Annotated in this window: 838 protein-coding genes, 12 tRNA genes, 2 other RNA genes, 7 pseudogenes, 2 riboswitches and 1 other annotated feature (2 of these 862 only partly in view); of the genes and pseudogenes, 400 read left to right on the top strand and 459 right to left on the bottom strand. The window is 42.4% G+C overall.

What is annotated here, in order from left to right; all coding sequences use genetic code 11:
* On the bottom strand, positions 1-561 hold the 5' portion of the coding sequence (locus tag QS795_RS08410) for a TetR/AcrR family transcriptional regulator (protein WP_286270770.1). It extends 27 nt beyond the left edge of the window; 561 of the gene's 588 nt are visible here — the first part of the coding sequence; its start codon is at positions 559-561; the stop codon falls past the left edge of the window.
* Between the two features lie 111 nt (positions 562-672).
* On the opposite strand from QS795_RS08410, the gene QS795_RS08415 reads away from it, so the two are divergent.
* From QS795_RS08415 to QS795_RS08430, 4 genes are all read left to right on the top strand, one after another.
* A complete protein-coding gene (locus tag QS795_RS08415; protein WP_286270769.1) occupies positions 673-1878 on the top strand; it encodes an MFS transporter in 1206 nt (401 codons plus the stop codon).
* 69 nt (positions 1879-1947) lie between these two features.
* The gene (locus QS795_RS08420) at positions 1948-2406 is read left to right on the top strand and encodes a YaiI/YqxD family protein (RefSeq protein ID WP_154603793.1); all 459 of its coding nucleotides are present in this window, start codon (positions 1948-1950) and stop codon (positions 2404-2406) included.
* A 109-nt stretch (positions 2407-2515) separates the two neighbouring features.
* Positions 2516-3163, top strand: coding sequence for a homoserine/threonine efflux transporter (locus QS795_RS08425; RefSeq protein WP_286270766.1), 648 nt, complete (start codon positions 2516-2518; stop codon positions 3161-3163).
* A 21-nt stretch (positions 3164-3184) separates the two neighbouring features.
* Complete coding sequence (locus QS795_RS08430) at positions 3185-3595, top strand: hypothetical protein (RefSeq protein WP_286270764.1); 411 nt, start codon at positions 3185-3187, stop codon at positions 3593-3595.
* Positions 3596-3669: 74 nt separating this feature from the next.
* Here the strand turns inward: QS795_RS08430 and QS795_RS08435 are convergent, their stop codons facing one another.
* Together QS795_RS08435 and mnmH are read right to left on the bottom strand one after the other, a co-directional pair.
* Positions 3670-4779, bottom strand: coding sequence for an ADP-ribosyltransferase domain-containing protein (locus QS795_RS08435; protein WP_318627150.1), 1110 nt, complete (start codon positions 4777-4779; stop codon positions 3670-3672).
* A 265-nt stretch (positions 4780-5044) separates the two neighbouring features.
* On the bottom strand, positions 5045-6139 hold the full coding sequence (mnmH, locus tag QS795_RS08440; RefSeq protein ID WP_286270760.1) for a tRNA 2-selenouridine(34) synthase MnmH: 1095 nt from the start codon (positions 6137-6139) through the stop codon (positions 5045-5047).
* Between the two features lie 144 nt (positions 6140-6283).
* Here mnmH and QS795_RS08445 point away from each other — a divergent pair, with 144 nt between their 5' ends.
* Both QS795_RS08445 and gss read left to right on the top strand, forming a co-directional pair.
* Positions 6284-6547, top strand: coding sequence for a YjbD family protein (locus QS795_RS08445; protein ID WP_132495964.1), 264 nt, complete (start codon positions 6284-6286; stop codon positions 6545-6547).
* A gap of 173 nt (positions 6548-6720) precedes the next feature.
* A complete protein-coding gene (gene gss, locus QS795_RS08450) occupies positions 6721-8595 on the top strand; it encodes a bifunctional glutathionylspermidine amidase/synthase (RefSeq protein ID WP_286270759.1) in 1875 nt (624 codons plus the stop codon).
* Positions 8596-8662: 67 nt separating this feature from the next.
* Here gss and QS795_RS08455 read toward each other — a convergent pair whose 3' ends face one another.
* Positions 8663-9757, bottom strand: coding sequence for a porin (locus tag QS795_RS08455; protein WP_286270756.1), 1095 nt, complete (start codon positions 9755-9757; stop codon positions 8663-8665).
* Positions 9758-10049: 292 nt separating this feature from the next.
* Between QS795_RS08455 and QS795_RS08460 the strand changes: the two genes are divergently transcribed.
* Positions 10050-10799 (top strand): DUF4184 family protein, encoded by a 750-nt coding sequence (locus QS795_RS08460; protein WP_286270754.1) that lies wholly within the window; start codon positions 10050-10052, stop codon positions 10797-10799.
* A gap of 90 nt (positions 10800-10889) precedes the next feature.
* Complete coding sequence (locus QS795_RS08465; RefSeq protein WP_286270752.1) at positions 10890-11588, top strand: DUF3592 domain-containing protein; 699 nt, start codon at positions 10890-10892, stop codon at positions 11586-11588.
* 50 nt (positions 11589-11638) lie between these two features.
* Here the strand turns inward: QS795_RS08465 and QS795_RS08470 are convergent, their stop codons facing one another.
* Complete coding sequence (locus QS795_RS08470; protein ID WP_154638457.1) at positions 11639-12829, bottom strand: MFS transporter; 1191 nt, start codon at positions 12827-12829, stop codon at positions 11639-11641.
* A gap of 87 nt (positions 12830-12916) precedes the next feature.
* On the bottom strand, positions 12917-13339 hold the full coding sequence (locus tag QS795_RS08475; RefSeq protein ID WP_318627151.1) for a MerR family transcriptional regulator: 423 nt from the start codon (positions 13337-13339) through the stop codon (positions 12917-12919).
* A gap of 149 nt (positions 13340-13488) precedes the next feature.
* On the opposite strand from QS795_RS08475, the gene QS795_RS08480 reads away from it, so the two are divergent.
* The 3 genes and pseudogenes from QS795_RS08480 to QS795_RS08490 all read left to right on the top strand — a co-directional run bounded on the left by QS795_RS08480 (position 13489) and on the right by QS795_RS08490 (position 15551).
* A complete protein-coding gene (locus tag QS795_RS08480; RefSeq protein ID WP_318627152.1) occupies positions 13489-14034 on the top strand; it encodes an AAA family ATPase in 546 nt (181 codons plus the stop codon).
* 1 nt (position 14035) lies between these two features.
* Positions 14036-14529 (top strand): annotated as a pseudogene (locus QS795_RS08485) (2-thiouracil desulfurase family protein).
* A gap of 134 nt (positions 14530-14663) precedes the next feature.
* A complete protein-coding gene (locus QS795_RS08490) occupies positions 14664-15551 on the top strand; it encodes a LysR substrate-binding domain-containing protein (RefSeq protein ID WP_286270746.1) in 888 nt (295 codons plus the stop codon).
* On the opposite strand, the gene QS795_RS08495 is transcribed toward QS795_RS08490, so the two are convergent.
* Positions 15540-16256: a sulfite exporter TauE/SafE family protein gene (locus tag QS795_RS08495; RefSeq protein WP_286270744.1), complete on the bottom strand. Its 717-nt coding sequence runs from the start codon at positions 16254-16256 to the stop codon at positions 15540-15542. The two genes, QS795_RS08490 and QS795_RS08495, sit on opposite strands and share 12 nt — an antisense overlap.
* 221 nt (positions 16257-16477) lie before the next feature.
* On the opposite strand from QS795_RS08495, the gene QS795_RS08500 reads away from it, so the two are divergent.
* Positions 16478-16738 carry an antibiotic biosynthesis monooxygenase family protein gene (locus QS795_RS08500; RefSeq protein ID WP_286270742.1) on the top strand — a complete coding sequence of 87 codons (261 nt, stop codon included), beginning with the start codon at positions 16478-16480 and terminating at the stop codon, positions 16736-16738.
* Between the two features lie 236 nt (positions 16739-16974).
* Entirely contained in the window at positions 16975-17187 is a 213-nt protein-coding gene (locus QS795_RS08505; RefSeq protein WP_286270741.1) for a serine hydrolase, read from the top strand.
* Between the two features lie 35 nt (positions 17188-17222).
* On the opposite strand, the gene QS795_RS08510 is transcribed toward QS795_RS08505, so the two are convergent.
* Together QS795_RS08510 and QS795_RS08515 are read right to left on the bottom strand one after the other, a co-directional pair.
* Positions 17223-17672, bottom strand: coding sequence for a type II toxin-antitoxin system YhaV family toxin (locus QS795_RS08510; RefSeq protein ID WP_286270740.1), 450 nt, complete (start codon positions 17670-17672; stop codon positions 17223-17225).
* Between the two features lie 5 nt (positions 17673-17677).
* Positions 17678-18013, bottom strand: coding sequence for a type II toxin-antitoxin system PrlF family antitoxin (locus tag QS795_RS08515; RefSeq protein ID WP_154603774.1), 336 nt, complete (start codon positions 18011-18013; stop codon positions 17678-17680).
* Positions 18014-18680: 667 nt separating this feature from the next.
* Here QS795_RS08515 and QS795_RS08520 point away from each other — a divergent pair.
* Positions 18681-19802: a ribosomal protein uL16 3-hydroxylase gene (locus QS795_RS08520; RefSeq protein WP_286270738.1), complete on the top strand. Its 1122-nt coding sequence runs from the start codon at positions 18681-18683 to the stop codon at positions 19800-19802.
* Positions 19803-19860: 58 nt separating this feature from the next.
* Here QS795_RS08520 and QS795_RS08525 read toward each other — a convergent pair whose 3' ends face one another.
* Entirely contained in the window at positions 19861-20769 is a 909-nt protein-coding gene (locus tag QS795_RS08525) for a LysR family transcriptional regulator (protein WP_286270736.1), read from the bottom strand.
* A gap of 151 nt (positions 20770-20920) precedes the next feature.
* On the opposite strand from QS795_RS08525, the gene QS795_RS08530 reads away from it, so the two are divergent.
* From QS795_RS08530 to QS795_RS08550, 5 genes are all read left to right on the top strand, one after another.
* Positions 20921-21148, top strand: coding sequence for a tautomerase family protein (locus tag QS795_RS08530; RefSeq protein ID WP_154603771.1), 228 nt, complete (start codon positions 20921-20923; stop codon positions 21146-21148).
* Positions 21145-22170: a quinone oxidoreductase family protein gene (locus tag QS795_RS08535; RefSeq protein WP_318627157.1), complete on the top strand. Its 1026-nt coding sequence runs from the start codon at positions 21145-21147 to the stop codon at positions 22168-22170. The genes QS795_RS08530 and QS795_RS08535 overlap by 4 nt, the downstream gene beginning before the upstream one ends.
* A gap of 246 nt (positions 22171-22416) precedes the next feature.
* Positions 22417-24045 (top strand): DUF4139 domain-containing protein, encoded by a 1629-nt coding sequence (locus QS795_RS08540; protein ID WP_286270732.1) that lies wholly within the window; start codon positions 22417-22419, stop codon positions 24043-24045.
* A 119-nt stretch (positions 24046-24164) separates the two neighbouring features.
* A complete protein-coding gene (ydfG, locus tag QS795_RS08545; RefSeq protein ID WP_154603768.1) occupies positions 24165-24911 on the top strand; it encodes a bifunctional NADP-dependent 3-hydroxy acid dehydrogenase/3-hydroxypropionate dehydrogenase YdfG in 747 nt (248 codons plus the stop codon).
* Positions 24912-25001: 90 nt separating this feature from the next.
* Positions 25002-25373, top strand: a complete 372-nt coding sequence (locus QS795_RS08550; protein ID WP_006659792.1) for a DUF1283 family protein — start codon at positions 25002-25004, stop codon at positions 25371-25373.
* Between the two features lie 82 nt (positions 25374-25455).
* Here the strand turns inward: QS795_RS08550 and bioD are convergent, their stop codons facing one another.
* From bioD to QS795_RS08565, 3 genes are all read right to left on the bottom strand, one after another.
* Entirely contained in the window at positions 25456-26133 is a 678-nt protein-coding gene (gene bioD / locus QS795_RS08555) for a dethiobiotin synthase (protein WP_036947919.1), read from the bottom strand.
* Positions 26134-26274: 141 nt separating this feature from the next.
* On the bottom strand, positions 26275-27486 hold the full coding sequence (locus QS795_RS08560; RefSeq protein ID WP_286270730.1) for an ROK family protein: 1212 nt from the start codon (positions 27484-27486) through the stop codon (positions 26275-26277).
* A 136-nt stretch (positions 27487-27622) separates the two neighbouring features.
* Positions 27623-28528, bottom strand: coding sequence for a LysR family transcriptional regulator (locus tag QS795_RS08565; RefSeq protein WP_286270729.1), 906 nt, complete (start codon positions 28526-28528; stop codon positions 27623-27625).
* A 112-nt stretch (positions 28529-28640) separates the two neighbouring features.
* On the opposite strand from QS795_RS08565, the gene QS795_RS08570 reads away from it, so the two are divergent.
* The 3 genes from QS795_RS08570 to tus all read left to right on the top strand — a co-directional run bounded on the left by QS795_RS08570 (position 28641) and on the right by tus (position 31145).
* Positions 28641-29903, top strand: coding sequence for an MFS transporter (locus tag QS795_RS08570; RefSeq protein WP_286270728.1), 1263 nt, complete (start codon positions 28641-28643; stop codon positions 29901-29903).
* 114 nt (positions 29904-30017) lie between these two features.
* Entirely contained in the window at positions 30018-30149 is a 132-nt protein-coding gene (locus QS795_RS08575; RefSeq protein ID WP_318627161.1) for a hypothetical protein, read from the top strand.
* 90 nt (positions 30150-30239) lie between these two features.
* The gene (tus, locus tag QS795_RS08580; RefSeq protein ID WP_286270727.1) at positions 30240-31145 is read left to right on the top strand and encodes a DNA replication terminus site-binding protein; all 906 of its coding nucleotides are present in this window, start codon (positions 30240-30242) and stop codon (positions 31143-31145) included.
* A gap of 59 nt (positions 31146-31204) precedes the next feature.
* Here the strand turns inward: tus and fumC are convergent, their stop codons facing one another.
* Positions 31205-32602 (bottom strand): class II fumarate hydratase, encoded by a 1398-nt coding sequence (gene fumC / locus QS795_RS08585; protein WP_036947899.1) that lies wholly within the window; start codon positions 32600-32602, stop codon positions 31205-31207.
* Between the two features lie 178 nt (positions 32603-32780).
* Here fumC and manA point away from each other — a divergent pair, with 178 nt between their 5' ends.
* The 3 genes from manA to add all read left to right on the top strand — a co-directional run bounded on the left by manA (position 32781) and on the right by add (position 36857).
* Positions 32781-33956, top strand: coding sequence for a mannose-6-phosphate isomerase (gene manA / locus QS795_RS08590; protein WP_286270833.1), 1176 nt, complete (start codon positions 32781-32783; stop codon positions 33954-33956).
* Between the two features lie 109 nt (positions 33957-34065).
* Positions 34066-35706 carry a YdgA family protein gene (locus tag QS795_RS08595; protein WP_154603762.1) on the top strand — a complete coding sequence of 547 codons (1641 nt, stop codon included), beginning with the start codon at positions 34066-34068 and terminating at the stop codon, positions 35704-35706.
* A gap of 149 nt (positions 35707-35855) precedes the next feature.
* Complete coding sequence (add, locus tag QS795_RS08600; RefSeq protein ID WP_286270726.1) at positions 35856-36857, top strand: adenosine deaminase; 1002 nt, start codon at positions 35856-35858, stop codon at positions 36855-36857.
* A 185-nt stretch (positions 36858-37042) separates the two neighbouring features.
* Here the strand turns inward: add and QS795_RS08605 are convergent, their stop codons facing one another.
* A complete protein-coding gene (locus tag QS795_RS08605) occupies positions 37043-38020 on the bottom strand; it encodes a bile acid:sodium symporter family protein (RefSeq protein ID WP_154599237.1) in 978 nt (325 codons plus the stop codon).
* 59 nt (positions 38021-38079) lie between these two features.
* Positions 38080-39123, bottom strand: a complete 1044-nt coding sequence (locus QS795_RS08610; protein ID WP_154603761.1) for an oxidoreductase — start codon at positions 39121-39123, stop codon at positions 38080-38082.
* A gap of 129 nt (positions 39124-39252) precedes the next feature.
* On the opposite strand from QS795_RS08610, the gene QS795_RS08615 reads away from it, so the two are divergent.
* The 10 genes from QS795_RS08615 (at position 39253) to osmB (ending at position 49062) form a co-directional block, all read left to right on the top strand.
* A complete protein-coding gene (locus QS795_RS08615; RefSeq protein ID WP_286270722.1) occupies positions 39253-39693 on the top strand; it encodes a DUF2569 domain-containing protein in 441 nt (146 codons plus the stop codon).
* Between the two features lie 87 nt (positions 39694-39780).
* Positions 39781-40362 carry an electron transport complex subunit RsxA gene (rsxA, locus tag QS795_RS08620; protein WP_154603759.1) on the top strand — a complete coding sequence of 194 codons (582 nt, stop codon included), beginning with the start codon at positions 39781-39783 and terminating at the stop codon, positions 40360-40362.
* Positions 40362-40964: an electron transport complex subunit RsxB gene (gene rsxB / locus QS795_RS08625; RefSeq protein WP_154603758.1), complete on the top strand. Its 603-nt coding sequence runs from the start codon at positions 40362-40364 to the stop codon at positions 40962-40964. The genes rsxA and rsxB overlap by 1 nt, the downstream gene beginning before the upstream one ends.
* Positions 40957-43455: an electron transport complex subunit RsxC gene (gene rsxC, locus QS795_RS08630; protein WP_318627162.1), complete on the top strand. Its 2499-nt coding sequence runs from the start codon at positions 40957-40959 to the stop codon at positions 43453-43455. Before rsxB ends, rsxC begins: the two co-directional genes overlap by 8 nt.
* 11 nt (positions 43456-43466) lie before the next feature.
* Positions 43467-44546 (top strand): electron transport complex subunit RsxD, encoded by a 1080-nt coding sequence (gene rsxD, locus QS795_RS08635; protein ID WP_154603756.1) that lies wholly within the window; start codon positions 43467-43469, stop codon positions 44544-44546.
* Between the two features lie 9 nt (positions 44547-44555).
* Positions 44556-45185 carry an electron transport complex subunit RsxG gene (gene rsxG / locus QS795_RS08640; RefSeq protein WP_036956566.1) on the top strand — a complete coding sequence of 210 codons (630 nt, stop codon included), beginning with the start codon at positions 44556-44558 and terminating at the stop codon, positions 45183-45185.
* On the top strand, positions 45185-45901 hold the full coding sequence (locus QS795_RS08645) for an electron transport complex subunit E (protein WP_224057640.1): 717 nt from the start codon (positions 45185-45187) through the stop codon (positions 45899-45901). Before rsxG ends, QS795_RS08645 begins: the two co-directional genes overlap by 1 nt.
* 19 nt (positions 45902-45920) lie before the next feature.
* Positions 45921-46562 (top strand): endonuclease III, encoded by a 642-nt coding sequence (gene nth / locus QS795_RS08650; RefSeq protein ID WP_286270713.1) that lies wholly within the window; start codon positions 45921-45923, stop codon positions 46560-46562.
* 121 nt (positions 46563-46683) lie between these two features.
* Positions 46684-48627, top strand: a complete 1944-nt coding sequence (locus tag QS795_RS08655; protein ID WP_286270711.1) for an exoribonuclease II — start codon at positions 46684-46686, stop codon at positions 48625-48627.
* A gap of 228 nt (positions 48628-48855) precedes the next feature.
* Positions 48856-49062, top strand: a complete 207-nt coding sequence (osmB, locus tag QS795_RS08660) for an osmotically-inducible lipoprotein OsmB (protein ID WP_006659769.1) — start codon at positions 48856-48858, stop codon at positions 49060-49062.
* Between the two features lie 81 nt (positions 49063-49143).
* Here the strand turns inward: osmB and yciH are convergent, their stop codons facing one another.
* The 5 genes from yciH to QS795_RS08685 all read right to left on the bottom strand — a co-directional run bounded on the left by yciH (position 49144) and on the right by QS795_RS08685 (position 52611).
* Positions 49144-49470 (bottom strand): stress response translation initiation inhibitor YciH, encoded by a 327-nt coding sequence (yciH, locus tag QS795_RS08665; RefSeq protein WP_154603753.1) that lies wholly within the window; start codon positions 49468-49470, stop codon positions 49144-49146.
* Positions 49467-50204: an orotidine-5'-phosphate decarboxylase gene (pyrF, locus tag QS795_RS08670; RefSeq protein WP_318627163.1), complete on the bottom strand. Its 738-nt coding sequence runs from the start codon at positions 50202-50204 to the stop codon at positions 49467-49469. Before pyrF ends, yciH begins: the two co-directional genes overlap by 4 nt.
* A 45-nt stretch (positions 50205-50249) precedes the next feature.
* Positions 50250-51422 (bottom strand): lipopolysaccharide assembly protein LapB, encoded by a 1173-nt coding sequence (gene lapB / locus QS795_RS08675; protein ID WP_154603752.1) that lies wholly within the window; start codon positions 51420-51422, stop codon positions 50250-50252.
* 6 nt (positions 51423-51428) lie between these two features.
* Positions 51429-51746, bottom strand: a complete 318-nt coding sequence (locus tag QS795_RS08680) for a LapA family protein (protein WP_006659765.1) — start codon at positions 51744-51746, stop codon at positions 51429-51431.
* A 154-nt stretch (positions 51747-51900) separates the two neighbouring features.
* The gene (locus tag QS795_RS08685; protein WP_318627166.1) at positions 51901-52611 is read right to left on the bottom strand and encodes a phosphatase PAP2 family protein; all 711 of its coding nucleotides are present in this window, start codon (positions 52609-52611) and stop codon (positions 51901-51903) included.
* A 246-nt stretch (positions 52612-52857) separates the two neighbouring features.
* Between QS795_RS08685 and ribA the strand changes: the two genes are divergently transcribed.
* Entirely contained in the window at positions 52858-53454 is a 597-nt protein-coding gene (gene ribA / locus QS795_RS08690) for a GTP cyclohydrolase II (RefSeq protein ID WP_036956569.1), read from the top strand.
* A 247-nt stretch (positions 53455-53701) separates the two neighbouring features.
* Positions 53702-54679 (top strand): porphobilinogen synthase, encoded by a 978-nt coding sequence (hemB, locus tag QS795_RS08695; RefSeq protein ID WP_132495992.1) that lies wholly within the window; start codon positions 53702-53704, stop codon positions 54677-54679.
* A 93-nt stretch (positions 54680-54772) separates the two neighbouring features.
* Here the strand turns inward: hemB and QS795_RS08700 are convergent, their stop codons facing one another.
* The 3 genes from QS795_RS08700 to cysB form a co-directional block, all read right to left on the bottom strand.
* Complete coding sequence (locus QS795_RS08700; protein WP_286270693.1) at positions 54773-55222, bottom strand: hypothetical protein; 450 nt, start codon at positions 55220-55222, stop codon at positions 54773-54775.
* 203 nt (positions 55223-55425) lie between these two features.
* Complete coding sequence (gene acnA / locus QS795_RS08705) at positions 55426-58098, bottom strand: aconitate hydratase AcnA (protein ID WP_286270691.1); 2673 nt, start codon at positions 58096-58098, stop codon at positions 55426-55428.
* Between the two features lie 93 nt (positions 58099-58191).
* Positions 58192-59166 carry an HTH-type transcriptional regulator CysB gene (gene cysB / locus QS795_RS08710; protein WP_154603748.1) on the bottom strand — a complete coding sequence of 325 codons (975 nt, stop codon included), beginning with the start codon at positions 59164-59166 and terminating at the stop codon, positions 58192-58194.
* A gap of 289 nt (positions 59167-59455) precedes the next feature.
* Between cysB and QS795_RS08715 the strand changes: the two genes are divergently transcribed.
* Together QS795_RS08715 and QS795_RS08720 are read left to right on the top strand one after the other, a co-directional pair.
* The gene (locus tag QS795_RS08715) at positions 59456-61489 is read left to right on the top strand and encodes a M13 family metallopeptidase (RefSeq protein ID WP_318626426.1); all 2034 of its coding nucleotides are present in this window, start codon (positions 59456-59458) and stop codon (positions 61487-61489) included.
* 234 nt (positions 61490-61723) lie between these two features.
* On the top strand, positions 61724-63235 hold the full coding sequence (locus QS795_RS08720; RefSeq protein WP_286270688.1) for a phosphoethanolamine transferase: 1512 nt from the start codon (positions 61724-61726) through the stop codon (positions 63233-63235).
* A 263-nt stretch (positions 63236-63498) separates the two neighbouring features.
* On the opposite strand, the gene sodC is transcribed toward QS795_RS08720, so the two are convergent.
* Complete coding sequence (gene sodC / locus QS795_RS08725) at positions 63499-64032, bottom strand: superoxide dismutase [Cu-Zn] SodC (RefSeq protein WP_286270686.1); 534 nt, start codon at positions 64030-64032, stop codon at positions 63499-63501.
* Between the two features lie 337 nt (positions 64033-64369).
* Entirely contained in the window at positions 64370-66988 is a 2619-nt protein-coding gene (topA, locus tag QS795_RS08730; RefSeq protein WP_154603745.1) for a type I DNA topoisomerase, read from the bottom strand.
* A gap of 287 nt (positions 66989-67275) precedes the next feature.
* Here topA and QS795_RS08735 point away from each other — a divergent pair, with 287 nt between their 5' ends.
* Complete coding sequence (locus QS795_RS08735; RefSeq protein WP_154603744.1) at positions 67276-67533, top strand: DUF2498 family protein; 258 nt, start codon at positions 67276-67278, stop codon at positions 67531-67533.
* Between the two features lie 94 nt (positions 67534-67627).
* On the opposite strand, the gene sohB is transcribed toward QS795_RS08735, so the two are convergent.
* Positions 67628-68674, bottom strand: a complete 1047-nt coding sequence (gene sohB / locus QS795_RS08740; protein WP_036956548.1) for a protease SohB — start codon at positions 68672-68674, stop codon at positions 67628-67630.
* Positions 68675-68852: 178 nt separating this feature from the next.
* Between sohB and QS795_RS08745 the strand changes: the two genes are divergently transcribed.
* Both QS795_RS08745 and cobO read left to right on the top strand, forming a co-directional pair.
* On the top strand, positions 68853-69614 hold the full coding sequence (locus QS795_RS08745; RefSeq protein ID WP_286270683.1) for a YciK family oxidoreductase: 762 nt from the start codon (positions 68853-68855) through the stop codon (positions 69612-69614).
* A 23-nt stretch (positions 69615-69637) separates the two neighbouring features.
* Positions 69638-70228: a cob(I)yrinic acid a,c-diamide adenosyltransferase gene (gene cobO, locus QS795_RS08750; protein ID WP_154603742.1), complete on the top strand. Its 591-nt coding sequence runs from the start codon at positions 69638-69640 to the stop codon at positions 70226-70228.
* 32 nt (positions 70229-70260) lie between these two features.
* Here the strand turns inward: cobO and QS795_RS08755 are convergent, their stop codons facing one another.
* The 4 genes from QS795_RS08755 to rnm all read right to left on the bottom strand — a co-directional run bounded on the left by QS795_RS08755 (position 70261) and on the right by rnm (position 74472).
* Positions 70261-71175, bottom strand: coding sequence for a hypothetical protein (locus QS795_RS08755; RefSeq protein ID WP_154604402.1), 915 nt, complete (start codon positions 71173-71175; stop codon positions 70261-70263).
* A 458-nt stretch (positions 71176-71633) separates the two neighbouring features.
* Complete coding sequence (rluB, locus tag QS795_RS08760) at positions 71634-72551, bottom strand: 23S rRNA pseudouridine(2605) synthase RluB (RefSeq protein ID WP_036956541.1); 918 nt, start codon at positions 72549-72551, stop codon at positions 71634-71636.
* 196 nt (positions 72552-72747) lie between these two features.
* Positions 72748-73368, bottom strand: coding sequence for an L-threonylcarbamoyladenylate synthase (locus tag QS795_RS08765; RefSeq protein WP_154638435.1), 621 nt, complete (start codon positions 73366-73368; stop codon positions 72748-72750).
* Positions 73369-73599: 231 nt separating this feature from the next.
* On the bottom strand, positions 73600-74472 hold the full coding sequence (rnm, locus tag QS795_RS08770; RefSeq protein WP_286270677.1) for an RNase RNM: 873 nt from the start codon (positions 74470-74472) through the stop codon (positions 73600-73602).
* 188 nt (positions 74473-74660) lie between these two features.
* Positions 74661-74762, top strand: a sequence feature (Trp leader region).
* A 26-nt stretch (positions 74763-74788) separates the two neighbouring features.
* Here rnm and QS795_RS08775 point away from each other — a divergent pair.
* From QS795_RS08775 to trpA, 5 genes and pseudogenes are all read left to right on the top strand, one after another.
* Positions 74789-76363 (top strand): anthranilate synthase component 1, encoded by a 1575-nt coding sequence (locus QS795_RS08775; protein ID WP_286270675.1) that lies wholly within the window; start codon positions 74789-74791, stop codon positions 76361-76363.
* A pseudogene (gene trpD, locus QS795_RS08780) lies at positions 76363-77993 on the top strand (bifunctional anthranilate synthase glutamate amidotransferase component TrpG/anthranilate phosphoribosyltransferase TrpD). The gene QS795_RS08775 and the pseudogene trpD overlap by 1 nt, the downstream one beginning before the upstream one ends.
* A 1-nt stretch (position 77994) precedes the next feature.
* The gene (trpCF, locus tag QS795_RS08785; protein WP_286270672.1) at positions 77995-79371 is read left to right on the top strand and encodes a bifunctional indole-3-glycerol-phosphate synthase TrpC/phosphoribosylanthranilate isomerase TrpF; all 1377 of its coding nucleotides are present in this window, start codon (positions 77995-77997) and stop codon (positions 79369-79371) included.
* A gap of 54 nt (positions 79372-79425) precedes the next feature.
* The gene (gene trpB / locus QS795_RS08790) at positions 79426-80616 is read left to right on the top strand and encodes a tryptophan synthase subunit beta (RefSeq protein WP_286270671.1); all 1191 of its coding nucleotides are present in this window, start codon (positions 79426-79428) and stop codon (positions 80614-80616) included.
* Positions 80616-81422, top strand: a complete 807-nt coding sequence (trpA, locus tag QS795_RS08795) for a tryptophan synthase subunit alpha (protein ID WP_286270670.1) — start codon at positions 80616-80618, stop codon at positions 81420-81422. Before trpB ends, trpA begins: the two co-directional genes overlap by 1 nt.
* A gap of 398 nt (positions 81423-81820) precedes the next feature.
* On the opposite strand, the gene ompW is transcribed toward trpA, so the two are convergent.
* Entirely contained in the window at positions 81821-82468 is a 648-nt protein-coding gene (ompW, locus tag QS795_RS08800; protein WP_036956531.1) for an outer membrane protein OmpW, read from the bottom strand.
* Between the two features lie 406 nt (positions 82469-82874).
* Between ompW and QS795_RS08805 the strand changes: the two genes are divergently transcribed.
* Positions 82875-83651, top strand: a complete 777-nt coding sequence (locus QS795_RS08805) for a YciC family protein (RefSeq protein ID WP_286270666.1) — start codon at positions 82875-82877, stop codon at positions 83649-83651.
* Here QS795_RS08805 and QS795_RS08810 read toward each other — a convergent pair.
* Entirely contained in the window at positions 83630-84838 is a 1209-nt protein-coding gene (locus QS795_RS08810) for an IS4-like element ISVsa5 family transposase (protein ID WP_001339197.1), read from the bottom strand. The two genes, QS795_RS08805 and QS795_RS08810, sit on opposite strands and share 22 nt — an antisense overlap.
* A 214-nt stretch (positions 84839-85052) precedes the next feature.
* Positions 85053-86807: a SulP family inorganic anion transporter gene (locus QS795_RS08815; protein WP_286271158.1), complete on the bottom strand. Its 1755-nt coding sequence runs from the start codon at positions 86805-86807 to the stop codon at positions 85053-85055.
* Between the two features lie 266 nt (positions 86808-87073).
* Here QS795_RS08815 and QS795_RS08820 point away from each other — a divergent pair, with 266 nt between their 5' ends.
* Together QS795_RS08820 and yciA are read left to right on the top strand one after the other, a co-directional pair.
* Positions 87074-87634: a septation protein A gene (locus tag QS795_RS08820; RefSeq protein WP_154603731.1), complete on the top strand. Its 561-nt coding sequence runs from the start codon at positions 87074-87076 to the stop codon at positions 87632-87634.
* A 189-nt stretch (positions 87635-87823) separates the two neighbouring features.
* Complete coding sequence (gene yciA, locus QS795_RS08825; protein ID WP_006658727.1) at positions 87824-88249, top strand: acyl-CoA thioester hydrolase YciA; 426 nt, start codon at positions 87824-87826, stop codon at positions 88247-88249.
* A 63-nt stretch (positions 88250-88312) separates the two neighbouring features.
* Here the strand turns inward: yciA and QS795_RS08830 are convergent, their stop codons facing one another.
* Positions 88313-89050: a TonB family protein gene (locus QS795_RS08830; RefSeq protein ID WP_286271161.1), complete on the bottom strand. Its 738-nt coding sequence runs from the start codon at positions 89048-89050 to the stop codon at positions 88313-88315.
* A 124-nt stretch (positions 89051-89174) separates the two neighbouring features.
* The gene (locus QS795_RS08835; RefSeq protein WP_132496008.1) at positions 89175-89348 is read right to left on the bottom strand and encodes a YciY family protein; all 174 of its coding nucleotides are present in this window, start codon (positions 89346-89348) and stop codon (positions 89175-89177) included.
* Between the two features lie 281 nt (positions 89349-89629).
* Here QS795_RS08835 and cls point away from each other — a divergent pair, with 281 nt between their 5' ends.
* Positions 89630-91090, top strand: a complete 1461-nt coding sequence (gene cls / locus QS795_RS08840) for a cardiolipin synthase (protein ID WP_036956524.1) — start codon at positions 89630-89632, stop codon at positions 91088-91090.
* Between the two features lie 45 nt (positions 91091-91135).
* On the top strand, positions 91136-91468 hold the full coding sequence (locus QS795_RS08845; protein ID WP_154603729.1) for an HI1450 family dsDNA-mimic protein: 333 nt from the start codon (positions 91136-91138) through the stop codon (positions 91466-91468).
* A gap of 47 nt (positions 91469-91515) precedes the next feature.
* Here the strand turns inward: QS795_RS08845 and QS795_RS08850 are convergent, their stop codons facing one another.
* From QS795_RS08850 to QS795_RS08885, 8 genes are all read right to left on the bottom strand, one after another.
* A complete protein-coding gene (locus QS795_RS08850) occupies positions 91516-92892 on the bottom strand; it encodes an SMI1/KNR4 family protein (RefSeq protein ID WP_286271165.1) in 1377 nt (458 codons plus the stop codon).
* A 203-nt stretch (positions 92893-93095) separates the two neighbouring features.
* Entirely contained in the window at positions 93096-94094 is a 999-nt protein-coding gene (oppF, locus tag QS795_RS08855; protein WP_154603727.1) for a murein tripeptide/oligopeptide ABC transporter ATP binding protein OppF, read from the bottom strand.
* Positions 94091-95080 (bottom strand): ABC transporter ATP-binding protein, encoded by a 990-nt coding sequence (oppD, locus tag QS795_RS08860; RefSeq protein WP_154603726.1) that lies wholly within the window; start codon positions 95078-95080, stop codon positions 94091-94093. The genes oppF and oppD overlap by 4 nt, the downstream gene beginning before the upstream one ends.
* A gap of 11 nt (positions 95081-95091) precedes the next feature.
* Positions 95092-96000 carry an oligopeptide ABC transporter permease OppC gene (oppC, locus tag QS795_RS08865; RefSeq protein WP_154603725.1) on the bottom strand — a complete coding sequence of 303 codons (909 nt, stop codon included), beginning with the start codon at positions 95998-96000 and terminating at the stop codon, positions 95092-95094.
* A gap of 15 nt (positions 96001-96015) precedes the next feature.
* Positions 96016-96936: an oligopeptide ABC transporter permease OppB gene (gene oppB / locus QS795_RS08870; RefSeq protein WP_154603724.1), complete on the bottom strand. Its 921-nt coding sequence runs from the start codon at positions 96934-96936 to the stop codon at positions 96016-96018.
* A gap of 82 nt (positions 96937-97018) precedes the next feature.
* Positions 97019-98605, bottom strand: coding sequence for an oligopeptide ABC transporter substrate-binding protein OppA (gene oppA / locus QS795_RS08875; RefSeq protein WP_418055378.1), 1587 nt, complete (start codon positions 98603-98605; stop codon positions 97019-97021).
* Positions 98606-98753: 148 nt separating this feature from the next.
* The gene (locus tag QS795_RS08880) at positions 98754-100385 is read right to left on the bottom strand and encodes an ABC transporter substrate-binding protein (RefSeq protein ID WP_286271170.1); all 1632 of its coding nucleotides are present in this window, start codon (positions 100383-100385) and stop codon (positions 98754-98756) included.
* 605 nt (positions 100386-100990) lie between these two features.
* A complete protein-coding gene (locus tag QS795_RS08885; protein WP_036956506.1) occupies positions 100991-101635 on the bottom strand; it encodes a YchE family NAAT transporter in 645 nt (214 codons plus the stop codon).
* Positions 101636-102158: 523 nt separating this feature from the next.
* Between QS795_RS08885 and adhE the strand changes: the two genes are divergently transcribed.
* Positions 102159-104819 carry a bifunctional acetaldehyde-CoA/alcohol dehydrogenase gene (gene adhE / locus QS795_RS08890; RefSeq protein ID WP_154603722.1) on the top strand — a complete coding sequence of 887 codons (2661 nt, stop codon included), beginning with the start codon at positions 102159-102161 and terminating at the stop codon, positions 104817-104819.
* Positions 104820-105567: 748 nt separating this feature from the next.
* Here adhE and QS795_RS08895 read toward each other — a convergent pair.
* The gene (locus tag QS795_RS08895) at positions 105568-106197 is read right to left on the bottom strand and encodes a thymidine kinase (protein ID WP_154603714.1); all 630 of its coding nucleotides are present in this window, start codon (positions 106195-106197) and stop codon (positions 105568-105570) included.
* Between the two features lie 524 nt (positions 106198-106721).
* Here QS795_RS08895 and hns point away from each other — a divergent pair.
* Complete coding sequence (hns, locus tag QS795_RS08900) at positions 106722-107132, top strand: histone-like nucleoid-structuring protein H-NS (protein WP_006661675.1); 411 nt, start codon at positions 106722-106724, stop codon at positions 107130-107132.
* A gap of 377 nt (positions 107133-107509) precedes the next feature.
* Here the strand turns inward: hns and galU are convergent, their stop codons facing one another.
* Both galU and rssB read right to left on the bottom strand, forming a co-directional pair.
* Entirely contained in the window at positions 107510-108439 is a 930-nt protein-coding gene (gene galU, locus QS795_RS08905) for a UTP--glucose-1-phosphate uridylyltransferase GalU (protein WP_286271175.1), read from the bottom strand.
* 157 nt (positions 108440-108596) lie between these two features.
* Positions 108597-109613: a two-component system response regulator RssB gene (gene rssB / locus QS795_RS08910; RefSeq protein ID WP_286271177.1), complete on the bottom strand. Its 1017-nt coding sequence runs from the start codon at positions 109611-109613 to the stop codon at positions 108597-108599.
* Between the two features lie 116 nt (positions 109614-109729).
* Between rssB and QS795_RS08915 the strand changes: the two genes are divergently transcribed.
* The 3 genes from QS795_RS08915 (at position 109730) to QS795_RS08925 (ending at position 111391) form a co-directional block, all read left to right on the top strand.
* Positions 109730-110209, top strand: coding sequence for a YchJ family protein (locus QS795_RS08915; RefSeq protein WP_154603711.1), 480 nt, complete (start codon positions 109730-109732; stop codon positions 110207-110209).
* A gap of 89 nt (positions 110210-110298) precedes the next feature.
* Positions 110299-111147, top strand: coding sequence for a formyltetrahydrofolate deformylase (gene purU / locus QS795_RS08920; protein WP_036956491.1), 849 nt, complete (start codon positions 110299-110301; stop codon positions 111145-111147).
* 159 nt (positions 111148-111306) lie between these two features.
* Positions 111307-111391 (top strand) — tRNA-Tyr (locus tag QS795_RS08925).
* Position 111392: 1 nt separating this feature from the next.
* On the opposite strand, the gene QS795_RS08930 is transcribed toward QS795_RS08925, so the two are convergent.
* Positions 111393-112268: a LysR family transcriptional regulator gene (locus QS795_RS08930; RefSeq protein WP_154603709.1), complete on the bottom strand. Its 876-nt coding sequence runs from the start codon at positions 112266-112268 to the stop codon at positions 111393-111395.
* A 455-nt stretch (positions 112269-112723) separates the two neighbouring features.
* On the opposite strand from QS795_RS08930, the gene xthA reads away from it, so the two are divergent.
* Positions 112724-113536: an exodeoxyribonuclease III gene (gene xthA / locus QS795_RS08935; protein WP_154603708.1), complete on the top strand. Its 813-nt coding sequence runs from the start codon at positions 112724-112726 to the stop codon at positions 113534-113536.
* Positions 113537-113596: 60 nt separating this feature from the next.
* On the opposite strand, the gene QS795_RS08940 is transcribed toward xthA, so the two are convergent.
* From QS795_RS08940 to QS795_RS08955, 4 genes are read right to left on the bottom strand one after another with little or no spacing between them, the layout of a single operon-like run.
* Entirely contained in the window at positions 113597-113869 is a 273-nt protein-coding gene (locus tag QS795_RS08940; protein ID WP_286271181.1) for a type 1 glutamine amidotransferase family protein, read from the bottom strand.
* Between the two features lie 50 nt (positions 113870-113919).
* Positions 113920-115860, bottom strand: coding sequence for a DNA topoisomerase III (locus QS795_RS08945; protein WP_286271182.1), 1941 nt, complete (start codon positions 115858-115860; stop codon positions 113920-113922).
* 3 nt (positions 115861-115863) lie between these two features.
* The gene (gene selD / locus QS795_RS08950; protein WP_154603703.1) at positions 115864-116907 is read right to left on the bottom strand and encodes a selenide, water dikinase SelD; all 1044 of its coding nucleotides are present in this window, start codon (positions 116905-116907) and stop codon (positions 115864-115866) included.
* A 30-nt stretch (positions 116908-116937) separates the two neighbouring features.
* The gene (locus tag QS795_RS08955; protein WP_154638422.1) at positions 116938-117489 is read right to left on the bottom strand and encodes an NAD(P)H nitroreductase; all 552 of its coding nucleotides are present in this window, start codon (positions 117487-117489) and stop codon (positions 116938-116940) included.
* 262 nt (positions 117490-117751) lie between these two features.
* Here QS795_RS08955 and sppA point away from each other — a divergent pair, with 262 nt between their 5' ends.
* From sppA to pncA, 3 genes are all read left to right on the top strand, one after another.
* Entirely contained in the window at positions 117752-119605 is a 1854-nt protein-coding gene (gene sppA, locus QS795_RS08960; RefSeq protein WP_286271183.1) for a signal peptide peptidase SppA, read from the top strand.
* A 229-nt stretch (positions 119606-119834) separates the two neighbouring features.
* The gene (gene ansA / locus QS795_RS08965; RefSeq protein WP_154603699.1) at positions 119835-120854 is read left to right on the top strand and encodes an asparaginase; all 1020 of its coding nucleotides are present in this window, start codon (positions 119835-119837) and stop codon (positions 120852-120854) included.
* Positions 120855-120877: 23 nt separating this feature from the next.
* The gene (gene pncA / locus QS795_RS08970; RefSeq protein WP_286271318.1) at positions 120878-121498 is read left to right on the top strand and encodes a bifunctional nicotinamidase/pyrazinamidase; all 621 of its coding nucleotides are present in this window, start codon (positions 120878-120880) and stop codon (positions 121496-121498) included.
* Positions 121499-121561: 63 nt separating this feature from the next.
* On the opposite strand, the gene QS795_RS08975 is transcribed toward pncA, so the two are convergent.
* The gene (locus tag QS795_RS08975) at positions 121562-121855 is read right to left on the bottom strand and encodes a YeaC family protein (RefSeq protein ID WP_181478744.1); all 294 of its coding nucleotides are present in this window, start codon (positions 121853-121855) and stop codon (positions 121562-121564) included.
* Positions 121856-122003: 148 nt separating this feature from the next.
* Positions 122004-122417 (bottom strand): peptide-methionine (R)-S-oxide reductase MsrB, encoded by a 414-nt coding sequence (gene msrB, locus QS795_RS08980; RefSeq protein WP_286271184.1) that lies wholly within the window; start codon positions 122415-122417, stop codon positions 122004-122006.
* Positions 122418-122773: 356 nt separating this feature from the next.
* On the opposite strand from msrB, the gene gapA reads away from it, so the two are divergent.
* Together gapA and QS795_RS08990 are read left to right on the top strand one after the other, a co-directional pair.
* Positions 122774-123769 (top strand): glyceraldehyde-3-phosphate dehydrogenase, encoded by a 996-nt coding sequence (gapA, locus tag QS795_RS08985; protein WP_006658762.1) that lies wholly within the window; start codon positions 122774-122776, stop codon positions 123767-123769.
* Positions 123770-124016: 247 nt separating this feature from the next.
* Positions 124017-124907, top strand: a complete 891-nt coding sequence (locus QS795_RS08990; RefSeq protein ID WP_286271185.1) for a D-hexose-6-phosphate mutarotase — start codon at positions 124017-124019, stop codon at positions 124905-124907.
* A gap of 93 nt (positions 124908-125000) precedes the next feature.
* On the opposite strand, the gene QS795_RS08995 is transcribed toward QS795_RS08990, so the two are convergent.
* From QS795_RS08995 to fadR, 4 genes are all read right to left on the bottom strand, one after another.
* Positions 125001-125753: a MipA/OmpV family protein gene (locus QS795_RS08995; protein WP_286271186.1), complete on the bottom strand. Its 753-nt coding sequence runs from the start codon at positions 125751-125753 to the stop codon at positions 125001-125003.
* Positions 125754-125919: 166 nt separating this feature from the next.
* On the bottom strand, positions 125920-126987 hold the full coding sequence (gene alr / locus QS795_RS09000; protein ID WP_286271187.1) for an alanine racemase: 1068 nt from the start codon (positions 126985-126987) through the stop codon (positions 125920-125922).
* Positions 126988-127026: 39 nt separating this feature from the next.
* On the bottom strand, positions 127027-128328 hold the full coding sequence (locus tag QS795_RS09005; RefSeq protein ID WP_286271189.1) for a D-amino acid dehydrogenase: 1302 nt from the start codon (positions 128326-128328) through the stop codon (positions 127027-127029).
* Between the two features lie 429 nt (positions 128329-128757).
* Positions 128758-129474, bottom strand: coding sequence for a fatty acid metabolism transcriptional regulator FadR (fadR, locus tag QS795_RS09010; protein ID WP_036956460.1), 717 nt, complete (start codon positions 129472-129474; stop codon positions 128758-128760).
* Positions 129475-129694: 220 nt separating this feature from the next.
* Between fadR and nhaB the strand changes: the two genes are divergently transcribed.
* Both nhaB and dsbB read left to right on the top strand, forming a co-directional pair.
* Positions 129695-131245, top strand: coding sequence for a sodium/proton antiporter NhaB (nhaB, locus tag QS795_RS09015; protein WP_318626427.1), 1551 nt, complete (start codon positions 129695-129697; stop codon positions 131243-131245).
* Positions 131246-131622: 377 nt separating this feature from the next.
* Positions 131623-132087, top strand: coding sequence for a disulfide bond formation protein DsbB (gene dsbB, locus QS795_RS09020; protein WP_230082526.1), 465 nt, complete (start codon positions 131623-131625; stop codon positions 132085-132087).
* A 65-nt stretch (positions 132088-132152) separates the two neighbouring features.
* On the opposite strand, the gene QS795_RS09025 is transcribed toward dsbB, so the two are convergent.
* The 3 genes from QS795_RS09025 to QS795_RS09035 all read right to left on the bottom strand — a co-directional run bounded on the left by QS795_RS09025 (position 132153) and on the right by QS795_RS09035 (position 134153).
* A complete protein-coding gene (locus QS795_RS09025; protein WP_286271192.1) occupies positions 132153-132458 on the bottom strand; it encodes a DUF333 domain-containing protein in 306 nt (101 codons plus the stop codon).
* Positions 132459-132514: 56 nt separating this feature from the next.
* The gene (locus QS795_RS09030; protein WP_286271193.1) at positions 132515-132847 is read right to left on the bottom strand and encodes an SMR family transporter; all 333 of its coding nucleotides are present in this window, start codon (positions 132845-132847) and stop codon (positions 132515-132517) included.
* 106 nt (positions 132848-132953) lie between these two features.
* On the bottom strand, positions 132954-134153 hold the full coding sequence (locus QS795_RS09035; RefSeq protein WP_286271194.1) for a sugar transporter: 1200 nt from the start codon (positions 134151-134153) through the stop codon (positions 132954-132956).
* Positions 134154-134391: 238 nt separating this feature from the next.
* Here QS795_RS09035 and QS795_RS09040 point away from each other — a divergent pair, with 238 nt between their 5' ends.
* Positions 134392-134613: a DUF2594 family protein gene (locus QS795_RS09040; RefSeq protein WP_036954881.1), complete on the top strand. Its 222-nt coding sequence runs from the start codon at positions 134392-134394 to the stop codon at positions 134611-134613.
* Between the two features lie 272 nt (positions 134614-134885).
* Here QS795_RS09040 and QS795_RS09045 read toward each other — a convergent pair whose 3' ends face one another.
* The 7 genes from QS795_RS09045 to QS795_RS09075 form a co-directional block, all read right to left on the bottom strand.
* On the bottom strand, positions 134886-136340 hold the full coding sequence (locus QS795_RS09045) for a YfcC family protein (RefSeq protein WP_286271198.1): 1455 nt from the start codon (positions 136338-136340) through the stop codon (positions 134886-134888).
* A gap of 42 nt (positions 136341-136382) precedes the next feature.
* Positions 136383-137513: a M20 family metallopeptidase gene (locus QS795_RS09050; RefSeq protein WP_286271199.1), complete on the bottom strand. Its 1131-nt coding sequence runs from the start codon at positions 137511-137513 to the stop codon at positions 136383-136385.
* An 877-nt stretch (positions 137514-138390) separates the two neighbouring features.
* Entirely contained in the window at positions 138391-139275 is an 885-nt protein-coding gene (gene htpX, locus QS795_RS09055; protein WP_036954871.1) for a protease HtpX, read from the bottom strand.
* Positions 139276-139465: 190 nt separating this feature from the next.
* Positions 139466-140236 carry a YdcA family protein gene (locus QS795_RS09060; protein ID WP_318626428.1) on the bottom strand — a complete coding sequence of 257 codons (771 nt, stop codon included), beginning with the start codon at positions 140234-140236 and terminating at the stop codon, positions 139466-139468.
* 223 nt (positions 140237-140459) lie between these two features.
* Positions 140460-142505: a carboxy terminal-processing peptidase gene (prc, locus tag QS795_RS09065; RefSeq protein ID WP_154603685.1), complete on the bottom strand. Its 2046-nt coding sequence runs from the start codon at positions 142503-142505 to the stop codon at positions 140460-140462.
* A gap of 19 nt (positions 142506-142524) precedes the next feature.
* Positions 142525-143211 (bottom strand): RNA chaperone ProQ, encoded by a 687-nt coding sequence (gene proQ, locus QS795_RS09070; protein ID WP_154638412.1) that lies wholly within the window; start codon positions 143209-143211, stop codon positions 142525-142527.
* A gap of 110 nt (positions 143212-143321) precedes the next feature.
* Positions 143322-143804, bottom strand: coding sequence for a GAF domain-containing protein (locus QS795_RS09075; RefSeq protein ID WP_286271202.1), 483 nt, complete (start codon positions 143802-143804; stop codon positions 143322-143324).
* A 131-nt stretch (positions 143805-143935) separates the two neighbouring features.
* Between QS795_RS09075 and yebS the strand changes: the two genes are divergently transcribed.
* From yebS to QS795_RS09090, 3 genes are all read left to right on the top strand, one after another.
* The gene (gene yebS, locus QS795_RS09080; protein ID WP_318626429.1) at positions 143936-145162 is read left to right on the top strand and encodes a membrane integrity lipid transport subunit YebS; all 1227 of its coding nucleotides are present in this window, start codon (positions 143936-143938) and stop codon (positions 145160-145162) included.
* Positions 145137-147476, top strand: coding sequence for an MlaD family protein (locus QS795_RS09085; protein WP_286271205.1), 2340 nt, complete (start codon positions 145137-145139; stop codon positions 147474-147476). Before yebS ends, QS795_RS09085 begins: the two co-directional genes overlap by 26 nt.
* A 150-nt stretch (positions 147477-147626) precedes the next feature.
* Positions 147627-147860 (top strand): DUF1480 family protein, encoded by a 234-nt coding sequence (locus tag QS795_RS09090; RefSeq protein WP_036954855.1) that lies wholly within the window; start codon positions 147627-147629, stop codon positions 147858-147860.
* A gap of 333 nt (positions 147861-148193) precedes the next feature.
* Here the strand turns inward: QS795_RS09090 and QS795_RS09095 are convergent, their stop codons facing one another.
* The 4 genes from QS795_RS09095 to ftnA form a co-directional block, all read right to left on the bottom strand.
* Complete coding sequence (locus QS795_RS09095) at positions 148194-148541, bottom strand: DUF2511 domain-containing protein (RefSeq protein WP_286271209.1); 348 nt, start codon at positions 148539-148541, stop codon at positions 148194-148196.
* A gap of 45 nt (positions 148542-148586) precedes the next feature.
* Entirely contained in the window at positions 148587-149483 is an 897-nt protein-coding gene (gene copD, locus QS795_RS09100) for a copper homeostasis membrane protein CopD (protein ID WP_286271211.1), read from the bottom strand.
* Position 149484: 1 nt separating this feature from the next.
* Positions 149485-149871 (bottom strand): copper homeostasis periplasmic binding protein CopC, encoded by a 387-nt coding sequence (copC, locus tag QS795_RS09105; RefSeq protein ID WP_154627064.1) that lies wholly within the window; start codon positions 149869-149871, stop codon positions 149485-149487.
* Positions 149872-150088: 217 nt separating this feature from the next.
* On the bottom strand, positions 150089-150592 hold the full coding sequence (gene ftnA / locus QS795_RS09110; RefSeq protein ID WP_286271216.1) for a non-heme ferritin: 504 nt from the start codon (positions 150590-150592) through the stop codon (positions 150089-150091).
* Between the two features lie 291 nt (positions 150593-150883).
* Here ftnA and QS795_RS09115 point away from each other — a divergent pair, with 291 nt between their 5' ends.
* Positions 150884-151114, top strand: a complete 231-nt coding sequence (locus QS795_RS09115) for a DNA polymerase III subunit theta (protein ID WP_154603677.1) — start codon at positions 150884-150886, stop codon at positions 151112-151114.
* Positions 151115-151337: 223 nt separating this feature from the next.
* On the opposite strand, the gene yebF is transcribed toward QS795_RS09115, so the two are convergent.
* On the bottom strand, positions 151338-151703 hold the full coding sequence (gene yebF / locus QS795_RS09120) for a protein YebF (protein ID WP_036954829.1): 366 nt from the start codon (positions 151701-151703) through the stop codon (positions 151338-151340).
* A gap of 202 nt (positions 151704-151905) precedes the next feature.
* The gene (locus tag QS795_RS09125) at positions 151906-152085 is read right to left on the bottom strand and encodes a YoaH family protein (protein ID WP_036954826.1); all 180 of its coding nucleotides are present in this window, start codon (positions 152083-152085) and stop codon (positions 151906-151908) included.
* A 138-nt stretch (positions 152086-152223) separates the two neighbouring features.
* Between QS795_RS09125 and pabB the strand changes: the two genes are divergently transcribed.
* From pabB to mntP, 8 genes are all read left to right on the top strand, one after another.
* Positions 152224-153594, top strand: a complete 1371-nt coding sequence (gene pabB / locus QS795_RS09130; protein ID WP_318626430.1) for an aminodeoxychorismate synthase component 1 — start codon at positions 152224-152226, stop codon at positions 153592-153594.
* On the top strand, positions 153587-154147 hold the full coding sequence (locus tag QS795_RS09135) for a CoA pyrophosphatase (protein ID WP_224057746.1): 561 nt from the start codon (positions 153587-153589) through the stop codon (positions 154145-154147). Before pabB ends, QS795_RS09135 begins: the two co-directional genes overlap by 8 nt.
* A gap of 204 nt (positions 154148-154351) precedes the next feature.
* Positions 154352-155716, top strand: a complete 1365-nt coding sequence (locus QS795_RS09140; protein ID WP_036953382.1) for an L-serine ammonia-lyase — start codon at positions 154352-154354, stop codon at positions 155714-155716.
* Positions 155717-156393: 677 nt separating this feature from the next.
* On the top strand, positions 156394-157359 hold the full coding sequence (gene manX / locus QS795_RS09145; protein WP_286271225.1) for a PTS mannose transporter subunit IIAB: 966 nt from the start codon (positions 156394-156396) through the stop codon (positions 157357-157359).
* Between the two features lie 77 nt (positions 157360-157436).
* Complete coding sequence (locus tag QS795_RS09150) at positions 157437-158237, top strand: PTS mannose/fructose/sorbose transporter subunit IIC (RefSeq protein ID WP_154627068.1); 801 nt, start codon at positions 157437-157439, stop codon at positions 158235-158237.
* A gap of 13 nt (positions 158238-158250) precedes the next feature.
* Positions 158251-159102, top strand: a complete 852-nt coding sequence (locus QS795_RS09155) for a PTS mannose transporter subunit IID (RefSeq protein ID WP_036953376.1) — start codon at positions 158251-158253, stop codon at positions 159100-159102.
* A gap of 89 nt (positions 159103-159191) precedes the next feature.
* Entirely contained in the window at positions 159192-159650 is a 459-nt protein-coding gene (locus tag QS795_RS09160; protein ID WP_154603673.1) for a DUF986 family protein, read from the top strand.
* Between the two features lie 153 nt (positions 159651-159803).
* Positions 159804-159987: riboswitch (yybP-ykoY riboswitch) on the top strand.
* Positions 159988-159993: 6 nt separating this feature from the next.
* Complete coding sequence (mntP, locus tag QS795_RS09165) at positions 159994-160575, top strand: manganese efflux pump MntP (RefSeq protein ID WP_154638513.1); 582 nt, start codon at positions 159994-159996, stop codon at positions 160573-160575.
* Positions 160576-160632: 57 nt separating this feature from the next.
* Here mntP and rlmA read toward each other — a convergent pair whose 3' ends face one another.
* The 5 genes from rlmA to alr (QS795_RS09190) all read right to left on the bottom strand — a co-directional run bounded on the left by rlmA (position 160633) and on the right by alr (QS795_RS09190) (position 164698).
* Positions 160633-161454: a 23S rRNA (guanine(745)-N(1))-methyltransferase gene (gene rlmA, locus QS795_RS09170; RefSeq protein ID WP_286271231.1), complete on the bottom strand. Its 822-nt coding sequence runs from the start codon at positions 161452-161454 to the stop codon at positions 160633-160635.
* A gap of 111 nt (positions 161455-161565) precedes the next feature.
* Positions 161566-161778: an acid-shock protein gene (locus QS795_RS09175; protein WP_154599210.1), complete on the bottom strand. Its 213-nt coding sequence runs from the start codon at positions 161776-161778 to the stop codon at positions 161566-161568.
* Between the two features lie 72 nt (positions 161779-161850).
* The gene (locus QS795_RS09180; RefSeq protein ID WP_286271233.1) at positions 161851-162048 is read right to left on the bottom strand and encodes an acid-shock protein; all 198 of its coding nucleotides are present in this window, start codon (positions 162046-162048) and stop codon (positions 161851-161853) included.
* A 475-nt stretch (positions 162049-162523) separates the two neighbouring features.
* Positions 162524-163261 (bottom strand): phosphatase, encoded by a 738-nt coding sequence (locus QS795_RS09185; protein WP_286271234.1) that lies wholly within the window; start codon positions 163259-163261, stop codon positions 162524-162526.
* Between the two features lie 213 nt (positions 163262-163474).
* Complete coding sequence (gene alr / locus QS795_RS09190) at positions 163475-164698, bottom strand: alanine racemase (protein WP_286271321.1); 1224 nt, start codon at positions 164696-164698, stop codon at positions 163475-163477.
* Positions 164699-165312: 614 nt separating this feature from the next.
* Between alr (QS795_RS09190) and QS795_RS09195 the strand changes: the two genes are divergently transcribed.
* The 4 genes from QS795_RS09195 (at position 165313) to QS795_RS09210 (ending at position 167770) form a co-directional block, all read left to right on the top strand.
* Positions 165313-165645, top strand: a complete 333-nt coding sequence (locus QS795_RS09195; RefSeq protein WP_286271236.1) for a hypothetical protein — start codon at positions 165313-165315, stop codon at positions 165643-165645.
* A gap of 153 nt (positions 165646-165798) precedes the next feature.
* Positions 165799-166134: a helix-turn-helix transcriptional regulator gene (locus QS795_RS09200; protein ID WP_154603668.1), complete on the top strand. Its 336-nt coding sequence runs from the start codon at positions 165799-165801 to the stop codon at positions 166132-166134.
* A complete protein-coding gene (locus QS795_RS09205; protein WP_286271238.1) occupies positions 166128-167444 on the top strand; it encodes a type II toxin-antitoxin system HipA family toxin in 1317 nt (438 codons plus the stop codon). The genes QS795_RS09200 and QS795_RS09205 overlap by 7 nt, the downstream gene beginning before the upstream one ends.
* A gap of 101 nt (positions 167445-167545) precedes the next feature.
* The gene (locus tag QS795_RS09210; RefSeq protein WP_286271239.1) at positions 167546-167770 is read left to right on the top strand and encodes a hypothetical protein; all 225 of its coding nucleotides are present in this window, start codon (positions 167546-167548) and stop codon (positions 167768-167770) included.
* A 293-nt stretch (positions 167771-168063) separates the two neighbouring features.
* Here QS795_RS09210 and QS795_RS09215 read toward each other — a convergent pair whose 3' ends face one another.
* From QS795_RS09215 to QS795_RS09230, 4 genes are read right to left on the bottom strand one after another with little or no spacing between them, the layout of a single operon-like run.
* Positions 168064-168558, bottom strand: a complete 495-nt coding sequence (locus tag QS795_RS09215) for a hypothetical protein (RefSeq protein WP_286271240.1) — start codon at positions 168556-168558, stop codon at positions 168064-168066.
* A complete protein-coding gene (locus tag QS795_RS09220; protein ID WP_286271242.1) occupies positions 168558-168899 on the bottom strand; it encodes a M15 family metallopeptidase in 342 nt (113 codons plus the stop codon). The genes QS795_RS09215 and QS795_RS09220 overlap by 1 nt, the downstream gene beginning before the upstream one ends.
* Before the next feature lie 5 nt (positions 168900-168904).
* Positions 168905-169183, bottom strand: coding sequence for a phage holin family protein (locus QS795_RS09225; protein ID WP_006658813.1), 279 nt, complete (start codon positions 169181-169183; stop codon positions 168905-168907).
* Positions 169170-169550: a putative holin gene (locus QS795_RS09230; RefSeq protein WP_286271245.1), complete on the bottom strand. Its 381-nt coding sequence runs from the start codon at positions 169548-169550 to the stop codon at positions 169170-169172. Before QS795_RS09230 ends, QS795_RS09225 begins: the two co-directional genes overlap by 14 nt.
* 160 nt (positions 169551-169710) lie before the next feature.
* Between QS795_RS09230 and QS795_RS09235 the strand changes: the two genes are divergently transcribed.
* Positions 169711-171657 (top strand): acyltransferase family protein, encoded by a 1947-nt coding sequence (locus QS795_RS09235; RefSeq protein WP_286271247.1) that lies wholly within the window; start codon positions 169711-169713, stop codon positions 171655-171657.
* A 3-nt stretch (positions 171658-171660) separates the two neighbouring features.
* On the opposite strand, the gene QS795_RS09240 is transcribed toward QS795_RS09235, so the two are convergent.
* Complete coding sequence (locus tag QS795_RS09240; protein ID WP_286271249.1) at positions 171661-174198, bottom strand: hypothetical protein; 2538 nt, start codon at positions 174196-174198, stop codon at positions 171661-171663.
* A 144-nt stretch (positions 174199-174342) separates the two neighbouring features.
* On the opposite strand from QS795_RS09240, the gene QS795_RS09245 reads away from it, so the two are divergent.
* Positions 174343-174594: a hypothetical protein gene (locus QS795_RS09245; RefSeq protein WP_286271251.1), complete on the top strand. Its 252-nt coding sequence runs from the start codon at positions 174343-174345 to the stop codon at positions 174592-174594.
* Between the two features lie 45 nt (positions 174595-174639).
* Here the strand turns inward: QS795_RS09245 and QS795_RS09250 are convergent, their stop codons facing one another.
* Genes QS795_RS09250 through QS795_RS09315 form a run of 14 tightly spaced genes read right to left on the bottom strand, consistent with a single transcriptional unit; the run spans position 174640 to position 190639 of the window.
* Complete coding sequence (locus QS795_RS09250) at positions 174640-175329, bottom strand: hypothetical protein (protein WP_286271253.1); 690 nt, start codon at positions 175327-175329, stop codon at positions 174640-174642.
* A gap of 6 nt (positions 175330-175335) precedes the next feature.
* Complete coding sequence (locus QS795_RS09255; protein ID WP_286271254.1) at positions 175336-178704, bottom strand: hypothetical protein; 3369 nt, start codon at positions 178702-178704, stop codon at positions 175336-175338.
* Between the two features lie 2 nt (positions 178705-178706).
* A complete protein-coding gene (locus tag QS795_RS09260) occupies positions 178707-181754 on the bottom strand; it encodes a hypothetical protein (RefSeq protein ID WP_286271256.1) in 3048 nt (1015 codons plus the stop codon).
* A gap of 10 nt (positions 181755-181764) precedes the next feature.
* Positions 181765-182343, bottom strand: coding sequence for a virion core protein, T7 gp14 family (locus QS795_RS09265; protein ID WP_286271257.1), 579 nt, complete (start codon positions 182341-182343; stop codon positions 181765-181767).
* Complete coding sequence (locus tag QS795_RS09270; protein WP_286271259.1) at positions 182343-182831, bottom strand: hypothetical protein; 489 nt, start codon at positions 182829-182831, stop codon at positions 182343-182345. The genes QS795_RS09265 and QS795_RS09270 overlap by 1 nt, the downstream gene beginning before the upstream one ends.
* Positions 182815-185271 (bottom strand): phage tail protein, encoded by a 2457-nt coding sequence (locus QS795_RS09275; protein ID WP_286271261.1) that lies wholly within the window; start codon positions 185269-185271, stop codon positions 182815-182817. Before QS795_RS09275 ends, QS795_RS09270 begins: the two co-directional genes overlap by 17 nt.
* Entirely contained in the window at positions 185271-185876 is a 606-nt protein-coding gene (locus QS795_RS09280; RefSeq protein ID WP_006658824.1) for a phage connector family protein, read from the bottom strand. Before QS795_RS09280 ends, QS795_RS09275 begins: the two co-directional genes overlap by 1 nt.
* A gap of 50 nt (positions 185877-185926) precedes the next feature.
* Positions 185927-186268: a hypothetical protein gene (locus tag QS795_RS09285; protein ID WP_286271266.1), complete on the bottom strand. Its 342-nt coding sequence runs from the start codon at positions 186266-186268 to the stop codon at positions 185927-185929.
* A gap of 8 nt (positions 186269-186276) precedes the next feature.
* Positions 186277-186708: a Bbp16 family capsid cement protein gene (locus QS795_RS09290; RefSeq protein ID WP_286271267.1), complete on the bottom strand. Its 432-nt coding sequence runs from the start codon at positions 186706-186708 to the stop codon at positions 186277-186279.
* A 57-nt stretch (positions 186709-186765) separates the two neighbouring features.
* Positions 186766-187749 carry a major capsid protein gene (locus tag QS795_RS09295; protein WP_006658828.1) on the bottom strand — a complete coding sequence of 328 codons (984 nt, stop codon included), beginning with the start codon at positions 187747-187749 and terminating at the stop codon, positions 186766-186768.
* A 17-nt stretch (positions 187750-187766) separates the two neighbouring features.
* Positions 187767-188438: a peptidase gene (locus tag QS795_RS09300; protein ID WP_286271269.1), complete on the bottom strand. Its 672-nt coding sequence runs from the start codon at positions 188436-188438 to the stop codon at positions 187767-187769.
* Complete coding sequence (locus QS795_RS09305) at positions 188435-188758, bottom strand: Bbp19 family protein (protein ID WP_318626431.1); 324 nt, start codon at positions 188756-188758, stop codon at positions 188435-188437. The genes QS795_RS09300 and QS795_RS09305 overlap by 4 nt, the downstream gene beginning before the upstream one ends.
* Entirely contained in the window at positions 188755-190407 is a 1653-nt protein-coding gene (locus QS795_RS09310) for a portal protein (RefSeq protein ID WP_318626432.1), read from the bottom strand. The genes QS795_RS09305 and QS795_RS09310 overlap by 4 nt, the downstream gene beginning before the upstream one ends.
* Before the next feature lie 16 nt (positions 190408-190423).
* Entirely contained in the window at positions 190424-190639 is a 216-nt protein-coding gene (locus QS795_RS09315; RefSeq protein WP_036964062.1) for a hypothetical protein, read from the bottom strand.
* 280 nt (positions 190640-190919) lie between these two features.
* On the opposite strand from QS795_RS09315, the gene QS795_RS09320 reads away from it, so the two are divergent.
* On the top strand, positions 190920-191087 hold the full coding sequence (locus QS795_RS09320; RefSeq protein ID WP_181489747.1) for a hypothetical protein: 168 nt from the start codon (positions 190920-190922) through the stop codon (positions 191085-191087).
* A 46-nt stretch (positions 191088-191133) separates the two neighbouring features.
* Here the strand turns inward: QS795_RS09320 and QS795_RS09325 are convergent, their stop codons facing one another.
* From QS795_RS09325 to QS795_RS09385, 13 genes and pseudogenes are all read right to left on the bottom strand, one after another.
* Entirely contained in the window at positions 191134-192615 is a 1482-nt protein-coding gene (locus QS795_RS09325) for a terminase (RefSeq protein ID WP_286271278.1), read from the bottom strand.
* Positions 192612-193172: a terminase small subunit gene (locus QS795_RS09330; protein ID WP_318626433.1), complete on the bottom strand. Its 561-nt coding sequence runs from the start codon at positions 193170-193172 to the stop codon at positions 192612-192614. Before QS795_RS09330 ends, QS795_RS09325 begins: the two co-directional genes overlap by 4 nt.
* Positions 193173-193307: 135 nt before the next feature.
* A complete protein-coding gene (locus QS795_RS09335; protein WP_286271282.1) occupies positions 193308-193502 on the bottom strand; it encodes a hypothetical protein in 195 nt (64 codons plus the stop codon).
* Between the two features lie 43 nt (positions 193503-193545).
* Positions 193546-193899, bottom strand: a pseudogene (locus QS795_RS09340) (hypothetical protein).
* A gap of 66 nt (positions 193900-193965) precedes the next feature.
* The gene (locus tag QS795_RS09345) at positions 193966-194226 is read right to left on the bottom strand and encodes a hypothetical protein (RefSeq protein ID WP_318626434.1); all 261 of its coding nucleotides are present in this window, start codon (positions 194224-194226) and stop codon (positions 193966-193968) included.
* A 19-nt stretch (positions 194227-194245) separates the two neighbouring features.
* Positions 194246-194518, bottom strand: coding sequence for a hypothetical protein (locus QS795_RS09350; protein WP_210853125.1), 273 nt, complete (start codon positions 194516-194518; stop codon positions 194246-194248).
* A gap of 2 nt (positions 194519-194520) precedes the next feature.
* Positions 194521-195066 carry a beta clamp domain-containing protein gene (locus tag QS795_RS09355; RefSeq protein ID WP_036953298.1) on the bottom strand — a complete coding sequence of 182 codons (546 nt, stop codon included), beginning with the start codon at positions 195064-195066 and terminating at the stop codon, positions 194521-194523.
* 80 nt (positions 195067-195146) lie between these two features.
* The gene (locus tag QS795_RS09360; RefSeq protein WP_286271288.1) at positions 195147-195509 is read right to left on the bottom strand and encodes a RusA family crossover junction endodeoxyribonuclease; all 363 of its coding nucleotides are present in this window, start codon (positions 195507-195509) and stop codon (positions 195147-195149) included.
* Entirely contained in the window at positions 195506-195925 is a 420-nt protein-coding gene (locus tag QS795_RS09365) for a hypothetical protein (RefSeq protein WP_318626435.1), read from the bottom strand. Before QS795_RS09365 ends, QS795_RS09360 begins: the two co-directional genes overlap by 4 nt.
* Before the next feature lie 222 nt (positions 195926-196147).
* Positions 196148-196621, bottom strand: coding sequence for a replication protein P (locus QS795_RS09370; protein ID WP_318626436.1), 474 nt, complete (start codon positions 196619-196621; stop codon positions 196148-196150).
* Positions 196590-197546, bottom strand: a complete 957-nt coding sequence (locus QS795_RS09375) for a DnaT-like ssDNA-binding domain-containing protein (protein WP_318626437.1) — start codon at positions 197544-197546, stop codon at positions 196590-196592. The genes QS795_RS09370 and QS795_RS09375 overlap by 32 nt, the downstream gene beginning before the upstream one ends.
* Positions 197524-198291, bottom strand: a complete 768-nt coding sequence (locus QS795_RS09380) for an HNH endonuclease (RefSeq protein WP_318626438.1) — start codon at positions 198289-198291, stop codon at positions 197524-197526. Before QS795_RS09380 ends, QS795_RS09375 begins: the two co-directional genes overlap by 23 nt.
* Positions 198288-198491 (bottom strand): hypothetical protein, encoded by a 204-nt coding sequence (locus QS795_RS09385; protein ID WP_061063966.1) that lies wholly within the window; start codon positions 198489-198491, stop codon positions 198288-198290. The genes QS795_RS09380 and QS795_RS09385 overlap by 4 nt, the downstream gene beginning before the upstream one ends.
* A gap of 494 nt (positions 198492-198985) precedes the next feature.
* Between QS795_RS09385 and QS795_RS09390 the strand changes: the two genes are divergently transcribed.
* From QS795_RS09390 to QS795_RS09425, 8 genes are all read left to right on the top strand, one after another.
* Positions 198986-199585, top strand: coding sequence for a helix-turn-helix domain-containing protein (locus QS795_RS09390; protein WP_187129231.1), 600 nt, complete (start codon positions 198986-198988; stop codon positions 199583-199585).
* A gap of 329 nt (positions 199586-199914) precedes the next feature.
* On the top strand, positions 199915-200058 hold the full coding sequence (locus QS795_RS09395) for a hypothetical protein (RefSeq protein ID WP_286271305.1): 144 nt from the start codon (positions 199915-199917) through the stop codon (positions 200056-200058).
* Entirely contained in the window at positions 200051-201478 is a 1428-nt protein-coding gene (locus QS795_RS09400) for a PD-(D/E)XK nuclease-like domain-containing protein (RefSeq protein ID WP_286271309.1), read from the top strand. Before QS795_RS09395 ends, QS795_RS09400 begins: the two co-directional genes overlap by 8 nt.
* A gap of 55 nt (positions 201479-201533) precedes the next feature.
* Positions 201534-202595 carry a RecT family recombinase gene (locus QS795_RS09405; RefSeq protein ID WP_286271311.1) on the top strand — a complete coding sequence of 354 codons (1062 nt, stop codon included), beginning with the start codon at positions 201534-201536 and terminating at the stop codon, positions 202593-202595.
* Positions 202596-202632: 37 nt separating this feature from the next.
* On the top strand, positions 202633-202917 hold the full coding sequence (locus QS795_RS09410) for a hypothetical protein (RefSeq protein WP_286271312.1): 285 nt from the start codon (positions 202633-202635) through the stop codon (positions 202915-202917).
* A gap of 38 nt (positions 202918-202955) precedes the next feature.
* Positions 202956-203552, top strand: a complete 597-nt coding sequence (locus QS795_RS09415; RefSeq protein ID WP_286271313.1) for a hypothetical protein — start codon at positions 202956-202958, stop codon at positions 203550-203552.
* Complete coding sequence (locus QS795_RS09420; protein ID WP_286271315.1) at positions 203553-203762, top strand: hypothetical protein; 210 nt, start codon at positions 203553-203555, stop codon at positions 203760-203762.
* A 41-nt stretch (positions 203763-203803) separates the two neighbouring features.
* Positions 203804-204040: a hypothetical protein gene (locus QS795_RS09425; protein WP_286271317.1), complete on the top strand. Its 237-nt coding sequence runs from the start codon at positions 203804-203806 to the stop codon at positions 204038-204040.
* Here QS795_RS09425 and QS795_RS09430 read toward each other — a convergent pair.
* A protein-coding gene (locus QS795_RS09430; protein ID WP_166685554.1) for an IS3 family transposase occupies positions 204033-205201 on the bottom strand; the annotation gives its coding sequence in 2 pieces (ribosomal slippage) (positions 204033-204952 and positions 204952-205201; 1170 coding nt in all). The two genes, QS795_RS09425 and QS795_RS09430, sit on opposite strands and share 8 nt — an antisense overlap.
* 155 nt (positions 205202-205356) lie before the next feature.
* On the opposite strand from QS795_RS09430, the gene QS795_RS09435 reads away from it, so the two are divergent.
* From QS795_RS09435 to QS795_RS09450, 4 genes are all read left to right on the top strand, one after another.
* The gene (locus QS795_RS09435) at positions 205357-205872 is read left to right on the top strand and encodes a hypothetical protein (protein WP_418055379.1); all 516 of its coding nucleotides are present in this window, start codon (positions 205357-205359) and stop codon (positions 205870-205872) included.
* A 65-nt stretch (positions 205873-205937) separates the two neighbouring features.
* On the top strand, positions 205938-206495 hold the full coding sequence (locus QS795_RS09440; RefSeq protein ID WP_286270280.1) for a hypothetical protein: 558 nt from the start codon (positions 205938-205940) through the stop codon (positions 206493-206495).
* A 51-nt stretch (positions 206496-206546) separates the two neighbouring features.
* On the top strand, positions 206547-207200 hold the full coding sequence (locus tag QS795_RS09445; RefSeq protein ID WP_318626439.1) for an MT-A70 family methyltransferase: 654 nt from the start codon (positions 206547-206549) through the stop codon (positions 207198-207200).
* Entirely contained in the window at positions 207193-207378 is a 186-nt protein-coding gene (locus QS795_RS09450; protein WP_318626440.1) for a hypothetical protein, read from the top strand. The genes QS795_RS09445 and QS795_RS09450 overlap by 8 nt, the downstream gene beginning before the upstream one ends.
* A 5-nt stretch (positions 207379-207383) precedes the next feature.
* On the opposite strand, the gene QS795_RS09455 is transcribed toward QS795_RS09450, so the two are convergent.
* The 3 genes from QS795_RS09455 to guaB form a co-directional block, all read right to left on the bottom strand.
* Positions 207384-208589: a tyrosine-type recombinase/integrase gene (locus QS795_RS09455; protein WP_286270284.1), complete on the bottom strand. Its 1206-nt coding sequence runs from the start codon at positions 208587-208589 to the stop codon at positions 207384-207386.
* A 218-nt stretch (positions 208590-208807) separates the two neighbouring features.
* The gene (guaA, locus tag QS795_RS09460) at positions 208808-210385 is read right to left on the bottom strand and encodes a glutamine-hydrolyzing GMP synthase (RefSeq protein ID WP_036953431.1); all 1578 of its coding nucleotides are present in this window, start codon (positions 210383-210385) and stop codon (positions 208808-208810) included.
* Between the two features lie 136 nt (positions 210386-210521).
* The gene (guaB, locus tag QS795_RS09465) at positions 210522-211988 is read right to left on the bottom strand and encodes an IMP dehydrogenase (RefSeq protein WP_286270286.1); all 1467 of its coding nucleotides are present in this window, start codon (positions 211986-211988) and stop codon (positions 210522-210524) included.
* A gap of 170 nt (positions 211989-212158) precedes the next feature.
* On the opposite strand from guaB, the gene xseA reads away from it, so the two are divergent.
* On the top strand, positions 212159-213526 hold the full coding sequence (gene xseA / locus QS795_RS09470) for an exodeoxyribonuclease VII large subunit (RefSeq protein ID WP_286270288.1): 1368 nt from the start codon (positions 212159-212161) through the stop codon (positions 213524-213526).
* Here xseA and aes read toward each other — a convergent pair.
* From aes to maeB, 6 genes are all read right to left on the bottom strand, one after another.
* Complete coding sequence (aes, locus tag QS795_RS09475) at positions 213515-214483, bottom strand: acetyl esterase (RefSeq protein WP_318626441.1); 969 nt, start codon at positions 214481-214483, stop codon at positions 213515-213517. The genes xseA and aes overlap by 12 nt on opposite strands.
* A 159-nt stretch (positions 214484-214642) precedes the next feature.
* Entirely contained in the window at positions 214643-216904 is a 2262-nt protein-coding gene (locus QS795_RS09480) for a TonB-dependent receptor domain-containing protein (RefSeq protein ID WP_318626442.1), read from the bottom strand.
* Between the two features lie 152 nt (positions 216905-217056).
* Positions 217057-219189 (bottom strand): S9 family peptidase, encoded by a 2133-nt coding sequence (locus tag QS795_RS09485; RefSeq protein WP_286270485.1) that lies wholly within the window; start codon positions 219187-219189, stop codon positions 217057-217059.
* A gap of 42 nt (positions 219190-219231) precedes the next feature.
* Complete coding sequence (locus QS795_RS09490) at positions 219232-220035, bottom strand: energy transducer TonB (protein ID WP_286270293.1); 804 nt, start codon at positions 220033-220035, stop codon at positions 219232-219234.
* A 136-nt stretch (positions 220036-220171) separates the two neighbouring features.
* Positions 220172-221065: a ChaN family lipoprotein gene (locus QS795_RS09495; protein WP_286270294.1), complete on the bottom strand. Its 894-nt coding sequence runs from the start codon at positions 221063-221065 to the stop codon at positions 220172-220174.
* Positions 221066-221218: 153 nt separating this feature from the next.
* Positions 221219-223498, bottom strand: a complete 2280-nt coding sequence (maeB, locus tag QS795_RS09500; protein ID WP_036953259.1) for an NADP-dependent oxaloacetate-decarboxylating malate dehydrogenase — start codon at positions 223496-223498, stop codon at positions 221219-221221.
* Between the two features lie 449 nt (positions 223499-223947).
* Here maeB and QS795_RS09505 point away from each other — a divergent pair, with 449 nt between their 5' ends.
* The 4 genes from QS795_RS09505 to QS795_RS09520 all read left to right on the top strand — a co-directional run bounded on the left by QS795_RS09505 (position 223948) and on the right by QS795_RS09520 (position 226955).
* On the top strand, positions 223948-224568 hold the full coding sequence (locus tag QS795_RS09505; RefSeq protein ID WP_154603657.1) for a LuxR C-terminal-related transcriptional regulator: 621 nt from the start codon (positions 223948-223950) through the stop codon (positions 224566-224568).
* A 205-nt stretch (positions 224569-224773) separates the two neighbouring features.
* Positions 224774-225145: an ArsC family reductase gene (locus QS795_RS09510; RefSeq protein WP_286270296.1), complete on the top strand. Its 372-nt coding sequence runs from the start codon at positions 224774-224776 to the stop codon at positions 225143-225145.
* Positions 225146-225156: 11 nt separating this feature from the next.
* Positions 225157-226287 (top strand): succinyl-diaminopimelate desuccinylase, encoded by a 1131-nt coding sequence (gene dapE, locus QS795_RS09515; protein ID WP_318626443.1) that lies wholly within the window; start codon positions 225157-225159, stop codon positions 226285-226287.
* Complete coding sequence (locus tag QS795_RS09520; RefSeq protein WP_318626444.1) at positions 226284-226955, top strand: M15 family metallopeptidase; 672 nt, start codon at positions 226284-226286, stop codon at positions 226953-226955. Before dapE ends, QS795_RS09520 begins: the two co-directional genes overlap by 4 nt.
* 43 nt (positions 226956-226998) lie before the next feature.
* On the opposite strand, the gene QS795_RS09525 is transcribed toward QS795_RS09520, so the two are convergent.
* On the bottom strand, positions 226999-227391 hold the full coding sequence (locus QS795_RS09525) for a DUF454 family protein (RefSeq protein WP_272521776.1): 393 nt from the start codon (positions 227389-227391) through the stop codon (positions 226999-227001).
* Between the two features lie 118 nt (positions 227392-227509).
* Here QS795_RS09525 and QS795_RS09530 point away from each other — a divergent pair, with 118 nt between their 5' ends.
* Positions 227510-227704, top strand: a complete 195-nt coding sequence (locus tag QS795_RS09530; protein ID WP_154603654.1) for a YpfN family protein — start codon at positions 227510-227512, stop codon at positions 227702-227704.
* On the opposite strand, the gene QS795_RS09535 is transcribed toward QS795_RS09530, so the two are convergent.
* A complete protein-coding gene (locus QS795_RS09535) occupies positions 227685-229733 on the bottom strand; it encodes a tRNA(Met) cytidine acetyltransferase TmcA (RefSeq protein ID WP_286270301.1) in 2049 nt (682 codons plus the stop codon). The two genes, QS795_RS09530 and QS795_RS09535, sit on opposite strands and share 20 nt — an antisense overlap.
* A gap of 11 nt (positions 229734-229744) precedes the next feature.
* Positions 229745-230194, bottom strand: a complete 450-nt coding sequence (locus QS795_RS09540; RefSeq protein ID WP_154603652.1) for a DUF441 domain-containing protein — start codon at positions 230192-230194, stop codon at positions 229745-229747.
* Between the two features lie 389 nt (positions 230195-230583).
* On the opposite strand from QS795_RS09540, the gene QS795_RS09545 reads away from it, so the two are divergent.
* The 5 genes from QS795_RS09545 to QS795_RS09565 all read left to right on the top strand — a co-directional run bounded on the left by QS795_RS09545 (position 230584) and on the right by QS795_RS09565 (position 234011).
* A complete protein-coding gene (locus tag QS795_RS09545; protein WP_286270304.1) occupies positions 230584-231009 on the top strand; it encodes a PPC domain-containing DNA-binding protein in 426 nt (141 codons plus the stop codon).
* Positions 231010-231072: 63 nt separating this feature from the next.
* Entirely contained in the window at positions 231073-231654 is a 582-nt protein-coding gene (locus tag QS795_RS09550) for an ECF transporter S component (protein ID WP_154603650.1), read from the top strand.
* 8 nt (positions 231655-231662) lie between these two features.
* Entirely contained in the window at positions 231663-232367 is a 705-nt protein-coding gene (locus QS795_RS09555; RefSeq protein ID WP_286270306.1) for an energy-coupling factor transporter transmembrane component T, read from the top strand.
* Entirely contained in the window at positions 232358-233224 is an 867-nt protein-coding gene (locus tag QS795_RS09560; protein ID WP_286270307.1) for an energy-coupling factor ABC transporter ATP-binding protein, read from the top strand. The genes QS795_RS09555 and QS795_RS09560 overlap by 10 nt, the downstream gene beginning before the upstream one ends.
* Positions 233211-234011 carry an energy-coupling factor ABC transporter ATP-binding protein gene (locus tag QS795_RS09565; protein WP_318626445.1) on the top strand — a complete coding sequence of 267 codons (801 nt, stop codon included), beginning with the start codon at positions 233211-233213 and terminating at the stop codon, positions 234009-234011. The genes QS795_RS09560 and QS795_RS09565 overlap by 14 nt, the downstream gene beginning before the upstream one ends.
* Before the next feature lie 68 nt (positions 234012-234079).
* On the opposite strand, the gene purC is transcribed toward QS795_RS09565, so the two are convergent.
* From purC to dapA, 4 genes are all read right to left on the bottom strand, one after another.
* Entirely contained in the window at positions 234080-234793 is a 714-nt protein-coding gene (purC, locus tag QS795_RS09570; protein WP_036953240.1) for a phosphoribosylaminoimidazolesuccinocarboxamide synthase, read from the bottom strand.
* 425 nt (positions 234794-235218) lie between these two features.
* Positions 235219-235752: a hypothetical protein gene (locus tag QS795_RS09575; protein ID WP_286270312.1), complete on the bottom strand. Its 534-nt coding sequence runs from the start codon at positions 235750-235752 to the stop codon at positions 235219-235221.
* Positions 235753-235862: 110 nt separating this feature from the next.
* A complete protein-coding gene (gene bamC, locus QS795_RS09580; RefSeq protein WP_154603646.1) occupies positions 235863-236915 on the bottom strand; it encodes an outer membrane protein assembly factor BamC in 1053 nt (350 codons plus the stop codon).
* A gap of 16 nt (positions 236916-236931) precedes the next feature.
* On the bottom strand, positions 236932-237840 hold the full coding sequence (gene dapA, locus QS795_RS09585) for a 4-hydroxy-tetrahydrodipicolinate synthase (protein WP_286270315.1): 909 nt from the start codon (positions 237838-237840) through the stop codon (positions 236932-236934).
* A 248-nt stretch (positions 237841-238088) separates the two neighbouring features.
* Here dapA and QS795_RS09590 point away from each other — a divergent pair, with 248 nt between their 5' ends.
* Both QS795_RS09590 and bcp read left to right on the top strand, forming a co-directional pair.
* A complete protein-coding gene (locus tag QS795_RS09590; RefSeq protein WP_036953236.1) occupies positions 238089-238646 on the top strand; it encodes a glycine cleavage system transcriptional repressor in 558 nt (185 codons plus the stop codon).
* Between the two features lie 14 nt (positions 238647-238660).
* Complete coding sequence (gene bcp, locus QS795_RS09595; protein ID WP_036953234.1) at positions 238661-239131, top strand: thioredoxin-dependent thiol peroxidase; 471 nt, start codon at positions 238661-238663, stop codon at positions 239129-239131.
* A gap of 80 nt (positions 239132-239211) precedes the next feature.
* On the opposite strand, the gene QS795_RS09600 is transcribed toward bcp, so the two are convergent.
* Complete coding sequence (locus tag QS795_RS09600) at positions 239212-240294, bottom strand: AI-2E family transporter (protein ID WP_154603645.1); 1083 nt, start codon at positions 240292-240294, stop codon at positions 239212-239214.
* Positions 240295-240437: 143 nt separating this feature from the next.
* Here QS795_RS09600 and bepA point away from each other — a divergent pair, with 143 nt between their 5' ends.
* Positions 240438-241904, top strand: a complete 1467-nt coding sequence (gene bepA, locus QS795_RS09605) for a beta-barrel assembly-enhancing protease (RefSeq protein ID WP_286270488.1) — start codon at positions 240438-240440, stop codon at positions 241902-241904.
* A gap of 12 nt (positions 241905-241916) precedes the next feature.
* On the top strand, positions 241917-242273 hold the full coding sequence (gene arsC, locus QS795_RS09610; RefSeq protein WP_286270325.1) for an arsenate reductase (glutaredoxin): 357 nt from the start codon (positions 241917-241919) through the stop codon (positions 242271-242273).
* Between the two features lie 50 nt (positions 242274-242323).
* Here arsC and hda read toward each other — a convergent pair whose 3' ends face one another.
* The 3 genes from hda to upp form a co-directional block, all read right to left on the bottom strand.
* Positions 242324-243025 carry a DnaA inactivator Hda gene (gene hda, locus QS795_RS09615; protein ID WP_036953226.1) on the bottom strand — a complete coding sequence of 234 codons (702 nt, stop codon included), beginning with the start codon at positions 243023-243025 and terminating at the stop codon, positions 242324-242326.
* Between the two features lie 130 nt (positions 243026-243155).
* On the bottom strand, positions 243156-244451 hold the full coding sequence (gene uraA / locus QS795_RS09620) for a uracil permease (protein ID WP_154603643.1): 1296 nt from the start codon (positions 244449-244451) through the stop codon (positions 243156-243158).
* A gap of 76 nt (positions 244452-244527) precedes the next feature.
* Entirely contained in the window at positions 244528-245154 is a 627-nt protein-coding gene (gene upp / locus QS795_RS09625; RefSeq protein WP_006658899.1) for a uracil phosphoribosyltransferase, read from the bottom strand.
* A gap of 317 nt (positions 245155-245471) precedes the next feature.
* On the opposite strand from upp, the gene purM reads away from it, so the two are divergent.
* Both purM and purN read left to right on the top strand, forming a co-directional pair.
* Positions 245472-246512: a phosphoribosylformylglycinamidine cyclo-ligase gene (gene purM / locus QS795_RS09630; protein ID WP_181477229.1), complete on the top strand. Its 1041-nt coding sequence runs from the start codon at positions 245472-245474 to the stop codon at positions 246510-246512.
* Positions 246512-247150 (top strand): phosphoribosylglycinamide formyltransferase, encoded by a 639-nt coding sequence (purN, locus tag QS795_RS09635; RefSeq protein ID WP_286270333.1) that lies wholly within the window; start codon positions 246512-246514, stop codon positions 247148-247150. The genes purM and purN overlap by 1 nt, the downstream gene beginning before the upstream one ends.
* 91 nt (positions 247151-247241) lie before the next feature.
* Here purN and QS795_RS09640 read toward each other — a convergent pair whose 3' ends face one another.
* The 3 genes from QS795_RS09640 to QS795_RS09650 form a co-directional block, all read right to left on the bottom strand.
* Positions 247242-247991 carry an SDR family oxidoreductase gene (locus tag QS795_RS09640; protein ID WP_286270334.1) on the bottom strand — a complete coding sequence of 250 codons (750 nt, stop codon included), beginning with the start codon at positions 247989-247991 and terminating at the stop codon, positions 247242-247244.
* Positions 247992-248046: 55 nt separating this feature from the next.
* On the bottom strand, positions 248047-248523 hold the full coding sequence (locus QS795_RS09645) for a GNAT family N-acetyltransferase (protein ID WP_286270335.1): 477 nt from the start codon (positions 248521-248523) through the stop codon (positions 248047-248049).
* Positions 248524-248767: 244 nt separating this feature from the next.
* The gene (locus QS795_RS09650) at positions 248768-249061 is read right to left on the bottom strand and encodes a branched-chain amino acid transport system II carrier protein (protein ID WP_318626446.1); all 294 of its coding nucleotides are present in this window, start codon (positions 249059-249061) and stop codon (positions 248768-248770) included.
* A gap of 368 nt (positions 249062-249429) precedes the next feature.
* Here QS795_RS09650 and gstA point away from each other — a divergent pair, with 368 nt between their 5' ends.
* A complete protein-coding gene (gene gstA / locus QS795_RS09655) occupies positions 249430-250056 on the top strand; it encodes a glutathione transferase GstA (RefSeq protein ID WP_286270338.1) in 627 nt (208 codons plus the stop codon).
* 203 nt (positions 250057-250259) lie between these two features.
* On the opposite strand, the pseudogene QS795_RS09660 reads toward gstA, so the two are convergent.
* A pseudogene (locus QS795_RS09660) lies at positions 250260-250489 on the bottom strand (integrase core domain-containing protein); the annotation flags it as partial.
* Between the two features lie 619 nt (positions 250490-251108).
* Here QS795_RS09660 and speG point away from each other — a divergent pair.
* The 11 genes and pseudogenes from speG to trhP all read left to right on the top strand — a co-directional run bounded on the left by speG (position 251109) and on the right by trhP (position 270288).
* Positions 251109-251654, top strand: a complete 546-nt coding sequence (gene speG / locus QS795_RS09665) for a spermidine N1-acetyltransferase (protein WP_286270340.1) — start codon at positions 251109-251111, stop codon at positions 251652-251654.
* 82 nt (positions 251655-251736) lie between these two features.
* Positions 251737-253806 (top strand): polyphosphate kinase 1, encoded by a 2070-nt coding sequence (gene ppk1 / locus QS795_RS09670; protein ID WP_154603637.1) that lies wholly within the window; start codon positions 251737-251739, stop codon positions 253804-253806.
* 4 nt (positions 253807-253810) lie between these two features.
* On the top strand, positions 253811-255343 hold the full coding sequence (gene ppx, locus QS795_RS09675) for an exopolyphosphatase (protein WP_286270342.1): 1533 nt from the start codon (positions 253811-253813) through the stop codon (positions 255341-255343).
* A gap of 395 nt (positions 255344-255738) precedes the next feature.
* Positions 255739-257010, top strand: a pseudogene (gene mgtE, locus QS795_RS09680) (magnesium transporter); the annotation flags it as partial.
* Between the two features lie 584 nt (positions 257011-257594).
* Complete coding sequence (locus QS795_RS09685; protein ID WP_154603635.1) at positions 257595-258950, top strand: MFS transporter; 1356 nt, start codon at positions 257595-257597, stop codon at positions 258948-258950.
* Positions 258951-259206: 256 nt separating this feature from the next.
* Positions 259207-260457, top strand: a complete 1251-nt coding sequence (locus QS795_RS09690) for an MdtA/MuxA family multidrug efflux RND transporter periplasmic adaptor subunit (protein WP_286270347.1) — start codon at positions 259207-259209, stop codon at positions 260455-260457.
* On the top strand, positions 260457-263573 hold the full coding sequence (locus QS795_RS09695; protein ID WP_286270348.1) for an MdtB/MuxB family multidrug efflux RND transporter permease subunit: 3117 nt from the start codon (positions 260457-260459) through the stop codon (positions 263571-263573). The genes QS795_RS09690 and QS795_RS09695 overlap by 1 nt, the downstream gene beginning before the upstream one ends.
* The gene (mdtC, locus tag QS795_RS09700) at positions 263573-266662 is read left to right on the top strand and encodes a multidrug efflux RND transporter permease subunit MdtC (RefSeq protein ID WP_181477234.1); all 3090 of its coding nucleotides are present in this window, start codon (positions 263573-263575) and stop codon (positions 266660-266662) included. Before QS795_RS09695 ends, mdtC begins: the two co-directional genes overlap by 1 nt.
* Positions 266652-268046, top strand: coding sequence for an envelope stress sensor histidine kinase BaeS (gene baeS, locus QS795_RS09705; RefSeq protein ID WP_286270349.1), 1395 nt, complete (start codon positions 266652-266654; stop codon positions 268044-268046). Before mdtC ends, baeS begins: the two co-directional genes overlap by 11 nt.
* Positions 268046-268759 (top strand): envelope stress response regulator BaeR, encoded by a 714-nt coding sequence (baeR, locus tag QS795_RS09710; protein WP_418055350.1) that lies wholly within the window; start codon positions 268046-268048, stop codon positions 268757-268759. The genes baeS and baeR overlap by 1 nt, the downstream gene beginning before the upstream one ends.
* 152 nt (positions 268760-268911) lie before the next feature.
* On the top strand, positions 268912-270288 hold the full coding sequence (gene trhP / locus QS795_RS09715) for a prephenate-dependent tRNA uridine(34) hydroxylase TrhP (protein WP_154603630.1): 1377 nt from the start codon (positions 268912-268914) through the stop codon (positions 270286-270288).
* Between the two features lie 345 nt (positions 270289-270633).
* Here trhP and thiD read toward each other — a convergent pair whose 3' ends face one another.
* Positions 270634-271431: a bifunctional hydroxymethylpyrimidine kinase/phosphomethylpyrimidine kinase gene (gene thiD / locus QS795_RS09720; RefSeq protein ID WP_154604392.1), complete on the bottom strand. Its 798-nt coding sequence runs from the start codon at positions 271429-271431 to the stop codon at positions 270634-270636.
* Positions 271432-271931: 500 nt separating this feature from the next.
* Between thiD and pagP the strand changes: the two genes are divergently transcribed.
* Positions 271932-272507 (top strand): lipid IV(A) palmitoyltransferase PagP, encoded by a 576-nt coding sequence (gene pagP, locus QS795_RS09725; protein ID WP_154603629.1) that lies wholly within the window; start codon positions 271932-271934, stop codon positions 272505-272507.
* Between the two features lie 133 nt (positions 272508-272640).
* Here pagP and QS795_RS09730 read toward each other — a convergent pair whose 3' ends face one another.
* Both QS795_RS09730 and mgrB read right to left on the bottom strand, forming a co-directional pair.
* Complete coding sequence (locus QS795_RS09730) at positions 272641-274005, bottom strand: amino acid permease (RefSeq protein ID WP_154637740.1); 1365 nt, start codon at positions 274003-274005, stop codon at positions 272641-272643.
* A 186-nt stretch (positions 274006-274191) separates the two neighbouring features.
* Complete coding sequence (gene mgrB / locus QS795_RS09735) at positions 274192-274332, bottom strand: PhoP/PhoQ regulatory lipoprotein MgrB (protein ID WP_071992159.1); 141 nt, start codon at positions 274330-274332, stop codon at positions 274192-274194.
* A 248-nt stretch (positions 274333-274580) separates the two neighbouring features.
* Between mgrB and QS795_RS09740 the strand changes: the two genes are divergently transcribed.
* The 3 genes from QS795_RS09740 (at position 274581) to brnQ (ending at position 277491) form a co-directional block, all read left to right on the top strand.
* Entirely contained in the window at positions 274581-274964 is a 384-nt protein-coding gene (locus tag QS795_RS09740; protein WP_224057804.1) for a helix-turn-helix domain-containing protein, read from the top strand.
* 165 nt (positions 274965-275129) lie between these two features.
* A complete protein-coding gene (gene yidA, locus QS795_RS09745; protein ID WP_286270353.1) occupies positions 275130-275939 on the top strand; it encodes a sugar-phosphatase in 810 nt (269 codons plus the stop codon).
* A gap of 220 nt (positions 275940-276159) precedes the next feature.
* On the top strand, positions 276160-277491 hold the full coding sequence (gene brnQ, locus QS795_RS09750; protein ID WP_286270354.1) for a branched-chain amino acid transport system II carrier protein: 1332 nt from the start codon (positions 276160-276162) through the stop codon (positions 277489-277491).
* A gap of 87 nt (positions 277492-277578) precedes the next feature.
* On the opposite strand, the gene yddG is transcribed toward brnQ, so the two are convergent.
* The gene (gene yddG / locus QS795_RS09755; RefSeq protein ID WP_318626447.1) at positions 277579-278463 is read right to left on the bottom strand and encodes an aromatic amino acid DMT transporter YddG; all 885 of its coding nucleotides are present in this window, start codon (positions 278461-278463) and stop codon (positions 277579-277581) included.
* Positions 278464-278668: 205 nt separating this feature from the next.
* On the bottom strand, positions 278669-280126 hold the full coding sequence (locus tag QS795_RS09760; RefSeq protein WP_154627114.1) for an alanine/glycine:cation symporter family protein: 1458 nt from the start codon (positions 280124-280126) through the stop codon (positions 278669-278671).
* 662 nt (positions 280127-280788) lie between these two features.
* On the opposite strand from QS795_RS09760, the gene QS795_RS09765 reads away from it, so the two are divergent.
* A complete protein-coding gene (locus QS795_RS09765; protein WP_154603622.1) occupies positions 280789-281037 on the top strand; it encodes a DinI-like family protein in 249 nt (82 codons plus the stop codon).
* A gap of 298 nt (positions 281038-281335) precedes the next feature.
* Here QS795_RS09765 and QS795_RS09770 read toward each other — a convergent pair whose 3' ends face one another.
* Positions 281336-281707, bottom strand: a complete 372-nt coding sequence (locus QS795_RS09770) for a hypothetical protein (RefSeq protein ID WP_286270360.1) — start codon at positions 281705-281707, stop codon at positions 281336-281338.
* 338 nt (positions 281708-282045) lie between these two features.
* Here QS795_RS09770 and QS795_RS09775 point away from each other — a divergent pair, with 338 nt between their 5' ends.
* Positions 282046-282393, top strand: coding sequence for a hypothetical protein (locus QS795_RS09775; RefSeq protein WP_286270362.1), 348 nt, complete (start codon positions 282046-282048; stop codon positions 282391-282393).
* A gap of 68 nt (positions 282394-282461) precedes the next feature.
* On the opposite strand, the gene QS795_RS09780 is transcribed toward QS795_RS09775, so the two are convergent.
* On the bottom strand, positions 282462-282971 hold the full coding sequence (locus tag QS795_RS09780) for a DUF1543 domain-containing protein (RefSeq protein ID WP_154603619.1): 510 nt from the start codon (positions 282969-282971) through the stop codon (positions 282462-282464).
* Positions 282972-283248: 277 nt separating this feature from the next.
* Here QS795_RS09780 and QS795_RS09785 point away from each other — a divergent pair, with 277 nt between their 5' ends.
* On the top strand, positions 283249-284400 hold the full coding sequence (locus QS795_RS09785; protein WP_286270364.1) for a pyridoxal phosphate-dependent aminotransferase: 1152 nt from the start codon (positions 283249-283251) through the stop codon (positions 284398-284400).
* A 69-nt stretch (positions 284401-284469) separates the two neighbouring features.
* Here QS795_RS09785 and QS795_RS09790 read toward each other — a convergent pair whose 3' ends face one another.
* A complete protein-coding gene (locus QS795_RS09790; protein ID WP_036953148.1) occupies positions 284470-284814 on the bottom strand; it encodes a DMT family protein in 345 nt (114 codons plus the stop codon).
* Positions 284815-285041: 227 nt separating this feature from the next.
* Between QS795_RS09790 and QS795_RS09795 the strand changes: the two genes are divergently transcribed.
* The gene (locus QS795_RS09795; protein ID WP_286270367.1) at positions 285042-285821 is read left to right on the top strand and encodes a class I SAM-dependent methyltransferase; all 780 of its coding nucleotides are present in this window, start codon (positions 285042-285044) and stop codon (positions 285819-285821) included.
* 62 nt (positions 285822-285883) lie between these two features.
* Here QS795_RS09795 and QS795_RS09800 read toward each other — a convergent pair whose 3' ends face one another.
* Together QS795_RS09800 and QS795_RS09805 are read right to left on the bottom strand one after the other, a co-directional pair.
* Entirely contained in the window at positions 285884-286219 is a 336-nt protein-coding gene (locus QS795_RS09800; protein WP_318626448.1) for a hypothetical protein, read from the bottom strand.
* Between the two features lie 225 nt (positions 286220-286444).
* The gene (locus tag QS795_RS09805) at positions 286445-286783 is read right to left on the bottom strand and encodes a GlpM family protein (RefSeq protein WP_318626449.1); all 339 of its coding nucleotides are present in this window, start codon (positions 286781-286783) and stop codon (positions 286445-286447) included.
* 208 nt (positions 286784-286991) lie between these two features.
* Between QS795_RS09805 and QS795_RS09810 the strand changes: the two genes are divergently transcribed.
* Positions 286992-287834 carry an MBL fold metallo-hydrolase gene (locus QS795_RS09810; RefSeq protein WP_286270371.1) on the top strand — a complete coding sequence of 281 codons (843 nt, stop codon included), beginning with the start codon at positions 286992-286994 and terminating at the stop codon, positions 287832-287834.
* Positions 287835-287916: 82 nt separating this feature from the next.
* On the opposite strand, the gene QS795_RS09815 is transcribed toward QS795_RS09810, so the two are convergent.
* Entirely contained in the window at positions 287917-288306 is a 390-nt protein-coding gene (locus QS795_RS09815) for a nuclear transport factor 2 family protein (RefSeq protein WP_286270373.1), read from the bottom strand.
* Positions 288307-288529: 223 nt separating this feature from the next.
* Here QS795_RS09815 and QS795_RS09820 point away from each other — a divergent pair, with 223 nt between their 5' ends.
* The gene (locus tag QS795_RS09820) at positions 288530-289099 is read left to right on the top strand and encodes a cytochrome b/b6 domain-containing protein (RefSeq protein WP_286270375.1); all 570 of its coding nucleotides are present in this window, start codon (positions 288530-288532) and stop codon (positions 289097-289099) included.
* A gap of 387 nt (positions 289100-289486) precedes the next feature.
* Entirely contained in the window at positions 289487-289867 is a 381-nt protein-coding gene (locus tag QS795_RS09825) for a DUF805 domain-containing protein (RefSeq protein WP_286270376.1), read from the top strand.
* A 95-nt stretch (positions 289868-289962) separates the two neighbouring features.
* On the opposite strand, the gene QS795_RS09830 is transcribed toward QS795_RS09825, so the two are convergent.
* Positions 289963-290721 (bottom strand): YnfC family lipoprotein, encoded by a 759-nt coding sequence (locus QS795_RS09830; RefSeq protein WP_286270378.1) that lies wholly within the window; start codon positions 290719-290721, stop codon positions 289963-289965.
* Between the two features lie 470 nt (positions 290722-291191).
* On the bottom strand, positions 291192-292445 hold the full coding sequence (gene icd, locus QS795_RS09835; protein WP_154603607.1) for an NADP-dependent isocitrate dehydrogenase: 1254 nt from the start codon (positions 292443-292445) through the stop codon (positions 291192-291194).
* A 545-nt stretch (positions 292446-292990) separates the two neighbouring features.
* Here icd and QS795_RS09840 point away from each other — a divergent pair.
* The 9 genes from QS795_RS09840 to QS795_RS09880 all read left to right on the top strand — a co-directional run bounded on the left by QS795_RS09840 (position 292991) and on the right by QS795_RS09880 (position 301713).
* Complete coding sequence (locus tag QS795_RS09840) at positions 292991-293644, top strand: hypothetical protein (RefSeq protein ID WP_286270380.1); 654 nt, start codon at positions 292991-292993, stop codon at positions 293642-293644.
* Positions 293645-293795: 151 nt separating this feature from the next.
* Positions 293796-294446: a 23S rRNA pseudouridine(2457) synthase RluE gene (gene rluE / locus QS795_RS09845; protein ID WP_286270498.1), complete on the top strand. Its 651-nt coding sequence runs from the start codon at positions 293796-293798 to the stop codon at positions 294444-294446.
* Entirely contained in the window at positions 294439-294888 is a 450-nt protein-coding gene (locus QS795_RS09850; RefSeq protein ID WP_286270381.1) for an NUDIX hydrolase, read from the top strand. The genes rluE and QS795_RS09850 overlap by 8 nt, the downstream gene beginning before the upstream one ends.
* A gap of 83 nt (positions 294889-294971) precedes the next feature.
* Positions 294972-296093, top strand: a complete 1122-nt coding sequence (gene mnmA, locus QS795_RS09855; RefSeq protein WP_286270382.1) for a tRNA 2-thiouridine(34) synthase MnmA — start codon at positions 294972-294974, stop codon at positions 296091-296093.
* A gap of 2 nt (positions 296094-296095) precedes the next feature.
* Positions 296096-296722: a high frequency lysogenization protein HflD gene (hflD, locus tag QS795_RS09860; protein ID WP_181477243.1), complete on the top strand. Its 627-nt coding sequence runs from the start codon at positions 296096-296098 to the stop codon at positions 296720-296722.
* Positions 296723-296739: 17 nt separating this feature from the next.
* Complete coding sequence (gene purB, locus QS795_RS09865) at positions 296740-298110, top strand: adenylosuccinate lyase (RefSeq protein WP_154603603.1); 1371 nt, start codon at positions 296740-296742, stop codon at positions 298108-298110.
* A 189-nt stretch (positions 298111-298299) separates the two neighbouring features.
* Positions 298300-298974 (top strand): two-component system response regulator PhoP, encoded by a 675-nt coding sequence (gene phoP / locus QS795_RS09870; protein ID WP_036953130.1) that lies wholly within the window; start codon positions 298300-298302, stop codon positions 298972-298974.
* 1 nt (position 298975) lies between these two features.
* Positions 298976-300433, top strand: coding sequence for a two-component system sensor histidine kinase PhoQ (gene phoQ, locus QS795_RS09875; protein WP_286270384.1), 1458 nt, complete (start codon positions 298976-298978; stop codon positions 300431-300433).
* A 155-nt stretch (positions 300434-300588) separates the two neighbouring features.
* On the top strand, positions 300589-301713 hold the full coding sequence (locus QS795_RS09880) for a ribosomal protein uL16 3-hydroxylase (protein ID WP_286270385.1): 1125 nt from the start codon (positions 300589-300591) through the stop codon (positions 301711-301713).
* A 105-nt stretch (positions 301714-301818) separates the two neighbouring features.
* Here QS795_RS09880 and pepT read toward each other — a convergent pair whose 3' ends face one another.
* Complete coding sequence (pepT, locus tag QS795_RS09885; protein WP_154603599.1) at positions 301819-303063, bottom strand: peptidase T; 1245 nt, start codon at positions 303061-303063, stop codon at positions 301819-301821.
* A gap of 230 nt (positions 303064-303293) precedes the next feature.
* On the opposite strand from pepT, the gene QS795_RS09890 reads away from it, so the two are divergent.
* On the top strand, positions 303294-304004 hold the full coding sequence (locus tag QS795_RS09890; RefSeq protein ID WP_181477244.1) for an SDR family oxidoreductase: 711 nt from the start codon (positions 303294-303296) through the stop codon (positions 304002-304004).
* A gap of 55 nt (positions 304005-304059) precedes the next feature.
* On the opposite strand, the gene cobB is transcribed toward QS795_RS09890, so the two are convergent.
* Positions 304060-304884, bottom strand: a complete 825-nt coding sequence (cobB, locus tag QS795_RS09895; protein ID WP_154604390.1) for a Sir2 family NAD+-dependent deacetylase — start codon at positions 304882-304884, stop codon at positions 304060-304062.
* Positions 304885-305173: 289 nt separating this feature from the next.
* On the opposite strand from cobB, the gene QS795_RS09900 reads away from it, so the two are divergent.
* Positions 305174-305671 carry a TIGR00645 family protein gene (locus tag QS795_RS09900; protein WP_154603597.1) on the top strand — a complete coding sequence of 166 codons (498 nt, stop codon included), beginning with the start codon at positions 305174-305176 and terminating at the stop codon, positions 305669-305671.
* 70 nt (positions 305672-305741) lie between these two features.
* On the opposite strand, the gene QS795_RS09905 is transcribed toward QS795_RS09900, so the two are convergent.
* Entirely contained in the window at positions 305742-306719 is a 978-nt protein-coding gene (locus QS795_RS09905) for an alpha/beta fold hydrolase (RefSeq protein WP_286270389.1), read from the bottom strand.
* 209 nt (positions 306720-306928) lie between these two features.
* Here QS795_RS09905 and QS795_RS09910 point away from each other — a divergent pair, with 209 nt between their 5' ends.
* The 3 genes from QS795_RS09910 (at position 306929) to QS795_RS09920 (ending at position 309481) form a co-directional block, all read left to right on the top strand.
* Entirely contained in the window at positions 306929-307537 is a 609-nt protein-coding gene (locus QS795_RS09910; protein WP_318626450.1) for a TetR/AcrR family transcriptional regulator, read from the top strand.
* 31 nt (positions 307538-307568) lie between these two features.
* On the top strand, positions 307569-308750 hold the full coding sequence (locus QS795_RS09915) for an SGNH/GDSL hydrolase family protein (RefSeq protein ID WP_318626451.1): 1182 nt from the start codon (positions 307569-307571) through the stop codon (positions 308748-308750).
* 179 nt (positions 308751-308929) lie between these two features.
* On the top strand, positions 308930-309481 hold the full coding sequence (locus QS795_RS09920; RefSeq protein ID WP_286270392.1) for a class IV adenylate cyclase: 552 nt from the start codon (positions 308930-308932) through the stop codon (positions 309479-309481).
* A 54-nt stretch (positions 309482-309535) separates the two neighbouring features.
* On the opposite strand, the gene lolE is transcribed toward QS795_RS09920, so the two are convergent.
* The 3 genes from lolE to lolC are packed head-to-tail and all read right to left on the bottom strand — an operon-like array spanning position 309536 to position 312679.
* Positions 309536-310783, bottom strand: coding sequence for a lipoprotein-releasing ABC transporter permease subunit LolE (gene lolE, locus QS795_RS09925; protein ID WP_154627139.1), 1248 nt, complete (start codon positions 310781-310783; stop codon positions 309536-309538).
* Positions 310783-311484, bottom strand: coding sequence for a lipoprotein-releasing ABC transporter ATP-binding protein LolD (gene lolD, locus QS795_RS09930; protein ID WP_036953112.1), 702 nt, complete (start codon positions 311482-311484; stop codon positions 310783-310785). Before lolD ends, lolE begins: the two co-directional genes overlap by 1 nt.
* Positions 311477-312679 (bottom strand): lipoprotein-releasing ABC transporter permease subunit LolC, encoded by a 1203-nt coding sequence (gene lolC, locus QS795_RS09935; protein ID WP_154603591.1) that lies wholly within the window; start codon positions 312677-312679, stop codon positions 311477-311479. Before lolC ends, lolD begins: the two co-directional genes overlap by 8 nt.
* Positions 312680-312906: 227 nt before the next feature.
* Between lolC and mfd the strand changes: the two genes are divergently transcribed.
* Positions 312907-316353: a transcription-repair coupling factor gene (mfd, locus tag QS795_RS09940; RefSeq protein WP_286270395.1), complete on the top strand. Its 3447-nt coding sequence runs from the start codon at positions 312907-312909 to the stop codon at positions 316351-316353.
* 80 nt (positions 316354-316433) lie between these two features.
* Here the strand turns inward: mfd and QS795_RS09945 are convergent, their stop codons facing one another.
* The 23 genes from QS795_RS09945 to yceD all read right to left on the bottom strand — a co-directional run bounded on the left by QS795_RS09945 (position 316434) and on the right by yceD (position 337444).
* Positions 316434-316796 (bottom strand): tetratricopeptide repeat protein, encoded by a 363-nt coding sequence (locus QS795_RS09945; protein WP_286270397.1) that lies wholly within the window; start codon positions 316794-316796, stop codon positions 316434-316436.
* 11 nt (positions 316797-316807) lie between these two features.
* Positions 316808-317410 (bottom strand): UmoD family flagellar biogenesis regulator, encoded by a 603-nt coding sequence (gene umoD, locus QS795_RS09950; protein ID WP_154603588.1) that lies wholly within the window; start codon positions 317408-317410, stop codon positions 316808-316810.
* Between the two features lie 510 nt (positions 317411-317920).
* On the bottom strand, positions 317921-319225 hold the full coding sequence (locus tag QS795_RS09955; protein ID WP_286270398.1) for an NAD(P)/FAD-dependent oxidoreductase: 1305 nt from the start codon (positions 319223-319225) through the stop codon (positions 317921-317923).
* Between the two features lie 297 nt (positions 319226-319522).
* A complete protein-coding gene (locus QS795_RS09960) occupies positions 319523-321142 on the bottom strand; it encodes a bifunctional metallophosphatase/5'-nucleotidase (RefSeq protein WP_154603586.1) in 1620 nt (539 codons plus the stop codon).
* Positions 321143-321159: 17 nt separating this feature from the next.
* The gene (locus QS795_RS09965; protein ID WP_036953100.1) at positions 321160-322509 is read right to left on the bottom strand and encodes an OprD family outer membrane porin; all 1350 of its coding nucleotides are present in this window, start codon (positions 322507-322509) and stop codon (positions 321160-321162) included.
* A gap of 930 nt (positions 322510-323439) precedes the next feature.
* A complete protein-coding gene (gene nagZ / locus QS795_RS09970; RefSeq protein WP_154603585.1) occupies positions 323440-324465 on the bottom strand; it encodes a beta-N-acetylhexosaminidase in 1026 nt (341 codons plus the stop codon).
* 65 nt (positions 324466-324530) lie between these two features.
* Positions 324531-325415, bottom strand: coding sequence for a phosphotransferase (locus tag QS795_RS09975; protein ID WP_318626452.1), 885 nt, complete (start codon positions 325413-325415; stop codon positions 324531-324533).
* Entirely contained in the window at positions 325408-326001 is a 594-nt protein-coding gene (gene lpoB, locus QS795_RS09980; protein WP_318626453.1) for a penicillin-binding protein activator LpoB, read from the bottom strand. Before lpoB ends, QS795_RS09975 begins: the two co-directional genes overlap by 8 nt.
* Positions 325998-326417 carry a YcfL family putative periplasmic lipoprotein gene (locus tag QS795_RS09985; protein WP_154603582.1) on the bottom strand — a complete coding sequence of 140 codons (420 nt, stop codon included), beginning with the start codon at positions 326415-326417 and terminating at the stop codon, positions 325998-326000. The genes lpoB and QS795_RS09985 overlap by 4 nt, the downstream gene beginning before the upstream one ends.
* A 6-nt stretch (positions 326418-326423) precedes the next feature.
* Positions 326424-326774, bottom strand: a complete 351-nt coding sequence (gene hinT / locus QS795_RS09990) for a purine nucleoside phosphoramidase (protein WP_006660814.1) — start codon at positions 326772-326774, stop codon at positions 326424-326426.
* A gap of 33 nt (positions 326775-326807) precedes the next feature.
* Positions 326808-327590 (bottom strand): metal-dependent hydrolase, encoded by a 783-nt coding sequence (locus QS795_RS09995; RefSeq protein WP_286270405.1) that lies wholly within the window; start codon positions 327588-327590, stop codon positions 326808-326810.
* A gap of 12 nt (positions 327591-327602) precedes the next feature.
* The gene (gene holB / locus QS795_RS10000) at positions 327603-328595 is read right to left on the bottom strand and encodes a DNA polymerase III subunit delta' (RefSeq protein WP_286270500.1); all 993 of its coding nucleotides are present in this window, start codon (positions 328593-328595) and stop codon (positions 327603-327605) included.
* Between the two features lie 10 nt (positions 328596-328605).
* A complete protein-coding gene (gene tmk, locus QS795_RS10005) occupies positions 328606-329232 on the bottom strand; it encodes a dTMP kinase (RefSeq protein ID WP_154603580.1) in 627 nt (208 codons plus the stop codon).
* A gap of 8 nt (positions 329233-329240) precedes the next feature.
* Positions 329241-330263: an endolytic transglycosylase MltG gene (gene mltG, locus QS795_RS10010; RefSeq protein WP_318626454.1), complete on the bottom strand. Its 1023-nt coding sequence runs from the start codon at positions 330261-330263 to the stop codon at positions 329241-329243.
* Between the two features lie 78 nt (positions 330264-330341).
* Positions 330342-331169, bottom strand: coding sequence for an aminodeoxychorismate lyase (gene pabC / locus QS795_RS10015; protein WP_286270409.1), 828 nt, complete (start codon positions 331167-331169; stop codon positions 330342-330344).
* A gap of 148 nt (positions 331170-331317) precedes the next feature.
* Positions 331318-332568 carry a beta-ketoacyl-ACP synthase II gene (gene fabF / locus QS795_RS10020; protein ID WP_286270411.1) on the bottom strand — a complete coding sequence of 417 codons (1251 nt, stop codon included), beginning with the start codon at positions 332566-332568 and terminating at the stop codon, positions 331318-331320.
* Positions 332569-332646: 78 nt separating this feature from the next.
* Positions 332647-332880 carry an acyl carrier protein gene (gene acpP, locus QS795_RS10025; protein WP_006660807.1) on the bottom strand — a complete coding sequence of 78 codons (234 nt, stop codon included), beginning with the start codon at positions 332878-332880 and terminating at the stop codon, positions 332647-332649.
* Between the two features lie 156 nt (positions 332881-333036).
* Complete coding sequence (fabG, locus tag QS795_RS10030) at positions 333037-333771, bottom strand: 3-oxoacyl-ACP reductase FabG (protein WP_154603577.1); 735 nt, start codon at positions 333769-333771, stop codon at positions 333037-333039.
* 8 nt (positions 333772-333779) lie between these two features.
* Positions 333780-334712: an ACP S-malonyltransferase gene (fabD, locus tag QS795_RS10035; protein WP_154639314.1), complete on the bottom strand. Its 933-nt coding sequence runs from the start codon at positions 334710-334712 to the stop codon at positions 333780-333782.
* 18 nt (positions 334713-334730) lie between these two features.
* A complete protein-coding gene (locus QS795_RS10040) occupies positions 334731-335681 on the bottom strand; it encodes a beta-ketoacyl-ACP synthase III (protein ID WP_286270418.1) in 951 nt (316 codons plus the stop codon).
* 3 nt (positions 335682-335684) lie between these two features.
* Positions 335685-336725: a phosphate acyltransferase PlsX gene (plsX, locus tag QS795_RS10045; protein WP_286270419.1), complete on the bottom strand. Its 1041-nt coding sequence runs from the start codon at positions 336723-336725 to the stop codon at positions 335685-335687.
* Between the two features lie 11 nt (positions 336726-336736).
* Positions 336737-336907: a 50S ribosomal protein L32 gene (gene rpmF / locus QS795_RS10050; RefSeq protein WP_006660802.1), complete on the bottom strand. Its 171-nt coding sequence runs from the start codon at positions 336905-336907 to the stop codon at positions 336737-336739.
* Positions 336908-336919: 12 nt separating this feature from the next.
* Positions 336920-337444: a 23S rRNA accumulation protein YceD gene (yceD, locus tag QS795_RS10055; protein ID WP_036953067.1), complete on the bottom strand. Its 525-nt coding sequence runs from the start codon at positions 337442-337444 to the stop codon at positions 336920-336922.
* Positions 337445-337586: 142 nt separating this feature from the next.
* Here yceD and QS795_RS10060 point away from each other — a divergent pair, with 142 nt between their 5' ends.
* Entirely contained in the window at positions 337587-338171 is a 585-nt protein-coding gene (locus QS795_RS10060; protein WP_154603575.1) for a Maf family protein, read from the top strand.
* Between the two features lie 50 nt (positions 338172-338221).
* Here the strand turns inward: QS795_RS10060 and rluC are convergent, their stop codons facing one another.
* Entirely contained in the window at positions 338222-339178 is a 957-nt protein-coding gene (gene rluC, locus QS795_RS10065; RefSeq protein WP_286270426.1) for a 23S rRNA pseudouridine(955/2504/2580) synthase RluC, read from the bottom strand.
* A 616-nt stretch (positions 339179-339794) separates the two neighbouring features.
* On the opposite strand from rluC, the gene rne reads away from it, so the two are divergent.
* The 3 genes from rne to QS795_RS10080 all read left to right on the top strand — a co-directional run bounded on the left by rne (position 339795) and on the right by QS795_RS10080 (position 344099).
* Positions 339795-343019 (top strand): ribonuclease E, encoded by a 3225-nt coding sequence (rne, locus tag QS795_RS10070; protein ID WP_318626455.1) that lies wholly within the window; start codon positions 339795-339797, stop codon positions 343017-343019.
* Positions 343020-343224: 205 nt separating this feature from the next.
* The gene (locus QS795_RS10075; protein ID WP_286270428.1) at positions 343225-343653 is read left to right on the top strand and encodes a hypothetical protein; all 429 of its coding nucleotides are present in this window, start codon (positions 343225-343227) and stop codon (positions 343651-343653) included.
* A gap of 23 nt (positions 343654-343676) precedes the next feature.
* A complete protein-coding gene (locus QS795_RS10080) occupies positions 343677-344099 on the top strand; it encodes a colicin-like pore-forming protein (RefSeq protein WP_286270501.1) in 423 nt (140 codons plus the stop codon).
* A gap of 27 nt (positions 344100-344126) precedes the next feature.
* Here the strand turns inward: QS795_RS10080 and QS795_RS10085 are convergent, their stop codons facing one another.
* From QS795_RS10085 to QS795_RS10095, 3 genes are all read right to left on the bottom strand, one after another.
* The gene (locus tag QS795_RS10085) at positions 344127-344456 is read right to left on the bottom strand and encodes a colicin E1 family microcin immunity protein (protein ID WP_154603571.1); all 330 of its coding nucleotides are present in this window, start codon (positions 344454-344456) and stop codon (positions 344127-344129) included.
* 195 nt (positions 344457-344651) lie between these two features.
* A complete protein-coding gene (tmaR, locus tag QS795_RS10090; RefSeq protein WP_036953053.1) occupies positions 344652-344984 on the bottom strand; it encodes a PTS system regulator TmaR in 333 nt (110 codons plus the stop codon).
* Positions 344985-345125: 141 nt separating this feature from the next.
* A complete protein-coding gene (locus QS795_RS10095; RefSeq protein WP_318626456.1) occupies positions 345126-345368 on the bottom strand; it encodes a type II toxin-antitoxin system ParD family antitoxin in 243 nt (80 codons plus the stop codon).
* Between the two features lie 353 nt (positions 345369-345721).
* Here QS795_RS10095 and sbcB point away from each other — a divergent pair, with 353 nt between their 5' ends.
* A complete protein-coding gene (gene sbcB, locus QS795_RS10100) occupies positions 345722-347161 on the top strand; it encodes an exodeoxyribonuclease I (protein WP_286270435.1) in 1440 nt (479 codons plus the stop codon).
* 69 nt (positions 347162-347230) lie between these two features.
* Here sbcB and dld read toward each other — a convergent pair whose 3' ends face one another.
* The 5 genes from dld to QS795_RS10130 form a co-directional block, all read right to left on the bottom strand.
* Positions 347231-348958 carry a D-lactate dehydrogenase gene (dld, locus tag QS795_RS10105; protein ID WP_286270436.1) on the bottom strand — a complete coding sequence of 576 codons (1728 nt, stop codon included), beginning with the start codon at positions 348956-348958 and terminating at the stop codon, positions 347231-347233.
* Positions 348959-349325: 367 nt separating this feature from the next.
* Positions 349326-350708, bottom strand: a complete 1383-nt coding sequence (locus QS795_RS10110) for an APC family permease (RefSeq protein WP_286270438.1) — start codon at positions 350706-350708, stop codon at positions 349326-349328.
* Positions 350709-351233: 525 nt separating this feature from the next.
* The gene (locus QS795_RS10120) at positions 351234-351791 is read right to left on the bottom strand and encodes a hypothetical protein (RefSeq protein ID WP_154639310.1); all 558 of its coding nucleotides are present in this window, start codon (positions 351789-351791) and stop codon (positions 351234-351236) included.
* A 186-nt stretch (positions 351792-351977) separates the two neighbouring features.
* Positions 351978-353957: a ligand-gated channel protein gene (locus tag QS795_RS10125; protein WP_286270443.1), complete on the bottom strand. Its 1980-nt coding sequence runs from the start codon at positions 353955-353957 to the stop codon at positions 351978-351980.
* Positions 353958-354340: 383 nt separating this feature from the next.
* Entirely contained in the window at positions 354341-355126 is a 786-nt protein-coding gene (locus tag QS795_RS10130) for a DJ-1/PfpI family protein (protein ID WP_286270445.1), read from the bottom strand.
* A gap of 101 nt (positions 355127-355227) precedes the next feature.
* On the opposite strand from QS795_RS10130, the gene QS795_RS10135 reads away from it, so the two are divergent.
* Positions 355228-355863: a TetR/AcrR family transcriptional regulator gene (locus tag QS795_RS10135; protein ID WP_286270447.1), complete on the top strand. Its 636-nt coding sequence runs from the start codon at positions 355228-355230 to the stop codon at positions 355861-355863.
* Between the two features lie 76 nt (positions 355864-355939).
* Here the strand turns inward: QS795_RS10135 and QS795_RS10140 are convergent, their stop codons facing one another.
* Both QS795_RS10140 and yieE read right to left on the bottom strand, forming a co-directional pair.
* Positions 355940-357427 (bottom strand): amino acid permease, encoded by a 1488-nt coding sequence (locus tag QS795_RS10140; protein ID WP_154603563.1) that lies wholly within the window; start codon positions 357425-357427, stop codon positions 355940-355942.
* A 145-nt stretch (positions 357428-357572) separates the two neighbouring features.
* Positions 357573-358436: a DNA-binding transcriptional regulator YeiE gene (yieE, locus tag QS795_RS10145; protein WP_154603562.1), complete on the bottom strand. Its 864-nt coding sequence runs from the start codon at positions 358434-358436 to the stop codon at positions 357573-357575.
* Positions 358437-358626: 190 nt separating this feature from the next.
* On the opposite strand from yieE, the gene QS795_RS10150 reads away from it, so the two are divergent.
* A complete protein-coding gene (locus QS795_RS10150; protein ID WP_036953023.1) occupies positions 358627-359706 on the top strand; it encodes a YeiH family protein in 1080 nt (359 codons plus the stop codon).
* Positions 359707-359839: 133 nt separating this feature from the next.
* Positions 359840-360685, top strand: a complete 846-nt coding sequence (nfo, locus tag QS795_RS10155) for a deoxyribonuclease IV (RefSeq protein WP_154603561.1) — start codon at positions 359840-359842, stop codon at positions 360683-360685.
* A 98-nt stretch (positions 360686-360783) separates the two neighbouring features.
* On the opposite strand, the gene fruK is transcribed toward nfo, so the two are convergent.
* Positions 360784-361719 carry a 1-phosphofructokinase gene (gene fruK / locus QS795_RS10160; RefSeq protein ID WP_036953017.1) on the bottom strand — a complete coding sequence of 312 codons (936 nt, stop codon included), beginning with the start codon at positions 361717-361719 and terminating at the stop codon, positions 360784-360786.
* Between the two features lie 182 nt (positions 361720-361901).
* Here fruK and QS795_RS10165 point away from each other — a divergent pair, with 182 nt between their 5' ends.
* From QS795_RS10165 to yeiP, 3 genes are all read left to right on the top strand, one after another.
* The gene (locus QS795_RS10165) at positions 361902-362342 is read left to right on the top strand and encodes a nucleotide triphosphate diphosphatase NUDT15 (protein ID WP_154639305.1); all 441 of its coding nucleotides are present in this window, start codon (positions 361902-361904) and stop codon (positions 362340-362342) included.
* 147 nt (positions 362343-362489) lie between these two features.
* Entirely contained in the window at positions 362490-363734 is a 1245-nt protein-coding gene (gene mtr, locus QS795_RS10170) for a tryptophan permease (RefSeq protein WP_154639304.1), read from the top strand.
* Positions 363735-363875: 141 nt separating this feature from the next.
* Entirely contained in the window at positions 363876-364448 is a 573-nt protein-coding gene (yeiP, locus tag QS795_RS10175) for an elongation factor P-like protein YeiP (protein ID WP_154603558.1), read from the top strand.
* A gap of 154 nt (positions 364449-364602) precedes the next feature.
* On the opposite strand, the gene QS795_RS10180 is transcribed toward yeiP, so the two are convergent.
* Positions 364603-364947 carry a hypothetical protein gene (locus tag QS795_RS10180; RefSeq protein ID WP_286270458.1) on the bottom strand — a complete coding sequence of 115 codons (345 nt, stop codon included), beginning with the start codon at positions 364945-364947 and terminating at the stop codon, positions 364603-364605.
* Positions 364948-366000: 1053 nt separating this feature from the next.
* On the opposite strand from QS795_RS10180, the gene mepS reads away from it, so the two are divergent.
* Positions 366001-366588: a bifunctional murein DD-endopeptidase/murein LD-carboxypeptidase gene (gene mepS / locus QS795_RS10185; protein ID WP_154603557.1), complete on the top strand. Its 588-nt coding sequence runs from the start codon at positions 366001-366003 to the stop codon at positions 366586-366588.
* Positions 366589-366720: 132 nt separating this feature from the next.
* Here mepS and QS795_RS10190 read toward each other — a convergent pair whose 3' ends face one another.
* The 3 genes from QS795_RS10190 to rsuA all read right to left on the bottom strand — a co-directional run bounded on the left by QS795_RS10190 (position 366721) and on the right by rsuA (position 369699).
* Positions 366721-367062: a YejG family protein gene (locus QS795_RS10190; RefSeq protein WP_181477266.1), complete on the bottom strand. Its 342-nt coding sequence runs from the start codon at positions 367060-367062 to the stop codon at positions 366721-366723.
* Between the two features lie 723 nt (positions 367063-367785).
* On the bottom strand, positions 367786-368970 hold the full coding sequence (locus QS795_RS10195; protein WP_036953002.1) for a Bcr/CflA family multidrug efflux MFS transporter: 1185 nt from the start codon (positions 368968-368970) through the stop codon (positions 367786-367788).
* Positions 368971-368994: 24 nt separating this feature from the next.
* Positions 368995-369699 (bottom strand): 16S rRNA pseudouridine(516) synthase RsuA, encoded by a 705-nt coding sequence (rsuA, locus tag QS795_RS10200; protein WP_154603556.1) that lies wholly within the window; start codon positions 369697-369699, stop codon positions 368995-368997.
* 222 nt (positions 369700-369921) lie between these two features.
* On the opposite strand from rsuA, the gene radD reads away from it, so the two are divergent.
* The gene (gene radD, locus QS795_RS10205; protein ID WP_286270503.1) at positions 369922-371694 is read left to right on the top strand and encodes a DNA repair helicase RadD; all 1773 of its coding nucleotides are present in this window, start codon (positions 369922-369924) and stop codon (positions 371692-371694) included.
* Positions 371695-371903: 209 nt separating this feature from the next.
* Positions 371904-372185 carry a 50S ribosomal protein L25 gene (rplY, locus tag QS795_RS10210; protein WP_286270462.1) on the top strand — a complete coding sequence of 94 codons (282 nt, stop codon included), beginning with the start codon at positions 371904-371906 and terminating at the stop codon, positions 372183-372185.
* Positions 372186-372310: 125 nt separating this feature from the next.
* Here the strand turns inward: rplY and yejK are convergent, their stop codons facing one another.
* Positions 372311-373312, bottom strand: a complete 1002-nt coding sequence (yejK, locus tag QS795_RS10215) for a nucleoid-associated protein YejK (RefSeq protein WP_108477940.1) — start codon at positions 373310-373312, stop codon at positions 372311-372313.
* A 238-nt stretch (positions 373313-373550) separates the two neighbouring features.
* Between yejK and QS795_RS10220 the strand changes: the two genes are divergently transcribed.
* The 13 genes from QS795_RS10220 to QS795_RS10280 all read left to right on the top strand — a co-directional run bounded on the left by QS795_RS10220 (position 373551) and on the right by QS795_RS10280 (position 389161).
* Positions 373551-373778, top strand: a complete 228-nt coding sequence (locus QS795_RS10220) for a YejL family protein (RefSeq protein WP_108477939.1) — start codon at positions 373551-373553, stop codon at positions 373776-373778.
* A 21-nt stretch (positions 373779-373799) separates the two neighbouring features.
* Positions 373800-375515 carry an LPS biosynthesis-modulating metalloenzyme YejM gene (gene yejM / locus QS795_RS10225; RefSeq protein WP_154603554.1) on the top strand — a complete coding sequence of 572 codons (1716 nt, stop codon included), beginning with the start codon at positions 373800-373802 and terminating at the stop codon, positions 375513-375515.
* Between the two features lie 107 nt (positions 375516-375622).
* A tRNA-Pro gene (locus QS795_RS10230) sits at positions 375623-375699 on the top strand.
* A 140-nt stretch (positions 375700-375839) separates the two neighbouring features.
* On the top strand, positions 375840-376382 hold the full coding sequence (locus tag QS795_RS10235) for a YcxB family protein (RefSeq protein WP_286270469.1): 543 nt from the start codon (positions 375840-375842) through the stop codon (positions 376380-376382).
* Positions 376383-376904: 522 nt separating this feature from the next.
* Positions 376905-377402, top strand: coding sequence for a type VI secretion system contractile sheath small subunit (gene tssB / locus QS795_RS10240; protein ID WP_154603552.1), 498 nt, complete (start codon positions 376905-376907; stop codon positions 377400-377402).
* Positions 377403-377421: 19 nt separating this feature from the next.
* Positions 377422-378966 carry a type VI secretion system contractile sheath large subunit gene (gene tssC / locus QS795_RS10245; RefSeq protein ID WP_154603551.1) on the top strand — a complete coding sequence of 515 codons (1545 nt, stop codon included), beginning with the start codon at positions 377422-377424 and terminating at the stop codon, positions 378964-378966.
* A gap of 22 nt (positions 378967-378988) precedes the next feature.
* Positions 378989-380326 carry a type VI secretion system baseplate subunit TssK gene (gene tssK, locus QS795_RS10250; RefSeq protein ID WP_318626457.1) on the top strand — a complete coding sequence of 446 codons (1338 nt, stop codon included), beginning with the start codon at positions 378989-378991 and terminating at the stop codon, positions 380324-380326.
* Positions 380323-380979, top strand: a complete 657-nt coding sequence (tssL, locus tag QS795_RS10255) for a type VI secretion system protein TssL, short form (RefSeq protein ID WP_318626458.1) — start codon at positions 380323-380325, stop codon at positions 380977-380979. Before tssK ends, tssL begins: the two co-directional genes overlap by 4 nt.
* Positions 380980-381031: 52 nt before the next feature.
* Entirely contained in the window at positions 381032-382720 is a 1689-nt protein-coding gene (locus QS795_RS10260; RefSeq protein ID WP_286270474.1) for an OmpA family protein, read from the top strand.
* Positions 382721-382722: 2 nt separating this feature from the next.
* Positions 382723-383214, top strand: coding sequence for an Hcp family type VI secretion system effector (locus QS795_RS10265; protein WP_006660409.1), 492 nt, complete (start codon positions 382723-382725; stop codon positions 383212-383214).
* A gap of 212 nt (positions 383215-383426) precedes the next feature.
* Positions 383427-386090 carry a type VI secretion system ATPase TssH gene (gene tssH / locus QS795_RS10270; protein ID WP_318626459.1) on the top strand — a complete coding sequence of 888 codons (2664 nt, stop codon included), beginning with the start codon at positions 383427-383429 and terminating at the stop codon, positions 386088-386090.
* Entirely contained in the window at positions 386087-388627 is a 2541-nt protein-coding gene (locus QS795_RS10275) for a type VI secretion system Vgr family protein (RefSeq protein WP_286270481.1), read from the top strand. Before tssH ends, QS795_RS10275 begins: the two co-directional genes overlap by 4 nt.
* Positions 388628-388639: 12 nt before the next feature.
* Positions 388640-389161: a hypothetical protein gene (locus QS795_RS10280; protein WP_286270483.1), complete on the top strand. Its 522-nt coding sequence runs from the start codon at positions 388640-388642 to the stop codon at positions 389159-389161.
* Here QS795_RS10280 and QS795_RS10285 read toward each other — a convergent pair.
* A protein-coding gene (locus QS795_RS10285; RefSeq protein WP_166685554.1) for an IS3 family transposase occupies positions 389154-390322 on the bottom strand; the annotation gives its coding sequence in 2 pieces (ribosomal slippage) (positions 389154-390073 and positions 390073-390322; 1170 coding nt in all). The two genes, QS795_RS10280 and QS795_RS10285, sit on opposite strands and share 8 nt — an antisense overlap.
* Before the next feature lie 46 nt (positions 390323-390368).
* Between QS795_RS10285 and QS795_RS10290 the strand changes: the two genes are divergently transcribed.
* From QS795_RS10290 to QS795_RS10375, 18 genes are all read left to right on the top strand, one after another.
* Positions 390369-392207 (top strand): hypothetical protein, encoded by a 1839-nt coding sequence (locus QS795_RS10290; protein ID WP_318626460.1) that lies wholly within the window; start codon positions 390369-390371, stop codon positions 392205-392207.
* A gap of 75 nt (positions 392208-392282) precedes the next feature.
* Positions 392283-393164 carry a formylglycine-generating enzyme family protein gene (locus QS795_RS10295; RefSeq protein WP_286268586.1) on the top strand — a complete coding sequence of 294 codons (882 nt, stop codon included), beginning with the start codon at positions 392283-392285 and terminating at the stop codon, positions 393162-393164.
* A gap of 59 nt (positions 393165-393223) precedes the next feature.
* Positions 393224-394057 carry a formylglycine-generating enzyme family protein gene (locus QS795_RS10300; protein WP_318626461.1) on the top strand — a complete coding sequence of 278 codons (834 nt, stop codon included), beginning with the start codon at positions 393224-393226 and terminating at the stop codon, positions 394055-394057.
* 2 nt (positions 394058-394059) lie between these two features.
* Positions 394060-394899, top strand: coding sequence for a formylglycine-generating enzyme family protein (locus tag QS795_RS10305; protein ID WP_286268591.1), 840 nt, complete (start codon positions 394060-394062; stop codon positions 394897-394899).
* A gap of 279 nt (positions 394900-395178) precedes the next feature.
* Positions 395179-396009, top strand: a complete 831-nt coding sequence (locus tag QS795_RS10310) for a formylglycine-generating enzyme family protein (RefSeq protein ID WP_286268593.1) — start codon at positions 395179-395181, stop codon at positions 396007-396009.
* A gap of 39 nt (positions 396010-396048) precedes the next feature.
* The gene (locus tag QS795_RS10315; protein ID WP_286268595.1) at positions 396049-396270 is read left to right on the top strand and encodes a hypothetical protein; all 222 of its coding nucleotides are present in this window, start codon (positions 396049-396051) and stop codon (positions 396268-396270) included.
* On the top strand, positions 396270-397160 hold the full coding sequence (locus QS795_RS10320; RefSeq protein ID WP_318626462.1) for a formylglycine-generating enzyme family protein: 891 nt from the start codon (positions 396270-396272) through the stop codon (positions 397158-397160). Before QS795_RS10315 ends, QS795_RS10320 begins: the two co-directional genes overlap by 1 nt.
* 67 nt (positions 397161-397227) lie before the next feature.
* Positions 397228-397494: a PAAR domain-containing protein gene (locus QS795_RS10325; RefSeq protein WP_286268598.1), complete on the top strand. Its 267-nt coding sequence runs from the start codon at positions 397228-397230 to the stop codon at positions 397492-397494.
* A gap of 2 nt (positions 397495-397496) precedes the next feature.
* Positions 397497-398639, top strand: a complete 1143-nt coding sequence (locus tag QS795_RS10330; RefSeq protein WP_318626463.1) for a hypothetical protein — start codon at positions 397497-397499, stop codon at positions 398637-398639.
* A 23-nt stretch (positions 398640-398662) separates the two neighbouring features.
* Positions 398663-401983 carry an ImcF-related family protein gene (locus tag QS795_RS10335; RefSeq protein WP_318626464.1) on the top strand — a complete coding sequence of 1107 codons (3321 nt, stop codon included), beginning with the start codon at positions 398663-398665 and terminating at the stop codon, positions 401981-401983.
* Between the two features lie 20 nt (positions 401984-402003).
* On the top strand, positions 402004-403614 hold the full coding sequence (gene tssA, locus QS795_RS10340) for a type VI secretion system protein TssA (protein WP_286268603.1): 1611 nt from the start codon (positions 402004-402006) through the stop codon (positions 403612-403614).
* A 23-nt stretch (positions 403615-403637) separates the two neighbouring features.
* Positions 403638-405389, top strand: a complete 1752-nt coding sequence (gene tssF / locus QS795_RS10345; RefSeq protein ID WP_154639286.1) for a type VI secretion system baseplate subunit TssF — start codon at positions 403638-403640, stop codon at positions 405387-405389.
* Complete coding sequence (gene tssG, locus QS795_RS10350; protein WP_286268607.1) at positions 405365-406456, top strand: type VI secretion system baseplate subunit TssG; 1092 nt, start codon at positions 405365-405367, stop codon at positions 406454-406456. Before tssF ends, tssG begins: the two co-directional genes overlap by 25 nt.
* Positions 406457-406471: 15 nt before the next feature.
* Positions 406472-407011, top strand: coding sequence for a type VI secretion system lipoprotein TssJ (tssJ, locus tag QS795_RS10355; protein WP_181477283.1), 540 nt, complete (start codon positions 406472-406474; stop codon positions 407009-407011).
* A gap of 1 nt (position 407012) precedes the next feature.
* Complete coding sequence (tssE, locus tag QS795_RS10360; RefSeq protein ID WP_004912512.1) at positions 407013-407441, top strand: type VI secretion system baseplate subunit TssE; 429 nt, start codon at positions 407013-407015, stop codon at positions 407439-407441.
* A 23-nt stretch (positions 407442-407464) separates the two neighbouring features.
* Positions 407465-408811 carry a VasL domain-containing protein gene (locus QS795_RS10365; RefSeq protein WP_286268608.1) on the top strand — a complete coding sequence of 449 codons (1347 nt, stop codon included), beginning with the start codon at positions 407465-407467 and terminating at the stop codon, positions 408809-408811.
* A gap of 113 nt (positions 408812-408924) precedes the next feature.
* Complete coding sequence (locus QS795_RS10370) at positions 408925-409602, top strand: DUF1345 domain-containing protein (protein ID WP_036952946.1); 678 nt, start codon at positions 408925-408927, stop codon at positions 409600-409602.
* 150 nt (positions 409603-409752) lie between these two features.
* Complete coding sequence (locus tag QS795_RS10375) at positions 409753-410013, top strand: DinI-like family protein (RefSeq protein WP_036952942.1); 261 nt, start codon at positions 409753-409755, stop codon at positions 410011-410013.
* A gap of 170 nt (positions 410014-410183) precedes the next feature.
* Here QS795_RS10375 and QS795_RS10380 read toward each other — a convergent pair whose 3' ends face one another.
* The gene (locus QS795_RS10380; protein WP_286268609.1) at positions 410184-410453 is read right to left on the bottom strand and encodes a hypothetical protein; all 270 of its coding nucleotides are present in this window, start codon (positions 410451-410453) and stop codon (positions 410184-410186) included.
* 161 nt (positions 410454-410614) lie between these two features.
* Here QS795_RS10380 and QS795_RS10385 point away from each other — a divergent pair, with 161 nt between their 5' ends.
* From QS795_RS10385 to QS795_RS10395, 3 genes are all read left to right on the top strand, one after another.
* Positions 410615-411289: a response regulator gene (locus QS795_RS10385; RefSeq protein WP_154639281.1), complete on the top strand. Its 675-nt coding sequence runs from the start codon at positions 410615-410617 to the stop codon at positions 411287-411289.
* On the top strand, positions 411279-412646 hold the full coding sequence (locus tag QS795_RS10390) for a sensor histidine kinase (protein WP_181477285.1): 1368 nt from the start codon (positions 411279-411281) through the stop codon (positions 412644-412646). Before QS795_RS10385 ends, QS795_RS10390 begins: the two co-directional genes overlap by 11 nt.
* 125 nt (positions 412647-412771) lie before the next feature.
* The gene (locus QS795_RS10395) at positions 412772-413347 is read left to right on the top strand and encodes a cysteine hydrolase family protein (RefSeq protein ID WP_286268611.1); all 576 of its coding nucleotides are present in this window, start codon (positions 412772-412774) and stop codon (positions 413345-413347) included.
* Between the two features lie 336 nt (positions 413348-413683).
* Here QS795_RS10395 and QS795_RS10400 read toward each other — a convergent pair whose 3' ends face one another.
* Positions 413684-414199: an anti-virulence regulator CigR family protein gene (locus QS795_RS10400; RefSeq protein ID WP_154639279.1), complete on the bottom strand. Its 516-nt coding sequence runs from the start codon at positions 414197-414199 to the stop codon at positions 413684-413686.
* 175 nt (positions 414200-414374) lie between these two features.
* Here QS795_RS10400 and QS795_RS10405 point away from each other — a divergent pair, with 175 nt between their 5' ends.
* The 5 genes and pseudogenes from QS795_RS10405 to QS795_RS10425 all read left to right on the top strand — a co-directional run bounded on the left by QS795_RS10405 (position 414375) and on the right by QS795_RS10425 (position 420493).
* Positions 414375-415625, top strand: a complete 1251-nt coding sequence (locus QS795_RS10405) for a mechanosensitive ion channel family protein (RefSeq protein ID WP_286268612.1) — start codon at positions 414375-414377, stop codon at positions 415623-415625.
* 308 nt (positions 415626-415933) lie between these two features.
* Positions 415934-418362 (top strand): annotated as a pseudogene (locus QS795_RS10410) (DMSO/selenate family reductase complex A subunit).
* 11 nt (positions 418363-418373) lie between these two features.
* Positions 418374-418991 (top strand): DMSO/selenate family reductase complex B subunit, encoded by a 618-nt coding sequence (locus QS795_RS10415; RefSeq protein ID WP_036952921.1) that lies wholly within the window; start codon positions 418374-418376, stop codon positions 418989-418991.
* 1 nt (position 418992) lies between these two features.
* The gene (locus QS795_RS10420) at positions 418993-419769 is read left to right on the top strand and encodes a dimethyl sulfoxide reductase anchor subunit family protein (RefSeq protein ID WP_286268613.1); all 777 of its coding nucleotides are present in this window, start codon (positions 418993-418995) and stop codon (positions 419767-419769) included.
* A 124-nt stretch (positions 419770-419893) separates the two neighbouring features.
* Positions 419894-420493, top strand: a complete 600-nt coding sequence (locus QS795_RS10425) for a molecular chaperone TorD family protein (RefSeq protein ID WP_286268614.1) — start codon at positions 419894-419896, stop codon at positions 420491-420493.
* Positions 420494-420554: 61 nt separating this feature from the next.
* Here QS795_RS10425 and QS795_RS10430 read toward each other — a convergent pair whose 3' ends face one another.
* Positions 420555-421097, bottom strand: coding sequence for a DUF924 family protein (locus tag QS795_RS10430; protein WP_154602851.1), 543 nt, complete (start codon positions 421095-421097; stop codon positions 420555-420557).
* A gap of 464 nt (positions 421098-421561) precedes the next feature.
* Between QS795_RS10430 and QS795_RS10435 the strand changes: the two genes are divergently transcribed.
* Entirely contained in the window at positions 421562-421837 is a 276-nt protein-coding gene (locus QS795_RS10435) for a hypothetical protein (RefSeq protein WP_154602852.1), read from the top strand.
* A 75-nt stretch (positions 421838-421912) separates the two neighbouring features.
* Here the strand turns inward: QS795_RS10435 and QS795_RS10440 are convergent, their stop codons facing one another.
* From QS795_RS10440 to QS795_RS10460, 5 genes are read right to left on the bottom strand one after another with little or no spacing between them, the layout of a single operon-like run.
* Complete coding sequence (locus tag QS795_RS10440) at positions 421913-423655, bottom strand: acetyl/propionyl/methylcrotonyl-CoA carboxylase subunit alpha (protein ID WP_286268616.1); 1743 nt, start codon at positions 423653-423655, stop codon at positions 421913-421915.
* Entirely contained in the window at positions 423642-425246 is a 1605-nt protein-coding gene (locus QS795_RS10445) for a 5-oxoprolinase subunit B/C family protein (protein ID WP_286268617.1), read from the bottom strand. The genes QS795_RS10440 and QS795_RS10445 overlap by 14 nt, the downstream gene beginning before the upstream one ends.
* A 9-nt stretch (positions 425247-425255) precedes the next feature.
* Positions 425256-426062 carry a putative hydro-lyase gene (locus QS795_RS10450; protein WP_286268618.1) on the bottom strand — a complete coding sequence of 269 codons (807 nt, stop codon included), beginning with the start codon at positions 426060-426062 and terminating at the stop codon, positions 425256-425258.
* Entirely contained in the window at positions 426059-426838 is a 780-nt protein-coding gene (locus QS795_RS10455) for a LamB/YcsF family protein (RefSeq protein ID WP_181477290.1), read from the bottom strand. The genes QS795_RS10450 and QS795_RS10455 overlap by 4 nt, the downstream gene beginning before the upstream one ends.
* Before the next feature lie 27 nt (positions 426839-426865).
* Complete coding sequence (locus QS795_RS10460) at positions 426866-428104, bottom strand: NRAMP family divalent metal transporter (RefSeq protein WP_132495390.1); 1239 nt, start codon at positions 428102-428104, stop codon at positions 426866-426868.
* A gap of 429 nt (positions 428105-428533) precedes the next feature.
* Here QS795_RS10460 and QS795_RS10465 point away from each other — a divergent pair, with 429 nt between their 5' ends.
* Together QS795_RS10465 and gltP are read left to right on the top strand one after the other, a co-directional pair.
* Positions 428534-429196 carry a GntR family transcriptional regulator gene (locus QS795_RS10465; RefSeq protein ID WP_154602857.1) on the top strand — a complete coding sequence of 221 codons (663 nt, stop codon included), beginning with the start codon at positions 428534-428536 and terminating at the stop codon, positions 429194-429196.
* Positions 429197-429591: 395 nt separating this feature from the next.
* On the top strand, positions 429592-430899 hold the full coding sequence (gene gltP, locus QS795_RS10470; protein ID WP_154602858.1) for a glutamate/aspartate:proton symporter GltP: 1308 nt from the start codon (positions 429592-429594) through the stop codon (positions 430897-430899).
* Between the two features lie 439 nt (positions 430900-431338).
* On the opposite strand, the gene QS795_RS10475 is transcribed toward gltP, so the two are convergent.
* The 4 genes from QS795_RS10475 to QS795_RS10490 all read right to left on the bottom strand — a co-directional run bounded on the left by QS795_RS10475 (position 431339) and on the right by QS795_RS10490 (position 432239).
* On the bottom strand, positions 431339-431626 hold the full coding sequence (locus tag QS795_RS10475; protein WP_154599427.1) for a putative quinol monooxygenase: 288 nt from the start codon (positions 431624-431626) through the stop codon (positions 431339-431341).
* 70 nt (positions 431627-431696) lie between these two features.
* The gene (locus QS795_RS10480; protein WP_286268620.1) at positions 431697-431861 is read right to left on the bottom strand and encodes a hypothetical protein; all 165 of its coding nucleotides are present in this window, start codon (positions 431859-431861) and stop codon (positions 431697-431699) included.
* A gap of 209 nt (positions 431862-432070) precedes the next feature.
* Positions 432071-432146 (bottom strand) — tRNA-Thr (locus QS795_RS10485).
* 5 nt (positions 432147-432151) lie between these two features.
* A tRNA-Ser gene (locus QS795_RS10490) sits at positions 432152-432239 on the bottom strand.
* Between the two features lie 215 nt (positions 432240-432454).
* Here QS795_RS10490 and rcsD point away from each other — a divergent pair.
* Both rcsD and rcsB read left to right on the top strand, forming a co-directional pair.
* A complete protein-coding gene (rcsD, locus tag QS795_RS10495) occupies positions 432455-435154 on the top strand; it encodes a phosphotransferase RcsD (RefSeq protein ID WP_286268621.1) in 2700 nt (899 codons plus the stop codon).
* Position 435155: 1 nt separating this feature from the next.
* Positions 435156-435806, top strand: a complete 651-nt coding sequence (rcsB, locus tag QS795_RS10500; RefSeq protein ID WP_154628155.1) for a response regulator transcription factor RcsB — start codon at positions 435156-435158, stop codon at positions 435804-435806.
* A gap of 81 nt (positions 435807-435887) precedes the next feature.
* Here the strand turns inward: rcsB and rcsC are convergent, their stop codons facing one another.
* Both rcsC and gyrA read right to left on the bottom strand, forming a co-directional pair.
* A complete protein-coding gene (gene rcsC / locus QS795_RS10505; protein ID WP_318626466.1) occupies positions 435888-438740 on the bottom strand; it encodes a two-component system sensor histidine kinase RcsC in 2853 nt (950 codons plus the stop codon).
* Positions 438741-438887: 147 nt separating this feature from the next.
* Positions 438888-441491, bottom strand: a complete 2604-nt coding sequence (gene gyrA / locus QS795_RS10510) for a DNA topoisomerase (ATP-hydrolyzing) subunit A (RefSeq protein WP_036952806.1) — start codon at positions 441489-441491, stop codon at positions 438888-438890.
* A 329-nt stretch (positions 441492-441820) separates the two neighbouring features.
* Between gyrA and ubiG the strand changes: the two genes are divergently transcribed.
* From ubiG to yfaE, 4 genes are all read left to right on the top strand, one after another.
* Positions 441821-442543, top strand: a complete 723-nt coding sequence (gene ubiG, locus QS795_RS10515; protein ID WP_036952802.1) for a bifunctional 2-polyprenyl-6-hydroxyphenol methylase/3-demethylubiquinol 3-O-methyltransferase UbiG — start codon at positions 441821-441823, stop codon at positions 442541-442543.
* A 335-nt stretch (positions 442544-442878) separates the two neighbouring features.
* Complete coding sequence (gene nrdA / locus QS795_RS10520; protein WP_286268623.1) at positions 442879-445170, top strand: class 1a ribonucleoside-diphosphate reductase subunit alpha; 2292 nt, start codon at positions 442879-442881, stop codon at positions 445168-445170.
* A gap of 11 nt (positions 445171-445181) precedes the next feature.
* On the top strand, positions 445182-446318 hold the full coding sequence (gene nrdB / locus QS795_RS10525; protein WP_036952796.1) for a class Ia ribonucleoside-diphosphate reductase subunit beta: 1137 nt from the start codon (positions 445182-445184) through the stop codon (positions 446316-446318).
* 2 nt (positions 446319-446320) lie between these two features.
* Positions 446321-446584 (top strand): class I ribonucleotide reductase maintenance protein YfaE, encoded by a 264-nt coding sequence (yfaE, locus tag QS795_RS10530; protein WP_286268625.1) that lies wholly within the window; start codon positions 446321-446323, stop codon positions 446582-446584.
* 162 nt (positions 446585-446746) lie between these two features.
* Here the strand turns inward: yfaE and QS795_RS10535 are convergent, their stop codons facing one another.
* Entirely contained in the window at positions 446747-448087 is a 1341-nt protein-coding gene (locus QS795_RS10535) for an anaerobic C4-dicarboxylate transporter (protein WP_154602864.1), read from the bottom strand.
* Positions 448088-448570: 483 nt separating this feature from the next.
* On the opposite strand from QS795_RS10535, the gene tyrP reads away from it, so the two are divergent.
* On the top strand, positions 448571-449719 hold the full coding sequence (gene tyrP / locus QS795_RS10540; RefSeq protein WP_418055351.1) for a tyrosine transporter TyrP: 1149 nt from the start codon (positions 448571-448573) through the stop codon (positions 449717-449719).
* Between the two features lie 251 nt (positions 449720-449970).
* On the opposite strand, the gene QS795_RS10545 is transcribed toward tyrP, so the two are convergent.
* A complete protein-coding gene (locus tag QS795_RS10545) occupies positions 449971-450513 on the bottom strand; it encodes a YfaZ family outer membrane protein (protein ID WP_286268630.1) in 543 nt (180 codons plus the stop codon).
* Positions 450514-450848: 335 nt separating this feature from the next.
* Here QS795_RS10545 and QS795_RS10550 point away from each other — a divergent pair, with 335 nt between their 5' ends.
* On the top strand, positions 450849-452288 hold the full coding sequence (locus tag QS795_RS10550; RefSeq protein WP_154602866.1) for a catalase: 1440 nt from the start codon (positions 450849-450851) through the stop codon (positions 452286-452288).
* 98 nt (positions 452289-452386) lie between these two features.
* Here QS795_RS10550 and menE read toward each other — a convergent pair whose 3' ends face one another.
* The 6 genes from menE to QS795_RS10580 form a co-directional block, all read right to left on the bottom strand.
* Positions 452387-453805, bottom strand: coding sequence for an o-succinylbenzoate--CoA ligase (menE, locus tag QS795_RS10555; protein WP_318626467.1), 1419 nt, complete (start codon positions 453803-453805; stop codon positions 452387-452389).
* A complete protein-coding gene (gene menC, locus QS795_RS10560; RefSeq protein ID WP_286268634.1) occupies positions 453793-454764 on the bottom strand; it encodes an o-succinylbenzoate synthase in 972 nt (323 codons plus the stop codon). The genes menE and menC overlap by 13 nt, the downstream gene beginning before the upstream one ends.
* Positions 454764-455621 carry a 1,4-dihydroxy-2-naphthoyl-CoA synthase gene (gene menB, locus QS795_RS10565; protein WP_154602869.1) on the bottom strand — a complete coding sequence of 286 codons (858 nt, stop codon included), beginning with the start codon at positions 455619-455621 and terminating at the stop codon, positions 454764-454766. The genes menC and menB overlap by 1 nt, the downstream gene beginning before the upstream one ends.
* A gap of 12 nt (positions 455622-455633) precedes the next feature.
* Positions 455634-456416 (bottom strand): 2-succinyl-6-hydroxy-2,4-cyclohexadiene-1-carboxylate synthase, encoded by a 783-nt coding sequence (gene menH, locus QS795_RS10570; protein WP_286268637.1) that lies wholly within the window; start codon positions 456414-456416, stop codon positions 455634-455636.
* Positions 456410-458089, bottom strand: a complete 1680-nt coding sequence (gene menD / locus QS795_RS10575) for a 2-succinyl-5-enolpyruvyl-6-hydroxy-3-cyclohexene-1-carboxylic-acid synthase (protein WP_286268639.1) — start codon at positions 458087-458089, stop codon at positions 456410-456412. The genes menH and menD overlap by 7 nt, the downstream gene beginning before the upstream one ends.
* 156 nt (positions 458090-458245) lie before the next feature.
* Entirely contained in the window at positions 458246-459571 is a 1326-nt protein-coding gene (locus QS795_RS10580) for an isochorismate synthase (RefSeq protein WP_181477301.1), read from the bottom strand.
* A 716-nt stretch (positions 459572-460287) separates the two neighbouring features.
* On the opposite strand from QS795_RS10580, the gene QS795_RS10585 reads away from it, so the two are divergent.
* Both QS795_RS10585 and QS795_RS10590 read left to right on the top strand, forming a co-directional pair.
* Positions 460288-461499 (top strand): alpha-xenorhabdolysin family binary toxin subunit A, encoded by a 1212-nt coding sequence (locus tag QS795_RS10585; RefSeq protein WP_286268642.1) that lies wholly within the window; start codon positions 460288-460290, stop codon positions 461497-461499.
* Between the two features lie 11 nt (positions 461500-461510).
* Positions 461511-462518, top strand: a complete 1008-nt coding sequence (locus tag QS795_RS10590) for an alpha-xenorhabdolysin family binary toxin subunit B (RefSeq protein WP_154602872.1) — start codon at positions 461511-461513, stop codon at positions 462516-462518.
* 115 nt (positions 462519-462633) lie between these two features.
* Here the strand turns inward: QS795_RS10590 and nuoN are convergent, their stop codons facing one another.
* The 14 genes from nuoN to QS795_RS10660 all read right to left on the bottom strand — a co-directional run bounded on the left by nuoN (position 462634) and on the right by QS795_RS10660 (position 479583).
* A complete protein-coding gene (gene nuoN / locus QS795_RS10595) occupies positions 462634-464145 on the bottom strand; it encodes an NADH-quinone oxidoreductase subunit NuoN (RefSeq protein WP_286268644.1) in 1512 nt (503 codons plus the stop codon).
* A gap of 9 nt (positions 464146-464154) precedes the next feature.
* Complete coding sequence (gene nuoM / locus QS795_RS10600) at positions 464155-465678, bottom strand: NADH-quinone oxidoreductase subunit M (protein WP_154602874.1); 1524 nt, start codon at positions 465676-465678, stop codon at positions 464155-464157.
* A 19-nt stretch (positions 465679-465697) separates the two neighbouring features.
* Positions 465698-467539 carry an NADH-quinone oxidoreductase subunit L gene (gene nuoL / locus QS795_RS10605; protein ID WP_154602875.1) on the bottom strand — a complete coding sequence of 614 codons (1842 nt, stop codon included), beginning with the start codon at positions 467537-467539 and terminating at the stop codon, positions 465698-465700.
* Positions 467536-467838 (bottom strand): NADH-quinone oxidoreductase subunit NuoK, encoded by a 303-nt coding sequence (nuoK, locus tag QS795_RS10610; RefSeq protein WP_006660292.1) that lies wholly within the window; start codon positions 467836-467838, stop codon positions 467536-467538. The genes nuoL and nuoK overlap by 4 nt, the downstream gene beginning before the upstream one ends.
* Positions 467835-468380, bottom strand: coding sequence for an NADH-quinone oxidoreductase subunit J (gene nuoJ / locus QS795_RS10615; protein WP_224057948.1), 546 nt, complete (start codon positions 468378-468380; stop codon positions 467835-467837). The genes nuoK and nuoJ overlap by 4 nt, the downstream gene beginning before the upstream one ends.
* 12 nt (positions 468381-468392) lie before the next feature.
* Positions 468393-468935: an NADH-quinone oxidoreductase subunit NuoI gene (gene nuoI / locus QS795_RS10620; protein WP_004259834.1), complete on the bottom strand. Its 543-nt coding sequence runs from the start codon at positions 468933-468935 to the stop codon at positions 468393-468395.
* 14 nt (positions 468936-468949) lie between these two features.
* A complete protein-coding gene (gene nuoH / locus QS795_RS10625; RefSeq protein WP_036952747.1) occupies positions 468950-469927 on the bottom strand; it encodes an NADH-quinone oxidoreductase subunit NuoH in 978 nt (325 codons plus the stop codon).
* Positions 469927-472659, bottom strand: coding sequence for an NADH-quinone oxidoreductase subunit NuoG (nuoG, locus tag QS795_RS10630; protein WP_318626468.1), 2733 nt, complete (start codon positions 472657-472659; stop codon positions 469927-469929). The genes nuoH and nuoG overlap by 1 nt, the downstream gene beginning before the upstream one ends.
* A gap of 88 nt (positions 472660-472747) precedes the next feature.
* A complete protein-coding gene (gene nuoF / locus QS795_RS10635) occupies positions 472748-474109 on the bottom strand; it encodes an NADH-quinone oxidoreductase subunit NuoF (RefSeq protein WP_036952742.1) in 1362 nt (453 codons plus the stop codon).
* Positions 474106-474678, bottom strand: coding sequence for an NADH-quinone oxidoreductase subunit NuoE (nuoE, locus tag QS795_RS10640; RefSeq protein ID WP_225575697.1), 573 nt, complete (start codon positions 474676-474678; stop codon positions 474106-474108). The genes nuoF and nuoE overlap by 4 nt, the downstream gene beginning before the upstream one ends.
* Before the next feature lie 2 nt (positions 474679-474680).
* Complete coding sequence (nuoC, locus tag QS795_RS10645; protein ID WP_286268654.1) at positions 474681-476483, bottom strand: NADH-quinone oxidoreductase subunit C/D; 1803 nt, start codon at positions 476481-476483, stop codon at positions 474681-474683.
* Positions 476484-476557: 74 nt separating this feature from the next.
* Positions 476558-477232 (bottom strand): NuoB/complex I 20 kDa subunit family protein, encoded by a 675-nt coding sequence (locus tag QS795_RS10650; RefSeq protein WP_004912254.1) that lies wholly within the window; start codon positions 477230-477232, stop codon positions 476558-476560.
* A gap of 18 nt (positions 477233-477250) precedes the next feature.
* On the bottom strand, positions 477251-477694 hold the full coding sequence (locus QS795_RS10655) for an NADH-quinone oxidoreductase subunit A (protein ID WP_036952734.1): 444 nt from the start codon (positions 477692-477694) through the stop codon (positions 477251-477253).
* Between the two features lie 980 nt (positions 477695-478674).
* Positions 478675-479583, bottom strand: coding sequence for a LysR family transcriptional regulator (locus QS795_RS10660; RefSeq protein WP_154602877.1), 909 nt, complete (start codon positions 479581-479583; stop codon positions 478675-478677).
* Positions 479584-480393: 810 nt separating this feature from the next.
* On the opposite strand from QS795_RS10660, the gene QS795_RS10665 reads away from it, so the two are divergent.
* Positions 480394-481608: a pyridoxal phosphate-dependent aminotransferase gene (locus QS795_RS10665; RefSeq protein WP_154602878.1), complete on the top strand. Its 1215-nt coding sequence runs from the start codon at positions 480394-480396 to the stop codon at positions 481606-481608.
* 484 nt (positions 481609-482092) lie between these two features.
* Positions 482093-482674 (top strand): 5'-deoxynucleotidase, encoded by a 582-nt coding sequence (yfbR, locus tag QS795_RS10670; protein ID WP_181477306.1) that lies wholly within the window; start codon positions 482093-482095, stop codon positions 482672-482674.
* 619 nt (positions 482675-483293) lie between these two features.
* Here yfbR and QS795_RS10675 read toward each other — a convergent pair.
* The 4 genes from QS795_RS10675 to yfbV form a co-directional block, all read right to left on the bottom strand.
* Positions 483294-485123, bottom strand: a complete 1830-nt coding sequence (locus tag QS795_RS10675; protein WP_154602880.1) for an SLC13 family permease — start codon at positions 485121-485123, stop codon at positions 483294-483296.
* 87 nt (positions 485124-485210) lie between these two features.
* Entirely contained in the window at positions 485211-485885 is a 675-nt protein-coding gene (locus QS795_RS10680; RefSeq protein WP_286268662.1) for a sugar phosphatase, read from the bottom strand.
* A gap of 68 nt (positions 485886-485953) precedes the next feature.
* A complete protein-coding gene (locus tag QS795_RS10685) occupies positions 485954-486448 on the bottom strand; it encodes a YfbU family protein (RefSeq protein ID WP_036952716.1) in 495 nt (164 codons plus the stop codon).
* 161 nt (positions 486449-486609) lie between these two features.
* The gene (gene yfbV / locus QS795_RS10690) at positions 486610-487065 is read right to left on the bottom strand and encodes a terminus macrodomain insulation protein YfbV (RefSeq protein ID WP_036952713.1); all 456 of its coding nucleotides are present in this window, start codon (positions 487063-487065) and stop codon (positions 486610-486612) included.
* A 638-nt stretch (positions 487066-487703) separates the two neighbouring features.
* On the opposite strand from yfbV, the gene ackA reads away from it, so the two are divergent.
* The 3 genes from ackA to QS795_RS10705 all read left to right on the top strand — a co-directional run bounded on the left by ackA (position 487704) and on the right by QS795_RS10705 (position 492383).
* Positions 487704-488906: an acetate kinase gene (ackA, locus tag QS795_RS10695; RefSeq protein WP_286268663.1), complete on the top strand. Its 1203-nt coding sequence runs from the start codon at positions 487704-487706 to the stop codon at positions 488904-488906.
* Positions 488907-488987: 81 nt separating this feature from the next.
* Positions 488988-491117 (top strand): phosphate acetyltransferase, encoded by a 2130-nt coding sequence (pta, locus tag QS795_RS10700; protein WP_154600249.1) that lies wholly within the window; start codon positions 488988-488990, stop codon positions 491115-491117.
* A 138-nt stretch (positions 491118-491255) separates the two neighbouring features.
* Complete coding sequence (locus QS795_RS10705) at positions 491256-492383, top strand: hypothetical protein (RefSeq protein ID WP_286268664.1); 1128 nt, start codon at positions 491256-491258, stop codon at positions 492381-492383.
* 46 nt (positions 492384-492429) lie between these two features.
* Here the strand turns inward: QS795_RS10705 and yfcD are convergent, their stop codons facing one another.
* A complete protein-coding gene (gene yfcD, locus QS795_RS10710; RefSeq protein ID WP_286268665.1) occupies positions 492430-492972 on the bottom strand; it encodes an NUDIX hydrolase YfcD in 543 nt (180 codons plus the stop codon).
* Positions 492973-493243: 271 nt separating this feature from the next.
* On the opposite strand from yfcD, the gene QS795_RS10715 reads away from it, so the two are divergent.
* A complete protein-coding gene (locus tag QS795_RS10715; protein ID WP_286268667.1) occupies positions 493244-494149 on the top strand; it encodes a TIGR01777 family oxidoreductase in 906 nt (301 codons plus the stop codon).
* Positions 494150-494166: 17 nt separating this feature from the next.
* On the opposite strand, the gene QS795_RS10720 is transcribed toward QS795_RS10715, so the two are convergent.
* From QS795_RS10720 to pdxB, 11 genes are all read right to left on the bottom strand, one after another.
* Positions 494167-494739: a UbiX family flavin prenyltransferase gene (locus QS795_RS10720; protein WP_154639258.1), complete on the bottom strand. Its 573-nt coding sequence runs from the start codon at positions 494737-494739 to the stop codon at positions 494167-494169.
* 382 nt (positions 494740-495121) lie between these two features.
* Positions 495122-495661 (bottom strand): hypothetical protein, encoded by a 540-nt coding sequence (locus QS795_RS10725; protein ID WP_154602885.1) that lies wholly within the window; start codon positions 495659-495661, stop codon positions 495122-495124.
* Between the two features lie 271 nt (positions 495662-495932).
* Positions 495933-497450: an amidophosphoribosyltransferase gene (purF, locus tag QS795_RS10730; protein ID WP_154602886.1), complete on the bottom strand. Its 1518-nt coding sequence runs from the start codon at positions 497448-497450 to the stop codon at positions 495933-495935.
* A gap of 14 nt (positions 497451-497464) precedes the next feature.
* A complete protein-coding gene (gene cvpA, locus QS795_RS10735) occupies positions 497465-497968 on the bottom strand; it encodes a colicin V production protein (RefSeq protein ID WP_132495458.1) in 504 nt (167 codons plus the stop codon).
* Positions 497969-498145: 177 nt separating this feature from the next.
* Entirely contained in the window at positions 498146-498868 is a 723-nt protein-coding gene (dedD, locus tag QS795_RS10740) for a cell division protein DedD (RefSeq protein WP_286268674.1), read from the bottom strand.
* Positions 498869-498873: 5 nt separating this feature from the next.
* A complete protein-coding gene (gene folC / locus QS795_RS10745; protein WP_286268676.1) occupies positions 498874-500163 on the bottom strand; it encodes a bifunctional tetrahydrofolate synthase/dihydrofolate synthase in 1290 nt (429 codons plus the stop codon).
* Positions 500153-501121, bottom strand: a complete 969-nt coding sequence (gene accD, locus QS795_RS10750; RefSeq protein ID WP_108478580.1) for an acetyl-CoA carboxylase, carboxyltransferase subunit beta — start codon at positions 501119-501121, stop codon at positions 500153-500155. Before accD ends, folC begins: the two co-directional genes overlap by 11 nt.
* Before the next feature lie 160 nt (positions 501122-501281).
* Entirely contained in the window at positions 501282-501989 is a 708-nt protein-coding gene (locus QS795_RS10755; protein WP_154602888.1) for a DedA family protein, read from the bottom strand.
* Positions 501990-502024: 35 nt separating this feature from the next.
* Complete coding sequence (gene truA, locus QS795_RS10760) at positions 502025-502840, bottom strand: tRNA pseudouridine(38-40) synthase TruA (RefSeq protein ID WP_286268680.1); 816 nt, start codon at positions 502838-502840, stop codon at positions 502025-502027.
* Complete coding sequence (locus QS795_RS10765) at positions 502840-503850, bottom strand: aspartate-semialdehyde dehydrogenase (protein WP_154602890.1); 1011 nt, start codon at positions 503848-503850, stop codon at positions 502840-502842. The genes truA and QS795_RS10765 overlap by 1 nt, the downstream gene beginning before the upstream one ends.
* Positions 503851-503924: 74 nt before the next feature.
* A complete protein-coding gene (gene pdxB / locus QS795_RS10770; RefSeq protein ID WP_286268682.1) occupies positions 503925-505049 on the bottom strand; it encodes a 4-phosphoerythronate dehydrogenase PdxB in 1125 nt (374 codons plus the stop codon).
* Between the two features lie 266 nt (positions 505050-505315).
* Here pdxB and QS795_RS10775 point away from each other — a divergent pair, with 266 nt between their 5' ends.
* Positions 505316-506176: a hypothetical protein gene (locus tag QS795_RS10775; RefSeq protein ID WP_318626469.1), complete on the top strand. Its 861-nt coding sequence runs from the start codon at positions 505316-505318 to the stop codon at positions 506174-506176.
* Positions 506177-506187: 11 nt separating this feature from the next.
* Here the strand turns inward: QS795_RS10775 and QS795_RS10780 are convergent, their stop codons facing one another.
* Positions 506188-506985 carry an AraC family transcriptional regulator gene (locus QS795_RS10780; RefSeq protein ID WP_154602892.1) on the bottom strand — a complete coding sequence of 266 codons (798 nt, stop codon included), beginning with the start codon at positions 506983-506985 and terminating at the stop codon, positions 506188-506190.
* Positions 506986-507083: 98 nt separating this feature from the next.
* Between QS795_RS10780 and QS795_RS10785 the strand changes: the two genes are divergently transcribed.
* Positions 507084-508004: a DMT family transporter gene (locus QS795_RS10785; RefSeq protein WP_154602893.1), complete on the top strand. Its 921-nt coding sequence runs from the start codon at positions 507084-507086 to the stop codon at positions 508002-508004.
* A gap of 168 nt (positions 508005-508172) precedes the next feature.
* On the opposite strand, the gene QS795_RS10790 is transcribed toward QS795_RS10785, so the two are convergent.
* The gene (locus QS795_RS10790) at positions 508173-509609 is read right to left on the bottom strand and encodes a sensor histidine kinase (RefSeq protein ID WP_286268684.1); all 1437 of its coding nucleotides are present in this window, start codon (positions 509607-509609) and stop codon (positions 508173-508175) included.
* The gene (gene tctD / locus QS795_RS10795) at positions 509606-510274 is read right to left on the bottom strand and encodes a transcriptional regulator TctD (RefSeq protein ID WP_318626470.1); all 669 of its coding nucleotides are present in this window, start codon (positions 510272-510274) and stop codon (positions 509606-509608) included. Before tctD ends, QS795_RS10790 begins: the two co-directional genes overlap by 4 nt.
* A 342-nt stretch (positions 510275-510616) precedes the next feature.
* On the opposite strand from tctD, the gene QS795_RS10800 reads away from it, so the two are divergent.
* From QS795_RS10800 to QS795_RS10830, 7 genes are all read left to right on the top strand, one after another.
* Positions 510617-511591, top strand: a complete 975-nt coding sequence (locus tag QS795_RS10800) for a Bug family tripartite tricarboxylate transporter substrate binding protein (protein ID WP_154639253.1) — start codon at positions 510617-510619, stop codon at positions 511589-511591.
* Positions 511592-511601: 10 nt separating this feature from the next.
* On the top strand, positions 511602-512033 hold the full coding sequence (locus QS795_RS10805; protein WP_286268690.1) for a tripartite tricarboxylate transporter TctB family protein: 432 nt from the start codon (positions 511602-511604) through the stop codon (positions 512031-512033).
* Positions 512034-512043: 10 nt separating this feature from the next.
* A complete protein-coding gene (locus QS795_RS10810) occupies positions 512044-513552 on the top strand; it encodes a tripartite tricarboxylate transporter permease (RefSeq protein WP_286268692.1) in 1509 nt (502 codons plus the stop codon).
* Between the two features lie 584 nt (positions 513553-514136).
* Positions 514137-515096: an ATP-binding protein gene (locus QS795_RS10815; protein ID WP_286268694.1), complete on the top strand. Its 960-nt coding sequence runs from the start codon at positions 514137-514139 to the stop codon at positions 515094-515096.
* A 15-nt stretch (positions 515097-515111) separates the two neighbouring features.
* Positions 515112-516386 carry a hypothetical protein gene (locus QS795_RS10820; protein ID WP_318626472.1) on the top strand — a complete coding sequence of 425 codons (1275 nt, stop codon included), beginning with the start codon at positions 515112-515114 and terminating at the stop codon, positions 516384-516386.
* Positions 516383-518215, top strand: a complete 1833-nt coding sequence (locus QS795_RS10825) for a hypothetical protein (RefSeq protein ID WP_286268696.1) — start codon at positions 516383-516385, stop codon at positions 518213-518215. The genes QS795_RS10820 and QS795_RS10825 overlap by 4 nt, the downstream gene beginning before the upstream one ends.
* A complete protein-coding gene (locus QS795_RS10830; RefSeq protein WP_286268697.1) occupies positions 518215-518868 on the top strand; it encodes an OmpA/MotB family protein in 654 nt (217 codons plus the stop codon). The genes QS795_RS10825 and QS795_RS10830 overlap by 1 nt, the downstream gene beginning before the upstream one ends.
* Before the next feature lie 80 nt (positions 518869-518948).
* Here QS795_RS10830 and QS795_RS10835 read toward each other — a convergent pair whose 3' ends face one another.
* The gene (locus tag QS795_RS10835) at positions 518949-519419 is read right to left on the bottom strand and encodes a DMT family transporter (protein WP_154602899.1); all 471 of its coding nucleotides are present in this window, start codon (positions 519417-519419) and stop codon (positions 518949-518951) included.
* Positions 519420-519521: 102 nt separating this feature from the next.
* On the opposite strand from QS795_RS10835, the gene QS795_RS10840 reads away from it, so the two are divergent.
* The gene (locus tag QS795_RS10840; RefSeq protein WP_286268700.1) at positions 519522-520448 is read left to right on the top strand and encodes a LysR substrate-binding domain-containing protein; all 927 of its coding nucleotides are present in this window, start codon (positions 519522-519524) and stop codon (positions 520446-520448) included.
* A gap of 84 nt (positions 520449-520532) precedes the next feature.
* Here QS795_RS10840 and QS795_RS10845 read toward each other — a convergent pair whose 3' ends face one another.
* Both QS795_RS10845 and fabB read right to left on the bottom strand, forming a co-directional pair.
* On the bottom strand, positions 520533-520856 hold the full coding sequence (locus QS795_RS10845; RefSeq protein ID WP_154602901.1) for a hypothetical protein: 324 nt from the start codon (positions 520854-520856) through the stop codon (positions 520533-520535).
* Positions 520857-521451: 595 nt separating this feature from the next.
* The gene (gene fabB, locus QS795_RS10850) at positions 521452-522663 is read right to left on the bottom strand and encodes a beta-ketoacyl-ACP synthase I (RefSeq protein WP_286268701.1); all 1212 of its coding nucleotides are present in this window, start codon (positions 522661-522663) and stop codon (positions 521452-521454) included.
* Positions 522664-522864: 201 nt separating this feature from the next.
* Between fabB and mnmC the strand changes: the two genes are divergently transcribed.
* Complete coding sequence (mnmC, locus tag QS795_RS10855; RefSeq protein WP_286268703.1) at positions 522865-524895, top strand: bifunctional tRNA (5-methylaminomethyl-2-thiouridine)(34)-methyltransferase MnmC2/FAD-dependent 5-carboxymethylaminomethyl-2-thiouridine(34) oxidoreductase MnmC1; 2031 nt, start codon at positions 522865-522867, stop codon at positions 524893-524895.
* Positions 524896-525122: 227 nt separating this feature from the next.
* Here the strand turns inward: mnmC and QS795_RS10860 are convergent, their stop codons facing one another.
* The 11 genes from QS795_RS10860 to hutI form a co-directional block, all read right to left on the bottom strand.
* Complete coding sequence (locus QS795_RS10860; RefSeq protein WP_286268705.1) at positions 525123-525638, bottom strand: GNAT family N-acetyltransferase; 516 nt, start codon at positions 525636-525638, stop codon at positions 525123-525125.
* A 22-nt stretch (positions 525639-525660) separates the two neighbouring features.
* Positions 525661-525933 carry a YfcL family protein gene (locus tag QS795_RS10865; protein WP_154602906.1) on the bottom strand — a complete coding sequence of 91 codons (273 nt, stop codon included), beginning with the start codon at positions 525931-525933 and terminating at the stop codon, positions 525661-525663.
* A gap of 30 nt (positions 525934-525963) precedes the next feature.
* Positions 525964-526512, bottom strand: a complete 549-nt coding sequence (locus QS795_RS10870; protein WP_154602907.1) for an elongation factor P hydroxylase — start codon at positions 526510-526512, stop codon at positions 525964-525966.
* A 17-nt stretch (positions 526513-526529) separates the two neighbouring features.
* Positions 526530-527333, bottom strand: a complete 804-nt coding sequence (locus QS795_RS10875; protein WP_286268709.1) for a TSUP family transporter — start codon at positions 527331-527333, stop codon at positions 526530-526532.
* A 176-nt stretch (positions 527334-527509) separates the two neighbouring features.
* Positions 527510-528598 carry a chorismate synthase gene (gene aroC / locus QS795_RS10880; protein ID WP_108478568.1) on the bottom strand — a complete coding sequence of 363 codons (1089 nt, stop codon included), beginning with the start codon at positions 528596-528598 and terminating at the stop codon, positions 527510-527512.
* Positions 528599-528714: 116 nt separating this feature from the next.
* Complete coding sequence (gene prmB / locus QS795_RS10885) at positions 528715-529647, bottom strand: 50S ribosomal protein L3 N(5)-glutamine methyltransferase (protein WP_154602909.1); 933 nt, start codon at positions 529645-529647, stop codon at positions 528715-528717.
* Positions 529648-529840: 193 nt separating this feature from the next.
* Positions 529841-531229 carry an amino acid permease gene (locus QS795_RS10890; RefSeq protein ID WP_286268715.1) on the bottom strand — a complete coding sequence of 463 codons (1389 nt, stop codon included), beginning with the start codon at positions 531227-531229 and terminating at the stop codon, positions 529841-529843.
* A 100-nt stretch (positions 531230-531329) separates the two neighbouring features.
* Positions 531330-532862 (bottom strand): histidine ammonia-lyase, encoded by a 1533-nt coding sequence (hutH, locus tag QS795_RS10895; RefSeq protein WP_286268717.1) that lies wholly within the window; start codon positions 532860-532862, stop codon positions 531330-531332.
* Positions 532863-532874: 12 nt separating this feature from the next.
* Entirely contained in the window at positions 532875-534554 is a 1680-nt protein-coding gene (hutU, locus tag QS795_RS10900) for a urocanate hydratase (protein WP_036949358.1), read from the bottom strand.
* A 327-nt stretch (positions 534555-534881) separates the two neighbouring features.
* Positions 534882-535613 (bottom strand): histidine utilization repressor, encoded by a 732-nt coding sequence (gene hutC / locus QS795_RS10905; protein WP_286268722.1) that lies wholly within the window; start codon positions 535611-535613, stop codon positions 534882-534884.
* Between the two features lie 296 nt (positions 535614-535909).
* Positions 535910-537145 carry an imidazolonepropionase gene (gene hutI / locus QS795_RS10910; protein ID WP_286268723.1) on the bottom strand — a complete coding sequence of 412 codons (1236 nt, stop codon included), beginning with the start codon at positions 537143-537145 and terminating at the stop codon, positions 535910-535912.
* A 252-nt stretch (positions 537146-537397) separates the two neighbouring features.
* Here hutI and smrB point away from each other — a divergent pair, with 252 nt between their 5' ends.
* A complete protein-coding gene (gene smrB / locus QS795_RS10915; RefSeq protein ID WP_036949350.1) occupies positions 537398-537943 on the top strand; it encodes an endonuclease SmrB in 546 nt (181 codons plus the stop codon).
* Positions 537944-537985: 42 nt separating this feature from the next.
* Here smrB and sixA read toward each other — a convergent pair whose 3' ends face one another.
* The 4 genes from sixA to QS795_RS10935 all read right to left on the bottom strand — a co-directional run bounded on the left by sixA (position 537986) and on the right by QS795_RS10935 (position 542796).
* Positions 537986-538471: a phosphohistidine phosphatase SixA gene (gene sixA, locus QS795_RS10920; protein WP_286268724.1), complete on the bottom strand. Its 486-nt coding sequence runs from the start codon at positions 538469-538471 to the stop codon at positions 537986-537988.
* Positions 538472-538702: 231 nt separating this feature from the next.
* Complete coding sequence (fadJ, locus tag QS795_RS10925) at positions 538703-540916, bottom strand: fatty acid oxidation complex subunit alpha FadJ (protein ID WP_286268726.1); 2214 nt, start codon at positions 540914-540916, stop codon at positions 538703-538705.
* Positions 540916-542235 carry an acetyl-CoA C-acyltransferase FadI gene (gene fadI / locus QS795_RS10930; protein ID WP_272521586.1) on the bottom strand — a complete coding sequence of 440 codons (1320 nt, stop codon included), beginning with the start codon at positions 542233-542235 and terminating at the stop codon, positions 540916-540918. The genes fadJ and fadI overlap by 1 nt, the downstream gene beginning before the upstream one ends.
* Before the next feature lie 264 nt (positions 542236-542499).
* A complete protein-coding gene (locus tag QS795_RS10935) occupies positions 542500-542796 on the bottom strand; it encodes a YfcZ/YiiS family protein (RefSeq protein WP_132495504.1) in 297 nt (98 codons plus the stop codon).
* A gap of 352 nt (positions 542797-543148) precedes the next feature.
* Here QS795_RS10935 and fadL point away from each other — a divergent pair, with 352 nt between their 5' ends.
* Complete coding sequence (gene fadL / locus QS795_RS10940) at positions 543149-544435, top strand: long-chain fatty acid transporter FadL (RefSeq protein WP_286268734.1); 1287 nt, start codon at positions 543149-543151, stop codon at positions 544433-544435.
* Between the two features lie 528 nt (positions 544436-544963).
* On the opposite strand, the gene mlaA is transcribed toward fadL, so the two are convergent.
* The gene (gene mlaA / locus QS795_RS10945) at positions 544964-545713 is read right to left on the bottom strand and encodes a phospholipid-binding lipoprotein MlaA (RefSeq protein ID WP_286269156.1); all 750 of its coding nucleotides are present in this window, start codon (positions 545711-545713) and stop codon (positions 544964-544966) included.
* A 392-nt stretch (positions 545714-546105) separates the two neighbouring features.
* Here mlaA and QS795_RS10950 point away from each other — a divergent pair.
* Together QS795_RS10950 and QS795_RS10955 are read left to right on the top strand one after the other, a co-directional pair.
* A tRNA-Arg gene (locus tag QS795_RS10950) sits at positions 546106-546177 on the top strand.
* A gap of 103 nt (positions 546178-546280) precedes the next feature.
* A complete protein-coding gene (locus QS795_RS10955; protein WP_286268736.1) occupies positions 546281-546652 on the top strand; it encodes a hypothetical protein in 372 nt (123 codons plus the stop codon).
* Positions 546653-546715: 63 nt separating this feature from the next.
* Here the strand turns inward: QS795_RS10955 and QS795_RS10960 are convergent, their stop codons facing one another.
* Entirely contained in the window at positions 546716-547132 is a 417-nt protein-coding gene (locus QS795_RS10960) for a GNAT family N-acetyltransferase (RefSeq protein ID WP_154602927.1), read from the bottom strand.
* A 208-nt stretch (positions 547133-547340) separates the two neighbouring features.
* Between QS795_RS10960 and QS795_RS10965 the strand changes: the two genes are divergently transcribed.
* A complete protein-coding gene (locus QS795_RS10965; protein WP_286268737.1) occupies positions 547341-548576 on the top strand; it encodes an ArsB/NhaD family transporter in 1236 nt (411 codons plus the stop codon).
* Between the two features lie 49 nt (positions 548577-548625).
* On the opposite strand, the gene QS795_RS10970 is transcribed toward QS795_RS10965, so the two are convergent.
* Positions 548626-549363: a cyclase family protein gene (locus tag QS795_RS10970; RefSeq protein WP_318626480.1), complete on the bottom strand. Its 738-nt coding sequence runs from the start codon at positions 549361-549363 to the stop codon at positions 548626-548628.
* A 158-nt stretch (positions 549364-549521) separates the two neighbouring features.
* The gene (locus QS795_RS10975) at positions 549522-550364 is read right to left on the bottom strand and encodes a MetQ/NlpA family ABC transporter substrate-binding protein (RefSeq protein WP_154602930.1); all 843 of its coding nucleotides are present in this window, start codon (positions 550362-550364) and stop codon (positions 549522-549524) included.
* 231 nt (positions 550365-550595) lie between these two features.
* Here QS795_RS10975 and QS795_RS10980 point away from each other — a divergent pair, with 231 nt between their 5' ends.
* The 6 genes from QS795_RS10980 (at position 550596) to QS795_RS11005 (ending at position 556974) form a co-directional block, all read left to right on the top strand.
* The gene (locus QS795_RS10980; protein ID WP_286268741.1) at positions 550596-551729 is read left to right on the top strand and encodes a CMD domain-containing protein; all 1134 of its coding nucleotides are present in this window, start codon (positions 550596-550598) and stop codon (positions 551727-551729) included.
* A 4-nt stretch (positions 551730-551733) separates the two neighbouring features.
* The gene (locus QS795_RS10985; RefSeq protein WP_286268742.1) at positions 551734-553194 is read left to right on the top strand and encodes an FAD/NAD(P)-binding protein; all 1461 of its coding nucleotides are present in this window, start codon (positions 551734-551736) and stop codon (positions 553192-553194) included.
* A 3-nt stretch (positions 553195-553197) separates the two neighbouring features.
* Complete coding sequence (locus tag QS795_RS10990) at positions 553198-554211, top strand: methionine ABC transporter ATP-binding protein (protein ID WP_318626481.1); 1014 nt, start codon at positions 553198-553200, stop codon at positions 554209-554211.
* Positions 554208-554876: a methionine ABC transporter permease gene (locus tag QS795_RS10995; RefSeq protein WP_154602934.1), complete on the top strand. Its 669-nt coding sequence runs from the start codon at positions 554208-554210 to the stop codon at positions 554874-554876. The genes QS795_RS10990 and QS795_RS10995 overlap by 4 nt, the downstream gene beginning before the upstream one ends.
* A gap of 370 nt (positions 554877-555246) precedes the next feature.
* Positions 555247-556767, top strand: coding sequence for a potassium/proton antiporter (locus QS795_RS11000; protein WP_318626482.1), 1521 nt, complete (start codon positions 555247-555249; stop codon positions 556765-556767).
* Between the two features lie 30 nt (positions 556768-556797).
* A complete protein-coding gene (locus QS795_RS11005) occupies positions 556798-556974 on the top strand; it encodes a transporter associated domain-containing protein (RefSeq protein ID WP_318626483.1) in 177 nt (58 codons plus the stop codon).
* Positions 556975-557218: 244 nt separating this feature from the next.
* Here QS795_RS11005 and QS795_RS11010 read toward each other — a convergent pair whose 3' ends face one another.
* Positions 557219-557512: a helix-turn-helix domain-containing protein gene (locus tag QS795_RS11010; RefSeq protein ID WP_036949379.1), complete on the bottom strand. Its 294-nt coding sequence runs from the start codon at positions 557510-557512 to the stop codon at positions 557219-557221.
* Between the two features lie 301 nt (positions 557513-557813).
* Positions 557814-558413, bottom strand: coding sequence for a helix-turn-helix domain-containing protein (locus QS795_RS11015; protein WP_318626484.1), 600 nt, complete (start codon positions 558411-558413; stop codon positions 557814-557816).
* A gap of 183 nt (positions 558414-558596) precedes the next feature.
* On the opposite strand from QS795_RS11015, the gene QS795_RS11020 reads away from it, so the two are divergent.
* The 47 genes from QS795_RS11020 (at position 558597) to QS795_RS11245 (ending at position 590909) form a co-directional block, all read left to right on the top strand.
* Positions 558597-558851 carry a helix-turn-helix domain-containing protein gene (locus QS795_RS11020; protein ID WP_318626485.1) on the top strand — a complete coding sequence of 85 codons (255 nt, stop codon included), beginning with the start codon at positions 558597-558599 and terminating at the stop codon, positions 558849-558851.
* Positions 558832-560874, top strand: a complete 2043-nt coding sequence (locus QS795_RS11025; protein WP_286268751.1) for a Mu transposase C-terminal domain-containing protein — start codon at positions 558832-558834, stop codon at positions 560872-560874. The genes QS795_RS11020 and QS795_RS11025 overlap by 20 nt, the downstream gene beginning before the upstream one ends.
* 12 nt (positions 560875-560886) lie before the next feature.
* Entirely contained in the window at positions 560887-561780 is an 894-nt protein-coding gene (locus QS795_RS11030; RefSeq protein WP_286268752.1) for an AAA family ATPase, read from the top strand.
* Between the two features lie 8 nt (positions 561781-561788).
* Positions 561789-561959: a hypothetical protein gene (locus tag QS795_RS11035; protein WP_154632779.1), complete on the top strand. Its 171-nt coding sequence runs from the start codon at positions 561789-561791 to the stop codon at positions 561957-561959.
* A gap of 11 nt (positions 561960-561970) precedes the next feature.
* The gene (locus tag QS795_RS11040; protein WP_112307088.1) at positions 561971-562246 is read left to right on the top strand and encodes a hypothetical protein; all 276 of its coding nucleotides are present in this window, start codon (positions 561971-561973) and stop codon (positions 562244-562246) included.
* An 8-nt stretch (positions 562247-562254) separates the two neighbouring features.
* Entirely contained in the window at positions 562255-562446 is a 192-nt protein-coding gene (locus tag QS795_RS11045; RefSeq protein WP_154632781.1) for a hypothetical protein, read from the top strand.
* A complete protein-coding gene (locus QS795_RS11050) occupies positions 562436-563074 on the top strand; it encodes a DUF3164 family protein (RefSeq protein WP_154632782.1) in 639 nt (212 codons plus the stop codon). The genes QS795_RS11045 and QS795_RS11050 overlap by 11 nt, the downstream gene beginning before the upstream one ends.
* Before the next feature lies 1 nt (position 563075).
* Complete coding sequence (locus QS795_RS17510) at positions 563076-563273, top strand: ANR family transcriptional regulator (protein ID WP_195848572.1); 198 nt, start codon at positions 563076-563078, stop codon at positions 563271-563273.
* Positions 563245-563439: a hypothetical protein gene (locus tag QS795_RS11055; protein WP_248445148.1), complete on the top strand. Its 195-nt coding sequence runs from the start codon at positions 563245-563247 to the stop codon at positions 563437-563439. The genes QS795_RS17510 and QS795_RS11055 overlap by 29 nt, the downstream gene beginning before the upstream one ends.
* A gap of 92 nt (positions 563440-563531) precedes the next feature.
* Positions 563532-563987 carry a hypothetical protein gene (locus tag QS795_RS11060; RefSeq protein WP_286268760.1) on the top strand — a complete coding sequence of 152 codons (456 nt, stop codon included), beginning with the start codon at positions 563532-563534 and terminating at the stop codon, positions 563985-563987.
* Entirely contained in the window at positions 563980-564294 is a 315-nt protein-coding gene (locus tag QS795_RS11065; protein ID WP_154632788.1) for a hypothetical protein, read from the top strand. The genes QS795_RS11060 and QS795_RS11065 overlap by 8 nt, the downstream gene beginning before the upstream one ends.
* Positions 564281-564712: a hypothetical protein gene (locus QS795_RS11070; RefSeq protein WP_318626486.1), complete on the top strand. Its 432-nt coding sequence runs from the start codon at positions 564281-564283 to the stop codon at positions 564710-564712. Before QS795_RS11065 ends, QS795_RS11070 begins: the two co-directional genes overlap by 14 nt.
* Positions 564709-565092 (top strand): hypothetical protein, encoded by a 384-nt coding sequence (locus QS795_RS11075; RefSeq protein ID WP_154632790.1) that lies wholly within the window; start codon positions 564709-564711, stop codon positions 565090-565092. Before QS795_RS11070 ends, QS795_RS11075 begins: the two co-directional genes overlap by 4 nt.
* The gene (locus QS795_RS11080; protein ID WP_318626487.1) at positions 565092-565520 is read left to right on the top strand and encodes a gp16 family protein; all 429 of its coding nucleotides are present in this window, start codon (positions 565092-565094) and stop codon (positions 565518-565520) included. The genes QS795_RS11075 and QS795_RS11080 overlap by 1 nt, the downstream gene beginning before the upstream one ends.
* Positions 565501-565932 (top strand): Mor transcription activator family protein, encoded by a 432-nt coding sequence (locus tag QS795_RS11085; protein WP_318626488.1) that lies wholly within the window; start codon positions 565501-565503, stop codon positions 565930-565932. Before QS795_RS11080 ends, QS795_RS11085 begins: the two co-directional genes overlap by 20 nt.
* Before the next feature lie 7 nt (positions 565933-565939).
* Complete coding sequence (locus QS795_RS11090; protein WP_286268767.1) at positions 565940-566464, top strand: hypothetical protein; 525 nt, start codon at positions 565940-565942, stop codon at positions 566462-566464.
* A gap of 91 nt (positions 566465-566555) precedes the next feature.
* On the top strand, positions 566556-567014 hold the full coding sequence (locus tag QS795_RS11095) for a mor transcription activator family protein (RefSeq protein ID WP_318626489.1): 459 nt from the start codon (positions 566556-566558) through the stop codon (positions 567012-567014).
* Positions 567015-567231: 217 nt separating this feature from the next.
* Positions 567232-567504: a potassium channel protein gene (locus QS795_RS11100; protein WP_195848575.1), complete on the top strand. Its 273-nt coding sequence runs from the start codon at positions 567232-567234 to the stop codon at positions 567502-567504.
* A 1-nt stretch (position 567505) separates the two neighbouring features.
* Positions 567506-568069, top strand: a complete 564-nt coding sequence (locus QS795_RS11105; RefSeq protein WP_154632795.1) for a lysozyme — start codon at positions 567506-567508, stop codon at positions 568067-568069.
* Positions 568024-568623, top strand: a complete 600-nt coding sequence (locus QS795_RS11110) for a lysis system i-spanin subunit Rz (RefSeq protein ID WP_318626490.1) — start codon at positions 568024-568026, stop codon at positions 568621-568623. Before QS795_RS11105 ends, QS795_RS11110 begins: the two co-directional genes overlap by 46 nt.
* Positions 568620-568829: a hypothetical protein gene (locus QS795_RS11115; RefSeq protein WP_318626491.1), complete on the top strand. Its 210-nt coding sequence runs from the start codon at positions 568620-568622 to the stop codon at positions 568827-568829. Before QS795_RS11110 ends, QS795_RS11115 begins: the two co-directional genes overlap by 4 nt.
* A complete protein-coding gene (locus QS795_RS11120; protein ID WP_282971796.1) occupies positions 568826-569074 on the top strand; it encodes a hypothetical protein in 249 nt (82 codons plus the stop codon). The genes QS795_RS11115 and QS795_RS11120 overlap by 4 nt, the downstream gene beginning before the upstream one ends.
* A 2-nt stretch (positions 569075-569076) precedes the next feature.
* Positions 569077-569577, top strand: coding sequence for a DUF1804 family protein (locus QS795_RS11125; protein ID WP_318626492.1), 501 nt, complete (start codon positions 569077-569079; stop codon positions 569575-569577).
* The gene (locus QS795_RS11130) at positions 569570-569788 is read left to right on the top strand and encodes a hypothetical protein (protein ID WP_286268780.1); all 219 of its coding nucleotides are present in this window, start codon (positions 569570-569572) and stop codon (positions 569786-569788) included. Before QS795_RS11125 ends, QS795_RS11130 begins: the two co-directional genes overlap by 8 nt.
* Positions 569788-571419, top strand: coding sequence for a phage terminase large subunit (terL, locus tag QS795_RS11135; RefSeq protein WP_286268782.1), 1632 nt, complete (start codon positions 569788-569790; stop codon positions 571417-571419). Before QS795_RS11130 ends, terL begins: the two co-directional genes overlap by 1 nt.
* Before the next feature lie 9 nt (positions 571420-571428).
* Complete coding sequence (locus QS795_RS11140) at positions 571429-573012, top strand: DUF935 domain-containing protein (RefSeq protein ID WP_282971800.1); 1584 nt, start codon at positions 571429-571431, stop codon at positions 573010-573012.
* Positions 572999-574156: a phage head morphogenesis protein gene (locus tag QS795_RS11145; protein ID WP_318626493.1), complete on the top strand. Its 1158-nt coding sequence runs from the start codon at positions 572999-573001 to the stop codon at positions 574154-574156. Before QS795_RS11140 ends, QS795_RS11145 begins: the two co-directional genes overlap by 14 nt.
* Positions 574157-574163: 7 nt before the next feature.
* Positions 574164-574703: a phage virion morphogenesis protein gene (locus QS795_RS11150; protein ID WP_286268786.1), complete on the top strand. Its 540-nt coding sequence runs from the start codon at positions 574164-574166 to the stop codon at positions 574701-574703.
* Between the two features lie 216 nt (positions 574704-574919).
* Positions 574920-576020: a phage protease gene (locus QS795_RS11155; RefSeq protein ID WP_286268787.1), complete on the top strand. Its 1101-nt coding sequence runs from the start codon at positions 574920-574922 to the stop codon at positions 576018-576020.
* A gap of 3 nt (positions 576021-576023) precedes the next feature.
* Positions 576024-576416 (top strand): hypothetical protein, encoded by a 393-nt coding sequence (locus QS795_RS11160; protein WP_286268791.1) that lies wholly within the window; start codon positions 576024-576026, stop codon positions 576414-576416.
* Between the two features lie 13 nt (positions 576417-576429).
* Positions 576430-577338 carry a Mu-like prophage major head subunit gpT family protein gene (locus tag QS795_RS11165; RefSeq protein WP_286268793.1) on the top strand — a complete coding sequence of 303 codons (909 nt, stop codon included), beginning with the start codon at positions 576430-576432 and terminating at the stop codon, positions 577336-577338.
* Positions 577338-577679, top strand: coding sequence for an HI1506-related protein (locus QS795_RS11170; RefSeq protein WP_286268794.1), 342 nt, complete (start codon positions 577338-577340; stop codon positions 577677-577679). Before QS795_RS11165 ends, QS795_RS11170 begins: the two co-directional genes overlap by 1 nt.
* A gap of 11 nt (positions 577680-577690) precedes the next feature.
* Positions 577691-578119, top strand: a complete 429-nt coding sequence (locus QS795_RS11175; RefSeq protein WP_318626494.1) for a gp436 family protein — start codon at positions 577691-577693, stop codon at positions 578117-578119.
* A complete protein-coding gene (locus QS795_RS11180; RefSeq protein WP_318626495.1) occupies positions 578116-578769 on the top strand; it encodes a DUF1834 family protein in 654 nt (217 codons plus the stop codon). The genes QS795_RS11175 and QS795_RS11180 overlap by 4 nt, the downstream gene beginning before the upstream one ends.
* On the top strand, positions 578766-578951 hold the full coding sequence (locus tag QS795_RS11185; RefSeq protein ID WP_272688883.1) for a hypothetical protein: 186 nt from the start codon (positions 578766-578768) through the stop codon (positions 578949-578951). The genes QS795_RS11180 and QS795_RS11185 overlap by 4 nt, the downstream gene beginning before the upstream one ends.
* Positions 578945-580369, top strand: a complete 1425-nt coding sequence (locus QS795_RS11190) for a phage tail sheath C-terminal domain-containing protein (protein ID WP_286269157.1) — start codon at positions 578945-578947, stop codon at positions 580367-580369. The genes QS795_RS11185 and QS795_RS11190 overlap by 7 nt, the downstream gene beginning before the upstream one ends.
* An 11-nt stretch (positions 580370-580380) precedes the next feature.
* Entirely contained in the window at positions 580381-580755 is a 375-nt protein-coding gene (locus QS795_RS11195; protein WP_286268798.1) for a phage tail protein, read from the top strand.
* Positions 580755-581111: a hypothetical protein gene (locus QS795_RS11200; RefSeq protein ID WP_272688885.1), complete on the top strand. Its 357-nt coding sequence runs from the start codon at positions 580755-580757 to the stop codon at positions 581109-581111. The genes QS795_RS11195 and QS795_RS11200 overlap by 1 nt, the downstream gene beginning before the upstream one ends.
* Positions 581112-581289: 178 nt before the next feature.
* Positions 581290-583578, top strand: a complete 2289-nt coding sequence (locus QS795_RS11205; protein ID WP_318626496.1) for a phage tail tape measure protein — start codon at positions 581290-581292, stop codon at positions 583576-583578.
* Complete coding sequence (locus tag QS795_RS11210; RefSeq protein ID WP_286268802.1) at positions 583575-584999, top strand: DNA circularization protein; 1425 nt, start codon at positions 583575-583577, stop codon at positions 584997-584999. Before QS795_RS11205 ends, QS795_RS11210 begins: the two co-directional genes overlap by 4 nt.
* Positions 584983-586233 (top strand): phage baseplate assembly protein, encoded by a 1251-nt coding sequence (locus QS795_RS11215; RefSeq protein WP_286268803.1) that lies wholly within the window; start codon positions 584983-584985, stop codon positions 586231-586233. Before QS795_RS11210 ends, QS795_RS11215 begins: the two co-directional genes overlap by 17 nt.
* A gap of 2 nt (positions 586234-586235) precedes the next feature.
* The gene (locus tag QS795_RS11220) at positions 586236-586889 is read left to right on the top strand and encodes a phage baseplate assembly protein V (RefSeq protein ID WP_286268805.1); all 654 of its coding nucleotides are present in this window, start codon (positions 586236-586238) and stop codon (positions 586887-586889) included.
* Between the two features lie 68 nt (positions 586890-586957).
* The gene (locus QS795_RS11225) at positions 586958-587308 is read left to right on the top strand and encodes a phage GP46 family protein (protein WP_318626497.1); all 351 of its coding nucleotides are present in this window, start codon (positions 586958-586960) and stop codon (positions 587306-587308) included.
* Positions 587305-588369 carry a baseplate J/gp47 family protein gene (locus tag QS795_RS11230; protein WP_418055380.1) on the top strand — a complete coding sequence of 355 codons (1065 nt, stop codon included), beginning with the start codon at positions 587305-587307 and terminating at the stop codon, positions 588367-588369. The genes QS795_RS11225 and QS795_RS11230 overlap by 4 nt, the downstream gene beginning before the upstream one ends.
* Complete coding sequence (locus QS795_RS11235) at positions 588366-588929, top strand: YmfQ family protein (RefSeq protein ID WP_318626499.1); 564 nt, start codon at positions 588366-588368, stop codon at positions 588927-588929. Before QS795_RS11230 ends, QS795_RS11235 begins: the two co-directional genes overlap by 4 nt.
* 1 nt (position 588930) lies before the next feature.
* Positions 588931-590292, top strand: coding sequence for a phage tail protein (locus tag QS795_RS11240; RefSeq protein WP_286268809.1), 1362 nt, complete (start codon positions 588931-588933; stop codon positions 590290-590292).
* On the top strand, positions 590292-590909 hold the full coding sequence (locus QS795_RS11245) for a tail fiber assembly protein (protein ID WP_286268811.1): 618 nt from the start codon (positions 590292-590294) through the stop codon (positions 590907-590909). The genes QS795_RS11240 and QS795_RS11245 overlap by 1 nt, the downstream gene beginning before the upstream one ends.
* 1449 nt (positions 590910-592358) lie before the next feature.
* Here QS795_RS11245 and QS795_RS11250 read toward each other — a convergent pair.
* The 6 genes from QS795_RS11250 to QS795_RS11275 form a co-directional block, all read right to left on the bottom strand.
* Positions 592359-592434 (bottom strand) — tRNA-Val (locus QS795_RS11250).
* A 21-nt stretch (positions 592435-592455) separates the two neighbouring features.
* Positions 592456-592531 (bottom strand) — tRNA-Lys (locus QS795_RS11255).
* Positions 592532-592575: 44 nt separating this feature from the next.
* Positions 592576-592651, bottom strand: a tRNA-Lys gene (locus tag QS795_RS11260).
* A 41-nt stretch (positions 592652-592692) separates the two neighbouring features.
* A tRNA-Val gene (locus QS795_RS11265) sits at positions 592693-592768 on the bottom strand.
* A 31-nt stretch (positions 592769-592799) separates the two neighbouring features.
* Positions 592800-592875: transfer RNA gene (locus QS795_RS11270), tRNA-Val, on the bottom strand.
* Between the two features lie 27 nt (positions 592876-592902).
* Positions 592903-592978: transfer RNA gene (locus QS795_RS11275), tRNA-Val, on the bottom strand.
* Between the two features lie 356 nt (positions 592979-593334).
* Here QS795_RS11275 and gltX point away from each other — a divergent pair.
* The 3 genes from gltX to QS795_RS11290 all read left to right on the top strand — a co-directional run bounded on the left by gltX (position 593335) and on the right by QS795_RS11290 (position 596612).
* Positions 593335-594756, top strand: a complete 1422-nt coding sequence (gltX, locus tag QS795_RS11280) for a glutamate--tRNA ligase (protein ID WP_154628940.1) — start codon at positions 593335-593337, stop codon at positions 594754-594756.
* A 221-nt stretch (positions 594757-594977) separates the two neighbouring features.
* Positions 594978-595053, top strand: a tRNA-Ala gene (locus QS795_RS11285).
* A 212-nt stretch (positions 595054-595265) separates the two neighbouring features.
* Positions 595266-596612, top strand: coding sequence for a flavin monoamine oxidase family protein (locus QS795_RS11290; RefSeq protein WP_286268812.1), 1347 nt, complete (start codon positions 595266-595268; stop codon positions 596610-596612).
* Between the two features lie 22 nt (positions 596613-596634).
* Here QS795_RS11290 and QS795_RS11295 read toward each other — a convergent pair whose 3' ends face one another.
* The 4 genes from QS795_RS11295 to zipA form a co-directional block, all read right to left on the bottom strand.
* Positions 596635-596850 carry a DUF3820 family protein gene (locus QS795_RS11295; RefSeq protein ID WP_132495526.1) on the bottom strand — a complete coding sequence of 72 codons (216 nt, stop codon included), beginning with the start codon at positions 596848-596850 and terminating at the stop codon, positions 596635-596637.
* 242 nt (positions 596851-597092) lie between these two features.
* Entirely contained in the window at positions 597093-598277 is a 1185-nt protein-coding gene (locus QS795_RS11300; RefSeq protein WP_036949543.1) for a NupC/NupG family nucleoside CNT transporter, read from the bottom strand.
* 241 nt (positions 598278-598518) lie between these two features.
* Entirely contained in the window at positions 598519-600555 is a 2037-nt protein-coding gene (gene ligA, locus QS795_RS11305) for an NAD-dependent DNA ligase LigA (RefSeq protein WP_154602693.1), read from the bottom strand.
* A 45-nt stretch (positions 600556-600600) separates the two neighbouring features.
* On the bottom strand, positions 600601-601644 hold the full coding sequence (zipA, locus tag QS795_RS11310) for a cell division protein ZipA (RefSeq protein WP_286268821.1): 1044 nt from the start codon (positions 601642-601644) through the stop codon (positions 600601-600603).
* Between the two features lie 219 nt (positions 601645-601863).
* Between zipA and cysZ the strand changes: the two genes are divergently transcribed.
* The 5 genes from cysZ to crr all read left to right on the top strand — a co-directional run bounded on the left by cysZ (position 601864) and on the right by crr (position 606875).
* Positions 601864-602628, top strand: coding sequence for a sulfate transporter CysZ (gene cysZ, locus QS795_RS11315; RefSeq protein WP_154639236.1), 765 nt, complete (start codon positions 601864-601866; stop codon positions 602626-602628).
* A gap of 255 nt (positions 602629-602883) precedes the next feature.
* On the top strand, positions 602884-603840 hold the full coding sequence (gene cysK, locus QS795_RS11320) for a cysteine synthase A (protein ID WP_286268826.1): 957 nt from the start codon (positions 602884-602886) through the stop codon (positions 603838-603840).
* Positions 603841-604195: 355 nt separating this feature from the next.
* Positions 604196-604453 (top strand): phosphocarrier protein Hpr, encoded by a 258-nt coding sequence (ptsH, locus tag QS795_RS11325; protein WP_006658608.1) that lies wholly within the window; start codon positions 604196-604198, stop codon positions 604451-604453.
* Positions 604454-604589: 136 nt separating this feature from the next.
* Positions 604590-606317 (top strand): phosphoenolpyruvate-protein phosphotransferase PtsI, encoded by a 1728-nt coding sequence (gene ptsI, locus QS795_RS11330; RefSeq protein WP_286268830.1) that lies wholly within the window; start codon positions 604590-604592, stop codon positions 606315-606317.
* 48 nt (positions 606318-606365) lie between these two features.
* Positions 606366-606875 carry a PTS glucose transporter subunit IIA gene (gene crr, locus QS795_RS11335; protein ID WP_154602688.1) on the top strand — a complete coding sequence of 170 codons (510 nt, stop codon included), beginning with the start codon at positions 606366-606368 and terminating at the stop codon, positions 606873-606875.
* Positions 606876-606984: 109 nt separating this feature from the next.
* On the opposite strand, the gene cysM is transcribed toward crr, so the two are convergent.
* The 8 genes from cysM to QS795_RS11375 form a co-directional block, all read right to left on the bottom strand.
* On the bottom strand, positions 606985-607869 hold the full coding sequence (gene cysM / locus QS795_RS11340) for a cysteine synthase CysM (protein WP_286268832.1): 885 nt from the start codon (positions 607867-607869) through the stop codon (positions 606985-606987).
* Between the two features lie 81 nt (positions 607870-607950).
* Positions 607951-609039 (bottom strand): sulfate/thiosulfate ABC transporter ATP-binding protein CysA, encoded by a 1089-nt coding sequence (cysA, locus tag QS795_RS11345; protein WP_286268833.1) that lies wholly within the window; start codon positions 609037-609039, stop codon positions 607951-607953.
* A gap of 2 nt (positions 609040-609041) precedes the next feature.
* Entirely contained in the window at positions 609042-609902 is an 861-nt protein-coding gene (cysW, locus tag QS795_RS11350; RefSeq protein WP_036949527.1) for a sulfate/thiosulfate ABC transporter permease CysW, read from the bottom strand.
* Positions 609902-610732 carry a sulfate/thiosulfate ABC transporter permease CysT gene (gene cysT / locus QS795_RS11355; RefSeq protein WP_036949525.1) on the bottom strand — a complete coding sequence of 277 codons (831 nt, stop codon included), beginning with the start codon at positions 610730-610732 and terminating at the stop codon, positions 609902-609904. The genes cysW and cysT overlap by 1 nt, the downstream gene beginning before the upstream one ends.
* On the bottom strand, positions 610732-611754 hold the full coding sequence (gene cysP, locus QS795_RS11360) for a thiosulfate ABC transporter substrate-binding protein CysP (RefSeq protein WP_286268835.1): 1023 nt from the start codon (positions 611752-611754) through the stop codon (positions 610732-610734). The genes cysT and cysP overlap by 1 nt, the downstream gene beginning before the upstream one ends.
* A 225-nt stretch (positions 611755-611979) precedes the next feature.
* Positions 611980-612876: a Dyp-type peroxidase gene (locus QS795_RS11365; protein WP_036949519.1), complete on the bottom strand. Its 897-nt coding sequence runs from the start codon at positions 612874-612876 to the stop codon at positions 611980-611982.
* 235 nt (positions 612877-613111) lie between these two features.
* Complete coding sequence (locus QS795_RS11370; protein WP_286268836.1) at positions 613112-613696, bottom strand: RpoE-regulated lipoprotein; 585 nt, start codon at positions 613694-613696, stop codon at positions 613112-613114.
* A gap of 101 nt (positions 613697-613797) precedes the next feature.
* On the bottom strand, positions 613798-614229 hold the full coding sequence (locus tag QS795_RS11375) for a GNAT family acetyltransferase (protein WP_154602716.1): 432 nt from the start codon (positions 614227-614229) through the stop codon (positions 613798-613800).
* A gap of 136 nt (positions 614230-614365) precedes the next feature.
* Here QS795_RS11375 and hemF point away from each other — a divergent pair, with 136 nt between their 5' ends.
* Together hemF and QS795_RS11385 are read left to right on the top strand one after the other, a co-directional pair.
* Positions 614366-615289, top strand: coding sequence for an oxygen-dependent coproporphyrinogen oxidase (gene hemF, locus QS795_RS11380; RefSeq protein ID WP_181477330.1), 924 nt, complete (start codon positions 614366-614368; stop codon positions 615287-615289).
* Between the two features lie 149 nt (positions 615290-615438).
* The gene (locus tag QS795_RS11385) at positions 615439-616569 is read left to right on the top strand and encodes a M4 family metallopeptidase (RefSeq protein ID WP_154602682.1); all 1131 of its coding nucleotides are present in this window, start codon (positions 615439-615441) and stop codon (positions 616567-616569) included.
* A gap of 173 nt (positions 616570-616742) precedes the next feature.
* Here the strand turns inward: QS795_RS11385 and rluF are convergent, their stop codons facing one another.
* The 24 genes from rluF to trmJ form a co-directional block, all read right to left on the bottom strand.
* Positions 616743-617621: a 23S rRNA pseudouridine(2604) synthase RluF gene (rluF, locus tag QS795_RS11390; protein WP_286268837.1), complete on the bottom strand. Its 879-nt coding sequence runs from the start codon at positions 617619-617621 to the stop codon at positions 616743-616745.
* A gap of 127 nt (positions 617622-617748) precedes the next feature.
* Positions 617749-619227 carry a ribosome biogenesis GTPase Der gene (gene der, locus QS795_RS11395; RefSeq protein WP_154602680.1) on the bottom strand — a complete coding sequence of 493 codons (1479 nt, stop codon included), beginning with the start codon at positions 619225-619227 and terminating at the stop codon, positions 617749-617751.
* A 129-nt stretch (positions 619228-619356) separates the two neighbouring features.
* Complete coding sequence (bamB, locus tag QS795_RS11400) at positions 619357-620529, bottom strand: outer membrane protein assembly factor BamB (RefSeq protein WP_154602679.1); 1173 nt, start codon at positions 620527-620529, stop codon at positions 619357-619359.
* A gap of 21 nt (positions 620530-620550) precedes the next feature.
* Positions 620551-621174, bottom strand: a complete 624-nt coding sequence (locus QS795_RS11405) for a YfgM family protein (protein WP_181477332.1) — start codon at positions 621172-621174, stop codon at positions 620551-620553.
* A 10-nt stretch (positions 621175-621184) separates the two neighbouring features.
* On the bottom strand, positions 621185-622462 hold the full coding sequence (hisS, locus tag QS795_RS11410; RefSeq protein ID WP_286268838.1) for a histidine--tRNA ligase: 1278 nt from the start codon (positions 622460-622462) through the stop codon (positions 621185-621187).
* A gap of 213 nt (positions 622463-622675) precedes the next feature.
* The gene (gene ispG, locus QS795_RS11415) at positions 622676-623797 is read right to left on the bottom strand and encodes a flavodoxin-dependent (E)-4-hydroxy-3-methylbut-2-enyl-diphosphate synthase (RefSeq protein WP_286268839.1); all 1122 of its coding nucleotides are present in this window, start codon (positions 623795-623797) and stop codon (positions 622676-622678) included.
* A 178-nt stretch (positions 623798-623975) separates the two neighbouring features.
* Complete coding sequence (gene rodZ, locus QS795_RS11420) at positions 623976-624926, bottom strand: cytoskeleton protein RodZ (protein ID WP_286268840.1); 951 nt, start codon at positions 624924-624926, stop codon at positions 623976-623978.
* 229 nt (positions 624927-625155) lie between these two features.
* Entirely contained in the window at positions 625156-626301 is a 1146-nt protein-coding gene (rlmN, locus tag QS795_RS11425) for a dual-specificity RNA methyltransferase RlmN (protein ID WP_418055381.1), read from the bottom strand.
* Between the two features lie 225 nt (positions 626302-626526).
* Positions 626527-626952: a nucleoside-diphosphate kinase gene (gene ndk / locus QS795_RS11430; protein WP_006658631.1), complete on the bottom strand. Its 426-nt coding sequence runs from the start codon at positions 626950-626952 to the stop codon at positions 626527-626529.
* A gap of 288 nt (positions 626953-627240) precedes the next feature.
* Entirely contained in the window at positions 627241-629562 is a 2322-nt protein-coding gene (gene pbpC / locus QS795_RS11435) for a peptidoglycan glycosyltransferase PbpC (RefSeq protein ID WP_286268842.1), read from the bottom strand.
* A 112-nt stretch (positions 629563-629674) separates the two neighbouring features.
* Entirely contained in the window at positions 629675-634714 is a 5040-nt protein-coding gene (locus QS795_RS11440; RefSeq protein ID WP_286268843.1) for an alpha-2-macroglobulin family protein, read from the bottom strand.
* Positions 634715-634954: 240 nt separating this feature from the next.
* Positions 634955-635407, bottom strand: coding sequence for an enhanced serine sensitivity protein SseB C-terminal domain-containing protein (locus QS795_RS11445; protein WP_154602674.1), 453 nt, complete (start codon positions 635405-635407; stop codon positions 634955-634957).
* Between the two features lie 113 nt (positions 635408-635520).
* Positions 635521-636816 carry an aminopeptidase PepB gene (pepB, locus tag QS795_RS11450; protein WP_286268847.1) on the bottom strand — a complete coding sequence of 432 codons (1296 nt, stop codon included), beginning with the start codon at positions 636814-636816 and terminating at the stop codon, positions 635521-635523.
* A 242-nt stretch (positions 636817-637058) separates the two neighbouring features.
* Positions 637059-637259, bottom strand: a complete 201-nt coding sequence (gene iscX / locus QS795_RS11455) for a Fe-S cluster assembly protein IscX (protein ID WP_154602672.1) — start codon at positions 637257-637259, stop codon at positions 637059-637061.
* Between the two features lie 79 nt (positions 637260-637338).
* The gene (locus QS795_RS11460) at positions 637339-638133 is read right to left on the bottom strand and encodes a hypothetical protein (protein WP_286268851.1); all 795 of its coding nucleotides are present in this window, start codon (positions 638131-638133) and stop codon (positions 637339-637341) included.
* A gap of 19 nt (positions 638134-638152) precedes the next feature.
* Positions 638153-639352, bottom strand: a complete 1200-nt coding sequence (locus QS795_RS11465; RefSeq protein ID WP_318626501.1) for an MFS transporter — start codon at positions 639350-639352, stop codon at positions 638153-638155.
* Between the two features lie 281 nt (positions 639353-639633).
* Complete coding sequence (fdx, locus tag QS795_RS11470; protein WP_154628967.1) at positions 639634-639969, bottom strand: ISC system 2Fe-2S type ferredoxin; 336 nt, start codon at positions 639967-639969, stop codon at positions 639634-639636.
* A gap of 2 nt (positions 639970-639971) precedes the next feature.
* Positions 639972-641822 (bottom strand): Fe-S protein assembly chaperone HscA, encoded by a 1851-nt coding sequence (gene hscA / locus QS795_RS11475; protein WP_154602671.1) that lies wholly within the window; start codon positions 641820-641822, stop codon positions 639972-639974.
* 12 nt (positions 641823-641834) lie between these two features.
* On the bottom strand, positions 641835-642356 hold the full coding sequence (gene hscB / locus QS795_RS11480; RefSeq protein WP_036949485.1) for a co-chaperone HscB: 522 nt from the start codon (positions 642354-642356) through the stop codon (positions 641835-641837).
* A 112-nt stretch (positions 642357-642468) separates the two neighbouring features.
* Positions 642469-642792 carry an iron-sulfur cluster assembly protein IscA gene (gene iscA / locus QS795_RS11485; protein ID WP_036949483.1) on the bottom strand — a complete coding sequence of 108 codons (324 nt, stop codon included), beginning with the start codon at positions 642790-642792 and terminating at the stop codon, positions 642469-642471.
* Between the two features lie 204 nt (positions 642793-642996).
* A complete protein-coding gene (gene iscU / locus QS795_RS11490) occupies positions 642997-643383 on the bottom strand; it encodes a Fe-S cluster assembly scaffold IscU (protein ID WP_036949481.1) in 387 nt (128 codons plus the stop codon).
* Between the two features lie 24 nt (positions 643384-643407).
* On the bottom strand, positions 643408-644622 hold the full coding sequence (locus QS795_RS11495; RefSeq protein ID WP_132495564.1) for an IscS subfamily cysteine desulfurase: 1215 nt from the start codon (positions 644620-644622) through the stop codon (positions 643408-643410).
* Positions 644623-644750: 128 nt separating this feature from the next.
* Positions 644751-645248, bottom strand: a complete 498-nt coding sequence (gene iscR, locus QS795_RS11500; RefSeq protein WP_036949477.1) for a Fe-S cluster assembly transcriptional regulator IscR — start codon at positions 645246-645248, stop codon at positions 644751-644753.
* A 117-nt stretch (positions 645249-645365) separates the two neighbouring features.
* Positions 645366-646097 (bottom strand): tRNA (cytosine(32)/uridine(32)-2'-O)-methyltransferase TrmJ, encoded by a 732-nt coding sequence (gene trmJ / locus QS795_RS11505; RefSeq protein ID WP_036949475.1) that lies wholly within the window; start codon positions 646095-646097, stop codon positions 645366-645368.
* 124 nt (positions 646098-646221) lie between these two features.
* On the opposite strand from trmJ, the gene suhB reads away from it, so the two are divergent.
* Positions 646222-647025, top strand: a complete 804-nt coding sequence (gene suhB / locus QS795_RS11510; protein ID WP_154602670.1) for an inositol-1-monophosphatase — start codon at positions 646222-646224, stop codon at positions 647023-647025.
* 81 nt (positions 647026-647106) lie between these two features.
* Here the strand turns inward: suhB and QS795_RS11515 are convergent, their stop codons facing one another.
* Both QS795_RS11515 and glyA read right to left on the bottom strand, forming a co-directional pair.
* Positions 647107-648258, bottom strand: a complete 1152-nt coding sequence (locus tag QS795_RS11515; protein ID WP_286268864.1) for a 3-phenylpropionate MFS transporter — start codon at positions 648256-648258, stop codon at positions 647107-647109.
* A gap of 129 nt (positions 648259-648387) precedes the next feature.
* Positions 648388-649641: a serine hydroxymethyltransferase gene (gene glyA, locus QS795_RS11520; RefSeq protein WP_036949469.1), complete on the bottom strand. Its 1254-nt coding sequence runs from the start codon at positions 649639-649641 to the stop codon at positions 648388-648390.
* A gap of 350 nt (positions 649642-649991) precedes the next feature.
* Between glyA and hmpA the strand changes: the two genes are divergently transcribed.
* Positions 649992-651191: an NO-inducible flavohemoprotein gene (gene hmpA / locus QS795_RS11525; RefSeq protein WP_286268868.1), complete on the top strand. Its 1200-nt coding sequence runs from the start codon at positions 649992-649994 to the stop codon at positions 651189-651191.
* A 142-nt stretch (positions 651192-651333) separates the two neighbouring features.
* Here the strand turns inward: hmpA and glnB are convergent, their stop codons facing one another.
* The 5 genes from glnB to QS795_RS11550 all read right to left on the bottom strand — a co-directional run bounded on the left by glnB (position 651334) and on the right by QS795_RS11550 (position 656961).
* Positions 651334-651672: a nitrogen regulatory protein P-II gene (glnB, locus tag QS795_RS11530; RefSeq protein WP_004921424.1), complete on the bottom strand. Its 339-nt coding sequence runs from the start codon at positions 651670-651672 to the stop codon at positions 651334-651336.
* Between the two features lie 12 nt (positions 651673-651684).
* Positions 651685-653307 (bottom strand): NAD+ synthase, encoded by a 1623-nt coding sequence (locus QS795_RS11535; protein ID WP_286268890.1) that lies wholly within the window; start codon positions 653305-653307, stop codon positions 651685-651687.
* Between the two features lie 41 nt (positions 653308-653348).
* Entirely contained in the window at positions 653349-654689 is a 1341-nt protein-coding gene (glrR, locus tag QS795_RS11540) for a two-component system response regulator GlrR (protein ID WP_154602666.1), read from the bottom strand.
* A complete protein-coding gene (qseG, locus tag QS795_RS11545; protein WP_318626502.1) occupies positions 654686-655375 on the bottom strand; it encodes a two-component system QseEF-associated lipoprotein QseG in 690 nt (229 codons plus the stop codon). The genes glrR and qseG overlap by 4 nt, the downstream gene beginning before the upstream one ends.
* A gap of 146 nt (positions 655376-655521) precedes the next feature.
* Positions 655522-656961, bottom strand: a complete 1440-nt coding sequence (locus QS795_RS11550) for a sensor histidine kinase (protein WP_154602664.1) — start codon at positions 656959-656961, stop codon at positions 655522-655524.
* Between the two features lie 942 nt (positions 656962-657903).
* Between QS795_RS11550 and QS795_RS11555 the strand changes: the two genes are divergently transcribed.
* The 9 genes from QS795_RS11555 (at position 657904) to QS795_RS11595 (ending at position 668183) form a co-directional block, all read left to right on the top strand.
* Entirely contained in the window at positions 657904-658929 is a 1026-nt protein-coding gene (locus QS795_RS11555) for a methyltransferase (RefSeq protein ID WP_154602663.1), read from the top strand.
* 248 nt (positions 658930-659177) lie between these two features.
* Positions 659178-659804, top strand: coding sequence for a response regulator (locus QS795_RS11560; RefSeq protein ID WP_286268895.1), 627 nt, complete (start codon positions 659178-659180; stop codon positions 659802-659804).
* A gap of 47 nt (positions 659805-659851) precedes the next feature.
* The gene (locus QS795_RS11565) at positions 659852-661378 is read left to right on the top strand and encodes an MASE1 domain-containing sensor histidine kinase (RefSeq protein WP_154639215.1); all 1527 of its coding nucleotides are present in this window, start codon (positions 659852-659854) and stop codon (positions 661376-661378) included.
* Between the two features lie 106 nt (positions 661379-661484).
* Positions 661485-662810, top strand: a complete 1326-nt coding sequence (gene uhpC, locus QS795_RS11570; protein ID WP_154602660.1) for an MFS transporter family glucose-6-phosphate receptor UhpC — start codon at positions 661485-661487, stop codon at positions 662808-662810.
* 27 nt (positions 662811-662837) lie between these two features.
* The gene (locus QS795_RS11575; RefSeq protein ID WP_154628982.1) at positions 662838-663869 is read left to right on the top strand and encodes an ABC transporter substrate-binding protein; all 1032 of its coding nucleotides are present in this window, start codon (positions 662838-662840) and stop codon (positions 663867-663869) included.
* 256 nt (positions 663870-664125) lie between these two features.
* On the top strand, positions 664126-666204 hold the full coding sequence (locus QS795_RS11580; protein WP_211886162.1) for an ABC transporter permease: 2079 nt from the start codon (positions 664126-664128) through the stop codon (positions 666202-666204).
* A gap of 16 nt (positions 666205-666220) precedes the next feature.
* A complete protein-coding gene (fbpC, locus tag QS795_RS11585) occupies positions 666221-667261 on the top strand; it encodes a ferric ABC transporter ATP-binding protein (protein ID WP_286268906.1) in 1041 nt (346 codons plus the stop codon).
* Positions 667262-667551: 290 nt separating this feature from the next.
* The gene (locus QS795_RS11590; RefSeq protein ID WP_286268907.1) at positions 667552-667815 is read left to right on the top strand and encodes an AbrB/MazE/SpoVT family DNA-binding domain-containing protein; all 264 of its coding nucleotides are present in this window, start codon (positions 667552-667554) and stop codon (positions 667813-667815) included.
* On the top strand, positions 667815-668183 hold the full coding sequence (locus tag QS795_RS11595) for a type II toxin-antitoxin system PemK/MazF family toxin (protein ID WP_318626503.1): 369 nt from the start codon (positions 667815-667817) through the stop codon (positions 668181-668183). The genes QS795_RS11590 and QS795_RS11595 overlap by 1 nt, the downstream gene beginning before the upstream one ends.
* A gap of 98 nt (positions 668184-668281) precedes the next feature.
* On the opposite strand, the gene purL is transcribed toward QS795_RS11595, so the two are convergent.
* Positions 668282-672169 carry a phosphoribosylformylglycinamidine synthase gene (purL, locus tag QS795_RS11600; RefSeq protein ID WP_318626504.1) on the bottom strand — a complete coding sequence of 1296 codons (3888 nt, stop codon included), beginning with the start codon at positions 672167-672169 and terminating at the stop codon, positions 668282-668284.
* A gap of 268 nt (positions 672170-672437) precedes the next feature.
* Between purL and mltF the strand changes: the two genes are divergently transcribed.
* Complete coding sequence (mltF, locus tag QS795_RS11605) at positions 672438-674096, top strand: membrane-bound lytic murein transglycosylase MltF (RefSeq protein ID WP_286268911.1); 1659 nt, start codon at positions 672438-672440, stop codon at positions 674094-674096.
* On the opposite strand, the gene tadA is transcribed toward mltF, so the two are convergent.
* Together tadA and leuE are read right to left on the bottom strand one after the other, a co-directional pair.
* On the bottom strand, positions 674093-674605 hold the full coding sequence (tadA, locus tag QS795_RS11610) for a tRNA adenosine(34) deaminase TadA (protein ID WP_181477343.1): 513 nt from the start codon (positions 674603-674605) through the stop codon (positions 674093-674095). The genes mltF and tadA overlap by 4 nt on opposite strands.
* Before the next feature lie 87 nt (positions 674606-674692).
* Positions 674693-675340 carry a leucine efflux protein LeuE gene (gene leuE, locus QS795_RS11615; protein WP_036949445.1) on the bottom strand — a complete coding sequence of 216 codons (648 nt, stop codon included), beginning with the start codon at positions 675338-675340 and terminating at the stop codon, positions 674693-674695.
* A gap of 191 nt (positions 675341-675531) precedes the next feature.
* Here leuE and QS795_RS11620 point away from each other — a divergent pair, with 191 nt between their 5' ends.
* Positions 675532-675981, top strand: coding sequence for an XRE family transcriptional regulator (locus QS795_RS11620; RefSeq protein WP_286268915.1), 450 nt, complete (start codon positions 675532-675534; stop codon positions 675979-675981).
* A gap of 293 nt (positions 675982-676274) precedes the next feature.
* The gene (locus tag QS795_RS11625; RefSeq protein WP_154602652.1) at positions 676275-676535 is read left to right on the top strand and encodes a YfhL family 4Fe-4S dicluster ferredoxin; all 261 of its coding nucleotides are present in this window, start codon (positions 676275-676277) and stop codon (positions 676533-676535) included.
* Positions 676536-676734: 199 nt separating this feature from the next.
* On the opposite strand, the gene acpS is transcribed toward QS795_RS11625, so the two are convergent.
* The 11 genes from acpS to rpoE all read right to left on the bottom strand — a co-directional run bounded on the left by acpS (position 676735) and on the right by rpoE (position 686516).
* A complete protein-coding gene (gene acpS, locus QS795_RS11630) occupies positions 676735-677118 on the bottom strand; it encodes a holo-ACP synthase (protein ID WP_154602651.1) in 384 nt (127 codons plus the stop codon).
* Entirely contained in the window at positions 677118-677849 is a 732-nt protein-coding gene (gene pdxJ / locus QS795_RS11635; RefSeq protein ID WP_286268919.1) for a pyridoxine 5'-phosphate synthase, read from the bottom strand. Before pdxJ ends, acpS begins: the two co-directional genes overlap by 1 nt.
* Positions 677850-678153: 304 nt before the next feature.
* Complete coding sequence (gene recO / locus QS795_RS11640; RefSeq protein ID WP_181477344.1) at positions 678154-678879, bottom strand: DNA repair protein RecO; 726 nt, start codon at positions 678877-678879, stop codon at positions 678154-678156.
* Between the two features lie 11 nt (positions 678880-678890).
* Complete coding sequence (gene era / locus QS795_RS11645; RefSeq protein WP_036949437.1) at positions 678891-679799, bottom strand: GTPase Era; 909 nt, start codon at positions 679797-679799, stop codon at positions 678891-678893.
* The gene (gene rnc / locus QS795_RS11650) at positions 679796-680476 is read right to left on the bottom strand and encodes a ribonuclease III (RefSeq protein ID WP_154602649.1); all 681 of its coding nucleotides are present in this window, start codon (positions 680474-680476) and stop codon (positions 679796-679798) included. The genes era and rnc overlap by 4 nt, the downstream gene beginning before the upstream one ends.
* A gap of 282 nt (positions 680477-680758) precedes the next feature.
* Entirely contained in the window at positions 680759-681724 is a 966-nt protein-coding gene (gene lepB / locus QS795_RS11655) for a signal peptidase I (protein ID WP_154628993.1), read from the bottom strand.
* Between the two features lie 17 nt (positions 681725-681741).
* The gene (gene lepA / locus QS795_RS11660) at positions 681742-683538 is read right to left on the bottom strand and encodes a translation elongation factor 4 (RefSeq protein ID WP_181478773.1); all 1797 of its coding nucleotides are present in this window, start codon (positions 683536-683538) and stop codon (positions 681742-681744) included.
* A gap of 300 nt (positions 683539-683838) precedes the next feature.
* Complete coding sequence (gene rseC / locus QS795_RS11665) at positions 683839-684303, bottom strand: SoxR-reducing system protein RseC (RefSeq protein ID WP_154602646.1); 465 nt, start codon at positions 684301-684303, stop codon at positions 683839-683841.
* Between the two features lie 3 nt (positions 684304-684306).
* A complete protein-coding gene (gene rseB / locus QS795_RS11670) occupies positions 684307-685257 on the bottom strand; it encodes a sigma-E factor regulatory protein RseB (RefSeq protein WP_286268926.1) in 951 nt (316 codons plus the stop codon).
* A complete protein-coding gene (gene rseA, locus QS795_RS11675) occupies positions 685257-685880 on the bottom strand; it encodes an anti-sigma-E factor RseA (RefSeq protein ID WP_154602644.1) in 624 nt (207 codons plus the stop codon). The genes rseB and rseA overlap by 1 nt, the downstream gene beginning before the upstream one ends.
* A 57-nt stretch (positions 685881-685937) precedes the next feature.
* A complete protein-coding gene (rpoE, locus tag QS795_RS11680) occupies positions 685938-686516 on the bottom strand; it encodes an RNA polymerase sigma factor RpoE (RefSeq protein ID WP_006661282.1) in 579 nt (192 codons plus the stop codon).
* 429 nt (positions 686517-686945) lie between these two features.
* Here rpoE and nadB point away from each other — a divergent pair, with 429 nt between their 5' ends.
* Positions 686946-688547, top strand: a complete 1602-nt coding sequence (gene nadB, locus QS795_RS11685; protein WP_286268928.1) for an L-aspartate oxidase — start codon at positions 686946-686948, stop codon at positions 688545-688547.
* A 39-nt stretch (positions 688548-688586) separates the two neighbouring features.
* On the opposite strand, the gene trmN is transcribed toward nadB, so the two are convergent.
* On the bottom strand, positions 688587-689321 hold the full coding sequence (gene trmN, locus QS795_RS11690; protein WP_286268930.1) for a tRNA(1)(Val) (adenine(37)-N(6))-methyltransferase TrmN: 735 nt from the start codon (positions 689319-689321) through the stop codon (positions 688587-688589).
* Positions 689322-689480: 159 nt separating this feature from the next.
* Here trmN and QS795_RS11695 point away from each other — a divergent pair, with 159 nt between their 5' ends.
* From QS795_RS11695 to srmB, 4 genes are all read left to right on the top strand, one after another.
* Positions 689481-690212: an IclR family transcriptional regulator gene (locus QS795_RS11695; RefSeq protein ID WP_286268932.1), complete on the top strand. Its 732-nt coding sequence runs from the start codon at positions 689481-689483 to the stop codon at positions 690210-690212.
* Between the two features lie 2 nt (positions 690213-690214).
* The gene (gene hutG / locus QS795_RS11700) at positions 690215-691132 is read left to right on the top strand and encodes a formimidoylglutamase (protein ID WP_286268933.1); all 918 of its coding nucleotides are present in this window, start codon (positions 690215-690217) and stop codon (positions 691130-691132) included.
* A 375-nt stretch (positions 691133-691507) separates the two neighbouring features.
* Entirely contained in the window at positions 691508-692713 is a 1206-nt protein-coding gene (gltS, locus tag QS795_RS11705; protein ID WP_286268936.1) for a sodium/glutamate symporter, read from the top strand.
* Between the two features lie 181 nt (positions 692714-692894).
* A complete protein-coding gene (srmB, locus tag QS795_RS11710; RefSeq protein ID WP_154639208.1) occupies positions 692895-694250 on the top strand; it encodes an ATP-dependent RNA helicase SrmB in 1356 nt (451 codons plus the stop codon).
* A gap of 52 nt (positions 694251-694302) precedes the next feature.
* Here the strand turns inward: srmB and QS795_RS11715 are convergent, their stop codons facing one another.
* A complete protein-coding gene (locus tag QS795_RS11715; RefSeq protein WP_286268941.1) occupies positions 694303-695757 on the bottom strand; it encodes a Tle-like phospholipase domain-containing protein in 1455 nt (484 codons plus the stop codon).
* Positions 695758-695917: 160 nt separating this feature from the next.
* A complete protein-coding gene (gene grcA / locus QS795_RS11720; RefSeq protein WP_286268943.1) occupies positions 695918-696301 on the bottom strand; it encodes an autonomous glycyl radical cofactor GrcA in 384 nt (127 codons plus the stop codon).
* A 339-nt stretch (positions 696302-696640) separates the two neighbouring features.
* Here grcA and ung point away from each other — a divergent pair, with 339 nt between their 5' ends.
* A complete protein-coding gene (gene ung, locus QS795_RS11725) occupies positions 696641-697321 on the top strand; it encodes a uracil-DNA glycosylase (RefSeq protein WP_286268945.1) in 681 nt (226 codons plus the stop codon).
* Positions 697322-697414: 93 nt separating this feature from the next.
* On the opposite strand, the gene grpE is transcribed toward ung, so the two are convergent.
* The gene (grpE, locus tag QS795_RS11730) at positions 697415-698005 is read right to left on the bottom strand and encodes a nucleotide exchange factor GrpE (RefSeq protein ID WP_286268947.1); all 591 of its coding nucleotides are present in this window, start codon (positions 698003-698005) and stop codon (positions 697415-697417) included.
* Between the two features lie 116 nt (positions 698006-698121).
* On the opposite strand from grpE, the gene nadK reads away from it, so the two are divergent.
* The 3 genes from nadK (at position 698122) to bamE (ending at position 701258) form a co-directional block, all read left to right on the top strand.
* Positions 698122-699006: an NAD(+) kinase gene (gene nadK / locus QS795_RS11735; protein WP_181478775.1), complete on the top strand. Its 885-nt coding sequence runs from the start codon at positions 698122-698124 to the stop codon at positions 699004-699006.
* Between the two features lie 85 nt (positions 699007-699091).
* Positions 699092-700753, top strand: a complete 1662-nt coding sequence (recN, locus tag QS795_RS11740; RefSeq protein WP_286268950.1) for a DNA repair protein RecN — start codon at positions 699092-699094, stop codon at positions 700751-700753.
* A gap of 112 nt (positions 700754-700865) precedes the next feature.
* Positions 700866-701258, top strand: a complete 393-nt coding sequence (gene bamE, locus QS795_RS11745) for an outer membrane protein assembly factor BamE (RefSeq protein WP_036949409.1) — start codon at positions 700866-700868, stop codon at positions 701256-701258.
* Positions 701259-701537: 279 nt separating this feature from the next.
* Here the strand turns inward: bamE and QS795_RS11750 are convergent, their stop codons facing one another.
* Positions 701538-701831, bottom strand: a complete 294-nt coding sequence (locus tag QS795_RS11750; RefSeq protein ID WP_211886192.1) for an RnfH family protein — start codon at positions 701829-701831, stop codon at positions 701538-701540.
* Positions 701824-702258 (bottom strand): type II toxin-antitoxin system RatA family toxin, encoded by a 435-nt coding sequence (locus tag QS795_RS11755; RefSeq protein WP_195848268.1) that lies wholly within the window; start codon positions 702256-702258, stop codon positions 701824-701826. Before QS795_RS11755 ends, QS795_RS11750 begins: the two co-directional genes overlap by 8 nt.
* A gap of 153 nt (positions 702259-702411) precedes the next feature.
* Between QS795_RS11755 and smpB the strand changes: the two genes are divergently transcribed.
* The 3 genes from smpB to QS795_RS11770 all read left to right on the top strand — a co-directional run bounded on the left by smpB (position 702412) and on the right by QS795_RS11770 (position 704730).
* A complete protein-coding gene (gene smpB, locus QS795_RS11760; RefSeq protein WP_006814817.1) occupies positions 702412-702894 on the top strand; it encodes an SsrA-binding protein SmpB in 483 nt (160 codons plus the stop codon).
* Positions 702895-702941: 47 nt separating this feature from the next.
* Positions 702942-703305: a transfer-messenger RNA gene (gene ssrA, locus QS795_RS11765) on the top strand.
* 183 nt (positions 703306-703488) lie between these two features.
* Positions 703489-704730, top strand: coding sequence for an integrase domain-containing protein (locus QS795_RS11770; protein ID WP_286268957.1), 1242 nt, complete (start codon positions 703489-703491; stop codon positions 704728-704730).
* A gap of 475 nt (positions 704731-705205) precedes the next feature.
* On the opposite strand, the gene QS795_RS11775 is transcribed toward QS795_RS11770, so the two are convergent.
* From QS795_RS11775 to QS795_RS11815, 9 genes are all read right to left on the bottom strand, one after another.
* A complete protein-coding gene (locus tag QS795_RS11775) occupies positions 705206-707386 on the bottom strand; it encodes an AAA family ATPase (RefSeq protein WP_286268958.1) in 2181 nt (726 codons plus the stop codon).
* Between the two features lie 292 nt (positions 707387-707678).
* On the bottom strand, positions 707679-710882 hold the full coding sequence (locus tag QS795_RS11780; RefSeq protein WP_286268959.1) for a type I restriction endonuclease subunit R: 3204 nt from the start codon (positions 710880-710882) through the stop codon (positions 707679-707681).
* Entirely contained in the window at positions 710875-711288 is a 414-nt protein-coding gene (locus QS795_RS11785) for a hypothetical protein (RefSeq protein WP_318626505.1), read from the bottom strand. Before QS795_RS11785 ends, QS795_RS11780 begins: the two co-directional genes overlap by 8 nt.
* A complete protein-coding gene (locus QS795_RS11790; protein ID WP_286268961.1) occupies positions 711288-713135 on the bottom strand; it encodes a DUF262 domain-containing protein in 1848 nt (615 codons plus the stop codon). The genes QS795_RS11785 and QS795_RS11790 overlap by 1 nt, the downstream gene beginning before the upstream one ends.
* Positions 713135-714481: a restriction endonuclease subunit S gene (locus QS795_RS11795; protein WP_286268963.1), complete on the bottom strand. Its 1347-nt coding sequence runs from the start codon at positions 714479-714481 to the stop codon at positions 713135-713137. The genes QS795_RS11790 and QS795_RS11795 overlap by 1 nt, the downstream gene beginning before the upstream one ends.
* Positions 714481-716520 (bottom strand): type I restriction-modification system subunit M, encoded by a 2040-nt coding sequence (locus tag QS795_RS11800; protein WP_286268966.1) that lies wholly within the window; start codon positions 716518-716520, stop codon positions 714481-714483. The genes QS795_RS11795 and QS795_RS11800 overlap by 1 nt, the downstream gene beginning before the upstream one ends.
* A gap of 518 nt (positions 716521-717038) precedes the next feature.
* Positions 717039-717623, bottom strand: coding sequence for an inovirus Gp2 family protein (locus tag QS795_RS11805; protein WP_272513335.1), 585 nt, complete (start codon positions 717621-717623; stop codon positions 717039-717041).
* 394 nt (positions 717624-718017) lie between these two features.
* Positions 718018-719454, bottom strand: coding sequence for a YfjI family protein (locus tag QS795_RS11810; protein WP_286268969.1), 1437 nt, complete (start codon positions 719452-719454; stop codon positions 718018-718020).
* Positions 719455-719695: 241 nt separating this feature from the next.
* Entirely contained in the window at positions 719696-720400 is a 705-nt protein-coding gene (locus tag QS795_RS11815) for a hypothetical protein (protein ID WP_272513333.1), read from the bottom strand.
* A gap of 132 nt (positions 720401-720532) precedes the next feature.
* Here QS795_RS11815 and QS795_RS11820 point away from each other — a divergent pair, with 132 nt between their 5' ends.
* The 6 genes from QS795_RS11820 (at position 720533) to QS795_RS11845 (ending at position 724610) form a co-directional block, all read left to right on the top strand.
* Positions 720533-720745 carry a helix-turn-helix transcriptional regulator gene (locus QS795_RS11820; protein ID WP_094963223.1) on the top strand — a complete coding sequence of 71 codons (213 nt, stop codon included), beginning with the start codon at positions 720533-720535 and terminating at the stop codon, positions 720743-720745.
* A gap of 234 nt (positions 720746-720979) precedes the next feature.
* On the top strand, positions 720980-721867 hold the full coding sequence (locus QS795_RS11825; RefSeq protein ID WP_286268972.1) for a GTPase family protein: 888 nt from the start codon (positions 720980-720982) through the stop codon (positions 721865-721867).
* A gap of 303 nt (positions 721868-722170) precedes the next feature.
* Positions 722171-722635, top strand: coding sequence for a hypothetical protein (locus QS795_RS11830; RefSeq protein ID WP_286268974.1), 465 nt, complete (start codon positions 722171-722173; stop codon positions 722633-722635).
* Between the two features lie 106 nt (positions 722636-722741).
* Positions 722742-723080 carry a hypothetical protein gene (locus tag QS795_RS11835; protein WP_286268976.1) on the top strand — a complete coding sequence of 113 codons (339 nt, stop codon included), beginning with the start codon at positions 722742-722744 and terminating at the stop codon, positions 723078-723080.
* A 230-nt stretch (positions 723081-723310) separates the two neighbouring features.
* Complete coding sequence (locus tag QS795_RS11840; protein WP_286269166.1) at positions 723311-723712, top strand: antirestriction protein; 402 nt, start codon at positions 723311-723313, stop codon at positions 723710-723712.
* A gap of 61 nt (positions 723713-723773) precedes the next feature.
* Positions 723774-724610, top strand: a complete 837-nt coding sequence (locus QS795_RS11845) for a DUF932 domain-containing protein (protein ID WP_286268978.1) — start codon at positions 723774-723776, stop codon at positions 724608-724610.
* 161 nt (positions 724611-724771) lie between these two features.
* On the opposite strand, the gene QS795_RS11850 is transcribed toward QS795_RS11845, so the two are convergent.
* The 4 genes from QS795_RS11850 to QS795_RS11865 form a co-directional block, all read right to left on the bottom strand.
* Positions 724772-725536, bottom strand: coding sequence for a lecithin retinol acyltransferase family protein (locus tag QS795_RS11850; RefSeq protein ID WP_286268980.1), 765 nt, complete (start codon positions 725534-725536; stop codon positions 724772-724774).
* 608 nt (positions 725537-726144) lie between these two features.
* Positions 726145-727515, bottom strand: a complete 1371-nt coding sequence (locus QS795_RS11855) for a hypothetical protein (RefSeq protein WP_286268982.1) — start codon at positions 727513-727515, stop codon at positions 726145-726147.
* A 585-nt stretch (positions 727516-728100) separates the two neighbouring features.
* Positions 728101-728742, bottom strand: a complete 642-nt coding sequence (gene zinT, locus QS795_RS11860) for a metal-binding protein ZinT (RefSeq protein ID WP_418055352.1) — start codon at positions 728740-728742, stop codon at positions 728101-728103.
* Entirely contained in the window at positions 728742-729005 is a 264-nt protein-coding gene (locus QS795_RS11865) for a type B 50S ribosomal protein L31 (protein WP_318626507.1), read from the bottom strand. Before QS795_RS11865 ends, zinT begins: the two co-directional genes overlap by 1 nt.
* A 619-nt stretch (positions 729006-729624) precedes the next feature.
* On the opposite strand from QS795_RS11865, the gene QS795_RS11870 reads away from it, so the two are divergent.
* The 6 genes from QS795_RS11870 (at position 729625) to QS795_RS11895 (ending at position 735804) form a co-directional block, all read left to right on the top strand.
* Complete coding sequence (locus QS795_RS11870) at positions 729625-729891, top strand: helix-turn-helix domain-containing protein (protein WP_286268988.1); 267 nt, start codon at positions 729625-729627, stop codon at positions 729889-729891.
* A 238-nt stretch (positions 729892-730129) separates the two neighbouring features.
* Entirely contained in the window at positions 730130-730663 is a 534-nt protein-coding gene (locus QS795_RS11875) for a fimbrial protein (RefSeq protein ID WP_036951059.1), read from the top strand.
* A 148-nt stretch (positions 730664-730811) separates the two neighbouring features.
* Complete coding sequence (locus QS795_RS11880) at positions 730812-733286, top strand: fimbria/pilus outer membrane usher protein (protein WP_286268992.1); 2475 nt, start codon at positions 730812-730814, stop codon at positions 733284-733286.
* Between the two features lie 6 nt (positions 733287-733292).
* Positions 733293-734012 (top strand): fimbrial biogenesis chaperone, encoded by a 720-nt coding sequence (locus tag QS795_RS11885; protein WP_286268995.1) that lies wholly within the window; start codon positions 733293-733295, stop codon positions 734010-734012.
* 9 nt (positions 734013-734021) lie between these two features.
* Positions 734022-735008, top strand: coding sequence for a fimbrial protein (locus QS795_RS11890; protein ID WP_286268997.1), 987 nt, complete (start codon positions 734022-734024; stop codon positions 735006-735008).
* Positions 735009-735150: 142 nt separating this feature from the next.
* Positions 735151-735804 carry a response regulator gene (locus tag QS795_RS11895; RefSeq protein WP_036951066.1) on the top strand — a complete coding sequence of 218 codons (654 nt, stop codon included), beginning with the start codon at positions 735151-735153 and terminating at the stop codon, positions 735802-735804.
* Here the strand turns inward: QS795_RS11895 and QS795_RS11900 are convergent.
* Both QS795_RS11900 and QS795_RS11905 read right to left on the bottom strand, forming a co-directional pair.
* Positions 735782-738994, bottom strand: a complete 3213-nt coding sequence (locus QS795_RS11900; protein ID WP_286269000.1) for an ATP-binding protein — start codon at positions 738992-738994, stop codon at positions 735782-735784. The genes QS795_RS11895 and QS795_RS11900 overlap by 23 nt on opposite strands.
* Before the next feature lie 91 nt (positions 738995-739085).
* Entirely contained in the window at positions 739086-739421 is a 336-nt protein-coding gene (locus QS795_RS11905) for a helix-turn-helix domain-containing protein (protein WP_286269003.1), read from the bottom strand.
* Positions 739422-740469: 1048 nt separating this feature from the next.
* On the opposite strand from QS795_RS11905, the gene QS795_RS11910 reads away from it, so the two are divergent.
* The 3 genes from QS795_RS11910 to QS795_RS11920 all read left to right on the top strand — a co-directional run bounded on the left by QS795_RS11910 (position 740470) and on the right by QS795_RS11920 (position 743792).
* Positions 740470-741447 (top strand): DUF1852 domain-containing protein, encoded by a 978-nt coding sequence (locus tag QS795_RS11910; RefSeq protein ID WP_286269004.1) that lies wholly within the window; start codon positions 740470-740472, stop codon positions 741445-741447.
* 63 nt (positions 741448-741510) lie between these two features.
* Positions 741511-742539, top strand: coding sequence for a methionine synthase (locus QS795_RS11915; RefSeq protein WP_286269005.1), 1029 nt, complete (start codon positions 741511-741513; stop codon positions 742537-742539).
* 224 nt (positions 742540-742763) lie between these two features.
* Positions 742764-743792, top strand: coding sequence for an isoaspartyl peptidase/L-asparaginase family protein (locus QS795_RS11920; RefSeq protein ID WP_154602592.1), 1029 nt, complete (start codon positions 742764-742766; stop codon positions 743790-743792).
* Between the two features lie 131 nt (positions 743793-743923).
* Here the strand turns inward: QS795_RS11920 and QS795_RS11925 are convergent, their stop codons facing one another.
* The 7 genes from QS795_RS11925 to QS795_RS11955 all read right to left on the bottom strand — a co-directional run bounded on the left by QS795_RS11925 (position 743924) and on the right by QS795_RS11955 (position 752640).
* Positions 743924-745306, bottom strand: coding sequence for an amidohydrolase family protein (locus QS795_RS11925; protein ID WP_318626508.1), 1383 nt, complete (start codon positions 745304-745306; stop codon positions 743924-743926).
* 56 nt (positions 745307-745362) lie between these two features.
* Complete coding sequence (locus QS795_RS11930) at positions 745363-746313, bottom strand: carbamate kinase family protein (RefSeq protein WP_154602590.1); 951 nt, start codon at positions 746311-746313, stop codon at positions 745363-745365.
* A 112-nt stretch (positions 746314-746425) separates the two neighbouring features.
* Complete coding sequence (locus QS795_RS11935) at positions 746426-747982, bottom strand: xanthine permease (RefSeq protein WP_318626509.1); 1557 nt, start codon at positions 747980-747982, stop codon at positions 746426-746428.
* Between the two features lie 155 nt (positions 747983-748137).
* On the bottom strand, positions 748138-749553 hold the full coding sequence (locus tag QS795_RS11940; protein ID WP_181477387.1) for a YlbE family protein: 1416 nt from the start codon (positions 749551-749553) through the stop codon (positions 748138-748140).
* Positions 749553-751103, bottom strand: coding sequence for an acyl-CoA synthetase FdrA (gene fdrA, locus QS795_RS11945; protein ID WP_286269012.1), 1551 nt, complete (start codon positions 751101-751103; stop codon positions 749553-749555). Before fdrA ends, QS795_RS11940 begins: the two co-directional genes overlap by 1 nt.
* Positions 751093-752016, bottom strand: a complete 924-nt coding sequence (locus QS795_RS11950) for an oxamate carbamoyltransferase subunit AllH family protein (RefSeq protein WP_286269013.1) — start codon at positions 752014-752016, stop codon at positions 751093-751095. Before QS795_RS11950 ends, fdrA begins: the two co-directional genes overlap by 11 nt.
* An 18-nt stretch (positions 752017-752034) precedes the next feature.
* Complete coding sequence (locus tag QS795_RS11955) at positions 752035-752640, bottom strand: ankyrin repeat domain-containing protein (RefSeq protein ID WP_286269014.1); 606 nt, start codon at positions 752638-752640, stop codon at positions 752035-752037.
* A 600-nt stretch (positions 752641-753240) separates the two neighbouring features.
* Between QS795_RS11955 and QS795_RS11960 the strand changes: the two genes are divergently transcribed.
* Positions 753241-754176 (top strand): LysR substrate-binding domain-containing protein, encoded by a 936-nt coding sequence (locus QS795_RS11960; protein WP_154600026.1) that lies wholly within the window; start codon positions 753241-753243, stop codon positions 754174-754176.
* Here QS795_RS11960 and QS795_RS11965 read toward each other — a convergent pair.
* On the bottom strand, positions 754173-755027 hold the full coding sequence (locus QS795_RS11965) for a LysR substrate-binding domain-containing protein (RefSeq protein WP_286269015.1): 855 nt from the start codon (positions 755025-755027) through the stop codon (positions 754173-754175). The two genes, QS795_RS11960 and QS795_RS11965, sit on opposite strands and share 4 nt — an antisense overlap.
* Before the next feature lie 157 nt (positions 755028-755184).
* Between QS795_RS11965 and QS795_RS11970 the strand changes: the two genes are divergently transcribed.
* Positions 755185-755652 (top strand): nucleoside deaminase, encoded by a 468-nt coding sequence (locus QS795_RS11970; protein ID WP_154638145.1) that lies wholly within the window; start codon positions 755185-755187, stop codon positions 755650-755652.
* 2 nt (positions 755653-755654) lie between these two features.
* A complete protein-coding gene (locus QS795_RS11975) occupies positions 755655-756839 on the top strand; it encodes a cyanate transporter (RefSeq protein ID WP_286269019.1) in 1185 nt (394 codons plus the stop codon).
* 43 nt (positions 756840-756882) lie between these two features.
* Here the strand turns inward: QS795_RS11975 and QS795_RS11980 are convergent, their stop codons facing one another.
* On the bottom strand, positions 756883-757323 hold the full coding sequence (locus tag QS795_RS11980) for a PACE efflux transporter (RefSeq protein WP_154602585.1): 441 nt from the start codon (positions 757321-757323) through the stop codon (positions 756883-756885).
* Between the two features lie 97 nt (positions 757324-757420).
* Here QS795_RS11980 and QS795_RS11985 point away from each other — a divergent pair, with 97 nt between their 5' ends.
* The 7 genes from QS795_RS11985 to QS795_RS12015 all read left to right on the top strand — a co-directional run bounded on the left by QS795_RS11985 (position 757421) and on the right by QS795_RS12015 (position 764844).
* Positions 757421-758305 carry a LysR family transcriptional regulator gene (locus QS795_RS11985; protein WP_286269021.1) on the top strand — a complete coding sequence of 295 codons (885 nt, stop codon included), beginning with the start codon at positions 757421-757423 and terminating at the stop codon, positions 758303-758305.
* Between the two features lie 220 nt (positions 758306-758525).
* A complete protein-coding gene (hemP, locus tag QS795_RS11990) occupies positions 758526-758717 on the top strand; it encodes a hemin uptake protein HemP (protein WP_154602583.1) in 192 nt (63 codons plus the stop codon).
* Positions 758718-759111: 394 nt separating this feature from the next.
* Positions 759112-761133, top strand: a complete 2022-nt coding sequence (locus tag QS795_RS11995) for a TonB-dependent hemoglobin/transferrin/lactoferrin family receptor (RefSeq protein ID WP_286269023.1) — start codon at positions 759112-759114, stop codon at positions 761131-761133.
* A 43-nt stretch (positions 761134-761176) separates the two neighbouring features.
* On the top strand, positions 761177-762226 hold the full coding sequence (locus QS795_RS12000) for a hemin-degrading factor (protein WP_286269024.1): 1050 nt from the start codon (positions 761177-761179) through the stop codon (positions 762224-762226).
* Positions 762227-762241: 15 nt separating this feature from the next.
* Positions 762242-763063 carry a heme/hemin ABC transporter substrate-binding protein gene (locus QS795_RS12005; protein ID WP_318626510.1) on the top strand — a complete coding sequence of 274 codons (822 nt, stop codon included), beginning with the start codon at positions 762242-762244 and terminating at the stop codon, positions 763061-763063.
* A complete protein-coding gene (locus tag QS795_RS12010) occupies positions 763060-764061 on the top strand; it encodes a FecCD family ABC transporter permease (RefSeq protein WP_154627387.1) in 1002 nt (333 codons plus the stop codon). The genes QS795_RS12005 and QS795_RS12010 overlap by 4 nt, the downstream gene beginning before the upstream one ends.
* A 3-nt stretch (positions 764062-764064) precedes the next feature.
* Positions 764065-764844 (top strand): heme ABC transporter ATP-binding protein, encoded by a 780-nt coding sequence (locus QS795_RS12015; protein WP_154602579.1) that lies wholly within the window; start codon positions 764065-764067, stop codon positions 764842-764844.
* A gap of 56 nt (positions 764845-764900) precedes the next feature.
* Here the strand turns inward: QS795_RS12015 and QS795_RS12020 are convergent, their stop codons facing one another.
* Positions 764901-765818, bottom strand: coding sequence for a bestrophin family protein (locus QS795_RS12020; RefSeq protein WP_154602578.1), 918 nt, complete (start codon positions 765816-765818; stop codon positions 764901-764903).
* Between the two features lie 504 nt (positions 765819-766322).
* Between QS795_RS12020 and QS795_RS12025 the strand changes: the two genes are divergently transcribed.
* A complete protein-coding gene (locus tag QS795_RS12025) occupies positions 766323-767264 on the top strand; it encodes an ATP-grasp fold amidoligase family protein (RefSeq protein ID WP_286269028.1) in 942 nt (313 codons plus the stop codon).
* A gap of 98 nt (positions 767265-767362) precedes the next feature.
* On the opposite strand, the gene QS795_RS12030 is transcribed toward QS795_RS12025, so the two are convergent.
* The gene (locus tag QS795_RS12030) at positions 767363-768505 is read right to left on the bottom strand and encodes an MFS transporter (RefSeq protein WP_181478785.1); all 1143 of its coding nucleotides are present in this window, start codon (positions 768503-768505) and stop codon (positions 767363-767365) included.
* Positions 768506-769197: 692 nt separating this feature from the next.
* Positions 769198-770775 (bottom strand): propionate catabolism operon regulatory protein PrpR, encoded by a 1578-nt coding sequence (gene prpR, locus QS795_RS12035; RefSeq protein WP_286269170.1) that lies wholly within the window; start codon positions 770773-770775, stop codon positions 769198-769200.
* 291 nt (positions 770776-771066) lie between these two features.
* Here prpR and prpB point away from each other — a divergent pair, with 291 nt between their 5' ends.
* From prpB to QS795_RS12050, 3 genes are all read left to right on the top strand, one after another.
* Positions 771067-771957 carry a methylisocitrate lyase gene (gene prpB, locus QS795_RS12040; protein WP_286269029.1) on the top strand — a complete coding sequence of 297 codons (891 nt, stop codon included), beginning with the start codon at positions 771067-771069 and terminating at the stop codon, positions 771955-771957.
* Between the two features lie 71 nt (positions 771958-772028).
* Entirely contained in the window at positions 772029-773186 is a 1158-nt protein-coding gene (gene prpC / locus QS795_RS12045; protein WP_286269030.1) for a bifunctional 2-methylcitrate synthase/citrate synthase, read from the top strand.
* Between the two features lie 14 nt (positions 773187-773200).
* Positions 773201-774655 (top strand): bifunctional 2-methylcitrate dehydratase/aconitate hydratase, encoded by a 1455-nt coding sequence (locus QS795_RS12050; protein ID WP_286269031.1) that lies wholly within the window; start codon positions 773201-773203, stop codon positions 774653-774655.
* 86 nt (positions 774656-774741) lie between these two features.
* On the opposite strand, the gene QS795_RS12055 is transcribed toward QS795_RS12050, so the two are convergent.
* From QS795_RS12055 to QS795_RS12075, 5 genes are all read right to left on the bottom strand, one after another.
* On the bottom strand, positions 774742-774909 hold the full coding sequence (locus tag QS795_RS12055) for a hypothetical protein (RefSeq protein WP_154602573.1): 168 nt from the start codon (positions 774907-774909) through the stop codon (positions 774742-774744).
* Positions 774897-775178: a type II toxin-antitoxin system RelE/ParE family toxin gene (locus tag QS795_RS12060; protein WP_318626511.1), complete on the bottom strand. Its 282-nt coding sequence runs from the start codon at positions 775176-775178 to the stop codon at positions 774897-774899. Before QS795_RS12060 ends, QS795_RS12055 begins: the two co-directional genes overlap by 13 nt.
* Positions 775179-775581: 403 nt before the next feature.
* Positions 775582-776955: an ATP-dependent RNA helicase DbpA gene (gene dbpA, locus QS795_RS12065; RefSeq protein WP_286269172.1), complete on the bottom strand. Its 1374-nt coding sequence runs from the start codon at positions 776953-776955 to the stop codon at positions 775582-775584.
* Positions 776956-777019: 64 nt separating this feature from the next.
* Complete coding sequence (locus tag QS795_RS12070) at positions 777020-778060, bottom strand: galactose-1-epimerase (RefSeq protein WP_286269032.1); 1041 nt, start codon at positions 778058-778060, stop codon at positions 777020-777022.
* 147 nt (positions 778061-778207) lie between these two features.
* Positions 778208-779137 carry a cation diffusion facilitator family transporter gene (locus tag QS795_RS12075; protein WP_154602571.1) on the bottom strand — a complete coding sequence of 310 codons (930 nt, stop codon included), beginning with the start codon at positions 779135-779137 and terminating at the stop codon, positions 778208-778210.
* Positions 779138-779496: 359 nt separating this feature from the next.
* On the opposite strand from QS795_RS12075, the gene QS795_RS12080 reads away from it, so the two are divergent.
* The gene (locus QS795_RS12080; RefSeq protein ID WP_286269034.1) at positions 779497-779934 is read left to right on the top strand and encodes a universal stress protein; all 438 of its coding nucleotides are present in this window, start codon (positions 779497-779499) and stop codon (positions 779932-779934) included.
* 61 nt (positions 779935-779995) lie between these two features.
* Here QS795_RS12080 and eco read toward each other — a convergent pair whose 3' ends face one another.
* Positions 779996-780472: a serine protease inhibitor ecotin gene (gene eco / locus QS795_RS12085; protein ID WP_286269173.1), complete on the bottom strand. Its 477-nt coding sequence runs from the start codon at positions 780470-780472 to the stop codon at positions 779996-779998.
* Between the two features lie 265 nt (positions 780473-780737).
* Here eco and QS795_RS12090 point away from each other — a divergent pair, with 265 nt between their 5' ends.
* The 3 genes from QS795_RS12090 to QS795_RS12100 all read left to right on the top strand — a co-directional run bounded on the left by QS795_RS12090 (position 780738) and on the right by QS795_RS12100 (position 783261).
* Positions 780738-780950: a DUF465 domain-containing protein gene (locus tag QS795_RS12090; RefSeq protein ID WP_036951125.1), complete on the top strand. Its 213-nt coding sequence runs from the start codon at positions 780738-780740 to the stop codon at positions 780948-780950.
* Between the two features lie 249 nt (positions 780951-781199).
* Positions 781200-781556 (top strand): nitrous oxide-stimulated promoter family protein, encoded by a 357-nt coding sequence (locus tag QS795_RS12095; RefSeq protein WP_286269036.1) that lies wholly within the window; start codon positions 781200-781202, stop codon positions 781554-781556.
* Between the two features lie 889 nt (positions 781557-782445).
* A complete protein-coding gene (locus QS795_RS12100; RefSeq protein WP_286269037.1) occupies positions 782446-783261 on the top strand; it encodes a helix-turn-helix transcriptional regulator in 816 nt (271 codons plus the stop codon).
* Positions 783262-783405: 144 nt separating this feature from the next.
* Here the strand turns inward: QS795_RS12100 and QS795_RS12105 are convergent, their stop codons facing one another.
* The 7 genes from QS795_RS12105 to xerD form a co-directional block, all read right to left on the bottom strand.
* Complete coding sequence (locus tag QS795_RS12105; protein ID WP_318626512.1) at positions 783406-786603, bottom strand: hypothetical protein; 3198 nt, start codon at positions 786601-786603, stop codon at positions 783406-783408.
* A 281-nt stretch (positions 786604-786884) separates the two neighbouring features.
* Complete coding sequence (locus QS795_RS12110) at positions 786885-787385, bottom strand: hypothetical protein (protein WP_318626513.1); 501 nt, start codon at positions 787383-787385, stop codon at positions 786885-786887.
* Between the two features lie 691 nt (positions 787386-788076).
* Positions 788077-789594: a lysine--tRNA ligase gene (gene lysS, locus QS795_RS12115; RefSeq protein WP_036951129.1), complete on the bottom strand. Its 1518-nt coding sequence runs from the start codon at positions 789592-789594 to the stop codon at positions 788077-788079.
* A gap of 7 nt (positions 789595-789601) precedes the next feature.
* A protein-coding gene (gene prfB, locus QS795_RS12120) for a peptide chain release factor 2 (protein ID WP_132495760.1) occupies positions 789602-790703 on the bottom strand; the annotation gives its coding sequence in 2 pieces (ribosomal slippage) (positions 789602-790624 and positions 790626-790703; 1101 coding nt in all).
* Between the two features lie 127 nt (positions 790704-790830).
* Complete coding sequence (gene recJ, locus QS795_RS12125) at positions 790831-792564, bottom strand: single-stranded-DNA-specific exonuclease RecJ (RefSeq protein ID WP_286269048.1); 1734 nt, start codon at positions 792562-792564, stop codon at positions 790831-790833.
* An 8-nt stretch (positions 792565-792572) separates the two neighbouring features.
* Positions 792573-793274, bottom strand: a complete 702-nt coding sequence (gene dsbC, locus QS795_RS12130; protein ID WP_154602567.1) for a bifunctional protein-disulfide isomerase/oxidoreductase DsbC — start codon at positions 793272-793274, stop codon at positions 792573-792575.
* Between the two features lie 17 nt (positions 793275-793291).
* The gene (xerD, locus tag QS795_RS12135) at positions 793292-794194 is read right to left on the bottom strand and encodes a site-specific tyrosine recombinase XerD (protein WP_181477399.1); all 903 of its coding nucleotides are present in this window, start codon (positions 794192-794194) and stop codon (positions 793292-793294) included.
* Between the two features lie 117 nt (positions 794195-794311).
* On the opposite strand from xerD, the gene fldB reads away from it, so the two are divergent.
* Entirely contained in the window at positions 794312-794830 is a 519-nt protein-coding gene (gene fldB / locus QS795_RS12140) for a flavodoxin FldB (protein ID WP_154602566.1), read from the top strand.
* A gap of 25 nt (positions 794831-794855) precedes the next feature.
* On the opposite strand, the gene QS795_RS12145 is transcribed toward fldB, so the two are convergent.
* Both QS795_RS12145 and sdhE read right to left on the bottom strand, forming a co-directional pair.
* The gene (locus tag QS795_RS12145) at positions 794856-795266 is read right to left on the bottom strand and encodes a protein YgfX (protein ID WP_181477400.1); all 411 of its coding nucleotides are present in this window, start codon (positions 795264-795266) and stop codon (positions 794856-794858) included.
* Entirely contained in the window at positions 795247-795513 is a 267-nt protein-coding gene (sdhE, locus tag QS795_RS12150) for an FAD assembly factor SdhE (protein WP_036951240.1), read from the bottom strand. The genes QS795_RS12145 and sdhE overlap by 20 nt, the downstream gene beginning before the upstream one ends.
* Before the next feature lie 291 nt (positions 795514-795804).
* On the opposite strand from sdhE, the gene ygfZ reads away from it, so the two are divergent.
* A complete protein-coding gene (gene ygfZ, locus QS795_RS12155; protein ID WP_286269059.1) occupies positions 795805-796791 on the top strand; it encodes a tRNA-modifying protein YgfZ in 987 nt (328 codons plus the stop codon).
* Between the two features lie 11 nt (positions 796792-796802).
* Positions 796803-797423 (top strand): HD domain-containing protein, encoded by a 621-nt coding sequence (locus QS795_RS12160; RefSeq protein ID WP_286269061.1) that lies wholly within the window; start codon positions 796803-796805, stop codon positions 797421-797423.
* Positions 797424-797493: 70 nt separating this feature from the next.
* Here QS795_RS12160 and gcvP read toward each other — a convergent pair whose 3' ends face one another.
* From gcvP to QS795_RS12195, 7 genes are all read right to left on the bottom strand, one after another.
* Complete coding sequence (gene gcvP, locus QS795_RS12165) at positions 797494-800370, bottom strand: aminomethyl-transferring glycine dehydrogenase (protein ID WP_286269063.1); 2877 nt, start codon at positions 800368-800370, stop codon at positions 797494-797496.
* Between the two features lie 191 nt (positions 800371-800561).
* Positions 800562-800954, bottom strand: coding sequence for a glycine cleavage system protein GcvH (gcvH, locus tag QS795_RS12170; protein WP_036951141.1), 393 nt, complete (start codon positions 800952-800954; stop codon positions 800562-800564).
* 93 nt (positions 800955-801047) lie between these two features.
* A complete protein-coding gene (gcvT, locus tag QS795_RS12175; protein WP_154602559.1) occupies positions 801048-802142 on the bottom strand; it encodes a glycine cleavage system aminomethyltransferase GcvT in 1095 nt (364 codons plus the stop codon).
* Between the two features lie 475 nt (positions 802143-802617).
* Entirely contained in the window at positions 802618-803844 is a 1227-nt protein-coding gene (ubiI, locus tag QS795_RS12180; RefSeq protein WP_154602558.1) for an FAD-dependent 2-octaprenylphenol hydroxylase, read from the bottom strand.
* A gap of 25 nt (positions 803845-803869) precedes the next feature.
* Positions 803870-805048: a 2-octaprenyl-6-methoxyphenyl hydroxylase gene (gene ubiH / locus QS795_RS12185; RefSeq protein ID WP_154602557.1), complete on the bottom strand. Its 1179-nt coding sequence runs from the start codon at positions 805046-805048 to the stop codon at positions 803870-803872.
* 37 nt (positions 805049-805085) lie between these two features.
* Positions 805086-806408: a Xaa-Pro aminopeptidase gene (gene pepP / locus QS795_RS12190; RefSeq protein ID WP_286269071.1), complete on the bottom strand. Its 1323-nt coding sequence runs from the start codon at positions 806406-806408 to the stop codon at positions 805086-805088.
* Positions 806409-806572: 164 nt separating this feature from the next.
* The gene (locus QS795_RS12195; protein ID WP_154602554.1) at positions 806573-807151 is read right to left on the bottom strand and encodes a YecA/YgfB family protein; all 579 of its coding nucleotides are present in this window, start codon (positions 807149-807151) and stop codon (positions 806573-806575) included.
* A gap of 221 nt (positions 807152-807372) precedes the next feature.
* Between QS795_RS12195 and zapA the strand changes: the two genes are divergently transcribed.
* The 3 genes from zapA (at position 807373) to QS795_RS12210 (ending at position 808733) form a co-directional block, all read left to right on the top strand.
* Entirely contained in the window at positions 807373-807702 is a 330-nt protein-coding gene (gene zapA / locus QS795_RS12200) for a cell division protein ZapA (RefSeq protein ID WP_036951152.1), read from the top strand.
* Between the two features lie 110 nt (positions 807703-807812).
* A non-coding RNA gene (gene ssrS, locus QS795_RS12205) (6S RNA) lies at positions 807813-807995 on the top strand.
* A 135-nt stretch (positions 807996-808130) separates the two neighbouring features.
* Positions 808131-808733 (top strand): 5-formyltetrahydrofolate cyclo-ligase, encoded by a 603-nt coding sequence (locus tag QS795_RS12210; RefSeq protein ID WP_286269072.1) that lies wholly within the window; start codon positions 808131-808133, stop codon positions 808731-808733.
* 36 nt (positions 808734-808769) lie between these two features.
* Here the strand turns inward: QS795_RS12210 and serA are convergent, their stop codons facing one another.
* On the bottom strand, positions 808770-810020 hold the full coding sequence (gene serA, locus QS795_RS12215; protein ID WP_154627364.1) for a phosphoglycerate dehydrogenase: 1251 nt from the start codon (positions 810018-810020) through the stop codon (positions 808770-808772).
* A gap of 451 nt (positions 810021-810471) precedes the next feature.
* Entirely contained in the window at positions 810472-811131 is a 660-nt protein-coding gene (rpiA, locus tag QS795_RS12220) for a ribose-5-phosphate isomerase RpiA (RefSeq protein WP_286269075.1), read from the bottom strand.
* Positions 811132-811328: 197 nt separating this feature from the next.
* Between rpiA and QS795_RS12225 the strand changes: the two genes are divergently transcribed.
* Positions 811329-812249: a LysR family transcriptional regulator ArgP gene (locus tag QS795_RS12225; RefSeq protein ID WP_036951157.1), complete on the top strand. Its 921-nt coding sequence runs from the start codon at positions 811329-811331 to the stop codon at positions 812247-812249.
* On the opposite strand, the gene QS795_RS12230 is transcribed toward QS795_RS12225, so the two are convergent.
* From QS795_RS12230 to QS795_RS12245, 4 genes are all read right to left on the bottom strand, one after another.
* On the bottom strand, positions 812239-812967 hold the full coding sequence (locus QS795_RS12230) for an oxidative stress defense protein (protein WP_181477403.1): 729 nt from the start codon (positions 812965-812967) through the stop codon (positions 812239-812241). The genes QS795_RS12225 and QS795_RS12230 overlap by 11 nt on opposite strands.
* Positions 812968-813082: 115 nt before the next feature.
* Positions 813083-813700, bottom strand: a complete 618-nt coding sequence (gene argO, locus QS795_RS12235; protein ID WP_286269078.1) for an arginine exporter ArgO — start codon at positions 813698-813700, stop codon at positions 813083-813085.
* Between the two features lie 217 nt (positions 813701-813917).
* Complete coding sequence (gene mscS, locus QS795_RS12240) at positions 813918-814790, bottom strand: small-conductance mechanosensitive channel MscS (protein ID WP_154602550.1); 873 nt, start codon at positions 814788-814790, stop codon at positions 813918-813920.
* A 152-nt stretch (positions 814791-814942) separates the two neighbouring features.
* Entirely contained in the window at positions 814943-815308 is a 366-nt protein-coding gene (locus tag QS795_RS12245; RefSeq protein WP_036951163.1) for a YacL family protein, read from the bottom strand.
* 176 nt (positions 815309-815484) lie between these two features.
* Between QS795_RS12245 and QS795_RS12250 the strand changes: the two genes are divergently transcribed.
* Positions 815485-815862 carry a VOC family protein gene (locus QS795_RS12250; RefSeq protein WP_154638127.1) on the top strand — a complete coding sequence of 126 codons (378 nt, stop codon included), beginning with the start codon at positions 815485-815487 and terminating at the stop codon, positions 815860-815862.
* 110 nt (positions 815863-815972) lie between these two features.
* Here QS795_RS12250 and acnB read toward each other — a convergent pair whose 3' ends face one another.
* The 8 genes from acnB to nadC all read right to left on the bottom strand — a co-directional run bounded on the left by acnB (position 815973) and on the right by nadC (position 829724).
* Entirely contained in the window at positions 815973-818570 is a 2598-nt protein-coding gene (gene acnB / locus QS795_RS12255) for a bifunctional aconitate hydratase 2/2-methylisocitrate dehydratase (protein WP_036951167.1), read from the bottom strand.
* Between the two features lie 562 nt (positions 818571-819132).
* Positions 819133-819495, bottom strand: a complete 363-nt coding sequence (locus QS795_RS12260) for a hypothetical protein (protein WP_286269084.1) — start codon at positions 819493-819495, stop codon at positions 819133-819135.
* Between the two features lie 7 nt (positions 819496-819502).
* Positions 819503-820879, bottom strand: a complete 1377-nt coding sequence (locus QS795_RS12265) for an adhesin (protein ID WP_318626514.1) — start codon at positions 820877-820879, stop codon at positions 819503-819505.
* A 211-nt stretch (positions 820880-821090) separates the two neighbouring features.
* Positions 821091-822518, bottom strand: a complete 1428-nt coding sequence (lpdA, locus tag QS795_RS12270) for a dihydrolipoyl dehydrogenase (RefSeq protein WP_036951171.1) — start codon at positions 822516-822518, stop codon at positions 821091-821093.
* A gap of 205 nt (positions 822519-822723) precedes the next feature.
* Entirely contained in the window at positions 822724-824586 is a 1863-nt protein-coding gene (gene aceF / locus QS795_RS12275) for a pyruvate dehydrogenase complex dihydrolipoyllysine-residue acetyltransferase (RefSeq protein ID WP_286269088.1), read from the bottom strand.
* 13 nt (positions 824587-824599) lie between these two features.
* Positions 824600-827266 (bottom strand): pyruvate dehydrogenase (acetyl-transferring), homodimeric type, encoded by a 2667-nt coding sequence (aceE, locus tag QS795_RS12280; RefSeq protein WP_286269090.1) that lies wholly within the window; start codon positions 827264-827266, stop codon positions 824600-824602.
* A gap of 178 nt (positions 827267-827444) precedes the next feature.
* On the bottom strand, positions 827445-828221 hold the full coding sequence (pdhR, locus tag QS795_RS12285) for a pyruvate dehydrogenase complex transcriptional repressor PdhR (RefSeq protein WP_154602546.1): 777 nt from the start codon (positions 828219-828221) through the stop codon (positions 827445-827447).
* A gap of 600 nt (positions 828222-828821) precedes the next feature.
* A complete protein-coding gene (gene nadC, locus QS795_RS12290) occupies positions 828822-829724 on the bottom strand; it encodes a carboxylating nicotinate-nucleotide diphosphorylase (RefSeq protein ID WP_286269093.1) in 903 nt (300 codons plus the stop codon).
* A gap of 100 nt (positions 829725-829824) precedes the next feature.
* Between nadC and ampD the strand changes: the two genes are divergently transcribed.
* The 7 genes from ampD to yacG all read left to right on the top strand — a co-directional run bounded on the left by ampD (position 829825) and on the right by yacG (position 835422).
* A complete protein-coding gene (gene ampD / locus QS795_RS12295; RefSeq protein WP_286269095.1) occupies positions 829825-830361 on the top strand; it encodes a 1,6-anhydro-N-acetylmuramyl-L-alanine amidase AmpD in 537 nt (178 codons plus the stop codon).
* A gap of 297 nt (positions 830362-830658) precedes the next feature.
* Complete coding sequence (ppdD, locus tag QS795_RS12300) at positions 830659-831084, top strand: prepilin peptidase-dependent pilin (RefSeq protein ID WP_154638124.1); 426 nt, start codon at positions 830659-830661, stop codon at positions 831082-831084.
* A 13-nt stretch (positions 831085-831097) separates the two neighbouring features.
* Complete coding sequence (locus QS795_RS12305; protein ID WP_286269098.1) at positions 831098-832492, top strand: GspE/PulE family protein; 1395 nt, start codon at positions 831098-831100, stop codon at positions 832490-832492.
* Positions 832493-832496: 4 nt separating this feature from the next.
* On the top strand, positions 832497-833681 hold the full coding sequence (locus QS795_RS12310) for a type II secretion system F family protein (protein ID WP_286269100.1): 1185 nt from the start codon (positions 832497-832499) through the stop codon (positions 833679-833681).
* A 155-nt stretch (positions 833682-833836) separates the two neighbouring features.
* The gene (coaE, locus tag QS795_RS12315) at positions 833837-834442 is read left to right on the top strand and encodes a dephospho-CoA kinase (protein WP_154638121.1); all 606 of its coding nucleotides are present in this window, start codon (positions 833837-833839) and stop codon (positions 834440-834442) included.
* A gap of 8 nt (positions 834443-834450) precedes the next feature.
* Positions 834451-835209 carry a cell division protein ZapD gene (gene zapD / locus QS795_RS12320; protein WP_154602539.1) on the top strand — a complete coding sequence of 253 codons (759 nt, stop codon included), beginning with the start codon at positions 834451-834453 and terminating at the stop codon, positions 835207-835209.
* 15 nt (positions 835210-835224) lie between these two features.
* Positions 835225-835422: a DNA gyrase inhibitor YacG gene (gene yacG / locus QS795_RS12325; RefSeq protein ID WP_132495795.1), complete on the top strand. Its 198-nt coding sequence runs from the start codon at positions 835225-835227 to the stop codon at positions 835420-835422.
* An 83-nt stretch (positions 835423-835505) separates the two neighbouring features.
* On the opposite strand, the gene mutT is transcribed toward yacG, so the two are convergent.
* From mutT to secM, 3 genes are all read right to left on the bottom strand, one after another.
* The gene (mutT, locus tag QS795_RS12330) at positions 835506-835904 is read right to left on the bottom strand and encodes an 8-oxo-dGTP diphosphatase MutT (protein WP_154602538.1); all 399 of its coding nucleotides are present in this window, start codon (positions 835902-835904) and stop codon (positions 835506-835508) included.
* 60 nt (positions 835905-835964) lie between these two features.
* Entirely contained in the window at positions 835965-838676 is a 2712-nt protein-coding gene (gene secA, locus QS795_RS12335; RefSeq protein ID WP_036951189.1) for a preprotein translocase subunit SecA, read from the bottom strand.
* Between the two features lie 95 nt (positions 838677-838771).
* A complete protein-coding gene (secM, locus tag QS795_RS12340; RefSeq protein WP_154602537.1) occupies positions 838772-839299 on the bottom strand; it encodes a secA translation cis-regulator SecM in 528 nt (175 codons plus the stop codon).
* An 86-nt stretch (positions 839300-839385) separates the two neighbouring features.
* Here secM and QS795_RS12345 point away from each other — a divergent pair, with 86 nt between their 5' ends.
* Entirely contained in the window at positions 839386-839907 is a 522-nt protein-coding gene (locus QS795_RS12345) for a DUF721 domain-containing protein (RefSeq protein ID WP_154602536.1), read from the top strand.
* Positions 839908-839943: 36 nt separating this feature from the next.
* Here QS795_RS12345 and lpxC read toward each other — a convergent pair whose 3' ends face one another.
* The 21 genes from lpxC to leuO form a co-directional block, all read right to left on the bottom strand.
* Positions 839944-840861 carry a UDP-3-O-acyl-N-acetylglucosamine deacetylase gene (gene lpxC / locus QS795_RS12350; RefSeq protein WP_006660764.1) on the bottom strand — a complete coding sequence of 306 codons (918 nt, stop codon included), beginning with the start codon at positions 840859-840861 and terminating at the stop codon, positions 839944-839946.
* Positions 840862-840960: 99 nt separating this feature from the next.
* Positions 840961-842118 carry a cell division protein FtsZ gene (gene ftsZ / locus QS795_RS12355; protein ID WP_036951193.1) on the bottom strand — a complete coding sequence of 386 codons (1158 nt, stop codon included), beginning with the start codon at positions 842116-842118 and terminating at the stop codon, positions 840961-840963.
* 57 nt (positions 842119-842175) lie between these two features.
* Positions 842176-843432, bottom strand: coding sequence for a cell division protein FtsA (gene ftsA, locus QS795_RS12360; protein ID WP_036951194.1), 1257 nt, complete (start codon positions 843430-843432; stop codon positions 842176-842178).
* Between the two features lie 44 nt (positions 843433-843476).
* Complete coding sequence (gene ftsQ, locus QS795_RS12365) at positions 843477-844289, bottom strand: cell division protein FtsQ (RefSeq protein WP_154602535.1); 813 nt, start codon at positions 844287-844289, stop codon at positions 843477-843479.
* A 1-nt stretch (position 844290) separates the two neighbouring features.
* Complete coding sequence (locus tag QS795_RS12370; RefSeq protein WP_154602534.1) at positions 844291-845211, bottom strand: D-alanine--D-alanine ligase; 921 nt, start codon at positions 845209-845211, stop codon at positions 844291-844293.
* Positions 845212-845213: 2 nt separating this feature from the next.
* Complete coding sequence (gene murC / locus QS795_RS12375) at positions 845214-846632, bottom strand: UDP-N-acetylmuramate--L-alanine ligase (protein WP_154602698.1); 1419 nt, start codon at positions 846630-846632, stop codon at positions 845214-845216.
* 116 nt (positions 846633-846748) lie between these two features.
* Positions 846749-847822, bottom strand: a complete 1074-nt coding sequence (gene murG, locus QS795_RS12380) for an undecaprenyldiphospho-muramoylpentapeptide beta-N-acetylglucosaminyltransferase (RefSeq protein WP_154602533.1) — start codon at positions 847820-847822, stop codon at positions 846749-846751.
* Positions 847819-849012: a cell division protein FtsW gene (gene ftsW / locus QS795_RS12385; RefSeq protein ID WP_154602532.1), complete on the bottom strand. Its 1194-nt coding sequence runs from the start codon at positions 849010-849012 to the stop codon at positions 847819-847821. The genes murG and ftsW overlap by 4 nt, the downstream gene beginning before the upstream one ends.
* Positions 849012-850337 carry a UDP-N-acetylmuramoyl-L-alanine--D-glutamate ligase gene (gene murD / locus QS795_RS12390; RefSeq protein ID WP_286269119.1) on the bottom strand — a complete coding sequence of 442 codons (1326 nt, stop codon included), beginning with the start codon at positions 850335-850337 and terminating at the stop codon, positions 849012-849014. Before murD ends, ftsW begins: the two co-directional genes overlap by 1 nt.
* 1 nt (position 850338) lies before the next feature.
* A complete protein-coding gene (gene mraY, locus QS795_RS12395) occupies positions 850339-851421 on the bottom strand; it encodes a phospho-N-acetylmuramoyl-pentapeptide-transferase (protein WP_154602530.1) in 1083 nt (360 codons plus the stop codon).
* Positions 851415-852773, bottom strand: a complete 1359-nt coding sequence (gene murF, locus QS795_RS12400; RefSeq protein WP_181477412.1) for a UDP-N-acetylmuramoyl-tripeptide--D-alanyl-D-alanine ligase — start codon at positions 852771-852773, stop codon at positions 851415-851417. The genes mraY and murF overlap by 7 nt, the downstream gene beginning before the upstream one ends.
* On the bottom strand, positions 852770-854257 hold the full coding sequence (gene murE / locus QS795_RS12405) for a UDP-N-acetylmuramoyl-L-alanyl-D-glutamate--2,6-diaminopimelate ligase (RefSeq protein ID WP_181477413.1): 1488 nt from the start codon (positions 854255-854257) through the stop codon (positions 852770-852772). The genes murF and murE overlap by 4 nt, the downstream gene beginning before the upstream one ends.
* Positions 854244-856010: a peptidoglycan glycosyltransferase FtsI gene (gene ftsI / locus QS795_RS12410; RefSeq protein ID WP_154602528.1), complete on the bottom strand. Its 1767-nt coding sequence runs from the start codon at positions 856008-856010 to the stop codon at positions 854244-854246. Before ftsI ends, murE begins: the two co-directional genes overlap by 14 nt.
* Positions 856011-856022: 12 nt before the next feature.
* Positions 856023-856343: a cell division protein FtsL gene (gene ftsL, locus QS795_RS12415; RefSeq protein ID WP_036951205.1), complete on the bottom strand. Its 321-nt coding sequence runs from the start codon at positions 856341-856343 to the stop codon at positions 856023-856025.
* Entirely contained in the window at positions 856343-857296 is a 954-nt protein-coding gene (rsmH, locus tag QS795_RS12420; protein WP_286269126.1) for a 16S rRNA (cytosine(1402)-N(4))-methyltransferase RsmH, read from the bottom strand. Before rsmH ends, ftsL begins: the two co-directional genes overlap by 1 nt.
* 2 nt (positions 857297-857298) lie before the next feature.
* The gene (gene mraZ / locus QS795_RS12425; protein ID WP_154602526.1) at positions 857299-857757 is read right to left on the bottom strand and encodes a division/cell wall cluster transcriptional repressor MraZ; all 459 of its coding nucleotides are present in this window, start codon (positions 857755-857757) and stop codon (positions 857299-857301) included.
* Positions 857758-858477: 720 nt separating this feature from the next.
* Positions 858478-859488 (bottom strand): catabolite repressor/activator, encoded by a 1011-nt coding sequence (gene cra / locus QS795_RS12430; RefSeq protein ID WP_181477415.1) that lies wholly within the window; start codon positions 859486-859488, stop codon positions 858478-858480.
* A gap of 84 nt (positions 859489-859572) precedes the next feature.
* The gene (gene ilvN, locus QS795_RS12435) at positions 859573-860064 is read right to left on the bottom strand and encodes an acetolactate synthase small subunit (RefSeq protein WP_154602524.1); all 492 of its coding nucleotides are present in this window, start codon (positions 860062-860064) and stop codon (positions 859573-859575) included.
* Positions 860065-860066: 2 nt separating this feature from the next.
* Positions 860067-861794, bottom strand: a complete 1728-nt coding sequence (ilvI, locus tag QS795_RS12440; protein WP_318626515.1) for an acetolactate synthase 3 large subunit — start codon at positions 861792-861794, stop codon at positions 860067-860069.
* Positions 861795-862123: 329 nt separating this feature from the next.
* A complete protein-coding gene (locus tag QS795_RS12445) occupies positions 862124-863881 on the bottom strand; it encodes an AMP-dependent synthetase/ligase (protein ID WP_286269135.1) in 1758 nt (585 codons plus the stop codon).
* 321 nt (positions 863882-864202) lie between these two features.
* The gene (gene leuO, locus QS795_RS12450; RefSeq protein WP_286269138.1) at positions 864203-865150 is read right to left on the bottom strand and encodes a transcriptional regulator LeuO; all 948 of its coding nucleotides are present in this window, start codon (positions 865148-865150) and stop codon (positions 864203-864205) included.
* Between the two features lie 906 nt (positions 865151-866056).
* On the opposite strand from leuO, the gene leuA reads away from it, so the two are divergent.
* The 7 genes from leuA to QS795_RS12485 all read left to right on the top strand — a co-directional run bounded on the left by leuA (position 866057) and on the right by QS795_RS12485 (position 874998).
* A complete protein-coding gene (leuA, locus tag QS795_RS12455) occupies positions 866057-867637 on the top strand; it encodes a 2-isopropylmalate synthase (RefSeq protein WP_286269142.1) in 1581 nt (526 codons plus the stop codon).
* Between the two features lie 2 nt (positions 867638-867639).
* Entirely contained in the window at positions 867640-868731 is a 1092-nt protein-coding gene (gene leuB, locus QS795_RS12460) for a 3-isopropylmalate dehydrogenase (RefSeq protein WP_181477419.1), read from the top strand.
* Position 868732: 1 nt separating this feature from the next.
* Positions 868733-870136, top strand: a complete 1404-nt coding sequence (gene leuC, locus QS795_RS12465; protein WP_154602517.1) for a 3-isopropylmalate dehydratase large subunit — start codon at positions 868733-868735, stop codon at positions 870134-870136.
* Positions 870137-870147: 11 nt separating this feature from the next.
* A complete protein-coding gene (leuD, locus tag QS795_RS12470) occupies positions 870148-870750 on the top strand; it encodes a 3-isopropylmalate dehydratase small subunit (RefSeq protein ID WP_286269148.1) in 603 nt (200 codons plus the stop codon).
* A gap of 528 nt (positions 870751-871278) precedes the next feature.
* Positions 871279-872955 carry an HTH-type transcriptional regulator SgrR gene (gene sgrR, locus QS795_RS12475; protein WP_154602515.1) on the top strand — a complete coding sequence of 559 codons (1677 nt, stop codon included), beginning with the start codon at positions 871279-871281 and terminating at the stop codon, positions 872953-872955.
* 569 nt (positions 872956-873524) lie between these two features.
* Positions 873525-874208 (top strand): DNA mismatch repair endonuclease MutH, encoded by a 684-nt coding sequence (gene mutH, locus QS795_RS12480; RefSeq protein ID WP_418055353.1) that lies wholly within the window; start codon positions 873525-873527, stop codon positions 874206-874208.
* Positions 874209-874269: 61 nt separating this feature from the next.
* Positions 874270-874998: a TerC family protein gene (locus tag QS795_RS12485; protein WP_154638110.1), complete on the top strand. Its 729-nt coding sequence runs from the start codon at positions 874270-874272 to the stop codon at positions 874996-874998.
* Positions 874999-875024: 26 nt separating this feature from the next.
* Here the strand turns inward: QS795_RS12485 and QS795_RS12490 are convergent, their stop codons facing one another.
* On the bottom strand, positions 875025-875264 hold the full coding sequence (locus tag QS795_RS12490) for a helix-hairpin-helix domain-containing protein (RefSeq protein WP_154602513.1): 240 nt from the start codon (positions 875262-875264) through the stop codon (positions 875025-875027).
* A 216-nt stretch (positions 875265-875480) separates the two neighbouring features.
* Here QS795_RS12490 and QS795_RS12495 point away from each other — a divergent pair, with 216 nt between their 5' ends.
* The gene (locus QS795_RS12495; RefSeq protein WP_286269153.1) at positions 875481-876356 is read left to right on the top strand and encodes an alpha/beta fold hydrolase; all 876 of its coding nucleotides are present in this window, start codon (positions 875481-875483) and stop codon (positions 876354-876356) included.
* Positions 876357-876411: 55 nt separating this feature from the next.
* Here QS795_RS12495 and speB read toward each other — a convergent pair whose 3' ends face one another.
* Positions 876412-877332, bottom strand: a complete 921-nt coding sequence (gene speB, locus QS795_RS12500; protein WP_154602511.1) for an agmatinase — start codon at positions 877330-877332, stop codon at positions 876412-876414.
* A gap of 1244 nt (positions 877333-878576) precedes the next feature.
* On the opposite strand from speB, the gene QS795_RS12505 reads away from it, so the two are divergent.
* The 4 genes from QS795_RS12505 to QS795_RS12520 all read left to right on the top strand — a co-directional run bounded on the left by QS795_RS12505 (position 878577) and on the right by QS795_RS12520 (position 883108).
* Complete coding sequence (locus QS795_RS12505; protein ID WP_286272850.1) at positions 878577-878954, top strand: hypothetical protein; 378 nt, start codon at positions 878577-878579, stop codon at positions 878952-878954.
* A 263-nt stretch (positions 878955-879217) separates the two neighbouring features.
* On the top strand, positions 879218-882037 hold the full coding sequence (locus QS795_RS12510; protein WP_318626516.1) for a DEAD/DEAH box helicase family protein: 2820 nt from the start codon (positions 879218-879220) through the stop codon (positions 882035-882037).
* A gap of 313 nt (positions 882038-882350) precedes the next feature.
* Entirely contained in the window at positions 882351-882512 is a 162-nt protein-coding gene (locus QS795_RS12515; protein ID WP_286272847.1) for a helix-turn-helix domain-containing protein, read from the top strand.
* A 23-nt stretch (positions 882513-882535) separates the two neighbouring features.
* Positions 882536-883108, top strand: a complete 573-nt coding sequence (locus QS795_RS12520; protein WP_286272845.1) for a hypothetical protein — start codon at positions 882536-882538, stop codon at positions 883106-883108.
* Between the two features lie 55 nt (positions 883109-883163).
* Here the strand turns inward: QS795_RS12520 and QS795_RS12525 are convergent, their stop codons facing one another.
* A complete protein-coding gene (locus tag QS795_RS12525; RefSeq protein ID WP_318626517.1) occupies positions 883164-883724 on the bottom strand; it encodes a recombinase family protein in 561 nt (186 codons plus the stop codon).
* 250 nt (positions 883725-883974) lie between these two features.
* On the opposite strand from QS795_RS12525, the gene QS795_RS12530 reads away from it, so the two are divergent.
* Positions 883975-886299 carry an NB-ARC domain-containing protein gene (locus QS795_RS12530; RefSeq protein ID WP_286272839.1) on the top strand — a complete coding sequence of 775 codons (2325 nt, stop codon included), beginning with the start codon at positions 883975-883977 and terminating at the stop codon, positions 886297-886299.
* Positions 886300-887171: 872 nt separating this feature from the next.
* Here the strand turns inward: QS795_RS12530 and QS795_RS12535 are convergent.
* Both QS795_RS12535 and speA read right to left on the bottom strand, forming a co-directional pair.
* Entirely contained in the window at positions 887172-888338 is a 1167-nt protein-coding gene (locus QS795_RS12535) for a phage integrase SAM-like domain-containing protein (RefSeq protein ID WP_286272834.1), read from the bottom strand.
* Between the two features lie 98 nt (positions 888339-888436).
* Complete coding sequence (gene speA / locus QS795_RS12540) at positions 888437-890341, bottom strand: biosynthetic arginine decarboxylase (RefSeq protein ID WP_154602510.1); 1905 nt, start codon at positions 890339-890341, stop codon at positions 888437-888439.
* Positions 890342-891032: 691 nt separating this feature from the next.
* On the opposite strand from speA, the gene metK reads away from it, so the two are divergent.
* Both metK and QS795_RS12550 read left to right on the top strand, forming a co-directional pair.
* Positions 891033-892184, top strand: coding sequence for a methionine adenosyltransferase (metK, locus tag QS795_RS12545; RefSeq protein WP_006661136.1), 1152 nt, complete (start codon positions 891033-891035; stop codon positions 892182-892184).
* Between the two features lie 174 nt (positions 892185-892358).
* Positions 892359-893477 carry a Fic family protein gene (locus tag QS795_RS12550; RefSeq protein ID WP_286272833.1) on the top strand — a complete coding sequence of 373 codons (1119 nt, stop codon included), beginning with the start codon at positions 892359-892361 and terminating at the stop codon, positions 893475-893477.
* Between the two features lie 113 nt (positions 893478-893590).
* Here QS795_RS12550 and QS795_RS12555 read toward each other — a convergent pair whose 3' ends face one another.
* From QS795_RS12555 to QS795_RS12565, 3 genes are read right to left on the bottom strand one after another with little or no spacing between them, the layout of a single operon-like run.
* Positions 893591-894007, bottom strand: coding sequence for a DUF6691 family protein (locus tag QS795_RS12555; protein WP_286272832.1), 417 nt, complete (start codon positions 894005-894007; stop codon positions 893591-893593).
* A 4-nt stretch (positions 894008-894011) separates the two neighbouring features.
* Positions 894012-894449 carry a YeeE/YedE family protein gene (locus tag QS795_RS12560; protein ID WP_286272831.1) on the bottom strand — a complete coding sequence of 146 codons (438 nt, stop codon included), beginning with the start codon at positions 894447-894449 and terminating at the stop codon, positions 894012-894014.
* 1 nt (position 894450) lies between these two features.
* Positions 894451-894786, bottom strand: a complete 336-nt coding sequence (locus QS795_RS12565; RefSeq protein WP_154602506.1) for an ArsR/SmtB family transcription factor — start codon at positions 894784-894786, stop codon at positions 894451-894453.
* Between the two features lie 117 nt (positions 894787-894903).
* Here QS795_RS12565 and QS795_RS12570 point away from each other — a divergent pair, with 117 nt between their 5' ends.
* Positions 894904-895431, top strand: coding sequence for a SprT family zinc-dependent metalloprotease (locus QS795_RS12570; protein WP_154602505.1), 528 nt, complete (start codon positions 894904-894906; stop codon positions 895429-895431).
* Positions 895432-895462: 31 nt separating this feature from the next.
* Here QS795_RS12570 and QS795_RS12575 read toward each other — a convergent pair.
* A pseudogene (locus QS795_RS12575) lies at positions 895463-896428 on the bottom strand (magnesium transporter); the annotation flags it as partial.
* Between the two features lie 71 nt (positions 896429-896499).
* On the opposite strand from QS795_RS12575, the gene QS795_RS12580 reads away from it, so the two are divergent.
* Positions 896500-897668, top strand: a protein-coding gene (locus QS795_RS12580) for an IS3 family transposase (protein WP_166685554.1) whose coding sequence is annotated in 2 segments (ribosomal slippage) — positions 896500-896749 and positions 896749-897668 — 1170 coding nt in all. Because the reading frame shifts where the segments join, the coding sequence is not laid out codon by codon here.
* A 190-nt stretch (positions 897669-897858) separates the two neighbouring features.
* A riboswitch (M-box (ykoK) riboswitch) is annotated at positions 897859-898031 on the bottom strand.
* 328 nt (positions 898032-898359) lie between these two features.
* Here the strand turns inward: QS795_RS12580 and hcr are convergent.
* Positions 898360-899364: an NADH oxidoreductase gene (gene hcr / locus QS795_RS12585; RefSeq protein WP_286271421.1), complete on the bottom strand. Its 1005-nt coding sequence runs from the start codon at positions 899362-899364 to the stop codon at positions 898360-898362.
* Positions 899365-899415: 51 nt separating this feature from the next.
* On the bottom strand, positions 899416-901068 hold the full coding sequence (gene hcp, locus QS795_RS12590; RefSeq protein ID WP_225576007.1) for a hydroxylamine reductase: 1653 nt from the start codon (positions 901066-901068) through the stop codon (positions 899416-899418).
* Between the two features lie 272 nt (positions 901069-901340).
* On the opposite strand from hcp, the gene clcA reads away from it, so the two are divergent.
* Entirely contained in the window at positions 901341-902729 is a 1389-nt protein-coding gene (clcA, locus tag QS795_RS12595; RefSeq protein WP_154602502.1) for a H(+)/Cl(-) exchange transporter ClcA, read from the top strand.
* Between the two features lie 170 nt (positions 902730-902899).
* Here the strand turns inward: clcA and tehB are convergent, their stop codons facing one another.
* The 5 genes from tehB to QS795_RS12620 form a co-directional block, all read right to left on the bottom strand.
* Positions 902900-903787 (bottom strand): SAM-dependent methyltransferase TehB, encoded by an 888-nt coding sequence (gene tehB / locus QS795_RS12600; protein WP_154602501.1) that lies wholly within the window; start codon positions 903785-903787, stop codon positions 902900-902902.
* A gap of 117 nt (positions 903788-903904) precedes the next feature.
* Positions 903905-904984, bottom strand: coding sequence for a linear amide C-N hydrolase (locus QS795_RS12605; RefSeq protein WP_286271418.1), 1080 nt, complete (start codon positions 904982-904984; stop codon positions 903905-903907).
* 203 nt (positions 904985-905187) lie between these two features.
* On the bottom strand, positions 905188-905961 hold the full coding sequence (locus tag QS795_RS12610) for a topoisomerase IV (protein ID WP_154602499.1): 774 nt from the start codon (positions 905959-905961) through the stop codon (positions 905188-905190).
* Positions 905962-906221: 260 nt separating this feature from the next.
* Positions 906222-906800 (bottom strand): YceI family protein, encoded by a 579-nt coding sequence (locus QS795_RS12615; RefSeq protein ID WP_036952050.1) that lies wholly within the window; start codon positions 906798-906800, stop codon positions 906222-906224.
* A gap of 13 nt (positions 906801-906813) precedes the next feature.
* The gene (locus QS795_RS12620) at positions 906814-907371 is read right to left on the bottom strand and encodes a cytochrome b (RefSeq protein ID WP_286271416.1); all 558 of its coding nucleotides are present in this window, start codon (positions 907369-907371) and stop codon (positions 906814-906816) included.
* Between the two features lie 433 nt (positions 907372-907804).
* Between QS795_RS12620 and QS795_RS12625 the strand changes: the two genes are divergently transcribed.
* On the top strand, positions 907805-908434 hold the full coding sequence (locus QS795_RS12625; protein ID WP_154602498.1) for a glutathione S-transferase family protein: 630 nt from the start codon (positions 907805-907807) through the stop codon (positions 908432-908434).
* Positions 908435-908521: 87 nt separating this feature from the next.
* Here QS795_RS12625 and QS795_RS12630 read toward each other — a convergent pair whose 3' ends face one another.
* Entirely contained in the window at positions 908522-909142 is a 621-nt protein-coding gene (locus QS795_RS12630) for a malonate decarboxylase holo-ACP synthase (protein WP_286271413.1), read from the bottom strand.
* Positions 909143-909366: 224 nt separating this feature from the next.
* On the opposite strand from QS795_RS12630, the gene QS795_RS12635 reads away from it, so the two are divergent.
* Positions 909367-910344 carry an FUSC family protein gene (locus tag QS795_RS12635; RefSeq protein ID WP_286271412.1) on the top strand — a complete coding sequence of 326 codons (978 nt, stop codon included), beginning with the start codon at positions 909367-909369 and terminating at the stop codon, positions 910342-910344.
* A gap of 274 nt (positions 910345-910618) precedes the next feature.
* A complete protein-coding gene (locus QS795_RS12640; RefSeq protein WP_286271411.1) occupies positions 910619-911260 on the top strand; it encodes an NAD(P)-dependent oxidoreductase in 642 nt (213 codons plus the stop codon).
* A 506-nt stretch (positions 911261-911766) separates the two neighbouring features.
* Here the strand turns inward: QS795_RS12640 and QS795_RS12645 are convergent.
* On the bottom strand, positions 911767-912021 hold the full coding sequence (locus QS795_RS12645) for a helix-turn-helix domain-containing protein (protein ID WP_154602492.1): 255 nt from the start codon (positions 912019-912021) through the stop codon (positions 911767-911769).
* A 962-nt stretch (positions 912022-912983) separates the two neighbouring features.
* Between QS795_RS12645 and QS795_RS12650 the strand changes: the two genes are divergently transcribed.
* Positions 912984-913868: a helix-turn-helix domain-containing protein gene (locus QS795_RS12650; protein WP_154602491.1), complete on the top strand. Its 885-nt coding sequence runs from the start codon at positions 912984-912986 to the stop codon at positions 913866-913868.
* 71 nt (positions 913869-913939) lie between these two features.
* Here the strand turns inward: QS795_RS12650 and QS795_RS12655 are convergent, their stop codons facing one another.
* The 10 genes from QS795_RS12655 to napB form a co-directional block, all read right to left on the bottom strand.
* Entirely contained in the window at positions 913940-915982 is a 2043-nt protein-coding gene (locus tag QS795_RS12655; protein ID WP_286271407.1) for a TonB-dependent copper receptor, read from the bottom strand.
* A gap of 181 nt (positions 915983-916163) precedes the next feature.
* Positions 916164-916592 carry a DUF2946 domain-containing protein gene (locus tag QS795_RS12660; protein WP_154638103.1) on the bottom strand — a complete coding sequence of 143 codons (429 nt, stop codon included), beginning with the start codon at positions 916590-916592 and terminating at the stop codon, positions 916164-916166.
* A 250-nt stretch (positions 916593-916842) separates the two neighbouring features.
* Positions 916843-917916, bottom strand: coding sequence for a cytochrome c-type biogenesis protein CcmH (locus QS795_RS12665; protein WP_286271405.1), 1074 nt, complete (start codon positions 917914-917916; stop codon positions 916843-916845).
* Positions 917913-918470 (bottom strand): thiol:disulfide interchange protein DsbE, encoded by a 558-nt coding sequence (gene dsbE / locus QS795_RS12670; RefSeq protein ID WP_036952089.1) that lies wholly within the window; start codon positions 918468-918470, stop codon positions 917913-917915. The genes QS795_RS12665 and dsbE overlap by 4 nt, the downstream gene beginning before the upstream one ends.
* The gene (locus QS795_RS12675) at positions 918467-920398 is read right to left on the bottom strand and encodes a heme lyase CcmF/NrfE family subunit (protein ID WP_318626518.1); all 1932 of its coding nucleotides are present in this window, start codon (positions 920396-920398) and stop codon (positions 918467-918469) included. Before QS795_RS12675 ends, dsbE begins: the two co-directional genes overlap by 4 nt.
* Positions 920395-920874, bottom strand: coding sequence for a cytochrome c maturation protein CcmE (gene ccmE / locus QS795_RS12680; RefSeq protein ID WP_318626519.1), 480 nt, complete (start codon positions 920872-920874; stop codon positions 920395-920397). The genes QS795_RS12675 and ccmE overlap by 4 nt, the downstream gene beginning before the upstream one ends.
* Positions 920871-921083, bottom strand: coding sequence for a heme exporter protein CcmD (gene ccmD / locus QS795_RS12685; RefSeq protein ID WP_318626520.1), 213 nt, complete (start codon positions 921081-921083; stop codon positions 920871-920873). Before ccmD ends, ccmE begins: the two co-directional genes overlap by 4 nt.
* Positions 921083-921835: a heme ABC transporter permease gene (locus QS795_RS12690; RefSeq protein WP_286271399.1), complete on the bottom strand. Its 753-nt coding sequence runs from the start codon at positions 921833-921835 to the stop codon at positions 921083-921085. Before QS795_RS12690 ends, ccmD begins: the two co-directional genes overlap by 1 nt.
* Positions 921836-921971: 136 nt before the next feature.
* The gene (gene napC, locus QS795_RS12695; RefSeq protein WP_154602484.1) at positions 921972-922574 is read right to left on the bottom strand and encodes a cytochrome c-type protein NapC; all 603 of its coding nucleotides are present in this window, start codon (positions 922572-922574) and stop codon (positions 921972-921974) included.
* A gap of 9 nt (positions 922575-922583) precedes the next feature.
* Positions 922584-922746, bottom strand: partial view of a nitrate reductase cytochrome c-type subunit gene (gene napB / locus QS795_RS12700; RefSeq protein WP_036952098.1) — the 3' portion only. Its footprint extends 287 nt past the window's final position; 163 of the gene's 450 nt are visible here — the last part of the coding sequence; its start codon lies off the right edge, out of view — the gene reads right to left on this strand; its stop codon occupies positions 922584-922586.

Raw genomic sequence — 922746 nt, forward strand, 5'->3', positions numbered from 1 at the left:
CAGAAGTATATCGATACTGGCAATACTCTGTTTTAGCCGTATTTCACTCTTATCTTGCGCTATCCAGTACGCCGCTTCGGATAAGCCCCCATTCAGTAACGCAGCGAGGGCGCGAGGCTCTACGTTGGCAATGGTTTTATCTTCCACCAGTTTGGTGATGATCTTTTCAATGGCATCCGCACACTGTAAGTTAGATTTCGCGATGGCTTCCCCTAATACCGCTTTAGCATCCCGTAAAATTACTTGCTGATATTCAGGCTCGAGCGCCATTTCTAAATAGGCATGACAGCGGCGTTGAAAGCTTGACCACAGGTCATCGCTGTTGTCCGTGATTGTCTGTAAACGTTGGTTCATTTCAGCATCTATTTGTTCGACAACCGCCAAGAATAATCCCTGTTTGTCTCCAAAATGGTGATATAGCGCGCCGCGAGTCAGTTCAACACTGGCCGTTAAATCATCCATTGATGTTTCTGCATAGCCTAAACGGCAGAAGAAATCTCGTGCCGTCGCCAGTAATAGGGCGCGAGTTTGTTCCATTTGGGCTTGTGTTCGTCTTGCCATAAAACCTCTTACATACATTGCGTATGATTATTTACATTCATCTCGTATCAATATATCATTTTTATACATACACACCGTATATATGTTGAATTTTTATTATGGAGATACTGCATGCTGAGCCGTTACCAACAACTTTTCCACGCTTCAGGAAGCTTCCAATTTGCTTTGGCAGGGCTTTTGGCTCGCTTAGCGTTACCCATGATGGGGATTGGGATTATTACCATGCTGTCAATGTTGCAAGGAAGTTATGCACTGGCAGGTGGCGTTTCAGCTACTTTTGTGCTGACTTACGCCTTATTATCGCCGCAAATTTCTCGCCAAGTGGATAGCCATGGTCAGTTTCGCGTATTGCCGTTAGTGACTTTTATTAGTGTTCTGGGTATGGGGCTAATAGTGGCGTCTACGTGGTTAGGGCTTTCTTATATTTGGCTATTTTTAGGGGCATTTCTGTCGGGCTTTATGCCGAGCATGTCCGCTATGATCCGTGCAAGATGGACGCAGATCTACAAAGGGGATCCGCTGCTGCAAACGGCTTATTCATTGGAAACTGTCTTCGATGATTTGACGTTTATTGCGGGGCCTCCGCTATCCGTCGGGCTGACTGTGGCTCTGTTTCCCCAAGCGGGAATTATGATTGCGGGTATTTTATTATTGTTGGGCGTTTTACTCTTAGTTTCTCAACGTAAAACGGAACCTACCTTAATCGATAATCACCAGATGATGAGCGAAAAGACGTCTATTTTGCGTCTACCTAGCTTGCAGTTGCTGATTATTCTCATGATTTCGTTGGGCGTAATTGTGGGAACGGTGGATATTTTGAGTGTGACGTTGGCGCAGATTCAAGGACAGCCCGCGATGGCGAGTTTAGTGTTATCTCTGTATGCCATTGGTTCTTGTGTGATGGGGGTGGTATTTGGAGGAATGCGTATATCAATGCCTTTGCCGCGTATGTTGCTAATCAGCGGGGTTCTGACATTGCTATCGATTATTCCTTTGCTTTGGGTTACGGGTATTTGGTCGCTGGCGATTGTGATGTTTATTTCAGGATTATTTTTTGCACCAACGATGATTATCGGTATGTCGCTGGTGGAGAATATTGTTCCCGATCACCGTTTAACGGAAGGGATGACATGGCTGCTGGCGGGACTGAATATTGGAGTGGCATTTGGTGCGATGCTTTCAGGTAAAATGGTGGATGAGCTCGGAATATATGCAGGATATTGGGTTGCTATTGTTGGCGGTATTTTGGTGGTGCTGTGTTCGCTACTGAGCTATGGAATATTGATGCGCCAAGAAACGGCAGTTTGTTCCTCCTAAGGGATGGATGACATGCTATGATGTGCTGCAATTCATTCCTAGAAATAAAATCGATAGGTTAACGTCAATATGGTGATTTGGGTGGATGCGGATGCGTGTCCGAAAGTGATTAAAGAAGTGTTATATCGCGCGGCCGATAGAGAAAAAGTGCAAATTACATTTGTGGCGAACCAGCGTTTGTCGGTTCCTCCTTCTTTATTTTTAAAGACACTGCAAGTTCCTGCAGGGTTTGATGTCGCAGATAATGAAATTGTTTTACGTGCACAGGCCGGTGATTTAGTGATTACAGCTGATATTCCATTGGCGGCGGAAGTGATGGAAAAGGGCGCGGTGGCATTGAACCCTCGAGGTGAACGTTACAGTGAAGCGACCATTCGTGAAAGACTGACAATTAGAGACTTTATGGACACGATGCGAGCTAGCGGTGTACAAACTGGGGGGCCTGCTAGCTTAAATCAACGTGATCGCCAACAATTTGCTAATGAGTTAGATAAGTGGTTGCTGCAACGTCGAAAATCATTGGGATAGTTTTTTAGTTCGTTCACATACGGTGGATTTTCAATAACCTGACGTAGGTTGCATCCCGAAGGGTTATCCCTGTCTATAATAAAAAAATCCTCCGATAATGTGAGACACCATGATGGATCCACTACACAGTATTCTGATCACCTTGTTTTTGTTTGTTTTGACCTTTTTTAACCCCGGTGCCAACCTATTTACGGTAGTTCAAACGACATTAAGTTCAGGTAAAAAAGCCGGATTAACTTGTGGTTATGGGGTTGTTCTGGGGGATGCGATTTATTCAGGGTTAGGGCTATTTGGGCTGGTGGCATTAATGACGCAGTTTGAATCGCTATTTTCCCTGATTAAGATTCTAGGTGGATTATATTTATTGTATTACGCGATCAGTGTCTTTCGAAATAAAACGCAACTGTCCCTTGCTACCGAAAAAAATACAGAAAATTTCCCAACAGGTGTTTATTTTCGTCGAGGGTTAATTGCTGACTTATCTAACCCTCAAACTGTTCTATTTTTCATGAGTATTTTCTCTACTACTATTTCACCTTCGACACCATTGTGGACTAAGCTGGTGATTTGGTTAGGAATTGTGGTGGCTTCTTTAGTTTGGCGTATTATCTTATGCCAGACATTTTCACTCTCTTCTGTAAGACGAACATATTCCCGTATCCATAAAGTGATAGGCAAAGTGGTCGGATTGATTTTAGGCGGGTTAGCTTCTAAATTAATTTACCAAGGTATTACTGAGCTTGCCTTTAAAAAATAAACCTCACTGAAAGGACCATAAATGGGAATAACTGCATTGTATTTGGCGGCTGTGCTGACATGGATTGTTGCACTATTGCATTTTGCGTGTCTAGTTTGGGGTGCGGCTGGATTTAAGTGGCTCGGAGCAGGGGAACGGATCGTTAAACAGGCTCAAGAAGGGCATTGGTATCCACCATTTACGGCGATTTTTGTCGGAACGGTATTAACCATTTGGGGGTTGTACGCATTCAGTGCAGCTCAAGGTTCTTTTTCTTTACCTTTTACTCAACCAATCTTAATTGCCATTGCTGCTGTATTTTTAATTAGAGCGGCGATATTTCCACTGATCAAAAGCCGCTTTAAAGGCAATAGCGACCTATTTTGGTATGTCAGTTCCGGGTGCTGTTTGATATTGGGCACATTATTTTTAGTCGGTGCACTATTTTACTAAATGTGACTGTGTTTAGCATGATTCAGGAAAGGTGACAGTGTCACCCTTCCTGAATTAAATGATCATCAACAGGATTAATAAGGCAGTAATTTAGCACCTTGTTGTGGTTTTACTTCTTCGAGAGTCACATTGTAAGTATTGTTCTTTGAACTGTGGGTAAGCTTGGTGACAGTAAAGTTTGCATGAGGTGAATACAGTACTTCGCTTTCATCATTATTAAAACGTAGCCCACCGGAAACAGCAATTCCACTACCACTATTTCCTTTTACCATAAACATTATTTTATGCTCATCTTGGCTTTGGGTAGCAAAGTTTTGAGCAACCTTTGGGTTAGAAGAGGTTGAGAAGAATTGACCTAGCTGATAAGTCGCTACATTACTGCTATTTTTATCTGCATTAAATTGTTCAACCAATGCCTCTAACCCTTTCTGTGTCATCCCTTGACCACGATAAGTGGTTGTGCTTTTTTCGGATGGTGTATACCAGTTTTTAGCAGCCGTTTTGACTAATTCGCTTAAATCTTCACTTTTAGATTTTAAGGTGAATTTAAGCTCCTTGTTACCTTTAGAGAAAATATCTGAACCATGAACACGTTCATATTCAGCAATCACTTTATTGCTACTTAAACTTGCCGCTTGAGTGGATGCTCCAAATAGGTAACGAGCTTGAGAGTTTATCGCTTTACAGCCAGCATTGCTTTGATAAATAGCGGAAAAATCATTACGCTGATTGGTGAGTTTCTCGGCTGCTTTTTTGTCAGCGGTTTCTTGCAACTCAATTTTTTTCAATTGGGCAGTAATTGGTTCCAACTCTTTTTTAATATTTTGAATGTTCTGTTTTTCAGTGTTCAATTCTTTGTTTAATGAGACAAGCTTCTGCGCTGCTTCATTTTTTTTGCCTTCCAGTATCTTGATTGAATCCGATACGGAAATACTGCCTTTTGTGATGCCTAAGTTTTGGGCCGCTTCTTTTCTCTCTGATTGATAACGACCACCTGAAAAGATGTTTTTCAAGAAATTGCTACCTTGCCCAACTTTAAAATGCCCATTTTTCAGTCGAACGTGGCTATCTTTTCCATGTTGATCAGAAATGCCACCTAATTCATTTAGGAATGAATCCTTTTGATTAATAGAGCGTGTTAACTGCTTAATACCAGAGTTGTAATTATCAATAGATGAGGTCACTTTACTGAGTTGTGCAGATAACGTATTTTCTTTCGCAATCAGCGATTTTTTCGTCGATATGGGAGTAGTCTGTGCTGAGGCAGAGATATTCTGTGTAGATATGTTAGACATTGATTTATTCCAGAGTTAATTATGTAGGGTAATTTATCTTTGGATAACATATCAAATGTCTATTGATTAACTTGTAGAAAGCGATGCTATGATGATTGAGCCTCAGTTATCTAAAAAAACAACTGAGGTTATTGATAATATTTTAAGAAACAGATTAACGAGAGGCAGATTTTACCCACTCAGTGACTTCCTCAAATGTCCCTTTGAAAACAATTCGCTCCTGTTTTTTGCTTAACTGATAGCGGTACATCGGATCATAATATTCATGAAGAAGTGGTGTAAGCCATGAGAAATGAACGTCTGTTTTTTCCGTTTTACGTTGAGCAATCAGCGCATCATCAAGGAGTTTAGTTAGTTCTATCGCTCGCTGGGAACCTAAACGTTTACGAATAGCATGTAGACCATGGTGTAGGTATTCGCTGTAGGCATTCCAACCTTGCTCTTCACCAAATGCGGTAAGAAAATCGTGGGTCATTCGGTCAAAATATTCCTCTTTTAACCTTTCCATGCGGCGCTCAATGGGGTCTTCGACCACTGCAATTGTTGCTGTTTCCATTGCTTGGCGTAGTGAATCGGGAAGGCTGTTCACGCCAATGGCTCGCCCTTCATCTTCAAGCACCCACCGGTTGTGATTGGGGGCTTTTTTTAACATAGAAACCGCTAAATGATTTTCAAACGTCGCCTGTGAAAATTGGGCTTCTAAAGTACGACCAAAGGAGGAACCGCGATGATGGGCAATACCTTCGAGGTCAATACTATCTTCAAGGTTTCGGACTAATAGTGTTTTCCCATTACCAGTACAACCGCCAATCAAGATAGTTGGGCGTTGAGCGAGTTCATTAATTGCATCAATTGCAGTTTGGCGTAAATTTTTATACCCCCCATTAATAAGCGGATATTCAATGCCAGCATTTTTTAACCATTGTTGAGCAATATGGGAACGCATTCCACCGCGAGCGCAGCAGAGATAGCCTTCAGGGTGTTGTTGACAAGCCGTTTTCCACGCATTAATTCGATTTTCACGTAATTCACCCGAGACTAATTGATGCCCTAACTCGACCGCTTTGTCGGAGCCTTTTTGTTTATAACAGATCCCGACGGCAGTGCGTTCATCGTCATTCATTAAGGGTAAATTACGTGCCGACGGCATAGCACCTTGTTGAAATTCAACGGGAGCACGAACATCAATGATTGGGGTGTCAGAAGCGAGGATCTGGCGAATTTCAGGTGTGGAGAGCGCTAATTCCATAATAAATAAAATGATTCATATCAATTCGGATTTCGATAAAGGCTACTATACTCCTAAATAGGGATGATGGCACCTTATCTGGGACGAAAAGAGAACGGAGTGCTATATTGGAAGTCGTCTTTCAACTTTCGAAGGAGTAATGACATGAAAACCCTAACACTGCAAGAGATGACTGAAACGCAAAGAATGCGGGTGAGGCAACGACTGGCTCAAGAGCGTAAAAGTTTAGGGCGCGAGTTGACCAATTCAGAAGAAAGCAAAGTCAAAAAATTGATCATTACCGAAATCTCGGCTGAAGTTGAAAAAGAAGCCAAAGCCTTAAGAACCCAGAAGAAAAAAGAGCGTGTAACTGGAAGCAATGCGACCTACAACTGGTCATCTAATAACCATACTCGCGGTTATCGCTAGCAAGTTTTTTGTCGTAAATTCAACATCAACACCACAAAGCACCTATTAAGTAGGTGCTTTTTTTATGTCATGAAAAAACACAGTGTTTTGATTATTACAAGCGTATACTGATTATTAGCATTCTTATAATTGCAATTTAAATAATATCAGTGAGCTGTAATAGGAGTCTGATCATGGCAGAAGAACACGAACCGTTTGGCACTTTACTTGGCTACGCCCCCGGTGGTGTTGCAATTTACTCTTCCAATTACAGTTCCATTCCCGATTTAGGTGAACGGGACGATATCTCGTTTCGCAGTTATATCAATAATGAATATATGGGATATAAATGGCAATGCGTTGAATTCGCTCGCCGTTTTCTCTATCTCAATTATGGCGTGGTATTCACCGATGTTGGCATGGCATATGAGATTTTTTCATTACGTTTCTTACGTCATGTAGTGGATGACGGTATCTTGCCATTGCGCGCGTATCAAAATGGCAGTCAAATGAAACCCACTGCAGGAAGTTTACTGATTTGGGCGGAAGGTGGTGAATTTGAGCACACTGGGCATGTTGCTGTAATCACTCATGTGCTTGAGAATAAAGTGCGAATTGTGGAGCAAAATGTTTTACACCATAAACTTCCTGCCGGACAGCAGTGGACCCGAGAACTCCCTCTAAGCGTCAATAATGGAAGTTATACATTGTCTGATACATTCACCGATACGACGATCCTCGGTTGGATGATACAAACGGATAATAACCAGTATGCTTATAAAGAACCTGAAATTAATCCACAATTAATGGAGCTGCACGCGGCTCAGTTGGGTAGCCAAATCAACTTCAATCAAAGCTGGTTAGATGAATCTAACCCGATTGAATTAGCTTATATAAAGGCTAACCATGGGCATAAATTGAATGCCAATCCTCATGAATATTTCACGATTTCCAGTACTGCCGAAAATCAGCTCATGCAGGCAACAAATGAAGTTCATTTGATGTATTTGCATGCGACTGAAAAAGTCCTCAAAGATGACAACTTACTGAAACTTTTCAATATCCCCGAAATTCTCTGGCCACGTTTGCGTTTATCATGGCAAAACCGCCGTCATGATATGGTGACGGGTCGCCTTGATTTTTGTATGGACCATCGTGGATTGAAAGTTTATGAATACAATGCGGATTCAGCTTCTTGCCATACTGAAACCGGGTTAATTATTCATAAATGGTCAAAAATAGGGGGGCTCAGCACTGGCTGGAATCCAGGTGGGCGTCTGCAAGAGTTACTTACGGATACATGGAAACACACTACTGCAAAACCGTTTATTCACATCATGCAAGATAAAGATAGTGAAGAGGACTATCACGCGCTATTTATGGCTCAATCCATCACGGCAGCAGGTTTTGAATGCAAAATCATCCATGGTTTGGATGAGTTGGTTTGGAATGAAACGGGCCAAGTGGTGGATGGTGAAGGGCGAGTGCTTCAATGTGTATGGAAAACATGGGCATGGGAAACCGCTCTGGAGCAGTTACGCCAAGAGAGCGAAAGTGACCTTTCTGGTCTACCTATCTTAACCGGTCACCCTCATCATAATGATGTCCGGCTGATTGATGTGCTGTTGCGTCCAGAAATTCGTGTTTTTGAACCGTTATGGACGGTGATCCCTGGAAATAAATCAATCCTGCCGATTCTATGGTCACTGTTCCCGCATCATCCATATTTATTGGATACGGATTTTGAAATTAACGATGAGCTACGCCAAACAGGGTATGCCGTGAAGCCTATCGCAGGGCGTTGTGGTAATAATATTGGGCTGGTTGATCATCAAGACGATATTCTGGATGAAACTTGTGGGCAATTTGCCCATCAAGAGAATGTTTATCAGCAATTATGGTGTTTACCGAAAGTGGTAGAACGTTATATTCAGGTCTGCACATTCACTGTGGGAGGGCATTATGGTGGTGCATGTTTACGTTCTGATCCTTCTTTAGTCATTAAGAAGGACAGCGACATAGAACCGCTTTGGGTGCTTGAAGACGATGACTATCTGAAGCAAAACTAATAAGAATAAAAGCAAAAAAATGGCGCTATCTTTAATACTGAAGATAGCGCCACTTTCGAGATATAGATTAGAACTGGTACACTAAACCCAGACCTAAGACATTATCAGTATTGATGTTGTGATCACGAGTGAACTCATTTTTATTCAATAAGTTAATTTTGTAATCAACGACAGCGGACATGTTGTTGTTGAACTCATAAGCTGCGCCAACAGCCAGGTATTTTACTAAATCTTTGCTGCCATATTCGCCAAGATCTTTCCCTTTAGATTGGTTATAACCAATTGAAGGGGTTAAACCGAAATCTAAGGTATAAGTCGCAACAACTTCTAAGTTTTCTGTTTTATTAGCAACGGCTTCGGCATCATCTTCTCCGTAGCGAGTTGCATTCAGTGCTTGACCATACATAGCTGCGATGTAAAGGTCTTCCCACTCAAATTTACCCCCGACGTTCCACACTTGCGCGCGTTCGCCTTTTGCTCCAATAGCACCATCACGCTGGCTTGGTGTACGACTTGAGTTTGCATAGCTTCCCCCTAAGGTGACGCCGTAACCTAATTCATAAGCAGTTGATAAACCATAACCATCACCGTTATTTTTTAGTGCATCTTCACCAGAGGATTTATTCTGATCGCCATTTTTGCCTTGGTATTGCAAGGCAAAGCTTAAACCATCAACATAGCCGAACATGTTATTGTTACGATAAGTCAACAAGTTACGGTTGCGTCCCATCATGAAATTATCTTCTTGATCCATGGTATCCGCGCCCCAAAGTGGGAGAACATCAGTCCATGCATTGACATCGTAGTTCACACCGTAATTACGACCGTAATCCAAAGAACCAAAATCAGCGAATTTTAAACCGGCATAAGCTAAACGGTTTTGATTTTCATGGTCACTTTCTGATTTGTTGGTTGGAGTTTCCCATTCAAAACGGCCATAACCTGTGAGTTGGTCGTTGATTTGAGTATCACCACGGAATCCTAAACGAACGCGTGAATCATCACCATCTTCACCACTTTTTGAGTCGGCGATATAGTGGCGAACATCAACTTGTCCATAGATATCAAACTTGTTGCCGTCTTTGTTATAAACTTCTGCCGCGTTAGCTACGCCTGCGACTGCCAGAGTTGTGATAAGTGTTGCTAATTTACTGTATTTCATATAAAAACCCTTTAAACCACGTATAAAACAGTTGATTTTGTGTATGCATAGGAAATAAACCGCGCTTATTATCAATGGAAGGTATCAATTCAGGCAATATATAATTAAATGAGAATCATTCAATAAGTCGATTCCACTGAACTAAATGTAATTACTCGCAAATTATTTCGTAAAACCGCTATTTGGAGAGTGCGGATGAAGGAGGGGGATTTCAGGATTATCGTATAGTGAACTGGAACGGCAACATTTAGAATGTGATGCATACCAGATGGTCATAGAAGGATAATAATTGATGCCATGGACGTTTTCTCATCCTGCTGTTGTTTTTCCTATTAAACATTCTTTCTTGGGAAAATGGCTAAGTTTACCTGCGATGATCCTTGGGAGTTTGAGCCCAGATTTATTATATTCGTTTGGATTGTATCGATTAGCTTCAGAAACCCATCATATTGTAGGATGGCTATCTATTGGATTACCTCTTTGTTTTATTATTTATGTCATTATTCTGAAGCTGGCTTTACCATTATCAACCGTTATACCTTTTGTGATTAAAAAAACACAGGGCTGGTCTATCCTCAGTATTTGTATTCTCGCTATATCTTTCTTTATTGGTGCATTAACGCACATTGTTTGGGATTCTTTTACTCATGATACGGGCACGATGGTGCGGTCATGGTCATTTTTGCAATTCAATTTATCCATGTCCGATAAACAAGAAATTGCTATCTATAAAATTTTACAACATTCAGGTTCATTATTAGGTTTGCTCTATTTAAGTTATCAATATTGGCGATATTATCGAAAGCAGACAAAAGTACAGCAAAACATTGATAACCAAAAACTCAAAAAGATAATAGGGATTGGGACTGCTTCCTTACTATTCGCACTGCCGATTGCCTATTACCTCACACCCAAATTACCCAATTTTCACTTTAACCGCTTCGTTTATTTAGAACTTACCATGGCGGTGCCATTTTTCTTTGGTGGTTTAGTTATTTATGGGATGTGGGTAAATTTCCATCAGTACGGTAAACAGTCTTAAATATCACCATTAATTCACACTTATCTGAAATTAATTATTGATTTGTTCCATAATAGAAGCCAATGAAAACTCAACTAAAGGAATACAAGGGTGAAGATTAAAAATATTATATTTACGGTTTTTTTAGTGATTGGGATCCTATTTCTGCTTGGTACCGCATTCTCGCTCTATTCCAGCATGAATATGACAAAAAATGGGGTAGAAACAACAGGGATTGTGACTGATCTGGATGTCAGTGTTTCAGAGGATAAATCAAAAAGCTATTTCCCGATTATTGAATTTACGACGCAAGATAATCAAAAAATTGAATTTCGCTCTTCCATGGGTAGCAGTAGCTATCGTGGCAGCATAGGGCAATCTATTGATGTGTTGTATGATCCAACTAACCCCCATGATGCGGTGATTAATTCTTTCTTTGGAATTTACGCGTTAAGTATTTTTTGTGGTATTTTCGGCGTTGTATTTACATTAATTGGCGGTGTTCCGTTTGCTTTTAGCATGGTAGGTAAAAAGAAAAATACGCGCTTATTACGTGAAGGCACTCCAATCCAAGTAAAAATTACTGGGGTTGAAGAAAATACGATGATCCAGATAAACAAGCAGTCGCCATACCAAATTTTGGCGGATGTGCATGATAAAAGCACGAATACAATCAAGCGTTATAAGAGTGAAAATATTTATTTTGACCCATCGCCATATATTGATAGAGAAACAGTCACAATTTACCTCGATAAGAATAATGCCAATAAATATTATATGGATATAAGCTTCCTACCAAAAATGAAATAGTGAAGGTTAGCGGCCTCGATGAATTTAGGTTCGAGGCGGTTATTTTTACACTAAGATTTAGCCAATTCGGGTGTTTCACTCATACTACGACGAAGCAATAGCATCACGGAAAAAATAGCCAGGCCAACAATAAATCCAATCATATTGGTCACTTGCCAGCCGACAAAATAAAAGGCGACTCCCGCTAATAAGCTGCCAATAGCACCAAAACCAAAGATAAGAAAATCGGTCATTCCCTGTATTTTACCTCGTTCATGATCGCGGTATGTTCGCGGTAATAAGTGTGTGGTGCCAATTAAAATACAGTTCCAGGCAAGTCCTACTAGTGTCATTGATATTAAAAAGTGCGTATAACTGGCCCCCGTTAAATTTAATAAATTCGCCACCATAAGGCAGGCTATTCCCAACCACAAGAAAGGTTTTACGCCAAAGCGACTGATCAAATGTCCTGTAAAAAAGGAAGGGGCAAACATACCTAAAATATGGCATTGGAAAACAAAGGCGATGGAAGTGAATGTAAAGTCTTGAGCTTTCATTGCCAATGGAAATGCGCCGACCATGTAAACGACCAAGGCATAACTTATTGCGCTAACGAAAGCGATTAAAATAAGTAATGGTTGAGAGTAGAGTTTTGAATATGAACGCGCTTGTGGAACATCTGCAGAAAATGTCGTTTTACGCTGAGCTGTTAACGGGATCATTAATAAAAGTATAAATGCCAAAATATAAATGATCGTCAGTGCCGCGAAGGTGCCCATAAATGGATATTGGGCAATAAGTGTGCGTGTTGACATCGCTAATGTAGGCCCTAGTAATACCGCGACAATACCACCACTCATGACTAATCCGATGGCTTTTGCACGCAGAGCAATTGGTGCTTCTTCTAAAGCGGCGAAGCGATATTGTTGAGCTGTACCAATCGCGATACCTGTAAAAAAAGTTCCCAGAGAAAATAGCCAAAAACTTTGAGTGTAAATACCTGAAATAGCGAAAATTGCGCCCATTAATCCACCAATATTTCCCAACATAAAGCCAGCTCGACGGCCAAATCGCATCATGAAATGCGCCATGGGAATGGAGGCTAAAATCAAGCCAATATATTGTGACAATAGAGGGATGGTTGCATAGGCTGGGTCATCCGCTAATTGCGAACCAATCAGCACAGCAACAGAAAGAACGAGGGCATTACCCGTTGTAAATAATGCGAGAGCGGCGGCGAGCCAAAAAACTGAGCGAGGCATAATCATTCCTTATTGTTCATAAAAATCAACAATAGTAGAGGGAGAAAACGAATATGCCGGATGATACAACTTCAAGTTAACTTTAAGTCAAGCGAGGTTTTTGGCCAATTTTGCGATATTTTGTTTTAAGCTGGTAGAGAGAATTTTTTGGAACTTAGGGCACTGTAAATGGTTATCTGCTGAGCACTGTTCGATATGCTGTAACCCTTGTTTAAGCTTTTGGAGTTCTTGGATTTTCTGATCAATTTCATCTATTTTTTCTCGCAAAATAGGGCGTTCAATTCCATTTTCTGGCAGGCGATTTAGCATGTTTGCTATTTCATCCAGTGAAAATTGAGCCTGTTTAGCAAGAATAATAAGGGAAAGATGAGTAAGAACTTCAGGGGCATACAACCGAGTTAAACCTTTTCGGCCAATCGGTTGAATCAAACCTTTGCTTTCATAGAAGCGAATAGTTGCAGAGGTAAGGCCCGTAAGTTTGGATACCTGGTTGATAGAGAGTGTTTTCATCGTAATTTTGTGCTCTATATAAATAACGTTTATTCGCTAACTTATCACCTAACTATGCTGAATTGAATTATGGTTGATGACTTATTTATATCAAGAATGATTAACTCAGCTCATTCCAAGGCAAATTGTGTTAAAAATGAAGGAAATATATGATTAATAATGGACTAAAGATTATTATCACTGGCGGTCCCGGCGCAGGTAAAAGTGCAATTATTGAAAATTTAATGGCTAAAAAATACACTTGTTTACCGGAATCGGGTAGGGCCATTATTCAAGATCAAGTCTGTATTGGTGGTAACGCATTGCCATGGCTCGATAGACAATCATTTGCTGAGATGATGCTTTGCTGGGAATTACGATCATGGCATTTGGCTAATCATCATAATGAAATCTGTTTTTTTGACCGAGGGCTGCCCGATATTGAGGGTTATTTGAATTTATGTTCAATTCCAATTCCCAAGTATATAGAACGAGCAATAAGTACGTTTCAGTATAATAAAAACGTATTCATCGCACCGCCATGGCAAGAAATATATGCGCAAGATAAGGAAAGAAAACAAACATTTGATGAAGCAGTGATGACCTACCATGCGATGGTGGCGACCTATAAAAAATATAATTATGAATTAATCGAAATTCCTTGTTTACCCGTTGATGACCGGGTTAATTTCATTCTTTCTTATGTGAATCAATGATATGAATAAAAAAATTCTTGTTAGTGCTTGTTTAATGGGGCATAGCGTTCGTTACAATGGAACAGCAAAGGCGCATTTACAAACAGTTTTAGCCCGTTTGCACGAGGAGCAACGGTTAGTGATTTTTTGTCCTGAACTAGCAGAGGGCTGCCAACTCCGCGTTTGCCCGTAGAGATTATTTCAGCCACAGGTTATGAAGTTATGCAAGGCAAGGCCAAAATGGTCGAAAAGACTGGAAATGATGTGACGCAACAATATCAATTGGCGGCATGGCTTGCTTTACGAAGAGCTGAAGAAGAAGGATGTGTTGCTGCGTTATTAACGGGTGGCAGTCCTACTTGTGGTGTAAATCAGATTTATGATGGCACATTTAGTGGAAAAACCATTCAAGGAATGGGGGTTGCTACTACGTTATTATCTCAGTCAGGGGTCTCTGTATTTTCTCACTCCGAGATCGATGAGTTAGTGCAGTGGTTAAATAGCTCTGAAAGATGACAAGACCAGAAATAGTTACTAAATTATCTAGTTATACATCTATTCATTTATTCACTAGCAAGTTCCCGGACATCGCGCCTTGTTGATGAATTTTGATGCTAAAACATAGGGTTATAAACATTTTCGGAGCGATTATGCGTTTTGATATGGTTGATTTACGGTTATTTGTAAATACCCACAAAGCTGGGAGTATTACAGCGGGGGCTAATCTATCTAATTTAAGTTTGCAATCAGCCAGTGAACGTATTCGAGGTATGGAAAATGAGCTTGGTGTTTTATTATTGACGCGCTCTTCGTCGGGGATAAAACTGACAAATGCAGGGTTGACACTATTAAATCATGCGAATCAGGTGCTATTGCAAATCGACCATATGCGCAGTGAATTGCGACAATACAGCCAAGGTCTACGTGGGTATATTGATTTATTATGCAATTCTTCAGCACAAGCTGGTTTTCTTCCAAAAAAATTAGCGGACTATCTGCAAAAATACGCGAATATTAGCGTTGGGATCCGTGAAATGCCGAGTGAAAAAATCATCAGTAGCCTCAATAATCAAATGGCAAACTTAGGGATTGTTGCAAATCCGTCGTCATTATATGACTTGGAATTTAAGTTCTTGTGTGATGACCACTTGGTTATTTTCGCGCCATTATCTAAATCTAACGATTTAAATGATCAAAGCATCTTTTCACTCAGCCAAATTGACCATCATGATTTTATTGGGCTTTCTCAAGGCAATGCTTTGCAGGATTATATTGACCATCATGCACAGAACTTGGGGACTACATTAAATTATCGTATGCGTTTAGCAACAATGGATGCGGTGATGCAATTAGTGAGTGAAGGGCTTGGCTATGCCATTTTACCGAGACAAGTAATATCTCGGTTTATCGGAATATATCCAGGAAATATCATCCCTTTATCTGATGAATGGGCAAAGCGCAAATTGTATATTTGCGTCCGAAGACTTGATGAATTACCGAGTTATATGGATGAGTTTGTTAAGTTTTTACTTGAATAACATATAAACGCCCAATACGATTAATCCAAAGAAAAAACAGCGTCTAAATATTTTTTCACTAATCAAATTTCTACAATATTGCCCCACATACATGCCAATAATCGACGGAATAAGTGCAATTGAAGAGGTGTAATAATCTATAGTCTCACTACTATTTTCCCTTATTAATAAGATGGCTAACGCAATTGTTGACGCGGTAAACGCGAGACCTAATGTTTGTATTAATTCATTTTTATTAAGATTTAATGATTGTAAATAAGGAACGGCAGGGATAACAAAAACCCCCGTGGCTGCGGTAATAACCCCAGTGATATAACCAACTAGTGGGGATAGCCATCGTTCATTTTTACTCGATATTGACGATTTAGGGAGTAACATGGCCACCAGTCCATAAATGATTAATATCAGACCCAGTACAGGAAATACCCATTCTGATGCTGAGCTCAATTTTGGTAATGGGCTATAAACAGTGCCAATAAAAATCGCGATAATAAATAAGTAAAATCGTCGAGCTAAGTTTAAAAACTTACCACCAATCATAAGCTGCCATATATTGGTGACGAAAGAGGGAATAATCAGAATACTTGCTGCAACAGCAGGTTCCATGACCGTTGTTAGCAGGCCCATTGATAGTGTAGGCAAGCCAAGTCCAATGACACCTTTAACAAATCCCGCCAAAAAGAAGATCACTAAAATTAATGCCATATAGGGTTTACCTTTAAATTGTTGAGTATTGTTCAAAGGGTAATCAATTAAATAACAATAACCTATACGGATTATTTTTAGGGGAGCTCCGGAAAATACAGAGCAAGGCTTTCAGCAAATTATGGCTATTATTGCGCTCAATGTTTGTCATTTCGATGGTTATCGAAGTGATATTAATACGAGATTGATAACCTATTTAACGGTTAACAAGGAGACATAAAATGATCGCAGTGATATTTGAAGCACGTATTGCACCGAATAAACAGGAACGTTATTTATCTTTAGCAGAAAAATTAAAGCCGTTACTGAGCGATATTGAAGGGTTTATTTCAATCGAGCGTTTTCAAAGCTTATCGAACGAGGGCAAGATGATTTGTAACCCCATTGCGTGCAATAAATTTGAATTAATCTGTATAGAATATGAACCGGCTTTTTTGGTTGGTCAAGATTTTTATTATTTTATAATGACTTGTAAAAGTTAGCGTTTTAGTTGCAAAGATTAACTCGCGATTGATTTCTATCTAAATATTAAAGTGGAGTAGGCTGGTTTCTTAAATCAAGCTATAAGTTTTTCTATCAGCTACTAAAAATTATCATCATTTGTGAACTATACGAAAGGAAATATAATTTTTAATAAAAATAAGGCCCTAAAAAAATTAAATTTCAACTTATGCTGAAATAAACTCATTATATAAATATCGACCATCAAAGGTTTACTATGACTTTACGATTTAAAATATTCGCCGCATTGGTTTTAAGCATGCCTATTGTGTCCTCTGCATTTGCTTTGACTTTACAGGAACAAGTTAAACAATACGAAAAAGAGGGTTGGAAGGTTGGTTTGTCAATTCTATTTTCAAATGATAAAGAGATTTCAATCAATGGGGAACAACGTTTTCCGTTAGATAGTACTGTAAATAATAAGCAATAAAAGGCTGGGGTTCTATGAAAGAACCCCGATATTATTTACTTCGCGGCTTTAAGCAGCGCATCCCAGTCATCCGGTGGATGACCTTTTTTCAGCATTTTACCGAATACTTTATAGGCGTCCGTTTTACTGCCGTAAGTGCGCAGTGTGCTGTCATCATTAACCCATGCCAGAATAATGATTTTTTGGCTGAAATTATATCGGAAGAATAACCGGTACCGGCCATTACCAAATTTGGCTCTGGACCAGTTCGTGTATTTCTCACTGATGGCATTACCAGGCCTGAATTCCGGGGTGCGGGGATCACTTGTGATGTTCGCTATTGATCTCAGCAGATGAGCTAAAATCTTTGTGTCAGCTTTTTTCTGATAAGTATCCGGAAGCTTTACTTTTAGGTCTTTAACGCTTTGAACTAATTCATCATATTGTTCTTTGAAACACGGGTGGGCGTAGATTGCCCACCCGTTCAGGCATTCAGGAAAATCCATATTATTTATTCTTCGTCGATGATGTCATCGTCAAGGTTGACGTCCATATCAGCAACCAGTTCGAAACCACGGGACATATCGAGGTGTTGAACAGTCTGAGGATTATTTGTCATATCCTGCGCCAGAAAGTTGAGGAATGATGCCATAACCGGATCTTCCTTTTCATTCTGATGGCGTGATATCAGCACATCACCGGTGCTGAGCAATTTGTAATGGATACGGTCGCCGCCATGCAGGTGAAGTGCATCCCTGATGGGAGCGGGAATAGTGGTCTGATGGCGCTCTGTTAATTTAGAGTCTGCTTCAAGCGCAATATCTTCAGTACAGACGTAAGCAAGCATAAATTGCCTCCCTTTTTATGTACAACTTACTGTCTGATTATACGATTTTTTCAAAACAATGCAAATGCATTGCAATGCAACTGCATTGTGAAATGACATATCCAGTAAAATCACAGTTCTTTACATTGCTACGGCGGCGCCCAGAGATATTAGTATTCAGCGTTATGTAAGAACACTCAAATTGAAAGGGGCCATCTCATGAAGTTATTGGTTATTGTGTCCCATTAATTCAATTTAACATAATATGCATTATGCGAATCCAAGTGTAAAATGAAGGAATCCAGCGTTTTGGCTGGTTAATCATGTTGGTTCGTTTATCGCTTAAACTGCCTTTTATCTATGACCAATTAAGCTTTTAGCCGTCGCTTCATGTTCGCCAGTTAAAGTTCCATGAGATTTAAAATGTGAGCTTGGGGATCATACTGGCGTTGTTAACTTTGACGATTGAACTTCCTTACCCATTTTGTCATCGGTACTTTTAAATGACAGATCACCTCAATGCATTATGAATAAGTTAAGATTTTATTTAATAGCAAATGAAGCATCCAAAATACTAAAGCACAGACCACTCTCAAAAGTTATCACCCTACGTTTGACGCCAAACAAAAATATAGTGGCATATTACTTTTATAATGACTGGCTTACTTACTCATATAGATGTGGTCACATGGCTAACAAACTGAATCTTAACTGGCCTGAATTTTTAGAAAAATACTGGCAGAAAAAACCCGTTGTATTGAAAAATGCATTTCCTGATTTTGTCGATCCTATCACTCCAGATGAACTGGCTGGTTTGGCGATGGAACCGGAAGTCGACAGCCGCCTAGTCAGTTTTATTGATAACAAATGGGAAGCGAGCCATGGCCCGTTTGAGGACTACAGCGAATTAGGCGAAAAAGGATGGTCGCTGCTAGTGCAAGCCGTCAACCATTGGCATATGCCTGCCGCTGAACTGGTGAAACCGTTCCGCGTGCTGCCTGAATGGCGTCTTGATGACTTGATGATCTCCTATTCAGTGCCTGGCGGTGGTGTTGGGCCACACATTGATAACTATGATGTTTTCATCATTCAAGGAATGGGACGCCGCCGCTGGCGAGTGGGTGACGCCCTTCCCATGCGTCAGTTTTGCGCACATCCAGCATTATTGCATGTCGACCCGTTTGAGCCGATTATTGATGTAGAAATGGCGCCGGGCGATATTCTGTATATTCCGCCGGGATTCCCTCACGATGGTTTCACCTTTGAAGATACCATGAACTATTCTGTCGGCTTTCGTGGCCCGACCGGACGCGATCTGTTGAGCAGTTTTGCAGACTATGCGCTGGAACAGGATTTGGGCGGAATAAATTATGGCGATCCTGACCTGAAAGTCAGTAAAAATGCAGGAACCATAGAACCTCATGAGGTTGAACGCCTACGAGCAATGATGATTGAAATGGTCAACAAGCCCGGTGATTTTGAACAGTGGTTAGGCCGTTTTGCAACCACCCCTCGCCATGAGCTGGATATTGCCCCTGCAGAACCGCCGTATCAGCCGGAAGAAGTACTGAGCGCTTTGAATGCCGGTGAAAAATTGATACGACTAAGTGGGTTGCGTGTTATGCGCATCGGCGATTATTTCTTCGTAAATTCAGATGGTTGGAATACCTCAGAAATAAAGGGTGCCGACGCATTGTGCCAGCTTACGGAAGTCGGAATGAATGAACTCGGTGAAGCATTGGAGAACCCAATTTTTGTCGCTGAGTTGACCGAATTTATCAATCAGGGATATTGGTATTTCGAAGAGTAAATAACATCAGCCTAATAAGATAAAACACCTGCAAACGGGTGTTTTATCTTATCTTTCATTACGATGCATTACTCGTCATAAACTCAATAAACTTTCTTGTTTTCAACGGAATATAACGGGCATAGGGATAAATTAAAATAAACGGACGCGTTGTTCCTGCGTACTCTTGCAGAACTTCTACTAACTCACCGCGTTGCAATTCTTGCTCGACAGTAAATCGATATACCTGCATAAGGCCAGCCCCATTTTTCACTAATGTCAGAGTGGCCAAAAAATCCTGCTGGCATAACAAACGCCCTGTCGTCTCTACTTTTACAACATTCCCTTGTGAACGAAATGTCCACGGTATTTTTCTACCGCTACTGGGTAAGGAATACTGAATACATTCATGATGCATGAGGTCAGAAAGAGCATGGGGTGTGGAATGCTGCTGCAAATATGAAGGTGCCGCCACAATGATGAGTTCAGCATCCTCAAGGCGACGGGCAATTAATCCTGAATCATGTAACTCACTTCCTCTGATAGCAACATCATAGTTATCCTCTGAAAAATCAATATTTTCATTACTGACCTCCAGATTTATTTTCAATTGAGGATACAGAGAACAGAACTGATTTAATCGAGGGAGCAATCGATAATGCGCATAGAGTGTTGGAACACTAATTCGAAGTACCCCTACTGGAACCTGATGTTCCCCAGAGATTTTGTTTTCGGCCTCAATAAGCTGATTCAGCGCATTTCTGCAATCCAAATAATATTGTTGCCCTGTGTCGGTTGTTCGCATACTGCGTGTCGTTCTAACAAATAATCGGGTTTGCAATCTTTTTTCAAGTCGGCCAACAGAACGACTGACAGCCGCTGGTGTAACGCCAGCTGCATTAGCCGCCGCTGTAAAACTACCAGTTTCTACGGTAAGGCAGAACAATTCGATACTGCCCATTTGCATATCATCAAAATAGCGTTGCATAGCGACCTGAAAAATTAGTTACATAATGTATAAACTATAATAACACTGAGATTATTTTTCAATTTTAAGTAATGAATTATTGTTATGGGCAACATCAATACAACAACGCCAACTTCTGTAATCAGTCGATGGCACGACAGAGAACAATAAAATGCCCTATATCAATATCAAAGTGACAGATGAAGGTGTCACCGACGATCAAAAAAAACGCCTCATTGAAGGTGCAACCACCCTGCTCAATCAGGTTCTTGGCAAGCCGAGATCGTCTGTTTTTGTCGTAATTGATGAAATCAAAACTGATAACTGGGGAGTTGGCGGGGAGACCGTAACCGATCTTAGAAAAACGAAAATTCACGATAAGTTGGAGATAAAAGTATGAAAGCTGCAGTCATTCATCAATTTGGTGGCCCTGAAGAAATAAAATATGAAGAGTTAAAAATGCCTCAACCGGGTCCAGGCGAAGTGCTCGTTAAAACACTGGCAATTGGCACTAACCGACTTGACCATTATGTACGTTTAGGTGAAATTTCACCCGATATCACCTTTCCCCATGTTTTAGGTTCTGATGCAGTTGGCCAAGTTATAAATTGGGGCAAGGACGTCACTGGATTTAATGTCGGTGACCGCGTTATCTCAATGCCTGGTTATCCATTAGATCCGTCAGAAGTACATGTTCGCCCAGTGACAGTTGCCAGTAGTTACGCTATTCCGGGAGTTCACACTCAAGGGACCTATGCGGAATATATTGTCGTACCTGCGCAGTGGTTACTGATTGATAATACGGATTTACCTGTTGAACAAATCGCTGCACTTCCAGTCCCACTACTTATTGCTATTCGTTCTGTTGAAATTGTTGGTGAAGTTAAAGCCGGAGATACCGTTCTGGTGCAGGCTGGTGCGTCAAGTACAGGGATGATGAGTATTCAAGTGGCGAAAGCACTCGGTGCTCGCGTGGTAACAACAGTACAAAATTCAAGCTCTGTCGAAATAGCACAAGAGTTTGGCGCTGATTTTATTATTAACACCTCTGAACAGGACTTTGTTTCCGCCATCCATGAATGGACCGAAGGAAAAGGCGTTGACGTTGCAATTGATAACTTAGGTGGCGACATTCTTCAAAAAACAATCAATGTAGTGCGCCCAGAAGGCATTATTGTCTCAATGGGTTTTATGGCAGGTACGCAAGCGACAATCGATGTGCGTAACTTTTTCTTCACTCAAAAACAGCTGCGAGGAACATTGGTTGGCGATATAGAAGATTTTTCAAGATGGCTTCCTGCTATTAAAAAAGGGTTAATCAGACCATTGGTTGACAGTACGATGCTGTTATCTCAGGCTGCTAATGCTCATGAGCGAATTGCAAACAACCAGGCACGTGGCGCGATTATACTTATCCCTTGATATTATTCCGCCTCAGCCACCGACCTCTATAATAGCCGGTGGCTTGTGTGCATTGAAATTCTTCTCTATCCTCATAAATCAAAACATCTTTTTTTAAAAGTTAATTAAAAAATCAGCCAACCATTCTGACTGTTCTTTATGAATAGAATCTTACTTTAAGCTTATTCTGTTATCTCAACTGATTAAATTCCAATATGATTAAAAACTATCAATAAAACTAATTTATCCAGCTAATGGAGTATCAATATGTTTGTCACTCGCAAATTCACCAAAGGAATTTTATTTGTATCGGCGCTAGCGTCATGGCAAGCATTTGCTGAATCAGCGCCGCTTCTACACCCTCTTAAGCTCAATCAAGCCACGATTTTTTTACGCGGTGCCGAGTTAACAAATAGCGCCACTGTTAATTTACCGCAAGGCGAAAGTAAACTGGTTTTTACCAACGTTGCAGACCATCTTGATCAAAAAAGCCTTTCTATTAGCTTAGATAATGAAGATGTTTTGATCCGCTCAATTGACGTGCAAACCGTGGCAGTAGAACCTGTCTACACGGGTGAAGTGGTAAATTTAAAAACACAAATAGATGCGATAACCAAACAAATTTCAGAGCTTAATATCAAGATAAAAGTGGGTGATGACCAACTCGCTTTACTGAAAGATCAGCGTTTTTTTGGTGAAACAACAACATTATCCCTTGAGCAGTCCGCATCTAAATTGGAGTTTATTCGCAAGCAAATGTCTGCGATATTGAGTGAAAACTTAGCGTATCAGCAGCAGATTGATGAATTGACAGAGAAACAAGCATTATTGCAGGCAAAATTTGAAGGAATTCTTCCCGATAATATTGGTGAGCAGACGCAAATTGTGTTGACGGTTGATACACCCAAAAATTTGAGCACTAACATGCAAATCTCGTATGTCACCCCCGATGCCGGTTGGTCTCCAAGTTATGATATTCGAGCGAAAGATATTGATAAACCAGTCAAGATTACCTATAAAGCTGACGTTATTCAAAATACCGGCATGGACTGGGACAAAGTTAAACTCACCCTTTCCTCTGCCAATCCAACGCGCAATATCACCCCACCATTTTTAGCGCCATGGCTATTGTCAGTTTACGATCAATATAATCAAGGCTATATGAGCGGAAAAATGTCCGCGACCATGGACATGGAAGTAGCAGCACCTGCGCCAGTAGCGGAACTCTCTACAGTAAAAAAACGCAGCCCGGGTATGGCAAACTATGTGTCAACCAATACCAATGGCGTGAATCTCAGCTACAACATCGAATTACCTTTTAGCTTAGCCTCTACCCCTAAAGCAAAATCTATTACCATTAAGCAAGCGGATATTGACGCAAAATATCGTTATACATCAACACCAAAAATGGCTGAAGAAGTCTATTTGCAAGCACAAATTGATGACTGGGATACACTGAATTTACTGAATGGCCCTGCAAATATTTACTTTATGAACAGTTATGTCGGTGATTTTTACGTAAATTCAGGGCAATTAACTGAGACTCTCGATATTCCATTCGGCGTGGATGATAACATTCAAATTTCTCGTGTGAATAATGCGGCTATGCGTAAAAAACCGTCCTTTATGGGCTCCACAGTTGAGCAAAAAGAAAGTTTCTTAATTAAGGTGCGTAATACACGGAAAAATGACATTAAACTATCTGTTTACGACCAACTCCCGACGAGCAGAGATACTGATATTAAAGTACTCAACCCTGAATATAAGGGCGGAAAATTGGATGAAACAGAGAATAAGATTGAATGGGATTTAACGCTTAAACCTCAAGAAACCGTCGAGTTGCCGTTAAGTTATACGCTGAAATACCCTAAAAATAAGCAGATTAATGGATTATAACTCGCTAAATAAGTTAATTGTTTTATCGGTGTAAAAGAACTAAATAGGGGCTTGGAAGCCCCTTAATAATAAGGTTAGAATGATTCAAAACAAACAACGATAACAACCTGAGGTACCTAATGATTATTCTAGTAACCGGCGCAACATCAGGATTTGGTGAAGCTATTGCTCGCAAATTTATTCAACATAACTTCACTGTGATTGGGACAGGACGCAGAACTGAAAGATTAAATGCATTACATCAAGAATTGGGTGATAAATTTTATCCATTAACTCTGGATGTACAAGACCGAAAAGCCATTCAACACGCTGTCGCCAATTTGCCTTCCCACTTAAAAAACATCGATCTTTTAGTCAATAATGCGGGGCTTGCTTTAGGATTAGAGCCCGCATTTGATGCAAATCCGGATGACTGGGAAACCATGATCAACACAAATACCAAAGGCTTAGTCAATATGACTTATGAAGTGCTGCAAGGTATGGTGGAAAAAAATCACGGGCACATTATCAATATTGGTTCAACAGCTGCATCTTGGCCATATAAAGGCGGCAACGTTTACGGCGCAACCAAGGCGTTTGTGAAACAATTTTCCTTAGGATTACGTGCAGATTTAGTGGGCAAAAAAATCCGTGTGACCGATATTGAGCCTGGGTTAGTCGGTGGAACTGAGTTTTCAAATGTCCGTTTCAAAGGTGATGATGAAAAAGTCACAAATACCTATAAAGGCGCGGATGCCCTTACTGCTGAAGATATTGCGGAAACAGTTTATTGGGTGGCAACACTTCCGGCTCATATGAACGTTAATACACTGGAATTAATGCCAGTGTGCCAAACATTTGCTGGATTAACCGTACATAAACAATAATAAATTTTCGTACTATTCTATAAAGACGGCATTATTGTTTATTAGTTATACTCTGGCTATAGATCGAGTATTGAAACGAAAGGAAATTACATGAGCACGTCACAAAAATTTATCAAAAATGGTCTGGCTGCAATCTGCTTCTGCCTCCCTTTGATGTGGGTTAATGCGGCGCAAGCAGCTAATACATCATGCGCTGCGGGTAGCACTTGTGTTTCTGTCGGTAATGGTAGTAATGACCCGTTGAATAAAGAACAGGCGCGACAAGATAAAGAACAGTGGGATGAAACTAAAATGCTGCGTTCTAAAGTTAACCGCCGCACCGAAAAAGAGTTTGATAAGATTGATGCCGCATTTGATGCGAAAGATAAATGTGAGAAAAGTTTGAATCTTAATGCGTATTGGGAGCCAAATACTCAACGTTGCCTTGATGTTAACTCAGGCCGTCCAATTATCAATCCATAGTTGAAAATAGAATATCTCGGTAAAATAAAGGGCGCTATTTGCGCCCTTTTGCTTAGATATTAAATTAAAATTTATATAAAGATTAAAATGCAGGAACCGAAACAAACTCTTGCAGTTTTTCACCATCTAAATAATGTCCCAATTCTTTTTCTTCAGGACGCAATAAATAAGGAATTTCACCCAGTAATGGCGCATTAATATGTTGTTGCATACGCTGAATAATTTGAGCGTAATGTGCCAAGCCTGGGTTGATTCTATTGGCTAACCAACCGACTAACGGTAAACCATCCGCTCGAATAGCTTCAGCTGTCAATAATGCATGATTGACACACCCATGCTGAATTCCGACGACTAAGATCACGCCAACAGATTGTTTTTTCAGCCAATCGGCATAAAAAGTATTATCATCAAGAAGATAACGCCATCCGCCATTACCTTCGATAACGACTATGTCGCTTTGCTCATGAAGGTGGTCTAACCCTTTGTTGATTTTATTAAAATCGATACTGTTTTCATGGCTGTAATTATCGCCAAGTCTGACAGGGTTAACTTCATCATACGAGACAAGGTCTTGCGAAACACGGTGAATAAGAAGTGCATCCTTATTGCGCTTCCCTTCAGGTGTATCGATACATTGATCTGCAATAGGTTTGTACCCTACTGCTTTAATACCTTGATTATTAAGTGCTTGTAATATTGCTAGTGTCGATACCGTCTTCCCGACATCTGTATCTGTCCCGGTAATAAATAGATTGTTCATGGTTGTTCTATCCTGAAGTGACAGACTAAGGTCAGCAAAATGCTATAAAAATGATATGAATTCAGTTTATGGGAATGGGGAAATGATAAGTTTGCGTTAGCTCAATTTTGTGTAAGATAGTGTGAAGTTTATCAAATTGTATTAGCCTTGCAGTAATTGCAACAACAGTGAGCCATCATAAAGTGCATTCTGAATTAATGCCGTTTCACTTTCTCTAATTGAAATTATTGATTTATCAAACATTAATTTATTACTGTAAAGAGGGTTCCTATATAAAGAGATAAAATATTGTAGACGAGTAAGCCAGTAATTGTGCTCATCCGTTAAAGCCGAATTAACTAAAATCAATTCAGTTCCAAATAAATTAATCATCATTGCTAATGGATAAGCAAGGCGCTTGGCTGTTATATCGAGTAACAAAATACATAATGGATCATTTTCTATTGCGCCTCGACTAATTGTATTAATATCGATGCTCTCTTTATGCAAGATGGATGCGGGATAATCTGCAAGTAATTCCCTTGCTTGCTGAATAATTGCAGGAATAGCTATCTTAGTTTCTAAGCAGCCCTTTCCTCCACAATAGCAAGATTGTGGTCTTTCTGAATCAGTTTGAGTATGCGCAAATAATATAGGCTGATGTGTTATTGAATCCAAAGAATAACCGTGATTCAGCACCGCGACATTAACCACATCTTGAATTTGTAGATAAATAATATTTTTTTGTGGACGAGACTCTGAATATTTGAGGTGGTCGCCGATAGCCAGGGCATTAACAGTTGGGTGAAGATAGACGGGCAGACCTGTTTTTTCTGTTAGCAATTCACCAATATCCAGTTGGTGAACATGGTAGTCAGGCAACCTATGAATAACCCCAGAATAAGAGTCTAAGAGACCATCTAATAAGATACTGATCGCCGTGACTCTTTCTAAGTGAGATGCGTTTTCTTCGAAAAACAGACCAATCAGTTCCGATAACCGATCACTAAATTGTTGATTGCCTTTTACATCAAAAGGATAGCTTTTTTCTGTGAGGGTTTTAGCATTAATTTCTTTTAACGAAATGATGGCGTGTTGTTGTTCAATTCGAATGGCTAAAAATTGCCAACCTTCACTTTCAATGACTAACCCAACAGCTGGACGCCCTCTTAGCCCTAATACTGGAAATTCACGTTCCTGTATCAAGTGAGCATCCATCAGTTCACGGGTAATTTTGGTGATACTCGCTGGGGCCAATTGAGACTGTTTTGATAACGCAATACGGGAAATAGGACCATGCTGTGCAATAATTCGGTACACAAGCCCAGTATTTAACTGCTTTATTTGGTCGGTATTCCCCGTTTGGTTTATCATCTTAACACTCAGAAATCGTTATAAATTATGATTGATTATGCCTGATACAAATGAAAATGCGGCTACATTTACATATAAAACGTGATGCAAATCTCGTTAATCATTTCAAATTCTACGCCTTATATGCCCACAATACCTATATACCGACAATATTGTGCAGCAGTAACTCAGTCAGTTTTTTAGCTGCAGCAGGTGGCGTTCGTCGCGTATTGTAGACTAACCAGACCTCTGAAGTAGCTTGAATATTCGCGAGTTTTAGATATCTCACGCCGTCAATCTTCATTCGAGTAAAGGATTCAGTGATGATAGAAATTCCCATTCCAGCAGACACTAAGCCTAGAATGGTCATAGCTTCCCCCGCTTCTTGGGAAATAGTAGGAACCACCCCTTCAGAGGCTAATAATTGGTTAATCTCATCATACAGCGCCGTACCCACTTCCCGCTCAAAGAAAACTAACGGGTAAGCCGCAAGCTGCTTAATATCGACCCCACTTTCTTCGAAAGCCAGTAAAGGATGCCCTTCATAAACAGCAACCATGAAAGGCTCTCTGAATAATAATTGATAGTCCAATTGTTCAGGCAATATTGTATTGCGCATGATGCCAATGTCTATGCGCCCAGTCACTAAAGGCGGGATTTGCTGCTTCGTATTCATTTGATGCATATGAATGGAAACATCAGGGGATGCTTCTCGGTATTGGCGCAGGCTCATAGTGACTTTATGCATAAATGGCGTTGTGGACGTAAAGCCAATAGACAGTTCGCCAAGCTCCCCTTTTTCCATCCGAGCCGCTTTGGTCGCTGCCGCATCGACCTGTCCTAAAATTTGGTAGGCTTCTTTGAGAAACATGGCACCGGCTGGCGTTAAGGCGACATTGCGGTTATTGCGCTCTAATAATTTGGCATTTACCATCTCTTCAAGAGCTTGGATCTGCTGGCTTAATGGTGGCTGAGACATGTGCAAGCGCTCAGCCGCACGTCCAAAATGTAGCTCTTCGGCAACAGCAATAAAATAACGTAGGTGGCGTAATTCGATGTTCATCTGATTGATATTTTAAATGTATCATTATGTATTATTAATATATTAGACAAAAAAATAGAAAGTTTCTATTCTTTGATCGAAATCAAGTCCGTCTAGTCGTCAAGGAATTTACATGGAACAGCAGTCAAATAGCCTCTCAACGAGCCAATCTCTCCAAGGAAAACAAACCAAAACCTTGACCAATGCAGCCCCGAAAAAACACTATATTCAACGGGATGATGCGCTGTATCTGCGTGTAACGCTGTCATTTTTTACTGTGGGTTTTGCAACATTTGCGTTGCTGTACTTTGTACAACCTATTCTGCCAATGTTGTCCGCGGACTTTAATATTTCCCCGGCGACTGCCAGTTTATCACTCTCCTTAAGTACGGGATTAATGGCATTGGGGTTATTGATCACCGGCCCTATTTCCGATGCAATTGGTCGTAAAAATGTGATGGTCATTTCCCTGACGTGTGCTGCACTCTTTACGTTAATGAGCTCAATAATGGAAAGCTGGCAAGGGATTTTGATCGCTCGCGCATTAGTGGGGTTATCGCTTAGCGGTGTAGCTGCAGTCGCCATGACCTATTTAAGCGAAGAAATACATCCGAGCTATGTTGCACTGTCGATGGGTTTATATATCAGTGGTAACTCTATCGGAGGAATGAGTGGACGCTTAATGACTGGGGTAATTGCCGACTTTTATTCATGGCGAGTCGCGGTTGTTATTTTAGGCTCATTGGCGTTGTTGGCGGCGATTGGATTCTGGCGTTTATTACCACCATCCCAACACTTTCGTGCAAGCTCTCTCAAACCTAAAACCCTTTGGGTTAACTTACATTTACATCTACGTGATACGGGTTTGCCCTGGTTATTTGTTGAGGGCTTTATCTTGATGGGCGGTTTCGTCACCATGTATAACTACATTGGATACCGCTTACTTGAATCACCTTATAATTTTAGTCAGTCTGTTGTGGGACTCTTATCTGTTATTTATTTAACAGGAACTTACAGTGCGACGAAAACAGGGAGCTTGACCCAGAAACATGGTTTTGGGCGAATTTTAATTGCAGCCATTGCGATGATGTTAATCGGCGTAATTTTGACGTTACACAGTAATATTTGGGTCATTTTATTAGGCATGACAGTATTGACTACCGGATTCTTCGCAGGGCATTCCGTTGCAAGTAGCTGGGTGGGACGTCGCGCTAAACGGGCAAGAGGACAAGCATCGTCCCTCTATTTGTTTAGCTATTATGCGGGTTCCAGTATAGCCGGTACATTGGGCGGTTTTTTCTGGTCGGCATATGGCTGGAATGGCGTCGCGTTATTTATTGCGGCGCTTCTGCTGGCCGGCGTAGGTATCGCATATAAGTTAAAAACAAAATGTTAGTGACTTATAAATTACCGAATAATCCAATAAGTTAACTGCTGCTAAAGGTTAGAATTCACATCCTCATCATGGTTAATAGAAAATATATAAATTAATCAATGATGAGGATCTTCAATGAAAAAATTATTATTATTTCCTTTATTACTCTGCTATAGCTACTTTGCCCTGCCTCATGGCTATATCGAGTATCCCGCAAGCCTAGCCTACCTGTGTAATATCCTACCTCGCTATCCCTTAATTTCTTGATTAAGCTAGTTGATAAACACGGATGTTAATGCTACTTTTGTTTTATAAACCAAAGAATGTTGTAACTAAACATAGAGTTGAATACATCAAATGTCCAAACAACAGTTAATTAGCTCATTTAATCTATTAGAGTCGAATATTAATCTGCTATGCCAATTGCTTCAGGCGCAAAAAGATATCAATGCGGCCGTATTTAGTTTACCGGAAACCCTTAAAGGGGATGAAAACAATGAAATCAATTCTATCTTTGTGGATAAACATACGGGACACGATGCGATCACCCAAACAATAGAGCTATTTAAGCTATTGTTTATTCATAAAAAATCAGAATTAGTTAGCAATAAAACCGCGATACGTTTGCCTGGTGCGATTTGTTTAGCTCCCTCTTATACCGAATATAAACAATTTCAGCAGTTAATTTCTGATATCAACCAATTAAAAATAGACATAAAGCAGATAGTGACCCATGTTGATGAGGCCCATCGTTTTGAATTTATAAGAGAAAGCTTGCATGGGCTACTTACGCTGAATACTTATCGAACCCTCACCGCTGTTGTCGACCCCGATACCATTCGTTTTGGATGGGCAAATAAGAAAGTGATCAATAAAGTAACTCAAGAAGAGATGCTCAACCGTTTGCAAGCCAGTTTAGAAAGCGGAAGAACACCGGCTCATTTACAGCGCGAACATTGGCAGTTACAGTTAGAAACTGAGATCCAGTTAGTTCGCTCCCTTCCCCATGATTGCATTCTAAAAACACAGCGTCCGGTAAAAGTTCAACCTATCGCCCGAGTTTGGGACAAAGAAACGCAGAAACAGACTCAATATCCTTGTGCCACGCCGATATTGGTTTTTGCTGTTGATAAAGCATTGAGTGACATAAAACTGGGGGAGCTGGCGGATTATCATCAAGACAGTATCGCACTGCGTAATCGCCCAAAAGCTAAGCCAGTTGAATTACTGATACCACGCTTAAATCTGTATATAGAGCGATAAAAAAGCCCCTGCTCTATTTCTAGTTCAGGGGCCGAAAACCTTATCTTAGATAAAGATAATTACGATTTCATGCTGCCAACCATATCTTCTGGACGAACCCATTCATCAAATTGAGCTTCAGTTAAGTAGTTCAATTTCAGAGCAGATTCTTTAAGAGTCAGGCCTTCTTTGTGCGCTTTTTTCGCGATTTCAGCTGCTTTGTCGTAGCCGATATGGGTATTTAGCGCAGTCACCAGCATCAGAGATTCATGCAGTAATTTCTCGATACGCTCACGATTTGGTTCGATACCTTCCGCACAGTGTTCGTTGAAGCTACGCATACCATCAGCTAATAAACGGATAGATTGTAAGAAATTATCGATAACCATTGGACGGAATACGTTCAATTCAAAGTTACCAGAAGCACCACCAATGTTAACTGCAACATCGTTACCCATAACTTGAGCACACAGCATGGTTAATGCTTCGCACTGTGTTGGGTTAACTTTGCCTGGCATGATTGAGCTGCCTGGCTCGTTTTCAGGAATCGAAATTTCGCCGATACCACAACGAGGACCCGATGCTAACCATCTAACATCGTTAGCAATCTTCATTAAAGAAGCTGCTAAGCCTTTTAATGCACCGTGTGCGTGAACTAATGCATCACAGGTTGCTAATGCTTCAAATTTGTTGGGTGACGTCACAAACGGTTGGCCAGTTAATTCGGCGATTTTTTTCGCAACACGAACCGCATATTCAGGGTGAGTATTCAGCCCTGTACCAACAGCCGTACCACCTAATGCAAGCTCACAAACATGTGGAACTGCATTTTCAATATGTTTTTCATTGTGGGCTAACATCGCCGCCCAGCCTGAAATTTCCTGACCCAATGTTAATGGCGTTGCATCTTGTAAATGCGTACGACCGATCTTAACAATGTCTTTGAATTCTTTTGCTTTCGCATCGAGGGTTTTATGCAGAACTTTCAGTTCTGGCAGCAAATGCTCACGCATCGCGACAACGGCCGCTACGTGCATTGCTGTTGGGAAGACGTCGTTAGAGCTTTGGCTCTTGTTAACATCGTCATTTGGGTGGATCAGACGGTCGTTACCGCGCTGTCCGCCGAGGATTTCGCTACCACGGTTAGCAAGTACCTCATTCATGTTCATGTTACTTTGAGTACCAGAACCAGTTTGCCAGATAGCGAGAGGGAATTCTGTTGGATGCTTGCCAGCAAGGACTTCGTCTGCCGCAGCGATAATCGCATCACCACGATCTTTTGGCAGTAAACCTAAATCCATGTTCACGCTTGCGGCCGCTTTTTTAGTAACGGCTAATGCGTGGATCAGAGCAACAGGCATTTTCTCTACAGAGATACGGAAATGTTCTAAAGAACGCTGCGTTTGCGCGCCCCACAAGTGGTCAGCAGGTACTTCAATTGGTCCCATTGAGTCTTTTTCAATGCGAGTGGCTGCCATTACTAGCTCCTTAGGTACATATTCAGAATAATTAATTTTAGAATCATCTGCTTGCAGGTAAGCAAATAACCGAGCAGTATAATGCCACAAATTGAATTTCAATTATGAGACTTGGTCGAGCTTATTGTGCTGTAGTAAAAAGGAAATTAGTTGATTTTTGCAAAAAGAGAGATTTGATATGCTAAAAATGATTAACCAAATCCAACACTATGATTGGGGAAGTAAAACGGCCCTCAATGAACTGTATGGTTATCCTAATCCGGATAATTTACCTATGGCTGAACTTTGGATGGGCGCTCACCCCAAAGCCAGTTCTGAGGTCATATCCCCCTTAACACATCAGAAAATCTCGTTGAACGCATTCATTAACGAAAACCCAGAGAAAATACTGAGTAAACATATTGCCGAGCACTTTGGCCGCCTGCCTTATTTATTTAAAGTACTGTGTGCTGCGCAACCGCTATCTGTTCAGGTTCATCCTAATAAACATGATGCAGAAATAGGATTCGCTAAAGAAAATGCACAAGGGATCCCGCTAGATTCGCCTATCCGTAATTATAAAGATAATAATCATAAACCAGAGCTGATTTATGCCTTAACGTCTTTTAAAGCAATGAATGCATTTCGTCCTATAGATGAAATTGTCGAGTTATTCAGCTTTATTGCAGCCGCTCACCCTGAAATTCAACTATTTGTCCAAACACCAAGTGAAGAACGACTTAAAAAACTATTTGCACAGATTCTTAATCTGACAGGCGAGCAAAAAGATCTTGCTATAGGGGTATTAAAAGCCGCACTGAATAGCAAACAAGGAGAGCCTTGGAATTCAATTAAACAAATGGTGAACTTATATCCAGACGATAATGGTTTATTTACACCTTTAATGCTAAATATCGTTGAATTACAACCAGGTGACGCCATGTTTTTAGCCGCTAGAACCCCTCACGCCTATTTAGAAGGTGTTGGGTTAGAAGTAATGGCTAATTCAGATAACGTCTTACGAGCGGGATTGACCAGTAAACATATCGATGTTCAAGAATTGATTGATAATATTGATTTTAAATCAATTAAAGCTGAGGATTTGTTCAATATCCCCGAAAAATCTGGAAATGTCTGGAAATATAAGATCCCAGTAGAAGATTTTTCATTTAATATATATTCTATTGACTGCTCGGGGGTATCCATAACTAACCATGTTGCTTCAATTTTGTTTTGTATTGAAGGTAAGTTAGTATTGCGATCAGGTAATCAAGAAATAAACATGAATTCTGGTGAATCTGTTTTCTTACCTGCTTATGAAGATAACATTTCTATTAAAGGAAATGGTCAATTAGCCCGAGTATTTAATTTTTAGGTCGTATTCTGTATTTAGCCGTTGGTACACACAGCCAAACGGGTAATAAAAACTTATATTATTTTTACATAAGTACGTTTTGTACGTACTGAAAGGATGGATGTTGATAATGAAAAAGTCATTAGTTGCGGTAGGTGTTATCGTTGCTCTGGGCGCAGTATGGACTGGCGCATCATGGTACACAGGTTCAAAAGTTGAAGCTGAACTGAATAAAGTGATTACGAATTCCAATGCGTTTATCACCGCTAACGATCCAAGTGCTGATGTTGTCTTTAAATTAGAGAACTACAAACGTGGTGTGTTCTCTTCTCAAGCTGACATCGTCATTACTTCAACCACTTCTGCTGACGAAAACATCGTCTTTAAAGCGGATATCTCACACGGTCCGCTGCCATTATCTCAAGTGGCTAAATTCAACCTGATGCCAAAATTGGGTGCAGTAAATGTTGAATTAGCGAACACTAAAGTGACTAAAGAGCTGTTTGAAGCGACTAAAGGCAAGCCATTCATGCATGGTTCTGCAGTTATCGGCTACAGCAAAAACGTGGATTCTAGCATTGAGCTGATCCCACTTGAGTACACTAAAGATGACGGTAAGTTCTCTTTCAGTGGCGCTAAATTTGATATCGCAACCGGTTCTGACTTAAGCACCGTTGATGCATCTTTAGTGACTGATAGCTTAGTCATTAGCAGCACCAAGGAAGAAGGCTCTATCACTATGAAAGGCCTGAAGCTGGTTTCTAACGTAACGAAATCTCAGCACGGCTTCTATACTGGTACTCAATCTTTCGTGATCGCAGATACTGATGTTAGCATCCCTGAAACTAAGTTCTCGTTCAAAAACTTAGACGTTTCAAGTGATACTTCTATCAACGGTGATGATGTTAAAGGTAACATTTCTTACAAAATCAGCGATGTAAAAGCATTAGAGCAAAACTTAGGTTCTGGTGAACTGACTGTTGCTATCGAGAAATTAGATGCGAAAGCATTAGGCAAGTTTGTTGAACAATACAACCAAGCACTGGCTGATGGCTTAGCAACAGGCAACCCAGGTGAAGTTAGCGAAAAAATCGCAATGCAGATGATGACCACCACTCTGCCAGAGCTGATGAAGAGCAAGCCTGTATTCACTATGAGCCCGTTCTACTGGAAAAACGATGCTGGTCAAAGTTCTATCGACCTGAGCATCACATTCAACAAGTGGAATCAAGACGAAATCACTGCGTTAGCGATGCAAAACAAAGTGGATGAAGCATTCAAGCAATTGATCACTTCTTTTGACTTCAGCATGAAACTGAACAAGCCAATGATCATTGAGTCAATGACTCAAGCGATGATCTTAGATGGCGGCGTAGCAGTATCAGCAGAAGATAAGAAAGCGGTTCAAGAACAAGTTTCTGAAGAGTTCGCAGGCGTTCAACAAATGCTGACAGCAGATATGTTCTCTAACCCGTTCGAAGAAATGTTCATGACTGATGAACAACGCGCAGAAAAAGCAAAAGAGAAAAAACACCCTTGGATGATCGACAGCGAAAACGATTTAACCATGACTGTTAAATTCTCTGGTAACGACCTGACCTTCAACGACGACAAATATACCTTAGCTGAATTCTTAACTAAGATGAAAATGATGCCGGGCGCAGAAGATGAAATGGGTTACGAAGAAGAAGCTCAACCAGCTGATGGTGCAGAAGTTGCAGAACCTGCAATTGAAGCAGAACAACCAGCAGAAGCGCCAGCTGCACAGTAATTGATTCTTAAGATAATTTTTTCTTAAGGTAAATCAAGTAAACGCCAGTCACACAGACTGGCGTTTTTCTTTTTATCACCCTCTTTTTCATTGATTTTTACTCAATTACAGACAAAATGGAGGCAATATATCTATAAGGATCATTTATTGTGATAAACAAACAACTCCCACTCACGGATTTACATCGCCACCTTGATGGCAATATTCGTCCTGAAACCATTCTTTCCCTTGCACAACAACATCATATTCAGCTTCCAGCCGATGAAATTGAAGCATTACGCCCTCACGTTCAAATTATGGGACAAGAAGCCGATTTAGTGGGCTTTTTGACTAAACTGGACTGGGGTGTTGCTGTCCTCGCGGATTTAGATGCTTGTAAGCGCGTCGCATTTGAAAACGTGGAAGATGCGTTCAACGCAGGCATCGATTATGCTGAATTGCGTTTCTCCCCTTACTATATGGCCATGAAGCACCAGCTACCTGTTGAGGGTGTTGTCGGCGCAGTGATTGATGGTATTGCCGCTGGTTGTCGCCAATATGATATCCAAGTCAATCTGATTGGTATTTTAAGCCGTACATTTGGACAGCAAGCTTGTGCTATTGAATTAGACGGCCTTCTCGCTCATCGAGATAAACTGTGCGCTCTCGATTTAGCGGGTGATGAGTTAGGATTCCCAGGCGCCCTATTTGAAGAGCATTTTACCAAAGCACGTAATACTGGACTCAATATTACCGTTCATGCTGGTGAAGCCGCGGGCGCAGCCAGTATTTGGCATGCGATCAAGCATTTAGGCGCTCAACGTATTGGTCATGGCGTAAAAGCCATTGAAGATCCTGAACTGATTGAGTTTTTAGCCAAGAATAATATTGGGATTGAAAGCTGTTTAACTTCAAACATTCAAACCAGCACCGTTCCTTCACTAGCTCAGCACCCGTTGAAAGCATTTTTATCCCACGGTGTATTAGCATCCATTAATACCGATGACCCTGCTGTTCAAGGTATCGAGCTACCTTACGAATATAATGTGGCTGCACCGCAAGCGGGTCTAACACAGGCTGAAATTGAACAGGCTCAACGTAATGGTTTAACCATGGCATTCCTTTCTGACAGCGAAAAAGCTGCGTTAATGCGTAAAGCAGCCAGCCGATAATCCCCGTTATAACCAACCCTCCGTTATAACTACCAACAGGGCAGATCCCGTTTCTGCCCTATTTGACCCTTCGATATTTCAAGTAATCTCTGCTGTTAATCTATTTTATAGTATTAAACCCTTTAGTATGTTGTAACTAAATTGGCGCATTGATAAAGGCAGCCATCGCTGCCTTATCGTGTTAATTACTGTTTTTCTAACCGTTTGGCATATTTCTGGGCTATCACCGCACACACCATCAATTGAATTTGATGGAAAATCATTAATGGCAGCAAAATAATCCCCACTGTTGCCGCTGGGAATAAAACGTTCGCCATCGGCACGCCGTTCGCTAAACTCTTTTTCGAGCCACAGAACAAGATGGTAATTTCATCTTCCTTGCTAAATCCAAGCAGGCGCGCTGACATCACGTTAATCACCATTACCACCACTAACACCACGCAAGAAACTAATGTAATGATAAACAATGAATAAGCATCGATAGTTTGCCAGATCCCCTCCACTACCGCTTCACTGAACGCCACGTAAACCACCAGAAGAATCGATGAGCGGTCAGTGGTATTCACCAATCGTTTATGGCGATTAATCCAGTTAGCAATTAACGGACGACACAAATGGCCAACAATAAACGGCACCATTAATTGCAACATAATAGAGCCAATTGCGTTCAGAGTGTCCATGGCTTGGCTACCATCGGTATCCATGAGTACTCCCACCAAAACAGGTGAGAGGAAAACCCCTAAAATACTGGATGCCGAAGCACTACAAATCGCAGCAGCAACGTTGCCCCCTGCTACCGAGGTAAATGCAATCGCTGACTGCACGGTTGCTGGCAACGCACATAAATAAAGGAATCCCATGTATACCGTCGGTGACATCCAATGAGGCACCATGAAACGTAACGCAATACCAATAATAGGAAAGAGAATAAAAGTACTGGCAAATACCAGTAAATGAAGCCGCCAGTGCCCCATCCCTGCAACAATAGATTCTCTGGATAATTTAGCGCCATGCATAAAAAACAGTAGCGCGATTGCCGCTGTGGTCAAGTGCTGAAAAACGGTTTTAACTTCCCCTTCACATGGGAAAATACTGGCGATAACAACCACGCCAATCATGATCAACAGAAAAGAGTCTATTTTGAGTTTTGCTAATAAATTCATTCGATTTTCCACAAATAAAAAGCCAGGTTTCACTCTGGCTTTATCTTCAACGTTGAACCTTAGAAAATATTTTCGATGGTACGTTTTTCTTTTGCTGATTGGATACCTGCCTCAATCAGTTTCATAATATCGATAGCTTCACTTGGCGTCACAGGATTTGGCTTACCGAGGCGGATAGCATCATAAATGGCTTCATAATAGCCGCCATAGTTGCCTTTTTCATTGTTCCACGGCTTCGTCACCATTTCATCGCCTTGTGACAGGGTCACAATACCATGGTTCGGATCTTCCCCCCAATGCTCTCCTTGCGGAATCGCGCCACTTTTTAACGCATCTTCTTGAGTATCCAGACCATATTTCACGTAACTGCCCTTCATTCCATGAATGGTATAGATTGGCATTGGCGCAGCGGCAAGTGTCGTTGAGTGTAGAACCACTTTTTTATCTGCGTAATCCAGCATTGCATGGAAATAATCCACCGCTTCCGCCCCCGGACGAATAATACCGAGATCCACCGTAATCGCTTTTGGCTTGCCAAAATATTGCAGGACTTGGTCAATAACGTGCGGCCCTAAATCGTACCAAATTCCTGCCCCTGGAATATTGGCTTCGCGCCAGCGTTGTCTAACCACGGGACGAAAACGGTCAAAATGAGATTCATAATATTTAATCTCACCTAAACAACCATCTTGCAGGATTTTTTTCACGGTACGATAACCCGAGTCCCAGCGGCGATTATGGTAAACCGACAACAATTTGCCTGCTTTTTCAGCTCGTTGTTGAAGGTCTTCGGCTTCTTTGACATCGAGTGTAAAGGGTTTATCGACCACCACATGCTTACCCGCTGCTAGCGCTTTACAGGCTAATGGGTAGTGAGTGTCATTAGGGGTTGGGATCACCACCAGTTCAATTTCAGCATCTGCGAACAACTCTTCTGGTGTGCCCACTACCTTAACATTAGGATGGTCGGCATGAACTTTGCTCGCATCGCTACTGGAGATTGTGGTTAGTTCAAACTCCTCTAACATGGCTAAAAATGGGGCATGGAAAGTTTTGCTGGCATAACCGTACCCGACAATCCCAACTTTAATTGGCTTGGACATGTTGACCTCACATTAGTGGCATATTTTGCTATTTTAAAAAAGTACCATCAGAATGAATCAATTAGCAAATAAATCTATGATAGGATTATTATTTATCTGTATTATTTAGTGATAACGGATCCCTTATTTATGACTTCTGTTTATAACGCAGACCGCATTACTGGCTGGCTATTAGTCCCTGCTAGCTATTTACTGCTGACATTATTTGCTGCTTGCAGCATGACCGTGATGTACTGCATTAAGTTTTATGAGATTGTAACCACCGTTGAAAGCTGGAGTAGTTTCATTACTCCTCAGTGGTATTTGTCATTCGCTATCAGCCTAGCTATGTCACTATTTAGCGTACATATGGCGCAATTGATGTTTAAACGTTCTCACTACTTCCCCCGTCGTTTTACTATCTGGCTATTAGTATTAATGTTAATTGGGCTAAAAACCTTCGCCTTCTCCCCGATTGATGACCAGGCAGCCTTGCAAATCCTTGCATGGCCACTCTTAGGAGCTGCATTTTTCGTCCCGTATATGAAAATTTCTAAACGCGTGAAAATGACTTTCACACAAGATCGATAAGCATCACAAAAATAGCTTTGATATCATAGCCTCCGTTAAACTGACTGCGGTCAGTTTTTGGGCTTTTTTCTCTCTTCAGGCTATGAAATGACCGACTATCTTCTACTTTTTATTGGGACAGTGTTAGTCAACAACTTTGTCCTCGTTAAATTCTTGGGATTATGCCCATTTATGGGCGTATCAAAAAAACTAGAAACTGCCATTGGGATGGGGTTTGCGACAACGTTCGTTATGACCCTCGCCTCTATTTGTTCGTGGCTAATCGATACGTTGATCTTAATCCCTCTAGATTTAGTCTATTTGCGCACACTGAGCTTTATCCTTGTGATTGCTGTCGTTGTGCAATTTACCGAAATGGTTGTGAGAAAAACCAGCCCAACGTTATACCGCTTATTGGGGATCTTTTTACCGCTGATCACCACTAACTGCGCAGTTCTTGGGGTGGCTTTATTAAACATCAATCAATCCCATAATTTCTTGCAATCTGCGGTCTATGGCTTTAGCGCCGCCGTCGGATTCTCTTTTGTGATGGTGCTTTTCGCTGCGATCCGCGAGCGTTTGGCTGTTGCAAATGTCCCAGCGCCTTTTAAAGGTTCGTCAATTGGCCTGATCACGGCAGGGTTAATGTCCCTTGCATTTATGGGCTTTAGTGGTTTGGTGAAATTCTAATGATGTCTTTGTGGATTGCGATTGGCATATTAGCCGTTTTCGGGCTGATTTTTGGTCTGATCTTAGGCTATGCCTCATTACGTTTTAAAGTTGAAGAAGACCCGATTGTTGAAAAACTGGATGCGATTTTACCGCAAAGCCAGTGTGGTCAATGCAGTTATCCGGGGTGCCGCCCCTACGCAGAAGCCGTTGCCAATAACGGTGAGATGATTAACAAATGCGCCCCTGGCGGCGAGCAAGTAATGCTCAAAATAGCCGAATTGATGAACGTGGATCCTCAGCCTATTGATGGTGATGAAGAGGCACAAAACCCCGTTCGTAAAGTGGCGGTCATCGATGAAGAAAACTGTATTGGTTGCACCAAATGTATTCAAGCTTGCCCTGTGGATGCCATTGTGGGCGCCACTCGCGCTATGCATACCGTGATTGAAGATTTGTGTACAGGCTGTGACCTGTGTGTAGCCCCTTGCCCTACGGATTGTATTGAAATGGTACCGGTTAAAACCACAACCGCTAACTGGAAATGGGATTTAAACACCATCCCCGTTAAAAACATTACGGATGCACCTCTTTCTTCTGCTAAAGAGGGTTCCCATGCTTAATTTATTTAAGTGGTTGAAAAAAGATAATGTTTGGGACTTCGATGGCGGTATTCACCCGCCAGAGATGAAATTGCAATCCAGCCAAACGCCTATGCGAGTCGCTTCCGTCCCTGATGAATTGATTATTCCGCTGCAACAGCATTTAGGGCCTGAAGGTGAACTGATTGTTAAAGTTGGTGATACTGTACTTAAAGGGCAGCCGCTCACCAAAGGTACGGGGCGCACAGTCCCCGTCCACGCCTCAACATCGGGAACCATTGTTGCCATTGAGCCGATGGTTACCGCTCACCCTTCTGGGTTGAAAGAACTGTGCGTCAAAATTAAATCTGATGGTTTAGATACTTGGGCACCTTTGCAGCCCGAGCCTAATTTCCAACAACTTTCACGCGCCGATTTACTCAATAAGATTGAGCAATCAGGGATCGCAGGTTTAGGGGGCGCAGGTTTCCCAACGGCCTCTAAACTAGCAGGCGGTAAAGACGCCATTAAAACATTGATTATCAATGCTGCTGAGTGTGAGCCCTACATCACCGCAGATGACCGCTTAATGCAAGAGCATTCCCAAGAGGTCATTGAAGGTTGCCGCGTTTTACAACATTTACTCAATCCAGACCAAGTGCTGATTGGTATTGAAGATAATAAACCCGAAGCTATTAAGGCATTAAAACGTGCACTGACGCCTACAGACTCGCAGATTTTTGTGCGCGTGATCCCAACCAAATATCCATCGGGTGGCGCAAAACAGCTCACAAAAATCTTAACCGGAAAAGAAGTCCCTTCTGGCGCACGTTCTTCCCAAATTGGCGTGCTAATGCAGAACGTCGGTACCGTCGTTGCTATTAAACGCGCGGTGATTGATGGTCAACCACTGATTGAGCGTGTCGTGACAGTGACGGGCGAAGCGATTAAACAACCTGGTAACTTCTGGGCGCGTTTAGGCACTCCAGTTAAGCATCTGCTTCAACAATCCGGTTTTGAACCGGAAAATGAGCAAATGGTGATTATGGGAGGCCCATTGATGGGCTTTACACTGCCGGATCTGAATGTGCCGGTGGTGAAAATCTGTAACTGTTTATTGGTTCCTACCCAAGAAGAAATGGGTGAAAAGCCCGTCGAAGAAGCCTGTATTCGTTGCGGTTTATGTGTTGATGCCTGCCCTGCGGGATTACTGCCCCAGCAATTATATTGGTTCAGTAAAGGCAACGAACACGAAAAAGCGCAAAAACATAACCTCTTCGACTGTATTGAGTGTGGCGCTTGCGCTTATGTTTGCCCAAGTAATATTCCGTTGGTGCAATACTATCGTCAAGAAAAAGCTGAAATTCGCGAGATAGATCAAGAAGAACGTCGTTCTGCAGAGGCGAAACTACGTTTTGAAGCCAAACAGCAACGAATGGAACGCGAAAAACTTGCCCGTGAAGAACGCCATAAAAAAGCAGCGGTTCAAGTGGATACTGCGGATAAAGATGCGGTTAATGCGGCGCTGGCTCGTGTTAAAGCGAAGAAAGCATCAACCTCTGAACCAATAAAAATTATTTCGGGCGAATTGCCGGATAATAGTGCCGTTATTGCAGCAAGAGAAGCGCGTAAAGCCCAAGCTCGTACTAAACAGGCGCAAAAAGTTGCAGAGCAAACCCAATCTGACACCCCAGTAATTGCAGACGGCGAAGAGGGAGATGACCCGCGCAAAGCTGCCGTTACTGCGGCGATTGCCCGCGCAAAAGCCAAGAAAGCGGCTGCGCAACAGACGTCAGAGCCTGATGTTGAAACTCCGGTTGAATCCGCAGAGGAAGTCGACCCGCGCAAAGCTGCCGTTGCTGCGGCGATTGCCCGCGCAAAAGCCAAGAAAGCGGCTGCACAACAGACTTCAGAGCCTGCTGTTGAAGCGCCAGTTGAAGCCGCTGAAGAAGTTGATCCGCGTAAAGCTGCCGTTACTGCGGCGATTGCCCGTGCGAAAGCGAAGAAAGCCGCTGCACAACAAGCTTCAGAGCCTGTTGTAGAAGCATCAGTTGAAGCCGCTGAAGAAGTTGACCCGCGCAAAGCTGCCGTTGCTGCGGCGATTGCCCGTGCGAAAGCCAAGAAAGCGGCTGCGCAACAGACGTCAGAGCCTGTTGTTGAAGCTCCGGTTGAATCTGCTGAAGAAGTTGACCCGCGCAAAGCTGCCGTTGCTGCTGCCATTGCCCGTGCGAAAGCCAAGAAAGCCGCTGCGCAACAGACTTCAGAGCCTGTTGTAGAAGCGTCAGTTGAAACCGCTGAAGAAGTTGATCCGCGCAAAGCCGCCGTCGCTGCGGCGATTGCCCGTGCGAAAGCCAAGAAAGCGGCTGCGCAACAGACGTCAGAGCCTGTTGTTGAAGCTCCGGTTGAATCTGCTGAAGAAGTTGATCCGCGTAAAGCTGCCGTTGCTGCTGCCATTGCCCGAGTTAAGGCAAAGAAAGCCGCTGCCCAGCGATCTACAGAACCGCAGTCAAATGAACAAACCACTACAGAGTAAGTGATAAACAGATGAAATTTAGACCGCTTGATAGCAAAGCACGCCGTTTAAAAATTGCTAGCGCCCCATTTACTCATGATAACCAAAGCACCAGCCAGGTCATGTTTTGGGTTCTGCTTGCCGCTATCCCCGGCATTGCAGTGCAAACCTATTTTTTTGGTGTTGGAACCTTATACCAAATCGCCATTGCGATGGCCACGGCCGCAGTAACGGAAGCTATCTCCATCCGCTTACGCCAGCAACCTGTGCTGCCTGTTTTGAAAGATAATTCCGCAATTGTGACGGCATTATTACTTGGCGTAAGTTTGCCCCCATTATCTCCTTGGTGGCTGATTGTATTGGGCACTGTATTTGCCATTATTATTGCTAAGCAATGCTACGGCGGCTTGGGGCAGAACCCATTTAACCCTGCCATGGTCGGTTATGTAGTGTTGCTGATTTCATTCCCAGTGCAAATGACTAACTGGTTGCCACCTCAAGAATTGCAACAGCTGCATATTTCTGGCTTTGATAGCTTGATGGTGATCTTTAGCGGGCATACCTCGACAGGGATAACTCTGGATCAATTACGTACCGGTATTGATGGTATGAGCCAAGCGACTCCGTTAGATAGCTTTAAAACGGGCTTACTCACTCATTCTATTTCCGATGTACTACAGCAACCAATCCTGCAAGGTTCTTTAGCCGGTATCGGTTGGCAATGGGTGAACCTTGCCTATCTAGCAGGCGGATTAATTATGTTAAGTCGTCGCATTATTAGCTGGCATATTCCCGTAGCATTTATTGGTACCTTAGCCCTGCTCGCTGTGGTTAGCTGGTTAATTGACGATAGCCGCTATTCTCCGCCATTAATCCAATTATTGTCAGGGGCGACTATGTTAGGTGCATTCTTTATTGCAACCGACCCAGTCACTGCATCAACAACACCAAAAGGACGAATTATTTTTGGTGTGTTAATCGGCTTCTTAGTGTGGGTGATCCGCGTTTATGGCGGGTATCCTGATGCTGTGGCCTTTGCTGTCTTACTTGCCAATATCACTGTACCATTAATCGACCACTATACGCAGCCTCGCGCGTATGGGCATAAGTAAGGAGCCAGCATGTTAAATACAATGCGCCGTCATGGCACAATCTTGGCTCTGTTCGCGGCGGGTACAACTGCACTGAGCGCTGCTGTATATACGCTAACGAAAGATATCATTGCCGAGCAAGCCGCCATTGTGCAGAAAAAATTGCTCGACCAAGTGGTACCTGAATCCTTATATGACAATGAGCTCGCCAAAGAGTGCTATCTGGTCACCAATGAAGCTATACTGGGAAATAAACTCCCTCGACATCTGTATATTGCCCGTAAGGATGGTCAGCCTGTTGCTGCGGCTTTAGAAAGCACGGCTCCCGATGGGTATTCCGGTGCGATCCACTTGTTAGTCGGTGCGGATTTTAAAGGCAATGTTTTGGGTGTACGAGTCACTGAACACCATGAAACACCGGGGCTTGGGGATAAAATCGAAACCCGTATTTCCGATTGGATCACCCATTTTACAGGCAAAAAGTTAGAATCTGCACAAGACCCTCATTGGGCTGTGAAAAAAGATGGTGGTGATTTTGACCAATTTACAGGCGCCACGATCACGCCTCGTGCGGTCGTCAATGCCACAAAGCGTACCGCTGCATTTATCCAAACGGTACCGGAAGAATTAGCGAATTACCCAATTTGTGGGGATGAATAATGAGTAGCGAAACTAAAGAATTATTTGCACAAGGGTTATGGAAAAATAACTCTGCATTGGTACAACTACTGGGTTTATGCCCATTATTAGCAGTATCATCTACAGCGACTAACGCATTAGGTCTGGGGCTAGCAACGACCCTCGTTCTCGTTTGCACTAACGTCGCGGTATCCGCATTTCGTCGCTGGGTTCCTGCTGAAATCCGTATTCCTATTTACGTGATGATTATTGCCTCTGTTGTAAGTGCCGTACAAATGCTGATCAACGCCTATGCGTTTGGTTTGTATGAATCGCTGGGGATCTTTATTCCGCTGATTGTCACAAACTGTATCGTCATTGGACGTGCTGAAGCTTATGCCTCTCGCAACCCCGTTCCTTTATCTGCCGTCGATGGTTTGGCGATGGGATTGGGAGCAACAGCCGCACTGTTTGTACTGGGTGCAATGCGTGAAATTCTCGGTAATGGCACTTTGTTCGATGGCGCGGATCTACTGTTAGGTTCATGGGCAAAATCGTTACGTGTGGAAGTCTTACACCTTGACTCACCTTTTTTACTCGCTATGCTGCCACCGGGCGCGTTTATTGGCTTAGCCTTAATGCTAGCTGGTAAATACCTTATCGATGAAAAAATGAAAAAGCGCGCAGCGCTAAAATCAGGTCAACAACCAGCTCGTGAATACCAAAAAGAACAAGGTTGTGGCACTCATATTTCTTAAATTTGAAGCTTTGTGAGCAATGAATAAAACTAAACGAATCGAAATTCTCACTCGCCTGCGCGATAACAATCCTCATCCTACAACGGAGCTAGAATTTAGCTCCCCTTTTGAATTACTAATTTCGGTGCTGCTGTCTGCACAAGCCACCGATGTCAGCGTCAACAAAGCGACGGCAAAACTTTATCCGGTCGCCAATACGCCAGAGCAGATGGTCGCCCTCGGCGTTGATGGCATCAAAGAGTATATTAAAACCATTGGGTTATTTAATACTAAAGCCGAAAGTGTCTATAAAACCTGTCAGATTCTGATTGAAAAACATCATAGCCAAGTCCCTGAAAACCGCGAGGAATTAGAAGCCTTGCCGGGTGTTGGGCGTAAAACGGCAAACGTTGTACTCAATACCGCCTTTGGCTGGCCGACCATTGCCGTCGATACCCATATCTTCCGCGTGTGTAATCGCACCAAGTTTGCTCCCGGCAAAGATGTTGTGGAAGTCGAAGAAAAACTATTGAAAGTGGTTCCTGCTGAATTTAAAGTCGACTGCCACCACTGGTTTATTCTCCATGGTCGTTATACATGTATCGCCCGCAAACCACGCTGTGGATCTTGCATCATTGAAGATCTTTGCGAGTTTAAAGATAAAATTTACCCTGAAAATTAATCAACTTAGCCCAAGATGCGAATTTCCACACAGTTATAAAGTCATTCGCATTTTTTTCTTGCTCTAAGACTTTGTCTTACGCAACAATAGAGCCAAACTCAACATCAAATAAACGGTAAGTATGTTTCAAGACAACCCATTATTAGCGCAACTCAAACAAACGTTGCACGCCAAAACACCTCGCGTCGAAGGTCTGGTGAAAAGCACTGAAAAAGGCTTTGGCTTTTTAGAAGTCGATGGACAAAAAAGCTATTTCATTCCACCTCCGCAAATGAAAAAAGTGATGCACGGGGATAGAATTTCTGCTGCTGTTCATACGGATAAAGACCGTGAATTTGCTGAGCCTGAAGAGCTTATCGAGCCATTCCTTAACCGTTTTGTTGGTAAAATTCAGAAGAAAGATAACGACAATCGCCTGTTCGTTATTCCCGATCATCCACTGCTAAAAGATGCCATTTCTTGTCGCCCACTCAATGGTATCACTCATGAATTTAAGCAAGGTGACTGGGTTGTCGCAGAAATGCGTCGCCATCCATTAAAAGGCGACAAAGGTTTCTACGCAGAAATTACGGAATATATTACCTTCGGTGATGACCATTTCGCACCGTGGTGGGTAACGTTACGCCGTCACCAATTAGATCGCGCTGAACCTGCTATGGTGGAAAGTGAGCGTGATGATGAAGGCTTAGAGCGTATTGATTTAACTGACCTTCACTTTGTCACCATCGACAGTGCAAGCACTGAAGATATGGATGATGCGCTGTATATCGAGAAAACAACTGAAGGCAACCTGAAACTGTATATCGCGATTGCCGACCCAACCAGTTATATCAAAGAAGGCAGTGAGTTGGATAAACTGGCATTAGCCCGTTCATTCACTAACTACCTTCCAGGCTTCAACATTCCAATGTTGCCTCGCCAGCTGTCTGATGATTTATGTTCACTGCGTCCAAATGCTCGTCGCCCTGCTCTGGTTTGCGTTACGCAGATCCTGCGAGACGGCTCAATTGATAGCAATATTGAATTCTTCAGTGCGTGGGTCGAGTCCAAAACGAAACTGGTTTATGACGAAGTTTCTGATTGGTTAGAAGAAACGGGTTCTTGGAAACCACAGTCTGATGCCGACACTCAGCAAATCCTGCTATTAAAAGAGATGGCAGATAAGCGCTTACAATGGCGCCATGATAATGCCTTAGTCTTCAAAGACAGACCGGATTACCGCTTTGTTTTAGACGAAAATGGCAACGTGGTGAATATCGTCTCAGAAAGCCGTCGTACCGCAAACCGCATTGTTGAAGAAGCGATGATCACCGCTAACTTATGTGCGGCTAACGTACTGAAAAACAAATTAGGTTTCGGTGTATTTAACGTCCATATGGGCTTTGAACCGCTGCAAATCGAACAAGTGGTTCAGACCTTGAAAGATAATGGCATCGAAGCAAAAGGCGAAGAGCTATTAACCCTTGAAGGTTTCCGTCAATTACGCCGCCTCTTGGATTCACAGCCAACTCAATTCTTAGACAGCCGTATTCGCCGCTTCCAAACCTTTGCGGAAGTCAAAGCGGATCCGGGCCCTCACTTTGGTTTAGGTTTTGATGCGTATGCCACATGGACATCGCCAATTCGTAAATACACCGATATCGTCAACCACCGTTTGCTGAAATCGATTATTGCGGGTGCTCCAACGCCAGAAAAACCAAGCGAAGAATTATCTCTTAAGCTGGCAGAACGCCGCCGTGCTAACCGTATGGCTGAGCGTGATGTGGGTGATTGGCTATATTCCCGCTACCTAAAACCGTTTGAAGGTACTGACACCAAGTTCCCTGCGGAAATTATCGATATTACTCGCGGTGGTGTGCGTGTGCGTTTAGTGGATAATGGCGCCGTTGCCTTTATTCCTGCCCCATTCCTGCACAGTGTTCGTGATGAAATTCAGTGCAGCCAAGAGACTGGTAGCGTGCTGATTAAAGGCGAAAAAGCCTATCAATTAAACGATATTATTGATGTTAATATCGCCGAAGTGCGTATGGAAACCCGTAATATCGTGGCTCGCCCAGCCGCGTAGTCATTCTCCATTTCGTATTAAAAAGACTATCACTCAAATGATGGTCTTTTTTTATATGGTCAAAATACATTCAATATGAATGAGTTAGCATTTAATGTTAAACATCTAACGTTTCTTGACATTTCTTTCTGATTATTCCGATCCGCCTATTCTTTTTTCATGATATTTTAATTCGGCTATATGCTGATACGTAATTATCATTATAAAAAATAAGTTGGAGTAAACATCATGAAACGCATCCTCTCTTTTGTCATTATCGCAACGGTGGCACTGGGTCTCAGTGCTTGTTCAAATATGTCAAAACAGAATAAAAACACAGCGATTGGAGCGACTGTCGGTGCTGTTGGAGGCGCAATATTAACGGATGGAAGCGCACTGGGCACAGTAGGTGGCGCGGCTATCGGCGGGATTATTGGACATCAAGTGAAGAAGTAAATTTAACACACACTTTAATGACAAATGGGGGAATAATTTCCCCCATTTTTATTAGGATGGCTATTTCTTAAATACTACGAATCAACCACCGGCCAATTTAACTTGAAAACCTTTGGCTTCCAATAATTGCTTCAGCAAGTCACGCTTATCGCCTTGGATCTCGATATCACCATCTTTTACTGCACCGCCGCAACCACATTTTTTCTTTAATTCAGCGGCCAGTTTTGCCAGTTCAGCATCATCCAGATCTAAGCCTGTCACAACACAGACACCCTTGCCTTTACGACCAGATGTTTCACGACGAATACGCACGATACCATCGCCTTTCGGGCGCTCGGCTTTCGGTTTTTCTTCCTCAATGCGGCCAATATCTGTGCTATAGACTAGACGGCTGTTAGCGTCACTCATGCGATATCCTTAATGGACTGGTTAATTTGTTGTAAGGTCAGCGCTGGGTCTTCACTACGGGTGATCGGACGCCCAATTACCATATAATCGACACCCGCTTCAATCGCTTGTTGTGGGGTCATAATACGACGCTGGTCACCCACTTCACTGCCTACAGGACGAATACCAGGAGTCACTAACTTGAATTCTTGCCCGCATACTGCTTTTAGCGCTTTTGCTTCGTGTGCTGAGCACACGACACCATCAAGACCACACTGCTTAGTTAACAGCGCTAAACGTTCAGCATGCTCTGCCGGCGTTAAGTTAATACCAACACCCGCTAAATCTGAGGCATCCATACTGGTTAATACGGTGACAGCCGTTAATAAAGGAGCGTCTTTACCGTAGCTTTCAAGAGCTTGGCGTGCCGCTTCCATCATTCGTGCACCACCGCTAGCATGAACGTTGACCATCCAAACGCCCATTTCTGCCGCTGCAGAAACAGCGCGAGCAACCGTATTTGGAATATCATGGAATTTAAGATCCAGAAAAACATCAAAACCACGGTCATGGAGTGACTTAACAAATTGAGGACCATTAAATGTGAACATTTCTTTGCCCACTTTTAATCGGCAGTCGCGCGGGTCAATCCTATCAACAAATGCGAGTGCGGCATCCGCAGATTCATAGTCTAGAGCCACAATGATAGGCGAGTCAGTGTTTACGCGAACGAGGTTCTCAGTTGAGGAGATCATTTCATAGCCTTTATTGAGTATTGTCAGAAATTAAAAGTGACACTGTCACTGACCATCCAGCCCGCGAATTGGCTTGATGGTGTCCCAAGAGCGACAAGATGGACAGTGCCAATAGAGCGAACGGGAGGTAAAACCACATTTGTGGCAACGGTAATCCGGCTTAGTACGAATTTGCTCACCCACCATTTTACGTAGCAAAATCAAGCTCTCTTTGGCTCGGCCTTCTTCTGCCTCCGCCAGATGGTAATCCATCAAACGGTAGAATAAACGCATGGTTGGATGACGCTGAATTTGGTCATTGATATAGCTAGCAGCCGCTTCGTGATTCTGCTTTTCAACGATAATATCGGCGAGATAAAGCTCAGCAATGGCGCCTGTATTTCCATCAACACATTGACGTAAATAGGTTTCCCAGCCTTCCGCCAGCCCAGTGTGTCGATAACATTCATACAGCATTGGCAGCGTTTCAGACACCAGTTCTCTATCTTGATGATAAACCTGTACTAAGGCAGAAATCGCTTTATCATAATTGCCTTGCTCGATAAAAATACGCCCTTTCATAATCGAAACGCGTGCGCAGTTTTTATCCGCTTGCTCGCCTTTGTTTAATAGGCTTAAGGCTTCGTCGATATCATCACTCGCCAATTCTTGAGTCGCTAATTCACAGTAGAAATGGGCGATTTGTTCCCGTAGCTCTTCCGCGCCTAATTTCACCAGCTTGGTTGCCGTTTCAATGGCTTTGCCCCAATCACTGGTTAACTGATAAATCGATAACAAAGATTGCAGTGCACTCTGTTTAAAATCCACTTCATCGGTTAATTGCTGGAACATGTTTTCGGCGCGGTCATACACACCTGCGGTCATATAATCACGACCAAGTTGTTGAGTGGCTAATAAACGTTGTTCAAAAGAGAGCGCCGCACTTTCCACCAGCGACTGGTGAATTCGAATCGCGCGTTCAACCTCGCCACGAGAACGGAATAAGTTACCTAGCGTTAGGTGAGCTTCAAAAGCGGAGCTGTCTTCCGTTTTGAGCATTTCGAGGAATAAATCAACGGCTTTATCTTGTTGATTAGATAATAGGAAGTTCACGCCTGTCACGTAATCACGGGACAAGCGATTTGCATGCTGCTGCTTATCTTGCTGAGCACTTCTGCGCCCCATGTACCAGCCGTAGGCAGCGGCAACAGGTAGCAACAGAAAAAGCAACTCGAACATTGAGGATTATTCCTTGTTCTGAGCTGTCACTAATTCGGTTGAGTCAGAAATAGTTTTCTCTCCAGCACCCAATTGTGATTCTAAACGTCTAATTTTACGACGTGCATTTTTAAGGCTAACAATGGTACGCAAATAGAACACCGCACACACCAGCCACCCCAGCACAAAACCGACACCAAACAAGGTTGCAAGTAAGGAAGATAAAGAAAAATCCCCTTTTGCAATCAGGTAGTTAAATGTAATAACCTGATCATTGCTTGAACCTAGCGTAATCGACACAATAAAAACGGCGACCGCTAGTAATAAAATCAGAAAATATTTCACATTTTTTCCCGTTATCAGTTCTTATCGTTCCAAAACATATCTCTGATAAGGTAGCATTTTCAGCGCATTCAGACAAAGTAAATTATTCGCCTACCAAGTGTATTCGCTCTAAAGACCGCCCTTTTTCATCATGATAATCCGATTAGCGTTAAATTCATTTCTCTAAAAATCGAGATTGATATATCCAGTAACCTAACAGTGCGAAAAGTCCACTAATCAGCGTGGAGGCAATAATATCAATTGGCCAATGCATTCCGAGTAGCATCCGACTTAAGCCGATCCCCTGTGCCCAACATAATATAACGAGACCCAAGGCATATTGACGTTGTTGCCAAAACAGCACCATTAACAGCAATGCCCATCCCGCCGCAAAGAACATGTGACCAGATGGAAAAGAATAGCCCGTTTCTGCCTGCCAATGTTTACGCTGCCATTTAGGGATCAGCGAGTTCGACTTCACGGTATTTTTAATTAAATCCGCTCGCTCCCCGCGTTTTAAATCATAAAACTCCTGATGGGAAATTTGATACGTTTTCTCCAGCCATACCACATAAGGACGCGGTTCTTGGAAGGTGCTTTTCATGAAGGATTTCACCCCTTGCGCACCGAGGATACATAACGTGATAACCACCAGCAACTTCAGCCATTGATTCCGCTTATGATGAAAAACGATTAACGTTAAAAGAGTTAAAAATACAAACGTCACATAGCTATAGGGCAATCCTGCGCTATCCGTCAGCCAAAGTAACCATTTCATCGAGGGCTGATGCTCAGGAGACCACTGCCAGCCTGTGGCTATCATAACTATCGGCGGTAATAACAAAAAAATGACACTTATTGCGATAAGGTAGGCACTCTTTCTCATCTAGAATATTCCTTACGTTTTAATTATTTCCTAATTAACAATTTTTACATGGCCTGCAAATATCTCTGTTATAGTAGTATAGCGTCGGCTGTGTGCAAAGAATGCCGGACTCTATATGCAAACGTCATATAGCATCGATATATTTAACTTTAGTGACTATATGGTTTTGATGGCTATATAGCTTTAGTACCATATCGATTTACGTGTTTAATTCAGCAAGAGTTACTTTAACTAATGAAAGAAAATATGCAGCTAAAACGTATTGCCGAAGCCAAACTACCTACCCCTTTCGGTGAATTCCTAATGGTAGGCTTTGAAGAAATCGCAACAGGTCGTGACCATGTCGCACTGATTTTTGGTGATATTACAGGCGCAACGCCAGTACTCAGTCGTATTCATTCCGAATGCTTAACCGGCGATGCATTATTTAGTTTACGTTGTGACTGTGGTTTTCAATTAGAAGCTGCGCTCAAGCAAATTAGTGAAGAAGGCCGAGGGGTACTGCTGTATCACCGTCAAGAAGGTCGTAATATTGGGTTACTGAACAAAATCCGTGCTTATGCATTGCAAGACCAAGGATTAGATACCGTTGAAGCTAACCTAAAATTAGGGTTTAAAGCCGACGAACGTGATTTTACCCTGTGTTCTGATATGTATAAATTATTAGGCATTAATGAAGTTCGCTTACTGACTAATAACCCGAAAAAAATTGATATTATGCGTGAAGCAGGTATCAACGTTGTTGAACGTGTGCCGTTAATTGTTGGACGAAATCCTAGCAATGAACATTATTTAGATGTGAAAGCACAAAAAATGGGTCATATGTTATTTAAGCACCAATAATTACCCTTCTCAATCAGGAAGAGCATCCCTTGCTCTTCCTATTATTCTCGCCTTAATTCCCATTTTCATCATAACAATCGAATCTATAACAATTGACGAGTGATATATTCACATTCTTTTTATAAGGTTTATACTGTTCGCAACTTAATCCCATTCATTATTAAATACATCGAAAAATAAGAGTTGAACATTCCCACATAATAATCCGAATGGGAAATGTCTATTTTTCGTCTACCAAGGAGATAGTGTGAATAACCTGCATTCCATCCAGCGCATGAGAAGACTGCGTAAAAGTGAACAATTCCGCGACCTATTCCAAGAAACCCACCTCTCCATCAATGACTTGTGTTTGCCTATTTTCGTCGAAGAAGGCTTAGATGATTACGCACCGATTGCGAGTATGCCAGGCGTTGTGCGTATTCCAGAAAAACGCTTAGCCTATGAAATTGAGCGTATTGCAAAAGCGGGCATTAAGTCGGTCATGACCTTCGGTGTGTCTCATCACTTAGATGAAAATGGTAGCGATGCATGGCAAGACAATGGTCTGGTAGCGCGTATGTCTCGTATCTGTAAAGAGACCGTCCCAGAAATGATTGTGATGTCAGATACCTGTTTCTGCGAATACACATCTCACGGTCATTGCGGTGTGATGCACGGTGACGTGGTTGATAACGACCAAACTATCCATAATTTAGGTCTGCAAGCCGTTGCTGCTGCACGTGCGGGTGCTGACTTTATCGCTCCTTCAGCTGCAATGGATGGGCAAGTTGCCGCAATTCGCCATGCACTTGATGAAGCCGGATTTACCGATACGGCGATTATGTCTTACTCCACGAAGTTCGCTTCCGCGCTGTATGGCCCATTCCGTGATGCAGCAGGTTCATGTTTAAAAGGTGACCGTAAAACTTACCAAATGAACCCAATGAACCGCCGTGAAGCGTTGCACGAATCACTAATTGATATGCAAGAAGGCGCAGATGCGCTGATGGTCAAACCGGCGGGTGCATATTTAGATATTATCCGTGACCTACGTGAATGCACCCAATTACCGATTGGGGCTTATCAAGTCAGTGGTGAATACGCCATGATCAAATTTGCCGCGCAAGCAGGCGCCATTGATGAAACTCGCGTCACATTAGAAAGCTTAGGGGCCATTAAACGCGCTGGAGCCGATTTAATCTTTACTTATTTCGCCCTGCAATTAGCTGAAAATAAGATCCTGTAATCTCTATTTAAGATAGCAAAACGCCAATACTGGATATAAATACAGTATTGGCGTTTTTGTTCATTTCCGCTTATTTATTCAACGACATGAGCGTTAACTCGCCTTTTTTTGTTGAAATTCTAGTTGCTCGGATAGACGGTCTGCATACATTTGAGCTGTTTCTGGGGTCAGTAGCCCTGCAATCAGAAGATCTTTTTTACCATTTGCAAGGTTAGCAACGACGCCCCACGTTTCGATATCCATGGCTTCACAATCAAGTTCGTGATCAGTGACAGGCAAAATATCAAAGAAATCTTTTAGAGGTGCAATAGAAATTGCGATGTACTCGGCATTCAAGCCTAATGGGAACTCTTTATCTGCATATAATCTTAAATCATGGACTTCGGTTTCTGGGGTTCTCATGACAACCGAATAGAGATTCGGAATATGTTCTAAAATGTCACGAACTTCGTCATTCGCACCCGCACAATGTGAAGTGCTTAATAGAATGTCCGCCGCCCATAATGCACCCTTGAAAAAATCAGTTTCATTGATATTTGCCATATTGATTTCCTTTACGCTATTTTCGATAAATGCGGTCACTTCATTCCATCAAACTACTGAGCTTTTTCTGAATACTGACTATCACAATAACTGAGAAACTGACTAAAAAACTTGAGAAATAACAATATTAAGCGTTAATAAAGAAAAAACGCCCACAAGAGCTTTGAATATACTCAAAATTCTGCAGGCGCCATAAACATAGATTAATTGAGCATTTGGCGGATCACATAATGCAAGATCCCACCGTGTCGGTAATATTCCATTTCAGTTGCCGTATCGATGCGGCAACGAGTATTCACCTCTTTCACTTTACCATCACCATATGTAATTTTGACGGTGATATTTTGACTTGGTGTCAGAGACTGCAAACCGGCAACATCAATACACTCATCACCTTTTAAACCAAGGGTTTTGCGGGTTTCGCCACCTGTAAATTCTAATGGAATCACCCCCATACCAATTAAGTTAGAACGGTGAATACGTTCATAGGATTCAGCGATCACCACACGAACACCCAATAAATTAGTGCCTTTTGCTGCCCAGTCGCGGCTAGAGCCTGAACCATATTCTTTACCTGCAATAATGGCTAACGGGCGTTTTTGTTGCTGATACAGCATCGCCGCATCAAAGATAGCCATCTGTTTACCTGTTGGAATATGTAAGGTATATCCGCCTTCCACGCCCGGTACCATTTCATTACGAATACGAATATTGGCAAACGTACCACGCATCATGACTTCATGGTTACCACGACGAGAACCGTAAGAGTTAAAATCCGCAACCGCCACACCGTGTTCTTGGAGATAACGCCCCGCTGGACTTTCCTTCTTAATATTTCCCGCCGGAGAAATATGGTCAGTCGTCACCGAATCCCCGAGAATAGCGAGAATGTTTGCCCCGTGAATATCAGCGACAGGCTTAGGTTGCGCAGGCATGTTTCCAAAGAATGGTGGATGGCGAATATAGGTTGAATCCCCTTGCCAATGGTAGGTTGACGAGCTTTCAACATCCAACGCACGCCAAGCTTCATCACCTTCAAAAACCGCGTTATATTCCTTATGGAACATATCGGTTTTGACTTTCTCAACCGCGCTGGCAATTTCCGCGCTGGATGGCCAGATATCTTTCAAGTAGACAGGCTGCCCCTGTTTATCCACACCTAAAGGGTCGGTTTTTAAATTAACGTGCATATTGCCCGCTAGTGCATAGGCAACGACGAGTGGCGGTGATGCCAGCCAGTTGGTTTTTACCAACGGATGAATGCGCCCTTCGAAGTTACGGTTACCTGAAAGCACAGCTCCAACCGTCAGATCAGATTGCTTAATCGCCTCTTCAATTGGTGCAGGTAACGGACCGGAGTTACCAATACAGGTCGTACAACCATACCCCACAAGGTTAAAGCCCAGTTGATCAAGATAAGGGGTTAATCCCGCTAGCGCGAGGTAATCAGTCACGACCTTCGAACCCGGCGCGAGAGAAGACTTAACCCATGGCTGACGAGAAAGCCCTTTTTCTATCGCTTTTTTCGCCAGTAAGCCTGCCGCCATTAATACGCTAGGGTTAGAGGTGTTGGTACAGGATGTGATAGCGGCGATCACTACCGCACCATCGGTAAGGTCAAATTCCTGCCCTTGAAAATTCACGCGAGGATGCGCATGTTTGTTTTGCTTATTCAGCTCTAAATCCACAGCACCTTGGAATGCTTTCGGAACTTGGCTCAGTTCAACGCGGTCTTGTGGACGTTTAGGCCCCGCAAGGCTCGATTCTACCGTCCCCATATCCAGTGCTAAGGTACTGGTGAAAATCGGTTCATCCCCTGGATGGCGCCATAAACCTTGTTGTTTGCTATATGCTTCCACCAGCGCGATTTCATCATCTTCACGCCCTGTCAGTTTCATATACGCAAGGGTAATTTCATCTATAGGGAAGAAGCCGCAGGTTGCCCCATATTCTGGTGACATATTGGCAATGGTCGCGCGATCGGCTAATGGCAGGTCGGCTAATCCATCCCCATAGAATTCAACAAATTTACCCACCACACCATGCTTACGTAGCATCTGAGTGACGGTTAATACCAAGTCTGTCGCGGTGATCCCTTCTGCTAATTTACCGGTTAGCTTGAAGCCCACCACATCGGGGATCAGCATGGAAACAGGTTGCCCCAGCATCGCGGCTTCTGCTTCAATTCCGCCAACGCCCCAGCCTAATACCCCCAAACCGTTGATCATGGTGGTGTGAGAGTCAGTTCCAACCAAAGTATCGGGATAAGCAACTAATTTTCCGTCGACCTCTTCATGCCAAATCGCTTTACCGAGGTATTCAAGGTTAACTTGGTGGCAAATCCCCGTTCCCGGCGGTACCACCCTAAAGCGGTTAAACGCTTTTTGTCCCCAACGTAAAAATAGGTAGCGTTCGTGATTACGCTTCATTTCAATTTCGACGTTATCATCAAACGCTTGGGAATTACCAAACTCATCGACCATCACTGAGTGGTCAATGACTAAGTCAACGGGAGATAATGGGTTAACTTGGTTGACGTTGCCACCAAGGGATTTAACCGCTTCACGCATAGCGGCGAGGTCGACAACCGCGGGAACACCGGTAAAGTCTTGCATCAGCACCCGCGCAGGACGATAAGCAATTTCTCTATCTGCATGGGCGTTTTTTTGCCAATCGATAATGGCTTGGAGATCGGCGTCTACGACGGATTTACCGTCGATATGACGCAGTAGGTTTTCGAGTAGAACTTTGAGGGATTTAGGAAGTCTCGCCCCTCTGCCTAATTGTTTCTCTGCAAGGGCAAGACTGAAGTAATTATACTGTTTGTTACCGACATTCAGTGTTGCTGCACTGTTTGTTTTTAAACTCAACGACATAACTCCTCCTTGGCGTTTTTATCACCTTATTTTTTTACGCAGTATTATTAATCATAGTCCTCATAATCATTTCCTCTATAGATTTTGTGCCAATTAAAGAATAGGAAGCTCAATTTCTTTGAAAAATTCTTCAATATCTTCGTTGTTACGCAAGGCAATGGCTTTATCCACCACATCACGCGTGAGATGCGGGGCAAAACGCCAAATAAAATCATACATATAGCTGCGTAGGAAACTGGTACGTTTAAAACCGATTTTCGTGGTGCTGTAACTAAACTTATCACGCATATCGATAACCACGAGATCTTTATCCACCTCAGGATCCACCGCCATACTGGCGATAATACCAATCCCTAAACCGAGCTTCACATAGGTCTTGATCACATCCGCATCTGTGGCAGTGAAAATAATTTTGGGTTCTAAGCCCACTTTTTGAAATGCGACATCCAGCTCTGAACGCCCAGTAAACCCGTGGGTGTACGTCACAATTTGGTATTCTGCAATATCTTCAATCGTAACATTCTTTTTCTCGGTCAGAGGGTGCCCTTTAGGGACAATCACACAACGGTTCCAGTGGTAGCATGGCAACATAATAAGGTCGCTGTACAGATGGAGCGCTTCTGTTGCGATAGCGAAATCACTATTTCCTTTGCAAACTTCTTCAGCGATTTGGGTTGGCGAGCCTTGCTGCATATGCAAGGAAACATGAGGATAACGTTCAATAAAGGTTTTAATCACCGGTGGTAAGGCATAACGGGCTTGGGTATGCGTCGTGGCGATTTTTAAACTACCGCGATCAGGAATGGTATGCTCACCGGCGACAGAGCGGATGGCCTCAATTTTGGAGAGTACTTCACGGGAAATACGTACGACTTCCTCACCGGCTGGAGTCACATGCGTCAAATGCTTACCACTACGCGCAAAAATTTGAATACCTAGCTCATCTTCCAACATTCTGACTTGTTTACTGATCCCCGGTTGGGAAGTAAATAACCCTTCTGCTGTCGATGAAACATTCAGGTCGTGATTCACCACTTCAACAATATATCGCAGTTGCTGTAACTTCATACTCGCTCCACCTCTTACAGGAAATCATTTCTGCTATAGCTAAAAAACATTACATATAACAAAAAGTAATATTGTTTAATTTATATATAACCAATATAACATCAAACTAATGAGAATAAACAGTATGATGATATTATTTCATCTTGCTGTGAAAAAAAGACGGCACCCAAGTAAGGTATTGCAAAGTCAGATTATTTTTTTCTTCAACTATGCTTGAATAATTAGCATACGAATTTTATTTCCATTTTTGCGGTGAGCATCCTATTTAGACTACAGAGAGGTTATCTAGATGCGTATAAAAGTTTTAGCCCTGATGGTCGGTTTATCAACCCTATCCTTTGCGCCTCACTTATTAGCAAAAGAGCTATCTTACGGCCAGCAAAAAATCGTGTTATCTGACACCATCGTACCGGGTAATGATTTTTACCAGTACGTTAACCATGATTGGATTAATAAAGCGAAAATCCCAACGGGCATGCCACGAATTAACTCTTTCGTGGATTTGTATTTAAGTACCGAAAAGCAAACTCAATCGATTATCGATGAATTAAAGCAAGCCCCTGAGAGCAGCTTGGATCATAATCAGAAAAATATTCGTAACTTATATTTGAGTTATTTAGATGAGGCCAGCATTGAAAAAGCGGGTTTAACGCCAATCAAATCCGACTTAGCGGCCATTGCTAAAGCCAAAGATCATAATGATATTAGCCGTCTGATGACGCTGCCGGGTTATACTTCCGTGCTCTCTTATTGGGTAGATTTAGACGCCAAGGCGCCAGATACGTATATTCTGTATCTTGGTCAAGGTGGGCTGGGGTTACCTAATCGTAATTACTACCTTGACGATACCCCGCAAATGAAAGAGATCCGCAAAAACTACATTGCGTATATTGCGACAATCTTGAAATTAGCCGGCGAAAAAGACGTTAAGAAAAAAGCGCAGCAGCTCTTCGACCTTGAAAAATCCATTGCTGAAGTACATTGGAGCCCAGAAGCTCGCCGTGACACCATCAAAAATTATCACCCTATGACCCTCGCTGAAATGAAGAAATTTACCGATGGTTTTGCGTGGGATAGTTTTATTCAGCACTGGAAATTAACGGATCAGCAACTGGCGAAAGTGGTGGTTGAGAATGATACGGCGGTAGAAAAAACGGCGCAGATTTTTACCAAAACCCCGGTTTCAGTCTTGAAAGATTATCTAACGTTCCAGTACGTGAACGACCATGCCAGTTATCTGAACAAAACCTTATCTGATGCACGCTTTGATTTTTATTCGAAAAAACTCAATGGCGTTGAAAAACAGCGGACTCGTCAAGAACGTGCACTTCAAACGGTCAATTCCCTGCAAGGTGAGCCTCTCGGACAGATTTATGTAGAGAAATATTTCAATCCACAATCTAAAGAAAAAATCCAAGATTTAGTCAGTTATGTGCGCGGTACCTTTAATGCACGCCTGAAAGATAATGATTGGATGGATGAACCCACCCGCCAAGAAGCGCTGAAAAAATTAGAGCAGTTTACGGTTAAAGTCGGCTACCCTGATAAATGGAATGATTTTAGTAGCGTTAATTTGAAACCAAATACGTTGATGGATAACTATAAGCAAATGGAAGCGTGGTCATACAACGATGCCATGAGCAAAATTGGTCAACCTGTCCGCAAATGGGAATGGGGTATGACACCGCAAACCATCAATGCGTATTTCAATCCAGTGCAAAATGAAATTGTGTTCCCTGCGGCTATTTTACAAGCACCATTCTTCGACCCAAATGTGGATCCTGCTTATAACTACGGTGCCATCGGGGCAGTAATCGGTCATGAAATGGGCCACGGTTTTGATGACCAAGGCAGCTTATATGATGGTACAGGTCAACTACGCAATTGGTGGAGCGACAGCGCCAAAGAGCATTTTAAAGAGAAAACGGCCAAGTTGGTGGACCAATATAATGGCTTTGCCGTTGATGGCCAGAAAGTGAATGGCGAGTTAACCCTCGGCGAGAATATTGGGGATTTAGGCGGTTTAAATATCGCACTAAGCGCCTATAAGCAATTTGCTAAAGAGAACTACCCAAATGGTGAGCCTCCGATTATTGATGGTATGACTGGCTTGCAGCGTTTCTTTATTTCCTGGGCCAGAACCTGGCAGGAGTTGTCGAATAAGGAATCTGAGCGCAACAAGATCCTCACCGATCCACACAGTCCAAATCAGTTCCGCGCTAATGGTGTTGTCCGTAATATCGATGATTGGTACACTACCTTCGGCGTTGATAAGGATAATGCCCTATACCTCGCACCGGAGAAACGAATTAAGATTTGGTGATTGGTTGAGTCGGTAAGATAATGTTGAAAAGCCTCTTGGATAAGAGGCTTTTATTTTTAGAGTGACCCGTCCTAAATAAGATTAAAAATACTTTGTAAGATGGAGTTTAGCTCGGCCAATAATAGATTTTTCTGGTTATGTTAAAAATTCGACTCAATCGTTATACTTCATTTAATTTGTTTATGCTAATCTACGTCGCACAAAATTAAGAGTGATAAGTATTCAAGTTTAGTTATGAAACAGAAAATAAAAAATACATTTTTAAGCAAAATGATGCTTAAGTTTATTTCCGTCTTTATTCTTTTTTCAATATTACATGAGGTAATGGGCTATCCATTTAAGCCTCTTTACGTCTTGTTACTAAGCATCGCATTACTTTATTTAAACAATGGATTATATCGATTTTTTGTTTTATTTTTCACCATACTAGCGAGTTCATATTTGCCTATTGGTTTAATTTATGGCCCTCCAACATATAATACGGTTGCTTCCTTTTATTATACTGACATACAAGAATCACGAGAATTCATATCAAATATAGATAATAAGTATTATATTTATTCTATCATTACACTAGTTTTTGGAGTCTTTGTTAGCTTTATTAAAGCCGATAAAGTAAATTATCTCAAAAAGACAATGCTAAGTATCGTGATGATTGTTTTCCTTTTCACTCCATCAAAATATGCGTTAAGTGGTAAATATGAGAAAGCGGCTAATTCGGGCGCTCCAGAAACGCGCTTTTTTACAGAACTAATTTACTCAATTCATTCATTAATCGATGAGATTGATTTGTATACAAGTGATGACACGTTTAAAATTGCAGGGATTAATAACCAATATGATACTTATGTTATTGTTATTGGAGAAAGTGTCCGAAAAGATTTTATGCAGGAATATGGATTTAAAATACAGAACACTCCCTTTATGAGCTCCATCGATGGGATTTTCTTTACTAACTACATTTCGGCTGCTAGTTCGACACAGCCATCTTTAACACATAGTTTATCTCTATACCCTAGAATCGGGAATAATATCATGACACTAGCTAATAAAGCAGGTTTTGATACTTATTGGTTATCTAATCAAGGGTTTGTTGGGGAGTATGATGGCTCAGTTGCCGCTATTGGACGTAGAGCAAATAATAGCTTCTTTATTAAAAGAGGAAGCTCAGATGATAAGTTAATCTCTCCAGATGTGGCATTATTGCCAGAATTTAAGCTGGCTTTAAAATCAAAAGGTTCCAAAAAGCTCATTGTTGTTCATCTTATGGGTAGCCATACTCCATTTTGTACTAGAACAGAGGGGCAATATGACTATTTTTATCAGAACCAAAAATTCTCTTGCTATGTACAAAGTATAAAAAATACAGATAAATTGCTGTCAGAAATTTATTCTGACTTAAGTAAAACTCACTCTAAGTGGTCCATGATGTATTTTTCCGACCATGCGTTGTCTTTAACGTATGACAGAAATGAGTTAGCACATAGTGATAAATACAAACAAAATTATGAAGTGCCATTTTTTATTACATCTTATAATTCTAATCAAAAAGAAACGATAAATAACCGCCGCAGTGGTCTAAACTTTATGTCTTTGTTTTCTCAATGGTTAGGAGTAAATGAAAGTAGCATTGAAGGCAATTGCGATATGCTATCTAAAAATGATTGCACCGATCAGAATTTCATCATCGATTTTAATAAAAACCGTCGAATTTATGATGATTTACCTGATGATTATTCTAAGTAATAACAAGTCTGCGTGCTATGTAATAAACGTAATTATTAACGTTTAAACAAAGCAGCTAGCGCGGATATCTCGGGTCACATACAAAAGTATGTGACCCGAGATATCCAAGTGACGCCAACGCAGTTATCACGCGAATTATACTCCAAAAACTTCCTTCTAAATAATTCGTGCTGTAGCAAGGCGGCAAATGAGCTAATCCCTAGGAACATACACAAGTTTGTAACTAGGGTTAGTGAGTGTAGCCAACACAGCTACGGTGCGAATTATGACGAAGGAATGATGCCGCAAGCCATTCTTGCCCCACCACCGCCCAACGCTTCTGGATGATCGGAATAATTATCCCCACCCGCATGCACCATCAGTGCGCGGTTTTGGACATCTTTCAAGGATTTTAATTTTGGCGCTAACACGCTGTAGGTAGCATTACCTTGGCTATCAACCACTAAGCCCGGTAAATCTCCGAGGTGGCCTGTTTTGTCATAAGGTCCTTTGTGAACCCCTGTTTTGGCTGGATCTAAATGTCCGCCCGCTTTTAATGCTGGTACGGTTTTACCGTCTTTTTCACCCGGTTCGCAACTTGGGTTTTCATGTACATGGAAACCATGCACGCCACCCGCTTGCAAGCCTGAGAGTTTAGGCGTGAAGAGTAATCCGTATTCAGTTTCAGAAATCACCACTTCACCAATAGCTTTACCCTCACCTTTGGCTGTCGCTTCTTTCAACTCTACCGTAGTTTGTGCCGCATACGCTGCGCTAGTTGTGAATAGTGCCGCTAATAAACATAATTTGAACTTCATACTGCCTCCAGTCATTCACTGTGATTATTATCCTTAAGCTAAACGTTAGCATAATAAATGAATGAAAATGGGCGATTACTGCTTTTGTTATGTGAGAGCTATCGAATTATGAATAAAAAAAGAGCCCAGAGGGCTCTTCTATATGATTTCAGATTTGGCTTTGGCTTTGGCTTTGGCTTTTATTTTGAACTTCATTACAGAATTCCAAACTATTATTCTAAATAGTTCGCGTTAGAACAAGGCGGCTAGCGCGGATATCTCGGGGAGCATACATGAGTATGTGACCCGAGTAGCCAAGTGACGCCAACGCCGTTATCACGCGAAATATGACGAATAATTACTCTTTGGGTTTCCATTGCCCATCAACATAAAACGCACTCCACCCCGTCGCCTTGCCATCTTTCTCGGACGAAACATATTGCTGTTTTGTCTTGCGGCTAAAACGAACTACTGTTGGGTTGCCTTCTTCGTCTTGTGCTGGTGCTTCCGCTAAGTACGCCAGTTTTTCCGGTAGTCTGTCTTTAAATCGTTGCAGCTCTGCCACTAATGGCGCACGTGTTTCCCTCGATTTCGGGAAGGTGTTTGCGGCAAGGAATACACCAGCAGCACCATCACGTAACACAAAATAAGCATCCGATTTTTCACACGGTAATTCTGGTAACGGTACTGGGTCTTCTTTCGGTGGTGCAATTTCACCGCTTTTTAAGATCTTGCGGGTATTTTTACACTCTTCGTTGGTGCAACCCATGTATTTCCCAAAACGTCCCATTTTTAGGTGCATTTCAGAACCACATTTATCACACTCAATCACCGGACCATCGTAACCTTTGATGCGGAACTCGCCTTCTTCGATTTCATAGCCTTCACATGCTGGGTTGTTACCACATACATGCAATTTACGACCATTATCAATCAGGTAGCTGTCCATCGCAGTGCCACATTTTGGACAACGACGTTTTGCTCTTAAGGCGTTAGTTTCTGCATCGTCGCCTTCGAGGATGTTTAATACTTCATCTTCAGGGATCAGATTGATGGTTTTCTTGCAGCGCTCTTTTGGTGGCAATGCATAGCCAGAGCAGCCTAAGAATACCCCTGTGGATGCGGTACGAATTCCCATATGACGTTCACAGTCAGGACAGATAATCGAAGTGATCACCATTGGGTTGGTACGCATGCCGCCTTCTTCTGGATCTTTTTCTGCGACATCAAGCTGCTTGCTGAAGTCAGAGAAAAATTCATCCAACACCGCTTTCCACTCTGCTTCATGATTCGCAACGTGATCCAGCTGGTTTTCCATGCGAGCGGTAAAGTCGTAGTTCATCAGGTCGTTGAAGTTTTCTTCTAAACGGTCTGTAACGATTTCACCCATTTTTTCCGCATAGAAACGGCGGTTTTCCACTTTTACGTAGCCACGATCTTGGATCGTTGAAATGATTGCCGCATACGTTGATGGGCGACCAATGCCACGTTTTTCTAATTCTTTAACCAAAGAAGCTTCACTAAAGCGCGCTGGTGGCTTAGTAAAGTGCTGGCTTGGTAGTAATTCCAGCAGTGATAATTCAGCACCTACTTGAATCGCAGGTAATGTTTTATCTTCGTCATTTTTACGTAGTGCTGGCATGACTCTTGTCCAACCATCAAAACGTAACGTACGGCCTTTGGCTTTTAATTCGAAATCTCCCGCTTTCACCGTTAATGTGGTGGAGTCGTATTTTGCTGGGGTCATTTGACATGCAACAAATTGATTCCAAATTAACTGGTAGAGGCGCTTCGCATCATTTTCCATGTCTTTCAGTGAATCAGGTAATACATCAACACTGGATGGGCGGATAGCTTCGTGCGCTTCTTGGGAGTTATCTTTACTGGTGTAAACGTTGGCGTCTTTTGGCAGATACTGAGCGCCAAAGTTATCGGAAATATAACCACGTACCATGTTCACTGCATCTTGGCTCAAGTTCGTTGAGTCCGTACGCATATAAGTGATGTAACCCGCTTCATATAAGCGCTGAGCCATCATCATAGTTTTCTTCACACCAAAGCTTAAGCGAGTACTCGCCGCTTGTTGGAGTGTCGACGTGATAAACGGTGCACTTGGTTTACTGGACGTTGGTTTATCTTCACGATCAATTACTTGATAACGAGCTTTTTCCAGTAATTTAACCGCTGCTTCCGTTTGGACTTTATTAACAGGTTTAAAGGCTTTCCCCGCTTGGGAAGTCACTTCTAAACGTAAGTTAACGGCGTTTTTATCCGCTAAATCCGCATGGAGCTCCCAATATTCTTCAGGAACAAACGCTTTAATTTCACGTTCACGCTCAACAATAAGTCTTACTGCGACGGACTGTACGCGTCCAGCAGATAATCCGCGCGCCACTTTTTTCCATAATAATGGAGAGACCATATACCCAACAACACGGTCCATAAAGCGACGAGCTTGCTGAGCATTAACACGGTCGATATTCAATTCGCCCGGACTTTCAAATGCTTGAGTAATTGCATTTTTAGTGATTTCGTTAAACACCACTCGGCTAAAACGAGAATCATCACCACCGATCACTTCACGTAAATGCCACGCAATAGCTTCCCCTTCACGGTCAAGGTCCGTCGCGAGGTAGACGTGGTCAGCATCTTCGGCTAACGCTTTTAATTCAGAAACCACTTTTTCCTTACCCGGCAGAATTTGATAATTCGCCTTCCAACCATGATAAGGGTCGATCCCCATGCGTTTAACTAACGCTTCTTGCGGATCCTTTTTAACTTTCTTTGTTTTGTCGGTCTTTGCTTTATCGGTAGATGAGCCTGTACTCTTTGGTGAGCCGGATTGTGAACCAGAGCCGCTTTTCGGCAGATCACGAATGTGGCCAACGCTGCTTTTTACAACGTAGCCACTGCCAAGATACTTATTGATCGTTTTGGCTTTTGCCGGGGACTCCACTATAACAAGAGCTTTACCCATATTTACCTTTACCTACTATCAACGAAGGCGCATTTTTCTATTCAAATGCGCAAAATGAGAATCTCTTTTTTATATTGCGACAGAATCACAATATATCAATATTTTTTCGCACAATAATTTGTAACGAAACGAATTTTATCCATCAGTCACATTATTTTGTAAAGCATACAAATTGCTCTAGTTGACTGATTTTAACCACATAATGCAGTTTAGCCGCATTGAAAAACACACACTGTACCTGATAAAATGCTAGAAGCAACCAATTATTTTTTCAAGAGAGGCATTCTATGAACAATGAGATTCAAACTATTTCAAAGCAAGAACTGCTTGAAAAAGCCAACGAAATCATCAAAAACCACGATGAGTACCTTGATGGCATGTTCGTGGATAATGTCGAGCAACATCGCGATGTTTTAGTTTTCAAAGGCGAATTCTTCCTTGATGAAAACGGGATCCCATCCCTAAAAAGTCCAGCAGCTTTTAATATGTATAAGCATTTGGCGCACCTATTTTCTGATAAGTACCGACTGCAAGAATCAGAATAGTCATAAAAAAATACCGGCTTTTATAGCCGGTATTTTTAAGGGTAGTTCAACATAAATATTGTGTCATGAATATTCAGTGAACATTATGGCTTTTTTATAAAAGCGGCTTTTGCCCACGCTGCCACCAGCGTAATAATAGCTTATCCGCACTCTCTGCAGCGCTACTGGTAAAGCGCTCTACCATTTTCTTGCTCATCACAAAACGGATGCTGATAATTTCTTTGGTTTCGATTGCATTGATGATCAAATCATCACTAACACCAATTTGGTCAACGAGCCCTTTCTCTAGCGCTTGCGTTCCATACCAATATTCGCCTGTTGCCACCGCTGCAATATCAAGAGATGGACGATTTTGATGAACAAAGTCTTTAAACAGTTCGTGAGTTGAATTCAGATCTTCAACAAATTTCTTACGCCCCTGCTCTGTATTTTCGCCAAGCATCGTCAGAGTACGTTTATATTCCCCTGCAGTGTGCAGTTCCACATCCACATCGTGTTTTTTCAATAATCGGTGAATATTTGGAACCTGAGCGACAACACCAATAGAGCCTATAATAGAAAACGGTGCCGCAACGATTTTATTCGCGATACACGCCATCATATAGCCACCACTTGCCGCAACTTTATCAACTGCAATTGTTAGCGGGATATTTTTTTCTTTCAATCGCATCAACTGAGAAGCTGCTAAGCCATAGCCATGGACTAAACCACCTGGGCTTTCTAAACGTAGTAAAACTTCATCTTGTTGATCCGCAACTGCCAGAATTGCACTGATTTCTTCACGTAAAGAGCTAACTTCACGAGCATCCATACTGCCTTTAAAGTCTAAGACATATAAGCAAGGCTTTTTGACGGCTGTTTGCCCCATTTTCGCCCCGGCTTTCTCATTTTTAGACTTGGCTTTTTCCTGCTTTTTAAATGCCTTTGACCACGCTTTTTGCTCAGAATCATTCATTTTGATCTGCTGCATTTGACGTTGGCGTTCACGGTAACTTTCACCTAGGTCAGTAATTTTTAACGCGCCTTTACTTCCTTGACGTCTCATACCTACGCCAAATACAAATACTGCAATCACAGCAATGGCGACCACAATGGTGACCACTTTTGCTAAAAACAGTCCGTACAAAGAGAAATACTCCACAAGTTGATCCTTCTAATATTTAACGCTAATAAAAAAATGATCGCATGATTGTTCATAAACAACCAGTAAAAAAACTGTTATCAATAACCACAGACATGAAACAAATGTGGTAAATTGCCCTCCCGTGCAATCTACGCGATGATAACCTTCAACGCGACTCATGACGATAGGAAAAATTATGCTTCATTATCAGCCTAGACAAGATCTTTTAAATGGTAAAACTATCTTAATTACTGGCGCTACCGACGGAATTGGTCAAGAAACAGCATTAACGTATGCACGCTTTGGCGCCTCTGTCATTTTATTAGGCCGTAACCCGCAAAAATTAGACGCGGTTAAACAGCAAATTATTGACTCTACCGGCACATCCGTAGAAACCTATGTGATTGATTTACTGACTGCAACTGACGAAACTTGCCAAGTTATCGCTGACGATGTTGCCAAACAACACCCTTATTTAGATGGTGTATTACATAGCGCTGGCTTGCTAGGAAATATCGCACCAATCAGCGAGCAACCCACTCAACTCTGGCATGACGTCATGCAAGTTAACGTCAATGCGGGCTTTATGCTCACACAAGCATTACTTCCTTTACTAGAAAAAGCTCCTCGGGCATCGTTGATTTTCACCAGTTCAAGTGTCGGTAAACAAGGGCGCGCTAATTGGGGCGTTTATGCCGTTTCAAAATTTGCAACTGAGGGTTTAATGCAAGTCTTAGCCGATGAGTACCAAGGCACTGGATTACGCATTAACTGCATTAACCCTGGACGCACCCGTACCGCTATGCGTGCAGGCGCTGCACCCGGTGAAGATCCAATGACCTTAAAAACACCTGCCGATATTATGCCGACTTATCTATACTTAATGGGTGATGATAGCGCCGAGCAAACAGGAACCAGCGTGGACGCTCAGCCCAATTTAAAACCGATTAAAGCTTAAAATCGACTGAAACGGAGCAAACCATGAGCCAAGACCGACACGAAGAACGCCAACAACGTTTAAAGCAAAAAGTGGATGAGCGAATTGAAGCCGCCCAGTTGGAGCGAGGGATCCTGATTGTCTTCACTGGCAATGGAAAAGGAAAAACGACGGCAGCATTTGGCACCGCTTGTCGCGCTGTCGGTCATGGCAAAAAAGTGGCAGTTGTCCAGTTTATTAAAGGGGGTTGGGACAATGGCGAACGCAATCTTTTAGAGCCTCACGGCGTCCCCTTTTATGTGATGTCCACAGGGTTTACTTGGGAAACGCAAAACAAGCAGACTGACACACAAGCTTGCCTTGAAACTTGGCAGCATGCAGTGGAATTATTGCAAGACCCTCAATATGACTTGGTGATCCTAGACGAGCTAACCTACATGGTCAGTTACCATTATCTTCCTCTTGCTGAAGTAATGAATGCATTAAGTTGCCGCCCTGAAAATCAATCCGTCATTATTACGGGTCGAGGATGCCACCGTGATCTATTAGATTTTGCCGATACGGTGACAGAAATGCGCCCTGTTAAACATGCCTTTGATGCGGGGATCAAAGCGCAAAAAGGGATTGATTGGTAGCCACTGGCAACATACTCGTTAGCTGCCACAGGCTATTTCGGTGCTACATCCAGTTTTAAAACCCCAGCACTAAAAATAGCGGCGGTTTGCGACAAGAATTGCAAATATTTTTGTCGCTCTTCAAGGCAATTATCCCCAGTTTCCCATTGGCTATAGAGCTCCGCCATATTCGATACGGCTACATGATATTGATTATAAAAGTTCTGTTTTTTTTCTGGGTCAGAGGATGCTCGGTAATCTTGAATCAGTGTGTTCACTTTCATCGCGTACTGCTGGATTTGCTGATCTTCAAAAACAGGGAGTGTGACAAGATAGTCAAATGTTAAACTCACCGTATTGTTTTGTACGGGTTCATTTTGACGCACAACCAGTTGCGTCATTTGCTTATCATCCGAAGAAATCGCCGTAATTAATTCTGAATAAGAGAAACACTTTGTTTTTATTTTACTAACTGTCGTTAGCGAATTTAATTCATCAGGGATCCGTGTTCCGATCGGGTAATCACAGTTGAATACGTTATTATCAATAATGAAATCATCACTACTCTCAACTCTCCCTTTTACTCGATAATCACCCACAGTTAATTCCTGTATGGTTTTATTATGAATAGAGGGAATTCCATTATTACCGTATACAAAGCCATAAGAATAATAAAGATGCTTTTGGGGATTTAATATCCCCCCTTTATTACCAGGGTAAACCATAAAATAAATGTGCTGGCCTTCTCCGGTTGTCATGGAATGCAAGCCTTGCTTTAAATACAAGCTACCCACTGACGCTTTCGGGATCACCATCAGTTTATTATCAATAAAAAAAGAATAATTTTCCGACGAGTCATTACTAAAAAAGAAGCGCCCACTCTCTGAAGTATGTGGTTGATAAACATCACAACTTGTTATGCCAAAACTCAATAGTGCTGCATATTTCGCCGACTTTGCACATAACATAAACATTAAAACCTTTTATTGTTTCATTATGATAAAAATAGATTAGATGGACGAGTTGTACAATATAAAAGCCTCATAATGTGACAGATACCTTATAAACTCTTGATTGGCGTATTTTAAGTTTTAAATATCAAAATAACAAAGAAGTAAAAGTAATAAGTGGAATAACCCAGCCTGTTTTTACTTTATCGTTTTCTAGTCAAAAAAAGACAACCAATAAATAATAATTTAAGATTAGGATAGTTTATTTATATTATCGGAAATGATTGTTTGATTTTAAGTCAATTTTTCCATAACAAACCAATTGCTAGATAAATGAAAATTGAATGAATTAATAATTGAAGTATTCAAAAAGAGTAGCAGATTATTTCGCTATTCTATTTAACTGAAACAAAAATAAAAAGGCTATGGCAAATACCATAACCTTTATTTTTAACCATTCGAATAACGTTATACGATTAGATTCGAGTACGACGTTTAGCCGTTGGGCGTGAAGTTTGGCGCTTCGCAGCTGGACGAGATGCCACTTGAGTGTGACGTTTCACCGCACGGCGAATTTGGTTAGCTTTGATGCGGCGCTGATCGCGCTCAACAGACACTTTACTTTCTGTTTCAACATCTAGTTCAACTAACTCTCTTAAATAGTTAGTTTGCTCTAAACCTAATTCAGTCCAACCACCACGTGGTAAACCTTTCGGTAAATCAATATCTCCGTAACGAACACGGATCAGGCGGCTCACTTGCACACCAACAGATTCCCATAGACGACGAACTTCACGGTTACGACCTTCAGTTAAGGTGACGTTATACCATTGGTTCATTCCTTCACCACCGCGATACGACACAGTTTTAAAGGATGCCGGACCATCTTCTAATTGCACGCCAGTGGTTAACTGACGAATTTTTGCATCCGTGATTTCACCAAATACACGTACTGCGTATTCGCGTTCCACTTCACGGCTTGGGTGCATTAAGCGGTTAGCTAATTCACCATCGGTTGTAAATAACAATAAACCACTGGTGTTCACATCTAGACGCCCTACAGCAATCCAACGAGCCCCAGTCAGTTTTGGTAAACGGTTAAATACCGTTGGGCGACCTTCAGGATCATGGCGCGTGCACAATTCCCCTTCCGGTTTGTAGTACGCCATCACGCGGCAAATTTCTTTTTCTGGCTCTTTTATCGCTAAGACTCGACCATCAAGACGAATTTTTGTGGAGGCTTTGACTTCAACACGGTCACCCAATGTTGCCATTTTGCCATCAACACTAATGCGGCCTTCTTTCAATAGACCTTCGATTTCTCGGCGGGAGCCATGCCCTGAACGGGCAAGAATTTTTTGTAACTTTTCAGTTTGTTGCGGTTTAGAACTCATGAGATCCTCAGCTGTCGCCTTCACAGGCGTCAAATAGCTTTTTGCACGATTAAAACACGTCTCACTCAATTAACAAGTCTTGCGTCATCGGCAAAAAGTGATGAATTTGAAAACCTGCGCATTATACACAGGTTTATTGTGATCCCCTATGACTAATCGTCTTCCCTGAAAGAATGCACCTTCAAGGAAGACTGGCTTATTCAAATGGGGTTGGGTCGCCAGTTCCGACACGGGCGACAACTGGTGTGTCGTCGGTAAAATCAATTACCGTGGTTGGTTTTTGCCCGATGTAACCACCGTGGATCACTAAATCCACTTGTTTATCCAGTAAGTCGCGGATCTCTTCTGGATCGGATTGGGTAAAATCATCTCCCGGTAAAATCAAGCTAGTGGACATTAATGGCTCACCCACCGCTTCTAACAGGTCGCGGGCAATAGGATTTGATGGTACGCGTAACCCAATGGTTTTACGCTTTTCGTTCATCAAGCGACGAGGCACTTCTTTGGTGGCTTTTAAAATAAAGGTGTAGTTACCCGGCGTATTGTTTTTGATTAAACGAAATACGGTGTTATCCACATGGGCATAATTAGAGATTTCGGATAGATCACGGCACATCAAGGTAAAGTTATGGTTTGAATCCAATTTACGGATACGGCAAATACGTTCTAGGGCATTTTTTTCTTCTAAACGACAACCAATGGCATAACCTGAATCTGTCGGGTAGACGACAACACCGCCTTTATTCAGGATCTCAACGCTTTGGCTTATCAGCCTTGCCTGAGGGTTGTCCGGATGGATATAAAAAAACTGGCTCATAGTGACCTCTATAGTTGAGTATCGACAGCATCATCCGGTGAACGACCTAAAAATGGCACTATCTATCTATTCTTACAAAACAAAACGGTCACAATAATATCTTTATCAAATAATATTGTGACTCAACAAAATAATTTATATACAGACTATTTTACACCCAAACCGTGATCCATCAACGAATTAGGTAATATTCTTACAAACTAGGGGGTTTTAGCTGCCCGTCAATTCACTTTATCCCTCATTCACTTTATCCCAGAGGGTCCAAACGGCTTGGTCATCATCAGGGAGCCATAAATTCCGCCCTAACTCAATCCACGAACAAGGGCGATGGAAGTCTGATCCAACAGAGGTTTTCAAGTTTGCCTCTTGTGCCAACTCTCCTAAAAATCGCTTCTCATTTGCTGGTTGCTGGCAATGAGAAATTTCCATCGCATCCCCTTGGCAGGCTTTAAAGTGATCGATCAGGCGTCTTAACCATTTATTCGATAATTGATATTTTGATGGATGCGCCAGAACCGCGACACCGCCAGATTGATGAATGGCATCCACTGCTTCTTGAATGCTGCACCACTGAGCAGGAACATAGCCGGTTTTTCCTTTCGCCAGATAGCGCTTAAACACATTATTGATGGTTTTCTCTTTGCCAATTTTGACAATGTACTGCGCAAAATGCGCACGCGTGACCTGCCCGCCACCCGAGATCGCTTGGGCATTTTCCCACGCATCCTCAATCCCTGCCTTTTGCAAGCGACGACCTATCTCAATCCCGCGTTCTAGGCGGCGTTGTGATTGCTGTTCCAGTAACGTTTCCATCGCTGGATGACTCGGTGAAAAATTCAAACCAACAATATGAATTTCAATATTTTCCCACAAGGTGGATATTTCAACTCCGTTAACTAATGTTAATGGACGTGAATTATCAGCAAGATACGCTTTGGCAGCAATTAAGCCATCACAAGTATCATGATCCGTAATTGATAAAATATTCACACCCATTGCTATCGCACGTTCGACTAACTCAGCGGGAGGCAATTCTCCATCTGATGCATTCGTATGGCTATGTAAGTCATAGCGAGTCATTATTGGCGTCGAATCTTGCGACATAGTGTTACCTTCTCCCTTTTCGACTTAACGAAAATTAAAAATAAATACAAACAGCTATTGACATAAACCACGCGATCCAGTTTACTAGTACGCAAGATTGCTTGTATTCAAAAGAATTAGTTTGCAAAAGCATTTAAAACTTAATTTGTTTATCCAGTGAGGCATGTATGACTATTTTCAATTTATCAAATCGTTGGTGGCGCGACTTCCCAAATTGGGCGGAAGCCGCACGCGCATAAATTGTTAATGCCTCAGTGCCGAACCCGCCCTCAACCAGCGGGTTTTTTTACGTCTAAAATTAGCTTAAGGCAGCAAAATGAACAAACAAAACACCACATTAGCACATTTTAATCATCTGGATAGCCCAATTAACTATCAACCGGATCCTACGTTGTTATTTAATCACCTGTGCCAGAATAAAGCCGCTACCATGCTGTTAGAGTCGGCTGAAGTCAACAACAAAGCTAATTTACAAAGCCTATTAATCATCGATAGCGCATTACGCATCCGTGCATTTGGTCAACGGGTTGAAATTGAAGCCTTAACTGAAAATGGCCAAGCCCTATTACCTTTAATTAATGCACAATTAGCCGAGAAAGCGATTTCTCGCGATTTAACCACAAACCATCTGACCGTCATCTTTGCTCAACCAGAAAGCCAATTAGATGAAGATAGCCGCTTAAAAAGCGCATCATGTTTGGATGTATTACGCGCATTGCCTGCACTGGCGCAAGCCCACTTCCCGAAACCAGAAATCCTGTTTATGGGCGGATTATTTGCCTATGACTTAGTGGCAAATTTTGAAGCATTACCAGAAGTCGCAGCCACAAACCAATGCCCAGATTTCTGCTTTTTTGTCGCTGAACACTATTTAGTGATCGACCATCAGAACCAAGCTGCGCGCTTAAAAAGCCTGTTATTTACCGCAGACACCCACATCGTCGAACAAGTAAAACAACGCCACAGCGACATTATCGTTGCGTGCCGCCCTTACTTACCCGCATTACCTCTGGGTGAACAAGACAACTTCAGCGTCACTATCAATAAAAACGATGAAGAATATGGGCGTGTAGTTAATACATTAAAAGAAGCCATCTACCGCGGTGATATTTTCCAAGTCGTCCCATCACGCAAATTCAGTATGCCATGTGCACAACCGTTGATTGCCTATCAAAAACTTAAGGCGCAAAACCCAAGCCCGTACATGTTCTATATGCAAGACAACGATTTCACCCTGTTCGGTGCTTCCCCAGAAAGCGCGTTGAAATACAGCAAACAAACTCGCATGGTGGAAATCTACCCAATTGCCGGTACCCGTCCTCGTGGTCGCAATGCGCAAGGAAATATCGACTTAGATTTAGATAGCCGCATTGAATTGGCCATGCGTACCGATGAAAAAGAGCTGGCCGAACACATCATGCTGGTGGACTTAGCCCGTAATGATTTAGCTCGAATTTGTGAAGCAGGTAGCCGCTATGTTGCCAACCTGACCAAAGTTGACCGCTACTCTTTTGTCATGCACTTAGTTTCCCATGTTGTTGGCACTTTACGCAGCGATTTAGATGTTTTCCATGCTTATCAAGCCTGTATGAATATGGGGACATTAACCGGCGCGCCGAAAGTTAAAGCGATGCAACTGATCGCAGAATGTGAAAAAGAGCGCAGAGGCTCTTACGGCGGCGCTGTGGGTTACTTTAATGGTAAAGGCGACTTTGATACTTGCATCGTTATTCGTTCCGCGTATGTCGAAAACGGCATTGCCACCGTTCAAGCTGGCGGAGGCGTTGTCCTCGACTCGTCTCCACAAGGTGAAGCCGACGAAACTCGTAATAAAGCCCGCGCGGTGATCCGCGCCATTGCCCAAGCCCACCAAGTTGAGGAGTTATTTTAATGGCTAATATCTTACTACTCGATAATGTCGACTCCTTCACCTACAACTTGGTCGACCAATTACGCGCTGGCGGTCATCACGTGGTGATCTACCGCAACACCGTTAATGCGGCACATGTTTTATCTGTATTGAATCAGCTCGATGATGCGATTTTAGTCCTTTCACCGGGCCCTGGAAAACCCAGTGACGCGGGCTGTATGCCGGAAGTACTTAAATCAGTAATAGGCACCATTCCTGTGATTGGCATCTGCTTAGGGCATCAAGCCATTGTTGAAGCTTATGGCGGAACAGTCTCCCCTGCGGGTGAAATTTTACACGGCAAAGCATCAATGGCGACCCACGATGAACAAGCCATGTTTACCGGCTTAGAAAACCCTATTTCAGTGGCTCGCTATCACTCTTTAGTGGGTAGCCAAATCCCTGAATCATTAACTATTTGCGCACAATCCAATGGCATGGTCATGGCGGTGCGCAATGATGAACAGCGAGTGTGTGGATTCCAGTTTCACCCCGAATCCATCTTAACCACCCAAGGAAAATTGTTGTTAGAAAATACGGTGGCATGGGCGCTTTCTTCCCCCAACAAAACAACATCACATTCGCACTAATGGGACACAGAGAGCCAATCATGCAAAACATTTACGATAAATTATTTAAGGCGCAAGCGTTAACTCAACAAGAGAGCCAATATTTATTTAACGCGATTATTCAAGGTGAACTCACTGAACCCCAACTTGCTGCCGTCTTGATCAGCATGAAAATGCGTGGCGAACAACCACAAGAAATTGCCGGTGCTGCATTGGCATGCTTAGAAAACGCCCAACCTTTCCCACGCCCTGACTATCAATTCAGTGATATTGTCGGCACAGGGGGAGACGGCGCCAACAGTATTAATATTTCCACCGCCAGCGCATTTGTGGCGGCAAAATGTGGGATCAAAGTCGCGAAACACGGCAACCGCAGCGTTTCCAGTCGTTCAGGTTCATCGGATCTACTCGCCGCCTTTGGCATTGCTTTAGATTTAAGCGCTCAAAGCGCCCGTGATGCGTTAGACGAGTTAGGCTTATGTTTCTTATTTGCGCCGCAATATCACAGTGGATTCCGCCATGCCGCGCCGGTACGTAGCCAATTAAAAACCCGTACTTTATTTAATGTTCTGGGCCCATTAATTAACCCAGCTCGCCCACCGTTAGCTTTAGTGGGCGTCTATCAAGATTCATTGGTTGAACCGGTAGCAAAAACCATGCAAATGCTTGGGTTTACCCGCGCTGCTGTGGTACATAGTGGAGGGATGGATGAAGTTTCACTTCATGCACCAACCCATGTCGCCGAGTTAAAAAATGGTGAGGTTCAGCAATATACTCTGACAGCTGAAGATTTTGGTTTAGCGCCTTATCAGCTGAAAGATTTGGAAGGCGGTACCCCAGATGAAAACCGTTTTCTACTGACACAATTATTACAAGGTCATGGTCAAGCTGCTCATGAAGCTGCTGTCACCGCAAATGTCGCCATGTTGTTACGTATTAATGGCTACGAAGATTTAAAAGAAAACAGCGAACACGCACTCAATATTATTCGTAGCGGTAAAGCATTTGACCGCGTTCTGGCACTAGCTGCAAGGGAGCACTAAGATGAAAGGCACTGTATTACAAAAGATTGTGGATGATAAATTTGCCTATTTAATAGAGCGCAAACAGCGTCAACCGCTGGCAAGTTTTCAATCTGAAGTGCAACCTGCTCAACGAAATTTCTACTCAGCCTTACAAGCTAAGCGCCCTGTGTTTATTTTAGAGTGCAAAAAAGCGTCTCCATCCAAGGGGCTTATCCGTGAAGATTTCGATCCTGCAGTGATTGCGGGCATGTATGCCCCTTATGCTTCTGCAATTTCAGTTTTGACTGACGAAAAATATTTTCAAGGCAAAATGGATTATTTGACCATCGTCAGCAATACCGTGAAACAACCCGTTCTGTGCAAAGATTTCATCGTTGACCCTTATCAGATATACCTTGCTCGCTATTACCAAGCGGATGCCATTTTATTAATGCTGTCCGTATTAAATGATGAACAATACCTTGCCCTTGCCGATGTTGCACACCAACTGAATATGGGCGTACTCACCGAAGTGAGCAACGACGAAGAGCTGGAACGTGCGATAACATTGAAAGCCAAGGTGGTTGGGATCAACAACCGCGACCTGCGCGATATGTCTATCGATTTAAATCGTACACGTCATCTCGCACCGCGTTTACCGGCTGGAACCGTGGTGATCAGCGAGTCAGGTATTCTTCAACATCAACATATTCAAAGCCTTGCGGATGTCGCGAACGGCTTCTTAATTGGTAGTGCCCTGATGGAGCAAGCGGACTTACCTCAAGCACTGCGTAACCTGCTGATTGGTGAGCATAAAGTGTGTGGATTAACCCGTGAACAAGATGCTAAAGCCGCATTTGCTGCAGGTGCTAACTTTGGTGGACTGATTTTTGCTGAAAAATCCCCCCGTAAAGTGACACTGTCACAGGCAAGGCAAATTATTCATGCTGCACCACTTAAATTTGTGGGCGTTTTCCGTAATCAATCCGCAGATTTTGTGGCGCATATTGCCCAACAATTGGCGCTACATGCAGTTCAGCTCCATGGCGATGAAGATAATACTTACATGGCACAATTACGTGAAATGTTGCCCGCTCACTGCCACATTTGGAAAGCACTGAATATGGCTGATAGCCAAATCGCCGATTATGACCCTGCGTTAATTGATTTACTGCTATTAGATAACGGCGCTGGCGGTACAGGAAAAACCTTTGATTGGTCATCAATACCAGCAAATAGCGGCTACAAACTGATGGTGGCTGGCGGACTTAGCCCTGAAAACTGCCAGCAAGCCGCCCAACTCGTCTGCAATGGGCTTGATTTTAACTCCGGCATTGAAATCGAACCGGGTATTAAATCCGAACAAAAATTAAACCAAGTCTTTGATGCATTGAAATCAGCCCGTATGGCGATTTAGCACAAAGCCATATTAATCATACTGAACATATAAACTTAAAATGGATAATAAATAATGAGCAAATTAGATCCCTATTTCGGTGAGTTTGGTGGGCAATATGTCCCAGAAATTTTGATCCCAGCATTGAACCAGCTAGAAGATGCCTTTATTGACGCACAAAATGACCCTGCGTTCCTAACCGAATTCCATGACCTACTTAAAAACTATGCGGGTCGTCCAACTGCATTAACTCTGTGCCGCAACCTGACAGCAGGAACCAAAACTAAACTTTATTTAAAGCGCGAAGATTTACTTCACGGTGGCGCACACAAAACCAACCAGGTGTTGGGGCAAGCATTGCTCGCCAAGCGTATGGGAAAAAATGAAATTATTGCTGAAACCGGAGCGGGTCAGCACGGTGTTGCTACTGCCCTTGCTTGCGCCTTATTAAATATGAAGTGCCGTATCTACATGGGTGCAAAAGACGTTGAGCGCCAATCTCCAAACGTGTTTCGTATGAAGCTAATGGGCGCAGAAGTGATCCCTGTACATAGCGGCTCTTCAACCTTAAAAGATGCCTGTAACGAAGCGCTAAGAGACTGGTCTGGCAGTTATGAAACCGCCCACTATTTATTAGGCACGGCGGCGGGCCCTCACCCATATCCGACTATTGTGCGTGAATTTCAACGCATGATCGGCGATGAAGCAAAACAGCAAATCTTAGAAAGAGAGGGCCGTTTACCTGATGCGGTGATCGCCTGTATCGGCGGCGGCTCCAATGCTATCGGTATGTTCGCGTCATTTATTCCTGAAGAAAGCGTCGGATTAATTGGTGTTGAGCCTGCCGGTCACGGTATTGAATCAGGGCAACACGGCGCTCCGTTAAAACATGGTCGTGTTGGGATTTATTTCGGTATGAAATCCCCAATGATGCAAACCTCTGAAGGGCAGATTGAAGAATCTTACTCCATTTCAGCAGGGTTAGATTTCCCATCAGTGGGGCCTCAACATGCGCACTTAAACAGTATTGGTCGTGCGGAATATGTTTCGATTACCGATGATGAAGCGCTAAACGCCTTTAAATTACTGTCACGCAAAGAAGGGATTATTCCTGCATTAGAGTCATCTCATGCACTGGCTTACGCCCTCAAAATGGCAGAACAAAATCCAAACAAAGAGCAGTTGTTAATTGTCAATTTATCCGGTCGTGGTGATAAAGACATTTTTACGGTACATGATATTTTGACCAGCAAAGGGGAAATCTAATGACGCGTTATACTCAACTTTTTCAGCGTTTAAACCAACAAAATCAAGGCGCTTTTGTTCCCTTTGTCACGTTAGGCGACCCTGATGCTGAGCTTTCTTTAAAAATTGTCGATGCGTTAATTGCCGGTGGTGCGGATGCTTTAGAGATAGGCATCCCCTTCTCTGACCCTTTAGCGGATGGCCCGACAATTCAAAATGCCAATTTACGTGCCTTTAAAAGCGAGATCACACCGACGTTATGCTTCGAGTTATTAGCGCGTATTCGAGCCAAACACCCTGATATGCCGATAGGCTTATTGGTGTACGCTAACTTAGTTTTCACCAATGGGATCGACCATTTTTATCAGCGTTGCCAACAGGCTGGCGTAGATTCCGTTTTAGTTGCCGATGTACCAATGCGTGAATCAAAGCCATTTCGTGAATCAGCCATCGCCCACGGTATCGCCCCTATCTTTATTTGCCCACCTAATGGGGATGACGCACTGCTAAAAGAGATTGGAGAACATAGCCAAGGTTATACGTATTTACTCTCTCGAGCTGGTGTCACTGGCACAGAGCAGCGAGCGCAAATGCCATTAACCCATTTAGTGAGCAAATTAACCCAATATGGCGCAGCGCCAGCGCTTCAAGGATTTGGTATTTCAGAGCCTGCTCAAGTGACTGAAGCCATTCGTAATGGCGCTGCGGGGGCAATATCGGGGTCTGCTGTGGTAAAAATCATTGAAAATAACCTACAGCAACCACAAGAGATGCTCAGTAAATTAACGGAGTTTGTGGCAAATATGAAAGCCGCCACGCAGAAATAGTCGCCTTAATTTATTTTCTTCATTGTGTCAGAAAGCCATCCATATTTTGATGGCTTTTTTTATTTCAAATAGCCATTAATGTATTCAATTGCTTTTGTCAAATTTCTACTTCGAGGATAATATTTAAAATATATTAGGTAAAGTCACTCAGTCTAATTTAGTTTAAATATCTATCTTGGTATTTAATTATAGAATTAAATTTCCACTCTGATTATTGGTCTTTCTTGAAGTTGTGAACTCAATGTTAAATAAAATATACATAATTTAACATTGAGTTCTCTACTCATTATATTCTTTATTCTCTAAAAACGAAAAATCCGGGAATATATTCCCGGATTTCTTTACTGCTTTCTAATCCATTAGCGAGCAAGAATAAACTTGCTTAAGTCCTTAAAAAATTAGAAGCGGTAACCCACGCCAAACATAAATACAAATGGGTCTAAACGAGTATCAACTTTAACGCGGTCTTCACCTGCTTTGAATTTAACGTCAGTGTCAATATTCATCCACCAAACAGAGGCGTTTAACATCCAGTTTTCATCAAGCATGTAGTCCATACCTGCTTGCGCTGCAAAGCCCCAAGAGCTTGACAGGTCTAGGTCAGACAGACCAGCTTCTTTACCAGTGCTATTAAATTTCTCATCAAAGAAGAAGGTATAGTTCAGACCTGCACCTAAATAAGGACGCAGTTTATCTTCTTTACCGCCGAAGTAATATTGAGCCATCAGAGTTGGTGGTAAGTGTTTAACTGTTGCAATATTACCTGTTGGACCAGTACCAACTTTATGCTCAAACGGAGTCGCTGCTAATAATTCCACACCAATATTATCGGTGATCATATAACCGAAAGTTAAACCTAATTGAGTATTATTATTTGCATCAAAATGACCTAAATTTGCATTGCCTAATTTAACGTCATCGCCACCAACATTAGGTCTTACCGTAGCCGTACCTGCACGAAATAAAAAGTCGCCAGCTTCATGAGCAAATGAAGCCGCTGGAGCTAAAGTTGCAGCAGCCAATACAAGCGCAGTGAGTTTTTTCATTGTCAATCCCATTCCTATGTTTATTATTTAGCAAAATATAGCCTATTCTTAAATATAATATTCAAATCAAGATCACATCTTTTGCTAATTTATATATTTCGTAATAAAGCTGAGTTTATTATTCCATTACTAGTTTTTTCTATTTTGATTTGAATCAATTTTCATGAAATAACTATTAAAATAAGAAATGATTTTATATTAATGGCTAATTAAACCGCGGTTTAAATATATATTTAAAATGCACCTTTAGGATTATTCTTTATTAATAGAGATGCACTCATTTATTGAGTAGCTCACCTATTTAGGCTAACTCCCAGACTTTTCTTATCTTTCTCTACCTATACGTCCGATACTCAGTTACAATCACCGTCAAATTTTTATTCCGTTTGTAGATAGGAGCAGTTACATGTCCATTTCGGCCAACTCACTCTTTCGTGACAGCATCAACTTTTTTAAAAACCAGTTGAATGGCCTCTTCACCATTGTGTTAATCGCCACCGCAATCAGCGTGATTGTCTACGCAATGTTAATTCCTAATGAACGGATGATTGGCGTGTTACTTGAAGCGCAGAACCAGCTACTTGAAGCGGGTAATGCTGGGTTACAAAATTGGGTACTGAACTTACCTGAAGACGAGAAAAACAGCATTCTGCGTGTGTCTATGGGCTTGATTTTATCCGTAGCATTGGGAAGTTTGGTACTGATGTGCGGCGTGCTTTCTTATATCGCCAATTTATCTCGCGGTGAAGCCGTGAACGGGACTCAAGCATTGGTTTCATCATTACCTAAAGCCCCTGCGATGTTCCTGCTGCTGATTATCTGTTCCTTATTAATTCAGCTGGGTATCACCTTGATGGTACTTCCTGGTCTGATTTTGGCGATTGGCTTTTCTCTTGCTCCTGCCATTTTAATGAATGAAAAAGTGAATCCATTTAATGCCATGGGCAGAAGCTGGAAGCTGGCGTTTGCCAATTGGCGTATCGCTGTCCCAATGATTTTAATTTGGATGGCAACGCAAATGTTAGTCAGCATGCTGTTAAGCAGCCTGCAACTGAATCACATTGTGGTCAATGGTATTTCATTCCTGATCAACAACATGATTGCCGCTTTTGCCTTAATTTACTTTTTCCGTTTATATATGCTGAGTACTGAGAGATCCCCTCATAATTTCCCCAAAGCGTAACCATGTGTGAATAAATTTTGAGCTAGTAGGGTTGCAGCCACGAGTAAGTCTTCCCTTGTTATTGTGTAGCCAGAATGCCGCAAAACTTCCATGCCTAAGCGAACTGTTGAGAGTACGTTTCGATTTCTGACTGTGTTAGCCTGGAAGTGCTTGTCCCAACCTTGTTTCTGAGCATGAACGCCCGCAAGCCAACATGTTAGTTGAAGCATCAGGGCGATTAGCAGCATGATATCAAAACGCTCTGAGCTGCTCGTTCGGCTATGGCGTAGGCCTAGTCCGTAGGCAGGACTTTTCAAGTCTCGGAAGGTTTCTTCAATCTGCATTCGCTTCGAATAGATATTAACAAGTTGTTTGGGTGTTCGAATTTCAACAGGTAAGTTAGTTGCTAGAACCCATGGCTCCTTTGCCGACGCTGAGTAGATTTTAGGTGACGGGTGGTGACAATGAGTCCGTGTCGAGCGCTGATTTTTTCGGCCTTTAGAGCGAGATTTATACAATAGAATTTGGCATGAGATTGGATTGCTTTTAGTCAGCCTCTTATAGCCTAAAGTCTTTGAGTGACTAGATGACATATCATGTAAGTTGCTGATAGGTTTCCAGTTTTCCGCTCCTAGGTCTGCATATTGTACTTTTCCTCTTACTCGACTTAACCAGTACCAACCCAGCTTCTCAACGGATTTATACCATGGCACTTTAAAGCCAGCATCACTGACAATGAGCGGTGTGGTGTTACTCGGTAGAATGCTCGCAAGGTCGGCTAGAAATTGGTCATGAGCTTTCTTTGAACATTGCTCTGAAAGCGGGAACGCTTTCTCATAAAGAGTAACAGAACGACCGTGTAGTGCGACTGAAGCTCGCAATACCATAAGTCGTTTTTGCTCACGAATATCAGACCAGTCAACAAGTACAATGGGCATCGTATTGCCCGAACAGATAAAGCTAGCATGCCAACGGTATACAGCGAGTCGCTCTTTGTGGAGGTGACGATTACCTAACAATCGGTCGATTCGTTTGATGTTATGTTTTGTTCTCGCTTTGGTTGGCAGGTTACGGCCAAGTTCGGTAAGAGTGAGAGTTTTACAGTCAAGTAATGCGTGGCAAGCCAACGTTAAGCTGTTGAGTCGTTTTAAGTGTAATTCGGGGCAGAATTGGTAAAGAGAGTCGTGTAAAATATCGAGTTCGCACATCTTGTTGTCTGATTATTGATTTTTCGCGAAACCATTTGATCATATGACAAGATGTGTATCCACCTTAACTTAATGATTTTTACCAAAATCATTAGGGGATTCATCAGTGCTGAGTAGCAAAAACGCATAACGCATAAATAGAAACAGATTTAATGATCTAAAAAGGGCATCTCTTCAAAGTGACGCCCTTTTGTTTTTCATTCTATCGAAACCATTACTCTGACAATTTATTATCAACGATTCCTTCCTCACTCTCCTTGCGTTCTTCAACACTTTTTTGCTGAATATGCTGCTTACTCTGGATCAAGCGGATAGCGAAATAGATATCTGGCACCACCAGTAAATCATCATCAGAACGGCTAATTTTATTTTGTGATAACCAACGGTTTAGGGATGTTCTTCGCCCAGCCAACACCAGCGTTACCCCTTTCGCTTTTAATGACGTCACGAGCTCATTAAGTGCAGAGAAGACACTCACGTCGTTATGGGTGAAGCTAACGGCAGCGTCCACAATGACCCACGCCGGACGTTTACGCTGGCTATCGATATGCTTATTTAAACGATCTTTAAAATAGTTAACATTGAAATAGGTCAACGGTGAGTTAAAGCGATAAATCAGCACCCCTTCAACCGCCTGAATATCATTATCAGGGTTCATAGAGTGCAACATGCCCTGTTCATCGACCCCTAATAATTGATCTGTTGGGCGGAATATCACCCGCAAAAATTGCAGCAAACCTAACAACACGGCAAAACCCACGCCGCTGATCAAGCCGACCACTAGCACTGCGCATAAAGTAAAAACGCATAAGAAAAAGGCTTGTCGGTTACGTTTACGCATAGCATAAATGCTGCGAAAGCTAATCAGTGAAAACGTCGAGACCACCAGCACCATACCTAATGCGGGCATCGGAATATAACCCAGTAGATCCATTGAAAACAGCAACACCACCAAAATAGTGAGCGCAGCAATGACCGATACCATCTGCGTTTTACCGCCCATCATATCATTCACAGCAGTTCGGCTACTGGCCGCACTTACCGCAAACCCTTGAGATAATGCAGACGCGATATTCGCCATGCCTAAGGCGCGCAACTCTTGGTCTGCATCCACGGTATAACCATTTTTGCTGGCAAAGCTTCGCGCCGTCATCATAAAGCTCACAAAGCTGATCACCGCTAAGTTTAAAGAGGGCGTCACCAAGTCCCGCAATAAGCCGGGGTTAAAATCCGGTGCCGCTATCGAGGGTAACCCATTACCCAGATTACCGACGGTACTAATGCCATATTGCTCAAGATTGAAAACAATGCTGGCGCTCGTTGCCAAGACCATCGCAATTAACAATGAAGGCCATTTACTGCGTACCCGTTTGATGACCATCGTCACCGTTAACGTTAATACCGCCACCGTTAATGTCGGAATATGGGTTTCAAGTAGCGCAAGCGGTAATGCCACTAAACGCTCGATAAACCCAGATGGAAGCGAATCAATACCAAAAATTTTCCCTAGCTGGCTGACAATAATGGTCAGTGCGACCCCATTTAATAACCCTTGTAAAATCGGTCCGGATAAGAAATCGGCAAACATCCCCAGACGAAAACGTGCTGCAATCAGGCACCATATTCCCGTCATTAAGCTCATCACAATAATTAATTGCCAACGGGTGTTTTCATCCCCCATCGCCAAGGGCGCAACGGCAGCGGCGATCACCGCACAGGTTGCCGCATCCGGCCCAATGATTAATTGTTTAGAGGTTCCAAACAATGCATACATCAACATCGGTAAAATACAGGCATATAGCCCGACAATGGCATTGATCCCCATGAGTTCAGCATAAGCAATTGCCACAGGCAGCGCCACGGCGGCAACCGACAGCCCCGCTTTCACATCCGGTCCCAAGTTCGCCAACTGATATTGGCTAACGGTTTGTAAACCGGGCATCAGATTAAATAATCGCGCCTTTATCATGGAAAAATCTCTAAAAATTAATCAGTTAATTTCTTGTGTAGACTATTTATATCTGAACTATTAAAGTTTATCTAGGACTAAGTCAAATAAGGGTAAAATAGTGCAAATTTGATTGGTTTACAGGCTTAATTCTTGGTAAAAGAGAGCAAACTTTTAACAATCTGCGCAAAATCAGTTAAACTACGCCACTACGTTTAAGTTGACTCTGTTTGAATTGACTCTATTTAAGCTGATTATGTTCACGTTAAGGATCTGAATCCACCGTTATGAAACAACTTATTGATTTTATTCCTTTGGTTATCTTTTTTCTCTTTTATAAGCAATACGATATTTATGTTGCTAGCCAATCGTTACTGATAACTACCCCGATTTCCTTATTGGTCACTTACTTTATTTATAAAAAAGTGGAAAGAGTAGCAAAAATCACCTGTGCGATTGTGATGGTATTTGCAGGGTTAACGGTGTTATTTCATAGCGCTGACTTTATCAAATGGAAAGTCACCATTATTTATGCTCTGTTTGGTATTGCTCTGTTTGCGAGCCAATGGTTTACAGAAAAACCACTCATTCAAAGAATGCTGGGTAGCAACCAAGAAATTAAATTAGCAGACAGCTATTGGTTAAAATTAAATACCGCTTGGGGTATTTTCTTTATTGCTTGCGCTGTTATTAATATTTACGTGGCTTATTGGATGGCTGAGAGTGTCTGGGTCAATTTTAAAGTGTTTGGACTGACGGCTGGCACCTTAATTTTCACAATCCTTAGCGTGGTATATATTTTCAAACACATGACTAAAGAGCCTCAGGCAGAAAAGCCAGAAGAGTAATTTATTTCTTCGAATTATTATGATGATAAATAAGCTGCGCACTTTCGCAGCTTTTTTATGCCTATCACAGTGATTTGTTACAATTATCTGTGACTGGATGTACTCTAGCGGTTTACTATACTTATGTTTGTTTGCTATAAATGAGCAACAAAATCATAGTGTTTAATTCCTTTTAATAAAGAGTTTGATATGCAATTACCTAACGGTGAACTCGTTTTACGTACTTTGGCAATGCCTTCAGATACCAATGCGAATGGCGATATTTTTGGTGGCTGGCTAATGTCTCAAATGGATATTGGCGGCGCGATCTTAGCAAAAGAAATTGCTCTGGGTCGCGTAGTAACAGTGGCAGTCAATGGCATTAAATTTCAAAAACCAGTTGCTGTTGGTGATGTCGTATGCTGTTATGCTCGCTGCTTAAAAACAGGGAAAAGCTCCGTCACTATCAATATTGAAGTGTGGGTAAAAAAAGTGGCAACCCACCCTGTAGGTCAGCGTTATCAAGCTACTGACGCAGTATTTACTTATGTGGCGGTCAATGATGACAATACGCCTCGCGCATTACCTGAAGATAAACAACATTTCGAATTAGAAAGTTCACAGCCTCAAGCTTAATTATTCAGATACAGTAAGGGCGCTTCATAAGCGCCCTTTTTTGATCCCGATATTTCCTAGCATTTAAGCTTGGCTTACTGTGCCATCCACTTTGAAGTAAATTTCAGTGGTATAGCCTTTCGCTGGCAGCTTTTCATATTTCCAGCGGTTCATTGCACGCTTCACATCACGCTCAAACATCCCTTTAGGTGAAGCTTCAACAAACTCAATGTTCTGCACTCGCCCATCTTCATCGATATCATAGCGTACTTTCACATAACCATTTTTTCCTAGGCGACGAGCGCGGTCTGGGTACTCAGGCGCTTGTTTACTTAATGCTTTTGGACCACGCTGACCAGTGGATTGGTTAGATGCTGTTGCATTGTTTTTGACGTTAGTATCAGTTCCGCGCGTGTTGGTGACTTCTTTTGGCGTAGTATCTGTATTTGTGGATAGCGTTTTGTTCATCGCCAGTTGTTTTTCAACAGGTTTAACTGGTTCTTGAACTTTTTTCGGCTCTTTTTTAGGTTCTTTCTTCGGTTCAGGTTTCTTTTTTACTTCTGGTTTTTTCTGAGGTAAGACTATCGCCGGTTCAACAATAGGTTCAGGTTCAATGATAGGTTCAGGTTCAACCACAGGCTCTGGCTCTGCCTGTGTTTCAGCTGGTGGAGTCGCGGCTGGTTCAGCAAAAGAAAGCATTGCTATCGAGATTGGCTCCTCAGGTTGAGGAAATTTCGGTTGATTAAAAATCCACGCCATAGCCAAGCCCGCATGAATTGATAATGAAACAGCAATGATGACTAACAGTCTGATACCACGCATATGCAATTTTTACCCTACACCGTTTACTTATTGAATATGGCTAATAGTTTAAATGCAAATAGCAATCATATTCAATAAGGTTTAGCGAACAAAGTTAAAAATGTGAGTATAAACGTGAATACCCTTACTCAATCCACTGTGTAAATAACAGGGAATGACGACGTTTATAGATGTCCATTTTGCGGAGCGAATAAATGTGCATATTGCGGCGAGAGTGTCTTTCTAACCAACGGCGACGGCGGCGAACGACTTGTCTTAGCATTCTCCAGCGACCCACTTCTTGCCTACTGCGTCTCATCTTTTTAATCCTTATCAGGTGTGTGTTCGTAACAGCGAAATATTATATGCCTTTACTCACGAGAACCAAGAGGAAGTTATCAAGGAAAAAACAAAATCATCACGCAAAAAATGGAGTTGAACCAATTAATTTATCATTAATTGCACTTTTATCTATTTAACTCAGTTTTTATTCAGAACTTTTACTAAATTCTGGTATGTTTATTCTTAGTCTATATTTAATAAGACATATTTTCTTTTTTCGACTCTTTTTCTCTCTGTCAGTGAGGCTTGTTATCCATTATGGCAACCGTCTACACCTTAATGAGTTGGTTACTGTTTTTCCTGTATTGGTTAATTGTGGCTGGGGTAACTGTTCGTATCCTCGTCACGCGTCGCCCCGTCACTTCGGCGATGACATGGTTACTGATCATTTATATCCTGCCTCTGGTGGGGATCATCGCGTATGCCGCATTTGGTGAACTCCATTTAGGTCGACGTCGTATCGATAAAGCCCATCAAATGTGGCCATCGGTTGCTACTTGGCTGGAAAATCTACGCCTCTCCAAACACATTTTTGCTAATGATAACAGCCCCGTTGCGGAGCCATTATTCCAACTGTGTGAGAAACGCCAAGGTATTGCAGGCGTCAAAGGCAACCGCATTCAATTACTGACCACCAGCGAAGACTCACTAAAAGCCATTGCCAATGATATTAATAATGCTAAGAACTCTATCGAAATGGTGTTCTATATTTGGCAACCAGGTGGGCTAGTCGATGAAGTCACTGAAGCCCTTCTCAATGCGGCAAAACGTGGTGTTAAATGCCGCATTATGGTGGACTCCGCGGGAAGCTGGCATTTTTTCCGCAGTGATTATCCCGATAAAATGCGTGCCGCAGGGATTGAGTTTGTCGAATCTCTAAAAGTCAACCTTATGCGTTTTTTCCTGCGCCGTATGGATTTACGCCAGCATCGTAAAATCGTTGTGATTGATAACTATATCTCCTACACCGGCAGTATGAACATGGTGGATCCGCGCTACTTTAAACAAGATGCGGGTGTCGGTGAATGGGTGGATATTTTAGTTCGTATGGAAGGCCCAGTGAGCACCACATTAGGAATTGTCTACGCCTTTGACTGGGAAATGGAAACAGGACAACGCATTTTACCGCCACCACCAGATAGCAATATCATGCCGTTCGAGCAAGATAACGGACATACTACCCAAATGATTGCTTCAGGCCCGGGTTTCCCTGAAGAACTTATCCAGCAATCATTAATGACGGCGATGTTCTCCGCTCGTAAGCAGCTGATCATGACCACCCCATACTTTGTACCAAGTGATGATTTGCTGCATGCAATTTGTACCGCAGCGATGCGCGGTGTTGATGTCAGTATCATCATGCCTCGCCATAATGACTCTTTCTTGGTTCGTTGGGCAAGCCGCTCTTTCTATACAGAATTATTGGAAGCTGGCGTGAAAATTTACCAGTTTGAAGATGGGTTGCTGCATACCAAGAGTGTCTGTGTTGATGGGGAATTAAGCTTAGTCGGTTCAGTAAACTTAGATATGCGCAGTTTATGGCTGAACTTTGAAATTACAGTCGTGATTGACGATAAAAGTTTTGGTAGCGATCTGACGCTGGTTCAGTATGATTATATGGCTCGCTCCACACGCTTAGATATTGAAGAATGGGAACAACGCCCGTTCTGGAACCGTGTGATTGAGCGCCTGTGCTACTTCTTTAGCCCATTATTGTAATTATAATAACTATCATCACCATTGCTTAACTGTTAGGAAAACGTCATGAGCCAGAACCCAAGTATTAACCTAATCGATGAAGATGAAATCATTGAAATTGCCTATGACCTTTTCCTTGAAGGTGCGATGGAGAACTTAGAGCCTGCCGACCAAGTCATTTTCGCGTTACAGTTTGAAGAGTGTGGCGCGGCTGAAATTGTGCCATTTAGTCAAGATTGGCATATTCTCGCCACCCAAGGATTACCTTTAGCGCAAATGAGTGAAGTGGTGATCGGGCTTGCTAAAAGCCCTGAAGATGAGATTGACGATATCTTTGCACGAATTCTTATCAGCCGGAACCCTAAGCACCCTTTCCAACATATCGAATGGAAACAGTAAGTAGAAATAAAAGATGGGGGAAATATTCCCTCATCTTTTATTAAACTTTATTCTGCTAAATCCAACTGCAAATGATGCTTCTTAATATAGAGACGCAGATTATTGCGAATATAATCACTCTTATCTAATGGGTATTTTTCCCACGCCGCCACAATATACGGTTCCACCCCATCCGCAAATTCAGGTGAACGCGCGACAGCTTGGATCGCGGTTAATGCAACTTCACTCTTATCCGCAATCATATATTCAAAGTAATTAGCGACCTTTTGGCTAAAATTGACATCATGGGAAGCCGCATACAACGCACTGACGGCAATCTGACTATCAGCATGATTAAATAAGTGTTGGAAATCTTCCACTTTGATCGCTTGCAACTCCTTGAGGATATATCCCGCAAAGCTCACCGTATCTGCATGTTCGCACTGTGCTAATTTGGCTAAAATAGCCGATTGAAACTTCGCTAAATCCGCTTTTTGATACCAATAAATCAGTTGTAACCCACGATTGATTTGCGCAGGATCTTGGCTATCAAGCGTTTGGGTTAAATAGTCCGATGAAGCAGTAACGGAATATTTTGCTAATACTTCCAGTGCCTTCACATGGTAAACGTTGAGTATTTCGTTATCTAATATACGAGCGAGTTGCTCAATGCCCTTTTCCGATAATGACGGTAACTTTTTCAGTCCTTCTAGCGCCGCCAGCTTCGTTTTTTTATTATCTTCATGATGAAACAGGTTGAATAACGTAGTTTCATCACCGCCCATCCGATGCCCAAACCAACCAGTATCATATTGCTGAATAATTTCATCTAGCCAGCGTTCATACCAATCCAAGAAATGACTTTCATAAGCAAACTGATACGGTGTTGGCGAGTCACACCATTCGTGGGTATAAACCAATCGCCCGGCATGTTTGCCCGTCACCACCAGCAGGATGTCATACGTACAGCCGCAAGTGCCAAGGTAAAACAGCCCTTGGTGAAGCAAACTTTCCCGTGAGTCGTACTCTTCATCACTGCAATCTTCCGCTAAGTGACTGAGTGTTTGCCACTCTTCATTGCTCATGGTTGGGCTAAGCACGCAAGGTAATGCCACCGCATCATAACGATTTTCACTGTCTTCAAAGCGCTCTATACCGTAGTAAGGGCCTGCGCCGCCATTACCCAATTGCGTCATAAATTGCACATATTCTTGGGGTAATTGCACACCAGTACGTCGCTGCCACTGTGCTATCTGTGCCATATCCAAAGGTGGATTGAGCTGATAATGGTGGCTGTCCGCTCCGAACAATTCTTCATCGCTGTCCATTTGCTTAGCAAGGGGGAGTTTTTGTTGAATACGTTGGATTTGGTCATCCGCATAACGCTGGTTGATGGCTTGCCATATCTGATGTATTTGATGGATCTGCTGCAAGTGGTCACTCATTAATGGTTACTGCCCTATAAGTTTTAATTATTTATTTTTAATATTATCGTCTTTAATATCATTGCCTTTAATATCATAGCTAACTGATTATTTTAAGTAGCAATTAGGTTTGAATTTTCTGAAAACTGTTCCCCATAAAAAAGCTCCACTTTATGAATGATAAAGGGAGCCTTAATACAACAATAAAACGCAAATCTTACCGATTACAGTGGGTCAATTTTCAAACAAGACACTGCATGCTTGAAACTTCCTTCTAGTAATGGACGGGTTTTAGCGCATTCAGCATCCGCACTTGGGCAGCGCGTTCTGAATACACAACCTGAAGGCGGGTTAATTGGTGATGGCAATTCCCCCTCAAGCAGCTCAATTTGCTTATTTTTTTCCTTATCTGGATCCGGTACTGGCACCGCAGACATCAATGCGCGCGTATAAGGGTGCAGCGGGTTGTTATACACTTCGTCGTAAGTTCCCAGCTCCACCGCATGTCCTAAATACATGACGAGTACGCGGTCTGAAATGTGTTTGACCACCGCGAGATCGTGGGCAATAAAGATTAAAGAAAGCTTCATTTCCCGCTGAAGTTCTTGCAGTAAGTTCACCACTTGCGCTTGAATGGAGACGTCCAGCGCAGACACTGGCTCATCACAAATCACCAATTTCGGCTCTAAAATCAGCGCCCGTGCAATCCCAATGCGTTGACATTGGCCACCAGAGAATTCATGAGGATAGCGGTTGATCAGATTGGGTAGTAACCCGACTCGCATCATCATTTTTTTCACTTTTTCAGTGATTTCTTTTTGTGGCATCTTCGGATGATAAGTTTTTAGTGGCTCCGCGATAATATCTCCAATCGTCATCCGTGGGTTTAAGGATGCCAGTGGATCTTGGAAAATCATTTGGATATCGCTACGCACATTACGCCACTGTTTATCGTTCATGGTGAGCAAGTTTTGCCCTAACCACGTCACCGTGCCACTGGTGGATTTCACCAAACCAATTAATGCACGCGCAAATGTGGATTTACCACAGCCAGATTCCCCCACCACGCCCAAGGTTTCCCCTTCGTATAAACGTAGTGTCACCCCATCGACGGCTTTTAAACTTTTATCCGGCTGCCAGAACCATTGTTGTTTATCTCTGATGGAAAAATGCACTTTTAAGTCATTGACTTCCAGCAGCACCTGCCTATTTTCTTGGCTCATACTAATTCCTCCACAGGCTTAAAGCAGGCACGTAAACGTGATTGTGCAAAACTGGCTAATTGAGGTTCTTGCTCTACACAGTGCTGGTTTGCATATTGGCAACGCGGTGAGAACGGACACCCTTTTGGTAAACGTAATAAGTTTGGCGGGTTGCCTGGGATCGTGGCTAAGTTATCGTCATCACCATCTAAGCGCGGCACTGCCGCTAATAAACCCAGCGAATATGGATGAGATGGCTGATAGAAAATATCTCGTGCGCTGCCATACTCCATCGTGCGCCCCGCATACATTACGAGTACCTTGTCACACACACCAGCGACAACCCCTAAGTCGTGGGTAATTAAGATGATCGCGGTATCAAATTCCTGCTTCAGTTCATTCAGCAAGGTCATGATCTGCGCTTGTACCGTGACGTCCAAGGCGGTTGTCGGTTCATCGGCGATCAGCAATTTTGGTTGGCACAGTAGCGCCATCGCAATCATCACACGCTGGCGCATACCACCAGAAAACTCATGCGGATACATATTCATGCGTTTACGAGCTTCTGGCATTTTTACCGCATCCAACATACGTACGGATTCTTCAAACGCCTCTTTCTTACTCATCCCTTTGTGCAGCATCAACACTTCAGATAACTGCGTACCAATTTTCAGGTATGGGTTGAGGGAGGTCATGGGGTCTTGGAAAATCATGGAGATCTCTTCCGCGCGCATGCGGTTAAGCTCTTTCTCCTTGAGGTTTAAAATCTCACGGCCATTAAACATGGCGGAGCCACCTACTCGGCCATTTTTTGCCAGCAATCCCATCAAGGCAAAAGCGGTTTGGGATTTCCCCGAGCCGGATTCCCCCACAATTCCCAGAGTTTCCCCAGCACTCAATTCAAAATTGAGTTTATTCACCGCCGTCACATCCCCATCTTGGGTAGCAAATGTGACGTTTAAATCTTGCACCGATAATAAAGGGCTTTTGCGTGTTGAATGTTCCATAAATTAGCCCCTTAGCGATCTTTCGGGTCGAGGGCATCACGTAAGCCATCGCCGATAAAGTTAAAACAGAACAACGTGATAACTAAGAACCCAGCGGGGATCAGCAGTAACCACGGCGTGACTTCCATAGAGTTAGCGCCATCACTGAGTAAAGCACCCCAGCTACTGAGTGGCTCTTGCGTTCCTAAGCCAAGGAAGCTTAAGAATGACTCAAACAGGATCATACTTGGGACTAATAATGATGCGTAAACCACGACCACACCCAGTACGTTCGGTACGATATGACGCAGGATAATGTGGCGCGTGCTAACACCGCAGACTAACGCCGCTTCAATAAACTCTTTGCGTTTTAACCCTAATGTTTGCCCACGCACGATACGCGCCATATCCAGCCATGACACCATCCCAATAGCCACGAAGATCAATAGGATATTGGTACCGAATAACGTCACTAACAAAATAACGAAGAACATAAATGGGAAGGAGTTTAAAATCTCCAGTAAGCGCATCATGATGGAGTCGACTTTACCACCCACATAACCTGCCAGTGAGCCATATAAGGTTCCGACCACTACCGCGACTAATGCTGCCGCAACGCCGACCATTAAAGAAATTCGTCCACCAATTGCCACACGCACAAGTAAATCGCGCCCAGAAGCATCGGTACCAAAATAATGTCCCGTCGCCCAATCAGGTGGCGTTGACATCATTTCCCAGTCAGTATCATCATATAAAAACGGCGATAACATCGGGGCAAAAATCACAAACAGCGTGATAAAAAATAGCACGCATAGGCTAACAATTGCCGCACGGTTATGCATAAAGCGTCGTCTTGCATCTTGCCAAAGACTGCGCCCTTCAATATCTAATTGCTCAGAAAAATTTTCCAGAGCTTCACTATTTTTGTTGTTTAATAACATAGTGTTTCTCCGGTTCTAGTAACGAATTTTCGGGTCGATGACGGCATACAGCACATCGACAATAGCATTAAAGGCAATGGTCAATACCCCAACTAAAATCGTTAAGCTGAGCACTAACGAGTAATCGCGGTTCAGTGCACCATTGACGAACAACTGCCCAATTCCCGGTAAGCCGAAAATGGTTTCAATCACCATTGAGCCCGTGATGATCCCCACAAATGCAGGCCCCATATAAGAGAGCACTGGCAGTAATGCAGGTTTTAACGCATGGCGGAAAATAATGGTACGCAGCGGTAATCCTTTTGCTCGTGCAGTACGAATAAAGTTTGAGTGCATGATCTCAATCATCGAGCCACGGGTAATACGCGAAATACTGGCGATATACGCCAAAGAAAGCGCCACCATCGGCAAAATCATGTGCGTGACATTACCACCATCCCAGCCTCCACCGGGGAGCCATTTCAAGTGAATGGCAAAAATTAGCACCAAAAGTGGTGCCACAACAAAGCTTGGGATGACAACCCCCGTCATGGCGAATCCCATGACTGTAAAGTCCCATTTGGTATTTTGATTTAATGCGGCAATCACCCCCGCAGTAACACCAAATAACACAGCGACCACAAAGGCTGTGGCGCCTAATTTTGCAGACACGGGAAAGGCTTTCGCAACTAAGTCGTTGACACTGTAGTCTTTATATTTGAAAGAAGGGCCGAAATCCCCTTGAGAAAGTTGGAATAAGTAGTTGAAATACTGCTTATACATAGGGTCATTAAGGTGATACTTCGCCTCAATGTTGGCCATAACTTCGGGTGGAAGTTTACGTTCGCCGGTAAACGGGCTACCCGGCGCGAGTCTCATCATGAAAAATGAGATGGTGATAAGAATCAGTAAAGTCGGAATTGCTTCAAGCAAACGACGCAAAATAAATTTAAACATTGCCCTTTCCTACTTCTATTGCCATTTAGGTAATATTGCCATTAGGCTTATAGCTGGCTCACAAGGAGCCAGCCTGTTGTGATTAGTGCTTGATGATATACAGATCTTTAGTATGTAAGTTATCTAATGGATCTTTACCCGTATATCCACCCACGTATGGCTTCACTAAGCGGGTGTTCACATAGTAGTAGAGAGGCACGATAGCAGAATCTTTGTCGACCAGCTTCTCGGCTTGGTTATACAGTTCAGCACGCTCTTCGTCCGTTTTCACCTGAAGTGTTTTCTTCATGATGGCATCGAAGTCTTTGTTTTTATAATGCACGGTATTGTTACTGCTATAAGAAAGCAGCATGTTTAAGAAGGATGACGGTTCGTTATAATCCGCACACCAACCTGCACGCGCTACGTCATAGTTACCTTGGTGGCGACTATCTAAGAAGGTTTTCCACTCTTGGTTTTCCAGTTTCACCTCAGCACCAATGTTTTTCTTCCACATTGAGGAAGCTGCAATAGCGAGACGCTTATGCAAGTCTGACGTGTTATACAGTAAGTTGAATTTCAATGGATTTGCTTTGTTGTAACCCGCTTCTTCCAGCAACTGTTTGGCTTTTTCATTGCGTTGCTCCTGGGTCATATTCGCATACCAATCTGGTTTTTCTGTTTTCATGCCGCTTGCAAATGGTGGGGTAAATCCATAAGCCGGAATATCGCCCATTGCTTTGATTTTCGTGGCAATCACATCTCTGTCCATCGACAGTTTTAACGCTTCGCGAACACGAGGATCATTAAACGGTGGTTTTTCATTATTAATTTCATAGTAGTAGATACACATGTATGGGTTTACACGCAGATCTTTCGGCATAGTTTGCTGAATAGTTTTAAATTGTTCGATAGGTAAGTTAGTGTGCGTCATATCGATTTCACCGCTGCGGTAGCGGTTTACATCCGTCACTTCTGAGGCAATTGGCAGGAAAGTCACTTGATCAATGACAGTATGCGCATTGTCCCAATAGGTTGGGCTTCGCTCTAAAATAATACGTTCGTTAACTGTCCAATCTTTCAGTTTATAGGCGCCATTGCCCACAAAATTGGCCGGTTGAGTCCATTTATTACCAAATTTTTCAACCACTTTTTTATTCACTGGCGACATCGATGGATGCGCTAATAACTTAGGAATATAAGGGACAGCTTCACTTAAGGTCAGAACTAAGGTCTTATCATCCAGCGCTTTGATACCTAATTCTTCTGGCTTTTTCTTACCCGCAATTACATCATCAACATTTTTCACATGGGCATACTGTAAATAGCTCGCGTATGGGGATGCGGTATCAGGATCGGCCAGTCTACGCCAGCTATACACGAAATCTTCCGCCGTGACAGGGTCACCATTTGACCATTTGGCATCGTCACGAATTTTAAATGTCCATTCGGTAAAATCTTTGTTTTCCCAGCTCGTGGCGGAGCCCGGTAGGATTTCTCCTGCTGGGCCAACGATGGTGATCCCTTCAAATAAATCTCTTGAAAGATGGGATTCTGGCACCCCTTCAATTTTATGTGGGTCAAGGGATTGAGGCTCTGTTCCGTTATTACGAACAATATTTTGTTTTTCAGCCAGTTCGACACCTGCTGGCACCACCGCACCATAACTTGTCGCCATCGTCCCTGCCATTAACCCAGCAGCAACGCTTAAAGCAACAAATGTCTTATTCAGTAATTTGCTCATTATTTTGGTTACTCCCATACTATTGTTTTGGTTGTGTTGTTGATGCATCTGCCTACCGAGTCAGTAAGCAGTTATTTTGTTTATTACAAAATTATTAATTAGTAGAATTAATATATAACCGCTTAATATCCATGTGATCAAGAGGGTCTTCACCTTTAAATCCTCCGATTGTGGGCTTGATCATCCTTGCACTCACACGGTAATAAACGGGAACTAGTGCAGAGTCCTTATCCAGCAAGGTTTCTGCCTGTTGGTAAATCTGTTGACGAGCTTGGTCATTCGGCGCTGTTAAAGCCTCTAAAAGGAGTTGGTCATAGACTTTATTTTTATAGGCCGCCGTATTGTTGCTGTTTTCTGATAGTAATGAGTTCAAGAATGCAGAAGGTTCATTGTAATCGGCGCACCATGTTGCTCTTGCAACCTGATAATTCCCTTCATGGCGATTTTGCAGTGTGGTTTTCCACTCTTGGTTTTGCAGCGTTACCTCTGCGCCAATATTTTTCTGCCACATGGATGCCGCTACAATCGCCTGCTGTTTATTTTGGTCTGAGGTGTTATATAGCAAGGTAAACTTGAGAGGATTTTTGGCACTATATCCCGCCTCCGCGAGCAACCCTTTTGCACGTTGATAACGCTGTTCTGGCGTGAGTTTTGCCCATTCTGGCACCGCAAAATTACCATTATGGATAAACGTTGGCGTAAAACCGTAAGCCACCGTCTGTCCTTGATCGATAATTTTATTGGTGATGGTTTCTCTGTCTAAACCTAACTTAATGGCTTCGCGTACCCGAGGGTCGGTGAACGGAGCTTTTTGGTTATTAATTTCATAATAAAACGTACACAGAAACGGACGTACATACAGTTCGTTCGGCTTTTCCGCTTTCATCTTTTTGAACAGTGTTGGGGGAATAGCCGAATTACTAATATCAATTTCTCCACTGCGATAACGGTTGTTATCACTGACTTCAGAGGTAATCGCTAAAAAAGTCGCTTGATCGATCTGCGTTTTTGCGTCATTCCAATATAACGGATTACGCTTGATAATAATTCGCTCGTTGACCGTCCACTCATCCAAAACATAAGCGCCATTACCCACAAAGGAACCCGGTTGAGTCCACTTATCACCATATTTTTCAATGGCTTTACGGTTAACAGGTTTCATTGAAGTATGGGAAAGCATATCGATAAAATACGGGACGGGATGGCTTAGGGTGACTTGCAAATGTTTGTCATCAAGGGCTTTGACACCCAACGATTCTTTGGGTTTTTGACCTTTTAAAATAGCGTCTGCATTTTCAATATAAGCATTTTGTAAATAACTGGAATAAGGCGAACCGGTTTTAGGATCCGCCAAACGCTGCCAACTATATACAAAATCCTCTGCGACAACGGGGGTGCCATCGCTCCACTTGGCATCATCTCGCAAGGTAAATGTCCATGTGGTGTAGTTCTCATTCTGCCAACTCGTTGCCATACCGGGCACGGCCACACCATTAATATCGTCGTAAACCAGCCCTTCCAATAAATTTAAAATAATATTGCCTTCCGGTACCCCTTCGACTTTATGAGGGTCGAGTGAAGTGACTTCTGAACCGTTATTGACCACTATTTTATTTATGGAAGTTTTATTTGATGAGGATTTATCGGGGATTGATGAGGCTTGAGCTGAAATTGCTAATGAGAAAATGAGACAGGAAAGTAAACTGTGCTTAGTAGTGAGTTTCATCGTTGCGCCTTCTCCATTTCATAGTTACGGTTTTACAGTTAACGTTTCAACGTATGTTGAACGACGTTTAGCACGCCTCCACATTGTTGACTTACTGCTGCTCTAGTCACTGTTTCCTAAGCTGTTTTCTAATTTAACCGCCAAAAGCTTTCCTTAAAGGTGCAATTTTGCTCAGAAAGCTTATAAAAAATTACATTTAGTTAACATTTAAAGTTAAAGAATCTATTTAAAAGGGGTAACACACTTTCTCAACTTTTAAATACTCAAATAAAAACAATTAGATAATAAAAAACCTTAAATCACTCTTAAAATCTTTATCAACAATTATCCAAACATATCATTAACAATCTCTGATGAGAATAGTGAATAAATTTACGCAGCTCACATTTCCTTACTTTTTATGCCTAATTTTGCAAAAAGTGCGACACATAATCACATTTCAAATTTATCGCGTAGAGGAATTATTTTGGTTGTAAAGGACAGCTTGGTTGCACAGAACACGCCAAAATAATTGAGTGAGTATTTTGAACTCGAAAGGAATAATGGAATGACGGGAAAAGCGGATGAGAATAGCCGTCTCGTAAGACGGCTAAATAATGCTCAAACTATAAAAGCCCTGGAAATATGGCTTTAACACCGGTTACAGCGATTTCGATGCCTAATGACATAAGTAGCAGACCCATGATACGGGTGACAACGTTGATGCCCGTTTGCCCTAAGTAACGAACCAGTAAAGATGCAGAACGGAACAACAGCCAACAGCAAAAAGCGAACAAAATACTGGTTAACGCTAAACCAATAAAGTTCTGCCAGCCAGTCCAACGTGATGACCAGACAATGCACGAACTGATTGCCCCGGGACCCGCCATTAACGGAAGCGCTAATGGCACCACCCCAATACTATCTCGCACTGCAGTTTCTGTTTTTTCTTGTTTGTTCTGTTTGTCCTCACCAATTTTACCGCTGATCATCGATAACGCGATGGTGACAATCAGAATTCCCCCTGCAATACGGAATGAGTCAATTGAAATACCAAACAGCTGTAATATCGAGTCCCCCACCAACAGTGATGTGCAGAGAATAATTGCGACTGATGAGTTGGCTATCGTATTAGTTCTATTGCGGCTCGCAACGGTTTGATAGTTTGTCATACTAATAAACACAGGCAAGATACCAACCGGGTTTACTAACGCAAATAGACCAATAAAAAATTTAATATAGCCTGATAAATCAAGTAATGTTGCGCTCACCCATTAATACCCTCATAAAATTCTTAAACAAGAAACGCTTACCTGAACTAATTTTATCACTGAAATCGTTAAAATCCTTAGTTAAAGAACAATTTTGTGCATCTTAATAGAATTATTTATTGCAGCTTATCTTAATGACTAAAAAAGGATGATTTATTCACCTCTTTTTAGCGATAAATTAATCATTTTTTTGCAAATCAAGGAATCCCGTAAAAACGGCATGCTGAATGGAGTCAGCTTGCATATTTTGTGATTTAGATCACTTTATTAAATTCCCTTTTTGTTAATCTAGTCTCAACTGATAAACGCAGTGATCAATCAGTTAATTTTTACTTTTTGAGCTATTTATCTGAGATTTATAAGCCAATTAGCATGGGTGAAAAGCATTATTATTAAGTTTATCTATACTGTTGTTTTAGGTACTTATTTAGAATGGCCACTTTGGACGCTCTAGCCACAACAGCTTTTTTTAGATGCTTTGCTCATTGGCTTAAAAATTTTAACTTTATCAGGAGTAATCTATATGTCCGTAACAAACGTTACTGAACTCAATGAACTTGTTGCTCGTGTCAAAAAAGCTCAACGTGAATTTGCCAGCTTCTCTCAAGAGAAAGTGGATCGTATTTTCCGCGCCGCTGCTCTTGCTGCTGCTGATGCACGAATTCCATTAGCAAAACTCGCGGTTGAAGAGTCAGGCATGGGAATTGTTGAAGATAAAGTGATTAAAAACCACTTCGCTTCTGAGTATATTTACAACGCATATAAAGATGAAAAAACCTGTGGTGTTCTATCTGAAGACCCAACATTTGGTACCATCACCATTGCTGAGCCGATTGGTATTATCTGCGGTATCGTTCCAACTACTAACCCAACCTCTACCGCAATTTTTAAATCATTAATTAGTTTAAAAACCCGTAACGCAATTATTTTCTCTCCACATCCTCGCGCTAAAATTGCGACCAACCGTGCTGCTGAGATTGTATTGAATGCGGCCATTGAAGCTGGCGCACCAAAAGATATTATTGGCTGGATTGATTCCCCTTCTGTTGAGCTGTCCAATGCTCTGATGCACCACCCTGACATTAACCTGATCTTAGCGACAGGTGGCCCAGGCATGGTGAAAGCAGCTTACAGTTCCGGTAAACCTGCGATTGGTGTTGGTGCGGGTAACACGCCAGTTGTTATCGATGAAACTGCAGACATCAAACGTGCCGTTGCCTCTATCTTAATGTCAAAAACGTTTGATAACGGCGTGATTTGCGCATCTGAACAATCTGTTGTGGTAGTTGATGCGGTTTATGACCAAGTCCGTGAGCGTTTCTCTACCCACGGTGGCTACCTGCTGCAAGGTAAAGAGCTCAAAGCGGTACAAAATATTATTTTGAAAGATGGCAACTTAAATGCGGCTATCGTGGGTCAACCTGCATTTAAAATTGCAGAAATGGCTGGGGTTGTTGTTCCTGAAACGACTAAGATTTTAATCGGCGAAGTCAAACTTGTTGATGAGTCAGAACCATTCGCTCATGAGAAACTGTCCCCACTCTTAGCGATGTATCGCGCTAAAAACTTTGAAGATGCGGTAGAGAAAGCTGAACAGTTAGTGGAAATGGGGGGTATCGGTCACACATCTTGTCTCTATACTGACCAAGATAACCAGCATGACCGTGTCAGCTATTTTGGCGAAAAAATGAAAACGGCGCGTATTTTGATTAATACCCCTGCGTCTCAAGGCGGTATCGGTGACCTGTATAACTTTAAACTGGCGCCATCTTTAACCTTGGGTTGTGGTTCTTGGGGTGGTAACTCTATCTCTGAAAACGTAGGACCAAAACATTTAATCAATAAGAAAACCGTGGCAAAAAGAGCTGAAAATATGTTGTGGCATAAACTTCCTAGTTCAATCTATTTCCGCCGTGGATGTCTTCCAATCGCTTTAGAAGAGATAGCCACTGATGGTGCAAAACGCGTCTTTATCGTGACCGATAGCTACTTATTTAATAATGGCTATGTTGATGAAATTGTCGATGTTCTGAAAAAACACCATATTGAGACCGATGTTTTCTTTGAAGTCGAAGCTGATCCAACATTATCCGTTGTGCGTAAAGGTGCTGCGCAAATGCAAGCCTTCCAACCGGATGTAATCATTGCCTTAGGTGGTGGTTCCCCAATGGATGCCGCGAAAATCATGTGGGTGATGTACGAACATCCAGAAACACACTTTGAAGAATTAGCGTTACGTTTTATGGATATCCGTAAACGTATTCATAAGTTCCCGAAAATGGGTGTGAAAGCAAAACTGGTCGCTATCACCACCACTTCAGGTACAGGTTCAGAAGTGACACCATTTGCCGTTGTGACTGATGATAAAACAGGTCAAAAATACCCATTAGCGGACTACGCATTAACACCAAACATGGCGATTGTTGATGCTAACCTTGTGATGAATATGCCTAAATCCTTAACTGCGTTTGGTGGTTTGGATGCGGTGACTCACGCATTAGAATCTTATGTTTCTGTTCTGGCAAATGAGTTCTCTGATGGTCAAGCACTCAAAGCACTGACCCTGTTAAAGGATTATCTGCCAGCAAGCTACCATGAAGGGGCAAAAAACCCAGTAGCAAGAGAGCGCGTTCATAATGCGGCAACATTAGCGGGTATTGCTTTTGCTAACGCCTTCTTAGGGGTTTGTCACTCAATGGCACACAAACTAGGATCGGAATTCCATATTCCACACGGTTTAGCTAACGCCCTGTTGATTTGTAACGTAATTCGTTTCAACGCAAATGATAACCCAACTAAGCAAACAGCATTCAGCCAATATGACCGCCCTCAAGCACGTCGCCAATATGCTGAAATTGCAGACCACTTAGGGTTAACTAAAGCAGGCGACCGCACTGGTGCGAAAATTGAACGCTTACTGGCTTGGTTAGAAGAAATGAAAGCTGATTTAGGCATTCCTAAGTCTATCCGTGAAGCTGGCGTTGCAGAAGCAGACTTCTTAGCTCACTTAGATAAACTGTCTGAAGATGCATTTGATGACCAATGTACTGGCGCTAACCCACGTTATCCGCTGATTTCTGAAATTAAACAACTGTTACTGGATTCTTACTACGGTCGTGAATTTACTGAACAAAGTGCAGAGCCAGCGGCACCAAAAGCTGAAAAGAAAAGTAGCAAAAAATAGTTAACATACTGATGGCTTAGCCATTAATAGATAAAAAAGGCTTCAAAAGATTTAGGGTCTCCCTAACGCTTTTGGAGCCTTTCTCGTTATTTAGCCATCATAATGTACCAACTGACTGAGAAAGTGCCTTTTATTTCAGCTGGCAGCCATTACATCAACAAAACTCAGCACAATGAGCGGGTCAATTACTGATATACGTTCACTGCTATTTAAAGTTCACTGTTATTTAAAGTTTATTACTGCTGTGAAAAATAGCCTCCCTATTTATATGGATTTTAATATTTTCTAAAGCAACTGTATTTTTGTAGGTAGAAACGGTGCTAGAGGGAAGCTTGACCTAATCCAGAATCCATTATAGCCGCGCTACTCTGCCTAGCCCCTACAATAGCATACTGAAGGTTTCAGACCGTTTAAGCCGTATTTGAATAATACTGAAACAGTGAAATGCTAAACTTTATTTAGCCTACCGTTTCGAGCAGATTTGCATTTTTTGATTATATGATAATGTACCAAAGTGTGAAATTAAACTGCCATAAAAAGAAAGCCTCATGTTAAAAATATGAGGCTTATCAAATCTTATTCAATCCGTTTTTATTCTATGAGCGCTGAAAACTTATCTTCCATGCATCCTTTTTAAGAACTAGCAAACTGAGTATTTCATTAATTCATTTACTTTATTTGACAAAAATATCTTAATAATCTGATATTCCTATTTGTAACTATACGACCCTCTAATCTTAATTAATGCTTATTTGAAGTTAAACGGTATTTTTTCAATTGCACCACTATTCATTAATTGAGCTTGCTTAATGGCTTCAGAGTAATGCTTTCGGCAAACAGAGATATACTTTTCATTCCCACCAATATCCACTTGAGCCCCTTCATATACAGGGATGCCATCACCACCAATCCGTAAAACTTTATTTGCCTTACGTCCACAGTAACAAACGGTTTTTAACTCAACTAACTTATCTGCCCATGCTAATAAATACTGACTTCCAGCAAACAATTCTCCAGAAAAATCCGTTCGTAAACCATAACAGAGTACCGGAATGTCTAAATTATCGACAACGTCACATAATTGCTCTACTTGCTGTTTTGTCAGAAATTGGCATTCATCAATAAGTACGCAATGTACTTTTTGTGCATCATTCTCATTCTTGATAATTTCTGCCATATTCGTTATAGGCGAAAATAATAACGCATCCGCAGATAAACCTATCCGTGAAGATACCTTACCCTGACTGAAGCGGTTATCGATTTCAGCGGTAAAAATCAACGTACGCATCCCACGTTCGTGATAGTTATAAGAAGATTGTAATAATGAAGTCGATTTACCCGCGTTCATCGCAGAATAATAAAAATATAGCTGTGCCATTGGGCGGTTCCCTAAAAAATAATATTCGCAAATACTTTAGCATAAAGGCTTTTTAAGATTAACTTAAACCTATGTAGATAACTAAGTGTATGAATTTCCATCTATCACTATGTTAAATTAGTTCCTTTAGATCACGCATCATCTGTGTTGTAGACAATTAATCTCAAACTGATATTAACTTTATCTGGTATAGCCACTGGCTCATATTGCCAAATTGATTCTGTCAAAAAAAGAAAATTTACGTTAAAACATCCATTGATACATCGACAAACAAAAGGTAATGGTTATCACTAGGCTATTAATATAAAATTTAGTGGCATTTTCTAATTACCTTTTTTCATTAGTACCGTTATTGATAATAGAACAATTTATAGCAACGAAAATTTTTATAATTCTTTTGTAAAAAAATTGCATTCGTTAAAGATAACTTTTAAACTACCAAAGTAATTTAGCTATTGCAGAATTTAAAATAGCACTCTATTATTACTGTACACATGCCAACATATAAAATTGAGACCAGGAAAATGAGCGAATCATTAAAAGCATTAAATAACATCCGTACGCTTCGTGCTCAAGCACGAGAAGTTACTTTAGAATCTTTAGAAGAAATGCTGGAAAAATTAACTGTCGTTGTTGATGAACGTCGTGAAGAAGAAAGCCAAGCTCGCGCTGAAGTCGAAGAACGTAATCGCAAACTGGAAAAAGTTCGCGAAATGATTTTAGAGCAAGGCGTAGATTTAAATGACCTTCTGCAAACTATGGATTCTGGTAAAAGCACCAGCACTCGCGCTAAGCGCGCTGCTCGCCCAGCAAAATATAAATATGTTGATGAGAACGGCGAAACTAAAACTTGGACAGGCCAAGGTCGTACTCCAGCAGTAATTAAAGTTGCAATCGAAGAACAAGGCAAATCTTTAGACGATTTCTTAATCTAATATTGATACCCCTTCAAATTCTAAACACCCTTTTTATAAGGGTGTTTTTATTTATAGCAGCCTTATTAATATCCACTTATCATCCCCTATGCTTCACTCCCTTCACCTATTTTTAATCAAAAAGAATGATACAAAATAAAATATACGTTAAAGTAAAGTTACGTAATTTAATCCAGTGATATTCTTTAAGTTCTCTCTAGGCACCCTACACTAATTATTTTACGCGCCATACGGGTTATATTGATTTATATTATATAACTGACATTTAATGACATTTAAAAATTGAGTACTCCTTTTTACATATTCCCATATAAAGCACCTATAAAAAAAGCCAACCATAAAGGTTAGCTTTTATCTGTACAACAAAGATTAGTAATTTAATTCGATTTCGATGATGAATCTAAATTAGCCGCTAACTCTTTAATCCACGCGGAAAAATCATTTCCTAGCGTATCGTGTTGCAGGCCATATTCGACAAAGGCTTTCATGTAACCTAATTTATTTCCGCAGTCATGACTTTTACCACATAAGTGGTATGCTTCAACGGGTTCCTTATTTTCCATCATTAATGCGATTGCATCCGTTAATTGGATTTCATCGCCAGCACCCGGTGCTGTTTTCGCTAATGCATCCCAAATCTTTTCGGATAATACATAACGTCCTACGATAGATAAATTGGATGGAGCTTCATCACGTTTCGGTTTCTCCACCATACGAGAAATAGGTTTACTATCGCCCGGGCGTAAAGTCACACCGTTGCAATCCACAATTCCGTAGTTAGAAACATCTTCTTCCGGTACTGGCTCAACTAAAATTTGGCTAGCCCCAGTAGTTTCGTAGTGTTCTAACATCTCTTTAAGGTTGAATTTCGTTAAATCGGTGCTGTAGCGGTCTAAAATAACATCCGGAAGGATCACGGCAAAAGGCTCATCACCGACTAATGGCTTAGCGCACAGAATGGCGTGACCTAAGCCTTTAGCAATGCCTTGGCGTGTTTGCATGATAGTCACATGACTTGGGCAAATGGATTTAACTTCATCCAATAATTGGCGCTTAACTCGCGCCTCTAAAATGGCTTCAAGTTCAAAACTGGTATCAAAGTGGTTTTCAATAGAATTTTTAGATGAATGTGTCACTAGTACAATTTCATTAATCCCTGCGGCAATACACTCATTAACCACATACTGGATTAAAGGCTTATCAACAACCGGTAGCATCTCTTTAGGAATTGCTTTCGTCGCTGGAAGCATACGTGTACCTAAACCTGCTACTGGGATTACCGCTTTACGCACCTTGCGTTTGATCATCTCGAGAACTCCAAAAATTTAATAAGCACCGTTTATATCTTCAATAAACTATACTGGCGCGTTTTTAGTGCGCGCCAGTATATCAGGATTCATTATTGAATAAATAGAGATAGGCTCGTTTAGGATAAATAGAACCTATATTCATTAAATAAGTGCATTATTTTTGAGCATCGGGATTAAACATTAACTTAATTTTCTGATTAGAATTATGAATAAGACACTTCCAATTCTCGCCTTGAAAATCTAATCGATTTGAATGATATGTTTTTAGCGTACCTAATGGGACATTGCGCGCAAGATGATAATGATGGTGCTCCGTTGTAATATTGGCTTCCAGCCCTGCGCTCGCCAAAATCACACTTTTAGATTTGGTATTAAAGTAACCAAGTAACAATGGGAACTGACCAGAAAAGCCAGAGTCTTCCAGTAAGTGATTTATTTGATTAATAATATTATCAATTTGCGGTAACTTTTTATCTCGGTTGTTCACCGCACTCTTTAACAAATCATTAAACACAACACGAATTAAAAAGGCCGCCATCACACCTTCTTGCGGGGAGCGTTCTATATCAATGCAATAAAATCCAATTTGATCTTCCGATATTGCAGCGATGTCCAACAGCAGTCCAAAACGATTCGCTTCGTTTAATTGTCTATAGTTTATCTTATAGCCATTTATAACTTGCACCACGGGAGGCTGTAATTGTTTCAAAATGGCTAACATATCCAACTTGTCATTACTCAAAATGTTCGAAATATTTTGGATTTCATTTTCAATGAGTGTTTCAGAGTCATACTGTTCTGGATACAGGGCCGCATGAATCGTCACTTTCACTTCATCAAGATTTTTTATTGGCTTTAATAAAGCATCTTTCGCCCCAAGACGAAACATTCTATCTAATTGCGTGAAGTCTGTGGTTGCTGAAATAACAATCACAGGTACATTAATATTGCGCTCCACCAGCTCCGCCATAAATGATTCACCATTCATAACAGGCATGTTGAGGTCACAAAGAATGACATCGGGAGTCACCTTTTTTTGCGTGATCAGATCAAGTGCAAGCGCACCGTTGTCCGCGATGTAGACTTCTGTTTCTAAACTTTCGAGGTATTCACGAAGAATAGTACAAAAAATTTTTTCATCTTCAACTATGAGTATTTTTCTATTTTTCATATCATACCTACCACGACAACCCTGGTTTCATAAGTAATATATTCTGACGACAATAGTCATATTATAAAATCATTAACGACTATATTTTTAAGTATAGTTATTTTATCGAGAAAAGAATGAGCCAATCTTTAAAAAATAATTGTAGCTGTGGTCATCCTCTGCCGTTTGACCAATGCTGCTCTCCGCTGTTGCTTGGGCAGGCTATTGCTGAAACTCCAGAACAATTAATGCGTTCACGATACAGCGCTTATGTCCATCACAATGCGGATTACCTCATCAAAACATGGCATCCAGATTGCCAAGCACAAGAGTGGCGAGAGGCTATCTTAGATAGTTTTGAACAAACTGAATGGCTGGGCCTGCGTGTCATTAGTTCTTCTCATGCTAAAAATCCTGACGAAGCTTATGTCGAATTTTCGGCTTGCTTTATTGATGAAAAAGCTGATCATAAACAGCTTATTCACGAACGTTCCCGTTTTCTTCGCATTGATACACAGTGGTATTACATTGACGGAATAACACCAAAAGTTGGGCGCAATGATGATTGCCCATGCGGCTCAGGAAAAAAATTTAAGAAGTGCTGCGATAGTTATTAATTCTCTGTTTATCAATTCGTATATTCATTGCACAAATTACGATGAGCCTAAATTATTAGGCTTTAGTCAGTTAAGGATTAGACAGTTCCATGCAACACAAAAATGTACAGAAAAAAATTCTCAGAACCATTTGTCCAGATGCAAAAGGATTGATCGCTAAAATCACCAACATTTGCTACAAACACCAGCTGAACATTATCCAAAATAATGAGTTTGTTGATCACCGTACTGGTCGTTTCTTCATGAGAACGGAACTGGAAGGGATTTTTAACGATGAAACCTTACTGGCAGATTTAGATGATGCATTACCGGAAGGGTCTAAGCGCGAATTAAATTCTGCAGGGCGTCGCCGCATTGTTATTATGGTCACAAAAGAGGCGCACTGCCTTGGTGATCTTCTGATGAAAAGTGCTTACGATGGATTAGATGTCGATATTGCTGCCGTTATCGGCAACCACGATACTTTGAAAAACCTGGTCGAGCAGTTTGGTATTCCATTCCACCATATTAGCCATGAAGGGTTAACCCGCGAACAGCACGATGAAAAGCTCACTGCGCAGATTGATCAATATCAGCCTGATTACGTTGTCCTTGCGAAATATATGCGAGTGTTAACCCCTGCTTTCGTTCAGCATTACCCTAATCAAATTATTAATATTCACCATTCATTCTTACCTGCATTCATTGGCGCACGTCCTTATCACCAAGCCTATGAGCGTGGAGTTAAGATCATTGGAGCAACCGCTCACTTTGTGAATGATAATTTGGATGAAGGCCCAATCATCACGCAAAACGTTATCAATGTGGACCACACATTTACTGCGGATGATATGATGCGTGCAGGTCGAGACGTTGAAAAGAACGTACTGAGCCACGCTTTATATTGGGTATTGGCACAGCGCGTCTTTGTTTATGGAAATCGAACAATTATTTTATAACATAGCGCATCAGTTATTAATTGTAGTAATTTGTTGATTTATCACGCATTGAGATTAAAAAATCAGCATTCAGATATTTTTTTTCAATTAATACTTTACAGGGGCGCGTCATTTGATATGATGCCGCCCGCTGTGAACGATTACAGCAATTCAAAATCTGGTGGGATACCCAAGCGGCCAAAGGGAGCAGACTGTAAATCTGCCGTCACAGACTTCGAAGGTTCGAATCCTTCTCCCACCACCATCTAAGCAGTCTCTTTTCCCAGTTTATCAACTACCCCAATAAATCGATTTAACACACTTGAATGTGATTTTGATTTATAAATATAACAGTCACTTTTATCCAAAATTCCATTTAATGAAACATAGATCAGTGACCTATCAATCAGCTCATCTTCAGGATAATGATCTATAATCCCGATAAAATCACCGTCTTGAATGAAACTTTGGCAACACCCAATATTATCCATCTGTCGTATACTGGATTTACTCTCTGCGGTTTCAACTTTAGCCAGCAAGTCACTCATTAGTGAGCTTTTATAAAATGAAGGGTCACATAGCCAAGTACTTTGCTGTAGCAATACGACAACATCATGATTAAATTTTTCATATAACTCTTTTCTGCAATAAATACCTAACGGAGCATTCTCTATTTTTTTTTGTAATGAAAATCTTTCACTGACGACTAATTCAGAACTTAAAATTAAAGTATTCCCATCATAATCGACAATTTCATCTACCTCATCATAGTTAAATCTTAATATATTAACCTGTACATTATTTTTGTGTGCTGCTTGATATAAATTAATTAGATGATTTTCTTTTCCCCAGTCATAATAAATATTGGCTTCATTGACGATATAACCAGAAAAATGTTTTTTCGTTATTTCTTTCTCCTGCAAGTAGAGATCTCTAAGATCATTATAAAGTTCTTGGCCATCCTTAGTTAATGTCATTCCAAATTTTTCTCGTTTAAAAAGCCGTTTACCCAAACTCGTTTCAAAGTCTTTTATGGATTTTGCGATGGGGGGTGTCGTGCGGTTCATCACCCTTGCAGCCTTGCTTAGCGAGCCATTTTCAACAACTGCCATAAACGCCTCTAATTTTCTTGAAAAGAACATATCTATGACCCCATTCTATTTATTGAAATGTAAACCAACATGATTATTTTAAATAACAGCATATTGATTAACCCATAATCTTCCACATCAAATAAAAATTTAAATAAATTTTTTCATTTGATGGTTAACAATATTTCATAAAAGTATTTTTATAATTTCCAACATGGCAAAGCAATATATTATATTGTTTCATTTGATTATTTTTTATTGCCCCACCATTAAATCACATTAAAATATAAATAACCAACTGACTTTAAATGAACTTTTTAGTAGTTAATTATAAAACTAACAAACATTTTTTAATTAACAGTCATAGATATATTATTATTAAAAATTAAAGTTCCCTAATAAATTATGGGCAATTATATAAACAAAAAATATTTAATAGTTACACTATTGTTAGCATCTGATAGAATCCCCTCAGTCATGTTCAAAGCAATGGGTGATAAGTAACCATGAAATTTATTTCGTTCAACATTAATGGTCTAAGAGCACGTCCTCATCAACTGGAAGCGATTATTGAGAAGCATCAACCTGAAGTCATTGGGTTACAAGAGACAAAAGTCCACGATGATATGTTCCCTTACGAGGAAGTCAGTAAATTAGGCTACCATGTTTATTTTCACGGTCAAAAAGCCCACTATGGCGTAGCATTACTCCTGAAAAATGAACCACTTGCCGTTAGAAAAGGGTTTCCAACGGATGATGATGAAGCTCAGCGCCGCATCATCATGGCTGATATTCAAACCAGCGAAGGAATTCTGACCGTCGTTAATGGCTACTTCCCTCAAGGGGAAAGCCGTGACCACCCAACCAAATTCCCAGCAAAAGAAAAATTCTATCGTGATCTGCAAGATTACGTAACATCAACGCAAACCGCGGATTCCCAATTGCTGATTATGGGTGACATGAACATCAGCCATACGGATTTAGACATCGGCATTGGTGAAGTTAACCGTAAGCGTTGGTTGAAAACCGGAAAATGCTCATTCTTACCTGAAGAGCGTGAATGGCTGGATAAACTACTGAGTTGGGGACTTGTTGATACCTATCGTGAACAGCATCCAGATACCACCGATTGCTACTCATGGTTTGATTATCGCTCCAAAGGCTTTGACGATAACCGAGGTCTGCGTATTGACCTTCTGCTCGCCTCAAAGAAACTCGCCAGCCGTTGTAGCGCAACAGGTATTGATTACGACATCCGTGGCATGGAAAAACCGTCTGACCACGCACCTGTTTGGGCCGAGTTTGACCTTACTAAGTAATCCCAAGCCTCTCTTTATAGGGCATAATCATATGCCCTATGCTTTCCCCTAGATCCCTTCCTACATTCGTCCTTGGTGCACACTAAATTCAATCAATGAATTGAATAACTGTTGCTGGCCTGTTGGCAATACAGGTTGTAGCGTCGCGTCTCTTTTTTGTTTATCAAACAGCGATTCAATTAACCATCCCACCAAATACAGTGCAGATAAACAACCACCTGCCGTTGCTACATGACCATCGCACACTAAAGGTTGATTTACTGGCTCCACTGACAATGTCTTCAGCACAGCCATCGCTTCAGGATGTGTAGATGCTTGACGTTTAAGCAACAACCCTAACGCATTGAGGATAAAGTGCGCTCAAGTTTAGAAATCCACTGCGCCTATTCTGAGGGTGAGGATTTTTTCCCTTTACTCGCACTTGCTTTTTTCGCGCCCTTCTTTGCCCCTTTGTTATTGGCAACAGGTGGCAACTCACGAAACGCACGCAAGTTTGTATATTGACGAGCTTGCTGAATTAAGTTGATTAACGTCTGGCTTAACGGCTGCATAAAATCATCATAGCGAGTCTGTTTTTCACTGATCTGCGTTAGCCTTGATTCCCAGTGAGCCGTCATATCGGGCAAGGTCGCCATATCCGGTAAAACGTGGATCAACGCTCGCCCAGCAGGTGAGGCGTGAATATAACGCCCTTTTTTAAACAGAAATTGACGTTTAAACAGCAAATCGATGATCCCCGCTCGCGTCGCTTCGGTGCCTAAACCATCCGTTTCACGCAATACTTTTTTTAATGCTTTATCCTGCACAAAACGGGCGATCCCCGTCATGGCCGAAAGTAACGTTGCATCGGTAAATGGACGTGGTGGCTGAGTTTGCCGTTCGACCACTTCACCTTTTTCACACAAAAGATCATCGCCTTTTTTCACGATAGGCAATGGCATGCCGTCGTTTTCCGCGTCACGCTCTTTCCCGCCTAATACGACTCGCCATCCCGCTTCTACGAGAAAACGTGCTTTGGCATTAAATTTGCCGTTTTCAATGTCTAAATCGATCGTGCATTTGCGGTAAACCGCATCTGCCATAAATTGGATAATGTACTGACGAGCAATTAACTGGTACACATTGCTTTCATTTTCAGTTAAACGCACAGCGGCTGTTTTAGCCGTCGGAATGATGGCATGGTGGGCATCTACTTTCTTATCATCCCAACAACGGTTTTTCTTATCCAGCTCAGGTAGTTCAAACTCAGTTAACGCCGGTTGGTGTACCGCAATCGCATTTAATACCGCATGACGCCCTGCAAAATGCTCGTCCGGTAGATATCGACTATCTGAACGTGGGTAAGTGATGAGTTTGTGGGTTTCATACAGTTTCTGGCAAATATCCAGCACCTCTTGGGCACTTAAACCGTATTTTTTGGCAGCTTCAATTTGCAAAGCGGATAATGAAAACGGCAATGGTGCAATCTCAGTTTCCTGTTTATCTTGGTATTGCGTGACAATTGCCGGTTTGCCTTCAATGCGAGAAACCACATGTTCCGCTAATGGACGATGAATTAAACGCCCTTCTTCATCTTGAAAATCGATGCAAGATTCACTTGGCTGCCAAATTGCGACAAAGCGCTCATCCTTTGGCGTGACAATGTGCGCTTTAACTTCAAAAAAGTCTTTGGGTACAAAGTGTTCTATCTCTTCGTCGCGCCTAACGACCAACCCCAATACAGGAGTTTGTACGCGCCCAACAGAGAGAACCCCTTGGTAACCACCTCGCTGTCCTAATAAGGTATAGGCGCGAGTCATGTTGATTCCATACAGCCAATCTGCACGAGCGCGGGCTAATGCAGAAACACATAATGGAATAAATTCACGGTTTTCACGTAAACGATCAATCGCTCTCTCAACAGCTTGAGGGTTCAAGTCGTTGATTAAACAGCGCTTCACGCTTTTGCGTTTTTCGGGATCAAGCTTGAAGTAATCCAGCACCTCATCCACCAGCAGCTGCCCCTCTCTATCGGGGTCTCCTGCGTGGACAACGACGCTGGCTTGTTTAAGTAGCGTGTCGATAGTGTTTAATTGTTTGGTTACTGCGGAACGAGGCTTCAATTGCCACTTCTCAGGAATGATCGGCAAATCTTGCAAATTCCAACGGGCATAACGCGGATCATACGCATCCGGTTCAGCCTGTTCTAAAAGATGCCCAATGCACCACGTGACCATCTGGTCATCGCCACATTGAATAAAACCATCCCCTTTACGATGAGGTTTTGGCAGTACATCCGCAATGGCCCGTGCAAGACTGGGCTTTTCCGCAATAAACAAACGCATAGATTAGTCGATCACTTCAATTAAAGGCACACCGCTTTGTGCAGGTAATAAGGTACCGACAGACTGTAACAAAACACCTTGCTGCTGTGCAATCTCTTTAATTTTAGCGACTTCCGATGGTTTAATCGCGATGAGGAGCCCGCCTGACGTTTGTGGGTCACACAATAATTGGCGCTGCATATCGCTCATTGGTCCAATTAAGTGACCATAGCTATCAAAGTTGCGCTGAGTTCCACCCGGCACACAACCCGCTTCAATGTATTTTTCCACATCAGCAAGTTTTGGCACTTTGCTAAAGGAAATCTGAGCACGAACACCGGAGCCTTCACAGATCTCACTTAAATGACCAAGCAAACCAAAGCCCGTTACGTCCGTCATCGCCGTCACGCCGTCTAAAGGTGCAACAACCGCACCGAACTTGTTCATTTGGCACATAGTTTCAGCAGCCAGGTGCGCATGTTCTGGTGCTAACACGCCTTTTTTCTCAGCCGTGGTTAGCACACCAATACCCAACGGTTTGGTTAGGAACAGTTCGCAATCTGCACTCGCAGCACTGTTTTTCTTCACATAATCTGTGTTCACGACCCCAGTCACCGCTAAACCAAAGATAGGTTCTGGTGAGTCGATAGAGTGACCGCCTGCCAGTGAAATTCCTGCATCCGCACAAGCAGCACGTCCGCCTTCAATCACTTCGCGAGCCACTTCTGGTGGCAATTTAGCAATCGGCCAGCCAAGGATCGCAATCGCCATAATTGGCTTACCGCCCATCGCAAAAATATCGCTGATAGCGTTCGTTGCTGCAATACGTCCGAATTCAAATGGGTTATCCACGATAGGCATAAAGAAGTCAGTTGTACTGATAATGCCGATGCCATTACCTAAATCATAAACTGCGGCATCATCTTTGGTTTCATTGCCCACTAATAAGTGAGGATCATGAAATTTAGCTTGTTCCGTATGTAAAATTTGCTCTAACACTTTTGGTGCGATTTTGCATCCGCAACCAGCACCATGGCTATATTGGGTCAGTCTAATTTTTTCTGTCATTGTCTGTCTCTTTAGAAATTCGCTATCTATTTAAAAATAGGACACAAAGCCTGTCATATCAGGTTGTTGAGCTTTTGCGGGTGCTTTTAATTCTGGGGTGCCTAAATAAAGGAAACCGACAATATGGTCATTTTCTTCACAACCTAAACCGTCACGCACGATAGCGTCTTCCGTCCATGAACCTGAACGCCAAATACCGCCAAAACCTTGTGCTAATGCGGCCATTTGCATCGCTTGTACGGTGCAGCTTGCGGCAACAATTTGTTCCCACTGTGGCACTTTGGGATGATCTTTCACTTTCGCAATCACGGTAATGATGAGCGGCGCACGAAATGGTGCATTACGCGCTTTTTCTTCAACTTCCGCGCCTAACTTGCCTTCTACAGCCGCTTTTTCAAGCAGTTGGCTGAAGCGAGCGATACCATCTCCTTGCATGACAACAAAGTGCCATGGCTTCAATGCCCCGTGGTCTGGCGCTCTCATTCCTGCGGCAAGAATATTGTCGAGCTGTTCGCCTTGCGGCGCTGGAGTGGTTAAGCGTGAAGCTGAACGGCGGTTCAACAAAAGGGTTAATGCATCCATATTGATCTCCGATTAAGAGTAAGCTGATGTAGTGCTCAGCAAAATAGAAATACCATCGGGCTATTGTACAACGCTCACAATGGTTTTGTTATGAATAATCCTGTATTACATTATTTGGTATCTGTCATCGTTTGATACTGTATAGGATTAAATCTATTGATTAATCTATCTATTAATCATCTGTCAAATAGATGATATTCTAAATCATTCGCGCGTCATCTTATGCCGCCAACTTGATTGATATCCTCACACTGGAGAAAAAATGCGACAACTCTGGGATATTTTCGCCACCGTCTTTAAGTTTAGCTGGCGAGTCATTAATTTCATTCGACAATTTGTTTTCAACGCAATTTTCTTCGTGTTGCTATTTTTAGTGATCGGCGGTTATTCTCTCTTGCAATCCGACAGCGAGCCAGAAAAAAACTATTTTGGTGCACTGGTTGTTGATCTACAAGGGGTTGTTGCCGACCAGGTCTCTTCCCCGGATCCTTTCGGACGCATGAGCCGCGAATTGCTGGGTACCTCGAACAACTTAATGCAGGAAAACTCGCTATTCGATATCGTCGATACCATTCGTACAGCCGCTGACGATGACCGCATTACAGGTCTAATACTACGTTTAGATAATCTGGTTGGTGCCGATCAACCCTCCATGGCATACATCGGTAAAGCGATTGAAGAGTTTAAAGCCTCTGGAAAATCAGTCTATGCAATGGGCGATAGCTATACACAAGCTCAATATTACTTAGCTAGCTTCGCAGATGAAATTTATCTCGCCCCCCATGGCGCCGTCGGAATTTACGGTTTCTCAACGGATACCCTGTATTACAAATCTTTATTAGAAAAACTCAAGGTAAGCACCCATATTTTCCGCGTTGGTACCTACAAATCTGCAGTTGAACCGATGATGCGCGATAATATGTCACCTGAAGCCCGTGAAGCTAACCTACTTTGGTTAAATACCTTATGGGATAACTATTTAGGATCTATCGCGGAGAATCGCCAATCTAAAGCTGAACAAATCTTCCCGGGAGCGGATAAGCTCATTGCACAACTTCGCGCCGTCAAGGGTGATACTGCGCAGTATGCTTTGCAGCAAAAATTAGTGGATAAGATTTACACTCGCGAGCAAGCCGAAAATGTGTTCTCTAATCAGTTTGGTTGGAATAAAGAAGATAAAACATTCAATGGCATTAGCATCTATGATTACTCCACTAAAATTGCCGATACCAGCAACAGCGACGGTAATATTGCGGTTATCGTCGTTCAAGGTGCCATCATGGATGGACCACAAACTCCCGGTATTGCTGGTGGCGAAACCCTCGCAGCTCAAATCCGTGATGCGCGCTTAAATGAAAACATTAAAGCCATCGTATTACGCGTTAATAGTCCAGGGGGAAGTGTCAGTGCTTCTGACCTGATCCGCAGTGAATTAGCCGCTGCGCGTACCGCGCAGAAACCGGTCGTTGTATCCATGGGTGGCATGGCCGCATCAGGCGGTTACTGGATCTCAACGCCAGCTGACTACATCATTGCTAGCCCAAGCACTTTAACAGGCTCTATCGGTATTTTCGGTGTGATCAATACCTTTGAAAGCTCATTAGAATCTATCGGCGTTTATACTGACGGTGTTTCGACGTCCCCATTAGCAGGCGTTTCTGTCACTAAAGGGATTAGCCCACAATTTTCTGATATGATGCAAATCACCATCGAAAATGGCTACCAAACCTTTATTGGCTTAGTTGCTCAATCTCGCCATAAAACACCGGAAGAAATCGATAAGATTGCCCAAGGTCGCGTTTGGATTGGTAAGGATGCGCTGAAAATTGGTTTAGTTGATGAACTTGGTGATTTCGATGATGCCGTCGCAAAAGCCGCCGAATTAGCGAAAGTAAAATCTGTCGAGCTGGATTGGATGCAACCTGAACTGTCCTTTATGGATCAGTTGATCCTTGAATTGACTAGCAACGTTCAAGTCATGATGCCTGATGCATTGCAAACATTCCTACCACCAGCGGTCGCTACTGATATTCGCCGCCAAGCTCAGTTCTTCTTAAAAATGAACGATCCACAAAATCGTTACGCATTTTGCTTAAACTGCGCAGAAATTAACTAATTATTCATTTTCACCCATGGCTCCCCTCTCAAGGCAACCTTAGAGGGGGCTGCCATTCGCGGTGGATGACGCTGGCGTAAACTGAAGTTTCCATCACAACAATCTGCAATATCTTGTTTTATCCATAGATTATCTCCAGTAAATAAGCCAAAATCCTTATAATCCAAATTATTCACACACAGAATTTCTTATTCATACAGAACTTTATCTGTCATCGTTAGGTAACAAAATGCAGAAGAAATCGATTTATGTCGTTTATACGGGTGGCACCATCGGCATGCGCCATTCTCCTCAAGGCTATATTCCTGTTTCTGGTCACCTACAGGCACAATTAGCCCAAATGCCTGAATTTCATCGCCCTGAAATGCCAACATTTACGATCCGTGAACATCAGCCTTTAATCGATTCTTCTGACATTACACCGGAAGATTGGCAAAATATTGCCGATGACATCAGTGAAAATTACGATAAATATGATGGTTTTGTGATCCTGCATGGCACTGACACCATGGCATTTACGGCTTCTGCACTCTCCTTTATGTTTGAAAACTTGAAGAAGCCGATTATTGTGACAGGGTCACAGATTCCACTGGAAGCCCTACGTTCCGATGGGCAAACCAACCTGCTTAATGCACTCTATTTAGCGGCAAACTACCCGATCAATGAAGTGGGTTTATTCTTCAATAATAAACTGTATCGCGGTAACCGCACTGTGAAAGCTCATGCGGATGGTTTTGAAGCTTTCACCTCGCCAAACTGTTCCCCACTGATGGAAGCCGGTATTCATATCCGTACATTCAATGCCTGCCCAGCACCGATTGGCGTTGGCGAATTAAAAACCCATCGTATTACCCCGCAGCCTATTGGAGTTGTCACCCTCTACCCGGGGTTATCGATAGAAATCGTACGAAATATTCTTCAGCAACCGGTTAAAGCGCTAATCTTGCGCTCTTACGGTGTAGGAAATGCCCCTCAGCAACCGGAACTTCTGCGTATTCTTCGTGAAGCAACTTCTCGCGGCATTATTGTCGTCAACCTTACCCAATGTATTTCTGGGCGGGTAAATATGGAAGGTTACGCCACCGGACACGCATTAGCAGAATCTGGAGTGATCAGTGGTTTTGATATGACTTTTGAAGCCGCATTGAGTAAATTACATTACTTACTAAGCCAAGATTATACCTCTGAGCTTATTCGAGAATTAATGCAAAATAATCTACGTGGTGAATTAAGCTACGCCGATGAATAAGCCATAACCTACTGAGAAGAATGATGAAATCAGCATTACTGTTAGTCGACTTACAAAATGATTTTTGTACTGGTGGTGCTCTCGCTGTAAAACAAAGCGAACAGGTTATTGAAACCGCAAACCACGTTATTAAGCAATGCCAAAAACAGGGTATCACGGTGATCGCCAGCCAAGATTGGCATCCAGAAAACCATCTCAGTTTTGCCGTCAATTCTAACCAGCCTGTTGGCACCCTTGGCGAACTGAATGGATTGCCACAGGTTTGGTGGCCGGTTCACTGTGTACAAGGCTCCCATGGTGCTGATTTCCATCCAGAGCTTCATCGCCAAGCTATTCAAAAGGTATTTACTAAAGGTGAAAATCCGCAGGTAGATAGCTACAGTGCCTTTTTTGATAATGACCGAGTCAGTCAAACTGAACTTCATGTGTGGCTTCAGCAGCAACAAATCAGCCATTTAATGATTATGGGCATTGCGACCGACTATTGTGTGAAGTTTACTGTACTGGACGCGCTGAGACTCGGCTACCGTGTCGATGTGCTAACGGATGGGTGTCGCGGCGTTAATTTAGCCCCTGAAGATAGCCTGAAAGCTTTAGCGGAAATGCAGAGTGCTGGGGCTAAGTTAGTAGCATTGCCACTCTAGCGTTCCATCACCCTACTAATGGGTTTCAAATTTTGGCCCTGCTAATTTGCAGGGCTAACTATCTTATTCGTCGTTTTCTTGCGGTTTCAATGTCGCAAGCCTATCCCCTTGAAAAAGCGCTTTCAATTCTTGCTTACTCTTCATGGTAATTTGGCCGTCTGTACCGACCGTCATATGCTCCGCATCATGGTTATGGCGAGATTGCCATAACATCACCATCTGCAAGGTATTTTCTTTTTGTTCTGGCGTTAATGCCACGCCATCCGGCCATTTACCTAACTCCACTGCCGTCACTAAACGCTGGTAAATTTCTGGGGTCATGACAGACAGCAATTGGTCTATTTGTTGTGCATCCATTTCTACGCTCACGTTACGCCTCATCACATCAAGTTAGTGGCAATCAAGATAATTATTTTTTATGGTTTTATGAATATATGACATTTTGAATAATCAGCCGAGTCGTTATTGCTGAACATATTTTCATACTTCAGCAAGCTTCAGCACGCTACCCTACGGTCTTTTCACCCGTTTGGTCATCTGTAAAACTTAGTGATGCTGAATTTATGCAGTAACGCTGTCCGGTTGGTTGTGGACCATCAGGAAATACATGTCCAAGATGCGCATTGCAATTACTACAGCGCACTTCTATACGGTGCATTCCATGAGAGAAATCTTCGATAAATTTTATCAAACTTTCATCAATTGGTTGAAAGAAACTCGGCCATCCGCAGCCCGCATCAAATTTGGTCTCAGAAAGGAATAAAGGGGTTCCACAACAGAGACATTCATACACGCCATCTTTACGGTTATGCAATAATTGGCCACTAAATGGGGGCTCTGTGCCAGCCTCTTGTGTAACATACAGCTGGACTTGGTTAAGCTTTGATAAATCAACAGCTTGCTTATCTTTATTCGACATCGATTACCTACTCTTTTTCAAAAAGATGCGTATTAAAGCGATTTCGCACCCATTTCAAGCAACAAAAACTTAACAACGCTCAGTGGAAAACTATTCTAGACTATTAAGGTTAGAACTTTACGGTTTGATTTGTGATGAGCCTCACATATATCACTGATGGATGGTTTCATTATGCTGAACAATCCCGATAATACGTGCGGCTGTATTTGCTGCTGAAGTGACTGACAAATATGCAGATAGTGGTATCAGAATTGATTTTTTTCAATAATTGACACGATTCCGCTTGACGGCTGGCAAGGTTTTGGTAACTTTAAGTACATCTTAATTCACGAAATAAAATAGCTGGTGGAAATACTATGACTATCAAAGTAGGTATTAATGGTTTTGGTCGTATCGGCCGTATCGTTTTCCGTGCTGCACAAGAGCGTTCTGACATCGAAATCGTTGCTATCAACGACCTGCTCGATGCAGAGTACATGGCATACATGTTGAAATACGACTCAACTCACGGTCGTTTCAACGGTACTGTTGAAGTTAAAGATGGTCACTTAGTTGTTAACGGTAAAAAAATCCGTGTTACAGCAGAGAAAGATCCTGCAAACCTGAAATGGAACGAAGTCGGTGTTGATGTTGTTGCTGAAGCAACTGGTATCTTCCTGACTGACGAGACTGCTCGTAAACACATCCAAGCAGGCGCGAAGAAAGTTGTGTTAACTGGTCCTTCTAAAGATGACACTCCAATGTTCGTTATGGGCGTTAACCACAAAGCTTACGCAGGTCAAGAAATCGTTTCTAACGCATCTTGCACAACTAACTGCTTAGCTCCACTGGCTAAAGTTATCAACGACAAATTTGGTATCGTTGAAGGTCTGATGACCACTGTTCACGCAACCACAGCAACACAAAAAACTGTTGATGGTCCATCTCACAAAGACTGGCGTGGTGGTCGTGGTGCTTCTCAAAACATCATCCCATCTTCAACTGGTGCTGCTAAAGCTGTAGGTAAAGTTATTCCTGAGCTGAACGGTAAACTGACTGGTATGTCTTTCCGTGTTCCAACTCCTAACGTTTCTGTTGTTGACCTGACTGCACGTCTGGCAAAACCAGCAACTTACGCACAAATCTGTGACGCTATCAAAGAAGCAGCAGAAGGCGAGCTGAAAGGCGTTCTGGGTTACACTGAAGACGACGTTGTATCTACCGATTTCAACGGCGAAAAACTGACTTCAGTATTCGATGCTAAAGCAGGTATCGCTCTGAACGACAACTTTGTGAAACTGGTTTCTTGGTATGACAACGAAACTGGTTACTCTAACAAAGTTCTAGACCTGATTGCTCACATCTCTAAATAAGAGCTGTTAAGCAACCAGTGTGACTGAGCCGCCTCTTGGCGGCTCTTTTGTATCTTTCATACATTCAAAATTAAAGCCCAGCTCAATATACTCCAAGCTGCGTCCCCCGCTTCATTCAATGCCACTTGCAGTATCGTGAGTTTGTTATATTGTTATTTCTAGTTACTGCCCTATTTATAGGCGCTGTTCTATTTATAGTCGCTGATTTAGGTCGTGATGATGGACCAACAACCACAGGCGCAAGACAATGCATGATAAAATTTTTGCTTTACCTGTTATCAAACAAATTTCTCCTTACATTACCCAACGTCAACTTGGCGATTTACCGCTGATCGTCATTTCCCACCCAAAAGTGCGTGGTGCCGTGAGCCTACAAGGTGCCCACTTAATTGACTGGCAACCCGCAGGTCAAAAACCCTGCCTTTGGTTAAGTCCAGAAAGTGCGTTTAAAGAAGGGGTTGCCATTCGTGGCGGTATTCCTATTTGCTGGCCATGGTTTGGACCTGTAAATAGCCCTAGTCACGGATTTGCCCGTATTTTACCTTGGCAATTTACGGCTCATAATGAACATGATTGTGGTGTCATTCTCACCTTTACCCTGACAGACAACGAATACACCCGCAAACTCTGGCCTCATGAGTTCACGCTGATTTTACGTATGAAGCTCGGGGAAACTTGCGAACTTGAATTAGAAAGCTACGGTGACTTCGAGGCTACCGCCGCATTACACAGCTATTTCAATATCAGTGATATCCAGAAAGCCACCGTTTATGGCCTTGGTGGGCATTACATCGATAAAGTCGCCGATAGAGAAGCCTATATTTCAGAACCGCTAAAATTTAATAAGCACACTGACCGCATATATACCGAGCCAGAAGAATACAGTTTATTACGTGATGATGGCTGGAATCGCACTATTGAGCTGCATCACTATCATCATAGTGACGTGGTGTGCTGGAACCCTTGGGCGGAGTTATCGTGCAGCATGCAGGATATGCCTAATAATGGTTACAAACAGATGGTTTGTGTGGAAACGGCTCGCATTCATATGCCAATGAAATCTGAAGCGCAAAGCCCTTCTCGTCTTTCTCTCGTGATGGTATGCCGCGAAAATAAACCTCAGCCACAGCAAGAATAACCAAGCGAAAAATAAACGTAAGAATAAATGCAAAATAAAACCCCAAAACAGCCTAGCCATTTTGGGGTTTTTTATTCTATTCCAGCGTATAAATTAGAAGGTGTAAGTCACACCGCTCCACATAATCGCAGAATAAGATTTATTGACCATTGGGCTGTCTTTTACTTCACTAGACAGTTTATCAACACGACCCAGCGCAAACAGTGACCAGCTGTCTGTCATGCGATAATTAGCTGATAACTCCACATACGGTGTCCAGCTTGAATTTGGTTCATAACGTTTTAATCCACTATTTGCAGATTCTTTGGATGTCACACCGAATTCATAACGGTTCAGTTTCGCACTATCCCATTTGATACCGACACCTGGGGTTAAAGACCAGCTATCGCCTTTAAATGCGTACAAGTAAGCGGCTTCAGCACGCATGCCTTCGCTTTCCCACAACATGTCGATAGAGCCATTGAAACGCAATGTACCCCAGTCAGCATTATGACGGTAAGTAAAGCCGCCCATTACGGTATCGCGGCGGCGATCCAGCTTACGCATGTCGGCATTATCATTATCTTTTGGCTTAAAGAAATGTGGGTAGTAATAAGCATCTAAAGACAACTGGTCAACTTTATCATTCCACAAGTAGTAACCTACAGCTAAAGTGCGGAAGTAAAAATTTTCACTTTCATAATTTACAACGGGAACTGGCGTAATATAGTCGCTCGTTTTGATGCCTTTATAAGGTGTTGATTGCGCTAATACAGAGCCACCAACAGACCAAGTTCCAGCAAACGCAGCAGTTGAAACCGCACTTAACGCAATGGCAAGTGTGGTCATTTTGATTATTTTAGACATTTTAAATTAAACCCAAATTATTCAGATGAAGTTAACAATAAACAATGAATAACGTGGGAAATTTCACCCACGTTAATGAGATGGTTCACATTTAAAGCTAAATTACTTTGATTGTCTATCTTTCTCAATCATGAATATCAGCCAAGTGAATGAATGATGTGCTTTTTTATTGAAAATCAATAGGTACGCGACGTGCTAGCGCACATAATAATTCGTAACCGATTGTGCCCGCCGCCTGTGCCACATCATCAACAGGTAAATTTTCGCCCCACAGCTCCACTTTGGAACCAATAGTTGCTTCTGGACAGTCACTAATATCAATCGTTAGCATATCCATGGAAACCGTACCTAACAGCGCACAACGCTGTCCCTGACACCACACTGGCGTTCCTGTTGGCGCATGACGAGGGTATCCATCGGCATAACCACAGGCCACAGTCGCTATGCGCATCGGTTTTTCTGACGTAAATTTGCTACCGTAACCAATGGATTGACCCGCTTCAATATCATGGACTGCAATAATTTCCGATTGTAGCGTCATCGCCGCTTTTAAATCATATTCAGCAATATCGCCCCATTTGCCACTCGGAGACGCACCATACAGCACAATTCCAGCCCGCACCCAATCATAATGGGTGTTTTTATGCCATAAAACCGCCCCTGAATTCGCAATGCAGGTCGGCAGTGATAACTGAGCAAATTGTTGAATTTTCGCTAATGGCGCTTGTGTTCCCTCAACCATATCTGAATTTGCAAAATGGCTCATTAATGTCACATCCGCAACATTTTCCATCTGGCTCAGTTGAGAGACAATATCCGCATACTCATTCATCGAGAAACCTAAGCGATTCATTCCGCTATTAAGCTTAATGTAGACAGAAATAGGTTTATTCAGTAAAGCTTGCTCAATGGCGGCTAGCTGCCAGCGACTGTGTACGCTGGTTGTTAATTGATACTGGTCAATAACTACCAAATCATCAGCTTGGAAGAACCCTTCTAATAATAAAATTGGCCCCTTCCACCCTTCATTTCTCAATAAAATGGCTTCATGAAGATCTAAAACGGCAAAACCATCAGAATCTTTTAGTCCGCGCCAAATTCGTTTAATACCATGGCCATAACCATCCGCTTTCATCACTGACCAGACCTTCGCTTGACCAACTTTCTGGCGGATCACCGCTAAATTATGTTCTAAATTATGTTGATGAATGACAGCACGAATTGGGCGTGGCATTGCGATTCCTTATTATTATTGATATGTTACGTCGCTCAATTAACGCGCAGGCGATAAGTGACCCGTACTGACTAATTTCGTATTAAAACCATCGGTATATCTGAATACCGATAAATCATCCGCAGCGATGTCCGGCGTATTCCCTGAAATTAAATCAGCCAACAATTTGCCAGAGCCGCAAGCCATTGTCCAACCTAAGGTTCCATGCCCCGTATTCAAATACAAGTTGCTGAATTCTGTCGGCCCAACTATCGGGGTTCCGTCTGGCGTCATTGGACGTAATCCTGTCCAAAACTGTGCTTGATTAATATCGCCGCCGCCTTGATAGAGATCTTGCACCACCATTTTTAGGGTTTCACAGCGTTTTTTCAGTACATCAAGATTAAAACCAACCACTTCTGCCATACCCCCAACGCGAATACGTTGGTCAAACCGTGTTACAGCTATTTTGTAGGTTTCATCCAACACAGTCGAAACCGGCGCTCGAGATTCATCGATGATTGGCATCGTCAATGAGTAACCTTTCAGAGGATAAACAGGAATCTTCACCAATTGCTGCAACATCTGAGTGGAATATGACCCCATGGCAACGACATATTGATCCGCCAGCAAAACCTCACCATCGACCTTAATACCGCTGATGCGCTTGCCATCCGTTAAAATTTGCTCCACATGGCAGCCAAAGCGGAATGTAACTCCAACTTGCTCTGCCATTTTCGCCAGTTTTTTGGTGAACTGCTGGCAATCCCCTGTTTCATCATTTGGTAAGCGTAAACCACCTGTCAGCTTATGTTTTACAAAAGCCAATGCAGGCTCAGCTGTAATGAGCTGATCTGAGGTCAGTAATTCGTATGGCACACCTTCTTGCTGCAAAACCGCGATATCATTGGCCGCATTATCAAACTGTTTTGCCGTTCTAAACAACTGTAACGTACCACCTTGACGACCTTCATAGCCAATGCCGGTATCTGCTCTAAGTTGGCGAATGCAATCACGGCTATATTCTGCGATCCGCACCATGCGGCTTTTATTCATGGTGTAGTGCTGCATGTCGCAGTTTTTCAACATTTGCCACATCCAACGTAATTGGAACAGACTACCATCGGGTTTGATCGCTAAAGGGGCATGTTTTTCAAACATCCATTTTACGGCTTTAAGAGGGATCCCCGGCGCACCCCATGGGGTTGCATATCCTGGAGAAATTTGCCCTGCATTACCTGCGCTGGTTTCTTCAGCCACATCAAGCTGCCTATCAATGACGCAAACTTCATGCCCTTCTTGTGCTAGATACCACGCAGTGGTAACACCAATAACGCCAGCACCTAAAACGAGAACTTTCATAGAACCCCTCAAGAGAACAAAATGGAATTACTGTTAGCATAATATTCTAGTTTTTATTTTCCAATACAGTTAATTAACATTTTTAACAAAAAAGTTAAATCCTCTATCAAATTTAGGTTCTCTTAAATCCAGTGAAATTTTATTCTACCCATTAAAAAGAGAATAAATCAATTTAGTATATATAAATCAACTTGTTAAAAGCAAACCCCCAAAATTAATTCTGATTAAATAATGAGTTAAACAGAGTTTTATATTCATTCATCAAAAGATTATTCCATTTCAATATTTAGAAGCTAAATATCGAATAACTCACCACGCCAGATAATAACATTGATAAATTTAAATTAAGCAGATGATTACACTAATCAATCAATCGGGAACAAAAAAAGCCAGTGCAAGGCACTGGCTTTTTGTTTGAAAATGGTAGTGTTAAATATTATTCGCGAGGTCAGATGGCATATTACTTTGCATATTGTGCCAGATCACGCCGCTATCTTTACCGTAGTTTCTGACGCAATCCATAATACGGTCATAGGCTTGCTCACGGCATAAATTGCTCAGCTGTTGGTAAAAACTTAACGCTAAACGACGGGCTTCAGGATTAGAGAAATAATAACGCCCAACTCGCGTGTATAACCCTCGTAATCCATTAATAATCAAACCATAGATTGGGTTACCGGACGCAAAGGCCAGTCCACGGAAAATGTTGTAATCCAAATCACTAAATGCATCTGAGTTATCTTCAACTTTATCTTTACCCGATAACACTTCTAATGAGGCTTCTGGATCATTACGAAATGCGGTACGAATAAAAATAGCCGCAATATTAGTACGTACTGCCAATAAATTATCAATTAGCTGAGGTACACGGTCGTGATCGAGTTTCGCCAACGTTTCCAGAATGTTTAATCCTGACGTTTCCCAGTAGTTATTGACCTTGGTTGGCTTACCATGTTGAATGGTTAACCACCCATCACGGGCTAAACGCTGTAAAACTTCACGTAATGTCGTACGGGTTACGCCGATTAATTCAGATAGCTCACGCTCCGCGGGTAAGATAGATCCTGGAGGAAAACGATTGTTCCAAATACTCTCAATAATGTACTCTTCCGCAAAACCTGCCGGACTTTGAGCTTTAATAACCATATTTTTATTATTCCAAACATTTTTAGACGGACTACGCGGAAGCATACCAGATTGTCACAATCTGAGATAGTTAGCTTTCCAATAAACCGCAGGTGAATCGTAAAAACCCCATATAATTAATGGATTATCTATTAGCAAATAAGCTTAAATTCTATAAAAGATAAGAGTAGTATGTAACGCGCTGTCACACAACACCAGTTAAAGAGGATTAAAAATCATAATGGATTTTAGTTTAAGAAGAGCATTTTTGAAGAATTTTTTGGGAAATTCTCCAGATTGGTACAAACTTGCTATCATTTTGTTCTTAATAATAAACCCAATTGTTTTCTACTTTGTTAACCCATTTATCGCCGGTTGGTTACTCGTCATTGAATTCATTTTCACTTTGGCGATGGCACTAAAATGCTACCCATTACAACCTGGCGGGCTATTAGCCATTGAAGCCGTGCTAATTGGTATGACTTCCCCTGCGCAGATTTCTCATGAAATCAGTAATAACCTTGAAGTGGTTCTGTTACTGATCTTTATGGTGGCTGGCATCTACTTTATGAAGCAACTTCTGTTATTTGTGTTTACAAAGCTGTTAATAAACGTCCGTTCTAAACGAATTTTAGCGTTGTCATTTTGCTTAGCAAGTGCGTTTTTATCCGCTTTTTTAGATGCTTTAACCGTCATTGCTGTGGTCATTAGCGTTTCTATTGGCTTCTACTCAATTTACCACCAATATGCCTCTAGCCAGCCGAGCAATACGGATCTACAAAACGATTCCTTCATTGATACGGTTGAAAAAAAGCAGACATTGGAACAGTTCCGTGCATTCTTACGTAGCTTAATGATGCATGCAGGTATCGGTACTGCCCTTGGCGGCGTAATGACTATGGTGGGTGAACCACAAAACCTGATCATCGCGAAACATGTTGAGTGGGATTTTATTACCTTCTATCTGCGGATGGCGCCAGTCACTATCCCTGTTTTCTTATGTGGGCTCGTGGTCTGTTTCCTCGTTGAAAAGTTCAAAGTATTTGGCTACGGGGCTGAATTGCCAGACACCGTGCGCCAAGTATTAACCGAACACGACAAAAAAATGAGTGCTAAGCGCAGCAAAAAAGAGCAAGCGCAGCTTATCGTCCAAGGTCTTATCGGTATTTGGTTAATTCTTGCGTTGGCATTTCACCTTGCTGAAGTGGGTCTGATTGGTCTGTCCGTGATCATTCTTGCCACGACATTCTGTGGGATCACTGAGGAACACGCGCTCGGAAAAGCCTTTGAAGAAGCCTTACCGTTTACTGCCCTACTGACGGTTTTTTTCAGCGTTGTCGCCGTGATCATTGACCAGCAGCTATTTACGCCATTTATTCAGTATGTGCTGCAATCCTCTGAATCATCGCAGCTGTCCCTGTTCTATCTGTTTAACGGGCTGCTCTCTGCAGTATCAGATAACGTATTTGTCGGCACCGTGTATATTACTGAAGCCTTAAAAGCCGCTAATGCAAGCTTAATTTCAGCCGAGCAATATCAGCACTTAGCGGTCGCAATTAACACCGGAACAAACTTGCCGTCGGTTGCAACGCCAAATGGACAAGCCGCCTTCCTGTTCCTATTAACCTCGGCACTGTCTCCGCTGATTCGCCTGTCTTATGGTCGAATGGTGTGGATGGCATTACCATTTACGGTTGTGATGACCATCGTTGGTCTGCTAGGTGTTGAGCTATGGCTTATCCCATTAACTGACTGGATGGAAAGCTTAGGGTTAATTTCTATTCCACGTTGATCAATATTGATTGTTCAGATTCTGAATTTAAAGCCGCATATTTATGCGGCTGAGGTTGATGACAAAGAGGGATAAAAGCGTGGTTTTTCCCTCTTTGTGTTATCAGGCGAAAATCAATAAATTGATTTTCCTCGTCAATATTACAACCCAAAAGAGCCATTTCCAAACCTGATGGGCTTGAAAATGGTCTGAGCCGCATATTTATGCGGCTTTTTTTGTAATAAAACGTAAAAATTAAGCTAATCTCATTCTAATCTGATTTTGCTGCTTTTTTTATCACCCAGATAGAGGCAAAATAAGCCGATTATTAATGAAGGGAATTTATTATGTTCAGATTTTTTAATTACTGTTCTCAAGGACGGTCAGCTTGGCTGCTTATGGCATTCACTGCTTTTATGCTTGAATGTGCTGCTCTGTATTTCCAACATATTATGAAACTGCAACCTTGTGTAATGTGTATCTATGAGCGCGTTGCATTGATGGGAATTATTGCGGCAGGTTTAATCGGAGCGATTGCACCGAAAAGCACCGTCGTTAAAGTGATTGCGATTGTGGTTTGGCTGTATGCGGGTTGGCGTGGATTAGACCTTTCATGGGAACATACCATGCTGCAACTTTACCCGTCTCCGTTTGCATCCTGTGATTTCTTTGTCAATTTCCCAGACTGGTTACCGCTGCAAGAATGGGTACCTTCTGTGTTTGAAGCGACAGGGGATTGTGCGGTTAGACAATGGGCTTTCTTAGGGTTAGACATGCCGCAGTGGTTAGTTGGTATTTTTGCAGCTTACATCTTAGTTGGCATCATCGTTGCGATCAGCCTCTTCTTCCCAAGTAAAAAATAACCTTTCTTTTTTCGCCCATCAACTGTGCTTGATGGGCGATTCAAATCATTAGCTCACCAAAATACTTAGATACAGGCCCCACTACGAATTGCCGAAACCGCACAACGACGCCCATTTGCAAACTGGCAAACAGGGGTTTTCTGACCATTTAATTCTAAATTCAGTGAAGGCAGTCCCCCCGCAGAGGTACACGCCTCTTGAGCTCCGGGACCTAAATTCACCACTTGCTGAGCATATTGAGAACCGGACGTTTCTGCTCTTGTCATTTTACTGTTATCAGGGCTACTGCACGCTGAAAGTAAAATAGATAATACGGTAGCTGAACCCATTGCCACGACTGTTCTTAACAGCGCCTGACTTTTCCTTTTCATTCTCTTTCTCCGATAGTATCAGCGCTGTTTTGCATCCCATTATGTTTTGAACCTTATTAATGGGTGCCACTTTTAGAAAACAGGTTGATGACCAATACACCAATGATAATTAATAGCATACCAATAATTGCGGGTAAATCGAGTTTTTGGTTATAAATATAGATAGCCGCCACAGAAACCAACACAATTCCCAATCCTGACCAAATGGCATACGCTATCCCCAGTGGCATCACTTTCACAACTTGGGAAAGCCCCCAGAAAGAGGCTGCATAGCCAATGACAACCACTAAAGAGGGCCAAAAACGGCTAAAACCATCCGACGCTTTTAACGTTGTTGTCGCAATCACTTCCGCAATAATGGACATTAATAAGAAGCCCAATCCTTTCATTGTTCACCTTTCTCTGTTTTTAGCCTAAAATTTGGCAGAAATTTAGCACACAAAAAAGCACTGTACTAACCTTTAATTAGTACAGTGCTAAATGAATAAATCTAGCTTAATGATTCGCAGCGGTTGGCTGTTTTTCTGCAAAAGCTGAGCGATAACGGGTATAGATAAACACGCACCAAGCAAGTGCTAAAAGGCTGATAATCGCCCCCACATAACCAATATTAGTCATTCCCATATGGGTAATCACTTGGTTTCCTAATAATGCACCTGCGCCAATGCCAATATTAAATAATCCAGAGAAGATTGACATCGCCACATCGGTCGCATCTGGCGCCAAGTCCAACACTTTCACTTGGATCCCGAGGCTAATGCACATAATCGCCATACCCCAGAATATACAGGTACCAATCAATGTCCAAACATCTCCACTTAATGGCATAAATAACACTAAACAAAGTGTCAGTAAGGCCATCGATACCGGTAAGAATGAGAGTGTAAAGCGGCTACTGTAGCGGCTAAATAAGACGCTACCAAAAATGCCCGCCCCACCAAAAATTAATAATAAGAGTGTGGCAAAATTTTGACTCTGTAAGGCAATATCGCGTACAAACGGTTCAATATAACTATACGCGGTAAAATGAGCCGTAATGACGACGGTGATTAACACAAAGACACCCATCAATGCGGGGCGTTTAAACAGAACCGGTAGGCTTTTTAACGAACCGGAATGTTCGCTCGGTAAACGAGGTAAGAATCGCAATAACGCAATCAGGGTTAATAACGCCAGTACGCCGATACATAAAAATGTCACTCGCCAGCCCATCCATTGCCCAATCACTCGCCCTAACGGTAATCCTAACACGGTCGCCAGTGCCGTTCCCGTGGCGAGCAAGCCCAAAGCTTGCGCTTTTTTACCCGCAGGCGCGACGCGGATCGCCAATGATGCCGTTATCGACCAGAAAACTGCATGAGATAACGCAATACCGATACGCGCGATAATCAGCACTTCAAAGCTCCACGCAATCCCGCATAGAATATGGCTGAGAATAAAGACAACAAACAAAATTCCCAATAATTTCCGCCGCTCAAATTTTCCCGTCATCAGCATTAATGGTAGAGACATCACTGCGACAACCCACGCATAAATGGTGATCATCAGCCCTGTATGGGCAACGGTCATATCAAAACTTTCAGCAATATCACTCAATAATGCGACAGGAACAAATTCGGTGGTATTAAAGACAAAAGCCGCAACGGAAAGCGCCAATACACGGATCCACGCAGTGCTTCGAGAAACCTGGGACATGGTTTACGACATCCTGTTGATGATAATTAAGGCCAATAACAGCCTTCAGTATATTTTTGTGAATAATATCACATTCGCCATTCATCTTTAAAGGATTGAAAATTATCATGTTCACACTATTTTTTCACAGAGAAACGGTCACTCTCCTTTAATTTTCATATCAGTTTGAAAAGCGACAGAATCATTTCTTCTATGCTACAATCTGCAAATTACTTTTTATTCTTACAGGAATTCCTAAATGAAAACCCATTTTCCAACTGAGCCAGACGTAAATGCATTAGCAGACGAAGTAACTTGTTTAAAAAATCTTGTTACTCATATGCTTAAAGCTATCGGTCAGGCTGACGCGGGTAAAATTTTGATCAAAATGCAACGCGAAGTCGCTTCGATGGAAGATGAGAAGCAAGCTGAGACTTACAAAAACATTTTAGAACAAATCAAGACTGGTTATCGTCAATAAGAGCTTTAGCGATAAATGCGATTCTAAGCGCTAAGCCAAAACAGCGAGCTAAAGTGCACAAAAACCTAAGTTTCGTTCACTAGGATCCTTTATCTTTGATCTCGAATTAAACCATTCTTTATTCATTTAGCTCCCCCTTCAGATCCCTATGAAGGGGGCTTTTTTTTGCCTAAAACCCTACCTTTTCACTCACTCAAAAAACAAAAAACGCCACTCTTTCGAGTAGCGCTTTGATAAATCCCCTGTCTGTCTAAATAACGTAATAAACAGACTTAAATCGGACCTAAATTTGTCATGACTGCGTAAACAATCGAGATAATCGAAATAATGACCCAAGTTAATACCAGCGGCCAAATAAACTTCAGCCACTTGGTGTATGGGATTTTCGACGTCGCTAACACTGCCATCAGGATACCTGATGTTGGGTTAATACAGTTCACGACACCCTCGCCCATTAATACCGTTTGAACGGTAGTTTGACGGGTGATTTCTAACAGGTCGCCCATTGGGGTGAAAATAGGCACTAAAACTGCCGCTTCACCGGAACCTGAAGAAATAAAAAAGTGCATAATAGCAGCGGTACCGAACATTGAAATCGCAGATAATGTTTTCGGTAATCCATCCATCAGAGAAATAATCGAATTCACGATGGTGTCTAAGATCATTCCATCCGCTAATACAATCGCAATCGCACGCGCCATACCAACGATAAATGCCCCGCCAACCATGCCAGCACAGCCTTTCAGGAAGCCGGTTGCAATATCATTCGGTGACATTCTGTTCAGTACGCCTACCCCCACGCCTAAGATGATAAACATGGCCATCATCTCTTTCTCGCCCCAACCCCACTCAATCGCACCAAAAATAAAGCCAATTAAACAGAATGCGGCATAGGATAATGTAATGACGTGGCGTAAAGAGATTTTTGAGGTCTCAAATTGGCTATCATCAATTTGCACTTCGGGGCGAACCATCCCTTGACGGCGGCTTTTCTTCGCGTACAGAGTTAAGAAGATAATCCCTGCAACCACAAAGCTAATATAAACCACAGTACGGAAGCCAAATGCCGATAGCAGTGGAACGTCAGCCAAACCTTGAGATAACCCGACAGTCATCGGTGCCATTACCGAAGCGTTAAAGCCGGAGTATGCCGCAACATAGACGATCGCTGCGCCAAACTTGTCATCCATTCCGACAGACTTCGCCACCAATAAACCTATTGGCACGAATGCAATTATCGAGTTCACCACAATTCCAGTGGTACCCAAAATGGAGAACACCACAAAGAAGATAGTGATCAACAAAAAGTCATTGAGCTTTTTACTGCGTGAAATATTGCTCAGAACTTTGTTGATTGCACCCGTCGTTTCAAGCAGATGTAACGCGCCCCCAGTAAAGATAATCAGGAAAATGATCGGAGCCGCTTTAACTAGCCCGTCAGCGATCGATGTGAAAACCTGCCCTGGTAAAACGCCATGCTGTTCAGGTAAACGCTCATAACTTCCCGGAATGGTATAGGAACTCTTGACTTGGGTTTCCACGCCATCTTTGATAGTCGTGATCACTTTCGTTTCAGAGGCATATTGCCCAGCCGGAACGATCCAAGTAGCAACCGCTGCCGCTACTAAGATGAAAAAGAGCAATACATACGGGTTTATCCCATCAGAACGCTTTTTTTGTGGTGGTGGTGTTGTTGATGCTTTTGATGTTGATATGGATGTTGCCATAGATTTATCCTGTTGGATTATTATTTATTTTGTTAGCCATAATTACTGCGTAATGCGTTTTAACACATTGAAAAATAACTGAGCGCGCTCAGTTAAAGAGGGAATTTCAAGATACTCTTTGTCACTATGTTGATAGCCGCCAATTGGGCCTAAACCGTCTACCGTTGGTGTCCCCACACCCGCGGTAAATGAAGCATCTGAGCCACCACCTGTAGAAACGTCTTCCAGAGTGATTGCCAGTTTGTCGGCTTCTTGTTTGATGATGTCGATAAGCGCGGCACTTTCTGGCGTTTTTGCCATTGGTGGACGGTTGATCCCGCCTGTCAGTGAAAGCTGAATGCCTTCTAGAACAGGCTGGCTGCACACTTCACGTACTTTCTTGTCGATTTCAATACCTTGCTGCTCAGAAGAGATCCGCACATCAATTTCTGCACGCGCATTTGGAGCAACAGTATTCACAGAGGTTCCACCCGTGATCAGACCCACGTTCACCGAAAGCCCTTTATCGTGCTGAGAAAGCGCATGTAAGCTTTGGATTTTAAAAGTAAGTTCTTGGATAGCGCTGATCCCAGCTTCAGGAGCAATACCTGAGTGAGAGGCTTTACCTTGAATAGTCAGAACATAGGTTCCTACACCGCGACGGGCGCTAACAATGGCACCATTCGCACGTGCTGGCTCCATCACTAAGGCATAGCGCTTGTCTTTTGCACATTCCTCGATGACTGAACGTGACGAAATAGAACCAATCTCTTCGTCGCAGTTCAACAGCACTTCAATTTTCTTGTAACGCTCATCGCTGGAGGCATAAAGCTGTTTGATCACCTGATGCACCATGACATGGCTGCCTTTCATATCGATAACACCGGGGCCATAGGCTCTATCACCCTCAATACTAAATGGTCTTTCCGCTACAGTGCCTTTTGGAAATACAGTATCAAGGTGCAGCAAAATCAAAATTTCAGGCGTGGTAGATGGGTGATAAATGCGATAGTTATTACCCAATTTTTCATTTGGGATTATCTCAACTTCAAAACCCATTGATTGGTAGCGTTCACACCAAAATGCGGCGTGATTATCCACCCCCTCTTTATCGTATGAACCGGATTCTGTATTAACCACTTGCTTTAATAAGTCCAGCATTTCTGCTTCGTGTGTTAAAAATTCATTGTGCATGTTGAGTTCCTATTATTTATTATTTTATGGCGAGATATTTCAATGAGGGAAATTGGCTCCCGCACGATAAGATTTTTATTCCAAACAAAATTAAATGTTTATTACCTATAGACAATAATATTGTCGAATATTCCATTTGACGCGTAAAAACACGCCATTACCTATGCGGATTTAATGCATATACAACAATGGCGAGTAATTGAGGGGTTTAACCCAAGGTGGAACAACCCTATGATAATCCGACATTTAGCTTGATTGAAAAGGATACTTTCGCACCATAGCATAATAGATAAATAAATTACAAATAATTATTAATGCATAACTATGCGTTATTTTTTGAATCTTTAAAAAAGTAATAGTTACAGATAGGAATTATAAAAATAGTCATAATCAATATATTAATTATGGTGAATAATTTTCAAAAATTAATGGCATGCTATTAATTTTAGTTAACCATAAATATGTAGCATTACACGCGGTCTTTATTTTTTTTATTTACATTATTTAACGCTAATAAAGCGTATTCATCGTTTAACTTTATTTAAATTAAAATAACCACAAAGGAGTATTTAGTCTATTTGTTCAACATTTATAAGATAAATAAACATCAGCGCCTAAAAAACATACGGATTTTTTAAACTGAGAGTTTAATGTCATTCAATTTAGGTGCGATTTTCTTTCAGTATGTTTATTTAGCTCTCTTCAGCATAAAATGCGATACGCCTTTCTTCTACTAGCGTACCACTTTGCTGGCACTATTCGCTGGAATAGTTAGATAAAATGATAAATCGAATACGGTGGGGATAGAGGTAGGATGAGCAAATAAAAAAGGGAAACATGACGTTTCCCTTTCATTTTATCGCATTAACATCGTAGGCTATTTCAGATATTGGCCTGAGCGTAATGCTTCAATACGTTTATCTAATGGTGGGTGAGATAAAAACAGTTCGCTAAATGCTTTACCACGGCCATTGATACAAAATGCCATCAAGCGCCCTTCTTCTTGCGGCTCATAGCTTGTTTTCAGGCGTTGCAGTGCAGCAATCATTTTCTCTCTACCGACTAATTTGGCAGAGCCTGCATCCGCGTGGAACTCACGGTAACGAGAGAACCACATCGTAATGATGCTCGCTAAAATACCAAACACGATTTCTAATACCATCGAAACGGCAAAATAAACCATTGGGTTACCATTGCTGCTTTCACTTTCATTGTCATTGTTGTTTGACATAAAGCCAGCCGCAACTTGCGCCAAAATACGTGAAATAAAGATAACAAAGGTATTCACAACACCTTGCAATAAGGTCATGGTAACCATATCACCGTTAGCGACATGGCTGATTTCATGAGCAATAACGGCTTCAGCTTCATCACGGCTCATGTTTTCCAATAAACCCGTACTTACCGCAACCAAAGAAGCATCACGGCGTGCACCCGTTGCAAATGCGTTGATATCCGGTGCATGGTAAATTGCCACTTGTGGCATTTTGATACCCACTTGCTGGGATTGACGGCTAACAGTGTTAACTAACCACTGTTCCATCTCATTACGTGGATGTTCGATAACTTCACCACCAACGGACTTCAGCGCCATCCATTTGGACATGAGCAGCGACACAAACGCGCCACCAAAACCAAACAATGCCGCCATGATCAGCAGACCTTGAGCACTACTTCCACGTATCCCGGTTAAACTTAAAATAATCCCGAACACAAACATAACAGCTAAGTTTGTGAGCAAGAATAAAGCAATTCTCATCATTTTTTATAGGTTCCTTGGTCAAAACAAACATCACGACAAATTTACTTTATAAATAAGGTTTTTTCACACCATTTCAAGCCCATTAACAGGAAAAAGCCATAAAATAACATATCTTTACACACAGGAATAAAAAATGCCGTTTTAATAAACGGCATTTAAATGATAGCGATAAGGCACTACGAGAAAATGATCAGCTCACTTTTCCTTTAGTTGGTTTGCCCTTAGAAACCTTTGCGGTTGTTTTAGCAGCAGCTTTAGCTTTATCGGCTTTCGCTTTATCCGCTTTCGCTTTATCCGCTTTTGCTTTGTCTGCTTTATCTTTTGCTGCTTTGGTTTTGTCTTTCTCTACCGCTTTAGCTTTGTCGGCTTTTTCCTTCACCGCTTTAGAGGTTTCCTTCTCTTTAGCCTTGGCTTTATCTGCTTTTTCTTTCACTGCTTTTGCAGATTCTTTGTCGGCAGTTTTAGCTTTATCTGCTTTCTCTTTTACAGCTTTAGAGGTTTCTTTATCAGCAGCTTTGGCTTTATCCGCTTTCTCTTTTACAGCTTTAGAGGTCTCTTTCTCTGTTGCTTTTGCCTTATCTTTCACAGCTTTCGATGTTTCCTTCTCAGCTGCTTTAGCCTTATCAGTTGCTTTTGATGCTTTATCTTTTGCAGTTTTACTCATGTTGTCACCTGTCTCTTTGATAGAATCTACCGCTGATGGTTTGCTGGACTGCTTTGCCACACCCGCCCCAATACCCGCACCAATACCTGCATTTTTATTGATTGAGTTTTTTAGTTCATTTGTACAGACTTGCTCCGAACGACTGGTTGTTCCGTCATTACAGATAAATTGCCCGCCATCACAACGAGCAATTCCGCCTTTAGCGCCTGAACAAGGGTAGTTACTTGCATTCGCAGAACCCATTGACGACATCATGACCGCCATGACAGTTAATAAACCTACAGATAATTTACGCATTGTTTTGCCTCATTAATAAGGGATATTACTAACTGAAGTGTAGGATACTTTTGAAAAAGCGAAAGAAAACCCAATAATTTTTTAAATAAAAATTTAAGTTTAGTTGAATTTAAGTCTGTAGATAAAATACCAAATAAAATAAATCACCTTAAAATCAATTAATTATGGTATTTTTAGATATAAAAAAGCCAGCTTGCGCTGGCTCTAAAAATACTTTTTATTTTTACTGCTTGGCACCAGAAAGCATCTTAGTGTTTTGATTCGAAAGGTCTATTGCCATTTTCACCGTTTCATCTAAATACGGATCTGGCGCTTCGTAATCTTTCGGTAAATCATCAATCGACTTCAATAATGGCTTGCCAAGTTTCGCATTGCGCTCATTAATGCGTTTCAGTTTGGTCGCATCAATTTCATCATCTTCTTTCTGACGCTGAGCATAGTTCAGAGAAATCAGATTCTTAGTCGCTTTCAATGACTTGTAACGCGCAATATCTTCATCGATATATTTGAATTCAGGATCAACACTGATACGGGCTAAATGCTTGGTTTTAATCGGAGATAAATCCGCGTTAATGTCCCCAGATTTAGTGTAATTCGCAGCCGGGATGCTATCCCAAGGCAATGCGTTATCTTCAAAGCTTTCACCTGTTTCTGCTGGATCTTGCCCTGTTGGCATAACCACATCTGGCGTCACACCTTCACGCTGAGTACTTCCACCATTTACACGATAGAACTTCTGGATAGTGTATTGCACTGAACCTAATGATGGCCATTCTGGTTTAAGCATTTGATCATAAACGCGGCTTAAACTTCTGTGCTGCTGTACAGTTCCTTTACCAAAAGTCGGTTCACCGACAATTAAAGCGCGGCCATAATCTTGCATTGCTGCAGCAAAAATTTCTGATGCGGAAGCACTAAAGCGATCAACCAGAACCACTAATGGACCTTTGTAATAGATAACATCATCGTCATCCGCATCTTGGCGAACTTGACCATTGTTATCACGAACTTGAACAACCGGCCCTTTGTTAATAAACAGTCCAGATAATGCAACCGCTTCTGTTAATGCCCCGCCGCCATTACCGCGCAGGTCAATAACAAGAGCCGAAACATTCTCTTTCGCCATTTTTTGTAGTTCAGTTTTGACATCATTAGTCAAACCAACATAGAAACCTGGAATATCTAATACACCAACTTTCTCTTTACCTTGCTGTTTGATAGACAGTTTTACCGCTCTATCTTCCAGTCGGATCTGTTCGCGAACAATTGTCACAATACGTGGCTTAGCACCTTTCGTATCTGAAACAACTTCTAAACGAACTTGGCTACCTTTTGGCCCTTTGATTAACGCGACGACGTCATCTAAACGCCAACCCACGACATCAACAATAGGTTTACCAACTTGACCAACACCAATGATTTTGTCGCCGACTTTTAATTCTTTGCTTTTAGCCGCAGGGCCACCCGCAACTAAAGAATTAATTGTCGTATTATCATCATCTTGTTGTAATACAGCACCAATCCCTTCAAGGGATAAACTCATTTCTGAGTTAAATTGTTCAGTGCTACGAGGTGATAAATAACTGGTATGTGGGTCAATTTCGCGAGCAAACGCATTCATGATTAATTGGAATACGTCTTCGCTTTGTGCCTGAGATAAGCGTTTCAATGCAAAATTGTAACGCTTAGTCAGTTTGTCTTTGATCTCTTTGTCATCTTTGCCCGTTAATTTCAAACTCAACCAATCATAGCGGACTTTTTGATCCCATAAACGGTCTAGTTCTTCTTTATCTTTCGGCCAAGGTGCTTTAGTTCGATCAACTTCAATAGAATCCGTCGCGTTTAAATCAATCGGTTGATCTAAACGCGCGAGTGCATATTTGAAACGTTCAAAACGACGTTGCTGAGAAAGGTTATACAGGTCATAGAACTTATCTAACTTGCCATCTTCAAGCCATTCACCCGTTTTTGCTTTATCTTTTGCATACTGGTCAACATCGGATTGAAGTAAAACATTATGCCCGTAATCAATCATATTGAGATAACGGTCAAATATTTTCCCAGAAAACTCTTTGTCTAAATCGAATTGGCGATAGTGAGAACGCGTAAAACGCGATGTCACCCGCTCACTCACGGTACCGTGCTGTGTATTCTGCTTTAAAAGAGGTAACTGAGCAGCAGTGACCGGAGTCACTGCCTGAGTATTAGCTATTGCAGTGCCGAAAGTCGCGAGACTCACAACAAATGCAACTTTGAGTAATTTGTTCATGACCTGAGTGACCTCCGTATCAGAACTTTAAATGTTCCGCGCGCACAATCATTGCCAGACCAGATGGCAATTGAACCCTAACACCATCTTTGGCAATTTCCAGCACAGAGGCATCCATCATACTGCTACCCACTTTCACTTTCAGAGTCTGACCGACTTTCAGTGTGTTGATATCAGTAACTGATTTCAAATTCTCTTCAGCTGGGTTGCTACGAGGTTTTTTCGGAGCTGTATTTTGTGGGCGTTCTTTTTTGTCTGATGGACGGCGACGAGATGTGCTCTCTTTGTTCGCATCATTTTGACGAGGTGCTTTGTCGCTAGGCTTTTTCGCAGCAGGACGCTTTTGCGTTTTTTGTTGCTCTGCGCGTTGCGCTTGGACTCTCGCTTTCGCTTCAGCTAATTGTTGACGCGCATGGGCAATGTGCTCTGCATCTAATTCACCGCAGTCATCTCCATTTAAGTCAACACGTTTTGCGCCTTCTTTAACACCGTAAAGGTAACGCCAGCTAGAGGTATACATGCGTAACGCAGAACGTAATTGCGTTTTGCTAATACCATCTTCTTCGCTCAAGTTCCCTACGATATCTTGAAAAATTCCGACTTTAAGCGGACGTGCTTCGCCTTCAGCGATAAAACAGCGTGGAAAACGCTCTGCCAAAAATGCGATAACTTCTTTACTACTATTCAACTTAGGTTGATTTTCCATGAAATTTCCTGATAACAACGATTTTGCCAACCTCACGGGCATGAACAAGCGGACATTATAATCGTGTTGCTGACAATTGCCACGTTCCTATTGATTTTACATACCAATAATTAATAATATTTTGGTATAGAACACATCGCCAAGTGCTGGCATAACTGGTCTGTAAGGTATTGAAGCCCTTTTTCATCTTCTTCATCGAATTGACCGATATTTGGGCTATCGATGTCTAAAACCCCAATTATCTTGCCATTTACACTCAGAGGGAAGACGATTTCCGAGTTACTTGCCGCATCACATGCGATGTGACCTGGGAAAGCATGCACATCTTCCACACGCTGAACTCGCGCTTCAGAAAATGCAGCACCACAGACGCCTTTATCGAACGAGATCCGTACACAAGCGACTTTGCCTTGGAAGGGTCCGAGAACCAGCTCCTTTCCATCACTCAAGTAAAAACCAGCCCAGTTGATACCGGATAAACGTTCAAATAATAACGCACTGCTATTTGCCAAACTGGCAATTAAATCATACTCTCCAGCGAGAAGTGCAGATAAACTATCTGAAAGTTCGAGATAATACTTCTTTTTATCCATATTTATTTTCAGTTATACATAAACAAGTAAAAAATATTAGTAAGCGTAGACCGTAGGTTAGCAAGTTGTCACTTTTACGTAAATTTTTTTACACTAGATTACAAGCAAATTAATTCATACAATGAATATATATGACCCACATTAATCATACTGCCATGAATTTGCAACGTTGTTGCCATTGTAACCAAAAAATAGTGACTCCGCCTTTTCGACCACGGCAAGTCATTGTTTGCCCAAGATGTTCTAGTCAATTAAATGATGGGCGTTCATGGTCACTCCGTCGTCTTGCTCTATTATCTATCACTTTACTGCTTCTTGCGCCCATCGCTTTTTGGCAGCCATTGATTTCTATTCATCTATTTGGCATCCAAATCAATGCTAATGTGCTTGATGGTATCCGCTTAATTAGCGAGCAAGGTGACCCTTTTACCGCCAGCATTGTGGCTTTTTGTGCGATAGCAGCACCGCTACTTTTGCCTATTTCGATTTTATCTTTGGTATTAGCGCGTTACCTGTCCATCAACATGCGTCCCATTTTACTGATGATGAAGCATCTCAAAGAGTGGGTCATGCTGGATGTCTATCTTGTCGGTTTGGGTATCGCCGCGATTAAAATGCAAGATTACGCGACGGTTTCTGTCGGGCACGGGTTGATTGCGTTTAGCACAATGTCTGTGATTAGTATTATTATTTTAATCCATATTAATCTCGATGAACTGTGGCGACGGCTTTATCCTTTAGAGGAAAATGCAGATGCTCCTCATGCAGAAACCTGCCTAGCCTGCCATTTTACTGGCGAACCCAATAAGAAAGGCAAGTGCCAGCGCTGCCACCGTCCACTTCACCATCGCGAACCTTTAAGCTTACAAAAAACATGGGCCGCACTGATTGCCGCCATGGTGTTGTTGATCCCTGCTAACCTACTGCCCATTTCGACGTTTTATTTAAATGGGCGACGCTTAGAAGACACGATTTACTCCGGTGTTGTTTCCTTAATTGACTCAGGAAACTGGCCTATTGCCATTATCGTTTTTATTGCCAGTATTTTGGTGCCCTTCGTGAAGATTATCATCATGATACTGTTACTATTTTCAATTCAACTTAAAAGCCATACAGACCCTGTGTTACGGATGAAATTGCTGAAATTCGTTTCATGGATTGGGCGTTGGTCGATGTTAGATTTATTCGTCATCGCCTTGATGATGACCTTAGTTAACCGCGATATGCTAATGTCATTTACGATGGGACCTGCGGCTTTATATTTTGGTACCGCTGTTATTTTAACTATCCTTGCTGTTGAGTGGTTGGACAGTCGATTAATTTGGGATTCTTATGGAAAATCAAAACCATCAAAGTGAAACTTCAGATGAAGTTTCGGAGGTTATCAGCCGTAAAAGGACGACAATCTCGCCCTTTTGGCTGCTTCCCATCATCGCGATCATGATCGCAGGCTGGCTGCTATTCCAACAATGGGTGGAGCGTGGCACGCAAATTACAATTCAATTTTCATCCGCCTCTGGCGTTGTTGCAGGTCGAACGCCAATTCGCTACCAAGGTGTGGATGTCGGCATGGTACAAACCGTCTCTATCAGTGATGATATGAAAAGCGTCATTGTTACCGCCAATGTGAATAAAGACATGCGCTCTGCACTCACTTCAGGAACGCGTTTTTGGCTGGTAACACCTAAAGCCTCTCTAGCCGGCGTATCAGGCTTAGATGCTCTGGTAGGTGGGAACTATATTGGTATGCAACCAAGCACTGGCTCGCCAAAATCCCAATTTGTAGCGCTCGATACACCACCTCAGCGAAACTTAAATGAAGGTGAATTACTGATTTACCTCACCGCGAAAGATTTAGGCGCATTAAACGAAAACTCCCCCGTTTATTACCGTAAAGTTCCGGTCGGTTATATTTCTGATTACTCCTTATTACCTGAAAATAAAGGCGTCTCCATCGCGGTTATTATTAAAAAGCGCTACGTTAATCTCGTCCGGTCAGATAGCCAATTTTGGAATATCTCAGGTATTGAAGGTGGCTTCGACCTGAATACTGGCGCCAGCATCAAAATGGAAAGCCTGTCGGCAGTGATCAATGGCGCTGTCGCATTTGATTCCCCAGAAAATAGCCTGCCAGCACAAACAGGGCAACAATATGAATTGCAGCCGAGTAAAGAGGATGTCAAACCGCTTGATCAGCAAGGCAATATAGACTTGCAACTGACCCTCACCGCATTGGATACCTTCGGGGTAAATGTGGGGCAACCTGTTATCTATCGCGGAATAAAAATCGGTGAAGTGTTACAACGTCACTTAACGAATGACAATGTTCAGTTCCAAATTGCCGTGTTTAATGAATTTAAACATTTGGTTAAACAGGACAGTAAATTTGTCGCCAATAGCCGTGTCGATGTGCAGTTAGGTATGAGCGGATTACAATTCCAAGGCGCTACGCCGCAAGAGTGGCTAGAAGGCGGCCTACATATCATTCCGGGGAAAGGTAAAGATACATTACCAGACTCATTCCCGTTATATCGTACCGATGAAAATGCCAAGGCGGATATTTTAGGTTCCGCACCGCCGACCACCATTACGCTAAACACCAATACCCTTCCCGACATTCAACAAGGTTCAGTGGTGTTATATCGCCAATTTGAAGTCGGTAAAATTGTGTCGATTAAACCAAACAATGACGGCTTTGCAGTGAATGTGTATATCTCAGGGCAATACCGTAACTTATTGACCCCACAAAGCGTATTCTGGGCTGAAGGTGGTGCTAAAGTTCAGTTAAATGCTGGAGGTTTAACGGTTCAAGCTTCCCCACTCAGCCGTGCTTTTAGTGGTGCGATTAGTTTTGATAATATTCAAACTGGCTCATTAGATACTTCACGCCAACATACACTTTACCCATCAGAAACTGCGGCAAAAGCGATTGGTAGTGCGGTAACACTGACAACCTTTGATGCGTCTAAACTCTCCGAAGGCATGCCTATTCGTTATTTAGGTATTAACATCGGGCAAATCGAATCACTGAAGCTGTCTGCGGATAATCGTGAAGTGAAAGCAAAAGCAATTTTGTATCCTGAATATGTGGAGAATTTCACCAAAATTGGCAGCCGTTTTGCCATTGTCACTCCTGAGCTTTCTCCATCGGGGGTTAACAACCTCGATACACTGATCCAACCGTATATCAGTGCAGAGCCAGGACGCAGTAATAAGAGCCGTTTCCAATTTGAATTGCAAACTGCCAACATCACAGATTCCCGTTATCTCGATGGTCTCACCATTATCCTTGATGCTAGTGAGGCAGGTTCTATTCAGGTAGGAACGCCAATTCTGTTTAGAGGATTAGAGATCGGAACCGTCACCGGACTTTATTTGGGAGAGCTTTCCGATCGCGTTTATGTTGCAACGCGTATAGGTAAAGAATACCAATATCTGATCCGTGATAATACCCAGTTCTGGTTATCTTCAGGCTACAACCTCGCCTTTGGCTTAACAGGTGGCGTGGTGAAAAGCGGCACATTCAAGCAGTTTGTTCGTGGTGGAATCTCGCTGGCAACCCCGCCAACAGTGCCATTGGCACCTAAAGCCAAGCCGGATCAGCATTTCATTCTGAAATTAGAGCCACCAGCGGACTGGTTAGACTGGGGAACCCCTATCCCCAAAAAATAATCCCTAACAAGGCGTCATGTTTCTCAGCATGACGCCTTTTTTATTATCCACTACTGAAAATATATTTTGGAAATGAATTCCATTTATACTATGCTTAATTTCGTTGGGCTGATTTTTTATTGTAAAAATAAAGAGTAAAGAGGAAATGTTATGAGCATAGTTAAATTGAAAATCTCTTCCTATGAAATCAATGATGCCGTTATGGCTGATAAGCGTAGTGATACTGTGAGTATTCCTTGCGATTCCGATTCTGAATTTTGCATGCAACTGGATGGCTGGGATGAACACACGAGTATCCCTGCGACACTGGATGAAAAACCGGTTCTGCTCTATCGTCAGCGTTATGATAAAGAAAATCATCATTGGCTAATGAGAATTGCTTGATGAAGATGGTGGTATTCAATAGAACGGTCAGATGGGAAATAATACAAAAAAAAGAGGCCTGGTAGATTCCGATTACCGGGCCTTGGGAAATGGCTCTGGCAGAGCCGTGCGCTAAAATTGCCATTGAGACGTAACAAAGTACTCCCTAATACTAGCGTTCAGCTTACGTTCTTACCACTTAAATTAGCAATTATTTTACATATTTTTAACACAATTTATTGCTTAATTTTCCAAGATTGAACTATTTGCATGATAAGTTAAACCTATCTAAGCAATCAGTAAACCTTTCAATTGCCATCTCCTTGATCTTTCTAGCTAAAGGCTAACAACACCTTACTTATTGCCACACAATTTCTCTGCGGCTTGCTTCAGCGGCAATACTCGCTCTTCAACTGATTTAGTGGTCTCAATAGGCGCTAATAACACATCAATCGGTTGTGCTTGGATCTCTTTCTTTTCCATTTGTGCCGTTGCAATATCATTCAATGGATGCTGCATTAACGTAGACGGGTTAATGACCACCAATGCGCCGTTAGCACGACACTCTAACATTACTTCTTCACGCTTTAGCGGCCAATCATCACCAAACTGTTTTTTACTGACGCTCGCCAATGGCGCAGCCATCGCCGTACTGAATGTTCCACCCAGTACTAACGCACAAATCATGAATTTGAATTTCATTTAAAATGACCTTGTCAAACGGGGGTTATACAAAGATATGAGCCATTATACAGGTTGATAAGTAGCAAAAATAGCCACTGCAAGGATGGCAATAGTACCGAGCAACAATTCGGCCCAACTATTTATTATCAAATAATTGATCCGCCCTTGCTGTTGAAGACGTGGTACCACCCAATAACGATTCGTTAATGCCAATAGCACCATCAACCCAACCAACGCAATTTTTAGCCATAACCAAGATTGGTATTCAGATAGTGTTGCAATAAATGGCCATCCGGGCAATAAAATCAGGCTATTAATAATTCCCGTTATTAGCACGCAAACCACAGCAACATGCCCTAGCTGCGAGTAACGCTTCATCGATACGACAACTTGCGTTTCTAGCCCTGCTTTTAGCTTATCGTTACTACGTAAAAACTGAATGCAAATAAGGAAAGGCCACAATCCCCCGAACCAATACGCACAACTGATTAGATGAATAAACTGATTAGTTTGATGAGCAATGCCCAGCCACCCTTCATGCATCGCCGCATGACCAATGAAAGCATGTAGCCCCAGAATAATGACGGAGAAACCAAGAATGAGGTAAAGTTTTAGGGTGATCGGGCGTATAAATAGAACGGCAAACAAACCAACCGCACTGAGGATTTCCCATCGCCAGATTTGGCCAAAGGTAGTGCCCAGCACACCTTGCCAAATATCCATATTCAGCGCATCTTCCCAACCATCGCCCATTAAACCAGATTGTGCAATCATCCAGCAAAATGTGGTGATAATCGTGATAACTGCACTAAAGATAATGCTTTTTTTCAGTGCATCTTGGAGTAGTACGCGAAATTGCCCATGGGAAATTATCACCGCAAACATTGACATTCCACACATCAACATTGCGGCGATAAAGTGAGCAAATCGCGTTAAAGTATAAAACGCTTCCAGTGACATATTATTTCACAGTGAAGCTATAGTTCCCTTTGGTTTTGTGTCCATCAACAGAGACAACGCTCCATTGAACATCATACTTACCTGCTGCTAATTTACTTTCAACAGGAATAATGACTTTGGTGTTATTGCTAGGATCTAATGCGGCTTTACCCGTCTTAATGACTTGCTTGTTTGCATCCGTTACATTGACTTTAGTGAAGTTAACTTCAATGCCTTCAGAAAAGTTTAGCGTGATAGCTTCTGGTGCCTGCTCTAACGCAGCGCCCTCTGCAGGTAATTGATCTTTAAGATGCGCATGAGCGAATGCTTGTTGGAATGACATACCTAAGAACAGTACAGCGACCGCACTTAATTTACGCCAAGAAGATTTTATTTGGTTGATTGGCATAGTAACCTCTTAATTTGCAGGTGAATTTAGATATATTGCCAATCATTATACGGAAAATAATACGATACGCAGCGATAAAATCAGATTTTATCATTCAGCTTGTGAGGCTTGGCACAAAATGCGAATAAAACTCACTCGCAAAAATAGAACAAGCGCCATTCATCTCTGAATTGGCGCTTGATAAATAACCCGAAAATCGAGTTATTGAAAAGAATGATTAAACGTGTGCCGCTGCCGCTAAGCCTTTCAAATCTTTATCCAGCAGGAATAGTGATTTACCAGACTCACCCACCATGCCCAGTTTATCCAGTACAGATTTGAATAGTTTCTCTTCTTCATGCTGCTCTGCAACATACCATTGCAGGAAGTTGAATGTTGAGTAATCTTGGGTCGTCATTGCTAAATGCGCAAGTTTATTGATTTCTGAAGTAATTAATTGCTCATGTTCGTACGTTTTATTAAACACATCAGCGATAGAATCAAAATTTTCTGGTGGTGCAGCAATCGCGCCTAAGCGTGGTAATGCCCCTGTATCGCTAAGGTAATTAAATAAACGCTGCATATGCTCCATTTCTTCTTGTGAATGAGCTTTCAAAAATGCAGCTGCACCTTCAAAACCTTTATCACTACACCAAGCACTCATTTGCAAATACAGATTAGCGGAGAAAAACTCAAGATTCAGTTGTTTATTTAACGCTTCAATCATGTCAGTTTTTAACATATCTTTACCTTAATGATGATGATTTTATGAAGTTATATCCCACAGTAACATAATAAATGCATTCAGAAAACATTCTTCCCATAAAAATTAATTTATTGATTAACAATGACTTTTTGTAAAAATAACACGAATCAGTCGCATTAGCTTTTATTTATCATAATAATCCTAATTGCTTACTATTATCATGTTTGAATTTAATTTTATTCGCTAACCATCTCACTATTTCATCAAGATTTTTTGAACTTCAATTGCTACAATTCATGCTGATGTTGTTAACTGTTAGGATTTGAAATGAGCCACAATCTTGCCACCCTCCCAAAAGAAGAGATGGACAAAATTAACGTTGACCTGCTGGCTTCCGGCGTTGCTTTCAAGGAACGTTATAATATCCCCATTATTCCTGAGGCCGTCGAACGCGAACAGCCAGAACATTTACGGGATTATTTTCGTGAAAGGCTGGTTCACTATCGCCAGCTATCGATGAATTTCGCTCGTATGCCCTACGAGCCAAGAAATCGCTAAGAATCGAATTTTAGACACAAAAAAAGAGAGTTATACTCTCCTCAGACCATTTCCAAACCTATAGTTTTGGAAATGGCTCTTTTAGGTTGTAATATTAACAAGGAAAATCAATAAATTGATTTTCGCCTGATAACACAAAGAGGGAAAAACCACGCTTTTATCCCTCTTTGTCATCAACCTCAGGAGAGTTACACTCTCCTTTTTCATTCTATAAAACCACAGATTATTTGCTGGTGTTATAGGTGATGGTATTGTTTTTACAATCCACAGCGACACGGTAATGCAGGTCGGACTTCGACCCTCTGACCACTAAAGGCAGCGAGTAGCCATCTTCCGTTTTCGTCACTTCACTGTCGTTGATCCATGCAACCGCTTTTTTACCCACTGCTGCTTTTTCATCCGCCCAGCGTGGTAACCGGTTATTCATAAAATCATTTTTAACCTGCGCCGCAATTTGTGGCTCAGTAAGATTGCCACAGCTCACAAATGCAGCTGCTTTACCTTCTTCCTTGTTAGCACTGAATGCAAACGAACTTAATACAAGCGCACAACTGCCTAAAACCATTGCTATTTTTTTATTAACATTCATACCGTCCTCCGGCATCTACGAGATGTAGATGAAATTGAGATCCATTTTACTCACCAAAACTGCAGCATCATTAACAACACGCACATAGGCTATTGTTGTCTATCTAGTGTAGTTGTAAAAATAAAACCTATGAGCAAAATGACTTAACTGATATGAATTTATCAGAAATATTTTTAAATGTTAATAGGATGTTTATTAATTATTAATTTTCGTCATCGAATCGAGCAACAATTTGCTCTTTACCTTGATGGTTTTCCCTGATTTCTTGAGCGACTAGCGCAATAGCTTCTCCGCTGCTCATGCCTTCTGCCATCAGTTGGTGAATGCGTTCAACCGCTTCTTGTTGCTCTGCGTGGGAAAGTGCTGGCATACCTGAAAACATAATCAACCTCTTTAAATTGCAGACTTATTTACTACGTTAAGATTTTCAGCAAATTTTAACAGCTCTCGCCTTAATAAGGTAAGATTATATGGTAATCTGACATTATTCACTTGTGGAACCTGATTTTAATTGATTGATATGGCTATTAATAAAATACAACTCCCTTACAGCCCCAATGCGGCATTAGATTATTTTGCACCGTTATCGCACCAACCCTGGGCTATGCTGCTTCATTCTGGTCAAGCTGAACACTCTCATAACCGTTACGATATGATTGTTGCTGATCCCGCTGTCACACTATTAACTCGTGGCTTGCAAACTGAAATTCAAGCGCAAAATCAGCCTGCTCAATTTTCAGAAAAAGATCCCTTTGCCCTGTTACAGCAATATATGGAACAATATCAAATCACCGAATTTTCTGATGAAACTCTGCCATTCCAAGGTGGTGCAATGGGAATTTGGAGCTATGACTTAGGTCGCCGTATCGAAAAACTCCCTGAACTTGCCACCACTGAACTGCAATTTCCCGATATGGCGGTGGGCATCTATTTATGGGCTCTTATTGTTGACCACCATGAACAGCGTGTGACCTTGTTCAGCCATCAAGATGTCGAGCAGCGACTCACTTGGTTACAAGCTCAAAAAGCCTCTCGTAAAGGTACATTCTCACTAACTTCATCATGGCATGCCAACATGTCTGAAGCGCAATACCATGAAAATATTGCCCGTATCCATCAATATTTACGTGAGGGGGATTGCTACCAAATCAACCTTGCACAACGCTTTAAAGCCAAATATAAGGGCAATGAGTGGGATGCATTTTTAACGCTGAATGAAAGCAACCGCGCCCCATTCTCCTCGTTTATTCGCTTACCCAATAATGCGGTTATCAGCGTTTCTCCTGAACGCTTTATTTTATTAGAGAAAGGTGAAATTCAAACTCGCCCGATAAAAGGCACACTCCCTCGCTTAGACTCACCAGAGGAAGACCAACTTCAAGCAGAAAAATTAGCCAATTCGCCAAAAGATCGTGCTGAAAACTTAATGATTGTGGATTTACTGCGCAATGATATTGGACGTGTGGCAAAACCAGGTACAGTAAGGGTTCCTGAGCTCTTTAAAGTGGAACAATTTCCCGCAGTTCATCACCTCGTTAGCACCATCACCGCCACATTAAACAGCCAATACCAAGCTACCGACTTACTGCGTGCCTGTTTCCCTGGCGGTTCCATTACGGGCGCTCCGAAAATTCGTGCAATGCAGATCATTGAGGAATTAGAACCCAATCGTCGACATGGATATTGTGGCGCAATCGGCTATATTAGTTTCTGTGGCAATATGGATACGAACATCACAATCCGTACGCTGATAACTGACAAAAAACAGATTTATTGCTGGGCAGGCGGTGGTATTGTTGCCGATAGCCAAGCCGATAAAGAGTACCAAGAGACCTTTGACAAATTACGCCTGATTTTGCCAAAACTAGGAAAACTCGATAGCGATGACTGAGCTGAATAGCTTTATTAACCGTTTTCAATTTACACTCCCGCTTTCTCGTCAACCCGCCACATCGGCGGGTAAAGCGGCTGCAGTGCTATTGCCAATTATCAATAAATCCAATCCGACATTATTGCTCACACAACGATCACCGCTATTACGTTCTCATGCTGGTCAAGTGGCATTCCCGGGCGGCTCTCGCGATCCTGAAGATACAAACTTAATTGCGACCGCATTGCGGGAAGCCTATGAAGAAGTTGCCATACCACCAGAGAAAGTGCAGGTCTTAGGGCAACTGGCACCTATCTCCAGCATTGGGGGTTATCAAGTCACCCCTATTGTCGGTCTTGTACCCGATAATATTCGCTATCAGGCGAACCCAAGCGAAGTTTCCTCTATTTTTGAAATTCCCCTGTTTGATGCATTATCCCTGCAAAAACATAAATATGTGGATATCAACCGCTCTGGTCGTGAAAAACGAGTCTTTTTCTATTGGTATAACAATTACTTAGTCTGGGGGCTCACTGCATCCATCCTACATCAGCTTGCCCTACAACTGGATTAGCTTTCATAGTCAATAATCCTTTTATTCAATCATTTTTCCACTATCCAAAATACAATTAGTGCTATTTATAACCAATCCACCTTATGTAACTACCTTATTTCAAAAAATACTTTAAACTTACTGGTTAACACTACGAAATAACAGTAAAGTAGCGCCCTTTAAAATAAATCACTATATCTTCATCTTTTGTTTAAGGAGTCCTGCGTGATAAGCGTTTTCGACATGTTTAAAGTGGGCATTGGCCCTTCAAGCTCTCATACCGTCGGTCCGATGAAAGCTGGGAAAGAATTTGTCGATGATTTGGTCAATAAGCAATTATTGCCATCCGTCACCCGTGTCGCAGTAGACGTTTATGGCTCTTTATCCCTAACAGGTAAAGGTCACCATACCGATATCGCCATTATTATGGGTTTAGCAGGCAACCTCCCTGCTACCGTTGACATTGAATCAATCCCATCCTTTATCAAGAATGTGGAAGAGACAGAAAAGCTGCTATTAGCTAATGGCACTCATACTGTTGATTTCCCTCGTGAGGGTGGCATGAATTTCCGTCAAGATAACTTACCGTTACATGAAAACGGGATGACTATCCATGCCTTCGCTGGCGACAAGGAAATTTACACTAAAACTTATTATTCCATCGGCGGTGGTTTCATTGTCGATGAAGAGCATTTTGGTCAAACCTCTTCAGACAGCAAACCTGTCTCTTATCCGTTTAACTCCGCGAGTGAGTTACTCTTAAAATGTAAAGAATCTGGCTTATCGATTTCTAGCCTGATGATGAAAAATGAGCTGGATTTACACCCTCGTGAAGAAATTGACGCTTACTTTGCGGATGTATGGAAAACCATGCAAGCCTGTATTGAACGCGGTTTGAACACTGAAGGCGTCCTTCCAGGTCCATTACGTGTTCCTCGTCGTGCACCAGCACTGAACCGCTTAGTGACCTCTGCGAGTAAACTGTCTAATGACCCGATGAACGTGGTTGATTTAATCAATATGTACGCATTAGCCGTTAACGAAGAAAACGCCGCGGGTGGTCGTGTTGTTACAGCACCAACTAACGGTGCTTGTGGTATCGTTCCGGCTGTTTTAGCGTACTACAACCATTGCGTTGAACCCGTCACGCCAGAACTTTACTTGCGCTATTTCTTAGCATCTGGCGCCGTTGGCATTCTGTACAAAATGAATGCGTCCATTTCTGGTGCAGAAGTGGGTTGCCAAGGCGAAGTCGGTGTTGCCTGCTCAATGGCAGCAGCAGGTTTAGCGGAATTATTTGGCGCAAGCCCAGAGCAAGTCTGCATTGCCGCTGAAATTGGTATGGAACACAATTTGGGTCTAACCTGCGACCCTGTTGCCGGACAAGTTCAAGTACCTTGTATTGAGCGTAACGCAATCGCCTCTGTTAAAGCTATCAATGCCGCACGCATGGCTTTACGTAGAACCAGCGAGCCTCGCGTGTCTCTCGATAAAGTTATCGAAACCATGTACGAAACGGGTAAAGACATGAATGCTAAATACCGCGAAACATCTCGTGGTGGATTAGCAATCAAAGTCCAGTGTGATTAATTCGTAATATTAAGCCTCCCTCTTCATTACCCATTTAAGTGATGAAGAGAGAGTTTTATCCTCACTCTTTCTACGCTTATTTAATTTTTTTAATTAAGTCGATTGAACTCCAATACGTTCATCAAAATAACACCCCACTTCCTTTTGCTTTTCTCGTTTCAGCTTTCGATTTTTATCGTCTATGATCGTTTTATTTCTTCAATTCTCTCACCCTACTTTCTATTTTTTGAATCACTTTTTTGATTCTGTTATTCCTTTAAATTCTATTGCTCACACCTGTCCTTGCTCACTTTTTGCTCTTTTTGGCGAGTTTCTTATTAAATAAACCCATTTTTTGTTACCGATAACAGAATGTTATTCTTTTAATAATTTATTTATAAAACATATATTCCATATAATTTCATATATTTGGAGTTATAGGTTTATTTATCAGTAATATTTGGATCTGTTTTTATTTTTCTGACGCGAAACAAGTTTTTTAGATTAATCCTAGTGATATGATCAGGCTGACCATTCAGCTAATAATTGCACTTAACTAATTATTAGCTAGCCACTTAGTTTGAATTTATTCAGCTACTATTTAAGGTGCAGGGGAAACACATAGAGAAGGAGTCCAGTTTCTAACTTCTATTCTATCGTCGATGATGTTTCGATTTATCTGTTAAGAGGGAAAAATAGTGAGTATAGCTATTATGATTGGTACCCACGGAGTTGCTGCCGAACAGCTACTCCGAACCACCGAGATGTTAATAGGCGAGCAAGAAAACGTCTCGTTTATTGACTTTGTCCCTGGGGAAAATGCTGACACCCTATTTGAAAAATACACACAAAAGCTGACTTCGCTTGATACCTCAGCGGGTGTGCTATTTCTTGTTGATACATGGGGAGGTAGTCCATTTAATGCAGCTACACGCATTGCCAATGAGCATGACAATTACGAAATCATTACAGGCGTAAATGTCCCAATGCTCGTCGAGACCTTTATGTGCCGCGATGACAACCCATCCATGGATGAGCTGATCACTGTCGCACTCGAAACCGGTCGCGGTGGCATCCGTCCATTCAAGTTTAAAGAAGTTGTTGCAGAAACTCCTGCGCCCGCAGCAGTCAGTGCACCTGCTCCTCAACCTGTTATTGCAGGTCCGGGCGAACACATGATTATTGCTTTGGCGCGTATTGATGACCGATTGATCCATGGTCAGGTGGCGACCCGCTGGACAAAAGAAATGCGTGTGAAACGTATTATCGTTGTCAGTGATGAAGTGTCTAAAGACACCGTTCGTTCTACCTTACTGAAACAAGTTGCTCCTCCTGGTGTTACCGCCCACGTTGTTGATGTAGACAAATGTGTCCGTGTTTACAACAACCCAAAATATTCCGGCGAGCGCGTAATGCTGTTATTCACTAATCCAACCGATGTACAGCGCATTGTTGAGCAAGGCGTTGAGATTGACTCGGTCAATATTGGTGGAATGGCCTATACCGAAGGTAAAACCATGGTCACCAATGCCGTATCAATTAATCAAAAAGATATCGATGCATTCAATTATCTGAATGACAAAAATATTGAGTTAGAAGTTCGTAAAGTCGCTTCAGACAGTAAAGTCCACATGATGGATTTAATTAATAAACTCAAAAAATAATGTTTTATAAATTCGTTCTTATTGAACCGTTACTCAAAAACAGACTTAGAAACTTGTTGGTTACAGGAGATTAAACAATGGAACTTACCGTTGTTCAAATAGTAATGGTCTTCGTTGTGGCTTGTATCGCCGGTATGGGATCGATCCTCGATGAATTCCAGTTCCACCGCCCTCTCATTGCCTGTACGCTTATTGGTATTGTTCTGGGTGATATGAAAACCGGTATTATTATCGGTGGTACGCTGGAAATGATCGCGTTAGGTTGGATGAACATCGGTGCGGCCGTTGCACCCGATGCTGCATTAGCCTCCATCATTTCAACCATTCTGGTTATTGCAGGTGGTCAAAGCATTGGTGCGGGTATCGCGCTGGCTATCCCACTGGCAGCAGCCGGACAAGTACTGACCATCATCGTTCGTACTATCACCGTTGCATTCCAACACGCTGCTGACCGTGCTGCGGTCTCCGGCAATTTAACCTCCCTGAGCATCATCCACATTTCTGCGTTATTACTGCAGGCAATGCGTATCGCAATCCCTGCGCTGATCGTCGCAATTTCAGTGGGAACTTCAGAAGTCCAGCACTTACTGAACTCTATCCCTGAAGTCGTTACCAATGGTCTGAACATTGCAGGTGGTATGATTGTTGTGGTCGGTTATGCGATGGTTATCAACATGATGCGCGCTGGCTACCTGATGCCGTTCTTCTATTTAGGCTTCGTAACTGCGGCCTTTACTAACTTCAACCTTGTTGCACTTGGTGTGATTGGTGTTGTGATGGCAATTCTGTACATCCAACTGAGCCCGAAATACAACAAATCCCAAGTTGTTGTCAACCAATCAAACAGTAACAACAATCTTGATAACGAATTAGACTAGAAGGAACGTGAAAATGGTTGAACAAACTCAATCTACTGAAAAACGGCTGACAAAAAGCGATATTCGTGGGGTTTTCTTGCGTTCTAACTTATTCCAAGGTTCTTGGAACTTCGAACGTATGCAGGCTCTGGGTTTCTGTTTCTCAATGGTTCCCGTGATCCGTCGCTTATACCCTGAAAACAATGATGACCGTAAACAAGCGATTAAACGTCACTTAGAGTTCTTCAATACCCACCCTTACGTTGCAGCGCCTATTTTGGGTGTAACGATGGCGATGGAAGAAGAACGTGCTAATGGCGCGGACATCGACGACGGTGCAATCAACGGTATCAAAGTCGGTCTGATGGGACCATTAGCCGGTGTGGGTGACCCAATTTTCTGGGGAACCGTGCGTCCAGTCTTTGCTGCACTGGGTGCAGGTATCGCGATGACAGGTAGCTTGTTAGGCCCTGTACTCTTCTTCGTTCTGTTTAACCTTGTACGTCTGTTAACTCGCTATTACGGCGTGGCTTATGGCTACAAGAAAGGGATTGATATCGTTCAAGATATGGGCGGTGGATTCCTGCAAAAACTGACCGAGGGGGCTTCAATTCTAGGTCTGTTTGTAATGGGGGCGTTAGTTAATAAATGGACTCACGTCAACATTCCACTCGAAGTTTCGCGGATCAAAAACCAAACAACTGGCGTTGAAGATATCACTACTGTTCAGATGATCCTCGACCAATTAATGCCGGGCTTGGTTCCACTGTTACTGACCTTCGCCTGTATGTGGCTATTACGCCGTAAAGTGAACGCTTTATGGATCATTATCGGCTTCTTCGGTTTAGGTATTCTGGGTGCTTGGTTGAATTTCTTAGCGCCATAATTCCTGTTAAATATCAAAAAAGGGAGGTTGCAGCCTCCCTTTTTTACTTTTAAGCTTGGTAGCTCGTCCACTTAGTCATGGGTACTCAAATGACCTTAAATGATGCCGTTTTAGCCATTATCATTTTGATCATGCTTGTATACGCAATCTATGATGAATTTATTCAAGGAATTCTGAAAGGCAAAACTCTACTAAAAGTTAACTTAAAACGTAAACATCGAGTTGATGCCATCATTTTTATTGTGCTCTCTTGTATTGTCATTTATACAAATATTGTTCGACATGGTAATTTATTAACCACTTATTTATTAATGATTACTATTTTTATGGCTATTTATTTAGCTTTCATTCGTCGGCCAAAAGTATTTTTTAAACAAACCGGTTTTTATTTCGCCAATACATTTATTTTATATGAGCGAATTAAGACAATGAATTTATCTGAAGATGGTATTTTAATGATTGGATTAGAGCAAAAGAAAATCCATGTTCAAGTTAACCATCTTGATGATTTACAAAAGATTTATGATTTCTTCATTAATCATAAATAACTACTTTATATATTGGTATAAATATTAAGGTTAATTAAATGTTTAATTAACCTTAACTTTGTTAATATCGAAAATGAAAATTATTCTCATTTAAAATGATATATTTATTAATAATTAATATTTTGCCTTTATTAAAATCTATGTTATCTTTCGTCCCACGTCATTGGGGAGTAGCCTGTTCTGGAATGTATTCTTTCCAGAAAATCCGTGTCAACATACTCGTTTGTTTTTAAACGTGGTGCGGATGCCATTTATTGGTTGGCAAGACCATAGACACATAAATACGCCTTTTGGTTGGGGGTAATTTATGTGTATATGGAAACACCCAACCGAGATTATTGTTATGAGCTTTTACGCAACTCTCATCCTCGCCCTCGCACTCTCTATGGATGCTTTCGCTGTCGCTATTTGTAAAGGTGCAGTGCTCCATAAACCCCGTTTTCGTGAAATTCTCCGCACTGGTTTTATCTTTGGTTTTATCGAAGCTATCACGCCGATCATTGGCTGGGGTATTGGTATTTTAGCCAGCCAGTATGTTATCCGTTGGGATCACTGGATTGCGTTTGCCCTACTGTTCATTCTTGGTGGTCGTATGATCTGGCAAAGTCTGACAACCAAAGATGAAGATTGTTGCGCTAAACCATCAAGTCACAGTGCAGGAAATTTAGTGTTATCTGCCATTGCCACCAGCCTTGACGCTATGGCAATTGGTTTAGGTCTGGCTTTCCTACAAGTGGATATCGTCCATACGGCCATGACTATTGGCTTAACCACAATGATAATGGCGACAATTGGCATGATGATTGGCCGTTACGTAGGCCCATTATTAGGAAAAAAAGCAGAGATTTTAGGCGGGCTGGTGCTTATTGCGATTGGATTTAATATCCTCTTTGAGCATCTCGAATTATTTATGTACGCGCCATAATCTTTCCGTTCCCCCTGAACCATTCGGGGGGGAACTGTTTGAGATTTGATACGGATTTTAGACTTGATATTGATAAACACGGATCAGAAAATCAGCGGTATAACTCTTCACTTCAGCCTGCTTTAATTGCTGTTTCACCTCTTCAGAAGCACGCCATGCAAACGGTGTCATTTCTAACAAAGCAAATGCCTCTTCCCCTTCTAGATCCATCGCATAATTTAAGCGAGTTTCGTCAATCAACTTAAAGTCAGGAAGATCTTCGTCTTTTGCAGGGTGTAATTTTACTTCATCATAAATCAGAGCTTTTAATTCTTGCAGATGTTCTGCTGCCGGCGTTACTGTAATTAAAATCCCCGCAGGTGTTAATACTCGGCTTAATTCTTGCGCTTTACAGGGTGCATAAATACGAATAATTCCACTCAAACTCGAATCCGCAAATGGTAAACGATGGCTTGAAGCAACACAGAAATTGACGGATTTATAGCGCTTAGCAGCAAAACGGATCGCCACTTTCGACACATCCAATCCATATACACTAACAGATTTAGATGCAGCCTCTAATGACTGAGCAAAATGGTCAGTGTAATACCCTTCTCCACATCCGATATCGAGTATATTTTCGCTGTTTTCAGGCAGGTATTGAGCGAGTTTTTCAGCAACCTTATCACGCATTGGCTGATAATGCCCTGCATCTAAAAACTGACGACGGGACGTCATCATTTCTAGGCTATCACCCGGATCTTTAGAGCGCTTGTGTTGTACTGGCAGTAAATTAACATAACCCTCTTTGGCGCAATCAAACTGGTGGTTTGCGTCACAACGATAGCTACTGTTAATTAAATTGAGGGGTTTAAAACACAGGGGGCATTGATAATTCATATGGTTACACTGATTTAAAAATAATACGCAGTATACCATATAAGCTGTCAAGCAGCGCCATGGAATTATACCCCATGGCACCGTGACGTAATCTAGAGGAGTATAGCGAACTTATTTACCTGCTTTAGCCGCTTCAGGTGCTTTGACTTCACCTGACTGTTTCACTTCACTCTTTTTAACTTCTTTTTTACCATGCTCTGCTTTGGCAACTTCGTGCGTTTTCACACCATGGTTTACATGTTCAGTTTTCGCAGTGGTATTTGCTAATGCAGCACCAGAAACAGCTAATGACAGAACAGTTGCGATTGCTAATAATTTTTTCATTTTGAACGCCTTATTTAAATTCAAACTAACGAGTAATTGGTATAAAACTTATATTTTGGTGTAGCTAAAAATTTAAATGGCTTTTTCGGCACTTTTATCTTTAGTTGCACTCACTTTTTTCTCAGTTTTCACTTTTGCGTGATGAGCTTTCGCTGAGTGATGAGCGGCAGCAATTGGCGCTACTGGCTCAGTTTTGGTTGTTGTATTTGCTAATGCAGCACCAGAAACAGCTAATGACAATACAGTTACGATTGCTAATAACTTTTTCATACTAAGTACCTTAAGATTAATTTATTAAGCAAGGATGTTCTTGCAAAACTAATAAATCATATCTGCCGATCATTTCGCAATAGGAGAATATTAAAGATTCTTAAATTTTTTATAGGTTATTTTAATGAATAAATATTTTAATTTTGTTGATGCTCCATTTACTATTGAAGATTAATTTTTAATCATTTTTTGACTTACGAATAAATTTACTTTTCCATACATATCAAATAGATAAATTAAAATAAATCTTGATGTTAATTTTTTGATTTTAAAAATCATCTTCATTCCAATTTATTTGATATCTATTCTTTCTTCATTTTTCTTTTAAATTTCACTTTTTACTTTACCAATTTAATAAAGTTTCTTTTTTTGAGGATGCATTGACTTTTATTTTTATCTAGAAAGAACTTTTTCTGTTTACTTCAAACAAAAAAGCCATTCAACTTTGAATGGCTTTAAACTCACTATATTCAATTTAAAAATTAGCAAACTCAGGAATAGGTTTACGTCCATGAGCCTCTAAAAAATCTAAAACGCGGCGTGGTGTGGTATTCAAAATTCGGGACTCTGGAAAATCGATGGATTTCAACATCTCAACCACTTCATCAAAACGTCCTAAATAACTGACATGATGTGAATCTGAGCCTAAAGCAACCCAACCACCTGCTTCTTTCACCGCTTTCGCTATTTCTATGCAGTTTTTCTTACTGCCCGCTCTAGAATGCAAGAAAGAGGAGTTATTCATCTCTAGTGCTACGTTGCACTCTTTAGCTGCTTGGGCAACGGCTTTTATATCAATGGGATATTTAGGGTTGCCGGGATGAGTAATAATTTGCACCTTTCCGCTACGAATAGTGGCGATCATCGCTTCCGTATTGTCTTCTAAACTCTGTGGTTCTAAAACAGGCTCATGGAAACCCGCTAAAATAATATCTAGATGACGAGCAATTTTTTCATTGCAGTCTGTCTCACCCTGCTTATTCTTAATGTTTGCTTCGATTCCATATAACAAACCAACACCATTAACAATGCGCGGCAATATCGGCATATTGCCAAAATGCCATTCATGTGGCGCATCTTGCATTTCAGGGCCATGATCGGTAATGGCAAATAGTTTCATTCCTCGAGTGGCAGCTTCCGCAAAGTATTCATTAACAGTACTAAATGCATGGGTGCTGGCGATGGTGTGCGCATGTAAATCAACTTGATACATAAAATATCCTTCTAATTCTTCTATTTGCCTTCTGACATGATTCAGATTGAAAAGGTTATCCCAAGCTAACATATCGCCATCAAGGATTCGATAACAATTCTGTTAAACCGCACTTATCGGATCTCTATTGTAGATTGCAGTTTATCTGATTCCCATTACACCAATAAAAAAACCCGCTTCATTTGAAGCGGGCTTCTATTAAAATGATATGGTTTAGTTCACTAAAATACGCTTATTGGTTGCGCCCCATAATATGGACATTTCAGTAAACAGTGCACCGCTAATATCTTCAACTTCTTCAGCGGTTATTTCCCCTTTCCCTTGCTTACCAAAGAAAACAACCTCATCCCCTGGCTGTACATTTTTAATATCAGTGACATCGACCATTACCGTGTTCATGGATGTTTTCCCAAGAACGGGTGCGCGCTGCCCATTAATTAAAACATGCCCTGCATTACTGAATACACGGCGGTAGCCATCCGCATAACCGACAGGGATGTTGGCTAATACAGAATCACGCTTCAACGTATACGTTCTGTCATAACCGACGGTATTTCCTTTCGGATAGTGATTCACCGCCGCAATATTCGATTTAAACGTCATCACGCGTTTGTAATCTTTAGTGGCAACCGTATCACCATAAAAAATGCCACCAACACGCACCATACCCAACCAGGATTCTGGTACGGTCAATGTTGCATAAGTATTCGCAACATGCAGAGTAACATCTTCACGTTTTAATCCTGTCACATTCAGAACTTGTTGAGACTCTTTTTTAAATTTGGCCAAATCTTTTCGGATTTGCGCCTCATCTTCTTCAGGATAATGAGACATAATCCCAACGATCTTTAAATTAGGTAACTGTGAGATGAGCTTAGCTTGCTCTAATCCTTCTGCGTTGCTGACTTCCAAACCATTTCGTGACATTCCTGCCGAGTTCAATGCAAGGTGAATCGGAATAACTTTGCCCTGTTTTGCTGCGATCGCATTTAAACGCTGCGCCATTTCCAAGTTACCAATTAATTCTTCTACATTAAATTCAGTGGCTTGAGCCATCTCTTTTTCAGTGGCGTTACGCACTCGCATTAAACGACCTTTAAAGCCTAAATCACGAACTTGCTTCAATTCTGTGTTGCTAGTTAGCCCAATACACTGAACATTATTTTCAATCATTACAGGGGTAACTAACGTCAGGTCATGCCCATATGCATCCCCTTTTAAAACGGCGCACATACCCGCTTTATCACCCAATAATGCTTGTACTTTCTTGATATTGTAATCCAATGCACTGTGAGAAATTTCTATCCACGCATTGTTAACTAGCGCAGGTTGAATTTGTGCAGATGGAGTTTCTATGATGTTGGTTTTCGCAGGTTGCTGACATGCAGTCGCCACCAGCAGAGGAAGAAGAGCAAGATATTTCAGACGAAATGCCACGTTGTTATCCTTAGCCATGGATCAGTGAGTTTCCCCTCACCTTTATTATTATGATTACGGGGAGTGAACATATACTTTCGATGTATATAGGCTACTGATAATAACAATATGAATTAATTGAACAAGCAACAATTGCTAAAATTTGAATAAAAAATCACTTTAAGTGAATTTAAAACAGAAAATTCACCCTGAAATTCCTTTTCTCTCGTCTTGTTTACCGCAATACAAGTACCTCTAAACTGCCTCAATAATGTTTTTTACGAGGCTGCTCTCATAATCATTTTTTCTGCTTTAAATTACCTTGTTCGGGGTATGTTTTTCTTTTTGGATAATATTATTCTGGGTGCGTTTGTGTTTGGGGCTTGTGTTTTAATCTTCAGCCTTGTTGGCTGTTCCGTTACCTCGTTTTTAACGCACGTTATTTTAACTAATAAGGGAAACTATGAATTGGATAATTCAAAAGATAATGAATCCTCTTACAGGAGGAGTTGGTTCTGCCCTAGCACTCAATGGTGCTATATCGCTTATCGTTCCATCACTGATTTTAACGACCACCAATATTTATATCCTAGCGGCCATACTCAGCGTTATTTTTATTTATATCTCGATAAAATATGATTGAGTTTTTTCATCCACAAACCACACAAGCACTCAGCATCTTTTACTTTACGCTCATTCTTGCTTACTTAATTATTCACCTTATTTGGGAGCATTTTGATAAGTTTGCCGAAGATTTTTCGTTAATTCGTTTACCTCAAAAGGTGACAGTTATTTACACCGCCGCCACCTTTGCGAGTAATCTATTTTTAGTCGTGATTATGTTTAACCTAGATAACCCACTCAAAAATGATAGCGTCATGATTTTACCGTTAAGCCTCGCAGGGTTAACTGGTCTATGCTATTCGTTAGGGGCTATTGTTCCGAGGAAGAAAATTCATCACACTTAAAGTTCAACATCAAGGACTTTAAGTGTGAAAAATCATCATAAAGTCCTTAATTTTGGACTTAACTTATGGTGATTTGACTATTAGAATATAAAGTCCTATATTTGGTACATTATTATGCATTTTTTGCATATTAAGTCCATATTAGAGGACTCTATGAATAGAAAAAAATCACCATTGGCCTATGCAGAGCAAATCGGCGAACGGCTAAAACAAGCAAGACTTAATCAAAATTTAACCCAAACAGAGTTGGCCCAATTTGTGGGTGTTTCACGCAAAACGATCATGGCCGCTGAAAAAGGTCATACTCAGCTAGAAATGTTTATTGCCATTATGATGGCGCTAAACCTAACTGAGCAATTAGACCTATTTTTACCTCCGCAACCAATATCCCCTATTCAACTGATGAAATTACAAGGTAAAAAGCGGCAACGTGCATCTGGCCAACGTGCTGACCATACTGATACTAAAGAGGAAGAATTAGAATGGTAATGGAAGTTATCGATGTATGTTACAAAAGTGAAAGCATTGGGGCATTAAGTTTTGACTCCTCTACAGGTCTTGGCGCCTTTGAATATTCCACGAAGTTTATTAAAAAAGGTATACAGCTGTCTCCGTTAAAAATGCCACTATCAAAACATATTTATCGTTTTCCACAACTCAACTATCAAACATTTAAAGGGTTACCTGGACTAATTGCCGATTCTTTACCTGATGATTTTGGTAATGCTGTCATGAATGCTTGGGTCGCAAGCCAAGGTAAATCAATTGACAGCATTACGCCTTTACAGCGCCTGCAATACACTGGCAAACGAGGAATGGGGGCATTGGAATACATCCCTGCAACCAAACTTCATAACAACAATACAAAAACCGACATTCAAATTGAGTCTCTTGTTGCTATTGCACAGGAAGTTCTCGATTTGCGTAGCAACTTTAATGTGGAATTAAGTCGCAACCATCAAGAAGATTCAGCTTCAATGATGGAGTTACTATCTGTAGGAATGAGTGCTGGTGGAGCAAGGCCTAAAGCTGTTCTCGCCTTTAATCATGATTTTACCCAAGTTCGCTCTGGTCAATCCGATATACCAGATAGTTTCACTCACTATTTAATGAAATTTGATGGTGTAAGTGAACACAATACAAACCAAGAAACATTTGGAGATCCTCTCGGTTATGGTGCCATGGAGTATGTCTATCACGTAATGGCGACACAATGCGGAGTCAATATGATGCCATGCCATTTATTAGATGAAGGCGCCAGACGGCATTTTATCACTCAGCGTTTCGATCGGATTGGTAATCAAAAGGTTCACGTACAGACCTTAAATGGTTTAGCCCATGTGGATTATAAAAACCCCGGTTCATTTTCCTACGCCGAACTATTTGGTATCGCCCGTGACTTACGTTTACCTGCAGATGATGCATTTCAGCTATTAAAACGAATGGCTTTTAACATTATCGCTCGCAATCATGATGATCATTCCAAAAATTTTGCATTTATGCTGAAAGATAATAAATGGATTTTAGCTCCCGCTTACGATCTAGCTTATAGTTATAAACCCGGTAGTAAATGGGTAAACAGTCATTGGATGAGCTTAAATGGAAAAAGAGATGATTTTACCCGTGAGGATTTTTATTCTTTAATCAAGCTCAGCCCTGCATTTAGCAAACAGAAAATCGACAATATTATCGATGAAACTCTAGATGTAGTTTCCAAATGGAAAAAACTTGCCAAAGAGTGGGATGTTCCTGCTGAATTAGCCGATGAAATAAATAAAAATTTGAGATTAAATATCTAATTCTTAGTTAATAAATCAGTTAGCTATACACTAAATTTTTGCATGTTTAACCCGTCAACTCATTCATAATAGTAAGCATACAAGACAAGGAAGAAGGAAGAATGATGACTAAGCGATGGATAAAAACCGTTCTGTTCATCAAATTAGTATTGCTATGGATATTTTCGTGGATCCCCTTTCCTGGCGGCGGAGGCATTCTTAATAATGCTATCGATCGTGCATATAAACGCGCGCTTAATGATTTTCGCAATAGTAAAATTGATGAAAAGAATGCTGAAATGAAGAAAAATGGCGTTAACCTCAAAAATCTAAATAAAAAGCTTTAATTTATTGCTTATCCCATCATCAACATGCCAAACATTTCGGTTCATCATTAATCCTAAATATACCGAACAATCTCAGCCACTCCCCAAAAAACAAAAAGGCACCAGTAAGTAACTGATGCCTTTAGTATTAATGATTTCTAAAAATCGCTATCGATTATAGATAAATCATTCCCACTCAATTGTTTTAGAGTCACATAACAAATTGATTTATATAAAACAAGATTAACCTAGTGGGTTGCGATACCGTCATCAATACCGTCACAATGAAAAATGAACAATATTTGAACAGTGATTTATCGATACGAACTGAGTAGTTTTTCTTTCTCAGCTAACTCAGTAATGCATAAATTAAGGGCCCTTGTGTTTTCATCGGCACGATTCGACTCACGCCCATAGACTTCAAGTGTTCTTCGTAGTTGTCTAGAAAGTTCACCGGTCTTTTCTCTTTCAGTTCTGCAGGTATCGGCGTTAATGGTACCATCAGTTTTTGCTTCCGTGGCACTGGATTCGTACTGCATCCTATCAAAGTGATTAAGAACACGCTCAAGCAGAGCGTCTGTGCGCATCGTAGCACGTTCTTTTTGTTCATTGTATATCACCACCCTATTTTGTTGTTCTTCGTCTGCCTGCTTGCGCTGGTCGATGTTAAACGCTAAGTCTTTCTCATCTTCCTGTTGCCCGGCAATCTGTTTTGTCATTTGCTGGTTATCAGAAAAAATGCCGCTAGCCATAAAACCAGCGGCAAATGAGACAGCCAGCGCAATTAATGCAATGGCTATTCTTTTCATTAGCGAACCCCGTTATGCTCTAAGCTAAAGTGATTACCGTCAGGGCGAGTTTTAAATCGACCGCCCCAACTACCACCTAGCGACTCCCAATATTCGCCAAGTTCTTTATAATCGCTGGTGGCTGTTAAATACTTACCACCTTTAAATAGGTTGAAATCAACCGCTAGACGCTGAGTATGCAAGCTATTTGAAATACCAGAACCATTAGCAGCATTTAGCTTTGCTTGCGCTTCCGTTCTAAATGCTTCACCGAACGTCAATTGATAGCCTTTATCCTGAGAAAAGATAATTAACTTAGCCACCATTCCAGTAAATCTATTTTGTTTATCTACCATAGACATTAGGATCACCCCACTTTTTTAAGTAATTGCATAACATTGCCACGCTTAGCAAACAGCGCAGCACAAAGGAAAGAGTTTGGAATAAGATTTTGAATACCAACCTGATAGGTTGGATCTAGATAGGAAAATACCGGTACCGAAATTGAGTACCCTAAGAATACCCACGCTAGCCAGCCACCTAATCGGCTATAGCCTTTATCTCCGCGTACGAAATAAAGCCCCCTAAAGAACATGATTAAGCAGATCAGTGCATTGATAATGAGTAGTGATTTATCGTATGTCATGGCCGTTACCTCCTTTCGGAATATCAGCTTTCTTATACAATTTGATACTGAGTTTTACAGAGAGAAGAGAGGCAACAAATGCCCCTAGAGCGTCAAGACTATCAACGTTATAGGCCTCTGGCTTAACGCCTATTAACCCAGTCATTGAAACGAAGATGGTAGCGAATGGACTGAACAATAGTAAACCAGCCCCTAAGCTTAAGAGTGCGAATACTGAACGGATAGCTAATGAAAATTCTGTTGCTGCTGTAGTGAAATAAATAGCGCCAAGAATCGCCCCCATCACAACCTCAGGAGGCAATCCAGAAAAGTAGCTGACAAATGATGCAAGGCCTAAACCTGTAACCGCTGTAGTGTTTTCATTCATGTGTAGCACCATGGTTGAGAAATAACCATGATACTACAGCATAAAAAGATAAACAAAAACTCATACATGATTTTAATTTTGCTTTATCTTGCTTTATATACTATCGGAATATATTGATGTATTATTTTTCAATTATTTATTCATTCGCTATGAGACTAAAATGAGTATTTTTTCATCTACTAGTAAAACTAAAAACAAAAACTATTCATCTGGAATTGATGGATTAAGAGCTATAGCAGTAATTATAGTGTTGCTTTTTCATTTAGGATTTAGCTCTGTACCTGGTGGATATGTTGGTGTTGATGTATTTTTTGTTATATCCGGATTTTTAATAACTGGGATAATTTATTCTAATATTGACAATAATAAATTTAGCTACATTGGATTTATGTCATCAAGAATATCAAGATTGTACCCAGCACTTATATTTACATTAATATTTGTTATTCTATTTTGTTTTCTACTTTACTCACCAGCTGATTTTGTACAAGTATCAAAGTCTGCCGTGTATGCAACATTTTCGCTATCTAATATTTTTTTTGCTGGAAGCTCAGGTTATTTTGACAATTCATCTGAAATTAACCCGCTATTACACACTTGGTCATTAGCTGTTGAGCAACAGTTTTATCTTGTTTGGCCAATAATAATTTTATTGTCATTCAGGGTGAATAAGAAATCAGTTCCTTATATTATAGCATTTGTGGCAGTAGCATCATTAGTTGCATCACAATGGGCAACTACAAATATGCAAGTTGAAGGGTACTACTGGACACCGTTTAGAATGTTTGAATTGGCATTAGGTGGGATTATATTCTTTATACCAAATAGACAAAGCCTACCTAGCATAATGAAAGAATTCATGATGATATCAGGGATTGCATTGATTTTATTTGGTGCTCTAACGTTCACGTCATCAACTCAATTCCCTGGTTTAAATGCCATGATCCCTGTATCAGGAGCAATGCTATGTATATTAGCTCATGATGCAAAATATGCTGGTATTATTGTAAATAACAAAATTAGTATTGTAGTAGGTTTAATTTCATACTCAGTGTATTTAATACACTGGCCATTGATTGTTTTTTATAAGTATTGGATTTTTAGAGAGCTAGAAACACTTGAAAAAATACTTATATTTTTCGCATCATTTTTCATTGCTTATTTTATGTATATTTACATTGAAAATAAATACAGAAAAATAAACTTGCAAAAAATATCAATGAAAAGCATTTCAATGGTTTCATCTATATTAATATGCGCCTTTTTGTTTTCATTTACTGTCATCAAAGATGGCTTTGTATGGAGAAGCAATGGGATTTCAGATGAAATGTTAACAGAAAAATATTCTGATAATATATATGGTGGTCATGGAATCCTTCAGAATACTGAAGTTAAGCTTGGTGATGAATCAAAAAATCCATCGTTTATTATTATGGGTGACAGTTACTCTAGGCAGTATGCTAATGCAATTTCAGTTAGCTTAAAGAAAAAAGGAATTTTAGCATATGGTTTTTTTAAGGACGGATGTTTTTTTTCGAACTCAACACCTCTTATCATAAGAGGAAAAACGAATGAGGAATGTGTTTTACTTGCTAAAAAAGCCATGAAATCATCCATTGAAAATAATATACCTATTATTTACGCTCAATCATGGCTTAATTATAGAGAAAAAGTATCTAAAGATGGCGTTAACGTTGATTTTCAATCAGATTTAGATTATGCAAATTTCAATATAAGTAATATCTTAGATATAAAGCAAAATATAAAAAATGAAATTATTATTATTGGTCTACCCCCAGTATCAGGATCTAATACTGGAAGTTCATCATGCATTACTAGACCAACATTTATAGAGCAGGAATGTAAAAATAAACTAACATCTGATTATGAAAGTAGAAACTCAGCTATAAATAAATTTATGAATGAAAGGTTAACATCTGAAGGAATAAAGTTCGTAAACCCATTTGACGTGCTATGCAATGACAATAAATGTTACATGCTTAGTGAAAAAGGTGAGCCGCTATATTCTGATGCGACTCACCTTTCAATATATGGCGCTAATGATGTTTGGAATAAAATATATGAATCAATTGAAAAATTAATATAATCATTATCTATGCACTGAGACCCATTTATATTTCACTATGACTGGGTCAATTGTTCCACCCATTGACAAAATTGTAAGATTTCCATTTGATACAGATAAAATAAATCTAGTATTTAGTTCATCTTTGTTTGATGGGGTTTCCATTTTTCTTCCAGCAGTTTGAGATATTGTTCCGTTACTAGAGTTTGCACAAACATCAAAGTATTGCCAATCGCTTGATTTTACTGATTTACATTCAACATAAAGTCTCCAGACACCTTTATCATTATCAAACCAAGGAGTGACTACGCCAGCAACTTTTCTCATATCACTTTCAGACACATTACCAACTGCTGGGGTTATAAGCCTTGCGTCTAAAGGTAAGCCATCAATCAATGAAACTCGACTATTAGTACCGTTATAGGTTCTAAGCTCACATCCTACATCCATACTCACATTAATGAATGAGTTTCCTGTCATTGAGTTTATTCCACCTTCATACTCTCTTAGCCCACCGCCAGCAAAAACATTGGATGAAATTATTGACGCTGATAATGTGCTTGGGCTTTCAAATGCTCTCCAGTATTGGCCATTATAGTCACCGCATTGTATGTCTACTACATTATTACTAATAACATTCCCAACTGGTGACTGTGAGTTTAGATATCCACCGTTACCTCTATTGCTTTCAGACCAAACACCAATAAACTGATCTTTCGCTGTAGTCTGATTATTTCGGATGGTATTTGCTACGAACGATGATATATCACCTTTGAAATACACCCCGTAGTTATTTACTGCACCATCATCAAATAATAAAGTATTTACAGCAATTACTGACCCAAACGTTGATAAATATTCATTAGTGTCTGAATTTGATAATGACATACATTTTAATGATACGTTTCTAAATGTATTACCGAAAATAACACTGCTAGTTACCCCAGCATATAAGTCGCATTCCGCACCAGATTTTAAATTTGTATTATGAAAATGGTTTCCGTAAATTTTTTGGTTATTAAACATACCTGAAAATTTAGCAATATCTTGATTATGTAATGAAGGCATATATACTTCAATGTCATTACCTGTTATTGAGGACCTTCCGAATCTCGGTGAATTTGCATTCATAATTTTAGTTGGATCCGCATTGTTTGTACTTGTGATCCCCCTAAGATAACTCCTTCCTGTTGCAATTATTTTATCAATCATCCCCTTGGACATTTTTATTTTATTGTCGGTTTTCACAACATCAACGTTATATCCGTATAACATGTCCGATGTTTCACCAATGTCAACTAAAACACAATTTTGTAATTTGTATTCGATGAGACTTGTTACTGGATCTTCCATCGTTACACCACACACGTAAGGGGTGTTTGATTTGCATGTAACAGCCTTAAACCTTGCTTTTTCAGCCTTGAAATAACAGTGCTCGCTTTTATTTGGCAAAAATATTTCATCAAAGTTAGCAGAGTCCAATACAATAAACCCTTCACTTTCGTCATCGCCTTTAATTTTGATGCCTTTGCCTAATGGAATGCCGCCCGTTGTTTTTACGTCAAAAGGGTTGTCTTGAATGACTGTTAGGCCTTTGGTTGCCGCAAGAGCCAAGAACTCGGTTATATCCTGCCCTTCTCTAGCACCAAAATTTAATATTGATCTCTCCTTTTCCACGCCCTGCCTAACCCAAACATAATTCGGGTCGGCACTTGGGAAAACAACCCAATTATCAACTTCAAAACTAGATGAGTCAGCGGAAAAGAACATCCCACCAGCCTTGTAAGGAGTGTCAACATAGAATCCTAGCACTGACTGTTGTTGGTAAATAAATTTTGGTGTAATTCCTTTTAATTCATCAATTGATAAACACGAACCAATTAAAGATTGACCATCGGCCATACCAAGTTGATGAAGCACATCAATTGCACTACCGCTAGCAGGAGCAACAACAATTGGCTTACCATCTTTATCAAACGTAAGCACATTACCAGCACGGTCATTAGCTTTAGGTAGTGCCACAATATCCATATCGTCAACGCGCAATGAACGCTTACTCTGCGATGAAATGGCATCCTTCATTGTTCCAAGATCAACAGCATCACTATCTTTCTTTGGTTTTCCTAAGTTCGAAATGCGATAACTTTTGGCATCGAACCAGTTTGCTAAAATGCTTGGGCGCTTTAGAAATAATGACAAGCTTCCCCATACGCGTTGCATAAGCATTGTCAGATAATCAAATGCATCTTCATGCGTTTCAGCTAAGAACTTACCTTGATTGCGAAATGAGGTTTCTTGAACGATTGGAATGATACGGGCAATGCTAATTTGATGTTTCTCAGCTAATGGCTTAGTTAAAATAACCTTGCCACCAGCTGACTTGTTAACACCAGTTACTGTGTAATCAGTGCCTAAACGCAGAGTTACAACGTTATCACCGTCTGCGTCTGACATTGTGACGTTTAAATTACTTGCCTTAAAAATCCTAAACTTATAATCAAAATCGGTTGTTACACCGTTTCCTACATATTCATTACTGCTGATTTCAGTTGAAACAGTCATGGCTATTCTCCACTTGGTTGAGTTCGTGTATGATAGCCTTTAAAAACCATTTCCGGAATTATGTTTACATTAATAACAAAAAGATAAACAAGAAGTTCATTTTTAGTTTACTGTTAAGTCTTACACACAACTTAGGTATCTAATATGAAAGATGTAATTAATTTTCCAGCACCCGATAACTATGCAGAAAAAGTTAATACCGAAACTGGAATAAAGGATTTGATGAGCAAGTCGAACGTAGAAGAACTGCTAAGAAAACTGGACAGTGAAGGATGTGATGTGAGCGCGGCACTCATTGAAATTACAGCAATGATGAATTACATAAATCTGAGTTTGAAGGTTAAAGAGAACATCAAGACGCATATTGAATATATCACTAACGAGTTAAACAAGTAATCGTTTAAGGTGATTTAAAGCACCTATACGTAGGTGCTTTTTTGTTTAACGCAGCCTTTCCATTGTGCCAGATGAACTTAGAAATTCGTTAACACCTTCTGCGTGTTCACTTATTTCTTTCATAGGCTTTCCTTCAGGTGACACAAGAACGTATGTATCATATGAACCGCCACCATCTTTATATTTATGCTTATTAGTTATCAAATAACCTGAGTATTTTCCTTCATTAATAACATAAAGAGAGTTTCCATCTGTTATAAATTCAATGTCATCACTAGTTACTGGGATATTATTAAGGGCATTTATAACCTTATCCCAATTTATTTTATGTATTGCACCAGATGTTGCCCATGCGCTAGTCATAAAATAAATACTGTTATCACCACTATAAAAAGAAACACTTCTTATATCATTAATATTTTCCTTTAGGTCGTTACCCGGAATTTCACCAACAATTTTCATGATTCCATCTGGTGTGCCTAGCATTAATGCTGTTCCAGTCAAAGACTTAGATGTAAATAAAACCATCTTATCATTAATTAACGCAAAGCTATTGATATCTAATTTACTCTTTGCGGCCATAACCGCTGGATAATTTATTTTATCTAAGCATAGATTATCTCCACTAATATTAAATCCTTTCATCTCTGACAGAGCACAACTAGCTGATATAGCTGAATTAACAACTAGCAGGCTTGCTGTTAATAATATTATTTTTAAGTTTATAAATTTCATTTAATCCTACTTAAGTTGTTCTTCTACCTGATTAAGTAATGGTGATAAATAGAAAAGGTTCTGAAATGGTAACAGTTTTCTTACCGACCTGACTTCTCTATCATCAAACTCACCATTCATAACACCTGCGGTAATATTTTGGATATCTCCACCAAGGTCAAATGTAGGGCCTAATAATGCACCGATACCATTACGACTCTGATAGCGTGATGCTGGTGGACCACCAAACATAGCGCTCATACCGTACGAACCACCGCTGAGATTTTCTAATATGTTATTAGGCTCACCTAGCCAGCCCATCATTCCAGACCAGTCCAAACCCTCTTTCACAAGATTAGCTGGTTCAGCATTAATTTCACGCCCTGCCATCATTGATTTTAATACATAAACCAATGAGCCCAATGAAATTTGTAACAGTGCACCGTAGTAGAATGAAGCATCACCAGACTGAATGCCAGACACTAACGCCCTATTGTGGGTACCAAAGAAGAAGGTTTTAAACTGCATCACAATCTTTCCTAGTTCGCTACTCATCATTAATGGAGTGTCGCCAATACCAGGTGTGATTACAGTCGTTCTAACATCTTTCAATACTGCCGCTTGGAAGGTTTCACGAACTACACGGTCATCCCATAAGTGACTATGACCAGTTAACATGCCGTCTAAATCTTCACCGTGCTTAGAGTATTGCTGAGCTATACGCTCTAACATATTTTTATCAACGCCAAGGTGAGCCAGCTTTTTTATTTCCTTGCTACTTAATGCATTACCAGCCGCCACCTCTTGCGCAGCTCTGAGTATCTTTGATTGTGTTACAACGCCAGTCCACATCTTCATTGTGTCTGTATATTGATTCATCAATGTGAAATTTCCGAACTTTTGTGATGACCATTCTAAACCTCGTTCAATAAAAGTGCGGCGAGCGTAGGGATCGTTAAGGTCAGCAATAACTTTAGAACGGCTAGATAACGCATATTCAAGGCCTATACCCATTTCACGCAAATCCGCTTTGGCAATCTTCATTGCGCTAATGTCGGTGAGCATTTTACCCAATGGTTTTAGTGCGCTACGCAAACCATGCTGCATAATAGGTCTGGCCATATCTGGCAATGATGAAATTGTCATGCCGCCAAGCAAACGTAAAAAGTTAACGTGACGAGCAATGCGACCAGCTCTGACAAAGAAACTTGATGGATCTTTAGGTGCGCCATAGGTACCTAATAACCTGTCACGCATGGCTCGAATATCGCGTAAATCAGCATCCCTTCTGGCTTCTAATTTGCCACGTTCTTTTGCGGTTTTAGATTCGGAAATTAACGTATTGTAATCATTAGTAATGGCTTTGATTTGTGCGTCCATATCCACTCGCCCAAACTGCGCCGTGAGCTCTATTTCTGGTGCTACTTGGCGAATATAGTTTTCCATTACGTAGTTAACATCTGACTCTAAAAAGTCTTTAATACGTTCATCTGGAATATTTAACGTACGTGATTTTGTGAAACCTGCACGCTTAGTTAATCCATCAGGGATCAGCTCACTAGGTACAATGCCAGATGGTGCTCCTATAATTTTATTAATGATATCATCCGCTGCTGCCTCAACCTCTTCACGCGCTAATGGTTCCATTCTGCGCAATGCTGCATGGCGACGATTATCATAGCGAGTTAGTGAATTTGCTTTACGTGTTAATTGGCGATACTCGTTTCTAAACTGGCGAGGATTATCTAAAATATCTAACGAACGCTGGTAAGAAGCCAGTTTATTTTCAGCCTCTTCAATACGCATGAGTTTGCGTTCTAATTGTTCCAGTTTTTTAGTTGGATTTTTTGCTTTACGTATTTCAATTTCTGCTGAAACAGTTTCTTTTTCTGCAACTAATTTGCGGTTCTTTTCTATCTCATCCATTAAAAGCTGTTTTTTACCAGACCAGCGTTCAGCCTCTTTTATTTCAGCGTTCAACTTTTCTGCTTGTGGTGCGGACGCTCTGGCCTGTTCTATTCCTGCATCGGCTTTAGCTAGACTAGATTCAGCTTTATAAACTGTGCGCTGATTCATTTCCTGTAACCAATCAGCAATAATATTTCTAAATTCAGCCCGATCATTCAGTATTTTGTCGAACTTATAAATGCGAGGAAAATAGCTTTCTGCTGTTGATACAGTTATCCCTTCACGCAAGATGCCAAGCTCAACCATGCGATCCTTGGTCTTTTCAACAATAGGACGCACCGCTCTTGCTGCTTCTGCGACTTCTGGTATTGCATGGCGATCATTATTGCGCATAGCATCACCAACTTGCTCACTAAACTCATATAAGCTTAATCGACTACCGTCACGCTCTTTGGCTTTTTTGCGATAGGTTTTATAAAAATCTTTGGTTGATTCAACTTGCTTATAAACAAGCGTTTCATAGCCTCTTACCTTGGTTTCTACAGCTGTAAACGAAGCAATACCTTCTTCATTTTTTGCAAAGGTAAAATTGTTCTCTGCAAGCTGCTGGTTAATTTGCCGTGCTGTTTTTGATGGTGACTGAGCTACTCGCCCAACAGGACTAACATTCATTGTTCTGTTAATAAATGATGGTCCTTTCAATGTTTCCTGTTCTAACGTGGTCTCAGGGACTTCCATTGCACCTACACTAGTATTATCAGGAATATTTTGTTGTATTGTCTGCTGTTCGCCTAACACATCATTTTTAAACTTACTGACTATCTGCCCTCTGTTTTTAACTAACTGAGCAGCAGAGCCAAGTAATCCACCTAACATAGCATCAAACGTTACGTTCAATGCGCTTTCTTCAAGCGTTCTAGTCTCTTGGGTAGCAGATAACGCCAATTCAGAAGCAACACCACCAAGCGCGTTAGAAACCGCAAATTTACTGGCGGTAGCTAATACATCCCCGCCACGCGCAATAGTACCTGCAGGTACCATCATTGCTGCTACGTTTATAGGATCAATTACCCCCATCGCTATGCTTGAAATTAATCCAGCTCCACCAGCATCTTGCAGCAATTGCCTATCTTGAATTTGTCTATTAATACGCTGTTTTATTGCTGATGTTTCCTCTGGTGATTTAGAGTGAATAAAAGCATCTGCAAAATCTTCATAGCCAGATAATGTGCGTTCATCATCGAATGGATTATAACCGTCTTGTTCTTCGAACTGATTAAAAGGCATGGTAGCGATTAAACTACCTACTGAGTTATCAATCCTAAATGCTGCATCACGTAGCCTAGAAACCTCATTTTTATCACTGAAAGGGTTTGCAGCATCAAGAATACCTACATCATTTGATTCACCATATTGAGGTTCAGGTTGTTTAATTGAAGCAATATCAGCGCCCATTACATCATTTGGATCCATTTCATAAATAGGCATGGCTATTCTCTCCCGAACATGGTGTTGAGTGTATTACTGAAGCCATAATCAATCGGATCAGGCTTAGCGTTACCTTCTAATATCTCACGCTCTTTCTTAGCCTCTTGATATGTTTTCTGGCGTTTATCCATAACCTCACGGTACATTGGTGATGATGATTGCTCAGGTTTAAAGCGTGATGGCATACCGCTATCACCAAGGAAAGGTGTAAACATAGGGATGCCGTCACTACCAGTTTGTTTTAGCATGATTGCATAACTGTAATCACGAGCTGTCACCGCATCAGGAACTAAAACAAATTCAGCATCGCCAGGCATGCCACCAAACACTTTAGATTTAAGCTGTTTTTGCTCTTCTTGCCATTGACCAATGATCCAGTTACCAGCACCGCTTTCATTAGTGCCGTAAACAGCTTCAGGAGCATAACGCATAACTTCATCTTTACCGTTTATTGATGTAACGCCCCATGTTTTCTTAACTTGTGCATCCGTCATTTTTTTAGCTAAATCAGGATCACCGCCAGTACTAGCAAAATTCGCATCATAAAGCGTTTGATAATCTCGCATATATTCACGGTTGCTAATGCTAGGCTTTGTAACATTAGGTGATGAGAAACCACCTAAGGCAAAGAAACTATTAATATTACCTTGCGCTGCTTTGTCTCTTTCTTTGCTATATTTCTTATCACGCATCTGTTCGGCGATAATCGCCTTGGTTCTATCGTTCTGCTCATAGGTTAGGTTGTATGCAATATCTATTGCCTTTTCACTATCCATACCTGATCGAGTTAAGTCATAGATTTTTCCATAGTAAGCCATGGCGTCAGTAGATAACCCATTAATAGCAGATGGATTATTATCAAATATCTGTCCGTACATTTTAGCCATTGGAATGACTAATTCAGGGTTTCTTGATGTTGAACCAGTCACCAGTTTTGATTTAATTTGCGATGGAATAATTCCAGTACGGCTAGATATTTCAGCTACTGCATTTAAACTATTCTCATCACGAATATTGAATGATGATTCGATACTGTTTGCAAAGTAGTTGTCTGCTGCATCCTGATTGCTTTTATCGTTAGGATCTAGCGGGAAGTTATTCTGTATAGATAACTGAAGACGATTTGCAGAAAACACCTTGTCTTGCGCTTTGATGTTGCTATCAACAAACTTACCGAATTTTTCCCAGCGCTGCATTTTACTTGCGTAATTGCTTTCAGATGGATCCGGCATGATGCTATTTAATAATGAGCGTTGAGCCTGTGGCGTCATATCTTTAGCTGCTGATATCAATCCAGCATATCGCTTAGCTTCTCGCATATCCGCTATCATTGCAGTGCCTTTGTCATAACCAAAAGCAGAAATAATAGTTTTTTCAGATGGCGCATTAGGTGCATCAAGACCGTTTTCCCATGCGGCGTAGGAATCAGAAATAGTAGTTCCAAGTTCAGTTTGTAATTGTTGCTGGCGTTGCTTGTCCATTTGCTCAGCTTGCTTTAAGTATTTTGCCTGGTCTGACTCGTCAAGTGCATCGAAAGCTACCGAACCAGTTAAGCGTTTTGGTTGGCGATCAGATTTAGGTAAACTTGTTAAACCTAATGCGCTCTGCATTCCATTCGATATCTGCTCTGGTGTATAGTCAATTTTATGGCCTTTATTCTCTTGCGTAATAATTGCCATAGTTATTTTTGTCAGGGTATTTAAATCGGTCAAATCAAGAGGAACATCCCTATCTACACCGATATATTCCGAAACAAACTTAATATATGCCTCAGTATCATTTTTATCTATTTTACCAGGTGGAGCCCACCGCGTGATGATCTGCTCAGGAGTTACATACCCTTGCCTTGAATAAGATAATAAGTTTTTACCTAGTGCCCTGATCCCATGCTCTGGTGTTTCAAATTGCACAAATCTCCCATCACTACCTAGCTGTCCAACCCAGTTGTTTTCTTTTGAAAATTCAATGTTGCCCGGGTTATTATTTCTTAACCCTCTTGCTTTTCTCTTGTCATCGCCATTTTGAGAATAAAAATAATCCTGCTGATTGTGCAGGCTTTCTGCGTATGCCGTTGCATCATCCGGGTTATCAAAAACGCCTAAATGGTTTCCTGTTTCTTCAAAGAGTGCGATAGCTTCATCATCAGAAAGCAATCGACCATCATCACTGACAGTTGGAATTAATACTTCGCCCTGGTCGGTACCAATTGAAATAGTCCTTACCGTACTAATCGAACCGTCTTTATTTTTAACAGTTGGTCTGTTAAGTAAATTGATGTTGCCCTGCTCAACCATACCTTTGGTTGAACCAACTGAACCGCCGTAATACGCTGATGAACGACTGACACCGCCGTTATCTGATGGCTCCCCATTCTGCTGCATAAACTGCATATAATCAGAGCCTATCTGATTTTCAATGGCTCTCTTTGCTGTAGCTGTTTTAAACTCTTGCTTTTCTGCAATAATTTTTTCATCACTCCAGCCACGAGCCAACCCATACTCTTCAATTTGATTAAACACTTGGCGATGTGCTGATACATAAGCATTATTATCAGCATACAAAGCGGACGCTGATTCCGAATTTATTTTTTTTGTTGCTTCGTATTGCTCCTGTTCAAATGATTGAATTTGCCCCATTTCATGCTTATTAGCCTGAGAGCTAAACTGCAATCGCATTTCTTTTGCTTGCTGTGCAAACATGCTTTTTATTGCATCATCCTGCAACGTTACTGCTATTTCACCAGCGGCATTATCAAATGCTTGCTCAAACTCATAACCTTTACCAATGGCATTTTTACCTTGCTTAGCAAGTAAGCCATTGCGCGGATCGTTCATCAGTTCATTGGCTTTTTGTCTAAGCTGCAATGATGCATCTTGTGCCAGAGCCACATTAGCCCGTTGCTTCGCTTCAGCGAATACACCAGCATATTGCTCAGCAACTTGACCAATACCCGCCCCGAAATGCTCAGGGCTAGATTGAACGCTAAAGCCATTATTTGGCAACGGTGATGAACTAACCTGTTGTTCTTTATACGTTGGTACAATTGGCATGCATCACCCCTTAGAAGCTAAAGCGATTTGTACCGCTTTTCTTTGCAATATCGAATAGGTTATTACTAGAACTACCGCTTGCAGCCTTAGTCGCTGTACCCGAGAATGGATTCCATGTACCGCCAGCCATTTGATAAGCACCATAAGCTTTAAGTGGAGTGGTAAGTAATGTTTGCATCATGCCATTATTGCCTTGTTTTTTAGCCATTTCACCCTGTAGCCTATCATTCGCAGCTTGCATTCTTAGCCCGTACGCTTCACGTTGAGCGTTATTAACCATGGTTAAGGCATCTAGCTCCCCCATTGCAGCAGTATCACCAAAAATATCAAGAGCACCTGACGAACTTAAATCAAGGCCACTCGCTGACATTGCCGCAGCCTGTGACCCAGCTAATTGCCGCGTGCGTGAACGCTGTTTCTCTGCTTCGGCATTACCACGATTGATAGAATCATTTGCTGCTTGCTCATTTATCTGAGCGTTAGTTTCTGCCATTTGCGATTGAAACTTAGCATCTTTACTTTGTGATGTTGCCTGTAGTAATGATGAGCCGATAGCAATCCCTGCCATTACAAACATTGGGTTACACATTATTTAGCCCTCATCGTGAATTTGTGAAATGGATAATTAAGTGCGCCAATAGGCTGTGCATCTTCTAACTTAAACCCTAACCAATGCAGCCAACTCTTAGCAACGTAATTGCGCTCATCAACGTAATTAAGTAGTTCAGGATAGATATGCAGCATTAAACCAACGAATGGCTTGCAGCGGCGTAGAAAAGCTTTTTGATGCCTCTCTAAAATATCTGAACCAACTAACCAGGGGATCCCAACTCCACCAATAATGGACGCCGGAGACACACCAAAGATAGCCGCTACTTCACCATTGAAAATGGCGGCCCATGATTTTGTAGATAGTCTGATGCCTGATGCTAAAACCTCATCAGGCGTTGATAAGTTCATTGCATAGAATTCATCGATATCAGCCTGTCTAACATGCGGTACCAATGCTTTAGCGTGATCTAATGTTGCAGGTACGATTTGAACAATGCTCTTCGCCATATTAGAAGCCCCCCACATCTAAACGAGGTATAACCGCTAAGATAGATAGAGGTAATGGATCAGACTGTCTGACATACACACGGCCGTTTTTGCTCCATTGTGCATCAAGGTTAATTTCGACTACGCCAGTAGCGTCATCAACCGGGTTATCATAGAACTCGAATTCACGCTGTGGATATTCATATAGTCGGTCTTTTTCGGTACCAGCAAATATCCCTCGGCTTGAATTGACAATAAGGCTTGCCGTCTTAACCAGTTTCTTTTTGTCGAGTAGCGTTTCTTGTCCATTGATATGAATATCTAAGGTTTCCATATCACTCACGTACGGTAAGCCGATGTGAACAACTACCGCCGGCTCTTCCAGCATTACAGAACCGCCGGAGACTTTTTGCTGAGGTAATACGTTTGCATCGGCTAAAATGCTGGTGCTTTTACCTTCGATATGTTGTAAGCCTTCAAAACGGAAACGCGCAAAGCCCCATTCGCTTAACGGCTTATCCTGTAGCAATTCAGGCACATCACGATTAGGTGACACCCTCACACCATGAGTAGTAAAAAACTCAGTAATTTCACAGCGTAGTGTTTTCTGTTCGTCATTCTCAAAGTAAGGTAAGTGAATAGCGTTACCGATATCACTCTCTTTAAAAATGGCATTACTGGCGGTTATGGCGATATCACCTTCGTACGTCCAGTTATCGACGGTAGTTAGAATTACAGTGCTAGTCTCATCCTTATTTCTGCCGTCATAACTTAGGCCTGAATCAACAAAGAAAGCGTCTTCTGTCTTAGTAAATAAACGGCTACTTAATCGCTCTATATAACGTACGGTACCGCCACCAACTTTACGGCATACAATGAAGTAAACCGCATCTTCATTGCCTTCACTGATGCTACATGTTGATTCAAATTGCCCGTCAGTGTCTTGTGGTGCCCAAGCAAATACTTGCTGCTCTCTTAAGTACGTTAGTGAAAGTAATTTACCGTCGTCACGAATACACCAGGCGATTGAGTAAGGAACGATAGTGAATGCCCAATCAATAATCTGGTGGCGCTGAAACAGGTGATTAGCCATGATGGTAAGGTCAGTGCCTTGGTACCCATCAACGTCGAATGAATACGCTAGATCACGCACTGCGCTACCTTTTTCTTGGATGTACAAAGCAATATTGGCAACAGAAATCGGAGGTACATCGCTACAACCATTGGCACCTTGCGAGGAGAAAGAGAAACTACTAGGCGTTAATACTTTGTTCTGATCCCCAGTGATTTGATACTCACCACCAGAGGTTAAAGCCACCAGCGAACCCACATCAATTAAGTGACGAATTTCATTAACTTGGCGCCCTGCATAGGTATAGATGATACGGTCATCATCTTGTATAGGGTTATTCTTGCCAAAGTCTTTATAGTCCCCACTACGGCTAGCCCAAATGGTTTGTGGATATGCGCGGGAACCAGCAAAAAATAAGCGCTGCTGATAATACATAACGGTGCTTGGGTAGCCGTCTACATCATTCCAAACCGAACGCGCCCATTTGTATGTGGCATTGCTTTCACCAACTGCGTTTGATGGAATGTAAGAAATAACTTTGCCAGTTGCTGTTAAGCCGTCAGCACTGACAGAATTGATTTTAACAATACCAAATCCACTATGAAGGTATTCCCACTGGATCCCTGTATCACCGCCCCATCCATCCCAGCTCATACCTTCTGTATGTGACGGCCTCAATGTTCCGCTTTTACCTGATGTGTTTGCTCTGTAGTAATTAGAACCGGCACGGCGCTGATCATTCTTATTGGTTGTTTTATCCGTTTCCCACACAGGAACAGCATCAACCTCCTGCTGCTCTATATAGATTTGCTTACCGACCAACTCAGCGCCAAAAATATTATGAGTTGCAGTTAGTGTCACCTCGCCAGTGCTAGCGCTAACGTAAACCTTTCGCTCTTTATCAACATTGATATCTTCGAATGGACCATTACGCGTTTCAACGGGTACCAGCTTCCAATCGTCATGATCATAGCGCTGTAGTTCCATTGGTGGATAATCAGCATGTACGATGGTCATTACGTCTGCTGACTGCGTGAATTTTAAGTTGAATAGGTCAGCTTCTTTGTATTGCGTAGCTAGTTCGAATACTTCACCTTTATGCTCACCATCTGCATAAAGTACCTGCCCACCGTCTTTAATGACACGCATGTACTTATCACCCATTTCAAGGGCGTATGTTTGCACTGTGCTGAATTGGAACGGGATCAGGCGGCATTTCTTGTTAGGGTATTTTGCCGCTGCAATAAACTTGGTACCCGGTCTATTTTCAATGCCGCCATATTGCCGCACGAGAAAGTTTTCACACTTCCGCAAAGCGGTTGAGTACTTCGCTAAGTCGATGCGACCATAAAGGCTAGGTGCGATTTCGCCACCAGAAAAACTAGGTTGAATAATGCTATATGCCATTACGATATCCTCGCTTCTGTGAAAGGATCCATGTAGTCATTAGGCTCAGAAGATTCATCGAGAGAATGAGCACCGGCGCTAGCAATCGCCATGGTGTACATTTGGAATGCTTCACTACCAATGCCAGCGTTAGAAGCCAATGGGCGTGCAAGCTCCCCAGCTAAGCGCCATGCAAGCGCATCAATGAATAGAGAATCAAACATATTCACGTCAGTTACTGATGCAACGTATTGGAGCCATGCTTGCGGTTGATCACAATAAATAAGCTTCCCTGTGCCGCTCACATCAGATCCAACAATGAATTGAATTGCATTATTTGGCTGTGGATATTTCTGGCCAGATTGAATAATCGCTATTGCCTTTAAACAGTCAGTTGGGTAGCTATAGGCAAACTTCCAGTCCGGTGGCGGGTTATTGGTATCAGCTAACGCAACACGCTTACTTGCAAAATTCCATGGAAAATCAGACAGAACAGTGTCACGGCAATGACCGTAATGTAGATTGCATTGCTCGGCTTCTTTGCTCTTTTCGCTAAGGCTGTTAATGAACCGGCTGTTACCAATCCGGCTAAGCGCCATATTGCAGATTTCAATTTCTGAGGCCATTAGAGTTACTCCAAAAGAAAAAGGGGCTTTCGCCCCCTTTAACGCGAAAGTTAAATCGCTAATTCTTTACGTCTTTCATCAATCTCAGTGCGCATTTTATCTGCGCCCATATTGTGATGAGGTGCCTTACCAAATAATTGCGTGTACTGTTCGCGCAAATATTCAAGGCTGGATTCAACTGTATCGCCTGAGCCACTAATAGCGGTATTGGTTACAACTTCACCAGTATCACCACCAGCCCCATCAACCAAAGCGCCAGTATCAGGTTTAGCATCATCACCACCAATCAACTTTAAGTTGCTGCCAGCAATACCGCTGTATTCAACCTCTTCACCAACTTCAAGCAGACGACCAGCGATAAATGATTTTTTTAAAACTTTATATCGTGACATGTCACACCTTAATTAGTTACAGCGTTGTAGATAGGATGAGCATCAACGTTAAGTACGATGCCAGCCGTAAACTTACCTGCAGTTAATGGACCATCTATGACAACGTAACGCAGACGCAGATACTTAATAACACCATGAGGAACTGCACCGACAATGCGCTTACCTGCATTTAAATCAGCAATAGGCATTTCAACGGATTTAAACAATGCAACAGGCGTTGTAAATGCTTTATCTGCTGATGTTTCCAGTACGATTTGTACTTTTGCTTCACCTGCTGCTGTAGCCTGTTCAGTAACCTGCGCAAACAGTTGCAACGGCTCACCAATACCGATATCACGGAAATCACCTTTTACTGGTGTTAGGTCAATGATACTGGTCGCAGTCGCTGATGCGGTCACTGCTTGGTCGAGGGAAAATAGGTTTTCTTTATCTAAAATCATGTTGCGAACTCCCAACAAAATTAAGTTAACGAGGCTAGATATCAGCCCCGTACGGAATTACTTCACTTGGTCTTCTGTGGTGAGGATCACATCAGTACGACGCACCGGAATCTCATCAAAAGAAACGACTTTTTTCCCTGCAACTTCTTGCATGGAAATATTGACGTTCTTAGAGTTTTTAATCTGGCGGCGCATCCAGCTACGGATTTGCTGGTTACAGTAGAAAACAGGTTTACCCATAGACAGATTAGGGATTTTTTCAATCGCCTGAATCAGTAAATCAGGCAAGTCGATAGCGCCGGTTGCCTCTGGATCTTTGGTTAACTTAGAAAGGTCAACGTTAGCGATACGTACTACATAACGCCAGTCACGAACAGTTAAACCATTCTTCCATTGAAAATGGGTACGGTAACCTTGATATTTACCACCGTTTTCATCTTCAAGAGTGACTTCACCCAGGTGTTTTTGTTCAAGCCCAGCTTTAGAACCTTTAGGGTAAATACCATGAACAGTATTTTGTCCCCATACCACTAGCCAGATTGAGGTTAAATTGCTACCAGTACCACCAGCATCAATGATGTTTACGCCATTTTTAGCACTCAAATCATTGAAACGAGCAGCTAAACCAGTGAATCGCTGAGGGTGAACTGATGTATCGCCATAGAACAGAGTTTCAGCCATTTGTTGGTTCATAGATTCAATGAACGCTTGTGCTTCTGATAATAGAAATTCAGATGTGCTACCGTTCATATCAGCTAGTTCTTTATCTACTTCTGAATAAGTTTCCAGCATACCTGTGGCATCTGTAACTTGCGCAGTTGTTGATTTACTTGGTTGAACACCATAGTTCAATAAACGCCACGTTGCAGACGGTAAACCAGTGCGAACAGTGGTACGGTGACCTGTCGGTAAGTTACCCTCAACAAAGGTCATATCTTCAAGAATTTCGTTTGACTGGTTGAGCAGTTCAACGATTTTCGCTTGCTTGCTGTTTGGGTCTTGACGCTTAGCCCAATCAGTTAGAGTTAAAGCTTGAGGCATAATTTATCTCCTATACCTTATTTGCTATCACCAAAAAGAACATCCGCAGCACTGCGAGCGTTTTCACTGCTGCCACTAACAAAGCCGTCCTCAGACATAGCTTTGCCAATCTTTGAAAAAACACGAACAAGCTCTGGATGATTGCCTAAGCCTGTTTCAACCAGATAACTTTTAAGTTCAGGTGAACCGAATTGGTCCAACGCCTTTTGTGCATTACCAATCGATTCTGTAGAGCTAAGCCCTTCCTTATCTGCGCTGACTGTTTCAGCCCAATCAGTAACTTGTTTTTGCCATGCATCGGCTTGCTGCTTAACCAGTTGCGGCATGATCGTAGATCCGTACACATCAACAATCTTTTGCGCCTGCTCGTTGCTTAATCCAAGTTCACGTGCGACAGGCTCAAACGCTGCTACGGCTTCTTTATCAAGCTCCTGGTCTTTGCCGGCCGTAAACTCATACTTTTCAGGCGCAGCGCTTACAGGCTTCTTGTTATCACCTTCCTGATTAGTACTGGACGTATCATTATCCTTGTCAGTTTCTGTACCAGTAGTCGTAGTCTGATCACCTGTTGTTGATGTTTCAGTTTTAACCGCTGTAGTTTCTGTGGTTGTCGCAGCTGCACCCTCGCCACCATCAACTGAAACCTCATTACAAAGGCGACGAAACACCAAGCGTTGAAATAAATTCATTGATTGTTCTCCTGTTCTTTGGCTTCTTCTGCCATGACCAAATAGAGATCAGGGCAAACACTCATTACATCGTTAAACAGCTCTAATCCCTTATTGCGTCTACCTTCATTGAATGAAGTGATATAGGGATCAGGCGTAAATGAAACTTCGAAAACACCGCTTAATGAGAGCGTTTTCCAGATAAAACGACGACCATATTCAGTGCTCATTACCTGTTTTAAATCATCGTCTTCACGTTCTTTTCTAAGCTTGTCTTTAAGCTCTAAATCAGCTTGAATCGCTGCCTTTTCCTCTTCGGTGTAATCATCAAACTGTGTCATTGACCACCACCAGCAAGCGCAGCTAAGGCGCTGTTGTCATCCATTGATGTATTACTAAGAGTCTGAGCACCAGCCATAGCCTCTTGTGCCATTTGCATTTGCTGCATCTGCTGCTGTTGCTCTGCACGCTGCTGGCGAATAGCGGCTACTTGGTCATTGGATGAAACGATAGTTGGGGAAACGCCGATTGACTCAGCGTAGTTATCAATCATTTCGTCAGTGTTCAGCTTGTCGAGTGCTTCTGGTTTCATATTTGCCAGACCACCAACAAAACCAACAAAACGCTCAATGCTGCTAACACCAACTGATTTCTGCGCCTGTGCCATCACAGAGATGTATTCAACCTTAAGCTGCATGCCCTGCATTTCTTCTGGTGGAACCGGTAATAGGTTTTTACGTGCCATGATTGCGAACGTACGATTAATTAACTTGTCGAGTAGTTCAGAATCTAAACGCTGTAAGACAGGACCTAACATGAGTAGCTTTTCTTCACGCATTTCAATTACTGCCTCAACGGGCATTGAGCGTGTGTTTACAGACTGCATCATCATGAAGAGGTCAGAGAAATAGGCTTCTTTGATTTGATTACGAGTATCGCCAATATCAGCAATCAAGCCGTTAATGTCGGCTTGCACTTGGAATATCGGCTTAATCATTTGGTCTGCGCCAGCCATTGGTAGATAAGTTATCCCACCAGGCACAAGAGAAATGCGCTGATTCTTAATTGAGGCAGGCGCTTGCATAGGTGGATTGGTCACTTTATCAATCTGCTGTGCTTTGCGGCGTTGTAATAGCTGCAGTGCTTTCACACTACCTAACGCAATCATGCCGGGGCAAGATGAGCCGTAGACGTCCTCGCCGTTAACTTCCCAGCGTGGAGCCATAATAGGAAATTCATCAAAGCCAGATTCACGCAGAACGCGGTCGCTATCACCGCCCATTTCAAAGTAAACGGATTTAAACAGCTTGTTCTTAGCGTCCAGCTTGCCGCTGATGCGGTTTAAATTCGGGTAGACTGAATGAATGACGGTGATCCACTGACTGTAGTTGCCAGAATCCCACATGCTTTTAACATGCTCACTCACATTGTCTAAGCCGAACTCCATAACCAACTGGCGCACTGTCATGCTGAATTCACGGAAACAGGTATCAACTGTAAGATCTGGTCCATTCGCAATGTAATAGCTACCAATAGGAAACGGCACCGTACGAATGACGCGCTCGTTATCTTCCAGTACAGCTAGTGCGCTGGTGGCAAATGTGCCAATATCGGAATAGGTTTGCGGTAGTGACTGATAGATATTGGAACGGTTGAACACTTCGTTCATTCGCTGCTCAACTACTTCAAGCCACATTTTGACAGGGCTATAGTTCATCATGTCAGGGTCTGGCGTAGCCAAACGAAACCATTTACGAGCAGGACTAGTTATCCCTGACATCATGCCACTAGAAAGCGTACGTTCAGATTTAGCCGCTTCTTGATCGATGATTTTCGTATTACGTCTATCACCGCGATTGACTTCTGATGTGTTAAAACGAGTGCTACGAGGGCGTGTATACTCTGCAAGCTCTTTCCAGTGCGGCTCAAATGATTGGCGCTCATTCTTAAGCTGTGAGAGTTGTTTTAATAAATCCTGCTTTAAACTCATACCGCCCCCCGTTAGGTTACTGACCAAGTAGCGTTTTACCGCTGGTTGATGCTGAACTAGTCGCACCCTGCGCACCGGTTAACAATGTTGACTTACGACCAGCGGCAGCACGGCGGCGGCGTTGTTCTTCATCACGAGAACCCACTACAGCTTCGTCCTGTTCTTGCGGCGCTGCTTGCACTGGTGGCGGGGTTTTAATCTTAGGCGTACCACCAAAAAGACCTCCACACATATATCACCTCATAAGATAAACAATAATGTCATTTAATATTTATTGTATATCTTATTTGACAAATATAAAACCACGAGATACATTTTGGTCACAGGTCGTTAGTCGGATGTTCCTTTGCTCGTTATCAAGTGCCGTTCCTTTGCTTACATTTGCCCTCTTCGTGAGGGCATTTTTTTTAACTTGTGGTATGGTATTTGCTCTGGCTAGGGTAGCTCCCGAAAAGCGGAATCGTCACCGCCTGCCAGTGCTGCTAAATGACGAATAACTAGACGAGGTTATTATGAGTGATCAAACAATATTACAGGTATTAAGGCAGCAAGCGTTGCAGCGCGCTATTGGCGAAATGAACGCAGCCCTTGAAACAATGCTAAAAGATAACAATGGAGAATATCCTGCGTTAGCAGAAGTATTGCAGGATTGCATAAAAACACTAAAAGATAATATGTGATTTTTGTATATCCATAACAGACATAGACCGCTAATGCGGTCTTTTTTTATGCATATGGATCGTAATCAGCATCACTAACAACGTGACTACCATGATTAGATATAGAAATGTTATTGCGTTCTTTTTTGGTGACTGGGTAAGCAAACGTTAAGACAAACGCATCACCTTTACCCGGAGAACGTCCGATACGTTTTTTAATCTCTTCCTTTGGTTCTAGTACGATTTTACCGTCAACTCTAACCTTATATTCAGCCACGGATAAATCATCAGCTGTTTCTTGGTCATCAAGCGCGCCACCTATTTTTAACCATGTTTTAGCGCTGCTATACATTTCACCACGCTTATTTAGCATTTGTGGGTCTGTAGACGCGCTACCGAATTGCACAAGCTGCCAATCACGCCCCCATCCAGTGCCGATAGAATAAATCCCTGTACCATAGCCATAGTCAATATGAACAGCATCAGCACCAAACTGATCCTCAAAGTCAGCAATGCGCTTAGCCATAACCATATCATCAGTAGTTTTGTTACCCGTCCACAGGCATTTACTGTGTAACCCTTGGCGCATATAAATAACCGCATCATCATCACCGGAGTATGCAGGGTCAACGCCTATGATAATTGGTGCGTGTGATACCTCTGCTTGTGTTACTGTGCGCTTCATTGCTGCATCAGTTAAGCCAGTAGGTATGAATTGTGTTTCAGATGTTGACGGGAAGATCCCGCGCACACGAACCTTAACAAAGTCGCTATCCTCGCCCCTGTCCTCAATCCACTTATCAATCTGCTCTTTGTTGGTACCTTCAACCGTACGGCTATCAATCTGCTTGGTTTTCCAGCGGTGCTTAAACTTACGGAAACACTCGCGGAAACGCCCTGTATTACGTGTCGGGTTACCAAACGCTATCCAAATGATTTCTGTATTCTCATCCGTCAAGGCACCCTCTGCTACTTCCCACACCAGATCCGCAATGTTGGAAGCCTCATCGAAAACTAGAATGATGCGCTTACCCTGATTATGTAGCCCTGCAAATGCCTCTGTGTTGTTCTCTGACCACGGCACAGCGTCAGCACGCCATGCGTTAGCGTGATTAGGGTCATTGGAATAGATAGCTGTTTTGGTACAGGTAAACCAATCCTTAGTGATAGATAAGCGCTGCCACTTTGCAATCTCTGGCCATGTTTTAGTACGTAGCTGGTTTTCAGTGTTAGCAGTAACAACAACCTTGCAATCTTCGCAGGTGTCCATGCCCCACTTGATGATCATCGATATGAATGCAGATTTACCAATACCGTGACCTGATGCCCTAGCAAGCTGTAGCGGCTGGTGGCGCGTTTCTGGATTGCGTAGATGTTCACCTATTTCGTTCAGCGCTTCCGCCTGCCACTGGCGAGGCCCACTAGCATTTTCAAGTTCGGTACCAGCTTCACCCCAAGGAAATGCGTATAACGCATAGCTTAACGGGTCATGCGTAAACATGCCGATATCGTTAATCAATTGCTCTTCTGGTGACATGGTATCAATCATGACTCACCACCAGCGGCACGCTTACGGGCTGCTGCAAGCTTATCAGCAAGGGAAATAGTTACATCGACCTGATAGCGCTCACGGAATGCGTTAACATCAACGTGCTTACCAACCATTTCAAGTACACGAAGCTTATCTAACAGCTTCACTTTCTTAACGGTAACCTTCTCATCAATGACGGCTATTTCAAATGCAGAAATGCTTTTGCGCCATACTGCAGGCCAATCTTTAATTTGCTTGATATCACCAGTATTAGTGAGAATATCTGCGATATCTGCATCCAGCATATTAACCAATCGCTCTAACACGCTGTCAGCATCTAGCTTCTTGCGCTTATTACGCTGCTGCATAATCTGTGCTATACGGTCAATGACGCGCTGGTCTTTCATGAGTTGTGATGCACGCTTACAGGCGCTAACTTCGGCATAGCCTGCTGCTAGCGCTGCATTGGTTTGATTATCAGGGGCTTTGATATATTCCTGACAAAAACGCTCCATTTGAGCGTTAAGTGGTGTAGGTTTTCTGGCTGGTGGTTTTCGTGTTTTCTTTGTGGTCATAATCATCACCTCTACGGTTATTATGACCAACTAAAAGATAACATTCAAACCTTATAGGGTTACCGCTAAGTTGATTGACAATATTCGTGTCAACCGAATTTCTGTCTTGAGGGTGATTTGTCAACCATAGTCAAATTAATCCACTTCATTCTGAATAACTTTGATTTCCATGCACTCCTCATCAAATCTCTTCTTGAAGAATGCATTGTTAATATTTTTTATTTTTTTAAATGCCTTACCTCTTGGAGTGAGTTTCTTGTAGCTTTTGCGGTATTCTGAAACAAAAATATTAACAGTTGACTTCCTGTTCCTTAGAGTTCTGCTTGTCATTTTTAGAGCCTGAAACCGGTATGCAATGTTCAATTCGATTAGATTAGTTCCCCGCACCCTCTACCTCCAATTTAGTCTCATGCCACCCTCTGGTTGCCCAGCACTCTGAATCACCATCAAGGCAGCAGCTTGAAACAGGCAACTGTTCACCGCACTTACCACAGCACCGCTTTGATAGCTCCGCAATCTCACGCTTGAGCCGTGCATCGTCGTTACGTATGAGCATTTGAATGTATTCTGATTCGTCGTACGGTTAGCGCCCTGGTCTACGCAATGCACAATTACGCTTAATCATTTCGTGTTCTTCGGCTTCAACCTGCCACTGCGGAGTAACCAAGCCAGCTTCACGCTGGCGTTTACGTTGCGCTGCTTTGCGCTCTGCTGGTGATTTAGCCATTGAATAACATCCCCACAGCTACGGCGAACACGCACCAGAATGCAGCAAATACCAAGTAACGTTTAATCATAACTGCCACCCTATTAGCTCAGGAACTTGCCTTGTTTTCAGTTCTACAAATGTTAAAAACTCGCTCATAGAATTAACTACTTTTATCGGCGTTTGCATCAAAGCATCACTGATCACAATCCCACCATCAACAGGTTGTGCAACCCATATCGCACCACCACATTGCCAACCGTTACTACGCCAATCGCCCCTGACCTCGAAGCTATAACCTCTACTGAGCTTTCTGTGCTTGATAATTTGTATTGAATCGTAATTCATATTTACCTCGCGTGACATGTCACGATTGTTTGTTTAGTTGAATTAACGGAATGTCGAAACCAATGTGATTACCTCCCGTTAACTGCTCAAATTCTTTTTTAACCGCGCTAATTACCTCACCGTCACCATCCATGAACGCCACAGGCTTTTGTTGAGCAAATGCAAGGTTTTCACGAACAACATCATCAAGGTAAGTGCAAATTGCATACACTTCTTGAGATGAGATATTTTCAGGTGATACAGAGCCGTCAAGAATGTCGTAGCACAGCCTAATTGCGTCGATAGTTGCCATGATTACAATCTCATCGGCATGATCATCACAGTAACGCGCTCATCGTGTGGGTTCTTAACTTCACACACCACAGCATCAGTGGCTGACTTCACTCTGATTTCATACGCTGGCATACGTGGATTAACAAACTTGGCTACCTTTTCTAATTTGGATAAATAACCAGAGTTTATGAGCAGAACGGGCGGTAATTTTTCATCTGCTTTTGCGGTAGATTCGATAAGAGGATTAATATTTGGGTAGCGACCATCGATAACACTACACAGTCCAACACCAACAACAAAACCAGACTCTGAGTGAAGTTTTACAATCTCTTCCTCTGTATCGAAAACAGCGTATTCAAATGTTTTAGTTGGCAACTTCCCAACAGACAAAATCACTTGGTCTGTAATTTCATTGTCATGATGACCATAAGCAAGCATGTGACCGTTAGTTCCAACTACCTTTCCATCGGGCAGAAAACAAATACCATTGATGTAATAACGCACATCACGAACAGCCATACATTCCATGACGGCAAGCAACGTTCCACGATTAACTTTCAGTTTCATAATTAATTACCTTATTCATTTCTAATTTAGTAATTTCAATCACTTATTTACCCACTGGTAACAAGTTCATGATTTGTCGATTATTCCGGTAACCTTACCGTTATCATTCCAGTGGCACCCCACACCTTAGAAACTCGTCCATCCCAGATACGTGAATCATCATCAAAGATGGCATCCAGTAAGGCTTTCTCTAAGTTGTCCTTGTCTGGTTTTTGCTGGTGGGGCTTACCGTCCATTTCAGCCTGTTTTTTCTTGCTCCATGACTTCGGCATAGGCATAACAAAAATAACGTGGTAATCGCTCTCAGGCAGGTTAATGCCTCTTGCTCTCACCTCATCGCAGAACGCTCTGTAACGCATTACGGCTGGACGCTTCTGCCACTTATCACGCTGAGTCATGCGCGGCTTAGGCACGGGTACAATTGGATATTCAATAGTTTTCATACCGCTAAGCCCCGTTTGATACGCTTCGCCCTAGGCTTCGCCAGTAACTCGTTAAACATGATTTGTAAACGTGCCGGTTCACCTGTTTGGCGCCACGGCCCATACGTTGGCTCAATAACCTTGACTGGCTTCTCTACAGGCTTATGAACCTGTTTTCTCACCATGTGTCTTTTGCTGCTGCTTGCCTGCAGCTTCAAGCCGTCTTTGTAGTTGTCATTCAGCTTGTAACCCAGCCAAGGAGAACCCTCGACAACTGCAGGTGAAATAACATTAAACTTTTCAAGTTGAATTACGGCGTGCTTTACCGCGCCATATGCGGCCTTAACTCCGGTGCTTTCAATGTGATTACGCATCCCTTTAATCGTCATGCTTTGACCGCATTTAAGTGCTTCTATGACTCGATCCTGAAATAACATAACCATTACCTCGAATTTGATTAACCCACACGGTTAATATAAACAATTTGTTTATCTTTTCAACCATAAAAAATCAGTAAGAATTGATTTTCTTACCACCCTTTAAAACGCTCTGTAACGTTCTACATTTGATTTTTACGCTAAACCTATGGGATTTATCATCCTGCATATCAAAAATGCCTGTATGTTAATCCTGCTTACGATTTTGATAACCTTTGAATCTTATTGTCTCCGTTGTTTACTTTTTTCTAATAATTCCATCCACGCTGGCGGTGGTCTAGTTTTATCCTCAACCTTTAGCGTTGGTCTCGGTACAGTTTCCCCCTTGTGAACTCGCTCAGTCCATTTGGTAAGCATTTTAGCCAATCGTCTCTCGCATTCGACATCAGTCAATCGATGTTCAAGCATTTGAGCTCTAAGGTCTGTAAACATCCAGTACTGAACTGGGTGTTTGAATGGGTACATTTCTGCGCTCTGGTAGTTATTACGCTTAGCGCAGTAGGTTAAAAAATCTCTAAGCTGTTCGTCAGGATCAAGCCCAAACGGATTATGCTTAGCCGCTTCACCAGATAACGCGACAATCACGTCTGATAGCTCTGGTGGCCATGGATTACCATTCATGCAACGGTCAATACAGAATTGAAACAATCCTTCCAGTTGCTGATCACTCAATGCGCTTAGCGCTTGCTTCCACATCAATGACGGTTTCGGACCGTTCTTGTTGGTCCACTTGTCCCCATAAAGCTCTATCAGCTTCCTCCATAGCAGCAATAGCCTCGTCCCCGTATTCTTCTCTAACGCTTCTGTAGAACTCTTGCATTGATCTGGAGTGTCCTGAAAATTCTTTCTGTGACGAAACTCTGTTACTTGTCCCATTTTTCACCTCACCATTCTTAGAACGTTGATATTTAATACTCTTGGCTAAAGCCATTTCCCATTGTTCATGAGTTTTAGCCTTACCCTCCGATTTCCAAAAAGTAACAAACTCAGCTAACTCATGTGGCTGCATTGGCGATTTTAGGATAGCCCCCCAGTACGCAGCCTTCTGAACAAAATCAGGATCAGGTTGCCATTCGTGATACATGACAAATTTATCATTCACACCAAAACCACCACCTGGAACACGACCGTTCAAGATAGAATTATTGGCATTCAGATCAGATTGAAAATTATCCTCGCGCGTATTAGAGAGAGGTTTTATATTTCCTTTCCCTTCCTTTCCTAAAGGTAGTCCTCCGGTATCACTACCGTAGTTTTCCGGTAGTAGGTTTAGTTCTTTGATTTTACTGGGAGTTTTCTTATTAACGACCTGATGTTTTGTGAAATTATTTATCAGTCCATAACGCTTACCATCTTGAGTAGAAAATAAGCTAATATAACCACAGTTGGAAAGCTCCTGTAGTAGTACCGGAATACTACCGGAGGTCTCCCGTATAGGAAAAACAGCGGCTTTAATGAGTTTTGGATTAGCATTGAAATATCCTTCATCATCTGCATAATTTAATAAACCAATCGCCAGTAAACATGCCGCCTCAGAAATGTCAGCCATGTCCTCATCCGTCCAAAAAGTCGGCTTAATGGTTCTTATGCGAGCCATATCAACCCCCTGAACTGTTTTCATGTGTAAAAGTCTCTACAGTTTCTCTAAATTGAGTCCATGAACGAACTGTTTTAGCTAGCTCTTCCAAGTCATCAATTTCAAGCCCACTACCAACCCAATCCTTTAGTAGCCCCATGACTACATTTTCATTTACATGTACGCGATTTCTTAGTATTCCTCTTACGTAATAAAGCCTTGCATATTCAGGAGGGTTTCTTCTCATCGATGCTATTCTTGGTATATAAGAGAAAAACTCACTAGCGCTATCCGCTGTAATTTCAACATCTAACTTTTGCTCCGCTGATAAATCTGCTGCGGTTATAATTTCTTCTGCTGTATACTTTGATAGCCACTTCTTAACAGTTTTCTTTCCACTTTCAGTTATTACTTTACCGGGTATCAGTTCTTCAATTTTTTGGATAACAATTAATTCCTGCTCTTCCGTAAATTTGATTAACTCATCACGCCAAGCAAGCATCATTAGTAGTTGCTCTCGCTTATCACTAACTTCTTTTACTTGCGACAACTGTTTAGTAATGAGTGAATCATCACTTATTAATCTGTCTCTTTTTCCTTGGTTGCAATCAAAGCAGGAAGTTATCAAATTCATCATGTTGTTATCACCACCAGCACTGACTGGAATAATATGATCAACATTGAGCACTACCTTTGGAGCAGAATCACCACAGTATTGACAGGTAAACCCATCACGTTTAAAAACCTCAAAGCGTATTTTCTTTGTTAGGCCAATTCGTTTTTTACTCATTGACACGCCCTCATTTCTCTTGCCTGCTTGAGAATGCTATTAACACTTTCACGGTAATTTGCAGCATGCTTAGCAGCACATTCAACACAAACACCATTACTTACAAATCGCTCCGCAACATGACCATGCACACAGGCTTTACCCGTATAAAAGCGAGACAGTCCATTAGTTGCTGCTTCTTTTCTACTAATAACTTTCATTGAAAACCTCTATTACAGTTATGTGTGCAGTAAGATTATACATTATCAAAAAATAAATCAACCATAAATGATCTATTGTTTATCTATCTAATCAAAAAAAAGACCGCTTTCGCGGCCTAGTGTGATTTACTTCATAAACTTGTCTGCTATTTGGTCTAGTGTTAGCTCTATTCCGAATGTGTTTAGAGCTTTTTGTAATCGCTTAGCTGTTTGCAATGACACGCTGCGACTGCAATAGCGTAGGTGAATAGAAATATACTGAACGGTCAGATTTGCGCTGTCTGCAAATTGCTGACGCTCACGTTTAGATAGACTATTCCAGAATGTTTTAAAGTCTGTAAATACCATATTAACCACCCAAAAAGATAAACAAATCACAGAAATTGAAATCATGATAAACAAATTGGGAATTTACCTCAAAGGTTAATTTGATATTTAATAGATAAACAGAATAAACAATATCGAGCAAATTACACACAAAGGAAGAACGTACCGTGAAAAGCATCCAAGATATCAGAAGAGACAACCTTGTCTTTGTGATAGAAAAGCATTACGAAGGGAAACAAAAACGCTTGGCTACTGCTTTGGGTTGCGCTCCGAACGTTATTTCTCGTTATTTAATGTCATCAGATATGAAAAGTCATCGCTCGCTAAGCGATCCTGTCGCTAGAAAAATTGAGTTCCTTACAAAACTTCCAAAGTATTACATGGATAAGGATCACTTAAATTCCCCGGCTGAACAAATTGCGGATGAACTAGCCAGACAGCCTACTGATATTGGCCGCATACTTGGCGATAACATCACTACATTTATGTTGGTTGATGGCATCAAATCGCAAGCACAGTTATCGGTTAGCTCAGGATTAGGTCAAGCAACGGTTAACCGGATAATCAAGAATGAATCTAGCGCTACTATTGATAGTGTTGCTGCAATCGCTAATGCATTAGGCAGAAAACCCTATGAGCTTTTGATGTCAAAAGACGATGAGGATGTTCTTCATTACGATCACAAAAAGTTTGCAGCCCTACCAGACAACGAGAAAGAAAAAATCCAAGACTTTATTGAGTTCATCATTAGTAAAAATGAAAATTAAAACAAAGCATTATGATTATAGCCAGCCTCGAGCTGGCTTTTTTATACGCGCAAAGATAAACGGTTTGTTTATTTTATTTCGTTTTAGCGATTGACAACCATCATTTACGGGTTATTATTTATCTCAGATTAACCCGCAAGGTTAATGCTCTTTAACAATACAGAATGGCTATCACACTCCTAAATTCTGTGAGCCGCAGAATGTCTTAGCTAACCCGTAGATTCGGAATGCAAGATTTGGATAGTGACAATATTAATCAATCTAGCTGTTTTAGCTGGATTTTTTTCACGCCACAAACATAAACATTTTGTTTATCAGAGGTGATTGAAATGATGTTTTTTATCGAAAATGGTTTTCATGTGTTTATCGTGCGTGGAAACAAGAAAGTATTTAGTAGTTTTAAAGATGGCATTGAGTGGGCTTTTACCACCAGCCTAGCAATTCAAACCGACAAGGACTTAAACAATGTGTAATCAAGAACAATTTGAAAAACGTAACCTCGCAAATATTGTTAGCGCGATCCTAATGGCTAACGATATTAACACCGCAGATAACCTGCACGCGCTTACCGACCACTTAAGCAAAGAGCGCATCAGCGAAGAAATGCAGCAATTTGAAAAGATCGCTTTTGATTTATCGCTAAGTTCAATGGCAACACCAAACTTCATGCAATTACATAATAATGACATCATCGACGCATTTATCCATGTCATTAAAAACCCTGACCAGTTTCGCTCAAATGCAGACCGCAAACAGTATTTTAAGTCACTGTTATCATCTGAGCCTGTAGTTGTACCAGAGCAGGATAAGCATGATGTGGTTGCTCACGCCAGTGAAGATAAACAAATTGGTAATATCGAGCCCGAAGTTAATGGCGAATGTTCCTTACACTTAGTACCTCCATACTTTGAACCGGGGCGTTATACCGATATTTCAAATGATGATTACCATTCATCAAACGGCATTAGTAGCACGATGCTAAAAGATGCTCGTATCAGTCTGATGTACTTCGAACGCCGCCACATCAGCAAAGTTATTCAGCGTGAACGTTCAGAAGCCTTAGACTTCGGTAGCTTGTTCCATACCTTGGTTTTAGAGCCTGAAAAAGTTGAAGATGAATTTAGCCTAGCTCCGACCATTCCCGCTGGGGCTTTCACTAACACGGATTCGATTAAAGCCTTTATCCGTGAATATAACGCTGACAAGCCAAAGGCAGAGCAGCTTAAGTTAACAGGCAAAAAAGAAGAGTTAGCAGCTTCTGTTAAATCCGTTAAGCCTGATGCAGTGTTTGAAGATGATTTAATCAGTGCATGGCAAGCCGATGAATCACGCATTCGTATTACAGGTGATCAGTACCGCTTGGGTAAAGCAATGCAGCAAGCTGTATTTGACCATCCAGAGGCTGGGAAACTGGTAACTCATCCTAACCGTGCAGTTGAAGTTAGTTATTACGGTATCGACGATGATACAGGCTTAGAAGTTCGCGTACGTCCTGACTTAGAGATCCAGTATGACGAAAACCTAAGAGTTGGTTTTGACCTTAAATCAGCTTCATTAGGTCGATACAAGCAGGATGCTATCACTGCGATGATCCGTAAAGAAATCATTAACCGTGATTACCATGTCAGTGCCGCAATGTATTGTGATATCGCAATGCTAGATCAGTTCTTCTGGATATTCGTCAACAAAGACGAAAATTACCACTGGGTTGCAATCGTCGAAGCTTCACCTGAACTGCTTGAACTTGGTCGCTTAGAGTACAAAAAGACGCTGCGCGATATCAATAACTCAATGAATACTGGCGTATGGCCTGCACCAGTCACCGAAACACTCACCATTAATCTTACTGACTTTGAAACACGCAAGTTAGAAGAACTTCAATTAGAAGCGTAATCAATTCTAGCGCCCTGCTTACTGCATGGCGCTTATCAATTTAGAGGTAATCATCATGTCAGAAGTCGCTTTAAGCAACCAACAACAAACTGGTGTCATGAATAACATGTCACTTCTTTTTAATGCGGAAGCAATGAATTGTGTTATCCGTATTGCTGATTTAATGGCATCTGGTACCGCGACAGTGCCTAAACATTTACAGGGTAAGCCAGCTGATTGCTTGGCTATCACAATGCAAGCGTCTCGCTGGGGAATGGATCCATTTGTAGTAGGCCAAAAAACGCATTTAATTAACGGCACTCTAGGTTATGAAGCTCAACTGGTCAACGCAGTAATCACCAGCTCAAACGTTGTTACAGGTCGTTTCCATTACGAATACGGCGGTGATTGGGAAAAGATTGTCGGCGTAAAAGAAAATCGTGACGAATCCGGCTTATTCATTCGTGTTGGTGCAGTTATCCGAGGTGAAACAGAAGTTACATACGGTGAACCGGTTTACTTAGCCGATGTACAAACGCGAAACTCACCGCTATGGAAAACTATGCCTAAGCAACAAATTGCTTACTTAGCTGTTAAATACTGGTCCCGCCTGTATTGCCCAGAAGTGATCATGGGGGTTTATACGCCAGATGAACTTGAAGAGCGAACCATCAAAGATGTTACGCCACAAAAAGAGCGAGTAAGCCTCAATGAAATCACTCAGCAAAATGAGCCTGAACAGCATCACAAAGCCACCATCGACGGAAATGATGTAATCACAGGTGAAATTGTTGATGATGGTTTTAACCCTGAATTACTGCGCCAATCGATCACCGACGCTTCAACTCTGGATGAAGTTAAAGAAATTCGATTACAAATTGATGAGCTTAAATCATCACTTGGTACCGCGCTTTTCACTGAGTTGAAAAACAAGGCGGTTCAGGCTTATCACCGCATCGATGCAAATAACAACCTTGAAGCGCAAATTAATAGCCTACCTGCTGGCGGTTCACCGGAAGCTAAAGCAGCTTTCGAAAAGGTTTTTCAATTCCTTAACGCCAATAAACGTAAGCTTGGCGATGAGTTATTCAATGCGTTCAGTATCACGCTGAATGACATGAAAGACGAATATCAATAATGGCTGACGGCGGGTTTATCCCGCCATTGGAGTTACTATGAATTTAGAAGCATTAAAAACATTAGACGATATTTGCACCCCGGAAGAAGTTAAAGCTAAAACGGGCGTCGGTAACTCAATCTTGAATAAACTGCACAAAGAAAAAATTCTTGTGAAAGTTTATCTATCTGAGCGCTCATATGTTTATCGTCGTGATGAAGTTAACGCCTATATCACTAGCTGCTGGAATAACCCGGAAGCGGCTAAAGAAGATATTGATATGGCTTTCGTTAACAAAAACAACCCAAATCACTCTAAAACATTTGATCACGTCTCTAACTAACTACCCTTCCCTATGTGATTTAACCAAAGGATATAACCATGAAAGATAACAACACTATTGCTGACAGCTTAGCCAGCGATATAGCTAAACATTGTTCAGAGTTTGAAAAATCACCTGAGTATGCAGAAATGATCCGCACTCATGTTAAAAGCCTTTATGAAAAAGCAATTAAAGATACTTTTAGCTGGGGAAGTTTTCCTGACCGAGTTAAAAAAGCTCTTGAATCAGCGCTTCCAGAAAATATTAGTGAAGTGGTCGATCTGCCTAAATATAACCTATTAATGGCTAAAGAGCTTTCTAGCCAATGGGAATTGAATTGCGTCAGTGAGCAAATGGTTAGCGGCATGAAAGATTTGGTATTGAAATTTATCAAATCACATGAAATTCCAAAATACATCAAAGCATCTGACCTTTGGAAGGCATACGTAGATCAATATCAAGAAGAAGCGGCTCATGAGGGCTGGGGAAGACCACTAGTGATTATTTCCGAGGGAGAATATACATGGGAAAAAGGATTTTTTCATATCGGCTTGGAGAAACAGCCAACTAGCAACTCTTCATACTACCATAGAAGCAAAGAAAAATATCATCAGTGCGATACCTACCTTAGCTTCCAACAAAAAACCACTAGATAAATGCGTGAAGACGTAGCAGTTATGCATGATGGGTATCCAGTTTACAGCCTATACGCTGGTGAGCTTGAATACCATGACACGCTTGGTAAGCAAGTTGTTCAGTTCCGTTCTGAGTTTGAGCGCCTTGTTGGTGCACTTTATTACGGCGGTAGCTTGTTAGTTTTAGATGAATCTGACGCTGATGAAATTTATTACAGCAACGATTATTAACCAAGGGACTCAGTGCAAGGATGCAAACAGGAGATAGATATATGGCAAAGCTAACCAAAAAAGAACTGGCATGGATTAAAAAGGTTCAAAAGGTGTTGGACGAATGCCCGTCAGAACGTCTTGGCTTCTATACAACTGGCGACCCAATGGTTTGGATTTATGACAGAAGTAAAGAGCCCGAAGTGAGTGAATGGATGAATAAAAACAAAGGTGACTTTTGCTTCGCAACTAAAGCAATGGACGCTAACTTTTTTACTTATATTGTAGTGGTCAACTAAAATTGGCCACGGTTTTAGAGTTTTTCCGGTATTGGTTTTCTGATTCGTTTGGTGGTAATCCACCGTTATATTCATGCGGCCTGACTTCGCTGTAATACCCGACGATATAATCCGTTATTGCATGGGCTGCTTCACTGAAGCTGATGTAGCCGGTCACCGGCACCCACTCATTTTTCAGACTTCTGAAGAAGCGCTCCATCGGGCTGTTATCCCAGCAGTTACCACGCCTACTCATACTTTGTTTTATCCGGTATCGCCACAGTAACTGTCGGAACTGCCTGCTTGTATAGTGGCTACCCTGATCACTGTGGAACATGAGCCCGGATGGCTTATTTCGTATTTCCCATGCCATTTTCAGCGCTTTGGTTGTCAGTTTGCTGTCCGGAGAAAATGACATTGCCCAGCCCACGGGTTTCCTTGCGAACAGGTCGAGTACAACGGCCAGGTATGCCCAGCGTTTACCGGTCCAGATATACGTTACGTCGCCGCACCATACCTGATTGGGCTCTGTCACTGCGAACTGTCGCTCAAGGTGGTTCGGGATAGCAATGTGTTCATGACCGCCACGTTTATACCGGTGAACAGGCTGCTGACAGCTCACCAGCCCCATCTCCTTCATTAGCCGTCCGGCAAGCCATCGTCCCATCCGGAAGCCCCTGTGTGTTGCCATTACAGCGATACTTCTTGCACCTGCTGAGCCATGACTGAGGCCGTGCAGCTCCTGAACCTGACTACGTAATACGGCTCTCCTGCCGTCCGGATTGTCAGGCCGGTTTTCCCGGTATCTATAGCTGCTGCGGTGAACTCCGAACACGCAGCAAAGAGTGGCCACAGGATAATGCGCTCTGAGTTTCCCGATCACCGAGACCTGTTCAGGGAGTCTGACATCAAGAGCGCGGTAGCCTTTTTTAATATTTCGTTTTCCATTTCAATACGTTGAATTTTTTTCTTCAGCTCACGTATCTCAATTTGTTCCGGCGTGATAGGGGATGCTTTCGGTGTTTTGCCTGCCCGTTCGTCCCGTAATTGCTTTACCCACCGCGTCAAGGTGGAAAGCCCGACATTCATGGCTTTCGCGGCATCTGCAACTGTATAGTTCTGATCCACAACCAGCTGGGCTGATTCACGTCTGAATTCTGCACTGAAATTTCGTTTTTTCATTAAGGCACCTGTGTTGTTCTGAGGTGAGCATATCACCTCTGTTCAGGTGGCCAAATTTATTAAACCACTACATATCGACTTCCCAGCGCCAGTTGAATCAACGGCTGGATAATTTATCGCAGGGATGCAATGAAGAGGAATGAAGAGGAATGAATATAAAAGACAGAATCAAGTTTAACGATGCAATGTTGGCGGCAGTCATGGATGGTAGAAAAACGCAGACACGTAGACCTATTGAGCCACAGCTAAAAGTAACCGAGGATGAATTACGCAATTTAGGTGCATGGCAAGATGGTTACACACTATCAGAGCAAATATGTGCAGCATGGCGGCATGGATTTATTGATGTTGATTGCCCATATGGTGAGATTGGCGACATCATCAATCTTGCAGATAAATACGGTAATATCAAAGGGAAAATTGAAATTACTGATGTTTGGTTACAACAGATTCAAGAAATATCACCTAGCGATGCGATAGCTGAAGGAATAAAAGCTGGTAGATATGGAAATGAAGGAAACTGGTTAGTTGGATTTTATATTCCAAATAGCAATCAGCCATATATAACCGCAAAAAATGCATTCAAAGAATTATGGTCATCAATATATGGCATTGGTAGCTGGATGAATAACGAATGGGTATGGGTGATTGAGTTCAAAAAGGCGAGTTAAGGATTTTGACAGTGGATTAGTCACATGGATGTGAGTATGATTCCTGCTTTAGATAAGGGGGAGATATGAGCGATTTTATTACATTAATAAAAGATAACAAAGAGGCGGTAGGGTTTATCGTTGCTGTTAGTGGTGGAATAGGTTTCTTTCTCAATTATTTTTTAGCTCGCAAGAAGATAAAAGAAGATAAAAAAGCTCTTCGCCAGCAAATGATAACTAATAATATTGCTCCGATGAGGCAGGCTTGGATTAATGATTTGAGAAAAACATCATCAGAAATAATTGGACACCTACAGTTCATCATCCAAATAAAATCATTAATAAAATCTGGCGATAGCAATGCTAATCTTTTTTATATAGAGCATAGGTCTAAATACTATGAACTATTATGTCAGATAAATTACCTAGAGTTGCTTTTACCTGCCAATAAAGATGGAAGTCAACCTATAGAATCATCAAATGTAAAGACAAAACTAGAAAATATTTTAAATCATCTAAATAAAAAAAACACAGACAACAACTTAAAAAAAACAAAAAATGAAATAGAGCAACTTTCTATTGAAATAAAAATTATTTTAAAAAAAGAATGGGAAGTAACCAAATCTCTTAATGAAATGAAATAACCATAACCCTGCACTAGCAGGGTTTTTTATACCTAAAATTCAGGAGGTACATTGAAAAAATACAATCTAATTTATTGCGATCCCCCTTGGCAATACAGCAATAAAGTTTCCAACGGTGCCGCTAATAACCACTACCAAACCACCAGCCTATTTGATTTAAAACACCTCCCCGTTCATACCATCGCCGCCGAAAACTCAGTCCTTGCCATGTGGTATACAGGTAATTTTGTGCAAGAAGCATTTGAGCTAGCAAAGTCATGGGGCTTTACGGTTCGCACATCAAAGGCGTTCACGTGGGTTAAGTTCAACTCGCTAGCGCATGATCGTTTCGATAAGGCTATACAAAATGGCTCCTTGTTTGATTGGCATGATCTACTTGATTTACTCAATGCCGAAACAAAAATGAATGGTGGCAACTACACCAGAGCTAATAGCGAGGACGTGTTAATCGCAACTCGTGGCAATGGTTTAGAGCGTATGAGCGCCAGCGTTAAGCAAATCGTATTTAGCTGTTTAGGTGAGCATAGCCAAAAGCCGTGGGAGGTTAAAAACAGGCTTGAACAATTATACGGTGATGTTAGCCGCATAGAATTATTTTCGCGTGACATGTCACAAGGTTGGGATGCTTGGGGTAATGAATGCCCGAATAACAGTATCGAACTTACTGGGCCACAATTTATAACCAAGGAGGCTACCGTTGATTGAGTTCATTTTGATAGAGTATGCATGGATTGCAGGATATGTATTCTCTGCAATTGGTGCCGAAAATGATAGCCGCCCAGTAATTATAGAGCGGCTTTTTTATTCCGTATTTTGGCTGGTGGTTGGTGCATCTATGCTATCAACACTACTGGCCACAAAAATTTTAGGACCAGAAAAATAAACCTCTTAAATTTTACCCTTCTCTTTTCCTGTCCATTCATCAATCATATTAGCCCATTGTTGCAATAAATCACGCCTCTGTTCTGCGTATTCCGCTTTGTTATAAACAGCACGGACGCCCTTTTGCTCATGGGCTAAACACTTCTCTATCCAATCAGAATTAAAGCCGGCTTCATGTAACAGTGTGCTGGCTGTTCTTCGCATGTCATGTACTGTGACGTGCTCAAATTCAATACCTTTCTTGTTTATTTTTTTCACTACGCCTGTAATGACATTATTCAATGCAGCATTAGATAAATGCTTATTAATGTCATGCCTACCAGGTATTAAATATTCACTACCCATCGCACATGTTTTTAACCCTATTAAAATATCCATTGCCTGATCGGATAAATAAATGACGTGTGCCCTCCTTTTTTTCATCCTCTCTTTGGGGATTGTCCATTCTTTTGTTTCAAAGTTAATCTCATCCCATTTTGCTTTAATGAACTCACTCTTTCTTACAAGAGTAAAGAGAACAAACTTAACCCCTAATTTTAGAGTCGGGTAACAACTGTAATGTTCTAGTTCATTAAAAAAGATGCCGATTTCTTTTGGTGATAACGAACGTTCACGAGCTTCAAACGTGGCGATGGATGAGGCTTTAATACTATCGACCGGGTTTTTTATTTCATACCCACGATCAATAACATAATTAAAAACAGAACCAATAATTTCGCGGACCTGTAAAGCAGTCGCCCTTGCACCGCGATCCTTTATCTTTTCACACAGCGCCCTAACCTTTTGAGTGGTTATCTCTTCTAGCTGTAATTTCCCCAGCGTTGGGTATATTTCCTTGCGTACGATAGCTTCTTTCATCGCCCTGGTGCTGTTAGCAAATAGGGTATCTTCTAAATATTTGACGGTATAGTCTTGCAATACCGTTCCTGATTTTCGACTATCAATACCGTCTCGCTTTTGTGAAGCCGGTGATATACCTGTATTTAGCATCTTTTTGGCTTCAATCAGCATTTCCCTTGCCTCTGCAAGAGTAATACCGTCATCACTGTATCGTCCAAATGTTATCGTTTCTCTGCGCCCGTTAAAACGGTAATCATATCTAAATGAAATTGTTCCTGTTTTTGATACGGCAACATATAGACCATCACGATCAGTCACTTTATACAGCTTATCTTCTGGCTTTAAGCTCTTTAATTTTTTGTCGGTTAACACGTCGGTATTCCTTTGCACGATACCGTCTATTCTGTATTTTTTGTGACGGTATTAAGTTATAGATTTAGTCGTTTTAATTTCTGATACCGTCATATATACCGTCAAAATTACCTGCAATTGTCAATCGCTATCGATCACTAAAAACAAAAAGGCACCAGTAAGTAACTGATGCCTTTAGTATTAATGATTTCTAAAAATCGCTATCGATTATAGCTAAATCATTCCCACTCAATGGTCGCTGGTGGCTTGCCGCTGATGTCATAAACTACGCGGGAAATGCCATTCACTTCATTGATAATGCGGTTAGACACACGGCCTAAGAAATCATATGGCAAATGAGCCCAATGAGCAGTCATAAAGTCGATGGTTTCAACTGCACGCAGAGAAACAACCCAGTCATACTTACGGCCATCGCCCATTACGCCAACAGAGCGCACTGGTAAGAATACGGTGAATGCTTGGCTAACTTTATTGTACAGATCTGCTTTGTGCAGCTCTTCGATAAAGATAGCATCTGCGCGACGCAGCAAGTCACAATACTCTTTCTTCACTTCACCCAGAACACGAACACCTAAACCTGGACCCGGGAATGGGTGGCGGTACAGCATATCGTATGGCAGGCCTAACTCCAGACCAATCTTACGCACTTCGTCTTTGAACAGCTCTTTCAGAGGTTCAACCAGACCCAGTTTCATATCTTCCGGTAAGCCACCCACGTTATGGTGAGATTTAATAACGTGTGCTTTGCCCGTTGCTGATGCCGCAGACTCGATAATATCTGGATAAATCGTTCCTTGCGCTAACCATTTGATATTTGGCAGCTTAGACGACTCTTCATCGAATACTTCGATAAATACGTGACCAATTTTTTTACGCTTCGCTTCTGGATCTGAAATACCTGCCAGTGCGTTCATAAAGCGGTCTTCCGCTTTCGCGTGGATGATGTTCAAGTCAAATTTACCTTGGAACATTTCCATGACTTGATCAGCTTCATTTAAACGCAGTAAGCCGTTATCAACGAATACGCAAGTCAGGCGTTTACCAATCGCACGGTTTAATAACAGCGCAGTGACAGAAGAATCCACACCGCCAGACAGAGCTAACAGAACATGGTCATCACCGATTTGTTCTTTCAGGCGAGCAACGGTATCTTCGATAATCGCAGCTGATGTCCACAACGCTTCACATTGGCACAGATCCAATACGAAACGTTTTAAAATATTTAAACCTTGATGAGTGTGAGTCACTTCTGGGTGGAACTGAACACCGTAGAAACGTTTCTCAACATCCGCCATGATGGCATATGGGCAGCTTGGCGTGCTTGCAATCGTTTTAAAGCTAGATGGGATAGCGGTCACTTTATCGCCATGGCTCATCCATACATCTAAAACTGGCTTGCCATCTTCGTTCAGCGCATCTTGGATGCCGCGGAATAGGTCGCAATCTTCCAGAATTTCAACGTTCGCATAACCAAATTCACGTTCGCCAGACACTTCAACCGCGCCACCTAATTGCATGGACATAGTTTGCATGCCGTAGCAGATACCTAAAACAGGCACGCCCGCATTAAATACATACTCTGGTGCACGTGGGCTATCAGCCTCTGTCGTACTTTCTGGACCACCAGACAAGATAATCCCGTTAGGATTAAACTCTCTGATTTGCTCTTCGGTCACATCCCACGCCCACAGTTCACAGTAGACGCCAATTTCACGGATACGACGTGCAATCAGCTGAGTATACTGAGAGCCGAAATCAAGAATAAGAATGCGATGCTTATGGATATTTGTAGTCATTTGAGGAGAATTCCAGCAATTCAAGTCAAAATAAAAGGTGGTGACACCATCAACATATGTGCCACCCTGAAACTTTTCGATTACTGTTTTAAAGGATAATAGCGCCCCGAAATGGCGTTATTATCCTAAACAATAATTACTGCCCTAAGCGATAGTTAGGAGACTCTTTAGTGATAGTCACATCATGAACGTGACTTTCTTGAATACCCGCACCACTGATACGCACAAATTCAGCTTTCGTTCTCAGCATATCGATAGTACCGCAGCCTGTCAGACCCATACATGAGCGTAAACCACCCATTTGTTGGTGAATGATCTCTTTTAAGCGACCTTTGTAAGCCACGCGACCTTCGATACCTTCTGGAACCAGTTTGTCTGCTGCGTTATCAGATTGGAAATAACGGTCTGAAGAGCCTTTAGACATTGCGCCCAGAGAACCCATTCCACGGTACGCTTTATAGGTACGGCCTTGGAACAGGATAGTTTCACCAGGAGATTCTTCGGTACCTGCAAACATTGAACCGACCATCACACACGCAGCGCCAGCCGCGATAGCTTTAGAAATATCACCAGAGAAACGGATACCACCATCTGCAATAACAGGAATGCCAGTGCCTTCTAATGCGCCCGCTGCTTCAGCGATTGCCGTGATTTGAGGTACACCCACGCCAGTGACGATACGAGTCGTACAAATTGAACCTGGGCCGATACCCACTTTCACTGCGCTAACACCAGCGTCTGCTAACGCTTTCGCGCCTTCAGCTGTTGCAACGTTACCACCAATGATTTGTAAATCAGGGTATTTTTGGCGAGTTTCACGAATACGCTGTAAAACCCCTTCAGAATGACCGTGTGATGAGTCAATGAGCAGAACGTCAACACCTGCTGCAACCAGTGCATCAACACGTTCTTCGTTACCTGGGCCAGCACCAACAGCCGCACCTACACGCAGACGGCCTTGCTCGTCTTTACATGCGTTTGGTTTACGTTCTGCTTTTTGGAAATCTTTAACGGTGATCATACCTAACAGATGGAAGTTATCATCGATAACTAAGGCTTTCTCAACACGTTGCTCATGCATTTTTTGTAAAACGACTTCGCGTGCTTCGCCTTCTTTCACGGTCACTAAACGCTCTTTTGGCGTCATCACCGCAGTCACTGGTTGGTCTAAATCCGTTACGAAACGGACGTCACGACCTGTAATGATACCCACTAAAGAATTATCTTTAGAGACAACAGGATAACCTGCGAAACCATTGCGTTCAGCCATTTCTTGCACTTCACGAATTGTGGTTTCTGGGGTAACAGTGACAGGATCAGTCACTACGCCGCTTTCATGTTTTTTCACACGACGGACTTCTTCAGCTTGACGCTCAATGGACATGTTTTTATGGATAAATCCAATACCACCTTCTTGAGCTAGTGCGATAGCCAGATCAGATTCGGTGACAGTATCCATCGCTGCGGAGAGCATAGGAATGTTCAGGCGGATTTTTGCGGTCAGTTGAGTGGACAGATCTGCCGTGTTTGGCAGTACAGTTGAGTGTGCAGGGACGAGTAAAACATCGTCGAAAGTTAGTGCTTCTTTTTTAATGCGTAACATAGGCAATATCCCACCAGGCAGCGTTATGAAAGGTATAAAATATTGCCGCGGCATTATACACACCGTAATCGGTTGCTTCCAGCACTTTTTTCAAAAAAAACTTGATAAGTCCGTCGGCTACGTTAGTATCAGTCAATTAAGTCATTGTTTTAAAATTTGATCTAGCTCACATGTCGACTCAACAAAATAGCGCAATTTACTCAGTCAGCAAACTCAACCAAACGGTAAGAGAACTTCTTGATACCCAAATGGGACGAATTTGGTTAACGGCCGAAATTTCCAATTTTTCGCAGCCAAGTTCGGGACATTGGTACCTGACACTCAAAGATGATCGTGCCCAAGTTCGCGCGGCGATGTTCCGTGGGCAAAATACTCGCGTCACCTTCCGTCCACAAAATGGGCAGCAGGTGTTAGTCCGTGCCACTGTCACACTGTATGAGCCGCGTGGAGACTATCAGCTAATCATCGAAAGCATGCAACCCGCTGGTGAAGGTCTACTGCAACAGCGCTTCGAGCTACTCAAACAAACCCTTAATGCCCAAGGGCTATTTGATGTTATTCACAAACAAGCCTTGCCATCTCCAGCAAAACGCGTGGGTATTATTACCTCTGCAACTGGTGCTGCCCTGCATGATATTTTAAATATTCTACATCGCCGTGACCCATCCCTACCCGTGGTTATCTACCCGACAGCTGTTCAAGGGGATTTAGCGCCTACGCAAATCGCCAGAGCCATCGAGCTGGCAAACCTGCGCAATGAGTGTGATGTGCTCATTGTGGGCCGCGGAGGCGGTTCACTGGAAGATTTATGGGCATTCAACGAAGAGGTCGTAGCACGCGCCATTTTTGCTAGCCGATTACCAATCATTAGCGCCGTTGGGCATGAAACGGATGTGACCATCGCCGATTATGTTGCCGATGTACGTGCACCTACGCCATCGGCAGCCGCGGAGCTTGTCAGTCGCAATCAAACCGAGATGCTTCGCCAATTGAAGTCAGGGCAACAGCACCTAGAGATGGCGATGGATTATTATCTGGCGGCGCAGCAGCAACGTTTTGCACGTCTGCAGCATCGTTTACAGCAGCAACACCCGCAATTACGCCTTGCTCGGCAACAAAATCAGCTTTCAGCTTTGCGCCAAAAACTGACCAATGCCATCAGCCGCCAGCTACAATCGGCCACCTTTAAATTCGATAAAAACCAACGCCGCTTGATGCAAAATGACCTGCGCCCTCAATTGCAACGCCAACAGCGCCAATTGCAGCAAACTCAGTACCATTTACAAAATATGCTGACCCAGTTGGTGAATAACTACCGCCAGCGTTTTGCTGTTGCCTGTTCCAAAATGGAGGCTGTTAGCCCGCTTGCTACCCTCGCCCGAGGTTTCAGCATCAGCGAAACCGCTGAAGGCGCTGTATTGAAAAAAACCAGCCAAGTGAAATTAGGCCAACAGCTCAAAACTCGCTTAAATGATGGTTGGGTTGAAAGCCAAGTGACCAATATTCAGAAGGTTCGAGCGAAAAGATCAACCAAATAGCTGTTTTTTCAAATATTCCGCACCATCTCGAATGGCGTTATCCGCCGTTGGCATGATGCGGGAGTAATGTAAAAAGGCATGCAGTGTCCCCGGATACATTCGGTATTCACAAGGTATTTTATGCGATTGAAACGTTTGAAATAATGTCACGCTATCATCAAGTAACGGATCATATTCCGCACTCGCAATAAAACAAGGTGGAATGTCTCGCGTTAGGTCATTATTAAACAAGCAATAGTAAGGCTCTTCACGGCTTCCTTGTTCGCCTAAGTAAGCATTGTCATACTCTTGGAGATCTTCTCGTCTTAACCCATCCCATTCACCGCCATACAAACGGCGACTGCTGGAATCTTGTAAGCCATACAATCCATACCACAGTAAAACTGCACAAACATCACCACAGTAGATTTGTTTATCCCGTAACCATAATACGGTAGCAAGGGATAACATCGCTCCAGCAGAGTCCCCCGCAAACCCAATGCGGTGCATATTCAACGAATATTTTTCAGCGTGTTGAGAATAAAACTGGCATACCGCTACCGCTTCCTCAATCGCTTGAGGATAACGAGCTTCAGGGGAAAGCGAATAATCAACACCTATCACAGTACAGCCTGAATACAATGCTAATAAACGCATAATTCGGTCATGGGTATCGAGGTTACCGAGGATAAACCCGCCACCATGCAAATAAAACAGTGTAGCAGGCGTATGTTCAATAGGATGATACACTCTCGTGACAACGTCACATTTAGCAGTTTTAACCGTCATGTCTTCAACACGAAAGAGCTCCGGAGCATTGGCATTCCAATAACGACGATCTTCATTATAAGCAAGGCGCTGAGCTGCATAACTTTCGTCGGTTGGCTCCACCGATGTCTGTTGCTCATAGTATTGAATTACTTTTTGCATCTCTGGCGAAATTAAATCAAGCACATTGATTTTATTGGTTGTTTTCATTGCAATCTCCACATTCTTATTCATTGATTGTAATGAATCCAAAGGGACAAACTGAGAGTGGCGTAGCCAATATTGAAAGCGTTTAGATAATAAGCCTATCAATCTTCCTTAGTGAGTAAGGCTAAAAATACTAAACGCTTTCCGTTAACTATCTATTGGTCAGAAGCGCACTTGACCGCCAATCATATAACTGCGCCCTCTTCCCGTTTCATTATTTCTGCCACGTTCTTCCATCACTGCGCCAGAGTTTGCACGGTTTAACACGTCGGTGTAGTTTTCATTAGTGAGGTTATTAATCGCCATCATTAACTTGAAGTGTTTATTGATTTCATAGTCTGCGTACAGGTCAACGATAGTTGGCTGTTTTTCATACTTCTCCGTCATCGCATCCCCGTTCATGTCACCGTCAGGAACCGGGCTGATACGTTTAGATGGCCCCGTCCATGTCACTGTCGAGCCTACGGTCAGTTTTTCATCAAACAGGCGAACACCCGAATCTAAAGTCACATAATATTCAGGTAGTTGGGTAAAGTCCCCTGCACTAAATACCGAAGTGCTGTTAATTGACACGGGTTGCTTACCAGACTCTTTGGTGTAGGAAACCATGGAGTAAAATACCCCAGCATCGTAGTTCGCTTGCAACTCGTAGCCGCGCAAATTGACATCCCGAGGATCGTTCACATACATATCTGCACGTTGGAAAATATCTGGATTTTCTTTATCCCACACATCGTCGTTAATTAAGCACCAATCAAATTCTTCTTGAGAAGTTGCACGACATAGCATGAAGGATTTACTGGTAATGTAGTCCTTGATATGAGTGTGGAACCACAGCGCTTTCAGATTAAACTGGTCTCCTTCCACCACTAAATCTGGCTTAAAGCTATTAAAACCAATTTGCCAAGTTTGTGCTTTTTCCCCTTTTAGGAATGGGTTCATACTCTGACCGCCATTTTGGGAGAAAAAGGCTTCTTGAGAGTTCGGCGCACGCATCGAATGCGCGTAACTCACAAATGGCTGAAATTCAGGAATAATTTGTGCCGAGACTAACACACCTGGGTTAATACCACTTTCTCGTAAATTTAACGTACTGGCTTCTTGAGGGAAGCATTTCTCGGTTTCATCACAAGCGGGTTTATATCCTTGAACGCGATAATTTAAATAATTGAGGTCGAATGTAGCAGTATAAATATCGTACTGCGCCTCAAATTGCGTATACAAACTCGCAATATCTTGTGTGCCACTCGGCGAGAATGGGTTGTAAGTAATAGTGTTCGGATCTTCTACTGGTTTTGTGATTTTTTGGTATTTGGTCTTCATTAATTTCGAACCAACCTGCCACTTAAAATCAGTGTCACCATAAGAAAAACGGCTAGTATTGGAAATATTAATACTGTCAGATTTGTTTTCTGATTCTGCGTCTTTTAATGCACCGCCAATTGGCTCTCCTTGGAATTTTTGAGTATTAAATCCATGGCTCGCCAGCACTTCCACATCAATCAATTCATTGATTGGCGTGTATTTATATTTAAGGTAATAATCTTCGCTGTTAATCTTACGGCTAGTTAATTTGTTTTGTAAAAATCGGCCGCTGAATTCGACTTCATGACTATCATTCGGTTTATATTTTAATTTAGTTAATTGAGATTGCGGTTTTTGTTTGAATGTCGGGTCGGTTGCAAATTCATCCGTATCAAAGCCATCGCCATTTTTATAGCTGCCTGGGATATTGTGTCCACTCACAGCGATTAAGCCGCCAAAATAACCGTCACCCTCATTTAATAACGTTTTTCCCGCAACCGAAACCATGCCGTTATAGCCGAGTCCATTATCTCCCCAGCTCCCTTTGCTACGTACTCCCCATAAATTATCTTTGAAAATCACATCATCGATAGATAAGGTTCGAAAGTTTGCGCTTCCCGCTAAGGCGTTAACACTGTTGCTGCCATTCAATTGCCCTTTTTCTACCTCAACCTCCACAATAAAGTTAGGGTCAATAAGTGAGCCAAAGTCATTACTCGGCTGCATGCCATGGGTGAACTTACTCGGCGATATACCGTAATAGCTTTGCGTGACGCCATCGACCATCATATTCACGCGCCCAAAACCACTCAGCCCGCGAATATTCACGTTGATGGTGCCTTGGCTCGCATCCATTTGGGTATAGGTTCCGGGCATCGAACGGATAATTTTATCCATGGATTGTAATTTATTTTCGGTACCGACTGCGCTATAGGCCCCCGGTTTTTCCAAGGCTTTGACCAACGGCGTTTGTTTTTGTGCGCCCGACACTTTTAATTGGCTAAAATTAACCACATCATCTTTCTGCTTATTTGTCTGCTGTGTATTTTCAGACAAAGCGAAGCCGTGGAAGCTAGCGGAAATAGTCCCAGCTACCATGATTATTATTTTATTATTCATTAAACCATTCCTGTAAACGTACTGATAAAACAGCCGCTCACATTGCAAACGCAGAATAAATATGTTTTCTGCGAATAGGATTAGTTGCAAGTTTTTATAACTTCACAACTAATCCTTGGTAACCTTATTTTGGTTACTTATTATGGGTAACGCTATTTTAAATCTGGAAAATATTTCGCTTTATTTTCTAACATCAGAATAAAGCTATATTCTCTGGCAATATCATCCAAGGCATTAAAACGACCGGACTTTCCACCGTGTCCGGCATTCATATTGGTTTCTAATAACAATAAAGAATTGCCTTGTTTCAGATCACGCAGTTTTGCCACCCATTTTGCCGGCTCCCAATATTGTACTTGGGAATCATGTAACCCTGTGGTGACCAAAATATGCGGATAATGCTGGGCTTTGATATTGTCATATGGGCTATAGGCTTTAATGCGCCAGTAATCTTCTTCATTCTCTGGATTACCCCACTCATCATATTCCCCGGTAGTCAGTGGAATTGATGGGTCAAGCATAGTCGTCACCACATCAACAAACGGCACAGCAGAGACCACGCCTTCATACAAATCAGGTGCCATATTGACGACAGCACCCATCAGCAAGCCGCCAGCGCTACCGCCCATGGCATAGACATGGCCTTTTTCCCCATAGCCTTGCGCCAATAACGCGTTAGTCGCATCAATGAAGTCCGTAAAGGTATTCATTTTATGGACAGTTTTACCCTGAATATACCAATTCTTACCTAAGTCCCCACCGCCACGAATATGGGCAATAGCATACACAAATCCACGGTCAAGCAAGGATAAGCGAGAAGAACTGAATGACGGGTCGATACCATATCCATATGCACCGTAGCCGTAGACCAGAAGTGGGTTTTTACCTTGTTTGAAACTATCTTTACGGTAAACCAATGAAACCGGTACTTTCACCCCATCTTGGGCAGTGATCCAAATACGTTCGCTTTGATAATTCGCTTTATTGAAATCCTTCACTTCCTCTTGTTTTAATAGCTGTTTCTCTTGAGTCAGCATATTAATTTCATACACCGAAGATGGTGTTGTCATGGAGGAGTAGCCGTAGCGTAATTTATCAGTATCTGGCTCTGGGTTGTTGCCAATCCACGCCATATAAGCCGGGTCATCAAAGCTGACAGAATGTTCTTTGTGGGTTAACCAACTAATTTGACGAATATTCACTAAGCCGTTTTGACGTTCTTCAATCACCAACCAGTTATTAAATAATGCAAAATCTTCAAGGTCTATATCATCGCGAGGTGCGATAAAACTCACCCATGGTGCCGTGGCATTATCCGCAATATACAACCCAAATAATGGATGCTGATGATTAGAACGAATATAGAATTTACCGTTGAAATGGTCAGGGTAATATTCCACACCCGTTTTGCGAGGTTGTAGCACTACCGCATCACGTTCCGGTTGGTTCGCATCCAGAAGGCGATATTCTGACGTTTCGGTGCTAGTGATCCCAATCAGAATATAATCTTTAGAGGTGGATTTCGCTAAACTGACATAGTAAGTATCATCTTTCTCTTCATACACCAATTTATCAGTAGATTGCGCCGTTCCATATTGGTGTTTAACCACTTGATAAGGCAACAGTGTTTGTTTGTCTTTATTAACATAAAACAGTGTGCGATTATCATTTGCCCATACAATATTGCCGGAGGTGTTAGTTAGGACATTCTCTTGCCACTTTGCATCATCAACTTTGCGGAACGAAACCGCATAATCATTACGACCTTGGCGGTCTTCAGCAATCGCGAACGTGGTGTTATCTGGGGAAATGGCTAACGCCCCCATTCGGTAATATTCAGTGCCTTCCGCGCGTTGGTTACCATCAACCAAAACTGTCCATTCGCCATCACTATTAATAGGGCGTCTTTCATAAATGGAGTAGTTTTTACCGGCGACAACGCGAGAACGGTATGTATAGCCATTGTAATTGTATGGTACCGATTCATCATCTTGCTTTACGCGAGATAATAATTCGTCGTAAATTTCCTGTTTTAATGGCTCACCCAATTCAAGCTGCTGCGTGGTATAGGTATTTTCTTGATTCAGATATTCAAGAACCTCTGGGGCTTCACGGTTATCGTCTCTTAACCAATAATAGTTATCGACGCGCTGATCCCCATGGATAGTCATAGTGTGGGGCTGTTTTTTCGCTATTGGTGCTAGCATTTTGTCCTCCGCAGCACTGCTGGCCGCATATAACCCAAGTAGTGTAACCACGCAATAAGTGGTGATTCTATTACGCATGGTTTTATTATGTATGGTTTTATGACGCATGGTGAGTCCAATCTATTTATCATTAAGAGTAAAATCAATAGGTAACCTAACCGTTATCCGTCCATTCTTGAGAATTTCTGCTGGCGGTACGGGTAACGGCGCCGCGCGAGATAACACCTGCTGCGCTTCTTTGTCTAAAGAACGTGTGCCTGATGAGTTCACTAAACTGCTATCAAGTAAAAAACCTTGGCTATCTACCGTAAACATCACCACCGGTTTCCCTATGCGGTTACGCCTTCCTGCATCTTCAGGGTAACGTTTATATTTATTCAATTTTCCAAGCACCATCGCTTCCCACTGTTTTTGTAGGCTATCAAGGGCTTCGGACTGGCTATTAAGTTCCGCGGCAATTTGCTGGCTTTGGACGAGTGCCGCCGCATCGCTGGTCACTGGCGCATCGCTGGCTTTTGAATCTGTGGTTTGCACCTTCTTCACTTGCTGCTGTTCTTGTTTTTGTTTTTTTAACTCGGGCTTTGGTTTTTTCGCCGTTGTTTTCGTCAGTTGCACTTCCGCTTGCTCATTAACTGGCAATGTGGGAATAGTGGCTTCCTCTGCTTGCGCTTTATGGGATTCACTCGCCACAGCCAGCTCTTGGGTTTGGCCAATGTTCACTTCCGTTAACTGTTTGGCTTGTGCTTCGATAGATAATTCCATCACCACTGAAGGCGGCGGCAATGACTCCTCCCATCGCGCATTGTGTGTTATCCAGATAAAAAATCCCACAATGGCAATATGCAGTGCCACGGCTAAAACCAGCCACCCGCCCATTTTGGAGGTCCGATTCACATACCCACTTTCAAACGTTATTGTGCTCATATTCATCTTACGTGCTTTTACAGAGTTGCAAATGATAATTAATAACGAATGCAAATGGAAATTATTTGTAAATAAATGTGATGATTACTTCACAAAATTAACGATTTTAAATCATCATATTGATCGTACTTGTTGATTATTTCGGCGTGTACCACACATAATCTGCATGCAAGTTATCGATTTCCTCGCCTTGCTCCGAAATAATCAATACTTTCAATGATTCATCTGGCGCTAAATCGAGTACATGTAACGGCACACCAATCGCTCGCGTTGCATGGTATCCACCTGCAAATAGTAATGCGGGTGCCGGAGCATCTAATAAGCCCTGCGCCATCGCCCTATCTCTTAACTGCTGGATCACCATCATCTTTTTCGCTTGTTTATCATCCAATTCACCATTGTGTGAGCGTTTAATGGTTTCGCTGATCAGTTCCTGAATAACGGGTTGCGTTGAATGTGTTCCCTTAAGCGTAGGTGGGTTGTCATAAGCCTTCAGTACAGCATCTCGATTAATATTCGCCGCTAAAACTGGGGATGGCTGAGCCAGTAAATACTTCACGAGTTCCCCATATTGCGCCCACGGCCAACCACTATTCCAATGTATAACCTCTTGCAGTTTTTCATCCCGAATATACGGGTTCCCCTGCATCTGTTTTTGAACATTGTTTACTCGACTTTGTTGATCAGGGGTAAGCATTTCGAGTAACACCGCACCTTGGGGGCGTATTTTCTGCATTTCTTGGGCGACCCACTGCTCGATTTGATGATGGTAAATATTGTCGTGCTTTTCCCCGACAATGACGCGAGGTGAGGCTGCAAGTTCTTGAATTAACTGCTGTGGCGTGATGGATTTGCCTGAATCTAAATCAATAATTTTGCCAGTTTGTGTGAGTTGGTGATCTAATTGCTGAACAGGTTTTGGGGTTTGCGAGGTACATCCTAACTGTGTGAAACTCAAAACGAAAAGCATCCCTAAACTCAACAGTGATGTTTTTTTCGTTAAATCATTCAAAGAACGTGCTGATATCATTATCTTTTCCATATAGTGACTTTGAAGCCATTCAAAATACAGATAATGATAATCATTTTCAAATAAAAAAGACTCCCATTAACCACAATGGAAGTCTTTATGCGGAACTCGATGATTAATCAATCATTCGAGAAACTATTATAATGATGCTAATTACAGTGGGTTCGTTTGAGCTTCCACTGCGGCTAACGCCACCATGTTGACAATACGACGAACAGATGCAATAGGCGTTAAGACGTGGACAGGTTTTGCAACCCCCATTAGCACAGGTCCCACGGTGACACCATCCGAACTTGTCACGCGCAGCAAGTTATAGCTAATACGCGCCGCTTCCATATTTGGCATAATCAGTAAGTTCGCTGAGCCTTTCAGTGGGCTATCTGGCATCACATCTTTACGGATTGACTCAATCAACGCCGCATCCGCATGCATCTCACCGTCAATTTCCAAGTTTGGTTCACGCGCTTTCACTAATGCCAGTGTATCGCGCATTTTTTGTGCTGAACCACAATCTGAAGAACCAAAGCTTGAGCGAGATAACAGCGCCACTTTAGGCTCAATACCAAATCGACGAACCGTATCCGCTGCCATTAACGTGATTTCCGCTAACTCTTCTGGCGTTGGATCTTCGTTCACATAAGTATCGGCAATAAAGGTATTACCGGTTGGTAATAACAAGGCATTCATAGCCCCAGCTGTATGCGCACCTTCGCGGAAACCGAACAAGTCTTTGACAACTTGGTAGTGTTCACTGTAGCTACCGATTGAACCACAGATCATCCCATCAGCTTCACCACGCAGAACCATGATACCGCCGATAATCGTTGGGTTAGCAACTAATGCGCGACGCGCCATTTCTTGAGAAACACCACGACGTTTCATGATTTGATAATATTCTTGCCAGTACTCTTTAAAGCGTGGGTCATTTTCATTGTTGACCACTTCAAAGTCTTTACCTAGCTCAATATGCAGACCCAGTTTTTGGATACGCATTTCAATTACGCTAGGACGGCCAACCAAAATAGGGAATGCTAAACCAAGGGAAACCAGCTCTTGAGTCGCATGTAATACACGCTCTTCTTCCCCTTCCGCTAATACGATGCGTTTTAGCTCTTTTTTCGCTTGAGAGAAAATTGGCTTCATAAATAAGTTTGTTTTATGGACAAACTGATTCAGTTTTTCAACATACGCATCCATATCCGTGATTGGACGTGTTGCCACACCTGACTCCATTGCCGCTTTTGCCACTGCTGGCGCAATTTTCACGATAAGGCGCGGGTCAAATGGTTTTGGAATGATATATTCAGGGCCAAAGAATAAATCTTGGTTACCGTACGCTGATGCAACTTCTTCACTTTGCTCCGCCAGCGCTAAGTCCGCGATAGCGTAAACACAAGCCAGCTTCATCTCTTCGTTGATTGTTGTTGCGCCGACATCCAGCGCGCCACGGAAGATGAATGGGAAGCACAGTACGTTGTTCACTTGGTTCGGGTAGTCTGAACGACCTGTACAGATAATGGCATCTGGGCGAACTTCTTTCGCTAATGGTGGCAGAATTTCTGGCTCAGGGTTAGCTAATGCTAAGATCAGTGGGTCTTTTGCCATGGTTTTCACCATTTCTGGTGTTAACACGCGAGGGCCTGAACAACCTAAGAAAATGTCAGCATCAGGAATAGCATCCGCTAATGTGCGTTGACCGTTATCGTCAATGGCATACGCGGCTTTAGTCGCATCCATTCGCTCATCACGACCTTTATAAATCACCCCTTTTGAATCGCAAACGGTGATATTTTCGCGCTTTAATCCTAACGCCACTAATAAGTTCATACAGGCAATCGATGCGGCACCCGCACCGGATACAACTAAACGAACATCGCCAATGTCTTTTTTAACAATGCGCAGACCGTTAATCACCGCCGCGGTACAGATAATTGCGGTTCCGTGTTGGTCGTCATGGAACACAGGAATATTCATGCGTTCACGTAATTTTTGTTCAATATAGAAGCACTCTGGCGCTTTAATATCTTCGAGGTTGATACCGCCGAATGTTGGTTCCAGCGACGCGATGATATCAATCAGTTTATCAGGATCGGTTTCATCGACTTCAATATCGAAAACATCAATACCCGAGAATTTCTTAAATAGTACCCCTTTCCCTTCCATGACAGGTTTACCTGCCAATGCACCGATGTTCCCTAAGCCTAGTACCGCAGTACCATTAGAGATAACACCCACAAGGTTACCTTTCGCTGTATAGCGATACGCTTTTAGAGGTTCTTCTGCGATTTCTAGGCAAGGTACTGCAACGCCCGGGGAATACGCTAAGGCTAGGTCACGTTGCGTGGTTAATGGTTTGGTTGGTGTTACAGTAATTTTCCCAGGATGAGGAAACTCATGAAAATCGAGAGCACTTTGTTTTAATTTATCATCCATCATCAAGTCCTTTCAAAATTTGGTAAGGTAAGAGCCATCACAGTATAAACACATCTTGTTAGCAAATCATGATCACGCCTATGATTTCCAGAAAAATCTTTCATTTACAAGGAATTTACACGGATTTGCCACAAAAATACAATGGTGAATTTCTAGAGATACACAATATTGTTATTATTTTTATTCATATCATTTTTTAAATCACTTTAATTTTTTTCAATCTTAGTTATTATTTTTTTGAAATTAATGTATTATTCGAAAGCTCGTTTCTTTTTAGCCTTAAATATATCCAGCTTCATAGTTTTCGCTTCCATTATTCATGCTTTTATACAGCTAATTAATTTATCAATTAAGAATAATGATTTCATGTAATCTTAAATATATTATATTTTAACTATATCAATTCTAGTTAATCTAATAAGTTGTCAGACATAAAAAAGGAACCCACTATGTCTAATTATACGGTTATGATTATCGATGAACATCCTATCTTTCGTTTTGGACTATCTCATTTATTAAAATCAAAAGCTGACTTTGACGTAACGGCAGAAGTTTCAAATAGTAAAGAAGCGCTGAATATCGCCACCAGCAAACAACCCAATATGATACTGATAGATACTATTCTTCATGGTAATAAAACATTCGAGACGATTCGATTACTACGTAAGCATTGCGCTAACAGTTATTTGCTGGTTCTTTCACTCTCAACGATGAAAACCGATATCTACGCCGCTATCGATGCAGGTGCTCAAGGTTATTTATTAAAAAATAGCGAACTCGATATGCTGCTTAATAGTATGAAAAAAGCGATGGAGGGACACCATGTATTTAGCGAAAAAGTTTATCAGCATCTGATTACCCGGCATCAATCCAAAGATCCACTTTCCACATTAACTCGCCGTGAATGCGAAATATTGCACGAAATGGCAGCGGGATTAAAAAACAGAGAAATCTCTCAACTATTATTTATTTCTGAAGAAACCGTTAAAGTTCACATCCGAAATGTCTTAAAGAAATTACGAGTTCGATCTCGTTTAGAAGCCAGTTTAATATACATGCGTTCAAAATAATTTCATCTGATTTAATTTAATTAACGTAAGTTTCCTAAATTAATTATTTTATTATTTATATAATATTATGAATATTAACTCTGCCTTAGTTATTATTAAATCGCTTATTAGATTAATAAATCTTTTCGATTCAAAGGGGTAGACCATAATTGTATTTTCCCGCATTATGTAGGGCATACATTGTTCGCCATTAGAGGAAAATCATATGTCCAACACCCCTGCATCCCCTTATCTCATGTACGGAATTAAAAACTGCGATACCATTAAGAAAGCTCGCCGTTACTTAGACGATAACGCAGTTAGCTACCAATTCCATGATTACCGTGTTGATGGCATCACTGATGAACTCCTTTCTACATTTTTGCAACACATCGATTGGGAAACCTTGGTGAATAAACGCGGTACAACTTGGCGTAAGCTCAGCGATGAAGAGAAAAATGCAGTTGTCGATGCTGATAGCGCGAAAAAAGTCTTACTGGCTGAACCTGCGATGATCAAGCGCCCTGTTCTTGTTTCTGCTAATGGTCATTACCTTGTCGGGTTTAACGCCGACGACTACAAAAAATTCACAAAATAAAAGGTGACTCAATGAACTGCCCTGTCATTGAACTTGCAAAACAACTTATCGCCCGTCCCTCTATCAGCCCGGATGACCAAGGTTGCCAAGATTTACTCATCGAACGTTTGAATAAAATCGGCTTTACGGTGGAAAAAATGCCATTTGGGGATACTCTCAATTTTTGGGCTCACCGTGGCAATAATGGCAAAACCCTCGCCTTTGCGGGTCATACCGATGTCGTCCCTGCAGGCGATCACAGTAAATGGCAAACTCCGCCATTTACCCCAACAATTATTAACCAACATTTATACGGTCGTGGTGCTGCCGACATGAAAGGCTCCATTGCCGCCATGGTGGTTGCCGCCGAGCGCTTTGTAGAAAAACACCCTAACCATACTGGTCGTCTTGCGTTTTTAATTACCTCTGACGAGGAAGCGAAAGCTACCCATGGTACCGTGAAAGTTGTTGAAACCTTGCAAGCCCGTAATGAACCAGTCGATTACTGCTTAGTGGGAGAACCATCCAGCCAGTCTGCACTTGGTGACATCATTAAGAATGGTCGTCGCGGCTCTATCACCGCACACTTAACTATTTTGGGTACTCAAGGACACGTTGCCTACCCACATCTTGCTGATAACCCAGTACATCGTGCAACCGGCTTTCTGCAAGAGTTAGTCTCCACTAAATGGGATGATGGCAACCAATATTTCCCAGCTACCAGCATGCAAATCGCCAATATCAATGCAGGTACAGGTGCCGATAACGTCATCCCCGGTGAGCTAAAAGTGCAATTTAATTTCCGTTTTAGCACCGAACTGACCGATACCATGATCCGCGAACGCGTGACAGACATGTTAGAGCGCCACGGACTGAATTATCATTTAGATTGGTTCTTATCGGGTCAACCATTCTTGACGGGTGACAGCGAATTAGTGAGTGCAACGGTGCAATCCATCCAAGAAGTGACGGGACGTGCCACTACCTTATCCACCAGTGGCGGCACCTCTGACGGACGTTTCATCGCCCAAATGGGAACCCATGTTATCGAACTTGGCCCTTTGAATGCGACGATCCATAAAGTGGATGAGTGCGTTAGCGTCGATGATTTGCAACAGCTTGCCGTTATCTACGAACGCATCATGGAATTACTATTACTATGACTCTCTCCATCGAAATGTTGACTGGGCGCTCCACCGACCATTTAGTGACTTTGGGCGGTAATCATCGCCTACAGTTTAATGCTACTAAAGCGTTTCTTGCCATGCAGCAAGCTGCGGCACGCGCAGGGTTTAAGCTACAATCCGCCAGTGCTTTTCGTGATTTTGCTCGCCAGCAAATCATTTGGAATGAAAAATTTGCAGGTAAGCGCCCGGTTCTTGATACCCATAGCCAGCCGTTAGATATTTCAACATTAACGGAAGGGGAATTATGTGAGGCAATCTTGCATTGGTCTGCATTACCCGGGGCAAGCCGTCACCACTGGGGAACTGAGATTGATGTTTACGACCCACTACGTATTCCTGCGGGGCAAACCTTGCAATTAGAACCTTGGGAATATCAAGAAGGGGGTCATTTTGCTGAGCTTAGTCACTGGTTAACCGACAATATGGCGACCTTTGATTTCTACCGCCCTTTCACCGCCACCAATGCAGGTATAGCGGAAGAACCTTGGCATATTAGTTATTGGCTGTTGTCCCATGAAGCTGAACAGCTATTGACGCCCGAAATTGTTAGACAGGTGCTCACCGAAGAAGATATTAGTGGAAAAACTTGGTTATTAGATAACCTTGAGTATGTTTTTAACCGCTATATTAAAGTGCCTGAATGATTTATCTGTCACTCAGCCTCTTGCTGAGTGACAGCTTTCCTGATTACAAACCTTCATTATTCTGATCCGAATTTGACACATCGACGACAGGTAAACGGTACATAAAAATCAGCAACCAACACATCCCTAAAAATAGCCCGATTTTTAGCCAACCATAGCTGACCACCCAAATCGAGAAGGCAAACGTAATAACGATTAACGTCATAGCTTTCGGTTTTACACCTTTTGGTAGCGCGCGATGCGCTTGCCAGTGACGTAAATACCCGCCAAACCATGAACGATATAGCAACCAGTTGTGAAAGCGTGGTGAGGAACGCGAAAAACACCATGCCGCTAATAATAAAAAACAGGTCGTTGGCATGACGGGTAAAATAGCGCCAAGAAAAGCTAAGCCAACAGCAATCCACCCTACTGTAATGAATATGATTTTCTTTATATTCACTCAGGCTCTCCCGTTACAACAAAAAACATGGTTAAATGACCCCACTAAAGCCTACCAACTACGTCATGTGGGCAGGGCTACACATTATTATGATTAAAATAAGAAGGCAAATATGCATTGGTTAGCCGATTACTGGTGGGTCATCCTACTGTTATTAGTCGGGGTCATTTGGAACTCAGTCAAAGAGATGATGCGACTCGACCCAAAAAAATATTTAGATGACAAACCAGAGATTCCGCCTCACAAAGATAATAATCACCTGTGGGACGATGAAGATGACGACTGGCCTAAAGACAAAAAGCACTAATTTGTTGCCTTAAACTTTTCACCTCTTCAGGGTAATAGCCATTCAGCCACTGTGCGACTTCGGCTCTTGCCCGTTTTAACCACTGTTTTTGCCCTGCTAACCCGAATTGCCCAGCAATATGTTCAACAGATTGCCCTTGATGAAAATAAGCCCCAAGGGCTGAACCGGTGATTTCAACCGAATCTCGTTGCTGTAAAACCGCTAAAAAACGCTGTAATGACGCCTCACTTGCAGCCAACGAACGGTGATAATCGCTAAAGCCAACCAATTCTAGCCAATCTCCATCATCAAGGTGCTGCTCAGATGTGCTTTTCAGACTAAATTCGTTCAGATCCTGACGCCAGAATAAATCCCGCTGCAATCGCTGTTGCCCTAAATAGCAAATTGACTGCGCTTCTGCGGATAATGGCAACACCGCCATCGCAGTGAAACAGCCACTACTCGCCTCAACATGCCGCCCAATTCGTACGATCTGGAACCCTGATGATTGCCAAAAAGCCAATAACTCTGGGGTTAAACCAAAGCTGACCGATAGGAAATCTAAACCGTCCTGAATGCCTTGTCCAATTTGCAATTCTAATAACTGGTAGCCAATTTTTTGGCGACGATATCCAGCATTCACGGCAATGCGCATCACTCTGCGAGAACGTAATCTCGGGACTTGAGGAAAATAGCAATGCGCTGCGAGGGATTGAGCAACCAGATTTCCCCGTGGTCGCCGTTGTCCTGCCCAAATTTGCCAGCTCAGTTTTTCATCTAAACCACCTTCATCCACCATCCATACAGCGCCGATAACATCCTGATTATGATGGCTTGCAACGGCAAAATGTTGGTGCTGAGCATCCAATAATCGGCGTAAATCCAACGGCGAGGTTCGATAATGTGCCGCGGTCAATAAACCGTAAAATGCATGGAGCTGTTTAGGATCATTAGCCAGTTGCTGCTGGCTAAGTAGCTTGAAGATAATCGGCTCTGACACGGCCTTCGTCGAAATAGCGCTTTCCAATAATAAACTGTGGTTAATCACCCTTTCGAGTGGGTCATGTTCTGCAAAGCGGATCGGTTGAGTGAGCGACAGCGATGTGAAATTTTCGAGGCTATCACAAAATTTCATCATAAAACCACGCCCCGTACCTTCATAACCTTCCACCGTCGTGGTCATAAGTACCCGTGGGAAAAAGGCGATAATCTGCCGCAGAATATGAGATGGAATGGCAGCGGCTTCATCAATAATTAACCAATCAGCATTAATCTGCTGCCCTGATTGGCAATAGCGCAAAAGCACATCAGGCGCCCAAAATTCAAGCTCATGTTGAGCATATTCCGCCATCACACCGGTGGTCACTTTCGCTGGCGCACAACACCAACACACACCTTTCCACGCCTTTATCAGCATTCCCGCAACCGTGGACTTACCCCGTCCACGCGGCGCTATCAATCCCCATATTCCATTCTCTGCACTCAGCAATTGTCCAAGAGCCTCTTGTTGCTGTTCTGTCGGCTGACCCGTGGGGGCTATCCATTTGGGGTGATCGGGTAACAAATTCAGTGCGTGCGGCTGTTTTTGTTCCTCAAGCTGTTGATCAATAAACAGCACATCAGGGCAATTCCGGAAAGTACGTTGCAAATGATGCACAAAATTCGGTGTGGAGATTTCACCAAATTGCTCATTCCATCTCACACTATCCATATCATTTTGCTGCGCCCATCGGGATTGTGGTGGCGTGCAAAGCACCAATAAACTTCCTGCTTTTAGGGTTCCCGCTAAGATAGCCAGCGCCTCGCTATGTAACCCTTTACGCGCATCAAAAATACCATGAACAAATTCGCGTCCAAGCAATAGTTGGGCTTTTTCTGGTGGAATACTATTGGGTAATTCAGGTGAGAGACAGAGCCAATCCCCCGCTAAGAAACCTTGCAACTCCAGAAGTTGAGATGTAACCCACTCATGCTCCCCAGATAAAACCAGTAAGCGGCGGAAACCGATATGATGTAACTGCTCTACAATCGCTTGTAATGAATTTTTCATCGCCAAGATGACTATTTACCAATAAGTAATGACAGAATCCCTGCGGCAATCAATGGTCCAACAGGAACACCTCGGAATAAGGCAACTCCAATCACTGTCCCCACCAATAGCCCCGCCACCGTGGAAGGCTGGCTTCCCATCAGTGCAACACCCCGACTGCCTAGCCAAGAAACCAATATTCCAATCACGATTGCCAATAATGATTTCCAATTCAAAAAGGAGCTTAATACATCATTCGCTGAGATTTTTCCGCTCGCAATAGGCGCCATGACACCTATCGTCAAGATTAAAATTCCGATGGTTAACCCATATTTTTCGACCCAAGGGAAGAAATTATTCAGCGGCGTGATCCGCACCACCAGCAAAAATAGCATGGCTAACGTCACTGTCATGTTGTGGCTGATAATGCCTAATCCTGCCAATACCAGCAAAATGATCAGTGTAGGATCCACTTGGCTCATAATTTTTCCCCTGTAAAATAAATACATTGCGGCAACACAGTTCCACCGTGTCAATTGAGTTAGTATGTTATTGATCTCGCGTTGAAGAGGCAAATCATCCTTCACCTTTAAACGCTATTTTCTATAGTTTATCTGAAAAAAGTTTATCTTAGAAAATAGGCTCTCCTTCATTCACGGAACCCCAATTAAACTTAAGTTAAATAATCAGAATATTCGAGACTCCACATTGTTTTTTCTCCCACTATTCCGACCTTCTTGATCAATATTTTTTAAGATACAGAGTGTTTCACTAAAAAAAACTGAAAAAAATACCTTTCCCAGACAGCAAGTTATCTATTCGTATAATAGATTGCCGTAATTTATAAACACGATTTACTAGGATCTCGGCTATGTCTCACGATTTAACCACTTATTCAAACGCTCGCTTTATCGCACTGCGTCTACGTCCAGGGGAAGATGTCATTCTTACCTTACGAGTGCAGGTCAAATATCATCAGTTGCAAGCCGCATTTATTGCTGGCTGCGTGGGTAGTTTGACCGACGTCGCCTTGCGTTTTGCTGGGCAAGAAAATACCCATCTTACTTCTGGTAAGTTTGAAATTGTGTCACTGATAGGCACCCTTGACGCTCAGGGGGAACATCTGCATTTGGCGGTTTCCGATGAAAACGGACAAATGAGCGGTGGGCATATGATGCCGGGTTGTACCGTCAGAACCACCCTCGAATTGATTATTGGCGAACTTGAAAATAAAACCTTTACCCGCGAGCCTTGCGCGCTCTCAGGATATGAAGAATTGGTCGTCACCTCTCGTTAACTTTCATTTTATTTTGATTTTTATTCTGGCTTTATTTTACAACTTATTAGGGATATTTAATTCATGGCAAACTCGTCAATCATTTCCAGCCGAACATTGGCTTTAATTGTTTTTTCTATTGCAATCAACATGGTGGTTGGGCAATTAAGTTCCATGTTAAAACTGCCTATCTTCCTTGATTCTATCGGCACTATTATCTGTGCACTGCTCGCAGGTCCTTGGGCGGCTATCTTTAGTGGCTTAGCGACTAACTTGCTTTGGGGCCTTTTAACAGGCCCTATCGCGGCGGCATTTGCGCCTGTTGCGATGATGATCGGCTTAAGTGCTGGTTTACTGGCACGTGCTGGCGGTTTTCGTACCCTACCACGCGTTATTTTATCGGGCGTGGTGATCACTATCGCACTGATGATCGTCGCCGTGCCTATTCGTACCTACTTATTTTCGGGTACTACCGGTAGTGGCGCAGACTTTTTTGTAGCCTATTTCCATGCTGTTGGTGAAAACTTATTAGAGTCTGTGGCTATCACCGTTTTAGGCGCTAATATCGCGGATAAAATAATTTCAGCCATTGTGGCTTGGTTGCTTGTTCGTCGTTTACCTGAGCGCGTTCAACGTACTTTCCCGAATATGGCTAAAGTGCGTTAGGGGTTAGGATGCACCCTTTTACTTCATTAACCTTATGGTTCTGGTTTAGCGCTAGCACATTGATGCTACCGCTAGGCTGGGGGTTAGTTCTCGTTGCTTTCGCTACCCTTGCCGCAGTCATCTTACGCTCAGCGTCATTCCATCGCTGGAAATTTATCGCAGCAATTATGTTACCAATGGCGGTAGGACTTTGGCTAATCCACGGAGGGTGGCTAAGTGAATTATTAACAGGCTCACCGCCACAAGCCCTTCAGCAGCAAAAAGCCATGGCTTTATGGCTGCGTCTGCTCGCCATCATTAGTGCATCTCAATTATGGCTACAGTATGTTCCTACTGAACGATTTATCCGAGCGCTATTTGCCAGTCGCCTCCCGGCCAGTTTTGCCTATGTGCTTGCGGGTCCACTTTTACTTGTTGAGCAACTTCGTCAGCAGCTTGCCACGATTCGTGAAGCTCAGCTTGCCCGAGGGGTTCCCTTAGATGGCCACTTTTGGCAACGATTAGCTACGTTGCCCGCCCTATTGCTTCCTCTGGCGAGCCAAGCACTCAGTGAACTAACTGTCCGCAGTGCAGCCCTTGATATGAGAGGTTTTCGCTACACTCGCCATCGCACCACATTGAATAAACCTGCTGATAGCCGCCTTCAATATATATTGCGTTTTGGCTTATTAGCACTGATCGTAATTGAAGGAGGTTTGGCGCTATGTTGGTAAATATCACGGAAAACAGGGTGGTAAACCTTCAACAACTTTCTTTTACACCTCAAGGCATCGATCACCCTATCCTTTCCGGGATTGATTTAACGCTAAATCAAGGTAATTGGCATTGTGTTTTAGGGGGTAATGGCAGCGGCAAAACCACATTAGCCCAACTGTTGGCGGGTTGGTTACCTGATCAGTTAACCGGCAAAGTCACTGGTAATGGTATGATCCTTGCTCAACCATTAGGAGAGCAATCTTTAGTTGAGCTATCGATTGAACGTCAACTCGTGCAGCAATCTCCGCAATTACAACTCTCTGGCTGTACGTTTACCGTTGAGCAAGAAGTGGCGTTTGGCCCCGAAAATTTAGGACTTCCACCTGAAGAAATCGTTCAACGGGTTGAACAGGCTCTTGAGTTAACGTTCAGCCAGAATTTACGTCATCGTCACCCAGCCACCCTCTCTGGCGGGGAAGCTCAACGCGTGGTATTGGCGAGCGCTCTTGCTATGCAGCCACGATTATTGCTATTAGACGAAGCTTTTAGCAGATTAACGCCCGCAGCCACGCATCGATTACTCACTCAGTTAAAAAATTACAGTGAACAAACTGGCTGTTGTGTCATTTTGTTCGAACGGTATTTACTGCCAGCTCTGCATTTTTGCAATGATTTTTCGTTGCTGGAACAAGGCATTATTGCTGCTCGAGGGGATATTGACGCCATATTTATACCCGCACAGCAGACAATCAATATGCCCGATGCGTGGCGTGTTGTCGGGAAATTAATGGCGCATGGTAGTTGGCATTCCCCAGTGCCTCACAATGAACAACAACTGATTCAAGGTATTGAGGCGTGTTATGCTGCAAATTAATCAATTAAGCTTTCAATACACCCCGAAAACCGCACATGCCATTGAAGATCTTACACTTACGCTTCGCGCTGGAGAATGGGTGGCATTAGTGGGAGACAATGGTGCGGGAAAATCCACCTTATTGCGTTTAATGGCCGGTTTATTGCCGCCTTCGAGTGGGGAAGTCAATTTTAATCAACAACCCATCAGTGGATTGAAAGCCGCGGAACGCGCTCAACAAATTGGCATTTTATTCCAAGAGGCTGAAAAACAGATTTTTCACAGCACGGTGAAAGATGAGATTATGTTTGGATTACGCCGCCAAAAATTATCCTCGTCGGATATTGCTGAAAAATTAGAGCGAGCTTTAACACTTTGCCATTTAACAGATGTTGCGGATAAACATCCGCTTGATTTGCATTCCGCGCAGCGGCGCATGGTCGCTGTGGCCTGTTTAACTGCGGTCCAACCTAAATTGCTGCTGTTAGATGAGCCAAGCCGTGATTTCGATACACGGTGGCTAGGGTATTTTGAGCAATGGCTAGATTATCAAAAACAATTGGGTACCACGGTTGTTACGATCAGCCATGATTTGGATTTTGCGGCACGCCATTTTTCTCGTGCAGTACATTTATCCCAAGGTCGCTTAATAGCAGACGGCAATATTGAAACGGTATTACGTCACCCTGAGTTACAGCCAGATTCCGTTTTGCCATCCCCGACTTTGCATTCACTCAGCCATCAGCTGAATCTACCTATCGAAAGCCAAGCTGAGCGTTGGATTCAGCAATTTCTGGTACAGCCATGATTTAAAGGCAAAAAAATAGCCTGCGGTTGGCAGGCTATCATTGTTTCTTTCAAGATGATTTTAGAAACTTAGTCGAGTTTAACGCCGATACGACGAGCCACTTCTTCGTACGCTTCAATCAAGCCACCAAGGCTTTGACGGAAACGGTCTTTGTCCATTTTATTCAGGGTTTCTTTATCCCATAAACGGCTACCGTCTGGAGAGAATTCATCACCCAGCACGACTTCGCCTTTGAATAAACCGAACTCCAGTTTAAAGTCGACTAAGATTAAACCTGCGTCCGCAAAAATCTTGCTTAAAACATCGTTCGCTTTGTAGCTCAGCTCGCGCATTTTCGCTAAGTTTTCTTTGCTCACCCAACCGAACGTTTCGCAGTAAGATTCATTCACCATCGGGTCATGTTTAGCGTCATCTTTCAGGAATAAATCGAACAGAGGCGGGTTTAAAATCATCCCTTCTTCAACCCCAAGGCGCTTAACCAGAGAGCCTGCCGCGCGGTTACGGATAACGCATTCAACCGGCACCATATCCAGTTTTTTAACCAAGGCTTCGGTATCAGATAACAAAGCTTCCATCTGTGTAGGAATGCCTGCTTCTTGCAACTTAGTCATGATGAAATGGTTAAATTTGTTATTAACCATACCTTTGCGGTCAAACTGTTCGATACGCTCACCGTCGAGTGCTGATGTATCATTACGGAACTCCAGAACTAATAAATCTGGATCCTCTGTGGTATAGACCGTTTTTGCCTTGCCACGATACAACTCAGCTTTCTTTTGCATCTTAAACACTCCAGGGATGTGATTACACTCAATAGAAATCAACCTGCACAGCAGATTCAGATAAGTAACAGTAGAATAAACCGCTAAAAATGGCGGATTCATTGTTAATTTTCTGCTCTGATTCAGCCAGTTATCCCAAAATTATTGATACCGTGCTAACTAACTGATATTCAATATTTTATGATTAACTGCTAATTATGATAATAAAATTCTCGCGCATACGCAAACGATTACTTAGCTGCAAATACTGATTTTTTGTCCATTTGTTTCACCGAGAATTTTATGATGGATAGATGTGCAGATGGGTAGTTAAAGTAATGGATGTTTGCTGATAACAATCAGTTTGTGGGTATATACGTCGATATCTCTCCCCCAAAGTTGATTGACCCATTGCTCAAAGAATTCAGACTCAGTCTGGATTTGTGTTAGTGGTCTGTCTTCGAGCGTGCCATCGAAAGCATAAATATAATAGCGCTGTAAAATGCCCAAGAAATCATAATTTCCCAGAAGCGCTGTCCATCTCGAGTATGCTCTTCATCCGTTACCATGATGCTATGATTGTCGAGTAAATGAATGAAAAATATTCGAGGTAAATCTCCAATATTATTCCGATGCAAATGAGATATGGTGCGCCAAACTTTAATTTGAGTGCATGTGGTTTCACCAAAGACAATATCACTACGCAGTTTCAATTCTAGCAAATATATCGTTTCTGGCTCCCTTCCAGTAGTCACCATCCGATATTGGTTTTTCTTACATACTTTCATTAATTGATATCCTTGAGGTACCACATAATTTGGTAAATTAAAAACAGTTGCACCCTCCTCTAGAAAACTTCTTGTATGAGCAATATTATTTAATGAATTTAGTAAATTATCATTAAAGTTTGTCCCGGCAATTCTTCTTGGCATCGTTATATTATTCCTACTATCCATTGGTTTCGATGCGTTATTATCCATAACTTTTCTTTCACTGTTAGCCATTACAGCCTGAAGTTTATCCGAAAAAAAACGCCATCCCATAGGACGGCGTTTTCACTTGATAGAACAAATAAGTTAGCTAACTAAACTTATTTTTTAGTCGGTGCTTTACTGAAAGCGGCTTTCAGTGCGGCGACCATTTCATCATTCTGTTTCTGAGTTAATGGTACGCCTTTGGTGTTGATAAACTGTAGGCTACTACGGTTATTCAAATCACCTACTTGGACTTTATAGTCATCTTCCGGTACCGATGGGTCATCAATACCCAGCGCTTGCCACTCAGAGCTGCTCAAGCCTTTGTAAGTCACCATGACGGAACCTGCTGAACGGCTACGGTCACCCACTTTCATACCAACGCTTTCTAATGCGTGAGGTAAACGCTCCCAAACTGCATCGTACGGTGCACGAACGATAACCACTGGTAAACCAGTGTCATTGCTGCCGGTTTGAACATCAATGATGCCATAGGCGCTTTGCAGACTATTTTTGCTTGAGGTATCACGCAGGGTGTACAGAGCATCAGTTAAATCGTTTAATAACAGTTTGTTATAGCGTTGAATTTCCGCTGCATCTGTTACCGTTTCATCACCTTGGCGTAAGCCTAGGTTAGTCACGGTTAATGCAATCATGCCGTTTTCTGGCTGAACAGTGACTTTATGACGGCTCTCTAATGGGACGTTTTCGTCTGCACGATCCCATTTAATCCAGTCAGTTTCGATAGAACGAGAACCATCGTTCTTCGTAGAAACTGGGATGCCACGCTGTTCTAAAATCATGGTCACTTGTGACCATAACGCATTATTTTCAGGAGTATTATCTAGCAACAAACGGCTGGCTTCTGCGCTGTTTTCAGTGCGTGAACCGGCTAATTGTGAAATCGTCAGTACTGGTGGGCGAATATCTAATGCTTTCCCAACCGCTCCTGTTGAGGTGGTTTTAGGAAGATCATATTCACCGTTAGTTGCTGGTAAAGTGATCCCCTGCGGCGCATTCAGCACTTTCAATGGCGCAGCATTAAGATATTCCTCATCACCACTGACCTGACGTTTATAGCGCTGATCGCTGGAGCAGGCTGCCAGTAACACGACAAGTGACAGGCCAGCAACCTTCATAACCTTCGATTTTTGCAATAATGTTGCCATTAAAATTCCCTAAATTTTACAGTAAACCCGCGAGTTTCAAGGCATCTTCAACCTTTTGCTGTCCAGATACAGTTAACGGTGTCATTGGTAACCGTAAAGTATCATCCGCAATAAGACCTAAACGATGACAAGCCCATTTCGCAGGGATTGGATTCGGCTCAACAAATAACTGATGATGAACTCCCATCAGCTGTTTATTCAATTCACGGGCCTCAGTATATTTGCCCGCAAGCGCTAAGTCACACATTTTTACCATCTGTGCAGCCGCGACGTTGGAGGTGACCGAAATGACGCCCTTTCCACCGAGTTGCATAAAATCAAGTGCAGTCGCATCATCACCAGAAAGCAGAACAAAATGGTCATCAACCAACTCTTTGATTTGATGAACACGTGCTAAGTTCCCTGTGGCTTCTTTAATTGCCACAATATTCGCCAATTTCGCCAAGCGGCCCACAGTTTCAGGTAATAAATCACATCCAGTGCGCGATGGTACATTATAGAGAACCTGTGGCAAGCTGGTGTTTTCTGAAATTGCTTTAAAATGCTGATATAAGCCTTCTTGTGACGGTCTATTATAATAAGGCGTTACTGTTAGGCACGCAACTACACCACTGTTTTCAAACTCATTTGTTAGCGAAATCGCTTCTGCGGTCGCATTTGCACCTGTTCCCGCAATAATTGGGATACGGCCATCAGCTAGCTCAAGCGTCGCTTTCACTACATCAACGTGCTCTTTATGGTTTAATGTTGCTGATTCCCCCGTTGTTCCCACTGACACAATCGCAGAGGTTTTATTTGCGACATGGTAATCCACCAGCTGTTTCAAGCTTTCTCTATCAACGTTACCCGCTGAATCCATTGGTGTGATCACAGCAACAATACTGCCTTGTAAAAAGTCTTTGTAGTTTACGTTTTGATTAGCCATCGCAATGCCCCCTAAATAGTGAGTTTCCATGTTACGTTTTCATTTCACAGAAGAAAACCACCCAAACGCAAGATTTTAATGAATTTTGTTAATGCCGATGACATTAACTTAAATAGAAGTAATAATTCAGCCATATTTGTCGCAAGAGTGAATCGCCCCACTTGGCAGATTCACAATTTTATGGTTTCCTTACCAGCATCCTGAGTCAATATCATTGACCTAAATTTAGTCAAAATAAGGAAGATACTTTGCCTAAGACTGAACCGCAATTTCTTGTTATTACTGCGCTGGGAACAGATCGTCCGGGCATTGTGAATACAATTACACGCCTTGTCAGTGAATGTGATTGTAATATTGAGGATAGTCGACTCGCTATGTTTGGCGAGGAATTTACTTTTATAATGATGTTATCCGGCAGTTGGAATGCTATCACGCTTCTAGAGGCGATTTTACCAACTAAAGGGGCAGAGTTAGATTTGCTGATTGTTATGAAACGCACGCATAGCGTACAAAAAACCTACTATCCGTCTACTGTAACCGTGAATGTAATGGTCGACGATGCGCCGCGTATTATTGAACAATTTACCAATTTGTTTACCACTCAACAGTGCAACATCGCAGAATTGATTTCTAAAACACAGCCTGCAAATGATACACAACCGGCTCAATTGGAAATTCAAATTACAGCCCATGACCCACTGGATGATAATGGCATAATTATAAAGAATAAATTTCAACAACTATGTACAATGCTAAATGCCAAAGGCAACATCAGTATTGTTAACAACCCCAAAATGCAGAGTTAACGGAGATATATGTAATGAACCCATTGAAAGCCGGTGATAAGGCACCTCAATTTAGCCTTCCTGACCAAGATGGTGAAATCATCAATCTTTCTGATTTCCAGGGTCAACGCGTATTAGTTTACTTTTATCCTAAAGCGATGACGCCAGGCTGTACAGTTCAAGCATGTGGACTGCGTGATGAGATGGATACACTAAAAGCAAAAGGTGTCGAAGTTTTAGGTATTAGTACAGACAAACCAGAAAAATTGGCTCGTTTCGCTGAAAAAGAGTTATTAAACTTCACACTGTTATCCGATGAAGATCATCAAATTTGTGAACAATTTGGTGTGTGGGGTGAAAAACAATTTATGGGTAAAACTTATGACGGTATCCACCGCATTAGTTTCCTTGTCGATGCAAATGGCACCATCGAGCACGTATTTGACGATTTTAAAACCAGTAACCATCATGAAATCGTATTAGCGTACATCAACGCTAACGCCTAATTACTGATACATAGTGACTAAAACCTAATCACTAAAAAGGGTTGCTAATTTAGCAACCCTTTTTTCTTACTGGCTCTTTTCTAGCCTTCTATTTTCTCTGTTGTCTCACTATCACTTAAATCTTGTGGCCACGCGTTAATCACCGCTTTGATTAAAGTTGCAAGCGGGATCGCAAAAAACACGCCCCAGAATCCCCATAACCCGCCAAAAATCACCACCGACAAGATAATCACGAGTGGATGTAAGTTCACGGCTTCTGAGTACAACAGCGGCACGACGATGTTGCTGTCTAGCCCTTGGATCACCAGATAAACAATAAACAGTGACCAGAACTCAGTACCTATGCCCCATTGGAATAATGCCACCAGCACGACAGGGATCGTCGCCGCAACCGCACCAATATAAGGAATAAGCACCGAAACACCCACCAGTACGGACAACAACACTGAGTAACGCAAATCAAAATAAGCAAAACCAATGTAGGTACAGACGCCCACAATCACCATTTCCGTGACTTTACCACGCAAATAGTTGGTAATTTGCTGATTCATTTCCAACCAGACTTTACTGACTAACTGGCGATTTTTCGGGAGAAGTTTAACAAAGCTTTTGGTGATTTTTTCTTTATCTTTTAATAAGAAAAACATCATCAATGGTACTAAAACCAGATAGATTGCTAAGGTGAAAATACCAATTAGTGAGGCCACCGACGCTTTCACCACAGACTCCGCAACAACTGACAATCTACTGCGCACATTATCTGCCATCATATCAATGATGCCAGCATCTACCAGTGCGGGATATTGCTCCGGTAATCGGCGAGCAAACTCGCTAAAGCGATTGACCATGTTAGGTAAATCCGCCACGAGGTTGATCCCTTGTTGCCACGCTGTTGGTGCAATAATTAAGATCACCATGGCACTTATTCCAGCAAACAAGGTCAAAATGATGCTAACCGCTAAAACGCGGGATAAACCCAGTCGTTGGAGTAAATGTGTTGGCCATTCAAGTAAATATGCTAAGACAATTGCGACTAATAATGGAGCCAGTATACTGCTGAAGAAAAAGATGACCAGAAAGCCAATAACCAGCAAACTAAACAACGCAACTGCTTGCGGGTCAGCAAAGCGCCGACGGTACCATTGTAAAAACATTTCTAACATTCATTGGCTCCTGGGAATGTAAAACAAAGACAGTTCCTAAATTGAAGAAAATTATACCGAATAACAGATTTTACGATAGCTTTTGCTATCATATCTCCCAATTAATTCGCGTTTTTTGTAGGTAATAAGTGAAGATATGCATGATGACTAAAAAACTGAAATATCCACTGCTCGCTATCCTGATGTCCGCACTTATCCATAGTGCTGTATTACCTGCCTATAGTGCTGTTGAAGATACCCTACCCGATATTGGTACAACCGCGGGAGGAACGCTCAGCATTAACCAAGAAATCATTATGGGTGATGCCATCACTCGTCAAATTCGAGGAAGTACCCCACTCATTTATGACCCATTACTAACCCAGTACGTGAATAAACTGGGGCAACGTTTAGTGACGAATGCCGATTCTGTCAAAACGCCATTTAAATTTTACCTAGTCAATAACCCGAATATTAACGCTTACGCCTATTTTGGCGGTAACGTGGTTCTTCACTCCGCACTGTTTCGTTATAGCCAAAATGAGAGCCAGCTTGCTTCCGTTATGGCGCACGAAATCTCTCACGTGACTCAGCGCCATCTGGCGCGAATGATGGAAGACCAAAAAGCCACAACGCCGTTAGCTATCGCAGGTACTATCGGTTCTCTATTACTGGTGATGGCGAACCCGCAAGCCGGTTTTGCCGCATTAACGGGAACATTCGCGGGAATGCAGCAAGGGATGATCAGTTTTACACAAGCCAATGAGCAAGAAGCCGACCGTATTGGCCTGCAAACATTGCGTCGTTCAGGGTTTGATCCTCATGCCATGGCTGATTTTATGCAAATCATGTCGGACCAAACCCGCTATATGTCTAAACCGCCAGAAATTTTACTGACTCACCCCTTACCAGACAGTCGTTTAGCCGATGCCCGTAACCGTTCAAACCAATATCCGAAAGTCCATGCCCCATCTTCATTAGACTTTATGTTGGCACGTGTTCGTATTTTGTCCATGTACAGCCCTGCGGATCAACGCAATGCACTGGATCAAATCATCGAAAACTACAATAAAGGCAATGCTCAAGAGCAAATGGCGGCGAAGTACGGTAAAGCATTATTATTATCTCAAGATAAAAAATACAGCGAAGCGGGCGTTATTATTTCTGAATTGTTAGCCAAGCAGCCGGATAACCCGTGGTTTATCGACTCCATGACCGATATCGATATTGAGCAAAAACAAGTTGGCAAAGCAGTTGCTCGTTTGCAAGATGCCTTGAAAAAATCACCGAAAAATACGGTGTTTATTGTCAACTTAGCGAACGCATACGTCAGTAACGGGCAATATAAAGAAGCCACTAATTTATTGAATAAATATACGTTTGATTACCCTGACGACCCTATTGGTTGGGATCTGCTTGCCGAAGCCTCAGCAAAACTAGGGGATCGTAATGCAGAATTGGCAGCGTATGCTGAAGGCATGGCACTGCGCGGTAACTATGACACTGCCATTAATTATTTAAGCGAAGCGAGCCGTAAAAGCCGCTTAGGTAGTTATGAACAACAACGTTTTGATGCGCGAATCGATGAACTTACTCGATTAAAAGAGCGCGATAGCAACGCAAAACCGTAAGGAATAAAGATAATGACGGATTCAATTAAAATTTATCACAACCCTCGCTGCTCCAAGAGTCGTGAAACGCTGGCTTTATTGCAAGAAAAAGGCATCACGCCAACGGTAGTTGAATATTTAACGACGCCACCTTCAGTAGCTGATATTGAAAAATTACTGAAGATGCTTGGATTTACCGATGCACGCCAGTTAATGCGCACCAAAGAAGATATCTATAAAGAGTTGAAATTAGCGGATGATAGCGTCACTCAAGCGCAGCTTATTCAAGCCATGCATGATAATCCAAAGTTAATTGAGCGCCCGATTGTAGTAAAAGGTAAAAAAGCCAAGTTAGGTCGCCCACCAGAGCAGGTGCTGGAAATTTTATAAGCAGGCTATTTGGCAGACAATAAATTGGCAGTCGATGGGCTGCCAATTTTTTATAATTTGAGAATATCTTTAACGAAAGGAATGGTCATTTTACGTTGAGCGACAATCGAGGCGTGATCAAGCTTATTTAAGATATCAAATAAGGTGCCCATCTTTCTGTCTAACCGTTTTAATACAAACCGACAAACATCTTCAGGCAATTCAAATCCACGAATACTGGCACGTAATTGCAGCGCACAAATTTTGTCTTCATCACTTAAAGGGTGCAGTTTATAAATTTGCCCCCAATCGAGGCGAGAGGCTAAATCCGGCAGCTTCAAATCAATCTGGCGCGGTGGGCGATCCCCGGTGATCAGTAAGCACGTTCGACCAATTTCTAAAATGCGGTTATACAAATTGAAGATGGCCATTTCCCACTCTTCATCTCCTGCGATGCATTGAATGTTATCAATACAGACCAGAGAAAGATGTTCCATACCTTCGAGCACATCAGGCACAAAGTAAGCGCGTTTATCCAACGGCACATAACCCACAGCAACACCTTGCTCAGACAACTCAGCACATGCCGCATGCAGTAAATGACTCTTACCGCCCCCTTCTCTTGACCAGTAATAGATATAACTACCATGAGGCTGATTAATCGCCGTTTTTAGCGCAGAGAGTAATCCCTCATTTTCCCCTGCATAGAAACTGGCAAAGGTTTCATCATCAGGAAGAGAAAGTGGTAATGAGAGTTGAGATGGTGTATTCAGAAGCGCCTCTGATTGTGCAGTTCAATTAACGCCATTGAGTTTATCATAAATAACAAGAAGAGATGAACAGCCTGACGGTTAATTGCCGGAGCTTTAGCCACTCCGGCAATCTATTTTACTTAATCGTGACTTATTTTTTATTTTCGTCTAAGACTTTCACTTCTGAAGTCACAAACTGTTTTTCTGGGCGAACAAAGGTAATAAAGCGGAATAACAGCGCCATCAGAATACCGACGATAGTCGCCAGCGCCATCCCTTTCAGTTCAGCTTGACCAATGTGGATCACCGCGCCACTCACTCCGATGATTAAAATCACTGAGGTTAAAATCAGGTTTTGTGGTTTGTTATAATCAACTTTTGAATCAATCAGAACGCGAATACCCGAAGCGCCGATGACTCCGTACAGTAACAGTGAAACACCACCCATGACAGGTACTGGCACTAATTGAATTGCCGCCGCTAATTTACCCACGCAAGAGAGTAATATAGCGATAATAGCCGCGCCACCGATAACCCAAGTACTGTAGACCTTAGTAATCGCCATTACGCCGATATTTTCGCCGTAAGTGGTATTTGGCGTTGAACCAAAGAAACCCGATAACATGGTAGAGAAACCGTTTGCGAACATGGAGCGATGTAAGCCAGGATTTTTCATTAAGTCGCGCTCAACGATATTCGCAGTCACCACTAAGTGCCCAACGTGTTCCGCAATGACCACTAACGCCGCAGGTAGGATGGTTAAAATCGCAAACCATTCAAAACGTGGCGTATAGAATGTTGGAATAGCAAACCATGGCGCTTCAATTACTGGTGTAAAGTCCACAATCCCCATAAAGTAGGAAAGCGCGTAACCTGATAGGAAACCGATTAAGATTGGGATAATCGATAAGAACCCACGGAAAACCACGGCGCACAAGATAGTGACCGACAATGTGGTGATCGAGATAATTAAGGTGCTTGAATCAACCGCTGCGCCTTCTTTAGGTAATAAGCCCGCCATACCCGCTGCCGTTTGCGCTAATTCTAGACCGATAACCGCGACAATCGCCCCCATCGCTGCAGGTGGAAACATCACGTTGATCCAGCCGCGCCCTGCCACTTTGACAATCAATGCTACTATACAGAACAGTGCCCCGCAGATAATAAATCCGCCAAGCGCTAGCTCATACCCAAGAGGCAGTAAAATTAATACTGGAGAAATAAAGGCGAAGCTCGACCCTAAATAAGCGGGAATTTTGCCCTTACAGATAAATAAATACAGCAGCGTACCGATCCCGTTGAATAATAAAATCGTTGCCGGGTTCACGCCAAATAAAATAGGAACAATAACCGTTGCCCCAAACATGGCAAACAAATGTTGAAAGCTTAATGGAATGGTTTGTAGTAATGGTGGTCTTTCTTCAACACTTATCGTGCGGCGTGTCATGCTCGTCATCCTCTTATGCGTCGTGAATATTATTTTTTTTATCAAAAAAAAGCCGACTCTTCAGTCGGCTTCATTATTATTTAGTACCAAATATCTTATCGCCCGCGTCTCCTAGACCCGGAACAATGTAACCTTCATCATTTAAGTGTTGGTCAATTGAAGCCGTGTACAGTTCAACGTCTGGGTGCGCTGCTTCTAATGCAGCAATACCTTCCGGTGCAGCAACTAAAACTAAGACTTTAATGGAATTACAGCCAGATTTTTTCAGGAGGTCGATGGTTGCAATCATAGAACCACCCGTTGCTAACATTGGGTCTACAATCAGCGCCATACGCTCATCAATGTTAGAAACTAATTTTTGGAAATAAGGGACAGGTTGTAACGTTTCTTCATCACGGTAAATACCCACTACGCTGATACGTGCGCTTGGGATGCTTTCCAATACGCCGTTCATCATGCCAATACCGGCACGTAGAATAGGAACTACAGTGATTTTTTTACCTTTAATTTGTTCAATTTCTACAGGACCACACCAACCATCAATTGTTACTTTTTCAGTTTCTAGGTCAGCGGTCGCTTCATAAGTCAGTAGGCTACCAACCTCTGAGGCCAGTTCACGAAAGCGCTTAGTGCTTATGTCATGATCTCGCATCAGGCCGAGTTTATGTTTAACGAGAGGGTGTTTTACCTCAACGATCTTCATGGGTTTCTCCTACTTTTTTAAAACGTCACCGGACAAAAAAATCGCGGGATTATACCGCTTTTTTCCCTCAATGCCACTAGTATCATCTTGATTCAGGTCAAACAATCATCAATCACACGTTATTTGCTGAATTAGTATACACATAATATTTTTTATGGTGTAGGCAGCGAATAAAATCATGCGCTTTGCGTCACGACATCGCAATTTATTACATCAAATATTTCAGTCAGAAAGCTATCGCAAACGTTTGCGGAGCCTGATAGAATATCGGCAAATGAAGTTATCTTTTCCAAAATGCAATTGCCTTGGGGGCCGTAGTGACTGATAAAACCTCTCTCAGCTATAAAGATGCCGGTGTTGATATTGATGCAGGTAACGCATTGGTTGAACGTATCAAAGGTGTGGTGAAAGAGACTCGCCGTCCAGAAGTGATGGGAGGATTGGGAGGGTTCGGCGCACTGTGTGCCCTACCACAAAAATACCGTGAACCTGTTTTAGTTTCAGGCACTGACGGTGTGGGAACTAAACTACGCCTCGCGATGGACTTAAAACGTCATGAATCCATCGGTATCGATTTAGTCGCTATGTGCGTCAACGACCTGATTGTCCAAGGTGCTGAGCCACTGTTTTTCTTAGACTACTATGCAACTGGCAAGCTGGATGTGGATACCGCTGCAAGCGTTATCACTGGTATCGCGGAAGGCTGTAAGCAGTCTGGCTGTGCATTAGTCGGTGGTGAAACCGCTGAAATGCCGGGCATGTACCACGGCGAAGATTATGATGTTGCTGGCTTCTGTGTGGGTGTTGTTGAGCGCTCTGAAATTATTGATGGCACAAAAGTCAGTGCGGGCGATGCACTGATCGCGTTAGCCTCAAGCGGCCCTCACTCTAACGGTTATTCATTAGTGCGTAAAATTCTGGAAGTGAGCAAAACCAATCCAGAAACCACGCAATTAGCGGGCAAACCTCTCGCTGATCACCTGTTAGAACCAACCCGTATCTATGTTAAAAATGTCTTAGAACTGATCGCTAAAAACGACATTCATGCCATTGCACACATTACGGGCGGCGGCTTCTGGGAAAATATTCCTCGCGTTTTACCTGACAACACTCAAGCCATCATTGATGGCAACAGCTGGGAATGGCCTGCAGTCTTCGAATGGCTGCAACAAGCGGGCGATGTCACCACTCACGAAATGTATCGTACATTTAACTGCGGCGTCGGTATTATCATTGCCCTGCCACAAACCGAAGTTGAGTCTGCATTAAAACTGCTGACTGCGTTAGGTGAAAATGCATGGCAGATCGGAACCATTGGCGACTTACCTGCGGGTGAAGAGCAGGTTGTTATCCGCTAATGAAAAACATCGTTGTTTTGATTTCAGGCAGTGGCAGTAATTTGCAGTCGATTATTGATGCCTGCCAACGCCATGAAATCGATGGGCAAATCGTCGCAGTGATCAGTAATAAAAGCGATGCTTACGGTTTGGTTCGCGCACAAGAGGCTGGCATTCCAGCCCTTTGTGTTAGCTCAAAAGCGTTCACTGACCGCCAAGCCTACGATGCTGCACTGTTAGACGCTATCGAGCAATACCAACCGGATTTAGTGGTCTTGGCTGGGTTTATGCGCATTTTAACCCCTGAGTTTGTGAAACATTTCACAGGAAAAATGCTGAATATCCACCCTTCTTTACTGCCTAAATATCCGGGGCTGCATACCCATCGACGTGCACTTGAAAATGGTGATAAAGAACACGGCACTTCCGTGCATTTTGTTACTGAAGAGCTGGATGGCGGTCCGATTATTTTACAAGGACATGTGCCCGTTTTACCGCAAGACACCGAAGACGATTTGGTTGAACGTGTTAAACTGCAAGAGCACCTGATTTATCCTCAAGTTATTGCGTGGTTTGTTTCTGGTCGCCTTGTAATGCAAGACGGTAAAGCCCTACTCGATGGCCAGCCGTTATCGGCAACGGGCTTTCAAGCAGATTAATACGCGGTTAGGTAAGTTTATATATATTCGCTCAGATTTGATTGGCTGGTCTGAGCGAATAACTCAAACCCAACCATTCGCAAGAAACGCTTTATTTCCCACCTGCCAAATCGATAAAACTTCCCGTTACGTAAGATGCCTCATCAGACAATAACCACGCGATTGCCTGGGCAACCTCTTCTGGCTGACCTCCACGTTTCATCGGTAAACTATCTTTAACCCGATCAACCCGTGCAGCTTCACCACCATCGGCATGCATATCTGTATAGATAAAACCGGGGCGGACGGCATTGACTCGAATACCCTCCCCAGCGACTTCGAGCGATAAACCAATCGTCATTGTATCGATGGCACCTTTGGATGCGGCATAATCCACATACTCATGGGGAGAACCAAGGCGAGATGCCGCAGAAGAAACATTCACAATCGCGCCACCTTGCCCACCATGACGAAATGCCATACGTTTGACCGCTTCACGCGCACAAAGAAAACTACCGCTGACATTCGTTGCAAATAATCGCGCTAATCGCTGTGCATCTAGCTGCTCTATTGAGGCTTGAGGCATGATTATTCCTGCGTTGTTAACCAACCCAGAAATGGGGCCTAATTCTTTATCAATCTGCTGAAACAACGAAACAATGTGTTCTTCTTGAGAAATATCAGCCTGCACCGCAATGGCGGTACCACCTGAATGCCGAATTATGTCTAAAACTTCCTGTGCACAATCTTGACGAGTGTGGTAGCCAATACAAACTTTATGACCTTTATGAGCCAAATTGATTGCTGTCGCTCGACCGATGCCGCGATCACCACCCGTTATCAACGTAATATTGTTTTTCATATTTTATGCGCCCTGTTTTATTTTTTCTTATCATTAGCGGGAAAGCAGCGAGCCGCTATGCTTGGAGTTTTATCGACATTTCTATACAGCGTAGCTCAGACTGTGCAAGCGCGGAGTAATAAATGCTTTCCCGCTCGAATATAAAACCATGTTTCTCATAAAAAGCTTGGGCATTCAGCGTTGAAGATAACGTTAATTGCTCAAAACCACGCTCACGAGCTTCATCTTTGATGGCTTCAATGATTTGACTGCCAAGCCCCCTACCTGTGTACTCCGGTAACGTAAAAACAGCCTCAATATTGCTTGAAGAAAGCTCCAGGAAGCCCGTTGCTACTGGCCGGTTATCTGAATCTTCAATAACGAAAAAAGGATTCGCGACAATGACCTCTCTGTAGCTTTCAGGCATTTTCTCCGGTGTCCAAGCGGCAATAACCACCTCGTCATAGCTGTTCTTACATCCGTAACGTATAGCTTGATTTCGAATATTCCAGCATTCTTCAGCCTCCGCAGGCACCGCAAACCTGATTTTCATAGTTTCTCTTTGAGCGTTTTCATCGGTTAGTATTTTCTATTACCATAAAAGCTCAAGTCTAACTATAGAGTTTGCTTTGAAGGGACAACGTATGTTTTTGGCACTAAATTAACCATAAATAGAACTTATGGGGCTGGTTTGAGCGAAAAGCGGAAGTTGATGTTCATTTGCGAGCGAGAAAGACAACTTCCGAGGTCGCGGCTGTCCCTTCAGGATTTCACAAACAAGCTCATTATTCCCACAGTCAGGGCGCTATAAAATGCAACTGATACTGATTCGTCTGCACGTCTACCCATTTTCTAACGATACCCAGCACGACCACGATCAGCGCAGCCGGGTAAATGGCGCACTGCACGGGAACTGCCATTTCGGTGAGAGAATTCAGTTCCAGCACAGCAAGTTCCGCTGATGCTACCAGGGATAGCGTCACCAGTAGACCATAAGACGCGCGGGTCGTCTGGCTGAAATAGCATGCTGTTCCGGTTGTCAGACCGATAGCAGTGACTAGGCAGGCTAGGATAATGATCGTCGCTAACAACGCCCGGCCATAAACGCCAAAACAGTCCCAATATAGGTGTTCATCGCCTGAATACCGTTTGTTACTCCCTGCACCGGGCTGTGAGACCCCATCGACAGATAACAGATAGAAATCACGGCCAGACCTGCGGCGGTGGAATGGGTGAAGATGCCCCGCGGATACTGGATCTCACGCTGCTTAAACGTATGCGTAATGTAATATTAAAATGGTATGCGGAGACTGCCTGGAGAGAATCGACGTTTTATCTATCTAACTTGTCATTTAACACAAAAGGGATCATACAATCCTTAAAAATCAAGTACTCTACATAAAGTATTCACAATAACTCAGCATGTTATTAAACTATTTTTATTATAGTGAGATAAAAAATGAAACTTTATTATTCTACCGGTAGTTGTTCGTTATCCCCTCATATAGCATTACGTGAGGCTGGATTAGATTTTGAATTAATTAAAGTCGATACTATAAAGCATACCTATGGTGATAATCTCGATTATTATAAAGTAAATGAGCTTGGATATGTTCCTGTATTGCAGCTCGATAATGGTGATGTATTGCGCGAAGGTGCTGTGATTATCCAATATATTGCTGATTTAGCGCCAGAATCTGGTCTTGCTCCATTATTTGGAACTATAGAACGATATAAATTAATGGAGTGGCTGAGTTTTCTTTCTTCTGAAATTCATAAAGGGTTTATTCCTCTTTTTTATGGCAATAAATCTGGTGTTTATCTGGATATAGCTAAACCGAAGCTAATATCTCGATTCCAATGGATTGATGATCAGTTAGCCAAGTCAGACTATTTGACAGGTAATAAATTCACGATTGCTGATTGTTATCTTTTTGCTTTAACAAGTTGGGCTAGTGCTGAGTGGATAGTCTCACGATTCAATCTTGATATTGACTTGAACCATATGAAAAATATTGAGTCATGGTACAAGCGTATGCTTGAAAGACCAACTGTAATTAAATCGATTCAAGTGGAAGGTATCTAGATTCAGCCACAAACAACTGAAAATACTATCTAATTCCAACTTTGGTACTAACCAAAACGGAGTTAAGCTATAGGGGGCTTATTTCAATAACCCCCCTATAGCTGACATATCACTGACGTTGGCATAGCTCAACGGTGTCGAGTGTGAATAGGTCCGTTTTAGTTCCATGCCTTTTTTGAGATCCCTGCTAAATAATATTGCCACTATTTCTCCGGCGTAATATTGTTCAGTGATTCATGCGGGCGTTCACAGTTATATCCTGACAACCATTTTTTTTAATTTCCTGTACCTCATTCAGCGTTCTGAACAGATAAAAATCGAGTATTTCTGTACGGTATATCCGGTTAAAGCGCTCAATGAAAGCATTCTGTGTCGGCTTACCCGGCTGAATAAACCCCAGTTTTACTGCATTTTTCTCTGCCCATCTGCTAATTACCTACAGGTTTACCACCTCGAATCGTCTTTCACCTTTAATACTGAAATCACACCAGTGGTGATATGTAACGATATTGATACCATATGCGATGCAGTCAGAGCTGGAATCGGCATAAGTCGTATATTTGAACCCCTACATACTGGTATGGTGGACTATCAGGATTTTAAACCCATATTCTTTGACTGCACAAAAAAACGAGCAGGTTTAATCACCTAGCGATTAAACCTCGTTGTCCGAGTAACTGTTACATTCAATACCAATCTGCCCAAAATATTGGATAGAAAAATAAAGCTTTCTGGAAAAATGTATGTAGAAGAACGGTCCTCCTGTTTATAGTAAGGGTGGGTCAGCTATTGGCACAAAGCAGCCTGCCATTATAGATGTACACCATCTACACCCCAACTCAAATCCGAGTGAACATAATTTTTTGGTTTAAATCCATAACCCCCTACCCCCCTTAAACAAACTCATCTTCGACAAACTCTCCCTCACCCTGCTTTCTGTCATTATTTTATTGCAAATAAGTGGTATCCTTATAACAGCGCTAAGTAATTAATTTTCTAGTTGATACTTTCGCCATAAATAGTTTTATAATTAACAACAATCGAGGTGTTTTATGACGACCGGGCAAGCTCATCTGTTTAAGTTGCGCCCACTTGAGCGTGAAGACTTAGCTTTTGTCCACCAGCTGGACAATAACGCCAACATTATGCGTTATTGGTTCGAAGAGCCTTATGAGGCATTCGTTGAGCTCAGTGACCTTTACGATAAGCATATTCATGACCAATCCGAACGCCGCTTTATTATCGAATCTGACAGTGAAAAAGTCGGTTTAGTCGAGCTGGTTGAAATTGATTATGTTCACCGTCGTTCTGAATTCCAGATTATCATTGCACCCCGCTATCAAGGCAAAGGGTATGCAAGCCGCGCTGCAAAATTGGCCATGGACTACGCCTTTTCAGTGCTCAATTTGTACAAACTTTATCTGATAGTCGATAAAGAAAATGTCAAAGCTATCCATATTTATAATAAACTCGGCTTCCACACAGAAGGCGAGCTAATTGACGAATTTTTCGTTAATGGTCGCTACCACACCGCAATCCGTATGTGTGTGTTCCAGCACCAATATTTTGCAATGAAACAGCAGTCTGAAAACGCGTAATAGTCCCAAGAATAGCGCGCTAGAAGTCAAAGGTGATAATCGGTTTTTTTATCAGCATTAACCAGCCAAATACGGAGCAACAATGTCCCAAGAACGCCTCTATCATGAAAAAGAGCTCAGCTGGCTCTCTTTTAACGAACGAGTTCTCCAAGAAGCCGCGGATAAGCGGAACCCTCTTATAGAACGAATGCGTTTTTTGGGCATTTACTCCAATAACTTAGACGAATTCTATAAAGTCCGTTTTGCGGATGTTAAGCGCCGTATCTTAATCAATGAAGAGCGCGGTTCCGCCAGCGGTGCCCGTCATCTGCTCAAACGAATTCAGTCTAAAGTGGCCAAACAAGAGCAAGAGTTCGACGTTCTCTACAACGACCTGCTCCTTGAAATGGCACGTAACCAAATATTCTTAATTAACGAGCGTCAAATTTCACCTCGTCAGCAAATTTGGTTGCGTCAATACTTTCGCCAAAATCTACGCCAACATATCACGCCAATTTTAATCAATCGTGATACTAACTTAGTGGAATTTCTGAAAGACGATTACACCTATCTCGCCGTTGAAATTATTAATGGTGCTGAAGTGCAATACGCTTTATTGGAGATCCCATCGGATAAAGTCCCGCGTTTTGTGAATCTCCCACCTGAGATGCCAAAGCGTCGCAAATCAATGATTTTAATTGATAATATCCTTCGTTATACCCTTGATGAAATTTTCAAAGGCTTCTTTGATTACGACAAGCTCAACGCCTATTCCATGAAAATGACCCGTGATGCGGAATATGATATCGCCACGGAGATGGAATCTAGCCTACTGGAAATTATGTCATCCACGTTAAAACAGCGTTTAACGGCTGAGCCAGTTCGCTTTGTTTATCAACGTGATATGCCCGATGAAATGGTCGCGCTGCTACGAGAAAAGCTGGGATTATCGAGCGATGACTCAGTGATTGCTGGTGGCCGTTACCATAATTTTAAAGATTTTATTAACTTCCCGAATGAAGGAAATAAAAACTTACTCAACAAACCGTTACCGCGTTTACGTCACCGTTGGTTTGACAATTTCCGTAACGGATTTGATGCTATTCGCGAGCGCGATGTGCTGCTCTACTACCCTTATTATACCTTCGAGCACACATTAGAATTGCTGCGCCAAGCGTCGTTTGACCCGAATGTGTTATCCATCAAAATCAATATTTACCGCGTGGCAAAAGATTCTCGCATCATCGACTCCGTGATCCACGCAGCCCACAATGGCAAAAAAGTCACTGTAGTGGTGGAGCTGCAAGCGCGTTTTGATGAAGCCGCCAATATTCACTGGGCAAAACGCCTGACTGAAGCGGGTGTTCACGTTATCTTCTCCGCGCCGGGGCTTAAAATTCACGCCAAATTATTTATTATCTCCCGTATGGAAGAAGGCCAAATTGTTCGCTATGCCCATATCGGTACCGGTAACTTTAACGAAAAAACCGCTCGCCTCTACACCGACTACTCATTACTCACCTGTAACGAGCAAATCACCAACGAAGTGCGCCGAGTATTTAGCTTTATTGAAAACCCGTATCGCCCTGTCACTTTCGATAATTTGATGGTGTCTCCACAAAATACGCGCACCAAAATCACTGAATTAATTGACCAAGAAATTGCGAATGCTGAAGCTGGGTTGCCTAGTGGCATCACGCTCAAAATTAATAACTTAGTCGATAAAGAACTGACCGATAAGCTCTACGATGCCTCCAATGCAGGGGTTAAAATTCGCTTGTTAGTGCGTGGCATGTGTTCACTCGTCTCAGGGCAACAAGGCTATAGCGAGAATATCCAAGTCACCAGTGTGGTGGACCGATTCTTAGAGCATGACCGCGTTTATGTCTTTACCAACGCTGGCGATGAAAAAGTGTTTATCTCCTCGGCCGATTGGATGACCCGCAACATTGACTACCGTATCGAGGTGGCTGTTCGTTTGCTGGATCCGCGACTTAAACAGTTGGTTTTAGATATCCTCGAATTACAGTTCAGTGATACCGTCAAAGCCCGCTTTGTTGACAAAGAACTCAGTAATCATTATGTTCCCCGCGGCAATAAGCGCAAAATTCGCGCTCAATTAGCTGTTTATGAATTTTTAAAAGCACTCGAAATGCCTGAAACAAGAGCTTGATACTATGCCAATTGCCAGTTCATCTACCCCAAGACCACAAGAAATTGCGGCGATTGACTTGGGTTCAAACAGTTTTCATATGGTTATTGCGCGTATTGTCAATGGAGCACTACAAGTTCTAACCCGTTTAAAAAAACGTGTTCATCTTGCTGATGGGCTGAGTGATACCAACGAACTCAGTGAAGAAGCCATGGAGCGCGGCTTGGCGTGTTTATCGCTATTTGCTGAGCGTCTACAAGGCTTCACGCCTGATAACGTCTGTATCGTCGGTACCCATTCATTGCGTGTCGCCACCAACGTTGAAGAATTTTTGCGCCGTGCTAAAGCCATTATCCCCTACCCGATTGAGATCATTTCAGGGCAAGAAGAAGCTCGCTTGATTTTTATGGGCGTTGAGCACACGCAACCGGAAAAAGGGCGCAAGCTGGTTATCGATATCGGCGGCGGTTCCACGGAACTGGTAATTGGTGAAAAATTTGAACCGATTTTAATTGAAAGCCGTCGTATGGGCTGCGTGAGCTTTGCTCGTCACTATTTCCCTAATGAAACGATTTCCCCAGATAATTTTAATCGTGCCTATTTAGCCGCCTGCTTAAAACTGGAAAGCACCGCTACCCTGTTTAAAAAACAAGTCTGGGACGTGGCGATGGGGGCCTCCGGCACCATTAAAGCGGCACATGCGGTGATTGTAGAGATGGGCGACCGTGATGGGATTATTACCCGCGAACGCCTTGAAAAAATCAAACAAATAGCATTGAAGTACAAAACGTTTAAATCACTAGAAATTCCGGGACTTTCTTCCGATCGCAAACAGGTTTTTGTACCGGGTTTAGCTATCTTAATTGCGGTGTTTGATTCCCTCGACATCAAAGAATTACGCCTCTCAGACGGCGCCTTACGTGAAGGTGTTCTCTATGAAATGGAAGGCCGTTTTCGCCACCAAGATATTCGTCAACGCACCGCATTAAGCCTTGCCGAGCACTATAATATCGACCGTGAACAAGCCAAACGGGTTTTGAAAACCATGGAAGAGCTGTATTATCAGTGGCGCCAGCAGAACCCTAAACAGGCCAACCCACAATTAGAATCCATTTTAATTTGGGCGGTTATGCTGCACGAAGTGGGATTGAGTATTAACCATAGCGGCATGCATCGCCACTCCGCTTATATCTTACAAAACACCAACTTACCGGGGTTTAGCCAAGAGCAACAATTGCTATTAGCTACGCTGGTTCGTAATCATCGTCGAGCCATTAAATACGATGAAATACCTAAATTTAACTTGTTTAAACGCAAGCAATTTATGCCGTTGATTCAGATTTTGCGCTTATCTATCTTATTGAATAATCAGCGCCAATCGACAACAACGCCTTCGTCTATGCGCATTGAAACCGACGAAGGTCATTGGACACTTTTCTTACCTGCGCAGTATCTCGCCCACAATGCGTTAATGCTGCTCGACCTTGAAAAAGAGAGTGCCTACTGGGAAGAGGTTCCGGGCTGGAAACTCACCATTTGCGCAGAAAATGAGCCATAGGCTTATATGACTCAGAAATGAGTCTGATTTAGAAAATAGAAACAAAAAATAATGATTTGCGGTCAGTGTTGTTTTGTTCTTCTTATTCGAATTATGAACAAATTTGATATTTTTTTGGGATCAGCGACAATACTGGGTAGAAGTTTCGTCACCTCGCAGGCGAATTAATTTAAAGCGCTTCGGCGCCGAATGGTTTAAGGATTAACATGTCACAAACTGCTTTTTCAACTGATGCGGCACCAATAATCAATCCGCATTCACAAAGACTGGCGTACATCCGCCAGCAAATACTGACGTTATTCATGGAAGACGAAGAGTTTGTTCATGCTCTTGTCGAGAAAGACCAACACGTCAGTATGGATGATAAAGCATTTAGTGAAAAAATTAGTACGGTTAAAGAACTGCTTGTTGACCTCCACACTGCGGATATCGCCGATATTCTTGAAATGCTACCGTACGACGAACGTCTCGCACTGTGGCGCTTAGTCGATAACAACGAACGCGGTGAAGTGTTGGTTGAAGCCTCTGTCTCTGTTTGGGACAGCCTGATTAAAGATATGTCAGACCGAGAACTGCTGCGAGCAGTTGCCGGCTTACATGTGGACGAACAAGCGTATATCGCAGAGCACTTGCCCCGCGATACCATGCGCCGTCTCCTCACCTACTTAGACCCAAGCTTACGCAGCCGTATTCGTGAAGTTCTCCAATACGCCAAAGACAGCGTTGGGCAGATGATGGATTTCGAATTCGTCACCGTGCGTTCAAACGTCACCCTGAAAACAGTGCAACGCTATCTACGCCAACGGGGAAAAATTCCTGAAGCAACGGATAAAATTTTCGTTGTCGATAAAGATAATTATCTGCAAGGTGAATTACCCCTGACCACCATTTTGATCCAAGCGCCAGAGCGTATAGTTGCCGACGTGATGAAAACCGATACCGTCACCTTCTTACCCGATGAAAAAGGGGAAGATGCAGCGAGCGCGTTCGAACGTTACGACTTAATTTCTGCCGCGGTTGTGGACAGTAACGGCTTGCTGATGGGGCGTCTAACCGTTGAAGATATCGTTGATAATATCAGCGAAGAAAACGATAACAGCATCCGCCGTATGGGGGGGTTAAGTCCTGAAGAGGACGTATTCGCTCCTGTTGGTCAAGCGGTTAAAACCCGTTGGACATGGCTTGCCATTAACCTGTGTACCGCTTTCGTCGCTTCTCGTGTTATCGGTGTGTTCGAAGATACGATTTCACAGTTGGTTGCCCTCGCGACCTTAATGCCAATCGTAGCGGGTATCGGTGGTAATACGGGTAACCAAACTATTACGATGATTGTCCGTGCCATCGCGTTGCACCAAATTCAGAACGGTAGTTTCTCCTTCCTGATGGTCAGAGAGCTTGGAGTCGCCTTTATTAACGGGGTGGTTTGGGGCGGTATTATGGGCGTCGTCACCTACCTTCTCTATGGGGATCTCGCTATGGGTGCCGTGATGACCCTCGCGATGGTGCTCAACCTCTTGATGGCTGCCATCATGGGTGTTCTGATCCCATTAATTATGATTAAGATGGGTAAAGACCCTGCTATCGGCTCTAGCGTGATGATCACCGCAATCACTGATACTGGCGGTTTCTTTATCTTCTTAGGGTTAGCTACCCTATTCTTAGTTTAACTGCCTACCCGCGTACTTTGCCTTAAGCTAGGTACGCGGGTTTATAAAAACCTGCCATTTCCTGCAAAACCTCCTAGTCATACTAAAATAGAAATAACTGACAGATCACATCCGCGAGTATTATTTATTTAAATAGCCTTATCCACTGCAAATTAATTATATTATTTTATCTGTACCTGTTATTTACTCTATTTAATTTCACACTTAATAAATGAGTACCATTATATTTTTTGCCTTTTTTGTGATTATTTTGCACATCAAAATATACAATCGTCTGTAATTGCTAGTTTATTAATATCATATCGTGGCATTCAATTATCATTTAGAGTAGTAATTCGACCTTTTTTAACTAAATAGAATCTTATGCTTGTTTTCAAGGTGGCAGTTTACAGAATATGAAACTTTCTGCTATAAATGAAGGCACGTTAGAGATACAGAGTATTACCTTGGTTTATTTTCCCTCGTTTTATCTCTCATATCCTTTGCCAAATAATATTAATTACTTCGCTATTTAACGTACCTATTATTACAAATAACCTCATCGCGCTAATATTGAAATGTTGTGTATTTAGAAGGACAGAATTATGACATCGCAAACAACCAGCCAGCCTGCGGCCAGACCGTTAGGCAAAGAAGATTATAAAACATTGGGCTTATCCTCTTTAGGTGGCACATTAGAATTTTATGATTTCGTTATTTTCGTTTTTTACGCGAAAATTATCTCCCAACTATTTTTCCCGGGCGATAATGAATTTCTCGCATTAATGGCGACGCTGGGTCTGTTTGCTGCGGGTTATCTTGCTCGCCCATTGGGCGGCATTATCATGGCCCACTTTGGCGATAAAATCGGTCGTAAGAAAATGTTTACCTTAAGTATTTTCTTGATGGCATTCCCAACTTTTATTATTGGTTTCTTGCCAACATTTGAGACCATTGGCGCAGCTGCACCACTGTTACTGTTATTAATGCGTATCATGCAAGGAGCTGCTATCGGCGGTGAAATGCCAGGTGCATGGGTGTTTATTGCCGAACATACTCCGAAACAGCGTTATGGTTTAGGCGTGGGAACATTAACCTCAGGGATCACTGGCGGGATTTTATTAGGGTCTATCGTCGCGATTATCATTGAGCGTTCTTATACCACCCAAGAAGTACATGATTTTGCGTGGCGTATTCCGTTTATCTTAGGGGGCATTTTTGGTTTTATCTCTGTCTATCTTCGTCGTTTCTTACAAGAGACCCCGATTTTCAAAGAGATGGCAGCTAAAAAAGCATTAACCAAAGAGTTACCAGTAAAAACCGTGGTTAAATCCCATAAACAAGCTTGCATGATCACCGCTGCACTGACGTGGTCGCTGTCTACCGCTATCGTTGTCACCATTTTGATGACACCTGACGTGGTATTAAAAGGTATTTATGGCATCGATCGTAATATTGCGTTGCAAGCCAACTGCGCAGCAACTTTAACCTTAACATTAGGCTGTATTTTCTGGGGTTGGTTAGGGGATAAAACCGGAACTCGTACATCGATGACCTTGTCTTGGGGCGGATTAGCGGTTACCGCTATCTACTTCTATTCATCATTGTCATCCGATATTTCTGCGAATACCTTAACGTTTAATTACGCATTAATGGGCTTCTTCGTGGGAGCAATTGCGACAACGCCAATTATCAGTACTCGCGCATTTCCACCAGAAATTCGTTTCTCTGGATTATCCTTTGCGTATAACTTGGCGTATGCGGTATTTGGCGGGTTGACCCCAATCTTAACAGGGGCATGGTTACAGCAATCCCATATGGCACCAGCATACTATGTTGCAGGAGTTTCCTTGTTAGCCGTTGCCGTGGCGTTTATCCCTCTGTCATACAAAGGCTGGACTCGTACCGCAGAAGAGGAACGTAACCCTGCGGCAGTATTGAAAACCAGCGTCACTCAATAAAACAAATGAGAACAATTACTCGCCTGTGGCTGTAAAGTCACAGGCTTTTTTATTTTCTTACGAAAAACCGTGCTTTTATCCATAGTTCTTTTCCATTTTTTCATATTTCCTCCATTTTCTTTTGTTCCCCTCAAGCTAAACTATTAAAATACGCAACTGATTAATTTTTAATATATACCTTATTATATTCAGTTAAATTTATTGAAATGGTTCCTAACTGATTTTACTCAACCTTGAGTTAAGCGAATTACCCACCATGACGACACAGAAACGCCGTACAATTTTGACTCGCTCTGCCCTGTTTGTTGCTCTGTTAGCTGCGGCTGGCGCAACGTGGTATGCCTACCATAAAAATAACCAAAATGAAGTACCAACCACAGCCAGTGCAACCCAAGGCGGACAAGCGAAAAAAGCAGGTGGAAGACCATCACGCCCACTTGCACCCGTTCAATTTGCCACTGCCCAAGAAAAAATCGTGCCGCGTTTTCTATCTGGTTTAGGTACCGTGCAGGCCGCTAACATGGTGACGGTCACTAGCCGTGTTGAAGGCCAACTCATGAATATCTACTTCACCGAAGGGCAATCCGTCAAAGCGGGTGATTTACTCGCGCAAATTGACCCTCGCCCTTTTGAAGTGCAACTTGCCCAAGCTGAAGGTCAATTAGCCAAAGATAAAGCGACTTTAGCCAATGCTCGATTAGACTTGACCCGCTACCAAAAACTGGCGGGAACCAAAGTCATCTCCCAACAAGAGTTGGATAACCAGCGAGCTACCGTATTACAAGCCGAGGGTAGCATCAAAGTTGACCAAGCCGCCGTTGATAATGCCAAGCTGCAACTGACCTACAGTAAAATTACCGCGCCAATTTCTGGACGAATCGGTTTAAAACAAGTGGATGTGGGTAATTTTATCTCTTCAGGGACTTCCACGCCGATTGTGGTGATCACCCAAACGCAACCTGCTGACGTACTATTTGCCTTACCTGAAGGTGACATTCCTGCTATCCAACAAGCGCAAGCAGCAGGGAATAAAGTCCTGATTGAAGCGTGGGATCGCAATAATATTGCCATGATTGCACGCGGAGAGTTATTGAGTACCGATAACCAAATTGACCCAGCAACGGGCACACTGAAAATCAAAGCACGCTTTACTAACGAAGAGCAAAAACTGTTCCCGAACCAGTTTGTGAACGTCAAAATGCAGGTAGAGACCTTACAAAATGCCGTCGTGATCCCAACTGCTGCTCTGCAAATGGGCAATGAAGGTCACTATGTTTGGGTATTGAGCGACGATGATACCGTGACGAAACACATTGTGACGGTGGGCATTCAAGACAGCCAACAAGTGGTGATTGAAAGCGGTTTATCCGCTAACACCAAAGTCATTACCGATGGCGTCGATAAGCTAACAGATGGCGCGAAAGTTGAAGTGGTCAACGCTTCAAGCCTCGAAAAGAAACCGGCTTCCACAGAGAGAAAACCTCGCAATAGCGAGGAGAAAGCCTAATGCAGCCGGAAACACATAAAGGCGGTGGCCCATCCCGCCTCTTCATTCTACGCCCTGTCGCAACCACCTTATTTATGGTGGCGATTTTGCTCGCGGGGATCATCGGTTATCGGTTTTTACCTGTCTCGGCATTACCGGAAGTTGACTACCCGACTATTCAAGTTGTGACCTTATACCCCGGAGCCAGCCCCGATGTGATGACGTCGGCTATCACGGCACCGCTAGAAACGCAATTCGGTCAAATGTCCGGCTTACAACAGATGTCATCACGTAGCTCCGGTGGCGCGTCAGTGATCACCTTGATGTTCCAGCTCTCTTTGCCTCTCGATGTGGCGGAGCAAGAAGTCCAAGCGGCGATTAACTCTGCCACCAGCTTGCTGCCCTCAGATTTACCATATCCACCGATTTACAACAAAGTAAACCCTGCGGATCCGCCCGTTTTAACGCTCGCCGTTACCTCAGATGCAATGCCGTTAACGCAGGTACAAGATATTATTGAAACCCGCGTGGCACAGAAAATTTCCCAAGTGACTGGGGTGGGCTTAGTCACCTTAGCGGGGGGGCAACGCCCAGCTGTGCGCGTCAACCTTAATCCACAAGCCATGGCGGCAAAAGGATTAGACAGCGAAACCATTCGTACCGCTATCAATAATGCGAACGTCAACTCCGCAAAAGGGAGTTTTGATGGCCCAACCCGCTCTGTGACGTTATCTGCGAATGACCAGATGAAATCCCTTGAGGATTACCGCAAGTTGATTGTGGCTTTCCAAAATGGCGCACCAGTGCGTTTGGGGGATATTGCGACTATTGAACAAGGTGCTGAGAACGCCTATCTCGGTGCATGGGCCAATAGCCAACAAGCAATTGTGATTAACGTTCAGCGCCAACCGGGCGCGAACGTGATTAGCACCACGGATACTATCCGTGCTCTACTGCCCGAACTAATTGAAAGCTTACCAGCATCCGTTAACGTGGATATTTTGACCGACCGCACCAGCACCATTCGCGCTTCCGTCAATGATGTCCAATTCGAATTAATGCTCGCTATCGCCCTCGTGGTGATGGTGATTTATTTATTCCTGCGTAATGGGATTGCGACGCTGATCCCCGGCATCGCCGTGCCATTATCGTTAGTCGGCACCTTTGCCGTCATGTATTTTTGTGGTTTTTCCGTCAATAACCTCACATTGATGGCGCTAACCATCGCCACGGGATTCGTGGTGGATGACGCTATCGTGGTGATCGAAAATATCTCCCGCTATCTTGAAAAAGGGGACAAACCGGTTGTTGCCGCCTTAAAAGGTGCAGGAGAAATCGGTTTTACCATCATCTCCCTGACCTTCTCTTTGGTTGCCGTGCTGATCCCACTGCTGTTTATGGGGGATATTGTCGGGCGCCTATTCCGTGAGTTTGCGATTACGTTGGCGGTGGCAATTTTGATCTCCGCCGTGGTATCCCTCACACTCACCCCAATGATGTGTGCCCGCTTGCTTAAACCGGAATCCCAGCATAAACATAATCGCTTTGAAATCGCCTGTGAGCGTTTCTTTGAATGGATGATTGCGGGTTATGGTGTCTGGTTAAAACGGATTCTTAACCACCAATGGTTAACTCTGTGTGTCGCGTTGGGAACCTTAGTACTAACCGTGCTGCTGTATATGTGGATCCCGAAAGGGTTCTTCCCACTGCAAGATAGCGGCATTATTCAAGGTACCATTGAAAGTCGCCAATCTATTTCGTTTGCTGCAATGTCGAAGAAGCAGCAAGAAGTGGCGGGAATTATTCTGGCAGATCCGGCGGTTGAGAACGTCACCACCTATGTGGGGATCGACGGTAATAATGCCACACTGAATAACGCCCGTATTCAAATCACATTGAAGCCCCTTGATGAGCGAGATGACCGTGTGCCTACGATCATTCCTCGCTTACAACAAGCCACCAGCGGTATTACAGGGGTTAATCTTTACTTGCAGCCATCACAGGATTTAACCATTGATACGCAAGTTTCCCGTACCCCGTATCAATTCACGCTGCAAGCAGGCTCTCTGGATGAGCTCAGCACTTGGGTACCAAAATTGCAGGAAGCCTTAAATAAACAATCCGCACTCATTGATGTGAGCAGCGACTGGCAAGATAAAGGTTTAGTCGCGTATGTGAATGTGGATCGTGATACCGCGAGCCGTTTTGGTATTACCATGTCAAATATCGATAACGCGCTGTATAACGCGTTTGGTCAACGCATGATCTCCACCATTTACACCCAAGCTAACCAGTATCGCGTGATTTTAGAACACAATACCCAAACCCGTGATGGAATGGAGGCGCTCAATGATATTCGCTTAAAAGGCACTGATGGCGCCATTGTTCCGCTGAATACCCTCGTGAATATTCAAGAAGGTTATGGGCCTTTAGCGATTAATCACCTCGACCAATTCCCGTCAGTCACTTTCTCTTTCGATGTAGCGGGAGATTCTTCATTAGAAGAAGCAGTCAATGCGGTGAAACTGGCTGAAAAACAGATTGCGATGCCAAAATCGATTACCACCCAGTTCCAAGGGGCGACCCTAGCCTTTGAAGCGGCGCTGAGTAGCACCGTTTGGCTGATTTTTGCCGCGATCATCGCAATGTATATCGTGCTGGGTATTCTGTACGAAAGCTTTATTCATCCAATTACCATTTTGTCCACATTGCCGACCGCTGGCGTGGGGGCTTTGCTCGCGCTAATGATGGCGGGCAATGAGCTCGATGTTATCGCCATTATCGGGATTATCTTGCTGATAGGGATCGTGAAAAAGAACGCCATTATGATGATTGACTTTGCCCTCGCCGCAGAGCGTGAGCAAGGTTTATCTCCATATGATGCGATTTATCAGGCTTGTTTACTGCGTTTTCGCCCAATCCTGATGACTACCATGGCCGCATTGCTTGGTGCGCTCCCGCTGATGCTCAGTACCGGTGTCGGCGCAGAACTGCGCCAGCCTCTGGGAGTCTGTATGGTAGGTGGGTTGATCATGAGCCAGATTTTAACCCTGTTCACCACGCCTGTGATCTACTTGATGTTTGACCGTTTAGCCCATCGATTCAATCGTCGTGGGCACAAGGCACAGGAGTCTTAATGAAACGCTTCTTTGCTTTATTTATTAGCCGTCCGGTGGCGACCACGTTAATCAGTGTCGCCATTACCCTGTGCGGTGCATTGAGCTTTCTATTTTTACCTGTGGCGCCATTGCCACAGGTAGACTACCCTGTGATAAGAGTGACAGCGTCACTTCCAGGTGCCTCTCCTGAAACTATGGCCTCCTCCATCGCGACACCGCTTGAGCGCTCATTAGGTAGTATTGCTGGATTAAATGAGATGACCTCGAGCAGTTCGTTAGGACGAACCTCCATTACCTTAGAGTTTGATTTAACCAAAGATATCAATAATGCCGCGCGGGAAGTACAAGCAGCGTTGAATGCCGCACAAAACTTATTACCTAGCGGTATGCCAAGCCGCCCTCGTTACTATAAATCAAACCCATCTGACGCGCCGATCATGATTTTAACCCTCACATCAAAAACCCTCAGTACAGGGGAAATGTATGATGTGGCGTCTACACGCTTAGCTCAGCGTATCGCGCAAATCGATGGGGTCAGTGAAGTTGCAGTAGGGGGTGGTTCTCTTCCTGCTGTGCGTGTGGAACTCAACCCAACAGCCCTATTTAATCAAGGGGTTTCCCTTGATGCTGTGCGCTCTGCCATCAGTAGTGCTAACGTGCGCCAACCACAAGGCTATATCAATAATGACGATAATCGCTACCAAGTTCAGACTAACGACGAACTGAAAAAAGCCGCCGATTACCGTCCAATTATTGTCCATTACAGTAATGGCAATGCCGTCAAACTCAGTGATGTCGCCGTCGTAAAAGACTCTGTCCAAGATGTGCGAGCCGCAGGGATGTCCAGTGGTGAACCCGCAATTTTGATCATCATTCGCCGCGAAGCGGGTGCCAATATCATTGAAACGGTCAAACGCATTCGCGAGGAACTCCCAGAATTTAAGGATATGATCCCCGCCGCCATTGATTTACAGGTTGCCCAAGATAGAACTCCGACCATCAAAGCATCGTTGGCAGAAGTCGAACGAGCATTAATGATTGCGATTGCGCTGGTGATCCTCGTCGTATTGCTATTTTTACGTTCAGGTCGTGCCACTTTAATTCCCGCCATTGCTGTGCCTGTCTCGTTAATTGGTACTTTTACTGCCATGTATTTATGCGGGTTCAGCCTCAATAACTTGTCATTAATGGCCTTAACCGTCGCCACCGGATTTGTGGTGGATGATGCCATCGTGGTATTGGAGAACATTTCTCGGCACATTGAAAATGGTCGAAAACCGTTTATCGCGGCTGTTAAAGGGGTTTCTGAGGTTGGCTTTACCGTCGTTTCGATGAGTATTTCTTTAGTGGCGGTGTTTATTCCACTGTTACTGATGGATGGATTAGTTGGGCGATTATTCCGCGAATTTGCCATTACGCTCTCGACTGCCATCGCGATATCACTGATTATCTCCCTAACGTTAACCCCGATGATGTGCGCACATTTACTGAAAAAACGCGGCGCGGCCAATACCAAGCAACGAGGATTTGGACGCGTTCTTATTCGGTTACAAGAAAGTTACGGCGTCACGTTAAATTGGGTGTTATCTCATCGTCGCAGTGTGCTGGCGGTGCTGATTGCGGCAATTGGCTTGAATGTTTATCTGTATATTTCGATCCCTAAAGCCTTTTTCCCAGAGCAAGATACAGGACGTTTGCTGGGATTCGTTCGAGCAGACCAAAGCATCTCATTCCAGTCAATGAAGCAAAAAATGACTAGCTTTATGCAGCAAGTAAAAGCGGATCCTGCCGTGGATAGCGTCACTGGATTTACGGGCGGCAGCCGCGTCAACAGTGGCTCTATGTTTATCTCCTTAAAGCCACTGGATGAGCGCAAAGAGAGTGCTAACAGCGTGATTAACCGCTTGCGCATGAAACTGGCGAACGAACCCGGTGCCAACTTATTTATGATGCCCGTGCAAGATATTCGCGTGGGAGGACGTCAATCCGAAGCCAGCTATCAATTTACTCTGTTAGCCGACGAGCTGGATGCATTACGTTCATGGGAGCCCGCTATTCGCCGAGCGCTGGGGGATTTACCTCAGTTAACCGATGTGAACTCCGATAAAGAAGATAAAGGCGCGGAGATGGCATTAACCTATGACCGCGATTTGATGGCGCAACTGGGGATCGATGTGCGTGATGCAAACAATCTGCTCAACAACGCCTTTGGTCAACGTCAAATTTCTACCATTTATGAAGCTATGAACCAATATAAAGTGGTGATGGAAGTGGCGCCGGAATATACCCAAGACGTCAGTTCGCTGGATAAAATGTTTGTGGTGAATAAACAAGGAGAAGCGATCCCCCTCTCCTATTTTGCTCGCTGGCAGCCCGCCAATGCACCCTTAAGTGTTAACCACCAAGGGTTATCAGCCGCGTCCACCATTTCCTTTAACGTGGCAGACGGTTATACCTTAAATGATGCCATTGTGGCGGTGGAGAAAACCATGACCGCTTTAGGCGTTCCCTCGGCGGTGCGTGGCACTTTCGCCGGAACCGCCCAAGTTTTCCAAGATACCTTAAAATCTCAATTGTTTTTAATTTTAGCGGCGATTGTCACGGTCTATTTGGTACTGGGTATTTTGTATGAAAGTTATATTCACCCACTTACCATTCTGTCGACACTGCCATCCGCAGGTGTCGGTGCGTTATTAGCCTTGGAATTATTTGATACGCCATTTAGCCTCATTGCCTTAATCGGCATTATGTTGCTTATTGGTATTGTGATGAAAAACGCCATTATCATGGTGGATTTTGCTCTTCAAGCCCAACGCAATGGGAACTTATCGGCGAAAGAGGCTATTTTACGCGCGAGCCTGCTGCGTTTTAGGCCGATTTTAATGACCACCCTTGCTGCGATTTTTGGGGCGCTCCCTTTGATGCTAGGCACGGGTGATGGCGCAGAGTTACGACAACCGCTGGGGATCGCGATTGTCGGTGGTTTGGTTATGAGCCAACTGCTGACCCTATTCACCACTCCGGTGGTGTATCTCAGTTTTGATAGTTTGAGACAGCGTTTTTCACGCAAAGCGCCTTCAATGCAGGAGAAATCCCATGAAGCTTAAACTCACAAGCCTCAGCACTCGGTTATTTATCGCTATCTTTGCCACCTGTTTGCTGCTGGTGGCTATCATGCACCAAGGCGTCAGAATGGGCTTCCAGCATGGTTTTATTGACTATATTAAAGAGAATGACCAACAACGTGCTGAGCTACTCGCTTTAGCGCTTGCCGAACAATATGAGGAAGAAGAAAGTTGGCGTTTTTTGGCGGTCGATGAGCGGATGTTTTTCCGTATTTTACGCAATGTCGATAATCAGCACCAAGGGCAAGGTCATGGCGGTGGTCATAAGCGAATGCGTGGTATGTTTTGGGTTTATGACACCAAAGACAACCTGATTTGGGGGCGTGACCTCCCCCCACCGGATCAAGTCATCCGCGTGCCCGTCAAAACGAACCGAGGCGCAACCGTCGGCTGGCTAGTCGCCAGTTATGAAAGTGGGATCAGCAACCAATTAGACCAACGTTTCGATACCCAGCAGATGCACATTAGCTGGGTAATTGCAGGGTTATCGCTGTTCGTGGCGCTGCTAGTGACCCTATTTTTAGCTCGCGGCTTTTTAAAGCCCATCACCCGATTGCTGGAAGGTACTCAACAACTCGCTAAAGGTAATTTCAGTGCGCGGGTGTCTGAGGTTGGTCAAGATGAGTTGGGACAGCTGGCGAAAGACTTTAACCATCTCGCCTCTACCTTGGAAAAAAATGAGCAAATGCGCCGCGATTATATGGCGGATATTTCCCATGAATTACGTACCCCGCTCTCCGTTTTACGCGGCGAACTTGAAGCCGTGCAAGACGGTGTGCGCCAAGCAACACCTGAAACCATCAATTCCCTACTCAATGAGACTCAAACACTGATAAAACTGGTCAATGACCTGCATCAGCTTTCGTTATCCGATAGAGGCTCCTTGGTTTACCGTATGGAATCTATCGATATTATCCCGATTATTGAGATGAATTTAGGGCAAGCCAAATGGCGATTGGAAGATAGGCAGCTAGCGTTAGAAACTCAATTTTCTGCCCATTCCCATCTATTTGCTGACCCTGATCGCATCAACCAACTGTTTTATAATTTGATGGAAAACAGCCTGCGCTATACCGATCCTCACGGTAAAATTGCCGTCAACGTGAGCCAACATGACCAACAATTAGTGATCACGTGGGAAGATAGCGCACCGGGATTAAGTGTTGAACAGTGCCAGCGTCTGTTTGAACGATTTTACCGTGTGGAAGTTTCTCGTAACCGTGCGAGTGGCGGCTCAGGTTTGGGGCTGGCGATTTGCTATAATATTGTCGAAGCCCATAACGGGACTATTTCTGCGGCACCCTCTCCACTCGGTGGCGTGAAGATAACCATTCAACTTCCCATTGCGACGCAGGAGGAGCAATAGTGTCTTTGTCTGAATCCCCTTTATTGGGAGCCAATAGCGCCCATGTTCTGATTGTTGAAGACGAACCTAAACTTGGGCAGTTACTGTTTGATTATCTGCAAGCGGCTGGCTATGTTCCCGCCTTGCTGATGCGCGGTGATGAAGTCATCCCCTATGTACAAAAGCACTTTCCTGACCTGATTTTATTAGATTTGATGTTACCAGGACTCGATGGTATTTCAGTCTGTCGTGAACTGCGTAAATTCAGCGACGTTCCAGTGATTATGGTGACGGCTAAAACGGAAGAAATTGACCGTTTATTAGGGTTGGAAATTGGTGCCGATGACTACGTTTGTAAGCCCTTTAGCCCGCGAGAAGTGGTTGCCCGTGTGAAAACGATTTTGCGCCGTTGCCAAAGAGCCCCTTCTTCTGTGGGAAGCCAAGAGACTCAGCTGGTTATCGATGAAAATGCCTTCCAAGTCCGTTATGGGGATAAATTACTGGAATTGACCCCCGCAGAATTTCGTCTGCTAAAGTTTTTGTCTGATAACGCTGGTACCGTGTTTTCGCGGGATCAATTGCTGGATATTTTGTACGATGACCATCGCGTGGTTACCGACAGAACCATTGATAGCCACGTCAAAAATTTACGCCGTAAGCTCGAATCCCTGGATGACGAAAAAACCTTTATCCGCTCTATCTATGGTTTAGGCTATCGCTGGGACGACATCTAATCACAGCCAGCGTTTCTGTAACAAAATTATAACCCTGTTTTTTGCATGGGAAATTTGGCATTCCCCTCATTTAGCGTTAAAATCCCCACCCTCGAATTTTTACACCAAGCCATCCGGCTTGGTGCTGACCTGACATCAGACTGAGAACTAACATGTTTACACCAGAATTATTATCCCCAGCAGGTTCCTTGAAGAACATGCGCTATGCTTTCGCTTACGGTGCCGATGCGGTTTACGCCGGTCAACCTCGTTATAGCTTACGCGTGCGCAATAACGAATTTAACCATGAGAATCTCGCTAAAGGGATCAATGAAGCCCATGAGCTGGGTAAAAAATTCTATGTGGTCGTCAATATCGCGCCACATAACGCCAAGTTAAAAACCTTTATTCGTGACCTCACTCCCGTGATTGAAATGGGCCCCGATGCACTGATTATGTCCGACCCCGGTCTGATTATGATGGTGCGTGAAGCCTTCCCGGAGATGGATATTCACTTATCGGTTCAAGCTAACGCCGTCAACTGGGCTTCCGTGAAATTCTGGAAACAAATGGGATTAACTCGCGTGATTTTATCCCGAGAATTATCGTTGGAAGAGATCGCTGAAATCCGCCAGCAAGTGCCTGAAATTGAGCTGGAAGTCTTTGTACACGGCGCGTTATGTATGGCGTATTCCGGTCGCTGCCTGCTATCTGGTTATATTAATAAGCGTGACCCGAACCAAGGTACCTGTACTAACGCGTGTCGCTGGGAATATAAAGTTCAGGAAGGTAAAGAAGACGATGTGGGTAACATCGTGCATGTCCATGAGCCAATCCCAGTTAAAAACGTAGCGCCAACACTCGGTGAAGGTGCGCCAACTGATAAAGTTTACATGATTGAAGAAGCGATGCGTCCGGGCGAATACATGACAGCCTTTGAAGACGAACACGGCACTTACATCATGAACTCAAAAGATTTACGCGCCATCGAGCACGTTGAAACGCTGACAAAAATGGGCGTTCATTCACTGAAAATCGAAGGCCGTACTAAATCATTCTATTATTGTGCTCGTACTGCCCAAGTCTATCGCCGCGCCATTGATGATGCAGTAGCGGGTAAGCCATTTGACCCAACCCTGCTTTCTACCCTTGAAGGGTTAGCACACCGCGGTTATACCGAAGGTTTCTTACGTCGTCATACCCATGATGCCTACCAAACCTATGAATATGGCTATTCCGTTTCAGATACCCAGCAATTTGTCGGTGAGTTTACAGGTAACCGAGTGAATGGCTTAGCGGAAGTCGATGTGAAGAACAAATTTAGTGTCGGTGATAGCTTAGAGTTAATGACACCGTCAGGTAATATCGTCTTCACTCTGGATGCATTAACTAACCGCAAAGGTGAATCTGTTGATGTGGCTCCTGGCAATGGGCATGTGGTTTATCTGCCGATCCCCGAAGATGTGGATGTAAATTTTGGCTTGTTGATCCGTAATCTTGCGGGAACGACGACTCGAGACCCGCATCAAGCCCAAGAAGAAAAAGCGTAAAAGCGGAAACTACCGAGCATTCCATTAGCTTATTGCTAAACACGTTTTACTAAATAGAAGCCCATGGTCGATGACTATGGGTTTTTTCTTAGGTATTCGTGTAAAAAACGGTCATTTTATGCTTTATTTTAGTTGAGAATCATTCTCGTTATTGACAGTTTCGTTAAAAAGTGCACTCAATATCCAAATTTATGCAACAGATCACATCAATTGGTTATTCTATATCGTATAGTCACTGTCGAAAACGAAGAACTAGAAAGTCATAAATTAAGACTAGGAACCACCTCCTTGGCTGGCTCAATCTCCCTTGAGCTAGCCATTTCTTTTTTCTAGCTCCCCAAATTCTTACCACCAGCGATGAAAATGGTGTACAGGTCCAAAACCACTGCCAACTTCTAAACTATCCGCTTGCTCCAACGCCCCTTGCAAATAGGCTTTTGCTTCCACAACCGTTTGTTGCCAATTCGCAAAACGCGGTCTCAGTGCGGCTAACGCTGCTGATAATGTACATCCTGTACCATGGGTATTTTTGGTATCGATACGCACCGACGTAAAACGCCACTCGCCTTCTGGGGTGATCAACCAATCAGGGCTTTGAGAATCGATTAAGTGCCCACCTTTCATCAAGACACTTTGGCAACCCAATTGCAGTAAACGTTGTCCTTGCTCACGCATTTGTTCTTCAGTTTGTGCCATTTGCTCATCAAGTAATACAGCTGCTTCCGGCAAATTTGGCGTGATCAGCGAAACCATGGGTAAAAGCTCGCGTCTTAGGGTCTCTACCGCGTCTGGTAATAATAGCGGGTCTCCACTTTTGGCTACCATCACCGTATCGAGTACCACATAAGGTACGGGTGTTTTTTTCAACGCATTGGCGACCACTTGGACATTATCGCGATTAGATAACATACCGATTTTCGCGGCATCAATACGGACATCACTTAAAACAGAGTTCAATTGGGCCGCAACAAAGTCTGAAGGGATATTATGGATGGCTTGAACACCTTGCGTATTTTGTGCCACCAGCGCAGTCATCACACTGGTTCCATACGCACCGAGTGCGGAAAATGTTTTCAGGTCTGCTTGAATACCGGCTCCGCCTGATGGATCCGTTCCCGCAATCGTTAATGCATTCACTCTCATTAATGCCCCTCCATTGTCTTCAGAAAAATAATTGCCTTCAGAAAAATAATTGCCTTCAGAAAGATAATTGACCTTAGTCATATTGCGCTTATTGCATCTTTTTAACTTAATAAAAATCATTAAGTTAATTAAATAACGTCCTTAAATGAATTGTCTCATACACAATGCTAATTACTAGCAGATTATCCATTGACCTCAATAATTAAATGCGATTGATTTTCATCAAAAACAACGAGTTTAATTTGTATTTGAAAATCATCATGTTGCATGATGAATATTCATTGAAATATCTATTTTTGCTATGAATATCGAATTGATTTCTTACAGCAAATTACGATCCCAATAAGTCATTATCCTAATTTAACCATTTATTGCTGTCCTATTTAGCTTATCTTTATTAAAATAATTCACACTACAATTATTACAATTGCGATAATGATGTCATCATTGTCAATGTCTATCATGACTCATCTATCAGATAACACTAGATTGGATCCACAATGAGAGTTAATAAAAACATACAGTTGGTTGTAGGCGCATCGGCAATTCTGAGCGCTTCAATCTGCATGTCATCACCTGCGTTGGCTGAAGAGCAGTCAGTCGGTTTATGGGATAAATTCACCAATAATGTCAGTACCACTTGGGATTCTGACAAATATGAGCTGTATATCCCGTTCTTCACATGGCATAACCGTCTTATGTACGATAAAGAAAAAACAGATACCTATAATGAAGAGCCATGGGGCTTTGGTATCGGTAAATATCGTTATGATGAAGATAATGACTGGCATGCGCTCTACGCGATGGCATTTATGGATTCCCATAATAAAGTCGAGCCAATCGTAGGTTATGGTTTCCAAAAAATGTGGATCCCAGGTGACCTTGATGGCTTCCGTATGGGAGCAGGTTTCACATTAGGTATCACCGCGCGTGAAGAATATAGCTATATTCCACTCCCTGCGCCCCTGCCTTTAGTTTCTATTGAATATGATAAGCTTTCTGTTCAAGCGACCTATATTCCAGGAACATACAATAACGGTAACGTCCTGTTTGCTTGGTTACGTTGGCAGTGGTAAGCGCTTGAGCTTACGCTCATCTCGCTAGAAACTGATTTAGCAGAACTGATTTAACAGAAAATAAGCGCATAAAAAAACCGGTAGATTAAGCATCTTACCGGTTTTTTGTTTTTTATTTATCAAGACTTTTTACTTATGCAGCCTTGCTCTCTACACCTTGTTTTTTGGCACCTGAGAATTGATAACCAACCCACAGAACCGCGACCCAGAGAGGCATAATCAGTACAGAAACGCGTAACCCATCCATTGTCAGAATAATAATCAAGATCAGCGACAAGAACGCTAAACATAGATAGTTACCAAACGGATACCAAATACTCTTAAACTTCGTTTCAATGCCCTGTTTATTCATCGCGGCTCTAAACTTCAAGTTAGAAACACAAATCATAATCCAGTTTAGCACCAGCGTTGTTACCACTAAGGACATCAGTAATTCAAACGCCTTGCCTTCCATCACAAAGTTAATCAAGATCCCGCCAGAAGTCGCGATACCTGAAATAATTAGCGCCATTACAGGCACGCCGCCTTTATTCACTTTTGCCATAAAGCGCGGTGCGTTACCTTGTTGTGCTAAACCATACAGCATGCGGCTAGTACAGTAAGCACCACTGTTATAAACCGACAGCGCAGCAATCAAAATCACCACGTTCAATGCGTTGGCAACAAGCAAGTCACCCAACTCATGGAAAATCAGTACGAATGGGCTAGTTTTACCATCCAGTTGTACCCATGGATACAGCGCCAGTAATACCGCCAATGAGCCGATATAGAATATTAAGATACGGTAAACTACTTGGTTGATGGCTTTTGGAATGCTTTTATCTGGATCTTCCGCTTCTGCTGCGGTGATCCCGACTAACTCCAGTCCACCAAATGAGAACATAATAATCGCCAGCGCAACCAATAGCCCGTTATAGCCTTTGGCAAAGAAGCCGCCGTATTCCCACAAGTTACTCACTTTGGCTTGAGGGCCGCCATGGCCACTAAACAGCAAGTAACAGCCAAATAAAATCATCGCGATAACCGCAACAACTTTGATCAGCGCAAACCAAAACTCTGTTTCCCCGTAGGAGCGAACGTTAATCAGGTTAATCGCATTAACTGCAATAAAAAACACCAGCGCCGAAACCCAAATAGGTAACTCAGGCCACCAATGCTGCATATATTTACCCGCCGCAGTCAGTTCAGTCATCCCCACGAGGATAAACATCACCCAGTAGTTCCAACCCGAGAGGAATCCGGCAAAACCGCCCCAATATTTGAATGCGAAATGGCTAAATGACCCTGCAACAGGCTCTTGAACAATCATTTCACCTAACTGACGCATGATCAGAAAAGCGATAAATCCACACAATGCATACCCGAGTAATACCGACGGACCTGCCATTTGGATAGTGGTTGCTATCCCTAAAAATAGCCCTGTACCGACAGCGCCCCCCAAGGCAATTAACTGAATATGCCTGTTTTTCAATCCGCGCTTTAACGTCTGTTGCGCCATATCTTTACCCTTCGTCCTCTAGCTTTTTGTTATCGTCCACAGTTGTGATAATCACGCAAGTTTATTTGAATTTTTGCATGAACTCCACTCGCAATTACACCACTGTAAAGCTGGCTTTCTGCCTGTCTTCTAATGTTTCCAAATAATGACAAACTAATATCCAGTAAGACGTTGCAAAATGCAAACTCAAAATGGTAACAAACCCGTCACGCGGCAAACGCCGAGTTGAAAGTCATCCCCACCCTGATCGCAGAGATTATTCATCGCTAAGAGGTATAAAAAAGCACAAATAATTACAATGCTGATGATTAATAGCATATTTCGCATAGATAATGGGGTTCTTAATAGTCACATCATCTGGCAATATTAATCGATATTACCGTCTTTAGTTGCGTAAAATGGGCTATTCATCGTTTTTAGGAAAACAATTGTTTATTTTTGCAGCTCTTGATAAATAACTGGCTATTGTTGTGTGATTTTTATACATAAATCAGTAATACCGCACAACCAACCTTTGTCATGGTGAAATGAAGTTGTGTATACTTCAGTTACCGTAAAATAAGAATGAATTTGAGATGGCACAAGATAACCACGTAGCACTTGTTAATGCTCTAAGTAAATGGATTGAAGAGCATTTAGGTCGAGTCATCCACTTGGAAGAACTCGCTGCCTATTCTGGGTATTCCCTTTGGCATATGCAAAAAATCTTTAAGGAAGTCACAGGGATCTCCTTAGGAAAATATATCCGTCAACGTCGACTGGCTGGCGCCGTAAATTTATTAAGAAATAGCAGCCAAAGCATTTTTGATATTGCGTTAGATTTTGGCTTCGGCTCGCAATCTCACTTTACCTATATGTTCCGCAAAGAATATGGCATTACACCGTTTGATTTCCGTCAAAATGACCAAATTCATTTGGATGTAAAAGAGCCATTACACCTAACCCCGGATGATGAGTGAATTTGTTTTACGCGCATTAACCTGCATTTTTTCAGTTTTAATGCGATAAAACATGGGCATTCTCATCCTTTTTACTGAGCAACTTATTCGTTGCCCTCTTAGATAATTTACATTCTCGATAATCAGAGTAAGGTACGTGTAAAAGTTCTATTTTAGGAGGCATTGATGTCAATCAAACTGGTCGCCATTGATTTAGATGGCACGTTACTCAATTCGCAGCACCAAATTTCTCCCGCAGTGAAAGAAGCCATTACCCGCGCGCACAAACAAGGTGTGCGAATTGTCCTTGCCTCAGGTCGCCCCTATTCTGGCATTTTACCTTACCTTCAAGAACTTGGATTAGATACTGCCAGCAACTACTGCATCAGTAACAATGGCAGCGTGATCCATCAAGCCAATGATGGCAGCCACCTGTATGAAAATCTGTTAGATTTTGAAGATTATCAATATTTTGCTGATCTGGCTAACAACGTGGGGGTCCATATGCACGCCCTTGCGGATAACACCATGTTCACCGCTAATCGCCATATTAGCCGCTATACCATTCATGATGCCTATTTCACCAATACACCTCTGGTTTATTGCCCCGTTAACGAAATGGATAGCTCGCTCAGTTTTACCAAAATCATGATTATTGACCATCCTGAGAAACTGGATGTGGGTATTAGCTATATTCCTGAAAATACCTTTGAAAACTATTCGCTAATCAAAACCAGCCCTTATTTCCTCGAAGTTTCGAATAAGGATGCAAGCAAAGGCTCTGCGCTGAAAGTGTTATGTGAAAAATTATCCCTCACGCCAGACAAAGTCATGAGCATCGGTGACCAAAATAATGATGTTGCCATGCTACAGTATTCGAGTGTTTCGGTTGCAATGGGAAATGCTGCACCACATATTCGTGAAATAGTAAAATTTGTCACCGACACCAACGATTGTGATGGCGTTGCTGTCGCAATAAACAAATTTATTATCTAGTGGTCAGCTAATTTAGAGCTCAAGTCTCTAGACCAAAATACAATTTAACGGGATATGCCTAGACATCCCCATTCTGGCATATCCATCTCCTGTGCTTCTCTTAGAGTTATTTTATCCTTTACCTTACTTACCCTTCCAAATTTGATACTATCTGCCTCTTTTAAAAAATTGTCATTCATCTATAAGTACAATAAAACCCACATCACTAACAGGTAGTAAAATGTTTTCGACTAAAGATATGTTAATTCTGGGGATGATGGTATTCGCCTTATTTCTAGGCGCGGGAAATATCATCTTTCCACCGATGGCTGGCTATCAATCAGGGACAGACTGGTTTGATACCTCATTAGGCTTTCTGATCACCGGTGTTCTGTTACCTTTCCTAACCTTGGTAACGGTTGCAGTAAAAGGGCGTGGTGAAAAGCTGTCTGTTGATTTACCCAAATGGGTTGCCGTCATTTTTTGGGTTGCACTCTACTTAATCGTCGGCTCCACATTTGCGATGCCAAGGGTAACGAATACCGCGTTTGAAATGGGCTTCTTACCATTAGGCTTTGTTGAAAAAAGTACACTCTCGCATCTCACTTTCGCACTCATTTTTAACTTTACCTCGATGTTCTTCATGTTGAAGCAAGGCACCATGATCAGCGCGATTGGTAAATTTATGACTCCAGCGTTACTTATTTTGTTAGTGGTTGTGGGAATTGCCGTGGTCATTAACCCGCTTTCTGACATGAATCCGCCTGTTAAACAGTATGCTGAGTTTGCCTTCTTTGGCGGCGTGATTGATGGCTATCAAACTATGGATGTACTGTCTGCGATGGCGTTTGGTGGGATTGTGGCGCGCGCATTAGCATCGAAACAGATCACTGAACCTCGCCAAGTCGCGACCATCACGATTAAAGCAGGATTAATTTCAGTAAGCTTACTCGCCGCACTGTATATTTGCCTGTTCTATTTAGGGGCGACCAGTGAACAAGTGGCGAATACAGCCACCAACGGCGGACAAATCTTCTCTCGATACGTCGATGTCCTGTTTGGTTCAGTCGGTACGTGGATCATGTGCGGAATTGTATTACTGGCAAGCATGACCACGTTAGTGGGTGTGACCAGCGCCTGTGCGGATTACTTTGCGACTTTCCATCACCGTTTAGGTTATCGCTTCTGGGTGGTTTTCTTCACAATGCTGACCACCGTCGTTTCCACGTTTGGTCTCGACACTTTATTGCGTGTCACCATTCCAGCGCTGCTGATGATTTACCCTTCATCCGTCACTATCGTATTCCTGCAATTTGCGCGTAAGTTTATGGCTGCTCCTCGAGTCACTTATGGGATCACCATTGCTGTCGTGGTTCTGATGAGTTTGTTTGATACGCTCAATAATATGAAACTGCTTAATGAGACGGTAAAAGCAAACCTGATCACCTACTTACCACTGTTTGAGCAAGGTATGGGTTGGTTAATCCCTGGAATTATCGCGTTTATTATCTCGATGTTTATCGGCAAATTGATCGCGAAAAACGAGCCTGTCGCTGAGCAAAACTTAGCTTAATCTTGATATTAAAAAGCCGAATGTTGGCATATCGCTGACATTCGGCTTTTCTTTTTTAGCATGAGCACGCTCCCCCCAAAATTTAACTCAGCGCCTTGTGGCAATAAAACAAGTGATTGACCCTATGGTTACCATCAAGACACCTTGCCAGAAACCCAGCGTTAATGCGGTGCTCAATAACATTGAAGAGAATGCCGTAGAGATCACTGGAGTGAAATAGGACAATGTCCCAAGAAAAGCCACATTGCCTTTGATGATTGCCACAGTCCAAAGCGCATTTGCCCCACCGGTTGCAATGGCGGTGACAAATAACAAACTGACACTATTCACATTGATATTAAATGGCGCTGGCGTCGAGAAGATAAATAAGATCCACAATCCGACCGATGTCATGATAAAAAACAGCACCATACCATTGCAGCCATTCGACATTCGTTTCGTAATATTGCTATAAAAAGCCCACAGCAGTGCACCAACAAAGGCTAAAGCGTAGCTAAGCGGGTTGCTTTGAATATTTGAAAGGATCGCATTCAGGGACAAAGGTTGATCACCGGAGATAACCCACAATAAACCCGCAAACGCTAAAATAAGCCCGATAATCAGTAATAGGCTAAAACGCTGTCGGTTAAACAAAACCGCTAACGCAATTGTGAAGCTCGGCCACAAGTAATTTACCATACCAAGCTCAATGGCCTGCTGGCGGTTATTGGCAAGCCCTACGGCTAAAATAAAGCAGATTTCATAGCTAACAAATAGAAATGCCCCCCAGAACAAATAACGTCTAGGGAAAAGATGAATTTTCGGTAATCCCATTACAACAACCAAAACCAGGCTGCCTATGGAATAGATCAGTGCCGCACCACCAATAGGGCCAAAGTTTTCGCTCGTACTGCGAACAAGGCCTACCATCGTGCTCCACAATAAAATGGATACGACCCCGTAAAATGTTGCTGCATATCGTCCGAGTTTCATCTTCCTGATCAACACCTTATTTCATATTTATCTTGGTTATTATTTTCCTCCAAAACCTTACGCTCTAAAGGCAATAAAGCAAGTTTTTTATATTTATTGACCAGAGAATGAAGAATAAAAAAGGCGCCTAGAAACAAATCTAAGCGCCTTCTATTTTCTTTCAACTGTGGTCAATTGCAGCCAACAGCGATCAGCGGCTGCAAAACTAATGGGCTTCGTTCTTAACCCACTGCTCAACTGACTCTTTTTCCCAAATTCCTTCATTGAGCTGTTTTTTCAGCTCTGGATGTTCATTAATATCAAATGTTGGAATTTTTCCAGCACCTAACTGCTGGTTGTAATCTTTCGCGAGTTTGAATGCCACACCGGACAACAAGAGGATGGCAATCAAGTTGGTAATTGCCATTAAGCCCATCGAAACATCTGCAAGCTTCCAAATCAGTGGCATTTCACCGAGTGCCCCGAACATCACCATCCCCAATGTTGCTAAGCGGAAAATAAACAGCCCGGCTGTATGGTTATTTTCCAAGAAAATCATATTGCTTTCTGCATAAGCATAGTTGGCAATGATTGATGTAAAGGCAAAGAAGAAAATTGCAATCGCAACGAAGATACTCCCCCAACTGCCCACCGCAGAAGATAAAGCTAGCTGAGTCAGCTCAATACCATTGATTTTACCCACTGGACCATCTAACACGCCAGAAGCCAAAATAATAATGGCTGTAGCGCTACAGATCACAATGGTATCCATGAATACACCCAACATTTGCACGTAGCCTTGGGAAGCTGGATGCGGTGGATAAGGTGACGCAGACGCCGCGGCATTTGGTGCAGAACCCATTCCGGCTTCATTCGAGAATAATCCGCGCTGAATGCCTTGCGTCATCGCTTGAGCGATACCATAACCAATGGCGCCGCCTGCGGCTTCCTGTAAACCAAAGGCGCTACGGAAAATCAGCATAAAGACATCAGGTAAACGCTCAATATTTTGACCAACTACCCAGAAAGCCAACACTAAATAAGCAACAGCCATGATTGGCACAACAAATTCGGCAACTTTAGCAATTGATCTTAATCCACCAAAAATAATGGTGCCACTGAGGATCACTAAGGCGATTCCAACATAGAGTGGGTTAAAATCAAATGCCACAGCAGTTGCTTGTGCAATGGAGTTCGCTTGAACTGCATTAAAAACCAAACCAAATGCAATGATTAAAAAGATAGAGAACAGTACACCCATCCAGCGTTGTTTTAAGCCTTTCTCCATATAATAAGAAGGCCCGCCGCGATAGTTACCTTGGTCATCTTTGGTTTTATAAAGCTGCGCTAATGTGCATTCAACAAATGACGTTGCCATTCCTAGTAATGCAACGACCCACATCCAGAATATAGCGCCGGGGCCACCTGCCGTAATCGCGATAGCAACACCCGTTAGATTTCCAGTACCGACTCGAGCCGCTAGGCTGGTACATAATGCTTGGAATGAAGAAATACCTGAACTGTCCGATTGAGTGCTATTTTTCAGTACTCCGAACATGTGACCAAAATGCCTGAACTGAATAAATTTAGATCGTATTGTAAAATATAAACCGGCTCCCAGTAATAAATAAATTAATAACGAGCCCCAAATAAGATTGCTGATTGAGTTTATAAATTCTATCAAATTATGCTCCTTTTATTATATCCACTAATAGAGGTATTAGTTGGTGAGTTATTTAGCTCCATATTATTTAAGTAATTAAAAACATAAAAATATAAACCATGATGGTTCATCATGAATAATCAATGTTATTAAACAAGACCCATGAATTATATTTTTTTTACTTTCTCTGTAAATTTTTTTCTGGCTATCAGCCTATTTAATACTTAAGACAGCGAACAATCATGCAAGCCAGAATAAAAAAATGAAATTAAATAACTGTTAAAACAAAATGATACGGCTTCATTGGCTACTTTAAGAACAATCTCAATCAATTGATTAAAAACATGCCAATTTTTAACCAGAATTTACAGTTATAAGTAAAAAAGCATTAAATTTAATTAACTGAAAGCGTATTTAATTAAAATAATATTTCCGTACTTTTTAAATTGAAGAACTAATTGATGGCTTTTAATTATTACTCTTTTGAATAACCATTCAAGATAAATATTAAATATAGTTTGATACGTCTTTACTGAATTATATTTACTTATTTTAAATCTACCGATTAGACCTATTTCAGATCAAAATAATCATTTTGCAATCATCATAATAAGATTATTGCTAATGTTTTATGATACCAATACACTTATCGCTAATTTGCTTTCTACATCAAAGGGTAATATATGGAAATCCACATCAAAGTTTCTGACGATTTAGTCTCAACGCTCTCTGAAAAATCCTATGACGCGTTCACTGCTGAATTGCACGCCAGAGTTTTAGAAGTATACCCAGGTAGTAACCTTTTCATTACACATGACAGTGGTGCAACCACCTTCAATACCAAAGGCTTCCATGATGATAAAGAAGCGCATATCGTTCTTCATGAACTGGTTGAAGATGTTTTCCGTCATGGTCACTGGTTAAAAGCATAATACTCTAGCCCTATTTTCCAGCCTCTCGCGATAACCGCTAGGCTGGAACTCATCGCTCTCACCCTTCTCCCTATTTCAAACCCTGATCAAGATCATAGTTAATGATGATGTTAATCAACTTTGTATAAAAGTCCTTTTCTTTTAAGCGCTATATGATAATGTATATAACGAATTTTCATTTACATTGCTTTTGCTAATTTATAGCAGCCAGTATCTATTACTGGCTTTTTTTATGGGAAAAATTTAGGCGAACGCCTGAATTGAGAACTCTGATATGCCGTCAATCTCGTAGAGAAAACTACTGCGATTTTTCACACAATGACACAATGGCAGTGCGTAGTTCCGGTGTATCACTGGTGATCAATTGATGATGCTCAGAGAATTTTCCACCTTGTACACTGACGCTAGCAACAAACGGTAATTTCTCACTTTGCTCACGGGTTTGATAAAAACCACAGACTCGGTAACTTTCACCTTCTTTGAATTCGCTTTTCAGAACAATTTTGACATCATCAAAAGTCAAAGGGCTTCCTGAACTTAACTTGTTCTCGATAAGCTTTTCAGCTTGCTTGGTGACATCACTATCACCGATTGTTGTATAAAACTGATAAGCAAATACGCCTAACGCCAATAAAATCACTATCAGTAGCTTGCTTTTTATACGTTTCAATCTCAAATCCTTCTCATACTACACTTATGGGCTTATCGATTATGTTAACACCTTTACCCTGTCAATAATAAGTATCTCGATATTCATGCCGCACAAAAAGCTCCATCTAATTGACAAAATAAAAATGAATTTATTTTACATTTAAAACTTTATGATTTATATAATATTGACTTTCATCCTTTATAATACGACCATAATTTATTTAACAAATATTTATCAGTGTGAAGAAATAATGAATGACTGTGTTTGAAATATGAAACTCTCCTGTATTTATGTAAATCAGATTGAAATAAAAAACCACAATGACAAACTGATAATAAATAAAGAGGAGAATCAAAATGAAAAGTTTAAAATCACTTATTTTAATCGGTAGTTTATTAGCGGTGAGTTTCTCTACATTTGCTTATCATGGTAATGGTTATCACCGAAATGGCAATGGAAGTTGGTGTAATGGATCTAACCAAGCTCAGTATGATAGACCATGCGATGGTAACTACCGTGGGCAATACATGGGGCGCCATCAAGGCATGATACAATACTCTACAGCTGTACAAACCACTCAACCAGAAGAGGCGTTAAAGAAAATTACAGCGGAAGTGCCAAAAGGTGAGAATAACAAAAAATACATGGTGAAAGTGGCAGTGGTTGAAATCTCACCAAGCTTAGCCACACAGGAAGTCCAATAAATTTTACTCTGTATAATAATAGCCAGTAATATCTTTAATAATGCTGGCTATTACGTATTAACTAAAAATTAGCTATTTATACCTATTGGTAAATATCCTTGCCATAATGCTTGATATTTATTTCCATTCTTATTTTTATTTAGATGAATATAATATTCACCAATTTTTTGTAGCAATAAACAATCATCGACATCTTTTAAATTATCTTTATGCTGTTGCTGGCTATTAACTAAAAGTTGGCTAATTGCTTTTTGTTTAGCTTCTTGGGCATTTTTTGCCACAAACAGATCAAACTCATGCAGCTCTGCAAGTGTAGATGAAATATATCCGCCTACATTGATAAAATAGAGTTTGTATTCACTGTCTGATGGTTCTTTGCTCAAACTGATGTCGAATCCATCTGCCCAATTGATATCTGCATACCCATCCACATGGATTTTATCTTTATCCCCAAACCAAGCATCTCGCAATAATGGCCAAGCTTCTTCTGGCGTGTTGACTGCGGCAAACTGCACATCATGTACTTCAATATTGGATTTTCCGGCATTACCACCAACATAAAACATAAATAGCTTCATTATTATCTCTCTGTGATTAGTTATCGCTGTATATTTTAATACATAACCATATCAATTCAACGTGCAATAATTAACATTATTGCAAAAAATAACAATTAAACTAAATTACTATTTAAAATCAAATAATTATATAAATTTAAAAATTAACCCCATCTAAAACCACTCCTTACAAACATAACAAAATGAATAAAAAATCACTTTAACTATATATTTATTTACAACTGAATTATTTCTAGTAATCTAATCACACAAAATAAATATATTTCAGGGACTCATTATGGATCGTCGTTCATTTCTAAAATCAACCTCACTTGTTGCTGGTGGCTTAGCACTAAATTCAGTTTTAAATCAAGCAAGTGCAAATACTAAAGCCCTCGTCAAACCGAATGCTCAACATCCGTTATTACTCAATTTCAATGAGAACTCATTGGGAATGTCACCTAATGCACAAAAAGCGGTCATCGAAGCCTTACCAGGTTCATTCCGTTATCCTGATGATGCACGCTCCGAGCTTATCGGCAATATTGGTACACTGCATAGCCTAGACAGCAAGAATGTGACCCTCGGAAATGGTTCGTCAGAAACCATTCAGGCGGCTGTCGCCATGCTCGCAAATAAGGCAAGAAAAGAAGGCATAAAAATTCAGCTTGTCACCCCAGATCCTACATTTAACTATGCTGAACTCTATGCGCTACCACTCGGTGTAGAAATTACTAAAGTTCCATTAAAATCAGATTTGAGTTTTGACCTGAAAAAAATGGAGCAAATCGCCAATGATTTCGACGGTTTATCCATTATCTATATCTGTAATCCAAATAACCCAACGGCAATGATAACGCCACATACTCCGCTCGATAGCTGGATGAAAAAAGTTTCAGACAAACAGTTTTTTATTGTTGATGAAGCCTACGCCGAGTTTGTTGAAGAGCCACAATTTGTGAGCGCAATCGAATTAGTCAAAGCAGGACAAAAAAACCTGATCGTGACACGGACTTTCTCGAAGATTTACGCATTAGCAGGCTTGCGAGTGGGATACGGTATTGCTACCCCAGAAATCATTGAAGCAGTCGATGAGTTTATCTCGATTGATAACACCAATACTGCGGGTGCAGTCGCTGCCATTGCTTCATTGAAAGATAAGAAATTCTTAGAATATAGCCTTAAATCTAACAATCTTTCGCGTAAAATCGTTGAAACTGCGCTCAATGAATTAGGCTTAGAATATGCGCCATCACAAGCTAACTTTATTTTCCACAAAGTAAAAGGCGATGTGAAAACCTATAAACAGCGCATGAAAGAGGCCAATATTATGGTTGGCAGAGAGTTTCCACCTGTTATGGGCTGGAACCGTTTAACCTTAGGTACCCCACAAGAAATGGAACAGTTCGTTGCGGTACTTAAAGAATTTCGTCAAAAAGGTTGGGTGTAAGTAAAAATCCCCTTCTTTACCAAGCATCTTCTACCCTACCATTCTCTATAAAGTAGAAGATGCTGGTAACTAAAAAGGCCCTTTAAAAATAAAAAATGCGCCTGCAAAAATAAGAATAAAGCCAATAATATGGTTTATTGTAAAGCTCTCACCTAGATAAAGCACAGAGAACCCAGCAAATACGCATAACGTAATCACTTCCTGCATCGTTTTCAATTCAGCAGCGCTGTAATATTGATGCCCTAAGCGATTTGCAGGTACCGCGAAACAGTATTCTACAAATGCAATTAACCAACTAAAGAATATGACAATATATAATGGCTTATTCGTAAATTTTAGATGCCCATACCAAGCGAACATCATAAATACATTGGAAATAACCAATAAGATGACAGGATAAAATTTTGCTAGCATGATAAGCCAATGGCAAGTTCAAATATGCATATATTATGCGAATAACTCCCCCTAAATTCAACCATCTTCCCATTCTTGTTCATTATTACTCTCACGTATAACCAACTAAATATCTTGCATTTTTTCCCAGCAGGAAAATAAATCGTACTTACTGGTACATTTTATTATTTACTTTAATCTCACCGCGACTACAATGAACTCAATTAATGTATTTAGAGGTACACTTTATGACGGATTTTATCATTGCAAATCAAAAGGCATGGGATAAACAAGCTGCATCTCAACAACCTTGGTCTACTCCGGTTGACTGCCAAACAATTGAAGAAGCAAAAAGAGGTAATTGGGAAATTCATCTAACGCCAACCCCATTAAATAAAGCTTGGCTTGGTAACGTAAAAGGGAAAAAAATTCTCTGTTTAGCTTCTGCCGGTGGACAGCAAGCGCCTGTCCTGGCCGCTGCGGGTGCCATCGTGACAGTATTTGATTTGTCAGAAAAACAGTTAGAGCAGGACAGCATGGTGGCTAAGCGGGATAATTTAACATTGACGACAATTCAAGGAGATATGCGTCATCTCCCTATGTTTGAAGACAATTCATTTGATATTATTTTTCACCCAATTTCAAACTTATATATTCCTGATGTTAATCCTGTATGGCAAGAATGCTTTCGGGTACTTAAACCGCAAGGTCGATTGCTCTCAAGTTTTTTTAACCCTGTCGTATTTATTGATGATAGAGAAAAAAGTTCTGCTGAAAATACCATTATTCGACCTCGATATACTATGCCATTTTCAGAATTAGATCATTTATCTCAAGAACAAATGGCGTTAAAACAAGCGAAGCAAGAAGCATTTGTTTTTGGTCATTCACTGACTGACTTAATTGGTGGGCAAATACAGGCGGGCTTTAACATTGCAGGTTTTCAAGAAGATTGGCAGCCGAATCCTCGTTTTGTTATCGATAATTTCTTACCGACATTCCTAGCGACACTGGCAATAAAACCATAAGATCATAAGGCAGAGTTGATAATACAAAGACTAGTCTGCCTTTTAATTATTATGATTTATGACTATCGATTGCAATAACGTTCCCAGATCGGGTCAAATTGTTCAACGGGGACAATGTCATCAACTTTTTCAACCAGTGGAATAGATACCACTGTTTTACCATCTTTGTTTTTATGTAAACGAACAATGAATCGTTTATATCCGTAAGGTAAACCATCTTCAAACCCAAAAACTTCACCACAATAGTAGCCAGTCTCATCGCCCTCTTCATTCTGATTCAGGACATGATATTTCACATTTTTGTATGTTGCGGCTGATGGATATACCAGAAAGTCTTCAACGGCGCTTTTGACTTTACTCTCCGCGTCTATCTCAGTATCTGAAGAAACTTCTGTCATCACACCTGCTATGTAGGAACAGCCAGCAACTAATAATAATACAAGGACTCTTAGTAACATTTTTCTCTATAGAATGGCGAATTAGAACACACTAAGTATTATTATAAATCGTCTAAAAAATAATTCGAGTGCAAATCTAACACAGAAATGTTGTATATGAATTTAAATGCTAAAAATCGCATTTTTTATTTGGTTTACGCCACGAAGGCGTTAAATTGATAAATTTCACTGGGTAAGCTGCCAGAAATACACTAAAACAGCTGCAGTGACTATCCAAATCAATGTTGCTAAACTTAAACAAATCCACGGTGTTAATTTGGTTGCAAAGACATAAACAGTGATTAAATACATTGCATAAGGGATTAATGACCATAAACCAAATAATGCTGTTTTTCTTAAGGCCTCCGCTCCTTGCTCCTGAACCACAATCACATGGGCAATTAATGCAAAAGTGGGAAACAAAGGAACCAATCCCGCAATATAATAAACTTTGCTTCGCGAGAGGATCGCAATAACTAAAACAGCAAGTGCACCAAATAGGCATTTTATTAATAAAGAAGTCATAGCAAACTCAATAGGGTTAAGAGTAATTGTACTGATTATCACTCTAAACTACTCACATTGACTAGTTAGCTTTCATAAACAATCCTTTCCCGATCACATATTTAGACATGTGATTTTTTACACCCTATATGTTTATCGATGGTTGAATATTTTTTGCCATTATTCTGATATAACCTCTTTGTATAATGAAACAACTAAAGAGATAAAAATGACAATAAAAATTTCTGTACTCGTTGATAACAACACCCTGATTGACAGCTATTTCTGTGGTGAACCCGCAGTTTGCTACCACATTGAAGCTGACGGTAAAAAAATCCTATTTGATACTGGCTATTCCGACGTTTTCATTAACAATGCCAATATCCTCAATATCGACCTTGCTCAAATTACTGACCTCGTTTTATCCCATGGTCATAATGATCACACATGGGGAATTAATCACCTTATTCAATATTTAGACCGCCGAAATGTTGAATCCCAGCAATCCAAAAAATTGATTTATCACCCAGACGCTTTGCAACCTAAAAGTTATCACTCAAAAGTTATTGGCGCGAATACCCCAAAAAATGTTTTAACAGCCTACTTTGATACTGTTGAAACCAAAGGTGCTTACTCTGTTTCTGAGAATGTGATTTTCTTAGGTGAGATCCCAAGAAATAACACATTTGAAGGGAAAGAGCCGGTAGGTAAAACTATCGATGAACATAACAACAGCGTTGATGATTATGTTCTTGATGATAGCGCCCTCGCGATTAAAACCTCCGAAGGGCTGATTGTTATTACGGGATGCTCACACTCAGGGATCTGTAATATTGTCGAGCATGCTAAGCGAGTCACCAAAATAGACAAAATTGTGACTGTCATTGGCGGGTTTCATTTACAACAAGCTTCCGATGAGCTGTTAAACCAAACCAGTGACTATTTAAAAAAACAGAATTTATTGCAGATCCACCCATGCCATTGCACTGACTTGGCTGCCAAAATTCATTTAGCGAAACATGCCCCTGTTCAAGAGGTCGGAGCCGGCATGCAACTCATCTACCCTGCATAAAATAACACTTAATCATGTAGCTAATTGAAGTAGCACTTATATTAGCTACATGGCTTCATATTGATTGCCTTTACAAATATATTTATGTTCTTGAGCCCAGATCATTATCGTGTTTTGAGCCTGATAACATTCTCGTCAGTTCTTCACATCGAATAATTTTTCCATTCATCAAATGGAAACAAGCAAATACTTCAAATTCACTCACTGTGCCCTCTTTCTTTATTGCTCTCGCAATATGTTGTGTATGAACACAGTTTTCACCTTCTGCAATTGACTTAATGTCTATCGTGATGCTCTCGGTGGCTTCTTTTACCACTTGCATATGCGTACAGAACTCAGTGAAGTCAATCAATTTCCCATCAACTACTTGCACATAATCCGATGAAAAAAATTGTTTAATTACTACCAAATCCCCAATTTGTTTACCAAGAACCGCTTTCAATGCCTGTTCCACAAATACCATCTTATTCATGCCTATTCCTCTATATAATATTATTTTTTCATTTCTTAATATTATATTTGGCCAACTCACATGACTTTCAATCATACTGCTTTTATTAGAATAAAAATAATTCTTATTTACATTAAGCAAATCTATTCATCTAATTCTTATCATCAAAACAAACTTATTGAAGTTCATAAGCAGAAAGACTACAACGTAGAGTAATCGAGAAAGATTTCTTTTAAGGAATAATATGAAGCTGTTTAAATCTATTTGGCAGTTTTTTGGTATTTATCAAACACCCGCCGTTCGCTTAACTCATTGCATAATATTTTTATTGGTCATTGGCCAAATTATCATCAGCAATTGGATGTCTGTCAGTAAAAGTGGCGTGATCCCAGCAAGTGGGCTTGCGTATTATTTTACTTGGCTACACATTATCATGGGGTTTTGTTTATTATTTTTGGCGACTATTCTCATTTTTATCTGCCTTTCAAATCGAGGATTTAAATACTTCTATCCTTATTTATGGGGGGATCTCACTCAGATAAAAAATGATGTCAAAAGCTTATTTAATTTAAAGCTTCCCGACAGCTCACCAAAAGGGTTAGCAACAAGCGTCCAAGGGCTTGGATTGGGTGCATTGGCGCTAGTTGTCCTTTCTGGTGTGACTTGGTTTATTTTATGGTGGCAAAACTCACCATTAGCCCCTGAAGCGAGAAATATCCATAAAACACTCACGGGGTTAATCGAAGCTTATATTGTGGGGCATGGTCTCATGGGATTATTGCATTTTATCCTATGGAAAAAAGCACCCCATTAACCTACAGTTAATAGAATGAAGCATCCGTCGTACTATGTTTCTTCAATGTAATTTTCTTTCCATCCGAAATAAGTGTCAAAACTAAAGCTGATATCCCCTTCTTAGTTTATATACTTTATATCCTGAATATTTTAACAACGCGTTATATGACTAAGATTTTTACAAATTCACAAAAATCAGCATAATCTTTTAGCAAAGTTAAATAAGCTGCTAGAATTAATGTAAAGTTTCGCAAGTATGCCTGTTTTTAACAGATTATCTCATGGAAGATAAATTAATTTATTGAGAGTTATCTTACTGTTATATTGAAATATACAGATAATGCTGATTTACACAAATTTAAGTTCTACCTATACTCACCACTCAATTTTTCGTTAAGGAATAAACATGAATTGGTATTTAGAAGTCATCAAGAACAACTATGCTAATTTCGAAGGTCGTGCTAGACGTAAAGAGTATTGGATGTTTACTCTTATTAACATGATCATCATTATGGTTCTATATGCATTGATCATTTCATCTGTTGATTACACAACAGGTGAAATGGGTGGATTAGGAATGATTGCTGGAATTTTATTAGGGATCTATGCGTTAGCCACTATCATCCCTTCTATTGCTGTATCAGTCCGTCGCTTACATGATACTGAAAAATCAGGTTGGTGGTATTTAATCTCATTTATCCCATTTGGTGCGATCGTATTGCTCGTCTTCATGTGCTTAGAGGGTACTAAAGGCGATAACCGTTTTGGCACAGATCCAAAAGCATAAAAATAGTGCCCCTTATTAAGTAAGGGGCTTATTTAACCGTCTTTTAAAACTCTCTTCATAGCATCTTTAATCTATTTACTTCAATCCATTAGCCGCTAGTAAAATACAGTTTCCGTAACACTTCTTTTAGGTAACTTTATTGTTTTTCCATTTGATACGATTGTGAGTATAAAATTGCATTTGTGTGCAATATTTTGCTTGTCATAATCACATTTAGAATCGACAACTAAGATTGGCAATCCAAGTGCCTTAATTTCCATTTGAAGATCAAATGGCTTTGTTATGTCCTTGCCGTAACTAATGATACTTTCCGAGAACACAATATTATCTTTATAATATTTTATCGTCTCAGGAAGGTTATTTTTGTTATACGTGTTTTCGCTGTATTGAACTTTAGGCTCTGCACTCATTGAGCCTATAATTATCCCATCATTATTGTACTGATATATTAACTTCCCGTTACTATCAGTTCTGGAAATAATCAAGCAATTCGCAGCCACTTCCATTTCAACTGGCCCATTCGCATCTGAACCCACCAATTTATTTTTTTCTCGTTTGATTGAAAGCCAGTTATCAATGCTATTTAAATACTCATCTTTTTTTTGTTTCATCGTAAAACTATCAACACAACCATCACGACCAACCTTTAATGCAGATTGATAATTAATGGTTTCATCCTCATTATAAACAAAGGTATTCAATTCTTTGATATTGCCTTTAACTGGATTAAAATCATAGAGTTGAGCAAGATTAAAAACGATCGGGTTATACTCATTTTTTTGAAATGCAGCAGATTGGAAAGAGACGGTAAATAATACCAATTGAACAATTGAAGCTAAGCATTTGTTATTCATATAATTCTATACCTCAGAATTGCTAATTTGCTGTGTTCTAATTTTTATAACGATTCTTTTCTAATTTTTATTTACATCATTAATTTTACTACAAATAATCCTTGTCATATTAACATTTATCAAACTAACTTCCAGCGCCATTTTTTATAAAAAAACAGCAAACACGTATAAACACTTATTTGTTAAATCTCTTCACGTTGCATTCAGATAATCTTTAGGTAATAAGATTTACACGTATTTATACCTATTTAATTATTTAAATTTAATAAAAAACCGCACTAGGCGGTTATTGGTTCAAAACGAAACGGGATGAATTAATATAACTTTCAACAGGTTTTAGCGATAAAATAGCGCTTATTTTGTAGCCGGTTTTGCAGAATAGTTTTGCAGGGGTTTTGCAGAAGAATTTTTTTAGACAAAATAAAACGGGAGCTTTTAGGCTCCCGTTATTATTCACACTATGCAATAAATTACATGTGTTTAATGATTGCGTCGCCGAATTCGCTACATTTCAGTAGCTTAGCGCCTTCTAATTGACGTTCGAAATCGTAAGTTACAGTCTTAGCCGCGATTGCGCCTTCCATACCTTTAACGATTAAGTCTGCCGCTTCAACCCAACCCATGTGGCGCAGCATCATTTCTGCGGACAGAATGATAGAGCCTGGGTTTACTTTATCTTGGCCTGCATATTTTGGTGCAGTCCCATGAGTTGCTTCGAACAGCGCACATTCAGAACCGATGTTTGCACCCGGTGCAATACCAATACCACCAACTTGTGCAGCTAATGCGTCAGAAATATAGTCACCATTTAGGTTCATACACGCGATAACATCATACTCTGCTGGACGCAGCAGGATTTGTTGTAAGAATGCATCCGCGATAACGTCTTTAACAATGATATCTTTGCCAGTTTTTGGATTCTTGATTTTAACCCATGGACCGCCATCGATTAATTCACCACCGAATTCTTCTTGTGCTAATTGGTAACCCCAATCTTTAAATGCACCTTCAGTGAATTTCATAATGTTGCCTTTATGAACTAAAGTCACTGAATCACGGTTATTATCGATCGCATACTCAATTGCCGCGCGAACTAAACGTTTTGTGCCTTCTTCAGAACATGGCTTGATACCAATACCGCAATCTTGTGGGAAACGAATTTTCGTCACGCCCATTTCATTTTGCAGGAAGTTGATCACTTTGTCTGCTTCTGCGCTGCCCGCTTTCCACTCAATACCTGCATAGATATCTTCTGAGTTTTCACGGAAGATCACCATATCAGTGAGTTCAGGCTGTTTAACTGGGCTTGGTGTCCCTTTGTAGTAACGTACTGGTCGTAGGCAGATGTATAAATCAAGCTGTTGACGAAGTGCAACGTTGAGGGAACGAATGCCGCCACCAACTGGAGTGGTTAATGGGCCTTTAATAGAAACGCGGTAATCGCGGATTAAATCGAGGGTTTCTTGCGGTAACCAAACATCTTTGCCATATAACTGAGTGGATTTTTCGCCCGTATAAATTTCCATCCAAGAAATTTTACGCTCACCGTTATAGGCTTTTTTAACTGCAGCATCGACAACTTTTAACATTGCTGGAGTGACATCAACCCCAATACCGTCACCTTCAATGAAAGGGATAATTGGGTTGTTCGGAACGTGTAATTTGCCTTTTGAATCAATGGTAATTTTAGCGCCTTCTGCCGGAACTACTACTTTGCTATCCATTAACCTCTCCTTCACTTGCGTATTTTGCTTGTTAATTTTTTGTAAGAGACCTGTCAATACTACTGCAATCTGCGTCGAACGCCAATGATTACTAAGCTAAGCTTTTATGCAGATCGCATTTAACGCATTATCTTCGTGTCCAAACACTCAATGAAATCAAAACAACTTCAATTAAATCATAATATTAAAACAAACATCAATACTCTAAAAAGTCAAATGCTAAGCTAAATAACCACCTAAATACTGAACGGCTTTATTCCATAGCTTATCTAAAATACTCTACCCAAACATTCGTACTGCTCACAGAAATTAATATATTGTCATATTATCTTTATGATTTAATAGATTTAATTAAATTATTCGTACTTAATGGTTTTAATGCACACAAACCAAAATCGCATTGATTTTAAATAATTTTAAATTATTGCCAATTTGATTGAATTCTATTTAAATAAATAATGAAACACCGTAATAGATTAAGAAAGATAAACTTTTATTTATTAAAAATATAATTATTAATTCAAGATAATATAAAAGGTGAATATATGGAAAAGTTATCGGACTTAATCAATCTCAAGCAAAAAATCTTCTTACAGCATCCTTTTTTTCACAATCCTATTGATCCATCGTTACCCATCAAGGAGTCACTGGCATTTTTACCTAAAATAGCTTTTTTTATTTTGGCGTTTGGGGATATTAATAAATACATTCTTCCCTTTGAAAATCCTCAAGATGATTTAGAAATTGCGGTGAATAATCATGCGTTAGAAGATTCCGATCATTGGTATTGGTATATCGATGATCTCCGCACATTGCGTATGAATGAGCCACAACTTATTACGGATACCTTGGTATGGTTATGGTCGCCACAAATGGAAGCTAACCGTAAGCTTGTTTATGAATTAATCAGCGCCATTGTCAATCAACCGGCTAAAATTCGCTTAGCTGTCATTGAAAGTATGGAAGCAACAGGGCGTACATTCTTCACTTACGTCAATCAAATCGCTAAATTATCGCCAATACCACTGAAATATTGCGGTGAGATTCATTTGGCTCACGAATCCGGTCATGCCATGGGCAGTGATGCAGAATTAATTGATACCATTAATTATACAGATGAAGAACACGCTCTTTGTGTGCATTCGATAGAACGAATATTTATCGCTTTTTCTCATTTTATCGATGAAATAAATCAATAAGCTATAAATCAATAACACCATAAATCAAGGGAGAGCTGCCTGCTGATTCCTCATATCTCTCCCTTAAATAACCAACCAAGACAGCCTTACTTTATCGCCAAAATATCGTTATTCTATTGCGCATTACATAAATGACTTTCAATAAATAATGATGAACGCACCTAACCGTAACCGCACCAAGCACACATCCTCACCGTCAAAGCCACGTCGTTCATTGGCAACGAATTCATCTTCTCGCGTGGCACGCCCAACCCAGCCACGTAAAGTGATTATTTTCAATAAGCCATTTGATGTACTACCGCAATTTACAGATGAGCAAGGACGGGAAACGTTAAAAAACTATATTCCCATCTCTGGTGTTTATGCCGCTGGACGTTTAGATAGAGATAGTGAAGGTCTGTTAGTCCTCACCAATGATGGTAAATTACAAGCTCAGCTTACCCAGCCGCAGAAAAAAACAGGAAAAATCTACTATGCTCAAGTAGAAGGCATTCCCGATGAAAGCGCGCTCGCAAAATTTCGTCAAGGATTAACCCTAAATGACGGACCCACCCTACCCGCAGGCATCGAATTAGTCAGTGAGCCAGAATGGTTATGGGCGCGAGTTCCACCGATCCGTGAGCGGAAGAACATTCCTACTTCTTGGTTGAAGATCACGCTTTATGAAGGAAGAAATCGACAAGTTCGTCGGATGACTGCCAATATTGGTTTTCCCACATTGCGATTAATACGCTACGCCATGGGGAATTTTACGCTCGATAACTTATCTTCCGGCGAATGGAAGGAGGTCACTGTTGTTTAAACCCAATGTTACCGTTGCCACCATTGTCCATGCCCAAGGGCGTTTTTTAGTGGTCGAAGAGTGGATTAATAACAAACCCACATGGAATCAACCCGCAGGACACCTTGAAGCCGATGAAACATTAGTACAAGCTGCCGTTCGTGAACTGTATGAAGAGACTGGCATTATTGGTGAGCCTCAGACATTAATTAAAATTCATCAATGGATAGCCCCCGATAAAACCCAATTTATTCGTGTCTTATTCGCCCTTGAACTGGATGCTCCATGTGAAACTCATCCTCACGATGATGATATCAGTGCTTGTCATTGGGTTAGCGCAGAAGAAATTCTGACTAGCCAATGCCTTCGATCCCCTTTAGTTGCCCAAAGTATCCGCTGCTACCAAGAAGGTACTCGCTATCCTTTAAGCGTTTTAGCCGCCTTCGGTGATCATTACGAGTAACATTATTCTCCTAACGCTGGTGCAACAAGGGGGCAACGTGCTAAAGTATGGGGCTTGATTTTTCCGCATTGAGACTATTTCCCATGTCAAATAACAGTACCAAATCAGATAACAGCCAAATTAAGGTCATCGTCGGTATGTCCGGTGGTGTTGATTCATCCGTTTCCGCTTACCTGCTCAAGCAGCAAGGGTATCAGGTGGTCGGTCTGTTTATGAAGAACTGGGAAGAAGACGATAACGAAGAATACTGCACCGCAGCGACTGACCTTGCAGATGCGCAAGCGGTATGCGACAAACTCGGTATCGAACTGCGCACCATCAACTTTGCCGCTGAATATTGGGACAATGTATTCGAACACTTTTTAGAAGAATACAAAGCGGGTCGCACCCCAAACCCGGATATTCTGTGTAACAAAGAGATCAAATTTAAAGCCTTCTTAGAGTTTGCCGCCGAAGATCTAGGCGCAGACTATATCGCAACGGGTCACTATGTTCGTCGCCGTGATGTTGACGGCAAAAGCCAGCTACTACGCGGCTTAGATAACAACAAAGACCAAAGCTACTTCTTGTATACCCTAAGCCATGAACAAGTGGCAAAAAGCTTATTCCCTGTGGGTGAATTAGAAAAACCAGAAGTACGCCGCATCGCCGAAGAAATTGGTTTAGTGACTGCGAAGAAAAAAGACTCTACCGGAATCTGCTTTATCGGTGAGCGTAAATTCCGAGACTTCCTTGGTCGCTACCTCCCTGCTCAACCGGGTCCAATCGTTACCGTTGACGGTGAAACCATTGGCCAGCACGAAGGCTTGATGTACCACACATTAGGTCAACGTAAAGGGTTAGGCATTGGCGGCACCAAAGACGGTTCTGAAGAGCCATGGTATGTGGTGGATAAAGACGTTGAAAACAATCTATTAATTGTGGCACAAGGCCATGAACATCCACGTTTAATGTCGACTGGCTTAATTGCTCAGCAATTAGATTGGGTCGATAGACAAACGCTAACGGAGCCATTGCGCTGCGTGGTGAAAACCCGTTACCGTCAAGCGGATATCCCTTGTACAATCACCCCATTGAGTGCCGAGAAAATCCAAGTCACTTTCGATTATCCGGTTGCGGCTGTTACTCCGGGACAATCTGCGGTATTTTATATCGACGAAGTCTGCCTCGGTGGCGGCGTTATTGAAGCCCGTATTCAGGAGTAAATGTGGCTAAAAACTATTACGATATCACGCTAGCTTTAGCGGGTATCTGCCAAGCAAGTTTGATGGTACAAAAGCTCGCTCATGAAGGTACCTTTAATGAGCAAGATGGTAAAACCATGGTCGATAGCCTGACCAACATGAATCCATCCACTACGCTGGATGTGTTCGGTAATGACGAAGCGAATTTAAAAACCGGTTTAACTGCCCTGCTGGGTATGTTAACCGGGGGTAATAGCGGGATCTCTGCGGAAATGACCCGCTATATGCTTAGCATCATGGCATTAGAGCGCCGCTTAAGCAAAGATGACAATGCCATGAACCAACTCGGTCAACGAATTGAGCAATTTGAGCGTCAAGCCAGCTATTTCGAACCGATGTCTGAAGGTGTTTTTAACGCACTCGCCGGAATTTATGTGGATGTAGTCAGTCCCGCAGGCCCCCGTATTCAAGTGACTGGCTCCCCTGATATTCTGAAAAATACCGTTGTTCAAGCCAAAGTTAGAGCCACATTGCTCGCAGGTATTCGCTGCGCTGTTCTCTGGCAGCAAGTTGGTGGAAGTCGCCTCCAACTGATGTTTTCTCGAAGCCGTCTGTCTAATCAGGCGAAACAAATTTTGTCTCACCTATAAATCTGGAGTTGCTACCAATGGAATTATCCTCACTGACCGCTGTATCCCCGATTGACGGCCGTTACGGTGATAAAGTCAGCGCTTTACGCACTATTTTTAGTGAGTTTGGCTTACTGAAATTTCGTGTGCAAGTTGAAGTTCGCTGGCTGCAAAAACTGGCTGCAACCGCTCAAATCAAAGAAGTTCCTTCATTTGATGCCAACGCAATCGCTTACTTAGATGAAATCGTCGCGAACTTCTGCGAAAAAGATGCAATGCGTATCAAAGAAATTGAGCGCACAACTAACCACGATGTTAAAGCAGTAGAGTATTTCCTGAAAGAAAAAGTGGCGCACATCCCTGCTCTACACGCGGTCTCTGAGTTTATTCACTTTGCTTGTACGTCGGAAGACATCAATAACCTGTCCCATGCCTTAATGCTGAAAACTGCTCGTGAAGAGGTTTTACTGCCACAATGGCGTCAAATCATTGATAAAGTTAAAGCAATGGCGCACGAATACCGTACTTTACCTTTACTGTCACGTACTCATGGTCAACCAGCAACACCATCCACTATTGGTAAAGAATTTGCTAACGTTGCGTACCGTTTAGAGCGCCAATTCCGCCAGTTAGAGCAAGTGGAAATCTTAGGTAAAATCAATGGTGCCGTTGGTAACTATAACGCCCACATTGCCGCTTACCCGGAAGTTAACTGGCACGAATTCAGTGAAACATTCGTAACCTCACTGGGCATTCAATGGAACCCGTTCACCACCCAAATCGAACCGCACGATTATATCGCAGAACTGTTTGACTGTGTTGCACGTTTCAACACTATCGTGTTGGACTTTGACCGTGATATCTGGGGCTACGTTGCTTTAAATCACTTTAAGCAAAAAACCATTGCTGGTGAAATTGGCTCATCCACTATGCCACACAAAGTTAACCCTATCGACTTCGAAAACTCAGAAGGTAACTTAGGTTTAGCAAACGCGGTATTAGGCCATTTAGCAAGCAAATTGCCTGTTTCTCGCTGGCAGCGTGACCTGACAGACTCAACCGTTCTGCGTAACTTAGGTGTCGGTTTAGGCTATGCCCTGATTGCTTACCAATCCACAATGAAAGGCTTGAACAAATTAGAAGTTAACGAACAGCACTTACTGGATGAATTAGATCAAAACTGGGAAGTCCTCGCTGAGCCAATCCAGACGGTAATGCGCCGTTATGGCATCGAAAAACCGTATGAAAAACTGAAAGAATTGACTCGTGGTAAACGCGTTACCGCTGAAGGCATGAAACAGTTTATCGATGGTTTAGAACTTCCAGAAAGTGAAAAAGAGCGCCTGAAAGCGATGACGCCAGCTAACTATATTGGCTATGCAGTTAATTTTATTGATGAAATCAAGTAATCAATAGTTATTAAAATAGGCGGCATTCGTGTCGCCTGTTTTTTTCCTTTCCAAAAAATCTCAGATTCGACTATTTTTCCGATCTGTTTGACTTATATTTAGTTAAGATCTTGTTCCCTATCCCATCTCTTTCTACCATACTCATTATAATATTCTCATTTGCATGCTTTCTTTATGTGAGGTTCTCAGATGCGCATTCTTATCGTCGAAGATAACGCCCTACTTCGTCACCATTTAACCGTTCAACTCAAAGAATTAGGTCATCAGGTAGATTCTGCTGAAGATGCAAAAGAAGCGGATTATTTTCTGAATGAAAGCCATCCCGATATTGCAGTCGTGGACTTAGGTCTTCCAGATGAAGATGGGCTTTCTATGATCAAACGCTGGCGCAGTAACCATGTCAGCATTCCGCTCCTCGTCCTAACTGCACGAGAAAGCTGGCAAGAAAAGGTTCAAGCTCTCAATAGTGGCGCTGATGACTATGTCACCAAACCTTTTCAACTAGAAGAGCTGGTCGCACGGATGCAAGCATTGATGCGCCGTAACAGTGGATTAGCCTCCCAAGTGCTTGAACTTGAAAACTTTGTTATTGACCTTTCCCGTAAAGAATTCACCGTTAATGGTGAGTCGGTCAAACTCACTGCATTTGAATACACGATTATTGAAACCTTGCTGCGCAATAATGGAAAAGTGGTCAGTAAAGACTCCCTTATGCGCCAACTCTATCCAGACGCAGAATTACGCGAAAGCCACACCATCGATGTGCTTATGGGCCGTTTACGTAAAAAAATCCAACAGTTCCATGCCCAAGAAGTGATTGTGACTGTTCGAGGTCAAGGCTACCGTTTCGATGTGAACAGCTAATATGAAACTGCGTAAATTTAGGTTCAAACCCATCTCTTTACAGGCGCGTTTTATTTGTGCGACATCAGCCGTCATTCTGGCGCTAACCCTCGCTTATGGGATTGTCGCTGTTGTGGGTTATTTAGTCAGTTTTGACCGAACCACCTACACCTTACTACGTAGCCAAAGTAACCTAATTTACAGCCTTGCTCAGTGGCAAGATAATAAAATTGATATTCGCGTTCCCCCAAACTTTACGTTGAACAACCCCTCGTTGATCATTATTTATGATAAGAATGGGCAAACCGTCTGGCGCCAACGTGAAGTCCCCAGCGTCGAGCGTCTTATTCAACTCGACTGGTTAAAAAAGAATGGGTTATACGAAATTGATACTGATTTTGATGAAACGCGTCAATTAATGAATAATAACCCAGACTACAGCCATCGACTCAATGATATTGATAATATCGATGAGCCATTAACGCACTCCGTTTCAGTTAACCAGTATTTAGAAACTGAAACCATGCCAGCACTGACGATTGTTGTTGTCGATACATTACCTCAAGACTTACAAAGCACGGGCGTTGTCTGGGACTGGTTTGGTTACGTGTTACTCGCCAACTTTATACTGGTGATCCCACTGTTATGGCTCGCAGCCTATTGGAGTGTGCGCCCCATTAAGTCACTGATTTCGCAAATTAGTAGCCTTGAAAAAGGGGAACGAGAAACGTTGGATGAAAACCCGCCAGCAGAGCTGCGAGGCCTAGTGCGAAATTTGAATATTTTGCTAAGCAACGAACGCAAACGCTATAGCAAATACCGCACTACATTGTCCGATTTAACTCACAGCCTAAAAACGCCTTTGGCGGTGTTACAGTCCACATTGCGGCTCCTACGTTCCGGTAAGCAAATGACCATCGAACAAGCAGAGCCTATCATGTTGGAACAGATAGGACGCATTTCTCAGCAAGTTGGCTACTATTTGCATCGCGCCTCGAACCAAGGGGATGAAAACCTGATGCTACGGGAAATTGCATCGGTGCCGTCTATCTTAGATAGCCTCTCTAGCGCACTGCATAAAGTGTATCTCAACAAAGGTGTCTCCATCACCGTCGATATCTCCCCTGAAATCACGTGGCTAGGTCAGCCTAATGATTTTATGGAAGTGATGGGCAATGTTATGGAAAACGCTTGTAAATATTGCCTTGAGTTTGTAGAAGTCACCGCGCTTGTTGATCATGATAGCCTAACCATTTTTGTGGATGACGATGGTCCTGGCGTTCCCGAAAGTAAACGCAGCATGATATTTATGCGTGGGCAACGCGCTGATACCCTGCGACCGGGACAAGGTTTAGGGCTATCAATTGCGGTGGATATCATCGACCAATATGATGGCGAAATCACTATTTCGGATAGTCCACTTGGTGGTGCTCGCGTCGCCGTCACCTTTAGGCAGCAAGCGGTGATTGAAGATGCTTAGGCCTTGAATTGAGATAGCTAGGCATAAACGAAGATAATTCGTTCATCCGACAATGAAGATGGCTAATCTGTGAACTGACGCCCTCTAAGCCCTGTTTTACAATCCATTTCCGGTATACTATTTAGGAAGTTTTGTCATAACTAGGGAACAATAAGATGGATTATAAACTGAATCTTGACTGGCAGAGTTTTCTGGACAGTCATTGGCAGAAACGACCTCTGCTTATCAAACAGGGTTTTACGCGTTTTATTGATCCTATCTCGCCTGATGAACTCGCGGGATTAGCGATGGAAGATGAGGTTGATAGCCGTTTAGTCAGTCATCAAAACGGCCTCTGGCAAGTTGCCCACGGCCCATTCGAAAGCTACGATCATTTAGGTGAAGAAAACTGGTCAATCTTGGTTCAAGCGGTTGACCACTGGCACCACCCAAGTGCCCAACTGATGAAACCTTTCCGTGTCCTTTCTGATTGGCGTATGGACGATTTAATGATCTCCTACTCCGTTCCGGGTGGCGGTGTAGGCCCTCATCTCGACCAATATGATGTATTCATTATTCAAGGCGAAGGTCGTCGCCACTGGCGTGTTGGGGAAAAAATCCCAATGAAACAACACAGCCCACATCCTGACCTACTGCAAGTACAGCCTTTTGACGCCATTATCGATGAAGAGATGGAACCCGGCGATATCCTGTATATCCCGCCTGGATTCCCACACGAAGGTTATGCGATTGAGCCATCACTGAATTATTCTGTCGGTTTCCGTGCACCCAATGCCCGTGAATTAATGAGCAGCTTTGCTGATCATTTAATCTCCAATGAGTTAGGTAGCTACCGTTACAGCGACCCTGATCTTTCTTTCCGTGATAATCCGGCTGAAATTTTGCAAGGCGAACAAATTAAGTTGCGCGAAATGATGGAATCACTGATTCATGATCCAGAGCTATTCCGTAAATGGTTAGGTGAATTCATTTCTCAATCACGTCACGAGCTGGATTTGGCACCGCCAGAGCCGCCTTATGAACAAGATGATATTTATAATTTATTGAAAGACCAGCAAGAAACCCTATATAAACTCAATGGGTTGCGCGCTCTTCGTGTTGGTGACCAATTCTTTGTTAATGGTGAGTCTTTAGAGACTAAATGCTATGAAGCCGCAGATAGCCTGTGCCGTTTCGATTCCGTCAACCATGCAAATCTTGGTGACGCGTTAGACGATGTCAATTTTATCGCCTTAATGACAGCATTGATTAATAGTGGATATTGGTATTTTGACGACTAATTATTCCTATAATTAACCGCCAACAAACAGCAAAATGCCCCGAATGTCATCACCTCACATCGGGGCCTTTTTATCACTAATTTTTATATTAAGAACGTATCAAAACTATTTATCAGTATTACGTTTTGCATGGATAGCCGTTAGTTCCGCAATTCGCATAATCACGCTCACCGCCTGCTCCATGCCTTCTTGAGTAATAAACTCATGTTTACTATGGAAGTTATAGCCACCAGTGAAAATATTCGGGCATGGTAAGCCTCGGTATGATAACTGCGCACCATCCGTTCCTCCACGGATGGGCTTGATAACAGGTTCAATATCGCAGTCCAGCATCGCTTGTTTAGCTAATTCAACAACATGCGGATATTTCATCACTTCTTTATGCATATTGTAGTAGCTATCATCCAATGTCAGTTCGATATAGCAGCTTGGGTGCAGCCCTTCACCTACTTTTTCCGCGATGCGAATAATATTTTTCTTTCTCGCTTCAAAATTGGCTAAGTCAAAATCACGGATAATGTAGTTCATTTCCGCTTTTTCCACGTTCCCCTTAATGGACGTTAGGTGATAAAAACCTTCATAACCTTCCGTATTTTCAGGGGTTTCATCCGGCGGTAACATGGAGTGAATTCGCGTTGCTAAACCTAGCGCATTAACCATCACGCCTTTGGCACTACCGGGATGGGTATTGTTCCCCACAATTTTGATGGAGACGTTGGCCGCGTTAAAGTTTTCGAATTCGAGTTCACCAACGCCACCACCATCAACGGTATACGCCCAGCGAGCATCAAATTCTTTAAAATCGATATGTTGTGCACCACGACCGATTTCTTCATCTGGCGTAAAGGCAATACAGATTTTTCCGTGTGGAACATTTTGCCCTTCTAAACGCACAATCGCGGTAATAATTTCTGCGATACCCGCTTTATCATCCGCCCCTAATAAAGTTTTGCCATCGGTCATAATCAGCGTTTTGCCAATCATTTCGTGCAATACAGGGAACATAACGGGGGATAAAACTTCATCACCAATACCCAGAGCAATATCGCCACCACGATAATTCTCAAGCACTTGCGGGCACACATTTTTGCCCGAATAATCTGGGGCGGTATCCAAATGCGAAATGAAACCTATCGCAGGCACATCCCAATCAACATTGGATGGCATGATAGCCGTTAAACAGCCGTGTTCCGACAGCGTCACTTTTTCAAAGCCAAGGATATTTAATTCTTTGGCTAACGCGCGGGCAAATTTTAGCTGGCCTGTGCTACTAGGTACTGTTTTTGCATTCAGTTTTGATTGTGTATCAAACGCAGTGTATTCAAAAAACCGCTCCAAGAGTTTGTCCATACTTCCTCCCCCTAAATATCAATGGGGATATTATGGGAAAGATCACAGAAACAATTATTGTTTCAAATCAGATTTGCAGCTAAAGAGTGAGGAAGATAACTAATTAATTTAATTTATTGTTCATTTTGGGCTGCACTTTTGGATAACGCAACGCGTTAAGTACCATGTTATATAATGACTATCTTATATAACTAAATGCGCTATAGCATGATTTCTAAGGTGGGAATACGATGGCAAAAACATTTTTAATTTACGGTGTCAGTAAAGGGTTAGGTAAAGCATTAGTTGAAGGAGTGCCTGACCAAACTGATACTGTGTACGGTGTTTCTCGCACTGAACCACCTTTTGGTGATGCGCAATTTCACTGGATACCCGCTGATCTTAGTGACACTCAATCGGCCTCAATCATCAAAAAGCAGCTAGGCGAAAAACCCATTGATACCCTCATTTATAATGTCGGCATTTGGGAAAAACTCGCCTTTACTGAAGAGTATGATTTCGAGTCCACCAGCGATATTGAATTACTCACCATGATCCAGACCAATATCAGTGCCTGCTTGTTAAATTTGAAAGCACTGCTTAGCAACTTGCGTTTAGGCACCAATAGTAAAATTATTTTAATTGGCTCTACGTGGGGGTTAGATAATCATAATGGCAAAGAAGTCACCTTTAGCGCGACCAAGTATGCTCTGCGCGGGATTGTGCAATCACTGAGAGAAACTTTGCGCCAAGATAATATCGGTATTTCTATTTTGAACTTAGGTTATCTCGCCACCGAATATCCGTTATCCATGCCCGTTGATGAAGTGATTGCAAAAAGTGAAGGTGCCTTAATTCCACTTCAAGATGTGGTCAATGCCGTGCGCTTTATTCTTAGCACCAGCAGCGCCACCTGCGTAAAAGAAATTACCATGCCCGCCATGTTAGATGAAAACGTGTGATATCAACCTAATTTGCTTAGTGCATAAAAAAGGGAGCCAAAGCTCCCTTTTATTTTTATTCTTCGCTGTTTAACTTTGCCAGCAAGTCATCCACATATTCACTAACCACTTTACTCGCCAACCCATAATGGCGCTCTTCAAATTCGCTTTCCACTTGGCTTGGTTCTAAATTCAGTTGTACCGTATGAGCACCTTGTAAACGCGCCTCATGTACAAACCCTGCCGCAGGATAAACATGCCCCGATGTTCCGATGGAAATAAACAGCGTGGCTTCCCCAAGTGCTTGGTAGATCCTGTCCATTTCAAACGGCATTTCACCAAACCACACAATATGCGGGCGTAATGGCTGCGGGAACTGGCAGCAATGGCAACGCTCTTCTACGGATAAATCCCCTTTCCATTCGAGGACTTGGTTTGACCAATTACAACGCACTTTTAATAATTCACCGTGCATATGCACCACGCGCTTGCTACCTGCACGTTCATGTAAATTATCAATATTTTGCGTCACTAGCAGAAATCTATCCCCGAGCACTTGTTCTAATTTTGCTAATGCGTAGTGCGCTGCATTAGGTTGAATATTCTCTTGTTGCAGCTGTCGACGCCGTTCATTGTAAAAGCGCTGAACTAATTGCGGATCACGGGCAAAGCCTTCAGGCGTTGCCACATCTTCCACACGATGCTCTTCCCATAAACCATCTGCTGAACGGAAGGTTTGAATCCCTGACTCTGCAGAAATACCCGCACCGGTTAATACAACCACGTTAATGTTTTGCATACTGAGCAGTCTATTATCAATGTAGTAAGAACGATTGCGAAGTCGCTGACGGCGTTTACATTTATTTTTACTTATTTTTTTCAATCTACGGCGAAATCGCAACATCGGAAATTTCCTTTCATCCTTGCAGTGAATTTGTCGGTATAAAAAGTGAAAGTATAAACATGGTAAATTATGTTATTTATACATAATTTGGATAGTAACATACTAAACCCCTTCACCTCCTGCAAAGTAAAACAAATATCTCAATAACCTCGATTTAATAACTTTTTTATCATCAAAAAGACATTTTTTTCACTTTCAGATGACAAAAAACTTTATCCCCATCACACCTAACGGCTAAAATAGCCGCCATCTCACTATTTTGATTTCTCTTATTTGAAGGATTTGCATGGAAAAGTTTTTTGAAAGAATGATGTACGCTTCACGTTGGATCCTGGCGCCCATTTATTTGGGGCTATCACTGACATTGCTGGCGTTAACCATCAAATTTTTCCAAGAAGTATTTCATATTCTGCCCGATATTTTTAACATTCCAGAATCTGATTTGATCCTCACGTTGCTGTCGCTCATTGATATGGCGTTGGTGGGTGGATTACTGGTGATGGTAATGTTCTCAGGTTACGAAAACTTCGTCTCCCAATTAAATTTGTCTGATCATCATGAAAAGCTGAATTGGATTGGAACCATGGATGCAACATCACTGAAAAATAAAGTGGCAGCCTCCATTGTCGCCATTTCATCCATCCACTTATTGAAGATTTTCATGAACCTCAAAAACGTCGAAAACGATAAGTTGATGTGGTATGTGATCCTTCATTTAACCTTCGTGCTATCAGCGTTTGTAATGGGTTATTTGGATAAAATGACCAAGAAAGCCAAGTATTAATCTCTCTCAATACACGCGATTCGGCATAAAACAAGGGAAGCTTACCGTGCTTCCCTTTTTGTTTCCAAAATTATTTTTTCAAAAACGGTAAAATATGGCTCATTAACTGCTCAGGACACTCTTCTGTCACAAAGTGGCCACACTCGCCAAGCATCGCTCCTTGTAATTGGGTTGCTCGCCCTTGTAATGTCAATTGCGGCGCATCCCGGGTTGCCTGATCCGCCCCTATCGCCAATACCGGCATAGTGAGTTTTTTTTGCGCTCGCAGTTTATTTTGCTCAATCGTCTGTGGAATAGCGCGATAATAGGCAAAACCTGCCCTCAGCCCACCCGGTGAAGCATACGCATCAATATACGTCTGTGCGGCAACGCGATCACGACGATATGCCCAATGATCAAAAATAAAGTTAAGATACTCACGCTCTTTACCTGCCGTCAGCGTTTCCGGTAAATCTCGCACTTGGTTAAACATAAAATGCCAGAGGAAAATATTCTCCTCAGGATCCACAAAAATACTCGGTGCTGGCGCTAACCCTGGAATAACCGCTTCTGTTAAGGCTATCTTTTTCACGTCTGCGGGATAATCACTGGCCAGCGCATACCCCACCCACATGCCAATATCATGCCCTATCACTGAATAGTGAGTATGACCTAGTTGCTTCATCATTTCGTGTAATGTAGTTGCGGCAGCGCCCGTATCATAGCCATTGTCTGGCTTATCAGAATACCCTGTTCCCAGTGGATCGACAGCAATAGCGGTATAACCATTAGCAGCGAGCTCCGTCATCACATAGCGCCATGTATACCACGTTTGTGGCCAGCCGGGGATCAATAAGACCGGCTCCCCTTCCCCTGCGGTAACATAGTGAAGGCGCTGCCCGTTAACTTTCACATAGTGATGTTGAAAGCTGGCTTCATTCGCCTCAATGGTTGGAAGCGCAGCACTTTTGGCTGTTTGAGTTAGATTTCCTGCTGCTAACGTCGCTGTTACTTGCAAAGAGAGCGTCATCAGGGAGACGAGCAACACCTTTTTAAATACCGAATTCATATTTGTTCCATACACTTTTATGTGAGTAAAAAAGCCACTCATTCACGAGTCGCATTAATTGTTTGTCGATCAACAATAAATAGGTTAAAGGTTTTTTTAATTCTTTGTCAATCGATAAACAATAATTATTTGTCATTCGACAAAGAAGTGATAGTATGAACGCATTCTCATTCAGCGCATCATTATCATGTTTTAGAGGGATCATAATTATGGCGGGAAGACCAAGAGAGTTCGACCGAGACGCGGCATTAAATAAAGCTAAACTTGTCTTTTGGCAACGCGGTTATGAAGGTACGTCGATGTCAGATTTAGTTTCTGCTCTGGGCATCGCTTCTGCTCGCATTTATGCGGCGTTTGGCTCGAAAGAAAACCTATTTCGCGAAGCTATCGCCCTTTATCTAAGCCAAGAAGGGGCTTTTGCAGATACTGCGTTACAAGAGCCAAATACGCGTCTAGCGATAACACAGTTATTAACCCAAGCTGTCGAAACTTACACCCAACAAACGCATCCACAGGGGTGCATGGTTGTTTTATCACTAACTAACTATGCCAGTGAAAATGAAAACATTATGTCTTGGCTGGCGAGTTACCGGAAAGCCCGTACCACCGCCATCATACAACGTTTAAATAAGGGAGTAATTCAAGGGGATTTACCCAAGAAAACGGACATCCAAGCACTTGGCGATTATATCTCAACACTATTTCACGGCATTTCGATTCAAGCTCGCGACGGGGTGAGTAAAGCTCAGTTGCTCGCGATGGTTAACGTTGCTATGAGCGGGTTTGATTCCTTTATCTCAGCATCAACTACCCACTGATTATCCGCTTCAATTTTAGGAAAAAATCGCTATGTCCTCATTCGGTTCATCTCCCAGTCATGCATGGGTTTGCACATGGCTTTCAACATCTCAACCCACCACCAGTGAGGCATTTCCGTTTCCATTGGAGATCCCAACCTTATTGAATAACCAAACCCTACAGCAAACACTGCGCATCACATTAGGCGGACAACAATTACGCCTTGTGTTTTCGAATCGTTATGGCACCAAACCCTTAGTGCTGGGTGAAAATACCATTGTTGTAAACTCGCCATCTGGCAAGTCATGGAGTGCGCCTGTTCTGTTTAATGGGCAATCTGGTGTTTCTATCCCCGCAGAACAAGTGGTGTACAGTGATGAAATCATTCATCCTATTGACGATTTGTCTGAAGTCACCCTACGAACCTATCTACCGGCCCCTACGCTTGTAGAGACCTTTCATTGGGATGCGCGACATTATTCTCAATTAACATCGGGTAACGGCGTTCATTCCAAAACGACGAAAGAAAGCCTGCCAATTAGTTCGCGCTTATTATTAGAAGCTGTTGAAATTCAGAATCAGGCGCCAAGCCAAGCGATTGTTGTCATTGGCGATTCCATGGTGGATGGCAATGGTGTCGAAATGGGAACTTATCACCGTTGGGTGGATTTTCTTGCTGAACGTGCCGTTTCTCAGCACACAGCGGTGATCAACGCAGGGCAATCGGGTTCTCGCTTACTCAAAGATGGTATTGGCATCAGTACATTATCTCGCTTTACTCGGGATGTTATTGAGCAAGCTGGCGTAACCACTTGCGTTGTACAAGTGGGTCTCAATGATATAGGGCTTGCTCAAACTGCCCTCGCGCCTGCGGATATGACGCCTCCCGCTAGCCAGTTAATTGAAGGTTATCGTCAATTACTTGATATAGCACATCAGCATAATATTCGCGTCGTTGGCATCACTCTTGTTCCGCTACGTTGTACCGATGAATATGGATTAGATAACTTCTATACCCCCGAAAAAGACGCTATTCGTCAAGAAGTGAACGAATGGATACGCACTAGTGGTGAATTTGACGCATTAATTGACACTGAGCAACTTGTGCGCGACTCACAAAATCCTCAGCAATTAGCATTAATCTATGATTCTGGGGATCATCTCCACCTTAACCACGCAGGACATCAGTGGGTTGCGAATTCAATTTCCCTTGATACTGTTATTGGGGTTTAAAACAGTCATTAGCATTGAAAACCTTAGCATTGAAAACCATAGGTACGAGAATAGCTTTTCGTACCTAATTATTCCGCTATTCTTTGATATGGCTTAACATTATCTTCAGCCACGCCATCATTCCCTATGTTACTATCCACTCACCTAATTCATCATCTAAAACAACCTTGGATAATAGAATGAGTGACCATTTTGTCGGTAAATTTGAAGCCGAAATTAAGTTCAAACTACCCAATTCTGACACTTTTCTTGAGCAGCTTATCAATGACAATGCTGAAGCATTTACCGTCAATAATCATGAAGTTGATGACTTTTTTGACTATCCCGATGGGCAGTTAGCCGCGCAAAATATCAGTATATCCGTGCGAGAAATGACACCCTCTGGCATTAAGTTGTGGATAGTCAAAGGCCCTAGTAGCTCCGAGTGTAAAGCGATTGATATTGCAGACTGCCAACATGTCAAAAACATGCTGAGCACCTTGGGATATCAATGTTACCTAACGATTGCCAAGCAGCGCAGCATCTATTTTCTGGATGATATTCATATCACCATTGACTACTTAGAAGGTATTGGTTGGTTTGCGGAATTTGCGATCATGACGGACGATGAGAGCGAGTTAGACAACTTGTACACAAAATTACTGTCTACCGCGCAACACTATGGTTTTACGGAAGCATTAATTGAAACCCGCAGCTACAAGCAGATGTACCTAGAGAGTTTGATGAAATAGCCTTAGATAACATGATGAAATAAGGCGCGACTGTTGCCACTCGCGCCTTGTTGATTACTGACCGCTTAGAATACGGGCTGGGTCTAACTTACTTGCGCGTCTTGCTGGATACCAGCTGGCTAATAAGCTCAGAACAACCGTGGTGAACAGCACGTAAATCACATCCATCACATGCAGTTCGGAAGGCAGAAAGTCAATAAAGTAGACATCCCCTGATAAGATAGGATGACCGATAATCACTTCAAGTCCCTTAATCATCGTGGTTAAATTCAGGGAGATTAATACCCCCAGCACCACGCCGATAAGTGAACCAACCAGCCCCCCGATTAAGCCATACCACAGGAAGATAGCGCGAATTTGCCTATCTTTTGCCCCTAATGTCCGCAGAACCGCAATATCGCTACTTTTATCTTTGACGGCCATCACGAGCGTGGAGACGATATTAAAACAAGCGACCCCGATGACTAAAATCATCGCCAAGTACATGACACTGCGAACCACCTGAATGTCGTTGTACATATAGCCGTAATCACCTATCCAGCTTTTTACCACCACATGATGCATGGTTTTCAGCCCAGCGTCATACACCACTTTATCGGCTTCGAAAGGATCTTTCGCTTTAATTTCAAAGCCGCTAATGCCATTTCCATAACCGAGATATTCCTGTGCATCCGCCAGCGGAACTAAGGCGAGCTGATGGTCGAGTAACCCACTTAAGCGGAAAATCCCCGTTACTTGGACACGAATACGCTTAGGTTGCTGAATTTTCATACTGTCATCGGTATTTGGGATCATAATCGTTACCCAATCCCCGACTTTCACACCCAGCGAGTTCGCCACCCCTTGCCCTAAAATGATCGACTGTTTACCCGCTTCAAAATGTTGCCACGCATCATTTAAGATAAACTCTGGCAATGCACTGACTTGGGACTCCGTCTCGTGAGACACGCCCATAATCTGGATGGCTTTCAGGTTCGCGCCGCGCTCAAGTAGCCCCGTGAAATTCACATAGGGGCTGACCCCTTGAACACCCGGCGTTTTGCGGATCACATTTTGGGCGAATTCCCAATCTTGATAAGGGGCTTCAACAGCGTAAATTTGCCCGTGAGGCACCACCGAGAGCACGCGGTTATTCAGTTCTCGCTCAAAGCCATTCATGGCGCTTAAGCCGATAATTAATACCGCAACACCTAAAACAATCCCGAGGGTCGAGACAATCGATACCAAAGACACCATCCCTGTCCTACGGCGTCCTCGGCTAAATCGCAATGCCGCTAATAGCGTCAGAGGCATTTTAATCATTACATTGCCCCCAACGTAATTTCCTGTTGCAGATGACCATCCCGCATTTCTAAACGGCGGGATAGACGACTCGCCAGTTTCATATCGTGGGTGACCACTAAAAATGCGGTTTTTTGCTTACGGTTTAATTCACCCAGTAATTCAAAAATCGCATCCGCATTACGCAAATCGAGGTTACCTGTTGGTTCATCCGCCAGCACTAACGCAGGGTCATTCACCAATGCACGAGCAATAGCAACACGTTGACGCTCACCACCGGATAATTCAGATGGACGGTGATTGGCTCGGTGCTCTAACCCTACCGCTTTTAACATTTCGGTGGCTTTCGCAAATGCCGTTGCTTTCGCCACACCGCCAATTAACAGTGGCATCGCCACATTTTCTAATGCCGTAAAATCAGGCAATAAATGGTGGAATTGATAAATAAAGCCAAGGTCTTTATTACGAATAGCCGCACGCGCATCAGAAGAAAGCTGGTTAATCTGCTGCCCACGAAAAATCACATTACCTTGAGATGGCGTATCTAACCCGCCAAGTAGGTGCAATAAGGTACTTTTACCAGAGCCGGAGCTACCCACGATAGCCATGGTTTCGCCTTCATTCATCGTGAAGCTGACATTCTTTAACACTTCTGTGGAGAGTGCGCCTTCTTGATAAATCTTGCTTAAATGTTCACAGACCAGAAGTGGTTGGTTATTCATATCGTAAAGCCTCAGCAGGTTGTACCGCTGCCGCACGCCAAGAAGGATAAAGCGTCGCCAGCAAAGAAATCAGCATCGCGCACAGCGCAATAATTAAAATACCCGGATAGTCGAGTACAATTGGGAGTGCCACTCCCCGCGGTAATAAGCCAATTAGCGGCATAATCACATTCAATTGGCTCGATAGCAGCGTACCCAGCACGGTACCAATCAATGTCCCGATAATGCCCGCGCCCGCGCCTTGGATCATAAAGATAGTCAGAATTTTGCTACGCTTGAGTCCCAAAGTTTTCAAAATCGCCACTTCGCCTTGTTTTTCCATGACTAATAAGGATAACGACGTAATGATGTTAAAGGCCGCCACCGCGATAATCAGGCTCAGTAGCAAGCCCATCATGTTTTTTTCCATTCTCACTGCTTGGAAAAATTCGCCTTTACGCTCACGCCAATCTGTCCAAACTAACCCTTCTGGTAGTGTCTGTTTACTCGCCACATCCACTTGCAGAGGTTCGTCCAGATATAAACGCCAGCCAGTAATATTTCCGGTTGGATAACGTAGCATTCGCGCTGCATCAGGCTGAGCAACAATCAATTCGCTCGTATCCGCTTCGCCATTGGTTTGAAAAATACCCGCAACCGTAAATAAACGCTGGCTAGGTATACGCCCCATTGGGGTTAATTGGCTCACCCCGGGGATAATCAAGCGCACTTGGTCACCGCGTTTTACGCCGAGGGTTTCCGCCAGTCGATTACCGAGAAAAACGTTGTATTCGCCATCGACTAAATCACGGCGATCCCCGCTTATCAGCTTATCGAGTAACAAGGAAGATTCATCGGAACGAATTCCCCCCATCATGCCCACTCCCACGTTAGTTCGGCTTTGTAAAACCACTTCCGACTGAACAATCGGCTCGATTTTCTTAACGCCTTTGAGGTTTTTTAAGTCCGTGATGGGATGTTGATTGGGATCGATATTTCCGGTATTTGAGGTCAATATGGCCTGTGGCATATAGGCAAGTATGCTATCTTGTAACGAACGTTCAAAACCGTTCATCACAGACGTCACGGTAATCAATGCCGCAACACCAAGGGTTATGCCTATCGCCGACAAGCTGGACACAAAACGTCCAAATTTATCGACCGCGCGCCCACGCATATAGCGCAGACCTATAAAGAGTGAGACAGATTGATGCATGAAAACGTAATGTCCCTGTTGCCAAAGCGAAGTGTTCAGGGATAATAAAGGGTACGATTGATGAATGGAACCACCCAACCGCGCTTTTGTGGTTTTTTTTATTATAAATACTATTTGTTTAGATCACTTTCAGACTACTCAATGAGTTCTGTGGGTTGTTTAATTAATTTTTAATTGCCTAACTAATCATTAATTAACTAGTTAGCTATGAGAAGCTGAATATTTCTATGTCGTCAAATTATCGTTATGAACTGCCCAGTCGTGCTGGAGATGTCCGCCATTTAGGCTGCTTAATTGGTGCTGCAGGCCCCTTAGAATGCGCAGAAATGATTGAACGCCATCAAGGTCCTGTCGTGATTGTCACGCGTGATATGCAAAACGCATTACGCGTTCGTGATGAACTTCAACAGTTTACCCAACATCCTATAGAGACACTGTCGGATTGGGAAACGTTACCCTACGATAATTTTTCGCCACATCAAGAAATCATCTCTCACCGTTTGTCCACGCTATACCGCTTGCCAACGCTGCAAAAAGGGGCACTGATCCTCCCCGTTAATACCTTAATGCAGAAAGTGTGCCCTGCTGATTTTCTGACGGGACATGCCTTAGTGATGGCTAAAGGCGATAAACTCTCGCGCGATAGTCTACGAGACGAGCTGGATAAAGCTGGATACCGCCATGTTGAGCAAGTACTTGAACACGGTGAATATGCCATTCGCGGGGCATTACTTGACTTATTCCCAATGGGTAGCGACCTGCCATTTCGTATCGACTTTTTTGATGATGAAATTGACAGCTTACGTACCTTTGACGTTGATACCCAACGCACCTTAGAAGAAGTTAGTGCAATCAACTTATTGCCTGCTCACGAATTTCCGACCGATAAAGACGCTATCGAGCGTTTTCGAAGCCAGTGGCGCGAACGCTTTGAAGTTCGCCGTGATCCCGAACATATTTATCAGCAAGTAAGTAAAAATACCCTACCAAGTGGGATTGAGTATTGGCAGCCACTGTTTTTCGCTGAGCCATTGCCTTCTTTATTTGAATATTTACCCGCTAACACCCTATTTGTTTCGCAAAATCTGCAAGAACCTGCAGAACGATTCCAACAAGACGCTCAACAGCGTTATGAAAGCCGTGGCGTTGACCCAATGCGCCCATTACTTCCCCCTGCCGAGTTATGGTTAACCGTCGAACAACTGAATCAGAACTTAAAAAATTGGCCTCGGGTGCAGCTGTCTACGGAAAAGTTACCGAAGAAAGCCGCCAATACCAATTTAGACTATCAGCCACTTCCGGATATTAGCACTCAAGGGCAAAGTAAAAATCCACTGGAAAAACTGCGTCAGTTCACCGAACAGTTTGATGGCACGATTGTGTTCTCCGTGGAGAGTGAAGGACGCCGTGAAACGGTGAGTGAATTACTCGCACGCCTGAAAATCCGTCCTGAAATTATCAGCAACTATTTTAGTCAAACCCAAGACCGCTTTGCCATTACGATTGGGGCGGCTGAACATGGTTTTATTCAACCAGAAAGCCACCGCGCATTAATTTGCGAAAGCGATTTACTGGGTGAGCGAGTCGTACGCCGCCGCAGTGACCAACGCCGCACCATCAATACTGACACGCTCATTCGTAACCTTGCAGAGTTACGCCCGGGTCAACCCGTGGTTCATATTGAACATGGTGTCGGCCGCTATCAAGGCTTAATCACCTTAGAAGCAGGTGGTATTCCCGCGGAGTATTTGATCCTCACCTACGCAGGCGAAGATAAACTGTATGTCCCTGTCTCTTCATTACATTTAATTAGCCGTTATGCGGGTGGTGCCGATGAAAATGCGCCGCTGCATAAGTTGGGTAGTGACAGTTGGGGACGCGCTCGCCAAAAAGCGGCGGAAAAAGTGCGGGATGTGGCAGCTGAACTTCTGGATATTTATGCTCAGCGAGCCGCGAAAGCAGGCTTCGCCTTCAAACATGATAAAGTGCAGTATCGGGAGTTTTGCCAAGGTTTCCCATTCGAAACCACCACTGATCAAGAAATGGCGATTAACGCAGTATTGAGTGATATGTGCCAGCCACTAGCAATGGATCGCTTAGTCTGTGGCGATGTGGGCTTTGGTAAAACTGAAGTCGCCATGCGCGCCGCATTTTTAGCGATCAACAATAATAAGCAAGTGGCTGTACTGGTTCCTACCACGTTATTAGCCCAGCAACATTATGATAATTTCCGCGACCGCTTTGCGAATTGGCCAGTACGTATCGAAATGCTATCGCGTTTTAAAACGGCCAAAGAGCAGCAGCAAATTATTGCTGAGGCCGCAGAAGGCAAAGTGGATATTTTGATTGGTACCCATAAATTGCTACAAAGCGATATTCAGTGGAAAGATCTGGGTTTGCTGGTGGTGGATGAAGAGCATCGTTTCGGGGTTCGTCATAAAGAGCGCATTAAAGCGATGCGCGCTGACGTGGATATTCTGACCTTAACGGCGACGCCAATTCCACGCACCCTGAATATGGCAATGAGTGGCATGCGAGATTTATCGATTATAGCGACCCCACCCGCTCGCCGCTTAGCTGTAAAAACCTTTGTTCGCCAATATGATGATTTAGTCGTGCGCGAAGCGATTCTGCGGGAAACGTTACGCGGCGGTCAGGTTTATTATCTTTATAATGATGTGGAAAATATCGAAAAAGCCAAAGCGCGCCTGGAAGCCTTAGTACCTGAAGCGCGATTTGTTGTCGGTCATGGGCAGATGCGTGAGCGCGAACTTGAGCGAGTCATGACAGATTTCCACCATCAACGGTTTAATGTCCTGATCTGCACTACGATTATTGAAACGGGTATCGATATCCCAACGGCGAACACCATCATTATTGAACGTGCTGACCACTTCGGTTTAGCACAATTGCATCAGCTACGCGGTCGTGTGGGTCGTTCCCATCACCAAGCCTATGCTTACCTTCTGACGCCGCATCCAAAAGCCATGACCACCGATGCACAAAAACGCCTCGAAGCCATTTCTTCCCTTGAAGATTTAGGGGCTGGGTTTGCGCTGGCGACCCATGACCTTGAAATTCGTGGTGCTGGCGAACTATTAGGTGAAGACCAAAGTGGGCAGATGACCACCATCGGCTTCACCTTATATATGGAGCTACTCGAAAGTGCGGTCGATGCACTGAAAGAAGGACGCGAGCCATCCCTTGAAGATCTCACCAGCCAGCAAACTGAAGTGGAACTGCGCATGCCAGTACTGCTGCCTGATGAGTATATCCACGATGTGAATATCCGCCTGTCTTTCTATAAACGTATTGCCAGTGCTAAAGACCAGACCGAACTGGATGAGCTGCGTATCGAGCTGATTGACCGCTTTGGGACTTTACCTGATGCAGGTAAATTCTTGCTATCTACAGCAGGCATTCGTTTACAAGCACAAAAACTGGGCATGAAACGTATTGAAGCTCATGAAAAAGGCGGGTTTATTGAGTTCAATGAACGCAACAAAGTCGACCCGATGTTCTTAATCAGCTTACTGCAAAATCAGTCAAAAACGTTCCGCATGGAAGGCCCTATCCGTTTGAAATTCTTCCACGATTTAGCCGACAGAGCGACGCGTTTAGACTTTATCAAGCAGCTAGTCGCTGATTTTGATGAGCATCAGCTAGCGTCATAAACCAGAAATTGACAACAAAAAAGCCATCGATTCATGATGTTTCGATGGCTTTCTTTTATGTGGTTTTAACCAATAAATGACTACTTTTTATTATCTATAGAATGACCTATTGCTTCTAAGTGCCCCAGTGCATTGCTATTGCCCTGCGCCGCAGATTTTTGGAACCATTCTAAGGATAGGTGAGAATCATCGGATAAATGCTCACTGGTTTCATACATCATTCCCATCATATATTGCGCTTGAGAATGCCCTTGGCTAGCGGCTTTCAGATACCACTCAATGGCTTTTTCCTCATTCTCTTCAACCCCTTCCCCCACATCATACAGAGTACCAATTTCGTACTGCGCATCGAGGTCGCCACTTTTGGCTTTCAACATGAGTTCATTAAATGAGGGAATATTGCGCGACGTGAAACCTAAAAATTCCAGTAATTTTTTAAGCATGGTTTCTCTTTCTACTCAAACATTCCAAAGGTATTTTTGCCCGTTTTGACTTCCAGTACGGTAGACGGCTGGTAAGCTTTTGGTAGGTCATCTGGCTTCATACAGTAGAATGGCAAAATACTTTTTGCCCCTTCGCGCAGGGTTTCGCATGCTGCTTTACTGGACATGGTTAAATCTAACTGCCCATTTTCATTTAGTGGAATAAACACCGTTGGCTCATACGGCATTCTCACTTTACCAATCGTATCGCCAATACGGTAAATCACGTCATACCCTACAATAATCTGCTCTAAGCTCTTGGTGATCACGCACGTCCTTGGTTCATTGCTCGAAAATGGCGGTAGCGACCTTCCTTGTAAGGATTGGATCATCAAAATGGTTCTGCATTCGCGTTGTGCGGGGTGCCAGCGAGATAACGACTCTTGCGTGAATGTGCCTAGAATACCCGTGACTGAACAGTTTTCATGTTCCACCATACGCGTTGCTCTAATGGGTTCGGTAGATAAAACAGTGGCAATTTTCACTTCGTCACTGCGCACAAAAGAGAAATAAACAACAGCAATTAGGCAAACAACAACGAATGCGGCTAACAACAACTTAATTTTTAGCTTCATCGCTTGCCCTTTTTTAAATAGTGAATGTGTTAGCTATTGTAGCTTATCTAGTATCAACTACATTAATTACATACAATAAATATGGTTTTTTAGATTAGTCTGAGTATGAGACATACATCTTATTTACTTACGCGTAATAAGTTTACCGCGAATAGTCGTAAATAATTAACTAAATTAATTTCAATATATTGCACCATATTAAAATTCTTTCTATTTTCTTGTTTTTTAACAAAAAAATAAACTCTAACAATTAATGGGTATCATGCGTGATTTAAATTAAAAATATCCCGCCTTTTTGTATTAAATCACACTTAACCCAAACTCATTAGGGTAATTAGCTGATTTTATGGCGTCTATTTAATGAATAAATATTTAAAATATATGTACCGCTTTAACTGGGTACTATTATTTTAAATACATCTTTATTCTGATTGGAGGATACACACGATTATTCACTGATAACCGTGTGTATCCTTGCGATTGCAGAACCGAAAAAACGATAACTACAGATTAATGTAATTTCAGTTTAGGTCGAATAATACGGTTAATGCTGCCAACCAGCATCATTAAGCCCGTTTTTATATAGCCATGTAATGCAATTTGGTGCATGCGATATAGGGAAATGTAGACGAAACGCGCTATACGCCCTTCTACCATCATATCTCCACGCATTAAGTTTCCCATCAAGCTACCTACAGTACTAAAGCGAGATAACGAAACTAATGAACCATGATCTTTGTAAATGTAGTTTTTCAGTGGCTTATCTTTCATTAATGCCACGATATTGTCATAGCAAAGGCTTGCCATTTGGTGAGCAGATTGTGCTCTTGGTGGAACAAAGCCGCCTTCCGGTTTTGCGCAAGATGCACAGTCACCAATCGCGAAAATTCCATCATCCAACGTGGTTTGCAGTGTCGGCTTAACCACCAACTGATTGATACGGTTGGTTTCTAACCCTGCAATATCTTTCATAAAATCAGGTGCTTTGATCCCTGCAGCCCATACCATTAAGTCCGCATATATTTTGCCGTCTTCTTTGGTATTTAAGCCATCGGCATCCGCGCTGGTCACCATGGTTTTGGTTAATACTTTTACGCCCAATTTATTCAATTCTTGGTGTGCAGCGCTTGAAATACGTGGAGGTAGCGCAGGTAAAATACGCTCGCCCGCTTCCACTAGCGTCACATTTAACGCATCAGTGTCTAACCCTTTAAAACCATAGCTCGTTAACTGCTCCACCGCATTATACAGTTCAGCAGAAAGCTCCACACCCGTTGCCCCACCGCCAACAATGGCGATATTCACTTTTTCTTCCGCATTATCACGTACTGAATAACGCAAGAATAAATTCAGCATTTCATCGTGAAAACGGTGAGCTTGTGCAGGACTATCAAGGAAAATGCAGTTTTCTTTTACACCTGGGGTACCAAAATCATTCGAGGCACTTCCCAACGCCATGACTAAAATATCGTAATCAATTTCACGCAATGGCACTAACAACTCGCCGTCTTTGTCACGCAATTCACCGAGAATCACTTTTTTATTTTCTCGGTCAATATTCGTGAGGGAGCCTAATTGGAAGTGAAATGCATTGTGACGAGCATGGGCTAAGTAGCTGATAGCATCAACACCATCATCCAGTGAGCCTGTTGCGACTTCATGAAGTAATGGTTTCCATAAATGACTTGGATTACGGTCAATCAGCGTGATATCCGCACGTTTTTTACGCCCTAATTTACGTCCTAAACGTGTTGCCAGTTCTAAACCACCAGCACCACCGCCTACAACAACGATTTTAGGTTGAGTTAAGGTCATACGCCCCTCATATAAAATATATTAATGTTATTTAAGATTTCTAATAACAAAAAACTTAAATAACACTAATTCGCCATGTTTTATTTTGTTTGGGTTTGAAGAATATCACGCTTGGGTATTTGGTCATACCAAATGTTGATGCAAATCAATTTAGTTGATTATTATGACAACGATCACGCTCGTCAAATCATTTTTTGAAAAAAAAGAAACGAGTCAGCTTTATTTAACTTAGAGACAAAAAAGCCCGAGAATGGCGTTATTCTCGGGCTTGGAAACCTAGCATTTTGTGAGGGTATTTTACTTCACTTTCTTAATACGCTCGTCCGTCGGTAACTGAATTGGCGAATTATCTTTGAAGTATTTCATCAGCGCTTCGTTATCCGGCAAGCTATAGATACGATCTTTACCTTGTTTAAAGGCAGAGAAACGGCTACCACCAGTTGCCAGAAATTCATTGGCAGCGACACGATAGCTTTTTTTCATATCGATTGGCTTGCCATTTAATTTCATGGAACCTGCAATCACTTTATCACCTACCGCACGACTATCATCCCATTCGTAATAAAAACCGTGGGAAACTGGCATGACTTGCGGGCGTTCACGATCCCACTGTTGCTCTAACGCTTGTTTAATTTGCGCTCCAGTTAATGATTGCGTAACGACCACATTCGAGAAAGGCTGCACCGTAAAGATATCTCCGTAGGTCAGTTCCCCTGCTTTAAGATCAGCACGAATACCACCGCTGTTCATAAAGGCAATTTGGGCGCCGCCCGCATCTGGAGTAGCAGCAGCATATAATTGAGCATCCGCGATAATCTTACCTAATGTTGAATCGCCACCCGCCGCTAATTTCTTATCCGCAGGCGCACTCAACGTACCCATGACTTGCTCAGCAATCGGTTTAGAAATGCGTTCATAGTTTTGGATAAAACGGCTTAATTGTGGGTCTTTCTCATAACGGCTGGTTTCAACCGGAATATTTTTCGCATTAATACTGACGATATCGTTGGTTTTTCTATCAATTTCAATATTCAATTGAGACAATAATGTCCCGTTAGATTGTGCTGAAATAACTTTTTTACCATTAATATCACAGTTATACGCTTGATGCGTATGGCCGCTCACCACAAAGTCCACATCGGCATCGAGCTGCTTAACGATCTCAACAATAGGTCCTTTGATGTTATCGCAACGGTTAATATCTTTAACCTTGGTATCCACTTGCTGAGTTGCCCCTTCGTGGATCAACACACCAATGCTACGAATACCTTGCGCCTTAAGCAATTTCACTTGTTGGTTAATGGTTTCGGCTTCATTTTTAAACTCTAAGCCTGCAGTACCACTTGGCGTAACGATGGCTGGCGTTCCTTCCAGTGTTAAGCCAATAAATGCCATTGGTACGCCATCAAATTTCTTAACGTAATAAGATGGGAATAGCGTTTCACCGGTCTCTTTGACAATCACATTCGCGGCTAAATAGTTAAAGTCAGCCCCAGCAAAAGACTCTTTACCCACACAGCCTGCGGTTGGATGGCATCCACCATTTTGCTTTCTCAGTAACTCGATTTTACCTTTATCGAACTCATGGTTACCGACAGCACTGGTCTCAAGACCAATTGCGCTAAGCGCTTCAATAGTAGGCTCATCGTAGAACATCGATGACAGTAATGGACTCGCGCCCACTAAATCCCCTGCGCCCACAATAATGGTGTTGGCGTTTTCCGCTTTTAATTGCTTGACCAGTGTCGCAATGGATTCGATTCCACCGAGTTTACCATCCCCCGGCGCTTGTAATGCACCGTGGAAATCGTTAATACCAATGACTTGAACTTTGACGGTATCGCTCTGTTTCGTGGCACAACCTGCTAATAAAGCACCTGATACCAGCAATGTCACTAAACTGATTTTATGATTCATCTATTCATTGCCCCCAATTACATTTTAAAGCGATAAGTCGTTGTCATCGAACCGGACAACGAATGTGCGCGACGCGACTCACCATCATACAGTTTTGGTGTGGAGTTATCAGACTCTTGCTGGTGGTGCCAGCCCATACCGCCACTTAATGAAACTGACAAGTTCTCAGTTGGCTTCCAGTAAGTAAATAAGCCAACCTGACCTTGTTTTAAACGCTCACCAGAGTAAGAAAATTCACTGTAGTTACTATTAGCCCCGACTGACCAAGTTGGGTTAACTTGATATTCTGCTTTTAATGCCAGCATGGTTTCGCCATCACGCACATAGTCGATATCTGCATAAGCTGGTGAGTTAAAACGTCCACGGGTGTTACCAATTGGGTTACGCGCAAATTGCCCTACTCCATTGGTTTTATGTGCGGTGGTATGCGTGATTCCCGTCATTAGAGTCCACGGCGTTTCTGGAACGCGCCACTCAATTTCACCCGCATAGTGCCAAGCACGCTTATCAAAGTTTTGTTTGCCGCGTTTGGTATCTGTCGATGTACGTTTACCATCGCTACCGTATTCATGACCATAAATTTGAGAAGATAAGGTGATATCTGAGTTTAGTTTGTATTTGATCTCTAAGCCTTGTTGACGGAAAACATCATCCGCCTGACCAATAAAGTAAGAGGCTTTCAATGGTTTGGTGTTGTAGTTAATGCCACCCGTAACCACATGGTTGATATCATGATTGACACCATTTCCGTCACGGAAATACATTCTGTCAATATTCGGGCTATCACGACGCATTACTTTGCCATCAAGATAGAGTAAATCTAAGTTCCAATCGCTAATTGCGGTGTTGGTATAATAACCATTATAGGTGTTTAAAGATAAACGCTGAGAGTTGGTAAAAATACCTGTATTTTTCAACGTGAACCAACCCGCTTTACCTTTGAAATTAACGGGTTCAAAGTCTAATTTGAATTTAGCGTAACGTTGACCAATTTTGTTATAGCCTTTCGCTTCACCATCATCGTTATATAAAATCGCTCGGGAGGCGAAGTCTTTACTTGCCGCCAGTTTGATCGCGCCATAATAAGAGGCATCAAACCCGATAAAATCGGCAAAATATCCGGATTGGTAATCTAACTGAATATTCTGACCCCAAGCTTGTGCAACTTGTTTTCTGTAACGCTGCTCATTGGCATCGTAACGGTTTTCTGACTTTAGGTATTTCCACATATTTCGTGTAGAAAGCTCTAACTCAGAGTCTGCAACAAATGAGTTTTCCTTGATGGCATTTTCCCAATCGCCAGCATTAGCCCCAAACGCAACGAAACAAGATGGAAACAATATTAACGCTATTTTTTTGACTTTCATTTAAATTAAACCTAGTCGTGATTATTAGAATATAACTACCCGCACCCAATTTTTATTGGGCGTTATGACACCTTGCTATCTTTCAATAAGTAACAATTTTATTTAGCTTTAATTACTGCAATAGTCTTTAATGATTATTTAATTTAAGTTGCATCCTCTATTCTTTAAGCACAATTTATTTTCTGAGCATCAAGAATAAAATCTAATTATTTTATAAGTCGAAATAATTAATCCAAACATACGGATTTGATTTAAGTTCACACTATGATTTCAGACTTATTTGGGCAATATTCAACCGCACTCTTAAGGCGCGTTTTGGGTTGATATTCATAATGAAAAGTATGCTAACGTAATTTTGTGTCAATTAACACGATCGGTGTCACAACAAACCAGATGCATTGCAAATCGCACATCATTCGATGTGATATTAATCACTTTATTGGCTATTACATCTATTAATTGAATTTCATATTTAAACAATAATTTTGCTATTTTAATCGCCCATATTTTAATGAAATGTTATTTACTAAAGTGAAATAACATTTTTATTTAAACCAATAATATTAAAGCATGTCCTAGCTCTCCATTTTAAATAAATAGCTAAGTCAATCATCCTGTTTTTAAGCAATATACTGGTTTGATCAGTCACAATGGAGAATATTTATCACATATAGATAGATTATTTAACGCCAAATCTTTATTTGAAATAGGAATTATTCCTAGTCAATTCCATCTGGCAGCCAATATTGGTGCGTGTTTTTTACACATATATTGAATATAGATACAGTATTACTAATCAAATAGGACAATCTCTTTCCTTGTTCCTATTCAATTTATACCAATAAGGTTACCCGTAACTTATTCAGTGAATTTAAGATAAAAAAAACCGATGGGTTATTATCCCATCGGTTCATTTTCAACACGATTTAATTAGCGGCTACGGTGTTCTTGCCACTTTTCATGTAATTCGACTAATTGACGGTGACTTTGCTTCCAACGATCCACAGATTGTAGCTCATTCAATGAATACTGGCGGCCACTGTGATACAGCTTAGAAGCGCGGCTGTCATTTTGTTTCGGTAGGTTATCCAGTACGCTCACCGCACCTTCACGATTATTACAAACAAGGATCATGTCGCAGCCCGCATTCAATGATGCTTTCGCTCTTTCTGGATAACTGCCCATAATGGCAGCACCTTCCATCGATAAATCATCAGAGAAGATAACGCCATCAAAACCAAGCTGCTCACGTAATACCGATTTTAGCCAGAATGGTGAACCACTCGCAGGACGATCGTCCGCTTGAGTATAAACCACGTGAGCTGGCATAATCGCATCAAGCAATTCACGCTGAATAAAGTCTTTAAAAATAGACATGTCTTTGCCGCGAATTTGCTCGAGTGGGCGGTCATCTCGTGGCGTTTCTTTATGGGAATCGGCTTTGACGGCGCCGTGCCCTGGGAAGTGTTTACCTGTGGTTTTCATTCCTGCGCTGTGCATACCGCGAATAAAACGCTCTGCCATCACCATTGCAATTTCAGGATCTGCATGGAATGAACGCTCACCAATAGCGATACTTTCATGTCCTAAATCCAACACAGGCGCAAAGCTAATGTCGATATCCATAGCAATCATTTCTGCCGCCATTAACCAGCCTGCTTCTTGTGCTAATTTAGCGCCGTCCATCTGGTTGTTCAGTGCAGCAAAAGCTTGCGCAGAAGGTAATGCGGTAAATCCATCACGAAAACGCTGTACACGGCCACCTTCTTGATCCACAGCAATCAATAAACGGTGTCTTGATGCATCACGGATTTGTCGCACTAACTCACGCAACTGTGCCGCATCATGGAAGTTACGGGTAAATAAAATCAACCCGCCTACCAGTGGATGAGCTAAAATTTCACGCTCTTCGTTGTCCAGTTCATAACCCTGAACATCCAGCATTATCGGACCCATAACATGCCTCACTTGATTAATTTTCACAAATTCTCGTGTATTCACGGAGATTTTATATTGCCCAATCAAAGACCAAAATAGTCTCGTAATGGGGAAGAATCATTTAAAAACTGCGCTTCTTGACGCTGGCACCACTGAACTTCATACCACATTAACGTCATGTATTTGACCCATGGCTCCCATTGTAGGCTGCGCTCTGCTAAACGCGGTTTATCTTTATAGGCGCCATAGGTGTGGCAATATTGCGTCAAAAAATAATCTCGTTGTTCTACCGTCAGGCTATTGAATTGAAAATAGGTTTCTAGGGACAACCCAATATCGGTATTTGCTGCATATTCCCAATCCACTAGCATTTTTGGCACCCCTTGCTCACACAGCACATTGCCCGGATGAATATCCATATGGGCGGGTGCGAACTTTAACACCTTTGGCATTGGCGTGCGGAGGAAGCGACGATGTATTCGCTTCCAGCGTGCAGAGACTCTTTTATTATCAATTAAATAGCCATAATGAGCAATCTCATTACGTAACGGTAACCGGTAATTTAATACGTCATGATTATGGAGCTTAGCAACGATCCCTGCCAAGTTTTTTTGAAATTCAAAGGAAAGAAATTGTTCGCCGCTAGGATGGTCTCCATTAACCCATTCCAATAATAACCAATGGGCATTACGCCCAATGACTTGGGGGGAATAAGGAAAATCTTTCAGTTGCTTAAGAATATGCGCTTCTTTGCGGCGATTAACGTACAACGCATTTTGCACTTGCCCATCTGAGCGGGCGATTAATTTAATGGCGGGAACTTTGTCTTGGGTTTGAGTAGAGTCTCGATATTCAACTAAATAGCTGCCACCCGATAACCCCGCTAATGGAGAGACTTCCCAGCATGATGCTAAAACTGCTGGGAAGCATTCAGAAAGTAATGCAAACAGTGATAATTGATTACTCAATACTCTGTTTTCCAGACCACACAATTTCACCGGTTTGCACTTCCATTAACTGCATTTCAATGCTGCGTTCTTTAGAAGAGCCTGACATGACACTGTAAATCACATACTGAGCTTGGACATAACGCCCTAAACCAATCGCTTTACTACGAGTGACCAGACTATCATCCTGCGACAATCCCAATGTTTTACGAGCAGCACTGACGACGCCTTGAGGAACCACTTTAAACTTATTGGTTTTCATGACTTCATTGGTTAACGCAGCCGTTACCGCCTGTGAAGGCAAGCTTCCGCTAGTATTATTTTTGACAGAATCGACCAGTAAGACTTTGCCACTTTCAACACCATCATCCGCCACCATTTTATTGACTAAAGGCTGTAATGCCCCAGCCCAATCAATGGTTTGCTGCTTTGGTGGCATCGGTACTGTGTCTGTTGGTGGTGGCGGTGTTAATTCCGGCTGCTTTTCAGGCTGTTTCGGTGTTCCACCCGGTTCAACAGGAACAATTGGGGGTTTAGGCCCTTGAGGGACTGACGGACAACCTGCCAAAATAAATGCTGCTGCTGCGACCAATAAGATCCGTTTCATTGTGACTCTCCAGCCGTTGAAGGTAAGAAAACATAGATACGCGCATTACGTGCAAGCGGAGATGTCGTGACCTCTTTTAGCATCACTGACGAATTAGCTGGGATGACTTGAGGTTGACTCTTTGTTGAATCCACTCTCAGTCCTTGCTCGTCATACCAAAAGATGCGATACATCACAGTGACCGGTTTCTTTTCAATATTGCTCATATTGATCGTTGCGGTCGCCGTTACGCTACCGACCTTAATCACCGGTTTTTCTACAATCACGCCCGCGGCTAGCACGGAAGGCTCCATCACGATGCGCTGCTGATCATTAAATGATAACCCTGTTTTTTTGTTCCAAGCACAACCACTGAGAAACAGCATAAGTAAGCCCAGTGTGGCGACGTATTTTAAGGTTGATGCAGCGCGTTTCATGATGAATTACTTAGCCAATAATGGGCCTAATGGACGTCCACCCACTAAGTGCATATGAATGTGGAAGACTTCTTGTCCTGAATGTTTGTTGCAGTTCATAATCAGGCGATAGCCATCTTCTGCAATCCCTTCTTCTTTCGCAATTTTCGCCGCCACGGTAAATAAGCGCCCTAATGCCAGCTCATCATCAACCGTCACATCATTCACGGTTGGAATTAATTTGTTCGGAATGATCAAAATATGCGTCGGCGCTTGTGCCGCGATATCACGAAATGCTGTGACCAGTTCGTCTTGATATACGATCTCAGACGGGATTTCACGTCGAATGATTTTACTGAAAATAGTCTCTTCTGCCATGACAAATTCCTTAATAATTTAATAGTTATCTATTTATTGCCCAGCGCGTAAATGGAATAAACGGTTGAAGTTTTCGGTGGTGATGTGTGCCATTTCCTCAACACTCACCCCTTTCAATACAGCCATATACTCCACCACATCACGTACATACGCAGGTTGGTTCTCTTTACCACGATGCGGTACTGGGGCTAAGTAAGGTGAATCTGTTTCCACTAAAATTCTATCCAATGGCACAACTCGTGCAGCTTCTCGGATCTGTTCAGCATTACGGAACGTGACAATACCGGAAAAAGAGATGTACATCCCTAAATCCAGTAAATCGATAGCCGTTTGTTGGTCTTCCGTAAAGCAGTGCAACACACCGCCACACTCGTCAACTTTCTCTTCGCGTAAAATAGACAGTGTATCTTCTCGAGCGGAACGAGTATGCACAATCACTGGCTTATTCACTTGACGACCAATGCGAATATGCTGACGAAATGACTCTTGCTGCAGTGCCGCATTCTCTTGCTGATAATAGTAATCTAAGCCCGTTTCACCGAGCGCGACCACTTCACTCCCCGCCGCTAATTGCGCCAACTTTTCAAAATCATAACCTTCATCCAAATTTAGTGGATGAATACCGCAAGAAAACGCGACATTGTCGCGCTTTCCAATTAACTGTTTCATGCTTTCAAAACCTGGCAAGGTGGTTGCCACGGCTAACATAAAGCCGACATCTCGTGCAGATGCCTTTGCGATAACATCATCGACGTTAGTGTGTAATTTTTCATAATCTAAACAGTCGAGATGGCAGTGTGAATCAACAACAAACATAGTCTACTCTTTTTATCTTGAAGGCGAAGCAAATAACGCTTCCCAGTGTAATAATTGGTTGGTCAGGAGTAACTCCTGATTTAGCGCAGGTACGGTTAGTAATTGGTAACGACACGCTTGCCACTGGCTATACACATCTAATAGCTGCGAGCTGCTCATGGATGTTGCCAACAAAGTGATGCACGCCATTTTATCTTGGTTAACAACATACTGTCCTGCTTTTTGCTGCAATTTTATGCCATCGGCAATTAACCCGAGTAGCCAATTAATGCATTCAGGCCCATTGTCGGTATTTAACGCTCGCAGAAGCTTTAAAAAATCTTTCTGACGTAAGCTCTGCTCTAACTCGTTGCACAATAGCAGACGTCGTTGCCACTGCTCCGGCTCAAGCAACTGTAATGCGGCAACAGGCGCGCCTTGGCACAAGGTTAACGCAGTCACGGCATCCTCTACAGATAAACCCGCCTGCTGTTTTTGCAGCCAATACAACGCAACTTGCTGGTCAGGCGCAGGTAAAAAGTGAGTTAAACAGCGACTTCTTAATGTGGCCAGCAAGCTATCTAATTTTTCACAGCCTAATAAAAAGTAGGTCTGCCCTGCGGGTTCTTCTAAGGTTTTGAGCAGCGCGTTAGCCGCAGCATCCGTCAATACTTGTGCATCGGGAATGGAAACGACTTTTGCACCACTTTGCTGCGCATGACCACTTAATGTATCAGTTAGCTTACGAACCGCATCAACACTGATGGTCGTTTTCCCTTTTTCAGGTTCCAGAACATGATAATCAGGATGTGTGCCTGCCAACATTAAGCGGCAACTATGGCATTCTCCACAGCTTTTTAAACCATCTTTATTTTGGCAAATCAACCAACGGCTCACACCATAGCTTAATGCTTCAGCCCCATTGCCCGCTATTGAGTGAATCAACAACGCGTGGTGTCCACGCCCTGCTTGATAAGCGCTAATTAATTGGCGGTAAGTTTCATTAAGCCATGGATACCAATTCATCATTAGTGCCTTATTTTGCCAGCCATGTCAGTAATGTGCTGCGAATATCGGCTTGCACTTGTTCAATATTTTGACTCGCATCGATGGTTAAAATAGTGTCATCTGCCGCAGCCAGTTCTAAATAACGCGCTCGGGTGCGTTCAAAGAAAGCCAGCGATTCTTTCTCAATACGGTCTAATTCACCGCGAGAACGAGCCCGTTGTAAACCCAATTCTGGCGGTAAATCTAAATAAAGAGTCAGAGCTGGTTTAAATTCACCAAGAACTAAATCTCTTAATGAGGCCATTAAATGGCGATCGATTTCACGACCACCACCTTGATAAGCTTGGGAGGATAAATCGTGTCTATCACCAATAACCCATTTTCCTGCTGCAAGTGCAGGTTTGATGACGGTATCAACTAACTGAACACGTGCCGCGTACAACATTAATAGCTCAGCTTTGTCGGTGACTCTATCACCTTCAATGCCTTGCTTTATCAATTCACGTAGTTTTTCCGCAAGCGGCGTACCACCCGGTTCACGGGTAAATACCATATCATGGATGCCAGCTTGCTTTAATGTGTCAACAACGGTGTTGATTGCCGTCGTTTTACCCGCACCTTCTAATCCTTCAATAACAATAAATTGGTTTTTCATTTCGTTTATCAATTCTTTTGCTCAATTTGTCGGTAAACCTTAACAGCGCGGTTATGGTCATTAAGATTGCGACTAAAAGTATGTCCACCTGTACCATCGGCGACAAAGTATAAATAATCTGTTTTTGCTGGGTGAGCCGCCGCTTTTATTGAGGCAAGGCTCGGCATGGCAATTGGCGTTGGTGGTAAACCATCAATTTTATACGTGTTATACGCGGTGTAGTTATCTAAGTCACTGCGATAAATTTTACCACGATAGTTTTCCCCTAACCCGTAGATAACCGTAGGGTCTGTTTGTAAGCGCATGTTTTTCTTCAAGCGATTCACAAATACCGAAGCAACCTGTGCACGTTCGTTGTCCACGCCAGTCTCTTTTTCAACAATCGATGCCATGATCAACATTTCATAGGCATTCTTATAGGGTAGATCTTTATCGCGACCTTTCCACTCTTCTTCCACCGCGGCTTGCATACGTTTATAAGCACGCTTAAGTATTTCAACATCACTGGTGCCCGCAGTGTATAAATAGGTATCAGGGTATAACCAACCTTCAAGGTTATCACCCTCTTTAAAATCCAGCATGGCATAAAGCTCAGTTGGCGTAGCATCTTGAATTTTATGTTGCATATAAGGAGCGTCACGCAAAATATTGCTCCAATCCGCCAGTTTGTTACCTTCAATAAAACGAATACTAAATTGTGCTTCTTTGCCACTGGCAATCACCGCTAATAATTGCTCCACCGTCATGTTTGGCTGTAAGCGATAGGTTCCCGCTTTGAACTGAGCTAATTCAGGCCGTGCTTTTAGAAGAAGTTGAAAATTATGTCCCTCTTCAATAAATTTTTCCTTGATAAGCAACCCTTCTAAGGCCACTCGCCCTGTCCCAGCAGGCACAGTAAAGATTGTCTCTTGGACAACGTTGATAGGCTTTTTCGCATAATCAAGAACTTGGCGATATTGCAGATACACCACAATCGCGCCGATAACCGCAAGGACAAAGACAATCAGTGTTATTTTTTTCGCTAATTTCATTATGGGTCACTTAAATGTATTTTTTGTCGATGAATAATTGTTTGTCGATGAATGATAAGAGTTAAATGGTTATCAGCTTTAAATTTGTCGCTGTAATAGTAAATACTCAAACAGTTCTCTTGATTGATAACTGATTGTTTTATCTTCTGAAAATCGGATGCTTTTCACCGGTAAAACCGGCATTAAAGCATTGCAAATAATCACTTCATCACATTGAGTCAAAATGGCAGGAAAGCGCTCGACTTCTGCCAGATGGTACTGGCTATTATTGAACTGCGCTATGATCTTTTGTCTCATTAATCCATTAACGCCGGAGTGACTAAGAATAGGCGTATAAACATCACGCCCTATACGCCAAAAAATATTGGCGCTACAGCATTCAACAATGACGCCATTTGTATCCAACACCACGGCTTCATCCAATTTAGCATCGTCAATTTCTTGGCGGATCAACACTTGCTCTAAGCGATTTAAGTGCTTCATGCCTGCTAAGAGTGGATTGCGGCTTAATGGAATTTGGCTGAGCAACAACGATGCCCCTTGGCACTGTAATGCGGCGTAGTGTTTCGGGAAAGGCGAAACCATTACGATGATTGTCGGGTGTTCAAACCCTTGAGAGCTATAACCTCGACCACCCTGCCCACGACTTAACATGACCTTCACAACAAACTCTTCATCAGTTTGTTGTTCACAAATCTCTTCAATATGTTGCGTCAGTTGTGGCCAATCTATCACTGGTAATTTGAGTCGAGCGGAATCTTGCTGTAAGCGTAAAATATGCTTCTCTAACATCTTTGCTTGTTGATTCACGCCATGGATAGTCGTAAAGCAGCCATCACCAAAGGCAATAGCGCGATCAGTAATATCAATTTGTTGACAAGAAACCCCGTTAACCCAATAAGTCATGACCATTTCTTATAATAAAAGCTGATAAATCAGGCAGTAACATAGTGTGTAATATCATAAACTAAAGCAAAGAGTACTGCAAAAAGAAGGCAAAAATAAAGCCCCAGCATCAACGATACTGGAGCTTAGAAATGCACGGTATTATTGATTATTCCGCGTGATAGCGACGGAAAATTAAAGAACCGTTAGTACCACCAAAGCCGAATGAGTTACACAGAGCATATTCCATGTTTTCAACTTTACGGGCTTCACCCGGAACAAAATCAAGCTTACAACCTTCATCAGGATTATCTAAGTTGATTGTTGGTGGAACGATTTGGTCGCACAGAGACAGAATAGTGAAGATAGATTCAACTGCACCCGCAGCACCTAATAAGTGACCTGTCATGGATTTTGTTGAACTAACTAACACATTTGTGTCTTCACCAAATACAGAGATAACCGCTTGTGCTTCCGCTAAGTCACCTGCTGGCGTTGATGTACCATGAGCATTGATATAGCCAATATCACTTGGCTTAATACCTGCATCATTTAGCGCATTTTTCATCGCTAATGCAGCGCCTTCACCATTTTCTGGTGGTGACGTCATGTGGTAAGCATCACTGCTCATACCAAAGCCTGCGATTTCTGCGTAAATTTTCGCACCACGCGCTTTAGCATGTTCATATTCTTCAAGTACGATGATCCCTGCGCCATCACCAAGTACAAAACCGTCACGGTCTTTGTCCCATGGGCGACTAGCCGCTTGTGGGTCATCATTACGGGTTGATAATGCACGTGCTGCACCAAAGCCCGCTACACCTAATGGTGTTGTTGCTTTTTCAGTACCGCCAGCCAGCATTACGTCTGCATCGCCGTACGCAATCATACGTGCTGCGTGCCCAATATTATGAACGCCTGATGTACAAGCTGTTGCAATTGAAATACTTGGACCACGGAGACCATACATGATGCTTAAGTGACCAGCAGCCATGTTGATAATTGTTGAAGGTACGAAGAATGGGCTCACTTTGCGAGGACCACCGTGTAACATAGATTCACAGTTGTCTTGAATGAGACCTAACCCGCCAATACCAGAACCAATAGCTAAACCGATACGAGTAGCATTGGCTTCTGTTACTTCCAATCCAGAATCTTTGATGGCTTGATAACCAGCTGCAATGCCATACTGAATGAATGGGTCCATCTTCTTCGCATCTTTGCGAGAGATGTCAAAATCTTCGTAATTGAAATCTTTTACTAAGCCTGCAAATTTAGTTGCGTGGTTAGTAGTATCAAAATGATCAATTAGGCTGATACCACTCTGTCCGCCACAAACAGCTTTCCATGATGAATCAACTGTATTGCCGACAGGAGATAACATGCCAAGTCCGGTTACGACTACACGACGCTTAGACACGTATGTCCTCCAAGGAGGGAATTAGTTACAAAAGAAACATAGGCGATCGAATGATCGCCTAGATAAGTTTTACCGCTATTACTCAGATGCTTTGACGTAGTCAATTGCAGCCTGTACTGTAGTGATCTTTTCAGCTTCTTCGTCAGGGATTTCGCAATCGAACTCTTCTTCCAGAGCCATAACCAGTTCTACTGTGTCAAGAGAATCAGCGCCCAAGTCATCAACAAATGAAGCTGTATTCACAACTTCTTCCTCTTTAACACCCAGTTGTTCAACGATGATTTTCTTAACGCGTTCTTCGATAGTGCTCATACTATTAAAATTCCTATCAAAACTCGCTTTCGCGATGGTTTTCGTAGTTTATGAAATACAGGAAAAGATACAACCCAATCCCGGCTGTGGAAACCATTATTTTGCATAATTTTGCATTAGGCAACACAAAAATATGCAAATGGTTCCCTCATTTCTTTAGATCATGTACATGCCACCATTGACATGCAATGTTTCACCCGTGATGTAAGCAGCTTCGTCAGAAGCTAAAAATGCTACAGCACTGGCAATTTCTTGTGCATCACCCAGTCTATCCGCAGGAACCTGAGATAAAATGCCTGCACGTTGTTCGTCTGTCAATGCCTTAGTCATATCAGTTTCGATAAAACCGGGCGCTACAACGTTAACAGTGATACCACGAGAAGCGACTTCACGAGCTAATGATTTACTAAAACCAATCAGCCCAGCTTTCGCTGCCGCGTAGTTTGTTTGTCCCGCATTTCCCATAACACCCACAACAGATGCAATGGAAATAATTCGCCCACAACGCTTTTTCATCATGGCACGCAAAACGGATTTAGACAAACGGTAAACGGATGAAAGATTCGTGTCAATAATATCTTGCCACTCATCATCCTTCATACGCATCAATAAGTTATCACGCGTAATACCTGCATTATTGACCAAAATATCAATTTCGCCAAATTCCGCACGGATCTGGGTCAATGTTTCTTCAATTGATGCAGGATCTGTCACGTTTAACGCTAAGCCTTTACCTTTCCCATCTAAATAGGTAGTAATCGCTTCCGCGCCTTTTTCGCTTGTTGCCGTACCGATAACAGTCGCACCGCGTGCAGTTAAGGTTAAAGCGATTGCTTTACCGATCCCGCGGCTCGCACCAGTTACCAGTGCAATTTTTCCTTCAAAGCTCATTGTCGTCCTCAGATAGTTTCTAAAGCCGAGTCTAATGATACAGGATCATTGACTGCAACGGCAGTTAAATTAGAGACAATTCGCTTGGTTAGACCAGTCAGAACTTTGCCTGGACCCATTTCAACCAATTGCTCAATGCCTTGTTCCGCCATGAATTCGACTGTTTCAGTCCAGCGCACCGGATTATATAATTGGCGCACTAATGCATCACGGATATTTTTCGCAGACGTTTCCATTTTAACATCAACGTTGTTGATAACAGGATAGGCCGGCTCACAAAATTCAATTTTTTCTAATGCTTCAGCTAATTTATCTGCAGCTGGCTTCATTAATGCACAGTGGGAAGGCACGCTAACAGACAGTGGCAACGCACGTTTGGCGCCAGCTTCTTTACAAGCAGCACCTGCGCGCTCAACAGCAGCTTTCTCGCCGGCAATAACAACTTGGCCTGGTGAGTTAAAGTTCACAGGTGAAACCACCTGCCCTTGCGCCGCTTCTTGGCATGCTTTCTCGATAGATTCGTTATCTAAACCGATGATTGCATACATTGCGCCAGTGCCTTCAGGAACCGCTTCTTGCATCAGTTTGCCGCGCAGTTCTACCAATTTAATGGCTTGTTTGAAGTCGATAACACCCGCACAAACTAATGCTGAATATTCACCAAGGCTGTGACCCGCCATCAACGTAGGCATTTTGCCATTTTTTGCTTGCCAAACACGGAAGATAGCCACTGACGCTGCTAATAATGCAGGTTGAGTCTGCCATGTTTTGTTTAATTCTTCTTCTGGTCCATTTTGAACTAATGCCCAGAGATCGTAACCCAATGCTTCAGACGCTTCAGCGAATGTTTCTTTAACCAGCTGATTTTGTTCTGCTAAATCAGCTAACATCCCTAAAGATTGGGAACCTTGTCCCGGGAATACCATAGCAAATTGTGTCATGTCTGTTTTCTCAGTAAATTAAAAACGAACCAGTGCGGAGCCCCAAGTAAAGCCGCCACCAAATGCTTCTAATAACACTAATTGGCCACGCTGAATGCGACCATCGCGCACTGCTTCATCGAGTGCTGTTGGGACTGATGCCGCGGAAGTATTTCCATGACGATCCAGCGTAACAACCACTTTATCCATGGTCATATCCAATTTTTTTGCGGTCGCGGAAATAATTCGTAAATTTGCTTGATGTGGAACTAACCAATCAAGTTCTTCTTTTGCAATGTCATTTTGCGCCAATGTCTCATCGACGATATGGGCTAATTCACGCACAGCAACTTTGAATACTTCGTTACCTGTCATGGACAAGTAAGCTTGGTCATCTGAACAGCGGCTACGGTTTGGTAAGGAGAGTAAATCCCCATAACGCCCGTCGGCATGTAGATGTGTAGAAATGATCCCTGGTTCTTCAGAAGCACCGATCACCACAGCACCCGCGGCATCACCAAATAGAATAATGGTTCCGCGATCATTTGGGTCTAAAGTTTTAGATAACGCATCCGCACCAATTACCAGTGCTTTTTTGGTCATGCCCGTTTTAACGAACTGATCAGCGATACTGATAGCATAAGTAAAACCGGCACAAGCCGCTGCCACATCAAATGCCGCGCAATCATTAATTTCCAGCATTTGCTGAATTTGACAGGCTGCGCTTGGGAATGCATGAGTTGCGGAGGTTGTCGCGACAATAATTAAACCAATTTCACTGCTGTCGACCTGTGCCATTTCCAGCGCATTTTTTGCTGCTTGGAAACCCATTGTGGACACGTTCTCATCGTCAGCTGAAATTCGTCTCTCTTTAATACCCGTACGCGTTACAATCCATTCATCAGAAGTATCAACCATTTTTTCCAGATCAGCATTGGTACGAATTTGCGATGGCAAATAGCTGCCTGTTCCTAATATTTTACTGTACATAGGTTATTGATCACTCCTGGGTAAAACAATATTAAGTCGAGCTGTTATTCTTTCGGGAACTTGTCGTTCAACAGCCTGTACCGCACGCTCAATTGCGGCTTTAAACGCATTTTCATTCGCTGCGCCATGGCTTTTAATAACAATCCCTTTTAATCCTAACAGAGTCGCGCCGTTATACTGGTCGGGGTTCATATCCCCAAAACGCTTCATTAGCCGTTTTTTCAACCATTTCTTAGCGAGTTGCATAAACCAACTGCTTTTTTTGTTCTCTTCACCGGCTGATTTTAACAATGAAAGAATGACACGAATCACCCCTTCCATCGTTTTTAGTGAGACATTACCTGCGAAGCCGTCACACACTAATACATCTGTTTTACCTGTCAGCAACTCGTTGCCTTCAACATAACCAATGTAATTAATTGACGTCGTTTCTTTCAACATAGCGGCGGCTTCGCGGATATTGTCCAGCCCTTTACTCTCTTCTTCACCAATATTGAGTAAAGCGACTTTAGGTTGATTGATGTTGGCAACTTCTTCCGCCATCACCGAACCCATCACTGCAAACTGCACGAGCATTTCACTGCTGCAATTCACGTTAGCCCCTAAATCGAGGACAACGGTTTTTCCTTTTTTCTGATTTGGCAAAATGGTCATTAACGCTGGGCGCTCAATACCTTCAATTGATTTTAACATCAATTTTGCCAAGCCCATCAATGCACCCGTATTACCCGCACTCACGCAAGCCTGTGCTTGGCCTGTCTTCACTAACTCTAATGCCACTCGCATTGACGTCCCTTTGCTTTGGCGAATTGCGTGGGATGGCTTAGCATCGTTGGCAATGACGTTTTCGGCAGGGATAATTTCGATACGCGAAATTTGCTCCGCACTTTGTTGTGCAAGCAAAGGATGAATGGCTTCGGGTTGACCGACAAGCAGTAATTTTAATGCTGGATTAGATGCCAGTGCCTGCAATGCAGCAGGCACCGTGACGCGGGGACCAACATCCCCGCCCATGGCATCTAACGCGATGGTTAGACTAGCCAAAGTATCAACAATTACTTGCTGATAACCTTACGGCCACGGTAGTAACCATCTGCAGTCACGTGGTGACGCAGGTGAGTTTCACCGGAAGTTTTATCTACAGAAACTAGGGTAGCAGTCAGTGCATCATGTGAACGACGCATACCGCGTTTTGAACGAGTTGGTTTATTCTGTTGTACGGCCATTGACCTTACTCCTTAAGTACTTTTCTTTAAACTGGCTAATACGGCAAATGGATTTGGCTTCTCTACCTCAGGAGGTAGTTCACCATACACCATGTCCGCTTCGGACACTTCACAGTGTTCAGAATCATGAACCGGAACCACTGGTAGGGATAGAATTATTTCATCTTCTAACATTCCCAGCAAATTTATTTCACCAAATTCATCTACATAAACTGGTTCATACTGTTCCGGTAATGCTTCGGCCTTTTCGTCACTGACGACAGGACTAAAACAATACGATACGTAGACATGATGTTTGAAATCTTTTCTGCAACGTTGGCATTGTAGGGTGACATCCAATTCAGAATGCCCCTCTATGACCGTCAAGCGCTGATTATCAATTTTAAATGATAATTTGCTTTCAACATCACTATCTACACTGACTACTGATTCGGCAATTCGTGTAACTTGCTCAGGTGTGTAACTCCCGACATAGTCGAGGTTTTTCTGAGCTGCACGCTGCGCATCGATAGTCAGGGGTAATTTTACCTTTTGCATAAGGCGCGCATATTAACTTTGTAATGAACTATAGTCAAAGAAAAAGGCGGGATAAACTCGCCTTTTCACCAAAAAATCGCCGGTTAAGCGGATATAGTTTAAAATGAGTTAACCCTTTTGGCTATGAGTTTCGAGAAAAATCATGAAATCGATTATTTTGGCGTCAACCTCTGAATACCGACAAGCCTTACTTAAGAAGCTGGGCATCCCATTTCTTGCTGCTGCGCCCAACATTGATGAAACCCCTGTTCTACAGGAATCGGCTCAAGCTTTAGTGATGCGCTTATCTCACGAAAAAGCCAATGCATTGGCTCAACAATATCCACAGCATTTAATTATTGGATCTGACCAAGTTTGCGTCATTGACGATAAAATCGTCGGAAAGCCGCATAATTTTGATAATGCCTTTAAACAACTCAAGGCAGCGTCAGGTCATCGGGTGACTTTTTATACTGGGCTTTGCTTATTAGATAGTGCGACAGGTAAATTCAATCTCCAGTGCGAACCCTTCGATGTCTATTTTAGACAGCTCACGGATGAAGAGATCACCCAATACCTAAATAAAGACGAACCTTATCAATGTGCGGGCAGTTTTAAATCGGAAGGACTAGGCATTAGCCTGTTTGATAAACTTTCAGGGCGAGATCCAAACACGCTGATTGGTTTGCCAACTATTTTATTGCTGGAAATGTTACGCCAGCATGGGGTCAATCCACTCTTAGACTAAATAATAAGGTTAGCTAACCTGCCGGGAATCGCTAACCTTTATTATTACTGTTACTGTGCTTTTTTCGCTCTCAAGACTTTCAGGCACTGATTCAAATCGTTATGTAGCGGTGCAACAACTCGCATCTCTTCACCTGTTTTCGGATGAGTAAATTTCAGTGAATACGCGTGCAAGAACAAACGCTTCAATCCTGTATCTGCCAGCTGGCTATCAAATTGCTTATCACCATAACGATCATCAAAAGCAATTGGATGTCCTGCGTGTAAAGTATGTACGCGGATCTGATGAGTACGTCCAGTCACAGGGCTCGCCTTAACTAACGTCGCATTTTCAAATCGCTCTTCGACTTTAAAACGCGTTTCAGACGGCTTTCCTTCACTACTTACTCGAACAATACGCTCACCGCTTTGTAAAATATTCTTCAATAATGGCGCTTGTACAACTTTAGTATGTGACTGCCAATTACCGCGTACCAACGCTAAATAATCTTTTTGCATCTGTTTTAAACGTAATTGCTCGTGAAGTGCACGTAGCGCTGAACGTTTTTTAGCGACCAATAAGATACCGGAAGTATCTCTGTCTAAACGATGTACCAGCTCTAAAAAGCGGGCTTCTGGACGTAATGCGCGCAACCCTTCAATCACGCCAAAGCTTAATCCGCTACCACCATGAACTGCGGTGCCTGATGGCTTATTGATCACTAGAATGGATTCGTCTTCAAATAGAATGCAGTCCGTTAATGCTGCCACCTTATCCAATTTCGCTGAAACAGGCGCAGTTTCACGCTCAGCAACACGCACTGGCGGGACGCGAACTTGATCCCCTTCGAGTAGTTTGTATTCAGGCTTAATTCGCCCTTTGTTGACGCGCACTTCACCTTTACGGATGATGCGATAAATCATGCTCTTAGGAACACCTTTTAACTTGCTCAGCAAGAAATTATCTATGCGTTGCCCTGCTTCGTCATCGCTAATATCAATAAATTGGACTTGGTTTTCTGTTTTCATTCGGGAATGCGTTAACTCTGATTGATGAATAAATAGTCTCACTTACATCGGTATATCATACCGACTCCACGAATTTTTTTATGTTTTTTTTTAAATTGGTCAATTTCTGCATGATCGGCTCAATTTCTTAATAAAATTTCCATATAACTTACGTTGCACTTGCTATAATGCACTTGGCAATGGAATAATAAGCGGTGCCAAGATGTTTAAAAACGAAAATTGGCTTTGCTATGTTAGCTTTAGGTGTTTTTGCACTTTCGGCTATAATTATTTTTAGCTAGTAGAATACAAGTTAGACGTAATACTGTAGGAATTTATTATTTGATGGCGTAACGATGCTGCAATGGCGTAAGACATCTAACTAAATCAAATAAATTAGCGAGCAACGAATTTTAGCTTATTGGGTTGGGAGTCTCCGTTTTCTAAGAAATCTACGGCATCCTGATTAAGAACGCTGAATTTTTAATCTAAAAATCAGGTTCACCGAATACTGCGCGTCTCTATACGAACGACTGCCGAGAGGTAGACGGCTTTGTAAAAATCATGAGGCCATCGGTTTACAGTAGCTCCTTCTTTCGCTGCTCTATTATTTAAAAAATAATGAGTAAGTAATAACATGAAAAGAATGCTAATCAACGCAACTCAACAGGAAGAGTTGCGTGTTGCCCTTGTTGACGGGCAACGACTCTACGATTTGGATATTGAAAGCCCAGGTCATGAGCAAAAAAAAGCCAACATTTATAAAGGTAAAATCACCCGTATTGAACCAAGCCTCGAAGCTGCTTTTGTTGATTATGGCGCTGAAAGACACGGTTTCCTGCCTATCAAAGAAATCGCTCGCGAATACTTCCCAAGCAATTATCACTCCCAAGGTCGTCCTAACATCAAAGATGTGCTGAAAGAAGGCCAAGAGGTTATTGTTCAAGTTGATAAAGAAGAACGTGGTAACAAAGGTGCAGCCTTAACCACATTCATCAGCTTAGCGGGTAGTTATTTAGTTCTGATGCCAAACAACCCACGTGCCGGTGGTATTTCTCGCCGCATCGAAGGTGAAGATCGTACAGAATTAAAAGAAGCATTATCTTGCTTAGAAATTCCAGATGGCATGGGGCTTATCGTCCGTACTGCGGGTGTGGGTAAATCAGCAGAATCCCTGCAACAAGATTTACTGTATCGCTTACGTCACTGGGAAGCGATTCAAAAAGCCGCAGAAAACCGTCCAGCTCCGTTCTTAATCCACCAAGAAAGTAATGTGATTGTCCGTGCTTTCCGTGATTATTTACGTCCTGACATCGGCGAAATCCTAATCGATAACCCGAAAGTGGTTGAGATGGCACGTAACCATATCGAAGCGATTGGTCGTGGTGATTTTGCTAGTAAAATTAAACATTATAGTGGCGATGTTCCTCTATTTAGTCACTATCAAATCGAATCTCAAATCGAATCTGCGTTCCAGCGTGAAGTGCGTTTACCTTCTGGCGGTGCGTTAGTTATCGATACAACCGAAGCATTAACGGCTATTGATATCAACTCCTCACGCTCAACCCGTGGTGGTGATATCGAAGAAACCGCATTCAATACCAACCTTGAAGCCGCTGACGAAATTGCACGTCAATTACGTTTACGTGACTTAGGTGGACTGATTGTTATCGACTTTATCGATATGACTCCAGTACGCCACCAGCGTGAAGTTGAAAACCGCCTACGTGAAGCCGTTCGCCAAGACCGCGCGCGTATTCAAATCGCGCGTATTTCACGCTTTGGTCTGTTAGAAATGTCTCGTCAGCGTCTTAGCCCATCATTGGGTGAGTCCAGCCATCACGTCTGCCCACGCTGTACAGGTACGGGTACTATCCGTGATAACGAATCGCTGTCGCTGTCAGTACTGCGTTTAATCGAAGAAGAAGCACTGAAAGAAAATACCCATGAAGTGCATGCGATTGTCCCAGTGCAAATCGCGTCATACTTGTTAAACGAAAAACGCCAAGCAGTTACAGAAATTGAACAACGTCAGCGTAACGTTCGCGTTGTGATTGTACCGAATGACCAGATGCAAACGCCTCACTTCCACGTCATCCGTATCCGTAAAGGTGAAGAAGTTCAAACCCTGAGCTACAACTTAGCCCAGTATCATGAAACTGAAACCTTAAACCACGGTGAAGAAGCGACGACTGAGCGTAAAGCACCTGAACAACCTGCTATTTCAGCATTTGCACTGCAAGAGCCAGTTGAAGTTCCTGCACTGAAACCAAAAGAAGCTCCGGCTAAAGCACCAGTTCGTGCCAAAGTGGATGAGCAACCTAAAGTTGGTTTATTTAGCAAAATTGCCGCTTTCTTTAAAGGCCTCTTTGCTGAAGAAGAAAAAGCCGTTGAAAAACCAGCGCAGAAACCTCGTCAGAATAACAATGACCGTCGCCGCAATAATGATCGTCGTCGCAATAATAACGACCGCCGTAATAACAATCGTCGCGACCGCGATGATAATTACGAAAATCGTGATAACCGCGACAATCGTGACAATCGCGATAACCGTAATAATCGCAATGCACAATCTGAAGATGCTGCAAACCGCAACAAGGGACGTAATAACAAGAATACGAACCAAGTTGAAGAGCAAATTACTGACAGTGCAAACCGCGAAAATCAGCAGCAACGTCGTGATCAGCGTGCAGAACGTCGTCGTCGTCAAGATGAAAAACGTCAACAACAAACTGCAAAAACGCAGCAAGATAACCAGCAAACAGCTGTTGATAATGCCGTTCTAGAAAAAGATGAAGAACAACAACGCCCTGTTGCTCCTCGTCGTGAACGTCGTCAATTAACACAAAAAATTCGTGTAACTGACAATGACCAAGCAGCAGAAACGTCAATGGTTGCTGATACCGCCGTTGTTGCAGAAAAATCTGCGCCGATTGCGGCATTACCAGCAGCAGTGAATGTTGAGAAAAAACAGGCTCATGTTTCTCTGGACGAAGATGACAACTTAGCGACTAACTCAGAACAATTGGATGATGATGAAAAACAAGACACCATCATTCCACGCCGTTCTCGTCGTTCACCTCGTCATCTGCGTGTGAGTGGTCAGCGTCGTCGCCGTTACCGTGATGAGCGTCATCTGAATAAATCACCAATGCCTTTAGCGGCGGCTGTAGCCTCCCCTGAATTAGCCTCTGGTAAAGTATTTATTCGCTACCCTGTTGTTCAACCTCAACAAGAAAGCATGGCTATCATGACCAATGAAGAGATGCTGGAACAACAAAATACCGTTCAAGCGCCTGTGGTAGCTGCACCGATTGAACATGTTGAAGTGAAAGCCGAGCTCACTGAAGCCCCAGTTGCTACTGAAACTGTTATCGAAGCACCAAAAGTAGAAACTGAATCCAGCATTGTTGTTGAAGCCGCTGCAATGGAAAGCGATATTGTTGAAAATGTTGTTGTTGAAAATGTTGTTGCTGAAAATGTAGCAGCAGACGTTATCGAAGAGACAAAATCAGAAGTCGTTGAAACCCTGGTTGAAGTCCCTGTCGCTGAAGAAATCAAAACGGTTGTTGAACCTGTCGTTGAACCTGTCATTGCAGATGTGGTGATTGAAACCGCAGTGACTGCAGCAGTCGTTGAAACTGCCGTGATTGAACCAGCTCCAACAGCAAATACAGTTAGCTTACATAAACGCCATGCATACTCACCAATGACGAAAGCCCCAGCGCCTGCTGTAGTGGCTTCAGACTTTGAAATTAAAGAGTATCAACGTGAGCCATCAACCTTTGAATCTAAAGGTGCAGGTGGTCATGTGGCAGCCAATGTTGCGACATCAGAAATGGCAAAACCTGCTAGCTTCTGATTTTAGCAAGTCACTGACGAAAGCCTTGATGGGAAACTATCAAGGCTTTTTTTTGCCCAAAAAAATTGGGCCTGTTGTAATTTATTAAATACTAACGAAATTTATCATCTTAAAATCTTTGACGAAATATCGTAGATAACTGCATTGTACATTTGCATAAAAGACATATGTACCGTGGGAAAGCACACTTAATGAGGATATTTCTATGGATTATGATTATACACAAATAGACCATTGGAAAAATGGCCATGCCTATGCAAGCGATGGTGTATTACTACTCCCAACCCTTCATGTAAGTTACAACAGAATTCTGCCTGACCACATTCTGAATGCGATGGCAAAAGGATTATGCGGAGTTTGTGGGATCGGTAATTGCCGTTTCGAAAAGACATCCCCTTATAAAAAAATGTTAAGCGCCTATCACAGTGGACAACTTGAATTAATGTATACCATTTATTGGCGCTCTTTTGGCGGGTTGTACCCAATGATGAAACCGAAAATAGAGCAGGATTTAAATGAAATAAATAAAATAGAGTCAGAGGAGATTAAGGAGTCAGTTAAATTTACAACTGATTTTTATAAAGACGTTTTTAATACCTATGGAAAAAAGCAGAAAAACTGGCTAAAACTATAGCGGAGCAATCCAGAGGAAAAAGGATTCGTAATGTTGAAGATGCATTAAGAGCTTATGATAAATATAAAACTAATATTAATAAAAAGATCGATACTAAAAACCGGAAAATTATTGCATCAGCATTAGAATCACTCAACGTTGATGAGATTGCAAAAAACTTGAAAAAATTCAGTAAAGGCATGGGCTTTGTAAACTATTCAATTGATGCTAACGACCTAAGAATTGAATTGGTTAAAGCCGTAGAAACCGATAATTGGAGGCCATTTTTTGTGAAAGTAGAAACTATATTAATAGGAATTAGTGCTACGGGTATTGCTGGCTTAGGTTTTAGTTTTTTATTAGGTGGACCAGTTGGTATATTAGGCTATGGACTCATACTTGCCGGAATAGGGTCTCTAATTGATGATAGCTTGGTAGAAAAAGCAAATAAGCTAGTTGGTCTATAGTAAGCCACAAGAAGGCAGTTCATTTGATTACTGCCATCTTTTTATAAATATAGTTATTATAAATATTAACGTTATTGGAATTGCGAAGGAAAAAACAACACCATGATACAAAGCTAATCCTCCAGCCTTACCTGGAGTGTCCATCAACAAGCCTCTACTCCAAAATTCTTTAGTAGTAAAAATTAAAAAAAAGCTTTCCACAGCCCATTTAGCCAGCGGGAAAATTACAATACCAATAATGCTTATCAGTATAATTAATGGTTTATATTTAAGCTCATTATCTAAACAAGAGTATAAAAATAATGAACCCATAAACCATCCCCAGCACATATTTTTAATATAATATCGTTTATTCATTGCGTGTTTTCTTACCAACTAAAGAGTTAATGATAACAAAAAACATATGCGAATGAAAACTCATAGTAAAACTAAGTTATTAATATATATGTATTTTAAATCCAATCAACTAATCATTAAGTAAACCATCTCATTTTATTACTAAAAAAAAGCTGAGACATAGCTCAGCTTCCTTAAAATTACGTCAGGCGATAATTACTTAGTTTCAGGTCGCGCCAGCTCACCCATCTCTTTAAGCTTTTTAGAGATCTCACGACGCTCTTTGGATAATTCAGCATTCTTGATGATGTAATCATCGATACGATCATCATAGTCGCTACGCATGTTTGCAATGATGCCATGGATATCATCAATGGACATACCTGGTTTGATATACTCACTCAGGTTATCTAACAGCAGAACACGCTTTTGGTTATCACGAATTTTCTTTTCGTTATCCGTGATTTCGCGACGAATTTTATTTTTACGACGAAACATACGCACAAATTCCAGTACATTCTGGAAAGTAGGTTTGTTGGCGTTGTCCATGTTTAAAATCCCCTATTCAATAATCAAAATGTATTGTCTATTAACACAATACCTTCTTCTAGGGTCACCTTACAAGACACATTCGCTATTTTATTGATTTAATGTTACTCATAACATCTTGGTATTGATTCAATACACGGATCACTGTTTTGGAGTATTTGGAAGGAATTTGGTTTGATCCCAAGCGATTGGCGTTCCACTGCTCAATCCTTCAGCAAGAAGATCTTTTAATTCTTGCACATGGGATTGCGCTTGCTTTTCTTTAAGTAAACGCAAGGCATCACGTAAAACTTCACTCTGCGTTCTGTAATCACCTGAATTAACTAATGAATCGATGAAATCACGAAGTTCATCACCGAGATCGACTGTCATTGTTCTTGCCATAAACTTTCTCATGTAAGATATATTCTTACATCTAGTATAGGTTCATCTATTTTTTTGATCCAGATTATTTTTTATACTCAATTTTTCTAGACTACTTTTGAGGTTAATATGGATAAAACACGCCTTCATAGCGATGCCATCGCTGAGCTTCTACGAAATGAACCCCACCTTATTAAATGTTATTTAGAGCACGCTTTGCTTGAAGCTAATGAAGATGGCGGCCAAGAGGCTCTTATTCAGTGTCTATCCCATATAATGCAATCGCTATCCCCCACATAAGTTTAGATTTTCTGCCAGATGGTTTACCATAGCATCAAACTTTTATGCGTTTGCATTACTCACCTAAATCGACGATGGACCTCATTTTGAAAAATAAGCATAATCAGCCGACCTTCTTTATCCATGACTATGAAACATTTGGTAAGCATCCGGCGCTGGATCGCCCTGCTCAGTTTGCGGGTGTGCGGACAGACTTAGATTTCAACATCATCGATGAACCTGAAGTATTTTACTGCAAACCTACGGATGATTATCTTCCTCAACCAGAAGCGGTAATGATAACTGGCATTACCCCGCAAATCGCGATGGCCAACGGCGTGAATGAAGCGGAATTTGCGAAGCGCATTCATAACGCATTCAGCGTACCTAACACCTGCATTATGGGTTACAACAACATTCGCTTTGATGATGAAGTGACGCGAAATATTTTCTATCGTAACTTTTATGACCCATATGCCTATAGCTGGCAGCAAGGTAATTCTCGCTGGGATTTACTGGATGCATTACGCGCTTGTTTTGCATTACGACCTGAAGGGATCAACTGGCCAGAAAATGATGACGGGCTACCTAGCTTACGCCTTGAACATTTAACCAAAGCTAACGGCGTTGCCCATGAAAATGCCCATGATGCGATGTCTGATGTTTTAGCGACCATCAATATGGCTAAATTGCTAAAGCAAGCTCAACCCCGCATGTTTGATTATTTCTATCAACTGCGAAATAAAAACAAAGTTAACCAGCTGATCGACATCGTGGATATGACCCCGTTAGTTCATGTATCAGGGATGTTTGGCGCGGTACGCTCTTATATTAGCTTAGTTGCCCCTCTTGCGTGGCACCCGGAGAATAAAAACGCGGTGATTATGTGTGACCTGTCTGCCGATATGTCGCCGCTTCTCACGTTAAATGCGGATGAACTTCGTGAGCGCTTATACACACCGAAAGCCGAATTAGGTGACGAGCTCCCCGTCCCAGTTAAACTGGTACATATTAACAAATGCCCAATCCTTGCCCCTGAAAAGACCTTGAGAACGGTGGATGCTGAGCGTACAGGTATTGACCGTGACCTGTGCTTGCGTAATTTAGAATTGTTGCGTAAGAACCCTGATGTGCGTAATAAACTGATTGAGTTGTTTAGCATCGCCCAACAATTTGAAGAGTCAAATGACGTGGATAGCCAAATCTATAATGGTTTTTTCAGCCCGTCCGATCGCTCTACGATGGACATTATTCGCGAAACGCCACCCCAAAATTTACCCGCATTAGATCTTAGCTTTGAAGATAAGCGTATGAAAGAGCTATTTTTCCGTTATAAGGCACGCAATTTCCCTGCAACACTCTCTTATGAAGAGCAACAGCGTTGGTTACAGCATCGCCGCGATTATTTTACTGAAAGTCGTTTAACGGATTATCTACAGCAAATCCAATTACTCATGGAAGTTCATCATGAAGATGAAAAACGCTGCCAACAATTAAAAGCCTTAGTGAACTATGCCGCCGAATTAGCAAGTTAATAGTTAGCGATATAAATGCAAATGGGCAGAAAGCCTGCCCATTTTTATTATCTTTTATCTTTTAGTAATCTAGTGGTCGCAACCACAATCCCCTTCCCAATGTTTCCGTTTGGTGGTTTTTCCGAGTCCTGGGTTCATAGTGTTTGTTGGGTCTGACTCTTTATAGAACGATTTCAATTGTTCCGGTGCTTTATACAAATGCCCAACATTGTGCTCTGCTGGGTACTGAGCGCCCCGCGCATCTAGCAACTCCAACATTTTCTGTTTTAACTCTTTCGGATCCACGCCTTTTTTCAGGACATAATCTTGATGCATAACGTGGCACATAAAATGTCCACAATATAATTTATGCACAATCAGATTTTCAATTTCTGGTGGCAGTTTTTCAAACCAATCACGGTCATTGCGTCTTAATGCTATGTCTAGCGGCAGGACATCTTCCACATCATTATTATGGACGGCATGATAACGAACAGCAGATCCCGCAGCGGCAAAGCGATGTAAGAATGCTTTTGCACCTTCTTCCGGTGTACATTCAAAATAGCCACCATCGGCTGTGGCGAAGAAGGATTTCAACCAGACTTTGGCTTCATCAATACCGTCTCCCGCCATTTTGAGCATTAAATGATGCTCGTACTGGTCACGGAACTGTTTCATGCGTGGTGGTAAATGAGAAGGCCACAGCTTGCTTAGCAGCTGCATGGTACGGTCAATTAAGTTTGATGGCAGCAGTGGCACTTTATTCAATACCGCATCCATACGTCCTTTAATGGTAAAGAATGTTGGCATTTTGTCGGTACCAAATTTATCGATCATTAAGAACGTATCTTTGCCATAAATTTCTGCAATATCAAAGCAGCCACGGTGCATATACTCACCCGCGACAGGTAAGTTTTCAAACTCACTCAAGATATGGCGACGAATGTCTTCAAGGACATCTGGATTGTTCGAACCAATATAGAAAACTTGGGTGGCTTTGTCCGCAGGGAAAGTGTCTAAGCGAACAGCGAAAACAGCTAATTTACCCGCACAGCCAGAGGCCTCAAACAAACGACGCTCATCCGCATTAAAGCGCGATGGTGTGTCTGCGTCGACATCACGCACACGTTCTGCGTAATCATGGTCGGATGCCAACTTTTCGCTATTTTCAATATCTTCGCTGCTATAACGGCGGTTTTGTAGGTTAGTTAAGATCTCTTCTGGGGTTTTCCCCAATTCGATACCTAAATGGTTTACCAGCTCAACTTTGCCATCTTCATTGACGCGTCCATATAAAGCCAACTCAGTATAGGCAGGGCCACGACGGACAAGGGAGCCACCTGAACTATTACAGATCCCTCCCACAACGGATGCACCAATACATGAAGAGCCAATTAAAGAGTGAGGTTCACGCCCCAGCGGTTTGAGGATTTTCTCGAGGTCATAGAGCGTACTACCCGGCATCGCGACCACTTGGTTAAATTCGGGTAGGACTTGAATTTGGTTTAGGCGTAACGTGCTGATAATGACGATATCGCGATCATAATCATAACCGCTTGGGGTTGAGCCTTCGGTGAGCCCCGTGTTTGCCGCTTGCATGATCACAATTTTGTCAGCTTCGACACAGGCTTTAAATACATACCACTGTTCGAGTAACGTGGTTGGGAATACAACGGCAATGGCATCACCCACTCCTGAGCGGAAGCCTTTGCGATAACGTTCTGTTTTATGGGGTTCGGTAAGGATATTCTTTTTGCCAACAATGTTCCTGAGTGTGAGTAATAATCGTTGGTTCTCAGGATTTTTTACATCATTCATCTCATGCCTTCCTGTCAGGGTCTTGTCATTAAACCCATCCACAATATCACATAAGATTAATATGTTAAGAAATTATTAATACCCTTTAGAAACAAAAACAGCCCCCAAAGGCGCTGTTTTTATTAGTCTTCAATTTCAGTTCGCAGTTCGCAGTTCGCAGTTCGCAGTTCGCAGTTCGCAGTTTAACTATTTTGATGCCAACCTGTATTTGAAGTTATATTTAGGCAGCAATGCTGACATATATTCAAAATAATTCGTGTTGTAGCTAGGCGGCAAGCAAGCTAGACCCTAGGAGCATACATAAGTATGTGACTAGGGCTAGTGCGTGCAGCCAACAACGCTACGACGCGAAGAATGAAGAATATATCTATATGTCGCTCATCTGCGGCATCGGCCTACGGAACATCCGAGTCAACACCGCCATATACACCAGACCAACCGCCGTCCAAATCAAACCATAAACCATTGAATCTTCTTCGATATTCAACCACAGCACACAGACTGTTAGCGTACCGATGATCGGTAATATCAAATAGTTCATGATGTTCTTGAAGCCTTTAATACGACGTTCACGGATAAAGAATTGGCTGATGACTGAAATATTGACGAATGTAAATGCAATCAGCGCACCAAAGTTAATTAATGCGGTTGCAAAATCCATCTCAAACCAGATAGCGCCGAGGGCTAAGAAGCCAACTAATAAGACGTTATAAGCTGGGGTACGCCATGTTGGGCTAACGTAGCCGAACACTTTTTCTGGGAATACGCCATCACGACCCATTACATACATTAAACGCGCACTACCCGCATGAGCCGCCATACCCGATGCTAATACCGTGACACAGGAGAACACAAGAATAATGGCTTGGAAGAATGACCCGGCCACAAATCGCATAATGTCAGGCTGTGTTTCGTTAATATTCGCAAAGCGTGAAACGTCTGGGAAAAATTGCTGTAAGAAGAACGAAACGGTAATAAAGATCACACCACCAATCAGTGCAGTTAAGAAAATTGCACGAGGAATGACTTTACCTGCGTTTGGTGTCTCTTCTGACAGTGAACTTAACCCATCAAAACCTAAGAATGAGAAACAGAGTATGGTTGCCCCAGCTATCAGCGGGATCATTTCCGTTTTTTCGTTCGCAAATGGATTGAATGTCCAGATCTCCCCTGTCCCTTCACCATTTGAAACCCCATGGATCACTAAACCTGTAAATACCGCCATTACCCCCATTTGGATAATCGCAATTACGGTACTTAAGTTTGCAATCACGTTGATGCCTCGTAAGTTAGCAGCCGTCATTAAAATGACCAAGCCAATAACAAAATACGCAGGTTCAACGTTCGGGAAAATATCTTGTAAATAAATTTTCGCCAATAAAATATTGATCATTGGCATAAAAATGTAGGACAGCAAAGATGTCCAACCCACAAGGAAACCAATATGTGGACTCATTGATTTCTGGGCATAAGTATAGGCTGAACCCGCTGATGGGAAGCGTTTAACCAGCTTACCGTAGCTCAGTGCAGTAAACAGTATCGCAGCAAGTGCAATAATGTATGAAGTCGGGACGTGACCACCAGTCTTATCTGATACCATTCCGAAAGTATCAAAGATAGTCATTGGCTGAATATACGCAATACCAATCATAACAACTTGTACAAGCGTTAATGTCTTCGCAAGTTGAACACGGTTATTAGCGCCAGTTTGGTTGTGGCCGATATCTAAAGGTACGGAATTATTTTGCATGATAAAGCCCTCCCATAACTTTCGATTGCGTACTTCGACTCAATCGAAAGTTACTGGGAAGACTTTGCATCTGCCTATAAGCAGAGAAGAAAGAAGAGAAGTGGAAAAGCGTCTGTGCGAAGCCGGTGTTTGCTCCGTAGTCATCAATGCGGCAACGACGACCGCTTGGCCCTGCTGCCAGTGCGAAAAAGTAAGCCATAAAAGCATTCCTCAAAGCTGTAGCGTGAAATATTAGCTACACGTAAATATTTATTTATCTATCCGGCCTGATATCCGGCCCCGTTAAAATGAAAGAACCCTAAAAAGCAAAAAAAACCGATGCCGGTTTTTATCAGGCATCAGTCATTTTTTAGTCCGCGCATTTTGCACGTCATACCTGTAAATAGCAAGCCAATTTGTTAACAAAACGCCCCCTTTTCGATGAGAAATTCTGATAATTTTGGACTTTCCGTTCTGATAGCTAATATGACATGCTTTTAAGACGATAAATGACACTAAAGCCGATTGATTATCCTTAATAAAATGCTAAACCGGTCGGTCTAATTTCGCGGCACTTTTTTCCAATAACATATCTAAACTTGAGTGCAGTAATTTACTTTTTACGGCTTTGGTTTCTGACTGCAATGGACTACCGACTTTGTTATCCATCGTATAGACCGTCACTTTTCCCTCTTGATGGTTATAAATCAATAAACCATCCACGCCATAATCATATTGATCTTTAAAATTACCCAGTACCGATTGCATACTGTTTCTCGCTTCAACATCACCATTGACGGCTTTGCGGAGTGTTTCGATGGATAATCCCACAGGAACCGAGTAGACATACAAAACTTCCACATCGGAATCGCCATCGTCACTGCCATTACACATAAAGCAGGCATCCCTTTGAACTGAAGAAAGCCGTTCCATTTTGCGTAATTCGATTAATAATTTTTGACCATCTTGATACGGTGATTGCGAGATATCGAGAAAAACTAATCGGTAAGGTCCCGGGTCACCTGCAAGGGCATGGGAAATACCGCCTATAAATAGTAAAAAACTCAGACAACTAGCTCTAAAATAACGGTTAAATTTGGGCATAGTCTATTCCTGCTCGGCTCCATATCGCGGTGAGGAAGATTGACGCAGTTAGAGATAAATAACCATATCTTTATTTCCGAATTACTGATTTTCTTTTTGGATATCTATTTTCTTTTAAATAATAGTACAAAAAAGCCCTTTGGCGATTAACCAAAGGGCTTAGATAAACAAAAACTAACGGTTTAATTAGAAGTTGTAGTTAATGCCGATATTATAACGGCGACCTTCTAATTCAGCACCATACGTACCTTTATCTACACGGCGGTCTAATACGTTATAAACACCACCAACAATGTTGGCATTTTTACTGAGTTTATAGCTCGTACCCAGGTCAAACATTGCGTAGGATGGTGTCCCTTTACTCATTTGCTGACCACGACCTTGATAATCTGAAGTTTCACTACGGAAATTCATACGACCCCAAGTTTGTAAATCTTCTGTTGTATCCCAAGTCAAGGTGGTATTTACCATGTGCTTAGGCTGCTTACTCAACGGCTTACCTTTATTTACACCACTTTTTTGCTCTGTGTGCGTATAGGTATAGTTCGCTGCAAATTCGAGGTTATCAAGAATTCCCCAGTTGAAAGTCACTTCAACACCTTGCATTCTTGCTTTGTCAACGTTGGCTTTATCGCTAACAAAACGGTACGGTTTACCTGGGCTGTCACCTTCACCATCGGCTAACGTACAGTCTCTGATTGTGTCAATGCTATTGTCACAACGTCTGATTTCCGTAATTTTATCTTTGAAATCAGTATTATAAATAGTAACCCCAGCAGTTAGGTTATCTTGGTTGTTCCAGATAACACCAATTTCTTCAGTAATACTTTTTTCTGGTTTCAGGTCTGGGTTACCGTAAATAATTGCATTTCCTTTACCGCCACCTGTTGCTTGTCCCCAGTTTGCAGATGATTCACGTAAACTTGGTGCTTTATAGCCTGTAGATACACCACCTTTAATCGTCCACTGCTCATCTGCATGCCAAACACCGTATAAACGAGGAGTCCAATGAGCACCGTAGTTTTCATCATTATCCATTCGCAGACCACCTGTTAATGCAAAGTCATTTGTCATTAACCATTCATCTTCTGCAAATAATGCCCAGCTGTATCTGTCTAACTCGCTATTTCCCGGTAGCTTGTTACTTTGATCTTTTAGCTTTTCCTTACGGTACTGACCACCAATACTGACACTGTGGTCACCCAGTAAGAAAACACTTTGGTTACGGACGACTAAATCTTCTGCCGTCATTTTACGACCTGGATTTTTCGCTTCATCGTACTGAACATAAGTGTCCGTCGATGCAAGATCATAAGTACCTGTATGCGTTAAAGCTACATGGGTCATATCGTACTTACTAAATCCGCTACCATCACCATAAGCAGCGGTATAACCCTCACGATAGTCACGATGCTGGTTATCTTTTTTAAAGTCTAAATCAAAGGCGTTTTGCTCATTTGGTGTCAGTGATAATGTACCGCCACCACTGGTCATGATTTGGCGACCAAATCCATCGATAATTTTATCTTCACTTCGGTGTGAATATTGACCCTGTAACTTGATTCCTAATAAACCATCAACTAATGGTCCCGAGGTATAGAAGCTACCTTGCCCTGTATTACCTGAATTTTTACGTTCTGTAATGGTAGTATCTGCGCGTAAACTGGTTGTCCACTCTTGCTGAACACGACGAGTGATGATGTTGATAACTCCACCCATTGCATCAGAACCGTATAATGATGACATAGGACCACGTACCACTTCGATGCGTTCGATGGCAGGTAATGGTGGTAACCAGCCTTGTTCGATACCTGAACCATCACTATTTGGTCGGATGCTACGTGTATCTACACGTTTCCCATCGATAAGGATCATGGTGTATTTTGCATCCATCCCTCGGATACTAATATCGGAGCTGCTACCACCACCGGTAACAAGAACACCTGGAACATCCTTCAGGGCATCCGTCACATCGCGATACGCTTTAGTTTCTAGCTGTTCACGTGTCACAACGGAAATTGATGCTGGCGCATCTTCAATCTTTTGCTGATATCCTGATGCAGTTGTTACAAAAATTTTATCGCTGCTGTCATCCGCAAAAGCAGGTACCGCAGTGATAGCCGCAATAATGCTAACTGCTATTTTTCTTTTAGTAAAAACAACCATTCCCAATTCTCCAAGAGATTTCTTTATCTTAACAATGAATTTTCTATGCTCAGCATGGGTCGTCTAACGCCCCAACGGTTTATTATTCTTTTGACATGATACTTTCTGAGGTTTACTACTTTTGAAGTTAAATCAATTAAGTAATTAACTCTCATTCGCAGGCGGTAACAATAATGTAAATGGTAATACTTATCAATGCCATTATTGAATGATTCATGACTTTCCGTGATGAATTGTGTGACTTAAGTCAAAGGTTAAATCTTTTGAATCGAGATCTGCGGCGGATTACACATCCGCAGCAGATCAAATTAAAAACGAAGAAAGGTGAGCGCTTGCCAAAAAAAGACTAAATACAAGCGCGAAAAGACAGTAGAGACGGAAGGTTATTGATTAATATTCTGGTTAAATTGTGCGTAACCGCGTTTTGCCGCAGCGTGATACTGTTGGTTTAGTGGTGCTGTCATCTGCTGTGCTATTGCTGTCATTTCAGGGCCTGCGAGTTCAGGTGAACCGGTACGAAACGGTGGGCGCGGATCATATTCAATTGCCAATTCGACAAGGGAGGCAACTTCTTCCCCACGTAAGGCTTTGAGCACCAACAATGAGGCGTCAAATGAACCGGTTGCGGGTCCTGAGGTATAAATCGAACCATCGATGACAACATCACTGCCCCCTACGGCGATTGCCCCTACGTCTGGTAGCATCGGGACAACATTACTATTGCTGGTTGCCCGCTTACCCCGCAATAACCCTGCCGTTCCTAGCATTAACGAGCCATAGCAAGTACCAATCACCGTTTTTGCGGTATGCCCAACCCGAGCAAAAAACTGAATCACTTCAGGATCTTCAATAACCTCTGGAGGCACCATACCCGTGACTAAAACATCTAAATCATCAGGGCACTCATCGAATGTCATTGTTGGCATCGTTGGCCACCCTGTGTAGCCCTCAAGCAACTCTTTACGCTTCCAGATAAAATAAATTTCAGCGCCCACAATAGTAAAAACGGATTGTGCCCCATTAATGTCCATTGGCATAAATCCTGGGCAAACAAAAATACCCACTTTAAGTAAAGACGATTGTTGCGCCCTCCCCCCTGCAATCAGCGCCTGAATTGACGGTGTCGTCAACCCAGCGTCCGTGCTAATGGCATAATCATATTTATTCATTCTATTATCCTTGGTTATTTAATCATCATTATTATACTAATCGGTAAGATAATATATGATATACAATGAAGTAAACTATTTTTGTACTGAATGGTAATAAAATGGCACAAAAAGGTAGACCACGAAATTATGATAGCCATGAAGCGCTAAATAACATCATGGCGTTATTCTGGCGCAAGGGGTATTCCGCGACTTCACTTGAAGATTTGGTTGACAGCACTGCGATGAAAAAGCCGAGTCTCTACGCCGCTTTTGGAAACAAAGCGCGACTGTATGAATTAGCAATGGCACGGTTTGGTGAAATTGCGCAGGCACATTACGCAGCGGCACTTGCTGCTCAATCGCCAAATGAGCCGTTGTTTGCACGACTTAGTCGTTGGCTACGTGCCACCGTATCCTTGTATAACGGAGTGGATGGTAAGACAGGCTGTATGGTGCTCTCCACTGCCGTAGCAGAAACCGATGACCCACAGGTACAAGCCTTCCTAAAAGACGTTATCCTTGCACAGGAGACGATGCTTATTACTTGTATCGAAAAGGAAAAATCGGCCTTACATGAACCTGAAAATGCGCGATTACTGGTAAAAACGCTTATCGCATTGCTGCATTCAGTATCGCTACGAGCAAGAGCGGGTGAAACGGAAGAGGAATTGTCCACGCTAATTGATGCAGGAGAGATGGTGCTGCGTGCAATGCTAGTTATACCGGAAAACACCCAATCAACGTCATCCCCTTAGAAAACAAAAATGGGTAATGTCGTCAGCAAACTCACTGACTCACATTACCCATTAACATCTTAATTTTAAACGAAAATCACTTCTCTAAATTCTCTTTATATGACGGGAAGCTCATCTCTTTATAACGGATAATCGAGGTTTTCTTCACGATTTTATATCCGAACCAGATAGCCAAGAATAGAGGAATACCGATATAGGTTGCAGTGACGCCCACCCAGTCAATTTTATCTTCTAAGAAAGCTTGATAGTTTTGACCCAGTGTAATCACTAAGCACAGGATAAAGGCGAAAATTGGCCCGATTGGGAAGAAACCTGAGCGATATGGCAAGTCATTAAGATCTCTACCTTGCGCAATATAGCCTCTTCTGAAGCGATAATGGCTGATAGCAATCCCTAACCATGCGATAAATCCAGTCATACCCGATGTATTTAATAACCACAAATACACAGTTTGATTACCAAACATTGAGCTTAAAAAGCACAGACCCGCCACAACCGTAGTTGCCAGCAATGCATAACGTGGTACGCCACCTTTTGACAGGCGAGCAAAGATTTTCGGTGCTTTACCTTCACGAGCCAAGGTATACAGCATACGCGTTGAGGCATACATTCCTGAGTTACCCGCAGAGAGAACCGCGGTTAAGATAACGGCGTTCATCACCGCTGCTGCTGATAATAAACCTGCATTTTCAAATACGAGTGTAAATGGACTCACGCTAATATCTTTTACGTCATTACGCAGTAAACTTGGGTCAGTGTAAGGAATAATTAAGCTGATGATTAAAATCGCAAAGATATAGAACAGCAAAATACGCCAGAACACTTTACGCACCGCACGTGGGATATTTTTCGCTGGGTCTTTTGACTCACCCGCCGCAATACCAATTAATTCAGTACCTTGGAATGAGAACCCTACGATCATCGCCACACCAATCATTGCAGAGAAACCACCTGCAAATGGTGCATCACCAATTTCCCAGTTATGCCAACCTGCGTTTTCTGCACCATTCATAATGCCGAAAATCATCAGCACACCGACGACGATAAAAATAATCACCGTAGTCACTTTGATTAGCGAGAACCAATATTCGGCTTCACCGAAGCCTTTAACGGAAATGTAGTTCAGTAAGAAAATGATTGCTAAGAAGATAGCACTCCAGATCCAGCCTGGGGTATCTGGGAACCAGTAGGTCATCACTAATTGTGCAGCGACAAGGTCAACTGCGATAGTGACAGCCCAGTTGTACCAGTAGTTCCAACCTAGTGCGAAACCAAAGCCTTCATCGACATATTTTGCGCCATAAGTCGCAAAGGAGCCGGAGACTGGCATGTATGCCGCTAATTCACCTAAGCTGGTCATTAAGAAATACACCATTAAACCAATAATGGCGTATGAGAGGAGCGCTCCACCCGGTCCAGCTTGTGCTACTGTGGCACCGGATGCCACAAATAAACCGGTTCCGATGGAGCCGCCAATTGCGATCATCGCGAGGTGGCGAGCTTTTAGTTCTCGACGTAATCTTGGTCCGCCGCTCATCGATGTCGTTGTATGTTGTTCTGCCATCTGTTCCCTGTATTTTATTTTCAGTCAATAACGCGGGGGATTCTAACAAACTCAAACGGCAGAACTAAGCAACTCTTTGCTGTTATAAGATACCTTCATAATCCAGCGATAATTATTAGCAAAACACGTTATGGTGAATAAAACGTCAATGACAATAATCCAGCAGATTCGTTATCGCGTTAGAAAGATGCTTCTGACGGTGATAAATCAGGTATAGCGTACGCTCAAGTTGTAACTCTTCCACTTCAAGCTCCACCAGCGTGCCATTCTCTAACTGCTCGGCAATCACGCGTCGAGATAAACAGCTGATACCCATCCCAAAACGTACCGCATGTTTAATCGCTTCGGAATTACCTAACTCCATCAAAATATGGAAGCCTGGAAGGTGTGCGAATAGCAGTTGGTCTAGTACATCGCGCGTACCAGAACCCCTTTCACGCAAGATCCATGGCGCATCTTTTAACTCTTTTAAAGTCACTTTTTTCTGCGCTAATGGGTTACTTGGTGCTGAAAACACCACTAACTCATCTTTTAACCACGGTTTTGAAATGAGTTCTGGACTATGACAGACCCCTTCAATCAGCCCCACATCCGCCCGAAACTCCATCACACCTTTAATGACTTCCTCAGTATTCCCAATGAATAACTCCAGTGGAATTTCAGGATTATCATGACGATACCCAGCTAAAATTTCAGGCAACATATAGTTACCGATTGTGGTACTTGCCGCCAAACGAACTGCGCCCATCTCTTTTTTGAACAGTTGCTCAACTTCAAATGCTTGTTCTAATAACGCTAATGCCTTTGGGTAAAGTAGGCGCCCATGTTCGTTAGTAACAAGTCGTTTACCTACACGGTCAAAAAGTTGCACGCCTAGCTGCCCTTCCAAGTCAGTCAGTGAAGCGCTCACTGCGGACTGCGATAACGCTAATAATTGCGATGCCTGCGTCGTGGAGCCACTTTTCAATACTTCCGTGAAAACTTCAAGCTGCCTCAGTGTAATACGCATACAGAAAGCTCCAAGATGATTATGTAGTTGTAATAATATTGTTAATATTAATCATTTATTAGCAATATACCAGAAGAAACTCTTAATCTATTTTTTAGATAAATAATACATAAACAATCAATTTAGATTATTGAATTTTTTGTTATATGCTTATTCCAACTTAATCTAAGTCGTCATAAAGAGTGTAGTCATGGATAAAACTGGAACCAAAGCAATCACACAAAATAATTCATTCCCTATTCTAAAACTTGTTCCGGGGATCATTTTAGCGGGAATTTTAACAGCCATTGCCATATACCTTGGGGAACAGTCATGGTTTATGGATATTGGGCTGGGCGCTCTCACTCTGGCTATTCTTCTTGGTATTTGTGTGGGAAATACCGTTTACCCTGCTATTAGTACAAGTAGCGATGCAGGGATCAAATTTGCTAAGCACTATTTTTTACGTGCCGGTATTATTCTGTATGGATTTCGCCTTACTTTTCAGCAAATTACCGACGTGGGAGCCACAGGACTGATTATTGATGCCCTGACATTAACCTCCACTTTTTTCTTAGCTTACTGGCTTGGTAAAAAAGTATTCAAACTTGATGATGAAACCACCATGTTAATCGGTGCAGGTAGCAGTATTTGTGGTGCCGCCGCTGTAATGGCAACCGAGCCAGTGGTTAAAGCGTCTGCAAGTAAAGTCGCTGTTGCCGTTTCAACCGTGGTGATCTTCGGTACCATCGGTATTTTTGTCTACCCATGGTTATATCAGTTAAATGCACATTTCGGCTGGATCCCTGCAACTCAAGAAACGTTTGGGATTTATATCGGTTCAACCGTTCATGAAGTCGCCCAAGTGGTTGCCGCAGGTCATACTATTGGTCCAGATGCAGAAAATGCTTCTGTGATAGCAAAAATGTTGCGTGTCATGATGCTGGCACCGTTTTTAATTATCTTGTCTGCATTTATTAGTCGTAAAAATGCGGCCAGCACACAAGAAGGCGCTCAGAAAAGTAAAATTACGATCCCTTGGTTTGCCGTGATTTTTATTTTGGTCGCCGCGTTTAACTCATTCAACTTATTACCTGAACAACTGGTTAAACAAATTATTACGTTAGATACCATCTTATTAGCGATGGCGATGGTGGCATTAGGGTTGACAACGCATGTCAGTGCGATTCGACAAGCGGGGATCAAACCTTTACTGATGGCAGCTATCTTGTTCGCTTGGTTAATTTTTGGCGGTATTGTGATTAACGTTGTTATCCAGTCGGTGTTTTAACCCTCATTTTCTATTTGCTAAGTTTGTCTCCTTTTTTGAGCACCTCCGATTGCCGCTTTTCATAAGCGGCATTTTTTTATTGGTTTCATTTCTTTAATTATTAATGGCATACTCCTGAAAAAAGGAGTCAATCATGAAATATGTTGGAGCACATGTCAGCGCCTCTGGCGGCGTTGACCAAGCAGTGATTCGCGCCCATGAAATTGGAGCCACCGCATTTGCTTTATTTACCAAAAATCAGCGTCAATGGAAAGCCGCCCCCCTTAGCGACGAAGTCATTAAAAGCTTCAAACAAAACTGCGCTAAATACGGTTATGGGAAACACCAAATTTTACCCCACGACAGTTATCTCATTAATTTGGGACACCCTGAATTTGAAGCATTAGAGAAATCTCGCGTCGCTTTTATTGATGAAATGCAGCGTTGCATGCAATTGGGGATTGACCTGCTGAACTTCCATCCCGGCAGCCACCTTAAACAAATTGACGTTGATGATTGCCTAGCCCGCATTGCAGAATCGATCAATATCGCCTTAGAAGAAACTGAAGGCGTTATCGCCGTCATTGAAAATACCGCAGGACAAGGAACAAACCTTGGTTTTGATTTTACGCATTTAGCTAAAATCATCGAACGCGTGAAAGATCAAAGCCGTGTTGGGGTTTGTATAGATACTTGTCATGCCTTTGCAGCTGGTTATGACTTACGTACAGCGGAAGATTGCGAGAAAACATTCCAACAATTTTCTGACATTGTGGGCTTTGAATTCTTAAAAGGTATGCATCTTAATGATGCGAAAAGTGAATTTGCCAGTCGTGTTGACCGCCATCATAGCTTAGGTGAAGGCAATATTGGTTATGCGCCATTTAGCTATATTATGAAAGACCCGCGTTTTGATGGCATTCCTCTGATTTTAGAGACCATCAATCCCGATATTTGGCCACAAGAAATTGCATGGTTAAAATCGCAACAAAATAGCTAACGCTTTCAGTAAATAAGACTGCTAATAAACTAAACGCATAGCAAACAAAAAGGCGGCCTTCTATAAGCCGCCTTCCCAATGAAATAATCGTAAAATAGTTACAATGATTTCATCTCAATTTTTGCCATCATATCGGCCAGTTTATTACGGTTTTTCAAACCCACATCCGGTTGAGAAACCGATAACGCAGAAATTGCAGTCGCCATACGGAGTGTATGTTCGCTAGTCTCACCATTTAATAAGCCGTAAGCTAACCCGGCAACCATTGAATCGCCAGCGCCTACCGTACTGACAACCTCACATTGAGGCGGTTTCGCTAACCAAGAGCCTGAAGCATTTACCCAAAGAGCGCCTTCTTCACCGAGGGAAATAACCACGTGAGAAATGCCTTTATCGCGCAATTCATGCGCCGCAGCAATAACATCTTTTAAATCCGGTAATTTGCGCCCTACCCATGTTTCTAGCTCTTGACGATTAGGTTTAACTAACCATGGTGATGCTTTCAGACCCGCTTTTAATGCTTCGCGGCTGCTATCAAAGATAATACAAGGGCATAACTGACGCAGGCGAGTCATCCAACGTGTGAACTCTTCAGGTTCAATCCCGTTAGGTAAACTTCCACTGACCACCACCATGTCAAAATGACCAAGCCAATTAAGGGATTCCGTGGAAAAACGGTTCCAATCTTCTTTACTGACATCAAAACCAGAGAAATTAAAGTCTGTCGACTCACCGTTATTTTCTGTGAGCTTAACGTTAATGCGTGTACGACCTGGCACCATGCTAAAACGGTTTGCCATGCCATTTTCACTAAAGAAGTGTTGGAATTCTTCTTGGTTGTCCTTACCCATAAAGCCGCTAACAGTGATATCAATACCAAGGTCACGCAGGACTTTCCCCACATTGACCCCTTTACCTCCAGCATTGAGACTAGCGGTCTTAACTAAATTGACTTCACCGACTTCGATGGAAGGGCATAGCCCCACAAGGTCATAAGCAGGATTTAATGTAATTGTAGCAACCCGGCGAGTCATAACCACTTATCTCCCTTATCATTATTGTCTTCGTGCAGACAGTCTTATCACAAGATTTTCAGGGCATAGTTATAACATTAATAACTGTTGGTTTCAGTGATATTTGTATTTTTTCCTGATTGTAATTTGAAAGTAACGTGGCAAAATTCCTTTCTTTATAAAAATAAGAAGAAGGAAAAATAATGTCGGGTCCTCAATACGTTGTTGTTGGTGTCGGTGTGCTGATTACGAACGGCCAAGGGCAAATTCTACTGGGTAAACGTAGCAGCCAACATGCACCTTACTGGTCTATTTTCGGAGGCCACGTTGACCCTGGAGAATCTTTCGAAGCCTGCGCAATCCGTGAAATAAAAGAAGAGATTGGTATTGATATCGATACCCCAACTGTATTTGGTCTCAGCAATAATATCGAAACGTTCCGACAAGAAGGTAAACATACGGTTTCTATCTGTATGCATGTGGAATATAACGGGAAAGTTGCCCCGCAGATCATGGAAGCGGATAAATGCGAAAGCCTGTTGTGGATCTCCCCAACTGACCCATTACCTGAACCTCATTTTGAAGCTAGCCGTAATGCGATCGAATTATGGCTCAGTAAACGTTTCTATCAGCCGCATATCTAAACCCAATATGCACAAACATCACACTGCTTGTGCATATAATAACCACTCTTAACTATTTTTTATTTTATTATCTTTTAGATGTTTACATTATTTCCGACCTAATGTATCGTTCAGCTAGTACAGTGAAACAATCATTCAGGAGTCATCATGGAAGCCGATGTAACAAAACCACCAAAGCGCCCCTCTATTTTAGGCGGCTCAATGATCATAGCCGGTACCGCAGTCGGTGCAGGTATGTTTTCTATTCCGATGGTGACGTCAGGTGTTTGGTTTTCCGGTTCAGTTGTCTTACTGATCTACACATTTATCTGTATGTTGTTATCAGGATTAATGATTTTAGAAGCCAATATGAATTACCCAGCAGGTGCTAGTTTTCATACCATGGTGAAGGATTTATTAGGTTCTGGCTGGAATACCATTAACACTCTCTCCATCACGTTTGTGTTGTATATTTTAACCTATGCCTATATTTCGGCGGGTAGCTCGATCATCACCGAGAACATTTCAAAATATGTTCAAGTTCCGCAAGCGCTTTCTGGCTTTGTTTTTGCGGTGGTTATCGCGTTTTTTGTTTGGTTATCTACCCGTGCAGTTGATAGGTTAAGTACGATTTTAATTGGCGGGATGGTGATCACATTTGTGATGTCCATCGGCGGCATGGTCACTACCGCCTCACCGTTGATTCTTTTCAACCAATATGAAAATAGTCAAAGTGAATATTTACCTTATGCATTAGCTGCGTTGCCTTATTTACTGACCTCTTTTGGTTATCACGGTAACGTACCGGGATTAGTGAAGTACTACAATAAAGACAGCCGTAGTGTCATGTTGAGCTTAGTGTACGGCGCAGGAATTACGGTCACTATCTACATCTTATGGCAGTATGCTATCCAAGGTAATATTCCACGTTCGTCCTTTATTGCGATCAGAGAAAATGGTAACAATATTGGCGCGTTACTGAATCAAATGAATATTTCTGCACAGAGTAGCTTTATTTCGCAATTTTTAACGCTGTTCTCTTATATGGCATTAGCAAGCTCGTTTTTAGGCGTATCCCTCGGCTTATTTGATTTTATCGCGGACTTCTTTAAATTTAACGATAGCCATCAAGGGCGTTTTAAATCAGTCATTATTACTTTCTTACCGCCAACGGTTTTAGGTTTAGCGTTCCCTGACGGCTTTATTTATGCTATCGGTTTTGCAGGACTCGCAGCAACTATTTGGGCGGTCATTGTCCCTGCCATGATGGCAAGAGCAAGCCGTAAGCGTTTTCCTAATAATAGCTATCGAACACCCGGCGGAAGCTTTGTGATTGGGTTCGTCATCTTATTTGGTTTGATTAACGCAGCCGCACATATTTTGTCTCTGCTAGGTTTATTACCTGTCTATTAAGTTATTCAAAGACAATCATTGGTTAAAAAGAGATCCCTAGCGTGAAAACTAGGGATTTTTTTGATGTTAACATCTTGCCTAATCCCTTATCTGCGAGTAATTTTGTCGAACTCTTTTTGACAATAACAAAGAAGGTTATTTATGGCCAAGGCCAACGAAATCAAACGTGGTTTTGCAATAAACTACAACGGGAAATTACTGCTGGTTAAAGACATTGATATCCAATCCCCAAGCGCTCGTGGCGCAAGTACACTGTATAAAATGCGCTTTACCGATATCAAAACTGGCCAAAAAGTTGAAGAGCGCTTCAAAGGTGATGATATTTTAGACACAATTTCACTCACTCGCCGTGCCGTAAGCTTCTCTTATATTGATGGTGATGAGTATGTGTTCATGGACAATGAAGACTATACCCCATATATCTTTAAAAAATCTGATATTGAAGAAGAGCTGTTATTTATTCCTGAAGAAGGTTTACCAGGAATGCAGGTTTTAACAATGGATGGGCAAGTTCTAGCTCTTGAATTACCACAAACTGTCGATATGGTGATTGCTGAAACAACACCAGGAATTAAAGGCGCTTCTGCGAGTGCTCGTACTAAACCTGCAACAATGCCGACAGGCTTAACCGTTCAAGTTCCCGAATATATAACTACCGGTGAAAAAATCCGTATTCATATTCCTGAACGCCGTTATATGGGCCGTTGTGATTAATTATTTCGCCCTATTTTCTCAATAAGAAAATAAGCTTACATTACCTATGGGCATTCCGCCCATAGGCATCATTATAAATAAACATCACCAATTCATCCTAGAATAGCATTCCATTTAATATTCAAAAATTAATATAAATATGACAATTTAGTTATTAGTCATAAATAACCGTGTAAACTCCTATTTTATTTTCCTTGTTAATCCATTTAAATGTTTGAGTTCCTTTTTGATTTGGAAGCGTAGTCCCTTTTTCACTCAATTTATTAAACTTTACTGAGGTCGTTTTAACGACACCATCATCATTCCAGCATTTTGTATCAATGCTCTGCTCAATACTCGTGATAACACAAGGTGATGCGACAATTGCGCCAACAAAGTGGATTGTGCCTGATGAAACGGGTTTTGCTTCGCTGTGCGTAGACGCCTTAGCGTGCATACCGAATGTTAATGCCATTAAAGAAAATACTGCTAATGTTATTTTTTTTACTGAGTGATCCACAAGAATTTCTCCGCTTAAAATTAAGTTATCGTCAATTACTAAAATTTATTTACATCTAATTGATGCATTACTTAATAAATTTCGGATATAAGCTTAATTTGCGGAGGGGAATAGTTATTTCATTTATGGCCGCTATTTTTTATTTTTAAATAACCCCAAAGGATAGGCACGACCTTTAACTCCTTTAATTTAACTTAGATGCAATAAATCCCATTGAAACTGATTTCATTTATATAACAAATCACTCTGTGTTTTATTAAAATCAGTCATCTACTCCAACAATCAAATTTGATATTTATTAATCAGAACGGCTATAAACAACTCTCTATATAAATTCATTTTCTTAGTGAAAATTTAATCTATTTAATTCCTTTCACTTATTAAAAGCGTAAAACTTCATAACACCTAATGGTGAACATAGCTGTTTAGCTCACTTAACTTGAAGACTAATGCATAAAAAACACACGATAATGTAGTAAGAATATCCGCAACATATAGCTATCGGATACAGCCAATTGCTTTTACATTTAGGTGACAAACAATATAAATTTAAACTTCTTTACAATTCAGATTGAAATTTAAAAAATCCCCACTGTTTTTATAAAGATATTAGATAATAAACGTGACTATGATCATATTTTCTTTGAGAACGGTCTCTGTAAGGGCGCAAAAAAACTGGATTATTCGCATTCTGAAGGCAAGTTAATGATGGATCTCTCGTTTTATATAATGTTTTGTAAATTATCCCCCTATTAACTCGCCATTTCAGCTTTGTTTATGTATATTCTTTATGTTTGGTTAAAGAACTCAATATTCATCGGCCAAATATATAAAATAAGTACGATTTTTAGCAGCTTCTGATTATCTTTTTATAATCAACAGGTGTTAGAGCACAAGACAGCTGCTAATTTAGAGCATAATTTGTTCGATACATAAACACTTTCTGCGAAAAATACACTCAGTCGTTATAATGCGTTTTTCACAGGGATCAGTTTAAGTGTGTTGTGTAGTTTCCACACAGCAATAAATAAAATGGCAAGGGATATTTTATTAATGTTAACTTCTGAAAAATTTAAGCGCTATGTCTGGCGCATTGTTCCGGCAGTCGCAATTGCCGTAACGCTTTCAGCATGTACGGCACCGAAAACATCGAAGAATGGTCAAACTACCGCAAGATCTTCAGATGTTCGCATGTTAAACGCAACATCGAATGACTCACTCGCAATGGCATCTCAAGATGAATTCGAAGATTTAGTCAGAAGTGTTGATACCAAATCCAAAATCATGGATCAATATGCAAGCTGGAAAGGCGTTAGCTACCGTCTAGGTGGAACCACTAAAAGTGGTATTGACTGTTCTAGCTTTGTACAACGTACTTTCCTCGAGCAATTTGGCGTGCAATTACCACGTACTACCTCTGAACAAGAATCTTCAGGTAAAAGTGTAAAACGCAACAATTTAAGAGCGGGTGACTTAGTTCTGTTTAAAACAGGTCGCACGATGAAGCATGTAGGGATTTATATCGGGGACAATAAATTTGTTCACGCCTCTACAAGTAATGGCGTTATCGTTTCTGAAATGACTAACGATTATTGGAGCAAGCGTTATTACGCAAGCCGCCGTGTGGTTAATGGTTCCTAAAACCCAGAAACATTAATGCAGTAATATATAGATACCTTGCCAATAAAAAAGCTTCCAGGCTCTAAACCGGAAGCTTTTTTATTGGGTCGAATATCATAAAGACGACCTTAATATTAAATAGTCTCAATGCCATTAGGCACAATAGAAACCAGAAGCCATTTCTGCGATAGCAACACCCGATGCTTTTAAACGGCACATTGCTGTTAGCTCATCACTCGCTCGGATAAATAAGCACATCTCTTTTTGCCATTCTAAAATGGCGTTATCGATCTGCATTTCCGATAACGATTCAGACAAATGCTTCATTGCAATACAATCTGTTGCACAGTCGTGGCTCAGCAATTTTAGCCCCACTAGCTTATCGCTATTAATATCATTCATAGGCACAACCTCAACATCCGTACCTATTTTTCCCGATAACCAGCGATAGCTTTGCGGCAGCCTGTGCACCACCGAAAGACCTAATTTTTCCACAAAAATTTCCTATTAAAATATGTCATCATTTTGCCAAGTAAATTGACTAGCTAAATCGCCATTTAATTTACATTTCACTCAATGAATATCGATTCTTTTAGATACTGAAACTCCCCCAAGAGACAACGTCCCTCTTCCTTGTACCTCTCTCTATATTAGAGAGCGAATAGAGCTACATAAGTCTTAAAGAAATCCTCGTTCAAACCGAACTTTTAACCCAACCAAAAAGTAACGTGAATGTTAAAAGCAAGAACTTAAATATAACATTAAAAAAGTAGCATGTCGTTAAATTTTTGTGACACACATCATTGCATACGAATTTTTTTGACAAAAAAGTTAATTTTTAAACAAATTTTGAGAATAATCTTCAAAACAAACCATAATAAATCAATTTATTTTTTACATTATTACTCAAATGCATTAACAATTATCTATTTTTTAAGCTCATGTAACCTTATTTCGGATCATTAGAAAGTGAGCCCTACCTTTCATTGAAAACAGAAATTTAACAAATATTCGACTTAAGATAATTGATATGGATCATTTCTTGATAAATACTTTAATTACCTTGCGTAATTAGTCAGTTTTATCGATGTATTATACAGGTTAATCTATGGGTATTATGAATAGTGCATTAGTGAGATAAATCAGAATGATATAAATAAAGGAATGGAACTAATCAGTTTGTCAGTTTCATCCTTGAAACTGATTCAATTAGAGATGCTATTTTGCGCGTTTCGCTAAAAGCACAAATAACATGGAGAGTGCCACACAGCCTACCATCGAACCTACCATCGGCCAGGCATTTTTAGCAGGGATCATTGATAACAACGTTCCCACCAATGCACCAATAGAAAAACGAATTGTGCCTGCAAGAGAAGAAACTGTTCCTGCAATATGAGGGTAATTATCGAGGATCACTGCCATCGAGTTTGAGGTGATCATGGCAATCCCACTCACATAAATCGCGACGCCAATCACCAATGTCCAGAAATCCATACCCAATGCTGTCGTCGTTAATAGCCATATTCCCATAACGAACTGAACAATAATCCCAAAATATAACATTCGCTCAGCGCCAAATTGCCTTACAAATTTGCCGTTAATCGTCGTCATAATGAATAAGAAGACAATATTAATGCCAAAGTAATAGCCAAAATGTTGAGGCGATACCCCATTAAGGTCGATATAGACAAATGACCCTGCATTTAAGAAAGAAAACATACCGGAAAACGAGAATGAGCTAGCCAAAATATAGAACAACACTTGGCGGGCTCTGAATAACGTCGCAAACTGGCGTAATGTGGTTCCGATATGGAATTTTTGTCGCCTTTCAACCGGTAGCGTTTCTCGGATAAATAAACTAACCAGCACCACAGCGATGACAGCCGCAATCGCAATGCTCCAGAAAATGGCATGCCATGAGAACCAGCGCATCATTTCGCCGCCCATGATAGGTGCCATCAACGGTGCAATAGTCATCACTAACACGACAAAAGACATACTTCTGGAAAATTCATCTTTAGTAAACATGTCACGCATCAAGGCGTTGATCACGACGCTGGCTGCGGCTGCCGCAAATCCATGAAGGAAACGCAGCCAGATAAATGTATCGATAGATTCTGCAACAGCACAAGCCGCAGAGGCTAGTGCAAAGACAATCACCCCACCTAAAATGACGGGTTTGCGTCCTAAACTATCCGCCATCGGACCATAAAAAAGCTGACCAATTGCAAAACCAAAAATGTAGCTGTTCAGGGTCATCTGAATGCGCCCTTCATCTACATTAAAGTAACCTGTCATTGCAGGGAAACTCGGTAAATACATATCAATCGCTAATGGCATTAGCATTGATAGCAAACCTAAAATTAAAATCAGCCCCAAATAGGATGAACGCTGTTGTTGCACTTATTAACTCCTGCTATGACATCATTAACGGGGAACCGTAATACTCTCAATCTCTGCTTCCGTCAGTGGACGGTATTCACCCGGCTCTAGCTGCTCATCTAAACGAATTTCCCCGACTCGCTCACGATGCAAACCACACACATGATTTCCGACTGCCGCAAACATTCGTTTAACTTGATGATAGCGCCCTTCACTGATTGTCAGTCGGACATCACGTGGAGAGATAATTTCCAGCTGCGCAGGTTTCGTGAGTGATTTTTCACCATTTAACATGACGCCTTGTTCAAACTGTACCGCGACATCATCCGCGATATCTTCACTCAGTTGAACTCGGTAAGTTTTCTCACAATGATGTTTTGGCGAGGTGATGCGATGAGACCACTGACCATCATCCGTTAATAACACTAACCCAGTCGTATCAATATCTAAGCGACCTGCTGCATGCAGTTTTTGGGCGACGGGCTCATCAATAAAATAGAGAATTGTCGGGTGCGTGGGGTCATCAGTTGAGCAAACATAGCCTTCCGGCTTATTGAGCATAAAATAGCGAGGCCCCGTAACTTGCACTAACACATTGCCATCATAGGCAACTTCATTATCAAGACCCACCTGCATCGAACCTGATTTTACTACTTCATCGTCAACCATGACATTACCGGCACGCAGCTCACGCGCCACCAAACTCCGGCTTATCCCAAGTTGCTGGGACAAAAATTTATCCAGTCGCATAGATTCTCTTAACTTGATGGAATGTCAGCGAGAGGTACAATAGCACCGCGCTGTCATAAGATAGAAAGATGGATTGCTGTGATTACTATCACATAATTTATTATACCAATAACCTGTTACAAGTGATAGCACAGCAAAGGGAACGCTTAAATTTAGACCTAGCCACGGATCTAACTTAAATTTAACATTAATAATCTGACTTTTTTGAAAAAACTAACTCATATGCCTGCAGCCTCATCCCGTTTTACTTTACGCCCTTACCAACAAGAAGCCGTTGACGCGACAATCCAGCACTTTCGACGTCACACTACGCCCGCGGTGATTGTGCTCCCGACAGGGGCAGGAAAAAGCTTAGTGATCGCAGAATTAGCGAGATTAGCTCGTGGGCGCGTATTAGTTTTAGCGCATGTCAAAGAGTTAGTTGAGCAAAATCACGCCAAATATCTGACTTATGGTCTAGAGGCAGATATCTTCGCAGCAGGTCTCAATCGCAAAGAATCCCACAGTAAAGTGGTCTTTGGAAGCGTACAATCGGTAGCACGTAATCTTGAACACTTTGACGACAAATTCTCTTTAGTTATCATCGATGAATGTCATCGCATCAGCTTAAACGAAGAAAGTCAGTATCAACAAATTATCCTAAGCTTACAAAAGCATAACTCTGCACTGCGCATTTTAGGTTTGACCGCAACTCCCTATCGCCTAGGGCATGGGTGGATTTACCAATACCACTACCACGGAATGGTTAAAGGGGATGAACACTGTTTTTTCCGTGATTGTATCTATGAATTGCCGCTGCATTACATGATCAAAAACCAATTTTTGGTTCCCCCTGAACGCCTTGATATGCCAGTGCTGCAGTATGATTTTAGTCAGGTATCGGTTAACCAATCGGGAATTTTTAGCGAGCAAGAACTCAATTTATCCCTCAAAAAACAGCAGCGCATTACACCAAAAATTGTGGCGCAGATTATTGAGTATGCCACGCCGTTACAAGGGTGCATGATTTTTGCCGCTACGGTTGAACATGCTAAAGAGATCCTCAGTTATTTACCACAAAATACCGCTGCATTAGTCACCGCAGAGACACCATCCCTTGAGCGCCAAAACATCATTCAGCAATTTAAAAATAAGCAATTACATTATCTTGTCAACGTTTCAGTACTGACCACAGGTTTTGATGCGCCACACGTAGACGTAATTGCCATCTTACGTCCAACAGAGTCCGTCAGCTTATATCAGCAAATCGTTGGACGTGGCTTACGTTTGAGTGAAGGAAAGAAACTGTGCCTAATTCTGGACTATGCCGGAAATCCTCATGACCTCTTTCGTCCCGAAGTGGGTAGCAGCAAACCCAATTCCACCAGCGTTCCAGTCCAAGTTTTCTGTCCACTGTGTCAGTTTGCCAATGTTTTTTGGGGAAAATGTACTGCAGATGGTCAAATTGTCGAGCACTACGGGCGTCGTTGCCAAGGGTGGGAAGAAGATGAGCATGGACGAAAACAACAATGTGAGTTCCGCTTTCGATTTAAACAGTGCCCCCATTGTGGCGCGGAAAATGATATTGCCGCACGACGTTGCCATAAATGCCAAGAAGTCCTCACGGACCCCGATGATATGCTTAAAGCCGCTTTACGGCTTAAAGATGCTCTAATCTTACGCTGCGGAGGAATGGAACTCACTTCAGGCTCGGATGCAAAAGGCGAGTGGCTGAAAATCACTTACTATGATGAGGATGGCACGTCGGTGTCTGAGCGTTTTAGACTCACCACTTCTGCTCAAAAACGCGCATTTGAATTTCGATTCTTACGAGAACATCATCGAGCCCCTGGTGTTCCTTTCCATTGGAATAATGCAAACGACATTATTTCACAGCAAGCTTTATTACGTTACCCGCAATTTGTTGTTGCGCGAAAAAAAGAAAGCTACTGGGAGATTAGAGAAAAAATCTTTGATTATCAGGGACGTTTCCGTCTTGCCGCATCATTAAGATAATCAGAAAAAACGCGATTAATGATGAATAAATCATGCCAAGTCAGAAAGATAATGATCTTAATGATTGCCCGCTAGCCGTTTTTTCGTTAAAATGCCGCCCGCCTTTGTATGTCTCGCTTCGCGAAATGATGTTACAGGGCCAAATCTCGAACCTGCTGCTGGGTCGCCTGTAGCAGGATTTTTATTTTTTCTTTTATAGAGAAATTGTAATGTTAACTATCAATGCAATTGAACGTAAAGAGCAGGGTAAGGGTGCGAGCCGCCGCCTGCGCAGAGCTAACCAACTGCCGGCTATCGTTTACGGTGGCAACCAAGAAGCTATCTCTGTTACTCTGAGCCACGATGAAATCATTAACCAAGAAAGCAAAGCTGAATTTTACGAAGTTCTGACTCTGGTTATCGATGGTAAAGAAACTAAAGTAAAAGTTCAGGCTGTTCAACGTCACCCATTTAAGCCAAAAGTGACGCATATTGACTTCCTGCGCGCTTAATTAAGCCCATAGCCGAGCTTTAAAGTTTTTTCGGGACGCCGAGTAAATAACGCCGCAATTGCGGCGTTATTTATTTTTAAGACAAGATTTCTAACGTAAGATTTCTATAGAAAATCCATCGTTCACTATTTATTACCGCGGCGTTGCAACTGGTCACGCAGATTCGGCGGTGTACCACGGATAGTCAATGTGTCTGTCACGGGATCCCAAAAAATACGCTCTCCCATTAACATCGCATCAAAGCTAATTGTGATCCCCCCACCACTGCCTGAAAATTTCGTCAACTGCTTTAAAGTACCGCGATCAGCAGGAAAACTCTCTTCCAATTGATAATCATTTTGGCGAGTGAAATCTTCAAAGCTTTGCTCTTCCACCATCGGTAGCTCTTTTGAGAGTTCCTTCAACTCAATCTCTTCGCCTGATTGCAATTGCTCACTGCAATAGCTATGAACTTGTTGGCGATAAGCTTGGCGAGTATTTTTATCCATCTGCGCATTATCACAAAAATCATCCAATGCTTGGACTAACCCTTTATTCTGTACCTTCGCATTCAAACCTTCAGATGCAGCCAAGAAATCCATAAAGAAATCAGAAACTTTACGCCCTACTCGCCCTTTAAGGAAAGTCAGATAACGCTTCGACTCTGGATTGGTTTCCCATTCAGTCAAATCAATACGTGCCACAATATCCGCATGAGGAATATCTAAGTAATGAGTCGTACCTAAATCGAGGGATTCGGTCACAAACATGCTATCGCAGCTATTAAGAACGGCAATCAGCAGGTATTCCACCGCTAAATAACGATATTGGCAGAAGAGAACGATGCCGCCTTCAGCAAACGGGTATTTTGCCAGCTCATCTTTTAAACGCACGGTCATTGCGCGGCTAAAGCCTAAAAACTCTTCTTCGCCCTTACGCAGTAACGTTAACGCTTCAGCCAGTTCACTCTCTTCGTTAAACTCACCGAATGCCTTACTTTTTGCACTGTATACACGATGTAATTCTGCCATCATGTCTTGCACAACATTGTCTGTCGTCAATAACGAATCACGCAACATGACTTCTAAAGTCTGTTCATCTCGTTTAATCAACTGGTGTAACGCTATCTGGGTAATTTCCAGACTCATTGTTGGCTCCTTTCGCTAGCAGAAATAATGTCGCGTATTCAAACACTGTTAGTATTTGTCTGCAACTGAAACCGTTAACCGCCATTTTTTTATTACTTTTATGGCGAACTATTATCCACTTCGGTGATCTAAATAAACATTATTATCAATTAAACGAAAATTTGTTTAAAGAAAGAAGAAAAGTCACCCACAATGGGCTATCATATGGAGCTTTCATTAATTTAGGATGTCATAATTTATGCCACAATCATCTCGCTATAGTGATGAAAAAGTTGAAGGTTTACTGTCTGACCTTGTTAGTGTGTTAGAAAAAAACCATACTCCCGTTGATCTATCATTAATGGTACTTGGTAACATGGTTACCAATCTGCTCAATACGTCTGTCGCCCCTGCTCAGCGTAAAATGATTGCAGAGTCCTTTGCCAATGCATTACTTTCTTCTGTACAAGAAGATAAATCACACTAATTTGGTTGATAAATAAACAGCATGGTCACCCATCAGCGCTACCGTGATAAAGTCTCCAACATGATTGGTTGGGGGCACTGGTTTGCACTTTTTAATATACTACTTTGCCTTTTGCTAAGTAGCAGCTATCTGTTTATTTTTGACTGGCCAGATACCTTCGCTGGTCGCGCTTATGCCTTCGTCAGTTGGTTGGGTCATTTCAGTTTCGTGGTGTTCGCCACTTACTTGCTAATCATCTTTCCACTGACCTTTATCGTTATGTCCCAACGATTGTTGAGGGTTATCTGTGTGGCGCTAGCCACTGCGGGACTCACCTTATTACTCTTTGATATTCGCGTTTTTAGCCAATTTGGCCTCCATCTTACACCGCAGGTTTGGGATTTAGTGATTAACCCCGCCAAAGGTGAAATGGCACGCGAATGGCAACTGATGTTCATCAGTATCCCCATTATCTTTCTGGTTGAGATGCTATTTGCGACCTGGAGCTGGCAAAAACTACGCAGCTTAAGCCGACAAACATTTGGGCGCCCACTGGCAGGTCTATTCATCGCAACATTTGTGATGTCACATTTAATGTATGCGTGGGCGGATGCCAATTTTTATCGCCCGATCACGATGCAACGCTATAACTACCCGCTGTCTCAACCAATGACAGCGCGCAAACTTCTTGATAAATATGGGCTACTTGACCTAACTGCACATCAAAATCGTGTCTTCCAGCAAGGTAGCCCAACTGCACTAAAACTTCAGTACCCATTGAAGCCACTTAGCTACCAAGACCAAGGTACGGGTTACAATTTACTTTTATTGGTTGTCGATGATTTAGGTAATGTTTCTCAGCAAAACCAAATGAACTCACTGAAAGAGTTCAAAAATATCAGCTCCCAATTTACCAATCACTATACTTCTGGGTTACGCAATGATACCGCCCTATTTGGGCTGTTCTACGGTATTTCATCAAGTTATATTGATAATATTCTCAATGGTCGCCACCCTTCTGTCTTGGTTGAAGCTTTACAACATCAAGGCTATCAGTTTGGTTTATTCTCCACTGATGGGTTTAGCTCACCATTATTCCGACAAGCGATTTTATCTGACTACTCTTTGCCGACAAAAGCATCGGACAGTGACAAACAAACTATTGCACAGTGGAATTTATGGCTGGATAACGTGAAGCATGGCTCACCTTGGTTCTCATTCTTAAACATCAAGGGAGCGCCGGGAAGTAATCAAACGGATAACCAAATCAGCCAAGTCATTGATACGCTGAAGAGCCAGAACAAGCTTAACAATACCATTGTGGTGATCACAGCAAACTACAACAGTAACGGTTCGCAAGAGACTGATTGGGTGAATAAGAAACACTTTAACCGTGACAGTATGCAAGTTCCGTTATTTATCTACTGGCCGAATACTCCAGCACAACAAATTGATAAGCTGACTAGCCATCAAGACGTAATGACCACCCTCATGCAGCGGGTGTTACATGTCAATAACCCGCCTGATGATTACAGCCAAGGTGAAGATCTCTTCAGTGCGCAGCGCACTTATCCGTGGGTGATCACCGGCGATAAAAGCGATGTCGTCATTACCACCAACAGCGCGACCATGTATATGGATCATAATGGCCAATTTAATATCTATGACCCACAAGGCAACGAGCAGACTGACGACAAACCAGACCTTGCTGAGCTACTGAAAATCTTCACTGAACTTAAACGTTTCAATGAAAATTAGCGCTTAAATTTCAATCAGTCATCTGGGTTTGCTCTTGATTTTGCCCATGTTTTGAGTAGTATATTTTTTGCCTAAAGCCCTTGTTGTAAAGGCATGTATTCATTAATCGGCACGTAGCGCAGCTTGGTAGCGCACGGTCATGGGGTGTCCGGGGTCGGAGGTTCAAATCCTCTCGTGCCGACCAAATTCCCACTCAAGCCAGCCTTTTCGGTTGGCTTTTTGTTATTCAATACTTCCCTTTCTTTGACCATTATCTGATAGCCAAATTGCATCGCTATCGGAATAATAGACACTATTCTTTTAACCTTTTATTAAGGACACAGTATGTCGCTATCCGTCACCGTTACATTATCACGCCAAGAATTTATCGCCTTTAGCCGATACTGCCATAAAAATAACTACTTTTTACCCAAAAACCGCAGCTTGCTCACTTATACTCTGCTCTATTTGGCTTTCTTTGCCATCATGGGAGGGGTATTCACCTTACTCCAGCATTTTGATATCGAGCTTAATATGGGGCAATTTGTTGTCGCTGTTCTGATGGCGATATTACTTTATGCCATCTTTGCAATACGTTTGTTTAAAACATTGAACAAAGCGATTCCTGATGCAGATAGCTCGACTTTCTGCACAAAAACATTCACGGCAGATGAGAATGGATTACACATTGAGAGTGCTTATGGTTTATGGCATTACAATTGGAATTCAATGCGTTTTATAAAACAAAATGGAGATACACATTATCTATTTATTGATAGAACTAGCGCCTTTATTTTCCCAAAACGAGCGTTTGATTCACACGAAAATTATCTAAAGTTTGTGCAATACCTCACTGAACAAAATTATTCTTCAAATAATCCGGAATAAATCTTAGTAAACCAAATTAATTTAGCATAATCATCCATTATACTTTATTTTAAATTTTGCGAGTAATTTATATTCGCTACACATTTTTTTACACTTTATTTTTAGCTTTAATTAACGATTTATATTAAAAACTAGAAATAACTCCACGAATAGTAGTTCGCCTATATTATCGTCCGATATCACTCTCTTTATGTGTAGAATTATTTATATATTCTAAATTCCTTAAGAATAATCTCTATTTTCACTATCAAAATTTCCTGCAAAAAATCCACTCACTTTCATTATGAATACACATTAGCTTTGATTTTAAATAATTTTTAATTAATTAAATAGCTGCTAATACGTAAAAATACGTTACGTCACACTCAAACATAAAATCATATCCATTAGAAACCTTGATCTATCAGCCTTAAAATTATATAAAATAGCAAACTGATTTAAGCCAAATTAAAGTTGAAGAATATATTTCATTTACCAATAATTCATATTTAAAGCGAGTAATACCACTAAAGGACTCCTAAAATGTCAGATAGCTTCCAAAATGAAGTACCGAAGGCTCGGGTTAATATCAAATTAGACTTGCACACGGGTGGTGCGCAGAAAAAAGTGGAATTACCACTTAAATTATTAGCTGTTGGTGATTACAGCAATGGACAAGATAATCGAGCATTATCTGAGCGCGAAAAAGTTAATATCAATAAAAATAACTTTAATAGTGTGCTCACTGAATTTGCACCGGCCATTAATCTCACAGTGAAAAACACCCTTGCCGGTGATGGAAGTGAAGAAAGCATCAACCTCTCTTTCAAAAACATGAAAGATTTTGAGCCTGAGCAAGTTGCCCGTCAAATTCCTCAACTACGCGCAATGTTAGCTATGCGCAATTTGCTGCGTGACCTGAAATCTAATCTCCTCGATAACGCAACGTTCCGCCGTGAACTGGAAAACATCCTTAAAGATCCAGAGCTCAGTGATGAACTTCGTGAAGAGCTAGCACAGCTAGCACCGAAGAAAGATTAATTTGGATTATTAAAGGATTATGCTGATGTCTGTAAAAACTGAATCAACTCAAGGCGCAACAACTGTGCTGGATGACACCTCAAATCAAGGTGTTTATGCTTCTTTGTTCGAAAAAATCAATTTAACGCCAGTCGCATCAATCAGTGATATTAACGCATTCCAAGACAATGCAGCCTTGGCAGATGCAACGGCTGACGAACGCGTCACTGTCGCCGTTCAGGTCTTCCTCGATCGTTTAAAATCATCAGGTCAAAAAGTCGAGCGTTTAGATAGAAACCTGCTCGACCATCATATTGCTGAACTTGATAAGCAAATCAGCCAACAATTGGATGAAGTCATGCACCACCAAGACTTCCAAAAAGTTGAATCCACTTGGCGTGGCTTGAAATTCCTGGTTGACCGCACTGATTTTCGTCAAAACGTCAAAATTGAACTGCTAGATATTGCGAAAGACGATTTACGCCAAGATTTCGAAGATAGCCCAGAAGTCATTCAAAGCGGCCTTTATCACCATACTTACATTGCGGAATATGACACCCCAGGTGGCGAACCTATCGCAGCAATGATTTCTAACTATGAGTTTGACCGTAGCCCGCAAGATATCGCCTTACTGCGTAGCATCTCCAAAGTCTCAGCATCCGCACATATGCCATTTATCGGCTCTGTAGGACCAAAATTCTTCGGTAAAGAGACGATGGAAGAAGTGGCGGCAATCAAAGATATTGGCAACTATTTTGACCGCGCTGAGTACATCAAATGGAAATCATTCCGTGACTCTGATGATGCTCGATATATCGGCTTAACTATGCCTCGTGTGCTTGGTCGTCTGCCATATGGCCCAGATACTGTACCGGTTCGTAGCTTCAACTACGTTGAAGAAGTTAAAGGCCCAGACCACGAGAAATACCTGTGGACCAACGCCACCTTTGCTTTTGCTGCCAACATGGTTAAAAGTTTTATCAACAATGGTTGGTGTGTCCAAATTCGTGGACCTCAAGCCGGTGGTGCTGTTAAAGATCTCCCAATCCACCTGTTTGATTTAGGAACGGGCAGTCAGGTCAAAATTCCATCCGAAGTGATGATCCCAGAGACCCGTGAATTTGAATTCGCCAATCTTGGATTTATCCCGCTGTCTTACTACAAAAACCGTGATTACTCCTGTTTCTTCTCTGCTAACTCGGCGCAGAAGCCCGCGTTATACGATACGGCTGATGCCACCGCAAACAGCCGTATCAACGCTCGTTTGCCATACATTTTCTTACTGTCCCGTATCGCCCATTACTTGAAGCTGATTCAACGCGAAAACATTGGTACCACCAAAGACAGACGCTTACTTGAATTAGAACTCAACAACTGGGTTCGTGGCTTAGTGACTGAAATGACCGATCCTGGTGATGATTTACAAGCTTCTCACCCGCTGCGTGATGCAAAAGTGGTTGTTGAAGATATCGAAGATAACCCGGGCTTCTTCCGTGTGAAACTGTACGCAGTTCCACACTTCCAAGTCGAAGGTATGGATGTTGATTTATCGCTAGTTTCACAAATGCCTAAAGCAAAAGCCTAACGGTTATTAAAGGTCATTCAGGATGAAAATCTACCGTCCCCTATGGACAGACGGGGCCTTTTTGGCCCCTCAGCAATTTCAACAGCAAGCCCGTTGGGACGGTCATGTTGCTGAAGTGGTCGCACAAATGGGTATCGCCTCCACGTGGGGCGTCATTAGTACCGAGTTTGATGTCAGTGCATTAACGCTCTCTCGCGTAAGCGCCCAAAAAATCGTGGTGCGCTTTCACGATGGCACACTGATTGACACAACCTTAGCTGATGCCCTTCCTCCGGTATTATCCCTCAATGATTATGCGGATCGCCAGTCATTGGATATCGTTCTGGCATTGCCTTTAATGCTAGCCAATGGCGGAAACTTAGTTCCTGAAACAGGAACCGATCGCCCACGTCGATTTAGCCAAGAATGGGTTAAAGTTCAAGACTTATTAGGGCATGAACAAACAGACATTGCCGTGTTACGTCACGTGGCAACACTGCGTTTTGCTCATGATGAGAACGAGGCTTACATGACTTGCCCTGTTGCGCGCCTTATTCGCAACGCTCAAGGGATGTGGGAATTTGATAGCCACTTCATTCCACCCTTACTTTCCTGTCAAGGAAGTGCTGAATTACGAACACGGCTTTCTGAGTTTATGCACCGTTTAGTGGCTAAGCGCCGTCGTTTAATGGCGCTACGTCGCGAAAGTAATGAAAAAATGGCCGACTTTGTGGTCGCTGATGTTTCACTATTTTGGTTACTGAATTCACTGAATAGTGCCGAGCCGGTCCTCAATGAACTCAGCACCGCATTACATCGTCATCCTGAATTACTCTATCGAGAGCTAGCTCGTTTAGCGGGCAGCTTATTAACTTTTTCTTTAGAAAGTAAGCTGGAAGATATCCCGCTATACAAACATGAGCAGCCAGAACTCGTTTTCCCACCTCTTTTTGCCTTGTTAAATACACTGCTTGAAGCCAGTTTGCCTTCTCGTGTGATTAGCATTGAATTGGCGAAAGAAGGTCCATTCTGGAAAGGTCAACTCCATGACGGTCGATTACGTGAAGAAGCCGATTTTTACTTATCGGTTCGCTCATCATTGCCTGCTCACTTATTGATCGCCCAATTTCCACTCCTTTGCAAAGCGGGCAGCAGTGATGATGTGGCGGACGTCGTTAATGTGGCACTCAATGGTATTCCATTGAAACCGCTCAGTCATGTCCCAACGGCGGTTCCTCTTCGCTTAGAAAATCAATATTTTGCGCTAGATATTGAAACACCTGCGGGTCAAGCCATGCTCTCTTCTGGGCAATGTGCGTTCTATGTTCCGAGCACGTTAGGTGACATTCAATTAGAGCTGTTTGCGGTACTTCGCTCATGAACAATACAACATCGCACCATACTATCGACATGATCTTCGCCCAAACTTGGCTGATGGTTTGTCAATTGCATCAAGGCACCGCCATCACTCAAGGGGATAATTTTTATCGTCGCGTTTGCCAACTCATTGATGACACTCGTCAAAAACTGCTCGAACATGGCTACCCTGAATCCGCCATTGAACATATGCAATACGCTCAATGTGCCCTGATTGATGAATCTGTGATGAATCGCCAACACCAAGATGATGGCTACAACACATGGATCCAGTCTCCTTTGCAAGCGCGCTACTTCAATACATTAGAAGCGGGAGACAAACTTTGGGATCGCCTACGCAGCATTTTGAATGAAACCGCCCCTAACCCTGACGTATTACTCTGTTTTCATCGCGTACTTACCCTCGGATTTGTCGGTAAGTTTCGCCAAAAAGAAGCGCCAGAACGTGAGCGCATCGTCGCTCAACTCAATGTTCAACTTCCAGACTATCTGATCGCGTCAGAATTACCTCTCGTCGTAAAACCTAAATTACGGTTTAGCCGTCGTAAACTTTACTGGTTTGGTTGGATAGGTGGCATCTTAATACTCGCCGCCATGTGGTGGGGGTTTAGTGCTTCGCTAGAACATTTACTACAACAGTGGATGACACAAGGATAGGCATGCAAAATCCAATCAAACAGTGTCTGACGCTTTTTGCTACGGGGCTTTTTTGTGGCTACTCTGGGGATTTTGGTCTCTAGGGCAAAGTGTCACCATTTTTGTTTCCGTCTTCGTCTTAGTACTGACGGGGGGAATGTTGTTTTGGCAATATAAACAACGACGCCAAGTGTTATCCACTGAACATGATTATACGGGTGCATTTCCTACTGATAATTATCAGGGGCCTGTCATTTTAGTCTGTGGTCAATCTCAAGCACTATTCCTGGATGACCAATTACACAGAGAAACAAATCAAGGTTGGTACATTCGTGTATCCGCGCCCACAGAGCTCGTTAAACTGATTGCCGCATTGGTGGAATATGCCCCTTCGCTATCGGGTCACTTATCCTTACTTTACGTTGTATTACCCGAGCAACTGACCCAACAAGAAACCCTGACACAAGCGCTACTCAATTGGCGTCGAGCGATTGGAGAAGGCCGTCAAAAAATCGGTGCTAAATTGCCATTTTGGGTAACGGTATACCTTTCTAAACCTCATCACGCTGAAACCGCTATACATGTTGATGATGAACATACCCCTTGGATGACGTTACTCAGCCACCAAACTGAATTTCAAGTAGAGCAAGAAGGCGCGATGTCGGTCCCTTACTCCGTGTGGCTACCTACGCATTTCGGACAGTCAGAACAAAGCCTGCAATTTTCGCTGTGGCTAGACACCTTACAAAGTTGGCTAAACCAGGTTTTAGTGCCTCAATTCACCCTGCCTCAAGCTGGAGCACCGAAGCAAATCCCTTCAGCATGGGCCATTCAGTGGATAGATATCACTAGTCAGCCGAACAATTTATGGCAGCAATTCATCCAAGAAAAAACCACATTGCCATTACGCTCCTCAGTACAAACAACGGATTTACTCCCTTTGCCGGATGTCATGCTACGCCGATTACATCATGATATTAGCTTAAGCCGAACGGAAAAAAGCCTCGGTGCAATTGGCGCTATTTTTGGGATTTTCTTAGTGGGTGCTTTAGTCGGCAGCTACCACCACAACCAACAACTCATTCGCCATATTGGTGAAGATATTGCTCGTTTCTCTCAGCTTTCAGATGTTCCACTCGCACCAAAATTGACCGCTTATCAGCAGCTCCAAGGTGATGCCGCTGAGCTTGCACGCTGGGAGCGTGAAGGGATCCCAAGCGCTTACTCTTTAGCGTTATATCAAGGTAATCGAATATTGCCTTACTTACATACTCTGCTAGGAAGTTGGGCGCCTTCTCAACCTGAAATCGCCCCTGAAGCGCCGACTGCACCACCTCAAATTGTCACTTTGGATAGCTTGTCTTTATTCGATGTTGGGCAATACACACTCAAAACAGGCGCGACCAAAGTATTAGTTGATGCGTTACTCAATATCAAAGCCAAACCCGGCTGGTTAATTATGGTTTCTGGCTATACCGATAACACCGGGAATCCAGAACAAAATCAAAAACTGTCGTTAAAACGCGCAGAGTCTGTCCGTGATTGGATGATTCAAACCAGCGATATCTCGCCAACCTGCTTTGCTGTGCAGGGATACGGGCAAAATAACCCCGTTGCCGACAACAACACCACTGACGGACGAGCTCGCAATCGCCGCGTAGAAATTCGCCTGATACCTCAAGCTGAAGCTTGTCAGATATTAGGCGTCAACACCGTACCATCGATGGATGGTGGTACACATTCCACACGAAAGGAGAAGTAGTTATGGCTATTCCAGTTTATTTATGGCTGAAAGATGATGGCGGTGCTGAAATTAAAGGTTCTGTCGACGTACAAGACCGTGAAGGCAGCATCGAAGTGGTTGCTCAAGACCATAACCTGTACATCCCAACGGATAACAATACCGGTAAATTAACAGGTACTCGTATCCATACGCCATTCATTTTCGTTAAAGAAATTGATGCTTCAAGCCCTTATCTTTACAAGGCTGTGACCACGGGTCAAACCTTGAAAGAAGCTGAATTCAAATGGTATCGCATTGATGACGCAGGACAAGAAGTCGAATATTTCAACACCAAACTTGAAAACGTCAAAGTCGTGAAAGTCGCTCCAAAAATGCACGACATCAAAGATCCAGGTAAAGAAAAGCACAACCATCTCGAAGAGATTGAGCTGCGCTATGAAAAAATCACTTGGACATACAAAGACGGCAACATCATCCATTCCGATTCTTGGAATGAGCGTGCTACCGCTTAATTAAGACAAGCAGGCGTTTCGGCGTCTGCTTTTTTCTTGCGCCTCTTGCGCAACCTCACTCACACACAACACATTTTGCCATTAAACAAGCTATACGCGCTTTCAACCGCGCATTCCCATCGCGAATATCACCTTATGAACCTCGGTTAACGGTTAAGGGCGGTAGCGTGCCTAAACACATTGATATCCACCAGATTATCTAGGGAGAGAACATGGAAAATTCTTCAGTTATGTTATTGCGTCGCCTAAACCCTTTCTGTGCAAATGCACTAGAGGCAGCAGCTTCCTTGTGCCAAACACGCGCCCATGCTGAGGTTACCATCGAACATTGGTTACTCAAGCTGCTTGAGCTAGGAGAAAATGATATCACTGTGTTAGCGCGCCGCTATGAGTGGGATATTTCTGCACTTTGGCAAAGCCTGTTAACAGAAATCGACAGCCTACCCCGCTCTATCCATAGCCGCCCCTCCCTCTCAAAATCACTCCTAAACTTAATTCAAAACGCATGGGTGATTGCTTCATTGGATGAAGATATCGAGCACATTCGCAGCGTCCATATTCTTGCGGCGATGGTGAAGCAACCCTCTTTAGTTCCGAACGACGCCCTTTGGCCATTAATGACCTTAAGCATCACACAATTACAACGCTTAAGACCGATGCTTGATGCGCAATCCGATGAACGCCCTGAAGTTCAGCAACTTGCGGCGCATAATCAATCTTTGCCAGTAGAAGCACCACTTGAAACGCAATCAACAAACGAAACTCCAGCACCGAATGTCATCGGTAACACACTGAATGATGCCTTACTCGCCGTGCTGAATAAATTTACGGTGGATGTGACCGAAAAAGCACGCGAAGGCGCGATTGACCCTGTCTTTGGACGTGATGATGAAATCCGTCAAATGGTGGATATTTTGTCTCGCCGTCGCAAAAACAACCCCATTCTCGTGGGCGAACCGGGTGTCGGGAAAACCGCGTTAGTGGAAGGCTTAGCCCTACGTATCGTTAAAGGTAATGTTCCTGTCAGCCTGCAAACCACATCATTACGCACATTAGATTTAGGGCTACTGCAAGCGGGGGCTGGCGTCAAAGGTGAATTTGAGCAGCGCCTAAAAAACGTGATTGAAGCCGTACAACAATCTCCTACTCCGATTTTACTGTTTATCGATGAAGCCCATACCATCATTGGCGCAGGCAACCAAGCCGGTGGCGCTGATGCCGCTAACTTACTCAAACCTGCCCTTGCCCGTGGTGAATTGCGTACGATTGCCGCCACCACTTGGTCTGAATATAAGCAATATTTCGAGCGTGACGCCGCTTTAGAACGCCGCTTCCAAATCGTCAAAGTCGATGAGCCAGATGACGAGAAAGCCTGTTTAATGCTGCGTGGACTAAAACCGCGCTACGCAAAATATCATGGTGTTCACATTACCGATGATGCGGTCAAAGCCGCCGTCACCTTATCTCGCCGTTACTTAACAGGTCGTCAACTCCCCGATAAAGCCGTGGATCTTCTCGATACCGCCAGCGCCCGTATCCGCATGAGCCTCGATACGCTCCCTGAAGAACTGACCCGTTTAAAAGCCAAGCGCAATGCATTAGAACTTGAACAGCAAGCGATCCTTGATGATTTGGCGATTGGCAACACCACCAACCAATCCCTACTGAGCGAATTAGTCACTCAAGATGCCCAAATCGCCATACAGCTGGCTGAGTTAGAACAACGTTTTGAGCAAGAAAAAAACCTTATCAGCGAGCTCTTAGAGCAGCGTCGCCAATCCCAAGATGTCAGCGATATCCAATCACAGTTAGAACTCGTTCAACAAAATGAACCGCTGATCACCCCCGATGTGGATGTTAGAACTGTGGCCACTGTCATCGCCGACTGGACAGGCGTGCCATTATCCAGCCTATTAAAAGACGAACAAACCGAACTGCTGGAGTTAGAAGACTCGCTAGGTAAACGCGTTGTGGGTCAAGAAAGCCCATTACAGGGGCTTGGACAGCGACTGCGTGCTGCTCGCACGGGTCTCGCCTCAGAAAATGGCCCTCAAGGGGTATTTTTATTAGTGGGTCCGAGCGGGATCGGTAAAACTGAAACCGCCTTAGCCTTGGCAGATGTCCTGTTTGGTGGCGAAAAATCCTTAATCACCATCAACATGTCCGAATATCAAGAAGCCCACACCGTTAGCCAATTAAAAGGCTCGCCTCCAGGTTATGTGGGTTATGGTCAAGGCGGCATTTTAACGGAAGCCGTTCGCAAGCGTCCTTACAGCGTCGTGTTACTTGATGAGGTGGAAAAAGCCCACCGCGATGTACTCAACCTGTTTTATCAAGTTTTCGACCGTGGATTTATGCGCGATGGCGAAGGTCGTGAAATTGATTTTCGTAATACCGTGATCTTAATGACAGCCAACTTGGGCAGTGACTTGTTGATGCAGCAACTCGAAGAGTTCCCTGAATCTACCGACGGCGAGCTGCAAGAACTGCTGCGCCCAACTTTGCGTGACCACTTCCAACCTGCTTTACTCGCTCGCTTCCAAACCTTAATTTATCGCCCATTAGGCCCTGTCGCTCTGCGCCAAATTGTTGAAATGAAACTGGGCAGCGTCATTAAGCGTCTTTACACCCACTACAAGCTTGAAGGCATTATCGAAGAAGCGCTGTATGACACGCTCGTGAGCGCCTGTTTATTACCTGACACCGGCGCCCGCAATATAGACAGCCTGCTGAATCAGCAGATTTTACCAGTACTTAGCCAGCAATTACTCATGCGCCAAGCTAACCACCAGCAAGCACAAAGCCTAACTTTGGGTTATAGCGAAGAAGACGGGATCACCCTGAGTTTCAGTGATATTGAGGAGATAAATCCATGAGCCTACTCGATACAGCAAAAAACCTCCTTCAAGGACAAAACCGCTATCGCCTAGAAGTGCAAGGCTGCTCAGATTTACTGGACGTTGAACATTTTACGGGCCGTGAAGCCGCTAGCGATATCTATCGTTATCAAATTACGTTTACCTGTTCCGCCCAAGATCTTTCTGCTCAACAATTATTGCGCCGTAATGCCAGCCTGACATTTTCTGCGCCGATAAATAACGTAATGGGACTCGCCACTCAGCCGAGCGTTGCCAAGCGTGTTCATGGGGTGGTGACGGATTTTCGTCGTCTCTCTGGTTCTGCGGATGAAGCGCGCTACCAGTTAGTCATCGAGCCTTTTTTTGCGCTACTGCGCCATCAGATTCGCAGCCACCGTTTCTTTATCAACCAATCCATTCCTGATGTGGTTGAACAGATCCTGCGTGAACATAATTTCAAAGGCTGGGAGTTCGAATTTCATCTCGACAAAGCGTACCCAAAACGCGAACAAATCAACCAAATTAACGAAAGCGACCGCCAATTTATTGAGCGTTTACTTAGTGAAGTGGGTATTTTTTATCGCTTTGGTTTACAAGATGATACCCAAACCGAGGTACTCCACTTTACGGACAGTCAACGCGGTTATGTGTATGACAAAACGCTGCCATTAAATAGCCCATCTGGGCTGAGCGATAACCATGTTGACAGTGTTTGGGGATTATCTTTGCGTCATCAAGTAGTTGAAAGTACTGTTTTTGCCAAAGATTATAACCACAGACTGGCGGAAGATACGTTGATTTCCGCTGTCGCGGACATGACGCGCGGCGACGGCGAAAAAACTAACTACGGCGATGTTTACCACTATAAAGCCCGCCACCTGACCCGAGGGGATAAAATTCGCCCTGAAACCGAAACCGCTAACTTCTGGGCAAGACTCGATCACGAGCGCTTTTTAGCGCGTCAGACTTTACTACGCGGAGAAAGTAGCGCAGCAGACCTGACACCATTATTAGTGCTAAGTATTCAAGATAACCCGCTCAGTTCGACGTTACCCAGCGTATTCAAATCGCCGATTTTAATTACTCGCCTACGCTTTACCGCCAGCCGAGATAAAGCGCTAACCGTCCGTTTTGACGCCGTGCCATACACGGAATCACTGTGCTGGCGTCCTGCACTAAAACCGCGCCCAGTCATTGCCGGAACATTAATGGCGCGTGTCACCAGCGCAAAAGACCACGACATTTATGCTCACCAAAATGAACATGGGTTTTATTGGGTCAAATTCGACGCAGATCGTGATGATAAAACCAAGGGCTATGAAAGTATGCCCGTGCGTTTGGCGAAACCTTACGCGGGTGATACTTATGGGATGCATTTCCCACTGATTCAAGGGACTGAAGTCGCTATCGCCTTCCATGAGGGCGATCCAGACCGCCCTTACATCGCCCACGCACTGCATGATTCTCGCCACCCCGACCACGTTACGGATAAAAATAACACCCGCAACGTGATCCGCACGCCTGCGAATAACAAATTGCGCATGGAGGATAAACGCGGGCAAGAGCATATTAAGCTCAGCACCGAGTATGGCGGAAAAACCCAGTTAAACCTGGGGCATTTGGTCAACGCCGAGCGCGAACAACGCGGCGACGGTTTTGAGTTACGTACTGACAGCTGGGGCGCAATTCGCGCGGGTAAAGGGTTATTCATTACCACCGATAAGCAGGATAAAGCTGGTGGTGACGTGTTGGCGATGGAAGAGGCAATACAGCAACTAGAGCAAGCATTATCGATTGCTAGAAATTTATCAAATTCAGCGGAAATCAGCGGAACGGCAGCAAGTGATCTTGATGCGCAAGAGCAACTAAAGAATAATTTATCGCAACTTACTGCGCCTGGATTATTAGTCCATGCACCTGAAGGAATTGGTGTTTTCACACCAAAACCAATTAGCATCGGTTCAGGCCAAGAAAGCATTGCTATCTCTGCATCAAAATCTATCAACTTATCAGCAAATAAAACTCTAACTATCAACGCAGAAAATGATGCCAATATTTATGCTCAACATAATGGTATTAAAGTTTTTGCAAAATATGGAAATATTGATGTTGAAGCTCAAAATGATGCAATGTCACTTCTATCAAAACAAGATTTAAAAGTTCAATCGATTGATGGCAAGGTTCATATCACTGCAGGACAAGAGATTATTCTGAACTGTGGTGGGGCATATATCAAGATCTCCGATGGAAATATTGAATTAGGTAGCCCAAATAATATTTTACTGAAAACAACCAATGTTCAAAAAATGGGGGCTACTAGCTTTTCATCTACGCCACCCGAAATTCCTGTCGGATTTAGTGAACAATTCACTTTACGTGATAAAGACTCAAACAAAATTTTACCTTATACCGATTATACCGTGACGACAGAAGATGGAGAGGTTTTCACAGGAACATCAAGTGCTGAAGGGAAAACACTCGATATTATTACAGCAATTCCTACAAAATTGTCTGCTATTACTCATAGAAATAAAGACAAAGAAAAGCCTGAATAACGGTGGATAATTATGCAAAAAAATCAAACACAATCGAAAACAAATAACGTGGATGGTAGTAATAAAGATGCTTACTCATCAAGCGAGCCTAATCTTTATTATCATCCAGATACTAATGAATTAATTTTTGTCCCAGATGATGCTCTTGAATTAGAAAGCCGGCATTTATGTACGCTCGTAAAAAATAAACATAGTCGCTTAGCTCAAATTGATAACTTACTCGATAGCACATCTTTAAAAGAAAGAGAAAAAAACTCCGACGAGTTCGTTAATAAGCTATTAAACTGCCATGAAGAATACAATCAAGCTGCAAATGAACTTAATAAAATAGTTTCAACATTAACTGTCATTATTGATGAGAATGAGAAAGAGGATAAAAAAAATCGCTCATTACTAGATTCCAGTGCAGGTAGTGACAATCTGAATATTGTTGAGCTACTCAAAGTACAAGCTAGCGGTGGGTTTAAATATCGCTACGTTCGTTCCGATCAAATAGATGCCAAAGGCAAACATGAAGTTGTAGTGGTCAACTAAAATTGGCCACGGTTTTAGAGTTTTTCCGGTATTGGTTTTCTGATTCGTTTGGTGGTAATCCACCGTTATATTCATGCGGCCTGACTTCGCTGTAATACCCGACGATATAATCCGTTATTGCATGGGCTGCTTCACTGAAGCTGATGTAGCCGGTCACCGGCACCCACTCATTTTTCAGACTTCTGAAGAAGCGCTCCATCGGGCTGTTATCCCAGCAGTTACCACGCCTACTCATACTTTGTTTTATCCGGTATCGCCACAGTAACTGTCGGAACTGCCTGCTTGTATAGTGGCTACCCTGATCACTGTGGAACATGAGCCCGGATGGCTTATTTCGTATTTCCCATGCCATTTTCAGCGCTTTGGTTGTCAGTTTGCTGTCCGGAGAAAATGACATTGCCCAGCCCACGGGTTTCCTTGCGAACAGGTCGAGTACAACGGCCAGGTATGCCCAGCGTTTACCGGTCCAGATATACGTTACGTCGCCGCACCATACCTGATTGGGCTCTGTCACTGCGAACTGTCGCTCAAGGTGGTTCGGGATAGCAATGTGTTCATGACCGCCACGTTTATACCGGTGAACAGGCTGCTGACAGCTCACCAGCCCCATCTCCTTCATTAGCCGTCCGGCAAGCCATCGTCCCATCCGGAAGCCCCTGTGTGTTGCCATTACAGCGATACTTCTTGCACCTGCTGAGCCATGACTGAGGCCGTGCAGCTCCTGAACCTGACTACGTAATACGGCTCTCCTGCCGTCCGGATTGTCAGGCCGGTTTTCCCGGTATCTATAGCTGCTGCGGTGAACTCCGAACACGCAGCAAAGAGTGGCCACAGGATAATGCGCTCTGAGTTTCCCGATCACCGAGACCTGTTCAGGGAGTCTGACATCAAGAGCGCGGTAGCCTTTTTTAATATTTCGTTTTCCATTTCAATACGTTGAATTTTTTTCTTCAGCTCACGTATCTCAATTTGTTCCGGCGTGATAGGGGATGCTTTCGGTGTTTTGCCTGCCCGTTCGTCCCGTAATTGCTTTACCCACCGCGTCAAGGTGGAAAGCCCGACATTCATGGCTTTCGCGGCATCTGCAACTGTATAGTTCTGATCCACAACCAGCTGGGCTGATTCACGTCTGAATTCTGCACTGAAATTTCGTTTTTTCATTAAGGCACCTGTGTTGTTCTGAGGTGAGCATATCACCTCTGTTCAGGTGGCCAAATTTATTAAACCACTACAAGTACATAAATTAGAACGTAGTGATATAAGTAACGAAGAAAAGAAAAAAATAATTAACCGGGTAATAGAAACAGATACAAATGGAAACCAAACAGAAAAACTAGCAGTTGATACTGAGCAACTAAAAGAAGCATTAAAGGAAATTGAACCTGCTTTTAAATATCAACTTTTTGAATTAGAGGGTGATAGCGGAACACTCGGTGAATGGGCTGGAAGCTTCCAAAAGTGGGCAGAAGACGTTAATAAAAGCTTGGACTCAACACCGCCAACTAAAACAAAATATGCATCCTTTGATAAAAAAGCGCAAATCATGCGATGGAGTTACGGAGGTGATGGCAATATCGAAATTTCCAATGGCTCCCTTGGCGGAAATAAAGATAGAAAAGCACAAGCTAAAGCCAATATTTATGGCAACTTCGCATTTGCAGAAGCAAAAGCGGAAGGAAGAATTCACTTACCAAACCGCCAAGGTGTTCAATTTTTATACCCGACAAGAAATCCAAAGTCCACAACCCGGGTCATTGGTGACTTTGGCGCTTTAAGCTACAAAGAAATGATGGCGTCGATGGGAGCTTTTAGATTTGATATCGCTCTCACATTAGCTGGCATGTTAGGAGCCAGCTTTGGCTTACAAGCAAGTGTGAATCTTTCAACTGAGGGTTTAAGAGGCTCTCAATCTTCAACAACAGATAATAATCGCATTCAATTAAGCGATGTTAAAGGATCTGATATCACCAAGTCTGCAGATGCTCTTGGCTTGAATTCGGAAGCCAGTGTATTTGTTGGCGTTAAAGGTGGTGTTGAGTTGGCTGGTGAGTTTCTCTGGTTAAGTCCAGAATTAACCCCTGCCCAACGGAAAAAATATGAACAAACTGATGGCTTCTGTTCTATTGCTAAAGTAGCAACAGGAACAGATTTTATGATGGGAGCAGGTGCAACTGCACAATTTGCTATAGCTGTTCTAGATGGCAAAATATACCTTACTGCGCATGCAGAGCTATGTTGGGGAGCTGGAGCCGGAGGTCACCTCTCTTTTGAAGTAAATATGGATAAAATTATGGAAGAGTTTATGCCATGCTTTGTTCATATGCTACGTGATATTGATTACATAAAAATGCTAAAAATCATCACTGAGAAAGATTTTTTAGCTATTTGTCAATTACCAATCCTAATTGCTATGGGTGCAGGCATAGCAATTTATCAAGGTTTATATGATGCAACTCGATATTTTGAAACTGCTTGGCAAAATAAAAAAAATCGAGAAAAATTAATGGCTGCCATTATTAAAAATAATGGTGATGATTTTAAATTTACACCCCCAGAAACAAAAGGGGCTGTTATTGCTGCTCTTTTAGAGCACGAATTTTGGGAAAATCATTTTTATGGGCAAAGTCATAAATTAATCCCTGGTGAAATAGATGGAACTTTTAGCACCAGAAAACGCGCCATTCTGTATATCCTTCGATGGGCTCAATCACAACGCGATTTTGATAATATTATTCAACACTTAAGTACCGTACCTGATGGTTCTAAATTAAGTATCCCTATCAATACCACATATATTCTGTCGTTTTTATCTTTAGGTGAGGAGACCAAAACTCATTACACTGACCGAGGTAAAATATACTCTAGAGCAAGTCGCTATGCAGAAATTTTTGGTACGCTCAGAGATAAATTACCTAATGAAAAATTAGCTAAACAAAATAATGGAACCCCTTTTAAAGAGTACATTACAGTTTCCGATGTGACTAGCCGCACATTATGGTCTAGAGATGGTGTCAATTGGAAAGAAAATTTATATGGTAATAGTTAATTATATTTTCCCTATAAACTAACTTTCTTTTAAATTTAATTAGAAAATTCATTACAATTCAAAAGGCAATATTAAATGAGGCACACTAAATTCCATATCACTATCCCTCTTGTTTTTTTACTTACAGCTTGTGATAACACCCCTACCGCAGAACAACAAAAACAAGCTCAACAACTGGTCAATAACACTTTAAATAATATGGTATTTGTTGAGGGCGGAACTTTTTTAATGGGGGATTTCGGTGGTAAAGATGGTGTTTCAACCCTCTATTACAGTCCACGTAAAGATAATAAATTTACCCACAACGTAACCCTCGATAGTTTCAGTATCTCAAAAAGTAAAGTTTCCTGGGGAGAATATCTATTATGGATAGATTTAACAAATAAGCCGTTACCTAAAAGTTATATTGCAATAAAAGAGTGGACACGGTATCCCCCCGCTAAAGAGTTTATTAAAGATAATTATTTAGCCTCCGTTGGTTGGCAAGACGCTAAAGATTATTGCCAATGGATTGGGCAACAAAGTGGTTTACCAGTTGACTTACCTACAGAAGCGCAATGGGAGTATGCGGCTCGTAGTCAAGGTCAATTTTTACGTTATTCAACGGATAATGGTCAATTTGGTACTTTCGTTGATCCTTCCTCCGAACCGTATATTGTACTAAATAAACGTAAACCAAACCCCCTAGGATTATATGATATGCTAGGCAATGGTTGGGATTGGACCAATGATTGGTACGATGAAAATTACTATTCGGTATCCCCCGAAAAAAATCCGCAAGGTCCCCAATCCGGTACCACTAAAGTTGCTCGGGGCTCTTCGGGTACCAGCTTTTTAAGTAACCAGAATATTGACCGTTATGCTATGGAACCAGTTTTAAACGATATCACGATTACAGGGCGAGGTTTTCGCTGTGCAATCCAATCCCCAACCCCTATCCAACCCATAACTAAATAGCCATGATATTCTTTAATCAAACATACCGTACTGTTTTACTAATGAGCTTCGGGCTATTAATGGGTTGTGATCAGCAGCCTACCGCAGAACAACAAAAACAAGCTCAACAACTGGTCAATAACACTTTAAATAATATGGTATTTGTTGAGGGCGGAACTTTTTTAATGGGAGATTTTGGTGGTAAAGATGGTAAATCCAATTTTGTTTATAGTATTAGCAAGGATAATAAATTTACCCATAATGTAACCCTCGATAGTTTCAGCATTTCAAAAAGTAAGGTTTCATGGGGCGAATACTTGCAATGGCTAGATATCATGGGAAAACCTCTGCCCGATAATTATAAAAAACTGAAAGAACAAATAGACTATATATCGATGAAAAAATTTACCAATGATAATTATCTCGCCTCTGTTAACTGGCAAGATGCTAAAGATTATTGCCAGTGGATTGGGCTACAAAGTGGATTACCGGTTGACTTACCTACCGAAGCGCAATGGGAGTATGCGGCTCGTAGTCGAGGTCAATTTTTGAATTACTCAAGTGACAATGGTAAATTTGGCGACTTTATTGATCCATCCTCAGAGCAGTATGTTCCACTAAATAAACGTAAACCCAATCCCCTAGGGTTATATGATATGATCGGCAATGGCTGGGATTGGACCAATGACTGGTACGATGAAAACTACTATTCAGTTTCTCCCGAAAAAAATCCACAAGGCCCTCAATCGGGTACGACCAAAGTAACTCGAGGCTCTGCGGGTACTAATTTTATGGATAACCAGAATATTGAACGCTATGCTATGCCTCCTGTATTAACAGAGATAATGAGCACAGGGCGAGGTTTTCGCTGCGCAATCCAATCTCCAACCCCTATCCAACCCGTAACTAAATAGCCATGATATTCTTTAATCAAACATACCGTACTGTTTTACTGATTAGTTTTGGGGGATTAATTGGCTGTGATGACGGGCAAAAAGCGCAGAATGCCGCGCAGTTACGCGAAATTTCGATGGAGAATATGGTGCCTATTCCCGGCGGACGTTTTCAGATGGGGGATTTTGGACCACTTTTTGATGAAAAATTGCCGTACAGCAGTGATCCTTCAACCCGACCGTTGCACTGGGTTTCATTGCACGATTTTAAGATGGGAAAATACCGGGTGACGTGGGGGGAATTTAATCGTTGGCTCGATTTGCAAGGACGCAATAAAACTGATTATTACGTCGATGTATTGAATAACCCCTACGCCCAAAAAGATAAACTTGGGGATGATTATCCGGCGCAAGTCTCATGGCAGGATGCAAAGGCTTATTGTCAATGGCTAGGGAAGGTGAGCGGTAGAAAAACGGATTTGCCCACCGAAGCCCAGTGGGAATACGCAGCTCGCAGTGGGGGGCAATTTTTAATTTTCGGTAACAGTGATAATCAGATGCACTATGAGCAAGATCCTGAGCGAAACTTTGTATCATGGGGAAAACCTGTCGGCAGTTTTGCACCGAACCCTATCGGACTATACGACATGATGGGCAATGGGCTTGATTGGGTGAATGATTGGTACAGTGAAGATTATTATCAACACTCACCCGAAGATAATCCTCAAGGCCCTGAGAGTGGCGAGAAAAAAGTGACTCGTGGCTACCATGACAGTATGGATGGATCATCTACGATCTCTCGAGGAGGTGAAATCCCTGACCATGAATTTGGTGAAGGGTTTCGGTGTGTGGAAAACCTGTAAAAGGTTAAGTACCCTACCCTGTGAAGTCGAGTCAACAGTTTTCGTCGCACAATTGAAAATGTTGTGATCGGTCCCGCTCATCACGATACCCACGCCCGAGATCCGGATTGAACCAAGCCATTACCGACAAAATCTGGCGGCACTGTATCAACATCTCCCGGATAGCCTTGAGGTTCAACGAAATTCGGATGTGAATCAACAGATCCCGTTAAAGCAAATCGATTTTGTGTATGTGGACAGTTGTACGCGCGTGTTTGTGAACGATAAGGAGTTAGGGTAATGAAAATGTTGTGGAGGATGAGTGTTCCCTTACTAATAGGGTCAGTGACGGGGTGTGATGACGGACAAAAAGCGCAGGATGCTGCGCAGTTACGCGAAACTTCAATGGCGAATATGGTGTCAATTCCCGGCGGGCGTTTTCAGATGGGGGATTTTGGACCGTTAGTGGAAGATAAACTGCCGTATAGTCTTGACCCGTCGACCCGACCGTTACACTGGGTTTCATTGCACGATTTTAAGATGGGCAAATACCGGGTCACTTGGGGGGAGTTTAATCGTTGGCTCGATTTGCAAGGGCGTGATAAAACAGATTACTACTTAGATGTATTGAATAACCCATATATCAAAAAGGATGAATTAGGTGATAATTATCCTGCGTTAGTATCGTGGCAAGAGGCGAAAGACTATTGTCAATGGATCGGAGAATTAAGTGGCAAAAAAACCGACTTACCGACCGAAGCGCAGTGGGAGTATGCCGCCCGCAGTGGCGGGCAATTTTTGATTTTCGGTAACAGCGATAATAAGTTGTATCATGATGGAGACTCCAAACAAAACTTTACTATTTGGCCTGCTCCTGTAGGGAGTTTTGCCCCCAACCCTATCGGGCTGTATGACATGATGGGCAATGGAACGGATTGGGTCAACGATTGGTATAGTGACGATTATTATCAACATTCCCCTGAAGAAAATCCGCAAGGACCGGAAACCGAAACGAAGAAAGCCTTCCGCGGTTATCGTGGCAGTGTTGACGGCACATTGACGATAACTCGAGGAGGTAGGCTCCCTGATCATGAATTTGGTGAAGGGTTTCGGTGTGTTGAAAACCCTTAAATAGGTTAAGTACCCGGCTCTGTAGTCGCATAATTATAAATGTTGGGACCCGCCCCGTTTATCACGATACCCACGCCCGAGATCCGGATTGAACCAAGCCATTACCGACAAAACTTAACGGCGTTGTATCAGCAACTACCCAACAGTCTTGAGGTACAGCAAAATGTGGATGTGAATCAGCAGACACCGCTAAAACAAGTCGATTTTATCTATGTGGACAGTTGTACCCGCGTGTTTGTGAACGATAAGGAGTTAGGATAATGAAGATGTTGTGGTGTTTAAGTGTGCCCTTGCTGATAGGGTCACTGGTGGGGTGTGATAACACCCCTACCGCAGAACAACAAAAACAAGCTCAACAACTGGTCAATGATACTTTAAATAATATGGTGTTTGTTGAGGGCGGAACTTTTTTAATGGGAGATTTTGGTGGTAAAGATGGTGTTTCAACCCTCTATTACAGTCCACGTAAAGATAATAAATTTACCCACAACGTAACCCTCGATAGTTTCAGTATCTCAAAAAGTAAAGTTTCCTGGGGAGAATATCTATTATGGATAGATTTAACAAATAAGCCGTTACCTAAAAGTTATATTGCAATAAAAGAGTGGACACGGTATCCCCCCGCTAAAGAGTTTATTAAAGATAATTATTTAGCCTCCGTTGGTTGGCAAGACGCTAAAGATTATTGCCAATGGATTGGGCAACAAAGTGGTTTACCAGTTGACTTACCTACAGAAGCGCAATGGGAGTATGCGGCTCGTAGTCAAGGTCAATTTTTACGTTATTCAACGGATAATGGTCAATTTGGTACTTTCGTTGATCCTTCCTCCGAACCGTATATTGTACTAAATAAACGTAAACCAAACCCCCTAGGATTATATGATATGCTAGGCAATGGTTGGGATTGGACCAATGACTGGTACGATGAAAACTACTATTCAGTATCTCCCGAAAAAAATCCGCAAGGCCCTCAATCGGGTACGACCAAAGTAACTCGAGGCTCTGCGGGTACCAATTTTATGGATAACCAGAATATTGAACGCTATGCTATGCCTCCTGTATTAACAGAGATAATGAGCACAGGGCGAGGTTTTCGCTGTGCAATCCAATCCCCAACACCTATTTCAATCACTGAAAATTATAACCAATAATTAATATTAGAATACTAAGTTAATATATTTTTAATATCACAACCTACCTATTACTATTTAAAATCTTATGACTAAAAATATTATTTTACTAGGTGATAAAACCAGTCATGGTGGCACCGTTATTACCGCAACTTCCGATATTGTTATTAATGGAAAAAGAGCAGCTAAAGTAGGTGACTTAGTTAGTTGCCCCAAAAAAGGTCATGGCACTAATGCCATTATTGAAGGCGCTACAGAATTTACATGTAAAGGTATTCCTGTTGCCGTGGATGGAAGCAAAACTGAGTGCGGTTGTTATCTCATTACCAGTATTACTGACTTTAATTTAGGATAATTATGTCTTGGAATAAAAAAGCATCGCTACAAGTACCTAAACCTCAAAAGCCTCCTTACGTTAAATGGATTATAGCGTTAGGTTTAACATTATTTTTTCTATTTTATTCACTCTATTTTAACGCTCAAAAAGACATTCTTGATACAGGTAGAGGAAAGATTATCACAATCCTTGTGGCTACAGCCCCGTTCATTACTATTTTAAGTGTATTCTTTGTAAAAATTATTTTTTATTTTAAATTAAAAAATAATTATGAATTTTTAGAAAATGAAAAAAAATATGCTGATAAAAAATGGGAGGAATGGGGTTCAAGAGCAATTAGCATATTAGACTCCGTTATTTTACTTCCAGATAGAATCACATTACCCTATATTTTAAAACATCAGAGTTCACATATCGCAAGCTACCAACTACCAAAGAGAATTGATTATTTACCTGAAGATAAATCTCCGTGTTTTATTTTACTAAGGACACTGCAAGATAAGATTCTTGAGGTCAGTACCAAATACCCTTTCTCTGTTCACTATTTAACAAATCAAGACCACAACACATCAAGAAAAGAATTCGAATATTCATGGGAAAAATTATTTCATACCCCACCACCACACAATGTAAATTTCACCCATGAACTAGATTACAACTACATCGAAGATACTGTAAGAAACAATGAAGACCTAATCCAACTGGTACTCATTGAGCAGGCTTATAACCAAAATCAATCTGCCGCGTTTGCAGCGTTTATTTTTACTTCCGATGAAGTCGCTTTGGCATATCAACTCAATACGATTGCTAATGTAAAAAGACCGATGCCAATCACAATCGATGAAGATAAACAGAATGCCATCCATCTATTTACTGAAATACAGACTGAATCAAAAAATACGTTTCTTTGTTTTTCTGACAATAAATGCCAAAACGATTTAATCGGCGCGATTTTCAGTGCCTCTGAGGTACTCCCTAAAATAGAACCCAATAAGTTACTTAACTTAGAATTTTTTATTGGTCCAGTAGGCGAATTTTCAAGTTGGTTAAATTTAGCCATCGCCATTGACTATGTTGCTCAATCCAAGAACTCAGCTTTAACACTTTCTCAAGATAATCAATCAATGTTTATTGGAACTATTACTTCGAGTCCATCGATATGAATATAAAATTGAATAAACCCGTAGTGAAGACATTTTCTTTCTTCATTTTTGTTGTCTTACTATGCCTTTGTGTTTGGTTCTATGGTGAACACTTTTACCTAGAAACAAAATTCAAAAAGTACATTACGATCGGTATTATTATTTCTTTTAGTATTATTTATAGTGCCGTTCGATGGGGATTTCATCACAAAAAAATAGCAGAGCACCGTGAGGAAAATAAAGACACGGGTACTTATCCAGATAAAGACAAAAAATCCATCCTCAATAACCAGAATTTATCCCCCATATTAGTCACCCTAAAATCCCAATACGGCACTTTCTGGCATTCCAAAGTCTCTATTCAACTCCTCCTCGGCTCCCACTCTGCCGTCGAAAAACTCGCTCCTAGCCTGACGCAAGAAATCTGGCAAGAGTGTGATGGAACCCTACTTATCTACGGTGGTGACATAGGGAGTTCCATAAATTCAGAGCGACTAGAAACCCTCAAACACCTGCGCCGACGTCGTCCGCTCGATGGCGTGATTTGGGTGACTGAAAACAGCATGTCGTCACAGCTTTTAGACAACAACGTCACGTTCACTAACCTCAATACCGCAACAGCCCACAATGCAGGGCGTGCTATCCAAAACCTCTTCCAAGAATTAGGTTGGCGTGCGCCAGTTTGGGTATGGAGTGTCAGTGACCAACAATCCCTCAGCGCGGTTGAAACGCCCTCTATCCTCTGCATGACAGAGCAAAATATGCCAGCCGAGGCGCTATCGCCTAGCTTATTAAGCCTGATCCCCGCGCTCGTTATCAACGGAACTCAAGCGTTACTTCGCGAGCAGAAACATACCTATCTGCTTGCTTTTGCTAAATTTTTACAAAACGGTGGCAGCCAACAGCTCGCTACCGCATTAGCCCCACTCAACACTCAATTACGTACGCTGCCTTTTTCCGGCATCGCATTTAGCCCTTCTATCAATCCGTTAAATCAGCAACGTTTACCCAATAGTTGGCACCCTGATACCCGCTGGAAAAGCTGGTTGAATGTACAATCTGAACTGGCATCCGGTTTACAGCCTGCCTCTTTAGGCTTTGACAAAAAACGTCTCGTTCAATACGGTGCTGCCACCGCCATGACCTTGTGGGGCGCAGGCATGATTGTCTCTTACTTCGCCAATCGCCAGCTTATCGAAGAGAGCTACCAAAGCGCGAGCGTCGCTGCTAACGCCCAATTACCAGAAACTGAACGCCTCAAAGCTCAGTATGATTTTCAGCAAACCCTAGGCTTACTCAATCATCGCGAACAAACTTCGGTGCCTTTCTGGCTTCATTTTGGGCTAAACAGTAATCAGCCATTATTAGCTCATTTATGGCCGCTATATCAACAAACGGTATTACCGCCTTTGCGTGATACCATTGCTCAACAGTTGACTCAACAATTACAAGCCTATGCCCAGCTTTCCCCTAACAGTGATGACCGTCGTCAAGCCACCCAAGGGGCGTATCAAAGCCTAAAAACCTACTTAATGATGAGTACCCCTGAGCGTATGGATCCCGCGTTTTTTACTGATAGCGTGCTCACTACCCTCCCCGTTCCTCAAGGAATGAACGAAGGCGAATGGCAAACCCTCGGCAAAGAATTACTGATGTTCTATGCCGAGCAGCTACCGAAGCATTCTGAATGGCAATTAACTGCCAACAATAACCTGATTAATCAAAGCCGTACTTTACTCATCAGGCAAATTGGTCAGCGCAGTGAAAGCGCAACGCTGTATCAAGAAGTGCTACTACAAGCGCAACATCAGTTCCCAGATATGACCTTAGACGATATGACCGGCGATACCGATGCCAGATTTTTATTCACCACCGATGAGTTTGTGTCGGGAATTTTTACCCGCAAAGCGTGGGAAGAATCTATTCAACCCGCCATCAAAAAAGTGGTTGAATCCCGCCGCAATGAAATTGATTGGGTATTGAGTGATAGCCAGCATGAACTTAGCCAAGATATTTCGCCGGATGTACTCAAGCAGCAGCTTACTGAACGCTATTTTGCTGATTTTTCTGATAGCTGGTTAAACTTCCTCAATAGCCTGCAATGGCGCCATACTGAAAGTTTGTCCGATACTATCGACCAGTTATCCTTGATGAGCGATGTGCGCCAATCACCCGTCATTGCGTTGATGAATACCGTGGCTTATCAAGGGAAAACCGGACGCCAGCAAGAAAAACTCGCCGATTCTTTTATGAACTCCGCGAAAGACCTGCTCAATAAAGAACAGAAACCGATAATTAGTCAGAAAGCCGACTTTACGGGGCCGCTTGAAGACACCTTTGCCCCTATTCTGAATTTTGTGGACCCACAAGCCGCCACGCAAACAAGCGATAACCTTAGTCTGCAAGCCTATCTCACCCGCATAACCCGTGTGCGATTAAAACTTCAGCAAGTGGTTAATGCACCGGATCCGCAAGCGATGTCTCAATCCTTCGCGCAAAGTATTTTAGAAGGTAAAAATGTCGATTTCGCCGAAGCGCGGGATATGGGTAGTTTGATTGCCGCCAGCTTTGGGCAAGAGTGGCAAAGCTTTGGGGATGCGCTGTTAGTCGAGCCGATGACTCAAGCGTGGCAGCAATTACTCACACCAACCGCCCAAGGCATTAATAGCGAATGGCAAAATGCCATTGTCAGTGAATGGAACAACGCTTTCGGCGGGCGCTATCCACTGAAAAACACCCAAAGCGATATTTCCTTACCGTTGATGGCGCAATATCTGCGCCCCGATAATGGTCGGATCCAACGTTTCTTAGAAACTCGCTTGCAAGGCGTGTTACGTAAAGAGGGCAACCATTGGGTACCCAATAGCACCAATGCCCAAGGCTTACGCTTTAACCCTGCCTTTTTAACCGCGCTAAATACCCTGACAGAGTTAGGCGATGTGGCCTTCGCGAACGGGGAAGCACGTCTCTATTTTGAAATGCGTCCGGGTACCAGTAAAAATGTGATGCAAACCATATTGGTGATCGATAAACAAAATCTCACTTACGATAACCAATTCCCTGAATGGCAACGCTTTGTTTGGCCTGCCGACACCGTCGCATCTGGGGCATCATTAACGTGGATGACCACGTCTTCGGGCACCCGACTCTATGGCGATCATCGTGGTGTGTGGGGTCTGATCCGTCTACTCGAAACGGCCAACGTCGCGCCTTACGCGGGCAGCACCAGCAGCTATACCGTTTCGTGGGTAACACCGGATGGTATCTCGCTGAATTACCAACTGCGCACCGAAATGGGTCAAGGCCCGCTGGCGCTATTAAAACTGCGCAATTTCGTTCTACCTGAAAAAATCTTTTTGGATTAGCCATCGATAGGACATCACCTATGCCATTATTAACTGCCTTGCGCACCGCTTGCTTTACTGGAAATCCGCTTGCCGCAAACCTGCTTGTTGAGCAACAAGTGGCACTATGGGAGCGCTGGCTACTGCCCATTACCGCCGAAAATCCAATGGGGGATGACCCCGGTTATGACGATGACTTCGAACGTATGAAAGAAGAAGTCAACAAACTCTCGGGGTCAGACACGGAGTTAATTTGCGCCCTTGCCGAGAACCTCCTGACCAACGTCTGCAAAGATGCGCGAGTTATCACTTACTATATTTGGGCGCGTTTGCATCGTGAAGGGGAAACGGGATTAGCCGATGGACTAGGTCTACTCGCAGGATTACTGCATCGCTACCATGACAGCTTACTACCTTCGCGTCCAAATAGCCGAAAAGCCGCCATCGAATGGCTGGCAGGTCAACGTGTCCTCGACAGCTTATCTCTCTACCCTGAGGTGGATAGCAACGAGTTTTCGCGTATTGTGGCGCTACTTAGCGCGATAGTGGATGAGTTTAATACATGGGATGAAGCAAGCCGCCCTAACCTTGCGCCCCTCTTACGCGCCTTAGAAAATCGACTCGCCCAATCGGGTGGGGCTGATAGCGTCATCCCGCAAAATATCAAAGCGTCTGAAAATGTCGCGACAAAGCAAATTGCCTCGGGGATCAGCCCTATCGCCCCCATCCAATCGGGTCGCGAACTGCTCGACCAAGCCAAAGTGCTTGCTAATTATCTACGTAATCAACCGAATGGCTGGCTGTCAGGCCATCGACTGATGAAATCTGTCCGTTGGGATACCCTGCACCAATCGCCACCACAAAATCAGCATGGTTGCACGCGTTTAGCCCCGCCACGCTCAGATGCGAAAGCCCAATTAAAACGCTTATATCTGCAACAAAATTGGTTAGAACTCACCGAACAAGCCGACCGCCTATTTGCCGAAGGCGTTAACCATTTTTGGTTAGATGTTCAATGGTACTTACATCAAGCACTCAGTAAATCTCCCACGCCTTGGAATGGTTGGGCAGACGTTATTGCCTCGGATTTAAAGCAATTCTTATTGCGCCTACCGGGGTTAGAAAATCTCGCATGGGAAGATGGCACCCCCTTTGCTGATGAAGTGACCCTCGCATGGATCAAACAACAGATTCTGGAAGATAACATTCAGTCTCTACACTCTATGCCAGTTCACGGCACGGATGACGATGATAATGGCTCGATATTTGCCTTAGAACAAGAAGCATTAACGCAAGCCGATACCGAAGGGGTAGAAGCCGCCTTAGCATGGTTAATGTCTCGTCCGAATATTCAGACCACCCGCCAAAAATGGCTATTGCAATTGGTAATGGCAAGAGTGGCGGAGCAGTTTGCCCGTCATGATTTGGCGCTGAACTTATTGCGTGAATTAGATAATCGCGCTGAGCACATGCAACTGGCTGATTGGGAGCCGCATTCCCTGTTTGAAGTCAAAGCCCGCCAATTACAACTTCTGCGAGGTAAAGCACAACGTAACACACCGGATAAAGCCGAGTTACATCACCAAATGTCTGAATTATTGGCTCAATTGACTCGCTTAGATCCTGTCCGAGCATTGGTGCTCTACCCTTAAATTAATCAGTGAGAGTGATACGAATGGATGATTTAACCCTTCGCTATTATGATGCAGAAATGCGCTATCTACGCGAAGCTGCGAAAGAGTTCGCCCAAGCTCACCCCGACCGGGCGGCACTATTAGATTTAGACAAAGCCGGCATTCCCGATCCTTTTGTTGAGCGATTATTTGAAGGTTTTGCCTTTTCGATGGGGCAACTGCGCCAAAAAATTGATGATGATTTACCGGAATTAACGGAAGGATTGGTCAGCCTACTTTGGCCTCATTACTTACAAACCATCCCTTCCCTGTCCGTGGTTGAACTTGCACCCGATATTCACGATATGAAATTATCGTCGGTGATCCCAGCCAATTTTGAAGTGCTTTCACGCCCGATTGGCGAGAAGAAAACCGTTTGTCGTTACCGCACCACGCGGGATTTAACCTTAAACCCCATTGCACTATCCACAGTGAATTTAACCACTGAGCCTGATGGACGTTCCGTGATCCGATTACGCTTCGATTGTGCAAAACTGGTCGATTGGAAACAGAGCCCTCTTGGTGCCATTTCCTTTTATTTGGCGGGTGACGTCCCGACCACTTACGCCCTGCATCTCGCTCTCACCAAACACGTCGCAGCGACCTATATCCGTTTACCATCATCCCCTGACCGTATTCGTTTACCGTTGTGGTTTTCCCCCGGGGGATTTGCTGAAGAAGATCAACTGTGGCCCAAAGGAGATAGTACTTTTAGTGGCTACCAGTTGTTACTGGAGTATTTTTCTTTTCGCGAAAAGTTTTTCTTCGTCAATTTAAACGGACTTGGCGAAATTCAATTACCCGAAGGATTAAGTCACTTTGAGCTGGAGATTGTGCTCGATACCTTGTGGGATAGTGACATTCCATTAAGTCGCGATAACCTAAAATTGCACAGCGTTCCGGTGATCAACTTATTCAATATTGAAGCGGATCCTCTTACCGTTAACGGGTTAGAAAGTGAATATTTACTACGTCCCCGCCGCCTACAAGATGGACACACTGAAATTTACGCTGTCGATACGGTTCATGGCACAAGGCGAGGTGAACACATTCACTATGTCCCATTCAGCAGCTTTCGCCATCGAGGCGGCATGTTGCGCCGCAATGCACCAGAACACTACTACCACACTCGCGTTAAGCGCGGCGTCAGTGGGTTGCATGATACATGGCTGATTTTAGGGGGCGAGCGCGAGCAGCCAACCGCCGCTCTGGAAAGTGAAACCTTATCTTTGCAATTAACTGGCACTAACGGGCAACTTCCGCGCAAAGCGCTGCAAAGTACATTGCTAGACAGAACCGAAGAAACACAACAAACCCAGCTGCAAGTTCGCAACTTATGCAAACCAACCCTGCCTTGCTATCCCCCAGCCGAAGACCGTTTCCATTGGCGCGTTCTCAGCCACCTTGGTGCTAGTTTCCTCAATATGATGGACAACGTAGAAGTATTACGCGGCACATTGGCGCTCTATGACTGGCGAGAAGATGATTTAAACAGCCGCAAACTCGATGCCATGATCCACGTTGAACAACACCTTATCGAGCGCTTCGAAAAAGGCTTTTTACAGCGCGGTATTGCCATCGATATCACCCTCGATAGCAACGGATTTAACGGTGAAGGTGATATTCATCTCTTTGGCGAAATGCTCAACCGCTTTTTCGCACTGTACACCGACGTGCATCTATTTAACCAACTGACTCTCCATATTTTACCAACAGGAAATAGCCTCACATGGACAGAGAATCATCCTCAGTAAATCAGCTTTTTGATGCACTAGGGGAGCGTCTACCACTGGTTAACTTCTATCGGTTTTGCCAACTGCTAGAACAGAGTAATAAACAGCGCCCGCCACTTGGTAGCACCCAAGACCCGAAAACAGATATTATCCGGTTTCGTCCCCATCGTGGGATGGGTTTTCCTGTCACCGAAATTAAAGGTATCGACATTGAAGACCGCTACCGAGATAGCAATACGCCAAGTATTCGAACCACCTTTTTAGGGTTATATGGTGTCACATCGCCGTTACCCACCGCCTACCTCGATGACATCGCGCAACAACGGGAAGGAACCGAATCGCTCACGGATTTTCTGGATATTTTTAACCATCGACTCACCACGCAGTTTTACCGTATTTGGCGAAAATATTCCTATCCAGCAACCTTTTCCGCAGGTGGCGAAGATGAAACTTCTCAGTATTTATATGGCTTAATTGGCTTGGGGATCCCTGGCACCGCCCAACATGTGCAAGCGCCTTTATCCCGATTTCTCGCCTTACTGGGTACGTTACGTTTTCCAACCCGCACCGCAGAAGGTGTTGCGTCTCTCGTTAAATTACTGGCACCTGAGACTCGCGTGAAAATCAAACCCCATGACCCGCGGCGCATCGAGCAAGCGACTCAAACGGGGTTATCGTGCAGAACACCGATGACCTTAACCAACAAACCCGTTTTAGGTCAGTATTCTACCGATGTAAACAGCCAAATTTTGATTACCTTACAGACAGATAACTTTGATGAAGCCCGAAATTGGCTGCCTGACGGACAACTGTATCAAGATTTAATGGCACTGTTGCATGTCTACCTAGGGTCAAGAGTCAATGCCCGTCTTTGTCTCAAATTACCCAGAAAGTTGCTCCCTAACGCGACGTTAAGCACTCAATCTCACCAAGGTGTTCAGCTGGGACGTACTGCTGCAATGGGTGCATTGGCGCCTAATGCCGCTCCCCGAGAACACATTATTACCTTAAATTTAGGGCGCTATCAGCGATTATCGGTAGCATCACACTCTACGCCGCCCTCACATTACGCTAATTATCGATTCTAATTCTGGGACTCCCCTATGAAACACATCCCTTTATTGCCATTTTGTGGCAAAACATTGGTGCTTCTGACTGCATTAAACCTCACCGGATGCGGGCTCACTCAAATGGTCAGTGATGGCACTCGCAGTGCAGCAAACGCGATATTTTATAAGCAAGTGAAAGTCGTCCATCTTGATTTCGTGGCGCGTGAAGCACTCAATACCGATGATACAGGCGCATCGCTATCCACCATCATTCGCGTATATCAATTAAAAGATACAGAAAGCTTTGATGAGAGTGATTACGCGTCGTTGTTTGCCAAAGATAGCCAAGTACTAAAATCCTCTCTCGTGGTCCAAAAAGATTTACGTATTCGCCCAGGTGAGTCGATTTCCCTCGATATGCCCCTTGAAGACGGCGCTGAATTTGTTGCCGTCGCCGTGATGTTCCATCACCCTGACCTTATTACCGACGACTGGCGCGTGGTGATCCCCAAAAAGCGGTTACTACCGGATGACCCACGCTTACTCACCCTCGCGGATAACTCCATGACCTTAAAACCACTCGGAGAAAAATAGCATGTCCCAACCTTCATTATATGAAATGTTGACGGGGTATTTTGCGGGTGGATTGGATATTGATGCTATCCCAGAACATGACCAAGTGATGGTGTCTGTGATGGACAATATTCGCCGCATTCTCAACGCCAGAGCGGGCAGTATCGAGCACCTTCCCGACTACGGGCTACCTGATATGAGTAAAATGATCCAAGGTCTCCCCGGCACCGCTCACAATATGATGACCATTTTATCGGCAACGTTACTCAAGTATGAGCCTCGCATCAAATCACTCTCTTTAGTGTTATTACCGCAAAACAGCTTTGGGGCGCTCCATTATGCCCTTGAGGTTGAATTACATGAGCAAGGTTTGATCCGCTATGGTACTGAGTTTATGCCGGATGGGCGCATTCTCGTCCATCATCTAAAAAAACAATTCGATACGATTTAAACCGACGACAGCGTGAGAAGACTATGAACCCAGATTTAAACACATTGCGCCTTGGTGGCGACCCGCGCACGCTGGCTGATTTTGCCGCGCTCAAAGAAGAATTAAATAAACGCTTTCACCCCGCCCGCCCAGATGTCGACTGGGCGCGTGCCCATGGACTTTGTTTGTCCTTATTCAACCAAAACGGTGCTGATTTACAAACTTGCGCATGGTTTACCCTGATCCGCCAGCATCAAAATGGCATCGCGGGATTAAACGAAGGCTTATCTTTACTCCAACATTTACTAAGCCGCCACTGGCAAGGATTATGGCCACAACAGACCCATGCCCGGGTTGAGATCCTCGCAACGCTGAGCCAACAATTGATGACTGGGTTACGCGCCCATGCGCCTGTTTATGCAGACCTGCCAGCACTGTATCAAACTGAAGCGACCCTCGGCCAAATCGGTCAGTTGCTGCAAACATTAGAGCTCAAACACCTCACTCAGCTGGAGCGACTGCAAAACTTGCTCACCACTCAAGCCAAGCAGCTCGAAAATACCGATGTTCCTGATAGTGGCTTTATTCCACCAACGCCGCTCCAATTGCCAAAAACTGCACCATCATCATTTCATGCCCGTACCGCCGCAACGCCAATTTCCATCAAGGCCAATGCCACTATCAGCGCACCGACACCGACCAAGCCTTCTTACCGCAAAGGCATTTGTGTGGGTCTGGCTTTCGGTATTGTGCTCACAGGCGCGCTGAGTGCAGGAACTTTGTATATGTTACACCCGCAAATCAATAACCACGTTTTAGCGCAAGCTCTCCCACAACTCCCTGACTTTACGCCGAATATCGCCTCAATTCTTGAGCAACAATTACAACCTAATGCCGCTCAACCCAATAGTTTTTCTCCTGAAAAACTCAAGATAATCGATAACTACCTCGTGGAATTAGAGTCCGTCTCCCCAATTTGGTCTCAGCAGTATGGATTAAGCATGGTGAGTTACCTCACGAAACAATACGGTGAACGTCAAGAAGTCAGCGCATTTAATGATAAATGGCAGCAAAATATGCAAATTAATGCGTTATCTAACGATAAATTACAACAATGGTCTGAAGGGATGGCCGAGTTAAATAATCTCAGTACGCGCTTAGACAGTCTCGATGGTAAACCTCGCAGCTATATCACGGGGTCTGAATTAAAAACCATTATTTTCAATGCCCGCCAGCATTTTAATCAAAGCGTTCCGTTAGAAGAAGAATTGCGTCGCCTTGAGCAACTTCAAACCCAAGGCTCCGTTCCTGAGTCTGAATACCAACGGATTGATAACCATTTTAAACAGCTACTGAATCGCTATGCGTTGATAAAACAAAGCGAAAAATAAACCTATTTATTCCTAAGCAATACCTGTATGGAGCACCTTATTCGTGCTCCATTTTTTTTCAGTGATATACTCGTTTTAAATTAACATGATAATTATTTTTCAAGGAATACCCCATGCTTCGCTGTGCTGCTCGCATCACCCACCAGCTACGTCATGCATTTCATTCTCGACCACGCTTTTTGGTCTCGCTTATTGTTGCTTTCATCACTTTCTTCGCTTTATTTCAAACTCAAAGTCTAATTATTAACTTAATTATCAGTTGGAACGCATTTGCGTGGTGCTATTTGCTGTTTCTGTTCCAGAGAATTATTAGCCACAATGTGAAAGACATTCGTAAGCTGACGAAAATTGAAGATGAAAGCGCGAGCATGGTAATATTTTTCTTGATGTCAGGCTGCTGCGTCAGTTTATTAGCCTTATTCTTTGCCTTGGGTGGACACAGTGATATTCCGAAAGCCGATAAAATTTACTCTTATATTTTAACTGCCTCGACATTGATATCCTCTTGGCTGCTCTTACCCACCGGCTTTACCATGCACTATGCCCATCTCTATTACGGTAATAGTGAAAATGAAAAACCGTGGCTAATTTTCCCCGATAAAATCACCCAACCGAGCTATTCGGATTTTATGTATTTTTCATTCACCATTGCCGTCGCCTCACAAACGGCCGATGTGGAAGTTGCCTCAACCCCTATGCGACGTGCGGTATTACTCCAATCTGTTATTTCATTTGTCTTTAATATGGCAATTTTAGGGTTGTGTATTAATATTTCTGCCAGCTTCTTTTAAAGGGTAAATACCCTTATCGGAATAATTTGCCAAAATAAAAAGAGTTAGCCTGCTATCACAATAAAAAAATATTCAATGCGGGATATTGACAATATCCCCATATAGATCTAAAAATACTGTATATTAATACAGTCTTTAGTAGAGGCTATTATGTTACGCATCGAAGTGTTATTTGATAAGAATTCACCACAAAAACCAAGTGGCTTGGTTTTACAAGCTTTAGAGTCTGAGATTTTACGCAAACTACAGTCACAGTACCCTGATATGGTTACTCGAGTAGGCTTTAGCTCTCAGCAGGCGATTAATATTTCAGGAACGAAGATTGCGGATGACAAATTACGCATTGAAGAGATCTTAGAAGAAATTTGGATGGATGACGGCTGGCTACCTGAAGCAAATACCGATGACTAGATGATTAGCAGAGAAATGGAAGGGTAATATCCATCTTCCATTTCTTAATTCATTATTCTTTGAAGTTAATCTGAATCACTTTCAATGTGTTTCTGTCTATCACTTATATGCTTCTACGTATAAAAACCGATAGCACCACAATTTACCATTCCGCCATTAACGAAAAAGTATTAATAAAGTTTTTGACGAAGATACGATTTAAACTCATTCATCGGATTACGTTTCGTTTTACTCACTTCAAGTATTCGAGCCTCTACTAAGCAAGTTTTCGCATCAGTGCATCGCTGAACTTCATTTAATTTCGTCGGATTCAACGCCAATTGTGGCTTATTGAAACTCTCCCCCATAAATAGCAAGGCAATAAAAATAATCCCGATAAATAGCAAGGCAATAAAAATAATCCCGATAAATAGAGGCACTTCAATATACGCTTGTTTCATGATGAATGCTCTTGTTATGGTTGTTGAGGGTATATTAGTGCTTTTGCATTTTAGTACCTTAATATTTGGTTAAACCAACCTTAAGGGATGCTTAAGGGGGTAAATATCCTGGTTGCTGGGTGAGCGGAGTCTGCTTATACTCCGCAACAGAGGTAATAAATATGAATATTTTATTGGTAGAAGACGATCTTCAGCTCGGCAAAGCGTTATGCCGTGGACTAGAATTAGCTGGGTTTAATCCTTGCTGGGTCAGATTATTATCGGATGCTAAGCAGCAATTACAGACACGCAATTTTGATGTCATGCTTTTAGACTTGGGATTACCTGATGGTGATGGTCAAGAGGAATTAATTTCATGGCGCCAAGCTGGAGAATCAATACCGATTATTATTCTTACCGCCCGCAATAAAATGGATAATTTAGTGGCGAGTTTAGATTCTGGTGCCGATGATTTCTTAACAAAACCCTTTGAGATGCCAGAGTTGATTTCTCGCGTAAAGGCTATTAGCCGACGTATGGCTGGGTTTTCATCTGAAATTTGGCAATTGGATAATCTGCAATTAAATCCATTAAACCATCAAGTCACCTTGGATGGCCAATTATTATTACTCTCCGGCAAAGAATATCTGTTGCTATACGAGTTAATTAAGAATGCCGACAATGTCGTGCGAAAAACGGATTTAGAGCAACGTTTATTTGGCTTGGATGATGTGGAAAGTAACTCCCTTGAAGTCCACATTCATAATTTACGCCGCAAAATTGGTAAAGACAGAATTATTACTATCCGTGGCATCGGTTATTTACTAAAAAAAGAAGCGCAATCTGGTGAAGATTAAATCCTTTCTTGTCTACACATTTGGTATTCAGATTGGCGCAGTCATCTTTTTATGGCTGCTGCTAGTCGGTTGGTTACAATTTTTTTATCTACCTGATTTGGTCGATGATGATGAATTTAACCAACAACAGCAAATTGTCACACAAGGGATTGCGCGTACATTAGGTACAGTGTCAGATACCCCAGAATATTTTGATAAGCTCGCGGTTATTCTGCAAAAAATGTATACCGATGCCATGGAAAACGGCATTGAAACTAGCTATAAACCGTATATGGTTGTGCGGGATAATCGCGGACATGTGTTATATCGCAATAGTGAAAAGATTTCGGACCCATCACTAAAATCAGTCGAGATGCTAACTGCCCAACATAAAGATTGGCATTTTACCTCTGCATGGGATGATGACCATACCCTCGAAGTTGTGATTGCAGAATCGTATCTTGAGCGACGAAAGTTAATTGGTAATCCAGCCGAAGGCACTGCCATTCCTCTCGCCTTTATTTTGGGCATAATGTTAATCGCTATTTTGATCACCGCCTATTTTAGTATTCGCCCAATTAAACAAGTCGCTAAAATTATTTCATCGCGTCAACCGGGAAATTTAACGCCGATTGATACCAAAGATATGTATAAAGAAACTCGCCCGATTATTTCCGCGATTAACCAATTAATGGCACGAGTCGATGCCGCGAATTTACGCGAAAAACGTTTTATGGCAGATGCGGCTCATGAATTGCGAACTCCGATTGCAGCGGTAACAGCACAATTACATGTGTTAATGCATATCGATAATCCAAAAGAAAAAGCCGAAATTATTAATGATATGAAAGAGACATTAACGCGCGCCGCTTCTTTATCTCATCAATTAATTGATCTCGCACGTTTGGAAGCGGAAGATTTTGCCATTCGTAAAGAGAACATTGATTTACCGATGTTAATCAGTAATCTCATTTCATCGCATATTCCTTATGCTCTCAATAAACATATTGATGTGGAATTATCCAGCCCAGATTCTTTCTATATTGAAACTGATAAGCTGGCGCTGAGTAATGTGTTCACTAATTTAATCGAAAATGCGATTAAATATTCGCCAGAAAAAGCCAAAATAAAAGTGACATTGGCAGATCTCACCCCTTTTGGAGCCACCATTACAATTCAAGATAATGGACGCGGTATTCCAGAAGAGAGCCGGGCGCATTTATTTTCTCGCTTTTACCGTGTGCCTGGAACATTAGAAACAGGAAGCGGTTTAGGATTATCTATTGCCCATAACTTGGCATCAAAAATAGGTGCGACATTAAAAGTCACTGATGGATTAGAAAATAAAGGCATTGGATTTATTATTGATTTGCCTTGATTGAATCGGCAGTTGAGAATAATACCATTAATTAAAATAATGTTATTCAGTTAACATCCCGAGTGCGCAATAAGCATTACAATCCCTTATTACGTTAAATTACTTAGCCATAAAAAGGGGCAATAATGTCACAGGCGCTAATCATCATTGATCTTATTAACGATATTGTGGGTAAAAACGGTTTATCCAATAGCAGTTATTCCCAAGTCAATTCCCGTAATATTATTGAAAAGGCGAATCAAGCCGCTAATTACGCAAGAAGTCAGCGTATTCCTGTTATTTGGGTTAAAGTTGGCTTTAGCGATAATTATCAAGATATCCCCGCTGGCTCTCCACTTTTTTCACAAGCTAAACAGAAAGGCGCATTAAAATTAAGCGGCTATGGCTGCCATTGGGTGGAAGATTTGGAAGTTCATATGCAAGACAGAGTGATCATTAAGAAAGGCGTTTCTGCATTTGCAGGCAATAAACTCCACCAATGGCTCAACGATAATGATATTACTCAGCTCTATTTCGGTGGCGTCAGTTCGGTAATGGCAATCCAAAGTAGCGTGAGACAAGCCCATGATTTAGGTTATTTTTGCCATGTCCTCGAAGATGTGTGTGCCGCTGCAACCATTGAACTACACGAACAAAGTATGCAGGCGCTGGCAGGTCTAGCCACGATTTCATCCTGCAAGACGTTTATGCAAGGCAAATAACCGTCATGATGAGTATGTTGTAAACAATAATTTACAACTTTTAAATTAAAAATTAGTTTAATATTTAAAATATCTTTTGGTTGATTATTGACTTTGATCAATAAAAAACTAGAATGCTCCTACGTGATCAAGATCACACATTAACATTCGGAGCGAACATGAAAAGCATCAAAGAATTTTTCGTTAACCTGCAAGAAGTTGTTGAATTACTGTCCAAGCGTTTTATGTAATTTGCTTTAAACTTTAGTTAGTTAAACCATAGTCAATCAAACCTTTCATTTACCTCATTCAAGTATTTGCAAATTTTTGCTAACGGCCTTTTTTAAGGCCGTTTTTTTATTCAAATACGTTCTCAATAATTTCCGCAACTACTGCCGTTCCAATCGCCACTAAAATAAGATCTTTACCACTCATTTTCCATTCATAGCCCGCGTAAACAGGCAATTGATGAATAAACTTTGATGGCAGAACCTTTTTAGCTATCCCCGGTGGTAACGGTTTTCCTCTCCTTACTTGCTTTGCAATTCCTGGTGGTAGTCCTTTGTAGCCCGTAAGACCATACTCAATGGCTAAAGGTCGAACATTCCCAAAATTCACGCTGAAACTAATATTAGGTGAAATACGCAACGTTCCTTGAATACCTGAATTATCATCGTTCCATTGCTTCACTTTATAATGGTCATCATCTTTATTTTTATGGCCGTTGTTGCCTTTAAATTCTTTATTATTATGTTTGTTACCGTTTCCATGCCCGTTGTTACCATTTGGGTCGGAAAACGCAAATGGTGATGTCCCCATGAATGCTAAAAGAACAATCAGTGGTAGACAGCTATTTTTCGTAGGCTTTTTCATCAGTATTTCCTCATAAACATGATCGTTTGAGAGTATTCCTCAAAGTATAGAGCATCAATCAGAATAACCGCCATTTTCCGTAATCTTATGTAAATATTCAGTATATTTCACAAACTTAAGTCCTATTTGCTTATACTGGGTCGTCATTTATGGATAACGCAATAAAGGAGAATTTATGCAGCAGCAACTGCTCGACTGGGCTCGCCAGTTTAATCAAGACTATGCCACCCTCGCCTCTCTCTTAATGGTCCTTGGGCTGATACTGATTGTCGCCCTGATTTTGCATCTTTTTCTACACAAAATTTTGCTTCCTACGATTGAAAAAAGAGGATTAAAAGCGGGTTCCGGTTGGCAACATCAACTCACCCAATATAATCTGTTCAATCGAATTGCCTTTATTATTCAAGGTATTGTGGTCAACATTCAGTCCACCTTATGGCTATCTTCGGGCTCCACGACACAAATGGTATTGAATGTCGCTTCCCAAGCATGGTGCTTGCTGTTTGGCTTGCTGGCTATTTATTCCATTTTAGATATCACACTGGGTGTATTACAGCGTGCGGCAAAAACGGCACATCTCCCGCTACGTGGAATTTTCCAAAGCATTAAGCTTATCGCCACTGTTTTAATTTCGATTATGATCATCGCGCTACTGATTGGTAAATCTCCGTTGATTATCCTCAGTGGGTTAGGTGCGATGACCGCCGTCATGATGTTGGTGTTTAAAGATCCGATTATGGGATTAGTCGCCGGAATTCAGCTCTCTGCGAATAACATGGTCAACATTGGCGATTGGCTGGAAATGCCGAAATACGGTGCCGATGGTGCGGTGATTGATATTGGATTGACCACAGTTAAAGTTCGAAATTGGGATAATACCGTCACCACCATTCCAACTTATGCCCTGATTTCAGATTCCTTTAAAAACTGGAAAGGCATGACCGAATCAGGCGGGCGCCGTATCAAGCGCAGCCTACGCATCGATGCCAATAGTATTCATTTTTTGAAACCTGAAGAAGTTTGCAACTTTGAAAAAGCCAACTTATTAGAGCCTTACATCGAGAAAAAAATCTCTGAAATTCAGGTCTACAACTCTACGTTACCAGAAGATAAAGCGACGCCACTCAACCAGCGACGCCTCACAAATATCGGGACATTTCGCGCCTATATTGAAGCCTATCTGCGTGCTCACCCGCAGATCCATAAAAATATGACCATCATGGTTCGCCAACTGGAGTCAGACTCAAACGGTATCCCAATTGAGATTTACGCGTTTACCAACACAACAGTATGGTTAGAGTATGAACGTATCCAATCGGATATTTTTGACCATATTTTTTCCATTCTGCCGCAGTTCAACTTATCTGTGCATCAATCACCTACCGGTAATGATGTTCGATTCTTAGGTCATTCAGCGAATAAATAACTCATCATAGGTAACTTATAAATACTACTTAATGATTAGCGAACATGGCCAACCTACCTAGAGGGGGAAACCCCTCTTATACTCACAGATCACACCCCACCATTATATAATTTTCAATATAACGATTGATAATAAAAATAGAACAAAACGGGTATCCAAGACAAAAAAACTCCTTATAAATTAAACAAATAAAAATATTTCCCTTGGTTTTATCAAAGATATTGTTGATGCATATCATGTTAGTGAGTGGGTATTTTTTCTAACATATTGAACATACCTAATACGTTATTTACATATAGGCAATGTCAATGCATAAAAATAAAACAAATACTCATTTCGCAGAACTGAGCAGGAGGGAATTTCTTCAGACCTCCGCAACCGTAGCGGGTGCAGCCGCCGTTGCAGGCTCAATCACTCTGCCTTTTGCTGCTCAAGCAAAAACACCAACCATCATGCCCGACGAAGTCAGTGAGAAAATCAGCTACAGCGCTTGTTTAGTCAACTGCGGTAGCCGCTGCCCTCTAAAAGTTCATGTGAAAGATGGCGTTATCAGCCGTATTTCCAATGAAACCATGTATGACGATTCAACACTGGGAGAGCACCAAATTCGCCCTTGTCTGCGTGGTCGTTCAGTTCGCTGGAAAACTTATAATCCAGACCGTTTAAAATACCCAATGCTGCGTGTGGGTAAACGTGGTGAAGGTAAGTTCAAAAAAATTAGCTGGGATGAAGCCACCACTATCATTGCGGAAAAACTGAAATACACCATCGATAAATACGGCAGCGATGCCATTTATTATCAATATGGTTCCGGTTCAACGGGTGCCAACTTGCACGGTCGAGCGGCCTGTAAACGTCTTTTAAGTTTAACCGGTGGATTTTTAGGTGACTACGGGACTTATTCCTACGCACAGCTAATGGAAATCACGCCATATGTTTACGGCAGTGTGGAAGAGTCTTATTTAACTGAAATCCAAAACTCCGATCTCGTGGTGATGTTCGGTCATAACTTGGCTGAAACCCGTATGTCCGGTGGTGGTCAGTTCTATGAAACGCTAAATGCCCTCGATAAGAGCAAAGCAAAAGTGATCATTATTGACCTCGCCGCACCGATAGCGTCACAACGTTAGGCGCTGAGTGGATCCCTATTTATCCGGGTACTGACGCCGCGTTAGTGGCAGCCCTGGGTTATGTGATGATCCAAGAAGGCTTAACCGACGAAGAATTCCTGAAAAATTACTGTGTGGGCTGGGATGAATCAACCCTGCCAGCTTCAGCGCCACGTAATGCCTCTTACAAAGATTACATCTTGGGCAATGGTCCTGATGGTATTGCGAAAACCCCTGAGTGGGCGAGCAAATTAACGGGTATTTCGGTTTCACGAATCATTCAGTTAGCCCGTGAAATTGGTAACGCTCAACGAGCTTGGATCTCACAAGGCTGGGGCTTACAACGTACCGAAAATGGTGAGCAAGCCTGTCGCTCTATTATGATGCTGCCTATTATGTCTGGCAATATTGGTCGTTCAGGGACTAACACTGGTTTATGGGGTAACAGTTTTGCCTATCCAGTAGCTGGATTTGGCTTACCGAACCCAGTGAAAGCATTGATCCCAACGTATATGTGGTCAGAAGCGATTGTGCGCGGTAAAGAGTTAACCGCTGAAAATGGTGGGATCAAAGGCGTTGATAAACTGAATAACGACATCAAATTTATGTGGTGTTATTCCAGTAATGTCATCGGAAACCAGCATGGTGACTTGAATAAGACCCATGAAATTCTGTCTGATGAATCAAAATGTGAGTTTATCCTTGTTTGGGATAACCACGACACTCCATCGGCAAAATATGCGGATTTATTGCTACCAGATGTGACCACCGTCGAAACAAACGACCTGATCAATAACTCCTATGCAAGTGGGGCTTATCACTATCTGGTGCGTCTACAAAACGCCATTGAACCACTGTGGGAAAACCGTCCAAACTACGATGTATTAGTCGAAATCGCAGAAAAAATGGGCGTGAAAGATCAGTTCACTGAAGGCCGCACCTACGCAGAATGGATTGAGTTTTGCTACAACAAAACTCGTGAAAAAATGCCTCATTTGCCTGAATTTAGTGAGACTGATGGTGCGGGGATCATCGACCGTAAGTTCCTCAATAGTGCTGAAAACGTGGCACTGAAAAGCTTCCGTGATGACCCAGTGAATAATCCACTGAAAACACCATCGGGCAAAATTGAAATTTACTCCGAAAAACTGGCTGAGCGCGTGAAAAACTGGGAACTTCCAGAAGGTCAGCGTATTCCAGCTATTCCTGAATATTGTGTGAATAGAGAAGGTGTTGAAGCGCAAGCTGCACAGAAAAAACACTCTTTATTAATGACGGGCTTCCACGATAAAGGTCATGTTCACTCAACCTATTACAATGTGGCTATGCTGCGTGAAGCTATTCCTCATCAATTCTGGTTAAACCCAATTGATGCACAAGAACGTGGTTTGAAGAATGGCGACTTAGCTGAAATCTTCAATGATCGCGGGCGTATTCAGATTAAAGTCAAAGTGACTGAGCGCGTCTTACCGGGTGTGATTGCGGTTCCTCAAGGTGCATGGCGCACATTGAATACCGAAGGTTTAGATGTTGGTGGTTGTATCAACACCCTAACCTCCCATGTCCCTTCTCCTCTGGCGAAAGGCACACCACAACATACTAACCTTGTTGAAGTCAAACGCGCTTAAGGAGTTAATTGATGAAACAGTATGGCTTTTATTTTGACTCCACAAAATGCACTGGCTGTAAAACCTGTCAGGTCAGTTGTAAGGACGAAAAAGATTTAGATTTAGGTCCTAAATTCCGCCGTGTGTATGAATTCGGTGGCGGTAGCTGGCAGAAACAAGACGGTATTTGGCAACAAAACGTTTATAGCTACTACCTGTCGATTTCGTGCAACCACTGCTCGAACCCTACTTGTGTAGAAGGTTGCCCAACAGGTGCAATGCACAAACGCAGTGAAGATGGCTTAGTGGTTGTTGACCAGTCTATCTGTGTAGGCTGTCGTTACTGTGAACTGCGCTGCCCATATGGTGCGCCACAGTTTGACGAAAAGAAAAAACTGATGAGCAAATGCGATGGCTGTTATGAACGTGTCGCAAAAGGAATGAAGCCGGTTTGTGTAGAGTCTTGCCCGCAGCGCGCTTTAGATTTCGATGACATTACCGTTTTACGTGAGTTACACGGTACGGAGTGCGGCATTGCACCGATGCCAGATCCAAGCCTGACTAACCCGAATATCGTCATCAAGCCACACAAAGATGCTAAACCATCGGGTGATAAAAGTGGCGAATTGAAAAACCCTGCGGAGGTCTAATATGCATGAGTTACCACTGGTTTTCTTTACTGTCTTAAGGCAATCCGCGGCGGGTTTATTTCTGTTAGCTTATATTGCGAAAAAAATGGGGTCAATCGACGATAAGCAGCTGAAAACAGCTAATATTATCGGGTTTATCATTGTGATGATTGGCTTGGGTATTGGCGCACTGCACGTCGGCCAACCTCTGCGTTTCTTCAACATGTTGTTGGGTGTCGGTCGCTCACCAATGAGTAATGAAGCGTTCTTAAGTGGCGTGTTTGTGGGTTGTGCTGCCGCTACGCTGTTTTTCACCCACTTTGTTAAACAAGCCGCTCTGCGTGAATTGTCTAACATTGCGGCAGTGATTTCAGGGTTAGCGTTCGTTTGGTCAATCCCGCAAGTGTATAACATTGCGACAATTGCTAACTGGGATACCCAATTCACCACGCTGCAAATGTGGACAACTCTGTTTGTAGGCGGTGGTGCACTGGCAATGGCAATCGGCGCTCGCGGTTTAGGATTAACAGCGTTTTTAGTCGGTACCTTTGCAATTTTTGCCAGCCGTGCCAGCTATCAAGCATTTTTAAGCGAAACTGCACCCGCATTAAGTGCGGAACAGACTGGCTTTTGGGGCTTCCAAGTGATTGTATTAGCGATTGCCTTAGCAGCGTTCGTTGGCTTCGCTATCAAGCAGCGTTCACCGAAAATCCCATTACTGACCTGCGCGGCAGCCGTATTACTCGCAGAACTGTCTGGTCGTATTGCCTTTTATAACCTGTGGCAAATCACCATGTAAGGTGCTATAACCGCAGATTATGGTTAGCAGTATAAGATAAATAATAATATAAGAGCCTGAATTCAGGCTCTTTCTTTTAAGTTAATTGAAGCTTTAAATTAATTGCAGCTTTATAGGTAATATCATGCAAACTCTCGATACCACTCTTTTTCGTATTTTAGGGGGAATGTTTTACTACTCTCCTGAAACCCCCACGTTTCAAACCTTGCAACCTGTACTGCGTGAAATCCCATCCCTATATGATTGGCAGGAACCCACTCAGCTGATTGCCGATTGCGAAGCATTAAGTGGTTATCCAGCAGACTCGCTTACCTATGATTTTTCGATTCTTTTTGAAGGTCAAGGTGCGATGCCAGCACCACCATGGGGATCTGTGTATCTGTCTCATGACAATACCGTTATGGGGGATTCCACCAGCGCCTATCGCCAGTTTTTAATGTCCCATGGGTTGGTTACTGATACGGGATTACGGGAACCGGAAGACCAATTTGGTCTGATGTTAATGGCCATTTCAGCACTGGCAGAGCAAGGTCAAGACGACGCCATTGTGGAATTACTCGAACAGCATTTATTGCCTTGGGCGGAACGTTACTTAACGTTAGTCCAGCAAACATCAACTGAACATGGGTTTTACCCTACCCTTGCCAAAATCACTCTGGCCTATTTGGCTGGCGTGCAAAAACAGCTAGGTTTACAGCCTGCCATGGCCGAGCTTTTTCGTTAATAAACCTTAAAAGAAAATGAGTTTGCTAGTACGTAAGCAAACTCATTTTTATGTAGACGAATTAGAATGACGAGTTAGGTTGCTGTAAAAAGGTAATTTCTTCTCGAGTAGACGGTCGACCAAGGATCTCGTTGCGATGCGGATAGCGCCCAAACTTATCGATAATGGCCTTATGGCGCATTTCATAATCCAGCGTACTATCATCCCCCAACATACGGAATAGCTCCACCGCTTGCAGGTGGATAAAGCTTGATTCTGAATGCATAAATGGCATCAACATAAATTTTCGCTGAGATAGCGTAAGCAGATGATAATCTGGCTGTTTAATGGCTTCTTGTGCCAGCGCTAACGCCATCGCATCTTGCGCGAATGCTCTTGGAGTATCTCGCCATAAATTACGTGAAAACTGGTCAAGAATAATAATTTCCGCTAAACGGCCGCGAATAGAGACTCGCCAATAAGCCAGCTCCCCTTTTGCAGCCTGTTCACTGAGCGCAGTAAAACGTTTTGCGATGGTTAAGTCGAATTTCTCGCTTTTTTCAAACCACTGTTTTGGGGTTGATTCTTCAAACCAAAATGAAAGCACTTCTTCCATGGCATTCATAAGTTACCTATTTATATTATTATTGCGATTATTATTACGATATCGGGTTCATCGTAGATAAAAATAGCTCAAATTGACAGGATGGAGATCTGAAAACACAAATTTGCAGATAAATATTTTGTTATTTGCGAGCTAGCCCTAAAATAATCGCGATAGCACTCTGTAACTTCCTACTGTTTTTACTACATCACGTTTTTATTGCATCACGTTTTTATTGCATCACGTTTTTATTGCATCAAGACAAGTATTCTTTTTTTGATAATGATAAATTCTCGATCACACATTCTTATTTGCTGTTTAATGTGAATTTAAATTTATCTATCGTATGAATACATACATTTATTTAATCCAATGTTAGAATTTGACTTATATTTTATAGACAAAGAACGCGCCCCTATATATTGGGCGTGTTAATTTGACATCTTGGGTGTACTTCATTAGCGGTGAGTGGGAAGGCAAGATAAATGGCAGGACATATGGTACTTATCGGTTGGGCTTTGTGGGTCAGTCCTTGTGGCACTGATTCATGTGATGCATTACCCGTGACCGAAACCATTTTTACCCAAGAACAATGCATGAGTCGAAAATCCTATTTAGAGGCGAAACGCCCTAATTTGTATTTCTTATGTGGTGAGGTTTATCGTGATAGCGATGAAATCGCCAAAGAGGAAAAAAGTGTGGTGCCCGCACCTAATCCACCATTACCCGTACGCAACTTACCTGAACGCAAATCACGTTGAGTTACGATTAAGTGGGTAAGGCGGTGGCCGTTCGCCACCCCTTATTAACGATTAATCGCCATTAACAATTAACGATTAGATAATCTCCGCAATTTTATTATCTGCATCGACAAAATCCCCTTGCTTAGCTGCATATTTCAGTTCCCCTGAACGGTGAGCGATGACTTGAACTTCCATTTTCATGGCCTCCATCACACCAATCACTTCCCCTTCAGTCACCGTATTTCCTTGAGGAACTAACCAATTGTATAGCACGCCAGAAATTGGCGCATTCACGCGATTAGGGTTATTTTCAACGCCTTGGGATGATGGCGTTACCGTTGCGGGGTTCACCGCCATTCCTGCGAATAGTTGTGTGGGTAAACCCAGTTCGCAACGTTTCCCGTCAATTTCAATAAATGACCGTGTTAACGCGTGTTCAGCTTGCGGTAACTGGCGTTTCGCTGGTGGGATCTCAACACTAAATTCCGTTTCAATCCAACGGGTATGCACCTTAAAATCCTCACAAAAATCTGCTTGTTCCATGACTACACGATGGAAAGGCAATACGGATGCGACTCCTTCAATCTTAAATTCAGTCAATGCGCGACGAGCACGCACAATTGCTTGTTCACGGGTTTGCCCCACCACAATCAATTTTGCCATTAGCGAGTCAAAGGTACCGGGAATGGTTTTGCCTGTTTCAACGCCACTATCAACACGGACGCCTGGTCCTGATGGCGCATCAAAACGTAAAATGGTTCCCGGAGTTGGTAAGAAACCATTTCCGGCATCTTCTGCATTAATTCGAAATTCAAAAGCGTGACCACGAGGTTTAGGCGTTTCTTGAATACTCAGCGGCAAACCTTCAGCAATACGTAGCTGCTCAACCACCAAGTCAATTCCCGCCGTTTCTTCTGTGACTGGGTGCTCAACCTGCAAGCGGGTGTTCACTTCTAAGAAGGATAAAGTGCCTTCTTGGCTTAACAAAAACTCGACCGTTCCCGCTCCTACATAGCCGGCTTTACGGCAAATATCTGTGGAAGCACGAATGATTTGTTGTTCTAATTCAGGGGCTAAAAACGGAGCGGGTGACTCTTCCACCAGCTTTTGGTTTCGGCGTTGCAATGAACAATCCCGTGTTCCCACGACAACAACGTTACCGAGGGTATCGGCGATAACTTGCGCTTCAATATGGCGCGGATTATGCAAAAATTGTTCAATAAAACATTCCCCGCGCCCAAATGCCGCTGTCGCTTCACGCACCGCGGAATGGTATAACTCTTCCACTTCGTGCATCTGCCACGCTACTTTCAAACCACGTCCACCGCCGCCAAATGCGGCTTTAATTGCGATGGGTAGCCCATGTTGATGGGCAAATTGCACCACTTCTTGAGCGGTTTCAACGGGATCTTTGGTTCCTACAACAAGCGGCGCACCTACTTGTAAAGCGATATGTCGGGCTTGAACTTTGTCCCCCAAAATATCAATACTTTCAGGGCTTGGTCCAATCCAAATCAAGCCAGCTTGTTGCACTGCTCGCGCGAATTCAGCACGTTCAGAAAGAAAACCGTAGCCCGGATGCACCATAGTTGCACCGGATTTTTTCGCTATCTCAATCAGTTTCTCAATGTTTAAGTAACTCTGCGCTGGGGTATTGCCACCTAGCCCATAAGCTTCGTCCGCCATGTTGACATGCAATGCGTCAATATCGCTATCGGCATACACTGCCACAGACGCAAAACCATAATCGCGGCAAGCACGAATAATACGTACGGCGATCTCACCGCGGTTGGCAATCAATACCTTATGCTGTGCATTTTTATTATTGGTATTCATAAGCTTCATGACTCCCTTCAAGTTGATAAAATTCACGTAATGGATTAAAGCGGATTTTGCTATTCACAGGGATTTGCCCTGCAAGATCCAAATGATAGTCACACACCGCCCCTATCACCGGATATCCTCCCGTCAATGGGTGGTCATTTAAAAATAACACCGGCTGCCCATTCGCTGGGACTTGGATGGCACCAATACAGGTACCTTCACTTGGTAATTCATGCAACAGTTCACGGCTTAGCGGCACTTCACCTGCAAGGCGTAACCCAATACGGTTTGAGGCGGCAGTCACTTGCCAAACTTGCTGGCGCAGTAATTCAGCAGCTTGTTCAGTAAACCAATCTGTTCTAGGCCCCATCACCACATCCAATACCACCACATCATCTGCGGTCGGGTAGTCAAAAGCTGGCGATTCTGTGAGTGAAATGGCGCGATGGTTCATTTTTTGATAAATCGATAAAGATTGCCCAACCATTAATGGTGCAGGACCGACTTGGGCTAACGTATCGAATGAGCAGCTTTCAAGAACCGGTGTCACAGCAAATCCCCCGCGTACGGCAAAATAGCTACGTACACCTTTAGTTGGACGTCCTAATTGGATAATATCCCCTTTCGCGAGGTGAATTGGTTGGTAAGTTGTTGAGGTGTATATCTGCCCATCTTCCGTGGTGATGGTGACAGGACATTCAGCACCGGTAATACCGACCAACAGGTCTCGATTAGCACGGACTTTTAAGCCGCCTTGAGTCACTTCCAGTACAGTGGATTGGGTACAATTACCGACCAAACGATTTGCACTGTATAGCGCCGATTTGTCCATCGCTCCTGATTCAGAGATCCCTAACGCTGACTGCCCAATACGCCCTCTATCCTGAAATAAGGTCTGTAGCCCAGTCGCCAGCACGGTGAGATCGTAAGTTTGGGTATCATCGATAGGTTTAATGTCCGTTTGGCTCGGTAAACTATAGCTCACGGAACTTTTGCTTTGGTCAACAAATTGCACCCGATAACCCGCCTGTAAGAGGGCTGGCTCTGGGCGATTAATATCCCACACGGCTAAATCAGTCTGACCTATCAGTTGCCAACCGCCGGGGCTAGCTTGTGGATACACGCTGCTAAATTCTCCCGCCAATGCCACTGACCCCGCGGGAATTCGCACGCGAGGGGATTGGCGGCGCGGTACCTGTAATTGTGCTTGCTTCGATACCATATAACCAAATCCGGGGGCGAAACCGCTAAATGCCACCAGATATTCACTTTCAGTATGACGGCGGATCACCTCTTCGATAGAGACCCCCAAATACTCCGCCACTTCCGGTAAATCTTCCCCAATATAGTGCACTGGAATAGTGACTAATTTCCCCATTTTAGACTCACCGCTTTCAATATTGCGCAGAGAAATTTGTTGCACGATCGCATTAACATGCTCAATCGCTGGGTTATAACGCACTAATACCGTTCGTGCCGCTGGGGTTATCTCTTCGATACCTTTAATCGGGTAATGCGTTAATGAGTCCGTCAGTGCCATCGTCTGTTCGAGGCTCGGCAGTTCAACCATAAACGCGCTTAAATTGACAGGTAAGAAACGCATAAGACTCCCCTATACGTGGTAAGCGGCATCAGGAACATCCGTGATAAACATATATCCCGGAGCATGACTCAACGCAAAAGGAACACCCGATTTCATTACCGCTGCTTGAGGCGTCACCCCACAAGCCCAAAATACGGGAATTTCACCGTCTTCAATGCGGACTGCATCCCCAAAATCAGGGCGCATAATGTCTTGGATCCCCAATAATTCAGGCGCACCAATATGTACGGGAGAGCCGTGTACCGCGGGAAAACGACCAGAAATCATAACGGCATCAGCAACACGGTCGGCAGGGATTGGACGCATGGATACCACGAGCTCGCCCTCTAAACGCCCCGCAGGGCGACATAGTTGGTTAGTTTTATACATCGGCACATTGGAACCGTCGGTAATGTGGCGAACATCAATACCCGCCTCTATCATCGGTGTTTCAAAGGTAAAACTGCAACCAATCAAGAAAGTCACTAAGTCAGGATGTTGCTGATAAATGGCCGTCGCATCCGTAATTTCATCCACCAGCTTGCCCTGTTCCCAAACACGATAACGAGGAATATCGGTACGCAGATCGGCGCCTTCGGCTAACGCAGTTTGCCAACTCCCTGATTCGCACACATCCAAGACAGGGCAACTTTTGGGATTACGTTGAGCATAAAGTAGGAAATCAAACGCCCAATCTCTTGGCAACGCAATCATATTGGCTTGGGTCATTCCCGGCGCCATACCTGCTGTGGGTTTATCATAGCCATGGCGAATCGCTTCTCTCGCCGCTTTCGCCGCTTGAATTGCCTCTTTCGAGGCCTTCATTAATGCATTCATGCTTGGCCTCCCTTTCCTGCAAATGGACGGATACCAATTCCTTGCAGTTCAAAGAGTTCACGCACTTTTTTCGCCATCTCTAATGCACCGGGGCTATCCCCATGTACACAAATGGAACCCGCTTCAATAGGAGTAAATTTCCCATCAATAGCGACTACGCCACCTTCATTCACTAACTGCAACATGCGCTTAGCCACTAGTTCTGGATCATGCAGAACGGAACCCGCTAGCTTGCGAGAGACCAGCGTACCATCGCTGTTGTAAGCCCTATCAGCAAAAGCTTCTGCGACCACCTTCAACCCACTCTCTTTTGCCCAACCAATCAGTGGTGAGCCGGCCAATGCCACCAGCGTGAGTGAGTTATCAATCGCCAAAATACCATCAATGACTGCCATTGCTTGGCGCTTGTCATGGGCGATGGTGTTATACAGCGCACCGTGGGGTTTGACATATTCCACTTGGGTGCCTGCCGCCGTGGCAAGCCCCTTTAATGCACCAATTTGATAAATTACGTCTGCGGTTAATTCGTTAGATGCAATATCCATATTTCGACGACCAAATCCGACTAAATCCGGATATCCCACATGCGCTCCTACCGTCACCCCCTGCTTTTGTGCGGCAATGAGCGTTTGGAGGATCCCATCGGGAGAGCCCGCATGAAATCCACAGGCAATGTTGGCGCTACTGACAATGCTCAGCATTGCCTCATCATTGCCCATTTTCCATTGACCAAAACTTTCACCAAGATCGCTATTTAGGTCGATTTGCTTATTCATTATTGTTCCTCAATCCTTGATAACGGCTTATTTTAAGTAGTTAAAAATTGCGCTCACGGACATGGCGCCCATATACCACGTTAAGGCACAGGTCACGACACCCGACCACAGTAACCAACGTGGGTAATGATACCCTTCCATTAAATCTGCACGTTTCCAGCCAATATAGACAAACAGAGTCAGACCAATCGGTAAAATCAAGCCGTTAAAGCCACCGGCAAAAACCAATAAAGCAGCTGGCGCGGTTCCCATTAACAGGTAAACAGCCAATGAAACGGCGATGAATAGGATAGTGGCAATATTACGTTGTCTTTCCGTAATGGAAGATTTGAACGCTTTTAAGAAGCTCATGGAGGTATACGCTGCACCGATAACGCTAGTCAGTGCCGCCGCCCATAAAATTAAACCAAAAATACGTAAACCGAAGTTACCCGCCGCGGCTTGGAAGGCTTGAGAGGCAGGGTTCGCCGCTTTACCTGAAATATCAATCGTCACACCACTCGCAACCACACCTAAGATGGCTAAAAACAGGACATAGCGCATGACGCCGACGACGATAATTCCTTTGGTCGCTGCGCTAGACACCGCTTTGATGTTTTCGACGCCAACTTCGCCTTTATCCAGTAAACGATGCGCCCCTGCGTAACAGATATAGCCACCGACCGTTCCACCAACAATCGTCGTGATCATCGCAAAATCAACGGTGTCAGGGAGTACACTTTGACGTAGTGCTTCACCAATTGGTGGGTTAGACGCAATCATCACAAAGAGGGTTAAACCAATCATGACCAAACCTAATGCAATGATTAATCTATCAATAAAACTACTGGCTTTGCGGGACGAGAATATATAAATCGCTAAGAGCGCACTGAGTAAACCGCCCCACTTAGGGTCAAGGCCAACGAGTGCGTTCAGACCTAAACCTGCCCCTGCAATATTACCGATATTAAATATCAATCCCCCAAAGATGACTAATACAGCCAGCAAATAGCCACTTCCAGGAATTGTCGCATTGGCGATATCGGATGAGTGCATTTTGGTGAGTGTCACCACTCGCCAAATATTTTGCTGTACCACGAAATCAATCACGATGGAGGCTAAAATACCAAAAGCAAACGCGGCACCTAAAGTAACGGTAAATGTCGCGGTTTGGGTGATAAATCCAGGACCAATCGCTGATGTTGCCATTAAGAAAATAGCGCCAATCAGCGAGGAACGACGTTTCTTCACATATTCTGCTGTCGAGATATTTTCATGAGCTGCCATATGCATACTCCTCTGTAGTTTTTGTTGTTATCTGTATTTTGATGTTGTGCAAGTTTTTTAATACTGAGCTTGTTTATAGAGGCAATTTTCGTGCCATTGTTCTATCAATGGTATGGATTGTTAATTTATTGAGTGCAGATTGTTGAACAATTAATACGGAGCGATGAATAATTAAGCAATCAAAATCGTTTCTGGTAAGTTAAAAATCAAATCTTGATCACTTTTTTAACAATTAACGCTTGTCTGTAACATTAAGAATGAGAGGCGTGATACGTCAAAGCACCAATTTAGTGCTTCAAAATGGAAATGCCCTGAATGAGTGCATAAAAGGAGTCTTGCTGCCCTACAGCGAATGTGTGAAGATAGCGCTCAAATACCTGTTTTAATGAACTGTTCACCCTACTTCTCTTCAACTAGGCTCGCCTTTTTATGAAAAAACAGCCCGTCGCACAAACCTTGTCAGTCACTATCGCAGAAACTATCCGCCATAAAATTACGATTGGTGAGTTAACGCCGGGACAACGTTTATCAGAAGCTGCATTGAGTGAAGAGCTGGATATTTCTCGTAATACCTTAAGGGAAGTCTTTCGTGTATTAACCCAAGAAGGTCTACTCACCTACGCTCCCAATAAAGGAGTGTATGTTTCCGTCCCCGATATGGCGGCGATTATTGATATTTACCAAGTACGTCGATTAATTGAATGTGATTCATTGACCCATGCTTATGCTCTGCATCCTGCCGTTCAAAAAATGAAACTCGCTGTCGCTGAAGCTCGAGAACATGAAAAAACGGAGAATTGGGTGGGTGTCGGTACCGCCAATATGAAGTTTCATACCGCGATTGTCGAATTGTCGGACAGTGAAAGGTTAATTAAGCTTTATCATAATATTGCCGCAGAGCTACGTTTAGCTTTTGGTCATTTAAATGATGCCAAACTGCTCTACGCTCCCTACATTGATAAAAACCACGCTATTTTAGAATTACTTGATGCGGGTAAAAACCAAGAAGCCGCTACTGAACTTCTGCACTATCTGGATTTATCTGAACGCACATTACTTGCCGCCTACAAGCGCAGTCAATCACGGCTATAAAATCCTCATTTTTGCAGAAGGCTCACTTTATCTCATGTCTTTTGTTACCCCTCTATTTTGTTAATTCAATATCTATGCAAATAATTTTGCATAGATATTGCAGAATTAAACACTCCACAGAAAATCCAACTCATAAAAATTGTATTTAACAATTTTTATCGATTAGATTAATCACTTTTTGTTATCAATTTATCAACACATGCAGATACAAACAGAAATAATTATTAACAAAACATTCTATTTCAGAAACTTAATTTACAATTTGTTATAAGTAACCATTGTAAATAACTCTACTTTCTCGAATAAATGATTGTGGTTTTTCCGAATATTGGTTATAAAACTGAGCATAATAAAAATACAATGTTAAATATTATTAATATAAACGAGAATTATTTATGACACTAAACAACATCGTTCCAAAAAAACCGTTTAAATTTGGTTTAGGATGGCAGATTCTAGTTGCGCTTATTTTAGGTGTTATCGTTGGCGCTTTATTGCATGAAAGCGTGGAATACAAAGATTGGTTAATACTGAATGTTCTCTCTCCCGCCGGTAAGATTTTTATTCAATTAATCAAAATGATTGTTGTACCTATCGTCATTTCGACCTTGATTGTGGGGATCGCTGGAGTCGGGAATACAAAACAATTAGGCACATTGGGTTTCAAAACGATTCTTTACTTTGAAATCATTACTACTATTGCCATCATTGTGGGTATTTCGTTTGCTAATATCTTCCAACCAGGTGTGGGCATTGATATGTCTCAGCTCACTCAAGTGGATATTTCTCAGTACCAAAAAACGACACAGGAGGTTGCTAGCCATCCTTCAGGGATCGTGAATACTTTATTATCTTTGGTACCGAGCAATATTTTTGCTGCTATGGCGAGTGGCGATATGCTTCCTGTAATCTTCTTCGCGGTTTTATTTGGTTTAGGTTTATCCTCTTTACCAGTAGCAAAAAAACAGCCGCTATTAGATGTTCTGCAAACTTTTTCTGAAACCATGTTCCGCGTGACTAACATGATTATGATGTATGCACCAATCGGGGTGTTTGCATTAATTTCCGTCACCGTTGCAAACTTTGGATTTACTTCACTGGTTCCTCTGCTGAAATTAGTTATTTTGGTTCACTGTGCGATTATTTTCTTCGCCGTTGTGGTACTTGGAATTGTGGCTCGTTATTGCAAAATTAATATTTTTACTCTGATGAGAATATTAAAGGATGAGCTGCTACTTGCTTATTCAACAGCCAGCTCTGAAACTGTACTTCCACGTATTATGGATAAAATGGAGAAGTATGGAGCGCCAAAATCTGTCACCAGTTTCGTTATCCCAATTGGTTATTCATTTAACTTAGATGGCTCCACCTTATATCAAAGTATTGCCGCCATTTTTATTGCTCAGTTATATGGTATCGAGCTGTCATTAGGGCAAGAGCTTATTTTAGTCTTTACCTTAATGATCACGTCAAAAGGGATTGCGGGAGTTCCGGGAGTTTCATTTGTCGTCTTGCTGGCAACGTTAGGTTCTGTGGGGATCCCATTAGAAGGCTTGGCATTCATTGCTGGTGTTGACCGTATTCTCGATATGGCAAGGACTGCACTTAATGTGGTTGGTAACGCGTTAGCTGCCTTGATTATCGCCAAATGGGAACACAATTATGATGAGAAAAAAGCTCGAGAGTATGAGGAAAGTTTTTAATTAAGGACTGAATATCTAGGCTCTTCTTATTTCTAACTAAAGCCATCTTTAAAATATTAAAGATGGCTTTGAATATTCCTAGTTGTTTTTACGTAATTTGAAATTTAATTAGTTACTTATGTGATATTTTCTCGCAAGATTTTATTTCATTGCTACGCTAAATATACACTTTAATTTAGGTCATTCTTTATTTGGATCAGCAGCAATGAATCAGGTCAGACGCTTTCTTTTATTCTTAAAAGTTTTACAGCACCTAATGATTATCTTTGTGTTTACGCTGTCATATTTTCTGTTTCAGAATTGGCTATAATTCGATAAAATTGAGCCCAAACCAAATCCCCCCTTTTCTAGTAAAATAATAACCCGACTATTTAGGGGGAACTTATGAGAAGTTATTTGGATGAGTTTTACATACGATACTTAAATGTTCTCTTCCGTGTTAAAACGCCGCATCCATCAAGATAAATTTAGGCTCTGCTCTTTGATAATGATTGATCATCGGTACTAACCGTTGGAAGTGTTCAGACGCACAATGTGAATCTAATGCAGCACGATTCGGCCACTCTTCAATAAAAACAAAATGCCCAGGATCCTTTTCATCAATATAAAGGTCATAAGCGATACATAGCGGTTCTTTCTTCGTGGCTTCAACAAGTGCCTTATAGAGCGGCAACACGATCTCTACCGCTTCCGGCTTGATAAAATCTTCAGCAATGACTTTTAGCATGGTAATCCTCTTTGTTTAGCTTGTTAAAATTCAAATCAATCCCTTTCAACTAAGCGAGCTTCAAAAGCTCTTATTGATTCAGCTTAACATCCACATTTCTAATTATCTGCGCTAATTTGGCCTTATCATCATCAGAAAGATAATCATGGTATTTTTCAACAAAGCGCTGGATTCGCTCTGCCCCAGCAATAATTTTCTGAGCAGCCTTGTTGATGTCATCTTGATGGGCATTCATGTTGGAACCTCATTAATCTACGCCATGACAAAGAAGGTATCATGCGTTTAATAAATGATCATCAAACTAACCTTTGCATGACAAATGTTAATTACTGAAAACTTACTCAGCATATAGGGTTGAGAAAGTACAAGGAAGAAATTAGGAAATGGATAAATGGCTGACAAAGAAAAAACCCGCTATATCTTTCGATATAGCGGGTTCTTATTTGGTGCCGGCTACCGGAGTCGAACTGGTGACCTACTGATTACAAGTCAGTTGCTCTACCAACTGAGCTAAGCCGGCTAATTTGGCGGAGAGATAGAGATTCGAACTCTAGGATGGTTTCCCATCGGCGGTTTTCAAGACCGCTGCCTTCAGCCGCTCGGCCATCTCTCCATGGGGCGCGATTATGGAGGAATCACGGGGGCTTGTCTACCCCTGATAGTAAAATAATTGCATTTTTTTGTTCGTTTGACTAATCTTCACTCAATTGTTCTCTATTGCCCTAAAAAAATGCTAATATCTGTGCAAAATCAGTGTCTATAGCGTACCTAGGCGTATGATTTTTAATCTGATTAATCTAATTTGCCAGTGTGACGGCGTGGGACTGTATGTACAAACAATCATTATTAAAACCGAATGTTCTTTCTCGCATTTTTATTGCCTTTATTGTGCTGCTCGTCACAATGCTTTCGTTGTCCCTCTATAATTACTATCACGCATGGATGTTGGCGCACCAAACAGCTATCAACACCCTCGCTAATCGACTCGCTTATCAAATTGAAGATTATCGCTATCAAGCGGGTCACATCTATAAGCTTGCGAATGATAAAACCACACCTGACTCTGTTAACGACATTTCTGTGACAGAAATGCGCCACGATGTTTATTGGCTAAGTAGTAATAACCAGACCATTGATTCCATCGTTTTTGGTCTCAATAAACCAAGCAGTAAAGTCTTAGCGACAAAGCTCGCGAACTATATGGAGATTGTATGGGGAGCGAGGAATGAATTTAACTCCATGTACTACCTGAATGGTCAAGACAACTCCTTAGTGCTGGTAACCACCCATTCCATTCTAAAACCTGAGATACGATACAAAGAAAGCTATCTGACGCTAACCGCGGAAGACAAACGCTCTGATATGATCACTCAATCGACATTATTAGATCGCCGTGAAGTCATCTCCAATATGCAGAAAAATGCGCAGGATAATGTCTACTTCTATACCTATCGTTTAGTCTTTAACTCGCCAGGGCGCTTAAGTAGTGTGATCTCCTTTGATATTTCTATCAATTCAATCCTTCCTTTTACGCTACAGGGCGATGATATTTCGCTCTCACAGCGCCCAAACAATCAAGAAAATAACCAAGCGGCCAGCGAACTCGTTGGCACCAGCTTGATGCTATCTCAACCCATTGAAGGTACGAATTACCAGATTAACTATACCCTTTCACTGAAAAGTATTATTTTCGGGGTACTAAGTTACAATTTTTGGCTAATTACCTGCATGATTGCGGTCAGTGTTTTGGCGTTGATCACCACAATGTTTATCCGCAAGCGTATTATTTCACCCAATGCTTCAATGCTGGATGAGCTTCAGTTTAAAGATGCCCTTAATAATGACATTCTTAACCATATTTCTTATGGCATCCTAGTCTTTGATTTTAATAGCAATAAAAAGCTATTGAGCAATAGTATCGCGAACCACTTATTACCGTCTATGGATCTGATACATATCAAAGAGATGGCAACCGATCATAATGATATCATTCAAGTTTCAATAGAAAACAATATCTATGAAATCATTTTGGTGAAAAGCTTAATTAAAGAAAACACCATTTTGTTTATCATCATAGATAAAGATAAAGAAGTTCTGACGCAAAAACGCCAAGAAATGGCTACGCGTGAGCACCAAAGAAATATCCAACTTAGAAAAGTGGTTTTCGAGAATATTTGTCAGGAAGTTTTGCCGGCCATTAACCAAATTGATGCCAAATTTAATCAATTGAGCATTTCACTCGACGAACCTAAAAATCCATTATTCTCTGAAATTCAAAACCAACTGTTTTATATCAATAATTGGTTTAGAAATATCGAGCTTATTAGCCAATTAGAAACTCAACAGATTGAGTTTAAAACAGAAAAATTTGCTATTGGTCAGATAATTAATCAATTTCTTAAACAAAATTTAGCCCATTTAAATCGTAAAGGACTTTCGTTCTATTTTTATAACAACATAAATCCGGACTCATTAATTGAAAATAACCCGGATTATTTCCAAACTTTATTCCAATTAATTTGGGAATATTCAATAGAAACTACAGCCTTTGGTAAAATTGTTGTTTCAATTGACTACATCACAGAAAAAAATGAAATTTCGATTGATATAAAAGACAGCGGAATTGGATTAACTCAGATTGAATTGAACAACTTGCAAAGCCCATTCACAGGGAAAGCGCAAAGTTCAAATCAATTCAAGCGTTCTGGCATGACCTTTTATCTCTGCAAATTATTAACGAAAAAAATGCAGGGAACATTTAGTATCAAGTCAAGTGATGCTATCGGAAGCCACTATCAAATTAGGCTTCCAGCGCAACCTCAGATGCAAAGCCATGAATACCCTGCTCTGCTTGAAGATATTTATATGCGCTTGAATATTCAAAATATTGATGCACGTCGGATTGTTAAACAGACCTTATCGCATTATGGTGCTGAGTTTCTTGATATTGATGAAAGTTCGCCACACAGTAATTGGGATCTCTTGATCGCCGACAATGATGATGTTTCCTTTAATAACATAATTAAAGTTAAGGGAAATCTATCTTCAATAAATTGTATTAACCCAAATTACATTGAAGTTAACTACAATTTCGCGGATGAACTTATCGATGCTATCTCATTATTGATAGAACAAGCAGATGAGACAGAAGATAATAATGAATCCGACCTACCTTCATCACTCATTCTACGAGAGAATAACTCTCATTCGAATAATTCTGTCGATAATATTCTTTCAGGCTATCATTTAATTCTGTCGAAGAGCGATTATAAAGATTTGTTTATCTCAACAGTACCGATAGATATTAATAAACTGTATAATAGTGAAAGTGTTGCGAATTTAACCGAATTAAAAGACACTGCACATCGTTTAAAAGGAGTTTTTGCTATGCTTGAATTCCATTATCTTCATAAACTTTGTGAAGATTTGGAACATTACATAGCAGATGAAAACGGATTTGAAATAAAAAATTGCATTAGAGAACTGGATGTCTCAGTGAAAAGACTAATGCCAGAAGGTAACCAATAATATGAATAACCTAAATGTCATTGTTGCCGATGATCATCCTATTGTTCTTTTCGGTATCAGAAAGTCGCTTGAACAGATTGAATGGGTAAACATCGTCGGTGAATTTGAAGATTCTACTTCTTTAATTAATAACTTAGCGCGCCTGAATGCAGACGTTCTGGTTACTGATTTGTCTATGCCTGGCGATAAATACGGCGATGGTATTACATTAATTAAATACATTAAGCGTCACTACCCTGACTTATCGATTATTGTCCTCACTATGAACAATAATCCGGCGATCTTAAGCGCTATTCTTGAGCTTGATATTGAAGGTATCGTACTAAAACAAGGTGCGCCTGCTGACTTACCAAAAGCACTAGCCGCCTTACAAAAAGGGAAGAAATTTACCCCTGAAAGCGTCAGTAAATTGCTTGAAAAAGTGAATGCGAGTGGCTATGGCGATAAACGTTTATCACCAAAAGAAAGTGAAGTTCTACGCTTATTTGCTGAAGGCTTCTTAGTCACTGAAATTGCTAAAAAACTGAATCGCAGCATCAAAACCATTAGTAGCCAGAAGAAATCGGCGATGTTAAAACTGGGTGTTGAAAATGATATCGCACTGCTGAATTACCTTTCATCAGTCAGTATCGACAACACTCCTTCTGAATAACCGTTTTTTTGCGCTAAAATAGAAGCCCGTTATAGGGCTTTTATTTTTTCTATTCAATAGATTAGCTATTTAACCAGTGAGTCATTCACTGGGTTTAACATACTTCACCAGCGATTCACGTAGCACGCTAATCGATGTAGGCTTCGAGAGACAATCATCCATGCCAGCATCGAGACAACGCTGCTTCTCTTCCGCCATGGCATTTGCCGTTAACGCCACAATCGGCTGCTTAAAGCCTTGTTCTCGCAACGTGCGCGCCAATTGATAACCGTCCATATTAGGCATATTCACATCAGAGAGGACGATATCTGCATGATTATGCTCAAGGAATTTCAGCGCATCTAATCCATCGACAGCTGTACTGGTCATAAAGCCAATGCTTGCCAACTGTTCTGTCAATAGCATCCGGTTAATAGGATGGTCATCAACAATCAAGACTTTAAACATATTCAAATCTGCATCGGCACCTTCGAGATCGTGACTTTCTAAACTCTCTTTACTGCCTTGAGCCAGCTTAACAATGATTTTATCAATCAACATTGGCAACTTATCGAGCTGATAAGTGTTATAAAGCCAATTATTTGGTTGAGTTTCAAATAATTCACCTGAATATAAACTACTGAGTTTGAGTAAGTTTCTATTCTGTAAGACAACACTTTCTTGGCTATCCGTGATCAACAAGTCATACGTCTCATTGATATCAATGGATGAGCCCGTCACCACATTAAAATCATGGTGTTCGAGCAATCTTACAAGAAAATCAATTAAGAATGCATTTTGTCCCGTTACGGCTATACGGTAATTTTTTCGGTACTCAGGAATAGCGGGTTCTAAATATTGCTGGCCGTATAGTGGAATGCGGATCGTAAACGTACTTCCCAGCCCCGCTTGAGAATCCACTCCAATGTCACCATCCATCAAGTTGATGAGTTTCTCGCAAATAGCGAGCCCTAACCCTGTTCCTTTGTGCCCATTATTTTGATCGTAAACTTGGAAGAAGGGATCAAATAATTGCATAACCACTGCTGGGGTCATTCCAATCCCAGAATCTTTGATCTCAATTTTTAAATAATTTTCATCTTTCCAAATATGCAACATCACAAAGCCCGAGTCCGTGAACTTTATGCTGTTATTCACAATATTGGAGATAACCTGTTGTAGACGCACTGGGTCGCTAAGCATCAGGTCTGGAATGTTAGGCTCAATATAAGAGTAAAGCGACACTTGTTTTTTAGTCGCCAAAGGCACGTAATTAGCAAGGACATAAGCAAATACATTGCGGCAATTGAATAATTTATTTTCTATTTTCAATTGCTTGGATTCAATTTTGGAGAAATCCAAAATATCACTGATAATCTGCAATAGCAACGATGACGAGTTATCCATCGTAGAAACTAAGCGAAGCGCTTTATCTGATAAATCATACCGTTGCAATAACTCAATATTACCGATGATCCCATACAGCGGTGTTCTTAATTCATGGCTCACCGTGGCTAAGAACATCGATTTCGCTTGGTTCGCCTGCTCCGCTGCATCTGCAACGTCCTGCAATGATTTTTCCATCTGCACACGAATACTAATATCGATCAATACGCAGATAGCTACATCTTCATTTTGGTAACGTGAATTCACAAAACTAATCTGTAGATGAGTGCCATTCGTTGCAACAACATCAATATAGTTGCTGGATTTTTGGCGAATAATCATCAAGATACGTTGTTTATCATCTTCACTCAGCAAGCGAAAATAGTTATGTGCAAGCTCATTACTCAGAATATTGCCGCCATCACTTAGCCTTAGAATAATGATCCCAACAGGGGCTGATGCCACAATTTTATGGTTAAACTGTTCATGCTCTTCAAGACGAATCGCCGTATTGGCCGCTGGCTCTAGCATTCGTCTTTCTAGCAACCAAATTAAAAAGAAAATTAACGTACCAGATAAAATATTAATTAATATTGCATAAATTATTGATGTTTTTAAGTTATCGATTAAATACGATGTCTGGATTGAATAAATAACTGTTAGCTGCGAAGGCGCTAAGCGCTTCTTAAAAAACAGCTGAGTATAATCAGAGTTAAAACCGAAATAATTTATCTCTCCAGATGTCAGCAATGGTGAATTTTTAATATTCGTATCTGATGAAGTATAGAGAACAGGTTGATTTGATGAGTTAATTAATGTGATTTCAACGGCCGGATTATTGCGTAAATTAAACTGATTTAAGTTGATCGCACGCTCAATCCCAATAAAACCAACAATTAAGCTTTTCTCATAAATAGGGATCATCAAATAGAGTTGACCATTTGATGGTTGAGCGCTGTGAGTAATGGTATATAAATTACGCTCTTGCCCCTGCTGCCTTAGCTGCTTGTAGATCCGCGCATTGTCATAGACCACTTTCTTTAACGTATCAATATCAGAAACAGCAGCGCGAATTGAATAATCCATCATGCAATAACTGCCTGTTCCAAAGACAAATACGTGATTTAAGCCTTGGGGTACCGCAATGCTATCTTTCCAGAAAATATTAAGTTGTTCAAAAGCAGAAAGGTAGTTCTGAGTTCGCTGCTTAAATACATCACAATCTGCCGATGGCATGAGTGGGTATAGCGAGTACGACGTGGATGTGGGTAAAGTGATATCTTCTTGTTGAATACCCACTTTTTGTTGATGTTCTTCGTCTTTGAGCCGTTGCTGCTCTGTCATGGAATGGATCAGGCGAAGAGTAGCATTTGACTGCTGAATGTAAACTTGCAGGTTTTCATAACCAGAATGGAATTGCTGGCGCAGATCAGATTTATGCTCATTAAACTGGGTATAAAGGAAAAACAGAGTGATGAAAAGCCCCATTCCCCATAGCATAACGCCTAGGACACGAAAAAGATCTCTAGATAATCTGAGGGATGTTTTAAACGAGGGTAAATATCTCAATCCGTTACCTACAAGTACATTATCACTATTACTGAGTATACTCGATTAACTCAATGAAAAGCGACAACCAATAACTTCCATGTATATTGCTAGTGTAAAGATACAAAAACGGGCGGATAATCCGCCCGTTTCATTGATGAATGAGACTTACTCTTCGGTATCTGCATCCGTTTGTGCTTCGCCGTCGACATCAATACCCTCTTCATCGGTATTCTCATCGTCTTCAGTTTCAGCAACACGTTGTAAACCAACAACTTTTTCATCTTCAGCAGTACGAATCAACGTCACACCTTGAGTATTACGCCCAACGACGCTAACTTCAGAAACGCGGGTACGAACCAGAGTCCCTGCATCCGTAATCATCATAATTTGGTCGGTATCCTCAACTTGGATAGCGCCAACAACTTGACCATTACGCTCGCTCACCTTAATGGAGATAACCCCTTGAGTTGCACGAGATTTTGTTGGGTACTCGGCTTCTTCAGTACGTTTACCAAAGCCGTTTTCAGTCACAGTCAGAATATGGCCTTCACCACGAGGAATAATTAAAGAAACAACTTTATCGTCGTCCATTAATTTAATACCGCGAACACCTGTCGCTGTACGTCCCATCGCACGAACCGCATCTTCTGCAAAGCGCACCACTTTACCTTGCGCAGAGAACAGCATGACTTCATTGCTACCGTTGGTTAAATCAACACCAATCAGTTCATCGCCTTCGTTCAAGTTTACGGCAATAATACCGGCACTTCTTGGGCGACTGAAATCTTGCAGAGGGGTTTTCTTCACAGTACCGCTCGCGGTCGCCATAAAGACATAATAGCCCTCTTCGTATTCACGCACTGGTAAAATCGCGGTGATACGTTCATCTTGCTCAAGTGGCAGTAAGTTCACAATTGGACGTCCACGAGCACCACGGCTAGCTTCAGGCAATTGATAGACTTTCATCCAATATAAGCGACCACGACTTGAGAAACATAAGATAGTATCGTGGGTATTCGCCACCAGCAGACGCTCAATAAAGTCTTCTTCTTTAATACGCGCTGCAGATTTACCTTTACCACCACGGCGCTGTGCTTCGTAGTCAGACAATGGCTGATACTTCACATAACCTTGGTGAGATAGCGTTACCACCACGTCTTCTTGGTTGATCAAATCTTCGATATTGATATCTGCGGTATTTTCAGTGATCTCAGTACGACGTGGGTCGTTATAAGCATCACGAATCGCTTCTAACTCTTCACGAATAACTTCCATTAAACGCTCAGGGCTACGCAGGATAAACAGTAATTCTTCGATTTGTTTCAGAAGTTCACGATACTCTTCCAGCAGCTTTTCATGCTCAAGACCGGTTAATTTCTGTAAACGCAGATCCAAAATTGCTTGTGCTTGCTGTTCAGTCAGGAAATATTGGCCTTCATGAACACCATATTGCGGCTCTAACCACTCAGGACGCGCTGCATCATCACCCGCACGTTCCAGCATTGCAGCAACATTACCCAGAGCCCAAGAACGGGCAATCAGCCCAGCTTTTGCTTCTGCGGGTGTTGGTGCTTTACGGATCAATTCGATAATTGGATCGATATTCGCCAGTGCCACCGCCAACGCTTCAAGGATGTGCGCACGGTCACGGGCTTTACGCAGTTCGAAAATAGTACGACGTGTAACAACTTCACGACGATGGCGAACAAACGCGGCAATAATATCTTTCAGGTTCAAGATTTTTGGTTGACCCTGATGCAGTGCCACCATGTTGATACCGAAAGAAACTTGCAGTTGAGTCAGTGAATACAGGTTATTGAGCACCACTTCGCCAACGGCATCGCGCTTAATTTCAATAACAATGCGCATACCGTCTTTATCAGACTCATCACGCAGTGCACTAATACCTTCAACGCGTTTTTCTTTAACTAATTCCGCAATTTTTTCAATCAAGCGTGCTTTGTTCACTTGATACGGAATTTCGTTGACGATAATGGTTTCACGGCCATTTTTCTCATCAACTTCGACCTCGGCACGCGCACGAATGTACACTTTACCGCGACCGGTACGATACGCATCGATAATACCACGACGGCCATTGATAATAGCGGCGGTCGGGAAATCTGGGCCTGGGATGTGTTCCATCAAGCCTTCGATACTAATATCTTCGTCTTCTATATAAGCTAAGCAACCATTAATCACTTCCCCTAAGTTGTGCGGAGGAATGTTAGTGGCCATCCCGACAGCAATCCCTGAAGAACCATTGACCAAAAGGTTAGGTATCTTCGTTGGCATCACTTCTGGGATTTGCTCTGTACCATCATAGTTAGGAACAAAGTCTACGGTTTCTTTTTCTAAATCAGCCAGCATTTCATGGGCAATTTTCGCCATACGGATTTCCGTATAACGCATTGCAGCGGCGGAGTCTCCGTCAACTGAACCAAAGTTCCCCTGACCATCTACCAGCATGTAGCGCATAGAGAAAGGCTGCGCGAGACGGACGATGGTCTCATAAACGGCGCTGTCTCCATGTGGATGGTATTTACCGATGACGTCCCCGACGATACGGGCAGACTTTTTATAGGGTTTATTCCAATCATTTCCCAGTACATTCATCGCGAATAACACTCGGCGGTGTACTGGCTTCAGTCCATCTCGAACATCTGGAAGTGCACGACCGACGATAACGGACATTGCATAATCCAAATAGGAACTTTTCAGTTCTTCTTCGATATTGACTGGGGTGATTTCTCTGGCAATCTCGCTCATGGAACCACTGTCCCTCATAACTTCAGATTCAAAGAGTAAACTATACCACAACTCCCTTATTTAATTAAGAGATAAGAGAAGTGAGTATTTGTCTTTCAAGCTATGTATAATAGCGGAAAAATGCGCTTATGTGTCCGAATCTTGTAGATTTTCAAGCAATAGTCTCTCAAGGATTTTCATATTTGGTCCATAATCCCAATAAATTAACTCACGGGCGACTATCGTCCCATTACGAATTCCAACCTATTTTTGCATTTTGCAAAATAAATATAGTCCAATAGGTAAAAATAAGTAATGCGAGGATAGAAATAGATATAGGAGTTCCTCAGATGAATGACACCCAAGACCAAACGTACCTAAACGTCGACAAACAAGAAATTGAAAAGTTTGAATCGATAGCGTCACGTTGGTGGGATCTTGAAGGCGAGTTTGCCCCATTACACCGTATTAATCCGCTGCGTTTAGGCTACATCATGCAACGTGTAGACGGTATTTTTGGTAAAAAAATCCTCGATGTTGGCTGCGGTGGCGGTATTTTATCTGAAAGCATGGCGCGCGAAGGTGCGGATGTCACGGGTTTAGATATGGGCGCAGACCCGTTAATGGTCGCTCGTCTACACTCTCTGGAATCCGGTATTCCTGTAGAATACGTCCAAGAAACCGTCGAGCAACATGCGGATAAACACCCTCAGAGCTACGATATCGTGACCTGCATGGAAATGCTTGAACACGTCCCAGATCCAGAATCTGTGGTAAGAGCCTGCGCGAAGTTAGTTAAGCCTGGCGGACATGTTATTTTTTCCACCATTAATCGCAACAGAAAAGCATGGCTAATGGCTGTCGTGGCAGCGGAATATGTGATGAAAATGGTTCCGAAAGGCACCCACGATGCCAATAAGTTTATCCGTCCATCCGAATTAATTAGCTGGGTCGATAAAACGCAATTAAAAGAACAACATATGATGGGGCTACATTATAATCCAATCACCGATAAATTTTGGTTAGGGCCTAACGTTGATGTGAACTATATGCTGCATACGATCAGCGAATAAATAGCAAGCGGTACGTTTAAGAAAACAGCAAACGGTCTCAACTTTACAAAATAATTTTTAGTCGAATGTCGGTAAGTCAATTTTTAGCAACTCCACTTCTCATGCTGCTTACCGACATGATCAATTTTTCTTATCCAGTTGTTATCCACAAGAACCATCAAATTTGTACACTTGATAAAATCACACATTAACATTATCTTGTTATTAGATTCTTAACAAACTACTACATATAGTGGTCATCACAAATATAATATACAAGTCTCATGATTCTTCATCATGAGCTTTTTTACGTTTGGGAGCCTCTATTTTGTAACTCAACCAAGGTGTACTTGCTCATGAACCAGAGTCTGTTAGTCACAAAACGTGATGGACATAAAGAACGCATTGACCTCGACAAAATCCATAAAGTTATTACATGGGCGGCGGAAGGTCTTAGTAACGTATCAGTTTCACAGGTGGAGTTACGTTCTCAGATTCAGTTTTATGATGGGATCAGAACTTCTGATATTCACGAAACGATGATTAAAGCCGCTGCTGACTTAATCACCGGTGAAACACCAGATTACCAATACCTTGCTGCACGTTTAGCAATTTTTAACCTGCGCAAAAAAGCCTATGGCCAATTTGAGCCACCAAAATTATATGCCCACGTAAAACATCTGGTTGAGATGGGTAAATATGATAAGCATTTGCTGGAAGACTACTCTGAAGCAGATTTCGAGCAAATGGATGGTTTTATTGACCACTGGCGTGATATGAACTTCTCCTACGCAGCTGTTAAGCAGTTGGAAGGGAAATATTTAGTTCAAAACCGTGTCACTGGTGAAATCTACGAAAGCGCCCAGTTTTTATATATTCTGGTTGCAGCATGCTTGTTTTCTCACTACCCACAAGCAACCCGTTTAGATTACATCCGTCGTTTCTATGATGCGGTATCAACATTCAAAATTTCTTTACCTACGCCAATTATGGCGGGAGTACGTACACCAACACGCCAATTCAGCTCTTGTGTTCTGATTGAGTGCGGTGACAGCCTTGATTCTATCAACGCAACCTCAAGTGCTATCGTAAAATATGTGTCTCAGCGTGCCGGTATCGGTATCAACGCGGGTCGCATCCGTGCACTGGGTAGCCCAATCCGTGGTGGTGAAGCCTTCCACACCGGCTGTATCCCATTCTATAAGCATTTCCAAACTGCGGTGAAATCTTGCTCTCAAGGTGGCGTACGTGGTGGTGCAGCGACCCTGTTCTACCCTATCTGGCACTTAGAAGTAGAGAGTTTATTAGTCCTGAAAAACAACCGTGGTGTTGAAGGGAACCGTGTTCGCCATATGGACTACGGTGTGCAGCTCAATAAATTAATGTACGAGCGCCTGATCAAAAACCAAGATATCACCCTGTTCAGCCCATCGGATGTTCCGGGCTTATATGACGCGTTCTTCGCCGATCAAGACGAATTCGAACGCTTATACGTACAATATGAGCAAGATGAGAAAATCCGTAAATCCAGTGTGAAAGCGGTAGAATTATTCTCATTAATGATGCAAGAACGTGCTTCCACAGGCCGTATCTATATTCAAAACGTTGACCACTGCAACACCCACAGCCCGTTTGATCCGCAGGTTGCCCCTGTTCGTCAATCTAACCTGTGTCTGGAAATTGCACTGCCAACTAAACCATTAAATAACGTCAATGACGAAAATGGTGAAATTGCCCTGTGTACGCTGTCTGCGTTTAACTTAGGTGCCATTGAAAGCCTCGATGAGTTAGAAGAGCTTGCTATCTTAGCGGTTCGTGCATTAGACGCACTGTTAGACTACCAAGATTACCCAATCCCTGCTGCGAAGAAAGGCTCCATGGGTCGTCGTACTCTGGGTATTGGTGTGATTAACTACGCTTACTACTTAGCGAAACACGGTGTTCGTTACTCCGATGGTAGCGCCAACAACCTGACGCACAAAACGTTCGAAGCGATTCAATATTACTTATTGAAAGCCTCAAATGAATTAGCGAAAGAGCAAGGCGCTTGCCCGTGGTTCAATGAAACCACCTATGCACAAGGCGTGTTACCTATCGACACTTACAAGCGTGAGCTCGATAAATTAACTGACGAACCACTGCATTATGATTGGGAAGCTCTGCGCCAAGAGATCAAACAGTATGGTCTGCGCAACTCAACGCTGTCTGCATTAATGCCATCAGAGACCTCGTCTCAGATTTCGAACGCGACTAATGGTATCGAACCACCACGCGGCTATATCAGCATTAAAGCATCAAAAGACGGTATCCTGCGCCAAGTGGTACCAGATTACGAAAACCTGAAAGGTGCTTACGAGCTATTATGGCAAATGCCTTCCAATAGCGGCTATTTGCAGTTAGTTGGGATCATGCAGAAGTTTATCGACCAGTCGATTTCTTCGAACACAAACTATGACCCAACCCGTTTCCCGAATGGCAAAGTGCCAATGAATCAACTGTTAAAAGATTTATTGTTAGCCTATAAGTTTGGTGTGAAAACACTTTACTACCACAACACCCGTGATGGTGCTGAAGATGTTCAGGGGGATCTGGAAGAGGTTGTTGAAACCGCAGATTCTGATTGTGAAGGCGGAGCTTGTAAAATTTAATAGGGATGGTTATGTCACATTCATACACGATTTTTTCTCAAAAAAAGAATAACCAGCTGCTGGAGCCGATGTTTTTCGGCCAGCCTGTGAACGTTGCCCGTTTTGATCAGCAAAAATACCCTATTTTTGAAAAACTGATTGAAAAGCAACTCTCATTCTTCTGGCGCCCAGAAGAAGTTGACGTGGCGCGCGACCGTATTGATTACAATGCGCTGCCTGATCATGAGAAACACATTTTTATCAGTAACCTGAAATACCAAACGCTGCTCGACTCTATTCAGGGTCGCAGCCCTAACGTGGCATTTTTGCCACTGATTTCAATCCCAGAATTAGAGACTTGGGTTGAAACTTGGTCATTCTCGGAAACTATTCACTCACGTTCATACACGCATATTATTCGTAATATTGTGAATGATCCGGCGATTATCTTTGACGATATCGTTGAGAATGAAGAAATTCTGAAGCGTGCAAAAGATATTTCTGAGTACTACGACACGCTGATCGAAATGACCAACTATTATCATATGTTTGGTGAAGGGACGCATACACTGGGAGGTAAACAAGTCACCGTTTCACTGCGTGCACTGAAAAAGCAACTTTATTTATGCTTAATGAGTGTTAACGCCCTTGAAGCAATTCGTTTCTATGTCAGCTTCGCGTGTTCTTTCGCCTTTGCAGAGCGCGAATTGATGGAAGGTAATGCAAAAATCATCAAGCTAATTGCTCGCGATGAAGCGCTGCACTTAACAGGGACTCAGCATATGCTGAACCTGTTACGCTCTGGTCAAGACGATCCTGAGATGGCAGAGATTGCCGCTGAGTGTGAAGATGAATGCTATCGCCTGTTTGTAGATGCGGCAGAACAAGAAAAAGAGTGGGCTGAATATCTGTTCAGCGAAGGCTCTATGATTGGTCTGAACAAAGATATTCTGTGCCAGTATGTGGAATATATCACCAACATTCGTATGCAAGCGGTTGGTCTGAAATTACCATTTGAAGCGCGTTCTAACCCTATTCCATGGATCAACGCATGGTTAGTGTCTGACAACGTTCAAGTGGCGCCACAAGAAGTGGAAGTCAGCTCTTATTTAGTCGGTCAGATTGACGCTGAAGTTAACACCGATGATTTGAGTGATTTCGAACTGTAATTATGGCAAGTCATAAAATCACCCTGCGTCTTACGCAGGGTGTGCAAATCCCCTACCACACCGACGTTCACACCAGTTTATTGGACGCCCTTGAAGATAGCCGAGTGCCTGTCGAATACCAATGCCGAGAAGGCTACTGTGGCTCTTGCCGCGTAACATTATTAAAGGGAAAGGTTGGATATAAACAGAAGCCTTTGGCCTTTGTTCAAGAGGGTGAAATTCTGCCCTGCTGTTGTCACCCGCTATCCGATATTGAAATCGAGTAGCGACGTTAGTAACACTGTATATCTAACCATAATATAATACCCAAAATAATTCGAGTTGCAGGTAGGCAGCAAACGAAAATAGTCGGGGAGCATACACAAGTATGTGACCCGACTAGCTGAGTGCAGCTAACACCCCTGCAATTTGAAGTATGAAGGGTATTTTTATAGATAACCGTACATCGCAGCAAATACCCAACCAAACACACAGGATACACCCACCCCGATTAAGCCCGGCAGAATAAAGCTATGGTTGATAACAAACTTACCAATGCGCGTGGTTCCAGAACGGTCAAACTGAATTGCCGCAAGGTCGCTTGGATACGTTGGCAGGATATAGTAACCATAACAGGCTGGTGCAGAAGCAATGATATACGCAGGGTCAACACCAATACCCAGAGCGATTGGAACTACTGCCGCTAATGCCGCCGCCTGTGAGTTCACAAATTTAGATACTAACAGTAAAACAACCGCATACGCCCAAGGGAAATCTTTGACTAATGAACCTAAAGTGCCTTTGATTTCATCCATATGAGCACCGAACATGGTTTCAGCCATCCACGCGATACCATATACCGCCACGATAGCAATCATCCCTGAACGGAATACTTCGTTTTTAGAAATCTGTCCTGGATTGGTTTTACAAATGATAATGATCAGCGCACCCGCTAATAACATGAACATCTGGATCACTAATACCATCGATAACGGCTTACCGTTAATTAATGGTCTGAGCTCAGAAAATGCGCCCAGCAATGCCACCACAACGATAGATGCTAAGAAAATCCACATTGCTACCCAGTTAATTTTAGGCAGCTTTTTATCCAGTAGCGTAACCGTCTCACCATAAACATAGTCATGGTTTTCAGGCACAGAGATAAACTCTTGGAATACTGGGTCTTTATCCAGATCTTTACCGCGGAACCAGCTAAAGATACCAATCGCTAAGATACCAATTAAGGTAGATGGAATGGTGATTGCCAATAAATCTAAAAATTCCAGTGATTTACCGTTGATAGATACGCCATTTAACATCGCGACTAAAGAGACAACGGCCACAGACACAGGGCTGGCAATAATCCCCATTTGCGCCCCGATACTACTCGCCGCCATTGGTCTTTCAGGACGAATATTATTCTTGATCGCTGCATCGTAAATGATTGGCAAAATGGTATACACCACATGCCCGGTACCACACAAAATGGTTAAAATACAGGTAACGAAAGGTGCAACAATAGAAATGTATTTTGGATTTTTACGCAGTAAACGTTCTGCGATTTGTAGCATAACGTCCAAACCGCCTGATGCTTGTAAGGTTGCTGATGCTGCAACAACAGCAATGATAACAAGCATAACGTCTACAGGCGGTTTTCCTGGAGGTAAACCAAAGCCAAAGACAAGTATAACTAGGCCAACACCACCTAGCAGCCCGAGCGCCATACCCCCTTTTCTTGCTCCGTAGAACAAGCAGACAAGAATAATGGCAAGTTGAATCATAAAGTCCATAGGTCCATCCTTTATTTATAGGTTTCCCTTATTATCCAGATGGTCTTAACGTATTAATTTGATTTATATTAATTTAAAAAACAATATTGTTTTATTTTCATTCCTAATATTTTGCCCTCATCACAAAATTCCCCTTTAGTTGCTGCCATAATGTTCAGTTAAATAATATAATGAGTAAAATCAATCCAATAAATCCCATTTTTTAACATTTAAACCCCACCGCGGTTACCCTTCCAATCATTCTTTAACATCATTTAACACAGCGTTATCAACACTTCCTTTAGGGCAAACATTAAGGAATCTTTTATCTTATTTGAACTGTTAATATATATTTACACTCACTGTAATTCAGGTTTGACAGAGTAATCGCAATCGCATAATCTGCTTAAATTATTAATAACCCGAATTCAATCAGAGGAATTTGTGAAGAATCGTACCCTTGGCAGTATTTTGATCGTGGCAGGAACAACAATTGGTGCAGGAATGCTAGCAATGCCGCTAGCGGCAGCGGGTGTTGGCTTCACTGGAATAGTATGTTTGTTAATAGGTTTATGGATGCTAATGAGTTATACCTCATTACTACTGGTCGAAGTTTATCAGCATAATCCTGCCAATATGGGTCTCGGTAGTGTTGCGAAAAAGTACCTCGGCCCCGTTGGTCAAATTGTCACGGGTTTGAGTATGTTATTGCTGATGTATGCTCTGACAACTGCCTATATTGGCGGAGCTGGAGTGCTTATCTCTGATAGCCTATCCTCTTGGTGGGGGATCACCGTTTCGACTCAAACAGCCATTATTATATTCACTATTGTTGGTGGTGCTGTGGTCTGTGTGGGAACACACTCTGTTGATTTTATTAACCGTATTCTTTTTACTGCTAAGACGATTTTCTTAGTGATCATGCTTGCCGTTATGATGCCTCATGCCGAGGCGGTTAACCTAAGCACGATGCCACTCGAAAAAGGCCTTATACTCGCCGCGGTTCCCGTGATTTTTACCTCTTTTGGGTTCCATGGAAGCGTACCGAGTTTAGTCAATTACATGAATGGTGATGTACGCAAGCTGCGTATCATTTTCATTACAGGGAGTGCAATTCCTCTGGTTGCCTACATTTTATGGCAAATTGCGACTCTCGGCGCTATCCCATCAAATACATTTATGGGGATCCTTGCTCAATCATCCGGTTTAAATGGGTTATTAACTGCTATCCGTGATGTAGTTGCCACTCCACGCGTGAATATGGCCGTGGCCCTGTTTATGGATTTAGCGTTGGCGACTTCGTTCTTAGGTGTGGCTTTAGGTTTGTTTGATTACCTTGCAGACTTATTTAAGCGCAGCAATGATTTTATTGGTCGTGCGCAAACCACGCTGCTGACCTTCGTACCACCGTTACTTGCCGCCCTATTCTTTAGTAGCTTTGTACAGGCATTAACTTACGCCGCTGTCGCATTATCAGTCCTAGCATTAATCATACCGGCACTGTTAACCATGCGCGTACGCAAGTTAGAAGCCAATGGCATTTACCGCGTCAAAGGCGGCACCCCAATCCTCACTTTAGTTCTGCTGTGCGGTATCGCGGTCATCGCCATCCAGTTCGCCATCGTGGCCGGCTTCCTACCAAACGTAGGTTAATTCCCACGCAATTCATAACTACAAAATTCCACACATAAAAAAACACCCCAAATTGGGGTGTTTTTGTTTTTGCTTTTGAAAAACTGAACACAGCTATTTTTCAAAATATAACGAGCACTAGCGTTATTCTCTAAATAGTTTGAATTGTGGCTAGGCGGCAAACGAGGATATCTTGGGGAGCATACATGAGTATGTGACCCGAGTAGCCGAGTGCGGCCAACAACGCCACAAATCAAAATATGACGAGAATATTAGAATGATAGGCCGGCACCCACATACCACCCATCTGCAAGTTTCTCATTACGATCATCATGCGCGCCTTTCATCTCAATCAGACGATAACCCGCATCAACCGACAGCGGTTTAAACACGGTGTAACGCGCACCTGCTTTCGCTTCCATGTAGGATTTGCTGCCTGAAGTCAGTGATTCTGGTGCGCCATACGCTTCACCGTAGAAACTTAATGATGGCAGTGCTTGCCAGCTTAAGCCGCCGCCTAATGCAGCCGCTGCACCATCTGAACCATCTTCAGGAGATAAATACAGTGCTTTACCGCCAACATAGGCATTAATTGGACCTAATGGCAGGCCAAACGTTGCACCTAGGCTACCTAGCTGACCATTGTGATCGCTGCGCGCCCATGAGCCATTAAATGCTAAACCAGAACCTTGAGTACCAAAACCACCGCTTAATTCGGTAAAGTGCTCACCTGCACTGAAATCAGCAGAAATTGCTTGAGCAGCACCCATATAAAATGCAGAGGTCGCTGCAACAGCTAAAAGAACTTTGCACATTATCATTTCCTTTATTATTAAAAATTAAAGTATCGTGACGATGTTACGTGATTTAGTGCACGTACTCAGTCTTTTTTGCTTAAATTTACGTTAGAACACCGTTTAACGCACAATAAGTGAAATTCATCAGTGATTTACTTCAATTTAATTCTTCATTTCCTGACTAAACTTCTTACTATGATTACAGTGATTGGTCAGAGCGATTAGATAATTAATTCTTTGCTTATTATACTGTTCATCAAGTTTATTATAGAGATGAAGTGATATTCTACAAATATTCATCCAGTTAGTTACTTTTGTGTAGTCTATAAATCTAATAGCTTGGGAGTATTGTGATGAAAAAAAGAGGTCTAACTACCGCTTCAGGCGCACCTGTAGTGGATAACAATAACGTGATGACTGCGGGCAAACGTGGCCCGATGCTGTTGCAAGATGTTTGGTTTTTGGAAAAGCTCGCCCACTTCGATCGTGAAGTGATCCCAGAGCGCCGTATGCACGCTAAGGGTTCAGGCGCATTCGGTACTTTCACGGTCACCCATGACATTACCCGCTATACCCGTGCTAAATTATTCAGTGAAATTGGCAAAAAAACTGATTTATTTGTCCGCTTCTCCACCGTAGCAGGTGAACGTGGTGCCGCTGATGCCGAGCGCGATATTCGTGGTTTTGCCATGAAATTTTATACCGAAGAAGGTAACTGGGATATGGTGGGCAACAACACCCCTGTATTCTATCTGCGTGACCCGCTGAAATTTCCAGACTTAAACCACGTCGTTAAACGCTGCCCTTACACCAATATGCGTAGTGCAGCCTATAAATGGGATTTCTTCTCTCATTTACCTGAAGCACTGCATCAATTAACCATTGATGTGAGCGACCGTGGATTACCAAAAAGCTATCGCTTTATGCATGGCTTTGGTAGCCATACCTATAGCTTTATCAATGCGAATAACGAACGTTTTTGGGTGAAATTCCACTTCCGTAGCCAGCAAGGTATCGAAAACCTTATGGATGACGAAGCAGAAGCGCTGATTGGTAAAGATCGTGAAAGCTCTCAACGTGACCTGTTCGATGCTATCCAACGTAAAGAATATCCTCGCTGGAACTTACAGATTCAGATCATGCCAGAAAAAGAGGCGTCAACCGTCCCTTATAACCCATTTGATCTAACCAAAGTGTGGCCACACAAAGATTATCCATTGATTGATGTGGGATATTTTGAACTGAACCGTAACCCAGATAACTATTTCTCAGATGTGGAACAAGCGGCATTTAGCCCTGCGAATATCGTTCCGGGAATTGGGTTCTCTCCAGACAAAATGCTGCAAGGTCGCTTATTCTCTTACGGGGATACTCAGCGTTACCGTTTAGGTATTAACCACTATCAAATTCCAGTGAATGCGCCACGCTGCCCATTCCACAATTATCATCGTGATGGTGCAATGCGCGTTGATGGCAATAGCAGCAATACCGTAACCTATGAGCCAAACAGCGCAGGTATGTTCCAAGAACAACCGGACTACAGCGAACCGCCATTATCCATCGAAGGTGCGGCTGATCACTGGAATCACCGTGAAGATGAAGATTACTTCAGCCAGCCTCGTGCACTGTATGAATTGCTGGACGATGCCGAACATCAACGTATGTTCCAACGTTTAGCAGGTGAGCTGATTGAAGCGTCAGAAGAGACACAAAAACGTCAAATCGAGTTGTTTAAGAAAGTACACCCAGAATACGGCGCGGGTGTTGAAAAAGCGTTGAATGCACTGAAATAAACAAGCATTTCCTGTTATAACCAAGCGCTAGAGCTTTCTAGCGCTTTTTATCTATTCCTTAATTAATTCCACGCTTAATTAATTCCACGCTTAATTCATCACTGTCTTTGTGTTAACACCCACTGCTTTACTTGCTGGCGAGACACTTTAATTCCCCCGGCTTTCAATTCAGGATCTAAACGATAAAACGCCATTGGGAATTGATATGGGGCTAATTTATCTTTTAACCAATCCGCCAGCATGTTCAAGTCGATTGATTCATTAGCTTCGATCACTGCCACTGGACGCTGCCCAAATTGCACATCATCAACAGGAACAATAAAGCTTTGGTGCACATCAGGATGCGCATTGATCACCGCTTCAATATCTTCCGGCTGCACACACTCCCCACCACTGATAAACAGATTATCCAAACGGCCTAAAACCTGATATTCACCATCAATAAAGGCGCCTTTGTCATTGGTTTTAAACCAGCCATCCACTAAATTTAAAGGATGTAATTGCCCATCAAACCAATACCCTAAGGATTGGCTGTCCGACTGAATTTGAATTTCATCATCCACCAGCCGTACTTGTTTACCCGTTAACGGAAGCCCCACGCCTTTCTTACCATCTGTACGTTTAGCACACACGGTTGACGCCATTTCCGTCATACCATAACCGCTCCAGCAGACAATACCACGCTGCTCGGCTAGCGCCGTTAAACTGGTTGGGATCATGGCGCCACCCAACAACACTTCTTTTAACGAAATATTTAATGGCATCTCGTCATTCAGTAACCGCCATAGCTGAGTCGGCACTAATGATGCATGGGTGACACCCTGTAATGCCTCTGGCAATGGTGTAGAACGAATAGCGAGTTTTGCACCACTCAGTAACCAACGCCATACAATCCCTTGCCCTGAAACGTGAAATAACGGCAACGAGAGTAACCAGCAATCCTCTTGCTGATAATTCATGGCATTCAGTACGCCAGCCGCACTGTTCAAATGAGCCGAAACACTGTGTACTGCCGCTTTAGGTAACCCTGTTGAACCTGAAGTTAAAATTAACGTTGCAGGTTGCTCAGCGATTTTCTGAAAACTCACCGAAGGGAAATCATCATATTCAATAAAATGAGAATAAAGCTGGTGATCCAAATGGCGATAATCTGCTAACGCGTTCTGCTCATCGGTAAAATCAATCACTGCACCAATATCAAGATGCGGTAATAATTCATTTAATAACCGCTCAGGAAGGCGAGGATTGAGAGGCAAAACTTTCGCCCCACAAGCTAACAATGCCAATTGACTGAGTAGCAGTTCGACGGAGTTTTTACCGCGCAAAGCGACACATTGCCCTTCTTGCACACCTTGCATCGTAAAGTAAGTGACTAAATCGGCAATCTGCTGATTTAACGCCGCCCACGTTACCGATTCGGTATCCGTAAAAAGTGCGATGTTATTTGGTTGAAGACTGGCCCAATGCTGCCAAGGCCAGTCGGTAAAGCGGCTAGACGATGATGCTAACTCTGCCATACAACGGTCAGCTCATCTAACTGTTGAACAGGAATTTGGCATTGTGGCCAAGGCCTCACTAACTGAGATTGGATCAGTGAAACCGTATCTAAACCAGGGATGGTGTTCGGTGTTAACCAATTTGCGACCCGCGCCAATTGGGTTAAACCAAAGCTACTTTCGATGGAGGAACTGATCACGGCTTGCATCCCTAACTGATGAGCTTGTTCCACCAAACTACGGCAATAACTCAAGCTGCCCGTTAAGGTCGGCTTAATGATAATCGCCGCCACACCCGGCTGTGCTTCAACCTTGAAGCCTTCTTCACGCACACTTTCATCCCATGCGATAGCGATGCCAGTCTCCGCGGAAAATTGCAAAGATTCCTCACGGGTTTTACATGGCTCTTCAAGGAACGCAATTCGTGCACGGTAATCTGGATTCACATATTTAGCAAAGCCATCTGCTTTTGCTCGAGTCCAGCTACGGTTAGCATCTAAACGCAGCTTTAGCTCAGGCACCGCTTCCAATAATAAGTTTGCCACCATGCCATCACGTACCGCTTCGTACAGCCCCACTTTCACTTTGGCGACTTTTTCCCCGTCCATGGCATCGAGACTTAGGATCAGGTCATCAGGGTCACCGCTGCATAATGGCGCTTTACGATAATCCGCTTGTTGTGGAAGCTCACCGGTCAGCTCTGCTAATGCACAGCTACAGCCAAAGGCAACTGAAGGTAAATGGCTTGGCGTCATTGTGCCTTCATTCACCCATTCATCTAGCCATGCGATGGTGTCTGCGGTTGCTTCTTCCAAGGTTTCACGGCTAAATTCTGGCAGAGGTGAAATTTCCCCCCAGCCTTCGCTATCCCCATCTTGTAAACACACCAAAAGTCCATCACGGGTTTTTAGTCGTTGATAGCGAAGGATAACGCCTGCCTCCATCGGCAGGCTGAACGAGTAAAGTTTGGCTTTTCTCATTATGGGTTACGCTTATATTTAGAGAAATCTGGCGCACGTTTTTCGTTGAATGCGTTACGCCCTTCTTGGCCTTCATCTGTCATATAGAACAGCATCGTTGCGTTACCCGCTAGCTCTTGCAGACCCGCTTGACCATCACAATCAGCGTTCAGTGCTGCTTTCAAGCAACGTAATGCCATTGGGCTGTTTTCCAGCATTTCACGGCACCAGCGTACGGTTTCTTTTTCTAAGTCAGCATAAGGGACAACGGTGTTTACCAGACCCATGTCTAACGCTTCTTGGGCATTGTATTGACGGCACAGGAACCAAATTTCACGGGCTTTCTTTTGACCGACGATACGCGCCATATAAGATGCGCCCCAACCGCCATCAAACGAGCCAACTTTAGGGCCGGTTTGACCGAAAATCGCGTTATCGGCTGCGATAGTTAAATCACACATCATATGTAAAACGTGACCGCCACCGATAGAGAAACCAGCAACCATTGCCACGACAGGTTTTGGACAGGTACGAATTTGACGTTGGAAATCTAATACGTTCAGATGGTGCGTACCGCTTTCATCGCGATACCCGCCGTAGTCACCACGGATTTTCTGGTCACCACCTGCACAGAAGGCTTTTTCGCCTTCACCCGTTAGGATGATAGTCCCGATATGGTCGTCATAACGCGCGTCTGACAATGCTTGGATCATCTCTTTCACGGTTTGAGGACGGAATGCATTGCGCACTTCAGGGCGGTTAATGGTAATTTTAGCAATCCCTTCAGGGGATTTGTGATATCGAATATCGTCAAAACCTTCTGAGCAATCTTGCCACTCAATCGGTGCGTACAGTTTTTCTTCGCTTGGATAAATCATTATCAAGTTCCTTTAACCACAGTGTGATAAAAAATAGTGGAGTGCAGCTGCATAATGTTGGGGATTTTCCCGATGAGCATTATGCCCTGCATTCTCAATTAGCGTAAACGGCAATGCATATTGTTGCGAAACGCCTCGAAATTTTTGGTCTTTCTCACCGCAAAAATAGCAGTAAGGGACCGATAATTGCTTTAGTGACTCGACTAAAAATGGTTGTTTGGATAACGACGTGTTTTCCAACATATCGGCAACCGCCAATGGGTTATTTTGACCTCGGAGTGCTACCAGCTTTTCACGTTGGGCAAGAGTAAGGTCGGCAAAAACCGCTTGTTGATACCAGTCATTCAAAACCTGTTCGATAGGCTGATGTCGAAAACGTTCGGCCCAGCGATGGTCGTTATCCGCACGCGCAATACGTTCTTGTTCACTCTGTAAACCAACGTTGCCCCCTTCTATCACCAAGCCTTGTAGCCCTTTATGAGCGCTAAAGCAGGCAAAGTGCATCGCTAAGCGTGCACCGAGCGAATAGCCAATCAACACAAATTGTGAAGCCGAGTAATGCGCTAACAGCTGAGTCAGTTGCTTGTCAAAATCTATAAAGCCTTGGCAATCGATGCTGTGTGAATCACCATGCCCCGGCAAATCGACCACTAAACGCGGATAATTGGGGCAAGCCTCAACAATCGATGACCAATCATCGTGACTACCTAATAAACCATGAAGGAAAACTAACCACGGTGTTTTTTCGCCGTTGGCAGGCTGTTCCTGACTCGGATAATAGTGCGCCGCTAGCACGGTAAACTTTCCACGTCTTGCAGTAGCTGTTTGAGTGTTCGGGCACCTTCATCCCCATCAACCACTAACTCAATCAGCAGTGTACCGTGTTGCTTGAGCCAGAATTCTTGCACTGTCTCTTTTAAGCTCGACCAATCTGTTGGCGCGCAGTATTGCAGACCAAACATCATCGCCGCACCTTCAAAGCTCACATTTTGTGGCATGCAATAATAGTTTTGGCGAGCTTCAGGGGAGGTTGGCAGCATCGAGAAAATTTGTCCGCCATTATTGTTTACTATAATCAATACGCTAGGAGCTGAAGGTTCACGCAACAATGCCAAACTGTTTAAGTCATACAAGGCAGAGATATCCCCGACGATACCGAGTATTGGCTTCGCTGTTGCTCGCTGTACGCCAGCCATCGTCGAGATCAACCCATCGATACCACTGGCGCCACGGTTACTAAATACCGGGTAACCCGCAGGCAATTGAGCCAGTGCATCAATTAAACGCACAATTAAGCTATTCCCCACGAAAAGTTGCCCGCGAGGCGGGAGAAGCTCAGGGAGTTGATGCGCTACCGCAGCTTCAGAAAACTGGTTTTGCAGCTGAGTTTGAACATGTCGCAAGGTACGATTTGTTAAGTCCATTAAGCCTTCGCACCATGTACCGCGCGGCTGAGCTTGATGTTGCTCTATCCACCCTTTTACACTGCAAGTGAGCTTACGGCCCTGATGGCTGGCAGGATCTAAACGCCCAGGGATGGTATCAATTATCCAGTACTCTTGAGGATGACACTGGCTTTGCCACTGTAATGCGCGTTTTCCTGTTATGCTGGAGCCAAATTGAACCACTAATTCTGCTTCATCTAACCACGCTTTGGCGTTTGGGTGCTGTAACCATAAATCAGCACATGGATAAGGTTGTCCAGTCTGAGAGAGCACATCACCGATAACTGGCCAGCCAAGTTCTGCAGCCCATTTTGCAACAAGCTCGCCATCACTGCTGCTCATACGCCCAGCGATAACGACCCCTTTTTTCTGGCGCCAAAAATACCAATCCGCCACCAATGCGACTGTGTGAGTCGGAGGTTCACTTAACCACGGGTGAGACGATTGCCACCAATCACCTAAACTCGCTTGCCACTCAGCTTCCCCTTCCGTTTCACCATATAATGGTTCAGCAAAAGGACAGTTCACATGAAATGCACCATGGCGTAACTGATTCATACCGTTATCTAGCGCAGAAACCAACCATTTCGCTGAAATATCGCGAGTAGGTCTTGGTAACATGAGATTTTCAAACGGATGACTAGCAAAAATATGGGTTTGGCGGATAGCCTGATTGGCACCACAGTCAATTAATTCTGGTGGCCTATCTGCTGTGAGGAAAATGACTTTTTCCCCCGTTAATCCGGCTTCTATCAATGAGGGATACAGGTTAGCGACCGCCGTACCAGAGGTGACAATCACGCCAACAGGTTCGCCACTCGCTTTCGCAAGCCCAAGAGCAAGATGGCCTAATCCGCGCTCATCAAAGTGCGTATGGCAATGAAGTTTTGCATTATTTGCAGCAGCTAACGTTAACGGCGTGGAGCGAGAGCCGGGAGCAATACAGATATTTTTCATTCCGTGGCGGGCTAGCGCCTCAATAATTACCTCAGCCCAACGGAGATTAAATGCTGAATTCGACATAATGTGCTCGGTAAATTATTCATGATGCTGAGTGTAATAGGATTGAGAAAAATTTCTTGATCTCAAAACAATTTTTCATGAACTAATTGAAAATAAAAAAGAAATAACCATTTTAGCTATAGGGTTTTTAGCCTGTTTTTCATTGTGCTTGGTTTTTCATTGCGTTTTCAGTAAGGATTTTAGCCCAGCCGCTTTGTTTTCAATTTCTTCCCACTCTTGCTCGGGATCTGAACCGCTCACAATCCCTGCGCCTGAATAGAGGGAAATTTGGGCGCCATCAATTTGAGCACAACGCAGCGAAACCGCAAACTCACTGCGATTTAAACTGATAAAGCCACCTGTTCCAGCATACCACCCACGAGAAAATGGCTCGTGCTCAGCAAGGAATTCACGGGCAACGCGACGGGGTAAACCACATACCGCTGCTGTCGGTTGTAAACGCTGCAAACAGTCACTGTCTGAAGGCGCTAGCAGCGTTGCTGCAATAGAGCGATATAAATGTTGGATTTTTCTCAGTCGGATCACCTTCGCGGGTGAAACATCAATACCTGTTACTGCACCTTGTAATTGCTGACAAATATCATCAACCACCACTAAATTTTCATGCTGGTTTTTACTGTCTTCCATTAACCATTTGGCATTTTCAGCCGCAATCGAATCATCGACATGGTTCGCAACCGTGCCAGCTAATGCTTCAGAGTTAAGTTGAGTACCTTGGCGCAAGTAAAGACGCTCTGGCGTCGATGACATAAAGCCGGAATGCGCACTAAACGCCATCATAAAATGGTAGCAATGGTGATTCACTTTTTGGCTAGCGGATAGAAACTCCGCCACAGTTATAGGCTGAGATAGAGACAATTTGGTTTCCCGTGCCATCACCACCTTTTCCATTTTGCCTGCGCGCATATCGTGAATTGCCCCAGTGAGTAACGCACACCATTCATCATGATCGGGAATATGCTGCTGCCCAATGATTTGAGTGGATAATGGGGATACATCGTTCGATACCGAATTTAGCTGCCGTACAAAGGCAATTGCGGCTTGGAGATCCTCAGCACCATCAATGTTTAGCGCAACAGTCACCGTTGAGCGCAAGCGGAAGATTTCTAATCGAGGTAGAAAATAGAATGCGGATTCTCGCTTAAGGGTTTCACTGATACCTTCACCCACACCATTCCAACCATTTAGCCCCCATAATCGCATATCAGGAATTTCAGTATGCTCGGAGATAAATTGCTCAGCATCCGTGATCGCATTAAATGATTTTACTGTGCCTAAAGCACTGCATTCCTCGGAACCAGTACGATGATACCAATAGAACTGAGGGTAGCTATCTTGAGACGATAACCACGCTAATCCCGGAAACGCCTCTTTTGCGTCCATCTTCCACGCTAAGCGGATATATTCGTTAGAATTGAGTACTAATGTAGACAAATGGGTCAGAATTTCAGCTAATAATTTATCAATTTTTGTTTTTGTCACTTTAGATTCCCACTGCACATCACAACGACATCGATTTACTTATAATTATTATATATCGCAATGTAATTTATTAATACATTCATTATTAATAGCACAAGATGTTTAAAAAACCGTCAGGTAAAAATCAAAAATGATACGCTTACGACATGTGCACGTTTTCGAAATCATGTCATATCAAGCTGTTAAATAAGAGCTTATACCCTTCTTATTTGTATAAATTGACTATCAAGTTACGAATTAAATATAAAATATTAATAATTCACCTTATAAACTATTTTTATTCTCTAATTGATTCTAGATATTGAATTCTAATTAAGACTAATTTCTTATTATTTAAAAACCATAACATTCACTTAGAAACTCAGTGACGGCTCTATATCTAGGTTTGAAAATGGTAATTTATGTAATAGATAAATATTTAAAACTACAACCAATGAGTTATTTTTTAGCGCTGATTTTCATTTTTTAATATCAACATAAGCTCTACGTTTCTAGTAGGTTATGCGTTATAACTTTGAACGTGATAAGCCTATTGTTTATTACTATTAAAAACTTATAACGATAAAAATTTCACAGTAAATCGAAATTCATCATCATTAGAATCTTATAACTATTAAAAACGAAACGTAAATCGATAAATTAATCATCTAAGTAATAAGATAATTAGCTCTCTAACTTTATCATTCCATCTTTATTTAATTAATTGGAAATCCAGAATGAATACTCAGCTTAACTATGACCGAATTATTGAAAAGGAAAACATTGGCGATGCAACATTGGCATTATTAACCAATCAAGATTCCTTATCCGCAAGATCCGCAGGTATATTCACCCTTGAAGATTTGATTAATATTCACCGGCACGTCCAGTTTGCTTTAACCCTTCCCACTAAAGAAATTGATATTTTCAAATGGTTCGGTATTAATGATGAAAATGATTCATTACTGCCAGCTAATGAGTTAACTGAGATAATCCTGAGTATTCGTAAACACGCCAACACCTGGGATAATGTTGAGCTCAAAGTGAAAGAGCAATCTATCGATTTATCTTTAACCAGTCGTAATATCATACAAACTGGCGCCCAAATTCTTGAATATATTAACCATATGCCGATTATTCAAAAAATCTCAGACAGTTTAGAAGATTTATCGGAGAGTGAATTAAATCAGATTACATACCAAAACGACGACCAACAAATTGCCACCGAGCTTTTAAGTATTTTGCATTTAATAAAAGGAGATATAAAACAGCAATCGATTAAAACCATTCAAATTAAAAACACAGTCTCAGATTTTCGATCTCATATTACCGGTGGATATCTTTCAGACTATACCCATGTAGATTCATTACTCTTCACAATAAAAGGACTATATCAACAATTAGAATCTAACGAGGACCCCAGCAATAACGAGTCATTCTATAAAGAACTTATCGCCTTTAAGAAAAATGAACTACACCAATTAGAGCAGGAGTATAACCACTTTGTTAAGCTTTGTTTTACAGGACTTGCTGGAGGCATTATTGGTTTAGTGATTACAGGCAGTATTTTTGGCGTAAAAGCAGAAAGCATCCGAGATAGGAAGAATAAGTTAATTAACGAAATCGAAGAAATAAATCACAAATTGCATCAAGAAGAGCTACTACAGAAAACTATCTTTGATATTCAAATTAATTTGCAAAAAATTGAAGGCTTATTTAAAGATGCACGCCTCGCTATTGACCACTTAGATTATATGTGGCTCGTGATCCTCACAGAGGTTAAACAATCTATTGATATATTTGCAAGGATAAACAATGCAGAAAAACTGATCCGGTTTATCACGCAATTCAAACGTATCATCACATCTTGGACTTCTATTCAAGATTATTCAGTTCATTTGATTAAGCTATTTGATGAGCTACAAATCAATGAAAAAAACTCACAATAAAAGGCGTTAATATGCATGATAACCTCGATTTACCTATGTTACCCTCCATTGACATCTACCAATTAAGGTGTATTTCAAATAGCATTAGTTCTTTTAATAAAAATATCCTTAACTATGATTATATTATCTATGGTCGAATTCAAAAAATCGCAATTAAGATTGAAAGGCTCAATGAACTGATTAGAAATTCCGTTCCTATTCTAAAAATTAAATTGAATTATATTATTAAAAATGATGATTATGCATTGCTATCGTCTGAAAATAGTGATGATTTATCAGATATGCGCCGAAAGATTGCGATTACAGGCTTTGTAGATGACTTAATGGATGTCAAATTCGAACTTGAAAAGCTTATTTCAAAAACACGCTATACATTAGAATCATTATTGGTTTTTCATTTAAATGAGCCAAACAAACTAAAGCTTTCACAATATACCAAACAAAAAGAGTTTCTTGTGAACTCTAAAAATAGTAAGCAATCCAAGGTTAATGAATTAAATAACAATCTCTCTGTAATCCTTGCAGCGGAAGATATTATATTAAAACATAAAATTACAGATTTCTTTGACCGCTATTTTCAAGGAAAAGAGCTTATCGATTCTATTGATATCCAACCCAATAAAAAAGATATTCTGAAAGCAGCTATTAGTTATATCCGTAACTTATTAACGATGGTGGATGATGGGCTCGAATTTAGTCAACTTGTTGATGTAAGAATCTATATCAGTGACCAAATTATTGAAGCGCGCGAAGAGATAAATACGATGGATAATAATATATTTCGACTCTCGCAGCTCATGAGCTATGCCAATGATATCAATCAAATAGAGGTCCACAAACAGACCATTATCACTCAATCTAGTGCTTTAAAATCTTATTGGGAATCTTGGTGTGGGTTTATGAGTGAGAAAGTCTCTGAGGAGTGTTTGAATTTCAGTCAAATTAAGACCGTTAGCCAAATGCTAATGACCTATTTGAACGATATTGAGTATCAATATCAACGACAATTACCAGATTAAAAAAAGCCCCGTTACTGTTAAGTAGCGGGGCTTTTTATCGGAACTGACTTATTTCCAGAAAACTAATTGTTGACTAAAACCAAGTTGTTTACTGAAAACCCGTTATTTACCGAACTTAGCTAACTGCTGGCAATGTTGATGTTGCAATATCAATAATCGGTTGTGGCCACAGACCAAACACGATAACCGCTATCGCACACAGCGCCGCAAACACAGTTCCCAACGTCATTTTTTGTGGGCCAGTATAACGGTCTGCATGTTCTGCATCACGGCTATACAAGCTGGCCATAAAGCGCAAGTAGTAGAATAATCCAAGTGCACTACCTACCACAACAGCCCCTGTTAGCCACCACAATTGTGCATAAACGGCTGAAAGGATGGCATAGAACTTACCGATGAATCCCAGCGTAATTGGAATACCCGCTAGAGATAACATCATCACTGTCATCACCATTGCCAAGACTGGCTTGTGCCAGAATAAGCCGCGGAATGCACTGAAGTCATCTTGGTCATCACCACGGTATGGGCTCGAAATCACGCTAACCACACCAAATGCACCCAAGCTCGCTAATAAATAGCTCACCAGGTAGATAGCAATAGTGACTTGTGCCAATTGAGCATCCACACGCATTGCCACTAACGTAACCAGTAAGTAACCCATATGGGCGATAGATGAGTAACCAAGCAGACGCTTAGCGCTCTTCTGAGTCAATGCCAGTAAGTTACCAAACAAGATTGACGCAATTGCAATCACACCAACAACAGCTAATAACGTATCTGTTTGCGCTATACCATCAACATGTGTAATCGGTGCTTCTAAGAAGATACGAACCAATACCGCAAAGATAGCGATTTTACTGCCGGTTGCTAAGAAAGCGGCAACAGGCGCAGGCGCACCTTGATAAACGTCTGGCGTCCATAATTGGAATGGGAACAACGATAATTTAAAGCCGAAGCCCACAATCATCATGCCTAAACCAACTAAAATCAGAGGCGCGTGAATGCTGCTATTCGCTAAGCTTTGACCGACGACGCTGAAGCTTAAGCTACCTGATTCTGCGTATAATAAAGCGATACCAAACAGCAGGAATGAAGACGCGGCTGCGGATAACACCATATACTTGATACCCGCTTCCAAAGTACGGCTGCGCTCAAAGGTATAAGCAACCAGACCAAACAGTGGGATAGAGATCAATTCGATACCGATGAACATCGAAGCCATATGGTTCGACATCCCCAGCAGAACGCCACCCGTTACCGCAATGCTCAATAAGAGGTAAAACTCTTCTTTGTTATCATTAAAGCCTTCTAACCAATGATAAGCAAAAATAGCGGTACCCATACCTGCGATCAGAACCAGTCCTGAGTAGAACAGAGCAAAACCATCAACTAACAGCAGTGAAGTCACTGCTCTTGGCAGTAATGCTTCCTCGCCCACTGATGTAGGAATGGCATAGCCATTAACCCAAATCAGTGAAACAAATGTCAGGAGAAAGCCAACAACCGTTATTGCGGCACTGGTTAAGTGATCTCGCCGCCACGCAATTGACAGCATCACAATCACTGCGGTCAATCCGGAAAGGATTAACGGCAGCATTGCTAACAATTCTAAAGTTGTTATTGTCATGGCGAATTACTACCCTTGTGTTGAAAGTGAAGCAGAATACAGGTTATGCAGTGTTTCCATCGAACCCGCAGACGTATCTAAGATAGGTTGTGGGTAGAAACCAATGATAACCAATAAAGCCGCCAGAACCAGTAAAACACCAAACTCACGAGCCGTTAGCCCTTTCAGTTCAGTTTCTGATTTCGGCGTTCCGTAGTAAGTCTGCTGCATCATCCATAGTGCATAGATAGAGGCAAACACCACACCAAACACCATAATGCAGGTCACTAATGTGAATTGGCTGAAGCTACCGAAGAAGATCATGAATTCGCCAATAAAGTTACCAGTGCCCGGCATACCTAAAGTTGCTGCGGCAAAGAACAAGGATAAACCCGGTAACCATTTGATGCGTTTCCATAATCCACCCATCATACGCATATCACGGGTCTGAGTACGTTCGTACAACTGACCACTGATAATAATCAGCGCCGCACCCGACAGACCGTTAGTAATCATTTGCACCACAGCACCTTGATAGGCCAGTGTTGATGCTGCGTAGATAGCCACAGTCACAAAGCCCATGTGGGACAAGCTACTGTACGCCGCTAAACGTTTAATATCCGTCTGTTTGAATGCTAACCATGCACCGTAGAAGATACTGATCACACCCAGCGTCATTGCCACTGGCGTGAATTGCAGTGAAGCTTCAGGAAACAGTGGCAGTACAAAACGTAATAAACCGTATGCGGCTGTTTTCAGCATGATACCGGAGATATCGACAGAACCCGCCGTTGGCGATTGTTCTTGGGTATCGGCCATCCAGCCGTGGAATGGCACTAATGGCATTTTTACTGCGAAAGCAATAAAGAAGCCCAGCATCAGTAAGAAACTAGCAGTACCTGACAACGCACTTTCAGTACCTAATAACGCGTTATAGTCGAATGTCAGTTCATTGAACGCAATCCAGTGAAGGATAACCAAGCCGACAATCGCGACCAGCATGATCAAACCGCTGACTTGCGTATAGATAAAGAATTTTGTCGCTGCCTTAACATGCTGACGGTTACCTGACCCTTTGTGTCCCCAATTCGCAATCAGGAAGTACATCGGGATCAACATCATCTCCCAGAAGAAGAAGAATAAGAACAGGTCAACCGCCGTAAAGATCCCCATTACACCTGCAATAATCCATAACAGGTTAAAGTGATAAGCACCTTGGTTCTCTTGCTGCTCGCTCCACGAACTGAGGATTGAAAACGCGCCCATGATGGCGGTTAACACCACCATCAACAGCGATAATCCATCAACCGCTAACGAGAAATTGATACCTAGCGCAGGGATCCATTCCGTTGAGTATGTGTTTTGCCACTCTGGAATACCTTGCGGGTTAACCAGCGAATAATCCCCTTGCGCCCAAAATAGTACCGCAAGGATAAGCGTGATCCCCATCGTCCCCAGCGCAACCCAACGAGGTGCGCGGTGACTGAATCGGTCAGCCTGCCAGCTTAGCAGGGCACCGATAAAGGGAATAAGTATTAGCCAATATAATTGCATGGCGCAATGTGTCCCTTAATTAAACCAAAAGCAGCAGAGCAAGAATCAGCACTGCACCCAGCCCCAGAGAGGCAACATACCAACGGATCTGACCGTTTTCACTCACTGCTAGCCCTTTGTTTGCCCAACGTGAAAGATGTGCAGGGATATTCATCAGTGAGTTAATCGGATCGCTTTCGAGTAACCATGCAATCCCTTTGAAAGGTTTTACAAAAATTACATCATACAACCAGTCGAAGCCCCATGCGTGGTACCACCACGTTGAGAAGAAACGACCAATTGCTGTTTTCGCAATCGCATCAACGATAGAACGTCTAAACAGATAGAGGAACGTCGCAATCAACAGACCTGCGATAGCAAAACCACCCGAGATAGCTTCGATAAACAGTTTACCGTCTTCAGCTTCCATTGGTTTTGCAGGGAATACGCCCTCTAATGGCTGATGGATCATCGCACCCACGAAGGTTGCGAGAATTGCCAAAATAGCCAGTGGTACAGTGTGAGTGATGCCTTTAACTTTATGCGCTTTGATTTTTGCTTCACCGTGGAACACGATGAAAATCATACGGAAGGTGTAAATTGCGGTCATTAATGCACCGAGGATACCCGCCCATAACAGCACAGTTTGTCCATCCACTTTCGCGCCCCACAAGATAGCATCTTTACTGTAGAAACCAGAAGTAAACAGAGGCAACGCGGCCAATGCACTACCACCGATTAACATCACAATATAAACGAATGGAATTTGCTTACGCAGGCCACCCATCTTGAAGATGTTTTGCTCGTGATGACACGCGATGATCACCGAACCTGCGGACAGGAACAGCAACGCTTTGAAGAAGGCGTGAGTCATTAAGTGGAAAATTGCCGCATCCCATGCTTGTACGCCTAGAGCCAAGAACATATAACCAATCTGGCTCATAGTTGAGTAAGCAAGAACGCGTTTGATATCCGTTTGAACCAGTGCTGCGAAACCTGCAAACAGCAATGTTACCGCACCCACAACACCCACTAAATGCAGAATGTCTGGGGTTAACAAGAATAATCCATGAGTACGCGCGATTAAGTACACACCCGCGGTAACCATGGTTGCGGCGTGGATCAGCGCAGAAACTGGGGTTGGACCCGCCATCGCATCGGCTAACCATGTTTGTAATGGCAGCTGAGCTGATTTACCGACCGCACCACCTAGTAACATCAGCGTTGCCCAGTTCAGCATCGATAAGCCTTCCGGAGACAACTGAGTCGCACGTTGTGCCATTTCGCTGAAGTTTAAGGTGCCCAATTCGTTGTACAGGATAAACATGCCGATAGCCAAGAACACGTCACCGATACGGGTCACGAAGAAGGCTTTCATTGCCGCTTTACCGTTCTCTGGGTTGGTGTAATAGAAACCAATCAACAGATAACTGCACAGCCCTACCCCTTCCCAACCGAGATACATCAGCATCATGTTATCAGCCAGCACTAATACCACCATGCTCGCGATAAACAGGTTAGTGTAAGTGAAGAAACGTGAGTAACCTTCCTCGCCGCGCATATACCAAGAGGCATACACATGAATAAGGAAGCCCACACCCGTTACCACACCTAACATGGTCAGAGAAAGACCATCAAGGGACAGGCTAAATGGGATAGTGAAATTACCCACAGACATCCAAGTCCATAACATTTGTGGATAAACATACCCAGCTTCATGAGTTAAAAACTCAGAACCTGCATAAAATGCAACTAGAGCGGCCAGACCCACAGAGCCTGCACCGATAATCGCAGATACATTTTCTGACCAACGACCGCGGGAAAATGCGAGAAGCACAGACCCTAACAGCGGGAACAGAATCGTTAAATAGAGTAAGTTCATTCGCGCATCTCACTGACTTTATCAATGTTCAGGTTTTGACGATGACGATGGAGTTGCAGTAACAACGCCAATCCAATACTCGCCTCCGCTGCCGCCAGAGTGATTGCCAGAATATACATAATCTGACCATCTGGTTGCCCCCAAAAACTGCCTGCGACCACAAAGGCTAATGCCGTTGCGTTCACCATGATTTCCAGTCCGATCAGCATGAAAAGCAGGTTACGGCGAATAACAAGACAGCTCAGTCCCATTACAAAGATAATTGCCGCTAAAATCAGACCATGTTGAAGAGGTATCATTGTTTCTCCCCCGCATTACGGCTGTTGCTGACAAGATCAGCGCTGTTTTCTGAACGGTCACGACCCACGTGGAAGGCAACAACCAGACCCGCGAGTAATAATAACGATGCTAATTCAACGGCTAAGACGTAAGGACCAAACAAGCTGATACCCACTTCTTTCGCTGTGATAATCACACCTTCCGTTTTTTCTTGGTGAGAAAGGCTGGCTATCCCATACACTAAAATACCCAGTAAAACGGCAGATAACACTGCGGGACCAATCCACGTTTTCGGTGTTAACCAAGCGCGCTCTTGTTCTTGTACTGAGCGACCTAAGTTCAACATCATCACCACGAAAACAAACAGAACCATAATGGCGCCAGCGTAAACGATAATCTCCAATGCTCCGGCAAAATACGCACCGAGCGAGAAGAACACCATTGACAGTGCCAACAGAGAAACCACCAGATACAGTAGCGCATGCACTGGATTGGTATTAGTAATCACCCTCAAAGTTGCTAGAACAGCAACTAGACCGGCGATATAAAATGTAAATTCCATGAATATCGCTCCTTACGGCAACAGGTCTTTGACGTTGATAGGTTTCGCTTCGTTATCCGCTTCGCCTTTATCTTTACCTGCGATCGCCATACCTGATTTACGGTAAAAGTTATAATCAGGATATTTACCCGGCCCTGAAATCAACAGGTCGTTTTTCTCATAAACCAGATCCTGACGACGCCAATCTGCCATTTCGAAATCTGGCGTCAATTGGATTGCCGTAGTTGGACAAGCCTCTTCACACAGACCACAGAAAATGCAGCGAGAGAAGTTCACGCGGAAAAATTCGGGATACCAGCGTCCATCTTCGTGCTCGGCTTTTTGCAGTGAAATACATCCCACCGGGCAAGCAACCGCACACAAGTTACACGCAACACAACGCTCTTCACCATCAGGATCGCGCGTTAGCACGATGCGCCCACGGTAACGGGGTGGCAGATAAACCGGCTCTTCTGGGTACATTTGCGTTTCCCGTTTATCGAACGCATGTAGACCCACCATCCAAATACTGCGTACTTGGGTGGCGAAACCGACCAATAACTCTTTTAATGTCATGGTTCAATCACCCCTTACTGAGCGTTGTATAAAATCACTGCTGCGGTACCCAGCAGGTTAAGCAGTGTCAGTGGCAGACAAATTTTCCAGCCGAAGGACATTACTTGGTCATAACGTGGACGCGGTAATGAAGCACGGATCAAGATGAACATCATCATGAAGAAGGCTGTTTTAATCGCAAACCACAGGAAAGCAGGCAGGAACGGACCATGCCAACCACCAAAGAACAGCGTTACAATCAGCGCAGACACAGTCACGATACCGATATATTCACCCACGAAGAACAGACCGAATTTCATACCGGAATATTCCACATGGTAACCGTCGGCAATCTCTTGCTCCGCTTCTGGCTGGTCAAATGGGTGACGGTGACATACCGCGACACCCGCAATCGCAAACGTGATAAAACCAAAGAATTGTGGGATCACGTTCCACATACCCTCTTGGGAATTCACGATGTCGATTAAGTTGAATGAACCCGCTTGCGCGACCACACCCATTAGTGACAAGCCTAAGAACACTTCATAACTCACCGTTTGAGCCGATGCACGCATCGCACCCAATAAGGAGTATTTGTTGTTACTTGACCAACCGGCGAACAGTACCGCGTACACTGCCAGACCTGCCATCATCAGGAAGAATAAGATCCCGATGTTTAGATCAGCGACGTGCCAAGTCGGACTGACTGGCACAATGGCAAACGCTAAGAACAGAGAACAAAATGCGATAACTGGTGCAAGCGTAAAGATTTTCTTGTCCGCAAACTCTGGGATCCAGTCCTCTTTAAACAACATTTTGAACATGTCGGCAATCAGTTGCCCCATTCCAAATGGACCCACACGGTTAGGACCGTAACGGTTTTGGAATAGACCGAGAATACGGCGTTCGCCGAGACTCATGTATGCCCCGCAGGTCACGACAACCAGCAAGATAACAACCGATTTAAGGATGGAAATCAGGACTTCCATCACCGCAGGAGAAATCCAATCCATCATGCGCCCCTCCGCAGATTATTCACTGACACGCCCGCCATTACCGGAGCAATTCCCGGCATACCCAGAGGTAAACCGATTTGACCCACAGCAAGGTGCTGACTAATGCGCACTGGCAGATTAAAGGTTTGACCTGCATGACTAAATTCAGCTTTTACGCCAGCATTTAGACCGAGTGTAGCCGCATCTTGCGCGTTCAACATGATATAAGGCTCTGGCATACGTTGCTGGATCACATCAGAACGTTGTGAGGTTTCATCACTACCAAATAGATGATAGTAAGGTGCCACAACCCACTGTGCTTCGCCGCTTTGGTAAGCCGCAGGAACCTCAGTGAAGTACGCTAATTTGCCTTCTGTCGAATTGAATAAGCGCACACCCGGATCACCAAACAGTAAGTGTCCGCCCACTTCCGCCTGGAATTTGTTCCATGCTTGTGGTGAGTTCCAGCCCGGTGCCCATGCAAATGGAATTTGCTGGCGTGGCGCTTTCGGTTGGTTATTCCCTTCCATTGAGAACGCAAATGGTGAGTCGATATCTTGCGGTTGACGCGGTTCATGAACCGATTTGTCCGCCAGCATTGCCGTACGGCCGCTGTAACGATGCGGTTCACGCGCCAGTTTCTGTCCACGAATGCGGAAAGAGGCTTTCGGTGCCGTATCTCTAATACCCGCAAACTGCGGCAGTGCAGCCACACACTCTTCGATAACGTGGTCTAATTGTGACCAATCGGCATCACGTTGCTGCGCTTCAGTTTGCAGCGAATGCATCCAGCGCCAGCTTTCGTTCATCACGATGCTGTTATCGTAGTAAGTTGGATCAAAGACTTGGAAGAAACGTTGAGCACGACCTTCTTGGTTGATAAGCGTACCGTCTGCTTCAGCAAAACTTGCCGCTGGCAGGACTAATGTCGCTTTATCCATGATGTCCGTGTGCTGGTGGTCTGCCACGATCAGGTGCTTCAATTTCGCTAATGCACTATTGACGGCATCCACGGTGCTGTGACGGTAAAGGTCATTTTCCATCACGATAGCCACATCCGCTTCGTTCGCTTCAATGCGTGAGAACGCATTTTCTAATGGCAATGCGTTCATCATCGCGAGGCCAAAGCTGTTGGCATGAGACGCGACATAAGACAGACCGACGTTCGCCCCTTTCGCTTTCAGCGCAAATGCCACGTTAGCTGCGGCTTCGATCACTGCATCGCTAGCGCTATGGCTACCACTGATAATCAGAGGTTTTTTCGCACCCGCTAAAGCTTGAGCCACAGTTTCTACTTTCGCTTTCACATCAGCCGGTAAATCATTCACTGCTGGTGCGTCACCGTTGATCAGGTTAGCAATCGCAAAACCGAAACGCGCTTGATCCGCCACTGGTGCACGGTAGTTGTAAGCCGCGACATCATCTAAACGCGTGTCATCCACGTTAGTGATAAACAGTGGATACTTGGCGTGTTGACCAATGTTTTGGATAGCCGCGATTTGCCAGTCAGCGACTTTCTGTGCCGCTGCCATTTCACGGGCTTTACCTTTCACCGCTTGGCGAACAGATAATGCCATACGTGCGCCCGTCTGAGTCAAATCCTCACCCAGAACTAAAACGGCATCGTAGCCTTCGATTTCACGCAATGTAGGGGTGTAAACACCGCCGTTTTGCAGGATGTTTTGCATCAGCGCTAAGCGACGTTGTTCATCCTTAGAAATGCCGGAGTAGAAGTTTTCCGCACCGACTAAAGCACGCAGTGCGTAGTTACTTTCGACGCTAGCACGTGGAGAACCGATACCAATCACTTTCTTCGCTTGATTGATAATCTGCGCACCGCTTTGCATTGCTTCAATCGCCGAGATCACCTGCTGGACGCCATCTTTGGTTAACAGCGCTTGGCGAGGACGGTCTTTACGGTTTACGTAACCATAACCGAAGCGACCACGGTCACACAGGAAGTAGTGGTTTACAGAACCGTTATAGCGGTTTTCAATACGGCGCAGTTCACCATAACGCTCACCTGGGCTGGTGTTACAACCGATGCTGCACTGTTGGCAGATACCCGGTGCAAATTGCATATCCCATCTACGGTTATAGCGTTCTGAGTGCGTTTTGTCGGTGAATACCCCTGTTGGGCACACTTCGACGAGGTTACCGGAAAATTCACTTTCCAGCGTACCATCTTCAGTACGACCAAAGTAGACATAGTTATGCGCGCCATACACACCTAAGTCGGTGCCATCGGCATAATCTTTGTAGTAACGAACGCAACGGTAACACGCGATACAGCGGTTCATTTCATGACTAATGAATGGACCGAGATCTTGGTTTACGTGCGTGCGTTTTGTAAAACGATACTTACGCATGGTATGACCGGTCATCACCGTCATATCTTGTAAGTGGCAGTTACCGCCTTCCTCACAGACTGGGCAGTCATGTGGGTGGTTGGTCATCAGCCATTCAACAACACTTTCACGGAATTGTTTGGCTTCTTCATCATCGATTGAGATGTAAGTGCCTTCCGTTGCCGGTGTCATACAAGACATCACGAGGCGACCACGAGTGTCATCCGCGTTTTGATACTGCTTCACCGCACACTGGCGGCAAGCGCCAACGCTTCCCAGCGCCGGATGCCAGCAAAAATAAGGAATATCTAGCCCCAACGATAAGCAGGCTTGTAACAGGTTTTCAGACCCGTTTACGTCATATTCTTTGCCGTCTACATATATCGTAGCCATAGTCAGCATGCTTCCCAAAGGCCCGCTTTAGCAGGCGTTAAACATAAATACGTTCTTCGTCAAAAATTCGTTTAGCGGTTGCTCAATCGCTAAATGCTTACCAACGCTGCTTGAGCAGGTTTGGCTGGATCCCGGCAATCTGTACGATGTTACGCAGATCTTTTTTCGAGATACCCGCTTCGAACTCTCCACGGAAATATTTGATGGCGCTTTGTAATGGCTCAACCGCACCCGGTGCGTGTGCACAGAAGGTTTTGCCGGGCCCTAAGAAACGGCAAAGTTGTTCAAGGGTTTCGATATCCCCTTCTTGGCCTTCACCTTTTTCCAGTGCCTGTAGAATTTTTACGCTCCAAGGCAGACCATCACGGCACGGTGTACACCAACCACAGGATTCACGCGCGAAGAAGGTTTCTAAGTTACGCACTAAAGAAACCATGTTGATTTCGTTATCGACTGCCATCGCTAGCGCTGTACCTAAACGGCTGCCTGCTTTTGCAATGTTTTCGAAATCCATCGGTAAATCGAGGTGATCGTTGGTCAGGAAGTCAGTTCCTGCGCCCCCCGGTTGCCATGCTTTGAGTTTTAATCCATCACGCATACCGCCCGCGTAATCTTCTAAGACTTCGCGCGCCGTTGTACCAAATGGCAGTTCCCACAGACCTGGATTTTTCACACGTCCAGAGAAGCCCATCAGCTTAGTGCCCGCGTCTTTACTCTTGCCCGCGCTTAAATCGATATACCACTGGTCACCGTGCTCTAGAATTGCAGGCACGTTACAGATAGTTTCGACGTTATTAACGCAGGTCGGTTTACCCCATGCACCTGAACTTGCAGGGAATGGTGGTTTAGAGCGTGGGTTTGCACGACGACCTTCAAGGGAGTTAATCAGTGCGGTTTCTTCACCACAGATATAACGACCTGCACCGGTATGCACAAATAGCTCAAAATCAAAGCCCGAACCGAGAATGTTTTTACCTAAGAGACCCGCTGCTTTGGCTTCTTCGATGGCGCGACGTAAATGTTTCGCCGCTTCAACATATTCACCACGTAAGAAGATATAACCACGGTAGGCTTTTAATGCATAAGCGCCGATGATCATCCCTTCCACTAATAAGTGAGGTAGTTGTTCCATCAATAAACGGTCTTTATAAGTGCCCGGCTCCATTTCATCCGCGTTACATAAGAAATAACGCAGTTTCATGTTTTCGTCTTTTGGCATTAAGCTCCATTTCAGACCCGTCGAGAACCCTGCACCACCACGACCTTTCAGTCCGGCATCTTTGACAAGGTTAACCACTTCATCAGGAGCCATGCCTTTGAGGGCACGTTCGACACCTTTGTATCCGTTTTTGCTGCGATACTCATCTAACCAGACTGGCTGCGCGTCATCGCGTAGGCGCCAAGTTAATGGATGAGTTTCCGCAGTACGGATCACAGGGTTTGCGGAGAAGTTTGTCATGGATACTGCTCCAGTAGCTTTTGAATATTTTCAGGCTGCACATGACTGTGGGTATCGTCATCGATCATCATCGTTGGACCCTTGTCACAGTTACCTAAGCAACAGGTTGGCAGCAGCGTAAAGCGACCATCAGCGGTGGTTTGACCTGGGCGAATACTCAGCTGTTTAATAATTTCAGCTTCTAAGCCTTGGTAGCCCGTAATATGGCAAACAACGCTGTCGCAATAACGAATAATGTGGCGACCCACTGGTTGGCGGAAAATTTGGCTATAGAATGTTGCCACGCCTTCTACGTCACTCGCAGGAATGCCTAAAACTTCAGCGATAGCATGAATAGCGCCATCTTCTACCCAGCCACGATTTTTTTGCACAATTTTCAGCGCTTCAATTGACGCCGCGCGTGCATCTTCGTAGTGGTGTTTTTCCCCTTCAATTTCCGCACGCTCATGTTCGGTTAAAACAAAACCGTGATTAGCTTGCGGTTCGAAGGTATTCACCACGTCAGACTGGCTGTTACAGCCGCATTGGCCAGTGCCACATTGACCTTGTTTATCTTGTTCATTATGCATGGTTAGCGATCCACATCCGACATTACAAAATCGATACTACCCAGATAGACAATTAAGTCAGAAACCAAGCTACCTCTGATTGTCGCCGGAATTTGCTGCAAGTGCGCATAACTCGGGGTACGAATACGTGTACGATAGCTCATGGTGCTGCCGTCACTGGTTAGGTAGTAGCTGTTGATCCCTTTGGTTGCTTCAACCATCTGGAATGATTCGTTAGCTGGCATTACCGGGCCCCAAGACACTTGTAAGAAGTGGTTGATTAGGGTTTCGATATGCTGCAATGTGCGCTCTTTCGGCGGCGGCGTTGTCAGTGGATGATCAGCTTTAAATGGACCTTCAGGCATATTCTTCAGACACTGCTCAAGAATACGGATACTTTGACGCATCTCTTCCACTTTGATCATTACGCGGTCATAACAGTCACCGTTATGGGCGATTGGAATGTCGAATTCAAAGTTTTCATAACCTGAATAAGGACGTGCTTTACGTACGTCAAAATCCACACCCGTTGCACGTAAGCCTGCACCTGTCACGCCCCACGCTAATGCCTCTTCCTTGGTGTAAGATGCCACACCAATAGAACGACCTTTCAAAATGGAGTTTTTCAGCGCAGAAGTCACATAGGATTCTAGGCGTTTCGGTAACCAGTCTAATAATTCACGCAGTAATTTATCCCAGCCACGCGGTAAATCGTGAGCAACCCCACCGATGCGGAACCATGCTGGGTGCATACGGAAACCAGTGATCGCTTCAATCACGTTGTACACTTTTTGTCTATCAGTGAACGCAAAGAACACTGGCGTCATCGCACCAACGTCTTGAATATAGGTACTGATATACAGTAGGTGACTGTTGATACGGAACAGTTCAGACATCATGACACGGATAGTTTTTACGCGATCCGGTACTTCAATACCTGCCAGTTTTTCAACCGCAAGAATATATGGCATCTCATTCACACAACCGCCGAGGTATTCGATACGGTCGGTATAAGGAATATAGCTATGCCATGACTGACGCTCACCCATTTTTTCTGCACCACGGTGGTGGTAGCCGATATCGGGAACGCAGTTAACAATCTCTTCACCATCCAATTGCAGCACGATACGGAATGCACCGTGAGAAGATGGGTGGTTTGGACCCAAGTTCAGGAACATGAAATCTTCGTTTTCATTTCCGCGATCTAAGCCCCACTCTTCTGGTTTGAAAGTCAATGCTTCCATTTCCAGATCTTGCTTTTGCTTAGTCAGAACAAAGGGATCGAATTCCGTGGCGCGCGCAGGGTAATCTTTGCGCAGCGGATGACCTTCCCAGCTTGGAGACATCAGCAAGCGACGTAAATTCGGGTGACCTTGGAAGGTGATCCCGAACATGTCCCATACTTCACGCTCATACCAGTTGGCATTTGGGAATAAAGAAACCACCGATGGCACGTTTAAGTCTTTCTCATTAAGAGCCACTTTCAACATGATGTCGCGATTTCGGTCAATGGAAATGATGTGGTAGAACACACTAAAGTCCGCTTCAGGCAGACCTTGGCGATGAATACGCTGGCGTTCATCGACTCCGTGTAAGTCGAACAACATCACATAAGGTTTAGGTAGTTTCTTTAAGAAATCTACAATTTCCAGTAATTGTTCACGGCGTACCCAAACCACTGGCATGCCAGTGCGGGTTGCTTGAACTGAAAAGGCATCCGGGCCAAATTGGTTGCGCAGTTCCAGAAGCACAGGATCATTAATGTGATCTTGTGTCTGCCATTCTGGCTGATTATGACTCGCTTGCGCTATCTGATCTGTCATCATTCTTCACCATAACGCTTGATCAGGTTTATTATTTCGCAACAACATTGCTCTGTTACGCTGTATGGCTAAAAGCCTTAAATTTCGTCAGGGGTACGCAGGTTGGTTACTGCGATACGTTCACCGTGTTTTCTTTCTCTTTCTGACTGCATATTCGCACGATAAACACCCTGATCACCGACAACCCATGAAAGTGGGCGACGTTCTTTGCCGATGGATTCTTGTAACAGAAGGAGAGCCTGCATATAGGCTTCAGGGCGTGGTGGGCAGCCTGGAATGTACACATCCACGGGAATAAATTTGTCGACGCCTTGAACAACAGAGTAGATGTCATACATCCCACCTGAGTTCGCACATGACCCCATGGAGATAACCCATTTTGGTTCAAGCATTTGGTCATAAAGGCGCTGGATGACGGGAGCCATTTTGGTAAAACAAGTTCCCGCAACAACCATAAAGTCGGCTTGACGAGGAGAAGCACGCAGTACTTCCGCACCAAAGCGGGCTACGTCATGAACAGCCGTGAACGACGTCACCATTTCTACATAGCAACATGAAAGACCGAAGTTGTATGGCCACAGAGAGTTTTTACGTCCCCAGTTCACCACATCATGAAGTGCATGGGATAATTTCCCCATATACACACTGTTTTCAACTTGCTGCTCAAGGGGATCAGTAACGATTTCTTGAGTTTGCAGTGGGTAACGGTCGTTCTCACCGTTCGGATCTATGCGGGTGAGCGTATAATCCATTGTATAATGCCTCGCTTTTTACTGCGGATGACGATTGCTGATTTTAATAACTTCACTAGGACCTTTAACTGCGCGACGTGAACGGATTGGAGTCCAATCGAGTGCACCAACGCGGATCAGATAAAATAATCCCGCCAACAATACCAAGATAAAAATAGCGGCTTCGATGAAACCGACCCATCCCGCTTCGCGGATGGCGACAGACCATGCAAATAAGAACATAGCCTCCACATCGAAGATCACGAAAAACATCGCGACCAAGTAGAACTTGGCTGACATACGAAGACGAGCACTACCGACAGAGTCAATACCTGACTCGTAGGGAACGTGTTTTGTTCTGGCTTTGGCGCGGCTACCCAAGAAATGACCTGCGGTCAACATGAAAGCGCAAAGACCAATAGCGCCGAGAAGGAATATAGCAAAGCCCCAGTTATGGGCTAACTCTAGGATTGATGTAGACATACTCGTTGCTTACTCATTACTTATGGTACTTAACTGCTCTTTTTTATAACACGGCAGTATTGCACCACAATTGCCCAGTTAATCGAGAAGAAAGACCAAAATTGACCTCAAAACTAAAAGATCCCCCAAACTAAAATCAGCCTGACGACCGCTGTTTGGTTTGCCCCTCTCTCACTACATTTTATTTTGCTCAAATGAGACAAAATAACCGTATTTATTACAAATAATTCACACACGAAAAACATCTGCGAAACAAAAATAACTCATTAACTGCTAAAACGTGTCAGTGTTACTATACACAAATAAACACGCAAAGTAGTCTAACTGATTATTCGCTTTTACTACACCATTATCTCAGGAAAAACCTGTCTTAACAGACGAAAAAATGTGCTTTTTATTTGATCTAACGCACAGATTTATTGAAAAAATACTCAATTTGTTTACATAACATCCGAATTTAATTTAAGAGGCAGTAACGAATTTTTATTCATCATCCCTACTAAGCCTATGACTACTCTCAGCTATTTTATCAATTCAGCAAATAAATATTGTTAACAGCGTAACAAATCGTTAACTAACTAATGAATTTCATGTTATGCCATATACATCACAATTATTTCATGCTCTTACGCGTAAATCCATACTTAATAAGTGGTTAATTCGTGCATTTTGTCACCTATTGAACAGAAACATTGTTCACTTTTTTATCACCTCATTCTTAAGTAAAATATCGTACTGCAAAAATCGCCTTCCTCCCCTATTAAGCACTTAATGAGTACGGTCAGTAAATTTCAGTTAAGAACATTTTGATAACAATTGGAATGCGTAAAATTGTGAAGGCGGTTTTCAGGCGGGATATTCATAAAAATAAAACGGCTGAGTCAGGATTAACTGATTCAGCCGGATAATATCACTCTATGTATGTTTGCCACTTATCATTGATAAAAACCCTATTTTATCGATAAGGACAAATTGCTCTCTTATTGGGCGCTGTTCTCAGTTTGGTCAGCAACAGCATAAGAGATTTTTTTGTTTTCAATGGCATTAAAGACAGTGAGCACAAAATCTTTTTGCTCATCCGCATTTTTATATAACCAGTACTGAATATCTGGTAGACGCGGTAAACCATCTGACTCACCTAAAACACGCAGATCTGCGTTTTGCATTTCCATTGGGCGAGCAGTCACTCCGACTTCTGCATTCACCGCGGCACGAACCGCTGGTAATGATGCAGCTTCATAAGCCACATGCCATGGTAAGCCTGCTTCATCTAATGCCTGAGTACATAACTTACGGTATGGATTCGTTTCATCCATTACCACCAATGGAATTGGCTCATTTGTACGTAGCTGAAAATCAGGTGCGCTGTGCCATAAAATCGGGACAGTTCTTAATGCTGTTTTTGGGTGCTGAGGAATACGGCTTGTCGTCAATGCTAAATCAATTTCATGATTATCTAACATTGACTCAATAAACTGAGCTCGTTTAATTCTCACTTCTACCGCGATGCGTGGAAATACGGAGGCAATACGGTTTAGTAAGAAAGGTAATAAGATATCGACTGTATCGTCGGATGCCCCGATACGCAATTCACCGTCTGCATCGTTATAGGTTAAAGATGCGGTGGCATCGTCATTAGCACGTAAAATCTGTCTCGCATAGCCGAGTAATTGCAAACCGTGGGCAGTTAATAGCTTATTACGCCCGTGGCGTGCAAATAATTCACGACCAACTAATTGCTCTAAACGTTGCATCTGCTGACTAACAGCGGACTGGGTTCGACATACTGCGGCAGCAGCAGCGGCAAAAGTGTTAAGATCAGCCACTGCGACAAATGTGCGTAGTAAATCGAGATCTAAGTTCATTATGGGACGATTGGAATTTATCATCGTACATTCTCTTTATATAATTTTATGATACCTGGTGTTTCTGCTCTCCTCCGTGAGAATCAGCGAGTCTTAAAAATAATCCAACTTTTTGCATTTCTAATCCGTAGATCTGCATTTATTGTATTCAATACTCTATATTGCTATATCTATTTGATAATTAACTTAAACAGCTTAATTATCCAATTAGCGTTTTAAATTTCTATCAATTAAAGCGGGGTTGATTAACGTAAAACTCAATAAGCACGAATTAATTGAAGAAGACTAAATAGTAACATATTTAATGTAGTTGCAATTATTTTAATGTAAGCTCTTTATGTAACATATGATGTAAATTAACAATTTTATTAATTATCAATACACTAAACATTATAACCACGGTTTCACTAAGAATATTCTCATTAAAATAATCAATATTGCTAACAAAAAAAGCCAAAAACCACCCAAAACGCCCCGACCAATAGTTAAATTTATTTCTAATTTAATGATTTAAGATGCAAACTTACAGAGTGATACAATTTTTGTCACTTTGTCATTACGCGACTTTTCCGCCATTTTTTTACGACTCATTCACTAACACACTCCAAAACCACGATAATTATCAGAATTAGATTCCAACTTAATAGCCATAATAAGAACCATCATCTGACTTATTCAATACTTTAAGATAGCACATATCTGTTTTATGTCTAAACCAACCTTTTGCACCAAAAATTATCTAGCATCTTCAAAAGCTTCCGAGGGAGGAGTACAGTAGATAGTAACGCCGGAAGTCCCCTATGATTGCGAGCCCGTTAGGGTAATGAGAGAACCATGAATACGATAATGAAATCCAATAAGCTCGATAATGTTTGCTATGACATTCGTGGGCCAGTTTTAAAAGAAGCGAAACGCTTAGAAGAAGAAGGCAATAAAGTCCTAAAACTGAACATTGGTAACCCGGCACCGTTTGGCTTTGAAGCACCTGATGAGATCCTCGTTGATGTCCTGCGCAATCTGCCAAGCTCGCAAGGTTACTGTGATTCCAAGGGCTTATATTCCGCGCGTAAGGCAATTGTTCAACACTACCAAGCCCGTGATATCCACGATATGACCGTTGAAGATGTCTATATCGGTAACGGTGTTTCTGAATTAATCGTTCAAGCCATGCAAGCGCTATTAAACAATGGCGATGAAATGCTGGTTCCAGCCCCTGACTATCCACTCTGGACAGCGGCTGTTTCGCTATCGGGCGGTAATGCTGTTCATTATATGTGTGATGAACAACAAGGCTGGATGCCGGATATTGACGATATCCGCAAGAAAATCAGCCCACGTACCCGCGGGATTGTCATCATCAACCCAAATAACCCAACAGGTGCGGTGTACAGCAAAGAGCTATTAATGGAAATCGTCGAGATTGCTCGTCAACATAGTTTGATTATCTTCGCCGACGAAATTTACGATAAAATTCTGTATGACGATGCGCAGCACCACTCTATCGCTGCACTGGCACCTGACTTACTGACTGTCACGTTTAACGGGTTATCAAAAACTTATCGCGTCGCAGGTTTCCGCCAAGGCTGGATGGTATTAAATGGCCCGAAAAAACAAGCCAAAAGCTATATTGAAGGGTTAGAAATGCTGGCATCTATGCGCTTATGTGCTAACGTGCCAATGCAACACGCTATCCAAACAGCATTAGGCGGTTACCAAAGTATCAGCGAATTTATCCAACCGGGTGGTCGTTTATACGAGCAGCGTAACCGTGCATGGGAACTGATTAACCAAATTCCTGGTGTCTCTTGTGTTAAGCCACAAGGCGCCCTGTATATGTTCCCGAAAATTGATATTAAACGTTTTAATATCCACGATGACCAAAAAATGATCCTTGACCTGTTACTGCAAGAAAAAGTGCTATTAGTTCAGGGAACCGCATTTAACTGGCCACACCCAGACCATTTCCGTATTGTCACCCTCCCTTATGCAGATGACTTAGAAATGGCAATCAATAAATTTGGTCGTTTCTTAGAAAACTATCGTCAATAAATTTTCGTTTTATCAAAATAAAATAGCCCAAATAAGGGCTATTTTTTTATCTTAATAAAAACAAGTTTCTCTATGAAACTCCAAATTCAATAGTCTTTATTAGATTAATTAAATAATAGAAATAAAGTAAACAGCTGCTAAGAAAAACAGAACTAAAATTATTGGGAAATATTTCATCTCATCCTCAGATTATTTTCAATTAAATATCATCTTGATTGTAATGATTTAAATAAACCATTCAAATATTAATTGAAATAAAATATAAAAATACAATTGAGACCCTCCTAATATGAGCATCTTTATTTGTATTTATTTTTAGATTGAAAAATATTATTTATTAATTCATCTTTAATAGAATTTAATACTGACATTATCTTTGTCTTAACTAACAATCTATTAGCGAATAAATTCCATTATTCTGATATCCCTGTCGCTGTAATAGCGCTATAATTTTGCAGATTAATCCATCATTAATGAGGGTCTTATGAGTTACTTTTTTGCCCATCTCGCTAGAATGAAACTCATTCATCGCTGGCCACTAATGCGTAATGTACGTACCGAGAATGTCTCCGAACATAGCTTACAAGTGGCCATGGTGGCACATGCTCTCGCGGTCATTAAAAACCGCAAATTCGAGGGAAATGTCAACCCCGAAAAAATTGCGCTATTCGCCATGTATCATGATGCCAGTGAAGTCATCACCGGTGACTTACCAACGCCCATTAAATATCACAATCAGCAAATCGCCCACGAATATAAAAAAATCGAGAAGTTTGCCCAACAAAAATTGTTGGATATGCTGCCAGAAGAGTTGCAAGACGATTTTAAATGTTTGCTGGTAGAAGAACTGCAGTCTGAAGAAGAACATTTTATTGTAAAACAAGCAGATACTTTATGTGCCTATTTAAAATGTTTAGAAGAGCTATCCGCAGGTAATAGCGAATTCAAGTTAGCCAAAAGACGCCTTGAAAAAATGCTCGCGGAGCGCAATAGCCCTGAAATGGAATATTTTATGAAAACGTTTGTACCCAGTTTTACGCTTTCATTAGATGAAATCAGTAATTGATAAAATATAAGGAATGGCAAATGTCATTCCTACTTTTACCTTCCCTGATATTGCATTATCGAATATGAATGGCGGTTGAGCCGCTCGAAGAACTCAGGAAGCTCACATACATTCTTTCCGATTCACCGTTAATCCCTAATGTTGCCTTTCCATGATCTTTCGCGGTGATATTGTAAGAAAACCCTAAAGATGATTCATAAACACTGCCTATCTGTGTCCAGAATGTAATATGCCAACAATTGGTTGTTGCTCCAATTAAATATTTAAATCCCAAAAACATCCGTCAAAATTTCTTTATCCGCAACAAGACCCAACTCTTTTTTGTCATCCAATAATACAACAGCCGTACCTAACGAATGCGTTAAAATAACCTTTTTAAATCTTGCCCCCAAAATTTTTCAAGTTTCAGGTAGCCATAATAATAATTCGATAATGCTTTTTCATTCAGATTTATATTTTCATTCTACGCCATAGTAACCTCCTAATTTTTTCACTGGTAAGGTGAAATTCAATCTAGCAGTATTCACGACGGAAACAGTAGCCGAGTGAATAATATTTCGTACTATTTTTAATTTATATTAAGAAAACTTAGGCTCTACTATTTAGAGCCTAAGTTATTTTAAAATGGGAATAAAACGGGGATCACAGCCACGCTGATAAACATCACAATTATCGTAAAGGGCACGCCAATCTTAAGAAAATCTGCAAATTTATAACCACCGGGGCCCAATACCAATGTATTCACAGGGGAAGAAACGGGAGTCATAAACGCAGCGGATGCCGCAATACCAATCACCATCGCAAACGGTAGCGGAGAGACTTCCATTTGGCGCGCGGCGGCAATGGCAATCGGTGCCATTAATACTGCAGTGGCCGTATTGGAAATAAACAAGCCTATCGTCGCGCATAGAATAAACAGGCAGACTAGCATGACATGAGGCCCCAATCCGCCAGCTACCTTCATCAGTGCGTCTACCGCGAGGGCTATCCCCCCCGTTTCCTGTAAAGCGATAGCGAACGGCATCATCCCAACGATCAAAATAATGCTCGGCCAATGAATTGACTTATACGCACTTTCCATATCAATACAGCGAAATTTTCCCATTAATAAACAGGCAATTAATGCTGCAATAAAGTTAGGAATTTCATTGGTGACCATCATCGCCACCATGAGTGCAAGGCAAAATAATGCATGAGGGGCTTGTGAGGAGGCTGGGGCAACGGCCTCAACTTCAGCGGCTAAGTTCAATACGATAAAATTACGTGGTTTGGTCGATAGAATACGGATCAGCTTCCAGTCTCCAATGACCAGCAAAATATCCCCTAAGCGCAGAGGTTCATCCACTAGCTTTCCATCAAGGGCCTTTCCATCACGGCGGATCCCTACGATGTTTAAACCATATCGGGTACGAAATTTAATCTCTCGTAACGTTTTACCCAATAATTCTGAGTCTGGGTTCATGGAAACTTCCGCCATCCCGACATCCCTTGATTGCTCGGAAAAATAATCCCCACGCAAGATCATCGGTTCAAGAAGTTGCTCACTGCAAAATTGGCGTAGTTCATCGTCAGTCACTGAAATATCAATCAGCAAAACATCGCGCTCGCGTAGCTCAGTTCCCCCCGTTGCACTCACCATCACACGGCGAAACTTACGCCAGCGCTCAATCCCCACCACGTTTGCACCATAACGGGAACGTAAATGAAGCTCATCAAGCGTGTGTCCTATCAGTGAAGAGCCTTTACGAATAGCTAATCGGCGAGCGCGTCCTGCTAATTTATAATCGCGGATCAGGTCACGGAAACTGCGTTGATATTTAACAGGTTGTTTATCCGGCTCATTGCTCCCTAACCAGCGACGAGTTAGCCACATATAGCCAATACCCGCGATTAAAATAAGCAGCCCTATCGGGGTAATTGAGAAAAATTGAAAGCTGGGTAATCCTTCGCGAACTAATTCACTGTTCACCACCATGTTGGGCGGTGTTGCGACTAATGTCATCATGCCACTGATTAAGCCAGCAAAGCCCAGCGGCATCATTAATCGACTTGGTGAGGTTTTCATCCGTGCCGCTACACTGAGCACCACCGGAATAAAGATAGCGACCACGCCAGTGGAGCTCATAAATGCACCGAGCCCCGCCACCGTCATCATTAAAAAGACCAGCATTTTACTTTCGCTGCTGCCTGCGACTCGGACAAGCCACTCCCCCATTTGGTAGGCAATTCCGGTACGAACCAGACCATCACCGATGACAAATAGAGCGGCAATCAACAAAACGTTAGGATCCGCAAAACCCGCCGTTGCCTGTTGTAAGGTCAGTGTGTCACTTAATACAAACGCCACAATCACTAATAAGGCAACCACATCCATGCGGACTTTATTGGTAGTAAATAGAACAACCGCGATCAATAGTAGGGTTAGCACCCACAGCAATTCTCCGTTCAAAGTATCCCCTTTCGACGAAAAAAAACAGGCTAAAGATTTTAGTTAGTTAACCATGTTTTTCAGAGGATTTCTTTGATTAGATCGCAATTAGACGTTTTTCGACACGAAAAGCTCAAAATAGCCGTTATTGTCAGGGCCTGTCACGGAAATTTGTTCTAATGTACTAATAATTGCAGAGATTTCATCTCGTCTTGGCATACCTTCAGGATCATGAACCGCAATAACTTGGCAACCCGCACTTAATGCTGAATGGATCCCTGCTGGCGCATCTTCAAAAGCAATGCACTCTTCAGGAGGCAGCTCGAGGCTTTTCGCCCCTAATTGGAACGGTTCTGGATCAGGTTTGCCTTTAGAGACTTTTTCAAACGTGACCCAGTGCTTCGGCTCAGGTAAACCCGCTGCGGCTCGGCGTCCGTGAGCAATTGGCACTGTGCCCGATGTTACAATCGCCCAAGGGGCACCTAATTTATTCAGTAAAGATAACAGCGCTGTTGCACCCGGCAGTGCAACAACGCCGTCCATATCTTCGCTTTCCATTTTCTCTAACCAACAAAAATGGCTCTGTAGCTCTTCTTCGCTTGCATTAGGTAGGAAATGGCGCAATGTGGTCATTGCAGGTTTTCCATGGATATAGTCGATAATCGCTTGATGATCTTCACCAATTCTATCGCCGAATAAACACCAACAACGCTCAACGACAGCCAGTGAGTCCGCCAATGTTCCATCGAGATCGAATAAAAAACCTTTTGCTTTTAACTTCACATCAAACCCTTTTTTAGAAAATCAGCTACCTAATACAAGACGTAAATGCGTCCACCTAAAAAGATAGGTTAAGCATTGAGAATTTGAGAAACCTCAACCGCTGAAAGGTGATATTGGCGAGGACAAGCTTGCCAAATTTTCAGCATTCTTAAATATTTATCCCACATTGGTGTTTGTGAGTTAAAGCCATGAGTTCCGCTATCGAAATGGGTGTAGCGCCCTTCGGTATTGACCATAAAGCGCACGTAACTCAGATAACGCGCTTCCGTTGCAGCATCAAAGCCCAAAAACTGCACACGACGGCCATCCACACCATGTTTATCTTCCATGTTGCCGTAAGAAACTTGCAGCGCATGGTACATTTCCATTACTTCAATAACCGTACGGCACGTTTGCTCGCTGAGTTCACCAAAATCCCTATCCAGCTCGCGCATTTGTAAACCAAATCCACGCTCAATGATAGTTTGTAGACGGCGGTAACGCTCTGCGTTATCTGGGTCTAACATGGTCATCATTTTATATTGATTGGATAAAATTAAGCGTTCAGCATTGGTCATTTCCATCACAGCTCTCCGTTGATAATTTTCTGCAATCTTCGCATTCAATGTTGATAATGCACAGATTAAATATCACTTTTATTGATCTAAACAGTTATTTTGCGTTAATTACTGTTAAATAACGGTTTGTTATCAAATCGAATGCTAAATAAGGTTCAATGAACTGTTTAGATATCTTCCATAAAGGTATGATCTAACTGATTGAACGCTTTTTTCAAAAGTTCGGCTAACGCCATATAGTCAGGCTGCTGCTCAACGGGTGCCATCGCAATTCCCGCTTCAGTAAATTTATCGCGAATTTCATAGAACCAGCTTAATAACCCTGCCGGTAATGGTGTAACGGCACGCTTACCTAACCACCATAACCCTTGCATTGGCAAGCTGCAGGCAAATAATGCCGTTGCGACAGCTGGGCCTAACTGCCCGCCTAACGCAATTTGCCAAGCCAGCGTAAATATCGCAATGGGCGGCATAAAGCGGATCCCAAACCGAATCGCTTTATTGATACGTAGTTCAGGAAACAGTGGCGTTAGCTTTTTTTCCATAGGAAAAACCTTCAGATAGTGATTACCTAATCTGAAGCGTTTAAAAAAACCTGGAGGGGTACTTTGCATTGTGCTCATCAATTAATTTCCTACTACTTATTCATTTTTTTACTGCTATTGATTTTCAGTGACTATCAATTTCAATCTGCCATCACAAAAACAATATCAATCTATGGCTAGCTTACGTCAAATTCAGCGTGAACGCACACTCAGTTTTTAAGTTAATTTTCACAAATTTAGCTTTAATTAAGCTAACTTAAATGAAACCCGCTATTCTCTTGAATACGTAACTCACCGCTATAACTACACTTTATATGGCATTTATGATTTTAATCAACCAAACGCCCTATTTTTAAAAAAAACGTATAAAATATAAAATAGTTTTAGTAGAATCGACCGTAATTAGAATTACTGCCGAACTATGTTACTTAATAGTTCTCTTTAATAAGTCAACAACAGTGATATATTGGGGTTCTGCACGTTATTTCAACACGATACTGTGACTTATTTTTCACAGTTATTTAACAGCATCACGTAACGTTTGCGCGAGAAAACCCTGTAAAATCATCGACCCATGTACTTTTTTGCACATATCATGATATCAATCATGAATTGGTCGGATATAAATGCGCTAGGCTCTAGCGAATTACATTTTTCAACTAAGTCTGTGTGTCCTCATAACGGGCTTCACAACATCAACTAAGATAGGTATTTCCATGTCAAGTAAGCTGGTACTGGTTTTAAACTGCGGTAGCTCCTCACTGAAATTTGCAATCATCGATCCGACTAATGGAGATGAATTTCTATCAGGTTTAGCTGAATGTTTTAATTTACCTGAAGCTCGTATTAAATGGAAAATGGACGGTGAAAAACATGAAGCACCTTTAGGTGCAGGCGCAGCACACAGCGAAGCACTGAACTTCATCGTAAACACAATTCTTGCTGCTAAGCCTGAATTGTCCGCACAGATTTCCTCTATCGGTCACCGTATTGTTCATGGTGGCGAGAAATTCACTTCTTCTGTTGTTATTGATGACGAAGTCATCGAGGGTATTAAAGCGGCAATCCCATTCGCGCCATTACATAACCCTGCTCACCTTATCGGTATTGAAGAAGCGAGAAAATCATTCCCTCATCTGATCACCAAAAACGTAGCGGTATTCGATACAGCATTCCATCAGACAATGCCTGAAGAAGCTTACTTGTATGCACTGCCATACGAGTTATATTCCGAGCACAGCATCCGTCGTTATGGTGCGCACGGTACTAGCCATTTCTACGTTTCTCGTGAAGCGGCGAAAAAACTGAACAAGCCAGTTGATGAACTGAACGTTATCACTTGCCATTTAGGTAATGGTGGTTCAGTATCTGCTATCGTTAACGGTAAATGTGTTGATACATCAATGGGTTTAACTCCATTAGAAGGCTTAGTCATGGGTACTCGTAGCGGCGATATCGACCCTGCGATTATTTTCCACTTACATGATTCATTAGGCATGAGCGTTGACCAAATCAACAAAATGCTGACTAAAGAATCTGGCTTACTGGGCTTAACTGGCGTGACTAGCGACTGCCGTTATGTTGAAGATAACTACGGCACTAAAGCGGATGCAACCCGTGCAATGGATGTGTTCTGCCACCGTTTAGCAAAATATGTTGGTGCGTACAGCGCGCTGATGGAAGGTCGTCTTGATGCAATTATCTTCACTGGCGGTATCGGTGAAAACTCTGCACAAGTGCGTGAGATCACGCTGAAGAAACTGGCAATCCTTGGTTTTGAATATGACCACGAGCGCAACTTAGCTGCACGTTTCGGTAAAGAAGGTGTTATCACCACCGACAACAGCCGTCCGGCACTGGTTATCCCAACCAATGAAGAGTTGGTGATTGCCCAAGATGCTGCACGCTTAACAGCATAAAGACTTTCTTGCCGCCAGCCTTATGCTGGCGGTACTGCTTTAGAGTAACCAAAAAACGAGGTTCCTGTGTCCCGTACAATTATGCTAATTCCTACTGGCACCAGCGTTGGTTTAACCAGCGTTAGTCTGGGTGTCGTCCGCTCAATGGAACAAAAAGGTGTCCAGCTGAGTGTGTTTAAACCTATCGCACAACCACGCGTTTCCGGTAATAAAGACCAAACCACTGAAGTTTTACGTTCACACTCCAGCATCACGACCATTGTTGAACCACTAACAATGGAATATGTGGAATCTCTGCTGACTTCATCAAAGAAAGATATTTTGATGGAAGAGATCGTGGCTCGCTACCACGACCACACTAAAGATGCGGAAGTGATCCTAATCGAAGGTTTAGTCCCAACTCGCAAGCACTCTTTTGCACAATCACTGAACTACGAAATCGCCAAAACCTTAGGCGCTGAAATTGTCTTTGTTACTGCGCCGGGCAATAGCTCAATCCAGCAAATGCAAGAGCGTTTAGAGCTGGTTCGTAACGAATTTGGTGGCCAACGTAATGAAAGCATCATTGGGGTTATCGTTAACAAAGTTAACGCACCCGTTGATGAGCAAGGTCGTACTCGCCCTGACCTGTCTGAAATCTTTGATGATTCAACCAAAGCGACTGTGGCAAATATCGATGCCAAAGCGCTGGAGTGTTTAAATCTGCCAGTATTAGCGTCAATTCCTTGGAACTTTGACCTGATTGCCACTCGTGCAATCGACATGGCAAAACACTTAAATGCAAAAGTCGTTAACGAAGGTGAAATCAACACTCGCCGCGTTAAATCCGTCACTTTCTGCGCACGTAGCATTCCACACATGCTGGAACACTTCCGCCCAGGTTCATTGTTAGTGACTTCAGCTGACCGCCCTGACGTGCTGGTTTCTGCCTCTTTGGCGGCAATGAACGGCGTAGAAATCGGGGCTATCTTACTAACTGGTGGCTATGATATCGATGCACCTATTCGCAAACTTTGTGAACAAGCATTTGAAACGGGCTTACCTGTGTTTATGGTGAACAGCAACACATGGCAAACTTCGCTGAATCTGCAAAGTTTCAGCCTTGAAGTCCCAGCTGATGACCATGAGCGTATCGAAAAAATTCAAAACTATGTGGCTCGCCACATTAGCAGTAATTGGATTGAATCTCTGGTTGCTGATTCTGAGCGCCCTAACCGTCTGTCTCCTCCTGCATTCCGTTACCAGTTAACTGAACTGGCTCGTAAAGCTGGCAAACGCATCGTGCTACCAGAAGGTGATGAGCCACGTACCGTTAAAGCAGCATCGATTTGTGCTGAACGTGGTATCGCAACCTGCGTACTGTTAGGTAATCCTGATGATATCCGCCGCGTTGCGGCATCTCAAGGTATCGAATTAGGCGCTGGCATCGAAATCGTTGACCCAATTAAAGTTCGCGAAGAATATGTTGCTCGTTTAGTCGAACTGCGTAAAAGCAAAGGCATGACCGAAGTCGTTGCTCGTGAACAGCTGGAAGATAACGTTGTTCTGGGCACATTGATGCTGGAAAAAGGCGAAGTAGATGGTCTAGTCTCTGGTGCTGTTCATACAACTGCAAACACCATTCGCCCACCATTACAGTTAATCAAAACTGCACCAGGTAGCTCATTAGTTTCTTCTGTATTCTTTATGCTGCTGCCAGAGCAAGTGTTTGTTTATGGTGACTGCGCGATTAACCCAGATCCAACAGCTGAGCAACTGTCTGAAATTGCAATTCAATCTGCGGATTCAGCAAAAGCGTTTGGTATCGAACCTCGCGTTGCAATGATCTCTTACTCTACGGGTAATTCCGGTGCGGGTAGTGATGTTGAGAAAGTACGTGAAGCAACACGTTTAGCACAAGAAAAACGCCCTGACCTGATGATCGACGGCCCATTACAGTACGATGCTGCGGTAATGGCTGATGTGGCAAAATCTAAAGCGCCAAACTCGCCAGTTGCGGGTAAAGCAACTGTGTTTATCTTCCCAGACTTGAACACCGGTAATACCACCTATAAAGCAGTACAACGTTCTGCTGACTTAGTCTCTATCGGTCCAATGCTGCAAGGTATGCGTAAACCCGTTAACGACTTATCCCGTGGCGCACTGGTAGACGATATTGTTTACACTGTTGCACTGACTGCGATTCAAGCGGTACAAAACGAAAACGCATAATCTTAGTTATTAAGCTTTGTGTTAAAAGGTCAATCCGGAAACGGGTTGACTTTGTTTTTTCATCGTTATATGAAAATGATATTCCCCTCATTTCATATCATTAACCTCTATATTTTCACAAAAATATTGAGGATGATTATGATTATCCCCCAAAGAGTCAGTATTAAGTTTAAACAGATAAAATTAACAGATCATTTTAAAGATACCGTTAAAAATGAGTTTTCCCGTAATATAATCGGTATTAAAAATATTCAAGAAGCCGAAAAAGGTGTCTGTTATGGATTAACACATACTTTCTTATTTTATGCCCATGCAAATGATGAAAAAACATATATAAAAAATCTGGCGATAGCATTGAAAAAAACACATAACTCCAAGAAGAATATTCACCATTATCATACTTTTTTAAATAATGCCTTTTGTCAAATTATTTATAGACAGAAAATAATTGATTATGTTCTGCATATTGACCATGCCATAAAAAAATTTGATTTTCAAAATGATAACAGAGAGTTAAAACAAAGAAACATGCTTAACTCAATCAATGCCGTATTTTTTAAAAACAGTGCGTTATTACTGGATAATATAGGAGAAGATGATGCCATTGATTTTAAAAAATTATTACATCAGTTATATTTTTACACCTATTCCACATCAACAAGTGCCCTGGATAATATATTAAAAATGAAAAGTCAATTTGAAGTTAATCTAATAAAATCAACTATTCGAGAAATCAAGAAAAAATGTTCTAACTTTGCAATGACTGATTTATCAATCAACGGCATTAAACCATTTTTTGAATTAGTTAAAAACCACCAGAAAAAAATCATTAAGTATCAAATAACACAAAGAAATAGCCAATATAATATAAAATATGACGCCTATACGATTATTGATAATAATGTAAAATTAAATCCAAAAAATTATATAACCTTTGAGCAATTCAAACAGCGAATTAATAATCGACTACAACAACAGAAAGATACCATTTGTGATTTTCTAACTAAAGATCATGCTATGGGGATCACGATTAAACATATTAACGATAAAATCATATTCAAGTTCTTTGAGCCTAATAAAGGACTTTATATAACAGAAAATAAGAAAAAGTTTTTTAATCTCATTGAAAAAATAATGTCTCAGCAAGAATGCTTAGTTAATTCTCAACATGAGAAAATCATCGAGATTAATACGTCCTACGCCGATAAACTTCATCAATACCCACTGTCCAATAAAATCAAAGAACCTAAATTTTATAAATCATAAAAATACAAAAGGACTACCAAAGTAGTCCTTAATTCAATACTCACATTTATTCTGGGTTTGAACAGCTAATCGCTTTATCCGCTTCATTATTGCGCGTTAACCATAATGACAGTGCTTTAAGCGAATCTGGCGTAAATTCATCACAACGAGCGGTAATTTCCTTGGGAGTCAACCAAGTTACTTCCACGACTTCACTTTCTTGCAAAGCAAAAGGACCGTGACTCACACAACTAAATAATCCACCCCACACGCGGCAAATTTCATTTTCATAATAGAAAGTACCATGTTCTGCAAACGGAACACCTGCAATCCCCAACTCCTCTTCAGCTTCACGCTTAGCTGATTCAAGGATCTGTTCATCTTGCATCACGACACCACCCGCCGTCGCATCCAAAAGCCCTGGGTAGAAATCTTTAATGTCCGTTCTCCGTTGCACCAGAATTTTACCCATTCCGTCGTGCACCACGATGTAGGTCGCACGGTGACGTAAGTTTTCTGCACTCATTTGGCTACGGGTTGCTTGCGCTATTACATTATTATCTTCGTCAACGATATCTACCCATTCGACGAATTCGGTCTGTTGTTCCATCCTGAAAACCTTATTTAGCTTGTCCACCAAAATACTTTGATACAAGGTATTCTTTTCGCATATATGTTGCAAGAGATCCTAACCAAATTTGACCTTGCTTTCCATCACAAAAATCAATGCATCTCTTTAAGATACAGTACAAAATTCTTTTTTGTGAAGCGTTAACTGAAACCCAACAATTCCTATTTGCAAATGCTATAGTTATCTTTATAGGGTGGTAAAAATTGGATTATTTAGAGTGTGATAGCGCTTTAAATATAGGGGATAAAAAATGAGAATTCTAATAACAGGCGGAACAGGGTTAATTGGCACCCAACTGGTTCAAACGTTAGTGATGCACTCACATCAGGTCACCGTATTAAGCCGTTCACCGCAAAAAGTATACAGTTTATTTTGTAAAGCCGTTGAGTGCTGGACAACCCTTCAAGATAAAACAGACCTCGATGGCTTTGATGTGGTCATCAACCTTGCCGGCGAACCTATCGCAGAAAAACGCTGGACAGCAGCACAAAAACAGATCCTCTGTGACAGTCGCTGGAAAATTACGCAGCAATTGACGAATTTAATCAAAGCCAGTCAAAACCCACCGAGCGTATTCCTGTCAGGCTCTGCTGTAGGCTACTATGGCGACCAAGGCCAATCCGTCGTGACGGAAGAGGATCAACCCCATGATGAATTTACCCATCAGCTAGCGGCTCGCTGGGAAGCTATCGCCCAAGAAGCGCAATCGGATAAAACCCGAGTGTGTTTATTACGTACTGGATTAGTTTTATCCCCTAACGGCGGTTTGCTCGCCAAAATTCTGCCTATTTTTAAAATGGGTGCTGGCGGGCCGATTGGGCATGGAAAACAATATATGCCGTGGATCCATATTAACGATATGGTGAAAGCTATTTTATTCTTGATGGAGACGCCAACCCTTTGTGGCCCATTTAATATGACTTCGCCTTACCCTGTCCATAATGATCAATTTGCCGCCATGATGGGGGATGTGACCAACCGCCCTTCCTTTATCCGTACCCCTGCATTTGCAGTTAGAGGCATGCTTGGGGAATCCGCGACATTATTGCTTGGTGGACAGCAGGCCATACCTAAACGTTTAGAAGAGGCTGGCTTTGAATTTGAATTTATTGAACTGAGAATTGCACTAGAGGATTTATTAGCACCAAAATCATAATCATTTGAAAACAGGCGCTATTTAGCACCCTGCCAACGGGTGAATAAATCATACTCAAGCTCGATATCAAATTGGTCAAGAACCCGGTTAACGGTCTGGTTAACAATATCTTGAATAGATTGAGGCTGATGATAAAACGCAGGCATTGGGGGCATAATCACCGCACCCATTTCTGCGGCTTGTACCATCAATTTCAAATGGCCAATATGCAGCGGTGTTTCACGCACGCCCAGCACCAATTTTTTCCCTTCTTTTAAAACGACATCTGCGGCACGGGTAACTAACGTGTCTGTATAGCTGTGAACGATGCCAGAAAGGGTTTTCATAGTACACGGCATGATAACCATACCCGCAGTACGAAAAGAGCCTGAGGAGATGGCAGCGGCAATATCGCGGCTATCATAAACATGGTCTGCGAGCTGTTGCACATCTTTAACACTGAATTCTGTCTCCAGTGCTAATGTCTGACGCGCTGCTGCACTCATCACTAGGTGGGTTTCCACATCTTTCACAGGTTTAAGCACTTCCAGCAATCGAATACCGTAGATCGCTCCACTCGCACCCGTTAACCCAATGATAAGTTTTTTCATGTTCAGCCCCAATTCACGTAATTTCCTGCATTATATACCAAATATCGTGAAGTAGTGAGTGAGGAACCTTATGTGGCCTTAAGGAAGGTAAAGACAATAAAAATAGAGAGCTGATTTTTCAGTTCTCTATTCTAGACAGATTAGTTCGATGGGATTGATGTTTTTTTCTGTCCTGCTATTTCAGGAGCTCTAGTCTTAAAATGTTTAGATGTTAAAGCCTTAGCATTAGATAGCACCAATAATCGTAACTCTTCAGTAGTTAACCGTTTAGTTTTACCGTTATTCATATTTAGCCTCTAGATATAAATATGCATAAACATATTGTATGCAGCGATAATATTATATCGCTTGCTGTTTAGAATTCAATCAGAAATAATCTAATTTATTGTTCTTCAATGTTTTCTCTGAATAGATTTAACTGAGCCAACTGTAATTCTTCAACAGTTGCATACATTACTAATTCATTTTCTAATAACTTAAAACCAAACTTTTCATAATACGAAATCAGTTCTGGATGAGGCTCTATAATATAAACCCCTTTACTATCTGAATATTGTGACAAAAAAAACATCGTAGCCACAATAACAAACATTGTTAGTCGCCCTGATAGCGGATGATCGGGATTATTTCTCACAAACGATTCAATGAGAAGAATGTGTAACTCACCATTTTCAGAGGCATAAATACCCAGCATGGCACCATCAATATTAGATTCATCATCTAACCTAATCCCTAGGTGAAAACTACTTTCACTCAAGTAATGAGGAAATTTATCTCTCCAATTCAATATTGAACGTTCATCTCTAGTTAAGGATTCAAAATCATCTTCACAAAGGGCATCGACTTTTAAACCTAATTGAGTGCTATCTATGAATTCTTGCAATAATTCAATCGTTTTAGAAAGATTAGATGTTAATGACAAAGTTCACTCCTAAATCTCGAATTTAATATTCAATACAGCGCAAAACTTTACTCACGGAATAAGCAGTCATCAATAAAGGAAACTTGAGCGGAGGGTAATTCAGACTAACTTCATTTTCAGCTTAGTTTTAGATGTAATCCTCTAAATAATTCATGTTGTAGCTAGGCGGCAAGTTAGCTAATCCCTAGGAGCATACACAAGTATGTGACTAGGGTTAGCTAATGCAGCCAACAACGCTACAGCGTGAAGTATGACAAGGATTCCCTAACGTTTAGCCTTCGTTGTAAATCTCAAGATCCTCAACATCACTCTGATCTTTCAACTTCAACTCATCATCTTTACGCAGATTTTCCAGATAATCTAAATAGGTTTGGTCAATATCTTTGGTCACGTAAATGCCATCAAATACGGAACATTCAAATTCGTTGATTTCAGGGTTTTCTTCACGAACCGCGTCAATGAGGTCGCTAAGATCTTGGAAAATTAGGCCATCTGCGCCAATCAGTTTACGGATTTCATCCACTTCCCGACCGTGTGCAATCAACTCATTGGCATTTGGCATATCGATGCCGTAGACGTTAGGGAAGCGAACTTCTGGTGCGGCTGAAGCAAAGTAGACATTCTTTGCACCCGCTTCACGAGCCAGTTCAACGATCTGTTCTGATGTGGTACCGCGCACAATAGAGTCATCCACCAGCAGAACGTTTTTATCGCGAAACTCTGCACGGTTTGCATTCAGTTTGCGGCGTACAGATTTACGACGTTCTTGTTGCCCTGGCATGATAAAAGTACGGCCCACATAGCGGTTTTTCACAAAACCTTGGCGATACGGTTTATCGAGGATATGGGCGATTTCTAACGCGATATCGCATGAAGTTTCAGGGATTGGGATCACCACATCAATATGCAAGTCTTCCCATTCGCGAGCAATTTTCGCGCCCAGTTTTTGCCCCATACGTAATCTTGCGTTATACACCGAGATTTTATCGATAAACGAATCTTGGCGAGCAAAATAAACATATTCAAAAATACACGGTGTCAATTGAGGGTTTTCTGCACATTGGCGGGTAAATAATTTACCGTCTTCAGTAACATACACCGCTTCGCCTGGCGCAACATCACGCAGGAATTCGAAACCTAAAGTATCAAGTGCTACGCTTTCAGACGCGACCATATACTCATGTTCGCCAGTCGCAAGAATACGGCGACCAAGGACTAATGGGCGAATACCATGAGGATCACGGAATGCCACCATACCATGACCAATAATCAGTGCCACGCAAGCATAGGCGCCACGGATTTTTTTGTGCATTGATGCTACGGCACTAAAAATGTTGTCGGGTTCGAGAGGAAAATGATCAAACTTATCTAATTCGTATGCTAATACGTTTAGAAGAATTTCGGAGTCTGACGTGGTATTCACATGGCGACGTGCTGTTTCAAATAGACTCCGAGCGAGTTCGTGAGCATTTGTCAGGTTACCATTATGTGCAAGGGTGATACCAAAAGGAGAGTTAACGTAAAAAGGCTGGGCTTCGGATGCGCTGGAACTACCCGCAGTTGGGTAACGCACATGTCCAATACCCATTGAGCCTTGAAGGCGCAGCATGTGGCGCGTTTCAAAGACATCTTTTACTAAACCATTTGCTTTACGCAAACGGATATTGTTTTTACCATCAATAGTCGCAATACCCGCTGCATCTTGCCCACGATGCTGTAGCACCGTTAACGCATCATAAATTGATTGGTTTACCGGTGAAACACCGGCGATACCGACAATACCGCACATTTAGTCTTTCCTCATCAGCCAGACGGAGAGATATTCTCCGGTAGGAAACTTGACGCATTTTGCAGGTAGTCAAAGAACCACCTAATAATATGACTGAACTGCGGAATAAGCTGTGAACGATGCCAATCCTCACTTTGAGGAAGCGGTGTAAATGTATCGAGAAAGAACAATAGCGCCGATACAATTAATACCCCACGCAACGCACCGAAGCAAATCCCCAGTACACGATCTGTACCCGATAATCCGGTTTTTTGTACTAATGAGCTAATCACATAGTTCACCACTGCACCGACAATCAATGTCGCGATAAACAGTGCTGCAATCGCAATACCATTACGAACCAAAACATCCTCAAAGTTCGTAAAGTAACTCGCTAAGTAAGGATAGAACGTACTTGCTACGAAGAACGCACAACCCCAAGTGATTAACGATAATGCCTCACGTACAAATCCACGGATCAGGCTTACCAGTGCCGAGAAGCCAATAATGGCGATAATTGTGTAATCAATCCAGACCATATTTCATTCCAAAATTCGCATTCACGTCAGCGGCGAATGCATTCTAACAGAAAACGAAAACGTTTGCGTAACCATTTTTCATTGAATTTAAAAAAATCAGCGGCGAAAAGAAAAAATCATAATCGCCGCAGTAAGTTACTAAATACCCTTATTTTTTAGGGATAACTGAATGTCAATTTAAGGCTTAAAAGCTTGGATTATCCCTTTTGTGCCGGTAATTGCGTTCAGTTCAGGTAAAGCTGATTCCAGCTTCTGCCTTGACGCTTCAGGCCCCACATAAATACGAGTTAATTTGTTGTTCACCGGCTGCGCTGGCACCGTATAAACCTGATACCCAGACAGTCTTAGTTTCGCCACAATTTCTTCAACCTTGCTGGCATTATTGAGAGCAATCACTTGCACCACATAGGCTTTACCTTGAGGTTCTTGTTTTGGCTCTGGCTTCGGTTCTGGTTTCGGTTCCGGCTTTGGCTCCACCTTAGGCTTAGGCTCAGGTTTTGGCTCTGGCTTAGGTTCCGGTTTCGGCTCTGCCCGTGGTTTTTCTGGAGTGACATTGGCAGGAATGGCGCTTCCATTTTGATTCACCACGTTTTGACTATTATTACTTTGATTTGCACTGTTTGCGGCTACAGGAGGCTGCTCACTTTGCTTTTGCTCAGTAATAGCTTCCGATAACATCGCTTCAGAAGTTCCTTCCGAAGAAGCGGTCGATGCACTGTGTGTAATTGGCGCAATTGACTCAATATCTTCTTCATCACCCGGTTTGGGAATAATCGGAATGGCTGCAAATTCATTCTCATTGTATTTTTTATCGCCATCCAGCAATGCAGGCAATACGATGACCCCTGCAGCGACTAAAACAATGGCGCCAGCAAGACGATTCTGGAATTTACTAGCCACTGGCTTTATCCTTCTGTTTTCTCTAATAGCATCATGACATGAGCCACGGTATGGAATGATCCACACACCACAATCACATCTTGTGGTCGCGCATCCGCACACGCTTGTTGCCAAGCTGCTTCCACGGAATCAAACTCATGTGCACCGTCAACGTGCTGGCTAAGCTCAGTCACATCTGCACCACGAAACTCTCTCAGCGGTGCAAGATACCAGTCAGTTACCTGCTGGGATAAACAAGTTAATGTCCCTTGAATATCTTTATCCCCCAGCATTCCCACTACCGCACGAATTCGGCGACCTTCTGTCACTGGTAATTGCGCAAGTTTGGAGACTAAATAGCCTGCGGCATGAGGGTTATGGGCTACATCTAAGATCATTAACGGATGTTCACCAATGATCTGGAAACGTCCCGGTAACTGAGCGGTACTTAAACCTTGGTGGATAGCTTGGTCAGTGATTTTCTGCGCTAAGTCCGCATCAATCTCCATCAAGCAGCTGATCACACCCATCGCGGTTGCTGCATTGGCCAACGGCACATTCGGTAACGGTAAATTAGCCCATGACCTCTGAGAGCTTTCCCAAGACCAATGTTGCCCTTGTTCTTGGTAATGCCAATCCTTGCCACGACGAAACAGCATGGTGCCTATTTTGTCGGCATAAGCGCCTATAGAGTCCGGCATATCAGGCTCACCCACCACGCCATAATGGCCTTGACGGAAAATACCCGCTTTCTCATGGCCAATATGCTCACGGTCAGAACCCAGCCAATCGGTATGATCAAGCGCAATACTGGTGATTGCCGCGATATCCGCATCCACGACATTAGTTGCATCAAGGCGACCGCCTAGCCCTACTTCAAGGATCACAATATCTAACTCAGCTTGCTTAAATAATTGTAGTGCAGCTAAAGTGCCATATTCAAAGTAGGTTAACGAAATATTTCCACGCTGCGCTTCGATAGTCGCAAATGCTTGGCAAAACTCACTTTCAGTAAGTTCTTTGCCTTGGATCCGGACGCGTTCCGTGTAGCGCACTAAATGTGGCGAACTGTAGACACCCACCTTCAAACCCGCCGCCATCAAAATGGACTCAAGCGTATGGCAGGTTGTGCCTTTTCCGTTGGTTCCAGTGACAGTGACGACGCGAGGAGCTGGTTGAGTGAGATGCATTTGACGGGCAGCTTGCCCTACTCGTTCCAACCCCATATCAATATTTTGACTATGCAGGTCGGTGAGATAAGAAAGCCAAGCCTCCAATGGAGACTTGGCGGTAGGAATGATTAGATTACTCATCATCTTTTTTATGTTTAGCGCCTTTTGCTTTATCTGCACCATCGACAGCATCAGCAAGATCAATTTCCACGTCAACCACTTCAACAACCAGCGCTGGCGCGGTGTTTAGACTTGGTTGATTGGTTAACATCGCTAGGACATCAGCCAAACGATCACGCATATCTTGACGACGCACGATCATGTCAATTGCCCCTTTTTCCAGCAGGAATTCACTGCGTTGGAAACCTTGAGGTAATTTTTCACGAACGGTCTGTTCGATAACGCGAGGACCCGCGAAACCAATCAGTGCTTTAGGCTCGGCAACGTTGATATCACCCAACATCGCTAAACTTGCAGAAACACCACCCATGGTAGGGTCGGTCAGTACAGAAATGTACGGTAAGCCACGTTCTTGCATTTTCGCCAGTGCAGCACTGGTTTTCGCCATTTGCATCAGAGACAGTAACGCTTCTTGCATACGCGCACCACCACTGGATGAGAAGCAAACTAATGGACAGTTATCTTCCAATGCTTGTTCCACAGCACGGACAAAACGTGCGCCCACAACCGATGCCATTGAACCACCCATGAAGGAGAATTCAAATGCAGCCGCAACAACAGGCATCTCTTTGAGCGTACCTTTCATCACGACGATAGCATCTTTTTCACCCGTTTCTTTCTGGGCTGAGCTAATTCTGTCTTTATATTTTTTAGAGTCGCGGAATTTGAGCACATCTTTTGGCTCTAATTCGCTACCTAATTCCGTTGTTGAGTTTTCATCAAGGAAAGATTCAAGGCGTTGGCGAGCATGAATACGCATATGGTGGTCACATTTTGGACACACTTGTAGGTTACGCTCAAGTTCAGCACCGTAGAGGACTTGCCCACAGCTATCACATTTAGTCCAAACACCTTCAGGGATGTTTGCTTTATGGGATGGGGTTGAAGTACCTTTTTTTAAAATTTTCTCAATCCAGCTCATTAATGGACCTTTTCGTCTGATTGCACTCTGACGACACTTCGAATAATACTGCCCCTGAATTTTAGGGATGGTTATATAAGAAGCATCTATCAGTATGTTATTTTTTTGCCATTAAACCACAATGATATCTCACTGTAGATAAAAACTTTTTTCAAACCGATTATTGGTTATCGTTTTTTTGCGTCGCCGCACTCTTTTCTTTTGCCACTGCATTTTTTTCTTTTGCAGCAGCTCGACGGTGGCGAATAATTTCAATGACACCCGGCAGAATCGAAATAAAGATAATCGCGACTATCAGTAATTTCAAATTCTTTTGTACTATCGGTAAATCACCAAATAAATATCCTGCATAGGTAAAGAGTAGCACCCATAATAACGCACCTGTCACATTATAAAAGGCAAAATGACGGTAAGACATTTTACCCATACCCGCAACGAAAGGTGCAAAGGTTCTCACGATAGGCACAAAACGCGCCAAAATAATCGCTTTTCCGCCATGTTTTTCATAAAACTGATGAGTTTTATCCAAATAGCTACGACGGAAAATTTTTGAATCTGGGTTTTTAAACAGTTTCTCACCAAAGATACGCCCAATGGTGTAGTTCACTGCATCACCAATAATTGCTGCAATAATCATCAACAACACCATGACGTGTACGTTTAAATCATTACTTGGCAATGCTGCTAACGCACCCGCGACAAATAATAATGAATCTCCAGGAAGGAAAGGCGTAACCACCAGCCCCGTCTCGCAGAATAGGATCAGGAATAAAATTCCGTAAACCCAAACACCATATTCGGCGACCAATTCCGCAAGATGCACATCAATATGTAAAATAAAATCAATGATAAAACTGATAAACTCCATGGGGTTCCTCATGTGGAGATTTATATTAACGACCTTTACAGTAGCTCATCCGCGAGAAATAGAGGCCCCATCACATTCTGTGGCAGGTTAAATTTTTCAGGATAATCCACGCTCACTAAATACAGTCCTTCCGCTTTGGCTGTTGCCGCCGCTTTCGTTCTATCTTTTAACTCTAGAAGATGTGCCATCCAATCAATATCTTGATTCCCACAGCCTATCTCCAACAAACTACCAACAATGTTTCTCACCATATGGTGCACAAACGCATTGGCTTTAATATCCACAACCACATAGTTTCCGTGACGCGTTACATTGACGTGCATCACATTACGCCAAGGGCTTTTTGATTGGCACTGCACCGCACGGAATGAGGTAAAATCACGCTCTCCCAGCAATGCTTGCGCCGCTTGGTGCATACGCTTTTCATTAAGGGGAAAATGAAAGTGTGTTACACCATTCGATAAAATTGCAGGTCGATAACGATGATTAAAAATCACATAACGATATCGACGTGCAGTTGCACTAAAACGCGCATGGAACTCATCATCCACAGGTTTACACCAGCGAACCGCAATATCGTCAGGAAGATGGGTATTCACCCCCATCGTCCATGCCGCTTCTTTACGGTTAGCTGAAGTTTCAAAATGCACCACCTGCCCAGTCGCATGAACACCAGCATCTGTACGCCCTGCACAATTGACGGTGATTGGCTCTGCAGCAATTTTAGACAGAGCAGCCTCAAGGCAGCCCTGTACGCTTTTCACTTCTTGCTGGCGTTGCCAACCATAATAACGGCTACCGTTATACTCAATTCCGAGGGCAATGCGATGCAACTTTGGGGACTCCGACATTAGTAATACAGCTCCTGAGCCAGTTTTTCTGCTGTCTCAACCGCCATTAACGCGCCACCAAAACGAACGTTATCCGCCACTGACCAGAATTGTAAAATTTCCGGGATACCGTAATCGTTACGAATACAGCCAATGCTTAAGAAGTCATTACCTGATGCGTCAGTCACTTGAGTTGGGTAATCACCCTCTTCTGAGACCTGAATATCATCAAAACGTTCAAATTCTTCGCTCGCTTCTTCTGCGCTAACTGGGCGTAGTGTCTCTAAGTGCACCACTTGCGCATTACCATAAAATACGGGTGACTGAATAAAGCTTACGGAGACTGGCAAGCCGTCGTCTTGCAGCACTTTACGAACTTGCTCAACTAAACGGCGTTCTTGCACAACACTGCCTTCGCCATCCGCTAATAATGGCAGCATGTTAAAGGCTAATTGCTTAGTAAAACGACCTTCTTCAGCAGGGATGCCATTCAATAAACGCGCGCTTTGCCCTGCTAATTCATCAACGGCTGCTTTACCGTACGCTGACATCGATAGCATATTGGTCAGTGTAATACGCCCTACACCAGCCGCATCCACTAATGGTTTGATAGACGTTAGTAGCTGGCTAACATAACTGTCTGCCACTGAAATAATATTGCGGTTACGGTAATCCGCTAATACTTGAGGGTTAACGCCCGGTACCACTAACGGTACATCAGGGTCTAACGCAAAAATACCACTGTTATCAATCACAATGCAGCCTTCTTGCGCTGCTAATTCCGCATACTGTGCCGCGGCCTCTTCACCTGCTGCAAAAAAGGCAATTTGTGCCTGCGACCAATCGAAGTCCGCGACATCTTGCACTTGATAGCTTTTACCGTTGAAGCGAATGCTCTCCCCTGCACTGCGCTCACTGGCTAGTAAATAAAGCTCACCAACGGGAAACTCTCTTTCTTGAAGCAGGGAAAGAATACCTTCGCCCACTGCGCCGGTTGCCCCGAGTAATGCAATATTCCAACCTTCTGTCATGGTTTTTCCTCTAAAAAAAATCAAAGTGAAACAAGCCGTGCTTAGCCGCTCATTTCACCTAAAAGAATCTGTTATTAAATTTTTGTGGTAAAGCCTAATTCGCTCAGTAACTGGGCTGTCTCTTGGTTATCGCACTGAACAGTTAACGATGACCATTCACGGCGTTCTTGGTAATGTTTACGTAATTTATCGAACTCACCGGGAATGCCAGCCACTGCGCGCAGTGATGCATCATCACGGCGCACATCATACACGAGATGCACTAATCTTTTGAGCTGGCTTTGCGTTAATTTACCATTGAAATTAATGCAGTCGATATCCGGCTTCGGTAACAGCGATGTCAGAGACACATTCGCAGGTTTACCTAGGAATTCACAATAAGCTTCAAAGACTTGGGTTGTGCCTCGTGCTTTTCCTTCTAAAGTATAGCCTGCAATATGTGGCGTACCGATATCCACATACGCCAGCAATTCTGTATCCAGATCAGGCTCTGGCTCCCACACATCCAATACCACACTCAGCGGCTTACCTTGTTCCAGCAACTGCAATAGCGCTTGGTTATCCACCACTTCACCACGGCTGGCATTCACCAAAATGGTACCGTCGCGTAAATTTGCCAATCGAGACTCATCCATTAAATGGAAAGTGGAATATTCACCCGCCATATTAAGCGGTGTGTGGAAGGTTAAAATATCAGCCTGTTCCAGTAACGAATCGAATGGAACAAAAACTTCTTGGTCGCCTTTATCTGCTCGAGGAGGGTCACATAATACGGTATTAACGCCCCACGCTTGCAGACGTTTATACAAGCACCCTCCCACATTCCCGACACCCACTATCCCTACGGTTTTATCGCGTAAATCAAAATTATCGCGCTCCGCCAGCATCAGTAATGCCGAAAAAACATACTCAACGACAGCAATGGCATTGCACCCTGGCGCTGAAGAGAATCCAATATTGGCTTCAGCAAGCCACTGGGTATCAACATGGTCAAACCCTGCTGTTGCCGTGCCGACGAATTTTACTGGCGTATTGCTCAGTAATGATTTATTCACTTTGGTAATTGAGCGCACCATTAATGCATCTGCATCAACCAGTTCCTGTTCTGGCACTGGGCGCCCTGGTACTGCTTTAACTTCGCCTAGCTCACTAAATAGTGTTTGAGCATATGGCATGTTTTCATCAACCAAAATTTTCACGGAATTCGTCCCAATAGAATGTGTGTCATGCCCGATTTGGCTGCCACACTATACTCCAAATCGTCGATAGGCTGAATCATTTACATGACAATGCTTTTGGTTGAAATTAATAGTCTAATCGGTGACATTTAATTTTTCTTTTTATTAAACAAACTTACAGATGAGTCTGACTACCTAATCCCAAGGATTTCATGTTTAATCAGCAAAACTACATTAAAAGTTATTCATTTTTCAGGAAGGCATTTATTTTGAAAGGCATATTGATTGTGAAAAAAGTATTACTGTCGCTACCCCTAATGTGCTCGTTTTATGCCTATGCTGGCGAACAAAACTGCTCTGCGGACACCCTCGCTATCAACAATTTTAATAATTTCGTCTTTGCTCAAGAGCGCCCGTTTAACGACGCATTGAAAGAGATGAATTTACACACCACCAGCCAAGATGACTATATTAACAATACGGTTCAAACGAAGTTTGATGATTGTGGAGCCTTAATCGAATTAACGGGTCATGAAGTTGTCAAATTCAGCATCCACGACAGTGTATCCATCAAATCCATTGATATGAGCATGAAAAAAAATGGTAACGGATGGGACTACAAATCCGCATTTAAACTGTCTGTTATTAATCAAGATAATGTAGAAAAAACTATCTTGCAGCAAAAAATGAACGGGAAGTTTTTCACTGATCAGAATGGAAAAATAACCGAAGCCAAAGATTCTTCTTATACAACGACGCTCGACAAAGAGCGCATGTTAACGAGAGCTGTCACTACTTTTTTAACTGATGATAAAGGACGATTATCTGAATCCAACCGAGTCAGTACGCTCGAAAATGATAGTATGAAAACAGCCTTCCATTATGATGAGAAAAATCGCTTAGTTCGCATGCAGTCTGACTCAACCGTCAAAGAGTTTACCTATGATGATGGCAGACCGCTAACCGAAAAAACTATTGAAGAATTTTTTACCACCGAAACAACCGTGACGACCTGTAAAAGCTGGAATACGTTCGGAAGATGCACCGACGCGGAAAAAAATATCACCACATTAATTAAAGATGAACACGGAGGGAAAGATAGCGTGTACAACTACCACGCTAATATCAAATACGATTATGTATATTGATTTTCCCTCTACTATGGGGTCAGCTCTTTCATTCGAAACCGGTCTGGAGTGACCCCTGAAATTTGCTGGAACATCGCAATAAATGCAGACGCCGAACTATACCCCACATCCAAGGCAACTTCATGGACACTTTTACCTTTGTCCAATCCAGCCACTGCATGTAAGTAACGCAGGCGCTGCCGCCACTCGCTGAATGACATCCCCAACTCTTGTTGGCAACGGCGAGATAGCGTTCGCTCCGAGGTATAGGCCCGTTTTGCCCACTGGGCAAGTGTTGTATTATCCGCAGGATCTTGCTGTAGCTCCGCTAAAATCGGCGCTAACAATTTATCTTTGCTGGTGGGTAAATAGGTATCTTGGCACGGTGAAATGGCAAACTGGTCAATCAACACTTCTCCCAAACGAATATCCTGCTCGGTTTCGGGCTGCACAATGCCCCGTTGATACATATCCGTCATAATCGTGTGGAAAATGGGACTTAATCGTACAACACAGGCCTTACTCGCCAGTCGCGGCGTATAGGCTTGGGCAAAATCAATAATCCGAAATTTAACACTCTGCTTATTAAAACTCGCATGTTGGGTATTGGCAGGGATCCAGATGCAAAACTCTGGCGGTGCCATATAATGCTTGCCTTCCACTTCCATTTCCATAATTCCGCAAACCACATACAACAATTGACCAAAGGTATGGGAATGGGATTTGTATTCGGTTTGCTGGTTAATCTGCTCATGACGTAAGGCAATAAATTCAGGCTCAATAATATTGCATTCGTTAATTTGCAGAACATCACTCTTTAAATTATTCATAGGCTGTCTGAAAAGCGTTATCGATTGTCTGAATATCAGTATATATAATATTTCGGACAGATGTATACTCCTGTGACTGATTAGGGAGAACGTTGTTAATGAAATATTTCCTGTTTCCGCTGACCGCGGTTTTATTATGGTCCATAAATGCCATCGTCAACAAAGCCGCCGCAACGGCGATTGACCCGGCTGCCATTTCGTTTTATCGCTGGGCTCTGGCATTTTTAGTCATGACCCCATTTGTTCTGCGCTCGGTACTGCGCCATGCCAAAGTGGTTAAGCAACATTGGTGGCAACTGGCCATCTTAGGTGCTTTGGGGATGATGCTGTATCAAAGTTTGGCTTACTATGCCGCACATACGGTAAGCGCGACATTTATGGGTGTTATGAACTCATTTATCCCGCTATTAACTGTGGTGATTAGTATTTTTGTTCTGAGGGTGATCCCAACCGTTGGGATTGTTGTTGGTTCCGTTCTGTCTCTGTTTGGATTGGCTTGGCTAGTCAGCCAAGGAAACCCAAGCTCATTACTGGATAATGGATTGGGTCAAGGCGAATTGCTGATGATCGTCGCTTCCGCCGCTTATGCCCTATACGGGGTATTAACTAAGCGCTGGTCGATTCAACTTTCTAGCTGGGACTCCCTGTATGTTCAGGTATTCTTTGGGGTTTTATTATTAATTCCAAACTTCTTGATGGCAGATGATGTAAGCCTTAACAGCAATAATATCGGGTTAGTTTTATTCGCAGGGATTGCCGCATCGATTCTGGCACCCGCAATGTGGATCCAAGGTGTTCTCCGCTTAGGCGCCAATACCACTTCTATCTTTATGAACCTCGCTCCGGTATTTACTGCCGTTATCGCAGTGTTCACCCTTGGCGAAGAGTTAAAGAGTTACCACTTAATTGGGGGCGGTATCGTGTTACTCGGTGTGATGTTAGCTCAACAGCTACGCACCCCGCTCACTCAAGTATTTTCTCGCAAGAAAAAAGCGTTAGAAGAAGATACTTGTCAGTAAGCCACATTAATAGTTTGATTGATTAAAAGCCCCATAAATCTACTTCAAGGTTATGGGGCTTTGTTTTATATCCAATTGATTTTGCCTCTAAACTTACAGCACCTAAAAAGGGGCATAAATTGGATAATGACCGTTTTTAGGTGCAACTAGATAATAACAAAGTACCCACTAAGCTTTCTTCGGTGCCCGACTCGCTTTCAAGGTGATCCGCACCAACAACCCGCCGAGATGTTCACTCTTTAGCAACTGCAATTCTGAGCCGTGGTAGCTGGCGATATCTTTTACAAGCGCCAAGCCCAGCCCTGACCCTTCCAGTCCTTTGGCATTATTTAAGCGCCTAAAGGCTTTTAATGAACGGTGAATATATTTATTTTCGATACCCGGCCCTGAGTCTTCAACTTCCAGTTTAATCATGGAATTGCGACTTTCATCTGCCACGATTCGCACCGTAACAATCCCCTGTTCAGGGGTATATTTAATCGCATTATCAATCAGGTTCGCACACATTTCCGCCAGCAAAATAGCATCTCCTTTGACCCAGCAATGATCTAATCCTTCATAGCCTAAATCAATCTGTTTACTCTCGGATTGTCCCAAACGGGTAAAACAGACTTGCTGAACAATTTCCACCAAATTAACCGCACGATAAAGCCTGATCGCCTCTTTTTCGTGCTCTTTTAAACGCGCAAGCTGCAATAAGCGGTCAGTTAATACGATAGTGTTATCCAAGGTTTTATTAATCGCCTGCAAACTTTGTTGTTTCTGTTGCTCATCATCGCTATTAAGAGCCACTGAAACTTGGGTTTTTAATACCGCCAACGGGGTTTTTAATTGATGGGAAGCATCGGCACTGAAACGTTCTTGACGCTTTAACATCCGTTTTAACCGCTCCACATAGCGGTTCAAGGCATCTACAAGCGGCGAAAGTTCCGACCATGGCAACACATTCGGGATTGGTGTGAGGTCATTCGCAGCGCGACCGAGCATTAAATTAGAGAGTTTTTTCAGTGGCGTTAATAGCTTACGCAACAGTAAATACGCCAATATCAGCGTCACGACCACCACGGTACCTTGGCTCATCAGCGCAGAGATCAGCAGTTGATTGGCGAAATCTTGCCGAGCATACACCGTTTCAGCAACGCGGATCTCCACCATGCCTTGGATCCCACCTTCGTTAATCGGCTGGAAAAAGGTCGCCACACGAATGGGCAGCCCCATGTATTCCGCATCATAAAAGTAGACTAAAGCAGTGTAATGTTGAGAGCGCATCCAATAAGGCGGGATTGGCGGTAGGTCATCATAACCAGAAATGGTTTCCCCGTGAGGGGCGATGACTTGGTAAAACAGACGGTCATTATTATTCAGCTCAAAGCTATCGAGCACCACATAAGGAACGTTCACAGAAAGATGTTCATCCACCACCTGTAAGCGTTCCGCCACGGTTCTCGCCGACGCCAGTAATGTCCGGTCATAAGCGAGGTTTGCCGCGTTTTTAGCACTATAATAGTGGGTATAAACGGAGAAACTTCCCAACAAAATGAGGGGGATACCGAAAAAAAGCAGCAACTGATGAAAGAGAGAGCGTGGATGAGAGACTAATTTCATACACTACACTGCTCTAATCGGTATCCCAATCCGCGTAAAGTATTGATATTGATATCTGAACCTGTGAGTTTTTTGCGAACCCGATGCACATACAGTTCAATACTTTGTAAATTGGCTTCATCCGACAGCGAGAATACCTGCTCAAATAATTGTGTTTTTGAAACAGGTCGCCCTCTGCGATGAAAAAGTGTATTCAATACCGCGTATTCTCGCGGCGTTAAACCTAACGGTTCCGCCTTCAGTGAAAAATAACCGTCATCATGAAAACAGAGGTCACCAAAACATTGGTCGCTATTCACATTCCCTTGACTACGGCGTAAGAGCGCGCGCGCTCGAGCCTCTAATTCAGCGATATCAAAGGGTTTGGTCAGGTAATCATCCGCCCCTGCATTCAGCCCTTTCACGCGGTCGGCCACATCGGAGTTCGCCGTTAATAGCAGAACAGGTGTTTCTTGATGACGTTTGCGCATCTGGGCTAATACATCTAAGCCATTCATTCGTGGTAATGAAACATCCAAGACCACCAACGAATAATTTTCGGTTTGTAATAGCTGATCGGCGATGTAACCATCACTGGCGATGTCCACAGCAAATCCCGATGCCGTTAAGGCTTTCTGTAACCACAAAGACAACTCGTCATGATCTTCAACCAATAACATTCTCATTAGTCGCCCACTCATTATGATTATTTATGCGTATAAGTTGGCACTCTATCGATTGAATGAAAAGTGTTAAACGTGATTTTTACCGAAGCTATCACAACTATCCTTCGTTAACCTGCTACCACAAATAAAAATTAACATTAAATTAACACAACAAAGAAGAGTAAATATAAAACAATCTGATATGTATCACATAAAAATAATTTTATTTGTTAATGAAAGGTAAATGAAAGGTTCTCAATACAATGATGCATAGCGAACCAACATTGTCCAAAGCTATTCATCGACAGCGACATAACCAACAACAACCAAGTAACTTAATTATTGTCTAGTGAGGAATGAAGCATGAAGAAGTTCACAATCAATGCCTTAGCAGCAGCAATTTTTTTAGTTGGCGTTAACCAAGCAATGGCGTTACCCGAAAGAACAGAATGTATAGCCCCTGCCAAACCTGGCGGTGGCTTTGATTTAACCTGTAAACTTGTTCAAGTCTCCATGCTGGAAACCAAAGAGATCGAAAAACCGATGCGTGTGACTTATATGCCAGGTGGAATTGGTGCCGTTGCTTACAACGCCATCGTGGCTCAACGCCCAGCAGAGCCGGGCACCATCGTTGCATTCTCTGGTGGCTCCTTACTCAACCTTGCTCAAGGTAAATTTGGTCGTTACAACGAAAATGATGTTCGCTGGCTAGCAAGTGTTGGCAGCGACTATGGCATGATTGCCGTACGTGCCGACTCCCCTTATAAAACTTTAGGCGAACTGATGGACGCCTTCAAAAAAGATCCAAACAGCATTGTCTTTGGTGCGGGTGGCTCTATCGGTAGCCAAGATTGGATGAAAACGGCGCTACTGGCCAAAGCTATCGACTTAGACCCACGTAAAATGCGCTATGTGGCTTTCGAAGGCGGCGGTGAAACACTGACAGCCTTGTTAGGCAACCACGTCCAAGTGATCTCCGGCGATATTAGTGAAATGACCCCGTATATCAGCGACGGAAAAATTCGCATCCTAGCGGTGTACGCCGATAAACGCTTACCAGATGCCTTATCCAATATTCCAACTGCTAAAGAGCAAGGCTACGACATTGTTTGGCCAATTATTCGCGGATTCTATATGGGACCAAAAGTGTCCGATGCGGATTACAACCAATGGGTTGAAGCCTTCCAAAAATTACAACAAACCGACGAGTTTAAAAAGCAACGTGAATTACGTGGCTTGTTTGAATACAACCTATCGGGCCCAGAATTGGACGCTTACGTGAAAAAAGAAGTTGAGAACTACCGTGAGCAAGCGCGTTCCTTCGGATTAGCGAAATAACGGAGTCACCATGAGCCAACGCATATTTGCCATAGTCTGGCTAATACTGTGTGGGATCGGGCTGTATATCGGCTGGGGCATCCAAAGCGAGTTTACCTATGAACCACTGGGCCCCCGCCCCTTCCCGATAGCCATACTGTCATTAATGACCCTGTGCGCACTCGCACTCCTGCTGGGTCGCCAAGAAGCGGTTGAATGGCCAAAGCCCTATGTCTTGCGCCGTTTAGTCTTGTTAATCATTGCATTAGTTATTTATGCATGGGCGTTTGAGTGGTTAGGATTCCCATTAGCGACCACCTTATTAACCATCAGCGTTGCCCTGTTATTTGGTGCAACTCCGATAGCCGCCCTAATTTCCGGCCCGATCCTAGGCATTTCCCTGTTCTATGCCTTTGACCGATTACTCGATGTGACATTGCCCATCGGCGAACTTTTTAGCTAAGGAGAAAAGTATGGAAACGTGGATGTATTTATCTCAAGGCTTTGAGGTAGCGCTGATCCCGCAAAATATTATGATCGGGCTGATTGGCTGTTTCATCGGCACGATTGTCGGCATGTTACCGGGTTTAGGCCCTATCAACGGCGTAGCAATATTATTACCCTTAGCGTTTGCGTTAAAGCTCCCTGCTGAGTCTGCGCTTATTTTACTGGCTACCGTCTATCTAGGATGCGAGTACGGAGGACGAATTTCCGCCATCCTATTGAACGTTCCCGGTGACGCCGCGGCGATTATGACCACGTTAGATGGTTATCCGATGGCGAAGCAAGGCCAAGGTGGTATCGCGCTCTCGATTTCTGCCGTCAGTTCATTTATCGGTTCCACCATTGCGATTGTTGGGATCATTTTATTTGCGCCTTTACTGGCACAATGGTCGCTCGCCTTCGGGCCTGCTGAATATTTCGCGTTGATGGTTTTTGCTATCGCGTGTTTAGGCAGCATGATGAGCCAAAACCCCGTCAAATCGCTGCTCGCAGCATTGATTGGTTTGGCGCTAGCGACCGTCGGTGTCGATGCCAACTCTGGGGAATACCGTTTTACCTTTGACAGTGTCAACCTATCCGATGGCGTTCAGTTTATCGTCGTGGTTATTGGACTGTTCTCTGTGAGTGAAATATTACTCATGCTAGAAGGCACCGCGACCGGACAAGGATTAATCCGCAAAACGGGTCGAATGTTATTTAGCAAGAAAGAGGCTAAAGCCTGTGCTGGCCCAACATTACGATCCTCATTTATTGGCTTTTTTGTGGGAATTTTGCCGGGTGCAGGGGCGACTATCGCTAGCGCCATCACCTATATGACAGAGAAAAAAATTGCCGGTGATAAAGGGACATTTGGTGAAGGAGATGTTCGCGGTGTCGCGGCACCTGAAGCCGCCAATAACGCCTCTGCTTGTGGGTCATTTATTCCGATGTTAACTCTCGGTGTTCCGGGTTCGGGGACGACGGCGGTGATGATGGGGGCACTGACCCTGTATAACATCACCCCAGGTCCGGGGATGTTCACAGAACAACCACACATCGTCTGGGGATTAATTGCCGCGCTGCTTATCGCTAACGTTGTGTTGTTAGTGATGAATATTCCGCTGATTGGTCTATTCACTCGAATGCTCACCGTACCGCTGTGGTTCTTAGTCCCTGCGATTGCTTGTGTCTCTGCAGTGGGTGTTTACGCCGTACATAGCACCACTTTTGACCTGCTGTTAATGATGGGGCTTGGGGTATTCGGCTATATCTTAAGGAAGATGAATTTCCCACTATCCCCGCTGATCCTCGGGTTTGTTTTGGGTGAGATGTTAGAGCAAAACCTGCGCCGCTCGTTGTCTATCAGTAATGGGGATTTTAATATTCTGTGGAGCAGCTCTATTTCTAAGAGCTTATTAATTCTGGCGGTGTTGGTGCTGGTGTTACCACCGATTGTGAAGCTTATTCGCAAACGTCGTCATCAAACCGCGAAAGCATAATTCCTACTGTACGTTATGACTGAAAGACTTCGCCCCATGAAAATGGGGCTTTTTTTGTTTACTAGCTCACTGATTTTCTAATTTCGGATAGCCCTGCTCGCGTAGCCATTCGCGCCCTATATCAATGGTTGGAGTTTTGTACAATAAAGACAAACAATGCATCGTATTATCCCTCCGTCATTTTGAGTGCTTTTTATGTTGCGCATTTATACGTAGCCCGGAAATAAAATACTTGTCGATAACACTAATAATTTTTTATGACCGAAGAACTATTTACGTTAAAGAATTCTAAAAATAGAACGATATAGTTATAACTTTAAGATGCATATTTTGTTACATATTAAAAATTTATTTTATTTCACTAATCGTTAGTCGCTAATTTAGAATTACCGACCTTTTTGGGATATGAACATATTTTCATTCATTTTGAACAATAATCACGCAAAAACATACGAAAGAGGTTGATTATTGATTGTATTAATTAATACTCCAATTATCATGTCGTTTTTATTTTTAAATGAAAAGGTGTACAAATTGAAACCAATTACACCTACTTATTATCTAAATTGAGAATTAAAAAATAAATGGCTGAATCAACCTCGACCGAAGAAACAAAAAAAATTAATTTAGAGTTATTTGAAAAAGATAATGATGCCAATCAAAATTTAAATACATATCTATTAAGAAATCCGCGATTTACTCTCGATAATGATGTGATCCTATCAGCAGTAACAAAAATCTATATTGATGAATCTCTTGCCAGACTACGCTTTCATCATAAAATCTATCAAGAATGGGGATTCTCCCGTGTTGACCCTATGGGTATGACCGCTATTTTAAATTTTTACGGACCTCCTGGTACTGGAAAAACATTATGTGCTGAAGCCTTTGCTGGTAAATTAGGTTTACCTTTTATTTCACTCGGTATTGCAGAATTAGAAAGTAAGTTCATGGGTGAAACTGCAAAAAATATTCAAGCCGCATTTACTCAAGCGACTGCAACAGGTGCCGTACTTTTCTTTGATGAGGCTGATACTTTATTAGGCAAGCGTTTGTCATCGGTAACTCAAGGTGTCGACAATGAAGTAAATGCCATGCGTTCAACATTATTAATTGAGTTAGAGCGATTTGAAGGAATTGTCATTTTCGCCACTAATTTTGCTCGTAATTATGATGAAGCATTTCGTAGCCGAATTGGTTATCACGTTGAATTTACTTTACCCGACCAAGATGCCTTATATCGATTGTGGGATCGTTTTTTATTGCCTGAAATTCCAATTCTAGGAAATCGTGACGATATATTAAAAACACTCTGTGAAATATCCGTTGGTTTGTCAGGTAGAGAAATTCGAACATGTATGAGGTTGGCATTACCAAAGGCTCTCATCAATGCAGAACAGCAAGGTATCTCACCACAGTTAAGTATTCAACATTTACAAGACGCTATTACTCAAGTTTTTAGTACACATAAATCAATTGGTAACCGAAATCTCAGTACCGCTGATGATGCACAAACCGCTAAAAACTTGTTAGGTATTAAATAAAATTGGAGCATAAAAATGGGATGGTTGTCTAACATAATATCCAGCGGTGCAAGCTTGATATCTAGTGGTTTACATACGATAAAAAACGTTACTAAAACAGTTTATAACACAACTAAAGAAACGGTTACTAAAGCCGTTTCTTGGATGGCAGATAAAGCTGAAGTTTTTATTGGTAGCGTCAAAGACGTTTGGAACAAAGTTAAACCGATTATTAATAATGTGGTACGCCCACTGATCCAAAGTGCTATTCAAGTCACCTCTTTTAGATATCCGTGGATAACAGCGGGTCTTACCGCGCTTGATAAAGCCCTAGAATATCTTGTTAAGTGGGATCAAACAGATTTAGCAAAACGTATTGCCCACGCGATTGAGTGGACGATTCAGCGCGCTAAAGAACTTAAAAATGCTTATCTCACAGAAGAAGAATTAGAGAAAGCTCAGGAGCATGAAGCTGCTTTACGTGAAGCAAAATATAAAGTTCAAGGTGAAGCAAAAAAAGCTGTTGATGTTGCTACTTTAATCAACCATCACTTCCAATTATCCACTCGAATTAAAGACTTATTAGATAATGTACAAATTGATGATTTTGAACATTATCTGCGCCTGCGTGCTTCACAGAAATTGCTGAAAAATATGGAGAGCAAGCTGGAAAATACTCAGAACATTGATGAAATCAATGAAGACGATATTTTCATTATGGAAACAGCAAATGAACTACTTAAGCGGGAACCCAATCTTTCTGATGAAGCCATGATGCGTTTGGATAACATCATTATGATCCGCTTTAGTAAGAAACTGATTCCATTTGTGTTTGAAGAAATGATTATGGCATGGAGCTTTAACCTTAAAGATCTTGAGAAAGAATGGAAAAAGCTCAATACCGAATTTTCCGAACAACAAGTCATACAGCGCCGTTTAAATGTAGCATTAAAGCTAGATGACCTCACAGAAGAACAGAATCTTGAGCTGCAAGACCTAAACCGTCGCCTACCTCAACTTGAAGCAACTATGACCTTAAAACGTAAGCGTACTAATGAGATGCGCCACTACGTTTATGCGGCTGAAGGTTTTCTACAAATGTTAGAAAAAGATCCTGAAGAGTTTGTCGATCAAGAATATTTAATGGAAGACAGTAATGAGGTTGGCAAAATCATCATTGACTGTGCTCAATTTGGTAAAAAATGGGAAGAATTAACCGTTGACGAGCAAACATTGGTCATCGATTTCTCCAACATTTTCAAAAATGATAGCGAACTTCGCGAAAAACAATTAATTGAGGTAGCCGCGTGACCTTTCATGATTTTCTAAACTTCTTACTACCTGAATTTGATATTACCCAGATTATTTTTGGTGGTCTGATGTTAACGCTGGTGCTCGTTAGCATCGTCTTACTATATGTGCAAGCTAATGAAAAAACGTGGGATAAAAAATGGCAAACCCACATTGTGACTGATGAATCTGGTAATGTGGATTTGGAACAAAGCTCCATCAATGAAATAAGTCATTCAATCGCTAGTCCTGCCGAAAAAATGATTGATGTCATGCCAGGCATTCTGCTGATCATTGGTTTATTAGGAACCTTTTTAGGTCTCGGGATCGCACTAAATAAAGCGTCTGATATCCTAATTGATGCTAACTCAGCAGGTATGGACGATGCCATGGCTAACCTAATGGGTATGATGGAAGGTTTAGGCACAAAATTCAAAACCTCCACTTGGGGGATTATTGCGTTCCTTCTGCTCAAATCATGGTCTGCTTTCAAAGGCTATGATGAAAAGCGGTTACACTGGTGCGTACAAAAAATCAGTCATTTATTACACGAATCAAAACGTAAAGCCTTTGAAGAAAAAGAGAAAGTTCAACAACTTTTTTTAGGTGCCTTAGAGAAGCTTGATAGTGGAATGATCCGTGAAGGCAATGCAAATCGTACATCATTGAGCAATATTAATGACACTATAGGGGCTTTGCATAAGACCCTTGATGACCAAAATAAAAAGTTTCAAATTCAGCATGATAAAGCTACGGCTCAACTTGCTGAGATCATCACAAGTTCAAATAGTACAGTATCTGCCTTTGAGCAATTTACAACGCTATATTCACAACATACTGATAAGCAATTGAGCCAACTAAATCATGTCAGCCAAGCGCTAAGTAGTTATATATCAACCAGTAATGAAGTTAGTACAAAGCAGTTAGATGCACTCACTGACACCCGAAACTCACTGCAAGAGTTTATCGCATTAAATAGTGATAACTTGAACACGATTAAATCATCTGCACAAACAATGTCTGACTCTGCTCATGCAATGGGTGATTCTGCTCAATCGTTACGTGATGCTATTGATGAGTTCAAAATGGGTGTTGGTGATGTTCTCGGAACCATTAAAGACGATTTAGGATCAACCATTGACGCAATGGGAAGTAGCTTTAGTGAGAACATGCAAAATATCTCATCCAGTATGACACAAGCAACTGGTGGTATTTCAGATGCCGTGACCACACTATCAGAAAATGTTGGTAACACCATGACCAGCGTTAATGAATCCATTAATGATTCAATGAGAAAACAGAGCGCTGCTCAGCATGAGTTTATTTCTGTAAGTAGTTCATTAGGTACAGATGTCGGCGTAATGAAAACACTGATCGAGGATTTAAGTGAGCGTATTTTAAGTAGTTTAAGCGCTATCTCATCCAGCAATCGTCAAGTTGCTAGCCTCAATAGCAAATATAATGAAATTACTGAACAAAGTATTAACAGTGCAAATTCAATACAAGAGTTAGTTGAGCAGTTAAAAACTATTCAGTTTAACAACCCACTACAGCCATCACTCGATGCTATAACCAAAGATATTAACCGCGTTATTGCGGGGATTGAAAAATTAAACATGGGAATGCCAGAAAAAGAAACAGCGACGAAAGTGATAAACACCTTAACAGAACATTTATCAAAAAATACTCTTGAACTACAAGATATTAAAAGTGTTCTACTATCACCAAAGCTAACATCTACTCCTGATAATTTGCAAAAGTTATTAGCTGATGCAAACTCATCTCTCAAGCAAATTAATAAAAATTTAGATGGTATGAACCTCGTTAATTTGCAAAATGAGGCGAGTTAATGAAAGACAAACCTAATGAGTGGGTTTCAATCTCTGATTTAATGTCGGGAGTCATGGCTGTCGTCATGTTGCTGCTAGTTATGTCAGTTTTGCAAAAAACTTGGTCAGACATTAAACATAAACAAGAGATGGAACAAGGGATCGGTGCACAACGTGAAAAAGTGAGCAACATGTTAAATAATATCAAAACATCTTTAGATGGCACTGATAACGAAAACTTAGTTGCACTTGATATGAACTCACAAAAAATCACCTTAAGAGATGGTGTATTTAACCGAGGAAGTGCGTGCGTCGCACCACAAGCAGAACCGGCCCTTCAAACAATTAAAAGTCAAGTTGAACTGTTTTTAGCTGAGTTCACATTAGGGCAGGTATTCATCGAAGGTTATACCGATAATATTCCAGTCACTCGCCCTGTCACCAACTTTGAGCATTTTTGTACTGTTTATGATGACAATTTTACGTTATCAGCAGCGCGAGCTCGAGAGGCAAGAAAATCAGTTGTTGGTGAACTAAGTAATTCAGCCGCAAAACGCGTAATTGTTGCCGGATATGGAGATTCTCAACCGATCCAAGGGATTCCACCAGAGGATGCTCGACAACGCAGAATCGAAGTTCGCTTTGTATTACCAGATAGTACGAGTACAAAATAATTCCATCACTATAAAAAAGTGAGAGTCTTTGCTCTCACTTCCCCGCTAATTGCGTTAGTCACAAATTAAGTGCAATACCATTACTTTCGTGAAAATTGAACACATAAAACCCCTAGGATCACTAAACCAATACCCACCACTTTCTCAATCGGAATGGGGTTTCGATTCATGCCGAACCAGCCAAATTGCTCAATAAGCGCAGAAATAATTAATTGCCCCGCAATCACTAATACAAAAAATGTCGTACTGCCAATTTTAGGGACTAAAATCAAAGCCGACGTGAGGTAGAGCATCCCTGCGATGCCACCAAACCAAATCCAAATTGGTTGGTTAAATAGTTCAGTACTAAAATGGGGTTTTGGTACTTTAAAAATAATTAAAAGTGGAATTAATACAATTAAACTGATCACCAGCGATGTTGCGCTCGCCCATAATGGGTGACCTAGTTGTCTTGCAAGTATGGCATTACTTGCCGCTTGGATTGGTACAACCGCGCCTGCCAATAATGCAACAAAGGCTAGAATGAGCCCTGTGATTGAAAATGCTGACATCGAAACCTCTTCACTAATATTGACTTAAGTTGAATGATTGCCATAGTAAAGAGAGATAACAGCATTGGAAAATGAACAATTTTATAAGGCACTATTCGTAGGATGAATAACTTAAGAAAATTAGATTTAAATCAGCTAGTGACGTTGTCAGTCTTGTTGCGAGAACGGCATGTAAGCCGAGCGGCGGAAGCTTTACATAAAAGCCAGCCCGCTGTCAGTCATGCATTAAATCAACTGAGAGACATTTTTCAAGACCCCTTATTGGTTCGCCGTGAAGGCCAATATCAACTAACAAGCAAAGCTGAGTCTCTTTATCTCCCATTAAATGAAGCATTAAAGCAATTAGATGATTTGATTGCCCAAAAACAGTTTTCTCCGCTAAGTTGCCAAAGGCGCTTTAATATCGCAATGTCCGACTACGGCGCAACTTTAATTACGATAAAATTAGTTTCTTATTTACGCGAATATGCACCCAATATTGTCCTCAATATCTGGCACTGTAGTCGGGAAGAAATGCAAAATAAATTGCATGAAGGTAGCTTAGACTTAGCATTCGGTATATTTGATACTCTGGATTATTCGTTACGAAATCAAACTGTCTTGACGGACAAATTTGTCAGTCTGGCTGATCATCAGCTTGGTTCGCAAGGCAAAATGGATTTAGCTAACTGGCTATCCTATCCTCATATTTTAGTGAGTATGAAGCCTTTTGATGCGAATGAAATCGACCATCAACTGCAATTAATGAACCAACAGCGCCGTGTAGCCGTGACTGTGCCTTACTGGCAAATTGCACCCCAATTATTAACGGGGACTGACCTGATCCTAACGGTGGCGAAAAAAGCGATACCTCAATCCATGTTAAGCAAATTTACGTTATTTGATCCTCCATTATCTCTTCCTGATTTAGATTTCCAAATGGTATGGCACCAACGCGGTGATACTGATAAAGCATTAGAGTGGCTTAGAGGCATTATCGCTGAACAATTAAAAGATGACCGAGAGTTTTATGGCGAAAACGAGGATTAAAAAGGGCAGCATTTCTGCTATCTATCAGAATTTATAAAAAAAGCGAAAGCCCTGGCTCTCACTTTTTTCTTCACTTGATCTATCCTAGCTGTCTTGTTTCGGATAGCCCTGCTCACGTAGCCATTCGCGACCTACATCAATGGTTGGCGTTTGTACAATAAAGACAAACAAGGCACCGATCATACCGCCTAACAGCGCTCCCCCCAGAAAACCACCGGAAAAGAAACCAAAGAAAAACAACATAAAGGCTAATACGGCGGAAAGTAAAACCGCGAGTCCGGTGAGCTTCCAATATTTCGCGCCCATGCGTTTTTTACCTTCTTTCAGGCATTGACGAAACAAGCGCCCTTGCTCTTTTCTCTCTAATCCTGCTAATTCAGGAACACTCTTCGCCGTCCAATACGCCATCTTATCTACCTTTCTTTTTAATTAAATTTTATCTAACGCATTTATACGCAGCTTAGAGGTAAGATACTTGCGGATAACTCTGATAATCGTCGTGAGAACGTCAATATTCAGTGGGCTGAGCGGTTTGTGTGGTCAATAAAATTTGCCCCATAAAGATTTCGGGGCAAATTTTTTATTAATAAAACGGATATTTCGTATAACTCAGCAAGGTAACATTTTTATTACTCGCGTCCTCGCCATAATAAACATGTTTTGATGGTGGTGTGAAAATCTGAACCGCTTCTTTTTGTCGTTTTTCAAAAAGTGGAAACGTGATTTTAGTGTTAAATGCACGCTTAATTTTGGCAGGGAACAACCCCTTAATACTTTTAATCAATGCATTACCCAAAATTTTTAAATCATTTTTCCAAATCTTACACCGTGTGAAATCCATATTAGCTCCTTATTGATACATTAATGGAGCAAATATCATGGCACTATTTTCATTACGGTAATTTAATAAAATGATGATTATGGTGGCGACAATAATTAAGCCATAAAAAAAGCGAGAGCCTTAGCCCTCGCTTTCTATGCAGTGCATTTCAGTGAATGAAACTTATGCTTTGTATTTGCTCATCACTAACGTTGCGTTGGTACCACCAAAACCGAAGCTGTTAGACATCACTGTATTCAGTGCTTGCTCAGTTGGTTGGGTGATGATGTTCAAGCCTTTCGCTTTCTCATCTAAATTTTCAACGTTGATGCTTGGTGCGATAAAGCCATGTTCTAACATCAGCAAGCTATAAATCGCTTCTTGAACGCCCGCTGCGCCTAAAGAGTGACCTGTCATCGCTTTGGTTGCAGAAAGTGCAGGGCAATCGTGACCAAACACTTCTTGGATAGCTTCTAACTCTTTAGTATCACCGACTGGCGTTGAAGTGCCGTGTGTGTTGATGTAATCGATTTTATCAACACCCTGCATTGCCATTTGCATACAACGCACTGCACCTTCGCCCGATGGAGCCACCATATCAGCACCGTCAGACGTTGCACCGTAGCCAACCACTTCTGCGTAAATATGCGCGCCACGTGCTAATGCGTGTTCTAACTCTTCAACCACGACGATACCGCCGCCGCCCGCAATAACGAAACCATCACGGTCTTGGTCATAAGTTCTTGATGCTTTTGATGGAGTTTCGTTGTACTTAGTTGACAACGCGCCCATTGCATCGAACTCACAGGTCATTTCCCAGCTCAGTTCTTCACCGCCACCAGCAAACACAACATCTTGTTTGCCCAGTTGAATCAGTTCAACCGCGTGACCGATACAGTGTGCAGACGTTGAACATGCAGAGCTGATGGAGTAGTTAACGCCTTTGATTTTGAACGGGGTTGCTAAGCAAGCAGAAATACCGGAAGCCATTGCACGAGTCACCATATATGGACCCACACCACGCAGACCTTTTGCACGCATACCGTCAGAGCCAGCTACTTGGTTACGTGGGGAACCACCACCAGAGCCAACAACAACACCCGTACGCAGGTTAGACACTTGGTCTTCCGCTAAACCTGAATCTTTAATCGCCTGTTCCATTGACAGGTAAGCATAGACAGAGCAATCACTCATGAAACGGCGGACCTTACGGTCAATCAGACCTTCAGTATCCAGCTTGACATCACCCCAGACATGGCTACGCAGCCCTACCTTTTTAAATTCTTCTGAGAAAGTGATCCCGGAACGACCTTCCTTCAGAGAAGCCAGTACTTCTTCCTGGTTATTACCAATGCTGGAAACAATACCTAGGCCAGTTATGACTGCACGCTTCATTCGTTACCTCATGTCTATAATTATATGATTACGGGATTACAGGTGTCACTTTAGCTTACACTTGTACGCTGAACAAGTCCGATCAGGGTAAATATTTGTATTTTTTTTATCATGACACAAATAAGGCTTTTATGTGACGGTAGCCTTACAGCCATATCAGCGTTAGAATTTGAATATGATTTGGCAATAACAGGCTTAAACGTGAAAAAAACAGCTGTACAAACCGCTCACCTCAGTTGGAATGAGGAAGGCACACCGATTTCAGAACAGTTTGAAGACATCTATTTTTCTAACCAAAATGGCTTAGAAGAGAGTCGCCATGTGTTTTTGCAGGGAAACCATTTTCCACAGCGATTTCTAACACACCAAGATGAAACTTGTGTGATTGCCGAGACAGGATTTGGTACTGGATTGAATTTTCTCGCTTTATGGCAGGCCTTCAACCAATTCAAAGCCGAAAACCCCAATGCAAAATTACAACGATTACATTTTATTAGCTTCGAAAAATACCCTTTATCAAAAGCCGATTTAATCGCCGCACACCGTTGTTGGCCAGAGTTAGCCGAGCTTTCAGAGCAATTATGCGAACAGTGGCCACCCGCCTTACCCGGTAACCATCGAATTATTTTAGAAAATAGTGCAATCACCCTCGATTTATGGATTGGTGATGTAAATACGCAAGTATCCATACTTAATGACAATTTAAACAATAAGATAGATGCGTGGTTTCTAGATGGTTTTGCCCCTTCCAAAAACCCGCAGATGTGGAGCGAACAGTTGTTCGCTGCAATGGCAAAATTTGCACGTAAAGGTGGAACATTTGCCACCTTTACGGTTGCTGGATTTGTTAAACGTGGATTACAGCAAGCGGGCTTTACGATCATGAAGACCAAAGGATTTGGTCAGAAACGTCAAATGCTAACGGGGGTACTAGAAAATAATCTGACTCGCCCGATGGCACCTTGGTTTGCGCGTCAACCCGCATCTCATACCGATGATATCGCGATTATTGGCGGTGGTATTGCCAGCCTCACCTTAGCCCGTTCACTCAGGAAACGCGGTGTGAATGTCACTATTTACTGTCAAGACCAGCAAGTCGCCCAAAATGCGTCTGGAAACCGCCAAGGCGCAGTCTACCCCCTATTAACCGGGAACGATAATGCCCTAGAGCGCTTTTTTGTCAGTGGCTTCCCGTTTGCCACTCGCTTTTATCAGCAACTGAGCACGCAAGGTATCGAATTTAATGGGCAATGGTGTGGGGTAAGCCAAATGGCGTATAACCCTAAATCCACCAAAAAAATCGACAACATGCTGCAAACCGAATGGCCGGAAGAGTTTGTTGTTGGCAAAGATAGGCAACAACTCAGTGAACTTAGTGGTGTGGATGTCAATCATCGAGGTATTTATTACCCCTCTGGCGGCTGGCTATGCCCTGCGCAATTATGCGAAAGCTTAGCGCAAAAACTCGCTGAAGAAGGCGTTAAATTCCACTTTGGTCTGTCAGTCACCGACTTACAACGTTCAGAAAACGGTTGGGAACTGACATTCGATAACCAGCAAACAGCCCATCATCAAACGGTGGTGATTGCCAATGGCCATTTGCTGAACCAATTTGAGCAGACTCAGAACCTGCCTATCACCCCTGTTCGCGGGCAAGTGAGCCATATTCCGACAATCCCAACATTGCAGCAATTAAAAACCGTGTTGTGCTTCGAAGGTTATATGACGCCGGAAGATACCACAAACCAGCACCACTGCTTGGGGGCGAGTTATCAACGCGATAATTTGAGTCTTGAATACTCCGAGGAAGAGCAGCAAGAAAATCTGCAAAAATTGCTCACCAGCTTACCGGATGTGGATTGGACGGCGCAGGTGGATATCTCTGACCAACAATCTCGCCAAGGGATCCGCTGCGTGATCCGCGACCATATGCCGCTACTCGGCAATGTGCCTGACTTTGGTGCTTTAATGCAGCAATATGCGGATTTACCTGACCAACTGCGCCACGAACACGCCGTTGCCCCATCCCCCGCTTATCCTGACCTGTTTGTATTCGGTGCATTAGGGGCTCGAGGACTTTCCACGGCCCCACTGTGTGCAGAAATCCTCGCGGCGCAAATTTTTGATGAACCCATGCCTGCTGACGATGACGTACTTTCCGCATTACATCCAAATCGTTTTTGGGTGAGAAAGTTATTGGCGGGACGCCCAATCACCACGAAAGAAGCGTAAGTGAAAGAAGCAGAAACGAAAAAGGGCTTCCATTTGGAAGCCCTCAGACCATTGACAAACCATCAGGTTTGGAAATGGCTCTTTTGGGTTGTAAAATTAACGAGGAAAATCAATTTATTGATTTTCGCCTGATAACACAAAGAGGGAAAAACCACGCTTTTATCCCTCTTTGTCATCAACCTCAAGGGCTTCCATTTGGAAGCCCTCTGTACGAATCAATATTAAACTTAATTCACGTTCAACTGCATAGCACAGCGATCTATCGCTTGAAACCCTGCATCCACTTCGTGTTGCAAGATATCTTGTAATTCACTCGTCAATTGCACCTCTTCCATTATCGAAAAACCAAGGCGCTGATAATACGGTGCATTCCACGGAATATCACGAAACGTGGTTAGTGTAACCTGACCAATCTGTAGGGACTGAGCGAACTCAATAACCTGCTGAATAAGCCGCTTACCTAAGCCTTGCCCTTGCGCTGACTGCTGAACTGAAAGCTCCACAATATGCAGGCTATCGCTCAAATGTTCCGCCATAATAAAGCCAACGGGCTGGTCATGATTATCCACCGCAAGCCACTCTAAGCCATTCGCAATACACTCAACGTGGTTTTCTTCCGGTTGAACTTCACCTTGGGCAATCCAATCAAACTTCGGGTGTCCTGCAAAAGTTTGCCCCGCAGACGCTTCCACCGCGGGTAAGAATTGGGCATCTTCATGGGTTGCTAATCGAATGGAATACATGCAGTCAATGGAATCCATAAAACTAACGCACGGTATCTAACAGTGTTTTCCACATACCCAGCACCAGAATTTGGTCTGGTGGGGTCAGTTCGCCGGCTTTAATAGCATTTTGGATACTCAGCTCAACGCGCTGATACAGTGCATCAACACTGGTTTCGTTCTCTTCTTCCAGTTCTGCCACAGCAAGGGTTAAGTGACCACGCAGATAGCCACCAGCAAACAGCTCATCATCGCTGGCGTGTTCAACCATATCATCAATTCTTGTCAGTATGCGTGTTTCAAAATCCGCAAGCATGCTTAATCCTTACTGTAGTGAGTGATTCTATTAGGCGAAAATATCTTCCGGATAAGGGAACAGTTCCGCACAAAGTGGAGGTGTATTGTAAAACGATTGTAACGCATTAATAAAGCGCAGCGGTCTCTCTGGGATACCTTTTTCGAGGTACTCCATCACTTGGGCATGCACTTTGCGCATAAAAGCGATACGGTCGGGTTCGAAATCCCCTTCTAAATTGTCGCAACTCACATTAAACGGGATGCCCGTTGCCACACAGAAAAACCAATCTAGCGCTTGTGGTTTAATTTCAACCACTTCAAAGTCACACTGGGTTTTCTCATCGCGACCATCTGGGCAGTACCAATAACCGTAATCCACTTGCTGGCGTCGTTTTTCCCCAGCAATACACCAGTGAGAAATTTCATGAAGAGCACTGGTAAAAAAGCCGTGTGCAAACACAATTTGGCTGTATGGCGTGGTGTCATCGGCTGGTAAATAGATAGGCTCGTCGTCCCCTTTTACCAATTTGGTATTGTACTCTTCGCCGAAACACTGTTCGAAAATATCAATAAGTTGCTGATAATGATGTTGAGTCATGGAACGCTTAAATCATCTTAAAATAATGTGAGAAACCAAGCTTTAATATCATCACCGTGGCTGTCATTTAACAGCTTAATACTCATTAAGAGTGAAATCACGACGATCATCGGCCTGATAAGTTTTTGTCCTTTGGTTAACACTAAGCGAGCGCCAAGTCTCGCTCCAACCATTTGGCCGGCAAGCATAACAAACCCGAGCACCCAAAGAACATGACCTCCGATAATAAAAAAGATCAAAGATCCAAAATTGGAGGCGAAATTTAACAATTTTGCATGTGCGGTGGCTTTGGCGAGGTTATACCCTAATAACAGGACATAAGCGAGCGCTAAAAAAGAGCCAGTTCCTGGGCCAAATGCGCCATCATAAAAACCAATTCCCATCCCCGCAGCAACCCCAAAAATTGGCATACTAACGCGCTGAGGCCTATCTTGCACACCCAAAGATGGCGTGAGTAAGAAATAGAGCCCGACGCAGATGACCATCACTGGCAGCAACTGCTTTAAAAAAGCGGTATCAATGGATTGGATTAAAATCGCCCCGAGCATTGCCCCAATCATCGTCATGATCACGGGGAAGATTTGCTCTCGCAAATTAATGGCTTTACGCCGTGCAAAATAGAGTGTGGCGGAGAATGAGCCACCGATAGCTTGTAATTTATTGGTCGCCAAGGTTTCCACGGGAGTGATCCCCACAGAAAGCAGCGCAGGAATAGTCAGTAAACCACCGCCCCCTGCGATAGAGTCAATAAAACCGGCAAGTAGAGCGACAAAAAACAGCAGAGCGTAGACTTCAGGCGCAACGGCGGTAAGCCAATCCATTTTACATTCCAGATAAGTGAACTATCACGATGCAGATTTGTTATCTATTGATTATCTTATTGAAAGCTAAACAATATCACAGCCCGGATGGATTATAATCGAGGTTTCATCCCAACCTTTAACTCACAGTGGATACCCTTGCCAAACAAGAATATCCACTGAAAAACGTCAATGATTTATTCGAATGGCGCCACTGCTGGCACAACATCCGCACACTGCCCGCGATGACGCAAGAAGTGATCCATCAGCACAATTGCCATCATCGCTTCCGCGATAGGCACCGCGCGAATACCCACACAAGGGTCATGGCGACCTTTGGTGATCATCTCAACTTCTTCACCATCACGATTCAAGGTTTTCCCTGAAACGGTAATGCTAGAGGTCGGTTTCATGGCGATATGGGCAATAATTGGCTGGCTACTGCTAATGCCCCCTAAAATTCCACCTGCGTGGTTAGACGTAAAACCGTGGCGAGTGATTTCATCACGGTTTTCACTGCCTTTTAAGCTCACCACACCAAAACCATCGCCAATTTCTACGCCTTTTACCGCATTAATACTCATCAGTGCATGGGCGATGTCGGCATCTAAGCGGTCAAAGACTGGCTCACCTAAACCCGCTGGGACATTTTCAGCTACAACGGTGACTTTCGCACCGATGGAGTCCCCCTCTTTTTTCAAGCCACGTAGCAGCTCATCAAGGGCATCCAATTTGCTCGGATCAGGGCAGAAGAATGGGTTTTCTTCGACAATCGACCAATCTTTAATTTCACACTCTACGCTGCCCATTTGGGTCAGACATGCACGAATTTGAATTCCAAATTTTTCTTGCAGGTATTTCTTTGCAATCGCACCCGCAGCAACACGCATCGCTGTTTCACGGGCGGATGAACGCCCGCCACCGCGATAATCGCGCAGGCCATATTTCTGTTCATACGTGTAATCGGCGTGCCCTGGACGGAACACGTCTTTAATCGCACCATAGTCTTGGGAACGCTGATCGGTATTTTCAATTAATAGACCGATACTGGTGCCTGTCGTCACTCCGTTGAAAACTCCCGATAGAATTTTCACTTGGTCGGGTTCACGACGCGCCGTAGTATAGCGCGATGTGCCCGGACGACGGCGATCTAAGTCGATTTGTAAATCTGCTTCTGTCAGTGCGAGTCCCGGTGGAACACCGTCAACGATGCAGCCTAATGCTAGCCCGTGTGACTCTCCAAAGGTGGTCACACGAAACAGTTGCCCAATTGAATTTCCAGCCATTCCCTGTTTCCTATTTGCTTGCGATTCTTATACTTGTTAAGAAATATGATGTTATGCGTAATTATTATGTTTTATTTGATTATGCCGAGTAACGCAACTCTTTATTAATTAATATATTAATCAATATAAAGAGCAAAGTGCTCGTGATGTTCAACCAACTGTTCGCGGGTTAACATAAACACACCATCACCACCAAATTCGAAATCTAACCAGATAAATGGAATATCTGGATATTGCTCAATCAGATGCACCATGCTGTTACCCACTTCGCACACTAAAATTCCCTCTTCGGTTAAGAAGCGTGGAGCATTAGCGAGAATGCGGCGAACCAGTTTCAGACCATCGCTACCGGCTGCCAGCGCCAGCTCAGGCTCGACACGGAATTCTTGCGGCAGATCATCCATATCTTCTGCATCCACATACGGTGGATTGGTAACGATCAGGTCATATTTAACGTCTGGCATATCACGGAATAGGTCAGAACGAATTGGGATCACGCGGTGCTCTAAACCGTGATTCGCAATGTTTTGCTCCGTCACAGCCAATACATCCGTAGAGATATCAACTGCATCGACTTCCGCTTCAGGGAATTCATGGGCGCAGGCAATCGCAATGCAGCCACTTCCCGTGCACAGGTCGAGGATGGTTTGTGGTTCATCAGATAATAAGCCCACAAAATGGTTGTTAATCAGCTCACCAATTGGCGAGCGTGGGATCAACACGCGCTCATCCACATAGAATTCATGTCCACAGAACCACGAGCTGTTAGTCAGATAGGCAACTGGAATGCGGTCATTGATACGACGTAATACACGCTCAATAATGCGGTGGCGCTCCGTTGGAGTCAGACGCGAAGTTAGTAGCTCATCCGGTAAATCCAGCGGTAAATACAGGCTTGGCAACACTAACTGTAAAGCTTCATCCCATGGGTTATCGGTGCCGTGACCATAATAGATATTGGCAGCATTAAAGCGGCTCATGGTCCAACGTAAAATGTCTTGAATGGTATGAAGTTCTGCGACGGCTTCATCAACGAAGATCTTTTCCAAGAAGGGATTCTCCTGCCTGTGGATTAAAAGGGAAAATTTGAATGGCTAAAGTTTGCCACGAAGTGAAAGACAAATCAGCAGATTAATGTAAGAAAATACGCAGATAAGCACTTGTTTGCGCATTTTGGCGCTAAAAATAACCGCGCCCCGGATTTTCATCAAGGGCGCAGTGTCTATCATGATATTAAAAACGTTACGCTAATTCTTCGACTTCATCCGTAGGTTTTTCCGGTTTTTTTACCCATACCGCATAAGCAATGGTGAGTAACAACAACCAACCGATACCCACATACAGCGCAATTCGGGTACTTTCGAAATAACCTAATACACCGAAAATAAACACCATAAAAGCAATTGCAAGGATAGGGGCAACTGGCCACATCGGAACTGGGAATTTCAATTGTTGAACTTGCTCTGGCGTCATCTTACGGCGCATCGCAAATTGCGCCAGTAAAATCATTAACCAGACCCAAATCGTGGCAAACGTAGCAATCGAGGCGATCACTAAGAACACATCTTCGGGGATCACATAGTTCAGTACCACACCAATAAACAGCACCAGCACCATGACTAAGACGGTCATCCATGGCACCCCATTTTTGGTTAACTTAGTGAATGATTTAGGCGCCTGCCCTTCATGAGCCATGCCATACATCATGCGACCTGCACCAAAAATGTCACTGTTAATTGCCGAAATGGCGGCGGTGATCACCACCACGTTCAAGATATTCGCCGCAGCTGAAATGCCTAAACTATCAAAAATCTGCACAAATGGGCTGCCATTTTGACCAATTTGGTTCCACGGGTAAATGCACATCAATACAAACAGCGTTAATACGTAGAACAGTAAGATACGTACAGGCACCGCATTAATGGCTTTTGGAATAGTCACTTCTGGGTTTTTGGCTTCGCTCGCCGTGATCCCGATGACTTCAATTCCACCAAAGGCAAACATCACTACCGCAAATGACGCGATCACCCCTCCTATGCCATTTGGCATAAACCCGCCATGGTCAAATAGGTTTGATACCCCAACCGCATGTTCAGCAGCTTGACCGAAACCAAACATCATAATGGCCGCACCGCCGACGATCATGGCGACAATCGCCCCCACTTTCACTATCGACAACCAAAATTCCATTTCACCGAATGTTTTTACGTGGCACAGGTTAATGGCACCGATAAAGCAAATAATACTGAGCACCCAAATCCACTGAGCCACATCAGGGAACCATAATTTCATATAGACCCCAAATGCCGTGACATCAGCCAAGCAGACAATTAGCATTTCAAAAACATATGTCCAGCCGGTGAAAAAACCCGCTCGCGGACCTAAATAGTGGCTAGCATATTGGGAGAATGACCCTGCCAATGGGCTGCGAACCGCCATTTCACCGAGCGCGCGCATCACCATAAAAACAGCGGCGCCCCCAATAATATAAGCCAGTAAAACGGCCGGGCCGGCAGTCTCAATAGCTTTGGCTGAACCATAGAATAACCCCGTTCCTATTGCTGAACCGAGGGCCATAAATCGGATGTGGCGCGCAGAAAGCCCACGCGCAAGTTGTGATGTGCTTTGCATGTTGTGTCCTTCGTATTTTTATCAGTCGTTTCGAAGAGAATTCGCAGCCGATACATAGTCGGCTGCTTCTAAAACACTTACTTATAGGAACTGCAGGTTTTTATGAATGAAAAACCGAGTTTGCTGCAAACAACGTGGCAAGTTTATGTTGATCAATCAGCGAGATAGCCGCCTCGATATCCGGTGCGAAATAACGGTCTTTATCGTAATACGCCACTTTATCACGCAGAGTTTTACGGGCTTTTTCCAGTTTTTCGCTCGATTTCAAGCCATCGCGGAAATCCATTCCTTGACATGCAGATAACCATTCAATGGCTAAAATGCCTGTCACGTTTTTCGCCATTTCCCATAAACGGCGACCTGCTGCTGGTGCCATGGAAACGTGGTCTTCTTGGTTGGCGGATGTTGGTAAGCTATCCACACTAGATGGATGCGCTAATGCTTTGTTTTCACTGGCTAATGCGGCTGCCGTCACCTGTGCAATCATAAAGCCGGAGTTTACGCCACCATTGTTAACTAAGAATGGCGGTAATTGGGACATGTGCGTGTCCATCAACATCGCAATACGGCGCTCTGATAATGCACCAATTTCGGCTAATGCCAGCGCGATATTGTCCGACGCCATGGCAACTGGCTCCGCATGGAAGTTACCGCCAGAAATAATGTCACCATTATCAGTAAACACCAGCGGGTTATCGGATACCGCATTAGATTCAATTAAAATCACTTCTGCCGCTTGACGGATTTGCGTTAAGCAGGCACCCATCACTTGAGGCTGACAGCGTAATGAATATGGGTCTTGAACTTTCGAGCAATTTGCATGAGATTGGGACAATTCGCTGCTTGGTGATAATACATCACGGAATAACGCCGCCACATCGATTTGGCCTTTTTGACCGCGAACTTCTTGGACACGCGCATCAAATGGCTTACGTGAACCCAATGTGGCTTCGACACTTAGCGCCCCACAAACAATGCCGGATAACAGCAGATTTTCCGCCGCAAACAAGCCTTTTAACGCAAACGCTGTCGAGGTTTGAGTGCCGTTCAGGAGAGCTAAGCCTTCTTTAGCTTCCAACGTTAATGGTTTCAAACCCGCTTTTTCTAACGCTTTTTTCGCAGGTAGCCATTGGCCTTCAAAGCGCGCTTGCCCTTCACCAATCAAAATCAAGCTCATATGCGCAAGCGGTGCTAAGTCACCAGATGCGCCCACTGACCCTTTTGCAGGAATATACGGATAGACTTGAGCGTTAACCAGTGCAATCAGCGCTTCAATCACTTCCAAGCGAATACCTGAAAAACCGCGCGCAAGGCTGTTGATTTTTAATACCATAATCAAGCGAACCAGATCATCGTCCAGTGGCTCACCAACACCAGCCGCATGGGACATCACAATCGAGCGCTGTAAAGATTGCAGATCTTTGCTAGCAATACGGGTGTTAGCGAGTAAACCAAACCCAGTATTGATCCCATATGCGGTTTTATCTTCCGCAATGATTTGATTTACGGTCGCAACGCTTTTTTCGATAACACTGTGGGCATGTTTATCTAACGCAACAGTCACTGGCTTTTGGAAGACAACGCGTAATTCGTCGAGTGTCATTTTCCCTGGATGGATAGTTAATTTAGTCATCAATGGCACTCCTTAACGTGTTTTTAGCATAGGTAAGTTTAAGTTTTTCTCTTTGGCGCATTCGATAGCAATGTCATAGCCCGCATCCGCGTGGCGCATCACGCCTGTCGCTGGGTCATTGTGCAGCACACGGGCAATACGTTCTGCTGCCGCATCCGTACCATCACAGACAATCACCACACCTGAATGTTGGGAGAAGCCCATTCCAACACCGCCACCATGATGCAATGATACCCACGTTGCCCCGCTCGCCGTATTTAATAGCGCGTTGAGTAACGGCCAATCAGACACCGCATCCGAGCCATCTTTCATCGCTTCAGTTTCACGGTTTGGACTCGCTACCGAGCCTGAATCTAAATGGTCACGACCAATCACAATCGGTGCAGAAACTTCGCCACTTCTGACCATTTCATTGAACGCTAAACCTAATTTGGCGCGATCTCCCAAACCAACCCAGCAAATACGTGCTGGTAAGCCTTGGAAACTAATACGTTCACGCGCCATGTCTAGCCAACGATGCAGATGCTTATCGTCTGGCAGTAATTCTTTCACTTTGGCATCCGTTTTATAGATATCTTCTGGATCCCCAGATAACGCCACCCAACGGAATGGGCCAACACCGCGGCAAAATAGTGGGCGAATATAGGCTGGAACAAATCCAGGGAAATCAAACGCATGTTCAACACCCATTTCCAATGCCATTTGACGAATATTGTTACCGTAATCGAACGTAGGAATGCCTTGGGCTTGGAAAGCCAGCATTGCTTTTACATGTTCCGCCATGGATTTTTTCGCTGCCAATGCAGTGCCTTGTGGGTCTTTCACGCTCTTTTCACGATATTCATCCCAACTCATACCAATTGGCAGATAGCCATTGAGCGGGTCGTGGGCACTGGTTTGGTCGGTAACCATGTCTGGCTTAATGCCGCGACGAACCATTTCAGGTAACACTTCAGCCGCGTTAGCACACAGTGCGATAGAAACAGCTTTGCCTTCTGATGTGTACTTTTTGATGCGCGCTAATGCGTCATCCAGATCGGTGGCTTGTTCATCCACATAGCGAGTTCTTAAGCGGAAATCGATGCGGCTTTGCTGGCACTCAATATTTAATGAACAAGCGCCCGCTAACGTTGCTGCTAATGGCTGTGCGCCCCCCATTCCACCTAGACCGGCGGTTAATACCCAACGCCCAGTGAGATCGCCATTGTAATGTTGGCGACCCGCTTCAACGAAAGTTTCATAGGTGCCTTGAACAATCCCTTGGCTACCGATGTAAATCCAGCTTCCTGCCGTCATTTGACCGTACATAGCTAAGCCTTTAGCATCCAATTCGTTGAAATGCTCCCAATTCGCCCAATGTGGCACAAGGTTGGAGTTAGCGATTAATACGCGGGGTGCGTTTTCGTGGGTTTTGAATACACCGACAGGTTTTCCTGATTGCACCAGCAGGGTTTCGTCGCTATCTAGCTGTTTCAGGGATTCAATAATTTGGTCATAACATTGCCAGTTACGGGCTGCGCGACCAATGCCACCATAAACCACAAGTTCATGGGGATTTTCTGCTACGTCAGGGTCGAGGTTGTTCATCAACATGCGCAGTGGCGCTTCTGTCAGCCAACTTTTAGCTGTTAAGGTCGTTCCACGAGGTGCTCGAATTTCAATATTACGATATTTGTTATTTAACTTTGTCACGAATATACCCTCACTTAGATGCGTGTTTGACTTATTGCGTCTCCTTATAGATATAGTTGTATATACATGTACAATCAATTTATTTTTTAACAATTGTGATGACTAAAATAGACTCTAGCAATAAATATTATTTATTAAAAACAATATGATAAAAAAACACCCTTTGATTTTACTGGTGTTTTTTTATTCTAAATATGCCTACCAGATCACATTTAATTCACAGTTACTTTACATTTGATATTAACAAGAATGGTAATGAGCACAGCCAACAGCCCTGCGCTCAGATGAGAATAAGTGTGAGAATGAAATATCGTTAATTGAAAAACGCTATGAGGAAAAACTGCCTTTGAGTTTATATCGATGACCGGGAAACAATAACTTAGTACTGGTCACGATATGGCTTTGTGACCATGTTCGGCGGGTAATTTGCAGGCACGATGCGCCCACATGCACTTGCAAAAGCCGGGCACTGCGGTCATCCGCTTCTACCGCTTCAACAATATGCTCGCCCTGAGTCAGCGGCGCAACACGGGATAAATAATCGTGGGGAGTGATGGTCAGAAAGTCTTGTTTCAGATAATCCGGTGCTGCCAGCGCATTCACAAAACGGTCTTCAATTTGTACTGGAATATCATTCTCCAAATGGACAATCACGGAATGATAAACCGGCGTTTCTGGGGAAATATTTAACTCTTTAGCCAGTGTCACTGATGCACTGACTTGTTCTAACTTGTTAATTTTGCAGCTGTATTGATGATTTCTGGCGAGGATCTCATCTTCAATGCTGTGGATTTCAAACAAGGCAGATTGCCCTTTCGGCTCGGCAACAAAGGTGCCAACGCCTTGAAGACGCACCAATAACCCTTCAGCGGTCAGTTCCCGCAAGGCTCGGTTCGCCGTCATTCGGCTACAATCAAACTGCACTACCAACTCGGCTTCTGAAGGCACACGATCGTTGGCTTGCCACTCTCCTGATTGTATTTTTTCAATAATTGACTGCTTAACTTGCAAATACAATGGAACAGGAGTTTTCAGCTTCGGTTTTTTTTCGGCTGTCACGTTTATTTCCAAATAAGTAATGTGTGTGAGTCGTCAACATTGAAAATTAATCAAAATAATTACTGCCTATAGTGGAGATAAGATCCCTAGGCAGCAATCAGAACTTTATGAATAAATAGTATTATACTCGTCATACTTCAAATTTCAGCGTTATTGACTACGCTCATTCGCACTAGTTACATACTTATGTATGCTCCTAGCGACTCATTGACTTGTCGCCTAGCTGCACCTCGAATTATTTAGAGTATATAACCTGAAAATCAGAAACGCTTTTCTATTTTAACTCAAATAAACCATTAATTTTTGTGGGTGACTTTGCCTTGGTAAACACGCTGATTTAATGGATTACTGCCCTGTTCATAAATCATTTCTACCGGATCCTTGGCATTCCAGACCACAAAGTTGGCTTGATAGCCGACGCGTAGTTGCCCAAGGCTGTGTTCTCGCCCTAGGGCTTTGGCCGCGTGACGTGTTACGCCAGCCCAAATTTCTTCAGGGGTTAGTCTAAATAATACCGCCGCCATATTCATCACCATACGCAGTGAGGCAAATGGGCTGGTGCCTGGGTTAAAGTCTGTGGAGATGGCCATGGGTACTTGGTTTTCGCGTAATAGTTCAATTGGCGGTAATTTGGTTTCACGTAAAAAATAGAACGCACCGGGTAATAATACCGCCACAGTTCCACTGCGTTTGAGGGCCTGAATACCTTGGAGATCTAAGTATTCAATATGGTCGACTGATAGCCCGTTAAACTCGGCCACCAGCTCGCTTCCCCCTAAATTAGAGAGTTGCTCCACATGCCCTTTTACTGGAATTCCTAATTTTTTCGCTGCTAAGAATAATTTCTCGCTTTGTTTAAGAGAAAAACCAACACTTTCACAGAATACGTCCACCGCATCAAATAGCCCTTTCTTCCATAGCTGCGGCATAATTTCATCGCAAATAAGGTCAATGTAATCGTCCGCTTTACCTTTATATTCTGGTGGAACCGTATGCGCGGAAAGTAATGTCGAGGACACATCTATCGGATAAGCTGCAAATAATCGTTTTGCCACTGACAGTTGTTTTTCTTCGTTGGCAAGATCTAAACCATAGCCCGATTTCATTTCAACGGTGGTGACGCCTTCACGGATCAACGCTTCTAAACGCGGTTTCGACACCTCAAATAGCCCATCTTCACTCATGGCTCGTGTGGAGCGAACGGTGGAATTGATCCCGCCACCTTGTGCACTAATCGTTTCATAGGAGACGCCATTCATGCGCTGTTCCCACTCTGCGGCTCGGTTACCGCCAAACACTAAGTGGGTATGGCAATCAATCAATCCCGGCGTGATTAAGCGCCCTTCGACATCAACAATGTGGCAACCGTTAGCATCAACTTCGTCGCTTGGATGAATGGCAATGATCTGCTCACCACGAATGATTAAATCGTAATTTTCCAGTAACCCGTATGCCGTTCCAAGTTCAGTATTCATTGTGGCGATCCGCCCGTTACGCCAGATCACATCATTTGAGTGTGCTTTAAATAACATAAATCATCCCATGGCAGCAGAAACCCGATTCGGCTTCACATATGAAAGATACAGATATAAACGTATAGATATGTATATACAATTAGACTACTTATCGGTCTATTGTCAATGCCTACTCACGTAAAAGTTATAAATTTGTTACGTAGCGCTAAAAATATTCTATGATAACCGTTCATGGGAAAAATGGGTTACACTACGGTCTGTTTCGCCCATCCAAGAAAGCATCATTTATTAACAATTGATTTATAAACAATGACTAAAAATAAATTCGCCTTAGAAGATGGCGACATCAATCTCTTTAAAGACGCTATTCAAGGTGCTAAGAAAATTCACCAAGACCAAATAGTGCATGCCCCTATTCGTGCGAAAGTCACTCAACCATCCAGTAAGAAAGTTCAGCAAGAACAAGTGGATGCTTCGTTTTATTTTTCTGATGAATTTCAACCACAGCTCGATAATGAAGGTCCTACTCGCTATTTAAGACCGGATGCTAACCCGTATGAGTTGAAAAAATTACGTCGTGGAGACTATGTGCCGGAGTTATTTCTGGATCTCCATGGGTTGACCCAAATGGAAGCGAAACAAGAAATTGGTGCGTTAATTGCGGCCTGTAAGCGGGAAAATGTCCATTGTGCCTGCATCATGCATGGGCACGGTAAGCATATTTTGAAGCAGCAAACGCCTCTATGGCTTGCCCAACATCCTGATATCGTTGCTTTTCACCAAGCCCCTAAAGAGTGGGGTGGCAACGCATCGCTGCTGTTATTAATTGAAACGACTGAGAGTGCTCGCCGTTAAGCACTCACTTCGTTCAGCCTTCATCCCCTAGGATGCTCAAACTTAAGATTGGGTCAACGAAATCTGCGATGGGCTGAGCATCCATTCTAAGTGGCATTTCATCTGCTCAGTATCCACTTCAACACATGCAATCGTCGATGTCGTGAACATTGGCGCTGCTTCGTGGGGACATAACTCTGAGACCAAATAGCCAACCAGTGGCAGGTGCGAAACCACCAAAACGGCCTTGGCACCACTAAATGCGTAATCTCGAATTTGAGAGGCAACCCAATCCGCATTTCCTCCGGGGGTTAGTCCTTCCATGATTTGCGCTTGCGCTGGTAGCGATAATTCCTCACGCATCACTTGTAATGTCTGCTCTGCGCGTAAATAGGGGCTCACGAGTACTGTATCAATCTTAGGTTGACGGGCTTGTAACCATTTCGCCATCAGTACCGAATCATCTTTTCCCTTTTGGGTTAATGGTCTTGCTGAATCACTCGCCGCCTGAATCGCCGCATCGCCGTGACGCATAATATAAACTTGCATAATCCACCATCTGTGCCGCAGTTCCACAAGAGAACGCGGGTCTTTTTGTTAAGATAATTATTGTTAAAGATAACCATCAGTTGGGGTGAGGAGAGATTCTGCAACAAACCCGTTGCAAATAAAATGATTTACATTGTTTTTTACTGACATTTTTCGTTATTCAGCCATAAAAAAACCTGATAACCACAGCATTTAACTGCGGCATCAGGTTGATTAAACAGCGATTATCGCTTAGTGAATATCGCTATTTTCTTCCGTTGAAGATGCATTTTTTTCATGATCATTCACCGGATAAAACGTGCGATTAGACTGTGCCATTTCAATCAATAAATCACACGGCGCAAACTTATCACCATGTTTTTCCGCTAAGTGTTGCAACGTTTCCACGGTTTTACTGATACCAAGGCTATCCATATAACGGAAAGGCCCCCCGAAGAATGGCGGGAAACCAATACCAAATACCGCACCAATATCCCCATCTCGCGCACTACGAATAATCTTCTCATCTAAACAGCGTGCAGCTTCATTGAGCATTAACATGACACAGCGTTGAGCAATATCCGTGTGGCTCGTTGACGTTGAGGGGTGAATGTTAATCAGTGAATAAATACCCTGGTCGACTTGGCGTTTTGTGGATTTTTTCCAGAAAGCCAGCTTACTTTTTGGCTGCCCGTAAACATAAAAACCACGGCCGTTTTTCTTCCCTTTACGGTCATCGTTGACCACTTTGTCGAGCGCATCAGGGGCTTTAAAGCGGTTACCAAAACGCTCAACCAAAATGGGTAAAATTTTGGTTCCAACATCGATACCCACTTCATCAAGTAGATGGAACGGCCCAACCGGGAAACCAAACTTCACTAATGCCTTATCAATATGGTCAATCGCCTCGCCTTCCACAAGACATTGCGCCGCTTCACACAAATACGGTGCCAGAATACGGTTCACATAGAAGCCTGCATCATCACCAACGACGATGGCGGTTTTACCTTGGCGCTTAGCAAAGGCAACCGTGGTTGCGATGGTAGTGGCATCCGTTTGCTGATGTGGGATCACTTCCACCAGCGGCATTTTATCCACGGGACTAAAATAGTGCAGCCCAATCACTTTCTCAGGATGAGGGCTACCTTCCGCAATACGATGGATGGGTAATGAAGAGGTATTTGAGGCAAAAATCGCTTTACCATCTGACATTTTTGCGGTTTCTTGCACCATTTTACGTTTCAGTGCCAGATCTTCAAACACAGCTTCCACCACAATGTCCGCCGACTCTAATCCTTGATAGGTCAATGTCCCCGAGATCCGAGCCATAATCGCATCCCGCTCCCGAGGCTGTAAACGCCTTTTACTCACTCGCTGGGAAAGCAGATCCCAGCTATAACGCAGAGCTTGAGCGATACCTTTGTCTGAAATATCTTTAATGCGTACCGGATATTTACCCAATACCGCACTCACATAAGCGATGCCACCGCCCATCAAACCACCACCAAGCACACCCACTTGTTTGATGATTTGCGGTTTAGCGTCCGCCCCAGTTTCATTTTTCAATGCGGTAGAGGCAAAAAATAGGCTACGTAATGCGGCAGATTCTGGCGTCATCGCCAGTTCACCAAACGCTTTGGCTTCTTCAGCGAATCCCGTTTTTAGCCCGCTATTCATACCCGCTTTCACCACCTGAATAATTTTTTCGGGTGCCGGATAGTGTCCTTGGGTTTTACTTAATGTTTTCTCTTTTGCGCTGGAAAACACTTTATTACGCAATAACTTGCTACTGAGTAAACGCTGTTGCCAAGGGAGAGGTTTACGTTTCACGCCTCCTTTCTGTGCCAGCTCAACCGCCGTATCCAATAGAATCGAAACCGGAACCACGTCATCCACCAGTCGCATTTTTAACGCTTGTTTGCCTTTTAATTGGCGTCCTGTCAGCATCATATCTAAAGCATTTGGGATCCCAATTAAACGCGGTAAACGCTGAGTCCCGCCGGATCCTGGCAGTAACCCTAACTGTACTTCTGGTAAACCCAGTTTGGTTTTATCGTCACCAGAACAAATACGCGCATGACAAGCGAGCGCTAACTCCAAGCCACCACCAAGGCACGCGCCATGAATAGCCGCAATAATCGGTAGTGGGTAATTTTCAATTTTATCGAACAGAGTGTGCCCCTGCTTAGATAGCTCACTCGCCTGCTCTTTGCTCGTGCAGTTAGCGATCATGCTAATATCAGCACCTGCGATAAAACTGTCTTTTTTACCCGAAGTGATCACCAAGCCTTTCAGGCCTGATGTCGATTGTGCTTGCTGTAAAATGGCATGAAATTGCAGTGCAAATTCCGCCTTTAGGGTGTTCACTTTTTCATTAGGAACATCAATGTAAATCACACCAACATTGCCATTTACTATCTTTAATGTGAATGCAGGTTCCGTGATGACTGCTGAATGTTGCGTCATTATTCCGCCTCCAAAATCATTGCTACACCAAGCCCACCCGCCGCACACGCTGTGGTCAACCCAAATCCGCCACCGCGTCTACGTAGCTCATTCAATGTTTGGGTCACCATTCTCGCTCCTGTCGCGGCAAAAGGATGACCATAAGCAATAGAACCGCCCAGCACATTAAATTTGTCCATATCAATTTCCCCAATCGCCTTCGACAAGCCAAGTTTTTCTTGAGCAAATTTTTGACTGGCAAACATTTGAATATTGGAGAGTGTTTGAGCGGCGAATGCTTCATGCATATCAATCAAAGTCAAATCTTGCAGAGAAAGCCCCGCTCTTTGTAATGCAATCGGTGTGGCGTAGGAAGGTCCCAGTAGCATATCTTCCCACACATCGATTGCCGAGAAAGCATAACTTTTGATGTACCCTAACGGGGTATAACCCAATGCTTTTGCTCGAGATTCAGTCATCATCAACACAGCAGCCGCCCCATCAGTTAATGGTGTGCTGTTGGCTGCGGTCACGCTACCGTGTTTTCTATCAAACGCAGGTCTGAGTTTCGCATAAGAAGCGAGCACGGAATTTTCACGCACGTTGTTATCCTGCGAAAATGCTTGCTTGTAAGGTGGCATATACGCGGTCATCACCTCTTGCTCTAGCACGCCACTTTTCCACGCTTTGGCGGCCAGCAAATGAGAGCGATGAGCTAATTCGTCTTGTTGCTCGCGACTAATATGGTAACTTTTCGCCATCTGCTCGGCGGTGTCTCCCATGCGTAATCCCGTCGAGTATTCCGCAACACCCGGCGCAACGGGCGCTAAATCTTTCAGGCGTAATTTACTGATAAGCGATAATTTTTGCCCAAAGGATTTGGCTTTGCTTAATGCCAATAGTGTGGCAGCGAGCTTTTTCGATACACCGATAGGCAGCACAGAGGATGAATCTGCTCCACCCGCGACACCCACGGAGATATCCCCCACCATCATGCTTTGCGCCACATTCACGATCGCTTGAAAGCTGGTGGCACAGGCGCGAGAAACACTGTAAGCATCCGTCGAGACACTCATGCCAGTGCCTAACACAATTTCTCTGGCAATATTAGGCGCTTCCGGCATTTGAACCACTTGCCCGAAAACCAATTGTTCAATAATCGACGGGTCAATATCACTACGGTGCAGTAGTTCTGCAACGACGGTTTTGCCTAAATCTACCGCTGGCGTGTTTTGGTAGGCTGTGGATTGTTTAGCAAAAGGCAAACGTAATCCACTAACAATGGCAATCCTTTCTTTTGTGGCATGTTTATTATCGCCATGGTGGGAGAGTTGATTCATGGTCGCTCCTGCTAAAAGAAAAATAAGTAGAATTGTTGTGATTAAACTGAGAGGTCTGACCTGTATCGATTGTTAACATATTCTTCACATTTATCAATCAGCGTCGATAAAAAATGCGAGCTCACACACAAGTTACAATTAATTGGCAATAAAGAGGGGAAATTAGGTAAGTTTTTAGCAATAAAAAACCCATTCACTTCTAAAAATGACGCATCCGCGAAATAATAGAGTTAATGGGTTTTAAAAAGGAATTCAAACGTTTGATTAACGTAAGCCTAATTGGAAAATCAGACTTTCTGCTTCACAGCTAAATGTAAAGTTAGCCGATAACTCTACACCACCCGCAACAGGGTTGATTGAGTGAGCAATTTCACACGGTTCTGACTCAACAGATTTGGCTTTTTCTGTGAGTGTTTTCAGCATCGCTTCAGCTTCTTGCTGAGTCGCAAAAACATGCTGATACGATGCGGTGCAATCTTTATTTTCCAGAACGGTACCCACATCTACACAGCAGCACGCAGCTGTTTCATCCGCGCTACAACGTTTAATCGCATCAGTCATTTTATTCTCCCAATGAACAAACTGTTAAGTAAGTATCATAACGCTGAAAAAGTGCCAAACACTAGTGATATCAAATTTAGTTGCTAATAATTCAATATAAGTTTGATCTAGCTCCTTATATGAGCACTTATTACTCGTTAAGCTCATGCGAATGTTGCCATTTTGTTAATTACATCGCATTTTCGAAAAGAAAAATCGCACAAAAACAAAACAACCTTGCAACATACCCAGTGGTCAGACCTATACTCATTGAACTGGTCTGATTTGTCGTAGAGGCAAGCGACCCTACAATTCAGCGCTTCTTGCGATAGAAGTCGCTTATTTAAATAAAACATACAAGAGGGTTTTGGTCATGAACCAGAAAAACCTATTTGCTCGATCAGCTTTAGCAATCGCAGTGGCTGTTATTTCTTCCAATGCAAGCGCAGCTGGTTTTTTGCTGAATGAATATTCAACCTCAGCCTTAGGACGTGCATTTTCAGGCGCAGGAGCCGTCGGCGACAACGCAAGTGAAGGCAGCCGTAACCCAGCTGCAATGATGTTATTTGATCGACCAACTATGTCGATTGGTGCGGTCTATATCGACCCAACCGTTGATATTAAAGGCCGTGACGACGATAAATATACTGCCAACAATATCGCCCCTAACGCAGTTGTACCTAACGCGCACTTTATCTTCCCAATTAATGATAAATGGGCTGTAGGTACCTCAATGACCACTAACTTTGGTCTTTCTACTGACTTCCACAAAGATTATGCGGCTGGCCCTATCGGTGGGAAAACCGACTTAAAAACCGTTAACTTGAATTTAAGTGGTGCATACCGAATTAATGATAATTTCAGTTTCGGTGTGGGCGCTAATGCTGTTTATGCCGATGCTGAGATCACCCGTCATATGGGAAGAAGTATTCCACCTCTAGGTGTTACTCCAAGCACAACTGCAGCTAAATTAACAGGTGATGATTGGGGCTATGGTTGGAATGCTGGCTTACTCTATGAAATCAACCAAGATAACCGCTTAAGCTTTACTTACCGTTCAAAAGTGAAAGTGAAATTTGAAGACGGTAAATATACGAATGATCTTCCTAAGCACCCATTACTGAATCCTTTACATCCTATGGGTGGCGAGACAGTTAAAGGAACCTTAAATCTTAACCTACCAGATATCTGGGAGTTCTCGGGCTACCACAAAGTCGATCCTAAGTGGGCGCTGCACTATAGCGTTTCTTACACTGGCTGGAGCACCTTTAAAGACTTAACTGCTTACCAAAAAAGCAATGGAGATGAACTGTTCCATAAAGCAGAAAACTTTGATGATGCATGGCGCTTAGCATTAGGTACTACCTACTACTATGATGATAATTGGACCTTCCGTACCGGTATCGCATACGATGAAAGCCCAGTGCCATCTAAATACCGTTCAATCTCAATTCCTGACCAAGACCGTTACTGGCTGACCGCGGGTACCACTTATGCATTTAACAAAGATGCCTCTGTGGATTTAGGTATTGCTTATATGCACGGTAAAAAAGTCAATATCAACGAAAGATTAGTCGAAAACGATCCAAATACCTTAACTCGCTTCAAATCTGAAGGGTCTGCATGGTTATACGGCGTTAACTTTAACTATACATTCTAATCAGTTATATCTTATCGGGGGAGTTCGCTCCCCTGATATCTCCCTCTTCTATTTCTTCCTCTGCTTCACTTTCTTTTTATGCTCTTCGCAGAAAAATCATCCTCAAGCCAAATTTTTTCTTGACTTTTTTTTGTACAGATTTATATATTAATTATAGCCCGATGTTATTTTATTGTTAAAAACATTCCCGCGGCTTATTCATGTGCTGATCCCAGTCATAAGTATCCACCCAATCATTTTTTATATCGATTTTTAACTGCAATACTTCCCTTCATCTTTTTGACATGAAGACGCAGTAAAGTTGCTCACTAAGCTATCATCTGAGGAAAACCATGGAAAAAACATAGGAGGGTATTATGGGAACATTATTCACTATCAGCTTTGTTAGCGTGTTAGTCGTCAGTGCCGTGATTGACACAGTCATCCAACGAGGAAAACAGGACAATGACTAGCAGTTTATTTATCACTCTCTGATGTCCAAAAAAACATAGAGAGTGATAAACCCCACCAAGTCAATCGATCAACCAATTAGTCAATCGAATCCAACTCGCCTTCAATGACCGCCGCATTTGGGTTATCTGCTGGTTGCAGCGTTCCCCCTTTCGATAAGAAATCATTACGTTGGAAGTAAGCTTCGCGGAACATTAAGTAAGGGTCGGAAGAGCTTTTCAGCAATCCATCAGAATCAAGTAATCTTGCACGGGTTTCAATACCTTCCAGTGCCCATTTACCCGCTGACATCCAGAACGTTAAATAACTCAGCATTGGGTAGAGATCGTCTGCTAGGTCACCGCCTTGCTCACGCAATGTTGCGCTGCCATAACCCGGTAAAACCACATATGGACCGTAACCCACATCATAGTAGCCTAACGTATTTCCGAAACGCTTCGGTTCTTCTTTGACTAACTGAAGGTTTGCCATGCCAGCAACATCAATTAAGCCACCGATACCAAACACCGAGTTCAAGAAGAAGCGGTTAAAGTGCTTAAAGCCTTGCTCCACTTCCCCACGGAAAAAGCTGTTTAACATACTGGCTGGTTCTTCAAGGTTGCCGAGAAAGTTACTGAGTCCGTTTCGAGCAGGCATTGGCACGTAATCATTCCAAGCAACGGCTACAGGTCTTAAGACATATGGGTCTAAGACATTATAGTTAAAGTTAAACATTGCTCGGTTAAAGCCTTCTAACGGGTCTGAACGCTGCTGCGTTTCTGGGTCAACGCTCGCGCATCCAGCCATTAAAACTCCCGCGAGAAGAACGCTACTTATGCGAAACTTCATCATTCTCTCCATCCTTTATTCCACCTTGCCATGGTGTTTTTATCATTATTGCTAATCGCTTTATCATAAAAGCAAATACAAAAACTTGTTAAGCGTTTTGAGTGGTTTAATTGCCATATTGATATAATTATAACCCATTTAATTATCAACTTATCATAAGAAATACATTCGAATTACCCCAAACGCTAGAGTAGCTTCAGTAAATGCTATTAATTAGTGAATTAACATGGAGATAGACTTATCTGAAATTATTTTAGACTAAACCGTCAGATGCTTAAAAACCCAACAAAGAAAAGAATAAAAAAGATAAAAGCAGAGAATTTGGGTGTAACAGCTTGATTCGATGGAGGGTGGACAGTAAAATGCCAAGCGCTATTTATCAGCATCTCAATGTCCCCTTAGTTAAATGGATATAACGAGCCCCTCCTAAGGGCTAGTTGCAGGTTCGATTCCTGCAGGGGACAGATCCCGCACCAAGAACTTTCCCAATCTTTCTTCGCCCTATTTCGCTTTTACCTCTTCCCCTATAGTATTTTGCTTATATTCCTATTTGATAGGCTGACCACAATGCGAATACTCTTTGCCTTATTGATTGGTATTCTTCTGATGGGTTGTACGATAGAGAAATCGCCTTCCCTGGTTATGGCGGGAATGACATCAAACCAAGTAATGCAAATCGAAGGAACGCCGGATGAGCAAGCGAAGCAGGATAGTTATCAGCTATTTGTTTATCATGATAAACCACAACCAGAAGCCACAACTCAAATGACAGACCGCTGGTTTATTTTTAAGAATGGGTATTTGTTAGAATATTCTACGCAATATTTAAATTCCTCTGTCACAACAAATACACCATTAAGATTAACTGCAAAGCAAATATTATCTCAATGGATAGATAGCCAATCCTTGCCAACTAACCCATCAGCTCGTGCAAATTAAGGCTTATATTGACGACAACTTATATTGACGACAATAGTAAGCGTCGAAAACCGCTATAACATTTTATATCTCTTTAGAAAGATAATGGCGCTGCATGCCTAATTCAGGGAAATTAGGGAGTGACATTTGTTTCACATAACCCAGTTTTTCATAAAATGGCAAAGCTTGGAAACTAAAGGTATCCACCAATGCATTGTGGCAGCCGAGTTTTTTACTCTCTTCTTCTGCAACGTGCATTAATTGGCTACCTAATCCATTCTTACGCATTGACTCATCCACCCACAGATAATCAATACATAACCATCGACCTTTAATTGATGCGAGAAGCCCCCCCTGCATGATCCCATTATCATCTTTGCTATACACACCAAGTTGTCCAAAATAGCTATTTTGTAAAAAAGATCGGTTGTAGCTTCTTAGCCCAGTAAATAATTCTTCTTTATCTTCAGGGGTAATCTCATGTGTAACTGTAATTTTCATAACAATCTCATTTTATTTATCAGTATTTTTGATTATGCAGAAAAGATCCCACCAACAAATTAATTATCGCTTACTGCCCGCATAACATCGTATTACGAACATCCTAGTTAGACACCATTTACTTAACTAAAAACTAAACATTTTTTATCTTGCCTGTAATTTTATTCACCGTAAAATCCCCTAATCTTTCAGAAAAAATGTGAATAATATGACGCTTACCATTATTATTTTTGTACTGGTCTATATTGCCATGGCATTTGGCAAACTGCCCGGCTTTAAAGTTGATAGAACGGGCGCCGCCGTCATCGGTGCATTAGCCATGATGGCCATCGACAGCATTACGCCACCTCATGCCTGGAATGCTATTGATTACCGCACTATTGGCATGCTATTTGGTTTGATGGTGGTATCGGCTTCGTTTGTGGTTTCGGGCTTTTATAGCTGGACCGCAGATCGCGTGGCGATGCTCAAAGTCAGTGCGCCTACGCTGCTTGCCGTACTGATCGCTGTCGGCGGATTACTTTCCGCACTGTTAACCAACGACGTGGTTGTCGTCGCGATGACGCCGTTATTGGTCTCCATCACGCTATCTCGCGGGCTTAATCCCATCCCGTTTCTGCTTGGATTCTGTTTTGCCGCCAACAACGGCGCAACAGGCTCACTGATTGGTAGCCCGCAAAATATGATTGCGGCACAAGGGCTAGATATCTCCTTCGTGGGCTTGCTTCAATCTTCAGCAATACCCGCACTATTATCCTTACCACTTACATGGCTGGTACTGGTTTGGCTATATCGCAATCGTTGGTACTTAGCTAAAGAGCCGAGTAATACGCCAAAAACGGTCTCTCCTCCAACACCGCTCGATACTTGGGAAACCGCTAAAGCCGGTGTGATCACACTCGCGGTAATTGTGGCTTTTGTGGTGAGTGATATACCAAAAGAGTTAATCGCATTAACGGCTGCGGGTTTCCTATTATTGAACCGATCTATTGCTTCTAGCGATATGCTCAAGTTAGTGGATGGGAATTTATTACTATTAATCATGGGATTATTTGTCGTCAACGCGGCCTTTGCGGGAACAGGATTACCACAGCAAATGCTGAACGATTTACGTGCCCATGGTGTTGAACTCAATAACCCCTTCATTCTGTTTTTAATCACTGGTGTCCTCAGTACTATTGTCGGAAATAACCCCTCCGTCATGCTACTAGTTCCTTTTTTAACGCCAGACGGTAACGCTGATGCATTAGGCGCCGCATTGGTGCTTGGCTCCGGCTTTTCCAGTAACTTATTTGTGTTTGGTAGTTTGGCGGGCATTATTGTGGTGGAACAGGCCGCTGCTTATGGCGTGAAAATTACATTCTCAGAATTTGCTAAATCAGGGGGAATTGTCGCGGTGCTCTGTATGTTATTAGCCACCGTTTGGATTCTGTTTGCGTTATAAAACTGATGCCTTTCTCAGCTTATTTAACTGAGAAAGGCATTTAAGATTTTCAGGGAAGAATAGCAAATGAGCGAACAGGAAACCCACTCGCATTATTAGGTTTAGCGACAATATTAAAAATCACGGCGCCACGAGTTGGTAATTGATCTAAATTCGCCATCAACTCTATTTGGTAAGTATCTTGTTCTAATACGTAATATTCGCCTAATAGCGCATTATTTTGGCGAAAATCTTTTGCTGCATCAGTATCAAATGTTTCATGCCCAATGGCTTTAATGCCACGCTCTTCAAATAAAAACTTGAGCGCATCCATACCCCACCCCGGAATTTGGTTATTACCTTCAGCGTCTTTATTATCCATCGCTTCCTGAGAAGGCCAACGCTTATGCCAGTCTGTGCGTAGCGCCACAAAGCTATCGGGTTCGATTCGCCCATACTCGCGCTCAAAGGCTAAAACATCATCACGAGAAAAAGCAAAATTAGGGTCTTGTGCAGCCCGCTCAGATTGGTCGATAACAATCAGCGGTAAGACCAATTCTTGCAGTTCCAATTCATGTAAAAAACGTTTTCCTTCCACAAAATGGCAAGGCGCGTCAATATGCGTACCGTATTGCCCAGGAAAGGTAAATTGCTGAGCAAAAAAACCGTCAGAGTAGCCAAATAATGTTTTAAATTCTGCAGAATCAAACATAAAGAAATGAGGAGAATCTTTATCAAAGCTGTGCGTTAAATCCACCCATTTTTTGGATTTTAAGACCTTTAGTGCATTTAAAATCTCGTTAGCCATCATTTTCCCCTATCTGTTTTTGGTCTTTATCAAGACAATTTTATTTTGCTATTTTTATTTATTCTGAATAGGTAATAACCAACTCTATGGCGTTTGTCTATCTTTCTAAACGATCTGTTGCCAATTTTTTCACCAAATTGGCAACGAAGATTCGAATATTATTTAGAATAATTTGCCCACGCAGCAGGTTCAATAAAACCATCATAAATACGCTGAGAGCGAATATAATCTGCATACTCTTTTGATTCAAAAGCCTCTTTTAAATCTTTAGCCCATTGAGTATCGAGATCTTTTTGTAGCACAGAAACCACAACGCGATGCTCAAGTGGTGAATTTTCAACAACCAAACCATCCGCAATACGCTGCCCTGCACTCGCTACATAGTTACCATTCACTACCACAAAATCCACATCATCCAATAGACGTAAACCTTGCGCGGCATCTGTTTCACGGATATCGAGCTTATATTTTGCAGGTTCAATGTCATTGACGCTAAAGCTGAGCGTACTGACATTCGGCTTGATTTTAATCCAACCCAGTTGCTCTAAAATTCGAGCACCACGTTCCGCGTTTACAGGGTCATTTGACAGCGCGACAATCATGCCATCTTGCACGTCATCCAGCGTTTTGTGTTTATTCGAACGTAAGCTCTGCGGTGCGCTTGGTGAATCGGCCAATGCGACCATATTAATGTTATTTTTTTGGTTATACGCTTCCATATATGCGCGACTTTGGTTTACTGATGCGTCAATTGCCCCTTCTTCAAATGCAGGGTTAATTTGCCTATTCTGTGAAAATTGACGTAAGGTCACTTGGTAACCTTTTTTCTCTAAAATAGGCACAATGCCTTTATCGACCTGATCAATATAATTCCCGACACCGAAGCCAATCGTAATTTGCTTTTTATCTGAACTGTCTTTTTCTTTATTATCACCACATCCTGCCAATACAATGATTGCGGTTGCCACTAAAGATAAATTTATTATTTTTTGTTTGAACATTTGCTATTCCCTATGGTGATTACTTTCAATTTTTAATATTGCCAATCGACCGGAGTATAAACAGGATTTATTTAACGTCTTAGATCCGTTCGTTATAACTTAAATAGAAATGAATATAAAAATTAACCAAACTAAAATGGTTATAACCATATAACAAAATGGTAGTTCGAATAATGATGTGATTGATATGTAATGAAGGAGATAAAAAAATTTAAATAAAGTGAGTTATTTATGACAGTAAAATTTGATTTAATTAACAATATTCTTAACCTGACACCAGACTCAGAATTAGCGAAAACCCGCGCAGAAAGACCGGTTTCAACAGAGAATACTCAAGCCGCTTTTGAGGCCATTTTTTCTGTACCCTCTCAAATACTGCCTCTAAATGTGAAATATTATTTTGCGCTTTCCGTGGCAAAAATTACTGGTTCAGTATTACTCGCAAAATATTATGCTGAATTATTATCATCACAATCTATCGTCGAAATAACACCTGACATTACGCTTGCTGAGAAATATCTTCGAGTATTAACCAGTAATCCAAATCAAGCGGATTACGCTTTAACGCAACAATTTATTCAGCAAGGATGGTCCGAGTCCGATATTATTTTATTGGCTCAGTTAATTACATTTGTCACTTATCAATCCCGCTTAGTTGCTGGATTGGAATTATTAGTTGGACAGAATCCGAATTCAGATAATAAAGCAGTTCAACACTTTCCAATTACAGCAGGAAATTGGAATCACGCAACGACAACACAATTGGGACAACCATCACCAACCGCTTTTACACAACTGCAATTAGGTTGGGAATCTTGGTTATCTGCACGAGATGTCAATTCGTTAAGTGACGATGAAACTCAAACGCTGAAAAAACATGGACAATTAAATTCTGAGTATTTCCTTCTGTTAGCTCATCAAAGCGAAATTTTAGCGCTACGTACACAGATAGACCGCGGTATTTTTTATACCTCAGGTGGATTACCTCGTTGGGAGAGAGAGTTTGCCGCCGCTGCAGTCAGTAAAGTGAATGGCTGCATTTATTGCGCCTCAGTTCATGCGCGCAAAGCTAGCCAGTATGCAAAAGAACATCTCGTTGATGTCGAGAAACTATTAGCAACACCCGCCGGAAGCGTACTTGCTGAAGGCTATGAACCAAGGCTTTTAGCTACCGTTTCTCTTGTCGCTTCGCTCTCAGCTACGCCGATTCAAGCCTCTGTTGAACAAATCGAACAATTACGTTCATTAGGATTAACGGAGCTAGAATTACTCGACTTAATTCAATCCAGTGCTTTTTTCTCATGGGCTAATCGCTTAATGCTGACATTGGGAGAACCGTTTGAACTCCCTGAAAATAAGGAGTAATACCATGGATAAGGTTATTGGATTAGCCGCTCTAGAGGCGCAAATAAATCAGGATTTACAGTATCTTAATTTGCCGATTGGTTCATGGTCGCTATCAGATGAAGATCTCGATAAACAACAGATTAATGTTGCCATTATCGGTGCGGGCATGTCGGGAATTACTGCGGCTTTTGCCTTGAAATTACGGGGAATTAACGCCATCGTTTTTGACCAAGCAGCCTCAGGCAAAGAAGGCCCTTGGCAAACGCCAGCTTTGATGGAAACCTTGCGGTCACCTAAACAGGTTGTCGGTCCTGCTCTCGCCTCTCCCTCTTTAACATTCCAAGCCTGGTTTAAAGCTCAATTTGGCGATGATGCGTGGGAAAATCTCGATAAAATTCCACGTTTACAATGGGGTGAGTACCTACAATGGTTTAAAACCATGACGGCACCCACACTGCTGAATCAGCACCAATTAGTCGATGTTAAATTAATCCCTCAAGGTCGTGAATTAACGTTTGACACTCCCAATGGACAGGTCTATTTTATCGCGCAGCATGTTGTGATTGCAACGGGTATGGAGTCATTTAGCGAGCCTAACATCCCAGAATTTATGGATAAAATTCCAACCCAATACTGGGAACATTCATATGCAGGTAGCAACTATCAGCGATTTAACGGACTTGATATTGGCGTTGTAGGCTACAGTGCGGGGGCGATGGACAGTTCAGCCACTGCATTAGAACATGGTGCTAAGTCTGTTGAGTTATTGATCCGAGCAAAAGAGATGCCGCGAGTAAACCGAGGAAAGGTCGCCGGAAGTGCCGGTTTTACCAATGCCTATGGGTATTTTACCGATGCGCAAAAATGGCATTATGCCGACTATGTTTTGAAAGCGAAAACCCCAGCCCCTCATGGCAGCACACTGCGTGTTTCTCGCCATACTCATGCATATTTTAACTTCGATACGCAAGTCAATGATGTCACCGTCAAAGAGAATAAATTGCACGTTGCCACCACTCAGGGGGACTTCTCTTTTGATTACCTCATTTTAGCGACAGGCTATCGACTGAATTGGCAGAAACACAGCGCATTTCATCGCTTAGCACCGTTTATTAAAACATGGAAAGATGTTTATACCCCACCTAAAGGTGAAGAAAATGATGAACTTGCCGCACATCCCTATCTTGGTGAACACTTTGAATTACAAGCAAAATCGGGTTACGAGTTTCCATTTATCGACCATTTTTATTGCTTCAATTTAAGTGCCTCACTCAGCATGGGTCCCGTAATTGGTCTGATCCCAGGTACCAATACCGGAGCTGAGCGTTTAGCGGATCATATTGCAGCTAAATTGTATCTGGCCCATCGGCAGCAGCACCTTGAGTTGGTTAAAACCAGTACAGAAAATGAGTTATTAGGTGATGAATGGCAGCCTGCCTTACCTCCCGCTCAGCGCGTACAACTGATTGAAAATGTGGAGTAAAGGATGATTGAATTTAACAATGTCCAAAAGATCTATGAAAAAAATGGGCAATCCTTAGTCGCTCTACAAGATATTAATTTGCATATCAATAAAGGTGATATTTTTGGTTTTATTGGTTATAGCGGTGCAGGTAAAAGCTCCCTGATCCGCTTAGTCAATCAATTAGAAAAGCCAACCGGTGGCTCCATCAAGGTCGATCAGCACAATTTAGCGGAGCATACCCCATCGCAAATACGGGCTCATAAAAAAAGCATCGGAATGATTTTCCAACATTTCAATTTGTTGGAAACCAAGACCGTTGAACAGAATGTTGCAATGCCTCTGGTTTTACTCGGCATTGATAAGCACGAAATTACCCGTCGTGTAGATAACATTCTCGAATACGTTGAATTGAGCGATAAGAAACACCAATACCCTAACCAGCTTTCTGGTGGGCAAAAACAGCGTGTTGGAATAGCAAGAGCGTTAATTAATAATCCGCAAATCTTGCTGTGTGATGAGGCAACCTCTGCCTTGGATCCACAAACTACCGCCTCCATTTTGGCATTACTGCAAAAAATCAATCGTGAGCAGAAAATTACCATTCTATTGGTCACTCATGAAATGGAAGTCATTGAGCAGATTTGTCATCGTGTCGCCGTTATGGAATCCGGTCGCATTGTTGAAGAAGGCACAGTACTTGATATTTTTGCCAATCCTCAACATTCGACCACGCAAAAATTTGTGGGTACGGTACTCAATGAAAAAATTCCGGAGCGTGTACTCCATCAGCTTGAACATCAAGAAGATGTGTATCGATTAGAGTTTTTAGGCAAATCGGCTCAAGAGCCTGTAGTGAATGAACTTATCATAAAAAATATTATTAAAATCAATATCCTGTTTGCCAACATGAAAGAGATCAATGGCGTCGTTTTAGGCAGTATGTTTGTGCAAATGTTAGGAGATAAACAACATATTGATGAAGCCATAACCTATTTACGCCATCGTGGCGTTGCAGTGAATAAGGGGACAGTATGAATGAGTTTTTTGAAACAGCACTGACAAGTAAACAATTTTTATTGGCCATGTCAGAAACATTCACTATGGTGAGTATTGCGCTTGTCCTAGGTTCACTATTCGGGATCTTATTGGGAATTTTATTAGTTATTACACGACCAGAAGGGATTTGGGAAAATAAACGTATTTATCGCGTGATTAACCCTATAATTAATATATTCCGTTCACTACCTTTTATTATTTTATTAGTGGCAATAATCCCATTAACGCGCTTTGTGGTAGGAACATCTATTGGCACCACCGCAGCCATTGTGCCCTTAGTCATTTATATTGCGCCTTATACGGCAAGATTGGTCGAGAATTCATTACTCAGTGTCCATTCAGGCATTATTGAAGCCGCCGATGCAATGGGGGCGACCAACTGGCAAATTGTGTGGCACTTTATTTTACCAGAAGCAAAGTCATCATTAATTTTAAGTTTAACCGCTGCCAGTATAACGTTAGTTGGAGCAACCGCGATGGCTGGAGCTGTTGGCGGCGGCGGTGTTGGTGACCTTGCGCTAAATTATGGTTATCAACGCTTTGATAATGTTGCTATGGCAATTACGGTTGTGACCTTGGTGATTATAGTGCAAGGAATACAGTTTATTGGTGACACTTTGGCAAGAAAGGCGCGTTTTCACTAGTTAATATAAAGTCGATGAAATATCTTCATCGACTTTTATTGATTTCTCATACAATTACCCATCTTCCCTCCCCCTTTTCAATTCAACCTCAAAAAATATTTACACATAAAAAAGTCACTATTAACACGAATTTAATAAAAAAATAGGCTATTTCTAAAAATTAAATTTAAAAAAATGCAGTAAAATACCAATATATTTCAAATGATTCATATATAATCATAATAGTATACATCATAATGTTTATTTGGCCTCTTGGGACTAAAAACACCATTAAATGTATGTTTTAGTCACTTTGATAACATCTCTAGCTACCTCGCGCGCTTTACGATGCATCGTCAGCGTTTTATTCACCTCTAACTGAAAACTGATTATGCCGACTATCGAACAACTTATATTGCTTTCATCCATATTGATTTTACTCGGTATTTTTTCGAGCAAACTGTCTGCAAGACTGGGTTTGCCTATGCTGGTTATGTTTCTCTTTATTGGCATGCTGGCAGGTGAGGATGGCTTAGGGAAAATTACCTTTGATAACGTCAATGTTTCTTATGCTGTTGGCTCTCTCGCCCTTGCTCTGATTCTTTTCGATGGTGGACTACAAACCTCAGTAAAATCAATTAAGCTAGTCTGGAAACCTGCATTCACCTTAGCGACCGTTGGGGTTTTGATTACTGCGGGTATCACTGGGTTAGCCGCTGCCTACATTTTAGGTATTCCACTTCTTGAAGGGTTACTTTTAGGTGCCATTGTTGGCTCAACGGATGCCGCTGCCGTATTTTCACTGCTACGCAATGCAGGCATTTACCTAAACGAGCGTTTACAGGCGACTTTAGAGATAGAGAGTGCAACCAACGACCCGATGGCCATATTTTTAACCGTTGGTCTGCTGCAACTTCTAATGAACCCACAAGCTTCCGGCAGTGAATTGGCGTTATTATTTGTTAGTCAAATGGGAATCGGTGCTGCTGTAGGGATTGGGGTTGGTTGGATTTCAATAAAAATTATCAACAAAATTAAGTTACTCGCCGCAGGTCTTTATCCTGTTTTAGTGGCTGCCTGTGGTTTATTTTCATTCGGTGTCGCCAGTAATTTAGATGGCAGTGGCTTCTTATCTATTTTTGTCACGGGTGTGGTTATTGGTAATCACTCGTTTGTTTTTCAACGCAATACCTTTTTATTCCATGATGGGCTGGCATGGTTAAGCCAAATCATCATGTTCGTGATGTTAGGCTTACTGGTTAACCCTAGCTCGTTAATTGAGGTATGGCAGGAAGGGTTGCTCATTGCGCTAGTATTAACCTTTGTAGCAAGACCACTCGCAGTTGTCCCAGTACTCAAACTATTTCGCTTCACACGAAATGAGATAGCACTTATCTCCTGGGTGGGGCTAAGAGGCTCTGTCCCGATTATTTTGGCTATTTTCCCCTTTATTTTTGGATTACCGGGTGCCAACCTTATTTTTGATGTTGTCTTCTTCGTGGTTCTAATTTCTGCAACATTACAAGGTTCCACACTGCCTTACTTTGCCCGCAAGTTAAATCTTATGCAGCCACCACCGCTTATACCCGCTGCGACATTAGATATTACCGCTGTCGACCAGATTGATGCTGACTTAGTCGAATATACTCTGGGCGAGGACTGCTCTGCTGTGGGGCGCCGATTATCTCAATTAGCACTACCGGACCAAACCGTGATTGCGATGATCACCCGAGAAAAAAGCGTGTTACCACCTCGCGGGTCAACAATCTTAATGGCGAATGATCATTTGTTTGTCGTACTAAAACCACAAAATCGCTTATTCCTAGAAAGATTATTCTCTGGTCAAACGTCTTCGGAGCCAACCATTATGGAGTTACCTGAGTCTGGTTTAAGCTTAAAAGGTACAACGTGATTAAATGAAATTTATGAGTCGTATGGAATTTTGATTGAAGTTGATTCCGATAAAACACTCAATCAATTTATTCACGTTAATACTGAAAATGAACCCTCTCAAGGGGATGTGATTAAGCTAGATAACATACAAATAAAAATTGATGAAATGATCGGTCCACGTATCGTTACCGTTATTTTAGAGCCAGTAAAAATCCAGCAGGAATAATATGGTAAAAATAGTGATAATCCATTTCCATTTTTCCACGCTTATTTTCTAATTTGTATGCATAAAAAATAAAAGCCCCAAAGGGGCTTTTATTTTTGCAAGTACTCTATATAAGAGGGCGATTATTATATTCAATGACTTTTACTAATTAACTTGGGTTAATTAATTTCACCGTTCTCATTTGAAACAATTTAATTACTGAACTTAATTTGTTTCATTATGAAACACGCACAAAGAATTAATGTCATACGAGAGAATAAAGCGAGTCGTTAAACCCTTTAGATTCTCTTTCCTCAGATGCATTGATATCATCCTGGAGAACTTCACTGAAGAACTCTCCCATATTTACGCCTAATACCTTTAATACGCGAACTAAACAATCGATATCAATACGATTCACACCTCGTTCATAACGAAATAGTTGTTGTTCACTAATGTCGATCTCTTTAGCTAATTGGAAAACTGTATAGCCTTGAGCTTTTCTTAAAGATTTAATTTTTTGTCCAACTGCACAAGCGACAGGATATTTTGTATTCATAAACATTCTCGCTTCAATCTATATTAATTGAATAAAAATCAGCAGGTATTTTCTGCCGTTTTCATTGTTATTTTATATGTACTATGTAGTTGTGGGGAGGTGATCAATCTTGCACTATTTGAAAAGGGATTGAGATAGGCTGGACGCCTTGAGATTACTGACTTGGCGAGGATTTATTTATTCTGCACTAAAGAATACAATTTGATTTAATTTGTTATTTTTTGCATTCTATTCTGCATACTAATGATCATATTTTAGGAACGTTTAAACGGCATTTAAAGGACAATTGAACAGTGCTCAATCATCCTGCTTTACTGTGATTTTCATCCTGGTTTAACTCACCAGATACACCGGTATCTTTCTTTTCTTCAATGCGGCGCAAAATCTCTCTATCAATTGATTCATCACCAGCAATAGCCAGCTTGATTGCTTGCTTCAGCGTTGGGCGAATTTGCAATCGCTCAATACTATTTTCTATTGAGTCATCATTCATAAATGATGTTTTCAAAATACCTTCAATCCCTTTTCTATGTATAGCTTTTAGTAACTCACTAATTTCATCAGTAGATAGTGATTCATATACCATATCCCAAGAGTTCTTCATTAATCGCCTATCCATTTTAGGTGTCTCTTTCTCCTTTTGCGGTTCTAATTCGGACTTATTAATTCCAAATGCCAACCAGTCAAGGCTTACTTGCTCAGCTTCGGCTATTGTTTGAATGGCTTTAAATGATGGGTCAGTTCCTTTGTTTAAATAGTTATTTAGCGTCGAGTATGGCAGCCCCCACTCTATAGATACAGACCTTATACTGCGTCCTTGGATTAGCTCCTGGATTCTTTCTATTAGTGTTTCCTTTGTAGCGTCAGCAAAAGAAACGTTTTCACTTTTTTTTCCTTTCATTTTCTTTTTTACCTATTCATTTGATTTGTAAGTGATATTTCTAAATAAGACCATCAATTAACCTAATTAGGAAAAGAAAGCCGTTTTATTTCTTTACATGGTCTTAATTTGGATCAATACTGTATCCGTACAGATAACCCTAGCGGATTATCCGCAGGGGTAATTTTTAAGGGTAAACGAAATATGGATAGAAATGAAGTAGGTCATGCAGATTGGCATCGAATCGATATTGTTGCCGCCCTTCATAAAGAAGGACTCACGATGAGAGATTTGTCAACGCGAGCAGGTTTAAAACCCGACACGCTCAAGAATGCACTGGCGCGTTCTTATCCTAAAGGTGAACGCATTATCGCTGATGCTCTAGGTATCTTACCGCAAGATATTTGGCCTAGCCGTTATAACAGTAGAGTGAACCATTATGTACCTAACTGCGAATGAATTGATTGGATTGCCTGAATTGCCGGGAACAGTTCAGGGTATACGCCTGGCACTGAAAAAGCGTACAGGTAAACACCCTGAATTTGTTCGTAAGCGAGAAGGCACAAAAGCTTTTGAGTATCACATTGATTGTCTGCCAGAGGCAGCTCAAGAAGTCATTAAGCAGCGTCACTTTAATGCGGTGCTAGAGCAGAAGAAAACGGATAACGCGCTAGAAAAAACGGTATCAAATGCCAGCGTTAAACCCGTTGATGAATTAGCTTTAATGCGTCAGTGCCCCGCATTGTTAGAGCGAGAGGTGTCATCGTTAACCGCAGATCAAAAAGGTATTGCTGATTCGAGAGCGACATTAGCGTTAGAAGTGCTTTCTTTGATTTATGCAGGCGATACACGCATTGGAGCGGTGACGCGTATCTCTGAGCAGTCCCGTAAAGGTGTTTTGCCCCTAACATTGCAACAAGCCGCAGATAATGCGAATGCACGCAAAGGGACAACCCGCCGAGGTGTGAGCATCCGCTCTTTACAGGAATGGGTCACGTTGTATCAGAGCACCAATAATGGTGACGAACGATTGGCGTTACTGGCTCCCGGTCACCATAAAGAGACACGCCCTGAGCAGGTTTCATGGCTACCAATGTTCTTATCACATCATCGTAATGTGAATGGTCCATCGTTGATGGCAGCGTACCGCACATTCACCGAAGAGTGGCAGGAGCACTATGCAGACCAGCCTACTATGTTGGATGTTATGCCCTCTTATTATGCCGTTCGTCGTGTTATGGATAAATTACCAAAACGCGAACGAGCGCGAGGACGCGTGACAGGTTCGGCAGCTCGTGCATTGGAAACTTACCAAAAGCGTGACTGGTCACAGATGCCTGTAAATGGTTGTTGGATATCGGATGGTAAGTCCATGAATATGAAAGTGGCGCATCCTATCCACGGACGTCCATTTACCCCTGAGTTAACGCTAGTGTTAGATGGTCGGACACGCTTTCTTGTGGGTTGGAGTTTGGACTTATCAGAGAACGTGATCGCCGTTGCATCGGCTTATCGCCACGGTATGAAATACCACGGTAAGCCATTATTTACCTATTCAGATAATGGTGGTGGTGAGAAAAACAAAACGTTAGATGCTGATATTACGGGTATTTTCCCTCGCTTAGGTATTAAGCATATGACGGGTATTCCTGGTAATCCACAAGCGCGCGGGATTATTGAGCGTCTTAATGCGGTCATTCCTCATAACGTGGCTGAGCGATTCAAGACGTATAACGGAAGAGGTGCAGATAAAGAGCATGTACGCATTACCAGTCGACGTATTGAATCTGCTGTTAAAGCGATTGAAAACAATAAAGAACTTAACTCTGTACAAAAAGGTGCATTAGCTAAATTACCCAGTTGGCAGCAGCTATTAGACGCCATTGAGGTTGAGGTACAGCGTTACAACTATGAACATCAGCACAGTGAATTACCTAAGCGTAATGGTCGCCATTTAACCCCTGCGGCTTACCGCGAAGAAGTGCTAGCTGCTGAAGGCGATGAAATCGAATATCTCACTGAGATTGAGTTGCGTGAAATGTTCATGCCAGAAGTGGTCAGAAAGGCACAGCGTGGCTGGGTTGAATTTAATAACAACGAGTATTTTGCCGAAGACTTGATCCTCGTTGATGGTGAGGATGTGCGTGTTGCTTATGACATTCACGATGCGAAAGAAGTCATTATTCGTAAATTGGATGGCACCTATGTTTGTACTGCAATATGGAATGGCAACAAAGTTGCTGCCGTACCTACTACGCACATGGCTAAGGCGATTGATGACCGTCGTAAGCGTCGCCTGGCTCGTGTTGAAGATAAACGTCGTGAGATTGAAGCAGAAGCGCGTCCATTAATCGATGCGAAGCCTGCTCCTGATTTTGGTAGCTTTATTCCTGCGGATGAACCTATCACGACACCAAGAAAACCCATGACTTTTTTACAATCTGAATATGATTATTTATCCGCCAAAGCGGGTAATCAATAACGGAGGTTTACGATGTCTATCGTTAATGAACTTACCACGATGATGAATACCAAAGGTTGGTCACAGGCTCAAGCCGCACGCGGTATTGGTGTCAGCACGGCAGTGATTAACCAGTTTTTGCAAAATAAGTACAACGGTGATGTTAACGCGGTTGAAGAAAAAGTCCGCCAATTCATTTTACGCGAACAAGAACGTGATAAATCGCGTCGTATTAAGCCTGTCTATGTTGACACGTTAATGGCACGTAAAGGGCGTGATGTTATCCGTATGGCGCACATGGATAGTGATATTAACGTTATCTATGGTGATGCGGGTATGGGTAAAACCATGATTGTACGCCAATACGCCAAAGAGCATTTAGATGCAGTGCTGATTGAGGCTGACCCAGGTTATACGGCTCGTGTTGTTTTAGAAGAGTTATGCAACAAATTGGGTTTAAGTAAGCGTGGCAACATGCACGAATTGAGCGAATCCATTATACAAAATCTGCGTGATTCGGGGCGCATTATCTTAGTCGATGAAGCTGAAAACTTACCGTACCGCGCATTAGAAACATTGCGTCGTATCCATGATAAATCAGGGGTTGGTATTGTCTTGGTGGGTATGCCTCGCCTGATTCTTAACCTAAAAGGTAAGCGCGGTGAGTATAAGCAGTTATATAGCCGTGTAGGCTTTGCATTACGCATGGGGGAATCACTCCCCGAAGATGATATCACCAACATGATCACCACCATGTTACCGGAAGCGTCTGAGCCAGAAGTATTAAACGCCCTTTATAAAGCGTGTAAAGGTAATGCGCGCCGCTTGTTTAAGTTCTTACGCGGGATATCCAATGGTAGCCAAATTAGTGGGCAGCCTATCGATGTTCAAATGGTTCACGAATTCTCAGAAATGCTGATTAATTAGGTGGCGACATGCGTAATACCATTATCGATAGACTCGAACTGATGATTGCTGAATTGGTGTTTGATAGAGAAATATCAAGTAAAGGCGTTTTATTTCACCGCGAAAATCTTGACGAGTTAATCAGTTTATTGATTGGCGCTCGTGAAGAGATAGAAAAACTTCAATTAGTACAGAAATAATGAGGTTCAACATGGATATCACTATTACGACTGAAAACCAATCTATTGTCTCTGACTTGCTGCGTGCAGGCTCAGTGGCACAGCACTTAGAGCAACAAGGTGTCACCATATTAAGTGTGATCACTCGTCAAGGTAAGCCTTGCATTCATGTAGCCCGCAACAGCTATTGTGATGCGCTCATTCAGGAAGGTAAGGCATCTTACCAATATTTTAATAGTCATAAGGGTAAGCAAGGCGTCTTTGATACAGAGGGGTGCCGAGTTTACTGGTCTGAATCAATACATTAGGAGTCATTATGGCGGCGAAAATTACAATTATTATTTCGGAAGGTAAACATGGACATGCCGATGTTGAAATTACCAGGCACAAAGCAGAATCAGGAACAACTGTTGATGAAATGGCAATGTCTGCTGAATTAGTGCAAGAAGTTGGTTTAGCACTTTGTAAAATTAAATTAGCTCATAAGGAAAAACGTAATGCACACTAATCCAAAACAATTTACACAACATGAAGTTATCGAGAACTACTGGCGTGATGCAAAAGGCATTTTAACCCCAGTTGACTTAATTAAACCCATCGATATGCAGCGTGATGCATTGGTTGGCGAGTTAGTCACTCAGGCTCAACAAATCAGTGAGTTATTACGTCAATTTAAAATCGCAGCTTTCGGTGATATTGAAGCATTCATCGCCCTGTCAGCAGAACAGTTTGGCGTTAATGTAGGGGGTAAAAAAGGCAATGTCACGCTGTATTCATTCGATGGTCGCTATAAAATTCAACGAGCGATACAAGACCGTATTGCTTTTGATGAGCGTTTACAAGCGGCTAAGGCGTTGATTGATGAATGCTTAAAGGATTGGGTGCAAGGTGCTAAACCGGAGATCCACTCCATTATTGATCAGGCTTTTGCTGTTGATAAAGAAGGCAATATTAATACGGGAGCTGTTCTTTCACTTCGCCGCTTAGATATTAAAGATACACGTTGGATAAATGCGATGGAAGCGATTGGTGAAGCTATTCAAGTTGTTGGTAGCCGCCAGTATGTCCGTATCTATGAGCGTGTTGGTGATAATGATCAGTATGTTCCTATTTCACTTGATATTGCCGGAGTCTGATATGTCATTTATCCATTATGCCAAAACAGCATCGATTGCCGAACGCAAGGGCTTATTTGTTGAAGCACACAAGAATTGGCTTGATGCGGTTAGATTTGCGCGTAAAGACGTAAATCGCAGGTGGGCGGAATGCCGTGCTGATTATTGCCTTAAATCGTCTGGAGGTCGTCGTGTCCAAGTTAACAGCCCAACAATTTAATGAAAAGTACCTTGTTGGACACACCTTCATTTATCAACGTAGTCGTTTTTTACGTGGCGGACCAACTGTTAGAACATTAGGTCGAGCTAAAGATGAAGGTGAAAGAACTATTGTTGAAATCGATATTCACCCTTATTACATCGATATTGACACATTAAATTGCTAGTTAATGTAACTCACTAAAAAATCTAACCTTTTAATTAATGGCGTAAACCCGCAGGGGCTGGCTTACGCCTAAATTCAGATAACGAGGTATTTATGTCTAATAATCATGCATCAACTAATAATATGAGCCAACCGAAAATCATTATTACAGCAACTCCAGTTTGTTATGTCAGACAACTTACACCATTAAAACCACAAATTGATATTTCCAAAATTTGTACTGATGAGTTTTGTGAACCTATCTTCATGAAATTTAGCGAGCATGATGTGCAGCTTTCTCATGAATATATTCGAGAATTGCAAGATCAAGGCGTTGATAAATTGATTAATTCATTACAAAACGCATTGAATTTACTGCATGAACGTGATTGCGCAGGTGCTGTAACTTCGATGCTTAAAGATGAAATTAATAGTTGTAAAGCTTTCGCTAGACGGCTCCGTAACCCTATCGATAAATCAAATCTTTGCGATAGCTGCAATGACTGGATGCGTGGCGGATGCTCTTCAATGTGTTCTGCCTACGGTGTAAAAGGAGATCATCATGCGTAAAGGTTGGTGCCCTACCTGTGAAAAAGTGCTTCCTAAGTCATTATTCTCTATCAGTATTGGTGACAAAGTCGATTTCACTATTCAACGTTACAAGGTTAGTTCTCGTGGTATGTCTATCAAGGCATCATCACGTACAGGTAAGGTGATTGATATTCAAGGTGAAATTGCCATTGTCTTGTATCGGAAGCAAGAATCTAAAATACATATCAATAACTTGTCATTATCTGATATCCCAAATGACCTAACTCGCATGATTTGTGGTGAGTGTGAATGCAAGCCTGCGGAGGTGTCAGATGGGCATCAGTAAAGAGCAATGGGTGAAAATTGAAGGAGATCTAAAAGATTATTTCGCATCGGTCGATTTTCAATACAAAGGCATTGAAATTGGTGTAAGGCGCGTAAGTATAGGTGAAGGGAAAACCGCGTTAGCCGTTTTTTTAGATGGGGAAATTCGCACTGGGTGGGGATGGACAAATAGTGATGTGTTTAACCCCTTGGTTGAGTGCTTTTGGTCTAAGCGCCAAAAATCATACTATAGTCCGGCAAGAGTTAAGAAGTTGGAAAAAATTTATGGGAAAAGGCGAGTTAAAAAGGAGATCTCAAATCTTCATGAAAAACTTACCTGGTATCACCCCTATTTTAGCAAAGCTTCCGTGCTGGTTCGTCAGTTTAAGCGTATTGAAGGGTTAACGTTGAAAGTAGATAGTCAAGGTGACTCACTATGACTAATTTAAGGAAAACCTCACAGGCAGCGGCGCGTAAGCGCCGCCAAAGAGCGAGACAGCAAAAAGATGGCTTACACCGTATGGAGATTGCACTGAATGATAAGGAAAATGAAGCGTTAGATTATCTTTGTGTGCATCGCAATCCTGGGCGTCAACCCTATGACCGTAACGAATTAATTTCACTGCTATTGCTGTGCAGCTTAGAGCAGCTAAAACGCCAGCAAGCCAAGTTAGGGACATGTGAACACTGCAAAGAACAAATGCCGAATCATTGTGATGGGTTGTTTATGGGACAATCTAATTGCTGGTTAACACGCGATGCTCGTAAACTTAATCTCACTAGCGTGACTGGTCACGCTAATTTAGAGGAGACAGAATAATGACATCCCCTAATGCAAAGATATTAATTGGTATCATTAAAGCTGCTCAACAGTACCTTAAATTGGATGATGAAACCTATCGAAGTATCCTTGTTCGCATGACGGGTAAGAACTCCGCTAAAAAGTTAACGTTAGACGAATTAAGCCAAGTTCGAGACTATCTTCATGAGCAAGGATACCCAAGAAAATCGGCAAAGAAATACGGACGTAGACCAAGCGTGCCCGCTACACGCGAGTCAATCCTCAGTAAGATTGAAGCATTACTTGCTGATGCGGGTAGACCTTGGGAGTATGCAGAATCGATGGCTAAGCATATGTTTAAGCGTGAAAAAATTGAATGGTTAACGTTTGATGAGTTATCTAACTTAATGAAAGCCTTAATCATTGATGCAAAACGGAGGGCGAAAAATGGATCTCAAAGCCGTTGAGCATTTACTCCCTGATACATTACGCCATATTGCGGGCTTAATTGGGTATCCTGATACCTTAAAACTGATAGAAGTTTTCGGTGGTACAACGTTTGTATTTACAAAAAGTACAGAGACAGAGCGCTTTAAGCTTTTATCGCACGCGATTGGTGATCAAAGTGCAGTAGTGCTTCAAACTCATTTTGGCGGTACTGAAATTTATATTCCCAATGCTTCAGCTGCTATGCGTGAATGGCGCAATCAACGATTTATCAGTGAATATAACGCCCTTTTAAAGGGCGGTTTATCCGGTGTTAAAGCTGTAATAAAGCTGTGCCCTAAGTTTGGTTTTAGTGATCGTCATGCCTGGGACTTGTTATCACGCTATAAACAATCTGCTATCCTAACCGCAAAGCAACCGAATTTATTTTGAGGATATCATGCAAAAAATACTTATTGGAATGTTGTTATCTTTTTGTTCAATTAGTGCATTGGCTATTGATGGATATAAAGGAATTAAATTTGGCTCGTCAGTAAAGGAAGTTTTAAACGCCAATATTTGTTCACTAAAACAATTTCCTGATATGGAGAAAATACCTGAGACTCAAGAGTATGGATGTTTCAATTTACCTTTTGGAGGAAAGAATACACTAGGTATGGCATTTTTTATTGATGGTAAATTTAAGCGATTTGCTATCAATGTAGATGATAATTATGTTTCTGTATTGAACGGTTTAATCGAAAAATATGGAAAACCTTCATCTAGTAACACTCCCGAAGAGATAACTGCTGCATCCAGAAATGGTAACCCTGTTTTTGTCCGTTTTGATAATGATACAATTTTTATACGTTTAGAATGGAATGTCGCTACTGGAAAGGAAAGTGCTCTTCTAATCTATACTTCACATGATTTTGATAAACTGATGGCATTAAAAAATAAGAAATCAATTATTAACGATATTTAACCACTGAACCCCTTCAACACGCGAAACCCCAAGAAAAATGAAATACTGAACACCTTCCTTTTGGAGGGTGTTTTCATTTTAAGGGGGTAACATGCAAACAACTATCAATGAAGCCGAACTCGAACGGCTTGAAAACCTACTGCCAGACTCTGCAAAGCAACTCATTGACGTCATTGGCTACAATGCGACATCACGCCTTATTAGCCGTTTTGGTGGTGTCACCCTCGCAGGTGTCAGCGGTGAGGCTGCAGAGCGTACCGGAGGCGTTCACCGACTATTACGTGAAGTCTTAAATGAAGGCGAGTGCAAGCAGCTCTTGCACTACATTGGTAAAACTGCATTTTATATCCCGCGATGTGAAGAAGCCTTTCGCCAAATTCGCAACCAACACTTTATCAAAGAGTTACTGACGTTGAGTGAGCAAGGTCGTTCGCGTCGCCAGGCAATGGCATTACTGTGCCCCAAATACGGATTTAGTGACCGCATCGGTTGGAAACTGTTGCGTGACCTTGACGCAGAGAGCGCCGCTCAAGACCGTTTATTTGATTGATATTTGCGTGTCTTTTATGACACACTAAAACCCCCTTTAGGGTTTGGTATTCAACTGCTGAACCCCTTCCAACACTCCCGATATTCCTATCTCCTTATACTCAAACTCTCTTATTTCTGATTGGGTTTTTCGTCCATTTCCCTCGGTTTTTTGGAGGCCGTTATGTGAGCGTTAGGAGGTTGCCATGAACCCAGTCTTCCTCGTAAAGGATAGATACATGGATGAAAAGATAACCCAGATCATCACTCAAATATCGTATTGGTTCGCGGGTCTGGGTTTATTTTTTAGTGGTTTGTCATTGTATGAGTGGGGATTTCTCATTGGTGTGTTTGCCAGTGTGCTGCTTGGGACATTGACCTATCTCTTAAATCGCCGAGAGCAAAAACGCCGAACGCGCATTTTAGAGAACTATTTCTCGAATAAACCCGTTTCTCGTGAGGATGCCGAAAAGCTGATTGAAGCATCCATCAAATCCCCCAAGGATTTATAACATGGATATGAAGCAGCGTTATCTCTCTGCCGCCGTTGTGGCGTTGATTGTCGGTGGAGCCAGTGAAAGCCAGATATTTGACCAGTTTATCAAAGAAAAAGAAGGTAACTTTACCACCGCTTACCAAGATGCAGGCGGGATTTGGACAGTATGCCAAGGCGTCACCCGTATTGATGGTCGTCCTGTCAAGCCGCGTGAAAAGCTCACTGATGCACAATGTGAACGCTTAAATGCCATTGAGCGTGACAAAGCCATTTCATGGGTACAAAAACACGTTCCCCTGTCTCTCACGCCGCCACAAATCGCGGGTATCGCGTCTTTCTGCCCTTACAACATTGGCGCAGGTAAGTGCTTTTCATCCACGTTCTACCGCAAGTTACACGCGGGTGACATCGAGGGAGCCTGCAAGGAGATCCCCCGTTGGGTCTTTGATGGTGGAAAAGATTGCCGAAAAACCCAAGGGCAACCCGGCGGCTGTTATGGTCAAGTGATCCGACGTCACCAAGAGGCTGAGTTGTTGTGTTGGGAGTTAATGCAGGTAAATACGACATGGACAAAGCCATGAACTCAATCGCAGAAAACACATTAACCCGCTCGTTTAAAGTCGCTTTAATTATCGCAGCATGGTTGTTGTTTGCGATTGGTGCAACGGCGGGCGCTGTCTTAGCACGTTCTTACTACAACGGCATTATTCAAGCGAACCAATCTCAATACGATAAGAATTTAAAAGCCATCTCCGATGAAGCTGCGGCTGCGACCAAACAAGCCAATGCGCGTATGGAGCAGGCTCAACGCGAAAAACAACGGTTAGATGAGCGTTATGCCAAGGAGTTAAGTGATGCACAAAAAGAGTCTAAAGCTTTACGTGATGACCTCTCTGCTGGTCGTCGCCGGTTGCAGTTCGCCAGAGCCGACCTTGCAACCTGTCAGCTCACCGCAAGCCACAGTTCCAGCACCCGCCCCATGGGCGATGAAGCCGAAATCCGATTCTCTGTCGAAGCTGGACTCCTTGTTGAAGATATCCGAGCCGGTATCCAACTAGACCAAGCCAAGCTTGACTACTTGCAAGACTACGTCACCAACGTGGTGAATGAATGCCGTCGAGAGGTGACACCATGATTCGTTACCGTCCGATGATCGTCGCTCTGGCAATTGTGCTCTATCTGGTGTTGTTTCTCGGTGTGGGTATGTACCTGCGCACTGTGAGTACCTGTGACCAAGCTCAAGCCCAGAGTCACCGTTTAACGTATTTAGACGGCATGGTTTGCCGTTATCTCGATACCCATGAGGCAATAACGCCTCCATCTTCAAGGAGTTTACGATGAAAAAACGCCCACAGCAGGGACGCAAAAAAGACGTTTTAATTGCTATTAACAGCCAGTTAAACCGCATTGAAAGCAACATTAATCGACAAATGCAAAGCATGGATGAGCAAATCGAACTCATCCGTGAAGAAGCAACTAATGGCGCGATTAAGCGGGGTTATGTCGCGGGCGCTATTTCAGGTGGTGTAACCGCCTGCGTGGTCAGCACGGCGTTGATTTTAATCCGCGCGAAAATGGGCTTGTAATTATGGCGTATCCGCAGGAGACCCGCGATAAGTTACGCCGAGCCTATATCTTTAGTCAGTTATCCCTTGAGGTGGCTGCCAGTCAGATAGGCGTGGCGTTTGTCACCGCCCGACGCTGGAAGAAAGAAGCCCAAGATAAAAATGATGACTGGGACAAAATGCGCGCTGCGCACATGTTAGCCGGTGGCGGCGTTGAAGATGCAGGTCGTGCGGTATTGATGAGCCTCGTTGTGCAGTGTCAAGCGGTGACTGAGCAAATCAATACTAACCCTGATATTCCGGCAGATAAGCGTGTTGAGCTGCTAGCGAGCCTTGCTGATGCGTTTAATAAAGCCACATCCGCCAGTAAAAAGATATTGCCTGAAACCGATAAGTTGGCAACTGCTATCGATGTGATCCAACGGTTCGGGCAGTTTATCAGTGACAAGTACCCACAACACAACGTGGTGTTTGTGGAGATTTTAGAAGCCTTTGCCGATGAATTGGAGCGTGCCTATGGATGAAGTTAAGCAGCAGTTAAAAAACTATCAATATCAAATACGTGGATTTGTTTCGACTGAAGCAACTGAAGAGGAAAAGGCACAACTCGCAGAAGCAGAAAAAGAGACGCAAGTGTTTATCATTCAGTTACAGGAGCGCTACCCTAATTATTTAGGTTTAATGGGTGGTGCTATTGCTGTTCTTGATACTTTATTGAGCTGGGAACAGGAATAATGGCAAAAAAGGTTTCCTTAAAAGAGTTTAAAGCCTCACTCCAGGACTACATCACCGAACTGCGCCAAACCATTGAGGCAGAGTGTTTGGGCTTTGATGCTGACCCCAAGGCGGCTGAGGCACGACGTGCGCAAGCCGCGGATGCACAGAACGGCTACAGCTTCTTTGTAGAAACCTATTTCCCGCACTATGTACGCCATCACTCTCGCAGTCAGTTACATGATTATCTCTTTAGCCGGTTGCCTGCGATTGTTGCCAGCTCGGATGCTGAAAGTGACGCCATCGCCGCCCCGCGTGGTGAGGCTAAATCCACGCTAGTGAGTCAACTCTTTACGCTGTGGTGCATTATCCGTGAGCTGAAAAAGTATCCGGTCATCATTATGGACAGTATCGACCAAGCCTACCCGATGCTCGAAGCTATCAAAGCCGAACTGGAATATAACCCGCGACTGAAAAATGATTATCCCGATATTTGTGGTCAAGGGCGTACTTGGCAGATGGGGACTATCGTCACCCGCAATAACATTAAAGTCACGGTTGCCGGTAGCGGTAAAAAACTGCGTGGTTTGCGACATGGTCCATATCGTCCTGACTTAGTGGTGCTTGATGATATTGAAAACGATGAGATGGTGCGTAACCCAGAGCAGCGCGACAAGCTGCATAATTGGTTAAAAAAGACCGTCATGCCGCTCGGTGAAGCCGGGGGTAAAACCGACATCGTTTACATCGGGACTATCTTGCATTATGACTCTGTGCTCTCTCGTACCCTCAATAATGCGATGTGGCGAACAGCGCGGTTTAAAGCCATTCTCCAAATGCCTGCCAATATGAAGTTGTGGGATGAATGGGAAACCTTGATCCACAATAAACACATTGAGGAAGCTGAGCGCTTCTACCACGAAAATGAGCCTGCCATGTTGGAAGGTTCGATTGTGTCATGGGCGGCACGTCCACTGTTGGCGCTCATGAAAATTCGCGCTCGTGATGGTCATGATACCTTTGACTCTGAATACCAGAATGACCCGGTCAGCGGTGAAGATGCCATCTTTGCCAGTTGCATTACATTTTGGTCTAACCATCTCTCTGATTGGGTCTTTTACGGTTCCTGTGACCCAAGCCTCGGTAAACAAAATAAAACCCGTGACCCATCGGCGCTGCTCGTTGGCGGCTTTAACCGCATGACGGGTATCTTAGACGTGGTTGAGGCGGATATTAAGCGCCGTTTGCCCGACCGGATTATTTCGGACGTCATTGACTATCAACGTGAGTATGGCTGTTTGGTGTGGGCGTTTGAGTCTATTGCATTTCAAGAGTTCTTGCGCACCGAGCTGGTGAAGCGTTCGGCGATGTTAGGCGTACCCGTTCCCGCTATCCCTGTTATTCCCAATAGTGATAAAGCCTTACGCATTGAGTCCTTGCAGCCCCACATGGTCAATGGGCTGATACGGTTACATCCAACGCAACACACCCTAATTGACCAATTACGCCACTTTCCTAAAGCCGATCATGATGATGGTCCTGATGCGTTGCACATGCTTTGGTCATTGGCGGTCTCTCGTTCTGGTAACACTGAAATTCACACACGCCCCCGCAGACCTGAGGGTCGGCGCTTTGGTTCGGGGGCTTGGTAGGAATAGATTATGTCGAAAATTGTTGATATCAACGGTAACCCAATACAACGTGAAGTTTTAAAGTCCCCGCAAACCGTTAGCGTGGGACGCATGAGCCGCATTTATCCCGATCATCCTTCGCGTGGTCTGACTATCCGTAAGCTTCCACGCATCTTACAGGCGGCAGAACGCGGTGATTTAAGCGCGCAGTCCTGCCTATTCAGTGACATGGTCGAGCGTGATGGTCATATCTTTGCGGAAATGGAAAAGCGCAAGAATGCGTTATTGACGCTGGACTGGTCGATTGAACCACCTAAGAACGCGAGCAAAGCCGAACTGGACATGACCGCAAACGTGCAAGCCTGGTTTGATGCGATGCCTGAAATTGAAGATATTATTCTTAATGGTATGGAGGCGGTTGGTCATGGATTCAGTTGCCAAGAGTTAGAGTGGGAGCGATTAGATGGCACATGGTTGCCAAAAGCCCTGCATTTACGTCCGCACTATTGGTTCCGCACGCTCCCTGAGCAACGTGATGCAATCCGACTTAACACGGATGAAATGAACGGCTCTGAATTATGGTCGTTTGGGTGGCTGGTGCATCGCCATAATGCACGCAGCGGGTTTATTGCGACCAGTGGGCTTTTCCGTGTGCTCGTGTGGCCGTATCTCTTTAAAAACTTTTCGTTGCGCGATTTTGCTGAGTTCTTAGAAATTTACGGGTTACCTGCCCGTATCGCTAAATACCCCGCAGGCACCTCCGATGAGGACAAAGACAAGCTGTTAGATGCCTTGGTTAATCTGGGGCATGATGCCGTGGCAACGGTACAGCAAGGCACGGATATTAACTTTGAGAGTGCCGCAGGGGGTGGCTCTGACCCGTTCATGGAAATGATTGCCTGGGCGGAACGCACGCAATCCAAGGTAATTTTGGGGGGCACATTGACTTCGCAAGCGGATGGAAAAAGCTCCACCAATGCACTCGGTAACGTGCATAACGAAGTGCGTCATGATTTAAAAACTGCCGATGCCCGTCAGCTTGAGGGTATGTTTCGCCAGCTAATTCAAATGCTGTTGGCACTCAATGGCTATCAAGATGTGAACCCGCGCCGTTTACCTCGCTTTGTATTTGATACCCGTGAGTCAGTCGATTTACCGCAATTTGCGGATGCGATTGATAAGCTGGTTAATGGTGCAGGCGTAGACACGATCCCCTTATCCTGGGTGCATAAGAAAGCGGCTATTCCACAGGCACAAAAGGATGAGCCAGTATTACGTCCACGTCAAACGGTGCCACTATTGCCAACCCCATTAAGTTACGGGCATTCTCGCCACGGTTTGGGGGTACTCAGTCAAGTGGTCGAAGCCGATGGGATTGACCCTGCACAAATCACACTCGATAACGCACCACCCCAATCGGACAGTATCAGTGCGGCGATGAGCCAACTTTTAACGCCAATGGTCGCCGCGCTCAAGCAAGGGCAAAGCGTGGATGAGGCAATGAATATTGTCGCGCAAAGCTATCCACTTCTGGATGATGCCACGCTACAAGCATTGTTAAGCCAGGCGATTTTTGTGGCTGATGTGTGGGGGCGACTCCATGCCGACAGTTAAACAAGCCGTCGATTTACGCTATGCCATGAGCCTCCCACCTGCGGAGGCGATTGCTTACTTTGAAAGTAAAGGCTATGCCATCGGTTTTCACTGGTATGACATTGAAGCCCAAGCCCATGCCAAAGCGTTTACCGTGGCGGGTGTGCTCAAATTGGATATCTTGCACGATATTCGCCAAGCGTTAAACGAAGCCCTTGAAAAGGGTGAGACCTATGCCGACTTTGAACGGCGCTTAATCCCCATTCTTGAGCAGAAGGGTTGGCTCGGTAAAAGTTTGGTTGCGGATATGGACACGGGGGAGCTGCACGGTAAACGCTTAACGCCACGTCGATTAGACACTATATTTCAAACCAACCTGCAATCGTCATACATGGCAGGACGTTATAAGCAGCAAATGGTAACGGTGGATGAGCGTCCCTATTGGGAGCGTGTGGGGATTATGGATAACCGCATTCGTCCTTCTCATGCGGCACTTAATGGGTTTATTGCCCGTTATGATGATCCGATTTGGCAAACCATTTACCCGCCCGATGGTTATCGTTGTCGTTGCCGTGTGCGCACGCGCAGTGCTGAGGATGTTGAGCGCTTAGGGTTGATGGTGCAATCGTCTGAGGGGCGTTTGGTCGAGGTTGAGCAGGAGTATGGTGTGCCAGGTGAAACCCGAACTGTCACCGGTTTTAAAAACCCGAAAGACGGTCAAGTGTACACGCCTGACCCCGGTTTTGGGTTTAATCCTGGACAGGTAAGCTATCAGCCTGAATTGGATAAATATCACCCGACGGCAGCAAGCCAATACATCACAGGCTCACTCACAGGTGCAGATTTCCGATTGGGGTATCAAGAGGCAGTGCAAGCCCCAACACCGAACCCCGCGCAACGTTATCCCATCGCCGCACGCCCAAGTGGAACAGGAAAGACAACGGAGGCTGTTTATGTGGATGCGCCAACGATGAAGGATCTTGCTCAGCACGATATTGAACAATTAGATTATTTGTTTGTGCAAGAGATTATCGAATCCCCCCAAAGAACACGATTAGGCGATGATGGTACTCAATACTATGCAACGCAACATGATAAGCGTTGGTGGGTGGTTGAAGTCAACGGTAATCAATTGCAGCGCGTCACTACGCAAACCGACTTTTGAGGTCAATATGATCACGATAAAAATTGATACGCGAGAATATGAAGCCGCACTGCAAAAGTTGGTTGATGGTATCGAAAGTCGTGCCCCCTTGATGCGTAAAATAGCAGGCGTCATGGCGGATGCTGTTGAGGAAAACTTTGCCCAAGAAGGTCGTCCCGCGTGGTTGGGTTGGAGTCCGGCTTATGCTCGCCGCCGTGCCGGTGGTCGCATTCTGCAAGACAGTGGACGACTAGCCAGCAGTATCGGTCAATACAGTGATAATGATAGTGCCGTTGTGGGAACCAATGTGAAGTATGCCCGCATCCATCAGGAAGGGGGTGAGATTAATATGCCAGCCCGGAGTCAGCAGGCGTATTATCGTCAGCGTAAAGATGGCACCGTCGGCAATCGCTTTGTGAAAAAGTCCCGCAGTAACTTTAGTCAGTACCATACGTTGCCAGCGTATAAAATTAAAATCCCTGCGCGTCCGTTCTTGCAATTGGATGATGCCGATGAGACGCGCATTACACGCACAGTAGAAGACTATCTCACCCAATTAATTGAGTAAGTCCAAATAGTGCCTGTAAGACGCTGTGAGCGATTATCACTATTTAGAGTGTCATTGTTCGTGGTGAGGTGTTTAAATCGTTTTTAAATGGGGTTTAAATGCGTTATCGTAGCGCTAATGAATCGATAGTCTCTTAACCCCACCTTTTTTAATTTCCTCTCGAGTGCTGAACCTCTTCACACACTCCCTCTTATTGGCAGTTGCTATGCTGCCAGCATGAAAAAATACATTGCCGCTTGTGTCGCTGAAATCCTCAGCCAAAACCTTAACGAAATCCAGCTTTTCCCCGCTGGTGAGTTCCGTGCTGTCGATGGTCGCCCGTTTGAATGTGACCACTGGCTCATGACCCGTGAACTCGCCGACGTTTTAATTGCACAAGTTGCGGCACGTCAGACGCCGTATGTGATTGATTATGAGCACCAGACATTGCGTGCAGCGACCAACGGACAGCCAGCGCCTGCAGCAGGTTGGTTTACGGCGTTGGAATGGCGCGAAGGCGATGGACTGTATGCCGTCAATGTGGAATGGACGGATGCGGCGGCGGCTGCCATTAAAGCCAAAGAGTACCGCTTTATTTCCCCTGTCTTTAATTACGACAAAAACGGTCATGTGACAGTGCTGCTCCATGCTGCCCTGACCAACACCCCCGCAGTAGATGGTATGGATGAAGTGATGCTTGCCGCTGCTTCTCAGTTTGCTGCACTTTCTCAACCCACCGAAGAGGATCTCACTGTGGATGAAGAACTCATCAAAGAGCTACTCAGTAACCTGCGTTGGATGCTGAACTTGCCTGCTACGGCAACGGCTGACGATATCAAAACCGAACTGCAAAAAGCCATTGACCTAATTTCCAATGGTCAAGGCACAACCGTGGCTGCCAATCAAAGCTTGGTCGATTTACTCAAAGGTAAAGAGACGTTAATTGCTGACCTGTCCAGCAAAGCTTATGACCCTGCTAAACATGTGCCACTCGCAGGCTATCTTGAGCTACAAGAAAAGCTCAATCAAGCCGTTAATGCGGGGCAGCAGCAGGAAATGAACGGGCTTATCCAAGCCGCACTCAGCGATGGGCGTTTAAATGCGGGCATGAAGGATTGGGCGGAAGATTTAGGGCGTAAAGACCCCGACGCACTGAAAGTTTTTATTGCCAAATCTACCCCCATTGCAGCGCTGTCAACGTTGCAAACGGGCGGTAAAGCCCCAGCGGGTGCGGAGCACAGTGCAGCAGGTGCGACCGAGCTGACGGCTGAGCAGTTAGCGATTTGCAGCCAGTTCGGGCTAGACCCCGAAGAATTTAAAAAACAGTTGGGAGAATAAACCATGACCCAAGACCGAAATACCCCTCACCGCGACGGTGAATTCTTTGCGGTACGTTGCGCCGCCGCTGCACGTATCTACGGCGGGCATATTGTGTGCGCTAATGCGGCGGGGTTTGCTGTCCCAGGCGCACCCGGTTTAACCGTGTTAGGCGTCTCGGATGATTTTGCGGATAACCGCGACGGCGAACAAGGCGATATCAGCGTGATGGTACGCCGCCAAAAAGCCTTTTGTTTTGGTAATGATACCGCCAAGCCTGTCAAGCAAGCTCATGTGGGCAAATTATGCGACGTGAAAGACTCAGTGACCGTGTGTGAAGCCGATGAAGCCAGCACCACGCCAGCGGGTCGCGTGTTAGAAGTCACCGATGATGGTGTCTGGGTCATGATGGGTTAATTAGGAAAATACCATGATTGTAAATAAAGCAAACCTGAGTGCGTTATTTGTCAGTATTAATATGACGTTTAATAACGCGTTAAAAGAAGCCCCAAACACGTGGCAAAAAATTGCCATGAAGGTGCCGTCAACTGGAAAATCAGAGCAGTACAACTGGTTATCGAACTTCCCTGCAATGAAACGCTGGGTGGGTGAAAAAGCGGTTAAGTCGCTATCTGCCCATAAATACACTATCGAAAACGATGATTGGGAAGCCACGATTGAGGTTGACCGCAACGACATCGAAGATGACAGCACAGGACAATACGCTATTCAGGCGAAAGGTGCGGGTCGTTCTGCGGGTATGCTGCCTGATGAAATTGTCTTTGAAGTGTTGAACCTTGGCTTTGAGCGTCCATGCTATGACGGTCAATACTTCTTTGATACTGACCACCCAGTGGGTAAAAACTCGGTTTCCAATAAAGGCAGCAAAAAGCTGTCCATTACAACACTGGATGCAGCCATGGCGTCTTACGGTGCAGCGCGTACCGCCCTGCGCAACATGAAAGACGATGAAGGTCGTCCGTTAGATGTGAATCCCAACATTCTGTTAGTCCCACCTGCACTGGAAGATGTCGCGAATGCCCTCATGACGGCTGACCGCTTAGAAGATGGCAAAGTGAACATCTACAAAGGCACGGCGGAAGTGGTGGTCTCGGCGCGTATCACCTCCGATACCGCGTGGTTCTTGCTGGATACCACTCAAGCCGTACTGCCAATCATTTACCAAGAGCGTAAAGCGCCTGTGTTGGTTGAGCAAACCGACATGAACAGTGATGGCGTCTTTATGCGTAAGAAGTTCAAGTTCGGTGCCGAAGCACGTGCCGCAGGTGGCTATGGTTTCTGGCAGTTAGCCTATGGCTCAACAGGGAGTGACGCATAATGCCGATTATCATTACCGCTAAGATTAATGGGTTTCGTCGCTGTGGGATTGCTCACAGCGATACCGCCACGGAGTACCCTGATGACCACTTCACAAAAGAGCAGCTTGCGACGCTACAAGCGGAGCCGATGCTTGTGGTGTCTGTGGGGACTAAAGATGCGGCGAAACAGCAACCCGATGCAGGCGCAGACAAGCAGATTGCGGCGCTGAAAGCTGAAGTAAAACGCTTGACGGGTGAGAATGAATCCTTGCGTGCTGAGCTTGTATCGTTAAAAGCCACAGGCACAGTGCCATCCGATGATAAAGAATCGGATGATAAAACAGCACCGAAAGGCAAGTAACGGAGAACGTCATGTACGCCACACAAGATGACATGGTGAAAACCTTTGGGAAACGCGAGTGCGTGAGCCTGACCGATGAAAACATGACGGGAAGCGTTAATGCTGAGGTGATGGAAAATGCCTTGCAACGTGCTAGCGCTGAAATCGACGGTTACCTTGTGGGGCGTTACTCGCTCCCGTTCGCCGACGGCGCACGGATATTAACGGGGCGATGCTGTGATATCGCCCGCTATCATCTCGCTACAGCATATCGCAGGCTCAGTAATGAAATTCAAGCGCGTTATGACGATGCCATTCGCTTTTTAGTTAAAGTAGCGGAAGGCAAAATTAGCCTGGGTCGCTCGGATAATGGACAAGTGATCCAGTCATCCTCGCAAATGAAATTTGGGAGTAGCAAACGTCAGTTCGGTCGTGATTCAACCGGTGGAGGTGCATTTTGATCACCCAAATTGAAAGTGGGATCATCCAACGCCTTACGCTCGGTATGGGGCATATGTTACGTGAAATTGCCAGCTACAGCGGTGAACTCGATGTGGATATGGGCAATATCGTCCGTGCGTTTCCGGCTGCCTGGGTCACGTTCGGTGGTATCACGAACAGTAAATACACCAGTATCAGCCGCCAAAAAGTGATTGTCACGGGTAAGTTTGTGGTGATGGTGGGTGATTATAACACGCGCAGTGATGCCGCAAGCCGTATGGGTGGCGCTAACCTCAATGAGGTGGGCACCTATCGACATATACACGGTGTTCGTCGTTTGTTAACGGGGCAGGATTTAGGGTTGACCATCGACCCATTGACACCTGGCGTCGTGAGAACCCTTTACAACACGCAAATTAACGAGCAAGCGTTGTCAATTTTTGCGTGTGAGTTTGAAACACGCTGGCATGAGGATGTGCTGAAAAATGGTGAGTGGCCGGAGTTTACTCAGAACCCCGAAGATGCGGACAACCTCTTTAATCGTTATCGCGGGAAAGTTCAGCAACCTGACCCTGATTTACTGCGTGTGGGGTTGCACTATGACCCACCAGGCGTAGGCAGCGTTGAAGAGCCTGCTGATTTAGTGCCGACAAGGAAACCCACACTATGAAGACGCTTTTCGTTAAAGCCTCGCAAGGCTTGCGGGTGTCATTTGAACACCAACACCGCCGCTATATTACTGACGCGGAGGCAATCTCTGTTCCTGATACCGCGTATTATCGCCGCCTGTTGACTAATGGTGATTTAGTCTCGGTGAACAAAAAAGCCAAAAACAAAGGACAAAAATCATGACAGTAACCTTTGATACCATTCCAGGCAGCATCCGCAAGCCAGGGAAATATCTTGAGTTCAATACGCGGATGGCAACCCGAACGTTGCCCGGTAACCCGCAAACCTTATTAATCATTGCGCCCATGCTCTCATCGGCGCAAGTTGCCCCATTAACCCCCATTGATATCTATGATGACAGTGTGGCTGGGACTGCGTTTGGTGAGGGTTCACTGGCGCATCTCATGGCGAAATCCGCTATCAGTGCGAATAATTATTTGCAGCTTCAAGTGATTGGGATTGAGGAGGCCGTTGCCGGTAAAAAAGCCACGGCAACCGTGACCATTACCGCGCCAGCCACTCGTAGCGGTACGCTCTCATTGTCAGTATGTGGTGAGCGTTTAGATATTCCTGTTGAAACTGCCGATACTGCTGCAGCGCTGAATCAAGCCGTTTTAGAGGCGGTTAATGCTCGCGGTGATTTACCTGTTGTTGCGAGCTTAGAAGGTGAAGAAAGTACCGTTCTGACACTCACCGCTAAACAGTCCGGGGCTTGGGGTAATGATATTGCCCTTGAGGTTCAATCCACGGCTAAAGGGGTCACTGCAACAGTGACCGCTATGCAAGGCGGTGAAAACAATGCGGATATTCAGCCCGCTTTGGATGCGGTTTTTGCTGCGGGTCATAACATCATTGCGCAGCCGTTTAGCGATAAAGATTCGCTCTTAAAACTGCGCACCCACCTTGAAAAAGTCAGTGGTGCATTAGAGCAACGTGGCGCAATTGGTGCTGCAGGATGGACTGGCACATTGAGCACGGGCACCACCTTAGCCAGTGATATTAATGATGGTCGGACATCTATCGCATGGTATCCCGGCTCGGTGAAATTACCGTGTCAAATTTCCGCTGCATACGGTGCAGTCATTGCGTTTGAAGAAGACCCTGCGCGTCCTCTGAACACCCTTGAGCTTAAAGGCTTAGATATTGCGCCAGTGACTAAGCGTGCGGGACGCAATGAGCAAGAAAACGCCTTACACAATGGCTTAACGCCGCTTGAGGTGGGCGCAGGCAACCGCGTGCAAATTGTGCGAGCTGTCACCACCTACACCCGCAATGTGGAAGGTGTGGAAGATACAGCGCTGTTGGACTTAACCACCATTCGCACCTTGGATTATACCCGTAAAGCGTGCCGTGAGCGTCTCTCCCAGCGTTTTCCGCGTGAAAAGCTCAATGAGCGTACTCGTGCGAAAGTGCGTTCAGAATTGCTGGATGTGCTGATTAAGCTGGAAGAGGAAGAAATCCTCGAAAACGTGGAAGAAAACAAAGGGATGCTGTTGGTTGAGCGCGACGGTAAAGACCCGAACCGACTAAACGCGGCTATCCCTGCCGATGTTGTTAATGGCTTGCATGTGTTTGCGGGTCGTATTGACTTGCTCGTCTAAGGAGAACACGAATGCTAGAAGAATATGCAGGTGCGATTGTCCTCGAAATCGATGGTCGTGAAGTGGAAGTCACGAGCATGGATGTTCAACAAGTCACGGGGCGCAAGCTGGTTAAAACCATGAACAAAACCGGGCGTGCCAAAGGGTTTATGCGTGGCATTGAAACCATTGAGTTATCGATTTCAGTGGTGATCCCTTTAAATGGTGATATGGATTGGGCGGCAATTGAAGGCGCGAAACTGACGCAATACCCAATTAGTGGAACGGGTGGTAAGCGCATTTCGTACCTTGACTGCTTTGTCACCGAAGTTGGTGAGAAATACCAAGTGGATGGCGAAGCCCAACGTGACCTTAAAATGAATGCGCTGCGTAAGGTGGTTGAGTAATGGCTGATGTAAAACCCCTGATGCTACTCGATGGCATCGACCATGGCGGTAAGCGTCACCTTGAGTTTGCGGTCAAAGTGCCGGTGATGCGTGATGTGTATGACGCTCTCGATGAGACCGAAGAGGCTTGCGGTTCAACTGAAAGCAAAGGCGCTGACCTCTACTATCGCATGGCGTTGACTAAGCGCTCTCTCACGCAGCTAGGTGACATTCCGCAAGAGGATATCACGACGGACTTCTTGCTGGATAACCTCACCAGCTTGGATTATGACGTGATTGACAGCGCTATTGATGACGCAAAAAAAAAGCGGCGCGAAGCGAACAAAGACGCGACAGCTTCCGAACCGTCGTCTTAGCCCTTGGTAAGTACGGATTTACTGAGCAGCAGTGCCTATCAATGAGCCGTCCAGCCTTGGACGGCTATCTCGATGCGTTAAACCGCCTGCATGGCGGTAAGTCAACATCGTCGAAATCACAAACAACACGCGTCAAATCCCGCCGTCAACGCAAGCAGAAATCTAAACGAGGTTAATCATGGCGAAAGAATTTAAACTATCGATGGTCATTTCCGCGCGTGATGATGCCTCAAAGGCGATCACCAAAGCGATGCGGGATAGCACTAAAGAGAGTCAGAACGCCGAAAAAGCCCAAGAGAAACTCGGTAAGCGCCAACGTACCACGTCAGAAGAAGGTATTCGCCAGAATCGTGCATTAGGCGAAGAAATCAAACGCCAAAACCGTGCCAGGGAAACCCTTGGTATTCGTGCTGAGCGTGCCATTCAGCGTGAAATTCAGCAAACCATGGCAGCGTATAACCGGTTAGCCCGTAGCGGAACATTGTCAGTTGATGAACAATCCCGCGCTTATGAGCGTATGCGCCAACGTGTGAGCCAACTCAAAACCGAGATGCAAGGCATGAGTAAGTTAGCCCGCTTATCGGATATTGGCGGAAGCTTAGCGCAGATTGGCGGTGCGATGGTCGCAGGCGGTATGGCTTATGCAGAGCCAGTTAAAAAGCAGATGAGCTATGAGCAACGATTAGCATATATGAGTAATACCGCTTTCAGTGATCGTGATGCAGCAGGTAGACAAGAAGGAATGAAAAACCTTGATACGCTTATCCGAAAATCTGTCGCTGAAGGTGGAGGTTCAATTGATGAGGCTGCTGAGGTATTAAGTAAATTACTCTCAGAAGGGATTTTCACTGATAAGGAAATTAATGGGCTTCTTCCATTAATTCAAAGATATAGCACTGCGTCAGGTGTTCAAAGTTTAGATTTAGCAGCCGTTTCTGCGGCATTAAAAAAGAACTTTGGGATTAGCGATCCAAAGGATATTAAAACCGCTTTAGATATGGCGCTAAAAGGTGGGCAAGAAGGTGCTTTTGAATTACCTGATATGGCTAAATGGTTAGCACAACAATTATCAGCAGCAAATAGTGTGGGTATGAATGGACTGGATGACTTTGCATCAATTGTTGCTGCTAACCAAGCGGTAGTCTCCACTGCAGGTACAAATGACCAAGCCGGTAATAACTTAATGAACTTTCTTCTTAAATTAAATAGCCGCGAGTTAGGCACTGCAGCTGAGAGAATTAAAGTAGATGGTTATGGTATTGACCTGTCTGGGACACTTATTAATGCTAGAGAAAAAGGGATTGATCCGATTGATGCTTTTATTGGTCTTACTGACAAGATAGCCGCTAATAACCCCAAATATAAAGCATTGCAAGATAAGTTAAATAAAACAGATAAAAATGACCCTGAACACCAAAGGACGTTAGCTGCAATGGCTAAAATAGCGGAAGGTTCCGCTATTGGTCAATTAATTGGAGACCAAGGCACACTAATGGCTGTCATTGGCTTGAAAGGTCAAGCTGAATATAGAAATGAAGTAAAGAAAAAAGTATTAGAACAAAAAAATAAAGCCGATGGTCAAGGTGAAGGTGATATTCAATTTGCTGTAATCTCTGCGGGTAATCAGTTTAAAGCCGATCAAGCTGGTAACGCTAAACAGTTTGCAGAAATGGACTCAGCAAAACCAGTATCAGATGCACTTGGTACATTAGCGGACAAATTCACTGATTTTAGCAAAGAGTTTCCGATGCTAACCACTGCCGCTATGGGGGCAAAAACCGCGATTGAGGCGATGACACAAGCGGCTGTTGCCTTTGCTGCATTGAAGTTTCTATTTGGTGGTGGGTCTGGATTAAGCAGCATTCTAGGTGGTAAAGGCGCACCTAAGCCGGGCATGTTCAACCCTATCGGTGGTGCTGGAACAGGTGGGCTTCCTGTTCACGTCACGAATTGGCACGAGAGTGGATTTAATGATCAGGATAAAGGCTTATTAGCTAAGTTCGGTGCGTATGCATCGACAATTATCGACATTGAAAATAGTGATATTGCTAAAGAGAACCTAAAAAAATTAAGTGATGACCGATTACAAAAGTTTAAAGATGAAGGATTGGAAGGTTCAAAATATGATTATTTACCTGCAGGTCTCGATGCCTGGTTGCAAAAACGCGACCAGCGACTAGAAGATAATCCCATCAGTGTTAGCCCTTATTTAAAGGGTGAGTCTACATCGCCTTTTCTTAACAATGAGCGAGCCATTGATAAAGATGTAATCACCTTTGATACTCTTGAAAAATCTGGTGTTCTTCAACCTTTACTTGATTTGACTCAAGCCCTTAAAAACCCGCCACCGCAACCTGTCATTGAGGTTCGTAGCGTTGTCGAACTCGACGGTCAGCAAGTGGCTGAGTCGGTCAATCGAGTTAATGGACAAGATGCCGGTCGTTCTACTGGAGGAATGTTCCCATGAGTTGGCAATCTGACTTACAAAATGCCTCATTTCGTGGAGCGCGTTTCGATGTGTATAACGCCAAAGACAGCATATCGCGTGACGTTGCCACTCATGAATACCCGTTTGTGGACGGTGGCGATGTGATGGATTTGGGGCGTAAGCCGCGTAATTTTCGCATCAGCGCCGTGCTATGGGGTGACAACTACAAGCGGGATATGGATAACCTGATTGCGGTGCTCGATGAGCCTGGTAAAGGTGAATTAATTCACCCTGTTTTTGGCTCCATCCCCAACGCACAGTGCATTGAATACAGTATCGGTCATGAAGCCGATAACATTGATAGTTGCACGTTAGAATTGGTGTTTCTCGAAGGTACAACAGGCACACAACTGGCAGAAGCGCACCCAGAGCAGCTCGGTGATGATATCTTTGACAAGATAAATCAGCTCTCAGAGCGCATGAGTGATTTATTTGAGCAAGTCATGGCACCAGTGAATAAGGGGTTACGTTATCTTGCCAAAGGTAAAGCGGCACTTTCAGGCATGATGAACACCTTAATTATCATGCGTGGTGATTTTAATGGTGCATTCAGTGATGGCGTGAATTACCTCAGTTATCCGCGTGCTTTTATTAATGATTTGCAGTCGGTTTTAGATGTCCGCACCAGTGCTGTGGGTGATTTATTAAATTTAAAATTCCCGGGTGTGATTAATACTAATCAGAGCAATGGTTACAAAGGCTACACCTCGCCCGTCATGACCTCGACGACGCCACAAAACGGCTATTTACCGAGTGCCTCGACATCAATCAATGTCGAAAAAGGCGTCAATGCAACGACTTTACTCTCTGCGTGGGGTGATAGTGTTGCGGTGGTTAATGAGTTGGTCAATCTGCCTGCATTGCTCGTGCAAGATGAACTTATCGCCACGGTGCCGATGCCAGGTAATGCACAATTATCCGACGTCCAAGATTTAATTGCGTTGTATCAGGTGCTTGCGGTATCTGAAATCGCAGCTATCACAGTACAAGTGTTATCTGACCCTGTTCAGCCTGAACAAATGTCGTTAGATGATATTGAGTTGATGGTCAATACGGTGAGAGAACTCACGTTACAGGCGATTAATACCCTTCGCCAGGACTATGAGCCGCGCACTCAATCCATCAGCTCAGATGCAGAGCCGATAGGCTTACTGTGGCATGGCGTGGTGACGTCCTTAAAATCGGTAGCATTAGGTGTGCAAACGCTCGGTTTGCGGGTCATTGAGAAACGTCCGCCATTAACTCGCCGAACACTGACTACTGAGACTAACTTTCATTTATTAGCCCATGCCTGGTATGGCGATTATCGCCGAGCCAGTGAATTACAGCGCTTAAATCCGCGCACGCGTAACCCGAATCACTTGCAAGCAGGAGATATCATCAATGCCTACGCAAGATAACGCTCCCTCTCAAGATAAAATCACTTTGTTAATTGGTGGTCAGGCTCACAGTGATTGGCAAACCTATCGCATTGACAGTGACTTTTTAAAAGCGGCTGATGCCTGGCAACTTTCGTTAGGCTTGCCCGAGGGTATCTTTCCAGTTGATGCCGTTCGTGGGGCTGCCGTAAAAGTCAAAATGAATGATGATGTGATTTTGTCTGGGCGAATCGATACGGTTGCGCGTGACGTGTCCCGCCGTGGTGTCACATTGAGCCTTTCGGGGCGTGATGATTCTGCGATTTTAGTCGATTGCGCCGCCCCGATATTCAGCGCCCGTCAACTCCGTTTGGATGAAGTGATTGCCAGCATTGTGCGCCCACTTGGGATTAAAAAAATCCGTATACAGGCTGAGGGTGTGACTCGTAATGACCGCGTGCATATTGAGCCTGGTGAGCGTGCGTGGGATTCATTGATGAAAGCGGCAGCGGGACGTGGTTTGCATCCGTGGTTTGATCCAGATGGGACATTGGTAATAGGTGGCCCCGATTATAACCAGCCACCCGTGGCTAATCTCATTATGCGACGCGATGGGCAAGGCAATAATTTAATTTCACTTTCCGATAGCCGCAGTATTCAAGGGTGTTTTTCTGAGTTGATGATCCTCGGGCAAAGTCACGCCACATCGACCAGCAATAAAAAATTACCGACTAAACCTGTCGATGTGGATGTCCCTAATAACTCATCACCAAAAGCATATGCAGTGACATTTAATGCCATAGAAGATGATGACGAACCGGCTGCAATATCCAGCGCATCAGGTCAACATAATATGAAAATCAAAGTGACCGACCCAACGGTGCCGTACTATCGCCCGCAAATTCTGACCTCGGGTGATGTTGATAATCAGGAGCAGCTCCAGTACCGCGCCAAAAAAGCAATGGCAGATGCCCGCCTATCAGGGCTAGACATTGTTGCCGAGGTCTATGGTCACCGAACGCCAGACGGAAAACTGTGGACGCCAGGGCAACGTGTGCGCATCCAAAGCGAATTACATGGCATTGATGATATTTTCTTTTTAATGGGGCGTACGTTCATTGGGGGGCGTCCTGGTGGTGCGACCACACAGTTACGCTTTAAAGAAGATGCCGTTTGGATACCGGATGCATTTCCGAAACAGAAAAAAGGGAAAAAAGGCAGTAAAAAGAAAGGGAAAGACCAAATTAGAGCGGTGGATGTTAGTGGAGGCAATTAATCATGTGGAGCCATATTAATCAACGCATTAATCAAGCTTTAAACAGCATTAGAATGGCATTTAGGGCTGAGTTAAATGCCACGGATAGCGAAGGCAAAGTCCAAACGATGCAAGGTGAAGGTCTATCGGGTGAGCCACTGCAGGGACAAGAGATTTTTCAGCACTATGGCTTTACCTCTCGCCCTTTACCCGGCACAGAAGCCATAGTTTTGCCGCTGGGCGGGCATTCCTCTCATGGTATTGTGATTGCTACCGAGCATGGTGCTTATCGCCTTGCGGGGCTGGAGACTGGCGAAGTCGCTTTGTATACCGATGAAGGCGCTAAAATTGTGTTAAAGCGGGGTCGTATCATTGATGTTGAATGTGATGTTTATCGGGTTAACTGCAAGCAATATGAAGTGAATGCCGAAGATAAAGCGGATTTTAACACACCTATGGTCACCACCAGTGAGCAGCTCACCGCCATGAAACAAATCACAGGCAATGGCGGGATGGCAATTAAAGGTGGTAAAGGGGCTAACTTTGAGGGTAATATCACGCAGACCTCGGGTAGCTATAAAACCGACGGTGATGTTCAAGCCGGTGATATTTCACTGCAACGCCATAAGCACCCAAATGGTAATAATGGTGCGGATACAGGCTCTTCTAAAGCTTAACACCCTCTCATAAAGTGCTGAACCTCTTCACACACTAACGCTTTACCCATGCTGCGATACTGCGCAGCATGGACAGAGCACTCGATACTTCAACCGGTGACTACACCGGAACTCAAACCAACAACCTCTCAAATGCCGTGTATTTACGTCTAATGACGCCGCTCGGCAGTTATTGGGCTGACCCGTTGCTCGGCTCTCGATTGCACGAATTAACACGCGAAAAAGATGTTTCACGCGTCTATTTATTGGCGCGTCAATACGCAGAGCAAGCCTTACAGCCATTATTGGATGATGGTCGCGCTTTATCGATTAGCGTTACGGTACATCGCGATGGCTTAAAACGGGCGGTATTGTGGATTGAGATCATCGATGCAGGCAACGAACCCCAAACGTTCAAGCACAATGTGAGGATTGCCTGATGTTTATTACGCCAACCTTTGACCAAATCCGCGACACGCTCTTAAATGACTTGAAAAATCAGCTACCAGATGCGGATATTGGTACTGATAGCGATTACTTTGTGCGTGCGTCCTCAGTCGCCAGTGTTGCATTAGGGATTTACCAGCATCAAAGCTGGATTGTGCGCCAAATATTCCCCGATACTGCAGACAGTGATTATTTAGAGCTACATGCTCGTACACGTAGTTTAATTCGTAAACCTGCAACTACCGCGAAAGGTATTGCGGTCATTACCGGTACAAAAGATACGGTATTGCCTGCGGGAAGCCAATTGCGGGGTGAAAACACCTCCTGCTTTACCACGGCTGAGGTGACATTACCCGCTGATGGTAAAGTTTCCGTGCCCATTCAGGCTAACCAGTCCGGTACAAGTAGTAACTTATCCAAGCCGACCACAGCAGAATTAGTCAATGCCCCTATGGGGATCAACTCGTTGGTTGCCATTAATCAGCTTTCTGGCGGGACAGATATTGAAACCGATGCCAGCTTACTCGCGCGATTGTTAGATGTTATTCGTCGCCCTCCTGCAGGTGGTAATAAGTACGATTATCGCCGCTGGGCGCTAGAAGTACCTGGCGTCACGAATGCCTTTGTTTACCCTTTGCGCCGTGGGTTGGGAACGGTTGATATCGCGATTATATCCGCTGATGGGCTTCCTTCTCGCGATATCATTGAGGCTGCGCAGGCTCACATTGATGATGTTCGACCTGTCACCGCGAAGAATTCTTACGTTCTCGCACCAACTGAACGTTACGTTGATTTTGAGGTTGAAGTCACGCTTGAGGGCATTAGCTTAGAATCCGCCAAGAACCAAGTTGAAACTGAAATTAATGCGGTTATGGGGCGTATCGCTCCCGGTCAAAAGTTAATTCGCAGTGAAGTCGAAACAGCTATTTCATTAATCCCTGGCATTACTGACCGCCTTATTATTAAGCCTGCGGGTAATGTGATCGCCCTGGTCGATGATAAAAATCTTGAATGGTTGCGACCAGGTAACATTGTGGTGAGGTTGCCAAAATGAAGACCTTGCTTAAGCAGCTCTTGCCCCCTGTTAGTTATGCTTTGGATGCGCCACGTTTAGACGTCGAACTGCAAGCCGAAGCAAACCGTTTCACGCTCATTCAAGATAGCGCTGACCTTGTTAGAAATAGCATTACGCCTTTTTTCTCTAATAGCTTGCTGCCTGATTGGGAGCGCGTTTTAGATTTAACGCCGGATGCCAATTTAAGCTACCAACAACGCCTAGAGCTGGTTTTAGTCAAACTGGCTGAAACAGGCGGTTTATCTATCCCTTACTTTGTTCAGCTCGCTAAAAAACTGGGCTACGACATTACGATTGATGAGCTAGACCCCTTTCAGGTTGGCGTCAGTCGAGCGGGAGACCGACTCACTCATCCGGGTATTTTATGGGTTTGGGTCGTTAATATCTTTGGTGCGAAATCACTAGTTTATCGATTTAGATCCGGTGGCTCAGTTGCTGGTGAACGCTTGTCATTTTGGGCTGATACCGTCATTGAAACCGTATTTAATGACCTCAAGCCCGCTCATACATTCTGTTATTTTACTTATCAGGAGTCTTGATATGCAGGACTTAATGCCCCCAATTAACACGCAAGACAGTATCTTTCATGATGGTGACCCTACCACTGGGCAGTTAGGTACAATCGTCGCTGCATTATGGCTTAACAACGTGCAAGCAGCCACGCGCGACGTACAGGCTGAAATCAAAAACGTACTTGCGAAAGCGGGTATGACACCAGACCCAAAAAAGACGAATCAGCTTGCGGATGCAATTAGCCAAATAGTGACTAGCGGAAATTATGCTACCACCGCTTATGTTGATAACGGTCTCAATAAGAAAATTGATAAAGCGAACATTTCAGGCGTAAAGGGCAACGATAATGACAAAGTGCCTAGCCTGAATTTGTTTACTACTGAGATTGGAAAATTAGCATCAATTGGATACAGCTTTTCAAAAACTGAATCAGACGGCAGATATCAACCTAAAGGGGACTACGCCCCTGCGGGTGACTATGCAACCAACACCGCGCTAAACAACGGACTAAATGCGAAGTTTGATAAAACATCGATAGTACAAATTACGGGTTCATCAACAACACAGGTTATGAGTCAAGATGCAGCAACAAAAGCATTCATGAAGCCTGGAGATTTTGGTTTAGGGGCAACAAAAACAACTGAATTGATAAAAGAGAATGATTATACAAATTCTGTGGGTAGGACTTTTGGTTTTATTTACAATAACTCTGATGCCATTGGCGCCCCATCCAATTTTGGCGGAGGTATAGTATTTGGTCGCGATCCTAAATTATCGGCATCAATTTTGTACTCTCCTGATTGGACTACTCGCTTATATTTGTCATCAGCAATAGATAATACATCAGGGAAAATGTCAGGTTTTGTCGAGTTTTACTCAACTGGGAATACAAAAATAGACCGAAATGGTAACTTAAAAGCTTCTGGTTCTTCTGATGCATTAACTGACTTTCCCGTGGGTGCGCCTATACCTTGGCCTCAATCAACCGCACCAGCGGGTTATTTAGTTTGTAACGGACAAACATTCAATAAAAACACTTACCCTCTTCTGGCACAAGCTTACCCATCAGGGATATTACCCGACCTGCGTGGTGAGTTTATTCGCGGCCTTGACGCTGGGCGCAATATTGATAATGGCCGTGCCGTTTTATCGGCTCAAAGTGATGCGATTAGGAATATCACTGGCAGTATTGAAACAGCTAAAAGCAATACGAATGGGGAGGGGGCATTTTCATCATCAACAAATGGAACCACTGGTGCTGCGTCTGACTCTACAGGTAGCGTTAAGTTATACGCTAAAGCAGTATTTAAAGCTTCAGATTCCGTGCCAACCGCAAATGAAAATCGTCCTCGTAACATTGCATTTTTATATATAGTGAGAGTAGCATAATGAAAAACTATAATTTAGAGATTGAACAAGCCGAAATTAGCGAAAATGGTTTAGCAACAAAAGCAGGTTGGATTAAAGTTTATATTGCAGACCCACACACGCGTGAATATTTGAACGCGAGCATGGAGAATATTTATTTTGATGTCAGCGTATCCGCTGGTGCTTATATTGATGCGCCTGAATTACCAACAAAAGCGGGCTTCGCGGTGATACGTAGTAAAGATGGTTCTAAGTGGGAAATCGTCGCTGATAACAGAAATAAAACCGCATACAACACAGAAAATCGCCAACCGATTGTTATTGATTTTATTGGTGATTTACCAACAACACTCACTCTATTAGAGCCAAAAACTGAGTTTGATAAATGGGATGGTCAAAAATGGGTGACTGATACGCAAGCACAAAAAGCGGCATTTATTGCTCAGGCTGAGAGTGAAAAAGCACAGCGCTTAGAGGAGGCAGAGCAGTATATCGCAATGCTTGAGCGCAAAGTACGTCTAAACATGGCGACAGACGAAGAAAAAGCACTGCTGACAGCGTGGGAAATCTATAGCGTCAAAGTTGCTGATATCGATACATCATTAGCGCCAGATATTAAATACCCTCAAAAACCATAATATCTAAGGCAAGCTGTAAGGCTTGCCAAATTTTCCATGTAAATTATTTCTATCAATTCCGCACAGTGCAAAATCCATCTTTTTATATCTTTCCTTTTATGCGAAATTGTCCGCCAATTAGTGCAAATCATTTCGCCGCTCTACATAGTTCATTGATAAAAACACGGTGATACATCCAACATCACTAAGAGAATGATATACTAGCCTTCTAATTAGTTTCAACTAGTCCAAAAATGACATTGCAACTATGTAACAAAATATTTTTCTCTATACAAACAAGACGAGTTAGTAAATTAGTTATTTATTATCAATGGCTTATACAAATTAACAGCCAGTGAATATCACCTAGTAAACTCAGGTGAAATAGCACATAGCAAGACAATTCACTAAAAACCAATCACTTTCCCGCCAATAAATCCAAAAATAAAGGAAATAAACAGAATAATTTAACACTGTAACAAAGTTAATCGTTTCACGATAACATTGGTGTTTTTTTGAGTCAAAAACCACATTAAGTGAGCATTTTCTGTAAAAGAAAGTAAAAAATATATGTTTTACATATATAACTATTTCGCAACATAAAACATCAATAACTTACATTTTTGAACTGTATGCTACAAATTAATTAAACGCTATATTTTTAAAGTAACCTAGTGAATTTAATGCACCTACACATTCAACATAACAAAACATTAACGTTAAGGAAGTCGAACATTCACTTTACTTGATGAATATCACAAAAATATGAACATTACTGATTATCGATAATCTTATTTTAATATTATGAATACATAAACACTCGAAAATTATTGAACTTTAAGATTATCAAAACGAGAATAACTAGAATTATTCACCAATATACTACTTTACAGATGTTCTTTTGTTGTAATATCAATGAAAGTTTTATTTGCTGTTTTTTTAATATCAACTAAGAATATTCTTAATGGTCTATTTAATCCAAACCAACATAAGGCTGTTCATGTGGTATGGCATAATTTAATTTCTAGCATAATTTCATCGCCATCATATTTTTTAATAAAAATTCATTTTAGATAAAACTATAAATGGATTAATCCTTTAACATTATCATTTAAGTGATTTTACTTATAGCGTTGATATGCTTTATTTTTATTAACTAAATTTTGGTTTCAAAAAAACCAAGAGCTCTACAATACAAGGAAAAGTCTCGTTATCGTTTCATTCAATATTTTGATTCATTAAAAATTCAAAAGTTTATATTAACAATATAATGGCCAATATAACGATATGTACAATCTTAATAGGAATAATACCTTATAAGTAATATGAATATTTAAGCAAAATAAACGAAGAATGGCTGAGAGAAGGATAGTAAAATCTTACTGGGCACAGCTATGCATAAACTAATTAAAATCAGTATGTTAAGCTTTGCATTGAGGATTTATGACGTGATTTTTGATAAAAATGAAGTGGTGGGCGATAGCGGGCTCGAACCACTGACCCCCTCCTTGTAAGGGAGGTGCTCTACCAACTGAGCTAATCGCCCACTTCATGACGCTATTTTTGATGGTGGGTCGTGCAGGATTCGAACCTGCGACCAATTGATTAAAAGTCAACTGCTCTACCAACTGAGCTAACGACCCATATTCAAGTATCTGTACTGCTTGAATGATTTACTTCATTTAGATGGTGGGTCGTGCAGGATTCGAACCTGCGACCAATTGATTAAAAGTCAACTGCTCTACCAACTGAGCTAACGACCCATCTATATTTCTGAATTATTTTAATGCAAGAAAAGATGAAGTGGTGGGCGATAGCGGGCTCGAACCACTGACCCCCTCCTTGTAAGGGAGGTGCTCTACCAACTGAGCTAATCGCCCACTTCATAATAATCACATTGTCATAAATAATTGGTGGGCGATAGCGGGCTCGAACCACTGACCCCCTCCTTGTAAGGGAGGTGCTCTACCAACTGAGCTAATCGCCCAATTATTTATGTTTTCATCGTCAACGGTGGTGGGCGATAGCGGGCTCGAACCACTGACCCCCTCCTTGTAAGGGAGGTGCTCTACCAACTGAGCTAATCGCCCCGTCGTCGATGGAGGTGCATTATAGGGATACTGAGTTCTGAGTCAACGGTTTTTGAATAGATTTTTTCTGTTCGTTGCAAAAATAATCAAGATGTTTTAATTATCACCTAAGAAGTACCCTTTTTAATCAATTAACTACATTATCCTACTAAATTTTATTAGAAAAAAATCACTCAAAGCTCACCAGACTAAAAATTTTAGCGGTTATTTTCCCAATTTGATGATTTTCTTTATCTGTATAGAGATAAGCAGATTGAGGATTCACTACAGGGTGATAGAATAGAGGAACTTTTAGCAATGCTTACGATGATCATAAGCGCATTAAGAAACAACGTTTCGCAATTAAGGCAATCTCGATGAGTAAAATCAAAACCCGTTTTGCACCAAGCCCAACTGGCTACTTGCACGTTGGTGGTGCTCGTACCGCCCTGTATTCCTGGTTATATAGTCGCCACAATCAGGGCGAATTTGTCCTGCGTATTGAAGACACCGACTTAGAACGTTCAACTCAGGAAGCTATCGACGCCATTATGGACGGTATGAACTGGTTGAATTTAAATTGGGATGAAGGTCCTTACTATCAAACTAAGCGTTTCGATCGCTACAATGCCGTAATCGATACCATGTTAGAAGCAGGTACCGCTTACCGCTGCTACTGCTCTAAAGAGCGTTTAGAAGCTTTACGCGAAGAACAAATGGCAAAAGGCGAAAAACCTCGCTATGACGGTTGTTGCCGTGACCATGAACATAACCACACTGCGGCAGAACCGCATGTTGTTCGCTTCCGTAACCCGCAAGAAGGTTCCGTTATTTTCAATGACACCATCCGTGGTCCAATTGAATTTAGCAACCAAGAGCTAGATGACTTAATCATTCGTCGTACCGATGGTTCTCCAACGTATAACTTCTGTGTGGTGATTGATGACTGGGATATGGAAATTACCCACGTCATTCGTGGTGAAGACCATATCAATAACACCCCTCGCCAAATCAACATTCTCAAAGCATTAGGCGCGCCAGTTCCTGAATATGCTCACGTTTCTATGATTTTAGGTGATGATGGTAAAAAACTGTCTAAACGCCATGGTGCTGTTAGCGTTATGCAATACCGCGATGACGGCTACCTGCCACAAGCGCTATTAAACTATTTAGTGCGCTTAGGCTGGTCACACGGCGACCAAGAGATTTTCTCAATTGAAGAAATGAAAGAATATTTTTCTCTTGATGCTATCAGCAAATCAGCGAGTGCATTCAACACTGAAAAATTACAGTGGCTGAACCATCACTATATCAATACCTTACCAGCTGAAGAAGTGGCTACCTACCTTGCATGGCATATCGAACAGCAAAATATCGATACTAGCACTGGCCCACAGTTAGTTGAGTTAATCAAATTACTGGGTGAGCGCTGTAAGACACTGAAAGAAATGGCGGAATCTTGCCACTACTTCTATCAGGACTTTGAAGAATTTGATGCTGATGCAGCGAAAAAACACTTACGTCCAGTTGCTCGCCAGCCATTAGAAGTCGTGAAAGACAAATTAATCGCTATTTCAGATTGGACGGCTGAAAATGTTCATCAAGCCATTGAAGCGACTGCGGCTGAGTTAGAAGTAGGTATGGGTAAAGTGGGTATGCCTCTGCGTGTAGCCGTAACTGGTGCAGGTCAATCTCCTGGGTTAGATGTTACCGTTCATGCTATCGGTCAGGCTCGCTCTGTCGCTCGTATCGAAAAAGCATTAGCGTTTATCGCAGAACGCGAAGCATCCGCACAATAATTTTCTAAATAGAAACCTCTGAACAAGAAGTTTCTAGACAAGATGCCTCTCTATAAACTGCCTCTTAAGTTAAGGGGCAGTTTTCTTTTCAGCTCCCGCATTAAATGGGAATTGATTGCAAAATGTTCTATATTTCAGCAGTTAAACCCGAAAAACATATTAATATATTGACACTCCAACCGAGCTTGAATATGATGCCTCCCGTCCAAAAGATTTTGTTTGGGGCTATAGCTCAGCTGGGAGAGCGCTTGCATGGCATGCAAGAGGTCAGCGGTTCGATCCCGCTTAGCTCCACCAAACTCTTTCTTATCTCCCTTTAATTCACTCTTTTCTTTTCCAAATCCTATTTGCAATTTATCTTAATAATTTAGCCTAACTCACTTTCCCCTACTTTACCTTCTATTCACATTTGATTTACTCATATATAATTAGCTTGTAATTTTATTTAAATAGAATTATTCAGATGTGTCATCGCACATCGTCCGTATTCCATTTCAACTAGGTGAGTTATGCCACACATAGATGCCGATATCATTGTGATAGGAGCAGGCGTTTCAGGTTTATCAGTCGCAAATCAATTACAGTTACAACCCCAAAACCCCCAACATAAAACAGTCCTTATCTTAGAAGCACGCGACCGTCTTGGTGGGCGCATTCATACGCAGGAAATTGATAACCAATTTTATGATTTAGGCGCTTCTTGGATCCACGGTATTACCGACAATCCAATCAGTGCAATCGCACAACAGCACCATATTCAAACTGTTGTTTTCAATTACCAAGACGCTATTTTCTATAAAAAAAATGGCTTGGTTTTATGTGAGAACGAAAAAGAGGCTTTTGAAGCGGGCCTTGATTATTTAATGGAACAGTTTGAGAACATTTCATCACCTTGCCAATTTAACAATGCAGCTGAAGCATTAAATAGCTGGTTGCAAAGCCCTGAATTCCACCATTTATTGACTGTCGATCACCATGCAAGTCAGTCCTTGTTTGAACAGCTACAAACAGGGTTACATGAATTTTTTGAAGCTATCGCTGAAGATCCCTGTGCTTGCACATTAGAGACATTATCCCCCTATTTTTTACAACTCGAAGGCTTTTGTGAAGGCGATGAAGTGATCTTCCCGCGTGGATATTCCCAAATTATCGAAACGCTATCGAAAGGGCTGGATATTCGCCTTAACCACCCTGTTGAACATGTTCATTACTTAGATAATTATGTCACTGTCACCACGCTTGATGGACAACAGTTCAATGCTCATAAGGTCGTTGTGACTGTACCACTTGGGGTGTTGAAGAAAGATAAAATTCATTTCACGCCTGCCTTGCCTGAAAAAACGCAGGAAGCTATTAATCAGTTAGGTTTCGGTGTATTCAACAAATTATTTGTCACCTTTGAACAAGCTTTCTGGCGCAAAAATTCACTCAATAACGTCAATAGTATGTACATTCATGAGTCTGATTATTGGTTGAATTTTATGGATGTGAGCGCGATTTATCAAAAACCAACATTGCTGTTTTTATTTGGTGGGTTGTCCGCTAAATGGCTTGAAGAGTGTGATGAACACACCGCATGGCATGAACTGCAAGAATCGCTCAGTAAGGTATTTGATAATGTACCCGCGCCTATACAGCTGATAAAAACCGAGTGGGAGAAAGATATTTACGCTTATGGTTCGTTTAGCTACCCCGCCCCTAACTATTCGGCTGATCAAATAGCCCAATTAAAACAGCCTATTAATAACAAAATTTTCTTTGCTGGAGAACATTTGGCGCTATTAGGAGCCGGTACCGTACATGGTGCTTACCTATCGGGTATAGAGGCGGCCAACAGCCTGCTTAACGCGCAATAATTATCGATTAAGCCTCTAACCCTTATTTTCGTTTTAGAGGCTTAACAATGCTATCTAGCCCTTCTATCTTCAGCCCGAGAGTCATCTCCATCAATTCCCCTAATCGCCCTGCCGGAAACTCCCCTTTTTTATAAAACCACAGTAGGTATTCCTCAGGAAGATCAATCAGGACACAACCTTTATATTTACCAAATGGCATGGATGTATTCGCGATATCGAGTAAGTCTTGTTTTTCCATTTATCCGCTCTTGTTTTAGATATAAAAAAAACGGCATTCACTGAATGCCGTTAGACCATTGACAAAACCATCAGGTTTGGAAATGGCTCTTTTGGGTTGTAAAATTAACAAGGAAAATCAATTTATTGATTTTCGCCTGATAACACAAAGAGGGAAAAACCACGCTTTTATCCCTCTTTGCCATCAACCTTACGGCATTCACTGAATGCCGTTTCTCACTGTAACACTTTTTATCGTGATGACTACAGGATTAATCCAACCACCGCAGCAGATAAGAAGCTTACCAGCGTTGAACCGTACAGTAATTTCAGACCAAAACGTGCAACGGTATTACCTTGTTTTTCATCTAACCCTTTAATTGCACCAGCAATAATACCGATGGAAGAGAAGTTAGCGAATGACACTAAGAATACCGATAAGATGCCCACAGAACGGTCAGATAAACCCGATGCTACCGCTTTTAAACCATCCATTGCTACGAATTCGTTAGTCACCATTTTCACTGCCATGATGCCACCAACTTGTAGCGCTTCATTCGCAGGGATGCCTAACATCCAAGCAAATGGATAGAACACATAGCCCAGCATAGTTTGGAAGCTAACATTGAAAATAGCAGAACAGATTCCGTTAACCATCGCAATCAGGGCGATAAAACCAATCAGCATCGCAGAAACGATAATCGCAACTTTAAACCCAGCAAGAATGTATTCACCCAGCATTTCGAAGAAGCTTTGACCTTCATGCAGGCTGCGCATTTGGATCTCTTTTTCCCCTTCAGGTGGGTATGGGTTGATCAGCGATAACACCACGAATGTACCAAACATGTTTAAGACCAGAGCGGCAACAACATATTTTGGATCTAACATGGTCATGTAGGCACCCACGATGGACATTGAAACGGTAGACATCGCCGTTGCCGCCATGGTGTACATTCTTCTTTCTGACATACTGCCTAATTGGTCTTTATAGGCAATAAAGTTTTCGGACTGACCCAGTAATAATGAACTTACTGCGTTGAATGACTCAAGTTTACCCATACCGTTTACTTTCGACAGCACCGTACCGATGATGCGGATAACAAAAGGCAGAACTTTAATATGTTGTAAAATACCAATCAGTGCAGAGATAAAGATAATTGGACATAACACTTGCAGGAAGAAGAATGCTAAATTGCCTTCAATCATTCCGCCAAAAATAAATTTGGTCCCTTCTGCCGCATAACCCAATAAATGGGTAAATACGCCAGCAACACCAAGAACGAAAGACTCACCGATACCTGATTTTAAGAACAGGTAAGCGAGTGCAATTTGGATCACAAGTAATTGAATAACATAGCGAGGGCGGATCCCTCTACGGTTACTACTCGCTAGAATCGCGAGAGCGCCGATGATGACGATGGATAAAATAAAGTGCAGGATCGAGGTCATATTTGACTCCAACAAAGTTACGAATCAGTCTATGCGCATATTCTATGTAATAGACAACATTTAAATGAGATTAACGTCACATTAATATGAAAACTGACTCAGCCTATCTTTCAAAAGTCACGACCAGATCACGTTTCACGAGTAACACATTAATAACAACTGTAAAAATGTTAGCCAGAAAATAAGAAATGCCATTATCACGTGGTCGATAATGGCATTGCGCATTAAATATAGGTCACGATTAGATATTCAGCAAACGAATTAACTCTTCTTCATCAATGACTTTTATACCCAATTCTGTCGCTTTCGCTAACTTTGAACCCGCCGCTTCACCGGCAATCACCAGGTCAGTTTTCTTCGATACACTGCCTGCGACTTTTGCGCCTAAGGCGACCAGTCTATCTTTAGCTTCATCGCGGGAAAGCGTTGACATCGACCCAGTCAGTACGACCGTTTTTCCAGCGAATGGACTATCAATGTCAGCACTGTTAATCACTTTCACTTCAGGCCAATGGATGTTCGCAATGGTCAATAAATCATGAATAACTTGGCGGTTGTGCTCTTCACGGAAGAAATGCACCACATGCTTCGCCACCACTTCACCAATATCTTGAACGGTTTTCAGTGATTCTTCATCCGCTGCCATCACCGCGTCTAATGATGCATAATGTGCCGCAAGGTTTGCCGCTGTCGCCTCACCCACTTCACGGATCCCTAATGCATAGATAAAGCGAGCCAGTGTCGTTTGTTTGGATTTTTCGAGCGCATCAATGAGTTTTTGTGCGGATTTTGGTCCCATTCTTTCTAGGCCAGTTAATTTACCCGCTGATAATTGGTAGAGCTGCGCCGCGTTTTTCACATATTCCGCATCGACCAACTGCTCAATAATTTTATCGCCCATCCCGTCGACATCCATCGCACGGCGAGAAACAAAGTGTTTAAGCGATTCTTTTAATTGGGCACCACAAGTTAATCCACCAGTGCAGCGAGCCACCGCTTCCCCTTCGATACGTTCAATATCTGAATTACATACAGGGCAATGGGTCGGGAATAGGATTTCACGACTATCTGCAGGGCGTTTATCCAGTACGACACTCACGATTTGAGGAATAACATCCCCTGCACGGCGGATCACGACGGTATCCCCAATGCGAACGCCCAAACGGTCGATTTCATCCGCGTTATGGAGCGTGGCATTACTCACCACAACTCCCGCAACTTGCACTGGCTCTAAGCGAGCCACTGGTGTAATCGCCCCAGTACGCCCCACTTGGAATTCAACATCTTTCAGTAACGTGATTTGCTCTTGAGCAGGAAATTTAAACGCGGTTGCCCAGCGTGGTGCCCGGGAAACAAAACCTAATTCTTCTTGAGTAGCAATATCATTCACTTTAATCACGACACCATCGATATCAAAACCGAGTGTCGGGCGAATTTTTTCAACATGGTGATAGAAATCGAGGACTTGTTGGCAACCAACACGTAATTGCACATGCTCACTCACTGGCAGCCCCCACGCTTTGAATTGCATCAAGCGCTCATAATGGGTATCTGGCAATGTTTTACCTTCCACTAGCCCTACACCATAGCAATAGAAGGTTAATGGACGTTTAGCCGTAATACGTGGATCTAACTGGCGAAGGGAACCCGCTGCCGCATTACGTGGGTTAGCGAAAATCTTACCATCCGTTTTACGTGCTTCTTCGTTCATCGCCTCAAAGCCTTTTTGAGGCATAAAAACTTCACCACGAATTTCAACACGGGCAGGAATATTATCCCCGCGTAAACGTAGCGGAATTGCTTTGATCGTGCGTACGTTGGCCGTGATATTTTCGCCAACAGTGCCATCACCACGGGTGGCCGCTTGAACTAACTCGCCATTTTCATACAGCAAACTGACGGCTAGACCATCTAATTTGAGTTCGCAGCAAAATGTTAATTCAGTGTGGTTATGCAGTCGGTCTTTCACGCGTTTATCAAATGCGAGATAGCTTTCTTCATCAAATACATTATCTAAAGAGAGCATGGGAATTTCATGGCGAACCGTATCGAATGCAGCTAATGGTGCTGCACCCACGCGCTGAGTTGGGGAGTCTGTGGTGATCAGTTCTGGATGCTGCGCTTCGAGGCTTTTAAGTTCTTGCATCAGCTTGTCATATTCCACATCAGGAATTTCTGGTGCATCCATAACATGATAGAGGTATTCGTGATGGCGCAATTGTTGTTTTAACGCGTCTATTTTTTGCGTGAGTGCGTCTGGGGTTTGTTTCGTCGTCATGTTTCACCAATAGATATAAAAAACCCCCTGAATCGGGGGTTTTAATTAACTTAATGTATTTCGAATTCTAGCATGATACACCTCTATTTTTTGAGGTGTCAGTATTTTTCGTTCATCATCCAACACAACACCACCTGCATCTGATGCAATACGTTGTGCCGCTTGGAGCATTAATTTAAAGTTCTGGCTAGCTTCACCATAAGACGGCACCATCATAAAGATAGAGACACCCGGCGTGGTGAAATCAGACATGGCTTCTGGGTCAAATGACCCCGGTTTCACCATATTTGCCAAACTAAACAATACTGGCCCCGATCCCGCTGGATGAACGTGACGGTGGAAGATATTCATGGCACCGAATTGGAAGCCAGCCTGAAGAATACTTTGCAGTAATGCTTCACCTTCAAGAACCTGCCCATGATGCGCTGCAACATGCAGTACCAGAACAATTTCCTTTTCGCTTGCAACTGCCGCTTTTTCTGCCGGTGCACTAGGTGCTTCGTGCTCTACCTCGGTATGAGGCTGAGCCACAGGTTGTACTGCTTCTTGATGAGCAGAGACTTGTGGTACAGACTCTGGCTGTGCAGAAACATGAATCTTTGGCTCTGTATGAATGCGTACAGGTTCTGAAACATGTTCTTGTAAATCAGCTTCATCCACCATATTAATCGTCAATTGCTCAGGAGCATGGCGATTATCAACATGTGGAGCAAACACAGGCTCAGAAGCTGTTGGTTTAACTGGCTTTGAAGCAGGTTGTGGTGAGTGCTCCGCAGTTAAATTAAACTCAGGCTCAGCGTCACGTTGAATTGTATGGGGTTGAGAGACAGGCTCAGCGCGCGGCTCCTCTTTCACCATATAGATAGGCTGATCTTCAACAGCGGCTTTTTGTACCGGTTGATTTTCAGTAAACAGAGCAGAATCATCATATTCTGATGAATTTTCCTGCGTGTCATTCTTTCTACGTTTTACAGGTCGGTCGCGAAATAACTTAGAGCGCTCTTTACGGCTGGTCCATAAACCATGCAGTAATAAAGCGACAATGGCTATCGCACCTACGACCACTAATATTAGACGCAAATCCTGCATCGCTGCTATCTCTAGTTGATGAATAATGATGCCATCACGGCGGAAACTACCTTAAGATTATTTCTCAATTGCTCTAAGTGCAACCCTCAGAACGATTTTCTTACAAGAAAGAGAATATTCCGCCTTCGTTTGCTGCTTTTTTATACAAAATTATCACTAGTCAGTGTAATTTCATACCTATATGATACATGCTCACCCGCAAAGGAGATAATAAGAAGTATGACCCAATCGACATTTTCGCCACAAAAAAATCACTCTGGTTTTTATTACTTTTCACAAGGGTGGCGACTAATCACTCGTCCTGGCATTAAGCGCTTTGTTCTTTTACCCCTATTAGCAAACATTCTGCTTCTTGGAGGCGCTTTTTGGTGGTTATACAGTAAGCTTGGTGGATGGATTGATCAGGTTATGAGCTACATTCCCAGCTGGCTACAATGGCTTGACTATCTGATTTGGCCGGTCGCCGTCATTTCTATCTTACTGGTTTTTAGCTATTTTTTTAGCACGATTGCCAATATCATCGCTGCACCGTTTAACGGCTGGCTATCAGAGCATTTAGAAGCAGAACTAACTGGTAAGCCCGCTCCAGATACGGGTATGGCAGAATTACTAAAAGATGTACCACGCATGATTAAACGGGAATTTGTGCGAATTGCTTACTATTTACCGCGAGCCATCGTGTTATTGGTGCTGTTCTTCATTCCAGGTATTGGGCAAACTGTCGCGCCCGTTTTATGGTTCCTATTCGGCGCTTGGATGATGTCCATTCAATATTGCGATTACCCATTTGATAACCATCGCGTTGGGTTCAACGACATGAAACAAGCACTCTCAAAAGATCGAGTGAATAATATTCAATTTGGTGGTGCAGTCAGCTTATTAATGATGATCCCAATTTTAAACTTAGTCATCATGCCCGTTGCGGTTTGTGGCGCAACCTTAATGTGGGTTGATCGTTATCGCGCTCGTTACGCGCGCTATTAGTCCTTCTCGAAATTAACACTTTCTAGGGATATGCAGGTACCTATCTGCATATCCTTCTCTATGGCTTCTGCTCTCAATCCAGCCCAATACCAGACTTTTCTTCTTAGTTATAATAACGTGACTTTAAATAACCCACGGTTATATTCTAGCGTTAAATCATATTTGCAATAATCAGATGTTCGAGTATGTTGAATTCATATTCAATTTTGAAAACACACCTAATTCTTGGCTAACCGTTAATTTTAAGGATGTCCCATGAGCAAAATTTATGAAGATAATTCGTTGACCATTGGAAATACCCCATTAGTGCGTTTACAGCATTTTGGCAACGGTAATATTTTGGCAAAAGTGGAATCTCGTAACCCAAGCTTCAGTGTGAAATGCCGTGTGGGCGCGAACATGATTTGGGATGCTGAGAAAAAAGGCATCCTGACAAAAGATAAAGAACTGGTTGAACCAACAAGCGGAAATACAGGTATTGCCCTCGCCTACGTGGCTGCGGCTCGCGGTTATAAACTAACGCTAACCATGCCAGAAACCATGAGCATAGAACGCCGTAAACTTTTAAAAGCCCTTGGTGCTAATTTAATCCTGACTGAAGGCGCCAAAGGTATGAAAGGCGCCATTGCTAAAGCGGAAGAAATCGTCAACAGCAACCCAGGTAAATATCTGCTATTACAGCAATTTAGTAACCCAGCCAACCCAGCTATTCACGAGAAAACGACTGGGCCTGAGATTTGGAATGATACCGATGGCAACGTAGATGCCGTTGTTTCTGGCGTTGGAACTGGCGGGACAATCACAGGTATTGGCCGCTATTTAAAGCAGACAAAAGGGAAAAAAGACGTGGTGATGGTTGCCGTTGAACCCGCAACTTCGCCAGTGATCACTCAAGCCCTTGCAGGGGAAGAAATTAAGCCAGGTCCCCATAAAATCCAAGGTATCGGTGCTGGATTTATCCCTGGCAACTTAGACCTTTCTATTATTGACAAAGTCCTGCAAATTACCGATGACGAAGCGATTTCAACCGCTCGTGAGCTAATGGAAAAAGAAGGCATTTTAGCAGGTATTTCATCCGGAGCAGCCATTGCAGCAGCCGCTAAACTTGCGGCACTACCTGAATATAAAGACAAAAATATTGTGGTCATTTTACCGTCTTCAGGTGAGCGTTACTTATCCACAGCACTGTTTGCGGATATTAATGCCGAATAATGATAGTTAGGTTAACATTACGTTAAAAAAGCACCAATTAGGTGCTTTTTTTGTGGGTGAGATCATAGATTAGCACGGATTGGGATGATTTATTATCCGGCATTTAGTATTAAACATAGTAATTATTTCACACCTCGAAATTAATCATTTTTTAGCCACTCACTGATTGAATGGCGAAATACCCACTAAAAGCGTCGTGTGAAATTTAAGCTAAATAAATGATAATTTGGTTGATACCAAACAAAGTAGAAAACCAAATGAATCGTTGATAATCTAAATTATACGCATGCTCAGCATATTTCATCTACAATAGGCTGTGTCATCATAAAAAACTTAAAATCACTGAGGAAATATTATGTTCCAGCAAGAAGTTACTATTACAGCACCTAACGGTTTACATACTCGTCCTGCGGCTCAATTTGTTAAAGAAGCAAAAGCATTTACTTCAGATATTACTCTGAGTTCAGGCGGCAAATCAGCTAGCGCAAAAAGCCTGTTCAAACTACAAACATTAGGTTTAACCCAAGGCACCGTAGTCACCATTTCTGCTGAAGGTGAAGATGAGCAACAAGCAGTTGAATTTTTAGTTAAACTGATGGGCGAATTAGAATAAATCTTCACTTTGCCATCTTGTTTTAACGTAATAATTCCCTGTCCCTGAATAGATTATTCGGGGACACCTGCTTAATCACTTATATCTACTGTTGTCTCTGCAACATCAAATCTCCTATCAGTAGTAAGGTAATATTATGATTTCAGGAATTTTAGTATCCCCAGGTTTTGCTTTTGGTCAGGCTCTCATCCTCAAAGAAGATCCTATTGTTGTCAGCACCCGTAAAATCACTGACGAGCAAGTTGATAAAGAGATCCAAAACTTCATTGATGGACGTAACAAATCAGCTGAGCAGCTTAGCCTTATCAAAGATAAAGCAGAAAAAAATCTTGGTGCGGAAAAAGCTGAGATTTTTGAAGGTCATATCATGCTGCTGGAAGATGAAGAATTAGAGCAAGAAATTGTCTCTCTCATCAAAGGCGATAAAAAAACCGCAGATGCGGCGGTTTATTCAGTCATTGAAGACCAAGCTCAAGCATTAGAAGCATTAGATGACGAATACCTGAAAGAGCGTGCCGCTGACGTACGCGACATTGGTAAACGCCTACTCAGAAATATTCTGAATATGCCGATTGTGGATTTAAGCGCAATCACCGAAGAAGTTATTCTGGTTGCCCCAGATTTGACCCCATCCGAAACCGCTCAGTTAAACTTAGACAAAGTATTAGGTTTTATCACTGACCTCGGTGGTCGTACTTCCCATACCTCTATCATGGCTCGTTCACTGGAAATTCCTGCGATTGTCGGTACCACCGACGCGACCAGCAAAGTGAAAAGCGGTGATTTTATTGTGTTAGATGGCGTGAACAACACCATTTACCTCAACCCATCTGAAAGCGAAATTGATAAGCTGAAAGCCTTCAGAAATGAATACCTGCAAGAAAAAGAAGAGCTGGCGAAATTAAAAGATTTACCGGCAATGACCTTAGACGGTCATCAAGTTGAAGTCTGTGCAAACATCGGTACTGTGCGTGATGTCGCGGGTGCTGAGCGTAATGGTGCAGAGGGCGTAGGTCTATACCGCACTGAATTCTTATTTATGGACAGAGACGCACTGCCAACAGAAGAAGAGCAATTCCAAGCGTATAAAGCTGTAGCAGAAGCCATGGGCAGCCAAGCCGTGATTGTACGCACAATGGATATTGGTGGCGATAAAGACTTACCATACATGAACTTACCTAAGGAAGAGAACCCATTCCTTGGCTGGCGTGCAATTCGTATTTGTCTTGACCGCAAAGAAATTCTACACTCTCAATTAAGAGCTATTTTAAGGGCGTCTAAATTTGGTAAACTGCGTATCATGTTCCCGATGGTTATTTCTGTCGAAGAAGTTCGAGAACTGAAAGCAGAACTTGAGATGCTTAAAGAGCAGCTACGAGAAGAAGGCAAAGCCTTTGATGAGGGGATTGAAGTCGGTATTATGGTGGAAACACCAGCTGCCGCAGTCATTGCACATCATTTGGCGAAGGAAGTTGATTTCTTTAGTATTGGGACGAATGATCTCACTCAATACACTTTAGCGGTTGACCGTGGTAATGAGCTGATTTCACACCTTTATAATCCGATGTCTCCAGCCGTCTTGAACTTGATTAAACAAGTGATTGACGCTTCTCACGCAGAAGGAAAATGGACGGGTATGTGTGGTGAATTAGCAGGTGATGAACGTGCGACCTTATTGCTGTTAGGCATGGGGCTGGACGAATTTAGTATGAGCGCAATCTCAATTCCTCGTATCAAAAAGCTCATTCGTAATGCGAATTTTGCAGATACTCAAGCGCTAGCGGAACAAGCACTTGCTCAACCAACAGCCGATGAATTGATGAAACTTGTCGATACCTTTATCCAAGAAAAAACGTTATGCTAACAGCAGCACATTAGTTCGGTCCCATATAAAACGATTAGGAGAAGGTCCATGGGTCTGTTTGACAAACTGAAATCACTAGTTTCGGAAGACAAGAGTAGCAGTGGCAATATTGAAATTATCGCGCCATTATCAGGCGAAATAGTCAATATTGAAGATGTACCAGACGTTGTGTTCGCAGAAAAAATTGTTGGTGATGGTATTGCTATCAAACCTACCGGAAACAAAATTGTCTCCCCTGTTGATGGTACTATCGGTAAAATTTTTGAAACTAACCATGCATTTTCTATTGAATCTGATGATGGTATCGAACTGTTTGTTCACTTCGGTATTGATACTGTTGAACTCAAAGGCGAAGGTTTTAAACGTATCGCTGAAGAAGGCCAATCAGTGAAAAAAGGCGACGTTGTCATTGAGTTTGACTTAGCCCTGTTAGAAGAAAAAGCCAAATCAACCTTAACACCGGTTGTTATTTCCAATATGGATGAAATTAAAGAACTGAATAAATTAAGCGGTACCGTGACTGTCGGTGAAACAGTCATTATGCGTATTAAGAAATAATTGCGCTAAACCTTCAAAAACCGCTTAATAACAAACCACCAGCGACATTTTTGCCCTGGTGGTTTTTTGTTGGGTTATCTTTTCTAAACGGTTATTTATCAAAAAACGTTTACTTATCAAAAACGCCTGTCGACAGATAGCGGTCACCACGGTCACAAATAATCGCCACAATTACCGCATTAGGGTTCTCTTTGGCCACACGCAGCGCACCTGCAACTGCACCGCCTGAACTCACACCACAAAAAATACCTTCACGTTTTGCTAAGGAGCGCATCGTGTCTTCGGCTTCTTGCTGATTAATATCGAGCACAGTATCCACTAATTTGCTGTCAAAAATCCCTGGTAAATATTCAGGAGACCAACGACGAATACCTGGGATTTGGCTCTTTTCAGCGGGTTGTAAGCCCACAATTTCCACATCTTGTGATTGGCTCTTTAAGTAACGACTCACGCCAGTGATGGTGCCTGTCGTCCCCATACTGGACACAAAATGGGTAATTCGCTCGGCAGTTTGTTGCCAGATCTCGGGCCCTGTGGTTTTAAAATGGGCTAACGGATTATCAGGGTTATTAAATTGGTCTAAAACCTTCCCTTCGCCTCGCTTAGCCATCTCTTGAGCTAAGTCTCTCGCCCCTTCCATTCCTACTGTCGTACTCACTAAAATAAGTTCTGCGCCATAAGCTTGCATAGACGCTTTACGCTCTTGGCTCATGTTATCTGGCATTAACAGCTTCAATTTGTAGCCTTTCACCGCGGCAATCATCGCTAACGCGATCCCTGTATTGCCACTGGTGGCTTCAATAAGCGTATCTCCCGGTTTGATCTCCCCGCGTTTTTCCGCTTCGTTAATCATCGAAAATGCCGCTCTATCTTTTACTGAGCCGGCAGGGTTATTTCCTTCAAGTTTTACCCAGATTTCCGCCTCTAGACCTTCCGTTAGCCTTTGCAAGCGAACCAACGGCGTATGACCAATAAACTGTTCCAACGTTGACACTGTGTTTTTCCTTATAATAATTTTTTATTGATTGATAATATAATTAACAATTAATTCTAAAATCAATCATCCCTTATTAATCTACGCGCTTTTAGCGAGAGAGGGGAAAAATAATGGGTCTTTACCCTGATAAATTTGTGTTTGTTGGCTGCCAAGATAGTAATTTTCTCCCCTTGTAGGAACAGTACGCGCATCCTGCCATACCACGGACAAGGTTTCCTCACCCCAACCTAAAGGTTGCACCGTTAATTGCCAAAAGTGCCCTCGGGGGCCTGATTCAATGATCCTTACTGGCAATTGGTGTTGTTCATCCATTTCTTTCTGCAAGCGAATATCCCAAGGACGAATAAATACATCAACCTCCCCTTGCTGAGCGCTCACCTGAGCGAGTGGGAAAGTAAAATTCGCTATCTGCAGCTGTGAACCACGGATCTGTCCAGGGATTTTGTTAACCTCCCCCATGAATTCAAGCACAAAACGGGTTTCCGGTGATTGCCAAATTTCATTAGGGGTGCCAACTTGTTCGATATGTCCTTGGCTCATCACGACAATGCGATCTGCGACTTCCATCGCTTCCTCTTGGTCGTGAGTCACAAAGACACTGGTAAATTTCAACTCTTCATGAAGTTGACGCAACCAACGACGTAACTCAATACGCACCTGTGCATCTAGCGCGCCAAACGGTTCGTCTAACAGCAAAATTTGTGGCTCTACCGCTAACGCTCTTGCCAATGCTACCCGCTGTTTTTGTCCACCAGAAAGCTGAGAAGGAAAACGCTCAGCCAAATGGGCTAATTGCACCATCTCAAGCAGCTCCATCGCTTTTTGCTTAATCACCGCTTTTGAGGGTCGCTGTTTTCGAGGTAAGACGGTCAAACCAAATGCCACATTCTCAAACACCGTCATATGGCGAAACAGCGCATAATGCTGGAACACGAAACCAACATGCCTATCTTTTGCATGTACTTGGCTCACATCCTGACCATGGAAACGTAACGAACCGTGGCTTTGCTGCTCTAGCCCCGCAATGATACGCAACAAGGTAGTTTTCCCAGAGCCAGATGGCCCCAATAATGCCACCATTTCCCCTGAGCCGATATCCAATGAGATATTGTTCAGCACTGACGTTTTACCAAACAATTTGCCAACATGATTAATTTCAATACTCATAATTAATGGACTCCTGACTCAGTTTGCTGCCGGCTTAAATGCCATTGCAAAGCACTTTTCACAATTAAGGTAATAATCGCTAATAACGCTAAGATAGCCGCAGCCGTGAACGCGCCTACCGTATTGTAATCTTGATGAAGCAACTCAACTTGCAGAGGCAATGTATAAGTTTCACCACGAATAGCGCCAGATACCACAGACACCGCGCCGAACTCACCAATCGCACGCGCATTGGTTAATACCACGCCATAAAGCAACGCCCAGCGAATGTTAGGCAGTGTCACTCGCCAAAACATTTTCCAACCCGATGCACCCAATAATGTTGCAGCTTCGTCCTCTTGGCTTCCCTGACTTAACATCAATGGCACTAACTCTCTAACGACAAATGGGCATGTCACAAAAATAGTCACTAACGCCATACCCGGCCATGAAAACATCACCTGAATATCAAAGCCTTCTAACCAACCGCCAAACCAGCTATTTGAACCGTAAAAGAGTAAATAGAGTAACCCCGCCACGACAGGCGAAACCGCAAAAGGAATATCAACTAAGGTCAATAACAGTTGGCGCCCCGGAAACTGAAAACGTGTCACCAGCCATGCCAGCATCACGCCAAAAACCAAGTTAACAGGTACTGTGATCAAGGCGATAAGAATTGTTAACCCGATAGCATGGAGCATATCTGGGTTACTTAAGTTGACAAGGACTTCACCCAACCCCTTCTCAAATGCAGTAATAAAAATCCAGATAATTGGCACCACCAGCAGCAATACTGAGAAAAACAGCCCAATTCCAATAAGAGCCCATTTTCCCCAATTGATATTTCTGCGTTGAGTGACTGGAAATGGTGTGACTTGTCCCATTAATGCCCTCCTAAGCGTTTACCAAAGCGGCTTTGGATCACATTCACTGTGAATAAAAGAAGCAATGACACCGCCAAAATTACCGATGCAATCGCACTGGCAGCAGGATAATCAAACTGCTGCAATTGGCTGAAAATCATTAAGGAGACCACCTCTGTTTGCCACGCAATGTTTCCGGCGATAAAAATAATCGCCCCAAATTCACCAAGACTGCGTGTAAAAGATAAAACGGTTCCTGCAATCAGCGCAGGAGAAACTTCAGGTAACACAACGCGGCGGAACGTTTGCCAGCGTGTTGCGCCTAGTGTTTGTGCCGCTTCTTCGTATTCAGGCCCTAACTCCTCCAGTACAGGCTGAACCGTTCTGACCACAAACGGAATGCTGGTAAAGGCCATCGCGACGGCGATACCTAACCATGTATTCACCACTTTGATATCGAACTGATGCAGATACTGCCCATACCAGCCTGATGTGGCAAATAAGGTCGCGAGTGTCAGTCCCGCTACCGCGGTAGGAAGTGCAAAAGGTAAATCCACCAACCCATCTAAGAACAAACGTCCAGGAAAGCGATAGCGCGTTAAAATCCATGCCAGCAACATACCAAAAACCGCATTAAACAGGCTTGCGACCAGAGCCGCCAATAAGGTTACTTTATAGGCAGCAACCACTTGAGGGTAACTGATCACAGCCCAATACTGCTGCCATGTCATATCGGAAAGCTGCACCACAAGAGCGCTTAAAGGCAATAACAAAATCAAACAGACGAAAAACAAGCTGCTGCCTAACGTCAGTCCGAAACCGGGTAAAAACCGCTTTCCTGATTTACGCATTAACGACGACCTTGTTCCATAAGTTGATCAAATTCCCCTCCCGTCGAAAAGTGGTTATTCATCACATTGTTCCAATTGCCAAATTGTGATTCCACTGTAAATAGCTGAGTTGACGGGAATTTGCTTTTATTCGCTTCCATTACCTGCTTGTCATTCACACGGTAATTAAAGCGAGTAATAATATTTTGCGCCTCTGGGGTATAGAGGTAATTCAAGTAGGCTTTTGCCGCTTTTTCTGTGCCATTTTTTTGCACATTTTTGTCAATCCACGCGACTGGGAATTCCGCCAAAATATCGATTGGAGGCACGATCACTTCGTAGTCTGATTCGCCGTATTGGCTACGGATGTTATTCACTTCAGACTCAAAGCTAATTAAAACATCCCCTAACCCTCGCTCGATAAATGAGGTTGTTGCACCACGACCGCCCGTATCAAACACTTCAACGTTTTTCAGGAATTGCTGCATTTTCTCGCGCGTTTTGGGACTATCTTTCCCATTTTCTTGGTTAAACGCTCCCCATGCTGCTAGATAAGTATAGCGACCATTTCCCGACGTTTTGGGGTTTGGGAATACCAGTTTCACATCACTACGCGCGAGGTCATCCCACGTTTTAATGCCTTTCGGATTGCCCTTACGAACTAAAAACGCCATTGTCGAATAATAAGGTGAGCTGTTATTCGGCAAACGCGCTTGCCAATCCGCCGGGATTAGTTGCCCTTTATCATGAAGAATTTGCACATCGGTCACTTGGTTAAACGTCACCACATCCGCTTTTAATCCTTGCAAAATGGCCAGCGCTTGCTTTGATGATCCCGCGTGAGATTGCTTGATGGTCAGTGGATCATTAGGATTTTCCTGCGCCCACTGTTTTTCAAATTCAGGGTTTAATGCCGCAAATAGCTCTCTTGAAATATCATAGGAACTATTCAGTAATTCCGTCGCGGATAGGGATGCGCTACTCATTAACGAGAACATCGCCAAACTCGCTAAGCCTGTATTTTTAAAAATTGATTTTTTCATATGATCCCTACTTGTGACTAAACCCAAACATAATCTAAAAAACAATGTATATGTTTTGGTTATAACTTTGTAGTTATCAATCATCTTTTGATATATCAAGTTGGAATAACAAAGAGGTTATAGCAATAAGCCATAAAATTCAGAGGAAATTGAAGAAGTTAATACAATGAGGAAGGTTCATTCAAGCTGCCGCTATCCGCGACAGCTTGAATTGTCACGATAAGATTATAGGGATAATAATCTTTCAATTGATGGCGCGTAGTAATAGCTGCCAGAAACGGCTTTAGTCATGCGCAGCAGGTCATCATATTTACCATCAGTTTCACCAAACATGCTCAGTAATTGCTGTTCAATATTATGGATCGTTGCGCAGTAGGCAATAAAGAACAAACCGTGTTTACCGCTTGCCGTGCCGTATGGCAAGCTATGGCGCATAACAGAGAGTTCTTCCCCTTCTTCTTCAATCACTACGCGAGAAACGTGAGAAGTTTTATTACGTGCATCTTCGTCTAATTCAACGCTATCGTGTTTAGTACGACCAATCATTTTCTCTTGTTCATGTTCAGAGAAACGAGACCATTTTTTTAGGTCATGCTCATAGCGCTGTACCATGACATAGCTGCCACCAATGTCATCGCCTTGATTAATCAACGTCACTTCAGCAATTTCTTCGCCTTGAGGGTTTTCTGTACCATCAATGAAACCGCTTAAATCTCTATCTTCAACCCAACGGAAACCATGAATTTCTTCAACCACTTCAATGGATGAACCAAATGCTTTTAGCGCGGCTTGCGCCAGAGAAAAGTTAATGTCATGACGTAATGACTGAATATGAATAAACATATCGCGCTGAGTTGCCGGCGCTAGCCCTTTGCCGAGCGTACGAAATGGCTTTAATTCTGGTGAAACGGCGGAGTGTCCGAGCTGCTTCCAAACATCTGAACCAAATGCAATCACGGCACCAAGACGATCATCAGGGAATTTTGCTTGTAGTTTGGTTAATTCATCAACAAAAATCTTGCACCCTGATTTCACCTCTTCGAGCGATCCGGTCACCATGGCTTCAATAAAAATACCAAAACGACTATGTTCCTTCAAAATACCACTTTGGGAATGAGACATGCATAAACCCCTTAGAATGAATAAATTACACAAACCTATACTTTAAATTAGTTTATCGCATTAATAATGATTTTCACCTTGTTTTAACGCAAGAGTTGGTCAGTCTAGACAATATCAGAAGGGTCTGACGAGAGAAAAGGATAAATAGGAATATTATCAGTAGATTAGAACCGTAAGTTATTGCCTATTAAATCGAATAACTTACGGCCTTTCGTCCAAAATCTTAGCTAAGAACTTATTTATGCCAAATAATTTGCGACACTTTCCATGTTTTCAACACTTCATCCGCAGGCATTAAATTCTCTGGACCTTGCCATTTCCCGCTAAATTTATAAACCACTTTGCTACTTTGCGGTGCAACACACAGTACCGTCGGCACATTATCAACCGCTTCCCCTAAGGAGCATGAGCCGTAAGCCTTCTGGTAAATGTCACTAAACTCAGTACCAATTTGGGTATCCCATTCAGTGAGCATATCAGGATCATTCACGACAATACGAGATACCGTGCCTTTTTCAGGGCCAAAGACTTCGACTTCAACGTCTAAATCTTTCATAGCTTGAAACACAGAAACCATTTCACCATTTTCAAGCTGCATACCACCACGTACTACATAGCGGTCATCCAGTTGATTGTTAATCACATCACGATCCATTGGGGTCAAACTTGTGATTGCCCCCACGCCGGCTTCTGAAATCATCAGAGGGCTATGAAACCATGTGGATGGTGAGAATAGGCTTTTACCAGCACAACCCGATAGCATCACCGCGCCACCGAGTAGAGAAACTTTAAATAAGGTTACGAATGCGTTTTGGGACATATCATCCTCTTTAGCGGGTCATATAATGCATACTGAGACCGTTCATTTCATAAAAGATTCACGCTATTTGCTAAACCTTCAAGAAAATAATCACTGGCAGTTTAGAAATCCACTTCGTGAGTCAATCTTTTCGAATAGATCAAACGCTCAGCTTGCTCTTCTTCATATAACATTTTTTCAAACATGCAGATTGCCGAGTCAGACTCTTCGCTGACCAACAATTCAATTCTGCCACAACCACGGGCTATCAATTTTTTCTCTAAACGACTCACTAACGCATTAGCAATACCGCGCCCGCGAAATTCAGGATGAACGGCTAAATACACAGCGGTACCACGAATTCCATCGTAGCCCCCCATAATGGTTCCGACCACTTCACCCGATACCTCGGCGACAAGGAAAAGATCGGCGCCGCATTGTAGTTTACGTTCAATATCTAATTCAGGATCACCTGAAATTTCATTCAATTGGCAACGTTCCCACAATGTAAGCACTTCTTCATAATCATTTTGGCGAAATATGCGTATTTCCATCATCTTGTCCGTTTGAGCTAAACTGTCTGCCATTATCACTGCTTTTGATACACAATCAATAATCAATATGCCTTTTTTACCTCAACGGGGTATACTTTACCCAATTTATTTCTCCCGACGGTTTTATTAAAAAACAATGAATTACCCAGATATTGAACGCGTAAAAGCCTATTTGCAAAGCTTGCAAGATACCATCTGCCAAAAAATCACAGAATTAGATGGCAAAGAAACCTTCCTTGAACAAACTTGGGAACGCACTGAAGGTGGCGGTGGACGCAGCCGAGTCTTAACCCAAGGCGCACTTTTTGAACAAGCCGGCGTGAATTTTTCACATATTAAAGGTGAAAAAATGCCCGCTTCAGCGACAGCACATCGCCCGGAATTAGCAGGACGTAGCTACCAAGCCATGGGCGTTTCATTAGTTATCCACCCTCTCAACCCTTATATACCGACTACACATGCCAATGTGCGCTTTTTCATTGCTGAAAAAGAAGGTGCCGATCCTGTATGGTGGTTTGGTGGTGGTTTCGATTTAACCCCCTATTATGGATTTGAAGAGGATGCAGTCCATTGGCATACCGTCGCCAATGAACTTTGCACCCCTTATGGAACAGAGGTTTACCCTAAATTCAAGCAGTGGTGCGATGACTATTTCTTCTTAAAACATCGCAATGAGCCCCGTGGCATCGGCGGATTATTCTACGATGACCTCAACCAATGGGACTTTGAGTCTTGCTTTGCATTCACTCAAGATGTCGGCAATGGCTTTTTACAAGCCTATGTACCGATTGTCGAAAAACGTCGAGAGATCCCATGGGGTGAACGAGAACGCCAATTCCAGCTTTATCGTCGTGGACGCTATGTGGAATTTAACCTTGTCTGGGATAGAGGCACACTATTTGGCTTGCAAAGTGGTGGGCGCACAGAGTCCATCTTGATGTCTATGCCACCATTAGTACGTTGGGAATATGACTATCACCCAGAAGCGGGTAGCCCAGAAGCTAAGCTGTATACCGATTTTTTGATCACCGGTAAAGATTGGCTCACACACAATAAATAATACAAACTTTTGTAATTAATCAGATTTCTATCTGCTGATTTTCATAATAAAAATTAGCAGATATTGATTTAATTGCTTAATTATCATGTAGTTACAATAAAATCACAACCGTTTATGATTCCATTTCGTCAAACAAAATGGAGTTATAAATGAATCAGATACTTGGTCGTTCACTATTATCACCTAGCTTAATCTCTCACTTCTATCAAGAAAGCCAATGCAATGATTTGAAATCAACCCTATTTCATATCAATGATATTATGAGCCGCACTTACACTGAGGAAGATGCGAGCTATCAACGTCAATTATTGGCTAACGCTTGTAATATCACTGGTGGTACCTACAACCGAGTGATCCGTGATGCTCAACAACGTGTAGAAAATTACACTCACAACCACTCCAGCTTACCTATTTGCCGTCGCGAAGAAATGCCTGCTGATGAGCATATGGCACATAATGATTTCGCCGTTATTATGCGAGAAGAGGATAAGGTGGCGCCGACTGTACCGGCACATCGCGTGTTCGCAGCTATTGGACTGATCCGTTCATTCCTCAAGGAGAAACTCAATATTGACCAAATGTTTGGTTGTGATGCTGATATCAATGCGGTTATCCATTATGACAAAAACTACTCCAATGCATTTTGGAATTCTCAAGCTATTTTCTTTGGGGATGGTGATGGAACTGTTTTTGGCCCGTTCTACAACGATATTGACATAATCGCTCATGAACTTGCTCATGGATACATTAGTTCACAAGCTGATTTTGACTATGTCGATCAATCTGGTGCGTTAAATGAATCGGTGGCTGACGTTTTAGGCATCATGGCGAAACAATATGTTCTAAAACAAACTGCGACACAATCTAACTGGTTGCTGGGTGAGAATTTATTCATTGATAAGAGAAAGGGGCCCGCATTACGCTCAATGAAAGAGCCTGGTACCGCTTACTATTTCACTAAATCAAATAATGACCCACAAGTGGGACATATGGACCAATATCGCGATTTACCTCGCTATGTTGATAATGGTGGTGTGCATATTAACTCAGGTATTCCAAACAAAGCCTTCTATTTGCTGGCAACAAAATTAGGTGGCTATTCGTGGGAAATAGCAGGGAAAATCTGGGTTGCAGCGGTATCGGATCCAAGCGTCTCGAATACTGCGACATTTATTGAATTTGCACAAGCAACAATTCGTTCAGCGAAAAAACTGTTTGGTGATCAAATTGAATTGGCAACACGCCAAAGCTGGCTAGATGTTGGGCTACAAGTTCAATAAAAATGAAGTGCAATTTGTGATTTTTACACCATTGTCGGCCCACAGAGAGGCTGACTTTTATCTAACCCGTTGATCTAAAATCATAATAAAAAAGGCCAAGTACACTCGAGTTTTTGGTAACTCATCCTCAGCCTTTTCTCACTTCAATATCTTTTATTTCGTCATTTACCCAATTAACGTTTTTTCTTTTTACGTCCTGGCTGGGTAAATTTCTTTTTCGGCGGTTCCGCATTTGCTTTCGGCTTTTGTCTGCCCGCGCCTTGTTTTCCCGTTGTTTTCCCGCTACCGCTACGTGCTTGAGGCTTCGCCGCTTTTTTAGGTTTAACATCGGACTCTGATTTTTCAATCAAATTAAACAGCTCGATAAGCTCATCATCGGTTAAGTCGCGCCACTCGCCCACAGGAATGCCCGTGAGCCTCACATTCATGATCCGCACGCGTTCTAATTTCGTGACTTCGTAACCAAAATGTTCAGTCATACGACGAATTTGACGGTTTAAACCTTGAACCAGTGTAATACGGAAAACAAACGGCGCCTCTTTTTTGACTTTACATTTCTTCGTCATGGTACCGAGAATTGGCACTCCCGCGCCCATGCCACGAATGAATTCATCGGTCACTGGCTTATTGACTGTGACGATATACTCTTTTTCGTGATCATTACCTGCACGTAAGATTTTATTCACTAAGTCGCCGTGGTTCGTCAGGAAGATCAAACCTTGGGAATCTTTATCTAAACGACCGATTGGGAAAATACGGGTACTGTGATTCACATAGTCCACAATATTATCTTTTTCGCCACTTTCGGTGGTACTGACAATCCCAACAGGTTTGTTCAACGCTATCAAGACTAAATCTTCTTCGTTGCGTGGCTCAATTAACTGCCCATTGACCTTCACCACGTCTCCAGCAGAAACTTGGTCGCCAATGCCTGCGCGTTTACCGTTAATGAACACATTGCCTTGCTCGATATAACGATCAGCCTCACGTCTAGAGCAGATACCGCTCTCACTAATGTATTTATTCAGGCGTGTGGTTGAATTGATTTCCATGGTTTTCCTCAGTCATTAAAACAACTTAAATTTTAGGGCTGTGGCGAGCTAACAAATAATAGTAAAAAGCCGTAACAACCTAATCGGGTTACGGCTTTAGTCTGTTTATCGCGCTAACAGTTGGCGATTAACGTTTTTTCAAGTGCTGCATCAGACGTTTACGTTTACGTAACTGGGTTGGCGTCAGTTTATTTTTCTTATCTGCATATGGGTTTTCACCCTCTTTAAACAGAATACGAATTGGCGTTCCCATTACATTTAATGAACGACGGAAATAGTTCATTAAATAACGTTTATAGCTATCTGGTAAATCAGAAACTTGGTTACCGTGGATCACAACGATTGGTGGGTTATGCCCCCCCGCGTGTGCATATTTCATCTTCACACGGCGACCACGGATCAATGGTGGCTGATGTTCATCTTCCGCCATTTTCATAATACGTGTTAACAGTGCAGTACCAACACGACGAGTCGCTGATTCATACGCTTCTTGCACAGATTCAAACAAGTTACCCACTCCGCTACCATGTAGCGCAGAGATAAAGTGAATACGGGCAAAATCTACAAAGCCAAGACGCAGTTCCAGCATATCTTTGACATGCTCGCGATCTTCCGGCTTCATGCCATCCCATTTATTCACTGCAATAACTAATGAACGGCCTGCGTTCAAAATGAATCCTAGTAACGATAAATCTTGGTCAGAGATACCTTCGCGAGCATCGATAACCAGTAAGACGACGTTAGCATCTTCGATTGCTTGTAGAGTTTTGATCACTGAGAATTTTTCTACAGTTTCAGTCACTTTACCGCGCTTACGCACCCCAGCGGTATCGATGAGAATATATTCACGCTCATCACGCTCCATTGGGATATAAATACTGTCACGGGTGGTGCCCGGCATATCAAAGACGACCACGCGGTCTTCACCGAGAATACGGTTAGTCAGGGTGGATTTGCCCACATTTGGGCGCCCTACGATAGCCAGTTTGATAGGTAACGTGCTTGGGTCGAAATCATCTTCTTCGTCTTCTGAGAACTCACCTTCCGCTTCCATCTCAGCCCAGTAGGCCGCGTTAGCCTCTTCATCAGTGAGCTCGACTTCTTCGTCTTCAACCTCAATAAAAGGTTTTAAAGAGTGCTCAATTAACTGAGTGACACCGCGACCATGAGAAGCAGCAATAGGATAAATTTCCCCAAGACCCAGTGAATAGAAATCACCAACAACAATATTGGCATCAATACCATCAGTTTTGTTGGCAACTAAATACGTTTTTTTCTTGCGGCTACGTAAGTGCTTAGCGATGCCTTCATCAGCGGGCATTAAACCTGCTCTTGCATCTACCATGAAGAGAACAACGTCCGCTTCCTCAATCGCTTGAAGCGACTGAGCCGCCATATGGGTTTCTACGCCCTCTTCTGTACCATCGATACCACCAGTGTCGATAATAATAAATTCGTGCCCTTCAACTTCTGCACGACCATATTTACGATCACGGGTCAGACCGGGAAAGTCCGCTACAAGTGCGTCACGGGTACGGGTTAATCGGTTAAATAACGTGGATTTTCCTACGTTTGGACGCCCAACCAGCGCTACGACGGGTATCATTCTTCAGTGCCTCACAACTTTAATTAACTAATAGAATTCTGAGGCTAAACTCAGAAAACAAAAAAACGAAACGGCCCCTGTATTCAGGAACCGTTTATTTTATCGATAAATTGTCTGCTTGTCAGAAAATTAACGTGTTAACAGGTAAACTGTTCCGTTTCTTGTCTGAACCATCAGTTTATCACTCGCAATCACTGGGCGACTGTGGATCCCTGAACTGTTCAATTTATTTTGAGCCACAAAGCCACCTGTGCTGGTATCTAACCAGTGCAGATAACCTTCTTTGTCACCTACAACAATATAGCCGTTATAGACTTCTGGTGCAGATAATCCACGGTTCAGTAACTGATCTTGAGTCCATAATGTCACTCCGTCACTCTTACGAACAGCTAGCACACGGTCCGTTTGGTCAACTAAATACAGGGTATCGCCCGATAGCACCATATCATTGATGGAGCCTAAATCACGCTTCCATAACATTTGACCAGAACGCATGTCCAGCGCCGCTAATGTGCCGTTATACGCAATCGCGTACACTTTGCCATCATCAATCACAGGCGTCATATCCACATCGTTCAGACGACCAATTTCTGTTGAACTGGTGACTAAAGAGATGCGTTGTTGCCAAATCAATTGACCTTGAGATAGCAGGACTGCACTCACTCGACCGTTATCACCACCAACGATAGCCGCTCCGAATGCAACCGCAGGCGCAGACTCACCGCGTAATGACAGTGATGGCGTATCCATATTCACTGTCCACTTAATCGCGCCTGTCGCTGTATCTAGTGCTTGTAATTGACCATTGCTCGTGTGGATAACCACCATGTCGCCACTCACGACAGGCTTGGACAAGGCTTCGCCTGCCACTTCCACATCCCACAATACTTCACCATTTTCTTTATTTAGCGCAATAACTGTACCACGCTCAGTACCGATGAAAATTTTGTCATCAGAAATGGTCAAGCCACCAGACAGTAACGCAGATAAATTGGCAGAAAGAAAACCAGTACGTTTTGATAAATCGACAGACCACAGTTCTTTACCGCTATCAAGTTCTAGCGCTTTAACTAAGCCTTTACGATCTGCAGCGTAAATTGCTGAACCATCCCACACAGGAGAAAGTTCAGAATAGAACTGCTCAACACCATTACCGACGGATTTATCCCAAACAATAGAAGGTGTAAATTGATTCTCAACCTGTGGTAATGGCGCCATCACAATAGAATCAGTTTCGCTGGAACAACCGGCAAGTAAAGCTGAAGCAACCAGGCCTACCAAAAGAGTTTTGCGCAACTGCATAGTGTGTCGTTTCCTTTCTTCTTATGAATTAGATACGTTGTTCAATTTCAGAGTCAAAATACCTCTGAGTGATTGAGAACCTTCACTTTCTAACCCCTGAGTGTATGCAGCTTTAGCGCCGGATTTATCACCCTTATGGAGTAAAGCATCCCCACGGACATCCTGTGCCGTAGCTTGCCATGACTTACCTTGGATCTTAGCAACAGAGGCGATTGCCGCATCCGCATTACCGAGTGCAAGTTGGATACGCGCTAAACGCAGGTTAATCACATCTTGCAAATCAACGGTTTTTGCTTTCGCTAATGCGTCAGTCAGTGCTTTCTCAGCACCTGCTAAATCGCCTTTATCAGCAAAAACTTGCGCCAGTTCCAGCCCAGTCATTGAACTGTAAACGTCGTTAGTTTCTGCTGCAAATTTTTGTGCAGCTTGAATACCTTCCGCTGAACCTGAGCGTAACTGAGTATTGACGGCTTCGTATTTTGCTGCACTTTCTTGCAACACATTCGACTTGTGTGATTGCCAATAGTTCCAACCAAACACACCACCGACACCAATAACCAGTCCAACCACTAAAGCAACGCCGTTGTTAGCGAAAAAACGTTTGATCGCTTCAACTTGATCTTGTTCGTTTGTATAGACTTCCACTTGTCTCTCCTTAACCTAACAGCGTGGCGATACGCGATGCCATTAGTTGCTGTGAAATAGTTTCTTGCTCACCAGTACGTAAATCTTTCAACGTCACTTGGCTATTATTGATTTCGTCCTCGCCTAAGATCAGAGCAATTTTTGCCCCTTGCTTATCGGCACGCGCGAGCTGTTTCTTAAAGTTACCGCCGCCGTGGTTAGTCATTAAACGCAGAGTTGGCAGTTCATCACGCACTTTTTCTGCAACTAACAATGCAGCTTGTTGGCTGTTTTCACCAAAAGAAGCCAGATACACATCAGCAACGGAGGTATTTGCGGTGAACTCTGGGTTCACTTCTTGAACCAGCAGAACCATACGCTCCATACCCATTGCAAAGCCAACTGCAGGTGTTGCACGACCGCCCAATTGTTCTACCAGACCATCATAACGACCACCCGCACAGACCGTACCTTGAGAACCTAGCGCAGTTGTCACCCACTCAAATACAGTGCGGTTATAATAGTCTAAACCACGCACTAAGCGTTGGTTAACGCGGTACTTAATGCCCGCGTTATCTAATAATGTGCACAGACCATCAAAGTGTTCGCGAGATTCCGCATCCAGATAGTCAAACAGCGCTGGCGCATCATTTAATAATGCTTGAACATCTTGGTTTTTAGAATCCAGTACGCGCAGAGGATTGCTATACATACGACGTTTGCAATCTTCATCCAGCTTATCTTTGTGCTGCTCAAGGAAAGCGACCAGCGCATCACGATAATTTGCACGCGCGTCTAGTGAACCAATTGAGTTGAGCTCCAGCGTGACATGCTCGCTGATCCCAAGCGCACGCCACCAGCGCGCGGTCATTAAGATCACTTCCGCATCAATGTCAGGGCCAGCCAGACCAAAAACTTCAGCACCTAGCTGATGGAATTGGCGATAACGGCCTTTCTGTGGGCGCTCATAACGGAACATTGGCCCTAAATACCATAAGCGCTGTTCCTGATTGTACAGCAAACCATGCTCAATACCGGCACGGACGCAACCTGCGGTATTTTCTGGGCGCAGTGTGAGGCTCTCTTCATTACGGTCGTTGAAGGTATACATCTCTTTTTCAACAACGTCAGTCACTTCACCAATCGCCCGTTTAAATAACGGGGTCTGCTCTACAATCGGGGTACGAATTTCGCTAAAACCATAACCCTGTAAAATATTTTTCAATGTTGCTTCGATTTTTTGCCACACTCGAGTATCTGCTGGCAAGTAGTCATTCATGCCTCGGATGGCTTGGATATTTTTTCCCACTTTATTTCTCTATTTTCAGAATTACATAAGGTCGATTATAAGAGCGAAATGTCATCAGGTTCAATCAACAAACTACAAATCCACAGTGGAATCGGGAATTATCTGTTGATTTTGGTCGCTATGGCGTAATTTTAAGAAAAAATGACCGCGATTAACACTGCTAATCACGGTGATAAATAAAAAACTGACTCATGATGAGCCAGTTTCTAAATATTATTTATCTATCTGATTAACATTTATTCGCATGCTTTCGTCTAGCATTGCCGCTTTGGCTCGAATTTTAGCTTCTAGCTGATCAATGATATTCTCATTATCAAAGCGCTCTTTTTGACGAATACCATCTTCGTAGAATCCACTCTTGGTTTTCGCACCCGCGACACCCAATGTAGACACTTCAGCTTCACCAGGACCATTCACAACACAACCGATGATAGACACATCCATTGGCGTGATAATGTCTTCAAGTCGTTGCTCTAACGCGTTCACCGTGCCAATCACGTCAAATTCTTGGCGTGAGCATGTTGGGCAAGCAATAAAGTTAATACCGCGGGAACGAATACGCAGTGATTTCAGAATATCGAAGCCCACTTTCACTTCTTCGACTGGATCCGCGGCAAGCGAAATACGCAATGTATCCCCGATACCTTCAGAGAGCAGCATACCTAAACCGATAGCTGATTTCACGGAACCTGAGCGCGCACCGCCCGCTTCAGTAATACCTAGATGAAGTGGTTGGTCAATTTTTTGAGCCAGCAGACGATAAGAGCCCACTGCAAGGAATACATCAGAGGCTTTCACACTGACTTTAAATTGATCAAAGTTCAATCTATCCAAAATATCCACATGGCGCATGGCTGATTCAACCAATGCTTCAGGTGTCGGTTCACCGTATTTTTCTTGAATATCTTTTTCCAGCGAGCCGCCGTTCACACCAATACGAATAGGGATATTGTAATGACGAGCGCAATCAACTACTTGGCGAATTCGCTCTTCGCTACCAATATTTCCCGGGTTGATACGCAGGCAATCAACACCGTATTCCGCCACTTTTAGGGCAATACGGTAGTCAAAGTGAATATCAGCGACCAGAGGGACATCAACTTGCTGTTTGATTAATTTAAAGGCTTCTGCGGCATCCATCGTAGGTACTGATACGCGCACAATATCCACCCCAACACGTTCAAGGGCTTTAATTTGGCGAACAGTTGCTTCGACATCGGTTGTACGGGTATTGGTCATTGATTGAACAGCGATTGGTGCGCCGTCGCCAACAGGAACATTACCGACATAAATACGGGTGGATTTGCGTCTTTTGATTGGTGATTCGTTATGCATTTTTGTTTAATTCTCCGAACATCCATGTGCTCATTTTAATACCATGGCGCTCTTTAATATCATGGCATAGTGTATGGTCATTGCTTTAACGCGCCTCACTATACACAAGAAAGCAAACTATAAACTATCACAAAGAGTGTTTTAGGATATAGTTTGCTTCTTTAATTTCGTAATCTTTTTATGCTTCTGGCAACTTAAATTTAGCAGAACGTTTTGCTTTGATGAAACGGCTTAAATCAACGTCTTTACCTTGGAATTGCACAGTCACATTGGCTGGTGCACCAATGTTTAAACGATAAGGTTGTGCACCATCAAGCTCTAATTTATCGCCGCCATTCTTCATGCCGCTAAATAAAACTTTATTGTTTGCGTCACGAATTTCTAACCAACATTGACCCGAGAAACTTAACGTTAAACCATTACCTGTTGCGGCTGGCATATCCGTTGTTTGAGAAGCATCTGCTTGGGCTCTGTCTACGGAAGGCGTTGTTTGCGGCGCATTTGGCAGCGGGATCGTTCTCACACCTTCTGCGTCGGTATTCGTTGCTGGTTGAGTGTCGGCCAATACAGGTGCAGGATCAACCAGCGGATCGGTTTGCGCAGCGCTATTGTCAGTGACAAGTGGCATATCAACTGCAATATTATTTACGGGTTCGCTATTACTTTGTTGAACCAACGCTTCATTTTGGTTCGCCATGGTTAATAGGTCTTTCTGTTGAGCATTATGGTCTTGCCACCACCAAATACCCACCATCGCGATAAGCACAATGACGATCAGCCACGTCAATTTCATTAGCCAACCTTCGCGTTTTTTACGCTTTTTGCCTAATGAGTAGCTTTGCATTGGGGAAACATTGGGAGACTGTGCGGGAACATCACTTTTTAAGAATGGGGCAATATCGTTTTCAGTAATTCCGACCATTCGTGCATACAGACGAATATAACCACGTAAAAATGTCGGCTCTACGCCTGTAGGATGAATATCTTGTTCTATTTCCTTTACCGTACTCACTTTAAGACACAGTCGCTCCGCAACCGTTTCTTGCGTTAGTCCCATACGCTCACGCGCTCGGGATAATAATTGTCCTACAGTGATAGAAGTTTGTTCGGTATTATTTTCGATAGTCATTAGCTGGCAACACTGTTTCCAAGTTTAATAAATATAAAGCAGACTTCATGCCACTTTACCCGTCTGAGCACGTTATAGTTTTCAACAACATAGTTTCCAATAACATTGTTTTTAACAACGATAGATATTATATGCCGCTTTAACTATTGTAGGCGAACCAGGGCGTTTTGCCTAACCATAAAACGCCCCGAATTATAACCTAACTCACTGATTAGATATTATCTATATATCAGACTGATTTTACCTGGATAGGTTCCCCAGCAAGGCGTTTTTTCAAGGTACGTTTCGTTCTATCAATAACATCCCCTGCCAGTTGCCCACATGCAGCATCAATATCATCACCACGAGTCTTGCGAACTATAGTCGTAAAACCGTACTCCATCAATACCTTAGAGAAACGATCAATACGGCTGTTGGAGCTACGACCATATGGCGCTCCTGGGAACGGGTTCCATGGGATCAAGTTGATTTTGCTTGGTGTGTTTTTCAAACATTCCGCAAGTTGGTGAGCTTGCTCAACGCTATCGTTAATATGATCAAGCATCACATATTCAACCGTGACACGTCCCGCATTGGCATTGGATTTCGTTAAATAACGATTTACGCTAGCTAAGAATGTTTCGATATTATATTTCTTATTGATTGGTACGATGTCATCACGCACATCGTCCGTTGGCGCATGCAGAGAAATGGCCAGTGCGACATCAATCATATCGCCTAACTTATCCAGTGCAGGAACAACACCTGAAGTGGAAATGGTCACGCGGCGTTTTGACAGACCGAAACCAAAATCATCTAACATGATCTCCATCGCAGGAACCACGTTATTTAAGTTCAATAACGGCTCTCCCATCCCCATCATCACCACGTTGGTGATAGGACGGCGACCGCTAGATTTCAGCGAACCGATGATTTTAGCCGCACGCCAAACTTGCCCGATGATTTCGGAAACACGTAAGTTACGGTTAAAACCTTGCTGCGCGGTAGAACAGAATTTACATTCCAGTGCACAGCCAACTTGAGAAGAGACACACAGTGTTGCGCGATCAGCTTCAGGGATATACACCGTTTCAACCAGTTGATCGCCAACTTTGATAGCCCACTTAATCGTGCCATCGGATGAACGTTGTTCATCAGCAACTTCAGGTGCTCGGATCTCAGCGACTTCTGTTAATTTCGCGCGTAGCACCTTGTTGATATCGGTCATTAGCTCGAAATCATCGTAGCAATAGTGGTAAATCCACTTCATCACTTGGTCTGCACGGAACGGTTTTTCGCCGAGCTCAGCAAAAAATTCGCGCATCTGCTTGCGGTTTAAATCTAGCAGGTTAATTTTTTGACCGCTTTTTTCTAGCTGCCCATTTTTTTCTGGCATAGCAGATACAGCAGAAGGAGTTGCACATTGTGCATTGGTAGTCATATCAGACATTGAGTTTGCCTCGTTATTACACTTTCGGCAGTGCGAAAAGCACGACGTAAATTGGGATTGCGATTAGTCGGGACGACTAAAAAATAAATCACCCTGTTAACGCAATGATTAACAGGGCGACATATTGTACAAATATTATAACAATAATGCTAATGCATTATTGAGAACGCCTTAGCGTGGGCAGATTTCGTCAGCAGCGAAGAAATATGCGATTTCACGTGCAGCAGACTCTTCTGAATCTGAACCGTGAGTTGCGTTTTCAGTGAAGCTGTCTGCGTAATCAGCACGTAAAGTACCCGCTAATGCGTTGTCTGGGTTAGTTGCGCCCATCAGGTCACGGTGACGTTGGATTGCGTTTTCGCCTTCTAACACTTGTAACATGATTGGACCAGAAGTCATGAATTCAACCAGACCATCAAAGAAAGGACGACCTTTGTGCTCAGCGTAAAAGCCTTCAGCTTGTTCACGAGTCAGGTGCATCATTTTAGCCGCAACGATTTTGAAGCCTGCGCTTTCAAAACGGTTGTAAATTGCACCGATGACGTTTTTCTTAACTGCGTTTGGTTTGATGATAGAAAATGTACGTTGAACAGCCATAAATAACCTCTTAGCGATTGACTTGACTTTTACTCTTTATTCTCTGCTTTGTTTCTCTTATTTAACCCAATGTTTCCACTAGGATTTCAAGAGTGGCATATGAAGAACCAAGAATATGTGCCTGTTGTAGTTTTTTATATTGTTTCTATTCCTGATGTTAGGAAGCAGAAAAATAGGGCGTTGATTATAGGGGCTTGGATTACAATTTCCTACAGTCACATCAACATTTTGTTAATCTTTTTATAGCAAAAAATTCTAGATTTTTAATTAAGTCATCGTTTTATGCTATTACTTCACCTTAAAGTTGATAGCTGTAACCTGTCCGCTCATATCTAAGACCGATATTTGGTAGTTTCCACTTTTTTCGAGCGTCAGCAAAATTGCCCCATTTTGCTCTGTATTGTTCACTTGCTCACCGTTTAAAAACCACCATTTTTGCCCTTGTCCACCTTGCGTGAGTAAACGCAGGTCTAAACTGGTTTTTCCAGGTAAGCGCTGGAGAACCTCCCCTTCGCGGATCCCTGAAATTAAGAGTGGCGGCATTTCAAGATTTAACGGCGGACAAACGGCATCCGGCTTAGGCAGTCGATTTACCCGTTTTTCACTTGCAGGCAGCCATGACTCTACGGTAATCGGCCATAAATGGAGCTCTTTTTCTTGGGCATTTGGGCAATCTGGCGCAACTTGTAGCCCCTGCTCATTCACCCATACTTTTTGCCTGAGTCCAAGAGAGGATTCTTGATCCCGAGCCATGAGTGTTGGTGGGATCGTATTGTCTAAAATCCAGCTCAAACGGCGCTGGCGACAATTACTATCTTCTTTCAGTAATGAGGTTCCCCCCGGCCAGCAGATCACGGCTTGGCTAACACTTGCTGGCCTTGAATCTTTAGGAAGCACTTCGCGAGATTGATAAATTCGCGTCAGCAGCATGTTATTCACTTGGTTCATAATGGGGATCGCTGTGGCATAGCCGAGCTGCCCTGCAACAGGTGTCGCATCAGGGCGACCAACCCAAACGCCGATAGTATAACGAGGGTTTACACCAATCGCCCAAGCATCGCGGTAGCCGTAGCTGGTACCTGTTTTCCATGCAAGATTTGGCTGTCCCGATAAGTTAGCATCAGGGACTGGACGGGCTTCTCCTGCCATAATACGGCGAACAATCCACGCGGCACCCGGCGACATCAACTTGCGGTCGCGGATCACATCTGTCGGTCTATAACGCAGTGGAGAAACTTCACCTTGGCGAGCAAATGCACTGTAAGCTGATACTAAGTCTTCCATTCGTGCCGCCGTTCCCCCGAGGATCAACGACAAGTTAGGTTCTCCGCCAACTGGGAAACGCAGTTCTGTGCCCACATTACGTAATTGAGCGGCAAAACGCTTACTGCCATAGACATCCAGCAGTTGCACAACAGGCAAGTTTAATGAGCGCACTAACGCATCACTTACACTAACAGGGCCATTAAAGCCGCTATCAAAGTTACCGGGGCGATAATCATTAAACCGACGAGGCACATCTTGTAACAGTGACTCGGCGTGGATCAAGCCGTCATCCATGGCCAGCGCATATAAAAATGGCTTGAGTGTTGAGCCGGGCGAGCGCCATGCACTGATCATATCCACGTGACCAAAGCGACTATCATCCTGAAAATCAATCGATCCGATATAGGCTTTCACGCTCATATCTGTATGATCAACCACCAGCAATCCTAAAGAAGTCTGCTTGGGTAATTGGTTTTTCCAGTTCATCGCCATATCTTCGAGCTGCTTTTGCAGGCTAGCATCAATGGTGGTTTCCACGATGGATTCTTGAGAATCTTTGATCATCCGGCGAGCCAGTAATGGCGCTAAATGCGGATTTTTACGTGGTGCAAGCCAGATTTGCTCTTGCTTAATTTCATTGACTTTTTCAGTACTCCAAACTTGGTATTCAGCCAATCTGTCGAGTACCTTATCTCGTGCTGCTTGCGCCCGTTCTGGGTATCTATCAGGTCTTAAACGACTTGGCGCTTGGGGTAAAACCGCAAACAATGCCGCTTCACTTGCCGTCAATTTTGCAGGAGATTTATTCAAATAAACCCAGCTAGCCGCCCCAATACCCTCAATCGTGCCCCCATAAGGCGCACGGTTAAGATACATTTCGAGGATTTCATCTTTGGAATAGTGATATTCCAGCTGTGCGGTACGCCATAACTGTTTGAGTTTTCCTCCAAACGTACGCTCATGTGGGTCAATCAGCCTTGCCACCTGCATTGAGATGGTGCTGCCCCCAGAGACAATGCGCCCAGAGCTCACTAACTGCCCAGCAGCACGCATTAATGAAAATGGGTTAACCCCCGGATGCTGGTAAAAATGGCGATCTTCATAGGTTAATAACGCGTCAATATATTCTGGCGAGACCTCATCCAATTTAACGGGGAAACGCCAAATTCCTTCTTTATCGGCAAAGCGCCATAACGGAGTCCCATCTCCCGCGACGACCGTGCGTGCCATCTCAATTTGCTTGATTGGCAGCGGCCAAATTTTATCTGCGGCTAAAAAGGCCAGTGGCAATACCACGACCAAAACCAGTAGCGTCCACCCAATGCGACGTAGCCATCTCTTCATTCGTCAATATACCGAGAGTTATTATTTGTTTTTATGATACTAAAAAAAGAGGGAAACACACGCTTCCCTCTTTATCTTCATCTAGTTCAATGATTCTCTAATTTAATATTAATTAACGAACCACTTCCAACTGACCATCGGAGTAACCCGTTGCACGCCACTCTGGCACATACATGGATTCCACCTGTGGTACTGGTTTGTTATATACACCCGGCGTTACCGCGCGAGCTAAGTAAACCAGTGTAGTTGGACGATATTGTTGAACTTCTACTGCCGCAACAAAACGGTCATCACGGTATTCCATGTGACGAATTTGCGACTGCTGCATATCATCAATCATCTCTTGCAGATTTGGCGCAGATTCACTGAGGTTCGCGCTGCTATTGGCTAAGTTTTGGTTTTCCAACTCTAAGCCCGCAGGTAATAAATCCACCACCAGTGCATCAGGGACAGTTTGGTTGGCATTCACTTCCAACTTCACCACCACCATTTCGCCGCTTCTTAATCTATCGATTGAAATACGGTTGCCTTTCATATCGTAGTAACTGCGTTTGATATCCAGCACATTTGAGTATGGCTTCGGTGAACGCATCGGATAACCGACAACATTCAAGCGAGTATACAGTGTGCTGGTACCGCTGTTTTCAACACTATAACCATTTACTAGCTGTTGTTTAGTTAAGAACTCACTCACTGGTTTATCTGAAACCAATGGTGGCTCTTGACCATTGACTAGCGCTTTCCATGGTGTTTCTGTTTCATTGGCATAGAAACGACCGGCTAAGTACAGGGCATTGCTCTCTTGAGTTGAGAAATACTTCTGCGAAGTCAGGTTGTTAGATAGCGTTTGCAGTTTTTGGTCACGGGATTTTGGCATCAAGTTATATTCATTCAGTAATGCCACGATCATCGCATCATCACGAATAGCTGAACCATAGTCACCAATGCTGCTGTAACGTGCGCTCTGTTTCTTCATGCCATCAATAATGGCACTTTCACCACGCGCTTTATCACCCATCAGGTTTAATGCCACACCCAGTTGAACTAACGCTAAACCGCTGGTCGCATTGTTAGCTTGACCGTAGATTTGACGCAGTGCTCCTAATGGCGCTTTTTGCTGAGTTGCTAACACTAAGCCCGCATAGGCTTGGATCGCAAAACGGGATGCGTCTGGCTGATCCGTGTACGGATAACTCACTTGGCTACCATCTTGCAGATAACTTAACAGGCGTGCGTTAGCGTTATTCAATGCGCTTTGCGGTACGGAGAAACCACGCTGATTCGCTTTGTTTAAGAAATCCGTCGCATACGCGGTTAACCAATACTCTTCACGCCCCATTTTATCCCATAGAGAGAAGCTACCGTCATCACGCTGCATACTCAGTAAGTGTGGGATCCCTAACTCAATCGCTTTATGGCGGTCTGCGTCAGTTTGTGAATTAATACCCAGCTTTTGCAGTTCAGCTTGTGTAGAGAACAGTGACGGATACAGCCCGCTCACGGTTTGCTCTAAACAGCCGTATGGATACGCAAACAGTTCACGAATATAACGTGAAATTTGCAGTGGTGGACGGCTCGTTAACAGCACTTGCCCTTCCAGAGTGTCTTGCTGTAAATAAGCAAAATCATTGGTTGGTAATGACCAAATTTCACCCGGCTCAATCGCGGTAGCAAATGCCACAGTTTCAGCCGGTTGTGCTGGGCGTACACCCACTTTCCAACTGTTTTTGTACTCTTTCTCCGCTTCCCCTTCGACTTTTACGCCGTTGATGGTCATGGAGACTTCACCTTCACCAAAGCCATAATCGGCACTGACTGGCAGCGTCACTGTAGTACGTTTGCCTTTGGTCAGTTCGATATCACGAGTTGGTGCGCCGTCTAATTTCACCATGCCCGACGCTTTAAATGTGACTGTCACATTCTGCGTGTTGTCGGTCATGTTGGTAAGATCTAATGCGAAGTAAGATTTATCGCCACTCGCCATAAAGCGAGGCATCGACATTTGCGTTACTAATGGTGCCGCAACAACGACCTTACTGTCTGCATGACCAAAATCTTTTTGGTTCCATGCCTGCGCCATTAAGCGTAATTCCCCATTAAAATCAGGGATTGCCAGCGTAATTTCGCCTTCGCCATTTTTGTCTAAGATGACTGGTTGCGCTTGTTCCGCAATGATTTGCACCTCAGTCAGAGGCTTCATACCACCACGTTCCAGAGCAGCATCTTCACCATCACCACCAAAGCGCAGGTTGGCTAACTTACCTTGACCTTCAATTAAGTGACCATACACATCATATTGGTCAACGCTGTAGCGTTTACGCCCAAAGAAAGCATCGTATGGATCTGGTGTTTTGAAATCAGTGATATTCAGGACGCCCGTATCGACCGCAGACAGCAATACGTTCACTTTTTCTGGCAGTGGCTTGCCATCTTGAGCAGTGGCTTTGATCTTCACTTTCAGATCTTCATTTGGACGCATTTTTGTCGGTGCGTTCAGCGCCAATGCAATCTTACGATTTTCATCGGCTAGCGGCAGGTGTAATACCCCAACGGCGCGTTTGACAGTCGCCTCTTTGGAATCATCTCCTGGGCGAACAACCACCGCAGAGATATATAAATCATGGCGCGCCCACTCTTTATTCACTGGCACTTCCACATCTAACCCACCCGCTGGGACATCAATTTCCTGCCACCATAATGGTGCACTGCTCGATTCAAGCAGAATGTAACCTTTACCTGCTTTTGGCGCTTCGATGCGGACTTTAGCTTTTTCACCCGGTAAGTATGCTGGCTTGTTCAAGCTTAATTTCACTTGGTCAGGGCGAACGGAACCGCTGCCTCCGGTATTATCTTGCCAAGAGAAGCCTGCCCAGAATTGAATGCTACTGACTAACTCATTTTCAGGGTTGGTAATTTCTAAACGGAATGAACCCCAATCCACTGGGAACGAGATCTTCGCGGTGCCATCTTTGGCGATAGAAATATTTTCATTCGCCACCACTAAATCTTTCTGATCGTAGTTAGAAACCCAACCACCGCTTTCTGACCAGCTCCAGTAGTAATCGCGACGTTCGTACACTAAACGCGCCGTCAGGTTTTCTGCGGCCAGTTTATGCCCTGCCATATCTGACATGACAATTTCAAACTCAGCTAATGAATTTTCATCGACGTTATAACGCTTCGCGTAGCGGTCTGTACGGTAATCGTAGATCTCTTTTTTCTCAAAGAGAGGACGAATACCCACCAGTTTTTTCGCTGGCCAAATCGCTTGCTCAGCACGGCGAGTCACTGGGCGACCACCTGCCTCTAATAAGCTAGCTTGCAGAACTGCCGTAATCGGAGAGCGCGTTGATTCCCAGTTGCTTTGCGGCAAGGAGATCACGGTTTCACCGCTACCATCTAAGGTTAAATCAAACTCATCCAGTTTACGCGGTAAGCCTTCTTCATTCGTCGCACCGAATTCAAAGCCCGGCAATTTCGCAACCGCTTCACGATTAGCTTTCAGCAACACTTGCCCTTGCAACTGATTATCCGCTGCAGGGGCGCCGTAGAGATAACGACCTTTAATGTCAAAGTCAACGGGCTGCGAACTTAATACCGGCTTCTCACTGCCTGTAATATCCAGCGCCATGCGCTCTGGCATAAAATCTTCAACATTAAATTTGTAATAACGTTGTGGTGAACCATCACCTAAATCAAAACGCAGTGACCAGCCACCCGTTTCAGCATTTTTCGGGATCTCTAGCTGATACTGGTACAGGCCATCTTGTTTCTCATCCCCTTGCCATACAAAGCTCTTGTAGACTTGACCATCGGTCTTTAAGACATCCACTTTGACCGGCTGAGATTTCACTGGCTGGCCATCGCCATCACGCAATAAACCATTCACTAGCAGTAATTCGCCCGGACGATATAAATCACGAGGGCCGAATACAAAGAACTGTTTTGCATAGCCTGAAGGGCCTGAAATATCAAACTCAGACAGGTCTAATGCTGGCTGAGTTAGGTCAATCATACTGGTTTGCCCTTCGTGGGTTGCCAGTAATAATTTGCCGCCAGCCAGTTTGTCTAACTGGGCATGACCGTCACCATCCGTGGTGCCTTTGGTGACTAATTGGCCTTTCTCATCCAAAATACGCAGCTCAACGCCTTTAATCGCCGAACCTTTGGCTAATGATTGAGTGAAAATATCCACACGATCATGGTAGCTATGTAATGACACGCCGATATCACTGAGTGTGAATACAGTCGCAGGGAATTGATAACTGTAGCTACCCGCTTTTTGCATGATCGCTAAATAAACGCCATCTTGCTGCAGCTCTTTAATATCTTTTAATGGCAACAGAATGGATTGGCGGGTATTTTTATCTGGGTTTAAATCGAAACGCCCTGTGTAGGCTAATTCGACTTTGTCGAGGAATTCATCGGAATACCAATATTCATAGTTACTGCGGTATTGCCACATCGCGAGGAATTGCGGTAATTGCTTTTCATCGACGCGGAAAAAATTCACGTCGATTTTATCCACGTTCAGCGCAATCACTGGCAAGCCTTGTGCAACTTTGCTTGGTAGCAAAGAGCCTTTACTTGCGAAGCCAACGGTTGGAATAATTTGTGCCGTTTGGAATTTCTTCTCAAAGCTGTTGTTAATGGTGCGTTCGTTGACCGCTTTCACTCCCGGATTAACCGAAAGGTTTAATTCTTTTGATGGCGGTAAATGGCGGAAACGTAATTCCATCTGATTATCAGATAGTTCCCAATCTCCATCCAGCTTGCCTGATTTCACATCCACCAGATTCAGATACTGACCAAAATTTTGATTCGGTTGTAAAGGCACCGAGAACGTCACGACCATGGCGCTCGCACCATCTAGCTGCAATTCTGAGGCATCCAAAATTTCCAGATCTTTCCCGGCATATTTCTTCACTAACTCTTCATTGGAAAGCTTAGGTGCAGCCTGTTTTTGTTCTGCAACGGGTGCCGTTTTAGTACTCGTTTCTGCCGCCGAGGTGGAGACATTACTCTCTTTTTTCGTGGTATCGTCAGTATTATCGCAGCCCGCTAATGCCATAACGGACGCTAAGGCTAATGCTACATAACGCTTTTTCGTTTTTAGACCCGCCAATGAAGTCCAACTTGATTGTTGTTTCATTACCGCCCCATCCCTTATTAAGTTAATTTATTATGTTCATGAAGCCCAAGAAAACCCTTGAACTTAAATACGTTGCGATGATTGAGCTTAGTGTGTAATCCGCAATAATAAGTATGCGCATTAATTGAATACATAATTTAACAGAATGTAACACCAACACCTATCAGACAAAACGGAAAAAACAGCATGAAAAAATAAAGACACGGAGAAGTCCGGTCTTTATTTTGAATAAGGAGAGAATTAGGTATTTTTGATGGGAATACTGTCGCGCAAGAAGCTGCCTAATCGGCGTTGATAAAATGGCGCAACGTGCTGGGTAATAAAGTGGCTTAACCCTTTTTCGTCTTCATTAACGATGCAAAAATCAATGGATTCATCCTCATCGATATATTCGCACGCCGTTGCACCCGCTTCTTGAATAATTTCATCGATATTTTCTGCGCCTGGGACAAATTCCAACGCTATCATCAAAATATCATCAAATTGTTCATCTTCCACTTCTTGGACCGAAACAATAAACGCGCGTCGTACGACTTTATGTTGTTTAAAAAACTCACTGAGCGCCGCTGTCAATTCTTCCGGTTCTTGTTCGAGAACACTTAATTTTAATGAAGAACCTTCCGGCACCGTGAGTTCAGTAAACTGCACATCGGATTGCGAGTCTGTTGTTAGGTTTTGGGATTGTTGCGTCATTCAATATCCTCTACAACCAAAAATAATATCGTCTAAATTCAAAAACCATTCATGTTAAAGAAAAAATCGCAGGCTGCATTGACTGCACCACTGCGATTTCATTATAACGCGAATTATTTTGATTTTTTGAGAAGTAAGTTGGCTAATGTTCTCACACCAATACCGGTTGCCCCTTCTGCCCATAAACTCACTGGCGATTTACGGTAAGTTGCTGAACAATCGATATGTACCCAGTTTTGACGGTAGTTTTCAACAAAGTGAGACAGGAAGGCTGCCGCTGTACTTGCACCCGCAGTATGCGAAGGCGCTGCAATATTGTTCAGATCAGCAAAGCCAGAAGGCAGTTGTTGACGGTGGAATTCCGCTAATGGTAAGCGCCAGAATAATTCGAACTCTTCATCTGAGGCTGACATTAATTCTGCCACGAGTTTGTCATCGAAGCTCAGTACGGAGTGGTAGTCATTACCCACGGCTGTTTTCGCAGCCCCAGTTAAGGTTGCCGCATCGATTAATAACGTTGGTTTCTCTTTGCTTGCATCGATTAAACCATCCGCTAAGACTAAACGCCCTTCCGCATCTGTGTTCATGATTTCAACAGATTTACCATTACGATAACGGATAATATCCCCTAATTTAAAGGCATTACCGCTAACCATGTTGTCTGCGATGCACAGGAATAATTTGACGCGTTTGTTTAAACCACGAGTGATCGCCAGCGCTAAAGAACCCACTAATGTTGCTGCACCGCCCATATCTGCTTTCATTGAGTTCATAGAAGCAGATGGCTTAATGCTATAACCCCCTGAATCGAAGGTAATACCTTTACCCACTAAACAGCCGAACACAGGGGCTTTCTCATCTTTACCTGGGTTGTAATCCAATGCCAGCAATACTGGAGGACGGCTAGACCCACGACCCACAGTATGGATACCTGCATAACCTTGTTCTAATAAGTCATCGCCTTTCACAATGCGGTAACTGATATCTTGAGCGCCCACTTTGCACAGTAAATCAATTGAACGCTGAGCCAATTGCTCTGGGCCTAATTCTTCTGCTGGCGCATTGATAATATCGCGAACCCAATCAATGGTATTGATGCGTTGTTCTAATTCTTTGCGATCCGCTTCTTGCAGTGCTGGCCATTCGATGGTTCTCGCCCCTTTTGGTGCACGGAAACCTTGCCAAAATGCCCAACTTTTTTCTAAGTCCCAACCTTCACCCGTTAATGAAACATTGCGAATACCTTGGCTATCTAACTTACGACCAGCACTTTGTACAGCACACAGTTTACCCGGGTGCTTAAGGTGGATAGTCATGCCTTTATCGTTTGAACTTAATAGAGCGCCTTCACCCCAGCATGGTGCTGCAGGTTCGCATGTAATCATGACTGGCATAATTTGTTTGGTCATTATTTTTCTCACTTTATCCACTAAGTTGATTATTGCGGGATCTTGAATTTAGCTTATCAGTTTCTGCTATCAATCTTTGCTAATTCGCCAACTATACCCTAAAAACAGCAATATTATTGAGTTTAGTTTCTATCAGACTAATAGGTTCTTTTGAACCATTTTATTTTCTTATGCGGTTTGTTACAGGCGAAAAAAAACCGGATGCAACCTATTCAGCGCTATCCGGTTTTTATCCACGAAAATTATTCGTACTCGTCCAGCCAGACTAACAGAATAGCTTCGAGGATTTTCTCGTTTGATTTTTGTGGGTCATCATCAAAGTCTTCTAAGTCACAGATCCATTGGTGCATATCCGTGAAACGCACGGTTTTTGGGTCTGTATCTGGGTAAGCATCATAGAGCGCTTCACCGATTTCACGACTGTTTGTCCATTTTAGGCTCATATTTTTTCCAAATTATCTAAGGCCAATACCTCTTTGAATTATACCGTCATAAATAATATTGCCTAATACTTTTAGTTCACTAACGACATCCAGTTTGGAGAGGCAAGTCTATCAACGTTTCCAAACAGGCGAGCGTGATACCATGCTCCCTTAATGCAGTGAATAACCCATTAGACGAAACATGAGGACAACCGAGCTTGTCTTTAATATGTTGAATTCTTTTATGCTCATTTGCTTCCGCACACCCTTGAATGTAGCTAATTTCTTTGACTTTACAGTGAGATAAAAGTAGGCGAATAGTGATCATTTCTTTGCGCGTAAAACGAACATTACCAAAACGCATATATTTGTGAGGGTTTAATAATTCTGGCGCTGCGTTTTTTGTTTTCCCTAATAACTTGGTATCTAAAGATATATTGGCTCTCATTGGCAAAGCAACTTCGGGGCTTTTTTTCCACAACTGATATGCATATTCTGAAATAATCGGTCGATGTCTATAGATGGACAACATATCTGAAAATGTCAGTTGCTTATTTGAATTTACCGTTGTGATTTCAAAGGTATTTTCATATCGATTACAAAAGTCTACTTTAAACTTGTTCTTTTTCGCTTTAGCAAGAATTTTTTGTAGCGAATCTGAATAGTTATTCCAATATTGCAGGCTTGATTTTAATCTCTCTTCTACTAGTTTATCTAACCCATTATTAAGTCCGGTAAGTTGCCACTCATAATTATTGGAGGCTATATGCATATTTTTATTTTTTATATCTATACAGAAGTAGGTAACATCAACATCATTCCAATCAAAAACTTTTACAAATTCATTTTTGAAGTTTTCACAAACCTTTTCAAAGCCTAAACTTTCAGCATTCATTTTCAGCCCCTTAATAATTTCAAATTTTGTTTTCAATCTTTATTTCACTAAATGATTTTCTATACATAAGAAAACGTAATGACCCACATAGCGTTAAAAACAATCCAATATAAGCAACATTAATGTTGGCTAAGTAAGTTGTGATCAGCGGTGTAACTCCGCCTAATAGCATAGACGCAAAACTAAAACCTAGCGCGAGAGTAACCACTCTTCCTTTAGCTGCTTTAAATAACATAAACGGTGTCGTGGCCAGTATCATTGCTGCATAAATATTGATAATTAGTTGCGCTATAATAATTAAGGTTATTGAATGGCTACTTATTAATATATAGAGAGGAATCGATAGAAACACCATTCCCATTACCCCTAAATTAAAAACTCTCTCCAATGCATTGTATTTATCTGTTAACCACCCGCAAATTAACATAAATGATAATAGTAAAATCGATAGTAACAGTGCCCAAACAGTTTTATCTTCAATAAGCTGCATTTTCTCGAAAAACATAGCAGTCGATATATGCTGAACAAAAAAAAGGACATTCCCTGGAATTGTCAATAAAAGAACCGAAATCAAATCACTATAATGAACAGGAATTTTGTTTGCATTTTGGTTGATGCTATTGGGTAATTTCATTCTAAACCAAAAACTAATCGCTATGTTCAACACGCCAACACATAAAGGAATACGCCAACCGATGCTTTGCATGACATTAGGTTCTAATAAATACTCTAAAAGGAAAACAACCCCCAAAGAAATAATAATCCCAAATGCTGTACTGCCATTTATAATTGCGGAAAGCCTGGAGTTTTCATTTTCTTTTGAATGACTAAAGAGATAGGTTATTAATGAAGGAAACTCACCGGCAAAACTAAATGAGAGTGCCATCTGTAAAATTAAAATAGCAATAGGCGTATAATTACCTAATAAATTAATAGGCAATAAAGCCATACAGAGTGTTGCGGTTCCTGTAATAAAACTAGTTAGCACTAAAGCCGATTTTTTACCTTTCCTATCTGCATAGCGCCCTATTACATAAGCGCCGATGGGACGAATAATAAAGCGTAATGCAAATATTCCCCATACCATTTCAGTCGCTTGGTTGTAACCCAGACGCTCTAATTCCGCACTTAAATAACCTGATATTGCAGCAAAAATAGCAATATCGTAATATTCCAGTGTATTTCCTGCTACGGCACCAAATCGATATTTCCATTTCATAATAAAATCCTTTTTATATAATATAAAAATCACTAATTTAAATAATAAGTAATTTATAAATTTCCATTGAACAATGGATTTTTATTTATATCATCGTAAGGGAAAAATAAAAAGAATGGATTTATATTGAAAATCAAAATATAAAAATTAATATTTTAATTAATTAAATTTGATAAATAGACAGGAAAAGATTTAAATCATACTTTCGAAATATAAAAATTTGACGTTCTAAATAGTTCGCACTGTAGCCAACAATGTTACAGTGCGAACTATGACGAGCATCAGTGTTCGCGAGCGTGGTTAATCGTATACTTCGGAATATCTACGACTAAATCCTCATCCGTAACACGTGCCTGACAGCTTAGACGGCTTTCTGGCTCGAGGCCCCATGCTTTATCCAGCATGTCATCTTCGAGTTCGCTGCTTTCTTCGAGAGAGTCAAAGCCTTCACGAACGATGCAGTGGCAGGTTGTACATGCGCAGGATTTTTCGCAGGCATGGTCGATTTCAATTCCATTGCGCAGTGCTACGTCTAAAATAGATTCGCCCTCTTGTGCTTCGACTACGGCACCTTCCGGACATAACGTACTATGAGGTAAAAAAACGATTTTAGGCATAATTATATCTCATCCACAGAATGGCCTGACAGCGCCTGACGAATAGATGCATCCATTCGGCGAGCGGCAAATTCTTGGGATTTCTTATCCAGTTGTTTAATTGCATTTTCAATAACAGTAGGGTCTGTGCCTTCTACTGCTTGGATTAACTCATTGACCGCATTATCAATTTCTGTCTCTTCGGTTGGAGTCAGTAAATGTGCATCTTGCTCTAATGCGCTCGTTAAACTTTCAAGCACTCTTGCTGCTTCAACTTTTTGCTCCGCTAGGCGGCGCGCATTTAAATCATCTTGCGCGTTAGTCATTGAATCTTTAATCATGGTTGAAATTTCGGTGTCAGTTAAACCGTAAGATGGCTTAACTTGAATCGATGCGGCAACACCCGTGGACTTTTCCATGGCGCTCACGCTGAGCAAACCATCGGCATCCACTTGGAATGTGACACGAATATGTGCGCCACCTGCCGCCATTGGCGGGATGTCACGCAGCGTAAAGCGGGCTAATGAACGACAATCCGAAACCATTTCACGCTCACCTTGTACAACATGAACGCTCATGGCGGTTTGCCCATCTTTGAATGTCGTGAATTCTTGTGCGCGAGCCACAGGAATGGTGGTATTTCGTGGAATGACTTTTTCTACCAAGCCGCCCATAGTTTCCAAACCTAATGATAGCGGGATCACATCCAAGAGCAGCATGTCGCTGTCTGGTTTATTCCCCACTAAAATATCCGCTTGAATTGCAGCGCCGATAGCCACGACTTTATCTGGATCGATGGAGGTTAATGGCGTTCGACCAAAAAACTCGCCCACTTTTTCACGAACTAATGGTACGCGAGTCGAACCGCCAACCATCACTACATTTAAGACATCGTCATTTTCTACGCCGGCATCTTTTAAGGCACGACGGCATGCCATCAGTGTACGTTTGATATGGGTTTCAATGAGTGATTCAAAGGTTTCACGGCTAACCGTACCTTGCCAATTAGGTAGAGTGATTGTCGCAGAATCAGCGTCACTTAATGCGATTTTTGTTTCAGTGGCAATGTTCAATAATTGGCGCGTTAAATGGTGATCCCCTTGAATGGAAAGCCCCGCTTGCTGTGCAATCCACTGCGCTAATACGTGGTCGAAATCATCGCCACCTAACGCCGTATCACCACCTGTTGCCAACACTTCAAAGACACCTCGGCTCAGGCGTAAAATCGAAACGTCAAACGTACCGCCACCTAAATCATAAACGGCGATCACCCCTTCTTGACCGGAATCTAAACCATAAGCAATCGCAGCCGCAGTAGGTTCATTCAGTAAACGTAAAACATGCAGACCCGCCAAACGAGCCGCATCTTTGGTGCCTTGGCGCTGGGCATCGTCGAAGTAAGCTGGAACCGTGATCACCACGCCATCCATTTCACCACCGAGAGTTTGCTCTGCACGTTTTGCCAACGTTTTTAAAATATCAGCAGAAACTTGAATAGGATCCACTTGCCCTGCCGCCGTTTGAATAAATGGCAGACCATTTTCGCTAGCTGTTAACTGATAAGGTAAATCCGGGTAACGTTTTTGAATATCCGCTAATGAACGCCCCATCATGCGTTTCACTGAAATCACGGTATTGACAGGATCTTGTTCGGATAATTGTTTCGCTTCCCAACCCACAATCCGGTTATCTGCTTGATAATTCACCACAGAAGGAAGCAAATAGCGCCCTTGTTCATCGGGTAATGCCGCCGCTTCACCACTACGAACAGTGGCAATCAAAGAGTGTGTTGTACCAAGATCGATCCCAGCCGCCAATTTACGTTGGTGCGGCGCGGCGGTCATTCCTGGTTCGCTAATCTGTAATAAAGACATAATCGTTTTCTCTTAAAAGTCGTCTAGTAACCGTTCTTCGAGTTGCTCAGCTTGTTGCTGTAACTTATCGAGAAAACGCAATTTTCGGACGGTATCAGCGGCTTTTTCCCACTGCATCGCATCGAGTTCTGAAACCATCAAGGCGCTGCGCGTCTGCTGCATTTGTTTGACATTTTTCATAAAGGCAGACACCCGTTCAAGGGCTTGCGGGCTATTTTCGATGTTATCTAACTCTTCGCGTAATTCGAGTTGCTCCATCAAGAATGCGGTGTCATGCATGGTATGTTGTTCATTATTTATATCAAAACCATGTAATAACAGCATATATTCCGCGCGTTTCAGCGGATGACGAAGGGATTGATATGCCGCATTGATAGTTGCAGCATGTTGGAGTGCTTGCATTTTTTCCTGTTCTGAACAGGTTGCAAAGCGATCGGGATGATATTGTCGCTGTAATTCTTGAAAGCGATGTGTGAGTTGCTCACTGTCAATCGCGTAATTAGGGGTTAGCCCAAAAAGAGTAAAGTAATCCATAAGTGCTCAGTTTCTCGAACCGGGTACCAATGTAGCTAAGCTTAGCTAAAGATCATGTGGTCATTAACGCCACGTTAGTTACATTGGTCAAAGTCATGCTCATTTAAAGACATTATACGTGAAAACTTTCACCGCATCCGCATTCACTGTTAACGTTAGGGTTATTAAATTTAAACCCTTCGTTTAAGCCTTCTTTTACAAAATCCAGCTCAGTGCCGTCTAAATAAACCATGCTTTTGCCATCGACGATGACTTTAACACCTTTGTCTTCAAAAACGGTGTCCTCTTCATTAATTACATCAGCGAATTCAAGCACGTATGCCATTCCCGAGCAACCTGAAGTTCTTACACCCAAACGCAAGCCTTCGCCTTTACCACGATTATTCAAAAAAGATTGAATTCGTTGCGCTGCACTTTCAGTAAGAGAAATCGACATTGCAAACCTCACTTTAGAAACAAACAAGGCAGATGCTAGAAACTATTAGCATCCGCCTTCAAATCATCGGTACAACTCATTATATTTAAAGTTGCATAATAAATACATCTTTAATTAATTTGAGTTTAACTATCAGTCGTGGGCTGTCTATTTTTGTTGTTTATATGCTCTAAGGTACAGCCCTTACTTACTGATATTTATCTATTATTTGCCTTGGCGTTTGCTTTTATAATCAGCAATAGCAGCTTTGATTGCATCTTCAGCCAGAATTGAGCAGTGAATTTTCACTGGCGGTAATTCTAACTCTTCCGCGATCGCTGTATTTTTGATTGACTCAGCTTCGTCTAAGCTTTTGCCCTTCATCCACTCAGTTACCAGTGAACTTGATGCAATTGCAGAGCCGCAACCATAGGTTTTAAAACGTGCATCTTCGATGATACCGTCATCATTTACCTTGATTTGTAACTTCATAACGTCACCGCAAGCAGGTGCACCTACCATACCGCTACCCACGCTTGGATCATTGTTATCAAATGAACCGACGTTACGTGGATTTTCATAATGATCGATAACTTTTTCGCTGTAAGCCATTTTTAAACTCCTGAAACTGTCTGATTAATGGTGAGACCATTCGATGCTGTTGAGATCTACGCCTGCTTTAAACATATCCCATAAAGGAGACAGCTCACGTAAGTGGCCGATCGCACCATGAATTTGTTTAATTGCATAGTCAATTTCTTCTTCAGTCGTAAAGCGACCGAAAGAGAAGCGAATTGAGCTATGAGCCAGTTCGTCATTCATACCTAATGCACGCAGCACGTATGAAGGTTCTAAGCTTGCAGAAGTACATGCAGAACCCGAAGAAACTGCTAAATCTTTCAGCGACATCATTAATGATTCACCTTCAACATAGTTGAAGCTGACGTTCAGAATGTGCGGCGCACCATTTTCTAAGTCACCGTTAAGGTAAACTTCTTCGATATCTTTAATACCGTTCCATAAACGTAAGCGTAAACCGCGCAGACGTTCCGATTCTTGAGCCATTTCTTCTTTAGCGATACGGTAAGCTTCGCCCATGCCCACGATTTGGTGAACAGGTAAAGTTCCTGAACGCATACCACGTTCATGGCCGCCACCGTGTTGTTGCGCTTCCAAACGGATACGTGGTTTACGACGAACATACAGTGCGCCGATACCCATTGGTCCGTACAGTTTGTGTGCAGAGAATGACATCAGGTCAACTTTTAACGCTGACAGGTCGATAGGCAATTTACCGACGCTTTGGGTGGCATCAACGTGGAATACGATACCACGGCTACGGCATAATTCGCCGATTGTAGCGATGTCCTGAACAATACCGATTTCGTTATTCACGTGCATGATTGACACTAAAATGGTGTCTTCGCGCATTGCCGCCTCTAACTCTTTCAGGTCAATTAAACCGTTGCTTTGAGGTGCTAAGTAAGTCACTTCAAAACCTTCACGCTCTAATTGACGGCATGTATCCAGTACCGCTTTATGTTCTGTTTTACAAGTGATGACGTGCTTGCCTTTTTTCTGATAGAACTGGGCAGCACCTTTGATAGCTAAGTTATCAGATTCTGTTGCACCTGATGTGAAGACGATTTCACGAGGATCCGCATTCACTAATTCAGCGATTTGATTACGAGCGATATCTACCGCCTCTTCAGCTTGCCAGCCGAAACGGTGTGAACGAGATGCTGGGTTACCAAAATTCCCATCCATTGTTAGACATTGCATCATTTTTTCAGCAACGCGCGGGTCGACAGGCGTAGTTGCTGAATAATCTAGATAAATCGGTAATTTCATTGCTCACATACTCCAAAGGACAAGACAACTTTGCCTTTAATTTTTTAATGACCCCAATGGTGCAAGCCGCTATAGGTTGGGCTTTTTCATCATTTGGTGATCGACTGCAATTTATAATCTATTTTATATTAGGCACGAACATTGATAATGGATTCTGGCGTAATGCCGTTCGGCATTGTTTTACGCTTTTCATTATCTTGCCTATCAGCAACATCCAGAACTTCTTGGTTCTTAACCAGCTCATCAAGGCTGATGCTGCTAAGGAAACTGGTGATTCTGTCGCTTAGGTCACGCCATAATGCGTGAGTTAAGCAGCGGTCGCCATTTTGACAACCTTCTTTATTACCCTGACAACGGGTTGCATCTACGGATTCATCGACCGCAGCAATTACTTCAGCAACAAAGATTTGGTCTGCATCACGCCCAAGCAGATAACCGCCACCGGGACCGCGAACACTAGAAACTAAATCGTTTTTACGTAAACGAGAGAAGAGTTGCTCAAGATAAGAGAGGGAGATTCCCTGACGTTCAGAAATATCAGCTAAAGGTACTGGACCAGTCTGAGAGTGTAACGCGACATCTAGCATCGCAGTTACTGCGTAACGCCCTTTGGAAGTGAGTCTCATAACATAAATACTCCGTGGTAAAATATGCAGCAATTGTGACATACCTGAGTAATTTGGTCAACTATTTACCTGACTAATTTACTCAAGTATTATGCTCACTTCACCACGGCATTAACCTCATTTTTTCGCCCATTTTTCCATTGATGTCAAAATGCCGCGAAGAATATGCAACTCTTGGGTTTCTACATGGGCACGGGTAAATAAACGTCGTAGTTTATTCATAATTAATCCCGGATGCGCCTTGCGAATAAAGCCCGATTCATTCAATACGCTTTCAAGATGAACATAGAAACGTTCTAAATCTTCAGCCGGTGGGTATTCTACCTCATCATCGGTCGATGTTTGCGTATTTTTTTCAGCAATTGCCAAATACGCCATGCGGATCTCGTAGCTAACTAATTGAACCGCCATTGCCAAATTCAGCGAACCATATTCTGGGTTGGTCGGAATATACAAATGGTAATTACATTTTTGCAATTCTTCGTTGGTTAAACCGACACGCTCACGGCCAAAAACAATCGCGACGGGCGACTCTTTTGACTGTTCAACAGATTTCACGCCACATTCACGAGGCTCGACCATTGGCCAAGAAAGTGTACGAGAACGTGCGCTGGTACCAATGACTAATTTGCACCCTTCTAATGCTTCATCGAGAGATTTTACGATTTTTGCATTACCAATCACATCACTTGCACCCGCGGATAACGCGATAGCATGAGAATCAGGTTCAACGAGTGGGTTAACTAAATAGAGGTTTGAAAGCCCCATGGTTTTCATTGCACGAGCAGTTGAGCCCATATTGCCAGTGTGTGAGGTTTCAACAAGAACGATACGAATATTTTCTAGCATGGTTTATACGTTGTCATGAAAAATTAATCGCAAGAGTCTAACACAAAATTGCTTATTGTGACGAACATCTATATACTTTGCGTCTCTTGATTTTCGTTCTTTAACATCCCAGTGGAAAATACCCATGCATCCGATGCTTAACATCGCCATACGTGCTGCACGTAAGGCCGGTAATTACATAGCTAAAAACTATGAAGATCCTCAGAACGTAACAGTAACCCAAAAGGGTGCTAACGATTTCGTCACTAACGTTGACCGTGACGCTGAACAAATCATCGTTGATATTATTCGTAAATCTTACCCAGACCACACTATCATCACTGAAGAAAGTGGCGAGTTATTAGGCAAAGATGAAGATATTCAATGGGTAATCGATCCACTGGATGGCACCACCAACTTCACAAAACGTTTCCCTCACTTCTCAGTTTCTATCGCTGTACGCATTAAAGGCCGTACAGAAGTTGCTGCTGTCTATGACCCAATGCGTAACGAATTATTTACTGCGGTACGTGGTCAAGGCGCTCAAATGAACGGTTACCGTTTACGTATGGCTGAGAAACGCGACCTTGAAGGCGCAGTTGTCGCAACTGGCTTCCCATTCAAACACAAGCAACACGCTCCTATCTACATGAACATCATGGGCAAAATGTTTGACCAATGTGCCGATTTCCGTCGCACGGGTTCAGCAGCTCTGGATTTATGCTATGTGGCTGCGGGTCGCGTTGACGCTTACTTCGAAATCGGTTTAAAACCATGGGATTTCTTAGGTGGCGAACTGATCATGCGTGAAGCGGGCGGGATCATGACTGACTTCGTAGGTGGTCATAACTATTTAGCATCAGGTAACTTAGTCGCAGGTAGCCCACGCGTTGTTCGCGATATTCTGGCTGCAATGAAAGATGAATTATCTGAAGCATTAAAACGTTAATTTAATCCTCGTTAAATTTGCTAAAAAGGGCGCTAGTGAAAACTAAGCGCCCTTTTTATTTTGCGTTACGGTAACTCCAGTCTAAGACTGAGCCGTCACTCTTGGTCGAATAAACAGCGCAGGCACAGCCAAGAGCGCCATCAAATAAAACACGACGCCATGTTGGTCAGGCATACGCTCATAAATATACCCCACCATAATAGTAACTACCGCAAGCCCGCCTCCAGTCGCTAAGGCAGAATAAGCCCCTTGCAACGGTATAATTTCATTTTCTTTACGCGCACTAATAAATCGCATCGCAGCTAAGTGGCAAACGGTGAAGGTTCCACTGTGTAATATTTGCACAATAATTAACACAGGCAATGCAGTAAATGCCCCCATCATTCCCCAGCGGATAATCCCACACACTGCGGATAATAAAAGTAAGTTACGGGCACTCCAGCGGCGGAATAATCGATGGCTCAGCATAAAGACTATCACTTCGGCCACCACACCCAGCGACCATAAATTACCGATCACTAAATCAGAATAACCCGCTTCTTTCCAGAACAACGAAGCAAACCCGTAATAAGCGGCGTGCGCACCTTGCAATAAAGTCACACAGATTAAAAACATCAGTATATTTTTATCTGCGATCAGTTGCTTGAATGAGACTTTATTTGTACCTTCCGCTTTTGCTACTCCCGCCGGCATAATCGCAGGTTTCAACATGGCTCCCAATAATAGGGCTGCGCAGCTGATCACTAATGCGACCATTATCGAGGTATGTCCCCACACCCCAGCAAAATACCCCATTGATGACGAGCCAATAATAAAGGCAATTGAGCCCCAAACGCGGATTTTGCCGTAATCAAACGTAAATTGTTTCTGCCATGTTCCTGCTAATGAGTCCCCTAATGGCACCATAGGAGCAAAAAATAGGTTAAATCCAATCATGACAAACATCAGCCACGCCCAATGGGAGCCGAACGAAAATCCAATGGAGAAAATAAGGGAAAGCGCTGCCAGTAATCGTAATGCATTGATCAGTTTGGAAGGCTCTTTAACCTGGGGAGTGATAAACATCGCACCGAGAAAACGCGCCGCAAGTCCAATACCTAACAAAAGCCCTATCATTTCTGCATCTATTCCCTCACCTTGTAGCCACACGGACCAAAATGGTAAGAAAATACTGTAGGCAAAAAAGTAGGTAAAATAATCAATCGCTAGCCAACGCGTTGATGGAATAACCATCACTCCTCCCTTATTTTCATCTTCCCCTACTATTGAGGGGTTTAAAACGGACAACAAAAAACCCGCTTTTACCAAATGTAGAAGCGGGTTTATCGTGCTAATTCACTGCACGCTATTGGTTAATTACCATTATGCGTAAACTGGGTATTTTTTGCAGATAGCTAATACTTTCTGTTTAACAGCTTCAATGGTTGCTTCGTCATTGAGGTTGTCCAGAATATCACACATCCAGCCAGCTAGCTCGCGTGCATCTGCTTCATTGAAGCCACGACGTGTAATTGCAGGAGAACCGATACGCACACCAGAAGTGACAAACGGGCTCTTCGGATCGTTAGGTACGCTGTTTTTGTTTACTGTAATGTTTGCGCGACCCAGTGCAGCATCAGCGTCTTTACCTGTGATATCTTTGTCAACTAAGTCAACTAAGAACAGGTGGTTTTCAGTACCGCCAGACACCACTTTAAAGCCACGTTTTTGGAAAACTTCTACCATTGCTTTCGCATTTTTTGCAACTTGCTGTTGGTAAGTTTTGAACGCAGGCTCCATCGCTTCTTTCAGTGCTACCGCTTTACCTGCGATAACGTGCATCAGAGGGCCGCCTTGTGAACCTGGGAATACCGCAGAGTTCAAACGCTTATACAGGTCTTCGTCGCCGCCTTTAGCTAAAATCAGACCACCACGTGGGCCCGCTAAAGTTTTGTGTGTTGTTGTCGTAACGACGTGAGCATGTGGAACAGGGTTAGGGTAAACACCCGCCGCCACCAGACCCGCAACGTGTGCCATATCAACGAACAGGTAGGCACCGATGCTGTCAGCGATTTCACGCATTTTAGCCCAATCAACCACACCAGAATATGCGGAGAAGCCGCCGATGATCATTTTTGGTTGATGTTTTTTCGCTTGAGCCGCGATATCGTCGTAATCGATTTTACCGCTTTCATCGATACCGTAAGGAACGATGTTATACAGTTTACCGGAGAAGTTTACTGGAGAACCGTGAGTTAAGTGACCGCCGTGCGCCAGGTTCATACCTAATACAGTGTCACCTGGTTGCAGCAGCGCCATATAGACCGCAGCGTTAGCTTGTGAACCGGAGTGTGGCTGTACGTTTGCGTAGTCAGCACCAAATAACTCTTTCGCGCGGTCGATAGCTAATTGCTCAACCACATCAACGAATTCACAACCACCATAATAACGTTTAGTTGGATAACCTTCCGCATACTTATTGGTCAGCTGAGAGCCTTGAGCCTGCATAACTCGTGGGCTGGTATAGTTTTCAGAAGCAATTAATTCAATGTGTTCTTCTTGACGTTGTACTTCTTTTTCCATTGCTTCCCACAGTTGTGGGTCGTAATCTGCAATATTCATTTCACGCTTTAACATTCGCTTCTCCTGCCTCAGCAATTCAATAAGGTAACAATCAATTCAACTTAATGACTGACAGTGTAAACTCTTTTTCGTCGTTGAGATAGTCCCTAAGAAAAAATATACGCAAACGATTGCATTAATTTTTTTGCTTTCAGATACCTTTAAACAACACAAAATATAATAGCGCACATTTCAATAATACCGAGACGAATATCTAACTTTGCTAGCTACCTCTAATTTTGCGGTGAATTCCCCCACTTTTTGATGCGTTAATTATTTACATTTCCCGCTAAATATTATAAGTTGCATACAAAATACATGTTTATAAATTCATAATATTATGAAAATAATTCAGGAGTACCTGTATGCTTGACCAACAAACTATCGCCACAATTAAATCCACCATCCCTGCCATCGCAGCAACTGGCCCTAAATTAACCGCTCACTTTTATGACAGAATGTTTAAACAACATCCTGAGCTGAAAGATATTTTCAATATGAGAAATCAAACGAATGGCGATCAGCGTGAAGCCCTATTCAACGCTATTTGCGCTTATGCAGTCCATATTGAAACCCCTGAAGCGTTAATTGGCGCAGTGGAGAAAATTGCCCAGAAACATGCCAGTTTAAATATCAAACCTGAGCACTACCCAATTGTTGGGGAAAACCTGCTCGCTGCGATTGATGAGCTGCTTAGCCCAGGCCAAGAAGTGTTAGACGCATGGGGAAGAGCTTATGGCGTGCTGGCGGATATTTTCATTAACCGTGAAAGCACGATTTACCGTGAAAATGCGGTAAAGTCCGGCGGATGGGAAGGTTTACGTGAATTCAAAGTCACTAAAAAACAACCTCAAAGTGCTGTTATCACCAGTTTTGAACTCACTCCGGTAGATGGTAAAGCGGTGGCGGATTATCGTCCAGGGCAATATATTACTGTGTACCTGAATGAAAATAGTTTTGAAAATCAAGAAATTCGCCAGTATTCACTCACTACTGCGCCAAATGGGAAAACCTACCGTATTGCGGTGAAACGTGAAGAGCAAGGCACCGTTTCTGGCTTCTTACATCAAAATCTCAATGAAGGCGATATTGTTCGTTTAGCGCCACCATGCGGTGATTTTTACCTTGATGTCGAACCGAAAACGCCAGTGACTTTAATTTCTGCTGGCGTCGGCTTAACACCAATGCTCAGCATGCTTAACCACCTCACCATGCACCAACATCAAGCACCTGTGAATTGGCTACATGCTGCTGAAAATGGGGATGTACACGCTTTTAATCAAGAAGTTAGCCAGTTGATATCACAACATACCCAAGGTCATTCAGCAGTTTGGTTTAATCAACCAGCGCCACAAGATCAACTGGGTGAAGATTACCAATACCGTGGATTACTGGATTTAACACAAGTTAAAGAGAAAGTGCTTCAGCCAAATATGCAATTCTATTTCTGTGGACCTGTCGGCTTTATGCAACATGTTGGAAAGCAGTTAATTGAAATGGGTATTGCTGCCGATAACATTCATTATGAGTGTTTTGGCCCTCATAAAGTATTACCGTTAAATTAATCGCAGTTATTCATTATAGTGAATTGCTTTTAAAACTTTAGTTATAAATATTTTTTAATTTTTGCGGTAACGGACTCGCATATAAATATATTATCATCCCATGTAGGATATATTTATCCCGTTACCGCATTTTTCATTCTAGTTAAATCGCTTCTTCATCCTGCTCACCCGTACGAATACGAATGACGCGAGCGACATCATACACAAAGATTTTTCCATCACCGATTTTACCGGTTTGCGCCGTTTGCATAATGGTTTCTACACAGCTTTCAACAATATCATCTGGCACGACGATTTCAATTTTTACCTTTGGTAAAAAATCCACCATATATTCCGCGCCACGATACAGTTCAGTGTGACCTTTTTGGCGACCAAAGCCTTTCACTTCAGTCACCGTCATACCCGTGATCCCCACTTCGGCTAACGCTTCGCGCACATCATCAAGTTTGAATGGCTTTATAATTGCATCAATTTTTTTCATTTTCAGTTCCTGTTATGACCAGTTTTTACGGCCAAAACCTGAGGTAATCGGATAACGACGATCTTTACCGAAATTACGCATTGTGATCCGCGGTCCAACAGGAGCCTGACGGCGCTTATATTCGTTAATATCGACAAGACGCACAACTTTGCGAACAATTTCTCTATCAAATCCGAGCTTGATAAGGTCAGCCACAGATAAATCTTTTTCTACATAACCGTCTAAAATGGCATCTAACACATCGTAAGGCGGTAAACTATCTTGGTCTAATTGCCCTGGAGCCAGTTCCGCTGAAGGTGGTCTATCAATCACGCGCTGCGGAATTGCTGGCGATATTGTATTACGATATTTAGCCAGTTCAAAGACCAGCGTTTTTGGCACATCTTTAAGGACATCGAAGCCCCCCGCCATATCACCATACAACGTTGAATACCCAACTGCGGATTCGCTTTTATTGCTGGTCGTCAATACTAAACGGCGACGCTTATTGGACATCGCCATTAAGATCACGGCGCGACAACGAGCTTGTAAGTTCTCTTCCGTGGTATCCGGTTGAGTGCCTTCAAACATTGGTTGCAATTGTGTCATAAAAGCATCAAACATTGGTTCGATGGAGACGATATCAAACTCAACACCCAGTAATTCCGCTTGCTCTTTAGCATCATGGATGCTCATTTCAGAGGTGTAACGGAACGGCATCATAACGGCTTGAACCCGATCTTTACCGATAGCATCCGCCGCAATCGCCACAGTTAATCCTGAATCAATCCCACCGGATAACCCTAAAATCGCCCCATTAAAGCCATTTTTGTTGATGTAATCGCGGGTTGCTAACACTAATGCTTGATACACCTGCGCAATTTGAGACGCTTCAGGCTGCTTCGGCTGCTCAGTCACTAATTTCACATCTTCAAAGGTGACTGTCGCCACTTGTTCCGCAAACTCAGCCATTTGGTAGACTTGCTTGCCTTTGTTTGCTAGCACTTTCGAGCCGCCATCAAACACGAGTTCGTCTTGTCCACCCACTTGGTTAAGATAAACAATCGGCAAACCGGTACGCTGAGCATGTTCCACCAGCAGATCACTGCGAATGTGCTCTTTGTTTAAATCATACGGTGAAGCATTAATGGTGAGAACCAACTCAGCCCCCGCCCCTTTCACAGCATCAATTGGCTCGTCATACCAAATATCTTCGCAAATCAGTAAACCGAGCTGATAACCTTTGAATTCCACCACGCAGTTTTTTTCCGCTGCAGTGAAATAACGAGGCTCATCAAAAACACCATAATTAGGCAGCTCTTGCTTAAAGTAACGGGCTAATAGCTTGCCTTGGTAGAAAAATGATAATGCGTTATAAATTTCATTATCTTCGTACCACGGGTGACCCACGATGATCCCGCATTGACCGCTAGCTTGTTGTAAACGTTTTAATTGCGCGGTGCAACGCTCTTCAAAATCGTGGCGGAAGAGTAAATCTTCAGGGGAGTACCCTGTTAGAGCCAACTCAGAAAACATGACAATATCAGTATTTTCAGCCTGTTCTTCAACAGTTTGCAACATACGATCGCAGTTGCCTTCGATGTCGCCAACCAGCCAGTTAAGTTGTGCCAGTGAGATATTAAGCTTACGGCTCATAACGTGTTTGTTCTCCCTTAATCCTTTAGGCTATAAAGGTTTTATTCTTTAAAATCATTCGCTTCTAAATCGTGACGCCCAAGTAATTTATAAAACTCTGTACGGTTGCGTCCCGCCATGCGTGCAGCTTGGGTCACGTTGCCTTTGGTCATCTGCAATAATTTACGCAGATAATTTAATTCGAATTGGTTACGCGCCTCCACAAAGGTCGGTAGCGCCGTATTTTCGCCTTCCAGAGCTTGGCTAACGAGGGCTTCGCTGATCACTGGAGATGTCGTCAATGCGACACACTGCTCAATCACGTTCACTAACTGGCGCACGTTTCCAGGCCAACTTGCGGTCATCAAGCACTTCATTGCATCGCTAGAAAAACTGCGCACAAAGGGTTTATGGCGGCTCGCTGCTTCACGTAATAAATGATTAGCTAATAATGGAATATCTTCCGAGCGTTCATTCAACGCAGGGATCCGCAAGTTCACCACATTCAAACGATAATAGAGATCTTCACGGAACTCGTTTTTTTCCATCGCTTTCGGTAAGTTACGGTGGGTCGCAGAAATAATGCGTACATCAATATCTAAATCGCGATTACTTCCTAGCGGGCGAACTTTACGTTCTTGTAGAACACGCAGCAATTTGACTTGCAGCGGCATCGGCATGTCACCAATTTCGTCTAAAAAGAGCGTCCCACCGCTGGCAGCAAAAAATAGCCCTTCACGGCTACTGACAGCTCCCGTAAACGCACCTTTAGCATGTCCAAACAGTTCAGATTCCAGTAATTGTTCCGGTAATGCGCCACAGTTGATTGCGATAAACGGTTTATGAGCACGCGGGCTAACTTTATGGATAGCCTGCGCTAATACTTCTTTCCCCGTACCACTTTGCCCATTAATCAGTACACTCACATCCGATTGTGCCACCATATGCGCCTGCTCAAGCAAGCGGATCATCAGCGGGCTACGGGTGACAATGCCAGCGCTCCACTCTTCATCACTCATCGGTGAGGAAGATAATGCTAACGCTTCATCAATGGCTTTATAAAGCGCATCTTTATCAACGGGTTTGGTTAAGAAACTAAACACCCCGCGCTGCGTTGCCGCAACCGCATCAGGGATCGAACCATGAGCAGTGAGAATAATCACCGGAAGATTAGGATGGGCTTTTTGCACTTCATCAAACAGCGCCATGCCGTCCATTTCATCCATGCGTAAATCGCTAATAACGAGGTCGATTTTTTCTTTCTGGAGTAATTTTAGTGCTTCAGGCCCACTTTCCGCTGTTGAGACTTTAAAACCTTCACTGCTCAAACGCATACCAAGTAATTTTAGCAGGCTAGGATCATCATCCACCAAAAGTAAGTTAGCTGACTTACGGCCGGTCATTGTGCTTTATTCTCCGAGGAATTTTGTTCGGCTGGGGCTGGCTTCGTTTCTGTTGGCTCAGCGACAGCGGCTTCATCTTCTTTTTCAACTTCATTCGCATTTTTCTTACGAGAAGAGAGCTGGCGTTCAATATCCGTTAAGTTCTCTAACTTGCGGGAAGTACTATTAAGCTCAAAACGCAACTTGGCATTATCTTCTTTTAGACGGTCAAGCTTTGCATCCATCTCTTGCTGCATACGTTTATAACGGGCATTTGCATCTGCAAGATTGATCACTTGAACCTGCTGCTCGCGCCACAATTGCAATAATGGGCGAATTGGCGTTGGGAAGCTCAAACTATAGGTGTTGATGCTATCGAGCATTTGGCGACGTTCAGCGATTGTCGGCTCCGCTGAACCTAATAGAATGTTTTTAGTAAATGAAGTAGACCAATCATTCACTTCAATCTTTTTCGCTTCAGCACGGGCTTTGTCAGCATCCATTCTGTCCACACAGCCCATCATACGTAACCAATAGAGGGCATTTTCCTGTGAAACAGGTTCTTGATTTTCCCAGATTGATTCACAAGAAGCGTAACGGTAATCTGTGGTTTTCACTTCTGGGATAACGACTTTGGCGAGAGTTTCTAATGGTGATTGACCGTTCTTCGCCACACACCCCGTTAAAATGAGCGAGAATAAAATCATTCCCAAAGGAGTACCTACGCGGGAAGACTTAATACTTGTCCCACGGCGAATTGAGATTGTTTTTGTCTTTAACAATCTCGCTTTTGTCTTCAACAATATTGCGTTACACAATACCATCAAAAAATTTGTAGACCTGTTTTGCATTATTATTCGTTCTCTGCGGTTAAAGGCAATTCAATTCGGAAGCAAACATCCGCGGATTTATGTGGCACTAATGATAATTCACCACCCATCTGCTTAATACAATCTTGCGCGATGCTAAGCCCTAACCCACTTCCTTTGACGGCGCCTTTTCTTTGGAGGCTGCCTTGATAGAAAGGTTCAAAAATCATATTTTGCTCAGACTCAGGGATAGGCGTGCCCGTATTGGCAACCTCAATGAGTAATTTATTCCCTGTCCTGCGACTTGAGATCCAAATATTACCTGATTCGCCACCATAGTGCACCGCATTGGAGTAGATATTATCAATAACCCTTCCGAGTAAGGTCGGTTCTGCAAGGCAACTGTCCACCTTTAAGCGAACATCAGTGGTAATATCTTTCGCTCTTGCGGGTAAATTATGTGCATTAACAATATCTTCAATAAGCTTTTTCAAATCGACTTGCTGGGCAACGGGCGGCTCATCGACTAATTTCCGATTATAGTCAAGAAGCTGTTCAATAAGTTGCTGAAGATGCTTACTGCTCTGGTCAAGAATATCAACGACCTCTTTTTGCGAGCTGGTTAACGGACCTGCAACCTCATCCGCCAACAACTCCGTCCCTTCTCGCATACTGGCTAATGGCGTTTTCAGCTCATGGGAAATATGACGTAAAAACTCATGGCGCTGGGATTCTAACCAAGCCAATCGCTCACTTAACCAAATAATTCGCTGAGCAATGATCCGCAGCTCTCTTGGGCCTTTAAAGCGGTCAGTATCATTTTCCAGAGTCAATCCTGTTCCTAAACGGTTAATCATTCGCTCAATGATTTTAACCGGGCCGATAATCATACGAGTAAATAAGGTCACCAACAGTGCGCTTAGCAAGAAGAGGATCAGTGTTTGCCAACCAAATAATTGTCCTTTATTCGCAATGGCTTTTTGAAGCTGTTCACCGCGGCTAAAAATAACCTCTCGAGTTTGCTGAACGACAGCCGTATTTTGCGCTGAGAATTGCTCTAACACTTTAGTCGTAGCTTCCATCGGTTCATTATTTTCACAACTAATCGCTTTCAGCTTTTGCAGCCCAGTAAAGAGCCCTAGCACTTCAGGTGTCTCTGGCAAAATAGTTTTTTGGCGTTCCAGCATCTGTTCATAATCAGCAAACTGCTTTTCATACTGCGTCTGTAAGGCTTTATCTTGCAATACACAATACTGGCGATAGCTGCGCTCCATTTCCAGCGCGAGGCTACTCATCGCTTCACTGCGTCGAGCATCAAGCAGCGTAGTTTTATTGATATCCGCAGCCTGGTTACTCAATTGTTCTAGACTTTGATAAGCCTGATAAGCCAATACCAATAATGGTAAAAGGACTAACCAAAAAGCCATGACCACTAACTGCCGCAATGAGCGCGGAAAAAGACGCAATTTACTCAACGCATTCATCTCTTGCCTATTTATATGTAATTCAATGGTAGCAGAACTCCCGTTAATGCGAAAAGTGCTGTTTACATTGATGATAGAGAAACCAATAGACAAATAGATAGCAATGAACATGCCAAAAAAGTAACTGAAACGTGAATGATTTCAGATAAATAGATTAAATATACCATGATTGAACGGAGGGATTAATTCGATAAAAAGGATAAACTTATTAGGAAGGAATATTGATGCCCCAGAAATGGGAAGGCGGAGGGAAGAATTGCTTCTCACCTCCGCCAGCGATACTCGGCATTACACTTGAATGTCGATTTTTTGCATATGATTATGTCTTTCATTAAAGATAATCATATAGGTGGTGCCTCACTCCACGTGTCGCCCTGTGTTTGATAAAGCTCGAAAGCGAGTATCGATGATATCGGACGGTAGGCACCTTACTTTGGCATCATTCGGGTTTTATGTGGTATGTTCCCATTTGCTAGGTTTCCCCAAGCTTGGACCTACATAAGCAATTGAATGAGCAACTAACAAACATTATGCACAACCCATGCCAACTTTTCAATGGAATTTTTATTCCATTGATTTTTATATGAATTTATTTTCTTACTCATTTACATCATTTCTGAATTGCTCTGAATACAGAAAAACACCACTTACCCACCACAAATCTGTCTCCAATTTAAGACAGTGAATCCCTTCATTTTTAAATATCTTATTTATCAATAAGATAAATGTCTCCTTTTAGAGACACTAAAGATCCATGTTTGTCGCCAATATTAGACATTTAGGTTAAATCACATTCAGATAACAATGAAAGCTAGTGTGACCTAGTGATCTTATTGTTTTTTATATTGGCATAGTTAATTTATAGTTTTGATGGTTTCTCCCTTCCCTACGATACTTCAAGTTCCTAATAAAAATACCCTATCATTTATATACGGAGACTCTATGAGCTTGTCGTTATCTCACTCTTTTTCTCATCTGGAACCTGGCGTTCGATTAATTCACAAATCCGTTGGTTTTATTTTTCAGGCAGCCTTACGTGCGGCAGTAAAATTAGAGTTGGCTGAACATCTGCAAAACGGCCCTCAAACCGCTGAGCAAATCGCACAAAAAATTGATGCAAATGCCACGATGATCCATCAGATTCTACGCCTACTTGCCACGCAAAATATTTTCTCCGCTATTGATGATTGCCAATTCACGCTAACTCCGGATGCTGAATTTCTGCTAGCCGAACATCCTTATTCGATGCGAGGAGCCATCTTAATGCTTACTGACCAAACATTTTGGCTACCTTCATTATATTTCTCAGAGATGGCTCGAGGAGAACCCGTTTTTGAACATATCTTCGGCAAGTCCTTTTTTGATTACTGGGAAAAACAAGCTAACGCCGCCGATAATTTTCATGATGGCATGGCATCACTCTCACGAATTGAAATTCCATCGATCATCGCCCAATATGCGTTCCCGGAAAATAGCGTAATCGCCGATATTGGTGGTGGAACTGGAGGGTTACTCCTCGAAATATTGAAGAACAACCCCAAAACACAAGGCATTCTCTTTGATCTGAAAGCCGTGGTTGACAAACACATTCTGCATGATTTAAACGAAGATACACGCTGGACCATTGAAAATGGCTCTTTCTTTGAAAAAGTTCCTACTGCGGACTTTTATATCTTAAAAATGATAGCCCATGACTGGAACGATCAACAACTAGTGAAAATATTCAACGTCATCCGTAACGCCATGAAAGATGACTCAAAAATCCTACTGATTGATTACCATTTCCCACACAGTAACCACCTTCATGTTGGAAAATTAATGGGACTTTTATGCACCAACATCAACGTGGGTGCTGATGAACGTTCTAAAGAAGATTTTGAGCTGCTATTGCATCAAGCAGACTTAAAAGTCACCAACTTTATTAAAACTGACTGTGATTTATCAATTCTTGAAGCCCAAATAAGCTAATTCCTTTCTCACACTCGCTTTCACGGTATTTTAGCAGCGAGTGTATAGTCATTCACCAAAACCTATTTTATTTGATGGCAAACTCACTTCATCCCCAAATAAAATATTGCCATCCTATTTATTATCGCTATGATCCTGCGCGTTTCATTTCTGATGTACGTCAGAATTTTATGTTATTCCGCTAGCTTATCCATCCCTATATTGATATAAGACTGGCAAATGGTCTCCTACTTACTCTTAACATTACAATGATAAAAATAGCCCTTATTGATGACCATATTGTTGTTCGCTCCGGTTTTGCCCAATTACTGACGTTAGAACCTGACATTAGTATTGTGGGGCAATATGCGAGTGCGCAAGAAGCATGGCCACACCTAATTAGCCTCGATATTGATGTGGCAATTATGGATATATCAATGCCAGATGAGAGCGGTTTACAACTGCTAAACCGTTTACGTAAAAAAAAGCCCGAGTTTCGTACCATTATTTTAAGCATCTATGACACCCCTGCTTTTGTGCAAAGTGCACTTGATGCTGGCGCCAGTGCCTATCTCACCAAATGCTGCGGACCTGAAGAATTAGTCCAGGCGGTACGCTCTGTTCACCAAGGTGGATGCTACCTGTGTGCTGATGCAATGCGAGCCTTGCGCCAAACACCGCAACAAAAACAAGGTGTTCAAGAGCTCACTAACCGTGAGCGCGAAGTCTTTGATTTACTGGTGGCAGGTCTCAGTGTGAAAGTCATAGCCGAACAATTAAACCTCAGCCATAAAACAGTGCATGTACATCGCGCGAATGTTCTCGGGAAATTACAATGCGAAAACACCATTGATTTAGTGCACTACGCCTTAGAACACAACATCATTTCTCGATAGACAGACTTTCTTTCCAGTAAGGCAACGCCCTAACAAGGTAAATAGTAATGAACAAAGCGGCTCGTTTAGGATTACAGTCTCTATTCCTATTATTTACCTACTCACTGATTTGGGTGGGATTATGGATCATCGGCTTTTATCTCAGCCAAAATAGCTTCCAAGCCACCCTATTTCTACCGCAAGCCTTACGCCTCACCTTAATGATCCTCTTATGGCGACGCTACTGGCCAACCGTTTTACTCGCTGAAGGGCTGCTGACCTACTGGCTTGCAGAAGAACAATTACTCACTCAACCTATTTTGCTGTTATCCCCAATATTGAGCCTGCTGGTTGCGATGGTTATCCAAAATATTTGGTGGCGATATACACTTTATTGGCAACGACTGATTTTATTACTGGCTGGCGTCGCGGCCAATAGCATACTCAATGCCTTGCTGTTTGGGCTTTTATCTCAATATTCCATTAGCCAATTATTCTTAACCACATTCACAGGTGGAATTCTCCTCTCCCCCTTTGTTTATCTTATCTATGAATACTTGCATGAGCAGCACTATCATATGCTGCTCGACTACGGAACAACGGATAAGCAATTACGTACTTCATTGATTATTTGGTGTTTTCTTTTCTGCCTCGTCGGCTTAAGTGCCCAAATTTTCTTTGCCCCTGAGATTGAGCAACTGATTGTTTTATTGGTCTTTATTCCCAATATTTTTATGGCGTATCGCTATGGCTGGCAAGGTGGTGTGTTATCCGCATTACTGGGAAGCTTAATCATCACCTTTGCAAGACAGTTCCAAGGTGCTTTTGATGATCTCCAAGAGCTACAACTCTTTTTAAGCTCTCAAGCCCTGATTGGTATTGGATTAGGTATTGCAATCAGCCGCCAAAAGCAACTCTCAAGTAACTTACAACGCTACCGCCAGCGATTAGAAGAAGAACTTCACGCCCGCCGAGACTTGATGCGCCAACTCGTGCACACCGAAGAAGATGTGAAGAAAGATATCGCCCGTGAACTCCATGATGAGATTGGACAAAACATTACCGCGATCCAAATCCAATCTATGTTGGTGAAAAAAACCGCGGCTAACGATTTAAGCTATAACGCTGCTAGTCAAATTAACGAGCTGGCACTACAGATCCACCAAGCCACCCGCCATCTGTTACGCCAATTACGCCCACCCGTGCTCGATGAAATGTCCCTCGAAAACGCACTCACCCATTTAATCGGTGAATTTGCTTTCAAAGAAAACAATATTCAATGTGACTTTCATTACGGATTAACTGAAACCCCAGCCAATGAAACAGTGTTATTCACCCTTTACCGTTTAGTTCAAGAGCTACTGAACAATATCAGTAAGCACGCCAAAGCCACAAAAATCCACATCTCACTAAATCAACATGGTGACTCGATACAGCTAATTGTTGATGATAATGGTGTGGGCATCCCCTTTAGCAAACGCACATCAGGCTTTGGTTTGCGTGGAATTGAGGAGCGAGTCAGAGCCTTAGGTGGCGACTGGACGCTAACGACCCAAAGTGGTACCAAAATAATTGTTAACTTGCCCACATTTTGAAATGAAATAATGAAAAACTAGGAATTATTCTTAGTCTCCTAATACCTTATCTCATCCTTTTATTTAAAAACTTCATTACATTCTGCCAAACGGGAGAAACACAATCATGACGGGTACAAGCAAACTGGATCTGGATAACAATTACCGTTTCTGGCGTCGCCGCCTGATGTTTTCCATGATCATCGGTTATGCCGCTTTTTACCTTACCCGTAAAAGCTTTAATTTTGTGATGCCCGTTATGCAGGCAGAACTGTTTTTAGACAAAAGTGATATTGGTTGGATCGCCTCAGCATTTTACCTTGCGTATGGTCTATCCAAGTTTATATCCGGTATTTTCCATGACATTACAGGCTACCGTTGGTTTATGGGGGTTGGTCTCGTAATGACAGGGATCCTCAATATCATTTTTGCCTACTGTTTATCGTTCCCTGCACTGTTAGTCGTTTGGACGTTAAACGGATTTTTCCAAGGCTGGGGTTGGCCGCCCTGTGCTCGCATTCTCACTCATTGGTACTCACGTAATGAACGGGGCTTTTGGTGGGGACTGTGGAATATCTCCATCAATCTTGGAGGAATGGCGCTACCGCTGTTAGCGGCATTGTTGGCGACCCATTACAGTTGGCAGATGGCGCTGATCGTACCGGGAATTATTGGGGTTATTTTAGGATTATGGCTATGCCGCCAGCTCCGAGGGACGCCCAAAGAAGAACATTTACCCACGGTAGGACAGTGGCGACATGATGCATTAGAGTTACGCCAAGAGCAGCTTTCTCCCCCACAATCCATGTGGGTGATTTTAAAACAAACCATTGTGTTTAACCCAATGATTTGGCTGCTCGGTTTCACCTACATTTTGGTTTATCTCATCCGTATTGGGATAAACGATTGGGGAAATTTATGGTTAACCGAAACACACGGAAGCAATTTATTAAGTGCCAATGCCACGTTAGCGCTGTTTGAATTAGGTGGTTTATTGGGCGCACTGTGCGCGGGTTGGGGTTCCGACCTCCTGTTTCGAGGACAACGCGCACCGATGATTTTGCTGTTTTCCTTAGGTCTATTCGTTTCTGTGAATGCCTTATGGTTAATACCAATTCATCACTACGGGCTATTAGCTGCATGCTTCTTAGCCAACGGTTTCTTTGTATTTGGACCACAGATGTTAGTCGGTCTAGCTGCTACAGAATATTGTCATAAAAAGGCGGCTGGAACGGTAACGGGTTATCTTGGATTGTACGCTTATCTAGGGGCGGCAATCGCAGGATGGCCGCTCTCTCAGGTGATTGCCAATTATGGTTGGTCAGGGATGTTTACCTTACTCGCCAGTGCAGCTGCTTTGATGGGGCTACTACTGATGCCTCTTTTGATTGCCAATGTCAGCAAAAGAGAGCATTTAGCCGGTGCAGTTTCACCGACACATAATAATAGTTAATCCGAAAACGTGAATAAAGGACTGACAATGAAACTTAAGACTCTCTCTACACTCGTTGCAGCAGGCTTATCTCTTGCCGCTATTACAACCACTGCAAACGCAGCGGGTCGTTTAGTGGTTTACTGTAGTGCGACCAACGCGATGTGCGAAGCGGAAACGCAAGCATTCGCCAAGAAATACGACGTTAAAACCACGTTCGTTCGCAACGGTTCAGGCAGTACTTTAGCGAAAATCGAAGCTGAAAAACGTAACCCACAAGCAGACGTTTGGTATGGCGGAACCTTAGATCCACATTCACAAGCAGGTGAAATGGATCTGCTTGAGCCGTACAAATCCCCTAACCTGTCTCAAATCATGCCGCAATTCCAAGATCCAGCTAAACGCAAAGGTAACTACTCTTCTGCGGTTTACATCGGTATCTTAGGTTTTGGTGTGAATAAAGATCGCTTAAAAGAGAAAGGGTTACCAGTTCCTACTTGCTGGAAAGACCTGACTAAGCCTGAATATAAAGGTGAAATTCAAATCGCGGATCCACAAAGTTCAGGGACTGCCTACACTGCATTGGCAACTTTTGACCAACTATGGGGTAACGAGCAAGCCTTTGATTACCTGAAAAAACTGAACGCGAACATCTCCCAATACACCAAATCAGGTATTGCCCCTGCACGTAACGCGGCTCGTGGCGAATCTGCTATCGGTATCGGCTTCCTGCATGACTACTCTTTAGAAGTTGAAAATGGTGCACCATTAGAGTTAATCGCGCCATGCGAAGGTACAGGCTATGAAATCGGCGGGATCAGTATTCTGAAAAACGCACGTAACATGGACAACGCAAAATTGTTCGTGGATTTCGTTCTGTCTAAAGAAGCCCAAGAACTGAGCTGGAAACAAGGTCAATCCTACCAAATCCTGACTAATACCACCGCAGAGTCTTCTCCACTGTCTCTGAAACTCAAAGACTTAAACTTAATCAACTACGATATGGATAAATACGGCGATGCTGAAGTCCGTAAGAATCTGATCAACAAGTGGGTTACTGAAGTTAAAATGAGTAAATAAGATGTTGGGTGCGGTGCCTGTCGCCGCACTTTACCTGATTGACTCACGTACGACTCGCGAGCTTCGCGATTTAGTGTATTAGCTACTTACTATAAAAAATGATGCCAAATCAAAGAGTGTCTGCACCACGCAGACGGCTCCAGCTTGGCTCACTCATTAGAACGATAATATTAATTAAGTTTAAAATTATTTTCGTTATAAATCATGACATTAAATTAATGATTAACTCAATAATAATAAACTTAGGGGAAAAACAATGCCTCAGACCTTAACCCTAACAGCCTCGAAGAAAAAGGACAGTATCTTCCTTTGGATTCTGATAGCTTGGCTGGGCTTCGCTCTGCTACCCTCATGGAGCCTCGACTACGGCTTATTCGACTCAACCCAAGATGAGATCTTAGCTGCGTATGGCTGGAGCAGTGTCAATATTAGTTGGCTATGGTATTTATTGCCTTCTATCTTACTGTTAAGACCTATTACACCGGCCGATCGTAATCAAAAATCTCGTCACTATCTTGATATCGCGGTTGCCGCTATCACGGCAGTTCTCGTGATTATTACTGCTTATTTAGAGGGTAAGGGATTAGGCTATTCCGCCATCACCTTATTTATCGCCCTTGGTATGATAATGACCCACGCCCTGACTCGTTTAGAGTGGCTGGGTGGCGACCAATTTGTTATTGGCTCCCTTATCACCGTCGTCGCACTGATTGCGCTATTTATCGTCTTTCCCAGTGTGGCAATTTTTATTCCGATGTTTACTGATGGGAACGGAGATTTTGCACCATTTGCATTTGTGGCTATTTTAACTCAGTCACATATTGTTCAGGTCATCATCAACTCCATATTCCTCTCATTAGCCGTGGGTGTTGGATGTACCTTCTTTGGTTTAATCCTGGCGATTTACACCACCCGAATTGCTAAGCGCTCCGCGATTATTGGTCGCGTATTCTCGATTTTACCGATTGTGACCCCGCCGTTTGTTGTCGGTTTAGGCGTCACCTTAATGATGGGTCGTTCAGGCTATATTACTGAATTTTTAGCTACCTATATGGGGCTAGAAAATACTAACTGGCTATACGGCTTTACTGGTATTTGGTTAGCACAGGTTCTCGCATTCACCCCGATGTCCTTTATGATCCTTGATGGTGCGATTAAAACTATCCATCCATCACTGGAAGAAGCGTCATACACCTTACGCGCTAACCGCTACCAGACATTCTTCAACGTGTTTATGCCACTGTTGAAACCTGCACTGGCTAACGCCTTCTTAATTGTGATTGTGCAATCCCTTGCCGACTTCAGTAACCCGTTAGTATTAGGGGGTAACTTCGACGTTCTGGCGACGCAAATCTATTTCTATATCACCGGTTCCCAGCTTGATTACCAAGCGGCCAGTACGTTAGGTGCTTCCTTACTTGTCTTCTCATTGCTGGTTTTCTGTGTGCAATACATGTGGATTGGTAAACGCTCTTACGTCACCGTTTCCGGTAAATCTTACCGTGGTGATGTTCAGCCGCTGCCAGTTTCATTAGTCGCTACAGTAACCACTATTCTGGGTATTTGGGTGGCGTTTAACGTCTTACTGTACGGTAGCATCTTCTACGGAAGCTTCACGGTGAACTGGGGCGTGGACTACACCTTAACACTGGACAACTTTATCAAACTGTTTGGCCAAGGTTTTGATGATGGCGCATGGCCGTCACTGTTAGATACCTTGTTATATGCGGGTATCGCTGCACCAATCACCGCGATTTTGGGTCTGCTTATCGCGTATATTGTGGTTCGACAAGATTTCCGTGGTAAGAAAACCATCGAATTTACCACCATGTTGTGCTTTGCCGTACCGGGTACGGTGGCTGGGGTTTCTTACATCCTCGCCTTTAACGATACACCGTTCTATTTAACCGGAACGGCGGCGATTGTGATTATCTCCATGACCATGCGTAACGTACCTGTCGGTATTCGTGCAGGTATCGCGGGATTAGGCCAAATTGACAAATCGTTAGATGAGGCTTCCCTCAGCTTACGTGCAGGTTCAATGAGGACAATTTTCCACATCCTACTGCCATTATTACGCCCAGCGATTTTGTCGGCACTGATCTATAGCTTTGTCCGTGCTATCACCACCGTGAGCGCCATTGTGTTCTTGGTAACACCAGACACCCGCGTTGCGACGGCGTATATCTTGAACCGCGTTGAAGATGGTGAATACGGTGTGGCAATTGCTTACGGCTCTATTCTGATCGTGGTCATGCTCGCGATTATCTTCTTATTTGACTATTTAATTGGCGAAGCCCGTGTTTCACGTTCCAAAGCCAAAAATGCACAGTAATCATGGAGTCACTGACATGACACAGAAAAGTTTCGTTGAATTAAAAAATATAACTAAGCGCTTTGGCGACAATACGGTCATTGACGATTTAAGCCTTTCCATCCCACAAGGGAGCATGGTCACTCTGCTAGGGCCGTCTGGCTGTGGTAAAACCACCGTGCTGCGCTTAGTCGCCGGTTTAGAAAAACCAACGGAAGGACGCATGTTTATCGATGGCGAAGATGTCACCGACCGCTCTATTCAACAGCGCGATATTTGTATGGTTTTCCAATCCTATGCCCTCTTCCCGCATATGTCGTTAGGGGATAACGTGGGATATGGTTTGAAAATGCTCGGCTTGCCGAAGGCTGAAATCAAAAAACGTGTAGACGAAGCGCTGGAGCTCGTGGACTTAGCAGGTTTTGCAGACCGTTTCGTTGACCAAATTTCCGGTGGGCAACAGCAGCGTGTGGCACTGGCACGTGCTCTGATTTTAAAGCCGAAGGTGCTGCTATTTGATGAGCCCTTAAGTAACTTGGATGCTAACTTACGCCGCAGCATGCGTGAAAAAATCCGTGAACTGCAACAGCAATTTAATATTACCTCACTGTACGTGACCCACGACCAGAGCGAAGCTTTTGCAGTTTCAGACATGGTTCTGGTGATGAACAAAGGTAAGATCATGCAGTTAGGTTCACCACAAGGATTGTACCGCCAGCCTGCTTCCAAGTTTATGGCGAGCTTTATGGGTGATGCGAACATTTTCCCAGCCACACTCAGCAGCGATTCCGTGGATATCTTTAATTATCGTTTACCGCGCCCTGCGCAGTTTATGACAGATAAAACCCAAGTCACTGTCGGTGTTCGCCCTGAAGCCATCACATTAAGCAAGCAAGGTGAAGATAGCCAACGCTGTACCATCACTCATGTGGCATATATGGGCCCGCAATATGAAGTCACGGTAGATTGGCATGGTCAATCGATGCTATTACAGATCAACGCAACGCAGCTGCAACCGTCTGTCGGCGAAGATCTTTATTTGCAAATCCACCCATACGGGATGTTTATTTTAGAATAAAGATTTTCTGTTTTAGGTATATCTTAACCGCCCGATTGGGCGGTTTTTTATGGATAACAGATAAAAAAACACCCTATAAATCAAGCGGCTTATAGGGTGTTTTGTTTTTAGCTCTAAATTAAAACAGGTGTTTTAATCTCAGCCTAATTGCTCACATGTATGATAAAAAATGGCGATACTTGCTATTTTCGTCACTAACACAGAATAAAAAAACGACGATTTAGTGTGACTTTGTATCACCCTTTGCTATAGTGTGACTAAGTTACACCTAATAGATATGCGAGGTTTATATGTCAACAACCAAATTAAGGCAGCAAGGCGGAGCCGTTGTTTTAACTATCCCAATTGAAGTCGCCAATATGGCAGGATGGGTTGTCGGTATGAAATTAAATATTGATGCAGTTGGAGAATCCATTTGCATAAAACCGGTTAAACGTGTGGCTAGAGGAAGAAAATCTATCAACGAGCTACTATCCGGTATTGATAAAGAAGAAATTACATTATTAAACAGTGAAATCGATGATTCTGACCCAGAGGGAAATGAGGTTATTTAATGGTAAAAGTGAAAAAGCCCCACAAAGGCCAGATTTGGCACATTAATGGCGATCCAGTCGCAGGTAAGGAATTCAAGGGGCCCCACTACTATTTAGTGATTACAGATTCACAAATCAACACCGCACTTGGTACGTCAATTTGCGTTCCTATTACAAGTGGGGGGAGCCGTGCCAGAACTCAAAATGTCACTGTTTACTTAGATGGTTCAAGTACAGACACGGGGAACATTACTGGCTGTATCTTATGTTATCAACTTCGCTCGTTGGATTTAATCGCCAGAAAAGCCACCTACTCAGCAACCCTAAATGAAGATATTTTCGAAGAAGTTCTCAGTAATATTATTGATATCATTGACCCTCAAATTTGAATCTTTACCATTTTTGATGAAACAAAAAACACCCTACAAATCAGGTGATCTATAGGGTGTTTAGTTTTTAGCTTTAAATTAAAACAGGTGTTTTAATCTCAGCCTAATTGCTTACGTGCATTACGGAAAATGCGCATCCATGGGCTATCTTCACCCCAGTTTTCTGGGTGCCAAGAGTTGCTTACCGTACGGAATACACGCTCAGGGTGCGGCATCATAATAGTCGCGCGACCATCCATTGATGTTACTGCCGTAATCCCATTCACAGAACCGTTCGGGTTCGCTGGGTATTGCTCCGTCACTTGACCGTAGTTATTCACAAAACGCATTGCCACCAGCGCGTTATTTTCTAACTGAGTTAAGTGAGCTGGTGCACGAGTTTCTACTTGACCTTCACCGTGAGAAACAGCAATCGGCATACGCGAACCCGCCATATCTTGCAGCAGTAATGATGGGCTGTTTGCAATTTCCACTAAGCTGAAGCGCGCTTCAAAGCGCTCTGAACGGTTACGTACAAAGCGAGGCCAATACTCAGCACCAGGGATCAGGTCATGCAAATTAGACATCATCTGGCAACCATTACATACACCTAATGATAAAGTGTCTGGGCGGTTGAAGAAGGAGGCAAACTCATCACGAACACGGTTATTGAACAGAATGGACTTCGCCCAACCTTCACCCGCGCCTAATACGTCACCGTATGAGAAACCACCGCATGCCACTAGCGCTTGGAACTGTTCAAGAGACAAGTTACCCGCCAGTAAATCACTCATGTGGACGTCGATAGCATCAAAGCCTGCACGATCCCATGCCGCTGCCATTTCAACATGGGAGTTAACCCCTTGCTCACGCAGCACAGCCACTTTAGGACGAACGCCAGACGCGATATACGGAGCAGCAATATCCTCTGCGATATCGTAAGTCAGCTTCACATTCAGACCCGGGTCTTGATTGTCTTTCTTCGCTTCATGCTCTTGATCTGCGCACTCTTCGTTATCACGCAGGCGCTGCATCTGCCATGTGGTTTCAGCCCAGCACTCACGCAGAGCACTACGGGAACCATTGTAAACGACCGTATCACGGCTATTAATGATCACCGCATCGTCATGAGTTGCAGAACCAAGATAGTGAACGCAGCCTGCTAAGCCCGCATCGGTAAAACATTGCTCTACATATTGACGATCCGCACCTTGGATTTGGATCACCGCGCCCAGCTCTTCATTGAACAACGCCGCTAAAGTGTCTTCATCAAATGAACTGATATCCACGTTAATACCGCAGTGACCCGCAAATGCCATTTCCACTAATGTGACAAACAGCCCGCCATCAGAACGGTCATGGTAAGCCAGTAATTTCTGCTCAGATAACAGTTTTTGGATGGTATTAAAGAAACCTAACAACAACGCTGGATCACGGACATCTGGCGCTTTATTACCTAACTGACGGTAAACTTGTGCCAGTGCAGAACCACCAAGCGCATTGTGACCTTGACCAAGGTCGATTAATAACAAGCCGTTATCTGTCGTAGTTTTCAGTTCTGGCGTGACCGTTAGACGAACATCTTCAACACGGCCAAATGCACTGATAATCAATGATAATGGCGACGTCATTTCACGCTCTTCACCATTTTGCTGCCAGCGAGTCTTCATTGACATTGAGTCTTTACCCACTGGGATTGTCAAACCTAACGCTGGACACAGCTCCTCACCAACCGCTTTAACCGCTTCGTACAAGCCCGCGTCTTCCCCTGGGTGACCCGCTGCAGACATCCAGTTAGCAGACAGCTTCACGCGCTTAAGGTCTTGCACATAAGAACAAGCTAAGTTGGTCAGAGCTTCACCCACAGCCATACGCGCAGAAGCGGCAAAATCCAACAGTGCCACTGGCGTTCTTTCGCCAATAGACATTGATTCACCATAATAGCTATCCAAACTTGCGGTTGTCACCGCGCAGTCAGCGACTGGGATCTGCCATGGACCAACCATTTGGTCACGTGCAACCATACCCGTCACAGTACGGTCACCGATAGTGATTAAGAAGGTTTTTTCTGCCACAGCCGGTAAATGCAGAACACGCTTAACAGCTTCAGTTAAATCGATAGCGGTTCTATCCAGTGATTCAGGCTCGGCTTTCAGTGTCGTCACATCACGCAGCATCTTCGGCGTTTTGCCCAGCAATACATCCAGTGGCATGTCGATAGGCTGGTTGTCAAAGTGCTCATCATTAAGGGTTAAATGACGCTCTTCCGTTGCTTCACCGATCACAGCAAATGGCGCACGTTCACGCTCACAAATCTCTGTGAATAAGGCGAGTTGCTCTGGCGCAACCGCCATCACATAGCGCTCTTGGGATTCGTTGCACCACACTTCCAATGGGCTCATCCCCGGCTCATCATTCAGAATTTTACGCAGTTCAAAGCGACCACCACGACCGCCATCGCTCACCAATTCAGGCATTGCGTTGGATAAACCACCCGCGCCAACATCATGAATAAACAGAATTGGGTTTTTATCGCCTAGCTGCCAACATTTGTCGATCACTTCTTGGCAACGACGCTCCATTTCGGCGTTGTCACGTTGAACAGAAGCAAAATCAAGATCCGCCGCAGATTGACCGGATGTCATGGATGATGCTGCCCCGCCCCCTAGACCGATATTCATCGAAGGGCCACCGAGAACGATTAGCTTAGCGCCAACAGTAATTTCGCCTTTTTGAACGTGATCTGCACGGATGTTACCAATACCGCCTGCTAACATAATTGGCTTATGGTAACCGCGTAATTCTTCACCATTATGGCTATTAACTTTCTCTTCATAGGTACGGAAATAACCTAATAAAGCGGGACGCCCAAATTCGTTGTTAAATGCCGCACCGCCTAAAGGACCTTCCGTCATAATATCGAGTGCGGTCACAATACGCTCTGGCTTGCCAAAATCTTCTTCCCAAGGTTGCTCAAAACCCGGAATACGTAAGTTGGAAACGGAGAAGCCGACTAAACCTGCTTTTGGTTTTGCACCGCGACCTGTCGCGCCTTCATCACGAATTTCACCGCCAGAACCAGTTGCAGCTCCCGGCCATGGAGAAATTGCCGTTGGGTGGTTGTGGGTTTCCACTTTCATCAAAATATGTGCATCTTCTTGATGGTAACGATAAGTACGTCCATCTGGCTCAGGGAAGAAACGACCCACTGAAGAGCCTTCCATTACTGCCGCATTATCTTTATAGGCAGACAGAACGTGATCTGGCGTTTTTTCGAAAGTATTTTTGATCATTTTAAACAGGGATTTTGGCTGTGTTTCCCCATCAATAATCCAATCCGCATTGAAAATTTTATGGCGGCAATGCTCTGAGTTTGCTTGCGCAAACATATACAGCTCAACATCCGTTGGGTTACGTTTTAACCCTGTGAATGCCTCTAATAGATAATCAATTTCATCGTCAGCTAACGCTAAGCCCATCTCTTTGTTAGCAGTATCGAGTGCTTGGCGTCCGCCTGCGATAATATCAATCACTTTCATTGGGGCAGGCTGCTGCTGAACAAATAGCGCTTCGGCTTGTTCAAAAGAGGCAAAAACCGTTTCCATCATGCGGTCATGTAACAGACTGATGACCAGATCCCACTGCTCGCTTGTCAGTGAGTCGGCTTGAATATAATAGGCAACGCCGCGTTCAATACGTTTAACCTGTGTTAAGCCACAGTTATGCGCGATATCCGTTGCTTTAGAAGACCAAGGAGAGATAGTTCCTGGGCGTGGGGTGACTAAAATCAGTTTTCCAAATGGCTCATGCTCTGCCAGAGAAGGACCATATTTTAACAAACTACTCAGTTTACCTTGCTCACTGCCACTTAATGGGGCTGATAGCTCAGCAAAATGCATATATTCAGCATAGATATCCGTTACAGGGAGCTGTTTTTCAGCAAACAGCGCCAAAAGGCGGGTAATACGAAATGCTGATAGTGCCGGTGAGCCACGCAAAATTTCCATAGTCTTAAATTCTCTCTTTTAAACGCCAGCCCTGAACATGAAAGCAGGGAAACCGGAGTCCATTATAGAGCAATGTTCATCAATACGAAACCGTTTGCGTGACTAAAAATAGAGCGATTAGTTAAATATTAATATGTGCTAAATACGATAATATTAGTTGCACCGACCATCACTGTTAGAGCAAAATACGAAACCACTGGATTTATAACCATGATTAAACAGTTTTTATTAAGCGCACAACACCAGTTCTTGCACGAGAAATAATTATTTGAATAACCTAAAAGTTAACTATTTTATTATCGTGGTCATCGCCTTACTTGCCACCATGATCATTGGTTCTAATGTCCGATGGTCGAATACGCAAAATACCCAAATAGACAAAATTATCTCTCAGGGTGAGTTACGTATCAGCGCAGTAAGTTCACCACTTATTTATATTGATGAGCAACATCAGCTACGTGGCTTCGACTACGAACTGGCTCAAGGCTTTGCTACGTACCTAGGAATTAAACTCAAAATTATTATTCGTCCAACTATCGAGCAAATTTTTGAAGATCTCGATAACGACGATGCCGACATCGCTGTGGCAGGGCTGCTGTATAATAAAGACCGTTTGGATACTATGAAAACGGGTCCTAGCTATTTGAATGTGACTCAGCAATTGGTTTACCGTAAAGGCACCACGCGCCCAAAAACCTTTAATGACTTGAAAGGGAAATTAGTGGTTATCGCGGGGAGTACCCATGCAAGCACACTAAAAGCGCTTTCAACGCAATACCCTAATCTTAAGTGGGAAGAAAGCAGCGACTATACACCGAGCCAGTTATTAGAAATGGTGGCCGAAGGTGAGATTGACTACACCCTTGAAGACTCTATTGCCGTCTCTTTGCAGCAACGAATTCACCCGAAAGTCGCTGTCGCATTTGACTTACGTGATGAACATGCCATCACATGGTATATGAGCCGCAAACATGACTATAGCCTAGATGCCGCCCTGCTCGACTTTTTTAATATCAGTAATCAAAATGACTCACTCGCCCGCTTGACCGAGAAACATTTTAGTCACGTCGAATCCTTTGATTATTTTGATACGATTACATTTATAAGTGCCATTAACAATAAATTACCTGATTATCAGCATTTATTTGAGAAGTATGCGGATACTGTCGAGACCGTCGATTGGAAATTATTAGCAGCTATCGCTTGGCAAGAGTCCCACTGGAATCCCCTTGCAACCTCCCCTACTGGTGTTCGTGGGATCATGATGCTTACCAAACCAACTGCGGCAACGATGGGAATTGAAGATAGATTAGACCCAGAAGGAAGCATCAAAGGTGGGGCTGCATATTTGTCGTACATCATGAAACGCTTACCCGACTCTATCGCTGAAGATGACCGTATTTGGTTTACCCTTGCAGCCTATAATATGGGCTATGGGCATATGCTGGATGTGCGTAAATTAACGCAAAAGCTGGGTGGCAATCCTGACCGTTGGCTTGATGTTAAAGCGAATTTGCCCCTGTTAACACAACCAAAATATTATTCTCAGCTCACGTATGGCTATGCCCGAGGACACGAGGCTTATCGTTATGTGGAAAATATTCGCCGCTATCATCAAAGCTTAGTGGGTTATTTGCAGAGTCAGGAGAAAAAACAGAAAACCTTAGAGATTGCGAAGAAATCTCACGTTTATGTCGTGGTACCCAATGAGAATACTCAGCTCTCATCTTATGTGATGCCTGATATGGTGCCAGCAAAATTGGAGGTCGCGCCAAAAGCGTCAGCGAATTTAGGTGTGTTTTATGCCAGTGAAAATAGTAGTGCACGAAATCACTCCCTAGGGAAATATATTCTGGCAAAACCAACACGCTCGAGTTCTATCGATAATAACGTAGCCCTACAAAAGGAAACGTCAATTGAAGACTAGTTCTCGGGGTTTTGAGCCTGTTTTTCTTGACGTCTCTGCTCTTTAATTTGTGCTCTGCGCATTCTAAAAAATTCGCTGAGCATGGATGAGCAAGTTTCTTCAAGTACACCACTCGTCACTTCAACATAGTGATTTAAACCTGGCTGCGACATGATATTCATGAAGGAGCCACATGCTCCCGTTTTAAAATCTTTCGCACCATATACGACCCGACCGATGCGGCTATGGATCATCGCTCCTGCACACATAATGCAAGGTTCTAAAGTGACATACAGTGTTGTGTCTAATAAGCGGTAATTCTGTAGCGCGGTGCCCGCTTTTTGTAAGGTAACAATTTCAGCATGGGCGGTAGGGTCGTGGTTTTCAATGGAATGGTTCCAGCCTTCTGCCACGAGTTGGTTATCTTTGACCAATAACGCACCCACAGGGATCTCCCCGGCATCTTGAGCTTTTATTGCTAGCTCAAGGGCTTGAGCCATCCAATACTCGTCGATTTCTAATTGCGTCACTCTAGCCTCTCATCCATCCACACTCGAAAAGTTGATTATTACGAAATGTTAAAGTGACTGCAAATTGAATCTGATATTAATCAATAACTAATTACTAAAAATGGCAAGTTTCGCAGCGAACCCCATAAAGAATGCACCTACAGTACAATTTCCCAGTTTCGCCAAAATCTGCTTTTCCCGTAAAAAGCGGGCTATCAAGTAGCCACTGAATATCAATAAGCTTAGATACAAGAAGCTAACCGTTTCTAAGATAACCGCTAATACCATGTACGGAACCCAAGCATGGCTATAATTGAAGTCAATAAATTGAATAAAGAACGAGATATAGAACAAAATCGCTTTCGGGTTCGTTAAGCTAAGTACCAAAGCTCGAGTAAAGTAATTTTCTTTTCTTACTTCAATCTGCTCTACCCCTGCTGATAACGATTTTTTTTGCCAAAAGGTTGCATATAGGATTTTGCATCCTAAGTACAAAAGATAAGCAGCCCCTAAGTATCTTACGATAGTAAACAGTGTTGGAGAGGCTTTGATGACCGAGGCAACACCAATGAATGAAAGAAAAATCAGTATTGCATCACCAGTGAAAACACCGATTGCAGCACGATATCCCGCTTTAGTCCCATGTGAAGTACTTGATTTTAATACATACAGTGAGTTTGGACCAGGTACAATGATGATAAGCACCAATCCCGCTAAGTAAGTCCAGAAATTCAATACCCCTAGATTTTCAAACATGACCAATTCCTAATTGTTTTTTCTTATTACTATCACAGTTAAGATCCATTGTGAATATTCTACTTTTATTAATTTTTAAATCATTTGAATATATAAAACAAACTAATAAATAACATTATTTTTAAAGTCTCTTTCATTAAATATGATTAACCCGCACTTAAGTTTTCATAATTTAAATAAGAGGAATAAACATGGCTTTTATTAGAAGAACCGTGCAAACAAATATCTTTGAAGAGTTTTACCCAACGACACTCGCATTCAATGCTGGTAAGAAAAACTATTTCTTAGGGCACTCAAAAGACAAGTCCTACATGATCTACAACATGACAGACGCAGGGAAAATCGAACCCACTGTCGTTGTACAAAAAGGGAAATTAAAAACGTACCTGCAAAATATTCAAGCCTTCTACGACACGACTCAAAACAAGCAATATTTATACGGTTATAATCTCGATGAGAAAGTTATCGATGTCTATCAAATCGCTGATAATGCCAGTATCGCGCTGATGTATTCTGAGGAGTTCACCGTTGAAGATTCTATAAAGTCAGCAACTTTCTTCATCATTAATGGCGTGCTGTGCTTCTATACGCAATCTGATAAAACTAAGAACTGGTATATCTACAACTTAATTAATTATTAATTTAATATTTTCTATTAATTTCTAATTGTCTTATCCAATAAGAGCTTAAATTTAAGCTCTTATTTTATTTTTATAAATAAAATCATCTTTATATTATTAATTCCGCTTTACTTATAGACCATCCACATTGAATCACACTTAAAACTCTTGATTTTTCTGCTTGTTTATTACTATTTTTTCGTTAAGTATATTCGTTCACTCACACATAATTCAGTGTCTAATTGATTTACTTCAGTGTAAAATGGCGTCCGAAAACGTATACTACTGCTTTGAATCTGATATAACTAATTGAAATGGCACTATTAATTACTAAAAAATGCATTAACTGCGATATGTGTGAACCCGAATGCCCAAATGATGCAATTTTCATGGGGTCGGAAATCTATGAAATAGATTCTAACTTGTGTACTGAATGCGTTGGGCACTATGATAAACCCACTTGCCAGTCAGTTTGCCCCATAACTAATACGATTATTACAGACCCTGAGCATGTTGAATCCCAAGAACAACTCTGGGATAAATTTGTCATGATCCATCACGCCGATAAAATCTAATTTCGCAAATACGCTGAATACATTTGTTAACGTGACGATGGCTCAGCTCTGCGATATTCAATTTTTTGTTTTACTAAAAACATCCATCCGTTGAAGCACACTTTCATTAAAGTACTATTTTCATTAAAGTACTATTTTCATTAAAGTACTATTTCATTGAAACATTGCCGACCAAAAACAAGTCGGCAATGAGTAATGCCTACAGACTTTCAATAATCACTGTTGCAGCCGCATAGTGCCGCTCATCAGTAATCGAAACATGAAAATGCGTGGCTTTTAAATTATTGGCTAGTTTTAGCGCCTCACCGCTCAGTGAAAGTAACGGTTTACCTAGCTCATCGTTTGTGATTTCAAACTGATTAAAAGCCAAACCATTACGGATCCCCGTACCTAATGCCTTAGCCGCCGCTTCTTTCACTGCAAATCGCTTAGCAAGAAAACGCGCAGGCTTAGCTTGTTGCTGATATTGTGCATATTCATGTTCTGTTAAAATACGCTTCGCTAAGCTATCAGCGGAGCGCTCAATGACAGATTCAATACGCGTAATCTCAACAATATCTGTACCTAAACCTACAATAGCCATTATTTACGCGCTTCTGTGAGTAAGCTTTTCATGTCGGATACAGCTTGAGCTAGACCACTAAACAGAGCTCGGCCAATAATCGCGTGCCCGATATTCAGTTCATAAATTTCAGGCAGTGCTGCGATACGTTGAACATTATGGTAAGTCAATCCATGTCCCGCATTCACTTTAATGCCTTTACCCGCTGCATAGCTTACGCCATCACGAATACGACGAAATTCAAGATCTTGCTCTTGTTCAGTTTTAGCATCCGCGTATGCGCCTGTGTGAATTTCAATAAATGGTGCACCACACTCTTGAGCAGCATCAATTTGTTCATGATCCGCATCGATAAATAAAGAGACTAAAATACCGGCTTCGGTCAGTCGTTTTACTGCGGATGCGACTTTTTGTTTTTGCCCTGCAACATCAAGCCCACCTTCAGTAGTCACCTCTTCACGCTTTTCTGGAACTAAGCAGCAATAAGTCGGCTTAATACGACAAGCAATGTCAATCATCTCTTCCGTGACTGCCATTTCAAGGTTCATGCGCGTTTGAATGGTTTGGTTGAGCAGTTCAACGTCTCTATCGGTAATATGGCGGCGATCTTCACGTAAGTGAATAGTGATCCCGTCGGCTCCAGCTTGCTCAGCAACAAATGCCGCTTGAACAGGGTCAGGATATTGTGTTCCTCTTGCATTTCTAACAGTTGCAATGTGGTCAATGTTAACACCCAATAACAGCTCAGCCATGTTTAACTCCCTATGAATAAACAGTCACTTATTTCTTGTCTGCCATATCCTACTGCAATTTATCGTATTGGGGGAAAAAATATCTCGTTCTTCCTCCCGGATTCCAAAGCAATAATAATATTTCATCAATTACATTCATATTTTGGGAAGCGCCTCGAAGAAAATGGATAGGACGAAAACTTTGTCTAGATTGCCTGTAGTTTTGCGGTTACAACAGTCCGCAGCTGGAAAGGTATATAGTTGGAAATGCTCGCAGTAATAACAAATAGAAAAAATAGCGTCATAAAACAAAATCAATTAATTGTTATGACTTCGCCATATTCTGAGAAGGGATAATAAATTGCCTGAAGAGTTCACGGCTTTTAAGGGGTTTACCGCCAAGGTAAGGTTTCAGTGCCATGCGGGTAAACCGTTTAGCGGCTTTTAAGGTGTCCGCATCTGGGAATTCGCGTTCGGCTAACGCTCTTAATTGCTTACCCGTGAATGTGAGTTGGTCAACAATCAGGCTGCCAATAAACCCTTTTTCTTCACGGTAACGGTAGGTCATGGTGTCTGAAACTGGCTCACCACTGCCCGCACAATGTAAAAAATCTACGCCGTAACCGAGATAAGACAGCAAAGCGAGCTCGAACTGGCGTAAAGCAGATTCAGGCGTGCGTTCACTTCCGGCTAAAACTTGCAAGCAATTGAGGTAATCAAAAAATAGAGATGAATACGGTGTGCCAAACTCAATAACCCGAGCGGTAAGTTCATTAAGGTATAAACCACTATATAAAACAGTGCCACTAAGAGGGAGAGCAAGAGAGACAGGATCAGCATTGATGAGGGTTTTGATTTCACCTTTGCCACTCCAACGGATCAACAAAGGTGTAAAAGGCTGCAAGCAGCCTCTTAATGGTGAGCGGTTGCGTCTCGCACCCTTTGCTAGCAAACGAATTTTTCCTTCCCCTTCCGTGAAAAAGTCAATCAATAGACTCGTTTCACTGTAAGGACGGGAATGGAGCACAAACGCGCGTTGCCAACCACTCACAATGTCACCGATTATTTTAAATCGTCAACATAGCCCAGACTGCGCAGTGCTCTTTCGTCATCTGCCCAACCGGATTTAACTTTAACCCAAAGCTCTAAGTGAACTTTAGTTTCAAACAGACGTTCCATATCAATACGAGCTTCGGTACCAATGGTTTTCAGCTTGCTACCTTTATTACCGATAACCATTTTTTTCTGACCTTCACGCTCAACTAAGATCAGTCCGTTAATATGGTAGCCACCCTTATCCATCTCTTTAAACTGTTCAATTTCAACAGTCACTGAGTATGGTAGCTCGTCACCTAAGAAACGCATCAGTTTTTCACGAATAATTTCAGAGGCCATAAAACGCTGAGAGCGGTCTGTAATATAGTCTTCAGGGAAGTGGTGAATAGCTTCAGGGATGTGCTGCTTCACAATCTTCGCGATGGTATCAACGCCAGTGCCTTTTTCTGCACTGATTGGCACCACGTCCAAGAAATTCATTTTTTGGCTGATCATACCGATGTGTGGCAGTAAGCTGGTTTTATCCACCACATTATCAATTTTGTTGATCGCCAAAATGACTGGGCAACGCAAGCTAGATAGCTTGTTCAGCACCATTTCATCATCAGGTGTCCAATGGGTACCTTCAACCACAAAAATAACCAATTCAACATCGCCAATAGAGCTGGATGCTGCGCGGTTCATCAAACGGTTAATTGCTCTTTTTTCTTCAATATGAAGACCTGGGGTATCAACATAGATAATTTGGTAATTATCTTCTGTATGGATCCCCATAATACGGTGGCGAGTTGTCTGTGGCTTTCTCGATGTGATCGAGACTTTTTGCCCCAGTAACTGATTTAACAGTGTTGATTTCCCAACATTTGGTCGTCCAACTATGGCAACAAAACCACAGTGGGATTGTAATTCACTCATTCAATCTCCAAGATTTTCAATGCTTGTTCTGCTGCGGCTTGCTCCGCTTTACGACGGCTTGAGCCTATGCCGTTAATCGGCTCTTCAATGCCGCTCACTTGGCAATGGATCGTAAATTCTTGATCATGAGCTTCACCTTTCACATGTACCACTAAATAGTTTGGTAGTGGAAGATGACGCCCTTGCAGATATTCTTGTAGCCGCGTTTTCGGGTCTTTTTGTTTATCACCCGGACTAATTTCATCCAATCTTACTTTGTACCATGCCAGAATGATCTGTTCGATAGTTTGAATATTACTATCAAGGAAAATCCCGCCAATTAAGGCTTCAACGGTATCAGCTAAGATCGATTCTCGGCGGAAACCGCCACTTTTTAATTCACCCGGACCTAAACGTAAACATTCACCGAGTTCAAATTCACGGGCAATTTCTGCCAGTGTATTTCCACGCACTAACGTTGCGCGCATACGGCTCATATCACCCTCATCCACTTTAGGGAAACGATGATAGAGATCGTTAGCAATCACAAAACTGAGAATTGAATCACCCAAAAACTCCAGTCTTTCATTATGTTTGCTGCTAGCACTTCGATGAGTTAATGCCTGAATTAATAAATCATTTTGCTGGAATGTATATCCCAGCTTACGCTGTAATTTTTCTAACAAAGAGGGGTTCATGTGCGCCCAACCATTCTACGTTTAATAAAAAAGCACACGCAACAGACCTGTAAAATCAGCTATTTTACAAAACTGTTGCGTTTGCACTGACTTCCTCCGACCATCACCCGTAAGCAATTGATATTCGAAAAATAAATTTTATGAATTATCGGAATTTAACGAGGATAGTTAATAATTAGGAAGTCAATAATGTTTAAAACAACATTATTGTACACTGGGTAAAATAATAATGCTTATGATAATGCGAGTTTTCTCATGAAAACCCGCATTGTCTGAAATGAATTATAGAGGACCAATTCGGCTAAAGCGAATACCTGTAGGCCATTCGTTCTCTTGTTTATCTAAACTTAACCAGATAAACACCGCACGGCCCACTAAATTTTGCTCAGGAACAAAGCCCCACATACGGCTATCAGAGCTGTTGTCTCTATTATCACCCATCATAAAATAGTGTTTCTCAGGTACAATCCACTCATTAAGTGGTAAACCTGGTTGTACATATTTTGATTGAGTAATGTAGTTATTAATCGTCAAAATTTGGTGCGTAACGGTATCTAATTTCTCACTTCGACCATATTGACGCAGTGAGTTATTCGGTACCGCTTGGTCTACTGGGATTTGATAATTACCATATTGATTATCAACCACAGAGCTATTTTCAAATACCATTGTCCATTCACTTGGCTCTAATGGGCCATAAGTAACTGGTAATTTTTCTGTGCATTTATTGTCTGCACAGTTAGGGTAAATAGTCAGCTCTTTCGCTTCGGGGTTATAAATGATTTTATCCCCCGGCAAACCAATAACACGTTTCACGAAGTCTACATTTGGCTCTTTCGGATATTTAAATACCGCGATATCTCCACGATTAGGCTTACCCGTTTCGATTAATGTGGTTTGAGTAATAGGATCTTTCAATCCATAAGAAAACTTCTCAACCAACATAAAATCACCAACTAAGAGTGTTGGCATCATCGAACCTGATGGAATTTGGAACGGCTCATAAATAAACGAACGAACAACCAAAACAATGGCTAACACAGGAAAAATTGAGGTTCCCGTTTCCAGCCACGACGGACGACGAACTGCTTTCGCGAGTTCATCTTCGTTCATTGAGCCGTTTGTTACTTCCCGCAATTTTTTAAGTTTCGCTTTACGTGCTGGCGCAAACTTAAATTTATCTAAGCACCAAATAATCCCTGTCACCAGCGTAGCCAGTGTGAGGATCAGGGCAAATGTGTTAGCCATTAAGACTCCTTGTAAACTTAGCTGTCTTTACCAACGTGCAATATAGCAAGGAACGCTTCTTGTGGGAGTTCAACGTTACCCACTTGCTTCATACGTTTCTTACCGTCCTTTTGCTTCTGTAACAGTTTCTTCTTACGGCTAACGTCACCGCCATAACATTTGGCAAGAACGTTTTTGCGCAGCTGTTTCACTGTAGAACGAGCAATAATGTGGTTACCAATTGCTGCTTGGATAGCAATATCAAACTGTTGACGTGGAATAAGCTCTTTCATTTTTTCCACCAGCTCACGTCCGCGGTACTGCGAGTTGCCACGGTGAGTGATCAGCGCTAATGCGTCGACACGTTCGTTGTTGATTAACACATCCACACGCACCATGTCTGACGTTTGGAAACGTTTGAATGAATAATCTAAAGAAGCATAACCACGAGAGGTTGATTTTAAACGGTCAAAGAAATCCAGCACCACTTCTGACATCGGAATTTCGTAGGTCAAAGAAACCTGGTTTCCGTGATAAACCATGTTGGTTTGTACGCCACGTTTTTCAATACACAGAGTGATAACGTTACCTAAATACTCTTTAGGCATCAGCATATGACACTCAGCGATAGGCTCTCTTAACTCTTCGATGTTATTCAGCGGTGGTAATTTCGACGGACTATCCACATAAACAATCTCGCCATTAGTTTGCTGAACTTCATAAACTACCGTTGGCGCCGTAGTGATTAAGTCGAGATCGTATTCACGCTCTAAACGCTCTTGAATGATTTCCATGTGCAATAAGCCAAGGAAACCACAACGGAAACCGAATCCTAATGCTGTTGACGTTTCTGGTTCATAGAACAAGGAAGCATCATTCAGGCTTAATTTACCCAATGCATCGCGGAAAGCTTCATAGTCATCAGAGCTAACAGGGAACAGACCCGCATAAACTTGAGGTTTCACTTTTTTGAAGCCCGGTAATGCTTTATCTGCTGGGTTACGAGCACCTGTTAAAGTATCCCCAACTGGGGCGCCAGTGATGTCTTTAATCGCACACACTAACCAGCCTACTTCACCGCAGTTAAGCACATCACGATCAACTTGTTTTGGTGTGAAAATACCGAGGCGATCCGCGTTATACACGTTGCCCGTACTCATCACTTTAACTTTGTCGCCTTTTCTCAACGTACCATTTTTAATACGGATCAGAGAAACAACACCTAAATAGTTATCGAACCAAGAGTCGATAATCAGCGCTTGTAACGGTGCATCACCATCACCTTCTGGTGGTGGAATTTCTTTCACTAAACGTTCGATAACATCTTGAACACCGATACCGGTTTTCGCAGAACAACGAACTGCATCATGGGCATCAAGACCCACAATGTCTTCAATCTCATCAGCAACACGCTCAGGATCAGCGGCTGGTAAGTCAATCTTGTTCAGGACTGGAACCACTTCCAAATCCATTTCAATGGCGGTATAGCAGTTCGCTAAGGTTTGAGCTTCAACACCCTGCCCTGCATCCACAACTAATAATGCGCCTTCACACGCAGCCAATGAACGAGAAACTTCATAGGAGAAGTCCACGTGTCCTGGGGTGTCGATAAAGTTCAGTTGGTAAGTTTCGCCATCCGCCGCTTTATAATCGAGCGTTACGCTCTGTGCTTTGATGGTGATACCACGTTCACGTTCCAGATCCATAGAGTCTAAAACCTGAGCCGCCATTTCACGGTCAGTTAAGCCACCACAGATTTGAATAATACGATCTGACAACGTTGATTTTCCGTGGTCGATATGTGCAATGATCGAAAAGTTTCTGATGTTTTTGATTTTCAAGGTAATATCTTCTTTTAAATTGCCTTACAAAATCAGTTTTGAGCAAATTTTGCCACAAAACTAAAATGCTATGATTATCACAAGATTGCTAATTAGCAGCATTTTACATACAAGAACCCACTAACACAAAGATTCAATGTAAAACAACTGTAAACTTGCCAAAGTTGAATGAGTTACTTATTTCATTTTTCTTCGTTTTTCTTCATTTTTGAACGACTAAAAACAAAATCGCCTGTAGTAAAAAGCTTGTGTCGTGAAAGCTTAGCTACAGGCGATGATGTGAGACAATGGCATTCAACAATGTGTTTGAACGCTGATTTCGCCGGGGGGCAGTCCTATTTGTAAAACGATTGGCTGAAAATCGATTTTATTACGCCAACGTGAAGCCATTTCTCGCGCAGTGAAAAAGCCAGCAAACCCACCGAAAATTCCTGCTAATGCGACCCATACCTGCTCAAATTCAGCTAATTGAGCCAATGCGGCAAATAAAAACAATCCAACCAATGGCGTTAAATAGACTAACATCGCAGAACGCAGTAAGCTCCCTTCAGGAATACCCACTTCAATTTTTTGTCCAACAACCAAAGGCTGTTCAACTTCAATTTCCAATTCGTGCTCAGTGTTAGGCCCAATTTTATTTAAAGCATATGAACCACAAGCAGCACGAGCGCTGCAACTTCCACATCCGGCTGAAGAGCCATAACGCAATAATGCTCGCCCTTTCTGCCACCTAATCACCGTTGCCCATTCTTTTACCATGATTTACTCCCGAAACTGAATGCTACTCGCAATTAACTGGGATGTTGATAGCGGTAACTCCCCTATTATCGTAATCACATTTTGCTTTTGAGTCATGGTGTAAATTGTGCGGCGACCATTTTGTAGTGGCTGATCAAGTAAAGGACCTTTCGATGTTTTTGTCACATTAACCGAAAAGGTAAATAGCCCATCGCTGAACATTGCCGTTTCAATGATGTCATCATCGCTTAATTTTCGCGTAGAGCGAGACACTTCCTCAAAGCCTGGAGGCAGCATTCCCACCCGCCATTTAAACGATGGATTTTCGTTTTTCGGCGACACTAATAATGGTGGTAAATTTACATTACTGAGAGATTTCAATGAATTTTGTACATTCTTGCTATCTAAAACAGTCGAAATCACCCTAAACTGTTCCAGTGTTTGATTATTGTTGTCGAGTAAATCAACACGCAGTGGCAATTTAGTTTCTTCATCGATTAATAACACATAATTAAATCGAGAATTGTCTTTTGAAATAATTCGCATGACTAATGCGGGTCTATCACCAATATGCGTACGACCAGCATCGATAAAATTATAATAAGGCTGAATTTTTTGGTAATCCGCAAAAAGTACCGTAGGTAAGTTATCAATGATATGTTCACCATTTAAGCTAAACGCATCGAATCCCGGTTCAAAATAACTAATTCGGTTACCATTTTGCACTATCTCTCGGCGAGATGAATCCATCTGGATCATTTGAGAAATAGGGACTCCATTAATAATCGCGTGGCGATAGCGCACTGGAACGATATTTTGCGGATTGAATGTCATAAACGACATTTCATAGGACAGGTTCTGGGCAGCCGTTCCCATTTCTTTGAAAAGAACATCGGCATCCGTAGATGATGCCGACGCTTGATTAGACATAATCAGGCTGCCCGTCAGGCAGAAGACGGATAACCATTTATTCATTATTGCAGTTTAACCCCTGCTGATGCGGTATTTTTATCACTGTCTTGATGCGGCTGATTCAGCATTGAACGTCTTTCAATTTCATACTGTTGCAGCATGGCGTTGATACGTTGATTTTGTTGCTCGATTTGCTGAGATTGTTGCTCAGTACCAAACAATTGGCTATCTGAAAGATTTAAGCTAACTGGCGCACCACGTCCGACTGGAACGGTATTAAATACAGGATCATCCACAGTAGAATCGACACTATTGCTTTGATTGTATTGTTGAACACCCACAATTACAGCGAGTGATACACATGCAGCCACACCGATTTGCGTAATTTGGCTAGCCCATGGACGAATTTTGTTCCAAAACGGGAAGCCACTCCAGCTTGCTGGCTCTGGTTGTGATTCAACAACTGCTTGAGGATTAATTCGCACCGCTTCATTTTCCAGCGCTGCCGCAACTTTACTTGCAATATCAAAATGAATGACATCGCCTGTATCATTACGCAGAGTATCACGAACAAGATGATAGCTCTCCCAACGTTGCTTTAACGTTGAATCACATGAAATGGTGTTAATAAGTTCTAAATCTAGAGCTTCACCATCCATCATTGCGGAAAGTTTCTCTCTTTGCATGCCCAATTACCTTCAGTTAATTGCTCACAGTTAAATGGTAACTCGCGACCCAACCAATTAATGTTGTTGGATCAACGGCTGAACTTTTTCATCAATTGCTTCCCTCGCTCTAAAGATCCGCGATCGAACTGTACCCACAGGGCAATCCATCACTTCGGCAATCTCTTCATAGCTTAAACCATCAAGTTCACGTAGCGTGATTGCCATTCGAAGATCTTCTGGCAGTGACTCAATGGTACGGAAAACAACTCGCTTTAATTCATCAGACAACATTAAGTTCTCTGGGTTCGAAATTTCTTTTAATGCGCCGGCGGATTCGAAGTTTTCTGCGTCGCTCGCTTCCAGATCTGACGCGGGAGGACGTCTATCTTGCGCGACTAAATAGTTCTTTGCCGTGTTGACAGCAATTCGATAAAGCCAAGTATAAAAAGCACTGTCGCCACGAAACGAACCGATTGCACGATAAGCCTTAATAAACGACTCTTGTGCGACATCAGGCACATCCGCTTGCGGTACATAACGAGAAACGAGACTTGCAACTTTATGCTGGTATTTAATCACCAGTAAATTGAAAGCTTGTTGATCGCCTTTTTGTACTTTCTCAACCAATATTTGGTCTGTCAGCTGCTCGCTCATTCCAGGAACCATCTCCTGAACACAGATTGATAATGACTTAACTTGTTCATCTTCTCCCTTCCTTAAGCAAGCCTAACTTCGAGTAATAAAAACTGATGAAGTTCAATTTATTCCAAAAATAATCGAAAATAATTTCAAAAAATGGGATCAAAGTTTCTTAATCGATCCCATTGATCCTTGTGAGCACTACCTAATAGTATACACAAAACAGGCATATCTACGGCATGATTACGTGGAATTTATTCATCCACATTGGCACTTATCATGTAGCCAATGGTTTTTTCCAAATAAACGATGATTTTCCAAATAACTAAAGTGTAGCTAAATAAAACGGTTCTTTGGGAACTCAAAATGCGATTAATACATAGTCACAGGCAGCTCGATAGGCTAACATAAAATTCTCTATAGAAACACAGCACACAAACACTTATGAACGCATCCACACAGCATGACACTGATATTTTAATCATTGGAAGTGGTGTCGCAGGATTATCAGCCGCACTCCGGCTCGCGCCCTTTCATCAAGTTACTATTCTCAGCAAAAGCACCCTCAATGAAGGTGCATCTTATTATGCTCAAGGCGGAATAGCCGCCGTTTTCGATGATACAGATAGCATTGAGTCCCATGTAAATGACACGCTTGTAGCTGGTGCAGGGATCTGTGAAAAGAGCGCCGTCGAGTTTATCGCATCAAACGCCAAACATTGTGTTCAGTGGCTCATTGACCAAGGCGTCTTATTTGATACTGAAATCAACGAAACAGGGGAAACTCAGTATCACCTCACCCGAGAAGGCGGGCATAGCCATCGCCGCATTCTGCATCACGCGGATGCCACCGGAAAAGAGGTTGAAACCACCCTGGTTAATCTTGCTTTCGAACACCCGAATATCCAGATCAAAGAACGCTACAATGCGGTTGATCTGATCCTCGAAGATAAAACCCAACAGAACGCCCGCTCCCGCATTGTCGGTGCCTATGTTTGGAATCGCCAAAAAGAACAAGTCGAGACTATTCGAGCAAAAACTATCATCTTAGCCACGGGTGGTGCTGCGAAAGTTTATCAATACACCACCAACCCCGATATCTCATCTGGTGATGGTATTGCCATGGCATGGCGGGCAGGTTGTCGTGTAGCGAACTTGGAATTTAACCAGTTTCATCCAACCTGTTTATTCCATCCGCAAGCACGTAATTTCTTACTCACTGAAGCTTTACGTGGTGAAGGCGCTTACTTAAAACGCCCTGATGGCAGCCGCTTTATGCCAGATTATGACGAGCGCAGTGAATTAGCACCGCGGGATATTGTTGCCAGAGCTATCGACCATGAAATGAAACGCCTCGGGGCGGACTGCATGTATCTCGACATCAGCCACAAATCCCCAGACTTTATTAAGAACCACTTCCCCACCATTTATGCCAAGTTGCTCACCTTAGGTTTAGATTTAACCCAAGAGCCGATCCCGATAGTTCCCGCAGCCCACTATACCTGCGGCGGCGTCGTTGTTGACCCAACTGGCATGACAGATATACCGAATCTGTATGCTATTGGTGAAGTGAGTTATACCGGGCTACATGGTGCCAATCGTATGGCGTCTAACTCATTACTTGAATGCCTAGTTTATGGATGGGCTGCCGCAGAAAATATTATCAAAACGATCGACGAGATCCCTGCGATTTCTGCACTCCCTGAATGGGATGAAAGCCGAGTTCATAATTCTGATGAACAGGTTGTAATTCAGCATAACTGGCATGAATTGCGCCTATTTATGTGGGATTACATGGGGATAGTAAGAACCACAAAACGACTTGAACGTGCTTTGCGTCGTATTCATTTACTTCAACAAGAAATTAATGACTATTATGCTAATTTCCGCATCTCCAACAACTTACTGGAACTGCGCAACTTAGTCCAAGTTGCAGAGTTAATGGTGCGTTGCGCCTTAGAACGTAAAGAGAGTCGCGGTTTACACTATACCTTAGACTACCCTGAGCTTTTACCCGATTCTGGTCCAACCGTTTTAACCCACTAATATTCACCGCCTATCTGTGCATTAGCAGCAGATAGGCTTTTAATACTTAAGATAAAATGGCCGGATCAACGAAATAAACTCATCCGTATAGCTATCATCTGGTTGTTTCAACGTTAAAGACGAAATAACCGGCTCCGTCATCTTAATCGTCAACCCTAATAGCATCCGATGATATGGCGTATGTGATTTATCCTGAACTTGCACGCGGTAAGCTAAATTCCAACCACTCGCCATTGCCATCGCTTCGACTTTCTCTCCCACTTCATAGGGCAATACCAAACAAAAAATACCGTTTGGTGCCAAACATTGTTTAGCGCTATCTAATAATACTTGGTGAGTAAGTGTTCCGGTATAGCGCGCTTGATCGCGTTTTTCATCTCGACACGCCACCGCAGGTTCAAAATAAGGGGGGTTACTCACGATTAAATCATACTGATGGTTAGGCTGTTCGCTAAACGTAATAATGTCCTGATGGAACACTCGCAGCCGTTCAGACCATGGTGATTCATCAAAATTTTCCTGCGCTTGTAACGCTGCGGCGTCATCAAGTTCAACCGCATCAACCTGCACTTGCTCACTACGCTGAGCCAGCATTAAGGCAATTAATCCGCTCCCACTGCCTATGTCCAACGCGTATTTTGTCGCATTAAGAGGCGCCCACGCACCGAGTAATACCCCGTCAGTACCGACCTTCATCGCGCAACGATCATGAGCAACAAAAAATTGCTTGAAGGTAAACCCGCCTTTTCGATAACGCTTTTTTTGTTCGCTCATACTGCCACTCTGGTTTAAATAGGATTTGCGTGAATATTCTCAATTTCAACCCACAAATCTACAAATTTAATCTAATTTCAATAATATTATTCTCATATATTGAGAATATCATTTGTTAGTGATTTTTTTTACTGCTAAGTTCGAGAAAAAGGAGATGCCATGAACAGTATTAATAGAACACTAGATATCTTATCGTTTGTCACGACTTGCGCGTCTCCAATCACACCGCAAACCATCTCCAAAGAGTTAGATATTCCTCTCTCAACGGTTTATCGGCTTTTAACTATTCTCATAAACTGGGAATTTGTGACTTACTCTAAGCAATATGGCACTTATACCGTTGGTGCGCAGAGTATCAAAACTCAAGAAAAATACTATCACCACAGTTTGCTAATGACCTCGTCAAAATCAGAGTTGCACGCACTGGCCAAAAAGACCCAAGAGACTGCGGCAATTATTACCGCCAACCTACGGGAAACTATCTGTGTCGATAAAATTGATAGTGAACAAGCCGTACGCTGCTCTTTTATTGTTGGGCATGGTAATACCGTGATCCGCGGCGCTAGCGCAAAAACCCTTTTAGCCTACCGTGATGAACAGTATCAAGAATTGGTCTTCGAAACTCACGCCAAGCAGCTACACAAAGATAACTATTTACAGAAATTAAAACAGGATCTAATCCAAATCCGCCAACAAGGCTATGGCATTTCTGTTGGTGAAATTGACGCTGGTGTTTTTGGCGCATCGGCACCAGTTTTTAAAGGCAACGATATTTTAGCTGTCGTCTCTGTCATGGCACCCGAATTTCGTGCCGTCAACCGCGTCGATGAGCTGATTAAAGCAACATGCCAAACGGCCCAAAATATAACAAAACTGATTAACTTGGAGTAACTATGACACAACCTTTTCAATGGCAGGGTCGTACTGATGGTGAAACACAGGAACATTTACGCATTCACCAAGTCATCAACCAACGCTCACCTGCAGAGTTTGCCATTATCGGCTTCGCTTCAGACGAAGGTGTTCGCCGCAATAAAGGCCGCCAAGGTGCTAAAGCTGGCCCTGATGCCATTCGTCGTCAACTTGCTGGCTTACCTATCCACCAGCCATTGGCTATCCGTGATGTGGGAACCGTAAGTTGTGACGATGGTGAGCTGGAAGCAGCTCAACGTCGCCTATCTGATGAAATAATCTCAGTGTTAGAACAGCGTCAAAAACCCATTGTTTTAGGCGGTGGGCACGAAGTCGGCTTTGCGAGCTTTCAAGGCGTTTTCGATTTCGTTCAAAAACATCAGCCAGAAAAGACCATTGGGATTATCAATTTTGATGCGCACTTTGATTTACGTGAAGCCCCAGAAGCCACATCCGGTACACCATTTTTACAATCCTCACAACTGTGTGCAAAACATCAGCGTCCTTTTAACTACCTGTGTTTAGGCATTGCGGATCATGGCAACACCAAGGTGTTATTCGATACAGCGGATCGCTTAGGCTGCCACTATATTCGCGATAAAGCCTTAACCACAAGCTTATTACCACAAGTAATTGAAAAAATTAAACAATTTATAAATTCTGTGGATTACCTGTATGTCACTGTGGATTTAGATGTGTTCTCTGCGGGTATCGCACCGGGAGTCAGTGCGCCAGCCGCTCGAGGGATTTCTACTGAAACATTTGATGAATTATTTAGTGTCATCAAATCCAGCGGCAAGATTGCGCTGTTTGATATCGCTGAGTGCAACCCTGAATTTGATATTGATAACCACACATCAAAACTAGCCGCTTATTTGGTTTACCAATATTTATTCTAAAAACAACAAACACAATAAAACGACTGATAAACAACTTTACCTTGTCTTTCAAAATATAAATAAAAGCTTAGTCAACTAAGCAATTAGTTAAAAATAAACAGCATTGTGAATTGAAATATAAATGTTTTTCCCTCTGAAAAGTCATTTATACCCTCGAATTTCGAATCACAGCTAGGCGGTAAACGAAGGTAGCCCTAGGAGCATACATAAAGTATGTGACTAGGGTACCTGAGAGAAACCAACAACGCTGTGGCTCGAAATAGGCGGTGAGCGAGGATATCCCCAGAAGCATACATAAGTATGTGACTAGGGTAGCCGAACGCGGCCAACAACGCTGTAGCACGAAAGACATGGTATAAATAAAAAGGGAAAGAAATGACATTCCAAATCGACACACTCACCACCCTCTTCCTGACAGTAGTTTGCCTACTCATGGGTGTTCACCTCAAAAAACGCATTGAATGGCTGCAACGTTTTTGTATCCCTTCACCGGTTATTGGTGGATTTTTAGTCAGTTTGATTATCTGGGGATTAAAGTCTTTCGATTTAGCTGAGATTACGTTCGATACCAGCTTGCAATCATTCTTAATGGTGGCGTTCTTTACAACTGTTGGTATTGATGGCAGCTTCCGCGTATTAAAAAGCGGCGGACGCTTATTGATTACTTACTTGTTAATTTGCTGGACATTGGTTATTTTCCAAGACACCTTTGGTGCCGGTTTGGCGCATTTGCTAGGTATCGACCCAGTTATCGGGATCATGGCTGGCGGTGTTTCCTTAACAGGTGGACACGGTGGTGCGGCTGCCTTTGGTGGTATGGCTGAAGGTCTTGGCGTACAGTCTGCAACCGTAGCAGCGATTGCGGCTGCAACGTTTGGTCTGATTTCAGGAAGCCTATTAGGTGGCCCTATCGCAAGCTACTTAATTAAAAAACACAAAGTCACTATTCAAGCTGAAGATAATGTTGAAAGCATGAAAGTTGAAGAGAAACTGGCAGGTAAAATTGACTCTATCGACGCCCATGCATTCTTAAAAATGTTAGCGCTGATTTTAGGTGTAATGGTCGTCGGTCAATTTGCGTCTGCGCAATTCACTAAAGCCACAGGATTCTCTTTACCAAGCTATGTAGGCGCCATGATTATCGCGATTATTGTGCGCAACATTAACGACCAAGTTGAAATTGTTCGTATTAACCAAAAATCCATCAACTTAATTTCTGATGTTTCACTGGGCTTGTTCTTAACCATGGCGATGATGTCGCTTAAGATTTGGGAACTGAAAGTTATCGCGCTGCCATTATTCATCATCTTACTGGCGCAAACTATTGCCATCATCCTGTTCGTTGTTTTCGTTGTCTTTAGACTGTTAGGCAAAAACTACGATGCCGCAGTAATGTGTTCAGGCATGATGGGACATGGTTTAGGTGCAACGCCGAACGCAATGGCAAACATGTCATCGGTCTGTGAGCGCTACAAACAAGTTTCTATGAAAGCGTTTATGATTGTGCCACTAAGTGGAGCTGTACTTATCGACCTCGTGGGAATTCCTTACCACACTTGGTTAATTAACATACTCAGCTAATTCCACTTCATCCCTCTTACCAACTATACGACAGAGTTTGGTAAGAGGGAGCATTATCAGTAAGCCGCTTCCTTATATACCCCCCGCCAACAAAAACAGGTAAACTCTGCACAAAGCTGATTTTTGTGGTGAACAATTTTGCTAACCTGTTTATAATCAGCGCCCCAAATAGAGGTATATCATGACTGCATCCACTTTTTCTGAACTTGAGCTTGATGAAAGCCTGATCACCGCGCTGACCAATAAAGGTTACGAGCGCCCGACGGCCATCCAAGAAGCCGCCATCCCTCCTGCAATGGATGGACGCGACGTTTTAGGTTCAGCCCCAACCGGAACAGGTAAAACTGCGGCATTCTTATTGCCAGCCATTCAACATTTACTTGATTTCCCAAGAAAAAAATCAGGTCCGCCTCGCGTTCTGATTTTAACACCAACTCGCGAACTCGCTATGCAAGTCGCTGATCAAGCTAAAGAGTTGTGTGCACATAATCATTTAGACGTTGCCACCATTACAGGCGGCGTTGCGTATATGAACCACGCTGAAGTTTTCAGCGAAAACCAAGATATCGTCGTCGCAACCACTGGGCGTTTGCTGCAATACATTAAAGAAGAAAACTTCGATTGCCGCGCTGTGGAAATTCTGATCCTCGATGAAGCTGACCGTATGCTGGACATGGGCTTTGCGCACGATATCGAAACGATCGCAGGCGAAACCCGCTGGCGTAAGCAAACCATGTTGTTCTCCGCCACCCTTGAAGGTGAAGCGATTCGTGATTTTGCTGAGCGCTTGCTTGAAGATCCTATCGAAATTGAAGCGGATCCTTCGCGCCGTGAACGCAAGAAAATCCAACAATTCTACTATCGCGCTGACACGTTAGAACATAAAACTGCTTTACTGTGCCACCTTATCAAGCAAGAAGATGTCACCAAATCGATTGTCTTCGTGCGTAAGCGTGAACGCGTTCGTGAAGTTGTTCAATGGCTGCGTGAGGCTGGTATTGAGCCTTGCTATATCGAAGGCGAAATGGTGCAAGCGAAGCGTAACGAAGCCGTTCGCCGCTTAGTGACTGGGCAAGTGAAAGTCCTCGTTGCGACAGACGTTGCTTCCCGTGGGTTAGATATTGAAAACGTCAGTCATGTTTTTAATTTCGACTTACCACGCACTGCAGATGTCTATTTGCACCGTATCGGCCGTACTGGTCGTGCTGGACGCAAAGGTACTGCTCTTTCTTTAGTTGAAGCACACGATTTTCCTCTACTGGGTAAAATCACTCGCTACATCGAAGATCCGATTAAGATGCGCGTGGTAGATTCATTACGCCCAACAACCAAAGCGCCTTCTGAAGCGATGCTGAATAAGCCCAAACCATCTAAGAAAGTGCTGGCTAAGCGTAAAGAGAAGAAAAAAGAAGAGCAAAGCAAGAAAAAAGAAAAAGTACGCCATCGCGATAAGAAAAATATCGGTAAACGTCGCACTCCAGCTATATCATCTACAACTGCGCCATCTGCAACTGCAGATAGCAATAAAACCAAGTAAAACTCAATCGAGTGATACTGACAAAAGCGGGCTTCGGCCCGTTTTTCATTTATTAACTTAAGTTCATTAGCTTATAGACCCTCTCCCTCATAGCCCGGCTTTCATTAGTTAACGATTCTGCTTTTATCATATGATTATCTAAAATATCTCGGCAGTTATAACCCTGATTGTTTTCCATTCGCCAATCTGCACCATTCGATAATAATAATTCAGCGACATCTAAAGAGTGACTATTTAAAGCATCATGCAACGGAGTATTTCCCAAATTATCTCTCACGTTGACTATTAAACCATTACTCAGCAAAATTTCTGATTGAGCCACTCTCCCACTTTGGGCCGCTAAATGTAAAACAGTTTTTTGCTGAGCCAACTGCATTTTTTTAATTCCCTGCCCATATGGTGACTCCAATAATACTTTTATAAATTGGCTATTACCTGTACGAACAGATTGCATAGCGAGTTTATCAATATCGCAGTGCTTATTTTTCATTGAAAGCAATGCTTTAAATTCACTGATGTTTTCTTTCTTAATTGAATTTTTACAACTTTCTTGCCAATTAAAACTTTGTTTCTGCTCTACGTTAGGAAATTCACTCAACATAGAATCCGCTGTTTTATCAAATTCACCTGTAATCGCATTCCAATTATTCCATGGTTTATGTTTGCACATCATCCTAATAATCTTAACCATTGAATGTGCAATAAAGCTCCTGGCCATCAAACGGTGTGGTAACCAGTCTTTCCAAGAATTATGTTCGCTGTAAGCCATTTTGATACGGTTTCCCAACGCAGAAGGGATTGGTAACGTGTTTTGAAGTGCATCAAGCCAATCATATTGAACAGTATAAAAGCGTATCAAACCTTCATCTGCTTGTTGCTTAGCAATGTTATAATCCATTCCAATTTTATGTACTGTGTTTTGAGCAAGCCCTGAAGGACTAAATGAAATACAAGGTGATTGACTCGCCAATGCCGCTATTGATGCAAGACCTCCCCCTAGAGAGTGCCCTGTACAGATAATATTGCCTTTCACGGCTCGATATAGAATATTAGTTAACCCCACAGCCTGAAAGAATTGAGGTTCGTAATATCCTAGCCCTTGCCGAATATTGGCATAAAAATCGACAATATCATTCGTCCCCGCAAAGCAAATAATATGCAGACCATTAAAACAACAAATATTTGATTGAAAACCTGTAAATTCATTATTTAAAAGTTCTGCATCTATGCCTAATTCATTAATTTTTGACGGGCTAAGTTTTTCTACTCCTTGAATATCACGCCAATTACGATGATAGGCACCTTGTGATAGTAACGCTAAAAGATAATCTTTATTCTGTGCATCTCTTCCTAAAAACTCCTCTCTTGTGACATTCTTAGGCCATTTATCTCTAAAACTGCATGATGAATCTAAAAATGTATTTTGTTGATATAAATTTAAACCTTCTTCAACAAAAGAAAGTTCGTCCTTACTTACTGTCTGCTGTATTGCTGTATTGAATGGCATAAATTCTCCCTAACAAATGCTGTATGCTGGAAGAATATTGAAATATAAATAACCAAGGGAGGAAATAATCAACTTTGTTAGAGGTAAATAAAAAAGCCATTGAGAACAATGGCTTTTAGAATTTATTAAGATAAGAGATCTATTGACCCCTTAATGTTTATTACAGGCTTTCAGTGAAAGTACGAGTAATAACGTCACGCTGCTGTTCAGGCGTTAATGAATTAAAACGCACTGCATAACCAGAAACACGGATAGTTAATTGAGGATATTTTTCTGGGTTTTTTACTGCATCTTCTAATGTTTCACGGCTTAATACGTTAACATTTAAGTGCTGACCACCTTCTACACGAACAGTTGGTTTCATTTCGAGAGGAACTTCACGGCTCTCAAAAGCACCCAGTTCATCTTTAGGAATAACCTGGCCTTCGCTATAATCTGCTTTTGCACACACGCAACGAGCTTCATTTGTCTCGCTATCGATTAACCAGAAAGAGTTCAGCAGTGCTGCATTGTCACTTTTAGTAATTTGAATACCAGTAATCATCTCGACCTCCACGTTCGAATCAGATTTTGATCAATCTTTGCTAACTGTTTTTAATCGCTGTTGATTGGATAATTGGTCTAACCAACCTGTTTATCTAATATATACCAGCTAGAACCCCTACATTCTTTGATATTTATCAAATATTTCGTATGGTAATTAACCAAACCGGTGCATCTTCATGATTTAAATCAATATTCACATTTGGATTTTTTAATTATTTTTGTAAATTTTCAAATTAATTTGAAGCGCTTTTAGAGAGTTAGCGCAGAACAACACTTTATCTATACGTCATGAACCAGTAAGCTACGAACTATAAAACACATCACTATGGAATCATTCATGTCAAATACGATGACTTGGCACGACGTAATCGGTGCGGAAAAATCACAAACCTATTTCAAAGAGACTCTCGCGTTTGTCGCAAAAGAGAGAGAAAGCGGAAAAGTAATCTACCCGCCGCAAGAAGATGTTTTCAATGCGTTTCGCTATACTGAATTAGCAGACATCAAAGTCGTTATCTTGGGACAAGATCCCTATCATGGGCCGGGACAAGCACACGGATTATCCTTTTCTGTACGTCCGGGTATTAAAGCGCCGCCTTCACTCGTCAATATGTATAAAGAGCTTGAGAAAGATATTCCTGGATTTGTCCGCCCGGAACATGGGTACCTGCTTAGCTGGGCGCAACAAGGGGTTTTACTCCTCAATACGGTATTAACTGTAGAACAAGGTAATGCGCACTCACATGCACATCTAGGCTGGGAAACCTTTACTGATAAAGTGATTCAGGCGATTAATGACCATACTGAGGGTGTAATTTTTCTTTTATGGGGCTCTCATGCACAAAAGAAAGGTCGCATTATCGATACTAAACGCCACCATGTACTTAAAGCCCCTCATCCATCCCCACTGTCTGCACATCGAGGCTTTCTAGGATGTGGTCATTTCTCAAAAGCTAATCAATTGCTTGAACAACAAGGTCGCGCACCGATTGATTGGTATCCGGTTATTCCTGAATAAACACATTCTATAGCAATAAAGCTCGCCATAGAAAAATGGGATGCTCTGCATCCCATTCACGTTATATACCCTAAAATTATTTATGTTCTAAACTTATTTAGAAACAATTACCATTGCAGGGCGCAGCAGACGGTTATTCAAGGTATAACCCTTTTGCATTACGTTGATCACCTGACCTGCACTATGGTCTGGGGATTCAATCATGGTCATGGCTTGGTGAACTTCAGGGTTGAATGGCACATTCGCCTCATCAACAGGCTCAATACCAAACTTAGAAACGGCATCTAAGAACGTTTTCAACGTAAGATCTAAGCCTTCTAACATTGCTTTGGATTCTTCGTTGTCACGATCAGCGGCTTCAATTGCACGCTCTAAGTTATCAATCACAGGCAACAATTCATTGGAAAACTTCTCAAGCGCAAACTTGTGGGCTTTTTCAATATCTTGTTCTGTACGACGACGAATATTTTCGATTTCAGCGTGAGCACGTAACATCGCTTCGCGTTCAGTTTTACGGGAAGCTTCAAGTTGCTGTTCAAGCTCAGCAATACGCGCTGCTAACGCTTGTTCTTCGGCTTGTAAATCTGCTTGTTGAGTATCAACTTCTTGCTCTGCTTGCACTTTTTGTGTTTCATTTTGCTCAGAAGCTTGCTCATCATGCATGTTTTGTTCTTTACTACTCATGAATATCTCCGCGTATTTAGCAATAATTCTATCTATGAGAGTATTATGGGGATCTAATACAGGGATTCAAGGGAAGTCATACAACGAGGAGTTAAAAAAGTATGCAAAAGGCTAAGATGACACCATCTTCACAATTTAAAACTATCGGTATTGTCGGACACCCAAGGCACCCTGAAGCACTGGCGACCCATGAACTTATCTACCATTGGCTGATTTCAAAAAATTACCACGCAATAATTGATAAACAAGTGGCTAAGGATTTGAAATTAAAAGATGCCAATACAGGAACTTTAACAGAAATCGGTCAGCAAGCAGATTTAGTCGTCGTTGTCGGAGGCGATGGCAACATGCTTGGAGCTGCGCGAATTTTATCCCGCTATAACAATAAAGTTATTGGCGTAAACCGTGGTAATTTAGGCTTTTTAACCGACCTAGACCCCGACAATGCCCTTCAACAACTTTCTTGTGTTCTTGATGGGGAATATCATGAAGAACAACGCTTTTTATTAGAAGCTCAAGTTATCAAAGCGAATCAAAAAGCCCGTAAAAGTAGCGCCATCAACGAAGTGGTTCTGCACCCAGGTAAAGTCGCGCATATGATTGAATTTGAAGTCTACATTGATGAAAAATTTGCCTTTTCACAACGCTCAGACGGCTTAATTATTGCAACCCCGACAGGCTCAACAGCCTACTCTTTATCCGCTGGGGGTCCTATCCTTACACCAAATCTAGACGCTATTGTACTCGTGCCGATGTTCCCACACACCTTATCGTCTCGCCCATTAGTTATCAGTAGCGACAGCAGTATTCGCTTAAAATTTTTACGCACCAATATTGATTATGAAGTCAGTTGCGATAGTCAAATTATGTTACCTATCCAGGATGGCGAAGAGGTGATTATTAAACGCAGTTCGAAGAGTCTGAATTTAGTTCATCCAAAAGATTACAATTATTTCAATACATTAAGTTCAAAACTCGGTTGGTCTAAAAAAACTTTTTAAATTTTTCGTACTGCCTCTTTACTGTATAAAAAAACAGTTTAAACTGTATGAAAACACAGGTGTGTATTTAAACAGGAGAGCGCAGATGCTAACCCAACTAACCATCAATAATTTTGCTATCGTTCGTGAGTTAGAAATCGATTTTCGTAGCGGTATGACGACAATTACAGGTGAAACCGGTGCGGGTAAATCCATCGCTATCGATGCTCTTGGTTTATGTTTAGGTAACCGAGGTGAAGCCAACATGGTTCGCCCTGGTGCTCAACGTGCCGATCTGTGTGCCCGTTTTTCACTGTCTGACGCTCAAATGGCGGCAAACTGGCTCATTGAGCATCAACTTGATAATCAAAATGAATGCTTGCTTCGCCGTACCATCGCAACCGATGGGCGCTCTCGAGGCTTTATTAACGGTGTTTCCGTTCCCTTATCCCAATTACGTGAACTCGGTGCATTACTGATCCAAATTCATGGCCAACACGCTCACCAGTTATTACTGGATAATGACCATCAGCAATCCTTACTTGATGCTTATGCTAATCAGCAAGAATTACTCGCTCAAATGAAGCAAACGTGGCAAAAGTGGCATGAGTCTTGTCAGCAATTAGCTGTTTTTCAAAAACAGATGCAAGAGCGTGAATCTCGCCAGCAATTACTTGATTATCATTTAAAAGAGTTAAATGAGTTCCTACCCGTTCAAGGGGAGTTTGAAGAAATTGACCAAGAATATAAGCAGCTTGCTAATCACGGGCAATTTTTAACTATTGGGCAAACGACTGCACAAATTCTGACAGAAAGTGACGATGCAAACGTCATCAGCCTTCTTAATATGGCAAAAAATGAGCTTTCTGATTTAGTCACTCTGAATCCTAAATTTTCAGGACTATTGGATATGCTGGAAGAAGCGGCCATCCAAGTTAGTGAAGTGAGTGATGAAATTAAACATTACTGCGATCAATACGAATTAGACCCAAATCGCTTATTCGAATTGGAGCAGCGAATTTCCAAACAAATTAGTTTGGCGCGCAAACATCATGTTACGCCTGAGGCTCTACCTGAACTCTTTCAGCAATTAGTCGAAGAGCAAAATCAAATTGCTAATCAGAATGAAGATTGTGAAGCTTTAAATGCACAAGTCATTGCTGATCACCAAAAAGCATTAGAGTGTGCAGAACGTTTACATCATGTACGCCTGCATTACGCACAAGAACTCAGCCAACTAATTACCAGCAGCATGCACCAACTTTCAATGCCTCATGGTCTATTCACGATTGATGTAAAATTTGTTCCTGAACATTTGCAAATCGATGGTGCCTGCAAAGTCGAATTCAATGTCACCACAAACCCGGGACAACCTCATCAAGCCTTAGCAAAAGTCGCATCAGGTGGTGAGCTATCTCGCATCGCTTTAGCTATTCAAGTGATCACCGCGAAAAAAATGGATACTCCGGCGTTAATTTTTGATGAAGTAGACGTGGGTATCAGTGGCCCAACCGCCGCTATCGTCGGGAAATTGCTCCGTGAGCTTGGCGAATCCACCCAAGTTATGTGTGTGACTCACTTGCCTCAAGTCGCAGGCTGCGGTCATCACCATTTTTATGTCAGTAAAGAAACAAACGGTGTAGAAACCGAGACTCACATGCAGTTACTGGATAAAAAATCGAGATTACAAGAGCTTGCACGGTTACTTGCAGGTTCTGAAGTGACAAAAAATACGTTGGCTAATGCAAAAGAGTTGCTCGCAGCTTAAATTTCGACAACTTTTTTTATCTCCTGTTGTCTTAGAGTCGATCTGGAAGGTTTTAAATTGTATCAATGTCGATTATCATTGATGTTCTGACTCCAAAAGGAATGAGATATCCATGCGTTATAAATTGTTAACTGCTGCAGCACTATCATTCGCATTAATGTCCACGGGCTGTTCAATGATGGAACGTCTTGTCTATCATCCGGATATTAACCAAGGTAACTACCTGACGGCGAAAGATGTTGCGAAGATTAAAAAAGGAATGACACAGCAACAGGTTGCTTATGCTTTAGGCACGCCAATGATGACTGACCCGTTTGGTTCTCAGACTTGGTTTTATGTTTTCCGTCAAGAGCTGGGGCATGACCCAGTGAAGCAAGAAACATTGACGCTGACGTTTGATCGTAACGGTATCCTGACTGATATCAAAAACGAAAAAAACCTTGAAGCACAACAAGCCATGGAAGCTGGTGAAGTTAAAGCATCAGAACCAAAAGCAGCGGAATAACACCCTATATAGCATCATGCTTGCGCGTGTATAACTTGAGTATATAAGTAGCTACCTGTACCGTTTAAATAATGGGATAACAAACAGGTAGTTACTTTAGTACTTTTATTTATCCCTTTATAATTTCTCGTCAATACATAAAAGCGCCATCTTCTACGTTCTAGCCTATCAATCGATAGCATTCATCGCACTCACAAAGAAAAACCTATAAATGAGATACAAAAAAACCGAGCTTTCACTCGGCTTCATATCAAATTGATTCGCTCACTACGCAATATCTTATTTGTTATTCTCTTTCGATTTTTCAGCTCGCTTGCGGCGCAGCTCTTTCGGGTCGGCAATCAATGGGCGATAAATTTCGATTCTATCCCCTTCTTGAACGACATCACCCAATTTCGCAGGGCGACTATAAATGCCTACTTTATTTTTCTTTAAATCGATATCCGAACGCAGCGTTAAAATACCCGATGCAATAATTGCATCTTCAATTGTGGTTCCTTCTGCAACCTTCACAGAAAGCAAAAATTGCTTTTCAGGCAACGCATAAGTCACTTCAATATTGATATCAGACACGGTAAACGACCTTAGCACGAGACGTAAATGCTTGAACCATATTATTGGCTAGCTCTTTGAATATTTTACCGAATGCCAACTCAATCAGCTTATTGGTAAATTCAAAATCGAGATGAAACTCAATTTTACAGGCATCGGCACTCAAAGGAATAAACTGCCATCCCCCAGATAAGGTTCTAAAAGGGCCTTCAACTAACTGCATTTGGATACGTTTATTGTCTTCCAACGCATTTTTCGTAATGAAGGTTTTGCTAATTCCCGCTTTTGAAACCTCAACCGATGCCGTCATTTCATCAGAATTTTGGCTAATAATTCGGCTTCCAACGCATCCCGGTAAAAAACTTGGATATGAAACCACATCATTCACAAGTTTATACATTTGTTCTGCGCTAAAAGGGACTAACGCAGAGCGACTAATCTGTGGCATATCAATTCCTATCCCCAAAAACTGCGCATATAATAGCACCATTGATGGGTTACTCAAAAAACAAAACCCGTGCAGGGCAAGAAATGCACAATCGCAAAAATATCAGTGTTGAACGATTTCATTCAACGCATCTTAACGTATAATGAATGAACTATGACAAAGAAAAAACCATATAAACCCGGTTCAGCAACAATTGCTATGAACAAACGTGCTCGCCACGAATATTCTATCGAAGAGGAGTTCGAGGCGGGTTTATCCCTACAAGGTTGGGAAGTTAAATCATTACGCGCGGGCAAAGCCAACATTGGTGATAGCTACGTTTTACTGCGCGATGGTGAAGCCTATCTGTTTGGTGCCAATTTTACACCACTGACGGTCGCATCATCCCATGTAGTTTGTGACCCAACTCGCAGCAGAAAACTGCTTCTTAATCAACGTGAATTAGATACCCTTTACGGTAAAGTTAACCGCGAAGGCTATACCGTCATCGCTCTTTCCTTATATTGGAAAAACGCGTGGTGCAAAGTGAAAATTGGCGTCGCCAAAGGTAAAAAAGCCCACGACAAGCGTTCTGATATCAAAGATAGAGAGTGGCAATTAGATAAAGCACGTATAATGAAACATTCTAATCGCTAAGTCCTAGCTTTATAGAGTTATTTTCTGTTATACTGCGCTCACAACTTGGGGCTGATTCTGGATTCGACGGGATTTGCGAAACCCAAGGTGCATGCCGAGGGGCGGTTGGCCTCGTAAAAAGCCGCAAAAAAATAGTCGCAAACGACGAAAACTACGCACTAGCAGCTTAATAACCTGCTTAGAGCCTTCTCTCCCTAGCCTCCGCTCTTAGGACGGGGATCAAGAGAAGTCAAACCCAAAAGAGATCGCGTGGATGCCTTGCCTGGGGTTGAAGCGTTAAACTTAATCAGGATAGTTTGTTGATGGCGTGTCTGTCCGCAGTTGGCAAATGAAATTAAAGACTAGACTAAGCATGTAGTACCGAGGATGTAGAAATTTCGGACGCGGGTTCAACTCCCGCCAGCTCCACCAAATTATCTTCTAAGGACGTCCAAAGAAGACTGAAAAGCCCGCTAACTCAATGAGTTGCGGGCTTTTTTATGTCCTGCGCAGTCTGATGTCACCTAATTAAATCTAATCATCTTAGGCACCTTGATAGGCACCTCGTTAACCTTTATAGTTTTTGAGGTGCCTAAAAACAATGGAACATCAAAAATGGCAAGACAAACCAAACCCTTATCCGCAAAAGAGATCGACGCAGCAAAACCAAAACAGAGTGATTATGTCCTCTATGATGGCGATGGATTAGAACTATTGGTTAAATCCAATGGCAGCAAGTTGTGGTCATTTCGCTATATTCGCCCTCTCACTAAGAAACGAGCTAAAAAGAGCCTTGGTTCTTACCCTGCCGTCAGTCTTGCTGATGCACGTAGTTACCGCCTTGAAGCAAGAACACTGCTCGCTAAACAGATAGACCCGCAAGATCACCATAAAGAGCAAGTTCGTAACACCTTAGAAGCTAAGGCAAATACCTTTCAACTTGTCGCTGAACGTTGGTGGGAAGTGAAGAAATCCACTGTAACAGAAGACTACGGTAATGATATATGGCGTTCACTTGAACGAGATGTGTTCCCTGCCATTGGTGACATCAGCGTGACCGATATCAAAGCCCATATATTGGTTCAAGCAATACAGCCCGTTCAAGCTAGAGGTGCGCTAGAAACGGTTCGGCGCCTATGTCAGCGTATTAACGAAGTGATGATCTATGCTCAAAATACTGGCTTAATTGATGCCGTACCAAGTATCAACATTGGTAAGGCTTTTGAAAAACCCAAGAAAAAGAATATGCCAAGTATTCCCCCTGATCAGCTACCAAAGCTCATGCAGACAATGCGTACAGCTAGTATTAGCCTATCTACTCGATGCCTGTTCATGTGGCAGCTACTCACCATCTCGCGCCCTGCTGAAGCCACTGAAGCCCGTTGGGATGAAATCAACTTTGAGACCAAGGAATGGAAGATACCTGCAGCTAGAATGAAGATGAACCGTGAACATACCGTTCCGTTATCTGAAGCGGCTTTAGCTATCTTAGAGCTCATGAAACCACTCAGCCATAATCGTGAGTTTATCTTTCCTAGCCGTATCAAGCCGACTCAACCGATGAATAGCCAAACCGTCAATGCTGCATTAAAACGCGCTGGATTCGGTGGTGTACTGGTCTCACACGGCCTACGCTCAATTGCTAGTACTGCACTCAATGAACAAGGCTTCCCACCTGATGTTATCGAAGCCGCCCTCGCCCATGTTGATAAAAACGAAGTTAGACGCGCATACAACCGTAGTGACTACCTAGAGCAAAGACGCCCTATGATGCAATGGTGGGCGGATTTTATTGAGGAAGCAGATAGAGGAAGTATTATTGAAGGCGGGATAAGAGGGATATCGCTAGTTGGGTAACTTATTTGTACCAGCTCAAATTTGAGCTGGTACACTAACAGCACGTAGCTATACATCACCTAGACCTCAGACCTGTACCAAATCCAGAAATTAAAATATGCTTTTAGGTCATTCTATGCACGGTCCAATCATGACAGTTGCTACAAGATATATGTATTAGTATTTGAGTAAGGTTCTTACATAAATATAACGATGCTGATCTGTATAAGACAGTTGTAATTTACAGAAATAAATCTTATTATTTACTTGCTACCACTCTGGGCACCTTTTATCCCTGCACGTTAGTCATGCTCGTACGAGGTGTACGGGGCTGGCCAGTAGTCGACTGGCGCCGTAAAAGGAGTCCGGTATGAAACAGAAAACCGTTCTGGTACGCCAGTATCAGCGTTTTCGTTTAGGCCGTTGGGAGGACGTGTGTATGCACACGCGCTCCCTACCTAAACGTTAATGTCATGTCCCCAGTAGTGGTAGCATCTTAAATTTCAGTCATCATCATATTATAGTGTTCTATGTCCCCAGTCTCTTCAAACACTCGTTTAAACATATCGATATACACGCCTGCTGATGCCTCTTCTTGAAGACGAATGTTACGACTGTCTGCGTGTGAATTGCGGTTGATAAAACGATAAAATGCATTAAACCTAGGTTCACGATTATTCTCTGCTAGAGTATTCAGTACACTGTAGAGGCGCTCATTTTTTCCTGAAAAACTAAAATAATGTTCAAGAATTTGGCGCATCACATTTGGAATAATCACGCCAGAAGGTGTGTCGTTACTAGCCTTACGCAATACATACCAGAGTGCTTGATAGTCATTGAGTAGTTCCTTCTCTGTAATAGTACTGACACTGCTGAATTGACCTTTAGTAATACGATACAGTTGCCAATCTGCTGGCTTCCTACCTACTGGTCGACCTCCGCTTGAGAGTAGAAGCTCCTGAAAGAAGAACAGACTATGTGTGAGTATTATCACCTTCCCGGCGTAACGAGGCTTAATAATTTCATGCTGAATTAACGCAGCTACTTCGAAAATATAATTCTGAGATAAGCTGGATATTGGGTCGTCAATGACGATAAGACGAGGCCTATTATCCGATTGATTGCGACTGTTCCTGCCTTTACAAGCTTCGATAAAGTACAGGAATGCAATTAATGTTTTTTCACCTTCACTAAGGCTCTGAAATACCGGACAATCAGAGCTCTCACCCACTCTACTGAGCCGGTAAGACTCAACTCCCTCATCACATCGAACGATACTGAAACTATTTATGCCTAATGAAGTTAACGCATTATTAATGTTCTGCACGGTGCTGTCTATATTGACAGTTTCTGTGTATTTCTGTGCAATTTCTTTTTCAGTATTATCTATGTTTTTCTTAAGGTCTTCTGACTCAGATTCCTGAGCTCGCCTAGTTTCTTGTAATACAGTCAGTTTAGTACGCTGTTGCTCAATTGCTTCTGAGGAAAGGTGACGTATATGTGCAAAAACACGGTTTGTCAGGGACGTACGCTCTACTGTATAGTTCTCTGCGAGGCGGTTGTTTTCATTGATTTCCCCATTTAGTTCTGAGAGTGCTTGCTGTAAGATTGTCATTTCATCAACGGTGCAACGCAGGCTAATACGTATTGAAGGTTCTATAAGCTTCTGTGAGATTGCATTCTGGTTTGATTGAGCTAATTGCTCAAATTCAGATAACCGCACGAGTATCGGTGATTCAGCACCAACTATTGGGCAGTTGTTCAGATTCTCTCTCAGACCGGGAAATAAGTTTATCCACTCTGAATAACGTTGCTCAAGCTTTTGCAGCGAACTCATAGCGGTCTCCCATGAACGATCAAATAACGCAGTAATTTCCTTTTGGAGATGTTTACCATCTATAGATGACTGACAGAATGGGCAAACATCCCCCTCAATCCATTCTGCTCCTCGTGCAATCCAGTCGCTATTGTTGAGGCGCCTTATAGCAGCAGCAAGAACACTGTCACCCGATGGAACTAGTGGCTCGGCTAACAAGGTAAGTTCCTCTTCTGTAAATATGAATGGAGGAAACTCATTAATAGGTTGAACACGGCTACCTTTACTATTTTCCAGACGCTTTAGTTCCTCGCACAACGCCGTTGTACTGGTTATGATAGTATCAGAGGATGACATGATTTTTTGGTAAAGGTTTTCAGTACGTTTTGCTCCCTCCATCAGAACAGCCGCAGTTGAAGACCTTACCTCAGCAGAACTGCTAAAAATAAGAGCTGCGCAATCGCTACGGGCCTCTTGCTGCTGAGAATCATTTTCTTGCTGAGAGAGGTTATTGGCCTGCAGTGCAACACGCAACTTGTTCACATGTGTTTCTAATACGTCTATTTCATCAGCAATAACGCTATTTTCTTCATTAAGTGTAAAGATACCGGGCTGAACAGCCTTACCGTGGAAAAGATCTTCAACAAACTGATGATTAAAGACGGTATATTGCATATCTAGTGGAGGGTGAAGAGTGCATTGTTCGTATTCATCATTATCTTGCTGGTAAAAAAATCCAGATATCGTCGATTTACCTGCCCCATTCTGACCATAAATTAAAGTGACATAGCTGCTAATATCCATCTGGGCCGCTTCATCATAGGAATAACTGCGCACTCCGCGCAGAGAAAGTATGCTCATCGTTCAACCCCTGTGCTTTGAATATGTCAAACATCATGTTGCTTAGAAGAAAGTCAACAGACTATCTGTACAGATAGTCTGTTGATAGTCTGTTGACCGGATGATGATAACCATATCTGCGAAATTTGAATAACACTAGAGTTAGAAAGAGAAATATAAGTCAGGACAAACCAACTCTAACGAAAAAACGCAATAAAAACTATCTCATTGAATATTTAAATATTTTCACGGTAAAAATATAACAATACACTACCAGCCTGAACTTATTCCCAAGGTAGTGAATTATCATATGTTAATGTTGAGCTTCACTCGCCTTTCCTAATCCCTTCATTAACACATCAAACATCAATCCAGCAAAGCCTTTCGCTATCGCTTCGTTAGACAGGAGTTTCATTGCCATCTCATTATGAACATCCATACTCTCAATAATGGCATTATTGATTGACTCAGGGAATTGACCGAGCATGGCTTGTTCTTTTGTATTACTGCGCAGTTGATCCATAACGACTTCATTTTCTGAAATTTTGCCTGCAATGGTATTTGCGTAATTAAGCATATCATTTTCAGATAAACCATCTTCAATAAACAAGTCGTTCATTCGCTGGATGATCTCGTTAAGCAATTCAGTTTTGGGATCTTTCGGCACAGCACCTGAGCCTTCTTTTGCCGCAGGCAAATAGGGCTTTGGTTCTTCTCCAATCATAAGGCCAAGCTGTAAATCGGCTTCGCGTTGCTCGTGAAGACGGTAGTGCGTCATCACCACATCTGATAAATCAATTTCGTCTTCCACAACATCGAGGCGCAGCAACGGATGGAGATATTTAGCGAAAATACTCAGCTTTTCTAATTCATAATCATCAAAATTGACAATCTGAGACGTAAATTCGTAGTAGCGATAGAACGAGATGAGGTCTTTCTTGAACACCTCAAGAATGTCTCTCGCCTCTTTCGCGTGCTTTACGCTATTTTCAGCATACTTAATTTTTTTGTCGTTCTTCTCAATTTTTGCCTTAGACAGCTCCGATTGTGCAGCTCGAAGAACTTGCGACGCTTCTTTGTAACGGACAGAAAAGCGGTCAACAGCTGGCTTACACAAATTAGCGAGTTTGGCTTGATTTGCTTGCTTGTTGTTATACGTTTCAACAAACATCTCAACCTCTCTCCATTGATAAATACCAACTTTGTCGAGCTTTTTCATTAGTTCATAGACAATGTTTGGATCAGAGACATCAGCTAGTTCTGCCGTTTGGAAATATACTTTAAACTCTGCCAATATATCTTCAGGATCATTAACGAAGTCGAGCACAAAGGTTTTTTCCTTACCTTTATAAGTGCGGTTTAACCTAGAAAGTGTCTGAATACACTCAACGCCTTTTAATGGCTTATCGACATACATCGCCACTAATTTCGGCTGGTCAAAACCTGTTTGGAATTTATTCGCCACCAGCATGACCTGATAATCTGAGGTATCGAATGCTTTACGCATATCGCGACCACGGAGATTAGGGTTCATATTATTTTCAGTGAAAGCATGATCAGGGAAATCAGGATCATTCACTTCTCCAGAAAATGCCACCATTGCATTAACGTTAGTGTAGCCCTTTTCTTGCACATATTTTTCAAAAGCCAATTTGTAGCGTACAGCCTCTAAGCGGCTACTAGTGACGACCATTGCTTTGGCTTCACCACCTAACAAATACTTAATTTTATCATTGAAATGTTCAATGATAGTTTCCACTTTTTGAGCAATGTTGTAAGGGTGAAAGCGAACCCATTTTGCCATTTTCGATGCGGCTTTTTTGCTATCTACCTCATGATCTAAATCCGGATTTTTATGCGCTAATTGGTAAGCCACTCGGTAACTGGTGTAATTTTGCAGAACATCGAGAATAAAACCTTCTTCAATCGCTTGGCGCATTGAGTAGACATGAAAAGGCTGGGGTTTATTGGTATCGCTTGCAGGCTCATAAGGATTGGGCCTACGACCAAACAACTCTAGTGTTTTTGCCTTCGGTGTTGCTGTAAAAGCAAAGTAGCTGAGTTTATTCGAGCCTTTACGAGCTTCAAGTGATAAACGCAGCATATCTTCACTGTCTAGCTCTTCATCGCCATCTAGCTGCTCAGCCATAAGGACTTCACGCAGTTTACGAGCCGTTGTCCCTGTCTGGCTGGAGTGCGCTTCGTCAGCAATCACAGCGTAACTTCGGCCCGCAAGCGTTGAGTCTTGGCGTATCGCCTCTAGTACGTGAGGAAAAGTTTGAATGGTCACGATAATAATAGAGGTGCTAGCCTTCAACTCCCCAGCTAATTGGCTGGATTTAGAGCCTTGAGCCTCTTCGCGGTTAACACGAGCAATCATCCCTTCGCTGTGGTCAAACTGATAAATAGTATCCTGTAGCTGACTGTCTAACACCGTTCTGTCGGTGATCACAATAACAGAATCAAATACCTTATCCCCTGCTTGCTTATCAAGCTCAGGGTGACCGATATCATAGTGTTTTGATGCTAATTGGTGAGATAACCACGCAATCGAGTTTGATTTACCTGAACCCGCACTGTGTTGAATGAGGTATTTATGGCCTGTACCTTCATGGTCTACGGTTCGGAGTAACTTAGAAACTACCGACCACTGATGGTAACGAGGAAAGATCAGCGTTTCTTTTTGACTAATTGAACCATCTAAATTTTCAACATCTTTGACTTCAAGGTGAATATATCGCCCAAGGATAAGCAGTAAATTATCTTTTTGGAAAATTTCATTCCAAAGATAGGATGTCGCATAGCTGCCATCTTCGGGGATATCGTTCCCCTTACCACCTTCACTTGTTCCTTGGTCAAACGGTAAGAAATACGTATTTTTGCCATTCAAATGCGTGGTCATTGCCACGTTGTACTGACTAACCGCAAAGTGAACTAATGCCCCCCGTTTGAAGGTCAATAACGGTTCAGACTTATGTGTCTTCTTGTCTTTCGGTAGCCTGTCCTTCATATATTGCACTTTGGCATTATCAATTGACTGTTTAAACTCTGACTTAAGCTCACAAGTGGCAACAGCTATCCCATTCACGAATAGCGTTAAATCTAATCGACCGTCATAACCATTGGGTGAGTAAACCAGTTCTGGCACAACACGTAGAATATTTTGCTGATAACGAACCGCTGCCGTTGGGTTGAGCTCGTGATCTGGTTTAAAGCTGCAAAGATTAAACTTAGCACCTCGATTATTGACCTTGTTTCGCAATACCCAGAGTGTGCCTTCTTTTTTCAGTTCTTGCTCTAATGATTTGAGTAGCGCATCCGCCGTTGTATTTGGAAAGTGCTGCGCGAGTTTATCCCATTGCTCTGGCTGTGTAGCTTTCACAAACGTGATAACGTCTTCAGGATAAAGAGCCAACTCTTTGTTGTACTTGCTCGATTCGCCTAATAACCAACCGTGAGACAGCATTTGTTCAAGGATGTCGTTTTGGAATATTTTTTCTTGTGCTATATCAGACATTACAAGCACCCTTATCATCATCGCATCGATGCGAAATCCAAAGTTCGTTCAGTCGTATAGTTGGTAAATCACCATTATTATAAAATTTTATTTGTGAAAGATAGAAGCATAAACGAGCACTCGCTTCTCTAATTGACTGCGTGAGTAATTCTGTATCATTCGTCTTTGAAATTAAAGATATTAATGCTCGGGCTTCTTGCTCCGCTTTACTCGATAACTTTATTAGCAAATCACAGTCAATTACCTGAGAAATCGTAGTTCCACCAATTTTCAGTGGTTCATTCAACCTTTTTTGGGCTTTGTTTAAAGCTTTATCTGTAACCTTTGATGAGTTATATGCTTGAATCATTGACGAAATAGCACTTAGCGAACTAACAAAAAGATTAGCTATAGGTAGTAAATCCATTAGTTAGCTTCCTCCAAACACCATATTTGTTCCGCTATCTGGCGATACAACTCACATCGCTCTTTGATATCCGCTACTTTCATTTCCGGATGAGCTTTAAACGCTAAGCCATTGCAAGAAAAAGCCTTATTAAAGTTAGGATTATTTTCATATGCTAATGGGTGTAGTGACTTAACCAGTAAGTTTTCTTTGATATAGTGAGGAAGCTTATCTACATAAGTTTTATCGCTGTATGATTGATTTGTTCCTCTCTGTAACAGTACAAGTGCTCCAATACTATTGCGTGTATTACGAAAATCATTTTGTTGCTCAAACTCGTCTTTATGATCATCGAAGTTGTTAGCCCATAAATGCTCAATCTCAAAAGGCTTACTTTTTACTGCATGATAATAAGTAGAAAAATTCGTATTCTCCCCTGCTAGACCATCTACATAACCTGATAAGCGTGAGAGTAAATATTTAACAAAACGACCATTTTGACCATGCAGGCGGAACCCCTCGAAGCCATCCCATGTCCCATCCATCTCATTAAGTTTTTTATCAAAGATAGCAAGTAGTTCACTGTATTCTTTGTTACGTATTTCTTTAACCAGATTGTACATCGTGTAACGAATCGAACTCGCTGAGAAGTTACGAAAGTTAATCGCTCTGCGAACACAGAAAATATCAATGTATTTCGCGACAAGGTTCATTTTTTTATTGGCTAATTCAATGGAGTCTGTCGTTTTTAATGGCGCAAGCATTAAAGGATTACTTAGAGAGGTTGCTATACCCCATTGATAGATGTAGTGAATCGAGCTAAGTTCAGGAATGATCTTTTCTTCCGCCTGACGAAGACGTTTATATGCATTCACGTAGTACTTAAATTCGGTGTTAATAAACACATCAAACTCATTTTCACCAGCTTCAGCAAGGCCCATTCTAGAAAGATTATCTCTTACCCAATTATGAAAACGAGTACCTATTTTTTCGAAGTCTTCATTTAGTGAGCCAGCCTTACTTTGGCGGATTGATTCAGCGTATTTTGCTCTTAGCCATGCTTGCATAAATCGCTGGTCTTCTTCCTTTTCAAAAACTTTGAGATCAATGATCGTTTGTTTCCAAAAATCATTCGCCTTTTGTCGCTTTTTATCGTCGCGATACTTAGATAACAAGAAGCCTTTCAACATTTCAGTTGGGGTTAAATTTAGGCCCCTGTCATTCATTGTCTCAAAAATGGTATAAGCATTATCATCGCTATATGCCACTATCTCAACAAGAACAACTAACTCCTTAAGCCAATCAATAAATAGAGGTAAGACCGTCTCATCAATACGATCTATGGGGAACGCATCACTGATATTTTGATAACGAGCAACCATATTAACCGTTGAAGCATCAGCATCTTCAGGTGGCGCATACTCTCCTTTATTAAATAAAGCATCAAGACAAGCGATACGCTCTGGCACATCTATATTGAATGATTTTTGTCCGAATTTCTCAGAGAAAATCATACCTGAAACAGCTTCATCTAAGCCAAGTTCTTGTTGTTTATTATTCAAGTAAATCAAAAATAACGTTAGCGATGTTAAGCGTTGTTGACCATCAATAATACTCCGCTTGCCTGCTTTTTCACTGAGGACAAAAGGACCTAAATAGTAACTGTTGTAATCAGCCACATCTTGACGTTGGTGTTTTGGGTCGTAGTTGTCCAAAAATGCATTACACAAGTCGGTAATGAGCTGCTCTATATGAGTTTGTTCCCAGCTATATTCACGCTGATAATAATCAACGGTATATTTTTTATTATCGAGTACTTCTAAGATAGAGCGATTATTTGCATCAATTTTGTTTTCAAAACGACTCATTATTGAATTCCTTTTGGTTGCCAATCACGCACATCAATTTTGCCTGTTACTGCGGCTGAAATAAGAGCTGTTTTGCGTTCTTTTAATAACTCAATTGTGTTCATTACTTGTGCTTCAAGCCGCAAAAACTTAGCTTCATTTTTTTTAATATAGTTAACTATCTCTATTTGTTCTTTTAACTGAGGAAGTATAGCGTTAATTGCAAGATAATCTTCTTTTGCTATATTTTGCATGCTACTACTAGCACCTTCTGCAGATAACGATATCTGATTTCTAAAACCTTCAACTGTCATAAAGTATGCTAAGAATTCAGCTTCTATATCAAAACTCTTATTAAAATTTGTTTGCCATAATCGATCAGGCAGGTAAATATTATCAATATCAACATTTACTAATGCACTAGCGCCAACCAATTCAGGAGTATTCATGCGACTTATGATGATTGCCCCTTTTCTGATAGGACACTTAACTCTTGGCAAGTCTTCTTGTAAAACCGTTTTATTTTCTTCTACACGAAAGCGTCTTGTATAAACACAGCTTGTTTTTAATACACCAATTTCACCCGTTTTGGCTGGTGTATCCGCAGCATTGACGCTACATCCAGACTCTAATGATTGAATGAGATGCTTGAGTTTCAATACAACCCAATGCTCTGGCACTTCACCCAACCATTCCACACCTGAATCCTTCATTGGTACATCTGGGTTAAGCCCTTTGGTCACTGCGTGAGAAATTACTGCTTGACGTTTTTCTTTTAACAACTCAACCAGTTTTTCTTGCTTGGTGATTAGAGTGTCAACTTTGGCGGTTTCGCGATCGAGGAAGTTAGCGATTTTCTTTTGTTCTTCCATTGAAGGGCAAGGCATTTCAATATTGCTAAACGTCTCAGTTCTTACTACTTTCCTTAGCCCTGTATAAAAAGGCTTTAAACCTTTAAATGTGTCAATATGGTAAAAATAATAATAGGCATAAGTTGGATAGCAACTATCAAAACAACCATATACATTATATGCACCAGTAATCATCCCATTTAGTGGTGAGATACCTATAGTTCTTGGTGTTTCATCTATATCAAACAGGCAAAAAACCAGATCATTTTCATCGACTTTTTGATAAGTATCAAAGCTCTCAGGTATCTTTCCTTCACCTGAAGATATATCTCGAGGAATAATACCTTTTAGTGTTAGTGATAACAGCTGATAGTTAGATGATTTACTTCCAACAAGGCTTCTCTTCAAAAAAAACATACGCTTTGTTCTCTCAACATTCCAATTGGAAGGAATCTCCTGAAGCCACTCAACCCCTGAATCCTTATACTCAGGATAAGCCTTATAACGCCCCGCCATTATGAATGTACCTCATTAAGCAATTGCATAATTTCTGCTGAGATCGCATCCAAATCAGCATCAATCTCGGCTAGTGCTCTCGGTGGTTCATAAACATAGAAATGGCGGTTAAATGGGATTTCATATCCAACAATACCCACTTCACCATCTTTCGGGTCTAGTTTACTTTCATCAATCCAAGCATCCGGTACGTGTGGCAGAACTTCTCGAGCAAAGTAATCGGCAATATTTTCAGTGAGTGGTACGTTTTCGTTATCACGCAAATCAGGATTAGATTCAATCTGGCCTTTGGCTTTGCACACTTCAGCTTCATCGTCGTGCTCACCAAGGTGTTTGACAATCAGTTTTAACTGCACAGCACTTAGTTTAACATCCACCAGCTTGCTTTTTAGCTGCTTGAGGAATTTATCACGAGACAAATATTTTTCGGAGTCAAAGGAAGCGAGAGCATCAAGAATAGCTTGTTGGCTGATTTCATCCATTTTCAGCCAAACACTATCTGCTTGCAGAGCTTCAAGGCGTATAGCATCTTTCGGGTAAATGGCTAATTTCAGTGGGCGTTCAACCGTAATTCGACGATAGCCAAACGCTTTGTAATCAAAGATTTTACTAAAATCGTTTTCTACAAACTGACCGTATGTTTGCACGATTGTCTCAATCGCTTCTTCTGTTAGTTCTTTTCGCTTACTACCCAGTGATTTACGCATGACAGCATAAAACACGTTTTCATCATCGCCTTCAACTTCACCACCACCACTACGCCCGCGCCCACCTGTTTTCGCTCGCTCTTTTGACGCATTAATTAATTGAACCTTACCTTTGCGAGCAGTTGGCTTATGGTTAGATAACACCCAAATATAAGTGGCAATACCCGTGTTGTAGAACATATCAGTAGGCAACGCCACAATTGCTTCGAGTAGGTCATTCTCCAGAACATAACGTCTAATTTCACTCTCACCGCTACCCGCTCCGCCAGTAAAAAGTGGGGAGCCATTTAGGATGATACCAATACGTGAACCACCTTCACTTTCAGGGCGCATTTTACTAATTAGGTGCATCAAAAACAGTAATGAACCATCAGACACGCGAGGTAAGCCCGCACCAAAGCGGCCTTCAAAACCTTTTTGGGTATGCTCATCAGTGATGTATTTTTGGATTTTCTTCCAATCCACACCAAAAGGTGGATTAGATAGCATATAGTCAAACTTATCACTGCGGAGCTGGTCATTCGATAACGTATTGCCCAGTTTGATATTATCGACCTTCTGCCCCTTAATCAGCATATCTGCTTTACAGATTGCGTATGACTCTGGGTTCAGCTCTTGACCGAATGCTGATAGAGAGGCTTTCTCGTTGAGTTTGTGGACATACTCCATACCAGACGATAAGAAGCCACCGGTTCCTGCTGTAGGGTCATAGATTGAGCGTACCAAGCCTGAACTGGTTAACTCTTCTTCGTTAGTGAAAAGCAATGACGTTGTCAGCTCAACAATATCCCTTGGGGTAAAGTGTTCCCCTGCGGTTTCATTTGAGCTTTCGGCAAAGCGTCGGATAAGCTCTTCAAACACTAAACCCATACCATAGTTGCTAATGGCGTCAGGGTGAAGATCTGTGGTCGCAAAACGTTTTGCAACTTTATAAAGCAGGTCGGCTTCTTCCAATTTATCGATGGTATTAAAAAAGTCGAAATACTCAAAAATCTCACGGGCATTTGGGCTAAATGATTGAATATAATTCTGAAGATTATTCGCTACACCAGTTTCACCAAGACGGTTCAAATCCATTTTTGAGGTGTTATAAAAGCTTAACTGCGCAGCATGGGTAAGTAGTTTGTCCTGCGCTTCAATCGGCATTGATTTTACTGCATCGTATTTAGCCAGAACATCAGCCTTTGTAGCAGCAAGGACACACTCTAAGCGCCTTAGCAAGGTGAAAGGGAGAATGATGCGTCCGTATTGAGATTGCTTGAAGTCGCCACGTAACAGGTCAGCTACTGACCATAGAAATGCCGCTGTTGAAGAGAAATTGTTATTAGTCATTGTAATCAGCACATTGAATATTAAAAAAGTTAACTGATTGTACCTTTATAACAAGCCTAGTGGTAGAGACATACAACGCAGAAAATACAGATTATCCACCAACTTAGCCAAGTCAGTGAACATGGCCTTGATAAAACTGCAAAGCGAAATAATAACTTGCACGTCAATCATGGCCACTAAGTGAATAATTCTACAAACATATTAATAAACAAACCTCTATTCACTCACATCGTTCTCTTTGTACTTAAGAGCCAAGTCATAATACCCATCACGATTAATATGCCAATGGAGCATACATTGCTGTACTAGCAATTTATAATAATTGTAGCGATCAACAAAAATTGGTCACAAATTTAGATAAATAGCTACTTCAATGTAAGATAACCAACGCATCAATACAAAATGTTGATATTACCGGAAACGGTTTTATCTAATATCAATTACTGCACTTTATAAATAACGACTCTAGCGGACGTTAATGGCAGTAACGTCCGTTTCTAGTTAAGTTAGATACTCGTTCATTGTCTACTCCTCCCAATAGACCTATACCCATCGTCATAACTTTTAGTATAGTTTTTAGCCAAATACTCCATGCGCTTTAATAGCTGGTTAAGCTTCTGTTCATAATCTTCCTTATTAATATTCAAATGAAAGACTCCACTAACAGGAAAATGTACTAATGATGAATACATAATAGAATCTAATCCTAAAGCGCTATACCATGCCTGTTGAATTAAGGCGGCTAAACTATTATCAGAATCGAACTTTCCTGCACCGTGGTATAAGTCTTTATTAAGTAATAATAAAGCATGATAATGTTTACGTCGGTTACTATTGCCTATTTCACGTACCCATATATAACGTAAACGATTTCGCCAGCGACGTCCCCAAATTTTATTTTTCCTTAGACAATCAACACGTAGTTTGGCTTTAAGTGATTCAATAAAACGAGTTATTTCTAGACTTGAATTACTATATTTGTAATCACTTGGAAAACGTAGGTCTATCCGTAAAGCTAAAGTACGGGGAAATTCATTTACTGCTTGATTGATTACATCAACAAACACATTTTGATATTTTTTATTGTATGAGTATTCTTGCATTTATTTATACCAATGATCATTGTTCTAGACCATAAAAACATCGGTATAAATATACAATATCAAAATCTAACCATTTAAATTAAAACAACCAAAATAGAAATAAACTTTAACTACTTATCTTCATATAATGGAATGCATTAAATTAAACTTATTAACTTAATATTGATTAATTAAATTAATAATAGATAATTCACTTAATTAAATTGATTATATATATTATATATATTACTATACCGACAATATTAGCCATGATAAAAACGATAGAGTTAATTAAAAAATAGCCAACTTGCCAAACATTAATAAATTCACAAGTTATAGTTTCACTCTGATATTAGCTTTACCATTTTTAAAGTAACGTACTGTTATTTATTGCTACAATCGCAACAGTAGCAACTTAATAAAACGAAAAAATCGGATTGTTTGTAAAATCATTGTATCTAAATTGAGCTCCTTCACAGACTAACCTTGCACCTTTCCGTGAATATTCAATATCAATAGCTTTAGCTTTCTCTAGATTAAATATAACTTTTTCAAGTAATTTACCCTTTCGTAATGAGTTAGGTCCATTACGTCGAATATCATTAAATTTAATGTAATCACTATTTCGACGGGAATACTCTCGATTTAGCCATGATAATAGTAATGCTTCATAGTAACCATCTTCATAAGAAAACAGATTAATAGCCTGTTCCATATACCACTCGCATAATAACCACGCACCTTGAATATATTCTTTTTTTATTGCACAACTCCCCTCTGTAAAATAACTGAGCAATGCCGATAGCCGAGCAACATTATTCGATAATTTTGATGCAAAGTCATTCATATTAGCGTACTTTCTATCAGGATGAATTTGATACTCAATTTTATTATATATTTTTTCCCATTCATACTGTGCCTCTATATCTAATAATAAACATTCTCTATAACTATTTTTTATATTCTGGCTCCCCGCCATTAATAATTCAGTTGTTTTTTGATAAAAACAACAAAGGTGTACTTGTTCATTTGAATGAGGTCGAATAAATCGTTCCCCTTGTGTCGACAAATTTTCATCGATAAAAACAGGTAAACAACGAGCAAAAAAACCACTTCCTCTCGCCTTTTCACCTTGACGTTTTAAATATAAATCAAATGGTTTCTTTTGTACCATCATAGATAAAGTAATACGACCATCTTCTATTGTAAAACTTTGGGTTGTTTTACGTTCAACATGAAAATCAACACCATCCCACATTGAATTAATAAAACTCAGATCTTTCATAACCTGTCTATCTAATATATTAGCACCTTCATCAGCAATTAGACCTATGTTTGAAGAATGTTGTGACATAGCGGACTGTAACGCTTCCGGGGTTACATTACTATAAATATATCGCTGAGATTTAGGCCGCATAGGCTTTTCAGCTTGTAACTCTTTTAAACGTTTAGACTCTACCTCAGTGTATTGCCCTTCAGCTGTTTTTTTCTTTATTAAACCTAAAATGGCTTTTTCTTTAATTTCCCATACTTTCAATTCAATTGAGTAATTTTTATTACTTTCATCAAATTTACGTAACAAGCTCTCATCATGTTGATAAAATGGTCTCATGACCATTCTATCAACTGTCGTTTTTCTTTCTCCTGAGTTGGCTATCACAAATAAAAATAACGATACTGGAGATTCAAAAAATGGATTAACTTTCACATTAATTAGTCTTTGGCTAGCTAATGAAATAGCACTAATTACCGATGATGCAATTAATGGGATAGGAGCTTGCGTAAGTTCTTCAACATCTAAAATAACTTCACGTAATTTGGATGGAAATGCATTCAAAGGGAAATGGTTCATGATAAAACACCTTATTTATTTAACTTGGATACATTTAATAAATCGCAATCCTCATCGCAAGTCAATTAATAATTCCCAAATTAAAATTAAATGGTTTATATCCTATTAAATTAGCCAAAATTAACCTATGTCATATAATTTCATATTGCATTGGACATATTTAGATTATTTATTCAAATAGAAATAAAAAAGAGAAGATGAATTCCCACATAAAACGAACCAAACTTCTCTTAAATTTTTTTTATTTTTTTCTGAGCACTTCATCAAAAACTTTTTTAACATTTTGATCTTGTCTAGACCAAACCATTATCCGATTATGAATCTGGTCACTTAATTCAGACTCATCTTTAAATTTATTATTCTTATCACCTGACGAAGGCCATCCATTCTTTTCTACAAATGCATATAGTTCATACTCAATGGCTCTATACGCTTCAATTTTCTTTTTCCAGCCATCTCTTGGCTTTTTATTCTTTAATAAGCGAATGACTTCCGCTTTAACGTCATCAAAACGTGCAGCTTTTAATTTCCCTGCTTGCACTTTTTGTTGCTTTACCTCCAGTTTTCTTTGAATACCCTGTTCATGATGTAAAATCCCATTGCAATTATCTAAGTATCTAATAGCTCTAAACAAATCATCTAATCCCTCATTAGGATTAGTCTCTATTTTCCTTGTTCCAAGCCGCCAATATACTGCTGATAGTATTAAAAAATCCCCCATAGTTTCTTGAATACTTTCACTTGAGTGAAGCGATTCCGTTTTCCAACGCCACTCGGCATCATTTGTCATGCCTTCGATTAATTCATTATGCTGTTCATCAGCCTCAGGCTCAGGAATGAAAACGTCCCAATCTAAATATTTAATTGTCTCAACTACTGAATATTTTTCATATCCATACTTATCACTTAGACCTTTAATAAATTTTTTTAAATTAAAATCTTCCATAAATCAACCTATTACAATTAATAATCTAATGCGTAAAATTTTAGGTAATGCAAGCGTGTTTTTTTTAAAAAACTACGCTGTATTCTTCTAACTCACAGTAAGTTCAACTTTAGCAATCAGAGGATTACCGCTATGTCTTCATACAGTGTCAAAATTTTACGCATGCCCGCTGTTAACAAAAAGCTTGGGATCGCCCCTTCTACTATTTACGATTGGGTTAATCCCAAATCTCCCCGTTACGATGAAACATTTCCAAAACAACGCCAATTAGGAAGTAAGTCTGTTGGATGGTTAGAATCGGAGATTGACGAGTGGCTTTTAAAACGAAAAATAACCACCATTTGAATTCTTTCCAGTGGTCAATGTTACAAAAATAACAAGAAGTTCGATACAATCATGAATATATTACACATTTCCCTAATCTTAATAATGGGAAACCTGAATATATTTTTATGTGATTAAATGTACTAACATTTTAAAAAATTACTGAGATATATATCATTTTATTGATATCTCACCCTTGATATCTCAATAGCTACCAGCCATCCATTTGGGTGGCTGATTTATTTTGAGGTTAATATGAAAAAATTATCGGGCTATGCCCTTATTCGTCGCCATCTGCGACGCTACCCTCGTTCACTGCGTCAAACCTTATTAAAAGAACTCAATCAGCTTGTTACCTATCAGCCTGTGATTGGCATTATGGGAAAAACAGGTGTTGGGAAATCCAGTCTGTGTAATGCCTTATTTCGCAGTCAAGTTTGTGCTGTCAATGCTATTGAAGCTTGTACTCGGCAGCCCCAACAGGTCAAATTGCGCTTTGGACGACACACACTAACGCTAGTTGATTTACCGGGTGTCGGAGAAAGCCAACAGCGTGATGAGGAGTATCGTGAGCTCTATCGTGAGTGGATACCTAAACTCGATATGGTGCTTTGGGTACTCAAAGCTGATGACCGTGCTTTCTCCATTGAAGAGCAGTTTTATCAAACAGTATTCACGGAGTATAACGGAGAGCTACCAGCTATTACTTGGATTTTGAATCAAGTTGATAAGATAGAGCCTGTCGAGCAGTGGCACTGGGCATCCGCACAGCCTTCAAAACAGCAGCAAGCTCATATCACATTGAAACGACATGTTATCGCCAAACAAATGCATATCTCTGCAGATACCATCATTCCGATATCTGTTAAAGGCCGATATCATCTCCCCCAATTGGTGGAGGCGATTATTACTCGTCTCCCAAAGCAAGCACTTAGTCCCTTAATCCCACATCTACAAAATATCTATCAGACCACAACGGTTATCAATCATGCGCGTAGCTCTTTCGGTGATACGGTCGTAGATATCATTGAGCGCGTGATTGATTTCGCTCCACTTCCTCAAGTCGCTCGGCACGCCCTCAAATCAACAACTCATCATATTGCTAAAGCAGCGCGCTCTGTCTGGTCATTTTTCTTTAGTTAATTCAATTAAATGATTGTCATATTGAGCCATCAGTAAACGATTTTACGTTGTCATGATCGAATTTGTCGATCGAACCGATCGGTTTTTTTCATTATCCATACGGAAATGATGGCTATACAATCTCTCAGAGGTATTAATGACTTAAATTTATTTATAAAAATCAATGCGATAAATCGCAGGGTTTGTCACGTTATTAAGAATTGAGAGCCATCAGTTGTTTGTTGAGCACTCACTTTTTGTTCGTATTAATCAAGTCTTAGAGCCTTTTATCTGAATAGGCAAAATCACTAATTGGAAAATATCATGAAAACAAAACTTATTATTTCTGCACTTTTTATTTCGGCTTTAACACCGACATTCACTCACGCTTTTGGTAACTCACACACTTGGACGAGTAACAAGACACAAGGCGTGACCGAGTTTGTCATTCTAGGTCAGGGCAAATCTCAGCTTTATCTGTCTTGTAATGATGACGGTCATCAGCCCGCAACAATTATTTTTACTGATATTAATGGCCGACAAGCCCGTATGGATGCAGACCAATCCCTTGAAATGAAATTTGCAGGTGAAGAGGTTGCAAATGTGAGCGAAAGTGAAAGCCATATTGGAGCTCAATTTGTGCAGTGGGCTTGGAATATGCTACGCAGCGAGGAGCAAGTCACCGTGTTTGGCGAAGGGGTTGCTTCGAGTACCTTTACACTGGATGGGGCTGCCGCAGTTATACCTTACTTTGGCGAAAACGGCTGTGTACCGAAATTCGTATTTTAGTATTCCAATTCGGAAAATGGCTCAATATTAAACAATCGACTTTATTAGACGTTCCTTGAATATCATATTCAACACTATTTCTCTCTTTATCAATAGGTTTCCTATCATGAAAAAACAACTTTGTGCGCTCTTATTAGGGCTCAGTACTTTTTCTGTCTATGCTGAACAAGCGCCAATTCAACTCAAATCAGGCCCCAGTAATGCAGGGCGTACATACAGTAAAGTGTATATTACTTCGAATGTTGATAGTGTGATTATCAAGAAAATCATCGTTAATCGAGGCAATTGTAAAGATGCAGAGTATCTCCCTTGGAAGCCAATTAGGCTGAATTTTGGCAGCACGTATGAACGTATTTTCACAGGAAAACGAGCGGGGACACCCTGTAATGTGCTCGAAGTAGCTGTTGATACAAACCAAGGTGTATGGACATTTAACTTCAAATAATCATTCTTATTTTTACCCTAATCTTGTATGGCCTGCTCAGCATAGCAGGCTACCTTATTTTGTTTATCAATGACCCCCTCTCTTACATCTAATGTAAAGCGCATTGCTTCACGTTATTTACCAAACGCATTTTTATGCTTATTTATACCCCTCAGCGTACTTATTATTCAATTATTACATGGAGATATCACATGTCATCCCCTTATTCAGCCTTGCAACCAAACACGCTTATGCAAGCTAGTGTTGTTCCTCTTTCTGCTAGGCCAAATTTCTGGCAAACCCACTTTGGCACAGTAAAAGGCTTCGCCACGTTTGAAGTAGTAATTTTCACTATCATGGGCCAGTTCTGTGATGAGTACACTGGCGGCTATTGGGAGTATTGCACCTTACCCAACGGTGGCGCATTTATTTATCCTGATTTGGACTCTGAAAAACTCACACTGTTCAATATGCACAATGGCAATGAAACGCAACTGAGCCCTGAAGCGGCAGGTGTCGCTGTCTGCTTGATGTTGTATAGCCAGTGGTCATTTAGAACGGAAAGTGAAGTACTGGTTGAGCGTTTCTACCAACTTCGTGACTATGCCATTCAACATCCTGAAAGTTCAGCTATTTTTCATCTTATCGATTAACTGCATCCTTAATTTATTCTCTCAGCCTTACCTATCTTATTTATTTTCAAGGAAATTTATTATGACTCGCTTAGCTTCCCGCTTTGGTGCGGCGAATAGTATTCGTCGTGACCGACCGTTAACTATTGAAGAATTGTTTCGTACTGTACCGAGTGTTTTTTCTGAAGAAAAACACGAATCCAGAAGTGACCGATACACTTATATCCCCACCATTACCTTATTAGATAGTCTTCAAAAGGAAGGCTTCTATCCGTTCTTTGCTTGTCAGACTCGTGTACGTGATACCAGTCGTCGAGAACACACGAAGCATTTGTTACGGTTACGTCGTCATGACCAAATCACAGGAATCCAAGTACCTGAAATTATTCTCTTAAATAGTCATGATGGTTCAAGCAGTTATCAAATGTTACCGGGATTATTTAGAGCTGTATGTTCGAACGGTTTAGTGTGCGGTGATACCTTTGGCGAAGTGAGAGTACCGCACAAAGGCGATGTGGTGAGTAAAGTAATTGAAGGGGCTTATGAGGTATTGGAAACGTTTGATACGGTTGCTGAAAAGCGCGAAAAAATGCAATCATTATTGTTACCACCACCAGCACAACAAGCCTTAGCACAAGCAGCTCTGACCTATCGTTTTGGTGAGGAACATCAGCCTATTACTGAGGAGCAAGTATTACAACATCGTCGCTGGGAAGATAAGAAAGATGATCTTTGGACGGTATACCAACGTTTGCAGGAGAATTTAATTAAAGGGGGGTTATCGGGCAGAAATGCCAAAGGCAAGCGCGCTCGTACTCGTTCGGTGAATGGCATTGATGGTGATATTAAATTGAATAAGGCATTGTGGGTGATGACAGAAAAGATGCATGAGTGCTTTTCTGGAAGAGAAAGAATATAGAAATAGCAGCACATTATTTTTCATAAAATGATGTGCTGCAACCTATTTGTCAGTAGCTTTATGTTTTGTTAAACAGAAATTATTTACAGGGTCAGGGCGCTCGAACCTTCGTTTTCTCTAAATGTTTATACAAGAGCAGATGGTTCATTCACATTAGGCAATTAGTCAAATATTTTACCCCAAAGGTACTTAACACCTAAACCAACTCCAGTGGCAACGGCCACACCAACAATGACTGGTGCAGCACCTACAGCACTTACTCCTGTTAATGCTGACAACGCGACGGTTGTTCCCCCCGAAGCTGCAACCCCACTCGTGATCCCAGCCGCACTTCCTCCAACCACACCTGCTAAATTTGAAGCTGTAGACGTTGCCGCAAAAGAGCTAATGGCACTTGATGCTGTGGTTGAAGCAACGGTTGAATTTATTATTGTTGGTGCTGTGGTTCTTAGTGCGCTAGTACTAGCTGCATTCACAACGGTTTTCAGCAGACCAGCACCAGCTTGTGCTCCGTTTAAATATTTATATATTGTGTATCCATTGTAAGAAACATTGACAACATTAACTGTTGCTTTTACAACGGACTGTACCTGCTTACTTTCCTTTGTTCCAGTTACGCACCAGTTGGCGAAGTGTTCACAATTATTTGTAGCTACATTGTAATCATCTTCACCTATTTTTTGTCTAGCTCTGTTAACTATTTCTTCTGGAGTGTAGATTGAGTATTCATGTTGAACAACGCCAATAAGTTGCTTCTCGCCTGAAAATTCAATAAGCGTTGTTTCTTGAATGCCGTCTTTAGAAAGACCATGTGAAAGGCCTGCATAGTGAACTACTTTATCACCGCCAATATAAATACCGTGGTGTGTGTAGCCTGTTCGTGGAGAATAAATATGATCTCCTACTTTCAGATTTAATGTGCCCATTTTTTTACCTTTTGAAATTTTCTACTATAAATAGTATTCTTATTTTCAATCTAACTAAAGTTAAATTTTAATTAATGTAAATCTGGTGACCTTATGGTGGCATGAAATTATGGAACTCAACATAACTCTTGCTTTACAGCCATTAAACCATCATTAGGATCAGTCTTAAAGTACAGGCGGCTAATATGCAGAACTTCATTTGGGAGAGGTCAAATCCGGCATCCATACAACCTTAGAATAGTGTGTGGTATGTGTATCACACTCGCTTAGGGTATGGGTAGTTATTACATCACTGCCACTATCTCCTAATTTATTCTCGGTTAAAAGTTATACCCCGTAAGTTTCCGCAATTGTCACTAGTCTTGACAATTACCGGGCAGGAAGTACTACTACCTAGCCATTGTCAGCATTTACTGATTAATATGCGGTATTTATGCAGTTATTGGGTGAGTACCAGTGAGGTGATGATAGGCTCGAAATGCTTACCTATAAATATGCATTTGAATACATACATCTGATTGTTTTTTATTCAATCTAGTTTTTAATTATTTATGATGAGAGACGGTATAGAGTGGTTGAGTTTTCTCCAACCACTCTATACTAAGAGACTAAAATAGGTTCATAAGTTTATTCAGTGCTTTTTTTCGTTTTATGATCATGTAGTCATCTATGTCATTTACATTGTTCAACGCTGCATAGATCAGAACATCAAGAGGTAAACTAGTTGACATAGTTTTTCCACCATACTCATACTGAACTGAACCCATCTGTTTTATAATATAATCTTTAGAAATTTTATTGTATTCCCACACAATAATTTCTTCACCTTTTAAAATATGGGTAAGAGAATATCTTTTAACATTATTTTCTGCATATTGATTAGCTTCTTGTTCTTCTTCTGTCTTTCTTCCACTTGATTCAAGGAATTTTAGCTTAGTTTCAGTTTCTTCAAAGAGAACTTTATTTTTAGTTAATTCATCTGTTAATTGTGAATTTATAACATTACGAACATTTGTACTGTATTGTTCTAACAAACTATGGTACTCGGCAATTTTGCGATCTTTTTCTTCTGAACAGTCATTTGCTATTCTTTTCGTGGTTTCTTCGCTTAACCCTTGTTTTCTTACTAATTTATCGTAATCTGGCTTGTATGACCTTGAAATACAATTTTCTAATTCCTTATCGTAATCTGTGGGTTCGTAACGACTCAAATGATCAACACATATTTTTTTCATTTCTTCATTATGTTTTGAGTTTATTTCATCAATCCAGTGTTTATCATTTCTAAGCGATTGTATAGCATCGTAAGTTTCACGGGCTACGCACTGTTTGTATAAACCATAACTTTGCCCTCCCCCCTCTATTGCGAACTTGTATTTAACATGAGCACCAGAGTCAGTGTCATTTTTTTCTATAAGATACTGGTATAGAGCATAATATTCATCAAAGTCCATGTGTAATGGACCGTTGTTAAATTCTAGTCTTGCTATTTCATCAAGTTTTTGTGCTTCTGGTGAGTAACTGTAACTCCTAATAGCATCAAATATATATCCTTGGTATTCTTGATTTTTCCTTAGTATAAAAATATTGTTATCGTCATTTAATAATTTTGTGATAATTTCATTATGTTCTTTGATGTTACCCAGCGTATTTTTTGCTCTTTCAATTTCGCTTTCAGTTTTATCAACCGCGAGTTTTAGACCTTCTTGTTTTGAAGTGTTTCTCAGATTATTGGCATAGCCTTCATCAAATGAGAAATGTGTTTTGCCTTTATTTAAGTTACAAGTGTACTGCACCGTTTTAGTTTCTTTATTCTCTTGCCATAAAACACTACCGCAAACACCTCGATTATCAAGTATTTGGCCTATAGTATAATTATTGAAACCTTCGAAATGTTGATTTTTAACTTCATCGATGGGACTATCGCCACACCCAGCTAATAGGGCGATACAGGAAGTCATTACTATTTTTTTGAACATATCTATTCTATGCCTTTTTTATCATAATTTTCATTATTATAAGTCATAAATCGTATTTAAAGTAAACTTAATAAAAAGCATATATGTACGTAAATACATATTGTCGGGGGTGGACACTAGCTTTAGTGCGTATACTATAGGTTATTGGGCTACCCTCTATGACTTGACAATTTTTAAATTTATTTTGAACGACCTCACACAAGTTGTTTTTAACCAAGGAACAGAAATAAGGTAAAATCCTCATTTTCCCCTTTACCACACTAGCTAAAATATTAACCTCTGAGATAAATAGCAATTTTTGTATTTGTTGATAAAATACCAAGTTACAGTAAATAAGTGCTCCACTAAATCTAACGCTTAAAAATCAATCAAATTATTTTTAGGCACCTTATTAGGCACTTTTGAAAAGTTGAATTGAAAATTAGCACTATAAAATCATTTAGTTAAGCGACGAATTCAGACTCCGCCAGCACCAAAGAAGACTGAAAAGCCCGCTGATTATGAATTAGCGGGCTTTTTTATATCCTACTCAGCCTAATATTACCTAACTCCCCCCAATCACTTTAGGCTGCCTACAATAACCCATCAATGCTCCATCATTTCATGCACAATATCCTTACCGCTCATAGAATATGGATAATACGTTGGCCAATTCTCTAATTGAGTCAATAAAGCCTCCTGAGATTCATCCCCCATATAAAGATGGAAATGCCCGGCTTTCTCTGGGGCAATAATATGGTCGCTAAACTGGATAAACTTCGGAGCTTGGCTCTTTTTATCCTTACACTCAAATAAATAACGGACGCCCTTCTTGCCTGAAGAATAATTTAAAATTCGGTAACCCGCGTAATCATATTGGCACTGAGCAACCTTATCCCCACGGTGGAATTCAATAATATTATTCTCAATACCAATCATATCCACATCAGTTTTATACCCTTTGGCATAATAATCTCGATACTCTTGCGCGGTTTTATCCTTATTCTTTGCAGCCTTATCCTTCATTACCGAGTCTAATGTTCCATTAGCAAGATAAGGCTCCACTGATTGCCAAACACCGTCCCAATCACTCAATTGACGATCTTTAACATCACTATTCTCAAAAATACCTTTTGCCGCATTGCGTTGCGCTTCCGTTTGCGGTTTATCATGATGATGTCCATGTGCCATCGCTGTGTGACTGAATAAACTGGCTAATACAAGCAGTGAAAGAATATTTTTTGTCATCATTTTTCCTCTCTGGTTTGAACAAAATTCCCAAAACGCTTATTAAAGCGAGCAACATTCCCTTCCTGTGAATGGGTTTTCTGTTTCCCGGTATAAAACGGGTGAGAATGCGAGGACACATCGAGAGGAACATACGGATAACTTTTCCCTTCAAACTCAATGGTTCTTTCTGTTTTTATGGTTGATCCAACCTTGAAATAAGCATCTGCCGCGGTATCGTGAAAGATCACCACTCGGTAATCTGGATGAATATTTGGCTTCATCGCCAGCTCCTTTTGTTATGTTATAATATAACATTAATATTTTTTGGCGCAATTGACCACTCTTTTTTAACCATGATTTTTATATGGATAATAAATATGGGATACATTTCCTTCCCATACACATGACGCTGTACATACCTAGATAACCCGCGTGATGCGTATTATCTAAGCAGCAACATAAGCTACGAAAAATTGAATTTAATGGAGGGAGAATAAAACCACTACCTAATCACTTTATATCCTCATAGTTCTTTATTCGTTGAAACTTCATTACTCAAACTCTACTTTTAATTACGTATTAATCCAATATAACCACTTTAAAGTTATCGGCCAGTCAAAAAAACTGTATTTTTACATTAGTAAGGATAAACATCCGTATTTTACCTTCCCTTTTACCTGAAAAATGATGCCATACTCTATGATTGTTTCATTAAATTTAATATAAGAATAAAGAAACAACCTAAATTAGTCTTAACCAAACAATTTTAATAAAAAAAACTAATGATTATTTTTATATTTTACTCGTCTACTCTTTTGAGGTTTTATACTTATTTAATTAGAATTTTTGCCTATTGATGTTAAGCACTACTCAAACTTATATGTCATGAAGGAAATGAAAATGACAGGAAAATATCCTATTGCCAAAATAGTGGGGAGCAGAATAAAGAAACTTAGAAAAGAATACGGATTAACAGGAACAGAAGTTGCAGCGTATCTCAATGTGAGTCAACAACAGTATTCTCGTTATGAGCGTGGTATCAATAGAATTGATATAGACTCGCTCGTTATAATAGCTGACTTTTTCAAAATAAGTATACATTACTTCTTTGAAGAAGTTTCCATCGCACAAGTAAATAACACAGCGGTACAAGCAGAAATATATTAATAATGAATAAATACTTGCACTCGAAGTTACGCTCAAAATTTTAAGGATCTCCTTATATTTATTCAGTCATTTAACGAATAATCTATGCTCATGTTTTCGGGCACTATAATTAATTAGCATTAATGAATATTACGTTTCCATTAAATTACTGTGGTATCAATATATTGATATCACGTTATTAACCTGCTAAGACACAGTCTTGGTCTATTAAAATTAGTATTACATAAAGGATTTAAAAATGAAAAAGACATTATTAACCACTTCAATTATCGCATTAACTTTAGGTGCGGCATCGACTGCATTTGCAGCTGATGTAGGAAGCGGTACAATTGAATTTAATGGTACAGTGAATACCGGTGCTTGCACTATTGCGCCTTCTTCAGTAAATAAAGAAGTTCAATTAGGTTCTGTACCAGTAGCATCATTAAAAACAGCTGGAGCGCAAGGTCCAAACGTTGACTTCACTTTAGAATTATCTGACTGCGTATTAGATCCAACTGAAAGTGAAACAGACTATTCTAAAGTTAAAGTAAGCTTTACTGGTCAAATGGATACAGCTGGTAACTTATGGGCGAGTACAGGTACGGCACAAAACGTAGGTGTCTTATTCCAAAATGATGCAGGTCAAAGCATCAAAACTGGTGACACTATTACGCAAAACCTGAATGCAGGTGCAAATACAATTCACTTATCTGCACGTATGCAAGCATTAGGACAAGCAACTTCAGGTTCTGTTAAATCAACTGTTGCATACGTTTTAGATTATCAATAATTTTTAATATTACTATTCATCGTAATAAACCTTAATTAGTAATTAATTTACTGGATATGCTACGCCTAAAATCCATAGCATATCCAGTTATTATTTAAATAAAAATCAACAACAATAATGTTTTTATATAATATTCCGGTTAATTAAAATGAACAAATTTAAAAAAAACATAGTGGCGAGTTTAATCTCTAGCTTATTTTTATATTCAAACTATGTAAATGCAGACTCTGTTCAATTTAATCAGGATGCTTTATCTATTTCTGGCGACACAAATATTGACTTAAGTTCATTTGAGAAACACGACTCACAGGAAGGAGCATATTTTTCTAGCGTGTCAATTAACGGTAGAAAAACAAACTTTTTTGATAAAATTGATTTCTTTAATAAAGAAGGATCTATACAACCCTGCATTTCACAAAAAATAATAGCCGTTATTGGCTTAAAAGAAGAGTTCATCAATAAAATACCAACATGGTCAGATGGCCAGTGCTATGATTTATCAGCACAGGACAATAATATTTCATCACTCTTTGATGATGAAAAGCAAGAACTCTCATTATCAATACCACAAGCTTATTTTCTATACTCAGATGAAAATTGGGTACCGCCTATGCAACGTGAAGTAGGCATTAATGCACTAGTATTTGATTATAATATTGTAGAAAATTACATAAAATATAAAAACGCTCAAGATACAAATAACTTAAGCTCATTTGGTGCTATTGGTACAAACATGGGGCGTTGGAGATTTCGTAGTAACTATCAATTCCAAAAAGATTTTAATAATAGTGATAACGATAGTTTTAAATGGGTTCAAACCTATCTTTTTACTGATTTACCTGACTTATCGGCTAAGTTCTTTGTAGGAAGATATTATACAGCAAGCCAGATCTTTGATTCTGTACGCTTTAATGGAGTCAGTGTTTTCACTGACGACAATATGCTGCCATCAATTCTAAGAGGTTATGCACCAAATATAACCGGTACAGCAACCAGTAACGCGACTGTCGTTATTTCTCAGAATGGACGTATATTAAGCCAAGTAAAAGTTGCTCCTGGGCCTTTTTCTATTGATAACTTGAGTTCTGCTTTATCGGGAACATTAGACGTCAAAATTACGGAAGAAGATGGTTCAGTTAGAGAGTACCAAATATCATCAACTAACATCCCATTTTTAACTCGACCAGGTATGTTTCAATATAAATTAAATGCCGGCCGATTAGCACCAATGGGTGAGAAAAATGTTGATAATGATTTTATTTCAACTGAATTTTCTTGGGGATTATTTAATAACTTATCCGCTTTCGGTGGATTATTTGCAACATCAGATAGTGAATATACTGCTTATAATGCGGGTATCGGTATAAACATGGAGCGCTTAGGGGCAATATCATTTGATATTACACAGTCTAAGAATCGCTTACATACTACAAATTCAAGTACAGGTGAAAGCTATAGAATCAATTATGCAAAAAGATTCTCTAACTCCAGTCGACTTGATTTAACTGGATATCAGTTCTCAAATGAAGGATTCATGTCCGTTAATGATTTTATTTTTACGAAAGGTAACCCATCGAACCTTCACTTTCGTCAAAAAAATGTTTTTACAACATCATTTACACAGCAAATACCTGATTTTAATGCTGATGTAAGCTTAAGTTATTCAAGAGAAAGTTATTGGAATGAACCTAAAAACAACGACACTTTAAGTCTATCGTTTAATAAAACAATTAAGAATGATTTTCTTGATAACGCACTTTTATCATTATCAATCAGTGAAAGTAGTTATGTGAGAGGAAGTCAATCTAAGCAGGCTTATCTTTCATTAAGTATTCCTTTTGTTGGCGAAAAAAATTCGCGATTACAATATTTTAGTTCATACAATGACCAAGATAAAAAATACAGTAATAATGTTAATTACCATACAAAAATGGATAGCAATAATTTAAGCCTAGGACTTTCAACAAGAGACTTTTTTGAAAGCACAACTATAAATGCATCTGCATCTCGTGATACTCAATATGGGACAGCACAGATAACAGGTTCATTTGGTGATGATTATCGTACATTAAGCGGGACGCTCGATGGCTCATTAACTATTACAAGCCAAGGCCCTGTTTTACATAGAAGAGTCTATGACAATCAAGCAAGAATGGTGATTGATACCGATAATGCTAAAGATGTTTCCATCAATCAAAATGAGTCAATTACAAATAGATTTGGCTTAGCGGCAATTAGTAATGTGCCGACATATTACAAATCAACTCAATATGTTGATCTGAATAATATACCTGAAAATGTCAGTGTGGATGATAGCGTCATTGAATCAACTTTAACTGATGGCGCCGTTGGTTATGCAAAACTAAATACGATTATTGGCGAAAAAGCATTAATTACCATCCAGTTTCCTGATGGACAAACACCGCCGTTTGGAGCTTTAGTTTATGACTCGGTAAAAGATACCGTATTAGGTATGGTTGCTGAGAATGGTCAAGTTTATTTAACCGGAATTCAACCGAACCAAAAATTAATAGTTAAATGGAATGGTGGGCAATCATGTCAATTAGTGACGAATAGCCAGATCATTCAAAACATCAATAATGTAATTTGTAATAAAGAATAAAATATTATGAAAAAATTTAAATTAATCATCAGTAGCTTATTATTAGTTAGTACATATACACATGCATCAATTTCAGCAGACCGTACACGAGTCATTTATAATGAAGCCAGCAAAGGCGTTAGTATTGTTGTTGAAAATACTGACAGTAAAGATCCTTTTTTAGTTCAATCTTGGATCGAAGATGAAAATGGCCATAAAATTTCTGATCCATTAATAGCATTACCATTATTGCAGCGTATTGAGCCCAATCAAAAGAAGCAAGTCAGAATCAGCACTACGAAAGATAATTTGAAAGCTCCAAGTGATAAAGAATCATTATTCTACTTTAATGTACTAGGAATACCGCCAAAAAGTGAACTAGAGAATGCAGTAGAAATTGTTATTCAATCTAGGTTTAAACTTTTTTATCGCCCAACAGGATTGAAAAAATACCCTGATAATAACTGGCAAAAGGAACTGAAAATTGAAAAAGCAGGTAATTCATTAAAATTAACAAACCCAACCCCTTACCATGTTGTTATCATTAACATTAATGATAATGCGAGTAAAGTTGAAAATTTCCAAGAAATAGTTATTAAACCAAATGGTAATGCCAGCTACTCTTTGAATGATAAAAAAATAAAGTCATCCAACATGGTATTAACGTATATTGATGACTATGGAACACCAAAACTATTAAATTACACCTGCCAAAGTACAACATGTTCATTGGTTAATGAAAAATAGGACGAGATCATGAAACCCTATTTTAATAAAGTAGTATCAATTATTATAATTTCGCTTTCATTTTTAAGCTTTAATGCACTTGGAGCCGTAGCAAACTGCAAACCCGCAGCTGGTGGGACATCGATACAACAAGATATTAAATTTGATATTACAAGCAATAGTAGCGCTATAACAACCGGAACACGATTAGCGACTGCATTATCTTCTTTTATGTCTTTACAATGTGATTTTACAGGAAGCGTAGCTACACCTAATCACGTTTATTTTAAAAATGTTGTCCCTCAACAAACTAAAACACTATTAATAAATAGCGGCGTTACCGTTACTCAGCAAAGCGCAATTGGTGGAGGTACAATTGCAACAATTACCAACGCCAGCGTACCTAATATTGACTTAGGATATTGGAGCCAACCTTCAGTAGGCACTGCTGTAAATATTGGCATCATGTATAATTTTGCCGTCCTAAAAGGTAGTAATGCATTAAAACCATTTGATACAGGTAATTTTTTATTAGGTTATCATGAAGATTACCAAGGTAAATATATTGGTGCTCCTGTATATGCACATATTATTGGTAATTTAACGTTACTCTGCCCTACTCCTGAAGTCAGTGTGACTACATCAAATGGAGGAACTGTTGGCTTTGGTACTATTTCGCCAAAACAAATGAATGCAGGGGAAGTTGTTAGCCGTACATTTAATATAGGTATGTCAGTTCCACAAAATTGTGAAACAGGATTAAATGTATCTGTTCGATTTGAACCAAATAATAATTCGATATTGGGAAATAAATACCTTGATATGGGAAATGGATTACAGACCGTAATTAAAAGTAATTCAACCGAACTCGAATTTAACCAAAATTATGCTATTGGAGAGATTAAACCTCAAGCACCTGTAAATGTGCCATACACTGCAACTTTAAGTCAAATTAGCGGGCGCTCAATTACGTCTGGTCCATTTTCTAAAACAATACGTGTCGTAGTTTCTTATTAATAATTCGAGGCATCTGTGATAACTGATTTTTTATCATTAATGCCTTTCTTTTAAAAAACAGCCTTAAATAGACGATCGTTATTTGACATTTTTTGGGTGTTGCTGTAGTAAGTACAACTACACATAATAAGGAGTAACTTAGATGAAAAAGTTAACCTTAGCCTTAGTTGATGACCACCCGATTGTCTTATCAGGCTTAAAAGAAACACTATCCCAATCACACAACTTATCCATCGAAGGTGCATTTACCAGCGATGCTGAGTTGTTTTCTTTTTTAAATCACCATACTGTTGATGTCATTGTTACTGACTATATGATGCCCAATAACACGCAATCAAGTGATGGGCAGAATTATATCCAATTTCTACAGCGTAAATACCCAAATACAGCGTTAGTGGTATTAACGATGATATCTAACCCAATGATTATCCAAACGTTATACGATAACAATGTCAATGCTGTTGTCTCGAAGGAAGCGCCACTGCCAGAGCTAATCAAAGCCATTACCTTAGCGGGTCAAGGAAAACAATACCGTCAACCTATTGCAGATTTAACGACAACAATAAAAAGCCGTAAAGCTTCGACCCTTGATGAAAGAGTGAAAACACTCTCGCCTCGAGAGTTAGAAGTATTGCGCTTATTTGTTCAGGGAAAACCGATTGTTGAAATTGCCAAATTGCTCAATAGAAGTGATAAAACCATTAGTCTGCAAAAAAATGCAGCCATGCGTAAATTAGGTGTTGAAAATAACCAAGCTCTAATCAGTTATTGCATTACACACCATTTGTTTGACTAAGCTTATTTAGCCAAAACGTTAATTCATCGCAAATCACTTTATAGGTATCGGCTATGTTTAAGTTTGGTTTTTCCATATTCAACAACTCTTCAAGCACGTGAAGTCGACTAGCAAGTTCACGCTGTTCCACGCTCACTAATGCGCCCCGAATACGATGTGACAGCTGTTTTACTGCCTCTATGTTATTATTTTTCACCGCTTCGCAAAGATCATGAATATCAGCAGTAAAATGTTGAATAATATTATCTCGGTCATTGCTATCAAGTGGGTTAATAAATGCCATAGTGGCAGAATCAGAGGGAAGCGTAGAAGAATAGGTAGGGAAGAAACGGTTGAATAATTGCGCTAAAGTGTCTAGCTCAATTGGCTTAACTAGCCAGGTATCCATCCCTGCGGCTAAACAGCGATCTTCTTCATCCTTCAAACCATTTGCCGTAACACCAACAATCGGACAAGTTTCACCTTCACTGCGTAACTGTTTAGTTAACTCATACCCATTACGGTAAGGCATATTGACGTCAGTTAAAACAATATCAATGACTTCGTTATCCCAAATAACTAAGGCCTCTTCGCCATCGCTAGCCATAAAGACTTCGCAACCAAGTAATTCTAGCTGTTCCTGCAGTATAACCTGATTAATTGGATTATCTTCTGCAACTAAAACACGTAAAGAGTATTCATTCGCATAAGATGGTGCCTGTTGAATTGGACAGCTTAAAGGCAATATTGAATTTTCATCATTTTGTAGTAAGAAAAGCTGTTGATTTAATTCAGATAAACGGAAGCTTGCTTCATCACTTATCCATATTTTTCCTGGCCAATTTTTAGGCAATGAAAAGTTCTCGATTAAAATGCTTACGGCAATAACCAATGATGTGTCTTCAGGCAACTCAGCCTCTGTGAAATAGACTTTTGCTCCCCAACGAGTTAGCCAATCATACACATTGTTGGTTAGTAGAGGATCTATTGTCCGCAGCCAAATGTCTGAACCTGTTAAACTCTTCCAATGTATATTGTTGTGGCCTAATTCTAACGGCAATATCACTTTAAAAGAGCTACCATGCATCAGATCACTTGCTACGCTGATTTCGCCCCCCATCAGCTTGACTAATTTTGAGCAGATAAATAAACCTAAGCCTGTTCCTCCGTAGGTATGGTCCCCTGAGTGTGCTTGATAGAAAGGTTCAAATAACTTTTCCTGCTCTTCTTTGCTAATTCCAACGCCAGTATCGTTTACAAATAATACGATATTGTTATTGTCGCCATTTTTTAATTCAATCGTCACTTTGCCATGATGTGTAAACTTAATAGCATTATTGACCAGGTTACCGAATATTTGTTGTAATCGCGCTGTATCACCAATTCTAATGGCATAGATATTAGGATCAATAATGGCAAATAACTGAAGTTTCTTCTGTTGAGCTAAGCCTTGATATAACTGAACGGTTTGCTGTATTAAATCAAGTAGATCAAATGATTGGTGTTGGATATGAATTTGATTGGCTTCTATTTTACTGATATCAAGAATATCCCCAATAAGATGCATTAATAAATGCGATATTGTAGACATCCTATCAATAAAATGTTTTTGCTTAGGCGTTAACGCTGTATTTTCTAATAATTCTAATGTCCCAATAATACCATAAAGCGGAGTGCGTATTTCATGGCTCATCGTGGCTAAAAAGGTTGATTTCGCTTGATTAGCTTCTTCAGCTAAACGCTTAGCATGATTAAGCTGTTCTTCAGTTTCAGCTTGTATAGTGATATCAGTAAATGCGCATAAAATAACAGGGCGTTGCTGATAATGGGTTGCAGTACTCACAACATAGATAGCATGCATCCCTGATTTTAAAACAGTTGTAACCTGCTTTTGTTCAGAAACAACACGGCCAAGTAATTCATTATATTCAATAGAATCATGAGGATGGGAAGTGTCAGGAATTTTTAGCCAGTGCTGAGCTAGTTCGTTAGCAAAACGAAGGTCTAGTGTTTCTTTATCAATAACACAAAGCCCTATAGGTGTGGTTGCAATCAATGTTTGATTAAACTCTTCACTTTCTAGAATAACTTGTTGTGAATGTACTGCAGGTTGTAATATTTTTTTATGGTACCAATGTTTATAGCCCCAACCACAGAAGATGCTAAACAGAAGAGATATAATAAGACTAATTGGCAACCACAAATTATCTTCAAAAAATGCAGCATAACTAATTCGGTAATAGCCCACCCAATCTGTATTTTCAAAGCTTAATTTCATGACTAAGCCATTTTGTGTATAAAAAATACCCTCTAATGGCTCAACAGGAACAGCGGACTCTCCCAATAATAGACCAAAATCTTCATGCAATAGCCAGAATTCATGTCTCAATGTTGGGTTTAACATTTTCTCTAGCACACTAAGATGATCTTTACTTAACAGGGAAACTGCATAAATATCTTTTGGTGAAAGATGAGCATTTTTCCACAAATTAACATTGAAGCCTGCAGGAACAATGCCCATTAAATTATCTTTAAAATTTTCTGCTTTTAGCCAAATAACTGGGGATTCTTGCTCATTTTGTTTTATATCAGCAAACTTCTTATTTATTAATGGTAAATTTTTTCTAACACTATCGGTTACTGAGCGAAACAATTCAGGCGAAATAGCCTCTCCCCCCATTAAAGTACCGACGGATGGAACGCTAATGCTAATATAGTCATGTTCGTTAACAAAAAATACAGCAGCGGCTGGATAGTATGAGCGCCCCCAAAATGTGGAGTAAAAATCAGCTAAATAAGCCCCTAACGAAAATAAAATACTCGGAACTCTGGAACACTCCAAATTAGTTCCACAAGCTAAAGTAAATGGCATAGCGACTATAGACTCCTTACCTTCTAATAGTCTTAATGGCCATTCTTTCGGCAAAAATTGATCATTGATGGAATAAGTTCGGCTTTCAAGCAGTTCAGATAAATCTTGGTTCTGTTTGTTCAGTGCTTTTAAAAAAGTTTCTTGTTCAATCAAATAACCAATAAAAGACTTAAATTCAACTTCTAAGCGCCTGGTTTCTTGTTGAACAATCCTATCAGCACTCCAAAATAATGTTGTGATTAATACAAATAAAAGAGGCAGAGTAACTGTTAATATACTATTAGTACGCCCAGAACTGCGCGTTATACGAGAAAAAGCAGTTGGTGATTTATTTGGCATCGTACTATTCTCTGCTATGATAGGGATAATCCAATATATCTATCATAATATAAAATAAGCCAAGTAAACAGAAAAGTTTTTACTTTAATATTTATACAATTGCAGATGTATAATAATCTTTTAAGTCATCTAATTCCCAACCAAAACCATTTAAACCTGAAATATACATAGATAATTTAGGATGACGCCCAATTATATAGAATAACCTATTATAAAACTCAGGGAAATTAACCTCAATAATTAATAGATATTTGAATAACACATCAACTGTAAGCGCATTTTCGCCACGCTCATATCTTGATAATTGTTGTTGACTAATACCTAACTTTTTTGCAACACATTCCCCACTAATACCTTTTTCAATACGATATTTTTGCATACACTTTCCTATCAGTTGGCTGATATAATATAATTTTTCTTTTTTCATGATAGATAACAACCTTAATGTCATAAATTAAACCTACTGCCTAGCGCCAAATTATACTAGGTTAGAATTCCTATAATATAAGGTATTCCTTATTTGATGACCAACAAAGATAACAAATTGAAAAATCAGGATTTTACATTAATAAATTAAACAATATGCTTGCAAAAGCACAGTTTACTCTTTACTTATAAAGTATAATAAATACGTAAGGTGAATATTAATGAAAAGCTTTAATCTTTCATACAACACTATATTTTATTTAAATATTCGTTAAGTACAACAACATACTATAAAAAATAACATTCTGTTTTTTTTAATTAAAAACCCTACTTTCTTGTATATAAAAAATCACTTTTATATACATAAATAAAATAAGCCACTAAATCAAACACCAATAAAGAGTGATGATAAGTATTATCCTTACGCTTACAATGCTGAGTTTTAGACTAAAAACATACCGGTATAGCTTTGAGTATTAAAATATAAACCAAATCAAGAGATAAATCTGATAGTATTCCAAAAAAGACTTTTATATGAATTTAATAAATAAAACTTACATATCACACCATAAAAACATAGCTAGGTAAAAAATCCACTTTGACAAAAAGTGCGAAAGATTTCATCACTATTTTCGTATCATAGTAAATACAAGAGCTTAATTAATTATCAAAATAAAAAACTTCATATTATAATCATATTTTACTAGTGAAATATTCAAAGTAGCAGACTAGAACATTAAGAATTCAATATTATTTAAATATAAAACTAATATTTTTGCCATCTAATCAGCTCAAAAAATGAATTGCATTAAATCGTCAACAAGCACACAGAGCCAAAGTGAACCCCATCTATTTACCTTCCCCCTCATCATGAACTTTCTTCATGTTCGAAATGAAATTAAGTCGCTTTAACTCCCCGCTCCGCTCTGGCATAAATTAAACATATTAACTTACTGGCTACATAAAAATTGATTAGTGAGAAAACGTGCAACATCTCTGTAATCAAGAAATAAACGCCGTTTTCCTATTAGAGCTAGGATGCAAAAATCATGAATACAGAATTTACCTTTAATATTACGCGCAGCCTTTTTGATGAAAATTACAACCCATCGGAAAACACGCGAATTACCACCAACTTTGCGAACTTAGCCAGAGGCAAAAGCCGTCAAGAAAACCTGCGTAACGCATTGTCGATGATCAACAACCGCTTCAATTCATTGGTGTATTGGGATAACCCTAAAAGCTCGCGCTATGCTGTTGAGTTGGAAATTATCTCTGTCGAGATGAATATCGAAGAAAAAGACAGCGCCTTCCCTGTCATTGAAATCTTAAAAACCAACATCATTGACAAGAAAACGCAGCAACGTATTGAAGGAATTGTGGGGAATAATTTTTCATCCTACGTACGGGATTATGATTTTAGCGTTTTACTGTTGGAACATAATAAAAACCAAGCAGAGTTTAGCATTCCGACTAAATTTGGCTGCCTGCATGGCAATATTTTTAAGTCGTTTATTAATTCCAAAGAGTACAAAGCGAACTTTAATAAATCTCCAGTGATCTGTTTGAGTGTCTCAAATAGAGATACCTATCATCGCACTGGGAATCAACACCCTATATTAGGCATTGAATATCAGCCAAGTAACGCCTCTTTAACGGAGCAATACTTCGGAAAAATGGGCTTACAGGTTCGTTACTTTATGCCGAAAAATAGCGTTGCCCCTTTAGCCTTTTATTTTACGGGAGACTTGCTGAGCGACTACACCAACCTTGAGTTAATCAGCACTATTAGCACCATGGAAACGTTCCAAAAAATTTATCGTCCTGAAATTTATAATGCCAACACGGTGGCGGGTGAATGTTATCAACCGAGCTTAAATCAGCAGGATTACTCATTAACCAAAATTGTTTATGACCGTGAAGAGCGCAGCCAACTTGCCATTGAACAAGGTAAATTTACTGAAGAACACTTCATTAAACCTTACCAAACAATTTTGGAAAAATGGTCTGCAAGCTATTCCGTTTAATAGGAATAGGTCAATTTAATAAAATCGCGTATTTATAAAAAATAAAATAAAAGGTCACCTGCAATGAAAATATTATTACCCACTTCCACCGCCGGCAGCTTGCCGAAACCATCTTGGTTAGCAGAACCAGAAAAACTCTGGTCGCCATGGAAATTGAACAACGAAGAACTTATCGCTGGCAAACAAGATGCCCTGCGTTTATCTCTGGACGATCAATTACGTGCGGGCATCGACATCGTTAGCGATGGCGAACAAACTCGCCAACACTTTGTGACTACCTTTATTGAACACTTGAGTGGCGTGGATTTTGAAAAACGCCAAGTCGTCAAAATTCGTGACCGTTACGATGCCAGTGTACCAACCGTTGTGGGCGCTGTTGCTCGCCAAAAGCCAGTGTTTGTGGATGATGCCAAATATCTGCGTCAACTCACTGACAAGCCGATTAAATGGGCACTGCCGGGTCCAATGACCATGATCGACACGCTCTATGATAGCCACTATAAAAGCCGTGAAAAATTGGCGTGGGAGTTTGCTAAAATTCTTAACCAAGAAGCCAGAGAGTTAGAAGCCGCAGGCGTCGATATCATCCAGTTTGATGAACCGGCATTTAACGTATTTTTTGATGAAGTGAATGACTGGGGAATTGCTACCCTCGAAAGAGCCATTGAAGGACTGAAATGCGAAACTGCGGTACATATCTGTTATGGCTATGGCATCAAAGCCAATACCGATTGGAAAAAAACGTTGGGTTCTGAGTGGAGACAATACGAAGAAGCTTTCCCGAAACTGCAAAGCTCGAATATCGATATCGTTTCACTGGAATGCCACAACTCCAACGTTCCAATGGACTTAATTGAACTTATCCGTGGTAAAAAAGTGATGGTCGGCGCGATTGATGTGGCAACCAACACTGTCGAAACCCCAGAAGAAGTCGCCAATACATTGCGAAAAGCCCTACAATTTGTTGATGCAGACAAACTTTATCCATCAACTAACTGCGGCATGGCGCCATTATCTCGCGATGTTGCCAGAGGGAAACTTAACGCTTTAAGCGCAGGCGCGGAAATCATCCGAAAAGAACTAGGCGCATAATAAATTACCCCAGATTTGGCGCTCTCACCCATCGCCAAATCTCATCATTTTTAAACCTTTCATAGCCACTCACACCCCTTATTCGTATTTACTGAAAATATCTGAAATTCTTTCAGCCATTATCACAGAAACCCTCTATCAATGTTGCTGTCTATGTATTTTCCCTCCTATACTTTTTTTGCTCAAAAAGTGACTAATAACAAAATAACTGGAAGGAAATAATCATGAAATTATCTCTACTAGGATGTTTATTGGCAGCTTCATTTTCTTTGCACGCTTATGCCGCAAGCGAGCCACCAATCCGATTAGTGATCCACGGGGGAGCAGGTACCATTACCAAAAGCACCATTACTCCAGAACAAGAAAAAGAGTATCAAGCAAAACTGACCGAAGCCTTAGAAGCAGGCTATGCGGTGCTCAACAAAGGCGGTAGTAGCCTTGATGCAGTACAAGCCTCTATTAACGTGATGGAAGATTCCCCACTATTTAACGCAGGAAAAGGCGCTGTATTTACCCATGAAGGTAAAAATGAAATGGATGCGTCGATTATGGATGGTAGCAACCGTAAAGCGGGTGCTGTAGCTGGCGTCACCAACATTAAAAACCCGATTAATGCCGCTTATGCTGTCATGACCAAAAGTCCTCATGTCATGATGGTTTCTAAAGGTGCCGAACAATTCGCTGCGGAACAAGGCCTTGAAATCGTTGACCCATCGTATTTCCGCACTGACTTCCGTTGGCAGCAACTTCAAAAAGCCAAAGAAAAAGAGAAAGTGGTACTCGACCATGACGGTAAAACTGCCGCTCTCTTTATTGACCCAATGATGTATGACTACAAATATGGCACCGTTGGCGCGGTCGCTCTCGATAAAAACGGTAATATCGCTGCAGGAACATCCACCGGAGGCATGACCAACAAACGCTTCGGGCGCGTCGGTGACTCCCCAATCATTGGTGCAGGGAACTACGCTGACAACAATACCGTCGCCGTTTCAGCCACAGGCTCCGGCGAAATGTTTATCCGTACCGCCACCGCCCACAATATCGCCGCCCAAGTCAAATACAACAAAACACCTATCGACCAAGCCGCCCGTAATGCGCTGGATGAAGTCAAAGAGCTGAACGGAAGTGGGGGTGTGATTGTGTTGGATAAAACCGGTAACTACGCGATGGAGTTTAACTCAGAAGGGATGTACCGCGGAACAATCGGTAATGATGGTAAACCGCAAGTCGCGATTTATAAAAACGATTAAGTTCCTAGTATTTAAATTTGCTATACCATAAAAATACAAAAGCCCACCAATGTGGGCTTTATAAACTATATCTATAAGCACGTTTCTATAAACTATGTCTCTACGGACTATGCCTCTATAAACAACGGCCCTCAGCCCAATGACTTTTCAACTGTGCCACTGGCCAAATACCCTTTATGGAACGCAGCTTGTCTTGGAGAAATACGCGCAACCGCCTCTGCTGAGCAAGAGGCATCCACCAGCACAAAACTGGCATCATCTCCTTTTGCTGGCCACACTTGCTGGCCCTTTTCATCCAGTGGCAATACATTGCCCGTGGCGATAGCAAGGGAGCGAGATAATGCCAACTCATCAGGGCGCGTGTACAACTGCGCATATAAATTGGCTTTTTCTAACATATCCCCGAGACCAAATGGCGACCAGTGATCAATCACACTGTCAGTCCCTGTCATCACAAACACACCATTTTTATTCAACGTTTTTAATGGCATATGCAATGTCCCGATAGGCACGGTCGACGCTATAGTGATCTGCTGCTCAGCCAAGCGTTTTGCCATCGCATCGGCATCTTCAGGATTTAATATAGCTAATGCAAAGGCATGACTAATTGTCACCTTGCCACGCAAGCTACGGTTTTCATCCACGGTTTTTATCATATAGTTGATAGCCGCAAGCCCCGCTGGGCTTGTCTCATGCAGGTGGATATCAACCCCTTTGTTATAATCCAGTGCAATCTGGAACATCGCATCAAGGGATTTTTCCATCGCACCATCAACATTAGTCGGATCTAGCCCGCCCACATAGTGTGCCCCCGCTTGCATCGCTTCTCGCATCAAAGGGACTGATTTGGATAGCAGTAAACCATGTTGTGGGAAAGCCACAATTTCGCACGTGAGATCTTGCTGACGCTTATCCAACACCGTTTGCAGTGCTTCAAGGTTTTTCAATCCAGAAACAGGCTCAATGTTGCAATGGCTGCGTGCGATGGTCGAACCATGAGATTGAATTAAATCAATCAACGCATGCGCCCTTTCTTGCGTAAAAGGCTGTAATTCAGGCAACATTTTTTGTTCAAGGGTTATCATATCCATAATGGTTTTTCCTTCACGGGACTGTGGCGCTTGCCAAGGTCCTCCGTAAAAGGTTTTATCCAGATGAATATGCATATCTCGAAATGCAGGAAGCATCAATTTGCCTTGCGCACTGTACGTATTCAAAACGGCATTTGGATGCTGTTTATTGGGTAACACCGCCACGATTTTTCCATCATTAATTTCGATGGTTTTTAGCTCAGTTTGCGTCCCAATCACCGTACTATCACGGAAATTAAAACCAGTTTCGAGTAGGGCATCATCAAGATAATAATGTTTATCTGTAATACGAGAAACACCGGACTTCGGTGCGCTTTGAGCCGCCGCTCCCGCAGATACTGAACCTAATAATGTACAAGCGGCCACCACTTTTGCACTTGTCGTCAGAAACTCTCTGCGACCAGACAACTGTTCTGAATTCATAGCAACTCCTTATCATCGAGAGTTCGACCTCATCGTATGAGGTCGAACGACTAGGCTTAGCCTTGAATAATATGGGTTCCCGTCTCGCCACGTAATGCCGCAGGTAGCGCTTCAGGAGTCGTGATAATCACGCGCTTACCGCCATTAGCGATAAACGATAAACTGGCTTCGATTTTCGGTAGCATGCTCCCCGCTGGGAAATGCCCCTCTGCCATATAACGTTGCATATCGGTCGTGGAAGTTTCACCAAGGGCTTTTTGTTCCGGTTTGCCAAAGTGAATACACACTTTTTCGACGCCCGTAGTGATGATCAAAATGTCCGCATTGAGCTCTTTCGCCAGTAGCGTGGTCGATAAGTCTTTATCAATAACGGCATCTACACTTTGATAACCGCCCTGCCCATTATTCACCACAGGGATCCCACCACCGCCTGCCGCAACAACTACATAATCATGTTCGGTCAATGTGCGAATTGCCGCTGATTCGATGACTCGTTTAGGTTCAGGGGATGCCACTACACGGCGATATCCACGCCCTGAATCTTCAACAAAGTGCCAATCTGGGTTTTCCTGCTGCAATACTTCCGCTTGTTCTTTACTGAAAAATGCGCCAATCGGCTTAGTCGGTGCCGCAAAGTTTGGGTCATTTTTATCGACTTCCACTTGGGTCACTACCGTTACCGCTTGGCGATGTTGCTGTTTCGCTAATACGTTAGTGAGTGCTTGCTGGACTAAATAGCCAATCCCTCCTTGAGTATCTGCTACACAGTTAGCCAGAGGTGTTAACGGTAAGCCTTCCGTCACATGAGCGATTTCAGCGCGACGCAAATCCAACCCTACCTGCGGCCCATTACCGTGAGTCAGCACAATATTGTAATTACCTTTAAGCATATCGCTGATGTGCTGAGCCACTTCCTGAACCGCTTTTTCTTGAGCTTCAATGGATTGGCTGCTGTTATCTTTAATAATACTGTTGCCCCCGATGGCAACAACCACGAGTTCTTTCATGATTAAGGATCCTGATACCGAATATTTAGCAGATAGTGGGTGTACCGCGCACACCCACTATAAAGATTGGCGTATTACACTGATTTACTCAGCTTTTCAGCTTTTCAGCTTTTCAGCTTTTCAGCTTTTCAGCTTTTTCAGCTTGTTGCTGCTCCACTGATTGGCGACCATCTAAAAAGTGTTTGATAACAAACAAAGCCGCCATCATGAGGTATGCGTAGACAAACATCAATGCCGAACCTGTTGCAATACCTACAGCTGGGGAATGGATGATGCCAAAGAAGACCAATACCGCCCCCACTGCCGCCGCAATCGCACCACGTAACGGCTTGTTTAAGATAGCGAAGATAGCAATACAGCCCCATAACATACTTGCCAGTGGTGCACCGTTACCTAAGTGAACCAGGCCTTGATAGTAAACACCTTTGTGTAACAGAACTTCCGTACCAATCGCGCTTGCAGACGTCCCTGCCGCTCCCATGACACTATTAACCATCGTCAGTGCCCAGTTCGCAATCCATGGGAATAGACAGATAAAAATCACAGGCACTTCGACTTTCGGTGTTTCTCGCACCACTTGGTTGGCAGTCACCACACCAATAAATACTAAGATAGGGACAATGGCCGTCATTGGGATCACCGCGAGCATAAATGCGCCGATACCAAATAACGGTACGATAAACATGGTGATACCGGATGCTAAGGTATAACCCACACTCGCGCCCATCGCTTTCCAACCCGCATGACCCACATACACAGTCACAGGGAATGGGTTGCCTAGCACGACGCCCACAGTTGAAGATAAACCGTTTGCTAGCATCACTTTACGTGTGTTGTATTCATCACCCGCTGCGTGAGCACTTTCAATATTTTCAAGGTCAAAGATGTAGTTCGCTAAACCTAAAGGTACCGCTGAGGCTAAGTACGGCAGTGCGTGAGGTAAACCTTGGAAGAAGCTATCCACATGGATACTTGGCGGGTTAAAACCAAATGATGCCATTGATGCTGTAATCGCTTCTGGGCTTTGTAAGCCCGAAATCCATGCTAAGGCAGAACCCGCAATAAGCAGCAGCAACCCTGTAGGAATACGTGCAAAGATAGGCTTTTTACCAAACCAGTTGATGAAAATTAACAGCAGGACAATAAACGATACCGTTGGCGCTTCAAATGCTTGCAACATCGGGTTCATTGCCAGTAACAATAATCCTAGACCCGATAAGCACGATAATAATACGGTACGTGGGATCATCTTACGGATGGTTTCACCGAGGAAAGATCCACCCACTAAAATCATTGATTCCACAAAGCACCAGACCAACGCAATTTGCAGAGCAAATTCAGGATCTTTGGTGGTTTGGTAAACCGGCATGATCACTAAGAAGGTTACGGTGAAAATAGAAGGTGCGCTTGGCCCTGATGGCAGTGCCGTGACGTCATTTCGTCCCGTTTGTTTGATCATCTGCTGACCAAAGTAAGCGTAACTTACACTGGCAAGCAATACAGCAAAACCAAACGCTGGCGCGATACGACCATAAACAATTTCCGCTGGGATGCCGACAACAAAAATCAGTAAGCCCATCATGGTGAGTAGGTTCGTGAGGTTATTGGTCATCAAACCAAAATAGGCCGCCAAATCACCACGTTTCCATTTAATATTTAATAGACTCATATTCTTACTCCCATTCCCCTCACACCTTAGCAGCACGTTGTTGACGGTCTATCTCTTATGCCACTGAACAATTCAGGGAATGCGTTGCTTTATTTTTATCGCCCGACCGAAGCCGGGCATTATTTTTTGCTTAGTGAGTTTTGGGCTCAATACCACTATGCATAGTGTTTCGCGTAAGACAGCATCGCTTTTTCGAAGCAATCAAACGGAGGGTGTACAATCCCTGCCCCAATCATTCCAATACCTGCATCTTTATGTGCAATCGCCGTGTTAATCACCGGAAGAATGCCACTAGCTGCGACTTTCGTGATATCAATCGCTGTCGGAATTCCCATAAAACCTAATAATGGAATGGTGACGTTCGGGTTCTCTCCAAGGGTGATCTCTCGCATTTGGCGAGAGAAATCCACCGCTTCCTCAACGGTTCCCCCAACGAGCGCCACGATAGCCGGTGCTGTTGCCATCGCAAATCCACCAATCCCGTAAGTTTCTGTGATAGCCGAGTCACCAATATCTAAACCTGAGTCTTCCGGTTTATAACCTGCGAACATTGGACCAATCACTTGCTGAGAAGGGCCTGTAAACCACTGCCCCGGCAAGCCGCTAATGCGTAAACCAAACTCATAACCATTACGCGCCATGGTGGTCACAACAGTACTGTATTCAATACCGTGTGCTGCATCCATTGACGCTTTACACATTGCCATCCATGTAGGGCCAGAGAAATAGTCGCTACTTGCCACGAAATCAAAGACTTCTTTTTGCTGTGCAACCGTAAAATTGGTTTGAATAATTCCTGTTGTTAATGCTTGGATCAGCAATGTTGTTCCCGCATTGTTACGGTTATGGCATTCATCACCCATATGTAACGCTTGCGCCAACATTAAACGCAGGTCGATTTCACCGACGATTTTCATGGCGTCACGCAGCATTGGCCCCAGCACATCGCGCATCCAATTCAAGCGGTCAATAACGCTTTGGTCATTGGCACCCATGCGCAAGATTTTTGCCATCTGCTCACTCAAGTTAGTGAATGCGCGGTTGCCGTAAGTTTTGTTTTCGACAATATGCATAAACATCGATGCCGATGTCACACCCGCCATTGAACCTACGCAATCATGTTCATGGCATGGGGAAAAGATAATTTCACCAGAAGCTGCTACACGTTCCGCATCCGCTAAGTCTTTCGCCAATCCTTCAAAAACTAAAGCACCTGTTACCGCGCCTTTCATCGCACCACACATATCTTTCCATGCCACTGGCGGACCGGCATGTAGGATGGTGTTTTTCGTCATGCCCGGTACCACATTAATGGCTTGGTCATAACCCACGAGTACTGGCTGGGACTGAATAATGCGCTCAAGCGCTTGTGCGTTCGCTTCTGCGATTTTTTCTTGTAACGCTGCGTTGCCTTCAATTTGGTCAAGCGCGCGAATCACCGCAACGTTACCTTGACCCGGCGGCGTCCAATTCAGTTGAGTCACCGGAACGTGCTGTTTTTTCAGATCATCACTGAACATCTCAATGCCGATATTGATAACATTCAATGGTTGTTTAAATAATGAAGTCATTACGCTTTCTCCCCTTTCCAGACAAATTCACGTCCTAATAAACCTGTATTGGTACTGCTACTCGCCCAAATCACACCTGCGTCAGTGAGCATCTTGACCTGTGCATCCATCGATGGCGTATCTTGGTCAGTACCCAGCACATAGCCAAGGATCACCAGTTCACGTCCTTCTTGTTTCGCTATCTCTTTTGCTGTTTTGATAGCGTCAATCATCACACCGACCGGATCTTCATGAGAGCCAAAGCCAAGCACGAAATCCATCATGATCACGCCAACTTCTGGATCACGAGCTTCTTGCAGTAAACGCTCGATGCGGTTTGTTGGATCGATCATTGGGTGTGGCTTACCGTTGGTAAAATCATCATCGCCAAAGTCGAGGAAGGTATGGGCGACACTTTTATTGATATCTTTCAGACGGTAGTCAGGATTAGGTTGAATATTGCTGTAGACGTCATCGTATTTTTCCAGCGCTGCAAACATGGCTTCATCACACAATGTACCGCCACAGAAAAGACCACGAATGTATTTTTGTTCCGGTTTGAGTAACGCTCTAACTTCATCAATTAAAGGTAAGTTGAGAGGGTGAAGGTCTAAATCTTCTTTACGAATGCCAGTCAGTAAAACCGCTTTCAAAGCAGCTTCTTTGGTACCTTGGGCAAAAGTTAAGCCTGGTTTATCATCCGGCAACGGTTGACTACCTAAGAAACAAACCACCACTGGCTTATGGCATTTTTCAGCTTGTTCTAACACTTTTTTGGCAACCATAGGTGCTGGTGGCTTAGAAATGAGTGCAATGACTTGGGTTTCATCATCCGCATCCAGCATTTTCAGTGCATCAATCATCATGATGCCGCCAATTTTTTCACTTAGGTCACGACCCCCCGTACCGATTAGCTGAGAAACTCCGGCGCCAAATTCATGGATGCGCACACTCAGTTCTTGGCTCCCCGTACCGGATGCCCCAATAATTCCGATGCTACCGCGACGAACATTGTTACCAAAACACAGGGCTGTCCCATTGATGATCGCTGTCCCACAGTCTGGTCCCATCATCAACAGCCCTTTTTGGCTCGCTAACTGTTTCAGCGCCAGCTCATCGTCAATCGAGACGTTATCGGAGAACAGCATCACGTTGAGATCATTTTCCAGTGCAATACGCGCTTCACGAGCCGCAAATTGCCCATTAACCGAAATAACCGCTAAGTTAGCATCAGGAATGTGTGTTTTTGCAGAATTGATTGTGGCGTATTTGGCTTCATGCTGCCCGCCACCTTGGTTTTTCTTGTTAAACAGCTCTTCGATAGCAATCAATGTCGCATCATTGGCTTCATCGCTAGGCCCTTTAATCACTATCATTAAATCGCCGTTTTTGGCTTCTTCTAATTCTGGTGTTAATAAACCTAAGTTTCTTAATACACCTTTATTCATTTCTGTTGCCATTGCCACAAAGGCTTGCTCAACATTTTCAAGTTGGTTGGCTTTGGTGGAAATAGACATCAATGACACGGAATCAAAATAGGTATTCTTTTTTATGACCACTTTAGTCGACATGTGTTTCTCCGAAATAATGAGTCAGAAACAGCGCATCGCGAATGCCAAATAGCATGTCGCAACCTGAACTAGACCCGATATTTAAAATCTCTAAAATTTGTGGATAAATATTTGTTTCTCGCCCATCAACTAAACATTGAATTAGTTGATACATATTTTCGCGATACTCTTGGTTTAATGCTTTTTCTAACGTGATGGCGCTGATGGGTGTTGTATTCGCCTTGCTTTGATAAATTCCTTGATAAAAACTCTGATAGAAGGAATTTGCAGGGTGATGTTTCAACAACAAAAAAGCCATCAGTCCCACTAAATAATCATCTCCCGAAGGTGTTAACCCAATTCCTAACCCAACAAACTGGCTCACAATATTAGTTAATGCTTGGTGCCGTTTATTGATTAATAAATTAATTAATCTGGAGCGTAATTCATTTAATTTTTTTGATGATTCAAGATAAAAACCATTATCCCCTTGGTAGTTAAACAGAGAGTGTGTTTTATCATTTAAAATAGAATCAATTTCGTTAATTTTAGACTGAAGAAAATAACGGTATTTTTCTTCGGCTAATTTTTCATTAATAAAATAAACCGTTGGTGGGTTCCATTTTTTACATAATAAAAATGAAATAGCATATTTCTCACCAATATGGATTTCATTATTTAAAATACAAACAGAATCCCCCGCCATTATATTTAACGGTAAAAAATCCTTATTAATTATTCGGCAGCTATTAGGTGCATTATCCGTTTGCGAGCCAAGCAAGGTATAAAGTTGGTTATCAATCGAAAAATTAATGGCTTTATTAAAAACTTGCTCTACATTCCCTGTTAATAATGGCTGATGCAAAAGATCCAAGAAATGCGCATCAGCCGTTAACCCATAAATGCTTTGCCGCTGAGATTGGTGTCTGTCCACAATCCCCCTTATGGGTGGTTACGCACCCGCTGCAATCAGTAATTCAGCGATTTCGTGATAGCCTTTTTCCTGTGCCAGCTCTAACGGTTTTTTGCCATATTTGTCCGTCATATGTGGATTAGCACCGTGCTCTAACAGCATTTTTACGATTTGCTGCTGTTTTACACCACCATCATTCAGCACAATCGCTTCTAGCAATGGAGTCCAGCCGACAAAGTTGGTGTGGTTAACATTAATGTCCGTGTTTTCCAGTAATTCACGCACAATTTCCACATGCCCTTTTTCACTCGCTGGCGTGATCCCAACACCACCAAAACGGGTTAACAAATCTAAATTAGGATTAGCCGGTAATACTAAACGTAATAATGTTAAATCATTATTTAGGCAGCTTAATAAAAATGGATTAAAACAAGTTTGGTCTTGTTTATTAATATCAGCACCCGCATGAATAAGAAAATCAACACACTCATAGTGCTGATTTAAACTCGCATTTACAATAGCAGTGCGACCTTGGCGATTGGTGCTATTAATATCAACACCTTTTTCAAGGCAACTTTTTAAAATAGCTAATTGGCCTTGTTCTGCGGCTTTAAGAAAATCTTGAACGAGTGTTTTTTCTGTCATAATGCTCTCCACATTTAGCTATTTAAATTTTCTAATAGCCAAATTAAACATGAATTAAAGATTATTTAGCATGGTTAGAGCATAGCAATTGCTATTAATAAATAGAATCCATTTAAATTTAATTCATCAATCTGCCACCTTATTATTGATTTAAATTCAACAATCAAGCATTTTTGTGCGTGAAAGCATCCTTCACTGACCTTTATTGATGTTTTTTTGTCTATTTTCTATGCAATTTGACCAAATTATTTTGTTAATCTGTTTGCCAATTTATTCTTTCTTCAATTTTGTGACAGCCATCAAATCAAAGGTTTTAAAATTGTTAACATTGTGATTTTTTTGTTTATTAACCCGATATTCCATAATGGCTAATTTCTCATTAAATTCAATAATATTAATTAGTTTGAATGTAAACATGCATTTCATTAGTTGCTTTTTATGGTGACATAAATTAAATAGTATTTATTGTACAGAATAGATAAATATCCCCGCAGAGGGCTATCAAAAACAATCAATAAAAAGCCTGTTTTTTAAGCTATTGAATTGTATTCACAGAAAACGTTATTTAGGCTAATTTTCACGCACTTTGGGACACAACACATGAACTCTATTTTTACCGAAGAAAATTTATTGACCTATACCACCGCGGCTAAATTTGCCAGTTTTAGTAAAGCGGCCGAAGAACTTGGAATTACCACTTCCGCGGTGAGCTACACTATAAAACGTATCGAAACCTATTTAGATGTCGCACTGTTTATCCGCGATACCCGTAATATTGAATTGACCGAAGCGGGATACTATTTTTATCGCAAAGCCACCGACCTTCTGAATAATTTTCATCTCATCAAAAAAAGTATCGATTCCATTGAACAAGGGATTGAAGCCCGTGTTCGCATCTGTATCAATCAGTTGATCTACACCCCTTACCATACGGCAAAATTGCTGCAAATCTTGAAAAAGCAATTTGGTACCTGCCAGATAACTGTGACCACGGAAGTGTATAACGGTGTTTGGGATGCCATTATCAATAACCATGCGGATATTGCGATTGGGGCGCCAGGTACACTCATGGATGGTGGCGGGATTGATTACACCGAAATTGGTGCCATACACTGGCAATTTGCCATAGCGTCTAGTCACCCTTTAGCTTTAATGCCAGAGCCCATTGCCGAAAGCCAACTGCGCCTCTACCCAAATATTATGGTGGAAGATACCGCGCATACCATCAATAAACGCGTTGGATGGTTACTACACGGGCAAGAGGCGATTCAAGTGCCCGATTTCAATACCAAATGCCAGTGCCAAATCTTAGGTGAAGGGATCGGATTCTTACCCGACTATATGGTCAAAGAACATGTGAAAACCGGTGTCTTAGTCACTAAGCAAATACAAAACCCAAGGCAGGATTCTCACATGCTATTAGCCACCCAACACTCTGCGACAGGGCTAGTCACCCAATGGATCAGGAAAGAATTTATGGCAAATGGAGTCTTAACGGAACTTTACAGTGATTTGCTCAAGCCCATCGCCAATTAACGCGGTTCTAATTGATGAGCTAACTGCGCCGCCAATACTGAAACCATCTCCGATGATTCTTTGTGGAAATGCATCGCCAGTTCCATCTCTTGGGCAGGAGGAAACCCCTCTTCTGCTGTCAAGATTCGATGCTGAGGTAATTTAGCGCGTACGGGTAACAGGCTAACACCTAATCCGTCGGTAATCGCACTTTGGATTCCCGCCAGACTGGTACAGGTGTATGTAATGTGCCAAGGGCGTTGCTCATTATCTAACAACCTAAACATATCATTCCGGTACAGCCCATTTTCTGGAAAAACAATCAGAGGAACAGAATCCGTGGGAAGAACATATTGCTGGCGACTCGCTAGCCAGCACAGAGGCTCTGACCAATGATAATCACTATGAAACTCCCCTTTTCGTTGTTTCACAATGATCAAATCCAACTCACCGTGCTGATAGCGTTGCTGTAGTTGGCGACTCAATCCGCTAGTCACCTCTAATCGGACATTCGGATGCGCTTGTATAAAGGCCGCCAACGTTGGTGTCACTAAGCCTGATGCCAAATCTTCAGGAAACCCTAATCGCAGAGTTTGAATAATCGCATTTCCTGTTATTTTCATAAAAAACGTATCATTAAGTGCCAGAATATTTTTCGCATATCCCAGCAACACTTCCCCTGTTTCTGTCAGGGTTAACATCCGGTGCCCCCTGACAAACAACGGTTGCCCAACAAGACTTTCCAATCGCTGAACTTGCTGGCTCAACGTCGATTGCGTTGAATTTAATTGCTGTGAAGCCACCGTAAAATTTCCCGTTTCTGCAACGGTAACGAATGTTTTCAATAACACAAAGTTAAGCAACGAATTCATTTTTTTAATACCTGAGATTTAATTATTTAATTTTTAAATATCACAATTTTTGATTAGATTGAAGGGAACAACGCATTTGATGGACATTACTGAAATGACACCATGTCAACTCATCAGTAATCTTATTAGAATACTCGATAAATCAGGAGCACAAGTCATGCTCGATAAACAATTTTTACAACATGCAATCACCCTCGCCTCTGACAATGTCGCCGCAGGTGGACGCCCATTTGGTGCAGTGGTCGTCAAAAATGGGCAAATTATTGCCACTGGCGTGAACCAAATGTTGGAACGACACGACCCGACTGCACACGCTGAATTACTCGCATTACGCCAAGCGGGAGAGGCGCTAAATAGCATCAGACTCGATGATTGCACCGTCTATGCTAGCGGTCAGCCTTGCCCGATGTGCCTTGCTGCGATCCGGATGTCTGGCATTAAACGTGTCGTTTATGCCTATTCGAACCAAGATGCTGAACCTTTTGGATTGTCGACAGAGGCGATAGCTGAAGCATTAAGAGTTTCTCCTGACCAACAAAGTGGTTTGCAATTTATCCAATTAAAACCAAAGGATGAGACGCAATCCATGCTATATCAAACTTGGTGGCAACGGCATCACGCGTAAACATGAAAAAACCACTTTCTGCCTCTTTTGGCTTGATTCTGACGATTGCCCTTGTCGGTATCAATTTACGCCCTTTTATGACAGGGCCTGGGCCCGTCATCGATAATATCATTCAAACCACCGGAATGAGCTACCAGAGCGTTTCGCTGTTAACGCTGATCCCCATGTTACTCATGGGTTTTGGGGCTTTGGTCGTCCCCGCGTTAAATCAAAAATTGGGCGATAAATTGGGGATTAGCCTCGCGATGTTACTGCTGCTGATAGGCTCTTTCTGCCGATTATTTGTTTCTGATGCGAACGCACTGTTAATGACCGCATTTTTGTGTGGAATGGGAGCAGCTTATATTCAAGCGGTTTTTCCCGGCTTGATAAAGTTTTCGTTTCCGCAAAAAATGGCCGCCATGACGGGGTTATATTCAGCCACGCTCATGGTCGGTGGCGCGCTGGGAGCGCAATTAACACCGCTAATTACCCACATTTCTGGGAATTGGCAAAGTGGGCTCGCATGGCTTGCATTGCCAGCACTGATCGCTCTGATTGCCGTCATCATAAATATTCGTTCTTCAGACACGAAAAATATACCTGCTCAGCTGAGTGTATTAACCTATCTTAAGCAGCCCAGAGCGTGGCTATTAATGGCGGGATTTGGTTTAGTGAATGCGGGTTACGCAACTGCCGTGACATGGCTGGCGCCTTTCTTTCAACAACAAGGTTTCAGTGCTACAAAAAGCGGTTCTCTGGTGGCGGTTTTAACCATTTTCCAAGCGGCTGCGGCACTGATGATCCCGATATTAGCGTCCCATAATATTGACCGCCGTTTTTGGCTCACTGTGACGCTGGTAAGCCAAGCCTTGGGATTTGCCGGGTTAATCCTGTTTCCTAACTCGATACCGTTGCTGTGGGTGGGTCTATTGGGCTGTGGTTTGGGTGGCTGCTTCGCCTTAACCATTATTACCTCTTTAGATCATATCCCCCACCCTGCTAGCGCGGGGATCCTGACGGCCTTAATGCAAGCAGGCGGCTTTATCATCGCCGCTTTTGGACCTTTAGTTGCGGCAGCATTACAGCAATTTAGCCACAGTTTTACCCCTGTTTGGTTGCTGCACTGTGTCCTGGTTATGATGACTTTACTGCTATTTTTGCGTTTAAATCCTAAAGTATATCACCAGATTTTTAGCGTGAAATAAGCTTAATAACCAAGGAGATGGCCTCATTGCCATCTCCTTCACTTTATGCAGTGGTTTCTTCTTGCGCCAATGCGGATTTTGGTAACCCAAAAATTTTGTCAAATGCCCAGTTAAAGAAAAAGGTATAAATCGGGATAAAGATAATCAGGGCAAAATCTAAAATAAGCGCCTGCCAGAGCGATATTGATAGCCACCATGCAATCAGTGGGATCAAAAATACCACCAGCGTTAGCTGGAATAACACCGCATGGGCGAAACGACGTCTAAATGTTCTAATTCTTGATTTCTGCTTTGATTCCCAATATTCAAATGCCACATTGAAAATAAAATTCCATGTCACCGCTATCGTGGTGATCACCAGCGCTAAAGGCCCCGTGGTTCCCGCGGAATTCCCCGAAAGAAAAGCCAGTGCCAACGATGAAATCATCCAGCCAATGACTTCGTAGCTCGTAATAAAAACCACTTTACGTTTAATACCTTGCATTTTTTATCTCATATTCTGTTTGCCGAAGACTGGTAAATTAAATCAACATTAATGATAATAAAAGTCAGCTACTATCAACAAAACTGAAAGGTCTAAGATGCCATTTAATAGCGAAAACCTGATGATTTTTCTCACCGTGCTCGATAAAGGCTCTTTTTCCGCAGCGGCTAGATCGCTGCATAAAGTCCCTTCCGCGGTTAGCATGGCGATTGCCAACCTTGAAGCTGAACTTGGTTTTTCGCTGTTTGAGCGCCATACGCGAGAACCCAAACCTACAGAACAAGCGCTTTCCCTCGCCCCTTATGCCCGAAATATTGTGGATAACTTGCGTCAGTTGAATGTTTTCTCACGGGAACTTACCCAAGGCGTGGAAAGCACGCTCACGATCGGTGTGGCTGAAGGGGTTAATCCCAATGTGTTAGTTGATGCCTTGAATACACTGAGCCAACGTTACCCGTTGATGCATGTGGAGCTGATCACTGCGCCTCAAGACGATATTTTGCCGTTACTGCACAGCGAACGTCTTCAGCTAGCTATTGCCTTTGGTGGGTTATATGTCAATGCTCAGGAACAATTCGAATGTATTGGTTATGAATCATTAACAGCGACCATCAGCACCGATTACCCCTCTAATAAACCGAATAATGCGCTGTATATCGAAGATCTCGTTCAAACACGCCAAATTATTGTCGCGAGCCCTCACCATCCTATCAGTGATTTTCGCTCTATCGTTTCTAGCCATTATTGGCGCACAGATAGTTTCACGATGGCGTTAGATTTGGTTAAAAGAGGGATGGGTTGGGGAAATTTACCCGCTTCATTAATCAAAACTGACTTAGAGGCAGGTTTACTCAAGCGTTTAGAATTTAAAAACACCCCAAATGGCTTAGTGCTTCCTGTCCATGTCGTCTGTTTAAAAGGCCAAGTACTCAAACGTGGCGCTCAAGAGTGTATAGAGCTTTTAAAAACGAATATGTACTAATAATTTTGAGTCATTTCAGGAGTAGTTCAATCCCCCCTCCAAAAGTCGGGTAAATCTCTATTTACATCATAAATATAGGTCCCATTCGCGATACGACACTTTTGTTGGTGAATTATGTTTGTTGATCAATTGTGAAAATCACTTGATATTGCCAATGCTTTTAAAGATAATAATTATCAATATCATTCTTATTGACAACAAAATTTCTGTGGTGAACAACATGACCAAGCCACTTTCTGACATTATTGAAGAAACCACAAAATCAACCTCATTGACTGATTTTGCTGCTAAAAATGGGCTTATTGAAAGTCAAAAATTATTAGGTGCATCAGGCAAAATTTCCATTGAGCACCGAGGTGAAATTTATCAATTGCGCCAAACTCGCACAGGTAAATTAATTCTGACCAAATAGTTTTTAGTCTTCACAACGTAGTTTGCATTAAAAAGACTGTTTGTTTCAAAAATACAATTAGCTTTAAAAACACAATTAGCTTTAAAAACACAATCTATCTCGCAAGCCACCTAAGTCGTCATACTAGGCAGCCAGCTTAACTCTATACATCAGGACACAGTTTCTTATGGTGTTTATTACGGGCTTTGCTGCTGTAAATCTGGATAACCTCAAGGCGAACTTTCGAACCCTATCATCGCTTGTTGGGTTCAAATACCCCTTTTCCCCTATTCCGTTGAAAGCGTCTTTGTCTCAACACCCTATAAACACGCCATAACGCTCTGATGATAAATCTGTTTTTAACGGTGCATCGCACTCATCAAAGAGTTAACAATTTTTAGGGAGTATCACCTGTATGTCTCAAGTATTACGCTTATCTGTGCTGGCGAGTGCCTTGCTGCCTCTAATGGCAACCGCACAGACTGAAAAATCTCCAACTAACAATAATCATTTAACTAACAGTCACCACGATGTGATGACGGTTTATGCCACGGGTAATGAGCGAGATAGCTTTAATACGCCGATGATGGTTACCGTCATTAAAAATGATTCACCAGAAACCAAAACAGCCAACAATGCTAACGATATTTTGCGCAAAGTGCCGGGTATTGCACTCACGGGAACTAGCCGCACTAACGGCCAAGATATCAGCATGCGCGGTTTTGACCGTCGTGGAATTTTGACGCTCGTCGATGGCGTTCGCCAAGGTACAGATACTGGGCACATTAACGGCACATTTCTTGACCCTGCGCTTATCAAACAAGTAGAAATTATTCGTGGTCCGTCCGCGCTTTTATACGGCAGCGGCGCTATGGGTGGCGTGATTGCTTGGGAAACCGTGAATGCGAAAGATTTACTGCGTGAAGGTCAAAACCAAGGTTTCCGTGTCTTTACTCAAGGCGCAACAGGGGATCACAGCTTTGGCTTTGGCGGCTCCGCTTTTGGTAAAACCGATGACTTTGACGGCCTATTCAGCTTTGTGACGAAAGAAAGCGGTGATGTTCGTCTTGGCGGCGGCGAAAAAATGGATAACAAAGAAACCATTGCCAATATGCTCGGTAAAGGAACATGGCAGCTGGATGATGCACAAACCCTGTCTGGGCAGATTCGTTATTACAATAATGATGCCTATGAGCCAAAAGACCCGCAACAACTCGCCACCAGCAAAGATAATAAACAGGTTAACCGCACGACGCGTCAGCGTGACTTGCAAGCCACCTATCAGTTAAATCCAGACGATAATTCATGGCTCAATTTAAAAGCGACTCCGTATTACTCTGATGTGAATATCACATCCAAAGGGAAAGAGTCTAACTACGAAGGTCGCAGCCAAAAAACGTATGGTATCAAGTTGGATAACCGCTCCGATATCTATGAGTTACCACTCGCTGCACATAACTTCACCTACGGTACTGAAGCATATCGACAAAAACAGACCCCTTACGCTGGCACCACTCAGTTCCCTGATGCAGAGATCACCTTTGCCGCTGGCTTTATTCAGGATGAAATCACCTTAAAAGATTTACCTGTTTCCTTCATTTTGGGTACCCGCTATGACAACTACAAGTCCACCGCTAAGGGCAATAAAGATGTCAAAGAAGATCAATGGTCATCAAAAGCGGCGGTGAGCATCACGCCAACCGATTGGTCAATGCTGTTTGCGTCATACTCTGAAGCCTTCCGTGCCCCAACGATGATGGAGATGTACAACGATTCTCTTCACTTCAAAGGCGGCCCTATTTCCAACTATTGGCGCCCTAACCCAGACTTAAAACCTGAATCCACACGTACTGCGGAATATGGTTTTGGTTTACGTTTTGATGACTTACTTATGGCTCGCGATAACCTGCGCTTCAAAGCCAGCTATTTCGATACGAAAGCCAAAGATTACATTAACACCTACGTCAATACAGACCGTGTTAACTGGAATAATAACTACACCACATCCATCAATACCAAGCGTGCCAAAATTTGGGGAACGGATGTGTCATTGGATTACACCACCGACTACTTTGCGTGGGGGCTCGCTTATAACCACACAGTCGGCGTCAATGAATATACTGGCAAAGCCATTGAATCCATTAAACCAGACTCGCTTACCAGCAACCTCTCCGTTCCTATTGCGGACAGCGGTTTCTCTGTAGGTTGGTTAGGTGAGTTCACTACCCATACAGATTTCGATAAAACATCCAAATTGAAGCAACAGCCGGGCTATGCCGTTCATGATTTCTATCTAAATTATCAAGGAAATGGAAGTCTTCAAGGGTTAGGTACCAGTGTTGTTTTAGGAAATGCTTTTGACAAAGAGTATTACTCCTCTCTGGGGATTCCCCAAGATGGTCGTAATGCTAAGCTGCTCGTCAGCTTCCAATGGTAATTCGCACTATATTGGTAATTCACACTACATAAAGGAGAAACCTGTGAATTCAGCACTTTTCGAACGTTATCAACAAGCCAAAGCAGATAATAAAGCTAAGTATGCGAGAGATCTCGCCGCTTATCTGAATGTTTCTGAAGGGGAATTATTACATAGCCGTGTTGGGCGTGATAAGGCTAAACGCCTGAGCATTGATGCGCCAACGTTATTAACTGCTTTGGAAGCTGTCGGTCCAGTCAAGGCTATTACCCGTAATGAGTATGTGGTCCATGAGCAAGTCGGTCGCTATGAAAATGCTAAATTTAGCCCTCATGGTGGTTTAATTCTCAATCCACGCGCACTGGATTTGCGTATGTTTTTCTCTCATTGGGACAGCATTTTTGTGCTCACTGAAGAGGCAAAACACGGTGAACGCCATAGTATCCAATTCTTTGATAAACATGGCGATGCACTGCACAAAGTGTATACCACTGATGAAACCGATATGGATGCATGGAATGCGCTTATCGAAAAATACACCACCAGCGAAAACCCACTGTTAGCGGTTGAAAAAGTGCAGCCACATCACGCACAACCAATCAGCGATGAGCTAAAACAACAGCTTGACCAAGAGTGGCGCAATATGACGGATGTTCATCAATTTTTCATTTTATTGAAGAAGAATAACTTAAGCCGTCAACAAGTGTTCCGCGCAGTCAGTGATGATTTAGCTTGGCAGGTGCCAAATGATTCATTCAATCAGCTGGTTAATACTGCTTTCGCTGATCAAAACGAAATTATGATTTTCGTGGGTAACCGTGGATGTGTGCAGATTTTCACAGGCAAAATCAAACGTTTGATGCCACATCAAACTGAAGGTTCTGACATCAAATGGCTGAACATTTTCAACCCTGATTTCACCCTGCATATGATTGAAAATGGCGTTGCAGAATGTTGGGTCACTCGTAAACCAACGGAAGATGGATTCGTTACCAGCCTTGAAGTGTTTGATGACCAAGGCAACCAAATCGCACAAATGTACGGACAGCGCACTGAAGGGACGCCAGAGCAAGAACACTGGCGCCAGCAAGTCATGTCCCTGCCAAGAATCTAACACAGGTATTTGACGATGAAACAATGGCTTCTAATGGTAATCACACTGGCAACCTCGTTGGTTGCCCATGGCGCTGACCGCTTAGTGACACTCGGCGGTGATGTAACTGAAATAGTCTATGCGCTTGGCGCACAAGGCAGTCTGGTTGGGCGCGACAGTAGCAGTTTACATCCAGAGCAAGCAACTAAATTGCCCGATGTCGGCTATATGCGAACACTGAATCCGGAAGGCGTACTCTCTTTGCGTCCAACGTTGGTGCTCGCCAGTGAGCTTTCCCAACCTTCAATCGCATTAACCCAAATTGAAAAAAGCGGTGTTAAAGTGGTCAAAGTGACCGGAAAACCGAAATTAGAAGCCATTCCTGAAAAAATTACCACCATCGCTAATGCGGTGGGTTTACCCGAGAACGGAAAAAAGTTAGTCGAACAATTTAATACCGAGCTACTTGCCGTTCCAACCAGCCCTTTGAATAAAAAAGTGGTTTTCTTGATGAGTCATGGCGGCGTACAGCCGATGGCAGCAGGGCAACAAACTGCAGCAGATAGCATGATCAAGGCCGTTGGTGCACAAAATGCCATGCATAATTTCACCAGTTACCGGCCGCTTTCCCAAGAAGGTTTGATTTACAGCCAACCCGACCTCGTTGTCGTGTCTGAACAAGGAGTGAAATCACTCGGTGGTATTGATAAGGTTTGGGAATTACCGGGGTTAGCACTCACTCCGGCAGGAAAAAATCGCGCGCTTTTAGTCGTGGATGATACTGGAATGCTGAGCTTCAGCTTAAGTACGCCCAAGGTCATGCAGCAGTTAAGAGAGGCGTTAGAAAAAAGCGAATGAGTCGTTTTAAGCACCCTTTATTTAAAATTCTGATGTTATTGGTGCTACTGGGGGCAGTCACGGTGGCTGCCTCTACCGCTGGCGCAATTAACTTACCTTTAAAAGCGCTTTGGTTTGCACCATCAACCGATCCTGACTGGCAAATTTGGCTCACTATTCGTCTACCAAGAGTGTTACTCGCCATTTTAGTGGGGCTGGCTTTAGCGGTTTCCGGTGCGATGATGCAAGGGCTATTTCGCAACCCTCTCGCCGACCCAAGTTTATTAGGGATCAGTAGCGGAGCTGCATTGTGTGTGGCCGCATTCATCATTTTACCGTTCTCCTTACCCACATTAATGCTCAACTACGGTCATCTGGGTGCAGCATTCGTTGGCAGTCTAGCGGTTTCGCTGATCATTTTTAGTCTCAATCGTATGTCTAATGGTAATTTGGCACGGCTGCTATTAGCAGGAATTGCCATCAATGCCCTGTGTATGTCGCTCATTGGGGTACTAAGTTATATGAGTAATGACCAACAATTACGCACATTTAGTTTGTGGATGATGGGGTCATTAGGCAATGTGAATTGGACATCGTTAGCAATTGCCGCCAGCGTGATTATCCCTACGTGCTTACTCTGCTTATGGCAGGGCAATACGCTAAATATTCTACAATTAGGGGATGAAGACGCGCACTATTTAGGGATAAATGTTGAGCGTAGTAAGTTTATTTTATTATTCCTAAGCGCTTTATTAATTGGCTGTGCCGTTGCCATGAGTGGTGTGATTGGCTTTATCGGGCTCGTTGTCCCTCACTTAATCCGTATGACATTGGGGCCAGATCATCGTTGGCTTATTCCTGGTTCTGCCATAGTGGGTGCTTGCTTACTCTTAGCAGCTGATACCCTTGCTCGCACTTTAGCCGTTCCCGCAGAAATCCCCGTGGGCTTATTAACGGGTTTGATTGGCGGCCCTTACTTTTTATGGCTCATACTGCGCCAACCTGCAGGAAGGATCTAACGGATGCCCAATTTACTCGACGCTAGAAACCTCAGTTATCGTATTAATAACCGAACATTAATCGACGATATCAGTTTATCTATACAACAAAATCAAATGGTGGTGATCATTGGTCCTAATGGTGCCGGCAAATCCAGTTTATTGAAATTGCTCACAGGCTACACTTCTCCCTCTCAAGGTGAATGCCAGCTAGAAGGTCGCCCACTACCGGAATGGGAGCCTCAAAACCTGGCTAAAAAACGCGCTGTAATGAAACAACATAGTCATTTACAGTTTGCGTTCAGTGTTGAGGATGTTGTGGCAATGGGAAGAACACCTTACGGTTCTGAACATAAGCAGCACGCCATTGATATTGCTATGGAACAAACCCATTGCACCCCACTACGCCATCACGATTATCGCCAATTATCCGGTGGTGAACAGCAGCGTGTTCAACTTGCTCGAGTGTTAGCTCAGTTATGGCAACCAGAGCCAACGCCAGCCTGTTTATTTCTTGATGAGCCCACTTCAGCCCTTGATTTATATCACCAGCAACACAGTTTACGACTTTTGCATCAGCTTACCCGTGAAAGGCCGCTAGGAGTTTGTTGTGTACTGCATGATTTGAACCTCACCGCGCTCTATGCCGATAAAGTGTATCTTATTCATCAAGGGAAATTAGTGGTGGCTGGAACGCCACAAGAAGTGTTAACTACCGAGAATTTGACTCGATGGTATCAAGCTGATTTAGGGGTTCAGCCGCATCCTGAAACGGCAACCCCCCATGTGTATTTACGCCATTAATAAATAGCCGCGGCTTTCATCATGCTATATTTCATAATGAGGGCCGCGACTTAACATCATAATAAATTAAAGTATTTATTAGGCTTAGGTGGTAGTGGTAACTGCTTAGCATCAATCATATCAAGAGCATTGCGTTCAAGCCCCGTACATAACGCATTCAGTGGCAAACTGTTATCTAATACATCGAATGGGTCTTCCAATTGTTCCGCTAATGCATCCCACGCTAAAAACGTATAGGAAACAAACACGGAAACCAAAGGCGTCATATAATGTAAATCCCCCACCAGTGCAAACGGTAATAATGTACAAAATAAATAGACCGTACGTTGCAGGATCAGTGTATAAGCGAAAGGGATCGGCGTATTCGAAATACGTTCACAGCCGCCTAAGACTTCAGATAACCCGTTCACATCTTTATTGATGGACTGAAACAGAACATCACTGATCAGATTGTTATCTCGTAATGCCCCCACACTCAAACCAATATGCATAAGAATTCGGCTGGTGGGAAAAGGGCTTTTAATGACATCTAAAAAAACATCCCGTGGCAATAAACGATACAAATCGATATTTGGGTTAGTGCGTCTAAGTTCGTGATTTAAGCTCCAACTAAACGCAATCAACAAATTAGCAAATGTGCGATGCGCTTCAGGATCATTCGGTAATAATCCTTTTATGTTTCTTAAAATATTACGTTGATTGGTTAATATTGCGCCCCAAAGCGTTCTTGCTTCAACTAAACGGCTGTAGCAGGCGTTATTACGGAACCCCAAAAAGATAGCTATTGCTATCCCTAATAAGCTAAATGGGGCTATTGTCAGATGTATTCCTAATTGCTCGTACCATTGATAGATTAAAATAGCGACAATGGACATCATAATATTAAGCGATAATCTAAAGGTGATTTTAGACAACACGGAACCGTGCCAGTCGAACAACCTAAAGAACCAGTGTTGATGCGGGCGAATGACCATAAATTAATAATAATTGAAAGGATAGTTATGTGTGATGATTATCACATAAATTATTTCGGCAATCCATATCTTGATGAGTTCATCGATTTACTCATCTTAAGCTAAATAGTTTAGTAATAAACTATTTTATTTTTTATCTATTCTATCATTTATTTATTATTTTTCGTTTTTTTAAGATTTCAGGTATTGACTCAAATTTATTTATAATTAACTTTACCTAGCCAATACTTGAATTTGAAATACTTATTTAATTTAAAATTAATTAATCAGCAAACTAAACAATTGATATACAGCATGCGAATATAATCAATTGATTAATTTATGCCTATATTTTGATTAAATATCAGTTAACTAGCATTGAACTAAGTCAAATCCTTAAGAAACCCTTAATATTGGCGATAATATTACCGTTATCATTTAATAATCATTTAAAAAATGATTAATATAATTCCAATTATAAAAAAATTAATAAAATCTTAATTTATTAAGAATGGTTGCTTGTTTATGAAAAAAACAGAATATTTTCTAAAAAAATTCCGTGCGCTAATCATGAGTGACAAAAGTTATCTCACGAATAAATTTATTAAAAAATTAGGGTATTACCCTAACTTTAATGCACCGAAAAGCTTTAATGAAAAAGTGAATTTCCGTATGATCCATGACCGAAATCCACTGCATAGTCAATTCGCCGATAAACTCGCGGTGCGCGACTATGTTACACAAACTATCGGACAAGAACATATCGTTCCTATTCTCGCCACTTATCAACATGTGGATGAAATAGATATTACGAAACTGCCCCAACGCTTTGTATTGAAATGCACCCACGACAGCGGCAGCAGTATTATTTGTACCGATAAATCCCGCTTTGATTTGCAAAAAGCCAAAGACAAATTGTCATTCCATTTACTCAAAAATCTCTATTACATTACTCGCGAGCGCCACTATAAAAATATTCCTGCGCAGATTATTTGCGAGGAATATATCGATTTGTTTGAGCAGAAAAAAAGAAAGCTGGTACCCGAAACCTGTCGTATTCACTGCTTCTCTGGTAAGCCCGCTTACGCAGAAATCGATTATACCGACGAAGATGGTACTGAGTTTATCAATATTTATGATACAGACTGGCAATTGCAGCCTGTGAGCTTTGGTTATCCTCAAATGCTAGAACCGGTCAGTAAGCCAACCCAATTTAGAGAGATGCTAAGATTGGCTGAAATTTTGGTGACACCATTTGATTATTGCCGAGCTGACTTTTTAATGGCAGAAAACAAACTCTATTTTAGTGAACTCACCTTTGCACCCAATGCGGGACGTACCGTGATCAGCCCACTCTCTTGGGACTTTAAACTTGGGGAGCTGTGGGAGCAGAAAATCACAACGCCAAACATGCTTCATTCACGCCAACCTGGGCTTGCTTTCGCCAATCTCAATAAGAAAAAATAGCCATAAAAAAACGCGCTACTCATTCAAGATAGCGCGTTTTTTTGTTTTCATTGCTAGTAGCGAGCGATTTACCCAACTCAGTCAATTTGCCAATCCGATCAATTTACCAACACACTAGCCTTACGACGTAAACTTGCAATCAGCATATAAATTGCCGTCACTAATAGCACAATAAAGAAGAAGTTAGTTAACCCGCTATGTTGTTCTAACAAAGTACCCGCCGCGATAGGCCCCATCGCAGAGCCCACACTGTAGCTAAATAACATCACTTGGGTCGCTGCCACAATAAATGACGAATCCAAGTTATCGCACGCTAAAGTGATCGCAATCGGATACAAGGCAAATGATGACATTCCTAGTAAAGCTAGTGCCACAATCATCACCACATAGTCTGATGAGATGTAAATCATGCCCATCGCAAAAACACCTAGCAATGACACCATGGCCAATAATAAGGTTTTGCTCATCATTACCGACAGTTTACTGATCACTGGCTGAATTAACATGCCACCCAAAATAATGGATGCCATCAGAACGCCAACTTGATCCGTTGTAAAATTATCTTTCTTCAAAGACAGTGGCATTAGCCCATAAATGGTTCCCATCACAATACCGGATACCATACAGCCTATAATGGCGGGCTTACTTAAACGAGTGATCTGCTTAAATGATAATTTTTGATGCAAACCACTTGCCGGTTGCCCTTGGCGTACCAATAAAGGCGGTAAAACTGCCACAAGCAGTAAACCGAGTACCACAATAAAGGGAACGACTCCCTGAGTACCAATCATACCAATAGCGAGCTGCCCGAGTGTCGTTCCCCCATATAATGAGGTCATATAGAAACTCAGTCGTTTTGCGCGCTCTTTTGGGTTATCGCCAATCAATAACCAAGATTCTACCACCACGAAAATCCCTGCTACCGCAATACCCGCAATTAAACGGTTTGGTAGCCAAGCTTCAATCGTCGGTGTCCATGGCAGTAAAACAACCGTTGCTGCCAACATTAATAGGAAACTAATAAAGGAGAGACGATGACCAATTTTTGCGATCACGGGCTCAATCATCATTGAGCCAATTAATAAACCAATATAGTAGGCACTCGCTAACCAGCCTGCATATTGCGTATCAATGCCAAAGCTGCCCATTGATAGCGGGATTAAGCTCATCAGGTAACCTGAAGCAATAGCAAATAACGTTAAGCCTGCAACAGGTACAAAGGTATTGTCGCCTTTACGCATTAACATGGTGGACATTTTCACGTCCTACTCTCCAAAAAATAAGGTAAATATTGTGCGCTGCAGACGTCGATAATCACGGCAAAATTATTCATGAAAATGAATATATTTTAGCGACTAGTGCAGTGATGAAATTAAATAGATGAGGCTAATTTGAGCGCAATATAGATCTTTCAAGACGGGAATAACAATGAGAAAAACTAATGATGACTAGTAAATTTATTTATGTGATAAAAATCACGTTTTTTTATGCAGTAAAAACCCCTAAAAAATCGCCATAAAAACAATCAAAACCTTTATTATCAATTAGATAAACAAATAAAACTAAAACTCCTATCGTTACTTTTTGAAACACAATTCCTTACTCCTATTCCCTCTTTCAAAATATATTTATCACTTTTCTTAAAAAGAAATCTATTCAAAACTAATTTTGCTAATTAATTAGCCTCAAGCTTATCAATATACTTAATTAGTGGTATTCATTACTCAAACACCCATTTTTATAAATTATTATCTTACTTTAATAGTTACCTTCTAATTGCCTTTCTATTGTTTTTGACTGTCTTTTGATCGCTTTCTAATAGTCTTCTAACTAGTTTTTGCTGTGGCAAGGCGGCAAATGAGCTAATCCCTAGGAGCATACACAAGTATGTGACTAGGGTTAGCGAGTGAAGCCAACACAGCCACAGTGAAAACTAGGACGAAGACAACCGGCGCCATAAAGTCGTTCTACTGATACCTAAATACTCCGCCACCGCCTTACGATCCCCATTAAACCTTGCCATCACTTCCTCTAGCGTCTCGGTTACTTCCCGAGACTTTGCCGGATTTACTTCTGTTCGCCTTTCTGGTGATAGCATCTTGAGCATGTCTGGGTTGATGCTTTTATCTGCATAGGCACTACAATAGAGCGCGACACGCTCCATTAAGTTACGTAATTCTCGTACATTGCCTGGCCATGAATAGGAGAGAAAAAAGTCTCGACAACTGAGAAGTTGCTGAACTCTAAAGGCAGGAAGCGGCAGTTGTAACCCGGCAAAAGCGAGTTTCAATAATCGTTCTGCCAGCGTGAAAATATCCTCGTTACGCTCTGATAATGCGGGAACTTTCATGCGAAGGACACCTAGGCGATAGAAAAGATCGCCACGGAATCTGCCTTGTGCTACCCATTCATCCAAATCACAGTGGGTTGCACAAATCACACGAACGTTAACCTGTAGAGGTCGATACCCCCCAACTCGTACCACGGAACGTTCTTCCAACACGCGCAATAACCGAGTTTGTAACGCTATCGGCATCTCACCAATTTCATCGAGAAAAAGGGTTCCGCCATTCGCTAATTCAAACAGCCCTGCACGCCCGCCACGGCGTGAACCAGTAAATGCGCCTTCTTCATAACCAAACAGTTCAGCTTCCAGTAATGTTTCAGGAATGGCACCACAGTTAACCGCCACAAACGGCATTTGCTGTTTACTGCGTTTTTGCTGATTAAACAAACTGTATTCGTGATGAATAGCTTGCGCCACCATCTCTTTCCCCGTGCCACTTTCACCTTGTATCAACACCGTAGCATCTGAACGGGCATACAACATAATGGTTTGACGAACTCGCTCCATTGCAGGCGACAAACCAATCAGGTCATTAATCGTGTGTCTAACTTTTGCTGTATTCTGCTGAGGGTAACGTGATTGTTCAGTTACATGGCGATGGGATATTCTGCTGAGTTCGATAGCATCAGAAAAGGCTTGTCGAATGGTCTGTGTAGAGTAGATAAAAATCCCTGTCATACCCATTTCTTCAGCGAGATCCGTAATTAATCCCGCCCCCACAACAACGTTTACCCCCATGGCTTTTAGTGCTTTTAGTTGTGCTCGAGCATCTTCGGCAGTGACATAACTGCGCTGTTCAATCTGTAATCCAAAACTATGTTGAAACTGCTCTAACGCAGGGATAATTTTTTGATAGCTAATAATGCCGACTTTATGGCTAATTTCCCGAGCCTTCGCCAAGGCCTGCATCACATCAAAGCCGTTAATATTCACAATAATAACGGGAACTGAAACATGACTTTTTAAATAAGCCCCATTAGAGCCTGCGCTAATAATCGCGTCACAGTGTCCTTTTTTTAAACGGCGACGAACTTCTTCTGCGGCTTGCTCAAAACCGATATTCAGTGGAGTGATGTCTGCTTGTGCACTAAATTCAGGGCTAATATCACGAAATAACGTGTAAAGACGAGACACTGACACCGTCCAAATAATGGGCTTTTCCATTGTTCTTCTCCACTGAGTTTGCTCTGCTTGGGTTTGCTTAGCACTTTGATGTTTCACCTTTGTTTCATGAAACAATACATCGACCCAATGAAACACACCAATCCATTGATTAAAAAATGGCTTTCTTGTCACATAAAAATAAAAATTTTTATCCTATTGATATTTAAGGATTAATAATAATTTCTATTTTTCCTTCCGTACTGGCACGTCAATTGCTATCTAACTATAGTTAATAAAGTCACATAGTTAGTGAAAGTCATTTACAACTGATTAACCAACTCTGAGGTGTTTATGTCTAGCCGTTCCGCAGGTCAAAAGTTTCGAGATGCCGTTAACAGTGAATCCCCTCTTCAATTGGTCGGCACTATCAATGCAAACCATGCACTTCTAGCTCAACAAGCTGGCTATAAAGCCATTTACTTGTCTGGTGGCGGCGTTGCTGCTGGCTCATTAGGGATCCCCGATTTAGGCATTTCTACGCTGGATGATGTGTTGATTGATATTCGCCGAATTACTGATGTCTGTGATTTGCCGTTAATGGTGGATGCGGATATTGGCTTTGGCCCCTCCGCATTTAACGTAGCCCGCACCGTCAAATCGGTGGCGAAAGCAGGTGCTGCTGGGCTGCACTTGGAAGATCAAGTTGGCGCAAAACGTTGTGGTCATCGTCCTAATAAAGAAATTGTGTCGACTCAAGAGATGGTTGACCGAATCAAAGCCGCTGTCGATGCCAGAACAGATGAAAATTTTGTCATTATGGCACGCACTGATGCGCTAGCCGTTGAAGGGCTTGAGGCCGCTTTAGAGCGAGCAAGTGCTTACATCGAGGCGGGTGCCGATATGCTGTTTCCCGAAGCGATTACTGAGTTAGGCATGTATCAGCAATTTACTCAACATACGCAAGTGCCTGTATTAGCTAACTTAACTGAATTTGGTCAAACGCCGCTATTTACTTTGGATGAGCTACGAAGTGTTGGCATCGCCATCGCCCTGTACCCACTTTCTGCTTTTCGCGCTATGAACAAAGCCGCTGAACAGGTGTACACCACCTTACGCCAGCAAGGCACTCAGAAAAATGTCGTGCCACTTATGCAGACTCGTGAAGAGCTCTATAAATCCATTAATTACTATCAGTATGAAGAAAAACTGGATGCATTATTTTTACAAAATAAAAAACGCTAATTTCTTTCCAATCACTCCATAAACCGTGAATAGAGCAAGTTGTAATCTCCTCTGTCCCCTACAAGGAATCAATGATGAATGAGCAACTTAAGAGTATAGGATTCAAACCTAAAAAATCAGTCGCCTTATCAGGTGTTACCGCAGGCAATACGGCACTTTGTACCGTAGGTCGAAACGGTAATGACCTCCACTATCGGGGCTATGATATCCACGATTTAGCCACTCAATGTGAGTATGAAGAAGTGGCCTATTTACTGATCCACGATAAGCTTCCTAACCGCACAGAGCTGGCGGCGTACAAAGAAAAACTTAAGCCTTTAAGAGGCTTGCCGACGAATGTGAAACAAACCTTAGAATCCATCCCTGCGAATACTCACCCGATGGATGTCATTCGCACTGGAGTTTCAATGATGGGTTGCGTGTTGCCAGAAAAAGATCTGCATACCGTCGCTGGCGCTAAAGATATTGCCGACCGATTACTCGCCTCTCTGGGTTCCATTTTGCTGTATTGGTACCACTTTAGTCACCATGGTCGCCGCATTGAAACCATGACTGACGATAACTCCATTGGCGCCCATTTTTTGCATCTGTTACACGGTAAAAAACCGCCAGCTCAGTGGGAAAAATTCATGCATATCGCCTCTATTTTATATGCAGAACATGAGTTTAACGCCTCAACATTTGCCGCTCGCGTGATTGCCGGAACAGGCACTGATTTCTACTCCGCAATTACCGGTGCCATTGCGGCATTAAGGGGACCAAAACATGGCGGTGCCAATGAAGTTTCATTAGAAATTCAGCAGCGTTATGCCTCTATCGAGGAAGCTGAACAAGATATCGTGGCTCGAGTTAAAAACTCAGAAGTCATTATCGGCTTTGGCCACCCTGTTTACACCTTGGCGGATCCTCGCCATCCCATCATCAAATCCGTTGCTCTACAGCTTTCAGAGCAAAGTATGAATCGGCATTTGTACACCATTGCCGATCATATTGAATCGGTCATGAAGCGTGAGAAAGGCATGTTTCCTAACCTCGATTGGTTCTCTGCTGTGGTTTATCACTTAATGGGCATTCCGACTGCAATGTACACTCCATTATTTGCTATCGCGCGGATTGCCGGCTGGTCAGCTCATGTGATTGAACAACGCCAAGATAATAAAATTATTCGCCCTTCAGCAAACTACACGGGCCCAGAAAATAAGCTTTTTGTTCCCATAGAACAGCGCTAATTAAGGTAAAAATAATGACCACGCAAAATCAAACGGCTCCACATGTTCAATTTGATAAAGTGATGACGGATATTGTCGATTACGTTATTGATTTTCCTATCACTTCAACGTTGGCATACGATACTGCCTATTATTGTTTACTGGATACCCTAGGCTGTGGCATGGAATCCCTTGAATATCCAGCTTGCAAAAAGCTATTAGGCCCTATAGTCCCAGGTACACACGTCCCAAATGGTACCAAAGTTCCCGGAACACAGTTTCAATTAGACCCAGTCCAAGCGGCATTTAATATTGGAACCTTATGCCGCTGGTTAGATTTCAATGACACTTGGCTAGCCGCGGAATGGGGACATCCCTCTGATAACCTCGGTGGTATTTTAGCCACTGCCGATTGGCTTTCCCGTGAAAATCTCGCTAAGGGCAAAAAACCGTTAGTGATCCGTGATGTCCTCACCGCCATGATCAAAGCTCATGAAATTCAAGGTTGTATCGCCCTCGAAAACGCATTTAATAAAGTTGGTCTTGACCATGTTATTCTAGTCAAGGTGGCCTCAACTGCCGTCGTGGCTCAAATGCTAGGACTCTCCCGTGAGCAAATTCTCAATGCGGTTTCCCTTGCATGGGTTGATGGCCATAGCTTGCGTACCTATCGACACACACCAAACACAGGCTCCCGTAAGTCATGGGCAGCAGGTGATGCCACCTCTCGTGCAGTTCGCTTGGCACTTATGGCACAAAAAGGTGAAATGGGCTATCCAACCGCATTAACCGCAAAAACATGGGGTTTTTACGACTCCCTGTTCCGTGGTCAGCCATTTAAATTCCAGCGACCTTACGGCTCTTATGTGATGGAAAATGTGTTGTTCAAAATTTCTTTCCCAGCAGAGTTTCACGCTCAAACCGCAGTTGAAGCCGCTTTACAATTGCATGAACAACTTAGTTCAATGGGAAAAACCTCTGACGATATCGAGTCTATTTCAATTCGTACCCACGAAGCTTGCGTGCGCATTATTGATAAACAAGGCCCATTACAGAACCCGGCAGACCGCGATCATTGCATTCAATATATGGTGGCAATCCCACTTATTTTTGGTCGCCTCACCGCTTCTGACTATGAGGACAGTGTCGCTCAAGATAGCCGAATTGATGCGCTGCGAGCCAAGATGCAGTGTCACGAAGACTCTACATTTACACAGGACTACCATGACCCTGAAAAACGCTCTATCACCAATGGGCTCACTATCACATTAAAAGATGGGCAAATTTTGGACGAAGTGGTTATTGAATATCCCGTTGGTCATAAACGTCGTCGCCAAGAAGGTATGCCGCTGTTGCTTAAGAAATTCAGAACCAACTTAGCGCGTCAGTTCCCTGAAACTCAGCAGTTGCGAATTTTAGCCGCTGCACTGGATAAACCATTATTTGAAAATATGCCTGTTAATGAGTTTCTCGATTTATGGGTGATTTAGTTTTGTTATTTTTTTGATTTACAGACAGTCAAAGGCTCCACGCTATCGAATACCGTTGACTGTCTGTTCATCACAAATAGCACGGTTTATGGCATTTGTGGCACAAGTGAAGAAATATCATCTTGTCCCGTGGCAATATTTTCCGCTGGTACTAATGACGCCATCACTTCTTCCCTTAACTTCGCCACCTCTTCATCAATTTCTTGACGCATTTCTGGTGAACATTTTTCTAATAACTCGCTTAACGTACCCATAATCCCTCCGGTTTCACTAAGTGGGATGCATATTCTGCATCTGCTGATTTAATCAACTTGATATAAAACTGATTTTCATCACAACCTTTTTTATTACCTGCACATAACACAATTCCACAACTTCTTGGATCAAACGCAAAACAGACTCGAATGGGTACCCCCGAAACTTGGATCCTGAGTTCTTTCATATGAATAAATTTAGAAAGTTTTAATCTATCTGCATAAGGGCGCCCTAAATGAGGCCCATATTCAGAAAGAATCAAAAGCATCGAAAGCACCTTCTTTTTTACTTGATAGTTTTGAATTTCTAACCAATCGTCAAACAAAATCCTCGTTCTTATCGTCCATGTCAACAAAACAAATCTCCTTACTTTAAGAAAAAAACTCAACCCTCTGGTTATTAAGAAAAACTCATTTTCTAAAAAAATAAAAATCAAATAACCGATTAAATACGTGACATGGCTGTTATAACCAAAAAATTAAGTAGATTAAATAAAAAAAGAAACTCGATAAAATGAATGGAAGGCGCTTCGCAGAAATCGCGGTAAGAATAAAACAGACGAAATAGTATCAAAGTAAATTATTAAGTTTTATTTGCTTATTTTAATTGTAATAGGGACAAAAAAGCCCCAGTTTACTCAACTAGGGCTTCAAAAATGTCAGTCTAGGAATTTACTTTAGCAATCTCGCTCTCACTGATTTGCCTTTGATTTTACCTTGCTGTAATTGCTTCCACGCTTTGTTCGCCACTGATTTTTTAATAGCGACATAGGCATGCATGGGGTGAATCGCGATTTTACCAATATCATCCCCTTCTAGACCAACCTCTCCGGTTAATGCACCCAAAATATCCCCAGGACGAATTTTCGCTTTTTTACCACCATCTAGGCATAAGGTCGCCCATTGGGCTTCTAATGGTGTAATGCGCAATCCTGTTGGCTCTGGCAGCCAATTTAACTTCATGTTAAGCATCTCTTCGAGCACATTTGCGCGTTGAGCTTCTTCTGGTGAACATAGGCTTATCGCTAAACCGCTTTGTCCTGCACGAGCTGTACGACCAATGCGGTGCACATGCACTTCAGGATCCCAAGACAACTCAAAGTTAATCACCATTTCCAGTGCTTTAATATCTAAACCTCGAGACGCCACATCCGTCGCTACTAAGACTCGGCTACTACCATTCGCAAATTGAACTAAAGTTTGGTCACGATCGCGCTGTTCCATATCACCATGCAATACTAGGACACTTTGATGGCTGTCCATTAAAGCATCATAGACAGCCTGACAATCCTTTTTCGTATTACAGAACACGACACAAGAAGCCGGTTGTTCACGGCTTAGCAGCTTTTGCAGTAAGTCAATTTTGTCATGTCGAGACACTTCATAAAACTGCTGTTCCACATCAGGTAATTCATTAACAGAATTGATTTCAATGGTTTGTGGATTATTTTGGATGCGTCGGCTAATTGCTGCAATGCTATCCGGCCATGTTGCTGAGAATAAAAGTGTTTGTCTATCTTCTGGCGCGAAAGAGATTACTGCGTCAATATCATCCGCAAACCCCATATCTAACATACGGTCGGCTTCATCAAGTACCAGTGTCTGTAAATGATCTAACCGCACCGTTTCTTTATGTAAATGGTCAAGCAAACGCCCTGGTGTTGCCACCAAAATATGCGCTGCATGCACTAACGAATCGCGCTGAACACTAAAAGGTACACCGCCACATAAAGTTAAAATTTTGAGATTAGGAATATAACGGGCTAAACGGCGTAATTCATTTGCGACTTGATCCGCTAATTCTCTTGTTGGACATAAAACGAGGGATTGGGTATTAAAGTTTTTTGCATCAATACGTTGTAATAGCCCTAGGCCAAAAGCAGCCGTTTTCCCACTCCCCGTCTTAGCTTGGGCTCGCACATCTTTGCCTGCAAGGATAGCGGGTAATGCCGCTTCTTGAATTGGGGTCATGGTTAAAAAGCCCAATTCATTGAGATTGGAGAGTTGCTCCGCAGGAAGCGCATTTAGTTCAGCAAATGAAGTCACAGTTAACATTCCGAATAAAATAAAAGAGATCATTACGAGGGATCATAGCCCCTCGTACATGATACTAAAAAATAAATTGATAGCGAGTTTGGCTGGTATAAATATGATTAGCTTTGGCAATAATAGGGTTTTTACCATCTGATTCTGTATGCCCTAAACCATCAAATGGGTATTGTGGAGCCAACACTATCCCAGAAAATGGCGTATAGGTTTTGCTTTTACCTAAAACAGAGATTAAATGGTTCCCTGTATACAAGTGGATAGCAGGTGACGTACTCACCATATTCATTTGCACATCACCATTGGGAGAGCCAAGTGTCGCCACAATTTGTCGCCCATCGACCACTGACTCATCAAACACAAAAGTATGGTCGTATCCACCTACCGCTTGCTGCTCTTCATCTTGTAAAAAATCATAGCCAACACGTTTCTTTTGCCTAAAGTCGAAATAAGTGTCAGTGACTTCTCGCCATTCTCCCGTTGGGAGCCCTTCACTATCCTGTGGCAAGAAATATACTGCCTGCATTTGGAGGTCATGCTCAAATGCAGTGCGATCCGACTGTTCACCCGCAAGATTAAAATAGGTGTAATTAGTCAAGTTAACAGGGCAATCTTGGTTACATTGATATCGGTAGTTAATGAGCACTTGGTTATCGTCAGTGAGCTCATATTGCACTTCAACTTTTAACTCCCCCGGAAAACCTTGGTCACCATCAGAAGAGACAAGGGTAAAAATCGCTTGCTGCTGATCAGGCTGAGCGATTGACCACACTCGATAACTGAAGTTATCACGCCCACCATGCAAGCAATGTGCGCCTTGATTATGCGCAAGTTGATATTTACGACCTTCAAGGTCAAAAGTGGAGTTTGCAATGCGATTTGCGACTCGCCCTACCGTTGCACCAAAATAAACTCGCTGTTCCATTTGAGCGGCCATATTAGGTGAACCTAAAATGATATCGCGTTTACCACTCGCCAACGGCAATATACAGCTCACCCAGCTGGCGCCTAAACTACTCAAAATAATTTTCATTCCCTGTTTATTTGTGAGTGCAACGACCTTCGGTGTGCGTAGAGTATGACGTTGTTGCTTGGTAAACTGCATTTTTCCCTAATATTCCTTATATTTCCACTTATCGTGTAACCAACATAATTTAACAATAATAAAACGAATTCTCGATTACGTAAAAAGAAAAAAGCTGAGCGCATAATACGTCAGCTTTTTCAAAAATGCTTAATACTTAAATAGGAATCAATGCAAACAATCTTTATCGTAAGGGTCTAAGTGGGTCATAACATCCAGTATTTGTGGATTTTTCATTAACTGTTTCCGTACGTTCACTGCAATATCATGCCCTTCTAGAATTGTCATTTGGCCATCTAATTCTAAGTGGACATCTACAAGGAAAAAGTCACCAGATTTGCGTGTTTTCAAATCATGGAATCCTTTAACTCCCGAAATACCTCGAAGAACATCGCTCATTTGTTCGAGCGTTTCTTCATCTGCTCCTTTATCCATTAAATCTTGCATAGACTGATAAGTGAATTTGAATCCCATACGGAAAACGAATGTCCCCACAATTAAAGCGGCAATGGGGTCAAGAATACGGATACCACATAAACTCCCAATAATCCCGATAGCGACCACTAATGAAGAAGCAGCATCAGAACGTGCATGCCAAGCATTCGCCACTAACATACTCGAATTCACTTTATTTGCCACATGCAGCATGTAGCGGAATAAGCCTTCTTTCGCAACCAGAGCCGTTAATGCAGCAACTAATGCAATCGTATGAACTTCGGGGATTAAATCTGGGTTAATCATTTTTTCGACCGCAGACCAGCCCATACCGACACCAACGATCAACAAAATAATCCCTAAAATAAGGGAAGCCCCGTTTTCATAACGAAAATGGCCATATGGGTGGTCAGCATCAGGTTTTTTATGACTTTTTTTATTCGCAATAAGGACAACAAAGTCTGCAATTAAATCCGAAAGTGTATGAATACCATCAGCAATTAAGCCTGATGAGTGGGAAAATATACCGACAATAATTTGCCAAATAGACAACAGCGTATTCACCGCCACACTGATCAATGTACTTTTTTTTGCGGCTTTAAATTTCTCTTGTTGTAGTTCGAATTCATTTTTCCCGGAAGTTGGGATTTCATGTTTATGCATAGTTTATTTTCTTAATGAAAAGCAAAACAATTATCATTTAAATATAGTGTATTTTCAATAACTTAATTAAGCATGGTGATACTCTCATATTATTTGTTAAATGTCCCATAATAAATTGTAAATAATTGATTACATTGATTGAGAATAGTTATTCTTTATTTTTCTATCTCTAATCAGATAAAAGCCACAAATAGAAGGTATTCATGACTAACCTAGTCTCTATTATAGATAGAGTGTAGATTTATCTTTATTAGATAGCCATGCTCCTATGAATCCAATATCACAAAATCATAAGTGTAATATGACTTATAAAATGATAGGTATATAATCAAATTAAAATAACAAATGAAGAGGTGGCTATGTATAAGAAAATATTGGTTCCTATTGATCTGTTAGAAGATGATTTAAATTCAAACATCGTCAAACATGTGGAATATTTGGCAACATTGGGTAAGCCTGAGATTCACTTTTTCTCGGTGATCCCGAGTGTAGAACTATTTTTTGGTATTGAAGTCGCTATTTTACCTGAAAGCCATAAAAATTCGGCTGAGCGTGCAACACTCGCGATGCGGGCATTAGAAGAAGTGATCAAAGAGACTAAAATTCCAAGTTCTCAAATTACATGTCAAGTAAGCATTGGTTCAGCAAAAGACGAAATTTTAGACTATGCTAAAACCATTAATGCCGACCTGATTGTCGTCGGTTCTCATCATCCAAGCACATCCACCTATTTATTAGGTTCGACAGCATCCGCCATTGTGCGTCATGCACAAACATCCGTGTTTGTCGTTCGTTAATCTAAAGCTTACAAAATAAAAAATGCCGCATCATAGAAAACTGACGCGGCATTTTAATGCATTATTTCTTAGTAGAGTTCATTAATTTATCGTCTGTCGACCAGATACGATATTTCACTTCCATATCTTTTGGTGCATAAACAACAATTGGGAGTTTGCTGTTATAACGAACAAATGCTTCATCACCTAACTGAGTGGTAATAAACCGATCTTTTGCAGGCTCGCTACAAGCCATCATTGTTGAGGCAGGTCCTTTGACTTCGTCTAATTTGTAGTAGTTATATCCCCAACCCTCTAAGGTTTTTTCTTCTAAGTCACCCATAAACCATTGGCGGTTACAATCCGCTTTGATTGTTTTACCGATAACCAGCTCAACCATGTAGTCATATTCATTTTGCTGAGTATCAAGCTGGATCACATGACGAGTCATACCTGATTCTGCTTTCGGGTATGGCGCGATCTTTCCTAAATCTTCAGTCGCCATTGCACAAGAAGACACTGCCACCGCAGCCATTACAGACAAAATCGCTTTTTTCATCATAAAATTCCTATTGGTAAAAAAATAACAACATTAAAAACTAGGGTTTAATACATAGTAGGTCAATTCAACCACTTTAATCACTATAGATGATTCTTAATTACAAAAATATAGATAACTAATTAATCCTTTAGTGATAATACTTAATATTAGTATAAGGATCATAAAATTAATAAAAATTATGTAAATCCCCCCCTTCAATATGTACATAAAACAATCAATGGTTATACTGATAGTGAGGCTTAATTCATTCTGAGGAGGTAGTATGTTATCTGCTGATCAAGATTTAGTTTCACAATTAATCTCCACACATCCCCGCTTTCAATCTCTCTATGAGAAGCATCACCAGTTAGATAAAGAAATTAGCAAGCTTGAAGGTCCTTCCGGTGCCGGCTATAACGAACAGGTTGCCAAACTTAAAAAAGAAAAACTGCATCTAAAAGATGAAATGCAGAGAATAATGCAAACCAGTCGATAAGGTGCCTTTAAACTACAGCTAATCTTACTTTATCAAGTACATTGGAGCCTTAGCTTCAGTGTATTAAGCTCCAATAAAGATAGCTGTTATACAACTGGCGATAATACAGTGTTAATGGCATAAGAAATTTCTCTTATGCCATTTTTGCTATTACTAGAGGTAAAAATGCTTTTATATTGATTTAATCGCCTATGAATAGTTACCTTAAAGATATATATTAAATGTATCTTTGATTGTGAGGAAACGATGATGGTGGGTAAAAGAATATCTCGGGAAATCGTAACGATAGAGAAAATGATAAAAATCTATGAAAAGGCACACCCTGCTCCTGAAGACGCCCCTGAACATTACCAAACACTTTTTTCCTATGCGATTAAACGCCTAAAAAAATGCCGCTATGGTGAAGAAAAACCAGCTTGTAAACAGTGTCCTATACACTGCTACCAACCGAAGCAACGAGAGCAAATGAAAGTGATTATGCGTTGGGCCGGCCCCAAAATGCTCTATTGCCATCCCATCTTAGCAATTCGTCATCTCATCGATGATAAAAAGCCAGTCCCTGAATTACCACCAAGGCAACGCATAACATCTAATAGAGGTAACTAACTCTAAGTGCAAAATATTTTACCAAGCCAATAGAAGAGTGATCCTGTAGAAACTAAATCCCCCCATGTAAATGTTAAATATATTTAACCACTACTTATTCGTCTAAATCTTCGGTTTATTTTTACTATCCTATTGGTTTTTTGTCACTTTTTAAAACATCACGGATCCGATATTCAGTTTCTGACAAATAAAGTCTATTTACTTAAACACATCATCAATATTCCCCTCTCTAAAAATGACGTTCTTATAAAAATTAGTAACCAATAAAAATTAATAACCAAAAACCATATTTATAAAAAAGCCAAAATCAATAACTCAAACCTATACATGTTAAAAATGATATTTAAATCTCAATATTTGACTTAAATTGAGCTTTTTAATGAAAATATTAAATCTTATTAATTTAAATTATTAATTGATAATGAGACTAACGATAAAAATCATTAGAAAAATTTATTATTGATACTTTTAACGAATGTATCCCAAATAATTTACATCGCTATTATTTATGATAAAACACAAATAATGACTACTTACCTTTAAAAGTCAAAAAAACATCAAAAAAGCGTAAAAAAACATAAAATATTTAAATCCATAAAATGGAATAAAGTTAGAATTTAAAACTGCAATTACCAGTAACCATCAGAACAAACGAATAGAACACTAAATGAGTTACTCGAAATAACCGATGAATACATGCGAATAAATCGTAAAAACCATATTTCGAAACATTTATTAATACTTTAATTTACGATATGACATATAAAAAAACAGCTCATATAATTTTAATCATCAAAGTTATAGTGATTTTTTATATCAATAGAAGTTAAAAAGTTGACATTTAATTTCGACTATTACTTAAAGAGCTAATTTTAATAAAGGTGCTACCATGAACAGCAAATTAAGTCATCAGGTGATAAAAAAAGTTCGCATAGATAAAAATAACCCACATGCGATACTCGATTTAACCTCTAAAGGTCTTATCATCATAGAAAAAGGGGCGATTTTATTAGAAACCCCTGCGGCAAATCAAAGCCTGCATGAAGGTGATATTCTCTATCACAAACAGGGATCATACTCGTTTAAAACAGAGAGTAATGCATTAGACGGCGAATTCTTATGGATCTCATTGGATGATAAGTTTTTACGCGAGTACTTATCTCACTATGGTTCTCAATTAAGTGAGATCGAGCGCACTGAAAGCGCTGCAAAAGACATCATTAAATTTACAACAAACCCATTAATTAATGAGTTAAAAAATAGTTTAGAGTCATTTATTCAAACTCAGTACCCGGAAATGATTCTTAAATTAAGGATTAATGAGCTACTCTTGTTATTATCCTACAGTGAGCAAGGCGCAACCCTATTGGCCAATTTACGACAACTCAGTAATCGCCAAGCTGAGCGTTTGCAGACCTTCATGGAAAATAATTATTTAAAAGAGTGGAAGTTAAATGAGTTTGCCAGAACGTTTGGCATGGGCTTAACAACATTCAAAGAGCTATTTCATACTGTTTATGCGACATCACCACGTTCTTGGATCAGTGAGAAGCGCATCATGTATGCACATCAATTATTGATAAATACGTCGATGAGTATCGTGGAAGTTTCTATGGAAGCAGGCTTTTCAAGTCAGTCTTACTTTACTCAAAGCTATCATAGACGCTTTGGTTATACCCCCAGTAGGTCGCGCAAAGCCGCCTAATACCTTCCTCACGTTATATGCCCTGTCAGTATAGGATTGATGTCTTAGCTACACTGACAGAAAGGCAACCCCACATACCGTTGGAAATAAAAAAAGAGCCTACTATTTAAGTAAGCCCTTCTTTCTATTTAGCATCTTTATTGATCAGTTCGCTTGAATCACTTTCAAATCAATAATTGACATCGAATTTGGCGGCACCTCACCGGGAATACCGTCTGGACCATAACCACCTTCAGGCTCAATATAAATTTTGACCATTCCGCCTACCCCCACTTTTTCTACGAACGAGTTCATCGGTGGTGGAAGTTGATCATAAGGTAACACCATTGGATTTTTCTCTGTATGCATAACGGTCACCTTACCATCGGTGAGTTGTTCACGCATAATCAATGTGATTTTCTTATCTTTCACATTTGTAATTGGCGTACCTTTTTGTAAAACCTTATAGTAAGTATAGTTATCTAACTTACTGTATTTCTGCTGTTTTATATCCTGCAGGATCTTTTGATTCCGCTTTTCATTCTCTTTAGCAATAGTCGCATTATCCGTAGATGGGATTTGGATAATGGTCGGCGTCTTACCTGTAGATGTTTTTTTACTCGCTCTTAATGCTTCATTCTCTTCACGCAACTGAGTCACGCGCTGATTGAGATCCCTAATTTGCGTTTTCAATCCCTCATCCGTTGAAAATGCTTTCAAAGATGCCAGCTCATCTTTTGCTTTCTTCAAACTATCTTGAACACTAGCAAGCTCCAGCTTAGATTTGTTATCCGCCGCTGTTTTTTCATCGAGCTGTTTCTTAAGTTGAAGCAATTCCTGATCTTTTTTCGAGAGATTCTCTGCATTAAATTTTTCAGCATCTAACTTCAACGCATTCAGTTGTTTGTTTGCTTCTAGCAACTTTTGCTCGATTTCAGCTTGCTGTTTGTTGCGATTGGCAATGTCGCTTTCAAGCTTAGCAATCAATGCTTCTTTTTCTTTGGCTTGTGACAACAACTGAGAATTTTGAGACTCTAGCTGCTGTTTATCAGACAGTTGCGCTTTTAACGAATCTTGAATGCCTTTATTCTCTTGATCTAACTTGGTTAAAGCTTCTTCTCGGCCTTTGAGTAAACTAATTTGCTTATTCAATTCCGCCGTTAATTCTTTGACTTGTAGGTCAGTATCTTTGCCTGCAAGCTCAGTCCGTTTTTCTAATTCAGCACGCAGTTTTTGCACTTCAGTATTTGCTTGCGCTAACTGTTTTTTCGCATCCGCATAACTTTGTTCATTCGATGCTAGCTGCGCTTGTAGTTGTGCGTACTGATTTTGGCTATCTGCCAGTTGCTTAGCTATTTTTTCATGAGCATTTTGCTGAGTCGCCTGTTGTTTCTTCGCTTCTGCTAACTCAACATCCAGTGCATTTTTTTGTACTAACTTGGCAGTTTGCTCAACCAATGTCGCTTGAGCTTTGTCGTTCTGCTGCGATTTTTCAGCGAGTTGAGTCAAGAGCTTCTGATTTTGCTCAGATAAAGCTTTAACTTGTTTGTCGCTAGCTTGAGCCATCAACACTGCTTTATTTTCCAGCTCTTGCTTCACGTTTTGCAAGTCTATATTAGCCTTAGCTAGCTGCTGCTTAGAGGTGGCTAATTCAGCTTCTACCGCAGATTTTTGTTTTACTTTATCTATCAGTTGCTGATTCTGTTGTTCAAGCTGCTTAACCGCATCTTGCTGTTGCTTCAGTGCTAATTGGACATCACTTTTTTGCGTTTGAGCCAGCTTAAGCTCATCCTCACGCTGCTTCAATAAGGCTTCTTGCTGTAATAAGTTGGCATTCACAGACTTCAACTGCTCATCCGTATTGCCGGATGACTGCAATTGCTGTTTCGCATCAGATTGTAGTTTGGCAATCTCAGTGGTTAATTGCTCGATACGCTGATGAGCATCCGTGACTTGCTTGTCTTTGTCGGCCAACTGCTGCTTCATTTGCTCAGCCAGTTGCTGATTCTGTTGTTCAAGCTGCTTAACCGCATCTTGCTGTTGCTTCAGTGCGGATTGGACATCACTTTTTTGCGCTTGAGCCAGCTTTAACTCATCTTCACGCTGCTTCAGTAAGGCTTCTTGCTGTACTAAGTTGGCACTCACCGATTTCAACTGCTCATCCGTATTGCCGGATGACTGCAATTGCTGCTTCGCATCAGATTGTAGTTTGGCAATCTCGGAGGTTAATTGCTCAATGCGCTGATGAGCATCCGTGACTTGCTTGTCTTTGTCGGCCAACTGCTGCTTCATTTGCTCAGCCAGTTGCTGATTCTGTTGTTCAAGCTGCTTAACCGCATCTTGCTGTTGCTTCAGTGCGGATTGGACATCACTTTTTTGCGCTTGAGCCAGCTTTAACTCATCTTCACGCTGCTTCAGTAAGGCTTCTTGCTGTACTAAGTTGGCACTCACCGATTTCAACTGCTCATCCGTATTGCCGGATGACTGCAATTGCTGCTTCGCATCAGATTGTAGTTTGGCAATCTCGGAGGTTAATTGCTCAATGCGCTGATGAGCATCCGTGACTTGCTTGTCTTTGTCGGCAAGTTGTTTTTTCGCATTTGTCGCTTCAATCACGCCATCACTCAGCTGTTTTTCCAACTGTTTGATAGTGTCTAATGACTGGCTATTTTGTTTGGTAAGGTTATCCAGATTAGCTTGCTTTTCAGCAATCACTTTCTGCGATTTGGTTAATTCATTGTTCAACCCATCGATAACAGCTTTATTATCAACAGATTTTACAACATTTTGTAATTGCTCAATTTGCAACTTACTTGCTGCAATGTCGTCACTGAGTTTAGCTATCGTCGTTTGCTTTTCAGTAATGATGCGATTTAATTCAGCAATGTCTTTATTGTAGTTAGTCAGCTTAGTGACTAACTGACTATCAGTTAACAGCCTATTGTACGAAATAAGCTCACCAACGCCTTGAGCAACACCAAAGCGATACAGATTTTTTAATTGCTGCTGCTCAATGAGTTTTGCCAACTGAGCCAGATTGACTGAGTTATCAGTCCCTGCTTTCTTCGTGAAACTCGAAGAATATAAGCCAAGAGGATCAATAATGACTTGGTATTTGGCAAAATCTTTCGCCAAATACTTAGGATTCCATTGACTACCTTGTAGCAAATAGGAAGATGCAGGCTGGTAAGATTGAGACTCAGAAGGCAACGAACAGACGTCGATAACAGGTTTTTCTGTGCCTGCTACTTGAGCTGGTTCTGTTACTTGAACTGGTGTTGTAGGCTCAACAGGCGTTGATACCGATGCTTTTGTACTTTGAGATTGGGATGACGTCACCGCATTCGATGATCGCTGAGCCACCTTTTTCTCTTTAGTGTTCTTTGCTTTACCCGTTGTAACTTGACGGCTTTCTTTCGGCACAGGAACTGGCGAAAGAGAGGATAAGACATCATAACCTTAGGCTTGTGATTTAACACTCAGTGGTACTTCGACAGGTCGTGGCTTTGGTTTTTGACCTTCATTTTCAGATTGAAGGTAAGTATCAAAGTCATCGATGACATTATTAAAACGCTCCGCGTAGGAAGCTGTTGAAAAACATGTCGAAAAAAGTGCCAAAGAGACACAAAGCCTTAGGTTAAGTCTCATAATCCATTAATTTTCTGCAAAGTTGATTCCGTTGATAGCACTGCGTTGTAACGCACCTTAGCACAAAGAACTTTTGTTTTAGATTCTATAGCCATTTGCAATAGCTCAATGGTATCTGGGCTAGCAGTTGCTTCGATTTGTTTGTACAGCTGATTAATTTCACTCACTTCTTTAAATGAACCTACCAGGCGATTATAACTTTCTGGTGATAGCGTTTTCAGTGAACTGAGTTCTTTAATACAAGTATTTAGCGGCGCAACACCTTGCTGCTCAACAGCATTTGGTGAACGATCTAAAGCATTATTTAAAACATTCTGAGATTCAGGGTAAGAATCATCAGCCTTACTATTTTGCTGTGAATTATTCGTTGTTGCTGTGGTGGCTTGAGAATCAGCTAATGCCGTTTTTTGCGCATTTGGACCAGTGACACAGCCAGAAAGTAAAGCCGTGCTTACCGCAAGCAAAGACGCGACATAAAATTTATTTTTTAAAAACATATATTTACCTTACCAGTACTTTTCTTCGCTATTATTATGATGTCCTAGAAACCTAGTGTAAGCTAAAAACTCGCTATTTTCTATATAGCCGAATAGAGAAATAGAGACTTCTCATAAATCTTATGCATTTTTATTTTTTGCCAATTTAGTTTTACAACCACGGAATTGTTATTTCAGTACATTAATACTCATATCTCTTTAAATAAGATATCGCATACTTGTGTTTATTGGTGGCTCTTACACATTAATTAACATCAAAAACACATTTCATTAGTAATAAATCAAAATAAACTTTGCTTACTCATCCTATCTTTCAGGTTTTTATAAACTTAGTCTAATTAATCAATTTAGAATCATGGCATTACAAACAGGTACATTTACTCACTCAAAAATTGAAAATACTCACATTTTGGAATATCCCAATGAAATGATAAAGGCTACTCCGATGATAAAGATAGGTATTGAGTAAAATAAAATTCTACACTTATTAAAGTAGTCAATGAATAGCAGTTATCTTAAAAAGATATTGAGCTTAAATTAACGCATAACGTGATGTAACGCAGATTTTTATTTTTATACTGGAAAGGTACAACAAATTAATTGTGGGTTTGAATGAGAGAATTAAATAAAAATATCATGATTAATTGATAATATTCATGCCCAGTTATTAACTGGGCATGAAAAGCAAAGATTAAGCTTTGCTAGGACGTAATGCAGGGAATAGAATTACATCACGAATAGTATGGCTATTGGTAAATAGCATGACCATGCGGTCAATACCAATGCCTAAACCTGCTGTTGGTGGTAAACCGTGTTCTAATGCGGTCACGTAATCTTCGTCGTAGAACATCGCTTCGTCGTCACCTTCGTCTTTCTGACGAACTTGCTCAGCAAAACGTTCTGCTTGGTCTTCTGCGTCATTTAACTCAGAGAAACCGTTACCGATTTCACGACCACCGATGAAGAATTCGAAGCGGTCTGTAATGAATGGGTTGTCATCATTACGGCGTGCTAAAGGGGAAACTTCAGCTGGATATTCAGTGATAAAGGTCGGCTGAATTAAGTGGCTTTCAGCAACTTCTTCAAAGATTTCGCACTGAACACGACCTAAGCCCCAGCTCTTCTCAATCTTGATACCGATGGACTGAGCAATCGCAACCGCTTTATCCATATCATCCAGATCAGCAACGTTAGTTTCTGGACGGTATTTGCAGATAGCTTCTTTCATGGTCATTTTGGTAAATGGCTTACCAAAATCGAACTCTTGCTCACCGTATTTAACAACGGTATTGCCTAATACTTTCTGCGTTAAGATACGGAACAAGTCTTCAGTCAGCACAATCAGGTCACGGTAATCGGCATACGCCATATACAGTTCCATCATCGTGAATTCTGGGTTATGGCGTGGAGATAAACCTTCGTTACGGAAGTTACGGTTGATTTCGAATACACGCTCAAAACCACCTACAACTAAGCGCTTCAGATACAGTTCTGGCGCAATACGCAGATACATATCGATATCTAATGCATTATGATGCGTAACAAATGGACGCGCAGAAGCACCACCAGGAATAACTTGCATCATTGGGGTTTCTACTTCCATGAATCCATGCTCTACCATGAAGTTACGAACTTCAGCTAAGATCTTAGAACGGATGATGAAAGTGTTACGAGACTCGTCGTTAGCAATCAGGTCAAGGTAACGTTGACGATAACGTGTCTCTTGGTCTGATAAACCGTGGAATTTGTCTGGTAATGGACGCAGAGCTTTAGTCAACAAACGAACTTCATGACAGTGAACGGTCAATTCGCCTGTTTTAGTTTTAAATAAACGACCTTTAGCGCCTAAAATGTCACCTAAGTCCCATTTTTTAAACTGCTCGTTGTAGATGCCTTCTGGCAGATCATCACGTGAAACGTAAATCTGAATACGGCCACCAACATCTTGCAATGTTGCAAATGACGCTTTACCCATGATACGACGAGTCATCATACGACCCGCGATAGTCACTTCAATGTTCAGGTCTTCCAGCTCTTCAGCTGATTTTTCACCAAATTCAGCGTGAAGCTTATCGGAGACATTTTCACGACGAAAATCATTTGGGAATGGAATACCCTGTTCGCGCAACGCAACCAGTTTTTCTTTACGGGCTTTGAGTTCGTTATTTAAATCGGGAGCTTGTTCTGCACCCTGTTGCTCTTGAGACATTTTTTCCTCACAGGCCAGCTTTTAAACTAGCTTCAATGAATTTATCCAAATCACCATCCAGCACGGCTTGCGTGTTACGCGTTTCCACACCAGTACGTAAGTCTTTAATACGTGCATCATCAAGGACGTAAGAACGAATTTGGCTTCCCCAGCCAATGTCCGATTTATTCTCTTCCATCGCTTGCTTATCTGCGTTCTTCTTCTGCATTTCCAGTTCGTATAATTTCGCTTTTAACTGGCGCATGGCTTGATCTTTGTTTTTATGCTGTGAACGGTCGTTCTGGCACTGAGTCACAATGTTGGTCGGTATATGGGTGATACGTACCGCAGACTCAGTTTTGTTAACGTGCTGACCACCGGCACCCGAGGCACGGTATACGTCGATACGTAAATCAGCAGGGTTAATTTCGATATCAATATCATCATCAACTTCAGGATAGATAAACGCTGAACTAAATGAGGTATGACGACGACCGCCGGAGTCAAATGGGCTTTTACGAACTAAACGGTGAACACCCGTTTCAGTTCTTAACCAGCCATAGGCATAATCACCGATGATTTTAATTGTTGCAGATTTTAAACCCGCCACATCACCATCTGACTCTTCGATAATTTCTGTTTTGAAGCCTTTTGACTCAGCCCAACGCAGATACATACGCATGAGCATACTCGCCCAATCTTGCGCTTCTGTACCGCCAGAACCTGCTTGTAAGTCGATGTAGCAATCAGCACTGTCATATTCACCGGAGAACATACGGCGGAATTCAAGTTGTTCTAACTTGCCTTGCAGTACTTCTAACTCAGCGCCCGCTTCGTTGAACGTTTCTTCGTCATCAGCTTCTACCGCTAATTCCAATAAACCTTCTACATCTTCAATACCTTGGGTCAGTTGGTCAATTGTCTCAACAATCGCCTCAAGGGAAGAGCGTTCTTTGCCAAGTGCTTGAGCGCGTTCTGGTTCATTCCAGACATCCGGCTGCTCAAGTTCTGCATTCACTTCTTCTAAGCGTTCTTTCTTGGCATCATAGTCAAAGATACCCCCTCAGAACCGTTGTCCGTTCAGACAGGTCCTGAATTTTGCTTTTTACTGGGTTTATTTCAAACGTCATTTTCACTATCTTATAGTTGATCAATAAAGATAAATATTTTCATTCACGAACCGTTTAGTATAACGGAATTCCTATCAGGTTTATAGGGCATCAATCCTCTATTTCTGAACGAACTTTTACCGTGGTTTTAATCTGGCCAAATATGTTCAATCATCAATTGCACATTTTTATTACCACGGAACTCGTTCACATCTAACTTAAACGCAATTTTCGCTTTTTTGACGCTATTATCTGGCCATCTGCGAACATCAATATTGAACATAATGCCATCCAACATCGGCCCGCCATTGACGGGTTCTAACATTAATTTTAAATGTTTCTCGCCCACCAGTTTTTGTTGCAATAACTGGAAGTGCCCATCAAATACCGGTTCAGGAAAAGATTGCCCCCACGGGCCGCTTTCGCGAAGTAATTCAGCTGTCTCTAATGACAACTGATTACGCAATAATTCACCGTCACTCCAAATAACGCCCGATAATTGCTCAGGTTGAATAAGTTCTCCCATCAGCATTTCAAAATGGTATTTGAATGCGTCAAATTTGCTTTCTTCGAGCGACAGACCCGCAGCCATAGCGTGCCCACCAAACTTTTGCATTAAACCCGGTTGCAACGTATTTAATCGCTCTAATGCATCGCGCATATGCACGCCTTGCACAGAACGACCTGAACCTTTTAATAATCCATCTCCGGCTGGTGCGAACGCAATAACGGGACGGTGAAACTGCTCTTTAATTCGTGAAGCCAAGATCCCAACCACCCCTTGATGCCATTCGGGATGATATAACGCTAAACCATTCGGTAACTGATTTTCGCTGTATTCTATTTTGTTAAATAACACCAATGCTTCTTGCTGCATACCCGCTTCAATTTCACGGCGGGCCTGATTTAAACCATCTAACTCATTGGCTAGCTGGCGTGCATGCGCCATATCATCCGTCAGTAGTAATTCAATACTGACAGACATATCATCCAGCCGACCTGCCGCGTTAAGTCTTGGTCCCAGCGCAAAGCCAAAATCATTCGCGACCAGACGAGAGGAATCTCGTTTGGACACCTCAATTAACGCTTTGATCCCAGCGCAGCAGCGCCCTGCTCTCACTCTGTTCAACCCTTGGTGCACCAAAATGCGGTTGTTCGTATCTAATGGCACCACGTCTGCTACGGTACCCAGCGCAACTAAATCAAGGTATTCCGCTAAATTAGGCTCGCTGATCCCTTGTTTTTCAAACCACTGCTGCTGGCGTAAATGGGCTCTTAACGCTGACATTAAATAAAACGTCACCCCAACACCAGCCAGTGATTTCGAGGCAAATTGGCAATCATTAAGATTCGGGTTGATGATAGCATCCGCCGTCGGTAGCGTTTCTCCCGGTAAATGGTGGTCGGTAATAATCACCTTCATCCCATACTCGTGAGCAGTGACCACGCCATCATGAGAAGAAATACCGTTATCTACCGTAATAATCAGGTCAGTTCCCTGCTTATAGGCTTCATCCACCACTAATGGCGTTAAACCATAGCCGTTTTCAAAACGGTTCGGGACGATATAGTTTAAATTCCTATACCCCATCGCTTTAAGCGCACGTATAGCTAATGCGGTGCTCGTTGCACCATCAGCATCAAAATCCCCAACGATAGTGATTTTTTGGTGCTCCACCAACGCCAAATAGAGCAGCGTTAGTGCATTTTCAACCCCTGATAGCGAACGATAATCAAGCAAATTAGACGCTTTACGCTCCAATTGAGCGAGAGAGGTTATCCCTCTGGAGGCATAAATGCGCTGTAAAAGTTCAGGAACATTAGGTAATGCTGCAGCATCGCCCGTTAATTCTCTTTGACGTAAAAAAGTTTCGACATTCACAATGATGATTATTTCTGTTCAAGTATTTGGAGTAATTCGTCAGGTTTTAAAAAGCCAGGGAGTACTTGTCCGCTTGGTAGAACAATGGCCGGTGTTCCCGTAACTTTAAATAATTGACCTAATTTCAAATGATTACCTAAATCGATTTTACAGTCATCAATCATGGCAACTTCGTCACCTTTGAACGCTTTAGTCAACGCATCTTTTGGTAACGCATTACACCAGATGGATGCCATCTGTTTTGCCGTGTCGCTCTTCATCCCTTGACGCGGGAAGGCTAAGTAGCGCACAGTCACCCCTTTACTGTTTAGCTCACCCACTGTTTCGTGCAATTTCTTACAGTAACCACAGCTAATATCAGTAAAGACAGTTACCGCATATTTTTCATTGGGTGCTTTGAAGATGATCATCTCGTTTTTCAACGCTTCCATCTTCTTCAACAAAGGCTGGTTGCTGATGTTCACCGGAACTTTTCCGCTGAGATCATAAATTGGACCTTGTAACAGGTATTTACCGTCATCCGTCACATAAATTACGCCGTTATCCGTTTCCACCGTATTTAATCCCACAATTGGGGAAGGCTTAATGGATTCCACTTGCATATTATAATGTGCCAGTTTTTCGATAATCAGTTTTTCTTCCGTTGCGCCATAAACCGATGCCGTTAATGACGCGATACAGGCGGCTAAAACAAGTAGTTTGCGTTTCATATTTATCCTTTCACCCATCACCCTCTCGGATGATGCTGCTCATGTAAAGCACGTAGCCGCTCAGTAGCGACATGTGTGTAAATTTGGGTTGTGGATAGGTCGCTATGACCTAACAACATTTGTACAACGCGTAAGTCCGCGCCGTGATTCAATAAATGAGTTGCAAATGCATGCCTTAATACGTGAGGAGATAACGCATCCCCATCAATATTAGCAAGTACGGCATAATATTTTATTCGGTGCCAAAATGTCTGGCGGGTCATCTTCGTACCACGTTTGCTTGGAAATAAAACATCGCTAGTTTTCCCATTCAGTAAATCTGGGCGCCCCTGCGCGATATATTTTTCTAACCAGTAAATCGCCTCTTCTCCCAGAGGGATCAAACGCTCTTTATCACCTTTACCAACGACCCGAACGACGCCTTGACGCAAGCTGATATCCGAAAATGTTAGCCCTGTCAGCTCAGAGACTCGTAAGCCACAAGCATACAGTACTTCCAACATAGCTTTGTCTCGTAACTCAAGCGAGTCTTCAGTCGCAGGTGCATTCAACAAATCTTCAACTTGTTGTTCACTGAGATCTTTGGGTAATCGCTGCGGAATTTTTGGTGCTGCGATTACCGCAGAAGGATCATCCGCTCTTATCTTTTCGCGGTAAAAATATTGAAATAACCGGCGAATCGAACTTAATAAACGCGCAGAACTTGCGGCTTTGTATCCGCTATCAATGCGTTCTGCGAGAAAAGATTGCAAATCAATCGACTGAACACTTTCCAAATGCAATTGCTGTGCATCCAGCCATCTATCTAACGATTGCAGATCATTACGATAAGATGCCAAGGTGTTTTCAGCAAGATCTTGCTCCAACCAAATTGTATCAAGAAACTGTTCAATTAAAGGATTTAGTTGTTTACGTTCCACGCCAGATCCTATGCCTCTTTATTATTACAGTGCAATCTATTATGCCTGATTGTAGCACCATCTGTTACAATACGTCCCTCGTGATAAAAACCAGCGCTGGATATAGTAATAATATATATGAAAATAGGTCTTTTTTACGGTTCAAGTACCTGCTATACCGAAATGGTCGCAGAAAAAATACGTGACATTCTTGGTGATGATTTCATTACCCTCCATAACGTCAACGATACACCGCCAGAATTAATGGAACAGTACGATGTTCTTATTTTGGGGATCCCTACGTGGGATTTTGGTGAAATTCAGGAAGATTGGCTAGAAATTTGGGAAGCGCTTCCCAAACTTAACCTTGCGGATAAAATGGTCGCAATGTATGGCATGGGTGACCAAGTTGACTATAGCGAATGGTTTTTAGATGCGCTCGGCATGCTCTATCACCAGCTTAAACCAACAGGCGCACAGTTTATTGGCTTTTGGCCGACTGAAGGCTATGAGTTTGAAAGCCCGAAACCGCTCACTGAAGATGGTAAGATGTTTGTGGGTCTTGCATTAGATGATGTGAACCAGTTTGAACAAACTGATGAGCGAGTCGCACAATGGTGCGAGCAGATCCTACAAGAAATTGAAGCTGCTCTTTAAACACCAAGTACAACTAACTGCAATATCAAATATCAGGATATTGCAGTAGTAATTGATTGAGATTGCGCCAGTTCTCTTCGGAAACAGAATCTTTTGCAATCCACAAGCGAAGCTTCTGAGGCTTACCTTGCAGCGCATTAAGTGTTAATAAAATACCAAAGCGACTACACCATGGCGCTTTGATAATTTCCCACTCATTCTTTTTCCATTGCAGCTTGTTGCCATTCACCAATACAGCCACGCCTTTGACTTTACTGATATTTTTTTGGCTTTTCGCCCAACTTGCTACCAACACAACTAACAATGGCAGCCAAATCATTGAATTACCTGGGGCCCATGGTGCAACCAGCAAAATAATGCCCATTACCCCATGAAGACAGGTGGAAAAAAGCTGAGTTTTCCATGAAATGGAAAGATTAGATTTCCACAGGACCACGATTTTTATTTCTTTCTTGAATGAGTTTAATCATAGAGAACAGTTCTTCGTCCTCTGGACGCCCGTGATTCATTAGCCAATTGAACAAATCTGGGTCTGGGCACTCGAGCAGGCGCACAAAAACACGTTTGTCGTGATCTGTTAGCTCGTCATATTCATATTCAAAAAATGGCATGATAGAAATATCAAGCTCACGCATGCCTCTTCTGCACGCCCAATGAATTCGCGCCTTGTTATTGATATCGATTTGACTTTGCCCGCTAGGCATTCCATTATCCATTTCACTACGACCTTTTGTTGCAGTTGACTGATAAGATTGATTATTTTAAATACTCTATCAGATAATCTGTCAATAAAACATGTCACACTCTACATAGTTCACATTTTAGGTTGTAAAATACCGTTTTTCTACAAACTATTTACCCTCTTATGCTGAATAATAAGATAACGGAACTTTAATGCGGGTTTAGGCTTGCAATGTGACCTAGCTATTTTACCATTAAGCACCATTATCAGATAAAGAACAACAGGTGAAATCATGACTTCCCATGTAGACAACACACAACAGTTTCCCCTCGATTCTCAGTCTTTACCCCTTGTTTTGATTTCACTGGAAAACTGGGAACTTATTCATCTCCACGGCGCCGATGCAGAAAAATATCTGCAAGGGCAAGTCACCGCCGATATCAGCACACTTGAACATGCGCACACATTAACCGCTCATTGCGATCCCAAAGGGAAAATGTGGAGTGACCTACGCTTATTCCATCACTTAGACGGTTTTTCTTATATTGAAAGACGCAGTGTTGCCGATGCCCAGCTCACTGAATTAAAAAAATACGCGGTTTTCTCAAAAGTCACTTTTGAAAAGAAACCGGAACTGAAATTATTTGGCGTTGCAGGACAAGGGGCGCGAGAAGCACTTTCGTCCGTGTTCGCCACACTACCGGATACCCAAAACCAAGTTGTTGCCGATGGCAACAGCACCCTTCTGCATTTTGATCTTCCCGCAGAGCGTTTTTTAATTATTACGGATGAAGCGACTGCGCAAAATCTCGCAGAGACCTTAAATGCAACACAGGTTTCTGACCAACAATGGTTAGCATTAGAAATTGCCGCAGGCTTTGCCGTTATCGACCAAGAAAATAGTGCCCAACATTTGCCACAAGCGGCAAATTTACAAGCTATTCCTCACGGTATTAGCTTTAAAAAAGGCTGCTATACCGGCCAAGAAATGGTCGCACGCGCCAAATTCCGTGGTGCCAATAAACGCGCTATGTACTGGCTAACGGGCACAGGTTCCTCACTTCCTACTATTGGTGATGGTGTTGAGTGGCAACTGGGTGAAAACTGGCGCCGTACAGGAACAGTACTTGCCGCCGTGCGTTTAGGAAATGAAGAATTGAGCATCCAGATCATCATGAACAACGATATGGAAGCCGATAGCGTGTTTCGTGTTATGGGTGACGAACAAAGCCGCCTGACCATTGCACCACTACCTTATTCATTAGAAGAAGATAAATAACTGAGGTTTTTATGTCATCTGCAACAAGTAATAAGCCACTCGATGTTTTGAATTTTGGGGCTTTTACTGAAGTCGTCCAATTTTTGATGGAGCTCGATAAACTGAAAAGCGTTTATCGCAAGAATAAGTTATTAAACCGCGAAAGACACGAAAACACCGCCGAACACAGTTGGCAGTTTGCTGTTGCTGCTATGGCTTTTGCCCCTTATGTGCCGGGCGTTAATCTTGAACGCGCCATTAAACTTGCGCTCGTTCATGATATCGTCGAAATCGATGCGGGTGACGTTTTGGTGTTTGATAATGCCGCTCGTGAAGCTATTCATGATGAAGAAGTCAAAGCAGCTAACCGCCTGTTTAACTTACTGCCTAGTCCTCAAAATGCTGAGTTCTTAGCATTATGGAATGAATATGATGCCGTCGAGACATTGGAATCTAAGTATGCCAATGCCATTGATAGAGCGATGCCAATGTTAATGAACCTGCATAATCAAGGCCAAAGCTGGATTGACAATCATATTCGCCATGAGCAAGTTGTCAGTAAGTGTGACTATATTCAGGAGATCCTCCCTGAATTTTGGTTGCAACTTAAACAGCAATTAGAGCAAGCCCACCAAAAAGGCTGGCTGCTGTAGTTAAAAAAATAAAACAAAAAACGCCAGATAAAATATCTGGCGTTTTCATATTAAGAAACTCGAAAATTAATTACATATACTCATCGATAGGCACGCAAGAGCAATGTAAATGACGGTCGCCATAAACATCATCAAGGCGTTTTACCGCTGGCCAATATTTGTTCACTCGTGTTGCGTGAGATGGGAATACCGCCAATTCACGGCTATAACCATGTACCCACTCTTCCGCTAACTCAGTTTGAACGTGTGGCGCATTGACTAACGGGTTATCTTCCAGCGTCCATTTACCTTGAACCACTTGATCAATCTCATCACGGATAGCCAGCATGGCATCGATAAAGCGGTCGATTTCCACAATACTTTCTGATTCAGTTGGCTCAATCATCAACGTGCCCGCCACTGGGAATGACATCGTTGGCGCATGGAAACCATAGTCAATCAGGCGCTTAGCAATATCTAGCTCACTGATGCCCGTGTCTTTCTTGATTGGACGCAGATCCACGATACATTCGTGAGCCACATAACCTTCTTGTCCGGTATAGAGGATCTCATAACGGCTCGCTAAACGTTTGGCAATATAGTTAGCATTTAAGATTGCCACTTGGCTGGCTTTTCTCAGCCCGTGGGAGCCCATCATGCGGATATACATCCAGCTAATTGGCAGAATAGAAGCACTACCAAATGGCGCCGCAGAAACCGCACCTTGTTCGGTCAGCATTTCTTGAGTGACGACAGAGTGACCCGGTACAAACGGTGCTAAATGTTTTTTCACGCCGATAGGTCCCATACCAGGACCACCACCGCCATGCGGAATACAGAAGGTTTTATGTAAGTTCAAGTGAGACACATCCGCACCGATAAAGCCCGGAGTTGTCAATCCCACTTGTGCGTTCATATTCGCGCCATCTAAGTAAACTTGCCCGCCATATTGGTGGATAATTTCACACACTTCGCGAATGCTCTCTTCATATACACCATGAGTTGACGGGTAAGTAACCATTACGCAAGAAAGCGCCGCGCTGTGTTCCTGCGCTTTTTCTCGCAGGTCAACAAGGTCAATATTACCTTCATCATCACAACGTACTACCACGACTTCCATACCCGCCATGTGAGCAGATGCAGGGTTAGTTCCATGGGCAGAAGCTGGGATCAAACAGATATTACGAGCGCCTTCATTGCGACTTTCATGGTAACGACGGATAGCTAACAGACCCGCATATTCCCCTTGTGCCCCGGAGTTAGGTTGCATACAGACAGCATCATAGCCCGTTAATTGAACTAACCAGTGGGAAAGCTGCTCAATCATTTGGTGATAACCTTGCGCCTGCTCCGGTGGGCAGAATGGGTGTAATTCACCAAATTCAGGCCACGTAATTGGTAGCATTTCAGCCGCAGCATTCAGTTTCATGGTGCATGAACCTAATGGGATCATCGCTTGGTTCAGCGCTAAATCCTTACGTTCTAAGCTGTGCATGTAGCGCATCATTTCCGTTTCGCTATGATAACGATGGAAATTTGGATGAGATAAAATCACGTCATCACGCAACATGGCGGCTGGGATTGCATTTTCACTTTCTGAAACTTGCTTATCTAATTTTTCGAAATCCAGTTTTTGATCGGTACCTGTGATCACAAAGAACAGTTCGTTGAGATCTTGGCGCGTGGTGATTTCACTGAATGTGACACCCACTGCACCGTGAATATCTGTGCGCAAGTTTATTTGCGCTTTTTCGGCACGCGCTAAAACAGCCGCTTTGTCTGCCACTTCGATAGCCAGAGTATCGAACCACGTTTTATGGCGCAGAGCGATGCCAGACTCTGTAAGCGCTTTAGCAAAAATCGAGCTAAAGCGATGAATGCGCTGAGCAATCATTTTCAAGCCTTCAGGCCCATGATACACCGCGTACATCGCAGCAATATTGGCCAATAAAACTTGCGAGGTACAAATATTGGAGTTCGCTTTTTCGCGGCGGATATGCTGTTCACGAGTTTGCATCGCCATACGTAGTGCAGTATGGCCTGCCGCATCACGAGAAACCCCGATAATGCGTCCCGGCATCGCACGTTTGAACTCATCTTTACAGGCAAAGAACGCAGCATGAGGACCACCGTAACCCATTGGCACACCAAAACGCTGCGCCGAACCGAAAACGATATCAGCCCCTTGCTTTGCAGGTGCTGTTAATAGCACTAATGCCATCATATCGGCAGCCACACAGCTAACAATATTCTTCGCTTTTAGTTTGGCAAATAGCTCGCTGTAATCGTGGATATTCCCCGTGGTGCCCACCTGTTGCAGTAATGCACCGAATACCCCCTCGTGTTCCAGTACTTTCTCTGCGCTGTCCACAATCACTTCAAAACCAAATGTACCCGCACGAGTCCGCACAACATCAAGAGTTTGAGGATGGACATCATCCGCAACAAAAAAGCGCTCTGCATTTTTCAATTTACTGATGCGTTTTGCCATCGCCATGGCTTCCGCAGCAGCGGTTGCTTCATCCAATAACGATGCTGAAGCTAAATCTAAGCCCGTTAAATCAATCGTTAATTGCTGGAAGTTCAGCAGTGACTCAAGACGACCTTGGGAAACTTCGGGCTGGTAAGGAGTATAAGCCGTATACCAACCTGGGTTTTCAAGTAAATTACGTAAGATAACAGGAGGAAGGATCACTGGGGCATAACCCATGCCGATGTAACTTTTATAACGTTTATTCAGGGAGGCAATCCCTTTTAATTCTGCGAGGGCTTCTTGCTCAGTAGCACCACCGCCGACTCTTGGTGGCTCAGGCAGTAAAATGGCTTTCGGGACAATTTTGTCCATTAAATTATCGAGGGAAGTTGCGCCAACAGTACCTAACATGGTTTTTATTTGTTGTTCTGATGACCCTATGTGGCGCGAGATAAATTCTGAACGGTTTTCTAGTTGACTCAGTGACATCGACATATCTGTGTTCCCATCCTTTTTGCTATGCGTAGCGTAGGTTATAAGACTCTAGCGATGATAAAACCTATTGATAAACTGCGAGATAAGTAGACTAGCTCAAACTAACCTTGGTTAAAAAATATTCATTATGTTCTTGATATTTCGCACTGTAGCAAGCGATTACACTACAGTGCGAAACATGATGATGTGGATTACTCTTCCGCAGCGATCATGCTCAGATAACCTTGAGCATCAATAAGATCAGCTAACTGAGAGTCATCGCTCATCTTAATACGGAAAATCCAGCCTTCTTGATATGGCGATTCGTTCACCAGCTCTGGAGAGTCGCTGAGTGCACTGTTAACTGCAATAATTTCACCACTAATCGGTGCGTAAATATCGGATGCTGCTTTCACAGATTCAACGACAGCACAGTCGTCCCCTGCGCTCACTACATCACCCACGTCCGGTAAATCAACAAACACCATGTCGCCTAAAGTTTCTTGCGCATGTTCAGTGATACCCACCGTGAATTCACCATTACCTTCATCACGCAGCCATTCGTGTTCGCGGGTATATCTTAATTCTTTAGGTGCATTGCTCATTTCTAGCCTCTCTTTTGATTCTGACCATATGTTCTTGAGAAAAAGTTTTTTGAAAAAACGTTTTAAAATCAATGTGTATTAGAAAATATCTAATTACACTAATGCCTTACCTTCGCGGACAAATCCGGGTTTTACTACTTCAACCGGCATTTCCCGCTGACGGATTTCAACGATGGCGTGATTTTTAATGTCACTCGGTACACGCGCTAACGCGATACTGAAACCCAATGTAGGAGAGAATGAACCACTGGTGATCACCCCCTCATGCAATTTACCTGATTCATCCGTAAAGCGCACAACCTGTTCGGCACGTAGAATACCTTTTTCGCGCATCACGATGCCCACCAGCTTATCGGTACCCTTGGCCCGCTGTTTTTCCAGCGCTTCACGACCGATAAAGTTTCTGTCTTGCGGCTCCCAAGCAATTGTCCACCCCATATTGGCCGCTAATGGAGAAATAGACTCATCCATATCTTGCCCATAGAGATTCATACCCGCTTCAAGGCGCAGAGTATCGCGAGCACCTAAACCTGCAGGATGAACGCCTGCCTTCAGTAATTTGTGCCAGAAATCCACGATCTGCTGTTTCGGCATGGCAATTTCATACCCTTTTTCACCCGTGTAACCTGTGGTTGCAATAAACAGATCACCTGTTTGCACACCATAGAAAGGCTTCATATCTTTGATGGCAGCACGCTGTTCATCGGTCAGTAAAGTGTGAACTTTCTCTTGAGATTTCGGGCCTTGAACAGCAACTAACGCCAAATCATCACGTACAGTAATCGCAACCGCATAATCTTTTGCGTGCTGCTCAATCCATGCAATATCTTTGTCTCGCGTCGCAGAGTTAACCACAAGGCGGTAGAAGTCATCTTCAAGGTAATAAACAATCAGGTCATCAATCACACCACCTGATGCATTCAGCATGCCGGTATACAGTGCGCGACCTTTGATGGTGAGCTTAGCGATATCATTGGCGAGAAGATAACGAAGAAAATCACGGCAACCTTCACCATGTAAGTCAACAATCGTCATGTGGGAAACATCAAACATTCCTGCATCGGTTCGAACAATATTATGCTCGTTGATTTGCGAACCATAGTGCAGTGGCATCATCCAGCCGTGGAAATCCACCATTTTTGCACCGCAGGCTATATGCTCATCATATAGAGTCGTTTGCTTTACCATGAATACCCTCTTTACATTACTGTGTCTGATGGGGTGATCGCGCGATGAACGGCATAAATTTGTGTCTGTAAACCCCGTTTCATCAAAACGCAAATCATCGGATTTGATTCAAAACCGCTAACATTCGAAATTGGATGCTATAAAAAAAAATAGGGTGACGTACTCTCTGTATTACTCATTGCATCATTACATTTCCAGTGGTTTTTGTTAAATAATTGAGAACGATCACTCAATCCCTTCATATTTGGCTTATTGCTGCGCAAAATATCATCAAAATTGAGACTTACCCCAAAAATGTGGATAAATTCAGAAAAACACATGAATTAGAAAAACTAATCCGAAATAATGGATAAATTAGTTTTTCTCAGCTATTGGTAGACTAGGCTGGCGGCTAACGAGGTGGAATAAGAAATAAAAAACCTGAGTATTTAAAATTAAACACTCAGGTTATCTGGAAGAGAGAATTAAGGCGGAATTAAGCGTTATTAGCCGGTAGTTGCTTTAACCATTTAGGCATATCCGACAAGCCCATAGCGTGGTTCAATAATTGCGGTTTAACTCCCGGCAAACTGTCTGCTAAAACAAGGCCAATATCTCGCAGCAGTTTCTTCGCAGGGTTGTTGCCATCAAACAGTTCACGGAAACCTTGCATCCCCGCTAACATCACCGCAGCGCTGTGCTTACGGCTACGCTCATAGTCACGCAAATAGAAATATTGACCAAAGTCTTTGCCTTCACGGTGTAGCCTTCTGATTTCTCCAATCAGCATAGCAACGTCCATAAAACCAAGATTCACACCTTGACCGGCTAAAGGATGAATGGTGTGAGCCGCATCCCCAAGTAGCGCTAAACGCTGCGCCGCGAACTGGCGTGCATAGCGCCCAGTTAACGGAATTGTTAAACGGTCGCTTTCTAATTGGCAAAAACCTAAATTAACATCAAATGCGACGGTCAATTCTTTCTCAAACTCTAACTTATCCAAATCTTGACGACGAGCCGCCGCTAAGTTTGGTTGAGACCAAACAATCGAGCATAAATGCGGGTCACTTAACGGTAAGAACGCGAGGATGCCTTCACCATTAAAGGCTTGACGGGCAATACCTTCATGCGGACGTTCAGTTCGAATAGTTGCCACCAGTGCGGTATGTTCATAATCCCAGAAAGTGAGCGGAATATCCGCGTGGCTACGCAACCATGAATTTGCGCCGTCTGCCCCGACTATCAAGCGAGCCGTTAACATATTTTCATCGTCTAAAGTGATGAAAACGTCATTTTCCCCCCACACTACCTTTTTGATAGTTGCAGGTGCCAGTAAAGTCACATCGCGCAATTGGCTGGCTTTTTGCCATAAGGCGTCGCGCACCACATTGTTCTCAACAATATGACCTAAATGGGAGAGATTTTGGTCTTGCGCAGAAAAAGCAATACGGCCGAAACTGTGGTTGTCCCACACTTCCATCCCGTTATAGGCGGCAGCACGCATCCCTTTGATTACTGACCACACATCTAAATGAGCCAATAATTTTTCACTGGCGGCATTGATTGCCGACACGCGTAGCGCATGGGGATCGTTAGCAGAGAATGGAATTTTAGGTGGATGGTTCTCAACGACCGCCACACGTAAACCACTGCCTTCGAGTCCACATGCCAGTGCGAGCCCAACCATACCACCACCGGCGATAACCACATCAAACGATTGCATATTTTTATTCCTCTTAGTTTTGTGGTTATTTATGTGCGACCCAGCCAAGGGTTTGGCGGGCTAAAACATCACGAACAGGCGGCAACATCTCCATCGCCATCAGACCTAAATTACGCCCCACAATTAATGGGAAGCAACGATTAGCAAATAAACGCACCAGACCATCAGTCATGGTAACCGTTTTTTCTCGGTCGGCTAATCGGGTTTGTTGGTACTGACTGAGCAATGAATAACTACCAATATCTTGCTGATTATCATGAGCATTGACGACTAATTCAGCTAATTGCATGACATCGCGGATCCCAAGATTGAAACCTTGCCCTGCAATTGGGTGTAATGTCTGCGCCGCATTTCCCACCAGCGCAACACGGTGACTGACAGGATTCACCGCTTTTCTTAACACTAATGGGTAACAATTACGTTTACCCGCTTGGGTAATTTCCCCTAAGCGCCAGCCAAAGGCTTGCTGTAATTTGCGAATAAAGGTTTCATCATCCCACGCATTAATATCGTCAGCATGTTCTTGGTGATGACACCAAACTAACGAGCTACGCCCTTCAGACATAGGTAATAATGCCAAAGGACCAAATTCAGTAAAACGCTCGAAGGCTCGACCTGCGGGGTCAATCGAGGTTTTCACATTGGCAATAATCGCCACTTGTCCATAATCATCTTGCTGCCATTGCATGTTGCAAGCTTGGCCAATCGCGGAACGACTACCATCCGCTGCCACTAATAGACTGCCCGTGATTTGCTCACCGCTGTCTAACGTGACAGTCACATTCTCCACGGTACGCTCAACATGCTCCACTTTAGCGGGACAATAAAGTGTAACGCCGGGCGCTTTACGCAACAGTGAAAATAAACGGGCGCCCGCTTCATGCAATTCAATCACATTACCCAATTCGGTGATTTGATGATCTTCCGCATGAATATTAACGAACCCTGCGTGCCCTCTATCGGACACATGAACGTGATTAATAGGGGTGACGCAATCGGCAAATGCAGACCAAACACCTATCGACGATAAGTACTGGCAAGTGCCGTGCGCTAACGCAATCGCTCGTGCATCAAAGCCCGGATGTTGGTTATCCGGTTGAGATGCTTCGATAATTGATACCGAAACACGTCCTTGACTGAGTGATGAAATTGCCAATGCTAATGTCGCACCAGCCATTCCTCCCCCAACAATAATCACATTCATAGGTTGTTAATTACCTTCTATTATTACTTTTTACTGCTTAACCTAAGCGTTTTTTAGCCGCCGCCATTAACGCTTCAATTTCATCAGGATCTTTGACTACCATCGCCGTTAAGTTTTCATTCCCATCTTCAGTGATAAGAATATCGTCTTCTATGCGAACACCAATACCACGGTATTGAGGCGGTACATCAGCGTCTGGCGCAATATATAATCCCGGTTCAATAGTCAGCACCATGCCTGGCTCTAAAATGCGGTCTCTTTCTACACCGTAGAAACCGACATCATGAACATCTAAGCCCAGCCAATGGCTTAAACCATGCATAAAAAATGGATGATACGCTTTGTTTTCGATCAATTGTTCGACATCACCCTGCAAAATGCCTAATTTCACTAAGCCTTCCGTTTTAATACGAACAATTTGGCGAGTCACTTCGTGGATGCTGGTACCAGGGCGATACAGTTCTAATGCGGTATTGATAGATTGAAGAACGATATCGTAGATTTCACGCTGCTCTTTGCTGAATTTGCCATTTACTGGGAAAGTTCGAGTGATATCTCCAGCGTAACCTTCTAACTCTGCACCAGCATCAATCAGGACTAAGTCCCCGTCTTTCATCGCACATTCATTTTCTGTGTAGTGCAAAATGCAGGCGTTTTCGCCACTACCTACGATGGTGTTATAGGATGGGAAACGTGCACCATGGCGAGTAAATTCATACTCAATCTCACCACAAAGTTGGTATTCATACATATTCGGGCGGCAAGTTTCCATCGCACGAATATGGGCTAATGCCGAAATTTCACCCGCTTTGCGCATGACTGCCACTTCTGCATCCGACTTAAACAGGCGCATTTCGTGCACTATTGGACGCCAGTCAATGATTGTGCGAGGGGCTTTTAAATTGCGACGGCTTCCTCGGCGCAGGATATCCAACGCACCGAAAACCAGTTTATCCGCGTAATCAAACTCACCTTGAGCGTGATAAATCACATCGAGGCCATTGAGTAATTGATAGAGCTGATCAACGATTTCATCAAATGGCAGCGCTTTATCAACACCGAGTTTTTCCGGTGCCGCATCTTGCCCTAAACGACGCCCAAACCAAATTTCTGCGGTGAGATCGCGAACACGGTTGAACAGCACGGTGTGGCTATGTTTCTCGTCACTTTTTATTAAAACTAAAACCGCTTCTGGCTCACTAAATCCAGTCAGATACAGAAAATCACTGTGCTGGCGATACGGATATTCGCAATCCGCATTACGTTGTGCTTCCGGTGCTGAGAAGATAATAGCAGCACTTGCTGGCGCCATTTGAGCCAATAATGCATTACGACGAGAAATAAATTCCTGCTTATTCATACCGTTATTGCCTTATTATTCGGGTTTTAGGTTGGTTGCTTGTTTGATAATTAGCTAAAAATCAAACGGCAATCAGTTTAAATTAGGTAAATCCGTTCCTTAACCGTAGGTGACTGACAATGCAGAAAGCCTACAGTTAGTGGGTCGCTACCTAGTATTATAGATTAGTGAAGAACGGGCTTGATATTCTCGACAGCGGTTGGGCCTTTTTTCGGCTCAGCCAGTGCGATGTAACACAGTTGAACGGCAACTCTCACATATTCAACAACTTCTTCTAATGCTTGCTCTAACTCTTCTTGGTCTTCTTCTTCATCATAACCAAGCATACCGATGTTACGTAGATCAGTAATTACTTCACTAATCTCTTTTTTATCAGTCAATTTAGGTTGAGCAACGCCAATGCCAAGTAAGAAGTGGTTAACCCAGCCAGCCAGTGCGTCTGCATGGTCAAACACAGAAGCGTCTTCATCCGGAAATAGCATATTGAATGCAAATTCGGTGTCATCTAATGCTTCAAATGTGAGGTCATATAGCTCGCGCAACGGTTGTGAAACGGTTTGCGGAAACGCAAGTCCGTCATTCGCCAGATCATGAACAAGCGTTTGCCAACCGTGGTCACGGCTCCCTCCACAAATCAGTCCGGTTATTAAACCATGGATCTCGGCGGCCGTGAGTGCGATTGAGTGCTGTTGGAGTAAGTTATCCAACGATTCATAGTTAGGTAAAGATTTTTGTATAGACATCTGAATTCGTCATGTTAGCTTGGGATTCGTGATATGCTACCACCAAGGATAGCCGCTAGACCAGCCTGCTTTTTTTGTCTGAGTTATTATTAGCTTATTTTTATTCTAAACTAGTAATATATCGCCAATGCCTATCTCAGCATAAGCTATGCAAAAATTAACAACATTTACGCCAAATGTCCTACTTTTATTGGCGAAAACGATTTTAGTATGGAGGTACCATGTCCGCACAACCCGTTGATATTCAGATTTTTGGGCGCTCTATGCGCGTTAATTGCCCAATAGAACAAAAAGAAGCGCTCTTAGAGTCAGCAAAAGAATTAGAAGAACGCTTAAAAACGTTAAAAGACCGAAGCGGTGTCACTAACACTGAACAGCTTATTTTCATTGTCGCATTGAACGTCTGTCACGAATTAGCACAAGAAAAGACAAAAACGCGCGATTATGCTTATAATATGGAAGAGAAAATAAAAGTATTGCAGCAGACGATTGAACAAGCGTTGCACGATCAGGTGAAAATCACTGAGAGGCAGGTATTGCCCCTAGAGTAAATATGCTTATTAATCAATCACTAGTAAAAAAATAAAACGAAAAATTAGGTTGCATTTATACTCTAATTTCGTACAATGAAATCACTGAGTAACGAAAGTTCTCAAAACAAATTTCTCTGAGATGCGCGTCAGTGGGTAAGTCCCCTGAGCCGATATTTCATACCAAACAGAATGTGGTTATTGCGCTGGTGAGCATGCCTGATTCGCTCAGGAAGCCTAAAGGTTGCTAAACTGCGTTCACCTTGAACCAAGGGTTCAAGGGTTACAGCCTACAACGGCATCTTGGAGACCTCCCTTCTATTTAGTCTGCTCTTATTCTTTGCACAAAATCCCAAACCCACGCTAAAAATTACTTATTCCTATTCCTTGCGATATACTGTTTCGTAGGTTTTTCCACGAGTTATCAACTTGCTATTAGGAAATGATTTATGGGAATGGTTATGTCAGATACGCTCTCTTCACTACGTCAACAAATCCGTAAATCCATTCGAGCAACTAGACGGGAACTGACACCAGAAGCCCAAGATGACGCGGCTCAACACATTATCGCTCACATACTTAATCACCCCAAAATAGCGTCAGCTAAAACGATTGCCCTATTTCTTTCGTTCGATGGTGAAATTAATACACGTCCATTAATCCAAGCCCTTTGGGATCACGGAAAACAGGTTTATCTCCCCGTTATTCATCCTTTTAATCCTCATCACTTATTATTTTTGCACTACACGCCGAAGACTATCTTAGTAAAAAATAAATTTAATATTGAAGAACCACAATTGAATGTGTTGGATGTATTACCTATCGAGCAACTGGATATTATGATGGTCCCGCTGGTGGCCTTTGATAGCCAAGGACAACGGTTAGGAATGGGTGGCGGATTTTATGATAGAACATTGGCAAACTGGCAACAAACTGGCTTTTATCCTATTGGGGTCGCCCATGATTGTCAGTTAGTTGAAGATTTACCCGTTGCGCATTGGGATATTCCGTTGCCAGAAATTATTACCCCGAAAAAAATATGGCGCTGGTAAATACCAACGCCACGGTGTTTTTAATATATCGACTGATTAGAACAACAGACGAGCGCGGATAGTGCCCGGTAGAGATTTTAATTTCAGTAATACTTCATCCGCTTGGCTTGGTGACTGCGTTAGCACATCAATAACCACGTAGCCCACATTACCGGAAGTTCTCAGGTATTGCCCTACCACGTTAATGTTATTTTCAGTAAACACTTGGTTGATACTGTTCATGATACCAGGGCGGTTTTCATGAATGTGCAGTAAACGGTTAGTATCATCCATATGCACTGGCAGAGAAACTTCAGGGAAGTTAACCGCAGATAATGTTGAACCATTATCTGAGTATTTTGCCAGCTTGCTTGCTACTTCTAAGCCGATATTTTCTTGTGCTTCCTCTGTTGAACCACCGATATGTGGAGTCAGGATCACGTTATCGAATTTAATCAACTCAGAGATGAATGGGTCATTAGGATCGTTGTTTGCTGCTGGTTCCGTTGGGAATACGTCAACCGCTGCACCTGAGAGTTTTTTGCTCTCTAACGCTGCACTTAATGCAGGAATATCAACGACAGTACCGCGCGATGCGTTGATAAAAATCGCACCTTGCTTCATTTGCTCAAACTGTGCTTCGCCAAACATATTCTTTGTGCTTGCCGTTTCAGGCACATGTAGACTCACCACGTCGCTCATTTTTAATAATTCTGGTAATGAACGAACTTGAGTTGCGTTACCTAATGGTAATTTGTTTTCGATATCATAGAAGTAAACATCCATACCGATACCTTCAGCTAAAATCCCTAACTGTGTGCCGATATGACCATAACCAACAATACCTAAGCGCTTACCACGAGCTTCAAAGCAACCCTTCGCTTGTTTTTCCCAGATCCCACGGTGAGCTTGCATATTCGCTTCAGGAATACGACGTAACAACAGTAATAACTGACCTAATACCATTTCCGCCACGGAACGGGTGTTGGAGAATGGTGCGTTAAAGACAGGAATACCGCGCTTCGCTGCTGCATCGAGATCAACTTGGTTGGTTCCAATACAGAAACATCCCACAGCCACCAGCTTTTCTGCAGCAGCAAAGATCTCTTCCGTCAAATGAGTACGGGAGCGGATCCCCACAAAACGCGCGTCTTTAATCGCTTCTTTTAGTTCTTCGTCCGACAGCGCGCTTTTGTGATATTCGATATTGGTGTAACCCGCTGCTTTGAGGTTATCCACAGCACTTTGGTGAACACCTTCGAGCAGTAAAAATTTAATTTTGTCTTTCTGCAAAGATACCTTGACCATTTACCCTACCCTATCGTACTTAATTTTTGACCGATGAATTTCGTATGAACTCAAAATAATTCGAGATGCACGCCATGAAATTAAGGCACTCCAGCCCCTTCACATGCACCTTGAAATAAAACGAGAATACCAACATAGCAAAATCCAGCGCAGTAGCAATACAAACGATTGCTTAGACTCTGCTAAAATGTGTGATGAAAAAGAAGTTATATGGTGGAAAATCTAGAGCGGTAACACAAAATAAGCATTTTGCCCACCTAATGGGCATTTGTGTGAGATATATCACCAAAATAACGGAAGGTAAAAAAAATTTAAATAATTTTCATGTTGATGATATTTACAAAAGTCATTAACCATCAAACTATCTACTCAAAAATAAAATAAGCTCGCCAAAAACAAAATAAGCCAGTGAACTCGAAAATTCACCGGCTTATTATTGAATACTGATTAATTATAACTTAATGGTTTTTACGCCTTCCGCCGTTCCCATCAGCACGACATCAGCGCCACGGTTAGCAAATAATCCGACTGTTACGACGCCAGCAATCCCGTTGATTTTATTTTCTAAAGCCACTGGGTCGAGGATTTCTAAGTTGTGAACATCTAAAATAACGTTACCGTTATCTGTCACCACGTTTTCACGGTAAACTGGCTGGCCACCCAGTTTAACGAGCTCACGAGCCACATAGCTACGCGCCATTGGGATCACTTCCACTGGCAGAGGGAATTTGCCCAATACGCCCACCAGCTTAGATTGGTCTACGATGCACACGAATGTTTTCGCAATGGCAGACACGATTTTTTCGCGGGTTAACGCAGCACCGCCACCTTTGATCATGTTCATGTTACCGTCAACTTCGTCAGCACCATCAACATAGACATCTAATGAATCCACGCTATTACAGTCAAAAACAGGAATACCCAAGGATTTTAATTTTTGCGTTGATGCTTCAGAGCTAGAGACTGCGCCTTCGATTTGCCCCTTCATGGTGGCTAATGCATCAATAAAGTGAGATGCGGTAGAGCCCGTACCAACACCAACAATGGTGCCCGGTTTAACGTATTCTAATGCCGCCCAACCTACTGCTTTTTTTAATTCTTCCTGAGTCATGCGAGAGCCTTATACTGAAATAATGAGTCATTAAGTAGATGCCCAATAGTATATACCGGACACCCAGCAAGTTGCAGTATTGTTATTAGGGATTGTGCACTACTTCTTATGAAAAATACCCTTTAGGAATATTTGCAAGTGTTATCCCCAAAAATATGGCATAGTGATCCGCAGAATAACAAGAAGGAGAATTTTTGATGAAGCGCCCTGATTATCGCGCCTTGCAAGCACTGGATGCCGTCATTCGTGAACGCGGATTTGAACGAGCAGCACAAAAATTGTGTATCACCCAATCTGCAGTTTCTCAACGAATCAAACAGTTAGAAAACCTTTTTGGTCAGCCTTTACTTGTGCGTACCGTTCCGCCACATCCGACTGAACAAGGACAAAAACTGCTCGCGCTGCTTCATCAAGTAGAATTACTCGAAGAACAGTGGCTTGGGGATGAGAATAGTGGCTCGACCCCATTATTGCTCTCCTTAGCGGTCAACGCCGATAGCTTGGCAACGTGGTTCTTACCTGCATTGAATCCTGTACTGGGTAACACCCCCATTCGCTTAAACATCCAAGTGGAAGATGAAACCCGCACCCAAGAACGTTTAAGACGTGGTGAAGTGGTCGGTGCTATCAGTATTCAGCCACAAGCGCTACCGGGCTGTTTAGTCGATAAACTGGGTGCTCTGGACTATATTTTCGTGGCGTCCCCTGGCTTTGCGGCTAAATATTTCCCTGAAGGTGTGACTCGCGCATCGTTATTAAAAGCGCCAGCTGTGGCCTTTGACCACTTAGATGATATGCACCAAGCCTTTGTACAACAAAACTTTGGTCTCTCGCCAGGTAGCGTCCCTTGCCATATTGTTAACTCATCAGAAGCGTTTGTGCAGCTAGCAAAACAGGGGTCAACATGCTGTATGATCCCGCATTTGCAAATTGCCAGTGAATTAGAAAATGGCGAGCTGATCGATTTAACACCGGGGTTATGCCAGCGCCGTATGCTTTATTGGCATCGCTTTGCGCCAGAAAGCCGCACAATGAAGAAAGTGACTGACGCCCTGCTGAAAACAGGACGCCAGATGCTAAAACAAGATGATGAAATTGCTGCCGAAATTAACGCTTAATTTCAAAAACCACATCGACTTGGTCATTAAAATCAATACTTTGTTGCTCATAGGTCTCATCAACATTGAGATCTTGAGCTGTAGCTTTCAACGCGCCACCACGACTACGCATCGCCATTGGGTATGGTACATCTGATGGAGCATTATAATTAATGCTGTAAATCGGCCCTAGCTGTGCATTAAACCCTTTCGCCAGTGCTTCAGCCTGCTGTTGAGCATTCTTCATCGCTTGGTCACGCGCTGCATTACGATATTTCTGCGGATCATTCACGCCAAATTGTACTGAATTAATTTCATTCAATCCTGCTGCTAATGCGCCATCGAGCAGAACATTCAGTTGATCCAGTTTTTTCACTTTGACTTCAACGGTTCTTGTCGCGGTATAGCCTTTTAAAGACGCCTTAGCAGTCGAACTATAATCATAGTTTGGTTGCGTACGTACATTGGCAGCTTCAATATCTTGCTTTTCAATGCCATTTTTCTTTAGGAATTCATAATATTCAGCAACACGCTTATCAACGGCGGCTTTCGCAGCAGCGGCATCTTTATTGGTCACTTGCACATTAATGCTCAGCGTCGCCATATCTGGTGCCACTTTCACAGCACCACTTGCTGATGTTGAAATATGTGGACCTTCTGGTACGGCACTTGCCAATGACATGGTTGGTACCGCAAGACCTGCCAGCAGGGCAGCAACAACGATAGATTTCAATTTCACAGAACCTCCCAATGGTGTTTTTCTCTACAATAAAAAGGAAGCTCATCATAAACTTCCTTTGATTAAGGTTCACATTATCATATTCAGCTCAAACTGCGATTCAGAATAATGCTAATTAATAACCCAAACCATGCATCGCGAGTTTAAATGCAATAAACCACATGACACAACCGACAAACAAGTTAATCAAACGCTGAGAACGTGGTTTATTCAGTATAGGAGAAAACCAAGCGGCTAACATGGCTAATAAGAAAAACCACACAAATGAAGCCGTCAAAGCCCCTGCTGTAAACCATGGACGTAATTGACTTTCTAATTGCCCACCGACACTGCCTAGCACCACAAATGTATCCAAGTACACATGAGGATTCAGCCAAGTGACGGCAAATAAAGTCACAATTACTTTCCAGCGTGTCATTGTTTTGCTTTCTAGCTGTAAGACTTCATCATCTGGGGTCATTGCGGTACGAAACGCACCATAGCCATACCACGCTAAAAATGCGACTCCAGCCCATGTAATTAACGCCATCAACAACTCAGACTGGCTTAATAGCGCACTGCCGCCAAATACACCAGCAATGATTAAAATCGTGTCACTTAGAGCGCATAATAATGCACTCATTAAATGAAATTTTTTGCGGCTACCTTGTTGCAATACAAACGCATTTTGTGGTCCCAAAGGTAATATCATTGCAGCCCCAAGTAGAGCCCCCTGAAAATAAATCGTAAACATGCAATTTTTCCCAATAATTATTCAAATAATCTGCAAAGAATAATATCCAGAAAAAATTATTAGTGAAAACGATTAACTCTAATGGTCCATAAGCAAGGCTAATCAAGATTAGCGATAAAGAAATGATAGAAATAAGGATGAGATTACGGAAAAAGTGCAAATAAAAATGGCGTAACTTTTTAGGTCACGCCATTTTTAAGGATAAATACGTTAAGACTTATTCAGCAGAAATATTTTTTGCGCTGGTGTTAACTTGGTGAAGATGAACATCCATTTGTGGGAATGGGATACCAATATTGTGCTTATCAAGCGCACGCTTAAAGTTTTCCATTAAATCCCAATAAACTGGCCAAGTATCACCATTCGTTGTCCAGAAACGCACTAAATAGTTTAATGAAGATGGTGCCATTTCATTTAAACGGATAGTTACACCTTTGTCATGAAGAATGCGTTTATCCGCAGCAACGATATCACCCAAGACTTTTTTAACCATATCAATATCAGAATTGTAAGCAACACCGACCATGATATCTTGACGACGAAGTGGCTCACGAGTCACGTTAATAATGCTGTCACCAATAATTTTACCGTTTGGGATCACTACGATACGGTCATCTGCCGTTCTCAATGTGGTTGAGAAAATTTGCACGCTTTGTACTGTACCGTCAATCGCGCCAATCTTAACAAACTCACCCGCTTTTAATGGTCTGAATACCACCAGCAGAACGCCTGCAGCAAAGTTACCTAATGAGTTTTGTAATGCTAAACCAACCGCTAAACCGGCGGCACCCATTACCGCGATGACAGAGGCAGTTTGTACGCCAATTTTGCCCAGCACCGCAATTAAAGTAAATGCCACAATGGTATAGCGAGCAATAGCAGATAAGAATTCGCTAACAGTGGAGTCAATTCCTCTCATTGTCATCACGCGATTCAAACCACGGCTAACCCATTTAGCAATCATCAACCCCACAATTAAAATAACAAGTGCGGAAACGATATTGACGACATACTGGACTAGCAGATCCTGATTTGCCACAAACCAATTTGTTGCATCATTCAATGCGCCTGTAACATCATCAGTATTCATATGTATATCCTTTTCGATCAAATTTAGACTAGGAAAACTCGCTCAATTCAATTAATAACCTTGGAAACTATTAGTAAATAATTGAATAACACGCTTAAAATAATAGCTATAAATTATCAAAATATAAAATTAATCGATAAATAAAATGCTATTTATCGATTTTCGATAACAAATTCACGGTAGTCATCCAACATATCAAAAAAGTCATTTACACCACAAAAGGCAATACTTTCATTATCATAGTAACTCATGCCTTCTTCTAACCCATCCGTCTCAAAAGCTAATTGGTTCGCACGGATCATCACTTCTTCATCATCAAGAATGAGCGTGTATTCGTGACCAATAAACTCCCATTGCTTTTCACTGCCTTTAATCAATTCATAATTTTCTGCGATGGTATCCAGTAAACTGAGGTCATTTTTGATTTCCTCATTTAACCAATAACCGATAGCTTCATGGTCCATTGAAAATTTAGCGGTAATACTTCCTGTAATATCCTTTAAGAATTGGTAGTCCATATGCAATACCTCACACTTTGCGTCTTTGAATTAAGTATAACGCGAGTCAAGCGGGTTTGCTTAGCGCTATTACAGACTGTCAGAAGAAAATTAATGGTCGTGACTATTACGCTGCATAAATAGGTTTATTCAATTAAAATTGATGCACACTATTCAACTCGGTAATAGGAACGTCAATGATTAATCGATTAGACCATATAGTCTTAACCACCACAGATCTTGATGCCTGTCTTGATTTTTACCAACGTATTTTAAAGATGTCTGTGATCACCTTCGGCGAACAACGTTTTGCCCTGCAATTTGGTCAGCAAAAAATAAATATTCACCAATATGGGAAAGAGTTTGAACCTAAGGCACACTTGCCTGTTCCGGGATCGTTAGATCTCTGCTTTATCAGTGATATTCCACTGATAGAAGTTCAACAGCATATTGAACAGCAAGGTGTGGAAATTATAGAGGGGCCAGTGCAACGAACGGGTGCTATCGGTAAGATTACTTCTTTGTATATCAGAGATCCTGATTTGAATTTAATTGAAATTTCACAATATCTTTAACGCTAGCCTATTTATATTCGTGTTCATTACTAAAAGAAAGACAGAAAAAACCCCAAAAATTGAATTCTCAATTCTTGGGGTTAAATGAGTATGATTCTATCTATCGCTGATTAAACAGCGGTTTGGAAAATCACACCATCAGCTTTTTCAGTGTACTGATCCAGTCGATCAAAGTTCAGATAGCGGTATGTATCTTCCGCAGTTTCGTCGACTTTATTCATAAACTGTTGGTACTCAGCTGGCGTTGGTAAACGACCTAACAGAGAAGCTACTGCGGCTAACTCTGCGGATGCCAGATACACATTCGCCCCTGTACCTAAACGGTTAGGGAAGTTACGAGTCGATGTCGAAACGACAGTCGCACCATCTGCCACGCGTGCTTGGTTCCCCATACACAGTGAACAGCCAGGGACTTCAATACGCGCTCCGCTCTTACCAAATACGCTGTAATAACCTTCTTCAGTTAATTGCGCTGCATCCATCTTGGTTGGTGGCGCAACCCACAGGCGAGTTGGTAATTGACCTTTATGGGAATCCAGCAATTTACCTGCTGCACGGAAGTGACCAATGTTAGTCATGCATGAACCAATGAATACTTCATCGATTTTTTCATTCTGAACATCAGACAGTAAACGCGCATCATCAGGATCATTTGGCGCACACAGAATTGGCTCTTTGATCTCATTAAGATCAATTTCAATCACCGCTGCATATTCTGCATCGGCATCGCCTTCAAGTAACTCAGGGTTCGCTAACCAGTTTTCCATACCTTTGATACGACGTTCAATGGTACGACGGTCGCCGTAACCCTCTGCGATCATCCACTTCAAAAGAACGATGTTAGATTGCAGGTATTCGATGATTGGCGCTTTATCCAGTTTGATAGTACAGCCCGCAGCAGAACGTTCAGCCGACGCATCCGCTAATTCAAATGCTTGCTCAACTTTCAGCTCTGGAAGACCTTCAATTTCCAGAATACGACCAGAGAAAATGTTTTTCTTACCTTTTTTCTCAACAGTCAGTAAGCCATCTTTAATCGCATACAGAGGAATAGCATGAACGAGGTCACGTAATGTGATACCCGGCTGCATTTGTCCTTTGAAGCGAACTAATACGGATTCTGGCATATCCAGAGGCATAACACCGGTTGCTGCGGCAAAAGCCACTAAACCAGAACCTGCTGGGAATGAGATACCAATTGGGAAACGGGTATGCGAGTCACCACCAGTCCCAACAGTATCTGGCAATAGCATACGGTTTAACCAAGAGTGAATAATACCGTCGCCCGGACGCAGAGAAACCCCACCGCGGTTCATAATAAAATCAGGCAGCGTATGGTGCGTGGTAACATCGACAGGTTTTGGATAAGCTGCCGTGTGACAGAATGACTGCATGACTAAATCTGCAGAGAATCCTAAACATGCTAAGTCTTTCAGCTCATCACGTGTCATTGGACCCGTGGTATCTTGAGAACCAACAGACGTCATTTTAGGTTCACAGTATTCACCAGGGCGAATACCTTGACGACCGCATGCACGACCCACCATTTTTTGTGCTAATGAGTAACCACGATTGCTTTGTGCAACAGGTTTCGCAAGACGGAACATATCCGTTGCACCTAAACCTAATGCTTCGCGCGCTTTAGTGGTTAAGCCACGACCGATGATCAGAGGAATACGACCACCAGCACGAACTTCGTCGATTAACACATCAGTTTTTAGTTCGAATGTTTCTAATAATTCGTTAGTTTCGTGGTTACGAACTTCACCTTTATATGGGTAGATATCAATCACATCGCCCATATTCAGTTTAGACACATCCACTTCAATTGGCAGTGCACCCGCATCTTCCATTGTGTTAAAGAAGATAGGAGCAATTTTACCGCCCAGCACCACACCGCCGCCACGTTTGTTAGGCACGAATGGAATATCATCACCCATAAACCATAAAACAGAGTTCGTTGCTGATTTACGCGAAGAACCTGTACCGACAACGTCACCCACATAAGCTAGTGGGAAACCTTTTTTGTTCAGTTCTTCGATTTGTTTAATTGGACCTACGCTACCCGCTTCATCAGGAACGATACCATCGCGTGCGTTTTTCAGCATTGCTAAAGCATGCAGAGGGATATCAGGGCGCGACCATGCATCTGGTGCAGGAGATAAATCATCGGTGTTTGTTTCGCCAGTCACTTTAAATACAGTCACTGTCATTTTTTCGGCTAATTCAGGACGCTCGTTGAACCAATCGGCATTCGCCCATGACTCAATCACTTGCTTAGCATGTGCATTTCCCGCTTTCGCTTTTTCTTCTACATCGTAGAAGTTATCGAACATTAATAAAGTGTGGGAAAGTGCTTTCGCTGCGATAGCTGCCAGTTTGGCATCATCAAGAGCTTCGATTAACGCATGAATATTGTATCCGCCCTGCATGGTACCAAGCAGTTCGATGGCTTTTTCAGGGGAGATCAGAGGGGAGGATGTTTCGCCTTTTGCGATTGCGGCTAAAAATCCAGCTTTAACGTACGCTGCTTCATCGACGCCCGGTGGAACACGGTTGGTCAGCAGGTCTAACAAGAAATCTTCTTCACCTTTGGGTGGGTTTTTCAGTAACTCTACTAATGCAGCTACTTGTGACGCATCTAATGGCTTAGGGACAATCCCTTGAGCGGCACGCTCGGCTACGTGCTTACGGTATTCTTCTAGCACGACGTTCTCCTCGCTTCTTTGTTATTTATATACCCGGCTGTCTGCACCATCCTGAAAAAGTCATCATCCGGTGCCAGGTCAGAGGAATTTGCTCACATAATCTCAATGGCGATAAAATTATGTCCAGCTTCGGGCAATCAGCATAGCAGAATTTAAACGTAATGTTAATTCATTCACAAGAAAGTAACATTCTTCTGCTAACTTAACCCATTAACAAACTTTATAGGGCAATTTTTAAGCTTGAAACATCATAATCCATTATAAACATCCATTAAGACCCTACTTTTTATAATCCATTTCATAACTGAAAGCACCCTAATTAGTGCCTTTTTTCATCCCTTATCACAAATTATATTTAATAACTCATTTTTACTTATCTGACTAATTGATAAGGCAAATCATTGCGATTGGTTTAAAGTTTTTTAACGAATTTAATGGGGTTTATTGGTCTTTTTATTTCAACCAGATTACTGAAGGGAAGCAATAAAAAAGAGCCTATGAAAATCTAGGCTCTTCAATTGAAACTTAAATTATTTCACATAATTGGCTGATAAATAAAAACTTAGGATCCCACATATTTTCCAGTCTCATCTTTCCACAAAATAGCTGGCATTTCATAAAAATACATATTCAAATCATCATCATCTTCTTCCTCTGAATTTTCAGGCCAGTGAACTTCAAGGTAATTAACAATTTCTTGGCTATTAGCATTCCAGTATGAAATATTTTTACCTAATGGATCATCAGGAGAACAAAATTTAATTACTTGATCATCTAATAACTTTTTTATCACATAGAAAAAGATATTTTTATGTTCACAAAAAGATTTATTTGGATTCCAACCAACTATGGAACCAAATAACCCTGATAGCCATAGCCCTTTTGCATCATCAATAATTTCATCAAAATGTAAAATTTTTTCCATTATAGGCTCACTTTAAAAATTTTATTTCTACAGGTGCAGTATCTTTAGCAATACCCCTAGGAATATCAATCGTCCAAGCTTTTCCTGTTTCTCTAGCAGAATTCGAAAAATCACGTAAGTTGAAGCTCCCATTTGGTGTTTTAACAGTATAAATATTTCCTTTTCCTGGAACTACTCTTACTTCGGGCAAAGCTTTATTACCTGTTAACTCAACAAAATACTGCTTAATTTCTACTTCTGATACCCCACTAAAAATCTTTGCGTTACCTTTGTTTGGGATTTCAATCAAAGATCTATTCCCTATTTGAATACCAGCTCTACTGCTATCATATTCAAACAATTCTTTAATTTCATTTATTCTATTGGATGTATGAGTTTCTTGTTGGTTAAACCTCTCGTCATCTGGTTCAAAGCCATTAGGAGTGCCACTTACGCTACCACCTGAGATTCCTAATGCTTCTTTTTCTTCTGCCGTTAAATCGTTCCCAAGATTGGGATTTTTAGCTTCCTTATCCAAATCCGATGCACAAGCAAATCCAAAGGAACATTCAAATGTTTCTGCTAATTTATCACCAACCGCATTCAGTTTATTTTCAACTGCTTGAGCTAAACTTGCATCTATTCTTGTTTTTTCATCAAGCGTGGAGCTTCCGCTGTTTGCTGGGATTATCGGTGTTGGGATTATTAAAATACTGCTTTTTTCAATGCTAATTTTAATATTTCTTAATTCACTTTCATTAGACTGAATTTCTTTTGTTAATCTAGTATGTCTTTCCTGAGTTGCTAGCAGATAATTTCTTGCTGAAAATTCTACATTTTTTTCAATAGCATCATAAAAAGGTTGAGGATCAAAAAAATTTAATTTTGGTATATCTACAGGGCTATCACCAAAATCATCCGAAAGTAAGCGATCTCTATCTTGTATTGAACTAAATTTAACATTTGCAGTGATATTAAGTTCTGGTGATTTAAAAACCCATTGATAATTACATGGGTATTTTCCCGGATCAGTCAAAAACTTCCATTCATAACTTTTTTCTAAATTATTCTTTTCTTCTCTTAGTGCTTTTATTTTATTTAAAACCTCCTGATGATTTAATGTTAATTTCTCTTGAAGTGATGGTTCTTGTGATGATGGTAATGGCTTGTTTACTGTATCTTCTGATACTATATTTTCTCGATTTACATCTCTATCCCTGGATATTTCTGGCTTATAATTATCATTTTCCATAAGCCTTGTGACAGTTTTTAAATGGTCATATTGCTCATTCATACTATTATTAGCAGAAATATAATCACCATTAAAAAAATCATCATTTGTCACATCAGTGAAATTAAAAGGAACTGGATTAGCATAAACAGTCATTGTGTCCATGTAGAGCATAATTAACATCCTTGTTGTTATTTAAAAAACAGCAAAGAAATTAAATTTAAAAATTTTTATAGTCAACTAAGTGTAAATATTGAAATTATAGCAATTATAATATTTATATAATTAAGAAAATAAGTTAGCACTGCTTTATTAATTAAATAAAAAAGACCAAAACATTTCTGCTTTGGTCTTCAATTCGCTTAATTCTTGCTAAAAAAGAAAATTATTTTTTCTTTTTCGCTTTAGCGTTTGGTAAGTCAGTGATGCTACCTTCGTAGATCTCTGCTGCCATACCAATTGATTCGTACAGAGTTGGGTGAGCATGGATAGTTAATGCTAAATCTTCAGCATCACAACCCATTTCGATTGCCAGGCCGATTTCGCCCAGTAATTCACCACCGTTAACACCAACAACCGCACCACCGATAATACGGTTAGATTGCTTGTCGAAAATCAGCTTAGTCATACCTTCAGAGCAGTCAGATGCAATTGCGCGACCTGATGCAGCCCACGGGAATGTTGCTGTTTCGTAGCTGATGTTTTTCTCTTTCGCTTCTTTCTCAGTTAAACCAACCCATGCAACTTCTGGCTCAGTATAAGCAATTGATGGAATCACTTTAGGATCGAAGTAGTGTTTCAGACCAGAGATAACTTCTGCTGCAACGTGACCTTCGTGAACACCTTTGTGGGCCAGCATTGGTTGACCAACAATGTCACCGATAGCAAAGATGTGTGGTACGTTAGTACGCATTTGTTTATCAACATGGATGAAACCACGATCATCAACTTCAACGCCAGCTTTACCTGCGTCTAAGTTCTTACCGTTAGGTACGCGACCGATAGCCACTAACACAGCGTCATAACGTTGTGGTTCAGCTGGCGCTTTTTTACCTTCCATTGAAACGTAGATACCATCTTCTTTCGCTTCAACAGCAGTCACTTTAGTTTCTAACAGTAAGTTGAATTTCTTGCTGATTTGCTTAGTGAATACTTTAACCACGTCTTTATCCGCAGCAGGGATAACTTGGTCAAACATTTCAACCACATCAATTTGTGAACCCAGTGCATGGTATACAGTACCCATCTCAAGACCGATGATACCGCCACCCATTACCAGCAGACGCTCTGGAACTTCTTGCAGTTCTAATGCATCTGTTGAATCCCAAATACGTGGATCTTCATGAGGAATAAATGGTAACTGAATTGGACGTGAACCCGCAGCAATGATCGCATTATCAAAGTTGATAGTGGTGCTGCCGTTTTCGCCTTCAACAACCAGTGTATTCGCGCCAGTAAATTTACCCAGACCGTTAACTACGTTAACTTTACGGCCTTTCGCCATACCCGCTAAGCCGCCAGTCAGTTGGGTGATAACTTTCTCTTTCCACAGACGCACTTTGGAAATGTCAGTTTTTGGCTCGCCAAATACGATACCGTGTTCAGCTAATGCTTTAGCTTCTTCGATAACTTTAGCAACGTGCAGTAATGCTTTAGAAGGGATACAACCAACGTTTAAACAAACTCCACCAAGAGTTGAGTAACGTTCTACCAAAACAGTTTCTAAACCTAAGTCAGCGCAACGGAATGCCGCAGAATAACCTGCTGGGCCTGCACCAAGCACAACGACTTGGGCTTTAATTTCAGTACTCATCATGACCTCTTTTTGTTTTGTCCAGCGGGGCCGCCGAATAAACGAATTTTCCACTGGTAAAGTACACACCGCAAGCAGTTTACAGAATTGTTAACATCCTGAAAAGGCTGAATACGTGACGTAACTCCCAACCTTTCGTTGCAACAGCGAAAAACTCTGCCCCAGCCTAAATAAAACAGACCGGTCAATTGACCGGTCTTATTAGTTACATTACCAGACGGCGAATATCGCTCATCAGTTGTCCAACTAAAGTGATGAAGCGCGCGCCATCAGCGCCATCAATCACACGGTGGTCAAATGACAGAGACATTGGCAGGATCAAGCGTGGAACGAACTCACTACCATTCCAAACTGGTTTGATAGAAGAGCGAGACAGACCCATAATTGCCACTTCTGGCGCATTCACAATTGGTGCAAAACCGGTAGTCCCGATACCACCTAAGCTAGAGATAGTGAAGCAACCACCTTGCATGTCTGCTGCAGTCAGTTTACCTGCTCGCGCTTTCTTAGACACTTCACCCAGCTCACGAGATAACTCCATAATGCCTTTTTTGTTCACGTCTTTGAAAACAGGAACAACTAAGCCATTTGGCGTATCTACAGCGATACCGATGTTGATATATTTTTTCAGGAACAGACGCTGTGCATCTTCTGAAATAGAGCTGTTGAAGCGTGGCATTTCTTCCAGAGCACGAGCAACCGCTTTCATCACGAAGACCAGTGGAGTGATTTTCACATCCAGCTTTTTCTTCTCGGCTTCTTTGTTCTGCTGCTTACGGAACTCTTCAACTTCAGTGGTATCCACTTCTTCCATAAGAGTTACGTGCGGGATCATGACCCAGTTACGGCTCAGGTTAGCGCCAGAAATTTTCTGGATACGACCCAGCTCAACTTCTTCAACTTCACCAAATTTGCTGTAATCAACTTTCGGCCATGGAAGCATACCCGGTAAACCACCGCCAGCTGCTGCTGGTGCTTCTGCACGTTTGATTGCATCTTTAACGTAAGCTTGAACGTCTTCACGTAAGATACGGCCTTTACGACCTGTACCTTTCACTTTCGCTAAGTTCACACCAAATTCGCGAGCTAAACGGCGAATAACTGGTGTTGCATGAATATACGCATCGTTCTCAACAAATTCATTTTTGCTATCAGCAGTTTTAGCTGGAGCAGAAGCTACTGGCGCAGCTGCTGGAGCTGCAACTGGTGCTGAAGCCGGAGCTGCAGTAGGAGCTGGCGCTGCACCCGCAACTTCGAAAGTCATAATCAGGGAACCAGTTTTGACTTTATCGCCAGTCGCAATCTTGATCTCTTTAACTGTACCTGCGAATGGTGCTGGTACTTCCATTGATGCTTTGTCGCCTTCAACGGTGATTAAAGATTGCTCAGCTGTTACGGTGTCGCCAACTTTGACCATAACTTCGGTAACTTCAACTTCATCACCACCGATATCTGGTACGTTAACGTCTTTGATTGCCGCTGCGGCTGGTGCTGCTACCGGTGCTGCTGGAGCAGAAACCGCTGCTGCAGGCGCTGCGCCCGCAACTTCGAATACCATGATCAGCGAGCCAGTTTTCACTTTATCGCCAGTCGCAATTTTGATCTCTTTAACTGTACCTGCAAATGGTGCTGGCACTTCCATTGACGCTTTATCGCCTTCAACGGTAATCAGAGATTGCTCAGCCGTGATTGCATCACCCACTTTAACCATGATCTCAGTGACTTCAACTTCATCACCACCGATGTCTGGTACAGCAACTTCTTTCAGTGCTGCAGCCGCAGGAGCAGCTGGTGCCGCCACTGGAGCAGCTGGTGCTGCTGGCGCAGATGCGCCTTCTGCTGAATCAAAAATCATGATTAATTTACCGGTAGTAACTTTGTCACCAACAGCAATTTTAATCTCTTTAACCACACCCGCTTGTGGAGATGGGACTTCCATAGACGCTTTATCACCTTCAACAGTGATGAGCGATTGCTCAGCTTCTACTTTATCACCAACTTTTACCATGACTTCGGTGACTTCAACTTCATCAGCACCGATATCTGGCACTTGGATTTCAATAGACATTGATTATTACCTCTTATGCCAAACGTGGGTTAACTTTATCTGGGTTGATGTTGTATTTTTTAATCGCTTCTTCAACGACTTTAACATCAATCTCACCACGTTTAGCCAATTCACCTAACGCTGCAACGATGACATACGTTGTATCCACTTCGAAGTGGTGACGCAGGTTCTCACGGCTGTCAGAACGACCGAAACCGTCAGTACCTAATACACGGTACTCAATTGCTGGAACATAAGTACGGATTTGTTCAGCGAACAATTTCATGTAATCAGTCGATGCAACAGCTGGCGCATCATTCATAACTTGCGCGACATAAGGTACACGTGGCGTTGCTGATGGGTGCAGCATGTTCCAACGCTCACAGTCTTGACCATCACGAGCCAATTCAGTGAATGAGGTTACGCTGTATACGTCAGAACCAATTCCATATTCCGCAGCCAAGATATCGGCAGCTTCACGAACGTGGCGCATCATAGAACCTGAACCTAATAACTGCACTTTGCCTTTCTTGCCTTCGACTGAAGCCAGTTTATAGATACCTTTACGGATACCGTCTTCAACGCCTTCTGGCATTGCGTGCATGTGATAGTTCTCGTTCAGAGTCGTGATGTAGTAGTACACGTTCTCTTGTTTCTCACCATACATACGCTCTAAACCGTCTTGCATGATAACCGCAACTTCGTAAGCGTAAGCTGGGTCATAAGAAATACAGTTAGGGATAGTCAGTGATTGAATATGGCTATGACCATCTTCGTGCTGTAAGCCTTCACCGTTCAGTGTTGTACGACCAGAAGTACCACCGATCAGGAAGCCACGAGCTTGTTGGTCACCTGCTGCCCACATTAAGTCACCAATACGTTGGAAACCAAACATAGAGTAGTAGATATAGAATGGGATCATCGGCAGGTTGTTGGTGCTGTATGATGTTGCAGCAGCTAACCATGAAGAGCCCGCACCCAGTTCGTTGATACCTTCTTGCAGGATCTGACCTTTAGAGTCTTCTTTATAGTAAGCAACTTGCTCACGATCTTGCGGAGTATATTGTTGACCTTTCGGGCTATAGATACCAATTTGACGGAACAGACCTTCCATACCGAAAGTACGTGCTTCGTCAGCGATGATTGGAACTAAACGCTCTTTGATCGAGTTGTTTTTCAACATGACATTCAGTGCGCGGACGAATGCGATTGTTGTTGAAATCTCTTTAGATTGTTCTTCCAGTAATTGACTGAAATCTGACAGAGCTGGAATTTCCAGTTTTTCATCAAATTTAGCGCGACGAGCTGGTAAGTAACCACCCAGAGCTTGGCGACGTTCGTGCAGATATTTGTATTCTTCAGAATCTTTATCGAAAGTAATTAATGGCAGTTTTTCGATTTGATCATCAGCAACTGGTACATTGAACTGATCACGGAAGTGGCGAACGCCGTCCATGTTCATTTTCTTAACTTGGTGAGCAATGTTTTTACCTTCTGCTGTTTCACCCATACCATAGCCTTTGATGGTTTGAGCTAAAATAACAGTTGGTTTGCCTTTGGTTTCTTGCGCTTTTTTGAATGCTGCATACACTTTCTTCGGATCGTGACCACCACGGTTCAGCGCCCAAATTTCGTCATCAGTCATATCTTTCACTAATGCAGCCGTTTCTGGGTAACGGTTGAAGAAGTGTTCACGCACATATGCACCATCGCGTGATTTAAATGTTTGATAGTCACCGTCAAGGGTTTCGTTCATCAATTGAACCAGTTTGCCGGTTGTATCTTTACGCAGCAGTTCGTCCCAACGGTCACCCCACATAACTTTGATAACTTGCCAGCCAGCACCACTGAAGATACCTTCTAATTCGTTAACGATTTTGCCGTTACCTGTTACTGGGCCATCAAGACGTTGCAGGTTACAGTTAATAACGAAGACTAAGTTATCTAACTTATCGCGAGTTGCGATAGTAATTGCACCTTTAGATTCTGGCTCATCCATCTCACCATCACCTAAGAACGCATAAACACGCTGTGCTGAAGTATCTTTCAGACCGCGGTTATCCAAATATTTTAAGAACTTAGCTTGGTAGATAGCATTGATTGGACCCAGCCCCATCGATACAGTTGGGAACTGCCAGAAATCAGGCATTAATTTAGGATGCGGATAAGAAGACAGACCGTTCCCACCAATTTCTTGACGGAAGTTATTCATCTGCTCTTCAGTTAAGCGACCTTCTAAGAATGCACGCGCATAGATACCAGGGGAGATATGGCCTTGGAAGAAGACTAAATCACCACCGTCATTATTGTTATGAGCACGGAAGAAGTGGTTGAAGCAAACTTCATATAAAGTTGCGGAAGACTGGAATGATGCCATATGACCACCCAGTTCTAAATCCTTTTTAGATGCACGCAGAACGGTCATTACAGCGTTCCAGCGAATTGCAGAACGGATACGGCGTTCTAAATCCATGTTACCAGGGTATGCAGGTTCATCTTCAACAGCAATTGTGTTGATATAATCAGAACTACCAGATGCACCAGCGGCAATGTTAACACCGCCTTTACGTGCTTCGCTTAATACCTGTTCGATAATAAACTGTGCACGATCAACACCTTCTTCACGGATGACCGATTCAATCGCCTGTAGCCAGTCGCGAGTTTCAATCGGATCCACGTCATTTTTTAACATATCTGACATGGTGTATTCCTTATCTGTTATCTATTTTATATGGTTATGTGGAGCCTATCTTCCTGCCATTTTCTTCATGTTAATGAAAACAGCGGGAAGATAGGCCCTGATGTAGTTGCCGCTTTATCTCTAACTAAGAGTACTCACAGTAATGTAGACGCAGCAGTCAGGATCTACACTACCAATTTTAAATCTGGTCTAGATCTGGATGTTGCTGTAAGCGACGTAGTGAACGCTCTCGGCGAGTCTGCTCACGTCCAATGTCCAGCAGCAAATCTTCAATAAAAGCAAGATGTCGATGAGACGCTTCTCTCGCTTTTTCAGGTTCCCTTGCGACAATAGCGGAAAAAATCTGTTCTCTATGCTCGCTTACTGCGTTGTACATCTCTTTACGGGTATATAGGAACTCAAAATTCTGGCGGATATTTTGCTCTAACATAGGGATCATGCAACGTAGCAAATGTAACAGCACTACATTATGAGCAGCTTCCGTTACAATCAGTTGATACTGTAATACCGCATCTGATTCCGCGTTAAGATCACCACTTTTCTGAGCTGATTTAATCAACTCATAGCTTTGGCGAATACGCTCTAAATCTTCTTCCGTACCACGTAATGCCGCATAGTAAGCAGCGATGCCTTCTAATGCATGACGCGTTTCAAGAAGATCTAATTGAGATTCTGGGTTACCAGCAAGTAATTCGGTCAATGGGTCACTAAAACTTTGCCACATCTGTTTTTGTACAAATGTGCCACCACCTTGACGACGAGATAGAAGACCTTTAGCTTCTAAGGTTTGAATAGCTTCACGCACTGATGGTCTTGAGACATCAAATTGCTTAGCAAGTTCACGTTCAGGAGGCAGCTTTTCGCCGGGGCGTAAAGTCCCCTCGAATATGAGATGCTCAAGCCGTTGCTCGATTACATCTGATAACTTTGGTTGGCGAATTTTACCGTAAGTCATAATCTGCCATTTTCATAGTGAGTAATTATTGATTATCTAGTACCCAGTGTTAATTGGTCATACCAATTATTTTATGGCTTAATAAAGTAACAAAGTATTCACTATCTGTCCATAAAGACCTTGAGCTAAATCATAAAATCCTGCAAGTTTTAACGGTTTATTTTAAAAAAAGCATTAATTAATAACCAAGCCTTGATTAAACAACACACAAATTTAACAAAAAATATGACTTTTTATGCCACTGAAATTAAAACTGAACCGTTACAGCTTACCAATTATTGCATGCATAATCACAAGATATGAATAAAAACTCAAGGAGTAAACATTGCGCATATTTTTATAAAAAAACGCCATGACCATAGTTAATGATTTGTTAAATTCATGGTTAGCAAAAATATACTTACGTAATTAATCATATGAAAACTGCATACCAATGGTAAAAAGTATCCCGTAAATATTCAGTACAATTCAATAATCATTAATGTGTGTTCAAAAGACTATGATATCTATGTAGTCATTCCTTTTTAGGGGGAAGACTTAAAATCTATCGACCTCCCCCTTATCTTTGTAACCTCACGGTATAGCTTAAATCAGCTTAGACTAGCTTTTAGGTTCAATAAATCGCATTGAGAGGTCTAAAGCCTGAATATGTTTCGTCAATGCGCCTACTGAAATGAAATCAATGCCTGTCAGAGCAAACTCTCTGATTGTTTTATCTGTCACATTTCCTGATACTTCTAAAGCGGCTTTACCATCCGTGAGAACAACGGCATCTTTCATCATGTCAGTCGTAAAGTTATCAAGCATAATAATATCCGCTTGAGCTTTAAGAGCCTGTAATAGCTCATCTAGATTTTCGACTTCTACTTCAATAGGAACATCCGAATGAGCTTGGCGAGCAAGCGATACCGCTTGGGAAACAGAGCCCGCTGAAATAATATGATTTTCCTTGATTAAATAAGCATCAGACAAACCTAATCGGTGGTTATACCCGCCGCCCATGAGCACTGCATACTTTAATGCGCTCCGCAAACCAGGGATAGTTTTACGAGTGTCTAATAATTTAGTTCGAGTACCCTCAAGAAAGGCAACATACTTTGCTGTCACTGTAGAAACTGAAGATAGCGTTTGTACAAAATTCAACGCCGCTCTTTCCCCAGTGAGTAGAATCTGAGAAGGCCCTTGCATCTCACATAATACTTGGTCTGGTGAAACCTTATCGCCGTCTTGAACCTTCCAATCCACTTTAACTTTATTACCTAGTTGGTAAAAAACCTCCTCTAGCCATTTTTGCCCACAAAACACGCCTTCTTCACGGGTAATAATTCGAGCTGTGGCTTGGGCCTCTTCATTTAATAACTGCCCTGTAATATCCCTTTTATAATCAATGACCTGTCCGAGATCTTCTTTTAAAGCAACACTGACCATAAAAGGAATGTCGGTAATCAATCTTGCCATTAACAATTTACGTCTTTCTTGTTCATCATAGCGTCGTGTAGTCATTATTTACTCCAAAATATGCACCCGTACGGATCTCAATTATGCTAATCTTTCTTAATTACGGGTACTTACAAAAAGAAAAGAGCATACTATGGATACTGATATGAAAATACATGATGGTTGGTTAAATAATGTGACTCATATCCCTTCCCCACATCATGATGACCGCCCTGAGGGCGAAGAACCTTCACTTCTTGTCATTCACAATATCAGCCTTCCACCAGGACAGTTTGGTGGTTCTTATATTAACCAACTATTTACTGGCACTTTAAATCCCGAAGAACACCCTTTTTTCGATGAAATTAAACATCTACGTGTTTCAGCTCATTGCCTCATCCGTCGGGATGGCGAAATTATTCAATATGTTCCTTTCAACAAGCGTGCATGGCATGCAGGGCAATCTAATTATCAAGGGCGAGAAAAATGTAACGACTTCTCTATTGGCATCGAGTTAGAAGGTACGGATTATGAAGCCTTCACTGAAGCTCAATATATAACTTTAGCCAAGCTCACTAAGTTACTGATAACTGAATTCCCGCAGATCGAACAGAATATTACAGGTCATAGCGATATTGCTCCCCATCGAAAAACTGACCCAGGCCCTTACTTTGATTGGCGGCACTATAAAAACGCACTCTAAGCTTTCCCAATTAATAATTTTTACGAATTATCCGCCTATTATCTTAGCTAATGAGGGTAACCGCCCCCATTAGCCCCTCTTCCTGATATGCCTCTATTTATATCAGTCTGAAAAACTCATTTTTATTAGAAAAAATATTCTTGGTATATTTTTGCGAGAACGCTCGAAATAAAATGAGACAACTCACCGTTTGCAAGAACATTTTACAAAGCCACTCGTAACCTGAATTTTCAATTCGTATTTTCACTAAAAAACTCTTTTATGATGCAGCCTCACACTATCAAGGAGGTTTTATTTATGGATCAGAAGGGATTTTCTTTAGTCGAAATCATGGTTGTTATTGCAATTATCTCAATACTCAGCGCCGTCGCTATACCGGGTTATCAAAGCTATATGCAAAGAGCCGCAATGACTGATGTACTACAAACGATCTTGCCTTATAAAAACAGTGTGGAACTGTGCAGCTTTAACCAAGGCCTTTTAGCCAAATGTAATTCAGGAAAAGAAGATATACCGAGCAATATAAAAGGAAAATATCTAAAACAGATTGATGCGAAAGCAGGCGTCATTACCTTTGTTGGTGACAAAACATTAACAGGTCTTACGGGTATTTTGACACCCACTAACTCAACAGCCACATCACCATTTTCATGGAGTATCAGTTGCCAAGCTGATACTAATGCAGATCTAAAAAAACTTTGTGAAAAAACACTGAGCTTCTAATTAAGGGATTAACATGCGGACATCTAAGGAAAGCCATTATATTTTCAAAGAACTCAAAGTGCTTTGTGACAAAAACTATATCGTGATTATCGATTACAACGAAAAAAGGTTATCCATCGCCACGATAGAAAAACCCAATGACAATTTATTATCCACATTACGTTTTATTGCCAGCGTTCCTGTTTGTTATGAAATATGGCCTAAAGAAAAAATTGATCATTATTTCAATCGCCATGTTTTAGAAATCAATGAAGATGAAAATAATTATCAGGCTAACACTATTGAACCTATCAACGTGGCATCTCCTGCCGTTGATTTTGTCGATGATTTATTAAAGATGGCAGTAAGAAAGCGTGCATCTGATATTCACCTTGAACCAACCAAACATAACCTAAAAATTCGCCTTAGAGTGGATGGAAAACTCTACGTTATCCCTTCACCACCCCATGAAATAAACAGTGAGGTTATTGCCCGAATAAAAATATTATCAAAAATGAATATTGCGGAAAAAAGAATACCACAGGATGGACAAATGAATTGGAGCTTTGAGCGAAAGAACTTTAGCATCCGTCTTTCCAGCATGCCCACACTTCATGGCGAGAAATTAGTTCTGAGATTATTAAATACTCAGCTAAAATACTCTCTTGAACAAATTGGGATGTGCCCGACTTTATTACCCCTATTAAAAAACACATTAAAAAAACCGCAAGGATTGATTCTCGTGACGGGCCCCACTGGTAGCGGGAAAACTGTCACACTTTATAGTGCACTGGAATACCTTAATCAAACATCAAGAAATATATCCACCATTGAAGACCCTATTGAGATCCCCCTTGGGGGGATCAACCAAACACAAGTACACGAAAAATATTCACTGACTTTTGCGTTTATTCTTCGTGCACTACTTCGGCAAGATCCTGATGTTATTATGATTGGTGAAATTAGAGACGAAGAAACTGCTCAAATAGCAGCTCGAGCAGCACAAACAGGGCACCTTGTTCTATCAACACTTCATACTAATTGTACTGTCAGTGCCATTACACGCATGGAGCAACTAGGCGTTGACAGAAATCAACTTCAATCTTGTTTAAAAATGGTTATCGCTCAGCGCTTAGTGAGAAAACTTTGCACATACTGTAAACAAGAAACGGTACATATTACTCCGATAAACTCAATGCAGAATATTAACGAATACCACTCTACAGGGTGTGAACACTGTTTTTCTGGGTTTATGGGGCGCACTGCAATTTATGAATACCTCGATCAAGCACAGCTCGATTTAATATTAAAAGACAATGGTAAATTAGCTGATAATTTCAAAAATCTATTTCAAGCAAGTCTTGAGCGAGTCGAAGCTGGAGAAACAACATTACAAGAAATTTATTCTGTTATCGGACAAGGAGAGTAAATTAATGTTTATCTATAATTACACCTCACTTGAAAATAATTCGTATATAACTGATAGCTTAGTGGCAAAAAATAAACAACAAGCTTTTTTAGATATAATTAAACGAGGACAAACGCCAATATCCATAAAGTTTAAATCTATATTTATATTGGACAAGGAAAATTTAAACTACAGAATTCATTTCTTCCATCAGCTAAATATACTATCTTCATCAGGAATCAGTTTATTAAAATGTTTTCAATTACTTCAACTTAATTGTCATTTACCCTTTTGGAAGAACCTCATTAATCAAGCAATCAATGATTTAGAAAAGGGTATTAGTTTTATTAAGAACTTAGAAAGTCACCCACGTATTTTTAATAGTACAATAATTAGCTTAATCGCAATCGCCGAAAAAACGGGAAAATATGATGAAAGCTTTTTGATCATCAAGAATATGCTTGAACATAATCAAAAAACATCAATCTTAATAAAAAAAGCCTTGCGTTACCCAGTTACCCTCGTAGGGTTCTCTGGCCTATTACTTATCATTATGCTGGTTTTTGTCATTCCGCAGTTTGTTGATATTTACGAAAGCTTTCAACAGGAATTACCATCCATAACTAAGGTAGTTATTATCATATCGGATACTCTGATTGAGAATTTTCAATGGCTACTATTAACACTGTCCACCACTATATTCTTATTTATTAAATATAGGTCATATGTATCCAGAAAACTGAGCCATTTAATGCAATATCTTCCTTATATCAATAACATCATCAGAGCCAAAAATTTGAACATCTACTTTTTAACATTATCTTCCACATTAAAATCAGGATTACCCCTCATTGAATGCCTTGATTGCTCAACTAAAACGATAGTGCATCATAAATACAAGGAAGAATGTCATGAAATTTATCACTCCGTTCTTAGAGGAGCTTCATTATCCGATGCAATGAAAAATACTCAGCTCTTTCCAAAATTAGTAGTTCAGTTAATTTCCTTGGCGGAAGAATCTGGCAAGCTAGAGTATTTTGCAGTATATTTATTTAAGTATTATTCAAGGCAATATAAGACCATTACGGAGCATCATCTTAAGAGCCTTGAACCTATATTACTCTTATTTATAGCTATCATTATCTGCCTAATAATGTTTGCTATGTATTTACCAATATTTAAATTAGGCTCAGTCATTTCTGGAATGTAGCTTAATTACATAAAGAAAACAGTTCAATTTAGAGAGTAAAAATAGATTGAAATCACACATATATCCATAACATGATAACTTGACTCAATTGTATACAGACAAATTAAAACTTTCAGTGTAACCTGACTTATTTCCCGTAAACTAATGAATCATTTATGTCTTATATCGTTGCCCTCACTGGGGGGATAGGAAGTGGTAAAACAACCGTTGCCAACGAATTTGCTAAACTAGGGGTTCCACTTGTTGATGCTGATGTCATCGCCCGCCAAGTTGTTGAACCTAATACCCCTGCATTGATCAGCATTCAACAGCACTTTGGTCAAGATGTGTTAAACCATGATGGCACTTTAAATAGAGGTTTCTTACGGACAGTTGTTTTTTCCGAACCTAAGGAAAAAGCGTGGCTAAATGCGCTGCTTCATCCTTTGATACAACAAGAAACGCAGACACAGCTTCAGCAGGCTAACTATCCTTATGTTTTATGGGTAATCCCCCTGCTTATTGAAAATAAAATTTCGCATTTAGCAGATCGTGTTCTTGTCGTTGATGTAACAAGAGAAGAACAAATAGAAAGAACGATTAGACGCGATGACACCAGCCTAGAGCATGTTATTAATATATTAAATGCTCAAGCATCTCGAGAAGAAAGGTTGTCATATGCTGACGATATCATCACTAATCATACAGATGATACTGAGCTGCCAAATAGAGTTGCAGAACTACACAAGCAATACCTAGCACTTGCAGCACAAAAAGAATAGGAATGAGCATGAGCGAAAAAATCGAAACAACTTTGGTTACTTATGAATATCCAATGAATGAAAAAATTCGTTCTTGGCTGCGGCTTGAAACATTATTAATGCAAATCTATGAACAGAGCCATATAACCTCCTACTCCTCTGGAATCGCCTTTTTCCGCTCTGTTTCTGAACTGATTGAAATATTGGATAGAGGTGAAGTTCGCTCAGACCTTATCAAAGAACTCGAAAGACAAAAAAGTAGGCTACTCAGTTGGGCTGATGCTCCAAATGTTGATAAAACATTAATCACCTCTCTTTTAAATGACCTAACACCGAAAATAAGCAGTTTAATGTCTGCGCCTCGATTTGGCCATCAACTACGCAATGATAAAATTATTAGCATGGTTCGCCAACGTCTCAGCATTCCCGGTGGATGCTGTAACTTTGATTTACCCACCCTTCAACTGTGGTTAAACATCCCTCAATCAGATAGAGATAATGAAATAAAAAGCTGGCTAAATAGTTTAGACCCTCTGCAAGATGCTTTAAAAACCGCGTTATTACTAATCCGCCAGAATGGCAGTTTTGAACCAGCCGAATCTCACAATGGTTTTTTCCAAGGTAATGTCGAAGGAAAAGAGCTTTTACGTATTAAATTATCACCAGAGCATTTGATATACCCTCAAATTTCAGGGCATAAAACGCGTTTTGCCTTACGTTTTCTTCATATCGATAGTGAGAATGGTATACTCCCAGACGTAATTCATTTTCAGTTAGCCTGTTGTTAGTTTGAGAGTCGATGTATGAATGAAATTATTGAAGTCAATTGTCCGACTTGCCAAAAAGTCGTGACTTGGAATGAATCCAGTCCTTTTCGTCCATTTTGCAGTAAGAGATGTCAATTGATTGATCTAGGCGAGTGGGCCGCCGAAGAAAAACGCATAGAAAGCCAAGGTGATATTTCCGATAGCGATAATTGGAGTGAAGCACCCGAGCATTAATTTCACTTTATCTGTGTTGATAATGAAAATAGCCAAATCTCTACATTAGGCTATTTTCATTCTTCATTACTGACGACTGGTTGTTACGCGTCCTTAATCAGCATATCAACAATCACGCGATTAGCAGGTGGAAACTCTTCAGCAATTAAGCTTTGCTGCTCAATCCAACGTGATTTTTGCCCTTCTTTTCCATAAGGGTCATTTTTCCAGCCTGAAACCATAAAGAAATAGAGCGTAATAAATCTATCGTCAAATTCATGATCAACTTGATGGAATAGATCACAGTCAGTCACCGCAATACCCACTTCTTCTTCCAATTCACGGATCAGTGCGTCCTTCGGGTCTTCCCCCTTTTCTAGCTTCCCACCAGGAAATTCCCAAAACCCAGCCATGTGAGTACCTTCTGGTCGCTGAGTAATAAAAATATGTTGCTGAGCATTACGAATGATCCCAGCGGCAATATGCAGATGTTTTTTTTCCATAATTTCTTCATTAAAAAGGCGGGTTTCCCCGCCTTTATTGATTATTTACTGAATTCTAAATTAATTTAAGCGGCCATGGCACTGCTTGTATTTTTTACCAGAACCGCAAGGGCATGGATCATTACGACCAATTTTATTACCTTGGGTTGCAATCTTCGCTTCTGCTTCTGTCATTAGCGATTCAGCTTCAGCCTCATGGCTTAAATGCTGTTTCTTCGCCAAACGTTCAGCTTCTTCACGACGTTGCTGCTCTAATGCTTCAACTTCTTCCGGTAAACGTACTTGTACTTTTGACAAGGTACTGATCACTTCATATTTCAATGCTTCCAACATATTGGCAAACATACTGAAGGACTCACGTTTGTATTCTTGTTTTGGATCTTTTTGCGCATAGCCACGTAAATGGATACCTTGACGTAAATAGTCCATGGAAGCTAAATGCTCTTTCCATAATGTATCCAGCGTTTGCAACATAACGCCTTTTTCAAAATTACGCATTGCTTCAGAGCTAACGATCTCTTCTTTACGCTGGTAAATTTCAATCGCTTTTTCCATGATACGTTCGCGCAAAGTTTCTTCGTGAAGTTCAGGCTCTTTGTCTAACCACTCTTGAATTGGTAAGTCGAGGTCAAAATCGTTCACTAAACGTTTTTGCAGACCATCAATATCCCACATTTCTTCCAGTGATTGAGGCGGAATATATGCATCAATAATAGTGGTAAAGACATCTTCACGAATGCTGTCTACGGTTTCTTTAATATCGCCGCCATCCAGCAGTTCATTACGCTGAGTATAGATAGCACGACGTTGGTCACTTGCCACATCATCATATTCAAGTAATTGTTTACGAATATCAAAGTTACGGCTTTCAACTTTACGCTGTGCGTTAGCAATTGCTTTTGTTACCCAAGGGTGTTCAATAGCTTCGCCCGGTTTCATACCCAGTTTTTTCATCATGCCCGTAACACGGTCTGATGCGAAGATACGCATTAAAGCATCTTCCATAGACAGATAGAAACGTGATGAACCAGCATCACCTTGACGTCCCGCACGACCACGTAACTGGTTATCGATACGGCGAGATTCATGGCGCTCTGTACCAATGATATGTAAACCGCCAGCCGCTAACACTTCATCGTGACGAATTTTCCAGTTCGCTTTGATTTCATCAATTTGTTCTTGCGTTGGGTTCTCTAGCGCAGCCACTTCTGACTGCCAGCTTCCCCCCAACATGATATCGGTACCACGACCCGCCATGTTAGTTGCGATGGTTACAGCGCTTTTTTGCCCTGCATTAGCGATAATATCAGCTTCCATTGCGTGGAATTTCGCATTCAATACGTTATGAGCAATTTTTGCTTTAGTCAGCGCATGCGAAATTAATTCAGATTTTTCAATTGAAATAGTACCAACCAGAACTGGCTGACCTTTGGCGGTTTTATCACGGATATCTTCAATAATTGCTTCAAATTTGTCTGCTTCAGTCATATAGACTAAATCAGGCATATCCTTACGAACCATTGGACGGTTAGTTGGGATAACAATCGTGTCCAGTTTATAGATAGAGCTAAATTCGAATGCTTCGGTGTCCGCAGTACCGGTCATACCCGCTAATTTTTCGTATAAGCGGAAATAGTTCTGGAAAGTAATCGATGCCAATGTTTGGTTTTCATTATGGATCTCAACACCTTCTTTTGCTTCAACAGCTTGGTGCAGACCATCAGACCAACGGCGCCCTTCCATTGTACGACCAGTATGTTCGTCGACAATAATGACTTGGTTATCTTTAACAATATAGTCAACATCACGAGTAAACAGTGCGTGTGCACGTAAACCTGCCATGACGTGGTGCATCAGCATAATGTTTGATGGTGAATAAAGCGACTCGCCTTCATCCATTAAACCAGCTTTTGCCAGTAATTCTTCAACCAGAACCAGACCGCGCTCTGTGATTGTTACCTGACGAGATTTTTCATCAACCGAGAAGTGACCTTCACCTTGGAAAGTGTCTGAGTCTTCTTTTTCTTGTCGAACGAGTTTCGGGATCAGTTTGTCCACTTTGATGTACAGATCCGAGCTATCTTCTGCTGGGCCTGAAATGATCAGTGGCGTACGCGCTTCATCAATAAGGATAGAATCCACCTCATCCACTAATGCGTAATGCAGTTTACGTTGAACGCGATCTTCTGGGCTAAATGCCATGTTGTCACGTAAATAGTCGAAACCAAATTCGTTGTTAGTACCGTAAGTAATGTCTTCCGCATAAGCTTGACGCTTTGCAGGTGGAGCCATACCCGATAAGTTAATACCCACGGTTAAGCCTAAAAACTCGAATAATGGGCGGTTATTTTCCGCATCTCGTTTTGCTAGGTAGTCGTTCACGGTAACAACGTGAACCCCTTTGCCTGATAATGCGTTAATGTATGCTGGCAGCGTTGCAGTCAGTGTTTTACCTTCACCTGTACGCATTTCTGCGATGCAGCGCTCGTTCAGTACCATACCACCGATTAACTGAACGTCGAAGTGACGCATACCGAAGACACGTTTACTTGCTTCACGCACTGTCGCAAACGCTTCAGGGATCATATTTTCAATGCTTTCGCCTTGTTTTAAACGCTCACGAAATTCTACGGTTTTGGCCTTCAGCTCGTCATCCGATAATTTCTCAAACTCAGGCTCTAACTTGTTAATTTTTTCCACTTCTTTACGCAGACGGCGCAGAGTACGGTCATTACGGCTACCAAATACTTTGGTTAATAGTTTAGTTAACATATTTTTTCTCAGGTAAATCAATTAATTATTTGAATTAGTGGTTTTTGACACGACGAGAAGCGACCCAATGGTAGGCTTTACATCGCTAAATGGATTTAGGCGAAAAAGGGTCCAGCCCGAATGCCATGTACCTGAGCAACCCAAATCGCGGGCTGATAAACAGTAAAGAGAGGGTAGATATGTTCGCTAGCTTGAGTCGTTGCCACATCCCATTGTAAAGATCGCTGCGCCAACATCGCGTACAGCGTATCTAACATTAATTGAGGGGCAAATAGCGTCTCTTTTTGTAGCTTACTTTTGTCGGTATCTTCATCTTCAGTTGCTGAAAAGGCAAAAGTCAGTTGGCGGATAACATTACGTACCGCATGTTGCTGCCAGTAATTGACCGAGTAAGAAGACGAGGATGAAGAGCGTTGGGAGTTCTGCTGCGCAAATAAGTTATCGAAAGCATTTACAGCTTGGCTTTGTCGATTCGCTGGCGCAGAATTAACTTGAGTTTGCTGAGATTCTGATAAGGCATTTAAAATTGTAGGCAAGCCAACACCCGTAGCCACAACACCTAATAACAGGTGGGACCAAAAGTATCGTCTACCTAAATGTCGCCAAAAATTTAAAATGCCCATCAAACTCTTATATAATTTATAGATTAAAGTATGATTCCCAATTATGTTCTGACATCTTTAGCAATCGCGTAAAATGAGAGTTCACAATGAGAGATAGTCATCCACAAGCACTTTTCGATGTTCTCGAAGAGTCTCTGGCGAAAACATCAAACACTTTACAAACTATTCAGCGAAATGCAAAAGCTATTCTAAAATTGAATCGTGTTGTAAAAAGTTTGCTGCCAGCAGAAATTAAACCCATGTGTCGAGTGGCAAACTACCGTAATAACATTATGGTTATCGAAGTGGCTAATGCCAGTTGGATGACCCGCCTTAATTACGAGAAAATGAATCTTACTTCTGCATTAAGGTCGTCTATTCTACCATCTTTATCTTCCATCGACATCAGAATCAACCCCGATCTTATACGAAAATCTAAGCAAAATAGCTCATTGAATAAGCAATCAGTGAATCAAAAAGAAAATCGTAATCAAAGACAGATTAGTACGCAGACCGCAGAGCAGTTATTAAGATTAGCGAAAAAGAGCCCGAAGGGATTAAAAGAGAAATTTGAGCGGCTGGCTGCATTAGCCGGAGAGAGTACTAATGCAACCAACAGAAAAGGCTAACCCTGGCTGGCAGAGATAGCCGCATAATAGAAACTATTATGCAAATACAGTCGAAGGCGCTTTGAATGCCAGAGGTAATTCAGCTTCGTCTTCAAAGGTCACTAGATCCCAAGCAGATTCTTTAGCCAGAACCGCTTGCAACAATTTGTTATTCAGTGCGTGACCAGATTTGAATGCAGTGAATGCACCAATAATGTTATGTCCACACATGAATAAGTCACCAATTGCATCGAGCATTTTGTGACGAACGAATTCATCTTCAAAGCGTAAACCATCTTCGTTGAGCACTTTATAGTCATCAACGACGATAGCACAGTCAAAACTACCGCCTAAGCATAGGCCTTTCGATTGTAGATATTCAATGTCACGCATGAAACCGAAAGTACGCGCGCGGCTAATTTGGTTTACAAAAGATTCTGCAGAGAAATCCATTGCATAGCGTTGCGTGCTGCTATCAATCGCAGGGTGTTGGAAATCGATAGTGAAATCTAGGCTAAAACCATTGTATGGGGACATTTCTGCCCACTTATCACCATCTTCAACACGTACAGTTTCTTTAATGCGTAAGAATTTCTTCGCACAATTTAATTCTTCAATACCGCCATCTAGCAGTAAGAAAACAAACGGTGCAGCACTGCCATCCATAATCGGGATTTCAGGCGCATTGACTTCAATAACAATGTTATCGATGCCTAATCCTGCTAAAGCAGCATTCAAATGTTCAACCGTCGAAATACGCACGTTATCTTCGTTGACTAAGCAAGTACATAACATAGTATCGCGAACTGATTTCGCATCTGCCGGAAAATCTACCGGTGGATTAAGGTCAGTACGACGGTAGATGACCCCGGTATTGGCCGGTGCCGGACGTAAAGTAAGCGTAACTTTCTTGCCGGTATGTAAACCAACACCAGTCGCTTTAATAATACGTTTAAGTGTCCGTTGTTTGATCATCGTATTTTCTCGCAATGTTATAAGTCCTACTGGCTATCTTAATTGATAACCAGTAGAAAATTTTAGCACAAAAAGCGGAAAAACCAATCTAATTAAAAATTAATCGGCCTGTTTACGCAAGAAAGCTGGGATATCTAAGTAATCCGGCTCTTTATTTACTTGTGTATTTTGGTCGTTAACGGCTTTTGCAGCTGGTTTTTCATCATTTAATGAAGACATGCTATTTTGCATTTGCTGATAGCGTTGCTCCATAGAAGCTTGCTGAGACATTTTATTGCTAACTAAAGTAATTTCTGGACGTTTGTCCATACCAATACCTGTAGCAACAACAGTCACGCGCAATTCTTCATGCATTTCTGGGTCTAAAGAGGTACCGATTACGACAGTCGCATTATCTGATGCGAATGCACGAATGGTATTACCCACTGTTTCAAACTCATCCAAGCGCAGGTCAAAACCAGCAGTGATGTTGACCAGAACACCACGCGCGCCAGACAGGTCGATATCTTCCAGAAGTGGGCTAGAAATTGCCATTTCAGCAGCTTCTTCCGCTCTATCTTCGCCACGAGCCACACCAGAACCCATCATCGCGTAGCCCATTTCTGACATCACGGTACGTACGTCAGCAAAGTCCACGTTCATTAAACCTGGGCGAGTGATTAGCTCAGCGATACCTTGAACTGCACCTTTTAATACGTCGTTAGCCGCACCAAAAGCATCCAGTAAAGAGATACCACGACCAAGTACTTTCAGTAATTTGTCGTTAGGGATAGTGATCAGCGAGTCAACGTGCTTGGATAGCTCAGTGATACCCGCTTCCGCGAATGCCATACGTTTTTTGCCTTCGAAATTGAATGGCTTAGTCACGACAGCAACGGTTAGGATACCTAATTCTTTAGCAACTTCAGCAACGACTGGCGCAGCACCAGTACCCGTACCACCGCCCATACCTGCAGCGATGAACACCATATCTGCGCCATCAAGAGCATTGCGCAGTGCTTCACGGTCTTCTTCCGCCGCGTTACGGCCAACTTCTGGGTTTGCACCCGCACCCAGACCTTTAGTAATACCTGTACCGATCTGAATGGTTTGTCCGACTGCGGTTTTACGCAGGGCTTGTGCGTCGGTGTTGACTGCAAAGAACTCAACACCTTCAATGCGCTCGCGTACCATGTGTTCAACGGCATTTCCGCCGCCGCCGCCAACGCCGATGACTTTAATCACCGCATCGTTGGTTAGCTCCATTGGTTCAAACATAATGTCTCTCCGTTTTGTGCTTACTATTGAAGCTAATAATATGCTTCTAAATAAAAATTAAAATTCTTTTCTCAGCCAGCTAGTGAGCTTACTAAACCACCCGCTAACTGAAGCACGTTTTTCCGTCTCGGTATCATCGCCAAGGTGGCTTTCTTTACCGTAATGCAGAAGCCCTACCGCTGTGGAGTAGTACGGCTCCTGAGCATAATCCGTTAATCCTGTTATATTAAGTGGGGTACCGATTCTGACCTGTGTATGGAACACTTTTTGAGCGCATTCAACTAACCCGTCAATTTGTGCTGCCCCACCGGTCAAAACTATCCCTGCCGCTAAGTGGTGTTTGACACCTTGCTGGCGTAACTGTTCCTGTAAATTTAAAATTTCTTCATTTACTAAATTTAACAGCTCAGTATACCGTGGCTCAATCACTTCCGCTAAGGTTTGACGCTGTAAACTTCTCGGTGGACGACCGCCAACACTCGGTACTTCCACCGTTTCATCTTTACTCACAATCGAACCGACTGCACAACCGTGACGCACTTTAATCGCTTCTGCGTCTGTTGGCGGCGTACCAAATGCGTAAGCAATATCACTTGTTACCACATTACCTGCGTATGGGATCACTTTGGTATGACGCAAAGCACCACCCGTATAAACTGCCATGTCCATTGTGCCGCCACCGACATCAACAACACAGACACCTAATTCGCGCTCATCTTCAGTCAACACACTGTAGCTTGCAGCAAGACCGGCAAAAATAAGCTGGTCAACTTTTAACCCGCAACGCTCAACGGCTTTCACAATGTTCTTTGCCATATCGTTATGGCAAGTGATCAGATGAACTTTAGCTTGCATGCGAACACCAGAAAGACCGACTGGATTTTTAATGCCTTCTTGGTAGTCAATTGCGAATTCTTGCGGGATAACATGCAAAATTCGGTGTTCGTCTTTAACTCGGACAGATTTCGCCGTATGAACGACGCTGTCCACGTCTTCTTGTGTCACTTCTTCTTCTGAGATTGGCACCATACCAATTTCATTTTGGCAGCTCACATGTTTACCCGATAAAGCAAGGTAAACAGAAGAAATTTGGCAATCTGCCATTAATTCAGCTTGGTCAATCGCTCTTTGGACGCATTTAACAACCGACTCAAGATCGTTAACGCCACCTTTGTCCATTCCGCGAGATGGACAGCTTCCCACCCCAATAATATTAACCATACCATCGGGCAGAATTTCTCCTACAAGGGCTGACACCTTGGAAGTTCCAATTTCAAGGCCTACCACTAATTTTCTGTCCGTCGCTTTAATCATTTGCTTCTGCCTATCTGCCTAATTTGAGTTATTAGCAATTTGTCTTATTGGAAGCCTTGCGGTGCGTCAACTAATAGAGGAGCCCACCCCACCGCTGCCCCACTGGTATAACGCAAATCAACATAGTCGACGCGTTTATCAGTCGTTTGCTGTAAAAGCGGATAAAGCTCGAGAAAACGGTTTAACCGCTCTAACACATCTTTTTTCCCAAGTTCGACTCTTACATCATTATCTAAAATAATCTGCCATGCATGGCGCGCTGTCATAGAAACGGATTTTAGTTTCAAGTTATTTTTCGCCAAAATACCACTTAGCACAGCAAATTCTTTCAAAACCTCTGTTTGGCTTCCTTGCGGACCATACAGCAACACATAATCGCCTTTACCATTTTGACTTGGTGGAAGGGTAAATACGCGCCCTTCTTGGTCGACCATGTTTTGGTCATTCCATCTTGCGTAGGGTTTGTACTCCGCAATATGGATTTTTAATTCATCCGGCCACTGTTTACGCACTGTAACTTGGCGTATCCATGGCATCATACTGATTTGGTTTTGAATCGCATTCACATCCACCGTCATAAAGGTTCCCGGCTGACCTAATGACAAAATTGCCTTTCGTACATCGTCATTGGTGGTGTAGTTGCGCTCTCCCGTTAATATCAGTTTGGACATTGGCAGCCTATCGGCATCCTTCATCCAGTTCATCACAGTCCAGCCGCTCCACACAATGGTGCCGACGACCATCAGGAAGAAAATCAATCCGCCCAGAAAAGCCCCATTACTTGGTCTTGAGCGCGGATCTTCATCTTGACCGCTATTCTGATTATGATGCCTTACGTTTAACGCTGCCTGTGACATATCAACTAGCCAATTCCAAAATACGTACCACTAACTGCGAAAAATCCAAACCGGCTTGACGCGCAGCCATTGGAACTAAACTGTGACTGGTCATTCCCGGCGAAGTATTCACTTCGAGTAAATAGAATTCCCCATCACTATCTTGCATCACATCAACCCGTCCCCAGCCACGACAGCCTACCGCTTGATAAGCTTGCATTGCGATATCTGCTAGTTTCGCTTCGAGGTCGCTTGTTAAACCACTTGGGCAGAAATATTGAGTCTCATCGGACAAATACTTCGCTTCATAGTCATAAAAAATACCCGGTGGCTGAATGCGAATCGAAGGTAGAACCTCGTCACCCAATACCGCTACCGTATACTCAGGACCACTTAACCACTTTTCAATCAATAACGTATCGTCAAACTGGAAAGCAAGCTCAATGGCTTCTGGCAGTGCATCCAGAGAGTCAACTTTGCTCATTCCAACACTGGAACCTTCCAAACTCGGTTTAACGATAAGTGGCAGTCCTAAGTGCTTAACTTGCTGAGCTAACTGCTCTTTTTTAATATTAGTATATTTCTGCTTGTTAAGTGAAATATATGGAGAAACACTTAGTCCAGCACCTTGCCAAAGTTGTTTGGTGCGTAGTTTATCCATACTCAGTGCAGATGCCATTACGCCACTGCCTGTGTATGGAAGCCCCAGAAACTCAAGCATACCTTGGATCGTGCCGTCTTCCCCGCCACGACCATGTAAGGCGATAAACGCTTTATCAAAACCAGCTTCTTTCAATGTCACAACAGGAAAATCTTGGGTATCAATTGGATGTGCATCAACGCCCGCTTGGCGTAATCCCGCCAATACAGCATTGCCAGACTGAAGTGACACTTCACGTTCAGCAGATGTGCCGCCAAATAGAACCGCGATTTTTTCTGTCATGCTTATTCCTCAACCATCGGTGGCTGTAATTTCGTTTCTGCTAGGTTTTTGGCTATTTTACCAATATTTCCTGCGCCTTGAACTAAAATTAAGTCGTTATCATCAAGAACTTGTGCCAGCATATGTGAAACTTGTTCAGGTTCTGCCACAAAGATAGGATCAACCTGCCCACGACTGCGGATTGTACGGCATAATGATCGGCTATCCGCCCCCGGAACCGGCTTCTCTCCCGCAGAATAAACTTCCAGCATTAGCAAGACATCTACCTGTCCCAGCACGTTTGCAAAATCATCGTATAAGTCACGAGTACGTGTATAACGATGAGGCTGGAAAACCATCACGATACGTTTATCTGGCCAGCCTGCGCGAGCAGCTTTAATGGTGGCATCCACTTCTGTTGGATGGTGACCATAGTCATCCACCAGCATCACTTCGCCTTCTTTGCCATTCACATTACGCAGCGCGTAGTTACCTAGGAAATCGAAACGACGACCTGTCCCTTGGAATTCCACGAGTGCAGACAAAATGTGTAAATCGTCGATGCCTTCTTCAGTTGCCACCGCAACAGCCGCCGTTGCATTAAGCGCATTATGGCGACCAGGTGCATTCAGCACGACAGTCAACTCTGGCATTCCTTCACGAGCAATCGTGAAAAAGCCTTGGTTCCCTTTTTGCTCGTACTTGGTGATACGAACATCCGCATCGTCACTAAAGCCGTAAGTGGTAATGTAACGACCGATTTTTGGTAATAATGAACGGATCACCGGGTCATCGATACACATCACTGCACGGCCATAGAATGGCAAGTTATGCAGGAAGTTGATGAAGGTATCTGTCAGGTTTTCAAAATTACCCTGATAGGTATCCATGTGGTCCGCTTCAATGTTCGTCACAACCGCAACTAGTGGCTGTAAATGCAAGAATGACGCATCGCTTTCATCCGCTTCAGCGATCAAGTAACGGCTGCTACCTAATCGTGCATGAGTTCCCGCTGATTTCACTAATCCGCCATTCACAAATGTTGGGTCTAATCCCGCTTGCGCGTAGATCCCAGAAATCATTGCCGTTGTCGTTGTTTTACCGTGAGTTCCCGCCACTGCGATACCATGACGGTAGCGCATTAATTCAGCCAGCATTTCGGCACGGCGAATAACAGGGATACGCAGCTCTTTCGCAGCTTGAATTTCAGGGTTCTCTGCAGAAATAGCCGTAGAAACTACCACCACACTCGCATTTTCAACGTTTTCAGGGCGATGATTAAAATAGATAGTGGCGCCCAACTCAGTTAGCTGCTGAGTCACCGCATTAGGTGCTAAATCTGAACCACTAATTTCATAACCTTCGTTAGCCAACACTTCAGCGATACCACCCATGCCAGCACCACCGATGCCGACAAAATGAATGTGCCGTACTCTACGCATTTCTGGCACCGATGTTCTTAATTTCGCTAACTGTTGTGTATTCACTGTATTTCCGCTTCTCTATAAATTCTGTCTACATTCTATTTTGTATGGCCAAGCTATTTGCGAGACTTACGCTATTTCGCAACATCGCAAATAACCGCCGCAACACGTTCGGTTGCATCCGTGATGGCACAGCTATAGGCTTTTTCTGCCATCGACAATAATTCGGTTCTATCCCATTTGTTAAGTAACTCAACAACGGCTTCAGGTGTAAACTGCGGTTGCTCAATAATCTTCGCAGCCCCTGCTTGTTCTAAAGGCAGTGCATTCCAATACTGTTGGCGGTCTTTATGCTGGAAAGGAACAAAAATCGCGGGTAAACCTGCCGCGGCTATCTCACTGACAGTTAATGCACCTGAACGACAAACCACAATATCAGCCCATGCGTAAGCTTGCGCCATATCATCAATAAATTCAGTCACTTTAAACTCAGAATTGCCTGAATTTTGCAAACAATCATTATACAGTGCTTCTGTCGATTCCTTACTGCCTTTTCCAGCCTGATGCCAGATATTTAACTGTTTGCTCACATTTCCAGCAACTGCAGGCATAACTTGATTTAAAATTCGCGCCCCTTGGCTACCACCTACAACTAATACGCGTATTGCACCTTCACGCCCTGCTAAGCGCTCTTGCGGTGCTGGCAATGCCAATACATCTTCACGCACTGGGTTACCTACAACGGGTGCATTAGGGAATGCGCCGGGAAAAGCTTGTAAAACACGTTTTGCAATTTTTGATAACCATTTATTGGTTAATCCCGCGATCCCATTTTGTTCATGGAGAACAACAGGAACGCCACATTGCCAAGCTGCTATCCCGCCGGGACCAGACACATAACCGCCCATACCAAGCACAGCATCGGGTTGATAGCGCTGAATAATGGTTTTCGCTTGGCGAATGGCTTTATAGATACGCCAAGGCGCACCAATTAATGCACCAATACCTTTACCTCTTAAACCCGAGATCTGAATAAACTCAATATCAATACCGTGTTTCGGTACTAAAGTGGCTTCCATGCGATCTGCGGTGCCTAACCAGCGAATTTCCCAACCTTGAGCCTGCAAATAATGCGCCACAGCTAAGCCGGGAAAAACGTGTCCCCCAGTTCCGCCTGCCATAACGAGTAATTTTTTTGCCTGACTCATTTGGAACTCCTTACAAACGCCTGAGCTTTCTCAAGTCGTGTTTCATAATCAATTCTAAGTAACACAGCGATCGCCGCTGACATCACTAATAAACTCGATCCCCCGTAACTGATTAACGGGAGTGTTAAACCTTTGGTTGGCAACATACCTGCCGCAGCGCCTACGTTAACTAATGCTTGGAAGGTAAACCAAATACCGATGGCACATGCGAGATACCCACCAAATAATTGGTTGGTCAGTAGTGCTCTACGCCCTACCATCATCGCTCTAAACGCCAGCATAAATACCATCAGTAGCACCAGAACCACACCCACGTAACCCAGCTCTTCAGCTAGTACAGAGAAAATAAAGTCAGTATGCGCTTCCGGTAAATATTCTAATTTCTGTACCGAGTTACCCAGACCTTGTCCGAGAAGCTCTCCTCGACCAAATGCCATCAAAGATTGCGTTAACTGATAACCGCTACCAAACGGGTCATCCCACGGATTTAAGAAGGATGTCACGCGGCGCAAACGATAAGGTTCAAAGATAATCAAAGCCAGTACGCCTACACCACAAACCGCGATACCGATAATAAACGGAGCTAAGCGCGCACCAGCTAAAAACAGCAACCCTAACGTAGTTACAACCAGTACAACTACCGTTCCCAAGTCTGGCTGCAACAGCAGCAATAACGCCATCATAATCAAAATACACATCGGTTTTACGAAGCCGAAAAACTTGGTGCGTACTTCATCTGACTTACGAACTAAATAGCTGGAAACGTAACAAAACAGCGCGAACTTCGAAATTTCTGCGGGCTGAATTTTTACAATACCGATATCAATCCAGCGCGATGCCCCATTGACGGAACTACCGGCAACCAACACAACCGCCAGCATACCCAATGCGCCCATCAGCAAAATAAAACTGTATTTTTCCCATGTGGCCATCGAGACGCGCATGACACCTAAAACCAGTAGAAATGCAACGACCAAATAGACCACGTCACGTTTAGCAAAATAGAATGGGTCATCCGTTAATCGCTGTCCGACTGGCATCGATGCGGAGGTCACCATAATGAAACCGATTGCCGCCAGACCGAATGCTAACCAAACCAATGTACGGTCGTAGAGCGTCGTGCCTGAAATCACGCCATTCTTTTCACCGATGATCCAGTTTTTTAAACGCAAGGCACCCGGTATGGTCATTAACCTAACTCCTTAGCGAGTTGAGCAAAAACATCACCCCGCTGCTCAAAACTTTTGAACTGATCTAAGCTGGCACATGCTGGAGATAACAGCACCATGTCGCCAGATTTTAACAACGGCGCAATTTGGCGCATACTCTGTTCCATCGTATCTGTCAGTACGGATTTTTCTGGTGCGAGTTCCGCTAATTGCTGACCATCACGACCAAAGCAGTACAAACGGTAGTTATCCGCCGAAATATATTCTTTGAGCGGAGAAAAATCAGCTGACTTGCCGTCACCACCCAGCAATAAGTAAATATAGCCATCCACATGCAAACCATTAAGTGCAGCTTCTGTACTGCCCACATTGGTTGCTTTTGAGTCATTGATCCAACGCACACCGCGATTGAAAAAGACCAACTGGAAGCGATGTACTAAACCGGCATACTCTTTTAAGACTTTAAGGCTAGCTTCACGAGGGATTGCCACAGTATCAGCTAAGGCTAGTGCAGCCAGTGCATTCATATAGTTATGCTGCCCAGTCAGATGCATTTGTGCCACATCCAACACCACTTCACCTTGAGCAACTAAGACACGTTTTTGCGTATCAAAGTAGTAATCACCGTTATTTAAACCAAAACTAGTGTATTGGCTAACGCTCTGGTCATGTGGAAGTGTTAGCGGATCTTGCGCGTTCACAATGCAGTGTTGTGCATTATCATAAATACGTAATTTTGCTGCGCGATATTGCTCAAGCCCCAATGGATAGCGATCCATATGATCTTCAGTCACATTCAACACGGTCGCAGCCGCTGCACGTAGGCTAGATGTGGTTTCCAATTGGAAGCTAGACAGTTCCAGCACAAACAGGCTATGCCCTTGATTGAGCAAAGAAAGTGCAGGAATACCGATATTCCCGCCCACACCAACGGAAATGCCCGCCGCTTTCGCCATTTCCCCCACGAGGGAAGTCACTGTGCTTTTACCATTAGAACCTGTGATTGCGACGATTGGTGCATCCGCCTCACGGCAAAACAGCTCGATATCACCCACAATCTCAATACCGTTACTTGCTGCTTCCTGTAACTGCGGTGTTGCCAACGCAACGCCTGGGCTGGCAACAATCAGATCGGCTTGTTGCAGCCATTCATTATTTAAGCTGCCACTATGGCAAGCAACATTCTCAGGCAGTTTATCAACACCAGGTGGCACAGCGCGGGTATCCATCACGCGAGGAACAACCCCACGAGCAAGGAAAAAGTCAACGCAGGAAAGCCCAGTTAAACCTAGGCCGATAATCACTACGTTTTTACCCTGATACTGCTGAACCTGTGAACCAATCATCTTAACGCACCTTCAATGTTGCTAGTCCAATCAGAACTAACATGAGAGAGATAATCCAGAAACGCACGATAACGCGTGGTTCTGGCCAACCTTTCAATTCATAGTGATGGTGAATTGGTGCCATACGGAAAATTCGTTGGCCACGTAATTTGAAGGAGCCAACTTGTAAAATTACCGACAGTGTTTCAACCACAAACACACCGCCCATGATGACTAATAAGAATTCTTGACGCAGTAAAACAGCGATAGTTCCTAATGCTCCACCTAATGCTAAAGAGCCTACATCACCCATAAACACTTGTGCTGGGTAAGTGTTGAACCATAAGAAGCCTAAACCGGCCCCAACAATCGCCGTACACACAATCACTAACTCCCCCGCGTGAGGTAAGAACGGAATGTGTAAATAGTTAGCAAAGTTAACGTTACCCGTTGCCCATGCTACTAACGCAAAACCTGCGGCAACAAATACAGTTGGCATAATCGCTAAGCCATCTAAGCCGTCCGTTAAGTTAACAGCGTTACTGGTTCCAACGATAACGAAGTAAGCCAGTAAAATGTACAGCACGCCTAATTGCGGCATCACATCTTTAAAGAAGGGAACAACCAGCTGAGTCGCTGGTGTGTCTTTACCAATAGCGTACATAGAAAATGCAACGATCAGCGCCAGTGCGGACTGCCAAAAATATTTCCAACGTGCGATAAGGCCACGGGAGTCTTTTCGAACGACTTTGAGGTAATCATCCGCAAAGCCCACAAGACCGTAGCCGACTAAAACGAGGAGCACACACCACACATAGGGGTTATCCAAACGCGCCCACAATAAAACGGATACGCTAATAGAGAACAGGATTAAAATCCCACCCATTGTTGGGGTGCCACGTTTACTAAAGTGTGATTCAGGGCCTGCATCACGGACAACTTGGCCAATTTGCATTTTTTGCAGGTAAGCAATCAGACGTGGTCCCATCCACAAAGCAATACCCAATGCAGTCAGCAAACCGACAATGGCTCTGAACGTCAAATAGGAGAAGACGTTAAAAGCAGAAAATTTATGAACCAATAATTCGGCTAACCAGACTAACATTCGAAGCACTCCTTCAATGCATTCACGACATCTTCCATCGCGGAGCTGCGTGAACCTTTAACTAAAATAGAAACAACATCATTCTGCTGTGCTAGCGGAATTAGTCGGGTTAATAAATCTTGTTTCGCTGTAAAATGCTCGCCACGTTCGCTAGATTGGCTAATAATTTCGCTTAACTGTCCAACACTGAGAACTTTATCTAACCCCGCTTGTTTCGCGGCTAAACCAACTCGCTCATGACACTCGTGGGCATAATCACCAAGTTCACCCATGTCACCGACAACGAAAATGCGATAGCCCGGCATTTTCGCCAGCACATTAATCGCCGCAATCATCGAACCATCATTGGCATTATAGGTATCGTCCAGTACGACTTTCGTCTCACTTAAACTCACTGGAAATAAACGCCCAGGTACTGCTTTCGTGGTGGCAATACCTTGTTTGATATCGTCTAAGGTTGCCCCCACAGAGATGGCTAATGCACTTGCCGCTAAAACGTTGGCAATGTTATGCACACCCGGTAATGGCAATGTGATTTCAACCTGCCCTACCGGCGTATGTAGTGTGAAATCCGTTGTCAGCTGTTTGATTTGAATATCTGAAGGATAGAAATCCGCTTTTTCAGTCAGTGAGTAATACCAAACGGTTTGACGAGGGTTAAATTTCCACTTATCAGAGTAGCTATCTAAATTCACAATCGCCGTGCCTTCTTCTGGCAGACCTTGGTAAATTTCACCTTTGGCTTTAGCCACACCTTCAGGGGAACCAAAACCAGCAAGATGCGCACCAAATAAGTTATTCACGAGTGCAGTTTCTGGCTTAACGATGTTGGTCGTGTATTCAATTTCATGTGGGTGATTAGCCCCCATTTCGATCACAGCAAATTGGTATTCATCCGTTAAACGGAATAGTGTCAGTGGAACACCAATATCATTATTCAAGTTACCTGCGGTATATAACGTTTTACCGCGTTGCGCCAGAATCGAGGCTGTCATCTCTTTCACGGATGTTTTGCCGGAAGAGCCGGTCAACCCGACCACTCTCGCTTTAGATTGTTGGCGAACCCAAGCGGCGATTCGCCCCATCGCAATACGCGTATCTTCAACAATTACCTGTGGGCAGTTCACATCCAATTGATGGTCAACTAACAGTGCTGCCGCGCCAGCATCAACGACTTGATCGGCAAAGTCATGGGCATCAAAACGCTCGCCTTTTAAGGCAATAAACAGACAGCTAGCGTCTATTTTACGGCTATCCGTACTCACGCTTAATAACGCTAATTCGTTATTGCTCGCTTTTTCAATGCGACCGTGAGTGATTTTCGCCAGTTGGGTTAAGGTCATCGGGATCATGCCATCACCCCCAACAATCTTGCGACGGTCAAGCGGTCTGAATAATCTAAACGGCGAGAACCAATGATTTGATAATCTTCATGGCCTTTACCTGCCACTAAAATCACATCATCAGGTTGTGCTTGTAAGATAGTATTGGTAACAGCTTCTGGACGTCCTGGGATCGCGAATACACGGCTAGAATCCAAAATACCCGCCATGATGTCGTTGATAATATCCAGCGGATCTTCGCTGCGAGGGTTATCATCGGTGATCACCACTTTATCAGCGTATTGTTCAGCAGAAGCGCCCATCAGTGGGCGCTTGCCTTTGTCTCTATCACCGCCACAACCAAAGACGCACCACAGCTTGCCTTTACAATGTAAACGCGCTGCCGCTAACGCTTTTTCTAATGCGTCAGGGGTATGAGCATAATCCACAACCACAGTTGGCTTGCCTGCAACGCTAAACACTTCCATACGGCCACAGACTGGCATTAATGCGCCTGTTGTCGCTAAAAGCTGCTCTAATGGGTAATCCATCATTAATAGCGTCGCCATCGCCAGCAATAAGTTGCTTACGTTAAACGCCCCCATTAATGGGCTTTCAAATGAACCTTCACCCCAGCTTGACGTGAAATGAATGGTTGCGCCTTTATCGTGATAGTCCACATCAGTGGCTTTTAACCATGGGCCTTGCCAGTTAGCCGGAATACGATTTTCCATTGTCACGGCACAAGCTTGCGGCAAGCGCTGCAACCACTTCAGCCCGACTTCATCATCAGCATTAATAATTTGAGTTTTGGTTTGATGAGTAGAGAACAGCAACCATTTTGCAGCTTCGTAATTTGCCATATCACCATGGTAATCAAGGTGGTCACGGCTTAAGTTAGTGAATACTGCCGCGTCAAATTGTAGCGCAGCAACACGACCTTGCACCAAGCCATGAGAAGAAACTTCCATCGCCGTCAACGTCGCTTTTTTATTCAGTAATTGAGTCAGTTCTAATTGGATATCAACAGCGGAGCCCGTGGTGTTCTCACTTGGAGAAACTTGCCCCAGTAGCCCATTACCGACCGTTCCCATCACTGCTGATGTTTCGCCTAATCCTTTTGCCCATTGGGCAATTAATTGCGTGGTGGTGGTCTTACCGTTGGTCCCCGTCACACCCACTAACTTCATTTGGGATGAAGGTTGATGGTAGAACTCACCCGCTAATGCGGATAAACGGTTGTTTAGGTCGTTAAGATAAATGACAGGCACACCATGAATAAAGCGAATTTCGCCTTCTTCTGCTTCGCCTTGTGCTTCTGCGATAACTGCAGAAACCCCTTGCGCGATAGCTTGAGGAATATAGTGTCTACCATCTGACTGATGGCCTTTTACAGCAATAAACAGATCGCCCGCGGCAGCCTTTCGACTGTCTAGCGTCATCTCTCGTAAAGAGACATTTGTTGTACTCACACCAAATGGGGCGAGGAGTTCACAAAGATTACGATCTGCCACTTTTAACCTCTTTTTGACTGTTCACGATTTCACTTTTATCGTCTGTTTGCAATGCATCTGGCTCAACGTTCATGAGACGTAAAACCCCGCCCATGATAGAACCAAAGATAGGTGCAGATACTGCACCTCCGTAGTACTTACCGGCTTTTGGATCGTTGATTAACACAACGAGGGCATAGCGCGGGTTGCTTGCGGGAGCAACCCCTGCGGTATAAGCGATATATTCGTTGATATAGCGCCCTTCAGGTCCAACTTTTTTGGCGGTACCTGTTTTAATTGCAATACGATAGCCTTTAATTGCGGCACGTGTTCCCCCGCCACCTGGCAGAGCAACACTTTCCATCATGTGCACAACGGTGCGCATTATTGGCTCAGGAAACACTCGCGTCCCCGGAACAGGCGGGTCGACTTTAGTAATCGATAACGGGCGATATATCCCGAAACTACCGATCGTTGCATAGGCACGCGCAAGTTGTAATGGAGTCACCATCTGCCCGTACCCAAAAGAAAAGGTGGCCCTTTCTAAATCAGACCACCGTGTTTTTTTACTTGGAAAGATGCCACTACTTTCCCCGACTAACCCCAGATTAGTCGGCTTGCCAAACCCAAAGCGGCTATACACGTCCACCAGCTCTGTGGCAGGCATCGCTAACGCTAATTTTGAAACACCAACGTTACTCGACTTCTGTAAAATACCGGTAATTGATAACTCTGCGTAACGCGCAACGTCTTTGATTTCATGACCATTCACGCGGTACGGATAGGTATTTAATACGGTATTTTCTTTCACAATTTTGTTTTGTAGCGCACTCATCACCACAAGTGGCTTAACGGTTGAACCTGGTTCAAAAATATCCGTGATAGCGCGGTTACGCATGAAATCCATCGGCGTACCCGCGAGATTATTTGGGTTATAGGATGGACTGTTTGCCATCGCTAAGATTTCCCCAGTATTCACATCCACAAGGATTGCCACACCGGACTCAGCTTTGTTCTCTTGAACACCTTTTGTTAGCTCGCGATACACAATAGATTGAATACGCTCATCGATACTGAGCATCAAGTTATGGGCTGCTTGGCTATCGACGGAAGAGACGGTCTCAATCACACGGCCATTACGGTCTTTACGTACCGTACGTTCACCCGGAGAACCTTTTAACCAACGGTTAAAGCTTTTTTCCACCCCTTCAATACCTTCACCATCGATATTTGTCACGCCTAGTAAGTGAGCCGTCACTGGACCTGATGGGTAATATCGGCGAGATTCTTTACGTAAATAGATCCCTGGAACTTTTAGTTTGCGGACATATTCACCGATGGAGGGGTTAACTTGACGAGCGAGGTAAACAAAGCGCCCTTTCGGGTTAGCAGAAATTTTGGTGGTGATTTGTTCAAGAGGAATATCTAATGCATCGGCGAGCGCTTTCCAGTGTTCATCGTTACTTACGCCGCCTTTTTCAAAGACTTCTTTAGGATCAGCCCAGATAGCGTTAACCGGGACACTGACTGCTAATTGGCGACCTTCACGGTCACTGATCATTCCTCGAGCCGTTGATACTTCTTGAACGCGAAGGGAGCGCATGTCTCCCTCTTTTACCAGTTTTTCCGGGGCAATAATTTGTAGGTATGCAACGCGAGTCAACAACCCTGCTAATGCCAACCCAATACATCCACACAACAAAACAAAACGCCAGCGAACAAAGCTGGTGACTTCTTCTGTTTTCTTGTTCTTAGCGGGTTTGGTTGCTTTCATTCTTAACCTTCGTTATTGCTTGGAAACAATAATATTTTCTTGGGATGGCTCAACATGAACCATTTGCAATTTTTCAACAGATAAACGCTCAACACGGCTGTGACTGGCTAACGCATTCTCTTCAAGGATCAAGTTTCGCCATTCGATATCGAGAAAATCTTTCTCTTCGTACAGCTTATCTTTGGCGGCAGTCAGCAGTCGTGTTTCATGAGCGGTGGTCACCACAAACACAGCGCTAATCACTATCGCGGCTAGCAAAATCATCGGAATAATTCCGTAACGAAATAAATCGCGACCGATGACTCTGGCTAAACTGTGTCTTTCTGGTGTCATTACTCTACCGCTCTCTCTGCAAAACGTAACACCGAGCTACGTGCTCGTGGGTTTTCGTCAATTTCACTCTCGGAAGGCTTCATTTTGCCTAGTGCACGTAATTTAGCGGCACCTAGCTCTTTGATTTGCGCTTCTGTCAGTGGAATCCCCGCAGGAACAGAAGGTCCGGTACTGTTTTGACGAATAAAGCGTTTTACTAATCTGTCTTCCAATGAATGGAAACTGATCACCGATAAACGCCCTTCAGGTGCTAAAACAGACATCGCACCATTTAATGCTTTCTCAATCTCTTCCAGCTCGCTATTGATATAAATACGAATCGCTTGGAAGCTGCGGGTTGCTGGGTGCTTGTGTCGGTCTTTAATCGGACTGACTTTGGCAATCAGCTCCGCCAAGTGGCGTGTACGCGTTAACGGTTCTTCTTCGGGATTATGGTTACGCTCAACAATGGCTCTTGCGATACGCTTTGCAAAACGCTCTTCACCAAATGTTTTGAGCACCCATGCGATATCGTCTGCTTCCGCGTTCATCAGCCATTGCTGCGCGGATTGACCACGCGTTGGATCCATACGCATATCCAGTGGCCCATCACGCATAAATGAGAACCCACGCTCTGGATCATCTAACTGCGGCGAAGAGACGCCGAGATCCAGCAACACACCATCAATCTTGCCTACTAAGTCTTCTTCTTCCACATAATCTGCAATTGCTGAAAATGGGCCATGCTTAATCATAAAACGTGGGTCATCAATCCCTTGAGCGGCTTTAATCGCCTCTGGGTCACGGTCAATGGCAATCAAGCGACCTTGATCTCCTAGTTGGCTTAAAATCAAGCGAGAGTGCCCGCCACGACCAAATGTGCCATCAATATAGATACCATTTGGTTTAAGATTTAAGCCGTTCACTGCTTCATCGAGCAGTACTGTTACGTGTTTAAATTGCTGCTGTGTCATTGTTATAGTGACAAATCCTGTAGACGGGCGGACAGCGGTTCGTCGGCTAGACGCTCAGCAGCGATGTCAGTTTCCACCTGCTGGTACCACATCTGTTCATCCCAAATTTCAAATTTATTTATTTGGCCCACCAACATGACCTCTTTTGTTAGCCCTGCGTGTTGACGCAGCGTGCTAGCTAGCAAAAGACGTCCTGCATTGTCTATCTGACATTCACTGGCATGACCAAGTAAAAGGCGCTGTACTCGACGTTCTGCGGGATTCATGGTGGATAACTTAGACAGTTTTTCCTCAATGATTTCCCATTCGGGTAAGGTATAAAGCAACAGGCATGGCTGGTGAAGGTCAATGGTACACACCATTTGCCCTTTCGATTCCTCGCTCAGCATTCCTCGATAACGAGTAGGCACGGTTAGTCGCCCTTTGCTGTCGAGATTAACCAGTGTAGCCCCACGAAACATACCTGATTTTTCCCCTTTATTTCCAACTGCCCCACTTTACCCCACAATTCTCCACTTATAAAGTTTACGAATGGTATGAAAACGTTGTCAAGCCAGCCGCACGTAGCTTTAGCTTTATTTACAGAACGTTTTAGAAAAGAAAAAGTTGGAAAAAATCTTACTTGGAAAGAAAAAGAGAAATAACGAGTTGATATAATTCACTTATTTATAAAACGCAGGTAAAACATATTTAAATCTATTTCATTGCTGCAAAATCATACAAATTTGAGTAAATGATATATACGTCTCATTTTTAATCAGTTTATTTCGTGTCTATTCTTTACCTTTTGATCATCATTTATTGATGATTATTTAAACAAAACTACCAAATAATACGTATTATTATATAAAATCATTATATTTCAATACATTAAACAACTGTTTTAATTCACAGTGTTATTTTACTGACAATAATTTGCTCATTGTATTTATCGGTTTTTTTATGGGTTAAAAAAATTTAATTCGTCAAAAAACCAATCGATGCAAAATAATCAAAAAAAGTATTAGGAAAATTCCTAAAGTGAAATATTTACAGGATAACGCAATAAAAAAATCGCAATCACCCATAAATTTCACCAAAAAAAAGCCCCTAATAGATAGGGGCGGATATATTACTAAGAATCTTGGTTAACATCACTAACTATTAAACCGGTTTTTTCACCAGTGGATAAGGTTTATCCACTACTGTTTGCGACCTAAACTACCACGGCGACATAAGTCCCTGCGAATTCGACGAATTCCAGTTTCTGGCTTCTGTTTCTCGTCTAGGCTGGCTAATACCAATTCTAAAATACGCTCTGCAATATCACGGTGGCGCTGAGCGAGAGAGAGCACAGGACAACCGAGGAAATCCAGTAATTCGTTATCACCAAAGGTGCTGATAACCATGTTTTCAGGTAAGCGGCCATTGCGTTTCAATGCCACATCCAACACGCCTTGCAGCAAAGAAAATGACGTTGTGAATAATGCATCCGGCATCGCGTTACCGCTATCTAGCCATTGGGAGAAAACGTCGGCCGCGGCATCACGCTCATAACTATTGGCGTATAAATAATTGACTTCGCGAGTGTCCCCTTCCCATGCTTTACGGAAACCTTGCTCACGTAGATAGCTAACAGAAAGTTCAGGTAATGCCCCGAGATATAAGACCGATTCAGCTGAGAATTTACGTAATTCTTTAGAGATCATCAGAGCATCTTCTTGGTCGTCACCGACCACGCTAATGAAATGCTCTTTTTCTAATGCTCTATCCAGCGCGATGATAGGCAGTGAACGGTTCGCCCAGCGCTGATAAAACGGATGTTCAGGAGGTAATGCGGTAGACACAATAATCGCGTCAACTTGGCGCTGCAGTAAATGTTCCACGCAACGAATTTCGTTGTCAGGTTGGTCTTCTGAACACGCAATTAAAAGCTGATATCCGCGCTGACGAGCTTGTCTCTCAAGATAATTGGCGATACGGGTATAGCTAGTATTTTCAAGATCAGGGATCACCAACCCGATTGAGCGAGTGCGACCTGCGCGTAACCCTGCAGCGACTGCGTTTGGATGGTAATTGTGCTCTCTGACGACTGCCATCACTTTTTCTACAGTTTTATCGCTGACTCGATACTGCTTGGCCTTGCCGTTGATCACATAACTAGCCGTTGTGCGGGAAACACCCGCTAGACGGGCTATCTCATCCAGTTTCACGTTAACCTCTTTGCAATTTGGGAAACAGCCCCGAGTCATTCGAGGCCTTAATCCGCTCTATTCTACCTGCGGCGGATAAATTTTTCATCGCATAATTTTATCGCCACGAGAAACACCAACAATCCCTGAGCGTGCAACTTCAACAATTTCAGCAACACCACGCACAGCTTCAAGGAATGCATCCAGTTTATCGCTTGTTCCTGCGAGCTGAACGGTGTACAGCGTTGGTGTCACATCCACGATTTGCCCACGGAAAATATCGGCACTTCGCTTAATTTCATCGCGCCCATAACCGGAAGCTTGTAGTTTCACTAACATGATTTCACGCTCGACATGAGCTGATGCGGTCAGTTCACTCACACGCAACACATCCACCAGTTTATGCAACTGTTTTTCAATCTGCTCGAGCACCTTGGCATCCCCTTTTGTCTGGATGGTCATCCGTGACAATGTCGGATCGTCGGTCGGTGCTACGGTCAAGCTTTCGATGTTATAACCGCGCTGTGAAAACAACCCAATCACGCGAGATAATGCCCCTGATTCATTCTCTAGTAACACTGATAAGATACGACGCATGATCAAGTCCTCTCCGTTTTACTTAACCACATTTCATCCATTGCTCCACCACGGATCTGCATTGGGTAAACATGCTCAGTTTCATCAATATTAATATCTACAAAGACCAGACGCTGGTTTTCATTCACTTCGACTAGCGCTTGTTTCAGCTTATCTTCAAGTTCATCAGGGGAGGCAATTGAAATCCCCACATGCCCATAAGCCTCAGCTAATTTTGTGAAATTTGGCAATGACTGCATATAGGACTGTGAGTGACGACCTTGATAAATCATGTCCTGCCACTGTTTTACCATGCCCAAGAAACCATTATTCAGATTCAGGATCAGTACCGGCAATCCATATTGCAGCGCAGTTGAAAGCTCTTGAATGTTCATCTGAATACTGCCGTCGCCAGTCACGCATACAACCGTGGATTTAGGGTGTGCTAATTTAACCCCTAAAGCAGCTGGCAAACCAAAGCCCATGGTGCCTAAGCCCCCTGAGTTGATCCAGTGCCGTGGTTTATCAAACGGATAATAAAGTGCAGCAAACATTTGGTGCTGCCCCACATCTGAGGTCACATAAGCTTCACCGTTGGTTAAGCGGTAAATAGCCTCAATGGCTTGTTGCGGCTTCACTTTACTTGGGTTTAATGCATATTTTAGGCACTGTTTTTCGCGCCAAATACCGATCTCCTTCCACCACGTTTGCAGTGCAGCGGTATCTTGCTCGGCAGCCGCATGATCCAGTTGAGCAATCATCTGTTCTAACGTGAGTTTTGCATCGCCAACAATGGGAATATCCGCTTTGACTGTTTTCGAAATTGAGGTTGGGTCCACATCAATTTGGATCACGGTTGCATTCGGGCAATATTTTTCTAAGTTATTGGTTGTTCGGTCGTCAAAGCGAACACCTACCGCAAAAATCACATCAGAATGATGCATCACTTTGTTAGCTTCGTAGGTGCCATGCATTCCGAGCATACCCACAGATTGTTGGTGAGTTTCGGGAAATGCGCCTAGCCCCATCAACGTTGATACCACTGGCAACTGAAGTTTTTCAGCTAATGTCATTAGCTCCGCGGAGCAATTGGCATTGCTCGCACCGCCACCGATATACATCACTGGATTCTTCGCCGCGACTAATTTGGTCAACGCTTTCTTAATTTGGCCTTTGTGCCCTTGTAAGGTCGGATTATATGAGCGCAATGAGACGGATTCAGGGTAGCGATAAGGGAATTTAGCGGCCGGATTCACCGTATCTTTTGGAAAGTCGATCACCACAGGCCCTGGGCGTCCACTCGCCGCAATATAGAACGCTTTTTTGATGGTTTCAGGGATCTCTTTCGCGTGTTTGATGAGAAAACTATGCTTCACGATTGGGCGCGAAATACCCACCATATCGCACTCTTGGAACGCATCGTTCCCAATTAATGAACTGGCGACCTGCCCCGATAAAACCACCATGGGTACAGAGTCCATATACGCAGTCGCAATACCGGTTATCGCATTGGTTGCGCCGGGTCCTGACGTTACTAACACTACGCCCACATCCCCTGTTGAGCGCGCATAGCCATCGGCCATATGCACCGCAGCTTGCTCGTGACGAACTAAAATATGCTCTACGCCACCCACGGTATGCAGTGCATCATAAATATCAAGAACTGCGCCTCCCGGATAGCCAAATACGTGTTTCACTCCTTGGTCAATCAATGACTTGACGACCATTTCTGCTCCCGACAACATCTCCATGAGTTTGCCCTCAGACTATTTGCAAGTTAACAGAGAGCCGAACAGCCCTCTTTAATTTTTATTAAGTTAGTCATAAATTCAGCTCTTAACATATCCCTACCATTTGTGGGACGCAAATTTGATTTCGTAGAGAAATTAAGGAAGATTTCATTTTGTCTTGAACATGAAAATTCGGCAGATTCATTGACTAGTTTTCAATCAAAATAGAGCGAAAATAACTAAAAGGTAAGCAAAAATAGTGGCAACGCGATTTTACATAAATAGCAGGTAAAACAAAGCCCTTCAGGGATAACCACTGAAGGGCTTAGAAAATATGATTAAATATCGAATTACTCTTGATACATAGATTCAATTTCTAATCGGTAGCGCTCTGAAATAATTTTACGGCGTAATTTCAGCGTAGGCGTTAATTCACCTTTCTCCATTGAGAAATTGCTTGGTAACAGTGTAAAACGCTTCACTTGATGGAAGTTTTCCAGATTCTTTTGTAGCTCTTTGAGACGACCTTCAAACAGCGCGACAATTTTAGAGTCTTTTAACAGCTCCAAACGATCACGGTATTTTAAGTTAATTGAATTTGCATACTCTTCAAGGCTGTCATAGCAAGGCACAATCAGCGCAGAGACAAATTTACGTGCATCAGCAATGACAGCAATATGCTCAATAAAACGGTCTTGACCTAAAACACCTTCGATAACCTGTGGCGCAATATATTTCCCGTTAGACGTTTTCATTAAATCTTTCAGTCTATCCGTAATATATAAGTTACCTTGCTCATCGATTTTTCCGGCATCCCCTGTACGCAACCAACCATCAGCCGTGAATGTATCTATCGTTTCTTTCGGGCGATTATAGTAGCCTTTCATGACGACGGGGCCTTTGACTTGGATTTCGTCGTTTGCGCCAATGCGTACAGAAATGGCAGAAAGCGGTGTACCAATTGAACCTAATGGGTATTTGTTAGCTTCCCAGCACGAGACTGTCGCGCAAGTTTCGCTCATCCCATAGCCATATTTGATATTCACACCTGCAGACAAGAAAAACGCAATCACATCATCATCGAGACGCGCGCCCGCCGCTGGCATAAAACGAATGCGACCACCGAGCCCTTGGCGAATTTTGCTCAGAACCAGTTTATCTGCCAATGCATATAAGCGATTGTTGATAAATGAAAGAGATTTACCTTTCGCCATCGCTTTCACTTTTTGTTTCCCTATCGCAATCGCCCATTTGAAAATCGCACGACGCATGAAAGGCGCTTGGGATACTTTACTTTGTACTGCGCTGTAAACTTTCTCATAGAAACGTGGTACGGCACACATCACCGTTGGCTTAACATCAGCAAGCGCTTCTTTTACTAAATTAGTATTGGTTAAATAGACATTACGCGCGCCGCTGTGCATGACATAAAAACTCCATGCGCGTTCAAAAACGTGGGAAAGCGGTAGAAAACATAATGAAACATCGTCTTCGGACAGTTCTAAACGGTTGTCATGAAGATAAAGCTGAGCTGCCATATTGTAGTAATCTAGCATTACCCCTTTCGGTTCACCCGTGGTGCCCGAGGTATAAATAATGGTGAATAAATCACTTAAATTTTGAGCAGCAATTCGCGCATCTAACTCAGCTTGATATTGAGGCTGAGCGAGGGACATAAATGTCGATAAGTGCATGCTGTTAGCCACTTGGCCATCTAATTCAACATTATCATCTAATGCAATGATAGCGGTGAGTTGCGGGCAATGGGCAAGTAATTGGCAAGCAACTTGGTATTGTTCTTGAGCACCCACAAAGAGGATCTTAATGTTGGCGTCATTAATGATATAGGCGGCTTGGTCGATACTGCTGGTAGCATAGAGAGGCACCGTCACGGCTTTAATTTGTAATACAGCCAGATCAACCAAAGACCAATTCATACTGTTTTGAGCAAAAAGCCCAATATTCTCTTGCGGTGCAACATTCATCGCTAAGAGCTGATGTGCAATCGCGGTGGTTTTGGTACCCACTTCTGCCCAAGTCAGTTCTGATTGATGTCCGTTGTCCCATTGACTGAAAGCTATCCGATCCGCTGACTCGCTCGCGTCCATTCTGGAACGTATGCGGTTAACAATATGATATGGATATAGATTTTCAGTAATCAAAGTGTATTCCCTATAGGTCATTAGAATTTTAAGTCATTCGGCAAACTCACAAATAACCTAATCTTAATACTTTTTATTATTTCAGCTTACATCTGTTAGCTGAATATTTTGAGTGTATAGCGGAAAGATAAACGAGGAAAGGAATAAAGTGTAAATTTTTTGCAAATGCTACGGACACAACAAAACTCGCCACTATTTTCATCATGGCGAGTTAGTATTTAGAGGAATATGCTAGTGTTATCTTGGAATGAATTGAATCAATTTAGCTTACAACTGTTCTATCATTTGGCAAAACTGCGTTTTCATCCATTGATGGCCTTTATCTCGCGCCGTCGATTCATGCCACGTTAAATAACATGGGCGAGAATTATCTTCCCAAGGCAATGATAAAGTACGTAGTTGCAGTTGACTTGCATGGTGTTCCACTAACCATTTAGGTGCAATCGCCACTAAATCGGTTTGTGCCACAATGTTCAATACACTGTTTAAGTCAGTTCCTTGATAACTGACAGTGTGTGAAAGTTCCGTATTATGGTAATACAGTTTGCTAAATGACCCGATATTATCCATTGCCATAATAGCGTGTCTTTCACTCACTAACATTTCTTGATTAATGGTACTTTCAATTCTTGGGTGGTGATTCGCTACGACTAAAACTAATTCATCATTAAATAAAATCTGATGTTGATATTCGGGTTTTTCGAATTGATTATAGCCCAAGAAGAAATCTATCTCTTGATACTTTAATTGATGCGCTATGTTATTCCCTAAAAAAGAATGAATGAAAACTTGAATATTTGGCGATGCAATTTTAAATTTATCAACAATTATTGCCGCTAAGCGAATATCCAATGGAGAGCAAATAGATAAGTTAAATGCTCTTTCGCTTTGCTTAGGATCAAATCCTGCGCCTGGTAATTCATTATGCACCAATTGAAGCGCTTGTCTTACTGGCCCAAATAATTGTTTAGCACGCGAAGTTGGTTGAATACCACGCCCATAACGAACAAATAATTCGTCATTGAACATAGATTTTAAACGGGATACGGCGTTACTTACTGCTGGCTGAGACATACCGAGAACTTGTGCTGCACGAGTGACATTTTGCATTTGCATCACAACATCAAAAACAGTTAATAAGTTCAAATCAACATTACGCAGATGAATATCGCTACTTTCTTTTTTTGCTGTTGAGATCGTATCAAAATCAGTCATTTTTAACTCCACTAAATATATTTATCATTTTTAATTAATGAACATGATTCATCAAAGCAATATTGACGAAAAATATAAAATCATTAAATATTATTTTTAAAACAACTTATACATGATAAGTTATTTCGCTTTCCCTGCATTTATTAAAACGACGCTTCTATTCTTTTTGCCCATAAATTAGAATCGAGGTATAGATATCATCATAAAATGCAAATATTCATCAGTGTAATGGGTGCGTGTAACTTATTAAAGCCAGCATCATTTCGATAAAAATAATAAAACAAATTCAAGAATAAATCATAATAAATCTCTTCTATAAACGCGCTTGAATCTCATTATCAGATTAATTTTTAATTATTTATTTATTAGATAATTAACCTTATTTGAAGCATAGCCATCATCAATACCAACAAAGACTTTTATCTAACTTCTGCATACTTTCATTACATAAACATAATAAAAATCATTACGTTATAAAAATATCATCATGCCATTAATTTTTAGACGAAATTTTAGCCTACTTTTAGCGGCCTGATATAGACAAAAACATCATAAAAATTATAAATATCAGACGCAAACTCCAATAATCGATAACAACTCAATTTCGAGCATTTCGCGCTCAAAAAATTAAGTTTGACATCATTATTGAAATCACGTATCAATAAATGCAGATTATTTGAAATTCATAGAGAGACAGTTACCCATGACATTTTCTATCCGCCTACTAAGCCTACTACTACTCGCAGCCAATTTGCGCGGTATGCTTATGGATGGAAAGTAAAACAAATACTGTCCACAAACATAAAGAAGCCCGCGCAACCAGCGGGTTTTTTTATGCCTGCGGCTAGATGGGAATCCAACAAACAGAATTAAAAACAACAAAATTTAGTCTATGAGGAACGCATTATGAGCAACCAAGTTATCATCTTCGATACGACCTTACGTGATGGCGAGCAAGCCTTGCAGGCCAGCTTATCCGTTAAAGAAAAATTACAAATTGCTTTCGCGTTAGAGCGCTTAGGTGTCGATGTTATTGAAGCTGGGTTTCCTGTCTCATCCCCGGGTGATTTTGAGTCTGTTCAAACTATCGCCCGAGAAATCAAAAACAGCCGCATCTGCGCATTAGCACGCTGTGTTGAAAATGATATTGATGTAGCGGCTGAATCCTTGAAAGTGGCTGAAGCATTCCGTATTCATGTGTTCTTAGCGACATCCAATTTGCATATGCAGAAAAAGTTAAACAAAACGTTTGATGGCGTGATGGATATGGCGATCAACTCCATTAAACGCGCACGTCGTTATACCGATGATGTGGAATTTTCGTGTGAAGATGCAGGTCGTACCGATATTGATAACTTATGCCGTATTGTCGAAGCCGCCATTGGTGCTGGCGCGACTACTATTAATATCCCAGATACCGTCGGCTACACGACCCCATATCAATTCGGTGGCATTATCTCTTCTTTATATGAGCGCGTACCTAACATTGATAAAGCCATCATCTCCGTTCATTGCCATGATGACTTAGGCATGTCAGTCGCCAACTCCATCAGCGCCGTTCAAGCCGGAGCTCGCCAAGTGGAAGGAACGATCAACGGATTAGGCGAACGCGCAGGAAATACCGCGTTAGAAGAAGTGATCATGGCGATTAAATTGCGTGAACAGATGTTAGGTGTGCACACCAATATCAATCACAAAGAAATTTACCGCACCAGCCAGTTAGTCAGCCAGTTATGCAATACCCCAATTCCTGCCAATAAAGCGGTTGTGGGTAGCAACGCATTCGCGCATTCATCAGGGATCCACCAAGATGGCGTGTTAAAGAATCGCGAAACATACGAAATCATGACCCCTGAATCCATCGGCTTGAAAGAGCAACAATTGAATTTAACCTCTCGTTCAGGTCGTGCAGCGGTTAAACACCGCATGGAAGAGATGGGTTACAGCGAAGGTAAAGATTTCAACTTGGATGAGTTATACACCGCATTCTTGAACTTAGCCGATAAAAAAGGCCAAGTGTTTGATTATGATTTAGAGGCTTTAGCCTTCTTCGCGAAACAACAAGATGAAACTGACCATTTTGTCATGGATTACTTTAGTACACAGTCGGGTTCAAGCATTGTGGCCACTGCAACCGTCAAAATGCAGTGTGGTGAAACAGCAAAATCAGAAGCGGCAACCGGAAATGGCCCTGTTGATGCCATCTATCAAGCGATTAGTAAAATCACAAACTACCCAATGAAATTGGTTTCTTACCAATTGTCTGCAAAAGGTCAGGGGGAAAATGCATTAGGACAAGTGGACATCGTCGCTGAATGTTTTGGCCGTCGTTTCCACGGTATGGGATTGGCGACGGATATCGTTGAGTCATCAGCAAAAGCGATGGTGCACGTGTTGAATAGCATTTGGCGTGCAGAACAAGTCAAAAAAGAAAAACAAAAAATCTCTGACCAAGAGTCACAAATTAATACAAAGGAAGCGGTGTAAACATGTCTACGAATTTTAATATTGCGGTATTAGCGGGCGATGGAATCGGCCCTGAAGTGATGGCTCAAGCTCATAAAGTATTGAACGCGATTAGTAAGCGATTTGCTATCACCATTTCAACTAAAGAATATGATGTGGGCGGCGCTGCCATTGATAATCACGGAGAGCCATTACCGCAAGCGACAGTCAAAGGTTGTGAAGAGGCTGATGCCGTATTATTCGGCTCAGTGGGTGGCCCAAAATGGGAACATTTGCCACCGGACAGCCAGCCTGAACGCGGCGCATTATTACCATTGCGTAAACATTTTAAATTATTCAGTAATTTACGCCCTGCTCGTTTATACCAAGCATTAGAAGCATTTTGCCCATTACGCGCCGATATTGCCGCTCAAGGGTTTGATATTTTATGCGTCCGTGAATTAACTGGCGGGATCTACTTTGGTCAGCCAAAAGGACGTAAAGGCGAAGGTGCTGAAGAATATGCGTTCGATACCGAGGTTTATCACCGCTATGAAATTGAACGCATTGCCCGCATTGCCTTTGAATCTGCTCGTAAACGTAGCCATAAAGTGACTTCAATTGATAAAGCTAACGTTTTACAAAGCTCCGTATTATGGCGCGAAGTGGTTAACCAAATTGCCAAAGAGTACCCAGATGTTGAAGTGAATCATATGTATATCGATAACGCCGCGATGCAGATGATCAAAGCCCCTTCTCAGTTTGATGTGGTGCTGTGCTCCAACTTATTCGGTGACATTATTTCCGATGAGTGCGCAATGATCACAGGCTCGATGGGTATGTTGCCTTCAGCTAGCTTAAACGCCGATGGCTTTGGCTTGTACGAGCCCGCAGGCGGTTCAGCGCCAGATATCGCAGGCAAAAATATTGCCAACCCAATCGCACAAATTTTATCGGCATCCATGTTATTGCGTTTTAGTTTGAATCAAACGGAAGCGGCTGATGCCATCGAAAGCGCGGTGAATAAAGCATTAGAAAATGGCTATCGTACTGCAGATTTAGCGGGCAATGGTCAATCAATCAGTACCAGTGAAATGGGTGACATTATCGCTCGTTATATTGAAGAAGGGGTTTAACATGTCGAAGACTTTATACCAAAAATTATATGACGCTCACGTTGTCCGTGAGGTTGAAAACGAAATCCCTTTAATTTATATCGATCGCCATCTGGTACATGAAGTGACTTCACCGCAAGCGTTTGATGGTTTAAGAACCAAAAATCGCCCGTTGCATCAACCAAGCAAAACATTTGCAACCATGGATCATAACGTGTCAACGCAGACTAAAGATATCAATGCCTGCGGTGATATGGCGCGAATTCAGATGCAAGAGTTGATGAAAAACTGCGAAGAATTCGGCGTGACTTTATATGATTTAAATCACCCATATCAAGGTATTGTCCATGTGATGGGGCCAGAGCAAGGCATCACTTTACCGGGGACAACCATCGTTTGTGGTGATTCTCATACTGCCACTCACGGTGCATTCGGCGCATTAGCTTTTGGGATTGGGACATCCGAAGTTGAACACGTCATGGCGACCCAAACCTTGAAACAAGCGCGTGCCAAAACCATGAAAATTGAAGTGGTGGGTAAAGCACCTGCGGGGATTACCGCAAAAGATATCGTTTTAGCCATTATCGGTACCACGGGTAGCGCAGGTGGAACGGGCTACATTGTCGAATTCTGCGGTGACGCAATTGAAGATTTGAGCATGGAAGGTCGCATGACCGTCTGTAACATGGCGATTGAGTTAGGCGCTAAAGCTGGCATTATCGCTCCTGATGAAACTACTTTTAATTATATGAAAGGTCGCCAATTTGCACCGAAAGGCCAAGATTGGGATGATGCTGTCGCGTATTGGAAAACGTTAAAAACCGATGATGATGCGAAGTTCGACAAAGTGATAACCATCCAAGCTGAGACTATTGCACCGCAAGTGACTTGGGGTACTAATCCGGGGCAAGTGATCGCGATTAACCAACCGATCCCAGCACCTGAATCTTTTACTGACCCCGTCGAGCGAGCTTCTGCAGAAAAAGCCTTGGCGTACATGGGATTGGAATCAGGTATTAAGTTATCTGACGTGAAGATTGATAAAGTCTTTATTGGCTCTTGCACTAACTCACGCATCGAAGATTTACGCGCCGCTGCGGCCATTGCCAAAGGGAAAAAAGTCGCGTCTGGCGTACAAGCCATTGTGGTACCAGGTTCCGGCCCAGTTAAAGCCCAAGCTGAACAGGAAGGTTTGGATAAAATCTTTATGGATGCTGGCTTCGAATGGCGCTTACCAGGCTGTTCAATGTGCTTAGCGATGAACAACGACCGTTTGAATCCGGGTGAACGCTGCGCATCCACCAGCAACCGAAACTTTGAAGGTCGCCAAGGTCGTGCAGGTCGCACCCATTTAGTTAGCCCTGCAATGGCTGCTGCCGCAGCGATTAACGGTCATTTTGCTGATGTTCGTGACATTCAAATCTAAAGGAGAAAACTATGGATAAGTTTATTAAGCATGTTGGGATTGTTGCTCCTTTAGATGCCGCAAACGTCGACACCGATGCGATTATTCCAAAACAATTTTTGCAGAAAGTGACTCGCACAGGCTTTGGTCAGCACTTATTTAATGACTGGCGTTTTTTAGATGATAAAGGCCAGCAACCTAATCCTGATTTTGTCTTGAACAAATCAGTATTTAAAGGCGCTAGCATTCTGTTAGCCCGTGAAAACTTTGGTTGCGGTTCATCTCGTGAACACGCACCTTGGGCACTGACCGATTTCGGCATCCAAGTGGTGATTGCGCCAAGTTTCGCCGATATTTTTTACGGTAACTCGTTTAATAACCAATTACTGCCAATTAAATTAAGCGAACAGCAAGTGGATGAGATGTTCAACTATGTGAACAGCCACGAAGGTTGCCAGTTTACGGTGGATTTAGAAGCGCAAACCGTCACTGCTGGCGACAAAGTGTATACTTTCGAGATTGACAGTTTCCGCCGCCATTGCATGATGAATGGCTTAGACAGCATTGGTTTGACGTTACAGCACGTTGACCAAATCAAGGATTACGAGCAAAAGCTCCCCGCCTTTATGAATTAATCCCCAGCCCACTCCGGTGGGCTTTTTGTTGCCTATTTGTATTCATAAAAGTAGAACTCAATTCCAATAAACCGCACCAACCAATAAATCCTTCCCCATTAATTCTGAATATGCCATGATTTCAAATAATCATGATTCTGGGTTTCATTAAACCGTTTTTTCAAAATAGTTCATGTTGTGGCAAGGCGGCAAAATGAGGATATCTCTGGGAGCATACTTTAGTATGTGACCTGAGTAGCCGAGTGAAGCCAACGCAGTCACAGCGTGAAATATGAAGAAAAATAGGAGCATACATCAGTATGTGACCTGAGTAGCTGAATGAAGCCAACACAGCCACAGCGTGAAATATGAAGAAAAAAGAAAAAAAGCCAGTATGCATTCACATACCGGCTGGTAAAAATACCATTACTCAATAAAAGGGGGAGTAAACCTGCAACAGACAGGTCAATAGAGCTACTTACTGCCCCCTATTATCTACGGAATATAGGATATTAAAATTGATGCAATTTATTCTGGAGTTCCTCTTTTATGTCTAATTCTCGATTACAAACGCAATTTGTACGCTTGTGGCAGCACTTTCAGGGAAAAAACAGTGAAACCACATTACAAGATATTGCCGATATTTTGTTTTGCTCTCGCCGTCATGTTCGCACCCTGCTCAATAATATGCAGTCCCATGGTTGGCTCAGTTGGCAAGCAGAATCGGGACGAGGAAAACGCTCCGCATTAATTTTTCATATCAATGGTTTAGAACTACAACAGGCGCAGGCTGAACAGCTGTTAAAAGAAGAAAGTATTGAAAAACTCGTGGCGCTCGTGGGCGATAAAGAGACTATCCGTCAAATGGTCTTATCGGAGCTTGAGCGCAGTTATCGACAAGGTAAAAACTTACTGCGCATCATTTATTACCGTGATTTTCCTAATTTACTTCCCGGCACCCCAATGCGCCGCTCTGAAATCCACTTAATGAGTCAGATATTTAATGGATTAACTCACTTAAATGAGGAAAAAGGGGAAGTAGAAGATGGTATTGCTCACCACTGGCAAGCCATTAACGAGCAACATTGGCGCTTTTATTTACGTCCGGCTATCTATTTTCATCATGGACGTGAAATGCAAGTGGAGGATATTATCCACTCTTTATTACGATTAAAGCAGTGCTGGCCGCTGTTCTCACATATTCACTCGGTCACCTCCTCGCAACCTTACGTGATTGATGTCCATCTGAGCCATCCTGATACGCAATTTCCTTGGTTACTGGGCAGCCCACATGCCGCCATTCTCCCGAAAGAGTGGGAAACCATCAGCGGCTTTAGTCAGCGCCCTATTGGTACGGGTCCTTATGAAGTCGAAACCAACATCCCGCAAAAACTCACCATCAGCGCTTTTGACCGCTATTTTGGCTATCGTGCCTTGTTGGATGAGGTGACTATTTGGGTGGTTCCCGAACTTTCTGAGCAGATGGTGTGTACCACATTAAAGATGGATGGTGATAAACGCCACAATGACTCTCTCGAAAGCCGCATGGAGGAAGGTTGCTATTTTCTGTTATTCGACCAACGCTCCGACATTTCTCAACGGGAAGATGTGCGTAAATGGCTGTGTAGCTTTTTAACCCCCGTCAACCTACTAGCGCACTGTGAATCCTTCTATCAACGCCACTGGGCGCCTGCTTATGGATTACTGCTTCATTGGCATCACAGTAAAATGCTCTCCCAGCGAACCAAACCTGAAGACTTAACCGAACTAACGGTCACCTTTTATCGCCATCATCATGAATTTTATGCCATCAGTCAAATCATGAAGCGAGTGTTAGAAACCCAAGGAGTAGAGCTTAAAATTAACATCGTTGATTATGATGATTGGTTTAACGGGGATGCGAAGAGCGATATTTGGCTCTCCACTGCCAACTTTTATAAACCTCTTGAATTTTCTATCTTCGCCACGTTGTACGAAATGCCGCTATTGCGTCAGTGTTTAGGAAAAACCCTCGATGAAGAGTTACAGCTGTGGCGCCAGCAAAAATTGGATGTGGAATCTTGGTGCGAGAGCTTGATTGATTCTCAAGTCTTCCACCCCATTTTTCATCACTGGTTAGAGTTACAAGGTCAAAGAACAATGCGAGGTGTTCGTATGAATACCTTTGGCTGGTTTGACTTTAAATCAGCTTGGTTTAAGCCAACTGAGGATAATACACAGAATTGATGATAGTTATAAACAGTTAGAGTGAGTAAAATGGATTTTATTCACTTTTTCTGTGGATATCCATGTGAACAACCAGATAGTAATCAGGGTATATCCCAACTATTCATTTCTAACAAAAAACCACACTAAAAAATAAAACATTATAAATCATAGTAATAAGTGGATTTCACATGAGATATCCACTGTGAGTTTTCCCCTCTTTTTTTGTTAGGAGTTCAACTGAGCAAAGATCAATCAATGCATGTTTTATCCACAAGGAATGTACTTAACTTACCCGCTTTTTGTGACGAGCTTCAATAAATGACATTAGTCAAGGCTGTAAATTCACACAGTAATCGCAGTTTTTCACAGTTATCCAGAAATCCTGTGGATAACCTAGTGCATGATCCTGTGATTATCTTGGGATGAAGTTGAATAACCCTAAATATTCATAATCCCGCCTGTGATTATTATCTAATATCCATATATATATCATGAAGTTAAATACGGTGACTAAAAAGTGTTATACTCACCCTATCTTGCGACCATTTCCTTGGTTATTTTTTAAACACAATCAAATTCTGTCGACTATGTCCTTTATACCGCCTTCACCACCAGAAAATGAAACCGTCTTATTAGCGCGAGCCCAAGCCCTTGCAGGCTATACGCTTGGTGAGTTAGCAACTATTGCAGGCATCCCAATCCCCCCCGATCTTAAACGAGATAAAGGCTGGGTCGGGACACTGTTAGAGTATTTTTTAGGTGCGACCGCAGGCAGTAAAGCCGAACAAGATTTTGCAGATATTGGCGTCGAGCTTAAAACAATTCCAATCGATCGCCATGGCGTACCATTAGAGACGACGTTTGTTTCTGTCGCGCCACTTACGGGCAATAGCGGCCTGACATGGGAAAATAGCCATGTGCGCCGCAAATTATCTCGCATTCTGTGGTTTCCGATTGAAGGTGAACGCCAAATTCCACTTGCCCAGCGCCGTATTGCAAACCCGCTGATTTGGAGCCCTTCTGCGCTTGAAGAACAACTTTTACGCCAAGATTGGGAAGAGTTAATGGATTTAATTGTGCTGGGAAAAGTCGAAACCATCACCGCTCGTCACGGACAAGTTCTACAAATTCGTCCCAAAGCGGCGAATAATAGAGCGCTAACCGAAGGTATTGGTGAATTTGGGCAGCCAATAATGACATTACCGAGAGGTTTCTATTTAAAAAAAGATTTTACGGGTCCATTATTAGCGCGGCACTTTAACCTCGGTTAATCGGTCAAGGTATCGCCTGTGCCAAACAGACGATTTTTTATTCCATTTTTAAGGCAACAAGATGTTTGAGTGGTTCTTAGATCCCCATGCTTGGATGGCATTGGCAACATTAACAATTTTGGAAGTCGTACTGGGTATCGACAATATTATTTTCTTAAGTATTGTCGTCAGCAAATTACCCGCCCATCAACAAAATAGCGCCAGACGTATTGGGTTAATCGCAGCGATGGGAATGCGCTTAGCACTGCTAGCGTCCATTGCTTGGCTCGCACGCCTCACAACACCACTCTTCACATTAGCTGAACATACCGTTTCCGCCCGCGACTTAATTTTGTGTGCTGGTGGCTTATTCCTCATTTGGAAATCCAGTCAGGAGATTTTCGATACCATTGAAGGGGAAGACGATGATGGGATAGCCCAGAAAAAAGTGACTTCATTCTGGGGAGCCATTATGCAAATCGCAATTTTAGATATTATCTTCAGCTTAGATTCCGTGATCACCGCCGTGGGGCTATCTGACCATCTGTTTATTATGATGGCCGCAGTGATTATGGCAGTCATGATCATGATGTTCGCCGCGAAGCCTATTGGTGATTTTGTGGAACGTTACCCTTCCGTCAAAATCCTTGCGCTCTCTTTCTTGATCCTTGTTGGATTCACTCTGTTACTTGAAAGTGTTCAGGTGCATGTTTCAAAAGGCTATATCTATTTTGCTATGTTCTTCTCCATGTCAGTGCAAATGCTTAATATTCTGCGCAGCAAAAAGTGGAAAATGAAAAACAAGCATTAGATAAAAAATACACAGTCATAGCCAACTTAACGTAAGGCGTCCTTTGCTGCAGCAATAGCGCCTTCCACCGCTTTTTTAGCTTGGGGGCTATTTTTCCAACAACTTGACCCCGTTAGTGCCGCGCCCGAAATTAAAATTTCATCGTAAGAAGCTTCACTTAACTGCGCTAAAGATGAAAACCCCATTTGTTCTAATCGGCTAATCACTGTTGGTCCAACTCCCTTCACCGCTAAGAGAATTTGCTTTTCTGAGTCTGAAAATGGCATAAATTATCCTTTTGGCTGTAAAATAGCCGTAATTGAGCGTATATTTTGCAATTAACCTATTTCTTAATTTAAAATTCTGAGCTGTCTATAACAGGTTGAGTTACCTGCCCTACAAATCTGTTTTAGCAAATAGGAAATAACAACGGTAAAGTCATTGACGACTCGCGATAGAAACTAACATGTCGCACTAAAAATTCTATCTTGTAGGTATTTATTATGTATAGCAACAAAATATCCAATACTCGCCATATGTCGATGACATTATCTGATGGGCGACTTTTGTGTTGGTATGAATCTGGCCCTGAACAGGGGTTCCCCGTGATTTTTTGTACTGGCGCAGGGATGAGCGGTACACTGGGCTTTGGCATTGACCGTCTTGAAGAGCTAAATATACGCTTGATAACCCCTGAGCGTGCCGGACTCGGTCAATCCACCTTTGATGAGCATAAATCCCTACAACGCTTTGCTCAAGATATTCAAGAACTTCTGAATGCTCAAAAACTGCCGTCATTTTCCGTTGTCGGTTTTTCTCAAGGTGCCGTTTTCGCCATGGCACTCGCCAGCTACGCCTCCCCTGTTTCTTTATCGCTTGTGTCAGGACAAGACCAATTTGAGTTTCCTGCAACCCGTGCGCAATTAAAACAAGATGTGGTTAATATGCAGGAGCAAGCCATTCATACCCCTGATGCTTTATCGGAATGGTTGATGCGCAATGTGACCTCACAATGGTTACTGGCATTTATTCTTAACTGTAGTGCAGAGATAGACCAGCAGGTTTATAGCGAAGAGAGCTTCTTAGCCGCCTACAGTGACTGTATGGAACGTGCATTTATGCAAGGTAACCAAGGCTATGTTCAAGATCTCTTAATCGCTCTGCAACATTGGCAGTTCAATCCTGAAGATATCCACTGCCCTGTTGCACTGTGGTATGGCGAGCAAGATGTGAGTACCGTGCATTCCCCTGATTTTGGTAAAACACTGGCTCAGCGTTTTCCTGATAGCGAACACTTTTTGTTCTCTCATGAAGGCGGCTCAGTTTTGTGGACACAAGCCTATTCCATTCTTGCCCAATTGAAAGAACACAGCCTTTAGGCATAAAAAAAGGTGCCCAATGAAACATTAGGCACCTTAAATAGCGGATTAAAACTTACTTTTTAGACGCTTGGATATATAACAGTTCCAATGCAATCGTCGCTGCGGCTAATGCCGTAATTTCTGATTGGTCATAGGCTGGAGCCACTTCCACCACATCCATCCCAACAATATTCAGTGACTTAATTCCACGCAGCAGTTTCAACGCTTTATCAGATGTTAAACCACCAATCACTGGCGTACCGGTTCCTGGTGCAAATGCAGGATCCAGACAGTCAATATCAAATGTCAGATAAACAGGCATATCACCCACGATCTGTTTGATCTGAGCAACCATGTCATCCACACCACGATCATTCGCTTGAGCCGCATCCAATACCGTGAAACCGTTGTCAGAATCATGCTCAGTACGAATACCAATCTGCACAGAATGATTTGGGTCGATCAAACCTTCTTTTGGCGCATGATAGAACATGGTGCCGTGGTCATACAGGCTGCCATTGCCGTATGTGTCAGTGTGCGCATCAAAATGCACTAACGCCATTTTACCGAAGTGTTTCGCATGGGCGCGCAGTAATGGCAATGTCACAAAGTGGTCGCCACCAAACGTTAAACAGCGTTTACCGGATTCCAACAGCTTTTCAGTGTGAGCTTGCAGCTTGTCGCACATATCTTGCGCATCACCGAAGGCAAACACTACATCGCCGCAGTCAACCACGTTGAGTTTATTCTTTAATTTGAAATCCCATGGCCAACGGTGACTTTCCCACGCTAAGTTTGTTGAAACTTGTCGAATGGCCGCAGGCCCATGACGGCTACCTGCACGCCCGGAAGTTGCCATATCAAATGGAACGCCCGTGATCACCCAATCAGCATCAGAGCTATAGGGTTGAAAATTTAATGGAAAACGTAAAAAACCAAATGCGTTTGAAACCAGTGAATTATCAACCTGATTTCCTAATGTGCTATTAATCATCACTGTTCCTTAATCATTCATCTTCTAATACTAAACAGTACTGAATACTGTTCATAGAAAGGTAAATTAACTAGTACTTACAATAGGTTATAAAGCTTATAGGCGTATATTCTAGCTTTGTTGTACATGAGTTTTACGCGATTATATCAGGGTATAGTACTGGAACATAGCTACCATCTTATAGAGAACAATATGAACTCTCAGCGAAGTTACTGCCTTTTAGGACTTGAAGTTTTTTGAGGCAGGGTAAGCAGGTAGTTTTTATGAAAAAGTGTCCAATGGGTCAACAGAGGTATTAAGAGATACATTATTACCATTGGACATTTTATACTGATTAATGATCACCAATCAGGATTATTGATCATTAAATCAATATCACTATTGAGTTTATCAATTAGCTCCATTAGTACTGAACCCTAACCCAATAAAACCTATCATTATTGTTAATTAGCTTTTGTACTCATATCATAATTAATTATGTTGTATATGAAATATATCAGTACTGATAGGGTAGTGTTTTGATTCGCCTAAAATGAATTTTGATGTGAACTCACGGCAAAGTTACCTGCCTTTAGTACTCGAATTATTGTAATTCAGGGGGAGTATACTGATTTTATTAATACTTAAAGTAATCCCTTACTAAAGTAAAAAACAGTTCTGTTTTTATATCAAAGAGATAAAAAATTAAGTACATAATATATGTGTGTAATGAAATTTCAGTACTTGATATAGATAATTAGAATTAAAGAATAAGGTAATTAAATAACAATCGAAAGTATTATTTAAAATAAAGTAATTATACTTCCATTACTTATTTTATCTTAATTTTATTTTTACTTTTAACAATAGAAATAAAATAGCACCCCATTAGTTTTAAAAGTACAAATATATAATATAACCAGTTGTTTTTATTGCATTTAAATTCGACATTTATTTATGGTGAAATTTATTAATGAAAGTATTGCATTTATTTTTTAATTTTGATATCGTTAATAAAAGCATAAAAATAGACATGTTAAAACACTATCCTGTGTTTTACAATTTCGAATACAAAAACTAAAAAAACCACCTGAGCGTACATATTATACATGACACAATAGGTGGTTTTTTCTATTACGTGGAAATTATAGATGGATAATTTAACATCCCAAATCTTAGGATATATACTATTATAATAGAAGTAATACTAGTTTAGTCAGTATTTGAATCCTATAATTGCTTACACTCAAAAATAGGATAATAATATGAAAACAATAGCATTAAAAAACTCAGAATATACATATATTTTAACTACTAAAGATAGCCTTAATGAAATTAATAAAAAAATTGGAAAGAAGCTATCAATAGCTTACATTAAGGCGTTATATGACAATAAAATAATCCAGTACCAACATTGGTATAATGGAGCTTGTAATCAATACATGGAAAGTAACAATATACCTTCTCACATAGTTAAATTCATAAAAAATAATAAAATGAACACTTATACATTAATAAAGAATATAAAAATTAAATTTGGAATAGTAATATCACCTCGTAGTGTTAATAACACTAAGAACACTAAGAATACTAAGAATACTAAGAATACTAAGAATACTAAGAATACTAAGAATATGGAGTAACTAAAAAATATAAAAAAAACAAAAAACAAAAAATTAAAACTTGGACTACTATATAAAATTAAATTATTACTTAATAAATTAATTTGTCAAACTTAATGAAATAGAACACCAATTCCAACCAAGCATATAATGCGTATACATTTAATTAATTTTAAAATATTACCGCATTATTCAAATCCTAAAGTTCATGATGGTTTGTTAAACTTTTAATTGACGTTAGGATACTTAAAAAAATAAATCATTAATAATAAGGAAGATTTAAAATGGAAATGATTTCTAATGAAAACGATGAAAATGAAAAAAAACTGTACTTTACATGGTATAAAAACAAATATTCATCTGGAAATAAAAAATCAAAAGATATAATACATAGCAATCAATGTTGGAGTTCACTAGTTAAATATTTTTTAAATAAAAATGAATGGCTTTATTTTAATGCTTCAAATATGAATGAATATGAAAACGCTAAAAATAATTTTGATGGAATCATATTTGCTGAAATGGTTAAAAATAAGGAAAGGAATAGTGATAATGTAATAAATCACTATGCGATAGTACTTGATATTGATGGGAATATGTCTATTAGTGACGTTAAAAATGAATTAAAAGAATATGAATACTTACTCTACTCTACGGGTAGTCAAGGGTTAAAGAAAGGAGATCGTTTTAGAATTATTTTGCCACTACTAAACCCTGTAAGTAAAGATGAATATAACAGTTATTCAGTATCATTGATGAGTATATTTTATTATTCTGATCCTTCATTTTGTAAAACATTACAATTACAATACTTACCTTTTATAAATAAAGCCTATGAATCAGAGTTCATTTCTGAACATAACCAAGGATCGTTTTTTGATATTACAAAATTAGAGAAAAATCAAATCATAGAAAATAAATTTAGCTCTGATGTTTTTAAGAAAATTGAAAATAATTATATTTACGAAGTAGGGAATAAAGATGAAATATTGAAATTAATAATTGAGAAGAATAAAGGGAATTTAGGCTATGATGAGAAATTAAAGTTAACCAGTAGTTTAAAAAATGCTGGTTATCAAGAAAATGATATTATAGAAACAATAGATTTAGTAAGTAAAATAGGTTCAAAAAATTTCGGATTAGATATGTATAAAAAAGCTAACCCCTCTTATGGTAGTATATTTAGCTTAAGGAACTTCCTTCCTGAAAAAAGCAAGGTATTATTAAAGACAAATGCTGTAATAAATGATGTTAATTCAACCTATGACTCTATTTATACTCTAAATGAAGATCAGTTTCTATCAGAAATTATTGATGAAATAGAATTTAAAGAAGGAATCAATTTACTAATTGGTAGCACAGGAATAGGAAAGAATTATGCTATGATGAAGAGAGAAAAAACAAAAATAATAACACCGTTAACATCTATTGTTGAGCAATCTGGGAGTAGCAATGATCTATATAAAAATAATATAGCCACATGGAATCAAATAAAAAACATGATGATTAATCCTAGCATATGTAAAGAATGGGATTTAGTAATAGATGAAGCTCATGGAATTATATTTGATTATGATTATAAGTATGAGACAATTGAAACCCTTCAGCAAGCTATTAAGCTTTTTAATAAAGTTATCTTTATGTCAGGAACAATAAAACCAGAATATTTTTCTAATATAAAATTTGAAACAATTAATAAAGTTACAAAAGCAGATAGTACTTTAAAACAGATTCAAACTTACTTTTGTAAAAGTAAAGAAGATTCAATAATACGAGATCTAAAGAATAGTGAAAGAAAATCTATTCTATTGATAAATGATAAGGCAAAAGGAAAGTATATTGGTGAGCAATCAGGGAAAAAGTTTCTATTAGTTAATGCGGATCTTAAAAATGAAGAAAATGTAAAAGATTTATTTAGTAAAAGAATAATGGGAGATTATGACTGCATTATCGGTACTAATAGTATTGTAGAAGGTCTTAGTATTATTGATGAACTGGATGAGGTTGATATTTTCATTTGTGAAGAAACAGATCCTGACAGAATTGAACAGTTCACCAATAGGTTTAGAAAAATAAAAAAATTAAAAAATGTAAATTACTACATTGATAGTAAAAGTATAAAAAAAATAAATGATAATAATATTGAAAAAATTATAGAATCGGCAAAGGAACTTGCTAATGCACTTAAAAATTCATTTGATATTGCACAAAGCAACCAACAAAAAAATTCTTTCATTAAAACCTATCATATTAACAATGAATTAAATGTATATATTAAAAACAACGATTTTTATGTTAACTATAATATGATTGACCATCAAAGTTACGTACATAGAAAGGAAAAATCTAATAACGAATTCAGTTACTTCATGTCGAGACTTTTTGAATATAATTTCCAGATATTCCTTCCAATTTTTGACGATTACATGTCTAATGCCAATGTTGACATAAAGGAACTTAAAAAGATTGAAAAAGAATTAACTAAGGCAAATGAGAATAAAGAACTGAGTGAATTAAAAGAGTATTTTGAAAATGGAGTGCTTCCTGAAATTAAAGGAGATACTTTTTTAAAGTACAAAATAAAAATACAAGACATGAGGAGTAAAGGTTTAAATAACAATGATATACCACATGTAATTGATTCAATAATAGAGGATAGGGATTATGAGAATAAACTACTTAAAGATATAGAATATAATAAGACAAGTTGTCAATATAGGGATTTTGTCATTTCTGAAGTGAATTGTTTAAAGTTTACACATAAAAATTTTGATTATATAAGATCAGTTGATGCTAAAACTATTGCAACTAACGTTGTAAGAATGGTGTTATCTAAGGAATTCAATAATGATATAGATTTAATGATTACAAATTCTGATTGGAACTCTTTGATTAGTAAAAAAATGTCCAATGGTAATGATGTATCTCTTAATACCTCTTATGACCCATTGGACACTTTTTTTGTAAAAAACACAATGGCAAGCAGAGTGATTAAAAAGTACATATCCTTAAGTGACTCAACTAAGATTACTAAATCTAAAGAACGTATCTGTGCATATAGAATCCTTCATTTGTCATTAACAGGATTGAAATTAACCATTTGAATTTAAATGATTAATTTTTTGCTGTTGTAAACAGTACTAAGATAATTGATTGATCGATATTACCTATTGGTGAGCTTGATATTGATAGGCCTAATAGGTAATAACGATCGATATCATAAAATTGATCGTTATTATCGATCGATTGGTTGGGTTGTGATATGATAGATAGCATAAAATGATAAAATTTAATCAAAGGAGAATTAGCATGCTATTAGCTTAAAGATTATAACCAAAACCGAACGCACGTAAGTTTAAACTACCTCCCTACGGAGGCATATCAAAACTCTAATTTGGGAAGTTCAATTAATGGGGAGTGGACAGCAGTACACTAACTAGTCTTCTGAGAGAAAATTTATTCTATGACAGAACATTATATAACGTATTAGATAGAAGTTGGCCTAAAGGTGAAAAAATCATAGCTGATTTTGTTGGTGTACCTGTTTATATAATTTGGCCCGAGCGGTATGTTAAATAAAATAATTTAAAGGAATTGGATATATGGTTGGATTTATATTATTTTTATCTGTTTTTATCGCAGGTTTTTGTTTAATAAAAACATTTAAATGGTGTGAGTTTAATAATATAAAAGGTTTTTCAAAATTCATGGCATTATTACTATCTAGCTTTGTTTCTTTTGTAATTACTTTTTTTATAGGAATGTTTTGGCATAGTTATAGCCAAGGTGAATTCAAGCATCAAGACAAGAAATTTAGTTGTGACATATTTATGTATGAGGGGGTTGCTTCAAAGCTAGATGCACCCAATAAAAAAATAGGGAAAAGTATTCCTATTGGTGGTGGTAGTTTAATATTAAAAAATGATTATTTTATTATTAAAGCTAATTCAAGTAGTGATGAATTTAAATCGCCACCATTAAGTCCTAATGAAAACCTAGATAAAGGGGTACTTAGTGCTAGTACACATGATTATTCTACTCAAAAATCAATATACTATATGTTAAATACAGATATAAAAAACACATATGCCCAAATGATAATAACTGGGCCATTAAATAATAGAGAGAATAAAGTAATGGCAATGTCGGCAATGAATTGTAGAAGTAATAACTAATAGATCGATTGGGTTCATTCAAGAGCAATAGCCACCTTAAATTAGGTGGCTATATTCATTCATAAACAGATAATGATTTTTTAACTCTAAAAACGGTAGCCCGCCCACAATCACATAATTTAGCTATTTCATCCGCAGTATATTTTTCACTCTCTAGCATTTCAGTGATTTTACTATGAAGTACTGCATTCTTTTGTTTTCCTTTGTACTTTCCAGCCTTTTTAGCTATAGCAATACCTTCATCTCTTCTAGATGCAATAATACCTCGTTCAAACTCTGCAACTGCTCCCATCATGGTTAAAATTAGCCTTGAAGCGGGAGAATTATCAAAACTCATGTTGTTGTCTAAAAATTTAACGGTTATTCCTTTTTCCACTAATTCATCCACTAGCGATAAGAGCTCTTTGGTATTACGGGCTAATCTATCGATAGACTTTGTAATGAGAGTATCACCTTGCCTTAAGTGCGATAGGAGTAATAGTAGTTCTGGCCTGTCGTTGATATTTTTCCCTGACACTTTCTCTTGGATCACTTTGTCGCAAACAGGCTCAAGTACTGAAAGCTGCCTTTCTAAATTTTGATCTTTTGAAGAAACCCTTGCATAACCGAATATCATAAAAGCCCTTTGTATCATTTACTATATTTAAATGATACTGAATCATATAGATAGGATCAAGTACTAAATGATACTATTTTAGCTGAATTAGGTGGGTATCATTAGGGAGTAGCTGAATGATACACTATTGGTGAAAAATTAGTATAATTTTTGGGGTGAATAATATAGTAATGTAAATATTGCATATATAACCATTACATGTTTTGATCTGAAAAATTCATATCATTATTTACTGGAATAGGGTTTTATAATGGCTTTTAATTTAACCAGAATGAGTGTCTATGCGTTAATTAGTTCATTAGAAGAAGATCTGCGAGCTATCATTACGACATACTTAGAGAATGAAGCTTTAAATGAGGTTATCTCTACTGATTTGAAGAGCAGAGCTAAACAACGTTTAGAAAAAGATATTGGATTTTCATTTGATGATGTTTCACTATCAGATTTAGTTGATTATTTTGATCTGGGTGACACTTATCAGGTTATAAACTCTAACTTTAATAAAATCCCAGAACATATATCTAGCTATGTAAGAAAAAAAACGAAGGGTTTTGATAAACTAATACCCATAAGAAATAGAGTTATGCATATAAGACCATTGGATGTAGATGATTATCCAACTACGTTCACTTTTTGTCATCAATTAATTGAAACAGAAAAAACAGTCTGGTCTAATCTATCAAACATAATTGATATTATTTCCGTTAATCCAAGTTATGTACTTGGTTTAGATATTAAAAGTTATGAGGATTCCTATGAGAATCATAATTTACCTTTTCCTGATTTCGATGAAACAGGCCTTATCGGTCGAAATGAAGATGTAAATAAAGTTAAGCAGCTTTGTTATGGTCCATTTCCTGTAATATCAATTGTTGGTGAAGGTGGTGTTGGTAAAACCGCTCTAGCCTTAAAAGTTGCATATGAAATTTTAGAAGATGAGAAAAACCCTTTTGACGCTATAGTTTGGGTCTCATCTAAAACTACGCAAATTACAGTTAATGAAATAAAAGAAATTAAGGATTCTATTACCACATCTATTGGTGTTATTAGTGAAATTTCAAATCAATTAACTGGTATGTCGCCATCACAAGCTGGCATAGAAGAAATTATTGAATATTTATCCACATTTAAAATAGCACTTTTTATAGATAATCTTGAAACTATTTTAGATGATAATATCCGGAATTTTGTTGGAAATCTCCCCTCAGGGAGTAAAATCATAATTACATCTAGGATAGGATTAGGTGCATATGAATATCCAGTTAAACTTCAAGGCATCAATGAGTCATACGCTTCCCAGTTGCTTCGTACTTTAGCAAAAATACGCAATGTTGATTCACTTAAAAGTATTGATGAAAATATAATGCGTAAGTATGTAAATAGAATGTATTGTAACCCTAGTTACATTAAATGGTTTGTGAGTTGTATTCAAACAGGGAATTCCCCTGAAAGTATCTTACAAAATTCAAATATGTTTCTTGAGTTTTGTATGTCTAACGTTTATCAGCATTTATCTGAGAATGCAAGAAAATTGACATCAGCAATGCAATGTGCTCCTGGTTTGAGGGATGTTCCAGAATTATCATATTTAACAGACTTTGATTCTTTAACAATTCATAAATCTCTACAAGAGTTAATGTCTACAAATATGCTATCACAGTCCTCAAAAACTAAAGGTGCAAGTATAAAAAATAATTATCAATTATCTGAGCTTGCGAAGTCTTATTTAAGTAAGCACCATAAACCATCTCAGACATATATGAGATCTATTCAGGATAAAAGAAATAAACTTAATTCATTATATGAGCAGCAAATGCAGTCAAGAACTGATAATAAATATAATGTTAATAATATTCAATTCAGAGATAAAAGTGACCGTGTAATAGTAAAAATGTTACGTGATGCTCAGGTATTTATGAACCAAGCTAAGCATGACAAAGCATTTGAACTATTAACAGAGGCTCATAAACTTGCACCTGACTATTTTGAGGTTGCAAGAGTTTTAGCATTTTTTCATCAGAGGAATGGGAATCCCAGTGATGCTAGAGAACAATACGAATTATCTATGGTACTAGCTCCTAATTTACCTCAGCTACATTTTTGGTTTGGAAAATTTATTTTACGCGAAGAACAAAATACAGATGATGCAGTTATAGAATTTGAAAAAGCATATGATTTAGACCCTAATTCAGTTGATGTAGCGTTATTTTTGGCTAGAGGATATATGTTCCAGCACCACTATGATAAAACTGAAGATGTTTTAATTAAGATAAAGGATCTAATTGGTTCTACAACTGATTATAATGAAAAAATGTTTCTAGATACTGAAATACAGGTTTTATATAGACGAGCGGATAGTTGTTTACAGAAAAATAATAATGAACAATGTATAATTCATCTTGAAGAAATGAAAGATAAATTTGATGATCTTCCCTTAAAGCATAAAGATACTTACATTCGTGAAAAATTATCAAAATGTAGGTTCATAATAAGTAACTTACTAAAGAGCAGTGATTATAATATAGTTAGTCGTGCAGATGCTTTGCAACAGTGGATGTGGCAAGAAGCTAGATAACTCAAATTAAAACCGAATGATTTTTTATCATTCGGTTTTAATATACTCCAATAGATAAATCATTATAAAACAATATATTACCCACTTAATTTTTTATCTCTTTGATATAAAAACAGAACTGTTTTTTACTTTAGTAAGGGATTACTTTAAGTATTAATAAAATCAGTATACTCCCCCTGAATTACAATAATTCGAGTACTAAAGGCAGGTAACTTTGCCGTGAGTTCACATCAAAATTCATTTTAGGCGAATCAAAACACTACCCTATCAGTACTGATATATTTCATATACAACATAATTAATTATGATATGAGTACAAAAGCTAATTAACAATAATGATAGGTTTTATTGGGTTAGGGTTCAGTACTAATGGAGCTAATTGATAAACTCAATAGTGATATTGATTTAATGATCAATAATCCTGATTGGTGATCATTAATCAGTATAAAATGTCCAATGGTAATAATGTATCTCTTAATACCTCTGTTGACCCATTGGACACTTTTTCATAAAAACTACCTGCTTACCCTGCCTCAAAAAACTTCAAGTCCTAAAAGGCAGTAACTTCGCTGAGAGTTCATATTGTTCTCTATAAGATGGTAGCTATGTTCCAGTACTATACCCTGATATAATCGCGTAAAACTCATGTACAACAAAGCTAGAATATACGCCTATAAGCTTTATAACCTATTGTAAGTACTAGTTAATTTACCTTTCTATGAACAGTATTCAGTACTGTTTAGTATTAGAAGACGAGTAATCCAGTACTGAAGGGTTGGGTACTAAAATAGTATCCAACCTTTATTTTCAATGTGTTATATGATTATTTGCGTGTTGATAGTAAATCAAGGATTTTATTATTCTTAAAATGATTAGGTAACATCAATTGCTTGTTTCATTAACAGAATTGGCTCCTTACTTCGATATACTGCATCTGTCATCGTATTACTACTATGTCCTAAAATACTAAATCTAACATGGTCTGGAAGCTCTGGAACGTCTCTTAACCTATCGCTAAGGCTATACCGATAATCATGTGCTGTGTGTTGTTCATTTAAGTTTTTAAATACTTTCGATACGATTCTTGAGGCTGGATTATGAACACTCCAGGGAAAAGTCGGCAGTAGCTCCATAATCCCAAGGCTAATGAGATCATTATGGATTGGGATATTTCTAACACTACTGATACTTTTAACTCTTTTTCCATCTTTACTATTCACACTGATACAAGCTACTTTCTGATTTCGATCGGTTATATAGACATAATCATCAATAGTTAACTGTATAGTTTCAGTTATACGCATCCCTGTGTAATATAATATTTGCAATAACCACCAGACATTTGATTTGTATTCTACTGATTCCAGTACTCTATTATGCAATTCAAGAGAAATTAATGTTTTTGCTCTCAAATTTTTTACTTTTTTAAACCCCATACCAAGAAAAGGGTTTTTAGATAAGTAATCTCGTTTAACTGTTGCAAAGTTAAAAAGAGCTGAAATCTTCTTAAACATAGATTGGCGGGACGTATCGGATTTATATCTGTTTTTTAAGGTGTTTTTAAACTTGGATATTGAGAGTTTATCAAATGATTCTATATCACAGTCTCCATACCAACTGATGAAAAGATCTACTGCACCTTTGTTTGATTTATAAGTTAAAGGTCTCCAGTCTGCTTCCATTTCATTGTACCATTCCTCTGCTACTGAACTTAACTTATGCCCCTGCTTTTTTATCTCCTGTTGAGTATCTAGCTCGCGACTAACCTTACCGTTAGTATGCATCCAGTGAATAAATCCTGCTTCTAGGTGTATCTCCCCCTCAATATAGGTATCTCTATCTAATAATAAACATTCTCTAATCTGATGAAATTCATACTGTTTATTTTTTAATTTAATATAAGAGCTCAATAAAATCTTTGCTCTATTTGATGCTATCTGAAAATCCCTAGTTCTTAAGTCTAGTCGGATTAAACGACCATAATGAGATTTTTGCCAAATATAATAACCACGATTATTACATGAAAAATACAGTGCCATAGAAAATCCTTGATTTACTATCAACACGCAAATAATCATATAACACATTGAAAATAAAGGTTGGATACTATTTTAGTACCCAACCCTTCAGTACTGGATTACTCGTCTTCTAAGTAAGTGTAACCGTACAACCCACTTTCAAACTCGTTCACAAAATCTTTTTGCAGCTCGTCGCTTAGCCCAGTGCCTTTCACTTGCTCAATAAAGCTTTCTAACAGTACTTCAGGAACCAGCTTCACATATTGCAGCATATCGGCGACTGAATCGCCCTCTTCACTTTGCAGGTAACGAATGCTGCCTTGGCTATCAACCCACACATCGATGGCGGCAGTATCGCCGAATAAGTTGTGCATGTTGCCTAAAATTTCTTGGTATGCCCCGATCATAAAGAAGCCAATCATCGGCGGATTTTCTGGATCATACGCTGGCATTGGCATGGTGGTTTCCACCCCATCACCATCAACATAATGATCAATAATACCATCTGAGTCACAAGTGATATCCAGTAATACCGCACGTCTGTCTAACGGCTTATCTAAGCCTTCAATTGGCAAGACTGGGAACACTTGGTCAATTCCCCAAGCGTCTGGCAGTGATTGGAACAGCGAGAAATTCACATAGAATTTATCCGCCATACGCTCTTGCAGCTCATCAATAATTGGGCGATGAGCGCGGTTGCTAGGGTCTAAATCTTGCTGAATACGGCGACAGATATTTAAGTATAGCTCTTCCGCCCATGCGCGTTGTGTTAAGTCCAACACACCATGCGCATACTGGGTATGTGCTTCTTGCAAGTCAAACTGGCTATCGTGAAGCCATTCACGCAGCGAGCGGCTATTACCTTGATGCTGCATGGATTCCCACGTTTCCCATAACGAAACCAGCGAGCGTGGAGCATCTTCACTCGGCGGTGTGGTTTTGGTGAATTCGTTACGCTCAACCCCAATCACGTTAGAGACTAACACGGTATGGTGAGCGGTCAATGCACGCCCAGACTCGGTGATCACCGTTGGGTGTGGCAAGTTAAACTCTTCACACGCATCGCCAATCGCCCAAATCACGTTGTTCGCGTATTCGTTCAAGCCATAGTTAACCGAACAATCTGACTGAGAACGCGTACCTTCATAATCAACGCCTAAGCCACCGCCCACGTCAAAGCACTGAATGTTGACACCTAATTGATGCAACTCGACGTAGAAACGGGCAGACTCACGAACCCCTGTCGCGATATCACGAATATTCGCCATTTGAGAACCTAAATGGAAGTGCAATAATTGCAGGCTATCCAAGCGGTTCGCATTGCGTAAAATTTCGACTAATTGCAGAACTTGTGTTGCCGCCAATCCAAATTTAGATTTTTCACCGCCACTCGCCTGCCATTTACCGGAACCTTGGGATGCTAAACGGGCACGAACACCTAAACGAGGCGTCACTTCCAGTTTTTGTGCTTCTTCCAGCACCATCTCGATTTCAGACATTTTTTCGATAACCAGGTACACTTTGTGACCCAGTTTTTCGCCAATTAATGCCAGACGAATATATTCGCGATCTTTATAGCCGTTACACACAATCACAGTGCGAGTGCGACCTGCGTTGGCTAATACTGCCATTAGCTCTGCTTTTGAACCTGCTTCTAACCCTAAAGGTTCACCAGAATTGACCAGCGATTCAATCACGCGGCGTTGTTGGTTAACTTTAATTGGGTAGACTAAAAAATAATCGCCTTTATAACCGTAAGATTCGCGCGCACGTTTAAACGCCGCGTTAATTGAACGCAAACGGTGTTGCAAAATTTGAGGGAAACAGAACAGCGCAGGTAAACGTAAATGTTCCTGCTCTTCTTTAACTTGGTAGACTAAATCAGCTAAATCAACAAAGGTGTCAGGGTTTTCAGGATTCGGGCAAACACAGACATTTCCGCGCTCATTCACCTGATAGTAACCACCGCCCCAATACGCAATATTGTAAGTTTGGCGCATCTTGCGAGCGATATTATCATTCATAATAAACTCCTAGTATGGAGGGGTGAGTGATGCGTTCTCCTTCCAGACAAGCAGCGACCAAGCGCATGATGCAACTAGGCAGTAATGTCAGGGAAACAGCGATACTCAGATTGTAATTAAAGTGCTTAGAACTTCTAAACGGTGACAATATATATCCACAGACTTAGCAGACGACTACATTATAGATTACTGGCTAAGTATTATGGATCTATGATAGGTATGACGGTAACTTCGCGATGAAGTCAACATAGACAGGAAAGTAAAAGCCAATGTCACACGGCGATCCGCGTAAGACGGTTGGATACTGTTATTCAGCAGATTATGGATCATCGCCCATTAACCCCCAATATAACTGTTTTCCCCTTAAAAACTTCAATGATTATTATTGAAATTCAACCGGTTATAAACATTCCTGATAGAAAGCAGACTCATGGCTGACCTGCTGGTATATAGCGGGAAATGACAACCATCCGCTACGGTCGCAGTTTATACCTCGAATAGCCCCAAAATGCAAAAGCAAATTATCTAAAATTTCACATTCACGATAAAACTAACTGAATTAGCCATTTATGCGCTTATCATTTTAGGCTGAAAAACAGGTAGAAATTATTCATTGAAAAGTCTAGAATAGCCGTCTAGATGTTAAAACATCCAACTATAATGTTCTTTGAATTCTTAAGGTATTAATCTCATGTCTACACACCTCTTTACTTCTGAGTCCGTATCAGAAGGGCATCCTGATAAAATTGCAGACCAAATTTCTGATGCGGTCCTTGATGCTATTCTTGAACAAGACCCAAAAGCGCGCGTAGCTTGCGAAACCTATGTCAAAACCGGCATGGTCATGGTTGGTGGTGAAATCACTACCAGTGCATGGGTCGATATTGAAGAAATTACGCGTAAAACCGTTCGTGAAATCGGTTATACCAGTTCAGACATGGGCTTTGATGCCAACTCTTGCGCAGTATTAAGCGCAATTGGTAAACAATCACCAGATATCAACCAAGGTGTTGACCGTGCAGATCCTTTAGAACAAGGTGCTGGCGACCAAGGTCTAATGTTTGGTTATGCAACTAACGAAACTGACGTATTAATGCCTGCACCGGTGACTTATGCACACCGTTTAGTGCAGCGCCAAGCTGAAGTTCGTAAAAATGGCACACTGCCATGGTTACGCCCAGATGCGAAAAGCCAAGTCACCTTCCAATACGATGACAACAAAATTGTCGGTATTGACGCGGTCGTTCTGTCCACACAGCACTCAGAAGATATTGACCAAAAAGCTTTACACGAAGCGGTTATGGAAGAGATCATCAAGCCGGTTCTGCCAGCTGAATGGTTATCTCCAGCGACTAAATACTTCATCAACCCAACAGGTCGTTTCGTTATCGGCGGACCAATGGGTGACTGTGGTTTAACTGGTCGTAAAATTATCGTTGATACCTACGGCGGTATGGCACGTCACGGTGGTGGGGCATTCTCTGGTAAGGATCCATCAAAAGTTGACCGTTCTGCTGCTTATGCTGCGCGTTATGTTGCAAAAAACATCGTTGCTGCAGGTTTAGCCGACCGTTGTGAAATCCAAGTTTCTTACGCTATCGGTGTCGCAGAGCCTACCTCTATCATGGTAGAAACTTTCGGCACAGGTAAAGTTGACGAAGCATTGCTCGTGAAATTAGTCCGTGAATTCTTTGACTTACGTCCTTACGGCCTGATTCAAATGCTGGATTTATTACACCCAATGTACCAACAAACCGCTTCTTACGGTCACTTTGGTCGTCCACAATTCCCGTGGGAAAAAACCGACAAAGCGGCACAACTGCGCGAAGCTGCTGGCCTGTAATTTTCGCTAGTGTCACTGACGCTAAGCGCAAAAATCAGCTTAATAAAGACCCATCTTAATGATGGGTTTTTTTGTGCCTAAAATTGCTCTCCAATGTAATGAGTCAAATAATCTTTCTATTCGCCTCATTTTTTGGGTAGAATAAGCTCAGTATTCACCTCATCGGAGCGCAACATGTGGATTTGGGAACAACCTAATTGGCCTACCTTTATCTATGATCAAACGCAGTTACAACCATTACTGCGTGATGTTGTTTTTCTTCAAGGCAAACTGAATGGTCGATACGATACCTTTGATATCCGCCAACACGTATTGGATAACATCCTCGCCAATATCATTTATTCCAGTGATATTGAAGGCGAAAAGCTCGATGCACGTTCCGTACGTTCTTCCCTTGCTAACCATTTGGGCATTTCCGATGATGCCCCTTTCCCGATAGATCAAAAAACACAAGGGTTAGTTGAATCCGCCTTAGATGCGATCAGCAATCTTGAAAAAACGTTAACCGCTGAACGGCTGTGCCAATGGCATGCATTGATGTTTCCATCGAATGAAAGTCTGTTTAATAAAATTGCCGTTGGGTGTTTTAGGACTAATTCAATACAAGTCGTCTCTGGGCGATTAGACAAGCCCACTATTCATTTTGAAGCGCCGCCAGCAGAGCAAGTTCCTCACGAAATTGAGCAATTTCTGTCGTGGTTTAACCGCAGCCACCATGATTCGACATTAGACCCCATTCTTCGCGCTGGCATTGCCCATTTATGGTTTCTTACTATTCACCCTTTCGATGATGGAAATGGTCGAATTGGGCGTTTAATCATGGATTTAGCCTTAGCTCAAGCCGAAAAAACTACGGTTAGGCTGTATGCAATGTCTCAATGTATCAATGAACAAAAAAAGCAATATTATCAAATACTCGAACAATCCCAACGTGGAAATGTTGACCTCACCCAATGGCTGATTTGGTTTATCAGCACACTGCGTAGCGCCATCAATGAAACCTTACAACAGATCCAATTAACTATTGAAAAAACAAAATATTGGAGCCGTTTTGACCAACGTATTTTGCGCCCAGAGCAATTAAAAGTGCTAAATAGGATGCTGGATGGTGACTTTGCTGAGGGGATCAATAACCGCCAATATATGGCTGTGGGAAAAGTGAGTCGCTCAAGTGCCACACGCCATTTATCAGAGCTTGTCGAGCACGGCTTTCTTGAGGAAGGCGCTAGCGGTGGACGCAGTACACGATATCGCTTAAGCCAAGAACCGCTATTTACGGGGTCATGGTGTTAAATTGATAGGGTTAAATTGATGAGTCAATTAACGGTTATATTCGCCTCATTTTCTGGGTCGAATAATCACATTAATTGACTCATTAGTCTTGATGACTTTCTGATGCGTGAAACTTACTTTTCAGTACGTTGAAATAACTGGAAAATGGCCATTCCCGCTATCATCGCCAGCGTAAACAAAATACCTTGAGTCAGTCCCATACCAGTTAATAAAATGGCAGGCCCCGGGCAAATTCCCCCAAGCCCCCAACCTAAACCGAACAACACGCTGCCTATCACTAATTTTTTATCAATAATTTTACTGCTTGGGATCTGTAATGAGCAATTCAGTATACTGGTTTTGCGCTTTTTCACTAACTGGAATGCGATACCGCTTATCACCATTGCCACTGCCATGGTAACCAACAAAGAGGGATCCCAATTTCCCGTGATATCCAGAAATGCCAAAATTTTTGCGGGATTACCCATACCGGCTAACAGCAAGCCCAGCCCAAATAAAACACCGGAAACTAACGCGATAATGATTGGCATCACTTTATCCTCTTAACCCAAAGTGGTTAATCACAGCGACCGTGATAAAGGCCACCAGCATAAAAATAGCCACCGCAACCATGGAACGACGGGAAAATCTCGCCATGCCACAAATGCCATGTCCACTGGTGCAACCGCTACCTAATCGTGTCCCAAACCCGACTAACAACCCCGCTGCAATCAGTAATGGTGTACTCGTTGCTATAGTGACTTCTGGCGTATACACAAAAGTAATAAACAGTAATGGTGCAACCAAGATCCCGACAATAAACGCCAGTTTCCACGCCGTATCCCCTTTAGTGGGTTTAAGGACTCCCGCTAAAATCCCGCTGATCCCTGCAATTCGCCCATTAAGAATCAATAATATTGCCACTGCTAAACCAATCAAAACACCGCCAACTGCCGCAGAGCCTGGCGTAAAATGCGCCCAATCAATCGTCATTTTAATTCCCCTTCACTGGACAATAGAGTTGATACAACGTATTGAGTAAGGTAAATAATTTCTCATCTGCAATAGAATAATAGATACGCTTACCTTCCCGACGCGTTGCGACTAATCCTTCATTTCTTAGTACGGTTAACTGCTGCGATAACGTCGGCTGCACAATACCTAGCGAAGCTTCTAAATCGCTCACGCACGCTTCGCCCTGCGTTAATTGGCACAGCAATAATAGTCTGTCTGGGTTCCCTAGTGTTTTTAATAATGACGCAGTTTGCGTTGCTGCTTGGGTCATTGCTAAAAGCAGCTGTTCTGAATTTGGTTGTTCACTCTTTGGCATCATTGGATCCCTTGTTACTTATGTATATTATTATACCTAAAAATAATATATATTTTGATATATTGATTGTCAATTATCACTTGTTAGAACTCTATGACTTCACGTATTCTTGAGGACATGAAAACAATCCGAGTACCCATCCTGCTCCAACAGCGAGTGATGAAAACCCTGCGTGAAAAGCTCGCGTTAGCTGAAGAAAAACTGGAACAGAAATTTCCAGAGCCTTCCATCAACTATAAACAGCGTGGAACCACCGCGGGCAGCGCCTATTTAAAAGATTGGGAAATTCGCGTTAATCCGACGTTATTAATTGAAAATCCAGATAATTTTGTGGATGAAGTGATCCCCCATGAACTCGCTCATTTACTGGTTTATCGTGTATTTGGACGTAAAGGGGTCGCCCCTCATGGCAATGAGTGGAAATGGATGATGCAGACTGTTTTAGGGGTAACGGCGAAACGGACTCACAACTTTGCAGTGACCAGCGTCAAAAGCCAAACTTTTCGTTATCTTTGTGGTTGCGACACAATTCATGAACTGACCATCAGAAGGCATAACAAAGTTGAACGTGGTGAAAACCAATATTTATGTCGAAAATGCGGGGAAATTCTCAAGCGAGAAATTGAGTCAGCGGCAGAGTGTTAATTCCCTGCCGCATCAAGAGGTAGGACTGAATTTAAGCGAACTCCGTCATCACTAATTTCGCGATTTCAAAGTAAATAATCAAGCCAGTACCATCAATAAATGTCGCGATGAATGGCGCAGAAACTACCGCTGGGTCAACCTTCAGCTTCTTCAGAACCATTGGGATAATAGAAGAAACAATCGCGCTCCACACGGTAATAGCCACAATCGTTAAGCTCACCACGATAGTCACTTCATGACCCACACCTAGGATCCAAGCACGAATTAATGCCGCGCCGCCAATGGTAACAGCCACTAAGAATGAGGTTGAAACTTCTTTTTTCAATACCGCACCGAGGTTACGTAAACTTACTTCCCCCAACGCCATCGCTCTCACGAGTGTCGATGTGATCTGAGTTCCGCTGTTTCCGCCGGTACCAATCAACAATGGAATAAAGAACGCCAGTGAAATGGCGGCTTCAAGTTGCTCTTCGAACGCTTTCAGCACAGTTCCAGTATAGGCTTCCGCCACAAACAGCATTAATAACCACACAACACGCTTACGCCATAAAGTGACTGGACTGGTGGTTAAATACGGCTCTTCGAGTGGCGTAGTCGCCCCCTGCAATTGTGCATCGAGGGTATTTTCGTCTTCAATAAGCTCTGCTATATCTTGAGGACGTAATACACCCATTAACTTACCGAACTGAACAACGGGGATCATATCCAAACCGCTATGATTAATTAAATCATAAACATCATGGCGTGATTGTTCAGGGGAAACAGAGAAATAATTGTGGCGCATAATATCCGACACTAATAAATCCTCTGCTGAGGCAAGTAATGATTTAACGGACAGAATTCCATTTAAATAGTTTTCACTATCTACGACAAATAAATACGTTGGAATTTGTTCGCCTTCGAGATGTTCAATAAGACTTTTCTTCACACATGCCACAGAGTCGGCAACCGATACTGGCAAATATGATTGGCTCATATAAGCGTGAACAGTTGAATTGTAGTGGTTTAATAAATTTGGCCACCTGAACAGAGGTGATATGCTCACCTCAGAACAACACAGGTGCCTTAATGAAAAAACGAAATTTCAGTGCAGAATTCAGACGTGAATCAGCCCAGCTGGTTGTGGATCAGAACTATACAGTTGCAGATGCCGCGAAAGCCATGAATGTCGGGCTTTCCACCTTGACGCGGTGGGTAAAGCAATTACGGGACGAACGGGCAGGCAAAACACCGAAAGCATCCCCTATCACGCCGGAACAAATTGAGATACGTGAGCTGAAGAAAAAAATTCAACGTATTGAAATGGAAAACGAAATATTAAAAAAGGCTACCGCGCTCTTGATGTCAGACTCCCTGAACAGGTCTCGGTGATCGGGAAACTCAGAGCGCATTATCCTGTGGCCACTCTTTGCTGCGTGTTCGGAGTTCACCGCAGCAGCTATAGATACCGGGAAAACCGGCCTGACAATCCGGACGGCAGGAGAGCCGTATTACGTAGTCAGGTTCAGGAGCTGCACGGCCTCAGTCATGGCTCAGCAGGTGCAAGAAGTATCGCTGTAATGGCAACACACAGGGGCTTCCGGATGGGACGATGGCTTGCCGGACGGCTAATGAAGGAGATGGGGCTGGTGAGCTGTCAGCAGCCTGTTCACCGGTATAAACGTGGCGGTCATGAACACATTGCTATCCCGAACCACCTTGAGCGACAGTTCGCAGTGACAGAGCCCAATCAGGTATGGTGCGGCGACGTAACGTATATCTGGACCGGTAAACGCTGGGCATACCTGGCCGTTGTACTCGACCTGTTCGCAAGGAAACCCGTGGGCTGGGCAATGTCATTTTCTCCGGACAGCAAACTGACAACCAAAGCGCTGAAAATGGCATGGGAAATACGAAATAAGCCATCCGGGCTCATGTTCCACAGTGATCAGGGTAGCCACTATACAAGCAGGCAGTTCCGACAGTTACTGTGGCGATACCGGATAAAACAAAGTATGAGTAGGCGTGGTAACTGCTGGGATAACAGCCCGATGGAGCGCTTCTTCAGAAGTCTGAAAAATGAGTGGGTGCCGGTGACCGGCTACATCAGCTTCAGTGAAGCAGCCCATGCAATAACGGATTATATCGTCGGGTATTACAGCGAAGTCAGGCCGCATGAATATAACGGTGGATTACCACCAAACGAATCAGAAAACCAATACCGGAAAAACTCTAAAACCGTGGCCAATTTTAGTTGACCACTACAAATCATCAATTTTAGTGGGTTGTGATTGATTAGACTTTTGACGAGCGTCTTTCATCGCGGATTGTGCAATAGCTACTGCACCCGCTTTGTTCTGGGTAGAAAATGACATTTTTTTAGTCCCTATTACTGTTGTTTACTCAAACAGTACTCACATAGGGGCGAAACCAGATGAGAGAATGCGATTGCTATCTCTTCGTCTCGGTTTTAGCACTATACAACGTATCCTGAATCAATCAGGAAGTTACATGGGGATATACCTTCGGTCGATATATCCTGTCCTAATCTTGGGCGTCTCTCGACGTCGTCAGATCAGTAACCTATGTTTGTATAGGAGCCTCGCCTAACGAGATACTGCACTTTGGATGCGGCGCGAATTATACCCACTGAGTGTTCAATTACCACCCTTTTACCCCGCTCTTTTTTTAATAGCCCACCCTCGTTTAAGTTTTGTTTAAGTTAATGTATATCAAAAATTCAGCGTGTAACCATTTGTAACTTTAATAGAAACTTATATTATTCATAATACATAAAGTCATAATCACGCTATAAATTACTTTATTATTTTTTAATTATCTTTTGCTGCTCAAGTAAATCGATTAATAAACAAAAAAGCCACCTTATTTACATTCATAATAAGATGGCAATTAATGAGGCATTTAAATTTTATATTATCGAAATATCGATTAAGCGATTTCTGTGTCACCTTGTAATTGGCAACTGCACGCTAAAACATAGCCGTTAGCAATTTCGTCTGCGGTTAATGTCATGGTACTGCTGGTTGTATAATTTCCCGAGAGCACTTTGGTTTTACAGCTACCACATACACCCGCGCGACACGCCGCAATTACCGGTTGTTTATTCTGTTCTAACGCAGACAGCAGCAATGTTCCCACGGGTACAGTGAAATTCACTAAACGGTGACGAATTTTTAAGTTCAATACCTCTTCACTCACGGCCTCATCGCCGCCAGTGGTAAAGCGCTCCATAAAGAAGTGCTCTGCTGGAACGCCTAGTGCCTTAGAAAATTCCTGCACATTTTTCATATACGGAACAGGCCCGCAAGTCATTACCACTCGCCCGTGAATATCCGGTACTAACTCCAGCAATTTTTCTTGGCTTAAGCGACCTTGTGCAACACCGCCGTTATCGGGTGTTTCCGGCATGATGCACAACTGCAAACGTTGCGGATATTGCTGAACCAATCTTTGCCACTCACTAGCAAAAATGACCTGCTTTTCATCTCGCACATTAAACAGTACTTTGACATCCGTTTCTGGGCGATTCGCCATCAGCCAGCGAGTCATCGACATGATCGGCGTGACACCGCAGCCTGCCGCTAACATTAAGTATTGGTGGCTTTGAACATTGGCACAAGTAAACTCCCCTTGCGCCTCAGACAGCCAAAGATAATCCCCTGGTTTGACCGCTCCAGTTAGCCAACAAGAGCCTGCTCCCTCGTCTAATCGTCTCACCGTAATGGAGATAAAACGGCTTTGCCCCGGCGATGAAGACAAAGTATAAGCACGCATCACGTCATCACTGTTTTTGATACTCACCAGCGCATACTGTCCCGGTTCATATTGGTAAAAATCATGATTAATCAGGTTAATTGTCCAAACATCTGAGGTTTCCTGCACAATCGAGTGAATTTGCATTCTGTTCGGACATAGGCTTGTTGGCATGGTCATGGGTTACTCCTTGCAAGGGGGAAAGCCGCTTCCCCCTTGGTTTCCATCAAATTACGCAGGCAGGATTTCCGCCAAATCTTGTTCAACCGTGGTAATGCTGCGCATACCGAATTTTTCATTCAGAATATTCAGCAGATTTTCGGTTAAGAAGCCCGGAGCCGTTGGACCGGTGTAAATGTTTTTCACCCCCAGAGCAAGCAGGGTTAACAAGATCACAATGGCTTTTTGCTCGAACCAAGAGAGGATCAGGCTCAGCGGTAAGTCATTCACGCCACAACCTAATTTCTCTGCTAAGTTCACCGCTAACATAATGGCAGAATAGGCATCGTTACATTGACCCACATCCAGTAAACGCGGTAAGCCTTCTAAGGTACCGAAGTCCAGTTTGTTGAAACGGTATTTACCGCAAGCCAACGTTAAAATCAGGCAGTCTTTCGGTACGCTACGAGCGAAATCCGTGTAGTAACTGCGTTCACCACGGCTACCATCACAACCACCGACTAAGAATACGTGGCGTAATTTTTTCTGAGCAACGAGATCAATCACCGCATCCGCAGCACCCAGCAGGGTTTGACGACCAAAACCGACAGTAATTTTGTGTTCGATTTCAGTGTATGGGAAGCCTGCCATTTCCTGCGCTTGCGCTATCATTTCAGCAAAACTGTCGCCCGTAATGTGTTTCACGCCCGGCCAGCCCACAATGCTGCGAGTCCAGATACGCGCTTTATATTCACCTACATCAGGGTCGATAATGCAGTTAGAGGTCATTAAAACAGGGCCTGGGAACTTAGCAAATTCCACTTGCTGATTCTGCCAACCACTGCCGTAGTTACCCACTAAATGAGCGTATTTTTTCAGTTCAGGGTAACCATGAGCAGGCAGCATTTCACCGTGGGTGTAAATATTAATGCCTGTGCCTTCGGTCTGTTCTAACAACATTTTTAAATCTTTCAGGTCGTGACCTGAAATCAAAATACATTTACCGGCAACTGGGCGCACGTTAACTTCCGTTGGAACTGGATGACCAAATTCCCCCGTTTCGCCAGCATCCAGGATTTCCATAATTTTGAAGTTCATCATGCCGATAGCCATCGCATTATCGAGCAGCTCATTCATATCCGCTGGCAATGTGCCTAACCACGCCATAATTTCATGGTATTGAGCATAAATCTGGTTATCAAATTGACCTAAAACGTGAGCGTGCTCCATATACGCCGCCGCGCCTTTCAAACCATACAAACACAGCATACGTAAGCCATGAATATCATCGCCAATTTGCGCTTTATCGATATCTAACGCAAATTGTGCCGCTTGCTGTTGCAGAGTTGCAATATCCTGCCCTGCTAATTGCAGGTTGATTAGCGGATGGTTAAAAGCTACTGCACTATTCACTGACAGGCAGTGTTTGATTAATTTATCACGCAGATAAATAGCTTCACGGGCATAACCAATAATACGTTCAGAATCGAAGTTAACGTTGGTCAAGGTAGAGAAGAAAGCGCGCGGTGCGAAACTGTCCACATCATGATCAATAATGCCCAGTTCACGAGCCACCACCGCACTTGCGGATAAGCTTTGCAGGACAGCAACTAATAAATCTTGCAGGTCTGAAGTTTCAGCGGTTTTACCGCACATACCTTGCGAATAAGCGCAGCCATTGGTTGCTGGAGTTCTAATTGTTTGTTCACATTGCACACAATACATGGAGGAAACCTCTTTAAGTTGCATTTCATATACAACATTAAGATTACCCCTTTTAAATAAATAGAAAAGCACCTTAAAATTCTATTTGCAGGTTTGTTGATCTACATTAACTTTCACTATAAATAAGAATTATTCAATGTTGTAAAATAGGCAGTTTCACTAAGCACAGTTGATTTTTCGCTGGGGTTTCAAAGCAGTATTGCTATACTATGTTTATCATTCATACTTCATAAGTTATTGTTGTTAAATCATTTTAAGAGAATCAAAAAGCGATGATGCAGGCTAATTCGACTCCAAAATCAGACAACAAAACCCATTTTAGTTTTTTACGTCACGTGAAAGAATCCGATAAAACGCCACTCAAAGTGCTTGTTTTAGCGGCTATTATTGGTGCCGTCGTTGGGCTGATAGGCTCCCTGTTTATGCTAGGGACTGAGTGGGTCAGCAATATTCGTATCGCGTCTGTTAACCAATATGTCACCAACAAATGGTTGGTGATCCCCGCTATGTTTGTGGCTTCAGCCCTATTGGCCATGCTCGGCTATTATTTGGTTAAACGCTTTTCACCTGAAGCGGGGGGATCTGGGATCCCGGAAATCGAAGGGGCACTGCAAGATTTGCGCCCTGTCCGTTGGTGGCGCGTGATCCCAGTGAAATTTATCGGTGGGTTAGGTACGTTAGGTTCAGGTATGGTGCTCGGTCGTGAAGGACCTACCGTACAACTGGGGGCGAACATTAGCCAAATGTTTTATGACCTATTTCGCCTCAAAGATAATGAATCTCGCCATACATTATTAGCTGCGGGCGCCGCTGCGGGTCTATCTACCGCCTTTAATGCCCCATTAGCGGGGATCCTGTTTATCATCGAAGAGATGCGACCACAATTTAAATACAGCCTGATTTCCATCAAAGCCGTGTTTATTGGTGCCGTCAGTGCCACCATTGTTTTTCGCCTTATTAATGGTGAAGCCGCGGTGCTGAATATTGGGCAATTCTCCTCTGCCCCCATGGAAACTCTGTGGTTATATCTGATTTTAGGCATGTTATTTGGGATCGTGGGAATTGGCTTTAACCGCTTCTTGCTCTATCTGCAAAGCCTATTTTTAGCTTTCTACCAAAATAAAGTGTCGCGGTTTGTTTTGATGGGCGGTTTGATCGGGGGTAGCTGTGGCGCTATCGGTGTGTTTGCTCCTGAAGTCGTAGGGGGTGGCTATAGCGTGATCCATCAAATGGTGGCCAATAGCTTTACTATCACCATGCTGATGGTCTTTTTTGCCCTGCGCTTTTTAACCTCAACCATCAGCTTTAGTTCCGGTGCGCCAGGGGGGATTTTTTCGCCATTATTAGCCCTTGGTACACTGTTTGGCGGAATCTATGGTTATGCGGCACTGGAGCTATTCCCACATTATTCGATTGAAGTCGGTACCTTTGCAATAGCCGGCATGGGAGCGCTGTTTGCCGCCACAGTGCGTGCGCCTTTAACGGGCATTGTCTTAGTGTTGGAAATGACCAATAACTATCAATTGATTTTACCGATGATTATTACCTGCATTGGCGCAACGATGGTGGCGCAATTCTTAGGGGGTCGACCACTTTATTCTGTTCTGCTCGAAAAAACTTTAGAGCGCAGCGAAAAACAAGCGGCAACGTCTAATCCCTAAAATTCATTTATATCTCACCATAGAACGCAAAATGGGTTGCCTAGGCAACCCATTATGTTGATGACAAAGAGGGATAAAAGCGTGGTTTTTCCTCTTTGTGTTATCAGGCGAAAATCAATAAATTGATTTTCCTCGTTAATTTTACAACCCATTATCTGCGCTATCGCAGGTTATTTTTTCTTAGCAATCAACGTTGCAAAGTTCAATTTAATTCGGTTACCTTGCGCATCCGTTCTGTGCAAGTGTCCTGGGTTTTCATTGTATTTGAGGATTTCCCAGTCTTGATAATACTGCTGTAATTCACCTGGTTTTAAGAAGCACTTAAATGGCACCATATCCAGTGGCGCATCCGGCGTTTCTACCGCGCATACCACAATATTAATCCCACCCGCTCGAGTATGCGATTGCATATCCGCGATAATGTCAGCAATTTTATCTCGTTGTAGGAACATCAACACGACTGTAGAAACAATCAAATCATAGTCACCTTGGATTTGGTGGCTATTAATGTCATATAGCGCGGTATGGATATTTTCTATGCCCGATTGCTGCTTAACAGTTTCAATGGCTTGAATATGGTTTTGGTTAATATCCACCGCTGTCACATCATACCCTTGCTGAGCAAGGTAGAAGCTATTACGCCCGCGGCCGGAACCTAAATCCAATACTTTGCAAGGTTTTGCTAAGTTATTCTCGCAAAGATAGCGCACTTCAGAGTGAGGCACACTGAGATCATACTGTTTATAAAACGCGATTTCAGGACGACATAAAAAAGAGAGTTGGCAACGCATATCATCGCTGCAATCGGCAATACGATGCCAGACTTGTGGCTGGATCACTGGCGGTTGATTTTGCGTATCAAACGTAAATTTTTGCTCGCTGCCATCTTCACCAAAAATAATAAAATCGAGGGAGCCTTGTAACACCTTCAATTGGGCGAATGTGTCTTCCTTGGTGTTATGGCGTTCTTGGAACATTAACGGAACCGAAGCCTTATCCCAAACAGGCATGGTTTTGTAGCACACTAATTCAGTCATGGGGTCACCTTTAAGTTGCATATTAAATACATCTTATGACGTTCATCTTGATAGTGCAACGTTTTCATAGATAGAAAATGAATGAGTTGATGTGCATCAACCTCCTGCGCACAGGAGGTTGAATTCGGAATCTTCGACTTAGTAGCCTAACTGCTCTGCACTCAGCCCTAAAAATTCAAACGGTTTGGTATCCACATATTGCGTAGTCGCATCACCCGAATAGATATGGCTTTGCTCTTCACCGAGATCTAATTTTTTCACTTTTCCGGTTTCATTGGAAAAATCAATTTTCTTTAGGTCCGTCCAAAAAATATTTGGCGTTAAAGCAGATTCAAAGAAATAGAGTTGACGCTTGCTGTCAACCAGTGTGCGCCAACGGGTAGAAGAGATCTCTGGGGACGTTTCCGACGTTAAACCGTAGGGGACGGACACATTTCGGATCACCCCAAACACACTGGCAACCGCTTTATTTGGCGTCGTTTTTTGTGGGATAGCATTGATGTAGAACTGCGCTCGTGCGAAACGATCCGCTGAGCGGTTGGTTCCCGGTAGCATTACCGTGCCACCAATACCTTGCCAATACTCTTGCATCGCTAACTGCTTTTCATAAGCTGGTGAGTTAGTCATGACTTGATATTTACGGCTATGATGAATGACTTGTTTGCCATCGATATATTCGATAATCGCGCTATCACCGCTCGCATCAGACAGGGATAAATGCAGAGTCGCTAAGCGATTTTGTCCCGGAACCTTGTCAGTCGCGACTATCAATGGCGTTTTTTCTAATGCGGCAACGGCTTCTTCAACCGTGGCATAGTTGTCCAGCATATATTGCGCCCATAGCGAAATAGACAGTGCGGGCTTTTTATTATCTAACTCAGGATATTTCGATTCGGCGAGCCAGAGTAAGTTTGCTACTAACCCTTTTTCATTAACGCCATCTGTCGTAGAAATATCGTAACCTGACGCTATCACGCTACCGTATTTGGATTTCCATTTGAGTGATTGTGGCCCTGCCGCGCCATTTCGTTCCATGCCTCGCGGGAAAATCCATAAATTGGTACCCACATCATATTTCCAATCCATGGTTCTACCGGTCATGATTTGTTGGTCTTCCCCGAGATATACGACACGGGTACAAGCCTGAGAAACCATGGCAGGAACATAAATTACAGCGATGGTTAAGAGCGTAACAATGCTTTTCTTCACAAATCGCATCTTGCCTCCAAAGGGTATTGAATAAGTAGCGCAGATAAGCTGCACGAATAAATAACCATTATTTATATTAGACAGTATATCGTTTTCAGCGTGTTTTTAGAGGATGGATATTGAAACAAAATGCAACAAGGATTAACTCAATCAAACTGTTTACGTTTTCCAATGAGTTAATCCTATTAAAGAAATGGATTAGCAGCCCGCTATTATTTTTTCTTTGCAGAAAACCATGAGCGTAATAATGCCGCTTTTTTCTGATTGTCAGGAATATTCAGTGCGGAGTCATACAAGCTAATCGAAATTTGGCAAACTGTTGCAGGTGATTTTTTTCCGGCCTTCACATCAATCAGCATGGTGACGTCATTCCCGTATTTTTCCGTTAATTTGATTCTCAGAGAGTCCATTAATGCCTGATACTCTTCTTCAGATAACGAGGTACGCTTCTCGCTAGCTTCGCTGGAAATCAACAAAGCATCGATCGCACTCACTTGTTTTAATAAGACATCTTGGCTTTTTTGTGGCGGAATGACATCCGCAGGATCCCTTAACTGAGGGAATAGCGCGTCGTAACACATTTTTCCTGATGGATCTTGCTCTAACAATGACTTGATATTGTCGTTCACTTTAGCGACAAAATTAATCACTGTTTCATCGGAAGCATAAGGCATACGCTCAACGACAAGCTTCATTGATTGGCTCACAACCTGATCCAATAATTGACGACGTAAATCTTCATTAGCTGGATCATATTGAGACATTAAAGGCTCGAAGCTCTGGTAAGTGACAGGGCTTAATTTTTTAATCGTGACTAAAATCGGCAGTTCTTTCTCAACTTGAGCAATGGCCTCTGAATGAATTTCGCTATTACTTTCCGTCGATAGTACGTTGTTGTCTTTACTTAACCAGTAAAAACCCAGCGCAAAGATAATAAAAATGATGCTAACGACTACTGCGATTTTGCGTGAACTGTTTGTATTCAAAGTGAATCTGCCTTTTAACAATCTGTCTTTTAACAATTTGTTGTTAACAACAAAAGCCAAAAAACCAATACTCAATAATAAACTCTTATCATTATTCTAGTCGTGAATGCGGATATATCGCTATAGGAATAAGAGTAAATGCGAAGAAAAAAGCAGAAAATTAACAGTTCTAATGAGTATTTAGAATGAAAAAACCGCAGACACATATTTCAGTCTCTGCGGTTTTGAAAAATCGAAGGAAAGTATTTCAAAAATACGAATTACTTAACTTGAACACCTTCAACAGACAGCATTAATTCAACTTCTTGAGATTTAGGGCCTAAATCAGATTTGATATTAAACTCTTTCAGTTTAATGTTCCCTTTCGCTTCGAAGCCTGCGCGGTAGCCACCCCAAGGATCTTTACCTTCACCCGTTAATTTCGCATCTAAAGTGATTGGTTTCGTCACGCCGTTTAAGGTGAAGTCCCCCGTTACGAGGTATTTATCACCCTCTTTTTTCACTTCTGTAGAAACAAATTTCGCTTCTGGGAATTTTGCTGCATTTAAGAAATCTGGGCTACGTAAATGCTTATCACGCTCTGCGTGGTTAGTGTCGATGCTGCCAGTTTTAATCGTCACTTCAACTTTATCTTTCGCCGGATCTTTCGCGTCGTAAGTAAAGTTACCATCAAAATCTTTAAAGCTACCGTATAACCAGCTGTAGCCTAAATGCTGGATACGAAACTCAATAAAACCGTGTTGGCCTTGTTTATCAAATTGATAGTTTTCTGCCAGTGCAGATCCTGCTGATAATAATAAAGTACCCGCAGCAAGACCTAAAATAGATTTCTTCAACATAACTCTCTCCACGTTATTTATCGGGATTAAAACCCAACATTCTTTTTAAAGTAATATCACCATCAAAGAAATGGTGTTTTAAAGCTGCAAATGCATGCAAAACAGATAACAAAACAACAGCCCAAGCTAAATAAAGGTGAATTTCACCTGCTGTATCCGCTTGTTCTGCTGCACCTGTAAATAATGCAGGCACTTCAAACCAACCAAATACACTTATTGCTTGTCCATCCGCAGTTGAAATTAAATAACCGCTGATCAAAATAGAGAATAAAATAATATAAATTAAAATCTGAACCGTAATTGAAGCAAATTTCGTTAATTTGCTATAGCTCGATAACGGCTTAGGTGGTGGAGAAATAAATCGCCAAACCACACGAAAAAGCATGATAAAGAATAGCAACATTCCTATGCTTTTATGTATTTCAGGAGCTTGATGGTACCAGGTGTCATAATAGCCTAATGACACCATCCATAAGCCTAATGCAAACATTCCATATACGACAATTGCGACCAACCAATGAATGAGCAGCGAAAGATGCCCATAACGAGTGGCGTTATTTTTCCATTGCATAGTTTAAAAACCATATAGTTTTAAAGGTAATTACTTGTTTTACCAAGTAGGAATAATCATAAGGTTAATCTGGCTTTATTCCTATCCCAAAGTTAAACAAATATTTTGTCGAAGATATTCAAATAGTATCATCATCATGATGAAAAATAGGTGAATTCTATTTTTCTTATTACAAGCGTAAACCTTTAATAAAGAATCTTCTGTTTATGTAAATAGATTACACCTAATAACGTCTGTGATTATTTAATCTGCTGATTTTCTTATTGCTCATCATAATATGATAGATGAATTTGTTATAAATGTAGTTCAGCTTTTCTAAAATAGGTAGGCAAGATTTTTATTTCAACGAATAAATTAACCTAATTTTCTCTATTCCTGCTAAATTGATGCTCTGTCTATGGGTTGTTTTTTCTTTATTCTTAGAGGCTAGCGTATGTATACATTATGGATTGCCAATAAAAATTACTCCTCATGGTCTCTAAGACCTTGGATCTTGTTAAAAGCATTGCAAATCCCTTTTGAAGAGAATATTTGCTTCTTCGAAAATGGTAAAAGTAGCCATGAAAAATTTAGCCGTTTTTCACCTTCAGGCTTAGTGCCATGCCTGATTGATGGTGATAAAACCATTTGGGACTCTTTGGCAATTTGTGAATATGTTGCCGAAGATTTCCCTCAAGTTTGGCCCACTGAAAAATCAGCGAGAGCCTGGGCTCGCTGCGCGAGCGCTGAAATGCACGCAGGTTTTTCTGCACTACGCCAACAGTGCCCGATGAATGTGACAAGAAATGAAGCTCTCACTGAAATATCCCATGAGCTACAAGGAAACTTAAATCGCATTCAGCAATTATGGCAGGAAGGATTTGATAAGTTTGAAGGGCCTTGGTTAGCAGGAAAACACTTTACTGCCGTCGATGCATTTTTTGCACCAGTAGCATTTCGTATTCAAAGCTACCAATTAAAAGTCAATGAACACGCTCAACAATGGATTGAACGCATTATTGCATTACCGGCGATGCAAGAGTGGAAACGTGCTGCAGAAATCGAGCCGTCTATCGAACACTAAAAAAACACCTGTACGAGCATCAAAATTAATTTTTGAGCAGTTTGAGTAAGAAATCGACCCAAACTGCTTATTTCGGTCACAAATCACCTAGATGCTTTCATCCCAAGGATCGGCAGTCATCACATCCCCCGTTGGGGTGTGCAGCGTTACTTGGTCATTTTTAAACCATTCCGCTAAAGAAAATCCGCCTTTCGGTGTTTCCACATGAATATCAATTGGGCAATATGGCGTATTCGCTTTAATCGCAAATTGCGCAAAATCTTCTTTTTGCTGTCGAGTTGGGCAGCGGATCACAACATCTAGATCGCAATCTGTCAGCATACTTTGAATATCCGTCGCCAATGTATAAGCGCAGCTACCCGTCACACCCCATTTCCAAGGCCAATTGTGCTGAGAAATTAGTAACAAAACTTGGATAGGCGGTAACGCAATAAACATCGAACGTTGCAATTCAATGGAATTCGACACTAAAGATTCCACATTCATAATGTGCGTAATGGCAGATTTTGAAATTTGGGTCGTCACACGCTGATGGGGCTTAATACCACGAATAGCCACGGTTAATTGGCTTTCACCGGCTTTTTCTCGGTGCACAATAAGGGGTAGTTTACTGTTCCACTGCGTTTGAACCCATTCCGGCAGAGTATCAAGAGGGACATCGTTATTACTACCAACCCAAACAAAATCATGGGGATTAATTATTTGCATTTATTCTTCCTTATCATGACGACAAATTGCTCTCGTTCTGCGCTATTATGCATTTTTTCAGATAGATGAATACATTCACGCATAATCAACATCTTTATTTATCTCATCAAAAACAAAGATTCATAGGTTATTGATGGAGGAAATTTGTCTTCAAATAGCAATATGTTATCATAGAATACTCTTAATAATTAAAGAGTTAGATAACGAATTTTGAGCATCTTAATATGAAGAAAATCCCTGCTATCCATGACGGAATACTGTTCAGCAGCTGCTTAGTTTTAAGTGCCCTCACCGCACTCGCACTGATCGACGTTCAGGCCGCCATGTGGGCAGCATTTTCGACACTCTACTCATTTAACCTATTTAACGCCGCTAAAGAATATAAAAATTACCTCTATACCGCTTTTTGGCTATCCATGATTTTAGTCGCTATCTATATTGGCGATACGCTACGCTTGGGGACTGGGTTTTATATTTATCTGGCTATATTCTCATTTATCTATTATCAGCTCTATGGCACAGATCCGATCATGGACTTAACCATGAAATTCATGATTATCATGTCCACTATTGGCACAATCTTGCCTGAAGTATCGAAAAGCCTGACCTTAGGTTTTTTAATTGGCAGTAGCGTCACCTTGCTCACCTATTATTTTCTCAGCCACAAAATGACTCGCCATTCCATTATTACGCCACTTACTGTGGAAAAAAATCTATTTACTCTACGTAAAAATATTATTCCACGGTCAATGACCTATACCATTGGATTACTATTAACTTTGGCTATCCCCCGGATGGTAGACCTAGGGCATTTTTATTGGACACTACTGACTTTCGTGTTTGTATTGCACCCAAAATCTGAAAGTATTGTGCGCATTACGCTTCAACGGGTGGCGGGTAGTTTAATTTCCGTGTTATTCCTATTCTTATTATTTAATACCCCGTTGATGCCTTATATTGGTCTAGTGGCTATTTTAGTTTTCGCCTTTTTGCTGCCAATGAGCTTTCATCACGGCTATACCTTTATGACTTTTGTCGTCACCAGCCTAATACTCTCGGTTCTTGAACAAGTGGTTTATTGGCGTCACCCTGTTTATACATTATTGTTTGATCGCGTTCTTGAAACTGCCTTAGGTGGAGCTATCGCTATCATTACCAGTATTATCTTGAAACTATTTAGAGAAAAAAGCCCAGAAAGCTAACACTATTCGGAGGTATATCACTCACCAAAGCCAATCGAAGAGCAAACTGCACCGGAAATATGCCCCTCTATGACGATAGCTGAACCATTACGGCAAATTTCATTAGGGCTTTCCCCAGCTGGCCTGACACCCGAATTTCAGCAAAGGATCGCCCATGTGATTGATTTTTGTCGCTCTCGAGTTTAGATAAAAAACAACAAAATAAATTTTCATGCTCTATACTTTCATTAACATTCATTAAACCTGACAAATGAAAAGGCAGCTGGAGCTAAACATGAAAATATCGATCCTAGGAGCGACTGGTTTTGTCGGTAAAGCATTGGTTTCTGAAGCCTTAATGCGTCATCATCAAGTCACTGCGATTTCTCGTCACAGCAATCAGCTTCCTCAACATGCCCATTTAATTACTGAATCCGGAGATATTATGGATGTGGCTTGGCTAACATCTCGGCTTAAAGGTCAAGATGTGGTGCTTAGTGCATTTAATGGTGGATGGAGTAACCCTAATCTGTACCGTGATACAGTTGCAGGTAACCAAGCAATCTTAGAGGCTGTGAAAAAAGCAGGCATAAAACGATTTATCGTGGTTGGTGGTGCTGGAAGCTTAGAAATCGCTCCAGGTGTTTTATTGCTCGACTCCCCCGATTTTCCAGCCAATATCTGGCCCGGAGCTCAAGCTGTCAAAGAATTTAAAACGACGTTGGAATCAATCGATAGCTTAGATTGGACGTTTGTTTCTCCTGCTGCAATGCTTGAAGATGGCGCGCGGACAGAAACATTTCGCCTTGGAGGAAAACAGCTATTAATGAACGGCAATACCCCCGCAAAAATATCTGTTCAGGATTTAGCGGTGGCAATATTAGATGAGGTAGAGCGGCCACAATTTATTCGTCAGCAGTTTACAGCTGCTTATTAATACTAACAAATGGATTACGAGTAAATCATGACTAAATGTATCCATTTATTTGTTTAACATAAAAAGTAATACAATCATTAACGTTTAATAAATGTTCGTATATTCTCGTATAAAAATATGACCATTAACTTATAAATAATTAAACTAAGATTATTATTATTTAAATTTATCCATAAATATAATTTAACTCTGTGCGATATTAATTCAAATTGAGACTGGAGTTTTATTTAATTCTTAGATTCGATAACTTTGATAAGCTTTATGAGATTATTCATAATAGATAATTGTTATGTGTAAAAATTGCATGCAGGCATAATCTAAAACCAGCGTATTAAGCCGGAAGAAACAACCTATAATAGTAAAACAGATAATTTCTTCCGGTCAGACGATTAAATTCATGGAGTCTCTTTTATCAAAACGGTGTCGAAAATGGAAAATCTTTTACTTTCCTAGTGATAATTAACCTTTAAAAGACAAATAAACAAGAACATAACACACTGATATTATTAATGAAGTGTACTGCGAGCGCCGCTATTTATGTTCACAACACCATATAAGAATGATGCAGGTTCCAAGTTAAATAAATAGGCAAATTGAAAAAGAGAATCAACGTCAATACAGCTTTCTCCACTCTCGAAACGATTCATTTCATCTTCAGAAACACCAATTAAATCGGCCGCTTGCTGAAGACTCATTTTATGACTCTCTCTTTGCATACGGATCTTAATCCCTAGCTTTTTCGCAATTTCATTTTCATTCATAAATACTCCTTTTACTATTAGATTAAATACCAATTATGAGGGCAGCTAAATTATCATCACACCAAGTTTAATTAATTGACTTACGTTAATAAAACGCGACATACATCACATCATTTAGTGACATTCATAAATAGATATTTTTCACTTAAAACTGCAATTGGTTGATTTAAATTACAAATAAAACCAATAATCCATGTAATATAAAAATAAAAGAGTGATAGTAATCACATAAAATTCAGATTAATACCTGTGTATATTTACTTATTATGCCTATCAATTAATGACGTAAAATTTAATTACTCATTTAATGATGACCTACGACATGAGCTATATTACAAAATCACAAAAACAATGATCAAGGATTATCTTAACTTTTTTCAAATAATGATAGCTTACGTTTATATACTTAAATTTATTCTTATATTTTAAATCATCTACTAATGACTTATTCACTTAACAACAAGCTATATCATAATAATAACTGACTAAATCATCTATCACTATCAGAATAATTTTTTATCATTTATTTAACCTTTCCCAAATAATCCATTTTGTCATACAAAATATGAATATTAATGGATGATGATTGAATTATACTCACACAAACTGAATCGAGTAACCTATTGAATGTTTGCTTTAAATCTATTCATTCGTTAATCACTTTTATTCTATTTTTATGAATAGTATTTTCTTTGCACAACAACTGATTTAACAAAAAATGCGTTGTAGGCTATCAAAAATTCAGCGTATTCCTAATACGTTATCTCTGTTTAATAAGCTAACTAACCATCATTTAGTGTGTAAAAAACCGATTAAAACTTACCTAACTTCACATTGCTTATAAAAAAATTGTCAGTAGACATGCTATCCTATGTTCAATTACGATGAGTTTTATCTAACTTTAATGCTCAGATTTGGCGCTTAAAATAACGCCCGTTGCAAAAGTGACTGGAAAGGTAACCATGCTACAAGAAAGTGTTATCAGAGAAATCATTCTCTGGATAGAACAAAATTTAGAGTCGCGGCTCTCCCTTGATACCGTTGCTGATAAATCTGGATACACTAAATGGCACTTTCAACGATTATTTAAAACCCAAACAGGTCTCGCGTTAGGTGCTTATATTCGTGCTCGTCGTTTATCCTGTTCTGCTGTTGCTTTACGCTTAACAAGCGATAGTATCATGGACATTTCACTACGCTATCGTTTTGATTCACAACAAACTTTTTGTCGTGCATTCAAGAAACAGTTTGGTGTAACGCCTTCAGAATATCGTAAACGCTCAGGCTGGCATATTGAAGGATTCTGCCTTCCTCTTCGTGAAAGTAAAGAACTCGAAGCTCACGTGGAATTAGTCGAATTAAAAGAGATCCACTTAGTGGGAATGACTCATCGCTACACACAAGGCATTAACGAGTGGAACTTAAAAACTGAAGAGTTACGACGCCAGTATTGGAAAAACTTTTTAGATAAAAACAAGATTGTTGCCAAAAACTTGTATGCTATTCACGGAGTCGATACAAGCTCAGATGAAGAAGGCCGCTTCCTCTATTCCACTGCATTTGATGAAAACGATCTTGACGTCATGCCACCATTTACTAAAAAACTGATGGTTCCCGCTGGTAATTATTTGCAAATTAAATTTATCGGTAATTTACAAGGCACTGACTATAACGACATCATTTATACCGCTTATGGAAAAGTCCTGGCCGAGATGGATATTGCTCGCGGTTTAGGGGCTGATATTGAACATTATGTTTTAAAATCAACGCCAACTTATGAGGATTTTACTAACCACCCTCATACCTACATCCAAGAACTGAATTACTATATTCCTGTGATTGCATAGTTCCTGTGATTGCCTAAAAGCTAACAACCCGCTTTTACACGGGTTGTTAGCTTCATTCAGTGCTAAATAGATTAGAACGTGACGTTCAATTTACCCCAGAATGTTCTACCCGGCTCATTAACAGGGCTATTGGACGAATAACCAAATCCGCTATTACCTGCTAAGTTCAAGTGCTCGCTGTACGTTTTATCAAACAGGTTATCGACACCCGCACTCAGTTTCACGCTTTCATTGATGCGATATGCCGCATTCATCGAAAATACCGTAAAGCCCGCGCTCTCACTGAAGTCTTTTCCGACAACGTTACCTTCGTTGATTGCTACGCGATCTTGGCGACTCACCATGCGTACCAGCCCCGTCGTTGTCCAATCACCTTTCTCCCACGTTAAGCCTAAACGGCTTTCCAACGGTGGCATTTGAGGCAGTGCACGTCCATCAGTTCTATTTTTCCCCCACGAATATGCAAGGCTTGCATCCGCTTTCCATTCATCACTCAGCTGATAAGCGACGCCCATTTCACCGCCCATAATCATCGCATTGACGTTTTCAACTTGGCTCATTCTGGCGTTAGTTGGGCTATAGCGGAATAGAATAAAATCATCGACGCGCCCGACATAAGCAGAAACCCATGCATTAGCCTTATCATCACTGTATTTCGCCCCAATATCTAACTGTGTTGTTTTCTCGGTTTTCACGTTATCAAAAACATTTTTACTGCCGTTCGGCCCCATTTTTGGCGAGAATAACTCCCAATAATCTGGGAATCTTTCTGTATACCCCACTCCGGCGTACAGCATCACTGGCGTTTCAGGTAATGCATGTTCATAGCGAACGAAACCCGCTGGCATAACTGTATTGCGGCCTGAAGAGCCTACATCAGTGTAATTATCGACTAATACGCGGTCTAAACGCCCGCCGCCAATCACTTTACCTTGCTCACTCGCCGTCCAAGTCACCTCACTGAATACCCCATAATCTTGGAATTCGGCATCTTTTTTCCAGCTATTATTACTGTTTTTACGGTGTTTATTGGTCTGCATGTCTGCCCCAGCGCGCAGTTCATAATCACTCCATAACCACGTTCCCATGACCCGGCCGCCCATCGTCTCGCGGTCAACACGCATTTTCATTGGCATATTCATCATCATGCCGTGCCCGCCATGACCGCCGCCCATATGTCCGCCACCTGATCCCATTGTGCTCGTTGGGCTACGTAATGAGTAGTTATCCATAATATGGTCGGCGTAGTTGTAATAGACATTCCCTTCGATTTTATCGAATACCTCACCGATATTGCTTTTCTCGAAACGTAATCCTAAGCTTTCACGCTTGAATTGAGAGCCATCCATTCCTCGTCCTGCATATCGCGCTTCACCATCACCTTTCCCTGCGGAGAGCTCGAGTAATGTATATTCATCTGGCGTCCAGCCTACTGCAACGTCCGCATTCCATTTATCCCATTTAGACGGTACTTTGTCTCCATTACCATCTTTATAGTCATTAGAACGAGATTTATTGCCAGTCAGGCGTACATAACCTTTCTCATGTCCTAAACTCACATCCGCATTCGCATCCCAACGCTGATTTGATGCTGTCAATGCACTCGCATTCCCTTGAATGCCGCCCTCCGTAAAGACAGGCTTTTCTCGCTCAAAACGCACAGTACCCGCTGAATTTCCAGGCCCCCATAATACGGTTTGTGGCCCTTTCACCATGGTGAGCAAATCAAAGTTTTCCGGTGAAATATAAGACGTCGGCGCATCCATACGGGAAGGACACGCACCCAACATTTCACTGTCATTCGTCATGATCTTAAGACGGGAACCAAACATGCCGCGAAAAACAGGGTCACCATTCGTACCACCGTTACGGATTTGGGAAAAACCGGGGATCGTTTTCAAGTAATCAGAGCCATCACTCGCGGGTACTGGCTGTCTTGGGGTTTTCGGCGATGTCGAAATAGTTAACGGCGAGTCCACAGGAGCCGTGACAATCATGACCGAACTATCGGTAATTAAACTTTGATTTTCTTCTTTAGCGAAAGCGGATGTTGATGCGATAGCCGAAATCACCAGCGCAGTTACAGGTGCGAATTTAAAATTAATTGAGTTCATTTTTAGCCTATTTTTATCTGTTTCTTACTGCTATTGGCTCAATGAATTAATAACCACTCGGCTTCTTTTTAAAAATAGGCTAGCCTCCTGAAAATGAAGCTCAATTTCAGGATAAACGAAGTGGTTTTGTCCATTGAAGACAAAATACAGTTTTAAATTACGTTAAATAAAGAAATAAGAATCAATAGGATGTGGGTGGTGCGCGAGCTAGCTGTAATGACCAAGGACGGATAATTCGTAATTGAATACAACGTTCGAAAGGAACAAAGATAGCGAGAGTTGCTAATTGGCGGATCACCGCAGCAACAAATAAAATCAAAAATGGGAAGTGAACAAGTAGTTGGCAGTAACCACACGCGATGTCTTCCATCGGTGATTGCCCGACTCCCGTCATCAGCATATGGTTCATCGCACCGCCATCTTCGCAATGTTCAGACAATGGCATTTCGTGATGCTGCTGCATCGAATGCTCCGCCATTTCCCCATGCCCCATTGAGCAGTCGTTCATATGTGACATTGATTTTGAAATCAATGGCGCAACGAACAGCATCGCTACAGCGAGTAAGGCAAGGTAAGCGGCAAATTGTCGAATCGCGTGACGTAAATGCAACGGTTTTCCGGTGTTTCATAGCCTATAGATGGGCGCAGATTGTATCGTAATAAGAGGCTTATTGTTATTGTTTTTTGACATTATTGTTAAGCATTAAATACTTAATTGAAATGGATCTTGTTTCTTATTTTATTGGTTAATCATAATAGGTTATTCATAGGTGAGAGCTTGCAATGACACCTTTGAAATAATAAAGGGAGCCGAAGCTCCCTTTATTCAGTCACATTAATGCCTGACACCCCGAAAACCGTTATTTACCTTCTGGTGCCTCTTTCTTCTCATGCAGCATCATCAGCGATTGATCGACACTGCGCTCAATAATCTCTCGGCGCTGATCATTCTCAGGCAGTAGCTTTAACATCATCTGCCAAGCCGAAATGGCTTCAGGATAACGCCCCTGCTCGAACGCATTAAAGGCAAATATGCTGAGCGCTTTAACATTAGTTCGGTTCTTAGCAATCAGCTTTTTAAGTAGCTCATTACCTTCTTGATTATCACTTGGATCTGACGAACGGGTTAATACTTCCGCATAACCTAATGCGACCGCATCATCATCAGGGGATAAGCGGTAAGCACGCCCATAAGCATCGGTTGCCATGGTGGCGTTCCCTAATACCATCCCAATGCGACCAAGCATCACCCAGCCATCAATATTTTGCGGATCCTCTTGAAGGCGAGTACGTAACCCTAAAGCCAAGTTCTCCATCTCTTCATTATTCAATGGAAGCTCATTGGCATTCAGCGCTCTATCTAACAATGCTGGCGCTTGCTGGTAAGCCACATTCCAATCTTTCACTTTGCTGTAGCTACCCACTTCATAATACGCAGCACCTGCAATGCCCAGCGCTATCACAATGCCGGGGATATACACCCAAGCACTCGCACGGCTCGCTTCTGGCAGTGACTCGTCATCATCCTCTTGAGCGACTTGGCTGGCTCTGACACGTTTTTTAGAACGGGCGTAAATCAACCATCCCCCAACCGCGATAGCCACAAATGGCATTCCCCATAACACCACGGTTAGCGGCGTTAATGGCGGGTTATACGTCACGAAATAACCATATCTCGCCACCATATAATCGACGATTTCATCGCGGCTTTTCCCCTCTTGCATCAGCTCATACACTTTCTGGCGCAAATCGAGAGCGATCATCGAGTTGGAATCAGCAATACTGTTGTTTTGGCATTTCGGGCAACGTAACTCTTCCGTCAATTTACGAAATTGCTGCTCTTGCTGCTCATTTTCAAATGTGAAAACTTCCGTGGAAGCCAAGCTTACACCTGCGCAGAGCGCCCACATCATCAAGGCAATCACATATTTCATTGATTTGCCTCCTTGCTATAACGATCCCACAGCGGCTTCAGCTCGTTTTGCCAAACGCGTTCATCAACCGCACCGGCATGGCGATAACGAATAATCCCTTGCCCATCAATTAAAAAGGTTTCAGGCGCGCCATACACACCGAGATCAAGTCCCAGCATGCCTTGCCCGTCGAATAAACTTAATGCGTATGGATTACCCAATTCTCGCAGCCAACCGATCGCTTTTTGGCGATCATCTTTATAGTTCATCCCCACCACGCGGATCCCTTGGGACGCTAACTGATTCAAATATTGGTGCTCAGCGCGGCAAGTCGGGCACCATGTCGCCCAGACATTCAATAAAATTGGTTGCCCTTGGATCAATACCTTGGTGTCATATTCCTGCCCAGGATTTTCCAAGGATTCCAAACGGAAAACAGGTACTGGCTTGCCAATCAAGGCGGACTCTAGCAAGCGGGGATCATCCCCTTCAGCATTGCGTACCAATTGCCATAACAGCACGGCAGCAATCGCCGCAAAGATAACAAAAGGAATTAAAAAGACTTTACGATTCATACAGCTTCCCCTTGTAGCTTGCGACGACGATAACGCGAGTCAATCAGGCAACATAACGCGCCTACTGCCATAAATACGCCACCCGCCCATATCCAGCGGACAAACGGTTTATAGTACAAACGCAGTGTCCAGACATTCGGAGAGATCTCCTCACCCAACGCCGCGTATAAATCACGGGTGATCCCCCCATCAATAGCAGCTTCCGTCATCACTGCACGGCTAGTGCTATAAAAACGTTTTTCTGGATGCAGCGTGGTGAGCACCTTGTCATTCTCTTTCACGGTGATAGTACCAATCACCCCTTGATAGTTTGGCCCATCCGCTTCATGTACCCCATTAAATACAAAGGTATATCCACGAATAGCAATGCTATCATCCGGCTTCATTTTCACATCACGTTCAATACTGTAATTCTGGCTAAAGGCGATCCCCACGATAGTCACCGCTAAACCAAGGTGTGCCAGCACCATTCCCCAATAGCTTGAAGTCAGTTTGATTTTTTTACTGATGCGCACCTTCATTTCAGCGAAGGCCAAAATAACAATCCAGCACGCCATCATTAACCCCAGTACCGTCAGTGCTTCGACTCTGTCTTGCATTAGCCAAGGCAGCAAGAAAGAGAGAACCAATGTCAGTACTAACGCTATTAGCAGCAATTTGCGGATAGCCGAAGGACGGTCACGTCCCCAACGCACGAGCGGCCCAATACCCAGTAACAGCGCAAACGGCACCATCAAGGCAATAAACATGGTGTTGAAGAACGGTTCACCAATTGAAATCGTTCCCAAACCAATTTGTTTATGAATAAGTGGCAGCAATGTGCCTAACAACACCACCAACATGGCGGCTGTCAGAATTACGTTATTCCCTAATAGCAGGGACTCCCGAGACCATAATGCGTTATTGACCTTAGAACGTACTTTATGACCGCGTATCGCAAACACCAATAGCGAGCCACCGATCACCAACACCATAAAGGCAAGAATGAATAGCCCACGAGCTGGGTCAGAAGCAAAGGCGTGCACCGAAACCAAGACGCCTGAACGGACTAAGAAGGTGCCCAATAAGCACAACGAGAAGGCAAATATCGACAATAATAGCGACCATGCTTTGAAGGTGGCGCGCTGCTCAGTGACCGATAATGAGTGAATCAACGCAGTTCCCACTAACCACGGCATAAACGAGGCGTTTTCTACCGGATCCCAGAACCACCAGCCACCCCAGCCTAATTCGTAGTATGCCCACGCCGACCCTAACATAATTCCCAGCGTTAAGAAGAACCATGCTGCCAACGTCCAAGGACGTGCAAAACGGGTAAAGGAGCTATCTAAGCGACCACTGAGTAATGCGGCAATCGCGAAGGCGAAGGCCACCGAGAAGCCCACATAACCCATGTACAGTAATGGCGGGTGGAAAATCAGTCCTGGGTCTTGCAGCAGTGGGTTTAAGTCACGGCCTTCAATCGGGAAGGCAGGCAAGGTGCGAGAGAATGGGTTTGAGGTAAAAATGATAAACAGCAAAAAGCCGACGCTCACCATGCCCATTACCGCCAGCACGCGCGCCACAATATCCAGCGGCATACGGTAACTAAATAATGCCACAGCAAATGTCCAGCCGCTCATTAACAGCACCCACAGCAACAGAGACCCTTCATGAGCGCCCCATGTTGCCGCCACACGGTACCAAATCGGTAATTGCGTGTTGGAGTTATTGGCCACGTAAGTGACGGAGAAATCATTCACCACAAAGGCATTAATTAAGACTAAAAATGCCCCTGCGATAAACAGGAAAAGCAGCCAAGCTAATGGTCTAGATGCTGCCATCAGACGAGCATCATTACGTGCCACACCCCACAGAGGATAAAAAGAGAGTAATACAGAGACCCCTAATGCTAAACACAGCAGGATATTACCAATCTCAGGGATCATGATGCATTGTCCTTATACACTGCCGCAGGTCGTTTATGATTTTCCTGCATCGCGTGTTCAACTTCCGGAGGCGTATAGTTTTCATCATGTTTGGCTAGCACTTCTTTCGCTAATACATGATTATTCGGTTCAAGTTCACCTTGCACCACAACCCCTTGCCCTTCTTTAAATAAGTCTGGCAACGTACCGCTATAAGTGACATCAATCTCAGCTTCCGCATCATAAACGGTAAAGGTCACTTTCAGCGAGTCAGGGTCGCGCACAACAGAGCCTGGCATCACCATCCCCCCCACACGTAAACGCTGCCCGACCTCAGGCACCTTTTGGGTTTCTCGCTTGCCATAAACAATTTCGCCGGGGGTATAAAATAGGTCAATGTTCGAACTTAACGCATACAGAATCAAAGAGATGGTTAAACCGACACCCACAAGGATCGACGAAATCAGCCACAGTCTATTGCGACGACGAATATTCATAGGGACTCCCTGCGCGCTCTAGCGGCTTTTTGTCTTGCTTCTCGCGCTTGTTGCTGAACAATCGCGCTAAAAATCATTTTTCGTTGAATATAGGTATGGATGCACAATGCCGCTAATGGCAAAAGGGTTAGCGCAACCGCTAACCAAACATAAAATCCATATCCGCCCATGGCGATGAAGTCATTCCAAGAGGCAAAAGCACTATTCATTATGATTTCCTCCCATGGATATTTCCTCGCTTAGTCATCAGTTCCTGTACCCAAGGTCGGTTACGCTCTAACATTAACAATTGATTACGTAGACGAATTAGCGTCAATGAAATAAACAGGAATAAATACCCCAGAATAGCTAAACGTAATGGTGTACGCATCGCTGGGTTAATGCTTTCTTGCATACGTGTTGAGGGTTGATGCAGGGTTTGCCACCACTCAACTGAGTAGTGAATAATCGGCAAATTGATTACCCCAATTAACACTAAAATAGCAGCCGCTTTTCCTGCTGTACGGCGGTCATCAAAAGCGTGCCACAGGGCAATAACTCCAACATATAAGAATAACAGGATCAATTCAGATGTCAGGCGCGCATCCCATACCCACCAAGCTCCCCACATCGGTTTACCCCATGTGGCGCCGGTGACAAGCGCGATAAAGGTGAATACAGCGCCGACGGGTGCCATTGCGGCAATGGCTAACTCAGAAATTTTCATCTGCCACACAAGACCGATGAACGCCGTAATAGCCATAGTGGCATAAATCCCCATCGACCACATGGCCGCGGGGACGTGAATATAGATGATCCGGTAGCTATCACTCTGTGTTTTATCGGTTGGTGCAAAACCAAAGCCCCAAACCCAGCCCACCGCCAGAAAGATCACACTTAACACAATGAACACGGGAGCGAGTCGCCCACATATTTTATAGAGGTTCATTGGAATCGCTAATTGGTGAAGCTTTTTCCACATAGTTAATAGCCCCGATTTATCTCACAAAATGCTGTGCATTAATATTAGCTACAATACACAAAAACCACGTAATTTTATTGATTTATCACAAATACAACTTAGGCTAGCTGACTCAATTAGCCAACTAGCCTATTTCTTAGAAGCCAGGCTCCACTTCTCGCATATCTGGTAACTTATGCGCAATACCTTTATGGCAATCAATACAGGTTTTTCCGTCTTTTAACGCTTGGTCATGCATTTTTGCAGCGACACTTTTTTGAGCGGTAAAATCCATATAGTCGAAGTTGTGGCAGTTACGGCACTCTTGGGAATTATTATCCTTCATCCGTCGCCACTCATTCTGCGCCATTTCGAGACGATGTTCTTCAAATTTCTGTGGTGTATCAATCACGCCAAAAATCTTACCGTAGAGCTCTTTACTGGCTTTGATTTTTCTCACCATTTTTGGCACAAACTCATGAGGTACGTGGCAATCAGGGCATGTCGCTCTCACCCCACTACGGTTAGTATAGTGAATAGTATCCATATACTCTTCGTAGACGTTTTCACGCATTTCATGACAGCTAATACAGAACTCTTCTGTGTTGGCTTTTTCCATTCCGGTATTGAAACCGCCCCAGAAAATAACACCGCCGACAAAACCGATAATCAACAACGTACCCAACGCTAAACGGCTTGGGCGCCACCACCACTGCCAAACTCGGCGAATGATCCCCGGTTTATCACTTTTATTAGTCATATTCGCCCCTTATTTCCCGAAGCCTTTAGATGGGGTAAAGGTATTATCGATAATCGGCGCAGTATCAGATTGAGGAACATGACACTGTAGGCAGAAATAACGATTTGGTGCCACTTCACCTAATACTTTACCGGTCGCATCCATAAAGTGTGTTGGGCTAATACGTGGTGCA

Source organism: Providencia zhijiangensis (assembly GCF_030315915.2).
Classification (GTDB): domain Bacteria; phylum Pseudomonadota; class Gammaproteobacteria; order Enterobacterales; family Enterobacteriaceae; genus Providencia; species Providencia zhijiangensis.

What these genes read in the sequence shown, in the direction of transcription:
- QS795_RS08415 (WP_286270769.1), top strand. Translation starts at nt 673, where the DNA reads ATGCTGAGCCGTTACCAACAACTTTTCCACGCTTCAGGAAGCTTCCAA.
- QS795_RS08420 (WP_154603793.1), top strand. Translation starts at nt 1,948, where the DNA reads ATGGTGATTTGGGTGGATGCGGATGCGTGTCCGAAAGTGATTAAAGAA.
- QS795_RS08425 (WP_286270766.1), top strand. Translation starts at nt 2,516, where the DNA reads ATGATGGATCCACTACACAGTATTCTGATCACCTTGTTTTTGTTTGTT.
- QS795_RS08430 (WP_286270764.1), top strand. Translation starts at nt 3,185, where the DNA reads ATGGGAATAACTGCATTGTATTTGGCGGCTGTGCTGACATGGATTGTT.
- mnmH (WP_286270760.1), bottom strand. Translation starts at nt 6,139, where the DNA reads ATGGAATTAGCGCTCTCCACACCTGAAATTCGCCAGATCCTCGCTTCT.
- QS795_RS08445 (WP_132495964.1), top strand. Translation starts at nt 6,284, where the DNA reads ATGAAAACCCTAACACTGCAAGAGATGACTGAAACGCAAAGAATGCGG.
- gss (WP_286270759.1), top strand. Translation starts at nt 6,721, where the DNA reads ATGGCAGAAGAACACGAACCGTTTGGCACTTTACTTGGCTACGCCCCC.
- QS795_RS08455 (WP_286270756.1), bottom strand. Translation starts at nt 9,757, where the DNA reads ATGAAATACAGTAAATTAGCAACACTTATCACAACTCTGGCAGTCGCA.
- QS795_RS08460 (WP_286270754.1), top strand. Translation starts at nt 10,050, where the DNA reads ATGCCATGGACGTTTTCTCATCCTGCTGTTGTTTTTCCTATTAAACAT.
- QS795_RS08470 (WP_154638457.1), bottom strand. Translation starts at nt 12,829, where the DNA reads ATGCCTCGCTCAGTTTTTTGGCTCGCCGCCGCTCTCGCATTATTTACA.
- QS795_RS08475 (WP_318627151.1), bottom strand. Translation starts at nt 13,339, where the DNA reads ATGAAAACACTCTCTATCAACCAGGTATCCAAACTTACGGGCCTTACC.
- QS795_RS08480 (WP_318627152.1), top strand. Translation starts at nt 13,489, where the DNA reads ATGATTAATAATGGACTAAAGATTATTATCACTGGCGGTCCCGGCGCA.
- QS795_RS08490 (WP_286270746.1), top strand. Translation starts at nt 14,664, where the DNA reads ATGCGTTTTGATATGGTTGATTTACGGTTATTTGTAAATACCCACAAA.
- QS795_RS08495 (WP_286270744.1), bottom strand. Translation starts at nt 16,256, where the DNA reads ATGGCATTAATTTTAGTGATCTTCTTTTTGGCGGGATTTGTTAAAGGT.
- QS795_RS08500 (WP_286270742.1), top strand. Translation starts at nt 16,478, where the DNA reads ATGATCGCAGTGATATTTGAAGCACGTATTGCACCGAATAAACAGGAA.
- QS795_RS08505 (WP_286270741.1), top strand. Translation starts at nt 16,975, where the DNA reads ATGACTTTACGATTTAAAATATTCGCCGCATTGGTTTTAAGCATGCCT.
- QS795_RS08510 (WP_286270740.1), bottom strand. Translation starts at nt 17,672, where the DNA reads ATGGATTTTCCTGAATGCCTGAACGGGTGGGCAATCTACGCCCACCCG.
- QS795_RS08515 (WP_154603774.1), bottom strand. Translation starts at nt 18,013, where the DNA reads ATGCTTGCTTACGTCTGTACTGAAGATATTGCGCTTGAAGCAGACTCT.
- QS795_RS08520 (WP_286270738.1), top strand. Translation starts at nt 18,681, where the DNA reads ATGGCTAACAAACTGAATCTTAACTGGCCTGAATTTTTAGAAAAATAC.
- QS795_RS08525 (WP_286270736.1), bottom strand. Translation starts at nt 20,769, where the DNA reads ATGCAACGCTATTTTGATGATATGCAAATGGGCAGTATCGAATTGTTC.
- QS795_RS08530 (WP_154603771.1), top strand. Translation starts at nt 20,921, where the DNA reads ATGCCCTATATCAATATCAAAGTGACAGATGAAGGTGTCACCGACGAT.
- QS795_RS08535 (WP_318627157.1), top strand. Translation starts at nt 21,145, where the DNA reads ATGAAAGCTGCAGTCATTCATCAATTTGGTGGCCCTGAAGAAATAAAA.
- QS795_RS08540 (WP_286270732.1), top strand. Translation starts at nt 22,417, where the DNA reads ATGTTTGTCACTCGCAAATTCACCAAAGGAATTTTATTTGTATCGGCG.
- ydfG (WP_154603768.1), top strand. Translation starts at nt 24,165, where the DNA reads ATGATTATTCTAGTAACCGGCGCAACATCAGGATTTGGTGAAGCTATT.
- QS795_RS08550 (WP_006659792.1), top strand. Translation starts at nt 25,002, where the DNA reads ATGAGCACGTCACAAAAATTTATCAAAAATGGTCTGGCTGCAATCTGC.
- bioD (WP_036947919.1), bottom strand. Translation starts at nt 26,133, where the DNA reads ATGAACAATCTATTTATTACCGGGACAGATACAGATGTCGGGAAGACG.
- QS795_RS08560 (WP_286270730.1), bottom strand. Translation starts at nt 27,486, where the DNA reads ATGATAAACCAAACGGGGAATACCGACCAAATAAAGCAGTTAAATACT.
- QS795_RS08565 (WP_286270729.1), bottom strand. Translation starts at nt 28,528, where the DNA reads ATGAACATCGAATTACGCCACCTACGTTATTTTATTGCTGTTGCCGAA.
- QS795_RS08570 (WP_286270728.1), top strand. Translation starts at nt 28,641, where the DNA reads ATGGAACAGCAGTCAAATAGCCTCTCAACGAGCCAATCTCTCCAAGGA.
- QS795_RS08575 (WP_318627161.1), top strand. Translation starts at nt 30,018, where the DNA reads ATGAAAAAATTATTATTATTTCCTTTATTACTCTGCTATAGCTACTTT.
- tus (WP_286270727.1), top strand. Translation starts at nt 30,240, where the DNA reads ATGTCCAAACAACAGTTAATTAGCTCATTTAATCTATTAGAGTCGAAT.
- fumC (WP_036947899.1), bottom strand. Translation starts at nt 32,602, where the DNA reads ATGGCAGCCACTCGCATTGAAAAAGACTCAATGGGACCAATTGAAGTA.
- manA (WP_286270833.1), top strand. Translation starts at nt 32,781, where the DNA reads ATGCTAAAAATGATTAACCAAATCCAACACTATGATTGGGGAAGTAAA.
- QS795_RS08595 (WP_154603762.1), top strand. Translation starts at nt 34,066, where the DNA reads ATGAAAAAGTCATTAGTTGCGGTAGGTGTTATCGTTGCTCTGGGCGCA.
- QS795_RS08605 (WP_154599237.1), bottom strand. Translation starts at nt 38,020, where the DNA reads ATGAATTTATTAGCAAAACTCAAAATAGACTCTTTTCTGTTGATCATG.
- QS795_RS08610 (WP_154603761.1), bottom strand. Translation starts at nt 39,123, where the DNA reads ATGTCCAAGCCAATTAAAGTTGGGATTGTCGGGTACGGTTATGCCAGC.
- QS795_RS08615 (WP_286270722.1), top strand. Translation starts at nt 39,253, where the DNA reads ATGACTTCTGTTTATAACGCAGACCGCATTACTGGCTGGCTATTAGTC.
- rsxA (WP_154603759.1), top strand. Translation starts at nt 39,781, where the DNA reads ATGACCGACTATCTTCTACTTTTTATTGGGACAGTGTTAGTCAACAAC.
- rsxB (WP_154603758.1), top strand. Translation starts at nt 40,362, where the DNA reads ATGATGTCTTTGTGGATTGCGATTGGCATATTAGCCGTTTTCGGGCTG.
- rsxC (WP_318627162.1), top strand. Translation starts at nt 40,957, where the DNA reads ATGCTTAATTTATTTAAGTGGTTGAAAAAAGATAATGTTTGGGACTTC.
- rsxD (WP_154603756.1), top strand. Translation starts at nt 43,467, where the DNA reads ATGAAATTTAGACCGCTTGATAGCAAAGCACGCCGTTTAAAAATTGCT.
- rsxG (WP_036956566.1), top strand. Translation starts at nt 44,556, where the DNA reads ATGTTAAATACAATGCGCCGTCATGGCACAATCTTGGCTCTGTTCGCG.
- QS795_RS08645 (WP_224057640.1), top strand. Translation starts at nt 45,185, where the DNA reads ATGAGTAGCGAAACTAAAGAATTATTTGCACAAGGGTTATGGAAAAAT.
- nth (WP_286270713.1), top strand. Translation starts at nt 45,921, where the DNA reads ATGAATAAAACTAAACGAATCGAAATTCTCACTCGCCTGCGCGATAAC.
- QS795_RS08655 (WP_286270711.1), top strand. Translation starts at nt 46,684, where the DNA reads ATGTTTCAAGACAACCCATTATTAGCGCAACTCAAACAAACGTTGCAC.
- osmB (WP_006659769.1), top strand. Translation starts at nt 48,856, where the DNA reads ATGAAACGCATCCTCTCTTTTGTCATTATCGCAACGGTGGCACTGGGT.
- yciH (WP_154603753.1), bottom strand. Translation starts at nt 49,470, where the DNA reads ATGAGTGACGCTAACAGCCGTCTAGTCTATAGCACAGATATTGGCCGC.
- pyrF (WP_318627163.1), bottom strand. Translation starts at nt 50,204, where the DNA reads ATGATCTCCTCAACTGAGAACCTCGTTCGCGTAAACACTGACTCGCCT.
- lapB (WP_154603752.1), bottom strand. Translation starts at nt 51,422, where the DNA reads ATGTTCGAGTTGCTTTTTCTGTTGCTACCTGTTGCCGCTGCCTACGGC.
- QS795_RS08685 (WP_318627166.1), bottom strand. Translation starts at nt 52,611, where the DNA reads ATGAGAAAGAGTGCCTACCTTATCGCAATAAGTGTCATTTTTTTGTTA.
- ribA (WP_036956569.1), top strand. Translation starts at nt 52,858, where the DNA reads ATGCAGCTAAAACGTATTGCCGAAGCCAAACTACCTACCCCTTTCGGT.
- QS795_RS08700 (WP_286270693.1), bottom strand. Translation starts at nt 55,222, where the DNA reads ATGGCAAATATCAATGAAACTGATTTTTTCAAGGGTGCATTATGGGCG.
- acnA (WP_286270691.1), bottom strand. Translation starts at nt 58,098, where the DNA reads ATGTCGTTGAGTTTAAAAACAAACAGTGCAGCAACACTGAATGTCGGT.
- cysB (WP_154603748.1), bottom strand. Translation starts at nt 59,166, where the DNA reads ATGAAGTTACAGCAACTGCGATATATTGTTGAAGTGGTGAATCACGAC.
- QS795_RS08715 (WP_318626426.1), top strand. Translation starts at nt 59,456, where the DNA reads ATGCGTATAAAAGTTTTAGCCCTGATGGTCGGTTTATCAACCCTATCC.
- QS795_RS08720 (WP_286270688.1), top strand. Translation starts at nt 61,724, where the DNA reads ATGAAACAGAAAATAAAAAATACATTTTTAAGCAAAATGATGCTTAAG.
- sodC (WP_286270686.1), bottom strand. Translation starts at nt 64,032, where the DNA reads ATGAAGTTCAAATTATGTTTATTAGCGGCACTATTCACAACTAGCGCA.
- topA (WP_154603745.1), bottom strand. Translation starts at nt 66,988, where the DNA reads ATGGGTAAAGCTCTTGTTATAGTGGAGTCCCCGGCAAAAGCCAAAACG.
- QS795_RS08735 (WP_154603744.1), top strand. Translation starts at nt 67,276, where the DNA reads ATGAACAATGAGATTCAAACTATTTCAAAGCAAGAACTGCTTGAAAAA.
- QS795_RS08745 (WP_286270683.1), top strand. Translation starts at nt 68,853, where the DNA reads ATGCTTCATTATCAGCCTAGACAAGATCTTTTAAATGGTAAAACTATC.
- cobO (WP_154603742.1), top strand. Translation starts at nt 69,638, where the DNA reads ATGAGCCAAGACCGACACGAAGAACGCCAACAACGTTTAAAGCAAAAA.
- QS795_RS08755 (WP_154604402.1), bottom strand. Translation starts at nt 71,175, where the DNA reads ATGTTATGTGCAAAGTCGGCGAAATATGCAGCACTATTGAGTTTTGGC.
- rluB (WP_036956541.1), bottom strand. Translation starts at nt 72,551, where the DNA reads ATGAGTTCTAAACCGCAACAAACTGAAAAGTTACAAAAAATTCTTGCC.
- QS795_RS08765 (WP_154638435.1), bottom strand. Translation starts at nt 73,368, where the DNA reads ATGAGCCAGTTTTTTTATATCCATCCGGACAACCCTCAGGCAAGGCTG.
- rnm (WP_286270677.1), bottom strand. Translation starts at nt 74,472, where the DNA reads ATGTCGCAAGATTCGACGCCAATAATGACTCGCTATGACTTACATAGC.
- QS795_RS08775 (WP_286270675.1), top strand. Translation starts at nt 74,789, where the DNA reads ATGAACAAACAAAACACCACATTAGCACATTTTAATCATCTGGATAGC.
- trpCF (WP_286270672.1), top strand. Translation starts at nt 77,995, where the DNA reads ATGAAAGGCACTGTATTACAAAAGATTGTGGATGATAAATTTGCCTAT.
- trpB (WP_286270671.1), top strand. Translation starts at nt 79,426, where the DNA reads ATGAGCAAATTAGATCCCTATTTCGGTGAGTTTGGTGGGCAATATGTC.
- trpA (WP_286270670.1), top strand. Translation starts at nt 80,616, where the DNA reads ATGACGCGTTATACTCAACTTTTTCAGCGTTTAAACCAACAAAATCAA.
- ompW (WP_036956531.1), bottom strand. Translation starts at nt 82,468, where the DNA reads ATGAAAAAACTCACTGCGCTTGTATTGGCTGCTGCAACTTTAGCTCCA.
- QS795_RS08805 (WP_286270666.1), top strand. Translation starts at nt 82,875, where the DNA reads ATGTCCATTTCGGCCAACTCACTCTTTCGTGACAGCATCAACTTTTTT.
- QS795_RS08810 (WP_001339197.1), bottom strand. Translation starts at nt 84,838, where the DNA reads ATGTGCGAACTCGATATTTTACACGACTCTCTTTACCAATTCTGCCCC.
- QS795_RS08815 (WP_286271158.1), bottom strand. Translation starts at nt 86,807, where the DNA reads ATGATAAAGGCGCGATTATTTAATCTGATGCCCGGTTTACAAACCGTT.
- QS795_RS08820 (WP_154603731.1), top strand. Translation starts at nt 87,074, where the DNA reads ATGAAACAACTTATTGATTTTATTCCTTTGGTTATCTTTTTTCTCTTT.
- yciA (WP_006658727.1), top strand. Translation starts at nt 87,824, where the DNA reads ATGCAATTACCTAACGGTGAACTCGTTTTACGTACTTTGGCAATGCCT.
- QS795_RS08830 (WP_286271161.1), bottom strand. Translation starts at nt 89,050, where the DNA reads ATGCGTGGTATCAGACTGTTAGTCATCATTGCTGTTTCATTATCAATT.
- QS795_RS08835 (WP_132496008.1), bottom strand. Translation starts at nt 89,348, where the DNA reads ATGAGACGCAGTAGGCAAGAAGTGGGTCGCTGGAGAATGCTAAGACAA.
- cls (WP_036956524.1), top strand. Translation starts at nt 89,630, where the DNA reads ATGGCAACCGTCTACACCTTAATGAGTTGGTTACTGTTTTTCCTGTAT.
- QS795_RS08845 (WP_154603729.1), top strand. Translation starts at nt 91,136, where the DNA reads ATGAGCCAGAACCCAAGTATTAACCTAATCGATGAAGATGAAATCATT.
- QS795_RS08850 (WP_286271165.1), bottom strand. Translation starts at nt 92,892, where the DNA reads ATGAGTGACCACTTGCAGCAGATCCATCAAATACATCAGATATGGCAA.
- oppF (WP_154603727.1), bottom strand. Translation starts at nt 94,094, where the DNA reads ATGAGCCAAGAAAATAGGCAGGTGCTGCTGGAAGTCAATGACTTAAAA.
- oppD (WP_154603726.1), bottom strand. Translation starts at nt 95,080, where the DNA reads ATGGAACATTCAACACGCAAAAGCCCTTTATTATCGGTGCAAGATTTA.
- oppC (WP_154603725.1), bottom strand. Translation starts at nt 96,000, where the DNA reads ATGTTATTAAACAACAAAAATAGTGAAGCTCTGGAAAATTTTTCTGAG.
- oppB (WP_154603724.1), bottom strand. Translation starts at nt 96,936, where the DNA reads ATGTTTAAATTTATTTTGCGTCGTTTGCTTGAAGCAATTCCGACTTTA.
- oppA (WP_418055378.1), bottom strand. Translation starts at nt 98,605, where the DNA reads ATGGCAGGGACGATGGCGACAAGTTATGGTGCGGTGGTGCCAGCAGGT.
- QS795_RS08880 (WP_286271170.1), bottom strand. Translation starts at nt 100,385, where the DNA reads ATGAAACTCACTACTAAGCACAGTTTACTTTCCTGTCTCATTTTCTCA.
- adhE (WP_154603722.1), top strand. Translation starts at nt 102,159, where the DNA reads ATGTCCGTAACAAACGTTACTGAACTCAATGAACTTGTTGCTCGTGTC.
- QS795_RS08895 (WP_154603714.1), bottom strand. Translation starts at nt 106,197, where the DNA reads ATGGCACAGCTATATTTTTATTATTCTGCGATGAACGCGGGTAAATCG.
- hns (WP_006661675.1), top strand. Translation starts at nt 106,722, where the DNA reads ATGAGCGAATCATTAAAAGCATTAAATAACATCCGTACGCTTCGTGCT.
- galU (WP_286271175.1), bottom strand. Translation starts at nt 108,439, where the DNA reads ATGATCAAACGCAAGGTGCGTAAAGCGGTAATCCCAGTAGCAGGTTTA.
- rssB (WP_286271177.1), bottom strand. Translation starts at nt 109,613, where the DNA reads ATGAAAAATAGAAAAATACTCATAGTTGAAGATGAAAAAATTTTTTGT.
- QS795_RS08915 (WP_154603711.1), top strand. Translation starts at nt 109,730, where the DNA reads ATGAGCCAATCTTTAAAAAATAATTGTAGCTGTGGTCATCCTCTGCCG.
- purU (WP_036956491.1), top strand. Translation starts at nt 110,299, where the DNA reads ATGCAACACAAAAATGTACAGAAAAAAATTCTCAGAACCATTTGTCCA.
- QS795_RS08930 (WP_154603709.1), bottom strand. Translation starts at nt 112,268, where the DNA reads ATGTTCTTTTCAAGAAAATTAGAGGCGTTTATGGCAGTTGTTGAAAAT.
- xthA (WP_154603708.1), top strand. Translation starts at nt 112,724, where the DNA reads ATGAAATTTATTTCGTTCAACATTAATGGTCTAAGAGCACGTCCTCAT.
- QS795_RS08945 (WP_286271182.1), bottom strand. Translation starts at nt 115,860, where the DNA reads ATGCGTTTGTTTATTGCGGAAAAGCCCAGTCTTGCACGGGCCATTGCG.
- selD (WP_154603703.1), bottom strand. Translation starts at nt 116,907, where the DNA reads ATGACAGAAAAAATTAGACTGACCCAATATAGCCATGGTGCTGGTTGC.
- QS795_RS08955 (WP_154638422.1), bottom strand. Translation starts at nt 117,489, where the DNA reads ATGGATGCATTAACCCTTTTGTTGAACCGCCGTTCAGCTTCACGCTTA.
- sppA (WP_286271183.1), top strand. Translation starts at nt 117,752, where the DNA reads ATGCGACAACTCTGGGATATTTTCGCCACCGTCTTTAAGTTTAGCTGG.
- ansA (WP_154603699.1), top strand. Translation starts at nt 119,835, where the DNA reads ATGCAGAAGAAATCGATTTATGTCGTTTATACGGGTGGCACCATCGGC.
- pncA (WP_286271318.1), top strand. Translation starts at nt 120,878, where the DNA reads ATGAAATCAGCATTACTGTTAGTCGACTTACAAAATGATTTTTGTACT.
- QS795_RS08975 (WP_181478744.1), bottom strand. Translation starts at nt 121,855, where the DNA reads ATGGATGCACAACAAATAGACCAATTGCTGTCTGTCATGACCCCAGAA.
- msrB (WP_286271184.1), bottom strand. Translation starts at nt 122,417, where the DNA reads ATGTCGAATAAAGATAAGCAAGCTGTTGATTTATCAAAGCTTAACCAA.
- gapA (WP_006658762.1), top strand. Translation starts at nt 122,774, where the DNA reads ATGACTATCAAAGTAGGTATTAATGGTTTTGGTCGTATCGGCCGTATC.
- QS795_RS08990 (WP_286271185.1), top strand. Translation starts at nt 124,017, where the DNA reads ATGCATGATAAAATTTTTGCTTTACCTGTTATCAAACAAATTTCTCCT.
- QS795_RS08995 (WP_286271186.1), bottom strand. Translation starts at nt 125,753, where the DNA reads ATGTCTAAAATAATCAAAATGACCACACTTGCCATTGCGTTAAGTGCG.
- alr (WP_286271187.1), bottom strand. Translation starts at nt 126,987, where the DNA reads ATGCCACGCCCAATTCGTGCTGTCATTCATCAACATAATTTAGAACAT.
- QS795_RS09005 (WP_286271189.1), bottom strand. Translation starts at nt 128,328, where the DNA reads ATGAAAGTTCTCGTTTTAGGTGCTGGCGTTATTGGTGTTACCACTGCG.
- fadR (WP_036956460.1), bottom strand. Translation starts at nt 129,474, where the DNA reads ATGGTTATTAAAGCTCAAAGTCCGGCAGGTTTTGCGGAAGAGTACATT.
- nhaB (WP_318626427.1), top strand. Translation starts at nt 129,695, where the DNA reads ATGGATTTTAGTTTAAGAAGAGCATTTTTGAAGAATTTTTTGGGAAAT.
- dsbB (WP_230082526.1), top strand. Translation starts at nt 131,623, where the DNA reads ATGGCATTCACTGCTTTTATGCTTGAATGTGCTGCTCTGTATTTCCAA.
- QS795_RS09025 (WP_286271192.1), bottom strand. Translation starts at nt 132,458, where the DNA reads ATGAAAAGGAAAAGTCAGGCGCTGTTAAGAACAGTCGTGGCAATGGGT.
- QS795_RS09030 (WP_286271193.1), bottom strand. Translation starts at nt 132,847, where the DNA reads ATGAAAGGATTGGGCTTCTTATTAATGTCCATTATTGCGGAAGTGATT.
- QS795_RS09035 (WP_286271194.1), bottom strand. Translation starts at nt 134,153, where the DNA reads ATGTCCCAGGTTTCTCGAAGCACTGCGTGGATCCGTGTATTGGCGCTT.
- QS795_RS09040 (WP_036954881.1), top strand. Translation starts at nt 134,392, where the DNA reads ATGAAAACCCATTTTCCAACTGAGCCAGACGTAAATGCATTAGCAGAC.
- QS795_RS09045 (WP_286271198.1), bottom strand. Translation starts at nt 136,340, where the DNA reads ATGGCAACATCCATATCAACATCAAAAGCATCAACAACACCACCACCA.
- QS795_RS09050 (WP_286271199.1), bottom strand. Translation starts at nt 137,513, where the DNA reads ATGCACAATGAATTTTTAACACACGAAGCAGAAATGCTGGACTTATTA.
- htpX (WP_036954871.1), bottom strand. Translation starts at nt 139,275, where the DNA reads ATGATGAGAATTGCTTTATTCTTGCTCACAAACTTAGCTGTTATGTTT.
- QS795_RS09060 (WP_318626428.1), bottom strand. Translation starts at nt 140,236, where the DNA reads ATGCGTAAATTATCTGTAGGTTTATTAACTGTCATGGCGGTCATGATG.
- prc (WP_154603685.1), bottom strand. Translation starts at nt 142,505, where the DNA reads ATGAACAAATTACTCAAAGTTGCATTTGTTGTGAGTCTCGCGACTTTC.
- proQ (WP_154638412.1), bottom strand. Translation starts at nt 143,211, where the DNA reads ATGGAAAATCAACCTAAGTTGAATAGTAGTAAAGAAGTTATCGCATTT.
- QS795_RS09075 (WP_286271202.1), bottom strand. Translation starts at nt 143,804, where the DNA reads ATGGATAAAAAGAAGTATTATCTCGAACTTTCAGATAGTTTATCTGCA.
- yebS (WP_318626429.1), top strand. Translation starts at nt 143,936, where the DNA reads ATGACCCACATTAATCATACTGCCATGAATTTGCAACGTTGTTGCCAT.
- QS795_RS09085 (WP_286271205.1), top strand. Translation starts at nt 145,137, where the DNA reads ATGGAAAATCAAAACCATCAAAGTGAAACTTCAGATGAAGTTTCGGAG.
- QS795_RS09090 (WP_036954855.1), top strand. Translation starts at nt 147,627, where the DNA reads ATGAGCATAGTTAAATTGAAAATCTCTTCCTATGAAATCAATGATGCC.
- QS795_RS09095 (WP_286271209.1), bottom strand. Translation starts at nt 148,541, where the DNA reads ATGAAATTCAAATTCATGATTTGTGCGTTAGTACTGGGTGGAACATTC.
- copD (WP_286271211.1), bottom strand. Translation starts at nt 149,483, where the DNA reads ATGTCACTGGAAGCGTTTTATACTTTAACGCGATTTGCTCACTTTATC.
- copC (WP_154627064.1), bottom strand. Translation starts at nt 149,871, where the DNA reads ATGCCAATCAACCAAATAAAATCTTCTTGGCGTAAATTAAGTGCGGTC.
- ftnA (WP_286271216.1), bottom strand. Translation starts at nt 150,592, where the DNA reads ATGTTAAAAACTGACATGATTGAAGCGTTAAATAAACAACTGAATCTT.
- QS795_RS09115 (WP_154603677.1), top strand. Translation starts at nt 150,884, where the DNA reads ATGAGCCACAATCTTGCCACCCTCCCAAAAGAAGAGATGGACAAAATT.
- yebF (WP_036954829.1), bottom strand. Translation starts at nt 151,703, where the DNA reads ATGAATGTTAATAAAAAAATAGCAATGGTTTTAGGCAGTTGTGCGCTT.
- QS795_RS09125 (WP_036954826.1), bottom strand. Translation starts at nt 152,085, where the DNA reads ATGTTTTCAGGTATGCCAGCACTTTCCCACGCAGAGCAACAAGAAGCG.
- pabB (WP_318626430.1), top strand. Translation starts at nt 152,224, where the DNA reads ATGGCTATTAATAAAATACAACTCCCTTACAGCCCCAATGCGGCATTA.
- QS795_RS09135 (WP_224057746.1), top strand. Translation starts at nt 153,587, where the DNA reads ATGACTGAGCTGAATAGCTTTATTAACCGTTTTCAATTTACACTCCCG.
- QS795_RS09150 (WP_154627068.1), top strand. Translation starts at nt 157,437, where the DNA reads ATGGAACTTACCGTTGTTCAAATAGTAATGGTCTTCGTTGTGGCTTGT.
- QS795_RS09155 (WP_036953376.1), top strand. Translation starts at nt 158,251, where the DNA reads ATGGTTGAACAAACTCAATCTACTGAAAAACGGCTGACAAAAAGCGAT.
- QS795_RS09160 (WP_154603673.1), top strand. Translation starts at nt 159,192, where the DNA reads ATGACCTTAAATGATGCCGTTTTAGCCATTATCATTTTGATCATGCTT.
- mntP (WP_154638513.1), top strand. Translation starts at nt 159,994, where the DNA reads ATGAGCTTTTACGCAACTCTCATCCTCGCCCTCGCACTCTCTATGGAT.
- rlmA (WP_286271231.1), bottom strand. Translation starts at nt 161,454, where the DNA reads ATGAATTATCAATGCCCCCTGTGTTTTAAACCCCTCAATTTAATTAAC.
- QS795_RS09175 (WP_154599210.1), bottom strand. Translation starts at nt 161,778, where the DNA reads ATGAAAAAATTATTAGCAATCGCAACTGTTCTGTCATTAGCTGTTTCT.
- QS795_RS09180 (WP_286271233.1), bottom strand. Translation starts at nt 162,048, where the DNA reads ATGAAAAAGTTATTAGCAATCGTAACTGTATTGTCATTAGCTGTTTCT.
- QS795_RS09185 (WP_286271234.1), bottom strand. Translation starts at nt 163,261, where the DNA reads ATGTATCAAGTTGATTTACATGCGCACACCATCGCCAGCACCCATGCA.
- QS795_RS09195 (WP_286271236.1), top strand. Translation starts at nt 165,313, where the DNA reads ATGATTGAGTTTTTTCATCCACAAACCACACAAGCACTCAGCATCTTT.
- QS795_RS09200 (WP_154603668.1), top strand. Translation starts at nt 165,799, where the DNA reads ATGAATAGAAAAAAATCACCATTGGCCTATGCAGAGCAAATCGGCGAA.
- QS795_RS09205 (WP_286271238.1), top strand. Translation starts at nt 166,128, where the DNA reads ATGGTAATGGAAGTTATCGATGTATGTTACAAAAGTGAAAGCATTGGG.
- QS795_RS09210 (WP_286271239.1), top strand. Translation starts at nt 167,546, where the DNA reads ATGATGACTAAGCGATGGATAAAAACCGTTCTGTTCATCAAATTAGTA.
- QS795_RS09215 (WP_286271240.1), bottom strand. Translation starts at nt 168,558, where the DNA reads ATGAAAAGAATAGCCATTGCATTAATTGCGCTGGCTGTCTCATTTGCC.
- QS795_RS09220 (WP_286271242.1), bottom strand. Translation starts at nt 168,899, where the DNA reads ATGTCTATGGTAGATAAACAAAATAGATTTACTGGAATGGTGGCTAAG.
- QS795_RS09225 (WP_006658813.1), bottom strand. Translation starts at nt 169,183, where the DNA reads ATGACATACGATAAATCACTACTCATTATCAATGCACTGATCTGCTTA.
- QS795_RS09230 (WP_286271245.1), bottom strand. Translation starts at nt 169,550, where the DNA reads ATGAATGAAAACACTACAGCGGTTACAGGTTTAGGCCTTGCATCATTT.
- QS795_RS09235 (WP_286271247.1), top strand. Translation starts at nt 169,711, where the DNA reads ATGAGTATTTTTTCATCTACTAGTAAAACTAAAAACAAAAACTATTCA.
- QS795_RS09240 (WP_286271249.1), bottom strand. Translation starts at nt 174,198, where the DNA reads ATGACTGTTTCAACTGAAATCAGCAGTAATGAATATGTAGGAAACGGT.
- QS795_RS09245 (WP_286271251.1), top strand. Translation starts at nt 174,343, where the DNA reads ATGAAAGATGTAATTAATTTTCCAGCACCCGATAACTATGCAGAAAAA.
- QS795_RS09250 (WP_286271253.1), bottom strand. Translation starts at nt 175,329, where the DNA reads ATGAAATTTATAAACTTAAAAATAATATTATTAACAGCAAGCCTGCTA.
- QS795_RS09255 (WP_286271254.1), bottom strand. Translation starts at nt 178,704, where the DNA reads ATGCCTATTTATGAAATGGATCCAAATGATGTAATGGGCGCTGATATT.
- QS795_RS09260 (WP_286271256.1), bottom strand. Translation starts at nt 181,754, where the DNA reads ATGCCAATTGTACCAACGTATAAAGAACAACAGGTTAGTTCATCACCG.
- QS795_RS09265 (WP_286271257.1), bottom strand. Translation starts at nt 182,343, where the DNA reads ATGTGTAACCCAATGTTTGTAATGGCAGGGATTGCTATCGGCTCATCA.
- QS795_RS09270 (WP_286271259.1), bottom strand. Translation starts at nt 182,831, where the DNA reads ATGTGGGGGGCTTCTAATATGGCGAAGAGCATTGTTCAAATCGTACCT.
- QS795_RS09275 (WP_286271261.1), bottom strand. Translation starts at nt 185,271, where the DNA reads ATGGCATATAGCATTATTCAACCTAGTTTTTCTGGTGGCGAAATCGCA.
- QS795_RS09280 (WP_006658824.1), bottom strand. Translation starts at nt 185,876, where the DNA reads ATGGCCTCAGAAATTGAAATCTGCAATATGGCGCTTAGCCGGATTGGT.
- QS795_RS09285 (WP_286271266.1), bottom strand. Translation starts at nt 186,268, where the DNA reads ATGTCACGATATAAAGTTTTAAAAAAATCATTTATCGCTGGTCGTCTG.
- QS795_RS09290 (WP_286271267.1), bottom strand. Translation starts at nt 186,708, where the DNA reads ATGATTTTAGATAAAGAAAACCTATTTTCCCTCGACCAAGCAGTGACC.
- QS795_RS09295 (WP_006658828.1), bottom strand. Translation starts at nt 187,749, where the DNA reads ATGCCTCAAGCTTTAACTCTAACTGATTGGGCTAAGCGTCAAGACCCA.
- QS795_RS09300 (WP_286271269.1), bottom strand. Translation starts at nt 188,438, where the DNA reads ATGAATTTATTTCAACGCTTGGTGTTTCGTCGCCTTTGTAATGAGGTT.
- QS795_RS09305 (WP_318626431.1), bottom strand. Translation starts at nt 188,758, where the DNA reads ATGACACAGTTTGATGATTACACCGAAGAGGAAAAGGCAGCGATTCAA.
- QS795_RS09310 (WP_318626432.1), bottom strand. Translation starts at nt 190,407, where the DNA reads ATGAGTTTAAAGCAGGATTTATTAAAACAACTCTCACAGCTTAAGAAT.
- QS795_RS09315 (WP_036964062.1), bottom strand. Translation starts at nt 190,639, where the DNA reads ATGTGTGGAGGTCTTTTTGGTGGTACGCCTAAGATTAAAACCCCGCCA.
- QS795_RS09320 (WP_181489747.1), top strand. Translation starts at nt 190,920, where the DNA reads ATGAGTGATCAAACAATATTACAGGTATTAAGGCAGCAAGCGTTGCAG.
- QS795_RS09325 (WP_286271278.1), bottom strand. Translation starts at nt 192,615, where the DNA reads ATGATTGATACCATGTCACCAGAAGAGCAATTGATTAACGATATCGGC.
- QS795_RS09330 (WP_318626433.1), bottom strand. Translation starts at nt 193,172, where the DNA reads ATGACCACAAAGAAAACACGAAAACCACCAGCCAGAAAACCTACACCA.
- QS795_RS09335 (WP_286271282.1), bottom strand. Translation starts at nt 193,502, where the DNA reads ATGACAAGCAGAACTCTAAGGAACAGGAAGTCAACTGTTAATATTTTT.
- QS795_RS09345 (WP_318626434.1), bottom strand. Translation starts at nt 194,226, where the DNA reads ATGAATTACGATTCAATACAAATTATCAAGCACAGAAAGCTCAGTAGA.
- QS795_RS09350 (WP_210853125.1), bottom strand. Translation starts at nt 194,518, where the DNA reads ATGGCAACTATCGACGCAATTAGGCTGTGCTACGACATTCTTGACGGC.
- QS795_RS09355 (WP_036953298.1), bottom strand. Translation starts at nt 195,066, where the DNA reads ATGAAACTGAAAGTTAATCGTGGAACGTTGCTTGCCGTCATGGAATGT.
- QS795_RS09360 (WP_286271288.1), bottom strand. Translation starts at nt 195,509, where the DNA reads ATGAAAACTATTGAATATCCAATTGTACCCGTGCCTAAGCCGCGCATG.
- QS795_RS09365 (WP_318626435.1), bottom strand. Translation starts at nt 195,925, where the DNA reads ATGTTATTTCAGGATCGAGTCATAGAAGCACTTAAATGCGGTCAAAGC.
- QS795_RS09370 (WP_318626436.1), bottom strand. Translation starts at nt 196,621, where the DNA reads ATGTGGAAGCAAGCGCTAAGCGCATTGAGTGATCAGCAACTGGAAGGA.
- QS795_RS09375 (WP_318626437.1), bottom strand. Translation starts at nt 197,546, where the DNA reads ATGAAAACAGTTCAGGGGGTTGATATGGCTCGCATAAGAACCATTAAG.
- QS795_RS09380 (WP_318626438.1), bottom strand. Translation starts at nt 198,291, where the DNA reads ATGAGTAAAAAACGAATTGGCCTAACAAAGAAAATACGCTTTGAGGTT.
- QS795_RS09385 (WP_061063966.1), bottom strand. Translation starts at nt 198,491, where the DNA reads ATGAAAGTTATTAGTAGAAAAGAAGCAGCAACTAATGGACTGTCTCGC.
- QS795_RS09395 (WP_286271305.1), top strand. Translation starts at nt 199,915, where the DNA reads ATGATGTTTTTTATCGAAAATGGTTTTCATGTGTTTATCGTGCGTGGA.
- QS795_RS09400 (WP_286271309.1), top strand. Translation starts at nt 200,051, where the DNA reads ATGTGTAATCAAGAACAATTTGAAAAACGTAACCTCGCAAATATTGTT.
- QS795_RS09405 (WP_286271311.1), top strand. Translation starts at nt 201,534, where the DNA reads ATGTCAGAAGTCGCTTTAAGCAACCAACAACAAACTGGTGTCATGAAT.
- QS795_RS09410 (WP_286271312.1), top strand. Translation starts at nt 202,633, where the DNA reads ATGAATTTAGAAGCATTAAAAACATTAGACGATATTTGCACCCCGGAA.
- QS795_RS09415 (WP_286271313.1), top strand. Translation starts at nt 202,956, where the DNA reads ATGAAAGATAACAACACTATTGCTGACAGCTTAGCCAGCGATATAGCT.
- QS795_RS09420 (WP_286271315.1), top strand. Translation starts at nt 203,553, where the DNA reads ATGCGTGAAGACGTAGCAGTTATGCATGATGGGTATCCAGTTTACAGC.
- QS795_RS09425 (WP_286271317.1), top strand. Translation starts at nt 203,804, where the DNA reads ATGGCAAAGCTAACCAAAAAAGAACTGGCATGGATTAAAAAGGTTCAA.
- QS795_RS09440 (WP_286270280.1), top strand. Translation starts at nt 205,938, where the DNA reads ATGAGCGATTTTATTACATTAATAAAAGATAACAAAGAGGCGGTAGGG.
- guaA (WP_036953431.1), bottom strand. Translation starts at nt 210,385, where the DNA reads ATGACTACAAATATCCATAAGCATCGCATTCTTATTCTTGATTTCGGC.
- guaB (WP_286270286.1), bottom strand. Translation starts at nt 211,988, where the DNA reads ATGTTACGCATTAAAAAAGAAGCACTAACTTTCGACGATGTTTTACTC.
- xseA (WP_286270288.1), top strand. Translation starts at nt 212,159, where the DNA reads ATGTCGACTCAACAAAATAGCGCAATTTACTCAGTCAGCAAACTCAAC.
- aes (WP_318626441.1), bottom strand. Translation starts at nt 214,483, where the DNA reads ATGAAAACAACCAATAAAATCAATGTGCTTGATTTAATTTCGCCAGAG.
- QS795_RS09480 (WP_318626442.1), bottom strand. Translation starts at nt 216,904, where the DNA reads ATGAATAATAAAATAATAATCATGGTAGCTGGGACTATTTCCGCTAGC.
- QS795_RS09485 (WP_286270485.1), bottom strand. Translation starts at nt 219,189, where the DNA reads ATGCGTAATAGAATCACCACTTATTGCGTGGTTACACTACTTGGGTTA.
- QS795_RS09490 (WP_286270293.1), bottom strand. Translation starts at nt 220,035, where the DNA reads ATGAGCACAATAACGTTTGAAAGTGGGTATGTGAATCGGACCTCCAAA.
- QS795_RS09495 (WP_286270294.1), bottom strand. Translation starts at nt 221,065, where the DNA reads ATGATATCAGCACGTTCTTTGAATGATTTAACGAAAAAAACATCACTG.
- maeB (WP_036953259.1), bottom strand. Translation starts at nt 223,498, where the DNA reads ATGGATGATAAATTAAAACAAAGTGCTCTCGATTTTCATGAGTTTCCT.
- QS795_RS09505 (WP_154603657.1), top strand. Translation starts at nt 223,948, where the DNA reads ATGTCTAATTATACGGTTATGATTATCGATGAACATCCTATCTTTCGT.
- QS795_RS09510 (WP_286270296.1), top strand. Translation starts at nt 224,774, where the DNA reads ATGTCCAACACCCCTGCATCCCCTTATCTCATGTACGGAATTAAAAAC.
- dapE (WP_318626443.1), top strand. Translation starts at nt 225,157, where the DNA reads ATGAACTGCCCTGTCATTGAACTTGCAAAACAACTTATCGCCCGTCCC.
- QS795_RS09520 (WP_318626444.1), top strand. Translation starts at nt 226,284, where the DNA reads ATGACTCTCTCCATCGAAATGTTGACTGGGCGCTCCACCGACCATTTA.
- QS795_RS09530 (WP_154603654.1), top strand. Translation starts at nt 227,510, where the DNA reads ATGCATTGGTTAGCCGATTACTGGTGGGTCATCCTACTGTTATTAGTC.
- QS795_RS09535 (WP_286270301.1), bottom strand. Translation starts at nt 229,733, where the DNA reads ATGAAAAATTCATTACAAGCGATTGTAGAGCAGTTACATCATATCGGT.
- QS795_RS09540 (WP_154603652.1), bottom strand. Translation starts at nt 230,194, where the DNA reads ATGAGCCAAGTGGATCCTACACTGATCATTTTGCTGGTATTGGCAGGA.
- QS795_RS09545 (WP_286270304.1), top strand. Translation starts at nt 230,584, where the DNA reads ATGTCTCACGATTTAACCACTTATTCAAACGCTCGCTTTATCGCACTG.
- QS795_RS09550 (WP_154603650.1), top strand. Translation starts at nt 231,073, where the DNA reads ATGGCAAACTCGTCAATCATTTCCAGCCGAACATTGGCTTTAATTGTT.
- QS795_RS09555 (WP_286270306.1), top strand. Translation starts at nt 231,663, where the DNA reads ATGCACCCTTTTACTTCATTAACCTTATGGTTCTGGTTTAGCGCTAGC.
- QS795_RS09560 (WP_286270307.1), top strand. Translation starts at nt 232,358, where the DNA reads ATGTTGGTAAATATCACGGAAAACAGGGTGGTAAACCTTCAACAACTT.
- QS795_RS09565 (WP_318626445.1), top strand. Translation starts at nt 233,211, where the DNA reads ATGCTGCAAATTAATCAATTAAGCTTTCAATACACCCCGAAAACCGCA.
- purC (WP_036953240.1), bottom strand. Translation starts at nt 234,793, where the DNA reads ATGCAAAAGAAAGCTGAGTTGTATCGTGGCAAGGCAAAAACGGTCTAT.
- QS795_RS09575 (WP_286270312.1), bottom strand. Translation starts at nt 235,752, where the DNA reads ATGGATAATAACGCATCGAAACCAATGGATAGTAGGAATAATATAACG.
- bamC (WP_154603646.1), bottom strand. Translation starts at nt 236,915, where the DNA reads ATGGCAACATTATTGCAAAAATCGAAGGTTATGAAGGTTGCTGGCCTG.
- dapA (WP_286270315.1), bottom strand. Translation starts at nt 237,840, where the DNA reads ATGGCTAATCAAAACGTAAACTACAAAGACTTTTTACAAGGCAGTATT.
- bcp (WP_036953234.1), top strand. Translation starts at nt 238,661, where the DNA reads ATGAACCCATTGAAAGCCGGTGATAAGGCACCTCAATTTAGCCTTCCT.
- QS795_RS09600 (WP_154603645.1), bottom strand. Translation starts at nt 240,294, where the DNA reads ATGTTAGAAATGTTTTTACAATGGTACCGTCGGCGCTTTGCTGACCCG.
- bepA (WP_286270488.1), top strand. Translation starts at nt 240,438, where the DNA reads ATGACTAAAAAACTGAAATATCCACTGCTCGCTATCCTGATGTCCGCA.
- arsC (WP_286270325.1), top strand. Translation starts at nt 241,917, where the DNA reads ATGACGGATTCAATTAAAATTTATCACAACCCTCGCTGCTCCAAGAGT.
- uraA (WP_154603643.1), bottom strand. Translation starts at nt 244,451, where the DNA reads ATGACACGCCGCACGATAAGTGTTGAAGAAAGACCACCATTACTACAA.
- upp (WP_006658899.1), bottom strand. Translation starts at nt 245,154, where the DNA reads ATGAAGATCGTTGAGGTAAAACACCCTCTCGTTAAACATAAACTCGGC.
- purN (WP_286270333.1), top strand. Translation starts at nt 246,512, where the DNA reads ATGAAAAACATCGTTGTTTTGATTTCAGGCAGTGGCAGTAATTTGCAG.
- QS795_RS09640 (WP_286270334.1), bottom strand. Translation starts at nt 247,991, where the DNA reads ATGAAAAACAATATTACGTTGATAACGGGTGGTGATCGCGGCATCGGT.
- QS795_RS09645 (WP_286270335.1), bottom strand. Translation starts at nt 248,523, where the DNA reads ATGAAAATCAGGTTTGCGGTGCCTGCGGAGGCTGAAGAATGCTGGAAT.
- gstA (WP_286270338.1), top strand. Translation starts at nt 249,430, where the DNA reads ATGAAACTTTATTATTCTACCGGTAGTTGTTCGTTATCCCCTCATATA.
- speG (WP_286270340.1), top strand. Translation starts at nt 251,109, where the DNA reads ATGACGACCGGGCAAGCTCATCTGTTTAAGTTGCGCCCACTTGAGCGT.
- ppk1 (WP_154603637.1), top strand. Translation starts at nt 251,737, where the DNA reads ATGTCCCAAGAACGCCTCTATCATGAAAAAGAGCTCAGCTGGCTCTCT.
- ppx (WP_286270342.1), top strand. Translation starts at nt 253,811, where the DNA reads ATGCCAATTGCCAGTTCATCTACCCCAAGACCACAAGAAATTGCGGCG.
- QS795_RS09685 (WP_154603635.1), top strand. Translation starts at nt 257,595, where the DNA reads ATGACATCGCAAACAACCAGCCAGCCTGCGGCCAGACCGTTAGGCAAA.
- QS795_RS09690 (WP_286270347.1), top strand. Translation starts at nt 259,207, where the DNA reads ATGACGACACAGAAACGCCGTACAATTTTGACTCGCTCTGCCCTGTTT.
- QS795_RS09695 (WP_286270348.1), top strand. Translation starts at nt 260,457, where the DNA reads ATGCAGCCGGAAACACATAAAGGCGGTGGCCCATCCCGCCTCTTCATT.
- mdtC (WP_181477234.1), top strand. Translation starts at nt 263,573, where the DNA reads ATGAAACGCTTCTTTGCTTTATTTATTAGCCGTCCGGTGGCGACCACG.
- baeS (WP_286270349.1), top strand. Translation starts at nt 266,652, where the DNA reads ATGAAGCTTAAACTCACAAGCCTCAGCACTCGGTTATTTATCGCTATC.
- trhP (WP_154603630.1), top strand. Translation starts at nt 268,912, where the DNA reads ATGTTTACACCAGAATTATTATCCCCAGCAGGTTCCTTGAAGAACATG.
- thiD (WP_154604392.1), bottom strand. Translation starts at nt 271,431, where the DNA reads ATGAGAGTGAATGCATTAACGATTGCGGGAACGGATCCATCAGGCGGA.
- pagP (WP_154603629.1), top strand. Translation starts at nt 271,932, where the DNA reads ATGAGAGTTAATAAAAACATACAGTTGGTTGTAGGCGCATCGGCAATT.
- QS795_RS09730 (WP_154637740.1), bottom strand. Translation starts at nt 274,005, where the DNA reads ATGGCGCAACAGACGTTAAAGCGCGGATTGAAAAACAGGCATATTCAG.
- mgrB (WP_071992159.1), bottom strand. Translation starts at nt 274,332, where the DNA reads ATGCGAAATATGCTATTAATCATCAGCATTGTAATTATTTGTGCTTTT.
- QS795_RS09740 (WP_224057804.1), top strand. Translation starts at nt 274,581, where the DNA reads ATGGCACAAGATAACCACGTAGCACTTGTTAATGCTCTAAGTAAATGG.
- yidA (WP_286270353.1), top strand. Translation starts at nt 275,130, where the DNA reads ATGTCAATCAAACTGGTCGCCATTGATTTAGATGGCACGTTACTCAAT.
- brnQ (WP_286270354.1), top strand. Translation starts at nt 276,160, where the DNA reads ATGTTTTCGACTAAAGATATGTTAATTCTGGGGATGATGGTATTCGCC.
- yddG (WP_318626447.1), bottom strand. Translation starts at nt 278,463, where the DNA reads ATGAAACTCGGACGATATGCAGCAACATTTTACGGGGTCGTATCCATT.
- QS795_RS09765 (WP_154603622.1), top strand. Translation starts at nt 280,789, where the DNA reads ATGGAAATCCACATCAAAGTTTCTGACGATTTAGTCTCAACGCTCTCT.
- QS795_RS09775 (WP_286270362.1), top strand. Translation starts at nt 282,046, where the DNA reads ATGAAAAGTTTAAAATCACTTATTTTAATCGGTAGTTTATTAGCGGTG.
- QS795_RS09780 (WP_154603619.1), bottom strand. Translation starts at nt 282,971, where the DNA reads ATGAAGCTATTTATGTTTTATGTTGGTGGTAATGCCGGAAAATCCAAT.
- QS795_RS09785 (WP_286270364.1), top strand. Translation starts at nt 283,249, where the DNA reads ATGGATCGTCGTTCATTTCTAAAATCAACCTCACTTGTTGCTGGTGGC.
- QS795_RS09790 (WP_036953148.1), bottom strand. Translation starts at nt 284,814, where the DNA reads ATGCTAGCAAAATTTTATCCTGTCATCTTATTGGTTATTTCCAATGTA.
- QS795_RS09795 (WP_286270367.1), top strand. Translation starts at nt 285,042, where the DNA reads ATGACGGATTTTATCATTGCAAATCAAAAGGCATGGGATAAACAAGCT.
- QS795_RS09800 (WP_318626448.1), bottom strand. Translation starts at nt 286,219, where the DNA reads ATGACAGAAGTTTCTTCAGATACTGAGATAGACGCGGAGAGTAAAGTC.
- QS795_RS09805 (WP_318626449.1), bottom strand. Translation starts at nt 286,783, where the DNA reads ATGACTTCTTTATTAATAAAATGCCTATTTGGTGCACTTGCTGTTTTA.
- QS795_RS09810 (WP_286270371.1), top strand. Translation starts at nt 286,992, where the DNA reads ATGACAATAAAAATTTCTGTACTCGTTGATAACAACACCCTGATTGAC.
- QS795_RS09815 (WP_286270373.1), bottom strand. Translation starts at nt 288,306, where the DNA reads ATGAATAAGATGGTATTTGTGGAACAGGCATTGAAAGCGGTTCTTGGT.
- QS795_RS09820 (WP_286270375.1), top strand. Translation starts at nt 288,530, where the DNA reads ATGAAGCTGTTTAAATCTATTTGGCAGTTTTTTGGTATTTATCAAACA.
- QS795_RS09825 (WP_286270376.1), top strand. Translation starts at nt 289,487, where the DNA reads ATGAATTGGTATTTAGAAGTCATCAAGAACAACTATGCTAATTTCGAA.
- QS795_RS09830 (WP_286270378.1), bottom strand. Translation starts at nt 290,721, where the DNA reads ATGAATAACAAATGCTTAGCTTCAATTGTTCAATTGGTATTATTTACC.
- icd (WP_154603607.1), bottom strand. Translation starts at nt 292,445, where the DNA reads ATGGATAGCAAAGTAGTAGTTCCGGCAGAAGGCGCTAAAATTACCATT.
- QS795_RS09840 (WP_286270380.1), top strand. Translation starts at nt 292,991, where the DNA reads ATGGAAAAGTTATCGGACTTAATCAATCTCAAGCAAAAAATCTTCTTA.
- rluE (WP_286270498.1), top strand. Translation starts at nt 293,796, where the DNA reads ATGAACGCACCTAACCGTAACCGCACCAAGCACACATCCTCACCGTCA.
- mnmA (WP_286270382.1), top strand. Translation starts at nt 294,972, where the DNA reads ATGTCAAATAACAGTACCAAATCAGATAACAGCCAAATTAAGGTCATC.
- purB (WP_154603603.1), top strand. Translation starts at nt 296,740, where the DNA reads ATGGAATTATCCTCACTGACCGCTGTATCCCCGATTGACGGCCGTTAC.
- phoP (WP_036953130.1), top strand. Translation starts at nt 298,300, where the DNA reads ATGCGCATTCTTATCGTCGAAGATAACGCCCTACTTCGTCACCATTTA.
- phoQ (WP_286270384.1), top strand. Translation starts at nt 298,976, where the DNA reads ATGAAACTGCGTAAATTTAGGTTCAAACCCATCTCTTTACAGGCGCGT.
- QS795_RS09880 (WP_286270385.1), top strand. Translation starts at nt 300,589, where the DNA reads ATGGATTATAAACTGAATCTTGACTGGCAGAGTTTTCTGGACAGTCAT.
- pepT (WP_154603599.1), bottom strand. Translation starts at nt 303,063, where the DNA reads ATGGACAAACTCTTGGAGCGGTTTTTTGAATACACTGCGTTTGATACA.
- QS795_RS09890 (WP_181477244.1), top strand. Translation starts at nt 303,294, where the DNA reads ATGGCAAAAACATTTTTAATTTACGGTGTCAGTAAAGGGTTAGGTAAA.
- QS795_RS09900 (WP_154603597.1), top strand. Translation starts at nt 305,174, where the DNA reads ATGGAAAAGTTTTTTGAAAGAATGATGTACGCTTCACGTTGGATCCTG.
- QS795_RS09905 (WP_286270389.1), bottom strand. Translation starts at nt 306,719, where the DNA reads ATGAATTCGGTATTTAAAAAGGTGTTGCTCGTCTCCCTGATGACGCTC.
- QS795_RS09910 (WP_318626450.1), top strand. Translation starts at nt 306,929, where the DNA reads ATGGCGGGAAGACCAAGAGAGTTCGACCGAGACGCGGCATTAAATAAA.
- QS795_RS09915 (WP_318626451.1), top strand. Translation starts at nt 307,569, where the DNA reads ATGTCCTCATTCGGTTCATCTCCCAGTCATGCATGGGTTTGCACATGG.
- QS795_RS09920 (WP_286270392.1), top strand. Translation starts at nt 308,930, where the DNA reads ATGAGTGACCATTTTGTCGGTAAATTTGAAGCCGAAATTAAGTTCAAA.
- lolE (WP_154627139.1), bottom strand. Translation starts at nt 310,783, where the DNA reads ATGATTAAAATGCCTCTGACGCTATTAGCGGCATTGCGATTTAGCCGA.
- lolD (WP_036953112.1), bottom strand. Translation starts at nt 311,484, where the DNA reads ATGAATAACCAACCACTTCTGGTCTGTGAACATTTAAGCAAGATTTAT.
- lolC (WP_154603591.1), bottom strand. Translation starts at nt 312,679, where the DNA reads ATGCATCAATCTGTCTCACTCTTTATAGGTCTGCGCTATATGCGTGGG.
- mfd (WP_286270395.1), top strand. Translation starts at nt 312,907, where the DNA reads ATGTCGTCAAATTATCGTTATGAACTGCCCAGTCGTGCTGGAGATGTC.
- QS795_RS09945 (WP_286270397.1), bottom strand. Translation starts at nt 316,796, where the DNA reads ATGCTTAAAAAATTACTGGAATTTTTAGGTTTCACGTCGCGCAATATT.
- umoD (WP_154603588.1), bottom strand. Translation starts at nt 317,410, where the DNA reads ATGAAGCTAAAAATTAAGTTGTTGTTAGCCGCATTCGTTGTTGTTTGC.
- QS795_RS09955 (WP_286270398.1), bottom strand. Translation starts at nt 319,225, where the DNA reads ATGACCTTAACTCAACCTAAAATCGTTGTTGTAGGCGGTGGTGCTGGT.
- QS795_RS09960 (WP_154603586.1), bottom strand. Translation starts at nt 321,142, where the DNA reads ATGAATCATAAAATCAGTTTAGTGACATTGCTGGTATCAGGTGCTTTA.
- QS795_RS09965 (WP_036953100.1), bottom strand. Translation starts at nt 322,509, where the DNA reads ATGAAAGTCAAAAAAATAGCGTTAATATTGTTTCCATCTTGTTTCGTT.
- nagZ (WP_154603585.1), bottom strand. Translation starts at nt 324,465, where the DNA reads ATGGGTCCGATAATGCTGGATGTTCAGGGTTATGAACTGGACAACGAA.
- lpoB (WP_318626453.1), bottom strand. Translation starts at nt 326,001, where the DNA reads ATGAAACGGATCTTATTGGTCGCAGCAGCAGCATTTATTTTGGCAGGT.
- QS795_RS09985 (WP_154603582.1), bottom strand. Translation starts at nt 326,417, where the DNA reads ATGAAACGCGCTGCATCAACCTTAAAATACGTCGCCACACTGGGCTTA.
- hinT (WP_006660814.1), bottom strand. Translation starts at nt 326,774, where the DNA reads ATGGCAGAAGAGACTATTTTCAGTAAAATCATTCGACGTGAAATCCCG.
- QS795_RS09995 (WP_286270405.1), bottom strand. Translation starts at nt 327,590, where the DNA reads ATGTTTGTTGTTGATTCACACTGCCATCTCGACTGTTTAGATTATGAA.
- holB (WP_286270500.1), bottom strand. Translation starts at nt 328,595, where the DNA reads ATGAATTGGTATCCATGGCTTAATGAAACTTACCGCCAATTAATTAGC.
- tmk (WP_154603580.1), bottom strand. Translation starts at nt 329,232, where the DNA reads ATGAAAAACCAATTTATTGTTATTGAAGGATTAGAAGGTGCGGGTAAA.
- mltG (WP_318626454.1), bottom strand. Translation starts at nt 330,263, where the DNA reads ATGAAATTAGCGAAAAAAATAACACTGATTGTCTTTGTCCTTGCGGTT.
- pabC (WP_286270409.1), bottom strand. Translation starts at nt 331,169, where the DNA reads ATGACTTATTGGGTTAACGGGGTTTCTTGTCAACAAATTGATATTACT.
- acpP (WP_006660807.1), bottom strand. Translation starts at nt 332,880, where the DNA reads ATGAGCACTATCGAAGAACGCGTTAAGAAAATCATCGTTGAACAACTG.
- fabG (WP_154603577.1), bottom strand. Translation starts at nt 333,771, where the DNA reads ATGAGCTTTGAAGGAAAAATTGCACTGGTAACTGGTGCGAGCCGCGGG.
- fabD (WP_154639314.1), bottom strand. Translation starts at nt 334,712, where the DNA reads ATGACACAATTTGCTATGGTATTCCCGGGACAAGGTTCCCAATCTTTA.
- QS795_RS10040 (WP_286270418.1), bottom strand. Translation starts at nt 335,681, where the DNA reads ATGTACAGTAAAATATTAGGAACAGGCAGCTATTTGCCATCGCAAATT.
- rpmF (WP_006660802.1), bottom strand. Translation starts at nt 336,907, where the DNA reads ATGGCCGTACAACAGAATAAACCAACTCGTTCAAAACGCGGTATGCGT.
- yceD (WP_036953067.1), bottom strand. Translation starts at nt 337,444, where the DNA reads ATGCAAAAGGTAAAATTACCCCTGACTATCGATGCGCAGCGTGCAGCT.
- QS795_RS10060 (WP_154603575.1), top strand. Translation starts at nt 337,587, where the DNA reads ATGAAATCGATTATTTTGGCGTCAACCTCTGAATACCGACAAGCCTTA.
- rluC (WP_286270426.1), bottom strand. Translation starts at nt 339,178, where the DNA reads ATGAAAACAGAAAACCAAGTCCAATTTATTGATATTAGCGATGACGAA.
- rne (WP_318626455.1), top strand. Translation starts at nt 339,795, where the DNA reads ATGAAAAGAATGCTAATCAACGCAACTCAACAGGAAGAGTTGCGTGTT.
- QS795_RS10075 (WP_286270428.1), top strand. Translation starts at nt 343,225, where the DNA reads ATGGATTATGATTATACACAAATAGACCATTGGAAAAATGGCCATGCC.
- QS795_RS10085 (WP_154603571.1), bottom strand. Translation starts at nt 344,456, where the DNA reads ATGAATAAACGATATTATATTAAAAATATGTGCTGGGGATGGTTTATG.
- tmaR (WP_036953053.1), bottom strand. Translation starts at nt 344,984, where the DNA reads ATGGACAACGCCAACAAACCTACTTTCCAGAATGTACTGGAATTTGTG.
- QS795_RS10095 (WP_318626456.1), bottom strand. Translation starts at nt 345,368, where the DNA reads ATGGCAAGAACAATGACAGTCGATCTCGGTGATGAACTTCGTGATTTC.
- sbcB (WP_286270435.1), top strand. Translation starts at nt 345,722, where the DNA reads ATGGACCTCATTTTGAAAAATAAGCATAATCAGCCGACCTTCTTTATC.
- dld (WP_286270436.1), bottom strand. Translation starts at nt 348,958, where the DNA reads ATGAATGATGTAAAAAATCCTGAGAACCAACGATTATTACTCACACTC.
- QS795_RS10110 (WP_286270438.1), bottom strand. Translation starts at nt 350,708, where the DNA reads ATGCAAAATAATTCCGTACCTTTAGATATCGGCCACAACCAAACTGGC.
- QS795_RS10120 (WP_154639310.1), bottom strand. Translation starts at nt 351,791, where the DNA reads ATGCCCAAATTTAACCGTTATTTTAGAGCTAGTTGTCTGAGTTTTTTA.
- QS795_RS10125 (WP_286270443.1), bottom strand. Translation starts at nt 353,957, where the DNA reads ATGGTTGTTTTTACTAAAAGAAAAATAGCAGTTAGCATTATTGCGGCT.
- QS795_RS10130 (WP_286270445.1), bottom strand. Translation starts at nt 355,126, where the DNA reads ATGAATAAATATGATTATGCCATTAGCACGGACGCTGGGTTGACGACA.
- QS795_RS10135 (WP_286270447.1), top strand. Translation starts at nt 355,228, where the DNA reads ATGGCACAAAAAGGTAGACCACGAAATTATGATAGCCATGAAGCGCTA.
- QS795_RS10140 (WP_154603563.1), bottom strand. Translation starts at nt 357,427, where the DNA reads ATGGCAGAACAACATACAACGACATCGATGAGCGGCGGACCAAGATTA.
- yieE (WP_154603562.1), bottom strand. Translation starts at nt 358,436, where the DNA reads ATGCGTATTACACTGAGGCAGCTTGAAGTTTTCACGGAAGTATTGAAA.
- QS795_RS10150 (WP_036953023.1), top strand. Translation starts at nt 358,627, where the DNA reads ATGGATAAAACTGGAACCAAAGCAATCACACAAAATAATTCATTCCCT.
- nfo (WP_154603561.1), top strand. Translation starts at nt 359,840, where the DNA reads ATGAAATATGTTGGAGCACATGTCAGCGCCTCTGGCGGCGTTGACCAA.
- fruK (WP_036953017.1), bottom strand. Translation starts at nt 361,719, where the DNA reads ATGACTCGCCGGGTTGCTACAATTACATTAAATCCTGCTTATGACCTT.
- QS795_RS10165 (WP_154639305.1), top strand. Translation starts at nt 361,902, where the DNA reads ATGTCGGGTCCTCAATACGTTGTTGTTGGTGTCGGTGTGCTGATTACG.
- mtr (WP_154639304.1), top strand. Translation starts at nt 362,490, where the DNA reads ATGGAAGCCGATGTAACAAAACCACCAAAGCGCCCCTCTATTTTAGGC.
- yeiP (WP_154603558.1), top strand. Translation starts at nt 363,876, where the DNA reads ATGGCCAAGGCCAACGAAATCAAACGTGGTTTTGCAATAAACTACAAC.
- mepS (WP_154603557.1), top strand. Translation starts at nt 366,001, where the DNA reads ATGTTAACTTCTGAAAAATTTAAGCGCTATGTCTGGCGCATTGTTCCG.
- rsuA (WP_154603556.1), bottom strand. Translation starts at nt 369,699, where the DNA reads ATGCGACTGGATAAATTTTTGTCCCAGCAACTTGGGATAAGCCGGAGT.
- radD (WP_286270503.1), top strand. Translation starts at nt 369,922, where the DNA reads ATGCCTGCAGCCTCATCCCGTTTTACTTTACGCCCTTACCAACAAGAA.
- rplY (WP_286270462.1), top strand. Translation starts at nt 371,904, where the DNA reads ATGTTAACTATCAATGCAATTGAACGTAAAGAGCAGGGTAAGGGTGCG.
- yejK (WP_108477940.1), bottom strand. Translation starts at nt 373,312, where the DNA reads ATGAGTCTGGAAATTACCCAGATAGCGTTACACCAGTTGATTAAACGA.
- QS795_RS10220 (WP_108477939.1), top strand. Translation starts at nt 373,551, where the DNA reads ATGCCACAATCATCTCGCTATAGTGATGAAAAAGTTGAAGGTTTACTG.
- yejM (WP_154603554.1), top strand. Translation starts at nt 373,800, where the DNA reads ATGGTCACCCATCAGCGCTACCGTGATAAAGTCTCCAACATGATTGGT.
- QS795_RS10235 (WP_286270469.1), top strand. Translation starts at nt 375,840, where the DNA reads ATGTCGCTATCCGTCACCGTTACATTATCACGCCAAGAATTTATCGCC.
- tssB (WP_154603552.1), top strand. Translation starts at nt 376,905, where the DNA reads ATGTCAGATAGCTTCCAAAATGAAGTACCGAAGGCTCGGGTTAATATC.
- tssC (WP_154603551.1), top strand. Translation starts at nt 377,422, where the DNA reads ATGCTGATGTCTGTAAAAACTGAATCAACTCAAGGCGCAACAACTGTG.
- tssK (WP_318626457.1), top strand. Translation starts at nt 378,989, where the DNA reads ATGAAAATCTACCGTCCCCTATGGACAGACGGGGCCTTTTTGGCCCCT.
- tssL (WP_318626458.1), top strand. Translation starts at nt 380,323, where the DNA reads ATGAACAATACAACATCGCACCATACTATCGACATGATCTTCGCCCAA.
- QS795_RS10265 (WP_006660409.1), top strand. Translation starts at nt 382,723, where the DNA reads ATGGCTATTCCAGTTTATTTATGGCTGAAAGATGATGGCGGTGCTGAA.
- tssH (WP_318626459.1), top strand. Translation starts at nt 383,427, where the DNA reads ATGGAAAATTCTTCAGTTATGTTATTGCGTCGCCTAAACCCTTTCTGT.
- QS795_RS10275 (WP_286270481.1), top strand. Translation starts at nt 386,087, where the DNA reads ATGAGCCTACTCGATACAGCAAAAAACCTCCTTCAAGGACAAAACCGC.
- QS795_RS10280 (WP_286270483.1), top strand. Translation starts at nt 388,640, where the DNA reads ATGCAAAAAAATCAAACACAATCGAAAACAAATAACGTGGATGGTAGT.
- QS795_RS10295 (WP_286268586.1), top strand. Translation starts at nt 392,283, where the DNA reads ATGAGGCACACTAAATTCCATATCACTATCCCTCTTGTTTTTTTACTT.
- QS795_RS10300 (WP_318626461.1), top strand. Translation starts at nt 393,224, where the DNA reads ATGGGTTGTGATCAGCAGCCTACCGCAGAACAACAAAAACAAGCTCAA.
- QS795_RS10305 (WP_286268591.1), top strand. Translation starts at nt 394,060, where the DNA reads ATGATATTCTTTAATCAAACATACCGTACTGTTTTACTGATTAGTTTT.
- QS795_RS10310 (WP_286268593.1), top strand. Translation starts at nt 395,179, where the DNA reads ATGAAAATGTTGTGGAGGATGAGTGTTCCCTTACTAATAGGGTCAGTG.
- QS795_RS10315 (WP_286268595.1), top strand. Translation starts at nt 396,049, where the DNA reads ATGTTGGGACCCGCCCCGTTTATCACGATACCCACGCCCGAGATCCGG.
- QS795_RS10320 (WP_318626462.1), top strand. Translation starts at nt 396,270, where the DNA reads ATGAAGATGTTGTGGTGTTTAAGTGTGCCCTTGCTGATAGGGTCACTG.
- QS795_RS10325 (WP_286268598.1), top strand. Translation starts at nt 397,228, where the DNA reads ATGACTAAAAATATTATTTTACTAGGTGATAAAACCAGTCATGGTGGC.
- QS795_RS10330 (WP_318626463.1), top strand. Translation starts at nt 397,497, where the DNA reads ATGTCTTGGAATAAAAAAGCATCGCTACAAGTACCTAAACCTCAAAAG.
- tssA (WP_286268603.1), top strand. Translation starts at nt 402,004, where the DNA reads ATGCCATTATTAACTGCCTTGCGCACCGCTTGCTTTACTGGAAATCCG.
- tssF (WP_154639286.1), top strand. Translation starts at nt 403,638, where the DNA reads ATGGATGATTTAACCCTTCGCTATTATGATGCAGAAATGCGCTATCTA.
- tssG (WP_286268607.1), top strand. Translation starts at nt 405,365, where the DNA reads ATGGACAGAGAATCATCCTCAGTAAATCAGCTTTTTGATGCACTAGGG.
- tssJ (WP_181477283.1), top strand. Translation starts at nt 406,472, where the DNA reads ATGAAACACATCCCTTTATTGCCATTTTGTGGCAAAACATTGGTGCTT.
- tssE (WP_004912512.1), top strand. Translation starts at nt 407,013, where the DNA reads ATGTCCCAACCTTCATTATATGAAATGTTGACGGGGTATTTTGCGGGT.
- QS795_RS10365 (WP_286268608.1), top strand. Translation starts at nt 407,465, where the DNA reads ATGAACCCAGATTTAAACACATTGCGCCTTGGTGGCGACCCGCGCACG.
- QS795_RS10370 (WP_036952946.1), top strand. Translation starts at nt 408,925, where the DNA reads ATGCTTCGCTGTGCTGCTCGCATCACCCACCAGCTACGTCATGCATTT.
- QS795_RS10375 (WP_036952942.1), top strand. Translation starts at nt 409,753, where the DNA reads ATGTTACGCATCGAAGTGTTATTTGATAAGAATTCACCACAAAAACCA.
- QS795_RS10380 (WP_286268609.1), bottom strand. Translation starts at nt 410,453, where the DNA reads ATGAAACAAGCGTATATTGAAGTGCCTCTATTTATCGGGATTATTTTT.
- QS795_RS10385 (WP_154639281.1), top strand. Translation starts at nt 410,615, where the DNA reads ATGAATATTTTATTGGTAGAAGACGATCTTCAGCTCGGCAAAGCGTTA.
- QS795_RS10395 (WP_286268611.1), top strand. Translation starts at nt 412,772, where the DNA reads ATGTCACAGGCGCTAATCATCATTGATCTTATTAACGATATTGTGGGT.
- QS795_RS10400 (WP_154639279.1), bottom strand. Translation starts at nt 414,199, where the DNA reads ATGAAAAAGCCTACGAAAAATAGCTGTCTACCACTGATTGTTCTTTTA.
- QS795_RS10405 (WP_286268612.1), top strand. Translation starts at nt 414,375, where the DNA reads ATGCAGCAGCAACTGCTCGACTGGGCTCGCCAGTTTAATCAAGACTAT.
- QS795_RS10415 (WP_036952921.1), top strand. Translation starts at nt 418,374, where the DNA reads ATGAAACAGTATGGCTTTTATTTTGACTCCACAAAATGCACTGGCTGT.
- QS795_RS10420 (WP_286268613.1), top strand. Translation starts at nt 418,993, where the DNA reads ATGCATGAGTTACCACTGGTTTTCTTTACTGTCTTAAGGCAATCCGCG.
- QS795_RS10425 (WP_286268614.1), top strand. Translation starts at nt 419,894, where the DNA reads ATGCAAACTCTCGATACCACTCTTTTTCGTATTTTAGGGGGAATGTTT.
- QS795_RS10430 (WP_154602851.1), bottom strand. Translation starts at nt 421,097, where the DNA reads ATGAATGCCATGGAAGAAGTGCTTTCATTTTGGTTTGAAGAATCAACC.
- QS795_RS10435 (WP_154602852.1), top strand. Translation starts at nt 421,562, where the DNA reads ATGGCAGGACATATGGTACTTATCGGTTGGGCTTTGTGGGTCAGTCCT.
- QS795_RS10440 (WP_286268616.1), bottom strand. Translation starts at nt 423,655, where the DNA reads ATGAATACCAATAATAAAAATGCACAGCATAAGGTATTGATTGCCAAC.
- QS795_RS10445 (WP_286268617.1), bottom strand. Translation starts at nt 425,246, where the DNA reads ATGCGTTTCTTACCTGTCAATTTAAGCGCGTTTATGGTTGAACTGCCG.
- QS795_RS10450 (WP_286268618.1), bottom strand. Translation starts at nt 426,062, where the DNA reads ATGAATGCATTAATGAAGGCCTCGAAAGAGGCAATTCAAGCGGCGAAA.
- QS795_RS10455 (WP_181477290.1), bottom strand. Translation starts at nt 426,838, where the DNA reads ATGAATAAGCAAATCGACCTAAATAGCGATCTTGGTGAAAGTTTTGGT.
- QS795_RS10460 (WP_132495390.1), bottom strand. Translation starts at nt 428,104, where the DNA reads ATGGCAGCTCATGAAAATATCTCGACAGCAGAATATGTGAAGAAACGT.
- QS795_RS10465 (WP_154602857.1), top strand. Translation starts at nt 428,534, where the DNA reads ATGAAAAAACAGCCCGTCGCACAAACCTTGTCAGTCACTATCGCAGAA.
- gltP (WP_154602858.1), top strand. Translation starts at nt 429,592, where the DNA reads ATGACACTAAACAACATCGTTCCAAAAAAACCGTTTAAATTTGGTTTA.
- QS795_RS10475 (WP_154599427.1), bottom strand. Translation starts at nt 431,626, where the DNA reads ATGCTAAAAGTCATTGCTGAAGATTTTATCAAGCCGGAAGCGGTAGAG.
- QS795_RS10480 (WP_286268620.1), bottom strand. Translation starts at nt 431,861, where the DNA reads ATGAATGCCCATCAAGATGACATCAACAAGGCTGCTCAGAAAATTATT.
- rcsD (WP_286268621.1), top strand. Translation starts at nt 432,455, where the DNA reads ATGTACAAACAATCATTATTAAAACCGAATGTTCTTTCTCGCATTTTT.
- rcsB (WP_154628155.1), top strand. Translation starts at nt 435,156, where the DNA reads ATGAATAACCTAAATGTCATTGTTGCCGATGATCATCCTATTGTTCTT.
- gyrA (WP_036952806.1), bottom strand. Translation starts at nt 441,491, where the DNA reads ATGAGCGAGATTGCCAGAGAAATCACCCCAGTCAATATCGAAGAAGAA.
- ubiG (WP_036952802.1), top strand. Translation starts at nt 441,821, where the DNA reads ATGAATGACACCCAAGACCAAACGTACCTAAACGTCGACAAACAAGAA.
- nrdA (WP_286268623.1), top strand. Translation starts at nt 442,879, where the DNA reads ATGAACCAGAGTCTGTTAGTCACAAAACGTGATGGACATAAAGAACGC.
- nrdB (WP_036952796.1), top strand. Translation starts at nt 445,182, where the DNA reads ATGTCACATTCATACACGATTTTTTCTCAAAAAAAGAATAACCAGCTG.
- yfaE (WP_286268625.1), top strand. Translation starts at nt 446,321, where the DNA reads ATGGCAAGTCATAAAATCACCCTGCGTCTTACGCAGGGTGTGCAAATC.
- QS795_RS10535 (WP_154602864.1), bottom strand. Translation starts at nt 448,087, where the DNA reads ATGGACTTTATGATTCAACTTGCCATTATTCTTGTCTGCTTGTTCTAC.
- tyrP (WP_418055351.1), top strand. Translation starts at nt 448,571, where the DNA reads ATGCTAGCAATGCCGCTAGCGGCAGCGGGTGTTGGCTTCACTGGAATA.
- QS795_RS10545 (WP_286268630.1), bottom strand. Translation starts at nt 450,513, where the DNA reads ATGTGCAAAGTTCTTTTAGCTGTTGCAGCGACCTCTGCATTTTATATG.
- QS795_RS10550 (WP_154602866.1), top strand. Translation starts at nt 450,849, where the DNA reads ATGAAAAAAAGAGGTCTAACTACCGCTTCAGGCGCACCTGTAGTGGAT.
- menE (WP_318626467.1), bottom strand. Translation starts at nt 453,805, where the DNA reads ATGGCAGAGTTAGCATCATCGTCTAGCCGCTTTACCGACTGGCCTTGG.
- menC (WP_286268634.1), bottom strand. Translation starts at nt 454,764, where the DNA reads ATGAGAAAAGCCAAACTTTACTCGTTCAGCCTGCCGATGGAGGCAGGC.
- menB (WP_154602869.1), bottom strand. Translation starts at nt 455,621, where the DNA reads ATGATTTATCCAAGCGAAGAAAAACTGTACGCACCGATTGAGTGGCAA.
- menD (WP_286268639.1), bottom strand. Translation starts at nt 458,089, where the DNA reads ATGTCGAATTCAGCATTTAATCTCCGTTGGGCTGAGGTAATTATTGAG.
- QS795_RS10585 (WP_286268642.1), top strand. Translation starts at nt 460,288, where the DNA reads ATGAATACTCAGCTTAACTATGACCGAATTATTGAAAAGGAAAACATT.
- QS795_RS10590 (WP_154602872.1), top strand. Translation starts at nt 461,511, where the DNA reads ATGCATGATAACCTCGATTTACCTATGTTACCCTCCATTGACATCTAC.
- nuoN (WP_286268644.1), bottom strand. Translation starts at nt 464,145, where the DNA reads ATGACAATAACAACTTTAGAATTGTTAGCAATGCTGCCGTTAATCCTT.
- nuoM (WP_154602874.1), bottom strand. Translation starts at nt 465,678, where the DNA reads ATGCAATTATATTGGCTAATACTTATTCCCTTTATCGGTGCCCTGCTA.
- nuoL (WP_154602875.1), bottom strand. Translation starts at nt 467,539, where the DNA reads ATGAACTTACTCTATTTAACGATTCTGTTCCCGCTGTTAGGGTCTGTG.
- nuoK (WP_006660292.1), bottom strand. Translation starts at nt 467,838, where the DNA reads ATGATACCTCTTCAACATGGTCTGATTTTAGCGGCAATTATCTTTGTA.
- nuoJ (WP_224057948.1), bottom strand. Translation starts at nt 468,380, where the DNA reads ATGGAATTTACATTTTATATCGCCGGTCTAGTTGCTGTTCTAGCAACT.
- nuoI (WP_004259834.1), bottom strand. Translation starts at nt 468,935, where the DNA reads ATGACATTAAAAGAGTTATTGGTCGGTTTCGCCACCCAAGTACGCAGT.
- nuoH (WP_036952747.1), bottom strand. Translation starts at nt 469,927, where the DNA reads ATGGATTGGATTTCTCCTGCGGTGATGGAAGTCCTGATTTCCATCCTT.
- nuoG (WP_318626468.1), bottom strand. Translation starts at nt 472,659, where the DNA reads ATGCTGACTATGGCTACGATATATGTAGACGGCAAAGAATATGACGTA.
- nuoF (WP_036952742.1), bottom strand. Translation starts at nt 474,109, where the DNA reads ATGACAAACTTCTCCGCAAACCCTGTGATCCGTACTGCGGAAACTCAT.
- nuoE (WP_225575697.1), bottom strand. Translation starts at nt 474,678, where the DNA reads ATGCATAATGAACAAGATAAACAAGGTCAATGTGGCACTGGCCAATGC.
- nuoC (WP_286268654.1), bottom strand. Translation starts at nt 476,483, where the DNA reads ATGATGACAGATCAGATAGCGCAAGCGAGTCATAATCAGCCAGAATGG.
- QS795_RS10650 (WP_004912254.1), bottom strand. Translation starts at nt 477,232, where the DNA reads ATGGATTATACGCTCACCCGCATAGATCCGAACGGTGAGAACGACCGT.
- QS795_RS10655 (WP_036952734.1), bottom strand. Translation starts at nt 477,694, where the DNA reads ATGTCTACATCAATCCTAGAGTTAGCCCATAACTGGGGCTTTGCTATA.
- QS795_RS10660 (WP_154602877.1), bottom strand. Translation starts at nt 479,583, where the DNA reads ATGATAAATTCCAATCGTCCCATAATGAACTTAGATCTCGATTTACTA.
- QS795_RS10665 (WP_154602878.1), top strand. Translation starts at nt 480,394, where the DNA reads ATGAATACGATAATGAAATCCAATAAGCTCGATAATGTTTGCTATGAC.
- yfbR (WP_181477306.1), top strand. Translation starts at nt 482,093, where the DNA reads ATGAGTTACTTTTTTGCCCATCTCGCTAGAATGAAACTCATTCATCGC.
- QS795_RS10685 (WP_036952716.1), bottom strand. Translation starts at nt 486,448, where the DNA reads ATGGAAATGACCAATGCTGAACGCTTAATTTTATCCAATCAATATAAA.
- yfbV (WP_036952713.1), bottom strand. Translation starts at nt 487,065, where the DNA reads ATGAGCACAATGCAAAGTACCCCTCCAGGTTTTTTTAAACGCTTCAGA.
- ackA (WP_286268663.1), top strand. Translation starts at nt 487,704, where the DNA reads ATGTCAAGTAAGCTGGTACTGGTTTTAAACTGCGGTAGCTCCTCACTG.
- pta (WP_154600249.1), top strand. Translation starts at nt 488,988, where the DNA reads ATGCTAATTCCTACTGGCACCAGCGTTGGTTTAACCAGCGTTAGTCTG.
- QS795_RS10705 (WP_286268664.1), top strand. Translation starts at nt 491,256, where the DNA reads ATGATTATCCCCCAAAGAGTCAGTATTAAGTTTAAACAGATAAAATTA.
- yfcD (WP_286268665.1), bottom strand. Translation starts at nt 492,972, where the DNA reads ATGGAACAACAGACCGAATTCGTCGAATGGGTAGATATCGTTGACGAA.
- QS795_RS10715 (WP_286268667.1), top strand. Translation starts at nt 493,244, where the DNA reads ATGAGAATTCTAATAACAGGCGGAACAGGGTTAATTGGCACCCAACTG.
- QS795_RS10720 (WP_154639258.1), bottom strand. Translation starts at nt 494,739, where the DNA reads ATGAAAAAACTTATCATTGGGTTAACGGGTGCGAGTGGAGCGATCTAC.
- purF (WP_154602886.1), bottom strand. Translation starts at nt 497,450, where the DNA reads ATGTGCGGTATTGTCGGTATCGCCGGTGTTTCACCGGTAAACCAATCA.
- cvpA (WP_132495458.1), bottom strand. Translation starts at nt 497,968, where the DNA reads ATGGTCTGGATTGATTACACAATTATCGCCATTATTGGCTTCTCGGCA.
- folC (WP_286268676.1), bottom strand. Translation starts at nt 500,163, where the DNA reads ATGATGAGTAATCTAATCATTCCTACCGCCAAGTCTCCATTGGAGGCT.
- accD (WP_108478580.1), bottom strand. Translation starts at nt 501,121, where the DNA reads ATGAGCTGGATTGAGAAAATTTTAAAAAAAGGTACTTCAACCCCATCC.
- QS795_RS10755 (WP_154602888.1), bottom strand. Translation starts at nt 501,989, where the DNA reads ATGGAGTTTATCAGTTTTATCATTGATTTTATTTTACATATTGATGTG.
- truA (WP_286268680.1), bottom strand. Translation starts at nt 502,840, where the DNA reads ATGTCGGAGTCCCCAAAGTTGCATCGCATTGCCCTCGGAATTGAGTAT.
- QS795_RS10765 (WP_154602890.1), bottom strand. Translation starts at nt 503,850, where the DNA reads ATGACAGAAGGTTGGAATATTGCATTACTCGGGGCAACCGGCGCAGTG.
- QS795_RS10780 (WP_154602892.1), bottom strand. Translation starts at nt 506,985, where the DNA reads ATGAATAATTTAAAGAGTGATGTTCTGCAAATTAACGAATGCAATATT.
- QS795_RS10785 (WP_154602893.1), top strand. Translation starts at nt 507,084, where the DNA reads ATGAAATATTTCCTGTTTCCGCTGACCGCGGTTTTATTATGGTCCATA.
- QS795_RS10790 (WP_286268684.1), bottom strand. Translation starts at nt 509,609, where the DNA reads ATGAAATTAGTCTCTCATCCACGCTCTCTCTTTCATCAGTTGCTGCTT.
- tctD (WP_318626470.1), bottom strand. Translation starts at nt 510,274, where the DNA reads ATGAGAATGTTATTGGTTGAAGATCATGACGAGTTGTCTTTGTGGTTA.
- QS795_RS10800 (WP_154639253.1), top strand. Translation starts at nt 510,617, where the DNA reads ATGAAGAAGTTCACAATCAATGCCTTAGCAGCAGCAATTTTTTTAGTT.
- QS795_RS10805 (WP_286268690.1), top strand. Translation starts at nt 511,602, where the DNA reads ATGAGCCAACGCATATTTGCCATAGTCTGGCTAATACTGTGTGGGATC.
- QS795_RS10810 (WP_286268692.1), top strand. Translation starts at nt 512,044, where the DNA reads ATGGAAACGTGGATGTATTTATCTCAAGGCTTTGAGGTAGCGCTGATC.
- QS795_RS10815 (WP_286268694.1), top strand. Translation starts at nt 514,137, where the DNA reads ATGGCTGAATCAACCTCGACCGAAGAAACAAAAAAAATTAATTTAGAG.
- QS795_RS10820 (WP_318626472.1), top strand. Translation starts at nt 515,112, where the DNA reads ATGGGATGGTTGTCTAACATAATATCCAGCGGTGCAAGCTTGATATCT.
- QS795_RS10830 (WP_286268697.1), top strand. Translation starts at nt 518,215, where the DNA reads ATGAAAGACAAACCTAATGAGTGGGTTTCAATCTCTGATTTAATGTCG.
- QS795_RS10835 (WP_154602899.1), bottom strand. Translation starts at nt 519,419, where the DNA reads ATGTCAGCATTTTCAATCACAGGGCTCATTCTAGCCTTTGTTGCATTA.
- QS795_RS10840 (WP_286268700.1), top strand. Translation starts at nt 519,522, where the DNA reads ATGAATAACTTAAGAAAATTAGATTTAAATCAGCTAGTGACGTTGTCA.
- QS795_RS10845 (WP_154602901.1), bottom strand. Translation starts at nt 520,856, where the DNA reads ATGGCGTATTGGACGGCGAAGAGTGTTCCTGAATTAGCAGGATTAGAG.
- fabB (WP_286268701.1), bottom strand. Translation starts at nt 522,663, where the DNA reads ATGAAGCGTGCAGTCATAACTGGCCTAGGTATTGTTTCCAGCATTGGT.
- QS795_RS10860 (WP_286268705.1), bottom strand. Translation starts at nt 525,638, where the DNA reads ATGTATTCCATTCGATTAGCAACCCATGAAGATGCCCAATTCTTACCC.
- QS795_RS10865 (WP_154602906.1), bottom strand. Translation starts at nt 525,933, where the DNA reads ATGCTTGCGGATTTTGAAACACGCATACTGACAAGAATTGATGATATG.
- QS795_RS10870 (WP_154602907.1), bottom strand. Translation starts at nt 526,512, where the DNA reads ATGACTCAACATCATTATCAGCAACTTATTGATATTTTCGAACAGTGT.
- QS795_RS10875 (WP_286268709.1), bottom strand. Translation starts at nt 527,333, where the DNA reads ATGGATTGGCTTACCGCCGTTGCGCCTGAAGTCTACGCTCTGCTGTTT.
- aroC (WP_108478568.1), bottom strand. Translation starts at nt 528,598, where the DNA reads ATGGCTGGAAATTCAATTGGGCAACTGTTTCGTGTGACCACCTTTGGA.
- QS795_RS10890 (WP_286268715.1), bottom strand. Translation starts at nt 531,229, where the DNA reads ATGCAAAGCACATCACAACTTGCGCGTGGGCTTTCTGCGCGCCACATC.
- hutH (WP_286268717.1), bottom strand. Translation starts at nt 532,862, where the DNA reads ATGACTAAATTAACTATCCATCCAGGGAAAATGACACTCGACGAATTA.
- hutI (WP_286268723.1), bottom strand. Translation starts at nt 537,145, where the DNA reads ATGTTATTTAAAGCACACTCAAATGATGTGATCTGGCGTAACGGGCGG.
- smrB (WP_036949350.1), top strand. Translation starts at nt 537,398, where the DNA reads ATGACTAAAAATAAATTCGCCTTAGAAGATGGCGACATCAATCTCTTT.
- sixA (WP_286268724.1), bottom strand. Translation starts at nt 538,471, where the DNA reads ATGCAAGTTTATATTATGCGTCACGGCGATGCGGCGATTCAGGCGGCG.
- fadJ (WP_286268726.1), bottom strand. Translation starts at nt 540,916, where the DNA reads ATGACGCAACATTCAGCAGTCATCACGGAACCTGCATTCACATTAAAG.
- fadI (WP_272521586.1), bottom strand. Translation starts at nt 542,235, where the DNA reads ATGAATCAACTCTCCCACCATGGCGATAATAAACATGCCACAAAAGAA.
- QS795_RS10935 (WP_132495504.1), bottom strand. Translation starts at nt 542,796, where the DNA reads ATGACTGATGCGATTAAACGTTGTAGCGCGGATGAAACAGCTGCGTGC.
- fadL (WP_286268734.1), top strand. Translation starts at nt 543,149, where the DNA reads ATGAACCAGAAAAACCTATTTGCTCGATCAGCTTTAGCAATCGCAGTG.
- mlaA (WP_286269156.1), bottom strand. Translation starts at nt 545,713, where the DNA reads ATGAAGTTTCGCATAAGTAGCGTTCTTCTCGCGGGAGTTTTAATGGCT.
- QS795_RS10955 (WP_286268736.1), top strand. Translation starts at nt 546,281, where the DNA reads ATGCGAATACTCTTTGCCTTATTGATTGGTATTCTTCTGATGGGTTGT.
- QS795_RS10960 (WP_154602927.1), bottom strand. Translation starts at nt 547,132, where the DNA reads ATGAAAATTACAGTTACACATGAGATTACCCCTGAAGATAAAGAAGAA.
- QS795_RS10965 (WP_286268737.1), top strand. Translation starts at nt 547,341, where the DNA reads ATGACGCTTACCATTATTATTTTTGTACTGGTCTATATTGCCATGGCA.
- QS795_RS10970 (WP_318626480.1), bottom strand. Translation starts at nt 549,363, where the DNA reads ATGGCTAACGAGATTTTAAATGCACTAAAGGTCTTAAAATCCAAAAAA.
- QS795_RS10975 (WP_154602930.1), bottom strand. Translation starts at nt 550,364, where the DNA reads ATGTTCAAACAAAAAATAATAAATTTATCTTTAGTGGCAACCGCAATC.
- QS795_RS10980 (WP_286268741.1), top strand. Translation starts at nt 550,596, where the DNA reads ATGACAGTAAAATTTGATTTAATTAACAATATTCTTAACCTGACACCA.
- QS795_RS10985 (WP_286268742.1), top strand. Translation starts at nt 551,734, where the DNA reads ATGGATAAGGTTATTGGATTAGCCGCTCTAGAGGCGCAAATAAATCAG.
- QS795_RS10990 (WP_318626481.1), top strand. Translation starts at nt 553,198, where the DNA reads ATGATTGAATTTAACAATGTCCAAAAGATCTATGAAAAAAATGGGCAA.
- QS795_RS10995 (WP_154602934.1), top strand. Translation starts at nt 554,208, where the DNA reads ATGAATGAGTTTTTTGAAACAGCACTGACAAGTAAACAATTTTTATTG.
- QS795_RS11000 (WP_318626482.1), top strand. Translation starts at nt 555,247, where the DNA reads ATGCCGACTATCGAACAACTTATATTGCTTTCATCCATATTGATTTTA.
- QS795_RS11010 (WP_036949379.1), bottom strand. Translation starts at nt 557,512, where the DNA reads ATGAATACAAAATATCCTGTCGCTTGTGCAGTTGGACAAAAAATTAAA.
- QS795_RS11015 (WP_318626484.1), bottom strand. Translation starts at nt 558,413, where the DNA reads ATGAAAGGAAAAAAAAGTGAAAACGTTTCTTTTGCTGACGCTACAAAG.
- QS795_RS11020 (WP_318626485.1), top strand. Translation starts at nt 558,597, where the DNA reads ATGGATAGAAATGAAGTAGGTCATGCAGATTGGCATCGAATCGATATT.
- QS795_RS11025 (WP_286268751.1), top strand. Translation starts at nt 558,832, where the DNA reads ATGTACCTAACTGCGAATGAATTGATTGGATTGCCTGAATTGCCGGGA.
- QS795_RS11030 (WP_286268752.1), top strand. Translation starts at nt 560,887, where the DNA reads ATGTCTATCGTTAATGAACTTACCACGATGATGAATACCAAAGGTTGG.
- QS795_RS11035 (WP_154632779.1), top strand. Translation starts at nt 561,789, where the DNA reads ATGCGTAATACCATTATCGATAGACTCGAACTGATGATTGCTGAATTG.
- QS795_RS11040 (WP_112307088.1), top strand. Translation starts at nt 561,971, where the DNA reads ATGGATATCACTATTACGACTGAAAACCAATCTATTGTCTCTGACTTG.
- QS795_RS11045 (WP_154632781.1), top strand. Translation starts at nt 562,255, where the DNA reads ATGGCGGCGAAAATTACAATTATTATTTCGGAAGGTAAACATGGACAT.
- QS795_RS11050 (WP_154632782.1), top strand. Translation starts at nt 562,436, where the DNA reads ATGCACACTAATCCAAAACAATTTACACAACATGAAGTTATCGAGAAC.
- QS795_RS17510 (WP_195848572.1), top strand. Translation starts at nt 563,076, where the DNA reads ATGTCATTTATCCATTATGCCAAAACAGCATCGATTGCCGAACGCAAG.
- QS795_RS11060 (WP_286268760.1), top strand. Translation starts at nt 563,532, where the DNA reads ATGTCTAATAATCATGCATCAACTAATAATATGAGCCAACCGAAAATC.
- QS795_RS11065 (WP_154632788.1), top strand. Translation starts at nt 563,980, where the DNA reads ATGCGTAAAGGTTGGTGCCCTACCTGTGAAAAAGTGCTTCCTAAGTCA.
- QS795_RS11070 (WP_318626486.1), top strand. Translation starts at nt 564,281, where the DNA reads ATGGGCATCAGTAAAGAGCAATGGGTGAAAATTGAAGGAGATCTAAAA.
- QS795_RS11075 (WP_154632790.1), top strand. Translation starts at nt 564,709, where the DNA reads ATGACTAATTTAAGGAAAACCTCACAGGCAGCGGCGCGTAAGCGCCGC.
- QS795_RS11080 (WP_318626487.1), top strand. Translation starts at nt 565,092, where the DNA reads ATGACATCCCCTAATGCAAAGATATTAATTGGTATCATTAAAGCTGCT.
- QS795_RS11085 (WP_318626488.1), top strand. Translation starts at nt 565,501, where the DNA reads ATGGATCTCAAAGCCGTTGAGCATTTACTCCCTGATACATTACGCCAT.
- QS795_RS11090 (WP_286268767.1), top strand. Translation starts at nt 565,940, where the DNA reads ATGCAAAAAATACTTATTGGAATGTTGTTATCTTTTTGTTCAATTAGT.
- QS795_RS11095 (WP_318626489.1), top strand. Translation starts at nt 566,556, where the DNA reads ATGCAAACAACTATCAATGAAGCCGAACTCGAACGGCTTGAAAACCTA.
- QS795_RS11100 (WP_195848575.1), top strand. Translation starts at nt 567,232, where the DNA reads ATGGATGAAAAGATAACCCAGATCATCACTCAAATATCGTATTGGTTC.
- QS795_RS11105 (WP_154632795.1), top strand. Translation starts at nt 567,506, where the DNA reads ATGGATATGAAGCAGCGTTATCTCTCTGCCGCCGTTGTGGCGTTGATT.
- QS795_RS11115 (WP_318626491.1), top strand. Translation starts at nt 568,620, where the DNA reads ATGATTCGTTACCGTCCGATGATCGTCGCTCTGGCAATTGTGCTCTAT.
- QS795_RS11120 (WP_282971796.1), top strand. Translation starts at nt 568,826, where the DNA reads ATGAAAAAACGCCCACAGCAGGGACGCAAAAAAGACGTTTTAATTGCT.
- QS795_RS11125 (WP_318626492.1), top strand. Translation starts at nt 569,077, where the DNA reads ATGGCGTATCCGCAGGAGACCCGCGATAAGTTACGCCGAGCCTATATC.
- QS795_RS11130 (WP_286268780.1), top strand. Translation starts at nt 569,570, where the DNA reads ATGGATGAAGTTAAGCAGCAGTTAAAAAACTATCAATATCAAATACGT.
- terL (WP_286268782.1), top strand. Translation starts at nt 569,788, where the DNA reads ATGGCAAAAAAGGTTTCCTTAAAAGAGTTTAAAGCCTCACTCCAGGAC.
- QS795_RS11140 (WP_282971800.1), top strand. Translation starts at nt 571,429, where the DNA reads ATGTCGAAAATTGTTGATATCAACGGTAACCCAATACAACGTGAAGTT.
- QS795_RS11145 (WP_318626493.1), top strand. Translation starts at nt 572,999, where the DNA reads ATGCCGACAGTTAAACAAGCCGTCGATTTACGCTATGCCATGAGCCTC.
- QS795_RS11150 (WP_286268786.1), top strand. Translation starts at nt 574,164, where the DNA reads ATGATCACGATAAAAATTGATACGCGAGAATATGAAGCCGCACTGCAA.
- QS795_RS11155 (WP_286268787.1), top strand. Translation starts at nt 574,920, where the DNA reads ATGAAAAAATACATTGCCGCTTGTGTCGCTGAAATCCTCAGCCAAAAC.
- QS795_RS11160 (WP_286268791.1), top strand. Translation starts at nt 576,024, where the DNA reads ATGACCCAAGACCGAAATACCCCTCACCGCGACGGTGAATTCTTTGCG.
- QS795_RS11165 (WP_286268793.1), top strand. Translation starts at nt 576,430, where the DNA reads ATGATTGTAAATAAAGCAAACCTGAGTGCGTTATTTGTCAGTATTAAT.
- QS795_RS11170 (WP_286268794.1), top strand. Translation starts at nt 577,338, where the DNA reads ATGCCGATTATCATTACCGCTAAGATTAATGGGTTTCGTCGCTGTGGG.
- QS795_RS11175 (WP_318626494.1), top strand. Translation starts at nt 577,691, where the DNA reads ATGTACGCCACACAAGATGACATGGTGAAAACCTTTGGGAAACGCGAG.
- QS795_RS11185 (WP_272688883.1), top strand. Translation starts at nt 578,766, where the DNA reads ATGAAGACGCTTTTCGTTAAAGCCTCGCAAGGCTTGCGGGTGTCATTT.
- QS795_RS11195 (WP_286268798.1), top strand. Translation starts at nt 580,381, where the DNA reads ATGCTAGAAGAATATGCAGGTGCGATTGTCCTCGAAATCGATGGTCGT.
- QS795_RS11200 (WP_272688885.1), top strand. Translation starts at nt 580,755, where the DNA reads ATGGCTGATGTAAAACCCCTGATGCTACTCGATGGCATCGACCATGGC.
- QS795_RS11205 (WP_318626496.1), top strand. Translation starts at nt 581,290, where the DNA reads ATGGCGAAAGAATTTAAACTATCGATGGTCATTTCCGCGCGTGATGAT.
- QS795_RS11210 (WP_286268802.1), top strand. Translation starts at nt 583,575, where the DNA reads ATGAGTTGGCAATCTGACTTACAAAATGCCTCATTTCGTGGAGCGCGT.
- QS795_RS11215 (WP_286268803.1), top strand. Translation starts at nt 584,983, where the DNA reads ATGCCTACGCAAGATAACGCTCCCTCTCAAGATAAAATCACTTTGTTA.
- QS795_RS11220 (WP_286268805.1), top strand. Translation starts at nt 586,236, where the DNA reads ATGTGGAGCCATATTAATCAACGCATTAATCAAGCTTTAAACAGCATT.
- QS795_RS11225 (WP_318626497.1), top strand. Translation starts at nt 586,958, where the DNA reads ATGGACAGAGCACTCGATACTTCAACCGGTGACTACACCGGAACTCAA.
- QS795_RS11235 (WP_318626499.1), top strand. Translation starts at nt 588,366, where the DNA reads ATGAAGACCTTGCTTAAGCAGCTCTTGCCCCCTGTTAGTTATGCTTTG.
- QS795_RS11240 (WP_286268809.1), top strand. Translation starts at nt 588,931, where the DNA reads ATGCAGGACTTAATGCCCCCAATTAACACGCAAGACAGTATCTTTCAT.
- QS795_RS11245 (WP_286268811.1), top strand. Translation starts at nt 590,292, where the DNA reads ATGAAAAACTATAATTTAGAGATTGAACAAGCCGAAATTAGCGAAAAT.
- gltX (WP_154628940.1), top strand. Translation starts at nt 593,335, where the DNA reads ATGAGTAAAATCAAAACCCGTTTTGCACCAAGCCCAACTGGCTACTTG.
- QS795_RS11290 (WP_286268812.1), top strand. Translation starts at nt 595,266, where the DNA reads ATGCCACACATAGATGCCGATATCATTGTGATAGGAGCAGGCGTTTCA.
- QS795_RS11295 (WP_132495526.1), bottom strand. Translation starts at nt 596,850, where the DNA reads ATGGAAAAACAAGACTTACTCGATATCGCGAATACATCCATGCCATTT.
- QS795_RS11300 (WP_036949543.1), bottom strand. Translation starts at nt 598,277, where the DNA reads ATGACCTCGATCCTGCACTTTATTTTATCCATCGTCATCATCGGCGCT.
- ligA (WP_154602693.1), bottom strand. Translation starts at nt 600,555, where the DNA reads ATGACGACGAAACAAACCCCAGACGCACTCACGCAAAAAATAGACGCG.
- zipA (WP_286268821.1), bottom strand. Translation starts at nt 601,644, where the DNA reads ATGCAGGATTTGCGTCTAATATTAGTGGTCGTAGGTGCGATAGCCATT.
- cysZ (WP_154639236.1), top strand. Translation starts at nt 601,864, where the DNA reads ATGACCCAATCGACATTTTCGCCACAAAAAAATCACTCTGGTTTTTAT.
- cysK (WP_286268826.1), top strand. Translation starts at nt 602,884, where the DNA reads ATGAGCAAAATTTATGAAGATAATTCGTTGACCATTGGAAATACCCCA.
- ptsH (WP_006658608.1), top strand. Translation starts at nt 604,196, where the DNA reads ATGTTCCAGCAAGAAGTTACTATTACAGCACCTAACGGTTTACATACT.
- ptsI (WP_286268830.1), top strand. Translation starts at nt 604,590, where the DNA reads ATGATTTCAGGAATTTTAGTATCCCCAGGTTTTGCTTTTGGTCAGGCT.
- crr (WP_154602688.1), top strand. Translation starts at nt 606,366, where the DNA reads ATGGGTCTGTTTGACAAACTGAAATCACTAGTTTCGGAAGACAAGAGT.
- cysA (WP_286268833.1), bottom strand. Translation starts at nt 609,039, where the DNA reads ATGAGTATTGAAATTAATCATGTTGGCAAATTGTTTGGTAAAACGTCA.
- cysW (WP_036949527.1), bottom strand. Translation starts at nt 609,902, where the DNA reads ATGGGACAAGTCACACCATTTCCAGTCACTCAACGCAGAAATATCAAT.
- cysT (WP_036949525.1), bottom strand. Translation starts at nt 610,732, where the DNA reads ATGCGTAAATCAGGAAAGCGGTTTTTACCCGGTTTCGGACTGACGTTA.
- cysP (WP_286268835.1), bottom strand. Translation starts at nt 611,754, where the DNA reads ATGAAAAAATCAATTTTTAAAAATACAGGCTTAGCGAGTTTGGCGATG.
- QS795_RS11365 (WP_036949519.1), bottom strand. Translation starts at nt 612,876, where the DNA reads ATGTCTCATTCCCAAAGTGGTATTTTGAAGGAACATAGTCGTTTTGGT.
- QS795_RS11370 (WP_286268836.1), bottom strand. Translation starts at nt 613,696, where the DNA reads ATGTCCCAAAACGCATTCGTAACCTTATTTAAAGTTTCTCTACTCGGT.
- QS795_RS11375 (WP_154602716.1), bottom strand. Translation starts at nt 614,229, where the DNA reads ATGGAAATACGCATATTTCGCCAAAATGATTATGAAGAAGTGCTTACA.
- hemF (WP_181477330.1), top strand. Translation starts at nt 614,366, where the DNA reads ATGAATTACCCAGATATTGAACGCGTAAAAGCCTATTTGCAAAGCTTG.
- QS795_RS11385 (WP_154602682.1), top strand. Translation starts at nt 615,439, where the DNA reads ATGAATCAGATACTTGGTCGTTCACTATTATCACCTAGCTTAATCTCT.
- rluF (WP_286268837.1), bottom strand. Translation starts at nt 617,621, where the DNA reads ATGGAAATCAATTCAACCACACGCCTGAATAAATACATTAGTGAGAGC.
- der (WP_154602680.1), bottom strand. Translation starts at nt 619,227, where the DNA reads ATGATACCCGTCGTAGCGCTGGTTGGGCGTCCAAACGTAGGAAAATCC.
- bamB (WP_154602679.1), bottom strand. Translation starts at nt 620,529, where the DNA reads ATGCAGTTGCGCAAAACTCTTTTGGTAGGCCTGGTTGCTTCAGCTTTA.
- ispG (WP_286268839.1), bottom strand. Translation starts at nt 623,797, where the DNA reads ATGCATAACGAATCACCAATCAAAAGACGCAAATCCACCCGTATTTAT.
- rodZ (WP_286268840.1), bottom strand. Translation starts at nt 624,926, where the DNA reads ATGACTATCGAAAATAATACCGAACAAACTTCTATCACTGTAGGACAA.
- rlmN (WP_418055381.1), bottom strand. Translation starts at nt 626,301, where the DNA reads ATGCCAGAAAAAAATGGGCAGCTAGAAAAAAGCGGTCAAAAAATTAAC.
- ndk (WP_006658631.1), bottom strand. Translation starts at nt 626,952, where the DNA reads ATGGCTGTTCAACGTACATTTTCTATCATCAAACCAAACGCAGTTAAG.
- pbpC (WP_286268842.1), bottom strand. Translation starts at nt 629,562, where the DNA reads ATGAAGAGATGGCTACGTCGCATTGGGTGGACGCTACTGGTTTTGGTC.
- QS795_RS11440 (WP_286268843.1), bottom strand. Translation starts at nt 634,714, where the DNA reads ATGAAACAACAATCAAGTTGGACTTCATTGGCGGGTCTAAAAACGAAA.
- QS795_RS11445 (WP_154602674.1), bottom strand. Translation starts at nt 635,407, where the DNA reads ATGACGCAACAATCCCAAAACCTAACAACAGACTCGCAATCCGATGTG.
- pepB (WP_286268847.1), bottom strand. Translation starts at nt 636,816, where the DNA reads ATGACCAAACAAATTATGCCAGTCATGATTACATGCGAACCTGCAGCA.
- iscX (WP_154602672.1), bottom strand. Translation starts at nt 637,259, where the DNA reads ATGAGCCTAAAATGGACAAACAGTCGTGAAATCGGTGAAGCGCTCTAT.
- QS795_RS11460 (WP_286268851.1), bottom strand. Translation starts at nt 638,133, where the DNA reads ATGAATGCTGAAAGTTTAGGCTTTGAAAAGGTTTGTGAAAACTTCAAA.
- QS795_RS11465 (WP_318626501.1), bottom strand. Translation starts at nt 639,352, where the DNA reads ATGAAATGGAAATATCGATTTGGTGCCGTAGCAGGAAATACACTGGAA.
- fdx (WP_154628967.1), bottom strand. Translation starts at nt 639,969, where the DNA reads ATGCCTAAAATCGTTTTTTTACCTCATAGTACGTTATGTCCGGAAGGT.
- hscA (WP_154602671.1), bottom strand. Translation starts at nt 641,822, where the DNA reads ATGTCTTTATTACAGATTAGCGAACCAGGAATGACCGCCGCGCCGCAC.
- hscB (WP_036949485.1), bottom strand. Translation starts at nt 642,356, where the DNA reads ATGGATTACTTTACTCTTTTTGGGCTAACCCCTAATTACGCGATTGAC.
- iscA (WP_036949483.1), bottom strand. Translation starts at nt 642,792, where the DNA reads ATGTCGATTTCTCTTACTGAAAGTGCAGCGCAACGAATTCAATCTTTT.
- iscU (WP_036949481.1), bottom strand. Translation starts at nt 643,383, where the DNA reads ATGGCTTACAGCGAAAAAGTTATCGATCATTATGAAAATCCACGTAAC.
- QS795_RS11495 (WP_132495564.1), bottom strand. Translation starts at nt 644,622, where the DNA reads ATGAAATTACCGATTTATCTAGATTATTCAGCAACTACGCCTGTCGAC.
- iscR (WP_036949477.1), bottom strand. Translation starts at nt 645,248, where the DNA reads ATGAGACTCACTTCCAAAGGGCGTTACGCAGTAACTGCGATGCTAGAT.
- trmJ (WP_036949475.1), bottom strand. Translation starts at nt 646,097, where the DNA reads ATGCTAGAAAATATTCGTATCGTTCTTGTTGAAACCTCACACACTGGC.
- suhB (WP_154602670.1), top strand. Translation starts at nt 646,222, where the DNA reads ATGCATCCGATGCTTAACATCGCCATACGTGCTGCACGTAAGGCCGGT.
- QS795_RS11515 (WP_286268864.1), bottom strand. Translation starts at nt 648,258, where the DNA reads ATGGTTATTCCATCAACGCGTTGGCTAGCGATTGATTATTTTACCTAC.
- glyA (WP_036949469.1), bottom strand. Translation starts at nt 649,641, where the DNA reads ATGTTAAAGCGTGAAATGAATATTGCAGATTACGACCCACAACTGTGG.
- hmpA (WP_286268868.1), top strand. Translation starts at nt 649,992, where the DNA reads ATGCTTGACCAACAAACTATCGCCACAATTAAATCCACCATCCCTGCC.
- glnB (WP_004921424.1), bottom strand. Translation starts at nt 651,672, where the DNA reads ATGAAAAAAATTGATGCAATTATAAAGCCATTCAAACTTGATGATGTG.
- QS795_RS11535 (WP_286268890.1), bottom strand. Translation starts at nt 653,307, where the DNA reads ATGAGCCGTAAGCTTAATATCTCACTGGCACAACTTAACTGGCTGGTT.
- glrR (WP_154602666.1), bottom strand. Translation starts at nt 654,689, where the DNA reads ATGACCGGCCGTAAGTCAGCTAACTTACTTTTGGTGGATGATGATCCT.
- qseG (WP_318626502.1), bottom strand. Translation starts at nt 655,375, where the DNA reads ATGATTTTATTCTCGCTCATTTTAACGGGGTGTGTGGCGAAGAACGGT.
- QS795_RS11550 (WP_154602664.1), bottom strand. Translation starts at nt 656,961, where the DNA reads ATGAATGCGTTGAGTAAATTGCGTCTTTTTCCGCGCTCATTGCGGCAG.
- QS795_RS11555 (WP_154602663.1), top strand. Translation starts at nt 657,904, where the DNA reads ATGAGCTTGTCGTTATCTCACTCTTTTTCTCATCTGGAACCTGGCGTT.
- QS795_RS11560 (WP_286268895.1), top strand. Translation starts at nt 659,178, where the DNA reads ATGATAAAAATAGCCCTTATTGATGACCATATTGTTGTTCGCTCCGGT.
- QS795_RS11565 (WP_154639215.1), top strand. Translation starts at nt 659,852, where the DNA reads ATGAACAAAGCGGCTCGTTTAGGATTACAGTCTCTATTCCTATTATTT.
- uhpC (WP_154602660.1), top strand. Translation starts at nt 661,485, where the DNA reads ATGACGGGTACAAGCAAACTGGATCTGGATAACAATTACCGTTTCTGG.
- QS795_RS11575 (WP_154628982.1), top strand. Translation starts at nt 662,838, where the DNA reads ATGAAACTTAAGACTCTCTCTACACTCGTTGCAGCAGGCTTATCTCTT.
- QS795_RS11580 (WP_211886162.1), top strand. Translation starts at nt 664,126, where the DNA reads ATGCCTCAGACCTTAACCCTAACAGCCTCGAAGAAAAAGGACAGTATC.
- fbpC (WP_286268906.1), top strand. Translation starts at nt 666,221, where the DNA reads ATGACACAGAAAAGTTTCGTTGAATTAAAAAATATAACTAAGCGCTTT.
- QS795_RS11590 (WP_286268907.1), top strand. Translation starts at nt 667,552, where the DNA reads ATGTCAACAACCAAATTAAGGCAGCAAGGCGGAGCCGTTGTTTTAACT.
- QS795_RS11595 (WP_318626503.1), top strand. Translation starts at nt 667,815, where the DNA reads ATGGTAAAAGTGAAAAAGCCCCACAAAGGCCAGATTTGGCACATTAAT.
- purL (WP_318626504.1), bottom strand. Translation starts at nt 672,169, where the DNA reads ATGGAAATTTTGCGTGGCTCACCGGCACTATCAGCATTTCGTATTACC.
- leuE (WP_036949445.1), bottom strand. Translation starts at nt 675,340, where the DNA reads ATGTTTGAAAATCTAGGGGTATTGAATTTCTGGACTTACTTAGCGGGA.
- QS795_RS11620 (WP_286268915.1), top strand. Translation starts at nt 675,532, where the DNA reads ATGGCTTTTATTAGAAGAACCGTGCAAACAAATATCTTTGAAGAGTTT.
- QS795_RS11625 (WP_154602652.1), top strand. Translation starts at nt 676,275, where the DNA reads ATGGCACTATTAATTACTAAAAAATGCATTAACTGCGATATGTGTGAA.
- acpS (WP_154602651.1), bottom strand. Translation starts at nt 677,118, where the DNA reads ATGGCTATTGTAGGTTTAGGTACAGATATTGTTGAGATTACGCGTATT.
- pdxJ (WP_286268919.1), bottom strand. Translation starts at nt 677,849, where the DNA reads ATGGCTGAGCTGTTATTGGGTGTTAACATTGACCACATTGCAACTGTT.
- era (WP_036949437.1), bottom strand. Translation starts at nt 679,799, where the DNA reads ATGAGTGAATTACAATCCCACTGTGGTTTTGTTGCCATAGTTGGACGA.
- rnc (WP_154602649.1), bottom strand. Translation starts at nt 680,476, where the DNA reads ATGAACCCCTCTTTGTTAGAAAAATTACAGCGTAAGCTGGGATATACA.
- lepB (WP_154628993.1), bottom strand. Translation starts at nt 681,724, where the DNA reads ATGGCTAACACATTTGCCCTGATCCTCACACTGGCTACGCTGGTGACA.
- rseC (WP_154602646.1), bottom strand. Translation starts at nt 684,303, where the DNA reads ATGGTAAAAGAATGGGCAACGGTGATTAGGTGGCAGAAAGGGCGAGCA.
- rseB (WP_286268926.1), bottom strand. Translation starts at nt 685,257, where the DNA reads ATGAATAAATGGTTATCCGTCTTCTGCCTGACGGGCAGCCTGATTATG.
- rseA (WP_154602644.1), bottom strand. Translation starts at nt 685,880, where the DNA reads ATGCAAAGAGAGAAACTTTCCGCAATGATGGATGGTGAAGCTCTAGAT.
- rpoE (WP_006661282.1), bottom strand. Translation starts at nt 686,516, where the DNA reads ATGAGCGAGCAGCTGACAGACCAAATATTGGTTGAGAAAGTACAAAAA.
- nadB (WP_286268928.1), top strand. Translation starts at nt 686,946, where the DNA reads ATGAACGCATCCACACAGCATGACACTGATATTTTAATCATTGGAAGT.
- trmN (WP_286268930.1), bottom strand. Translation starts at nt 689,321, where the DNA reads ATGAGCGAACAAAAAAAGCGTTATCGAAAAGGCGGGTTTACCTTCAAG.
- QS795_RS11695 (WP_286268932.1), top strand. Translation starts at nt 689,481, where the DNA reads ATGAACAGTATTAATAGAACACTAGATATCTTATCGTTTGTCACGACT.
- hutG (WP_286268933.1), top strand. Translation starts at nt 690,215, where the DNA reads ATGACACAACCTTTTCAATGGCAGGGTCGTACTGATGGTGAAACACAG.
- gltS (WP_286268936.1), top strand. Translation starts at nt 691,508, where the DNA reads ATGACATTCCAAATCGACACACTCACCACCCTCTTCCTGACAGTAGTT.
- srmB (WP_154639208.1), top strand. Translation starts at nt 692,895, where the DNA reads ATGACTGCATCCACTTTTTCTGAACTTGAGCTTGATGAAAGCCTGATC.
- QS795_RS11715 (WP_286268941.1), bottom strand. Translation starts at nt 695,757, where the DNA reads ATGCCATTCAATACAGCAATACAGCAGACAGTAAGTAAGGACGAACTT.
- grcA (WP_286268943.1), bottom strand. Translation starts at nt 696,301, where the DNA reads ATGATTACTGGTATTCAAATTACTAAAAGTGACAATGCAGCACTGCTG.
- ung (WP_286268945.1), top strand. Translation starts at nt 696,641, where the DNA reads ATGTCAAATACGATGACTTGGCACGACGTAATCGGTGCGGAAAAATCA.
- grpE (WP_286268947.1), bottom strand. Translation starts at nt 698,005, where the DNA reads ATGAGTAGTAAAGAACAAAACATGCATGATGAGCAAGCTTCTGAGCAA.
- nadK (WP_181478775.1), top strand. Translation starts at nt 698,122, where the DNA reads ATGACACCATCTTCACAATTTAAAACTATCGGTATTGTCGGACACCCA.
- recN (WP_286268950.1), top strand. Translation starts at nt 699,092, where the DNA reads ATGCTAACCCAACTAACCATCAATAATTTTGCTATCGTTCGTGAGTTA.
- bamE (WP_036949409.1), top strand. Translation starts at nt 700,866, where the DNA reads ATGCGTTATAAATTGTTAACTGCTGCAGCACTATCATTCGCATTAATG.
- QS795_RS11755 (WP_195848268.1), bottom strand. Translation starts at nt 702,258, where the DNA reads ATGCCACAGATTAGTCGCTCTGCGTTAGTCCCTTTTAGCGCAGAACAA.
- smpB (WP_006814817.1), top strand. Translation starts at nt 702,412, where the DNA reads ATGACAAAGAAAAAACCATATAAACCCGGTTCAGCAACAATTGCTATG.
- QS795_RS11770 (WP_286268957.1), top strand. Translation starts at nt 703,489, where the DNA reads ATGGCAAGACAAACCAAACCCTTATCCGCAAAAGAGATCGACGCAGCA.
- QS795_RS11775 (WP_286268958.1), bottom strand. Translation starts at nt 707,386, where the DNA reads ATGAGCATACTTTCTCTGCGCGGAGTGCGCAGTTATTCCTATGATGAA.
- QS795_RS11780 (WP_286268959.1), bottom strand. Translation starts at nt 710,882, where the DNA reads ATGTCTGATATAGCACAAGAAAAAATATTCCAAAACGACATCCTTGAA.
- QS795_RS11785 (WP_318626505.1), bottom strand. Translation starts at nt 711,288, where the DNA reads ATGGATTTACTACCTATAGCTAATCTTTTTGTTAGTTCGCTAAGTGCT.
- QS795_RS11790 (WP_286268961.1), bottom strand. Translation starts at nt 713,135, where the DNA reads ATGAGTCGTTTTGAAAACAAAATTGATGCAAATAATCGCTCTATCTTA.
- QS795_RS11795 (WP_286268963.1), bottom strand. Translation starts at nt 714,481, where the DNA reads ATGGCGGGGCGTTATAAGGCTTATCCTGAGTATAAGGATTCAGGGGTT.
- QS795_RS11800 (WP_286268966.1), bottom strand. Translation starts at nt 716,520, where the DNA reads ATGACTAATAACAATTTCTCTTCAACAGCGGCATTTCTATGGTCAGTA.
- QS795_RS11805 (WP_272513335.1), bottom strand. Translation starts at nt 717,623, where the DNA reads ATGCAAGAATACTCATACAATAAAAAATATCAAAATGTGTTTGTTGAT.
- QS795_RS11810 (WP_286268969.1), bottom strand. Translation starts at nt 719,454, where the DNA reads ATGAACCATTTCCCTTTGAATGCATTTCCATCCAAATTACGTGAAGTT.
- QS795_RS11815 (WP_272513333.1), bottom strand. Translation starts at nt 720,400, where the DNA reads ATGGAAGATTTTAATTTAAAAAAATTTATTAAAGGTCTAAGTGATAAG.
- QS795_RS11820 (WP_094963223.1), top strand. Translation starts at nt 720,533, where the DNA reads ATGTCTTCATACAGTGTCAAAATTTTACGCATGCCCGCTGTTAACAAA.
- QS795_RS11825 (WP_286268972.1), top strand. Translation starts at nt 720,980, where the DNA reads ATGAAAAAATTATCGGGCTATGCCCTTATTCGTCGCCATCTGCGACGC.
- QS795_RS11830 (WP_286268974.1), top strand. Translation starts at nt 722,171, where the DNA reads ATGAAAACAAAACTTATTATTTCTGCACTTTTTATTTCGGCTTTAACA.
- QS795_RS11835 (WP_286268976.1), top strand. Translation starts at nt 722,742, where the DNA reads ATGAAAAAACAACTTTGTGCGCTCTTATTAGGGCTCAGTACTTTTTCT.
- QS795_RS11840 (WP_286269166.1), top strand. Translation starts at nt 723,311, where the DNA reads ATGCAAGCTAGTGTTGTTCCTCTTTCTGCTAGGCCAAATTTCTGGCAA.
- QS795_RS11845 (WP_286268978.1), top strand. Translation starts at nt 723,774, where the DNA reads ATGACTCGCTTAGCTTCCCGCTTTGGTGCGGCGAATAGTATTCGTCGT.
- QS795_RS11850 (WP_286268980.1), bottom strand. Translation starts at nt 725,536, where the DNA reads ATGGGCACATTAAATCTGAAAGTAGGAGATCATATTTATTCTCCACGA.
- QS795_RS11855 (WP_286268982.1), bottom strand. Translation starts at nt 727,515, where the DNA reads ATGTTCAAAAAAATAGTAATGACTTCCTGTATCGCCCTATTAGCTGGG.
- zinT (WP_418055352.1), bottom strand. Translation starts at nt 728,742, where the DNA reads ATGACAAAAAATATTCTTTCACTGCTTGTATTAGCCAGTTTATTCAGT.
- QS795_RS11865 (WP_318626507.1), bottom strand. Translation starts at nt 729,005, where the DNA reads ATGAAGCCAAATATTCATCCAGATTACCGAGTGGTGATCTTTCACGAT.
- QS795_RS11870 (WP_286268988.1), top strand. Translation starts at nt 729,625, where the DNA reads ATGACAGGAAAATATCCTATTGCCAAAATAGTGGGGAGCAGAATAAAG.
- QS795_RS11875 (WP_036951059.1), top strand. Translation starts at nt 730,130, where the DNA reads ATGAAAAAGACATTATTAACCACTTCAATTATCGCATTAACTTTAGGT.
- QS795_RS11880 (WP_286268992.1), top strand. Translation starts at nt 730,812, where the DNA reads ATGAACAAATTTAAAAAAAACATAGTGGCGAGTTTAATCTCTAGCTTA.
- QS795_RS11885 (WP_286268995.1), top strand. Translation starts at nt 733,293, where the DNA reads ATGAAAAAATTTAAATTAATCATCAGTAGCTTATTATTAGTTAGTACA.
- QS795_RS11890 (WP_286268997.1), top strand. Translation starts at nt 734,022, where the DNA reads ATGAAACCCTATTTTAATAAAGTAGTATCAATTATTATAATTTCGCTT.
- QS795_RS11895 (WP_036951066.1), top strand. Translation starts at nt 735,151, where the DNA reads ATGAAAAAGTTAACCTTAGCCTTAGTTGATGACCACCCGATTGTCTTA.
- QS795_RS11900 (WP_286269000.1), bottom strand. Translation starts at nt 738,994, where the DNA reads ATGCCAAATAAATCACCAACTGCTTTTTCTCGTATAACGCGCAGTTCT.
- QS795_RS11905 (WP_286269003.1), bottom strand. Translation starts at nt 739,421, where the DNA reads ATGAAAAAAGAAAAATTATATTATATCAGCCAACTGATAGGAAAGTGT.
- QS795_RS11910 (WP_286269004.1), top strand. Translation starts at nt 740,470, where the DNA reads ATGAATACAGAATTTACCTTTAATATTACGCGCAGCCTTTTTGATGAA.
- QS795_RS11915 (WP_286269005.1), top strand. Translation starts at nt 741,511, where the DNA reads ATGAAAATATTATTACCCACTTCCACCGCCGGCAGCTTGCCGAAACCA.
- QS795_RS11920 (WP_154602592.1), top strand. Translation starts at nt 742,764, where the DNA reads ATGAAATTATCTCTACTAGGATGTTTATTGGCAGCTTCATTTTCTTTG.
- QS795_RS11925 (WP_318626508.1), bottom strand. Translation starts at nt 745,306, where the DNA reads ATGAATTCAGAACAGTTGTCTGGTCGCAGAGAGTTTCTGACGACAAGT.
- QS795_RS11930 (WP_154602590.1), bottom strand. Translation starts at nt 746,313, where the DNA reads ATGAAAGAACTCGTGGTTGTTGCCATCGGGGGCAACAGTATTATTAAA.
- QS795_RS11935 (WP_318626509.1), bottom strand. Translation starts at nt 747,982, where the DNA reads ATGAGTCTATTAAATATTAAATGGAAACGTGGTGATTTGGCGGCCTAT.
- QS795_RS11940 (WP_181477387.1), bottom strand. Translation starts at nt 749,553, where the DNA reads ATGACTTCATTATTTAAACAACCATTGAATGTTATCAATATCGGCATT.
- fdrA (WP_286269012.1), bottom strand. Translation starts at nt 751,103, where the DNA reads ATGTCGACTAAAGTGGTCATAAAAAAGAATACCTATTTTGATTCCGTG.
- QS795_RS11955 (WP_286269014.1), bottom strand. Translation starts at nt 752,640, where the DNA reads ATGACAGAAAAAACACTCGTTCAAGATTTTCTTAAAGCCGCAGAACAA.
- QS795_RS11960 (WP_154600026.1), top strand. Translation starts at nt 753,241, where the DNA reads ATGAACTCTATTTTTACCGAAGAAAATTTATTGACCTATACCACCGCG.
- QS795_RS11965 (WP_286269015.1), bottom strand. Translation starts at nt 755,027, where the DNA reads ATGAATTCGTTGCTTAACTTTGTGTTATTGAAAACATTCGTTACCGTT.
- QS795_RS11970 (WP_154638145.1), top strand. Translation starts at nt 755,185, where the DNA reads ATGCTCGATAAACAATTTTTACAACATGCAATCACCCTCGCCTCTGAC.
- QS795_RS11975 (WP_286269019.1), top strand. Translation starts at nt 755,655, where the DNA reads ATGAAAAAACCACTTTCTGCCTCTTTTGGCTTGATTCTGACGATTGCC.
- QS795_RS11980 (WP_154602585.1), bottom strand. Translation starts at nt 757,323, where the DNA reads ATGCAAGGTATTAAACGTAAAGTGGTTTTTATTACGAGCTACGAAGTC.
- QS795_RS11985 (WP_286269021.1), top strand. Translation starts at nt 757,421, where the DNA reads ATGCCATTTAATAGCGAAAACCTGATGATTTTTCTCACCGTGCTCGAT.
- hemP (WP_154602583.1), top strand. Translation starts at nt 758,526, where the DNA reads ATGACCAAGCCACTTTCTGACATTATTGAAGAAACCACAAAATCAACC.
- QS795_RS11995 (WP_286269023.1), top strand. Translation starts at nt 759,112, where the DNA reads ATGTCTCAAGTATTACGCTTATCTGTGCTGGCGAGTGCCTTGCTGCCT.
- QS795_RS12005 (WP_318626510.1), top strand. Translation starts at nt 762,242, where the DNA reads ATGAAACAATGGCTTCTAATGGTAATCACACTGGCAACCTCGTTGGTT.
- QS795_RS12010 (WP_154627387.1), top strand. Translation starts at nt 763,060, where the DNA reads ATGAGTCGTTTTAAGCACCCTTTATTTAAAATTCTGATGTTATTGGTG.
- QS795_RS12015 (WP_154602579.1), top strand. Translation starts at nt 764,065, where the DNA reads ATGCCCAATTTACTCGACGCTAGAAACCTCAGTTATCGTATTAATAAC.
- QS795_RS12020 (WP_154602578.1), bottom strand. Translation starts at nt 765,818, where the DNA reads ATGGTCATTCGCCCGCATCAACACTGGTTCTTTAGGTTGTTCGACTGG.
- QS795_RS12025 (WP_286269028.1), top strand. Translation starts at nt 766,323, where the DNA reads ATGAAAAAAACAGAATATTTTCTAAAAAAATTCCGTGCGCTAATCATG.
- QS795_RS12030 (WP_181478785.1), bottom strand. Translation starts at nt 768,505, where the DNA reads ATGCGTAAAGGCGACAATACCTTTGTACCTGTTGCAGGCTTAACGTTA.
- prpR (WP_286269170.1), bottom strand. Translation starts at nt 770,775, where the DNA reads ATGGAAAAGCCCATTATTTGGACGGTGTCAGTGTCTCGTCTTTACACG.
- prpB (WP_286269029.1), top strand. Translation starts at nt 771,067, where the DNA reads ATGTCTAGCCGTTCCGCAGGTCAAAAGTTTCGAGATGCCGTTAACAGT.
- prpC (WP_286269030.1), top strand. Translation starts at nt 772,029, where the DNA reads ATGATGAATGAGCAACTTAAGAGTATAGGATTCAAACCTAAAAAATCA.
- QS795_RS12050 (WP_286269031.1), top strand. Translation starts at nt 773,201, where the DNA reads ATGACCACGCAAAATCAAACGGCTCCACATGTTCAATTTGATAAAGTG.
- QS795_RS12055 (WP_154602573.1), bottom strand. Translation starts at nt 774,909, where the DNA reads ATGGGTACGTTAAGCGAGTTATTAGAAAAATGTTCACCAGAAATGCGT.
- QS795_RS12060 (WP_318626511.1), bottom strand. Translation starts at nt 775,178, where the DNA reads ATGCTTTTGATTCTTTCTGAATATGGGCCTCATTTAGGGCGCCCTTAT.
- QS795_RS12070 (WP_286269032.1), bottom strand. Translation starts at nt 778,060, where the DNA reads ATGCAGTTTACCAAGCAACAACGTCATACTCTACGCACACCGAAGGTC.
- QS795_RS12075 (WP_154602571.1), bottom strand. Translation starts at nt 779,137, where the DNA reads ATGCATAAACATGAAATCCCAACTTCCGGGAAAAATGAATTCGAACTA.
- QS795_RS12080 (WP_286269034.1), top strand. Translation starts at nt 779,497, where the DNA reads ATGTATAAGAAAATATTGGTTCCTATTGATCTGTTAGAAGATGATTTA.
- eco (WP_286269173.1), bottom strand. Translation starts at nt 780,472, where the DNA reads ATGAAAAAAGCGATTTTGTCTGTAATGGCTGCGGTGGCAGTGTCTTCT.
- QS795_RS12090 (WP_036951125.1), top strand. Translation starts at nt 780,738, where the DNA reads ATGTTATCTGCTGATCAAGATTTAGTTTCACAATTAATCTCCACACAT.
- QS795_RS12095 (WP_286269036.1), top strand. Translation starts at nt 781,200, where the DNA reads ATGGTGGGTAAAAGAATATCTCGGGAAATCGTAACGATAGAGAAAATG.
- QS795_RS12100 (WP_286269037.1), top strand. Translation starts at nt 782,446, where the DNA reads ATGAACAGCAAATTAAGTCATCAGGTGATAAAAAAAGTTCGCATAGAT.
- QS795_RS12110 (WP_318626513.1), bottom strand. Translation starts at nt 787,385, where the DNA reads ATGTTTTTAAAAAATAAATTTTATGTCGCGTCTTTGCTTGCGGTAAGC.
- lysS (WP_036951129.1), bottom strand. Translation starts at nt 789,594, where the DNA reads ATGTCTCAAGAGCAACAGGGTGCAGAACAAGCTCCCGATTTAAATAAC.
- dsbC (WP_154602567.1), bottom strand. Translation starts at nt 793,274, where the DNA reads ATGAAACGCAAACTACTTGTTTTAGCCGCCTGTATCGCGTCATTAACG.
- fldB (WP_154602566.1), top strand. Translation starts at nt 794,312, where the DNA reads ATGAAAATAGGTCTTTTTTACGGTTCAAGTACCTGCTATACCGAAATG.
- ygfZ (WP_286269059.1), top strand. Translation starts at nt 795,805, where the DNA reads ATGACTTCCCATGTAGACAACACACAACAGTTTCCCCTCGATTCTCAG.
- QS795_RS12160 (WP_286269061.1), top strand. Translation starts at nt 796,803, where the DNA reads ATGTCATCTGCAACAAGTAATAAGCCACTCGATGTTTTGAATTTTGGG.
- gcvP (WP_286269063.1), bottom strand. Translation starts at nt 800,370, where the DNA reads ATGTCGATGTCACTGAGTCAACTAGAAAACCGTTCAGAATTTATCTCG.
- gcvH (WP_036951141.1), bottom strand. Translation starts at nt 800,954, where the DNA reads ATGAGCAATGCACCTAAAGAATTAAGATATACCCGCGAACACGAATGG.
- gcvT (WP_154602559.1), bottom strand. Translation starts at nt 802,142, where the DNA reads ATGGTAAAGCAAACGACTCTATATGATGAGCATATAGCCTGCGGTGCA.
- ubiI (WP_154602558.1), bottom strand. Translation starts at nt 803,844, where the DNA reads ATGCAATCGTTTGATGTGGTTATCGCCGGTGGTGGTATGGTTGGGCTC.
- ubiH (WP_154602557.1), bottom strand. Translation starts at nt 805,048, where the DNA reads ATGAATGTGATTATTGTTGGGGGAGGAATGGCTGGTGCGACATTAGCA.
- pepP (WP_286269071.1), bottom strand. Translation starts at nt 806,408, where the DNA reads ATGAATAAGCAGGAATTTATTTCTCGTCGTAATGCATTATTGGCTCAA.
- QS795_RS12195 (WP_154602554.1), bottom strand. Translation starts at nt 807,151, where the DNA reads ATGTCTATACAAAAATCTTTACCTAACTATGAATCGTTGGATAACTTA.
- zapA (WP_036951152.1), top strand. Translation starts at nt 807,373, where the DNA reads ATGTCCGCACAACCCGTTGATATTCAGATTTTTGGGCGCTCTATGCGC.
- QS795_RS12210 (WP_286269072.1), top strand. Translation starts at nt 808,131, where the DNA reads ATGGGAATGGTTATGTCAGATACGCTCTCTTCACTACGTCAACAAATC.
- serA (WP_154627364.1), bottom strand. Translation starts at nt 810,020, where the DNA reads ATGGTCAAGGTATCTTTGCAGAAAGACAAAATTAAATTTTTACTGCTC.
- rpiA (WP_286269075.1), bottom strand. Translation starts at nt 811,131, where the DNA reads ATGACTCAGGAAGAATTAAAAAAAGCAGTAGGTTGGGCGGCATTAGAA.
- QS795_RS12225 (WP_036951157.1), top strand. Translation starts at nt 811,329, where the DNA reads ATGAAGCGCCCTGATTATCGCGCCTTGCAAGCACTGGATGCCGTCATT.
- argO (WP_286269078.1), bottom strand. Translation starts at nt 813,700, where the DNA reads ATGTTTACGATTTATTTTCAGGGGGCTCTACTTGGGGCTGCAATGATA.
- mscS (WP_154602550.1), bottom strand. Translation starts at nt 814,790, where the DNA reads ATGAATACTGATGATGTTACAGGCGCATTGAATGATGCAACAAATTGG.
- QS795_RS12245 (WP_036951163.1), bottom strand. Translation starts at nt 815,308, where the DNA reads ATGGACTACCAATTCTTAAAGGATATTACAGGAAGTATTACCGCTAAA.
- QS795_RS12250 (WP_154638127.1), top strand. Translation starts at nt 815,485, where the DNA reads ATGATTAATCGATTAGACCATATAGTCTTAACCACCACAGATCTTGAT.
- QS795_RS12260 (WP_286269084.1), bottom strand. Translation starts at nt 819,495, where the DNA reads ATGGAAAAAATTTTACATTTTGATGAAATTATTGATGATGCAAAAGGG.
- QS795_RS12265 (WP_318626514.1), bottom strand. Translation starts at nt 820,879, where the DNA reads ATGCTCTACATGGACACAATGACTGTTTATGCTAATCCAGTTCCTTTT.
- lpdA (WP_036951171.1), bottom strand. Translation starts at nt 822,518, where the DNA reads ATGAGTACTGAAATTAAAGCCCAAGTCGTTGTGCTTGGTGCAGGCCCA.
- aceF (WP_286269088.1), bottom strand. Translation starts at nt 824,586, where the DNA reads ATGTCTATTGAAATCCAAGTGCCAGATATCGGTGCTGATGAAGTTGAA.
- aceE (WP_286269090.1), bottom strand. Translation starts at nt 827,266, where the DNA reads ATGTCAGATATGTTAAAAAATGACGTGGATCCGATTGAAACTCGCGAC.
- pdhR (WP_154602546.1), bottom strand. Translation starts at nt 828,221, where the DNA reads ATGACTTACGGTAAAATTCGCCAACCAAAGTTATCAGATGTAATCGAG.
- nadC (WP_286269093.1), bottom strand. Translation starts at nt 829,724, where the DNA reads ATGACTACACGACGCTATGATGAACAAGAAAGACGTAAATTGTTAATG.
- ampD (WP_286269095.1), top strand. Translation starts at nt 829,825, where the DNA reads ATGAAAATACATGATGGTTGGTTAAATAATGTGACTCATATCCCTTCC.
- ppdD (WP_154638124.1), top strand. Translation starts at nt 830,659, where the DNA reads ATGGATCAGAAGGGATTTTCTTTAGTCGAAATCATGGTTGTTATTGCA.
- QS795_RS12305 (WP_286269098.1), top strand. Translation starts at nt 831,098, where the DNA reads ATGCGGACATCTAAGGAAAGCCATTATATTTTCAAAGAACTCAAAGTG.
- QS795_RS12310 (WP_286269100.1), top strand. Translation starts at nt 832,497, where the DNA reads ATGTTTATCTATAATTACACCTCACTTGAAAATAATTCGTATATAACT.
- coaE (WP_154638121.1), top strand. Translation starts at nt 833,837, where the DNA reads ATGTCTTATATCGTTGCCCTCACTGGGGGGATAGGAAGTGGTAAAACA.
- zapD (WP_154602539.1), top strand. Translation starts at nt 834,451, where the DNA reads ATGAGCGAAAAAATCGAAACAACTTTGGTTACTTATGAATATCCAATG.
- yacG (WP_132495795.1), top strand. Translation starts at nt 835,225, where the DNA reads ATGAATGAAATTATTGAAGTCAATTGTCCGACTTGCCAAAAAGTCGTG.
- mutT (WP_154602538.1), bottom strand. Translation starts at nt 835,904, where the DNA reads ATGGAAAAAAAACATCTGCATATTGCCGCTGGGATCATTCGTAATGCT.
- secA (WP_036951189.1), bottom strand. Translation starts at nt 838,676, where the DNA reads ATGTTAACTAAACTATTAACCAAAGTATTTGGTAGCCGTAATGACCGT.
- secM (WP_154602537.1), bottom strand. Translation starts at nt 839,299, where the DNA reads ATGGGCATTTTAAATTTTTGGCGACATTTAGGTAGACGATACTTTTGG.
- QS795_RS12345 (WP_154602536.1), top strand. Translation starts at nt 839,386, where the DNA reads ATGAGAGATAGTCATCCACAAGCACTTTTCGATGTTCTCGAAGAGTCT.
- lpxC (WP_006660764.1), bottom strand. Translation starts at nt 840,861, where the DNA reads ATGATCAAACAACGGACACTTAAACGTATTATTAAAGCGACTGGTGTT.
- ftsZ (WP_036951193.1), bottom strand. Translation starts at nt 842,118, where the DNA reads ATGTTTGAACCAATGGAGCTAACCAACGATGCGGTGATTAAAGTCATC.
- ftsA (WP_036951194.1), bottom strand. Translation starts at nt 843,432, where the DNA reads ATGATTAAAGCGACGGACAGAAAATTAGTGGTAGGCCTTGAAATTGGA.
- ftsQ (WP_154602535.1), bottom strand. Translation starts at nt 844,289, where the DNA reads ATGTCACAGGCAGCGTTAAACGTAAGGCATCATAATCAGAATAGCGGT.
- QS795_RS12370 (WP_154602534.1), bottom strand. Translation starts at nt 845,211, where the DNA reads ATGACAGAAAAAATCGCGGTTCTATTTGGCGGCACATCTGCTGAACGT.
- murC (WP_154602698.1), bottom strand. Translation starts at nt 846,632, where the DNA reads ATGCGTAGAGTACGGCACATTCATTTTGTCGGCATCGGTGGTGCTGGC.
- murG (WP_154602533.1), bottom strand. Translation starts at nt 847,822, where the DNA reads ATGAGTCAGGCAAAAAAATTACTCGTTATGGCAGGCGGAACTGGGGGA.
- ftsW (WP_154602532.1), bottom strand. Translation starts at nt 849,012, where the DNA reads ATGACCATACCGGGTGCCTTGCGTTTAAAAAACTGGATCATCGGTGAA.
- murD (WP_286269119.1), bottom strand. Translation starts at nt 850,337, where the DNA reads ATGATTGGTTCACAGGTTCAGCAGTATCAGGGTAAAAACGTAGTGATT.
- mraY (WP_154602530.1), bottom strand. Translation starts at nt 851,421, where the DNA reads ATGTTAGTCTGGTTAGCCGAATTATTGGTTCATAAATTTTCTGCTTTT.
- murF (WP_181477412.1), bottom strand. Translation starts at nt 852,773, where the DNA reads ATGATCCCGATGACCTTAACCCAACTGGCGAAAATCACTCACGGTCGC.
- ftsI (WP_154602528.1), bottom strand. Translation starts at nt 856,010, where the DNA reads ATGAAAGCAACCAAACCCGCTAAGAACAAGAAAACAGAAGAAGTCACC.
- ftsL (WP_036951205.1), bottom strand. Translation starts at nt 856,343, where the DNA reads ATGACACCAGAAAGACACAGTTTAGCCAGAGTCATCGGTCGCGATTTA.
- rsmH (WP_286269126.1), bottom strand. Translation starts at nt 857,296, where the DNA reads ATGACACAGCAGCAATTTAAACACGTAACAGTACTGCTCGATGAAGCA.
- mraZ (WP_154602526.1), bottom strand. Translation starts at nt 857,757, where the DNA reads ATGTTTCGTGGGGCTACACTGGTTAATCTCGACAGCAAAGGGCGACTA.
- ilvN (WP_154602524.1), bottom strand. Translation starts at nt 860,064, where the DNA reads ATGCGTCGTATCTTATCAGTGTTACTAGAGAATGAATCAGGGGCATTA.
- ilvI (WP_318626515.1), bottom strand. Translation starts at nt 861,794, where the DNA reads ATGGAGATGTTGTCGGGAGCAGAAATGGTCGTCAAGTCATTGATTGAC.
- QS795_RS12445 (WP_286269135.1), bottom strand. Translation starts at nt 863,881, where the DNA reads ATGGACGCGAGCGAGTCAGCGGATCGGATAGCTTTCAGTCAATGGGAC.
- leuO (WP_286269138.1), bottom strand. Translation starts at nt 865,150, where the DNA reads ATGACTGATTTTGATACGATCTCAACAGCAAAAAAAGAAAGTAGCGAT.
- leuA (WP_286269142.1), top strand. Translation starts at nt 866,057, where the DNA reads ATGAGCAACCAAGTTATCATCTTCGATACGACCTTACGTGATGGCGAG.
- leuB (WP_181477419.1), top strand. Translation starts at nt 867,640, where the DNA reads ATGTCTACGAATTTTAATATTGCGGTATTAGCGGGCGATGGAATCGGC.
- leuC (WP_154602517.1), top strand. Translation starts at nt 868,733, where the DNA reads ATGTCGAAGACTTTATACCAAAAATTATATGACGCTCACGTTGTCCGT.
- leuD (WP_286269148.1), top strand. Translation starts at nt 870,148, where the DNA reads ATGGATAAGTTTATTAAGCATGTTGGGATTGTTGCTCCTTTAGATGCC.
- sgrR (WP_154602515.1), top strand. Translation starts at nt 871,279, where the DNA reads ATGTCTAATTCTCGATTACAAACGCAATTTGTACGCTTGTGGCAGCAC.
- mutH (WP_418055353.1), top strand. Translation starts at nt 873,525, where the DNA reads ATGTCCTTTATACCGCCTTCACCACCAGAAAATGAAACCGTCTTATTA.
- QS795_RS12485 (WP_154638110.1), top strand. Translation starts at nt 874,270, where the DNA reads ATGTTTGAGTGGTTCTTAGATCCCCATGCTTGGATGGCATTGGCAACA.
- QS795_RS12490 (WP_154602513.1), bottom strand. Translation starts at nt 875,264, where the DNA reads ATGCCATTTTCAGACTCAGAAAAGCAAATTCTCTTAGCGGTGAAGGGA.
- QS795_RS12495 (WP_286269153.1), top strand. Translation starts at nt 875,481, where the DNA reads ATGTATAGCAACAAAATATCCAATACTCGCCATATGTCGATGACATTA.
- speB (WP_154602511.1), bottom strand. Translation starts at nt 877,332, where the DNA reads ATGATTAATAGCACATTAGGAAATCAGGTTGATAATTCACTGGTTTCA.
- QS795_RS12505 (WP_286272850.1), top strand. Translation starts at nt 878,577, where the DNA reads ATGAAAACAATAGCATTAAAAAACTCAGAATATACATATATTTTAACT.
- QS795_RS12510 (WP_318626516.1), top strand. Translation starts at nt 879,218, where the DNA reads ATGGAAATGATTTCTAATGAAAACGATGAAAATGAAAAAAAACTGTAC.
- QS795_RS12520 (WP_286272845.1), top strand. Translation starts at nt 882,536, where the DNA reads ATGGTTGGATTTATATTATTTTTATCTGTTTTTATCGCAGGTTTTTGT.
- QS795_RS12525 (WP_318626517.1), bottom strand. Translation starts at nt 883,724, where the DNA reads ATGATATTCGGTTATGCAAGGGTTTCTTCAAAAGATCAAAATTTAGAA.
- QS795_RS12530 (WP_286272839.1), top strand. Translation starts at nt 883,975, where the DNA reads ATGGCTTTTAATTTAACCAGAATGAGTGTCTATGCGTTAATTAGTTCA.
- QS795_RS12535 (WP_286272834.1), bottom strand. Translation starts at nt 888,338, where the DNA reads ATGGCACTGTATTTTTCATGTAATAATCGTGGTTATTATATTTGGCAA.
- speA (WP_154602510.1), bottom strand. Translation starts at nt 890,341, where the DNA reads ATGAATGATAATATCGCTCGCAAGATGCGCCAAACTTACAATATTGCG.
- metK (WP_006661136.1), top strand. Translation starts at nt 891,033, where the DNA reads ATGTCTACACACCTCTTTACTTCTGAGTCCGTATCAGAAGGGCATCCT.
- QS795_RS12550 (WP_286272833.1), top strand. Translation starts at nt 892,359, where the DNA reads ATGTGGATTTGGGAACAACCTAATTGGCCTACCTTTATCTATGATCAA.
- QS795_RS12555 (WP_286272832.1), bottom strand. Translation starts at nt 894,007, where the DNA reads ATGCCAATCATTATCGCGTTAGTTTCCGGTGTTTTATTTGGGCTGGGC.
- QS795_RS12560 (WP_286272831.1), bottom strand. Translation starts at nt 894,449, where the DNA reads ATGACGATTGATTGGGCGCATTTTACGCCAGGCTCTGCGGCAGTTGGC.
- QS795_RS12565 (WP_154602506.1), bottom strand. Translation starts at nt 894,786, where the DNA reads ATGCCAAAGAGTGAACAACCAAATTCAGAACAGCTGCTTTTAGCAATG.
- QS795_RS12570 (WP_154602505.1), top strand. Translation starts at nt 894,904, where the DNA reads ATGAAAACAATCCGAGTACCCATCCTGCTCCAACAGCGAGTGATGAAA.
- hcr (WP_286271421.1), bottom strand. Translation starts at nt 899,364, where the DNA reads ATGACCATGCCAACAAGCCTATGTCCGAACAGAATGCAAATTCACTCG.
- hcp (WP_225576007.1), bottom strand. Translation starts at nt 901,068, where the DNA reads ATGTATTGTGTGCAATGTGAACAAACAATTAGAACTCCAGCAACCAAT.
- clcA (WP_154602502.1), top strand. Translation starts at nt 901,341, where the DNA reads ATGATGCAGGCTAATTCGACTCCAAAATCAGACAACAAAACCCATTTT.
- tehB (WP_154602501.1), bottom strand. Translation starts at nt 903,787, where the DNA reads ATGCAACTTAAAGGTGACCCCATGACTGAATTAGTGTGCTACAAAACC.
- QS795_RS12605 (WP_286271418.1), bottom strand. Translation starts at nt 904,984, where the DNA reads ATGCGATTTGTGAAGAAAAGCATTGTTACGCTCTTAACCATCGCTGTA.
- QS795_RS12615 (WP_036952050.1), bottom strand. Translation starts at nt 906,800, where the DNA reads ATGTTGAAGAAATCTATTTTAGGTCTTGCTGCGGGTACTTTATTATTA.
- QS795_RS12620 (WP_286271416.1), bottom strand. Translation starts at nt 907,371, where the DNA reads ATGCAATGGAAAAATAACGCCACTCGTTATGGGCATCTTTCGCTGCTC.
- QS795_RS12625 (WP_154602498.1), top strand. Translation starts at nt 907,805, where the DNA reads ATGTATACATTATGGATTGCCAATAAAAATTACTCCTCATGGTCTCTA.
- QS795_RS12630 (WP_286271413.1), bottom strand. Translation starts at nt 909,142, where the DNA reads ATGCAAATAATTAATCCCCATGATTTTGTTTGGGTTGGTAGTAATAAC.
- QS795_RS12635 (WP_286271412.1), top strand. Translation starts at nt 909,367, where the DNA reads ATGAAGAAAATCCCTGCTATCCATGACGGAATACTGTTCAGCAGCTGC.
- QS795_RS12640 (WP_286271411.1), top strand. Translation starts at nt 910,619, where the DNA reads ATGAAAATATCGATCCTAGGAGCGACTGGTTTTGTCGGTAAAGCATTG.
- QS795_RS12645 (WP_154602492.1), bottom strand. Translation starts at nt 912,021, where the DNA reads ATGAATGAAAATGAAATTGCGAAAAAGCTAGGGATTAAGATCCGTATG.
- QS795_RS12650 (WP_154602491.1), top strand. Translation starts at nt 912,984, where the DNA reads ATGCTACAAGAAAGTGTTATCAGAGAAATCATTCTCTGGATAGAACAA.
- QS795_RS12655 (WP_286271407.1), bottom strand. Translation starts at nt 915,982, where the DNA reads ATGAACTCAATTAATTTTAAATTCGCACCTGTAACTGCGCTGGTGATT.
- QS795_RS12665 (WP_286271405.1), bottom strand. Translation starts at nt 917,916, where the DNA reads ATGAAATATGTGATTGCCTTGATGATGTGGGCGCTCTGCGCAGGTGTA.
- dsbE (WP_036952089.1), bottom strand. Translation starts at nt 918,470, where the DNA reads ATGAATCGTAAAGTCTTTTTAATTCCTTTTGTTATCTTTGCGGCGATT.
- QS795_RS12675 (WP_318626518.1), bottom strand. Translation starts at nt 920,398, where the DNA reads ATGATCCCTGAGATTGGTAATATCCTGCTGTGTTTAGCATTAGGGGTC.
- ccmE (WP_318626519.1), bottom strand. Translation starts at nt 920,874, where the DNA reads ATGAATATTCGTCGTCGCAATAGACTGTGGCTGATTTCGTCGATCCTT.
- ccmD (WP_318626520.1), bottom strand. Translation starts at nt 921,083, where the DNA reads ATGAATAGTGCTTTTGCCTCTTGGAATGACTTCATCGCCATGGGCGGA.
- QS795_RS12690 (WP_286271399.1), bottom strand. Translation starts at nt 921,835, where the DNA reads ATGTGGAAAAAGCTTCACCAATTAGCGATTCCAATGAACCTCTATAAA.
- napC (WP_154602484.1), bottom strand. Translation starts at nt 922,574, where the DNA reads ATGACTAATAAAAGTGATAAACCGGGGATCATTCGCCGAGTTTGGCAG.